675 protein-coding genes, 8 tRNA genes, 5 pseudogenes and 3 riboswitches are annotated in these 753,089 nt (G+C 70.4%); of the genes and pseudogenes, 311 read left to right on the top strand and 377 right to left on the bottom strand.

Going from position 1 to position 753,089, the window contains the following annotated elements; all coding sequences use genetic code 11:
* Nucleotides 1–332: 332 nt before the first annotated feature.
* From ACPYN5_RS03955 to ACPYN5_RS03915, 9 genes are all read right to left on the bottom strand, one after another.
* Entirely contained in the window at nucleotides 333–1,112 is a 780-nt protein-coding gene (locus tag ACPYN5_RS03955) for an ABC transporter ATP-binding protein (RefSeq protein WP_424447663.1), read from the bottom strand.
* The gene (locus tag ACPYN5_RS03950; RefSeq protein ID WP_424447662.1) at nucleotides 1,109–1,963 is read right to left on the bottom strand and encodes an ATP-binding cassette domain-containing protein; all 855 of its coding nucleotides are present in this window, start codon (nucleotides 1,961–1,963) and stop codon (nucleotides 1,109–1,111) included. Before ACPYN5_RS03950 ends, ACPYN5_RS03955 begins: the two co-directional genes overlap by 4 nt.
* Nucleotides 1,960–2,835: an ABC transporter permease gene (locus ACPYN5_RS03945; RefSeq protein ID WP_424447661.1), complete on the bottom strand. Its 876-nt coding sequence runs from the start codon at nucleotides 2,833–2,835 to the stop codon at nucleotides 1,960–1,962. Before ACPYN5_RS03945 ends, ACPYN5_RS03950 begins: the two co-directional genes overlap by 4 nt.
* The gene (locus ACPYN5_RS03940; protein WP_424447689.1) at nucleotides 2,832–3,794 is read right to left on the bottom strand and encodes an ABC transporter permease; all 963 of its coding nucleotides are present in this window, start codon (nucleotides 3,792–3,794) and stop codon (nucleotides 2,832–2,834) included. The genes ACPYN5_RS03945 and ACPYN5_RS03940 overlap by 4 nt, the downstream gene beginning before the upstream one ends.
* 20 nt (nucleotides 3,795–3,814) lie before the next feature.
* Nucleotides 3,815–5,329 (bottom strand): ABC transporter substrate-binding protein, encoded by a 1,515-nt coding sequence (locus ACPYN5_RS03935; protein WP_424447660.1) that lies wholly within the window; start codon nucleotides 5,327–5,329, stop codon nucleotides 3,815–3,817.
* Between the two features lie 98 nt (nucleotides 5,330–5,427).
* Nucleotides 5,428–6,192, bottom strand: a complete 765-nt coding sequence (locus ACPYN5_RS03930) for a DUF1684 domain-containing protein (RefSeq protein ID WP_424447659.1) — start codon at nucleotides 6,190–6,192, stop codon at nucleotides 5,428–5,430.
* A 55-nt stretch (nucleotides 6,193–6,247) separates the two neighbouring features.
* The gene (locus ACPYN5_RS03925) at nucleotides 6,248–6,658 is read right to left on the bottom strand and encodes a DoxX family protein (RefSeq protein WP_424447658.1); all 411 of its coding nucleotides are present in this window, start codon (nucleotides 6,656–6,658) and stop codon (nucleotides 6,248–6,250) included.
* Between the two features lie 9 nt (nucleotides 6,659–6,667).
* Nucleotides 6,668–7,129 carry a DUF3817 domain-containing protein gene (locus ACPYN5_RS03920; RefSeq protein WP_424447657.1) on the bottom strand — a complete coding sequence of 154 codons (462 nt, stop codon included), beginning with the start codon at nucleotides 7,127–7,129 and terminating at the stop codon, nucleotides 6,668–6,670.
* Between the two features lie 22 nt (nucleotides 7,130–7,151).
* A complete protein-coding gene (locus ACPYN5_RS03915) occupies nucleotides 7,152–7,577 on the bottom strand; it encodes a MarR family winged helix-turn-helix transcriptional regulator (RefSeq protein ID WP_424447656.1) in 426 nt (141 codons plus the stop codon).
* A gap of 379 nt (nucleotides 7,578–7,956) precedes the next feature.
* Between ACPYN5_RS03915 and ACPYN5_RS03910 the strand changes: the two genes are divergently transcribed.
* Together ACPYN5_RS03910 and ACPYN5_RS03905 are read left to right on the top strand one after the other, a co-directional pair.
* On the top strand, nucleotides 7,957–8,385 hold the full coding sequence (locus tag ACPYN5_RS03910) for a MarR family winged helix-turn-helix transcriptional regulator (RefSeq protein WP_424447655.1): 429 nt from the start codon (nucleotides 7,957–7,959) through the stop codon (nucleotides 8,383–8,385).
* Complete coding sequence (locus ACPYN5_RS03905) at nucleotides 8,382–9,728, top strand: MFS transporter (RefSeq protein ID WP_424447654.1); 1,347 nt, start codon at nucleotides 8,382–8,384, stop codon at nucleotides 9,726–9,728. The genes ACPYN5_RS03910 and ACPYN5_RS03905 overlap by 4 nt, the downstream gene beginning before the upstream one ends.
* Nucleotides 9,729–9,898: 170 nt before the next feature.
* Here the strand turns inward: ACPYN5_RS03905 and ACPYN5_RS03900 are convergent, their stop codons facing one another.
* The 5 genes from ACPYN5_RS03900 to nrdH all read right to left on the bottom strand — a co-directional run bounded on the left by ACPYN5_RS03900 (nucleotide 9,899) and on the right by nrdH (nucleotide 15,678).
* Nucleotides 9,899–11,068, bottom strand: coding sequence for an RtcB family protein (locus tag ACPYN5_RS03900; protein ID WP_424447653.1), 1,170 nt, complete (start codon nucleotides 11,066–11,068; stop codon nucleotides 9,899–9,901).
* A 772-nt stretch (nucleotides 11,069–11,840) separates the two neighbouring features.
* Nucleotides 11,841–12,818, bottom strand: a complete 978-nt coding sequence (gene nrdF, locus ACPYN5_RS03895) for a class 1b ribonucleoside-diphosphate reductase subunit beta (RefSeq protein ID WP_424447652.1) — start codon at nucleotides 12,816–12,818, stop codon at nucleotides 11,841–11,843.
* Between the two features lie 35 nt (nucleotides 12,819–12,853).
* Complete coding sequence (nrdE, locus tag ACPYN5_RS03890; protein ID WP_424447651.1) at nucleotides 12,854–15,022, bottom strand: class 1b ribonucleoside-diphosphate reductase subunit alpha; 2,169 nt, start codon at nucleotides 15,020–15,022, stop codon at nucleotides 12,854–12,856.
* Nucleotides 14,992–15,435 (bottom strand): class Ib ribonucleoside-diphosphate reductase assembly flavoprotein NrdI, encoded by a 444-nt coding sequence (gene nrdI, locus ACPYN5_RS03885; RefSeq protein WP_424447688.1) that lies wholly within the window; start codon nucleotides 15,433–15,435, stop codon nucleotides 14,992–14,994. Before nrdI ends, nrdE begins: the two co-directional genes overlap by 31 nt.
* Nucleotides 15,436–15,444: 9 nt before the next feature.
* Nucleotides 15,445–15,678: a glutaredoxin-like protein NrdH gene (nrdH, locus tag ACPYN5_RS03880; RefSeq protein ID WP_424447650.1), complete on the bottom strand. Its 234-nt coding sequence runs from the start codon at nucleotides 15,676–15,678 to the stop codon at nucleotides 15,445–15,447.
* A gap of 382 nt (nucleotides 15,679–16,060) precedes the next feature.
* Here nrdH and ACPYN5_RS03875 point away from each other — a divergent pair, with 382 nt between their 5' ends.
* Complete coding sequence (locus ACPYN5_RS03875) at nucleotides 16,061–17,266, top strand: MFS transporter (protein WP_424447649.1); 1,206 nt, start codon at nucleotides 16,061–16,063, stop codon at nucleotides 17,264–17,266.
* Between the two features lie 19 nt (nucleotides 17,267–17,285).
* On the opposite strand, the gene ACPYN5_RS03870 is transcribed toward ACPYN5_RS03875, so the two are convergent.
* Complete coding sequence (locus ACPYN5_RS03870) at nucleotides 17,286–17,693, bottom strand: pilus assembly protein CpaE (protein WP_424447648.1); 408 nt, start codon at nucleotides 17,691–17,693, stop codon at nucleotides 17,286–17,288.
* 152 nt (nucleotides 17,694–17,845) lie between these two features.
* On the opposite strand from ACPYN5_RS03870, the gene ACPYN5_RS03865 reads away from it, so the two are divergent.
* Nucleotides 17,846–19,015, top strand: coding sequence for an acyl-CoA dehydrogenase family protein (locus ACPYN5_RS03865; protein WP_424447647.1), 1,170 nt, complete (start codon nucleotides 17,846–17,848; stop codon nucleotides 19,013–19,015).
* Between the two features lie 45 nt (nucleotides 19,016–19,060).
* Here the strand turns inward: ACPYN5_RS03865 and ACPYN5_RS03860 are convergent, their stop codons facing one another.
* Nucleotides 19,061–19,333, bottom strand: coding sequence for a metal-sensitive transcriptional regulator (locus ACPYN5_RS03860; protein WP_424447646.1), 273 nt, complete (start codon nucleotides 19,331–19,333; stop codon nucleotides 19,061–19,063).
* 59 nt (nucleotides 19,334–19,392) lie between these two features.
* Here ACPYN5_RS03860 and ACPYN5_RS03855 point away from each other — a divergent pair, with 59 nt between their 5' ends.
* Together ACPYN5_RS03855 and ACPYN5_RS03850 are read left to right on the top strand one after the other, a co-directional pair.
* Complete coding sequence (locus ACPYN5_RS03855) at nucleotides 19,393–20,673, top strand: DUF445 domain-containing protein (RefSeq protein ID WP_424447645.1); 1,281 nt, start codon at nucleotides 19,393–19,395, stop codon at nucleotides 20,671–20,673.
* 4 nt (nucleotides 20,674–20,677) lie between these two features.
* Complete coding sequence (locus tag ACPYN5_RS03850; protein WP_424447644.1) at nucleotides 20,678–21,151, top strand: SixA phosphatase family protein; 474 nt, start codon at nucleotides 20,678–20,680, stop codon at nucleotides 21,149–21,151.
* Between the two features lie 6 nt (nucleotides 21,152–21,157).
* Here ACPYN5_RS03850 and ACPYN5_RS03845 read toward each other — a convergent pair whose 3' ends face one another.
* Nucleotides 21,158–21,634, bottom strand: coding sequence for a YbaK/EbsC family protein (locus tag ACPYN5_RS03845; protein ID WP_424447643.1), 477 nt, complete (start codon nucleotides 21,632–21,634; stop codon nucleotides 21,158–21,160).
* Between the two features lie 94 nt (nucleotides 21,635–21,728).
* Between ACPYN5_RS03845 and ACPYN5_RS03840 the strand changes: the two genes are divergently transcribed.
* Nucleotides 21,729–22,799 carry a Glu/Leu/Phe/Val dehydrogenase family protein gene (locus tag ACPYN5_RS03840; protein WP_424447642.1) on the top strand — a complete coding sequence of 357 codons (1,071 nt, stop codon included), beginning with the start codon at nucleotides 21,729–21,731 and terminating at the stop codon, nucleotides 22,797–22,799.
* A gap of 949 nt (nucleotides 22,800–23,748) precedes the next feature.
* On the opposite strand, the gene mgtE is transcribed toward ACPYN5_RS03840, so the two are convergent.
* The 6 genes from mgtE to galU all read right to left on the bottom strand — a co-directional run bounded on the left by mgtE (nucleotide 23,749) and on the right by galU (nucleotide 28,802).
* Nucleotides 23,749–25,107 (bottom strand): magnesium transporter, encoded by a 1,359-nt coding sequence (gene mgtE, locus ACPYN5_RS03835; RefSeq protein ID WP_424447641.1) that lies wholly within the window; start codon nucleotides 25,105–25,107, stop codon nucleotides 23,749–23,751.
* 401 nt (nucleotides 25,108–25,508) lie between these two features.
* Nucleotides 25,509–26,075: an NADPH-dependent FMN reductase gene (locus tag ACPYN5_RS03830; protein WP_424447640.1), complete on the bottom strand. Its 567-nt coding sequence runs from the start codon at nucleotides 26,073–26,075 to the stop codon at nucleotides 25,509–25,511.
* Nucleotides 26,076–26,165: 90 nt separating this feature from the next.
* Nucleotides 26,166–26,238, bottom strand: a tRNA-Ala gene (locus tag ACPYN5_RS03825).
* A 55-nt stretch (nucleotides 26,239–26,293) separates the two neighbouring features.
* Complete coding sequence (locus ACPYN5_RS03820) at nucleotides 26,294–27,190, bottom strand: large exoprotein (RefSeq protein WP_424447639.1); 897 nt, start codon at nucleotides 27,188–27,190, stop codon at nucleotides 26,294–26,296.
* A 66-nt stretch (nucleotides 27,191–27,256) separates the two neighbouring features.
* Nucleotides 27,257–27,904, bottom strand: a complete 648-nt coding sequence (locus tag ACPYN5_RS03815) for a GNAT family N-acetyltransferase (protein WP_424447638.1) — start codon at nucleotides 27,902–27,904, stop codon at nucleotides 27,257–27,259.
* A 19-nt stretch (nucleotides 27,905–27,923) separates the two neighbouring features.
* Nucleotides 27,924–28,802, bottom strand: a complete 879-nt coding sequence (galU, locus tag ACPYN5_RS03810; RefSeq protein ID WP_424447637.1) for a UTP--glucose-1-phosphate uridylyltransferase GalU — start codon at nucleotides 28,800–28,802, stop codon at nucleotides 27,924–27,926.
* 65 nt (nucleotides 28,803–28,867) lie between these two features.
* On the opposite strand from galU, the gene ACPYN5_RS03805 reads away from it, so the two are divergent.
* Genes ACPYN5_RS03805 through mscL form a run of 3 tightly spaced genes read left to right on the top strand, consistent with a single transcriptional unit; the run spans nucleotide 28,868 to nucleotide 30,249 of the window.
* Nucleotides 28,868–29,464, top strand: coding sequence for a 5-formyltetrahydrofolate cyclo-ligase (locus ACPYN5_RS03805; RefSeq protein WP_424447636.1), 597 nt, complete (start codon nucleotides 28,868–28,870; stop codon nucleotides 29,462–29,464).
* A 13-nt stretch (nucleotides 29,465–29,477) separates the two neighbouring features.
* Nucleotides 29,478–29,753: an FmdB family zinc ribbon protein gene (locus ACPYN5_RS03800; RefSeq protein ID WP_424447635.1), complete on the top strand. Its 276-nt coding sequence runs from the start codon at nucleotides 29,478–29,480 to the stop codon at nucleotides 29,751–29,753.
* Between the two features lie 31 nt (nucleotides 29,754–29,784).
* Nucleotides 29,785–30,249: a large conductance mechanosensitive channel protein MscL gene (gene mscL / locus ACPYN5_RS03795; RefSeq protein ID WP_424447634.1), complete on the top strand. Its 465-nt coding sequence runs from the start codon at nucleotides 29,785–29,787 to the stop codon at nucleotides 30,247–30,249.
* Nucleotides 30,250–30,433: 184 nt separating this feature from the next.
* On the opposite strand, the gene ACPYN5_RS03790 is transcribed toward mscL, so the two are convergent.
* Entirely contained in the window at nucleotides 30,434–34,162 is a 3,729-nt protein-coding gene (locus tag ACPYN5_RS03790; RefSeq protein ID WP_424447633.1) for an AAA family ATPase, read from the bottom strand.
* Nucleotides 34,163–34,327: 165 nt separating this feature from the next.
* Between ACPYN5_RS03790 and ACPYN5_RS03785 the strand changes: the two genes are divergently transcribed.
* Complete coding sequence (locus tag ACPYN5_RS03785; protein WP_424447632.1) at nucleotides 34,328–34,849, top strand: methylated-DNA--[protein]-cysteine S-methyltransferase; 522 nt, start codon at nucleotides 34,328–34,330, stop codon at nucleotides 34,847–34,849.
* Nucleotides 34,850–34,913: 64 nt separating this feature from the next.
* Here ACPYN5_RS03785 and ACPYN5_RS03780 read toward each other — a convergent pair whose 3' ends face one another.
* Both ACPYN5_RS03780 and ACPYN5_RS03775 read right to left on the bottom strand, forming a co-directional pair.
* A complete protein-coding gene (locus ACPYN5_RS03780; RefSeq protein ID WP_424447687.1) occupies nucleotides 34,914–36,530 on the bottom strand; it encodes a solute symporter family protein in 1,617 nt (538 codons plus the stop codon).
* Nucleotides 36,531–36,547: 17 nt separating this feature from the next.
* Nucleotides 36,548–36,898: a DUF485 domain-containing protein gene (locus tag ACPYN5_RS03775; protein WP_424447631.1), complete on the bottom strand. Its 351-nt coding sequence runs from the start codon at nucleotides 36,896–36,898 to the stop codon at nucleotides 36,548–36,550.
* Nucleotides 36,899–37,020: 122 nt separating this feature from the next.
* On the opposite strand from ACPYN5_RS03775, the gene ACPYN5_RS03770 reads away from it, so the two are divergent.
* Together ACPYN5_RS03770 and ACPYN5_RS03765 are read left to right on the top strand one after the other, a co-directional pair.
* A complete protein-coding gene (locus tag ACPYN5_RS03770; RefSeq protein ID WP_424447630.1) occupies nucleotides 37,021–37,878 on the top strand; it encodes a LuxR C-terminal-related transcriptional regulator in 858 nt (285 codons plus the stop codon).
* A 21-nt stretch (nucleotides 37,879–37,899) separates the two neighbouring features.
* A pseudogene (locus tag ACPYN5_RS03765) lies at nucleotides 37,900–38,244 on the top strand (histone-like nucleoid-structuring protein Lsr2).
* 28 nt (nucleotides 38,245–38,272) lie between these two features.
* On the opposite strand, the gene ACPYN5_RS03760 reads toward ACPYN5_RS03765, so the two are convergent.
* The 3 genes from ACPYN5_RS03760 to ACPYN5_RS03750 form a co-directional block, all read right to left on the bottom strand.
* On the bottom strand, nucleotides 38,273–39,457 hold the full coding sequence (locus tag ACPYN5_RS03760; RefSeq protein WP_424447629.1) for a glycosyltransferase: 1,185 nt from the start codon (nucleotides 39,455–39,457) through the stop codon (nucleotides 38,273–38,275).
* Between the two features lie 126 nt (nucleotides 39,458–39,583).
* Complete coding sequence (locus tag ACPYN5_RS03755; RefSeq protein ID WP_424447628.1) at nucleotides 39,584–40,423, bottom strand: SDR family oxidoreductase; 840 nt, start codon at nucleotides 40,421–40,423, stop codon at nucleotides 39,584–39,586.
* Between the two features lie 111 nt (nucleotides 40,424–40,534).
* Nucleotides 40,535–41,296: an MBL fold metallo-hydrolase gene (locus ACPYN5_RS03750; RefSeq protein ID WP_424447627.1), complete on the bottom strand. Its 762-nt coding sequence runs from the start codon at nucleotides 41,294–41,296 to the stop codon at nucleotides 40,535–40,537.
* A gap of 151 nt (nucleotides 41,297–41,447) precedes the next feature.
* On the opposite strand from ACPYN5_RS03750, the gene ACPYN5_RS03745 reads away from it, so the two are divergent.
* The 4 genes from ACPYN5_RS03745 (at nucleotide 41,448) to ACPYN5_RS03730 (ending at nucleotide 44,357) form a co-directional block, all read left to right on the top strand.
* Entirely contained in the window at nucleotides 41,448–41,792 is a 345-nt protein-coding gene (locus ACPYN5_RS03745; RefSeq protein ID WP_424447626.1) for an ArsR/SmtB family transcription factor, read from the top strand.
* On the top strand, nucleotides 41,789–42,487 hold the full coding sequence (locus tag ACPYN5_RS03740; protein ID WP_424447625.1) for a cation diffusion facilitator family transporter: 699 nt from the start codon (nucleotides 41,789–41,791) through the stop codon (nucleotides 42,485–42,487). Before ACPYN5_RS03745 ends, ACPYN5_RS03740 begins: the two co-directional genes overlap by 4 nt.
* A gap of 127 nt (nucleotides 42,488–42,614) precedes the next feature.
* The gene (locus tag ACPYN5_RS03735) at nucleotides 42,615–43,763 is read left to right on the top strand and encodes a zinc-dependent alcohol dehydrogenase (RefSeq protein WP_424447624.1); all 1,149 of its coding nucleotides are present in this window, start codon (nucleotides 42,615–42,617) and stop codon (nucleotides 43,761–43,763) included.
* 3 nt (nucleotides 43,764–43,766) lie between these two features.
* Nucleotides 43,767–44,357: a hypothetical protein gene (locus ACPYN5_RS03730; RefSeq protein ID WP_424447623.1), complete on the top strand. Its 591-nt coding sequence runs from the start codon at nucleotides 43,767–43,769 to the stop codon at nucleotides 44,355–44,357.
* A 57-nt stretch (nucleotides 44,358–44,414) separates the two neighbouring features.
* Here the strand turns inward: ACPYN5_RS03730 and ACPYN5_RS03725 are convergent, their stop codons facing one another.
* The 3 genes from ACPYN5_RS03725 to ACPYN5_RS03715 form a co-directional block, all read right to left on the bottom strand.
* Nucleotides 44,415–45,317 (bottom strand): SDR family NAD(P)-dependent oxidoreductase, encoded by a 903-nt coding sequence (locus ACPYN5_RS03725; RefSeq protein ID WP_424447622.1) that lies wholly within the window; start codon nucleotides 45,315–45,317, stop codon nucleotides 44,415–44,417.
* Between the two features lie 101 nt (nucleotides 45,318–45,418).
* Nucleotides 45,419–45,556, bottom strand: a complete 138-nt coding sequence (locus tag ACPYN5_RS03720) for a hypothetical protein (protein ID WP_424447621.1) — start codon at nucleotides 45,554–45,556, stop codon at nucleotides 45,419–45,421.
* 138 nt (nucleotides 45,557–45,694) lie between these two features.
* The gene (locus tag ACPYN5_RS03715) at nucleotides 45,695–47,530 is read right to left on the bottom strand and encodes a DEAD/DEAH box helicase (protein WP_424447620.1); all 1,836 of its coding nucleotides are present in this window, start codon (nucleotides 47,528–47,530) and stop codon (nucleotides 45,695–45,697) included.
* A gap of 102 nt (nucleotides 47,531–47,632) precedes the next feature.
* Between ACPYN5_RS03715 and ACPYN5_RS03710 the strand changes: the two genes are divergently transcribed.
* The 4 genes from ACPYN5_RS03710 (at nucleotide 47,633) to ACPYN5_RS03695 (ending at nucleotide 51,022) form a co-directional block, all read left to right on the top strand.
* On the top strand, nucleotides 47,633–49,615 hold the full coding sequence (locus ACPYN5_RS03710; RefSeq protein ID WP_424447619.1) for an ABC1 kinase family protein: 1,983 nt from the start codon (nucleotides 47,633–47,635) through the stop codon (nucleotides 49,613–49,615).
* 92 nt (nucleotides 49,616–49,707) lie between these two features.
* The gene (locus ACPYN5_RS03705; RefSeq protein WP_424447618.1) at nucleotides 49,708–50,070 is read left to right on the top strand and encodes a hypothetical protein; all 363 of its coding nucleotides are present in this window, start codon (nucleotides 49,708–49,710) and stop codon (nucleotides 50,068–50,070) included.
* 130 nt (nucleotides 50,071–50,200) lie between these two features.
* Nucleotides 50,201–50,548: a LysR family transcriptional regulator gene (locus ACPYN5_RS03700; protein ID WP_424447617.1), complete on the top strand. Its 348-nt coding sequence runs from the start codon at nucleotides 50,201–50,203 to the stop codon at nucleotides 50,546–50,548.
* Nucleotides 50,549–50,656: 108 nt separating this feature from the next.
* Nucleotides 50,657–51,022 carry a hypothetical protein gene (locus tag ACPYN5_RS03695; protein WP_424447616.1) on the top strand — a complete coding sequence of 122 codons (366 nt, stop codon included), beginning with the start codon at nucleotides 50,657–50,659 and terminating at the stop codon, nucleotides 51,020–51,022.
* A 14-nt stretch (nucleotides 51,023–51,036) separates the two neighbouring features.
* Here the strand turns inward: ACPYN5_RS03695 and ACPYN5_RS03690 are convergent, their stop codons facing one another.
* The 5 genes from ACPYN5_RS03690 to ACPYN5_RS03670 form a co-directional block, all read right to left on the bottom strand.
* On the bottom strand, nucleotides 51,037–52,350 hold the full coding sequence (locus ACPYN5_RS03690; RefSeq protein ID WP_424447615.1) for a cellulase-like family protein: 1,314 nt from the start codon (nucleotides 52,348–52,350) through the stop codon (nucleotides 51,037–51,039).
* On the bottom strand, nucleotides 52,347–53,189 hold the full coding sequence (locus ACPYN5_RS03685) for a sugar ABC transporter permease (protein ID WP_424447614.1): 843 nt from the start codon (nucleotides 53,187–53,189) through the stop codon (nucleotides 52,347–52,349). The genes ACPYN5_RS03690 and ACPYN5_RS03685 overlap by 4 nt, the downstream gene beginning before the upstream one ends.
* Nucleotides 53,189–54,544, bottom strand: a complete 1,356-nt coding sequence (locus ACPYN5_RS03680) for a carbohydrate ABC transporter permease (RefSeq protein WP_424447613.1) — start codon at nucleotides 54,542–54,544, stop codon at nucleotides 53,189–53,191. Before ACPYN5_RS03680 ends, ACPYN5_RS03685 begins: the two co-directional genes overlap by 1 nt.
* A gap of 88 nt (nucleotides 54,545–54,632) precedes the next feature.
* Nucleotides 54,633–55,856, bottom strand: coding sequence for an extracellular solute-binding protein (locus ACPYN5_RS03675; protein ID WP_424447612.1), 1,224 nt, complete (start codon nucleotides 55,854–55,856; stop codon nucleotides 54,633–54,635).
* Nucleotides 55,857–56,047: 191 nt separating this feature from the next.
* Nucleotides 56,048–59,044 carry a DUF5107 domain-containing protein gene (locus ACPYN5_RS03670; RefSeq protein WP_424447611.1) on the bottom strand — a complete coding sequence of 999 codons (2,997 nt, stop codon included), beginning with the start codon at nucleotides 59,042–59,044 and terminating at the stop codon, nucleotides 56,048–56,050.
* A gap of 104 nt (nucleotides 59,045–59,148) precedes the next feature.
* Here ACPYN5_RS03670 and ACPYN5_RS03665 point away from each other — a divergent pair, with 104 nt between their 5' ends.
* Nucleotides 59,149–60,045, top strand: coding sequence for an AraC family transcriptional regulator (locus ACPYN5_RS03665; protein ID WP_274178598.1), 897 nt, complete (start codon nucleotides 59,149–59,151; stop codon nucleotides 60,043–60,045).
* A gap of 74 nt (nucleotides 60,046–60,119) precedes the next feature.
* Nucleotides 60,120–62,393 carry a beta-galactosidase gene (locus ACPYN5_RS03660; protein WP_424447610.1) on the top strand — a complete coding sequence of 758 codons (2,274 nt, stop codon included), beginning with the start codon at nucleotides 60,120–60,122 and terminating at the stop codon, nucleotides 62,391–62,393.
* 124 nt (nucleotides 62,394–62,517) lie between these two features.
* Here ACPYN5_RS03660 and ACPYN5_RS03655 read toward each other — a convergent pair whose 3' ends face one another.
* The 3 genes from ACPYN5_RS03655 to ACPYN5_RS03645 form a co-directional block, all read right to left on the bottom strand.
* Nucleotides 62,518–63,114, bottom strand: coding sequence for a VanZ family protein (locus tag ACPYN5_RS03655; protein ID WP_424447609.1), 597 nt, complete (start codon nucleotides 63,112–63,114; stop codon nucleotides 62,518–62,520).
* Nucleotides 63,115–63,217: 103 nt separating this feature from the next.
* Nucleotides 63,218–64,210, bottom strand: a complete 993-nt coding sequence (locus tag ACPYN5_RS03650) for an SRPBCC family protein (RefSeq protein WP_424447608.1) — start codon at nucleotides 64,208–64,210, stop codon at nucleotides 63,218–63,220.
* Complete coding sequence (locus ACPYN5_RS03645) at nucleotides 64,207–64,452, bottom strand: helix-turn-helix domain-containing protein (protein WP_274178602.1); 246 nt, start codon at nucleotides 64,450–64,452, stop codon at nucleotides 64,207–64,209. Before ACPYN5_RS03645 ends, ACPYN5_RS03650 begins: the two co-directional genes overlap by 4 nt.
* Nucleotides 64,453–64,565: 113 nt before the next feature.
* Between ACPYN5_RS03645 and ACPYN5_RS03640 the strand changes: the two genes are divergently transcribed.
* Nucleotides 64,566–65,630: a hypothetical protein gene (locus ACPYN5_RS03640; RefSeq protein WP_424447607.1), complete on the top strand. Its 1,065-nt coding sequence runs from the start codon at nucleotides 64,566–64,568 to the stop codon at nucleotides 65,628–65,630.
* Nucleotides 65,627–66,013: a GntR family transcriptional regulator gene (locus ACPYN5_RS03635; protein WP_424447606.1), complete on the top strand. Its 387-nt coding sequence runs from the start codon at nucleotides 65,627–65,629 to the stop codon at nucleotides 66,011–66,013. Before ACPYN5_RS03640 ends, ACPYN5_RS03635 begins: the two co-directional genes overlap by 4 nt.
* A 36-nt stretch (nucleotides 66,014–66,049) precedes the next feature.
* Here the strand turns inward: ACPYN5_RS03635 and ACPYN5_RS03630 are convergent, their stop codons facing one another.
* From ACPYN5_RS03630 to ACPYN5_RS03615, 4 genes are all read right to left on the bottom strand, one after another.
* Complete coding sequence (locus tag ACPYN5_RS03630; RefSeq protein WP_424447605.1) at nucleotides 66,050–67,693, bottom strand: ABC-F family ATP-binding cassette domain-containing protein; 1,644 nt, start codon at nucleotides 67,691–67,693, stop codon at nucleotides 66,050–66,052.
* A gap of 92 nt (nucleotides 67,694–67,785) precedes the next feature.
* Complete coding sequence (locus ACPYN5_RS03625) at nucleotides 67,786–69,912, bottom strand: GmrSD restriction endonuclease domain-containing protein (RefSeq protein ID WP_424447604.1); 2,127 nt, start codon at nucleotides 69,910–69,912, stop codon at nucleotides 67,786–67,788.
* Between the two features lie 175 nt (nucleotides 69,913–70,087).
* Nucleotides 70,088–70,975, bottom strand: a complete 888-nt coding sequence (locus ACPYN5_RS03620) for an LURP-one-related family protein (protein ID WP_424447603.1) — start codon at nucleotides 70,973–70,975, stop codon at nucleotides 70,088–70,090.
* Nucleotides 70,976–71,217: 242 nt separating this feature from the next.
* The gene (locus ACPYN5_RS03615) at nucleotides 71,218–71,445 is read right to left on the bottom strand and encodes an RNA-binding S4 domain-containing protein (RefSeq protein ID WP_424447602.1); all 228 of its coding nucleotides are present in this window, start codon (nucleotides 71,443–71,445) and stop codon (nucleotides 71,218–71,220) included.
* Between the two features lie 170 nt (nucleotides 71,446–71,615).
* Between ACPYN5_RS03615 and ACPYN5_RS03610 the strand changes: the two genes are divergently transcribed.
* The 3 genes from ACPYN5_RS03610 to ACPYN5_RS03600 all read left to right on the top strand — a co-directional run bounded on the left by ACPYN5_RS03610 (nucleotide 71,616) and on the right by ACPYN5_RS03600 (nucleotide 74,034).
* On the top strand, nucleotides 71,616–72,779 hold the full coding sequence (locus tag ACPYN5_RS03610) for a DUF697 domain-containing protein (RefSeq protein ID WP_424447601.1): 1,164 nt from the start codon (nucleotides 71,616–71,618) through the stop codon (nucleotides 72,777–72,779).
* 88 nt (nucleotides 72,780–72,867) lie between these two features.
* Nucleotides 72,868–73,266 (top strand): DUF6992 family protein, encoded by a 399-nt coding sequence (locus ACPYN5_RS03605; protein WP_424447600.1) that lies wholly within the window; start codon nucleotides 72,868–72,870, stop codon nucleotides 73,264–73,266.
* Nucleotides 73,267–73,587: 321 nt separating this feature from the next.
* A complete protein-coding gene (locus tag ACPYN5_RS03600; protein ID WP_424447599.1) occupies nucleotides 73,588–74,034 on the top strand; it encodes an HTH domain-containing protein in 447 nt (148 codons plus the stop codon).
* On the opposite strand, the gene ACPYN5_RS03595 is transcribed toward ACPYN5_RS03600, so the two are convergent.
* Nucleotides 73,957–74,535 carry an AAA family ATPase gene (locus ACPYN5_RS03595; protein WP_424447686.1) on the bottom strand — a complete coding sequence of 193 codons (579 nt, stop codon included), beginning with the start codon at nucleotides 74,533–74,535 and terminating at the stop codon, nucleotides 73,957–73,959. The two genes, ACPYN5_RS03600 and ACPYN5_RS03595, sit on opposite strands and share 78 nt — an antisense overlap.
* Nucleotides 74,536–74,551: 16 nt before the next feature.
* Between ACPYN5_RS03595 and ACPYN5_RS03590 the strand changes: the two genes are divergently transcribed.
* From ACPYN5_RS03590 to ACPYN5_RS03570, 5 genes are all read left to right on the top strand, one after another.
* Nucleotides 74,552–74,797, top strand: coding sequence for a helix-turn-helix domain-containing protein (locus ACPYN5_RS03590; RefSeq protein ID WP_424447598.1), 246 nt, complete (start codon nucleotides 74,552–74,554; stop codon nucleotides 74,795–74,797).
* Nucleotides 74,798–75,194: 397 nt separating this feature from the next.
* Nucleotides 75,195–75,731, top strand: coding sequence for a hypothetical protein (locus tag ACPYN5_RS03585; RefSeq protein WP_424447597.1), 537 nt, complete (start codon nucleotides 75,195–75,197; stop codon nucleotides 75,729–75,731).
* Nucleotides 75,732–76,084: 353 nt separating this feature from the next.
* Entirely contained in the window at nucleotides 76,085–77,350 is a 1,266-nt protein-coding gene (locus tag ACPYN5_RS03580; RefSeq protein WP_424447596.1) for a hypothetical protein, read from the top strand.
* 546 nt (nucleotides 77,351–77,896) lie between these two features.
* On the top strand, nucleotides 77,897–79,849 hold the full coding sequence (locus ACPYN5_RS03575) for a hypothetical protein (protein ID WP_424447595.1): 1,953 nt from the start codon (nucleotides 77,897–77,899) through the stop codon (nucleotides 79,847–79,849).
* Between the two features lie 469 nt (nucleotides 79,850–80,318).
* Nucleotides 80,319–81,017, top strand: coding sequence for a hypothetical protein (locus ACPYN5_RS03570; RefSeq protein WP_424447594.1), 699 nt, complete (start codon nucleotides 80,319–80,321; stop codon nucleotides 81,015–81,017).
* A 493-nt stretch (nucleotides 81,018–81,510) separates the two neighbouring features.
* On the opposite strand, the gene ACPYN5_RS03565 is transcribed toward ACPYN5_RS03570, so the two are convergent.
* A tRNA-Arg gene (locus ACPYN5_RS03565) sits at nucleotides 81,511–81,582 on the bottom strand.
* Between the two features lie 286 nt (nucleotides 81,583–81,868).
* Here ACPYN5_RS03565 and ACPYN5_RS03560 point away from each other — a divergent pair.
* Nucleotides 81,869–82,153: a HesB/IscA family protein gene (locus tag ACPYN5_RS03560; RefSeq protein WP_424447593.1), complete on the top strand. Its 285-nt coding sequence runs from the start codon at nucleotides 81,869–81,871 to the stop codon at nucleotides 82,151–82,153.
* 97 nt (nucleotides 82,154–82,250) lie between these two features.
* Here the strand turns inward: ACPYN5_RS03560 and ACPYN5_RS03555 are convergent, their stop codons facing one another.
* Entirely contained in the window at nucleotides 82,251–82,589 is a 339-nt protein-coding gene (locus ACPYN5_RS03555) for a hypothetical protein (RefSeq protein WP_424447592.1), read from the bottom strand.
* A gap of 106 nt (nucleotides 82,590–82,695) precedes the next feature.
* Here ACPYN5_RS03555 and ACPYN5_RS03550 point away from each other — a divergent pair, with 106 nt between their 5' ends.
* Nucleotides 82,696–83,064: an SdpI family protein gene (locus tag ACPYN5_RS03550; protein ID WP_424447591.1), complete on the top strand. Its 369-nt coding sequence runs from the start codon at nucleotides 82,696–82,698 to the stop codon at nucleotides 83,062–83,064.
* Between the two features lie 46 nt (nucleotides 83,065–83,110).
* Here ACPYN5_RS03550 and ACPYN5_RS03545 read toward each other — a convergent pair whose 3' ends face one another.
* From ACPYN5_RS03545 to ACPYN5_RS03500, 10 genes are all read right to left on the bottom strand, one after another.
* Complete coding sequence (locus tag ACPYN5_RS03545; protein ID WP_424447685.1) at nucleotides 83,111–84,670, bottom strand: glycoside hydrolase family 43 protein; 1,560 nt, start codon at nucleotides 84,668–84,670, stop codon at nucleotides 83,111–83,113.
* A gap of 2 nt (nucleotides 84,671–84,672) precedes the next feature.
* A complete protein-coding gene (locus ACPYN5_RS03540; RefSeq protein ID WP_424447590.1) occupies nucleotides 84,673–85,647 on the bottom strand; it encodes a hydroxyacid dehydrogenase in 975 nt (324 codons plus the stop codon).
* The gene (locus ACPYN5_RS03535; protein ID WP_424447589.1) at nucleotides 85,644–86,552 is read right to left on the bottom strand and encodes a family 43 glycosylhydrolase; all 909 of its coding nucleotides are present in this window, start codon (nucleotides 86,550–86,552) and stop codon (nucleotides 85,644–85,646) included. The genes ACPYN5_RS03540 and ACPYN5_RS03535 overlap by 4 nt, the downstream gene beginning before the upstream one ends.
* Complete coding sequence (locus tag ACPYN5_RS03530; RefSeq protein WP_424447588.1) at nucleotides 86,549–88,648, bottom strand: glycoside hydrolase family 36 protein; 2,100 nt, start codon at nucleotides 88,646–88,648, stop codon at nucleotides 86,549–86,551. The genes ACPYN5_RS03535 and ACPYN5_RS03530 overlap by 4 nt, the downstream gene beginning before the upstream one ends.
* Nucleotides 88,645–89,340, bottom strand: coding sequence for a hypothetical protein (locus ACPYN5_RS03525; protein WP_424447587.1), 696 nt, complete (start codon nucleotides 89,338–89,340; stop codon nucleotides 88,645–88,647). The genes ACPYN5_RS03530 and ACPYN5_RS03525 overlap by 4 nt, the downstream gene beginning before the upstream one ends.
* On the bottom strand, nucleotides 89,337–90,191 hold the full coding sequence (locus tag ACPYN5_RS03520; protein ID WP_424447586.1) for a carbohydrate ABC transporter permease: 855 nt from the start codon (nucleotides 90,189–90,191) through the stop codon (nucleotides 89,337–89,339). Before ACPYN5_RS03520 ends, ACPYN5_RS03525 begins: the two co-directional genes overlap by 4 nt.
* Before the next feature lie 53 nt (nucleotides 90,192–90,244).
* Nucleotides 90,245–91,276 carry a carbohydrate ABC transporter permease gene (locus ACPYN5_RS03515; protein WP_424447585.1) on the bottom strand — a complete coding sequence of 344 codons (1,032 nt, stop codon included), beginning with the start codon at nucleotides 91,274–91,276 and terminating at the stop codon, nucleotides 90,245–90,247.
* A 66-nt stretch (nucleotides 91,277–91,342) separates the two neighbouring features.
* Nucleotides 91,343–92,698 (bottom strand): ABC transporter substrate-binding protein, encoded by a 1,356-nt coding sequence (locus ACPYN5_RS03510; RefSeq protein WP_424447584.1) that lies wholly within the window; start codon nucleotides 92,696–92,698, stop codon nucleotides 91,343–91,345.
* A gap of 113 nt (nucleotides 92,699–92,811) precedes the next feature.
* Nucleotides 92,812–93,855: a LacI family DNA-binding transcriptional regulator gene (locus ACPYN5_RS03505; protein WP_424447583.1), complete on the bottom strand. Its 1,044-nt coding sequence runs from the start codon at nucleotides 93,853–93,855 to the stop codon at nucleotides 92,812–92,814.
* Between the two features lie 95 nt (nucleotides 93,856–93,950).
* Complete coding sequence (locus tag ACPYN5_RS03500; protein ID WP_424447582.1) at nucleotides 93,951–97,742, bottom strand: carbohydrate-binding protein; 3,792 nt, start codon at nucleotides 97,740–97,742, stop codon at nucleotides 93,951–93,953.
* A gap of 165 nt (nucleotides 97,743–97,907) precedes the next feature.
* Between ACPYN5_RS03500 and ACPYN5_RS03495 the strand changes: the two genes are divergently transcribed.
* The 6 genes from ACPYN5_RS03495 (at nucleotide 97,908) to ACPYN5_RS03470 (ending at nucleotide 102,966) form a co-directional block, all read left to right on the top strand.
* Nucleotides 97,908–98,378, top strand: a complete 471-nt coding sequence (locus tag ACPYN5_RS03495) for a DUF805 domain-containing protein (protein ID WP_424447581.1) — start codon at nucleotides 97,908–97,910, stop codon at nucleotides 98,376–98,378.
* Nucleotides 98,379–98,449: 71 nt separating this feature from the next.
* Nucleotides 98,450–99,193, top strand: coding sequence for an SDR family oxidoreductase (locus ACPYN5_RS03490; RefSeq protein WP_424447580.1), 744 nt, complete (start codon nucleotides 98,450–98,452; stop codon nucleotides 99,191–99,193).
* A gap of 128 nt (nucleotides 99,194–99,321) precedes the next feature.
* Nucleotides 99,322–100,248: an ABC transporter ATP-binding protein gene (locus tag ACPYN5_RS03485; RefSeq protein ID WP_424447579.1), complete on the top strand. Its 927-nt coding sequence runs from the start codon at nucleotides 99,322–99,324 to the stop codon at nucleotides 100,246–100,248.
* A complete protein-coding gene (locus ACPYN5_RS03480; RefSeq protein ID WP_424447578.1) occupies nucleotides 100,248–101,090 on the top strand; it encodes a hypothetical protein in 843 nt (280 codons plus the stop codon). Before ACPYN5_RS03485 ends, ACPYN5_RS03480 begins: the two co-directional genes overlap by 1 nt.
* A complete protein-coding gene (locus tag ACPYN5_RS03475) occupies nucleotides 101,087–102,283 on the top strand; it encodes a sensor histidine kinase (protein ID WP_424447577.1) in 1,197 nt (398 codons plus the stop codon). The genes ACPYN5_RS03480 and ACPYN5_RS03475 overlap by 4 nt, the downstream gene beginning before the upstream one ends.
* Nucleotides 102,280–102,966, top strand: a complete 687-nt coding sequence (locus tag ACPYN5_RS03470) for a response regulator (protein WP_424447576.1) — start codon at nucleotides 102,280–102,282, stop codon at nucleotides 102,964–102,966. The genes ACPYN5_RS03475 and ACPYN5_RS03470 overlap by 4 nt, the downstream gene beginning before the upstream one ends.
* Before the next feature lie 27 nt (nucleotides 102,967–102,993).
* Here ACPYN5_RS03470 and ACPYN5_RS03465 read toward each other — a convergent pair whose 3' ends face one another.
* Complete coding sequence (locus ACPYN5_RS03465; protein WP_424447575.1) at nucleotides 102,994–103,392, bottom strand: (R)-mandelonitrile lyase; 399 nt, start codon at nucleotides 103,390–103,392, stop codon at nucleotides 102,994–102,996.
* A gap of 133 nt (nucleotides 103,393–103,525) precedes the next feature.
* Here ACPYN5_RS03465 and ACPYN5_RS03460 point away from each other — a divergent pair, with 133 nt between their 5' ends.
* The 5 genes from ACPYN5_RS03460 (at nucleotide 103,526) to ACPYN5_RS03440 (ending at nucleotide 108,331) form a co-directional block, all read left to right on the top strand.
* A complete protein-coding gene (locus tag ACPYN5_RS03460) occupies nucleotides 103,526–104,392 on the top strand; it encodes a helix-turn-helix transcriptional regulator (RefSeq protein WP_424447574.1) in 867 nt (288 codons plus the stop codon).
* Nucleotides 104,389–104,958, top strand: a complete 570-nt coding sequence (locus ACPYN5_RS03455; protein WP_424447573.1) for a sugar O-acetyltransferase — start codon at nucleotides 104,389–104,391, stop codon at nucleotides 104,956–104,958. The genes ACPYN5_RS03460 and ACPYN5_RS03455 overlap by 4 nt, the downstream gene beginning before the upstream one ends.
* An 85-nt stretch (nucleotides 104,959–105,043) precedes the next feature.
* Complete coding sequence (locus ACPYN5_RS03450; RefSeq protein ID WP_424447572.1) at nucleotides 105,044–105,625, top strand: helix-turn-helix domain-containing protein; 582 nt, start codon at nucleotides 105,044–105,046, stop codon at nucleotides 105,623–105,625.
* Complete coding sequence (locus ACPYN5_RS03445; RefSeq protein ID WP_424447571.1) at nucleotides 105,622–106,902, top strand: MFS transporter; 1,281 nt, start codon at nucleotides 105,622–105,624, stop codon at nucleotides 106,900–106,902. Before ACPYN5_RS03450 ends, ACPYN5_RS03445 begins: the two co-directional genes overlap by 4 nt.
* 97 nt (nucleotides 106,903–106,999) lie before the next feature.
* Complete coding sequence (locus ACPYN5_RS03440; protein WP_424447570.1) at nucleotides 107,000–108,331, top strand: alpha-amylase family glycosyl hydrolase; 1,332 nt, start codon at nucleotides 107,000–107,002, stop codon at nucleotides 108,329–108,331.
* Between the two features lie 631 nt (nucleotides 108,332–108,962).
* On the opposite strand, the gene ACPYN5_RS03435 is transcribed toward ACPYN5_RS03440, so the two are convergent.
* The 9 genes from ACPYN5_RS03435 to ACPYN5_RS03395 all read right to left on the bottom strand — a co-directional run bounded on the left by ACPYN5_RS03435 (nucleotide 108,963) and on the right by ACPYN5_RS03395 (nucleotide 119,994).
* Nucleotides 108,963–112,367 carry an error-prone DNA polymerase gene (locus ACPYN5_RS03435; RefSeq protein WP_424447569.1) on the bottom strand — a complete coding sequence of 1,135 codons (3,405 nt, stop codon included), beginning with the start codon at nucleotides 112,365–112,367 and terminating at the stop codon, nucleotides 108,963–108,965.
* The gene (locus ACPYN5_RS03430) at nucleotides 112,367–113,908 is read right to left on the bottom strand and encodes a DNA polymerase Y family protein (protein WP_424447568.1); all 1,542 of its coding nucleotides are present in this window, start codon (nucleotides 113,906–113,908) and stop codon (nucleotides 112,367–112,369) included. Before ACPYN5_RS03430 ends, ACPYN5_RS03435 begins: the two co-directional genes overlap by 1 nt.
* A 1-nt stretch (nucleotide 113,909) precedes the next feature.
* The gene (locus ACPYN5_RS03425; protein WP_424447684.1) at nucleotides 113,910–114,611 is read right to left on the bottom strand and encodes a hypothetical protein; all 702 of its coding nucleotides are present in this window, start codon (nucleotides 114,609–114,611) and stop codon (nucleotides 113,910–113,912) included.
* A 99-nt stretch (nucleotides 114,612–114,710) separates the two neighbouring features.
* The gene (locus ACPYN5_RS03420) at nucleotides 114,711–115,112 is read right to left on the bottom strand and encodes an arsenate reductase ArsC (RefSeq protein WP_424447567.1); all 402 of its coding nucleotides are present in this window, start codon (nucleotides 115,110–115,112) and stop codon (nucleotides 114,711–114,713) included.
* 11 nt (nucleotides 115,113–115,123) lie between these two features.
* Entirely contained in the window at nucleotides 115,124–116,113 is a 990-nt protein-coding gene (locus tag ACPYN5_RS03415; RefSeq protein WP_424447566.1) for a metalloregulator ArsR/SmtB family transcription factor, read from the bottom strand.
* Nucleotides 116,113–117,219 carry an ACR3 family arsenite efflux transporter gene (gene arsB / locus ACPYN5_RS03410; protein WP_424447565.1) on the bottom strand — a complete coding sequence of 369 codons (1,107 nt, stop codon included), beginning with the start codon at nucleotides 117,217–117,219 and terminating at the stop codon, nucleotides 116,113–116,115. The genes ACPYN5_RS03415 and arsB overlap by 1 nt, the downstream gene beginning before the upstream one ends.
* Before the next feature lie 96 nt (nucleotides 117,220–117,315).
* A complete protein-coding gene (locus ACPYN5_RS03405; RefSeq protein WP_091503218.1) occupies nucleotides 117,316–117,813 on the bottom strand; it encodes an HNH endonuclease in 498 nt (165 codons plus the stop codon).
* Nucleotides 117,814–118,126: 313 nt separating this feature from the next.
* On the bottom strand, nucleotides 118,127–119,032 hold the full coding sequence (locus ACPYN5_RS03400) for a M23 family metallopeptidase (protein WP_424447564.1): 906 nt from the start codon (nucleotides 119,030–119,032) through the stop codon (nucleotides 118,127–118,129).
* A gap of 263 nt (nucleotides 119,033–119,295) precedes the next feature.
* On the bottom strand, nucleotides 119,296–119,994 hold the full coding sequence (locus ACPYN5_RS03395) for an iron-dependent transcriptional repressor DtxR (RefSeq protein ID WP_424447563.1): 699 nt from the start codon (nucleotides 119,992–119,994) through the stop codon (nucleotides 119,296–119,298).
* 123 nt (nucleotides 119,995–120,117) lie between these two features.
* Here ACPYN5_RS03395 and serC point away from each other — a divergent pair, with 123 nt between their 5' ends.
* Nucleotides 120,118–121,230: a phosphoserine transaminase gene (gene serC / locus ACPYN5_RS03390; RefSeq protein WP_424447562.1), complete on the top strand. Its 1,113-nt coding sequence runs from the start codon at nucleotides 120,118–120,120 to the stop codon at nucleotides 121,228–121,230.
* Nucleotides 121,231–121,298: 68 nt separating this feature from the next.
* On the opposite strand, the gene ACPYN5_RS03385 is transcribed toward serC, so the two are convergent.
* On the bottom strand, nucleotides 121,299–121,469 hold the full coding sequence (locus ACPYN5_RS03385) for a hypothetical protein (RefSeq protein ID WP_424447561.1): 171 nt from the start codon (nucleotides 121,467–121,469) through the stop codon (nucleotides 121,299–121,301).
* Between the two features lie 75 nt (nucleotides 121,470–121,544).
* Here ACPYN5_RS03385 and ACPYN5_RS03380 point away from each other — a divergent pair, with 75 nt between their 5' ends.
* Together ACPYN5_RS03380 and ACPYN5_RS03375 are read left to right on the top strand one after the other, a co-directional pair.
* Nucleotides 121,545–121,949: a VOC family protein gene (locus ACPYN5_RS03380; RefSeq protein WP_424447560.1), complete on the top strand. Its 405-nt coding sequence runs from the start codon at nucleotides 121,545–121,547 to the stop codon at nucleotides 121,947–121,949.
* Entirely contained in the window at nucleotides 121,946–122,224 is a 279-nt protein-coding gene (locus tag ACPYN5_RS03375) for a winged helix-turn-helix transcriptional regulator (protein WP_424447559.1), read from the top strand. Before ACPYN5_RS03380 ends, ACPYN5_RS03375 begins: the two co-directional genes overlap by 4 nt.
* Before the next feature lie 182 nt (nucleotides 122,225–122,406).
* Here the strand turns inward: ACPYN5_RS03375 and ACPYN5_RS03370 are convergent, their stop codons facing one another.
* Together ACPYN5_RS03370 and ACPYN5_RS03365 are read right to left on the bottom strand one after the other, a co-directional pair.
* Complete coding sequence (locus ACPYN5_RS03370) at nucleotides 122,407–123,075, bottom strand: DUF3027 domain-containing protein (protein ID WP_424447558.1); 669 nt, start codon at nucleotides 123,073–123,075, stop codon at nucleotides 122,407–122,409.
* Nucleotides 123,059–123,442 carry a cold-shock protein gene (locus ACPYN5_RS03365; protein WP_023954781.1) on the bottom strand — a complete coding sequence of 128 codons (384 nt, stop codon included), beginning with the start codon at nucleotides 123,440–123,442 and terminating at the stop codon, nucleotides 123,059–123,061. The genes ACPYN5_RS03370 and ACPYN5_RS03365 overlap by 17 nt, the downstream gene beginning before the upstream one ends.
* Before the next feature lie 111 nt (nucleotides 123,443–123,553).
* Here ACPYN5_RS03365 and ACPYN5_RS03360 point away from each other — a divergent pair, with 111 nt between their 5' ends.
* The 3 genes from ACPYN5_RS03360 to ACPYN5_RS03350 are packed head-to-tail and all read left to right on the top strand — an operon-like array spanning nucleotide 123,554 to nucleotide 127,262.
* Nucleotides 123,554–123,829, top strand: coding sequence for a multidrug ABC transporter ATPase (locus ACPYN5_RS03360; RefSeq protein ID WP_424447557.1), 276 nt, complete (start codon nucleotides 123,554–123,556; stop codon nucleotides 123,827–123,829).
* A gap of 1 nt (nucleotide 123,830) precedes the next feature.
* Nucleotides 123,831–125,558, top strand: a complete 1,728-nt coding sequence (locus ACPYN5_RS03355) for a helicase-associated domain-containing protein (RefSeq protein ID WP_424447556.1) — start codon at nucleotides 123,831–123,833, stop codon at nucleotides 125,556–125,558.
* A 60-nt stretch (nucleotides 125,559–125,618) separates the two neighbouring features.
* The gene (locus ACPYN5_RS03350; protein ID WP_424447555.1) at nucleotides 125,619–127,262 is read left to right on the top strand and encodes a DNA repair helicase XPB; all 1,644 of its coding nucleotides are present in this window, start codon (nucleotides 125,619–125,621) and stop codon (nucleotides 127,260–127,262) included.
* 21 nt (nucleotides 127,263–127,283) lie between these two features.
* Here ACPYN5_RS03350 and ACPYN5_RS03345 read toward each other — a convergent pair whose 3' ends face one another.
* Nucleotides 127,284–128,288: a CPBP family intramembrane glutamic endopeptidase gene (locus ACPYN5_RS03345; RefSeq protein WP_424447554.1), complete on the bottom strand. Its 1,005-nt coding sequence runs from the start codon at nucleotides 128,286–128,288 to the stop codon at nucleotides 127,284–127,286.
* An 88-nt stretch (nucleotides 128,289–128,376) separates the two neighbouring features.
* On the opposite strand from ACPYN5_RS03345, the gene ACPYN5_RS03340 reads away from it, so the two are divergent.
* The 3 genes from ACPYN5_RS03340 (at nucleotide 128,377) to ACPYN5_RS03330 (ending at nucleotide 131,296) form a co-directional block, all read left to right on the top strand.
* On the top strand, nucleotides 128,377–129,069 hold the full coding sequence (locus ACPYN5_RS03340) for a response regulator transcription factor (protein ID WP_091503198.1): 693 nt from the start codon (nucleotides 128,377–128,379) through the stop codon (nucleotides 129,067–129,069).
* 142 nt (nucleotides 129,070–129,211) lie between these two features.
* Nucleotides 129,212–130,873, top strand: coding sequence for a sensor histidine kinase (locus ACPYN5_RS03335; protein WP_424447683.1), 1,662 nt, complete (start codon nucleotides 129,212–129,214; stop codon nucleotides 130,871–130,873).
* 135 nt (nucleotides 130,874–131,008) lie between these two features.
* The gene (locus ACPYN5_RS03330; RefSeq protein ID WP_424447553.1) at nucleotides 131,009–131,296 is read left to right on the top strand and encodes a WXG100 family type VII secretion target; all 288 of its coding nucleotides are present in this window, start codon (nucleotides 131,009–131,011) and stop codon (nucleotides 131,294–131,296) included.
* A 58-nt stretch (nucleotides 131,297–131,354) separates the two neighbouring features.
* Here the strand turns inward: ACPYN5_RS03330 and groL are convergent, their stop codons facing one another.
* The 5 genes from groL to ACPYN5_RS03305 all read right to left on the bottom strand — a co-directional run bounded on the left by groL (nucleotide 131,355) and on the right by ACPYN5_RS03305 (nucleotide 135,334).
* Nucleotides 131,355–132,974 carry a chaperonin GroEL gene (gene groL / locus ACPYN5_RS03325; protein WP_424447552.1) on the bottom strand — a complete coding sequence of 540 codons (1,620 nt, stop codon included), beginning with the start codon at nucleotides 132,972–132,974 and terminating at the stop codon, nucleotides 131,355–131,357.
* A gap of 173 nt (nucleotides 132,975–133,147) precedes the next feature.
* Nucleotides 133,148–133,351 (bottom strand): cold-shock protein, encoded by a 204-nt coding sequence (locus tag ACPYN5_RS03320; protein WP_424447551.1) that lies wholly within the window; start codon nucleotides 133,349–133,351, stop codon nucleotides 133,148–133,150.
* A 121-nt stretch (nucleotides 133,352–133,472) separates the two neighbouring features.
* Nucleotides 133,473–134,057, bottom strand: coding sequence for a LytR C-terminal domain-containing protein (locus ACPYN5_RS03315; RefSeq protein WP_424447550.1), 585 nt, complete (start codon nucleotides 134,055–134,057; stop codon nucleotides 133,473–133,475).
* Between the two features lie 29 nt (nucleotides 134,058–134,086).
* Nucleotides 134,087–134,329 (bottom strand): DUF3263 domain-containing protein, encoded by a 243-nt coding sequence (locus tag ACPYN5_RS03310; RefSeq protein WP_424447549.1) that lies wholly within the window; start codon nucleotides 134,327–134,329, stop codon nucleotides 134,087–134,089.
* 9 nt (nucleotides 134,330–134,338) lie between these two features.
* Entirely contained in the window at nucleotides 134,339–135,334 is a 996-nt protein-coding gene (locus ACPYN5_RS03305; protein WP_424447548.1) for a DUF2332 family protein, read from the bottom strand.
* Nucleotides 135,335–135,400: 66 nt separating this feature from the next.
* Here ACPYN5_RS03305 and msrB point away from each other — a divergent pair, with 66 nt between their 5' ends.
* Nucleotides 135,401–135,808, top strand: coding sequence for a peptide-methionine (R)-S-oxide reductase MsrB (gene msrB, locus ACPYN5_RS03300; protein WP_424447547.1), 408 nt, complete (start codon nucleotides 135,401–135,403; stop codon nucleotides 135,806–135,808).
* Complete coding sequence (locus tag ACPYN5_RS03295) at nucleotides 135,805–136,341, top strand: nitroreductase family protein (RefSeq protein ID WP_424447546.1); 537 nt, start codon at nucleotides 135,805–135,807, stop codon at nucleotides 136,339–136,341. Before msrB ends, ACPYN5_RS03295 begins: the two co-directional genes overlap by 4 nt.
* A gap of 7 nt (nucleotides 136,342–136,348) precedes the next feature.
* On the opposite strand, the gene ACPYN5_RS03290 is transcribed toward ACPYN5_RS03295, so the two are convergent.
* Nucleotides 136,349–136,618, bottom strand: coding sequence for a helix-turn-helix domain-containing protein (locus ACPYN5_RS03290; RefSeq protein ID WP_424447545.1), 270 nt, complete (start codon nucleotides 136,616–136,618; stop codon nucleotides 136,349–136,351).
* 56 nt (nucleotides 136,619–136,674) lie between these two features.
* Between ACPYN5_RS03290 and ACPYN5_RS03285 the strand changes: the two genes are divergently transcribed.
* The 5 genes from ACPYN5_RS03285 (at nucleotide 136,675) to ACPYN5_RS03265 (ending at nucleotide 142,254) form a co-directional block, all read left to right on the top strand.
* Nucleotides 136,675–137,040 carry a helix-turn-helix domain-containing protein gene (locus ACPYN5_RS03285; RefSeq protein WP_424447544.1) on the top strand — a complete coding sequence of 122 codons (366 nt, stop codon included), beginning with the start codon at nucleotides 136,675–136,677 and terminating at the stop codon, nucleotides 137,038–137,040.
* Complete coding sequence (locus tag ACPYN5_RS03280) at nucleotides 137,030–137,458, top strand: ImmA/IrrE family metallo-endopeptidase (protein ID WP_424447543.1); 429 nt, start codon at nucleotides 137,030–137,032, stop codon at nucleotides 137,456–137,458. Before ACPYN5_RS03285 ends, ACPYN5_RS03280 begins: the two co-directional genes overlap by 11 nt.
* 94 nt (nucleotides 137,459–137,552) lie before the next feature.
* Nucleotides 137,553–138,605 carry a 3-oxoacyl-ACP synthase III gene (locus tag ACPYN5_RS03275; protein ID WP_424447542.1) on the top strand — a complete coding sequence of 351 codons (1,053 nt, stop codon included), beginning with the start codon at nucleotides 137,553–137,555 and terminating at the stop codon, nucleotides 138,603–138,605.
* Between the two features lie 8 nt (nucleotides 138,606–138,613).
* On the top strand, nucleotides 138,614–141,283 hold the full coding sequence (locus ACPYN5_RS03270; RefSeq protein ID WP_424447541.1) for an alpha/beta fold hydrolase: 2,670 nt from the start codon (nucleotides 138,614–138,616) through the stop codon (nucleotides 141,281–141,283).
* Nucleotides 141,280–142,254, top strand: a complete 975-nt coding sequence (locus tag ACPYN5_RS03265; RefSeq protein ID WP_424447540.1) for an NAD-dependent epimerase/dehydratase family protein — start codon at nucleotides 141,280–141,282, stop codon at nucleotides 142,252–142,254. Before ACPYN5_RS03270 ends, ACPYN5_RS03265 begins: the two co-directional genes overlap by 4 nt.
* Nucleotides 142,255–142,266: 12 nt before the next feature.
* On the opposite strand, the gene ACPYN5_RS03260 is transcribed toward ACPYN5_RS03265, so the two are convergent.
* Nucleotides 142,267–143,217 carry a DMT family transporter gene (locus ACPYN5_RS03260; protein WP_424447539.1) on the bottom strand — a complete coding sequence of 317 codons (951 nt, stop codon included), beginning with the start codon at nucleotides 143,215–143,217 and terminating at the stop codon, nucleotides 142,267–142,269.
* A gap of 99 nt (nucleotides 143,218–143,316) precedes the next feature.
* Between ACPYN5_RS03260 and ACPYN5_RS03255 the strand changes: the two genes are divergently transcribed.
* The 3 genes from ACPYN5_RS03255 (at nucleotide 143,317) to ACPYN5_RS03245 (ending at nucleotide 144,439) form a co-directional block, all read left to right on the top strand.
* Nucleotides 143,317–143,592 (top strand): hypothetical protein, encoded by a 276-nt coding sequence (locus tag ACPYN5_RS03255; RefSeq protein WP_424447538.1) that lies wholly within the window; start codon nucleotides 143,317–143,319, stop codon nucleotides 143,590–143,592.
* A 105-nt stretch (nucleotides 143,593–143,697) separates the two neighbouring features.
* Nucleotides 143,698–144,015, top strand: coding sequence for a hypothetical protein (locus ACPYN5_RS03250; protein WP_424447537.1), 318 nt, complete (start codon nucleotides 143,698–143,700; stop codon nucleotides 144,013–144,015).
* Nucleotides 144,016–144,079: 64 nt separating this feature from the next.
* Nucleotides 144,080–144,439, top strand: a complete 360-nt coding sequence (locus ACPYN5_RS03245; protein ID WP_424447536.1) for a hypothetical protein — start codon at nucleotides 144,080–144,082, stop codon at nucleotides 144,437–144,439.
* A gap of 70 nt (nucleotides 144,440–144,509) precedes the next feature.
* Here ACPYN5_RS03245 and ACPYN5_RS03240 read toward each other — a convergent pair.
* Nucleotides 144,510–144,582: transfer RNA gene (locus tag ACPYN5_RS03240), tRNA-Thr, on the bottom strand.
* 63 nt (nucleotides 144,583–144,645) lie between these two features.
* Nucleotides 144,646–145,617: a DsbA family protein gene (locus tag ACPYN5_RS03235; protein ID WP_424447535.1), complete on the bottom strand. Its 972-nt coding sequence runs from the start codon at nucleotides 145,615–145,617 to the stop codon at nucleotides 144,646–144,648.
* A gap of 267 nt (nucleotides 145,618–145,884) precedes the next feature.
* On the opposite strand from ACPYN5_RS03235, the gene ACPYN5_RS03230 reads away from it, so the two are divergent.
* Nucleotides 145,885–146,988: an ABC transporter ATP-binding protein gene (locus ACPYN5_RS03230; RefSeq protein WP_424447534.1), complete on the top strand. Its 1,104-nt coding sequence runs from the start codon at nucleotides 145,885–145,887 to the stop codon at nucleotides 146,986–146,988.
* Between the two features lie 85 nt (nucleotides 146,989–147,073).
* On the top strand, nucleotides 147,074–148,378 hold the full coding sequence (locus ACPYN5_RS03225) for a DUF4032 domain-containing protein (RefSeq protein ID WP_424447533.1): 1,305 nt from the start codon (nucleotides 147,074–147,076) through the stop codon (nucleotides 148,376–148,378).
* 21 nt (nucleotides 148,379–148,399) lie between these two features.
* On the opposite strand, the gene ACPYN5_RS03220 is transcribed toward ACPYN5_RS03225, so the two are convergent.
* The 4 genes from ACPYN5_RS03220 to cysS form a co-directional block, all read right to left on the bottom strand.
* Complete coding sequence (locus ACPYN5_RS03220) at nucleotides 148,400–149,038, bottom strand: NAD(P)-dependent oxidoreductase (RefSeq protein WP_424447532.1); 639 nt, start codon at nucleotides 149,036–149,038, stop codon at nucleotides 148,400–148,402.
* 54 nt (nucleotides 149,039–149,092) lie between these two features.
* A complete protein-coding gene (locus ACPYN5_RS03215) occupies nucleotides 149,093–151,543 on the bottom strand; it encodes a glycogen/starch/alpha-glucan phosphorylase (RefSeq protein WP_424447682.1) in 2,451 nt (816 codons plus the stop codon).
* Between the two features lie 172 nt (nucleotides 151,544–151,715).
* Nucleotides 151,716–152,705: a 23S rRNA (guanosine(2251)-2'-O)-methyltransferase RlmB gene (gene rlmB, locus ACPYN5_RS03210; protein ID WP_424447531.1), complete on the bottom strand. Its 990-nt coding sequence runs from the start codon at nucleotides 152,703–152,705 to the stop codon at nucleotides 151,716–151,718.
* Nucleotides 152,698–154,134 (bottom strand): cysteine--tRNA ligase, encoded by a 1,437-nt coding sequence (gene cysS / locus ACPYN5_RS03205; RefSeq protein WP_424447530.1) that lies wholly within the window; start codon nucleotides 154,132–154,134, stop codon nucleotides 152,698–152,700. The genes rlmB and cysS overlap by 8 nt, the downstream gene beginning before the upstream one ends.
* Before the next feature lie 81 nt (nucleotides 154,135–154,215).
* Here cysS and ACPYN5_RS03200 point away from each other — a divergent pair, with 81 nt between their 5' ends.
* Both ACPYN5_RS03200 and ACPYN5_RS03195 read left to right on the top strand, forming a co-directional pair.
* Nucleotides 154,216–155,136, top strand: a complete 921-nt coding sequence (locus tag ACPYN5_RS03200) for a DMT family transporter (RefSeq protein ID WP_424447529.1) — start codon at nucleotides 154,216–154,218, stop codon at nucleotides 155,134–155,136.
* A gap of 1 nt (nucleotide 155,137) precedes the next feature.
* On the top strand, nucleotides 155,138–155,632 hold the full coding sequence (locus ACPYN5_RS03195; RefSeq protein ID WP_424447528.1) for a GNAT family N-acetyltransferase: 495 nt from the start codon (nucleotides 155,138–155,140) through the stop codon (nucleotides 155,630–155,632).
* Nucleotides 155,633–155,739: 107 nt separating this feature from the next.
* Here ACPYN5_RS03195 and ispD read toward each other — a convergent pair whose 3' ends face one another.
* Both ispD and ACPYN5_RS03185 read right to left on the bottom strand, forming a co-directional pair.
* A complete protein-coding gene (gene ispD / locus ACPYN5_RS03190; RefSeq protein ID WP_424447527.1) occupies nucleotides 155,740–156,921 on the bottom strand; it encodes a 2-C-methyl-D-erythritol 4-phosphate cytidylyltransferase in 1,182 nt (393 codons plus the stop codon).
* Nucleotides 156,922–156,943: 22 nt separating this feature from the next.
* The gene (locus tag ACPYN5_RS03185) at nucleotides 156,944–157,426 is read right to left on the bottom strand and encodes a CarD family transcriptional regulator (protein WP_076690104.1); all 483 of its coding nucleotides are present in this window, start codon (nucleotides 157,424–157,426) and stop codon (nucleotides 156,944–156,946) included.
* Nucleotides 157,427–157,579: 153 nt separating this feature from the next.
* Here ACPYN5_RS03185 and ACPYN5_RS03180 point away from each other — a divergent pair, with 153 nt between their 5' ends.
* Nucleotides 157,580–158,107: a DNA modification methylase gene (locus ACPYN5_RS03180; protein ID WP_424447526.1), complete on the top strand. Its 528-nt coding sequence runs from the start codon at nucleotides 157,580–157,582 to the stop codon at nucleotides 158,105–158,107.
* Between the two features lie 77 nt (nucleotides 158,108–158,184).
* Here the strand turns inward: ACPYN5_RS03180 and ACPYN5_RS03175 are convergent, their stop codons facing one another.
* A complete protein-coding gene (locus ACPYN5_RS03175) occupies nucleotides 158,185–158,868 on the bottom strand; it encodes a response regulator (protein WP_424447525.1) in 684 nt (227 codons plus the stop codon).
* Nucleotides 158,865–160,076 carry a sensor histidine kinase gene (locus tag ACPYN5_RS03170; RefSeq protein WP_424447524.1) on the bottom strand — a complete coding sequence of 404 codons (1,212 nt, stop codon included), beginning with the start codon at nucleotides 160,074–160,076 and terminating at the stop codon, nucleotides 158,865–158,867. The genes ACPYN5_RS03175 and ACPYN5_RS03170 overlap by 4 nt, the downstream gene beginning before the upstream one ends.
* Nucleotides 160,077–160,247: 171 nt before the next feature.
* Between ACPYN5_RS03170 and phoU the strand changes: the two genes are divergently transcribed.
* The gene (phoU, locus tag ACPYN5_RS03165) at nucleotides 160,248–160,934 is read left to right on the top strand and encodes a phosphate signaling complex protein PhoU (RefSeq protein WP_424447523.1); all 687 of its coding nucleotides are present in this window, start codon (nucleotides 160,248–160,250) and stop codon (nucleotides 160,932–160,934) included.
* Between the two features lie 64 nt (nucleotides 160,935–160,998).
* Here the strand turns inward: phoU and ACPYN5_RS03160 are convergent, their stop codons facing one another.
* On the bottom strand, nucleotides 160,999–161,748 hold the full coding sequence (locus ACPYN5_RS03160; RefSeq protein ID WP_424447522.1) for a phosphoglyceromutase: 750 nt from the start codon (nucleotides 161,746–161,748) through the stop codon (nucleotides 160,999–161,001).
* 40 nt (nucleotides 161,749–161,788) lie between these two features.
* On the opposite strand from ACPYN5_RS03160, the gene ACPYN5_RS03155 reads away from it, so the two are divergent.
* Nucleotides 161,789–162,607: a class I SAM-dependent methyltransferase gene (locus ACPYN5_RS03155; RefSeq protein ID WP_424447521.1), complete on the top strand. Its 819-nt coding sequence runs from the start codon at nucleotides 161,789–161,791 to the stop codon at nucleotides 162,605–162,607.
* A gap of 27 nt (nucleotides 162,608–162,634) precedes the next feature.
* Here ACPYN5_RS03155 and ACPYN5_RS03150 read toward each other — a convergent pair whose 3' ends face one another.
* From ACPYN5_RS03150 to ACPYN5_RS03130, 5 genes are all read right to left on the bottom strand, one after another.
* Complete coding sequence (locus ACPYN5_RS03150) at nucleotides 162,635–163,324, bottom strand: HEAT repeat domain-containing protein (RefSeq protein ID WP_424447520.1); 690 nt, start codon at nucleotides 163,322–163,324, stop codon at nucleotides 162,635–162,637.
* 161 nt (nucleotides 163,325–163,485) lie between these two features.
* The gene (locus ACPYN5_RS03145; protein WP_424447519.1) at nucleotides 163,486–164,604 is read right to left on the bottom strand and encodes an FUSC family protein; all 1,119 of its coding nucleotides are present in this window, start codon (nucleotides 164,602–164,604) and stop codon (nucleotides 163,486–163,488) included.
* A gap of 1 nt (nucleotide 164,605) precedes the next feature.
* Entirely contained in the window at nucleotides 164,606–165,694 is a 1,089-nt protein-coding gene (gene ygfZ, locus ACPYN5_RS03140; RefSeq protein WP_424447518.1) for a CAF17-like 4Fe-4S cluster assembly/insertion protein YgfZ, read from the bottom strand.
* Nucleotides 165,694–166,299, bottom strand: a complete 606-nt coding sequence (locus ACPYN5_RS03135; protein ID WP_424447517.1) for a nitrobindin family protein — start codon at nucleotides 166,297–166,299, stop codon at nucleotides 165,694–165,696. Before ACPYN5_RS03135 ends, ygfZ begins: the two co-directional genes overlap by 1 nt.
* A gap of 165 nt (nucleotides 166,300–166,464) precedes the next feature.
* Entirely contained in the window at nucleotides 166,465–166,755 is a 291-nt protein-coding gene (locus ACPYN5_RS03130; RefSeq protein ID WP_424447516.1) for a hypothetical protein, read from the bottom strand.
* A 109-nt stretch (nucleotides 166,756–166,864) separates the two neighbouring features.
* On the opposite strand from ACPYN5_RS03130, the gene ACPYN5_RS03125 reads away from it, so the two are divergent.
* The 4 genes from ACPYN5_RS03125 to ACPYN5_RS03110 are packed head-to-tail and all read left to right on the top strand — an operon-like array spanning nucleotide 166,865 to nucleotide 171,292.
* On the top strand, nucleotides 166,865–167,563 hold the full coding sequence (locus ACPYN5_RS03125; protein ID WP_424447515.1) for a winged helix family transcriptional regulator: 699 nt from the start codon (nucleotides 166,865–166,867) through the stop codon (nucleotides 167,561–167,563).
* 50 nt (nucleotides 167,564–167,613) lie between these two features.
* The gene (locus ACPYN5_RS03120; RefSeq protein WP_424447514.1) at nucleotides 167,614–169,782 is read left to right on the top strand and encodes an RNA degradosome polyphosphate kinase; all 2,169 of its coding nucleotides are present in this window, start codon (nucleotides 167,614–167,616) and stop codon (nucleotides 169,780–169,782) included.
* Complete coding sequence (locus tag ACPYN5_RS03115) at nucleotides 169,779–170,717, top strand: NUDIX hydrolase (protein WP_424447513.1); 939 nt, start codon at nucleotides 169,779–169,781, stop codon at nucleotides 170,715–170,717. The genes ACPYN5_RS03120 and ACPYN5_RS03115 overlap by 4 nt, the downstream gene beginning before the upstream one ends.
* Nucleotides 170,717–171,292, top strand: a complete 576-nt coding sequence (locus ACPYN5_RS03110) for a 4'-phosphopantetheinyl transferase family protein (protein WP_424447512.1) — start codon at nucleotides 170,717–170,719, stop codon at nucleotides 171,290–171,292. Before ACPYN5_RS03115 ends, ACPYN5_RS03110 begins: the two co-directional genes overlap by 1 nt.
* On the opposite strand, the gene ACPYN5_RS03105 is transcribed toward ACPYN5_RS03110, so the two are convergent.
* The 3 genes from ACPYN5_RS03105 to ACPYN5_RS03095 are packed head-to-tail and all read right to left on the bottom strand — an operon-like array spanning nucleotide 171,234 to nucleotide 177,180.
* Nucleotides 171,234–172,565 carry a M1 family metallopeptidase gene (locus ACPYN5_RS03105; RefSeq protein WP_424447511.1) on the bottom strand — a complete coding sequence of 444 codons (1,332 nt, stop codon included), beginning with the start codon at nucleotides 172,563–172,565 and terminating at the stop codon, nucleotides 171,234–171,236. The two genes, ACPYN5_RS03110 and ACPYN5_RS03105, sit on opposite strands and share 59 nt — an antisense overlap.
* Nucleotides 172,562–176,515: a Pls/PosA family non-ribosomal peptide synthetase gene (locus tag ACPYN5_RS03100; protein WP_424447510.1), complete on the bottom strand. Its 3,954-nt coding sequence runs from the start codon at nucleotides 176,513–176,515 to the stop codon at nucleotides 172,562–172,564. Before ACPYN5_RS03100 ends, ACPYN5_RS03105 begins: the two co-directional genes overlap by 4 nt.
* A gap of 2 nt (nucleotides 176,516–176,517) precedes the next feature.
* Nucleotides 176,518–177,180 carry a hypothetical protein gene (locus ACPYN5_RS03095; RefSeq protein ID WP_424447509.1) on the bottom strand — a complete coding sequence of 221 codons (663 nt, stop codon included), beginning with the start codon at nucleotides 177,178–177,180 and terminating at the stop codon, nucleotides 176,518–176,520.
* A 181-nt stretch (nucleotides 177,181–177,361) separates the two neighbouring features.
* Here ACPYN5_RS03095 and pstS point away from each other — a divergent pair, with 181 nt between their 5' ends.
* The 5 genes from pstS to ACPYN5_RS03070 all read left to right on the top strand — a co-directional run bounded on the left by pstS (nucleotide 177,362) and on the right by ACPYN5_RS03070 (nucleotide 182,639).
* Complete coding sequence (gene pstS, locus ACPYN5_RS03090; RefSeq protein ID WP_424447508.1) at nucleotides 177,362–178,471, top strand: phosphate ABC transporter substrate-binding protein PstS; 1,110 nt, start codon at nucleotides 177,362–177,364, stop codon at nucleotides 178,469–178,471.
* A gap of 78 nt (nucleotides 178,472–178,549) precedes the next feature.
* Nucleotides 178,550–179,503, top strand: coding sequence for a phosphate ABC transporter permease subunit PstC (gene pstC, locus ACPYN5_RS03085; protein ID WP_424447507.1), 954 nt, complete (start codon nucleotides 178,550–178,552; stop codon nucleotides 179,501–179,503).
* Nucleotide 179,504: 1 nt separating this feature from the next.
* On the top strand, nucleotides 179,505–180,602 hold the full coding sequence (pstA, locus tag ACPYN5_RS03080; protein WP_424447506.1) for a phosphate ABC transporter permease PstA: 1,098 nt from the start codon (nucleotides 179,505–179,507) through the stop codon (nucleotides 180,600–180,602).
* A 19-nt stretch (nucleotides 180,603–180,621) separates the two neighbouring features.
* Nucleotides 180,622–181,401: a phosphate ABC transporter ATP-binding protein PstB gene (gene pstB / locus ACPYN5_RS03075; protein ID WP_424447505.1), complete on the top strand. Its 780-nt coding sequence runs from the start codon at nucleotides 180,622–180,624 to the stop codon at nucleotides 181,399–181,401.
* A gap of 401 nt (nucleotides 181,402–181,802) precedes the next feature.
* Nucleotides 181,803–182,639, top strand: coding sequence for a DUF559 domain-containing protein (locus ACPYN5_RS03070; RefSeq protein ID WP_424447504.1), 837 nt, complete (start codon nucleotides 181,803–181,805; stop codon nucleotides 182,637–182,639).
* A 124-nt stretch (nucleotides 182,640–182,763) separates the two neighbouring features.
* Here the strand turns inward: ACPYN5_RS03070 and ACPYN5_RS03065 are convergent, their stop codons facing one another.
* The 4 genes from ACPYN5_RS03065 to sigK form a co-directional block, all read right to left on the bottom strand.
* Nucleotides 182,764–183,648 (bottom strand): aminodeoxychorismate lyase, encoded by an 885-nt coding sequence (locus tag ACPYN5_RS03065; protein ID WP_424447503.1) that lies wholly within the window; start codon nucleotides 183,646–183,648, stop codon nucleotides 182,764–182,766.
* 444 nt (nucleotides 183,649–184,092) lie between these two features.
* The gene (locus ACPYN5_RS03060; RefSeq protein ID WP_424447502.1) at nucleotides 184,093–184,731 is read right to left on the bottom strand and encodes a DNA-directed RNA polymerase subunit beta; all 639 of its coding nucleotides are present in this window, start codon (nucleotides 184,729–184,731) and stop codon (nucleotides 184,093–184,095) included.
* A gap of 159 nt (nucleotides 184,732–184,890) precedes the next feature.
* The gene (locus tag ACPYN5_RS03055; RefSeq protein WP_424447501.1) at nucleotides 184,891–185,754 is read right to left on the bottom strand and encodes an anti-sigma factor; all 864 of its coding nucleotides are present in this window, start codon (nucleotides 185,752–185,754) and stop codon (nucleotides 184,891–184,893) included.
* The gene (sigK, locus tag ACPYN5_RS03050) at nucleotides 185,751–186,338 is read right to left on the bottom strand and encodes an ECF RNA polymerase sigma factor SigK (protein ID WP_424447500.1); all 588 of its coding nucleotides are present in this window, start codon (nucleotides 186,336–186,338) and stop codon (nucleotides 185,751–185,753) included. Before sigK ends, ACPYN5_RS03055 begins: the two co-directional genes overlap by 4 nt.
* Before the next feature lie 262 nt (nucleotides 186,339–186,600).
* On the opposite strand from sigK, the gene ACPYN5_RS03045 reads away from it, so the two are divergent.
* From ACPYN5_RS03045 to ACPYN5_RS03015, 7 genes are all read left to right on the top strand, one after another.
* Nucleotides 186,601–187,272: a fasciclin domain-containing protein gene (locus tag ACPYN5_RS03045; protein ID WP_424447499.1), complete on the top strand. Its 672-nt coding sequence runs from the start codon at nucleotides 186,601–186,603 to the stop codon at nucleotides 187,270–187,272.
* A gap of 194 nt (nucleotides 187,273–187,466) precedes the next feature.
* A tRNA-Lys gene (locus ACPYN5_RS03040) sits at nucleotides 187,467–187,539 on the top strand.
* 80 nt (nucleotides 187,540–187,619) lie between these two features.
* The gene (locus ACPYN5_RS03035; protein ID WP_424447498.1) at nucleotides 187,620–187,796 is read left to right on the top strand and encodes a hypothetical protein; all 177 of its coding nucleotides are present in this window, start codon (nucleotides 187,620–187,622) and stop codon (nucleotides 187,794–187,796) included.
* A gap of 153 nt (nucleotides 187,797–187,949) precedes the next feature.
* Nucleotides 187,950–189,605 (top strand): catalase, encoded by a 1,656-nt coding sequence (locus tag ACPYN5_RS03030; protein WP_424447497.1) that lies wholly within the window; start codon nucleotides 187,950–187,952, stop codon nucleotides 189,603–189,605.
* A 75-nt stretch (nucleotides 189,606–189,680) separates the two neighbouring features.
* A complete protein-coding gene (locus ACPYN5_RS03025; protein ID WP_424447496.1) occupies nucleotides 189,681–190,001 on the top strand; it encodes a hypothetical protein in 321 nt (106 codons plus the stop codon).
* A 166-nt stretch (nucleotides 190,002–190,167) separates the two neighbouring features.
* Entirely contained in the window at nucleotides 190,168–190,509 is a 342-nt protein-coding gene (locus ACPYN5_RS03020; protein WP_424447495.1) for a histone-like nucleoid-structuring protein Lsr2, read from the top strand.
* 112 nt (nucleotides 190,510–190,621) lie between these two features.
* On the top strand, nucleotides 190,622–190,834 hold the full coding sequence (locus ACPYN5_RS03015) for a glycine zipper domain-containing protein (protein ID WP_424447494.1): 213 nt from the start codon (nucleotides 190,622–190,624) through the stop codon (nucleotides 190,832–190,834).
* Between the two features lie 6 nt (nucleotides 190,835–190,840).
* Here the strand turns inward: ACPYN5_RS03015 and ACPYN5_RS03010 are convergent, their stop codons facing one another.
* Both ACPYN5_RS03010 and ACPYN5_RS03005 read right to left on the bottom strand, forming a co-directional pair.
* Nucleotides 190,841–191,179 (bottom strand): hypothetical protein, encoded by a 339-nt coding sequence (locus ACPYN5_RS03010; protein WP_424447493.1) that lies wholly within the window; start codon nucleotides 191,177–191,179, stop codon nucleotides 190,841–190,843.
* A 48-nt stretch (nucleotides 191,180–191,227) separates the two neighbouring features.
* Nucleotides 191,228–191,470 (bottom strand): hypothetical protein, encoded by a 243-nt coding sequence (locus tag ACPYN5_RS03005; protein WP_424447492.1) that lies wholly within the window; start codon nucleotides 191,468–191,470, stop codon nucleotides 191,228–191,230.
* Nucleotides 191,471–191,628: 158 nt separating this feature from the next.
* Between ACPYN5_RS03005 and ACPYN5_RS03000 the strand changes: the two genes are divergently transcribed.
* A complete protein-coding gene (locus tag ACPYN5_RS03000; protein WP_424447491.1) occupies nucleotides 191,629–192,666 on the top strand; it encodes a YdcF family protein in 1,038 nt (345 codons plus the stop codon).
* 30 nt (nucleotides 192,667–192,696) lie between these two features.
* On the opposite strand, the gene ACPYN5_RS02995 is transcribed toward ACPYN5_RS03000, so the two are convergent.
* The 3 genes from ACPYN5_RS02995 to ACPYN5_RS02985 are packed head-to-tail and all read right to left on the bottom strand — an operon-like array spanning nucleotide 192,697 to nucleotide 195,683.
* Nucleotides 192,697–193,551, bottom strand: a complete 855-nt coding sequence (locus ACPYN5_RS02995; RefSeq protein WP_424447490.1) for a PhzF family phenazine biosynthesis protein — start codon at nucleotides 193,549–193,551, stop codon at nucleotides 192,697–192,699.
* Between the two features lie 48 nt (nucleotides 193,552–193,599).
* Complete coding sequence (locus ACPYN5_RS02990) at nucleotides 193,600–194,361, bottom strand: response regulator (protein WP_424447489.1); 762 nt, start codon at nucleotides 194,359–194,361, stop codon at nucleotides 193,600–193,602.
* Nucleotides 194,358–195,683 (bottom strand): ATP-binding protein, encoded by a 1,326-nt coding sequence (locus ACPYN5_RS02985; protein ID WP_424447488.1) that lies wholly within the window; start codon nucleotides 195,681–195,683, stop codon nucleotides 194,358–194,360. Before ACPYN5_RS02985 ends, ACPYN5_RS02990 begins: the two co-directional genes overlap by 4 nt.
* 145 nt (nucleotides 195,684–195,828) lie before the next feature.
* On the opposite strand from ACPYN5_RS02985, the gene ACPYN5_RS02980 reads away from it, so the two are divergent.
* From ACPYN5_RS02980 to ACPYN5_RS02970, 3 genes are read left to right on the top strand one after another with little or no spacing between them, the layout of a single operon-like run.
* Entirely contained in the window at nucleotides 195,829–196,851 is a 1,023-nt protein-coding gene (locus ACPYN5_RS02980; protein ID WP_424447487.1) for a tripartite tricarboxylate transporter substrate binding protein, read from the top strand.
* A complete protein-coding gene (locus ACPYN5_RS02975) occupies nucleotides 196,848–197,468 on the top strand; it encodes a tripartite tricarboxylate transporter TctB family protein (RefSeq protein ID WP_424447486.1) in 621 nt (206 codons plus the stop codon). Before ACPYN5_RS02980 ends, ACPYN5_RS02975 begins: the two co-directional genes overlap by 4 nt.
* A 1-nt stretch (nucleotide 197,469) precedes the next feature.
* Nucleotides 197,470–198,987 (top strand): tripartite tricarboxylate transporter permease, encoded by a 1,518-nt coding sequence (locus ACPYN5_RS02970; protein WP_424447485.1) that lies wholly within the window; start codon nucleotides 197,470–197,472, stop codon nucleotides 198,985–198,987.
* A gap of 233 nt (nucleotides 198,988–199,220) precedes the next feature.
* Here ACPYN5_RS02970 and ACPYN5_RS02965 read toward each other — a convergent pair whose 3' ends face one another.
* The 4 genes from ACPYN5_RS02965 to ACPYN5_RS02950 all read right to left on the bottom strand — a co-directional run bounded on the left by ACPYN5_RS02965 (nucleotide 199,221) and on the right by ACPYN5_RS02950 (nucleotide 203,368).
* Nucleotides 199,221–200,768, bottom strand: a complete 1,548-nt coding sequence (locus tag ACPYN5_RS02965) for a GMC oxidoreductase (RefSeq protein WP_424447484.1) — start codon at nucleotides 200,766–200,768, stop codon at nucleotides 199,221–199,223.
* Entirely contained in the window at nucleotides 200,765–201,763 is a 999-nt protein-coding gene (locus ACPYN5_RS02960) for a hypothetical protein (RefSeq protein ID WP_424447483.1), read from the bottom strand. Before ACPYN5_RS02960 ends, ACPYN5_RS02965 begins: the two co-directional genes overlap by 4 nt.
* Nucleotides 201,760–202,659: an SDR family oxidoreductase gene (locus tag ACPYN5_RS02955; RefSeq protein ID WP_424447482.1), complete on the bottom strand. Its 900-nt coding sequence runs from the start codon at nucleotides 202,657–202,659 to the stop codon at nucleotides 201,760–201,762. Before ACPYN5_RS02955 ends, ACPYN5_RS02960 begins: the two co-directional genes overlap by 4 nt.
* A 109-nt stretch (nucleotides 202,660–202,768) precedes the next feature.
* Nucleotides 202,769–203,368 (bottom strand): TetR/AcrR family transcriptional regulator, encoded by a 600-nt coding sequence (locus ACPYN5_RS02950; protein WP_424447481.1) that lies wholly within the window; start codon nucleotides 203,366–203,368, stop codon nucleotides 202,769–202,771.
* Nucleotides 203,369–203,453: 85 nt separating this feature from the next.
* Between ACPYN5_RS02950 and ACPYN5_RS02945 the strand changes: the two genes are divergently transcribed.
* Both ACPYN5_RS02945 and ACPYN5_RS02940 read left to right on the top strand, forming a co-directional pair.
* A complete protein-coding gene (locus tag ACPYN5_RS02945) occupies nucleotides 203,454–203,843 on the top strand; it encodes a DUF1304 domain-containing protein (protein WP_424447681.1) in 390 nt (129 codons plus the stop codon).
* Between the two features lie 82 nt (nucleotides 203,844–203,925).
* The gene (locus tag ACPYN5_RS02940; RefSeq protein WP_424447480.1) at nucleotides 203,926–204,945 is read left to right on the top strand and encodes an NADP-dependent oxidoreductase; all 1,020 of its coding nucleotides are present in this window, start codon (nucleotides 203,926–203,928) and stop codon (nucleotides 204,943–204,945) included.
* Between the two features lie 107 nt (nucleotides 204,946–205,052).
* On the opposite strand, the gene ACPYN5_RS02935 is transcribed toward ACPYN5_RS02940, so the two are convergent.
* The gene (locus tag ACPYN5_RS02935) at nucleotides 205,053–206,531 is read right to left on the bottom strand and encodes a DHA2 family efflux MFS transporter permease subunit (protein ID WP_424447479.1); all 1,479 of its coding nucleotides are present in this window, start codon (nucleotides 206,529–206,531) and stop codon (nucleotides 205,053–205,055) included.
* 53 nt (nucleotides 206,532–206,584) lie between these two features.
* Between ACPYN5_RS02935 and ACPYN5_RS02930 the strand changes: the two genes are divergently transcribed.
* On the top strand, nucleotides 206,585–207,271 hold the full coding sequence (locus ACPYN5_RS02930) for a TetR family transcriptional regulator (protein ID WP_424447478.1): 687 nt from the start codon (nucleotides 206,585–206,587) through the stop codon (nucleotides 207,269–207,271).
* A gap of 13 nt (nucleotides 207,272–207,284) precedes the next feature.
* Here ACPYN5_RS02930 and ACPYN5_RS02925 read toward each other — a convergent pair whose 3' ends face one another.
* The 4 genes from ACPYN5_RS02925 to ACPYN5_RS02910 form a co-directional block, all read right to left on the bottom strand.
* The gene (locus tag ACPYN5_RS02925) at nucleotides 207,285–207,593 is read right to left on the bottom strand and encodes a hypothetical protein (protein ID WP_424447477.1); all 309 of its coding nucleotides are present in this window, start codon (nucleotides 207,591–207,593) and stop codon (nucleotides 207,285–207,287) included.
* Between the two features lie 172 nt (nucleotides 207,594–207,765).
* Entirely contained in the window at nucleotides 207,766–208,635 is an 870-nt protein-coding gene (locus tag ACPYN5_RS02920) for a WcbI family polysaccharide biosynthesis putative acetyltransferase (protein ID WP_424447476.1), read from the bottom strand.
* 61 nt (nucleotides 208,636–208,696) lie between these two features.
* Nucleotides 208,697–209,230 (bottom strand): CGNR zinc finger domain-containing protein, encoded by a 534-nt coding sequence (locus ACPYN5_RS02915; RefSeq protein ID WP_424447475.1) that lies wholly within the window; start codon nucleotides 209,228–209,230, stop codon nucleotides 208,697–208,699.
* 222 nt (nucleotides 209,231–209,452) lie between these two features.
* The gene (locus ACPYN5_RS02910) at nucleotides 209,453–210,787 is read right to left on the bottom strand and encodes a D-alanyl-D-alanine carboxypeptidase family protein (RefSeq protein WP_424447474.1); all 1,335 of its coding nucleotides are present in this window, start codon (nucleotides 210,785–210,787) and stop codon (nucleotides 209,453–209,455) included.
* 132 nt (nucleotides 210,788–210,919) lie between these two features.
* Here ACPYN5_RS02910 and ACPYN5_RS02905 point away from each other — a divergent pair, with 132 nt between their 5' ends.
* The 5 genes from ACPYN5_RS02905 to ACPYN5_RS02885 all read left to right on the top strand — a co-directional run bounded on the left by ACPYN5_RS02905 (nucleotide 210,920) and on the right by ACPYN5_RS02885 (nucleotide 217,332).
* On the top strand, nucleotides 210,920–211,888 hold the full coding sequence (locus ACPYN5_RS02905) for a hypothetical protein (protein ID WP_424447473.1): 969 nt from the start codon (nucleotides 210,920–210,922) through the stop codon (nucleotides 211,886–211,888).
* The gene (locus tag ACPYN5_RS02900; RefSeq protein WP_424447472.1) at nucleotides 211,885–213,522 is read left to right on the top strand and encodes an efflux RND transporter periplasmic adaptor subunit; all 1,638 of its coding nucleotides are present in this window, start codon (nucleotides 211,885–211,887) and stop codon (nucleotides 213,520–213,522) included. The genes ACPYN5_RS02905 and ACPYN5_RS02900 overlap by 4 nt, the downstream gene beginning before the upstream one ends.
* Nucleotides 213,519–214,271: an ABC transporter ATP-binding protein gene (locus tag ACPYN5_RS02895; protein WP_424447471.1), complete on the top strand. Its 753-nt coding sequence runs from the start codon at nucleotides 213,519–213,521 to the stop codon at nucleotides 214,269–214,271. Before ACPYN5_RS02900 ends, ACPYN5_RS02895 begins: the two co-directional genes overlap by 4 nt.
* Nucleotides 214,271–215,587, top strand: coding sequence for an ABC transporter permease (locus ACPYN5_RS02890; RefSeq protein WP_424447470.1), 1,317 nt, complete (start codon nucleotides 214,271–214,273; stop codon nucleotides 215,585–215,587). Before ACPYN5_RS02895 ends, ACPYN5_RS02890 begins: the two co-directional genes overlap by 1 nt.
* A 110-nt stretch (nucleotides 215,588–215,697) precedes the next feature.
* Nucleotides 215,698–217,332, top strand: coding sequence for a serine/threonine-protein kinase (locus ACPYN5_RS02885; RefSeq protein WP_424447469.1), 1,635 nt, complete (start codon nucleotides 215,698–215,700; stop codon nucleotides 217,330–217,332).
* A 24-nt stretch (nucleotides 217,333–217,356) separates the two neighbouring features.
* Here the strand turns inward: ACPYN5_RS02885 and ACPYN5_RS02880 are convergent, their stop codons facing one another.
* The 4 genes from ACPYN5_RS02880 to ACPYN5_RS02865 all read right to left on the bottom strand — a co-directional run bounded on the left by ACPYN5_RS02880 (nucleotide 217,357) and on the right by ACPYN5_RS02865 (nucleotide 221,284).
* Nucleotides 217,357–217,941: an isochorismatase family protein gene (locus ACPYN5_RS02880; protein WP_424447468.1), complete on the bottom strand. Its 585-nt coding sequence runs from the start codon at nucleotides 217,939–217,941 to the stop codon at nucleotides 217,357–217,359.
* Complete coding sequence (locus ACPYN5_RS02875; RefSeq protein ID WP_424447467.1) at nucleotides 217,938–220,142, bottom strand: MMPL family transporter; 2,205 nt, start codon at nucleotides 220,140–220,142, stop codon at nucleotides 217,938–217,940. The genes ACPYN5_RS02880 and ACPYN5_RS02875 overlap by 4 nt, the downstream gene beginning before the upstream one ends.
* 80 nt (nucleotides 220,143–220,222) lie before the next feature.
* Nucleotides 220,223–220,618, bottom strand: coding sequence for a hypothetical protein (locus ACPYN5_RS02870; protein ID WP_424447466.1), 396 nt, complete (start codon nucleotides 220,616–220,618; stop codon nucleotides 220,223–220,225).
* An 87-nt stretch (nucleotides 220,619–220,705) separates the two neighbouring features.
* The gene (locus ACPYN5_RS02865; RefSeq protein WP_424447680.1) at nucleotides 220,706–221,284 is read right to left on the bottom strand and encodes a TetR/AcrR family transcriptional regulator; all 579 of its coding nucleotides are present in this window, start codon (nucleotides 221,282–221,284) and stop codon (nucleotides 220,706–220,708) included.
* A gap of 189 nt (nucleotides 221,285–221,473) precedes the next feature.
* Here ACPYN5_RS02865 and ACPYN5_RS02860 point away from each other — a divergent pair, with 189 nt between their 5' ends.
* Together ACPYN5_RS02860 and ACPYN5_RS02855 are read left to right on the top strand one after the other, a co-directional pair.
* Entirely contained in the window at nucleotides 221,474–222,238 is a 765-nt protein-coding gene (locus tag ACPYN5_RS02860) for a sugar phosphate isomerase/epimerase family protein (RefSeq protein ID WP_424447679.1), read from the top strand.
* Entirely contained in the window at nucleotides 222,235–223,362 is a 1,128-nt protein-coding gene (locus tag ACPYN5_RS02855) for a Gfo/Idh/MocA family protein (protein WP_424447465.1), read from the top strand. Before ACPYN5_RS02860 ends, ACPYN5_RS02855 begins: the two co-directional genes overlap by 4 nt.
* Nucleotides 223,363–223,573: 211 nt before the next feature.
* Here the strand turns inward: ACPYN5_RS02855 and ACPYN5_RS02850 are convergent.
* A tRNA-Thr gene (locus ACPYN5_RS02850) sits at nucleotides 223,574–223,649 on the bottom strand.
* Between the two features lie 228 nt (nucleotides 223,650–223,877).
* Here ACPYN5_RS02850 and ACPYN5_RS02845 point away from each other — a divergent pair.
* The 3 genes from ACPYN5_RS02845 (at nucleotide 223,878) to ACPYN5_RS02835 (ending at nucleotide 226,531) form a co-directional block, all read left to right on the top strand.
* On the top strand, nucleotides 223,878–224,774 hold the full coding sequence (locus ACPYN5_RS02845) for a MetQ/NlpA family ABC transporter substrate-binding protein (protein ID WP_424447464.1): 897 nt from the start codon (nucleotides 223,878–223,880) through the stop codon (nucleotides 224,772–224,774).
* A gap of 67 nt (nucleotides 224,775–224,841) precedes the next feature.
* Nucleotides 224,842–225,879, top strand: coding sequence for a methionine ABC transporter ATP-binding protein (locus ACPYN5_RS02840; RefSeq protein WP_424447463.1), 1,038 nt, complete (start codon nucleotides 224,842–224,844; stop codon nucleotides 225,877–225,879).
* Nucleotides 225,872–226,531, top strand: coding sequence for a methionine ABC transporter permease (locus tag ACPYN5_RS02835; protein WP_424447462.1), 660 nt, complete (start codon nucleotides 225,872–225,874; stop codon nucleotides 226,529–226,531). The genes ACPYN5_RS02840 and ACPYN5_RS02835 overlap by 8 nt, the downstream gene beginning before the upstream one ends.
* Nucleotides 226,532–226,774: 243 nt before the next feature.
* Here the strand turns inward: ACPYN5_RS02835 and ACPYN5_RS02830 are convergent, their stop codons facing one another.
* The 9 genes from ACPYN5_RS02830 to ACPYN5_RS02790 all read right to left on the bottom strand — a co-directional run bounded on the left by ACPYN5_RS02830 (nucleotide 226,775) and on the right by ACPYN5_RS02790 (nucleotide 236,082).
* Nucleotides 226,775–228,328: an alpha/beta hydrolase gene (locus ACPYN5_RS02830; RefSeq protein WP_424447461.1), complete on the bottom strand. Its 1,554-nt coding sequence runs from the start codon at nucleotides 228,326–228,328 to the stop codon at nucleotides 226,775–226,777.
* Entirely contained in the window at nucleotides 228,325–229,479 is a 1,155-nt protein-coding gene (locus tag ACPYN5_RS02825) for a DNA polymerase III subunit delta' (RefSeq protein ID WP_424447460.1), read from the bottom strand. Before ACPYN5_RS02825 ends, ACPYN5_RS02830 begins: the two co-directional genes overlap by 4 nt.
* Nucleotides 229,480–229,599: 120 nt before the next feature.
* Nucleotides 229,600–230,238 carry a dTMP kinase gene (gene tmk / locus ACPYN5_RS02820; RefSeq protein WP_424447459.1) on the bottom strand — a complete coding sequence of 213 codons (639 nt, stop codon included), beginning with the start codon at nucleotides 230,236–230,238 and terminating at the stop codon, nucleotides 229,600–229,602.
* Nucleotides 230,235–232,940, bottom strand: a complete 2,706-nt coding sequence (topA, locus tag ACPYN5_RS02815) for a type I DNA topoisomerase (RefSeq protein WP_424447458.1) — start codon at nucleotides 232,938–232,940, stop codon at nucleotides 230,235–230,237. Before topA ends, tmk begins: the two co-directional genes overlap by 4 nt.
* A gap of 217 nt (nucleotides 232,941–233,157) precedes the next feature.
* Nucleotides 233,158–233,505, bottom strand: coding sequence for an Rv3654c family TadE-like protein (locus ACPYN5_RS02810; RefSeq protein WP_424447457.1), 348 nt, complete (start codon nucleotides 233,503–233,505; stop codon nucleotides 233,158–233,160).
* Complete coding sequence (locus tag ACPYN5_RS02805) at nucleotides 233,505–233,843, bottom strand: TadE family type IV pilus minor pilin (RefSeq protein ID WP_424447456.1); 339 nt, start codon at nucleotides 233,841–233,843, stop codon at nucleotides 233,505–233,507. Before ACPYN5_RS02805 ends, ACPYN5_RS02810 begins: the two co-directional genes overlap by 1 nt.
* On the bottom strand, nucleotides 233,840–234,040 hold the full coding sequence (locus ACPYN5_RS02800; protein ID WP_424447455.1) for a DUF4244 domain-containing protein: 201 nt from the start codon (nucleotides 234,038–234,040) through the stop codon (nucleotides 233,840–233,842). The genes ACPYN5_RS02805 and ACPYN5_RS02800 overlap by 4 nt, the downstream gene beginning before the upstream one ends.
* 108 nt (nucleotides 234,041–234,148) lie before the next feature.
* Entirely contained in the window at nucleotides 234,149–235,012 is an 864-nt protein-coding gene (locus ACPYN5_RS02795; RefSeq protein WP_424447454.1) for a type II secretion system F family protein, read from the bottom strand.
* 56 nt (nucleotides 235,013–235,068) lie between these two features.
* Nucleotides 235,069–236,082, bottom strand: coding sequence for a TadA family conjugal transfer-associated ATPase (locus ACPYN5_RS02790; protein ID WP_424447453.1), 1,014 nt, complete (start codon nucleotides 236,080–236,082; stop codon nucleotides 235,069–235,071).
* A gap of 438 nt (nucleotides 236,083–236,520) precedes the next feature.
* Here ACPYN5_RS02790 and acs point away from each other — a divergent pair, with 438 nt between their 5' ends.
* Nucleotides 236,521–238,485 (top strand): acetate--CoA ligase, encoded by a 1,965-nt coding sequence (gene acs / locus ACPYN5_RS02785; protein ID WP_424447452.1) that lies wholly within the window; start codon nucleotides 236,521–236,523, stop codon nucleotides 238,483–238,485.
* Nucleotides 238,486–238,550: 65 nt separating this feature from the next.
* On the opposite strand, the gene ACPYN5_RS02780 is transcribed toward acs, so the two are convergent.
* From ACPYN5_RS02780 to sp36, 3 genes are all read right to left on the bottom strand, one after another.
* Complete coding sequence (locus ACPYN5_RS02780) at nucleotides 238,551–240,290, bottom strand: Na+/H+ antiporter (protein ID WP_424447451.1); 1,740 nt, start codon at nucleotides 240,288–240,290, stop codon at nucleotides 238,551–238,553.
* A gap of 102 nt (nucleotides 240,291–240,392) precedes the next feature.
* Nucleotides 240,393–240,860 carry a RidA family protein gene (locus tag ACPYN5_RS02775; RefSeq protein ID WP_424447450.1) on the bottom strand — a complete coding sequence of 156 codons (468 nt, stop codon included), beginning with the start codon at nucleotides 240,858–240,860 and terminating at the stop codon, nucleotides 240,393–240,395.
* A complete protein-coding gene (gene sp36, locus ACPYN5_RS02770; protein WP_424447449.1) occupies nucleotides 240,857–241,078 on the bottom strand; it encodes a Sp36 family protein in 222 nt (73 codons plus the stop codon). The genes ACPYN5_RS02775 and sp36 overlap by 4 nt, the downstream gene beginning before the upstream one ends.
* A gap of 106 nt (nucleotides 241,079–241,184) precedes the next feature.
* Between sp36 and ACPYN5_RS02765 the strand changes: the two genes are divergently transcribed.
* The 4 genes from ACPYN5_RS02765 (at nucleotide 241,185) to ACPYN5_RS02750 (ending at nucleotide 245,626) form a co-directional block, all read left to right on the top strand.
* Nucleotides 241,185–243,749, top strand: a complete 2,565-nt coding sequence (locus ACPYN5_RS02765; protein WP_424447448.1) for a transglycosylase domain-containing protein — start codon at nucleotides 241,185–241,187, stop codon at nucleotides 243,747–243,749.
* Nucleotides 243,749–244,678, top strand: coding sequence for a metallophosphoesterase (locus tag ACPYN5_RS02760; protein WP_424447447.1), 930 nt, complete (start codon nucleotides 243,749–243,751; stop codon nucleotides 244,676–244,678). Before ACPYN5_RS02765 ends, ACPYN5_RS02760 begins: the two co-directional genes overlap by 1 nt.
* A 48-nt stretch (nucleotides 244,679–244,726) precedes the next feature.
* Nucleotides 244,727–244,800 (top strand) — tRNA-Pro (locus ACPYN5_RS02755).
* A 61-nt stretch (nucleotides 244,801–244,861) separates the two neighbouring features.
* Nucleotides 244,862–245,626 carry an HAD-IIB family hydrolase gene (locus tag ACPYN5_RS02750; RefSeq protein ID WP_424447446.1) on the top strand — a complete coding sequence of 255 codons (765 nt, stop codon included), beginning with the start codon at nucleotides 244,862–244,864 and terminating at the stop codon, nucleotides 245,624–245,626.
* A 107-nt stretch (nucleotides 245,627–245,733) separates the two neighbouring features.
* On the opposite strand, the gene ACPYN5_RS02745 is transcribed toward ACPYN5_RS02750, so the two are convergent.
* From ACPYN5_RS02745 to ACPYN5_RS02720, 6 genes are all read right to left on the bottom strand, one after another.
* Nucleotides 245,734–247,017, bottom strand: coding sequence for an alpha-hydroxy acid oxidase (locus tag ACPYN5_RS02745; protein WP_424447445.1), 1,284 nt, complete (start codon nucleotides 247,015–247,017; stop codon nucleotides 245,734–245,736).
* A gap of 49 nt (nucleotides 247,018–247,066) precedes the next feature.
* Nucleotides 247,067–247,786 carry a FadR/GntR family transcriptional regulator gene (locus ACPYN5_RS02740; protein WP_424447444.1) on the bottom strand — a complete coding sequence of 240 codons (720 nt, stop codon included), beginning with the start codon at nucleotides 247,784–247,786 and terminating at the stop codon, nucleotides 247,067–247,069.
* An 85-nt stretch (nucleotides 247,787–247,871) separates the two neighbouring features.
* The gene (locus ACPYN5_RS02735; RefSeq protein WP_424447443.1) at nucleotides 247,872–248,486 is read right to left on the bottom strand and encodes a thymidine kinase; all 615 of its coding nucleotides are present in this window, start codon (nucleotides 248,484–248,486) and stop codon (nucleotides 247,872–247,874) included.
* Nucleotides 248,487–248,491: 5 nt separating this feature from the next.
* Nucleotides 248,492–249,964: a malate:quinone oxidoreductase gene (locus ACPYN5_RS02730; protein WP_424447442.1), complete on the bottom strand. Its 1,473-nt coding sequence runs from the start codon at nucleotides 249,962–249,964 to the stop codon at nucleotides 248,492–248,494.
* 51 nt (nucleotides 249,965–250,015) lie between these two features.
* Entirely contained in the window at nucleotides 250,016–251,074 is a 1,059-nt protein-coding gene (locus ACPYN5_RS02725) for an aspartate-semialdehyde dehydrogenase (RefSeq protein ID WP_424447441.1), read from the bottom strand.
* Nucleotides 251,075–251,168: 94 nt separating this feature from the next.
* A complete protein-coding gene (locus tag ACPYN5_RS02720) occupies nucleotides 251,169–251,885 on the bottom strand; it encodes an NRDE family protein (protein WP_424447440.1) in 717 nt (238 codons plus the stop codon).
* 71 nt (nucleotides 251,886–251,956) lie between these two features.
* Between ACPYN5_RS02720 and coaBC the strand changes: the two genes are divergently transcribed.
* Entirely contained in the window at nucleotides 251,957–253,168 is a 1,212-nt protein-coding gene (gene coaBC, locus ACPYN5_RS02715) for a bifunctional phosphopantothenoylcysteine decarboxylase/phosphopantothenate--cysteine ligase CoaBC (RefSeq protein ID WP_424447439.1), read from the top strand.
* Nucleotides 253,169–253,298: 130 nt separating this feature from the next.
* Here the strand turns inward: coaBC and thrC (ACPYN5_RS02710) are convergent, their stop codons facing one another.
* Nucleotides 253,299–254,702: a threonine synthase gene (thrC, locus tag ACPYN5_RS02710; protein WP_424447438.1), complete on the bottom strand. Its 1,404-nt coding sequence runs from the start codon at nucleotides 254,700–254,702 to the stop codon at nucleotides 253,299–253,301.
* 72 nt (nucleotides 254,703–254,774) lie between these two features.
* Nucleotides 254,775–256,061, bottom strand: coding sequence for an aspartate kinase (locus ACPYN5_RS02705; RefSeq protein ID WP_424447437.1), 1,287 nt, complete (start codon nucleotides 256,059–256,061; stop codon nucleotides 254,775–254,777).
* Nucleotides 256,062–256,214: 153 nt separating this feature from the next.
* Here ACPYN5_RS02705 and ACPYN5_RS02700 point away from each other — a divergent pair, with 153 nt between their 5' ends.
* Complete coding sequence (locus ACPYN5_RS02700) at nucleotides 256,215–257,606, top strand: threonine/serine exporter family protein (RefSeq protein WP_424447436.1); 1,392 nt, start codon at nucleotides 256,215–256,217, stop codon at nucleotides 257,604–257,606.
* 86 nt (nucleotides 257,607–257,692) lie between these two features.
* Here the strand turns inward: ACPYN5_RS02700 and ACPYN5_RS02695 are convergent, their stop codons facing one another.
* The 5 genes from ACPYN5_RS02695 to ACPYN5_RS02675 form a co-directional block, all read right to left on the bottom strand.
* Entirely contained in the window at nucleotides 257,693–258,721 is a 1,029-nt protein-coding gene (locus tag ACPYN5_RS02695) for a 6-phosphofructokinase (RefSeq protein WP_023955073.1), read from the bottom strand.
* Nucleotides 258,722–258,845: 124 nt separating this feature from the next.
* A complete protein-coding gene (locus ACPYN5_RS02690) occupies nucleotides 258,846–260,999 on the bottom strand; it encodes a DEAD/DEAH box helicase (protein ID WP_424447435.1) in 2,154 nt (717 codons plus the stop codon).
* Between the two features lie 229 nt (nucleotides 261,000–261,228).
* Complete coding sequence (locus ACPYN5_RS02685; protein WP_424447434.1) at nucleotides 261,229–261,873, bottom strand: hypothetical protein; 645 nt, start codon at nucleotides 261,871–261,873, stop codon at nucleotides 261,229–261,231.
* Between the two features lie 27 nt (nucleotides 261,874–261,900).
* Nucleotides 261,901–264,234, bottom strand: a complete 2,334-nt coding sequence (locus tag ACPYN5_RS02680; protein ID WP_424447433.1) for a heavy metal translocating P-type ATPase — start codon at nucleotides 264,232–264,234, stop codon at nucleotides 261,901–261,903.
* Entirely contained in the window at nucleotides 264,234–264,446 is a 213-nt protein-coding gene (locus ACPYN5_RS02675; protein WP_424447432.1) for a heavy-metal-associated domain-containing protein, read from the bottom strand. The genes ACPYN5_RS02680 and ACPYN5_RS02675 overlap by 1 nt, the downstream gene beginning before the upstream one ends.
* Before the next feature lie 92 nt (nucleotides 264,447–264,538).
* Between ACPYN5_RS02675 and deoC the strand changes: the two genes are divergently transcribed.
* The gene (gene deoC, locus ACPYN5_RS02670; RefSeq protein ID WP_424447431.1) at nucleotides 264,539–265,255 is read left to right on the top strand and encodes a deoxyribose-phosphate aldolase; all 717 of its coding nucleotides are present in this window, start codon (nucleotides 264,539–264,541) and stop codon (nucleotides 265,253–265,255) included.
* Nucleotides 265,256–265,297: 42 nt separating this feature from the next.
* On the opposite strand, the gene ACPYN5_RS02665 is transcribed toward deoC, so the two are convergent.
* From ACPYN5_RS02665 to ACPYN5_RS02635, 7 genes are read right to left on the bottom strand one after another with little or no spacing between them, the layout of a single operon-like run.
* A complete protein-coding gene (locus ACPYN5_RS02665; protein WP_424447678.1) occupies nucleotides 265,298–266,269 on the bottom strand; it encodes a bifunctional riboflavin kinase/FAD synthetase in 972 nt (323 codons plus the stop codon).
* The gene (locus tag ACPYN5_RS02660; protein ID WP_424447430.1) at nucleotides 266,266–266,718 is read right to left on the bottom strand and encodes a hypothetical protein; all 453 of its coding nucleotides are present in this window, start codon (nucleotides 266,716–266,718) and stop codon (nucleotides 266,266–266,268) included. The genes ACPYN5_RS02665 and ACPYN5_RS02660 overlap by 4 nt, the downstream gene beginning before the upstream one ends.
* A 34-nt stretch (nucleotides 266,719–266,752) precedes the next feature.
* Nucleotides 266,753–267,121: a hypothetical protein gene (locus tag ACPYN5_RS02655; protein WP_424447429.1), complete on the bottom strand. Its 369-nt coding sequence runs from the start codon at nucleotides 267,119–267,121 to the stop codon at nucleotides 266,753–266,755.
* A complete protein-coding gene (truB, locus tag ACPYN5_RS02650; protein ID WP_424447428.1) occupies nucleotides 267,118–268,056 on the bottom strand; it encodes a tRNA pseudouridine(55) synthase TruB in 939 nt (312 codons plus the stop codon). Before truB ends, ACPYN5_RS02655 begins: the two co-directional genes overlap by 4 nt.
* A 60-nt stretch (nucleotides 268,057–268,116) precedes the next feature.
* Nucleotides 268,117–269,211, bottom strand: a complete 1,095-nt coding sequence (locus ACPYN5_RS02645) for a Gfo/Idh/MocA family protein (RefSeq protein ID WP_424447427.1) — start codon at nucleotides 269,209–269,211, stop codon at nucleotides 268,117–268,119.
* Entirely contained in the window at nucleotides 269,184–269,891 is a 708-nt protein-coding gene (locus tag ACPYN5_RS02640) for a ThuA domain-containing protein (protein ID WP_424447426.1), read from the bottom strand. The genes ACPYN5_RS02645 and ACPYN5_RS02640 overlap by 28 nt, the downstream gene beginning before the upstream one ends.
* Nucleotides 269,888–271,072 (bottom strand): Gfo/Idh/MocA family protein, encoded by a 1,185-nt coding sequence (locus tag ACPYN5_RS02635; RefSeq protein ID WP_424447425.1) that lies wholly within the window; start codon nucleotides 271,070–271,072, stop codon nucleotides 269,888–269,890. The genes ACPYN5_RS02640 and ACPYN5_RS02635 overlap by 4 nt, the downstream gene beginning before the upstream one ends.
* A gap of 147 nt (nucleotides 271,073–271,219) precedes the next feature.
* Here ACPYN5_RS02635 and ACPYN5_RS02630 point away from each other — a divergent pair, with 147 nt between their 5' ends.
* A complete protein-coding gene (locus ACPYN5_RS02630; RefSeq protein ID WP_424447424.1) occupies nucleotides 271,220–272,086 on the top strand; it encodes an HhH-GPD family protein in 867 nt (288 codons plus the stop codon).
* A 61-nt stretch (nucleotides 272,087–272,147) separates the two neighbouring features.
* On the opposite strand, the gene rbfA is transcribed toward ACPYN5_RS02630, so the two are convergent.
* The 4 genes from rbfA to nusA form a co-directional block, all read right to left on the bottom strand.
* Complete coding sequence (gene rbfA / locus ACPYN5_RS02625) at nucleotides 272,148–272,585, bottom strand: 30S ribosome-binding factor RbfA (RefSeq protein ID WP_424447423.1); 438 nt, start codon at nucleotides 272,583–272,585, stop codon at nucleotides 272,148–272,150.
* 134 nt (nucleotides 272,586–272,719) lie between these two features.
* Nucleotides 272,720–275,542, bottom strand: a complete 2,823-nt coding sequence (gene infB, locus ACPYN5_RS02620) for a translation initiation factor IF-2 (protein WP_424447422.1) — start codon at nucleotides 275,540–275,542, stop codon at nucleotides 272,720–272,722.
* Nucleotides 275,543–275,637: 95 nt separating this feature from the next.
* Nucleotides 275,638–275,889, bottom strand: a complete 252-nt coding sequence (locus tag ACPYN5_RS02615) for a YlxR family protein (RefSeq protein ID WP_424447421.1) — start codon at nucleotides 275,887–275,889, stop codon at nucleotides 275,638–275,640.
* Nucleotides 275,890–275,919: 30 nt separating this feature from the next.
* Nucleotides 275,920–276,906 (bottom strand): transcription termination factor NusA, encoded by a 987-nt coding sequence (nusA, locus tag ACPYN5_RS02610; RefSeq protein WP_424447420.1) that lies wholly within the window; start codon nucleotides 276,904–276,906, stop codon nucleotides 275,920–275,922.
* Between the two features lie 140 nt (nucleotides 276,907–277,046).
* On the opposite strand from nusA, the gene ACPYN5_RS02605 reads away from it, so the two are divergent.
* The 3 genes from ACPYN5_RS02605 (at nucleotide 277,047) to ACPYN5_RS02595 (ending at nucleotide 279,818) form a co-directional block, all read left to right on the top strand.
* A complete protein-coding gene (locus ACPYN5_RS02605; RefSeq protein WP_424447419.1) occupies nucleotides 277,047–277,649 on the top strand; it encodes an acetate uptake transporter family protein in 603 nt (200 codons plus the stop codon).
* Between the two features lie 156 nt (nucleotides 277,650–277,805).
* A complete protein-coding gene (locus ACPYN5_RS02600; RefSeq protein WP_424447418.1) occupies nucleotides 277,806–278,912 on the top strand; it encodes an NAD(P)-dependent alcohol dehydrogenase in 1,107 nt (368 codons plus the stop codon).
* Between the two features lie 96 nt (nucleotides 278,913–279,008).
* Nucleotides 279,009–279,818 carry a DUF1206 domain-containing protein gene (locus ACPYN5_RS02595; protein WP_424447417.1) on the top strand — a complete coding sequence of 270 codons (810 nt, stop codon included), beginning with the start codon at nucleotides 279,009–279,011 and terminating at the stop codon, nucleotides 279,816–279,818.
* Between the two features lie 114 nt (nucleotides 279,819–279,932).
* On the opposite strand, the gene ACPYN5_RS02590 is transcribed toward ACPYN5_RS02595, so the two are convergent.
* Nucleotides 279,933–281,690 (bottom strand): proline--tRNA ligase, encoded by a 1,758-nt coding sequence (locus ACPYN5_RS02590; protein ID WP_424447416.1) that lies wholly within the window; start codon nucleotides 281,688–281,690, stop codon nucleotides 279,933–279,935.
* An 88-nt stretch (nucleotides 281,691–281,778) separates the two neighbouring features.
* Between ACPYN5_RS02590 and pcp the strand changes: the two genes are divergently transcribed.
* Entirely contained in the window at nucleotides 281,779–282,414 is a 636-nt protein-coding gene (gene pcp, locus ACPYN5_RS02585) for a pyroglutamyl-peptidase I (RefSeq protein ID WP_424447415.1), read from the top strand.
* Between the two features lie 126 nt (nucleotides 282,415–282,540).
* Here the strand turns inward: pcp and ispG are convergent, their stop codons facing one another.
* Nucleotides 282,541–283,671: a flavodoxin-dependent (E)-4-hydroxy-3-methylbut-2-enyl-diphosphate synthase gene (gene ispG / locus ACPYN5_RS02580; protein WP_424447677.1), complete on the bottom strand. Its 1,131-nt coding sequence runs from the start codon at nucleotides 283,669–283,671 to the stop codon at nucleotides 282,541–282,543.
* Between the two features lie 238 nt (nucleotides 283,672–283,909).
* Between ispG and ACPYN5_RS02575 the strand changes: the two genes are divergently transcribed.
* On the top strand, nucleotides 283,910–285,847 hold the full coding sequence (locus ACPYN5_RS02575; protein WP_424447414.1) for an anthranilate synthase family protein: 1,938 nt from the start codon (nucleotides 283,910–283,912) through the stop codon (nucleotides 285,845–285,847).
* A 48-nt stretch (nucleotides 285,848–285,895) separates the two neighbouring features.
* On the opposite strand, the gene ACPYN5_RS02570 is transcribed toward ACPYN5_RS02575, so the two are convergent.
* Nucleotides 285,896–287,200 carry a M50 family metallopeptidase gene (locus ACPYN5_RS02570; protein ID WP_424447413.1) on the bottom strand — a complete coding sequence of 435 codons (1,305 nt, stop codon included), beginning with the start codon at nucleotides 287,198–287,200 and terminating at the stop codon, nucleotides 285,896–285,898.
* 56 nt (nucleotides 287,201–287,256) lie between these two features.
* On the opposite strand from ACPYN5_RS02570, the gene ACPYN5_RS02565 reads away from it, so the two are divergent.
* From ACPYN5_RS02565 to pflA, 5 genes are all read left to right on the top strand, one after another.
* Nucleotides 287,257–287,850 carry a hypothetical protein gene (locus ACPYN5_RS02565; protein ID WP_424447412.1) on the top strand — a complete coding sequence of 198 codons (594 nt, stop codon included), beginning with the start codon at nucleotides 287,257–287,259 and terminating at the stop codon, nucleotides 287,848–287,850.
* Between the two features lie 62 nt (nucleotides 287,851–287,912).
* Nucleotides 287,913–288,617 carry a DUF1775 domain-containing protein gene (locus tag ACPYN5_RS02560; protein WP_424447411.1) on the top strand — a complete coding sequence of 235 codons (705 nt, stop codon included), beginning with the start codon at nucleotides 287,913–287,915 and terminating at the stop codon, nucleotides 288,615–288,617.
* 67 nt (nucleotides 288,618–288,684) lie between these two features.
* Nucleotides 288,685–290,292, top strand: a complete 1,608-nt coding sequence (locus tag ACPYN5_RS02555) for a Mur ligase family protein (RefSeq protein ID WP_424447410.1) — start codon at nucleotides 288,685–288,687, stop codon at nucleotides 290,290–290,292.
* 182 nt (nucleotides 290,293–290,474) lie between these two features.
* A complete protein-coding gene (gene pflB / locus ACPYN5_RS02550; RefSeq protein WP_424447409.1) occupies nucleotides 290,475–292,748 on the top strand; it encodes a formate C-acetyltransferase in 2,274 nt (757 codons plus the stop codon).
* 5 nt (nucleotides 292,749–292,753) lie between these two features.
* Nucleotides 292,754–293,566 carry a pyruvate formate-lyase-activating protein gene (pflA, locus tag ACPYN5_RS02545; protein ID WP_424447408.1) on the top strand — a complete coding sequence of 271 codons (813 nt, stop codon included), beginning with the start codon at nucleotides 292,754–292,756 and terminating at the stop codon, nucleotides 293,564–293,566.
* Between the two features lie 9 nt (nucleotides 293,567–293,575).
* On the opposite strand, the gene dxr is transcribed toward pflA, so the two are convergent.
* Both dxr and ACPYN5_RS02535 read right to left on the bottom strand, forming a co-directional pair.
* Nucleotides 293,576–294,661 (bottom strand): 1-deoxy-D-xylulose-5-phosphate reductoisomerase, encoded by a 1,086-nt coding sequence (gene dxr, locus ACPYN5_RS02540; RefSeq protein ID WP_424447407.1) that lies wholly within the window; start codon nucleotides 294,659–294,661, stop codon nucleotides 293,576–293,578.
* A 96-nt stretch (nucleotides 294,662–294,757) separates the two neighbouring features.
* On the bottom strand, nucleotides 294,758–295,735 hold the full coding sequence (locus ACPYN5_RS02535; protein ID WP_424447406.1) for an FKBP-type peptidyl-prolyl cis-trans isomerase: 978 nt from the start codon (nucleotides 295,733–295,735) through the stop codon (nucleotides 294,758–294,760).
* Nucleotides 295,736–295,899: 164 nt separating this feature from the next.
* Between ACPYN5_RS02535 and ACPYN5_RS02530 the strand changes: the two genes are divergently transcribed.
* Entirely contained in the window at nucleotides 295,900–297,528 is a 1,629-nt protein-coding gene (locus ACPYN5_RS02530; protein ID WP_424447405.1) for an HNH endonuclease signature motif containing protein, read from the top strand.
* A 265-nt stretch (nucleotides 297,529–297,793) separates the two neighbouring features.
* Nucleotides 297,794–298,594, top strand: coding sequence for a lysophospholipid acyltransferase family protein (locus tag ACPYN5_RS02525; protein ID WP_424447404.1), 801 nt, complete (start codon nucleotides 297,794–297,796; stop codon nucleotides 298,592–298,594).
* A gap of 24 nt (nucleotides 298,595–298,618) precedes the next feature.
* Here ACPYN5_RS02525 and ACPYN5_RS02520 read toward each other — a convergent pair whose 3' ends face one another.
* Nucleotides 298,619–299,098: an OsmC family protein gene (locus tag ACPYN5_RS02520; RefSeq protein ID WP_424447403.1), complete on the bottom strand. Its 480-nt coding sequence runs from the start codon at nucleotides 299,096–299,098 to the stop codon at nucleotides 298,619–298,621.
* A gap of 52 nt (nucleotides 299,099–299,150) precedes the next feature.
* On the opposite strand from ACPYN5_RS02520, the gene ACPYN5_RS02515 reads away from it, so the two are divergent.
* Entirely contained in the window at nucleotides 299,151–300,140 is a 990-nt protein-coding gene (locus ACPYN5_RS02515; RefSeq protein ID WP_424447402.1) for an asparaginase, read from the top strand.
* A gap of 34 nt (nucleotides 300,141–300,174) precedes the next feature.
* The gene (ald, locus tag ACPYN5_RS02510) at nucleotides 300,175–301,290 is read left to right on the top strand and encodes an alanine dehydrogenase (protein ID WP_424447401.1); all 1,116 of its coding nucleotides are present in this window, start codon (nucleotides 300,175–300,177) and stop codon (nucleotides 301,288–301,290) included.
* Here ald and ACPYN5_RS02505 read toward each other — a convergent pair.
* The 19 genes from ACPYN5_RS02505 to prmC form a co-directional block, all read right to left on the bottom strand.
* Nucleotides 301,267–302,520, bottom strand: coding sequence for a saccharopine dehydrogenase family protein (locus ACPYN5_RS02505; RefSeq protein ID WP_424447400.1), 1,254 nt, complete (start codon nucleotides 302,518–302,520; stop codon nucleotides 301,267–301,269). The genes ald and ACPYN5_RS02505 overlap by 24 nt on opposite strands.
* Nucleotides 302,521–302,523: 3 nt before the next feature.
* On the bottom strand, nucleotides 302,524–304,047 hold the full coding sequence (locus ACPYN5_RS02500) for an APC family permease (RefSeq protein ID WP_424447676.1): 1,524 nt from the start codon (nucleotides 304,045–304,047) through the stop codon (nucleotides 302,524–302,526).
* Between the two features lie 61 nt (nucleotides 304,048–304,108).
* Nucleotides 304,109–306,832 (bottom strand): FtsK/SpoIIIE domain-containing protein, encoded by a 2,724-nt coding sequence (locus ACPYN5_RS02495; RefSeq protein WP_424447399.1) that lies wholly within the window; start codon nucleotides 306,830–306,832, stop codon nucleotides 304,109–304,111.
* A gap of 67 nt (nucleotides 306,833–306,899) precedes the next feature.
* Complete coding sequence (locus ACPYN5_RS02490; RefSeq protein ID WP_424447398.1) at nucleotides 306,900–307,706, bottom strand: PP2C family protein-serine/threonine phosphatase; 807 nt, start codon at nucleotides 307,704–307,706, stop codon at nucleotides 306,900–306,902.
* A 71-nt stretch (nucleotides 307,707–307,777) separates the two neighbouring features.
* A complete protein-coding gene (locus ACPYN5_RS02485) occupies nucleotides 307,778–308,761 on the bottom strand; it encodes an aldo/keto reductase (protein WP_424447397.1) in 984 nt (327 codons plus the stop codon).
* A gap of 85 nt (nucleotides 308,762–308,846) precedes the next feature.
* The gene (locus tag ACPYN5_RS02480) at nucleotides 308,847–309,569 is read right to left on the bottom strand and encodes a large exoprotein (RefSeq protein WP_424447396.1); all 723 of its coding nucleotides are present in this window, start codon (nucleotides 309,567–309,569) and stop codon (nucleotides 308,847–308,849) included.
* Nucleotides 309,570–309,679: 110 nt separating this feature from the next.
* Nucleotides 309,680–310,432 carry a YaaA family protein gene (locus tag ACPYN5_RS02475; RefSeq protein ID WP_424447395.1) on the bottom strand — a complete coding sequence of 251 codons (753 nt, stop codon included), beginning with the start codon at nucleotides 310,430–310,432 and terminating at the stop codon, nucleotides 309,680–309,682.
* A 70-nt stretch (nucleotides 310,433–310,502) separates the two neighbouring features.
* Nucleotides 310,503–310,760: a F0F1 ATP synthase subunit epsilon gene (locus tag ACPYN5_RS02470; RefSeq protein ID WP_424447394.1), complete on the bottom strand. Its 258-nt coding sequence runs from the start codon at nucleotides 310,758–310,760 to the stop codon at nucleotides 310,503–310,505.
* Nucleotide 310,761: 1 nt separating this feature from the next.
* Nucleotides 310,762–312,207: a F0F1 ATP synthase subunit beta gene (gene atpD, locus ACPYN5_RS02465; protein WP_424447393.1), complete on the bottom strand. Its 1,446-nt coding sequence runs from the start codon at nucleotides 312,205–312,207 to the stop codon at nucleotides 310,762–310,764.
* 21 nt (nucleotides 312,208–312,228) lie between these two features.
* Complete coding sequence (locus ACPYN5_RS02460; protein WP_424447392.1) at nucleotides 312,229–313,131, bottom strand: F0F1 ATP synthase subunit gamma; 903 nt, start codon at nucleotides 313,129–313,131, stop codon at nucleotides 312,229–312,231.
* A 21-nt stretch (nucleotides 313,132–313,152) separates the two neighbouring features.
* On the bottom strand, nucleotides 313,153–314,793 hold the full coding sequence (atpA, locus tag ACPYN5_RS02455) for a F0F1 ATP synthase subunit alpha (RefSeq protein ID WP_424447391.1): 1,641 nt from the start codon (nucleotides 314,791–314,793) through the stop codon (nucleotides 313,153–313,155).
* A 73-nt stretch (nucleotides 314,794–314,866) separates the two neighbouring features.
* Complete coding sequence (locus ACPYN5_RS02450; protein ID WP_274222631.1) at nucleotides 314,867–315,655, bottom strand: F0F1 ATP synthase subunit delta; 789 nt, start codon at nucleotides 315,653–315,655, stop codon at nucleotides 314,867–314,869.
* Entirely contained in the window at nucleotides 315,655–316,209 is a 555-nt protein-coding gene (locus ACPYN5_RS02445) for a F0F1 ATP synthase subunit B (protein WP_424447390.1), read from the bottom strand. The genes ACPYN5_RS02450 and ACPYN5_RS02445 overlap by 1 nt, the downstream gene beginning before the upstream one ends.
* A 31-nt stretch (nucleotides 316,210–316,240) precedes the next feature.
* Nucleotides 316,241–316,480 carry an ATP synthase F0 subunit C gene (gene atpE, locus ACPYN5_RS02440; RefSeq protein WP_023955203.1) on the bottom strand — a complete coding sequence of 80 codons (240 nt, stop codon included), beginning with the start codon at nucleotides 316,478–316,480 and terminating at the stop codon, nucleotides 316,241–316,243.
* A 43-nt stretch (nucleotides 316,481–316,523) separates the two neighbouring features.
* The gene (gene atpB, locus ACPYN5_RS02435; protein WP_424447389.1) at nucleotides 316,524–317,330 is read right to left on the bottom strand and encodes a F0F1 ATP synthase subunit A; all 807 of its coding nucleotides are present in this window, start codon (nucleotides 317,328–317,330) and stop codon (nucleotides 316,524–316,526) included.
* A gap of 140 nt (nucleotides 317,331–317,470) precedes the next feature.
* Nucleotides 317,471–317,956: a Cg1360 family ATP-synthase-associated protein gene (locus ACPYN5_RS02430; protein WP_424447388.1), complete on the bottom strand. Its 486-nt coding sequence runs from the start codon at nucleotides 317,954–317,956 to the stop codon at nucleotides 317,471–317,473.
* Nucleotides 317,953–319,110 carry an MraY family glycosyltransferase gene (locus ACPYN5_RS02425; protein WP_424447387.1) on the bottom strand — a complete coding sequence of 386 codons (1,158 nt, stop codon included), beginning with the start codon at nucleotides 319,108–319,110 and terminating at the stop codon, nucleotides 317,953–317,955. Before ACPYN5_RS02425 ends, ACPYN5_RS02430 begins: the two co-directional genes overlap by 4 nt.
* Nucleotides 319,107–319,865 (bottom strand): L-threonylcarbamoyladenylate synthase, encoded by a 759-nt coding sequence (locus tag ACPYN5_RS02420; RefSeq protein ID WP_424447386.1) that lies wholly within the window; start codon nucleotides 319,863–319,865, stop codon nucleotides 319,107–319,109. The genes ACPYN5_RS02425 and ACPYN5_RS02420 overlap by 4 nt, the downstream gene beginning before the upstream one ends.
* A 34-nt stretch (nucleotides 319,866–319,899) precedes the next feature.
* Complete coding sequence (gene prmC / locus ACPYN5_RS02415; RefSeq protein WP_424447385.1) at nucleotides 319,900–320,781, bottom strand: peptide chain release factor N(5)-glutamine methyltransferase; 882 nt, start codon at nucleotides 320,779–320,781, stop codon at nucleotides 319,900–319,902.
* Between the two features lie 126 nt (nucleotides 320,782–320,907).
* Here prmC and cysK point away from each other — a divergent pair, with 126 nt between their 5' ends.
* Complete coding sequence (gene cysK / locus ACPYN5_RS02410) at nucleotides 320,908–321,861, top strand: cysteine synthase A (protein WP_424447384.1); 954 nt, start codon at nucleotides 320,908–320,910, stop codon at nucleotides 321,859–321,861.
* Complete coding sequence (gene epsC, locus ACPYN5_RS02405; protein WP_424447383.1) at nucleotides 321,861–322,433, top strand: serine O-acetyltransferase EpsC; 573 nt, start codon at nucleotides 321,861–321,863, stop codon at nucleotides 322,431–322,433. The genes cysK and epsC overlap by 1 nt, the downstream gene beginning before the upstream one ends.
* A 98-nt stretch (nucleotides 322,434–322,531) precedes the next feature.
* Here the strand turns inward: epsC and prfA are convergent, their stop codons facing one another.
* From prfA to ACPYN5_RS02355, 10 genes are all read right to left on the bottom strand, one after another.
* Nucleotides 322,532–323,608, bottom strand: a complete 1,077-nt coding sequence (gene prfA, locus ACPYN5_RS02400) for a peptide chain release factor 1 (protein WP_424447382.1) — start codon at nucleotides 323,606–323,608, stop codon at nucleotides 322,532–322,534.
* Between the two features lie 2 nt (nucleotides 323,609–323,610).
* Entirely contained in the window at nucleotides 323,611–325,839 is a 2,229-nt protein-coding gene (gene rho / locus ACPYN5_RS02395; protein WP_424447381.1) for a transcription termination factor Rho, read from the bottom strand.
* A gap of 152 nt (nucleotides 325,840–325,991) precedes the next feature.
* Nucleotides 325,992–326,921: a homoserine kinase gene (gene thrB / locus ACPYN5_RS02390; RefSeq protein ID WP_424447380.1), complete on the bottom strand. Its 930-nt coding sequence runs from the start codon at nucleotides 326,919–326,921 to the stop codon at nucleotides 325,992–325,994.
* Nucleotides 326,918–328,003 (bottom strand): threonine synthase, encoded by a 1,086-nt coding sequence (thrC, locus tag ACPYN5_RS02385; RefSeq protein ID WP_424447379.1) that lies wholly within the window; start codon nucleotides 328,001–328,003, stop codon nucleotides 326,918–326,920. Before thrC (ACPYN5_RS02385) ends, thrB begins: the two co-directional genes overlap by 4 nt.
* Nucleotide 328,004: 1 nt before the next feature.
* A complete protein-coding gene (locus ACPYN5_RS02380; RefSeq protein ID WP_424447378.1) occupies nucleotides 328,005–329,324 on the bottom strand; it encodes a homoserine dehydrogenase in 1,320 nt (439 codons plus the stop codon).
* Nucleotides 329,321–330,763 (bottom strand): diaminopimelate decarboxylase, encoded by a 1,443-nt coding sequence (gene lysA / locus ACPYN5_RS02375; RefSeq protein ID WP_424447377.1) that lies wholly within the window; start codon nucleotides 330,761–330,763, stop codon nucleotides 329,321–329,323. Before lysA ends, ACPYN5_RS02380 begins: the two co-directional genes overlap by 4 nt.
* A 149-nt stretch (nucleotides 330,764–330,912) precedes the next feature.
* Nucleotides 330,913–331,509, bottom strand: a complete 597-nt coding sequence (locus tag ACPYN5_RS02370) for a YdeI/OmpD-associated family protein (RefSeq protein WP_424447376.1) — start codon at nucleotides 331,507–331,509, stop codon at nucleotides 330,913–330,915.
* Between the two features lie 13 nt (nucleotides 331,510–331,522).
* Nucleotides 331,523–332,335 (bottom strand): LmeA family phospholipid-binding protein, encoded by an 813-nt coding sequence (locus tag ACPYN5_RS02365; RefSeq protein WP_424447375.1) that lies wholly within the window; start codon nucleotides 332,333–332,335, stop codon nucleotides 331,523–331,525.
* Nucleotides 332,336–332,340: 5 nt separating this feature from the next.
* Entirely contained in the window at nucleotides 332,341–334,008 is a 1,668-nt protein-coding gene (locus ACPYN5_RS02360) for an arginine--tRNA ligase (protein ID WP_424447374.1), read from the bottom strand.
* Nucleotides 334,009–334,067: 59 nt separating this feature from the next.
* Nucleotides 334,068–334,895: a transglutaminase-like domain-containing protein gene (locus ACPYN5_RS02355; RefSeq protein WP_424447373.1), complete on the bottom strand. Its 828-nt coding sequence runs from the start codon at nucleotides 334,893–334,895 to the stop codon at nucleotides 334,068–334,070.
* 116 nt (nucleotides 334,896–335,011) lie between these two features.
* Between ACPYN5_RS02355 and ACPYN5_RS02350 the strand changes: the two genes are divergently transcribed.
* Nucleotides 335,012–335,818 (top strand): SGNH/GDSL hydrolase family protein, encoded by an 807-nt coding sequence (locus ACPYN5_RS02350; RefSeq protein WP_424447372.1) that lies wholly within the window; start codon nucleotides 335,012–335,014, stop codon nucleotides 335,816–335,818.
* Nucleotides 335,819–335,867: 49 nt separating this feature from the next.
* A tRNA-Arg gene (locus tag ACPYN5_RS02345) sits at nucleotides 335,868–335,940 on the top strand.
* Nucleotides 335,941–336,006: 66 nt separating this feature from the next.
* Here the strand turns inward: ACPYN5_RS02345 and ACPYN5_RS02340 are convergent.
* Entirely contained in the window at nucleotides 336,007–336,792 is a 786-nt protein-coding gene (locus ACPYN5_RS02340; RefSeq protein ID WP_424447371.1) for an NAD(P)H-dependent oxidoreductase, read from the bottom strand.
* The gene (locus ACPYN5_RS02335) at nucleotides 336,789–337,391 is read right to left on the bottom strand and encodes a TetR/AcrR family transcriptional regulator (protein WP_424447370.1); all 603 of its coding nucleotides are present in this window, start codon (nucleotides 337,389–337,391) and stop codon (nucleotides 336,789–336,791) included. Before ACPYN5_RS02335 ends, ACPYN5_RS02340 begins: the two co-directional genes overlap by 4 nt.
* 176 nt (nucleotides 337,392–337,567) lie before the next feature.
* Between ACPYN5_RS02335 and ACPYN5_RS02330 the strand changes: the two genes are divergently transcribed.
* The gene (locus ACPYN5_RS02330) at nucleotides 337,568–338,656 is read left to right on the top strand and encodes a peptidoglycan DD-metalloendopeptidase family protein (RefSeq protein WP_424447369.1); all 1,089 of its coding nucleotides are present in this window, start codon (nucleotides 337,568–337,570) and stop codon (nucleotides 338,654–338,656) included.
* 251 nt (nucleotides 338,657–338,907) lie between these two features.
* Nucleotides 338,908–339,198, top strand: coding sequence for a hypothetical protein (locus ACPYN5_RS02325; protein WP_424447368.1), 291 nt, complete (start codon nucleotides 338,908–338,910; stop codon nucleotides 339,196–339,198).
* Nucleotides 339,199–339,273: 75 nt separating this feature from the next.
* Here ACPYN5_RS02325 and ACPYN5_RS02320 read toward each other — a convergent pair whose 3' ends face one another.
* The 3 genes from ACPYN5_RS02320 to ACPYN5_RS02310 are packed head-to-tail and all read right to left on the bottom strand — an operon-like array spanning nucleotide 339,274 to nucleotide 340,256.
* A complete protein-coding gene (locus ACPYN5_RS02320) occupies nucleotides 339,274–339,486 on the bottom strand; it encodes a hypothetical protein (RefSeq protein ID WP_424447367.1) in 213 nt (70 codons plus the stop codon).
* A gap of 42 nt (nucleotides 339,487–339,528) precedes the next feature.
* Complete coding sequence (locus ACPYN5_RS02315) at nucleotides 339,529–339,879, bottom strand: peptide ABC transporter permease (RefSeq protein WP_424447366.1); 351 nt, start codon at nucleotides 339,877–339,879, stop codon at nucleotides 339,529–339,531.
* Entirely contained in the window at nucleotides 339,876–340,256 is a 381-nt protein-coding gene (locus ACPYN5_RS02310) for a DUF7882 family protein (RefSeq protein WP_424447365.1), read from the bottom strand. Before ACPYN5_RS02310 ends, ACPYN5_RS02315 begins: the two co-directional genes overlap by 4 nt.
* 118 nt (nucleotides 340,257–340,374) lie before the next feature.
* Between ACPYN5_RS02310 and ACPYN5_RS02305 the strand changes: the two genes are divergently transcribed.
* Nucleotides 340,375–340,887 carry a MarR family winged helix-turn-helix transcriptional regulator gene (locus ACPYN5_RS02305; RefSeq protein WP_424447364.1) on the top strand — a complete coding sequence of 171 codons (513 nt, stop codon included), beginning with the start codon at nucleotides 340,375–340,377 and terminating at the stop codon, nucleotides 340,885–340,887.
* A gap of 4 nt (nucleotides 340,888–340,891) precedes the next feature.
* On the opposite strand, the gene ACPYN5_RS02300 is transcribed toward ACPYN5_RS02305, so the two are convergent.
* Complete coding sequence (locus tag ACPYN5_RS02300) at nucleotides 340,892–341,692, bottom strand: DNA-formamidopyrimidine glycosylase family protein (protein WP_424447363.1); 801 nt, start codon at nucleotides 341,690–341,692, stop codon at nucleotides 340,892–340,894.
* A 114-nt stretch (nucleotides 341,693–341,806) separates the two neighbouring features.
* Between ACPYN5_RS02300 and ACPYN5_RS02295 the strand changes: the two genes are divergently transcribed.
* Nucleotides 341,807–342,643 (top strand): alpha/beta fold hydrolase, encoded by an 837-nt coding sequence (locus ACPYN5_RS02295; protein WP_424447362.1) that lies wholly within the window; start codon nucleotides 341,807–341,809, stop codon nucleotides 342,641–342,643.
* Nucleotides 342,644–342,715: 72 nt separating this feature from the next.
* Here ACPYN5_RS02295 and ACPYN5_RS02290 read toward each other — a convergent pair whose 3' ends face one another.
* The 7 genes and pseudogenes from ACPYN5_RS02290 to ACPYN5_RS02260 all read right to left on the bottom strand — a co-directional run bounded on the left by ACPYN5_RS02290 (nucleotide 342,716) and on the right by ACPYN5_RS02260 (nucleotide 347,195).
* Nucleotides 342,716–343,198: a pyridoxamine 5'-phosphate oxidase family protein gene (locus ACPYN5_RS02290; protein WP_424447361.1), complete on the bottom strand. Its 483-nt coding sequence runs from the start codon at nucleotides 343,196–343,198 to the stop codon at nucleotides 342,716–342,718.
* A 123-nt stretch (nucleotides 343,199–343,321) separates the two neighbouring features.
* Nucleotides 343,322–343,546: a hypothetical protein gene (locus tag ACPYN5_RS02285; RefSeq protein WP_424447360.1), complete on the bottom strand. Its 225-nt coding sequence runs from the start codon at nucleotides 343,544–343,546 to the stop codon at nucleotides 343,322–343,324.
* 358 nt (nucleotides 343,547–343,904) lie between these two features.
* Nucleotides 343,905–344,225, bottom strand: a pseudogene (locus tag ACPYN5_RS02280) (DMT family transporter); the annotation flags it as partial.
* 1 nt (nucleotide 344,226) lies between these two features.
* Complete coding sequence (locus tag ACPYN5_RS02275; RefSeq protein WP_424447359.1) at nucleotides 344,227–344,541, bottom strand: DMT family transporter; 315 nt, start codon at nucleotides 344,539–344,541, stop codon at nucleotides 344,227–344,229.
* 10 nt (nucleotides 344,542–344,551) lie between these two features.
* Nucleotides 344,552–344,617: riboswitch (guanidine-III (ykkC-III) riboswitch) on the bottom strand.
* Nucleotides 344,618–344,688: 71 nt separating this feature from the next.
* Nucleotides 344,689–345,546: a CPBP family intramembrane glutamic endopeptidase gene (locus ACPYN5_RS02270; protein WP_424447675.1), complete on the bottom strand. Its 858-nt coding sequence runs from the start codon at nucleotides 345,544–345,546 to the stop codon at nucleotides 344,689–344,691.
* 14 nt (nucleotides 345,547–345,560) lie between these two features.
* Nucleotides 345,561–346,310: a tRNA (guanosine(46)-N7)-methyltransferase TrmB gene (trmB, locus tag ACPYN5_RS02265; RefSeq protein ID WP_424447358.1), complete on the bottom strand. Its 750-nt coding sequence runs from the start codon at nucleotides 346,308–346,310 to the stop codon at nucleotides 345,561–345,563.
* Between the two features lie 51 nt (nucleotides 346,311–346,361).
* The gene (locus ACPYN5_RS02260; RefSeq protein WP_424447357.1) at nucleotides 346,362–347,195 is read right to left on the bottom strand and encodes a DUF3097 domain-containing protein; all 834 of its coding nucleotides are present in this window, start codon (nucleotides 347,193–347,195) and stop codon (nucleotides 346,362–346,364) included.
* A gap of 181 nt (nucleotides 347,196–347,376) precedes the next feature.
* Here ACPYN5_RS02260 and ACPYN5_RS02255 point away from each other — a divergent pair, with 181 nt between their 5' ends.
* The 4 genes from ACPYN5_RS02255 to ACPYN5_RS02240 all read left to right on the top strand — a co-directional run bounded on the left by ACPYN5_RS02255 (nucleotide 347,377) and on the right by ACPYN5_RS02240 (nucleotide 351,566).
* Nucleotides 347,377–349,413, top strand: coding sequence for a TPM domain-containing protein (locus ACPYN5_RS02255; protein ID WP_424447356.1), 2,037 nt, complete (start codon nucleotides 347,377–347,379; stop codon nucleotides 349,411–349,413).
* A 42-nt stretch (nucleotides 349,414–349,455) separates the two neighbouring features.
* Nucleotides 349,456–350,190, top strand: a complete 735-nt coding sequence (locus ACPYN5_RS02250) for a PspA/IM30 family protein (protein WP_424447355.1) — start codon at nucleotides 349,456–349,458, stop codon at nucleotides 350,188–350,190.
* Nucleotides 350,191–350,271: 81 nt separating this feature from the next.
* Nucleotides 350,272–351,108: an arginase family protein gene (locus ACPYN5_RS02245; RefSeq protein WP_424447354.1), complete on the top strand. Its 837-nt coding sequence runs from the start codon at nucleotides 350,272–350,274 to the stop codon at nucleotides 351,106–351,108.
* Nucleotides 351,109–351,116: 8 nt separating this feature from the next.
* Nucleotides 351,117–351,566, top strand: a complete 450-nt coding sequence (locus tag ACPYN5_RS02240) for a Fe-S oxidoreductase (protein ID WP_424447353.1) — start codon at nucleotides 351,117–351,119, stop codon at nucleotides 351,564–351,566.
* A gap of 6 nt (nucleotides 351,567–351,572) precedes the next feature.
* Here ACPYN5_RS02240 and ACPYN5_RS02235 read toward each other — a convergent pair whose 3' ends face one another.
* The 3 genes from ACPYN5_RS02235 to ACPYN5_RS02225 all read right to left on the bottom strand — a co-directional run bounded on the left by ACPYN5_RS02235 (nucleotide 351,573) and on the right by ACPYN5_RS02225 (nucleotide 353,309).
* Nucleotides 351,573–352,034: an SIP domain-containing protein gene (locus ACPYN5_RS02235; protein ID WP_424447352.1), complete on the bottom strand. Its 462-nt coding sequence runs from the start codon at nucleotides 352,032–352,034 to the stop codon at nucleotides 351,573–351,575.
* A 79-nt stretch (nucleotides 352,035–352,113) separates the two neighbouring features.
* Complete coding sequence (locus tag ACPYN5_RS02230; protein WP_424447351.1) at nucleotides 352,114–352,836, bottom strand: tyrosine-protein phosphatase; 723 nt, start codon at nucleotides 352,834–352,836, stop codon at nucleotides 352,114–352,116.
* The gene (locus tag ACPYN5_RS02225) at nucleotides 352,833–353,309 is read right to left on the bottom strand and encodes a carboxymuconolactone decarboxylase family protein (RefSeq protein WP_424447350.1); all 477 of its coding nucleotides are present in this window, start codon (nucleotides 353,307–353,309) and stop codon (nucleotides 352,833–352,835) included. Before ACPYN5_RS02225 ends, ACPYN5_RS02230 begins: the two co-directional genes overlap by 4 nt.
* Before the next feature lie 68 nt (nucleotides 353,310–353,377).
* On the opposite strand from ACPYN5_RS02225, the gene ACPYN5_RS02220 reads away from it, so the two are divergent.
* The 8 genes from ACPYN5_RS02220 (at nucleotide 353,378) to ACPYN5_RS02185 (ending at nucleotide 360,869) form a co-directional block, all read left to right on the top strand.
* A complete protein-coding gene (locus tag ACPYN5_RS02220) occupies nucleotides 353,378–354,310 on the top strand; it encodes an alpha/beta fold hydrolase (RefSeq protein WP_424447349.1) in 933 nt (310 codons plus the stop codon).
* Between the two features lie 184 nt (nucleotides 354,311–354,494).
* Nucleotides 354,495–356,006 carry an ABC transporter substrate-binding protein gene (locus tag ACPYN5_RS02215; RefSeq protein WP_424447348.1) on the top strand — a complete coding sequence of 504 codons (1,512 nt, stop codon included), beginning with the start codon at nucleotides 354,495–354,497 and terminating at the stop codon, nucleotides 356,004–356,006.
* Entirely contained in the window at nucleotides 356,003–356,953 is a 951-nt protein-coding gene (locus ACPYN5_RS02210) for an ABC transporter permease (protein WP_424447347.1), read from the top strand. Before ACPYN5_RS02215 ends, ACPYN5_RS02210 begins: the two co-directional genes overlap by 4 nt.
* Before the next feature lie 8 nt (nucleotides 356,954–356,961).
* On the top strand, nucleotides 356,962–357,831 hold the full coding sequence (locus ACPYN5_RS02205; RefSeq protein WP_424447346.1) for an ABC transporter permease: 870 nt from the start codon (nucleotides 356,962–356,964) through the stop codon (nucleotides 357,829–357,831).
* Entirely contained in the window at nucleotides 357,828–358,610 is a 783-nt protein-coding gene (locus ACPYN5_RS02200) for an ATP-binding cassette domain-containing protein (RefSeq protein WP_424447345.1), read from the top strand. The genes ACPYN5_RS02205 and ACPYN5_RS02200 overlap by 4 nt, the downstream gene beginning before the upstream one ends.
* Nucleotides 358,611–358,624: 14 nt before the next feature.
* Complete coding sequence (locus ACPYN5_RS02195) at nucleotides 358,625–359,413, top strand: ABC transporter ATP-binding protein (RefSeq protein WP_424447674.1); 789 nt, start codon at nucleotides 358,625–358,627, stop codon at nucleotides 359,411–359,413.
* Nucleotides 359,414–359,479: 66 nt separating this feature from the next.
* Nucleotides 359,480–360,532, top strand: coding sequence for a M4 family metallopeptidase (locus ACPYN5_RS02190; RefSeq protein ID WP_424447344.1), 1,053 nt, complete (start codon nucleotides 359,480–359,482; stop codon nucleotides 360,530–360,532).
* Nucleotides 360,525–360,869, top strand: a complete 345-nt coding sequence (locus tag ACPYN5_RS02185; protein WP_424447343.1) for a protealysin inhibitor emfourin — start codon at nucleotides 360,525–360,527, stop codon at nucleotides 360,867–360,869. The genes ACPYN5_RS02190 and ACPYN5_RS02185 overlap by 8 nt, the downstream gene beginning before the upstream one ends.
* A 4-nt stretch (nucleotides 360,870–360,873) precedes the next feature.
* On the opposite strand, the gene ACPYN5_RS02180 is transcribed toward ACPYN5_RS02185, so the two are convergent.
* A complete protein-coding gene (locus ACPYN5_RS02180; RefSeq protein ID WP_424447342.1) occupies nucleotides 360,874–361,500 on the bottom strand; it encodes a GNAT family N-acetyltransferase in 627 nt (208 codons plus the stop codon).
* A gap of 47 nt (nucleotides 361,501–361,547) precedes the next feature.
* Nucleotides 361,548–362,204 carry a uracil-DNA glycosylase gene (locus ACPYN5_RS02175; RefSeq protein ID WP_424447673.1) on the bottom strand — a complete coding sequence of 219 codons (657 nt, stop codon included), beginning with the start codon at nucleotides 362,202–362,204 and terminating at the stop codon, nucleotides 361,548–361,550.
* Between the two features lie 81 nt (nucleotides 362,205–362,285).
* Here ACPYN5_RS02175 and ACPYN5_RS02170 point away from each other — a divergent pair, with 81 nt between their 5' ends.
* On the top strand, nucleotides 362,286–363,782 hold the full coding sequence (locus ACPYN5_RS02170; RefSeq protein WP_424447341.1) for an MFS transporter: 1,497 nt from the start codon (nucleotides 362,286–362,288) through the stop codon (nucleotides 363,780–363,782).
* A gap of 23 nt (nucleotides 363,783–363,805) precedes the next feature.
* Here ACPYN5_RS02170 and ACPYN5_RS02165 read toward each other — a convergent pair whose 3' ends face one another.
* Nucleotides 363,806–364,591: an SDR family oxidoreductase gene (locus ACPYN5_RS02165; protein WP_424447340.1), complete on the bottom strand. Its 786-nt coding sequence runs from the start codon at nucleotides 364,589–364,591 to the stop codon at nucleotides 363,806–363,808.
* Nucleotides 364,592–364,744: 153 nt separating this feature from the next.
* Here ACPYN5_RS02165 and ACPYN5_RS02160 point away from each other — a divergent pair, with 153 nt between their 5' ends.
* Nucleotides 364,745–366,067 (top strand): bifunctional o-acetylhomoserine/o-acetylserine sulfhydrylase, encoded by a 1,323-nt coding sequence (locus ACPYN5_RS02160; protein WP_424447339.1) that lies wholly within the window; start codon nucleotides 364,745–364,747, stop codon nucleotides 366,065–366,067.
* A 78-nt stretch (nucleotides 366,068–366,145) separates the two neighbouring features.
* On the opposite strand, the gene ACPYN5_RS02155 is transcribed toward ACPYN5_RS02160, so the two are convergent.
* Nucleotides 366,146–367,177, bottom strand: a complete 1,032-nt coding sequence (locus ACPYN5_RS02155) for a TerC family protein (RefSeq protein WP_424447338.1) — start codon at nucleotides 367,175–367,177, stop codon at nucleotides 366,146–366,148.
* A 184-nt stretch (nucleotides 367,178–367,361) separates the two neighbouring features.
* Here ACPYN5_RS02155 and ACPYN5_RS02150 point away from each other — a divergent pair, with 184 nt between their 5' ends.
* The gene (locus ACPYN5_RS02150; protein WP_424447337.1) at nucleotides 367,362–368,381 is read left to right on the top strand and encodes a DUF2332 domain-containing protein; all 1,020 of its coding nucleotides are present in this window, start codon (nucleotides 367,362–367,364) and stop codon (nucleotides 368,379–368,381) included.
* A 46-nt stretch (nucleotides 368,382–368,427) separates the two neighbouring features.
* On the top strand, nucleotides 368,428–369,630 hold the full coding sequence (gene metX, locus ACPYN5_RS02145) for a homoserine O-acetyltransferase MetX (protein WP_424447336.1): 1,203 nt from the start codon (nucleotides 368,428–368,430) through the stop codon (nucleotides 369,628–369,630).
* A gap of 4 nt (nucleotides 369,631–369,634) precedes the next feature.
* On the opposite strand, the gene ACPYN5_RS02140 is transcribed toward metX, so the two are convergent.
* From ACPYN5_RS02140 to ACPYN5_RS02125, 4 genes are read right to left on the bottom strand one after another with little or no spacing between them, the layout of a single operon-like run.
* A complete protein-coding gene (locus ACPYN5_RS02140) occupies nucleotides 369,635–370,891 on the bottom strand; it encodes an MFS transporter (RefSeq protein WP_424447335.1) in 1,257 nt (418 codons plus the stop codon).
* The gene (locus tag ACPYN5_RS02135; RefSeq protein WP_424447334.1) at nucleotides 370,888–371,229 is read right to left on the bottom strand and encodes a thiamine-binding protein; all 342 of its coding nucleotides are present in this window, start codon (nucleotides 371,227–371,229) and stop codon (nucleotides 370,888–370,890) included. Before ACPYN5_RS02135 ends, ACPYN5_RS02140 begins: the two co-directional genes overlap by 4 nt.
* Nucleotides 371,230–371,242: 13 nt before the next feature.
* Nucleotides 371,243–372,448, bottom strand: a complete 1,206-nt coding sequence (locus ACPYN5_RS02130) for a glycosyltransferase 87 family protein (protein WP_424447333.1) — start codon at nucleotides 372,446–372,448, stop codon at nucleotides 371,243–371,245.
* Between the two features lie 43 nt (nucleotides 372,449–372,491).
* On the bottom strand, nucleotides 372,492–373,340 hold the full coding sequence (locus tag ACPYN5_RS02125; protein ID WP_424447332.1) for an ADP-dependent NAD(P)H-hydrate dehydratase: 849 nt from the start codon (nucleotides 373,338–373,340) through the stop codon (nucleotides 372,492–372,494).
* A 35-nt stretch (nucleotides 373,341–373,375) separates the two neighbouring features.
* Between ACPYN5_RS02125 and ACPYN5_RS02120 the strand changes: the two genes are divergently transcribed.
* Complete coding sequence (locus ACPYN5_RS02120) at nucleotides 373,376–374,443, top strand: NADH:flavin oxidoreductase/NADH oxidase (protein WP_424447331.1); 1,068 nt, start codon at nucleotides 373,376–373,378, stop codon at nucleotides 374,441–374,443.
* An 85-nt stretch (nucleotides 374,444–374,528) separates the two neighbouring features.
* Here the strand turns inward: ACPYN5_RS02120 and ACPYN5_RS02115 are convergent, their stop codons facing one another.
* Together ACPYN5_RS02115 and ACPYN5_RS02110 are read right to left on the bottom strand one after the other, a co-directional pair.
* Nucleotides 374,529–375,581, bottom strand: coding sequence for a hemolysin family protein (locus tag ACPYN5_RS02115; RefSeq protein WP_424447330.1), 1,053 nt, complete (start codon nucleotides 375,579–375,581; stop codon nucleotides 374,529–374,531).
* On the bottom strand, nucleotides 375,578–376,960 hold the full coding sequence (locus tag ACPYN5_RS02110) for a hemolysin family protein (protein ID WP_424447329.1): 1,383 nt from the start codon (nucleotides 376,958–376,960) through the stop codon (nucleotides 375,578–375,580). The genes ACPYN5_RS02115 and ACPYN5_RS02110 overlap by 4 nt, the downstream gene beginning before the upstream one ends.
* A 288-nt stretch (nucleotides 376,961–377,248) precedes the next feature.
* Here ACPYN5_RS02110 and ACPYN5_RS02105 point away from each other — a divergent pair, with 288 nt between their 5' ends.
* A complete protein-coding gene (locus ACPYN5_RS02105; RefSeq protein ID WP_424447328.1) occupies nucleotides 377,249–378,202 on the top strand; it encodes a hypothetical protein in 954 nt (317 codons plus the stop codon).
* A 138-nt stretch (nucleotides 378,203–378,340) separates the two neighbouring features.
* Here the strand turns inward: ACPYN5_RS02105 and guaB1 are convergent, their stop codons facing one another.
* Nucleotides 378,341–379,798 (bottom strand): GMP reductase, encoded by a 1,458-nt coding sequence (gene guaB1, locus ACPYN5_RS02100; protein WP_424447327.1) that lies wholly within the window; start codon nucleotides 379,796–379,798, stop codon nucleotides 378,341–378,343.
* Nucleotides 379,799–380,018: 220 nt separating this feature from the next.
* On the opposite strand from guaB1, the gene ACPYN5_RS02095 reads away from it, so the two are divergent.
* A complete protein-coding gene (locus ACPYN5_RS02095; RefSeq protein WP_424447326.1) occupies nucleotides 380,019–383,738 on the top strand; it encodes a multifunctional oxoglutarate decarboxylase/oxoglutarate dehydrogenase thiamine pyrophosphate-binding subunit/dihydrolipoyllysine-residue succinyltransferase subunit in 3,720 nt (1,239 codons plus the stop codon).
* Nucleotides 383,739–383,829: 91 nt separating this feature from the next.
* Here the strand turns inward: ACPYN5_RS02095 and ACPYN5_RS02090 are convergent, their stop codons facing one another.
* Both ACPYN5_RS02090 and ACPYN5_RS02085 read right to left on the bottom strand, forming a co-directional pair.
* Nucleotides 383,830–384,078: a zf-HC2 domain-containing protein gene (locus ACPYN5_RS02090; RefSeq protein WP_424447325.1), complete on the bottom strand. Its 249-nt coding sequence runs from the start codon at nucleotides 384,076–384,078 to the stop codon at nucleotides 383,830–383,832.
* Nucleotides 384,075–384,668, bottom strand: coding sequence for a sigma-70 family RNA polymerase sigma factor (locus ACPYN5_RS02085; protein WP_424447672.1), 594 nt, complete (start codon nucleotides 384,666–384,668; stop codon nucleotides 384,075–384,077). The genes ACPYN5_RS02090 and ACPYN5_RS02085 overlap by 4 nt, the downstream gene beginning before the upstream one ends.
* A gap of 108 nt (nucleotides 384,669–384,776) precedes the next feature.
* Between ACPYN5_RS02085 and aroA the strand changes: the two genes are divergently transcribed.
* The 3 genes from aroA to bcp are packed head-to-tail and all read left to right on the top strand — an operon-like array spanning nucleotide 384,777 to nucleotide 387,654.
* A complete protein-coding gene (gene aroA, locus ACPYN5_RS02080; protein ID WP_424447324.1) occupies nucleotides 384,777–386,120 on the top strand; it encodes a 3-phosphoshikimate 1-carboxyvinyltransferase in 1,344 nt (447 codons plus the stop codon).
* Entirely contained in the window at nucleotides 386,117–387,190 is a 1,074-nt protein-coding gene (gene rsgA, locus ACPYN5_RS02075; protein ID WP_424447323.1) for a ribosome small subunit-dependent GTPase A, read from the top strand. Before aroA ends, rsgA begins: the two co-directional genes overlap by 4 nt.
* Entirely contained in the window at nucleotides 387,187–387,654 is a 468-nt protein-coding gene (gene bcp, locus ACPYN5_RS02070) for a thioredoxin-dependent thiol peroxidase (protein WP_424447322.1), read from the top strand. Before rsgA ends, bcp begins: the two co-directional genes overlap by 4 nt.
* 72 nt (nucleotides 387,655–387,726) lie before the next feature.
* Here the strand turns inward: bcp and ACPYN5_RS02065 are convergent, their stop codons facing one another.
* Nucleotides 387,727–388,113: a histidine kinase gene (locus ACPYN5_RS02065; RefSeq protein ID WP_424447321.1), complete on the bottom strand. Its 387-nt coding sequence runs from the start codon at nucleotides 388,111–388,113 to the stop codon at nucleotides 387,727–387,729.
* A 221-nt stretch (nucleotides 388,114–388,334) separates the two neighbouring features.
* Between ACPYN5_RS02065 and ACPYN5_RS02060 the strand changes: the two genes are divergently transcribed.
* A complete protein-coding gene (locus tag ACPYN5_RS02060) occupies nucleotides 388,335–388,583 on the top strand; it encodes a WhiB family transcriptional regulator (RefSeq protein ID WP_023955350.1) in 249 nt (82 codons plus the stop codon).
* A 67-nt stretch (nucleotides 388,584–388,650) separates the two neighbouring features.
* On the opposite strand, the gene ACPYN5_RS02055 is transcribed toward ACPYN5_RS02060, so the two are convergent.
* The 3 genes from ACPYN5_RS02055 to ACPYN5_RS02045 form a co-directional block, all read right to left on the bottom strand.
* A complete protein-coding gene (locus ACPYN5_RS02055; protein ID WP_424447320.1) occupies nucleotides 388,651–390,144 on the bottom strand; it encodes a sensor histidine kinase in 1,494 nt (497 codons plus the stop codon).
* 9 nt (nucleotides 390,145–390,153) lie between these two features.
* Nucleotides 390,154–391,149 carry a nucleotide-binding protein gene (locus ACPYN5_RS02050; protein WP_424447319.1) on the bottom strand — a complete coding sequence of 332 codons (996 nt, stop codon included), beginning with the start codon at nucleotides 391,147–391,149 and terminating at the stop codon, nucleotides 390,154–390,156.
* A 268-nt stretch (nucleotides 391,150–391,417) separates the two neighbouring features.
* Nucleotides 391,418–392,041, bottom strand: coding sequence for an SAF domain-containing protein (locus tag ACPYN5_RS02045; RefSeq protein WP_424447318.1), 624 nt, complete (start codon nucleotides 392,039–392,041; stop codon nucleotides 391,418–391,420).
* A gap of 98 nt (nucleotides 392,042–392,139) precedes the next feature.
* Here ACPYN5_RS02045 and ACPYN5_RS02040 point away from each other — a divergent pair, with 98 nt between their 5' ends.
* Complete coding sequence (locus tag ACPYN5_RS02040) at nucleotides 392,140–392,412, top strand: helix-turn-helix domain-containing protein (protein ID WP_424447317.1); 273 nt, start codon at nucleotides 392,140–392,142, stop codon at nucleotides 392,410–392,412.
* A gap of 2 nt (nucleotides 392,413–392,414) precedes the next feature.
* Here ACPYN5_RS02040 and ACPYN5_RS02035 read toward each other — a convergent pair whose 3' ends face one another.
* Nucleotides 392,415–392,996 carry a hypothetical protein gene (locus ACPYN5_RS02035; protein ID WP_424447316.1) on the bottom strand — a complete coding sequence of 194 codons (582 nt, stop codon included), beginning with the start codon at nucleotides 392,994–392,996 and terminating at the stop codon, nucleotides 392,415–392,417.
* 141 nt (nucleotides 392,997–393,137) lie between these two features.
* Between ACPYN5_RS02035 and ACPYN5_RS02030 the strand changes: the two genes are divergently transcribed.
* The gene (locus tag ACPYN5_RS02030; protein WP_424447315.1) at nucleotides 393,138–393,569 is read left to right on the top strand and encodes an Rv3235 family protein; all 432 of its coding nucleotides are present in this window, start codon (nucleotides 393,138–393,140) and stop codon (nucleotides 393,567–393,569) included.
* A 20-nt stretch (nucleotides 393,570–393,589) separates the two neighbouring features.
* Here ACPYN5_RS02030 and ACPYN5_RS02025 read toward each other — a convergent pair whose 3' ends face one another.
* The 21 genes from ACPYN5_RS02025 to secA all read right to left on the bottom strand — a co-directional run bounded on the left by ACPYN5_RS02025 (nucleotide 393,590) and on the right by secA (nucleotide 415,813).
* The gene (locus ACPYN5_RS02025; RefSeq protein ID WP_424447314.1) at nucleotides 393,590–394,813 is read right to left on the bottom strand and encodes a pyridoxal phosphate-dependent aminotransferase; all 1,224 of its coding nucleotides are present in this window, start codon (nucleotides 394,811–394,813) and stop codon (nucleotides 393,590–393,592) included.
* A gap of 57 nt (nucleotides 394,814–394,870) precedes the next feature.
* On the bottom strand, nucleotides 394,871–395,392 hold the full coding sequence (locus ACPYN5_RS02020; protein ID WP_424447313.1) for a hypothetical protein: 522 nt from the start codon (nucleotides 395,390–395,392) through the stop codon (nucleotides 394,871–394,873).
* Nucleotides 395,389–395,751: a hypothetical protein gene (locus ACPYN5_RS02015; protein WP_424447312.1), complete on the bottom strand. Its 363-nt coding sequence runs from the start codon at nucleotides 395,749–395,751 to the stop codon at nucleotides 395,389–395,391. The genes ACPYN5_RS02020 and ACPYN5_RS02015 overlap by 4 nt, the downstream gene beginning before the upstream one ends.
* Nucleotides 395,741–399,682, bottom strand: a complete 3,942-nt coding sequence (eccCa, locus tag ACPYN5_RS02010; RefSeq protein WP_424447311.1) for a type VII secretion protein EccCa — start codon at nucleotides 399,680–399,682, stop codon at nucleotides 395,741–395,743. The genes ACPYN5_RS02015 and eccCa overlap by 11 nt, the downstream gene beginning before the upstream one ends.
* Nucleotides 399,679–400,524, bottom strand: a complete 846-nt coding sequence (locus tag ACPYN5_RS02005) for a P-loop NTPase family protein (protein WP_424447310.1) — start codon at nucleotides 400,522–400,524, stop codon at nucleotides 399,679–399,681. Before ACPYN5_RS02005 ends, eccCa begins: the two co-directional genes overlap by 4 nt.
* The gene (locus ACPYN5_RS02000) at nucleotides 400,521–401,828 is read right to left on the bottom strand and encodes an EsaB/YukD family protein (RefSeq protein ID WP_424447309.1); all 1,308 of its coding nucleotides are present in this window, start codon (nucleotides 401,826–401,828) and stop codon (nucleotides 400,521–400,523) included. Before ACPYN5_RS02000 ends, ACPYN5_RS02005 begins: the two co-directional genes overlap by 4 nt.
* Complete coding sequence (locus tag ACPYN5_RS01995; RefSeq protein ID WP_424447308.1) at nucleotides 401,825–402,118, bottom strand: hypothetical protein; 294 nt, start codon at nucleotides 402,116–402,118, stop codon at nucleotides 401,825–401,827. Before ACPYN5_RS01995 ends, ACPYN5_RS02000 begins: the two co-directional genes overlap by 4 nt.
* Nucleotides 402,115–403,188 (bottom strand): DUF6177 family protein, encoded by a 1,074-nt coding sequence (locus ACPYN5_RS01990; protein WP_424447307.1) that lies wholly within the window; start codon nucleotides 403,186–403,188, stop codon nucleotides 402,115–402,117. Before ACPYN5_RS01990 ends, ACPYN5_RS01995 begins: the two co-directional genes overlap by 4 nt.
* Nucleotides 403,185–404,102 (bottom strand): FHA domain-containing protein, encoded by a 918-nt coding sequence (locus ACPYN5_RS01985; protein ID WP_424447306.1) that lies wholly within the window; start codon nucleotides 404,100–404,102, stop codon nucleotides 403,185–403,187. Before ACPYN5_RS01985 ends, ACPYN5_RS01990 begins: the two co-directional genes overlap by 4 nt.
* 67 nt (nucleotides 404,103–404,169) lie before the next feature.
* Nucleotides 404,170–404,694: a DUF6301 family protein gene (locus ACPYN5_RS01980; protein ID WP_424447305.1), complete on the bottom strand. Its 525-nt coding sequence runs from the start codon at nucleotides 404,692–404,694 to the stop codon at nucleotides 404,170–404,172.
* Nucleotides 404,695–404,804: 110 nt separating this feature from the next.
* Nucleotides 404,805–405,062 carry a hypothetical protein gene (locus ACPYN5_RS01975; RefSeq protein WP_424447304.1) on the bottom strand — a complete coding sequence of 86 codons (258 nt, stop codon included), beginning with the start codon at nucleotides 405,060–405,062 and terminating at the stop codon, nucleotides 404,805–404,807.
* 158 nt (nucleotides 405,063–405,220) lie between these two features.
* Entirely contained in the window at nucleotides 405,221–405,739 is a 519-nt protein-coding gene (locus tag ACPYN5_RS01970) for an Imm61 family immunity protein (protein WP_424447303.1), read from the bottom strand.
* Nucleotides 405,736–406,131 carry a glycohydrolase toxin TNT-related protein gene (locus ACPYN5_RS01965; protein WP_424447671.1) on the bottom strand — a complete coding sequence of 132 codons (396 nt, stop codon included), beginning with the start codon at nucleotides 406,129–406,131 and terminating at the stop codon, nucleotides 405,736–405,738. The genes ACPYN5_RS01970 and ACPYN5_RS01965 overlap by 4 nt, the downstream gene beginning before the upstream one ends.
* Before the next feature lie 234 nt (nucleotides 406,132–406,365).
* On the bottom strand, nucleotides 406,366–406,881 hold the full coding sequence (locus ACPYN5_RS01960) for an Imm61 family immunity protein (RefSeq protein WP_424447302.1): 516 nt from the start codon (nucleotides 406,879–406,881) through the stop codon (nucleotides 406,366–406,368).
* Nucleotides 406,882–406,886: 5 nt separating this feature from the next.
* A complete protein-coding gene (locus ACPYN5_RS01955; RefSeq protein WP_424447301.1) occupies nucleotides 406,887–408,365 on the bottom strand; it encodes a glycohydrolase toxin TNT-related protein in 1,479 nt (492 codons plus the stop codon).
* A gap of 35 nt (nucleotides 408,366–408,400) precedes the next feature.
* Nucleotides 408,401–408,610, bottom strand: coding sequence for a hypothetical protein (locus ACPYN5_RS01950; RefSeq protein WP_424447300.1), 210 nt, complete (start codon nucleotides 408,608–408,610; stop codon nucleotides 408,401–408,403).
* Nucleotides 408,611–408,737: 127 nt separating this feature from the next.
* Nucleotides 408,738–411,770, bottom strand: coding sequence for a hypothetical protein (locus tag ACPYN5_RS01945; RefSeq protein ID WP_424447299.1), 3,033 nt, complete (start codon nucleotides 411,768–411,770; stop codon nucleotides 408,738–408,740).
* Nucleotides 411,771–411,784: 14 nt separating this feature from the next.
* Nucleotides 411,785–412,132 (bottom strand): DUF6507 family protein, encoded by a 348-nt coding sequence (locus tag ACPYN5_RS01940; RefSeq protein WP_424447298.1) that lies wholly within the window; start codon nucleotides 412,130–412,132, stop codon nucleotides 411,785–411,787.
* A gap of 59 nt (nucleotides 412,133–412,191) precedes the next feature.
* On the bottom strand, nucleotides 412,192–412,494 hold the full coding sequence (locus tag ACPYN5_RS01935; protein WP_094260116.1) for a hypothetical protein: 303 nt from the start codon (nucleotides 412,492–412,494) through the stop codon (nucleotides 412,192–412,194).
* Nucleotides 412,495–412,534: 40 nt separating this feature from the next.
* Nucleotides 412,535–412,870 carry a hypothetical protein gene (locus ACPYN5_RS01930; protein ID WP_094260117.1) on the bottom strand — a complete coding sequence of 112 codons (336 nt, stop codon included), beginning with the start codon at nucleotides 412,868–412,870 and terminating at the stop codon, nucleotides 412,535–412,537.
* A 153-nt stretch (nucleotides 412,871–413,023) separates the two neighbouring features.
* Nucleotides 413,024–415,813, bottom strand: coding sequence for a preprotein translocase subunit SecA (gene secA, locus ACPYN5_RS01925; RefSeq protein WP_424447297.1), 2,790 nt, complete (start codon nucleotides 415,811–415,813; stop codon nucleotides 413,024–413,026).
* 160 nt (nucleotides 415,814–415,973) lie between these two features.
* Here secA and ACPYN5_RS01920 point away from each other — a divergent pair, with 160 nt between their 5' ends.
* Nucleotides 415,974–417,302, top strand: coding sequence for a hypothetical protein (locus ACPYN5_RS01920; protein WP_424447296.1), 1,329 nt, complete (start codon nucleotides 415,974–415,976; stop codon nucleotides 417,300–417,302).
* Nucleotides 417,303–417,374: 72 nt separating this feature from the next.
* Here the strand turns inward: ACPYN5_RS01920 and hpf are convergent, their stop codons facing one another.
* From hpf to mtrA, 5 genes are all read right to left on the bottom strand, one after another.
* Nucleotides 417,375–418,037, bottom strand: a complete 663-nt coding sequence (gene hpf, locus ACPYN5_RS01915) for a ribosome hibernation-promoting factor, HPF/YfiA family (RefSeq protein ID WP_424447295.1) — start codon at nucleotides 418,035–418,037, stop codon at nucleotides 417,375–417,377.
* Between the two features lie 89 nt (nucleotides 418,038–418,126).
* The gene (locus ACPYN5_RS01910; protein ID WP_424447294.1) at nucleotides 418,127–418,783 is read right to left on the bottom strand and encodes a ComF family protein; all 657 of its coding nucleotides are present in this window, start codon (nucleotides 418,781–418,783) and stop codon (nucleotides 418,127–418,129) included.
* A gap of 87 nt (nucleotides 418,784–418,870) precedes the next feature.
* Nucleotides 418,871–420,544, bottom strand: coding sequence for an LpqB family beta-propeller domain-containing protein (locus ACPYN5_RS01905; RefSeq protein ID WP_424447293.1), 1,674 nt, complete (start codon nucleotides 420,542–420,544; stop codon nucleotides 418,871–418,873).
* A complete protein-coding gene (mtrB, locus tag ACPYN5_RS01900) occupies nucleotides 420,541–422,211 on the bottom strand; it encodes an MtrAB system histidine kinase MtrB (protein WP_424447292.1) in 1,671 nt (556 codons plus the stop codon). Before mtrB ends, ACPYN5_RS01905 begins: the two co-directional genes overlap by 4 nt.
* 7 nt (nucleotides 422,212–422,218) lie before the next feature.
* The gene (mtrA, locus tag ACPYN5_RS01895; protein WP_424447291.1) at nucleotides 422,219–422,899 is read right to left on the bottom strand and encodes an MtrAB system response regulator MtrA; all 681 of its coding nucleotides are present in this window, start codon (nucleotides 422,897–422,899) and stop codon (nucleotides 422,219–422,221) included.
* A 139-nt stretch (nucleotides 422,900–423,038) separates the two neighbouring features.
* Here mtrA and ACPYN5_RS01890 point away from each other — a divergent pair, with 139 nt between their 5' ends.
* The 5 genes from ACPYN5_RS01890 to ACPYN5_RS01870 are packed head-to-tail and all read left to right on the top strand — an operon-like array spanning nucleotide 423,039 to nucleotide 428,423.
* Nucleotides 423,039–424,328 carry a DUF7847 domain-containing protein gene (locus tag ACPYN5_RS01890; RefSeq protein ID WP_424447290.1) on the top strand — a complete coding sequence of 430 codons (1,290 nt, stop codon included), beginning with the start codon at nucleotides 423,039–423,041 and terminating at the stop codon, nucleotides 424,326–424,328.
* The gene (locus tag ACPYN5_RS01885; protein WP_424447289.1) at nucleotides 424,325–424,957 is read left to right on the top strand and encodes a DUF4129 domain-containing protein; all 633 of its coding nucleotides are present in this window, start codon (nucleotides 424,325–424,327) and stop codon (nucleotides 424,955–424,957) included. Before ACPYN5_RS01890 ends, ACPYN5_RS01885 begins: the two co-directional genes overlap by 4 nt.
* Entirely contained in the window at nucleotides 424,954–426,153 is a 1,200-nt protein-coding gene (locus ACPYN5_RS01880) for a DUF4350 domain-containing protein (protein ID WP_424447288.1), read from the top strand. Before ACPYN5_RS01885 ends, ACPYN5_RS01880 begins: the two co-directional genes overlap by 4 nt.
* Entirely contained in the window at nucleotides 426,150–427,115 is a 966-nt protein-coding gene (locus ACPYN5_RS01875) for an AAA family ATPase (protein ID WP_424447287.1), read from the top strand. Before ACPYN5_RS01880 ends, ACPYN5_RS01875 begins: the two co-directional genes overlap by 4 nt.
* Before the next feature lie 6 nt (nucleotides 427,116–427,121).
* A complete protein-coding gene (locus tag ACPYN5_RS01870) occupies nucleotides 427,122–428,423 on the top strand; it encodes a DUF58 domain-containing protein (RefSeq protein ID WP_424447286.1) in 1,302 nt (433 codons plus the stop codon).
* Nucleotides 428,424–428,690: 267 nt separating this feature from the next.
* Here the strand turns inward: ACPYN5_RS01870 and katG are convergent, their stop codons facing one another.
* The 3 genes from katG to ACPYN5_RS01855 are packed head-to-tail and all read right to left on the bottom strand — an operon-like array spanning nucleotide 428,691 to nucleotide 432,570.
* A complete protein-coding gene (katG, locus tag ACPYN5_RS01865) occupies nucleotides 428,691–431,033 on the bottom strand; it encodes a catalase/peroxidase HPI (RefSeq protein WP_424447285.1) in 2,343 nt (780 codons plus the stop codon).
* Between the two features lie 40 nt (nucleotides 431,034–431,073).
* Nucleotides 431,074–431,517, bottom strand: coding sequence for a Fur family transcriptional regulator (locus tag ACPYN5_RS01860; protein WP_424447284.1), 444 nt, complete (start codon nucleotides 431,515–431,517; stop codon nucleotides 431,074–431,076).
* Between the two features lie 57 nt (nucleotides 431,518–431,574).
* On the bottom strand, nucleotides 431,575–432,570 hold the full coding sequence (locus ACPYN5_RS01855) for a stage II sporulation protein M (RefSeq protein ID WP_424447283.1): 996 nt from the start codon (nucleotides 432,568–432,570) through the stop codon (nucleotides 431,575–431,577).
* 16 nt (nucleotides 432,571–432,586) lie between these two features.
* Between ACPYN5_RS01855 and ACPYN5_RS01850 the strand changes: the two genes are divergently transcribed.
* Nucleotides 432,587–433,447 (top strand): RDD family protein, encoded by an 861-nt coding sequence (locus ACPYN5_RS01850; protein ID WP_424447282.1) that lies wholly within the window; start codon nucleotides 432,587–432,589, stop codon nucleotides 433,445–433,447.
* Here ACPYN5_RS01850 and ACPYN5_RS01845 read toward each other — a convergent pair.
* Nucleotides 433,419–433,625, bottom strand: coding sequence for a DUF3499 family protein (locus tag ACPYN5_RS01845; protein WP_036305938.1), 207 nt, complete (start codon nucleotides 433,623–433,625; stop codon nucleotides 433,419–433,421). The genes ACPYN5_RS01850 and ACPYN5_RS01845 overlap by 29 nt on opposite strands.
* A gap of 171 nt (nucleotides 433,626–433,796) precedes the next feature.
* Between ACPYN5_RS01845 and ACPYN5_RS01840 the strand changes: the two genes are divergently transcribed.
* Nucleotides 433,797–434,147 (top strand): metallopeptidase family protein, encoded by a 351-nt coding sequence (locus tag ACPYN5_RS01840; protein ID WP_424447281.1) that lies wholly within the window; start codon nucleotides 433,797–433,799, stop codon nucleotides 434,145–434,147.
* Between the two features lie 27 nt (nucleotides 434,148–434,174).
* Here ACPYN5_RS01840 and ACPYN5_RS01835 read toward each other — a convergent pair whose 3' ends face one another.
* The 4 genes from ACPYN5_RS01835 to manA form a co-directional block, all read right to left on the bottom strand.
* Nucleotides 434,175–435,566 (bottom strand): DUF5719 family protein, encoded by a 1,392-nt coding sequence (locus ACPYN5_RS01835; RefSeq protein ID WP_424447280.1) that lies wholly within the window; start codon nucleotides 435,564–435,566, stop codon nucleotides 434,175–434,177.
* On the bottom strand, nucleotides 435,563–438,403 hold the full coding sequence (locus tag ACPYN5_RS01830; RefSeq protein WP_424447279.1) for a glycosyltransferase: 2,841 nt from the start codon (nucleotides 438,401–438,403) through the stop codon (nucleotides 435,563–435,565). Before ACPYN5_RS01830 ends, ACPYN5_RS01835 begins: the two co-directional genes overlap by 4 nt.
* Nucleotides 438,404–438,497: 94 nt before the next feature.
* Complete coding sequence (locus tag ACPYN5_RS01825) at nucleotides 438,498–438,818, bottom strand: WhiB family transcriptional regulator (protein WP_023955405.1); 321 nt, start codon at nucleotides 438,816–438,818, stop codon at nucleotides 438,498–438,500.
* 166 nt (nucleotides 438,819–438,984) lie between these two features.
* Complete coding sequence (gene manA / locus ACPYN5_RS01820) at nucleotides 438,985–440,157, bottom strand: mannose-6-phosphate isomerase, class I (RefSeq protein ID WP_424447278.1); 1,173 nt, start codon at nucleotides 440,155–440,157, stop codon at nucleotides 438,985–438,987.
* Between the two features lie 70 nt (nucleotides 440,158–440,227).
* Between manA and ACPYN5_RS01815 the strand changes: the two genes are divergently transcribed.
* The 4 genes from ACPYN5_RS01815 to ACPYN5_RS01800 are packed head-to-tail and all read left to right on the top strand — an operon-like array spanning nucleotide 440,228 to nucleotide 445,461.
* On the top strand, nucleotides 440,228–441,652 hold the full coding sequence (locus ACPYN5_RS01815) for an O-antigen ligase family protein (protein ID WP_424447277.1): 1,425 nt from the start codon (nucleotides 440,228–440,230) through the stop codon (nucleotides 441,650–441,652).
* A 35-nt stretch (nucleotides 441,653–441,687) separates the two neighbouring features.
* Complete coding sequence (locus tag ACPYN5_RS01810; RefSeq protein WP_424447276.1) at nucleotides 441,688–443,136, top strand: O-antigen ligase family protein; 1,449 nt, start codon at nucleotides 441,688–441,690, stop codon at nucleotides 443,134–443,136.
* Nucleotides 443,133–444,479 carry an O-antigen ligase family protein gene (locus tag ACPYN5_RS01805; protein ID WP_424447275.1) on the top strand — a complete coding sequence of 449 codons (1,347 nt, stop codon included), beginning with the start codon at nucleotides 443,133–443,135 and terminating at the stop codon, nucleotides 444,477–444,479. The genes ACPYN5_RS01810 and ACPYN5_RS01805 overlap by 4 nt, the downstream gene beginning before the upstream one ends.
* Before the next feature lie 10 nt (nucleotides 444,480–444,489).
* Nucleotides 444,490–445,461: a glycosyltransferase gene (locus ACPYN5_RS01800; RefSeq protein WP_424447274.1), complete on the top strand. Its 972-nt coding sequence runs from the start codon at nucleotides 444,490–444,492 to the stop codon at nucleotides 445,459–445,461.
* On the opposite strand, the gene ACPYN5_RS01795 is transcribed toward ACPYN5_RS01800, so the two are convergent.
* The 4 genes from ACPYN5_RS01795 to glf are packed head-to-tail and all read right to left on the bottom strand — an operon-like array spanning nucleotide 445,443 to nucleotide 450,153.
* A complete protein-coding gene (locus ACPYN5_RS01795; protein ID WP_424447273.1) occupies nucleotides 445,443–446,186 on the bottom strand; it encodes an ABC transporter ATP-binding protein in 744 nt (247 codons plus the stop codon). The genes ACPYN5_RS01800 and ACPYN5_RS01795 overlap by 19 nt on opposite strands.
* Nucleotides 446,186–446,977 carry an ABC transporter permease gene (locus tag ACPYN5_RS01790; protein ID WP_424447272.1) on the bottom strand — a complete coding sequence of 264 codons (792 nt, stop codon included), beginning with the start codon at nucleotides 446,975–446,977 and terminating at the stop codon, nucleotides 446,186–446,188. The genes ACPYN5_RS01795 and ACPYN5_RS01790 overlap by 1 nt, the downstream gene beginning before the upstream one ends.
* 21 nt (nucleotides 446,978–446,998) lie before the next feature.
* Complete coding sequence (locus ACPYN5_RS01785) at nucleotides 446,999–449,020, bottom strand: acyltransferase family protein (protein WP_424447271.1); 2,022 nt, start codon at nucleotides 449,018–449,020, stop codon at nucleotides 446,999–447,001.
* Nucleotides 449,017–450,153, bottom strand: a complete 1,137-nt coding sequence (glf, locus tag ACPYN5_RS01780; protein WP_424447270.1) for a UDP-galactopyranose mutase — start codon at nucleotides 450,151–450,153, stop codon at nucleotides 449,017–449,019. The genes ACPYN5_RS01785 and glf overlap by 4 nt, the downstream gene beginning before the upstream one ends.
* Before the next feature lie 195 nt (nucleotides 450,154–450,348).
* Here glf and ACPYN5_RS01775 point away from each other — a divergent pair, with 195 nt between their 5' ends.
* From ACPYN5_RS01775 to ACPYN5_RS01765, 3 genes are read left to right on the top strand one after another with little or no spacing between them, the layout of a single operon-like run.
* Nucleotides 450,349–451,407, top strand: a complete 1,059-nt coding sequence (locus ACPYN5_RS01775) for a hypothetical protein (RefSeq protein ID WP_424447269.1) — start codon at nucleotides 450,349–450,351, stop codon at nucleotides 451,405–451,407.
* On the top strand, nucleotides 451,404–452,645 hold the full coding sequence (locus ACPYN5_RS01770; protein ID WP_424447268.1) for a hypothetical protein: 1,242 nt from the start codon (nucleotides 451,404–451,406) through the stop codon (nucleotides 452,643–452,645). The genes ACPYN5_RS01775 and ACPYN5_RS01770 overlap by 4 nt, the downstream gene beginning before the upstream one ends.
* Before the next feature lies 1 nt (nucleotide 452,646).
* Nucleotides 452,647–453,660, top strand: a complete 1,014-nt coding sequence (locus ACPYN5_RS01765) for a glycosyltransferase (protein WP_424447267.1) — start codon at nucleotides 452,647–452,649, stop codon at nucleotides 453,658–453,660.
* Here ACPYN5_RS01765 and ACPYN5_RS01760 read toward each other — a convergent pair.
* The gene (locus ACPYN5_RS01760) at nucleotides 453,614–454,384 is read right to left on the bottom strand and encodes a glycosyltransferase family 2 protein (protein WP_424447266.1); all 771 of its coding nucleotides are present in this window, start codon (nucleotides 454,382–454,384) and stop codon (nucleotides 453,614–453,616) included. The genes ACPYN5_RS01765 and ACPYN5_RS01760 overlap by 47 nt on opposite strands.
* 68 nt (nucleotides 454,385–454,452) lie before the next feature.
* Between ACPYN5_RS01760 and ACPYN5_RS01755 the strand changes: the two genes are divergently transcribed.
* Nucleotides 454,453–455,331, top strand: coding sequence for a glycosyltransferase family 2 protein (locus tag ACPYN5_RS01755; RefSeq protein WP_424447265.1), 879 nt, complete (start codon nucleotides 454,453–454,455; stop codon nucleotides 455,329–455,331).
* Between the two features lie 57 nt (nucleotides 455,332–455,388).
* Here ACPYN5_RS01755 and ACPYN5_RS01750 read toward each other — a convergent pair whose 3' ends face one another.
* The 5 genes from ACPYN5_RS01750 to rfbA are packed head-to-tail and all read right to left on the bottom strand — an operon-like array spanning nucleotide 455,389 to nucleotide 459,810.
* Complete coding sequence (locus ACPYN5_RS01750) at nucleotides 455,389–455,769, bottom strand: DUF2304 domain-containing protein (RefSeq protein ID WP_424447264.1); 381 nt, start codon at nucleotides 455,767–455,769, stop codon at nucleotides 455,389–455,391.
* Entirely contained in the window at nucleotides 455,766–456,509 is a 744-nt protein-coding gene (locus ACPYN5_RS01745) for a glycosyltransferase family 2 protein (protein WP_424447263.1), read from the bottom strand. Before ACPYN5_RS01745 ends, ACPYN5_RS01750 begins: the two co-directional genes overlap by 4 nt.
* A gap of 3 nt (nucleotides 456,510–456,512) precedes the next feature.
* Nucleotides 456,513–457,937, bottom strand: coding sequence for a sugar nucleotide-binding protein (locus tag ACPYN5_RS01740; RefSeq protein WP_424447262.1), 1,425 nt, complete (start codon nucleotides 457,935–457,937; stop codon nucleotides 456,513–456,515).
* 5 nt (nucleotides 457,938–457,942) lie between these two features.
* Nucleotides 457,943–458,941, bottom strand: a complete 999-nt coding sequence (gene rfbB / locus ACPYN5_RS01735; RefSeq protein WP_424447261.1) for a dTDP-glucose 4,6-dehydratase — start codon at nucleotides 458,939–458,941, stop codon at nucleotides 457,943–457,945.
* Nucleotides 458,941–459,810: a glucose-1-phosphate thymidylyltransferase RfbA gene (gene rfbA / locus ACPYN5_RS01730; protein ID WP_424447260.1), complete on the bottom strand. Its 870-nt coding sequence runs from the start codon at nucleotides 459,808–459,810 to the stop codon at nucleotides 458,941–458,943. Before rfbA ends, rfbB begins: the two co-directional genes overlap by 1 nt.
* Nucleotides 459,811–459,902: 92 nt before the next feature.
* Here rfbA and ACPYN5_RS01725 point away from each other — a divergent pair, with 92 nt between their 5' ends.
* The 5 genes from ACPYN5_RS01725 (at nucleotide 459,903) to ACPYN5_RS01705 (ending at nucleotide 467,743) form a co-directional block, all read left to right on the top strand.
* Complete coding sequence (locus ACPYN5_RS01725; protein WP_424447259.1) at nucleotides 459,903–461,978, top strand: hypothetical protein; 2,076 nt, start codon at nucleotides 459,903–459,905, stop codon at nucleotides 461,976–461,978.
* 103 nt (nucleotides 461,979–462,081) lie between these two features.
* Nucleotides 462,082–464,073 (top strand): DUF6541 family protein, encoded by a 1,992-nt coding sequence (locus ACPYN5_RS01720; RefSeq protein ID WP_424447258.1) that lies wholly within the window; start codon nucleotides 462,082–462,084, stop codon nucleotides 464,071–464,073.
* Nucleotides 464,074–464,161: 88 nt separating this feature from the next.
* Nucleotides 464,162–466,150: a glycosyltransferase gene (locus ACPYN5_RS01715; RefSeq protein ID WP_424447257.1), complete on the top strand. Its 1,989-nt coding sequence runs from the start codon at nucleotides 464,162–464,164 to the stop codon at nucleotides 466,148–466,150.
* On the top strand, nucleotides 466,147–467,016 hold the full coding sequence (locus ACPYN5_RS01710) for an ABC transporter permease (RefSeq protein ID WP_424447256.1): 870 nt from the start codon (nucleotides 466,147–466,149) through the stop codon (nucleotides 467,014–467,016). The genes ACPYN5_RS01715 and ACPYN5_RS01710 overlap by 4 nt, the downstream gene beginning before the upstream one ends.
* Entirely contained in the window at nucleotides 467,000–467,743 is a 744-nt protein-coding gene (locus tag ACPYN5_RS01705) for an ABC transporter ATP-binding protein (RefSeq protein WP_424447255.1), read from the top strand. The genes ACPYN5_RS01710 and ACPYN5_RS01705 overlap by 17 nt, the downstream gene beginning before the upstream one ends.
* Nucleotides 467,744–467,756: 13 nt before the next feature.
* Here ACPYN5_RS01705 and ACPYN5_RS01700 read toward each other — a convergent pair whose 3' ends face one another.
* The 6 genes from ACPYN5_RS01700 to ACPYN5_RS01675 form a co-directional block, all read right to left on the bottom strand.
* Entirely contained in the window at nucleotides 467,757–468,842 is a 1,086-nt protein-coding gene (locus tag ACPYN5_RS01700) for a glycosyltransferase (protein ID WP_424447254.1), read from the bottom strand.
* Nucleotides 468,843–468,845: 3 nt separating this feature from the next.
* Nucleotides 468,846–470,288 carry an LCP family protein gene (locus tag ACPYN5_RS01695; protein WP_424447253.1) on the bottom strand — a complete coding sequence of 481 codons (1,443 nt, stop codon included), beginning with the start codon at nucleotides 470,286–470,288 and terminating at the stop codon, nucleotides 468,846–468,848.
* Complete coding sequence (gene purE / locus ACPYN5_RS01690; RefSeq protein ID WP_424447670.1) at nucleotides 470,285–470,752, bottom strand: 5-(carboxyamino)imidazole ribonucleotide mutase; 468 nt, start codon at nucleotides 470,750–470,752, stop codon at nucleotides 470,285–470,287. Before purE ends, ACPYN5_RS01695 begins: the two co-directional genes overlap by 4 nt.
* 128 nt (nucleotides 470,753–470,880) lie before the next feature.
* Nucleotides 470,881–472,008, bottom strand: a complete 1,128-nt coding sequence (locus tag ACPYN5_RS01685) for a 5-(carboxyamino)imidazole ribonucleotide synthase (RefSeq protein WP_424447252.1) — start codon at nucleotides 472,006–472,008, stop codon at nucleotides 470,881–470,883.
* Between the two features lie 73 nt (nucleotides 472,009–472,081).
* The gene (locus ACPYN5_RS01680; RefSeq protein ID WP_424447251.1) at nucleotides 472,082–472,636 is read right to left on the bottom strand and encodes a PH domain-containing protein; all 555 of its coding nucleotides are present in this window, start codon (nucleotides 472,634–472,636) and stop codon (nucleotides 472,082–472,084) included.
* A gap of 62 nt (nucleotides 472,637–472,698) precedes the next feature.
* The gene (locus ACPYN5_RS01675; RefSeq protein ID WP_424447250.1) at nucleotides 472,699–473,487 is read right to left on the bottom strand and encodes a biotin--[acetyl-CoA-carboxylase] ligase; all 789 of its coding nucleotides are present in this window, start codon (nucleotides 473,485–473,487) and stop codon (nucleotides 472,699–472,701) included.
* 129 nt (nucleotides 473,488–473,616) lie between these two features.
* Here ACPYN5_RS01675 and ACPYN5_RS01670 point away from each other — a divergent pair, with 129 nt between their 5' ends.
* Both ACPYN5_RS01670 and ACPYN5_RS01665 read left to right on the top strand, forming a co-directional pair.
* On the top strand, nucleotides 473,617–475,206 hold the full coding sequence (locus ACPYN5_RS01670; RefSeq protein ID WP_424447249.1) for an acyl-CoA carboxylase subunit beta: 1,590 nt from the start codon (nucleotides 473,617–473,619) through the stop codon (nucleotides 475,204–475,206).
* Nucleotides 475,203–475,454: an acyl-CoA carboxylase subunit epsilon gene (locus ACPYN5_RS01665; protein WP_424447248.1), complete on the top strand. Its 252-nt coding sequence runs from the start codon at nucleotides 475,203–475,205 to the stop codon at nucleotides 475,452–475,454. Before ACPYN5_RS01670 ends, ACPYN5_RS01665 begins: the two co-directional genes overlap by 4 nt.
* Before the next feature lie 268 nt (nucleotides 475,455–475,722).
* Here the strand turns inward: ACPYN5_RS01665 and ACPYN5_RS01660 are convergent, their stop codons facing one another.
* From ACPYN5_RS01660 to ACPYN5_RS01645, 4 genes are read right to left on the bottom strand one after another with little or no spacing between them, the layout of a single operon-like run.
* A complete protein-coding gene (locus ACPYN5_RS01660) occupies nucleotides 475,723–476,793 on the bottom strand; it encodes a hypothetical protein (RefSeq protein WP_424447247.1) in 1,071 nt (356 codons plus the stop codon).
* The gene (locus ACPYN5_RS01655; RefSeq protein ID WP_424447246.1) at nucleotides 476,790–478,022 is read right to left on the bottom strand and encodes an ATP-binding protein; all 1,233 of its coding nucleotides are present in this window, start codon (nucleotides 478,020–478,022) and stop codon (nucleotides 476,790–476,792) included. The genes ACPYN5_RS01660 and ACPYN5_RS01655 overlap by 4 nt, the downstream gene beginning before the upstream one ends.
* Nucleotides 478,012–478,668, bottom strand: a complete 657-nt coding sequence (locus tag ACPYN5_RS01650) for a response regulator transcription factor (RefSeq protein WP_424447245.1) — start codon at nucleotides 478,666–478,668, stop codon at nucleotides 478,012–478,014. The genes ACPYN5_RS01655 and ACPYN5_RS01650 overlap by 11 nt, the downstream gene beginning before the upstream one ends.
* 9 nt (nucleotides 478,669–478,677) lie before the next feature.
* On the bottom strand, nucleotides 478,678–479,973 hold the full coding sequence (locus tag ACPYN5_RS01645; protein WP_424447244.1) for a class I SAM-dependent RNA methyltransferase: 1,296 nt from the start codon (nucleotides 479,971–479,973) through the stop codon (nucleotides 478,678–478,680).
* 70 nt (nucleotides 479,974–480,043) lie between these two features.
* Here ACPYN5_RS01645 and ACPYN5_RS01640 point away from each other — a divergent pair, with 70 nt between their 5' ends.
* Both ACPYN5_RS01640 and ACPYN5_RS01635 read left to right on the top strand, forming a co-directional pair.
* Nucleotides 480,044–480,700 carry a Maf family protein gene (locus ACPYN5_RS01640; RefSeq protein WP_424447243.1) on the top strand — a complete coding sequence of 219 codons (657 nt, stop codon included), beginning with the start codon at nucleotides 480,044–480,046 and terminating at the stop codon, nucleotides 480,698–480,700.
* 97 nt (nucleotides 480,701–480,797) lie between these two features.
* Nucleotides 480,798–482,564: an acetyl/propionyl/methylcrotonyl-CoA carboxylase subunit alpha gene (locus ACPYN5_RS01635; RefSeq protein WP_424447242.1), complete on the top strand. Its 1,767-nt coding sequence runs from the start codon at nucleotides 480,798–480,800 to the stop codon at nucleotides 482,562–482,564.
* A 132-nt stretch (nucleotides 482,565–482,696) separates the two neighbouring features.
* On the opposite strand, the gene ACPYN5_RS01630 is transcribed toward ACPYN5_RS01635, so the two are convergent.
* The gene (locus ACPYN5_RS01630; protein WP_424447241.1) at nucleotides 482,697–484,160 is read right to left on the bottom strand and encodes an NAD(P)H-quinone dehydrogenase; all 1,464 of its coding nucleotides are present in this window, start codon (nucleotides 484,158–484,160) and stop codon (nucleotides 482,697–482,699) included.
* A 68-nt stretch (nucleotides 484,161–484,228) separates the two neighbouring features.
* Between ACPYN5_RS01630 and ACPYN5_RS01625 the strand changes: the two genes are divergently transcribed.
* From ACPYN5_RS01625 to ACPYN5_RS01615, 3 genes are all read left to right on the top strand, one after another.
* Complete coding sequence (locus ACPYN5_RS01625) at nucleotides 484,229–485,062, top strand: purine-nucleoside phosphorylase (RefSeq protein WP_424447240.1); 834 nt, start codon at nucleotides 484,229–484,231, stop codon at nucleotides 485,060–485,062.
* A 53-nt stretch (nucleotides 485,063–485,115) separates the two neighbouring features.
* Entirely contained in the window at nucleotides 485,116–486,789 is a 1,674-nt protein-coding gene (locus tag ACPYN5_RS01620; RefSeq protein ID WP_424447239.1) for a phospho-sugar mutase, read from the top strand.
* Nucleotides 486,790–486,938: 149 nt separating this feature from the next.
* Nucleotides 486,939–487,508, top strand: a complete 570-nt coding sequence (locus ACPYN5_RS01615) for a GNAT family N-acetyltransferase (RefSeq protein ID WP_424447238.1) — start codon at nucleotides 486,939–486,941, stop codon at nucleotides 487,506–487,508.
* Between the two features lie 10 nt (nucleotides 487,509–487,518).
* Here ACPYN5_RS01615 and ACPYN5_RS01610 read toward each other — a convergent pair whose 3' ends face one another.
* Nucleotides 487,519–489,438, bottom strand: coding sequence for a BglG family transcription antiterminator (locus ACPYN5_RS01610; protein ID WP_424447237.1), 1,920 nt, complete (start codon nucleotides 489,436–489,438; stop codon nucleotides 487,519–487,521).
* A 107-nt stretch (nucleotides 489,439–489,545) separates the two neighbouring features.
* Between ACPYN5_RS01610 and ACPYN5_RS01605 the strand changes: the two genes are divergently transcribed.
* From ACPYN5_RS01605 to ACPYN5_RS01575, 7 genes are all read left to right on the top strand, one after another.
* Nucleotides 489,546–489,899: a PTS sugar transporter subunit IIB gene (locus ACPYN5_RS01605; RefSeq protein ID WP_424447236.1), complete on the top strand. Its 354-nt coding sequence runs from the start codon at nucleotides 489,546–489,548 to the stop codon at nucleotides 489,897–489,899.
* On the top strand, nucleotides 489,896–490,168 hold the full coding sequence (locus ACPYN5_RS01600; RefSeq protein WP_424447235.1) for an HPr family phosphocarrier protein: 273 nt from the start codon (nucleotides 489,896–489,898) through the stop codon (nucleotides 490,166–490,168). The genes ACPYN5_RS01605 and ACPYN5_RS01600 overlap by 4 nt, the downstream gene beginning before the upstream one ends.
* A 50-nt stretch (nucleotides 490,169–490,218) precedes the next feature.
* Nucleotides 490,219–491,874: a phosphoenolpyruvate--protein phosphotransferase gene (ptsP, locus tag ACPYN5_RS01595; protein WP_424447234.1), complete on the top strand. Its 1,656-nt coding sequence runs from the start codon at nucleotides 490,219–490,221 to the stop codon at nucleotides 491,872–491,874.
* A 52-nt stretch (nucleotides 491,875–491,926) separates the two neighbouring features.
* On the top strand, nucleotides 491,927–493,510 hold the full coding sequence (locus ACPYN5_RS01590) for a PTS mannitol transporter subunit IIBC (protein WP_424447233.1): 1,584 nt from the start codon (nucleotides 491,927–491,929) through the stop codon (nucleotides 493,508–493,510).
* An 86-nt stretch (nucleotides 493,511–493,596) separates the two neighbouring features.
* Nucleotides 493,597–494,034 (top strand): PTS mannitol transporter subunit IIA, encoded by a 438-nt coding sequence (locus ACPYN5_RS01585; protein WP_023955519.1) that lies wholly within the window; start codon nucleotides 493,597–493,599, stop codon nucleotides 494,032–494,034.
* Nucleotides 494,031–495,197, top strand: coding sequence for a mannitol-1-phosphate 5-dehydrogenase (locus tag ACPYN5_RS01580; protein ID WP_424447232.1), 1,167 nt, complete (start codon nucleotides 494,031–494,033; stop codon nucleotides 495,195–495,197). Before ACPYN5_RS01585 ends, ACPYN5_RS01580 begins: the two co-directional genes overlap by 4 nt.
* Nucleotides 495,194–495,997, top strand: a complete 804-nt coding sequence (locus ACPYN5_RS01575) for an alpha/beta hydrolase (RefSeq protein WP_424447231.1) — start codon at nucleotides 495,194–495,196, stop codon at nucleotides 495,995–495,997. Before ACPYN5_RS01580 ends, ACPYN5_RS01575 begins: the two co-directional genes overlap by 4 nt.
* Nucleotides 495,998–496,101: 104 nt before the next feature.
* Here the strand turns inward: ACPYN5_RS01575 and ACPYN5_RS01570 are convergent, their stop codons facing one another.
* The 9 genes from ACPYN5_RS01570 to ACPYN5_RS01530 all read right to left on the bottom strand — a co-directional run bounded on the left by ACPYN5_RS01570 (nucleotide 496,102) and on the right by ACPYN5_RS01530 (nucleotide 506,673).
* A complete protein-coding gene (locus tag ACPYN5_RS01570; protein ID WP_424447230.1) occupies nucleotides 496,102–497,010 on the bottom strand; it encodes a hypothetical protein in 909 nt (302 codons plus the stop codon).
* Nucleotides 497,011–497,175: 165 nt separating this feature from the next.
* Nucleotides 497,176–498,291 (bottom strand): adenosine deaminase, encoded by a 1,116-nt coding sequence (locus ACPYN5_RS01565; RefSeq protein ID WP_424447229.1) that lies wholly within the window; start codon nucleotides 498,289–498,291, stop codon nucleotides 497,176–497,178.
* A gap of 75 nt (nucleotides 498,292–498,366) precedes the next feature.
* Nucleotides 498,367–499,677: a thymidine phosphorylase gene (locus ACPYN5_RS01560; protein ID WP_424447228.1), complete on the bottom strand. Its 1,311-nt coding sequence runs from the start codon at nucleotides 499,675–499,677 to the stop codon at nucleotides 498,367–498,369.
* Nucleotides 499,674–500,075, bottom strand: coding sequence for a cytidine deaminase (locus ACPYN5_RS01555; protein WP_424447227.1), 402 nt, complete (start codon nucleotides 500,073–500,075; stop codon nucleotides 499,674–499,676). The genes ACPYN5_RS01560 and ACPYN5_RS01555 overlap by 4 nt, the downstream gene beginning before the upstream one ends.
* A 41-nt stretch (nucleotides 500,076–500,116) precedes the next feature.
* Entirely contained in the window at nucleotides 500,117–501,403 is a 1,287-nt protein-coding gene (locus ACPYN5_RS01550; protein ID WP_424447226.1) for an ABC transporter permease, read from the bottom strand.
* The gene (locus ACPYN5_RS01545) at nucleotides 501,400–502,713 is read right to left on the bottom strand and encodes an ABC transporter permease (RefSeq protein WP_424447225.1); all 1,314 of its coding nucleotides are present in this window, start codon (nucleotides 502,711–502,713) and stop codon (nucleotides 501,400–501,402) included. Before ACPYN5_RS01545 ends, ACPYN5_RS01550 begins: the two co-directional genes overlap by 4 nt.
* A complete protein-coding gene (locus ACPYN5_RS01540; protein WP_424447224.1) occupies nucleotides 502,710–504,224 on the bottom strand; it encodes an ABC transporter ATP-binding protein in 1,515 nt (504 codons plus the stop codon). The genes ACPYN5_RS01545 and ACPYN5_RS01540 overlap by 4 nt, the downstream gene beginning before the upstream one ends.
* Before the next feature lie 87 nt (nucleotides 504,225–504,311).
* Complete coding sequence (locus ACPYN5_RS01535; RefSeq protein WP_424447223.1) at nucleotides 504,312–505,430, bottom strand: BMP family lipoprotein; 1,119 nt, start codon at nucleotides 505,428–505,430, stop codon at nucleotides 504,312–504,314.
* Between the two features lie 127 nt (nucleotides 505,431–505,557).
* Entirely contained in the window at nucleotides 505,558–506,673 is a 1,116-nt protein-coding gene (locus ACPYN5_RS01530; protein WP_424447222.1) for a mannose-1-phosphate guanylyltransferase, read from the bottom strand.
* Between the two features lie 189 nt (nucleotides 506,674–506,862).
* On the opposite strand from ACPYN5_RS01530, the gene sdhC reads away from it, so the two are divergent.
* The 8 genes from sdhC to ACPYN5_RS01490 all read left to right on the top strand — a co-directional run bounded on the left by sdhC (nucleotide 506,863) and on the right by ACPYN5_RS01490 (nucleotide 514,060).
* Nucleotides 506,863–507,297: a succinate dehydrogenase, cytochrome b556 subunit gene (sdhC, locus tag ACPYN5_RS01525; protein WP_424447221.1), complete on the top strand. Its 435-nt coding sequence runs from the start codon at nucleotides 506,863–506,865 to the stop codon at nucleotides 507,295–507,297.
* On the top strand, nucleotides 507,297–507,740 hold the full coding sequence (locus tag ACPYN5_RS01520; RefSeq protein ID WP_023955540.1) for a succinate dehydrogenase hydrophobic membrane anchor subunit: 444 nt from the start codon (nucleotides 507,297–507,299) through the stop codon (nucleotides 507,738–507,740). Before sdhC ends, ACPYN5_RS01520 begins: the two co-directional genes overlap by 1 nt.
* Nucleotides 507,741–507,786: 46 nt before the next feature.
* Nucleotides 507,787–509,613, top strand: a complete 1,827-nt coding sequence (gene sdhA / locus ACPYN5_RS01515) for a succinate dehydrogenase flavoprotein subunit (protein ID WP_424447220.1) — start codon at nucleotides 507,787–507,789, stop codon at nucleotides 509,611–509,613.
* The gene (locus ACPYN5_RS01510; RefSeq protein ID WP_424447219.1) at nucleotides 509,613–510,383 is read left to right on the top strand and encodes a succinate dehydrogenase iron-sulfur subunit; all 771 of its coding nucleotides are present in this window, start codon (nucleotides 509,613–509,615) and stop codon (nucleotides 510,381–510,383) included. The genes sdhA and ACPYN5_RS01510 overlap by 1 nt, the downstream gene beginning before the upstream one ends.
* A gap of 56 nt (nucleotides 510,384–510,439) precedes the next feature.
* The gene (locus ACPYN5_RS01505) at nucleotides 510,440–511,600 is read left to right on the top strand and encodes a YihY/virulence factor BrkB family protein (protein ID WP_424447218.1); all 1,161 of its coding nucleotides are present in this window, start codon (nucleotides 510,440–510,442) and stop codon (nucleotides 511,598–511,600) included.
* Nucleotides 511,601–511,633: 33 nt separating this feature from the next.
* Entirely contained in the window at nucleotides 511,634–512,473 is an 840-nt protein-coding gene (locus ACPYN5_RS01500; protein WP_424447217.1) for an exodeoxyribonuclease III, read from the top strand.
* Between the two features lie 107 nt (nucleotides 512,474–512,580).
* Nucleotides 512,581–513,585: a tryptophan--tRNA ligase gene (trpS, locus tag ACPYN5_RS01495; protein WP_424447216.1), complete on the top strand. Its 1,005-nt coding sequence runs from the start codon at nucleotides 512,581–512,583 to the stop codon at nucleotides 513,583–513,585.
* Complete coding sequence (locus tag ACPYN5_RS01490; RefSeq protein ID WP_424447215.1) at nucleotides 513,578–514,060, top strand: hypothetical protein; 483 nt, start codon at nucleotides 513,578–513,580, stop codon at nucleotides 514,058–514,060. The genes trpS and ACPYN5_RS01490 overlap by 8 nt, the downstream gene beginning before the upstream one ends.
* Before the next feature lie 181 nt (nucleotides 514,061–514,241).
* Here the strand turns inward: ACPYN5_RS01490 and ACPYN5_RS01485 are convergent, their stop codons facing one another.
* The gene (locus ACPYN5_RS01485) at nucleotides 514,242–515,123 is read right to left on the bottom strand and encodes an endonuclease domain-containing protein (protein ID WP_424447214.1); all 882 of its coding nucleotides are present in this window, start codon (nucleotides 515,121–515,123) and stop codon (nucleotides 514,242–514,244) included.
* 231 nt (nucleotides 515,124–515,354) lie between these two features.
* Here ACPYN5_RS01485 and ACPYN5_RS01480 point away from each other — a divergent pair, with 231 nt between their 5' ends.
* From ACPYN5_RS01480 to ACPYN5_RS01445, 8 genes are all read left to right on the top strand, one after another.
* Nucleotides 515,355–515,918 (top strand): GNAT family N-acetyltransferase, encoded by a 564-nt coding sequence (locus ACPYN5_RS01480; RefSeq protein ID WP_424447213.1) that lies wholly within the window; start codon nucleotides 515,355–515,357, stop codon nucleotides 515,916–515,918.
* A 69-nt stretch (nucleotides 515,919–515,987) separates the two neighbouring features.
* Nucleotides 515,988–516,851: an Fpg/Nei family DNA glycosylase gene (locus ACPYN5_RS01475; RefSeq protein WP_424447212.1), complete on the top strand. Its 864-nt coding sequence runs from the start codon at nucleotides 515,988–515,990 to the stop codon at nucleotides 516,849–516,851.
* Between the two features lie 93 nt (nucleotides 516,852–516,944).
* Nucleotides 516,945–517,091, top strand: a riboswitch (FMN riboswitch).
* A 57-nt stretch (nucleotides 517,092–517,148) separates the two neighbouring features.
* On the top strand, nucleotides 517,149–518,231 hold the full coding sequence (ribD, locus tag ACPYN5_RS01470) for a bifunctional diaminohydroxyphosphoribosylaminopyrimidine deaminase/5-amino-6-(5-phosphoribosylamino)uracil reductase RibD (RefSeq protein WP_424447211.1): 1,083 nt from the start codon (nucleotides 517,149–517,151) through the stop codon (nucleotides 518,229–518,231).
* On the top strand, nucleotides 518,231–518,863 hold the full coding sequence (locus ACPYN5_RS01465; protein WP_424447210.1) for a riboflavin synthase: 633 nt from the start codon (nucleotides 518,231–518,233) through the stop codon (nucleotides 518,861–518,863). The genes ribD and ACPYN5_RS01465 overlap by 1 nt, the downstream gene beginning before the upstream one ends.
* Nucleotides 518,860–520,179: a GTP cyclohydrolase II gene (gene ribA / locus ACPYN5_RS01460; protein WP_424447209.1), complete on the top strand. Its 1,320-nt coding sequence runs from the start codon at nucleotides 518,860–518,862 to the stop codon at nucleotides 520,177–520,179. The genes ACPYN5_RS01465 and ribA overlap by 4 nt, the downstream gene beginning before the upstream one ends.
* On the top strand, nucleotides 520,176–520,649 hold the full coding sequence (ribH, locus tag ACPYN5_RS01455; protein ID WP_424447208.1) for a 6,7-dimethyl-8-ribityllumazine synthase: 474 nt from the start codon (nucleotides 520,176–520,178) through the stop codon (nucleotides 520,647–520,649). Before ribA ends, ribH begins: the two co-directional genes overlap by 4 nt.
* 41 nt (nucleotides 520,650–520,690) lie before the next feature.
* Nucleotides 520,691–521,041, top strand: a complete 351-nt coding sequence (locus ACPYN5_RS01450) for a Fe-S protein (protein WP_424447207.1) — start codon at nucleotides 520,691–520,693, stop codon at nucleotides 521,039–521,041.
* Between the two features lie 222 nt (nucleotides 521,042–521,263).
* Nucleotides 521,264–522,706: an MFS transporter gene (locus ACPYN5_RS01445; RefSeq protein ID WP_424447206.1), complete on the top strand. Its 1,443-nt coding sequence runs from the start codon at nucleotides 521,264–521,266 to the stop codon at nucleotides 522,704–522,706.
* Nucleotides 522,707–522,781: 75 nt separating this feature from the next.
* On the opposite strand, the gene ACPYN5_RS01440 is transcribed toward ACPYN5_RS01445, so the two are convergent.
* Genes ACPYN5_RS01440 through ACPYN5_RS01430 form a run of 3 tightly spaced genes read right to left on the bottom strand, consistent with a single transcriptional unit; the run spans nucleotide 522,782 to nucleotide 525,404 of the window.
* The gene (locus ACPYN5_RS01440) at nucleotides 522,782–523,609 is read right to left on the bottom strand and encodes an ABC transporter permease (protein ID WP_424447205.1); all 828 of its coding nucleotides are present in this window, start codon (nucleotides 523,607–523,609) and stop codon (nucleotides 522,782–522,784) included.
* Nucleotides 523,606–524,466, bottom strand: a complete 861-nt coding sequence (locus ACPYN5_RS01435) for an ABC transporter permease (protein WP_424447204.1) — start codon at nucleotides 524,464–524,466, stop codon at nucleotides 523,606–523,608. The genes ACPYN5_RS01440 and ACPYN5_RS01435 overlap by 4 nt, the downstream gene beginning before the upstream one ends.
* Nucleotides 524,463–525,404, bottom strand: coding sequence for an ABC transporter ATP-binding protein (locus ACPYN5_RS01430; protein ID WP_424447203.1), 942 nt, complete (start codon nucleotides 525,402–525,404; stop codon nucleotides 524,463–524,465). Before ACPYN5_RS01430 ends, ACPYN5_RS01435 begins: the two co-directional genes overlap by 4 nt.
* Before the next feature lie 74 nt (nucleotides 525,405–525,478).
* Between ACPYN5_RS01430 and ACPYN5_RS01425 the strand changes: the two genes are divergently transcribed.
* Nucleotides 525,479–526,330, top strand: a complete 852-nt coding sequence (locus ACPYN5_RS01425) for a sulfurtransferase (RefSeq protein WP_424447202.1) — start codon at nucleotides 525,479–525,481, stop codon at nucleotides 526,328–526,330.
* A gap of 61 nt (nucleotides 526,331–526,391) precedes the next feature.
* Here the strand turns inward: ACPYN5_RS01425 and ACPYN5_RS01420 are convergent, their stop codons facing one another.
* Complete coding sequence (locus ACPYN5_RS01420; RefSeq protein ID WP_424447201.1) at nucleotides 526,392–526,928, bottom strand: hypothetical protein; 537 nt, start codon at nucleotides 526,926–526,928, stop codon at nucleotides 526,392–526,394.
* Between the two features lie 183 nt (nucleotides 526,929–527,111).
* Between ACPYN5_RS01420 and ACPYN5_RS01415 the strand changes: the two genes are divergently transcribed.
* Nucleotides 527,112–529,073 (top strand): ABC transporter ATP-binding protein, encoded by a 1,962-nt coding sequence (locus ACPYN5_RS01415; protein ID WP_424447200.1) that lies wholly within the window; start codon nucleotides 527,112–527,114, stop codon nucleotides 529,071–529,073.
* Nucleotides 529,074–529,182: 109 nt separating this feature from the next.
* Here the strand turns inward: ACPYN5_RS01415 and ACPYN5_RS01410 are convergent, their stop codons facing one another.
* Nucleotides 529,183–531,087: a phosphoenolpyruvate carboxykinase (GTP) gene (locus ACPYN5_RS01410; RefSeq protein ID WP_424447199.1), complete on the bottom strand. Its 1,905-nt coding sequence runs from the start codon at nucleotides 531,085–531,087 to the stop codon at nucleotides 529,183–529,185.
* 117 nt (nucleotides 531,088–531,204) lie between these two features.
* Between ACPYN5_RS01410 and ACPYN5_RS01405 the strand changes: the two genes are divergently transcribed.
* Nucleotides 531,205–532,647: a helix-turn-helix domain-containing protein gene (locus ACPYN5_RS01405; RefSeq protein WP_424447198.1), complete on the top strand. Its 1,443-nt coding sequence runs from the start codon at nucleotides 531,205–531,207 to the stop codon at nucleotides 532,645–532,647.
* A 122-nt stretch (nucleotides 532,648–532,769) separates the two neighbouring features.
* Here ACPYN5_RS01405 and ACPYN5_RS01400 read toward each other — a convergent pair whose 3' ends face one another.
* Nucleotides 532,770–533,876, bottom strand: a complete 1,107-nt coding sequence (locus ACPYN5_RS01400) for a winged helix DNA-binding domain-containing protein (RefSeq protein ID WP_424447197.1) — start codon at nucleotides 533,874–533,876, stop codon at nucleotides 532,770–532,772.
* A gap of 238 nt (nucleotides 533,877–534,114) precedes the next feature.
* On the opposite strand from ACPYN5_RS01400, the gene ACPYN5_RS01395 reads away from it, so the two are divergent.
* Genes ACPYN5_RS01395 through ACPYN5_RS01385 form a run of 3 tightly spaced genes read left to right on the top strand, consistent with a single transcriptional unit; the run spans nucleotide 534,115 to nucleotide 536,608 of the window.
* Nucleotides 534,115–534,969, top strand: coding sequence for an ABC transporter substrate-binding protein (locus ACPYN5_RS01395; RefSeq protein WP_424447196.1), 855 nt, complete (start codon nucleotides 534,115–534,117; stop codon nucleotides 534,967–534,969).
* Between the two features lie 20 nt (nucleotides 534,970–534,989).
* A complete protein-coding gene (locus tag ACPYN5_RS01390; RefSeq protein ID WP_424447195.1) occupies nucleotides 534,990–535,835 on the top strand; it encodes an amino acid ABC transporter permease in 846 nt (281 codons plus the stop codon).
* A gap of 2 nt (nucleotides 535,836–535,837) precedes the next feature.
* On the top strand, nucleotides 535,838–536,608 hold the full coding sequence (locus ACPYN5_RS01385; RefSeq protein ID WP_424447194.1) for an amino acid ABC transporter ATP-binding protein: 771 nt from the start codon (nucleotides 535,838–535,840) through the stop codon (nucleotides 536,606–536,608).
* Nucleotides 536,609–536,695: 87 nt separating this feature from the next.
* Here ACPYN5_RS01385 and ACPYN5_RS01380 read toward each other — a convergent pair whose 3' ends face one another.
* Nucleotides 536,696–537,577 carry a bifunctional methylenetetrahydrofolate dehydrogenase/methenyltetrahydrofolate cyclohydrolase gene (locus tag ACPYN5_RS01380; RefSeq protein ID WP_424447193.1) on the bottom strand — a complete coding sequence of 294 codons (882 nt, stop codon included), beginning with the start codon at nucleotides 537,575–537,577 and terminating at the stop codon, nucleotides 536,696–536,698.
* A gap of 132 nt (nucleotides 537,578–537,709) precedes the next feature.
* A complete protein-coding gene (gene glyA, locus ACPYN5_RS01375) occupies nucleotides 537,710–538,984 on the bottom strand; it encodes a serine hydroxymethyltransferase (protein ID WP_424447192.1) in 1,275 nt (424 codons plus the stop codon).
* Nucleotides 538,985–539,037: 53 nt separating this feature from the next.
* Nucleotides 539,038–539,121: riboswitch (ZMP/ZTP riboswitch) on the bottom strand.
* Between the two features lie 70 nt (nucleotides 539,122–539,191).
* On the opposite strand from glyA, the gene ACPYN5_RS01370 reads away from it, so the two are divergent.
* The 5 genes and pseudogenes from ACPYN5_RS01370 (at nucleotide 539,192) to ACPYN5_RS01350 (ending at nucleotide 544,196) form a co-directional block, all read left to right on the top strand.
* Nucleotides 539,192–540,715, top strand: a complete 1,524-nt coding sequence (locus tag ACPYN5_RS01370; protein ID WP_424447191.1) for a family 20 glycosylhydrolase — start codon at nucleotides 539,192–539,194, stop codon at nucleotides 540,713–540,715.
* Complete coding sequence (gene nagA / locus ACPYN5_RS01365; RefSeq protein WP_424447669.1) at nucleotides 540,712–541,863, top strand: N-acetylglucosamine-6-phosphate deacetylase; 1,152 nt, start codon at nucleotides 540,712–540,714, stop codon at nucleotides 541,861–541,863. Before ACPYN5_RS01370 ends, nagA begins: the two co-directional genes overlap by 4 nt.
* Before the next feature lie 81 nt (nucleotides 541,864–541,944).
* Complete coding sequence (locus tag ACPYN5_RS01360) at nucleotides 541,945–542,343, top strand: YrdB family protein (RefSeq protein ID WP_424447190.1); 399 nt, start codon at nucleotides 541,945–541,947, stop codon at nucleotides 542,341–542,343.
* Between the two features lie 56 nt (nucleotides 542,344–542,399).
* Nucleotides 542,400–543,779: pseudogene (locus ACPYN5_RS01355) on the top strand (FAD-binding oxidoreductase); the annotation flags it as partial.
* Nucleotides 543,768–544,196 carry an NUDIX hydrolase gene (locus ACPYN5_RS01350; protein WP_424447668.1) on the top strand — a complete coding sequence of 143 codons (429 nt, stop codon included), beginning with the start codon at nucleotides 543,768–543,770 and terminating at the stop codon, nucleotides 544,194–544,196. The pseudogene ACPYN5_RS01355 and the gene ACPYN5_RS01350, both read left to right, overlap by 12 nt.
* Before the next feature lie 44 nt (nucleotides 544,197–544,240).
* Here the strand turns inward: ACPYN5_RS01350 and ACPYN5_RS01345 are convergent, their stop codons facing one another.
* From ACPYN5_RS01345 to ACPYN5_RS01325, 5 genes are all read right to left on the bottom strand, one after another.
* Nucleotides 544,241–545,206 (bottom strand): ROK family protein, encoded by a 966-nt coding sequence (locus ACPYN5_RS01345; protein ID WP_424447667.1) that lies wholly within the window; start codon nucleotides 545,204–545,206, stop codon nucleotides 544,241–544,243.
* 2 nt (nucleotides 545,207–545,208) lie between these two features.
* On the bottom strand, nucleotides 545,209–546,174 hold the full coding sequence (locus tag ACPYN5_RS01340; protein ID WP_424447189.1) for a carbohydrate ABC transporter permease: 966 nt from the start codon (nucleotides 546,172–546,174) through the stop codon (nucleotides 545,209–545,211).
* Nucleotides 546,171–547,142: a carbohydrate ABC transporter permease gene (locus tag ACPYN5_RS01335; protein WP_424447188.1), complete on the bottom strand. Its 972-nt coding sequence runs from the start codon at nucleotides 547,140–547,142 to the stop codon at nucleotides 546,171–546,173. The genes ACPYN5_RS01340 and ACPYN5_RS01335 overlap by 4 nt, the downstream gene beginning before the upstream one ends.
* Before the next feature lie 63 nt (nucleotides 547,143–547,205).
* Nucleotides 547,206–548,465, bottom strand: a complete 1,260-nt coding sequence (locus ACPYN5_RS01330; RefSeq protein WP_424447187.1) for a sugar ABC transporter substrate-binding protein — start codon at nucleotides 548,463–548,465, stop codon at nucleotides 547,206–547,208.
* 104 nt (nucleotides 548,466–548,569) lie between these two features.
* On the bottom strand, nucleotides 548,570–549,718 hold the full coding sequence (locus ACPYN5_RS01325; RefSeq protein ID WP_424447186.1) for an ROK family transcriptional regulator: 1,149 nt from the start codon (nucleotides 549,716–549,718) through the stop codon (nucleotides 548,570–548,572).
* A gap of 171 nt (nucleotides 549,719–549,889) precedes the next feature.
* On the opposite strand from ACPYN5_RS01325, the gene ACPYN5_RS01320 reads away from it, so the two are divergent.
* The 3 genes from ACPYN5_RS01320 (at nucleotide 549,890) to ACPYN5_RS01310 (ending at nucleotide 552,412) form a co-directional block, all read left to right on the top strand.
* The gene (locus ACPYN5_RS01320; protein ID WP_424447185.1) at nucleotides 549,890–550,327 is read left to right on the top strand and encodes a hypothetical protein; all 438 of its coding nucleotides are present in this window, start codon (nucleotides 549,890–549,892) and stop codon (nucleotides 550,325–550,327) included.
* 122 nt (nucleotides 550,328–550,449) lie between these two features.
* A complete protein-coding gene (locus ACPYN5_RS01315; RefSeq protein WP_424447184.1) occupies nucleotides 550,450–551,889 on the top strand; it encodes a L,D-transpeptidase family protein in 1,440 nt (479 codons plus the stop codon).
* Between the two features lie 70 nt (nucleotides 551,890–551,959).
* Entirely contained in the window at nucleotides 551,960–552,412 is a 453-nt protein-coding gene (locus ACPYN5_RS01310) for a GNAT family N-acetyltransferase (protein WP_424447183.1), read from the top strand.
* Between the two features lie 70 nt (nucleotides 552,413–552,482).
* Here the strand turns inward: ACPYN5_RS01310 and ACPYN5_RS01305 are convergent, their stop codons facing one another.
* Nucleotides 552,483–554,699: an NADP-dependent isocitrate dehydrogenase gene (locus tag ACPYN5_RS01305; RefSeq protein ID WP_424447182.1), complete on the bottom strand. Its 2,217-nt coding sequence runs from the start codon at nucleotides 554,697–554,699 to the stop codon at nucleotides 552,483–552,485.
* Nucleotides 554,700–554,813: 114 nt separating this feature from the next.
* On the opposite strand from ACPYN5_RS01305, the gene ACPYN5_RS01300 reads away from it, so the two are divergent.
* The 7 genes from ACPYN5_RS01300 (at nucleotide 554,814) to yicI (ending at nucleotide 563,562) form a co-directional block, all read left to right on the top strand.
* Nucleotides 554,814–555,803, top strand: coding sequence for an acetylxylan esterase (locus ACPYN5_RS01300; protein WP_424447181.1), 990 nt, complete (start codon nucleotides 554,814–554,816; stop codon nucleotides 555,801–555,803).
* Nucleotides 555,800–556,729: an N-acetylglucosamine kinase gene (locus ACPYN5_RS01295; RefSeq protein ID WP_424447180.1), complete on the top strand. Its 930-nt coding sequence runs from the start codon at nucleotides 555,800–555,802 to the stop codon at nucleotides 556,727–556,729. Before ACPYN5_RS01300 ends, ACPYN5_RS01295 begins: the two co-directional genes overlap by 4 nt.
* A gap of 222 nt (nucleotides 556,730–556,951) precedes the next feature.
* A complete protein-coding gene (locus tag ACPYN5_RS01290; RefSeq protein WP_424447179.1) occupies nucleotides 556,952–557,965 on the top strand; it encodes a LacI family DNA-binding transcriptional regulator in 1,014 nt (337 codons plus the stop codon).
* Between the two features lie 131 nt (nucleotides 557,966–558,096).
* Nucleotides 558,097–559,407: an ABC transporter substrate-binding protein gene (locus ACPYN5_RS01285; RefSeq protein WP_424447178.1), complete on the top strand. Its 1,311-nt coding sequence runs from the start codon at nucleotides 558,097–558,099 to the stop codon at nucleotides 559,405–559,407.
* Between the two features lie 56 nt (nucleotides 559,408–559,463).
* Nucleotides 559,464–560,429 carry a carbohydrate ABC transporter permease gene (locus tag ACPYN5_RS01280; protein ID WP_424447177.1) on the top strand — a complete coding sequence of 322 codons (966 nt, stop codon included), beginning with the start codon at nucleotides 559,464–559,466 and terminating at the stop codon, nucleotides 560,427–560,429.
* The gene (locus tag ACPYN5_RS01275; protein WP_424447176.1) at nucleotides 560,429–561,325 is read left to right on the top strand and encodes a carbohydrate ABC transporter permease; all 897 of its coding nucleotides are present in this window, start codon (nucleotides 560,429–560,431) and stop codon (nucleotides 561,323–561,325) included. Before ACPYN5_RS01280 ends, ACPYN5_RS01275 begins: the two co-directional genes overlap by 1 nt.
* Nucleotides 561,325–563,562 (top strand): alpha-xylosidase, encoded by a 2,238-nt coding sequence (gene yicI, locus ACPYN5_RS01270; RefSeq protein WP_424447175.1) that lies wholly within the window; start codon nucleotides 561,325–561,327, stop codon nucleotides 563,560–563,562. Before ACPYN5_RS01275 ends, yicI begins: the two co-directional genes overlap by 1 nt.
* A gap of 124 nt (nucleotides 563,563–563,686) precedes the next feature.
* Here the strand turns inward: yicI and ACPYN5_RS01265 are convergent, their stop codons facing one another.
* From ACPYN5_RS01265 to ACPYN5_RS01235, 7 genes and pseudogenes are all read right to left on the bottom strand, one after another.
* Nucleotides 563,687–565,498 carry an ABC transporter ATP-binding protein gene (locus ACPYN5_RS01265; RefSeq protein ID WP_424447174.1) on the bottom strand — a complete coding sequence of 604 codons (1,812 nt, stop codon included), beginning with the start codon at nucleotides 565,496–565,498 and terminating at the stop codon, nucleotides 563,687–563,689.
* A pseudogene (locus ACPYN5_RS01260) lies at nucleotides 565,495–567,317 on the bottom strand (ABC transporter ATP-binding protein). The gene ACPYN5_RS01265 and the pseudogene ACPYN5_RS01260 overlap by 4 nt, the downstream one beginning before the upstream one ends.
* A gap of 306 nt (nucleotides 567,318–567,623) precedes the next feature.
* On the bottom strand, nucleotides 567,624–568,154 hold the full coding sequence (locus ACPYN5_RS01255; protein WP_424447173.1) for a methylated-DNA--[protein]-cysteine S-methyltransferase: 531 nt from the start codon (nucleotides 568,152–568,154) through the stop codon (nucleotides 567,624–567,626).
* Nucleotides 568,151–569,665: an AlkA N-terminal domain-containing protein gene (locus tag ACPYN5_RS01250; RefSeq protein WP_424447172.1), complete on the bottom strand. Its 1,515-nt coding sequence runs from the start codon at nucleotides 569,663–569,665 to the stop codon at nucleotides 568,151–568,153. Before ACPYN5_RS01250 ends, ACPYN5_RS01255 begins: the two co-directional genes overlap by 4 nt.
* An 81-nt stretch (nucleotides 569,666–569,746) precedes the next feature.
* Entirely contained in the window at nucleotides 569,747–570,448 is a 702-nt protein-coding gene (locus tag ACPYN5_RS01245) for a hypothetical protein (protein WP_424447171.1), read from the bottom strand.
* 3 nt (nucleotides 570,449–570,451) lie between these two features.
* A complete protein-coding gene (locus tag ACPYN5_RS01240; RefSeq protein ID WP_424447170.1) occupies nucleotides 570,452–572,143 on the bottom strand; it encodes an alpha/beta hydrolase in 1,692 nt (563 codons plus the stop codon).
* Entirely contained in the window at nucleotides 572,140–572,433 is a 294-nt protein-coding gene (locus ACPYN5_RS01235) for a hypothetical protein (protein ID WP_112617461.1), read from the bottom strand. Before ACPYN5_RS01235 ends, ACPYN5_RS01240 begins: the two co-directional genes overlap by 4 nt.
* A gap of 176 nt (nucleotides 572,434–572,609) precedes the next feature.
* Here ACPYN5_RS01235 and ACPYN5_RS01230 point away from each other — a divergent pair, with 176 nt between their 5' ends.
* On the top strand, nucleotides 572,610–574,037 hold the full coding sequence (locus ACPYN5_RS01230) for a dihydrolipoyl dehydrogenase family protein (RefSeq protein WP_424447169.1): 1,428 nt from the start codon (nucleotides 572,610–572,612) through the stop codon (nucleotides 574,035–574,037).
* Between the two features lie 137 nt (nucleotides 574,038–574,174).
* Here ACPYN5_RS01230 and ACPYN5_RS01225 read toward each other — a convergent pair whose 3' ends face one another.
* From ACPYN5_RS01225 to ACPYN5_RS01180, 10 genes are all read right to left on the bottom strand, one after another.
* Nucleotides 574,175–574,849 (bottom strand): hypothetical protein, encoded by a 675-nt coding sequence (locus tag ACPYN5_RS01225; protein WP_424447168.1) that lies wholly within the window; start codon nucleotides 574,847–574,849, stop codon nucleotides 574,175–574,177.
* A 10-nt stretch (nucleotides 574,850–574,859) separates the two neighbouring features.
* A complete protein-coding gene (locus tag ACPYN5_RS01220; protein ID WP_424447167.1) occupies nucleotides 574,860–575,519 on the bottom strand; it encodes a hypothetical protein in 660 nt (219 codons plus the stop codon).
* The gene (locus ACPYN5_RS01215) at nucleotides 575,519–576,646 is read right to left on the bottom strand and encodes a hypothetical protein (RefSeq protein ID WP_424447166.1); all 1,128 of its coding nucleotides are present in this window, start codon (nucleotides 576,644–576,646) and stop codon (nucleotides 575,519–575,521) included. Before ACPYN5_RS01215 ends, ACPYN5_RS01220 begins: the two co-directional genes overlap by 1 nt.
* Nucleotides 576,643–576,945: a P-loop NTPase family protein gene (locus ACPYN5_RS01210; protein ID WP_023955668.1), complete on the bottom strand. Its 303-nt coding sequence runs from the start codon at nucleotides 576,943–576,945 to the stop codon at nucleotides 576,643–576,645. Before ACPYN5_RS01210 ends, ACPYN5_RS01215 begins: the two co-directional genes overlap by 4 nt.
* Before the next feature lie 64 nt (nucleotides 576,946–577,009).
* Nucleotides 577,010–577,297 (bottom strand): WXG100 family type VII secretion target, encoded by a 288-nt coding sequence (locus tag ACPYN5_RS01205; RefSeq protein WP_091500844.1) that lies wholly within the window; start codon nucleotides 577,295–577,297, stop codon nucleotides 577,010–577,012.
* Nucleotides 577,298–577,437: 140 nt separating this feature from the next.
* Nucleotides 577,438–582,015, bottom strand: a complete 4,578-nt coding sequence (locus tag ACPYN5_RS01200; RefSeq protein WP_424447165.1) for an FtsK/SpoIIIE domain-containing protein — start codon at nucleotides 582,013–582,015, stop codon at nucleotides 577,438–577,440.
* 43 nt (nucleotides 582,016–582,058) lie between these two features.
* Complete coding sequence (locus ACPYN5_RS01195) at nucleotides 582,059–583,579, bottom strand: RDD family protein (RefSeq protein ID WP_424447164.1); 1,521 nt, start codon at nucleotides 583,577–583,579, stop codon at nucleotides 582,059–582,061.
* A gap of 127 nt (nucleotides 583,580–583,706) precedes the next feature.
* Nucleotides 583,707–585,311: a bifunctional phosphoribosylaminoimidazolecarboxamide formyltransferase/IMP cyclohydrolase gene (gene purH / locus ACPYN5_RS01190; RefSeq protein ID WP_424447163.1), complete on the bottom strand. Its 1,605-nt coding sequence runs from the start codon at nucleotides 585,309–585,311 to the stop codon at nucleotides 583,707–583,709.
* A gap of 39 nt (nucleotides 585,312–585,350) precedes the next feature.
* Complete coding sequence (gene purN, locus ACPYN5_RS01185) at nucleotides 585,351–585,974, bottom strand: phosphoribosylglycinamide formyltransferase (RefSeq protein ID WP_424447162.1); 624 nt, start codon at nucleotides 585,972–585,974, stop codon at nucleotides 585,351–585,353.
* A 4-nt stretch (nucleotides 585,975–585,978) separates the two neighbouring features.
* Complete coding sequence (locus ACPYN5_RS01180; protein ID WP_424447161.1) at nucleotides 585,979–587,277, bottom strand: cell division protein PerM; 1,299 nt, start codon at nucleotides 587,275–587,277, stop codon at nucleotides 585,979–585,981.
* Nucleotides 587,278–587,357: 80 nt separating this feature from the next.
* Between ACPYN5_RS01180 and ACPYN5_RS01175 the strand changes: the two genes are divergently transcribed.
* Entirely contained in the window at nucleotides 587,358–588,794 is a 1,437-nt protein-coding gene (locus ACPYN5_RS01175) for an NCS2 family permease (RefSeq protein WP_424447160.1), read from the top strand.
* A 154-nt stretch (nucleotides 588,795–588,948) separates the two neighbouring features.
* On the opposite strand, the gene sucD is transcribed toward ACPYN5_RS01175, so the two are convergent.
* From sucD to ACPYN5_RS01155, 4 genes are all read right to left on the bottom strand, one after another.
* A complete protein-coding gene (sucD, locus tag ACPYN5_RS01170; protein WP_424447159.1) occupies nucleotides 588,949–589,851 on the bottom strand; it encodes a succinate--CoA ligase subunit alpha in 903 nt (300 codons plus the stop codon).
* Nucleotides 589,852–589,872: 21 nt separating this feature from the next.
* On the bottom strand, nucleotides 589,873–591,039 hold the full coding sequence (sucC, locus tag ACPYN5_RS01165; RefSeq protein ID WP_424447158.1) for an ADP-forming succinate--CoA ligase subunit beta: 1,167 nt from the start codon (nucleotides 591,037–591,039) through the stop codon (nucleotides 589,873–589,875).
* Between the two features lie 133 nt (nucleotides 591,040–591,172).
* The gene (locus ACPYN5_RS01160; protein WP_424447157.1) at nucleotides 591,173–591,775 is read right to left on the bottom strand and encodes a response regulator transcription factor; all 603 of its coding nucleotides are present in this window, start codon (nucleotides 591,773–591,775) and stop codon (nucleotides 591,173–591,175) included.
* A complete protein-coding gene (locus tag ACPYN5_RS01155) occupies nucleotides 591,772–593,031 on the bottom strand; it encodes a sensor histidine kinase (protein ID WP_424447156.1) in 1,260 nt (419 codons plus the stop codon). The genes ACPYN5_RS01160 and ACPYN5_RS01155 overlap by 4 nt, the downstream gene beginning before the upstream one ends.
* Nucleotides 593,032–593,142: 111 nt before the next feature.
* On the opposite strand from ACPYN5_RS01155, the gene ACPYN5_RS01150 reads away from it, so the two are divergent.
* Nucleotides 593,143–593,643, top strand: a complete 501-nt coding sequence (locus ACPYN5_RS01150) for a small multidrug efflux protein (protein WP_424447155.1) — start codon at nucleotides 593,143–593,145, stop codon at nucleotides 593,641–593,643.
* A gap of 57 nt (nucleotides 593,644–593,700) precedes the next feature.
* On the top strand, nucleotides 593,701–595,395 hold the full coding sequence (locus tag ACPYN5_RS01145; protein ID WP_424447154.1) for a long-chain-fatty-acid--CoA ligase: 1,695 nt from the start codon (nucleotides 593,701–593,703) through the stop codon (nucleotides 595,393–595,395).
* 119 nt (nucleotides 595,396–595,514) lie between these two features.
* Here the strand turns inward: ACPYN5_RS01145 and ACPYN5_RS01140 are convergent, their stop codons facing one another.
* Nucleotides 595,515–597,035 (bottom strand): FAD-dependent oxidoreductase, encoded by a 1,521-nt coding sequence (locus ACPYN5_RS01140; RefSeq protein WP_424447153.1) that lies wholly within the window; start codon nucleotides 597,033–597,035, stop codon nucleotides 595,515–595,517.
* Between the two features lie 60 nt (nucleotides 597,036–597,095).
* On the opposite strand from ACPYN5_RS01140, the gene ACPYN5_RS01135 reads away from it, so the two are divergent.
* Nucleotides 597,096–597,761 carry a TetR/AcrR family transcriptional regulator gene (locus tag ACPYN5_RS01135; protein ID WP_424447152.1) on the top strand — a complete coding sequence of 222 codons (666 nt, stop codon included), beginning with the start codon at nucleotides 597,096–597,098 and terminating at the stop codon, nucleotides 597,759–597,761.
* A gap of 168 nt (nucleotides 597,762–597,929) precedes the next feature.
* Nucleotides 597,930–599,177: an acyl-CoA dehydrogenase family protein gene (locus tag ACPYN5_RS01130; protein ID WP_424447151.1), complete on the top strand. Its 1,248-nt coding sequence runs from the start codon at nucleotides 597,930–597,932 to the stop codon at nucleotides 599,175–599,177.
* Nucleotides 599,178–599,315: 138 nt separating this feature from the next.
* Here ACPYN5_RS01130 and ACPYN5_RS01125 read toward each other — a convergent pair whose 3' ends face one another.
* Entirely contained in the window at nucleotides 599,316–600,449 is a 1,134-nt protein-coding gene (locus ACPYN5_RS01125) for a COG1470 family protein (RefSeq protein ID WP_424447150.1), read from the bottom strand.
* Nucleotides 600,450–600,509: 60 nt separating this feature from the next.
* A complete protein-coding gene (locus tag ACPYN5_RS01120; RefSeq protein ID WP_424447149.1) occupies nucleotides 600,510–602,378 on the bottom strand; it encodes an alkaline phosphatase in 1,869 nt (622 codons plus the stop codon).
* 255 nt (nucleotides 602,379–602,633) lie between these two features.
* On the opposite strand from ACPYN5_RS01120, the gene ACPYN5_RS01115 reads away from it, so the two are divergent.
* The 3 genes from ACPYN5_RS01115 (at nucleotide 602,634) to ACPYN5_RS01105 (ending at nucleotide 606,223) form a co-directional block, all read left to right on the top strand.
* Nucleotides 602,634–603,791: an AI-2E family transporter gene (locus tag ACPYN5_RS01115; protein WP_424447148.1), complete on the top strand. Its 1,158-nt coding sequence runs from the start codon at nucleotides 602,634–602,636 to the stop codon at nucleotides 603,789–603,791.
* Between the two features lie 8 nt (nucleotides 603,792–603,799).
* Nucleotides 603,800–604,843, top strand: coding sequence for an ATP-dependent DNA ligase (locus tag ACPYN5_RS01110; protein ID WP_424447147.1), 1,044 nt, complete (start codon nucleotides 603,800–603,802; stop codon nucleotides 604,841–604,843).
* An 81-nt stretch (nucleotides 604,844–604,924) separates the two neighbouring features.
* Nucleotides 604,925–606,223: a threonine/serine exporter family protein gene (locus ACPYN5_RS01105; protein WP_424447146.1), complete on the top strand. Its 1,299-nt coding sequence runs from the start codon at nucleotides 604,925–604,927 to the stop codon at nucleotides 606,221–606,223.
* A gap of 37 nt (nucleotides 606,224–606,260) precedes the next feature.
* Here ACPYN5_RS01105 and ligD read toward each other — a convergent pair whose 3' ends face one another.
* The 3 genes from ligD to ACPYN5_RS01090 form a co-directional block, all read right to left on the bottom strand.
* Nucleotides 606,261–607,298 carry a non-homologous end-joining DNA ligase gene (gene ligD / locus ACPYN5_RS01100; RefSeq protein ID WP_424447145.1) on the bottom strand — a complete coding sequence of 346 codons (1,038 nt, stop codon included), beginning with the start codon at nucleotides 607,296–607,298 and terminating at the stop codon, nucleotides 606,261–606,263.
* Nucleotides 607,299–607,481: 183 nt separating this feature from the next.
* Nucleotides 607,482–608,597: an SseB family protein gene (locus tag ACPYN5_RS01095; protein ID WP_424447144.1), complete on the bottom strand. Its 1,116-nt coding sequence runs from the start codon at nucleotides 608,595–608,597 to the stop codon at nucleotides 607,482–607,484.
* 110 nt (nucleotides 608,598–608,707) lie between these two features.
* Nucleotides 608,708–611,170: an ATP-dependent helicase gene (locus ACPYN5_RS01090; RefSeq protein WP_424447143.1), complete on the bottom strand. Its 2,463-nt coding sequence runs from the start codon at nucleotides 611,168–611,170 to the stop codon at nucleotides 608,708–608,710.
* Between the two features lie 247 nt (nucleotides 611,171–611,417).
* Here ACPYN5_RS01090 and ACPYN5_RS01085 point away from each other — a divergent pair.
* Nucleotides 611,418–611,490: transfer RNA gene (locus tag ACPYN5_RS01085), tRNA-Met, on the top strand.
* A 14-nt stretch (nucleotides 611,491–611,504) separates the two neighbouring features.
* On the opposite strand, the gene ACPYN5_RS01080 is transcribed toward ACPYN5_RS01085, so the two are convergent.
* From ACPYN5_RS01080 to ACPYN5_RS01070, 3 genes are all read right to left on the bottom strand, one after another.
* Entirely contained in the window at nucleotides 611,505–611,819 is a 315-nt protein-coding gene (locus tag ACPYN5_RS01080) for a biopolymer transporter Tol (protein ID WP_424447142.1), read from the bottom strand.
* Between the two features lie 43 nt (nucleotides 611,820–611,862).
* Nucleotides 611,863–612,969 (bottom strand): fatty acid desaturase family protein, encoded by a 1,107-nt coding sequence (locus tag ACPYN5_RS01075; RefSeq protein WP_424447666.1) that lies wholly within the window; start codon nucleotides 612,967–612,969, stop codon nucleotides 611,863–611,865.
* 164 nt (nucleotides 612,970–613,133) lie between these two features.
* Nucleotides 613,134–613,469: a DUF7882 family protein gene (locus ACPYN5_RS01070; protein WP_424447141.1), complete on the bottom strand. Its 336-nt coding sequence runs from the start codon at nucleotides 613,467–613,469 to the stop codon at nucleotides 613,134–613,136.
* A 130-nt stretch (nucleotides 613,470–613,599) separates the two neighbouring features.
* Between ACPYN5_RS01070 and ACPYN5_RS01065 the strand changes: the two genes are divergently transcribed.
* The 3 genes from ACPYN5_RS01065 to ACPYN5_RS01055 all read left to right on the top strand — a co-directional run bounded on the left by ACPYN5_RS01065 (nucleotide 613,600) and on the right by ACPYN5_RS01055 (nucleotide 615,261).
* Nucleotides 613,600–613,809, top strand: coding sequence for a hypothetical protein (locus ACPYN5_RS01065; protein WP_424447140.1), 210 nt, complete (start codon nucleotides 613,600–613,602; stop codon nucleotides 613,807–613,809).
* A 188-nt stretch (nucleotides 613,810–613,997) separates the two neighbouring features.
* On the top strand, nucleotides 613,998–614,324 hold the full coding sequence (locus tag ACPYN5_RS01060) for a DUF7882 family protein (RefSeq protein WP_424447139.1): 327 nt from the start codon (nucleotides 613,998–614,000) through the stop codon (nucleotides 614,322–614,324).
* A gap of 79 nt (nucleotides 614,325–614,403) precedes the next feature.
* Nucleotides 614,404–615,261: a helix-turn-helix transcriptional regulator gene (locus tag ACPYN5_RS01055; RefSeq protein ID WP_424447138.1), complete on the top strand. Its 858-nt coding sequence runs from the start codon at nucleotides 614,404–614,406 to the stop codon at nucleotides 615,259–615,261.
* A gap of 10 nt (nucleotides 615,262–615,271) precedes the next feature.
* On the opposite strand, the gene ACPYN5_RS01050 is transcribed toward ACPYN5_RS01055, so the two are convergent.
* Genes ACPYN5_RS01050 through ACPYN5_RS01035 form a run of 4 tightly spaced genes read right to left on the bottom strand, consistent with a single transcriptional unit; the run spans nucleotide 615,272 to nucleotide 619,545 of the window.
* Nucleotides 615,272–616,459: a sensor histidine kinase gene (locus ACPYN5_RS01050; RefSeq protein WP_424447137.1), complete on the bottom strand. Its 1,188-nt coding sequence runs from the start codon at nucleotides 616,457–616,459 to the stop codon at nucleotides 615,272–615,274.
* A 7-nt stretch (nucleotides 616,460–616,466) separates the two neighbouring features.
* The gene (locus ACPYN5_RS01045; RefSeq protein WP_424447136.1) at nucleotides 616,467–617,558 is read right to left on the bottom strand and encodes an ABC transporter permease; all 1,092 of its coding nucleotides are present in this window, start codon (nucleotides 617,556–617,558) and stop codon (nucleotides 616,467–616,469) included.
* The gene (locus tag ACPYN5_RS01040) at nucleotides 617,555–618,496 is read right to left on the bottom strand and encodes an ABC transporter ATP-binding protein (protein ID WP_424447135.1); all 942 of its coding nucleotides are present in this window, start codon (nucleotides 618,494–618,496) and stop codon (nucleotides 617,555–617,557) included. The genes ACPYN5_RS01045 and ACPYN5_RS01040 overlap by 4 nt, the downstream gene beginning before the upstream one ends.
* A 50-nt stretch (nucleotides 618,497–618,546) precedes the next feature.
* Nucleotides 618,547–619,545 (bottom strand): glycerophosphodiester phosphodiesterase family protein, encoded by a 999-nt coding sequence (locus tag ACPYN5_RS01035; protein ID WP_424447134.1) that lies wholly within the window; start codon nucleotides 619,543–619,545, stop codon nucleotides 618,547–618,549.
* A gap of 159 nt (nucleotides 619,546–619,704) precedes the next feature.
* Between ACPYN5_RS01035 and ACPYN5_RS01030 the strand changes: the two genes are divergently transcribed.
* From ACPYN5_RS01030 to ACPYN5_RS01020, 3 genes are all read left to right on the top strand, one after another.
* On the top strand, nucleotides 619,705–620,601 hold the full coding sequence (locus ACPYN5_RS01030) for a Bax inhibitor-1/YccA family protein (RefSeq protein ID WP_424447133.1): 897 nt from the start codon (nucleotides 619,705–619,707) through the stop codon (nucleotides 620,599–620,601).
* A 372-nt stretch (nucleotides 620,602–620,973) separates the two neighbouring features.
* Complete coding sequence (locus tag ACPYN5_RS01025; protein ID WP_424447132.1) at nucleotides 620,974–622,770, top strand: ribonucleoside triphosphate reductase; 1,797 nt, start codon at nucleotides 620,974–620,976, stop codon at nucleotides 622,768–622,770.
* Nucleotide 622,771: 1 nt separating this feature from the next.
* The gene (locus ACPYN5_RS01020) at nucleotides 622,772–623,497 is read left to right on the top strand and encodes an anaerobic ribonucleoside-triphosphate reductase activating protein (protein WP_424447131.1); all 726 of its coding nucleotides are present in this window, start codon (nucleotides 622,772–622,774) and stop codon (nucleotides 623,495–623,497) included.
* 30 nt (nucleotides 623,498–623,527) lie between these two features.
* On the opposite strand, the gene ACPYN5_RS01015 is transcribed toward ACPYN5_RS01020, so the two are convergent.
* From ACPYN5_RS01015 to ACPYN5_RS01005, 3 genes are read right to left on the bottom strand one after another with little or no spacing between them, the layout of a single operon-like run.
* On the bottom strand, nucleotides 623,528–624,124 hold the full coding sequence (locus ACPYN5_RS01015; protein WP_424447130.1) for an energy-coupling factor transporter transmembrane component T family protein: 597 nt from the start codon (nucleotides 624,122–624,124) through the stop codon (nucleotides 623,528–623,530).
* A gap of 25 nt (nucleotides 624,125–624,149) precedes the next feature.
* Nucleotides 624,150–624,857, bottom strand: coding sequence for an energy-coupling factor ABC transporter ATP-binding protein (locus ACPYN5_RS01010; protein ID WP_424447129.1), 708 nt, complete (start codon nucleotides 624,855–624,857; stop codon nucleotides 624,150–624,152).
* A gap of 19 nt (nucleotides 624,858–624,876) precedes the next feature.
* Nucleotides 624,877–625,551 (bottom strand): biotin transporter BioY, encoded by a 675-nt coding sequence (locus ACPYN5_RS01005; RefSeq protein ID WP_424447128.1) that lies wholly within the window; start codon nucleotides 625,549–625,551, stop codon nucleotides 624,877–624,879.
* A gap of 51 nt (nucleotides 625,552–625,602) precedes the next feature.
* Here ACPYN5_RS01005 and ACPYN5_RS01000 point away from each other — a divergent pair, with 51 nt between their 5' ends.
* Complete coding sequence (locus ACPYN5_RS01000) at nucleotides 625,603–626,331, top strand: TetR family transcriptional regulator (RefSeq protein ID WP_424447127.1); 729 nt, start codon at nucleotides 625,603–625,605, stop codon at nucleotides 626,329–626,331.
* On the opposite strand, the gene ACPYN5_RS00995 is transcribed toward ACPYN5_RS01000, so the two are convergent.
* Entirely contained in the window at nucleotides 626,255–626,722 is a 468-nt protein-coding gene (locus tag ACPYN5_RS00995; protein WP_424447126.1) for a DUF2809 domain-containing protein, read from the bottom strand. The genes ACPYN5_RS01000 and ACPYN5_RS00995 overlap by 77 nt on opposite strands.
* Complete coding sequence (locus ACPYN5_RS00990; protein ID WP_424447125.1) at nucleotides 626,719–627,609, bottom strand: NUDIX domain-containing protein; 891 nt, start codon at nucleotides 627,607–627,609, stop codon at nucleotides 626,719–626,721. The genes ACPYN5_RS00995 and ACPYN5_RS00990 overlap by 4 nt, the downstream gene beginning before the upstream one ends.
* Before the next feature lie 92 nt (nucleotides 627,610–627,701).
* Between ACPYN5_RS00990 and ACPYN5_RS00985 the strand changes: the two genes are divergently transcribed.
* A complete protein-coding gene (locus ACPYN5_RS00985) occupies nucleotides 627,702–628,121 on the top strand; it encodes a GNAT family N-acetyltransferase (RefSeq protein WP_424447124.1) in 420 nt (139 codons plus the stop codon).
* Nucleotides 628,122–628,527: 406 nt separating this feature from the next.
* Nucleotides 628,528–630,057 (top strand): HNH endonuclease, encoded by a 1,530-nt coding sequence (locus tag ACPYN5_RS00980; protein ID WP_424447123.1) that lies wholly within the window; start codon nucleotides 628,528–628,530, stop codon nucleotides 630,055–630,057.
* Nucleotides 630,058–630,197: 140 nt separating this feature from the next.
* Here the strand turns inward: ACPYN5_RS00980 and ACPYN5_RS00975 are convergent, their stop codons facing one another.
* Both ACPYN5_RS00975 and ACPYN5_RS00970 read right to left on the bottom strand, forming a co-directional pair.
* Complete coding sequence (locus ACPYN5_RS00975) at nucleotides 630,198–631,589, bottom strand: glycoside hydrolase family 30 protein (RefSeq protein WP_424447122.1); 1,392 nt, start codon at nucleotides 631,587–631,589, stop codon at nucleotides 630,198–630,200.
* Nucleotides 631,590–631,772: 183 nt separating this feature from the next.
* Nucleotides 631,773–632,903: a M24 family metallopeptidase gene (locus tag ACPYN5_RS00970; protein ID WP_424447121.1), complete on the bottom strand. Its 1,131-nt coding sequence runs from the start codon at nucleotides 632,901–632,903 to the stop codon at nucleotides 631,773–631,775.
* Nucleotides 632,904–632,970: 67 nt separating this feature from the next.
* On the opposite strand from ACPYN5_RS00970, the gene ACPYN5_RS00965 reads away from it, so the two are divergent.
* The 14 genes from ACPYN5_RS00965 to ACPYN5_RS00900 all read left to right on the top strand — a co-directional run bounded on the left by ACPYN5_RS00965 (nucleotide 632,971) and on the right by ACPYN5_RS00900 (nucleotide 653,547).
* Nucleotides 632,971–633,984 (top strand): LacI family DNA-binding transcriptional regulator, encoded by a 1,014-nt coding sequence (locus tag ACPYN5_RS00965; protein WP_424447120.1) that lies wholly within the window; start codon nucleotides 632,971–632,973, stop codon nucleotides 633,982–633,984.
* Between the two features lie 163 nt (nucleotides 633,985–634,147).
* Nucleotides 634,148–635,485, top strand: a complete 1,338-nt coding sequence (locus ACPYN5_RS00960; protein WP_424447119.1) for a Gfo/Idh/MocA family protein — start codon at nucleotides 634,148–634,150, stop codon at nucleotides 635,483–635,485.
* A 16-nt stretch (nucleotides 635,486–635,501) separates the two neighbouring features.
* Nucleotides 635,502–636,452: an NAD-dependent epimerase/dehydratase family protein gene (locus ACPYN5_RS00955; RefSeq protein ID WP_424447118.1), complete on the top strand. Its 951-nt coding sequence runs from the start codon at nucleotides 635,502–635,504 to the stop codon at nucleotides 636,450–636,452.
* Entirely contained in the window at nucleotides 636,449–637,348 is a 900-nt protein-coding gene (locus ACPYN5_RS00950) for a 5-dehydro-4-deoxyglucarate dehydratase (RefSeq protein WP_424447117.1), read from the top strand. The genes ACPYN5_RS00955 and ACPYN5_RS00950 overlap by 4 nt, the downstream gene beginning before the upstream one ends.
* Nucleotides 637,345–638,442 (top strand): mandelate racemase/muconate lactonizing enzyme family protein, encoded by a 1,098-nt coding sequence (locus ACPYN5_RS00945; protein ID WP_424447116.1) that lies wholly within the window; start codon nucleotides 637,345–637,347, stop codon nucleotides 638,440–638,442. Before ACPYN5_RS00950 ends, ACPYN5_RS00945 begins: the two co-directional genes overlap by 4 nt.
* A 38-nt stretch (nucleotides 638,443–638,480) precedes the next feature.
* Nucleotides 638,481–639,452 carry a serine hydrolase domain-containing protein gene (locus ACPYN5_RS00940; RefSeq protein WP_424447115.1) on the top strand — a complete coding sequence of 324 codons (972 nt, stop codon included), beginning with the start codon at nucleotides 638,481–638,483 and terminating at the stop codon, nucleotides 639,450–639,452.
* A complete protein-coding gene (locus tag ACPYN5_RS00935; RefSeq protein WP_424447114.1) occupies nucleotides 639,449–641,719 on the top strand; it encodes a beta-galactosidase in 2,271 nt (756 codons plus the stop codon). Before ACPYN5_RS00940 ends, ACPYN5_RS00935 begins: the two co-directional genes overlap by 4 nt.
* A 300-nt stretch (nucleotides 641,720–642,019) precedes the next feature.
* Nucleotides 642,020–647,284, top strand: coding sequence for a rhamnogalacturonan lyase family protein (locus tag ACPYN5_RS00930; protein WP_424447113.1), 5,265 nt, complete (start codon nucleotides 642,020–642,022; stop codon nucleotides 647,282–647,284).
* Between the two features lie 159 nt (nucleotides 647,285–647,443).
* Nucleotides 647,444–649,204 carry a glycoside hydrolase family 35 protein gene (locus ACPYN5_RS00925; RefSeq protein WP_424447112.1) on the top strand — a complete coding sequence of 587 codons (1,761 nt, stop codon included), beginning with the start codon at nucleotides 647,444–647,446 and terminating at the stop codon, nucleotides 649,202–649,204.
* Nucleotides 649,205–649,244: 40 nt separating this feature from the next.
* A complete protein-coding gene (galE, locus tag ACPYN5_RS00920) occupies nucleotides 649,245–650,225 on the top strand; it encodes a UDP-glucose 4-epimerase GalE (RefSeq protein ID WP_424447111.1) in 981 nt (326 codons plus the stop codon).
* Nucleotides 650,226–650,355: 130 nt separating this feature from the next.
* A complete protein-coding gene (locus ACPYN5_RS00915; RefSeq protein ID WP_424447110.1) occupies nucleotides 650,356–650,775 on the top strand; it encodes a DUF6507 family protein in 420 nt (139 codons plus the stop codon).
* Entirely contained in the window at nucleotides 650,772–652,559 is a 1,788-nt protein-coding gene (locus tag ACPYN5_RS00910; RefSeq protein ID WP_424447109.1) for an alpha/beta hydrolase, read from the top strand. Before ACPYN5_RS00915 ends, ACPYN5_RS00910 begins: the two co-directional genes overlap by 4 nt.
* Before the next feature lie 125 nt (nucleotides 652,560–652,684).
* Nucleotides 652,685–653,020 (top strand): hypothetical protein, encoded by a 336-nt coding sequence (locus tag ACPYN5_RS00905; protein ID WP_424447108.1) that lies wholly within the window; start codon nucleotides 652,685–652,687, stop codon nucleotides 653,018–653,020.
* Between the two features lie 134 nt (nucleotides 653,021–653,154).
* Nucleotides 653,155–653,547 (top strand): hypothetical protein, encoded by a 393-nt coding sequence (locus ACPYN5_RS00900; protein WP_424447107.1) that lies wholly within the window; start codon nucleotides 653,155–653,157, stop codon nucleotides 653,545–653,547.
* A gap of 110 nt (nucleotides 653,548–653,657) precedes the next feature.
* Here ACPYN5_RS00900 and ACPYN5_RS00895 read toward each other — a convergent pair whose 3' ends face one another.
* Nucleotides 653,658–654,629, bottom strand: coding sequence for a LacI family DNA-binding transcriptional regulator (locus tag ACPYN5_RS00895; RefSeq protein ID WP_424447106.1), 972 nt, complete (start codon nucleotides 654,627–654,629; stop codon nucleotides 653,658–653,660).
* Between the two features lie 76 nt (nucleotides 654,630–654,705).
* On the opposite strand from ACPYN5_RS00895, the gene galT reads away from it, so the two are divergent.
* From galT to ACPYN5_RS00880, 3 genes are read left to right on the top strand one after another with little or no spacing between them, the layout of a single operon-like run.
* Complete coding sequence (galT, locus tag ACPYN5_RS00890; protein ID WP_424447665.1) at nucleotides 654,706–655,866, top strand: galactose-1-phosphate uridylyltransferase; 1,161 nt, start codon at nucleotides 654,706–654,708, stop codon at nucleotides 655,864–655,866.
* Entirely contained in the window at nucleotides 655,863–657,053 is a 1,191-nt protein-coding gene (gene galK / locus ACPYN5_RS00885) for a galactokinase (protein ID WP_424447105.1), read from the top strand. The genes galT and galK overlap by 4 nt, the downstream gene beginning before the upstream one ends.
* 52 nt (nucleotides 657,054–657,105) lie before the next feature.
* Entirely contained in the window at nucleotides 657,106–658,584 is a 1,479-nt protein-coding gene (locus ACPYN5_RS00880) for a carboxylesterase/lipase family protein (RefSeq protein ID WP_424447104.1), read from the top strand.
* 37 nt (nucleotides 658,585–658,621) lie between these two features.
* On the opposite strand, the gene lplAB is transcribed toward ACPYN5_RS00880, so the two are convergent.
* On the bottom strand, nucleotides 658,622–659,671 hold the full coding sequence (gene lplAB, locus ACPYN5_RS00875) for a lipoate-protein ligase LplAB (RefSeq protein ID WP_424447103.1): 1,050 nt from the start codon (nucleotides 659,669–659,671) through the stop codon (nucleotides 658,622–658,624).
* A gap of 134 nt (nucleotides 659,672–659,805) precedes the next feature.
* Here lplAB and ACPYN5_RS00870 point away from each other — a divergent pair, with 134 nt between their 5' ends.
* Nucleotides 659,806–660,558: an ABC transporter ATP-binding protein gene (locus ACPYN5_RS00870; RefSeq protein WP_424447102.1), complete on the top strand. Its 753-nt coding sequence runs from the start codon at nucleotides 659,806–659,808 to the stop codon at nucleotides 660,556–660,558.
* Nucleotides 660,559–660,751: 193 nt separating this feature from the next.
* Complete coding sequence (locus ACPYN5_RS00865) at nucleotides 660,752–662,080, top strand: FtsX-like permease family protein (protein ID WP_424447101.1); 1,329 nt, start codon at nucleotides 660,752–660,754, stop codon at nucleotides 662,078–662,080.
* A gap of 82 nt (nucleotides 662,081–662,162) precedes the next feature.
* Here the strand turns inward: ACPYN5_RS00865 and ACPYN5_RS00860 are convergent, their stop codons facing one another.
* Nucleotides 662,163–663,008 carry an alpha/beta fold hydrolase gene (locus tag ACPYN5_RS00860; protein ID WP_424447100.1) on the bottom strand — a complete coding sequence of 282 codons (846 nt, stop codon included), beginning with the start codon at nucleotides 663,006–663,008 and terminating at the stop codon, nucleotides 662,163–662,165.
* An 84-nt stretch (nucleotides 663,009–663,092) separates the two neighbouring features.
* Here ACPYN5_RS00860 and ACPYN5_RS00855 point away from each other — a divergent pair, with 84 nt between their 5' ends.
* Together ACPYN5_RS00855 and ACPYN5_RS00850 are read left to right on the top strand one after the other, a co-directional pair.
* On the top strand, nucleotides 663,093–663,554 hold the full coding sequence (locus ACPYN5_RS00855; protein ID WP_424447099.1) for a MarR family winged helix-turn-helix transcriptional regulator: 462 nt from the start codon (nucleotides 663,093–663,095) through the stop codon (nucleotides 663,552–663,554).
* Nucleotides 663,555–663,562: 8 nt separating this feature from the next.
* A complete protein-coding gene (locus tag ACPYN5_RS00850) occupies nucleotides 663,563–664,900 on the top strand; it encodes an MFS transporter (RefSeq protein ID WP_424447098.1) in 1,338 nt (445 codons plus the stop codon).
* A gap of 191 nt (nucleotides 664,901–665,091) precedes the next feature.
* On the opposite strand, the gene ACPYN5_RS00845 is transcribed toward ACPYN5_RS00850, so the two are convergent.
* The 3 genes from ACPYN5_RS00845 to ACPYN5_RS00835 form a co-directional block, all read right to left on the bottom strand.
* On the bottom strand, nucleotides 665,092–667,959 hold the full coding sequence (locus ACPYN5_RS00845) for a rhamnogalacturonan lyase (protein ID WP_424447097.1): 2,868 nt from the start codon (nucleotides 667,957–667,959) through the stop codon (nucleotides 665,092–665,094).
* 173 nt (nucleotides 667,960–668,132) lie between these two features.
* Nucleotides 668,133–670,556 (bottom strand): glycoside hydrolase family 2 TIM barrel-domain containing protein, encoded by a 2,424-nt coding sequence (locus ACPYN5_RS00840; protein ID WP_424447096.1) that lies wholly within the window; start codon nucleotides 670,554–670,556, stop codon nucleotides 668,133–668,135.
* On the bottom strand, nucleotides 670,553–671,209 hold the full coding sequence (locus ACPYN5_RS00835) for a TetR/AcrR family transcriptional regulator (RefSeq protein ID WP_424447095.1): 657 nt from the start codon (nucleotides 671,207–671,209) through the stop codon (nucleotides 670,553–670,555). The genes ACPYN5_RS00840 and ACPYN5_RS00835 overlap by 4 nt, the downstream gene beginning before the upstream one ends.
* A gap of 187 nt (nucleotides 671,210–671,396) precedes the next feature.
* On the opposite strand from ACPYN5_RS00835, the gene ACPYN5_RS00830 reads away from it, so the two are divergent.
* The 8 genes from ACPYN5_RS00830 (at nucleotide 671,397) to ACPYN5_RS00795 (ending at nucleotide 684,866) form a co-directional block, all read left to right on the top strand.
* On the top strand, nucleotides 671,397–672,926 hold the full coding sequence (locus ACPYN5_RS00830) for an ABC transporter substrate-binding protein (protein WP_424447094.1): 1,530 nt from the start codon (nucleotides 671,397–671,399) through the stop codon (nucleotides 672,924–672,926).
* A gap of 66 nt (nucleotides 672,927–672,992) precedes the next feature.
* Entirely contained in the window at nucleotides 672,993–673,934 is a 942-nt protein-coding gene (locus ACPYN5_RS00825) for an ABC transporter permease (protein WP_424447093.1), read from the top strand.
* Entirely contained in the window at nucleotides 673,931–675,796 is a 1,866-nt protein-coding gene (locus tag ACPYN5_RS00820) for a dipeptide/oligopeptide/nickel ABC transporter permease/ATP-binding protein (RefSeq protein WP_424447092.1), read from the top strand. Before ACPYN5_RS00825 ends, ACPYN5_RS00820 begins: the two co-directional genes overlap by 4 nt.
* Nucleotides 675,793–676,641, top strand: coding sequence for an ATP-binding cassette domain-containing protein (locus ACPYN5_RS00815; protein WP_424447091.1), 849 nt, complete (start codon nucleotides 675,793–675,795; stop codon nucleotides 676,639–676,641). Before ACPYN5_RS00820 ends, ACPYN5_RS00815 begins: the two co-directional genes overlap by 4 nt.
* Nucleotides 676,642–676,716: 75 nt before the next feature.
* Nucleotides 676,717–679,128: a beta-glucosidase gene (locus ACPYN5_RS00810; protein ID WP_424447090.1), complete on the top strand. Its 2,412-nt coding sequence runs from the start codon at nucleotides 676,717–676,719 to the stop codon at nucleotides 679,126–679,128.
* Nucleotides 679,125–680,270, top strand: a complete 1,146-nt coding sequence (locus tag ACPYN5_RS00805) for a serine hydrolase domain-containing protein (RefSeq protein WP_424447089.1) — start codon at nucleotides 679,125–679,127, stop codon at nucleotides 680,268–680,270. Before ACPYN5_RS00810 ends, ACPYN5_RS00805 begins: the two co-directional genes overlap by 4 nt.
* Entirely contained in the window at nucleotides 680,267–683,044 is a 2,778-nt protein-coding gene (locus tag ACPYN5_RS00800) for a family 78 glycoside hydrolase catalytic domain (RefSeq protein WP_424447088.1), read from the top strand. Before ACPYN5_RS00805 ends, ACPYN5_RS00800 begins: the two co-directional genes overlap by 4 nt.
* A 64-nt stretch (nucleotides 683,045–683,108) precedes the next feature.
* The gene (locus tag ACPYN5_RS00795; protein ID WP_424447087.1) at nucleotides 683,109–684,866 is read left to right on the top strand and encodes a DUF5605 domain-containing protein; all 1,758 of its coding nucleotides are present in this window, start codon (nucleotides 683,109–683,111) and stop codon (nucleotides 684,864–684,866) included.
* A 75-nt stretch (nucleotides 684,867–684,941) separates the two neighbouring features.
* Here ACPYN5_RS00795 and ACPYN5_RS00790 read toward each other — a convergent pair whose 3' ends face one another.
* A complete protein-coding gene (locus ACPYN5_RS00790) occupies nucleotides 684,942–685,658 on the bottom strand; it encodes a FadR/GntR family transcriptional regulator (protein ID WP_424447086.1) in 717 nt (238 codons plus the stop codon).
* 208 nt (nucleotides 685,659–685,866) lie between these two features.
* Here ACPYN5_RS00790 and ACPYN5_RS00785 point away from each other — a divergent pair, with 208 nt between their 5' ends.
* From ACPYN5_RS00785 to ACPYN5_RS00750, 8 genes are read left to right on the top strand one after another with little or no spacing between them, the layout of a single operon-like run.
* Nucleotides 685,867–687,612 carry a dihydroxyacetone kinase family protein gene (locus ACPYN5_RS00785; protein ID WP_424447085.1) on the top strand — a complete coding sequence of 582 codons (1,746 nt, stop codon included), beginning with the start codon at nucleotides 685,867–685,869 and terminating at the stop codon, nucleotides 687,610–687,612.
* Entirely contained in the window at nucleotides 687,609–688,079 is a 471-nt protein-coding gene (locus ACPYN5_RS00780) for a ribose-5-phosphate isomerase (RefSeq protein ID WP_424447084.1), read from the top strand. The genes ACPYN5_RS00785 and ACPYN5_RS00780 overlap by 4 nt, the downstream gene beginning before the upstream one ends.
* Nucleotides 688,079–688,897, top strand: coding sequence for a triose-phosphate isomerase family protein (locus tag ACPYN5_RS00775; RefSeq protein ID WP_424447083.1), 819 nt, complete (start codon nucleotides 688,079–688,081; stop codon nucleotides 688,895–688,897). The genes ACPYN5_RS00780 and ACPYN5_RS00775 overlap by 1 nt, the downstream gene beginning before the upstream one ends.
* Nucleotides 688,894–689,700 (top strand): sugar phosphate isomerase/epimerase family protein, encoded by an 807-nt coding sequence (locus tag ACPYN5_RS00770; RefSeq protein WP_424447082.1) that lies wholly within the window; start codon nucleotides 688,894–688,896, stop codon nucleotides 689,698–689,700. Before ACPYN5_RS00775 ends, ACPYN5_RS00770 begins: the two co-directional genes overlap by 4 nt.
* A complete protein-coding gene (locus ACPYN5_RS00765) occupies nucleotides 689,700–690,548 on the top strand; it encodes a phosphogluconate dehydrogenase C-terminal domain-containing protein (protein WP_424447081.1) in 849 nt (282 codons plus the stop codon). Before ACPYN5_RS00770 ends, ACPYN5_RS00765 begins: the two co-directional genes overlap by 1 nt.
* Nucleotides 690,549–690,559: 11 nt before the next feature.
* Entirely contained in the window at nucleotides 690,560–691,315 is a 756-nt protein-coding gene (locus tag ACPYN5_RS00760; protein ID WP_424447080.1) for an SDR family NAD(P)-dependent oxidoreductase, read from the top strand.
* Between the two features lie 2 nt (nucleotides 691,316–691,317).
* Nucleotides 691,318–693,150, top strand: coding sequence for a D-apionate lactonase family protein (locus ACPYN5_RS00755; RefSeq protein ID WP_424447079.1), 1,833 nt, complete (start codon nucleotides 691,318–691,320; stop codon nucleotides 693,148–693,150).
* Nucleotides 693,150–694,415 (top strand): MGH1-like glycoside hydrolase domain-containing protein, encoded by a 1,266-nt coding sequence (locus ACPYN5_RS00750; protein WP_424447078.1) that lies wholly within the window; start codon nucleotides 693,150–693,152, stop codon nucleotides 694,413–694,415. Before ACPYN5_RS00755 ends, ACPYN5_RS00750 begins: the two co-directional genes overlap by 1 nt.
* A 10-nt stretch (nucleotides 694,416–694,425) precedes the next feature.
* Here ACPYN5_RS00750 and ACPYN5_RS00745 read toward each other — a convergent pair whose 3' ends face one another.
* Entirely contained in the window at nucleotides 694,426–695,430 is a 1,005-nt protein-coding gene (locus tag ACPYN5_RS00745) for a LacI family DNA-binding transcriptional regulator (RefSeq protein WP_424447077.1), read from the bottom strand.
* A gap of 220 nt (nucleotides 695,431–695,650) precedes the next feature.
* Between ACPYN5_RS00745 and ACPYN5_RS00740 the strand changes: the two genes are divergently transcribed.
* From ACPYN5_RS00740 to ACPYN5_RS00725, 4 genes are all read left to right on the top strand, one after another.
* Nucleotides 695,651–696,955, top strand: coding sequence for an ABC transporter substrate-binding protein (locus tag ACPYN5_RS00740; protein WP_424447076.1), 1,305 nt, complete (start codon nucleotides 695,651–695,653; stop codon nucleotides 696,953–696,955).
* A gap of 76 nt (nucleotides 696,956–697,031) precedes the next feature.
* The gene (locus tag ACPYN5_RS00735; RefSeq protein WP_424447075.1) at nucleotides 697,032–697,913 is read left to right on the top strand and encodes a carbohydrate ABC transporter permease; all 882 of its coding nucleotides are present in this window, start codon (nucleotides 697,032–697,034) and stop codon (nucleotides 697,911–697,913) included.
* A 428-nt stretch (nucleotides 697,914–698,341) separates the two neighbouring features.
* Nucleotides 698,342–698,833: a carbohydrate ABC transporter permease gene (locus ACPYN5_RS00730; RefSeq protein WP_424447074.1), complete on the top strand. Its 492-nt coding sequence runs from the start codon at nucleotides 698,342–698,344 to the stop codon at nucleotides 698,831–698,833.
* A 5-nt stretch (nucleotides 698,834–698,838) separates the two neighbouring features.
* Entirely contained in the window at nucleotides 698,839–701,481 is a 2,643-nt protein-coding gene (locus tag ACPYN5_RS00725) for a family 78 glycoside hydrolase catalytic domain (RefSeq protein ID WP_424447073.1), read from the top strand.
* Here ACPYN5_RS00725 and ACPYN5_RS00720 read toward each other — a convergent pair.
* Nucleotides 701,462–702,991, bottom strand: a complete 1,530-nt coding sequence (locus ACPYN5_RS00720) for an apiosidase-like domain-containing protein (protein ID WP_424447072.1) — start codon at nucleotides 702,989–702,991, stop codon at nucleotides 701,462–701,464. The two genes, ACPYN5_RS00725 and ACPYN5_RS00720, sit on opposite strands and share 20 nt — an antisense overlap.
* A complete protein-coding gene (locus tag ACPYN5_RS00715; protein WP_424447071.1) occupies nucleotides 702,988–703,818 on the bottom strand; it encodes an NAD-dependent epimerase/dehydratase family protein in 831 nt (276 codons plus the stop codon). Before ACPYN5_RS00715 ends, ACPYN5_RS00720 begins: the two co-directional genes overlap by 4 nt.
* Before the next feature lie 202 nt (nucleotides 703,819–704,020).
* Between ACPYN5_RS00715 and ACPYN5_RS00710 the strand changes: the two genes are divergently transcribed.
* Entirely contained in the window at nucleotides 704,021–704,989 is a 969-nt protein-coding gene (locus tag ACPYN5_RS00710) for a sugar-binding transcriptional regulator (protein ID WP_424447070.1), read from the top strand.
* A 113-nt stretch (nucleotides 704,990–705,102) separates the two neighbouring features.
* Here ACPYN5_RS00710 and ACPYN5_RS00705 read toward each other — a convergent pair whose 3' ends face one another.
* The 4 genes from ACPYN5_RS00705 to ACPYN5_RS00690 all read right to left on the bottom strand — a co-directional run bounded on the left by ACPYN5_RS00705 (nucleotide 705,103) and on the right by ACPYN5_RS00690 (nucleotide 708,967).
* Entirely contained in the window at nucleotides 705,103–705,747 is a 645-nt protein-coding gene (locus ACPYN5_RS00705; RefSeq protein ID WP_424447069.1) for an aspartate/glutamate racemase family protein, read from the bottom strand.
* A 2-nt stretch (nucleotides 705,748–705,749) separates the two neighbouring features.
* On the bottom strand, nucleotides 705,750–706,670 hold the full coding sequence (locus ACPYN5_RS00700; RefSeq protein WP_424447068.1) for a carbohydrate ABC transporter permease: 921 nt from the start codon (nucleotides 706,668–706,670) through the stop codon (nucleotides 705,750–705,752).
* A 1-nt stretch (nucleotide 706,671) separates the two neighbouring features.
* Nucleotides 706,672–707,553 (bottom strand): carbohydrate ABC transporter permease, encoded by an 882-nt coding sequence (locus ACPYN5_RS00695; RefSeq protein ID WP_424447067.1) that lies wholly within the window; start codon nucleotides 707,551–707,553, stop codon nucleotides 706,672–706,674.
* A 67-nt stretch (nucleotides 707,554–707,620) separates the two neighbouring features.
* Entirely contained in the window at nucleotides 707,621–708,967 is a 1,347-nt protein-coding gene (locus ACPYN5_RS00690; RefSeq protein ID WP_424447066.1) for an ABC transporter substrate-binding protein, read from the bottom strand.
* A 186-nt stretch (nucleotides 708,968–709,153) separates the two neighbouring features.
* Here ACPYN5_RS00690 and ACPYN5_RS00685 point away from each other — a divergent pair, with 186 nt between their 5' ends.
* Genes ACPYN5_RS00685 through ACPYN5_RS00675 form a run of 3 tightly spaced genes read left to right on the top strand, consistent with a single transcriptional unit; the run spans nucleotide 709,154 to nucleotide 713,716 of the window.
* Nucleotides 709,154–711,145 (top strand): glycoside hydrolase family 127 protein, encoded by a 1,992-nt coding sequence (locus ACPYN5_RS00685; protein WP_424447065.1) that lies wholly within the window; start codon nucleotides 709,154–709,156, stop codon nucleotides 711,143–711,145.
* A complete protein-coding gene (locus ACPYN5_RS00680) occupies nucleotides 711,142–712,410 on the top strand; it encodes a RuBisCO large subunit C-terminal-like domain-containing protein (RefSeq protein WP_424447064.1) in 1,269 nt (422 codons plus the stop codon). The genes ACPYN5_RS00685 and ACPYN5_RS00680 overlap by 4 nt, the downstream gene beginning before the upstream one ends.
* Nucleotides 712,403–713,716 (top strand): four-carbon acid sugar kinase family protein, encoded by a 1,314-nt coding sequence (locus ACPYN5_RS00675; RefSeq protein ID WP_424447063.1) that lies wholly within the window; start codon nucleotides 712,403–712,405, stop codon nucleotides 713,714–713,716. The genes ACPYN5_RS00680 and ACPYN5_RS00675 overlap by 8 nt, the downstream gene beginning before the upstream one ends.
* Nucleotides 713,717–713,731: 15 nt before the next feature.
* Here the strand turns inward: ACPYN5_RS00675 and ACPYN5_RS00670 are convergent.
* Nucleotides 713,732–714,037 (bottom strand): annotated as a pseudogene (locus tag ACPYN5_RS00670) (A1S_2505 family phage non-structural protein); the annotation flags it as partial.
* A gap of 283 nt (nucleotides 714,038–714,320) precedes the next feature.
* Here ACPYN5_RS00670 and ACPYN5_RS00665 point away from each other — a divergent pair.
* Complete coding sequence (locus tag ACPYN5_RS00665) at nucleotides 714,321–715,304, top strand: aldo/keto reductase (protein WP_424447062.1); 984 nt, start codon at nucleotides 714,321–714,323, stop codon at nucleotides 715,302–715,304.
* Between the two features lie 21 nt (nucleotides 715,305–715,325).
* Here ACPYN5_RS00665 and ACPYN5_RS00660 read toward each other — a convergent pair whose 3' ends face one another.
* Together ACPYN5_RS00660 and ACPYN5_RS00655 are read right to left on the bottom strand one after the other, a co-directional pair.
* Nucleotides 715,326–718,427 carry a glycoside hydrolase family 2 TIM barrel-domain containing protein gene (locus tag ACPYN5_RS00660; protein WP_424447061.1) on the bottom strand — a complete coding sequence of 1,034 codons (3,102 nt, stop codon included), beginning with the start codon at nucleotides 718,425–718,427 and terminating at the stop codon, nucleotides 715,326–715,328.
* Nucleotides 718,424–719,404: an aldo/keto reductase gene (locus ACPYN5_RS00655; protein ID WP_424447060.1), complete on the bottom strand. Its 981-nt coding sequence runs from the start codon at nucleotides 719,402–719,404 to the stop codon at nucleotides 718,424–718,426. The genes ACPYN5_RS00660 and ACPYN5_RS00655 overlap by 4 nt, the downstream gene beginning before the upstream one ends.
* Nucleotides 719,405–719,459: 55 nt before the next feature.
* On the opposite strand from ACPYN5_RS00655, the gene ACPYN5_RS00650 reads away from it, so the two are divergent.
* Nucleotides 719,460–722,330 (top strand): FAD-binding and (Fe-S)-binding domain-containing protein, encoded by a 2,871-nt coding sequence (locus ACPYN5_RS00650; RefSeq protein ID WP_424447059.1) that lies wholly within the window; start codon nucleotides 719,460–719,462, stop codon nucleotides 722,328–722,330.
* A gap of 95 nt (nucleotides 722,331–722,425) precedes the next feature.
* Here ACPYN5_RS00650 and ACPYN5_RS00645 read toward each other — a convergent pair whose 3' ends face one another.
* Nucleotides 722,426–723,430, bottom strand: a complete 1,005-nt coding sequence (locus ACPYN5_RS00645) for a LacI family DNA-binding transcriptional regulator (protein ID WP_424447058.1) — start codon at nucleotides 723,428–723,430, stop codon at nucleotides 722,426–722,428.
* Nucleotides 723,431–723,555: 125 nt separating this feature from the next.
* Between ACPYN5_RS00645 and ACPYN5_RS00640 the strand changes: the two genes are divergently transcribed.
* The 7 genes from ACPYN5_RS00640 to ACPYN5_RS00610 all read left to right on the top strand — a co-directional run bounded on the left by ACPYN5_RS00640 (nucleotide 723,556) and on the right by ACPYN5_RS00610 (nucleotide 731,307).
* A complete protein-coding gene (locus ACPYN5_RS00640) occupies nucleotides 723,556–723,960 on the top strand; it encodes an L-rhamnose mutarotase (RefSeq protein ID WP_424447057.1) in 405 nt (134 codons plus the stop codon).
* A complete protein-coding gene (rhaI, locus tag ACPYN5_RS00635) occupies nucleotides 723,957–725,123 on the top strand; it encodes an L-rhamnose isomerase (RefSeq protein WP_424447056.1) in 1,167 nt (388 codons plus the stop codon). The genes ACPYN5_RS00640 and rhaI overlap by 4 nt, the downstream gene beginning before the upstream one ends.
* Entirely contained in the window at nucleotides 725,120–726,436 is a 1,317-nt protein-coding gene (locus ACPYN5_RS00630; protein WP_424447055.1) for an MFS transporter, read from the top strand. The genes rhaI and ACPYN5_RS00630 overlap by 4 nt, the downstream gene beginning before the upstream one ends.
* On the top strand, nucleotides 726,433–727,293 hold the full coding sequence (locus ACPYN5_RS00625; protein WP_424447053.1) for an alpha/beta hydrolase fold domain-containing protein: 861 nt from the start codon (nucleotides 726,433–726,435) through the stop codon (nucleotides 727,291–727,293). The genes ACPYN5_RS00630 and ACPYN5_RS00625 overlap by 4 nt, the downstream gene beginning before the upstream one ends.
* A gap of 28 nt (nucleotides 727,294–727,321) precedes the next feature.
* Complete coding sequence (locus ACPYN5_RS00620; RefSeq protein WP_424447052.1) at nucleotides 727,322–729,358, top strand: bifunctional aldolase/short-chain dehydrogenase; 2,037 nt, start codon at nucleotides 727,322–727,324, stop codon at nucleotides 729,356–729,358.
* A gap of 103 nt (nucleotides 729,359–729,461) precedes the next feature.
* Nucleotides 729,462–730,880, top strand: a complete 1,419-nt coding sequence (locus ACPYN5_RS00615) for a rhamnulokinase (protein WP_424447051.1) — start codon at nucleotides 729,462–729,464, stop codon at nucleotides 730,878–730,880.
* Nucleotides 730,881–731,109: 229 nt separating this feature from the next.
* Entirely contained in the window at nucleotides 731,110–731,307 is a 198-nt protein-coding gene (locus ACPYN5_RS00610) for a hypothetical protein (protein WP_424447050.1), read from the top strand.
* A gap of 92 nt (nucleotides 731,308–731,399) precedes the next feature.
* Here ACPYN5_RS00610 and ACPYN5_RS00605 read toward each other — a convergent pair whose 3' ends face one another.
* The 4 genes from ACPYN5_RS00605 to ACPYN5_RS00590 all read right to left on the bottom strand — a co-directional run bounded on the left by ACPYN5_RS00605 (nucleotide 731,400) and on the right by ACPYN5_RS00590 (nucleotide 736,177).
* Nucleotides 731,400–732,245, bottom strand: a complete 846-nt coding sequence (locus ACPYN5_RS00605) for a transglutaminase family protein (protein ID WP_424447049.1) — start codon at nucleotides 732,243–732,245, stop codon at nucleotides 731,400–731,402.
* Nucleotides 732,242–733,174: an alpha-E domain-containing protein gene (locus ACPYN5_RS00600; RefSeq protein ID WP_424447048.1), complete on the bottom strand. Its 933-nt coding sequence runs from the start codon at nucleotides 733,172–733,174 to the stop codon at nucleotides 732,242–732,244. Before ACPYN5_RS00600 ends, ACPYN5_RS00605 begins: the two co-directional genes overlap by 4 nt.
* Nucleotides 733,168–734,832 carry a circularly permuted type 2 ATP-grasp protein gene (locus ACPYN5_RS00595; protein ID WP_424447047.1) on the bottom strand — a complete coding sequence of 555 codons (1,665 nt, stop codon included), beginning with the start codon at nucleotides 734,830–734,832 and terminating at the stop codon, nucleotides 733,168–733,170. The genes ACPYN5_RS00600 and ACPYN5_RS00595 overlap by 7 nt, the downstream gene beginning before the upstream one ends.
* Nucleotides 734,833–735,022: 190 nt before the next feature.
* On the bottom strand, nucleotides 735,023–736,177 hold the full coding sequence (locus ACPYN5_RS00590; protein WP_424447045.1) for an aminotransferase class III-fold pyridoxal phosphate-dependent enzyme: 1,155 nt from the start codon (nucleotides 736,175–736,177) through the stop codon (nucleotides 735,023–735,025).
* A 218-nt stretch (nucleotides 736,178–736,395) separates the two neighbouring features.
* Here ACPYN5_RS00590 and ACPYN5_RS00585 point away from each other — a divergent pair, with 218 nt between their 5' ends.
* On the top strand, nucleotides 736,396–737,286 hold the full coding sequence (locus ACPYN5_RS00585) for an aldo/keto reductase (protein WP_424447044.1): 891 nt from the start codon (nucleotides 736,396–736,398) through the stop codon (nucleotides 737,284–737,286).
* 5 nt (nucleotides 737,287–737,291) lie between these two features.
* On the opposite strand, the gene ACPYN5_RS00580 is transcribed toward ACPYN5_RS00585, so the two are convergent.
* On the bottom strand, nucleotides 737,292–737,573 hold the full coding sequence (locus ACPYN5_RS00580) for a hypothetical protein (RefSeq protein ID WP_424447043.1): 282 nt from the start codon (nucleotides 737,571–737,573) through the stop codon (nucleotides 737,292–737,294).
* Between the two features lie 65 nt (nucleotides 737,574–737,638).
* On the bottom strand, nucleotides 737,639–741,337 hold the full coding sequence (locus ACPYN5_RS00575; RefSeq protein WP_424447042.1) for a bifunctional proline dehydrogenase/L-glutamate gamma-semialdehyde dehydrogenase: 3,699 nt from the start codon (nucleotides 741,335–741,337) through the stop codon (nucleotides 737,639–737,641).
* 99 nt (nucleotides 741,338–741,436) lie between these two features.
* Here ACPYN5_RS00575 and ACPYN5_RS00570 point away from each other — a divergent pair, with 99 nt between their 5' ends.
* The gene (locus tag ACPYN5_RS00570) at nucleotides 741,437–742,096 is read left to right on the top strand and encodes a hypothetical protein (protein WP_424447041.1); all 660 of its coding nucleotides are present in this window, start codon (nucleotides 741,437–741,439) and stop codon (nucleotides 742,094–742,096) included.
* Nucleotides 742,093–742,668: a hypothetical protein gene (locus ACPYN5_RS00565; protein WP_424447040.1), complete on the top strand. Its 576-nt coding sequence runs from the start codon at nucleotides 742,093–742,095 to the stop codon at nucleotides 742,666–742,668. Before ACPYN5_RS00570 ends, ACPYN5_RS00565 begins: the two co-directional genes overlap by 4 nt.
* Before the next feature lie 419 nt (nucleotides 742,669–743,087).
* On the opposite strand, the gene ACPYN5_RS00560 is transcribed toward ACPYN5_RS00565, so the two are convergent.
* The 7 genes from ACPYN5_RS00560 to ACPYN5_RS00530 form a co-directional block, all read right to left on the bottom strand.
* Nucleotides 743,088–744,413 carry a hypothetical protein gene (locus ACPYN5_RS00560; RefSeq protein WP_424447039.1) on the bottom strand — a complete coding sequence of 442 codons (1,326 nt, stop codon included), beginning with the start codon at nucleotides 744,411–744,413 and terminating at the stop codon, nucleotides 743,088–743,090.
* A 42-nt stretch (nucleotides 744,414–744,455) separates the two neighbouring features.
* Nucleotides 744,456–745,016, bottom strand: a complete 561-nt coding sequence (locus ACPYN5_RS00555; protein ID WP_424447038.1) for an acyl-CoA thioesterase — start codon at nucleotides 745,014–745,016, stop codon at nucleotides 744,456–744,458.
* 284 nt (nucleotides 745,017–745,300) lie between these two features.
* The gene (gene arfA, locus ACPYN5_RS00550; protein ID WP_424447037.1) at nucleotides 745,301–746,842 is read right to left on the bottom strand and encodes an arabinosylfuranosidase ArfA; all 1,542 of its coding nucleotides are present in this window, start codon (nucleotides 746,840–746,842) and stop codon (nucleotides 745,301–745,303) included.
* Nucleotides 746,843–746,900: 58 nt separating this feature from the next.
* The gene (locus tag ACPYN5_RS00545) at nucleotides 746,901–747,818 is read right to left on the bottom strand and encodes a carbohydrate ABC transporter permease (RefSeq protein ID WP_424447036.1); all 918 of its coding nucleotides are present in this window, start codon (nucleotides 747,816–747,818) and stop codon (nucleotides 746,901–746,903) included.
* Nucleotides 747,815–748,786, bottom strand: a complete 972-nt coding sequence (locus ACPYN5_RS00540) for a carbohydrate ABC transporter permease (protein ID WP_424447035.1) — start codon at nucleotides 748,784–748,786, stop codon at nucleotides 747,815–747,817. The genes ACPYN5_RS00545 and ACPYN5_RS00540 overlap by 4 nt, the downstream gene beginning before the upstream one ends.
* Nucleotides 748,783–750,114: an extracellular solute-binding protein gene (locus ACPYN5_RS00535; protein ID WP_424447034.1), complete on the bottom strand. Its 1,332-nt coding sequence runs from the start codon at nucleotides 750,112–750,114 to the stop codon at nucleotides 748,783–748,785. The genes ACPYN5_RS00540 and ACPYN5_RS00535 overlap by 4 nt, the downstream gene beginning before the upstream one ends.
* A gap of 199 nt (nucleotides 750,115–750,313) precedes the next feature.
* Nucleotides 750,314–751,366: a LacI family DNA-binding transcriptional regulator gene (locus ACPYN5_RS00530; RefSeq protein WP_424447033.1), complete on the bottom strand. Its 1,053-nt coding sequence runs from the start codon at nucleotides 751,364–751,366 to the stop codon at nucleotides 750,314–750,316.
* A 146-nt stretch (nucleotides 751,367–751,512) separates the two neighbouring features.
* On the opposite strand from ACPYN5_RS00530, the gene ACPYN5_RS00525 reads away from it, so the two are divergent.
* Nucleotides 751,513–752,454 (top strand): hypothetical protein, encoded by a 942-nt coding sequence (locus ACPYN5_RS00525; protein ID WP_424447032.1) that lies wholly within the window; start codon nucleotides 751,513–751,515, stop codon nucleotides 752,452–752,454.
* A 65-nt stretch (nucleotides 752,455–752,519) separates the two neighbouring features.
* Nucleotides 752,520–753,026 carry a GNAT family N-acetyltransferase gene (locus tag ACPYN5_RS00520; RefSeq protein ID WP_424447031.1) on the top strand — a complete coding sequence of 169 codons (507 nt, stop codon included), beginning with the start codon at nucleotides 752,520–752,522 and terminating at the stop codon, nucleotides 753,024–753,026.
* Nucleotides 753,027–753,089: the final 63 nt, after the last annotated feature.

The raw sequence follows: 753,089 nt of genomic DNA, 5'->3' as shown, positions 1-753,089 counted from the left end.
TGTTGAGTTCTCAAGGATCGGACGCTCCCCCAACTGACCTCACAGCCAGCCCAGAGGGCAACTTCACAACCATACCCGATCCACTTCTCGTTCCGAACCGTCTTCGGCGAACCGAGGCAGTCATGGAAGGGATGTGATCGGGACCCTGTGGCAGGTCTTGGACCTGCGATGCTCGAGAGCATCTGTTTCGGGTTGTTCTCCGCTTGAGGGAGGCGGGACCTTCCGGCCCTCTCGCTCTTCCCTGTGGGGCGAACAAGTAATAAGTTACGCGGCTCCCGGCATCCTGGCAAAGCGGCGCGACATCCCGGGCGTGTCGCAGGCCCCTTCCCCCGTCATTCCGCGGGAAGACGGGGGACGGAGGCGACGAGCTGCGCCGTGTAGGACTCGCGCGGAGCCGTGAGCAGGCGCGACGTCGGACCCTCCTCGACGATCCGCCCGTCCTGCAGGACGGTCATGCGCTCGCACAACGCCGAGACGATCGTGAGGTCGTGCGACACCAGGAGCATCGCGATCCCCTGCTCCGCCGCGAGGCGCTGGAACAGTTCGATCACGTGCATCCGCACGGAGGTGTCGAGTGCGCTCACCGGCTCGTCGGCGAGGAGCACCCGAGGCTGTGGCGCGAGCGCCCGTGCGATCGCGATCCGTTGACGCTGTCCGCCGGAGAACGCGTCGGGGTAGCGGCCCGCGGCATCCGCGTCGAGGTCCACCGCCCGGAGCAATTCGTCGACGCGGCGTGCTGTCTCCGCGCGGTCGCGGGTGATTCCGAGGGAACGCAACGGCTCGGCGATCGACTGCCGCACCGTCATCCGCGGGTCGAGGGACGAGAACGGGTCCTGGTACACCGGCTGCACCGCTCGCCGAAGCGCCCGCACCTGGGATCGATCGGTCGAGCGCAACCCGGCACCCTCGAAGAGAGCGCGCCCCGAGGTCGGCGTCGCCAGCCCGAGGAGGAGGCGGAGCACCGAGGTCTTGCCGGCGCCCGACTCGCCGACCAGGCCCACCGTCTCACCGGGCGCCAGGGAGAGCGACACGTCGTGCAGGACGGGCTCTCCGCGCCCATAGGCGAAGTCGACGTGCTCGAGCGCGAGGATCGGAGCATCCGTGGCGGTCATCGGGACTCCCCCATCCGCGTCTGCGTTCCGTCGTCACCGTTGCGGCGCTCCGCCGGCAGGAAGTCGTCGAGAGCGCGCGACGCAGCGACCAGCTGAGCCGTGTACTCGTGCCGGGGTGACCGCAGCAACGTCGCCGTGTCGCCGAGCTCGACCTGGCGCCCGTCGCGCATGACGAGCACGCGGTCCGCGATCTGCGAGACGACGGGCAGGTCGTGACTAATGAAGAGCAAGGTCATCCCCCGGTCGGTGACCTCTCGCTGCAGCAGCTCAAGGATTCCGGCCTGCACCGTGACATCGAGCGCCGTCGTCGGCTCGTCGGCGATGAGGATGCTCGGTCCCGCGGCCAGCGCGAGCGCGATCGCGACACGCTGACGCTGCCCTCCCGAGATCTCGTGGATGAAGGAACGGGCGATGCGTTCCGGGTCGGGAAGCTGAACGTCCGCGAGCGCGTCGAGCACCCCGCGACGGAGCCTCTCGCCGCTGAGTCCTCGGTGGGTCTTGAGCGGCCAGGCGAGCTGCTTGCCCACGCGCATGAGCGGATCGAGGGAGGCCAGCGGCTCCTGGAAGACGGCGGAGATCGTGCGACCGCGGACGCGGTCGAGTCGTCGGGATGCGGCACCGACGACCTCGACGTCGCCGTCGGCCGTCGCGATCGTGGCCGAGCCGAACGGCGTCAGCGGATACGCGAGCAGGCCGAGCGCCGCCAATGCGGTGAGGGACTTCCCCGAACCCGACTCGCCGATGATGCCCAGGCGTTCGCCGCGTGCGAGCGTCACGTCGACGCCGTGCACGAGGGTGCGCTCCTCACCGAGCCGGACGCCGAGGCCGGAGGTCGTCAGCGCGGCCGTCATCCGATGCTCCTCGTGGTGGGGTCGGCGACGTCGCGCAGTCCGTCGGCCAGCAGGTTCGCACCGATGATGAAGGCGACGAGCAGGATTCCGGGCAGGATCGCCGCTGTCGGGGCGACCAGCACCGTGCTCTGCGCCTCCTCCAGCATCCGGCCCCACGACGCGTTCGGCGGCGGCGAACCGAGGCCGAGATACGACAGCGACGCCTCTGCGCCGACGGCTCCGCCGAACTGCAGCGCAAGCGGCACGATGAGGGTCGGCCAGACGTTGCGCAACACGTGCCGGAACACGACGCCGAGGCGTCCGGTGCCCGATGTCCGTGCGGCGGTGACGTAGTCCATCGCGAGGACACGGGTCGCGGCGATGCGGGTGAGACGGGCGATCACAGCGGAGCCCGCGAGACCGATCGCCAGGATCGCCGAATCGACCGATGCTCCCCGCCAGGCGACGATCAGCATCGCGAGCAGCAGCGTGGGGAAGGCGATGGCGATGTCGAGGAGGCTCGTGAGAGCGTCGTCGATCCACCGCCGCGCGACGGCGGCGACGAGTCCCAGGCCGATGCCGATGACCGCGGCGATGAGCACCGACCCGAAGCCGACCGTCAGGGCCAGTCGAGCGCCGATCATGAGCTGCGTGAACAGATCGCGCCCGAGGCGATCGGTGCCCGCCCAGTGCTCGAGCGACGGCGGCTGCAGTCGGTCGCCGCTGGTGTCGTCGAAGGAGAACGGCGTCCAGAACAGCGACACCAGTCCGATCACGGCGATGACCCCGAACAGGATGCCGCCGACGGCGAGGTTCACCGACCGCCGTCGTCGCGGTCGCGCGGTCGACGAGACGGGGCCGGTGCCCGTGTCGGGGAGGGTCGTGGCGGTCATGCGACCGCCTTCGTGCGCCGGTTGCCCGAGATGCTCTCGCGCAGCCGGGGGTCGATGATGCGCTGGGCGATGTCGGCTGCGAAGCCGAGCAGCAGCACGAGCGCGGTCGAGAACAGAAGTACGCCCTGCACGCTCGGGAAGTCCTGCTCCTTGATGCCGACCAGAAGCATGTCGCCGAGGCCCGGCAGCGCGAAGACGCGCTCGATGATGACCGCACCGACGAAGGTCGTCGACAGCTGGATCGCGAGAATGGAGATCAGCGGCACGACGGCGTTGCGCACCCCGTGACGCCAGACCGCTGTGGCGAAGCTCTGCCCCGTCGCCCGCGCGGCCCGCAGGTACTGCTGGCCGAGCACATCGAGCGTCGCGCTGCGCACGTACCGCGCGAGATCGCTCCCGGCGACGAGGGCGATGGTCACGACGGGGAGCGTCAACGAGACGAGCGCGGCCACCGGGTCCTCCCAGTCGCGACGGGGGAAGCCTCCGGCCGGAAGCAGTCGCCAGTTCAACGCGAAGACGGCGACCAGCAGGATGCCGACCCAGAACACGGGGATGGCGCCGCCCAGCTGCGACACGGCCGAGAAGGCCGTGCCGTACCAGGTGCGGGCCTTCCAGGCGGCGATGAAGCCCACCGGAACTGCGATCAGCACCGACAGCGCGAAGGCGATGAGGGTCAACGGCAGGGTGACGTTCAGCCGCCGCAGGATCTCGTCCCCGACGGGCAGGTTGTTCGTGAAGGATCTGCCGAGGTCGAGGCCGGCGAGCTGGCCGAGGTAGGTCAGGAACTGCTCCGCGATGGGTCGGTCGACCCCGAGGCGGGCAGCGGCGGCCGCGATCTCGGCATCCGTCGCGCCGACCGAGATCAGGGCGAACACCGGATTGCCCAGCACGCGCAGCACGACGAACAGGATCACCACCGCCAGCGCGAACGCCAGCAGCAGCAATCCTGTCCGTCGAATCAGGTACCGGGTGATGGAGATCAGGCCTTCGTGATGTCGGAGACGTAGAACAACGAGTTCAGCCCATTCTCCGGCACGCCCGAGACACCCTCGGCGGCGATGCGCAGCTGCGGGTTCAGGTAGAGCCAGACGCTCGCGGCATCATCCGAGATCTGCTGGTTCGCCTTCTTGATCAACTCGGTCTGCTCGTCGACGGTCGCGGCCGCCTCGGAATCGGCGAGCCACGTCTGCACATCCGCGTTGTCGTAGCCCCAGTAGAAGTCGGGGTTGCCGTAGAAGTTGATGTCGCGGTCGTTGACGTGACCCTGCAGCGTCGCCTCGAAGTTCTTCTCGGTGTAGACCTTCTGGTACCACTCGTCGTCAGTGATGATGTTGATCTCGACGGTGATGCCGACCTTCGCGAGCTCCGACTTCAGGAACTCCGCGACCGTGGAGTGCACGCCCGACTCCGGGGTGTCGACGGTGAAGGTGAAGCCCGCCTCCTGACCGGCCTCGGCGAGCAGCTGCTCCGCCAGCGCCGGGTCGTAGGGGTTGTTGTCGGCGAGGTCGATGTACCAGGGCTCGGACGGCGGAACCATCGAGCCGATGAGCTCGCCTCGGCCGTCCCAGATCGCGTCGAGCAGTTTCTCGCGGTCGATGGCCGAGTAGATCGCCTTGCGCACGCGCACATCGTTGAACGGGGCGATCCGGTCGTTGAAGGCCAGCAGCTCCTTCGTCGTCGAGGTGCCCTCGATGATCTGGAACCCGCCGGCTTCGAACTCCGCGATGCTGTCGGGGTTCGACTGGCTCGTCACGAGATCGACGGCGCCGGTCGTGAGGGCGTTGTTGAGCGCGGTGGGATCGGCGTAGTACTGGTAGACGACTCCGCCGTTGGCCGGCGCGTCGCCCCAGTAGGCGTCGTTGACGTCGAGGGTGATCGAGTCGCCCTTGCGGTAGTCGCCGAGCTCGTACGGACCGGTTCCGTCGGCGGTGGCGGTGAGGTCACCGGCATCCGGGTTGACGATCCACACGTAGCCCAGGTTGTAGGTGAAGCTGATCGAGGGCTGCGAAAGGGTGACCTCGACGGTCTTGTCGTCGACGGCGGCGACCGACTGGATCACGCTCAGCTGGCGCTTGCGCGCAGCGATCGACTCGTCGCCGACGAAGCGCTCGAGGCTGTACTTCACATCGTCGGCCGTCAGCTCCTTGCCCGAGTGGAACGTGGCGTCCTCGAGCGTGAAGGTGTACACCAGGCCGTCGGCCGAGACGGTCGTCTCGGAGGCGAGCAGGGGCTCGACCTGCGCGTCGTCGGTGATGCGGAACAGGCCTTCGTAGACGTTGCCCGTGAACACCTCCGTCACGCCCGACGAGCCGCCGAAGATCTGGTCGAGGTTCGTCGGCTCGTTCTGGGAACCGACGACGATCTCGGCGCCCGGGTCGCTTGCGCCCGCCGAACCGGCGGGGTCGGCGGAACCGGAGCAGCCGGCCAGGACGAGGAGACCGGCCGTCGCCGCCGCGGTGGCGGCGAAGATCCGGGAGAGGCCGCGTGAAGTCACGGGGTTTCCTTTGCTGTGTGGAGGGGTGCGACGGAGCGAGGTGCGGGCGCTCCGTCGTGTCGCGGGAGTGCAGTCAGGGTGTGTGGGAGCGGAAGGGGTCAGAGCGAGAAGTCGCCGGCGAACCGGACCTTCTTCTCCCCCGCGCGAACAGGGAACGGCAGACGGTTCTGCAGCGGGGGCAGCGGGCAGTTCATCTGATTGGAGAAGCCGCAGGGCGGAACGACCGCGCGATTGAAGTCGACGGTCACCGGCGTGCTGTCGCCGGGGGCCAGGTCTCCGGTCGCGCCGGGGTGGTCGAGGAAGAGGAAGCGGCCGGCGCCGTAGGACTCGGCTCCGTTGGTCCGGTCGCCGAACACGAGATGGAGCTTCGGTCCGCCGTAGTTCGTGTCGAATGCGGCGAGGCGGTATTCCGTGCCGTCGATGTCGAAGACGAGGTCGCCCGAGACGGGAAGACCGCGTGTGGCCCCGCCGTCCTTGATGTGCTCGAACGGCACGACGCGGTCTTCGTCGACGAGCTCGAAGCGGCCTTCGATCACCCAAGCGGGGTCGTAGTCCCAGCGCTCGATGTCTTCGAACGCCTCGTTCGCAGGTGAATCCTGCCGCCAGATGCGGTAGCCCTCCTGGGGCAGGCCCGTCTCGATGTCGGTGCGCTGCAGGCGGGTCAGCAGCGCGTCGACCGGGTGGCCGGCGCGCGCCTCCTCGTCAGCGACCGCGGGCTCGCCCGGAGCGGACCAGTGAGTGAGTACGAGCGCGAGGGATCCTTGCGGCGCCGTCACCGTCGATCGGCGCGACGCGGCCCACTCTCGGTAGTCGGACTCTGCCGACGATGCGGATGTTGCTGCGGATGCGGATGTGCTCACCATGACAGGCAACCAAACGCGGGGGCCTCATGAGAAATTCCGTGTCCGTGTGTTGCGGCTAGCGCGTCCGCCCGGACGTGCTCCGAGCAGGGCTGCCGACCCAGAGCGCCCAGGCCACGAGCACCGGCTGAAGGAAGAGACGCCCGAAGCGACGGGCATCCGTGTCGAGCCCGGGGGCGGATGTGCCCGTACGCCACTGGTGCACATTGCCCGGCAGGACGGCGACGAAGAACGCGGCGATCGCCGCTCCGATGCGGCCGCGCTCGCGCGGGAGCGCGATCAGCCCGGCCCCGAGCATGATCTCGGCCGCGCCGCTGGCGACGACGATCATGTCCTTGTCGGTGTGCAGCAACCTCGTCGCCCAGTCGGGCACGGCGATGCGGTACCCGCGTCGGAGCACGGTCAGATGCGCGAGGCCCGCGGTGATCAGCAGGGCGGCGAGAGCGAAGCGGGCGACGGTGCGCAGCATCCGATCACGTTACGCCCGTCCGGGAGGTCCGATCACCAGCAGCACGACGTAGGCCGCGATGATCCCCGCCGCGAGGATGACGGCGAGCACCGCGGGTCGGCGGACGAACCAGCGCAGGAACCGGTCGAGCGCGCGCTGGTCACGCGGGTCGTCCGTCGCGTCCGTCCGCCACTCCCCCGCGAGCAGTTGGCGTCGGCGCAGCACGATCTCCGTCGGCACCGTCGCGTAGGGCACCACCGCCGCGGCCACGGCGCACACGGTCGGAGTGAGCGACCAGCGGTTGTTCCACGCCACGAGAACGGCGGTCGCGCCGTAGCAGAGGAAGACGAAGCCGTGGATGCCGCCGCCGATGGTCACCGCGACGGGCAGGTCGAACGCCGAGCGGATGATCAGGCCCAGGATCAGCAGCGTCCAGGAGATGGCCTCGGCGATCGCCAGAGAACGGAAAGCGGTCAGCGGGGTTCGGAACACCCTCGAACCCTATCCAGCCGATTCAGACGATTCCTGCGCGGATGCCGTCCATCGATGATGCGAGCCCCGGCATGTTGTCGCTCAGCGTCGCGTCGAGCTCGAGCAGCCGCTGATGGGCCTGCTCCATGACCTGGATCCCCTTTTCGGTGATGCGCAGGTCGGATGCCGACCCCGCGTGGGCGGTCGCGTCGGCGACGAGCCCCTCGTCGACCAACGTGCGAACGGCGGTGTGCGCCGACTGCACCGTGATGTGCGAGCGACGGGCGAGCTCGGAGAATGAGATCCCCGGCTCCGAGCCGATGTGACCGAGCAGGCCGAACTTGCGGGTCGAGAGGCCGAGATCGCGCAGGGCTGCGGAGAGCCGGCCTTCCCACGACGCCGAGACGGCGATGAGCGCGATGACCGGGCTGAAGCGCGGCTCGCGCGTGAGGGCAGGAGTTTCCGACACGAGCACGATTGTAGGAGGCCGAAGCGCTCCCGTGCGGGTGATCCCGCGGAGCAATGCTGTGTCGCCCGCCTAACGCGCCGGATGCCGTTCGTCAAGGACCGCGCAGGACGGCGTGCGGATGTCCATCATGAGTTCCACGGAAGACGCGGGAGGATCACCATGATCACGGACGAAGAGCAGAACGAGCACCACACCGACATCCGCGGCGAGAAGCCGTTCGGTCAATGGCTCGGACTCATCAACGGCGGCCGCTGACGCCACGCGAACGCCCCCGGCATCCTCTCTCGCGAGGAGGATGCCGGGGGCTTCGTCATGTTCGGGGGGTTTCGGCGACGGTCGGATTTAGATAGCGCATCTATGCATGTTGTATAGTCTGTCTATGCAGTTGCCCGACTCCCCCATCCGCCTGATGTCGGCCTCGAGCCGGTTCAACCGAGCTGTCGCCCGCCGGGTGGAGACGACCGCGGCCGCGGGAACGTGGCGCGCGCTCGCCGCCCTCGACGAGCTCGGCCCCACCCGGGTCAGCGACCTCGCCGATTGGCAGCGCGTGAGCCAGCCCACCATGACGACGCTGGTGCGCCGGATGGAAGCGGAGGGCCTCGTCGAGCGCGCATCCGACCCCGAGGACGGGAGGGCCTCGCTCGTGTCGATCACTGACGAGGGGCGGCACCAGTTCGGGGCGTTCCGCTCGCAGGCGCTCGAGGTGACCGGGCCGGCCTGGGCCCGGCTCAGCGCCGCCGATCGGTCGACGCTCGCCCGCGCCGCCGAGCTTCTGGCGGCCCTGCTCGAGGAGCCGGAATTGCAATGACCACGACAGAGAGGAAGGTGCGCGTGTCGAGCGCGACGAACACAGAACGGTCCACGACCGGCGACCGGACGAAGGCGACGGCCGAGACCGCGAAGGCGTCGATCTGGCGACAGCCCGTCGCGGTCTGGGCGATCGCCTTCGCCTGCACGGTGTCGTTCATGGGCATCGGCCTGGTCGACCCGATCCTCCCGGCGATCAGCCGAGAGCTGGATGCCACTCCGTCGGAGACGATGCTGCTGTTCACCAGCTACCTTTTCATCACCGGCATCGTGATGCTCTTCGCCAGCTGGGTATCGTCGCGCCTCGGGGTGAAGAAGACGCTGCTGGCCGGGCTCGCGCTCATCGTGGTGTTCGCCGCCGCCGCCGGGCTGTCGGGCGGAGTCGTGGAGATCATCGGATTCCGGGCGGGCTGGGGCATCGGCAACGCCCTCTTCATCGCGACGGCGCTGGCCGCCATCGTCGGAGCCGCGAGCGGCGGCAGCCGCCAGGCGATCGTGCTCTATGAGGCGTCCCTCGGCATCGGGCTCGCCGTCGGACCGCTCCTGGGCGGCGCACTCGGCGAGCTGTCGTGGCGCGGACCCTTCTTCGGCACGGCAGCGCTCATGGCGATCGCGTTACTCGCGATCCTCGTGGTCTTCCGGTCCCCCGCGCCCGCAGCCGGCTCCGCGGCGCCGGCGAAGGTGTCGTTCCTCGCGTCGTTCCGAGCGCTGCGCAACCCCGCACTGCTGACCCTGTCGCTCACGGCATTCTTCTACAACGTCGCGTTCTTCGTGCTGCTGGCGTACAGCCCATACCCGATCGAGTCGGCGGCGGCTGAGGCCGGGATGACGTTCGGCGCGCACGAGCTGGGACTCGTCTTCTTCGGCTGGGGACTCGCCGTCGCGCTCACCTCGGTGCTCGCAGCTCCCGTGCTGACCCGTCGATGGGGCCTGCGGCCGGTCCTGTTCACGATGCTCGGGCTGCTCGCCGTCGCCGAGGCCGTGCTCGCGATCGGGATCGACAGCGCCCCGGTGCTGATCGTGACCGTCATCGTGGCGGGTCTGTTCCTCGGTGTGCTGAACACGGCGCTGACGGAGGCCGTCATGGAGGCGACGGATCTGCCGCGGAACGTCGCGAGCGGCACCTACTCGGGCGTGCGTTTCATCGGCGGCGCGATCGCCCCCGCCGTCGCCGGCCCTCTCGCTGCCGCGCTCTCGCCCAGCGCCCCCTACTGGCTCGGCGTTGCGGCGCTCGTCGTCGCGATCGCGATCCTCGCGGTGGCGGGCCGCACCCTGAGCCACCTCGGGCGCCCGCACGAAGACGCTGTCGCCGAGGCCGCCGACATCGGCCAGGGCGACGCCTGACGCCGCTTCGGGAGGAGATCTGCACGACGGAGGACGGCTCGCTACGGAACCACCTCCGCTGCGCGGATCTCCTCCGCCGCGACGCTGCGGGTCGACCTTCTCCATGAGAGAGGGGCGGAGGCCGCAGCATCCACCCCTCTCTCTCCGTGATGAAGCGGTGATGAAGCGGATCAGTCGCCCTTCACGTTGACCAGCTGACGGAGCGTGTGCCGCACCTCGACGAGGTCGGCCGCATCCTCCATCACCCGGTCGATCGGCTTGTAGGCCTGCGGGATCTCGTCGATGAAAGCATCCGTGTCACGGAACTCGATGCCCGCCATGGCGGCCCGCAGCTGGTCGTGCGTGAACGTCCGGCGTGCCGCCGACCGCGAGTACTCCCGCCCCGCTCCGTGCGGCGACGAGTTGAGCGACAGCGGGTTGCCGAGCCCCGACACGACGTACGACGCCGTGCCCATCGATCCCGGGATGAGGCCGGGCCGGCCCGCATCCGCCTGGATCGCGCCCTTTCGCGATATCCACACCTGCTTGCCGAAGTGCTTCTCGCTCTCGGTGAAGTTGTGGTGGCAGTTGATGCGCTCGAGCTCGTCGACGTCGGTGCCCATCGTCTCGGAGAGCTGCCGAGCCACCCGGTCCATCATCTCCTCGCGGTTGAGGAGCGCGAAGTGCTGCGCCCACCGGAGCTCGCGGATGTAGCGCCGGAACTCTTCCGTGCCCTCGACGAGGTACGCCAGGTCGGGGTCGGGGAGGTCGATCCACCATTGCTTCGCGAGCCGCTGAGCGACCCCGATGTGGTGCGTCGCGATCTTGTTGCCCACGCCCCGCGAGCCCGAGTGCAGGAACATCCACACCGCGTCGGTCTCGTCGACCGAGACCTCGATGAAGTGGTTTCCCGATCCGAGCGACCCGAGCTGGTTCCGCCAGTGCCCGGCGTAGCGCGCGGGGTCGAACTCGTTCTTCGCGGCGAGCTCCTCCAGCTCGGCGACACGCGGCTCGGCCGTCGCGACGACCTTGCGGTTTTCGCGACCCGCCGACAGCGGGATCGCCCGCTCGATCTGCTCGCGCAGCGTCCCGAGGTCGCGGCCGAGCAACTGCGCCTTCGTGAACTGCGTGCGGACGGCGATCATGCCGCACCCGATGTCGACGCCGACCGCTGCCGGCATTATCGCGCCGAGGGTCGGAATGACCGACCCGACGGTCGCCCCCTTGCCGAGGTGCGCATCCGGCATGAGCGCCAGGTGTGGGTGGATGAACGGCATACCCGACGCGGTGCGAGCCTGATCGAGAGTCTTCTCGTCGATGATGCTCGCCCACGACAGGAGCCTGTTCGAGAGCTTCTCCATGGTTTCTTTCCTTGTGATGACGATCCGGGAACGGGCGCATGGAGAGGAACACACGAACGCCCCGGACCTGTGCGGTGCGGGGCGTTCTGACAGTGGCGGTGTCAGACGTCTCGCACCGGAGGGTACGGCTCATTGCGGAGCTGGAACTCGTCCAGGTCCGCTGCGATCAGGCGCTCGTTGCGCATGGTCATGCCGTTCCTCCGGTGGTGCTGTGCGGATTCGCGCAGCCTCGCAACATTACGGGGCGCGGCATGGGACGTCAACGCGAGATGTGGCGGGTGCGACGGCCCATCGCTTCCGCTCGGGACTCGGCATCGGCCACGTTGACGACACGTGACTCTCGCACTCCCGAGTCGCGGGCGGCGACCCCACCGAGTGTTGGGGGCACTCAAGGCGAAGCCGCCGCTGAGCGTCACTGCCCTACGAGCGCGACTGTACGCCTGCCTCCGCCTGTGCGGCACCCCCCTATCGGTGCGCGGCGGACACTGTGATGCTTAGGGGTCGCCTCCGGTGCTGAGCGTGCGACTTTGGGGGGTCGTGCTCTCCTCACCGGAGGCGATTGCGTCGCGCGGCCCCCGTTCAGCGGCGGGCTCGTTCACGAAGCGAGCCCTGATCGCGCGACGCGCGGCCTCCGCTGGCCGTGTCATCACGTTGTCCCGCACGAATGTGGGCAGAACACGGGCAAGCCCCCGGCGCGAGGCTCGTAGGGAGCGTCGCACCGAGGGCTTGCAGATCGTAGCCGCGTTGACGATGTCGGCTACGACCAGGCGTTTCAGAAGTCCCAGTCCTCGTCTTCCGTGGCCTCGGCCTTGCCGATGACGTACGACGAGCCCGACCCCGAGAAGAAGTCGTGGTTCTCGTCGGCGTTCGGCGACAGGGCCGACAGGATCGCCGGGTTCACGTTGGTGACCGTCGCGGGGAACATCGCCTCGAACCCGAGGTTCATCAGCGCCTTGTTGGCGTTGTAGTGCAGGAACTTCTTGACGTCTTCGGTCAGGCCGACGGCGTCGTAGAGGTCCTGCGTGTACTGCACCTCGTTGTCGTAGAGCTCATAGAGCAGCGAGAACGTATAGTCCTTGATCTCGTCGCGCTCGGGCTGCGTGAGCTGCTCGTAGCCCTTCTGGAACTTGTAGCCGATGTAGTAGCCGTGCACGGCCTCGTCACGGATGATGAGGCGGATGATGTCGGCGGTGTTGGTCAGCTTCGCCTTCGCAGACCAGTGCAGCGGCAGGTAGAACCCCGAGTAGAAGAGGAACGACTCGAGCAGGGTCGAGGCGACCTTGCGCTTGAGCGGCTCGTCGCCACGGTAGTAGTCCATGACGATCGAGGCCTTCTTCTGAAGGTTCGGGTTCTCGACCGACCAGCGGAACGCGTCGTCGATCTCGGGCGTCGAGGCGAGCGTCGAGAAGATCGACGAGTAGCTCTTGGCGTGCACCGACTCCATGAACGCGATGTTCGTGTAGACGGCCTCCTCGTGCGGGGTGATCGCATCGGGGATGAGCGAGACGGCGCCGACGGTGCCCTGGATCGTGTCGAGGAGCGTCAGCCCCGTGAACACACGCATCGTGAGGGTCTGCTCGTCCGGGGTCAGCGTGTTCCACGACTGGATGTCGTTCGACAGCGGCACCTTCTCGGGCAGCCAGAAGTTGTTCACCAGACGGTTCCAGACCTCGAGGTCCTTGTCGTCCTGGATGCGGTTCCAGTTGATCGCCTGCACGTGGTCGACGAGCTTGAGCGGTGAGGGGGTCATATCGCTTCAGTTCCTGGTTCGGGTTCCGGCATCCGTCACAGCATGCAGCTGACGCACTCGGACATGTCGGTGCCCTCGAGCGCCATCTGCCGCAGGCGGATGTAGTAGATCGTCTTGATGCCCTTGCGCCAGGCGTAGATCTGAGCCTTGTTGATGTCGCGCGTGGTCGCCGTGTCTTTGAAGAACAGCGTGAGCGACAGGCCCTGGTCGACGTGCTGGGTCGCGGCGGCGTACGTGTCGATGACCTTCTCGTAGCCGATCTCGTACGCGTCCTCGTAGTACTCGAGGTTGTCGTTCGTCATGAACGGCGCGGGGTAGTAGACGCGGCCGAGCTTGCCTTCCTTGCGGATCTCGATCTTCGACGCGATCGGGTGGATCGACGACGTCGAGTTGTTGATGTACGAGATCGAGCCGGTCGGGGGCACCGCCTGCAGGTTCTGGTTGTAGATGCCGTGCTGCTGGATCGATGCCTTCAGCTCGCGCCAGTCGTCCTGCGTCGGGATGTGGATGCCGTCGAACAGACCCTTCACCTTGTCGGTCTGGGGCGCCCACTCCTGCTCGACGTACTTGTCGAAGAACTCACCCGACGCGTAGGTCGAGTCGGGGAAGCCCTCGAAGTACGTGCCGCGCTCGATCGCGATCTTGTTCGACGCCTGCAGGGCGTGGAACAGCACCGTGTAGAAGTAGATGTTCGTGAAGTCGATGCCTTCTTCGGAGCCGTAGAAGACGTGCTCGCGAGCGAGGTAGCCGTGCAGGTTCATCTGGCCGAGGCCGATCGCGTGCGAACGGTCGTTGCCGTCCTCGATCGAGCGGACCGAGGCGATGTGGCTCTGGTCGCTGACCGCGGTGAGCGCACGGATGCTGGTCTCCACCGTCTGCGCCAGGTTCTTGCCGTCCATCGCGAGGGCGATGTTCATCGACCCGAGGTTGCAGGAGATGTCCTTGCCGATCTGGGCGTACGAGAGGTCCTCGTTGTACGTCGTCGGCGTGTTGACCTGAAGGATCTCCGAGCACAGGTTCGACATGTTGATCCGGCCCTTGATCGGGTTGGCCTTGTTCACCGTGTCCTCGAACATGATGTACGGGTAGCCCGACTCGAACTGGATCTCGGCGAGGGTCTGGAAGAACTCTCGCGCGTTGATCTTCGTCTTCTTGATGCGCGCGTCGTCGACCATCTCGCGGTACTTCTCGGTGACCGAGATGTCGCCGAACGGGACGCCGTAGACCTTCTCGACGTCGTAGGGCGAGAAGAGGTACATGTCCTCGCCGTTGCGAGCGAGCTCGAAGGTGATGTCGGGGATGACGACACCGAGCGACAGCGTCTTGATGCGGATCTTCTCGTCGGCGTTCTCGCGCTTGGTGTCGAGGAAGCGCAGGATGTCGGGGTGGTGGGCCGACAGGTAGACGGCGCCGGCACCCTGACGCGCACCGAGCTGGTTGGCGTAGCTGAAGCTGTCTTCGAGCAGCTTCATGACCGGGATGATGCCCGACGACTGGTTCTCGATCTGCTTGATCGGAGCGCCGGCCTCACGGATGTTCGAAAGGAGGAGCGCCACGCCGCCGCCGCGCTTCGAGAGCTGCAGGGCGGAGTTGATGCCACGGGCGATCGACTCCATGTTGTCTTCGATGCGCAGCAGGAAGCACGACACGAGCTCACCGCGCTGCGCCTTGCCCGTGTTGAGGAAGGTCGGGGTGGCGGGCTGGAAGCGGCCCGAGATGATCTCGTCGACGAGCTGGATCGCGAGCTTCTCGTCGCCGTCGGCGAGACCGAGGGCGGTCATGACGACGCGGTCTTCGAAGCGCTCGAGGTAGCGCTTGCCGTCGAAGGTCTTCAGCGTGTAGCTCGTGTAGTACTTGAACGCGCCGAGGAAGGTCTCGAAGCGGAACTTCTTGTCGTAGGCGAAGTCGTTGAGCTTCTGGATGAACTCGAACGAGTACTTCTCGATGACGGCCGGCTCGTAGTACTCCTTCTCGACGAGGTAGTCGAGGCGCTCCTTGAGCGAGTGGAAGAAGACCGTGTTCTGGTTCACGTGCTGCAGGAAGTACTCCCGCGCCGCACGCTTGTCGGCGTCGAACTGGATCTTGCCGTCCGCGCCGTAGAGGTTGAGCATCGCGTTGAGCGCGTGGTAGTCGAGACCCTCGAACCGCGTGTCGACCTTGAAGCCGTTATCGGTCAAGGCTGTTTCCAGTGCTGATTCCACCATCGTTCCAATCCTGCGCTCACGCGCTCGACGTCTTCGGGCGTGCCGAAAAGTTCCACCTTGTCCAAGTGCGGCACGGAGCACTTGCGACTGATGATGTCTCCGGCGAGGCCGTATGACTCACCGAAATTCGTGTTGCCGGTGGAGATGGCTCCACGCAGCAGGGTGCGGTTGCGTTCGTCGTTCAAGAAGCGGACGACCTGCTTGGGCACCGCACCCTTCTCCTCACCGCGCCCCTGTCCCCCGCCGTAGGTGGGGGTGACGAGCACGAAGGGCTCGGTCACGACGAAGGGCGTCGGTGAGGAGTGAAGGGGGATGCGGAGCGCGGGCAATCCGAGCTTGTCGATGAACCGCGCGGTGTTGCCCGAGACGCTCGAGAAATACACGAGCAGAGGCGCCCGCGTCGCGACCGCCATGCTCATGGCTCAGGCGAAGCGAGCGGCCAGCTCGTCGATCTTGTCGGGGCGGAACCCCGACCAGTGGTCTTCGTCGGTGATGACGACGGGGGCCTGCAGGTAGCCGAGCGACTTGACGCGCTCGAGTGCCGCCGGGTCCTCGGAGAGGTCGCGGACGTCGTATTCGATGCCCTTCGAGTCCAGCGCACGGTAGGTCGCGTTGCACTGCACGCAGGAGGGCTTGGTGTAGACCGTGATCGCCATGTCGAGTGTGGTTTCCCTTCGCTTCTTACGCATCTCCGGCTGAGAACCCGCCGGGACCTCAATACTACATATGGGTGCCGACATCGGGGGGCACCACAAGGGGTAGTAGTTACAAGTCTGTAGTTTTGCACCGCTCTCCCCAGGTACAACACATCTTGTCCACCGTTTCATCCACAGATCGGCGACCGGATCGAAGGCCCGATCGACGCGTGTTTCCGCGCCTCACGCCGCCGCTCCCCGAGTCTGTCCACAGGTCGGACGCTAGACCGACCCACAGACATCCGATTCCGACGCATCTCGTCGCATCGGCGTGTCGCGGGCGTGTCGCCGAGGCGCCACCCGGTGGTCGCCGGGAGGTCTCCGGAATCGCTACCGTGGAGGGGTGGCGGGATACGGAGAACTGCTGCGCACACCCGGTGTCGCGCGCATCATCGCCGCACAGTTGACCGCGCGCTTCCCGAACGGGATGACGAGCCTCGCCGTCCTGCTTCACATCGAGCACGTGACCGGTTCCTACGGGGCTGCCGGCTTGGTCCTGGCGGCCACCTCAGTCGGACAGGCGATCGCGGGACCGGTGACGAGCCGGTGGATGGGCGTGTGGGGCATGCGCCGCGTGCTCACGCTCACCCTCGCGGTGTGCGCGGCGGCGATCGCACTGCTCGCGCTGCTCGAGGTCCCCCTGCCGGTCTACATGGCCCTCGGCTTCATCGCGGGCCTGTCGACGCCGCCGGTGCAGTCGGCCGTCCGGACGATCTACCCCAAGATGGTGACCTCGCGTCAGCTCACGCCGCTGTTCTCGCTCGACGCATCGCTGCAGGAGATCATCTGGATCATCGCCCCGGTGCTGATCACGTTCGTGGCGCTGCAGGCCGGCACGGTGCCCGGGCTCCTCCTGGTCGTCGTGATCCTGATCGGCGGCGGCGCGTGGTTCATCGCCTCACCCGAGCTCGGTCGCGTGCGCATCCCGCGCAGCCGGCGCAGCCTGGGTCGCGTCCTGCTCAAGCCGCCGGTGGCGCTGGCCACGGTGACCGGCTTCCTTCTCATCGGCGCATGCTCCGCTGTGGAGGCGGGCGTCGTCGCCTCGTTCGGCCACGGCGGACTCGAGTCGGGCATCGTGCTCGCCGTCTTCGCCGTCGGCAGCCTCGCCGGCGGTCTGTCGTTCGGCCACATCCCGATCGGACGCTGGGCCATGGCGCGGCGCTTCCTCATCGTCACCGTCGGGCTGGCTGCGACGATCTTCTCGCTCAACGCGTGGTGGCTCGGCGGGTCGCTGCTGGTCGCGGGCATCGGCATCGCGCCGGCACTGGCGGTGATGTTCGCCATCACCTCCGCGAGCGTGAAGTTCAGCGAGACGGCCGAGGCCTACGGCTGGATCGGCACCGGACAGCTGATCGGCGCCGCCGCCGGCTCCGCCGTCGCAGGGTTCCTCATCGACGGTGTGGGACCGCAGGGCGCCTACATCGCCGCGACACTGTTCGCCGTCGTGGGTCTGCTCGTCGCCGCGGCGTGTGTGAAGTGGTTCCCCGATCTCCGCGGGCGCGACGCATCGCCCATTCCCGACACCGCGCCGGTCCACACGATCACGTGACTCGGAGCCGGCCGGTCGGTCAGTCGGCGACCCGGCGGAGCATCGCGAGCACCGCTGCAGCGTAGGCGTCTTCGGGCTGCGGGTGGTCGAACGCGAGCTGTTCGCCCGCGAACTCGATCTCGACGCGGTGCGTGTCGGGGAGGCGGCGGAGACTGCGGAACCCGCCTCGGAGCATCTCGCGCAGCTGGTCTTCGCGCGGCAGCCACAGGGCTTCGTCGAGCGCGACGGAATCGAGCGCCCACTCGGTCGTCCCGTTGAACGCGAGGATCGTGCCGGTCGGGTATCGGCGGGGCTCGATCGTCATCTCGCTGACGGTGAAGACGTCGGCCTCGAACTCCGGCTCGTCGAGCTGGAAGCGGTCTCCCGAGGCCGGGCGCCAGACGAGCCCGGCCTCGCGCAGGGCGAGAGCGGCATCGGTCGAGATCATGTCCTCATCCTGCCGCACCTCTCCCGATGCGCGGCCGCCCGCGCCGACTCCTCAGATTCGGCACGTCCCCCTACCTCTAGGCTCATCCTGCGCCATCGACCCCCCGGATCCGAGGAGCTGCGGCGGCGCCCTCGGATCCACCCGAGAGCAGAATGGATGCCGTGAGCGACTTCGACCCCGCCCGTTACCTGTCCGACGACCTCATCGAGCGGATCCGCGGGCGCGCCGCCGCCGTCGACGCGGCGAACGTTCTCCCTGACGACGATCTCGCCGAGCTGCGCGACGCCGGCTACCTCGGCATCCTCGTTCCCGAGAACCTCGGCGGGGCCGGACTCTCGCTCGCCGAGGCATCCGTCCTGCAGCAGCGCCTCGCCGGCGCGGCACCCGCCACGGCGCTCGCGATCAACATGCATCTTGTGTGGACCGGGGTCGCGAAGGTCCTCTCCGAGCGCGGTGACGACGCGCTGCGGTTCGTGCAGGAGGGGGCCGCCGCAGGCGAGGTCTTCGCGTTCGGCATCAGCGAGGCGGGCAACGACCTCGTCCTCTTCGGAAGCGACACCGTCGCGGCGCCGCAGCCGGACGGGGGGTACGCCTTCACCGGCACCAAGATCTTCACCTCGCTCGCGCCCGTCTGGGACCACCTGGGACTGCACGGGCTCGACACCACGAGCGAGGACGCGCCGCAGCTGGTGTTCGCGTTCCTCGACCGGAGCGATGCCGTGCGCACCCGCGACGACTGGGACACCGTCGGCATGCGCGGAACGCAGTCGCGCACGACCGAACTGCACGGGGCTCTCGCCTCCCCCGACCGGGTCGTGCGGCGCCTTGCCCCCGGCCCGAACCCCGACCCCCTCGTGTTCGGCATCTTCTCGGTCTTCGAGGTGCTGCTCGCCTCGGTCTACACCGGCATCGCTCGTCGCGCCCTCGACCTCGCGGTCACCGCCGCGCAGTCCCGGACGTCCAAGAAGACGGGCGCCGCCTACAGCCAGGATCCCGACATCCGGTGGCGGATCGCCGAGATGGCACTGGCCTACGACGGGATGCTGCCGCAGCTCGAGGCGATCGCCCGCGACATCGACGCCCGCGCCGACCACGGAGCGCTGTGGTTCGCGAAGCTCAGCGGCCTGAAGCACCGCGCCGTCACCTCGGCGAAGACGGTCGTCGACGAGGCGATGCTCGTCGCGGGCGGGTCGTCGTACTTCTCCCGTTCCGAGCTCGGGCGCCTGTACCGCGACGTCCTCGCCGGGATGTTCCATCCGTCCGACCCCGAGTCGGCGCACAGCACCGTCGCCGCCGCCTGGCTCGGTCCCCTCGCGTCCTGACCCGGGCCCGTGCCCGCAACCGCGTCGGCCCGGGCGGGGATGCGGTCAGCGCGTTTCGAGGTCGTAGGCCTTCAGGAGCTCGGCGACGGCCTGCTCGCGGTCGGCGCCGCCGCTTTCGAACATGTGCGTGACGTGGGTGCGGAGGTGGTTCTCGATGAGCAGCTTGTCGAGCGAGGCGAACGCCTTCTGGATCGCCCGCGACTGGGCGATGATGTCCATGCAGTAGTCCTCGTTCTCGATCATCCGGGCGAGCCCGCGGACCTGGCCTTCGAGGATGCTCGTGCGGCGCAGGGCACGCTTCTGGATGTCATCGATCACGCGGTCAGGATACGCCGTCGCCGGCCCGGGACGGCGAACCCCCGTGGGAGGATGACCGGATGGCACGCACGGCGACCTCCCTGCTCTCCCCCGCCGACCAGGCCCGCCGTCAGGGCCTGCGGCGGATGAAGGCCGTCGCTCTGGGCGCGCTGGTGTTCATGGCGATCGTCTTCGCCGTCTCGTTCCCGTTGCAGCAGACGGTGCCCGCGTTCGGATACGTGCGCGCGGCAGCGGAGGGCGGCATGGTCGGCGCGCTGGCCGACTGGTTCGCGGTGACGGCGTTGTTCCGGCATCCGCTCGGCATCCCGATCCCCCACACCGCGATCATCCCGCGGCGCAAAGACGAGATCGGCCGAACGCTCGGCGAGTTCGTCGAGACGAACTTCCTCGAGGCGGGCGTCATCCGCGACAAGCTCGAGTCGATCGGCGTCGCATCGCGACTGGGCGGATGGCTGCGCCGCCCGGAGAACGCCGAACGGGTCTCCGCGGAGGCGTCGGCAGCGGCATCCGGCATCCTCACAGCTCTCAGCGACGACGAAGTGCAGGATCTGCTCGAAGACCTCGCTCGCGAGCATCTGCTCGCCCCTTCCTGGGGTCCGTCGATCGGCGGGTGGCTCGAGCGCGTCGTCGGCGCCGGGGCCCACCAGGGCGCGGTCGACCTCGCCCTCGACAGCATCGAGAACTGGCTCGTCGCGAACCGGTCGGTGTTCACGGGTCTCGTCTCGCGCCGCCTGCCGTCGTGGGTGCCGTCGGTGGCGACGCGGCTCGTCGACGACACGGTGTACCGCGAAGCGCTGACGTTCGTCGCTGCCGTGCGCACCGACCCCGAACATCAGGCGCGGCGGGCCATCGACGGTTACCTGGAGCGCCTCGCGACCGACCTGCAGGGCGAGACCGACACCGCCGCCCGGCTCGAGGCCGCCAAGGCCGCGGTCTTCGACAGCCCGCGCGTGCGGGCCCTCGCCGCCGAGGCGTGGGGAACCGCGAAGGCGGGCCTGATCCGCTCGCTGGGCGACGCCGAGAGTCCGCTGCGTCGCCGCATCGCGGCTGCCCTCGTCGAGGTCGGCGACCGCCTGTCGAACGAACCCGCGCTGCAGCAGCGCGTCGACGCGCGTGTGATCGACGCCGCCGCGACCCTGGTGGCCCGTCATCGCGCCGACATCGCGTCGGTGATCACCGAGACCGTCGAGCGCTGGGACCCGCAGGAAACGACCGAGAAGATCGAGCTGATGGTCGGCCGCGACCTGCAGTACATCCGTCTGAACGGCACGATCGTCGGCTCGCTCGCGGGGCTCGTCATCTACACGATCGCCCACGCGGTCTTCGGAGCGGCAGGATGATCCCATGACGACGCTGATCCTGGTCCGCCACGCCAAGAGCGACTGGGGCTCGCCCGGACTCGACGACCACGACCGCCCCCTCAACGATCGGGGCCGCCGCGACGCCCCGGAGATGGCGAGGCGACTCGTCGACACGGGGACCGCCGTCGACCGCATCCTGGCATCGACCGCCCTGCGCGCACGCACGACCGCAGCCGCGTTCGGTACGGCGCTCGGACTCGAACCCGACCTCCGCGACCAGCTCTACGGCGCGGGGGCGCGCGTGCTGCTCGAGGCCGCCGGCACGAGCGGGGTGCGTTCGGTTCTCATCGTGGCGCACGACCCGGGGATGACGGTGCTCGCCGAACGTCTCTCGAACGGGGGCATCGGCGGAATGCCGACGTGCGGGGTCGCCACGTTCTCATGGCACACCGACGACTGGGATGTCGCGACGGCGACCGATCCCGACGCGTGGAGCTTCGACAGCCCACGAGGGTGACGCCCGTCAGACCACCGCGACGACCGTGCCGCCGGTGAGCCGCACCAGTTCGTCGAACGTCAGCGGGAACACCGTGTGCGGGGTGCCGCCGGCCGCCCAGATCTCTTCGTACTGAACCAGATCCTCGTCGATGAGGGTCGTGAGCGGCGCGGGATGCCCGGTGGGCGCGACGCCTCCGATCGCCTGACCCGTGGCGGCACGAACCTGCTCGACGCTCGCTCGCTCGATCTCGGTGCGGCCGGTGCGGCGGGCGAGCGCCGCGGTGTCGACGCGGTGGGCGCCGCTGGTCATCACCAGCAGCGGCTCGCCGTCGGACCAGAAGACGAGGCTGTTCGCGATCGCGCCGACCTCCACGCCGAGCGCCGCCGCGGCCAGGGCGGCCGTCGATGCGGCATCCGGCAGCACGACGATCTCGCCGGGGATGCCGGCTGCTCGCAGGGACTCGTGGACGATGCGGCTTCGCGGCGGCAGATCGAGGGGCACGCTGACACTCTAGAAGGGGCACAATGGGCTGGATGCCGCAACGCCGCGGCACGAAGAGCACGAGCCCACAAGGCTCCGCCGAAAGAGGATCGCGATGACCCACGCCCTGCCCCTGCCCGATTTCACGCACGAGCGCGTGGAGGTGATCACGGGGCGGCGGAGCGGCCTCTTCATCACCGCCGCGCTGCACTCCTCGGTGCTCGGCCCCGCCCTCGGCGGCGCACGCGTGTGGACGTATCCGCACTGGAGCGACGCCCTCGGCGACGCGCTGCGCCTGTCGGCCGCGATGACGCTGAAGAATGCGGCGGCGGGCCTGGATGCCGGCGGCGGGAAGGCCGTGATCGGTCTGCCGCCGGGAACCGTCCTCGACGCCGAGCGTCGCCGCGCGGCCTTCCTCGACCTCGGCGACGCCGTCGAATCGCTGGGCGGCCTGTACCGCACGGCGGAGGATGTCGGCTCCACCACCGACGACATGCTCACCGTCAGCGAGCGCACCGGCCACGTCGTGGGCCTTCCCGACCGCGTCGGCGGCTCGGGCGAGCCGGCGGGTCCGACGAGCATCGGTGTCCACGCATCGTTGCTCGCGACACTCGAGCGCGCGACCGGCGCTCGCGAGGTCGCCGGTCGGCGCATCACGATCGCCGGGCTCGGGCAGGTCGGCAGCCGCCTCGCCCTGCAGCTCGCCGCCGAGGGAGCGGAACTGACCGTCACCGACGTCAATCCGGCCAAGCGCGAGCTCGCAACGAGCCTGGATGCCACGTGGATCGATCCCGCCGAAGCCCACCTCGCCTCGGCCGACGTGTTCGTGCCCGCCGGCATCGGCGGTGTGCTCACGGATGAGGTGATCGACGCACTCGATGCGCGGGCGGTGTGCGGCCCGGCGAACAACCCACTGGCGCATCGCTCTGGGGCGGACCGACTGGCCGCCCGCGGCATCCTCTACGCGCCGGACTTCGTCGTGAACGCGGGTGGCGTCATCTACCTCGACCTCGCCGCGAAGCAGCGCGACCGGGGCGAGATCGCGAGCCGTGTCGAGGGCATCGGCGACGTGCTGCGCCGCATCTTCGACGAGGCGGAGGCCCGCGGAGTCACACCGCTCGCCGCCGCCGAGTCGCTGGCCGCGGAGCGCCTCGCCGCCGGCGCCGCGCGCGACGCCCTGGTCTGACCCCGGGTCGGGGGTTGGGGTCGGGCCCGGGGTGGTGCACCCTGGCTCGGGTTCGGGGCGCCGGGATGCAAGGGATCATCGCCGACACACCGACCGAACGGCATCCACCCCGGCGCGTTTGACCACGATCGCTTGCATCCCGGAACCGCGACAGGCTGGGGCGGGGCGCAACGGGGTGAGGCGGGGTGGGGCGGGGTGGCGGGGTGGGGCGGGGTGGGGCGTGACGCGGTGCCCACTCCCGCTCGCCGCATCCGCTCGCCGCTTCCGCTCGAACCGGGATGCACGGGATCATCGCCGACACGCCGCCCGAACGGCATCCGCACCGGCGCGTCGCGGCCGATCCCTTGCATCCCGGAACCGCAACAGGTGGGAGTGGGGCGCGACGGGTTGGGGCGGGGCGCAACGGGGTGGGGCGGGGTGGGGCGTGACGCGGTGCCCACTCCCGCTCGCCGCTTCCGCTCGGACCGGGATGCAAGGGATCATCGCCGACACGCCGGCGGAACGGCATCCGCACCGGCGCGTTACGCACGATCCCTTGCATCCCGTGATTCCGACGAGGTCGGCCGGGGCGCGACGGGTTGGCTCGGGCGCGACGAGGTGGATCGGGGAGAGCCCGACCAGCCGCCCACTCCCGCTCGCCGCATCCGCTCGGACCGGGATGCAAGGGGTCGTCGCCGACACGCCGGCGGAACGGTATCCGCACCCGCGCGCCACGCACGATTACTTGCATCCCGGAACCGCCAGAGGCGGGAGTGGGGCGCGACCAGGTGGGGCGGGGTGGGGCGTGACGCGGTGCCCGCTCCCGCTCGCCGCTTCCGCTCGGACCGGGATGCAAGGGATCGTCGCCGACACGCCGGCGGAACGGCATCCGCACCGGCGCGCCGCTCACGATTCCTTGCATCCGGAAACCGCGACGGCGTGAAGCGAGGCCCACCCGACCGTGCGCAGCTCAGATCTGCAGGATGGCGCGGGCGATCAGGAAGTACAGGATCAGGCCGCTGGCGTCGACAAAGGTGGTGATGAACGGGTTCGAGAAGACGGCGGGGTCGACGCGGATGGCGCGCGCGAGAAGCGGCATGACGCCGCCGACCGTCGCCGCCATCGTGCACACCGCGATGAGGGTCGCACCGATGACGAGACCGATCCGCACGTCGTAGACCAGCGCCGTGACCCCGAACCCGACGAGACCGAGGATGCTGCCGAGGAAGAACCCGACCCGCACCTCGCGCGTGAGCACGCGCACGACGTCCCGAGGTCGGACATCCCCGAGGGCGAGGGCACGGGTGACGGTCGTCGCGGCCTGATTGCCGGTGTTGCCGCCCGTTCCGATGAGGAGCGGGACGAACAGCGCCAGCACCGTGATCTGAGCCAGGGTCGCCTCGAACGCCGAGAGCACCTGGACGGTCAGGGTGGCCCCGACGGCCAGCACCAACAGCCACACGACCCGCGAACGCACGATCTGGACGATCGGCGTCGAAAGGTACGGCCGGCGCAGCGGCTCGGCCCCGCCCTGGCGCGCGGCGTCCTCGGTCTCCTCGTGTTCGAGGATGCGGGCGGCGTCATCGACCGTCAGGATGCCGACGAGGCGCTCTTCGCTGTCGACGATCGGCAGCGCGAGCAGGCCCCGCTCGGTGCACCGGCGGGCGGCGGTCTCGGCGTCGTCGTCCACACCGGCCGTCTGGGCGGGCTGCATGATGTCGCTCACAGCGTCACTGGGCTCGGCGGCGAGCAGATCGCGCAGGCTCACGACACCCGCGACGCGGCGTCCACCGTCGACGACCGGCAGCGTGTACACCGTCTCGGCATCGTGCAGGCGGGCACGCACCCGCTCGAGAGCACCCGCGACGGTGCTGCCGATCGGAACGGAGACGAACTCGGGGCTCATGCGGCGCCCGATCGACCCGCGGCGATAGCCGAGGACCGCGGCGGTCATCTCGCGCTCACGCGGCGGGAGGCCCCGCATCAGCCGCGAGGCGAGAGAGGCGGGCAGCTCGTCCACCAGCCAGACTCGATCGTCCGGGTCGAGGTCGGCGAAGATGTGGGCGACTTCGGCGTCGCGGAGATCGCCGATCAGCTCCCCCTGCATGTTCGGAGAGAGCTCCTCGAACACCTGCAGCGCGTGGTCCTTCGGCAGCAGGCGGTAAGCGACGGCGCGACGGCGGCCGTCGAGCCGCTCGAGCACCTCGGCCAGGCGATCGGGCTCGACATCCGCCAGAGACGCCGCAGCGGACGGCAGGTCTCCGCGCGACAGGGGTGCGGCGATGCCGTCGACGACGATGGTCAGTTCGTTGATCTGCTCCGGAGTCATGGGAGCCCTCCTCGTGTGGACGCGCGTGCGTCCGCGGCGTCGTCACGAGGACGACGGCACGGCGCACATCGCGAAGCCTGCTGGTGCGACGCACCGCGCGGCTATTCCACTCAGAGGACGATGTCGTCGAGCGGCCCGGCAGCGGGCGTGGCGCTGATGATCTCGCGATGGCAACTATCACCGCTCATGGAGCACCTCACCTCGCTTCCTTGTGCTCGTGTGCAGACGGGGCAGAAGAGGATCCGCCGTCGACGCGGGTTTGCCGGCGGCGTCGAACGGATGCCGCTTCCCCACCGACAATCGTACGGCCCGCAGCCGGGGAGAACGGACGCACACCACGCCACGACGACGGCAGGGCGCCCGACCGCATGGCCGGGCGCCCGCCGTGAGGGGTCGGCCGGTCAGCTGACGGCGGCGAGGTTCTTGGCGACGTGCGCGTGCACGGCCTTCAGCCACGACAGCAGGAACTCCGACGTCGACTCGTTGGTGACGGTCCCGTCGTCAGCGATGAGCCCGTCCGTCAGCTGGAGGTAGCCCTCCGGCTGCGCGAGCTCGGGCGATGCGAGGAACGACAGGATCGAACGCAGGTGCTGCTGCGCGACCGCCGTGCCGACGGCGCCCACCGAGATGCCGATGACGGCCGAGGGCTTTCCGGCGAAGCTGTTGTCGCCCCAGGGGCGGCTGGCCGTGTCGAGGGCGTTCTTGAGGACGCCCGGCACCGAACGGTTGTACTCGGGGGTGACGATGATGACGCCGTCGACCCCCTCGACCGCGGCCTTGAACTCCGCTGCCTCCGCCGGGATGGCGCCATCGTTGTCCGCCGAGTAGAACGGCAGCGCGGCGATGGGGATCTCGGTGAGCTCGAGGTCGGCCTGCGGCGCGAGCTTGGTGAGCGCGTTCGCGAGACGACGGTTGATCGAGGTCGACGAGATGCTGCCGACGATGACGCCGACGTTGTAGGTGGTCATGGATGAAACCTCCCGGGGAATCAATTCAGTTGCATACAGTGTACGCGCCCGAGAATGTGAAAAGCCCCCGCAGTGCGGGGGCTTTCTCCGTGGACCTGAGGGGATTCGAACCCCTGACCTCTTCATTGCGAACGAAGCGCGCTACCAACTGCGCCACAGGCCCGGAATTCCTCAACACTATCACGCTGCCGAGGCCGTCCCGTGCGCTGCGCGCGGGGTCAGCCGGCGGCGCGCTGCGCCAGCAGGCGCCGGACGTGGTCTTCGATCTCGGCGTCGTCGGCGAAAACCGCACGCGACGCGGCGGGAGCCTTCGCCGCGCGGCTGGCGTCGAGGGATGCCGGGGCACGGCGCTCGGCTTCGCGCTGGATCGCCTCTTCGACGGCGGCCCGGCGCAGCGCCTCGCGGGCGTCGACCTCGTCCAGAACCGCGGCAGCGCGCGACCCGGCGGATGCGGTGAGGGGGCGCGGGAGCTCGCGGGGCGTCCAGGTGGTGCGTGCATCGGCGAACTCGAACTCGGGGACGACGGCGGCAGCGGGCTCGACCCGAGCGACGGCAACGGGCGCCGACGCGGCCGCGCGAGCGGCACGACGCGCCACCGCGGCCATGCGGCTGAGGACGATCGTCGCGACGAGAAGTGTCGCGACACCCGCGACCAGCACGATGGCCGTGCCGGAGGTCGCCGCGAGCCAACTGCCGGCCCCGGTCGCCGCGACAGCGAGGACGGCGATGATGGTCGTCGCGAGGCGGACACGGCGGCGGATGCGAGCGCGGTGTTCGGGCGAGGCGACGCGCGCCGTGCGGGCGGTGCGGACCTCGCGTCGAGCCTCGACCAGCTGGCGGCGTTCGCTCTCGAGGCGCAGCTGCTCCTTCTCGTGCTGGACCTGACGAGCCAGCTTCTGCTGGGCCAGAGCCGTGCGGGTCGACAGCTCGACACGCACCTCCCCCGGCGTCTCAGCGGTCTCCGCGAGCACGCGCAGCGCCTGGTTCAGCCGGACGGCGTTGCGTTCGGCGGCGTCGTATCGGTAGCGACTGTGCCAGGAAGGAAGCAGATAGACCATCCACAACGCGACCGCGACGAGGACGATCACGCCGCCGCCGAGAACCTGCCCACCCATGGGGACAACCGTACGGGGCATCGCGCGTCGCGACACAGCTGACACGCGCGTGTCTGAAGTTCTTGTTCAGGTTGAAGGTTCTATCCCCGCGGCGCGACGGTCCGCGAGCGGCACCGCCGCCGCGTCTCGCGGAACCGATCCGTCGACCCAGCGCCCGAGGACGCCGCGCGGGACCTCGTCTGCGACCAGCGCGAAGGCGAAGTGGTCTCGCCAGTCGCCGTCGATGTGGATGTAGCGACGGCGCAGCCCCTCGTAACGGAAGCCGAGCTTCTCGACGACGCGCAGGCTCGCCCGGTTCTCGGGACGGATGCAGATCTCCATGCGATGCAGCCGCAGCTCCTCGAAGCAGAGATCCGTCGCGAGCGCCACGGCCGTGGGCGTGATCCCCTTGCCGGCGAAACGCTCGCTCACCCAGTATCCGATCGTCGCCGACGACAGCGATCCGCGCGCGATCCCCCAGACGTTCAGCTGACCGGCGATCTCGCCCTCGTGCTCCATCACGAACGGCACTCCGGCGCCGTCGCGGTACTGCTGGAGCAGCCGGCGGATGCCGAGGCGCATGTCGAACGACACCGGCCCGTCCGGGCTGGTCGCCTCCCAGCGCTGCAGCCACGAGCGGTTCGCGAGAAGCTCGGATTGCAGGGCGCGGGCGTCGCGCGGCCGGACGAGCCGGATCGCCACCGGTCCGTGGTGGCGGGGTGCGGTGGCATCCACGCGCGTTCCCGTTCTCGTGTCAGAGGGTTGTGACGAATTCCTGCAGCCAGGGACGCAGCTCGGGACCGAGGTCGTCGCGGTCGGAGGCGAGCTGGACGATCGCCTTGATGTAGTCGAGCCGGTCGCCGGTGTCGTAACGGCGACCGCGGAACACCACGCCGAGCACGCCCTCGGTGGTCGCGAGCTCCTGGAGCGCGTCGGTCAGCTGGATCTCGCCGCCCTTGCCGGGCTCGGTGCGCTCGAGGATCTCGTAGACGTTGGGCTTGAGGACGTAACGGCCGATGATCGCGTAGTTGGAGGGCGCGTCCTCCTTCTTCGGCTTCTCGACGAGACCCGTGACCTTGACGACGTCGGGGTCGTCGGTCGCCTCGACGGCTGCGGCGCCGTAGAGGTGGATCTGGTCGGGGTCGACCTCCATGAGGGCGACGACGGTGAGGCCCGAGCGCTCCTGCTCGGCGATCATCTTCGGGAGCAGCGGATCGCGCTCGTCGATGAGGTCGTCGCCGAGCATGACCGCGAAGACCGCGTCTCCGACGTGCGCGCGCGAACGCAGCACCGCGTGGCCGAGGCCCTTGGGCTCGCCCTGACGGACGAAGTGGATGTCGGCGAGGTCGGACGACTCCTGCACCTTGCGGAGCTTGACCTCGTCGCCCTTGCGAGCGAGGTTGTGCTCGAGCTCGGGGACGGAGTCGAAGTGGTTCGAGAGGTTGTTCTTGTTGCGACCGATGATGATCAGGACGTCGTCGATGCCCGCGTGGGTCGCCTCCTCGACGACGTACTGGATCGCGGGCTTGTCGACGACCGGCAGCATCTCCTTCGGCATCGCCTTCGTGGCGGGAAGGAAGCGGGTGCCGAGGCCTGCGGCGGGGATGACCGCCTTGATGCGCTGCTGAGACATGGGTCCACCATATCGATCAGGTCGCGCCGATGAGCAGTTCCACGCCCACCCTTTACAATCGGGGCATGTCCGACGCGATCGACAACGCCAAGCGCGCTCTGCGGGCGGACCTCCGAGAACGCCGGTTCGGGATGTCGGATGCGGCACGCGAGACCGCCGCCGACGGCATCCGCGCCCAGCTCCGTGAGCTCGTCGCACGCACCGGCGCCCGCTCGATCTCGTGCTACCTCTCCGCGCCCACCGAGCCCGGTACGCGTGCCTTCATCGACGAGGCGGTCGCCGCGGGCGTCCGCGTCCTGCTGCCGGTCAGTCGCAGCGACGGCCTGCTCGACTGGGTCGTTGCGGAACCGGGCGCCGCGGTCACGGACGGGCTGTTCGGCCTTCCCGAGCCGATCGGAGAGGTGCTCAGCCCGATCGCCGTCGGCGAGGTCGACCTGCTGGTGATCCCGGCAGCAGCCGTCGACGCCGCGGGGATGCGCCTGGGCTGGGGTCGCGGCTACTTCGACAAGACCCTCGGTTCGATGGAGAACCGTCCTCCGGTCTATGCCGTTCTGTTCGACTCCGAACTCGTCGACGAGGTGCCCCGCGATCTTCACGATCAACCGGTCACCGGTGTCGTCACCCCCACCCGAACCGTCGTCCTCGCCCGAGAGACGCACTGAGCACCGAGGAACCATGCCCACCTACGCCTACGCCTGCAAATCATGCGGGCACCGCTTCGACGCGGTCCAGTCCTTCGCCGAACCCGCCCTGACGGTCTGCCCCGAGTGCTCGGGCGAGCTGCGCAAGCAGTACGGATCGATCGGCGTGACGTTCAACGGCGGCGGCTTCTACCGCACCGACTCGCGGGCCGGATCGACCGGTTCGAACTCGGGCGGTGGCGACGCATCATCGTCTTCGGCATCATCGAAGTCCGAGGCGCCGTCCTCCCCCGCTGCGGCGGGTTCGTGACATCCGGCCCGGCCGGAGGAAGAGGAGAGTCATGATCAAGGGCTTCCGCGATTTCATCATGCGCGGCAACGTCATCGACCTGGCCGTCGCCGTCGTCATCGGCGGCGCGTTCACGGCGGTGGTGAACGCGATCGTCGCGAGCATCATCAATCCTCTCGTCGCACTCGTGTGGCAAGCGGATGAGAACGGCAACGCCGGTTTCCCGGTCGAAGGCCTCCACGGCACCGTCATCTTCCCGGTCGGCGCGCTTCTGACGGCTGTGATCAGCTTCTTCGCCGTGGCGATCGTGGTGTATCTCGTGTTCGTGGTGCCGATGAACCGCTGGAAGGAGCGCCAGGCGGCCAAGGCGGGCGTGGTCGAGGAGACCGCGAAGCTGCCGACCGAGCAGGAGCTGCTGATCCAGATCCGCGATCTGCTCGAGCAGAACCAGGCCGCATCTTCCGCTCCCGCGACGCGCCGCTCGCAGGCGACTCCCCCGGCGGGCCCCACCGCCTGAACGTCAGTAGTGCGGCGGGACGTCGTTCCGCATCCGCGCATCGTTCGGACCCGATGCCCCGGTCGCGCCCTCGGCGCCGGCCGGGGCATCGCTCGTCAGGTCGGCGGCAACCGGCTCCGCGTCCGTCCCCGGCGCCGCGGTCAGTCGCGCGCGGCGCGGTCCGACCCGCTCGACGCGCTGTCGCTCACTCGATGACATCGAGCGGCTCAGTGCTCGCATCCGCGGTCGGCGCCTCGGGCTCGACGCCCAGGATCGCGGCGACGCGCGCGGCGACGCCGGCCGGGTCGCTGTAGAGGTCGAACGAGTGCACGCGGATGTAGTGCCAGCCGAGCCGGCGAAGGATCTGAGGCCGCAGCCGCAGCGACTCGCGCAGCGACTGGCCGATCGTCTCGGGGTCGCCCTCGACCACGACGGCCTTGCCGTCCCGCTGGGCCACCAGGGGCAGCAGGCCGCGGTACGCGACGTCGACGGCCACGCCCAGCCGGCGGAGGTTCTGCGCGAGCGCGAGCGTCAGCGGATCGGCGAGGTCCTCGAGGCGGGCCTCGCGGGCGCGGGCGGCGATCCCACCGAGGATCGACATGAGGGTCGCGGCACCGTTCTCGAGGCGGCCGTCGTCGAACGCGGAGGGCCGGATCGACGAGACGATGACCATCGAACGCCGCGCTCGCGTCATCCCCACCGTGAGCAGACGCTCGCCGTCGGGCCCGGACAGCACCCCGAAGTCGCTCAGCACGCGGCCGTGGCGGGTCAGGCCGTAGCCGAGCGAGAACACGACGCGGTCGCGGCTCTCGGCGACCGACTCCTCGAGCCCGAGCACGGCGAACGGCTCCGCGGTCTCGCGGCCGACGAACTCGGCGACGTCCGACCTGCCGGCGAACGCGGCTTCGACGGCGGCGCGGATGCGGAGGGCGTGCTTGGTCGACGCGGTGACGACCATCAGCGACTCGTTCGGGCGGTTGACGGCGTGCTCGACCACGAGCGTGACGACGCGCGCGACCTCGGCATCCGGGCTCTCGACCGCCCCGGAATCGGGATCGGGCGCCCCGACCCCGCCCTCGACGTAGTCGACGCTCAGGCTGCCGCGACCGAGGTACGAACCCGCCCAGGGGAACGACATGATCTCGCCGCCGTAGAAGGCTTCGTTGACGAGTTCGGCGAGGTCTTCGCCGCCGGCGCGATAGCTGCGGGTCAGCGTCTCGACCGGAACGATCTCGGCGAGCCGCTCGAAGACGCTGGGCTCTTCCGGGTCGACGACGGGCTCGTCGGAGGGATCGCGATCGGCGGCGATCTCGAAGGGGGTGGGTCGCTGCGTGACCGGGTCGCCGAACGCGACGACCTGCCGACCGCGCCGCAGGGCGGCGGCCGATTCGGCGACACTGAGCGCACCGGCATCCGCGAGCACCACGACGTCGAACACCGGGCGGGCGGGCAGAGCCGCGACCTCGTAGGGTGACGCGATCCAGACGGGTGCGAGCGTACGGAGGAGCTTGGGAGCGACGGCGAGCAGCTCGGCCGCTGAGGCGGTGCCCTCGCGGAGCGCGGCTTTCAGCGACGCGGTCTCATCCGCCTCGTCGACGATCGCGATCTTCCACCTCGTCGCGAGCTCGGCTGCGAGCTGCTGACCGGCTGAGGCGGCGTGCGCCTCGTCGACGAGGCGGAAGTCGCGCTCGAGCCGGTCGACGACGCTGGTGTTGGCTCCCAGCAGTGCGCGGTCGCTGCGCAGCATCGCCTCGAGAGCGGACTGCCACCATGCGAACTCGAACTCCGCCGCGACGCGGTCCTCGGGCACATGGCGCACCGAGAGCTCGGTCAGCAGGCCGTCGAGCCCCAGGGCAGCGAGCTCGCCGCGCAGCGTCGCGCGCTCGACGAGGTTGTCGAACACGTCGGAGTCGGCGGCGAGACCGGCGAGGGTGCGCACGAGCTCGGGGATGGGGGTCGACAGCAGGTCGTGGCCCGGGCCGAGCACACGCGACAGCTCGGCGAGGTCGGCGTCGACCCGCTGCCATGACGTCGCGACGGCGTCGAGACCCGCGGGGATCTCGGGCACGACGCCGACCTCGGTCAGGCGCTGCCACTGCTCGCGCTGCTTCTGAACCCGCACGAGGGCGTCGTGCATGTCGGTGACGTGCATCCCGGGGCGCACGTACTCCTTCGACAGACGCCGCAGGCGGCGGCGCGTCGCACCGTTCATGTCGGGGGTGTCGCGTCGCGTGGAGTGCGCCTCGATCAGGTCGCCGAGCGGCCGCTCGAAGACGGTGAGGCTGAACCGGTCGAGCGAGGCGCGGATGCCCTGCAGCAGCCGGATGTACGCGCCGAGCTCGGCGAGCGTCGTGAAGGGCCGCATCCGCGTCTGTCCGATGAGCTCGTACGCGCGCTCGAGGATCTCGGGGATCTCGCTGCGGTGCAGCCGGCCCGCCAGCGCGTGCGCCGCGCGGGCGTGCTCGGTGGTGTCGAACGCGACGCCGTACCAGGGCGAGTCGTCGGGGCCGAAACGGAACTCGCCCAGCCGGGCGGCGGTCGCCAGCGACGTGGCGGCCTCGGCGCGGCGCGTCGACAGGCGCTGCAGGGTCGCGGCGTCGAACCGCGTCGCGGCCGACGGCTGCGGGTTCTGGGCCGCGATTGTCGTGAGCTTCTGCAGGACTTCGAGCGGTGAGACTCCGAGCATCGGATGCCGCTGCGTCAGCGAGACCCGGTAGTCGCGCAGCACCGTCCGCAGCCGCACGAGGGCGTCGTCGATCTCGCCCATCTTCGGGTGCTGCGCCTTCTCGTTGCGCGCGATCGCACGGATGAGGTCGCGGTGGGCGCTTCGGGGCGTGACCGCGAGACCCGGCAGACCGATGCCGGCGAGGCGGTGGCGCACGCCCTCGAGGGTCGAGCGGCGCGCGCTGACGACCAGCACGCGCTTGCCGCGTCGAACGAGCTCGCCGACGGCGTTGATGATCGTCTGCGTGCCGCCCGTGCCGGGAAGGGTGTGCACGACGAGCGACTGCCCGGCGACGATGCGGTCGAGCACGCCCTCCTGCTCCGCGTCGGCGTCGAGCAGGAGCCGGTCGGATGCCGGGGGCCGGTCGTCCGACGGCACGGCCTCGGGCACCGGGTACCGCGTCGCCACGAGTGCCCGGTCGTCGTCGTGTCCGGCGAGCGCGTTGAGGACGGGCACGTCGAGGTCGGCGGCGTCGCGTTCGGCGCGGGCCGCGACGTCGGCGAAGGTCGAGACGATCAGGCGCGGCTGCACGGTGAAGGTGTCGACGTGCGCCGTCAGGGCGCGTAGGTGGTCGATGACGGGCTGCGGTTTGAACACGCCCCCGTCGTACGCGAGCGCGGCGAGCCCGCGGCGGTCGAGGTCGATGCCGAAGTGCGTCCGGGCGATCTCGACGAGCTCGGGGTTGACAGCGAACGACCCGTGCAGCTTCAGGTCGAAGTCGCCGTGATGGCGGCGGATGGCGAGGGGGCGCAGCAGGACCGGAGCGTTGTAGGTGAGGCCGCCGGCGCGCCACGAGGCGAAGCCGACGCCGAGGTGGACGGTGTCGAGGCCGCGGGTGGTGCGGAGCTCGACGTCCTTCGCGGTGATTCGACCGGCGGCGAGGCGGGCGGTGCGCAGCGCGACCTCGTCGCGGAACAGGTTCGACAGCAGCGTCGACCGACCCGTGATGAACTGCGGCAGGCTGCCGGGATGCGCCTTGGTGATGTCGATGCCGACGTCGTCGGAGGCGATGTAGTGCAGCAGCGTCGACCGCCCGCCGAGGCGGGCCGCCTGCACGCGGATGCGCTCGCGCTCGGGGTCGGCGACGTGGGCGACAGCCACGTCTTCGTCGGCGACGGCGAGCTGCGCCGGGGTCACCGAATCGACCCGCACCTCATCGGCCGCGTCGGGACGGACGGCTCCTCGATCTCCTCGCCACACAGCACACACCCTAAGCGGCGCGCCTGCGTCCTGCCCTCAGGCGCCGCCGAGTTTCGCGCTATTGCCGACACGCCGGACGATCGGCGGTTCCTCCCCCGGTCCGGGTCGCGATGGTCGCTCCCCCGATGCGGTACTCAGCCGGGCACCGGCGTGGGCGCCCGGGATGATGGAGCCATGACCGACGCAGCATTCGCCGTGCATCCCACGCCCGTGGGCGATGCCCTCCTCGTCGTGACCGAGACGGGCCTGATCCACCTCGACATCCTCGAACGCCCCGTCGACATCGCCGTCGCCGATCTCGCGCTCTCCCTCGGCGCACCTCCCGATCACGACCCCGGGGCCACCGCCGCGATCGCCGGCGAGCTCGACGCGTACTTCGCGGGGCGGCTGCGCGAGTTCCAGGCGCCCATCGACTGGCTGCTCGCCCCCGCCGGGTTCGCACGCGAAGCTCTCCGCGCCGTCTGCAAGGTGCCGTACGGCGAGGTCGCGACCTACGGCGAGATCGCGATCGCCGCCGGTTCGCCTCGCGCTCACCGCGCCGTCGGATCGGCCTGCGCCCGCACCCCGATCTCGATCGTCGTGCCCGCTCACCGGGTGGTGCGCAGCGACGGATCGATCGGCGAGTACGGCGGTCATCCCGAGCGCAAGCGCTTCCTGCTCGATCTCGAGAGCAGCCCTGCTTCCGGTCGCGTGTAGGCCGCGCCGGAACCGCGACGGCCCCGGGCATCGCGCACCCGGGGCCGTCGTCATGATCGGCGGTCTAGTGATCGACCGCCTTCTCCGCACCGTGGCCGGTGAGGGATCGGACATCCATCTCCGCCGCTTTGACCGGGTCCTCGCGGCGCCGTTCGGTGACCGAGCCGAGCCACCCGAGGACGAAGCCCAGCGGGATCGAGACGATCCCGGGGTTGTTCAGCGGCCAGATCGCCGATCCGACGTTCTTGAAGACGCTCGTCTCGGTGCCCCAGAACACCGGCGACAGCACGATCAGGATGATCGCGGCCGCGAGCCCGCCGTACATGCTCCACACCGCGCCCCGCGTCGTGAACTTCCGCCAGAAGAGGGAGTAGATGATCGTCGGGAGGTTCGCCGAGGCGGCGACGGCGAACGCCAGCGCCACGAGGAACGCCACGTTCTGCCCCTGCACTCCGATGCCGCCGACGATCGCGAGGATGCCGATCACGATGACCGTGCGGCGCGCGACCTTGACCTCGCCGTCGGGCGGCACGTCGCCCTTCTTGACGACGTTGGCGTAGATGTCGTGAGCGAACGACGCGGCTGCCGTGATCGTCAGACCCGCCACCACCGCGAGGATCGTCGCGAAGGCCACCGCCGAGATGAAGCCGAGCAGCAGCGGACCGCCGAGCTCGAGGGCCAGCAGCGGCGCAGCCGAGTTGACACCTCCCGGCGCCGACGCGATGCGCTCGGGTCCGACCAGAGCGCCCGCCCCGTAGCCCAGCACGAGGGTGAGCAGGTAGAAGATGCCGATGAGCCAGATCGCCCACACCACCGAGCGCCGAGCCTCCTTGGCGGTGGGCACCGTGTAGAACCGCATCAGCACGTGCGGCAGGCCGGCGGTTCCGAGCACGAGCGCCACTGCGAGCGAGATGAAGTCCCACGGGTTCGCGCCGTACTGCAGGCCCGGCCCGAGGATCGCCTCGCCCTTCGGCGAGGCGGCGACCGCGCTCTCGAGCAGCGTGTTGAGGTTGAACCCGTTGATCGCGAGCACCCAGATCGTCATGACCAGCGCGCCGCCGATGAGCAGGGACGCCTTGACGATCTGCACCCAGGTCGTGCCCTTCATGCCGCCGATGAGGACGTACACGATCATCAGCACACCGACGACGGCGACGACGATGGACTGCCCGACCTGCTCCGTGATGCCGAGCAGCAGCGACACCAGGCCACCGGCCCCGGCCATCTGCGCCAACAGGTAGAAGAAGCACACCGCGAGCGTCGTGATGGCTGCCGCCATCCGCACCGGCGTCTGCTTCAGGCGGAACGAGAGCACGTCGGCCATCGTGAACTTGCCGGTGTTGCGCATCAGCTCGGCAACGAGCAGCAGCGCCACGAGCCAGGCCACGAGGAACCCGATCGAGTACAGGAACCCGTCGTAGCCGTTGATCGCGATGGCGCCGCAGATGCCGAGGAAGGATGCCGCCGACAGATAGTCGCCGGCGATCGCGAAGCCGTTCTGCGGGCCCGTGAACGATCGGCCGGCCGCGTAGTAATCGGCCGCCGTCTTGTTGTTGCGGCTGGCTCGGATGACGATGAAGAGCGTGACGGCGACGAACGCTCCGAAGATCGAGATGTTCAGCACCGGGTTGTTGTCGACGGTCTCACCCGCCGCGACGACGACGGCTCCGAGGCCGGTCACCGCGTCCCAGAATCCGTTCACGAGCCGGTCTCCTGTCGTTCGAGATCGTGCCGGATCGACGACGAGATCGGGTCGAGCTTGTGATTGGCGTACCAGACGTACCCCATCGTGATCGCGAATGTCGTCACGAACTGACCGAGCCCGAACAGCAGCCCGACGGTGACATCGCCCCACACCCGCTGCGACATGAAGTCGGTCGCGAACGACGACAGCAGCACGTACACGAAGTACCAGACGAGGAAGACGACCGTCAGCGGCCACACGAAGCTGCGGTGTTTGCGCTTGAGCTCCTGGAAGGGCGCCGACTGTTCGACGGCGATGTAATCCACTCCTCCGGGAGGCGGCGAGTGGGTGTTCGATGCGGTCATGTGGCCTCCTTGCCTCATGGTGAGCAACTGCTCCCCCGACCGTCGTCGTCGACGGACCGCGGTGGTAGGGTCGACGCTACGAAGGCGGCAACGAGGCCGTCACCCCCGGAAGTAGGTAGTGCGTGGCGGCGCTGACAGAATCCGAGAACGACTCGCAGCTGGTCTCCCGTGCTGTCGACGATCTCGCCCGCAGCACACGCTTTCCCGTCGTCTTCGGCGGTCTCGAGAGTCAGGGCTCGGTTCATGTCACCGCCATCGCCGGCGCCCGCTCGCACGCGATCGACGACCTGGTCGTGCGCGTCGGCCGCGGACTCGGCGGCGCCGCCATGGCCGAGAAGCGCCCGCGCCTCGCCCTCGACTACCGCACGGCGCGCACGATCACCCACGACTACGACCGCGCGATCCTCGGCGAGGGGATCTCGACCCTCTTCGCGGTTCCGATCGTCACCGACGGCCGGGCACGCGGCGTGCTCTACTGCGGCTCGTGGTCTCAAGCCCCGGTGGGCGACCTCGTCGCACGCCCGGCATTCCGCGCCGCGGATGCGATCAGCACCGAACTGCGCATCCGCGACGAGGTGCAGCGCCGCCTCACGCTCGCGCCGACGCCGCAAGCCGCGGCAGGGCTGTCAGCGGCGGCACGAGAAGACCTGCGGGAGAGCTTCGCCGAGCTGCGCAGCATCGCCGCCACGGTCGATGACATCGAGCTGCGGGCGCGGCTGGCCGCGGTCGAACGTCGGCTGACGACGGTGGCCGGCGAGGGCGCGACGCCGGCGGCGGATGCCGAGGTGCAGCTGTCGCCGCGCGAGCTCGACGTGCTCGCGTGCTGCGCGCTCGGGTCGACCAACGCCGAGATCGGTGCCGCTCTGAACCTGAAAGAGGGAACGGTCAAGTCGTACCTGCAAGCGGCCATGGCCAAGCTCGACGCCTCGACCCGCCATGCCGCCGTAGCACGAGCCCGGCGCATCGGGCTCCTCCCCTGACCCGACGCTAGGGTGATCGGCATGGCACGCAAGATCATGCACCAGCTCGTCGACGACATCGACGGCACCGTCCTCGAGGTCGGCGACGGCGAGACGGTGAGGTTCTCGCTCGACGGCGTCGCCTACGAGATCGACCTCACGGACGACAACGCCGACCGTCTGCGCGACGCGCTCGCCCCCTTCATCACGGCAGGGCGCCGCATCAGCGCCGGCTCCGTCGAGCGTGCGCCCGCGCGCACGCAGCAGCGGTCGGGCCAGCGCGACTAAGCGCCGGTCCGCGCATGGGCAGCGGAGAACGGATACGAGATCTCCGAGCGCGGCCGCATCCCCGCCAGCATCCTCGAGGCCTACGAAGCGGCCCACTGACGCCGAGGCGGCTCGCACCCCGTCCGCGTCAGGCGGCGATGCGCAGACGGCTCCGCTGACCCGCGACGACCGATCCGTATTCGGCGATCATCCGGTCGCGCCCGAGGCGAGCGCGCGCGGCGAGCGCGGCACCTCCGAAGGCCGCGCGCTCGGCGACCGCCCGGCGCCATCCGCGTGCGATCGCGTCGGGGTCGCGAGGCGTGACGATGCCGAATCCGGCGACGAGGCGCGCAGCGTCGCCGACATCCGTCGTGACGGGGACAGCGCCGCTCGCCGCTCCCTCGAGCAGGCAGAGCGGAGCGGCCTCGCCGAAAGCGCTCGTGAGCGACACGACATCGGCCGCCCGGTACACGGCCGGCATGTCGTCGCGGATGCCCAGTCCATGCACACGGTCGCCGCCCAGGCTCTCCAGCAGTTCGCGCAGGCGCGGGTTCTCGCCCGTCATGCCCGCGCCGCACATGACGTAGTGCGCATCCGGCACCAGCGCACGGTGGGCGGCGACCGATCGCAGGAAGAGCCCGGGATCCTTCATGTCGTCGAAGCGGGCCGCGTAGACGATGACGGGGGCCTCGTCGGGGATGCCGAGTTCCCGGCGCACCGGGTCGCCGCCGCGCGTGATCGACGGGCGGAACCGCGACAGGTCGATGCCGTTGTCGACGACGTGGCGCTGCGCGTCACCGAGCACGGGCGCGTAGGCGGCATCCGTCGAACGCGCGCACGACACCGCCGCCGAGACGATCCCCCGCCGCACGCTCTCCGCCAGCCACGCGAGGGCGTCGCCGGAGTGCTCCGGGTCGGACCGGTGGAGGCACGCCACGACGGGACGGTCCGGAAGCATCATGGCCTCGTCGAGCGCGAGCAGGAGGCCGAGCGGCTGCTCCTTGAGGGTGAGGACGACGTCCGCCGCGGCGATGGCGCGCGAGGCGGTCCGCAGCTGACGCGACGAGAACGTCTCCGGAGCGTGCGGCGCTGGCCCCGCCGTCTTCCCCAACGAGGTGATGGCGACACCCGAGCTCCGCAGCGCCCGGTACCTCGGGTCGGCCGTCATGTGCTGCACCGTGGCATCGCGCCTCGCACGGGACGCGATCGCGAGGACGCTGTGGCGTTGACCCCCGGCTGCGTGAAGCCCCGCGACGACATCGCTGTGCAGGATGCGGGCTCCGCCGGCGAAGAAGCCCTCGGTGAGGGAGAGGACGCGAAGCGGAGCGTTCATTCATGGCCTTCGGGATCGACGCGACAGGTGCGATCCATCGTGCGGCAACGCCCGCCCGTGGCAAATGAACCACGGACGAGCGTTGCGTGAACGAACGGCGATGACCGTCGGCGCCGAGGGCCGGGCTCAGAGGATCGGCTTGCCGCCGGTCACCGCGAGGCGCGCACCCGAGATGTACGACGCCTCATCGGAGGCCAGCAGCACGTACGCCGGCGCGAGCTCGGCCGGCTGCCCGACGCGTCCGAGCGGGGTCTGCTCGCCGAAGCTCTCGACGGCCTCCTCGGGCAGCGTCGCGGGAATCAGCGGCGTCCAGATGGGTCCTGGCGCGACGCTGTTCGCGCGGATGCCGCGCTCACCGAGCATCTGCGCGAGCGATGCCGTGATGCTGGCGATCGCGGCCTTCGTCGCTGCGTAGGGCAGGAGGTTCGGTGACGGCTGGTCGGACTGCACCGAGCTCGACCCGATGATCGCCGCGCCCGCGCCGAGGTGCGGAAGCGCCGCCTTCACGAGGTGGAAGTAGGCGTCGACGTTGGTCGCCCAGGTGAAGTCCCACTCCTCGTCGGGGATCTCCTCGACGGTCTCGCGGTTCATCTGGAATGCGGCGTTGCTGACGAGGATGTCGAGGCCGCCGAGCTCCTCGACGGTGCGCCGCACCACCTCGCGGCAGTGAGCGGGATCGGAGATGTCGCCCGGGATGAGGACGGCACGGCGGCCGGCATCCTCGACGAAGCGCTTGGCTTCCTCGGCGTCCTCGTGCTCGTTGAGGTAGCTGATGGCGACGTCGGCACCCTCGCGGGCGTACGCCAGCGCCACCGCCTTGCCGATGCCGCTGTCGCCGCCGGTGATGAGCGCGCGCTTGCCGGTGAGCTTTCCCGAGCCGCGGTAGGTGTCTTCGCCGTAGTCGGGCTTCGGCACCATCTTCTGGTCGGTTCCCGGGACGTTCTGCTGCTGGGGTTCCATGGTCATCCCTCTCTGTCGTCGAACGGTGGATCCACTCGACCGCGAGTGCGCGTCGGATTCACGGGGGTTGACACGCGGCGGCGGCATCCGTCACCGCTCGATGCGTCTCGGGGTGCGTCAGTCGACACCGTGCGAGCGGGCGATGGCGACGGCGGCGGCGATGCCGTCGTCCCCCCAGGCGTCGCCATGGCCGGGCAGCACGATCCGGGCTCCGGTCTGGGCGAGGAGCGTCAGCGACTCCAGTGCTTCGGAGCTGTGCGCCGTGGCGGCGCGGGCGACGACGCGCGGTCCGGTGCGGCCGGTGTACGGATCGAGCGTGACCAGCGCGTCACCCGTCAACAGGACGCCGCTCGACTCGAGCAGGAACGCACAGTGCCCGTCGGTGTGCCCGGGGGTCGCGATCGGGAGGATGCCGCCGGCGAGCGCGATCGATACGCCGGGAACGATCACCGGGTCGGCGCGCACTCCCTTCACGCCGAGCGCGCCGCCGGCCACCATGCGGGCGAGGATCGGCAGGGCACCGGGGTACCGGAAGGGATAGGGGAACCGCGCCGACTCGTGCGCGTAGCGATAGGGATGACGCGCCAGTTCCTCGTCGCCGGGGTGGACCTTCGCCACGAGATGGTGCTCATCCGCCAGACGGTCGCACATGCCGACGTGGTCGAAGTGTGCGTGGGTGAGCAGCAGCGCATCGATGTCGGAGACCGTCGCGCCCACCGAGGCGAGGGCCTGTTCGAGCAGCGGCCAGGTGCGCGGCAGCCCCGCGTCGACGAGGACGAGTCCCCCGTCCGAGACGATGAGGTAGGCGTTGACCCCGCCGCGAGCGAGCTGGAGCACGCCTGCGGCGACCTCGGACACGCGTGGTCGGTGATCGGTCATGACTCTGCCCTTCTCTTCGGTCGGAGTGATCCTGCGCCGCGTGTCCGGCGAGCGCTCGGGGGTTGACAGGTCGCGCGCCTGCGGGCCGCCGCGCAGGGGCGCTGCACTTCCCACGTCATCGTTGATTCATCGTTCGCTGTACCGTTGCGGTATGACGACCGCCACCGTATCCGCGACAGCGACGCACACCGCGGCGCTGGCCCGCCTCGGCCACGCCCTCTCTGACAGCACCCGAACGGGAGTGCTGCTCGCTCTGCGCGAGGCCCCGGCGTATCCTTCCGACCTCGCCGACGCCCTCGGCGTCTCGCGTCAGGTCATGTCGAATCAGCTCGCCTGCCTGCGTGGCTGCGGCCTCGTGGAGGCGGTACCCGACGGACGCCGCACGTGGTACCGGCTCGCCGATGACCACCTCGCCCCCGCCCTCGACGAGCTGCTGCGGGTCGTGCTCCACCTGGAGCCCGGCTGCTGCGCCGGAGAGAGCTGCACGTGCGCATGACCACCGCAAGCCCCCGACTCACTGCCGACCGGCGGCTCGCACTGCGACGCCGCATCCGCTGGATCGTCACCGCGACGATCGCCTACAACGTCATCGAAGCCGTCGTCGCGATCACCGCCGGCACGGTGGCATCGTCAGCCGCACTGATCGGGTTCGGCCTGGACTCGACCATCGAGGTGCTCTCGGCGGCCGCCGTCGCGTGGCAGTTCACCCGCCGCGATCCCGAACGGTGGGAGAAGAGCACGCTCCGCGTGATCGCGGTCGCGTTCTTCGCCCTCGCCGGTTACGTCACCGTCACATCGGTGCTCGCGCTCATCGGCACAGCCGACGTGGAGCACTCGACCGTCGGCATCGTCATCACGGCCCTCAGCGTCGTCGTCATGCCGTTCCTCTCGCTCGCGGAGCGTCGCGCCGGTCGGGAACTGGGTTCGGCCACGGCTGTCGCCGACTCGAAGCAGACCCTCATCTGCACCTACCTCTCTGCGGCGGTGCTGGTGGGCCTGGTCGTCAACAGCCTGTTCGGCTGGTGGTGGGCCGACGCGATCGCCGGCCTCGTCATCGCCGCTTTCGCGATCCGCGAGGGCGTCGAGGCGTGGCGCGGCGATGCGTGCGCCACCTCGGTCGGCATGCTCCTGGAAGATCAGGACGACGCCGACCACGGCCAGCACCACGACCACGACCGTCGAGCGGAGTGAGACGTGAGGGCAGCGGGCCGCGCGGCGCGGGCACGATAGCGCCCGGTCCCCCTCGCGTCCAGCCCGTGGGCGTCAGCGCTCATGCGTCGCAGGGTGACGGCACGAACCCCGGCAAGAGAGGCGATCGATGAAGGCCATGACCTATCGCGGACCGTACAAGGTGCGCGTCGACGAGAAGCCCGATCCGCGCATCGAGCATCCGCACGATGCCATCGTTCGCGTCACTCTCGCGGCGATCTGCGGCTCGGACCTGCACCTCTACCACGGCATGATGCCCGACACCCGGATCGGCCACACCTTCGGCCACGAGTTCATCGGCGTGGTCGAGCAGCTGGGCGGCGCCGTGACGAACCTCGCGGTGGGTGATCGGGTGATGGTGCCGTTCAACATCTTCTGCGGATCCTGCTACTTCTGCGCTCGCGGGCTCGTGTCGAACTGCCACAACGTCAACGCCAACGCGACCGCGGTCGGCGGCATCTACGGCTACTCGCACACCGCCGGCGGTTACGACGGCGGTCAGGCGGAGCGCGTGCGCGTGCCCTTCGCCGACGTGGGGCCGACCGTGATCCCGGAGTGGATGTCGGACGAGGACGCCCTCATGCTCACCGACGCGTACTCGACCGGGTACTTCGGCGCGCAGCTGGGCAGCATCGTCGAGGGCGACACCGTCATGGTGCTCGGTGCCGGTCCGGTCGGTCTGGCCGCGGCGCAGTCGGCGTGGCTGATGGGCGCCGGCCGAGTGATCTCGTTCGATCACCTCGACTACCGCCTGACGAAGGCGCGCGAGTTCGCCCACGCTGAGACGGTCAACATCTCGGAGCACCGCGACGTCGTGGTCGAGATGAAGAAGATGACCGACTACCTTGGCGCCGATGTCGTCATCGACGCGGTGGGTGCCGAGGCCGACGGCAACGTGACACAGCACGTCACCTCGGCCAAGCTCAAGCTCCAGGGCGGGTCGCCGGTCGCGCTCAACTGGGCCATCGACGGTGCCCGCAAGGGCGGCCGCGTGTCGGTCATCGGCGCGTACGGGCCCCTGTTCAGCGCCGTCAAGTTCGGCGACGCGCTCAACAAGGGACTCACTCTCCGGATGAACCAGGCGCCGGTGAAGCGCCAGTGGCCGCGCCTGTTCGAGCACATCCGCGCCGGCTACATCTCGCCGCGCGATCTCATCACCCACCGGGTCCCGCTCGACGACATCGCCGAGGGGTACCACATGTTCTCGTCCAAGCTCGATGACTGCGTGAAGACCGTCGTCGTGCCGTCGGAAGGCTGACCCATGAGCTCGAACCCCTCGGACCTCCCCACTCCGTACTCCGCGAGCGTGCCGCGAGCGGAACCCGACCGGGCCGCGCTGCGCGCCCGCATCCCCGGCTGGGGCGCCGATCTCGATCCCGCGGACCGCCCCTCGGGCACCGTGGAGTCGATCGACGAGACAGCCGCCGCGCGCGGGGTGCCGCCGATGCAGCCCCGCGACCCGCGGCGCGAGCGCTCCATCGAGCACGCCGTTCTGACACCGGTCTACGGCACCGCGCAGCCGCTGCACGGTCTCTCGGGCAGCATCCGCAGACTCGGCTACGACCGGTTCAGCGAGGCTCGCGCAGCGCACTGGCTGCTGCTGATCCTCGGCGACCGCGTCGAGGCGATCGGCGCGCACCTGCGATCGTTCGCGACGGCGCGGCCCGACAACCCGGTCACCGAGACGGGCGTGCTGTCCGAGGCGAAGCGGCATCCGATCCGGTCCCGTCTCGGGCGCGGACGGGTCGATCTGCGCCACACGTGGCTGGATCCCATCCTGGTCGCGGGCCCGTGGGTGCTCGCGGCCTGGGGCGCCTTCCGCGTCCTGCGGCGGGCCACCCGTCGCGGCTGAGCCCGACGTCGCCGGGCCCGATGTCGCCGGGCCCGGTGCCGCCTGGCAAGTTCCGGATCAGCGGCGGGGCGTCTCCGCGACGGTCGCGGGATCGTCGAGCGGGGCGAGCACGGCGCCCGAGCTCGGCGGGGTCGCAACTCCGTCGCGGACGCGGACGTGCGCGAGATCGGCGGAGAGGCGGGCCGTCACCCGGGGCGCGAGCCGCGCGCCGACGAGGGCCGCTCGCGCCTTCCAGCCCGCGGGCTGAGCGACGCGGGGGGCGAGGGATGCCTGCAGGATGGCGTCGGCCACGCGCTCGGGCTCGTCCATCAGCGGCATCCGCAGCGCCTTCCCGGAGTGGTTCCCCGCGTGCCGCCAGAACGGCGTGCGCACGGCCCACGGCAGCACCGATGCCACCGAGACCCCGTCGATGTCTGCGAGACGCAACTCTTGCTGGAGCGTCTGCGTGAGGCTGAGCACACCGGCCTTCGTCGCGGCGTAGGAGGCCTGATACGCCAGCGGCACGACACTTTCGACCGATGCCGTGTTCACGAGCACACCCGATCCCTGCGCGATGAACCGGCGCAGCGCGATGTGCGCGCCGCGCATCGCGCCGGCGAGGTTCGTCTCGACCACGCGGACGTGCTCCTCGACCGGGACGTCCCAGAACATGCCGATCGTCCCGACGCCGGCGTTGTGCACCCAGACGTCGATGCGTCCGAAGACCGACTCCGCCTCGTCGGCGAGTCGCTCGAGGTCGCCGGGCCGGGCGACGTCTCCGACGACGGCGTGCGCTCGGCCCCCGCCTTCCCGGATCCGTTCGACGAGACCGAGCAGAGCATCCTCGCGCCGAGAGAACACGACGACCTGGGCCCCGAACTGCGCCGCGCGCAGCGCGACACCGCGCCCGATGCCACTCGATGCGCCGACGACGACGACGGTGCGTCCGGACAGGGCGGCGAGACGGGAGAGATCAGCCATGTCGGAAGCATCTCTCCCGCCCCGGCCGCCGACGACGCCCGTTGCGCTCGGTCGTCCGAGGCGCTATGGGCATCGCAGCGGCGTCAGCCTCAGCAGCAAGGTCAGCGGTCGGTGCGCGCGTCTGCGGCGGCCTCTTCGGCCTCCGCGCCCTCCTCGGGCGACTCCGAGCCGGCGGATGCCGCCGCGTCGTCGCTCTCGTGCTGGCCGTCGTCGTCTCGTCCGTGGTGGTCCGCAGTCATGCCGATTCTCCGATCGCGTCGCGTGATGCCCCACGTCAGCGGGGTCGATACCACTGTGCACGCGGAACGGATGCGGCGAACCGGGGTTGCCCGCAGGGCGGAAGCGTGCGAGACGCTCCGCCCTGCGGGCACCGGGAATCAGTCCTGCATCTCGGAACGGTGGCGCGGCTTCCGCGCCGGACGGTCGTCGCGGTCGCTGGACCGGTCGTCGCGGTCGCGGTCGCGCGGGCGCTCGTCACGGTCGAAGCGGCCGCGCGGAGCGCGGCTCGGCCCACCGGTGTCGACCCGGATCTCGATCGCCTTGCCCGAGATGCGGGTGTCGGCGAGGCGGTCGAGCGTCGACTGCGGCATGTCCGACGGCAGCTCGACGAGCGAGAAGTCCGGGCGGATCTGGATCGCGCCGAAGTCGCCGCGGCTGAGACCGCCCTCGTTCGCGAGGGCGCCGACGATCTGACGGGGCTCGACGCGGTGGCGCTTTCCGACCGCGATGCGGTAGGTCGTCATGTTCGGGTTGCTCGCGCGCGGGCGACGCTCCGGACGACCGTCGCGGTCGTCGCGATCGAAGCTGCGGGGAGCACGATCCTCGCGCGGGGCACGCGCGCGAGGCTCGGGGTCGGGCTCGAGGAGCAGCGGGGTCTCCCCCTGCGCGACGAGCGCCAGCGCTGCGGCCACGTCGACCTCGGGAACGTCGTGGTGACGGACGTAGTGCGCGATGATGTCGCGGAAGCGCTCGACCCGGTCGGTCTCCTCCAGCGCCGCGGTGATGCGGTCGTCGAAGCGCGAGAGGCGCGTGACGTTGACCTCGTCGACGCTCGGCAGCTGCATCTGCGTCAGCGGCGAACGCGTGGCGCGCTCGATCGCCGAGACGAGGCCGCGCTCGCGCGGGGTGACGAAGCTGATCGCATCGCCCGTGCGCCCGGCCCGGCCGGTGCGGCCGATGCGGTGGACGTACGACTCGGTGTCGGTCGAGATGTCGAAGTTGACGACGTGGGAGATGCGCTCGACGTCGAGGCCGCGCGCGGCGACATCCGTGGCCACGAGGATGTCGAGCTTGCCCGACTTCAGCTGGTTGACGGTGCGCTCGCGCTGCACCTGGGCGACGTCGCCGTTGATGGCGGCGGCCGAGTAGCCGCGTGCACGCAGCTTCTCCGCGACCTCCTCGGTCGCGCTCTTCGTGCGGGCGAAGACGATCATGGCCTCGAAGTTCTCGACCTCGAGGATGCGGGTGAGCGCGTCGATCTTCTGCTGGAACGACACGATCAGGTAGCGCTGCGTGATCGTCGACGAGGTCGTCGTCTTCGAGGCGACCGTGATCTCTTCGGGATCGTTGAGGTACTGCTTCGACATCCGGCGGATCGCTGCGGGCATGGTCGCCGAGAACAGTGCGACCTGCTTCGTTGCGGGCGTGTCGGCGAGGATCGTCTCGACGTCTTCGGCGAAGCCCATCTTCAGCATCTCGTCGGCCTCGTCGAGCACCAGGTACTTCAGCTCGGACAGGTCGAGCGTTCCCTTGTCGAGGTGGTCCATGATGCGGCCCGGGGTTCCCACGATGACGTGGACGCCGCGGCGCAGCGCCGACAGCTGGACGCCGTAGCCCTGGCCGCCGTAGACGGGCAGCACGTGAACGCCCTTCGTGCGCGACGCGTACTTCTCGAACGCCTCGCACACCTGCAGCGCGAGCTCGCGCGTCGGCGCGAGGACGAGCGCCTGCGGCGTCTTCTGCGTCAGGTCGAGCCGGTCGAGGATCGGCAGCGCGAACGCAGCCGTCTTGCCGGTTCCGGTCTGGGCGAGACCGACGACGTCGCGCCCCTCGAGCAGCGTCGGAATCGTCGCGGCCTGGATCGCGGACGGCGTCTCGTACCCCACGTCGGAGAGCGCCTTGAGCACCTGCTCCCCCAGCCCGAGGTCGCGGAAAGTGATGACGGGCGGCTCGTCGACGGACTCGGGTACAGACTGTTCAGCAGAAGTGGACACGCTTCAGGGTAGTCCGCCGCCGGCGAGAACGCATGATCGGCCCGGCGCGGCTCGCCCTCGTGCCCTAGCCTCGGAGGAAGGTCGACGCGCTCGGGGGTACGGATGCCGGAATGGTTGCTCTTCGCGATCGGGGCGGTGGTCTTCGCGGTCGCGGCCACGTGGCTCGCCAAGCGCGTGCTCGAGGCGCGCGTCGGCTGGGTGCGCGGCCCGATCGTCTCGCTGGTCGTGTTCGTCGTGTTCGCCCCGCTCGGACTGTTCGTGCTGCAACAGGCGGGCATCATGCGGGGTGGCCGCATCCTCGCCGACAGCCCGATCACGATCGGGTTCGTGCTGCTGGTGCTCGCGTGGATGTTCGCGATCGTGCTCATCGCCCTGATCACGCTCGAGCTGATGTGGCCCGCCCGGGTTCCCATCGGTCCCGTCCGCGCCGTGCGCGAGGCGCTGCACCGCCGCCGCCGCGCGATGCGGTACGCCCGGATCGTCGCGATCGCGTCGCGTCACGGGTTGGGCGGCATGCGCAGCGAATCCGCGCGCGCCGAACTTCCCCGAGCGCTGGCAGCCACTCTCGATGACGCGGGGGTCACGTTCGTCAAGCTGGGTCAGATCCTCTCGACCCGCAGTGACCTGCTGCCGGCCGAGATCACGAGGGCTCTCGCGACCCTCCAGATGGACACGACGCCGATCCCCTGGCCCGAGGCCAAGGCCGCGATCGAGACCCAGCTGGGTCGCCCGCTCGACCTCGTCTTCACGTTCATCGACGAGACACCGCTCGCGGCGGCATCCGTCGGTCAGGTCCACACCGCGCAGCTGCGGAACGGAACGGATGTCGTGGTGAAGATCCAACGTCCCAAGGCGCGGGCCGAAGTGGCGACCGACCTCGACATCATCGAGCGCGCCGCCGCCGACCTCGAGCGCCGCACCACATGGGCCAAAGACGTCGGGGCCTCCGCGCTCGCGGCGCAGTTCGCCGTCGCGCTGCGTGAGGAGCTGGATTACCGCGTCGAGGTGGCGAACATGGAGATGCTGCGCGACTCGATGACCGCGGCCGACGCCCGCGCCGTGCGGATCCCCGACGTGTACCCGGAGCTGTGCACCGAGCAGCTCATCGTCATGGAGCACGTGCGCGGCATCCCGTTCAGCCGGTTGCCGGCGCCCGGCAGCGGCGAGTTCGGGTCGATACACCCCGACGACGCGACGCGTATCGCCGACGCGGTGCTGGATGTCATCGTCGGACAGGTCGCGTTGCGCGGGGTGTTCCACGCCGACCTGCACCCGGGCAACCTCATCCTCCAGCCCGACGGCATCGTCGCGCTCATCGACTTCGGGTCGGTCGGCATCGTCGAGAAGAGCCTGCGGCGACTTCTGCTCCCGCTGCTCGTCGCCCTGCACAACGAGGACGACTCGGGCGCGACCGACGCCGTTCTCCTGCTCGTCAAGCCGCGCGCCGGCAGCGAGCTCGACGTCGCGGCGCTGCAGCACGACATCGGGGTGATCCTCACCCGGATGCACAACTCGCGCGCCGATCAGCACCTCTTCTCGGCGCTGATCGACGTGCTGCGACATCACCGGCTCGCTCTGCCACCCGGACTGCTGCTGGCGTTCCGCACCCTCGGGGCCGTCGAAGGGACGCTGCGCCGCCTGGATCCCGGGTACGACATGATCAAGCGGGCGCTCTCGCGAGCACCGCAGTATGCGCTGCGGATGGGCGACCCGCGCACGGCGGCGCTGAGCGCTCAGGTGCAGCTGCAGCTCGGGCGGGAACGGTTGCGAGATCTGCCGCGGCGGGTCGACGGCATCCTCCACGATCTCGAGTCAGGTCAGCTGACCGTGCGCCTCCGTGCGCTCGAATCGCCTGAAGACCGCACCTGGGTCGAGTCGCTCACCGGTCAGTTCACCACGACGCTGGTGGGTGCGACCCTCGTCGTCGTCGGGGTCATGCTCGGGGTCGCCGACCACGGGCCCCTCCTCACGGAGTCGGTCTCGGTCTTCCCTTTCCTGGGCAGCATCGTCGGGCTCGGCGGACTGCTCCTGCTGCTTCGGTCGCTGCGCACCGCGCTCGTCCGGCGCGAGACCTCGGGAAGCTGAGGCCGGTCCCCCGGCTCGGAAGCACGTCTCGTAGCGCACAGCACCGCCAGACGCCACCCCCCACCGGAATCACCGGCGTCTCGGGTATTCCGGTGGGCATGGACATGATTCACTACGCCGGCGACTCCGTGGTGACCGGGTCCGAGATCGCCCGGGCACTCCTCGATTACGCGCAGGCCCTCGCGCAGGACGGCAGCTCGGCGACCGTGGACGTCCCGGTCATCGACGCCGACGGCACTGAGGCCCGGTGGGAGGTTCTCGTCGGCCCCGCCAGCCAGATCACCTCGCTCGAGACCGACTGGGACGGGCCCGAACTCCGCGACGACATGCTGGTGGCACGCCTGCGCCGACAGGCCGATCAGCTGCGTCAGCGCGCCACTTCCGCTGCCGTCGCCACGGAAGACCCGACATTCGGCGGCGCACCGCAGTCGTGGAACGACTTCGACAACATCTGACCCGGGTACGACGTCCGCGGTCGCTCAGCCCCGGCGGGCTCAGCACTTCCTGACACAATGGGCCGGGGCCTTCCGCCCCGTCCGCTCCCGAACGGCTGGAATCCGCCATGACCGATACGGCCACCTCTTCATGAAGACCCGCGACCTCGTGCACTTCGTCACCGCCGCCGAGATCCTGCACTTCCCGCGCGCCGCGGAACGTCTCGGCATCTCGCTTCCCGCGCTGTACTCCTCGATCGACCGGCTCGAGGAGGAGGTCGGCCACCCGCTCTTCGCGAAGGACGGCGGCAAGCCGCGGCTCACTCCCGCCGGCACGCTGCTGCTCGCTGACGCGCGCGCCGAGGTCGCCGACGCCCCGCAGCGCGACCCCCAGCGGAAGCCCCCGGGAAGCGGAAAGGCCAAGGCGTCGAAGGGCGTCGGCCGCGCGCCGATCGTCAAGGGACAGCCGAAGCCGTACAAGAAGCGTCAGGGGCGCTGATCCTCTCTCCGCTCTTACGCGACTTCCCGGCGTCGGGCTAGGGCCTGTGTCGTGACGCACGACACTGGGAGAGTAGCTCCGTTCCGCCTACGACCGAACGGAGCCACCATGGCTGACGAGAACACTCCCGACGCGACGAACGAGCCCGCGAAGTCGACGAACGAGACAGCGGAGCCGGAGAAGGGCCTCACGCGCGCGGCATCCCGCGCGGTCCACGGCGTAGCGGATGCCGGCACCGGCGCGATCCACACGGCGCGGGATGCCGCGAAGAACGCGCTGCCCGACGCGGTTCCCGACGTCGCCGACAAGATCATCGATGCTGCCGCCGACTTCGTGACCACCCGGATCGACGCCGACGCGAAGGTGGCGGACAGCGTGCTCACCGTCGGGCGCGGCGCGGGCAGAGCCGTGCGCCTGGCAGCCGTCATCGCGGCGGTCGCCGTGATCGCACTGCTGATCAGCCGCCGCGGGTGACGGAGCGCGCGGCCTCAGCCAGCCGCTGACGCGAGGAAGCGGTCGTTGCACTCGCGCTGGAGTGCGACGTCCTGCCACATCGGGTGGTGTGGGGCGGCATTCGAGCACACGAGCGTTCCCCACGCCCCGATCCGCGCCGACTCCTCGATCGCGAGGCGGCAAAACTGCGCGCCGATCGGACCCTCCTCGAAGTCGCCGTGCAGCGGCGTGTATCCGACCCAGCCCTCGCCGAAGACGGTGGGGATGCCGCGCTCGGCTGCGCGGTCGGCGGCCACGTCGAGCCAGAGCTTGAGCTTCAGCACCATCTCGTGGTGGTGCACCTGGTAGCGCTCGTAGAGGAAGCGGTCGAAGGCCGCCGCATCCACCCAGTCCATGAGGTAGATCTCCGGTTTGCCGACGATGGTCGCCTGCATCTTCCACGACACCTCGTCGGGAAGCACCCAGCTCGTCGGCTCCGGAGCGTCTGAGCGCAGCAGTCCCGCGGCTCGCACCGCCTCGACGGGGAAGTCGGCGAGGCTCCCGCGCAGATCGAAAGCGGCGGTGATCTCGTCGAGGACTCCGTAGACGTAGGGGTGGGTGACGAGGACGTCCATCTCCCGCGGGAGCGTCCGCATCGCCGCGACGGGGACGCCGGCGTAGTTGACCGTGACCGGGTGCGCGGGGTGGCGGGCGTGGAAGGCGGCGAGCCCGCGGTCGAGACGAGGCGTCAGGGCGGCGATCGCCGCGTCGGGATCGATCGCGGCATCCGTTAGGCCCTCCCCGAGGTAGCCCGCCTGAACCTCGTTGTGCAGCTCGGTGAAGGCGATGCGATCGTCGAGTCCCTCGGCCGCGACGAAGGACACGAGGTCGGCGAGGCTCTCAGCGAGACGTAGCGGCCGGTCGTCGGGCGCGACGGCGATGAGAGCCTCCCACCAGGCCGGATCGGTGGCGAACACGGACGACTGCTGGTACTCCCACGACGAGAGGATCACGAACATGTCGTGCCGCTCCAGCACGCGGAACAGCTCGAGGAGGTGGGCCCGGGCATCGATGCGCGTGGGCGAGGCGACGTCGTACCAGCGCACATTCTGCGCGTACGTACCGCCGAGCCGGTCGAGCTCGAGGTCGGACGTGTCGATGTCGGTTCCGAAGAGCAGGAACGGCATCGCGCAGATGCGGACCGTGTTGTAGCCGCGGGCGACCGCATCGGCCGCGGCCGCATCCAGGTCTTCGAACGGCTCCCCTGCGCCGGTGCGGACGTACCAGGAGAAGTCCCACAGCGTGATCGTCAGCTTCTCGGGCAGGTGGGTGGGGATCGGCACGGGCTGGTATGCCTGGGGCGTCGTCATTCTTTGAGGGCTCCGGTCGACAGAGAGGTGATGAGGGACTTCTGGGTGACGAGGAAGAAGATCATGAACGGGATCGCCACGATGATCGCCCCGGCCGCGAACGCGGTGAAGTCGCTGTTCTTCTGCGAGACGAAGCTCACGAGGCCGAGGGCGAGGGTCTGCATCTCGGGGCTGCGCAGCACGAGCTTCGGGAAGATGAAGTCCATCCAGGGCGCCGCGAACGTCGTGACGGCGAGGAAGATCAGGATCGGCTTCGCGATGGGCATGATGATCGTCGCGAAGGTGCGCAGGTGCGAGGCGCCGTCGAGGCGGGCCGCCTCGTCGAGCCCGTGCGGGATGGTGTCGAGATAGCTCTTGACCAGCCAGATGCTGTAGGGCAGGTTGCCCGCGAGGTAGACCAGAACCAGGCCCCAGAGCGTATCGAGCGCGCCGATGCGCATGAGGATCACGTAGACCGCGATCATCCCGACGAACGAGGGGAATATCTGCAGGACGATCATGCTCGTGAGGAGGGACCCCTTGAACGTGAACGAGAAGCGGGAGAACACGTACGCCGAGAGCGAGGCGATCACGAGCGTCCCGATACAGGTGCACGCGGCGATGATGAACGAGTTCAGGAACCATTGCGGGTAGAGGGTCTGCGTGAACAGCTTCGAGAAGTTGTCGAGCGTGAACCCGTTGGCGAACGGAATGGGCGACAGCGACGCCGCCGACCGGCCCGGCGAGACGGCCGAGCTGAGGGTGAACAGAATCGGCCAGATCACCACGATCGACAGCATCACGCAGCCGATGATGACGACGGTCGTCCAGACCGCGGCGCGGACTCTATCGATGCGCATCACAGTTCTCCCTTGAAGGCCTTGGTGCGGCGGAACTGCAGGATCGCGAACGGCGCGAGCACCAGGAAGATGACGACCGCGATCACCGCGCCGTAGTTGTACTGGAGCAGTTCGATCGTGATCTTGTAGATCCAGCTGACGAGGATGTCGGTCGAGCCGGCGCCCGTGCGCGTCGTGTCCGCCTCGTTGGGCCCGCCGTTGGTGAGGAAGTAGATCGCGCCGAAATTGTTGAAGTTCGCCGCGAACGACATGATCAGCAGCGGCGCCGTCTGGAAGAGGACGAGCGGGAACGTGATGAAGCGGAAGCGCTGGATGCCGGTGGCGCCGTCGAGCGCGGCGGCTTCGCGCACGTCCTGCGGGATCGCCGTCATCGCGCTCATCGTGAGCAGCATGAAGTACGGGAACCCGCACCAGAGGTTGATCAGGACCACGGTGAAGCGCGCGAGGGTCGGCTCGGTGAGCCACGGGATGGCGGTGTCGATGATGCCGAGGTCGATCAGGAGCTTGTTCACCGAACCGAACGCGCCGTTGAGCATGTTCCGCCAGACGAGCAGCGACACGACCGCCGGGATGGCGTACGGGAGGATGAAGATCGCCTGGAAGATCGGCTTGATGCGGAAGTTCGACTCGTTGAGGATGACCGCGAGGATCATGCCGCCGAAGAAACACGTGGCGACGGCAAGCACCGCCCACACGAGCGTCCAGACGAAGACGCGCACGAGTGCGCCCGCCCACAGCTGGTCGCCCCCAAACATCGCGGCGAAGTTGTCGAAGCCGACCCAGTCGACGGTGTTGGCCGGAGGGATGTTGTTCGGCGAGGAGTAGTTCGTGAACGCGACGAGCGCCGAGAACACCAGCGGCACGAGCACGAAGAAGAGGATCAGCAGGATCATCGGCGCGAGGCCGAGCACCGGGAACGCGCGCGTCGTGATCGCCGACAGCTGGCGGCGCGCCGACGTCTTCTCCCGGTCGACGCCGAGGCGGTGATCGAGCATCGCGCTGCGCACCGAGATGGCGTAGACGGCGAGGAACACCGCGATCACGGCGGACGCGAGAACACCGTCGATGAGCATGAACAGCGAGTTGTCGCGTTCGCGCACCGGCAGCTCGGGCTGCGGCGTGCCGAGGGTGATCATGCCGACGACGTTGCCGATGAGGAACGGCGCGGCGACGAGGAACAGCACCTCGACGGCCGCGAACGCGGCGCCCTTGTACCGTTGCTTCAGCACGGTCATGTGGGCGAGGCCCATGAACGCGAGCGCGAGCAGGCGCACGCGGCGGGCGTCGGGGGCGGGAGTGGCCGGAGTCTCGGGGCGCGTCGCCTCGTCAGCCGGTCGTCGCGTCAGAAGCGACATGTCGTGAACCCTTCTCCGGGCAGCGACGCTCCCGCGGCTTCGCGCGAGCGAAGGGCGGGAGCGCCGCTGCGTGGACGGTGACGAGGCGTCACTGACCTTCGATGACCGAGGTGGCCGTGGCGAGCTCGGTGTCGATGTCGGCACCGTTCCAGATGTTCTTCACCGCCGAGTCCATCGCGAGCCAGAACTGGGCGGCCTCGGGGATGGACGGGCTCGGGAAGGCGTAGTTCCCCTGCTCGATCAGGCCGAGGGTGGCTTCGTTGTCGACCGGGATGTCGGCGGAGGGCACCGATCCGGTGAGGTCGTAGGCCAGCTGGAGCATCTCGGGGCTCGCGAGGAACGCGGCGAAGTCCTGTGCCGCCTCGTTGTGCTCGGAGTACGCCGAGACGTACATCGTGCGCGAGTTCGAGAACGACCCCGACGGCTCGTCCGAACCGGATGCCGCGGGCATCGTGGTCACGGCGTAGTCGAGGCCAGCATCGTCGAAGACGGGGATGTTCCAGGAGCCGGTGAGGGTCATCGCCGACTGGCCGCTTTCGAACAGGGTGTCGACCGTCGCGTCGTCCAGGTCGTCGGCCGCGACGTCGAGGACCTCGCGGAGCTTGACGAGCTCGGCGGCACCCTCGGCCGTCGCCGCGGTGTCGGTGTTGGGCTGGCTCGGGTCGTCGACGTTCTCACCGAAGGGCAGGTTGTCGGGCTTGTCGAAGAGGAACGAGCCCGCGTAGTACACGACACCGGGGTTCATCGCGAAGCCGTACTTGCCGGGGTTCTCGGCGGCGAACTGCTTCGAGAAGGCGACGACGTCGTCCCAGGTCTTCGGGGGGTCGGTGACGTACGCCTTGTTGTAGAACAGCGAGTAGGTGTCGATCGTGACCGGCACGCCCCACATCTCCTCCTCGTAGGTGACGTTCTGCACGGCACCCTCCAGCAGCTCGTCCTTCAGCTCGTCGGCACCGGCGACGGCGAGGATGTGTCCACCGGCGACGAGCTCACCCGTGGCGTTGCTCGGCGCGGCGAACACGTCGGGTCCGACACCGGCCGGACCGTCGAGGGCGATCTGCGCGGGGGCGTCGCCGAGTTCGACGTTCTTGTACTCGATGGTGACGTTCGGGTTCTGCTCGGTGTAGGCCTCGCCGGCCTGCTTGATGAATTCCGAGCGGCCCTCGAGCGACTCCCAGACGACGAGGGTGACCGCGTCGCCCTCCCCGCCGGTGGCGCCCGAGCCGTTGTCGCCGGAGCATCCGGCGAGGGCGAGCGCGGAGACGGCCAGAGCCGCGACGGCGACGACAGGCTTGCTGACTGGGTTCTTCACGATGGTTCTCCTTTGTTCCTCGTGAGGCCCGGCGGCTCGGTGCGGAGCACGCCGGGAAGCGGATGGTGCGCGCGACGGTGTTCGGGAATCGTCGCGGTCGTACGGTGTGATGCAGTGCGGGGTTCGGCGTCGAACCTGGGCTTCAGGCTAGGTCGGGCGCGGGGCCCGGACGATGGGCGAATCGCTGGCATTCATGGACGAAACGACGCATCGTGGCCGTGATCGGATGCCGGCTCCCGCGCGAAGAGCAGCAGTTCCGGAAGGCTCGTGGCGAAGTAGTCGGTGACCCCGTCCTCGTGCCGCGCGACCGGCGCCGTGTAGGGGCTGCGCGCCTCGCCGAGAGTGGCGGGCGGGTCGACCGGCGGCATCCCGAGCGCATCGTGGACGGCATCCCAGGCAGCGATCGCGAGCCCCTCGCCACCCTCCCACGGATGGAAGCATCGCGTGGTCAGGATCTCGTAGGCCCTGCTGGCGTGGCCGTCGGCCACGAGCAGCGTCACGTAGGCGATCGTCAGGTCGTCGCGCTCGAGCACGAGGTGCTCGAGCGGACGCAGCCGGCCCAGACGCTCACGCGTGCTGTGCCCGAGGCGGATCGCGAGCTGGTCGCGCTCGAACAGCAGGCGGGCATCGGCGGGCGCGGCCTCGACCGCACGATCGTAGAGCGCCCAGGCGCGCTCATCGTCGGCGTCGATGTTGTACGCCGCGAGACCGGCGTTGCGCAGGAGCACGGGGCTGTCATCGCCCAGCTCGATCGCCCGGGCGAAGTGAGCGCTCGCTTCGGTGCGGCGGTGGTGGGCGTAGCGGAGCGTGCCCAGCAGGTGATGCGCCACGGCGTCGTCGGGCTCGGCCGCCAACGCCGCCGACAGGGCGTCGGCGGCGTCGAGACCCGCCGGGAACGCGCGCGTGAGATCCGAGCCGCGAGCGCGGGCGCGCTCGGCTGCGGCGCGGGCGCTGTCGCCGAGGGCATCGGCGAGGTGCGCCGCCAGGTACGAGGCGACAGCACGGAGGTTCGCGGCCTGTCCGGGATCGGCATCGGCGACCCGGTGGAACAGCTCGCCGGCCGCATCCCACTCGCCGCTGTCGCGGAGATCGAGGGCGACATCGAGCAGGATGCCGGGGTCTGCGACCTCTGCGCCGTCGAGGACCCGCAGCCACGCGTCGAGCGGATCGCGTGCCCGGGCGGCGGTCAGCACCGCGTCGGCGGCCTCGCCCGCCCCGGCCCGCCGGAGCAGGATCGCCCGCAGGGCGGTGCGGCGGGTGTCGTGTCCGGCGACCTGGTCGAGCTCGTCGAGCACTCGGAACGCGGCGCGATGCTGCGCGCGCGCCGCGAGTGATTGCGCGAGCGCGAAGCCCGCCGCGGCGGTCCAGGTGCCGTCCCACGCCGCTTTCCCGAAGGCCCGTTCCGCCTCGACGCGGCGACCGAGCCGCTGCAGCACGAGTCCCTGCAAGTAGAAGGCCTCGGCGTCCACGGGGTTGGCATTCCGCCGCGTCAGTCGGGCGAGCGCGCGCTCGATGCGCTCGAGGGCCGTCTCGTAACGGCCGGAGCGGTAGTCGAGGTCGGCGAGCGCGAGGTTCGTGCGGACGTCGCCCGGGTCGAGACGCAGAGCGGCGTGCCAGTACGGCAGCGGAGACCGGGTGGGATGGCGGTATTGGGTGAGGTGCAGTCCCGTGAGGTACAGCTCGTCGACCGAGTCGATCTGCTCGGCGAGCGGGGGCTCTTCGGCCACCCACGGCTCGTCGTCGCCCACCGCGATCGGCTCCCACCGCACGAGCAGGCGGCCCGCGGCATCCGTCAGCTCGACCCGCAGGTCGCCCGCATCCGTCTCACCGGGCGCATCGGCCGACAGCTCCGCGACGTCGCCGGGACGGAGATCGACGGTGCGCCCGGCGATGACGTCAGCGCCCGACATGATGCGCAGCGTTGCGCCCCGCTGCGGTCGCGTGACGGCGACAGCGGTACGGATGCCGGTGTCGCCGCGGTCGACGTGGACGGCGGCGTCGGGTGTGGCCTGCGACGCCGGTCCGATGGCCGGGATCGGGTACCAGTACTGGGTGAAGGTCTTCGTCTCGCCCGGCAGCAGCCAGCTGAAGTCGGGCTGGTTGTCGGTGTAGACACCCGCCATGAGCTCGACGTAGGGCCCGTCGGCGTCGGTCAGCTGGGCATCCCAGGCGTGGCCGAAGGGCGCGTCGCCCCACGTCCACTGCTTCTTGCCGGGTGAGACGCGGCGCTCGGCCCAGTGCACGAAGCCGGCGCCGGCACTGTGGTCATATCCGCCGAAGAAGTCCTCGTTCGAGTCGACGATCATGTAGGACGTCGGCACCGGGATGTTGCGGTACCAGTCGATGCGGTCAGTTCCGGGCTCGGCGGCCGCCCGCTCGGGGTAGTCGACGCCGTAATAGGGACGATCCGCTTCCGGGAACGCCGTCAGCGCACGACGGGCGTGGTCGGCGACGTAGCGCACGTCCTCGGGGAAGAACGACTGGTAGTCATCGCCGACGCGTGCGGCGACGTTCGCCCACCACAGGAACGTCTGCCGCTCCTTCGTCCGGTTGTGCAGCCGCACGACGAGCTCGACGACCGAGCTGTCCGGGCGCAGGCGGATGCCGTGCTGCGCGGACATCCGCGCGAACGGGTCGTGATCGTGACACCACACCGTGGCCGTGCCGTCGGGGTCGTGCTCGATGACGGTCTCGACGGGCAGGTAGGTCGCGGGACGGTGGTGCTGCGGCCAGTTGAACTCGACTCCCCCGCTGATCCACGGGCCGGCGAGCCCGACGAGCGCGGGCTTGATGACGTTGTTGCGGTAGAAGAAGTCGTATCCGGTCGTCTTGTCGAACCCGATGTGGATGCGGCCGCCGAGCTCCGGGAGCACCATGACGCGCAGGTAAGTGTTCTCGAGGTGCACGGCCTGCCAGGAGCGACGCACCGGTTCGTCGGCGACCGACTCGGTGAACGGGAGCGGGTACACCTTTCCGCTGGACCCCTGATAGACGCGCTGGTCGAGGTACATCGGGTACGGGCTCGGCGTCCCCGCCTCGTAGGTCAGGATCTCGACCGGCTCGCTCCAGGCGACCGCGCGGCCGGCGGCGATCTCCGATGACCGCTCGGCGTCGGGCTCGGGCAGCACGAGCGTCTCGGGACCGCCCACGGGGCTGGGCTCGGACGGGGCGGAGTGATGAAGGGTCATCGCTGACCTTTCCTTTTCGGCGTGGCGGAGGGTCGACGTCGGCGACGTCCCCGCCACGTTAGGCCGACCCGCGCGGCGGGGATATGGTGAGAACGAGGACATACATGGACGAATCAGCGAACCGCACGCAGGACCAACCGCACTACCGGATGGACGGTTTCGAGAATCAGCGCCTCGTGGTCGTGCCGCGCCCGCAGGTCGAGATCGCTCTCGATCGGCCGGGGACGCGACGCCTCACCGTGACGGATGCCGGCTACTTCCCCGCCGCGGCCGGCCATCGTCGGGTTCGCGGTCACGGCGCCGGCGAGACGATCGTCATCCTCTGCGTCTCCGGTTCCGGCGCCGTGACGATCGACGGGCAGGAGCTCGCGCTCACCCGGGGCGCCTGCGTCATCATCCCGCCGCACCGGTCGCACGTCTATCAGGCCTCCCACACCGACCCATGGACGATCTGGTGGATGCATATCCGCGGTTCGGACGTCGCGGAGCTGTCGTCCTCGATGCTCGGCGCACCGCGCCCGCTGACGCGCCTGCGGTCGGTCGATCGGGTGTCGGCACTGTTCGACGAGATCGTCTCGCTACTCGAGCGCCGTCTCTCGCAGGCGCATCTGCTCTCGGCATCCGGTCTCGCCTGGCATCTGCTGACGCGCATCGAGGCCGACAGCGTCCTGCCGGCCGACGGTTCGCCGCTGGAGCGGGCGATGCGCTATCTCGAAGCACGCGTCGACGGGTCGATCCAGGTCGCCGAGCTGGCCGATCTCGTCGGCATGTCGCCCTCGCACCTCAGCGCGCTGTTCCGGCGGGCGACCGGCGGCGGGCCGGGCGCCTTCCACACCGGCGTCAAGATGGCGCGCGCCCGCGAGCTGCTCGACACCACCGAGCTTCCGATCGCCGACGTCGCGACCGCTGTCGGCTACGCTGATCCGCTGTACTTCTCGCGTCACTTCCGCCGGGTGCACGGCGTCAACCCCACGACCTACCGCGCACAGCACAAGGGCTGACACCGCACGAACGTCCATGTCGGCACGCGCATTGTGCTGATGGCCCTCGGCACGGCGCCCGTATCGTCGAACGCATGCCCACGAACTCCCGCTCCATCGCCGCGCCCGCCATCACCCGTCAGGGCGGTGCCGGCCTCGAGATCGACGCGACGTCCCTCATTCGCGGCGGCGAGCGCTGGTTCCCCGTCATGGGCGAGTACCACTTCAGCCGCGACGTCCCCGAGCGCTGGGAGCACGAGCTGCGCAAGATGAAGGCCGGCGGCATCGACACGGTCGCGACCTACCTCATCTGGATCCTCCACGAAGAGATCCGCGGCGAGCGCAGCTGGACGGGCCACCTCGACGTGCGCCGGTTCGTCGAGACAGCCGGACGCGTCGGAATGAACGTCGTCATGCGGATCGGCCCCTGGGCTCACGGCGAGGCCCGCAATGGCGGCTTCCCCGATTGGCTCCAGGCCCTGCCGCTGCACCATCGCACGAACGACCCCGGCTATCTCGACCTCGTCGAGGACTGGTACGCCGACATCGAGCGCCAGCTGCGCGGACAGTTCCGGTCGGACGATGCTCCCGACGCGCCGATCATCGCGGTGCAGGTCGACAACGAGCTCTACGACCAGCCCGAGCACCTCGCCACGTTGCGACGTCTCGCCGAATCGGTGGGCATGACCGCGCCGTTCTGGGTCGCCACGGGCTGGGGCGGTGCCCAGGTGCCGCAGGACGAGCTCATCTCCGTCTACGCCGGCTACTCCGACGGGTTCTGGGAGGAGTCGGATGTCGAGCTGCCCGCGTTCTCGCGGATGCACTTCATCTTCAGCGACGTGCGCGACGACCTGAGCGTCGGCGCCGACGTGCGCAACGCCCCCGAGACCGACGGGCGCGACGATCACCGGTATCCGTTCATCACGTGCGAACTCGGCGGCGGCATGGCCGTCGCCTACCACCGTCGTCCCCACGTCGACCCCGCCGACATCGGCGCACTCGCGCTGACCAAGCTCGGCGGGCGCTCGGCCTGGCAGGGCTATTACGTCTACCACGGCACGACGCAGGTCAACGGCCGGCTGAGCGGGATGCAGGAGTCGCAGGCGACGGCGTATCCGAACGACTTGCCGTTGAAGGACTACGACTTCTTCGCACCCATCGGAGCGGCGGGCACGCTTCGGCCGCACTACCACCTGCTGCGCACCCAGCACCTGTTCCTGCAGGAGTGGGGAGCGGAGCTGCTGGAACTGCCGGCTGTCTTCACCGACATCGAGGATGCCGGTGTGCGCTCGGCCGTGCGCGTCGCCGACGGCCGCGGATACGTGTTCGTGAACAACCACCAGCCCGCCGCCGCCGCGCTCCCGGCCCTGTCGGACGTGCAGCTGACACTGCCGGACGGCTCGGTGTTCCCGTCCTCGCCCATCGATCTGCCGGCCGGGGCCGCGGCGTTCTGGCCGATCGCGCAGCCCTACGGCGACGTCACGGCCCTGTCGGGCACCGTGCAGCCGATCACGCGGATCGACACCGCCGAGGGTCTCGTCGTGGTGTTCGGGACGACCGCGGGCATCGACGTCGAGCTCGACCTGCGCGTCGACGCCGGTGTTGCCGTTTCGGGCGCCCAGGAGATCGAAACGCCGCAGGGCGCACGCTGGGTGCCGACGGCGGCGCCTGGGCCCGACTGCGTCGTCACGGTCGGCTCCACCCGGCTGGTCGTCCTCGGCCCGGACTCGAGCGCCCGGGTCTGGGCCGGCGAGGTGGACGACCGGCGTGTCGTGGCACTGTGGGACGGTGGGCTCATCTTCACCCGCGACGGCCTTCTTCTCGAGCGTTGGAGCGAGGCGGCCGACATCCTGACGATTCCGGCGCTCGACGGCGCCGAGCGTGCCGGTGTGTTCTCACGACTCACGCTGGCGCCCGTCGACGGCGAAGCACCGGTGGCCGTGCGGTCCGTCCGTCAGGCTTCGGGCGCCCCGGAGCTTCGACGGGGTGGCACCGCGAACCGTTTCAGCGCGCCCCTCGAAGCGGAATGGGAGCGGGCGGCCGTCTTCGAGATCGATCCGTCCGAGCTCGCCCTCGAGGAGGATGCCGCGAACGTGCTGCGCCTCACCTGGTTCGGCGATGTCGCGCGCGCCTACATCGGCGACGAGCTCGTCGCCGACCAGTTCTGGTACGGCCGCACGTGGGAGCTCGACCTCGCAGTGCTGAAGCTCACCGATCGCCCGTTGCGCATCGAGATCCTGCCGTGGAACGGCGAGACGGACTTCTTCGTCGACAGCCGGGTACGGGCCGATCGGGTCGCGGGGCGCGCGGAGATCGCGTCGGCGCAGCACGTGCGCGCGCCGCGGGTTCTCGTGCCGTTCGCAGGCTGAGCGGTCGACCCGGGACTCGACGATCTCGTGCTCCCGGGCGCACTCGGCGGCCGTGTTGCACTGTCGCGCCCCCATCGTCGCGGGCCAGCCGAGCCGGACGAGAAGCGTCAGGGACGGTGAGGCCTCAGCCGCGGGTGGCGGCCGTCTCGATGTCCTCGGGACGATCCTGTCGGCGCGGGTTCCAGCGAAAGAGGTCGATGAGCCGGGCGAGCGCGGGAACACGCGCGAGCAGGAGCAGCAGGCCGTAGCCGAGGGCACCGCCGGCGACGTTCGAGAGAAAGTCGTTGATGTCGGCGATGTGTCCGCCGGCGAAGAAGGCCTGCGCCGCGAGATGCAGTGACTCCACGGTCAGGCTTGTGATCGCCGCCGCAGCGACGACCTTCAGCCAGGTCGGCCGAGCGAGCATGAGCGGGACCAGGATGCCGAGCGGCACGAAGACGAGCATGTTCATCAGCGCGTCGTCGAGCTCGTAGTCGGCGAACGGGATGAGCGCCAAACCCGGCGTCCACGGGGCGCCCGAAACGGGCTTGTCGAGAAAGATCGGGAAGATCGTGTTGCCCACGATGCCTGCGCCGTAGACGGCGACCGCCGCGGTGACAGCCGCACGGGGTGGCGAGCAGCTGCGTCGAGCCCACAACACTGTCAGGAGGATGGCGAAGACGACGATGCCGAAGGGGATGACGACAGGGAGGACCGGTACTTCGGCGAAGGAACTGCTCATCGCCCCCGACGCTACCGGTAGGTGAGGCGCAGGCTGCGCGCATCGCTGCCGTCATCCGTGTCGTCCGTCACCGCGATGCTCGTCGGTTCCCACACCCCGGCGTCTATCGGAACACGCGCCCGATCGATCCACCGATCTGCGAGACCTGCAGCCAGATCATGAAGCTGTACAAGGGTCGCATGGCCCACCGCAGCAACGGGATTCCTCGCCGCGAGCTCATGCGCTCCCACGCCGCTCGGATCACGACGCGCGTGCCGCCGGCCGCAGGCTCGAGCTCGATCCTCATCCGGCGCTTGTTCGACGTCGGCGAGTCGGGCCAGGTCGTGATCCATTCGATCGCCGTCGTGGGCTCGCTCTCGACGAGTTCGATGCGAGCGCGTCGACGCTCGGAGTTGATCCGCTGCGGCTTGCCGTTCGGCGCCGTCTCGAGCGCATACGCGGTCCAGGTGGCGCCCAGAGCTACGTCGTCGGGCAGGTCGTCGACCCGGCCGATCCCGAGGTCCCACTCCGGCATCCGGGCGGGGTCGCTGAGCAGAGCCCACACCTCCGCGACGGGTGCGGTGACGTGCGCAGCGCCGGCGCCCGAGATCGAACGGCCGTTGTCGGCTGCCCGGTTCGGCGGGGCGGGATACCGCTCCGCCTGATCGAGAAGCTCGCGCACCTGCTGTGGCGTCGTGTCGAGCCGCTGGAGGATCGCTTCGACCAGTCCGCTCCCCTCCTGAACGAGCTCCCGCAGCACCGCTGCGGCGTCTCCGCGCTTCCCGCCGCGGTTCGCGCGCCGCAGCACGTCGAGAGCGCGATCGTTCCAGTCGAACTCGCCGCGCTCGTGGAACGTGATGCGCCCCGGGCCCGACGCCGCGGCCCGCACGCCGAGTGAAGCGAGCTGATCGGCGTGCTGTTGCTCGACCGCCGCCCGCGTGCGTTCCAGGTCGACACCGAGCGCGCGCAGAACCTGACCCGCGACCTGTTCGCTGATCGTGAGGGCCAGCAGCAAGTGGTCGATGTCACCGCTCTGCTCGCCGAGACGGGATGCCTCCTCCGCCCCCGCGAGGGAGAGCTCGTACATCGTCGCGGTCGCGACCGTCAGCTTGCTCATCGGGTTCTCCTCGGGATGTCGATGGTCGGGTCGATGCGTTTGGCGTATTTCTTGTGCACGGCCTGGCGCGAGACGCCGAGCGCTTCGGCGATCTCCTGCCAGCTCATGCCGGCGCGCAGGCCTGCCTCCACCTGCGCGAGCTCGAGGCGCTCCGTGAGGGAGCGCAGCGACGCGATGGCGCGCAGGCCCGCGCGCGGGTCACGCGTGTCTGCGGCGACGCCGGCGATCTGAGTCGATTCCATGTAAGCAACCTAGGTTGCTGGTCGCGGACTTGTCAACCGTGGTTGCGAACTCTTGTACTGACGATCTGATACATTTTGTTCCACATCTGAGGCACAAGCGAAAGGCGACGTGCATGCTCACCCATTCCCTCGCAACCTTCGGCCCGCTCGACCTCACCGGCGCGATCGCGTCGTGGCCGCCGATGTCTTTCGTCCTCGGGCTCGTCGCCGCCGCCGCCGTCGTCGCGATCCGAGCGAACACGGGTCGCGCCGCCGAGCGCGGTGCGGGATTCACCGGAGAACGTCGAACGTCCCTCCGCCGGCGATACGCCGGCGAGCACGTGTCGCTGAGCATCGCGGGGGTCGCCGTGGCCCTCGGTTTCCTTTTCGAGTTCCTCTTCCGCGGATACGTCTGGGACGGATCCGGGACGTCGTGGTGGCGCGTCGCCGCACCCCTGGCGGTCGCCTTCGCCGGCGTCGCCGTGGCCCTCGCCTTCATCCTCACGCGCGGGTCGGGCGCAGCCGAGCATCCCGTGTCGCCGCCGGTGCGCCGATCGTGGCTGTCATTCAGCTCTCCCGTCTCACTCACCGCTCTCGCGGTGACGAGCCTCGCGCTCCTTGCCACGACGGTCGCAGCGGGAATCGCGTCGTCCCCGAACGGTGAGGGCGACTGGCTCTGGCTCGTCATCCCCATCCCGAACGCCGCGGATGTCGACCCGCTCCGCGTCTCGTTCTACGGGTGGGTCTACGGCGTGCCGGCTCTCGTGGGCCTCGGGCTGCTGCTGCTCGTGGTGTGGCGAGCGCTCGACCGGAATGCGGTGCGTTCGTTCCTTCGACCCGAGACCGTCGCGATCGAACGCGCAGCCCGACGCCGCACCGCAAGCGGGATCGTATGGCTGGCGACCGGGGCGTGCCTGCTCGCTCTGGCGGCAGCGTGGCGTCTCGTCGGCAACGCGGGCTCGGTGACGACACTCACGATCGACGATGCGAGCGGCGGAACGTCGTACGACGTCGCTTGGCGCTACGCGGAGCTCGCCGCCATCGCCGGCGGAGCCGCACCGATCGTCGAGATCGTGGCGCTCTGTATGCTCCTCGTCGTCGGAGGATCGCTCGTGCCCCGCGCCGATCACGCCTCGGTCGTCGCTCCGGCTTCGCCCGCGCCCCGGTCATCGGGCACGGATGTCGGGTACGCCCGATGACCATCACCCGGGCACTGTCCGCCACCGACGAGAGCACTCCGTCACGAGAGATCTATCTCCAGCTGCGCGGGCTCATCGTGTCGGGCATGCTCGCGGCGAACGAACGCCTGCCGACCGTCCGTCAGACCGCCGCCGACCTCGGCGTCGCACCCGGCACCGTCGCGAAGGCCTACAAGCTGCTCGAGCAGGAAGGGCTCGTCGTCAGCCGCACCGCCGCCGGAACCCGCGTCGCCGAATCGGCCGCGGTGCTCCCCCACGGCGTGCTCAAGCGCATCCGCGAGCTGACCGACGAGGCGCTCCGCGCGGGCACAGGGCTCGACGATGTCGTCAGCGTCTTGCGGGCGCAGTGGAGCGCTCAGACGGAGCAGCCGCCAACGGTCTGACTGCGGCGCACCGTCACGCCGCGGGCGCGGCCGGTCTCAGGACTCGGTGACGCGGCCAGCCTCGACGTGCCAGCGACGGTTAGTACTCACGGCATCCAGCATCCGTCGGTCGTGGGTCACCAGCAGCAGTGTGCCGTCGTACGACTCGATGGCCTGTTCAAGCTGCTCGATGGCGGGCAGGTCGAGGTGGTTGGTCGGCTCGTCGAGCACCAGCACGTTCACGCCGCGCGCCTGCAGCAGCGCGAGTCCGGCGCGCGTGCGCTCCCCCGGCGACAGCTCGTCGACCGGACGCAGCACGTGATCGGCCTTCAGCCCGAACTTCGCCAGCAGCGTCCGGACCTCGCCGGATGCCATCTCGGGCACGAGCGCCTCGAACGCGTCGGCCAACGGGCGCGAGCCCACGAGCAGCGAGCGCGCCTGGTCGATCTCGCCGATGCTCACGCTCGATCCGAGGCCGGCCGATCCCTCGTCGGGAGTCTGCCGACCGAGGATCGTGCGCAGCAGCGTCGACTTGCCGGCGCCGTTCGGACCCGTGATGCCGATGCGGTCGCCCGCGTTCACCTGCAGCGACACCGGTCCGAGCATGAACGAGCCCTGCCGGACGACGGCGCCGTTGAGCGTCGAGACGACCGAGCTCGACCGCGGAGCGGCGCCGATCGTGAACTCGAGCTGCCACTCCTTGCGCGGCTCCTCGACCTCATCGAGCCGCGCGATGCGGCTCTCCATCTGGCGCACCTTCTGCGCCTGCTTCTCGCTCGACTCCGTCGCGGCCTTGCGCCGGATCTTGTCGTTGTCGGGGTTCTTCTTCATCGCGTTGCGGACGCCCTGGCTCGACCACTCCCGCTGCACGCGCGCACGGGCGACGAGGTCGGCCTTCTTGTCCGCGAACTCGTCGTACTTCTCGCGCGCGTGACGCCGCACGGTCGCCCGTTCCTCGAGGTAGGCGTCGTAACCGCCGCCGTAGATCCGGTGAGAGTTCTGCGCGAGGTCGAGCTCGAGCACGCGCGTGACGCTGCGCGCGAGGAACTCGCGGTCGTGGCTGACCAGCACGACTCCCCCGCGCAGGCCGTGTACGAACGCTTCGAGGCGCTCGAGCCCGTCGAGGTCGAGGTCGTTCGTCGGTTCATCGAGCAGCACGATGTCGAAGCGCGACAGCAGCAGCGCCGCGAGTCCGACGCGCGCCGCCTGACCGCCCGAGAGGGACGTCATGTGGATGCCGTCGGCGTCGAGCTCGAGCCCGAGATCTGCGAGGACGATCGGCAGACGCTCATCGAGGTCGGCCGCACCGCTTGCGAGCCAGCGCTCGAGGGCGGTGGCGTACCGGTCGTCGGCGCCGGGGATCGAGGGATCGCCGAGGTCGGATGCCGCGGCATCCATCTCCGCCGTCGCCTCGGCGCACCCGGTGCGGCGGGCGATGTACGCGGCGACGGTCTCACCCTCGACGCGCTCGTGCTCCTGCGGGAGCCAGCCGACGAACGCGTCGGCGGGAGCGAGGCTGACAGTTCCCGACTGAGGGGCGTCGCGCCCGGCGAGGATACGGAGGAGCGTCGACTTGCCGGCACCATTGGCCCCGACGACACCGACGACGTCACCCGGGCTGACGGTGAGATCGACGCCGTCGAAGAGTGTGCGGTGGCCGTACCCGCCGGCGAGGCCCTGAGCGACGAGAGTTGCGGTCACCGGACGATTCTTCCATCTGGTGGCGTGGACGCCGGATCGGTGTGGGCTATCGCCTCAGACTTCGCTAGCGAGGTCGAACGGAAGCGTCTCGACTACGGCTCGGACATCACGACGCGCTCGTCGACGTCGGAGGAATTTTGGAAGTCGGTGCGGACGTCTCGCAATCTCCGACCGTCCGCGACTGCCCAGAAGTACCACCCATTCGTCGCCCCTCTCTGGAGCGCGGAGCCCGCGGCCGACGGAGAACTGTAGCGCTTACCGTCGATGTCGATCGCACCGTCCGCGGTAACGATTGCCTGCCTACCCTTATGGTCACGGTGGGTCGCGAATAGCCTGTCGCCGGGCGCAAGGAAGCCCCCTGCGATCAAGTGCCGTAACTCAACCCAGTCGCCCGCTTTGGTCTGAGGGTCAGCGACCTTGCCGTGGTGCCCTTCGGGGACGGGCCAGACCCGCAACAACGTATCGATGAGCTCTGCAGTGCGCTCATCGATCAGCTCTTCGTTCCACGCGTCTATCTCAGTGCGCTTGATCACCCTGCCGGTCAGAATGATCGTGTTGTGGTCTTGTAGCGCGGCTCTCTTTACAGGCCAGGCCCCGTTCGAGACCTTCGAGTTGAGCGACTTGGTCAGGAGCGTGAGGTTACCCAAGCGATGAACCCGAGCCTGCCTCCCCTCGGCCTCGTCAGGAGCGTTGACGGGCCAGGTGTCCCGCCAGGATCTCGGGAGCAGGTGTTCGATCGGGTAACCCTTGCGCTCGATTTGAGGCTGACCGGTAACGTCGCGGTAGTGGTCCTCAACTGCCTCGAGCATCATGCGCAGTCGACCTCGCGGGAACCGCGTATACGCTGCTTCGGTGGTCAAAGCGCGGCGGACCTCTTCGTCGCCGGGCCAATAGGTACTCGTTACGTTGAGGCGCGCGAGATGGGCTGAAACCCGCTCCGCGAGGTCGCTCGCCGGCACGTTCGCGTTCGCGGCAATGACGTCAGCGATGATGCGGCCGAGATCACTGCCCGACAGGCGCAGGAGTTGCCGGCGAAATACCCAGCTCTCCGCCGCATTGATGATTCGACCCGCCGAGTCCTCTGATGGGCCCCGGCCGGGCTCGTGCAGCCATATGAGGAGCGGCTTAAGCACCTCCACGCCTGCAGCCTGCATACGGTAGACGGCCAGTTCAGTGGCTGTGAGGCTTCCTCCCGGACGGCGCGCTGCTTCCGTCCACGACTCGTACTGATGCGCCTGCATCTTGATGATTGGCAAGAGTTCGGACATCGCATGACCGGACTCATGTTCGACGTAGGACTTGAACCTGGTGAATGTCGACTGAGGGCTGACCTCTTCGCCGGTTCGCGCGACGAGCCACTGGTTGAGGAACAGAGAACTACGGCTCACCAGGTTGCGGCCAACACTCACTTCTTCCATCCAAAACTTGGTCTCAAACGGCCAGTCCTCCCGGTAGGCCCTGCGTGTGTCGACACCGTCAGCCTCGAGCTTTTGGAAGACGAAGTTTCGCACTAGGTCCGCGGCAGTGAGCGGAGTGCCGCGAGCATTCAGCGTCTCGAAGATCTCCTGCGAGTTCTCGGAAGCTTCCAGCTCGATGGAGACAAGTTGCAGACCGTCGAGCAGAACTGTTGTGAGCTCTTTCGCTTTGATCGGGTACTCAGCCGAGTCGGGCGCACCTAGCCATTGCTGGACGGCCGTCGAGAAGTACTCGTGGGCGCGAACGATCTGCGAATCCGCGTGCGTCAAGTAGGCATGGTCGACCGGCGGATCGGCCGTCATCACCTCGTCGAAGGCCGCACGATCCTTATTATGATGACGAACCTTGAGGCGACTGTCGCGCTCTTCGACATAGATGTCGTCGTTATGGGTGAGCCGCTCAAGTTGTCCTGAGAGGCGGGCCTGTCCGCTCACCGCGAGCAAAGCGCAAGCTGCGTCGGCCAGAATCTGGAGCGTTGTCAGACGCTGCTGACCGTCAATGACGTTCCACGTCGTCATGCGCTTACTCTTTGCGTCATGCGCCTGGAGAACGACGGCGCCCATGAAGTGTGTGGCGTTGGAGCGCGGATCGTTGATCCGTAGCTCCGTCACGCGCCGGATGTCATTCCACAACGGGATCCACTGTTCATCCTCGCGCCAAACGTAGGGGCGCTGAAAAAGAGGGACAAGGAAGTGCTGAGGCAAGTTGAACAGCTGCAGCGGTGTTCGCTTGAAGGTTTCCACGAAATCTATACTCCCTCATCGAACATTCTCGCCGCGCACTACACCCATGTATCACGCCGCCGTCCGCTCGGCGGCAAGCGGACGGGTGATGATCCCTCATTGATGCCGTGGCGAGGCGCACGCGGGTAGCCGCGTCGGACGAGCAGCCAGTGGCCGAGCGGCGAAGGGCTGAGGGTCACCGTGACCGACGGTTTCCGTCGCTGGTCTGCTTCAAGACGGTGTCAACGACGAGCGCGGCGGATACAACCAGGGTCAGGAGCGGATCGACCAGTTCGCGGTGGATCTGCAGAACATAGTTGTCCGCTTTCGTGAACCCCTCTTTGCCGAATCCGGCCCACGTCTTGGTGATACGTGCGATCTCGGAACCTCTCGCGTCCTGGATACTGAAATCCCAGGCCCGCCAATCCTCCGCATTGACAGAGCCGAGCGTCGCGCCGTCGGCTTCCATACGAAAGCGAACGTTGAACCTGCCCCCGAGTACCGACGCCATGACGCCAAGACTCTCCTGGGCAAGGTGTCCAACAAGACTGCCATCTGCACGCATCACCGTGACTTTCGACTTCCAGACCGTGGCGGGTCGCGTCAATGTGAGGCGCGGAGTTCCGTCTGCGTCGACGATCTCTAGCCGCTTCGTCGAATTCTCGCGGCCGACCGCTAGCCGAGCCATGCTGATCCCAAACTCGCGCACCCCCCCAACCTTGCGTCCGTGTCGATCGAAGACGGTGTACTCAGCTTTTCTCTCGAACAGCTTGGCCTTCTGGTTGACCACCAACACGCGTTCGGTGAACAGGGTCCCCCCGCCACCTTGCGCCTGCTCCGAAATGCCGAGCCTCCGGACCTGCTTGAGCACTCTCGCGTCGGCTGGGGTCTGGCTGCTGCGCGACGGCGCGGAACTCTGCACCTCCTGAAGGGCACCGGCGGCGGGCGGCATCACCACAGGTGGATCGATCGTCTGTTGACCACGAGACCCCACGTGCTCCGTCCACTGAGCGCCGTCCCAATATCGGTGCTCATAACGTCCGAACGGGTCCGAGAACCAACCGGGGGCGGCATGCTGCGACATGAAGCTGAGACTACTGCCGGCCTCGCAACTGCCGCACTGCGTGCGTTCATCAGTCTGGGCTTCGTTGTCGGAGCCGACGTTCTCATCGCGATCGTAATGGCTTTTCGTTGTCCTGGAATCTGCCGTCGGGCGTAAGAAGGACGAAGCCCCACCGATTCTGCCCTTGGACGTGGCCTCCCCTCCGCCAGCGGCACACGCGTCCCGGAGAACGCCCGCTCGAACCTCGCGACGGCGCCCCGGCGCTACGGCCGGACGCGAGCTCCGCGTCCGTCGAAGACGACGACGTCGTCGTGCTGCAGCTGACGTCCGCGCCTCCGCTCGACCCCTCCGTTCACCGTGACGAAGCCGTCGATGATGGCTTCCTTCACGTCGCCGCCCGAGTCGAGCAGGCCTGCGAACTTCATGAATTGACCGAGGCGGATGCCGTCGCTCCCGATCGAGACGTCGGTGATCCGGGGTGCTTCAGCCATGCGGAAATGTTATCCGAGCGACTTCCCGACGTCGAAGACCGCCGCCCTCCTCGGAGCACAGGCTCGCGTCTTCTACACCAGGATCGTGACGAGCATCGATCCTGACGCTACCGTCGAGTTCGAGTTCGCTCGATGACAGCGAATCACGACCCCCAGAGGATGATCGACCTGTGAGCGACAAACGCAAGAAGACCACGGCCGCGTCCGAGTCGGACGAGCGTGCATTCATCGAGGCGAGCTCCGAGGCAAAATCGCGGTACGGGCGCTTCAACCTCGCCGTCATCGGGGGCACGGGAGTCGGCAAGTCGTCGCTCGTCAACGCGGTGTTCGGCCGCAACCTCGCGAAGGTCGGGAAAGGCCTGCCCGTCACGCGGGGCGTGAAGTACTACAGCGATCCCTCCCTCGGCATCTGGGACATTGAAGGGTTCGAGATCGGATCCGCCACTCCCCCGGCAGACATATTGCGAGCGCACCTCCGCACGATCTCCGAGCGGCCGGCCATCGAGCAGATTTCCGTCGTCTGGTACTGCGTGCTCTCGCAGCTGCCGCGGCTCACGCAGCCCGACATCGACATGATCCGCGAGCTGGATGCCGCGGGGCTTCCGGTCATTCTCGTGCTCACGAAGGTCGACTGGTCGAAGAACCCGATCACGGGCAAACGCAGCGCTCCGGACGATGTGACCGAGTTCCAGGAATGGCTCGAAGACCCCGTCGACGGCGAGGGGCGGCCGGTCGACATCCCGATTCAGCGCGTCATCCTCACCTCCACCGCCGGCAAGCATGGGAAGGGCAAGGGGCACGGCCTCGGTGAGCTCGTGGCCGAGACCCTGACCCTCTCGCCGGACAACGAGAAGGACGCCTTTCGCATCGCGCAGAGACTCAACCTCCCGTGGAAGAGGGAACTCGCCCGGCCCGTCATCACCGGTGCCGCAGGAGCCGCAGCGGCAGCCGCGGCGGTTCCCGTTCCGGTTGCCGACGCCGTGGTTCTCGCGCCGATCCAGCTCGCGATGATGGGCCGGATCGCGGCGATCTACGACCTCGAACTCACGACGATGATGTCAGCGGGAGCCCTCGCTCAGCTCGGCGTCCAGATCAGCGGACAGGCGCTGGCGCGGAGCTTCCTCAAGCTCATCCCCGGCGCAGGGAGCGTCATCAACGCGGGGGTCGCCTTCGCTCTTACCGCCGCGACCGGCGAGGCCTGGATGCGGCTGTGCGAGAACGTGCACACGGGCAAGATCGACGTCTCGAAGGTCACCGATTCGTGGGGCGACTACGCACCCGGGTTGCTCGAAGTCGTACGCAAGATGGCGGAGCGGCGCGTGCTGAAGCGCTGACGCACTGGTGGTGCGGCGGAGTTTAGGTCGCCGTCGGGTGGGACGACAGTGGCGGGATGCCGTGGCCCCGCCACACCATGATGGGTCCATGAGTTCCGCGCGCACTGTGACCCGCACCGTCGTTCGTCAGCTGACACGGTGGGGCACGGCATCCGTGCTCGTCGGTGGGGCATTCGCGCTCCCGCGGCGCACGCGCGGGTTCGGAGTGCAGACCCTGATGTGGGGCGCGATCGACCTCGCGCTCGCGGCGGTCACCCGCGGGAGGGGCAAGGTCCCGAAGACGCAGACCCTGCGCCGCATTCTGCTGGTGAATACCGCGCTCGATGTCGGCTACGTCGCCGCGGGCGCCCATCTCGCCGTCCGAACGCCGACGTTCGGCGACCGCCTGCGACCCGCCGACGCGCGTGGCCACGGCCTGGCCGTCGTCCTGCAGGGGGCGGCGCTGTTCGTCATCGATCTGACCGCCGCCCAGCGCCTGCGCCGCTGACGCCCGATCAGCCCCGGCAATCGACCCATTCCACTTGGGTCAGCTGGCGCAACCGCCGAAGCACGTGTGCGTGCGCCGGCGGTCAACGCGGCGCTGCTTCAGGATGAGAGCACGTTGGCTCCTCTTAGGTTGCTCAGAAGGATGTGGGCGGCAGCCGTCGCGCAGATCGCCACAGGGCGCCTCCCGGCGTGCCGGTTGCCACTGTTGTCCGGAACCGCACGCCCCGCACATTCACGGGGTAAATTGCGAGCCACTGGGCGGGATGAAACCTTCCTTCTCCCGCGCCGGTCACGCTGCGTGCACCGATCGAAGGAGTTGACCGTGACCTCTCAGATGTTCAACACCGCCGATCAGCTCAGGCGTGCCGTCGCAGACGGGCGCGTCTCGGAGATGGCTCTCGAGGCAATCAGCCAGATCCCGATCGGAACCCTCCAGGTCTTCCTCGCCGGATCCGTAGAGAGGACGCTCGGTGTCACGGCGAGCCCTCAGCCGCTCTCCGAAGACGAGGCGGCCCGGTTGTCCGTCCTCGCGTCGCAGATCCTGCATGGTTTCGACATCAGCGACGATGAACGACTCCGCGCGATCCTCGAGGGACTGACGACGCAGTTTCATCTCACTCTCGAGAACATCGCGCTGCTCGCGCGGCTCGACTCCGTTGACCTCGCCGCGGCGCTTCGCGACCCGAGCTCGCTACCTGCGGAGCGGAAGTACGCGCTGGCAACGAGGCTCTTGTACCTCACCAACGCGATTGAGCGCGCGCGTCCGTGACGGCCTCTGCAGCCTGGCGGTTCGCGGCATCCGATCTGGGCGCGACCTCAACGCCCGAATGGCTCGCATAGTTTGAGTCCTCACTTGCTCGCATCCCGGTGAAGACCGAGTGCAGCGAGGAGTCCCCCGGCTACAGCGGACGCACCGCCGCCGATGACGATGGCTTCGGACACACCGGGATGCGCCAACGGTGACCCCACCAGCAAGGACAAGGATGTGCGAGTCGCTGTCGATGAGTGAATCCGTGTCGTGGGTCGAAATCAGGACTGCGAGATCCTTCTCTGTCGGTCGCAGGATCTCGACCAACCGCTCCCACTCTCTTGGGTCGAGACCGGCTGCGGGCTCGTCGAGCAGAAGGTAGGCAGCGTCGCGCACGAGCACGCCGGCGATGCCGAGACGTCGCGTCTGCCCGCCGGACAGACCCCTCAGTGGCCCATACCCTTGATCATCGGAGGCCTCATCGCGGTTGCCCTCCTCGCTGCTTTCCGCTCGGGCGCCCAGCTGACGGAGGACGTCGATGGCGTCATCTGATGAGGCGGGGACTCCCCCCGGTGCTTATCGGGTCCTCATCCTCATCGACGAGGTGCTCGAAGAGAAGGGCATGACCCTCACCGAGCTCGCGCAGCGGACCGGCATCACCATCGCCAACCTCTCGGCTTTGAAAAACAACCGCGGGAAGGCGATCCGCTTCACCACGCTGACTGCGATCTGCGGCGCGCTCGAGGTGGAGCCCGCCAGGCTGTTCGCGTTGCGCCCTCGCTGATGCGATTGGGGCTGCGGTACCGGTAGCTGACGTCTGAGCCGGGTGCCGCAGCACGAAAGGAATGGCACAATCCCCACGATCTAGCTCGGCCCGCGCCGGATGATCTCCCGCGTCCCGCTGCTGCGCGCTTTCGGGATCAACGCCTGACGCGTCGGGCAGGCGCGCAGGGTGACCGCAGGCCGCGACGGGATCCAATTGGACGTTCGCCCGGATACCGATCGCGGCGCTAAGACCGAACGACGCCCACGATCTGCTCCGCGATTTTGTCAACGGCGTGGAGCGTCGTGCTTGCGACGAGCAGCCCTGCAAGAAGCGGGAATGTGCCAGCACCTCTTCCTTCGTGACTCGATGCCATACGCGGGTCGAGGGTGGCCGCGGGACCTGCAAAGCTGAGCGGGTGCAACAGACCAAGCGCGGTTCGCGGGTGCGTCGGTCGATGACGCGTGAGCAACTCGGTGCACATCTCCGCGATGTCCTGGATGAGGCGCTGCGGGGCCGTCGACTTGACGGTTCTTGGCAACGGGTGATGACGTGGAAGCCCCCGCACGTCGCAGCCGATCAGGCGGCAGCAGAGGTCGGCGCGACGGTGGCCGAACTACATCGCGAACCGACTAATGACGTCGACCCGAACGCCGTCCAGGTAGTAATCGACGGCCGACCAGTGGGTTACATCGGGACTTGGGAAGCCGTCCACATGCAGACTGCGTTCGACATTTCTCCGGATCCGGTGATGGTGCTCGTACGTCGCGCGCGGCGTAAGCGATCTCCGCTGTTCGACGTATTCCTTCCTGACAACCATCCTGCCGCGCCGCTGTTCTGCGACGTCTGCAAGGCAGAGAGTGCGAGGTCGCGCGATCAGCTGTATGGCGGACTCTACCGCGTCGGAAGCGAGCCGGCGGTCGCGTGGGCACGCGACGGGTGGAAGCCAATCTAGCTCAGTGACTGCCGAGGCATCGACCAGGTGCCCTCGCGGATCTTCATCCGGGCTGTGCGCGAGGAGTGGGCCACGCACACGTCTGCGGCTGTCCGATCGAGGTTTCGTCGCGCGGCACCGCATGCGGCACACGCCGGCTTGGGTCGCGGGAGCATGTGTCTGCGGCGTCCCTATCCTGATGGGCTGATTCGTCTCTCCGCACCCTCTGATGTCCATGCTCCTCCGCGCGATTCGCCAGCGCGCCGATTCGGACGAGTGGCTGATGCCTGGCACAGGAACGGGCTTCATGGTCTTCAGTGATAAGAGGTTGCCAATACGATGCGATCCATCGGTGACGAACACAGAGGGGCGAGATGGAAATTTTTCAAGCGTTGCGTGCCATCGAAGAACCAGGCCTAATGAGTGGACACAGCGATGCCTTGCTGGTCGAGCGGGTGGAGGACGAGGTCGCCCGGATCCGCCGCACCAACCCCGACCTGGTGTTCAAGAGCGTCACCGTGGCGCAAGGTCTTACTGACGGATTCGTCGAGATCCGACCAGTCGACGCGCTCCAGCGTCTCGCGCGAGTGACCGCCCTCGACATAAGCGATGACATCTTTACTCACTACCAATGGTGGGCGCGGATGCGATACTTGGGCGCCTTTGATCGTCCGGGCACGATTGGCGCGTTCCGACTCAGTGGGGCAGCGGGCCGCAATCGTGGAAACCAGCGCCGAGTGATGTCGGAGGAGCTCGGCGTTGGGTTCGGCGTCCTACTAGCCGAGAGGTGGTGCCGTGCGCTGGGGGCAACTGGGCCGATTCTGGCGACGGACGTCGACCAGGCCCTACAGGACGACGAGTTGGATCTCGAAGTAGCGGCCGGGCAGGGTAGGCAGCCGGATTACCTCCTGCAGTATCCCAACCCCTTCGATCCGCACGAGTTGGTTTTCAAGCTCGTGGAGTGCAAAGGAACCACGAGCATGAACTATGCCGCAAAGCAGCTGGCGCGCGCAACGACGCAGCTTTCCACGTTGCTCGTGGGCGGCCGGATGGTCCAGGGCGTCGCGATATCGACGGTATCGACTGACTCAGAGCTCAGCTACTATGCCGTCGACCCGGACGCGCCCGATGACTCCTGGCACCCAACCGAAAGTGACCTAGCCCAGACCAAGCAGCGCAGTCCACGACTGACAAAGTCCAGGAGCTCGATCGACGTTGACCGAGGTGACTTTCTAAGCGCCGCTACCGCCACTTCGCTCGGTTCGCTCGCCGAGTACGCCGGGGACCCGCAGTCAGCGGAGGACTGGCTGCCGACCAAAGTAGCGCGGAAGCTGCCGAAGCGCTCGGCACCACTGCGACGCAGCAAACAAACCGACCTGGGCGACTTCATCGGGCAAGAGATGCGAATCACGTTGCCGGGTGATCGCAGGCAGTTGCGCGTCTTCCAGGGCGTGGCGCGGGATGTGCACTTGGCTCTGGGGACGCGGCGTGTGGTGGAGGTGCTCGAGGCTCAGAAGGCGTTTGCTGGCCGGTCGAACGCGTCCATCACTTCCGGAAAGGGTCGCGTCAACGGAGAGTTTCAAGTCAGCTCGGTGGCCAGCGAGGGGTCCATTCTCACATTCGAAGTAACGGATCGGTAGCCAGTACAGTGCGGCTGCGTGGTCGTGTGGGCCCCGACCGACCCGGGATGAACGGAACCGGCCGCTGCCCGCACCTCAAAACTGCGCGACTGGGGAGAGCCGTCAGGTGCGTGGCTGCTTCTCCAACTACCGCGGTGCCCGCTGGCCATCCTGGGCAGTCGGTGGGCGCAGAGCCGACGGAGATTCTAAGCGTCCGCCGGAATTAGAGCGTGAGGTGAGGGCTGACCAGTTCGACAGCTTTTTCGACTGGCAGTATGGGGGGCAGGACCAAGCCATATACCAGCGCATACCGCGGCAAATGTCGGTAAGCCAGGCACTGCTGACAGTTGCAGATAACCCAAGAAGTTACGGCACCGGAACGTGATGACAACACTTCTATAGATAGCTGTATGGCGATGCGGGCAGTTGCACGGGCTGAGAAATCAGCGTGCGTCCGATGATCGAGGTCCCCATCGCGGTGGTCGGCCGTTCCTGGCGTGACCAAGCGATTGGCCCGACCGCGAAGCTATAGAATGGGAGCGTTCTAGCTTAAGAAAGGTCGGTCGTGTGGAAGCTGGAGATGATGAGTTGAGACGGGTCCGGTTTTATGGCCCCACTGATCTGGCTGCCACCTGGCACGCGCCTCGTGTTGTCGAACTCGCGACCGGTATCGATCCCACCCGCGCTCCGACCCACGTCAATGACGTCCTTGAGCTCCACAATGTTCAGCACTATCTCGAGCACGGCCTGCTGCCGAATTCCCTGAGCTCGGAGGAGCGCGATGTGCTCATTGGCCGTGTACCCCAGATCAGGTCGATCGTCGCTCGATTCTTTTCCGCCATCGACAACTCCAACGTCACCACCCTGGTCACCGCAACCGACTTCGAGTACCACGAAGATCTCGTAAACCTCCTCGGCCGCAACAAAGCCTTCGACCGGTGCGACAGCGCCGTCGCACTTCTGGCCCTCAGGGAGGCAGGCGTTCACCTCAGCGAGATGCTTGCGAGCGAAACCCTCGTCAAGGCTTATGACGCGGAAATGCGGGCCGAGTTGCTCGCAGTGCCTCGAAACGCTGAGCACCTCGCTCGCAAGTACTTGGAAAAGGACTCGAGGGCGTCGATACACCTACCGCCGAGCTTCTCTTCGGTCGATGCCCGGAATCTGTTCGAGCGATACCTCGACAGCGAGGAGGCGAACCTCAATTACGTGCGACTTGTCGCGAACGCTAGGGACAACGCTGGCGCTGGTATTGACGCCAAACTCAGACTGCGGGCGGAGCGCCGCAGCAAGGAGTTGACCGCCGAACTCTTCAAACGCAACCCGGGATCCAGGACAGGTTGCGAGATAGAGGTCTCCGACAGTCAACAGGACCCGGTCGAGTTCGAGATCGATTCTTCCGAAGGGTCAATCTGGCGGTACACCTACAGCAAACGCTGGCTCGAAGAGACCACTGACAACGCGAGCATCCTCAACAACTTCCAACACTTATTCGAGTTTGCCGATCAGCACGCGCTCCTTACCCATCCGGCCTACCCATCACAGCTCGGCGTTATGGAACGTGTGATGGGCGTTGCTGGGCAGGACGAATACAAGATCGGCAACTACTTCCGAAAAATAGACTACCGATCGTTGCTTCAGACACACATGTACATGAGGTTCTTGCAGACTCGGGAAATCGAGCTGGAGCGCGTCATCTCATGGTTCTTCGAGGTTTACCTCGTCGAAGAGTTTGGGATGGCCAATTTCTCATTCAATGCGTCCGACTCCAGAACACCGTATCTTCACAGAGTTCGACACCTCTTCGCGGAGATGGAAAGCGTGGCGACCCAGTTCAGCCTGTTCGTCGAGAACCGAGAACTTGACCGGGACCTGCTCACGATGGGAGCAGATCCGATCCGCTACAAGGAGATACCCAGTCTGCTCGACGGCAAGTACGTCTACGCGACGGACAGCCAAGAGGTGCAAAGTGTTCTCCATCTGCTTTTCTCCGACCAATCCAGGCTGACCTACATCGATGAAGCCCTTCGAGACCGAAACGCGGTGGGCCTCATCCTGAACAACCACGTCGCGTACGACGATTTTCACCACTACCAGAAGACAGGCATCGACCACCTCATCAGCCTGGGCGTTCTCGAAGCCGCCGATGATCGGGTGACGTTTGTCGACATGGATCAACTCCTCGTGCTTTCCCGGATTTTCAGCACTCAGGCTGGGAGCTACTTCCACCTCTCAGCACCAGCCCGCACGCAGACGGATGAAATGGTCCGGAAAGGGTGGCTGACGCGTAGATCTTCGTTGTTCACCAACGCGGAAGCGGACTACTTCAACTACTTCCTCAATAGGGTTGGGTTCAGCAACGGGCCGAACCTACGCAATCGGTACCTGCACGGCGCGCAGGCTCACACCGAGAGCGATCAAGCACATTTCCACACCTACCTGGTCGCCGTACGAATGATCGCGGCGCTCGTCATCAAGATCAATGACGATCTTTGCCAGACAGCGGACGAGAGCCCGAACTAGTCGTCGACAAGAAGTTCGGTGATCGATCGCTCACATGCATCGGCGACTGATACGGTCGCCTTGTGGGATTTAGAACGTGGGTAACAAGGTTCATCGGACGGCCGGTCGAAGTTCGGGACCTCATAGACCTAGCTGTCATTGAGTCAGAAGACCCCCACACACTGCTGACCGCGGTCTATCAGTGGAAGTACGAGCACCTCACGACTGCGGCCAAAGCGCTGGCCGGCGCTGGGTCAGCAGTTGCATTGGCCACCCTCGTCCCCGTGATACAGGTCGACGACTCTGCGTCTCTCAGTTGGTTCTCCCTAATCGTTGCGTGGGTTGCGGCCGCTGTATTGATTGCGATCGGCGCTGGTACGTTCTCCCTCGCGCGGCGCGTGCACAGTGAGTTTGTTGCCGCACAAAGCCTGCTCGGTGAACTGGTCGATGTCCGAGCATTTGTCAAGCTGTATCGAGCGGAGACTGGCTCTTGACTTTTGAAGTACTTCTGGCGATCGCGGCAACCACGCTGGGAGCATTCGCCGCCCTGGTAACACAGCTGTCCTCTGCGGTGAACTTGAGGGCGGCCAAGCGCCAACTCGACAGACTCAAGGGGCTGAGAGTTGACGAGGTTCTCCGGGACCCGTCCGTGCGATCACTTGGCGGCTTGCTGGTCGATGACCTCGGAAAGACATCGTTGCCTAGTTATGTGCGGGACCCAGTAGCTCGAACGGAGTTTCGACGTGCGTTCAATGCCGTGCGCGAGTATGTCGGAACCGATGCCGAGATTCTGGATAGAGACGAACCATCGAACCAGCAGCAGGGCTTCGAGGACTCGAACGCAGTATGGTCGCGACCACTGACGACCGCCGGGCAGAGGGCGATCAGCGAGTTGAACTCGGGAGAAACTTGGAATGCGCTGGCACTGATGCGCCGGGCAGTAGAGACGACACTCGCCGAGCGAATGCCGATCAGCGAAGCAGGACGGCCCCGAGTCGGTGCGGGTCGGCTCGCCGGTCTCGCGGCGAAGCAAGGGATCATCTCTGCACAAGTCGCAACTGAACTGCGATACCCGATCTCGGTCGCCAATGCTGCCATCCACGGGGAGGAAGTCGGGCCCGATGCGGCACTCGAGGCCATCTCCATCATGGACCGAGCAATCAACGAGATCGTGGGCGCAACGAACTAGTGGCCCACCGCGCTGAGATGACGCTCTTGCTGCGGATCAATCGCCCTCACCCTCACGTGTCAATGCCCCACGAGGTGCGACACACGTACGGGCGCCTGAATCGCACTTCGCGGACCCCGCACCCTATCCTCCCTTGTTCGAGCGGCGCCCGTTCGGGGACCGCGAATCGAGTGGCTAAGCCAGCTCGAACGCGATTGAGCGGCCAGCGGCCCACTGATTTCTCATGCTCGCTGACCATCAATTACGGGTTCCGGTAGTGGGTTCGAGTCTTGATGGGGTGCAGAACCCAGCAACCCGCGTGCCGCGCGGTTTCGTCGCGTGCGTGCGGCGCAAGGTCAGGCGTTATCTATCCGCTAGCTAAGGGGTCGGATCGGGGTCAATCCGTGGGCGCGGAGGCAGGTCGTCGATCGTACGCTTGGTCATTGTCCAAGTGCCGGAGTCGTCGGCCGCGTACTTGGCAAAGAGAAATCCTGATCAGAGGAAGAAAGAACTGTGCCCCTGGAGGGATTCGAACCCCCGACCCGCTCCTTAGGACGGAGTGGCTCTTCCACTGAGCTACAGAGGCAAGGCGCTCCAAGTCTAGACGGGCCGCGAGCCCCGGCATCCCGTCGGATCTGGACCCGACGCCCCGCCTTCAGCTCGCGTAGCGACCGCGACGCCCGAACCAAATGCCGCTGCGATGGGTGCTCCCGCCCCTTGCCCGCTCTACGACGAGCGCCCGTCGGATCGCGAGCCTTCCCGCATCAGTGCCCAACTTCCGAATCCCCTGGGAGTCGCCGCTGTCGTTTGCATCCGGCTCCGATTCTCGGAATCGTGGCGGGCTCCGCAGCAATCCACGGAAGGAGAGCTTCATGCTCACGCTCACCGAGAACGCCGCCACCGCGGTGAAGAACATCACCGCTCAGATCCCCGCCGACACTGGCGGCATCCGCATCGCCGACACCGGCTCCCCCGAGACCGGCTTCTCGCTCTCGCTCGCCGAGGCGCCGGAGGCCGAGGACGCAGTGGTCGAAGCCGACGGTGCTCGCATCTTCGTCGACCCCGCCGCAGCTATTGCGCTCGACGACCGCGTACTCGACGCCCAGGTCGACGGCGAAGGCGCGATCAGCTTCGCGCTCGGCGTCCGCGCCGCCTGACACACGCAGTCTTCGACAGCCCCGGCATCCGCATCCTCAGCGCGGACGCCGGGGCTCTCGTCTGTTCGGGAGACGGCACCGAGGTCCCGCGAAGGCTCTACCCCGCACCCGCGTCGAGCGAGCCGTGCTCACCATGCACGCCGCTTCGCGTGATCCGCACAACGGATAGGGCCGGCTGCGAAGCCACCAGTTCTTCGACATGGATCGCCAGCAGGCCGGCCGCCGCCATCATTCCGGAGGGATCATCGTCGATCACGCCCAACGCGAGCAGCGCGTCCGGGGCAATCGTCTGCGCCCTTGCCTCCACGTCCCGTTCGGCGGCGATCACGCGGACGGGTGATCCTGCGGCGCGGCGGAGAAAGAAGCCGTCGTCGTCGGGGCGCTCGACCCCGAACACCTCGCTGAGTGCCCTCTCCAGCTTCGCCCTGTACGTCACGGCCCGCTCCTCCCTACGCCTTTGCTCGCCAGCCAGTCTTCACCAAGAGCAAACCGGTCCGGCGCCGGGCGGTGCACGCCGAGCCGCGATCGACATGGTCGAAGGGATGGAACCCGAGATCCTCCCCCGCATCGTCCTGTTCGTCACGATGGCCGGCTCGTGTGCTCCGCTGATCTGGATGGCGCGGGGCGCGGCATCCGGCAGGCTCAAGCGGAACTCCCTCGCCGGCATTCGAACACCCCGCACGATAGCCAGCGACGAAGCCTGGCTGGCCGCCCACGTGCGGTCGAAGCGCGCGACACTCACCACCGGCTATCTGTCCGTCGCAATCGGCGTCGTCGCCCTCGTCCCGATGCCGCCCGCAGCCCTCGGGATCGTGGTGCTCGTGGGCGCGGCGCTCATGATCATCGTCATGCTGTGGGGAACTCGCGTCGGTACCAAGGCGGCACTAGCGGCAACCGAGGCCAAGCGGTGACGCTCATCTCGCAGAAAGGGCGCTCGTCGGGCGCCGGTTCACCTACCTACGACGCGACGTCGACGTAGTCGAAGTCCGCGCACCACTGCCGCGCGTCGAGGTCGTCCACCCGTACCCCGGCGAACAACCCCGTGAACCGCAATCGCGGGCCGTGGTCGTCCGAGAGCCGCCACAGGTCGAAGCGACCAGGCACAGCGACGCGCCGGCCGTCGGTTCCCGTGACCGCGAACTCGACATACGCACCGTCGAGGTCCGCCTCGAGGTCCAAGACCCCGGAAGGCACCTCGACGGGCGCACCTGCCACGGTGCGGTCCCCGTCGCGCCAGACGACCCGCACGTGCCGGCCGTTCTCGGCATCCCGCGTGACCTGCAACCAGATCCAGCCACGCCGGTCGTACCAGAGCACGAGCCCCGCCGCCTGCCGCGAGCTGGTCGGCTCGGCATCGATCCGGCAGCTCACGGTCGTGCGATGCTCGGTCACGCGACGCAGGATCATCGACTGATCGAACACGGATGCCGCAGACGCACCACCGCGCAGCCGCAGCCACCCCGGCCGCGCCCGCAGATCGGCGACACCTGTCGGCAGCGCCGCGCGCAGCGTCGCCCACGAGCGCCGGTCGAGCTCGTCGGCATCGAAGTCGTCACGGGCCGGCGCGACCTCGACCGGGCGCTCCGCGAGACCGTCGATCTCGACCGTCTCGGCCGCGTGCCAGCCGCCTCTCAGGCGCAGCCACCCGGCCTCGTCGAACTCGACGGCCTGCAGGCACGTCTCCCGCCCCAGCGTGGAGTACCGCTCCCCCAGGTGCAGCACCGGACGGGCGGCGAGGTGCGCCAGCATCCACCGGCCGTCGGCGAGCTGCACGAGCTCGCCGTGCCCGGCCTTCTGCAGCGGGTGACCGGGCGCGTCGCGGGTGGTGAGCACCGCCTCCTGCGGATCCCGCTCGTACGGGCCGAGGCGTTCGCGCGAACGAGCCACGGTGATGCCGTGGTTCCAGCCCGTTCCCCCGGCGGCGATCAGCAGGTAGTACCAGCCGTCGATGCGGTACAGGTTCGGCCCCTCGACCAGCCCGGACTCCTGGTAGAGCAGGTGCGCTGTGCCCGACACCCGCTGCTCGTCGGGCAGGTACTGCTCGAGCACGAGCCCGCTGAAGCTCGGGTGATCGGGCCGGTGATCCCACTGCACCCCGACGATCCAGTGGGTGCCGTCGTCGTCGTGGAAGAACGAGAAGTCGAACCCGCGCGATCCGAGGTACACCGGCTCGCTCCACGGCCCGGTGATCTCCGGCGCGGTGACGAGGTAGTTCTCGATGTCCTTGTCGTCGCCGTCCATCGTGCGGACGATCGAGTACGCGAGCCAGAACTGCCCGTCCGCATACGACAGGCTCGGCGCCCAGACTCCGCCCGAGTCGGGTACACCGCGCAGGTCGAAACCCTCGTCGAGGGCGTGCCCCACGAGCTCCCAGTTCGCGAGGTCGCGCGAGGCGTGGATGCGCACCGCGGGATGAAACTCGAACGTGCTGGTCGCCAGGTAGAAGACGTCGCCGACGCGCAGGATCGACGGGTCGGGGTGGAACCCCGGCAGCACCGGGTTGACGATCCGGACCATGCTCACGGCTCGATCGGATGGGCGAAGGGGATCCCGCGGGCGAAGCGCTCGACCTCCGCCACCGCCGACGCGCCGAGCCGCCGCAGCTCGACGCCGGTGGAACCGGCGAGATGCGGCGTCAAGAAGACGTTCGGAAGGTCGAAGAGCGGATGCTCCGGCGCGAGCACGTCGGGCTCGGTGACATCGAGCACGGCGCGCAGCCGCCCCGCCCGAAGCTCGGCGACGAGGGAATCCTGATCGACGAGCGCACCGCGCGCGGTGTTGATGAGGGTCGCCCCGTCGGGCATCGCCGCGAGGACCGCCCGCGAGATCATCCCGACGGTCGCCGGCGTCTCGGGTGCGTGCACCGACAGCAGCGTCACACGGGCGGCGAGCGCAGCAAGATCGGCCACGAGCTCGACCCCCATCGCCGCGGCATCCTCGGGCGTGACGAACGGGTCGTAGAGCAGCACATTGACGTCGTACGATCGCAGCCGTTCGATGACCACCCGGCCGACGCTCGACGCCCCCACGATGCCGACCGTGGTGCGGAACAGCCCGGAGCGCGGCATCAGTTCCTCACGATCGAGCGCGCGCCGTTCAGCGGCGTATCGCCGCGACATCCAGAAAGCGTCCTTGGCGGCGAGCACGATCATCGCCACGGTCCACTCGGCCACGGGCACGGCGTTCGCTTCGCGCCCCGTCGACACCGCGATGCCCCGCGTGCCGACCGTCGGCGAGATGAACCCGACTCCCCCGCCCCAATGCACAATGGCGCGGAGCGCCGGCATGGCGTCGAGCAGGCGGTCGTCGATCGGCGCCGCACCCCACCCGGTGAGCAGCACGTCGACGGCGGCCAGCTCGTCTGCCCCGAGCTCCCGCGGGTCGCTCACGACCCGGTCGACGTCGACCTCGACCGCGCCGCGCAGCCGGTCGCGCAGTTCGTCGTCGAAGACGGCATCCGCGAGGTGCGGCGTCATGACCAGTTGTGCCCTCATGCGCCGAGCTCCGCGAGGGTCCACCGGTCGGTCCAGGCGATCGACGCCTCGCCGTCCGCGATCCGCAGCGGCAGCCAGACCGCCGGCGAGTGGAAGAGGTCGTCCTTGAGCCACCGGTCGCCGACGTACACGTAGCGCCCGTCGCCCGCGTCGATGACGACGCTGACCTGCGAGTCGAACGTGGCGGTTCCCGGCGGCGCGAAATCCCGCCAGGGGCTCCACGGCCCCTCGAGCGCGGAGGCGGTGGCGTACTTGTTGTCGTTGGTGCTCCACCCCGTCAGATCCGAGCCGAACAGGTAGTAGAGCCCCTCGTGGCGCACGAGCGTCGGCGACTCGTAGCCGATCTCGGGACGCTGCTCCTGGCGCAGCGTCACCACGGTCGACTCGACCGCGAGATAGTCCGCGCGCAGCCGGTGGATGTGCAGTCCGTTCTCGCGGTCTTCCGACAGCAGGTATCCGACGCCTTCCTCCTGGTACACCCCGATGTCGCGGCTGATCGTCCCGAGCGGACGCTCGCTGCCGACGTAGGTGTACGGACCGGCGGGCGCGTCGGCCACGGCGTAACCGACCCGCGCGGCGCTGTAGTCAGGGGTGTCGATGTGCAGCAACATCACCCAGTGCCCGTCGGGATGCTGCAGCGCCTTGGGCCGCTCGACGATGCGGTCGGGGCCGATGTCGCCGTCGCCCGCGACGAGCGCATCGCCCTCGAAGCGCCACTCGGCGAGGTCGTCCGACGAGTAGCAGGCCACGGCGGTGAAACGGTCGCCGCGCGTCTTGTCCTCACCCCACGCGTACCAGCGGTCGCCGACGCGTTGCACCCCGATGCCGTGCAACTGCGCGACGCGGCCGCGGTCGTCGTGGAACACCGTTCCGGGGACGATCGCTCCCGGGTCGTTCGCGGTCATCGGTTCTGAGCCCTCTCGATTCGGATGACGCGGGCGGTGCGCCCGGCGATCGTGCGTATCGCGAGCCCGTCGGGCGTCGCCGCGGCGTTCCAGCCGTTCCACGCAGGGAAGAGCGGGTGCGGCTCGCCCGTCACTTCGGGCACGACGACGCTCGCCGCAGCGTCGCCGCGGTCCCAGATGAAGAGATCGTCGTGGTCGCGCGATCGCAGCCCGAGGCACACGATCGGATCGTCCCACGCCGGCAACCCCAATGGCCAGAACGGCTCGACCTCGCGGAGCCCCTCGCGCAGCCCGCGATGCACGCGGACGGCCTCGTGCACGAGGGCACGCTGGTCTTGGCGCAGCTCGTGCAGGAAGCCCGAGAGGTACAGGCGCCCCGACAGCCCCGTGACCACGGTGAACGCCGTCTCCTCGAGATCCATGTCGGCGGCGGGATACGCCCAGTTCCCGCACTGCTCGGGCGCGATCGCCATCGGCGCCGACGCCGCGATCGGCGGGTAGAGCACGAAGTCCTGCTGGTCGCTCGTCGACTGCAGGTGCGTCACCGAGAGCAGCGCGTAGTCCGCCCGCATCGCTCCGGAGCTGCAGTTCTCGATCTGCAGGCCGGGATGCCGGCGCTGCACCTGCACGAGCCACTCGCGGAGCGCCCGCGTGTGGGCGAGAAGCCCGGCCGCGGCCGTCGTAGCGTCGTCTTCGGTGCCGGCGCCGGCGTTGATGTTGTAGTCGAGCTTGAGATAGCTGACGTCGTGGTCGGCGACGAGCGCATCGATCGTGGCATCCAGGTGCGCCCGCGCGGCCGGATGCCGGAAGTCGAGGTGGAACCGGTCGTGCTCGCGCACGCGCTGACCGAACCGGTGGAAGAACGCCTCCTCCGGCAGCTCGTGGGCGGCGGCGCTCTCGGCGCCCACGACCTCGGGCTCGAGCCAGATGCCCACGCGCATGCCGTGCGAGCGGATGCGGTGGGTCAGCGCCCGCAGGCCGCCCGAGAACCGCGCGTCGGCCTCGCGCCACTCCCCCACGGTCGCCCACCAGTCGCCGATCGCCGGGTCGGCGAACCAGCCGGCGTCGATGCAGAACACCTCGGCGCCGGCCTCCGCCGCCGCGTCGATGAGCGGTTCGAGCGCCTCGGTCGACGGCTGACCCATGAGGGTGTTCATGAAGTCGTTGTAGACGATCGGCAGCGGCTCGTCGTGGTCGGCGAAGCGCGTGGACCGGCGCAGAGCCGTCAGCTCGGCGACGGCGTCATCCACGCCTCGGGCGCCCACGGCGAGCGCGACCGGCACGGCCTCGAACGTCTCGCCCGGGGCGAGCTCGTGCCCGAACCCGTGCTCGAGGTCGGAGGGGCCGAGCAAGCTGAGCACGCCGCCCTGGCGGGTCTGGCTGAGATCGACGTGCCAGCCCGCGCTCGTCTCGACCTGCCACGCGAGCGCCTCACCGGTGACGTCGTCGACGAGGTAGCCCACCGGCACCCATTCGCCGCTCGACCAGGCGCCGTGGCTGGTGAAGCCTGCGCGGCCGCGACCGTCCTGACCGTGGAGGGCGAGGTCGGTGCCCGGGAGCAGCCGGCGCACCGGAACGCGCTCCCACCGGTTCTCGGCCAGCCACTCCGAACGCGCCACACCGAGCGCGAAACCGTCGAGGTCGTCCTGGTCGCGTCCGAAGCCGAGAGCGGCGGTCACCACAGCGGTGAGCACGACCGGCTCCGCCGAGGTGTTGGTCACGCTGGTCTCGATCCGCGCGGCGGCCCGTCCGGGCACCCGGGTCATCGTGGTGGTCACGAGCAGCCCGGTCGTCTCGTCGCGCTGCGTGACGACGGTGACATCGCCACCGGCGGCATCCGTCACCACGTCGGTGATGCGCAGCCGCTGTCCGACAGCGGATCGCACGTACGCCTGGCTGGTGCGGGCACGCTGCTCGCGCGAGGTGAAGAGCTCGGTAAGGGCGACCTCCGCGCGGCCGAACACGGACGAGCCGAACAGCTCGCTCAGGGCTGCGGGCCCGTCGGGCGAGGCGGCGATCGGGGCGGGCGAGACGGGAGCGGGGGCGACGAGGGAATCGATGATGCGGCCTTCTGTGGTTGATGCGTCGATGGTCATGCGTGCGATCTCCGCCCCGCCCGTGCGACGAGGGCGTCCGCGGATGCCGCCAGGCTGGGCGCGAACAGCAGCAGGCTCCATCCGATGAGCGGGATGGCCGGTGCCGCCGCGACGGCCCAGACGAGGAAGAACCGGGTCACGGTGGTCACCGGCCGGCGGACCAGCGCCGTCCCGGCGGCGGCGAGCGCGGCGACGGGTCGCCGGCTCGCACCCCGGCGGATCCCGTCGGACAGGCCGATCGAGAAGACCACCAGCAGGGTCGCGGCCAGCACCACCCCGACGAGCACCGCGTCGGAGGTGCCGAACAGCGCGAGGTCGTACGCGAGGATCAGCGCGACTCCGGTGGCGGTGAGCCACCACCACCACAGCTCCCGGGTGGCGCGTGCGTACGCCGTCCAGAACCCGCGCCCCGGCCGCGAGTCCGACCGCGTGTCGAGACGGGCATCGCTCACCGCCGCCAGCGCCGCCAGGCCGGGCCCCGCAGGTGCGAGCGAGACGACACCCAGCACGATGGCGAGGTGCGTCGGCTGCCATCCGACGAGCGCGGTGAACGCGAGCGCCGGCACCAGGCTTGCGATGAACTGCGCCGACACCGCGAAGTGGTGCCAGACGAACAGGAGGGCGCGTGAGAGCGGCGCGTCGTGCGCGACCGCCGAGGCGACGCGGGCGCCGAACCCTGACACCGCGGTCATCCCTTCACCGCCCCGATCGACATGCCCTTGACGAAGTACCGCTGGAACGCGGCGAAGATCGCCACCGACGGCACGATCGCGAGGATGGCGCCGGTGTAGATGAGCTGCCACTGCGATGTCAGCAGGCCCACCATGCGGTTGATGGCGACGTTGATGGTCCCTGCCGACGACGAGTCGAGGAAGACCAGCGGAATGAAGAAGTCGTTCCACAGCCCGAGCGCCTGGATGATCACGAACGCCGAGGTGACCGGCAGCAGCATCGGGAAGACGATCGCCCAGAAGGTCCGCAGCCGTCCGGCGCCGTCGACGTTCGCCGCCTCTTCGACCTCGATCGGGATGCCCTTGATGAAGCTGCAGTACAGCAGCACACCGAACGAGGCGGCGCCGCCGAGGTGCACCAGGATGACGCTGGTCAGCGTGCCGTAGAGCCCGACGTCGTCGAAGCCCTTCACGAGCGGGATCATCCGCACCTGGAACGGGATCATCAGGCCGGCGATGAAGACGATGTAGAGGATGCGGGAGGTGCGCCCGCCGACCCGTTCGATACCGTAGGCGGCCATCGGCACCAGGGCGACCAGCAGGATCACCGTCACCACCGTGATGATGAGGGTGTTCAGCAGCGCCTCGCCGTAGTCCGTCTGCTGGAAGAGCTGGACGTAGTTGTCAAAGCTGAAGCTCGTGGGCAGCCCCATCGGGTCGATCGTGATCTCGGAGTACGAGCGGAACGAGTTCAGCAGCGCGTAGAGCACCGGGCTCGCCACGATCAGCACGAGCGCCGAGAGCACGATGACGACGACGATCTCGCCGGGGCTCCAGCGTTTGCGCGCTCGGGCGGCCTTCGGCTCGCGCACGGCGCGGTCGGTGGTGCGGATGCGATCCGTGGTGCGGATGCGGTCGGGTGCACTTATGCCTGGATCTCCCTCTTGCGCATGTAGGCGTTGGCGGCGACCGTGCTGACGATCACCACGAGGAACAGCAGGATCGCGGCGGCGCTGCCGAACCCGGCGCGATACTCGCCGAAGCCGACCTTGTAGATGAAGAACGCCATGGTCTCGCTGACGAAGCCGGGGCCGCCGGCGGTGAGGACGAGGACCTGGTCGAAGATCGTCCACCCGGCGATCATCGCGAGGGTCATGTTGACCGTCACCGCCCCGGCCAGCATGGGCCAGGTCACGTGCCGGAAGACCTGACGCCCCGTCGCACCGTCAATGCGTGCGGCCTCGATGAGGTCGGGCGGAACCGACTGCAGGTTCGCGAGGTAGATGAGGGTCGTGTTGCCGCCGAGCGTGAAGCAGACGATGAACAGGATGACCCAGACCACGATGTCGCTGTCGCCGAGCCAGTCGCGCGTCCATTCCGGCATCCCGGCGTCGCGCAGCAGGGTGTTCACCGAGCCGAAGTTGAAGTTCAGCAGGTACTTCCAGATCGTGGCGAGGATGAACCCGCTCACGAGCGAGGGCAGGTAGACCGCCGTGCGGAAGAAGCCCTGCAGATGCACGAGCTTGTCGAGCATCAGCGCCACGGCCAGCGAGATCACGTTGATGATGACGGCCGACCCGAGACCGAGCAGGAGGGTGTTCTTGACCGCGTTCCAGAACCGCCCACTCGAGACGATCTCCTCGTAGTTGCGCCCGCCGACGTAGGCGTAGTCGTCACTGATGCCGTCCCAGTCGGTGAAGCTCAGCTGGAGGGACTGCAGCGACGGGATGACCACCATCAGCAGGTAGACCACGAGCGCCGGGGCGACGAAGCCGAGCATCGCCCAGCGGACGCCGCGGAACCGGCGGATGCGGCGGGCGGGCGGCGGGGCCGCCGGCGCGGGCGCGACGTCGTCGGGTGCTTCCCCGGGGAGGTCATCGAGCGGGCCTCGGCCGCTCAGGCGGACCGCCGCGGCGACCGCCGTCGTCTGGCCCTGCGCACTGCTCTGATCAGTCACGGGCTTTCCTTTCAGCTCGGATGAGCTGTCCTCCGGGCGGCGCACGGCCGCCCGGAGGACAGCGGGTCAGCCTGCGGCGACCGTCTTGTCGAACTCCGCCTGGACCTTGGTGATCGTCTCGTCGACGCTCGACTGGCCGTCCTGCATCTCGATGCGGGCCTGGCGGAAGAAGGTGTTGAACCCGCTGAAGCTCGCCAGCGGAGAGGTGTTCTCGTACCAGACGAGCTCGGGGCTCTCGAGAAGCGCGAAGTAGTCCGCGGCCCCGGGGATCGAGCTGTTCCGGGTGATCTCGTCGGATGCCACGATGTTCGGCGCAATCCAGCCCGCGGCCTCCATGAGGTCGGCGGCATCGACGGAGTAGAAGTATTCGAGGAACTCCACCGCGCCGGCCAGCTGGTCCTCGTCCTCGGCCGCCTGGGCCGAGATCGCCAGCCCCGTCGCGGTGTCGCCGTTGACGGCGTTCTTCAGCACGTTGATCGAGCCGTCCTCGGCCGGAACGATGAACAGGCCCGCCTCGAACTCGGGGTCGACCTTGGCGATGTCGTTGAGGCGACCGATGCCGGCCGACGACGTCGCCATGACGGCCATGTCGTTCACCAGCAGCGTCGTCGTCTGTGCGTCGGCCGTGGACTGCCACCCCTCGAGCACGTACTGGTCGGTGATGTCCTTGAGCTTCTGCAGCGGTTCACGCAGGTCCTCGACCGAGGCCTCGCCGTTCTGGGCCGCCGTCCAGAACCCGCCCTCCTGACCCCATTGGGCGAAGGTGGGCGCGGCCAGCTGCTTCCACAGCTGGTCGCTCGGCCACACCTCGGCGGCCGCCGTCGCCAGCGGCACGTCGCCATTCGCGGCGATCTCGGCCAGCAGGTCCTCGAACTCGGCGTAGTCGGTCGGAGGCGTGAGCCCGTTGTCTTCGAAGTACGTCTTGTTGTAGACGATGTTCATACCGATCTCGCCGTTGAGCGCACCGTTGGGCACCGTGTAGACGTCGCCGTTCGCGGCGGCCGCCACGGCGTCGGGCTCGAGCAGCTCCGTGACCGATTCGGGGATGGGCGAGAGCTTGCCGGCCTGGATGTAGGTCAGCGTGTCGCGCATGTCGACGATGGCGGGCCAGTTGCCCGTGGCATCCATGGTCTTGATGGCGGTCGCATAGTCGCTTCCGGCGGGCAGCGGGTCGAGCTGCACCGTCGTGGTCTCGCTCTTGTCGTTGAAGTCTTCGACGAGCTCGGAGACGACGTTGTTCCAGGTCTCATCTCCCGTGGCGTACAGGAAGCGGATGGTCGTGCGCTCGCCCCCGGCGCTCGTGTCGGCGCTCGCGCATCCGGTCAGCAGCAGCGCTGTCGCGGACGCGATCCCGATGCCCGTGAGGAGGCTGCGGCGGGGCGACGATGCCTGTGCCCGGTCGCGCACCATTGCGTGTTCCATGTGATCTCCCTCGATTCAGGTCGGACACCCCCGTCCGCCGTGTTGGAACCATAACGCGATTGGATAGCGTTTGCCAACCCCTGCACGAAAGTCCGTCGCCGCGCGTACAGCTGTCAGTCGCGGCGGCGGATGGGCACCCCGTGCACGATCGGCGTCGCACGCAGCGCGATCACCGCATCCGGACCCGCCTCGTCGTCGAACGCCAGCGACATCGCCGCCTCGCCGAAGGCCTCGAGCGGCACCTCGACGGTGCTGAAGCGCGGCAGCAGGTCGCCGAGCATCGGGACGTGGTCGAAGCCGGCCACCTCGATGTCACGGGGCGCCTCGATGCCGACCTCCCGCAGCCGGGCGATGGCTCCGACCGCCATCGCGTCGCTCATGGCGGCGATGACCTCGACGTCGCCCAGGTGGTCTTCGAGCCGGCGCACCGCCTCGTAGCCACCGTCACGCGAGAACGGCCGATGGATGATGCGGCCGGGATCGACTGCGTTGCCGAGCTCGGCGAGGCCGAGGAGGAAGCCCTCGACCCGGTCGCGCGCGGTGATCTCGCTCACCGGAGCCGAGATGATGGCGAAGCGTCGGAGACCCGTCTCGGCGAGCCCGCGGGCCAGCAGCCGTGCCGCCTCGCGGTTGTCGACGGTGACCGCGGGGAACGGCAGCCGACTGTCGCCGATGACGACCACGCGGGTGCCGTCGTCGGCGAGCGTGTTCAGCTGCGCCCCGAGCGCCGTCTCGCGCCGACTGTCGGCGGTGCGGCTCGTGCCGATGATGACCGCACGGTGCCGCTCGCCGCGCAGCTGGGTGAGCAGGTCGAGCTCGCGGAGTGGATCGTCACGGGTCGCACGCACCGACACCGAGACACCGCGTTTCTCCGCGGCGTGCATGATGCCCGAGATCATCGTCGCCGACCCGAAGTCGTCGATGTCGCTCACGAGCAGGGCGACCGTGCGCGCACGCCCGTCCTTGATCGCCTGCGCCGCGGAGTTCACCGAGTAGCCCAGCGCACGAGCGGCATCCTGCACCCGCCGACGCAGTTCGGGTGACCCGCTCTGCGTGCCGCGGACACCGCCGTTCAGCGCGCGCGAGGCGGTCGGGACCGAGACGCCGGCGAGCCGGGCGACATCGGTCAGCGTCGGCGGTTTTTCGAGATTCGCCATGACACCTCCGGCACGCGAGTGAAAACGCTGTCCACTCTAGAGTGTCGCGGCGGCGGGCGAGCAGAGCCGCGCCCACGCTCACCCGCTCGCGCCGATCATCCCGCCGCGACCGGCTCCCAGGGGCCGTGAGGGTCACCCGGCTGCTGACCCCGCGTCCACCATCGTGCCCGCCAGGACCGACCGGCGAACGTCACGACATCGCCGGAGTCGTAGACCCAGGATGCCGTCCACGACCGCACCTCCGACCCGGCAGCCGGCGCGGGCTCGCCCTCTTCCATCCACGACCCGGTCGTTGTCGCCCCCGGCACCTCGCCGCGCGTCCACCACTGCGCGACGAACGCCCGGCCCTGCGACGACACCCGGTCGCCGGAGTCGTAGACGCGCTCGGCCTCCCACGCGGGCGGCGCGCTCGGCACCGCCCGAACGTCGCCGAAGAGCCGCAGCTCGGCCACACCGAGGATCTGCCCGTTGACGATCCGCACGTAGCGGTACGCCTCGTCAGCCGTGTCGTCAGCAACCGGCCACTGCTGCCACGCGAGCGTCTTACCCGGTGCAGCCGGTGTCAGGCGGGTCCAGTTCTGGCCGTCGTCAGAGCCTTCCAGGCGCAGATCGGCGATGCGCGAGATGCCGTAGCCGTCCTGCCGGACGCGAATCTCGGCGCCCGTCACCGAGACCTCCGTGTCGGCACCGAAGTCCCACACGTGCCCGTAGGTTCCGGCGTTCAGGCGGTTGTCGGAATGGGTCGCGGCATCACCGTCGGTCATGCGCAGCGCGTGCGTCGTCCAGACGGGGTCGGCGACTCCGTCTGGTCGCAGCACGTCGGCACCGCGGAGCGCCTCGGCGAGCGACCCGGCATCGGTGGAGACGTACAGCGACGAGCCGTCCGTGGTCGCAACGATCGGGTCGGCGGCGACGCCGGCGGCAGTCGCGAAGTCGACCCGGAACGACACGAACCCGCCCGAAGCCGCCCCCTCGGGCACCGTCACTGCGGCGATCCACTCTCCCGGCCCGGTCGAGCTGACCGTCGCCCCCTGCCCGAGCATCGACACGCGCACGTCCGTGTTGCCGGCGGGACCGGTGAGCGCGAGCTCGACGCGGTCGCCCGGGACGACGCGCCCGGCGGCCCCGTTCGGCGAGGTCAGGGTCACCGTGTCCATCACCCCGACCGCCTCCATGCGCTCGCCGTGGATGCGAAACTCGGCGATGCTCCAGATCCCCGGGAAGGCGGGGTCGGAGGGCACGCCGGGCTCATCCACCCGCAGCTTCACGAAGCGGAAGCGCTCGTCGCGCAGCTCGGCGACGACCTCGAGGCGTTCGATCGCGGCATCCTGTCCGGCGTTGGGGCTCTCGGTCAGCAGGGTCCAGGTGACGCCGTCGTTCGAGCCGTAGACGTTCGTCCCCTGACTGCGGTTGGCGAAGCCGTCGCGGGCCTGAATGCCGAACGCGTCGGCGCGGACACGGAACGACGGGCCGAGGTCGAACACGACCTCGCTGACGCGCTGGTCGCCCCAGTGGCTCTGATTGTCGCCGTCGGTCAACGCCCTCAATTGTGCGGTCGTCAGCGCGGGCGCCGTGGCGATGGCACCGACGTCGAGCGACCCGTCCGGAAGAAGCGGGTTGAGCTCAGCCAGCTGCGCCACCGCCGTCGCGAGCTGTTCGAGCAGCCCCGCGAACGCGTCGGGCGCGGCATCCTGCCCCTCGAGCGCTGCCGTGCGGGCAGCGTCGACCCGTGCCCAGCTCTCGGAGGTGTAGGTCGCCGGCTCGCCGACTCCGGCCAGCGTCTGCGCGATCGCGGCCGGCCGATCGGCGGCGACCGCGACCGTCACGGGAAGGGCCGTGACGGTCGTGCTGTCCGAGGCCACGATGAGCATCTCGGTGTCGCCGGTCTGCGTGGGCGTCCACGTCACCGTGCGACCGGCCAGCTCAGCACCCGGCGGCGCGTCCTCCAGGGTCAGCTCGTCGGCGCCCTCGACGGCGAAGTCGCGAGCCCAGGGCTCACCGGCCACGGTGACGACGGCGAGCGCCGCGGCGTCGGCGAACGTGGGGGGTGAGAGCACACCGGACGCCTGCGCGAGCACGGATGCGACGTCCACCTGCGCGTCGGAGCCGGTGGCCGAGATCATCACGATGTTGTCGCCGACGGGGCCACTCGTCTTCTCGACGTTCAGGTCGGTCCACACGTAGCGCCACTGGCCGTGGGTGTCGGGCACCGTTATGGATGCGAACGGCGCCTCGATCGCCGATCGCGCCAGATCGAGGCGCGCCGTGCCGTCGCTGCGGACCCGGATGCCGACCGGCGCGGCCTGCGTGCGATCGCTCCACACCGCGCGCCGCACCGCGACACGGCTCTCCTCGGCGCCGGCATCCAACCGCACGTACGCGGGTCCATCGCCGTCCTGGCCGCGCTGCGCGCCGACGCCGATCGGCGTGCCGAACGTGTCGACGGCGAGCTCGGCACTCGGGGGCAGCGCGGCGGCGGCACCCGGCACCTCGGCGAGCTCCTCGGGGAACGCCACCCAGTACTCCGCACCGGTGTAGTCCGAGCCGCGGTCGTTCCAGAAGTTCTGCACGGTGGGTCCCGAGTAGAACATCGGGCCGTCGCGGTTCTCGTACAAGTCGGCGACGTGCGGCGCCTCGGCGGCGACGTCCACGCCGGCTCGGTACCGGTACTGCAGGTAGGTCTCGCTCAGCGGGTCGACGAGGCGCCCGCGGTACGCCTGCGAGATCGCGCCGCCCTCCGTCGCGGCGACGTACGGCACCTCCTCACCCGTCATGAACGCGTAGAAGGTGTCGGCGCCGTGGAGGATGCGGTTGTCGAGGAACCGGTAGGGCGACACCGCGTCTGCGGCGTCCGAGACGGTGCCGGCATCCGGATCGAGCGTGGTGCCCTGGTTGTCGACGAGGCGTGCGAGGGCGATGAGCAGGTCGACGTCGCCCTGACCGTGGGCCTGGTCGCGCAGCATCTCCATGTGCTGCACGAAGGGTGCGCCGGTGGTGTTGCGGGGATCGTCCGCGGGGATCTCGCGGAAGATCGCGGCGAGGGCTCCGTTGACGTCGCCGCCGAACAGGTCGTGTTCGCTCTCGTAACCGGCGTTGACGGTGAACCACTCGACCCGCTCGGCATACAGGTCGGCGTCGTCGAGGTAGATGGCCGCGGCGACCATGCCGATCACGCCGTAGAGGTGCTGGTTCCACAGCCGGTTGTTCGACGAGAGGAACGTCTCGAGCACGGGGCGGATGAGGTTGGTCTCGAGGCGCTGCTCGTCGACGTCGGTCCACGTCAGGTCGTAGCCGTCGAGCGTGCCCGACGCCGGCTCGGTGCTTCGCAGCAGTTCGGCGGCGATGAGGATGTAGTAGAGCGGTACGCCCGTGTGGATGTGCGCGTCCGAGAAGTAGGCGTACTTCGCGGGGTCGAGGCTGCTCCAGGTCCGGACGACGTGAAGCGCGTTCGCGCGGTACTGCTCGTCGCCGGTGACGAAGTACTGCAGCGCCTGCGTCATCGCGCCGATGGCGTCGCGATGGGCGATCGAGCGCATCCCGGCGCTGGCGTAGGCGTCGTTCTTCGGAAGGTCCGATCCGGCCTGCGCGTTCTCGGCGCGGAAGTCGCGGGCGGCGTAGCGGGTGTCGGTCATCGCCTCGTAGTAGCTGGCCCACGGCTCGGCGCCCGCCTGCACCTGCGCCCGCATGTTCTCGAGGTGGTCGCCGGTGAACCCGACCCCCGGATGCGAGAACCCGCTGTCACTCACGGTGCGCACGAGCGCTGGCGGCGGCGGTGCTTCGGCGGCGACAGCGGGCGGTGCGGCGACGGCGCCGCCGGCCAGTCCGATCACCGCCGCCGTCAGGACGGTGACGAGGCTTCTCATGCGGTGACGCGCTGCGATCTTCATCGATCTTCTTCCGGTGATGTCGCTCGGCTCCGAGCGGTCGTGGATAGCGTTTGCCACAACAGCATGACCCGAGACGGGGAGGACGTCAAGCCTTGCTAGCCGCGCGCATGCGGCATGATGGGCCCGCACCTCTCTCGCCAGTCGAACCACCCACCGGAGGATCTCGTGACCTACGCCGCCGCTCCGCGGACGCCCGCACCCGGTGCCACTCCGCTGTCACAGCCCCTGTACGGCGCCTCGTTCGGCCAGGCGTTCGCACGGTTCTGGCGGAAGTACGTGACGTTCTCGGGCCGCGCGAGCCGCAGCGAGTTCTGGTGGTTCTACCTGGCCCATGCGCTCATCGTCACGGCGATCTTCGCATTCATGCTCATCGGCGCCTTCGCGGGGATGACGACTGACCCCATCACCGGCCGCAATCAGCCCGGTCCGCTCCTCGGCGTGGGCGCACTCCTGTTGGTGCTGTGGCAGCTCGCAACCTTCATCCCGACGATCTCGCTCTCGTGGCGCCGCTTGCACGACGCGAACCTGGCCGGTCCGTTCTGGTTCCTGGGCTTCGTGTTCGGCATCGGCGGTATCGCCGTCCTCGTGCTCTGTGCGTTGCCGAGCAACCCCGCCGGGGCCCGGTTCGACAAGTAACGCGCGGCACGGCCCCGAGGCCGCACCGCGACCCCTCCCCCGCGGCGCGGCTTCCGCGCCATACTGACCTCGTGAGAATCGCGATCGCCGGAGCGACCGGCACCGTCGGCCGACACGTCCATCTCCTCGCGACCGACCGGGGTCACGAGGTCGTGGCGCTCGCGCGCCGCAACGGCCACGACCTCGAGCACGGCCCCGTGCCCGCCTCGGTTCTGGACGGCGTCGAGACGATCGTCGATGTCAGCGGCATCCAGACCCTGTCGCGGCACCGCTCGCGTCGGTTCTTCGAAAGCGTGTCGGCGAACCTGCAGCAGGCGGGATCCGCAGCGGGCGTGAAGCACCTCGTCGCTCTCTCGATCGTCGGGATCGACGGAGTGGATGCCGCCTACTACGGCGGCAAGCTCGCGCACGAGCGTGCGGTGGAACGGGGCTCCCTGCCGCACACGATCCTGCGTGCGGCGCAGTTCCACGAGTTCGCCGAGCAGACGCTCGTGCGCGGGAAGATGGGGCCGATCACGGTCGTGCCGGCTGCGCGTCTACGTCCGGTCGCGGCCCGCGAGGTGGCCGAGCATCTCCTCACCCTCGCGGAGGGCAGACCGCGGGGCCGCGCGCGCGACCTGACCGGTCCCCGCGACGAGCTGCTGATCGACATGGTGCGGGCGCTGCTGGATGCCCGCGGCGAGCGCCGTACCACGATCGAGATGCGTCTTCCTGGGTCGTTCGGCCGCGCGATGGCGTCGGGCCGGCTGCGTGGACACGCCAACACCGAACGGGGCACCGCCACCTTCGCGGAGTGGCTCAGCTCGCAGAACTGACCCTCGAGCGCGCGATGCAGCTCGGGTCGCTGTAGACCCAGGTACTGGTCGCACCCCGAGATCCGAACCGCAGTCCGATGTGGCAGTTCGCGCCCCTTCGTAGCGTCGATGGGGACGAAAGGTGACACATGATTCGCGTTCGATCGCTATCGAAACGGTACGGGCAGAAGGTCGCGGTCGACGGCCTCGACTTCGCCGTCGAGCCGGGCCGGGTGACGGGCTTCCTCGGCCCGAACGGCGCCGGAAAGTCGACCACCATGCGCATGATCGTGGGGCTCGACAAACCGACATCCGGCACGGCCGAGGTCAACGGCCGCGCATACCGCGACCTGCCCGCGCCGCTCCGCGAGGTCGGGGTCCTCCTCGACGCGCGCGCCGCGCACAAGCGCCGCACCGCCTACAAGCACCTGCTCGCCATCGCGGCGACGCACCGGATCGGCGCGCCGCGCGTGCGGGAGGTCATGGAGCGAACCGGCATCGACTCCGTGGCGAACAAGCGGGTCGGTGGCTTCTCGCTCGGCATGGGGCAGCGGCTCGGCATCGCCGCGGCCCTCCTCGGCGACCCGCAGACGATCATCCTCGACGAGCCCATCAACGGACTCGACCCCGACGGCATCCTGTGGATACGTCGCCTGCTGCGCGAGCTCGCCGCCGAGGGCCGCACGGTGCTGCTCTCCTCGCACGTCATGAGCGAGATGGCCCAGACTGCCGACCACCTGATCGTCATCGGTCGCGGCGCGATCATCGCCGACGGGCCGATGAGCGAGGTCATCGCGGGCGCGACGCAGCCGGTCGTCCGGGTGCGCACACATGACACCGAGCGGCTCATCGCGGCGGTCGCACGGCCCGGAGTGACCGTCATCGCGCGCGAAGACGGCGCACTCGACATCACCGACCTTCGGGCCGAAGAGGTCGCGCGCATCGCCGGCGCCGCCGAAGTGGTGCTCTACGAGGTGACGTCGGTGTCGGGCTCGCTCGAAGACGCCTACCTCGCCCTCACCGCGCAGTCGACCGAGTACCCCTCCGCACCGACCCGAAACCAGAAGGACGACTGATGGCCCTCACCGCCAAAGCGCACCGCGCTGACGCCCGCACCCAGCGCCCGCCCTTCGCCGCCGTGGTGCACTCCGAGTGGATCAAGGCCCTGAGCCTGCCGTCATCCGTTCTCGCACTGGTCGGCATCCTCGCCGTCGGAATCGGCGGCAGCCTCTTCCTCGGCCTGACGCTCGAATCATCCGGCGTGCCCTCGGTTCCGTCCATCGAACGCACGATGGCCGACGTGACGGTCCCGACCGTCGTGCTCGGACAGATCATCGCCGGTATCTTCGGCGTCATGACGATCGGCGCCGAGTACTCCTCCGGCGCCATGCAGACGACGCTCACGGCGGTGCCGCATCGGGTGCGGATGCTGGCAGCCAAGACGCTCGTCACCTTCGCGACCGTCACCGCGGTGGCCCTGGTCACGGTGTTCGGGGCGTGGGCGGTGACGAATCCGATCTACGACGGCTTCGGTCTGGGCGCGCCCCTCACCGCACCGGGAGTCTTGCTCGCCCTCGTAGGCTCGGCCGTCTACCTCGGCTTCTGCGCGGTGTTCGGACTCGGCGTGACAGCCCTCGTCCGTTCGACGACCACCGGATCGATCGTCGTCTTCGCCGCGACACTGCTGCTGCCGGTGCTCAGCTCGCTGCTGCCGTTCGGCCTGCTCTCCCGCGTCATCCGTCTCGGCCTGCTCGGCAATGCCGGCGACGCCATGGGCCGGGTCGGTATCGAGGGCGGGCCGTTCCTCGATGTGTGGAGCGGGCACATGAGCGTCGGAGCAGGCTGGCTGATCGCGGCGGTCTGGGCTGCGGGGGCACTGGTGATCGGCGCAGTGGCGCTACGGATGAGGGACGCGTGAGCCCGTCCCGGCGACGACGAGACGTGGCGGATGCCGTCACCCTCACCTCCTACCTGCTCGTGGCGGCGTTCCTCGGGTACCTGTCGGTCGAATCGACGATCGCCACTCCCCTGTGGCCGATCGTGCTGCTGGGTCTCGCCGGGGTCGCCGCGATCGTCATCTCGCGGCAGCATCCGACGATCGGTTTCGGCGCCGTCGTCGCATTGATGCCGCTGTCGTTCGCCGTGGGAACCGGGGCCGAGTTCCTGCTCGTGGTGGTCGCGCTCTACCGCTCCGGTCTCGACGAGGCACGCCGCGCATGGCTTTGGTTCGGGTGGGCGACCGCCGGAGCGATCGTGGCGTCGTTCGTGCTCGCGCTGCGGGTGCGCTACGGTCCGCCGCTGCTCGGCCTGGCCCGACGGGAGGATGCCGCAGCCTGGGCGATCGACTGGGCGAGCATCGCCGTCGTGGTCATCGCCGCATGCCTCATCGCCACCCTGCTCGGCATCAACGCCGGACACGGGCGGCGGCAGGCCGCGGTGCTCGCGGAGCGGGCCGAGCACCTGCGGCGCGAGCGCGATCAGGAGGCGAGCATCGCGGCGGCGGCTGAGCGCGAACGCATCGCCCGCGAGATGCACGACGTCATCGCGCACAGCCTCGCGGTGATGGTCGCTCTCGCCGACGGCGCCCAGGCCTCGGTCGACGCCCGCCCCGACGAGGCGCACCGCGCGATCGGTCGCGTGAGCGAGACCGGCCGGCGGACCCTCGGCGAGGTGCGGAGACTGCTGACCGCGGTGCGCGACGAGAGCGATGCGCCGCCTCCGACCGAGATGCCACGGGTGGAGCGGATCCCGGCGCTCGTCGAGGAGTTCCGCTCAGCCGGCATCCCGGTTCGGCTGGAACAGACCGGCACCGTGTCCGAGGGTGCGGCGGTGAGTCTGACGATCTACCGGATCGTGCAGGAGGCGCTGACGAACGTTCTGCGGCACGGCCGCGACGTTCGCGACGTGCTCGTGCGCCTGGTCTTCGAGCGGTCCCAGGTGACGATTCTCGTGAAGGACGTGTCGTCGCCGGCTACCGCGGCCACGGCCCCCGGGCGCGGGCTCGTCGGCATCCGCGAACGGGCCGCCTTCTACGATGGGTCGGTGGAGGCGGGACCGGTCGCCGGGGGCGGCTGGCGGGTGTTCGTCCGCCTCTCGACGGAGGAACGATGAGCCAGCCCGGCACGCACGAGGGCCGCATCGCCGTGCTGCTCGTCGACGACCAGGAGCTGATCCGGTACGGGCTGCGGCTCGTGCTCGAGGCGCAGCCCGACATCGTCGTGGTCGGCGAGGCGTCCGACGGTGCCGAGGCCGTAAGAGCCGCGCACCGCCTGCGGCCCGACGTCGTCCTGATGGACGTGCGGATGCCGGGGGTCGATGGAATCGCGGCGACGCGTCAGCTCACCGCAGCGCTGCCGGGCACCCGCATCCTCGTGCTGACGACGTACGACCTCGACGAGTTCGCCTTCGGTGCGCTGCGCGCGGGAGCGGCCGGCTTCCTGCTGAAGAACACCCGCCCCGACGAGCTCGTCGCCGCAGTGCGGGCCGTCACGACGGGCGACGCGGTGGTGTCTCCGCGGATCACCGCGAAGCTCATCGACATCGCGATGCCCCATCTAGCACGCCCGGACGCTCCGGTATCCGAGGCCCTCGACGCGCTGTCGCCGCGGGAACGGGAGGTGTTCCGGTGCGTCGGGCAGGGGCTGACGAACGCGGAGATCGCAGCGGCCCTGCACCTGAGCGAGTCGACGGTGAAGGCCCACTTCGGCCGGATCCTCGTGAAGCTCGACCTGGCGAACCGCGTACAGGCGGTCATCCGGGCGTACGAGCTCGGTGTGGTCAGCGCCGAGCGGTGAGATCGGCACGCACGAGCGACGACTCCGTCATCGTGCCCGGTACTCCTCGTCGGTGACGTGCGCGCCCCACTGCGCGCTCTCGCCGCCGACCGGCGTCTCCCAGAGGGCGAGGTGCGTCATGAAGCTGTCGCGCGCCGCGCCGTGCCAGTGCTCCTCGCCGGGAGGGCTGTAGACGGTCTGACCGGCGTGGACCTCGACGACGGCTCCGCCGCGAGCCTGCACGAGCGCCGTGCCCTCGACGATCCGCAGGGTCTGACCGAGCGGGTGCGAATGCCACGCGGTCCGCGCTCCGGGAGCGAATCGCACGAGGCCTGCGTTCATCCGCTGCTCGTCGTGCCGTGGTGCGGCGACCGGGTCGAGCCAGACGTCGCCGGTGAACCACTCGGTCGGGTTCTTCACCGTCGGGGGCGTGGGGATGAGGTCCATGAGAGGGACCTTCCGGGTCGGGGAGCGGGATGTGCACCAGTGAACGCGGGATGCGGCCGCACGACCAGAACCCGGCAAGAGGTGTACCGACAGGGAGTGCCTCACCCGTGGCGCGCGCCGTACCGTGATCGGTATGAACAACAAGGCCGAGGTGCGCGAGTTCCTCATGACCCGGCGGGCACGGCTCTCGCCCGCCGACGTGGGCCTGCCGGCCGGCGTGAACCGCCGCGTGAGCGGGCTGCGGCGCGCTGAGGTCGCGATGCTGGCCGATGTCAGCGTCGAGTACTACGCCAAGCTGGAGCGGGGAGACATCGCCGGCGCGTCGGCCGGCGTGCTCGAGTCGCTCGCCCGTGCGCTGATGCTCGACGAGACCGAGCGGATGCACCTTCTCGACCTGGCCCGCGCCGCCGACGGCACACCGACCTCGGGCCGTCCCCGACGACGCGCCACGCCGCAGCTGCCGCCGCGGCCCGGCCTGCAGCGCACCCTCGACGCGATCACCGGTGGCCCCGCGTTCGTGCGCGACCGGCACCAGAACCTCGTCGCGACCAACGCGCTCGGCGCCGCGTTCTACTCGCCCGTCATCGGCACCGGCGGGCGGGTTCCCAACCTCGCGCGGTTCCAGTTCCTCGACCCCGCCTCACGCGACTTCTACCCCGACTGGGAACTGTTCGCGCAGATGTGCGTCGGCATCATGCGCGCCGAAGCGGGCCGAGACCCCCACGACCGGGCGATGCAAGACCTCGTCGGCGAACTGACCACCCGCAGCGAGACCTTCGCGCGGCTGTGGTCGGCGCACGACGTCCGCACGCACGGCAGTGGCACGAAACGGTTCCACCACCCGGTCGTGGGCGAGCTCACCCTCGCCTACGAGGAGCTGTCGGTCACCGCCGAGGACGGCCTGGCGCTGCTCGTCTACACCGCCGAACCCGGCTCGCCCACCGCCGAGCGCCTGCAGATGCTGGCCAGCTGGTCGGCGACGACGACGAGCGTCTCGTGAGCCTCGACGCGCTCCTCGCCGCACTCGACGCCGGAGAGACCATTGCGGCCGGATCGCCGCTGCACGCGGCGATGCACGAAACGAGCCAGCGGGCGCTGCGCATCGCCGGAGAGCTCAACGGCGGGTACGTCGAACCCGACCGGGTGCGATCGCTCCTCGCGCAGCTCACCGGGCGAGCCGTCGATGAGACGATGACGCTCTTCCCACCCTTCACCGCCGACTTCGGGCGCAACATCCGCCTCGGCCGCCGGGTGTTCATCAACTCCGGATGCCGTTTCCAGGACCAGGGCGGCATCACCATCGGAGACGACTGCCTCATCGGGCACAATGCCGTCATCGCCACGCTGCAGCACGACATCCATCCGAGCCGCCGTGGCGACCTCATCCCGGCGCCGGTCGTCCTCGGCCGCAACGTATGGCTCGGGGCGAACGTCACCGTGCTGCCCGGTGTGACCATCGGCGACGACGCCGTGATCGGAGCCGGTTCCGTCGTGACGAAGGATGTGCCCGCGGCATCCGTCGCCGTCGGCTCGCCCGCCCGCGTCGTGCGGAGCGTCCTCGACTGACCGGCCTGTGGCTCACAGGTCGCGGTTTTGCTAGCGGTACACAAGAGTTGTTGCGCAATGCTTCTTGTGCATCTACCGTTGGGGCATGACCTCCGACGAGCGATCCGCTTCCCGGCTCGAGACCGCGGCAGCGATGCGCGTGCTCGCGCATCCGACACGGCTGCGGCTGCTCGGCATCCTTCGTGAGAACGGCCCGCAGACCGCCGCCCAGCTCGGTGATGTCGTCGACGAGGCGCCGGGCACGATCAGCTATCACCTCAGCAAGCTCGCATCGATCGACCTCATCGAGCCCGCCGAGCCGCGCAGCGCAGACCAGCGCGAGAGGTGGTGGCAGGCCGCATCCGCGCTGACGACCTGGGAGCCGGTCGAGCATCTCGCCGATCCGGCGCACCGGGCGGCCTCGTCGGCGCTCGAGAAGTCGATCGCGCAGATCTACGCGGCGCGCTACAGCGAGTACATCGATGCCATGCCCGCCCTTCCGACCGAGTGGGTGGCGGCGGGAACGACCGGCGACCGCACGCTGCGGCTGACGGCGAACGAGCTCGCCGCGATGCGGTCCGACCTCGAATCCCTCGTGCAGCGCTGGGAGGAGACCAGCGCGCAGCACGACGAGGACGACGACACGGCACCGGTCACGCTCGTCTACCAGGCGTACCGCCGACCGTGACGGCGACCGGCTCCTCGGCCCGCGCGACGGGCGCGACGCCGCGGCGCGCAGCATCCCGGGCTCTGTACGCCCTCCTGTCAGCGCACGCGATTTCGCAGACCGGCAACGTCATCACGGCCTTCGCCGTCCCGTTCTATGTTCTGGGCGCCGGCGGGTCCGGCATCGAGGTCGGTCTGGCCGCATTCGCCGCGACCGCTCCCGTGATCGTGGGCGGCGTGTTCGGCGGTGTGATCATCGACCGCATCGGCGGGCGCCGAACCGCCATCATCGCCGATGTCATCAGCGGCGTCACGGTGCTCGCGATCCCGGCGCTCGCCCTGACGGTGGGACTCCCCCTCTGGGCCCTGCTGCTGCTGGTCTTCGCGAGCGGCGTGCTCGACACCCCGGGTCAGATCGCGCGCCGCGTGATGCTGCCCGAGCTCACCGAGGCGGCGCACATCCGCATCGAGCGAAGCGTCGGCCTACTCGACGGGTCGGAGCGCCTCTCGAGGCTCATCGGCGCCTCCGTCGCCGGGGTGCTCGTCGCGCTCCTCGGCCCGATGGTGGCGCTCCTCGCGAATGCGGGGGCGTTCTTCGTCTCGGCGACCGTCACCCGCTGGATGGTTCCCGCCACCGCAGCCCGACCCGCCGACGACGAGCCGGAGGCGGCAGTTGCGCGTTCCTCGTACTGGCGCGAGCTGCGCGACGGGCTGCGCTTCGTCGTGCGCGATCCCCTCATGCGCCTGATCATCGGCCTCGTGCTGGTCACGAACCTTCTGGATGCGGCCCGCAGCAGCGCGTTCCTCCCGCTGTATGCGGACGCCGAGCTGGGCGGCGCCGCCGATCTCGCCGTCATCGTCGCCGTCACGGCCGGTTGCGCCCTGGTCGGGAACGTCGGCTTCGGCTTCATCGCCCATCGGATGCCGCGCCGCCTGACCTTCGCCCTGTGCTTCACCATCGCCGGCGGCCCCTCTAGCGCCGTCTTCGCCCTCGGGGCGCCGTTCCCTGTGCTCGTCGCTGCGGTGGCCGTCTCGGGGTTCGCGGCCGGTGCGCTGAACCCGATCCTCGGCGCAGTCCAGCTCGAGCGGGTCCCGCTCTCGATGCGCGGGCGGGTGTTCGGCCTGCTCAACGCCGGTACCTGGGCGGGCGTTCCGCTCGGGGCCCTCCTCGGCGGCGTCGCCGCGGACGGCCTGGGCCTGTTCGTGTCGTTCGGCATCGTCGCGGTCGTCTATACGGTCGTCACCGCCCTGCCACTGACCGGCGGTACCTGGCGACTGATGGAACGGCCTGGCGGCTGATGGAACGGCCACCCGCGGATTCCACCGCACCCTAGGCCCGATCGCCGCGTCTCGCACGCCGTTCCGCCTTTCCGCGGCGGTCGTGTTGACTGCAGGGATGAGCAGCTGGCCCGAGACCGTCCTGTGGTGGCACGTGTACCCGCTGGGGTTCACCGGCGCGCCGATCCGCCCCACCGACGACGAGCGCGACGGCGCCGTCGCGCACCGCCTGCCGCGGATCGAGGGCTGGCTCGACCACCTCGTGGACCTCGGGCTGAACGGCCTGCTGCTGGGGCCGGTGTTCGCGTCGAGCACGCACGGCTACGACACGACCGACTACTTCCGCATCGACCCGCGACTCGGGAACGACGACGACCTCGACCGGCTCATCGCGGCGGCCCGCGACCGCGGCATCCGGGTGCTGCTCGACGGCGTCTTCAACCATGTCGGCCGTCGACACCCCGCGTTCCGGGCTCTCGAGGAGCGGGGACCGGATGCCGACACCGCGGAGCTCTTCCGAGTCCGCTGGGACGGCTGGCAGCCCGGTAAACCGGTCGACGCCGACGTCTTCGAGGGGCACGACGCCCTCGTCGCGCTGAATCACGACTCCCCCGCCGTCGCCGACCTCGTCGTCGACGTCATGACGCACTGGCTGGGCCGCGGCATCGATGGATGGCGCTTGGATGCCGCCTATGCCGTGCCGCCCGCCTTCTGGGCGCGGGTGCTGCCGCGGGTTCGCGCCGAATACCCCGAGGCATGGTTCCTCGGCGAGGTCATCCACGGCGATGCCCCTCGGATCGTCGAGGAGTCGACGATGGACTCGCTCACGCAGTACGAGCTGTGGCAGGGCATCTGGCACGGCATCGCTGACCGCAACCTGTTCGAGCTGAAGCACGCGATCGAGCGGAACAACGAGCTGCTGCCGGTGTTCGCGCCGCAGACCTTCGTCGGAAATCACGACGTCACGCGGATCGCTTCGGCGGTCGGCCCCGAGCTGGTGCCGCACGCTCTGGCGGTGCTGTTCACGGTGGCGGGCGTGCCGTCGGTGTACGCGGGCGATGAGTACGGTTACGAAGCGGTCAAGGAGGAGCGTGTCGGCGGTGACGACGCGGTGCGCCCTGAGTTCGGGGAGGCGCCTCCCGCTCCCGAGTCGCTGTCGGCGAGCGCGCAGCACATCCTCCGGACGCATCAGCAGCTCATCGCCGTGCGCCGGCAGCATCCGTGGCTGCACCGTGCACACACCGACGTCATCCACATCGGCAACACCGCGATGGTGCTGCGGACCGCCACGGCAACGGATGCCGTCGTCACGGCCCTCAACCTGGCCGATGAGCCCGTGACGATTCCGATCGCCGACGCCGTGCAGGTGCTCGCCGGCGCAGCCGACCTGCGCGGCACCGACGCCATCCTCCCCCCACAGGCGTGGGCGGTGCTGACGTCTGCCCCCTGACGCGCGACCCGACGGAGGCTCCGCGTCGATCTGACGCGTCGATCTAACGCGCGACCCGACGCGAATGGCTGCCTCCCATCGCGCATAGCGACGTTTCGCGTCGGCTCGACGCCGCGACGGGAGGCTTCACGTCCACCTGACGCGCGACCCGACGCGAGGCTCCGCGTCGATCTGACGCGCGAGCCGACGCGAATGGCTGCCTCGCGTCCGCGCACAGCGACGTTTCGCGTCGGGTCGACGCAGCGACGGGAGGCTCCACGTCCACCGGACGCGCGAGCCGACGCGGATGGCTGCCTCCCATCGCGCATAGCGACGTTCCGCGTCGGGTCGACCCCGCGACGAGAGGCTTCACGCCCACCTGACGCGCGACCCGGCGCGAGGCTCCGCGTCGATCTTGCGCGTGAACCGACGCAAATGGCTGCCTCGCGTCGCGCATAGCGACGTTTCGCGTCGGATCGACGCAGCGACGAGAGGCTCAGCGTCGGGTCGACGCAGCGACGAGAGGCTCCGCGTCGATCTGACGCGCGAGCCGACGGGAATGGCTGCCTCGCGTCGCGCATAGCGACGTTTCGCGTCGGGTCGACCCCGCGACGGGAGGCTCAGCGTCGGGTCGACGCAGCGACGGGAGGCGTCACCGGAAGTCTCGCGACTGGTGCCGCACCCCCACCCGGAGGTCTTCGAACGCGTCGGCGAGGATGTTCACGACGCCCTCGTTCGACCGCTCGAGGATGCCGCGGACGATCAGCGCCGGACTGTCGCGCACGACCCGCCGGTAGCGGTGCCACATGCCCGTCGAGCAGATGACGTTCATCAGCCCATGCTCGTCCTCGAGGTTGAGGAAGGTGATGCCGGATGCCGTCGCCGGCCGCTGCCGGTGGGTGACGAGCCCGGCAATCTCGACACGGCGTCCCGACTCGTGGGCGCGCAGATCGTTCGCGGTGAGCACGCCGCGCGCATCGAGCTGCGATCGGTAGTGCGTCATCGGGTGGTCGTCGGGCGAGATGCCCGTGGCCCACAGGTCGGAGGCCAGCACGTCGTAGCTCGACTGATCGGTGAACAGCGGCGGCTGCACGGCTATGAGCGAATCGGGGAGGTACTCGATGCGATCCTGCGCGGCCGACCCCGCCAGCCAGATCGCCTCGCGACGGGTGTGTCCGAAGCACTCCAGGGCCCCGGCGGTGGCGAGCGCTTCGAGCTGCGTCGTGTCGGCACCGGTGCGGCGCACCAGGTCGCGCATGTCGAGATACGGACCGGATGCCTCGCGCTCGGCGACGATCCGCTCGGCGAACTTCTTGCCGATGCCGGTGACGGCGGCCAGCCCCAGCCGCACGGCGACACCGCCGTCGCGTCGATGCGCAGCCGATTCGTCGGGGGCGTTGATGTCGAAGACCGGCACGGGCGGCTGCTCGCCGAGGCAGCTGTCGCGCCCCGTCGGCGCGGCCCGCCCTCCCTCCGACACGGGTTCGAGGATGGCTTCGACCCCCGAGAGCTGCAGGTCGGGGCGCCGTACTTCGACCCCGTGACGGCGGGCGTCGGCCGCCAGCGTCGCGGGCGAGTAGAAGCCCATCGGCTGGGCGCGCAGGAGCCCCGCGAGGAACGCCGCCGGATAGTGCAGCTTGATCCACGAGCTCGCGTAGACGAGCAGCCCGAACGACAGCGAGTGGCTCTCGGCGAAACCGAAGTTCGCGAACGCCTGGATCTTGGCATAGATGTCGTCGGCGGCACTCCCCACGAGGCCGTTCTCGGCCATGCCGTCGTAGAGCTTCTGCTTGAGCGAGTCGATGCGCTCGACGCCGCGCTTCGAGCCCATCGCGCGGCGCAGCAGATCGGCGTCCTCACCCGACAGCCCGCCGATGACCATGCCCATCTGCATGAGCTGCTCCTGGAAGACCGGCACCCCGAGGGTGCGTTCGAGCACCGGCCGTAGCTTCTCGTGCGGGTACGTGGCCTTCTCATACCCGAGCTTGCGCCGCACGTACGGGTGCACGGCGCCGCCTTGGATGGGACCGGGTCGGATGAGCGCGATCTCGATCACGAGGTCGTAGAACCGCCGCGGCTGCAGGCGCGGCAGCAGACCCATCTGCGCGCGGGACTCGACCTGGAACACCCCGATCGAGTCGGCCCGGCACAGCATGTCGTAGACGGCGGCCTCTTCTTTCGGCAGCGTCGAGAGTTCGAACTTCTCCCCCGTCGCCCCCTCGATGAGGTCGAAGCAGTACTGCAGCGCGGCGAGCATCCCGAGGCCCAGCAGGTCGAACTTCACCAGCCCCATCCAGGCGGCGTCGTCCTTGTCCCACTGGATGACGGTGCGGTTCTCCATCCGGGCGTGCTCGATCGGCACGACCTCGCCGACGGGCCGGTCGGTCAGCACCATGCCACCCGAGTGGATGCCCAGGTGCCGGGGCGCCTTCAACAACTCAGCGGCATAAGCGAGCACCCGCTCGGGGATGTCGTGGTCGGGACCGGTGTCGAGGGTCGCGCCCCACCGCTCGACCTGTTTCGACCAGGCATCCTGCTGACCCGGCGAGTGTCCGAGCGCCTTCGCCATGTCGCGCACGGCGTTCTTCGGCCGGTACTGAATGACGTTCGCCACCTGCGCCGCCCGCTCGCGCCCGTAGGTGGAGTAGACCCACTGGATGATCTCCTCGCGCCGGTCGGAATCGAAGTCGACGTCGATGTCGGGCTCCTCCTCGCGCAGGGCCGAGAGGAAGCGCTCGAACGGCAGCCGGTAGTAGATCGAGTCGATCGCGGTGATGTCGAGCAGGTAGCAGACGGCGCTGTTCGCCGCCGAGCCGCGCCCCTGGCACAGGATGCCGCGCCGCCGCGCCTCTTGCACGATGCCGTACACGATGAGGAAGTAGCCGGGGAAGTCCTTCTGTTCGATGACCGCCAGCTCGCGTTCGATGCGGTCGCGGTCTTCGGGGGGCAGGTTCGGATACTTGCGCGGCACCGCCTCCCACACGATCTGACGCAGCCACGACATCGGCGTATGTCCCTCGGGGACAGGAAGCTTCGGCAGTGCGGGCTTGGCCCGCCGCAGCGGGAAGGCGAGCTCGTCGGCGAGATCGACGGTGCGCGCCACGGCTCCCGGGAACCGGCGGAAGCGCCGGGTCATCTCCGCCCCCGATCGCAGATGCGCCCCCGCGTGCGAGGGCAACCACCCGTCGAGCTCGTCGAGCCCGCGATTGGCCCGTACCGCGGCGATCGCAGCGGCGAGGTGCGCCCGCTCGGGAACGGCGTAGTGCACGTTGTTCGTCGCGAGGATCGGCAGTCCCCGTTCACGAGCGAGGCCGGCGAGGATGTCGTTGTGCCGCGAATCCAGCGGCTCGCCGTGATCCATCAGCTCGACCTCGACGGCGTCACGCCCGAACCGGTCGACGAGCGCGTCGAGCTCGGCGGCTGCGGCATCCGGTCCCCGCTCGATGAGCGCGCGGCGCACCGCGCCCTTGCGGCATCCGGTGAGGATGCTCCATTCGCCGCCGGCGATATCGGCCAGGTCGTCGAGCCGGTAGCGGGGCTTGCCCTTCTCCGCTCCCGCGAGCTGACCCTGCGTGAGCGCACGGGCCAGCCGGTGGTACCCCTCCTCGCCGCGCGCGAGCACGAGCAGGTGCTCCCCCGGCGGGTCGGCCTCGTTGCGGGCCGCCCCGACGCGCTGCGGCAGGTCGAGCGAGAGCTCGGCGCCGAACACCGTCTTCACGGCCAGCTGCTCGGCGGCCTCGGCGAAACGGACGATGCCGTAGAAGCCGTCGTGGTCGGTGACGGCCAAGGCGTGCAGCCCCAGCCGCTCGGCCTCTTCGGCCAGCTCTTCGGGCGACGAGGCCCCGTCGAGGAACGAGTACGACGTGTGCGCGTGCAGCTCGGCGTACGGCACGGCGTCGCCTGGACGCTCGATGCTCGGCGCCGAGTACTTGCCCCGCTTGCGCGACCACGCCGGACTGTCGCCGCCGTCGGCCCCCGGCGGCGCGCTCGGCGCACGGTTGCCGCTGAGCAGCCGTTCCATCTCGGACCACGGCACGGAGGGGTTGTTGAAGCCCATCAGTCGTACCGCCCCTCGACCGACCATTCGCCGCCGTCGCACACGAGCAGCCACGCGGTCTGGGTGGCGTCGACCATCTGGAAACGGTGTGCGCGTCGCACCCGCGCGGCATCCCATTCCCGCTCGATCACCGGCCAGGGGCCCGCCCACGAGCGGATGCCGCGCGACCCGGTCGATGAGACCAGTGCCGCCGGCATCGCCGTGAGCTCGCCCCGCCCGTCGACGGCCACCATGTCGCCCTCGCGGTCGACGACCGCCAGCGGCAGCGCCCGCTCGAAGACCGTCGTGGGCAACGGGTCGGGCAGGCTCCCCGGCCAGGGCCGTTCGCGCGAACTCGTCACCGGCCGGTCTCCCCACGGCACGAGCACCTGCCGTTCGGCGAGCCAGCGCCCACCGCCCACGACCGGGGTCACGACTCCCGTGTGCCCGAGCATCGCCTGCACGCGCGACAGGGCATGATGCACCCGCTGCTCGGGACCGGAGCCGAACAGCGAGACGGCGTGATGGGATGCCGCATCCACCGCTTCGGGCTCGATCTTGACCCGCGCGACCCCGCTGGTGAGCTTGCCGCTCTCGGCCAGCTGCCATCGCACCCGGTCGACCACGGCGGCGGCGTCGAACGTGCCGGGGTGGAGCCAGACGCGGTTGCTCGTCTCGCCGCGGTCGCCGGTGAGGATGACGCGCAGCTCGGTGCACACGAGGTCGACGGCTCCGAGCCCGGCGATGAACTCCTCCGCCGCGACCCTCATCCCGAACGCGACCTGATCGGCGAGGTCGAGCGGGGGCTCGAACGAGACCTCGCGGTGCAGCTCGGGGGGCGGGGTCCGCGGGACCACCGGCCGCGAGTCGGCGCCGGCGGCGAGGCCGTGCAGTCGGGCGCCGCGGGGGCCGAACCGCTCGACCAGTCGCTCGGGTTCGATCGCGGCGAGGTCGCCGAGGGTCTGCACCCCGAGCCGGGCGAACAGGTCGACGGAGTCGTCGTCGAGCACGGCGATCGTCAGCGGCGCGAGGAACTCGGCCGATCGACCGGCCTCGACCACACGGATGGGCCGGTCGGCGCGGGTGCTCATCCGCGCCGCCTGCTGCGCCGTGAACGGCCCGTCGGCGACGCCCGCCCGCACATCGAGGTCGCCCTCAGCCACCGCCGCCAGCAGAGCACCGGCCGCCTCGGTCTCGCCGCCGTAGAAGCGCGCCGGCCCCCGCACGCGCAGCGCGCAGAGTCCCGCCTCGAGTACCTGCACACCCGGCGCCATCTCTTCGAGGCGTGCGACGATCGGGGCGAACTCCCGGTGATCGCGCACCGCATCCGCATCGGCCACCTGCAGCGCGGGACACCGCGCCTGCGCATCCCGTCGACGCTGCCCTCGCGCGACGCCGTCGGCGCGCGCCGCCGCCGAGCACGCGATGACCACGCCCTTGTCGAACACCGCGATCGGCGCATCCGCATCGCCGCCGCTCTCGCGCACGAACGCCACGACCGGCCAGTCGGGCACCCACACGACGAGGCTGCGCACCGGGGCCGTCGAATCCGGTTCGCCCATGTCAGACCGCCCGCCGCATCGGGATCGGCTCGACCGACGGGCCGCCCGCGAGAGCGCGCTCCTGCGGAGCGGCCGAGATCGCACCGTCGGGGGCCGGGAGCAGCATCCGCGCCGACCGGGGCACCGGGAACCGCCGACTCGACACGGTCACCGTCAGCTCGCGGTCGCTGAGGTAGCCGTCACCATCGCCCAGCCCCGACCACCGCGGATCGGTGACGTCGAGCATCGCCTCGGTCTGCGGCCACGGCCCCTGCACGAGCAGCACGGTTCCGCGGTCGCGCAGTCGCCCGGCGAGCTTGGCGATGTCGGAGTCCTTCGCCCGCTCGGGCGGACGCACCGCGACGATGGGAAGGACGTCGGCGATCGTCGAGGTGACGGCGAGCCAGCGGGCCCCCGGATCGGGGATCAGCACGACGCGCGAGAGGTCGACCCCGGCGCGCTCCGCCGCCTCGGCCCCGAAGCCGGGCATCCCGACCACGCCGCACCACGACCCGGTCTGCGAGGGCTGGGCCAGCAGGGCGAACAGCAACGATGACGACGAGCCGAGAGAATAGGCCGCGCCCGGGCGCAGTCCCCGGCCCGGCAGCAGCCCCGCCAGAGCCGGATGGGTCGGCAGCACCGGCGCGTCGAGGCGGCGCCCCTGCATCCGCTCCATCTGCGCGCGCAGTCGCTGCACGTCCTCGGCGGCAGCAGGATTGCGCATGATCGACCTCACTCATCAAGGCTAGAACATATGTTCTACGCCATCAACGTCGAGATCGAAGATACGACCGACTTCCGACATTCGCCGGCAGTCGAATGCCTAGACGAGTTCGCTCACGAGCTGCCGGATCCGCTCGCGGATGTCGTCGCGGATCGGACGAACGGCGTCGATGCCCTGGCCGGCGGGGTCGTCGAGCTTCCAGTCCTCGTAGCGTTTGCCCGGGAAGAACGGGCAGGCATCCCCGCATCCCATCGTGATGACGACGTCCGACGCCTGCACGGCCTCGGTGGTGAGGACCTTCGGATGTTCGGCGGTGATGTCGATGCCGACCTCGGCCATCGCCTCCACCGCCACGGGGTTGATCTGGTCGGCGGGCATGGATCCGGCGGAGCGGACCTCGATACGGTCACCGGCGATGTCGCGAAGGAATCCGGCGGCCATCTGGGAGCGGCCGGCGTTGTGGACGCAGACGAAGAGGACGGAGGGCTGGGTGTCGGTCATGGTGGCTCCGGTCAGCGGGTGGTGGCGAGTGTGGCGAGGAGGACGTCGACACGTCGGGCGATGTCATCGCGGATGGCGGCGACGCCTTCCGCGGAGGCGAGGGCGGGGTCACCGACGAGCCAGTCCTCGTAGCGGATGCCGGGGATGATGGGGCAGACGTCGCCGCATCCCATGGTGATGACGACGTCGGCGGCGCGGACGGCATCATCGGTCAGCGGCTTGGGGTATCCCAGCTCCCCGACACCGTCCACGATGAGCTCATCGAGCAGGGGCTGCACGTGGGGGTGGATCTCCATGGCCGGAGTCGATCCGGCGGATCGCGCCACGACGGCGCCGCCGGAGCGCTGATTCAGCAGAGCGGCGGCGAGCTGCGACCGGCCCGCGTTCGCGACGCAGACGAACAGAACCTGCGGCTGTCCATACGTGCGATCACGGGTGATGTCGGCGAGTCGCTGGCGGGAGAATCGCTCGGTGAGGGCCGACAGATGGCTCTTACCCCGAGCGCTCCTGGCCAGGGACGCGTAGGACTCCCGGACGATCGTCGTCACGAGGCTGCCGTCGAGCTGCGGGTACTCCTGGCCGAGCGCTTCGGCCAGGTGGGTCAGCGCATCGTCGATGTTCTCGAGCCCGGAATGCTCGGCGCGGACAGGTGCGACGGCCGCGGGCGCGAACGAGTCGAGCAGGGTCGTCACGGCCGGGCGCAGGGCCGGCGCGATCCGGTACCAGACCCACGTGCCGCGCCGCTCGGAGGCGAGTACCCCGGTGTCGCGGAGCACCTTCAGGTGGTGCGACACGGTGGGCTGAGACACATCGGTCAATTCCGCGAGGTCGCAGACGCATGATTCCCCACGCGCGTCGGTGGCGATCGCGGAGAGCATCCTCAGCCGCAGCGGATCCGAGAGCGCCTTCAGTGTGTTCGCGATGGCGGTCGCTGCGTCATCCCCGATCGCGCGAGTTGCGGAGGGGGTGCAGGCGTCTGCGGTGGTGATCGTGGCGCCCATCATCGACTCCTCTCCAGCGCAGGTTCGGGTATCGCGTGCGGGTCGGTGTGGAACCAAGCGCGCGCAGCCCGGAGTGAGACGTAGACGAGGCCGACGAGGACGGGAACCTCGATGAGCGGTCCGACGACACCCGCGAGGGCCTGCCCGGATGCCGCCCCGAACGTGCCGATCGCGACCGCGATGGCCAGCTCGAAGTTGTTGCCGGCCGCAGTGAACGCGAGCGTCGACGAGCGGGCGTAGCCGAGACCGAGGGTCTTGCCGGTGAGGAGCCCGGCGAACCACATGACGGCGAAGTACACCAGCAGCGGCAGTGCGATGCGCACGACATCCAGCGGCCGCGAGGTGACCTGTTCCCCTTGAAGGGCGAACAGCAGCACGATCGTGAAAAGCAGCCCGTACAGCGCCCACGGCCCGATCCTGGGGAGGAACGACCCCTCGTACCAGGCCCGCCCCTTGCGGCGTTCCCCGATGAGACGGGATGCGAACCCGGCGATCAGGGGCACGCCGAGGAACACGAGCACGTTGAGCGCGATCTGCCACACCGAGACGTCGAAGCCCTGACCGTCGAGACCGAGCCACCCGGGGAGGACGGTGAGGTAGAACCAGCTGAGGATCGAGAACGCGACGACCTGGAAGAGCGAGTTGATCGCAACGAGCACGGCGGCCGCTTCCCGGTCGCCGCAGGCGAGGTCGTTCCAGATCACGACCATGGCGATGCAGCGGGCGAGACCGACGATGATCAGTCCCGTCCGGTACTCGGGCAGGTCAGGTAGAAAGACCCAGGCGAGGGCGAACATCAGTGCGGGCCCGGCGATCCAGTTCAACGCGAGCGACGATACGAGGAGCCTCGTGTCGCCGGCGACGGCGACGATCTTGTCGTAGCGGACCTTCGCCAGAACCGGGTACATCATGACCAGCAGTCCGAGCGCGATCGGAATCGATATCCCGCCGACTTCGAGGTGCGAAAGCAGTTCGGACAGACCCGGAACGAACCGGCCGAGGAGGATGCCGCCCGCCATGGCCAACCCGATCCACAGCGGCAACCATCGATCGAGGGTCGAGAGGCGGCGGCTCGCAGGTACCGCTTTCGACTCGTGGATCGACATACGTCTATATTGACAGATGTCTATGCAGGGACGCCCAACCAGGGTGACGGACGCACGACTCCGCTCGCGCGGCCCGCGGGAGCAGCAGCGGCGCGATCAGGCCGCGAGCGACAGGTACGGCTCCCAGCGGGGGTCGGTGCGCTCCGTCCCGCGCACGGTCCACTGCGGCCCGCGCGGCGGCTTCGGCAGCCACCGCAGCTCCCACCCCATCTCCTGCGGAGTGTGGTCGCTCTTCATGTTGTTGCACCGCAGGCAGCAGGCGACGAGGTTCTCCCACGAGTTGCTACCCCCGCGCGAGCGGGGCATGACGTGGTCGATCGTCGATGCTGCCTTCCCGCAATAGGCGCATCGGTGAGCATCACGACGGAGCACGCCGCGTCGCGTCACCGGCACTCGTCGCGCATTCGGGATGCGGACGTACCGGGTCAGGACGATCACCGCCGGACGCTCGTACGTCCCGTCGATCCCGAGAACGGGGTCGTGGACGACGTGCTCGACGATCGTCGCCTTGTCGTTCAACACCAGGAGGAGTGCTCGACGGAACGACACCACAGCGAGTGGCTCATACCCGGCGTTCAGTACCAGAGTGCGCATTTCCTGTCCTCACGAACTGCCCTGACGGCTTCAGCGGATGTTCGATGACCGACGTCGCGCATGCCGTGCGGGCGAGTCCCGCACGGGTGCGAGCACGAAAAAAGGCGCCGTCGTGAAGACAGCGCCTTGATTCACGGCCGAGGCCGCAGTGGTGCACACGATGCCGCAGGACGTAGCGACCGATCGCATTCACGGTTCGAATGCCCGGTACTGGTCCCATCGGCTCCCCCTCGGCGTGCGCGAGCGTCGCGTTCAGGGTAACCCACCCTCGACCCCTCGAGGTCGACGGCAGGTGAACGAATGATGCGTGTCGTCAGCCCGCGTTGGCGACGAGCCAGGACTCGCCATTCACGTACGTGCCGTCGATGACGATCTCGAGGTGCAGGTGCGTTCCGAACGCCCGTCCGGTGTCGCCGACCTGGCCGAGCAGCTGACCCGCCGAGACGGTGTCGCCGACCTGCACGGCCCGGGTGCCCCAGTCCATGTGGGCGTAGAGGCTCGTGACGTTCGTGCCGTTGATGTTGTGCGCGACCTTGACGTACACGCCCCAGCCCGGCCCGCTCTCGCTCGACGCGACGACGGTGCCGTCGGCGACCGAGTAGATCGGCGTGCCGCGGTCGGCCATGTAGTCGGTGCCGCGGTGACCGGCGTAGGGCGTGCCGAAGTTGTTGAACGACATCAGCGGCCGACGCACGAGGCCCGAGCCCGGCGCGACGAGCGGAACGGGCTGGTTGTACGAGGAAGAGGATGACGAGGCGGTCGAGCTGCGCGCCGAGATGCGGTTGGCGAGAGCTTCGGCGGCGGCCTTCGCGGCAGCCTCCTCGTCCTTCTTCTTCTTGATCTCTTCGGGCGTGGTCGCCGTGAAGCCGCTGCGGTCGAGGGATGCGGGACCCACCTCGGATGCCACGACGATCGACTGCGCGTTGTCGGCGGCGACCTGCTGCAGCGTCATCGCGTCGGCCGAGGTGCCGCGAACGGCGGCGAAAGCCGGGATGGCGACGGTCGCGACGAGGCCGACGACGGCGGCGACAGTGAAGGTGCTGCGGACGGGGTGGACCCGGCGGCGACGGCGCGCTGCGCGGTTCTCGACGGTCGCGACATCCCGGGACTGCTTCTTCGCTATCGGGAAGCGGCGGCCACGCAGAGCGCGACCAGTGCGGTCGGGATTCGTCGTGTCGACCTCGGGTACGTCTACCGACGAATCGTTGAGTTCAGCCAAATCAGTCCTCCGGCGCCTCTGCGCGATGATCTGCGCTGGCTCGTCGATACTGCGTGTCGGTGCACGCGTCGTTCGGGTGTCACCGCGTGGACGACGAGCCGAAGAGGCAATCCACGCAGCGGTCTCGGGCGGGCTTCTCGCCTGAAGACTTCTCGAGGCTACCGGAAGGTAACGAATAAGTCACGCTGTCGTTCCCATCCCCACCCGATGCTCAGGCTCGCTCGCGGAGCGCGATCGGACTCAGTCGCGAAGCGCGAACGAACTCAGTCGCGACGCGTGAGGAAGATGTGCGAGGCGACCTCGACGGGCAGCTCGAGACCCTCGTCGACGCCATCCATCTGCACCAGGACGTACCCCTCGGAGAACTGGAACGTGCCGTCGCCGCCGGGCACCACACCAGCGGCACGCAGCTGCTGCAGCAGTTCCGGGTCGACCTGGGCGGGCTCCGCGAGCCGGCGCACGGTGCCCTCGATGGGCCCGCCGGTCTGGTTGAGCAGGCGGACGAGCCCGACGACACCGTCGTCGAACGTGCGTGCCGGCACGTCGCCGAGCTGATCGAGGCCCGGGATCGGGTTGCCGTACGGCGACTCGGTGGGGTGGCCCAGCAGCTCGATGAGGCGTCGCTCGACGAGCTCGCTCATCACGTGCTCCCAGCGGCAGGCCTCCTCGTGGACGTAGGCCCAGTCGAGACCGATGACGTCGCTGAGCAGTCGCTCGGCCAGACGGTGCTTGCGCATGACGTCGACCGCCTTCTGCCGACCGCTGTCGGTCAGCTCGAGCGAGCGGTCCTCCGAGACGACGACGAGACCGTCGCGCTCCATCCGACCGATCGTCTGCGAGACCGTGGGGCCGGAGTGGCCGAGGCGCTCGGAGATGCGTGCACGCAGGGGGACGATCGCCTCTTCCTCGAGTTCGAGGATGGTACGCAGATACATCTCTGTCGTGTCGATGAGATCGGTCATCACAGCCCTTGTCGTGCGCGTGGACGGGAGGGCTCCAGCCTATCCGCTGACGATGCCACCCGAGGCTGCCCTTACCTCCGCGACTGGCACGGCGAGCGTCGGCCCCGCCCCTAGAATCGGCTCATGGCGCATGTCACCCTGCCTCGAGACATCCTTCCCCGCGACGGCCGCTTCGGCTGCGGTCCTGCCAAGATCCGTCCCGAGCAGGTGGCTGCTCTGTCGGGTCCCGGCTCGATCCTGCTCGGCACCTCGCACCGGCAGTCGCCGGTGAAGAGCCTGGTGGGACAGGTGCGGTCCGGCCTCTCGGATCTGCTTCGTCTGCCCAACGGGTACGAGATCATCCTCGGCAACGGCGGTTCGACGGCGTTCTGGGATGCCGCTGCGTTCGGCCTCATCGAGAACCGCAGCCAGAACCTCGTCTTCGGCGAGTTCGGCGGCAAGTTCGGCACCGCGGCATCCGCCCCGTGGCTGCAGGCGCCCGACATCCGCAAGGCCGAGCCGGGGTCGAGCATCGCGGCCGAGGTGGTCGAGGGCATTGATGTGTACGCCTGGCCGCACAACGAGACCTCGACGGGTGTCGCGGCTCCGGTCCGACGCGTTGCGGGCGACCCCGGCGCACTGACCGTCATCGACGCGACCAGCGCGGCGGGCGGCATCGACTTCTCGGTCTCGCAGTGCGACGTCTACTACTTCGCTCCGCAGAAGAACCTCGGTTCCGACGGCGGCATCTGGTTCGCTGCGGTGTCCCCCGCTGCGATCGAGCGCATCGAGCGCATCGCCGCGTCGGGCCGGTACATCCCCGAGTTCCTGAGCCTGAAGAATGCGCTCGACAACTCGCGTCTGAACCAGACGCTCAACACGCCCGCCGTCGCGACGCTGTACCTGCTCGACAAGCAGCTCGAGTGGATCCACAGCAACGGAGGCCTGCAGTGGGCCGCCGACCGCACGGCGGAGTCGTCGTCGGCGCTGTACGAGTGGGCCGATGCTTCGGAGCACGCGACCCCGTTCGTCGCCGACCCCGCCGACCGCTCGCCCGTCGTGGTCACGATCGACTTCGACGACAGCGTCGACGCCGCCGCCGTCGCCAAGAGCCTGCGCGGCAACGGCATCGTCGACACCGAGCCGTACCGCAAGCTCGGCCGCAACCAGCTGCGCGTCGCGACGTTCGTCTCGATCGAGCCCGACGACGTGCGTCAGCTGATCAAGTGCATCGACTACACGATCGAGCGCCTCTGATCACGCTCACGCGATGACACGAAGAACGGATGCCGCACCGCGCGGCATCCGTTCTCTCGTTCGGGCACCTACTCCTGTCGACGCGTCTGCGCGCCGACGAGCAGCAGCACCAACCCTCCCCCGAGCACGACCAGCCCGAGCATCATTCCCGCGACGTCCTGGGGAGGCGCAGAGCACCCCGCAGCGACGTCATCCTCGGGGCACGTCCGCCACGGCTGCAGAGCGAAGACGACATGCACGGACTCGGCTCGCCGGGTAGGACCTCCGTCACCCGGGCCATTGACGGGACACTTGCATTTTGCAAGCATCACGGTATGAGTCTGTTCATCACCTGTCCCGTGGCCGACGTCGAACGCGCCACCGCCTTCTACACCGCGATCGGTTGGACCCTCAACCCCGAGATGTCCGACGACAACGTGTCGTGCTTCGCCATCGCACCTGAGCAGTACGTCATGTTGGGCAGCCGCGAGATGTACGCAAGCGTCGGCGGCGTCGACGAGCTCGTCGGCGGCCCCGACACCCCCTCGAAGGTGACCGTCTCCTTCGACCTCGACAGCCGCGAAGCGGTCGATGCCCTCATCGAGCGAGCGCGCGCTGCGGGCGGTCGCGTCGGCGACACCGACGACTATCCCTTCATGTACCAGCGGCAGTTCGACGACCCTGACGGGTACCACTACTCGCCCTTCTGGATGAAGCCGGACGTCGATCGAGCTTCGTGAGCGGGCTTGCGGAGGCGCTGGATGTCGTCGGCGCACGATGGGCACTTCTCATCGTGGAGCGGCTGCTCGATGGGCCGCAGCGTTATGGCGATCTACAGCGTGATCTCGGGGTGCCGACGAACGTCCTGGCGACCCGCCTGAAGGAGCTCGAAGCCGCCGGGGTCCTCCGACGTCTGCCACTGAAGCACAACACCCGGGCATACGCCCTCACCGACCGCGGCCTCGGTCTGGCCGGTGCGATCACGGCGCTGGCCCAGTGGGCAGACAGTCGTTGACACCGGTGCCAGAAGCCGCCTCCAGGCGTTCCGCACCCTGCGGTCCCCCGGCGCCCTCCGCCCGACCCTGGCACTGTGGTGCACACAGAGCCCCTCGCGGCAGTGCGGTTGAACGCCCATGAAACGACAGAACGGATGCCGCATCGCGCGGCATCCGTTCTCTCGTTCGGGCGGGGAAGCGCTCAGCGTTCCCAGAGAGACTCGTCGTGGTCGGACTCGTCGTCGTCGCCGAAATCGGAGTCGTCGTCGGAGTCATCCGATTCGTCGGAATCGTCCTCGTCGTCAGCCTCATCGTCGTCGTCGTCGGCGGCCTCATCGAGAGCGTCGATGTCGACCCCGTCGACGTCGCCGGCGTGGGTGACCGCGGTGCTGCCGTCCGCGAAACCGGCGTCGTCCTCGTCCTCGTCGTCGGACTCGTCGGACTCGTCGTCGAGGTCGTCCGCATCGTCATCGAGGTCGTCCGCATCGTCGTCGAGGTCGTCCGCGTCGTCTTCCCCGTCCTCCTCAGCGGAGGCAGCCTGCGCCGCCTGGTAGTCGGCGAGGCGCACGGCCCAGGGAACCCACTCGGGGGCCAGCAGCGCGCCCGCTGCGGGAAGCAGCTCGACCTCGAGCACGCTCGGCTCGGCGTCGGGCACGACCGCGACGCTCACGGTCCACAGCCATCCGGGGTAACCGGGGAGGCGGTTGGCGAAACGAAGCGAGACGACACCATCGGCCTCGACCACGTAGTCGACTGGATCGCCGACCGTGGAGGCCGGCGTGATCTCGGCGAGCGCGGCCAGCGCGAGGTCGTGCGCAGCGACGAGGCGCTCGTCGGCAGCGGCCGGCTCGGTCTCAGGCGTCGAGGTCATCGGCGACCTTGCGCAGCACCGCGGCGATCTTCTTGCCGTGACCCGAGCTGGGGTAACGGCCGCGACGGAGGTCGGCTCCGATGCCGTCGAGGAGCTTCACGAGGTCCTCGACGATGATCGCCATGTCGTCCGCGGGCTTGCGGTTGCGCTTGCTCAAGCTGACGGGAGCCTCGAGCACGCGCACGGCCAGCGCCTGCAGACCGCGTTTTCCGTCGGCCACGCCGAACTCCAGGCGCGTGCCGGGCTTGAGCGACTCGGTGCCCGCCGGGAGTGCCGTGGCGTGCAGGAAGACGTCCTGGCCGTCATCGGAGGAGATGAAGCCGAACCCCTTCTCGTCGTCGTAGAACCTGACCTTGCCGGTGGGCATGTGCGTACCTCGCTGTGACGGACCGCATTTCGCGGCCAGAACGGATGCCGGGGCCGTATGGACCCCGACAACCAGACTACGGCACCACCACGAACCGCTACGCTGATGCGGATGAGCACCCGCAGCCCGAGCGACGACCTTCCGGTCCGCCGTATAGATCGCATCCTCGCGTTCATGTCGCTGGGGATGCTGATCCTGGCGATCGTCTGCTTCTTCGCCATCATCATCGGCACGGCCACCGGCATGGAGCAGGAGGACTTCGGGACGGGCGCCTGGCCGACGGTCAGCGCCATCGTGTGGATCGCCCCTCCCCTCGCGTTCGCCCTGCTGCTGACGGTGCTCATCATGACCTTCATCCGACGGGGCCGGGCCAACAAGGGCCGGTGACGTGTCTCCCGTCGACGCCCGTGCCCTTGCGAGCTGGCTCGCTGCGGTCGACGACGACGCCCTGAGCGACCTCCTCCGTCGCCGTCACGTCTCGCCGCAGGCATCCTGGAACGACTTCTTCGACGCTGCCGAAGCGCTGCTCGACCCCGCCGCGCTGATCAAAGCGGCACCCCTCTTGTCGCGACCGCTCGTCGAGGCGCTGGACGATGCCGTCGACTCGGGCTCGCCGGTGCCTCCCGGCGACGCGCGTGACGAGTTGCTGCTCCTCGGACTCGTCTCGCCCGACGGTTCGCCGTATGCGGGCGTGGCGATGGTGTGGCGCGACCTGCCGAGACCCGCATCCTCCGCTCGTCCTCTCGTGGCGGGCGAGTCCGAGGACGACGCGCAGCTCGCCGAACGCGCCTTCACCGCGCTCTCGTCGCTCGCCGACGTCCTCTCGCTCACGCAGCCGGCACCACTCGGACGCATCGGAGCCGGAACGCTCGGTGCCGGTGACCGGCGCCGGCTGATCGATGCCGGAGCGGTGGCCGATTCCGAGGCGGCCGACCTCGTCATCGCGATCGGCCTCGACGCCGGACTGCTCGGTCCGGTGGACCGTGAGTGGCGCGTGACGACCGAGGGCAGCGCGTGGCTGCTCAGCGGCTCCGTCGACCGATGGGTCACCACCGCGGTCCGGATGCGCGATGGGCTCCCGTCCGCGCTGCGCTCCACGGGCGGCGGGTGGATCGCGCCGTCGCAGTGGCACCTGGCCTACCCACTCGACCCGCAGTGGCCGGCGCGCGCCGAACGCCTCGCGTCGCAGTGGCGGCTGTGGGCGCTCATCGACGGCAGCGGCCGCCCGGCGGCGTGGGCAGAGTCGCTGTCCGTCGGCGGCGACGTCGACCGGGAGGCGCTCCAAGCCCACCTGCCCGGCGAAGTCGACCGCATCTACCTGCAGAACGACCTCACGGCGATCGCCCCCGGTCCCCTCGAACCCGCGATCGACGCGCGGCTTCGACGAGCAGCACGCCGCGAGTCCCGCGCTCAGGCCTCCACCTTCCGGTTCTCGGCCGAGTCGATCGGTGCCGCTCTCGCGGCCGGCGAGGATGCCGACGCCCTGGCGGAGTTCCTCACCCGGATCTCGCTGACCGGTCTGCCCCAACCGCTCGCGTACGAGCTCGAACGCGCCGCGCGCCGCCACGGCCGGCTGCGCGTGGGAACCGACGCGACCGGACGCACCGTGGTGACCGCATCCGAACCGGGCGCGCTCGACACCCTCGCCGTCGATCAGGCACTCCGACCGCTCGGGCTCGTGCGCGACGGCGAACGGCTCGTCAGCCGCAGCACGGTCGACGCCGTCTTCTGGATGCTGAGCGACGCCCGCTACCCCGTCGCCGCGGTCGACGAGAACGGACAGGTGCGGATCCTCGACCGCGCCCGACTCGCCGAGCCGGCGGACGATTCCCCGGCACGAGAGACCAGCTCGAGCCATCACGCCCTCATCGACCGGATGCGGCAGGCGCACTCGTCAGGCGATGCGGATGCCGCGTGGCTCGGCCGCGAGCTCGAGCAGGCGGTCAAAGCCCGCGCGGTCATCACCGTGAGCGTCCGGCTCCCCGACGGCACGACGCGCGACTTCGTGCTCGAGGCCACGGGTCTCGGCGGCGGCCGGCTCCGCGGTCGCGATCGCGCGTCCGATGTCGAGCGCACCCTGCCGGTGTCGAGCATCGTGTCGGCGCGGCTCGCCTGAGCCCCATCGGCCCACGCCGCGCACGCCCCCGTCCGTCGAGCACCGGTAAGATTGCTCGTTATGGCTGATGGCCCCCTGATCGTCCAGAGCGACCGCACCGTGCTGCTGGAAGTCGCCCACCCGAGCGCCGAGGATGCGCGCCACGAGCTGGCGATCTTCGCCGAGCTCGAGCGGGCGCCCGAGCACATCCACACCTATCGCATCACGCGGCTGGGCCTGTGGAACGCCCGGGCCGCCGGCCACGACGCGGAGGACATGCTCGCCACTCTCGACCGCTGGTCGCGCTTTCCCGTGCCGCCGTCGGTGTCGACCGACATCCGCGAGACGGTCACGCGCTACGGGCGACTGGTCATCGAGCGCGACGACGAGGGCACGCTCATCCTGCGCTCGACCGATCCGGCCGTGCTCGCGGAGGTCACGAAGAACAAGCGCATCCAGCCGCTGCTGCTGGGCCACCCGACTCCCGACACCCATGTCATCGACGCGTGGGCGCGCGGCCAGATCAAGCAGGAGCTGCTGAAGATCGGCTGGCCCGCCGAAGACCTCGCCGGCTTCACACCCGGGACGCCCCACGAGATCGAGCTGCACGAAGACGGGTGGAGCCTGCGCCCGTACCAGCGCAAAGCCGTCGACATCTTCACCGAGGGCGGCTCGGGCGTGGTCGTGCTCCCGTGCGGCGCGGGCAAGACCCTCGTCGGGGCGGCCGCCATGGCCGACACCAAGACCACGACCCTCATCCTCGTGACGAACACCGTGAGCGCGCGACAGTGGCGCAACGAGCTGCTCAAGCGCACGAGCCTCACGCCCGAGGAGATCGGCGAGTACTCCGGCCAGACCAAGGAGGTCAAGCCGGTCACGATCGCGACGTACCAGATCCTGACCGCGAAGCGGAAGGGCGAGTACGCCCACCTCGCGCTCCTCGATGCGCTCGACTGGGGGCTCGTGGTCTACGACGAGGTGCACCTGCTGCCGGCACCGGTGTTCAAGCTGACGGCAGACCTGCAGGCGCGCCGCCGCCTCGGACTCACCGCGACGCTCGTGCGCGAGGACGGCCGCGAGGGCGACGTCTTCAGCCTCATCGGCCCCAAGCGCTTCGACGCGCCGTGGAAGGAGATCGAGGCGCAGGGGTTCATCTCCCCCGCCGTCTGCTACGAGGTGCGCGTCGACCTCCCGGCATCCGATCGCCTCGAGTACGCCGCATCGGCCGACGACGAGCGCTACCGGATGGCGGCGACCGCCCACGCCAAGATCGGTGTGGTGCGCGACCTCGTCGCCAAGCACGCCGGCGAGCAGATCCTCGTGATCGGGCAGTACCTCGACCAGATCGACGTGCTCTCCGACGCCCTGGGCGCTCCGAAGATCACCGGCTCGACGCCGGTCGACGAGCGCGAAGAGCTATACGAGGCGTTCCGCACCGGCGAGATCCCCGTGCTGATCGTGTCGAAGGTCGCGAACTTCTCGATCGACCTGCCCGACGCGTCCGTGGCCATTCAGGTGTCGGGTTCGTTCGGCTCACGTCAGGAAGAGGCGCAGCGCCTCGGACGCCTGCTGCGACCGAAGTCCAACGGCCACACGGCGAGCTTCTACACCTTGATCGCCCGCGACACCGTCGATCAGGACTTCGCGCAGAACCGGCAGCGCTTCCTCGCCGAGCAGGGGTACAGCTACACGATCCTCGACGCCGAGAAGCTCGAGGCGGCCTGATCGCAGCGCCCGAGAATCCGGTCAGGGCTTGGTGAGATCGGGCGTCGGCTCGCCCGGCAGGGGCACGGTCGCCGTGGGCGTCGGCATCGGCACGGGCGCGGGCAGCGGCGCTCGCGGCAGCGCGTAGGTGCGGACGATCGGACGCCGCCGCAGCACGTACTCCACCGCGAGGCAGTAGCCGCCCAGCAGCAGCACCGAGGTCGCGAAGCTCACCCAGCCGACGTCGGTCGCCGACGGATCCGACAGGCCGGCGATGCCGAGCAGGAACGCCAGCAGGTTGTTGACGATGTGGACCGCGATGGCTGCCTCGAGCCCGCCGGTGCGCCAGGTCAGCCAGCCCGCCGCGATCGCGAACAGCCCGACGGCGAACTGACCGACCGGGTCGTAGAGGTGACCGACGACGAAGAGCGGCACGGGCAGCAGGATGGCGAAGAGCGGATGCCGCAGCCACCGGCCGATGGCCTGCATGAGATACCCGCGGAAGACGTACTCCTCGGCGGTGGCCTGAACCGGCACCAGCAGGAGGACCACGAGCAGGCTCAGCCAGAGGGTCGCCCCCGTGGGCGGGGCGGGCGCCGCTCCGCCGGCCTCGGCCGGTAGCAGCGCCGTGATGACCGTGACGATGACCGCCATCGCCGCCGCGAGCGCACCGCACACGAGCAGCCACCGCCAGCGGAGCCTTCCGAACACCGCGGAGGCGAACCCCAGACGGCGGCCGTTCACGATGAGGGAGGCCAGCAGATATGCAGGCAGCATGAGCGCGATCGAGCCCAGCCCGATCAGCAGCGACAGCGGGCTCGAGACATCCAGCGCACCGGCATCCTGCAGCACCCCGTCCAGCGCGCGCGCCGCATCGTCGCCCGAGAGCGCGACGAGCACAGCGCCGAGCGCGACGGCGAGCACCATGACCAGGTAGAAGGCGAGACCGAGCCCGGCCACCGCCAGCGGAGTCCACCACCCGGTGCGTCGACGAGCGAAGACGAGCCGGTGGAATGCGAGACGGTCGGAATCGATCGGACGCGGCATGCACCCATCCTCTCCCGGTCTCTACCAGCTCGACGCCCGACGGCGCGATATCCAGCAAACCGATGGGATGCGGTGCCAGTATGGGCTCATGACAGCACCGCGCATCCTCGTCGTGGACGACGAACCGAACATCCGTGACCTGCTGATCACCGGGCTGAAGTTCGCCGGCTACCAGGTCCGCGCCGTCGGCAACGGCGCACAGACCATCTCGGCCGTGCTCGAGGAAGAGCCCGACCTGATCGTGCTCGATGTGATGCTGCCCGACATGAACGGGTTCAGCGTCACCAAGCGGCTCCGCGGCGCGGGCTACACCGCACCCATCCTGTTCCTCACCGCCAAGGACGAGACCGAAGACAAGATCGAGGGGCTGAACGCCGGCGGCGACGACTACGTCACCAAACCCTTCAGCCTCGACGAGATCGTGGCCCGCATCCAGGCCATCCTCCGCCGCACCATGCAGGCCGACGAGGAGTCGATCATCCGCTCGGGTGAGCTGACGATGGATCAGGACACCCACGACGTCCAGGTCGGCGACGTCTCGATCGACCTGTCGCCCACCGAGTTCAAGCTGCTGCGCTACCTGATGCTCAACCCCAACCGTGTGCTCAGCAAGGCGCAGATCCTCGACCACGTGTGGGAGTACGACTTCAACGGCGACGCCGGCATCGTCGAGAGCTACATCTCGTACCTGCGCCGCAAGATCGATCCGCACTCCTCCGAGCCGCTGATCCAGACCAAGCGCGGTTTCGGATACATGCTCAAGGCCGACAAGTCGGCCTGACCCGCGCGAGCGCAGACGGCTGAGCGATTCCGCGAACGACAGCGTCACCCGGTGGTGGCGCGGCATCAGCCTGCGCACGAAGGTCACCGGGGTGATCGTCACCCTGCTCGCGATGGGGCTGATCGCGGCGGGCGTCGGCACGATGGTCTTCCTCCGCAACGCCCAGGTCGCGGCGCTCGACGGCAGTCTGCGGTCGCTGGCCCCCACCGATCTGGCGAGCACGGTGATGGATGTCACCGTCGAAGACGGGATCGCCCTCTTCGAGGCCAAAGCCGCGCCGCCTCCCACGAACTTCGTCGTCGCGATCTACAGCTTCGACGGCGAGCTGCTCTCGGTCGCCGGTGGCCCCGAGGCCATCCGGCCGGAGCTGCCGGCATCTTTCGCCATGGATCGCACCATCGTGAAGGGGACGGAGCCGTTCGAGCTCGCTGCTCGTCAGGGGACGGGCACCTTCCACGCGAGCGTCGACGTCCTGCAGCCCGACGGATCACGGGAGAGCTATACCCAGCTCGTGGCGCTCCCCCTGACCTCGGTGACGCAGACGGTCGCGAACTTCATCAGCATCTACACGATCATCGCCGCGCTCATCCTGGTCGCCGGCGCCCTCGGCACCCGATGGCTCGTCACCCTCACCTTCCGCAGTCTCGGTCAGGTCGAGGAGACCGCGATGACGATCGCGGCGGGCGATCTGAGCCAGCGCATGGGCGACATCTCCCCCGGCACCGAGGTCGGCAGACTGAAGATCGCGATCAACGCGATGCTCGATCGCATCGACGCCGCGCTCGCCCAGCGCGATGCCACCGTGCAGCAGATGCGGCGGTTCATCGGCGACGCGAGCCACGAGCTGCGCACCCCGCTCGTGACGGTCCGCGGCTACGCCGAGCTGTACCGCATGGGTGCCATCACCGATGCCGAGCACACCGCGCAGTCGATGGAGCGCATCGAGAAGGAGGCCGTGCGCATGAGCGGGCTCGTGGAGGACCTCCTGGCCCTCGCGCGCCTGGACGAGCGCCGCGACGTGGCCATCACCCCCGTCGACCTGCGTCCGATCGCCCGCGACGCCGCGCTCGACACGCGCGCCGCCGCACCCGAGCGCGAGGTGTCGGTGATCGAGTTCTCGGACGAGACTCTCACACTCGAGCTGCCGCCCGACGAGGGGACGGATACCGCAGCGAAACGCCCGGGCAGCGGTCGCAACCGCACCGGTCAGACGCTCTCGCGGCTCCGTCGACGACCGCGCGAGGAACGCACGCCACGTTCCGCTGCGTCGAAGGGCGCTGCGTCGAAGGCCGCTGCGTCGAAGGATGCCGACACCGGCCCCGTGGCGGCGGCCCCCGACGCGCCGCCGCTCCTCCAGCCGGCGGAGCCGCCCCTCGTGCCGGTCGTTCTCGGAAACGAGAACCGCATCCGCCAGGTCGTCACGAACCTCATCGGCAACGCCCGCCGGTACAGTCCCGAGGGCACCCCGATCGAGATCGCCGTCGGGCTCGATCGCACGGCCCGGATGGGGTGGATCTCGGTGATCGACCACGGTGAAGGCATCCCCGAGCCGCTGCGCGAGAAGATCTTCCAGCGATTCTGGCGGGCCGACACCTCCCGCACGCGCGAGACGGGCGGGTCGGGCCTGGGGCTGTCGATCGTTGCGTCCATCGTCGAGGCACTTCACGGCTCGATCGAGGTCCAGGGCACGCCCGGGGGCGGAGCCACCTTCCGCGTGTCGTTCCCCCTCGCCGACCGTCGCGAGGCGGCGGAGCACCTCTGGATCGAGACGCAGCCGTTGCCGCGTCTGCGCGACGAACGCTGAGGACGTCGCCCTCGCCGCTCCTCCCCTGTGGAGGGCCGGCCCGCGCTCTCCCCCGCTCGCTCCGACGGTCCGCGCCGCCACGGGTGCCGCTCTACGGTGGCGGCATCCGATCGAACACGACGCAAGGAGAGCCACATGGCCATCTTCTCCATCGACAGCGACGCCGTGGCCGGCGCCACCGCCGCCATCCGGGCCACCTCGGGACGCATCGAGAGCGACACCGGCGCCATGATGGCGCAGCTGACGCAGCTGCAGGGATCGTGGACCGGCACTGCCGCGCTCGCCTTCCAGTCCGTCGTCGAGCGGTGGCGCGTCGCTCAGCGTGAGGTGGAGGCAGCCCTCGGCGACATCGGTTCGGCCCTGGATGCCGCAGGCCAGCAGTATCTGCACGCCGAGGCGACGGCGGCGGGCATGTTCCGCTGAGGCGTCCGGGAAACGCAGAACGGCCCCTCCCGAAGGAGGGGCCGTTCTGTGTGATGGATCAGAAGTCCATGCCACCCGTGGGGTCGCCCGCGGGAGCCGCGGTCTTCTCGGGCTTGTCCGCCACGACCGCCTCGGTCGTGAGGAACAGGCCGGCGATCGACGCAGCGTTCTGCAGCGCGGAGCGCGTCACCTTGGCGGGGTCGATGATGCCCTGTGCGAACAGGTCGCCGTACTCGCCCGTCGCGGCGTTGAGGCCGTGACCGATCTCGAGCTCGGCCACCTTGTTGGCGACGACGCCCGGCTCGAGGCCGGCGTTCAGAGCGATCTGCTTGAGCGGAGCCTCGATCGCGACACGCACGATGTTGGCACCGGTCGCCTCGTCGCCCGTCAGCTCGAGGCCGGCGAACGCGTTCTTGCCGGCCTGGATCAGCGCGACGCCACCACCGGCGACGACACCCTCTTCCACAGCGGCCTTGGCGTTGCGGACGGCGTCCTCGATGCGGTGCTTGCGCTCCTTGAGCTCGACCTCGGTGGCCGCGCCCGCCTTGATGACGGCGACGCCACCGGCCAGCTTCGCGAGGCGCTCCTGGAGCTTCTCGCGGTCGTAGTCGCTGTCGGTGTTGTCGATCTCGCGGCGGATCTGGGTCACGCGACCCTCGAGCTGAGCCGCGTCGCCGGCACCCTCGATGATCGTGGTCTCGTCCTTGGTGATGATGACCTTGCGAGCACGGCCGAGCAGGTCGACGGTCGCGTTCTCGAGCTTGAGGCCCACCTCTTCGGTGATGACCTGGCCGCCGGTGAGGATCGCGATGTCCTGCAGCTGAGCCTTGCGACGGTCACCGAAGCCGGGAGCCTTGACGGCAGCCGACTTGAAGATGCCGCGGATCTTGTTCAGCACCAGCGTCGCGAGCGCTTCGCCCTCGACGTCCTCGGCGATGATGAGGAGCTCCTTGCCCTCCTGGATCACCTTGTCGACGATCGGCAGAAGGTCCTTGATGTTCGAGATCTTCTGGTTCGCGATGAGGATGTACGGGTCCTCGAAGACCGCCTCCTGGCGCTCCGGGTCCGTGACGAAGTAGGGGTTGATGTAACCCTTGTCGAAGCGCATGCCCTCGGTGAGCTCGAGCTCGGTGCCGAAGGTGTTCGACTCCTCGACGGTGACGACGCCTTCCTTGCCGACCTTGTCGATCGCCTCGGCGATCAGCTCGCCGATCGAGGCGTCAGCGGCCGAGATCGATGCGGTCGCAGCGATCTGCTCCTTGGACTCGACCTCCTTGGCGTCGGCCAGAAGCTGGTCGGTGATGGCCTTGACGGCCTTCTCGATGCCCTTCTTGAGCGAGATGGGGTCGGCGCCGGCTGCGACGTTGCGCAGGCCCTCGCGGACGAGCGCCTGAGCGAGAACGGTCGCGGTCGTGGTGCCGTCACCAGCGACGTCGTCCGTCTTCTTGGCGACCTCCTTGACGAGCTCCGCGCCGATCTTCTCGAACGGGTCGTCGAGCTCGATCTCCTTGGCGATCGAGACGCCATCGTTCGTGATCGTGGGGGCGCCCCACTTCTTCTCGAGCACGACGTTGCGACCGCGGGGGCCGAGCGTCACCTTGACGGCGTCAGCCAGCGTGTTCAGGCCGCGCTCGAGGCCACGGCGGGCCTCTTCGTCGAAAGCGATGATCTTTGCCATGTGTGTGTCGTCCCTCCCGGACGGTGGAGAACAGTCATTAGCACTCAACGAACGTGAGTGCTAAAGCCATTCTGGCACTCGCCCATGGGGAGTGCAAGCCGCCCGACATGTGAACGACGCGCAAACGACAGAGCGCGCCACGATCGTGGCGCGCTCTGTCGTGGTGACGCGGATCAGGCGAGCAGACGCACCGATTCCGCCTGCGGACCCTTCTGGCCCGACCCCACGGTGAACTCGACGGCCTGCCCCTCCTCGAGCACGCGGAATCCGCTCATCTCGATGTTGGAGTAGTGGACGAAGACGTCCTGTCCCTCGTCGACGGTGATGAAGCCGAAGCCCTTCTCGGCGTTGAACCACTTCACGGTGCCCTGTGTCATGCGAATCTCCTGATGCTGTCCGACAGCGTCATCGTAAGCAGGGCGTTCCGCTCGATTCCGCGGTTCCGCCCACTGTTGACACGGCTGCATCGAGAACTTCACGCGCGTGAAACACGGGGCCTCACTCCGTGGCGCCGCCGCCGCCCGCGCGGTCTGCGCCGATCACGATCGTGAGCTGCTTGCCGGGCGCTCCGTCGGCGGTCGCCGGTCCGGGATAGGCATCGCTCATCTCGACCGCCGCGCCCCCGATCACCTCGGCGAGGCCACGGGCCGCGCCCTCGTCCTCCGGTGCGAGGTAGTAGATGGTGGTCGCCGCGAAATCCTCCGCGCCGGCCTCCCCGGCGTCGACGACATCCTCACTCCACCCCGCGTCCACGACGGTGTCGCGGACCGTGTTGGCGAGCCCCCGCTCAGGAGTGGCGTTGAGGATGAGCACGGGGTACGACGTGTCGACCACCGGGTCGGCAGCGACCGGCGCCTCCGCAGCCGGCGCACCCGACTCCGCCGTGGGAAAGAGCGCGACGCGCCCGGTGACGAGGAGAGTGCCGAAGATGCCGGCCGCGACGAGGACGAGCACCGCGACCGCAGCCCAGAACAGCACGACTCCCGGACGCAGTCGCGGGTTCTCGGCGCGATGCGCGCCCACCCGCGCGGTGTCGGCGGGCAGCTCGTCGAAGCGGTCCTTCGGGTATGTCGTTGTCGGCACGGAGGAATGCTATCTGCCGAAGCTCCGCGTCACATGGCCGCGCGGTCGGCACGCGATCGCTCGGCGGCGGTGCGCATGCGCCGCAGCCGGTGAACGAGCATCGGGTCGTGCGAGAGGGCATCCGCCGAGTCGATCAGGCGACCGAGCAACTGGTAGTACCGCGCCGGACTCAGCGACAGCTCCGCGCGCACGGCCTCTTCCTTCGCGCCGCTGTGCGCACCCCAACGAGCCTCGAACTCGAGGAGCGAGCGGTCGCGATCGGAGAGTGCCACGCCCCCACGCTACGACCGGATGCGCTCCGAGCCGGGACGCCACTCCCACCACCGCCCGAGCGGATCGGCTGCCGCGTCGATCTCGCCGTCGAGCGCGACCGCGAAGCCCCCGCGCCAGTCGGACCCGACCTCGCCCGCCCAGCCGTCGTGGACACCGGGGTCGTCGATCGTGAGCCACCGCCCGAGGCCGCGCGCGCGCTCGATCACCTGCGCGCGTCGCTCCCTCGGAATGTGGACGAGAACGCCCGGGGTCGTGATGACGAGCGTCGCATCGGCGGGCGCGAGGGCCGCGACATCCGGAAGCAGGTCGAGCGCGTCGCCGGCGAACAGACGTGGCGGGTCGGATGCCGCCACCGCGGCCGCCGCGCGGATGCGTTCCGCACGGCCGGTCTCGCCGGGCCACACCAGGCGCGCCAACCAGTCGACGTCGCGTGGGTCGCGAACATCGAGCGGCGCGAGATCGATGCCCGCGCGCCAGACCACCTCGGGCAGTCGCACCCGCGGCATCCGTTCTCCGCGCACCTCGCTGACCAGCTCGACGTCGGACGCGCCCTCGCGCGGATCGAGCCGCGCCTCGCCGGGCTCGCCCACGTAGCGGTACGAGTAGCGGTCGGGATACAGGCAGAGTCCGGCGCTCGCTCCGACCTCGAGGAGGGCGATCGGCCCCTCGATACGCGAGAGCGTCGGCAGCATCGCCGCGCACCGCAAGGGCTCGTTCGTCTGCACCGAGCGCGCGAGGCTCTCGGAGACGACCGCGTCGGCGTGCTCGATCACCCACGAGGCCCACGCCGCCGCATCGACGTCGCCCGACCCGAGCAGCCGGCACACCGCGAACACCAGCGGTGGCTGACGCCGCTCGGCCGGAAGCCGTGAGAGCACCTGCTGCAGGGCCGGGTCGTCGACGACGCGCCGAGCCCACGCGGCGTACACCTCCGAGCGTCCGGGCGCCTCGGCGACGGCGAAACGCCGGTAGCGCTCGATCACGGCGGCGTACTGATCGGACATGAGGCCATTCTCCGGGAACACCGACCCCCAACGTCTAGTTGAATAGGACGAGGCGAAGGAGCAGACATGACCTATTCCGTGAACAAGACCGACGAGCAGTGGCGCGAAGAGCTCACCCCCGAGCAGTACGCCGTGCTGCGGCAGGCCGGCACCGAGCGCGCCTGGACCGGCGAGCTGCTGGATGAGAGCCGCGCGGGTCTCTACGCGTGCGCCGCCTGCGGGTCCGAGCTCTTCCAGAGCGGCACCAAGTTCGACTCGCACTGCGGGTGGCCGAGCTTCTACGAGTCGGTGCGGCCCGAGGCCGTCGAGCTGATCGAGGACCGGTCGCACGGGATGGTGCGCACCGAGGTGCGCTGCGCGAACTGCGGCTCGCACCTGGGGCACGTCTTCCCCGACGGTTTCGGCACGCCCACCGGCGACCGCTACTGCATGAACTCGCTGTCGCTGTCGTTCACTCCCGAGCAGGAGAAGTGACCGGCGCTCTCGAGGCTGCCACCGCACGCCGGTCCTGGTCCAAGGTCACCGACGAGGCGCCGAGCCATGACGAGCTCGTGCGCCTCGTGTCGGCGGCGGGCCGGGTCGCCGACCACTCGTCGCTGCGGCCGTGGCGGCTCATCGAGATCCGGGGCGACCGACGCGTCCGGCTGGGGCGCGCGTTGAACAAGGCCGAGGGCAAGCGCGGCGTCTCGACCAAGCCGTTGCGGGCGCCGCTGCTTCTCGCCGTCGTCGTCAGCTACAGCAAGAAGAGCAAGGTGCCCCGCTGGGAGCAGGAGGCCGTAGCATCCGGCGTCGCGCACATGCTGAGCCTGCTGCTCGATGAAGCCGGGTGGGGCGTCTTCTGGCGCACCGGCGATGCGACGCGGGCCAAGGCCGTCGCCAAGGCCCACAAGCTCGGCAAGCGGGAGGAACTGCTCGGCTGGCTGTACGTCGGCGGCAAGCCCGTCGGCCGTGACTCCGGGCGGCGCAGGACCATCGACGGCGAGGCGTTCCTGACGCTCATGCCTTGAGCGTGAGTCAGGTCGGAGGCTGCTGGGCAGAGTGCCCCCGCCGCGGTGACGGACGGGTGTCGTCGAGGAGCTCGGTCATCTCGACGTCCAGCGCGTCCGAGATGCGCGCAAGCTCTTCGATCGACATCGCCGAGGGACGGCGCGTGTGCAGCCGACGTGCCAGCGTCCGCATCGGGATGCCGGTCGCCTCGGCCAGCCACTCCTGCGTCCGCCGTTCATCGGCGAGTACGGCGCGGATGGATCGGGCTACTCGGACGCTTAGCAAACCGTCTGCCATATGGCAACCTTATTGACACTATTGCCACATGGCAATAGCTCTGCCAAACTTGGCACGTGCCCACAGGAAAGACCCCGCAACCCGGTCCGCTCAGCCGACACATCGCGAGCCTGCTCACTGCCGAGATCGCCCGGCGCGGGCTGCGTCAGACCGACATCGCCGCCGAAGCGGGCATGTCGCCCTCGCAGCTCTCGCGCGTGCTGTCGGCGCAGAAGGTGTTCACGATCGACCAGCTCGACTCCGTGTGCCGTGCCATCGGAATCCCGATAGCGCAGGTGGTCGTGCTGCCCGGCCGCCAGCCTCGTCGCGGCCGCGGCGGCGGCGACATCCCGCGCATCGATGTCGGTCCCTCGCGCGATACTGAGCGGGCGGTGGCCAGAGCGCCACAAGACGACCGCGGAGGGGATGACGGTGACGGATGACGAGCTGCTCGACACACTCGACCTCCTCGGCGTCCGCCTGATCGTCACCGACCTCCCGTCGGATCGAGACGGCGAATACGAGCACGACCTGCGCGTGATCCGGCTCCGCCCGGGGATGGCCCGCCGACTCCACCGCTCGGTGCTGGCGCACGAGTGTGCTCACGCCGTGCACCGCGACGTGCCCCTGCGCGACCCGCACCACATCGAGCGGCAGGAGAGTCGTGCCGACGAATGGGCCGCGCGGGCGCTGATATCGGTCGACGACTACGCCCGGGCCGAGACGATCCACGGCGGGCACGTCCAGGCGATGGCCGTCGAGCTCGACGTCACCGTCGACCTGGTCCGCGCGTTCCAGCGCACGCTGCTGCAGTCCCGCGCGTGGGCGGTCGCAGCGGCCGAGACCGGGGTTCCGGGTTAGCACAGCCGTGCGCATGCAGCCGACCGCATGAGCAGAGACGTAAAATCAACGGATGCCCGGATGCGCCTCGAGCGCTGGTCGGAGGCAGACGCCGATGGCCACCGGAGACACCGCGGGAGTCCCATTGCACGGAAACGCCACCACTCGCTACGACGACGTCGCCCTCCTCTCGGTCGCGAGTGTCCTCCCGTCCCGTGTCACGTCGTCCGACGCGATCGAGGAGCGGTTGTCGGATGTGCTGCGACAGCTCAAGCTCAAGCCCGGTCTGCTGCGCCGGGTCGCCGGCGTGAACGAGCGGCGCAACTGGGCGGCGGGCGAGTCCTCCGACGACGCGACGATCGAAGCCGGCAGACGGGCTCTCGCCGAAGCGGGTGTGCGGCCCGACCAGATCGGCCTGCTCATCAACACGTCGGTGTCGCGCAAGCATCTCGAACCCTCGGTCGCCGTACGGCTGCACCATGGGCTCGGTCTTCCGACGTCGGCCATCAACTTCGACGTCGCCAACGCGTGCCTCGGCTTCATCAACGGCATGACCCTTGCCGCGGGGATGATCCAGTCCGGCCAGATCGACTACGCGATCATCGTCAACGGCGAGGATGCCGACGAGATCCAGGTCAACACCGTCGACCGGCTCAACCGCGGTGGACTGGGCCGCGATGGCTTCATGAGCGAGTTCGCCTCACTGACCCTGGGGTCCGGCTCCGCGGCCGCTGTGCTGGGGCGTGCCAGCGCGCATCCCGACGGGCATCGCATCGTCGGCGGCGTGACCCGCGCGGCGACGCAGTTCCACGAGCTCTGCGTCGGCAGCGTCGACGGCATGTTCACCGACGCCAAGGCTCTCCTCAAGGGCGGACTCGCACTCGTCGTCGACGCCTGGAAAGAGGCGCAGGCGACGTTCTCGTGGTCGTCGATGGACCGCTACGTGACGCATCAGGTCTCTTCGGTGCACACCAACGCCATCGTGAAAGCCGTGGGGCTCGACCGTCGCCGCGTCCCGGTGACGTATCCGCACCTGGGCAACGTCGGACCGGCATCCATCCCCATCACCCTCGACGCCGAGCAGTCGACCCTTCGACGCGGCGACCGCGTGCTGCTGATGGGTGTCGGCTCGGGCCTGAACACCAGCATGCTGGAGCTCGCCTGGTGATCCCCGCGGTGCCGGAGGTCTTGCCCGGAGTCGAAGCGGGCGTCTCGACGACCCTCGTTGTCAGCGGTGCAGCAGCCGACGCCGGCGCGCGACGTCGCTGGCACCTGCTCGACACGGGTCCGCTGCTCGAGCGCGAGGGCATCTCGCCCGTCGGAACCATCGTCGCCGTCCACGGGAATCCGACCTGGTCGTACCTGTGGCGCGGGCTCGTCGCCGCATCGCTCGATCGCGCACGGCGGGGCGGCGCGGCGTGGCGCATCGTCGCCGTCGACCAGCTCGAGATGGGGTACTCCGAGCGCACCGCGCTGACGCGCGGACTGCCGCAGCGCATCGCCGACCTCGACGCGCTCATCGACGAGCTCGACATCACCGGCACGCTCGTCACCCTCGGTCACGACTGGGGCGGTCCGATCTCGCTCGGATGGGCGGTGCGAGAGCGCGACCGCGTCGCTGCCGTCGCCGTCCTCAACACCGCCGTCCATCACCCCGCCGGGATGCCGCTTCCTGCGGCCCTGCGCGTGGCAGGAGCGCGCTCGCTCCTCGCGGCGACCACCGTGAAGACGACGGCGTTCCTCGACACCACGCTCGCTCTGGCCGACCCGTCGTTGGCCCCCGAGGTCCGCGCCGCCTACCGCGCGCCCTACGCCACGCGTGAGCTGCGTCGCGGCATCGGGGCGTTCGTGGCCGACATCCCCGCGACGCCCGAGCATCCGAGCACGCCCGCACTCGACGAGCTCGCGGGCGGCCTCGTCGACCTGACGGTCCCGGCACTGCTGCTGCGCGGACCGCGCGACCCCGTCTTCGGCGAGCATCACCTCGAGGATCTCGCCCGCCGGCTCCCCCACGCCGACGTGCACCGTTTCGAGCGAGCGGGCCACATGCTCGCCGAGGAGCGTCCCTACGGTGACCTCGTCCTCGACTGGCTCGACGAGAAGGGCGTCGCTTCGGGCGGCGCTCCGAAGGACGGAACGTCGTCGCGCGAGAAGGGGCCCGGCGCGGAGGACGGACTCGGAACCGGGGCCGACGATTCATCCTTCGTCCCGATCTGGCAGCGCTTGTACGACCGTCGCGACGACGACGACACCGCCGTGGTCGATCTCACGAGGCGGACGGCCGGCGGACCGCTGGATGTCAGCTGGCGCGAGCTCGCCGAGCGGGTCGACCAGCTGGCCGCCGGTTTCGCGAGCTTCGGCATCCGCCGCGGCGACCGTGTCTCGCTCCTCGTTCAGCCCGGTCCGACGCTCACGGCCGTGCTCTACGCGTGCCTGCGCATCGGCGCGGTCGTGGTGGTCGCGGACCGGGGTCTGGGCATCCGCGGGCTCTCACGGGCCGTCCGCGGCACCGAGCCCGCGTTCGTCATCGGCGAGCAAGCCGGTCTCGCCGCAGCTCGCGCTCTCAACTGGCCGGGCCGCCGGATCTCCGCCCCGAACCTTCCGGGCCCGGCGGCGCGCGCCCTCGGTGTCGAGGCGAGCCTCGCCGAGATCGCCGCGTCGGGCGCACGAGGCACCCTGCCCGCGCCGCCCGCGGGTGACGACGTGGCGGCCGTGCTGTTCACCTCGGGATCCACCGGTCCCGCGAAGGGCGTCGTCTACACGCACGCGCAGCTCGCCGCCCTGCGCGACGCGCTCGGCGGGCACTTCGACGTCACCCCCGACATTGGGCTCGTAACCGGTTTCGCGCCCTTCGCGCTGCTGGGCCCGGCGCTCGGCACGCGCTCGGCCACGCCGCGCATGGACGTCTCCGCCCCTCGCACCCTGACGGCCGCCGCCGTCGCCGAAGCGGTCCGCGCCTCACGCGCACGGATCGTGTTCCTCTCGCCGGCCGCGATCGCGAATGTCTGCGCCACGGCCGACGGCCTCAGCCCGGACGATCGTGCGGCCCTCGCGCAGGTGCGCACGTTCCTCTCGACCGGCGCGCCCGTGAGCATCGATCTGCTGCGGCAGGCGCACGAACTGATGCCCGGCGCGGAGGCGCACACCCCCTACGGCATGACCGAGTGCCTGCTGGTGACCGATGTCACCCTCGACGAGCTGGAGCGCACACAGCACTCCCCCGACGCCGGAATCTGCGTCGGCACACCGATCGGTACCGGCACGGTCCGCATCTCCGCCCTCGACCGCGACGGACGGGCAACGGGAGACCTCTCCGAAGCCCGGGACGTCACCGGAGAGATCGTCGTCTCGGCCCCGCACCTCAAGCGCGGCTATCACCGTCTCTGGGCGACCGACCGTGACGCCGTGCGCGGCACCGAATCGCAGCCCGGCCGCTGGCACCGCACCGGTGATGTCGGCCATCTCGACGCCGAGGGTCGCCTCTGGGTCGAGGGCCGACTTCCCCACGTCATCGTCACGAGCTCCGGTCCGGTCACACCGGTCGGGCCCGAGCAGCAGATCGAGCAGCTCGACGGCGTCCGTCGCGCTGCCGTCGTCGGCGTCGGACCGCGCGGCCGCCAGGTGTGCGTCGCGGTCGTCGAGACGGACCCCGCGGCGCGCCGGCCCGATCTGGCGTCGCCGCAGCTGACCGAGCGCATCCGCGCGGCATCCGAGACTCCCATCGCTGCCGCCCTCGTCGTCTCGACGCTGCCGACCGACATCCGCCACAACTCCAAGATCGACCGGTCGCGCCTCGCCGCTTGGGCGGACCGCGTGCTCGCGGGCGAGAAGCCGAGCGCCCCGTGATCGTCCTCGCGACCGGCACCTCGGGCTTTCTCGGGCGCGCGGTCGTCGGCGAGCTGGTCGCCGCCGGGCACGAGGTGCGCACCCTGCAGCGACGCCCCTCGGGCGTGGCCGGCGCACGCGACATCCTGGGCTCGATCACGGATCCGGCGGCCGTCGCTTCGGCCGTGGCGGGAGCGGATGCCGTCGTGCACCTCGCCGCGAAGGTCTCGCTCGCGGGCGATCGCCGTGAGTTCCACGACGTCAATGTCGGCGGCACGACCGCGCTGCTGGATGCCGCCGCGGCAGCCGGGGTGTCGCGTTTCGTGCAGGTCTCGTCGCCCTCCGTGGCCCACGCCGGGTCGGCGCTCGCGGGCGCGGGTGCCGATCCCGCCGATCCGGTCCACGCTCGGGGTGAGTACGCCCGGACGAAGGCCGAAGCCGAGCTGATCGCTCTGACGCGCGACAATGACGCCATGCGTGTCGTCGCCGTCCGCCCGCACCTGGTGTGGGGTCCCGGAGACCCGCAGCTCATCGAGCGCGTCGTCGCCCGAGCGCGTCGACGCACGCTTCCGCTGCTCAACGGCGGCACGGCGCTCATCGACACCACCTACGTCGACAACGCCGCGTCGGGCATCGTCGCGGCGCTGCACCGGGCGGATGCCGTCGGCGGTCGCGCCTATGTGCTGACGAACGGCGAGCCGAGGCCCGTCGGTGACCTGATGGCCGGAATCTGCCGTGCAGCGGGCGCTCCCGAGCCGCGACTGCGGCTACCGGCTGCCGTGGCGCGGGCGGCGGGTGCGGCCGTGGAGAAGATCTGGGAGATCCGTCCGGGCGCGGACGAGCCGCCGATGACGCGGTTCCTCGCGGAACAGCTCTCCACCGCCCACTGGTTCGACCAGACGGCGATCCGCCAAGATCTGCAGTGGACCCCGACCGTGTCGATCGACGAGGGGCTCTCCCGGCTCGCGCAGCACTACGCCGCGATCCGCTGACGGACGCTCCTCTCAGCGGGCGCGACGCCGCCAGGGCACGACGGCGATGACGACGCCGACGAAGGCGACCGCCGCCGCTACCGACGCCGTGAACAGCGACGGACCGGCGGGGGGCGGTGCGATCGCGTCGAGCACGATCGAGGCGGCCAGCAGCCCCACGACGGATCCGAGGCCCAGCAGCAGAACACCCGTCCGCTTGACGAGAGCCGCCGAGATGACGATGTAGACGACGCCGATGACGCCGCCCAGATACATCCACGGCTCGGCCCGCAGCGTCGGCATCCCGTTGATCGCGACGCTCACCGCGGCGGCGATTCCGAGCGCAATCGAACCGCCGGCGAAGTTCACCACCGTCGTCGAGAGCGGGCTGCCGAGCTCCTGCCGCAACCGGCCGTTCGTGCCCTGCTGCCACGCGATGCCGGCACCGGCGATGACCGGCAATGCCAGCATCCACCAGGCCACGGGTTCGCCTCGCTGACCGAGCGCGCACAGCACGACGCCGACGACCGCCAGCAGACCGCCGACGAGACGCGGCACCGTCACGGCGACGACACCGGCCGGGCCGTACCCCACTCGGTCGAGGATCAGCCCGCCCGCCGTCTGCCCCGCCACGAGCCCGACCGTGAACAGAGCGACACCGATGGTGGCCACGGTGAATCCCTGCGTCGCGACCGTCACGGCGCCGGCCAAGCCGCCGAGCAGCATCCAGATCGGGATGCTGCGTCCCGCGCCCGCGGCGAGCAGGCGCAGACCTCGCCTTCCGGCGGATGCGGACACCGTGATCAGGAGGATCAGCGCCAGGCCGCTTCCGAAGGAGATGGCCGCCGCGAGGAACCCGTCGCCGATCGCAGCGCCGAGGGCACCGTTGATTCGCGCCTGCACGGCGGTGAGCACCCCCACGAGTACCGCTGCCGCGAGTGCCGCTCCGAGCTGCAGCGCCGGGGGTCGATTCTGATCGGTCACTCTGTCAATCGTGCATCAGGAGCCCGCGAGGCACGAACCGACCCGCCCTGCACTCGGCCCCCGACGGCTGGCGAACCGGACCCCACGTAGGCTGGAGCCATGTTCGTGGGCACCATCCGTCGCGTCGAGAACACCTCGGTCGAACTCGCGGGGCACTCGCTCGAAGAGATCCGGGAACTGGCGCGGGCGGCGACGCCCGAAGGCTTCGATCTCGTGTCGGCTCCCGTGCAGATGATCAAGGGAAGCACCGAGTTGAAGGCGACCGCGACCTACCAGCGCCGCGACGGCCTCCGCGACATCGAGGCGGACGACCGGGGCGCCCTGCTGGCGAAGGTTCCCGAGGGCTGGCAGCTCGTCAATATGCGCAAGCACTGACACCGCCCCGCGTCGCCGGGCCTGCGGACCGCCCCGGTCCGATGCGCGCCGGGATGTCGTCGGGCCATGGCAGTCTCTGGGCCGGGGAGAGGAGAACCCGGTCACGTGGGGACGAACAAACGCTACGCCGACGCGATCGACCGTCGCGCGGATGAGCGCACCCAGCACGTGTTGATGCGCATCCCGCCGTGCACCATTCCGATGCAGGCGTACGGGCCGCGTCCGCTCGAATGGCCCTCCAGCCGTCCGGCGGTATGGGCATGGGTGTCCTGGCCGCACAAGCCCGCCGAGCGCGTCGCGGCGATCGCGCACGGCTGGAACGACCGCGTCGTCGTCGTGCACTGGATGAGCCCAGCCGGCGAGCTCAACACGGTCGTCTGGCGCTACGCGGTGACGAGACGCACCGTCCAGACACCCGGTTAGCCCGCGTCTCCCCCGTTGGCAACCCCATGACGTATCTCGGCCTGGGGTGGCATCGTTCCTCCCGATGCGTTACGTGAAGTACGGGAGCGAGACCTTCATCACCAGCGACGCCGTCGCACGCGCGTTGCTGGCGCTCACCGCGAGTGTCGCGGCGACCTCGGGCAGCGAGGTCGTCACCATCCTCGCCCTGGAGCCCGGAGCGGCAGAGCCGGCCCAGGTCGAACTCGTGATCGGCGCCGGCATCCATATCCTCTCGCGCCCTGCGCCCGACGCGGTCCCCGAGCCGGACTTCGAGGATGCCGTCGGCTGGCTGCAGCTGCATCCCGACTACCCGCGCCACGCGTCGGAACCGGGCACCTCACCGGTGGACGACGACCTCGCACCGTGGACCGACGATTTCGGCGGGGCGATCGACATCATCTGAGCGGCCGCGGCCGCCCTCCGGTACGACGAAAGGCCCCCGATCCGGATGTCCGGGAGGGGCCTCCGCTCGGAGCCGACTACGGGACTTGAACCCGTAACCCCCGTATTACAAGTACGGTGCGCTACCAATTGCGCCAAGTCGGCAAGGCGTCCAGTCTATCGACCGACGCGCGCCGCACAGAAACGCCCGCGACGCCGCGACCGGCGTCAGGATGCGGGAGCGGCGGTGGGCGTCGGAGTCGGGGTGGGCGCGGACTTGTAGTACGCGTCGCTCGCGGTCGTGAGCACGAACTGCGAGAACTCGGCGGGGTCGCTCAGGTCGCCGATGTACTGCTTGCCGTTGACGAGCACCATCGGGGTGCCGGTCAGCGACAGACCGTCGGTGTCGGGGATGCCCGCGACGGCGCGCTCGGTGGCCGACTTCGCCCACGCGGCGTACGAGCCCGATTCGATGCAGTCGCGGACGACGCGGGTGGAGTCGACGCCGGATGCCTGCGCCATGTTGGCCAGCTCGGTGTCGGAGTACCCGTCGGTGTCGACCTCGGGCTGGCGCGTGAGCAGCTCGTTGTTGAACGCGAAGAAAGCGTCGGGCGCGTTCGTCGCGACGCAGGCGGCGGCGCTGGCCGCGCGGAGCGAATACTTCGTCCCGTTCGACTTGGCCGTCAGCATCGCGACCGGGTAGTAGCTGAGCGTGACGGCGTCGTCGTCGACCCACGAGGTGAGCTGCTGCGCGTTGGCGACCTGCCAGTCACGCGCTCCCGCGGAGAGGTAGTCGACGTACACCCGGATCTCGACGGGCGGGGCCGCCGTGGTGGTCGGCTCGGGAAGGGCTTCGGCGGGCGTCGCAGCGGCGGCATCCGGCGCAGGCTCGGCGGGCGCTTCGGCTCCGGCAGCGATGTCGGTGGACACGGAGCTGCTGATCACGTCGGCCACGACGAAGCCGTCGTCGGAGGCGGCGGGCTCGAGCTGCGGGTTGTCGCCGGCGCTCGAGACCGACCAGGTGACTGCGACGGCGGCGGCTGCGACGACTCCGACGGCCAGCACGCCCAGTCCCGAGCGGCGGGCGATGCGCGCACGCGACTGCCGGGTGTGGACCTGGAGCGCCTTCTCACGCACCGCCTCACGACGGTCGGTGACTGCCGGTGATTCGGGAGCGTCAGGAGTGTCGTCAGAAGACATGGAACCTCGGGGACAGAAGAAGGGTGAGGGCCGAGCGATGAGCTCGCGACGGGCTTCACGAGTCACTCGATGGTAATCAGCCAGCCTGGGAAAGCCCAGAGCAACGGGGATCCCGCGTTGCCGGTGCACGCTCACGCATCCCGCGCACGCTCACGGCCACGCGCGTGCCATACTGAGATCGCGCCCGATGAGGGGCGTACGGGGGCGACCCCGTTCCATTCACTACGGATCGTCCGGCACGTACCTGCCGGTGAAGGAGAAGAAACGATGGCGACTGTCACTTTCGACAACGCAACCCGTCTGTACCCCGGTGGCACCCGCCCCGCGGTCGACAAGCTCAACCTCGAAGTGGGCGACGGCGAGTTCCTCGTCCTGGTCGGCCCCTCCGGCTGCGGAAAGTCCACCTCGCTGCGCATGCTCGCCGGCCTCGAAGAGGTCAACTCGGGCAGCATCCGCATCGGTGAGCGCGACGTCACCGACGTGCCCCCGAAGGACCGCGACATCGCGATGGTCTTCCAGAACTACGCGCTCTACCCGCACATGACGGTCGCCGAGAACATGGGCTTCGCGCTCAAGATCGCCGGCGTCGGCAAGGAAGAGCGCGCACAGCGCGTGCTCGAGGCCGCCAAGCTCCTCGACCTCGAGGAGTACCTGACCCGCAAGCCGAAGGCCCTCTCGGGTGGTCAGCGTCAGCGTGTCGCGATGGGCCGCGCGATCGTCCGCAAGCCCCAGGTGTTCCTCATGGACGAGCCGCTGTCGAACCTCGACGCCAAGCTCCGCGTCCAGACGCGCACCCAGATCGCTTCGCTGCAGCGCAGCCTCGGCGTCACCACGGTCTACGTCACGCACGACCAGACCGAGGCCCTCACCATGGGCGACCGCATCGCGGTTCTCAAGGACGGCGTCCTGCAGCAGGTCGGCACCCCGCGCGACCTGTACGAGAAGCCGAACAACGTCTTCGTCGCCGGCTTCATCGGCTCGCCCGCCATGAACCTGTTCACGGCTCCGCTCGCCGAGGGCGGCGTGCAGTTCGGCACGAAGGTCGCGGGCATCGAGGCCGACACGCTCGGCAAGGCGCACGGATCGACGGTCACCATCGGTGTCCGCCCCGAGGACATCATCGTCAACCCGGAGGACGGCCAGGGCCTGACGGTCGACGTCGACCTGGTCGAGGAGCTCGGTGCTGACGGCTACCTCTACGGCCACACCGACATCAACGGCAAGCGCACCGACATCGTCGCGCGCGTCGACGGCCGCCGTCACCCCAACGCGGGCGACAAGGTCGTCCTCGCCCCCGTCACCGGACACATCCACGTGTTCGACGGCGAGACCGGCGAGCGTCTGACCGACAGGGCCATCGCCTCGGCCTGATCCGGTATCTTCGTACGCTGCGGCGCGGGTGGCCTCTGGTCGCCCGCGCCGCAGTCTTTGCGCCTCACATCCGATCGGAGAACCCGTGACCGCTTCGCTCTCGATCACCGCAAGCAGCGTCGACCCGGGTCTGCTGGCCCTGCCCTGGTCGACGACCCTGGCCGACTGGTCGACACCCGACATCGTCCACCTGCCCAAGGGCATCTCGCGGCACCTCGTGCGTTTCGCGAATCTGTCCGGCCGCGTCGTGGCGATCAAGGAGACCACGGCGACGATGGCACGTCGCGAGTACGAGATGCTCGGGTCGCTGCAGCGCCTGGACGTGCCCTGCGTCGAGCGCGTCGCGGTCATCGACGGTCGCCGCGACGAGAAGGGCGAGGAGCTGCCTGCCGCCCTCGTCACGGCGCACCTGAAGTTCTCTCTCCCCTACCGCGCCCTCTTCACGCAGGTCCTGCGTCCCGACACGGCGACACGTCTGGTCGACGCTCTCGCCGTCCTCCTCGTGCGCCTGCACAACGTCGGGTTCTTCTGGGGCGACGTCTCGCTGTCAAACACGCTGTTCCGTCGCGACGCCGGCGCCTTCGCCGCCTACCTCGTCGACGCCGAAACCGGTGAGCTGCACGAGCGCGCGCTCACCCGCGGCCAGCGCATGCACGACCTCGACATCGCCCGCACCAACATCGCCGGCGAGATCATGGACCTCGAAGCCGGCGGCCGGCTCGAGGGCGGCGTGGATGCGGTCGCCATCGCCGACGGCATCATGTCGTCGTACCACTCGCTGTGGGCGGCGCTGACCGACCAGGAGTCGTTCGCGGCGAACGAGTCGTGGCGGATCACCGAGCGCGTCCAGAAGCTGAACTCACTCGGTTTCGACATCGGGGAGATGTCGATCGACGCCGCGAGCGACGGCACGCGCGTATCGATCCAGCCCAAGGTCGTGGATGCCGGCCATCACCAGCGCCGGCTGCTGCGCCTGACGGGTCTGGATGTCGAGGAGAACCAGGCGCGGCGCCTCCTCAACGACCTCGACGAGTTCAGCGCGCGCGTCTCCCGGCTCGGGTCGAACGAGGAGATGGTCGCCCACGAGTGGTTGACCCGCGTGTTCGAGCCGGTCGTCCTCTCGGTGCCGTGGGATCTCCGCGCCAAGCTCGAGCCGGCTGAGCTCTTCCATCAGGTGCTGGAGCACCGCTGGTACCTCTCGCAGACCGAGGGGCGCTCCGTCCCGCTCGCCGAGGTGCTGTCGTCGTACATCGAGAACGTACTGCGTCATCGCCGCGACGAGGCCACGGTGATGGGTCCCCCGACCGAGACGATGTCGGTGCCGATCGTCACCGACTCCGTCCCGGTCGACGACGACGAGGCCGAGGTCGACTGGCGCGACCTCGTCTGAGACGAGGCGCGCGGCCGCCGGTCAGTAGCCGACGGTGAAGCGCTCGCGCACGTGCTTGGGGTTCTCGATCTCGTCGACGACCGCGATGGCGAAGTCGGCGCCCGAGATGAACGAGTCGCCGTTGTCGTCGGTCACGAGAACGTCACCGCCATCTCGGTAGTGGCCGGTGCGCTCCCCCGGGTTGTACGAGCCGAAGCCGCCGGCGGGATGGACGAAGAACCAGTCGCGGCCGCTGTCATCCGCCTGCAGGTCTTCGAGCACGCCGATGGCCTCGAGGGCTTCGTCCTTGAACTCCTCGGGGAACCCGCTGTCGATCAGGCGCGGGCCGCCCGGCGCGACGAGACTGCCGCCCGCGCCACCGACGACGCCCACGCGCACGTTCTCGGGAAGTGCGGCAACCAGCAGCGCCGTGTTCGGCCGCACCTGTCCCTGCATGTCTCCGCGGGGCGCGACCGCCGAGACGACGACATCCACGCCTTCGAGCTGCGCGACGAGCGCCGGTACGTCGAGCAGCGTGCCCTCCATGTAGGTCGCGCCCTCGACCCGCTCCGCCGGCACCTTTCGCGCGATCGAGACGACCGTGTGCCCGCGCGAGACGGCCTCGCTCACGATGTGGCTGCCGGCGTAGCCGGTTCCTCCGATGACGGCGATGCGTGCCATGGCTGTTTCCTCCGTTGGTAGTGCCATCTCGGCCGGGCCTGCGCCCGAGGCCGGTCAGCGAGCGGGCTGGGTGTGCCAGATCCGTTCGCTGTAGTCGCGGATCGAGCGATCCGACGAGAAGAAGCCCGTGCGGGCGACGTTGAGGATGGCCGAGCGCGTCCACGCGTCGCGGTCGGCGTAGGCGGCATCCACTCGCTCCTGGGCCGCGATGTACGACGTGTAGTCGGCGAGCACCATGAAGCGGTCGTCGTAGAGCAGGTTCGACACGATCGGCTCGAACGTCGACCGGTCGCCGCCCGAGAACGTCCCCGACCCGATCAGATCGAGCGCCCGGCGGAGCTCGTCGTCGGCCTGGGCGAACTCGCCGGGTCGGTAGCCCGCGGCCCACAGGTCCTCGACCTCGGGTTCGCTCATCCCGAACAGGAAGAAGTTGTCGTCGCCGACGAGCTCCCGGATCTCGACGTTCGCCCCGTCGTCGGTGCCGATGGTCAGCGCGCCGTTCAGAGCGAACTTCATGTTGCCCGTGCCCGACGCCTCCTTGCCCGCAAGCGAGATCTGCTCGGAGAGGTCGGCGGCGGGGATGACTCGCTCGGCGAGGGTGACGTTGTAGTTCGGCGGGAACACGACCTTCAGTCGTCCCTCGAGCCGCGGGTCGTTGTTGACGACCGTGCCGACGGCGTTGATCAGGTGGATGACGCGCTTGGCCATCGCATACCCGGGCGCCGCCTTGGCGCCGAAGATGAACGTGCGCGGCTGCAGCTCGGATGCCGCCACCCGGCCCGACACGACGCGCTCGTACAGCGTCACGATGTGCAGCACCTTGAGCATCTGACGCTTGTACTCGTGCAGGCGCTTGACCATGACGTCGAGCAGGTGATCGTCGGCGATCTCGAAGCCGTCGCGCTGGAGCAGCACGTCGTTGAGGCGCCGCTTGTTGGCGGCCTTCACGTCGGCGAACGCGGCACGGAAGTCGGGATCTTCGGCGTACGATTCGAGTTCGCGGAGGCGCTCGAGGTCGGTGAGCCAGCCGGTGCCGAGCGCCGCCGTGATGAGCTCGGAGAGCTGCGGGTTCGCGAGCCGCATGAACCGGCGCGGGGTGACCCCGTTCGTCACGTTCGTGAACTTCTCGGGCATCATCTCGTCGAACTGGTGCAGCACCTTCTCACGGAGCAGCTGCGAGTGCAGCTCGGCGACACCGTTCACCTTCGCGCCGGCGACCGTTGCGAGGTAGGCCATGCGCACCGCGCGGTGCTCCGACACGATCGACATGTCGCGCAGGCGCTGCTCGTCGTCGCCGAACCGGTCGCGCACCCGCAACAGGAACTCGTCGTTGATGCGGTAGATGATCTCGAGGTGTCGCGGCAGCAACCGGCCGAGGAGCTCGACCGACCAGACCTCGAGCGCCTCCGGCAGCAGCGTGTGGCAGGTGTAGGCGAAGCACTTCTGGGTGATCGCCCACGCGTCATCCCAGTCGAGCTTGCGCTCATCGACCAGCACGCGCATCATCTCGGGCACCGCGATGACGGGGTGGGTGTCGTTGAGCTGGAAGATCACGCGCTCGGGGAGGTCTTCGAGGTCGAAGTCCTCGGGCAGCACCTTCGTCATGTAGTCGGCGAGGGATGCCGCGACGAAGAAGTACTGCTGCTGCAGGCGCAGCTCCTTGCCCTGCGGGGTCGAATCCTCGGGGTACAGCACCTTCGAGATGTTCTCGGCGAAGGTCTGAGCGCGCACCGCCTCGACGTAGTCGCCGCTGTTGAAGGTGCGGAGGTCGAACGCCTTCGTGGCCTCGGCGGTCCACAGGCGCAGCGTGTTGACCCGGCCGTTCTGATAGCCGGGGACCATGTAGTTGTAGGGCACGGCGCGCACGCTCCAGGCGGGCACCCAGCGGCTGCGGATGACGCCGCCGTCGTCGTACGTCTCGGTGTGGCCCGCGAACGAGACGGTCTGCGCCGCCTCGGGGTGGCGGAACTCCCACGGCGATCCGAGCGCCAGCCAGGCATCCGGCTTCTCGATCTGCTCGCCGTCCTGGAACTCCTGCCGGAAGATGCCGTACTCGTAGCGGATGCCGTACCCGATGCTCGGGACGCTGAGGGTGGCGAGCGAGTCGATGAAGCAGGCGGCGAGCCGGCCGAGACCACCGTTGCCGAGCCCCGGCTCGACCTCGTGGGCGCGCATGGAGTCCATGTCGATCCCGCAGGCGGCGAGCGCCTCGGTAGCGATGTCGGTGAGGCCCGACGCGAGCAGGTTGTTGTCGAGCTGGCGGCCCAGAAGGTACTCCGCCGAGAGGTAGCAGACGGCCTTCTCGGGGTCGGCGCGCTGCCGCCGCTGGTCCTCGAGCCAGCGTGCGACGAGGTAGTCGCGGACCGTCGCGGCGAGCGCCATGTACTTGTCGGTCTCGGTGGCCGACGAGAGCGCGACGCCCCGGTCCATGTTCAGGTTCAGCAGGAACTCACGGACGAAGCCGTCGACGGTAACGGGGGGCGTCGCCACCGGGGCGAGCGCCAGCGGGTGGGTCGCCGCGGTCGTCCGCGAACCGGGAGTCTTGTCGTTCTCGCTCACCGTTCGAAACTACCCGCTCGATCGTGATCGCGTGGGGTCGCCTCGAGTCGACCGACCGGAATTTACAGGAAGGTCATCACCCGGTCACAGCCGGGCGTCACGGCGCGTCACCGGGCGGTCACTCCTGGGCGGCGCGGATCGTCGCGACCTGATAGAGCGCGACCGACGCCGCGATGCCGGCGTTGAGCGACTCGGTCGCCGCCGAGATGGGGATGGAGACCACCTGGTCGCACGTCTCGGTGACCAGACGCGACAGTCCCTTGCCCTCGGAGCCCACGACGATGACGACGGGTCGGTCGGCGAGCTGCAGCGCCGGCAGCGCGACGTCTCCGCCGCCGTCGAGGCCGAGGACGAACACGCCCTGCTTCTTGAACTCCTTCAGCGTCGTCGTGAGGTTCGGCGCGATGACGACCGGGATGCGGGCGGCGGCGCCGGCGCTGGTCTTCCATGCGGCCGAGTTGACGCCCGCCGAGCGGCGCTGCGGGATGATGACGCCCTGACTGCCGAACGCGGCGGCCGAGCGCATGATGGCGCCGAGGTTGCGCGGGTCGGTCACGCCGTCGAGGGCGACGAACAGCGGCGTCTCACCGGAGTCGATGACCTCTTCGAGGAGGTCCTGCGGGTGTCCGTAGTCGTACGGCGGCACCTTGATCGCGACACCCTGGTGCACGCCGTCGAAGCCGGCCATGCGGTCGAGCTCCTGGCGGGTGACCTCGAGCACCGGGATGCCGCGGTGCGTCGCGATCGAGAGCATCTCCTTGACGCGGTCGTCCATCTCGACCCGCTGGGCGATGTAGAACGCGGTGGCGGGGATCTTCGCGCGCAGCGCCTCGAGCACGCTGTTGCGGCCCGTCACCGTCTCGGTGTCGTCGCCAGACTTCGCCTTCGGGGCACGGTTCGTGCCGCCCTGGCGCTGCTGGGGCTTGCCGCCGGCGGCGACGAAGCGCTCCTGAGCGGCCTTCCGCTTGCCGGCGGGGTGCCAGGCGCGGTCCTCGGCCTTCGGGGTCGGTCCGCGTCCCTCGAGCGAGCGACGGTTCTTGCCGCCGGTGCCCTTGGTGGGGCCCTTCTTCTTGCCGCGCCCTGCGGACGGGTTTCCTGGCTTAGCCACGGTTCACACTCCAATGGGTCCCCTCGGGACCGTCTTCGAGGACGATGCCGGCCGCCGCGATCGCATCGCGGATACGGTCGGCCGTCGCCCAGTCCTTGCTGGCGCGCGCCTCGGCGCGCTGGTCGATCATGGTGCGCACGAGCGCATCGAGTGCCGCGGTCTCGGCGTCGTCGCCGGTCCGCTCTGCGACATCCCTCAGTCCGAGCACGGTCATCATGCCTCGGACGGCGCTCAACGCTTCCGCCGCCGCATCGAGGTCGCCGCCGTCGAGAGCGGAGTTGCCGAGACGCACGGTGTCGTGCAGCACGGCGAGCGCCTGGGGCACGCCGAGGTCGTCGTCCATCGCGGCAGCGAAGGCATCCGGCACGCTCGGGGCCGCGGCGGTGGCGTCCTCGGAAACCGAGTCCAGCCGATCGTGGTGATCACCGGGCAGGGCGCGGAGGGCGCGCTGCTCGAACGAACGGATCCGGCCGAGAGCCGCTTCGGCTTCGTCGAAGCTCGCCGGCGTCAGATCGAGGCTCGAGCGGTAGTGGGCAGCCCCGAGCGCATAACGGACCACGAGGGGGTCGCGTTCGCTCAGCACGTCTTCTGCGAGCAGGAAGTTGCCGAGCGACTTGGACATCTTCTGGTCGCCCACCGTCACGAGGCCGTTGTGGACCCAGTAGCGCGCGAACGCGTCGCCCGCGGCCGTGGACTGCGCCAGCTCGTTCTCATGATGCGGGAAGCGCAGGTCGAGGCCGCCGCCGTGGATATCGAACTCCGGCCCGAGGTAGCGGCGGCTCATCGCGGAGCACTCGATGTGCCAACCCGGGCGGCCCGGGCCCCACGGCGAGCTCCATGCGGCGTCCGACGGCTCGTCGGGCTTCGCGCCCTTCCACAGGGCGAAGTCGTGCGGGTCGCGTTTTCCCCGCGGGTCGGCGTCGGCCGCGGCCTCCATGGCGTCGAGCGACTGCCGTGTGAGCGACCCGTAGTCAGCCCACGAGCGGACGTCGAAGTACACGTCGCCCGATCCGTCGGGGGCGGCATAAGCGTGCCCGCGCTCGATGAGGTTCTCGATGAGCTCGATCATCGCCGGGACGGATGCCGTCGCGCGCGGCTCGTAGGTCGGCGCCAGCACGCCCACGGACGAATAGGCGCGGGTGAACTCGAGCTCGATCCGGTAGGCGAGCGCCCACCAGGGCTCCGCCTCGGTCGCGTTGGCGAGGATCTTGTCGTCGATGTCGGTGACGTTGCGGACGAACGTCACCCGCCCGTGCCGGTACTCGAGCCAGCGGCGCAGGATGTCGAACCCGACCGCGGCCCGGACGTGACCGATGTGGGGGCCCGACTGCACGGTCGGACCGCAGACGTAGACGGTGACGTTCGCCGGGTCGCGGGGCGCGAAATCGCGCAGCGCCTGCGCGCGGGTGTCGAAGAGGCGAACGGTCACCGCACCAGCCTACCGGCGGGGCACCGCGCCGCCGTGGCATCCGCCTCCCTCTCGACGCGGTAGAACTGGAGGGTGCTGCCCGTGATCGCCGTCCTCGTCGCAGCCGTGCTGTTCGGAACCACCGGCACCGCACAGGCCCTCGGGCCCGAGAGCACGACACCGCTCGGGGTGGGCGCCGCCCGCCTGATCGTGGGGGGAGCCGCGCTCGCGGCCGTCGGTCTGCTCCTCGGCTCGCGCAGGCAGCGTGCCGGCGTCGCCCGCAGCGGCATCCGACCGGGCGGCGGACTCCGCGCCTTCGCGCTCATGGCGGCGACCGGGGTGTGCCTCGCGCTCTACCAGCCGCTGTTCTTCCTCGGGACCGCGCGCAACGGCGTCGCCGTCGGCACCGTCATCGCGCTGGGATCGGCTCCGGTGCTCGCCGGTCTGCTGGAGTGGGCCCTCACGCGGCGGCGTCCGACACCGTCGTGGATCGCCGCGACGGCGCTCGCCACCGCGGGCGTCGCGCTCCTCGCCGTCGCCGGTGGCGGTTCGGCGGGCGCGGACGGCCTGGGCGTGCTCGGCTCCCTCGGCGCGGGAGCATCGTTCGCGGTCATCGCGAACGCGCAGCGACGCCTCATCTCCGGCGGGTGGGACGCCTTCACCGTGTCGGGCGCGATGGGCGCGGGCGCGGCCGTCTGCGGCGTTGCGATGGTGCCTTTCGCCGACATGACCTGGATCACCGAGCCGCGCGGCTGGACGATGGCGCTGTGGCTCGGCCTCGCGACCGTCGCGCTCGCCTACGGTCTGTTCACCTGGGGGCTGGGCGGTCTCAGCGCCGCGACGGCTGCGACGCTGACCCTCGCCGAGCCGCTCACGGCGAGCCTGCTCGGAGTGATCCTGCTCGGCGAACGTCTGGCCCCGCTGGCCCTCCTGGGGCTCGCGGTGCTCACTGCCGCCCTCGTGCTCCTCGCCGCCGCATCGCGGTCGCGCCGCAACCCCGCTCCCACCCCTCTGGAGGCCTGACATGTCTGCATCGTTCATGATCGTCCGCGACGACCTCACCGGCGCCGCCACCCGCGGCCTCCTCGCCGCGCATCTCGCCGGCATGCTCGCGAACACCCCGGTCGAGAGCGTCCACGCGCTGGATCTGACCGCCCTGCAGCATCCGTCGGTTCGCGTGTTCTCGGCCTGGGTCGACGGCGAGATCGCCGCGGTGGGCGCCTTCAAGACGTTCGACACCGATCGCGCGGAGATCAAATCGATGCGCGTGTCCGAGGCGTTCCTCGGGCGGGGCTTCGGCCGCGCGATGCTCGCCCACCTCGAGCGTGAGGCCCGGGACGCCGGCATCCGCTCGCTCTGGCTCGAGACCGGCTCCGGCGCCGACTTCGTCGCGGCGCGCAGCCTGTACGAGAGCGCGGGATTCACCTACTGCCCGCCCTTCGGCGACTACTCCCCCGACCCGCTGTCGGTGTTCATGACGCGCGAGCTCGAACCCGCGACCGAGCCCGCCGCTCGCTGAGCCGCCAGGCGACCCGGAGTCGGGCGCACCTCAACGCACGAGGCGCACCTCGTCCCGCGCCTCATCAGCGAAAGTGCGCCCAACCCGCGCCGGCCGCCGGCGGAACGTCAGCGGATGCGGTGCACGAGCGCCACGGCGGTCGCCGACACGCCCTCGCCGGCACCGGTGAAGCCGAGTCCGTCGGTCGTGGTCGCGGCGACCGACACCGGGGCACCGAGAGCCGCGCTCAGCACGGCCTCGGCCTCGACGCGACGCGGTGCGAACCGCGGAGTGTTGGCCTGCACCTGCACCGAGACGTTCCCGATCGCGAGACCGGCCTCAGCGACCAGCTCGCGGAGACGCCGGAGGAAGACGACGCCCGACGCCCCCGCGTACTCGGGACGATCGACGCCGAAGTTGGCGCCGATGTCGCCCAGGCCCGCGGCTGCCAGCACGGCGTCGACGATCGCGTGCGCGACCGCGTCGCCGTCGGAGTGACCGCGCAGGCCGGGCTCGCCCGGCCAGTCGAGCCCGGCCAGACGCAGCGGCGCGTCGCCCCCGAAGGCGTGGACGTCGGTTCCGATACCGACGAGAGGGATGACGGATGCCGTCGTTGACGCCGACCGCAGCAGGTGGCGCGCGCGCTCGAGGTCGGCGGGCGTGGTGATCTTGAACGACAGGTCGTCGCCCGGAACCGTGCGCACGGGGTGTCCCGCAGCCGCGAACAGCGCGGTGTCGTCGGTGTACTCCTCTGCCGCCGACGCGTACGCCTGCACGAGGAGGGAGCGGGGGAAGCCCTGGGGTGTCTGCGCCGCGACAAGCGCTGCCCGATCGACGGCGTCGTCGACGGTCGAACCGCTCACACGCTTGAGGGTGTCGACGACGGGCCGCGCTGGAACGACGCCGCCCCGGGTGCGCTCGACCTCCGCGATCACCCGCCCGAAGACGTCAGGGGGTGTCAGTGCGCGGGCCGCATCGTGGACGAGCACCGTCTCGACATCGGCCCAGAGCGCCCCGAGACCGGCCGCGACGGACTGCTGCCGCGTCTCGCCCCCGACCACGACCGACACGAGGTCGGACCGGTCTCCGAAGGCCGCTTCGGCTTCGGTCCGAGCATCGCCCACACGGCTTGCCGGCACCACGACGACCACTTGCGCGGGAGGGGCCAGAGCGACTCCGTCGAGGGCGTGCCTCAGAATCGAATGCTCGTCGATGCCGACGAACGCTTTCGGCGCGCCCGCGGCAAGGCGCGTACCCGAACCGGCCGCGACGACGATGACCGCGGCGCGCGGAACCGGGATGATGCCCACGGCAGCGGATGCCGAGCCGGGCTCAGGAGGCGAGGACCTCGTCGAGGACGCCCGAAGCGTGCTCCTCGTCGGCCTTGAGTGCGAGGGCGATCTCGGAGACGAGGATCTGACGCGCCTTCGCGAGCATGCGCTTCTCGCCCGCCGACAGGCCGCGGTCCTGATCGCGACGCCACAGGTCGCGGACGACCTCGCTCACCTTGATGACGTCGCCCGAGGCGAGCTTCTCGAGGTTGGCCTTGTACCGGCGCGACCAGTTGGTCGGCTCTTCGGTGAAGGGCGCGCGCAGAACGTCGAAGACGCGCTCGAGGCCGTCCTTGCCGATGACGTCGCGAACGCCGACCAGATCGACGTTGTCAGCCGGGACCTCGATGATGAGGTCTCCCTGGGTGACGTTGAGCTTCAGGTATTTCTTCGTCTCGCCCTTGATGATCCGGTCCTTGACCTCGATGATCGTGGCTGCCCCGTGGTGGGGGTAGACGACGGTTTCGCCAACCTCAAAAAGCATGGAGTTATATCCCTTCGGCAACATCCAGGATAACACAGGGGGCATACAGTAAGGTTTGCGGCCTTCTGCGCTCGGGCCGGGTGCCCGTGTCGGCGCGGCAGCCGCGTCACCCTCTAGACTGCTGACTACGCCGTCTGCCTGCCTGGAGGATCCGTGAAACTGCGAATCGTCGCTTCGATTGCCGTGGGCGCCGCCCTGACCCTGGGGGCCACCGGCTGCAGCATGATCTCGCCGCAGGCGACGACCATCCAGTACTCGGCCTCCGACGGCGTGAACGTCCCGCCCTCGGGACCGCTCGACATCCGCAACGCGATGCTGATCGCCGACGAGTCGGGCACGGCGGGCAACTTCCTCGCCGCGATCGTCAACGACACCGACGAGGACCACACGCTGGTGCTCGGCTTCGGTGACGAGACCACGACGCTGGAGGTGCCGGCACGCGACAGCGTCAGCCTCGGTGTGGACGGCGAGGAGCCGATCCTCTTCGAGAACATCGACACCGTCCCCGGCGGGACTCTGGCGATGTCGTTCCAGTCCGGCGACGCCGAAGGCGTCCGGACCGAGGTCCCGGTCCTCGACGGCCAGCTGCCGTACTACACCGAGTTCGTCCCCCGCGTCTCCGAGACCCCGATGTCGACCCCGTCGGCCACGCCCACTCCGTCGGCGACGCCGACCCCGTGATCATTCCGCTCGATTGACACGACGAGAGGCCCGGCGCTTTACGCCGGGCCTCTCGTCGTATCGGGGCGATCGCGCTCTCAGGCCTCGAAGCGGTAGCCGAGGCCGCGCACGGTCAGGAGCATGGTGGGCTGTCCGGGGTCGGTCTCGATGCGCGAGCGGATGCGCTTGATGTGCACATCGAGGGTCTTCGTGTCGCCGAAGTAGTCGCTCCCCCACACCCGGTCGATGAGCTGACCGCGGGTCATCACGCGGCCCGCGTTGCGCATGAGCACCTCGAGGAGCTCGAACTCCTTCAGCGGCATGTTGATCTCGCCGCCGTCGACGGCCACCGTGTGCCGGTCGAGATCGATCGTGACGCGACCGCCGGCGAGGACCCGCTCGTCGACGTCGACCTCCGCCGTCGCCGCGCGCCGCAGCACCGCCCGCATCCGAGCGAGCAGTTCGCGCGACGAATAGGGCTTGGTCACGTAGTCGTCGGCTCCGAGCTCGAGCCCGACGACGATGTCCACCTCGGAGTCCTTGGCGGTCAGCATGATGATGGGGATCTTCGAGGACGTGCGGATGATGCGGCACACCTCGGTTCCCGGCATCCCGGGCAGCATGAGGTCGAGCAGCACGATGTCGGCGCCACGTGACTCGAACGCTTCGAGGGCCGACGGGCCGTCCTCGGCGATCTCGACCTCGAAACCCTCGCGCCGCAGCAGGTACGCGAGCGGGTCGGCGAGGTCGGGCTCATCCTCCACGAGCAGGACACGGGTCATGATGGCTCTCCCTTGGTCCGGGCGGGAAGAGCCCGGACGATCTTCTTTCTGGTCTTCCTCGGTGCCGCCGCCGCTGCACCCTCGGGTGCGGCGATCGCGGGGAGGCGGATGGTGAACGTGGAACCGCGCCCCGGGCGCGACCACAGGTGGACCTCGCCGCCGTGACGCTGAACGGCGTGCTTGACGATCGAGAGCCCCAGGCCCGTCCCGCCGGTGCGGCGGGAACGGGCGTAGTCGGCTCGGTAGAAGCGCTCGAACACGCGCTGCTGCTCGCTCTCGGGGATCCCGATGCCACGGTCGGTGACGGCGATCTCGACGGTGTCGCCGGCGCTGCGGATGCCGACGCCCACCTGGCTCGCAGGGGGCGAATAGACGATCGCGTTGGCGATGAGATTGCCGACGGCTTCGCTGAGCACCTGAACGTCACCGCGGACGAAGAGACCGCGATCGCCGCCGCGCACGAGCGCGACTCCAGCCGATTCGGCGGCGATCGCATGGGTCTCGATGGCCGACGTGACCACTTCGTCGATCGCGACATCGCGGAGCTCGGTGAGCTCGTCGGAGGACTGCAGGCGCGACAGGCTCATGATGCGCGAGGTGAGGTTGCCCAGGCGCATCGCCTCCGCGCTCAGCCTGCTCGCGAACGAGCGCACCTGCTCGGGGTCGTCGGCGGCCGATTCGATCGCCTCGGCGAGGAGCGTCACAGCCCCGACCGGCGTCTTCAGCTCGTGGCTGGTGTTGGCGACGAAGTCGCGGCGCATCTCGGCCAGTCGTTCGCGCTCGGTGATGTCCCGCACCAGCACGAGCGTGAAACGATGCGTGATGCCGCTGGCCCGCGCGACGATGAGACGCGGTTCGGACGGAGCGACGCCGCGCCGCAGTCGCAGCGTCCCGGTCTCGGAATGCGACACCCCGCGCGAGGACCGCAGGAGCTCCCGCAGTTCGTCGCCGGGGATCGACTCGCCCTCGTGCAGGCCGAACAGCTCGGCCGACGGCGATGTCGCCACGATCGTGAACGACGCGTCGACGATGAGTGCGGCTTCGTCGAGCGCCGCGAGGACCTCGCGCGCGCCCGCGGGGAGCTCGCCGTCGGCCTGTTCCCGCGCGCGGGCGCGCGCATTCCACGCCAGGAAGGCCACCGCGCTGATGAGAAGGCCGACGAACACGCCCGCGAGGAGGGCGACCAGCGCGAGCTGCGTCGGATTCATTCCTCCAGATTAGGACGCGGCTCCGCCGATGCCCGCCGCTTGTCGGCCGAACCGGCATCCGCGCGAGAGGATGTTCATCGTGTCGGCACCGTTCGTTAACCTTGCCGAGCGACAATCGCGTCGCCGTGAGTGCGGCGCCGTGCTGTCTCCGCAAGAAGGAAAGGTGCCCTGATGCGCGAAGTTTTCCACCAGTCCCTCGAGGACGTCCAGACCCGTCTGGTCGAGATCTCCGAGCTGGTGACCGTCGCGATCGAGAAGGCCACTCGCGCATTCGGCACGAGCGACATCACGCTCGCCGAAGAGGTCATCGACGCCGACGCCATCATCGATCAGAAGGCCGTCGCGATCGACGAGCTGGCCATCGAGATCCTCGCCCGCCAACAGCCGGTCGCGCGCGATCTGCGCATCGTCGTCTCGGCGCTGCGCACGAGCGCATCGCTCGAGCGCATGGGCGACATCGCCGAGCACATCGCCCAGCTCACCCGCATGCGCTTCCCCGAGCGCGCCATCCCGAAGGGCCTCAAGGGCACGTTCACGAAGATGGGCGAGATCGACGTCGAGGTGGCGCGGACGCTCACCGAGCTGCTGCGCTCGGAAGACCTGGCGCTCGTCGAGACGCTGCGCGGTCTCGACGACCGGCTCGACGACCTGCACCTCAGCGTGTTCGAGAAGGTGCTCAGCGAGAACTGGCAGGGCGAGGCCGCGGCCACCGTCGACGCCACGCTCGCGAGCCGCTACCACGAGCGTTTCGCCGACCACGCGGTCACCGTCGGAAAGCGCGTGGCCTACCTCGCGACGGGCGAGTGGCGCCCCGACACCGAGACGATCAACGTCATCGTCGGCGAGAGCGGAATCTGACCGCCGACCGGTCGACGACGAAGGGGCGGTGCCGATCGGCACCGCCCCTTCGTACGTATCGTGCTTACGCCTTGCCCTGATTGGCGACGGCTGCGGCTCCCGCGGCGGCGGCCTCGGGGTCGAGGTACTCGCCCGGGCCGAGGGGCTGCAGGTCTTCGCCGAGCTTGTAGACCAGCGGGATGCCCGTCGGGATGTTCAGCTCGGCGATGTCGTCGTCGCTGATGCCCTCGAGCTGCTTGACCAGTGCCCGGAGCGAGTTGCCGTGGGCCGTCACGAGCACGGTCTTGCCCGCGCGCAGGTCGTCGACGATGTCGGACTCCCAGTACGGCAGAAGCCGGTCGATGACGAGCTTGAGCGACTCGGTGCGCGGCACCTCGCCGTCGATGCCGATGTAGCGGGGGTCGTCGACCTGGCTGTACTGGTCGTCGTCGGCGAGGGGCGGCGGCGGAACGTCGAACGAGCGGCGCCAGAGCATGAACTGCTCGTTGCCGAACTCCTCGAGGGTCTGCGCCTTGTCCTTGCCCTGCAGGGCGCCGTAGTGACGCTCGTTGAGGCGCCACGACCGCTTGACGGGGATCCACAGGCGGTCGGCGGCGTCGAGGGCGATCTGGGCGGTCTGGATCGCGCGGCTGAGCACCGAGGTGTACAGGACGTCGGGGAGGAGCCCCGCTTCGGCGAGCAGCTCACCGCCGCGCTGGGCCTCGGCCTTGCCCTGCTCGGTCAGTCGGACGTCGACCCAGCCGGTGAACTGGTTGGACTTGTTCCACTCGCTCTGCCCGTGGCGGAGGAGGATCAGCGTGTACGGCGCACTCATGCTCCGAGTCTATCGAGCCGGGGCCTGCGATCATGGGGCTATGGCCCCGGCACATATCGGGCAGGCCACGCGTGGCACCACGAACACGAACCGCCTGCGTCGCGTCGATCGCTGGATCGCGCGGCATCCCGTGCTGCGCCGAAGCGCCGACCCGCTCGTCGTCGACCTGGGGTACGGCGCGAGCGGAGTCACCGCGTTCGAGCTCGAGGCGCGCTTGCGGCGCGCGCGCCCGGACGTCGAGGTGATCGGGCTCGAGATCGATCCCGAGCGGGTTGCTCGGGCGCGCGCCCAGCTCGCGGACGTGCGAGCGGGCCGTTCGACGTTCGCGGACGACGCCCGGGTCTCGTTCGCCCGCGGCGGCTTCGAGGTTCCGGTCGCGAACCATCGGCGGCCGGCCGTCATCCGCGCCTTCAACGTGCTGCGTCAGTACGACGAGGCGGACGTCGCGAGCGCCTGGGCCCGCATGGCCGGCCGACTCGCGCCCGACGGCATGCTCGTCGAGGGCACGTGCGACGAGATCGGGCGTGTGAGCAGCTGGATCGAGGTGGGCCCGGATGCCGTCCCCCGCGCGCTGACCGTCTCGCTGCGACTGGCCGAGCTCGACTCCCCCGCGATCGCTGCCGAGCGGCTGCCCAAGGCGCTCATCCACCGCAACGTCGCCGGCGAGCGCATCCACGACCTCCTGGCCATGCTCGACGACGAGTGGCGCCGGGCCGCCCCGGCATCCGCCTTCGGTCCCGTGCAGCGGTGGCGTGCCGCTCTGACGGCCATGGCCGGGCACGGAACCGACCTCGGTGACCGAGCACGATGGCGGCTCGGTGAGTTCACGGTTCCCTGGAGCGCGGTCGCACCTCGCTGAAGTCCGCGCCTCGACCGGGCCGCGCCGTCAGGCGTCGTTCCAGTCGGCGGCGTCCCGCCGGGCGGCAGCGCGGCGAGCCACGGCGACGGCGGCCTCGTAGCCGTCTTCGGGGTAGGAGACGAGGTGATCGGTCGCCAGCGCGTGCAGACGGACGTTCCACTCCGCCGAGGCCGCCGCGGCGTCGATCGCGTCGCGCCCGGACTCCCCCAGGGTCAGGAACGCCCGACTGAGGCTCTGCTGGAGATCGTCCGGGCCGACGCCGAAGTGGGCGGCCAGCTCCGATGCCAGGGCAGCGCGTTCGGCCTCGGGGGCGAGTCCCGCCGCCGTGCGCCACGCGGTCCGGGCGACGTCGGTGTCGTCGTCGTGCAGGAGCTGCCGCGTGATCGCGGGCCAGGCTCGCGGGTCACGGATCTTCGAGAGCGTGTGCAGCGCCTGAGCCCGAGCCTGGGGCGACGGCGATCCGAGCTCGGGGAGCACCCGCTCGAGGGTCGTGTCGCGGTCTTGTCGGGTCAGCGCCCAGGTGAGCGTCTCCCGCACGGTGAAGTCGGGCTCGTGCGCGCACTGCTCGACGAGAACCGGAACGTATTCGGGTCGCGGGTAGGTTCCCGCCGCCATCGCGCTGCGGACCCGCTCGGACCCATCGGCTGATCCCAGTGCGCGGCGCAGCAGTTCGGCGGGCGGGGTGTTGCCGGCGGTCGGGGTGTTGTCGCTGGTCATGTGGCGTGCCTCCCCCTCCATCGAACACGCTCGCTGGCACGCGGGCTCCACCCGCGTCGGTTTCACAACACCGTCTCAGGCGGCGCGCCCAGATCACCACAGGCCGCGCCGTTCGGGCTTGCCCCGACCGTCTCGCCGCGTCGACGACCTTGCCGCGCGTCTCAGATGCGCGGCATGGTCGCCCGGGCCTCAGCCGGCGGCATCCCGGCGGCTGTCAGCAGGTCGACCACGAGCGGCCGGAGCGCGGTGATGATGTTCTGATCGCCGAGGGACGAGTCGGGCGCGAGTGCCGTGGGGTCGAGGCGGGTCGCCACCGCGCGAAGCGTCTCGAGCGCGGCGGGCTCGAGGGCGATGTCGTCGATCGACTGGCCGAGGAGGTCGGCGGCGCGCGCGATCTGCGCGAGGAGGTCGGCGGCGATCGGGCGCGGCTGACGATCATCGAGGGCGTAGACGACGCGCCGTGCGATCACCCGCAGGTTGCGCGTGGCGAGGTCCAGGGATGCCCGCATCCGATCCTGCCGCTGCAGCTCCTCGCGCTGACGTCGCAGGAACGGCGAGATGCGCGCGACCGCGAGGCCCGAGTCGAGCGAGGTGCTCCAGTCGTCGACGAGCGGCTGCAGCGCCCGCGCCTTCTCGAGCCCGCGGTCAGCCCGCACGCGGTCACCGCGGCGCAGTGCCTGGATGACCGTCGCGGCGGCACCCTCGAACCCTGCGAACAGCGCACGTCCCGCGTGCGACACTTCGCTAAGAGGTCGGCGCGGCAGCAGGGCCGTCGCAAGCAGCGCTGCGATCGCTCCGACGGAGCCGTCGACGAGACGGATGAAGGGCAGGCTGCCGGGGATCGCGATGACGATGACGGATTGGATGGCCGCCGAAATGGCGAACACCGGCTGCGGTGACAGCGCGCGGGCGATCAGCAGGGTCGCGGTGAGAGCAAGAGCGAGCTGCCAGGTGCCCGACCCGACGACGAGCACGATGAGCTCCGAGACGAGCACGCCCACCAGCATCCCGAGAACCGTCTCGAGGACCCGGCGCGGTCGCGCATCGCGCACGAGACCGAGGCTCGAGATGGTGACCGTCGCGGCGAGCAGCGGTGACGGATGCCCGAGCACGAGGTGCGCGAAGGCGTAGGCAGCGGACGCCGCCACGACGATCTGGACGATGGCGGGGGCGGACTCGCGTGCCCGGTCGAAACCCCGGCGCGGACGCACACGCGCGCGCCACCCGGTCGCGACCGGCGCGGTCACGACCGGCGGTTCGTCGGGGCGCTCGGGCGTCACGTCAGCTGCGGCGGCTCAGCCGGGGCAGCCGCGGGGGCGCCGCGGTGCGGCCGGCGTCGGGTGGGACGACGACCTCCTGCACGGCAGCGACGCTCTCGTCGCCGGCGTCGACGGTGAGCTCGGCATCCACGGGCACGGAGCGCTTCACGATGGCGAGGCCGATGGGACCCTGCTCGAAGTGCCGGGCGACGGAGGTGAGGCGACCGACCTCATCGCCGTCCCGACGCACGATGGCCCCGGCCTCGGGGAACACCGCGTCGCTGCCGTCGAGCTGCAGTGCCACCAGCCGGCGGGGCGGATGGCCGAGGTTGTGCACCTTCGCCACCGTCTCCTGGCCCCGGTAGCACCCCTTCGACAGGTGGACGGCGGTGCGGAGCCAATCGACCTCGTGGGGCAGCGTCATGCCGTCGGCCTCCGCTGCCGCGCGCGGACGCCACGCGGCGATGCGGAGCGCGTCGGCGGCCCAGCGTCCGGAGACCCGTCGGCGCCCCGCGGCGGCGTCTGCCGCGATCCGCTCGAGCTCGTTGCGCGAAACGATGGCTTCGGCCCAGTCGCGCCCGGCGGCGGGGTGGCCTTCGCCCGCGGCGTACCCCCAGCCTCCGGTCGAGACCTCGGGCCACGGGTCGCGCCACACGGCGGCGGAGTCGAGGTCGAAGACGGCGGATGCCGTTCCGCCGACGACAGCGGTGTCGTCGGAACGGTCAGCTACCTCGACACGCAGCCGGAACCGCATGCGGGTGAGCCAGGTGACGAGCGCCTCGCGGCGGTTGTCGTCGGTGATGAGCCAGGTCGTCTCGCCGTCGTCCACGACGGACGCCGCATGCTCGACGTGGCCGTGCGGGTCGAGCACGAGAAGTTCCGTGCTCTCCCCCGGCAGCAGCCCGGTGAGCGCCTGCGAGGTCAGCGAGTCGAGCCAGCTCAGCCGGTCGGGTCCCGCCACCGTGACGACTGCCCGGTCACCGAGCGGCGCGATCGCGGCACCGCTTTCGAGCAGCTGCTGCTCGCGCATCGGATTGCCGATGTGGGTGAGCCCGCGATCGTCGCACACCGCTCCGTCGACTCCGGCGAAGGCCGCGCCGTCGCCCGGCATCATTCGGCCTTGGCCAGGCGGGCGGATGCGTGCGAGGCGAGCTCTCCCCCGAGCGCCGCGATGTCCCACGCCCAGAGCAGATGACCGTCGACGAGGCCGTACATGCGGGTCGCGGCGGTGTACTCCTTCGCTCCCGCAGCGCGGACGACGGCATCGGTCGCGAGGTCGATGCGCGGACCGCGGACCTGACCGAGATAGAGCTCGCTGACTCCGTCGGAGTGCACCAGCGCGACCTCGAGGTCGAAGCCGCCCTCGGCGTTCCGAAGCGCCTCGACATCGTCGACGCTGCGCTCGCGGGCGGGAGCGGATGCCGGAAGGAGTGCCGGCCCCGCATCCTCGGCGCCGGCCGCACGGGCCACGCGCCAGTAGCCGGTCTCGGCGACGAGCGGACGCACGCGGGCGCCGCCGTCGTCGAGGAGCCAGGCACTCGCCGAGTAGTTCAGGTAGTCGCCGCCGTCGTGGCTGAAGCTCACCCGGTGCGCGAACTCTCCGGTCAGATGGCCGTCGGCGGTCTCGTAGTCGATGACCCCCGAGCCTTCCCAGACGCCGAGCAGCCACGACAGCGGAACGAGGTCCGCCGGCAGGTCGGTGGGCAGCTCGAGCACGGTGTCAGCGCTGGCCGCGGTAGAGGTTCTTCACGACGACGCCCGACACGAAGACGATGGCGAGCGACGCCAGTCCGAGCAGGCCCACGTAGAAGATTTCGAGCGCGAGGAGGTCCATGCCTCTACTCTAAGCCCGCGCGAGGCTCTGCGCCCGCGCGGTCGGGCTCAGACCGACACGAGCGCAGACAGGGTGAATCCGATGCCGATGAAGCCCATGACGAACAGGGCCCCGAGCACGCTCACGGCGACCCGCTCGATGAAGCCGCGCGACCGCCCGAGCGCGAGCTGGATGCTGAAGGCGACGATCAAGCAGCCGCCCAGCGCCACCGGCATCCACATCGCCCGCTCGTCGACGGGCGCGAGGATCCCCACCAGGACGGCGGCCACCGCCGCGGTGATCCAGACGGCGATGACTCCGGCGATGGTGCGCGGCGGTGCGAGATCGGGCGTGGTCACGGGGTCCATTCTTCCCCACCCCGCCGCTCGGCGCGACGGTGCGCGCGGGGCGCGCCCGGCGAACGCCTAAGATGAGGTCACGTCCCGGCCGCTCCCGGAGGAATCCCCGTTGGCACAGCTTCTCGTCCTGAGTTCCACGCACGCCGGTGGTCTCGCGCTCCCGGCGCTCGAGCTGCTCAGCCACCGGGTCCGTCAGATCCCCGCCGAGCCCGCGCAGCTGGTCAACGCGCCCAGCGCCGAGGTCGTCTTCGTCGATGCGCGGCACGACCTGGTCGGCGCGAAGTCGCTGTGCAAGATCCTCGGCAGCACCGGTATCGACGCACCCCTCGTGCTCATCATCACCGAGGGCGGTCTCACCGCGGTGTCGACCGACTGGGGCGTCGACGACGTGATCCTCGCCACCGCGGGCCCGGCCGAGATCGATGCCCGCATCCGCCTCGCGATCGGGCGCGTCAGCAAGGAGGCGGTCTCGAGCCGCATCCAGACGTCCGGGATCACGATCGACGAGTCGTCGTACTCCGCGAAGGTGCACGGGCGACCGCTCGACCTCACCTACAAGGAGTTCCAGCTCCTGCACTTCTTCGCGACGCACCCGTCACGGGTGTTCACACGCGAGCAGCTGCTGAGCGAGGTGTGGGGATACGACTACTTCGGCGGCACGCGCACCGTCGACGTCCACGTCCGCCGTCTGCGCGCGAAACTGGGCGATCTCGAGCAACTCATCGGCACCGTGCGCAACGTCGGCTACCGCTTCAACGTCTACGAGGACGAACCCGTGCCGCCCGGCCGCGAGGCCGCGCAGAGCTGACTCTCCGTCTCGTTCACCGGCAGGACACGCAGGACTGCCATGATGAGGGGATGATCGACACCGAGGCTCTGGACTCCGGTCTGGGCGACGCCGACGACGACGACTTCGACCCCGCCGTCGAAGACGTCGATGCGCAGCTGCCCGACCACCGCTACACCGACCGTGAGATCAGCTGGCTCGCGTTCAACCAGCGGGTGCTCGAGCTCGCCGAAGACCCGACGCTGCCGGTGCTCGAGCGTGCGAACTTCCTGGCGATCTTCGCGAGCAACCTCGACGAGTTCTTCATGGTGCGCGTGGCGGGACTGAAGCGGCGCATCATCACGGGCCTCGCGGTGCCCACGAATGTCGGCCGCGCTCCGCAGGAGGTGCTCGCCGACATCTCGGCCGAGGCGCACGCCCTGCAGCTGCGGCACGCGAGCACGTGGGGCGAGAAGATCCAGCCCGCCCTTCGCGAGGCCGGTATCGAGATCGTCGGGTGGGAAGACCTCGACGAGTCCGAGCGCGGGCGCCTCTACGACTACTTCCAGGCACAGGTGTTCCCCGTGCTCATGCCCCTGGCCGTCGACCCGGCCCACCCCTTCCCCTACATCTCCGGGCTGTCGCTGAACCTCGCGATCCGCATCCGCAACGCCAAGACCGGCCGACAGGAGTTCGCGCGCCTGAAGGTGCCGCCGATGCTCCCCCGGTTCGTCGAGCTGAACACGGGCAGCTCGGTCAAGCGCTACCTGCCGCTCGAGCACCTGATCGCCAACAACCTCGAAGACCTCTTCCCCGGCATGGAGATCCTCGAGCACCACACCTTCCGCCTCACGCGCAACGAAGACGTCGTGATCGAGGAGGACGAGACCGAGAACCTCATCCAGGCGCTCGAGGCGGAGCTGCTCCGTCGCCGCTTCGGCCCGCCGATCCGGCTCGAGGTCACCGAGGACATGGACGACGTCACGCTCGATCTGCTCCTGGGCGAGCTCGACATCACCGATCAGGAGGTCTACCGCCTGCCGGGGCTCCTCGACCTGCGCGGATTGTTCGACCTCGCACGCATCCACCGGCCCGAGCTGCGCTACAAGGCGCACGTCCCGACCACGGCCACGGCGTTTCAGCCCGCCGAGCAGAACGGACGCACCGACTTCTTCGGCGCCATCCGCGCCGGCGACGTGCTCGTGCACCACCCGTACGAGTCGTTCACCACGAGCGTCGTCGCCTTCCTCGAGCAGGCGGCGCGCGACCCGCACGTTCTCGCCATCAAGCAGACCCTGTACCGTACCTCGGGAGACAGCCCCATCGTGCAGGCGCTCATCGACGCGGCCGAGCGCGGCAAGCAGGTGCTCGCCCTCGTCGAGGTCAAGGCACGCTTCGACGAGGCCGCCAACATCGTCTGGGCCCGCAAGCTCGAGAAGGCCGGTGTCCACGTGGTCTACGGGCTCGTCGGCCTGAAGACCCACTGCAAGCTCCTGCACGTCATCCGCGAGGAGGACGGCGCGCTCCGCAGCTACAGCCACATCGGCACGGGCAACTACAACCCCAAGACGAGCCGGCTGTACGAGGACTTCGGGCTGTTCACGAGCGACGAGCAGGTCGGCCGCGACCTCACGCGCCTGTTCAACGAGCTCAGCGGCTACGCGATCGAGAAGAAGTTCAAGCGGCTGCTGGTGGCTCCGCTCCATCTGCGGAAGGGCCTGCTGCGCCACATCGACGCCGAACGCCGCAACGCGCTCGACGGGAAGCCCGCCCACATCCGCATCAAGGTCAACTCGATGGTCGACGAGCAGATCATCGACGCGCTGTACCGCGCGAGCCAGGCCGGCGTGCGCGTGGACGTGTGGGTGCGCGGCATCTGCTCGCTCCGCACCGACCTGCCCGGCGTCACCGACAACATCACGGTGCGCTCGATCCTCGGTCGCTACCTCGAGCACTCGCGTATCTTCACGTTCCACAACGACGGCGACACGACCGCTTACATCGGCAGCGCCGACATGATGCATCGCAACCTCGACCGCCGCGTCGAGGCGCTCGTGCGGGTCGTCGCACCCGCGCACGTCAAGGAGCTGACGACGCTGTTCGACCTCGCCATGAGCGACTCGACGAGCTCGTGGCACCTGGGTGCGGGCGGCGTGTGGACGCGTCACGCGTTCGACGACGACGGCAAGCCGCTGACCGACCTGCAGGATCGCACGATGTCGCACGTCCAGCGGCGTCGGCGGGCCCGGGCGGTGCGATGACCGACACCGCGGTCTACGCGGCCGGAGGTGTCGTCTGGCGGTGGGTCGACGGCAAAGTGAAGGTGCTGATCATCCATCGCACCAAGTACCGTGACCTCACCCTGCCCAAGGGCAAGGTGGAGCCGGGCGAGATGCTCGCCGAGACGGCCGTGCGCGAGATCCGCGAAGAGACCGGCATCTCGGTACGGCTCGGCCCGCCGGTGGGGGTGTCGAAGTACCACTTGCCGAGCAAGAAGCAGAAGATCGTCCACTACTGGGCGGCCGAGGCGACCGATCTGGCGATCCGGATGTCGACCTTCGTGCCGAACAAGGAGATCGCCGCCCTCGAATGGATGGGGCTGAGGAAAGCCCGCAAGGCGCTGAGCTACCCCGTCGACATCGAGATCCTCGACGAGTTCGTCCGCCTCGCGGATGAGCGCGCGATCGACACCTTCCCCCTCATCGCCCTGCGGCACGCCAAGGCCGTCAGCCGTGAGGACTGGGACGGTGAGGATGCCGCACGGCCGCTCTCCTCGCGCGGCAAGAAGCAGGCGCACGCCATCGTGGGCCCGCTCGTCGCGTTCGGCGTCCGGCGGATCGTCTCCTCCGACGCGCAGCGGTGCCTGCGGACCGTGGCCCCGCTGGCCGCGGCGATCAGCAAGCGGGTCGACCGCTCCCATGCCCTCTCCCAGGATGCCTGGGAGAACGGGCGTGCCGATGTCCGTTCGGTGATCGGAGACCGCGTGCGCGCGCGCAAACCGGTCGTGATGTGCAGCCACGGGCCGGTCCTCCCCGACATGTTGAGCGAGATGGCGCTCGCCACCGGGACGCTGCGCGGCTCCTACCTCGGCAGCGCATCGGCGCTCGAGACCGGGGCGTTCTCGGTGGTGCATCTGCCCCGCGAGAACCCCGGCGCCGGCATCATCGCGATCGAGACGCACATGCCCAAGGTGTGATGACCCCGGTCATCGACATCCGGTGGCGCCGGGTCTCGTCCGCCGGGAGGCGTGCGACGGCCGAGAGGCTGATCGTGGAAGCCCTGGAAGAGCGCGGGGTCGTCGCACCGCGCCTGGTGCGGTCGTGCTCCCGGTGCGGCGGTCCGCACGGCCCGGTCCGCGTGGCCGGCGACGCCGCAAACGACGTGGCGGTGGCGGTATCCGTCTCCTACGCGGCGGAGTGGGCGATCATCGGCGTCGCCGGGACCCGCGCCGCCTTCGCCATCGACGCGGAACCTCGCCTTCTCGGTCGGGCGGCACTCGACCGGCTGCGAGCGACGCTGGGCGATACCCGAGCGGATGCCGCCTCATGGACCCGCGTCGAGTCGGCGCTGAAGGCCGATGGTCGCGGTCTCCTCGTCGATCCCGCCGACGTGCGCCTGTCGCTCGACGGCGACGGCTGGGTCGCCCGGATCCCGGGCCGCGCGGAGTCGCTCCGCGTCGAGGAGTGGCGGGACGGTCCGCCGGGGGTGATCGTCAGTGTCGCGACGGCGATGGCAGGGGCGGCAGCGGCATCCGATCGATCCACGCACTGAGCTCGCGCGCCGCGGCTTGCCCGCCGTGCGCGGTCACGAGATCGCGGAAGTCGGTCGTCGCGGCGAGACGATGGCGGTTGCCCGCCGTCCACGCGCGGATGAGATCGAAGAAAGCGGAGTCCCCCATGACGACGCGCAACGCGTGCAGCGCCAAGGCGCCCCGCTTGTAGACGCGATCGTCGAACATCAGGTCGGGACCGGGGTCGCGCAGCAGCAGGTCGGCGGGCAGGGCCGTCAGACGCGCGTGATGCTCGGCCGCGCACCACGAGGACGTCGGTCCCCCGGCGTGCTCGGACCACAGCCACTCGGCGTAGCAGGCGAACCCCTCGTTCAGCCAGATGTCGCGCCAGGCTCCGATGCCCACGCTGTTGCCGAACCACTGGTGCGCGAGCTCGTGGGCGATGAGCCGCTGATGCTCGGGCACGAGGTGGTTGAGGCCGAACACCGCCAGGCCCTGAGCTTCGAGCGGGATCTCGAGATCGTCGGATGCCACGACGAGCGAGCACGATTCCTGAGGGTAGGGCCCGAAGAGCTCACCGAACAGGTCGAGCATCGCGGGCACCTCGGCGAAGGCCCGCTGGGCGGCATCGCGGTGCTCGACTGCCACGGCCAGACGCACGGGGACGGCCGGATCGCCGTCGCGCGCGGGGGGTGCGAGCGTCAGCACGGCGTAGTGGCCGATGTGGACGGCCGCGAGGTAGGTGGCCACCGGCACGGTCGAGGTGAAGGTCCAGCTGCGCAGTGACCCCGCCCGCGTCACCGGCCCCGCGACGCCGGTGGCGACGACCGTGTAGTCGGCGTCGGTCGTCACCGTGATCCGCATCGCCGCCCGCGCATCGGGTCGATCGTTGCAGGGGAACCACGTCGGTGCGCCCGTCGGCTGTCCGGCCACGAGGGCCCCGTCGGTGAGCTCCTCCCAGCCGATGGCGCCCCAGCGCGAGCGGCGCGGTGCCGGAGTGCCGGAATACGCGACACGCAGGGTGAAGGCATCCCCCGCCAGGATCTCGGCCGGCAACGCGATCCGTACCTTCCGCGGTCCCTGCCGCACGGCGCGCACGCGCTGCCCGTCGACATCGATCCGCTCGGCGCGAAGACCGACGAGATCGAGGTGCACCGCAGAGAGGTCTTCACGCGCGACGGCGTCGATCGTCGCGATGCCCGAGAGGCGGTTCGTGCGCACGCGATAGGTGATGGCCAGGTCGTAGGCCTCGACGTCGAAGGACGCGTCGCCCGACTGCGGCGCATACGCGTCGGTGGTCGTGGCGACCGTCACGACGTCGACTGGTAAGCGCGGACCTTCACCGCGCGCCAGGGGCCGATGGGGTTGCCGCTCCACCGCGAACCGACCGGAACGGTCTCCCCGCGCATGACCAGCGACGCGGGTCCGACCGTCGCGTGCGACCCGATCGTCGCGGCGGGGAGGATCACGCTGTGGGGTCCGAGTGTGGCGCCGGGTTCGAGGCGGACAGCATCCATGCTCATGATTCGATCATGGAAGAGGTGGGTCTGCACGACGCACCCACGGTTGACGGTGGATCCGTCGCCGAGCTCCACGAGGTCGGGCTCGGGAAGCCAGTAGCTGTCGCACCAGACCCCGGCGCCGATACGCGCACCGAGCGCGCGCAGCCATACCGCCAGCGCCGGCGTCCCCGAAGCGGCGCGGGCGAACCACGGGGCCGCGACCATCTCGGTGAACGTGTCGGCCACCTCGGTGCGCCACACGAAGGACGACCACAGCGGCTGCTCCCCCGCGCGGATCGGGCCGACGATGATCCACTTCGCCGCGACGGTCACGGCCGCCGCGACCGCCCCGGCAGCGAGCATCACCACGCCCGACAGCAGGAGGGCGACGAACGGCCCCGCCCAGGCGGTCAGCGCGGCAAGGGCGAACAGCACGAGGAGCCCCACCGCGCACGTGACGAACACCGGCACGATCCGGCCCAGCTCCCACAGCGCTCGGGCCACGCGGAGGCGGGCGGAAGGACGGTACGTGCGGGTCTCGTCGGCGTCGGAGGTGAGCCGGCGCAACCGGACCGCGGGAGATCCGAGCCAGGAGGTGCCGGCCTTGGCTTTCAGCGGCGCCGCGGACAGCACAGCGACGAGGCCGTCTCGCGGAACCCGGTGGTTCGGCGCGGCCATGCCCGAGTTGCCGAGGAACGCTCGCCGGCCGATGCGCACCGGCCCGATGCGCAGCCACCCGCCGTGCAGCTCGTAGGAGGCCACCATCGTGTCGTCTGCGAGGAAGGCGCCGTCTTCGATCCGGGTCATCGCCGGGAGCAGCAGCACCGTGGAAGCCTCCACGTCGCGACCGACGCGGGCGCCGAGCAGCCGCAGCCACACCGGGGTCGCCATGCTCGAGTAGATCGGGAAGAGCAGGGTCCGCGCCGAATCGAGCAGCCGCTCCGTCGCCCAGGCCTGCCATCCCACGCGGCCGCGGACGGGGTGGATGCCCTCGACGAGCCCGATGCTCAGCAGCCGGACGAGCAGGATCACCGAGGACGCGAACACGGCCCCCGCCGTGAGGACTGCCGGGGCCAGCCAGACGAAGGCTCCCGCGAGCGCCTCGGCGAGGGATGCCGCACCCCGGATGCCGTGCGCGAGCACGAGTCCTCCGACGGCGAAGGAAGCCAGCGGCAGCAGAGCGAGCACCGCCGCCGCGGCGGCGTAGGCCCACAGCCAGCGCCTCGGAGCGGGCGCGCGATATTCCGGCCAGTCCTCGGCTGTGCCGCCGACGCGGACCGCCGGCGAACCGGCCCAGGTCTGGTCGGCGCGCACCCGCCCGAACACGGCGGAGCCCGGGGCGATCTCGGCGCGGCGACCGATCCGGGTGCCGGGAGCGAGAGTGCTGCGGGCACCGACGCTCGCCTCGGCGCCGATCCGGATGCCGCCGATGCGAACGACGTCGCCGTCGATCCAGTACCCGCTGAGGTCGACCTCGGGCTCGATGGCGGCGCCCGCGCCCACTTGGAGCATCCCGGTGACCGGGGGCAGGGAGTGCATGTCGACCCCGTGCCCGATCCGTGCGCCGAGAGCGCGCGCGTAATAGATCACCCACGGCGCGCCGGCGAGGCCGACCGCGTCGATCTGATCGGCCACCTTCTCGGCCAGCCAGAGCCGCATGTGCACGGCTCCGCCCCGCGGGTAGTCGCCGGCGCGCACGCCCGCCAGCAGGAGACGCGCCGCGACGACGGCGAGCGCCATGCGACCGAACGGCGTCGCGAACAGCACGAGCCCGGCGATCAGGAGCGGCCAGGGCACCTCCGGCAGCACCTCGAGGCCCGGGGTCAGGCGGAGGATGGCTGAGGCCGTCAGCAGATACAGGAGCCAGCGCACCCCCGACAGGATGAAAAGCGGCACGCCGGCGACAGTCTGCAGCCACTGCGTGCGGCGCGGTGTGGGCTGCGGTCGGTGGTAGCTCGCGTCGGCCTCACCGGCCGGCAGCGGACCGAGCGCCTTGGCCATCGTGCCCAGCCGGGGCAGATCGTAGATGTCGGCGACCGAGAACTCGGGCACGCGCGTGCGGATCAGCGAGACGAGCTGAGCGGCGGCCAGCGAACCCCCGCCGAGGTCGAAGAAGTCGGCTTTCGGCCCCGGCACCGGCATCCCGAGCACGGCCTGCCACTGCTGTGCGAGCCAGGCCTCCGCGGGAGTCAGGTCGGCGCCCGCGGCGGTGTCGACCGGCAGCGGCCACGGCAATGCGGCCTTGTCGACCTTGCCGCTCGTGCGCACCGGAAGGTCGTCCACGACGGCGAGAAGCGGCACCATGGGCGCGGGCAGACGCTCAGCCAGCAGCGCGCGGGCTGCGAGACGGTCGAAGTCCGGCGGGGCGGCGACGTATCCGACGAGGACGGGCACACCGGCCTCGGTCGTGCGGACGGCCGCAGCCGCCGCGGAGACTCCGGGCAGGTCCTGCAGCGCTGCCTCGACCTCGCCGAGTTCGATGCGCCGACCGCCGACCTTCACCTGATCGTCGGCGCGCCCCTGGAACAGCAGACCCGCGCTCTCGAATCGCACCAGATCACCCGAGCGGTAGGCCCGGTCCCAGCCGAGAGAGGGCATCGGGGCGTACTTCTCGGCATCCTTGGTCGGGTCGAGGTATCGCGCGAGACCCACACCTCCGATGATGAGTTCGCCGATCTCGCCCTCGGCGACCGGCGATCCGGCCGCGTCGACGACCGCGAGCGCCCAGCCGTCGAGGGGCAGGCCGATGCGCACCGGACCCTCGCCCGTGAGCGGAGACGCGCAGGCGACCACGGTGGCCTCGGTCGGACCGTACGTGTTCCACACCTCGCGATCCTCCGAGGCCAGGCGTGCGGCGAGCTCGGGCGGGCAAGCCTCGCCGCCGAAGATGAGCAGACGGACGTTCTCGATGAGGGCGGCGGGCCACATCGCCGCGAGCGTGGGCACGGTCGACACCACGGTGATCCCCTGACGCAGCAGCCAGGGCGCGAGGTCCTCGCCCGACCGCACGAGCGAGCGCGGCGCCGGAACGAGGCAGGCCCCGTGCCGCCAGGCCAGCCACATCTCCTCGCACGAGGCGTCGAAAGCGACCGAGAGGCCGGCCAGCACCCGATCGCCGGGCCCGAGGGGGCTCTCCCGCACGAACAGGCGCGCCTCGGCATCGACGAAGGCGGCCGCCGACCGGTGCGAGACCGCGACGCCCTTGGGCACTCCGGTCGAGCCGGAGGTGAAGATGATCCACGCGTCGTCGTCGGGGCTCGGCTGCGGCACCGTCGAAACCGCGTGTGTCGACGGATGCGGCGCGTCGGCCGCGAACAGCCCGCCGCCCGCGTCGGGCTCGGCCGATGGCGCGCCGTCGAGCGGGTCGGCAGCGGCGACGAAGGCCCCCGCAGCGCCGATCACGCCGCGGACGCGTGCCTCGCCGAAGACGAGCCGTGCCCGATCGTCGGGATCGTCGGCGTCGACAGGGACGTAGGCGGCGCCCGCGGCGAGGATGCCGAGGATCGAGAGGTACAGCTCCTTCGACCCCGAGGGCATCCGCACACCGACGCGGTCGCCGCGTCGGACCCCGGCCTCGTGCAGTCGCGCCGCGATGCGTCCGACCTGCGCGAGGAGCTCGCGGTAGCTCAGGGCTCCCGAGCCGTCGTCGAGAGCGGATGCTTCCGGGTGCCGCGCCGACGTCGCCCGGAGGATGTCGAGGAGGCTTCGCTCGGGCGGGGCCTCATCGCGCCGGTCGAGGACCTGCTGCACAACGCCGGCCACCGTCAGGAGAGCCGTTGGACGAGCTGCGCCTTCGTCTGGCGCGAGTACCCGGTCAGGCCTTCGGCTCGGGCTCGCGCCCGCAACTCCGCCACCGTCAGCGACGACAGTGCGGCAGCGGCATCCTGCGGTGCGGCATCGTCGCGCGGCGCGACCTCGGGCTGAACCTCAGCGGACTCGCGCTCGAGTCCCGCGTGGTTCTCGGAGCCCGGCTCACCCAGTGCGACGGCGAGCTCGTCGTCGGCTTGCCGTGAGGCCAGCTCGGCACGTGCGGCGGCCTTCTCCGCCTTCGCCGCCGCACGGCGCCGCTCCTTCGACTCCGCCTTCTGGGCGGCAGCCTGCGCTTCGGCCTCGCGCGCCACGAGCCCGGCCTGCTCCGCCTCGGCGCGCAGTCGCGCCTTCTCGGCGGCGCGTCGCACCGCCTTGTCCACCGCCTTCTCCAGGCGCTCCGCTGCGGCACGGGCCCGCTTCGTCACCTTCTTCGGCGAGGTGCGGACACGCCTGTTCGACACCGAAGCGGCTTCGCGCGCCTCGTCGATGGCGTCATCCAGCGGACGAGCGATCTTCTTCGGCAGCTTCCTGGCGGTCTTCCGGGCCTTCTTGGCCGCGGCAGCTGTTTCTTCGACGGCCTCGCGTGCCGCGCGTTCCTGCTTGGATGTCTTCGCCATGGCGCAACCGTACTGCCCGCAGGTGAACGATTCGGAGCGCGCGTCGCCCGCCATCACGCGGCTGGCGAGGCCCGTTCACCTTCTGTTCACCCCCACAGCGCACTCTCGTAAGGGACGGTGTCTACCGTTCGGGACGAACCTGCACCGGGTTCTCGTCAACAACATGCGAAGGATTCACACAGTGAAGCTCTCCCGACTCGCCCAGCTGGGCGCCGTGGCCGCCGTGGCCTCTCTTGCCCTCGCGGGCTGCGCTGCAAACGAAGGCGGCGCTCCCGACGCCGGCGCCGGCTCGAGCGACTCCGCCGCCCCCTCCCTCGAGGGCAACCTCGTCGGCGGCGGCGCCTCGTCGCAGGAGGTCGCCGTCCAGGCCTGGACGCAGGGCCTGCAGACCGCGAACCCCGGTCTCACGATCGACTACGACCCCTCGGGCTCGGGCACGGGACGCGAGTCGTTCCAGGCCGGCGCCGTCCAGTTCGCTGGCTCGGACCGCGCGTTCAAGGCAGACGAGATCACCGCAGGCCCGTTCGAGGCGTGCGCGGCCGACTCCGACCTCGTCGAGCTCCCGACCTACATCTCGCCGATCGCCGTCGTCTTCAACATCGACGGTGTCGACTCGCTGAACCTCGACGCCGTCACGCTCGCGAAGATCTTCGCCGGCCAGATCACGACGTGGAACGACCCGGCGATCACGGCCCTCAACGAGGGTGTCGAGCTGCCCGCGACGGCGATCACGCCCGTGCACCGCTCCGACAAGTCGGGCACCACCGGCAACTTCACCGACTACCTCGCCAAGACCGCGGCCGACGTCTGGACCGACGGCTCGGTCGAGGAGTGGCCGGCCCTCGGCGGCGAGGCCGCTCAGGGCACGTCCGGCGTCATCTCGGCGGTCGAGGGCGGCCAGGGCACGATCGGCTACGCTGACGCCTCGCGCGCCGGCGACCTCGGCACCGTCGCGATCCAGGTCGGCGACGAGTTCGTCGAGTACTCCCCCGAGGCTGCCGCCGCCATCGTCGACGCCTCGCCCGAGGAAGAGGGCCGCGCCGCCACGGACATCGCGATCGAGCTCGACCGCACCAGCACCGAGGCCGGCGTCTACCCGATCGTCCTCGTGAGCTACCTGATCGGCTGCGCGGAGTACAAGGACGCCGCGACCGCCGAGATGGTCAAGGGCTTCTTCAGCTACGCTGCGAGCGCCGAGGGTCAGGATGCCGCCGCATCCGCCGCCGGCTCGGCTCCCATCTCGGAGACCCTGCGCACGCAGGTCACCGAGGCCATCGAGGCCATCAAGTAATACGCTCCGGGTGCCCGGTCCGGCTTTGCCGGACCGGGCACCTCGCGCGGTTCCCGCCCGTCGCACAGAATCGAAGCCATGACCACCACACCCGAGGTCACCCGCACCGGGGCCCCCACGGCCAAGACACGAGCGGGCGACCGCTGGTTCTCCGGTACCGCGCTCTTCGCCGGCTCGATGATCCTCGTGACCCTCGCTGCGGTCGCGATCTTCCTGGTCATCCAGTCGCTGCCCGCCTTCGTCGCCACCAACGAAGACGCATCGATCCTGCCCGACAACTTCTGGTCGTACGTCGGGCCACTCGTCTTCGGCACGGTCTGGGCGGCCGCCCTCGCGCTGCTCATGGCCGTGCCGCTCTCGCTCGGCGTGGCGCTCTTCATCTCGCACTACGCCCCCCGCCGCCTCGCGCAGGCGCTGGGATACGTCGTCGACCTGCTCGCGGCCGTTCCCTCGGTCGTCTTCGGCCTCTGGGGCATCGGCGTCCTCGCCCCGGCCGTTCAGCCGATCTACACCTGGTTCGTCGACAACGCCGGCTGGTTCCCCCTCTTCTCCGGTCCCGTCTCGAGCACGGGGCGCACGATCTTCACCGCCTCCGTCGTTCTGGCGGTCATGGTCACTCCGATCATCACCGCCATCTGCCGCGAGATCTTCCTCCAGACCCCGACCCTCCACGAAGAGGCGGCGCTCGCCCTCGGGTCGACCCGCTGGGAGATGATCCGCATGGCCGTCTTCCCGTTCGCCCGCAGCGGCATCGTCTCGGCCGCCATGCTCGGCCTCGGCCGCGCGCTGGGCGAGACCATGGCCGTCGCCATGGTGCTCTCGGTCTCGGGCGGGGTCACCTTCGCACTCTTCACCGCGGGCAACCCCTCGACGATCGCCGCGAACATCGCACTGACCTTCCCCGAGGCGTATGGGACGAACGTCAACGTCCTCATCGCCACGGGCCTCATCCTCTTCGTCGTCACCTTCGCGGTGAACGCGGTCGCTCGCTACATCGTGAGCCGCCGCAAGGAATTCTCGGGGGCCAACTGACATGACCACGACGATCACTCCCCCGAGCACGTCGGCGCGCCCCGCCTCGACGAGCCTCACCACCGGGCACCTGCCCAAGTGGGCACCCTGGGGCATCCTGGGCGCTTCCCTCGTCGTCGTCGGCGTCTTCTTCGCCGTCGTCGCGGCAGCGGGCGGCGAGGGATTCAACGTCCCCGGCTGGCTGATCCTCTCGGCCGTGGCCTACCTCGTCCTCATCGCGGCGGTCTCGGCCGCCGTCGAGGGCCGCCGCAAGTCGGTCGACCGTCTGGTGACGGGCGTCGTGACGGTGGCGTTCCTCATCGCCATGGTGCCGCTGGTCTCCGTGGCCTTCACCGTCATCACCCTCGGCGCCCCCAGCTGGAGCGGCGAGTTCTTCAGCTCGTCGATGCGCAACGTGGTCGGCGAGGGCGGCGGCGCGCTCCACGCGATCATGGGCACCGTCCTCATCACGCTCGCTGCAGCGATCATCTCGATCCCGATCGGCATCTTCACGGCGATCTATCTCATCGAGTACGGCCAGGGAAAGCGCCTCGCGCAGGGCATCACGTTCCTCGTCGACGTCATGACCGGCATCCCCTCGATCGTGGCCGGCCTGTTCGCATACGCCCTGTTCGCCCTGTTCCTCGGCCCCGGCGTCCGCCTCGGCATCATGGGTTCGGTGGCCCTGGCGGTGCTGATGATCCCGGTCGTCGTGCGCTCGACGGAGGAGATGCTCCGTCTCGTTCCCAACGAACTGCGCGAGGCCTCGTATGCACTCGGTGTGCCCAAGTGGCTCACCATCGCAAAGGTCGTCCTCCCCACCGCCATCGCGGGAATCACGACCGGTGTCATGCTGTCGATCTCGCGCGTCATCGGCGAGACCGCGCCGCTGCTGATCACCGCGGGCTTCACGGCATCCATGAACTACGACCTCTTCAACGGCCGTATGCAGACCCTGCCGGTCTTCACCTACACCCAGTACATGAACCAGGGCATCCCCGCCGAGGCCTTCATCGGCCGCGCGTGGGCGTCGGCCCTGACCCTCATCGTCATCGTCATGCTGCTGAACCTCGTGGCGCGTCTCATCGCCAAGTTCTTCGCACCCAAGACCGGCCGCTGAGCCGAAAGAGAGAACCTCCGTGTCAAAGAGCATCGAAGTCAACGACCTCAACGTCTACTACGGCGACTTCCTCGCCGTCGAGGGTGTCGCCCTCGACATCGAACCCCGCAGCGTCACCGCGTTCATCGGCCCCTCGGGCTGCGGCAAGTCGACGTTCCTGCGCACCCTGAACCGCATGCACGAGGTCATCCCCGGCGCGCGCGTCGAGGGCAGCGTGCTGCTCGACGGCGACGACCTCTACGGTCCGGGAGTCGACCCGGTGCTCGTGCGTCGTCAGGTCGGCATGGTCTTCCAGCGACCCAACCCGTTCCCGACGATGTCGATCCGCGAGAACGTGCTGGCGGGCGTCAAGCTCAACAACCGGCGCATCTCGAAGTCGGACTCCGACGCCCTCGTAGAGAAGTCGCTGCGCGGCGCGAACCTCTGGAACGAGGTCAAGGACCGCCTCGACAAGCCCGGCTCAGGCCTCTCGGGCGGTCAGCAGCAGCGCCTGTGCATCGCGCGGGCCATCGCGGTCTCGCCCGACGTCCTGCTCATGGACGAGCCCTGCTCGGCGCTCGACCCGATCTCGACGTTCGCGATCGAGGAGCTGATCCAGGAGCTCAAGAGCGACTACACCGTGGTCATCGTGACCCACAACATGCAGCAGGCCTCGCGGGTGAGCGACAAGACGGCGTTCTTCAACATCGCCGGCACCGGCAAGCCGGGCAAGCTGATCGAGTACGACGACACCACCTCGATCTTCACCACCCCGTCCGTCCAGGCGACCGAGGACTACGTCTCCGGCCGCTTCGGGTGATCTGAACGGGCGGCGCGCCGGCTTGCGCCCCTTGCCCGGGTGCCCGGTGCCCGGTGCCCGGTGCCCGGTGCCCGGATGCAAGCGATGGTGCGCGACGCGCCGGTGCGAGAACTCCTCGCCCGGCGCGTCGCCGTCTCCACCTTGCAACCCGGCCCCGGTGGGGTGGATCCCCGGCCCGGTGGATGGATCCCGGTACGGGGGCGCGGTGCCCGGATGCAAGTGATCGGGGCGAACACGCCGACGAGGATGCCGCTGGCCCGGGGTGTCGGGCAGGATGCCTTGCATCTCGGAACCGGCTCTCCCCGGCGGGCCGCTCCTGCACGACGTCGAGAGCACCACCGCCGTGCACACAACCCGCCACGCCGCCGATCGGCCGGTACTCATCGGACCACGGTGAGGGGATGTGCGAGTCACGGTCGATCTTCACCACTCGGGAACTCCGCGCCGACGGGCTGACGCGTCGCGAGATCGCGGTGGCGGTCGATTCCGGTCGGCTCAGCCGCATCCGGATCGGCGTGTGTGCGGCGCCGGGCGCCTGCGCCTCCCTCCGGGCCGTCGCGGCGCACGGCGGTTCGATGGCATGCGTGACGGCCGCACGCCACCACGGCCTGTGGACGCTCGACGACGACCACGAGCCGCATGTGTGGCTGAAGACCGGCCAGCGAGCCCACCACGACTCGGCATGCGGATGCGTCGAGCACTGGGACCGAGACGCGCGCCCCGCGGCATCCGGTCCTCTTCCGCTCCGCCAGGTGCTGCGCCAGATCCTCGGATGCCGCGGGCCCGAGCACTTCTTCGTCACGCTGGAGTCCGCGCTGCGACAGGGCCGGCTCACGACGGCCGACCTGCGGTGGCTTCGGAAGCACACCAACGCCCGCGGTCGAGAGGCGCTGAGCCTCGCCCGTACGGATGCCGACAGCGGGCTCGAGTCGCTGCTGCGTTGGCGCCTCCGGAAACTCGGCCTCCGGGTGAGAACCCAGGTTTCGATCCTCGGGGTCGGTGTCGTCGACGCGCTCATCGGCGACCGGCTCATCGTCGAGCTCGACGGCCGCGCCAATCACCACGGCACGGAGAAGCGCCACAAGGACCTCGCGCGAGATGCGAACGCGGCGTCGTGGGGCTACGTGACGCTGCGCTTCGATTACGCGCTCGTCATCCATGACTGGGACCTGGTCGAGTCCGCCATCCTCGGGGCCCTCCGCTCGCACCCGAGTGCGCAGCTCGCGGCACCCGCCTGACCGCCGGGCCGGGATGCAAACATCCCGCGCCGACACCCCGACGAACGCCCCGGTCCGCCGGCGCGCCGCGCACGATCGCTTGCATCGGGGAACGCCCCGCCCCGCGCGGCCCGGCTGCGACGCGTCAGTCGCGCGGTGAGAGCAGGTATTCGTTGAGGGATGCCGTGAAGTCGGCGTCGACGTTGAGGGCAGCGCCGTCGAGCTCGATGATCGGTGCCGCCAGGCGGACGCTCGATACGAGCCACGCGGCATCCGCTCGTCGCAGCTCGTCGACCGGAATCGTCTCGTAGACCGTCTCGAACCCGCGCTCGGCGAGGTGGTCGAAGAGGCTCAGCTGGGTCGTACCGTGCAGAATGCCGCCGTTGGGCGCAGGCGTGACGAACGTATCGCCGCGCCGCAGGATGAGGGATGCCGTCGGCGCCTCGAGCACGTATCCGTCGGAGCTGAGGAAGATCGCGTCATCCGCGTCGCGCCGGTGGGCCTCGCGCAGCGCGGCCATGTTCACCGCGTACGACAGTGTCTTCGCGCCGAGCAGCAGCCAGGGAGCCCGCGCCGGTGCGTCGATCGCGTAACCGCGGTCGAGGGTGACGACGCGGATGCCGCCCGTCCGCGCCTTCGAGAAGTCGGCGGCGGCCGCGGCAGTCGCCCAGGCGGTCGGGGTGGGCCCGTGCTCGATACCGCGGCTGAGGATGAGCTTGACGACGCCCTCCCCCGGGCCGCACTCGGATGCTGCAAGTTCGACCGCGGCTCGCCACTGGGCGATGTTCGGCGCGGGCAGGTCACAGAGATCGGCGGAGTGGGCCAGGCGCTCGAGATGAGCTTCGACTTCCTGCGGGTGCCCGTCGACGACGCCGATCGACTCGAAGATGCCGTCGCCCCGCTGCGTGCTGAGCTCCCCCACCGTCAGCGCCGGGGCCGCGGGGTCGACCGAGGTGAAGGTCGACGCGAAGTCCGACCGGGTCTCATCCGCCGCGAGCGGGTCGATCATCAGCGCGAATCGCAGTGCCATGCGCCGAGCCTACGACGCGCCCGGTGCCGGGATGCACGACATCCCGCCCGACACCCCGCGACAGAAGCCGCTGCCCCGGCGCGTCGTGCACGATCCCTTGCATTGCGGCCCGCCCGCCGGCCCGCAGAGGGTCCCAGCCTCGGTTGCACGGCGTCCGATCCGACACCCGGGAATGCCCATGCTCGAGGCTCCGTTAGACTGTCTATGCCGGGCCGCAGTAACCCCGGGCTCCATCTTCAGCCGCTGCGAGCGGCCACGCGCCGAGAGGCGTTCTGCGGCCCGGCACTTCTCTTTTCTCAGCCGCGGAACGCCGCGTGCCGCCGCGGAACGCCGCGTGCAGGTGCGGAATCGCCCTCAGCCGCGCAACGCCAAACGCAGCCGCGCAACGCCGCCCAGGCGCAGAACGTCGCACGCGACGAGCTCCCGGGCCGGCAGCCGCTCTCGTCAGGTCAGGGCTTCGCGCCGCCACAGCACGGCGCACGAACCGAGATCGTCGGCGTAGGTGCTCAGCCGCAGGGCGCGGGCCGTCAGGGCCGACGAGCGGTCTGGCTCGCTCACGTCGTGGTCGTCGGCGACCGATGTCGCACCCGCCGCCTGTACCCGGCAGAACGACGCGGCCCGCTCGAGAGCGACGGCGAAGTCACCGCGGAACACCCCGCGCATGATGATGTCGATCAACGCGACGAGCTCTTCGGGACCGGCGGGCGTGGGAGCGCCGGCGATGACCTCGTCGGCCGAACGCAGCACGACCCGTCCTCGCTCGTACAGCAGAGCCGCCATGCGTGCGTCGCGGTGGATCATGAGCTGCAGCAGGTAGAGCCGCCACAGCGCACCGGGCAGCGACTTCGCCGGCGATCGCGACCACAGTTCGGCGACGGTGTCGATGCCGTGTTCGGCGGTGAAGCCGACGAGCCGGTCGACGACGGCATCGCTGGGGTCTTCGCGGACGCGGGCCAGCAGTGCTCCCGCGGTGGCGTGGGCCACGCGCGAGACCTCCGCCGGATCCTCACCGGCGAAGTGCCGATCGAACTCATCGGCGGGTCGCCGAACGGGCTTGTGGTAATCCCGAGATCCGTCCGTCATCGTTCCAGGCTAAGCGAGCACGGCATCCTCGTGGACGGCCGATCGCGCACTGCGAACAGGCAGGGCGGCGCCGCTAGACCGCGACCGCGTCGGGATCAACGACAGAACGGCCGACCCGTGAGGATCGGCCGTTCCGCTGCCGGATAACGGGGTGGGCAGTCAGGCGCTCGTCGGGATCGCGACGATCGGGTCGGTGGTGGGCAGGCCGCTGGGCGACCCACCGCTCTGTTCGATGGTGAGGGCGATGACGTCCTCGGGCTCCATGTCGCCTTCGAGGATCAGTGCGGCCGAGCCGTCGCTCGATTCGAAGGCGCCGGCCGGGATCGGGGCGTCGCCGCGGACGAACCACGCTTCGTACGACTGGTCGTCGGAGATCTCGGGAAGCCCGTCCGCCACGAGCACGACGGCGTCGACGCTCGGCGACCAGTGAACGGTCGCTTCGCCGCCCTCGGCGAGCTGGGCCGTGCGGGATTGCGCATCGTCCGAGCGCTCGATCTGTGCGAGCACGGTCTCGGCAGAAGGCTCGCGCGTGCCGTCGGTCAACGTGCCGACGCCCCAGCCGATGCCGACGAGCAGCGCGATCGACGCTGTGAGGGCGAACAGGCTGCGCGTCCAGTTGCGCCGCTGCACGGTCTGAAGCTCTTCGGTCACCGGAGATCCGACGGAATACCCGGATGCCGACGCCCGCGGGTCGTCGTCGCCGAGTCGGTCGTTCGCGTCGGCAGCATCCGGGTCGGATGCATCGTCGCGCGGCGTGGTCGCCGCGGCGACGCGCGATCCATCCGGCAGCTCGTCGGTCGCGGGTGCACCGATCTGTGCGAGCAGGCTCGCTCGCAGGGCGGGCGGCGGCGTCACATCGGCGACACCCTCCGACAGTGCGGCCGCCGCAGCGGCATCCGCCTCGACGATCGGCATCCATTCGGGATGCGCCTCGAGTGCCTTGTGGTAGGCGCGCTCATCTTCGAGCGACAGCGCTCCGAGCGCGTACCCTGCCGAAAGCTCGGCGAATGTCTGTTCGTTCACGATGTCACCCCCATTGCACTCCGGAGCTTGGTCAATCCGTCACGCATCCGTGTCTTGATCGTTCCGAGCGGCGCCCCCACCAACGCTGCGATTTCGCTCTGACTGTAACCCCCGTAGTAGGCGAGGGTGATGGCCTCTCGCTGCGCCTCGGGTAGAGAGCTGAGAGCCCGAGCGACGCGCCGTCCTTCGATGCGAAGCTCAACCTGCTCGGCGACACCTTCGGGCTGTGACGCCATTTCCCGGTAGCCCGCCCGCACGTCACGATCGCTGCTCGCCTGCGATGACCGAACCCGATCTACCGCACGGCGGTGGGCGATCGTGAGAACCCACGACCTTCCTTGCCCCTTCTTCGGAGTGAACGTCGAAGCGGATTGCCACACTTCGAGGAACACCTCCTGCAGCACTTCCTCGCTCTGCGCGCGGTCGACGAGCACACGCAGGATGAGGCCGAAGACCCGCCCGGACAGAGTGTCGTACAGAAGGGTGAAAGCTCTGTGGTCACCGTCGGCGCAGCGCTGGATCAGCTCCGCGACGTGATCCGTCGACGGCCCGTTGTCGGGCACGTCCATTCCATCGATGACCATCGCTACCCAGCATGCCGCATCCCGAGACCTGTTCTCGGATGCAGCGCCGACCTGTTACCGGTTCTCTACATACCGCCGGGCGGGCGGTCTCGTGGTCGATGCGCGTCGCCGCGGACCACGGTCTGCATGAGAGGGGTGTCTCGGGCACCTGAAAACTCGGTTTCGGACTTTCTCAAACTTTTTCCGATCCGATCGGCGGGGGCCTCCGAAGAACCCTCGACGCCGGGGACGGACCCACGGCGGAGAACACACGGAGGCAATCATGCTCAGCACCAAGAAGAAGTTCACTGCTGCCCTGGCCCTCGGCTTCGCCGGAGCCCTCGCTCTCTCGGCCTGCTCGTCGGACTCGGGCTCCTCGATGACCGAGGAGACGGAGGCACCCTCGTCGTCGGCCGCCCCCATGGAGTCGGCAGAGCCCGACGCCACGATGGACCCGGCCGCCAACCTCGTCGGCCCCGGCTGTGCGGACTACGCCGCTCAGGTTCCGGACGGCGCCGGCTCGGTCGAGGGCATGTCGCAGGACCCGGTTGCCGTCGCAGCGTCGAACAACCCGATCCTCACCACTCTCACGGCGGCCGTCAGCGGCCAGCTCAACCCCGACGTCAACCTCGTCGACACGCTGAACGGTGACGAGTTCACCGTCTTCGCTCCCGTGGATGACGCTTTCGCGAAGATCGACCCCGCCACCATCGAGTCGCTGAAGACCGACTCGGCGACCCTGACGTCGATCCTCACCTACCACGTGGTCCCCGGCCAGGTCGCACCCGACGAGATCGACGGCACGCACACCACCGTGAACGGCGCCGACCTCACCGTCACCGGCGAGGGCGACAACATCATGGTCAACGACAGCGCCGCTGTCATCTGCGGTGGCGTCACGACGGCCAACGCGACGGTCTACCTCATCGACACGGTGCTCATGCCCCCGATGTGACCCGAACAGCCGCGGTGAGGGGTTCCCGCGGCACGGCCTCGGTATCTCCGTGGCCGAGGCGAAGCCGCCGGTGCGAGCACACCGGCGGCTTTGTCGTGCCCGGGCGACGGATGCCTGCGGCTCGAGGTGTCGGTCGGCCTGGGGGCGTCGGTCGGTTCAGGGCCTCCCCCGCGGCTACTAAGCTGAGAAGCTCAGGGCCTCTAGCTCAGTCGGTAGAGCATCGGACTTTTAATCCGCGGGTCGTGGGTTCGAGCCCCACGGGGCCCACTCCTGAGCGGTTCTCCTGGTCGCTGTGCCGGTTCGAGAGCGGCATACGCTTGTCGGTGACACCGACCGAAGGATCCGCCGTGTCCCACGACAACACTCCTGACCACCACATCCCCGCTGCGGATGAGCCGAGCGTTCCTGAGCTCGAAGCAGACGAGACCGTCGCGCCGCGCCCCGAGGAGGAGCTCGCCGACGCACTGCGCGCCGAGCCCGATCTCGAGGACCACAGTCCGCACCCGGGAGCCTCAAACGCGTGAGACGGCGTCCCCGAAGGTAGTCGCTCCCCGGTCGCGCCGACCGGGGGTAGGTCTCATCGACCCCAGCGACGCCGCAACCCCCTTTTCGCCCGTCTCCCGTCCCCGTAGCGTCGCCCGCATCCCCACGACGATGCGAACCACACGGAGGACGCCATGACCGATGTAGCGAACCAGGGGCCCGCTGAGGGCGACGACCGCCGGGAGCTGACAACCCGGCAGGGACACCCCGTCTACGACAACCAGAACCAGCGGACGGTCGGCGCACGCGGGCCGGCAACGCTCGAGAACTACCACTTCCTCGAGAAGATCAGCCACTTCGACCGCGAGCGCATCCCGGAGCGCGTCGTGCACGCTCGGGGCTTCGTCGCGTTCGGCTACTTCGAGGCGACGGGCATGTGGGGCGACGAGCCCATCGCGCAGTTCACGCGTGCGAAGCTGTTCCAGGAGAGCGGCAAGCGGACGGATGTCGCTGTGCGCTTCTCGACGGTGATCGGCGGTCGCGATTCATCCGAGGCAGCGCGCGACCCGCGGGGCTTCGCGGTGAAGTTCTACACGGAGGACGGCAACTGGGACCTCGTCGGGAACAACCTCGGCGTCTTCTTCATCCGCGACGCGATCAAGTTCCCCGACGTCATCCACTCCCTCAAGCCCGACCCCGTCACCTTCCGGCAGGAGCCGGCGCGCATCTTCGACTTCATGTCGCAGACGCCGGAGTCGATGCACATGCTCGTCAACCTGTTCAGCCCCCGCGGCATCCCGGCGAACTACCGCACACAGCAGGGGTTCGGCGTCAACACCTACAAGTGGGTGAACGAGCGAGGCGAGACCAAGCTCGTGAAGTACCACTGGATCCCGTCGGTCGGCGTCAGCTCGATGACCGAAGCGGATGCCGCGGCGGTGCAGGCCGGCGACCTCGGTCACGCTTCGCGAGATGCGTACGAGGCGATCGAACGCGGCGAGTATCCCGAATGGGAGCTCCAAGTGCAGATGATGGACGATCACGACCACCCGGAGCTCGATTTCGACCCGCTCGATGACACGAAGCTCTGGCCGGAGAATGAGTTCCCGCCGCGCACCGTCGGCAAGATGGTGCTGAACCGCAATGTCTCGAACTTCTTCGCCGAGAACGAGCAGATCTCCTTCGGCACCGGCGTGCTCGTCGACGGCCTCGACTTCTCCGACGACAAGATGCTCGTCGGCCGCACGTTCTCGTACTCCGACACCCAGCGCTATCGCGTCGGCCCCAATTATTTGCAACTGCCGGTCAATTCGCCGAAGAACGCGTCGGTGGCAACCAATCTGCGGGATGGGCAGATGGCCTATCACGTCGACAACGGCGGCGAGAACCCCCACGTCAACTACGAGCCGTCGATCACCGGCGGTCTGCGTGAGGCGCAATACCCCACGCACGACGAGCAGGGTCCGGAAATCGTCGGACGTCTCACGCGAAAGCGTATTCCGCGCACCAACGACTACACCCAGGCGGGCCAGCGCTACCTCCTCATGGAGGACTGGGAGCGGGATGACCTCGTGGCCAATTTCGTCGAGCTGATCGGACAGGCCGCTCGCCCCGTGCAGGAGCGCATGCTGTGGCACTTCTATCTGGTGGAGGACGACCTCGGACGTCGCGTGGGCGACGGGCTGGGCATCACGCTCGAAGAAGTAAAGGATCTGCCGCCCTTGCAGTCGCAGACTCTCGACGAGGACGAGCTGGAGCGCCTGCGCAATCTCGGTCACAACGGTCCCCGCGATGTGGCTGGTCTGCAGATGACGCACTGCGTTCCCAACGCGCGCGTGCAGCTGGCGTGAGCTGAATCGCGGGAATGGCTCGGGCACCCGGCGCCCGGGCCATTCCGCGTTCGCGGGTGGTCGATGATGGGATTCATGACCAACGTCTCACCCTCTTCCGGAAGGCGCCCGCGCGGCATTCCCACGGTTCTGTGGTGGACTGCCGGCGCCGTCACTGCGGCCGGCATCCTCGTCGTGATGATCGATGTCCTCACCACACAGTCGAGCGCATCTTTCGGGTGGTTCGCCTACCAGCCGCTGGCGGGCGCCGCCGTGTTCGCGAGGGCTGGAACGTTCGTCACACCGACCATGTGGATCGGCATAGCCCTGACGGTGGCGGGCTTGCTCGTTCTCGCATACCTGCTAGGTCGACGGTCGGTGAAGACGCCCGGGACCGGGACCACCCCGCCTGAATGAAACCCGGCCATGGCCGAATCGGAGACCGCGGTCGTCGCCGCTTCGATTCAACTGTCGAGTCGTCGCTCCGGCGCTTGGCTATGCATATCCTCAGAGTAAAGGCAATTCGCCGACATCTGCCGGTGTGAGGTCGCATTCGACTGACCCGTGGGAATAAAGTGTGCGCATGGCCCGCAAGCAGATCACCCAGCTCATCGACGATCTCGACGGCACCGTTCTCGAAGACGGCGAAGGGAAGCAGATCTCCTTCTCCATCGAGGGACGTTCCTACGAGATCGACCTCTCGAACGGCAACGCAGACAAGTTCTACAACGCCCTCGCCCCGTATGTCGACGTGGCACGCTCGGTCGGCTCGAGCTCGGCGCGCCGCAGCAGCCGCCCGTCCCGTGCAAAGAATGACCTCGACCTCGGGGCCGTCCGCGAATGGGCGCGCAAGAACGGACACACCGTCAACGACCGTGGTCGTGTTCCCGCGGCCGTCCTCGACGCCTACCGCGAAGCGAACTGACGACACACCTGTAACACCAACCGAGAAATGGCTCAGGCGCCTCCAGCCCTGAGCCATTTCTTGTTCACCTCGTCAGCAACAGTTCACCTCGTCAGCAACAGGAGACAAGCGGATGAGCACGGAAGAGGAATCCAGCAAGAACGGCGTGAACGCCGTGGCTATCGGCATCGCCCTGGGGCTCCCCCTCGGCAGCGCGGTCGGGATGCTCGCGTTCGACAACATCGCCCTGGGTGGCGGAATCGGCCTGCTCATCGGAATCGTGTTCGGGGCGGCGATCGATGCCAATGGCCGAAACCCCAAAGAAGACGCGAACGACCCGGACTGAGAGGCGTCAGCCCCTCTCGTCGGGCGCCCCAGTCCCCGCGTCCGAGCGGACGAAGCGTCCGTTGACGACGAGAATCGCGACGACAGCCGGCAGGACCGACGCCCCGAACAGGATCGGTGCCAGATACCAGTGGCCGTCCAGTGACGCTGCGAGCATCAGCGCCCCGAACACGGCGAGCGCGACACCGCCTCCGCGAAGAGCCCGAACGCGGCGCGGCTCACGGGAAGGGAAGCTCCACAACGGGTACGGCACACCGGGGCGCACCCGCTCGAACCAGAACACCGAGACGACCTGACATACCGCTCCGACGACGACCGGCAGCAGCCACATCCACGCAAGGTCCATCTGCCCGATGCAATCACATGGATGCCGCGGCATCCAGCCTCGGGAACGTCAGGCGCCGCGAGAAGGCCGCGCCTCGCGACGTCGCCGGATCCCGAAGACCAGGGCCACCACCCAATAGACCGCGAGGAGCGGCGAGATGACGGCGAGGACGATGCGGATGACGTCGCCGTCGTCGAGCGCCCAGGGAATCCAGATCGCCGACATCCCGACCCAGACGATCGCCTGCATGACGATCACCCCGAACGGCGTCGCGGCCGAAGCCGCCCCGATGCGCTCCCACAAACTCTGCACCCAGCGAACCTAACAGCCGGCGGGCGCGGCCTGTCCGAACGGGCCGTCGACAGGCTCATCCACTATCGCGTGCCCGTCGGCGATGAGTTCGTCGTGATCGTCCTGCATGCCGGACGCGTGGAACTACAGCGCGACCACCTGATCCTTAGTCTGGAAACGTGCCCGGGTTCTTCACCATCCTCTTCGCGGCCCTCGGCGTCGTCCTCGCGGCCCGCGATCCGCGTCGCCTGCTGCCCGGCGTCCTGCTGACTCTCGCCGCGGCCTCGCTCGTCGCGTCCGTCGTGGGTTTCATCCTCGAGGCGGGTGCCGTCGTCGCCACCCTCGCGGGCGCCGGAAGGGATGTCGTCGGCGCGCTCCTGATCTTCTTCGTCCCGCTCCTGGCGGGCATCGGGCTCGGGGCTGCTCTCCTGGCCAACGGGGTCGTGATGCTGCAGCGCGAGGGACGCTCGCTCGCCAACCGCCTGTCGCTGCTCGCCGGCGTCGGCATCCTCGGCGTCCTCGCGTTGGGAATCGTCGCGATCGCCGCCGGATGGCTCGAGCTCGCCGTCATCCTTCTGCTGCTCGCCGGCCCGATCGGATACGTCGGGATGGGCTTCGTCTCGTACCTCTGCTGGTCCGCGGTGTACGCGCGCCTCGCCCGTCGCAGCGCAGCACCCTCGGCGATCATCACGCTCGGGTCGGGCCTCCGCCGTGACGGGAGTGTGCCTCCCCTGCTCGCACACCGCGTGGCGCTCGGGGTGGAGACCCTGCGGCGCTTCCCAGGCGCGACCTTGGTGCTCTCCGGCGGCCGCGGGCCCGACGAGCCGCGCAGCGAAGCCGACGCGATGGCCGAGCACCCCGCTGAGCTCGGCGCATCCCGCGACCGGATGATCATCGAGGACTCGTCGCGGACGACCGAGGAGAACCTCACGCTGACCCGCGGCATCCTCTCCGAGCGCGGCATCGCCGGCCCGGTCCTCGCCGTCACGAGCGACTACCATGCGTTCCGTGCGGCGACCCTGCTACGCACCCTCAACATGCCTGGACATGCGATCGGCGCGCACACGGCGCTGTACTACCGGCCGAGCGCGCTGCTGCGCGAGTACCTCGCCCTCCTCCGCGACCACCGCGTCCTCAACGTCGTCGCTCTCGGGCTGCTCATGGCGCCCGTGGTCACGTTCGTCGTGGTCTCGCTCGTCCGACTCTTCGCCGACTGAGGTCGAATCTGCAGAGAGGCCACCGCTCGATCACGGGATCGCGACCGCATACCCCGTCACGGTGATGCCCCCGCTCGCCGGGATCTGCACGGTCAGCTCTCCCGGGCGCCCGACGTGCCCGCCCTGTTCGATGACGACGGTCGCGGGCACGGGCACGGCGCCGAGAGAGCGCAGATAGGCGCCGAACGACGCAGCGGCCGATCCGGTCGCGGGGTCTTCGGTGATCCGCCCCACCGGGAACAGGTTGCGCGCCTGGAAGCGACGAGCCGCGGCACGGAACGCGACCGTGATCGTGGCGGGCCACCCGCGCTCATCCATGAGCGCCCGAACGGCGTCGGGGTCGAACGAGAATCCGTCGAAACGCGCCTGGTCGCCGAGCACGATGACCGGATGCGTGTTGCCGGTGTTCGCGAGACGAGGCGGGAGGTCGTCGTCGAGGTCGTCGCGCGTCAGCTCGAGCAGATCGAGGACGGCATCGAGATCAGCGTCCGCGAGCTCGCGAACCCACGGCTCCACGCTCGTGAATGCCGCGCGGATGCCGTCTCCGTCCCGCGCAACCTCGATCGCGACGACGCCCACCGGGGTGTGGAACCGGACGGCACCGTCACCTGCCACCCGTCCCCGCTCGGCGAGCGCGACGGCCGTGGCCACCGTGGCGTGGCCGCAGAATGGCACCTCGGCGATCGGCGAGAAGTACCGGATCGCGTGTCCGCCGTCTGGGGTGGTCGCCGTCACGAAGGCCGTCTCGGCGTAGTCGACCTCGGCGGCGATCCGCTGCATGTCACGGGCGTCGAGAGCGCCGGCGTCCAGCACCACTCCCGCGGGGTTACCGCCCTCGGGCCTCGAGCTGAAGGCGGTGTACCGGAGAACCTCGGGCGTGGTCATCAGCCCAGGCTACGCCGCGTCGAATACGCGCCGTGAGCATTCCGGCGCTCAGCGCTCCGGCGAGGCCGCGAGCCGGTAGAGCACCTGCGGCCGTCCGCGTCTGCCGTACCGGTGAGAGAGGTGGATGACACCCGAGTCCACCAGATGGGTCAGGTACCGGTTCGCCGTCGCCCGCGAGATCCCGCAGGCCGCGGCGACCTCGGCACCGGTGAGGGCCACGACGGGGTCGAGCGCGGCGACCACCTGAGCGAGCGTCGGCGCGGCGAGCCCCTTCGGCAGCCCGCCCGGGTCGACACCGGATGCCGCCCTCCCCGGCTCACGTCGGCGCGCCGTCGATGCGGCGGCCGGTGCGGTACGGATGGTTCCCGTCGACAGCAGCCGGTCGATCTCGCCCTGTGCCAGGAGGGCGTCGCGATCCCCCGCGACGAGACGTTCGCGATCGGCCGCGTAGCGCGCGAGCCGCTCGCTCAGCGCCGCCTGCGTGAACGGCTTGACGAGGTATCCGACGACGCGCGCCGCGAGCGCCTGACGCACCGTGGTCTGATCCTGCGAGGAGCTGATCACCAGCACGTCGGGACCATCGTCGCCGAGGGTGCGCAGCCGGTGGAGCACCTCGATGCCGCTGATCCCGGGCAAGCGCATGTCGAGCAGGATCAGGTCGACGCCCGACCGGCTGTGCTCGAGCGCGGCCTCACCGGTGCCCGCGGTCGCCACGACGACGAAACCCGGAGTGTCGGAGACGAAGCCCGCGTGAAGGGCCCGCGCGCCGCGATCGTCGTCGACGACGAGGACCCGGATCGGACCGGTCATCGCGCCGTCTCCATTTCGAAGGCGAACCGCGCTCCCCCGAGCGGCGAGCGACCGACCTCGATGGAGCCCGAACGGGCCGTGACGTAGCGACGAACGACATCCAGTCCGAGGCCGCGCCCGAGGCCCGACGTGTCGGGCTTCGAGGAGTACCCCGGGGCGAAGATGCGACGGGAGACCCGCGGCTCGACGCCGGGGCCGTCATCGTCGACCGAGCCCACGATGCGGTCGCCCGCTCGCCTCAGTGTGCAGACCACGTTCGCAGCTCCCGCCTCCGCGGCGTTGCGGCACAGGTTCGACACGACCGACACCACACCCTCGTCGATGTCGGTGCCCGAGCGCGCGTCGGCACCGGCGTCGGCACCGGCCTCGGCGTCGTCGAGGGACACGTCGAAGCGGACCCGGGCGCCCGCCTCGAGCAGTTCTGCGCGCACCGTCTGAGCCATGGCGGCGAGCACGGGCAGATCGTCGCGCATCGCGTCGTCGCCGGCGTCGACCGGTCGACGCACACTCGCGATCTCTTCGATGTACCCGCGGGCTTCGTCGGTGTCGCCTCGCGACAGCAGGCCGTGGATGACGTGGAGGCGCGTGCTGAACTCGTGCGACTGCTCGCGCAGGGCCGACGTCGTGCGCCGCATCTGAGCGTGTTCGGCGGCGACGACGTCGAGCCGACGGAATCGACGTTCGACGGCAGCGGTGAGGATCGAGCTCGCAAGCGTCGCGATCACGAGCGCGCCGATCGCCCAGGGCAGCAGGGCCCCCACGGCCTCGTCGAGCTCGCTCGCTATCTGCGACTCGAGCACACCGACCGCCACCATCCCCATCGGGGTGGCGCTGTCGTCGCGCACCGGGACCTTCGCTCGCAGCGAGGGACCCGAGGCTCCGACCTCGGTGCCGACGAAGGTGTCGCCGGCGAGCACGGAGGCGTTGGTGGTCGCGACTTGCACACCGCGCTCGGATGCCAGCGGGTGGGTGATCCGCACCCCCTCGTCATCGGTGATCACGACGTAGTACACGCCGGCCGCCTGACCCACGAGCTCCGCGATGGGCTGCAGCACCGCCGTCGCAGCGGCGAGGTCGGCCGCGTCGGCGAGTTCGGACGGATAACCCCGGTCGGCCACCCCGGCAACGGCGGTTCGGACCTCGGGAAGATCGGCGAGGCTCGACGCGACCTCGAGCACCCGTTCGCTCGTCGCGTCGCGGATCATCCGCTCCTGCGACGCGAGAGAGATCGCGACGGTGGTGGAGAGAGCGGCGAGAGTCACCACCGAAGGAAGCACGAGCAGGATGAGGCGCGCGGCGGAAGCTCGCAGCGTGAACGGCATCCTGTCCACTTCCTTGTGCGATCGGACGGGCGGTGCCCGTGCGCATCTATGAGAACAAATCGCGCTGGCCTCGGGCGTGCCTCGGCGAAGTGCCATCCTAATTCGATCTCGCGGCGACGACGATGTCCGCGCGAATGGAGTGATCATGACGCACAGCGCGACAGGTGCCGGCGCGCGCCCGGCGCACCGCGGCCGCACGATGGCGGCCCGCATCATCGGAGGCGCCGTCGCTGCGGCGGCGATCGTGACGGCCGGAGTCGGTTCCATCACCTCCGCCGCGACCGGCCAGGAGATCAACGCCTCGATGACGATCATCGCCCCGGCCGCCGCGGGCGGCGGGTGGGACGGCGTGGCCCGGGAGCTGCAGCAGGCACAGAAGGCCAACGGTCTAGTCAACAACGTCCAGGTGGTGAACATGCCGGGCGCAGGCGGGACCATCGCGCTCGGCAACGTCTCGGTTCTCGACGGCCAGCCCGGCAACATGCTCGTGGGCGGCACCGGCCTCCTCGCCGCGACGATCCAGTTCGAGTCGGCCGCGAAGCTGAGCGATGTGACGCCGCTCGCCGTGGTCGTCGAGGAGTACGACGTCATCGTCGTGCCGGCCGACTCGCCCCACGAGACACTCGACGACCTCGTGAACGCCTGGCGCGAGGACCCGAAGTCGATCCCGTGGACCGGCGGTGGCTCCTTCGACCAGTTGGTGGTCACCGACCTCGCCCTCGCCGCCGGCGTCGACCCCGTCGAGACGACCTACATCTCGTCCGACGGCGGCGGCGAAGCGATCCAGGCGCTCCTCAATGGCACCGCGAAGGCGGCGGCCGGGGGCTACCCCGACAACATCGACCAGATCGAGGCGGGCCGCCTGCGGGCTCTCGCACTCGTCGCCAAGGAACCCATCGACGGCATCGACATCCCGACCGCCGCCGAACAGGGGTACGACATCTCGCTGTCGAACTGGCGCATGCTCGCGGCACCCTCCGGGCTCGACGATGCCGATGTGACCGCCTTGACCAACCTCGTGCTCGACTCGGTCGCCACCCCCGAGTGGGAGGACGCCATCGAGCGCTACCGCTGGACCGAGCGCATCATCACCGGAGACGAGCTCACGGCCTTCCTCGACGACGAGGAAGAGCGCATCAAGAACCTGTACGAGGAGATGGGACTATGACGTTCCCCTCGAACCCGACCGCGACCTCGGCCGTCGTCGGCGATCGCCTGCGGCTCGTCTCGGGCCCCGGCGTCGCCGCGCTGCTGAGGGGCCTGACGATGCCCGCCATCATCGCCGCATTCGCCACCTACCTGCTGGTGGGCATCCTCACGATGACGGTGCTGGCGAACGCCGTGTTCCCCGGGCCCCAGTTCTTCCCCGCGATCATCGCGGGCGGCCTCTACGTCTTCGCTGCCGTGCTCGTCGTCTCGGCGGTGAAGGAGATGCGCGAGACGAGTGCTGCGCGTCCCGACATCGCCGCGGCGACCGCGCACGGTGCCGGGAGCGACGACCCCGACGCCGGATCCGACGCCGCGACACCGCCGCGAGCCGTTCGCGTCGACGTGCGTTCGCTGCTGTGGGTGGTCCTGTCGTTCCTCGCCTTCGCGTTCCTCCTCGACATCCTCGGGTGGGTCATCGCGGCCGGTCTGCTCTTCTGGTGCGTCGCCCGCGCGTTCGGCTCGACCAAGCACCTCGGTGGGCTCATCGTCGGGCTCACCGTGAGCTCGGTGGCCTACATCGGTTTCGACATGGTGCTCGGGATGCCTCTCCCGTCCGGCATCCTCGGGGGGTTCTGACATGGACGTGCTCCAGCTTCTCGGCGAGGGGTTCGCCGGCGCTCTGACCCCGGCGAACCTGCTGTGGGTCCTCATCGGCTGCCTTCTCGGCACGGCGGTGGGCGTTCTTCCAGGCCTCGGCTCGTCGATGGCCGTGGCCCTGCTGCTACCGGTGACGTTCTCACTCGACCCGACGGCCGCGTTCATCATGTTCGCCGGCGTCTACTTCGGCGGCCTGTTCGGCGACTCGACCATGGGCATCCTCATGAACACGCCCGGCCAGGCATCGGCGATCGCATCGACGTTCGAGGGCCACAAGATGGCGTTGAACGGGCGTGCGGCGCAAGCGCTCGCGACCGCAGCGATCGGCGCGTTCATCGGCGGTTTCGTGGCATCGATCGTCGTGGTGTTCGTCGCCCCCGCGCTCGCGGACTTCTCGAGCAGGTTCGGTCCCGCCGAGTTCTTCGCGCTCGCCGTCTTCGCATTCGCGGCGACCTCCTCCGTCGTCACCGACAACGTGGTCAAAGGCCTCACCGCCCTGTTCATCGGGCTCGGCATCGCCGTCATCGGCATCGACGGCGTCTCGGGAGCCCCGCGGTTCACGATGGACTCCCCCAACCTGTTCGACGGGATCTCCCTCGTGACGGTGACGGTCGCGATCCTCGCCCTCGGCGAGGTGATCTACGTCGCGTGCCTCGAGCGGCACACCTCGAACAAGGCCCTCATCAAGCCCACCGGCCGGCCCTGGCTCTCGCGCCGGGAACTGAAGGAAGCGGCGCCCGCCTGGGCCCGCGGCACCGCGATCGGCCTGCCCTTCGGCGTCGTCCCCGCGGGTGGCTCGGAGATCCCGACGTTCCTCGCGTACGGCCTCGAAAAGCGGCTCGACGCGCGGCGGAAGAACCCGCAGTTCGGCACGGGAGCCATCCGTGGTCTCGCAGCTCCGGAGGCGGCCGGAAACTCCACCACCGGCATGGCGATGGGTGCTCTCCTCGCGCTCGGCCTGCCGATCTCGGCGACCGCGGCGATCATGCTCGCGGCCTTCCGCCAGTACGGGCTGCAGCCCGGCCCGCTGCTGTTCGATCGGGCACCCGACCTGGTGTGGTCGCTGCTGGCGAGCTTCTTCATCGCGATGGTCGTGCTGCTCATCCTGAACCTCCCCTTCGCGATGCTCTGGGCGAAGCTGCTGCTGATCCCGCGCCCCTACCTGTACGCCGGCATCACCGTCTTCTGCGGCCTGGGGATCTACGCGACCTCGGGGTCGACGTTCGACCTGCTGATGCTGCTCGGTATCGGCCTGCTCGGATTCCTCATGCGCGCCCTCGACTTCCCGCTCGCACCGCTCATCATCGGCATGGTGCTGGGGCCGCTGGCCGAGACGAGCCTGCGCGATGCGGCGATGAGCTCGAACGGCGACTTCTCCGTGCTCGTCCAGAGCCCCATCACGATCGTGCTCTACGCGCTCCTCGCCCTCGTCCTGATCTTCTCGGTGCGCGGTCGCATCGTCGCCCGCAAGCGAGAGAAGCAGCTCACCAACGCCTGACCGGGCAAGAAGAGGGGGGGGGGGGGGGGCGGGGGGGGGGCCCCCCCCCCCCCCCCGGCCCCCGGGGGGGGGGGGGGGGGGGGGCCCGGCCCCCCCCCCCGCCCCCCGCCCCCCGCCCCCCCGGCCCGGGCGGCGGCCGCCGGGGGCGCCCCCCCCCCCCCCCGCCCCCCCCCCCGCCCCGCCCCCCGCCCCCCCCCCCCCCCCCCCCCCCTCTTCTTGCCTGTTCTCGACGATCAGGCCGAGGCGAGCAGCCGATCCGCCGTGCGCAGCGACAGCGCCATCTGCGTCAGTCCCGGGTTCGCCGACAGCGCGCTCGGGAACGTGGAGTTGTCGCAGATCCACATGTTCGGGATGTCGTGCGACCGACCGTCGGGATCCACGACGCCGTCATCGGGGTCGGCGCTCATGCGGCACGTGCCGATCGTGTGGGCCGTGCGCGCGAGCACTAGGGTCTCCCGGGCGCCGGCGGCATCCATGATCTGCGTCATGACCGCCACCGCATGATCGTCGATGGCCTTCTCGTTTGGTCCCGGCGAGAAGCTGATCTCCGCGCGCGGGATCCCCCACTCGTCCGCCTCGTCCGAAAGGATCAGACGGTTGTCGTCGGAGGGGAGGCACTCGCCGTTGATCCCGATGCCGGCGGAGAACTGCCAGGCGTCCAGCGCATCCATGAGGTCGCGCCCCCACAGCGAGCCCCCGCGCACGAGCGAGGTGGCATAGGTGAGCGGCATGACGCCGAGGCTCTGGATGAGGTAGCCGCCGGCGAAATCGACGCCCTCGGGACGTACGAAGTCCTCCGTGATCGCCGCCGACGGATACCCGCGGTAGCCCCGGACGCTCTCGTCGAACCGCCCCCACACCTGCACGGCGCCGTGAGCGAGGAAGTTGCGCCCCACCTGTCCGCTCGAGTTCGCGAGCCCGGTGTTCAGTAGCAGCCGCGGAGTCTCGATGCCGCCGCCCGCGAGCACGAGGGTCGCGCAGCGCTGTCGATACTCGGCTCCCTCGTGCAGGTAGACGACACCGGTCACCCGGCCCGCGGCATCCTGCTCGATGCGGTGGACCATCGAGTCGGGGCGTATCTCGGCTCCGTGCGCCACGGCGACCGGCAGATACGTGATCGCCGTCGTCGCCTTGTAACCGAAGCGGTCACCCTGATGGATACCCCCGACGTCGATGCTCGCCTTCCGCTGCCCGTAGTGCGGCTGGTCGCGGTCGCGGGTGATGATCGCCGCCGGAGCATCGGTCGCGCGGATACCCAGGCGCTCGCATCCCTGCAGCACCAGATCGGCGGGAGCGTTCCGTCGCGTCGGGCCGTCGAGGTACTCACGGCCGGGATCCCACGGGTAGGGGGTCGGGCCGCTCACACCGATGACGCGCTCCACCTCGACGATGTAGCGGGTGAGCTCGTCGTAGTCGATGGGCCAGTCGCGCCCCTGTCCTGTCTCGGACCGCAGCGAGAGGTCGCGGCGGTCGGGTCGCGGTGTGAACGCCCCCCAGTGCAGCGTTCCTCCGCCGACGCCCCAGCCGCTGTTGTTGGGGCCGAAGGCGGTGGGAGTGTCGCCGCCGCTGAACCGGTCGGACATCCAGTTGATGCGGGTCGCCTCGCGCTCGTCGGGCGTGAATTCATCCATCTCGAGGTTCGGTCCCGCCTCGAGGGCGACCACGCGCAGTCCACGTTCGGCGAGCCTGCTGAGCAGCGGCCCGCCGCCGGCACCCGTGCCGACGACGACGACATCCACGACCTCGTCCAGGTCGTACCGGCGCATCCCGGAGAGGTTCATGCGGTGCGTCCTTTCGCGGCGCCGAGGCGTCCGAGCTCTTCCGGTTCCCATTCCTCGCGTTCGCCCGCCGCGAGCACCAGATAGCCGGCGGGCTCCGGTCCGGTGCCGCCCGTCGCGAAGCCGGTGTAGCCGACACGTGCGAGCGACGCCGGGTGCGACAGCCAGACACGCGCGAGATCGTTGCGGGCGTCCTCGAACCAGAGGCTCAGCTGATCGGGTGTGAGGACGGTGCCCGAGGAGGCTTCGCCGTCGATCACCCGGCGGATGACGGCGTCCTGCGCGGCGCGCCCACGCATCCAGATCGCGGCGAGCGCGTCGAGCCCGGCGCGGTAGGCCTCGACATCGGTCGACATGCCGGTGGGGCGCCACCCGTCGCTCTCTCCCGCCTCGATCACGCGGTCCAGGCGCGCAGCCAGATCGATCGTGGGCCCGTCGCCCTGCGGGACGACACGGCGTGCGACGTCTCGCAGGAGGACGAGTTGCCCGGCCGTGAGCGCCGTCGGGCGGTAGTCCGGGTCGTCGACGAGCGCGCGGCGTGCGAGGGTCGCGCGCACGACGACGTCCGTCCGTGACGAGGCGATGACCCGTGCCCACGTCTCGGGGATGCGGGGGCCCCGCGCGACGATGTCGGCCGCGAGACTCCGCACCGTTGCCGCGACGTCTTCTGTCGCGCGCGCCGCAGGCACCTCGTGCCGGCGGATGCCGTCAGGGACCTCGCCGCCGTCGAGCACGACTCCGGCGAGGCCGAACACACCGATCGCGCCGCCCAGGATCCGGCCGACCAGCTCTTCCGCGAGCCCGCCGTCGTCGTGGGCCGCGACGAGGATCCAGGGAGTGGCGATCTCCGCTTCGGCGATCGCCTCGATGAGCGCAGCGGGCCCGAGCCCGGGGTCGACCACGAGCTGCCGAAACGGGCCGACGGAATCATCCGACGCAGCGTCGAGCTGCGGTACGTCGCCGCGAAGGGAGACGACCGCGAAGTCGTGTCCGCTCACGGGCTGACCATGCCCCCGTTGACGTTCAGTGTTTCGCCGGAGACGTAGCTCGACTCGGCCGAGGCGAGGAAGACGAACGCGGGGGCGATCTCGGCCGGCTGACCGGCGCGCTGGTAGGTGCTCTCGTCGTCGAACGCCTGCATCTGCTCGTCGGAGACACCGTCGCTCACCTGGAGCGCCGACCAGGTCGGGCCGGGCGCGACGACGTTCACCCGGATGCCGCGCGGCGCGAGCTGCTGCGCGAGCCCCTTGGAGAGATTGTTGATCGCAGCCTTCGTCGCGGCGTAGTCGACCCGGTCGGGTGCGGGCTTGTACGCCTCGAGAGAGGCGGTGTTGATGATCGAGGCACCAGCCGGAAGATGGGGCAGAGCAGCCTTCGTGATCCAGAAGTTCGCGAAGACGTTGGTGTGGAAGGTCGCGGCGAACTGCTCATCCGTCAGATCTTCGAGGCGTTCGACGGCGACCTGCTTGCCCGCGTTGTTCACGAGGATGTCGATGCCGCCGAGGAAGTCGACGGCCTCCGTCACGAGCGCGCGGCACGCTTCGGCCGTCGAGATGTCGGCGGCGATGGCGTGGCCGCGGACACCGGCGTCGGCGATGATGCCCAGGATGCGGTCTGCGTCGCGCTTCTCCGCGGGAAGGTGGACGATGACCACGTCAGCGCCCTCGCGCGCGAAGGCGATCGCCGTCGCACCTCCGATACCGGAGTCGCCCCCGGTGATGAGCGCCTTGCGTCCGAACAGGCGCCCGGAGCCGCGGTACGTCTCCTCGCCGAGGTCGGGGACCGGCTGCATGTCCGCCTGAATGCCGGGCTCCGGCTGGTGCTGGACGGGCGGCTCGACCCGGTCGTATCGGGTCACCGGGTTGTCGAACGTGTACTGATCGCTGTGCTCCACGGGCTCACGGTAGGTGTCGGCCGGAACTCGGCGCGAACGCTTGCCAAAAGTCAAGGGAGGAGCGTAAAGCGGATCGGCCGCCGGAGCTGTTCGGACCCGAACCGTCGGGTCAGGTGGTCGCGGATCCCGTGACGAGCGCGACGGCGGTGCTGACGGCATCCGCAGCACCCGCGGCATCGACGCGCGCGAGGGCGAAGGCGGAGACGACCAGCCCCGTACACGCGTCGGCGAGAGTCGCGACCTGTGCGACATCGAGGTCGGGACGGCGCACAGCGACGCCCCGGCCGAAGGCTGCGCGCAGCTCCGCGCGGTACCCGGCGATCACCTGCGCGACGGCTTCGTCGCGCCCGATCGGCGCGGCCGCGGTGTTCACGAGAAGGCACCCGCTCGATGCCGGCAGCGAGTCCGGTTGCCGAAGCGCGGTGCGCAGGCCCGTCAGGTACTCCTCGAGCGCCGCCGGGCCCACCTCGTCGGAGACCAGGGGCGACAACCGTGGCCGGATGATCTCGTCGAGATAGCTCTCGACGGCGGCATCGAAAAGACCGCGCTTCGAACCGAACGCGTGGTAGATGCTCGACCGGTTCAGACCCGTGACACGCTCGAGCTCGGGTAGCGGCGCGCCCTCGTACCCCTGCTCCCAGAACACGCTCCGCGCTGCGCGGACGACGTCGTCGCGGTCATAGCTCTGCGCTCGGCCCATGCGTCGCATCCCCTTTTGTGTATCGGCCGGTTCAGTATATATTGAACCAACCGATACAGAAATCGCGGTGTCCACCGCCGGAAGGGAACAACTCGTGATCATCGTCGGTCTTGCGCTCGCGGGCATCGCAGCGCTCATCCACGTCTTCATCTTCTATCTCGAGTCGATCGCCTGGACGAGCGAGCGAGCCCGCAAGACCTTCGGAACGGGAACGGTCGCGCAGGCCGAGACGCAGAAGACGCTCGCCTTCAACCAGGGCTTCTACAACCTGTTCCTCGCGATCATGGTGTTCGTCGGCATCGCGTTCGTCATCGCCGGCACGCTCGCGGTCGGCTCCGCCCTCGTCTTCGCCGGCGCGGGCTCGATGGTCGCCGCCAGTCTCGTACTGCTCCTCTCCGACCGGTCGAAGGCCTCAGCGGCCCTCAAGCAGGGCGTGGTTCCCGCCCTCGGCGTCATCGCGCTCGCGCTCGGCCTCGCGCTCTGACCCGGCACAACGCGCCATCCCTGTCCGCGACTCCGACCGAGCACCGCGGCATCCGTCACCCGACCCCTCACGAAGGAGAAACATGACCCGCGGAACCAGCACGCAGGTCCGTCTCGCACGCCGCCCCCAGGGCTGGCCGACGCCCGAGGACTTCTCGATCGAGCACGTCGCGCTCACCGACCCCGCGCCGGGCGAGGTGCGCGTGGCGAACGAGTTCGTCTCGGTCGATCCGTACATGCGCGGCCGCATGAACGATGTCCGCAGCTACGTCTCGCCGTACGCCCTCGGCGACGTGATCGCCGGGGGCGCGATCGGCCGCGTCGTGGCGAGCGCGGCCGACGACCTGCCCGTGGGCACGATCGTCCTGCACCAGCACGGGTGGTCGGATGTCGTGCAGGCCGGTGCGTCGACCTTCCGTGCCGTTCCGGAGGTTCCGGGGCTCCCCCTCTCGGTCCGACTGCACATCCTCGGCATGACGGGCCTCACCGCCTACGTCGGCCTCACGGCGATCGCGAAGCTGCAGCCGGGCGACACCGTGTTCGTCTCCGGTGCGGCCGGCGCGGTCGGCACCGCCGTAGGTCAGATCGCCAAGCTCCTCGGCGCGGGCCGCGTCATCGGATCGGCGGGCTCCGCCGAGAAGGTCGCCCTGCTCACCGACAAGTACGGGTACGACGCGGCGTTCGACTATAAGGCGGCGCCCGTTCGTGAGCAGCTCGCGGCCCACGCGCCCGAGGGGGTCGACGTCTTCTTCGATAACGTCGGCGGCGACCACCTCGAGGCTGCACTCGACGTCATGAACACCGGCGGGCGCCTCGCCCTGTGCGGCGCGATCGCGGGATACAACACCACGCAGAAGGCACCCGGGCCCGACAACATGGCCAACATGATCACGCGTGGCCTCACCGCCACCGGCTTCACGCTGGGCGCCTACCTGCACCTGTCGCCGGAGTTCACCGAGAAGATGACTGCCTGGTTCGCCGAGGGCAAGATCGCCTACGACGAGACGATCGTCGACGGCATCGAGAACACCGTCGAGGCGTTCCTCGCCATGATGCGCGGGGCCAACACCGGCAAGATGCTGGTGCGCCCCTCACAGTCGTAACCCCCCTCCTCCCTCCTCTCCTCGCGAGCCGACCGAAAAGGCGGTGACGCTGCGCGCGTCACCGCCTTTCGCGTCGGCTCAGCGACGAGCCGGATCGAGCCGGCGAGTCAGGCGCGGGCGAGCTCGTCGACGGGAGCCGGACGGCGGACGAAGAACGTCAGCACGACCGCCGCGGAGGCGATGCACGCACCGGTGACGAACGCGGTGTGCACACCGGTCGCCGTGGCGGCGATCGCGTCGACGCCGTCGGCGGCCGCCGATGCCGCACCGACCGACATCAGCGTCACGAACAGGGCCGTTCCCGCGGCGCCCGCGACCTGCTGCAGCGTGCTGACGGTGGCGGAGCCGTGCGAGTACAGCCGCGCGGGGAGCGAGCCCAGCGCCGAGGTGAGCAGCGGCGTGAAGACGCAGCCCAACCCGAGGTTGAGCGCCATGTGCACGGCGATGATCCAGCCGATCGAGGTTCCGATGTCGAACGTCGTCATGCCCCACAGTGCGGCAGCGGCCACGACCATGCCGGGGATGACGAGCGGGGTCGGACCGAATCGGTCGAACAGCGCGCCGACGACCGGCGCGATGAGGCCCATCAGCACGCCACCCGGCAGCAGCATCAGCCCCACCGTCAGAGTGTCGAGGCCGAGCACCTGCTGCAGGTAGAGCGGTAGCAGGATCAGCGACCCGAACAGCGCCGACATCACGACGACCACGAGCACGACGGCGAGGCTGAACGATCGCGACGTGAAGGTCCGCAGGTCGAGCAGGGCGGCGTCGCTGCGCTGCAGCTTCAGCTGGCGGGCGACGAAGGCGGCGAGCGAGAGCACACCCACGACGAGCGGGATCCAGACGGGCACGGGCGCGTGCCCTGCGGCGGCCTCCCCGATCGAGCTCAGCCCGAAGATCAGACCACCGAAACCGACCGCGGAGAGAATGACCGAGCCGACGTCGAAACGTGCCTCACGGGTCTCGGTGACGTCTCGCACCCAGATCGCGCCGAGGCCGAGCGCGAGGAGCGCGATGGGCAGCACGAGCCAGAACATCCAGCGCCAGTCGAGCACCGACAGGATGAGACCCGACACGGTCGGCCCGATGGCGGGAGCGACCGCGATGACGATGCTGATGACTCCCATCATCCGTCCGCGTCGGGAGGGTGCGACGACGTTCAGGACGGTGGTCATCAACAGCGGCATCATGATCGCCGTGCCCGAGGCCTGCACCACCCGTCCTGTCAGCAGCACGCCGAAGCCGGGCGCGAGCGCAGCGATCAGGGTTCCGGCGGCGAAGAGCGACATCGCGGTGAAGAAGACGGCGCGGATCGGGAACCGGGCCAAGACGTAGCCCGTGAGCGGAATGACGACGGCCATCGTGAGGAGGAAGCCGGTGGTCAGCCACTGGGCGGTGGCCGCGGTGATGTCGAGGTCGACCATGAGCCGCGGCAGGGCGACGCCCATGATCGTCTCGTTGAGGATGACGACGAACGCCGAGGCGACGAGGAGCGCGATGACCGGGCCGGTGCGGACAGGGGCCGCGTCGGCCGGCCGCTCGGTGGGGATGGACGATGTTGCGGGATGCTGCTGCTCTATTGTCACTGACTGATCATATGGCAGTTACTGCCACTTTGGCGCCGTGCGACACTGGTCCCATGGAGCGCGAGCGCGATCACGACCCGGATGTCGACGACACGGTCGCTGACGAGCATCTCCCCGGTCTGCGGGAGCGGCGTCGTCAGGAGACGCAGCGCGAGCTCGCGGACGCGGCCCTCGATCTCTTCGAGCACCGCGGCGTGCACGGCACGACGGTGGACGACATCGCGCGCCGCGCCGGTACGTCGCAGCGCACCTTCTTCCGTTACTTCCCCACGAAGGAGGCCGCCGTCTTCGCCAGCACGGACGACTCCGGCCGCGTCGTCGGCGATGCCATCGCGGCGGTGCGGGCGGGCGCATCCGTCGTGGAGGGCATCGAGCGCAGCTGGCTCACGCTCCTCGACCGCTTCGACGCCCATCCCGATGAGCAGGTCCGCGCGCTGCGCGTGCGACGCCTGGTCGGATCCGAGCCGTCACTGCTTGCGCTGGCGTTGCGCAACGAGGCGGAGCAGGTCGACCAGCTCATGGATGCGGCGATCGACGCCGCCCGCGCGGATGCCGACGTGCTCGCGGCACGCGCGGCCGTCTCGACGATGGCCCTGGTCCTGCGGCTCACGATCGACGAATGGGCGCGGCGAGTCGAGCTCAGCGAACGGGCGAGCGTGCGGGAGATCTACCTCGAGATGCGGCGGGGCGTCGCCACGGTCGCTCGCGACCTCGAGGCCGATCCCCCTCGCCGCAGCTGAGCGCGGCCTTGCCTCAGCGCGCGTCGTTCGAGCGGACAGGCCGGGAGAACGCGGGGCCCCGAGCGGTGCGCCGCCGCGTGCGACGACCCGGCGCCCGCAGGAGAGCGGGGCGAGCGGCCGCCGCGACCGCGGCCGCGGCAGCCCCGGCTGATCCGTGCGCACCGAGGTCGGCGCCATGCCCGCTCTCGGCGTCGAAGGTCGCCGGCGCGGAGCCCATGGTGACGAAGCCGGCGTACTGGCCGTCGAGGGTCGCGACGTAGAAGTCGGCGTCGGCCTGACGCCATTCGAGCGAGGGCGCGGAAGAAGAAAGAGAAGAAAGCACGATGTCCTGAGAACGAGCGCGCACAGCATGGCGCGCGGGGAAAGATGAGGGCTGGATGATCCAGTGATCGCGTCGGACGATCTGCTCGACAGTGAGCCAGACGAACGACGCACGAGCCCCGAAGGGACGTTTCAACGCTAGCACGCCCCTGACGGGTGAGGGTCGGGGGCGGTCAGCGGCGCCAGTGGCCGAGCAGGGCGCGGAGCCGACTCGTCGCCGCCGACACGAACATCGGGTGCGTCCGGTACCACTCGGTGTGGGCCTCGCCGACGACCGACGGGTCGACCTCCTCGCCGTTGACGACCCAGTGCGAGCGCGGCGGGTCGGAGAGCCCCCACGCATCGACGACCCAGTCCTCCAGCGGGGCGCGGACGGCGTTGAGCAGCGGCCGCCCCGGATCGATCGGACCTCCGGGCAGACCGAGAGCCTCGAGCACCCGCTCGGCCAACGGCATCCATACCGGATTCCCCGGATGATTGACGGTTCGCATCACCTCGGCTGAGGTGGGCGTCAGCAGATCCGAGACGGCGACATCGATCGATTCCTCGCGTCGTCGTAGCTCGGCCAGCGAATCGCGCTCGACGTCGCGGACGGCCCGGCGATCGAGGTGCGACTCGGTCGGAAGCCCGGCCACCCCGGCGAGGGTGCGGATGTCGTGGTACGCCACGATCGGCGGCACCTCCTCGATCCCGTCGACGTGCAGCGCCGCCTGGAAGGGGTGCAGCCCCGCGTATCGGACGACCGGGAATGTGACCAGCCGCGCCGATGGTCGCAGCGACGAGGCGAGCTGGCGTGTGCCCAGACGCAGGCCGTGGTAGTCGTCGCGCACGGGCTGAGCGACGAGGAACGAGGCGAGCGGCAGGAGTTCGTGCAGGCGCTCGACGTCGGCGGCATCCATCTCGTGCACGGGCGGAACGCGCACCGTCGGACGGTCGGGGGCATCGAGGACGATCCGCATCGACTCGGCCTGGCAGTTGCCCACGACGAGACCGAAGCCCGCCGGCGGCTCGGCTCCGCGGAACGGGGCGGGAGGTCGGTGCATCCCTCCACTGTGCCGGTGCGCGCGGGCGCGCGGTGGTGTTTGCCGCCAGCTGCCGGATGCGCTAACGCCGACGAGCCCGGTGACGGCGCACACCGTCGCGGTTCGCGCAGCGCACGGAGCAGTAGCGTTGCCGTCCGTTGCGGGTGGTGTCGACCACGACGTTGCGACACGGGTCGCCCGGCGCGCGTCCGGCCGCGCACCGCGACAGACGCTCCATTCCCCGCGTCGTCACGTGCAGGGCGGTGCCGACGGCGATGACCGCACGCAGCACCTGCGGCAGGCGCTGGTCGTCATCGCGGTAATGCAGGTGCCATTCGCCGTCGTGGTCCGTCAGACGCGGGTACGCCGTGGCCTCGGCCATGAGCCGGTTGAGCAGCTGCGCGCGCTGCGCCGGCGTCTCTGCGTCGACGACCTCGAGCCAGGAGTCGATCACGTCGCGGGTGGCCCCGCGGTCGGACTCCGCAGCGGGGGCGTACACCGCTGTCATGCCGAACTCGTACGTGCGCTCCACGATGCCCTCTCGGTCGCGGGGCCAGTCGTTCGCGAGCGACGCGGCGAGCAGCACCGCATACTCTCCGTAAGGGTTGAGCTGCATAACGGCATTACATCACGATCGAATCATGTCGCCGTCCTCCCCCGCATCACCGACCGCACCGCTTCCGACCCGCTCTCATGAACACGGCTGGACGACCGAGTCGGCGCACCGCACGTCGAGCGGGATCGTCCGCTACGTGCGGTGCGCCGGATGCGGCGCCCGTCGGGTCGACCTGCAGGCGACGGCCTCGCGCCCACCGGTCGCCGAGAGCGCCGAAATCCGTCAGCCGATTTCACCCGGATGAGTGAGACGCCACCAGTCGGTCGGCGGCTCGATGTCGCCGTCGAGGACGACAGGCACGGTCACCGACTCGGGGCCGGCCGTCCACGTGATCTCACCGAGCACCTCGCCGTCGGTCCACTCACGCGGCTCGCGCACGTCGCTGTCGACGACGATGGGCGTGTCGGACCAGGTGCGAAGCGACGCTCCTTCCCCGATCACCACCCGGGCCGAACTCCCCCACGCCGTGGTGTACGAGCCGATCTGCTGTCCGGGCTGGGCGAGCGCCGTAACGTGGAATCCCTCGGTCAGGCGTCGCAGGACGTCGAGGACGCTGGCACCGACACCGCGTTGCGATGAGCCGCCCAGGGCCACCCCCACGACGCTCAGCGGCTCGGGCAGCCCGACGTCGACGGTCGCCGTGTAGAGCAGGTTGGACCCGCTCTCCTCGAGCGTGCCGGTCTTGAGCCCCGTGATCCCGCTCTGGCCGAGGAGCCCGTTGGTGTTCACCAGCGTTCCCGGCCCCGGGAGACTTACGGACGGCGTCGCGGCGATCGCCGCCACGGTCGGCTCAGCCGAGGCGATGCGACCGAGCGCGATGAGGTCGCTCGGCGTGCTGGTGTTCCGCGGGTCGAGGCCCGAGGGCTCGATGATGCTCGTCCGCTCCATGCCGTTCGCCGTCAACCACTGGTCGGCCGCAGCGCGGAAGCCCGACACGGAGCCGAACGCCCACACGGCGATCGCCTCGGCGTAGTTGCTCGCCGAGGGGATGAGCATGGTGGCCAGGGCGTCGCGCAGCGACAGCGAGCTGCCGACGGGCATCGGGGCGATCGTCGCGTCGCGCACGAAGTAGGCGTCGTAAAGCGCATGATCCTCGCGGTCGAAGGTGAGAGTCGGCCCGCGGTCGCCGTCGGCGATCGGATGGGCGTCGAGCACCACGAGTGCGGTGATGACCTTCGTGATGCTGGCGATGGGGCGGGGGTCGTCACCGCCGCTGACCATCCAGACGCCCGCGGCATCGGGGCCCAGATACGACTCCGCGCCTGCGACGGAGATCGCCGCCGCGCCGTCGGCGGTGAAGCCGAAGTCGACGGCGGCGGGGGGCTCGGGCGCCCGCGGGATCGAGACCTGGCCCGTGGCGGGCGCCAACGGAGCCGCCAGCGCCCAGGCGGCGTATCCACCGGGAACGCCGAGCACGATCGCCGTCGTGATGCCGGCGGCGATCCACCCGTTCCGGCGTCGCCGACGCCGAATCATCGCGCTTTCCTCCGCACTCGGCTTTGTTGTCGATTCGGATGCCGCGAAGAAGGCGTCGAAGTCGCTGAGATCGTCGTCCACCGACTCATGTTGCGACATCGAGCGCCTCCCCCGTGTGGGTCTCATCTTCACGCAAACGTCATCCTCTTGGATGATTCGGCGTTCACAGCCAGCCCCTAGTGTTGAGCCGATCTTGAAACAAGGGGGTTGCACATGAACCGAAAAATGCTCCGATGGGCCGCACCGGCCACGATCGGTCTGGTCTTCATTCTCGCCGGGTGCACCGGCGGCGAGGCACCCGCCGAGGAAGACGAATCATCGCCGCTCACCGAGTATTTCTCCGCGTTCTACGGCGGCGACCTCAGCGAAGAGGAGCAGCAGGCGAAGTTCGAGACCGAGAACAAGGAGCGAGAAGAGCTCGTCGCGCAGTGCATGCAGGACGAGGGCTTCGAGTACACCCCCGCTCCGGGCAGCGCGTCGTTCGACCCGGGTGTCGAATGGAAACCCGAAGACCGTGAGTTCGTTTCGCAGTGGGGCTACGGGGCCGTCGAGTACCCGGGTGCCGACGAGCAGCCCGAACCCGAGCAGATCACGCCCGACCCGAACGCCGACTACGTCATGGCACTCTCCGAGTCGGAGCAGACCGCGTATTACGAGGCGCTCTACGGCCCCAGCCCCAGCGAGGAGGAGATGTCGGAGGACGGGTCCTACGAGTACAACTGGGAGACGGCCGGCTGCAACGGCTGGGCCGATCACGAGATCAACGGCGACGACCCGCTGCAGTCCGACGAATTCGCCGACGTGATGGCCGCCGTCACCGCGTTCTACGAGAGTTCCGCTTCGCTTCCAGCCATCGTCGACATCGACCGGGAGTGGTCGGCCTGCATGGATGCCGCCGGCTACCCCGGCTACGCGACCCAGGCCGACGCGCAGAACTCGATCTACGACGAGATCAACGGCATCTACGAGAACTCCTCGGAGACCGGGCCGGACGAGGCGGCGATGAGCGAGCTGCACGAGCGCGAGGTCGAGCTCGCACTCGCGGACCTCGACTGCCGTGAGGAGACCGACTACCGAGCGAAGTACCAGAAGGCGCAGTTCGACGCCGAGGAGCAGTTCATCGCCGATCACAAGACGGAGCTCGAGGCGATGAAGGCGGCGGCTGAGCAGGCTCGTTCGTGACCGGCGGCCGGTTGCCGCGCGACGAGGCGTCGCAGCCCGACGACTCGTTCGACGAGCTCGTCGGGAGCCCCGACCGAACCGACACCGCGGGTGCCGCCGCGGTCATGTCGGACGCGGGTGACGGCGCGGGCCCCGCGGTTTCCGCGCCGGCGGACGGACGGCTCGCCGTCTGGCGCTCGGTCGTGTCGCGCAACCGCGTGCTCTGGATCTCCGCGGCCGTCGCCGTCGTCGCTCTCGTCGGCGGTCTTCTGGTGGGCCGGTTCGTGATGGCGCCGACGTCGGCTGCGGCGGAGGATGCCCCCGCTCCCGGTGTCGTCAGCGTGCCGGTGGAGTTCGGAACCCTGAGCAACGACGTGACCATTCGCGGCGAGGTCGGATTCGCCGACCCGGTCGAGGTCAAGATCGACACCTCCGCGATCTCGGGCCCGGCCGTGGTCACCGGGCACGTGCCCGAGGTGGGGACCGAGCTGGCCCAGCTCTCGGTCGCTCTCGAAGTCGCCGGCCGTCCGGTCATCACGCTTCCGGGGACACTGCCCGCTTACCGCACACTGCGCTTCGGCGTATCGGGGCCCGACGTCGTGCAGTTCAAGGAGGCCATGCGCGCCGTCGGCATCGACGCGGGCGACCCGGGCGACGACGTCTTCGATGAGCGGGCTGCGAACGCGGTGACCGCGCTGTACGCCGCGGTCGGCTACACCGGCCCCGAGTCCGAGGACGAGGGTGAGAACGCGGTGCGCGCCGCCCAAGACGGTGTGCGAGCCGCCGACCAGGCTCTGTCGGCCGCTCGCGCGCAGTTGGCGTCGGCGGGCCGCGACGGCAATGCCATCGCCCGCGCCGACCTCGAGATCGCGAACGCACGCGCCGTGCTGCAGGCGGCGAAAGACAACGCCGCCGCGTGGGACGAGGTCGTCGCCGCCCAGAACCAGGTCGCGACCGCTGAGCTCGCGCGCGAGCAGCTGAACTCCGCCCCCGACACCAGCGGCGAGCGCGCCGCCGTCGACGCAGCGGCGACGGCGCTCTCACAGGCCCAGGACGACCTCGCGCGTGCGCGGCAGCAGGCGCTCCCGGCGCTGCCGGCGGGCGAAGTGCTGTACCTCACGGAGCTGCCCCGTCGCGTGGACGCCGTCACTGCCGAGCGCGGCAGCATCCTCTCGGGTGCCGCCATGACCGTCTCGGGGGCGACCGTCGCGCTCACCGGATCGGCGGCGGAAGCGGATGCCAAGCTGCTCACGGTCGGCTCGACGGCGACGTTCGCCCTGCCCGACGGGGCCGAGCATGCGGCCAGCGTCACCGAGGTGGCACCGGGCGGCGAGGGCGAGAGCCGCTGGAAGGTGACCCTTGAGCCCGCCGAGTTGACGCCCGAGCAGATCTCCCAGCTCCAAGGCACGAACGTGCGGGTGACGATCGCCGTCGGGGCGACCGCCGGCGACGTTCTCAGCGTCCCGGCGGCGGCGCTGACCGCGGGCCCGGGCGGAGAGACGCGCGTCGAGGTCGTCGAGGGCGATCCGCGCGACCCCGACGCCCGCACCCGCCTCGTGGTCGTCGAGACCGGCTTGTCCGCCGGTGGCGCCGTCGAGGTGCGCCCGACCGAGGGCGAGCTGGGGGAAGACGATCTCGTCGTGGTCGGGCGATGACCTCCACCGCCGCAGCGGCCCAGAACGCAGCCGCGGGTACGGGTGCCGACGTCGACGTCATCCGATCGGACGAGAACCCGCCGGTGATCGAGCTGCGAGATGTCACCCGGTCCTTTCCCGGTCCGCCCGAGGTCCAGGCGCTGAAAGGCATCAACCTCCGCGTCTCCGACGGCGAGTACGTGTCGATCGTCGGGCCGAGCGGATCGGGCAAATCGACGATGCTCAACATCCTCGGTCTCCTCGATCGTCCGACCGTCGGCGAGTACCGCTTAGCGGGCGAGCTGACCGGCGGATACACCGAGGACGAACGGGCGGCGGTGCGTGCCCGCCGCCTCGGGTTCGTGTTCCAGGCGTTCCACCTCATGCCGCGCCGGACGGTACTCGAGAACGTGATGCTGCCCATGCTCTACAGCGGCACCCCGCGGGCCGAACGCTCGGAGCGGGCCCGCGCGGCACTCGAACGCGTCGGCCTCGGCCACCGCGTCGGGTTCCTGCCCGGTCTACTCTCGGGCGGTGAGCGCCAGCGGGTCGCCGTCGCGCGTGCCGTCGTCACGCAGCCGCGCGTCATCCTCGCCGACGAACCCACCGGCAACCTCGATCAGGCCACCACCGCCGACATCATGGCGCTGTTCGAGGAGCTCAACGCGGGCGGTCTGACTTTCGTGGTCATCACGCACGATCAGAGCGTGGCCGACCGCGCGGAGCGGCGCATCCGCATCGCCGACGGCCGGATGAGCGAGCTGAGCTGATGGCGGCGATCTGGAGGAGATTCGGATCCCGCAGAGACCGGCCCACCGACGAGGAGGGGACGACGAGCGCCGTCGCCGAGGCGAACCGGGTGCCGCGGGCCGACCGCTTCGGGCTCGGCGACCTCGTACTCGAAGCGACCGTCGATATCGGCTCTCGTCCGGGGCGCCTGGTGATGACCGTGATGGGCACGGCCCTCGGCATCGGCGCGCTCGTGGCGACCATCGGGTTCGCGCAGACCGCCGCGGGGCAGATCGCGCGGCAGTTCGACGCGGCCGCGGCGACGCACCTGAGCATCGGGCCGGCCGAGGCGCAGGCACGGAGCGGCCAGAGCGTGGCCACCACGTCGCTGCCCTGGGACGCACCCGCCCGCCTCGAGAACCTCGTCGGTGTCGAATCCGCCGCCGTGCTGGCACCCGTGACTCCCCGCGAGAACACGATCACCGCGGTGCCCATCAACGACCCCTCGATGGCCGCCGCCGCTCCCCCGGCCCTGTTCGCCGCCTCCGGTGACGTCATCGACACTTTGGGCGGCCGCGTCGTCACGGGCCGCTCGTTCGACAGCGGGCACGACCAGCGCGGCGACCGCGTCGCGATGCTCGGGGCCCGCGCCGCCGAGCGACTCGCGATTAACCGCGTCGACACGCAGCCCTCGGTCTTCATCGGCGGGGTGGCCTACGCGGTCGTCGGGATCTTCGACGAGCTGGATCGACGTGCCGAGGTGGTCGACGCGGTGGTGATCCCCACCGGCGCGGCACGAGCGGACTTCCAACTCGCCGCCCCGGGCGACGCGATCGCGCGCATCGTGGTCGGCACCGGGCCGCAACTGCGCGAACAAGCGCCGCTGGCCCTCGCGCCGGACGCCGTCGACACCCTCGAGGTGAGCGCGCCGCAGGGCCGCTCCGACCTGGCGCGCGACGTGCAGGGAGACGTCAACGTCGTCTTCCTCATCCTCGGAATCATCGTCCTGCTCGCCGGCGGCCTCGGCATCGCGAGCGTCACGACGCTCTCGGTGCTCGAACGCACCGGCGAGATCGGCCTGCGACGCGCCCTGGGCTCGACGGGCCGGCAGATCGCGGGACAGTTCGTCGTCGAATCGATCATCATCGGCCTACTGGGGGGCCTCATCGGTGCCGCCGTGGGCGTCTTCGCGGTGCTCGGCGTCTCGTTCGTGCAGCAGTGGTCGCCGGTGCTCGATCCGTGGGTCGCGCTCGGCGGCACCGTGCTCGGTGCGGTCATCGGGCTGGCAGCCGGCGGCATCCCGGCTCGACGCGCGGCTCGTATCGAACCGGTGGTCGCACTCCGGGGCAATGCCTGACGCATCGCCCTCATAGCGCGCGTCGCCTCCGAGCGCCAGTCCCCCTCTGCGTCCGGCCGTCCGGGTCTACCGTTGCTCGCGGTGGGGACGGCCGAGGACGAGGACGCGGGATGAACGACGGTGTCAAGAGCGATGATGCCGCGCTCCCGGGTGCGCTTCTTGCGGATCGTTATCGCGTCATCGAGCCGATCGGATCCGGCGGCATGGCACGCGTCTTCCTCGCGCGGGACGAGGCGCTCGGGCGTCCGGTCGCCGTCAAGGTCCTGCGCTCCGAACTGACCGACACCGCCTCGGCGGATCGCGCCGCCATCGAGACGCGGTTGCTCGCCTCGCTCAATCACCCGGGGCTCGTCACGCTGTTCGATGCTCACCTGAACGAGGAGCCGCGTTTCCTCGTCATGGAGCACGTCGTCGGGATGACGCTGTCGGAGCGCATCGCTTCGGAGGTGCTGGATGCTCGCGAGCTCGCGGCTCTCGGAGGTCAGCTCGCCGACGCGCTCCACGTCGTCCACGATGCCGGGATCGTGCACCGCGACGTCAAGCCGTCGAACATCCTGCTGGCGCGGTCGACGGTTCCCGGGGTGCCCCTCCGGGCCAAGCTCGCCGATTTCGGCATCGCGCACCTGCTCGACAGCGAGCGGGTGACGTCGCCGAGCCTCCTCATCGGGACAGCCGCTTACATCGCGCCCGAGCTGCTCCACGGCGCCGACCCGGCTCCGCCGTCAGACATCTACGCCCTCGGTCTCGTGCTGCTCGAAGCGGCCAGCGGCGAGCGCGCCTTCGCGGGGTCGGAGGGCAATCGCGGGCAACTGCTGGCGCGCCTGACGCGCGACCCCGACATGCCGACGCTGCTCGGCCACGAGTGGCGCGACCTCCTGTACGCCATGACCGCACGGCAGCCCGAAGATCGCCCGACCGCGGCCGAGGTCATGTCCCGGTTGAGCGGACACGGGGTGACCCCCGGCGGCGCGATGGTGCCGCTGACCACGGGCGCCGGTTCGGTCGGCGGCATCGACCTCGATCGCGAGCAAAGCGACCGCCGGGCTGCGATGGCGAGTGTCGCCACCGCGGCGTGGCCGATCACTCCTGCTCGGGGCACCGAGGCACCGCGCTACGACGCGCCGGTCACCGCGGCCTCCGCTTTCTCGTCGCGAGCCGACGGCGAACCGACCCTGGTGACGCCGAGCCTCGCTGCGGCGGCGGCATCGGCGCCCGATCGGGTCATTGCCGAGCGACGGCGGCGTCGCAAGAGGTCTGCGATCGCCCTCGGCGCGGTCGCGGCGAGCGCCCTCGGCGTTGTGATCAGCGCGCACCTGATGTTCTCTCCGCAGACGGCCCCCACCACGGATGTCACCGATCGTGCCGTCGTTCAGACCCCGCCGAGCATCCCGGCCGAGGAAGGCCCCGCCGACGACAGCGGCGACGAGAGCGGCGTGGCGGACGACGCTGTGACGGACACCCAGACCGTCGTCGCGCCCGAGACGGGCGGAGCCGATGCCTCGACCGACATCGTCGGCACCGCGCCGGCAGACACGACGACCGTCGACAGCGCCGTCCCGCCCGCTGAGAACCGCGGCTCGGGACCGGGCGCGAACAGCGGCAACGGCGCCGTCAACGGCAACGGCGCCGTCAATGGCAACGGTTCCGGGAACGGCAACGGAAACGGCCCTGGCGCGAACAGCGGAAGCGGCCCCGGGTCGGCACCCGGCTCGGCTCCCGGAAAGCCCGACAAGCCCGGCGGCTGACGGACCGCCCCGGCGTGACGAACCTCAGTGGCTCGTGCTGGTCGCGAGCTCCGCGCCCGCGTGGGCGAGCTCAGCCAGGGCGGCTTCGCTCGAGTCTTCGGCGACGCCCGCCACGAGGTCGGTGAGCACCCGTACGCGCCGCCCATGGGCGATCGCGTCGAGCGCGGAGGCGCGCACGCAGTAATCGGTCGCGATGCCGACGACGTCGACGTCGACGACGCCGTGCGCGGTCAGCAGATCGGCGACGGCATCCCCCTCGTCCGTGGTTCCTTCGAACAGCGAGTACGCGCGTACTCCCTGTCCCTTCTTCACGTGGTGGGTGACGGCGGCGACGTCGAGCTCGGGGTCGTACTCCGCTCCTGCCGTGTCGGCGACGCAGTGCACCGGCCAGGTGTCGATGTAGTCCGGCTCGCCGTCGGCGAAGTGCCCGCCGTTGTCGTGATCGGCGTGATGCCAGTCGCGTGAGGCCACGATGAGCTCGTAGTCGTCGGCGTGCTCCCGGAGGTGACGGGTGATCGCGGCCGCGACGGCGTCACCGCCGGTCACCCCGAGAGCGCCGCCCTCGGTGAAGTCGTTCTGGACATCGACGATGAACAGCGCACGGGTCATGCGTCGAGCGTACGCTCCGACTCCTTCCGACGCGCGTCACGCTCGCGACGCCACAGCTTCGACGGCCACCAGATCGCCGCCCCGATGTCGTGAGCGAGCGCCGGCACCAGCAGCGACCGCACCACGAACGTGTCGAGCAGGACGCCGAAGGCCACGATGAAGGCGATCTGCGCGAGGAACAGGATCGGGATGACGCCCAGGGCGGCGAATGTCGCGGCCAGCACGAGACCGGCGGATGTGATGACCCCGCCGGTTGCCACGAGGCCGCGCGCGATCCCGCGACGCGTGCCGTGCTGGAGCGTCTCCTCTCGGACACGCGACATCAGGAAGATGTTGTAGTCGACGCCGAGAGCGACGAGGAACACGAAGCCGTACAGGGGAACCGCAGGATCACCGCCCGGGAAGTCGAACACGTGGTTGAACACGAGCGCGCTGACCCCGAGCGCTGTCCCGAACGACAGGATCGTGCTGAGGATGAGCAGCACCGGTGCGAGCACCGATCGCAGCAACAGCATCAGGATGACCAGGATGACGACCAGGATGACGGGGATGATGACGGTCCGGTCGCGGATGGAGGTGTCGTTGGTGTCGACGTCGGTCGCCGTCGTTCCCCCGACGAGCACGTCGGGCACGTCCTGGTCGAAGGTCGCCCGCAGGTCGCGGACGGTCTGCTCGGCCGCGAGCGAATCGGCCGGGTCGGTGAGGGTCGCCGACAACAGGACGTCGCCCTGCGAGACCGTCGGCGCGGGCGCCGGGGCACCCGGCGGGCCCGCGACGGCGAAGACGGGCTCGCCGTCCTCCAGGGTCACCGAGACCTGTCCCGTTGGCGAGTCGGCTGAGACGGCGGCGACCGAGGAGATGCCGGGATTCTCATCGAGCACGGTGAGTGCGTCTGCGAGTCGATCTTCCGGGACGATGATCGAGGCGGGGCTGCCCGACCCGGCGGGGAAATGCTCGGCGAGCGCCACCTGACCGTCGCGAGCCTCGGACGCGCCGAGTACGAGATCGCTGGAGGGAACGCCGTTCGCGTTCAGCTGCAGGACCCCGGCCGTACCCGCGAGAAGCACGACGGTGCTGGCGATCCATACGGTTCGCGCCCGACGGGCGACGAAGCGTGCCTGGCGCGGCCAGAGCCCCGAGACCGGCTGCCGCGGGTCGTCGGGCAGGTCGATGGCGCCGGTGCGCGGAATGAAGGGCCAGAACGCGGCGCGTCCGAACAGGGCCAGGAGAGCGGGCAGGAAGGTGAGCGCGGAGAGCATCGAGAAGGCGATGCCGATGGAGGCGATCGGTCCAAGCGCCTTGTTGCTCGCGAGATCGCTGAGCAGCAGGCACAGCAGACCTGCGATGACGGTCCCGCCCGAGGCGAGGATCGGCTCGACGGCTCCCTTCCAGGCGCGCAGCGTCGCGTCCCAGCGCGAAGCGCCCGCCCCTATCGCTTCCCGGTAGCGCGCCGTGTACAGCAGCGCGTAGTCGGTGGCGGCTCCGATGACGAGGATGAAGAGGATGCCCTGCACCTGGCCGTTGAGCACGACGATGTCGGCCTTCGCGAGCCACCACACCGTCAGGAGCGCGACGCACAGCGCGAACACCGAGGTGAGGAGGACGAGGATCGGCAGCAGCGGTGAGCGGTAGACGATGACGAGGATGACGAAGACCGCAGCGAGGGCGACGATCAGAAGCAGCCCATCGATGCCGAGGAAGCCCTTCGCCAGGTCCGCCGTGAAACCGGCTGGGCCCGTGACCCATGCCTCGACGCCGCTCGGGACCTCGTCCTGGACGATCGCCCGGATCTCCTCGACGATCTCTCGCACCTCGCCCGACGCATCGATGGGCACGAAGAGCTGCACCGCGAGCCCGTCCTGGGACGGAATCGGCGGTGATACCTCGCCGACACCGGCGACGGCACCGATGGCCGGAGCCAGCTCGGCCAGTGCCGCCGACTGCGTCTGATCGAGCGGCTCGGAAGCCGAGGCGACCACGACGGCCGGGATCTCGTCACCACCGGTGAACTCGGTGAGCCGCTCGTTGACCTGGGTCGCGTCGGCGCTGGCCGGGAGGAACGACGACTGGTCATTGGTGGCCACCTCGTCGACGCGTCCGAAGTAGGGTCCGCCCACCGAACCGCCGACGAGCCAGACCAACACGAGGACAGCGGGGAGGCCGATGCGCAGCCAGCGAGGGACGCTTTGTTCGCTCTTCACGTAGGTAGCTTATCTAGCTATCTAGCCGAGCGCCAGCTCGTTCTCTCGGATCAGGCGGGCGGCGAACGAGCGTCGGCGACTCACCCGCGCACGAAGAGGACCACCCAGGATGCGATGAGAGCGAGCACGCCGACAGCACCGAAGCCGAGCGTCAGCCCGACCAGGAGACGGTGAACGGGAGGGCGACGGCTCAGCCGCATCCTCCCCCGCCACCCGTGTCGGTACCACATGTCCACCCGGTCGCGTCCCGCGAGGACCGCGGCGGTGTGGTCGTCGACTCTGGCGCCGTTCGCCTCGCCCTCGTCGTCGAACCAGCGAACCCACGTGCCATCGGGCTCGTGATCCACGAGGCCCAGGGTCGGGAGCCAGGTGCCGTCGCTCGCCCAGAGGACGAGGAGCGCGATGCCGAAGAGGATCGCTCCGCCGAAGCCCGCCCAGCTGAGGACTTCCAGGACCGCGTCGAGAGTCGTCGTCACGCGCACCCCCGGCGCGGGGATCGGGTCGCGTGGGCCATGGACTCAGTATGGTTCACGCCCGACGCGCAGACGGCGCGCGGCACACGCTCACGCGGGGCGCAGCAGCACGGCGAGCGAGGCCAGCGTGCGCTCGAGCTCGATCGAGGGCTCGAGCAGCCACTGGATCTGCAGACCGTCGGATGCCGCGATGAGCAGAGCCGCGAGCTGCTCGGCGGGCACGTCGTCTCGCACGGTGCCGGCGCGCTGCTCGGCTCGCAGCCGCTCAGTGAGCTCGCCGCGAATGCGCTCGAACCGCGCGGTGAAGAAGCGCTTGCCGTGCTCGCTCCCCGCCTCGAGGGCGCCGGCGACGAGGATCGAGTAGAGCTCGACGAGCCCCGGCACCTCGGCGTTGTCGACCGCGGCGCGGGTCATGACGCCGACCGCCGTCTCGGGCGGCGTCGGGTTCCGCCGGCCGCGCTGCGTCTCGGCGTGCTCGTACACCGCGACGAGGAGCTGCTCGCGCGATTCGAAGTAGTGCAGCAGAGCAGCGTGCGACACGCCGATCGCCTCGGCGATACGGCGCAGGGATGTGCCCTGCAGACCCCGCTCCTGGAACACCTCGATCGCGCGATCGAGGATCTCCTGCCGTCGCGCGACGCCCTTGGCGTAGGCGCCCGGACGCCCCATCTCCGCGCGATCGTCGTTGCTCACTCGGCGACTGTAACAAAAAACCTCCGGTTGGATGTATTCCGTGTTAGCGTGACGGCGTGCCCTCGAACGGCACCCCGCACGATGACGTACGAAAGAAGGTCGACTGTGACTCAGGTCCAGGCATCCGTCCAGCTCTATTCGCTTGCGAAGGAGTTCTCCGCCGATATGTCCGGCTCGCTGGCGAAGCTCGCCGAGATCGGATTCGCACACGTCGAGGCGTTCGACTTCGTCTCGCGCCCGACCGAGATCCGTGCGGCGCTGGATGCCGCCGGGCTCACCTCCCCTACCGGCCACGCTCCCCTGCTGACCGATGAGCTCTGGACGCCGGATGGCTCCATCCCCACTCCGGCGCCCGAGGTCGTCTACGAGGCGGCGGCGACGATCGGCATCACGACCGTCATCGACCCGTTCGTCTCGCCCGACCGCTGGCTCACCGAAGACGGCGTCGCCGACATCGCCCAGCGTCTGAACGCTCAGGCCGAGATCGCGGCCGGGTTCGGTCTGAGCGTCGGCTACCACAACCACGCGCAGGAGTTCGTGGCCTCGTTCGACGGGCAGAGCGCGTACGAGCGCTTCGTGTCGCTCCTCGACGAGCGGGTCACCCTCGAGCTCGACCTCTTCTGGGCGCTCACCGGCGGCCAGGACGTTCCCGCCCTGGTGAAGAGCCTCGGCGACCGCCTCATCGCCGTCCACGTCAAGGACGGTGTCGTTCCGGCATCGAACCCGTGGGCACCCGGTGCCGAGCAGTTCGGCTCGGACACCCTCGACCAGCGCCACGCCGGTACGGGCGACGTCCCCCTCGCCGAGTCGCTGCGCGCGGCGACCGCGCTGAAGTACGCCGTCGTCGAGTACGACAAGGCGCCCGGTGACGTCTTCGCCGATGTTGCCGCCAGCCTGGCGTTCCTCCGCGAGAACGGCGTCAGCGCATGACCGGGCCCGTCGGAGTCGGTTTCGTCGGCGTCGGTGTCATCAGCGACACGTACCTCGAGAACCTGAACTCGTTCCCCGATGTCCGCGTCGTCATCCTGGGCGACCTCGACGTCGACCGCGCGAAGGCGCAGGCCGAGAAGCACGGCGTCGGCGAGTGGGGCACGACGGACGACGTCCTCGCCCACCCCGACGTCGACGTCATCGTCAACCTGACGATCCCCGCCGTCCACGTCGAGATCTCCTCGCGCGCCATCGCAGCGGGCAAGCACGTCTGGACGGAGAAGCCGCTGGGCCTCGACCGTGAGGGCACGGCCGAGCTCCTGCGACAAGCGGATGCGGCGGGCCTGCGCATCGGCTCGGCGCCCGACACCCTGCTGGGCCCGGGCTTCCAGACCGCCAAGCGCGCGATCCAGAGCGGCGTCATCGGCGAGCCGATGTTCGCGTCGACCACCTTCCAGACCGTGGGCCCCGACCTCTGGCATCCCAGCCCCGCCTTCCTGTTCGCTCAGGGTGCCGGGCCGCTGCTCGACATGGGACCGTATTACTTCAGCGGCCTCGTCAGCCTCTTCGGTCCGGTCGACCGGGTCGCCGCCGTCGGCCGCAAGAAGCTCGAGGAGCGCACGATCCAGGCCGGCCCCAACGCCGGCACGGTGTTCCCCGTCGAGGTGCCGACCACGATGCAGGTCATCACGGCCTTCGAGGCGGGGCAGCAGGCGGCGAGCCTGTTGAGCTTCGACTCCGCGCTCGAGCGTCACGGCGTCTTCGAGGTGCACGGTACCGAGGGCTCGATCGTCATCCCCGACCCCAACCAGTTCGAGGGACGCATCGCCTACGTCAAGGCGCGGAAGTCCATCTCGGACGGCAACTGGGGCGAGCAGGAGTGGATCGAGATCGAGCAGGAGGGCAAGCTCACCGGGCGCGGCCTGGGTCTGCTCGACATGGTCCGCGCGATCGCCGAGGACCGCCCGCACGTCGCCACCGGCGAGCTCGGCTACCACGTGCTCGACGTCATGCTCTCGGCGCAGGAATCCGCCGCCTCGGGCGAGTTCGTCAAGGTCGGAAGCACCGTGGCACCCGTGCCCGCCGTGCCGGTCGACTTCGACCCCTTCGCCGCGACGCTCTAACGTCCCGCTCCCGCTCCGCGAGCCCCGCGAGCCCCGTCCGGTCGCCCCGGACGGGGCTCGCGTCACGTCGCGTCGCGGCATCCCGTGAGAATCGCCCCCCGCCGTGACGATCGCTCGGAGCTGCCGATTCTCACGACGAACGCCGATTCTCGCGCGGGCGTCGGTGCAGCGACGCGAAAAGGCCCGGACTTCGGTGAAGTCCGGGCCTTTGTGGAGCCGCCTAAGGGAATCGAACCCTTGACCTATTCATTACGAGTGAATCGCTCTGCCGTCTGAGCTAAGGCGGCGCGCGTCGCTGTGCGATGCACGATCAGCAATGTTACATGGTCTCCGACCCCGCCGCGAACCCGCGGCGCTGCGACCCCCTATAGCGGGAGACGCCGTGTTACGCGACGATTACGCGTTGTCCACAGCGGGCGCTTACCGTCGAAGGGCACCGCGAAGAGGCGAGCGCGGCCCCGGTCGCGCACGGGCGGGTCACCGCCCCGCGGTGCCTGATCCGAGGAGCACCACCCATGTCCAAGCGACTTCTGACCGCGGCCGCCCTGGCCCTTCCCCTGACCCTCCTGCTGGGCGCGTGCGCGTCGAACGCCGGATCCGGCGACGCGGGCGACGCCGCTCAGGACGGTCCGGTCCGCATCGGCGTCGTCGGCGCCGGCGACCCGTACTGGGAGACCTACGAGGAAGCCGCTGCCGAGGAAGGCATCGAGGTCGACATCGTCGACTTCACCGAGTACACGCAGCCCAACCCGGCGCTCTCGGCAGACGAGCTCGACCTGAACCAGTTCCAGCACATCATCTACCTCGCGACCTACAACGTGAACGCCGACGATGACCTCGTCGCCGTCGGCTCGACCGCGACCTACCCGCTCGGCCTGTACTCGACGCAGTACGACTCGGTCGACGCGATCCCCGACGGCGCCACCGTCGCCGTTCCCAACGACGAGAGCAACCAGGCTCGCGGCCTGCTCGTGCTGCAGGCGCAGGGCCTCATCGAACTGAAAGACGGCGGCTCGGTCTTCTCCACGACCGCCGACGTCGAGCCCGGGTCGAAGGTCAAGGTCGAGGCTCTCGATGCCGCTCTGACCGCGACCTCGCTTCCCGATGTCGCCGCGGCCATCATCAACAACGACTTCGTCGAGGACGCGGGCCTGGAGTTCGCCGACGCCCTCGCGACCGACGACCCGAGCGACCCGAGCGCGCAGCCCTACATCAACATCTTCGCCGCCAAGGCCGAGGACGCCGACAACCCCACCTACGAGAAGCTCGTCGAGATCTTCCAGGACACCCAGGCCGTCACCGACGGACTGCAGGAGGCCTCGGGAGGTTCGGCCGTCCTCGTGAAGACGCCGAAGGACGAGCTCGCGTCGGCTCTGAAGCAGGTCGAGGACGACATCCGCGCCAACCAGTGACATCCTGCGTGTGCGGCCCGTTCGACCGGACGGGCCGCACACGCATGTCCCGTTCGAGGAGCACCGCATGACCCTCATCCGCCTGTCCGGCGTGACCAAGAGCTTCCCCCCGTCCACCAAGGGCGGCGACCCGGTCGTGGCGGTGGACGACGTCGACCTCGAGATCGAGGCCGGCACCGTCTGCGGCATCGTCGGTTACTCCGGCGCGGGCAAGAGCACCGTGCTTCGGCTGGTCAACGCGCTCGAGACACCGACGAGCGGCAGCGTCGAGATCGACGGGCGCGACATCACCGGGCTCCGCGAGCGCGAGCTGCGCGCTCTGCGCGGCGACATCGGGATGATCTTCCAGCAGTTCAACCTCTTCGACTCGCGCACCGTCGCGGGCAACGTGGCGTATCCCCTCGAGGTGGCCGGCCGCTCGCGCGCCGAGGTCAAGGAGCGCGTGGCCGAGCTGCTCGAGTTCGTCGGGCTGTCGGGCAAAGCGCGCAACTACCCCGATCAGCTCTCGGGCGGGCAGCGGCAGCGGGTGGGCATCGCCCGCGCGCTCGCCACGAGTCCCCGGATTCTGCTGGCCGATGAGGCCACGAGCGCGCTCGACCCCGACACGACGCAGGAAGTGCTCGCGCTGCTCAAGCGCATCAACACCGAGCTCGGCGTCACCATCCTCGTCATCACGCACGAGATGGAGGTCGTCCGCTCGATCGCCGACCGGGTCGTGGTGATGGAGCACGGCCGCGTCATCGAGAGCGGCGACGTGTTCGATGTGCTGTCGGCTCCGCAGCACGAAGCGACACGACGGTTCGTCGCCAGCATCATCGACGAAGTACCCGCGGGCGACAAGCTCGCCGCTCTCCGCGCGCGGCACCCCGGCCGTCTCGTCACCTTCACCATCCGCGAGGGCGAGTCGACCCAGGCGGATGTCTTCGCGGCGCTCTCGTCGCATGGCGTGCGCTTCGAGCTCATCCACGGCGGAATCAACGACATCCGCGGGCGGGTCTTCGGACACCTGACCCTCGCCCTGTCGGGAGAACCGGATGCCGTCGGTCGCGCGATCGCCGCGGCATCCGCCCACGCACCGCTCATCGAGGAGGACTCCCGTGGATAGGCTCATCGACCTGCTGCCCGATCTGTGGCCGGCGACGGCCGAGACGCTCTCCATGATCACGCTGAGCCTGCTGTTCGGCGGCATCGCGGGGTTCCTCATCGGCCTGGCGCTCTACGCGACGCGGACCGGCAGCCTGTTCCCCAACCGGGTCGTCTTCGGCATCGTCAACGTGATCGTGAACACCTTCCGCCCGATCCCCTTCATCATCTTCATGGCCGCCGTGCAGCCGCTGGCGCGCGCGTTCAGCATCCGTGGCATCGGCATCGAGTTCGCCGTGTTCGCCATCTCGATCGCGTCGATGTTCGCCATCGGGCGCATCGTCGAGCAGAACCTGCTGACCGTGCGCCCCGGGGTGATCGAGGCTGCACGCGCGGCCGGGGCGAGCCGCTCTCGAATCCTGTTCCGGCTCGTCCCCCGCGAGTCGCTCGGCCCGCTCGTGCTCGGCTACACGTTCATCGTGGTCGCGCTCGTCGACATGACCGCCGTCGCGGGAGCCATCGCGGCCGGTGGTCTCGGCCAGTTCGCGCTCGTGAACGGCTTCCGTCAGTTCAACCCATGGGTGACGTGGGCGGCCGTGATCATCATCATCCTGCTCGTGCAGGGCGTTCAGTTCCTCGGCAACGCGCTCGCACGCCGCATCCTCCGGCGCTGACGCTCCACCGCTTCGCGAGGTCTCAGGGTCAGTCCGAGGCCCCCGTTCGGCCGGGCGTGCACCCACCGAGGTCCCACTCTGGCCGGGTATGGCGGCATCATTCCCGGCCCAGGTGGGACCTCGGTGTCGCACGCTGGCGGCGCGCACTCCCCAGCGGCACCGAGGTCCCGCTACGACCGGTTATGACAACAGCATTCCCAGCCCAACGGGGACTTCGGGTGGGATGCGGCCAGGCCCCGGACGCTAGCGGCAGACGACGCCGTCCTCGGGAACGGCGTCGTCGAGGAAGAACGCCTCGACCGCTTCGTCGACGCAGGTGCTGCCCTTCTGGAAACCGGTGTGCCCCTCGCCCTCACGCGTGATGAGAACGCCCGACGCCAGCTGGTCGGCGAGGGAGACCGACCACTCGTACGGGGTGGCGGGATCGTTGGTGGTGCCGATCACGACGATCGGTGCGGCACCGTCGGCCGTGATCTCCCCGCGAGTGCCGGTGGGCGGGTACGGCCAGACCGCGCACGCGTCGACGCCCTCCCAGTACGGCGCGACGGTCGGCGCTTCCACCGCGAGACGCGCCTTCGACGCGGCCTCGGCCTCGGGGTCGTTCTCGACCGGGTAGTCCATGCAGTTGTACGCACGGAACGCCTCGGAGGAGTTGTCCTCGTACTGCCCCTCGGGGGTTCGGGCGTAGTAGAAGTCCGCCAGCAGGAAAGCCGTCTGCGGATCGCCGCCCAGAGTCTCGGTGAGGGCCTGACGCAGGATGGGCCAGTTGTCTTGGGAGTACAGCGCCGCGATGATCGCCGTCATGAGCGAGTCGGCGCCGAGCCGCCGGCCGTCGGATGCCGGCAGGGGCGATGCGTCGACGCTCGCGAGCAGCGTTGCGAGGTCGGCCATCGCGTCGTCGACCGATCCGCGGAACGGACAGTCCTCCGCCTCGATGCAGTCAGCCATGAAGGCGCGCAGTGCCGACTCGAACCCCACCGCCTGCGTGGTGCTGACCTCGAGCGAGGGCACGCTCGGATCGATCGCTCCATCGAGCACGAGACGTCCGACCTTCTCGGGGTACAGCTTCGCGTAGGTGGCGCCGAGGAAGGTGCCGTACGAGTAGCCGAGGTAGTTGAGCTTCTCGTCACCGAGGACGGCGCGCAGGAGGTCCATGTCGCGGGCCGCGAACTCCGTCGTGATGAAGGGCAGCACCCCGTCGCTGTTCTCTTCGCATGCGGCGGCGAACTGCTCGTTGCGGGCCGTGAGCTCGGCTTCCCACTCGGGCGTCCCTCGCGGCGCTGCCGGGATGTCGAAGAAGTAGGCGTCGGTGCCGGCGGCGTCGAAGCACGACACCGCGCTCGATCGGCCGACTCCACGGGGGTCGAAGCCGATCACGTCGTACGCGTCGGCGAGCACCGACCCGACGGCGAACTGCGCGCTCTCGGCGATGAGGTCGTACCCGCTCGCGCCGGGACCGCCCGGGTTCACCAGCAGCGACCCGAGCGCGTCGCCCGAGTCGGCTGCGCGTCGCACGACGGCGAGCTCGACCTCCCCCACGGAGGGGTCGTTCCAATCCCGCGGCGCGCGTACCGTCGTGCAGTCGTACGCACCGGAGTCGGCGCCCTCGCACGTCTCCCACGACAGCTCCTGCCCGTAGAACGGCAGCAGTTCCGCCGAGACACCCTCGGTGATCGGAGTGCGGCTGGGCGCGGGCGAGGCCTGATCGGGGCCCGCGTTGAAGATGCATCCGGTGAGGGCCGTGACGGTCGCCGCGGCGATGGCGACGACGGTGACCAGGCGACGGGGAGCTTTCACGGGGTCCTTCCGCTAGCGACGGTGATGAGCATGCTCTCGAGAGCGAGGAGCGGCGCGGCGTTGCCCTCGAGGGCGGTGCGGGTGGCCGAGATGCGATCGAGCACGACGAGGGTGCGATCAGGCGTCCACGCCGATGCGAGGGCCGTGAGCTCACTCGAGAGCTCACGGTTGATCAGGTCGCCCTCGCGGCCGAACTGCAGCATCAGGGCGTCGCGGTACATCGATTCGAGGTCGGTGAGCACGCGGTCGATGCCGTCGCGCAGGCTGCGGGTCGCGCGACGCTTCTGCTCATCCTCGAGCGCGCTCAGCTGACCCCGCACCGCCGGCGGCACCGGAGCCCCCGGCGCCACCCCGAGGGTGCGCCGCAGGGCCTCGCGCTCGCTCTCATCGCGTTCAGCCGTGAGCGCCTTGGCATCCTCCGTGGCAGCCGAGACGATGCGCCCGGCGGTCTCGACGGCATCGGACACCCCGCGCACTGCCAGCACCGCACGCAGTGTCGCATCGCGACGCTCGCGGGAGGCGGCATCCGTCGCCAGCCGCTGCGCCATGCCGATGTGGCGCTGCGCGAGCCGGGCCGACTGTTCGGCGACAGCTTCGTCGACGCCGGTGCGGGCGGAGATGAGACGCGCGACATCCGCGACGTCGGGCTCACGCAGGCGGAGCGTCCGAACGCGCGATCGGATCGTCGGCAGCAGGTCGGCGTCGCTCGGGGCGCACAGCACCCAGACGGTTCGCTCGGGCGGCTCTTCGAGCGCCTTCAGCAGCACGTTGCTCGTGCGCTCGACCATGCGGTCGGCGTCTTCGACGACGATGACGCGGTAACGGCCGAGCGACGGTGAGAAGTAGGAACGCTCGACGAGTGCTCGGGCGTCACGGATCGAGATGACGACGCCCTCGGTGCGTAGCGCCGTGAGATCGGGATGCGTGCCCGCCAGCACCTGCCGCATGGCGTTCTCGTCGCCCGGCTCGGCGATGAGGGCGGCAGCGAACGCATACGCGAGAGTCGAGCGCCCCGAGCCCGGGGGCCCGGTGATGAGCCACGCGTGCGCGAGCTGGGCGGGATCGGATGCCGCGGCCCGCAGGGTCGTGACGGCGGAGTCCTGACCCCAGACCTCGCCCCACGGCGGCGCGAGGGGGGCGGAGGTCGACATGGGTCCAGCCTACGGGGAGCCTCCGACGTCGGCGGCCCCGCACGAGTCCGAGCGACGATGGGCGAGGACGAGCGGAGGCGGGTCGAGGACGAGCGGGGCGAGGACGGACGAGCGACCGGATCAGCCGCGCAGCACGTTCTCGACGCGCGAACGGATCTCATCCGCGAGGTCGGCCGGTGGACGGGATGCGTCCAGCACCAGGAACCGCTCGGGCTCTGCCGCCGCGAGGTCGAGGAAGGCCGCGCGCACGCGCTCGTGGAAGTCGGCCTTCTCCGCCTCGAGCCGGTCGAACGGCTTGTCGTCCGCGTCGAGGCGTGCCCGCGCGGCGGCCGGGTCGAGATCGAGCAGCACCGTCAGATCTGGAAGCGCCCCGTCGGTCGCCCACAGCGACAGATCGCGCACCTCGCCGGCATCCAGGACGCGTCCGGCCCCCTGGTAGGCCACAGACGAGTCGAGGTACCGGTCCTGCACGACGACGGCGCCGCGGTCGAGGGCCGGACGTACGACGGTCGCGACGTGGTGTGCCCGGTCGGCGGCGTACAGCAGTGCCTCGGCGCGCGGGGCGATGTCGCCGCGGTGGTGCAGCACGATGTCGCGGATGAGTACGCCCACGTCGCTGCCCCCGGGCTCCCGGGTGCGCACGACCTCGCGGCCGCTCGCGCGGAGCCACTCCTCGAGGGCGGTCGCCTGCGTCGTCTTGCCCGACCCGTCGCCGCCCTCGAGGGTGACCCAGAGTCCGCGGTGAGCGGAGCCGGTCACTTCTTCTTGGCCGCGGGCTTGCGGGTCGTGGTCGGCTTGCGCGCCGCCGTCTTGCGCTTGGGAGCGGGACCCTTGGCGCGCTTGTCGGCGAGAAGCTGGACCGCACGCTCGAAGGTGACCTCTTCGGCGTTCTCGCCGCGCGGGATCGTCGCGTTGGTCTCTCCGTCGGTGACGTAGGGACCGAAGCGGCCGTCCTTGAGCTTGATCGGCTTGCCGCTGGTGGGGTCGGCCTCGAACTCCTTGAGCGCGCTCGACGCCGCGCGGGCGCCGTACTTCGGCTGCGCGTAGACGGCGAGGGCCTCATCGAGCGTGATGTCGAACAGCTGCTGCTCGCTGGCGAGAGTGCGCGAGTCGGTGCCCTTCTTCAGGTAGGGACCGTAGCGGCCGTTCTGGGCCGTGATCTCGGCGCCCGTCTCGGGGTCGACGCCCACGACGCGGGGAAGAGAGAGCAGCTTCAGCGCCTGGTCGAGATCGACCGTCTCGACGCTCATCGACTTGAACAGCGACGCCGTCCGCGGCTTGGGGGCCGCTTCCTTCTTCTTCGTCGTCTTCTTCTTCGCCGGCGCCACTTCGCCGGTGGCCTCGTCGACGGTCTCCTCGGGCTCGGGCTCGAGCTCCTGCACGTAGGGCCCGAAGCGTCCGTCCTTGACGACGATGAGCTTGCCGTTCTCGGGGTTCTCGCCGAGGACGCGGTCGCCTGCCACCGGCGCGTCGATGAGTTCCTGTGCCTTCTCGGGCGTCAGCTCGTCGGGGGCGAGGTCGTCGGGGACGTTGACGATGCGCGTCTCGCCCTCACCGACAGGGACGTCGAGGTAGGGCCCGTACTTGCCGAAGCGCAGCGTCGCCACGTCGCCGATCGGGGTCGCGTTGAGCTCGCGGGCGTCGATGTCGCCGAGGTTCTCGACGATGTTGCGGAGGCCGACGTGGTTGTCCGAACCGAAGTAGAACTCCTTGAGCCAGGCCTCACGCGCCTGCTCCCCTCGGGCGATCGCGTCGAGGTCGTCCTCCAACGCCGCGGTGAAGTCGTAGTCGACGAGGTCGGAGAAGTGCTGCTCGAGCAGGCGGACGACGCTGAACGAGAGCCAGCTCGGCACGAGCGCCTGTCCACGCTTGGTGACGTAGCCGCGCTCGAGGATCACGTCGATGATGCTCGCGAAGGTCGACGGACGGCCGATGCCCTTCTCTTCGAGCGCCTTGACCAGGCTCGCCTCGGTGTAGCGGGGCTTCGGGCTCGTCGCGTGGCCCTTGGGCTCGACATCCGACAGTGTCAGCTCGTCGCCGACCGCGACGACCGGCAGCGACTGGTCCGCTGAGCGGTCGCTGTCGCCTCGCTTCTCGTCGTTGCCCTCTTCGTATGCCTCGAGGAAGCCCTTGAAGGTGTAGACGGTTCCGGATGCCGTGAACGCGGCGCGCTTGCCGCCGGCGTCGACCTCGAGCGTGACGGTCGTGGTCTCGTACTTCGCATCCGACATCTGGCTGGCGACGGTGCGCTTCCAGATGAGGTCGTAGAGGCGCTGCTCGTCGCGGTCGAGGCCCGAGGCGACGGATGCCGGCGTCCGGAACTCCTCGCCCGACGGGCGGATCGCCTCGTGCGCCTCCTGCGCGTTCTTGGCATTGTTGCGGTACGAGCGCGGGCTCGCGGGAACGGCCCGGTCGCCGTAGAGCGCGACCGCCTGCGTGCGTGCCGCCGTCACGGCCTGCGCCGAGAGCGCGGTCGAGTCGGTACGCATATAGGTGATGTAGCCCTTCTCGTAGAGACGCTGGGCGACGCTCATCGCGTGCTTCGCGCTCATCGAGAGCTTGCGGCCGGCCTCTTGCTGCATCGTCGAGGTCGTGAACGGCGGCTTGGGGCTGCGGGTTCCCGGCTTGGCCTCGACCGCGGTGACGGCCGCCGTCGCAGCCTTCTCGATCGCGACTGCGAGATCGCGGGCGTCCTTCTCGCTGAGGACGACGACGGCCTTCTTGAGCGAACCGGTGTCGTCGAAGTCGGTGCCGCGGGCCAGCGGGGCACCGTCGAGCCGAGCGAGGCGGGTCGAGAACGAGCCGCCGTCCTTCGCCGCGTGGGCTTCGATGTCCCAGTACGACGCCGAGACGAACGACATCCGCTCGCGCTCGCGCTCGACGACCATGCGCGTCGCCGCGGACTGCACGCGGCCGGCGCTGAGCGCCTGCCCGTCACGACCGGAGCCGATCTTGCGCCACAGCACGGGCGAGACGTCCCACCCGTACAGGCGGTCGAGCACGCGGCGGGTCTCCTGCGCGTTGACGAGAGCCAGGTCGAGCTCGCGGGTGTTGTCGGCGGCCGCGCGGATGGCGTCCTTCGTGATCTCGTGGAAGACCATGCGCTTGACGGGGACCTTGGGCTTGAGCACCTCGAGGAGGTGCCAGGCGATGGCCTCGCCCTCGCGGTCTTCATCGGTGGCGAGCAGGACCTCGTCGGCGCTCTTCAGGGCGCGCTTGAGCTCGGCAACGGTCTTGGTCTTGCGATCGCTGACCACGTAATACGCATCGAAGCCGTTCTCGACGTCGATGGAGTACTTGCCGTACGCCTGCTTCTTGTCGGCCGGGATGTCCTCTTTCTTAGCGAGGTCCCGGATGTGCCCGACCGAGCTGAGCACTTCGTACTCGTCGCCCAGGTAACCCTGGATCGACTTCATCTTGGTCGGGGACTCGACGATGACGAGTTTCTTGCCGCCTGCCACGAGTCATCCTTTCTCCAGCGCAAACCATACACGCGCCACACGGTGGAGGACGCTGGGAGTGGCGCGCCATATCCTCTCGTCGGCATGTCACGCGACGGGCCCGCGCGGGCGCGCGCATGCACGCGGATACACCCTCGTCACCCGACGGCCTTTCCATCGCCGGAGGAGGAGGTGCGACCGTCCATCAGCCGGAGCGCCTCGGGGCGGTCCGCTAGTCTCAGTCCCCCGCTCCACCTCGGTCGGAACTCGTTTCGGGAGGACCGGCTCGGGCGCGCGCACGCACGGGGAGAACGCCGGTTGTCGCGCCGACCTCGACTGTCACGATCACGCCTGCGACGTCGCACGCGACGAGATCGAGCCCTTTTCGCGAGACGATCTGCTCGGCCCGCTCGCAGGGCGCTCCCCCGACGAAGCCGAGCGCCGTGTCGGCTGCGGCGAGTGCCGCGCTGTCGGCGGCTACCGAGACCTGAGCGGACCGGATCGCGGCCGCCCCCGCGGCGGCGCATCCCGCGGCGACCGTCGCCGTGACGGCGAGGACGCCGATGGCCGTGGCGACCCCGGCCATCAGAGTCCGCCTGACAGGGCGCAGGCCTCGGCGGTCAGCGGGGGAAGCGGCAGCGGGATGCTGTGGCTCGCGGTCACGGTCGCGCAGGTCAGGTCCGCGTCGGCGCGCACGTCGAGCGACGCTCCCCCGACCGCAGCCGCGACGGCTGCCGATGCACGCCCGTGATCGTCGCCGCGTGCGACGAGCCGCGCCGCCTGGGCGGCCGCATGCTCGAGGCGGATCTGCGTGCCCGCCGCCGCCAGCGCGGCGACGGCGAGCAGCACCAGAAGCATCGCCGCCGGAACGACCACCGCGAACTCCGCGGCCACCGAGCCGCGATCGTCGCGGCGGAGCCTCATTCGACGGTCAACGCCCGGCGGACGAGATCGGTGAGGATGCCCCGCACCTCGTCGCTGCGCATGATCACCACCAGAAGCCCCGCGAAGGCGACGGCGGCCATCGTCGCGATGGCGTACTCCGCTGTCGCTGCCCCGGACTCGTCGGCGAAGAGCCGGGCGACGCGGGCGCTGGTCAGTCGTGGAAGGTGTCGTGTCATGTCTGCTCCGTTTCGTGGATGGGTGTTCTGGTCGGGCACGGTGGGCACGGTCTGGGTGGGCGAGGACGCGCCTGCCGAGGAGGTCGCGCTCGCTGGTAATCCGGCGCCTCACAGCGTCACCGGCGTACTGGTCATGGCACTGAGGAGCATGGGGGCGACGCCGATGAGGAGGAAGGCCGGCAGCGTGCACACGCCCAGGGGCAGCAGAAGCCGCGACGACAACTGCGCCGCCCGCATCCGGCCGTCGATGCGCGCGCGGTGACGCTCGAGCTCTGCCGTCGCGCGGAGAAGCTCGACGGCCGGCACCCCGGCGGCCGACGACAGGTCGAGAACCTCGCGATCGGCCGCCGCCGCCGAGACGTCGACGGCGGCCAGCACGTCCTCCGCCCGCCCGATCGACACGCCGCTCGACAGCGCGATGGCGAGCAGTTCCGCCGACATCCCGGGGATGCCGCCCACCGGTCGGGCGCGAGCGACCAGGCGACGGGTCCAGAGCTGCGCACCGAGCATCAGCAGCGCCCCGGCGACCAGACAGGCAGCACCGATCGGGTGCCGCACCGTGGCGACGATGTCGAACCCGAGGAGCAGAGCGAGGGCGACGGCGACGAGCGGCAACCACCCGACGAGACGCGCCGTGGCGGCCGGTTCGGCGAGCGCGACGCGGATGTCGTCGCGCGCCTGTTCGGCGTCGCGAAGCGCCTCGGCCATCCCGCGCAGCGTTCGCGCGAGCGGCGCACCGACCGTCGTCGCAACGTGCCAGGCCGCCGCGACCTCGCGCCAGGGTCCGTCTTCCGCGGCGATCGCGTCGGTGAGCGATTGGCCCGCTCGTCGTCGTGAATGGACGTCTCGGATGGACGCGTTCCCCGTGCTCGCGAGGTGTTCCCACGCCCGGTCGGGCGCGATTCCCGCTTCGAGCAGCACCGCGAGGCGGTGGAGTACCGGCGCGACGTCAGCCGCCGATGCGGCATCCACCTTCCCGCCTGACCGGCGCCATCCGCGCCATCCGCGCCATCCGCGCCACCGGCGCGTCACGTGCTCTCCGCGATTGCGAGCCGCCCGTTCCGCAGGACCGGGCGAGCGATCCCCGTCACGCGACGTGCGCCGTCGACCTTGCCGACGTGGATGATCGCGCCGATCGCGCTCACCACCTGTCGCGCGACGCCGTGATCATCGAGCCCCGCCAAGGCGCCGAGCGCCTCGAGCCGGGCCGGTACGTCCGCGAGCCCACTCGCGTGCACCGTCCCCGCGCCGCCGTGGTGGCCCGTGTTCAGCGCGGTCAGCAGCTCGCGCACCTCCTCGCCGCGACATTCGCCGACGACGAGTCGGTCGGGCCGCATGCGTAGCGCCTCACGCACCAGGCGTGCGAGCGACACGGCCCCGGCGCCTTCGAGATTCGGCTGCCGGGCTTCGAGTCTGACGTGGTGCGGGTGGTCGAGCCGCAGCTCGGCGACATCCTCGATGGTCACGATGCGCTCGTGCGGCTGGGAGCAGGACAGCAGGGCCGCCAGGAGCGTCGTCTTCCCCGACCCGGTCGCGCCGGTCACGAGCAGGTTCGTGCGGTCGTCGACGAGCCGCCGGAGGTGCTCGGCGACCGTCGCGTCGAACATCCCGCGCTCCTCGAGGTCTGCGAGGCTCAGCCGTTCGACCGCGGGCAGACGGATGGAGATCGCCGCACCCTCGCACGACACGGGTGCCAGGACGGCGTGAACCCGGATGCCTCCCGCCCATCGCACGTCGGCATACGGCGTCGAATCGTCGAGATGCCGGCCGCCGAGTGCGATCAGTGTCACGGCAAGCGCTCGCACCTCGGCATCGTCCGGGTGCCAGCCCTCGACGTGCTCGGCGCCGTGCCCGCGATCGGTGAAGAGCCCCTGCTCGCCGTTGACGAAGATGTCGGTGACCTCCGGATCGAGGAGATACTCGCGCAGCGGATCGACAGCCGGATGGTCGGGCACCTGCCGCCGCGGTGTCGGAGCCGGCGACGCTTGGCCAGGCCGGCCCGCTGCGGAGCCCTCGCGGGGAACGACGACGAATGCGGTCATGCTCCCGACGATAAGAACTGCCGGCATCCGGCACCGCGCGTGATCGCCAGCGACGGAACAGTCCGTGCCCCGGGCGCATTGGGGAGGAGACGCACCGAGCTGCGTGCGCGAGCTCCCGGATCACGACGTATGCCCCGCCGCGCGCCGCGTCGACATGCCCAGAAAAAGGAGAAGGACGGCACCCCACATTGGGGGATAGGGGTGCCGTCCACGTGACGTCCCGCCGCTTGGGGGGTAGGTCGGGCCGCCGCGGGCGCGATCGATGTCGCAGCCGAGAACAGCTTACGCGTTCGATCGGGGCCTCGCCGCATCAGACCCGCCGAGATTTGTGCCCGTCCCACCACCCACTAACGGCGGTAGCCTGCCGCTCGCACCCGGGTCTAGATTGACCGCACGCCGCCTGCGCGCGGCGCCATCGACCGCGAAGGAGCGTGCCGCATGAGCAGCCAGATCGACCACCTGCTGACCGAGACCCGGCGTTTCGCGCCGTCGTCCGACTTCGCCGCCTCGGCCGTCGGCACAGCTGCGCTCTACGAGCGGGCCGCAGCCGACCGTGAGGGCTTCTGGGCTGATCAGGCCCGTGAGCTGCACTGGCACAAGCCCTTCACGCAGGTGCTCGACTGGTCCAATCCCCCGTTCGCGGAATGGTTCGCAGACGGCGAGCTGAACGTCGCCTACAACTGCCTGGACCGTCACGTCGAGGCGGGCCTCGGCGACCGCGTCGCGCTGCTCTGGGAGGGCGAGCCGGGCGATGACCGCGCTGTGACCTACGGCGAACTCACCGACGAGGTCAAGCGCCTCGCCAACGTCCTCACCGAGCTCGGCATCGAACAGGGCGACCGCGTCGCGATCTACATGCCGATGATCCCCGAGGCCGTCGCCGCGATGCTGGCGGTGGCTCGCGTGGGCGCCGTGCATTCGGTCGTCTTCGGCGGCTTCTCCGCCGATAGCCTCCGCACCCGCATCGACGACGCCGGCGCCAAACTCGTCATCACAGCCGACGGCGGATACCGCAAGGGCAAGGTGTCACCGCTCAAGCCCGCGGTGGACCAGGCGCTCGGCGACCGCGGCGCCGGCCCGCAGGCGACCGTCGAGCACGTCATCGTGGTGCGCCGCGGCGGGAATGACATCGAGTGGAATGCCGAGCGCGACCTGTGGTGGCACGACGTCGTGCCCGCGGCGTCACCCGAGCACGAGGCGCAGGCCTTCCCCTCCGAGAACCCGCTGTTCATCCTCTACACCTCAGGGACAACCGGAAAGCCGAAGGGCATCCTGCACACATCCGGCGGCTACCTCACGCAGGCGGCGTTCACCAACCGGGTCGTGCACGATCTGCATCCCGAGTCCGACGTCTACTGGTGCACCGCCGACATCGGGTGGGTCACGGGGCACAGCTACGTGACCTACGGGCCGCTCGCCAACGGCGCGACACAAGTGCTCTACGAGGGGACGCCCGACACCCCGCACGCGGGTCGCTCGTGGGAGATCATCCAGAAGTACGGCGTGACGATCTACTACACCGCGCCGACCGCGATCCGCTCGTTCATGAAGGTCGGCCGGCAAGTGCCCGCCGAGTACGACCTGTCGAGCATCCGCCTGCTCGGGTCGGTGGGCGAACCGATCAACCCCGAAGCGTGGATGTGGTACCGCAAGGTCATCGGCGGCAAGAAAGCCCCGATCGTCGACACGTGGTGGCAGACCGAGACCGGCGCCATCATGATCTCCGCGCTCCCGGGCGTGACCGAGACCAAGCCGGGATCCGCCCAGGTCGCACTGCCCGGCATATCGATCGACGTCGTAGACGAGGACGGCAATCGGGTCGGCGAGGGCAACGGCGGGCTGCTCGTCGTCACCGAACCGTGGCCGAGCATGCTCCGCGGCATCTGGGGCGACCCCGACCGGTTCGTGGAGACCTATTGGGACAAGTTCCGCGCCCAGGGGTTCTACTTCGCCGGCGACGGTGCCCGGCTCGACGACGACGGAGACATCTGGCTCATGGGCCGCGTCGACGACGTCATGAACGTCTCCGGACACCGGCTCTCGACGACAGAGATCGAGTCGGCCCTCGTCGCCAACGAGGCCGTCGCCGAAGCCGCCGTCGTCGGAGCGTCCGACGAGACCACGGGTCAGGCGGTCGTCGCATTCGTGATCATCAAGCAGAGCTACCTCGACGCCCACTCCCCCGACGGCCTCGCGACGTCGCTGCGGCAGTGGGTCGGCGAGCAGATCGGCCCGATCGCACGACCGCGCGACGTCTACATCGTGGGCGAGCTGCCCAAGACGCGCTCGGGCAAGATCATGCGCCGACTGCTGCGGGATGTCGCCGAGGGCCGCGAAGTCGGCGACACCACCACTCTCGCCGACACCGCCGTCATGTCGGTCATCAGCGCTCAGCTGAAATAAGAGGTCGCATCGCGCCGCCCTCCGGTGGCGCGATGCGCCGACCGCCGGGCGGGAACCGCGACGCGTCAGTCGGCCTCGCGGTCGAGCCCGCGGGCCCGGATCTCCTCGATGTCGAGGTCGGCGAGGATGCGGCGCGCCACGAGGTCGTCGATGGTGCCGTCGCGCCGCAGCCGCAGCAGCACCTCGCGCTTGCGGTCGAGCACCGCTAGGCGCAGCCGCGTCGCCTCCCGATGGCGGATGAGCGGCGAGCGCTGCGTGAGGTCGATGTCGTCGCTCACCGCGAGCATCTCCAGCTGCGGAGCGCTCCGACGCCCGTCCCCATCCGACGCCCCCGGCGGCACGGGCCCCATGCGCGAGGCATCCTCGTCCGTCGGCTCGTCGTCGGTGTCCGGGTCGGGCGCGCGCTCCTCCGCCGCCCGCAGCCGCGCGACAGCCCGTGCATTCGCGAGCTCGAGTCGCTCGTACCCCTCGTCGCGCGCCCGGTCGCGCACGCGATCGCTCACACCGTGCTCGGCCGCGAGGTCGTCGAGCGCGGCGAGGGCGGCTCCCGAGATCGCCCGCTGAGCGAGCTCGTACTCCTCGATCTCCGCGTCGTCGGCGGGCAGTTTCGCCCAGCGGATGACGGCGGGCAGGAGAGGTCCCTGCACGAGCAGGGTCAGCACGATGACGCCCGCCGTGACGAAGACGATCGATTCGCGCCCCTCGACCGGCTCGCCCGCGGCCGTCGTGATCGGCACCGACAGGGCGATCGCCAGCGAGACCGCGCCGCGGAACCCCGACACGGTGCTGACGACGCGCGAACGATGGCGCAGCGACCTGCTGGATCCGGCCGCCGGACGCGAGAAGGGCGAGAACAGCCACTGGAAGAGGTACCGCACGACGAAAAGAGCGACCCACGCCGCCAGGGTGATCAGAAGCAGGATGCCGACCTCGGACGGGGAGATCTCGTGCAGGATCAGCTGCACCTCGAGGCCGATGAGCACGAACAGCGCGCCGTTGAGCAGGTACACCCCGAACGGCCAGGTCGCATCCGCCGCGCGGCGCGACATGGCGGTCGTGATGCGCGGCGACACCCAGGCGACGATGAGCCCGGCGAAGACGACCGCGAGCACGCCGGATGCCTCGATGAGTTCGGCGACCAGGAAAGCGGCGAACGGGACGAGCAGCAGCGTCAGGTTGATCGTCAGCGTCGACTGCATCCGCCGCAGAGCCAGGAAGGCGAGGGCGGCGACGGCGATGCCCGCGGCCGCGCCGCCGAGGTACGACAGCAGCACCATCCCGGTGATCGAGAGGGCGCTGACGTGGTCGCCGAGAAGCAATGACACCGCGATGGCGTACAGCACGAGCGCGGTTCCGTCGTTGGTGAGGCTCTCCGCTTTGAGCTTCATGAACGTGCGGGGCGGCAGCAAGCGGCCGAGGGCGGCCACGGCGGTCGCGTCGGGCGGCGCGACCGCGGCCCCGAGCACGAGCGCGGCCTCCCACGGCACACCCAGCCACGTCGCGACGCCGGCGACGGCGAAGGCCGATGCGACGACCAGGAGCGTGCTCATGGGCACGATGTAGCGCAGCGACCGGCGTACCGACCGCAGCGAGGTCGTCCAGGCCTCACGGAACAGCAGAACCGGCAGGAACAGCAGCAGCACCGTCTCGGGAGGCAGCTCGATCTCGCGCAGCTCGGGCACGAAGCCCAGCAGCAGTCCGATCACGAGCAGAACGAGCGGCGTGGCGACGCGCAGGCGCGGCGCCAGAACGGTTCCGATCAGAAGGGCGATGCCCAGCAGAACCGTGACCTCGAGTCCCTGCATCCCTACCGCCCTTCCGCGTGGTCCACACCAGAGCGTAGGGCCGCGGGCGCCCTCGCGGGCGATGTCCGGGCCATGGTTCGCGGTGGGCGGAGCAGCCGCGGATCAAGCGAGGGCGAAGACGACCTCGACCTCGACGGGCGAGTCGAGCGGCAGCACCGGCACACCGACGGCGGACCGTGCGTGACGCCCGGCGTCTCCGAAGATCTCGCCCAGCACTTCGCTCGCGCCGTTGATGACACCCGGCTGACCGGTGAACGCGGGGACGGATGCCACGAACCCGGTGACCTTCACGACCCGTGCGAGGTTGTCGACGCCACCGGCCACATCCGCCGCGGCGGCGATGGCGTTGAGGGCGCACTGACGCGCCAGCTGCTTCGCGGCGTCGGCCGCGACGAGCCCTTCGCCGTCGCCGACCTTGCCGGTCGCCGGCAGCGCGCCGTCGATCATGGGCAGCTGCCCCGACGTGTAGACGAGACCGTCGTGGGCCGTCGCGGGGATGTAGGCCGCCACCGGCGGGACGACGGGCGGAAGCTGGATGCCGAGTTCGGCCAGGCGTGCCGAGACGCTCATGCGCCCGTCCCGTCGAACTGCTGGGCCGCCTGGTGGGCGGCGCCGAGACCGGCGTTGGCCGCTCCCCCGCCGACGGGGCGCTTGAAGTATGCGACGAGCCCGCCCTCGGGGCCGGGCACGACCTGCACGAGCTCCCAGCCCTGCTTGCCCCAGTTGTTGAGGATCGCTGCGGTGTTGTGGATCAGCAGGGGCGTGGTGAGGTACTCCCACGTCGTCATCGGGGCTCCGATCTGTGGCTGTCGCTCGCGCGCTGGCATGCGCGGAGCGGGCGCGCAAGGGGTGGTCCTGAGGCGGATGCCCAGGTATCTCGCTTACGATCACCCTATGCCTCACAAGAAACGCACGGCCACCGGTGTGCTCGGCGGTCTCGCCGGCCTGGTCGGCCTGAGCGCGGTGGCCGGGATCCTCGTCACGGCGGCCGTGACCCCCGCCATCGCGGTGTCGGGTTACGCGGCGAGCAGCGCGATCGACGTCTTCGACAACATGCCGAGCTATCTCGAAGTCGACGAGCTCATGCTGCCGACGGAGTTCTACCGCAAGGATTCCGACGGCAACGACGTGCTCATGACGCAGTTCTACGATCAGAACCGCATCCCCGTGACGTGGGAGGAAGTCTCCCCCGTCATGTTCGACGCGATCACGTCGAGCGAGGACAAGAACTACTACACCCACGGCGGTGTCGACCTCGTCGGCACCGCGAGTGCCGTGCTCGGCAACATCCGCGGCAGCGACACCCGCGGTGGCTCGTCGATCACCCAGCAGTACGTCAAGAACGTGCTGCAGCAGGCGTGCGAGAAGGAAGCCAAGTCGCAGGACGAGGTCGAGGCGTGCTTCCGCTCGACGACGGTCGCCTCCGGCACCGACGGCATCGAGCGCAAGCTGCAGGAGATGCGGTACGCGATCCAGCTCGAGAAGCGGTATCCGAAGAACGAGATCCTGCTCGGCTACCTCAACATCGCCCACTTCGGCGGCACGGTCTACGGCATCGGCGCCGCCTCGCAGTACTACTTCGGCGTGCCCGCCTCGCAGCTGTCGATCGGCCAGGCGGCCGCGATCGCCGGCATGGTGCAGGAACCGAACACCTACCGACTCGACCGCCCCGACAGCGAGTCCAACGGCGTGGCGAACGGCTACGCGCTGACGAAGGACCGCCAGGTCTACGTGCTCAACCGCATGCTCTCCGACGGCAAGATCACCCAGGAAGAGCGGGATGCCGCCGTCGCCGAGCCCATCACCCCGAACATCCAGGTGCGCCCGCAGGGGTGTCAGCTCGCCACCGGCGTGGAATTCTTCTGCCAGTACGTCACGAGCGTCGTCCTCACCGATCCCGCATTCGGCGAGACGATCGAGGAGCGTCAGCAGAATCTCCGACGCGGCGGGATGAAGATCTACACGACGATCGACCCGGACCTGCAGAACGCTGCGTCTGAGGCCATGTCCGTCGTTCCCCCGACCGACAGCCGACTCAATCTCGGTTCGTCGGCCGTTCAGGTGGAGGTCGGTACCGGGCGCGTGCTCTCGATGGTTCAGAACCGTCCGTTCAGCCCGAACGGTTCGGAAGACGGCGCGACAACCGCCGTGAACTACAACGTCCGCGAGGCTGACGGCGGCGGCATCGGCCACCCCGCGGGCTCGACCTATAAGGTCTTCAGTGTCGTGAACTGGCTCGAGCAGGGCCACTCCGTCAACGAGGTCATCAACGGCCGCGTCGGCACGAAGCGCGTTCAGACCTGCGATGGGAACACGATGCAGGTGCGTGCTGCCAATGACCAGCGTGCCGGATCGGTCGGGAACTTCCAGGCGAACCCGGGGTACTCGGGCACGATCCGCAAGTTCACGGAAGATTCCCTCAACTCCGGCTTCCTCGCCATGGCCGAGCGCATCTCGATCTGCTCCACCAACCAGGTCGCGATGAAGCTCGGCGTCACGCGCGGTGACGGGTCGCCGCTCGACCAGGTTCCCGAGGGCTCCAACCTCGCACCCAACCAGCCCTACAATGTGCTGGGCGACGCCGCTGTGGCGCCCCTCGACATGGCGCAGGCGTACGCGGCCATCGCCGGACAGGGCACGCTCTGCCAGGCGAAGGCGATCGACCGCGCGGTCAACTCCGCCGGCGAGGAGCTGCAGCTGCAGCACAGCTGCAGCCAGGCGATCTCCGCCTCCGTCGCGAACACCACGGCCTACGCGCTGGAAGGCGTCATGAACGCCACCGGCCAGGGCGCGCGCATCTACGACGGCGTGCCGGTGTTCGGCAAGACCGGTATCCACGAGTACGAGCACACCTGGATGGACGGCGCCAGCACCAAGGTGGCCACCGTGGTCTGGGTCGGGAACGTCGACGGTTTCGTCAAGCTGAACGACTACCGCGTGAACGGCTGGCGCCTCGACCAGATCCGAAACGCCATCTGGCCCAAGATGCAGGGCGCCGCCAACGACAAGTACGGCGGCGACCGATTCCCCGGCCCCGACCAGAACCTCTCGAAGAACACCCTCACCGAGTTGCCCAACGTCGTCGGCCGGACCGTGGACGACGCACGCGGCACGCTCGAAGCAGCCGGCTTCACCGTGAACGTCGCGGATGCGACGGACTCGACCGAGCCCGAGGGCCGGATCGTGTCGCAGGATCCGGGCGCCGGCCGCGTCGCCGCGGGCGCGACCGTCACGATCACGCCGAGCAACGGTCAGGGAGCGACCGTGCCCGAGGTCACCGGCAACCCCGAGGAGGCCGAACGGCAACTGCGGGCGGCCGGGTTCACGAGCGTCCAGACCTCGTGCACCGAGGATGAGGGCTCCGACCAGCCGACCGTGACGGGCACCGACCCGGCATCCGGCGAATCGGTCGGACGCGGAACCCAGATCACCGTCCAGTACACCGCGAAGGACTGCTGATGGCGGGCGTCCGCCGGACGCTCTCCACGATCGCCACCGCCGGCGCCCTGGGCGCCGGCGGTGCGGTCGTCTGGGGGGTCGGCATCGAGCGATACCTGTTCACCGCTCGACGCCACGAGCTCCGCGTCCTGCCGGCCGGCAGCCCCAGCATCACGGTGCTGCACCTGTCGGACGCCCATATGGCCCCCTGGCAACACCGCAAGCAGCAGTGGATCGCCGACCTCGCCGAAGACGTCCAGCCCGATCTGGTCATCAACACCGGCGACAACCTCGGTCACGCGCGCGGACTCGACGGCATCCACCGTGCCTTCGCTCCGCTGCGGGGCGTCCCCGGCTTCTTCGTCCACGGCTCGAACGACGTCTACGAACCGAGCGGGCGCAATCCGCTGCGCTACTTCACCGGTCCGTCGCGCCACCCCAAGGCTGTCGCCGAGCTCGACACCGACGCCATGGATTCGTTCTTCGCCGCCGACCTCGGCTGGTCGGAGCTCGACAACGCCGCCGCCACCGTGCGCGTCGGCGGCCTGCGCATCGACGGCATGGGCGTCGATGACGCTCACCGCGACTGGGACGACCTCGACGCTCTTCCCGGCGCCCTGGCGGCCCTCGAAGGCCGCAAGCGCGCCGACCTCACCCTCGGGGTGACCCACGCCCCCTACCGGCGTGTGCTCGACCGCTTCGTCGATCTCGGGGCCGACATGATCTTCGGCGGGCACACCCACGGCGGGCAGGTCCGAATCCCGTTCGCCTCACGCGCGCTCGTCGCCAACTGCGACATCCCGCTGGACCAGGCACGCGGGCTCAGCACCTGGGGCCCCGACGCCGTGCCGCTCAACGTCAGCGCCGGGCTCGGGCACTCGATCTACGCCCCCGTACGGTTCGGTTGCCGTCCGGAGGCATCCGTCCTGGTGCTGCGTCCGCAGACCTGAGCCGATTCGTCTTCCGGCCGAGATCGGGGTAAGCTTGGAGGGTTGCCACGGGGTGTGGCGCAGCTTGGTAGCGCGCGTCGTTCGGGACGACGAGGCCGCAGGTTCAAATCCTGTCACCCCGACAGCAGAGAGGCTCCGCCGCGAGGCGGGGCCTCTTTCATGCCACCGGAGAACGGAGCACGGATGCCTATCCCCCGCCTGGTCGCTTTCGACCTCGACGACACCCTCGCTCCCTCCAAGAGCGCCATCGATCCCCGCATCGGGCGCCAGCTGCTCGATCTGGCAGCCCGCGTCGAGGTCGCGATCATCTCGGGCGGTCAGCTGGCGCAGTTCACCGCGCAGGTCGTCGACCAGCTGCCCGAGACGGATGCCGCACTGCTGTCGCACTTCCACCTCATGCCGACGTGCGGCACGCAGTACTACCGCCTGTCGTCCGCAGGGATCGAGACGGTCTACGCCCGGTCGCTGACGGAGGACCAGAAGTCGCGCGCGCTCGCAGCCGTCGAGGAGGAGGCGCGCCGGCTCGGCCTGTGGGAGAGCGAGACCTGGGGCCCGATCCTCGAGGACCGCGGCTCGCAGATCACGTTCTCGGCCCTGGGCCAGCAGGCTCCCGTCGACGCAAAGATGGCGTGGGACCCGACCGGCGAGAAGAAGAACGCGCTGCGCGCCGCCGTCGCCGACCGCATCCCCGATCTCGAGGTGCGGGCGGGCGGTTCCACGTCGGTCGACATCACCGAGCGCGGCATCGACAAGGCCTACGGGATGACCCGGCTCGTCGAGCAGACCGGCATCCCCCAGGACGACATGCTGTTCGTCGGCGACCGACTCGACGAGAACGGCAACGACTACCCCGTGCTGGCCATGGGCGTGCCCTGCCAGGCCGTCGAGGGCTGGCAGGACACCGCGGAGTTCCTCGACGAGCTGATCCCCACGCTCCCCCTGCGCTGACCCCCTGCTCTGACGTTCGCCGCGGCACACCGCGGCACACGGATTCGGGCCCCGGGCCGAGCAGCCATTCGGCTGCCGACCCGGGGCCCGACGTTCTCGTCCGGCCGTCAGGCTTGAGACGGGGTCTTGGCGCGCGACACGGCGCGGCGCGGCGCCGAGACTGCGACCGGCACGAGCCGCTGCAGCTGCGTGACGTGACGCGGCTCGAGCTCGTCGAGGCTCGAGACGCCCAGCAGCTGCATGGTGCGCTCGATCTCGCTGCGGAGAATCGCGATGGTGCGGTCGACGCCCTGGCGCCCGCCCGCCATGAGGCCGTACAGGTAGGCGCGGCCGATCAGGGTGAACTTCGCTCCGAGGGCGATCGAGGCGACGATGTCCGCGCCGTTCATGATGCCGGTGTCGACCATGACCGTCGCGTCCTTGCCGACCTCGCGCACGACCTGCGGCAGCAGGTGGAACGGCACGGGCGCGCGGTCGAGCTGGCGTCCGCCGTGGTTAGAGAGGATGATGCCGTCGACGCCCAGGTCGATCAAGCGCTTGGAGTCCTCGACGTTCTGCACGCCCTTGATGACGATCTTGCCCGGCCACAGGCCACGGATCACCTCGAGGTCGTCGTAGCTGATCGTCGGGTCCATGGCAGCGTTCAGGAGCTCGCCCACGGTTCCGCCGGTCGTCGTGAGCGACGCGAACTCGAGCTTGGGCGTCGTGAGGAAATCGATCCACCACCAGGGGCGCGGGATGGCGTTGACGATGGTTCCGACGGTCAGGGCCGGCGGGATGGAGAACCCGTTCCGCTTGTCGCGCAGGCGCGCACCGGCGACGGGCGTGTCGACGGTGAACATGAGCGTGTCGAAGCCCGCCCGTGCCGCGCGCTCGACCAGGCCGTACGAGATCTCGCGATCGCGCATGACGTAGAGCTGGAACCAGTTGCGTCCGTGCGGGTTGGCCGCGCGCACACCCTCGATCGAAGTCGTACCGAGGGTCGAGAGGGTGAAGGGGATGCCGGCGGCGCCGGCCGCGGAGGCGCCCGCGCTCTCGCCCTCGGTCTGCATCAGACGCGTGAAGCCGGTCGGGGCGATGCCGAACGGCAGCGCCGAGCGGCCGCCGAGGATCTCGGTGGACATGTCGACCGATTCCGCCGGACGCAGGATGTCGGGGTGGAACTCGATGTCCTGGAAGGCCTGCCGGGCGCGCTCGAGCGAGATCTCGCCCTCGGCCGCACCGTCGGTGTAGTCGAAGGCCGCCTTGGGCGTTCGACGCTTGGCGATGGTCCGCAGATCATCGATCGTCAGCGCGGACGTGAGCCGTCGACGACGACCGTTGAGGTCCGGTGCTTTGAACTGCATCAGTTCGAGCAGCTCGGGGATCTTGGGCAACTGTCGGGTGACCATGTCTCTCCTCTGTTCCGGCCGCTGGCCGAAGGTATCGGGCCGGGTGGATTCAGGTGGTTTCGGGGCGAACGGGGTTGGCGGACGCGTAGTACCCCGTGATGTGGTCGTGGACGGCGGTGCGGGCATCCGCGACGCGCTGCTCGTCGATCGCCGCGACGATCGCGTAGTGCTCGTCGCGCAACCGGTCCACCGCGCTCCCCCAGTCCGGGATGCGCCCGGCGCCTTCGAGGACGTAGTCCTCGATCGACGAGCGGAGCCCCGCCATCATCGCGGCCACGACGTCGTTACCCGACGCCTCGGCGAGAGCGACGTGGAACTGCGCGTCGAGGGCGAGGAAGTCGGCAGGGCTCAGGTCGGGGGCATCCATCGCGGTGAGCGCTTCACGCGCAGGAGCGAGCTCGGTGTCGGGCGAACTCGCGAGCTCACCCGCGACCCACTCCTCGAGCAGCAGTCGCGTGTTCACCACGTCGGAGATCGCGAAGCCCTGAGCGGCGACCTGCAACCGCAGCAGGGCCTGCATGCCGCCCGTGGGCCGGGCGACGACGATCGCGCCGGCGTTCGGACCGGAACCCGTCGCCGTGCGGATGAGGCCCATGACCTCGAGCACACGCAGCGCCTCACGCACGCTGGATCGTCCGACACCGAGCTGCGCGACCAGGTCGCGCTCGGACGGCAGCCGGTCGCCGGGACCGAGCTTGCCGGCGAGAAGATCGGACTCGATCTTCTCCAGTACGACGCGCCAGGCGCGCGCCGGGGTTCCGTCAGCCATGACGCCCCTCTCCTTCGTGGCCGGACCACCATACATCTTGTGGTCAGACCGCGCAAAGCGCGAAGCGGGCGCGTCGTGAAACGTATCAGGCCAGTCGGCCGCCCGATTCGCGCAGGTAGCACTCGGCGCACATCGACTCGTACGTCACACGGTCGAGGGCGAGCTCGTCGATCGCGACCTGGTCGCCCTCGAACACGAAGCGTCCGCCGACGAGGCGCGCGTTGAAGAGGGCCTTGCGGCCGCAGCGACAGATCGTCTTCAGCTCCTCGAGGCTGTGCGCGAGCTCCATGAGGCGCGCCGAGCCGGGGAATGCGCGCGTTTGGAAGTCGGTGCGGATGCCGTAGGCGAGCACCGGCACGTCCTCCTCGACCGCGGTCCGCAGCAGATCATCGACCTGTGCCGACGTCAGGAACTGCGCCTCGTCGATCAGCATACACGCGACATCCGACCCGGTGTCCGCTCGCACCCGTTCCCGGTGCGCGGCGAACACGGCCCGCAGGTCGTCGCCGGCGCCGAGGAGGAAGTCGACGTCACGCTCCACGCCGAGGCGGCTCGCGATCTGTCCGGCCCCCTTGGTGTCGATCTCGGGCTTCGCGAGCAGCACGTGCTGGCCGCGCTCCTCGTAGTTGTAGGCGGCCTGCAACAGGGCCGTCGACTTGCCGGAGTTCATCGCCCCGTAGCGGAAGTAGAGCTTGGCCATACCTGTCAGGCAGTGATGGAGAGCGCTGCGGCGGTCGCCTCGATAGATTCCCGAGCAGCGTCGGCGCGCGGGTTGAGCGGCTGACCGTAGCTGGGGATGAGCTTCTTCAGCTCGGGCTCCCAGCCCGCGATCCGGTCGGGGAAGCAGTTCTTGAGCAGCCCGAGCATGATGGATGCCGCCGTCGAGGCGCCCGGCGAGGCTCCGAGCAGTCCCGCGATCGACCCGTCGGAAGACGTGACGACCTCGGTGCCGAACTGGAGCACGCCGCCCTTCTTCGGGTCCTTCTTCATCACCTGCGCGCGCTGACCGGCCTGGATGAGCTCCCAGTCCTCATCCTTGGCCGTGGGCATGAAGACGCGCAGCGACTCGACCTTCTTGCTGTGGTTCTTCAGCAGTTCACCGACGAGGTACGAGATGAGGCTCGGGTTGTCGACAGCGACCTTCAGCATCGGCATCAGGTTGTGGGGGCGCACCTGCGCCACGATGTCGGTGATGCGCCCGTTCTTGAGGAACTTCGGGCTGAATGTCGCGAAGGGTCCGAACAGCAGCGACGCCTCGCCGTCGACGACGCGCGTGTCGAGGTGGGGAACCGACATCGGCGGGGCACCGACGGAGGCCTGCGAGTAGACCTTGGCCTTGTGCTGCGACACGACCGCCGGGTTCGTGGTCTTGAGGAACTGACCGCCGATCGGGAAGACGCCGTATCCCTTGATCTCGGGGATGCCCGACTTCTGCAGCAGCTTCAGCGCCCAGCCGCCCGCGCCGACGAAGACGAAACGCGCGTCGGTGTGCCCGGGCGTCCGGCCGAGGCGGTTGCGCCAGAACACCCGCCATGACCCGTCCTTCTGGCGCGTGAGGGTGCGGACCTCGCGGTCGGTGATGACCTCGACACCCTGCTCCTGCAGATGGGAGAAGAGCTGGCGGGTGAGCGACCCGAAGTCGACATCCGTGCCGGCCGGCACCCGCGTCGCCGCGAACGGCTCACCCTTGCGTCGCTCCTGCATGAGCAGGGGCGCCCACTGGTTGATGACGCGGGAGTCTTCGGAGTACTCGATGCCCGCGAAGAGCGGCTGGTCTTTGAGCGCCTCGTAGCGACGCTTGAGGAAGGCGACATCCTTCTCGCCCCGGACGAACGTCATGTGCGGCGTCGCGTTGATGAACGTCGAGGGCTCGTCGAGGATGCCGCGCTCGATGAGCGACGCCCAGAGCTGCCGGCTCTGCTGGAACTGCTCGTTGATCGTGATCGCCTTGCCGGGATCGACGGAGCCGTCGGGTGCCTCGGGCGTGTAGTTGAGCTCGCACAGGGCGGCATGGCCCGTGCCCGCGTTGTTCCACGGGTTCGAGCTCTCCTGCGCCAGATCGGAGAGCCGCTCGTGCACCTCGATCTTCCAATCGGGCTGGAGCTGCTTCAGCAGCACACCGAGCGTGGCACTCATGATGCCCCCGCCGATCAGGACGACGTCGACCTTTTCACTCACGATGCACCAGTCTATCCCGGCGAGGCGGGCACCATTCCGCCCGGACCGCCGTCAGAGCCGTTCGGCGACGATCTCCGCGATCTGCACCGCGTTGAGCGCGGCGCCCTTGCGCAGGTTGTCGTTGCTGATGAACAGCACGAGGCCCTTGCCCTCGGGCGCGGACTGATCGGCGCGGATGCGGCCGACGTAGCTCGGGTCGTTGCCCGCAGCCTGCAGCGGCGTGGGCACCTCCTCGAGCGCGACGCCGGGGGCGGCCGCGAGGATCTCGCGCGCACGGTCCGGCGTGATGTCGCGCGCGAACTCCGCGTGGATCGACAGCGAGTGACCCGTGAACACCGGGACGCGCACGCAGGTACCGGCGACCCGAAGGTCGGGCAGCTCGAGGATCTTGCGGCTCTCGTTGCGGAGCTTCTTCTCCTCGTCGGTCTCGTTGTCGCCGTCGTCGACGAGGTTGCCCGCGAACGGGATGACGTCGAATGCGATCGGGGCCACGTACTTCTCGGGCTGGGGGAACTCGACGGCAGAGCCGTCGTGCACGAGGTCGAGCGTGTGCCCCTGCGCGAGCACGCCTTCGACCTGACCGAGCAGCTCCTCGGCCCCCGCCAGGCCGGAGCCCGAGACCGCCTGATAGGTCGAGACGATGAGACGCTCGAGGCCCGCTTCGGCGTCGAGGACCTTCAGCACCGGCATCGCCGCCATGGTCGTGCAGTTCGGGTTGGCGATGATGCCCTTGGGCGGGTTCACGGTGGCGTGCGGATTGACCTCGCTGACGACGAGGGGCACATCCGGGTCCATGCGCCATGCGCTGGAGTTGTCGATGACGACGGCGCCCGCCTCGGCGAAGCGCGGTGCGTGAGCGCGCGAGCCGGTGGCGCCCGCCGAGAAGAGGGCGATGTCGATGCCCGCGGGATCAGCGGTCGCGACGTCTTCGACGACGACCTCGTGACCGGCGAACTCGACCGAGGTGCCCGCCGAGCGCGCCGTCGCGAACAGGCGCAGCTCGCGGATCGGGAAGTTCCGCTCGACGAGGATCTCGCGCATCACCTTTCCGACCTGGCCGGTGGCGCCGACGACGGCGACGGAGAGTCCGGAATCGGAGATACGGGTCATAGCTGTTCCTTGCGTGGAGCGGGATCGGGTTTCCGCGATTCTATCGGCGCGCCGTCGCCGCACCGACTCACGTGACCGTCGATGACCGCCCGAATCACGCCATCTCGGGGCGGTTCCACTCTCCGGGCACGTCGAGCGCGCCGTAGGCGAGATCGACCCCGCCCGCCCCCACCGAGGCGGTGCAGACGAGCAGCGAGAGCGTCGGCACCCCGTGCGGACGGTTGTCGCGGATGATCGCGGCGTCGTCCGTGGGCGGTGTCGCCGTCGTGTCCTGCAGGACGTCGAGCCAGGGCTGAAGGCCGTCCGTGCGGTCGAGCTCGGGCGCCGTGGCGGCGAAGTCGCCCAGCCAACGGCGGATACGGGCGGTCCGCGGATCGTCGACGTCGTCGTGCGCGATCATGTGCGTGCCCGGAGCCAGATCGACGGTGCGGAGCGTGGCGGCATCCCACATCGACACGCGCACGGCGCCCGACGAGAGATCGACGAGGTTGAACCCGTGCGTGGGCGGCGCGCCCGTCGGCGGCTCGCCCGCGACGGCGGAGAGCACGATGCCGCCACGAGAGAGGGCGGGTGCGTCTTCGGGCAGCACGTCGCCGCGGTTGAGGATCACAGCGAGACGGCCCGCGTCTGCGTCGGCAGCCAGCCACGCTCCCCCGGCGCGTCGGTCGCGCACCCCGACGACGCCCGGGTGAGACTCGGGCCACCACGGACCCACGGGGTCCCACGCACGGGACGGGTCCTCGTCGCGGACGGCCAGCAACCTGACCGGCTGGCTCGCATCGGCGGGCACCTGGATGACGACGGTGCACATGGGGATCACTCGCTCTCGGCGCCCGACGGCGGCTCCGCGCACCCGACCGGGGGCCGTGGGAGGATCGGGGCATGTTCATCGTAGTCGGGGTCACCGGAGGCATCGCCGCCTACAAGAGCGTGCAGCTCGTGCGGCTTCTCGTGCAGCGCGGACACGACGTCCACGTCATCCCCACTCAGGACTCGCTGCGCTTCATCGGCCTCACGACGTGGGAGGCCGCCAGCCGCAATCCCGTCACCACCTCCGTGCACGACGACGTCGCCCGCGTGCGGCACGTCGCCCTGGGGCAGAGCGCCGACCTGGTGATCGTCGCACCGGCGACGGCCAACACACTCGCGGCGATGGCCGCCGGGCTGGCATCCGATCTGCTGGGTACGACTCTCCTCGCCACGACGGCGCCGGTCGCCGTGGCCCCCGCCATGCACACCGAGATGTGGCGGCATCCGGCCACCACGGCCAACGTCGCGACGCTCCGGGAGCGCGGCGTGCTGATCGTCGGCCCAGCGGACGGCCCGCTGACCGGCGGCGATAGCGGCCCGGGTCGCATGTCGGAGCCGGAAGACATCGTGGCGGCGGCGCTCGAGCTCGCCTCCCCCGCGCCGGCGGACCTCGACGGTCTGCACGTCGTGGTCTCGACCGGGGGCACCCGCGAGCCGCTCGACCCGGTGCGGTTCCTCGGCAACCGATCCAGCGGCCGCCAGGGTGCCGAGATCGCGGCGGAGGCCGCCCGCCGCGGCGCGACCGTGACCCTCGTCGCGGCATCCGTCGACGCCGGGGTCCTCGACACCGTGACGGCTCATCCGCGCGTCACGACCCGGCACGTCGAGACCGCGGCTCAGCTCGGCGAGGCGATGACGGATGCCGCAGCGTCCGCGGACGTCGTGATCATGGTCGCGGCCGTCGCCGACTATCGCGCTGCGCGAGTGTCGGAACACAAGCTGCGGAAGGAAGACGGGCCGCTGGCGACGATCGACCTCGTTCCCAACGAAGACATCCTCGCCGGGCTCGCCGCCTCCCGCCGCGACGGCCAGATGATCGTCGGGTTCGCCGCCGAGACCGCGGACGAGGACCTCCTCGCACGCGCCCGACGCAAGCGCGAACGCAAGGGCGTCGACCTGCTCGTCGTGAACGAGGTCGGGTGGGATGCCGGCTTCGGCGCGGGCGAGAACACCGTCGCCGTCATCGGAGACGGTGAGGCGGTCGTCGCCGAGGCCTCGGGTCCGAAGAGCACCGTCGCGCGGGCGGTCTGGGACGCGATCGTCGCCGCCCGCGCCGCGGACTGAGCACCGGTGCACGGCGAGCGCGCGAGCGCGACACATCCGTCGGACGCGCGGTATCGGCGATCACTCGTGACGCCGTGCGGGCGTCACCAGCACCACCGGTCCGACGGATGTATCAGCGCCGGACGGCACCTCAGCTCAGGGCGCGCTCGCGGATGAACGCGGTCAGCGCCGCGGCGTCATCGGGCAGCTCGACGACGTGCTGCGGCGCGTCGAGCATGGCCTGCAGCTCGTCGGAGTAGGTCAGCTCGATCCCGATCGCCTCGCGGATCGTCTCGGCGAACTTCTCGGGCTTGGCCGTCTCGAGGACGAGCATCGTCTCACCGGGCCGGACGTACTCGCGAGCCACGGCGACGCCGTCGGCGGTGTGCGGGTCGATGATGTCGCCCGTCGCCTCGTGGACGGCGCGGATCGTGGCGAGACGGTCGGCGTGGGTGGAGGTGCCGCTGACGATGCCGAACTCGGCGGTGAATCGGGCCAGGTCGACGGTGAAGTCGGCGAAACCCTGCGACTCGAGGTCGTTCCACGTCGCGACGACGCGCTCGGGGTCGCGACCGACGAGCTCGAAGATGAAGCGCTCGAGGTTGGATGCCTTGGAGATGTCCATCGAGGGGCTCGAGGTCTGCAGCGTCTGCGCCGCCGCGCGGGGACGGTAGACACCCGTGCGGAAGAACTCGTCGAGGACGTTGTTCTCGTTGGCCGCGAGCACGAGCTGCCGGATGGGCAGACCCATCTCGCGGGCGTAGAGCCCTGACAGGATGTTGCCGAAGTTGCCGGAGGGGACCGTCACCGAGACGTCGGCGTGCGCTTCGGCATCCGTCGCGCGCAGCCACGCCCAGAAGTAGTAGACGACCTGCGCGGTGATGCGTGCGAGGTTGATCGAGTTGACCGCGCCGAGGTGCAGTGACCGCTTCAGCTCGAGGTCGCCCGCGAGCTCCTTCACGAGGTTCTGGCAGTCGTCGAAGACGCCTTCGATCGCGATGTTGTGGATGTTGGCGTCATCGAGCGAGAACATCTGCGCACGCTGGAACGGGCTCATCCGGCCCTGCGGCGACAGCATGAACACGGCGATGCGCTCCTTGCCGCGCAGCGCGTACTCCGCGGCCGAGCCGGTGTCGCCCGACGTGGCGCCGAGGACGTTCAGCACCGATCCCGTGCGCGAGAGCGCGTGCTCGACGACCTGCCCGAGGAACTGCATCGCGAGATCCTTGAAGGCCAGCGTGGGACCCTCGGAGAGCCCGACGAGCGTCATCCCGCCGCCGATCGACCGGAGCGGCACGACGGCGTCGGGGAAGGGCGCGTATGCGGCCTCGGTCATGCGGGCGAGGTCGTCGCGCTCGATGTCGGTGGCGAACAGCGCCAGGACCTCGGTGGCCAGCTGCGGGTAGGTCAGCGCACGCCAACGCTCCAGGGTCTCGGGCGCGACACGGGGCATCTCCTGGGGCACAGCGAGGCCGCCGTCGGTGGAGAGTCCCTCGAGGAGGGCGTCGCAGTACGGCAGCGGCTCAGCGCCGCCTCGGGTCGAGATGTACAGCACGCGGACTCCTCCGTGACGGATCGGGGATGACTTTCGGTTCTCGCGGGCGCCTGCCCGCGGGCGCGGCTCAGGTCAGCGACCCGTGCCGGCGTAGACGACGGCCTCGGTGTCGCCGTCGAGACCGTACGCGGTGTGCACGACACGCGCGGCCTCGGCGAGCTCGTCGCCGCGCACGACCACCGAGATGCGGATCTCGGACGTCGAGATCATCTCGAGGTTGACCCCGGCATTGGACAGCGCCTCGAAGAGCGTGGCCGAGACGCCCGAGTGCGTCCGCATCCCCGCGCCGACGACCGACAGCTTGCCGATCTGATCGTCGTGGACGAGGCTCTCGAAGCCGACCGCGGTCTGCTCACCCGCGAGGGCGCGGAGCGCGAGCGTCGCGTCGGTCTTGGGCAGCGTGAACGAGATGTCGGTGCGGCCCGTGGTGGCGGCCGACACGTTCTGGACGATCATGTCGACGTTCGCGCCGGACTTCGCCACGATCTTGAAGATCTCGGCGGCCTTGCCCGGCACGTCCGGGACGCCGATGACGGTGATCTTGGCCTGGCTGAGGTCGGTGGCGACGCCCGCGACGATCGGCTCTTCCATCTCTTCTTCCTTTCGGCCCGCGGGCACGGTCATTCCGGGACCGAGCACGAATGTGCCGGTTCCCGAGCTGAACGTCGACCGGGCGTTGATCATGACGCCGTGGCGGCGGGCGTACTCCACCGCACGGATGTAGAGGACTTTGGCACCGTTCGCCGCGAGCTCCAGCATCTCCTCGGCCGAGACGACGCCGAGCTTGCGGGCCTTGGGGACGACGCGGGGGTCGGCCGTGTAGATGCCGTCGACGTCGCTGTAGATCTCGCAGACGTCGGCCGACAGGGCCGCAGCGAGCGCGACGGCGGTCGTGTCGGAACCGCCGCGACCGAGGGTGGTGATGTCGCGGGTGTCGCGGTTGAACCCCTGGAAGCCCGCGACGATGACGATGGCGCCCTCGTCGAGCGCCTCGCGCAGCCGCACCGGGGTGACGTCGACGATCCGCGCGGCGCCGTGCGTGGCGTCGGTGATCATGCCGGCCTGGCTGCCGGTGAACGAGCGCGCCTCGAACCCCATCGAGTGGATGGCCATCGCCAGGAGCGCCATCGAGATCCGCTCTCCCGAGCTGAGGAGCATGTCGAGCTCGCGAGGAGCCGGGATCGGGGCGACCTCGTTCGCGAGATCGAGCAGCTCGTCCGTCGTGTCGCCCATCGCGCTCACCGCGACGACGACGTCGTGGCCGGCGCGACGGGTGTCGACGATGCGCTTCGCGACCCGCTTGATGCTCTCCGCGTCGGCGACGGACGACCCGCCGTACTTCTGCACGATCAATGCCATGTGGGACTCCCGGATGCCGGTGCCGGCGCGATTGCTACGGGCGCCCGGATGCCGCGCCCACCGCCCCCATCTTACGGAGGGTCCCATGCACGCGGCGCCATGTGACGACCGCCTCGGCGTCGGGCCGCGAACCGCGGATCTAGGCTGGAGCACATGGGACGTCGTTCGCTCTTCACGGCGCTGAACGCGCTCGTCCATACCCCCGATCCCACGGCCGGCCCGGCCACGGAGATGCTCCCGGTGATCGATGACGCCTTCGCCGTACGGGTGCTGGACCTGGCGATCCGCCTGGGCGAGACGATGCTGGTCGCCGGCTCACCGGCGAGCGAGGTCACCCTCACGATCGTGCGGGTCGCGGGCGTGTACGGCCTGGATCCCGTGCACGTCGACGTCACCTACAACTCCATCACCGTGGCGCACCACCGCAGCGGCGAGGACCGTCCGATCACGCTCATGCGGGTGGTGCGCGGCTCGGCCCCCGACCACGCACGGCTGCAGCGACTGCAGGCCCTCGTCACCGAGATCCGGGCAGGCCTCCCCCTCGACGCGGCGGCGCTGCGCTTCCGCGGCATCCGGCGCACCCCGTTCCGGTACCACCAGCCCGTCGTCGTCGCATCGCAGGCGCTCCTGGCCGTCGGGGTCGCGGTGATGTTCGGGGCGAACTGGCTCGTCATCGTGCTGTCGTTCCTCGCGGCGGGCTCGGCCGCCCTGACGCAGTTCCTCCTCGGCAGAGCCCGCGTGCCGTTCTTCTTCAGCCAGATCGCGGGGGCGTTCGTCCTCACCATCGTCGCCGCCGCCTCTCCCCTTCTCCGGGCCACGGGCTGGGAAGCGGCGATGGCGATGCGCCCCTCGGTCATCGTCGCCTCGGGCATCGTCCTGATGCTGGCGGGCCTGACGGTCGTAGGAGCGGCGCAGGATGCCATCGACGGCTTCGCCCTGACGGCGATGGGGCGCATCCTCGAACTCGTCACCCAGACGCTCGGCGTCGTGCTCGGCATCCTCGCGGGCATCGAGACGGCACGCGTCATCGGGCTCGGGCTCGAGGCTCCGACCGAGGCGCTGCCGCTCGGTCCCGTACCCCTGCAGTTCCTCGGTGCGGGGTTGATCGCCCTCGCCGTGGCCGTGTTCAACGGCGCCGGGCTGCGGATCATCGTCGTGAGCGTCGCGCTCAGCGTCGTCGCCTGGCTCGCCTACGTCGCTGCCGCCTCCCTCGGCTTCGAGACGGCCGCCGCGAGCGGTGTGGGCGCGTTCGTCGGCAGTCTCGTCGGGATCCTCGCGGCGTACCGGCTGCACGTGCCCTCCGTCGCGATCACGACCGCCGCGATCCTGCCGATGGTCCCCGGCGCCGCGGTGTTCCGCGGGCTCTTGGGCGTCGTCGAGTCCGGCGACAGCCCGGCGACCCTCCTCACCGGCTTCAGCACCCTCTCCGGTGCGGCGACCATCGGCATCGCGCTCGCGGTGGGGGCATCGCTCGGCATCTACCTCGGGCAGCCGCTGCGCGCGTCACTCGGTTCGGTCATCCGCTCCCGCGCGCGCGTGCGCTGAACCTGCCGCCCCGGAACGCAGTTCGGCCGCGGCGCGAGCAGACCGCAAAGGCCTGCCGCGGACGCGGCCGAGCTGATCGTCGAGATTCAGCCGAAGAGTGCGGCTGCCTCCTCGTAGCGGTACAGCGGCACCGTGTTCAGCTCGCCGAGCGCCTCGTCGAACGAGACGCGCACGATGTCGGTGCCCTTGAGCGACACCATCTGGCCCCAGGCGCCGTCGACGAGCGCGTCGGCGGCAGCGAGACCCAGGCGCGTCGCGAGCACGCGGTCGAAGGCCGACGGCGAGCCGCCGCGCTGGATGTGACCGAGGACGGTCGCGCGGGTCTCGATACCCGTCAGCCGTTCGATCTCGGGCGCCAGCACCTCGCTGATGCCGCCGAGGCGCGGGCGGTTGAAGGCATCGAGGCCCTTGTCGCTGTAGGCCTCGTCCTGACCCTTCAGCTTGAAGCCTTCCGACACGACGACCAGCGGCGCGCGGCCGCGGTCGAAGGCCTTCGTCACCTGGGCGGTGATCTCCTCGATCGACATCGGCACCTCCGGGATGCAGATGACGTGCGCACCCGCGGCGATGCCGGCGTGCAGAGCGATCCATCCGACGTGACGGCCCATGACCTCGGCCACCATGCAGCGCTGGTGCGAGTCGCCGGTCGTGCGCAGACGGTCCATCGCGTCGGTCGCGATGTTGACGGCGGTGTCGAAGCCGAACGAGTAGTCGGTCGCCTTCAGGTCGTTGTCGATGGTCTTTGGCACGCCCAAGACGTTGATGCCGTCGTTCGCGAGACGGTTGGCCGCGGCGAGCGTGCCCTCGCCGCCGATCGCGATGATGCCGTCGATGCGATGCTTGTCGAGCGTCGCGGCGATGTTCTCGGCGCCGCCGCGGGGGCCCTCGTAGGGGTTGGTACGGCTCGTGCCCAGGATCGTGCCGCCGACCTTCGACAGGCCTTTCACCTCGTGGCGGGTCAGCGGGAAGAAGTCGCCGTCGACCACGCCGCGCCAGCCGTCACGGATGCCGACGAACTCGATGTTGTACGAGGTGGTGCCCTTGAGCACGACGCCTCGGATGACAGCGTTGAGGCCGGGGCAGTCGCCGCCGCTGGTGAGGATGCCGATCTTCATGGGGAGATCCTTCGTTGTTGCTCAGGTGGAGTGTGGCGACGCTGCCTCGATTCGAGACTATCGTCGCGACGCGGGCGCTGCCAGACGAAGCGCGCCGGGAGAACTCCGAGCGGCGCGCTTCGTGTCAGGCGGCGCCGATCGCCTGGCGCAGCAGGTGCATGAGCGCCGACAGCTGCACCGAGTCGCTCGAGGTCGGGTCGACGGCCTCTCCGTCGAGCGCACGGGCGGCGAGGCCCTGCTTCGAGTCGATGAGTTCGGCGATCTTCGTGTCGATGGTGTGCGCCGCGATGATCCGCCACGCGGTCACCGGCTCCTCCTGCCCGATGCGGTGCACGCGGTCGATGGCCTGCGTCTGCTCGGCCGCCGTCCACGACAGCTCCGCGAGCACGACGTTGGATGCGGCCTGCATGTTCACGCCGACACCGGCCGCCGTGAGCGAGCACACGGCGATGGCGACATCCGGATCGCTGTTGAACGCGTCGATCGCATCCTGGCGGGCAGCGGAGGTCTGGTCGCCGCGCAGCGACACGGTCCGCAGGCCCGCGGCCGCGAAGTGGGCTTCGGCCGCGTCCATGACGTCGATGTGCTTGGCGAAGAACACCACCTTGCCCACCGAACGCTGCAGCTGAGCCGCGTAGTCGGCGGCGAGCACCGCCTTGGCCTGACCGATGCGCCGCACCATGGTGAAGACGTTCTCGGCACCGGTGCCGGCGGCCTTCGATTCCTCGAGCTCCTGCGTGGCGACGAGGCGCACGATGTCGGCGTCCGCCTCCCCCAGGAGCACGCGGTCGCCGCGCGCCTCGATGATGCGACGGTAGCGGGCCGCGAGCCGCTCGCCGAGCTCGTGCTCGGCCTGACGGATCGACCGGCCGTATTCGTCGTCGAGTTGGACGGGGAGGTCGGCCACCAGCTTGTCAGGGAGGTCGGCGGCGACATCCTTCTTCTTCCGCCGCACGATGCCCATCGAGATGACGGCGTCGCGAGCCGCGGGGTAGAACGCCTTGTCGGCGGGTGTCAGGCCGGTCTCGTCGAGCCGTTCCATCAGCACGGGCCCCGGCTTCTCGCCGTTGGTCCAGCCGAGGAAACGCCAGATCGCGTCGAAGTCCTCGACGTCGTTGATCAGGGGCGTTCCGGTGAGCGCGAGCATGAGCGGGTCGCGGACCTGCTCGCGGATGCGGCCCGCCAGCGCGAGCACGTTCTGCGAGCGCTGCGACCCGAGGTTCTTGATGAAGTGCGCCTCATCGACGACCATTCCCCGCAGGCCGATCGAGCTGAGCCATGAGAGGTGCCGGTCGAGCACCTCGTAGTTGACGATGAACACGTCGGCGAACGCGTCGATCTGATCGCCGTCTCCCGAGATGACCGTCGCGCGGCGTTGCGGTGTCCAGCGCTCGACCTCGCGGGCCCAGTTCATCTTCACGACGTTCGGCACGACCGCCAGCAGCGGATAGGCACCGGCGACGGATGCGGCGAGGACCGACTGCGCGGTCTTGCCGAGGCCCGGCTCGTCGGCGAGGAGGAACGAGCGGTGTCCGGCTCGTACCGACTCGAGGAACCGCGACTGGTGCGGCATGATCTCGAGGCCCTTGGGCGACAGGCGGTCGAACTCGGGCACCGGGGGCAGATCCATCGAGGCCGCTGCGCCGCCGGCGCCGGTCTCGAAGGCCTTGTAGAGCGGGCCCATGAGCTCCCAGCCGTCGAGACGGCGGCGCGGCGTCGGGTGCGGCGCATGCAGCTCGAGGTCGGGTGCGAGGAAAGGGTTCGCCTCGCGGCGGACCATCACCTGCGGCGGCGTGACCTGCCGGTTGGCGAGCGCCGCGGGAACGACGGGCGCTTGCACGGGTGCGACATCGGTGATGATGAGCTCGTCCTCGGGCAGCTCGGCACCCGATTCGAGCAGCCAGTCGCGACGCATCCGCTTGGCGACCGGCGACGTCGCCTGGTCGACCTCGAGAAGCTGGATGAGCGAGGTGTCTCGCGCCGCCGTCTTCGCGAGGATCGTGGCGACGCCGTCGAGTCGCTTGAGCAGCTCTGCTCGCGCCGTCGCCGAGACGTTCTCGTCGGCCTTCACCCGGGCGCGCTCCTCGCGCACGAGGAAGGCGATCACCTGGAACTTCACGCGATTGGTGGGTCCGAGCTTGCCCCGCTGGGCCTTGGCCTCGACCTCGCGCACCTTGCGGGCGAGGATCGGGATCAGCGGGGCGTCGTCGTCGCGCCGGGCGGACGAGGACTTCCTACGGCGGTTGGCGGTCGCTGCGGCGGTGGCCATGGTCGGCATGCTCCTCCTGAGCCTGAGTGCCGGAGTTCCGTCGCGACGGAACCGTACGAGGGGCCGCTCGAACGGACACCGAGGCGTCATGCGAGCGAAGGGCGATTGCGTCGGCCGGCCGCGGGCACTCGCTTCAGCGAGCTGCGGCGTCGAAACCGACGATGTCCCCGCGCACCATTCTAGGGCATGAGCACGCCGCCCCGCGTGAAGACACGTGCGTCAGGCGGAGAGGCCGTGCTCAGGGCCAGAGCTGGGCGACGATACCGGGGGTGTACGAGGCGGGACCGTAGTTGATCCACCGCGTCGCGACCCAGGCGTTGCCGCGAAGGAAGTGGGTCTCCCCCAGTTCGACGACCTGGTCATCCATCGAGAGCATCTGCTGGGAGGTCCGGAAGTACTCCCCGCCCGAGGCCTCCTCCGAGCCGAAGCCCGATTCGGTGAGCGCGTCGGCGATGAGCTGCGACTGTTCGGGCGTGATGGTCGACACGGTCGTCGCGATTCCCCGGTCCGACGGCGTGCCCCACGTGCACCGGAGGCTCGGTACACCGGACTCGAGAACCGAGAGCGCCTCGGCGTTCTCGGTGGAGTACATCGTGACTCCGGGGTCGTTGAGCGGCGCGATCTCCGCGTCGAGCGTGGCGCGGAGATCACCCGTGAAGAGTTCGTCGCACGAAGACGGCAGCGCGATCTCCTCGGTGGTCGCACGGGTCTCGATGGGGCTCGGCGTGGCCGACGGCGTTACCTCGGGCGAAGCCGTCGCGGCGGACCCGGTGGGCGCGGGAGTTGCGGCGCCGCCCACCGGAGTCGCGCAAGCGGTGACCAGCAGCGCAACCCCCGCGACGAGCGGGACGAGGCGGAGAGCGGTGCGGTGCGAGACGGCCATGCCCAGATCCTAACGAGCCGCGGAGTCCTACGCGCTCCGGCGCGCGGGTCGCAGCGCCGACCGCAGTCGCAGGCTGTTGAGGACGACGAAGACGCTCGAGAACGCCATCGCCGCCGCAGCGACCATCGGGTTGAGCAGTCCGGCCACAGCGAGCGGCACGGCGGCGACGTTGTAGGCGAAGGCCCAGAACAGATTGCCGCGGATGATGCCGAGGGTGCGACGGCTCAGCTCGATGGCAGCGGCGACCGCCCGGGGACTGCCGGCAGTGAGGGTGATGTCGCTCGCATGCTTGGCCGCGTCCGTGCCGCCGCCCATCGCGATGCCGAGATCGGCGGCGGCGAGCGCGGCGGCATCGTTCACTCCGTCGCCGACCATCGCGACCCGCTGCCCCGCCGCCTGCCGGCGCCGGACCTCGTCGAGCTTCCCCTCGGGACGCACATCCGCGACCACGTCGTCGATGCCGAGCTCGCGGGCGACGGCATCCGCCGCGCCGGCGTTGTCGCCGGTGACGAGGACGACCGACGCCCCGGTGCGGTGCAGCCGTGCGACCGCCTCCCGCGCATCGTCGCGCACGCGATCCGAGACGGCGATGACGGCACGCGCGTGCCCGTCCCACCCGACCGCGACGATCGTCGCCCCGGCTGCTGCCGCGGCGCCGGCGGCCTCGGCGAGTTCGGGGGTCAGGGCGCCGAAGCGCTCGGTGACGAACGCGATGCTCCCGGCGGCGACCTCACGGCCCTCGACCGTTCCGGCCACGCCGCCACCGGCGACACCCGCGAAGCCCGTCACAGCGGGGACGGCGCCCGCAGCGGCGACGATCGCACGGGCGATGGGGTGCTCGGACGCCGACTCGACGGCCCCGGCCAGGCGCAGCGCCTGATCGCGATCGACGCCCGCGGCGGTGGTCACCGAGGCGACCGACATCCGGCCCTCGGTGAGCGTTCCCGTCTTGTCCATGAGCACGACGTCGATGCGCTCGGCGGCCTCGAGGGCCTCGGGACCGGTGATGAGGATGCCGAGCTCGGCGCCGCGACCGGTTCCGACGAGGACGGCGATGGGCGTCGCGAGGCCGAGCGCGCAGGGGCAGGCGATGATGAGCACCGCGACAGCGGCGGTGAAGCCCGCCGCCACGGGCGCCCCGGCGACGATCCAGCCGACGAGGGTCAGCACCGCGACCAGGATGACCACCGGCACGAAGACCGCCGAGACGCGGTCCGCGAGACGCTGCACGCGACTCTTGCCCGCCTGCGCCTCGTCGACGAGGCGTGCCAGGTGCGCGAGACGGGTCTCGTCGCCGACCGAGGTGGCACGGACGCGGAGGCGCCCACCCGAAGCGATCGTCCCGCCGGTCACCTCGGAACCAGGCCCGACGTCGACGGGCACCGACTCACCCGTGAGCATGCTCTCGTCGACCGCCGCGGTGCCGTCGACGACGACGCCGTCGGTTGCGACCTTCTCACCGGGTCGCACGACGAATTCATCACCCACATGGAGCGACTCGATGCCGACGCGGCGACCGTCCGGAAGCTCGACGTCGGTCGCCCCGAGTTCGATCAGGGCGCGCAGGGCGGCTCCCGCCCGTCGCCGCGAGCGCTGCTCGATGTAGCGGCCGAGCAGGATGAGCACGGTGACGGCCGCCGCCACTTCGAAATAGACGAGCGACGTCGGGTCGTGCACCGGGCCGAAGAGGACGACATCGTGACGGATGCCGATGCGCCCGGCCGATCCGAAGAACACGGCCCACAGGCTCCAGGCGAAGGCGGCGAAGGTCCCGAGAGTCACCAGGGTGTCCATCGTGAGCGCGCCGTGGCGTGCGTTCGCGAACGTCGCGCGGTGGAAGGGCCACCCCGCCCAGAACACGACCGGTGCGGTGAGGACGAGCGACAGCCACTGCCAGCCCGGGAACTGCCATGCCGGCACCATCCCGAGCGCCACGACGGGCGCCGCCAGGATGATCCCCCAGATCAGCCGGGTGCGGAGGGTGGTCCGTCCCGGCTCGTCCTCGATGTCGTGCTGGTGGCCGGCGCCGTGGTCATGCTCTGCGCCGTGCTGGTGGTCCGCGCCGTGCTGGTGGTCCGCGGGCGCTTCGTGCTCACCGGGTCGGTGCGGCTGCGGACGGCGATGCGGGGTGCGCACGCGAGCGGTGTACCCGGCCTCGCTGACGGCCCCGACCAGTTCTTCGACCGAGACGTCGGCAGGATGCTCGACGCGCGCCGACTCGGTCGCCAGGTTGACCGTGGCCTGGACACCGTCCAGGCGCTGCAGACGCTTCTCGACACGGGCGACACAGCTCGCGCACGTCATCCCCTCGATATCGAGGACCGCATGACTGCGCTCGCGCCCGGCGGTGTCGGCGCTCATCAGCGTCGCCCGGTAACCGTGTAGCCGGCCTCGGCGACGGCAGCCGAGACGACATCGTCGTCCGGCGGCTGCACCGCCGTGACCGAGACGGTGCCCGCGTCGACGTCGACAGCGACGTCGGAGACTCCGGGGACGAGGCCGAGTTCGCGGGTCACCGCAGCCGCGCAGTGGCTGCAGGTCATGCCGTCGACGGTGTAGGTCTGAGTCGTCATGATGCTCCTCTTTCGTTCGGGGACAAGAACAGGATACCCCCCTGGGGTATTCCCGTCGATGCCGAAGGGATCAAACGGCGTACGCTGAAACCATGTCCACGATCTCCGAGCGCGAGCTCGCCGCGACCCTCGACCACGCCATCCTCAAGCCCGAGCTGACCCGGTCGCAGGTCGACGCAGAACTCGACATCGCCGCGGAATGGCGGGTCTTCTCGGTCTGCGTGCGCCCCTCCGACATCCCGCACGCCGTCGCTCGCCTGGACGGCACCGGTGTCGCGGTGGGCACGGTCATCGGTTTCCCGCACGGCACGACCTCCACGGCGGCGAAGGTCGCCGAGGTGCGGCAGGCGGCGGCCGACGGCGCTTCGGAGTTCGACATGGTCGTCAACATCGCCGCCCTGCGCTCGGGCTTCGACGACGTCGTCGTCGACGACATCCGCGCGGTCGTGGGAGCCGCCGAGGGCAAGATCGTCAAGGTCATCCTCGAGACGAGCCTCCTCGACGACGAGCAGATCGCGCGCGGCAGCCGCCTCACCGAGGCCGGGGGCGCCGACTTCGTCAAGACCTCGACCGGTTTCGCGGGCGGCGGCGCGACGGTCCCCCACGTCCGGCTGATGCGCGAGAACGTCGGCGCGGCCGTGCAGGTCAAGGCCTCCGGCGGTGTCCGCAGCTTCGCCGACGCGGTGGCCATGCTCGACGCCGGCGCCACGCGCCTGGGCACGAGCGGCAGCGCGACCATCCTGGGCGAAGCGCGCCGGCTCGAAGCCGGCGGCCAAGCCACCGGCGCGGTGGACGAGTCCTCCTACTGAGCGGCGCGGGCCACGCGTCCGCTTCGGTGCGCGAGCGTTCGCTCAGGCGAGGGCCTCGCGCACCCGGACGACGTCGTCGTCCATCTGCGCGATGAGAGCCGGGATGCCCTCGAAGGCGACCATCCCGCGGATGCGCGCCGTGAAGCGCACCTCGACGCGGTGACCGTAGAGGTCGAGATCGGTCTCGTCGAGGACATAGGCCTCGACCTGTCGCTGCGGCACGTCGTCGAATGTGGGGTTGGTGCCCACCGAGATGGCCGCCGGATAGCGGATGACGCTCGCGGGCAGCATGCCGTCCGCGCCCGGCATCCCGAGGTCGACGAGCCAGCCGGCGTACACGCCGTCGGCCGGGATGAAGCCCGCGGCGTCGGTCGCAAGGTTCGCCGTCGGGTAGCCGAGCTCGCGGCCCCGCTTCAGACCGTGCACCACCTCGGCTTCGACGGCGTGGGGCCTGCCCAGCAGGCGGGCAGCCCCCGCGACGTCGCCTTCGGCGAGCAGATCGCGCACCCAGGTCGATGAGACCCGCCGTCCGGCGTCGCGGGCGCGGACATCCGTGACGACGTCGACATCGAAGCCGTGCTCGCGCCCGAGCGCGGTCAGCACGTCGGGATCGCCCTCCCCGCCGCGACCGAAGCGGAAGTCGTCGCCGACGAGCACCCCGACCGCCCCGAGTGCGCGCACGAGGATGCTCTCGACGAAGTCGCGCGCCGAGAGCGCGGCGAGCTCGGCGTCGAATCGCAGGACGAGAACGGAATCCACCCCCGCCGCAGCGAGCAAGCCGATCTTCTGATCGAGCGCCACGAGCGGCTCGGGGCAGAGCTCCGGACGCAGCAGGCTGAGCGGGTTGCGATCGAAGGTCACCGCGACGACGCGCGCCCCACGTGCCGCGGCGTCCACCCGGGCGCGATCGATGACCGCGCGGTGTCCGGAGTGCACACCGTCGAACTTGCCGATCGCCACGACGCTCGGGCCGAAATCGGCGGGCACCTCGGCGGGGTCTCGGTATACGGTCACCATGACGATCCCTCCAGGACAGCGGGACGATCGTCGCTGCCCTCGGCGCCGCCCCGGTGCGAGACGAGCCACCAGATGCCCACGAAGGGCAGCGCGAGCGGAACCCAGAAGTAGCCGAATCCATAGCCGGACCACACGGTGGCGTCGTGCGAGAACAGATCGGGAAGCACCAGGCTGAGCGTTCCCACGACGAGCACGCCGACGAGCTCGAAGCAGATCGCGACCCACGCGATGACGTACCAGGTGGGCGAGTCGGACCTCACGAGCGCGACCGTCGCCAGCACATAGACGAGCGCGGCCGCAGCCGACAGCGAATAGGCCAGCGGGGCGTACGCGAAGTCCTCGACGATCTGAACGAGGGACCGTCCTGTCGCGGCGAGCGCCATGACGGCGTACACGACCACCAGGACGCGGCCGATGCCGGTCATTCGAGGGCGGGGATGATCCATGACCTCACCAATGATAGGCGCCGCACGCGTCGCTTCAGACGACCTGAACCGTCCAGATCACGTGCATCCGCCACACCATGATCGCGACCGAGAGCGCCGCGATCCCGAGGATGACGGTGCTCCACCGACTCCGTTCGACGAGCGCCCAGAAGACGGCCGCGGGAGGCAGCAGCACGGCCGACACCAGATAGACCCAGAACTCGAGGAGACTCCCCGTGGGCCCGTTGCCCACCAGCGGAGCGACAATCGCGATCACGACCTGCGCTATCAGGAGCACCTCGACGAGGGCGAGAGAACCGACCGACACGTCGCTCGGTCGCCGGTTCGCGAGTCCGAGGATCGTGCAGAGCAGCCCCGCGACGACGGCGACCGCCACCTGCACGGTCGTGAAGACCGCGATCATGCGTCTTCCGCCATGTTCATGAGGCTCTTCACGTCGTCGCCGCGGCGCTCGACGATGCCGACGAGGCGTCCGTCGGGGTCGATCGCGGCGGGATGCGGAGCCGACAGGCGCGGTGCCGCCCCGAGGAGCCGCTTTCCGTGACGCAGGTCCCGTGCCTCATCGGCGGTGACGTCGAATGTTCCGAGGACGGCCGCGGCGACACCGGCATCCGGGAGCAACGTCGTGTCCGGCGCGATCTCGGTCACGGCGCCCGCCACGTCGAACGGCCCGATGCGCGTGCGCCGCAGCGCGGTCAGGTGTCCGCCGACGCCGAGGTCGGCGCCGAGATCGCGGGCGAGCGCCCGGATGTAGGTGCCGCTCGTGCAGTCGACGACGACGTCGACGTCGATGGCGCGCCGACCGTCGTCGTGTCCGTCGCCCTCCGGTTCCCGAGCGTCGTGCACCTCGCGCACGCCGAGCACGTCGAAACGCGAGACGGTGACACGGCGAGCCTTCAGCTCCACGTGCTCCCCCGCGCGCGCGAGGTCGTAGGCGCGCTTTCCGCCCACCTTGATGGCCGACACGCGGCTCGGAACCTGATCGATCTCGCCCGTGAGCGCCTCGATTCCCCGATGGATGCGCGCGGAATCGACCGCGGCGAGCGCGTGCTCGTCCGCGAACTCGGTGACGATCCCGTCGGCGTCGTCGGAGTCCGTCGAGACCCCGAGCCGGATCGTCGCCTCGTAGGTCTTGTCGAGCCCGACGACGTAGGTCAGCAGGCGCGTCGCCGGACCGACGCCGAGCACGAGCAGGCCGGTGGCCATCGGGTCGAGCGTGCCGGCATGGCCGACCTTGCGGGTGCCGAGAGCGCGGCGAGCGCGAGCGACGACGTCGTGGCTGGTCATCCCACCCGACTTGTCGACGAGCAGGATGCCGCGGGGCGCGGGTTCGGGCATGCCCTCCAGCCTACGGCGATGCCTCGCCGGCGCCGATCCGTCTCTTCCGGCGCCGACGCGTCAGGCGCTTCTCCACTGCTCGGCCTCGCTGAGCGGGACCAGCGCAGGACGTTCCGCGGTCGTGGTCAAGCTGATGCGGCGCCCCTCCTGGGCCGACCGAGTGAGAGCGCTCATGATCTCGAGCACGTGCAGGGCGACGTCACCGCTCGCACGGCGGGCCCCGGCGCCGCCGCGCACGAAGTCGAGCACGCCGATTCCGCGGGCCGCGCCGCGATAACCGGCGCGCGCCGGGATCGCGGTCCAGTCACCGTCGCCGGGTCTCCGGATGGCGACCTCGCCGTCGAAGAAGTTCGGATCGGGAAGGGTCAGCGACGCGGTCTCGCCGTGCACCTCGATGGGGGCGGCGTGCGTCGCCACGGCGTCGAAGCTGAAGGTGACGGTCGACACCGCGCCGTCGGCGTGCTCGAGAACGCCCGTGACGTGCGTGTCGACCTCGACGGGGATGCGCTCGCCCGCACGCGGCCCCGAGCCGATCGTGCGCTCGTCGCGAGACCGTGATGACGCCCCCGATACCCGGACGACCGGTCCGAGCACGTGGAGCAGCGCCGTGAGGTAGTACGGCCCCATGTCGTAGAGCGGCCCGCCGCCTTCGCGGTAGTAGAAGTCGGGATGCGGGTGCCAGGCCTCGTGGCCCGGCGACAGCCACGTCGCGACGGCTGCGATCGGGCGACCGATCTCACCGGCGTCCACGACGGCTCGCGCGGTCTGCACCCCCGACCCCAGCACGGTGTCGGGGGCACCACCGACCCACGCGCCGTTCGCGCCGGCCATGACGCCGAGAGCTTCGCCGAACGTGGCGGCCAGCGGCTTCTCGCCGTAGACGTTCTTGCCTGCGGCGAGCGCCGCCCGTGCCACCTCGCCGTGTGCGGCCGGAATCGTCAGGTTCAGCACCGTCTGCACCGCCGGATCGGCCACGAGCTCCGCGACCGACAGCGCGCGTGCGCCGGGGTAGCGATCGGCGACCGCCTGGGCGCGCGCGGCGTCGAGGTCTGCTGTCGCCACGATACGAACCGCCGGGTGCTCCCCCAGCGTCTCCAGGTACTGGCCCGAGATGACCCCGAGGCCGACTACGCCGATGCCGTGCGGCTCGCCCACAGCATCCCCCTCTCGATGATGGTGCGGACGTTCACGTCGCGGAGGACGTCGAGGCTGTGCCCCGGCGTCGCGACGAAGATGCGGCCCTGTCCCCACTCGCGCGTCCAGACGGCGGGAGAGGTGATCGGGCGGTGCCATGGGTGGTACGGCTGCACGGGGTGCGTCGTCGTCGCGAGGACGTCGTTGAGGTCGTCGGTGAAGACCCAGTACTGCTCGGTGCAGAGGCTGAAGTCCTCGAGGCCGGCCATGATCTCCGAACGGCGGCCGGCATCGGTCAGATCCACGCTGTAGGTGAGGTAGTTGTCGGTCCCGTCGCCGACGCGTGCGTCAGGGTGCTTTCCGGGATGCGTGGTGAACTGCCCGCCGATGAGCTGGAGGTAGTCGGAGCTGTCGCGGTACGAGTCCGCGATGCCACCATGCCAGCCGGCGAGGCCCGTCCCCCGTTCGACCGCGTCCCGCAGTCCGGCGACGGCCTCCGGTGAGATCTTCGACATCGTCACCGACTGCACGATCAGGTCCGTGCGCTCCATCGTCGCCCGGTCCGAGTAGACCTCGTTGTCCTCCTCGATGCGCACCGCGAAATCGTTCTTCTCGAGGAAGGGAACGAAGAAGTCGGTGGCTTCGACGGGCTCATGCCCCTCCCAGCCCCCTCGGACGATGAGCGCCTGCCGTGCGGTCATGCGGTGATCCCTTCCACTCGAATGCTTCTGCTGTCGGATGCCGCGCTCTCTTCGACCGCCGCGAGCACACGCTGCACCTGCGCAGCCTCCGCGAACGACGGGTGCGCCTCGATCTCTCCGGCGACGGCGCGGACGAAGTCGACGCTCTGATGCGTGAAGAGGTGCTCGTACCCGAGCCCATGCCCCGCCGGCCACCACGCTCCCGCGTACGGATGCTCCGGCTCGGTCGCGTCGATGCGCCGGAATCCCTGCTCCCCGGCGGGGAGCGTCGCGTCGGCGAAGAGCAGATCGTTCAGGTGGGAGAAATCGAAGGCGACGGCGCCCCGGTCGCCGCTGATCTCGATGCGCTTCGCGTTGCGGTGTCCCGTCGCCATGCGCGTGGCCTCGAAGACGCCGAGCGCCCCGTCGGCGAAGGATGCCGTGAACGCGGTCGCGTCGTCGACGGTCACCTTCTCGGTGGACGCACCGGCATCCGCTCGGCCGCCGAGCCCGACGCGCTCGTGCAGCACGGGACGCTCGTCGACGAAGGTGCGGAGCGTGCCGGAGACGCTCGTGATGCGCGAGCCGGTGAGCCACTGCGCGGTGTCGATGCTGTGCGCGCCGATGTCGCCGAGGGCGCCCGATCCGGCACGATCGCGATCCAGGCGCCAGGTGAAGGGCGCGTTCGGATCGGCGAGCCAGTCCTGGAGGTACTGCGCGCGCACGTGACGGATGCGGCCGAGGCGCCCCTCCTCGATCAGTCGACGGGCCAGGGCGAGCGCGGGGGTGCGCCGGTAGCTGAAGCCGCACATCGCAACGGTTCCGCGGGATGCCGCGGATGCGGCGGCATCGGTCATCCGATCGGCGTCGGCGACGTCGTTCGCGAGCGGCTTCTCGCACAGCACGTGGCGTCCGGCGGCGAGCGCGGCGAGCGCGATCTCGGCGTGCGTGTTCCCGGGGGTGCAGACGTCCACGGCATCGATGTCGCCGCGCCCGATGACGCTCCGCCAGTCGTCGCTCGACTCGGCGATGCCGTAGCGGGATGCAGCGGCTGCGGCGCGCTCCGCGTCGCTGCCCGCGAGCACGACGACCTCGGGCTGCAGCGGCAGATCGAAGAAGCGGGGAGCGGTGCGCCACGCGTGCGCGTGCATCCGACCCATGAACCCGGTTCCGATGATCGCGATGCGCAATCGTCCCGACATGCTCGTCTCCCTTCGCTCCGGTGCGCCTGGCTGTGCACCACGATGCCACAGCAGCCGACACGAACCGCGGGCATTGCGCAAATACCGGCCGGCTCGGCCCACGCCATGCGCCACCGCACTCCTGGCGCGGCATCGTAGGCTGAACGGATGCCCGACCTCGCCTCGCCGCTGATCGCGTGGTACCGCGACAACGCGCGGGATCTGCCGTGGCGTCGGCCGGGGTTCGGCGCGTGGGGCACCCTCGTGAGCGAGTTCATGTTGCAGCAGACGCCCGTGAGTCGCGTCGTCCCCCTCCTCGAGGCCTGGCTCGAACGGTGGCCGACGCCGGCGGATCTGGCGGCCGCTGCGCCAGCCGACGCCGTCCGGCAGTGGGCGAACCTCGGCTACCCGCGGCGGGCTCTGTGGTTGCACCGCGCGGCCGTCGAGATCCGCGACCGTCACGCGGGAATCGTCCCGCGTGACGTCGACCATCTGCTCGCGTTGACAGGGATCGGCGACTACACCGCCCGCGCGGTCGCCGTCTTCGCGTACGGCGACCGGCATCCCGTCGTGGACACCAATACGCGGCGTGTACTGGCGCGCGCCGTGGCCGGCCGCTCGCAGCCGGGACCGTCCGCGAAACGCGATCTCGCCGACATGGCCGCGATCCTGCCCGACGATGTCGCGGCCTCCGCCGTCGTCAACGCGGCAGCCATGGAGCTCGGGGCTCTCGTGTGCACGGCGCGCTCCCCGCGCTGCGGGGTCTGCCCGCTCGCCGACCGCTGCGCATGGCGAGCGGCCGGCTATCCCGATACGGGCGACACCCGCACGAAGCAGGCGAAGTACGAGGGCAGCGACCGCCAGGCGCGCGGCGCGATCCTCAAGGTCCTGCGGTCTGCGACGACGCACGACGTCGCGGCGGACGACGTCGCCCCTGACTGGCCCGACCGTCTGCAGCGCGACCGTGCGATCGACTCGCTCATCGCGGACGGACTCATCGAAGCCGTCGACAGACGGCTGCGCCTCCCCCGCTGAAAAGACGGAACGAGGGATGCCGGAGCGGCATCCCTCGTTCTCGAATCCGACGACCCGGTCGTCAGTCCTCGTCGTCCTCCGCCTCACGGGGCTTGACGTACGGGTCGGCTTCGCCCGCGTAGCTCGCACCCGTCGCGGTGGCTGCCGTCGCGGCATCGCGCTCGCGCGCTTCGCGGAGCAGGTGCTCGATGTGCCCCGCGTTCTCGGGGATCGCATCGAGGATGAACTCGAGGGTCGGCGTCACACGGACGCCGAGCTTTCGCCCGACCTCGCTGCGCAGCATGCCCGTGGCGGCCCGGAGCGCTTCGGCCGAGTCGGCGCGCTCCTGGTCGGAGCCGTAGACGGTGTAGAACACCGAGGCGTGCTGCAGATCACCCGTGACCCGCACGTCCGTGATGGTCACGAATCCGAGGCGCGGGTCGCGCAGCCCCTTCTCGAGACGCTCCGCGACGAGGACGCGGATGCGATCGGCCAGACGCGACTGACGTTCGCTGGGCATACCTTCTTCTCCTTGTTCAGGCCCGCACGGCGGCGGGCAGAGACGGCGAAGGCGTTGGACGCCTCCCCGGTGGCCGCGATCCCGAGGGATCCGTCACCGGAGGAGACGCCCAACGCCGGAGCGCCTGACGAATGTCAGCCGCGCGGCTTCTCCACCATCTCGGTCGTCTCGATCTCGTCGCCGATCTGGATGTCGTTGAACTTGCCGAGGCCGATACCCGCCTCGAAGTCCGTGCGGACCTCGGTGACGTCGTCCTTGAAGCGGCGCAGCGACTCGATGGCGAGACCATCGGCCAGCACGACACCGTCGCGGATGACGCGCGCCTTGGCGTTGCGCGTGATCGTTCCCGACCGCACGATGACACCCGCGATGTTGCCGAACTTCGAGGAGCGGAACACCTCGCGGATCTCGGCGACACCCGACTGGATCTCTTCGTACTCCGGCTTGAGCATGCCCTTCAGCGACTGCTCGACGTCGTCGATCGCGTTGTAGATGACCGAGTAGAACCGGACGTCCACGCCCTCGCGGGCAGCACGCTCGCGCGCCTTCGTGTCGGGACGGACGTTGAAGCCGATGACGATCGCGTTGTCGATCGTCGCCAGGTTGATGTCCGACTCGGTGATGGCACCGACGCCGCGGTGGATGATCCGCAGCTGCACGGAATCGTCGACCTCGATCTTGAGCAGCGACTCCTCGAGGGCCTCGACGGCACCCGAGACGTCACCCTTGATGATGAGGTTGAGCGACTCGACCTTGCCCTCTTCGAGAGCACGGGTGAAGTCCTCGAGCGAGATGCGCTTGCGGGCCTTGGCCAGCTGGGCGTTGCGCTCGGCGGCCTCGCGCTTCTCGGCGATCTGACGAGCGAGACGGTCCTCCTCGGTGACGATGAAGACGTCGCCGGCGCGGGGAACCGAGTTCAGACCCTGCACCTGCACCGGACGCGAAGGCCAGGCCTCCTCCACCGGGTCGCCGTTCTCGTCGATCATGGCGCGGACGCGGCCGTAAGCCGTTCCCGCGACGATCGCGTCGCCGACGCGCAGCGTTCCGGACTGGATGAGCACCGTGGCGACAGAACCGCGGCCCTTGTCGAGCTTCGCTTCGATCGCGACACCGCGGGCAGCCTTGTTCGGGTTCGCGGTGAGGTCGAGCCCGGCGTCAGCGGTGAGCAGCACCGCATCGAGGAGCTCCTGGATGTTGGTGCCCTGACGAGCCGACACGTCGACGAACATGACGTCTCCGCCGTACTCCTCGGCGACGAGGCCGTACTCGGTGAGCTGCTGACGGACCTTGGCCGGGTTTGCGTCGGGCTTGTCGACCTTGTTCACCGCGACCACGATCGGCACCTGGGCCGCCTGGGCGTGGTTCAGGGCCTCGACCGTCTGCGGCATGATGCCGTCGTCGGCCGCGACGACCAGGATCGCGATGTCGGTCACCTGCGCACCACGGGCACGCATGGCGGTGAACGCCTCGTGACCCGGAGTGTCGATGAAGGTGATCGCACGCTCGATGCCGTCGTGCTCGGTCCAGACCTGGTAGGCACCGATGTGCTGCGTGATGCCGCCGGCCTCACCGGCGACCACGTTGGTCTGACGGATCGCGTCGAGCAGTCGCGTCTTACCGTGGTCGACGTGGCCCATGACCGTGACCACGGGAGGACGGATCTCGAGGTCGTCCTCGCTCTCGGCCTCCAGCTCGGCGTCGAGGTCGAGACCGAAGCCCTCGAGGAGCTCTTTGTCCTCGTCCTCGGGCGAGACCATCTGGATCTTGTAGCCGAGCTCCTCGCCGAGCACCTCGAAGGTGGCCTCGTCGAGCGACTCGGTGGCCGTGGCCATCTCACCCAGGTTGAACAGGATCGTCACGAGCGTGCCGGGCTGCACGGTGTAGCCGCGCAGCGCCTCGAGCTTGTCCGCGAAGTCGGCGATCGATGCGCCGCGGCGCAGGCGGATGATCTCGCCGTTGCCCTTCTGAACGTTGACACCGCCGACGACCGGCGCCGACCGCATCTCGAATTCCTGGCGCTTGGCCCGACGCGACTTGCGCTGCTTGGACTTGCCGCCTCCCTTTCCGAAGGCGCCGGCGGTGCCACCACCGGGACCGCGACCGCGGCCACCGCCGCCGCCGGGACGACCGGCGAAGCCGCCGGCGGGAGCACCACCCGGGCGCTGGAAGCCGCCACCGGCACCGCCGGGACGACCGGGACCGCCGGGACGCTGCTGGAACGGAGCGCCGGGACGCCCGCCGCCACCGGGGCGGCCTGCGCCGCCGGGACGCGGTGCGCCGGGGCGCGGAGCACCGGGACGCGGAGCCTGCGGACGGGGGATGTTGCCGGGCGTCGGCCGCTGGCCCATGCCCTGCGCCGAAGCGAAGGGGTTGTTGCCCGGGCGGGGACCGGCAGGACGCTGGCCCATGCCCTGCGAGGGAGCGAAGGGGTTGTTGCCGGGGCGCGCTCCACCGGGACGCGGGGGCTGCGAGCCTCCGGGCGTCGGACCAGCGGGCTTGGCGGGGCCGGGCTTGCCCGCGCCGGGCGTCGGTGCGGACGATGCAGCGGGAGCCGCCGGCTCAGCGGCGGGGGCTGCCGGCTGCTGTGCGGGAGTCGGCGCGGGAGCGGCCGGAGCCGATGCTTCGGGAGCAGCCGGAGCCGCGGGCTTCGCGGGGCCGGGCTTGACGGCCGGTCCGGGCTTCACAGCACCGGCGGGACCGGGCTTGACAGCGCCGGGGCGTCCGGCACCGGGACGTGCTGCGCCGGGGCGCGCGCCGGTCGAAGCCGAGGTCGCGGGGGCTGCAGCGGCAGCGCCGCCCTCAGCCTCGAGCGCAGCCCGCAGCTTGCGAGCCACGGGGGGCTCGATGGTGGATGAGGGGCTCTTGACGAACTCGCCGAGCTCCTTCAGCTTCGCGAGCGCGACTTTGCTGTCGACGCCGAGTTCGGAAGCGATCTCGTGTACGCGTGGTTTTGCCACAATTCTCCTGTCTGAAGGCCCACCCTCGGACAGGGCGGACCGTTTAAGCGCGGACGGGTCTCATTTCGAGCCGTTCACTTCGTGTCCATAGCCGTTCAGCCTTTGCGCTGGTGATCAATCGGGAAATCCTGCGTGTCCAGTGGGCCGGACACTCGCAGGGCTCGTCCGAACGCTCGGCGCCGCAGGGCGGCATCCATGCATTCGTGCGTCTCGTGCACCCACGCGCCCCTGCCCGGAAGCGCGGCGGCTGGATCTGCGATCAAGACGCCGTCGCGGGCCACGACTCGGAGGAGCGAGGACCGGGAGGCACGCGCGCGGCAGCCCACGCACGTTCGAACAGGTTCCATTCTACCCCCTCGACCGGCTTTCCGGTTTCGTCACGACTCCAGGATCGAGTCGGGCTGGATGTCGATCTTCGCGCCGGTGAGCTTCGCGGCCAGGCGAGCGTTCTGCCCTTCCTTGCCGATCGCGAGCGAGAGCTGGTAGTCGGGGACGAGGGCTCGCACGGCCTTCGTCGCGGCGTCCAGGACGAAGCTCGAGGTCACCTTCGCGGGTGAGAGCGCATTGGCGACGAAGGCCGGCAGGTCGGCGTTGTAGTCGATGATGTCGATCTTCTCGCCGCCGAGCTCCTCCGTCACGGCGCGGACGCGGCGTCCGAGCTCGCCGATGCAGGCACCCTTGGCGTTGATCGACGGGTCGTTCGCCTTGACGGCGATCTTCGTGCGGTGTCCGGCTTCACGCGCGAGCGAGGTGATCTCGACGAGACCGTTCGCGATCTCGGGAACCTCCATCGCGAAGAGCTTGCGGACCAGTCCCGGGTGCGTCCGCGAGACGGTGATCGAGGGGCCCTTGGCCCCCTTCGACACCGAGGTGACGTAGACGCGCAGACGCGCGCCGTGACGGTAGTCCTCACCGGCGACCTGCTCCTCGGGCGGAAGGATCGCCTCGATCGTCCCGAGGTCGACGTGCACCATGCGGGGGTTGGGCCCCTGCTGGATGACGCCGGCGACGATGTCGCCCTCCTTGCCCTTGAACTCCCCGAGCACGGCGTCGTCGGCGATGTCGCGGAGGCGCTGGCTGATGACCTGCTTCGCCGCGAAGGCGGCGATGCGGCCGAAGTCGTCGGGCGTGGACTCCTCCTCGCCGATCACGGCACCGTCGTCGTCACGCATCGGGACGTAGACCGCGACATGACCGGTCTTGCGGTCGAGCTCGGCGCGCGCGCCCTCGGGCAGCTCGCCGTCGGGCGAGGTGTGCTTGGCGTAGGCCGTCAGCACCGCCTGCTCGATGATGCGGACGAGTTCGTCGAAGGGGATCTCCTTCTCTCGCTCGACGGTGCGCAGCAGTGAGAGATCGATGTCCATGAGGGCCCTCCGTATTCAGCTCTTGCCGGGGCGCGTTCGCCCTCCCGGCATCCATCCAACGTTACCCGATGGTGCTGCGGTGGTGTTTGTCCCGCCGGAACACCCGGCGCACTCCCACGCGAGTGCCGATACTGGTGGACATGACCGAACCTGCGCCCCGCCTCGCCGACCCCGGACTGATCGGGTTGCTCGGATTCGTCATCGCCACCCTCACGGCACAGCTCGAACACCTCGGCCTGCAGAACGAGAGCCCCGTCTTCTGGATCGGGGCGGTGTTCGGCGGGGTGGTGCAGGTCACGGCGGGGATGCTGTCGTACTTCGCCGGAGACGATTTCCACTTCATCGTCTACAACGCATTCGGCTGGTACTGGATCTGCATGCCCGGCTTCCTGCTCGGCGGCGAGCTCGGGTTCTTCGAGGTGGAGGGACCGGCGCGCGGCGTCTTCACCCTCATGTTCTCCATCCTGGCGGTCGTGTTCGCCGTATCGGCCGCATCACGCAACACCGTGCTGCCGATCACCCTGCTGGCGGTCGCGGCGGGCCTCGGCCTGCAGACCGTGAGCGCCTTCGGCGGCCCCTCAGGATTCGGTACGGCAGGTTCGGCCGCGTTGCTCCTCGCCTCGGCGCTCGCGGCATACATGCTGCTCGAGAAGTTCTACGCCCGCACCCTCGGGCGCTCCTTCGTGCCCCTCGGCCGGCCGTGGTTTCACGCGGCTGCCTCCCGTGCCACCTCTGCGGAGTGAGTCCCCGGTCGAAGTGCGCGGGTCCGGCATCCGTGTATCGATTCAGGCGCATACTGTTTGTGGACCGGGCGGCCCGCGCTGCGGGAGAGACGCCCGATCGTGACATCGGTCGCGACGACGGCATTGCCGCCGCAACCGCAACGCGAAAGGAACCCCATGACCACCACCGCGCACGCTGCCGTCCTCCACGGCCAGGATGCACCCTTCACTTTCGAGGACATCACCCTCGACGACATCCGACCCGATGAGCTGCTCGTCAAGATCGCTGCCACCGGCCTCTGCCACACCGACCTCGCCGTGCAGCACGGGCACATCCCGGCGGCATTCCCCTTCGTCCTGGGCCATGAGGGTGCGGGAGTCGTCGAGCAGGTCGGCGCCGCCGTCTCCGGCTACGCGGTCGGCGATAAGGTCGCCGTCTCGTTCGCGTCGTGCGGACACTGCACCAACTGCCTGACCGGCCGAGAGGCCTACTGCCGCAACTTCATGGCGCTCAACTTCGGCGGGGCACGGGAAGACGGCTCGGCCACGATGACCGCTGCCGACGGGTCGGCCGTGCACGGGTCGTTCTTCGGCCAGTCCTCCTTCGCGAGTCACGTCATCGTCGAGGCGCGCAACGCGGTGAAGCTCCCCGAGAACGCCGACGTCGAGATCGCCGGTCCGCTCGGTTGCGGCGTCCAGACCGGGGCCGGCACCGTCCTCAACTCGCTCGACGTCCCCGCCGGAGCCTCCATCATCGTGGCCGGAACCGGCGCCGTCGGCCTCTCTTCGATCATGGGCGCGAAAGTGGCCGGAGCGACGACGATCATCGCCGTCGACATCATCCCCGAGCGTCTCGAGTTCGCGGCGAAGCTCGGCGCGACGCACACCGTCAACAGCAAGGACGAGGATGCTGTCGCCCGCATCCTCGAGATCACCGGCGGAGTCGGCGCGGACTACGCCGTCGACACCACCGCTGTTCCCGCCGTCGTCGACACGATCGTCGCGGCCACTGCGTTCGGCGCGAAGATCGCACTGGTCGGCGTGCCGAAGCCCGGCACGGAGATCGCTCTCGCGTCGATCTCCGGATCGGGAAAGACCTTCGTCGGCGCGATCGAGGGCGACGCGGTGCCGCAGAAGTTCATCCCCGAGATGCTCGCACTGCACGAGGCGGGCCGCTTCCCGTTCGACGAGCTCATCACCAAGTACCCGTTCGCGGAGATCGAGCGGGCCATCGCCGACACGCAGTCGGGCAAGGCGGTCAAGGCCGTCCTCGTCATGAGCTGAGTGGTCCCGGCACATGCGGGCCGAGAGCCGACACAAGGTTCTCGGCCCGCCGCCTCGGCGGTGTGAGCCCCCGCGATAAGGTCGTAGGCTCTCGGGATGGCCGAACACGGGGTGCACGACGCCGCTCGAGCCGTCGAGAGGCAGCCGGTCGCCCGTGCGCTGGCTCGTGGCGGCTACGTCGCCAACGGTGTGGTGCATCTGCTGATCGGCTCGCTCATCGTGGCGGTGGCCTTCGGCGGCGAGCGCGACGCGGATCAGACCGGAGCCTTCCGCGCGGTCGCGGAGCTGCCGCTCGGATTCGTCGCCCTCTGGGCGGCGGCCGCGCTCCTCACGGCACTCGGACTCTGGCATCTCGCCGAGGGGATGCTCGCCTCGCGGCGGCGACGCGGCGCGGCCGTCTGGGGGCTGCGGGTCTCGGAATGGGGCCAGGCGCTCGTGTTCCTGTTCTTCGGCGGACTTTCGGCCGCCGTCGCCCTCGGCGCCCGCCCGCACGCCGACGAGGCCGCCCGTGACGTCAGTCGCGGCATCCTCGCGGTTCCCGGAGGGGTGTTCGCGATCGTGCTCGTCGGCGTCGGCGTCGCGATCGCCGGAGTGGTCTTCGCCGTCATGGGCGTGCGGCGTTCGTTCCGGTCGAAGATGACGATTCCCGACGGCGCGGTCGGTCGCGTCGTCGAGGGTCTCGGTGTCGCCGGGTTCATCGCGAAGGGCGTCGCGCTCGGATCGCTGGGCGGTGTGCTCATCGTCGCCGCCGTACGCTCGCGTGCCGATGAGGCCGGCAGCCTCGACGCCGCGATCCGGGCGTTGCTCGATCTCTCGTTCGGTCGCGAGATCGTGGTCGTCGTGGGCGCGGGGCTCCTCGCCTACGGCGTGTTCACCGTCTGCCGCGCGCGCTACGCCGACCTCTGAGCCACCGGCCGTTCGGCCGCTCGCCGCTTTCGGGCGCAGTTCGGCCCCTCGAGCGCACAAAGAGGTGCGCCGGATGCCGCAGACTGCGCGGCATCCGGCGACGAGAGACGAAGCTCAGCGAGCGGTGAGTCGCGCGACCGCGTCGGCGACCGCGATGGTCTCGCGCTCCCCCGTGCGACGGTCCCAGAGCTCGACCTGGCCGTCGGCCGCGCCACGGCCGACGATGACGATGCGCGGCACGCCGACGAGCTCGGCGTCGCCGAACTTGACGCCGGGTGAGACCTTCGGCCGGTCGTCGTACACGACCTCCAGGCCGGCGCCCTCGAGATCGGCCGCGACCCTCTCGGCGAGCTCGAATGCCGCGGCATCCCGGCCCGTGGCGACCACGTGGACGTCGAACGGTGCGATCGAGGCGGGCCAGATGAGCCCCCGCTCGTCGTTGTTGAGCTCGGCGATGATCGCGAGGATGCGCGTGACACCGATGCCGTACGAGCCCATCGTGACCGTCACGAGCTTGCCGTTCTCGTCGAGGACCTTCAGCCCCAGCGCCTCGGCGTACTTGCGTCCGAGCTGGAAGACGTGGCCGATCTCCATGCCGCGCGCGATCGAGACCGGACCCGAACCGTCGGGGGCCGGATCGCCCGCGCGCACGGTGGCGACCTCGACGAATGCGTCGGCCGTGAAGTCTCGGCCGGCGACGAGCGAGTGCACGTGCTTCTGATCGATGTTCGCGCCGGTGATCCAGGCGGTGCCGTCGACGACGCGCGGGTCGAGGACGTACCGGATGCCGGTTGCCGACTCTTCGCCGAGCACCGGACCCTCGGGCGACCAGGGGCCGATGTAGCCCTTGACCAGCAGCGGATTCTTCGCGAAGTCCTCCGCCGTCGCGGGCTCGACCTCGGCCGGGGCGAAGGCGACCTCGACCCGCTTGTCGTCGACGTCGCGGTCGCCGGGCAGACCGACGACGACGAGCTCGCGCGTACCGTCGAGGTGCGTGAGGGCGAGCACGACGTTCTTGAGCGTGTGGGCGGCGGTGTACTCCCCCTCGAGGTTCGCGTTCACGTGCGCCACGAGCGTGTCGATCGTGGGAGTGTCCGGCGAGTCGAAGACGACCGGCTCGGGAAGGCCCTCGATCGGGCGAGCCTCGGGCACGACGGTGGTGAACGCCTCGACATTGGCCGCGTAGCCGCCGTCGGAACGCACGAACGAGTCCTCGCCGACCGGCGTCGGGTGCAGGAACTCCTCCGACCGCGATCCGCCCATCGCTCCGGCATCCGCCTGCACGATGACGTACTCGAGCCCGAGGCGCTGGAAGATGCGCTCGTACGCGTCGCGCTGCGCCTGGTAGCTGGCTTCGAGTCCGGCGTCGTTCGCATCGAACGAGTAGGCGTCCTTCATCGTGAACTCGCGGCCACGCAGCAGGCCGGCGCGGGGACGCGCCTCGTCGCGGTACTTGTCCTGGATCTGGTAGATCGTCAGCGGCAGGTCCTTGTACGACGAGTACAGGTCTTTCACGAGAAGCGTGAACGCCTCCTCGTGCGTGGGGGCGAGCAGGTAGTCGCCGCCCTTGCGGTCGTGCAGGCGGAACAGCAGATCGCCGTACTCCTCCCAGCGGCCCGTCGCCTCGTACGCCTCGCGGGGCATCAGCGCCGGGAAGTGGACTTCCTGAGCACCGGCGGCAGCCATCTCCTCGCGCACGACGCGCTCGATCTTCGCCTTGACGCGCAGCCCCAGCGGCAGCCACGCGAAGATCCCGGCGGCCTGCGGCCGGATGTAGCCGGCGCGGATCAGCAGCTTGTGGCTGGCGACCTCGGCGCCCGCGGGGTCTTCACGGAGGGTACGGAGGAACAGGTGCGACAGACGGGTGACCACGAGTCGAGTCTACGGATGCCGCGGAGGTCGGGTGAGCGCGGGATCGCTCACGCTCGTGGATGTCGGCGACGGGTCATAGCCTGGATTCATGAGAACGGTGCTGCTGACCGGATTCGAACCCTTCGCCGGCGACGCGACGAACCCCTCGGGCGACGCCGTCCGTCTGGTCGCGGACGATTGGGCGGGCCCTGAACGTCTGGTCGCGGCGGTCCTGCCGGTCGCCTTCAACGCGGCCCGCCTGCAATTGCTCGAGCTGATCATCGAGCACTCCCCCGACGTCATCATCGCGACCGGTCTCGCGGGCGGCCGCGCCGACGTGTCCATCGAGCGCATCGCCATCAACCTGATCGACGCCCGCATCCCGGACAATGCCGGCGATCAGCCAGTGGATGTGCCCTCGGTCCCGTACTCGCCGGCCGCGCACTTCGCGACGCTCCCGGTCAAGGCGGTCACCGCTGACATCTCAGCGGCCGGCATCCCGGCATCCGTCTCCTACTCGGCGGGCACGTTCGTGTGCAACCACGTGATGTTCACCGCGCTCGACGGCGGCGAACCCGGTGACCGTGCCGCAGGTTTCATCCATGTGCCCTACGCGACCGAGAGCGCGCCGCAGGGGCAGCCCTCGCTCCCCCTCGCCGACATCGCGCGAGCCCTGCGCATTGCGATCCGCACCTCGCTCGACACCGAGATCGACGTGTCCTACGCCGCGGGCGACATCTGGTGAATCAGCGGGACAGCTCGCCCCACCCGCGAGACCTCAGATGCGCCCCGAGACCGGCGGTGGAAGCCAGGGTTTCGGGGCGAACCTGACGTCTCGGTGTTCTGCGCGGGCGCGGGCGCGGGGGCGTTCTCAGGCGGTGACGACCTGCGGGGTGCCGAGCGGCGCGTCGGGGCCGAGCTCGTCGGCGAGGCGGCGGGCCTCCTCGATGAGGGTCGCGACGATCTCCGACTCGGGCACGGTCTTGATGACCTCGCCCTTGACGAAGATCTGGCCCTTGCCGTTGCCCGAGGCGACGCCCAGATCGGCCTCGCGAGCCTCGCCGGGGCCGTTGACGACGCAGCCCATCACCGCGACGCGCAGCGGCACGGTGACGTCCTTCAGCCCCTCGGTCACGTCGTCGGCGAGCGTGTAGACGTCGACCTGCGCACGTCCGCACGAGGGGCACGACACGATCTCGAGCTTGCGCTCCCGGAGGTTGAGTGACTGCAGGATCTGGTGGCCGACCTTGACCTCTTCGGCCGGCGGCGCCGACAGCGAGACGCGGATCGTGTCACCGATCCCCTCGCCCAGCAGGATGCCGAACGCGGTCGCGCTCTTGATTGTGCCCTGGAAGGCGGGACCGGCCTCGGTCACGCCGAGGTGCAGCGGCCAGTCGCCGCGCTCGGCGAGCTGCCGATAGGCCTTCACCATGACGATCGGGTCGTTGTGCTTGACCGAGATCTTGAAGTCGTGGAAGTCGTGCTCCTCGAAGAGCGACGCCTCCCACACGGCGCTCTCGACGAGCGCCTCCGGCGTCGCCTTGCCGTACTTCTCGAGCAGGCGCCGGTCGAGAGAACCAGCGTTGACACCGATGCGCAGCGAGACTCCGGCCGCCTTCGCGGCATTCGCGATCGCGCCGACCTGGTCGTCGAACTTCCGGATGTTGCCGGGGTTGACGCGAACCGCCGCGCACCCGGCGTCGATCGCCTGGAAGACGTACTTCGGCTGGAAGTGGATGTCGGCGATGACCGGGATCTGGCTCTTCTTCGCGATGATGTGCAGCACGTCGGCGTCGTCCTGCGAAGGCACGGCGACACGGACGATCTCGCAGCCGGATGCCGTGAGCTCCGCGATCTGCTGCAGCGTCGCGTTGATGTCGGTGGTCGGCGTCGTCGTCATCGACTGGACGCTGACCGGCGCGCCGCCCCCGACGAGAACCTTGCCGACGCGGATCTGGCGACTCTTGCGGCGGGGGGCGAGGACGTCCGGAACCTGGGGCATCCCGAGATTGACAGCTGGCACGCGCACAGCCTACGCGGCACGGCCACGGACCGGCTGGGAGCGGCGGACGGCGCCACGGCGCACGCGGTTGTGATAATTTCGGCCCATGCGCACGCGCCTCTCCTGGTGGCACACCGCCTAGGCGGTGTGTTCGACGTGCACACGTTTCAGACCGCCCGGCGTTGAAGGCCCGGCGGTCTTCTTCGTGGGGCGGGCGCTCCGACGAAGAAAGACGACGATGACCGGTTCCCTCCCGACCCTGTCCGAGCTCGCGGCGAGCGGAGAGCCGTTCGCGCTCATCGCGCGAGACGGCGCGAACGTCGAGGTGCTGCGCGGCGACGTCGTCGACGTCGACCTGCTCGCCGACATCCCGCTCGACGACGCCGACGGCACCCCGCGCGAGGTCCTCGCCCTGGTGCCGTTCCGCCAGGTCGTCGAACGCGGTTTCGTCTGCCACGACGATCGCGCGCCGCTGCGGTGCCTGCGCGTCGCCGAGCACGGCTCGCTGCCTCTGGCCGAGGCCCTGCGCCAGCTGCCGTCCGAGCGCGTCCCGCTCGAGGACGCGGGGTTCGACATCTCGGACGACGAGTACGCCGACATCGTGCGCCGGGTCATCGCGGAGGAGATCGGGCGGGGCGAGGGGGCGAACTTCGTCATTCGGCGCGACTTCACCGCCACGGTCGAGACGGATGCCGTCACCGCCGGCCTCACCTGGTTCCGGGCACTGCTCCAGCACGAGCGCGGCGCCTACTGGACCTTCCTCGTCGTCACCGACGGACACGTCGCTGTCGGTGCGAGCCCGGAGGCCCACGTCAGCGCCCGCAGCGGAGCGCCCGCCGACCCGGGCACGAGCATCGTCACGATGAATCCCATCTCCGGCACCTTCCGCCATCCTCGCGGCGGCGCCACGGCGGAGACCCTGACGGAGTTCCTCTCGTCGACGAAGGAGACCGAGGAGCTCTTCATGGTGGTCGACGAGGAGCTGAAGATGATGTCGGCCGTGTGCTCCGACGGCGGCCGCATCACCGGGCCGCACCTGAAGGAGATGTCTCGCCTGACCCACACGGAGTACATGCTGCGCGGCTCGAGCACGATGGATCCGCGTGACATCCTCCGCGAGACGATGTTCGCACCCACCGTCACAGGTTCGCCGATGCAGAACGCCTGCACGGTGATCGCCCGGCACGAGCGCACCCCGCGCGGCTACTACTCCGGCGTCGCGGCCCTGTTCACCCCCGCGGCCGGTGGCGGCCACGACCTCGATGCACCGATCCTGATCCGCACCGCCTATCTGGTAGACGGACGGCTGCGGGTTCCCGTCGGCGCGACGCTCGTGCGTCACTCCGATCCCGCCGGCGAGGTCGGCGAGACCCACGGCAAGGCGGCGGGCGTCTTGGGCGCCATCGGCGCCGTCGACCGCGACGACGCCCCCGCACCGATCATGGCGACGACCGCCGTCGACGAAGACGCCCCTGCCGTCCACCAGCCCCGACTCGGCGACGACCCGACCATCGCGGCCCTGCTCGCGTCGCGCAATGCGCGGCTCGCGCAGTTCTGGCTCGACCCGCAGGCGGCCGAGGGCGGTCCGTTCGCCGGGCGCGAGGTGCTCGTCGTCGACGCCGAAGACCGGTTCACCACGATGCTCGGTCACCAGCTCCATCACCTGGGCTTCGCGGTGCGCATCGCCCCGTGGCATGAGGTGACCGATGCGGCGGTCGACGACGCAGGGTTGGTCGTCTTCGGCCCCGGCCCCGGCGACCCCCGCGACGGCGGCAGCTCCCGCATCGCCCGCATGCGCGAGCTGGTGGCCCGCCGTGCCGACGCGGGGCGGCCTCTGCTCGCCGTCTGCCTGAGCCACCAGATCCTCGCCCACCGGCTGGGGATCGGGCTCGCACCGCTCGCGTCGCCGCATCAGGGCCTGCAGAAGAGCGTCGATGTGTTCGGTCAGCCGGCATCCATCGGCTTCTACAACACGTTCACCGCGCGTGTGGCCCCGGGAACCACCCGGCTCGGCGAGGCTGAGATCGCCGCCGACGCGACGTCGGGCGACGTCTACGCGCTGCGCGGACCCGGGTACGCGTCGGTGCAGGGTCACCTCGAGTCGATCCTGTCCCGCGACGGACTGCCCACGCTCGAGCGGCTCATCGGCTTCGCGCTCGAACCCGTGGCGGCCTGAGCGCAGCCGGCGCTCAGCCCGCACGCGGCGGGCCGGCGCGCACAGGCGTCAGCCGAGGATCGAGATCGGGTTGAAGACGTCGGCGAGGATCAGGGTGCCTCCCATGACGATGAGGCCGATCACGACGACGAAGGTCACCGGCACGAGCTTGGTCGCATCGACCGGCTTCGGCCGCGCGCGACGGAAGAGCTTCGCCCACGCGCGCTTCAGGCCGTCCCAGAGGGCGACGACGACATGCCCGCCGTCGAGGGGCAGCAGCGGCAGCAGGTTGAACATGAACAGGGCGATGTTGAGCGATCCGAGCAGGCTGAGCAGGTCGACGACGCGATCCTGAATCGGCGCCTCGGTGGCCGCGACCTCTCCCGCGATGCGCCCGGCTCCGACGACCGATAACGGGCCGTTGGGGTCGCGCTCCCCGCCGGTCACGAGCGCCACACCGGTCTCGTACACCTTGACCGGCAGTTGCCAGATCACGCTCGCGACGGCGCCCAGCCGCTCGATCGCGACCTGCGGTCCGGCCCAGATCGGCTGCGGGACGTTCACGCGGGTGCCCGTCATACCGACGAAGCCCACCTGGGCGATCTCGGTCCCCCCGTCCGGAGTCGCCACGGGGCGCTCGGCGCTCACGGGCGTCACATCGAGCGTCACGCGCTCGCCTGCGCGCTCCACGACGATCGGGATGGTGCGGCCGGGCGAGGCCTGGATGATGGCGGTCGCCTCGGCGTATCCCGACACCTCCGTGCCGTCGACGGCGACGATGACGTCACCGGGACGGATGCCGCCGGCGGCCGCGGGCGAGACCGGGTCTCCCGGCTCGCAGGTCGTGCGGTCCGCCCCCGTGGGGATGACGCACTCGCTCACCGCGGCGATCGTCGGCGAGACGCTCGGCACTCCGATCGCGCTCAACGCGATGCCGAAGAGCACCATCGCCAGCACGAGGTTCATGAACGGACCACCGACCATGATCACGATGCGCTTCCAAACCGCGAGCTGGTAGAACGCGGGTCGGGTGTCGCCATCGACCAGGGTCTCCGCGTTGGCGAGGCGGGCGTCCTGGACCATGGTCGCGAAGAAGCGGCCGCCGGCTCGGCTCGGCGCTCCCGGCTCGTCGGATGCCGGCGGGTACATGCCCGACATCGAGATGTAGCCGCCGAGGGGCAGCGCCTTGACGCCGTACTCGGTCTCGCCGAAGCGTCGCGACCACAGCGTCGGGCCGAGGCCGATCATGTAGCGCCCGACCCTCACCCCGAAAGCCTTGGCGGGAACGAGGTGCCCGACCTCGTGCAACGCGATCGACACGGCGAGCCCGACGACGAGCAGCACGACGCCGATGACGAAAGCGAGAACGGTCACGAGCGCTGAGGGTACCGGTCGAGCCTTTGAATTGTCCCAGGCCCTAAACTCCAACCATGGAGCGGGCGCGGGGTGCAGCGGAGCGTCGCGCGCGCGTCGTCCGCGGAACCGGCTCGGCAGCGGTCGCCACCGTTCTCGCTGCCACGGCTCACACGATCTCGGGCGGTCTCGCCCCGCTGTGGCTGATCGCCGTCGCGATCCTGTTGGCCGCTCCGGTCGCGGTGTGGCTCGCCGGTCGCACACCGTCGCCATGGCGCACCGGGCTTGCCGCGCTCGCGAGCCAGGGCCTGTTCCACACGTTCTTCTCGATCGTGGGTGCAGCCGATCCGGCGAGACCGGTGCCGCACGTCCACGGCCACCTCGCGAGCCTCGCACTCTCCGCGCCACTCGAGCACACCCATGCCCTGACGGCCGACATGACCGTGACGCACCTGCTCGCGGCCGGGGTCACCGTCGCGGCTCTCGTCGCGGCGGAGCGGCTGATCCGCATCATCCACCGCGGCATCCGGCGGTTCGTCCGCCTCCTGTCGCCGGTCGCGCGGCCCCGGACCCCCCTGCTTCGGCCCGTCAGCCGCGGCATCCGGATCCTGCCGGTCCGCCGCCTCCGATCGTCTCTGTCCCTGCGGGGTCCTCCGGTCGCCACCGCGTGACCTCCCCTTCCCGTAGGTATGCGGCGCGGCACGACGCCGCCCGCACGTTCTGAGAGACGACAATGACCCGCAACATCCCCGCGCGCCGCCGTGCGCGCCTGGCCATCGGCGTGACCGCCGGCGCCGCCCTCGCCCTCGCCCTTCCCCTCGCGGCCTCCGCCCACGTGCACGTGACGCCCGAGGACGTCGCCGCCGACGGCTCGAGCCGCATCGACTTCTCGTTCAGCCACGGCTGCGACGGTTCGCCGACCACGGCCCTCGTGATCGACATCCCCGCCGAGGCGCAGGGCGCGACGCCCGTGGTCGACGGGGCATGGACCATCACGACCGAGGCCGGCGACAGCGGCATCCCGACCCGCATCACCTACACGGCCGTCGCCCCGATCCCCGACTCCTACGCCGCGTCGGCCGGGATGAACGTCATCTTCCCCGGATCGACCGAAGGCGAGAGCTTCGCCTTCCCCGTGACGCAGCAGTGCGAGACGGGCGAGGCCGCGTGGGTCCAGATCGCCGAGGACGGCCAGGACCCCCACGACCTGGAGTACCCCGCTCCGGTGGTCGTCGTGGGCGCCGCCGCGGCCGATGAGCACAGCGACCACTCCGAGGCCGAGTCAGCGGGCGAGCATGGCTCGACGGATGCGTCCGACGCGGAGACGACGGCGGCATCGACCCCCGCGGCGGACCCGCTGCCGATCTGGCTCTCGGCCGGCGCTCTCGTCGTCGCGGCAGCCGCGCTCGTGCTCGCGATCACCCGACGCCGCGCCTGAGCACTCCGCGGGCGGCGGCGTCGAATCGGCGCCACCGCCCGCGGACCGGGATGAGATGATGGTGGGAATGCCTACCGACGCCCCGAACCTCCCTCCCGTTCTCCGCCCCGAGAGTCCGCCGCGCCGCTCCCTGACCGAGCTCGCCGCGCACGTCGGCGGCCGGATCGTCGGTGATGCCGCCGGCGTCACCGTGTCCGGGATCACTCTCGCGACCGCTGATCTGCGGCCCGGCGAAGCCTTCGTCGCCGTCCGCGGCGCGACCCGCCACGGCGCCGAGTTCGCGCGTCAGGCCGCTGCGACAGGAGCTGCGGCGATCGTCACGGATGCCGCGGGCGCCGAGCTCGCCGCCGACGTCGGTCTGCCGATCGTCGTGGTCGACGACCCCCGTGGGCGGCTCGGCGAGCTCTCGGCCTGGGTCTACGGAACCGGCCGCGACGACCGTCTGCCGCTCCTGTTCGGCACGACGGGCACCAACGGCAAGACCAGCGTGTCGCACCTCCTCGAGGGCGTCCTCGGCCAGCTCGGCGCCGTCACCGGGCTCTCATCGACCGCCGAGCGCCACATCGCCGGCGAGGTCATCGTCTCGCGGCTCACGACGCCCGAGGCATCCGAGTTCCATGCCCTGCTCGCCCTGATGCGCGAGCGCGGTGTCGAGGCGGTCGCCGTCGAGGTCAGCGCGCAGGCCCTGACGCGGCACCGTGTCGACGGCGTCGTCTTCGACGTCGCGGGCTTCACGAACCTCTCGCACGATCATCTCGACGACTACCGCGACATGGCGGAGTACTTCGAGGCCAAGCTGCCGCTGTTCCGTGCCGACCGGGCACGACGCGGGGTGGTGTGCCTCGATTCGGGGGCCGGCCGCAAGATCGTCGCTCGGGCGGAGATCCCCGTGACGACCATCGTCACCCCCGCGATCGCGGAGAACCCCGCCGAGACCGCCGACTGGACGGTGGAGATCGTCGAGGAGCGACAGAGCGGGACCGAGTTCCGCCTCGTCGGCGCCGACGGGCGACAGCTCACCACGACGGTTCCCGTGATCGGCCGGCACATGGCGGCCAACGCCGGCCTCGCGATCGTGATGCTGCTCGAGGGCGGCTACCCGTGGGACGAGCTCGTGCGTGTGCTCGACGGCGAGCGCATCCGCGCTCATCTCCCCGGCCGCACCCAGCGCGTGTCGGGCGACAGCGGCCCGGCGGTCTACGTCGACTTCGGGCACTCCCCCGACGCGTTCGAGAAGACCCTCGCGGCTGTCCGTCGCGTCACGCCGGGGACCGTTGTCATGGTCTTCGGCGCCGACGGCGACCGGGACAAGACCAAGCGTCACGACATGGGGGCCACGGCAGTCCTCGGCAGCGACATCCTGATCGTCACCGACCACCACCCGCGCTTCGAGGATCCCGACGCCATTCGCGCCACCCTGCTCGAGGGCGCCCGCCGCGCACGGCCGGACGCCGACATCCGTGAATCGTCGCCGCCGGAGAAGGCGATCGTCGAGGCGGTCTCTCTCGTGGGCGACGGCGACGCCATCCTGTGGGCGGGACCCGGGCACCAGGACTACCGCGACATCCGCGGAGTCCGCACCCCGTACTCGGCGAGGGAGCTCGCCCGGCGGGCCCTGCAGGATGCCGGATGGCCGGTGCCGGAGCCCAGTTGGGTCGTGCCCTACACCGACTGAGCGCGTTTGTGGTCGGACCACTGTGAAAAAGCCCCGGCCTGTCACCGTCCTGTCCCCCACGTGCACGATTGCCGTCGCGCCCGTGAGGCACGCGTAGCGTCGCCGGCAGGCACGCCGCGGCAGGCACGACCAGCGCCTTCCCCGCTCCCCGGCGGGCCTTCCGACAGGACGAAGGACCCACGATGAGCACAGTCATCCCGACCACGACAGCGCACGACGACGACGCGGTCCCCGCGGCGTGGGCGGGGTTCGCGCCCGGGCCGTGGCAGGACGACATCGACGTCCGAGACTTCATCCAGCGCAATTACGAGCCCTACACCGGCGACGCGTCGTTCCTCGTCGGGCCGACCGCGCGGACCACCGGCTTGTGGGACACGCTGAGCGGGATGTTCCCTGCCGAGCGGGAGCGGGGCGTCTACGACGTCGATGCGTCGACCCCGTCGACCATCACCTCGCACGCTCCGGGCTACATCCGCCGCGAGGACGAACTGATCGTCGGGCTGCAGACCGACGCTCCGCTGCGGCGCGCGATCATGCCGAACGGCGGATGGCGCATGGTCAGGGGTGCACTGGAGACCTACGGCTATCCGGTCGACCCGGCGCTCGAGACGATCTTCACCCGCTACCGCAAGACGCACAACGACGGCGTGTTCGACGTCTACCCGCCCGCCGTACGGCGCGCTCGCAGCAGCCACATCATCACGGGCCTCCCCGACGCCTACGGCCGCGGCCGCATCATCGGCGACTACCGCCGCGTGGCCCTCTACGGCACCGACGCTCTGGTCGCAGCGAAGAAGGTCGAGCGCGCGGAGCTCGACATGCACCCCTCCACCGAGAACATCCTCCGCTCGCGGGAGGAGAACGCCGAACAGATCCGCGCTCTGCAGGAGCTCGCCGAGATGGCCGGCTCGTACGGCTTCGACATCACCCGGCCGGCCGCCACGGCACGCGAGGCGATCCAATGGCTGTACTTCGCCTACCTCGGCGCGGTCAAGGAGCAGAACGGCGCCGCGATGAGCTTCGGGCGCAACACCTCGTTCCTCGACGCCTACATCCAGCGCGACATGGCAGGCGGCATCCTGACCGAGGTCGAAGCGCAGGAGCTCATCGACGACCTCGTCATCAAGCTGCGGATCGTGCGGTTCCTCCGCACTCCCGAATACGACGCCCTCTTCTCGGGCGACCCGACCTGGGTCACCGAGTCGATCGGCGGGGTCGGCGAAGACGGACGCACGCTGGTCACGAAGACGGCCTTCCGCTTCCTGCAGACCCTCTACAACCTCGGGCCGGCGCCGGAGCCCAACCTCACCGTGTTGTGGAGCGACGCGCTGCCCGACGGCTTCAAACGGTTCTGCGCCCAGGTCTCCATCGACACCTCGTCGATCCAGTACGAGTCCGACGACCACATCCGCGCCATCTGCGGAGACGACGCCGCCATCGCCTGCTGCGTCTCGCCGATGACGGTCGGAAAGCAGATGCAGTTCTTCGGCGCCCGGGTCAACCTCGCCAAGACGCTGCTGTACGCCGTCAACGGCGGGCGCGACGAAGTGAGCGGCAAGCAGATCGCGCCGGCCGTCGCCCCCGTCTCGGGCGACGTGCTGGAGTACGACGATGTGCGCGAGCGCTTCCGCGGAATGATGGAGTGGCTCGCCGAGACCTACGTCGACGCGCTCAACTGCATCCATTTCATGCACGACAAGTACGCCTACGAACGGCTCGAGATGGCCCTGCACGACGGCAACGTCCTGCGGACGATGGCATGCGGCATCGCCGGACTGTCGGTTGCGGCCGACTCGCTCTCGGCCATCAGGTACGCACGGGTCGAGCCGGTGCGCGACGCCTCGGGTCTCGTCGTCGACTACCTCGTCCACGGCGACTTCCCCACCTTCGGCAACGACGACGACCGCGTCGACGAGATCGCGCGCGAGCTGGTGTCGGACTTCATGTCGATGATCCGCCGGCACCAGACCTACCGCGACGCGGTGCACACGCAGTCGGTGCTGACGATCACGTCGAACGTCGTCTACGGTAAGGCCACGGGCAACACCCCGGACGGGCGCCGGGCGGGGCAGCCCTTCGCCCCGGGCGCGAACCCGATGAACGGTCGCGACACCCACGGGATGCTGGCAGCCGCGCTGTCGGTGGCGAAGCTTCCCTTCGATCAGGCGCAGGACGGCATCTCGCTGACCACGACGGTCACTCCGGGCGGTCTCGGCCGGACGGCAGACGAACGTGTCGGGAACCTCGTGGGCCTGCTCGACGCGCAGATGGCGTCTGACGGGTATCACCTCAACGTCAACGTCCTGACGCGCGAGACGCTCGAGGATGCCATGGTCAATCCCGACAAGTACCCGCAGCTGACCATCCGCGTCTCCGGCTACGCGGTCAACTTCGTGCGCTTGACCCGAGAGCAGCAGCTCGACGTCCTGAGCCGCACGTTCCACACCGGGCTCTGAAGCCCGTGTCCGCCATCCTGGTGCCGGCGGCTGCGCCGGCATCCGATCCGAGCGACCCCCGTCACGACCGTCTCATCGCCAGACGATCCGGAAATGTCGGGAGCGTGCACTCCTGGGAGCTCGTGACGTCGGTCGACGGCCCCGGCACCAGGATGACCCTGTTCCTCGCGGGATGTCCGCTGCGGTGCCAGTACTGCCACAACCCCGATACGTGGCGTCAGCGCGACGGTGAATCGACGACGCTCGACGACGTCGTCGCTCGGCTCCGCCGGTACCTGCCGGTGTTCCGCGCCACGGGCGGCGGCCTGACGATCTCCGGCGGCGAACCGCTGCAGCAGTCGGCATTCGTGACGCGGCTCGCCCGCGCGGCGTTCGAGCTCGGCGTCCACGTGGCGCTCGACACGTCCGGCAACCTGGGCCGGGCGGCATCCGATGCGCTGCTCGACGACGTCTCGCTCGTGCTGCTCGACGTCAAGTCGGGGTTGCCCGACACCTATCGCGAGGTCACCGGGCGCGAGCTGCAGCCCACGATCGACTTCGGTGACCGGCTCGCCGCGCGCGGCATCCCGGTCTGGATACGCTTCGTGCTCGTTCCGGGGCTGACCGACGCGAGCGAGAACGTCGACGCCGTCGCGGACATCGTCTCGCGGTGGCCCAACGTGCAGCGGGTCGAGGTTCTGCCGTTCCACCAGATGGGGACCTCGAAGTGGGAGCGGCTGAGGATCCCGTATCCGCTCGCCGGGCGCCCGACACCGGACCCGGCTCTGCTGGCTCGTGTCCGCGCGCAGTTCGCCGCTCGGGGGCTCACGGTCTACTGAATCAGCGGGTCAGGCCGCGTCGGTGATCACGCGGTCGGCGGCGTCGCGAGCCCACGACTCGGCCTCGGCGAGCGACTCGCGGGTCAGCTCGGTCGGCGGCCGATGGGCATCGACGACGCGCTCGATGGTCTCCACGATGCCGGGGAAGCTCAGAGCTCGCGCATGGAAGGCCTCGACGGCCTGCTCGTTCGCGGCGTTGAAGACCGCCGGGTACGTTCCCGCGGCGCGACCGACCTGCTTGGCCAGATCGACGGCCGGGAACGCCTCGGTATCGAGCGGCTCGAAGGTCCACGCGCTCGCCCGGGTCCAGTCCAGCGGTGCACCCACGCCCGCGACCCGATGCGGCCAGTCGAGGCCGAGGGAGATGGGCAGCCGCATGTCGGGTGGCGAGGCCTGGACGATCGTCGAGCCGTCGACGAATTCGACCATCGAGTGCACGATCGACGACGGATGCACGACGACATCGATGCTGTCGTAGTCGACCCCGAACAGCAGGTGGGCCTCGATGACCTCGAGCCCCTTGTTCACCAGCGTCGCCGAGTTGGTCGTCACGACCCTGCCCATGTCCCACGTCGGATGCGCGAGCGCCTGGGCGGGCGTGACCGCCGCCAGCTCGGCCCTGCTGCGGCCGCGGAACGGTCCGCCGGATGCCGTGAGCACGAGCCGTCGGACCTCGTCGGGCTCACCCGACCGCAGGGCTTGCGCGATGGCGGAGTGCTCGGAGTCGACCGGAACGATCTGACCGGGCGCGGCGAGGGACGTGACGAGCTCACCGCCGACGATGAGCGACTCCTTGTTCGCGAGTGCGAGGGTGCGACCCGATTCGAGGGCGGCGAGAGTCGGCCCCAGTCCCACCGACCCGGTGATGCCGTTGAGCACGATGTCGGCGTCGACATCACGCACGAGGCGTTCCGCGTCGGCGGCGCCCAGCGCGATGTGGTGGACGCCGAAGCGCGCTGCCTGCTCCTCCAGCAGGGTCCGGTTCGAGCCGGCCGCGAGCCCGACGACCTCGAACCGGTCGCGGCGGGAGTCGATGACGTCGAGAGCCTGGGTCCCGATCGATCCGGTGGAGCCGAGGATGAGCACGCGACGCATGCGGTCAGCCTAGGCGTTCGCCGGTGTCAGCCTGCGGCGGGGAGGGGCGGTTCCGGGCGCGGCGGGCGGTTCCGGGCGCGGCGGGGCGGGGCGGGGTCAGCCTGCGGCGGGGGCGGGCGTGCGCTGCACCCCGAGGATGTCGACGACGAAGACGAGCGTCTCGTTCTGCAGCTCGTTGCCCTCCTGCGCGCCGTATCCGGCGGCCGGCGGGATGACGACGAGCACCTGCGATCCGACCTGCTGACCCTCGAGCGCCTGCTGGAAGCCGGCGACGACGCCGTTCGTCGGGAAGGCAGCGGGCTGGCCGCGGTCCCAGCTCGAGTCGAACACCGACCCGTCCGACCACTTCACACCGGTGTACTGAACGAAAGCGGTGTCGCCCGGCTGCACCGTCGCACCGTCGCCGGTCTTCAGGTTCGCCAGCTGCACCTCGGTCGGCGCGTCGGTGCCGGGAAGGGCGATGGTGGGAGCGCCGTTCTCGGCGAGCTCGACCGTCGGCATGCCGTCGACGGGAGCCTGATCGGTGCCGTCGGCACGCGTCGGAAGCTTTTCGACTCCCTCGGCCACGACGACGACCGACGTGCGCCCCTCCCCGAAGGCCGACCCGGGAATCGCGAGCGCGGCGGTCGAGCCGAGCGGAGCGCACTCGAGAGCGGCGACGAACACCGAGTACTGCTGCGGGTCGAGCAGCACCGGCACGAGACCGGAGTCGTCGGGTGAGGTGTCGCGCGACTGCTCGAGCAGCTCGCCCGTCGCACCGTCGTAGATCGCGTAGGACCCCGACACCAGATCGCCCGAGACGAGGTCGTCACCGTCACCGCGGGTCGTGAGGGTGCGCTCGATCTCGGTCGGCTCGAGGCCCGGGGTGACCGTGGCGCTGAGCTCCGGCGCAGAACCCGACACCTCGATGCTGTCCGACGCCTCGCCCGGCTGAGCGTCGACGAGGCACTGCGACGAGGCCCCGGACGCGTTCGGGCTGGGGGTCTCGGTTGCCGCATCCCCGCCCGCGCACCCGGCGAGAGCGAGCGCCGAGACGGCGACGACAGACAGAGCGGCGAACGGACGCAGACGCACGAGTGACCTCTTCGATCGGGGGATGGAGTGTCCATCCTCTCGCACCTCCATCGGTGCCCGCTGAGAACCGGCGGTCGACGGCGGTGCCGGTGGGTTCCAACCGTTGCAAGTCAGGCTGTGGAAAGTCGGGGTCCGATGTCGGAGGTCCGTGACAAGATTCGAACATGCATTCGAACGGCGGATCGGGCGGCGGGATGGGAAGCGACGGCGACATGGACGCCCTCGCCCGACTCGTCGCGGACGCCGAGACGGCCGCGGATGCCGGGCGCGCGGCGCAAATTCACGAAGTACGGGTGCTCGCCGCCGCGGGAGTGCTCGCCGAGAAGCAGTCGGCGGGCTCGTCCGTGAAGGTAAAGGCTCGTGAGATGGCGTTGCGTGGGATCGCTGCGGAGCTCGCGGGAGTGTTCGTGGCGACCGACCGGACGCTGCAGCGGCGGATCGACGAGGCCGGGGACCTCGTGGAGAACTATCCGCTGACGATGACTGCATGGGAGGAAGGGCGGATCGTGCGGGGGCACGTGCGCGTCATCCAGGACGTGGGATGCATCATCCCCGCGAACGCGCGCGAGGAGTTCGAGCGGGTCGCGATCGAGAAGTGCGAGGGTGAGACGCCGAATCGGGTGCGGGCCTCCTTGGAGTTCCTCGCGCAGCGCCTGCACCCGCGGACGTTCACCGAACGCCATGAGGAAGCCGCAGCAGGGCGGTGTGTGCGCGCCCAGGCAGGGCCCGACGGGATGTCCGACCTAATCGCGACGCTCCCCACCATCATCGCCGACGGCATCGTCGACCGGTTGACTCGGCAAGCGCGGGAGATCATCAACGCGCGGCCCCACGCGGATGCGGCCGACGGTGCGGATGGCGCGGATGGCGCGGTCGGTGCGGATGCTGCGGGCCTGGCTGCCGAGGGATCGACATTCGGCGACGGGGAGTTGTTCGGCCCGACCGGAGAGGGATCGTCGTTCGTGGGCGATGCCCGCACCATCGATCAGGTCCGGGCAGACGTGTTCTCCGACCTCCTCCTCGCCGGAACACCCACCCTCGACCCCACCGCAGCGGGTGACGGGGAAGGGACGCTCGGAGCGATCCGTGCGCATGTGCAAGTCGCGGTGTCGGCCCTGACGCTCATCGGACAAGAGGACGGGCCAGCCGATCTCGTCGGCCGCTCCCCCATCGACGCAGCCACGGCAAGGGAGCTCGCCGGGAACAGCACCTCCTGGCACCGCCTCCTCACCCACCCCGTCACCGGCACCGTGCTCGAATGCGACTCCTACCGGCCCACCGCCGCGATGATCCGGCTGCTGCGGGCCCGTGACCGGCACTGCCGGTTCCCCGGATGCCGGCAACCCGCGATCCGGTGCGAGATCGACCACACCACCGCCGCCTCCCACGGCGGACCCACCCACGTCTGCAACCTCGCACACCTCTGCAAACGCCACCACGACGTCAAACACCACACCCGATGGCAACTCCGGCAACTCCCCGGCGGAAGGCTGGTGTGGACCTCGCCGACGGGGCGGATCTACCGCGAAGACGCACCACCACCCCTCGTCGCCTTCACCATCGCGGAACCATCCGCAAACTTCGATGCACCGCCATCGCGGGGCCGTCCCGAAGTACCGGAATCCCTGCGACCTGCGGGACCGCCGCAACGTCCGCGACTTCCGGAACCTCCCCGACTTCCGGAGCCGCCGCAACGACCGCGACCTCCGCGACCTCCGCGACCTCCGCGACCTCCGCGACCTCCGCGATCATCGGGCGGAACCGCGATGCCGCCCGGCGCGCCACCCTTCTGATTCGCTGGCCACCGGGCCCGAGGCCGGGCCCGGGCCCGAGCCTGGGCGTGAGCCTGAGCCTGGACCTGGACCTGGACCTGGGCCGGGGCCTGGGCCTGGGCGAGCGTGCGCGTAACGCCAGCACCAGGCCGCGGCTGAGACTCGGCCGGCCGGTACCGGCAGCCCAGCCGGCCCAGCGCTGTCCTGCTGATATCCGCGGGCAGACGGCCTCTCCGGCTCGCACAACATGTCCGCGGGGTTATGCGATCCGCAGTAGCCTCGTCAGGTGACCGCTGACGCAACCGAGCCGCAGCCCGGCGAGCCCGGCGAGCGCGAGGACGCACCCAGCGAGGCCGAAACGGTGCCGGGTATCGGCCTCACATACGTCGTCGGCCGCTGGGTGCTCGCTCCCCTGGCACGACTGATCTACCGCCCGCGCATCGAGGGACGAGAGCACTTCCCACGCAAGGGCGCCGTCATCCTCGCCAGCAATCATCTCTCCTTCATCGACTCGTTCATCATCCCGATGGCGTCGCCGCGTCCGGTGCGCTTCCTCGCGAAGTCGAGCTACTTCGACGGCACCGGATTCCGCGGCTGGCTGTCGCGCGAGTTCTTCTACGCCGCCGGCGCCTTCCCGGTCCGCCGCGGCGCCGGGCAGGCAGCGCTCGACGCGCTCGACCAGCAGAAGAAGATGCTCGAAGCCGGGTGGTCGACCGCGCTGTACCCCGAGGGGACGCGCTCCCTCGACGGCCGCCTCTACAAGGGGCGAACGGGCGTCGCCTTCCTCGCCCTGCAGACGGGCGCACCGGTCATCCCCGTCGGCCTGATCGGCACGAGCGACATCATGCCCGTCGGCGCGAAGTTCCCGCGCGTGCGCCCCCGCGTCACCGTGCGATTCGGCGAGCCGCTCGACCTCAGTCACCATGGACCAGCCGACTCCGGCCGCGCCCGCCGCAACGCGACCGACGAGATCATGGCCGCCATTCACGCCCTGTCCGGCCAGGAGCTCGCGGGCACCTACAACGAGGCACCCCCGCAGAACACGGTCGAGCGCATCAAGCAGGCGCTCCCGCACGAACGCCGCTGACACCGACGCCGGTGCTGACCGGCTTCATTCCGATCCGGCGACCACGACCGTCGGCTCGTGACGCACCGGGAAGTTCACCGAGTTCGCGATGAAGCACCACTCGTTCGCCTGCGCGTGCGCGGCGAGCGCAGCCTCGCGCATCGACTCCTCGGCGACGACGACACGCGGCCGCAGGACGACCTCCGTGAACGCACCCCCGCCGCGCCCGTCCTCGCGCATCGTCCCCGCCGCGTCGTCGGTGTAACCCACCACGACGACTCCCGCGGTGACGCAGGCGTGAAGGTACGACAGGAGGTGGCACTCGGCGAGCGCAGACAGCAGGAGGTCTTCGGGATTCCAGCGCGCCGGGTCACCGCGGAACGGCTTGTCGGCGGATGCCGCGAGGTCGGGCTTGCCGTCGATGCGGAGCGTGACGGCCCGGTCGTAGTCGCGGTAACCGCTGGTCCCGGTGCCGCGATTTCCGGTCCACTCGGCCCTCACGCGGTAGCGGTGCTCACCCAACATGCGCACAGTCTGACACGCGGCGTGCCGGACGTCGCAACGGTAGGCTGGCGGGGTGCCGCAGACCTTCGCCGTTCCCGCCGCCGTCGAGCTCGCGGTCGTCGAGCGCAGCGGATTCGTCGAGTCCCGGCACGCGGGAGCAGCCGTCGTCCTCGGCGCCGACGGGTCCCCGATCCGGACGCTCGGCGACGTCGATGCCCTGATCCTCCCGCGCTCCACGCTGAAGCCGCTGCAGGCGCTCGCCAGCCTCACGGCGGGAGCATCCCTCGAGGGTGAACGTCTCGGCATGGCGACGGCCAGCCACTCCGGAACCGACCGACACGTCTCGGTCGTCCGCGGCATCCTCAACGACGCCGGCCTGGGCGAGGACGACCTCGGCTGCCCGCCCGCCTGGCCCACCGACACCGCGACCCGCGACGAGATCGTGCGCGAGCTCGGTGCACCCACGCGCATCCGGATGAACTGTTCGGGCAAGCACGCCGCCATGCTCGCCGCGTGCGTCGCCAGCGGGTGGGACACCGCTACCTACCTCGACCCGGAGCACCCCCTTCAGGTGCACACGCGGGAGGTCATCGAACGGCTGACCGGCACGAAGGCGGCGGCCATGGCGATCGACGGCTGCGGAGCGCCCGTCTACGCGATGAGCCTCATCGCACTCGGACGCGCGATCCAGCGCATCGGGACCGCCAGCGAACGATCGCCCTTCGCCCTGCACCGCATGGCCGGATCGCTCGTACGCGCCGTGCGCGAGAACCCGTGGACGATCGACGGTCCCGGCCGCCCCGACACCATCGCCATCGAGCGCCTCGGGGTCTTCGCCAAGACCGGGGCCGAGGGCGTGCTCGTCATGGTCGCGCCCGACGGCACCACGGTCGCGCTGAAGGTGCTCGACGGCAGCGGACGCGCCGCGACCGCGATCGCCCTCACGCTGCTCGTGCGAGCCGGCGCCCTCGAGGCTGCGCAGGTCGCCCCCGTGATCTCCCACCTTCCGCTGGCCGTGCTCGGCGGCGGACAGAACGTCGGCATCATCCGGCCGACGGTGTAGCGGCTCCTCACGAGGGAGCGCAGAAAGGACTGCCATGCGCATCAGCGTTCCCAGCGAGGTCAAGAACAACGAGTACCGCGTCGCACTCACCCCTGCCGGCGTGCACGACCTCGTCGTCGCCGGTCACGACGTGTTCGTCCAGCGCGGAGCCGGCGAAGGCTCATCGCTCCCCGACGCCGAGTACGACGACGCCGGGGCCGTTCTGCTCGACGACGCCGACGAGGTCTGGGCGCGCGGCGAACTGCTGCTGAAGGTCAAAGAACCGATCGCGAGCGAATACCACCGGTTCCGCGACGACCTGGTCCTGTTCACTTACCTGCACCTCGCAGCGGATCGACCGCTCACCGACCGGCTCGTCGAGAGCGGCATGACGGCCATCGCGTACGAGACGGTGCAGCTGCCGGGAGGCGGGCTTCCCCTTCTGGCCCCGATGAGCGAGGTCGCCGGACGGCTCGCCCCGATGGTGGGGGCCTCGACGCTCCTCCGCTCGGCGGGCGGCCTCGGTCTGCTGATGTCCGGCGTTCCCGGAACCCGACCGGCCGCCGTTACGGTCATCGGCGGCGGTGTCGCCGGCGCGAACGCCGCCTACATCGCTGCCGGCCTCGGGTCGGATGTCACGATCTTCGACACGAACATCCAGCGCCTCCGATTCCTCGACGACCACTTCCAGGGACGCGTCAAGACAGCAGCCTCCAACCCGCTCGATCTCGAGCGCGCCGTCATCGCCTCCGACCTCGTGATCGGCTCCGTGCTGATCCCGGGCGCCAAGGCTCCCAAACTCGTGCGGAACGAAACCGTCGCGCGGATGCGGCCCGGCTCGGTGCTCGTCGACATCGCCGTCGACCAGGGCGGTTGCTTCGAGGACACCCGGCCGACGACCCACGCCGATCCCACGTTCCGCGTTCACGACACCGTGTTCTACTGCGTGGCGAACATGCCCGGCGCCGTGCCCAACACCTCGACAGCGGCACTGACGAACGCGACCCTCCCCTACGTCCGGCAGATCGCTCGTCACGGATGGCGCCAGGCCCTGCGCGCCGACGACGCCCTCGCCGCCGGCCTCAACACGGCCGCCGGCCACGTCGTCAACGAAGGCGTCGCCGCCGCGCACGGCCTCGGTGCGGGCTCACTGGCCGACGCGCTGGCCTGACGAGCCCGGAGGGAGCTCCATGATGCCCCACGGCGAGGCGTGACCCTCGGGAGAGGCGAGGAGATCGAGGAACGGCGTGGCGGGCAACGCCTCGGGACCGAGAACACCGGTTCCCGCCCACGCGCCGGTCGCGAGCAGTTCGAGAGCGATCACCGGCCCGAGCGCGGTCTGCAGCACCACGGCCTGTGAGCCGTACTCGCGCATCGTGTCCTCGTTGTCGGCCACGTGATAGAGGTAGCTCGATCGCGGCCGACCATCACGCCCCGTGCCCGAGACGACGACGCCGGCGCAGGTCTTGCCGGTCATCCGATCGCCGAGGGTCGCCGGATCCGGCAAGCACGCCGCGACGACGTCGCGCGGTGAGACCGAGACACCCTTCACGGTCACCTGGTCGGTGCGATCGAGACCGAGCTTGTGAAGCACCTTCAGCACCTCGATGAACTCGTCGCCCAGGCCGTACTTGAAGTCGACGCGCTTGGCCGAGGTCCAGCGCGGCATGAGCAGCACTTCCTCGTGTTCGACGTTGACGCACTCGACCGGTCCGATCCCCTCGGGGAAGTCGAAGACCTCGGGCTCCGAGAACGGCGGCGTCGTGAACCACCCGCGCCCCTCTTCGTAGATCACCGGCGGGTTCAAGCATTCCTCGATCGTGGTCCAGATCGAGAACGACGGCGCGAAGTCATACCCCTCGACGACGAGGTTCGAACCGTCGCGGACCCCGAGACTGTCGATCTCGCTGAACAGTTCGTCCTCGGCATACCGCGCGAAGACATCCGACATCCCCGGCTCGACCCCCATACCCACGAGCGCCAGCAGACCGGCATCCTCCCAGTCGGCGGCGGCGGCGAACTGCTCGTCGCCGAGCTTGACCCCGGTCTCTTCGTGCGGGCGCTCGGGATGCGGCCGCGACAAGCTCATCGCCATGTCGAGGTAGGTCGCACGCGCCGCGAAGCATCCCTCGAAGATCGGCATGACGAACCGTGGGTCGACCGCGTTGAGCACGTGCGTGACGGCGTGCTCGGCGATGAGCGCGGCGACCGAGTCGGCGGACGACGCATCGACCTGCGCGGCGACGAGCCGGGCGTCGCCGACGTCGGCGACCAGTCCCCGCGGCCGCTCCGGGTCGTAGTCCGCGACGACCAGCGTCTCGAAGAAGTCGCGGCGGACGGCGAGTCTGACCGCCGCCGACCCGACTCCCCCGGCTCCGATGATGAGTATGCGCGTGCCCACGTGTCAGCCCCTTCCGCCGTCGACCGAGCGCGGATGCGCGATCTGCTCGTCGGGGACGAGCACGTCGGTGTCACGATTGAGGCTCTCACCGCGGAAGAACGGCTTCGCCCGCGGGAAGAGGAACCACAGGACCATCAGCACGACGCCCAGTGCGAGCGCGCCGATGCCGAGCACGAACGTGCCCCCGACGCCGAGCAACACGGTGTAGCCGTAGTCGACGTCCCACATGTCGATGGCCGACTGCACGAACGCATAAGTCAGCATGAGCGCGCCGAGGACGGGGAGGATGCCCTTGACCACCAGATCGCGCGTCGAGCGGCGCAGGTCCCGCCGGAAGAACCAGGCGCAGGCGTACCCGGTCAGCGCGTAGTAGAACGCGATCGCCAGGCCGAGCGAGAGGATGGAGTCCTGCAGGATGTTGTCGCTGATGAGCGTCATGCCGATGTAGTAGACGATCGCCACCGTGCCGCCCACGATCGTCGACACCGACGGCGTCTTGTAGACCGGATGCACCGTGCGGAACGCTTTCGGGAGCGCGCGATAGGCGGCCATCGCGAGGGTGCCGCGGGCGGTCGGCAGGATCGTCGTCTGCGTCGAGGAGATCGCCGAGATCATCACCGCGACCACGAGCGCCCAGGAGAAGGGCCCGAGCAGACCGTCCTTGAGCGCGAGGAAGATGTCGTCCGCGATGTCCTCGTTGCCGAGGCCCGTCGGCCCGTCTCCGAGCCCCGCATACATCATGGCGGAGATGGTGACGCCGACGTAGGTGACGAGCAGGATGATCGTGGTGAGCACGGCCGCACGCCCCGGGATACGCGTGGGATCCTTCGTCTCCTCGTTCAATGCGAGGCAGGTGTCCCATCCCCAGTAGATGAACAGCGCGAGCAGGATCGCCTGCACGAATCCGCTCCAGTCGGAGAAGGCGAACGGGTTCAACCACTCCCACGAGAAGGCGGTCGGATCGGGTGCCCCGCCGGCGAAGTAGTGCCACAGCGCCGATACGACGAAGACGGCGAGCAGGAGGTACTGCACGGCCAGCAGGACGTTCTGGAGCTTCTCGCCGATCTCGACGCCGCGCCAGCTGACATAGGTCATCGCAGCGATGAACACGACGCCGGTGGCCGTGACGAGGGGGACGTTCTCGCTCAGCGTCCCGTCGCCGAAGAGCGACCAGAAGTAGATGCCCGCGACCTGCGCGAGGTTGGCGAGCACGACCATGCCGGCCACGGCGACGCCCCACCCGCCCATCCATCCGATCCACGGCCCGAAGGCCTTCGTGCCCCATGTGAACGTCGTGCCGCAGTCGGGCACCGCATTGTTGAGCTCCCGGTACGCGAAGGCGATGAAGAGCATCGGGATGAATGCGATGACGAAGGCGATGGGCGCCTGCGCGCCGACGGCGAGGACGACGAAGCCGAGGGTGGCGACGAGGGAGTACACCGGGGCGGTCGAGGCCAGCCCGATCACCGTCGACCCCCACAGTCCGAGCGTCCCCGCCGCAAGACCCTTGCCGTCCGCCGGCCGCATGTCGATGGGAGAGGTGGTCACAAGCTGCACGCTAGGGCCGGGGATCCTCGCCGCGCAAGACTCACCTCGCCGGGGATCGCGCTCCGGGGAGCGTGACGCGACGGACCCGGTCGCTGCGCGTATCGAACACCCACGCGCGACCGCGGCCGGGGGTCGCGAACGGCGGAAGGTCACGGCTACCCGTCAGAACGCGCAGCTCGCCCGCGCACGACGCGTCGACGACGAGCTGGCAGCGCCCGGCCGATGCCGATGCGGCACTGCGCCAGCGCCCGATCCACGCGTCGGGAGCGCCCCAGACGACCCGTCCGCGCCGCAACGCCGTCGTCTGCTCCACCCCGACGACCTCGATGCCCTGTCGGCGCCAGTGTTCCAGCGCGGCATGCGCCGCGGCGGTCGGCGGCGCGACGAACGCTGTGGCGTACCGGGGTTCGAACTCCCCCGGCGGACAGATCGCCTCCCGCGGAGGCAGGAAGCCCCCGGCATCCGCGAACTGCACCAGCGCACCACCCCACCTGCCCCGGCCCGCCGGCGCCGCCGGATCGTGATGCGGCGCCTCACCGCCGAACGCGACGTGTTCCGAGCGCGAGACCACCGCCAGAAGTGCCCGGTCGGGCAATTGGTCGAGGATCCTCCCGACCGCTCCGGTGACCCGCTGCGCCGCACAGGCGAGCCGGATGCCGCGCGAACGGGCATCCCTGGCGGCGCGCTCGAGGATCTTCGCGCCCTCCGCCGCGTAGTCCTCGGGCAACCGGCCGAGCAGTCGATCGAGATCGTCGACGATCACGACCCATCCGCTCGGAACATCATCGAGACCGGCGATGAGGTCCCACGCCGATTCGGGATCGTCGGGCAGCCAGCACAGCCGATCGGGTGGAGTCTGCGCGGCGATCGTGCGCAGCAGCGTCGTCCGTCCCGACCCCGCTCGGCCGAGGACGGCCAATCCCGGCGCCTGCGGATCGAGCGTCACCACGCGTTGCCGCTGCTCGGCCGGCTCGTCCGCGAGTCCGAGCACGACGGCGTCGGGGCGCCGGAGCTCGGCCAGCGCGACGCGCTGTGGCAGGGGCGGCAGCCAGGGGCGGCGAGCGGGCGCGGCGCCCTCCGCCGCCCGCGCGATCGCCGAGATGGCCGTCGGCGGGCACAGGCTCGTCCGGAGCGGGCGCGGCTGCGCGTCGGCGGGGCGCTTCACGAGCGCTGTCCCCCGCTCGCTGTGCCCGCCGGGGAGCTCAGCCGCGTCGGCGGAGCCGAGGACGGTGCGCGAGTCGGCCGCGTCGGCCACGCGCAGCGCGATCCGCAGCGGTGCGTTGGCGAGCACGGCTTCGCGGAACCCCGCCGCGCGCTGCGTCGCGAGCACGAGGTGCAGTCCGAGCGCGCGGCCCCGGGCGGCAATATCGGCGAAGACGTCGTGCATCGTCGGGTGAGTGGAGGTCAGGGCGGCGTACTCGTCGACGACGATGACCAGCCGGGGCATCGCGTCGGCCACCTCGGCGATGTCACGCGCGCCGAGGTCGGCGAGAACGCGTTCGCGCCGACGCACCTCGGCCGTCAGGCTGTCGACCGCCCGCACCGCGTTGCGCTCGTCGAGATCGGTCACCACGCCCGTCACGTGCGGCAGCGAGGAGAGCGCATCGAACGCCCGACCCCCCTTGAAGTCGACCAGCAGGAAGTTCACGCGCGCGGGCGGCAGGCTTCGCGCCAGTGCAGCGACCCACGTCACGAGCAGCTCGCTCTTGCCGCTGCCGGTCATGCCCACCACGACCGCGTGCGGGCCATCGTCGACGAGATCGACCTCGACGATCTCGCCCACGCCCGCACCCAGCACGGCAGGGAGGCCCTCCGGCCGCGGCGCTGGAAGGTCGTCGAAGGCGATCGGAACGATCCCGTCCCCCCGAGCCGTCGCAGCGCGCTCTCGGAGAAGCTCGACGAGCCCGGCCGCCTGTCCCAGCCCGAGCGGCTCGGGATGGATCGTCACAGAGGAGCCGGCGTAAGCGAGCAACGCCTCATCGACGTCCACCAGTCGCACCACGGCGGCGCACTGCGGCGGCGGCGCACTCGGGCCGGCGCAGACGATGGCGACATCGGCATCCGCGGGAGGTGACCCGGATCCCCACCAGAGCCGTCGTCCGCGAGAGGCAGCAGCATGCGGCAGTCGCAGCGCCCATTCCTCGGCGGCGGCGGCGATGCGCACCTCGCCCGGTGGATGCACGAGACAGATCTGGACGACGAGCGCTCGCGCCACCGATGCCGCCGCGGCGGGAGGCCCGACGATGGCGATGCCGGCCGTAAGCGGCACGGTGACCGGCGCATCGGCGACGGTCACCGCGGCTCGCCGGAACTCGGCGGCCGCCTCTCCCTCGACCCGCACGCGCGAGGGTGCACCGCCCGACCCGACGACCACGACGTCGCGGCTCGGCCCCGGCCGCCAGAGATCGTCGGGCTCGCCGAGAAGACGAGCGGCATCCGGGGTCGCTCGCCAGAGCTCGGCGCGCTCGAGGCCATGCCTCCGCGCCAACTCCGCTGTCGCCTCCCGCAGGGCGTCGGCCGCCCGCGCAGCCGACCGCCGGCGATCGCGCCGGGAGACCCGCGCCGCGTCGAGCATCGCCGCGACGGCCACGAGGGGTCCGAGCGCCGCGAACCAGAGCACGGTAGGCGAGCCGGTCACCTGCCAGAAGACGACGGCGCCGGCGACGGGGACGACCAACGCCCACAGCGGGAAGGACGAGCGTGTCGTCTCGGGCTGGGGCGGAGGCAGACGGATGGGATCGTCGAGCGGTGTCGCGGAATGCACGCCGCTCAGTCAACCCGGGGCGCCGCGGCCGCTGCCGCGCCTCAGCGCTCAGCGTGGAAGGCGGCCGTCAGCCGGCATCCGGGGAGGAGCCGCCCTCGGTGGCGGAATCTCGAACATGGGCGTCGAGCACGATCACCGTCACGTTGTCGCGGCCGCCGTTCTCGAGCGCCGCCGTCATCATCGCCGACACGGCGTCGGCCGGGTCGGGGTTCTCGAGCAGGAAGTGCAGGATGCCGTAGTCGGTGAGCTCCTTCGTGAGCCCATCGCTGCAGATCACGAAACGGTCGCCGTCGACGACGTCGAGGCGCACGTAGTCCGGGGTGACGCCGTCGCTGGGGCCGACCGCGCGCGTGATGACGTTGCCGTACGGGTGCTGCTCCGCCTCTTCGGGGCTCAAGCGCCCGGCGGCGACAAGCTCTTGGACCACGGAGTGATCGGTCGTGACCTGCGCGATCGCCTGGTCGCGCAGCAGGTAGACGCGCGAGTCGCCGATATTCAAGGTCGTCCACTGCGGCTCGCCGTCGACGATGTCGAGGTACACGCCGGTGACGGTCGTCCCCGTTCCATCGTCCGTGGTCTCGGGGTGATCGGCGATGTCTCCGACCGCGCGTTCGAGGGCGTCCTCGATGTCCTCGGGGGTGACGACGCCCCGGTCTGCGACGCCGCGCAACCGTTCGACCGCGCTCGCACTGGCGATCTCGCCGCCGATGTGTCCACCCATGCCGTCGGCGACGATGAAGAGCGGATACTGCGCGAGAACGGCATCCTGATTGCTGTCACGGCGGCGTCCGGTGTCGGTCGCGGCGGCCCACCGGAGTTCGATCGCACCGGACGGGACGTCCACGATCCGGGATTGGGTCGTGGGGTCGGGCACGCTGTCACTCTTCTTTCGTCGACGGATGGGCGTGTCACACTCTAGTAGACGCACCCGCTGAGGTCATTCGGCTAGCCGGCGGCGGGATCGGCCGGTAGGGGGAAGAGCCCGTCGATGGTCGCAAGGTCGTCGGCGTCGGGCTGCCATGCCGAGGCCGCCGCAGCGTTGGAGCGGATCTGGTCGGGCGAGGTCGCCCCGGCGATCACGCTGCTGAGCGCCGGCTGTGCGAGCAGCCACCCGAAGGTCGCATGCACCATCGTGATGCCGCGCTCGTCGCAGAAGAGACGATAGGCATCGAGCGCATCCCACGGCGCCTTCTCCCACAGGTGTCGGCGTTCCCGGGCGACCCGGGAGTCGGCGGGCACGTAGTCGCGCGTGAACTTGCCGGTCAGGAGGCCGTTGTGAAGCGGGAAGTACGGCAGGAACCCGCGACCGTAGTGGCGAACGGCCGGCAGCACCTCGCGCTCCGCGCCGCGAGCGAGAAGGCTGTACTGGTTCTGCGCCGAGACGAACGGCACGTCACCTCGGGCTCGCGCCACGGCCTCGGCTTCGGCGATCTGCCACCCGGCGAGGTTGGAGTGGCCGATGTAGCGCACCTTCCCTTCGCGCACGAGGTCGCTCAGGGCGTCGAGCGTCTCTTCGATCGGGGTCTCCGGGTCGGACGTGTGCAGCTGGTAGAGGTCGATCCAGTCCGTCTGCAGCCGTTCGAGCGAGGCTTCCACCGCGCGCCGGATGTACGCCCGCGAGCCCTTGGCCCCCGGCAGCCCGAGATCGACGGCGCTGTGACCGAACTTCGTTGCCAACACCACCTGGTCGCGCCGCCCGCGGAGCGCCTCACCCATGAGGGTCTCGGAGAGACCGGGCTCACTGCCGTAGATGTCGGCCGTGTCGAGGAAGGTGACGCCGGCGTCGAGAGCGGCGTCGAGCACGGCGACCGTGCCGTCCAACGTCTGGGTGGGCGTCCCGCGTCGGCCGAAGTTGTTGCACCCCAGTCCCACCGCCGACACCAGAAGTCCGGAGGATCCGAGGCGGCGCGTCTCCACTGCATCGTGCATCTCCCCACGCTAACCCCGAATGCACCGGTGCCGGGGCCGCTGACGACGAGGAGCCCCCGTCATTCGACGAAGGCTCCTCGGGTGGTCACTGCTGCGGTGCGTCCGGAGTCGGCGGCTGCGTGGTCGGCGGCGGCGTGGTCGGCGGCGGGTAGGCGCCAGCGGGGGGCGTCGCCGGCGGAGCGGGCGGCGGGTAGGCACCCGCGGGAGGAGCGGCAGGAGCAGACGGCGAGGCGTAGCCCGACCCGGTGGCCCCGTATGCACCCGCTGCGGGGGCGGCGCCGCCGTCGGGCTGGACCGGGATGCCCTGCCAGACCGTGGTGTCGCGCAGGAACGACGTCCGCCACGGCGAGGGCTGCACGTTCGGGTTCCAGGGCGAGCTCGAGAATGCGGCGATGCCCAGCCAGATGAGCTGACCGATACCGGGGATGATGTAGAGCAGGACCAGCGGCCAGTCCTTGCCGAGCTTCAGCCCCACGCGCACGCTCGCGAGAGCGAGCGCGATGATGGCGAGGTAGCCGAAGATGAAACCGATGCCGGGGATGTTGCTCAGCACGCCGGTCGCGATGATCGCGCCGAGCATGACCCACGGCGACAGGTCACCGAGCTTCGCGAAGACCATCTCGCGATAGAACGGCACCCAGGCTCGCCACTTGCCCTGCACACCCGCCTTCTCGAAGATCTTCATGAAGAAGAACGAGGTGATGAGGTACCCCGCGAGCGCGAGGATCAGGATGATGGGCAGCAGCAGGAAGATGAAGGCGAGTGCTGCGCCCACCCCTGCACCGTCACCGTCGTAGTAGTCCGGCATGAACGACCTCCTCAGTCGTGATCCACGACGCACTCGCGCCGACGGTCGCCGCTCATGCTAGCGAACCGCGCGTCTGGGCGTGGGACGTTGACGAGGCCGTCCGCTGACGATCAGACGACGAGTTCGAGCTCGGCGGAGTCGGCGGGCTCGCGCACCGCCCAACCGTGCGACGCCGCCCAGTCGACGAAGTGCTCCCGCGACTCGACCGTCGGGGCCGACCGAGCGAGCGCGCGCGCCAGCTCGCCCTTCGCGTGCTTGTTGAAGTGATTCAGGGCCCGAACCGTGCCGTCGCCGCCCTCGGTGACCACCCGCACGAACGCCGACGGCACGGTATCCGGGATCGGGGCGAGCGCCACGTACGCCTCCGACCGGAGGTCGAGCACGAACGCGGCGCCGGTGGCGCCGAGCGCTGCGGTGCCTGCCTCGGCCCAGTGCCGGCGCAGTGCCGGGATGCCGGGGAGCGCGGTGCCCGCGGCCAGGCGGTAGGCCGGGATGGGGTCGAGGGCGCCGACCGGACCGAACGGCGCCGATTGGATCAGCACGTGCGCACCGAGCCACTCGCGAGCCGCGCTGTCGAGAGTCGCGGGGTCCAACGCGTCGAAGAGCACACCCGTGTACCGGTCGACCGCCGGCATCGTCGGCGAGGTCTCGAGCGCAGCGTTGACGGCGATCTCGCCGAGACGGCGCTCGCTCAGTTTCAGCACGCGGGCCGCGGCGTCCGGATCCGCAGACAGCGCGACGAGCGCGGTCACCGCCGCGCGACGCTCGGGAGCGAGCTGCGGCAGCGTGAGGGCGTCGATGTCGAGCGGCGCGCCCGCACCGCCGGCGCGCTTGGTCTCGGAGGGCGGCAGCAGCACCAGCATCCGGATCTTCCCCTCTCAGCACGAGAGACCACACCCCGGAGGGTGTGGTCTCTCGGTGACGTGATGTGCGTCAGGCCAGCGTGGCGTTGCCGGCCACGATGGTGAGCTCGTCGCCCTCCATCGACAGGAAGCCGTCCTGCGCATTGGCGACGATCTTGGCGCCGCCCGGCTGCGTGATGCGGACCTGGCCCTCGGCGAGGATGGCCAGCACGGGCTCGTGACCTGCCATGAAGCCGATCTCGCCCTCGACCGTCTTGGCCACCACGAGGGAAGCCTCGCCGGACCAGACCTCCGCCTCGGCGGAGACGAGCGTGACCGTCAGAGCCATGTCAGCTGTTCTCCTTCTGGATCTTCGCCCACTTCTCTTCCACGTCGCCGATGCCGCCGACGTTGAAGAAGGCCTGCTCGGCCACGTGGTCGAAGTCGCCCTTGACGATCGCGTCGAACGACTCGATGGTCTCCTTGATCGGAACCGTGGAGCCCTCGACGCCGGTGAACTTCTTCGCCATGTAGGTGTTCTGCGAGAGGAACTGCTGGATGCGGCGTGCGCGCGACACGACGATCTTGTCCTCTTCGGAGAGCTCGTCGACACCGAGGATCGCGATGATCTCCTGCAGCTCCTTGTTCTTCTGCAGGATCTGCTTCACGGCGGTGGCCACACGGTAGTGGTCCTCACCGATGTAGCGCGGGTCGAGGATGCGGCTCGTGGAGCTCAGCGGGTCGACGGCGGGGTACAGACCCTTCGACGCGATCTCGCGGGAGAGCTCGGTCGTGGCGTCGAGGTGCGCGAACGTCGTCGCGGGGGCCGGGTCGGTGTAGTCGTCGGCGGGGACGTAGATCGCCTGCAGCGAGGTGATCGAGTGACCGCGCGTCGAGGTGATGCGCTCCTGGAGCACACCCATCTCGTCGGCCAGGTTCGGCTGGTAGCCCACGGCCGAGGGCATGCGGCCCAGCAGCGTCGAGACCTCGGAGCCGGCCTGCGTGAAACGGAAGATGTTGTCGATGAACAGCAGCACGTCCTGCTTCTGCACGTCGCGGAAGTACTCCGCCATCGTCAGCGCCGACAGGGCCACGCGCAGACGCGTTCCCGGCGGCTCGTCCATCTGGCCGAAGACGAGGGCGGTCTTCTCGAAGACGCCCGCCTCTTCCATCTCGTGGATCAGGTCGTTGCCCTCACGGGTGCGCTCGCCGACGCCGGCGAACACCGACACACCACCGTGGTCCTGCGCGACGCGCTGGATCATCTCCTGGATGAGGACGGTCTTGCCGACGCCCGCACCACCGAAGAGGCCGATCTTGCCGCCCAGCACGTACGGGGTGAGGAGGTCGATGACCTTGATGCCGGTCTCGAACATCTGCGTCTTCGACTCGAGCTGGTCGAAGCTCGGCGCCTGGCGGTGGATGCCCCAACGCTCGGTGACCTCGATGGTCTCGCCCTCGGCGGCGTTGAGCACGTCGCCGGTGACGTTGAACACCTTGCCCTTGGTGACGTCGCCGACGGGGACCGTGATGGGGCCGCCCGTGTCGCGCACCTCCTGGCCGCGGACCATGCCGTCGGTCGGCTTCAGCGAGATGGCGCGGACGAGGTCGTCGCCGAGGTGCTGAGCGACCTCGAGGGTGATCTCGGTCGACGCGCCGTCGATCGTGATCGTGGTCTTGAGCGCGTTGTAGATGTCGGGGATCGAGTCGTGCGGGAACTCGATGTCGACGACGGGGCCGGTGACGCGCGCAACGCGGCCGACGACCGACGTGGCTTCGGCAGTGACGGTGGTCATGTCTGTCTCTTTCGGTTGGTCTTATTTGCCCGACGCCAGAGCGTCGGCGCCGCCGACGATCTCGGCGATCTGCTGAGTGATCTCGGCCTGGCGAGCGTTGTTGCGCAGGCGGGTGTAGTCGGTGATGAGCTTGTCGGCGTTGTCGCTCGCCGACTTCATCGCCTTCTGCGTCGCGGCGTGCTTGGCGGCGGACGACTGGAGCAGCGCGTTGAACACACGGCTCTGGACGTAGACCGGCAGCAGCGCGTCGAGCACCGTTTCGGGGTCGGGCTCGAACTCGTACAGCGGATAGACCGGAGCCTGGTCCGCCGTCGCGGCATCGGCCTCGACGACCTCGAGGGGCAGCAGACGAACCGTTTCCGGCGTCTGCGTGATCATGCTGACGAAACGGTTGTACACGAGGTGGATCTCGTCCACGCCGCCGTCTTCGCCGCCCTGAGCGTAGGCGTCGAGGAGAGCCCCGGCGACCTGCTCGGCCGTGCTGAAGTGAGGCGTGTCGGTGTCACCCGTCCACTCCCCCGCAGCCCGCATCCGACGGAACTGGAAGTACCCGACGGCCTTGCGGCCGATGAGGTAGTAGTCCACTTCCTTGCCCTGCGACCGCAGCAGCTCCGCCAGCTCGAGACCCTCGCGAAGGATCTGCGAGTTGAACGCGCCGGCGAGGCCGCGGTCGGAGGCGAAGATGACGACGGCCGAGCGACGGATCGTCTCGCGCTCGGTCGTCAGCGGGTGCTCGACGTCGGAGTGGGTCGCCACCGCGGAGACGGCACGCGTCACGGCCCGCGCGAAGGGAGAGGACGCGCGGACGCGCCCCATCGCCTTCTGAATGCGCGAAGCCGCGATGAGCTCCATCGCCTTCGTGATCTTCTTGGTCGTCTGAGCAGAACTGATCTTCTGCTTGTAGACCCGGAGTTGTGCGCCCATAAGTGTGTGTCGTCCTCCGCGTCAGCCGCGGCGGCCCTTGACGATCTGCTCCTGGTTCACGTCGTCGGCCTCGGCGGCAGCGGTCTCCTCGCGGCCCAGCTTGTTGATGGCCTGGCCCTTGCCGCCCTGGAACTCGAGCACGAAAGCGTCGACGACCTTCTCGAGCTCGGCGACGGTGTCATCACCCAGCACGTTCGTCTCACGCAGCGTGTCGAGGATCGACGTGTTGCGCTTGAGGTAGTCGAGCAGGTCGCGCTCGAAGGTCAGGACGTCCTCGACCTCGATGGTGTCGAGCTTGCCGTTCGTACCGGCCCAGATCGAGACGACCTGCTCCTCGACGGGGTACGGCGAGTACTGCGGCTGCTTCAGCAGCTCGGTCAGGCGCGCACCGCGGGCGAGCTGACGACGCGACGCGGCGTCGAGGTCGGAGGCGAACATGGCGAACGCTTCGAGCGAGCGGTACTGCGCGAGCTCGAGCTTCAGCGTGCCCGAGACCTTCTTGATCGACTTGACCTGAGCGTCGCCGCCGACGCGCGACACCGAGATGCCCACGTCGACCGCGGGACGCTGGTTGGCGTTGAACAGGTCGGACTGCAGGAAGATCTGGCCGTCGGTGATCGAGATCACGTTGGTCGGGATGTACGCCGAGACGTCGTTGGCCTTCGTCTCGATGATGGGCAGACCCGTCATCGAACCGGCGCCCAGCTCGTCCGACAGCTTCGCGCAGCGCTCGAGCAGACGCGAGTGCAGGTAGAACACGTCGCCGGGGTATGCCTCGCGGCCCGGCGGGCGGCGCAGCAGCAGCGACACGGCACGGTAGGCCTCGGCCTGCTTCGACAGGTCGTCGAAGATGATCAGGACGTGCTTGCCCTCGTACATCCAGTGCTGGCCGATGGCCGAGCCGGTGTACGGGGCGAGGTACTTGAAACCGGCGGGGTCGGATGCCGGGGCCGCGACGATTGTCGTGTACTCCATGGCACCGGCGTCCTCGAGCGCGCCCTTCACCGAGGCGATGGTCGAGCCCTTCTGGCCGATCGCGACGTAGATGCAGCGGACCTGCTTGTTGACGTCGCCCGACTCCCAGTTGGCCTTCTGGTTGATGATCGTGTCGATCGCGATCGCCGTCTTGCCGGTCTGGCGGTCGCCGATGATCAGCTGACGCTGTCCGCGGCCGACGGGGATCATCGCGTCGATGGCCTTGATGCCGGTCTGCATCGGCTCGTGGACCGACTTGCGCTGCATGACGCCGGGAGCCTGCAGCTCGAGGGCGCGGCGTCCGGTCGTCGCGATCTCGCCGAGGCCGTCGATCGGGTTGCCGAGCGGGTCGACGACGCGGCCGAGGTAGCCCTCGCCGACGCCGACCGACAGCACTTCGCCCGTACGGGTGACCTTCTGACCGGCCTGAACGCCGGCGAAGTCGCCGAGCACGACGACACCGATCTCGTGCTCGTCGAGGTTCTGTGCGAGGCCCTCGGCGCCGTTCTCGAAGCGGACGAGCTCGTTCGCCATGACGCCGGGCAGACCCTCGACGTGGGCGATGCCGTCGGCCGCGTCGACGACGGTGCCGACCTCGGTCGCGGCGGCCCCGGTGGGCTCGTACGCGGCGACGAAGTCTTTCAGCGCGTCACGGATGACATCCGGGCTGATGGACAGTTCTGCCATGGTGTTCCTTCGGTCCTGAGTCTGTGGGTCCGGATGCGTCCGGCCGGTACGCCCCTGCGGGCGATGAGGTGGGTCAGCCCGCCAGTCGCTGGCGGAGATCGGAGAGGCGGGAGGCGACGGTCGCATCGATCACGTCGTCGCCGATCTCGATGCGCAGCCCGCCGACGACCGCGGGGTCGACGATGAGGTTGAGCGAGACGGGCGTGCCGTAGCGGCTGGAGAGCGTCTCAGCGAGACGCGAGCGCTGCTGGTCGTTCAGCGTCGTCGCCGTGCGCACGCTCGCGACGACGCGGCCGCGCTGACTCGAGACGATGCGGATCGCACGCTCGAGCAGCTGGCGCACGCGACGCTCGCGCGGACGCTGCACGATCGCCGATGCCACGAGACGTGCGCCGGCACCGGCGCGCCCCTCGAGCAGACGATCGACGAGCGCGCCCTTCGCGGACGCTTCGCCGAGGCGACTGCCGAGCGCGAGCTCGAGCTCGGGGTTGCCCGCGATGGCGTGCAGCACACCGAACAGCTCGTTCTCGATGTCGCCGGTGTCCGAGACGGCCGCAACACGGATCGCGATCTCCTCGACCGCGTCGACGAAGTCGTCGGCCGACGACCAGCGCTGCTCGGCGGCGACCTGCAGCAGCGCCACGGTCTGCGGCGCGAAGGTCGAGCCGAAGACCTGGGTGACGACCCGGTCGCGAGACTGCTGCGACGCGGCGTTGTCCGTCAGCGCGCCGCTCAGATGCGGCGAGTCCGCCAGAGCCCGCGCGGCGACGAACAGCTCGCCGGACACGTCGAGCGTGAGCCCGGGCGTCTGTGCGATGGCCGCCGTCGTCGCAGCGAGTGCCTGAGTGGTCGCGCTGCCCATCAGTTCGACGCCTTCTCGGAAGCCTCGAGCTCGCTGAGGAAGCGGTCGACGACCGCCTGCGCCTTCTGGTCATCGGACAGGGTCTCGCCGATGACGCCGCCGGCCAGGTCGAGGGCCAGCGTACCGACCTCGCTGCGCAGCGAGACGACAGCGGCCTGACGCTCCGCTTCGATCTGCGTGTGAGCGGCAGCGGTGAGGCGCTCGGCCTCTGCCGATGCGTTCTGCTTCGCCTCGCTGACGATCTTGCGACCGTCCTCGCGAGCGGCGTCGCGGATCTCTCCGGCTTCCTTGCGCGCCTCGGCGAGCTGGGCGGTGTACTCCTCGAGCGCTGCCTCAGCCTTGCGCTGAGCCTCATCGGCCTTGGCGATGTTGCCCTCGATGGCGGCGCTGCGCGCGTCGAGCACCGTGTTCATGCGCGGCATCGCGTAGCGCACCACCACGAAGATGATGACGACGAAGCAGACGCCCGACCAGATGATGTCGTACATCGCCGGGAGGATCGGGACCTGGTTGGATCCCTCCTCCGCCGCAAGCGTGACAAGAGCGTTCAGCATCCTGTCTCCTTATCTGTGGGTCGCGTCGGGATCAGAGCGCGTTGAAGATGAACGGCGTGACGATGCCGATCAGCGCGAGGATCTCGATGAACGCGACACCGATGAACATGGTGCTCTGCAGGCGGCCTGCGAGCTCGGGCTGACGGGCGGTCGACTCGATGGTCTTGCCGATCATGATGCCGAGGCCGATGGCCGGGCCGATGGCCGCGAGGCCGTAACCCACGGTCGCGATGTTGCCGGTGACCTGGGCGAGAACCGTCGTTGCGTCCACTGGTGTTTTCCTTTCGTAGGGCGAGCAGCCGGTCAGCTGCTCGTCAGTGCTCTTCCGCGACCGCGAGCTGGATGTAGACCGCGGTGAGGATCGTGAAGACGTAGGCCTGGAGGATCGAGACGAAAATCTCGAAGAGGGTGAAGGCGAAGCCCATCGCGAGCGTTCCCGCCGCGAGAGGCGTGAAGGCGTTGAGCCCGAGCAGGAAGAACTGCGTCGCCGCGAAGAACAGCACGAGCATGAGGTGCCCGACCATCATGTTCAGCAGCAGTCGCAGGAACAGCGACACCGGACGGGCGATGAACGTCGAGATGAGCTCGACGAGCGCGATGATCGGCAGCAGGTAGATCGGAACGCCGCTCGGCACGAGCGAGTTCTTCAGGAAGTGCCCGACGCCGTGCTTGCGGATGCCGGCGTAGATGAACATGACGTACGCCACGAGCGCGAACACCAGCGGCGCACCGGCGACCGAGGTACCCGCGATGTTCATGCCGGGGATCACACCCGTCAGGTTCATGAACAGGATCGTGAAGAACATCGCCGTCAGCAGCGGCAGGAAGCGCCGCCCGTCCTTCTCGCCCAGCACTTGGTACACGACCTGGTCGCGCACGAAGCCGAACCCGAACTCGACCACGCTCTGGAAGCGGCCCGGCACCACCGACAGGCGGCGGGTGCCCAGCACCAGGAAGATCACCAGCGCCACGGTCGCGATGACCTGGACGAGGCTGATCCGCGTGAATTCGAAGGGCGTGCCTTCGAACAGCAGAGCAGGCGGGAAGAAGTCGGAGATGGACGGCGGGTGGAACTCGTTGTCCGATGCCGCCGCTGCGACAATCGTCGTCGCTTGAGTCAACGTATTGGCTCCAGCTTCTCGGGCCAGCCTGGACTAGCTCGGTGAGGGTTAGAAGGGAACAACTCCAGCGGGGCCTCAGTGTCGCCACTGCACACCGGCCGCAGAGTGTACTCCCACACTACCAAAGGTTGCGGCTCGACCTAATCGTTGATCGAGTCGGATGTCGGAAGCTCGACATCGGAGGCTCCGGAGAGGCGCATCCGGCTCAGCACGACGAGGTCGACGACGAGCGACGCGACGGCAGCGACGATGACGGCGAGGGCGAAGATCCCCCGCTCGAGCCACTCCACCTGGAACAGCAGCAGGAGCGCGACGATGACGAGGACGAACTTCAGCAGCCAGCCGCCGAGCACCACGGCGAAGAAGATCTGCAACCACTGCGGGTGCCCGTACCAGTGATTCCCGATCAGGATGCTGAGCGCGGTGAATGCCGGGAAGATGATGCCCACGAGCGCGCCGATCACACCGCTCCAGGCGCCGTCCGCGCCCGCGATGAGGCCCCCGCCGAGCGCGAAGGCGGCGGCGACGATGACGCCGACCGCGAGCCCCCACGTGAGTGCGGCGCGGAGGATCGGCGTGCTGGAGATGCGGCGGCGATCGTTCGGGTCAGGGGTGTTCGCAGTCACGAGGAGGGCTCTTTCACGAGGGAGGTCGGGCGCAGGGGGCGTGCGGGGATGAAGGTCACGACGAGGCAGGCGGCGACGCCGAGGATGAGGAAGCCGAGACCGAAGAGGTAGTCGCCCGGCCACCCCGCCGTCGTGCCGATGTACATCAGCAGGACCGACAGGCTGACCACGGTCGTCCAGGCGTAGAAGACCAGGACGGCGTCGCGGTCGCTGTGGCCCATGTCGAGCATGCGGTGATGGAGGTGCTTGCGGTCGGGCGAGAACGGCGACTTCCCGCGCGACATCCGGCGGATGACGGCCATCCCGAAGTCGAGCAGGGGCAGGAGCACGACGACGACGGGCAACAGGATGGGGATGAACGCTCCCAGCAGCTGTGAGCGACCGAAGACGTCGTTGTCGCCGGTGGCGGGGACGAGCGTGCCGGTGACGAGGATGGCCGAGCAGCTCATGAGCAGGCCGATCATGAGAGCGCCGGAGTCTCCCATGAACAGCTTCGCGGGGTTCCAGTTCAGCGGCAGGAAGCCGGCGCAGACCCCGAGCAGCACGACGGCGAGGAACGAGGCGAGGTTCGCGTAGCTGCTGGCGCCGAAGTCGCGGCCCAGCAGATAGGTGTAGGTGAAGAACACGCCGTTGGCGATCAGCGCGACGCCCGCGACGAGACCGTCGAGCCCGTCGATGAAGTTGACGGCGTTCATCACCACGACGATGGAGAACACCGTGATCGTGAAGCTCGCGGCGCTCGAGACGACCGTCTGCCCGCCGACGGGGATGGTGTAGAGCTGCACTCCCCCGAAACCGACGACGATCGCGGCGGCGGCGAACTGTGCGCCCAGCTTGATGAGCCAGTCGAGATCCCACAGGTCGTCCGCGACGCCGACGGCCACGATGAGGGCGGTGGCCGCGAGGATCGCCCAGATCGGTTCGGGTCTGGCCCAGAAGATCGCGAAGAAGGGGATCTGCGATGACGCCAGGATGACGGCGGTCGCCCCGAGGAACATGCCGACCCCGCCGAGCCGCGGCGTCGGCGTCTTGTGGACATCCCGCTCCCGGATGGCGGGATACAGGCGGTAGCGCAGGCTCACCTTGAGAACGAGCCACGTCAACCCGAAGGTCACCACGGCCGTGACCACGAATGTGGCCAGGTAGAGCCTCACGCGACGCTGCCGCCGGCGGCCTCGCCGGCGCGTCCCGGCGAGCCCGGTTCCATGGGGGTGCGGTTCGCAGCCTCGGCGTGCTCGGGCTCGGGGTCGGGTTCGAGCAGGTCGCCGAGCACGTCGCGCAGCGCCTCGCGACTGACGGCACCCTCGCGCAGGACGCGGACCGGCGCGGGGTCGGTGCCGATGAGAGTGGTCGCGTCGACGATCGTCGAGGCGATGCCGGTCGCGGCCGGTCCCCCGTCGAGGTAGACCGACACGCTCTCACCCAGCATGCCCACCGCGTCATCGATCGAGACCGCGGCGCTCATCTTGGTGAGGTTCGCGCTCGAGACCGCCAGGGGTCCGCACTCCTCGAGGAGCTCGAGGGCGAAGCGGTCGGCGGGCATGCGCACGGCGACGGTGCCGCGCGTCTCACCCAGGTCCCACGACAACGAGGGCTGGGCGGGCAGGACGATGGTGAGACCGCCGGGCCAGAAGGCCTCGACGAGCCGCTCGACCGGTTCGGGAACCTCGGCCACGAGGGCGCGCATCGTGGAGATGCCGGCCACGAGGACCGGGGGCGGCGACTGGCGGCCCCTGCCCTTCGCCGCGAGCAGCTTGGCGACGGCGGACGCGCTGAAGGCGTCGGCGGCGATGCCGTAGACGGTGTCGGTGGGCAGGACGATGAGGTCGCCGCGACCGATGGCCTGGCGCGCCTGGCGCATGCCGGGAAGGACCTGGGTCTCGTCGCGGCAGTCGAAAACGGGAGACATGACCGCTCCAGTGTACGGCGGCGCCCGCCGGGGCTCAGGAACGGACGGCTGTCGTCGTGCGGTCACGCAGGGTCAGATCGGGATGCGTCGCCGCCGCCGACCACCCGTCGGCGGCCAGGATCGCGCGGATGGCGGCTCCCTGCAGCTCGCCGTGCTCGATGACGATGCTGCCGCCCGGATGCACGAGACGCAGTCCGACCCGCGAGAGCGTCCGCACCACGTCGAGCCCGTCGGCTCCGCCGTACAGCGCGGCCGGCGGGTCCCACAGCCGCACCTCGGGGTCGCGGGGCACCGCGTCGTCGGGGACGTAGGGCGGGTTCGAGACCAGCACCGAGACCGTTCCGTCGAGCTCGGGGAAGGCGTGCTCGAGGTCGATGAAGGCGAGTCGCGCGTTCGAGGCGCCCACCAGGGCGAAGTTCTCCTTCGTCCAGATGAAGGCGTCGACGGAGTTCTCGGCGGCATGAACCCGCGCATGGGGCACCTCGGTCGCCAGAGCGAGGGCGATGGCACCCGAGCCGGTGCCGAGGTCGACGGCGACGGGTTCGGGCCCGGCCGCCGCACGGAGCAGGTCGATCGCGATCTGCGCGACCGACTCGGTCTCGGGGCGCGGGACGAACACGCCGGGTCCGACCCGCAGCTCGAGGTGGCGGAACGGCGCCAGCCCCGTGAGGTGCTGCAGGGGCTCGCGCGCGGCGCGCCGGGCGACGAGGTCGGCGAGTCGTTCGGCGTCTTCGCGGTCGATGGCGTCGCCGCGGAAGACGGCGGCCGACAGCTCGCCCCGGCCGACCCCGAGGACGTGGGCGGCGAGCAGCTCGGCGTCGACCTGCGGGGTGGGGACGAACGCGGCCTCGAGCTCGGCGGTCGCGGCACGCAGGACCTCGGTCAGGGTCGGTGCAGAGACGGGCGCGGTGCTCATGGCGCCGACAAGCCTAGTCAGCAGCGCGGCTTCGTCACATTCGGCGCCCTCATCGGATGGCGACAATAGGCTGGGCGACGATCCCGCCGCGACGCGGCATCCGCTCGAAAACCCCGAAAGGCAGACATGTCCGACCCGGTCACCCACGGCATCCACCCCGACATCACCACCGCGTACGGCAACACGCCTCTCGTGCGACTGAACCGCGTCAGCGAAGGCCTGCCCGGCACCGTGCTCGCCAAGCTCGAGTTCTACAACCCCGCGTCCTCGGTCAAGGACCGCCTCGGCATCGCCATCGTCGACGCCGCGGAGAAGGCCGGCGCGCTGCAGCCCGGCGGCACGATCGTCGAGGGAACCAGCGGCAACACCGGCATCGCGCTGGCGATGGTGGGGGCCGCGCGCGGCTACCGCGTGATCCTCACGATGCCCTCGTCGATGTCGACCGAGCGCCGCCTGCTGCTCAAGGCCTACGGCGCCGAGCTCGTGCTGACCGACCCCTCGCTCGGTATGAAGGGCGCCGTCTCGGAGGCTGAGAAGATCGCTGCCGAGACGCCGGGGGCCGTGCTCGCGAAGCAGTTCGCCAACGAGGCCAACCCCGACGTGCACCGCCGCACGACGGCCGAGGAGATCCTCCGCGACACCGATGGACAGATCGGCTACTTCGTCGCCGGCATCGGCACGGGCGGCACGATCACGGGCGTCGGTCAGGTGCTCAAGGAGCGCGTCTCCGACGTGCAGGTCGTCGCGGTCGAGCCGAAGGACTCGCCGCTGCTGACCGAGGGCAAGCCCGGACCCCACAAGATCCAGGGCATCGGCCCGAACTTCATCCCGCCGATCCTCGACCAGAGCGTCATCGACGAAGTTCAGGATGTCACCTTCGACGATGCCGTACGCGTCGCGCGCGAGGTCGCGTCGAAGGAAGGCATCCTCGTCGGCATCTCGTCCGGTGCGGCCGTCTGGGCGGCTTTGCAGGTCGCGGCGCGTCCCGAGGCCGAGGGCAAGAACATCGTCGTGATCATCCCGTCGTTCGGTGAGCGCTACCTCTCGACCCCGCTGTTCGAGGACCTGCGCGAAGACTGATGACCTCGCTCCGAGCGCGCATCCGCGAAGATCTGGCCGCCGCGAAGCTCCGCGACCCCGCGGCACGCAGCAGCCTCGAGATCGCGCTGCTGTACCCGGGGCTGCACGCGGTGTGGTCGTACCGCATCACGCACCGGCTGTGGCTCCGGCGCGCGCGCCTCCTCGCGCGCGCCGGGTCGCAGCTGACCCGTCTCCTGACCGGCATTGAGATACACCCCGGCGCGCGCATCGGGCGCCGCTTCTTCATCGACCACGGCATGGGCGTCGTCATCGGCGAGACGGCCGTCGTCGGCGACGACGTCATGCTGTACCACGGTGTGACCCTCGGCGGCAGGACGCGTCACGCCGGCAAACGTCACCCGACGCTCGAGGACGGCGTGGCCGTCGGCGCGGGCGCCAAGATCCTCGGACCTATCACGATCGGCGCCCACAGCGTCGTCGGGGCCAACGCCGTCGTCACGAAGGACGCTCCGCCCGACTCGGTGCTGGTCGGCGTCCCCGCCCGGCCGCGGCCACGCGGTGAGGGCGAGGACACACGAGCCATGCTCACCGCTCCCGAGTACCACATCTGACTCACCCTCGCCCCCGTCGATCCGTCGGAAACGGGGGTGCCGGGCTCGCGACATCCGCAGATGCCGGCGAGTCGACGGGCGCCGAGGAGAAGCAGGGGTCAGTCGTCGGCGAGGGCCGCGAGACGCGCTTCCTCGTCGGCGGCGATGCAGCTCTCGACGACGGGTCCGAGCGCACCGTCCATCACCTGATCGAGGTTGTAGGCCTTGTACCCGGTGCGGTGATCGGCGATGCGGTTCTCGGGGAAGTTGTATGTGCGGATGCGCTCGGAGCGGTCCATCCCGCGGATCTGCGAGCGACGGGCGTCGGATGCCGCGGCATCCCGCTCTTCCTGCTGCTTCGCGAGCAGCCGTGCCCGCAGCACCCGCATGCCCGCCTCGCGGTTCTGCAGCTGGCTCTTCTCGTTCTGCATCGACACGACGATGCCGGTCGGCACGTGCGTGATGCGCACCGCCGAGTCGGTCGTGTTGACCGACTGACCGCCCGGGCCCGACGAGCGGAAGACGTCGATCTTCAGGTCGTTCGGGTCGATCGTGATCTCTTCCGGCTCATCGACCTCGGGGAACACGAGCACGCCGGTGGTCGACGTGTGGATGCGCCCCTGCGACTCCGTCGCCGGAACTCGCTGCACGCGGTGCACGCCGCCCTCGTACTTCAAGTGCGCCCACACGCCCTGCGACGGATCCGACGACGAGCCCTTGATCGCGACCTGGACGTCCTTGTACCCGCCGAGGTCGGACTCGTTGCGCTCGAGCAGCTCGGTCTTCCATCCTCGAGAGGCCGCGTACTGCATGTACATCCGCAGCAGATCGGCGGCGAACAGAGCGGACTCCGCTCCCCCCTCGCCCTGCTTGATCTCCATGATGACGTCGCGCGCGTCGTCGGGATCGCGCGGGATGAGCAGGCGGCGCAGGCGTTCCTGCGCCTCGCGCAGCCCCTCCTCAAGGGCGGGGATCTCGGCGGCGAAGGCATCGTCCTCGCGAGCGAGCTCACGAGCGGCCGCGAGGTCGTCGGACGCCGCGACCCACGCATCGTGGGCCGCGACGATCCGCGACAGCTCGGCGTACCGACGGTTGACGCGCTTGGCGCGTGCCGCGTCGGCGTGCACCGCGGGGTCGGAGAGCTCCTCCTGAACCGCGCGGTGCTCGTCGAGCAGCCCCCGGACGGACTCGAACACGATCAGCGGATGCTGTTGTCGTGCCCGCCGGAGTGCGTGGCGGTCGCCGGGATCGACTTCTGCATCTGCACGAGGAACTCGACGTTGGACTGCGTCTCCTTGAGCTTGTCGAGGATGACGCCGAGCGCGTGCTGCTGGTCGAGACCGGCCAGGGCCCGGCGCAGCTTCCACGTGATCTTCACCTCGTCAGGCGACAGCAGCATCTCCTCGCGACGCGTGGACGATGCGTTGACATCGACGGCCGGGAAGATGCGCTTGTCGGCGAGCTGGCGCGAGAGGCGCAGCTCGCTGTTGCCGGTGCCCTTGAACTCCTCGAAGATGACCTCGTCCATCTTGGATCCGGTCTCGACGAGCGCCGTCGCGAGGATCGTCAGCGAGCCGCCGTTCTCGATGTTGCGCGCAGCACCGAAGAAGCGCTTGGGCGGGTAGAGAGCCGAGGCGTCGACACCACCCGTGAGCACGCGACCCGACGTCGGTGCCGACAGGTTGTAGGCGCGGCCGAGACGCGTGATCGAGTCGAGCAGCACCACGACATCGCGGCCGAGCTCCACGAGACGCTTCGCGCGCTCGATGGCGAGTTCGGCGACCGTGGTGTGGTCCTCGGCCGGACGGTCGAACGTCGAGGCGATGACCTCGCCCTTCACCGTGCGCTGCATGTCGGTGACCTCTTCGGGGCGCTCGTCGACGAGCACGACCATGAGGTGGACCTCGGGGTTGTTCTGCGCGATCGCGTTCGCGATCTGCTGCAGCACGATCGTCTTGCCGGCCTTGGGGGGCGCGACGATGAGGCCGCGCTGACCCTTGCCGATCGGGGCGACGAGGTCGATGATGCGCTGGGTGAGCTTCTCGGGACCGGTCTCGAGACGCAGGCGCTCCTGGGGGTACAGCGGCGTGAGCTTGCCGAACTCGACGCGTCCCGCGGCATCCTCGACCGACAGGCCGTTGATCGAGTCGACCTTCACGAGCGCGTTGTACTTCTGGCGGCTCGACTGCTCGCCCTCGCGCGGCTGCTTGATCGCACCGACGACGGCGTCGCCCTTGCGCAGGTTGTACTTCTTGACCTGTCCGAGCGAGACGTAGACGTCCTGCGTGCCGGGAAGGTAGCCGGTCGTGCGCACGAACGCGTAGTTGTCGAGCACGTCGAGCACACCCGCGATCGGGATGAGGATGTCGTCGTCGTTGATCTCGGTGTCGAACTCGTCGCCACCGCCCTGGCTGCGCCGCTTGTTGCGCTGGCGGCCGCGGCCGTTCTGGCCCGACGCGTCGTCGTCATCGGGGCCGGTGTTTCCGCCCTGATTCTGACCGCCCTGGTTCTGGCCGGCCTGGTGCTGGTTGCCGCCCTGGTTCTGGCCGGCCTGGTTCTGGTTGCCCGCGGCGCCGTTCTGCGCGCCGTCCTTGTTGCGGTTGCGGTTGCGGCTGCGCGAGCGGCTGCGCGAGCGACCGGTCGACTCGCCCTCGCCGTCGCCGGCGTCGGACTTCGCCGTCTCATCGGAGGGCGTCTCGCCTTCCGCGGCCTGCTCGGCCGGGATCTCGGGAGCGTCGTCGGTCGTCGCTGCCTCGGCGGCTCCGGTCGTCGTGTCGGCGACGGGCGCAGCGTCGGCCTCGACGTCCTTCTTCACGTTGCGGCCGCGGCCACGTCCGCGGGCCGGCTTCTTCGGGGCCTCATCGGCCTCCGTCGGCTCGGTATTCGCGGCCGGCGCGGCGCCGGCAGCGGGCTGCGCCTCGGCGGCGGCCGGCGCCTCGTCCGCGGCGGGCGTAGCGGCGGGTGCGGCGTCGCTCACGGCTGCGTCGTCGTCCGCAGCGGCCGCGGCGGGCGCGTCCGTGGCGGGCTCGGCGGCGGCCGGCGTCTCGTCGGCAGCGGCGGCGGGCGCGACGTCCGTGCTCTTCGCGCGGCGCGGGGCACGCTTGCGCGGCGCCTTCGCCGGCTTCTCGGCGGGGTCGGCGGCGACGGGCTCGGCCGGCGCCTGCTCGGCAGTCGCAGCCGTCTCTTCCGGCGCGCTCTGCTCGTCGGATGCCGCTGCGGCGGACTCCGACGGGGCCTCAGCGGCGGCGACCTCGACGGTCTCCTCCTCGGGCGCCGCGTCCTCGGCCGCAGTGTCCTCGGGTGTGGGGGCCCCGGTGGGGGCGTTCGCCGCGGGCGTCTCGGCGACGGCATCCCGCTGCTCGACGACCCCGTCGGTCGGGGCGTCGACGGTCTCGTCGATCGTCAGGTTCTCGGAGTTGGACTCCACGAGTTCTCCTCTTACACGGTGGATATGACAGAACCGCGTCCGGCGCCGTCCACGGCGGGCGCCCTCCACCTGCCACACGCTTCCGGCCGACGGCACGGGGTATGGATCAGGGGTGTTCGCGGTGATTCGCAGAATTGCGACGGAGGCTCAGATCACAGTGGTGTGGAACCCTCCGTATGGTCCCTCACCATACCACCGCGCACATCGACCGCGAGCATCCGCGCATCCCACGGGGTGTCTGTGGTATTCGCGGCCACCTCGGCGGCCGCCAGGCGCTGCCCCGGGCCGTCCGCCAGCACCAGCACGCTGGGACCTGCGCCCGACACGACGGCCGCGAAACCTTCGGCCCGGAGCGCCCGGACGAGTTTGTCGGTCTCGACCATCGCCTGGGCGCGGTACGACTGGTGGAGCTTGTCCTCGGTCGCGGCGAGCAGCAGATCGGGGCTCTGCGTGAGGGCAGCGACGAGCAGCGCCGAGCGCGAGAGGTTGAAGATCGCGTCTTCGCGCGTGACCTGAAGGGGGTCGAAGCCGCGGGCGACGGATGTCGACATCGTGAAGTCCGGCACGAACACCAGCGGCGCGACGCCGCGGTGCACGAGAAGCTTCTTGTGCTGCGGACCGTGCTCGTCGACCCACGCGATCGTGAGGCCGCCGAACAGCGCGGGCGCGACGTTGTCGGGATGTCCCTCGAGCTCGGTCGCGAGACGCAGCAGAGCATCGGCACCGATCTCGACGTCGCCCGCGAGCAGTCCCTTGGCCGCGAGCAGCCCCGACACGACCGCGGCCCCCGACGACCCCATGCCGCGCCCGTGCGGGATGGCGTTGCGGGCCTCGAGGCGGACGCCGGGCATCGTCCGGCCGAACGCCTCGTACGCATAGGCCATCGCCCGCACGACCAGGTGCGAGGCATCGGTGGGCACATCGGCGGCACCCTCGCCCGACACCGTGATCTCGAGGCCGGGCTCGGGCAGCTCGGTGACGATCAGCTCGTCGTAGACGCTGAGAGCGAGTCCGAGCGTGTCGAAGCCCGGACCGAGGTTGGCGCTCGTCGCGGGAACGCGGACCTGGACCGACCGGCTCATGCCGTCGCCTGCGGTGCGAGATCGAGGACGGAGGCCACTTCCGAGGTCGTCGCGTCGACGACGATCGGCTCGGCGTCGGTGCCGTCGGCATTGCGCAGCGCCCACTGCGGGTCCTTCAGGCCGTGACCGGTGACGGTGAGCACGACCTTCGCACCGGCGAGGATGACGCCCGCCTCGGCCCGGTCGAGGAGACCCGCGACGGTGATCGCGGAGGCGGGCTCGACGAACACGCCGGCGGTGCTGGCGAGGAGCTTCTGCGCGGCGAGGATGCGGGTGTCGTCGATGGCGCCGAACCATCCCTGGGTCGCATCCCGCGCCTCGAGGGCGAGACTCCACGACGCAGGATTGCCGATGCGGATCGCGGTCGCGATCGTGTCGGGGCTCTTCACGACCTCCCCGCGCACGAGCGGCGCCGAGCCGGCCGCTTGCAGGCCGAACATCCGCGGGACGCGCGTCGCGGCACCGCGTGACGCCTCGTCGCGATAGCCGCGCGCGTGCGCGGTGTAGTTGCCGGCATTGCCGACGGGGACGAAGTGGAAGTCCGGCGCGTCGCCCAGTTGCGAGACGATCTCGTAGGCGGCGGTCTTCTGTCCGTCGATGCGGTCGGGGTTGACCGAGTTGACCAGGTGCACCGGGTAGTGGTCGGCGAGTTCGCGCGCGATCTCGAGGCAGTCGTCGAAGTTGCCGCGGATCTGGATGAGCGTGCCGCCGTGCGCGACGGCTTGGCTCAGCTTGCCCATCGCGATCCGGCCCTCGGGGACGAGGACGGCGGCCGTGATCCCGGCGTGCGCCGCGTACGCCGCCGCCGAAGCGGAGGTGTTGCCCGTCGAGGCGCAGATGACGGCCTCGGCCCCGTGCTCGACCGCGCGGGAGAGCGCCACCGTCATGCCGCGGTCCTTGAAGGAGCCGGTGGGGTTCATCCCCTCGAACTTCACCCAGACGTCGGCGCCGGTGAGGCGTGACAGCTCGCGTGCGGGGACGAGAGGCGTGCCGCCTTCGCCGAGGCTGACGACCGTCGAGGAGTCGGTCACGTCGAGGCGATCCGCGAACTCGCGCATCACGCCCTGCCAGAGATGAACCACCTCAGTCCCCCTCCACCCGCAGCACCGAGACCACGCGCTGAACGACGCCGCTCTCGCCGAGCGAGGCGACCGCGTCGCTGAGGTCCTGCTCGCGGGCCGTGTGCGTCCCGATCACCAGACGCGCCGTCTGCACGTCGCCTGCCGTGACGATCGTCTGCTCGAGCGTGGCGACCGAGACGCGTCCGTCGCTGAGCAGTCCCGCCACCGCGGCGAGCACGCCCGGGCGGTCTTCCACCTCGAGGGTGATCTGGTACCGCGTGGTCACGTGGCCGATGGGAACGACGGGCAGGTTGGCCCGCGTGGATTCGCCCACGCCGACGCCGCCGGCGATGTGACGGCGGGCCGCCGACACCACGTCGCCGAGGACCGCCGACGCGGTCTGCACGCCACCGGCGCCCGCACCGTAGAACATCAGGTCGCCCGCCGCCTCGGCCTGCACGAACACGGCGTTGTTGGCGCCGTGCACGCTCGCGAGCGGGTGCTCACGCGGCACGAGTGCGGGGTACACGCGCACGGAGATGGTCTCGCCCGAGGGAGACACCTCGGCGTTGGAGAGCCGCTCGCAGACGGCGAGGAGTTTGATGACGTATCCGGCCTTGCGGGCGGCATCCATCATGTCGGCGTCGATCCGGGTGATGCCCTCGCGATGGACGGCGTCCAGCGGCACCGCGGTGTGGAAGGCCAGCGACGCGAGGATCGCCGCCTTCTGCGCCGCGTCATAACCTTCGACGTCGGCCGTGGGGTCGGCTTCGGCGTACCCGAGGGCCTGCGCATCGGCGAGCACGTCGGCGAAGTCCGAGCCCTCGCGGTCCATCCGGTCGAGGATGTAGTTCGTCGTGCCGTTGACGATGCCCATGATGCGCTGCACCCGGTCTCCGGCGAGCGAGTCGCGCAGCGGTCGGATGATCGGGATGGCGCCGGCAGCAGCCGCCTCGTAGTAGATCGACGCGCCGACCTGGTCGGCCGCCTCGAACAGCTCGGGGCCGTGCGTGGCGAGCAGGGCCTTGTTCGCCGTCACGATGTCGGCACCGGCGCCGATCGCCTTCAGGATGCTCGTGCGAGCGGGCTCGATGCCGCCCATCAGCTCGATGACGATGTCGGAGCCGACGAGCAGCGACTCGGGGTCCGTCGTCAGCAGCTCGCGCGGCAGGTCGACGTCTCGGGGCGCGTCGAGGTCGCGCACCGAGATCCCGATGAGGTCGAGGGCGGCCCCGGCCCGGTCGGCGAGCTCGTCTTGGTGCTTGAGCAGCAGCGCGGCGACCTGCGAGCCGACGGCGCCGGCTCCGAGCAGGGCCACGCGCAGGCGGCGGTAGTCCGTCACTTCGACTCGCTCCGTTCGCTCAGTACGTCGCATTCGGCTCCTTCTGTGGGAATGCCCGCATCGCGGGCGAGCAGGTCGTCGATCGTCTCGCCGCGGACGATCACCCGCGCGCGGCCGTTCGAGACGGCGACGACGGGCGGGCGCGGGACGTAGTTGTAGTTGCTGGCGAGTGAGAAGCAGTAGGCGCCCGTCGCGGGAACGGCCAGCAGGTCGCCCGGAGCGACGTCGGCCGGCAGGTACTCGGCGTCGACGACGATGTCCCCCGACTCGCAGTGCCGCCCGACGACGCGCGCGAGCGCCGCGGGTGCGACGCTGGTGCGGTTCGCCACGCGGGCCGAGTAGGCCGCGCCGTAGAGGGCCGGACGCGCGTTGTCGCTCATCCCGCCGTCGACGCTCACGTAGAGCCGTTCGAGGTCGTCGCTGACGCGCACCGGCTTGGTGGTGCCCACCTCGTACAGGGTCACACCGGCCCGGCCGACGATCGCTCGGCCGGGCTCGAAGGCGAGGGCCGGGAGCGGGATGCCGTGGACGGCGCACTCGCGGGCGACGGCCGCGACGATGCCGTCGGCCAGTTCCTCGATCGGAGTCGGGTCGTCCACGCTCGTGTAGGCGATTCCGAAGCCGCCGCCGAGATTCAGCATGGGCACGTCGCCGCCCGCGAGCAGGCGGGCGTGGACGGCCACGAGGCGCGAGGCCGACTCGGCGAAGCCCGCGGTGCCGAAGATCTGCGATCCGATGTGGCAGTGCAGCCCGATGAAGCGCAACGACGGGAGTTCGCGGATGCGGGCGACGACCGCCTCGGCATCGGTGAGTGCGAAGCCGAACTTCTGGTCCTCGTGCGCCGTCGCGAGGAAGTCGTGCGTCTCAGCGTGCACACCGCTGTTGACGCGGACGAGCACGGGCTGAACCGCGCCGCGAGCCGCAGCGATCTCGGCGAGTCGGTCGATCTCGACGAGGCTGTCGACGATGACGGAGCCGATGCCGAGCTCGACGGCGCGTGTGAGTTCGAGACGTGACTTGTTGTTGCCGTGCAGCCCGATACGGGTCGGGTCGGCGCCCGCTGCGGTCGCGACCGCGAGCTCTCCTCCGGTCGCGACATCGACCGCGAGCCCCTCGGCCGTCACCCAGCGCACGATCTCGGTGCTCAGGAACGCCTTGCTCGCGTAATAGACGCGCGCGGTCGTGCCCTGTCGGGCGGCCGCGTCGTCGAAAGCCTCGCGGACGCGTCGCGCTTGAGCCACGACGGCGTCCTGGTCGAGCACGTACAGCGGTGTGCCGAACTGCTCGGCGAGGTCGGTCGCGGTGACACCGCCGATCGTCAGCGTTCCGGCGTCATCACGCCCAGCGAGCGGCGGCCAGACCGATTCGACGAGCTCGTTGGCGTCGTCGGGAGGGAGCAGCCATTCCGGCACGGCAGGACGGACGTCGGACGCGGACACGGGAACACCAATCGGGAGAGACGCTGACCACGCGGCAGACGGGGCCGCGACGGTGCCGCCAGTCTAGGACACGCGCCGTGCGGGCCCGGCTCGCGTGACGCCCGGCGTCGGACGCTCCGGCGGGCCGCGACGTCACGGGCGTCGACGCGTCAATGCCGCGAGGAGACGTCGCCCTCCCCCACCAGACGCGCGACCGCACGCCGCACGCGGGCGGCCCGAGCGGCATCCGACGGGGCGCTCAGTATGGGGTGCAACACGGAGTACCGGGCTGCCGCGCCGAGGGCCGCGAAGCGTCGCGATGCCTCGGGCTCGTCCGCCAGCGCCGCCTCCAGGTCCGGCGGCACGGCTGCGGAGGCCTGCCCCGCGTAGGCACGGTCCCAGCGGCCGTCGGCACGCGCGCGGTCGATCTCGCGCTGCCCACGCGGACGCATCCGTCCCTCGGCGACGAGTCGCTGGATCAGCCCGACGTTGCGCTCGGACCAGATCGAGCGGGCTCGGCGCGGAGTGAACAGCTGCAGGAAGGTGCTCGCGTCGCGCGCGTTCCGTCGGCCGTCGATCCAGCCGCTGCAGAGCGCCTCCTCCAGCGCCTCGGCGTACGTCAGCGACGTCGGGAGCACGACGTCTTTCTTGGCGAGGACCAGCTGCACACCGTCGGATGCCGTTTCGTTCGCGTCGAGCCACGCGCGCCACGCCGCGGCATCCGCCACGATCAGTGGCGCGGGGCGCGCATCACCCGCTGCTGTCATGAGCCCTCCCGGGTCAGCCGCAGGTGCCTTCGGCCTGGAGCGAGGCGTCGCGGATGATCGCCCCGTCGACATCGACCTCCGCCACCAGCGCACCCGGCTCCACTCGGACCTCGCGCAGCGTCAGCCCGGCGGGCAGCCGATCTCGGATGCAGATGGGGTAGTCGCGCACGACACCGTCGGTGACGGAGCCGAAGCGGTCACGCAGCGCGTCTCCGGTCAACTCGGCATTGCCCAGCCGCACCGCCGTCGGCGTCAGCACGATGTCGCCGTCGACGGCGCTCGGCGCCAGGTCGAGGCCCACCGCCACCGAGACCGCGAAGATCGGCATCTCGACCTCCACCGTCACGTTCGGGGGGTCCAGCACCAGCCCGGCCCCCGAGACGCCGGATACCTGCGAGAGCAGGGTCTCGAGCTGGTCCTCCGCGAAGACGACGGTGGCGTCGGCGGACCCGATGTCGCCGTCGCCGCGGATCGGCACATCGCTCGCACGCACCAACACGTCGGCGAGGACGTCTCCGAGGGGCACGTCGTCGCTCGCGATGTCGAGGCGTTCGAGGCGCCCTCCGATGACCTGCGGGAGCACCGGCTCGTCGAACCCGACGTCGATCTGCTGGTCCTCCGGCAGTGCGAGCTGGGTGATCACCTGCTCGCGCACGGTGTTGGTCAGGATGCTGCGCGTGACGCTCTCGGCGATGAACCAGGCCGCGACCGCGAGGCCGATGACCACGATGAGCGCGATGAGCCACGGGAGTGCGCGGCGCCGGCGGCGCGCGGGAGCGGCGGTCGCCTCGGGGAGCGGAAGGGTCGGTTGGGCGTCACCGCTCACGTCGGTCACATCCGCTCGGGAGCGCTGACGCCCAGCAGGTCGAGACCGTTTCGCAGCACCTGACCCGTCGCGTCGTTGAGCCAGAGCCGCGTGCGGTGGAGGTCGGTGACCTCCTCGTCGCCCAGCGGCGTGACCCGGCACGTGTCGTACCAACGGTGGTAGAGGCTCGCGAGCTCTTCGAGGTAGCGGGCCACGCGGTGCGGCTCGCGCAGCTCGGCCGCGAACGCGACGATGCGGGGGAACTCCTGCAGCGCCCCGAGCAGCGCCGACTCGGTCTCGTGGTCGAGCATCTCCGGAGCGAACGCGTCGCGCGCCACGCCCGAGTCGGCGGCATTGCGCGCGACGTTGTGCGTGCGGGCGTGGGCGTACTGCACGTAGAACACGGGGTTGTCGTTCGTGCGCTTCTGCAGGATCTCGGGGTCGAGCGTCAGCGGCGAGTCCGCGGGGTAGCGGGCGAGGGAGTAGCGCAGTGCGTCGGTGCCGAGCCAGTCGCGCAGGTCGTCGAGCTCGATGATGTTGCCGGCGCGCTTGGACAGCCGTGCGCCGTTGATCGACACCAGCTGGCCGATCAGCACCTCGATGTCCTTCTCGGGGTCGTCGCCCGCCGCGCCCGCGAGCGCCTTCAGGCGGTGGACGTAGCCGTGGTGGTCGGCGCCGAGGAGGTAGATCTTGTGCGCGAACCCGCGGTCGCCCTTGTTGAGGTAGTACGCCGCGTCCGCGGCGAAGTAGGTGTATTCGCCATTGGAGCGGCGGATGACGCGGTCCTTGTCGTCGCCGAAGTCGGTCGTTCGCACCCACACGGCGTCGTCCTGGTCGAAGACGTGCCCCTGCGCGCGCAGGCGGTCGACGGCCTGGTCGACGAGACTCGGGCCGCCGTCGGCGGGACTCGCGTGGAGCAGACGCTCGCTGAAGAACACATCGAAGTGCACGTTGAACTTCTCGAGCGAGTCCTTCAGATCCGCCATCTGGAGCTCGTAGCCGAGGTCGAGCGCGACCTGCTCCTGCTCCTCCTGCGCCAGCTCGAGCAGATCGGGCCGGGCCGCGAGCACGCGCCGCGCGAGGTCGTCGATGTAGGCACCGGGGTAGCCGTCCTCGGGCGTGGGCTCGCCCTTCGCGCTGGCGAGCACCGACCGCCCGAAGCGCTGCATCTGCGCGCCGGCGTCGTTGATGTAGAACTCGCGCACCAGCTCTGCGCCGCTCGCGAGCAGGAGGCGCGCGATGGCATCGCCGAGAGCGGCCCACCGCGTGTGGCCGATGTGCAGCGGCCCCGTGGGGTTGGCGCTGACGAACTCGAGGTTGATGGAGTTGCCGGCCTGACTGTCGTTGCGGCCGAACGCGTCGCCCGCCTCGACGATCTGGCGAGCGAGGGCGCCCGCGGCAGCGGCATCCAGGCGGATGTTGATGAAGCCGGGGCCGGCGACCTCGACGGATGCCACACCCGGAGTCTCGGCGAGCGCCGCGGCGATCTCGGCGGCGAACTCGCGCGGGTTCGCGCCGACCCGCTTCGCGAGCTTCATCGCGGCGTTGGAGGCCCAGTCGCCGTGATCGCGGTTCTTGGGGCGCTCGAACACGAAATCGGCGGCGCTGAGGCCATCGCTCGACCCGGGGCGTCGCGCCTCGGCGAGCGGGGCGACGACGGACAGGAGGGCTTCGGCGAGGGCATCGGGATTCATAGCCCTCCGATTCTAGGCGCGCCACCGTGCCCCGACGATGAACGCGGGACCCGACGAGATCAGGCGATGGTGACGAACGCCTCGTGGTCGTCGCGAGCCGGGTCGTCGAACGCGGCATCGCCCCCCGCGACCTCGGCGTCGACCCGGAGGTGCGTGAGGGCGACGTTGCCGCCGTAGAAGCTCAGGAATGCGCAGTCGGCGGCATCCCGTCCGGTCGCGATGCGTACGAGGCCGCGACGGTTCGACAGTCGCGTCGCGTCGACGACGTGCCAGGCACCGTCCAGGTACGCCTCGGCGACCGCATGGAAGTCCATGGGGCGCAGTCCGGGCGCGTAACAGGCGGCATAGCGGGCGGGCACGTCCATCGCGCGCAGCAGCGCGATGACCAGGTGGGCGTAGTCGCGGCACACACCCTGACCGCTCGCGAGGGTCGTGACCGCCGAGTCGGTGCCGAGGCTGAGTCCCGGCGCGTACGTCGTGCTGGTGGCGACGAAGTCGCTGATCGCCGAGACGAGCTCGCGCCCCTGCAGACCGCGGAACTGCCGTCGCGCGTGCGCGAAGACCTCGTCGGACTGGGCATAGCGGCTCGGACGCAGATAGGTGATCGTCTCGAGCTCGTTCGTCGGTGCGGGATCGGCGATGCCGTCGACGACGGCCCGATACCGGACCGCGATCGTTCCGGCCTCGCCCGCGATGCGGTGGATGCGGCTCCCGCCCGTGACGGCGGGCGGGTCGAGGATCTCCGTCGCTGGCAGCTCGCGGCCTTCGAGCGTGATGCTCAGCAGCTCCTCGCGCATCGACGCCGTGCGGGATGCCGCGATCTGCAGGATGACATCGACGGGACCGCTCAGCTGGAGGTCGAGCTCGGCGGTCAGGATGCGCTGCACCGGGTAATCCTCGCACGCGCGACAGGGCTGACGGGCCGGCGCCGACAGCGGTCATGGCAGGCTGGAGTGCGACCCGCGTGTGCGTCCTCTCCGGTCGGATGACGTACCCTCAGCGTGTGCAGAGCCGAAGCGCCCGTCCCCGTAGCAGAACCGTATGGGCCGTTTCGGCGATCTCGGCGGCCGTCGTCGCCCTGGCGCTGACGGCATTCCTCCGTCCGTGGGCGGCCCCGACCGCCACCCCGGTTGCGGCCGCAGCCGGGCCGGTCGCCGCGAACGATGCGCCCCTCCTCGCGCTGCCGCCCCAGGCTCGCGTGCTCGTCTTCGGCGACTCGTGGACCTACGGCTCGGCGGCATCCGACCCGTCCCTCGGATACGCGTACGTGATCGCCGAGCGCACGGGCTGGACGACAATCGTCGACGGCGTGCGCGGCAGCGGCTATCTCAAGCCCGGCATCGACGGTCCGGCGTTCGGCGACCGGATCGCCGCGCTCGACCCGACGCTCGACCCTGATCTCGTCATCGTGCAGGGCTCCATCAACGATCGGAAGCAGGGCGCCGAAGGTTACCGGGATGCCGTGAACGCGGCGTGGGACGCCCTCGCGGCCACCTATCCCGACGCGCGCATCGTGGTGCTCGGTCCGGCACCGCAGGTGCTCCCGATCGAGACCGAGACCGCGCGTATCGACCGCGACCTCGCCGACCTCGCCGCCGCGCGCGGCTGGTGGTACCTCTCCCCCATCGCCGAGCAGTGGATCACCGACGCCAACTATCTCGAGGTCATCGACACGAGCGCGACGGGTCGCGACCACCCCTCCACCGCGGGCCACGCGTACCTCGCCGACCGCCTCGCGGCAGACATCGCGGCGATCAGCGAGGCACCCGTCGTCGCAGCCGAGCCCGCCCCGGAACCGCTCGTTCCCTGACCCACGTGGTCGAGTCGTCACCGCGCGCGGTGATAGTCTCGATCGGCACGCCTCCGTAGCTCAGGGGATAGAGCGTTGGTTTCCGGTACCAAAGGTCGCTGGTTCGATTCCAGTCGGGGGCACAGACGGGAGAAGGGGAGTCGGTTCGCCGGCTCCCCTTCTCCGTACCCAGCGGCGTGATTGAAGCCTCAGCCGGCGAGATGGATGCCGAAGTCCGTCCGGCCGGGATGGATGTCGCTGCGGAGCGCCCGCGTTTCCCGGTAGTCGCCGTCTCGCAACGCCCGGTATCGACGCGGCGTCTCGCTGCCCAGGCCCGCGATGCGTGCGCGCAGGCGCTCGGCCTCGCGGTCGACGCCCGCGGCATCCAGCCCGTCGGCGTCGTACACCACGTGCAGGTCGAGCGTCTCGATGCCGACGTACCACAGGGCTCCGTGGGTGAGCGGGAACAGGAGCGAGCCGAGGTCGCCGCTGATGCCGCGTTCGCCGATGGAGCGCTCGTCCTCGCCCACGGTGACGACGACGAGCGCTCGCCGGCCTGACAGTCCGCCGTCGCCGTATCGCCGCGGCACCCCGAGCTCGTGGTCCATGTCGCCGTAGGCGAAGCCGTTGGTGAGCACGCGATCGATCCAGCCCTTGAGGATCGCGGGAGGGCCGTACCACCACAGCGGGAACTGCAGCACGAGCAACTCGGCTGCGGCGAGCTTGCGCTGCTCTACAAGCACGTCGTCGGGGAACGGGGTCGCGCCGTACTCCCCTCCCGCCGGGCCGGAAGCCGTGCCGAGGGTGACGTCGAGCTCGCTGTCGGGAAACACCGGGTTGAAACCCTGTGCGTAGAGGTCGGATGTCGCCACGGTGCGCGTCTGCGACAGTTCGGCGACGCCCTCGCGGAACAGTCGTGCGTTGAACGAGGACGAGCGCGGGTGAGCGAGCACCCAGTGTGCCGCGCCGGGCGTGGAATCGTGCGAGATAGTCATGCTGCCTCCGGTCGGTCGGCGGATGGGTCGGCGAGTGCGCGCAGCACGCGGGAGAGCGAGGACCGCGCCGATGCGGCGCTGATGCGGTGTTCGAGCACCGCTCGCGCGAGAGCGTCGCCGGCGCCGATGACAGCCCGCGCCGCGGCGTGATCGAGCCGGCCACCGCAGGTCGCGAGCGCGTCGCGGCACAGCGCGAGGTAGGCGTCCTCCGCCTCGCGGCGCACCTCGGCGAGCGTCGCCGAGCCGGCCAGCGCCGACACGACGTCGGCGAGCTCATGCCCCTCGGCGAGCGAGCAGTCGATGTAGGCGCCCGCCACGGCGGCGCAGACCGAGCCGAGCGTCGGGTCCGCACCCGCCAGGGCGGCGGTCAGAGTCGCGCGCTGCTGCTCCTCGAACGCGCGATAGAGCTCGGCGAGCGCGCCGGCGCGGTCGCCGAAGTGGTCGTAGACGATCGGCTTGGTCACTCCCGCGCGCTCGGCCAGACGCCCGAGGGTGAACTGGTCGGTCCCCGCGTCGCGGATCAGTTCACGGGCGGCGGCGAGCAACTGCGTCCGACGCTCGTGTCGCGGCATCCGACGCCGCGGTTCTTCCTCGTTCATCTCACCCCCCTAAGTTACTGACAGTAGCTTAACGGGGCATAGCCTACGCGGACGGCTTGGGCGTCGCCCTTGTCCGCCCGGGCGGCCATGCGCGAGCGGTCGACGAACATGTACAGCCCGGGTCGAGCGCATCGAACTCCCTCGGCGAGGCCTCAGCACCCTGTTAGGTTTCTCTCGTGCCGATCGACGACAACGAGACTCCGCGCGCTGCGCGCGCCGTGAGCCGCCGGTCGGTCCTGCTGGGAACCGTGGCAGCGGGCTCGCTGGTGCTGGCATCCGCGGTGCCGGCGCAAGCGCTCACCTACACGATCAAGACACCCGCCGAGCACGCTGCGCTGCCGATCACCTGGGGCTACCCCTTCGCCACTCGCGCCTCACGCGGGTCAGGAGTGGATGGCTACCCGGGCCAGACCTACAGCGGTCACATCGGCGCGGACTACTACGTGACGCCGCGCATCGGAACGACGATCCTCGCGGTCGCCGACGGCACCGTGACGGCCGTCGGCGACGACGGGGACCTCGGTCGCGGCGTCTTCGTCGTCGTCCAGCATGCGGCCGGCGTGCGCTCGGAGTACCTGCACATGGAACGAGGTAGCCCCCGAGTCAGCGTGGGCCAGCGGGTGTTCCGTTGGACGCCGCTCGGACGCACCGGCAACACCGGCGACGTCCGCCCCCGGACCGTCAGCAACGCGCACCTGCACCTGGCGATCTTCTCCGGACCGCACCGCACAGGCACCGTGTGGAACCCGGCCTGGCTGATCGAGACGGCACCATTGCCGGTCACTTCCGCCACCGACGCGACCCCCGTATACCGGTTCTGGAGCGCATCGAACGACAAGCACTTCTGGACCGCCGACGCGGCCGAGCGTGACAACGTCGTCGCCCGGTGGCCGCACATCTGGACGCTCGAGGGGCCCGCCTACTCGGCGTTCACGTCCCCCGCACCGGGAACCGTGCCGCTGTACCGCTTCTGGAACCGATTGCTGGACGGGCACTTCTATACCGCGAACACAGCCGAGCGCGACGACGTCATCGCCCGTTGGTCTGACACGTGGAAATACGAGGGCGTAGCCTTCTACGTCTATCCCGTCGGCTCGGCAGCAGCCGGTACGGTCACCGTCGCTCGATTCCTGAACCGGCAACGAGGACACCACTTCTACACGGCTGACGCCGCGGAGCGTGACACGGTCATAGCGCGCTGGCCGCACATCTGGTACTACGAGGGCGACAACTTCCGAGTGCCGACCAGTAGCAACGGATTCTGACGAGCGAGGAGAGCCACGTGGCGACAACAAGGCCCATATCGCAATTTCTTGCGCCACTGGGCGCCCTGCTCGCGGCGGCGACCCTGACTCTGGCGGGATGCGCGACGCCGAACGCAGGTGGTGCGGATGCCGCTGCTCCCGCCGCTCCCTCACCGGCGCAGACATTGACGAGTCCGGTCCCCTCTGACACGCCGATTGCCACGGAGACACCCACGCCCGAGCCGTCGCCCGCGGTCATCAAGCGGTCGACGATGGAACTGCTGGATGCGTGCCTCGCAGCCGTCGGAGAGGACAACGACCCGGCATCCGAGCAGCTGAGCCGATCGACGATCGAAAGCGACCGCGCGCGCTCGGCGTTCCGGCCGGACGGGCTCTGGTACGTCGTCGTTCCTGTCGACGACCCCACCGTAGACGTGCGCGTCGAATATGCATGCCTGCTCACGACCGACCTGGCGGTCGACTCGAGCTGGGGCCGCATCGCCCCCGACTCCGATGATTTCGATCAGTGGTCCTCCGCGACCGAGCCGGCCGACGGCCTGTGACTCGCTGAACGGCAGCCGCCCCGACGAACGCCGAAACGCCCGGAGAGGAGCTCTCCGGGCGTTCGGCTGGGGTCTTCAGGACTTCTCGTCTTCTTCCGGCTCGAACGTCGAGGCGGTTCCGGTGTGGCCGGCGGCCACCCCGTCCGGGTCGCTGGGGATCGTGCCATCCTTGCCGAGCCCGCCCGGCTCGCGCGTCCCCTCGCTGTCGGTGTCCGACGTCGACACCTCGACATCGGGACCCTCGTAAGCGTTCTCGTCGGTTTCACGACTCGTGTCGTCGTGGCTCATGTCGTTCTCCTTCTCTCTGCTGACGGCCGGGGCCGTCCGGTCTCAGATGAACGGGGCGAGCGCGCCGGCGGTGAGGGCGAGCGCCCCCGCAACGGCACCCGATGCAGTGGCGGTCATGCGCAGCTGCTGGCGCACGCGAGTCTTACGTGCGCGGTTGCCCGGCGCATCGGTGGTGAGCAGCGAGCGCTGCGCTTCCTTCAGCGTCGCGTAGCGCCCGATGGGCGTCGCGTGCCCGTCGAGGGCGATGAAATGCCCGTCGGATGAGGTGTCGATCGAGCCGACGAACTCCCCGTCGGTCGAAGCCACGTAGAACCCGGGCGCGACGGTTGACCAGGTGATGGTGCGGGCACTGAGGATGCGCGGCGCACCCTGACCGCGTTCGAGCAGAGTCACGCTGCGGCCGCCATCTCGGTGCGAGCCGTCGCGGCGCGTCCCGTCGCGGAGGTGGCGATCGGTGTGGCCGCGGGTCCTGCGAAGTCAGCGAGGTCGACGACGAGACCCACCGATGAGCTCGCGGCGCGCGCCATCTCGTTCAGAAGCACCGAGTCGAGCTTGTCGGCGTCCGCCGACTCGAAGACGAAGCGCAGCGGGATCGAGGGCTGCAGCCAGATCGTCGACCGTCCTGCAGCACTGTCGGCACCGTGGCGCCACGTGAGCGTGAAGCTCTCCGAGCGGCGCAGCTTGGTCGCGGCGAGCACCTTGAGGTGCGCGAGCAGACGGTCCGGGATCTCGATCGACTCGGACGCGTTGCCGTAGAAAAGCTGGCCCATGGTGGCTCCTCACACATGCTGGATGACTTGATCGAAACGCTACTAGGTGGGCAAGTATCTCGTCAAGTTAGATATCTGGTAAGCTATAACCACAAGCCAGGACCGCGGAGGTGTACACATGACGGGCTTCTTCTACGACAGCGACCGCGAGCGTGCGACCAGCGCTCTCGAGGCGCTGCGGCTGTATCAAGCCGCCGAGGCGGCGATGCGCCGGCGCACGCGCGAATCGATGTCGATGGGTGAGAACGAACTCCTCGTCGTACGACAGCTGCTTCGTGCACAGTCGCGAGGCGTCCAGGTCAAGCCCGGCGATGTCGCGAAGTACCTGGGCATCTCGACGGCCAGCACGACGAGTCTGCTCGACCGACTCGAGACCGCCGGCTATCTCCGCCGCGTGCCCCACCCGAGCGATCGTCGCAGTGTCTATCTCGAGCCGACCGAGCGGGCGGACGACGAGGTCAGGTCCACGTTGTCCGCGATGCACGACCGCATGCACCAGGTCGCCCACGACACGACTCCCGAGGCGACCGAGGCCGTCATCGACTTCCTTTCGCGGATGCAGGATGCCGTCGACTCCGTCGAGCCGACCCCCACCCTGCAACGCGGTGCCGGAGCGACCCGCGTCGGCTGACCGGTCACCTCCGCCGCGGCTGACACGACGGGCACCACCAGGTCCGCCGGCGCTCGGGATCGCCGGCTGTCTCGGATCGCACCCTGATCGGAGTGCCGCAGCGGAGGCACGGCTTGCCGGCTCTGCCCACCACCCAGTGCGCACTCCCCCGCCGCGTGCTGCCGGTCGTCACCTGATACATCGCCGGAACCGTCGCCGAGAGCCGGAGCACTCGTGCCGCGCGCTCCACGAGCGACGTCGCGTCGGCGATGCCGATGGGATCGAAGGGGTGGATGCCGGAGAGGAACGCGAGCTCGTTGACCCAGAGATTGCCGAGTCCGGCGAGGTTTCGCTGGTCCAGGAGCGCTGCGACGAACATCCGCTCCGGCCGACGGCCGAGGCGGCGCACCGCCTCGGCCGCATCCCAGTCGTCGCGCAGTGGATCGGGGCCGAGGTGCGCGAGAGCCGCGGGGACGTCGCGGGCACGCAGCAGGTCGACCACCGGCATGTCGATGCCCCACAGGGTGCTGCCGTCGTCGAACTCCGCTCGCACCCGGACGGCGGGGCGCACCCGTACCGGAAGCGACCGGCCCGGCCGGGTCACCGTCCAGGATCCCTGCATCAACAGGTGGGTATGCAGCGCGAAATCCGGATCGAGCCAGGTGATGAGGTGCTTGCCATGCGTCTCGAGACCCGCGATCCGCCAGCCGGCGAGCGACGACCCCGCCGCCGTGCCGGAGCGCAGCTCACCGGCCACAATGCGCCTCCCCGACACCTGGCCACGCAGGCGCGCCGCGAGCCGGAAGACGCTGTCACCTTCGGGCACGGTCGCCTCCCCGGTTCACGCGAGCCTCATGCGCCCAGTGTGCCGCGCTCTAGCCCCGCTCCGGCGATTGGTCAACTGTTCGATATCGGACCCGCAGCGGATCACGATGGCGTCATGACTGAGATCACCGCACATAAGGGCCTCTTCAACGACGTCGAACTGCACGTCGACGACACCGGCGGTTCCGGCCGACCGGTCGTACTCATCCACGGCTGGCCGCTGTCGGCGGAGTCGTGGTCGGAGCAGATCCCCGCGCTGACCGCCGCCGGTTACCGCGTCGTCGCTTACGACCGCCGTGGTTTCGGCCGCAGCGACAAGCCGCGCTCGGGCTACGACTACAACACGTTCGCTCAGGACCTGGCATCCGTCCTCGACACCCTCGACCTGCGCGACGTGACCCTCGTCGGCTTCTCCATGGGCGGCGGCGAGGTGGCACGCTACATCGCCAACCACGGACAGGACCGCCTGCGAAGCGTCGTCTTCGCCGCCGCGGTGCCGCCGTATCTCGCTCAGACGTCGGACAACCCCGACGGCCCGCTCACGCAGGAGGCCGCCGACGAGATGGAGAACGGCCTGAGCAGTGACGAGGCGACCTTCTACGACGGCTTCACGACCCAGTTCTTCTCGGTCGACGGCGAGCTCAAGGTCACCGAGGAGCAGCGTCAGGAGGCGCTCGCCCTCACCCGCCAGGCCGACCACCACGCGGCACTGAAGGCCATGGAGGCGTTCGGCACCACCGACTTCCGCCGCGACCTCGACGCGGTGACGGTTCCGGCGCTCATCATCCACGGCGACGGTGACGGCACCGTCCCCTTCGAGGGGTCGGGCAAGCGCACGCACGAGCAGCTGCCGGGAAGCGAGCTCGTGCTCATTGAGGACGCGCCGCACGGTCTCAACGTCAGCCACGCCGGCGAGTTCAACGCCGCGCTGCTCGCGTTCCTCGCGAAGTAACCGGCTTCCGACACGAAGAAGAGGGCCGTCCCGCGATGTGCGGGACGGCCCTCTTGACTTCGGCGGGAACGCTCAGAGCTCCAGCTTCTCGTTGCGCCCCTCGTAGGTCTCGCCGGTGATCTTCGACTTGATCAGGCCGATGGCCGTGGCGATGCGGCCGCCGGCGCTGCTCCAGTACTCGCCCGACACGGCTTCGACGCGCAGAAGGGTGATGCGGGGGTCGTCGGGTCCGTCGGGGAACCACGCCTCGAGCGTGCTCGACCAGTAGTGCTCGAGCCGGGCGCGGTCGTCGACGACGGATGCCTCACCGGCGAGCGACACCCAGGCGTCGTCCTTGCTCAGCGCGACGCCCACGACGGGACGGGCCGACACCTGCGTCACGACCGACGAGCCGCGGTCGACGACGAACCACAGGTCACCGTCGAACTCGGCCTCCTGGACAGTCAGCGGACGCGCCGTCAGTTTTCCCGACGCGTCGATCGTCGTCACCATCGCGAACCGGAACTCCGGCAGCAGTTCGGCGAGGATCGCCCGCGGGTCTTCGTTTTCGCTCATCGTGTCTCCTTGCGTAGGACTTCTCCGTCGTGGTCGCCCCAGGCTGTCACCACGACGCCCGGCCCGTCGCTGTCTTGACACCGGCGGACCGCGCGGCTCCGCGGAACACCGGCGATCAGGGCATCATCCGCCCGAGGGGTTGTCCAGCGGCTGTCCGCCGTCGTCTGTCGTGGTGTCGACGTCGGTCGCGGAGTCATCGTCCGGGGCCGGTTCGTTGGGCGCCGCGCTCGGCGCGCCCGGGAACGCGGAGGCGCCGCCCGTCGCGGTGCCGGTCTCGACATCGTCGCCGGGCACATCCGAGCCGTCGAATTCGTTGCCCTCGTCGTGCGGCATTCGGGGATCGCTCATCAGGTCGTCCTTTCGTCGATTGCGTACTGGCGACGGTACGCCCGGGGTGCACCGGAGGTGAGGGCGTTGACAGGGCGCACCTCGGGATCATCCCCCAGTCGGATGCCTGTCAGCCGCACGACCGACGCGCTCGCGGGTCACCGCTCCGTAGCGTCGGATCGTGACCACAGCGCCCCTCTCATCTCTCGACCGCATCCACGTCGCCGCCGGCCGCGGCCGGGCCGTGCTCGGCGCGATCCTGGGCAACATCGTCATTCTCGGGATCATCGCCGCCGCCGCCCTGGTCGTGCCGATCGCGGCTGTCCTCGCGTTCGGCCCCGCCCTCTTCGCCCGCCTGTGATCCCGCATGAGCAGACGGCCGTCCACTCGGGACGAGCTTCAATCCGATGACGGCCACGATGACGCCGGCGATGAAGACGACCTTGCCCGGCGCGAACGGCTCGGCGCCGGTCGCCATGGCCCAGCCGACCGTCAGCGCGGCTCCCGCACCCACCCAGACCGCGTAGGCCGTACCGATCGGGATCTGCTTCATCGCCCGGCCCAGTCCGAGCATGCTGAGCAGAAGACCGAAGACGAACACGACGGTCGGCAGCGGTCGGCTGAGCCCTTCCGACTGGCCGAGCGCCGTCGCCCAGACGGCCTCGCAGACGGCGCTGGCGAGGAGGATCACCCAGGCCACCTCAGCTCACCACCTTCAGGCCGATGACGCACGCGACGAGCAGCAGGAGCAGGAGGATGCGCGCGAGCGAGGCCCGTTCACGCCGCGTGACCATCGCCCACACGACCGTCAGCGTCGCGCCGACACCGACCCAGACCGCGTAGGCCGTCCCCGTCGGCAGCTGGGTCATCGCCAGCGCGAGACCCGCCATGCTGCCCGTGAGGGCGACGACGAACAACAGCGCGGGTCGTCTGCGACGGAAGCCTTCGGATGCGGCGAGCGCCGACGCCCACACCGCCTCGAGAACACCGGATGCGATCAGGATCACCCATGCCATGACAGACCTGTCCGAGTCAGTCTTGTCAGGTGCGGGTACTGCTCCCTCGTCCGCGGGCCCACGCCCGGGGCCCCGCGTCGCAGCGTAGCCCAAACGTCTGTGCACCCGCTGGGCAGGTCGCCTCGTGGCCGCCGCGGACGAGCCCGATCAGGGTGCGGGGACCAGGAAGAGCCCATCGAGCAGCCCCGGGTTGTGCGCGTGGACGAGCACGCCGAACACGACCGCATCGAAGAGGAGGTGCACCGTCACGACGTAGGCGAGCGACCGGGTGCGCAGGAAGATGTAGCCCTGCAGCAGCGCGAACGGGATCGTCAGGGCTGGGCCCCACGCCCGGTACCCGAGCTCCCACAGGAACGAGACGAAGACGATCGCCTGCAGGACGTTCGCCGAGACGTCCGCGAAATGACGCCGCAGCAGGGCGAAGCAGGTGCAGATGAAGAACAGCTCGTCCCAGATACCCACGGCGCCGACGCCGACGAACAGGCGTGCGATGAGATCGGGAGTGTCGACGACCGGCCAGTTCGTGTAGACGCCGGAGGTGATGAAGTAGAACGGCAGGATCAGCCAACCGAGCGCGAGGACGGCGGCCAGCCACACCCACTGGAAGGTGCTCCACCGCCCGCCCCCGCGCCAGGGGAAGCGGATGGCGTGGTCACGGTAGACGAAGCGCGAGACCAGGTACGGCAGCAGCACCGCTCCTCCGAGGGCGAGCGTGAACCTCAGCATCGCGAGGTTGTCGAGCTCGGCCTTCAGGTCGATGAGGCTCACCACGACGAGCCCCAGTGCGATGAGCGAGAGGTCGCGCGCCAGCGAGGGGCGGGCCGTCTCGCTCACCCGCCACCGGTCGACGCCCAGGGCGGCGACGAGCCCGGCGACGAGGAGCGCCCACCCGAGCCACGGCTGCAGCAGCACGAAGAATGCGGGGGCCGCGAGGCACACCAGCAGCGCCGGCACGGTGCTGGCCGAGAGGTAGGGACGGGCGGCGAGACCCGGGTGCGTCTTCACGGCGACCTCGCCCCTCACACCGCGTCGGTGCGACGGTAGGCGAGGTCGCGGATGTCGCGTCCCTTCGCGATGCCCTTGCGCTCGAAGGCGGTCATCACGCGCCCCTCGAAGCGGGCCGCCCAGTCGCCCTCGAAGTCGGAGGCGAACCCGGCGGCGTCCGCCATCACCTCGCGCATCTGCCGCGCGTAGTCCTCCCAGTCGGTGGCCAGGCGCAGCACCCCACCGGGCTTGAGCACCCGCGCGGCCAGCGGAGTGAAGTCCGGGGAGATGAGCCGGCGCTTGGTGTGCCGGGTCTTGTGCCAGGGATCGGAGAAGAAGATCCACAGCTCGTCGACCGACGCGGCGGGCAGAAGATGCTCGAGCACCTCGGGGGCGTTGGCCTCGACGAGGCGGAGATTGCGCGCACCGGCGCGGTCGGCGTCGAGCATCGTTCGCGCGAGCCCCGCGCGGAAGACCTCGACGGCGAGGAAGTCCGTCTCGGGTGCGGCCTGCGCCGCCGCCACGATCGCGTGCCCCTGCCCCGATCCGATCTCGACGATGAGCGGGGCGCTGCGCCCGAAGAGCGCCGCGGGGTCGACCTCCGAGCCGGGCCGCACGCTCAGCAGCGCCTGATCGCGCTCGACCGGAACCGCGTAGAACGATCCGAGTTCGTTCCAGGCTCGCTCCTGCCCGTCGCTCATCCGCCCGCTGCGACGGGCGAACGACACCGGCCGCTCGCGGTAGCGGGGTTCGTCACCGGTGTCGGGCGCGTCGGTCTGGGACATGAGTCCAGGGTATCGAGCCGCCGGCGCTGTTCCGGGTGAAGATCTGCCGCGTCAGGCGGTGACGAAGTCGATGAGCTCCTCGACGCGTCCGAGCAGGGCGGGATCGAGATCACGGTAGGTGCGGACGGATCCGAGGATGCGCTGCCAGGCACGCGCGATGTCGGCCTGATCCTCGGCGGGCCAGCCGAGCGCACGACAGACGCCGGTCTTCCACTCGATTCCGCGCGGGACGGTGGGCCACGCGCGGATGCCCACCGCCTCCGGACGCACGCACTGCCAGACATCGATGTGGGGATGACCGACGATCTTGAGGTGCGCGCCGTGCGGACCCCGGAGGATCTGCTCGGCGATCCGTGTCTCCTTCGAGCCGGCGACGAGGTGGTCCACCAGCACTCCGTAGCGGCGCTCGGCGGAAGGCGGCTCGTCGCGCAGAAGGTCCTCCAGGAGGTCGACGCCCTGCAGATACTCCACGACGACCCCCTCCACCCGGAGGTCCGTGCCCCACACCTTCTCGACGAGCTCCGCGTCGTGGCGACCCTCCACGAGGATGCGCGAGGCCCGCGCGACCCGTGCGCGCTGCTGCGGCGCCACGAACGAGCCTGACGCCGTCCGCAGCCGGCCGCTCGGCGCCGCAGCCTGTGGCGCAACGAGCCTGACCGGCTGACCGTCGACAAGGAAACCGCCCCCGAGCGGGAAGATCCGAACCTTTCCGAGCCGGTCTTCGAGTTCGACGTTGCCGGCGCGCACCGCGACCACCGCGCCGCAGTACCCGTCGGATGCGACCTCGACGACGAGGTCGGGGTCGGCGGTGACCTCCGGCACGACTTTGCGGCCGGCGTCGCGCCACCCTGCTGCGAGCACGTCGGTGCCGTACCTGTCGTCCATGAGCCCTCCCGCCTCTCGGCCCCTCGGGCCGCGGGTCAGCGTAACCGCCGACCGTCGCGCACCCGGGTATCCGCGCCGCGATTCCGCTGGCCGCTGATTCACAGTCCGCGCCTAGGCTCGGACTCGAGGCCCTCAATAGAGTGGGAGCGAGGCCGGCCCTCCGACCTCGGAAGGGGAACGGATGCGCGCGCTTCGAGCAGTGACGCTCTCGATCGTGACGAGCCTGGTGCTCGTCCTGGGAGGGTCTGCCGCCGCGTGGGCCACCGCCCCCGTCGACCTCGGCGCAGGGCGCGTCGTCGATCAGGTGGGCGCTCTCTCCTCGGGTGAGGAGAGGGCGGTCGATGAGCGTCTCACTGCACTGAGCGGCGAGGCCGGCGTCGACCTGTGGGTCGTCTACGTCGACGCGTTCTCCGATCCCTCCGACGCCGAGGGGTGGACCAACGCCGTCGCGGAGCGCGGCGGACTCGGCGTGAACCAGTACGTGCTCGCGATCGCGACCGAGCAGCGGAACTTCTACCTCTCCGGAGACACCAGCGGGCCCGTCGACGGTGACACGCTGGGTCGGATCGAGACCCGTGACATCCTGCCCGAACTCCAGTCGGGCGACTGGGGCGGAGCGGCCTTCGCCGCAGCCGGCGGGCTCGCCGACGCCGTGGGCGGCGCCGGCGGCGGGTCGAGCGGCTCGTCGGGGGAACCGGGCGTCTCGGGCCTGACGATCGTCCTCGCCGTCCTCGCGATCGGCGCGGTGATCGCGGTCGTCGTCGTCCTCGTGCGACGCCGCCGACGGGGAACCGCTGCGGGTGGTGGCGCGCCCGCCGAACCGATCGAGGACCTCGCCCGATGCTCCGCGAGCGCACTGGTCGCCGCGGACGACGCCATCCGCACGAGCGAGCAGGAGCTGGGGTTCGCCACCGCTCAGTTCGGCGACGAGGCCGCCGGTGCCTTCGCCGAGACGCTCGCCCAGGCGCGACGCGATCTCGACGAGGCGTTCTCGCTGCAACAGCGCCTCGACGACGATCAGCCCGACAGCGAGGCCGACGTCCGAGCGATCCACACGCGCATCATCGAGCTGTGCGCCCACGCGGACTCCGAGCTCGATGCCCGGGCTGAGGAGTTCGATCGCCTCCGCGCCCTCGAGCAGAACGCCCCTGAGGCGCTCGCGCGCGTCCAGCAGGAACGCCTCGCCGCCGGCCCCGGACTCGAGGGCGCCACCACGACGCTCGACCGGCTCCGCTCCTCCTATGCGCCCGAGGAACTCGCGACGATCGGCGACAACCACGACCAGGCGCAGAGCCGCCTCGAGTACGCCGACGAACGAATCGCGGCGGCGGAGCGCGCGATCGCGGCGGGCGACGGCGCGAGCGCAGCAGTCGCGCTGCGCTCCGCGGAGAGCGCCGTCTCGCAGGCCGCGCAGCTGGAGGCCTCGGTCGAGAAGGTCGCCTCCGACCTCGCGACCGCCGAGCGCGACGCAGCCGCCCTCATCACAGAGCTCGAGCGGGATGCCGCCGCCGCGGTCGGCGTCCCCGATGCCGACGGCTCGCTCGCCGCCGTCGTCTCCGCCACACGCCAGCAGATCGACGCCGCCCGCTCCCAGCTGACCGGAGAGCACCGTCGGCCGCAAGCCGCGCTGTCGGCCCTCCTCGGCGCGAACTCGGCGATCGACGCGGCCCTCGCCGGCGCTCGCGACGCGGCCCAGCGAGCCGCCCGGGCGCGGCAGACCCTCGACCAGCAGCTGCAGCAGGCTCGCGCACAGGTGTCGGCCGCGGAGGACTACATCGGAACGCGGCGCGGCGCGGTCGGTGCGACGGCGAGAACCCGCGTGGCGGAAGCACGAGCCTCCCTCGATCGCGCCGAGGCCACCGCTCAGGTCGAGCCCGAACGCGCTCTGGCGGATGCGGCACGCGCGACCCAGCTGAGCGGGCTCGCCATCGACGCGGCTCGCACCGATGTCGGCGGCTTCGCGCCAGCCTCGTCCGGTTCCGGCTCCAACGGCATGATGGGTGCCATGATCGGCGGCATGGTGCTGAACTCGCTGCTCGGCGGCGGATCGTCCGGACGCCGATCGTCCGGCTTCGGAGGCAGCGGATTCGGCGGCTTCGGCGGCAGCGGCTTCGGTGGCTCGCGCGGCGGATTCGGCGGCGGATCACGCGGCCGCAGCGGTGGCGGCGGCTTCGGCGGCGGGGGCGGACGCTCTCGCCGTGGCGGCGGACGCTTCTGACCTCTCACTTCTCCTCCCAGACCACCCATGAAAGGAACCCCGATGGCAAAGCAGTCCATCTTCGGTCGCATCTCGACGCTCATGAAGGCGAACATCAACGCCCTCCTCGATCAGGCCGAGGACCCGCAGAAGATGCTCGACCAGCTCGTGCGGGATTACACCAACTCCATCGCCGACGCCGAGTCGGCCATCGCCGAGACGATCGGCAACCTGCGCCTGCTCGAGCGCGACCACCAGGAAGACGTCCAGGCGGCCGCCGAGTGGGGCAACAAGGCGCTCGCCGCCAGCCGCAAGGCCGACGAGCTGCGCGCGGTGGGCAACACGGCCGACGCCGACAAGTTCGACAACCTCGCCAAGGTCGCCCTGCAGCGGCAGATCAGCGAGGAGAACGAGGCCCGCACGATCGCGCCGACCATCGCGACCCAGACCGAGGTCGTCGAGAAGCTCAAGGACGGCCTCAACGGCATGAAGGGCAAGCTCGACCAGCTCCGCGCGAAGCGCTCCGAGCTCCTCGCGCGCGCCAAGACCGCCGAGGCTCAGAACCGCGTCCACGACGCCGTCAAGTCGATCGACGTGCTCGACCCCACGAGCGAGCTGGGCCGATTCGAAGACAAGGTCCGCCGTCAGGAGGCCCTCGCGGCCGGCAAGCAGGAGCTCGCCGCCTCCAGCCTCGACGCTCAGTTCGAGAGCCTGGAGGACGTGGGCCAGCTGACCGAGGTCGAGGCGCGCCTGGCCGCGCTGAAGACGGGCGGGGCAGCCGGCGCCATCGAGCGCTGATCCCCGACACCGACGTCCGGGTCTCAGCGCCCGGACGTCGGTGCTCCCTCCTCGCAGAAGCGGTGAACGAAGGATGACGAGATGACCCGATTCATCGTGGTCCCGCAGTGGCAGGGGTCGCCCTCAGCTCGGTCGATGACCCTCATCGACGGCGCCGAGGCGATCGCGGGCGACCTGCCCCGGAGCGCGACCGTCCGGGTCGAGGTGCCCGTCGAGGCCGGTGAGGCCCTCGGCAGCGGCATCCGGCGATTCAGCTCCCTGCAGCGCACCCGCGATCTCATCACCGCCGCTCTGGAAGCCCCCGGCGCCGGAGCCGACGGACCCGGCGCGGCAGGACACGCCGTCGTCGTCGGTGGCGACTGCGGCGTCGCCGTGCCCGCCATCGCCCACGCGGCTGCGCTGCACCCCGACACGGCGGTCGTCTGGTTCGACGCGCACGCCGACCTGCATACGCCTGAGACCTCCCCCTCGGGCGCTTTCGCGGGAATGGCCCTGCGCGCGGTCTTCGACGGGAGTCCCCTGTCGGATCCCGTCGTCCCGGCCGACCGGGTCGTCCTGGCGGGTGCGCGCGAGTTGGACGACGACGAGGTCGAAACGGTGCGCTCGTCCGGGCTCACCCATCTCGGCACCGACGATCTCGTCGATCCGGCACGATTGGCAGAAGCCGTCGCGGCGACGGGGGCGCGCTCGGTGTACGTGCACGTCGATCTCGACGTCCTCGACCCGGCCGCCATCACCGGAGTGGCCGCGCCGGTGCCGTTCGGCCTCGACGTCTCGGCCGTGACCCGAGCGATCGGGATCCTGCGCGAGCACCTGCCACTCGTGGGCGCTTCGGTCTCGGGTTTCGCCCCGCCGCACGACGGTGCCGTCGTCGACGACATGGGAACGGTGCTGCGGGTGGTCGGGGCGTTGGCGTGAGTCCGCGGATGCCGCCCGCCGGATGGCGCCGTCGCGCCGACGAGGCACTCGCCCGAGGTGCGGCGGTGGATCGCGTCCTCCCGTCGATACTGCTGGACTCCCCCATCAGCGCGTTCGGCGCCCGCATCGGCACCGCCTTCGGCTTCGTGTGGGGCACCCTGTGGTCGACCGGCCGCGTCGAACGCCGGTCCGGACTCTGGGTCTTCCGCGGCATGCCGGGCTGGACCTTCGGCCGGGGCGGCGTCTGCGTGGGATCCTGTTTCCTCACCGGCGACCGTGAGCCGAGCGAACGGATCCTCATCCACGAAGCGGTGCACGCACGGCAGTGGCGACGCTACGGCCTCCTCATGCCGCTGCTGTACCTCTTCGCGGGTCGCGATCCGCTGCGGAACCGGTTCGAGATCGAGGCGGGACTGGCGGACGGCAACTACATCCCCCGTCGGGCCGAACGCTCCTGACGAGCGTCAGCGCGCTGTCGCGAGGCCGAAGCGTTCGGGAGTGTGGATGGTCGCCGTCGTCATGCCGCACCGCGAGGTGAGATGGTCGACGATGTCGGCCGTGCCGAGGAATCCGCCGAGGAGGTGCACAGGCGTCGCGTGAGCGGCATCCGTGCACAGCATCTCGTCGGCCCACGCCGCGACCGCACGCGAAAGCGCCTCACCGGGCGCGCACGCACGACCCGAGCCCGGGGCGCCGCTGCGCGACGAGCGGTCGAGCCACGTCACGACCATCCGCGGGGGCGCCGACACGCTGCCGATCCATGCGGCGTCGGGAACCTCGATGAAGACCCGTCCGGTCGAGCACAGCGGCAGCGTCGCGAGCAGCGCCTCGAGCTCGGCGAGTGAGTGCTCGTCGGCCGTGACCAGGTGCTGCACCCGGACATGCTTCGAGGCGCGACAGGCGGCGGCGCTGTGGAGCTCGGTCATGATGCCTCCACTATACCCGCGGCGTAGGCATGCCTTACCTTCGTCGCGGGATGGAAACCGCCATCGGCATCGGTTCCCGTCAGAGCAGGATGATGCGACGCAGCTCCGTCAGCTCCGCGTCGGCGAGCCCGTGGGCGCGGAGGTAGTCGGCGGGCGAGCCGTAGCGCTGCCGAAGATCCGACAGGAGCGCACGCATGACCGGCGCCGGCGAACGCGTCGCGAGATCGACCAGCTGCGGGGCGTCGGGGTGGTGCGCCCGCAGGTACGCGAGAATCGGTGCGTTCCGCTCCGCGGGCAGGAGCGTCTCGGTGCGGGCGTAGTCCGCTACGACGGCATCCTCGTCGACTCCCGCCGCCGCGAGGATGAGCGCGATCGTCACGCCGGTGCGGTCCTTACCGATCGTGCAGTGCACGAGGACCGGCTGCTCCGCGATGACTCCGCGGACCACCTCGAGCACACGGGGCGCGGAATCGTCGACGAGCGAGCGGTACATCGACTCGAGCGACATGTCGGCGCGGAACAGCGAGGCTACCGAGCCCAGGAACAACGGAACACGCTGCGTCGGGATGAGGAGGTCGCCGAGCACCGTCGGCTCGGAGCGCACCTCGTCGTCGTCGCGGAGATCGATGATCCGCCGCAGACCCAGGTCGCCGAGCGCGCGGCGACCGTCGTCGTCGACGCGGAAGAGGTTGCCCGAGCGATAGAGCACACCGGAGCGTGTCGTGGTGGTGCCGGCCGGCAGACCGCCGGTGTCGCGGAAGTTCAGGGCTCCCGGCACCGATAGCGACGCGTCGCCGCTCATCCGGCTGGCCGCGGAAGCGGCGGAACCGGGTACCGACCCGCGATCGTCAGGCGGTTGAAGGCGTTGATCGAGATGAACAGCCAGCTGAGGGCGACGTACTCGGCTTCGGAGAACACGCCGCCGACGCGGTCGTAGAGCTCATCCGACACGCCCTCGTCGGCGATGTGGACATAGGCCTCGGCCAGTTCCAGCGCCGTGCGCTCGCGGTCGTCGAAGACCCCCGATTCGCGCCATGTCGCGAGCTGAGCGATCTCGTCGGCCGAGACACCGGCGGCGACGGCCCGCCCGACGTGCACCCGGACGCAATACGCGCAGGCGTTGAGCTGCGAGCTGTGGACGAGGGCGAGCTCTTTGAGGCGCTCGTCGATGCCGGCATCCTGCGCGATCGTCCCGACGGTGCGGGCGAACGCGTCGAGGGCGTCGTAGGCCGGACGCGCCGCCTTGGCCAGGTGAATGCGCCGCTCGGGACTCATGCGTCAAGCCTAGCCACCGCCCTCCCCCGGCGCGCGAGAATGGACACCTCCCGAGACGAAGGAATCCCGTGCACGACGACACGTTCGACGAGTTCTCGTTCCTGCCCGTGCAGGCCGCCGAGGCCGGGGTGCCCTCCCCCGCGGCGCAGCGCCTGTTCACGTTCGCTCCCGACGGCCGGCCCGTGAGCGCGCTGCGTATCGGCGACGGCGACCCGGAGGTCACGCTGCTGCACGGCGCCGGGCTCAACGCGCACACCTGGGACCGCACCGTCCTGGCTCTGGGGCGTCCGGCCCTGGCGATCGACCTGCCCGGGCACGGCGACTCGGGCTGGCGCGACGACGCCGACTACACGGGGCGCACACTCGCCGCCGACGTCGCCCCCGCGGTCGCGCAGTGGACGGACACGCCGCAGATCGTCGTCGGGCAGTCGCTCGGAGGCCTGACAGCGGCGGCGCTCGCCGCGACACATCCCGAGCTGATCCGGGCACTCGTCGTCGTCGACATCGCCCCCGGCCTCGACCCGGCGGGCGGCGCCGCGCAGATCCGGCAGTTCTTCGCGGGCCCGACCCACTGGGCCTCTCGCGCTGAGATGGTCGAGCGTGCCCTCTCGTTCGGGCTCGGCGGCGACCGCACCGCGGCCGAGCGGGGGGTCTTCCTGAACTCGCGGGTGCGCGAGGACGGTCGCGTCGAGTGGAAGCACCACTTCGCGCACATCGCCAACGCGCTCGCCGCCGATCCCGGCGCCGCAGCGGCGGCATCCGAGCGCCAGGACGCGCTGACGGCCGCACTCGCCGCCTCGGGCTGGGACGACCTCGCCGCCGTGACCGCACCGATCACTCTCGTGCGCGGCACGCGGGGGTATCTCACGGACGCCGACGTCGAGCGCTTCGCGCACCGGCTTCCCGCTGCACGGATCGTGACCGTCGAGTCCGGCCACAACGTGCAGGAGGAGCTGCCGACCGAGCTCGCACGGATCATCCGGGACGCCCCGACCCCCTGACCGACCTCGCGCAGCCCGTGCACGGCCCGCCCCCGGTGAAATAGCTGGACGCCGTGCGACGCTAGAGGTCGGCGAATGCGTCTCACGGTCGCGCCGGACCCTAGGCTGTATGCCGCACTGAGTTCGCGGACGTGCATCCCACAGCGATGATGCCGCCGCCCTTGCGAAAGGAACCCTCCGCCACATGCTTCGCCGCACCACCGTGACCGCCGCCGCGCTGCTGGCCGCAGGCACGCTGCTCCTCGCCGGCTGCACCGGATCCACCGATCCCGCCCCGTCGGCCACCATGGGCGTGCCCGACCCGGACGCGAGCGTCAACATCCGCCTGGTGCTCGAGCCCTCGAACCTCGACATCCGTCAGACCGCCGGCATCTCGCTCGACCAGACGCTCATCGACAACGTCTACCAGGGCCTGGTCGCCCGCACCGCCGAGGGAGAGATCGTCGATGCGCTCGCCAGCGGGCACGAGGTGTCCGCCGATGGCCTGACCTATACGTTCACGCTGCGCGAGGGAGTCACCTTCCACGACGGCCAGCCGCTCACCCCGCAAGACGTCGTCTCGTCGTTGACCACCCGGCAGGCCACGCCCGGGTGGGCCGACAGCGAGCGACTCGCGAACATCACGTCGATCGCAGCGGAGGGCCAGACCATCACGCTGACGCTGTCGCAGCCCGACTCCTCGCTGCTGTGGAACCTGACCGGCCGGGCCGGCATCATCCTCAAGGAGGGCGACGCCGTCGATTACAACACCGCGGCCAACGGCACCGGCCCGTTCCGACTCGCGAACTGGCGTCAGGGCGCCAGCCTGACTCTCGAGCGCAACGAGGCGTACTGGGGCGACGCAGCACAGGTCGCCGACGTGACGTTCGATTTCATCCCCGACAACCAGGCCGCGATCAACGCAGCCCTCGCCGGCGAGATCGATGTCGTCGTCGGCTTCGACGCGAACCTCGCCGATCAGGTCGAGGGCGGCGGCGACTTCGTCGTCGAGACCGGCAGCGCGACCGACAAGAGCGTGCTCGCGATGAACGCGACAGCGGGCCCCTTGGCCGACGCGCGCGTGCGGGAGGCGATCAGAACCGCGATCGACCATGACGCCATCGTCGAGGCTGTGGGTGCCGGTCAGACGCTCTACGGCCCGATCCCGGAGGCCGACCCCGGCTACGAGGATCTCTCGGACGTCGTGTCGTACGACCCGGATGCCGCGCGCGCACTCTTGAGCGAGGCGGGCGTGAGCGACGTCGCGCTCACCCTGACGATCCCGTCGGCTTACGGCACCACCCTGCCGCAGATCCTCGTCTCGAACCTCAACGACGTCGGCATCGACCTCAAGGTGAACCCCGTCGACTTCGGCACGTGGCTGAGCGACGTCTACACGAACAAGGACTACGAGCTCAGCGTGGTCAACCACGCCGAGCCCCGCGACTTCGAGAACTGGGCGAACCCCGACTACTACTTCACCTACGACAACGCCGAGGTGCAAGATCTCTACGCGCAGTCGCTGCTCGCCACCGACGAGCAGGCCGCCGACGATCTCCTGAAGCAGGCAGCACGCATCGTCTCGGAGGACCACGCAGCCGACTGGCTCTACAACTGGGCTTCGGTGGTGGCGGTCGCCACGAACGTCTCGGGCATGCCCGTCGACAACGTGAACGCCCGCATCAACCTCGCCGAGATCGCCAAGAGCGACGGGTGATCCGGTACGCGCTGACGCGACTGGCCCTGCTGCTGCTGGGTCTGGTCGTCGCCAGCGTGCTGATCTTCGTGACGTTGCGGGTTCTTCCCGGCGACGTCGCCCAGCAGATCGCCGGCACCAACTCGACCCCGGAGCAGGTCGCCGCCCTTCGTGAGCGTCTCGGCCTCGACGTGCCGTTGCCGATGCAGTACCTCGAATGGATGTCGGGGCTGCTCTGCGGCGACCTCGGCACCTCGCTCGTGACCGGCACGCCCGTCGCTGCGGAGCTCGCAGCCAAGGCGCAGGTCACCGTCCCCCTCGGGCTGATGTCGATGGTCGTCGCGCTGGTCATCGCGCTGCCGTTCGGCTTCGTCGCGGCGATCCGTCGCGGCCGCGTCGACGGCACGGCTCTCTCGTTCGGCGCGCAGGCTCTCGCCGCCGTTCCGGTCGTGTGGGCGGGGATGATGCTCGTCGTGGTCTTCGCCGTCTGGCTCGGCTGGTTTCCCGCGCAGGGTTTCCCGCGCGCAGGCTGGAGCGACCCGGGCCGGGCGTTCGCCTCGCTCGTCCTGCCGGCCGTCACCATCGGCGTCGTCGAGGGCGCGATGCTGATGCGGTTCGTGCGCAGCGCGACGCTCTCGGCGATGGGGCAGGACTTCGTCCGGACGGCTGCGGCGAAGGGGCTCACCCGCCGGACTGCACTCGTACGCCACGGCCTGCCGACGGTCGGGCTGTCGATCGTCAGCGTGCTCGGACTGCAGGTCGCGGGCATCGTGGTCGGCGCGGTCGTGATCGAGCAGCTCTTCACCCTGCCCGGCATCGGACGCATGCTCGTCGCCGACGTCGGTCTGCGCGACCTGCCGAAGGTGCAGGGTGAGCTGCTGGCCCTCACCGCCGTCGTGCTCGTCGTCGGCTTCGTGGTCGACCTGCTGCACCGCGGCCTGGATCCGAGACAGCGGGAGGCGTCGTGAATGCGCGGATGTCGTGGCTGCGGCGGCTGTGGACGCTCCCGGCCGGGCGCTTCGGCCTCGTCGTCGTGGTCGCCATCGGCGTCCTCGCGGCGGTGTCGTTGGTGTGGACGCCGTTCGACCCGCAGCGGGTCGACATCCCCGCGCGCTGGAGCCCGCCGGGCTGGCCGCACATCCTCGGCACGGATGCCTCGGGTCGCGACATCCTGTCGCTGCTTCTCGCAGGAGCACGCACGACGGTCCTCGTCGCCGCGGGCGCCGGCGCCGTAGCCACCCTCATCGGCATCGCGCTGGCGTGCCTCGGGGCGCTCACGGGCCGCTGGACCCGCGAGGTCGTCGCCGTGCTCGTCGACATCCTGATCGCCTTCCCTGTGCTGTTGATCGCGATGATGATCTCGGCAGTGTGGGGCGGCTCGCTGTGGGTCGTCGTGATCTCGGTCGGCATCGGCTTCGGGGTCAACATCGCGCGGGTGACGCGGCCGGAGCTGCGCCGCACCCTGCACAGCGACTTCGTGCTCGCGGCGCGCGCCAACGGCCTGACGCCGTGGCAGATCGCGGTGCGTCATCTGCTCCCCAACGTCGCTCCGGTCTTCATCGTCCAGCTGTCGTGGGGCATGGCCGTCGCGGTGCTCGCCGAGGCGGGCCTGAGCTACCTCGGATTCGGAGCTCCCCCGACGCAGCCGTCGTGGGGACTGCTGCTCAGCGAGCTGCAGAACTACCTGACGGCACATCCGCTGAGCGTCGTGTGGCCGGGGCTCGCGATCACGATCACCGTGCTGGGTCTGAACCTCCTCGGCGACGGCCTGCGCGAGGCGACCGACCCGACGCTCGCCCGACGCCGGTCGCCGGCCGCCTCGCACACACCGGCGGTGGTCGCATGAGTCTCGAGGTCACCGGCCTGTCGATCGCGCTCGACGGCCGCCGCGTGGTCGACGACGTGTCTTTCATTGTCGCCGACGGCGCCCGTGTCGGGCTCATCGGCGAATCGGGCTCGGGCAAGTCCGTGACCGCCCTCGCCGTCCTGGGCTTGCTGCCCGACGGCGCCGAGGTCGACGGCAGCATCCGGTGGAACGGACGGGAGCTGATCGGGCTGCCCGATCGCGAACTCGCCGCTGTGCGCGGCGCGGAGATCGGCATCGTCTTCCAGGAGCCGCAGACCGCCTTGAACCCCCTGCGGACGGTCGGACGTCAGATCGCCGAGCCCCTGCGCATCCACGGCCGGACCGGTCGCCGCGAAGCTCTCGCGCGAGCGCAGGCCGATGCCGACCGGGTGAGGCTGCCCGAGGGCGCCCTCCGGCGGTATCCGCATCAGCTCTCGGGCGGCCAGCGTCAGCGGGTCGCCATCGCCATGGCCCTCGCGTCGCGGCCCCGCCTGCTGATCGCCGACGAGCCGACGACGGCGCTCGACGTGACGATCCAGGCCGAGATCCTCGGGCTTCTCGAAGACCTCGTCGCAGACGACGGGATGTCTCTGCTGTTCATCACCCACGACCTCGCGGTGCTGTCGCAGGTCGCCACCGAGGCTGTCGTGCTCGAGCGCGGCCGCGTCGTCGAGGCGGGAGCCGTGCGCGACCTGCTCACCGCGCCGCGCTCGGAGGTCACGCGCGGCCTGCTGCGGGATGCGACGGCCACGGTGTGGCGCCCGGAGGGAGCGTCGTGACCGGCGAAGCGCTCATCTCGGCACGCGGGCTGAGCAGACGTTACCGCTCGCGTTCCGGCCCCGGCGCCGCGCGCCGCGAGACGGTGGCCCTCGACGACGTCGACGTCGATGTCCGGGCGGGGTCTGCGCTCGGCATCATCGGCGAGTCCGGATCGGGTAAGTCCACACTCGTACGCCTTCTGCTGGGCCTCGACGCACCGTCGGCGGGGACCGTCACGATCGACGGGCGATCCGTCGACGCCCGGGCGTCGGCACGCAGCCTGCACTGGCTCCGCCGGCGCACGGGCATCGTCTTCCAGGACCCGTACGCCTCGCTCGATCCCCGCATGAGCGTGGGCCGCATCGTCGCCGAACCGCTGTGGGCGCTCGGCATCCCGGGCGACCGGCGCGCTCGCGTGCACGAGGTGCTGTCGGACGTCGGACTCGACGCCGATGCCGCCGAGCGCTTCCCCCACGAGTTCTCGGGCGGACAGCGCCAGCGCATCGCCCTCGCGCGGGCGATCGCCCATCGCCCCGAGATCCTCGTCGGCGACGAGCCGCTGTCGGCCCTGGACGTCACGGTGCGCGCGCAGATCCTCGAGGTCCTGCGCCGGCTGCGGGCGGAACAGGGGATGACGCTGCTGCTCGTCTCGCACGACATCGGGGTGGTCCAGAACCTCTGCGACGACGTCATCGTGATGACCGGGGGCCGCATCGTCGAGGAGGGGCCGACGGAGAAGGTGCTGCTGCAGCCGCAGGCCGCCTACACGCGCCGCCTCCTCGCCTCGGTGCCGGTCATCGACCCTCACCGCGCACACGACTGAGCCCCGGCACGCGCCGAAACGGCCGCGACAGGGCTCGGTGTCGGCGGGCGGCGCTACCGTGGGGCCATGCGCGCGATCATCCCCCCGTACCTCCTCGCCCGCGTCGCCTCCGCCCGCGAGCCGCATCTCGCCCGCGCCGCCGTCGCCGCACGCACCACCCTCGCTGCCCGCCCATCCGACCTCGCCGGGCGTTCGCAGCTCCGACTCTCCGTCGAGCCGGGCGGCACCCTCGTCGCCGAACGCATCGCGGCAGCCGACCGTGCGGTGTCGGACGCGCAGAACCGCGAGGATCTCCCGGGGGTCCTCGTCCGACGCGAGGACGATCCGCCCACCGGTGATCGCGCGACCGACGAGGCGTTCGACGGACTCGGCGCGACCTTCTCGTTCTTCCTCGACGCATACGGTCGCGACTCGATCGACGGTCGTGGCGGCGTGCTCGCAGCCACCGTCCACTACGGCGAGGCCTACGACAACGCGTTCTGGAACGGCGAGCGCATGGTTTTCGGCGACGGCGACGGCGAGGTGTTCACCGGGTTCACCGGCTCGTTGACGGTCATCGCGCACGAGCTCGCGCATGGCGTGACCGAGTTCTCGGGGGGCCTGACGTATGCGGGTCAGTCGGGAGCTCTCAACGAGTCGCTGTCCGATGTGTTCGGCGCCCTCACCGAGCAGTATCAGCTCGGTCAGCGCGCCGACCGGGCGTCCTGGCTCATCGGCGAAGGCATCTTCACCGACAGCGTGCAGGGGCGCGCGCTGCGCTCACTCGCCGAGCCCGGGTCGGCGTACGACGACGACGTGCTCGGGCGCGACCCGCAGCCCGGACACATGCGCGACTACGTCGAGACGACGAGCGACAACGGCGGCGTCCACATCAACTCGGGAATTCCGAACCGCGCCTTCCACCTCTTGGCGACGCGGCTCGGCGGCTATGCCTGGGAGCGGGCGGGTCTCATCTGGTACCGCACGCTCACGTCGGGCGCCCTCTCCCCCGAGTACGACTTCGCGGCGTTCGCCGTTGCCACCGTCGACACTGCCACCGACGAGTACGGTGAGGGATCGGAGGAGGTCGCCGCAGTTCGTGCCGGATGGCACGGCGTCGGCGTGCTGGAGGATGCCTGACACCGAAGACGGCGCGTCGAGCCCCCTGCTCATCGTGGTCGAACGCAGCGGCGGGTTCGCGGGGCTGACACGGACCTGGCGGGTCGAGCCGAGCGACGCGGACCGCGGTCCCTGGCTCGAGCTGATCCGGCGATGCCCCTGGGATGCGCCGGCACCGTCCGCTTCAGCGCCGGGAGCGGATCGCTTCCGCTGGCACATCGTCGTCTCCGACAGCGAGGCCACGCATCAGGCGGAACTCGCCGACGACCTCGAGTCGCCGTGGCGCTCGCTGGTCGAGGCGGTGCGATCGGGGCGACCGCCGGAGCCCGAGGGCCGGACATCCCCCGAACCGGCCTGACGGCTCAGTCCGCCTTCTGCGCGAACAGACCGCGCAGCCCCTTCTTCTGCTGCTCGAGCGACTTCTGCAGGTAGATCGTGCCGAGCCACCGGCCGAACTTGTGACCGACGCGCCCCATCCGACCGACCTCGACGAAGCCGAACCGTTCGTGCAGGGCGATGGATGCCTCGGCTCCCTTGTCGCTGACGACTGCGACGATCTCGCGCAACCCGAGCTGCTGACACGCATCGATGAGCGACGCGAGCAGAGCACGCCCGAGGCCCTTGCCCGTCGCCGCCTGGCCGAGGTAGATCGAGGTCTCGGCGGTGTAACGGTAACCGGTCTTCCCGTTCCAGGGTGAGGCCAGCGCGTAGCCGAGGATCTGTCCGGTGGGCGACACCGCGACGAGGAAGGGGAGCTTGAGCTTGCTCAGATAGTCGAACTTCTCCCGCCACTGCGCGAGGGACCACTTCTTCTCGTCGAAGGTCACCACGGAGTTCGTCACGTAGTAGTTGTAGATCTCGCGGATGTCGGGAAGGTCGTCAGACCCCGCCGGACGGATCTCGTAGGCGAAGGGCCGTTCGGGTTCAGGCGGTCGACGCAGATGCCGGGGAAGGCGTCGGCGATCGCGGTTGTAGTCCTCCTCGAGCATGAGACAACTTTACGGGCCGCACGTTTCACGCCGATGACGACGGCGGATCAGGCCTCCGGGATGCGCCAGTCGATCGGTGCGCCGCCACGCTCGACGAGCAGCTCGTTCGCGCGCGAGAACGGTCGCGAGCCGAAGAAGCCGCGGCTCGCGGAGAGCGGTGACGGATGCGGCGACGCGACGATCGCCGTGTCGCCGAGCAGCGGTCGGAGGCTCGCGGCATCCTTCCCCCACAGGATCGCGACGAGCGGCTGCTCGCGGTCCACGAGTGCGCGGATCGCGTGCTCGGTGACGCGTTCCCAACCCCAGCCGCGGTGCGACGCGGGCGCGCCGGGCGCGACCGTCAGCACCCGGTTCAGCAGCAGTACCCCCTGAGAGGTCCAGGCCGAGAGGTCTCCGTGCGCAGCCGGCGGGATGCCGAGGTCGGCTTCGAGTTCGCGGTAGATGTTGCCGAGGCTGCGCGGGATCGGACGCACGTGCGCGTCGACCGCGAAGGAGAGCCCGATGGGGTGTCCCGGGGTCGGGTAGGGGTCCTGGCCGACGATCAAGACCCGGACGTCGGCCATCGGTCGCTGGAAGGCGCGCAGCACCCGGTCACCCGCCGGGAGGGAACCGCGACCGGCGGCGGTCTCCGCGCGCAGCCGTTCGCCGAGGGCGGCGATGTCGGCGGCCACGGGCTGCAGGGCTTCGGCCCAGTCGGGCGCCATCGATCCGTCGGCGGCCAGTTCGGTCAGAGAGCGCGGCGTCACCCTCCCAGGGTAGGCGGGGCCCGGCGGTATGCTCGCCCCGTGTCGACGAGCCTGCGCACCTCAGCCCTGGGCGTCACCGCGGGCCTCATCGGGTGGTTCATCCTGGTCGAGATCGTCAGCGGCATCCTGCAGGGGTACTACGTTCCGCTCTTCAGCGACATCGTCGCGGAGCTCGGGATCCACGACTCCGACGTGAACTGGTTCGAGGCCGCGCAGCTGCTGCTGTCCGCTCTCGTCGTCCCGGTGCTGGCCAAGCTCGGCGACATGTACGGCCACAAGCGCATCCTGCTGATCGCCGCCGTCCTGACCGCGGCGGCGACGTGGTGGCTCGCGTTCGCGGCATCCTTCTGGACCTTCCTCATCGCGTGGGCGCTGCAGGGCTTCTACGTCGTCTGGCTCCCGCTCGAGATCGCCCTCATCTTCGAGCGGGGCAGGCGGCAGCGCCACGGGGTGTCGCTCACCCGCCGTGCCGCGGGACTGCTCGTCGTCGGGCTGCAGGCCGGAGCCATCATGGGCGCCCTCGCCGCCGGACGGATCTACGCCGCCACAGCGGGCGACCTGACGGTGACCCTCATCGTGCCGGCCGTGGCGGTCACTCTCATCGCCGTCGTCATCTGGCTGGCGGTGCCCGAGTCCGCGCCCGAGCCGGGCCGGCGGCAGCTCGACTCGCGCGGATTCGTGCTCCTCGCGGTCGCGCTGCTCCTCGTCACGAGCGCCCTGACGTTCCTGCGGCTGAACGGCCCGGGCGCCGTCTGGGTGTGGGGACTCCTCCTCGCCGGCATCGCCGGATTCGTCGCGTTCGGGCGCTTCGAACTGCGACAGCCCGATCCGGCGGTCGATGTCCGGATGCTCGCGCGGCCGGAGATGTGGCCGGTGCAGGCCACCGCCTTCCTCGTGGGCATCAGCCTCCTCGGGGCGCAAGGCCCCCTGTCGACGTACGCCGGCACCGATCCGGCCCTCGGGTACGGGCTGGGCCTCGACGCCACCGACCGTTCGAACATCATCGGGGTCTACCTGGTCTCACTCATCGTGGGGGCGGTGCTGTTCGCCGTCTCGTCACGACGCGCGAGCCCGCGGATCGTGCTGATCGCCGCGGCGCTGCTCGTCGGGGTCGGCTACGCCCTCTTCCTGCCGTTCCACCGCGAGCTCTGGCAGGTGCTGCTCAACCTCTGCATCGCGGGTCTCGGCTGCGGCGCGCTCGTGGGGGCCATGCCTGCCGCCGCCGCCGCCGCGGCTCCGCGCGGACAGACGGGCGTGGCGTCGGCCATGACCAACACGACCAAGACGATCGGCGGCACCTTCTCGTCGGCCGTCTTCGGTGTCGTGCTCGCCGCGGGTGCCGGCGTCATCGCGAGCGAGACGGCCGCATCCCTCGGCGGTTACCTCACGGTCTGGGCGATCTGCGCCGCGGGCGGCTTCCTGGCCGCGATCCTTCTGTTCGTCGTGCCGCGGGTCGCGTTCGCCGACGCGGACGAGGCCGCGGCTGTCGCGTCATCCTCGGGTGGCGACGACCCGCTGGCACACCCCCGGGCGTGACCTCGGCAGGGTGCCGCCAGGACTCAGGCCTCGGGCGAGCGCGGAACCAGGGGGCCGCGGGCCAGCAGGTGCTGCGCCGACTGGGCGACGGGACGCATCGTGACGAGGTCGAGGTTGACGTGACCGGGCGCATTCAGCGCGTAGGCCACGACATCCGCGACGTCCGCGGCGACGAGGGGCTGCTCGACCCCGTCGTACAGCCGGTCGGCCGCCTCCTGGTCGCCGCCCAGGCGGTTCAGTGTGAACTCCTCGGTGCGGACCATGCCCGGAGCGACCTCGACCACGCGGATGGGCTCGCCGTTGACCTCCAGCCGGAGAGCGTGGACGAGCATCGACTCCCCCGCCTTGGCCGCGTTGTAGCCGGCGCCGCCGGGGTAGGCCGTCTGGGCGGCGGTGGAGGTGACGTACACCGTGTCGGCATGACCGCCGCCGGCGGAGACCGTACGGCGCAGCAGCGGGAGCAGGGTCGCCGTGATGCGCTGCGCCGACAGGACATTCACCTCGAACATCCACTGCCAGTCCTCCGCCCGCCCATCCTCGACCCGGTCGGTGCCCCGCGCGCCGCCGGCGACGTGGATGAGCGCATGGAGGTCGCCGGAGGCCTCGAGGTGCTCGGCGAGGGCGGCGACGTCGGCCGCGCGGGTCAGGTCTGCGGCGAAGGACGCCGAGCCGACCTCGGCGTCGAGGGCCTCGAGCCGTTCGGCGCGGCGTGCGACGCCCACGACGTCCCAGCCCGAAGCGCGCAGTGCGCGCACGACTGCCTCGCCGATTCCCGAGCTGGCACCGGTCACCACTGCGCGTCGCGTCATGATCCCACCGTAGCGGCCTCCCCCCGGGCGCACCCGCGACCTCCGGCAACCACGTTACGCAGCGTGTCCGCTGCATTGTCGCGCGCCGGGGGTTTCCGTACGCTCGACCCAGGCCGGCGACCGTCGCCGCTTCCCGACCCGATGGAGCCACGCATGTCCGCATCCGAGAACTGGCGCTTCGAGACGAAGCAGATCCATACGGGAGCCGCGCCCGACCCCGTCACCAAGGCGCGGGCGACGCCGATCTACCAGACCACCTCATACGTGTTCGACAACTCCGACCACGCCGCGAACCTCTTCTCGCTGGCCGAGTTCGGCAACATCTACACCCGCATCCAGAACCCCACGCAGGATGTCGTCGAGCAGCGTCTCGCCGCGCTCGAGGGCGGCACCGGTGCCCTCCTCGTCGCGTCGGGCCAGGCGGCGGAAACGATCGCGATCCTGAACATCGCCGAGGCCGGCGACCACTTCGTCTCGTCGAGCTCGATCTACGGCGGCACGTACAACCTGTTCAAGTACACCCTCGCCAAGCTCGGCATCGAGGTCACCTTCGTCGAGAACCAGGACGACCTCGAGGAGTGGCGGCGCGCAGTCCGGCCGAATACGAAGCTGTTCTTCGCCGAGACGATCGGCAACCCGCAGATCAACGTCCTCGACATCCGCGGCGTCTCCGAGGTCGCCCACGAGGCCGGTGTGCCGCTGATCGTCGACAACACGATCGCTACGCCCTACCTCATCCGTCCGTTCGAGCACGGCGCCGACATCGTGGTGCACTCGGCCACCAAGTTCCTCGGCGGACACGGCACGGTCATCGGCGGTCTGATCGTCGACGGCGGACGCTTCCCCTGGACCGAGCACTCGGAGCGCTTCCCGGGCCTGACGACACCCGACCCGTCGTACCACGGCGCGGTCTACACGCAGGCCGTCGGCGATGCCCTCGCCTACGTCATCAAGGCCCGCGTGCAGCTGCTCCGCGACCTCGGCGCAGCCATCTCCCCGCAGAGCGCCTGGCTGCTCATCCAGGGCATCGAGACGCTCTCGCTGCGCATCGAGCGCCACGTGCAGAACGCCCAGGAGATCGCCGAGTGGCTCGAGAACCACGATGACATCGCCTCGGTGAACTACTCGGGCCTGCCGACCTCGCCGTGGTACGCCGCCGCGAACCATTACGCGCCGAAGGGCGTGGGCGCGGTGCTGTCGTTCGAGCTCAAGGGCGGGGTCGCGGCCGGCCGGGCCTTCGTCGACGCACTGCAGCTGTTCAGCCACCTCGCGAACATCGGCGATGTCCGCTCGCTCGTCATCCACCCCGCATCGACGACGCACTCGCAGCTGACCCCCGAGCAGCAGCTCACCACCGGAGTGACCCCGGGCCTCGTGCGTCTGTCGGTCGGTCTCGAGAACATCGACGACCTCAAGGCCGACCTCGAGCAGGCCCTGGCCGCTGCCCGCCAGGTCGTCGAGGCGGCGCGCGCCTGATCGTTCCTCCTCAGAACGACCGGATGCCCCGGCCCACCGTCAGCGGTGGGGCCGGGGCATCCGTCGTCTACAGGGACGTCAGTCGGCGTCGGAGGCCGTGGTGATCTCCTCGCCCTGAACCTGCTCGCGGTCGCTCTTCTCCTTGTCGCCGCGGGTCTTGGCGAGGCTCGCGACGGTGGCGACGGCGACGGTGGCGGCGATGAACAGCAGCGAGAACCAGATCGGGATCTCGGGCACCCACAGCAGCGGCTCGCCGCCGTTGATGAAGGGCAGCTCGTTGACGTGCAGCGCGTGGAAGACGAGCTTCACGCCGATGAACGCCAGGATGACGGCGAGGCCCTGCGCGAGGTACACCAGACGCTCCAGCAGGCCGCCGATGAGGAAGAACAGCTGACGCAGGCCCATCAGCGCGAACGCGTTCGCGGTGAAGACGATGTACGCCTCGTTGGTCAGACCGTAGATCGCCGGGATCGAGTCGACGGCGAAGACGAGGTCGATGAAGCCGATCGCGATGATGACGAGCATCATCGGGGTGACGAACCGCTTGCCGTTCTTCTTCACGGTCAGCTTGTCGCCGTTGTACTCGTCGGTCACGGGGAGGTGACGACGCACGAACCGCATGAACTTGCCGTTCGCCGGGTCGGAGTCACCGTGCGAGAACGCCTGGCGGTAGGCCAGGAACAGCAGGAGGGCACCGAAGATGTAGAAGATCCACGAGAAGTTCTCGATGAGGGCCGCGCCCACCGCGATGAACGCACCGCGCATGACCAGCGCGATGATGATGCCGATCATGAGCACCTTCTGCTGGTACTTCTTCGGCACCGCGAACCCGGTCATGATGATGAGGAAGACGAAGAGGTTGTCGATCGACAGAGCCTTCTCGGTGAGGTAGCCGGCGAAGTACTCCCCCGCGAACACCCAGCCCCAGCCGGGCACGAAGCCGATGACGACGCCGAAGATCAGGGCGAGGCCGATGTAGAAGGCCGACCAGCGCGCCGACTCGGCGATGGACGGTTCGTGCGGGGTACGCACGTGGGCGAAGAACTCGTATACGAAGAAGGCGATCGTCACAGCGATGGTGATGATCCAGACGAGCGGAGTGATTTCCACGAAGGCTCCAAGGGGTCGACGGTAGCGGACGGCCAGGTCTCCTTCATCCCTCGTGAGAGGGACCGGCGCCCCGGAACGCGACTTCGGGTTCGTAATGACGGGCACGCCGCAGGTGGAAGTACTCCCCTTGCTTCGCGGTAGCTTACGCGACGATCGAGGCGCTCAGGCGCACATACCCTGAAGCATGGACGCTGCAACCTCGCACCGCTACCGCTCCTTCGCCGCGTGGGCCCGGGAGAGCTCGCCCCGCTATGCCGAGTGGGCCGATGCGATCGCCGATGACCCGGGCCTCAACGGGCGTATCGCCGCGCTCGGGGAGCGCCGCGGCCAGCCCAACCTCGTCTTCGCCGCCGCACGCTGGGCCGGCTGCGGCATCGAGCCCTTCCCCCGCTGGCGCGAGAACCTGTTCGAGGCCTGGGACCGGGTGGCCGCGATCACCGCCGAGCGGCGCACCCAGACCAACGAGGTCGGCCGCTGCGCCACCCTCCTGCCGGTGCTCTCGCGCATCGACGGCCCCGTCGCACTCCTCGAGACCGGCACCGCCGCCGGCCTCTGCCTCTTCCCCGAGCGCTACTCGTACGCCTACGCGTCGCCGGCGGGCGAGCATGTGCTCCGCCCGCCGGCGGGGGTCGTGACGGATGTCGGCGCGGGTCCGGTGCTCGGCTGCCGTGTCGACGCCGCCGACGTCGTTCCGGACACCCTGCCCGATGTGGTCTGGCGGGCGGGCATCGACCTGGCCCCGATCGATGTGCGAGACGAGGATGCCGTCGCCTGGCTCGAGACGCTCGTCTGGCCGGGCACCGTGCACGACGAGCGCGTCGGCCGGCTCCGCGCCGCCGTCGAGGTGGCGCGCGCCGACCCGCCCCGGATCGTCGCGGGCGACATCCTGGACCGGCTTCCCGAACTCGCGGACGAGAGCCCGCGCGAGGCGACCCTCGTCGTCTTCCACAGCGCCGTGCTCATGTACCTCGACGCGGATGCGCGGCTCCGCTTCACCGAACTCGTCCGCACGCTCGGACAGCGGACGGGCCGGAGGGTCGTCTGGATCTCGAACGAGGCCCCGGGGGTCCTGCCGAAGGCCGACGAGCGGATGCCGCAGGGCGTCGACGCCACCGGCAGCTTCATCCAGACCGTCGACGGCGTTCCCGTCGCGCTCGCAGGTCAGCACGGCGCCACCTACGAGGTCGCACCGTTCCGGCCGTGACGTAACACGCGAGCACGCCGCGCCTGCAGCCGCGAGAATGGCACGCATGGACTGGCAGACCTCCGAAGACACGGTGCCCAGCGCGCCGATCACGGAGGCCGATGCGCGCCTGCTGGGCGGGCGTCCGCCCGCGACGGGCGCCTGGCGCGACGGCGACCCCGTCGGGCACCGCAGCTTCGGCGTCTTCGGTCCGCTCGTCACCGAGAGCGGCGAGCAGCTGCCGAGCTTCCGCCTCGCCTACGAGACGTGGGGCGAGCTCTCGCCGGCGCGCGACAACGCCGTCCTCGTCCTCCACGCCCTCACCGGCGACAGTCATCTGCGCGGCGACGCCGGCCCGGGGCATCCGACGGCCGGTTGGTGGGAGGACATCGTCGGGCCCGGCGCGCCGATCGACACCGACCGCTGGTTCGTCGTGGCGCCCAACATGCTCGGGGGCTGTCAGGGTTCGACGGGCCCGTCATCGATCGCGACCGACGGCTACGAGTGGGCGGCACGGTTCCCGCATCTCACCATCCGCGATCAGGTCGCAGCTCAGGCCCGTCTCGCCGATGCGCTGGGGATCGACGTCTGGGCCGCGGTCATCGGCGGCTCGATGGGCGGGATGCATGCGCTCGAGTGGGGCATCGGTCATCCCGATCGGCTCGAGCGTCTGGCGGTACTCGCCGCGCCGCCGGTGAACACCGCCGACCAGATCGCGCTCAACTCGGTGCAGCTCGAGGCCATCCGCATCGACCCGCGCTTCCAGGACGGCGAGTACTACGACTCGGGCGCCGGAGACGGGCCGCACCGGGGTCTCGCCCTCGCGCGACGGATGGCACTGCTGAACTACCGCAGTCCCACCGAACTGAATCTGCGGTTCCAGCGCACCTGGCAGTCGGGCAAGAGCCCGCTCGGCGACGGCGGGCGCTTCGCCGTCGAGAGCTACCTCGACTTCCACGGCAACAAGTTCACGCGACGCTTCGACGCGAACAGCTACATCACCCTCGTCGAGGCGATGAACTCGCACGACGTGGGCCGGGGTCGCGGCGGCGTCGAAGATGCCCTGTCGCGCGTGAGCGCGCGCACCCTCGTCCTGGGCATCGACTCGGACCGGCTGTTCCCCGTCGAGGGTCAGCACCGGATCGCGCGCGGCATCCGCTCTCTGATCGACGACGACGCGGTGGTCATCTCGAGCGACTTCGGGCACGACGCGTTCCTCATCGAGACGCCGATCGTCGGCGCGCACCTGCGCCGCCTGCTCGAGGGCTGACGCTTCAGCGCGCCGGCGTCGCGGAATCCGATGACCGGTCCTGAACCGGTGCCTGCCGCCGTGCACGTTCCTCGGCGACGAAGCTCGCCGCGGCCACCACGAGCCCGCCGAGCGCGAGCACGACGCCGACCCAGACCGGTGCGACATATCCCAGCCCTGCGGCGATGACCGCGCCGCCGAGGGCCGCTCCGAGGGCGTTGCCCATGTTGAGCGCCGAGTGGTTGAGCGCCGCGGCGATCGATTGGTTGTCGCCGGCGACATCCATCAGGCGCGTCTGGATAGTGGGGCTGAGCGCCGCGGAGAAGAACCCGACGAGGAAGACGAACACCGCGACGGTCACAATCCAGCCCGCCGTCAGCGCGAGGAGCACCTGCACGAGCGCCAGAGCCACCAGTCCGCCGATGAGGCTCCGCCGCAGGTCGCGGTCGGCGAACCTGCCGCCAACGAGGTTTCCGGCCGTCATCCCGAGGCCCGCGACCACGAGCACGATCGGCACGGCCCACTGCGGCGAGCCCGCCACCTCGGTGACGAGGGTGGCGACGTAGCTGTAGACCGCGAAGAATCCGCCGAAGCCGATCGCGCCGATGCCGAGGGCGAACCACACCTGTCCGATGCCGAAGACGCGCAGCTCGGCGCGAAGGGTCCGCGAGGGCTCGCCCGCGTGATGCGGAACCGTCAGAGCGATCGCGATCGTCGCGGTCGCGAAGATCGCGGCGACGACGAGGAAGGCCGCGCGCCAACCGAACTGCTGCCCGAGGAACGTGCCGAGCGGGACGCCCACGACGTTGGCGATCGTCAGCCCCGTCAGCACGAACGCCACGCCCTGCGCGCGTTTGCCCGGCCCGAGCACGTCGGCTGCGACGAGCGCGCCGATCCCGAAGTAGGCGCCGTGGGGCAGGCCGGCGAGGAAGCGCGAGACGGCCACGAGCTCGAAGGAGGGCAGCACGAGGGTCAGGCCGTTGAAGACCGTCAGCGCGAGGGCGAGGAAGACCATCACCCGGTGCCGGGGATACTTCGCCACGACACCGGCGATCGTCGGCGCGCCCACGACGACACCGGCCGCATAGAGCGTGATGAGCAATCCCGCCTGCGCGATGGCCGCCTCGGGATCGGTCGCATACACGCCGGGCATCAGCTCGCCGGCGATCTCGGGCAGGAGGCCCATCACGACGAACTCCGTCATGCCGATCCCGAAGCTGCCGATCGCCAGCGAGAACAGAGCCCAGCGGGCGTTCGAGCGAGGAATGGCGGGTGTCGTCACTCCGGGAGCGTAGCCGCGCCGTCCCCCTCGTGTCGAATCGATTCGAGAGCGCCCTCGAGGCGGTCGATCTTGGCGTCGAGCTCGCCGCTGTACCCCGGGCGGATGTCGGCCTTGAGCACGAGCGAGACGCGCGAGCCGAACGGCATCACGGCCTCCGTGGCCCGCTTGACGACATCCATCACCTCGTCCCACTCGCCCTCGACCTCGGTGAACATCGACGTGGTGCGGTGCGGAAGGCCGGATGCGCGGACGACGGCGACGGCTGCGGCGACCGCGTCGTGCACCGAACCGTCGGCACGGCCGGTGCCGCTGGGGGCGACGGAGAAGGCGATGAGCATGGTGACCTCCGGATCAGGCGGGGATGGACGGGGACGCCCGGACCGGCACGCGCACGAGGCGCACCACCATCCAGACGCCGAGGACGACGAGGAGGGCGTTCCGCACGGTCAGCACGCCGACACCGAGCGGGTGTGCCGCCAGGACCTGGCCGTACAGCAGCGGGTACACGAGCTGAGTGAGGGCGCAGAGCACGAGGACGAGCATCGCCGGACGAACCCACGCCCGCCGGGCGAGGACGAGCCCCAGCACGACCGGCGGGACGAGCCAGCACAGGTACTGGGGCGATCCGACTTTGTTGAGCGCGATGAAGACGACGACGATCGTCAGCGCGGCCACCGGCAGCAGATCCTTCACGGCCGCGCCGCGCCGCGCCTTGAGCGACGCGACGATGGCGACGCCCCCGACGCCGAGAGCGAGCACGGGAGTCATCGCGGCGATGACCGGGTCGATGTCGGCGCCCGTGACCTGGAAGGTGAGGATCTCCGTCGAGTAGTAGACGAAGAACCCGGGCATCCCGAGCATCTGTCCCCAGAGGTAGTACGTGCTGACGGGGGCCTCGACCTGCAAGCCTCTGCCGGTCTGGTCCCCGACGAATCCGAACGCGTGCTCGATACCGCCGGCGGCGGCCACAGCCGCAAGGGTGAGAGCGGAGACGGCGAGACCGGCGCCGACGAGGGCCGATCGGCGCCGGAGCGCGATGACCGCCGCCGCGATGATCGCAGCCGGCCAGACCTTGATCCAGGTCGCGACCGACAGCAGGATGCCGGCCAACCACGGCCTCCCCCGGAGCCACAGACAGCCCATGACGGCGAGCGCGACCGTGACGGCGTCGAGCCGGTAGAGCCCGACAGGACCGAGGAGGAGGATCGCAGCGAGCCAGAACCATGCCGCTGTCACGCGGCCGCGCGAGCGCGCACGCCCGACGAGCGCGGCGAACGCGACGGCATCCAGGACCGCGACGAGGATCGCCCAGGCCACCGTGTAACCGGCGACCCAGGCGAAGCCGTGGGCGAGGACGAGCGGGAGAAGGGCGAGCTGAGGGTAGACCCAGTCCTCGTCGATCCCGACGATGCCCTCACCGGCGAGGGCTCGCTGCGACCAGGGTTCGTAGACGAGGTAGACATCGCCCATCGGCTGGTTCGGGAGCACGAATCCGAGCACCGACACGACGAGGTGAACCACCGCGAACGCGACCCACAGCGTTCCCCGTCTCGACACCGTCACATCCTATGGCGAGCGAGCCGCGGTGTTCCGGGCGGGCTCAGCGGGCGGGGTCGCCGCCCGCGAGCAGGGTGGCGATGACCGCCGGGACCGCCTCGGCCACGTCGAGCGCCGTGATCGGCCCCGGGCCGGCGCTCCGCGCCGCGTGGCCGTGCACGTAGGCCGCGGCTGCGGCGAGCGGCGCGAGAGCCGCGGCATCCAGGTCGTGCTGTGCTCCCCGCGCCGCGACGATCGCGCCCAGGATGCCGCCGAGCACATCGCCCGTTCCCGCGGTCGCGAGCCAGCCGGTGCCGGCGCGGACGACGGTGCTCCAGCCGTCGGGTGCCGCGACGACCGTCTCGGCGCCCTTCAGGAGCACCGTGATCCGCGCGACGGCGGCCGTCTCCCGAGCCGAGGCGACGCGCTCCACGAGCGACGTGGGTTCGGCGTCGTCGAGCCCGAGCAGGCCGCGCAGGCGCGCGTGCTCGCTCCGGTGCGGAGTGACCACGAGCGGAGCGCTCGCGCCGGGCACGAGGTCGAGGGCACCGGCATCGACGACCACCGGCACCTCCCCCTGCAGGAGCTCGCTCAGACGCGCCGTCTCGGCCGCGGGGCGGGTCGCGGCATCCGTGCCCGATCCGATCAGCCAGGCCTGCACGCGTCCCGGCGCGGTGACCGTCTCGGGCCGCCGCTGGAGCGCGAGGTCGGCCGGCCGGTCGGGGCCGAGGTATCGCACCATGCCGAGCCCCGTGCGCCAGGCCGCTTCGACGCCGAGGACGGCGGCTCCCGGATACTCCTGCGATCCGGTTCGCACCCCGAGGACGCCCCGGGAATACTTGTGGTCGTCGGCAGTTGGCTCGCGCAGGAGCGCGACCGTGTCGCGCGCATCCCATTCGTGGATCTCGACCATGGCGCCACCCTATCGGCGCCCCGAAGGAGCCCGGCGTGAGCCAGTTGTTCAGCCCCCTGACCGTCCGCACCCTCGAGGTGCGCAATCGCCTTTGGGTCGCGCCCATGTGCCAGTACTCCGCGCGGGACGGCATCCCCAACGACTGGCATTTGGTCCACCTCGCCCAGTTCGCCTCGGGCGGCGCCGGGCTCGTCATGGCCGAGGCGACCGCGGTCGTACCCGAGGGACGCATCACCCCCGACGACACCGGCATCTGGAACGACGAGCAGCGGGATGCCTGGCGTCCCATCGTGACGGCGATCCACCACCGTGGCGCTGCGGCGGCCATCCAGCTCGCCCACGCCGGCCGTAAGGCGTCGACGTACTCGCCGTTCGCCCTCGAGCGCGGAACGGTGCCGGCGGCCGAAGGCGGATGGCAGTCCCTCGCGCCCTCGGCCGTGGCGTTCGACGGGTACGCCCGGCCCGATGAGCTCGATGCCGCGGAGATCGATGCGCTCGTGACGGCTTTCGCCGACGGAGCGCGGCGATCGCTCGAGGCGGGCTTCGACGTGCTCGAGATCCACGCCGCGCACGGCTATCTGCTGCACGAGTTCCTCTCGCCGCTGTCCAATCAGCGCACCGACGAGTACGGCGGGTCTCTCGAGAACCGCGCACGGCTGCTGCTGCGCATCGTCGAGGCGGTGCGTGCCGCCGCCCCCGACGCGCCGCTGCTGGTCCGCTTCTCGGCCACCGACTGGGCCGAGGGCGGATGGGATGTCGCCGAGACGGCGACGGTGTCGACCTGGGCGCACCAGCGCGGCGCCGACCTGATCGACGTCTCGAGCGGCGGGCTCGTCGCACACCAGCGCATCACGACCGGACCCGGCTATCAGGTGCCGTTCGCGAGCGAGGTCCGCAGCGCCACCGGTCTGCCGGTCAGCGCCGTCGGCGAGATCACGACGGGGACGCAGGCCGAGGAGATCCTCGCCGCGGGCGACGCCGACGCGATCATGGCGGGCCGGGAATGGCTGCGCGACCCGCACTTCGGCCTCCGCGCGGCCGACGAGCTCGGCGAGGACAGCTCGCTGTGGCCGCCGCAGTACGTGCGCGCTCGGCGCCGCTGACCGCATCGGCTGTCGCGCCAGGGCGGAAACGCGACGCCGCCGCATCCCGATTCACCGGGTGCGGCGGCGTCGTCGTTCGACGGGCTCAGCGCGGGGCGCGGCGGGTGGCGTCGTGCACCTCGCCGATGAGCTCCTCGATGATGTCCTCGAGGAACAGCACCGCGGTCGTGCGACCCTCCGTATCCCGCACCTGAGCCAGGTGACGGCTCGAGCGGCGCATGAGCGCGAGAGCGTCTTCGAGGTCGGTGGTCTCGGCGACCGGCACCATCAGGTGGATGCGCTTGGCCTTGATCGGACGGGATGCGGCATCACCGTCGTCCTCGGCCTCGCGCAGCACGTCCTTCAGGTGCACGTACCCGACCGGCTGATCGGCGTCGTCGACGATGACGTACCGCGAGAAGCCGTGCCGCGATACGGCGCGCTCGACGTCCTCGGGAGTGGCCGACTCGGGCAGGGTGACCAGTTCGGTCAGGGGCACCGCGACATCCGCCGCCTTCTTGTCGGTGAACTCCACGACGGCTGCGACCGTGCCGGAGGCGTCGTCGAGAACGCCCTCGATGCGGGACGTCGCGACGATCGTGGCGACCTCGTCCAGCGTGTAGGTCGAGGTCGCCTCGTCCTTCGGCTCCACGCGGAAGAGCCGCACCGCGTGGTTGGCGATCCAGTTCAGCGCGACGATGACCGGGTAGAACAGTCGCGACACCCATCGCAGCGGCGTCGCCAGCAGCAGGACCGCCCGGTCGGGCAGCGAGAACGCGAGGTTCTTCGGGACCATCTCGCCGAACACGACGTGCAGGTACGACACGACCAGGAGCGCGACGGCGAAGGCGATGACGTCGACGACCGCCTCGCCCCACCCGGTGAGTCCGAGCGGCACCGCCAGGAGGTGGTGGATCGCCGGCTCCGACACGTTCAGGATCAGGAGCGAGCAGATCGTGATGCCGAGCTGGCAGGTCGCGAGCATGAGCGTCGCGTGCTCCATCGCCCACAGCGCGGTCTTCGCCGAACGCGACCCCTTGTCCGCCAGGGGCTCGATCTGCGAGCGTCGCGCGGAGATGACGGCGAACTCGCTCGCGACGAAGAACGCGTTGAAGACCAGCAGCACGACGAGCCAGGCCAGTCCCGCCCAATCGCTCATCGGAGCCCCCCGTTCTCGGGTCGTTTCGCCGTTCGCATGGGTTCGAGCGCGGACTCGGCCGGAGCGGACTCGGTCGGAGCGGTCTCGGGTGCGAGGGTCGGTTCGAACCGCACCCGGTCGACCCGGCGTCCGTCCATGCGCTGCACCGTGATCGTTCCGTCCTCGATGTCGACGGTGTCGCCGACCACCGGGATCCGCTCGAGCACGCTCATGACGAAGCCGCCGACGGTGTCGTAGACGTCGCCCTCGGGCACGCGGATGCCGGTGCGGTCGAGCACCTCGTCGGGACGCAGCTCGGCGGGGAAGACGATGCCACCCGCGACGCGAAGGACGCCCGCACGGTTGCGATCGTGCTCGTCGAGCACCTCACCGACGATCTCCTCCACGAGGTCCTCGAGGGTGACGACTCCGGCAGTCCCGCCGTACTCGTCGACCACGATCGCCATCTGATACCCGCGGGCGCGCAGCTCGCTCAGCACGGCATCCAGGTGCACCGCCTCGGGAACCCGCAGCGGCTCTTCGGCGATCGCGGCGGCGGGGACGTCCGCTCGGCGCTCGCGCGGCACGCTGACGGCCTGCTTGACGTGGACGATGCCGGTGATGTCATCCATCGAGTCGCCGTACACGGGGAACCGGCTGTGACCCGTCCGCCGAGCGAGCTGGATGACGTCCTCGACGCTGTCACCGGCGGCGACGGCGTGCAGGCTCGGACGCGGCGTCATGACGTCGGCGGTCGTCAGCCGGGCGAAGGTCAGCGATCGGTCGAGGAGCGATGCGGTGTCCTTCTCGAGCACGCCCGCGCTCGCGGACCGGCGGACGAGACTCGACAGCTCCTCGGCGGACCGGGCGCCCGACAGCTCCTCCTTGGGCTCGACGCCCATCGAGCGGAGCACCCCGTTGGCGCTGCCGTTGAGCAGCGTGACCGCCGGGCGGAACACCGTGGTGAAGAGGGTCTGGAACGGGATCACGAGCTTCGCGGTCTGACGCGGGATCGCGAGCGCGAAGTTCTTGGGGACGAGCTCGCCGACGATCATCGAGAACACCGTGGCGATCGAGACGCCGACCACCGCCGCGACCGGGCGCGAGATGGTGTCGGGCCATCCCCACGTCTCGAAGGCGGGCGTCAGCAGGTTCGAGATGGCCGGTTCCATCGTGTAACCGGTCAGCAGCGTGGTCAGGGTGATGCCGAGCTGCGCGCTCGAGAGATGCGTCGAGGTGATGCGCAGCGCCGCGATCGTCATCGCCAGCCGCGACTCCCCCGCCGCCTGGCGCGCCTCGAGATCTGCGCGATCGAGGTTGACGAGGGCGAACTCACTCGCCACGAACAGACCGGTGCCGACGGTCAGCAGGAGCCCCACGCCCAGCATGACGAAGTCCATCAGGCGTCACCCCCGATCTGTCGGGGTCGGCGGGGCGAGGGTCGGCAACTGGGAGGGTCGTCCATCGTGCGCCCGATCTTACGCGCTCCGGCGCGCCGGAGCGGCTCCGCTTCGCTCTCCGTCCGCTCGGCTGGGTCGCACTTCGGGGTGTCCGGCGCGTTTCGAGCCGCGCTTGACCTCGAGAAGTGCGCCTCGCATCGGTTCCTCCCCCGGACGTCCTGGGATGCCGGAGTGCACGGTGAGGGATGCTGCTCGCACCGCGCCTCCCCACCCGGGCAGGCTTCCCGCATGAGCTGGGTGATCCGACCACCGCTGGCTGTCGTCGTCCGGCGGCGCGAGACGGACGAGGCCACCGCGCGGCTGCTCGATCGGGCGCGCCGAACCGTGGCCGCCACTCCGATAGCGCGCGGCTCGTATGCCGCATCCGAGGCCTGGGCGACGCTGACCCCGCGCGATGCGCACGCCCAGCGCGCGTGGGAGGCGGCGGCCCGCTTGCGCCCGGGCACCGTCTTCTCGCATCACGCGGCCGCCGCCGTGCTCGGCATCGATTTGATCGACTCGTGGCCGCGAACGATCGACGTCACCACGGACACGTCTGCGGGCTCGTCCGGCGTCATCCGCCGCCATCGTCGTCCGCTGGACGCCGACGAGGTGATGCCGTGGGGCGATCATCTCCTCACGACGCCCGCGCGCACGGCCGTCGACCTCGCCTCGATCCTGCCGTTCGTCGGCGGGGTGGTCGCCGCCGACCAGCCCCTGTGGCAGCGGCGCCCGAGCGGTGCGCTGTGCACGCGACACGAGCTCGCAGCGGCGGCATCCCGATACGGCGGCCGCGCCCACGCCCGGGTCGCCGCCGTGAGCGAGTTCGCCACCGGCCTCTCGGACAGCGTCCGCGAATCGGAGAGCCGCGTTCTGATCCACCGGCTCGGCTTTCCCGCACCGACGCTGCAACAGCGCTTCATCCTGCCGGACGGACGCGAGGCGTTCGCCGACTTCTGGTGGCCCGACTATGAGCACATCGGCGAATTCGACGGCACCGGCAAGTACCTCGATCCGGCGATGCGGCGGGGACGCACACCCGAGCAGGCGCTCCTCGCCGAGAAGGATCGGGGCGACGCGCTGCGGCGCCAGGTCCGGGCGCTCTCACGGTGGCGCACGCCGCACCTGCGAAGCCCCCGGCTGCTGTACGACATCCTGCGCGCCGACGGCCTCCCCTCGGCCCGCCCGCGTCCCGGGCGCTGACCCGAGCGCACGGCGCGGCCATCCGGCGCACTTTCGACCACCGGCCGCAGGACGAACCGCGCGCAACCTCACGGACTGCGCCTCAAGCACAGCTGAGCAGGCCCGCACCCGCGCCCGCGCCCGCGCTGGCGGCGAGCCCTACCAGCTGACGGGGAGCGCCTTGCCCTCTTCGTACCCGGCGGCCGACTGGAGACCCACCGTCGCCCGGTCGTGGAACTCGGCGACCGACGCCGCCCCCGCGTAGGTGAACGACGAGCGGACGCCCGAGGTGATCATGTCGAGCAGGTCCTCCACGCCCGGACGCAGCGGGTCGAGGTAGATCCGCGACGACGAGATGCCCTCGGCGAACAGCTCCTTGCGCGCTCGTTCATAGGCGTCGAGCCGTCCGAATCGGCCGACGACGGCCTTCGTCGAGGCCATGCCCCACGACTCCTTGAACACCCGGCCGTCGTCATCGACCTGAACCTCGCCGGGCGACTCGATCGTGCCGGCGAACCACGACCCGATCATGACGGATGCCGCACCCGCCGCCAGCGCCAGAGCCACATCACGCGGGTAGCGGACCCCGCCGTCGGCCCACACGTGCGCGCCGCGCTCGGCGGCTGCCTGCGCCGTCTCGAGCACGGCCGAGAACTGCGGCCGCCCGACGGCGGTCATCATGCGCGTCGTGCACATGGCGCCCGGCCCCACCCCGACCTTGAGGATCGTCGCCCCCGCCTCGACGAGGTCGGCGACGCCGTCGGCCGTGACGATGTTCCCGGCCACGATCGGAAGCCCGAGGTCGAGGGCGGCGACCTCGCGCAGCGCGCGGAGCATGCCTTCCTGATGACCGTGCGCCGTGTCGACGACCAGAACGTCGACCCCCGCCGCCGCGAGCGCGCGCGCCTTGGCCGCCGCGTCGCCGTTGATGCCGATCGCCGCCGCGACGATGAGGCGGCCGTCGCCGTCGACAGCGGGCCGGTAGATCGCCGTGCGCAGGGCGCTCCGCCGCGAGAGGGTGCCGACGAGCGCGCCCTGATGCAGCATCGCGACGACCGGTACGTCGGCCGCGTCGATGAGGTCGAAGGCGGCGCGCGCGTCGGTCACGTCGTCCGCGTCGATCGCGGTCGCGCGATCGCGGACGAGATCGCCCAGCCGCGCGTCGGGAAGCGCCGTCGCGAGCCGACGCGCCGGGACGATGCCCGTGATGTCGTCGATGCGCAGCGACGGCGCCGCCGGATCTGCGACGACGATGCCGTGGCCGTCGAGGGCGGGCAGGATGCGGGATGCCTCGGCCACGGTCGCATCCGGCGAGAGCACGATGGGGGTGTCCCAGGCGACCGGCTGATCCTTCACCCACCGGATGGCGGCGTCGAGATCCTGAAGCGGCATGTCCTGGGGCAGCACGCCGAGTCCGCCGCGACGGGCGAGCGTCGCGGCGAGGCGCGGGCCCGTGACGGAATTCATGTTCGCCGACACGATCGGCAGCGTCGCGGCCGTGCCGTCGCCGGGTGCGAGGTCGACGTCGAGGCGGCTCGTGATCGCCGAGCGGCGGGGCACGAGGAAGACGTCGGAGTACGTCAGGTCGACCGTGGGCTCGGCACCGGAGAAACGCATGTCTCCTACGCTACGCCGCCCACCGGACAGCCGGCCGGGAAGCCCCGCCGGCGACCGAGGGCGCTGCGCGCCACCGCCGAACGGACGGGATCACGATGCGGTACCACGGCCGCGGATACGGCATTCGCTCCGGTGATCTGGGCTACCCTAGGAGACTGTGCGCGGCGGCGGACGACCGCCGTGAGAACTGAACTTCACCGATGAAAGCAGGCGATCTGCCGTGTCCAGCCAGGCGACCGGAACCGGAACCTCGAACGACGGAGAGTTCGGAGCGAACGAATGGCTCGTCGCTGAACTGTACGAACAGTTCCGCGAAGACAAGAACTCGGTGGACAAGGAGTGGTGGCCGACCCTCGAGGCCTACGCCTCGCACCTGGGCGACGCCGGGGGGCGCGCAGCCGCCGAGCCGGCCGCACCTGCCGCTCAGCCCGCTCCCGCTCAGTCCGCGGCCACCCCGGCGGCGACGACGGCGCACCCGGTGACGGCTCCCGTGCCGACGGTCGGTTCGCAGCCGGTGGCTCGCACCACGGCCCGCCCTGCTGCGGCTCAGCCCGTTCCGGCACAGGCGCCCACCGCGCCCGCCGCCGAGGTCGAGCAGCGCGAGGACGTCGTCACCCCGCTCCGCGGCATGCCGAAGACGCTCGCCGCCAACATGGACGACTCGCTCACGGTACCCACCGCGACCAGCGTGCGCACGATCCCCGCGAAGCTGATGATCGACAACCGCATCGTCATCAACAACCACATGTCGCGCACGCGCGGCGGCAAGATCAGCTTCACGCACCTCATCGGCTGGGCGCTCATCCAGGCCCTCAAGGCCTTCCCGAGCCAGAACGTCTCGTACGCCGAGGTCGACGGCAAGCCATCGGTCATCGCGCACGCGCACGTCGGTCTCGGCATCGCGATCGACCTGCCCAAGCCCGACGGCACTCGCGCGCTCATGGTCCCGAGCATCAAGCGCGCCGAGTCGCTCACCTTCACCGAGTACCTCTCCGCATACGAAGACCTGGTCAGCCGCGCCCGGAAGAACAAGCTGACGGCGGCGGACTTCCAGGGCACCACGATCTCGCTGACCAACCCCGGCGGCATCGGCACGGTGCATTCGGTCCCCCGCCTCATGCGCGGCCAGGGCAGCATCATCGGCGCGGGCGCCCTCGACTACCCCGCCGAGTTCCAGGGGTCGAGCGAGAAGACGCTCGTCAACCTGGGCATCGGCAAGACCATCACGCTCACGAGCACCTATGACCACCGCGTCATCCAGGGAGCCGGCTCGGGCGAGTTCCTCAAGACCGTCCACGAGCTGCTGATCGGCAAGAACGGCTTCTACGACGAGATCTTCGCCGCACTGCGCATTCCGTACGCGCCGATCCAGTGGTCGACCGACATCAACGTCGACCTGGCCGAGCGCGTGGACAAGACTGCCCGCGTGCAGGAGCTCATCAACTCCTACCGCGTGCGCGGTCACCTCATGGCCGACATCGACCCGCTCGAGTATCGCCAGCGTACGCACCCCGACCTCGAGATCGAGCAGCACGGGCTGACCTTCTGGGACCTCGACCGCGAGTTCGTCACGGGCGGCTTCGGCAGCAAGCGCGTGATGAAGCTCCGCGAGATCCTGGGCGTCCTGCGCGACTCGTACTGCCGCACCATCGGCATCGAGTACATGCACATCCAGGATCCCGAGCAGCGGAAGTGGTTCCAGGACAACGTCGAGGTCAAGTACCAGAAGCCCGGACACGACGAGCAGCTGCGCGTCCTCGGCAAGCTCAACCAGGCCGAGGCGTTCGAGACCTTCCTCCAGACGAAGTTCGTCGGTCAGAAGCGGTTCAGCCTCGAGGGCGGCGAGTCGCTCATCCCGCTCCTCGACGAGATCCTCCAGGGCGCGGCGCGCACCGGCCTCGAGGGCGCTGCGATCGGCATGGCCCACCGCGGCCGCCTCAACGTCCTGACGAACATCGCCGGCAAGACGTACGGCCAGGTCTTCCGCGAGTTCGAGGGCTCGGTCGCGATCGGCTCGAAGAGCGGATCCGGCGATGTGAAGTACCACCTCGGCACCGAGGGGACCTTCGTCGGCGACGAGGGCCACGAGCTCCCGGTCTACCTCGCCGCCAACCCGTCGCACCTCGAAACCGTCGACGGAGTCCTCGAGGGCATCGTGCGCGCGAAGCAGGACCGCGGCCCGATCGGATCGTTCTCGTGGCTGCCGATCCTCGTCCACGGCGACGCGGCCTTCTCCGGCCAGGGCGTCGTCGTCGAGACGCTGCAGATGTCGCAGCTGCGCGGCTACCGCACCGGCGGCACCGTGCACGTCGTCGTCAACAACCAGGTCGGGTTCACGACCCTCCCCCTCGACGCGCGCACCTCGGTCTATGCGACGGATGTCGCCAAGACCATCCAGGCGCCGATCTTCCACGTCAACGGCGATGACCCCGAGGCCGTCGTCCACGTGGCCCAGCTGGCCTTCCGCTACCGCCAGGAGTTCAAGCGCGACGTCGTCATCGACCTCGTCTGCTACCGCCGTCGCGGTCACAACGAGGGTGACGACCCCTCGATGACCCAGCCCCTCATGACGAACCTGATCGAGGCGAAGCGTTCGGTGCGACGCCTCTACACCGAGTCGCTCGTCGGCCGCGGCGACATCACCGAGGAAGAGTACGAGCAGGCCAAGCGCGACTTCCAGGACCGACTCGAAGTCGCCTTCGCCGAGACGCACGCCGCCGAGACCGGCGCCTCGGGTCCGGTCGGACTCTCGGGACCCGTCGACCAGGCCGTCGGCGAGCCCGAGACCACCGGTGTCGGCGAGGACGTCATCCAGCAGATCGGCGATGCATTCGTCAACGCACCCGAGAACTTCACGGTTCACGGCAAGTTGAAGCAGCTCCTCGACAAGCGCCACGACATGAGCCGCAACGGCAACATCGACTGGGCGATGGGTGAGCTCTTCGCCTTCGGCTCGCTGCTGATGGAGGGCACGAACGTGCGCCTCGCCGGTCAGGATGCCCGCCGCGGCACGTTCGTGCAGCGCCATGCCGTCCTGCACGACCGCTCCAACGGCCAGGAGTGGCTGCCGCTCGCGAACCTGTCGGAGAACCAGGGTCGTTTCTACGTCTACGACTCGCTGCTGAGCGAGTACGCCGCGATGGCGTTCGAGTACGGATACTCGGTTGAGCGCGCCGACTCGCTCGTGCTGTGGGAAGCGCAGTTCGGAGACTTCGCCAACGGTGCGCAGTCGGTGATCGACGAGTTCATCTCGTCGGCCGAGCAGAAGTGGGCGCAGCAGTCGGGCGTGGTTCTGCTGCTCCCCCACGGCTACGAGGGCCAGGGACCGGATCACTCGTCGGCCCGCATCGAGCGCTATCTGCAGATGTGCGCGCAGGACAACATGACGGTCGCACGTCCGTCGACTCCGGCGTCGTACTTCCACCTGCTGCGTCGTCAGGCTTACGCCCGCCCCCGCCGCCCGCTGGTCGTGTTCACGCCGAAGGCGATGCTGCGCCTGCGGGGTGCGACGAGCCCGGTCGCGGACTTCCAGAACGGCAAGTTCGAGCCCGTGATCGACGACAGCTCGATCACCGACAAGAGTGCGGTCAAGCGCGTCCTGCTGCACGCCGGCAAGATCCACTGGGACCTGAAGTCGGAGCTCGACAAGAAGCCGAACCCCGCGATCGCCCTCGTGCGTCTCGAGCAGTACTACCCGGCGCCGATCGAGGAGCTGAAGGCGGTCCTGGCGGGCTACCCGGATGCCGAGATCGTGTGGGTCCAGGACGAGCCCGAGAACCAGGGGGCCTGGCCCTTCATCGCCCTCGAGGCGTCGGTCAAGCTCGACGGGCGTCCGGTCCGCGGCGTGACCCGTCCGGCCGCGGCATCCACGGCCACCGGGTCGCCCAAGGTCCACGCGGTCGAGCAGGCCAAGCTCATCGAGCAGGCGCTCACCCTCTGAGCCGGACACGAGAGAGGGGGCGGACGTCGAACGTCCGCCCCCTCTCTCGTTGCACCGTCGCGATCAGGAGATCGTGCGCAGCGCGTCGCGCTCAGGCGTGCGCGGCCTCCTGGGCCTGGCGAAGCCGGGCGAGCACCTGGTCGCGCAGCTCTCCCGGAGCCGATTCACGGCACGCTCGTGCCACGACCTCGGTCAATGTCCGCGAGACCAGGGCCTCGTCCCGGCATGCCGGGCACGATTCCAAGTGCTCGCGGATATCGGCGTGCTCGGTCTTGCAGACCTCGTCGCGCAGGTACTCTTCCAGGTCGCGTCGCGCCTTCTCGCAGCCGCAGTCGCTCATTTCTTGCTCCTCGTGGCGGGCGTGGCGATGCCCCGCTCTTTCGCATAGTCGGCCAGCAGGTCACGAAGCAGTCGTCTGCCTCGGTGCAGACGACTCATGACCGTGCCGATCGGGGTTTTCATGATGTCGGCGATCTCCTGGTAGGCGAAGCCCTCGACGTCGGCGAGGTACACCGCCAACCGGAAATCCTCGGGGATCGACTGCAGGGCATCCTTGACGACGGATGCCGGCATGCGGTCGATCGCTTCGGCCTCGGCGGATCGGCTGCTCGACGCGGTGGTGGATTCCGCCCCGCCCAGCTGCCAGTCCTCGAGGTCGTCGATGGTGCCCTGGTAGGGCTCCCGCTGCTTCTTGCGGTAGGTGTTGATGTAGGTGTTCGTCAGGATCCGGTACAACCAGGCCTTGAGATTGGTGCCCTGTGTGAACGAGGACCACGACGCGAAAGCCTTGACGAACGTCTCCTGGACGAGGTCGGCCGCGTCGGCGGGGTTCCGGGTCATCCGCATGGCTGCGGCATACAGCTGGTCCATGAACGGGAGCGCCTGCTCCTCGAACTGGGCGCTCGGATCGGTGACCGCTTGCTCTTCCATCAGCGGCCAGTCTACGTGGGCGTCCCACGGGGTGATCACGGGATCAGCGAGTGCGATCATGGACTCCCTTCCTCGACAGGATGAACGCGTTCGATACTGTGGAAACCCATGAGCCACGCCGCGTATTCCCCCCGTCCCGCCGACCACGGCGCACCGTGGCGCGCTCCCCTCGCCGACGGCCCCGTCCGGGCCGAGGTCGCGGTCCCCGGATCCAAGTCGCTGACCAACCGCGAGCTGGTGCTCTCCGCCCTCGCCGAGTCGCCGTCGCGCCTCGTCGCACCGTTGCATTCCGACGACTCCGCCCGGATGATCGAGGCCCTGCGGGCTCTCGGAGCCAAAATCGAGGCCGTGCCCGGCGAAGGCCGTTTCGGCCCGGACCTCGTCGTGACCCCCCTCGGCGCGGAGGCGGCCGACGCGGTCGTCGACTGCGGTCAAGCGGGCACCGTCATGCGCTTCGTCACCCCGCTGGCGGGCCTCGCCCGCGGCGAGGTCACCGTCACGGCGCACGAGAGCGCGCTCCACCGCCCCATGGCGGAGATGATCAGGAGCCTCCGCGAGCTCGGCGTCGACATCGACGACGGCGGCCGGTGGACGCTCCCCTTCCTCGTGCACGGACACGGTCACGTGCGCGGCGGCGAGGTCACGATCGATGCCAGCGCCTCGAGTCAGTTCGTCTCGGGCCTGCTCCTCGCGGCACCGCGCTTCGATGTCGGCCTCCGCCTCATCCATGACGGTCACCGACTGCCGAGCCTGCCCCACATCGACATGACTGTCGAGGCCCTCGGCCACCGCGGTGTCTACGTCGAGCGTCCGAGCGAACGCGAGTGGCTCGTCCCCGCCGGCCCGCTTCGCGGCAAAGAGCTCACGATCGAGCCCGATCTGTCCAACGCCGCCCCCTTCCTCGCGGCAGCAGCCCTCACCGGCGGCCGGGTCACGATCCCCCACTGGCCGGTGCACTCGACCCAGCCCGGGGCCTTGCTCGTCGACATCCTGACGGAGATGGGGGCGCGCGTCACGCGGCGAAGCGGCGTCCTGTCGGTCTCCGGGACCGGCGAGATCCGCGGGGTCGACCTCGACCTCTCCGCAGCGAGCGAGCTCACCCCCTCCCTGTTCGCGCTCGCGGCATTCGCCGACTCCCCCAGCACTCTGCACGGCATCGGCCACATCCGTGGTCACGAGACCGACCGCATCGCGGCCCTCGTCGGCAACCTCCGGGCCCTGGGCGGCAAGGCGGAGGAGCTGGAAGACGGCATCCGCATCACCCCGGCACCGCTGCGAGGCGGTCTGTGGCGGGCGCACCACGACCACCGCATGGCCACTGCGGGGGCCATCATCGGCCTGCGCGTGCCCGGGGTCGAGGTAGACGACATCGGCACGACCGCGAAGACGATGCCGGAGTTCCCGCAGCTGTGGGCGGAGATGCTCGGCGCAGACTCGCAGGCCGACCAGTGAGCTGGCTCGGCGACGACGACGATGAGGACTACGACGAGTCCGACATCCGCATGCGTCCGAACCCCAAGGCGAATCGGCCCCGCACCAAGCGGCGACCCGCGCACAACGATGCTCAGGTCGCCCGCGTCGTCGGCGTCGACCGCGGGCGCTACACCGTCCTCATCGACGAAGACGGCGACGACGAGCACACGACCCTCGCCGTCCGGGCCCGCGAGCTGCGCAAGCAGCCCATCGTCAGCGGCGACCGCGCGCGCGTCGTGGGAGACGTGACGGGCGACGAGGGCACACTCGGCCGCATCGTCGGCATCGAGCCGCGCACGACGCTGCTGCGGCGGAGCGCCGACGACACCGACCAGGTCGAGCGCATCGTCGTCGCGAACGCGGACCAGATGGTCATCGTCGTCGCGGCGGCCGACCCCGAGCCGCGTCCACGACTGGTCGACCGCTATCTCATCGCAGCGCTCGACGCCGGCATCCATCCGATGCTCGTCGTGACCAAGACCGATCTGGCCGACCCCTCGACGTTCCTCGCCCACTTCGAGGGCGTCGACGACCTCGAAGTGCTCACGAGCGGACGCGACCGGATGCCGGTGGACGAGCTCGGCGCAAAGCTCGTCGGTCACGCGACGGTGTTCGTCGGGCACTCCGGAGTCGGGAAGTCGACGCTCGTGAACGCCCTCGTCCCGACGGCCGCCCGGGCGACCGGTCACGTGAACGAGGTCACCGGACGCGGCAGGCACACCTCGAGCTCGACGGTGTCGCTCCGCTACCGCGGCCCCGCCGGACGCGGTTGGGTCATCGACACCCCCGGCGTGCGTTCGTTCGGTCTCGGGCACGTCGAGCCCGCCAACATCCTGGCCGCTTTCACCGATCTGGCCGCGGTCGCCGAGGAGTGCCCGCGCGGGTGCACGCACCTCCCCGACGCCCCGGACTGCGCGATCGCCGATGCCGTCGCCGCGGGCCGGCTGGGCGAGCGCGGGCCGGCACGGCTCGATTCGCTCCAGCGACTGCTCGGGACCTTCTCGGCCGGCGTCGACCCCGCCGTCCGCCGTTCTAGGCTGGAATCATGACGCGTCTGGAAGCGGGCGACCCCGCACCCGAATTCACCCTCGACGACCAGGACGGCGCGACCCTGTCGCTGTCGGATCTGCGCGGCCGGCGCACGGTCGTGTTCTTCTACCCGGCGGCCATGACCCCCGGGTGCACCCGCGAGGCCTGCGACTTCCGCGACAGCGTCGAGCCGCTTCGTGCCGCAGGCATCGAGGTCGTCGGCATCTCCCGAGACGACCAGGCCAAGCTGCGGCGGTTCCGCGACCAGGAGCAGCTGACCTACCCGCTGCTCAGCGACCCCGACCGCGCCGTCCACGAGGCGTACGGCGCGTGGGGCGAGAAGATGAACTACGGCAAGACCGTCGAGGGCGTCATCCGCTCGACCTTCGTCATCGATGCCGAGGGCCGCATCGAGCACGCGCTCTACAACGTCAAGGCGACGGGGCACGTCGCGCGCGTCCGCTCGCTGCTCGGCCTGGGCTGAGCCCGGCTCAGGCCTCGCCGCGGCGCGGGTGAGCCCGGCTCAGGCCTCGCCGCGGCGCGGCTGCGCCCCGGCTCAGGCCCCGTCGCGCTCGCTCGCCGCGCGCCGTGTCGCAGCGAGCAGCAGCACGAAGCCGACCGCGCCCGGTACCGCGATCAGCACGGCGGTGCCGGGATCGGCGTACTGGCCGGTCGCGGCCCCGAGGGCGACGGCGAGGATGAGCAGCTGGGCGACGATGCCGCCGGAACGACCCCAGGAGACCCGGCGCCACACCGAGACCGCGAACGCTGCCAGCGCGACCGCCGCGATAGCGGTGAGCACGATGAGGGCCACAGAGCTCGCGACGTCGACCGTGTCACCGCCCACCAGGGCGATGAGCTCCCACCCAACGACCGCGAGCAACGCGACGGCCTCGGCGGCCAGAACCGCTCCTGCGATGCGTTCGACAGCAGAGGATGCCATGGCGTCCGACCTTCGATCCAGGCCGCGCGATACCGGTGTTCACGGCCCGGCGGCGAGCAAATCCGCAGTTCACCCTTGATTCATCTGTCCGGGCTATGGGACGATAGATCAAGCCGTGTGCTCCCACAGCGAAGTGGGGCGAGCGTCCGCTCGCACACTTAACCAGGGTACCGGACTACCCGAGTCCGGCCCGACAGAATCACCACCCCAAGGAGCACCACATGGATTGGCGCGACAAGTCTGCCTGCCTGACCGTCGACCCCGAACTCTTCTTCCCCGTGGGAAACACGGGCCCGGCCGTCGACCAGATCGAGAAGGCGAAGGCTGTCTGCGCCCGCTGCACCGTCACGGAGATCTGCCTGCAGTACGCCCTCGAGACCGGTCAGGACTCGGGCGTCTGGGGTGGCCTCTCCGAGGACGAGCGCCGCGCGCTGAAGCGCCGCGCAGCCCGCGCGCGCCGCGCCTCCTGATCTTCCTCACGAACCGGTGTCGCGCTCGCGCGGCACCGGTTTCGCGTGTCCGCCGCGCCCGCCGGGTTCACCCCGCGTCGCGGTCGATCCAGCGCAGCGGGATGTCGATGGTCACCTCGGTGCCGTTGCCGACGAGGGTGTGCCAGTCGATCGTGCCGCTGAGCTCACCCTGGATGAGCGTGCGGACGATCTGCGTACCGAGACCGCGGCCGACCTGACCCTCGGGCAGGCCGATGCCCGAATCGCGCACCTTCACCTCGAGCCGCTCAGCCGAACGCTCGGCGACGATCTCGACGTCGCCCTCGGTTCCGGCCAGGCCGTGCTCCACCGCGTTGGTCACGAGCTCGGTCAGCGCGAGCGCGAGAGGCGTGGCGTACTCGCTCGGCAGCGTGCCGAACTCACCGGACGAGCGCGTGCGCGCGCGGGTGTTCGGTGCGGCGGCGACCTCCGCGACGAGCTTAAGCACGCGCGCGAAGACCTCGTCGAAGTCGACGTTCTGCGCGAGACCTTCCGAGAGGGTGTCGTGCACCACGGCGATGGCCGATACCCGCCGCATCGCCTGCGTCAGGGCGTCGCGCGCCTCCTCGGAATGCGTCCGGCGCGCCTGGATCCGCAGCAGCGACGCGACGGTCTGCAGATTGTTCTTCACCCGGTGGTGGATCTCGCGGATCGTGGCGTCCTTGGTGATGAGCTCCTGCTCCTGGTGCCGGATCTCGCTGACGTCGCGGCACAGGACGATCGCGCCGATGCGGGTGCCGTGGTCGCGGAGCGGGATGGTGCGCAGCGAGACCGTGACGCCGCGCGCCTCGATGTCGGCGCGCCACGGCGCACGGCCCGCCATCACGATCGGCAGCGACTCGTCGAACTCGCGCTTGCTGGGGAGGATCGCCGTGGCGACATCGATGAGCGGCTCCCCCTCGAGCTCGTCCTCGAAGCCGAGGCGGTTGAAGGCCGACAGCGCGTTGGGACTGGCGAAGGTCGTCATGCCGTCGACGTCGAGCCGGATCAATCCGTCGGATGCGCGGGGCGCGCCCCGGCGCGGAGCCGTCGGCGCGTTGAGGTCGGGGAAGTCCGCTGAGGCGACCATCCCGAACAGGTCGTCGGCACAATCGTTGAAGGTGATCTGCTGCCGCGAAGGCGTGCGGGCCTCGCCGAGGTTGGTGTGCCGGGTCAGCACGCCGACGACGTGCGCCGCGCGTCCTTCGCTGCCCCGCTCGCGCACGATCGGAACCGCACGCACGCGGGTCGGGGTCTCTTCGAACCAGTCGGGCGAGGCCGAGTCGACGATGCGCGCCTGCGTGAAGGCATCCTTCACCTGCGTGCGCCACTGCGGCCGAACGCGGTCGCCGACGATGTCGCGGTAGAAGAGCGTCGCCGCCCCGCCCGGGCGCGTATGAGCCACGGCGATGAACGAATCATCGGCGGTGGGGACCCAGATCACGATGTCCGCGAACGCGAGGTCGGCCAGCAGCTGTCCGTCACCGGCGAGACGGTGGAGCCACTCGACGTCGGCGTCGGTGGAGAGGCCCTGGGCATGGACGAGATCGCTGAGGGTCGACACCATCCCAGACTAGGGGGCCGATCCTCCGGCCGCGCTGCGCGCCGTGGCGCGGTGCCGCCGCAGTGGCGCCCTGGCTGCGGGAGGAGGGGGCGATACGGCCTCCCCCACGACTCGACGGACGGCCGCGGGTATCGCACCGCGCCCGTTCCGCTCGCCCACGGGACGTGCCGACAGAAGCGCCGCATCCGTCGCCCGAGGATCCCAGGGCACGAACCAGCACCGCTCGATGCCCGCATACCGCTCGAGGCTGCGGCGGATCTGGCCCCTCGGATCGATCCCGAGCGGCCCGCCCCGCACCTTGTTCACGACCACGTGCACCGGAACCGCGCCGACGACGGCCCGGAGATCGGGGTACGCGCGCAGGAACCGCGAGAGCCCGATCGGGTCGCCGGCCGCGACGGCGACGACGACGTCGGCGGATGCGAGGGCGCTGAGCGTCGCAGCGTTTCGTCTGGGCCCCTCGAGGTCGCTGACGATCTCCTCGTCCCGTTCGAGCGACGCCGAGACATCGACGAACAGATCGTCGACCCAGTCGCGGCAGGCCTCGAGCACGCGCGCGACACGCTCGAGCCCGAGCTCCGGCCACCGGCTGGTCCGGTTGATCCCCGCGAGGACGTCGAAGGCGCCCGCGGGCTCCGCGATCTGCGCGAGCTCGGCAGGCGTCAGCTCGCCGCGCGCGGCCCGCCGGCACGCAGCCGCGATGCCCGGACCCTCGTCGGGAACGCCCAGCGCGAGAGCCAAGGCGGGAGCGTGGGTGTCGGCGTCGGCGAGGGCGACACGGCGGCCGTCGCGAGCGGTCTCCCTCGCGAGCTCGATAGCCATGGTCGTGCGACCGGGAGACCCGGACGCGCCCCACACGACGATGACTCGTCCGCGATCCGTCGATCGGCGGGCCGACGCCGCGTCGGGAAGGGCCCGCACGGCGTCCAACGGCTCGGTCCCTGCGTCGACGACGGCGACGCCGAGCGTCTCCGCCGCTCGGCGTTCGGCCGGGCTCGGCTCCACGCCACGATTCTCGTGGCGGCGCGGTCGCAGAGCTCGACGACCTCCCGGGTGAGCCACGACCGCGACGCCGCCAGCACGAGCACGTCGGCGCTTGACACCGCCATCCTGGCCGTCGCTGCATCGCTCACGGATGCACCGACCGTCGGGGTGAGGCCGTGCGCCGCCGCGACCACGTCGTCGGGACCGAGCTCGGCCACGTCGACGAATCCGCCGGCGCGCAGTCGCTCGATGAACCGGGCGGCCTCGGGGAGCGCGACGACGACGCGCATCAGCGGGCCTCGGCCGACGTTGGGACGACCGAGATCGCGTCGCCGGCACTGATCGCGGCGAGCAGCGCGGCGACGTCCGCGCGCGGCACCACGAGTTCGACGGCCGCCGACTGCTGGGCCATGAGGCCGTCGCTGCTCTGCAGTGCCCGAACCGTCGCCTCCGGCACGAGGATGCCGGGATCGCCGAAGACTCCCCGTTCCCGCTGAGGGGCGCTCCACACCTCGACGCTCGTCCCCGCCGTCACCGAGCCGGGAACGGCGTTCGTCGTCTGCACGACGACGGTGGTCGCATCGACGTCCTCCCGCGCGGCGACGGCATCCCGCGGGAGGAGTTCGCCCGATCGGATCGTACGCGTCGCCACGCCGCCGGGTTCGAGAACGCCCGGCGCCGCGTACACGTCGTCGGCGGGGCCCAGCACGACGTCGACGACACGCAGATCCGCGGCCTCGACCACGTCGCCAACGACGATCGTGCGGGCGGCGCTGAGGACCGGCGTGGTCTGCCGCGCTGCGGACACGACGAACCACACCCCCGCGATCGATCCCAGCACGAGAACAGCGCCGATGACGACGCGGGCATCGGCCCGACGGAGCCGGCGTCGAAAGGAAGAGCCTGCAACCATAAGCTCATCGTCTGCCAGCGGCGACGACGGCGCTGCCGATTGTCCACAGGGCTGTCAAGGGCCGGGCGCACGAACGAGTGCCCGCGGATAATGAGGGCATGCCCGCTACGCCGGACAGCGCGTCCTTCCTGGCACCCTCCCAGGTCGCTGAGATGCTCCAGATCGAGGTCGAGGAAGTGATCGCGCTCATCCTCGAAGGACGACTGGTCGGAGCGAAGGTCGGCACCCCTTCGCGGTGGCGGATCGAGTCGGCGAGCGTCGAGGATTACCTCGACGCTCAAGTGGAGGACGCCCGCCGTGCGGCACTGTGGCAGCAGTCGCAGATCGCGAGCTTCCCCGAGCTGTGGGCGCGACGCAGGCGCCCCGACTGACGTCAGCCGTCAGCGCCGTCGAGGTGGACGACGCGTACGACGGAGAACCCGATCATCCGATGCCCCGTGACGGCGGTCGGCCGACGGGGCTCGCCGCTGTCATGGAGGGCGAGGTCGAGATGGTCGGCACCGGCACGGTCGATCGTCCCCGTCCAGACCTTCCCACCCGTCACCACGACCCGGACCCCCACCCGGCGTCGCGCGAGATCGCGCAGGACGAAGCCGAGCGTCATCCGGCCGGCCAGCGCGGTGCGGCCTGAGACGGGGCGCGCACATCGCAGGAGATCGGGCTCGGCGACGCCGACCGATGCGACGGCCGCGAGCGGCACGACGGCGGCGCCCGCCCGCCGGCTGGTCTCCAGGCTCAGCCAATCCGCGCCCACCCGGGCGAGGCGCCCCCGAAGGGCGTCCGCCGCGACCGGGTCGACGGTCACCTCCGTGTCGATCAACCCTTCGAGGCGCTCCCGCAGCGTGAGGCGCGAAAGCCGGAGGCGCTCGGCCTCGGTGTCGAGCGCCGCACGCTCGGCCTCCCACTCGGCGTCGAGCTGATGCTCGAGGTCTTCGAAGAACCGTTGCCATCGCACGGCGCGACGCTAGCGGGCCTTCAGCGGCGCTGAGCGCACTCTCCACAAGTTGGAGGATTCTCATCCAGCCAAATTCGGCATTGTGCTGTACTCGTCGGCGTTGACAGAGACCGATGAGAGGAGGTGCGTGCGATGATTTCGATGAGCGCGGACGAACCCCGTCGGTACCCTCGCATCGGCTCGTCGCTCGACATCGCCGAGTACTTCGCAGCGCAGCCGACATCGACGATCGATCTGCCCGATCCGGAACCGCTGGCGCGGAACCTCACTCGCGGCGTGCTCGAGGTGCTCGCCGGCGTGCGCGAAGTCGAGCAGCTCGCACGCTGGCTCAGCGAGGATGCCTTCCGTGTGCTCGTCACGCGCGCGAACCTCGCCGCGCGAGCGCGGAGCGCTCGGCAGGTGACGCCCGCGCGACCGGTCTACTCCATCGTCACCGTGCGGATGTGCGCGCCCGCCGACGGAGTCGTCGAGGCCACCGTCATCGTCACCACCCCGCATCGGACACGGGCCGTCGCGATGCGACTCGAAGGTCTCGACGGGCGCTGGCGCGCCACCTCGCTCGCACTCCTCTGAGCCGGCCGACCCGATGCTCCTTACTGCTTGTACGACGACAGGAAGTTGCCGAGCCTTTCGATCGCTTCCGTCAGCACCCGCGCCTCGGGCAGCGTGACGATGCGCAGATGGTCCGGATCCGGCCAGTTGAAGCCGGTCCCCTGCACCAGCAGCACGTGCTCGGCGACGAGGAAGTCGTAGACGAGCTTGCCGTCGTCGTGAATGTCGTACACCTCGGGGTCGAGCCGCGGGAAAGCGTACAGCGCCCCCGCGGGCTTGTGACAGGTCACGCCCGGGATGCCTTCCAGACCCTTCCACGCGGCATCCCGCTGCTCGTGCAACCGACCCGTCGGCGCGATCAGCGCCTCGATCGACTGCACTCCCGACAACGCCGCCTGCACCGCGTACTGCGCCGGAACGTTCGGGCACAGGCGCGTGGAGGCGAGCAGTTGGATGCCTTCGAGGAAGCCCTTCGCGTGACCCTTGGGCCCGGTGATCACGAGCCAGCCCGACCGGTATCCGGCGACACGGTAGGTCTTGGAGAGCCCGTTGAAGGTCAGGCACAGCAGGTCGGGAGCGAGTGTCGCCAAAGGGATGTGCGTCGCGTCGTCGTACAGGATCCGGTCGTAGATCTCATCCGAGAGCAGCAGCAGCGAGTTCTCGCGGGCGATCTGGACGATGCCCTCGAGAACCTCGCGGCTGTAGACGGCGCCCGTGGGATTGTTGGGGTTGATGACGACGATGGCCTTCGTCTGCGGCGTCACCTTCGAGCGGATGTCGTCGAGGTCGGGCTCCCAGCCCTGCGTGGCGTCGCATAGGTAGTGCACGGGCTTGCCTCCGCCGAGGCTCGTCATCGCCGTCCACAGCGGATAGTCCGGGGCGGGGATGAGCACCTCATCACCCTCGTCGAGGAGCGCCTGCATGGTCATCGTGATGAGCTCCGAGACCCCGTTGCCGAGGTAGACGTCGTCGGGGTCGACGTGGGGGAACCCCGGGACCTCCTCGTAACGCGACACGACGGCGCGCCGCGCCGACAGGATGCCGCGGCTGTCGCTGTATCCGTGCGCGTGGGGCACCGACTCGATCATGTCGCGCACGATCTGGAAGGGGGCCTCGAAGCCGAAGATCGCGGGGTTGCCCGTGTTGAGCTTGAGCACGCGGTGGCCGTCGGCCTCGAGTCGGTCGGCCTCGGCCAGGGCGCTCCCACGAATCTCGTAGAGGACGTCCTTGAGCTTGGATGACTGATCGAGGATTCGACGCTTCATCCGATCAGGATATCTGCGAGCCCTCGGTGCCAATCGTCGTCCGGTGGCCCGCTGCGCCTACGCGTCCAGCAGGGCGACCAGACGGCGGCCGACGCTCACGGTGGCTGCCGCCTGCGAGCCACGCGAGAACCGCAGCGCCGGGTCGTATGGCAGCACAAGGGTGCGGGAATCGGTCGCGGCCTGCTGCAGCCGGATGCGCGCTCGTCGCTGCTCGCCGCGAGAACGGGCGGCGATGACGAGCGCGGCGAAGTCCCGACCGGCGCCGCGCTCGCCCTCCATCGCGAGGAGGGCACGCGCGCGCTCGATGGCGCCGGTGTTGGCCGCGCAGACGAGGATCGCGACATCGCCTGGGCGACCCGTGCCGTCCACGCCGTGCGGCCCCGCATCGACGACGATGTGCGGGCCCGCGAGGCCGCCCCCATCGGCGGGTGCCGCGGGCCCGGGATCGTCGGGACGGCTCAGGACGCCGCCGGGCCTCCCGGCCGCGAACGCCGCGACGGCTACGACCCGTGCCACGGTGGAGGCGCCTTCGCCCCCGGCTGCCCCGACCACCACGAGGCGGCGCATCGCGCTGCTCACGCGAGGGCCCCGTCGCCGCGGACGCAGACTCCGTCGCAGCGGTGCGCGATGGCGAGGGCCACTGCTTCGGCCGCTTCCCCGTCGCGATCGAGGCGAGCCCAGCCTTCCGTCCAGTACACCGGCCCCGGCAGCGCTTCGGCGGCGGCCGGCGCGAGTCGCTGCACCTCGGCCGCAACGGCGATCAGGCGGGTGTAGGTGAGCGTCAGGACCGGCCAGCCGTCGGCATCGCGGATGATGTCCATCGCGCCGTCCCGCACGCGCGCGACAGTGGCTCCGGCGATACCCGCGGCGGCCGCGGCGGCCCGGAGATCGGCGACGGACGGCGCCTTCCGGCTGAGGATGGTCAGTTCACGAGGCATCCGGCGCCCCCTCCTCATCGTGCGCGGGAGTGTGGATCAGGTGGACGAGCGTCGGCGCGCCGCCGCGCCGGATGATGCGTCCCCGCCCGGGGATCATCTGCTCCGCGTACAGGCGCGGGAAGATCGGCCCCTCGGCACGCTCCCCCGACAGCACCAAACCGGTGCCGCCCGTCTCGCGCAGCGACTGCAGACCGAGGTCGAACGAGGCCCGGGCCGCGCCGGCGACGGGTCGCGTGAGGAAGACGTGCAGGCGCAGGTCCTTCGCGGACGGGAGGAACGGGATGAGCGGAGCCAGCGGATCGTCCCCACCGGAACCCAGGATGTGGTGGTCGTCGACCATCACCACGATCCGCGGACCGGGCTTGACCGCGGCCTCTTCGGGGTCGCTGCGCCGTTCGAGCTCGTGGGCGACGGATGCCGCGAGCGCTTGCGCCTTACGCGTGTTCGGTGCGTGCCCGCCGAGGTACTCCTCGGGGATGGCGGGCGCGACCGAACCGCGCACGTCCATCACCGCGAACACGATCTCGTCGGCGGTGTAACGGTCGAGGAACGCGGCGGCCACGCCGCGCAGCAGGGAAGACTTGCCGCTGCCCGAATCGCCGAAGACGAGCAGATGCTGTTCCCGCCGCGGGTCGAAGAACTCCGGGGCGAGATCGTCCTGGCGGACGCCGATGGGGAGCCGCTCGGGTTCCTCGAGGACGTCGGGAAGCTCGGCAGCGGTCAGCATCTCCGGCAGCAGACGAATGGGCGCCGCTTCCGGACCGCTCCAGCTGTCGGCGAACCGCACCGCCAGTTCCTGCAGCTCCGGGCCGATCTCCTCGTCATCGACGACGGTGAGAACCGGGAGCGCGATCTGCCCGAACAGTCCGTCGTCGGTGACGCCGCGCCCCGGCCCGGCGGACTTCAGGGTCTCGGCGACCTTGCGCCCCACCTGCGACTCCATCGGGTCGTTCAGACGCAGCTCGATGCGCTGCCCCACGTGCGACTGGTGGCGGATCGGCAGATCGTTCCACCGGTTCATCGTCAAGACGATGTGCAGGCCGAACGAGCCGCCGCGGGCGAGGAGCTCGACGAGCCGCGGCTCGAACTCCTCGAACTCACCGCGCAGCTGCGAGAAGCCGTCGACCAGGAGCACGACGTCCGGGGCGACCAGCTCGGGGATCTCGCCACGCGCATGGCGGGCCCGCAGGACCGAGAGCGCATCGATCCCCTGCTCCCGGAAGACGGACTCACGCGTCCGCAGCATCGCGAGCAACTCGTCGAGCAGACGACCGATGCGCTCGCGGTCGGAACGGCCCGCCACACCGCCCACGTGCGGGAACGGCTCGATGCGGGCGAGACCACCGCCCGAGAGGTCGAGACCGTAGATCGACACCTCGTCCGGAGTATGGGTGAGCGCGAGGCTCAACCCCAGGGTCCGCAGGAACGTCGACCGGCCGGTCTGCGGCGCACCGTAGAGCGCGACGTGCCCGCCGCCGCGGGTCAGGTCCAGCAGCCACGCGTCCTGCCGCTGGCGGCTGGGGTCGTCGAGCAGCCCGATGGGGACGGTCAGGGGCGTCGGTCGTGCTGCCGTCCGCACACGCTCGAAGGCGAACTTCGTCGGTAGGGGCGAGAGCCACACCGGTGCGACGGGACGCCGAGCGTCGCGCATCACCTCCACGGCGGTGTCCAGTAGCGACCGGGACGCGTGCACGGGCGCGGCGATGCGGGCCTCGGCATCCGCGTCCGAGAAGCCGCCGGCGTCCGATTCGATCGTGTTGTAGTGGGGAAGCGCCATCGGCACCGCACGCTCCTCGGGGGCCGGCTCGCGCGGCTCGGGCAGCGGTCCGGACACGTACCCCGCACGGAACCGCGTGTACACCGTCGTATCGACCTTGAGGTAGCCGTGACCGGGGATGGCGGGCAGGTGGTACGCGTCGTTGGTGTCGAGGATGACCTGGCTCTCGGACTCCGAGAAGGTCCGCAGCCCGATCCGGTACGACAGGTAGGTGTCGAGGCCGCGGAGCTTTCCCTGCTCGATGCGCTGGCTCGACAGCAGCAGGTGCACTCCGATCGACCGGCCGATGCGACCGATCGTCAGCAGCAGATCGACGAAATCGGGCTCGGCCGTCAGCAGCTCGCCGAACTCATCGATGACGAGGAGCAGGTGGGGCATGGGCGCCATGTCGGGATGCTGTTCGCGCAGCGCCCGGTAGGCGGAGATGGAGGCCACGGATCCGGCGTCGCGCAGCAGCTCCTGCCGTCGTCGCACCTCGCCCGCGATGCTCGTCTGGGCTCGACGCGTCAGCTGCGCGTCGTCGGCGAGGTTGTCCATGACGCCCGCCACGTGCGGCAGCGGTTCGAGCGGGGCGAACGCCGCGCCGCCCTTGTAGTCGACGAGGACCATCGCGATGTCGTCGGGCGGGTGCGTCAGCGCCAGGCCCAGCACCAGGGTGCGAAGCAGCTCGCTCTTGCCCGATCCGGTCGCACCGATCGCGATGCCGTGCGGTCCCATGCCGAGCTGCGCCGACTCCTTCAGGTCGAGATCCACCGCGCGCCCCGCGTCGTCGACGCCGATCGGGACGCGCAGGAACGTGGCGGCGGGTCGCGGGCTCGCCCACGCGGCGGCGAGCGCGGCCGGCGTCAGCTCGTCGTAGCCGAACGATTCGAGCACGCCGACGGCATCCGCCGCGTCGGATTCGCGCGCGTCGGCGCGGCTGAGCCGGAGCGGCGCGAGCGCGCGCACGAGGGCCCCGACCGTGGTGACGGAGACGGCATCGGGCCGGATGCCGGTGATCGCGGAGTCTTCGCGCACATCGTCGACGTCCGCGCCGTCGGCCGTCGCCGTGATGCGCACCGACACCTCCGACGGCTCTTTCAGCCGGTCGTCGACGAGGTGGATGACCGTCACCCCGAGCTCGCGCAGCGTCGCCTCGCGGTCGGCCGCCGCCGTCGAGCGCGCCGTGCCGCTGCCGTGATCGGCGAACACGACGAGGCGCGACATCCGCTCGGACGCTCCGCGCCGCCCGGTCCGTCGCTCGGCGGCGACATCGTCGGCCCGCTGCACGAGCCACGGGTTGAGCAGCACCCAGAGCCGATCGAGGTCGGGGGCGACGCGCCGTGCGGGTAGCGGGCCGTCGAAGACGTCGGCGGTCTGGACGTGCCCCACCAGGTCGAGACCGTCCCAGTCCGCCGCGAGATCGGGCGGGTGCACCAGGCCGACGAGGACGTCGTCGGGCGTATGGAACGCCACCAGCTGCGCGAACAGCGCACGGGCGATCGGCAGGGTGTGCTCCCGAGCCCCCACGAGCGAGACGTCGCCGACCCGATCGATCGCGACGGATATCGGCATGTCGCGGACGACGGAGTAGTGGGCCAGTAGTTGCGCGAGTTCCCCTCGCAGCAGCTCGTCGTAGGGCTCGACGGGATTCGTGTCTTCCGGCAGGGTCAGGGCGTGCCAGTCCGTCGCGCCGAGCCCGACGCGCAGGCGCAGGAAGTCGGGGTCGCGCCGACGGCGCTCCCACAGCCGGGCGGGGTCGCGGACGATGTCGGCGAGCGCGTCCGGCGCGGGGGCGGCCAGCACGGCACGCTGCCTGGCGACCTCACCGTCGCGGCGCAGCTGCGCACGGCGTTCCTCGAGATAGGTGAGGAAGTTGTCGCGCTGCGCTCGGCGACGCCGCGCCGCCTGCCCGCGCTGCGTCAGCGCCATGCCGAGGCCGCCGACCACCGCGACGATGAAGATCATCGCTGCGACGAGGACCATGATCGGGTTCGTCCGGAGCACCGTGATCATCACGACCGACGACATCGCGCCGATCACGGGCAGCAGCACCTGCAGCGGGAAGCCGCGCGCGTCGTCGGGCGCGCGGGGCGGTGCCGCGACATCGCGCGGTTCGAGCGGCTCGGGCGGATGGACGATGCGCGCGGGCCGGTGGACGATGCGGACGGTCACGCGTCCCCCTCGTCACCGTCACCGCGTCCGCCGATGAGGACGGCGCCGAGTTCCAGCAACGAGCGGCGCGTGCGCCGGCCGGGCGCGGAGCCCTCGGCCAGCCACGCGTCGAAGCGGATGCGGCTGACGGGCGTGTCGAGACCGTCCAGCTTCACACGGGTCGCCGCCGCGCCTTCGCGGGCCCGGTCGACGAGGACGATCTCCGTGTCGGGGCGCGCGTCGTCGCGGCTGATCGCGGCGGCGAGCGACGCGGCGTTCTCCACACCGTCGCGATCCGCCGGCGCGACGAGGCACACCGCATGCGACGATCGGGCGATCTCCGCGATGACCCGCAGGTCGCGGCGCCTGCCCCAGTCGGTGACGACGACGGGGAAGAACCGGGCGACGGGCGCCACGGCATCCCGCCATTCCGACGGGTCGGACGGCCAGGAATCGGATGCCGGGTGCCCGAGCCCCAGGTACGAGAGAGTGCCGTCGCGCGGCAGGTCGCGCGTCGCGTCGGCGAACGATGCCGGGGGCTCCCCCGCCGTGTCGAGCGCCGTGACCCGCTCGGACTCGGGGCGTCCGAGCCGAGCGGCGAGGCCGTGGCGCGACCCCGCGGCATCCACGGCGAGCACCGGACCACCGCGCCGGCGTGCGGCCAGCGTGGCGACACCGGCCGCGATCGTGGATGTGCCCGCCCCGCCGACGAGCGAGAGCACCGCGATGCGGCGGGTCGTGGGGATCGGGCGCCGGATGCGGCGGTCGGCGTCGACGAAGAAGCTCTGCCGCTCGCCCCAGCCCCAGGTTCCGGCGGCGCGAGGAAAGCGCGCGCTCAGGTGAGATCTCGGGGGCGCGATCACGAGAACACCCGCAGCAGATCGGGGTACACGTGCAGCGTGCCGAGCAGCAGCGGCACCGTCGCCACGACCGCGAGCAGTTCGAGGGCGTTGCCCCACCGGCGGAGCCTGACGCGGACGTGCGCCGGCGGTCGGATGCCCGCCAGCAGAACCGCGCCGACGACGATCGCGGCGAGCAGAACCGCGCCCGCGAGCGGCGGCACGAGGGGCGATGCCGCCACGGCGAGCAGCACCGCGAGCGCTGCCGCCCACAGCGGCACGATGTGCACGATGAGCGGGAACTGGCGGGTTCGCAGAGCCAGGACGAGGCCGATCGCGACCGCCAGGAGCAGCCCGTACAGATCTCCCGACGCCGCCGATGCCGCGCCCGCGGCCCCGGCCGTCACCGCGAGCGCGCCGCCCGCCCAGGCGAGGGCGGCGTAGGCGTCCTCGAGCGATGCGGCGACGGCGCGGCGAGAGGGAAGACTCCCGCCGATCGCTGCGTCATCGAGAGCCGAGAGACCGGAGGCCCCGAGCGCAAAGGTCGGCAGCAGGCCGATGCCCACGATCGCCGCGAGCCCGATCAGGGCGGGGACGGATGCCGCCGGCAGCGGGGTGAGCAAGAGCGCGATCCACACCGTGGCGGCGCCCGCACCGATGAGCCCTCCCCACGCCGGCGGCGCCGAGCGAGCGGCGAGGCCGAGTCCGACGGCCAGGGCGATCCACACGAAAACGGCGGCGGCCAGCAGCACCGGTACCGCTCCGCCGGTCGCTCGCTGCACGAGCTCGGCCAGCGGCATGCTCAGCCCCACCGCCACCGCGGTGGTCCACATCCTTGCCCACGAGTGCCGCAGCAGCCCGAGGACGACAGCGGCGGCGAGAGCGAGCAACCACCCTCCCGCGAGCACGAGCGACGCAGCGTCGTCCAGGGCACGCCCGAGGGCGAGGCCGAGGACGCCGGTGACGATCGCGATCGCGGCGGCCGCCGTCCAGCGGCGGGCGGTCTCGCCCCAGCGGTCGTCGCGGCGCTGCAGCGACTCAGCCACCACGTCGGTGACGTCGGCGACCTCGGGCGGTGGGGGTGCATCCTCGGCGCGCACCACCCGGAGCACTTCGCCGTTCGGCAGCCGCGTCTCTGCGGGGGTGGCGGCCAGCTCGATCTGCTCGCCGGTGCGTCGGATCAGCCGCACCGAAGCACCTTCGTACTCCGCCGATTCCCCGAGCAGGTCGAGGACATCGGGCAGCAGCAGCGCGAACGGCTCGTCGTCCGGGACGACGAGATCGGCGCGACGGCTCGACCCGATGACGGTGAGACGGGTGTAGGTCATGCGTGATTCTCCTGAGCCTCGGGCCCTGCCCCGAGCGGCGGATCGATGACGACCAGCGACGACGTCTGCCGGTCGGCATCCCGTTGCTGCTGCGCGAGGATGCTGGTCACGAACGAGACCGCGACGCATACGGCGCATACGATCGCGGCGACGACGACGCTGCCGATGAAGCGCTTGATGTTGTCGCCGACCGAGCGGCGGGCCTCGGGCGGCCCGAACACCAGCGCGGACGACAGTCGTGACCGGTGCACGCGCACCGATTCGAGCAGCAGGCTGTCGCGATCGGTCATCGGGCACCCCCGCCGAACAGCATGCGGCCGAGCGCGGGCGAGGCGCCCGTCATCCGCTCCTCGCCGACGGCGTCGGCGAATGCACGCAGTCGCGTCCACGACGTCACCGGGTCGAGGGCCCCGAAATCGAGCAGCAACGACGGGATGCGGCGCTTGCCCAGGACGCGGCCACCGTGCGCGGCGGCCAGCTCGTCGGCATCCAGCTCGAACGCGCGCATCGCCGGGGTTCCGATCAGGATCGCGACGGGCCACGACGGCCGCGGCAGCCTCGCCGCTCGGAACAGATCGGCTCGTCCGGGCTCGGCGAACACCGCGGCGAACAGCGGAACCCCGGCCGCCACGCTCTCGAGGCCACGCACGGCCGTCTCCCGGCGCGCAGAGGTCTCCGGAGCGTCCTCGTCTCCCACCGACACGACGAGATCGGAGAGCTCCTCGACGCCCTTGCGCGTGGGGTGCACCGCGACCTGCCCGATGAGCGGCGCGTCCGCGCTCGCCCCGGCGACGACGTAGCGGGCGGTGCCGCCGCTCCCGCGCGCGTGGGCCGTGATCGCCGTCTTGTCCCACGGGATGCCGGCGGGCTCGTGCATCCCCCACCCGGCGGGCGCCGTGCCGGTGAGGTCGACGCTCAGCGCCTCGATGTCGCCGCCGATGACCGTCTCGAGCGCGTCACGGTGGCGCCGCGCGACCGAGACGCGCAGCCGCAGGGATTGCGGAGCAGTGTCGGCTTCAAGGAACCGGGGATGCAGGTCTTCCGGTCCGACGGGAAACCGGCGGGATGCCGCCTCGGCGAGCGACAGCCGCCGCCCGGTCAGACCGTCCCAGGTCTCGCCCTCGGGCCCTTCGACGCCCCAGGCGCCGCCCGTCTCCCGCAGCAGACGCAGCAGCGGCTCGCTCACGGCGGCATCCGCGCCGGTGACCAGGATCGGGCGACGCTGCGCGCGTCGGGCCGAGACGAAAAAATCGGCTCGACCCGGAGCGAGCGCGACGCGCGCCGACTCGGAACGGGTGATGACCACACCCTCGCCCCGAGCATCGAGAAGAGGATGCGGGTACACCGCGCGCTCGCTCATGCGGTCCTTCCGGTCGAGCCGTCGTCGATGCGCAGGGGCACCCCGGCGATGCGCAGCTGCGCGCCGGCGGGAACCTCGACGCGCTCGTCCGGCGTCAGCTCGCGGATGCCGGATGCCGTCACCAGCTCCGTGCCGTTGGTCGAGCCCAGATCCCGGGCGAACACGCGGCCGTTCTCGACGTCGAGCCGCACATGCGACTTCGAGATCGAGCGCGACATGTCGGGCAGCGCGACGACGGCGGTGCCGTCCGCAGCCGGCGAGGGGTTGCGCCCCAGGATGACGCTGCGGGTCACGGGGATCCGAAGCCGGCCGTCGAACGTGAGCACGACCGAGCGCGTCAGCCGCTCCCGCAGCACCGCGGCGGGCACGCGCGGTGGCAGGCTGCCGACTCCGCGCATCGATAGGGCGCCCGGGTCGGCGCCGGCACTCACCCGCAGTGTCACCGTCTGCGTCATCCGGCCGATCGGACCCTGCCGCGGGTCGCGGACGGCGTGCGGATCCCGACGCTCCGGCCGGCGCAGCCCCACGGGCGTGCCGTCAGCCGCGCGCACGGACCGCGTCGAGGTGAGGATGTTGCCGAGGGCTCGTCCGGAGCGCAGCCAGCCGACGGCTTGCGCCGCCGCAGCGAGGAGGGCGGCAGCCACGCCGAGGGCGAGCGCGGCGCCGACGCCCAGCGGCAGAGCCAGGCCAGCGACGACCGCTCCCGCCACAGCGACAGCGAGGAGCGAGATCGCGAGGGAGATGCTTCGCCGGCCGGCGGTAGCCGCGGGTGCGCCGGCCGCAGAGGCGTCGACATGGACCAACGGCAGCACGGCCCGCGCGACGGTCCCGTTGCACACCGCGCACGCGTCATCCGATCCCGTGACGGGCTCACCGCAACGCCCGCACACCGCGAGCGCGAACGCAGTCGACATGACGATCCCCCTTCGCCTCGCGAGCATATCGAAGCCGACGCTGTCGGCGCGGGGAATCCCGGCCGGATCAGCCGATGTCGGCGCCCGGGTCGCGGTCGTCGGAGATGCCGTGGCGCTCTTCTGCGCGCTCGATGTCGGCGTAGCGCTTCTGCAGGACAATCAGCTGCACAACGCGGTTGAGCTTCGCAACGGCGACGCGACCGCCGTTGTCGAGATCCCACGTGTAACGCGCATCCTTCCCGCCCTTCTCGCGGACTGGAGCACCGAGGACCGACGAGAGGTCATCGCGCAGCCGACGGGCGATGTCGGCGAAGGCTTTCGTCTGCGCCGCATCGGCGTTTCGAATGCGGTCGGTGAGGTCGACGTTCACCTGAGCGACAGCGCCGTCGGAGATGAGCGCCTCGGCGCGCGGCGAGCTGATCTCGTAGCCGGTGCCGAAGTCGACGCCTCGCGTGGCGTCCGCGTCGACCGTCCACCCGAGCCGGGCCGCCAACGGAGCGAGGATGCCGCGATCCTCGGGCCATTCCACCGCCTGGAACGCCTCGACGATATCGCGAACACGGGCGGGCGAGACGCTGTTCACATCGCTCATGCCCCCAACTTAACCGACCGCTCCCCCGGGCCGCCTCAGCCGCTGTTCCGCGCGCTCGATATCGGCATACCGCTTCTGGACGATGGCGACGATGCTCGTCACAACCGGCGTCAGTCCGCGGACAGCAATGCACGCAGCATCCGCGCACTGTCGAACGCTGCGTCCACCGCGGCTGCCTCCGACTCGAACTTCCGACAGGACGTTTCCACGACCGCGGCGCGCTCGTCGGTGATGACGACCGTCCACAAGCCTTCGTCAGCGAAGACGCATACCTTGTTCGCAGACGTCCCACCCGGATGTCCGACCTGCAGCCAGCGCGACAGCCGCTCTCGACGAGCTACCGCCAGCGCTTCATCGATCGACGTCATCAGAGTCCCTCGCGTGCTTCACCGAATTTGGAACCAAGCTGTTCGATATACCGCGCTTCTCGAGGAGAGGAACGAGGGTCGATTCGCACTGGAGTGTTGCAGCTGACGCAGCAGTTCCCGCGCCCACACCGCGACCGGCACCCCGAACGCACACCCCGCTATTGCATGATGTACGGGGTGAACAGTGGGGCGCCGTCGGGGGACTCGAGCGATCGCCGCAGGTCCGCGAGGTCTGCGTCGGCGTAGTACGAGTACTGCACCGCGGAGTAGGTGTCGGCAAAGCGCGCGTCGGCCGTGTCGCCGCCTTCGCGACGCAGGCCTTTCAGCCCGTCGCGGAACGTTCCCACGGCGAAGCCCGGGGCTGCGTCCTGGGCGGCGAACGGGATGCGGATGCGTGGCATCTGAGCCTGATCCCGCAGCTCTCGTCCGATCTGGACCGTGAGGTACCGCTCGATGGCGTCCAGTGAGTCCGTGTCGAGCGTGAACTCTTCTTCCTCAGCTCGTTCGGCATGCGTCAGGACGAAGCGCTGATTCGCCCTTCCGACGTAGTCGCGGATCTCACCGCCGTCGTTTGTTACGACGAGCCGGTCGCCACTCACCAGCACCGAGTACGCGTTGGAGATCCAGCCGATGAAGCCGGGGGTGAACTGGAACGGGGACGGGAACGGCTCGGTCACGTGATCACCGCGATGTCGATCAACTGCACAACGGGCACACCCGCTCCCCTCTCGTTCCTCACGAGAACCTGCAGGCTCCCCCCGTTCCGACCGAAACCTGGAGCAGCCTCATTGACCTCGACGATCCAGCCCTCCGGAAGAAAGCCCGCGAGTTCGTACACATGCAATCGGTCCTTCAGTGACGTGACCGGAAGACTGCGAGACTCGAAATTGGGCGAAATCCCGTCCGGGCGAAGCGTCAAGTAGTGACCGCGCGGACCACCGATTCGATCAAGATGCCGGCCGTAGTCCCGCACGAACGCCTCAATACTCGTGTACTGCACACGCGAGCCAGGCACCGCGCCGAGGTTCGGTGGGTACCTGTTCCAATTCAGCCGCGGATCATACGACATCACGAACCCTCCTCACCGAACTCTCGGAACCATGGGCGTGTTCTCGCGAGCGTGCACCAGCGGCCCACGATCGCTCAGGCGCTTGCTTCATGAAGTGCAGATGGTCGCATTCCTGCTCAGCTGATTTCAGCAGTGTGCGATCCATGAGCAAACCTGTCTGCCCCCTCAGATCTGTTGCCAGACGCGGCATCGACATCGCTGGTCTCGGTTGTGTTCATCACCATGCCCGATCTGCTACGACACATATCTCGTGAATAGGGGCGCACCGTCGGGCGCTTCCAGCGACCGCCGCAGGTCGGCGAGATCAGCGTCGGCGTAGTACGAGTACTGAACAGCGGGATGGACGAAGCAATCCGCGAATCGCACGCCGCGTACCTCGCCCGTCGATCGCCTCAGCCCTGCAAGACCATCGGCAAAGTTCACCGTCTCGTATCCAGGCGCAACGCTCTCCTCGTCGAAGGGCAACTTGACCGGGGAGAGCCCCGCGGCGGCGCGAGCATCAACGCTCAGAGCCCGGGTGAGATACCTCTCGACGTCTACGAACGCGCGAGCGCTCAGGACGAAACGCTCCGCCTCAGAACGGTCGGCGCGGGTGACCACATATTCCCCGCTTTGCGCACCAACATAATACCGAATCTCGCCACCCACGTCGAAGATTACGGTGCGGTTCTCCTCGACGGCTACGGAATAGCCCGCGCGACGCGCCCATTCACGAAACTCGGAGGAAAAGGCGAAATTACGATCGCTCATCACGCTCACATTAGCACTCCTGCTGCTTCCAGCGCTGACACGGGAACATGCTCGCCAGCTGCATTCTTCACGAGCACCTGCAGCGCCCCACCCTGACGGCCAAACGCAGGCGCAATACGGCTCACCTCGATGGACCACCCGTCAGGAAGAGAGCCCGAGAGCTGATAATCGAACAGGGGCTTGCCCAGTGAAGAAATGGGAAGAGAACGATCCTCAAACGTCGCACGCACGCCGTCCGGCATCAGCCCGAGGTAGGGTCCGTTGGGTTTGCCAACCCGGTCGAGATGCAAACCGTAGTCACGGATGAACGCCTGGATACTCGAATAGTCCACTCGCGTCCCACGCACTGCGCCGGCGTTGGGTGGATAGTTGTCCCAATTATAGGGGGCGGTTGTGTACCGTGCATCGTACTCGGCGGCACTCAACAGCGTTCCGTCAGGATGACGGCCGTAGGGGGCGCCTGTATCTCCGACGATATCGAAGCCCGACCGTCCGGTGGCCGGATCGGCGGGCATCGTGGCGTGTCCGTGCTGCACCATCGGCTCTCCGTAATGCAGATCCTTCGGCGTGATGGGATCGTCGGTGACACGCCGCCATTCGCCCGGAACGCCGTCCAAACCGTTGTTTACGGGGTCAACACCGGCCGCGATCGCGTCGGCCACGGGCGTGCTCGACCCCTGCCCCGGGTACCCGCCCGGGTCATGGCCGCTGCCGCCTCCGTTCTCCGATCCGTCGACGTTCGCGCCGAACAGGTCATGAGGTGAGCCCGGGCCATCGCCGATGACGGTCGCGGCTCCCCCGCTATGTCCGTCGCCCACCACGGTCGCCGATCCGTTGTCGGGCGTGTCGAGGCCCGGCGCATCCTGCACGATCGTGTCGACCACGGTCGGCGCACCGGCATCGGCGCGCACACCGCTGGCCGCGACGAGTTCGGGCTGGCGCGCCGGCATCCCCTCGCCCCGCAGGTCGAGAGCCCGCGAGTCGAGCGCCAGGTCCTCGATGCGCACGACGCCGTTCCCGTCGGTGCGAACCAGCTGATAGCGGATGTCGATGTCACCGTTCACGAGCCCACGCGCGATCGCGGGGTTGTCCGCGAGCCACTGCTGCAGCGTCGGATCGAGGCGGAACACCTCGTTGAAATACGCCGTCGAGCCCTGGGGAACCCGCGAGCCATCCGGAAGCAAGCGACCCGACGAGCTCAGGTCTGCCGTGCCTCCCTTCGCTTCCGCCACGATCAGCGTGGTCCCATCGCGGGTCAGACCGACCTGATCGAACTGACCCGCCGACGCTCCCCGACCATCGACCACGACATCCGCGCCCTGCGAACGGATGGCATCCCGAGCGCCCGCGTCGCCCATCGCCTCCGACGCGTTGACCTGCCCCACGAACGACTCGCGCTCGTTCCAGGCCGTCTCGCGCAACTCGCGAAGCGCATCGACGCGCTCGGCGACCTCGTCGGGTGTGAGCGAGCGGTCCTCTCGCACATCCTGAGCCCGTCAGAGCACCTATTCCTTGAGGGTCAACGTTGCCGCTCGTACCATTCGAGGTATTTATCGGGAATTCGTAACCGCACCCGCGAGTCGAGTTCGCGAACGATTGCGGGAATGTCGTCCAACGACAAGTCCGCTTGCCCGGACTCCAGCACACCCACCGACCGGCGGCCCTGCTCTATCGAAAACCCGAACAAGCCGCGATCGAAGGTGAAAACAACCACCCAATAGTCGTACATCTCGAAGCAATATGTCACTCTCGGGTGACTTCCCCCCGACACGTCTCGCACCTCAAATCCTGCCACAGCCCTCCCGAGCTGATCTGTGAGAGCGGCTCGAAGGGAACGATACAAATGATGCATATCATCAACGGGATGCAATCCATGCTCCATTTCCGTCGGGGACAATGTCATAACCAAATTGTTCGATATAGCGCGCTTCTCGAAAGAGGAATGATGCTCGATCCGCATTCGGGTCGTGCGTGAAGCGAATCGTCTTGCCGTCCATCAACGCCGCATCGAGGACAGGGCGGTTGAAGAAATTGAACATATCATCTGCGGAGAGCCCGAAGCCCCGGGTCCCTCGTTCCCACCCATCGTTGCCCATATCGAAGTAGGTGGAACCAGCGCGCCGAGCGACCTCGATGTAGGAGGTGTCGCTGCCTGCGACGTACCTCCCGAGCACCAACTCAGAGGCCTGCGCGTTGTGGACGGACGACGCACGCATCTCGGCATAGTCCGTTAGCGGAAGGGACGACGTGCCATTCTCGTGAGACCGAACCGCGTAGGGCGGGTCACCCAGTTCGATACGGATGTCCCGGGGAACATAGACGTCTACAGCTCCCACGGAGACCACACGTCCAAGAGCGGGCAATCGCTCCTCCCCGGGTTCGACGAGGTCGTCGGACAGGGTGGCTCCCTGGCTTTCGCTCGGCCCCACGGCGTCGTGTTCGTAGCCGCCGAAGTGACTGCCCGGGGTCGTTTCATGCGGCCCTCCCGCGTCCCCCGGGCTATGCTCAGCGCGGGCAGCCCCGACCGCCTCGACCGAATGGTCACGCGACGAAGAACTGTCCGCTGGCCCGAGAGTGTCCTGCACGATCGTGTCGACCACGGTCGGCGCACCGGCATCGGCGCGCACACCGCTGGCCGCGACGAGTTCGGGCTGGCGCGCCGGCATCCCCTCGCCCCGCAGGTCGAGAGCCCGCGAGTCGAGCGCCAGGTCCTCGATGCGCACGACGCCGTTCCCGTCGGTGCGAACCAGCTGATAGCGGATGTCGATGTCACCGTTCACGAGCCCACGCGCGATCGCGGGGTTGTCCGCGAGCCACTGCTGCAGCGTCGGATCGAGGCGGAACACCTCGTTGAAATACGCCGTCGAGCCCTGGGGAACCCGCGAGCCATCCGGAAGCAAGCGACCCGACGAGCTCAGGTCTGCCGTGCCTCCCTTCGCTTCCGCCACGATCAGCGTGGTCCCATCGCGGGTCAGACCGACCTGATCGAACTGACCCGCCGACGCTCCCCGACCATCGACCACGACATCCGCGCCCTGCGAACGGATGGCATCCCGAGCGCCCGCGTCGCCCATCGCCTCCGACGCGTTGACCTGCCCCACGAACGACTCGCGCTCGTTCCAGGCCGTCTCGCGCAACTCGCGAAGCGCATCGACGCGCTCGGCGACCTCGTCGGGTGTGAGCGAGCGGTCCTCTCGCACATCGTCGATCAGGTCGTCGATCGTCGTGTCGATCTTGCTCTTGGTCAGATCGGCCGGGTCGACCTCCACACCGAGATCGTTGAGCGCAGCGATCGCGGCGTTGCGGTCGGCCACTGCCTCGCGGCGATCGAGCACGGCCTGCTGGCGTGCGTCGACGGCGCTGTCGAACTCGGGCGACGCCTGGAAGTCGACATCGGTGTTGGGCGTACGGTTCGCCACCAGCGGGTCTACCGGAGCGCCCGGTCCGCCCGCATCGGGTCCTGCCTGCGAGCCATCGCCACCCGGCCGGTCACCCGGTACATCTCCGCCGGCCGACGGCGAGCCATCACCCCCACCACCAGGCACACCGCTCGGGCTGCCGGCGTCACCCTCGGGACCGCTCGACGAACCGTTCGGGCCTCCGCCCTCGGGAGCATTCGACGGTCCGTCGGGTCCACCCGTGGCATCGCCGACAACCGTCGCCGGAACGTCGGGGCGGCCGTTCGGCACGTCGGGACGCCCGTCGGGCAGATCGAGGTCGAGGTCGAGATCCCCGAAGTCGAGATCGATGTCGGTGTCGAAACGGATGACGGGAACGTCGAAGTCAGCCGCATCCAGGTCGACGTCCACGTCGGCATCCGCTCGGCCGGCGCGCCCCGCTTTGCCCACCTTGCCGATCTTCGAAACCAGCCCGACCACACCGATCGACGAGACCACGTTCAGCACGACATCCGTCGCCGCACCCTCCGGGTTCTCACCCCACCGGTCGTAGGCGATGAAGTCCTGGCCCACGCCCAGCCACGTTTCGCCGGCGTGACCCCAGTCGAACCACTGACCCGACTCGGGGTTGTACGTGATGAGCGACGCCATCCCGGTCCAGGTCTCGGCGAAGTTGTCCCACGTCCACGAGAAGTTGCCGTCCTCGTCCCACTGCATCCCGACGAGACCGGCGAGGTCCTGCCCGGCGCCGACGACCCAGCTGCCCGCCGCCTCCGCGCAGCTCTCGTCATCGGGATTCGCGGTGCCCCACGGGGTCGCCGCATCGTGCGGGATGCTGTCGACGCCGTACTGCCCGTTCTCGTACCCACCCTCGCCGGCGGTGAGCGCGGTGAGACCGTGCAGCGCGCGAAGCTCGGACGCGCACTGCCGCTCGGCCTCGTGCATCCGCTCGACGGCGTCGTTGAGCGCCTTGATGATGCGCTCGTTCTCGGCCACCAGCGCACTGTCGTCACGCCAATCGGTGCTTACGGGCGCGGCGCCGTATGCGTTCCACGACCCGTTGTACGAGCCGGTGGTCGTCGTCGTGCCGTAGATGCCCGTGCTCGTCGTGGTCGTCGTCGCGGGCTGCGGCGGCTCGTAGTTGTTGACGTTGTAGGTGTGGGTGGCGAGATCCGACTTCAACGTCGTCATCGTCGCCTTGATCTCGTCGGCGGTGTCTTTGAATGTCCGCAGGCTCCGCGCAGCCGATGCCGTGCGGTCCTTCACCGAGGTCGCCATGCTCCCCACCGGCGCCATGACGGCGATGAGCTCCGCATCACCTGGCCCCTTGTAGGCCGCGGAGATCGGCGCCCACGCCGAGACGGCCTGGGCGCCGTTCTCGCCCACGCCCGCTCCGAGCGCCTCGATGGCGGCGGCGGCCGTCTCGATCGACTCGGTGTTCATGTTGTTCAGCGGGTGAGCGCTGATGTCGGGCAGTTCGTGCTGTGCCATCGTCTCCCCCGGGTTCAGGCGTCAGCGAAGTACGAGAAGTCGCCGGACTCCGCGGCGTCGACGGCGTGCCCCTGAATGGTCTGGAGCATCTCGTCATCGGCGGTGCCGTAGGCCTGTGCGACCGTGGCGACACCGGCGAGGCTCGCCATGATGCGGTTGCCGATGCTCTCGATGACCGGCGCCTCGTTGCCGAGGAACTCGCCGAGCGCGCTCGCGACCCCCGGCGCGGGGACGCTCGCCACGTCCATGACTTGGCCCTCGAGAGCCTCGGTGTCGATGCCCTGCATCAGCTCGGCGGCTTCGGCCTGCACCGCGTTCACCACGGCCTGCACACCGGCCGGGTCGATCTCATACGACGACATGCTTCCCCCTGTCATGCAGAATGAGCGCCGCCGACACGCAGTCGGCGGCGCTCATACGTTCACGCGATGGCGTCGACCGCTGCCTTCGCCTTGCTCAGCGCGTTCTGCGCGGTGGCGTCGTTCTGGGTCATCGCCTGCTTGAGCGCCTGGACGATGTTCTTCGTGTTGTCGGAGATCGCGTTCCAGCGCTGCTCCTTGGCGAGGTAGGTCGCGTCGGCGCCGTCGATGCGGGCATCGGCCATGGCGGTCTTGACTTCCTTGTCACGCTCGGCGATGAGCTGCTCGAGGCGCGTCGCCACGGCGAGGAAGTTCTGCTGGGCGGACTCGGAGTCGCTGATGTTGAATGCGAGGCGGTCAGACATGTCGTGTCGCTTCCGTTCGTATCGATCGGGATGCCGCGCGTCAGGCGCGACCCGAGAAACCGGTGTAGTCCTGCGCGCCGTCGACGCTGCGGGTCTGGTCGGCCTGCTCCTGCACGCCCTGCTGCACGGAGGTGTCCATCCCGACCGACCCCTGCAGGATCGCGCCGAGCGCGCGGTTGATCTCGTTGGCGAGACCCTGCGCATTGGCCTGGAACAGGTCGAACACCTGGCGCGCCGGCCCCTGGAACGACTTCTCCACCGGCTCGGACGCCTGGGCGAGCTGCATGATGAGCGCCCCCAGGTTGTCCGACTGGGTGGAGGTCTGCTTGTTCAGGATGCTGAGCGTATCGGCGCCCATGTCGAACTTCGTGGCCATGACGGCTCCCCTCATGAGTCGTGGCGTGATGCAGCCCGCGGACCGGGCGACATCGTTACGGCATCGATGCTAAAGGGGCAGCGCGCTCAGGGCGACCCCGATGAGGGAACCTTCACGCAATTCACCCGATCGGGTGATGATCCGGCGCGAGTGTTACTTCTTCTTCCCCGCGGCGCGGCGAGCCGCACGGTTGCCCGCGTCGGCGGCATCCTCATCTGCGCCGGTCCGCTGACCGAACGCGCCACGCGGCGCGTCGGCGGGGGCGTCCTGCTCCGCGGCGTGCTGACGAGCCTTCGCCGTCGCGGTCTTCTGAACCTGGCCACGGTCGTTGCGCACCTCGACCTCACCCGAACCGGTGTCGCTCGGCGCGGAGTACTCGAGCTTCTGCGTCTCGACGGGCGTCGGAGTGAGACCCTTGGCGTCGACGTCGCCGCTCTCGGCGGAGCGCACCTCGACCTCGAGGTTGTAGAGGAAGCCGACCGACTCCTCCTTGATCTGGCTCATCATCGACTGGAACATCTCGTACCCTTCGCGCTGGTACTCGATGAGCGGGTCGCGCTGAGCCATCGCACGCAGGCCGATGCCGTCCTTGAGGTAGTCCATCTCGTAGAGGTGATCGCGCCAGCGACGATCGAGCACCTGCAGCACGACGCGGCGCTCGAGCTCGCGCATCGCGGGCTCCCCCAGCGCCTCCTCGCGGTTCTGGTAGGCGATCTTCGCATCGGAGAGCAGCTCGCGCTTGAGGACCTCGGGCGTGATCCGGCCCTTGTTCCCAGCCTCGGACACGACCTCGTCGATCGTGACGCCCACGGGGTAGAGCGTCTTCAGCTCGGTCCAGAGGGCGTCGAAGTCCCAGCTCTCGGTGTGCCCCGACGAGGTGTGGTCGTCGATGACGGCGCTGATGGCGTCTTCGATGAAGTGCTGCACACGCTCGGAGAGGTCGTCGCCGTGGAGCACCTGACGGCGATCGGTGTAGATCGCCTCGCGCTGGCGGTTGAGCACGTCGTCGTACTTGAGAACGTTCTTGCGGATCTCCGCGTTGCGCGCCTCGACCTGGGCCTGCGCGCTCTTGATCGCCCGCGACACCATCGACGACTCGATCGCGACGTCCTCGGGGAAGTTCGTGCGAGCCAGGATCGCCTCGGCCGCTCCCGACTGGAACAGCCGCATCAGGTCGTCCGTCAACGACAGGTAGAACCGGCTCTCACCCGGGTCGCCCTGACGGCCCGAACGACCGCGCAGCTGGTTGTCGATACGGCGCGACTCGTGACGCTCGGTGCCGAGCACGTACAGACCGCCGGCCGCCACGACCTTCTCGGCCTCTTCGGCGACGGTCTCCCGCACCGACGAGAAGACCTCGTCCCACGCGGCCTCGTACTCCTCGGGGGTCTCGACCGGGTCCAGACCGCGTGACTTCATCTCCTGAACGGCGAGGAACTCGGCGTTGCCACCGAGCATGACGTCGGTACCGCGACCGGCCATGTTCGTCGCGACCGTCACGGCGCCCAGGCGACCGGCGCGGGCGACGACCTCGGCCTCGCGCGCGTGGTTCTTGGCGTTGAGAACCTCGTGCTTCACGCCCTTCTTCGCGAGCAGGCGCGAGAGGTATTCGCTCTTCTCGACGCTCGTCGTGCCCACGAGCACGGGCTGCCCGCTCGCGTGACGCTCGACGATGTCCTCGACGACCTGCGCGAACTTGGCGGTCTCGTTCTTGTAGACGAGGTCGGGCTGATCCTTGCGGATCATCGGCTTGTTCGTCGGGATCGGGATGACGCCGAGCTTGTAGGTCGACATGAACTCGGCAGCCTCGGTCTCGGCGGTACCGGTCATGCCCGAGAGCTTGTCGTAAAGGCGGAAGTAGTTCTGCAGCGTGACCGTCGCGAGGGTCTGGTTCTCGGCCTTGACCGGGACGCCTTCCTTGGCCTCGATGGCCTGGTGGATGCCCTCGTTGTAGCGACGCCCGACGAGGATGCGGCCGGTGTGCTCGTCGACGATCATGACCTCGTCGTTCATGACGACGTAGTCGGTGTCGCGCTTGAACAGCGCCCGCGCCTTGATGGAGTTGTTCAGGAACGAGATGAGCGGGGTGTTCGCCGACTCGTACAGGTTGTCGATGCCGAGGTAGTCCTCGACCTTCTCGATGCCGGGCTCGAGCACGCCGACCGTGCGCTTCTTCTCGTCGACTTCGTAGTCCACGCCCGGTTCGAGGGTGAGCGCGACCCGCGCGAACTCGACGAACCACCGGTTGGCCTCGCCGGACGACGGGCCCGAGATGATGAGCGGGGTACGAGCCTCGTCGATGAGGATCGAGTCGACCTCGTCGACGACGGCGAAGAAGTGACCGCGCTGCACGAGGTCTTCGCGGCGCCACGCCATGTTGTCGCGCAGGTAGTCGAAGCCGAACTCGTTGTTCGTGCCGTAGGTGATGTCCGCGGCGTACTGCTCGCGGCGGATCTCGGGGGTCTGGCCCGAGACGATCGTGCCCGTGGTCATGCCGAGCGCTCGGTACACGCGCCCCATGAGCTCGGACTGGTACGAGGCCAGGTAGTCGTTGACCGTGATGACGTGGACGCCCTTGCCCGCGATCGCATTGAGGTACGCGGCGAAGGTGGCGGTCAGCGTCTTTCCCTCACCGGTCTTCATCTCCGCGATGTTGCCGAGGTGCAGGGCGGCACCACCCATGACCTGCACGTCGTAGGGCCGCTGCCCGAGGGTGCGCTTGGCGGCCTCGCGCACGGCGGCGAAAGCCTCCGGCATCAGCCGGTCGAGGGTCTCCCCGGCCTCGTGCCGCGCCCGGAGCTCGGCGGTCTCGTTCCGCAGTTCCTCGTCGGTGAGGTGGGCGTAGTCCTCTTCGAGCGCGCCGACGGCCTTGACGATCTGCTGCAGGCGACGCAGCACACGGCCTTCACCGGCGCGGAGCAGTTTCTCGAGAGGGTTGGCCACGTCGGATCTCCATCTGTCGGGTGCGCCGACGCCACGTCGGCCGCGCCCGCGCGCATGCACGGGCATATGGAGCCATGTTATCGGCCCGTGACCTTGGCGTCGCCTGCGAGTGGAGCGTGCGCCCCCGCCACTGCCGACCCGCGAGACCTAGGATCAAGACATGGCCGGATTCTGGGGCAAACGCAAGCGGGAACAGCAGGAAGTCGCCGACGCGGACGCGAATCTCGCTCGCGAGGCCGATATCGCCCTCGTCGGGGCGGACGAGCGCCTGCGCGTCACGAGCGACGAGATGGTGTTCGCCGAGGCCGAGCTCGGTGAGGAAGCGACCGCGCCGCTGCGCGAGGCCATCGCCGCGGTGCGCCACCACCTCGGCGAGGCGTTCCACCTCAAGCAGCTCAACCACGACGAGATCCCCGACACCCCCGAGGAGGTCCGCTCGCGCAACGCGCGCATCGTGCAGCTGTGCGAGTGGGCGCAGGACCTGCTCGACGACCGCACCTCCACGCTGTCCGAGGCGATCGAACGTGCGCGCCGCGCTCCCGAGATCCTGGCCGGCATCCGGGCCGACGTCGCCGCCCTGCGCGAGCGGGTCGAGCCCGCACAGGCCGTCATCGAGCGCGTGTCCAGCCGCTATCACCCCGACGCCCTGAACCGCGTGAGCGGCAACGCCGACGAGGCCGCCGGACTCCTGGAGTTCGCCGAGCACGGAGCGGATGTCGCCGAGCGCCGCCGCGCCGCCGGCGAGCGGGGCCCCGCGAACATCGCCCTCGAGACGGCGACCGAAGCGGTCCGCCGCGCACGCACCCTCCTCGACGCCGTCGACGACTTCGAGGTCGAAGCCCTGCGCGCCCAATCCACGCTCGCCGATGTCGTCGCCGACTCCCGCGACGACCTCGTGGTCGCGCGCTCGGCACCGCAGACACCGGCTGTCACGACCGCGATGGCCGAGCTGCAGCAGGCTCTGACCCGGGTCAGCCCCGCCGGCTCGAAGGGCGATCCCTTCGCCGAGCTGTCGATGCTGCGCGAGAAGAACGCGGCGCTGGACATCGCCGTCGACACCGCGCGTGAGCGCGCAGCCCGACCCGTCCCGCCCGAGAGCCACGTGCGCCACGCCATCGACGACGCCGATCGTCAGCTGTCGGTCGCGCGCAGCGTCATCGCCGGGCACCGCGGTTGGATCGGTGCGGACGCCCGCACGCGCCTCGCCGAGGCCGAGAGCCTGCGGCTCGGACTCGCCCCCGTGGGCCCGATTCCCGAGGACGACCGGGAGAAGGCCCTGGCCGACGCGCGGCGCTGCGCCGCTCTGGCCGGCGAGGCCCTCCAGCTCGCCCAGCGCGACATCGACGGCTCGCGTCCCGACGGCGGCTGGGGCGGACCCGGCGGTTACGGCGGCGGCTGGGGCGGTCGCAGCGGCGGCGGCGGCAACATGGTCGGCGGCATCCTCGGTGGCCTCGTGATCGGCAGCATGCTCGACGGCATGTTCGACTGACGCGGCGGCGCGAAGCCGAACGCGACGGGGGCGGATGCCGTGATGGCACCCGCCCCCGTGTCGTCCGCGCGATCAGGACGCCAGCTCGGCCTCCGGCGGAGCGGCCGCGGTGAGAGAGATGACGCCGTAGTCCCAGCCCTTGCGACGGTACACGACGCTCGGGTGGTCGGTGCGGGCGTCGATGAACAGGAAGAAGTCGTGACCGACGAGCTCCATGCGGTCGACGGCCTCCTCGACCGTCATCCATTCGGCGCCGAACTCCTTCGTGCGGATCACGACGGGGGTGTACTCCTCGTCGTCTGCTCCGTCTCCGACGATCGGCACCTCACCGGTCGCCACTGCTCGCAGCACTTCGACCGATGCCGGTTCGACATCGATGCCCGCCAGTGAGCCGGTGCCCTTGTCGAGCTTCGCTCCGCGCGGGTGGTTGCGCGCATCCACGCGCTTGTCCTTCGCGCGCCGCAGCTGCTCGACGAGCTTGTCGACCGCGAGGTCGAGTGCGACGAACTTGTCGCCGTCCGTGGCCTCAGCCCGGACGAGCGGTCCCTTTCCGGTGAGGGTCAGCTCGACGGTCTCGTCATCCATGCGCCCGTTGTGGTAGGCGCGATGCGTGACCTTGATGTCGAGGCGCTGCGCACGGGGTGCGAGCGTCTCGATGCGACTGGACTTCTCTTCAGCCACCGTGCGGAAGCGATCCGTGATCCCGACTCCCACGCCGACGATGCTGGTTTCCATCCTGACCTCCTTGCTCCGGTCCGCCCGGTTCAAGGGCGGACCTTCGTTCGCCTTGGTCTCCCCCACGCTACTGCCGTGAGCGACCGTTGTCACTCATGAACGCCGGGGAATATCTGCAGCGGCGTGTCGGCGAGTACCGCCGCACCCGTCACCCGCAGGCCCGCGGCGGTGAGCGTCCGCTGCGCCTCACGGAGCGTCGCGCCCGTGGTCATGACGTCATCGATGATGACGACCGAGCCCGTGCCCGGACGCGCGACGAACGAGCCGGCGACGTTGCGCTGCCGGTCGCTGCGTCCGAGCAGGCGCTGATCGGCGACGCGGCCGCGGGCGCGGAGCAACCGGGCGACAGGTGCGTCGCAGCGCCGCGCGAGCAGCTCCGGCACGGCATAGCCGCGGCGGCGCATCGCCGCGCGCGACGACGGGACCGGAACGAGCGCGACGTCGCTCCATCCCGCCGTCCGGATCAGCTGCGTCAGCAGCGCGCCGAGCGGGCGCACCAGTCCCGTTCGGCCGTCCTCCTTGAGCGCCCGGACGGCTCTGGCCGTCGCACCCTCGTACCGAGCTGCGCTCCAGACCTCGAGCCCCCGGGACTCGCGTCGGGCCGGCCGCGAGATCTCGGTCCGGCACGCCTCGCAGAGCGGACGCCCGGGCGCGTCGCATCCGGCACACCACACGGGCATGACGAGGTCGAGGGCGTCGGCGACGTGGTCCTGCCACGCCGGTCGAAAGGATGCGTGCGACGTCATCCACCCAGGATGGCGACGTCACAACGACGAGCCGCCGGCCGCACGTCCCCCTGTCGAGAGGGCGCCGTCACGGGAGGCTGGGGAGGATCAGCGCGGCGAGCCCTGCTGGGTGGCGAGCACGCGGACGCCACCGGCGACGGTCGGCCACGCCTGACCCTTCTGCGCGGAGAGCACGCCTTCTCCGTCGAGCAGGCGCACGGCACGCAACTGGTTCGTGGCCGCGATCGCCACCGCGTTCGCGGGTGCCGAGATCATCTCTCCGAAGCCGCCGACCGACTGCGAGATGACGACGTCGCCGTCGCCGTTCTCGGCGAGGACGGCGATGGTGGAACCGTCGACCCAGCTCGCGTCGAGGCCCGTGCCCGGCAGCTGCGCCACGGTCTCACGATCGCCGAGACCCACCGGGGCCCCGTCGTCGTCGCGCAGGATCCCGGCGATCCACAGTGCGGGACGGGATCCATCGCGCACCAGCGCCGCGATGCGCGTGCCGTCTCGGGAGACCTCGATGGTCGAGATCTGCGATGCGCCCGGCCAGGCGTTCGCGATCGAGACCACCGTGCCGTCGGCGCCGGTAGCCGTCAGGCCCGACGGCGCCCCGGCCGGCGCGCTCCAGATGAAGCCCTGCGGGTCGATGGTCGGGTCGATCAGGCCCGCGCGCTCGTCGACGACCTCGAACGACCCGTCGTCGCGTGCGCGCACGACGGCGCCGGCAGAGGTGCGGACGGCTGCGGCGCTGCGGTCCGCACTGACCTGTATCGACTCGGGCTCGAGCTGAGGGATCACGATGGACAGACCGGGCAGGGGCTCGATCTCCGATCCGGAGAGGAACCCGAACGCGTCCTCGGTCAGCACGACCGGACGCACGTCGACGCGGACCGGACGGACGTCCGCCGCCTGCGCCGCGACCGGCTCGCCGTCGACCGACATCTGAGCCCCGCGGATGCCGGCGGACTGCAGGCTCGCGTCGAGCTGCGCCTGCATCCGGTTCCGGATCTCGGGCACGATGGCCAGCGCGGACTGCGACAACGGCACCTGCGCCACGCCCGCCTCCAGCGGCACCGCCCGAGTCGCCAGCTCGAGGCTTTCGGGGAACGCGGAGTACACCGCGCCAGCCAGCCAGGGACTGGGGTCGCCGTCGATGAGCGCCTCGGTGATGTGGGTGGCGGCGTTGGTCGCGGGGAACCACCGGCGGTCGGGGACGAGGTACGACCATGAACGGTCGAAGTACATCACCGAGTACTCGCGGAACACCGCCTGGAACCGGGCGCGGTCGAGGACGACGCCGTCGGGGGCCTCGGAGATCCGCCACTCCCCGTCGACGTCGACGAGGGTGAAGTCCAGCGGCATCGACCCGCCGTCGGTCACCGAGAGCGCGCCCGTGGCGTCGACGGATGCCTCGGGTGTGATCGAGACCGTCACCGTCCCGTCACCGGCGACCGTGAACACCCGCTCACCCGGCAGGTCGATGGTGGCGCGGGCGGTGGGCTGCCAGGACGAGCGGAAGTCGGGCGTCAGGAACTGCCTCGCCGTCCCCCAGTCGTCGCGGGGACCCGACCCGGCGGCCAGGAATCCGGCGACGATCTGCTGCGGCGTGGCCCCCGGCGGCGGATCGTCGGGGAGGAACGAGAAGTCGACCGCTCCGGCCTCCTGGTCGATGGGGGCGCCCGCGACGACCGGGCCCGAGGTCGGCAGCCCGGTGCAGCCGGCGAGCAGGAGTGCGAGCAGCATCCCGACGACGGCGAGCGGGCGCTGACGCTTCACGACGTGCCTTTCGCGGGGCGGGGAAGGGAGATCGGCTGGGTGCGTCCCAGGTCGTCGAAGAGTACGCCATCCTCCCCCGGATCCACCGGGAGCGGGGAGTGCCCGTCGAGCGGCTCGCTGCGCCGCGGGATGGTGAGGACGAAGTTCGTGCCGCGCCCGAGCTCGGACCAGACCGCGAGCGTGCCGCCGTGCAGACGGGCGTCGCCGAGCGCGATCGACAGTCCCAGACCGGTGCCCCCGATCGTCCGCTTGCGCGACGGATCGGCGCGCCAGAAGCGGTCGAAGACCCGCTCGGCGTCGGCCGGCCGCATCCCGAGCCCGTAGTCCCGAACGCCGATCGCGACCGCGCGCGTGTCGCTGTCGACGCTCACGACGATGGGTCGCCCCTCGCCGTGCTCGATCGCGTTGCCGAGCAGGTTGCGGACGATGCGGCGGACCCGCCGCGGGTCCATCTCCACCGGCGAGTAGCCGCCCGGAGCCACCAGGCGCACATCGCTCCCGTGCTGTTCGGCGAGCTGGGCCATCGAGGCGATCACGTCCTCGGCGAGCTGCGTCATGCTCGTCGGCTCGCTCTCGAGCTGCACCGAGCCCGCGTCGTAGCGGCTGATCTCGAGCAGGTCGGTGAGGAGCACCTCGAACCGGTGCACCTGGTCGTGCAGCAGCTCCGCTGCACGCCCGGCGACCGGGTCGAAGTCCTCCCGCCGGTCGTTGAGCATGTCCGAGGCCAACCGGATGGTGGTCAGGGGGGTGCGCAGCTCGTGCGAGACGTCCGAGACGAAGCGCTGCTGAACCTGCGACAGCTCGGCGAGCTCTTTGATCTGCGACTCGATGCTGTCGGCCATCGCGTTGAACGACCGCCCGAGGGTGGCGAACTCGTCCTGGCCGCGCACCTGCAGCCGCACCGCCAGATCGCCGGCGGCCAGCCGCGAACTGCTCTCCGCGGCCTGGGCGATCGGCTCGGTGACCGAGCGCAACACGATCCACGAGATGGCCCCGATGAGGACGACGAGTCCCGCCCCGACGATCCAGAGGGTGATCTGCACGAAGCCGAGGGTCTGGGCCTCGCCCGCGAGGTCGTACCCGAGATAGAGCTCGTACGCACCGACCTCCGGCAGGACGATCTGCTGCCCCACCACGATCCCGGGTACCTGCCCGCCCCCCGAGACGGCGAAGCCGACGGGTTGCCACCACTGCAGCTCGTCGTCGCTCTGAACCTGTTCGCGCAGCTCGTCGCTGATGCGATCGGCCGGAAGGCCCGCCGAATCGAAGTCCTGCGGGGCGATGGCCGACGGCTCCGAGGAGATGCGGAAGGCCGCGATGCGATCGGTCGAGGACTGCCGCTGGATGGACGTGCGCACGCTCTCCATGAGGTTGTCGACGGCGACCACGTCTCCCCCGACCTCGGCCGCGTCGAGAGTGGACTGCGCCGACTGCGTCGCACGCTGAGCCTCGGCGAGCAGCTGCGAGGTGCGTGATTCGAAGAGGTCGTTCTGAATGGCGAGCGCCATCCAGACGAGCGCCACCGTGATCGTCAGCGCGGTTGCCCCGAGCGTGATCGCGACGGTGCGGAACCGCAGCGATCGCCGCCATGTGCGTGCGAGCCGACGCGCCCACGAGCGCCAGCCGTGGGTCGCGACCGTCGCCGTCGTGACGGTGCGGATGGGCATCGGCGTCTCAGATGACGGCGCCGGCGCGGTAGCCCACACCGCGCACGGTCGTGACGATGCGCGGGTTGTCGGGGTCGATCTCGACCTTGGCGCGCAGCCGCTGCACGTGGACGTTCACCAGACGCGTGTCGGCCTTGTAGTGGTAACCCCAGACCTGCTCGAGGAGCATCTCGCGGGAGAAGACCTGCTGCGGCTTCGAGGCGAGCGCGACGAGCAGCTCGAACTCGAGCGGCGTCAGCGCGATCACCTCGGAGCCGCGCCGCACCTCGTGCCCCTCGACGTCGACGACGAGGTCGCCGATGCGCAGCGACTCCGACGCCGCGGCGACGGCAGGACGCAGGCGCGTCCGGATGCGGGCGACGAGCTCCTTGGGGTTGAAGGGCTTGACGATGTAGTCGTCGGCGCCCGATTCGAGCCCGCGGACGACATCCGCGGTGTCGGTGCGCGCGGTGAGCATGATGATCGGCACCCCCGACTCGGCGCGGACCCGCGTGCAGATCTCGATGCCGTCGACGCCGGGCAGCATCAGGTCGAGGAGGATGAGGTCGGGCTTCTCGGTGCGCCAGGCCTCGACGGCCGCGGCGCCGTCGGCGCAGAACACGGTGTCGAAGCCTTCGGTTCGCAGCACGATGCCGATCATCTCCGCCAGTGCGGTGTCGTCATCGACCACCAGGATGCGAGAAGTCATGGGCGGCGTTCGTCTTTCGGCTCGGGCTCGCGCGACGTGCGCGTATTCACCGTACCCGACGCCCGGACGGTGGACTCCGGATGCCGTACCCGCGTGTGACACGATGGGGTGACCGAGCCGACTGTCCCAGGAGTGCATCGTGACGTCATACCCCGCGTGGACGCCAGCGCCGCGTCCGGGCATCATCCCGCTCCATCCGCTCTCGTTCGGGGTGATCCTGGGGCGTTCGTTCTCGGCTCTCCGGCAGAACCCCAAGGTGCTGCTGGGCTTCGCGCTGGTGGTGCAGACGGCCGCGATCCTGCTGGCGACCGCGGGCATCGTCGCGGTGGGCTTCGCGACCTTCGGCAGACTCGCCTCGCTCCGCCCGGGCACGGACGAGTTCGAGACGGTCCTCGCCGGCTCCATCGCGATCAGCGGGGCGACCGCTCTCGTGCTCTCGCTGGCCTCGGGGGCGCTCGGGGTGATCGTCCAGGGCGTAGTCGTCAGCGAGGTCGCACACGCCGTCGTGGCCGAGAAGCACACCCTCGGCGCGCTGTGGCAGCGGGTCAAGCCGGCGGTCTGGCGATTGATCGGGTACTCCGCTCTCGTCTTCCTCATCGTGAGCGTCGTCATCGGGGTGCTCGCCGCCGGCATCGTGGCCCTCGCGGTGAGCGTCGGCCCCGCGGCCATCATCCTCGCGGTCCTCGTCGCCCTCTCGGCCATCCCGCTCACCCTGTGGCTGAGCACGAAGCTGCTCCTCGTGCCCGCGGCCATCGTCCTCGAGCAGGCGACGGTGATGGGCGCCATCGCGCGGTCATGGCGCCTGACGCGCGGGCGGTTCTGGCCGACCCTCGGGATCATCGTGATCATCTCGATGAGCTTCGGCGTCCTGGCGCAGGTGATCAGCGTGCCGTTCTCCTTCGTCACGATGGGGCTCACCTCCGTCATCACTCCGACCGGTGACCCCGAGCCGGGTCAGATCATCGCCCTGCTCATCGGGACGCTGCTCGCCCAGGCCTTCGTCACTCTCATCCAGACGATCGCCGTCATCGTGCAGTCCACAGCGGGAGCCCTCGTCTACATCGACTGCCGGATGCGTCGTGAGGGGCTCGACCTCGACCTGTCGTCGTACGTCGACGAGCGCGACGCCGGCGTCATCGCCCCGCCCGACCCGTACCGCCGCAACGTCGGACGCGCGATGGACGCACGCTGGCAGCAGCCGACCGCCTACCCCGGCCCGCCGCCGGGGTACGGGTACCCGGGCCAGCCCGGCTATCCGGCGACGTACCCGACCGGGGATCCGGGAGCCCTCGCCTCCGGGGCTGCGGAAGCGCCGGCAGCGAAGGCTCCGGAGACGCCCGCGGCGCCCGCGGCGCCCGCAGCGCCCGCGGCGCCCGCGGATCGGCCGTCGTCGACCGAGTGGACCGCGCCCGGCTCCGAGCGCGCATGAGGTTCCTCGCCACGCCGGTCGCCCCCGATCCCGACGAAGCCCGCCGATGGGCCGAGGAGGAGCTGTCGAGGTCCGCCTACCGCGAGGCCGAGCCCACCCCGATCGACCGATTCGCTCGGAGTGTGGTCGACTTCCTCGCCGCGATCTTCAGCGGCCAGGTCCCGGCGACGGTCGGACCGTGGCTGGCCGCGGGAGCGATCGTCGTGCTTCTCCTGCTGATCGCCGTCGCCATCCTGATCTGGGGACGTCCGCGAGCGGTCGTGCGGTCGCGGAGCCACGTCGCGCTCTTCGGCGAGGACGAGGCGCGGAGCGCGGCCGAGCTGCGCGCCGACGCCGAGGATGCCGCCGGCCGAGCCGACTGGGACGAGGCGATCGTGCTGCGGGTGCGGGCCCTCGCGCGAGGTCTCGCCGAGCGCACGATCGTCGACCCGACTCCCGGCGCGACCGTGCACCGCTTCGCGGCCGACGCCGGGCGCGCCTTCCCCGCGGCACGCCTCGACCTGGAGAGCGCGGCCGACAGCTTCGACGACGTGCGATACCTGCGGCGCCCCGGCACAGCCGAGGGCTACGCCGCCGTCCGCGCCCTCGACGAGCGCCTGTCAGCCATGCGGGTCGAGGTTCCCGCGTGACCGGGGTGACCGGGGTGAACGCGGTGACCGCGGAACCGGCCGCGCCGCACGCACGCCGACGGCGAGCGCGTTCGGCCCTCGGCTGGGCGGGGCTGACGGCGGGTCTTCTCGTGGCCGGGCTCGCCGCGGCGGCGATCGCCGGCATCAACACGATGCCCGCGCAGGGCCTCCTCGACCCGGAGGCCGCGGGGCCGGACGGGTCGCGCGCGCTGGTCGAACTGCTTCGAGACCGCGGGGTCGACGTCGAGGTCGCGCGCGACCGCGCGAGTGCGCTCGCCTCCCTCGAGCGCGGCGACGCGACCCTCGCGATCGCCGATACCGCACCGCTGGACGATGACGACCTCGTCGAGCTCCGCGAAGCAGCCTCGGGGACCGTCCTCCTCGAACCGCGCACGCGCGACCTGCGCGTGCTGCTGGGCGAGGCGCGCAGCGCGGGTTTCGCCGACGGCTCGGCGGTCGCCCCCGCCTGCGACCTCGCGGCTGCCGCCGTCAGCGGACAGATCCGTCCCGGGGAGGTCTTCACGGGCGAGGGGACCGACAGTGCCTGTTATCCCGCGGCCGACGGCTACGGCGTGATCGCGTCCGGCGCCGATGCCGACCGCGTCATCGGCCTCGATGCGACCGCGCTCCTGGTGAACCAGAGCCTCGCCGAAGACGGCAACGCCGCGCTCGGACTGAACCTCCTGGGCTCGACCGGCACCGTCGTCTGGTACCTGCCGGCCATCGGCGACGGCTCCCTGACCGCCGCTCCCTCGCTCGGGGAACTGACCCCGCCGTGGGTGACCCCCGCCATCCTGCTGCTGATCGGTTCCGTGGTGGCCGCCGGTCTCTGGCGGGGCCGACGCTTCGGCCCGCTCGTGGCGGAGAACCTGCCCGTCACCGTCCGCGCGTCCGAGACGACCGAGGGCCGCGCACGGCTGTACGCCGCAGCCGCCGACCCCGTGCACGCTCTCGACCAGCTCCGCCGCGACGCCCTGCGCCGCATCGGGAGGATGCTGGGCCTCGGCGCAGCCGACGCCGGCGCGGTCGCCGACGCCGCCGCGGAGCGTCTCGGCGACGACCGCGCGCGTGTGCGCGGCATCCTGCTCGATGACCTCCCCCAGAACGATCGCCAACTCGTCGACGCTGCCGACCGCCTGCGCGAGCTCGAATCGGCCATCCTCCGAACCGTCCGTCCCGAAAGGAAAACCCCATGAGCGAGACCGCACCCGGCGACCTCCGAGATGCGATGAACCGCGTGCGGCTCGAGGTCGGCAAGGCCGTCGTCGGACAGGACGGCGCCGTGACCGGGCTTCTGATCGCTCTGCTCGGCCGCGGCCACGTGCTGCTGGAGGGCGTGCCCGGTGTCGCCAAGACGCTGCTCGTGCGCGCCTTCAGCCGGGCGGTCGGACTCGACACGGCCCGCATCCAGTTCACTCCCGACCTCATGCCCGGCGACGTCACCGGATCGCTGGTGTACGACGCCCGCACCGGCGAGTTCGAGTTCCGCTCCGGACCGGTGTTCACCAACGTCCTGCTGGCCGACGAGATCAACCGCACGCCGCCGAAGACCCAGGCGGCGCTGCTCGAGGCGATGGAGGAGCGCCAGGTCTCGGCGGACGGGGTCTCGCGGCCGCTCCCCGACCCGTTCCTCGTCGCCGCGACGCAGAACCCCGTGGAGCACGAGGGCACCTACACGCTGCCCGAGGCACAGCTCGACCGCTTCCTCCTCAAGCTCGTGATCGACGTCCCCGCCCGGGACGACGAGGTCGCGGTGCTCCGCCGTCACGCCGACGGGTTCCGTCCGGGGTCGCTCGAGACCGCGGGGGTGTCGGCGGTGGTCAGCGCCGCCGAGATCCGCGCCGCGCAGGAGGCTGCTGCCGAAGTCGAGGTGTCCGACGACGTGCTCGGCTATGTCGTCGACCTCGCCCGCGCGACCAGGCAGTCGCCGTCGGTGCAGCTGGGAGCGAGCCCGCGCGCCGCGACGGCCCTCCTCGCCGCGGCGAAGGCGTGGGCGTGGCTCGGCGGTTACCCCGCGATCACGCCCGACCACGTCCAGACGATGCTGGTGCCGGCCTGGCGACACCGCCTGCAGCTGCGTCCCGACGCCGAGATCGAAGGCGTCTCCGCCGACACGATCCTCACGTCGGTGCTCCAGCAGACCCGCGTCCCGATCTGAGTCGCCATGTACGTGTCCGGCCTGTTCGCCCTGCTCGTCGCCGTCGGCGTCGTGCCCGTCGTGCTCGCACCCGCCGCCGGGTGGGATGCCGCGTGGACGGCACTCGCCTGGGCAGGGCTCTGCCTGGTGCTCGCAGCGGTCGACGTCGTGAGCGCGGGACCGCTGGCATCCGTGGGGGTCGAGCGGCGCATCCCGGCTCGGGCACGATGGGGCGAGCCGGTGGCGACGACGATCCTGCTGCGCAACGGCGGCACCCGCCGCATCCGCGGACGTCTGCGCGACGGCTGGCAGCCGACGGCCGGCGCCGGGGAGGCCCGCGCCCACATCGACCTGCCGGCGGGAGAGCGACGCGCGGTCGAGATGCCGCTCCTCCCCCGTCGCCGGGGTGAGTTGCGGACGGCCTTCGTCGCGCTGCGCAGCCGGGGCCCGATGGGTCTGGCGGGCAGGCAGCGCGTCATCGCCGCCCCGGGCGCGCTCCGGGTGCTCCCTCCGTTCGCCTCGCGGCGCCACTTGCCCTCGCGGCTGGCCCGGCTCCGCGAGCTCGACGGCAACACCAGCGTCCAGGTGCGCGGACGCGGCACCGAGTTCGACAGCCTGCGCGAGTACGTCCGGGGGGACGACGTCCGCTCGATCGACTGGCGCGCCACCGCCCGGGCCGGAACGACGATGCTCCGCACGTGGCGTCCCGAGCGCGACCGCCACGTCGTCATCGTGATCGACACCGGCCGCACGAGCGCGTCACGTGTCGGTGACGGCGTGCGACTGGATGCCGCCATGGAGTCGGCGCTCCTCCTGAGCGCTCTGGCCTCCCGCGCCGGAGACCACGTCCACCTCCTCATGTTCGACCGCGCGCGCCGCGCCCGCGTCAGCCGTATCGACGGCCCGCGTCTGCTCCCCGCCCTCGTCGACGCGATGGCACCGGTCGAGCCGACGCTCATCGATACCGATTGGAGCGCCGTCCTGACGGAGGTCCGGGCACTGACCTCGCGCCCCTCGCTCGTGGTGCTGCTGACCGCGCAGGACGCCCCCGACGCCGCTCGCGGCTTTCTGGGGGCCCTCCCCTCTCTCACCGAGCGCGCGACCGTGCTCGTCGGCTCTGCGATGGACGCCCCCGCGCCGGCGCCGGCCGAGCGCGTCGCGGAGGACGTGTACCGCGAGGCGGCCATCGCCCACGCCACGCGCGACGCCGAGCTGGTCGCAGCAGCCATTCGACGCGCCGGCGGCGAGGCCCTGAGCGCCGCCCCCGACGCTCTGCCCCCGGCGGTCGCCGACCACTACCTGGCGCTGAAGGCCGCCGGCCGCCTCTGACCCGCTGGGCGCCGTGGCACCTGCCAGCCCAACGCTACGCCCCTGGCTCGCCTGGCAGTTGCTGCCCCTACCCAGCCCCACAAGGGGCCGCGACTGCCAACCCGAATCCGCACCGCCGGCTCACCTGGCAGTTGCTGCCCCTACCCAGCCCCACAAGGGGCCGCAACTGCCAACCCCAGCCCCACCTCCAGCCCAGACCCGGCGCGGCAGCAACGGCGACGGCCCGCCCCCGGGATGGGGACGGGCCGTGCGACGGATGCCGCGGGGTCAGCGCAGGTCGAACCGGTCGAGCTCGGTGACCTTGGTCCAGGCGGCGACGAAGTCGCGCACGAACTTCTCGCTCGCGTCGTCGGAGGCGTACACCTCGGCGATGGCGCGGAGCTCGGAGTTCGAGCTGAACAGCAGGTCGACGCGCGTGCCGATGCCGATCTCGGAGCCGTCGGCGTTCACGCCGCGGAAGGCGTGCGAGCCGGGGTCGAGGGGCTTCCACGTCGCGCCGAGGTCGAGCAGCTTGACGAAGACGTCGTTGCTCAGCACGCCCGGGCGCTCGGTGAAGACGCCGTAGGCCGAACCGTCGTAGTTCGCACCCAGCGCGCGGAGGCCACCGACGAGCACCGTCATCTCCGGAGCGCTCAGCGTCAGCAGATTCGCCTTGTCGATGAGGTGGTGCTCCGCCGGCAGAACCGCGTTCGGGCCGTAGTAGTTGCGGAACCCGTCGGCGGCCGGCTCGAGGTGGCTGAACGACAGCTCGTCCGTCTGCTCCGCCGTGGCGTCGGTGCGGCCGGGACGGAAGGGCACCGTCACCTCGACGCCGCCGTCGCGGGCGGCCTTCTCGACACCGGCGTTGCCCGCCAGCACGAGCAGGTCGGCGAACGAGACCTTCTTGCCGTCGGTGCGAGCGGCGTTGAACGACGCCTGCACGTTCTCGAGCACGCCCAGCACGCGCTGCAGCTGCGCCGGGTTGTTCGCCTCCCAGTCCTTCTGGGGCGCGAGACGGATGCGGGCGCCGTTCACGCCGCCGCGCTTGTCGCTGCCCCGGAACGTCGAGGCCGCGGCCCACGTCGTCGACACCAGCTCGCTCACGGTCAGCTCGGTCGCGAGGATGCGCGCCTTCAGGTCGGCGGCATCCGCGTCGTCGATCAGGTCGTGGTCGACAGCGGGCAGCGGGTCCTGCCAGATGAGCTCCTCCTGCGGAACCTCGGGGCCGAGGTAGCGAGCGATCGGACCCATGTCGCGGTGAGTCAGCTTGAACCACGCGCGAGCGAACGCGTCACCGAAGGCGACCGGGTCGTCCTTGAAGCGGCGCGAGACCGCGTCGTACGCGGGGTCCATCCGCAGTGCCAGGTCGCTCGTGAGCATGCGGGGCTCGCGACGCCCATTCGAATGCGCCATCGGCACCATGTCGGCGCCCCCGCCGTTGATGGGACGCCACTGGTGTCCGCCTCCGGGGCTGCGCATGAGCTCCCACTCGTAGGCGTAGAGGATGTGGAAGAACTCGTTGTCCCAGCGGGTGGGGTGGTAGGTCCACGTGACCTCGAGACCCGACGTGATGGTGTCGTCGCCGTGGCCCGTGCCGTGGTTGTTCTTCCAGCCGAGGCCCTGCTCCTCGATGCCCGCGGCCTCGGGGTTGTCCTCGAGGTTCGAGTCGGGTGCGGCGCCGTGGGTCTTGCCGAAGGTGTGGCCACCGGCGATGAGCGCGACGGTCTCCTCGTCGTTCATGCCCATGCGGCCGAAGGTCTCGCGGATGTCGCGCGCCGACTTCAGCGGGTCGGGCTCACCGTTGGGGCCCTCGGGGTTGACGTAGATGAGGCCCATCTGCACCGCGGCGAGAGGCTTCTCGAGGTCGCGGTCGCCGGAGTAGCGCTCGTCGGCCAGCCACGTGGTCTCGGGGCCCCAGTACACGTCGTCGTCCGGCTCCCAGACGTCGGGACGTCCGCCGGCGTAACCGAAGGTCGAGAAGCCCATCGACTCCAGCGCGACGTTGCCGGCGAGGATCATGAGGTCGGCCCACGAGATCGACTGGCCGTACTTCTTCTTGACGGGCCACAGCAGTCGGCGGGCCTTGTCGAGGTTGACGTTGTCGGGCCAGCTGTTCAGCGGTGCGAAGCGCTGCTGACCGGCACCGCCGCCGCCGCGACCGTCGGTGACCCGGTAGGTGCCGGCGGAGTGCCAGGCCATGCGGATCATGAGCGGGCCGTAGTGCCCGAAGTCGGCCGGCCACCAGTCCTGCGAGGTGGTGAGCGCCGCTTCGATGTCCTTCTTCACGGCGGCCAGGTCGAGCGACTCGAAGGCGGCCTTGTAGTCGAAGTGCTCGCCGACGGGGTTCGCCACGGCGGGGTTCTTCTTCAGGATGCGGAGGTTCAGCTGGTTCGGCCACCAGACGTGGTTGGCGTTGCCCACCGTCGGATGGGGCTGTCCGCCGTGCGAGCCGTGTCCGGTGCCCTGCTCGGCGCCGCCGTGGATGATGGGGCATCCGCCGGCGTCGTTGGAACGCGGACGGGTCTCGCCGTCGGCGCGCTCGTCCTCGGGCGTGTCGATCGGAGTGACCGCCTGATCGGTGTCGGTCACGTTCTCGCCGATGGGCGCGGACTGCGGGTCGCGATCGCTCATGGGGATCCTTCCGTTTGGGGGTTTTCGGGAGAGAGGAAAGTCAGGATGCGGCTGTGGCCGAGGTCGCGGCAGCGGCGCACGCCGCGCACCGGCCCCAGTAGGTGACCTCGGCGGAGGCGACCTCGAAGCCGTGGTCGTCGGAGGGGTGCAGGCACGGGGCGTGCCCGACGGAGCAGTCGACGTCTTCGACGCGGCCGCACCCGGTGCAGACCAGATGGTGATGGTTGTCGCCGACGCGCAGCTCGAAGAGCATGGAGCGGCCGGCGGGCTCGATGCGGCGCGCGAGGCCGGCGTCGGCGAAGTCGTTCAGGGCGTTGTACACCGACTGTCGACTGGCCTGCGGCATCCGGTCGACGACCGCGGCATAGACGTCGTCGGCGCTGGCATGCGGGCGCGAGTGCAGGGCACCGTAGACGGCGACGCGGGACTCGGTGACGCGCAGTCCGAAGGCTCGGATGGCCTCGGGAGCGGTCGTGATCGTCATGAGGCGATCCTAGCGAGTAATTTTGATGAGATCAAAACAGGGCGTTCGGGACGCCGCTCACCCGGCGACCAGGCGAGGAGTCCCGGCCTCGTACTCAGTGAGGTCGCCCGTCTCGCCCCGGCGCGCGGCGACGCGCCCGAGCCCCAGCATGTAGGCCAGGAAGACCCCGAGCGCGAGCGCGCCGATGCCGATCTTGACCGGCCACGGCCAGGGCTGCGCCGTCACAAATCCTTCGACGAGCCCCGCGAGGGCGAGCGCCAGGATGAGCCCGATCGCGACCGTCGCCAGCGAGCGGCCCGCCGCCGCGAGCGACTCTCCCCGGCTGCGACGCCCCGGCGCGATCCATGCCCAGAAGATGTGGAGCCCGGTCGCACCGGCGACGAAGATGCAGGTCAGTTCGAGCAGGCCGTGCGGCGCGATGTGCAGCAGAAACACATCGCCCCGGTCGAACGAGATGAGGATGGCCGCAGCCTGGCCGATGCTGACGGCGTTCTGCATCAGCACCATCACGGGCCAGAGTCCGGTAATCCCGAACAGGACGCACTGCGCGGCGATCCAGGCGTTGTTCGTCCAGACCGTGCCTGCGAACACGGCCGCGGGGTTCTCGCTGTAGTACGCCGTGAAGTCGTTCTCGGCATACTGCTCCAGCTGCGCTTGCGAGCCCAGGGCGGCCACGGCCGCCGGATCACCCGAGACCCAGAACGCCACGAGGGCGGCGACCGCCACGAACGCCGTCGCGACCGCGAGCGTGGTCCACCGGACGCGATAGAGCGCCGCCGGGAGCTGCTGCAGGAAGAACCGCGGCAGTTGCCGCATGACGTTCTCCGGCGCTCCGGTCAGCCGCAGGCGTGCCCGCGACAGGATCATCGAAAGCCGGTCGCCCTCGACGCTGCGGCCGGCCGAGGTCTTGATGTCGGCGAGATCCGCCGAGGCGGCACGGTAGCGGGTGACGAGCTCATCGACGTCGTCGCTCGAGAGCCGCCGAGCGCGGCCCAGCGCGTCGAGCCGATCCCACTCGGCGCGACGCGCAGCGACCAGGGCGTCGAGGTCCATTTGCTTAACTGTACCCATGACGACGCCCGCTCCCCCGGTGCAGATCCGCCAGGACGAGATCCTCACCGGCGAGGCGGTCGCGCTGGATGTGCAGCCGCTGGGCTTCTTCCTCCGCGCCCTCGGCGCGCTCATCGACGTCCTGTGCAGCGTGGCGCTCCTGCTGCTGTTCTACTTCGTCGGCGGCTTCGTCGTACGCGGGATCGGGCTCGACGCACTCTCGCCGATTCTCGTCATCTCAGCGCTGGTGCTCGTGCTCGTCGCCATCCCCACCGCGGTGGAGACCTTCACGCGCGGCCGCAGCCTCGGCAAGCTGGCCGTCGGAGGGCGCATCGTCCGCACCGACGGCGGTGCGACCGGCTTCCGTCAGGCGTTCATCCGTTCGCTGGTGGGTGTGCTCGAGATCTGGTTCACCTTCGGGGCCCTCGCCGGCGTCGTTGCGGCGTTCACCCCGCGCTCGACGCGGCTCGGCGACATGATGGCCGGAACGTACTGCGAACGCACGCGCGCGCCGCGCCTGCCCGAACCCGCCGGGCCCGTCCCGGCTCAGCTGCAGGAGTGGGCGCAGCTCGCCGACGTCGCCCGGCTGCCCGACCGCGTCGCCCGCCGGGCCTCGCAGTTCGCGCGTTCGGCGGAAGGCATGGATCCGGGGGCGCGGATGCGTGCGGCGGCTACGATCGCAGCCGAGGTCACTCCGTACGTCTCACCCGTGCCCGAGGCTGATCCCGAGACGCTCGTCCGTGCGGTCGTCGCTCTGCGGCGCGACCGCGAGTACACCGCGATCCTGCGCGTCGACGATCGCGCTCGCGCCCTCGTCGGCACGGCTCACGAGACGCCGCGCGGGTTCCCGGTCAGACCCGCAGGGTCTCGTGCCGGATGACGACCCATCCCTTGGGGACCGAGAGCCGCTCCGTGTGAATGGCGCAGAGATCGTGCGCGTGCGGATCGGTTCCGCCGCCGAGAGGGCCGAGAGCGGCCATCTGGTCGCCGTAGTCGAAGGTCAGGGTCGTCACGGCCTCGCGGGCGCAGCCCACCTTCGAACACAGTCTCTCGCGCATCGTGTCCACGCTAATGCCGCGCGCGATCGGAGCCCGGATGCCGCGCCGGAACGCCCCTGCCCCGCCGCATAGGATGGCCTCATGATCCGGCGTCGTTCTCGAGCCGTACCGCCCCGGCGGAATCGGCCGTCCCGGCACGGTCGTCACGGCCGCGACGACCGCAGTCCGGTCGTGCGGCCTCCGCTTCCCCCTCTCGAGACCCGCTCGGAGCGTTTCGACCTCTCCGTCGGCACGGCTGCGGAGTTCCTGCGCAGCGCGTGGCCGGAGTTGCGAGAAGTCCGGTTCGAGGTCGCCGGCATGCCGACGGCGAGCGACGAGGACGGCATCCCGCGCTGGCGCGTCTTCGCCGAGGAGAAGCGGATCGTGCTCTACCGCCTGCCGATCGAACGCTTGAACCGGCTGCACCGCAACGACGACCTGCACCGGCGGATGATGGTCGAGAGCTGCGTCTTCCGCGCCGCGGCCGAGTACCTCGACCGCGACCCATGGGACCTCGGTCCCGACCGGTTCCGCTTCCTCTGAGCCGCGCCGCGGCGCCAGCGAACCGCGTCAGGGGTGGACGGTGAGCTCTGCAGCCGCGGCAGCCGATCCGGTGAGAGGGTACGTCCCGAGCTGGCCGGCAGCCGAGAAGCCGACGGAACCGCGAACGCCACCGGCACCCGGGTCGACCCGGTAGACCGTGCCGGCGGTCACATCGAGCGTGCGCGACTCTCCCGCGGAGATCTGCACCGTCTGCGGCGCGCCGCCGTCCACCGGCGTCACCGTCGCGACCGTGTCGCGGTCGGCGGTCAAGGTGAGCGTCGGACCGGGAGCCGGCGCGATCGCGACGAGAGTCGGTGCGTCCACGAGGGGGGCACCGACCGCCCAGGCGAAATCGGCGGGTGCGGACACATCCGTCGACGTCCACGCCGCGGCCACGAGCGGCGCCGAAGCCGTCGCCGTCACGGTGTAGTCGCCGACCGGCATGCCCGTCACCTCGAGCTCCACCGGCCGCGTGGCGGACAGCGCGACGCCGTCCTGCTGCGACACCACACTCCCGTCGGCGACCGACCGCACGGTCACAGCAGCGACGGTGTCGCCTGCCGTGGCCATCAGGCGGACCGAGAGACCACCGGCGGCTGCAGCGGCATCGGGACCGACGGTCACATCGACGGCGGGGATCACCTGTTGCGGGGCGGGGAGCGCACTCGCGCCGATCTGGTCCACGCCCCCGGCGATCAGCGTGCGCGTCAGCGCGGACTGGAGCGACGCCCGTACCGGAGCGCCCTCCGCGGTGACCTGCACGACGGGACTCTCCTCGCCGCGCCCGAGAGCCGCGAGCGGGATGACGCGCTGCGAGCGGGCGGCCACCACGATGTCACGGCCGGCGACCGGGTCTTGCGCGCCGTCGACACCGAACATGCGGAGGTCGACGGTCGCGGCAACCTCCCCCGGGTTCGTCAGGAGAATCAGGTCGCTCGCTCCGGTGGCAGCCGACCCGCCGACGAGCCACGACTCCATCGCCGGGCGCGTGCAGGCCGAGACGGCGAGGCCGCGAAGGTCGTCGTCGGCGAGAGCGGATGCGGATGCCGCGGCGAGATCCGTCGGGAGACCTCCCGTGGGTTCGGCCGAGAAGGCGGCCGGGGGTGTGCCCTCGTCCGCCCGGTCCGGCGTCGCGAGCGACGACGGGGTCGGTTCGGCGCCGTCCGCCGCGGACACGACGCTCGCGGGAGCGGCGGCGGTGATGGCGCCCGCAGCCGCGGCGTCGCGCCCGAGGGCGAGCAGGGGTCCGTCGCAGGCCGCGATCGAGCGTGCCGCCTCCGGGACGACCTCCAGCGACATCGGCTCTCGGGAGAAGGTCGGCCAGGGGGCCGCGGCGGCGGCGATGACCCCACCGCCGATGACGACGGCGGTGGCGACGCCGGCGACGAGGCGGGTCACGAGTGCGGTTCGCGTGGTCATCGGTCCCTCCTGCGCAGTCCCCGGATCCCCACGAGGCGGGGAGCTGCCCGAGAGGCGGACCGGCTGCCGCGCGTGGGCAGAGCCAGCAGCAGTGCGATCGCGAAGACGACGGCGATGCCGGTCCACGCCGCCGTCGCGAACGCACGGGCGGAGGCCGGCGCGTCGCTTCGGGGCGCCACGTCGCCCGAGAGCCGCCACAGTTCACCCTTGTCGGTCGCCCCGACGGCGTCGAGTCCGTCGCGGCTGCCGAGCGCCGTCGCCGCCGCGAGGCGCGTGGTGCGCGCCGCCGCGGACTCGGCGTCGCCGCCCGACGCGAGGAGGATGAAGGCGACACCGTGCTCGCGGAGCTGGGCGACCACGTCGTTCGCGGTATCGGTGACGAGGTCGGCCGCGACCTGAGCGGCCTCGCGGTCGGCGTCCGTGAGGTCGGTGCGCGCCGTCACGAGGGTCGACTGTCCGCCCAGCGTCGCGCTTCCACCCCACACGACGTCGACGGCGACACCGTCGTCGACGGGGGTCAGCACGATCGTCCCGAGCCCCGGCGTATTGGCCCCCTCGGCTGCGACGAACGCGGGGAGGGTGCTGGTCTCACCGCGACCGACGGCCGCCGTGTCGCGCGCCTGCGCCGTGAGGGTGGGAACAGCGGCGACCACGAGTCCGGCGACCGCGATCGCTGCCGCGACGGTGCGCGCGGCGCGTGCCGGGACGACGCTGTCGAGCGTGAGCACGGCCGCTCCGGCCACACCGATCCACGCGAGGCTGAGGGCCGCCCCGGGCCACAGCGCCACCGCGGTCGTGCCGTCGATCGCGATGGAGATGCCGGCCGCGGCGAACGCGGTGACGACCCCGAGACCGGCGACGACGAGGAGCGCGATCCCGACGAAACGGCGAGCGGATGCGGCGGCGGCGAGGGCAAGGGCGAGAAGCGGCGCGGTGAGCAGCAGCAGCCACCACAGCGGGCCGGAGGCGCCGGTGAACGCCGCCCATCCGGCGTCGGCGGGAAAGCCCGCCGCGAGGAGGAAGCGACCCGGGACGTCATCGGCGAACCGCGGTCCCGTCCACGGCACGCCCGGGTCGGCGAGCAGCGACCACGGGTCGCGTGCCCGCACCCGCGCGAGGACGAGCGGTGCCGAAAGGGCGAGGGACGGCACGATGATCCACAACCAGCGGAAAGCCGCGCGCCTGCCTCGGAGCACCATCGACAGGACGACGGCGAAGACCCAGATCACGACGACGGGAGCCGCGAGCACGGGCGAGCAGGCCAGCACGACGGCGAGCAGAACGGATGCCGTTCCGGCATTGCCCCACGATCGGTGGGCTGCGGCGGCGGTGAAGGCGAACCAGGGCAGCGCGAGGTGGACGATGACGGCTGCGGGACGGCCGTCTCCCAGCGCGACGAGGAACATCGGCGCAAGCGCCCAGGCGACCGCTCCGAGGATGCGGAGCACCGCGCGTTCGGTGATCCGGGTGCTGGCGAACCAGCCCCCCAGTACCGCGAGGGGCAGGGCCAGCAGCCACAGCACGACGAGCGCGCGGGACGGGTCGGTCGGAGAGAACGTCGCGAGGGCTGCGACGACGGCGCTGAAGGGGTCGGCCGGGCCGACGGCATCCCAGCCGAGCGGGCGCTGGGCACCCGTCGCCTCGGCCCAGGCGCGGCCGGCGTTCGCCGCGAGCGGGGCGAGCGCGCCGCCGCCGATCGAGGGCCAGCTCAATGCGGCGGGCATGGCCGCGATGGAGACGACGAGCGCTGCGAGGACCGCCCACGCCCCGCCGCCGGAGAAGAAGCCGAGCTCGGTGCGACGGGGGCCGGCGTCCGCCGGCTGATCCTCGATGAGCCGCTGCCGCATGACCCGCGCGCTCACGCGCAGCGGCGCCAGCTGGGCCCACGACGCCCGTCGGTGGCGGGCGATACGGCGACGGGCGCGAGCGACCGCGGCGACCCGGACGAGCACCGTCACCGCGGCGGACCACTCCGGGCCGATCCGGGCTGGCCGCTTGCCGACGAGATCGAGGATGCTGCGCCACAACGCCAGCGGCAGCAGCGTGAGCCAGTGCAGCAGCACCAAAGGCGGGGCCGCGTAGACGAGGCGCCGGTGCAGCTGAGCGACCCGTGCGGCGTGCGTCACGCGAGCGCGTGCTCCGGTCGTGCGCGGCGCCGGGGCTCCGGCCACGCCGTCGTGCGCGACCGCGATACGCGCGCCGGGCGCGAGAACGACCCTGCCCCCGGCCAGACGCACGCGGACTCCGAGATCGAGCCCCTCGTCGGCGCCCGCGAGCGCATCGTCGAGACCCTCGAGCTCGCGCCAGGCCGCCGTGTGGACGAGCATCCCGCGCACATCGCCGCCGAGCACGTCATCAGTTCCGTCGTGCTGACCCTGGTCGTGCTCGCCGTCGGCGAGGCCCACGGACGCGCCCAGTCGGGTCAGGGAACGTCCGAGCGAGACGATGCGGGTGTTGTCGTCCCACTCGACGAGCTTCGGAACCGCGATCGCGACGGACGGCGCCGTCTCCAGAACGGCGGCCAGTCGCTGCAGCGCGTCCGGTTCGGGGGCGACGTCCTGCGCCAGCAACCACACCGCGTCGCCGTCGATCCGCCGCGATGCCAGCCGGAGCGCAGCGGCGAAGCCCGTACGTGCCGGCGCGGTGATCACGACGTCGGCGCCGGACTCCTCGGCGAGCGCACGGATGCGCTCGTCACCGCCGCACAGCACGATCGTGAGCGCGTCGACGGCGCGCGTCTGAGCGCGCAGCGCTGCGAGCGTGCGCGTGAGATGGAAGGCCGCCGGTGCGCGTCCATCGGGACGCACGACCAGGAGCGCGTGTACACGGGCGGGCATGACGGAGCAAGCCTAGGTGGCGATGCCGAGAGCCGACGACAGCGGCGGCGCGGTTCGCCGTTTTCCAGGGGGTCCGAAGAGCCGGAGGCCGGAGTCAGACGGCGCGACGCTTGAGCTTGCGACGCTCGCGCTCGCTGAGGCCACCCCAGATGCCGAAGCGCTCGTCGTTCTGCAGGGCGTACTCGAGGCACTCCCCCCGAACGTCGCACGAGGTGCAGATGCGCTTGGCGTCGCGGGTCGATCCGCCCTTCTCGGGGAAGAAGGCCTCGGGATCGGTCTGCGCGCACAGCGCATCCGTCTGCCAGGCGAGGGCGTTGTCGTCGCCGTCGGTGTCGACACGACGCACGCCGGGCACGCCCAGGTTGACCGGATCGACGAACCAGTTGTCGGGAACGCCCGAACGGTATGCCGTCATATCGTGTTCCCTCCTCGCCGGCCGGCACGCGAACCGCGTGTCTCGCATTAATTACACCCGTGTCATTCCCTCGGGTCAAGTCGCGGATCGTAAACCCTCAAGCGGGTGTTTAAGCTTTGCGACGATGCACCGGCGTGTCGTGGCTCGGTCGCGGCTCGGTCGCAGCTCAGTCGCGGCCCGGCTGAGCGACGAAAGCCTCCCCGGCTCCGCCGATCGCCACCGAGGCGGCCGACACGACCGCCGCCGTTCCCGGCACGAGTTCCAGGCGTTCCCCGTCCGCCTCGACGACGATGTCGCCGACCGTCGCGAGCACGATGGCCGTGCCTGCGAGCGCGATCTCGGTCACCGCCTCGAAGGTCGTCTCGACACGCGCGAGGCGGAAATCCGACACGCCGACGTCGTACCCGAAGACGCCGTGCGCGACCTCGAGCGGTTCGACGACCGGGGCCGGCCCGCTCTCGGTGCTGACGATCCGGAGCAGCTCGGGCACATCGACGTGCTTGGGGGTCAGCCCGCCCCGCAGCACGTTGTCGCTGGCCGCCATCAGCTCGACGCCGAGTCCGTCCTGATAGGCGTGAAGCACCCCGGCGGGCGCGAAGAGCGCCTCTCCTCGGCGGAGTTCGACGAGGTTCATGAGGGTCGCGACGACGAGTCCGGCGTCGCCGGGGAACTCGCGCGCGATCTCGCGGAGCACGACTCGTTCTGCGCCGAACTCGTCGCCCTCGGCCGCAAAATCGTCGGTCTCGGCCAGCGCCTCGGCGAGATCTGTCACGACCTCCGGCGCCTCGCCCGAGAGGACCCACCCGATCACCCGGCGCAGCGCCGCGGGTTCATCTTCGGCGGCGGTCGGTTCGAGGGCGGCCGACAGGGCGCGAACGCCCTCGCGTTCACCCAGCCCGTCGAGGAGGCGCTGCGTCTCGGCGACCGGTCGCAGGCCGACGAGCGCGCGGAAGGTCTCCGACAGGGCGACGATGATCTCCGGCTTGTGGTTCTCATCGCGGTAGAGGCGGTCGGCGGCATCCCGCGGAATGCCCGCCGCCTCCTCGCGCGCATAGCCGGCCGCGGCCTGCTGTCGTGAGGGATGCGCCTGGATCGACAGCGAGGTCGCCGCGGCGAGGATCTTCAGCAGATACGGCAGCGGCGCGATCCCCGCCTCCGCCAGCGCGAGGTTCAGCGGACGCTCGGTGCCGTCGCCGACGCGCGAGGGGCTGCCCGGGTGATCGCCGAACCAGATCTCGGCCTCGGGCGCTCCCGACGGCTCGCGCCCCTGCAGCTCGGCGATGAGCGTCGTGGAGCCCCACGCGTAGTCCCGGGCGATGTTCGAGATGGGAATCAGCACGCCCCCAGCCTAGGACGCGGGACCCGCCGACCGGATGCGGAATGTCGGCCCGCGATAGCCTGTCTGCACCATGGCCGTCCACTCCCGACACCCCGTCTCGGCGCCGCCCACAGCGCCCGTGCGCGAGACCACCGGTCACCTGCTCCTGCGTGCGTGGTGCGTGTTCGTCATCGCCGCGTCGACGGCCGGAACGAGTTGGCTGATGGTGTTCGGCTCGGTCGGGGCCGCGGTGGTCGTCGTCGGCACCGGCGTCGTCTCGGCGATCCTCTGGGTGTCGCTGCGGCCCCGCGTGCAATGGCGCCGCCTGCCGTGGTTCGCCCTCGCCTACGTCGCGTGGGCCATCGCGTCGATGCTGTGGTCGAACTGGCTGGGCGCGACCGAGCTCACCCTGCTGCTGCTCGTGTCGACGACCCTGCAGGCCATGTTCGTCGGCGCGGTGTTCACCTGGCGCGAGATCGTCCGCGCGATCGCATCCGCGCTGAAGTGGATGCTCGCGCTGTCCATCCTCTTCGAACTGTGGGTCGCCCTCATCTGGCGCGGCGACATCCTGCCGGGCTTCGTGCGGCCGGATGCGTCTTACGACGACCACCCGATCACCCTCTGGTCGCGGGACAACCTCTTCAACGGCGGCCGGCTGCAAGGCATCTTCGGCAACGCCAATCCCCTCGCCTACGTCGCGCTCCTGGCGATCATCGTCTTCATCGTGCGCATCGCCTCGGGCGCTCCGCGCAAGTTCCTGCTCACCCTCTGGACGGCTCTCGCGGTCTTCCTCTTCTGGCGCGCGGCGTCGGCAACCGCGCTGCTGTGCGCCGTGGCGGTGGTCGTGGTGCTCGTCACCATCCTGCTGATGCGCACGGCGCGCCGTCCCGGCGAGCGCACGCGCTTCTACATCCTGTACCTCGTCGTCGCCGGGGTCGGCGGCGCGGGCGTCTGGCTCGCCCGTGATTGGCTCTTCCAGTCCCTGGGCCGCTCGTCCGACCTGACCGGCCGTCAGCGGATCTGGGATGCCGTCGGCGAACGCATCGCCGAGCGTCCGATCATCGGGTGGGGCTATTCGACGCCGTGGGTGCCGTCCGACCCCGCCTTCGACGGCTGGATCGTCGATCACGGCGTGAGCGTGATGCAGGCCCACAACATGTGGCTCGATGTCGCCCTCCAACTCGGGTTCGTCGGCGTCGCCCTCATCGCTCTCGCACTCCTGGCCTTCGTGTGGCGGTCGTGGTTCTTCGCCGTCGACCGGCCGCGCTGGGATCTCGTGGCCGACCGCCCCTACACGCCCCTTACGCTGCTCCCCTCGCTCGTCGCCACGATCCTGCTGGTCCAGGGTCTCGCCGAGTCCGCCCCGCTGCTGAACTGGGGCTGGTTCCTCATCATCCTGTTCGCCTTCAAGATCAAGCAGGCACCGCTCGTCGGCCGAGGCCCGGCCGAACGACGCCTCGACGCGGAGCAGGGCGATCGCCTGCCGGGCGAGTCGGAGGCGCTCCGCCCGGCGTAAGGGCTGCCAGGGCCTGAGGCTAATCTGAGACCATCATGGCCAGTCACACGCAAGCGCGGTCCGAAGCGGGTGCGTCGCCGGCCCTCGCGCGGCGACGCCTTCCGCTGTCGCTCGTGCGGGCGTGGTGCGTCGTCGTCATCGCCTCGTCGATGGCCGGCACGGCCTGGCTGATGGCGTTCGGCGTCACCGGCTCCGCGGTCGTCGTCGCGATCACGACCGCCGTGTCGGCCGCGATCTGGCTGGTTCAGCGACCGCGACGGCGCTGGCGCCGGCTCCCCTGGTTCGCGCTGGCCTACGTCGGCTGGGCGGTGCTCTCGCTGCTGTGGACGGAGTGGCCGCGGGCTACCGCCATGACGCTCGCCCTCCTGCTGGCCACGACGGCGCAGGCGATCTTCGTCGCCTCGGTGCTCACCGGCCGCCAGATCATCGAAGCGATCGCCGCGGCCGTGAAGTGGATGCTGGCGCTGTCGGTCGCCTTCGAACTGTGGGTATCGCTCATCTGGCGCGGGCCGATCCTGCCGCAGTTCGTGCGCCCGGGGCCGGACTTCGACGGCGACCCGATCATGTTCTGGTCGCGTGACAAGCTCTTCACCGACGACCGGATCCAGGGCATCTTCGGCAACGCCAACTCGCTCGCCTACATCGCTCTTCTCGGACTCGTGATCTTCGGTCTCCAGATCAACACGCGGGCGGGGCGGCGCGGACCGCTCGCGGCGTGGACCCTCCTGGCCGCCTTCTGCTTCTGGCGCGGTTCGTCGGCGACCGCCACGATGTGCGCGCTGGCCATCGCGATCGTCATCGTGGTGGTGCTGCTCATGCGCCGGGCGCGCACCGCGCGGGCGCGCCGCATCCTCTACGTCGTCTTCGCCGTCTCCGCCGTCGCGCTGGTCACCACGCTCTGGCTCCTGCGCGAGGATCTCTTCGAACTGCTCGGACGTTCGTCGGACCTGAGCGGACGCAAGGAGATCTGGGCCACCGTGGGCGAGAGGTTCGCCGAGAGCCCGATCTTCGGCTGGGGCTACTCGGTGCCCTGGGTGCCCACCGATCCGTTCTTCGACGGCTGGATCATCGACCGCGGCGTCACGGTGATGCAGGCGCACAGCACGTGGTTCGACGTCGCGATGCAGCTCGGCGTCGTCGGGGTGCTCTTCTTCGCGGTCGCGCTCGGGGCCTTCACCTGGCGAGCGTGGTTCCTCGCGCTCGGCCGCATCCCGCGCCCCGGCGCCGATCGCGAACCGCGGTCGCGTCTGCTGCTCATCCCGGCGCTGGTGGCGACGATCCTGCTGGTGCAGAGCATCACCGAGTCGTCGCCGCTGCTGAACTGGGGGTGGTTCCTGCTCGTCATGCTCGCGTTCGCGATCAAGCAGGCACCCGCTGCAGTTCGCGGCACGCCGGTGCGGCGCCGCTCGACGCTCGCCGCGGCGTGGCCGCTCGAGGGCGGGGCTCCGATCGAGCGGGGCGGCCCCGTGGAGGGCGCCCGATGAGCACGCCTCCCGGGCTGTCGGCATCGTGGCTGGTGCGCACCCTCGACTCCGCCGCGTTCGCCCAGGCCTTCGCCCACGCCGCGATCGCCGCGGTGTTCGCCCAGCACCTCGTCGACCGCACCGCGGGGCACGTCACCTGGCTGACGGTGATCGCCGGGCTGTGCGCGGTCGGGGCGGCCGTCCTCCTCGTGCGGCGACGCGAATTCACCATCGTGCGGCTGGTCCCCTCGATGCTCGTCCTCTTCCTCGGCTGGGCGCTGGCCAGCGTCACGTGGAGCACCGACGCCTCCGGCACGATCGGGGGGTGGGTGGCCCTCGCGGCGATCGCCTTCCTGGCCGTCGTCATCGCCAACACCCGCGACACGCTGCAGACCGTCCGGGCCCTCGCCGATGTGTTCCGCGTACTGCTGGCGCTCTCGCTGGCACTCGAGCTCCTCTCCGGTGTCTTCTTCGACATGCCCTTCACCTTCCTCGGCATCGAGGGGGACATCGCCGCCTTCGGACCGGTGCAGGGGATCTTCGGCACGCGCAACGCGCTCGGGTTCATCGCGGTCCTCGCCCTCATCACCTTCTACATCGAGTGGCGCACCGTGTCGGTGCGCACGGGCGTCTCGCTCTTCTCGGCGGTGCTGGCGGCGCTCTTGGCCGCCCTGTCGGACTCTCCCACCGTGCTCGTCCTCGCCGTCGCCACCGCGATCGCCACGGCGGCCCTGGGTCTCGTGCGTCGGACCCCGCGAGCTCTCCGCGGTACGGTCCAGACGGTCCTGGGCGCGACGGTCATCGTCGGCGCGATGGTGGGCTACCTGCTCCGGGAACGCATCATCGCGTGGATCGGAGCGGGCACCGACTTCTCGATCCGGGCGGAGCTGTGGGATCGGGTCGCCGCCTTCGTCCGCGTCGAGCCCGTGCAGGGGTGGGGCTGGTTCGGGCCGTGGTCGCGAACGGACTTCCCTTTCAATGCCATCAACTTCGCCCTGAGCGACCGCCACACCTCGGCGCTCAACGCCTACGTCGACGTCGTCCTGCAGCTCGGTTGGATCGGCCTTCTCCTCTTCATCGTCTTCGCCGGGCTGGCTCTCGGGCGGGCCTGGCTCGTCGCGAGCGAACGCCGCTCGATCCTCTACGCCTGGACGCCGCTCATCCTCGTGACGGTGTTGGTCGACGGCCTGTTCGAGAGCTTCCCGCTGCACGGCTACGGCTGGCTGATGCTCGTGCTGTGCGCCCTGCGCGCCGGACAGTCGAAGTCGTGGCGCGAGCGGATCCGCGACACCGCTCGCCCCACGGCCCCGGGGACGGAACCTCCGGACGACACCCCGACGGGAACCCTCGGCATCGCACGGTAGGATCGGGCCGGTGAGCGCGCAGGTTTTCGACCCGACATCGGCGGCCATCGCCATCGTCACTTTCAACCGCTCCGCGCTCCTGTCGCGGCTGCTCGAGAGCATCGTGGGGATGGACCCGAAGCCGGGGCGCGTGGTGATCATCGACAACGCCTCGACCGATGACACCACCGCAGTCGTCGAGTCGTTCCGCGACCGGTTGGGCACCGAGCTCGTCTACCGACGGCTCGAAACCAACACCGGCGGATCCGGCGGTTTCAGCGAGGGTGTGCGCGTGGCCTACGAGTCGGGGTCCGAGTGGATCTGGCTCATGGACGACGACGTCGAGGTGCTGCCCGACGGACTCGCCAGGATGGGCCGCTGGGCGCCGCGGTTCCGCAGCATCCAGGGCCGCCGGTACGACTACGACGGCAGCGAGTTCTACTGGCAGTACCGCATCGCCGAGCGGATGGGCATCCCCATTCCCTTCGCCCCCGCCGGATTCGGCGAAGCGGGCTACAAGGAGATGAACTCCGGCTGCTTCGAGGGCATGTTCATCCACCGCGACATCGTCGCGCGGATCGGCCTGCCCGACCCGCGGTTCTTCATCTACTGGGACGATCAGCTCTACGGCTGGCTCGCCTCGCGCATCACGACGTCGGTCATCGTCGACGAATTCGTGCTGCGGCGTACGCGCGAGATCCGCCAGTGGGACATGGGCATCCGCCACATGAACGCCTCGAGCGACGCCTACCGCTACTACATCATGCGCAACCGCGCGCACATCAAGCAGTACTACCGCACGAAGGGCGTGTACAACCCGGTGCTGTTCGGCCTGGGGACGACGCTGACGTTCGGCAAAGAGCTCATCCGACTCCTGCTCGTCGAACGCACCGTGCGCGGCACCTCGAACCTCCTCCGCGGCCTGCGCGACGGCCGGCGCATCGCTCGCGACCGGTCATGGCAGCCCATGCCGGCGCTGACCGATCAGACCGCCCCGTTGTAGTCCGCGTTGTACCGGTCGAGGACCTCTCCGATCGGCCCGTCGACGACGAGGGCGCCCTTGTCGAGGTATAGCCCGCGCCGGCAGAAGCGCCGAAGATCCTTCTCGTTGTGGCTGACGAAGAAGAGCGTGCGGCCCTCCGCGAGCAGCTCGTCGATCCTCTTGTAGCACTTGGCGCGGAAGGCGCGGTCGCCGACAGCGAGCACCTCGTCGACGAGCAGGATGGGCTCGTCGAGCTGCGACACCACCGAGAACGCCAGGCGCACCTTCATGCCGTTCGAGAGGTGCTTGTAAGGGGTGTCGACGAAGTCGCCGATCTCGGCGAAATCGATGATGTCGTCGAATCGACGGTTGACCTCCGCTTTCGACATCCCGTGCAGCCCCGCGGTCAGCCGCACATTCTCGCGGACCGTGAGGTCGCCGACGAAGCCGCCCGTTATCTCGATCAACGGCGCGACACCGCCGTGTACGACGACGTTCCCCTCGTCCGAGAGCAAGACGCCGGCGACGAGCTTGAGGAGGGTGGACTTGCCCTGACCGTTGCGCCCGACGACACCGATCGACTCGCCCGGTTCGACGGAGAACGACACGTTGCGGAGCGCCCAGAACTCGCCGGGCCGACTGCGGCGCGAAGCTCCACCGAAAAAGTCTTTGAGGTTGCGTCGACCCCGCCTGTTGCGACGGAAGCGAACGCCGAGGTCGCGCACCTCGATCGCGAGTCCGGTCATCACAGCTCCTTCAGCACCGAGCGCTCGAGGCGCGAGAAGACCAAGAGTCCGAGCCACAGGACGAGGATGCTGGTAGCCGCTCCGACGATCACCGACAGCGTGTCCCACTGGTCGGGGAAGAAACCAACGCGATAAAGCGTGAAGATTCCTGCCAGCGGGTTGAAGGCCCCGAGTTCCTTGAAGACGCCCGGGAGGTCCGCGACACCGTAGATGATCGGCGACGCGTAGAAGAGCGCGCGCAACACGAGCCGGGTGGTGCGCTCGAGGTCGCCCCACAGGACGCACAGCGGCGCGACGATCAACCCGAGTCCCAGCAACAGGATGACCTGGAGGAGAACGGCGACAGGGAAGAGCAGGAGCCCCCAGTTCACCGTCGCGCCGCCGAAGCCGGCGAACACGGCGAGCACCGGGAGCGAGAAGAGGAACTCGATCCCCTTGCTCAGCACGATGCGGCCGACCCAGATGGACCGCGGAATCGACGTCGACCGGACGAGCCGCGCATCCTTGTTGAAGGCCCGGGTGAAATCGGTCACCGCCGAGTTGAACCACACCCACGGGAGCAGTGCCGTGATGAGGAAGACGATGTACGGGCTCTCGCCGACGTCGCGGTGGAACACCTGCGTGAAGACGAACCAGTAGATCCCGCTCATCACGAGGGGGTCGAGCACGGACCAGAGATACCCGAGAGCGCTCGTCGAGTACCGCACCCGCAGGTCGCGCGCCGACAGCAACCACAGCGAGTGGAGATAGCGCCGCGGCGATCCGGGGGCGCCGACGACGGCGGGACTCACGGGTTCGATCCTAGAACGCTGTCAGCCAAGCGGAATGCCCGGCATCTCGCGGAGCGCCGCGACGGCCGCTGGGGCGAGTGTTCGCGCGTACGTCGCGGTCAGGTGGTTGTCGTCGAGGAACACGGCCACGTTGCCGACCACCGGCGTGCACATCCCGTCTGGGCAGACGTACTCGGAGAGATCCAACGGGTAGACCCTGCCATCCTGCGCCAGCGCCGAGGCGGGATTCTGCTCGGCTAGGACGTCGGAGACCGGAACCTCACAGTCGCTCTCGTCGACTTCCGCCTCCCAGCACCGATACATATCGAAATCGAATCGCGGATTGTCACGTACGAGCAGCACCTGAGAGCCCGCGTCGACGATGGCCTCGATGCGCCGCTCGATGCCCGAAGGGATGCGCTCGTCGGTGCTCATCGGTGCGGCTTTGCTTCCCGTCAGCATCACGACATCCGCCTGCTGCGTCACAGCGAATGTCTCCGCTTCCTCGCGCCAGACCGCGCACTCGGCATCCGCGTCCTCGTCCGGCGCGAAAGAACAAGCGCCCTTGAGTACCGCCACGACATTCCAGCGCTCTTCTCGCAGGATCGGAAGCAAGGCGCCCAGCCACTGCTGCGTGTGGGAGTCGCCCACCACGATCATCGTCGGCGCTCCTGCGATGGGAACGGTCTGCTGGCAGGAAGCTGCGAGGTTTGCAGCCGCGGGGCGGAACGCGCCGGAACAGACGCGGTCGAGTCCGACCCAGTCCGAGTCGATCTGCGTGCTGGAAGGCACGACCGGCGCATCGGGAAGTGCTCGTGCGGCCACCCAGGGCATGGTGACCGCGGCGCCGGGGTTGCTCTCGGGGCCGGCAGCCGCGCTGCGCAGCTGATCGGCTGCCTGCCACGACCCGAGGGGAACCACCACGACGAGCAGGGATGCCGCTACGATCCCGACGTTGCGCCGCACACCTCCGATGAGGCGGCCGACGGGCAGCTCGACGGCGCGTTGCACGACCGCGGCCGCAACGAGGGACACGGCGATGACCAGGACCCCACCGAGCAGGCCGACGTCGGTTGAGTCCGTCAGGGTCATGTAGCCCACGAGGATCGGCCAATGCACGAGGTAGAGCGCATACGCGCGCCTTCCGACCACTGCGAGCGGACGCGATGCGAGGAAGCGGTACGAGGAGGAATCCGATCGGCCGCTGTTTCCGGCCAGGACGATCATCACGGCCGCGATGGTCGGCCAGAGTGCGGCGAACCCCGGGAATCCCGCGCCGACGTCGAGCACCACGCCGCATGCCACCAAGGAGACGATGCCCGTCCAGCCGAGGACCGCTGACCAGCGGCGGGACAGGGTGACCGAGGGAAGGAGCAGTGCAGCCAGGGAACCCAGCGCGAATTCCCACAGACGCGCCGGAGTGCTGAAGTACGCCACCTGCTGATCTGCTGAAGTCAGCGCAACGGAGTAGGCCAGCGACATCGCGAAGATGACGCTGAACATGATGGTGAGGATGCTGCGCACAGATCTGCCGAGCGCTCGTGAGACAAGGACGGCCCCCAGGATGAGGACGGGCCAGATCACGAACACCTGGCCCTGCACCGACAGCGACCAGAAGTGCTGCAGGAGACTCGGAAAGGTCTCGGTACGGGCGTAGTAGTCCACCGCTTCGGCGGCCAGCTCACGGTTCTGCACGTAGAACAGCGAGGCCCACGATTGGCTCCAGATCGACTGCAGCTGCGAGCCGGGGAGGAACGCCGCCGCGAAGCCGAGGACAGCGAAGAGCGTGGCGGCGGCCGCGGGGACCAGCCTCGCGAATCGCCGCGCCCAGAAGTCGAGCAGATCCGTCGGACGAAGAGTGCCCGACTGCCGCAGGAATGATGCGGTGAGGAAGTACGCGGAGATCAGGAGGAAGACGTCGACTCCGCCGGACACGCGCCCCAGCCAGACGTGATACACGACGACGAGGACGATCGCGAAGGCGCGCAGACCGTCGATGTCTGCGCGCCACTCGGCCGGAGCGGTCCGTCGGCGGTGGCGCCGCGGGAGCTCGAGCTTGGTCACACCAGCGTGTTGTTCCACATCGACAGCGCGGAGCCAATGGCCATGTGCATGTCGAGGTACTGGTATGTGCCCAGACGCCCGCCGAAGTGGACGTCCTGCTCACCCTTGGTCAAGTCGCGGTAAGCCAGCAGACCCTGCCGGTCATCGGGGGTGTTGACCGGGTAGTACGGCTCGTCGGCGCGGGTCGCGAAGCGGGAGTACTCCCGGACGATGACGGTCTTGTCGGTCGGGTACCGATCGGCGCGCTCGGGGTGGAAGTGCTTGAACTCGTGGATGCGCGTGTAGGGCGCGTCGGCGTCGGCGTAGTTCATGACGCTGGTGCCCTGGAAGTCGGGGATGTCGAGGACGTCCTGCTCGAAGTCGAGCGTGCGCCACGAGAGCTCACCCGCGGTGTAGTCGAAGTAGCGGTCGACCGGGCCCGTGTAGACGATCGGCACCTGGCCGACGGTCGCCTTCTTGTTCAGCGGCTGCGACTCGTCGAAGAAGTCGGTGTTCAGCTTCACGTCGATGTTGGGGTGGTCGGCCATACGCTCGAGCCACGCGGTGTAGCCGTCGACCGGCAGGCCTTCCCAGGTGTCGTTGAAGTAGCGGTTGTCGTAGGTGTAGCGCACCGGGAGCCGCGAGATGATCTCGGCCGGCAGTTCCTTCGGGTCGGTCTGCCACTGCTTCGCGGTGTAGTCGCGGATGAACGCCTCATAGAGCGGACGCCCGATCAGGCCGATCGCGCGCTCCTCGAGGTTCTGCGCCTGCTTCGGGTCGAACTCCCCCGCCAACTCCTGGATCAGCTCGCGCGCCTCGCCGGGCGTGTACGCAGCCTGGAAGAACTGGTTGATGGTGCCGAGGTTGATGGGCAGCGGATACACGACGCCCTTGTGGGTGGTGTACACGCGGTGGACGTAGCTCGTGAACTGCGTGAAGCGATTGACGTACTCCCACACGGTCGCGTTGGAGGTGTGGAAGAGGTGCGCACCGTACTTGTGCACCTCGATCCCCGTGGTGGGCTCGTTCTCGGTGTACGCGTTTCCGCCGATGTGGTGGCGCCGGTCGATGACCGTGACCTTACGGCCCGCGGCAGCAGCGCGCTCCGCGATGGTGAGGCCGAAGAAGCCGGAGCCGACGATGAGGAGATCCATGAGAGCACTTTCTGTGTGCGCGAACGGCCGCGGGGCGGATTCGTCAGCCCGGCGCCGCCGACGCGGGCGGAACACAACCCCGCGATTCTACTCAGGCATCGGTGGATGAAAGCCGACAGCCCCGGGGCATGCCCGCAACATGGCCCGCGATAGGATCGACCGACGCCCGCTCGAAGTGACCCCAAGAAGGCCGTGATGCAACGCGTATACGAACGTATCTTCGTTCTCTACCCGCGGGGGCAGCGAACGGGAGGCCCCGAGGCCCTCCATCAGCTCGTGGACTCGCTGCGACGACAGGGCGCCGATGCGTCTCTGGTGCCTCTCGAGTCGACCCGCCAGGCACCCCGGGTGTCCGCCTACGAGCACTACGACGCCCCCGAGGCGGCGATCGTCGATCGCCCCGACTCGCTCGTGATCGCCCCCGAGAGCGCCGTGCACCGGTTGTCGGCACTGAGGCACGCCGGCACGGCGTGCTGGTGGTTGAGCATCGACTACTCGGTGCCCTTCTACTCGCGGCAGGAATACGCCGACCGCGCCTTCGCCCGACGCATCGGCGTGCCGCATCGGGCGTGGGAGCCGAACCGTCTCGCATCCACCTACCGGCACCTGCTCGCGCGCAGCTTCCGCCGCCGTGAGCTGCGCTCGATGCACCACCTCGCGCAATCCGAGTACGCCCGCAGCTTCCTGCGCATCGAGGCGGACGTCGATGCCGCGCTGGTGAGCGACTACATCCCCCGCCCGATCATCGACGCCGAACGGAGCACGGCCACCGAGCGGCGGCGCGCTGTCGCTTTCAACCCGAAAAAGGCGAGCTGGGTGCCGGGCCTTCTCGGACCGCATCTTGCGGACGTCGAATGGGTCCCTCTCACCGGCATGTCGCCCGAGGGTGTGGCCCACGCGCTGCACTCGTCGGCGGCGTACTTTGATCCCGGGTTCCACCCAGGCCGCGACCGGATGCCGCGAGAGGCCGCCCTTCTCGGTGCGGTCTCCGTCGTCGCCCGGCGCGGTGCCGGGGCGTTCTGGGCCGACACCCCGCTCCCGTGGCAGCACAAGGTCGCGGTGACCGACGCGTTCGCCGCCGATGCCGCGGCCGCGCTCGACGCCGTCCTCGCCGCTCCGGCGGAGGCGGCTGCCCAGCAGTCCGAGTACCGGCGATGGATCGACGGGGACCGCGACCGCTTCGACGGCGAGGTCGCGGCAGTGCTTCTCGGCGGACGCTGGGCGGACGACACCCCGATCCTCCCGGCACGATGATCGCTGCCGTCAGGCGCTTCGGGGGGCTCGCGCTCCTGCCGTTCCTCTCGCTGGCGATCCCGTTCGTGATCCTCCCGGTGATCTCGCGCGGAGAGGAGTCCGCCTGGGCGGCGGTGGGCATCGGGGAATCCGTCGGCGCCGTGCTCGCGCTCGTCATCGGTTACGGGTGGCCGCTCGTGGGTCCCTCGCGCGTCGCCGCGCTGGAGGACTCGCGGGCACGGGAGCTGTTCACGATGAGCCTCGTGTCGCGGAGCCTCGTCGCAGTCATCGCCGCGGTACCGGCGGCTCTGCTCACCGCCCTGCTCGCGCCCGGCGGCTCTGCCGGCCTCGCGGTGGCGGCGATGGCGGCAGTCGGCGTCGCCGGCCTCTCGCCATCCTGGTTCCTCATCGGCCGCAGCGAGCCACGGGCCATCGCGCTCTACGACCTGCTCCCCCGCCTCGCCGGGGCCCTGCTCTCGGCGGCGCTCGTCCTCGCCGGCGCGCCGGTGATCTGGTACCCGGTGCTGATGCTGACCGTGACGCTCGGAGGCATCGCGTGGTTCTGCGCCCGGCGTGCCGCGAGACCGCCCCGGGGCGCCGTGCGCGCCGGCATCCGATCGCTGCGCGACGACATTCAGCCCGCGCTCGCGGTCGTCGCGGCAGGCGTCTACAGCGCCGGCACGGTCGCCATCGTTTCGATCGCCGGCACGACCACGGTGGTCGCGGTCTACGTGGTGGCAGACAAGGTGCTCAAGGCGGCTCTCACCGCCATTGTCGCCGCGACGAACGCCGTTCAGGGCTGGGTGTCCGAGGATTCCGACCGAGCGGTCATCCGGGCCCGGGGATGGCGCGGCACGTACATCCTGGGCGGCATCGGCATCGTCGGCGCCCTCGGCATCGGCGTGCTCGGCCCCTGGGCGACGGCGCTCGTCTTCGGGCAGCGAGTCGCGATCGATGCTCTCACCTCCGCAGGCATCGGCGCGACGTTCTTCGCGATCGCGGTGAACTCGGCGTTCGGCCGCCTCCTGCTGACACCGCTGGGGGCGATCCGCTGGGTCACGCGGAGCACGTTCGTCGGAGCCGCGATCGGCGTGCCGTTGATCGTGCTCGGGACCGCGGTGGGCGGCGCGCCGGGAGCCGCGGCGGCCTTCGCCCTCTCCGAATTCCTCGTTGTGGCGGTGCAGGTGTGGGGCTATCTCATCGTTCGCCGCGCCGACCGCGCGGCATCCGATGTGCGTATGAACGACGAAAGGGACTGACATGGCATCCGACGCACCCCGCGGCTACGTCGTTCTGGCCGCCTACCGGCCCGACCCCGAGCTGTTCCGCCGGCAGTTGCTGTCGATCCAGGCGCAGACGCTAGAAGGTTTCGGCTGCATCGTGACCGCGGACGGCGAGCCCGCGGTCGTCGAGACGCTGGTCCGCGAGATCGTCGGCGACGACGAGCGCTTCCGCGTGATCGGCTTCGAGGATCGGTCCGGCTTCTATGGCAACTTCGAACGAGGAGTGACCGCGGTGCCCGCGGATGCGGCCTGGATCGCACTGTCCGATCAGGACGATTACTGGTACCCCACGAAGCTCGCGACCCTGGTCCCCCACCTCGAGCACGCCGCGGTAGTGGCGGGTCAGGCGCGCGTCGTGACCTACCCTGAGGGGCGTGTGATCGCGCCGACGACCGGGCGCAAGGACGTCGCTCCCCTCGCGTTCTTCCTCGACAACCAATTCACCGGCGGTCAGATGGTGTTCCGCCGTGATGTGCTGGACGTCGCACTGCCGTTCCCGCGCCTGTCGACACCGGCAGAAGTGCATGACCATTGGCTCGCGGTCTGCGGAGCGGCGATCGGCGGGGCCCGCGTGGTCGACGAGGTCGTCCAGGACTACGTGCAGCACGGCAACAACGTCATCGGTGAGTCGACCGGCGGCATCTCGCTGCGCCGTTCGGTCGGCACCGCCCGTTCGATCGCTCGGCGATTCGAAGGCACGGACGGTGTGGCGGGCATCCTGCGCGCGACCTATCGGGTCGGCGTCGGATGGCGCGAGACGATGGCCGAGGCGCTGGCGACGCGCCTGCCCGGGAACCCCACAGCGGAACGAGCGCTACGCCTCTATGGTGCGGGCCGCAGCGGCGTGCGCACCGCCCGCACCGTCATCGGCATGGCCCGACGCGGCCACGTCTCGCACCGCTCCGCCCTCGAGTACCTCGCGGGCGGCGTCGCCGGCGCGCTCGTCAGGATCCGACGCGAATCCGACCGCGCCGTCGTACGCGACGCATAGCCTCGACCGCGGCGAGCGCCATCGTCCTGCGTGCGCCCAGCACGACGCGCACCGGGCGATTGCCGCGTGCCGACGCGTTTGAGCCGTGCACTCGGCGGTCGATCGTGTCTTCGGCCAGGTGCACGACGCCACGGTTGGCATTGCCCACGTACCCGACCCATTGATCGTGCGTCTCGGTGACGTACGAGGGGAACGGGAGCAGTTGATCCACGAGCTCACGGCGGAAAGCCATGCAGCACCCGTAGTAGGGACGCAGGCCCGTCCAGACCCAGAAGATGTTGGCGAGCCAGCGACGGGGCGTCGTCCCGCGCAGCCGCCGCGACTGGACCGGGGTCAGTGCGCCGCCGAAGGCCGCGAAGTTCGTCACTACGAGAAGCGAGTCGCTCAGGGCGGCCACCATGCGGTCCACCCGACCGGGACGCCAGATGTCGTCCTGGTCGCTGAGGAAGATCACCTCGCCCCGCGCTGCGGCGATCGCCTGCTCGAACGCTCGGACGTACCCCTGGTTCTGCGACGACTCGTGGATGACGATCCGCGGATCGTCCAAGGCGCGGATGATGGCTACGGTGCCGTCGCGCGACGCGTCGTCGACGATCACCAGCTCGTCGTGGGGACCGAGCTGGGGCAGGATCGACTCGATCTGCTCGCGGACGTACTTCTCGCCGTTGTACGTCGCCATGCATACGGAGACCGTCACCGCGCGAGAGGCGGCCTGACTGGACATGGGTGACCTCCGTTCACGAACTAGGATATTAGTCGACCGCTGCCCCGGCTTGGAGATCCCCTGTGCCCTTGAAGATCGATGTCATGCTGCCCTACTACGGCGACGTGGACCAGATGAAGCTGGCGGCACGGAGCGTCCTGCAGCAGACCTACAAGGACTTCCGCCTCGTAGTGCTCGACGACGGCTACCCCGACCCGGAGCCGCAGCGGTGGTTCGCGTCCCTCGACGATCCACGGGTGACCTACCTGCGCAACGAGCAGAACCTCGGGGCGAACGGCAACTACCGCAAGGCGGTCGAGCTCGTCGAGGCGGAGTGGTTCGTCATGATGGGCGCCGACGACGTCATGCTGCCCGATTACCTCGACGCCGTCGTCGCCGCGATCGGCCGCTTTCCCGCCGACATCATCCAGCCCGGTGTGCGCGTGATCGACGAGCACGGCCGGATCGTCCAGCCGTTGGTGGACCGCGTGAAGGCGGTCCTCGCCCCGCGCGTCCCGACGGGCGGGGGGGCTCTCGCGGGCGAACCCGTCGCCGCGAGCCTCATGCGCGGAGACTGGGCGTACTTCCCCTCCCTCGCTTGGCGCACCGAGCGCGTCCGCAGCATCGGCTTCCGGAACGGGCTCGACGTCGTCCAGGACCTCGCGCTCATCCTCGACATCATCAAGGCCGGCGGGACCATGGCGGTCCTCCCGGAGGTCGTGTTCGAGTACCGGCGCCACTCCCAGTCCGATTCGTCGGTGCGCGCTCTCGACGGCCGGCGCTTCGACGAGGAGCGTCGGTTCTTCCTCGATGAGGCGGCGAGCTTCGACGCGCTCGGGTGGCGTCGGGCCGCCCGTACGGCCCGGCTCCACCTGACCTCGCGGCTCAACGCCGCCTCGCTGCTCCCCCGCGCGGTGCGCAAGGATGCCGGCTCGCCGTCGGCACTGCTGCGCCATCTGCTGCGCTGACGCGCGACGACGCTCACGGATGCGGTGACCGGGTCGTCGACCGGGTCACCGCATTCGTCATTCCGGCGCGCCGGACCGCCGTGGCGGATCGCTCCGCTGATCGGACTCGAGCGCGTCGAGCCGTGCGCTGAGAATCGCGACGTCCTCAGCGAGACGCCTGGTCTCGTCCTCACTCATCGACAACTCCCACGAGAGATGCAAGGCGACGCCGAGCAGCACAGCGAGCGCGGTCGCGAAGAGCAGGTTGACCGGCAGTTCCACGCCGAGCGCATCGGTCGCGGCCTCCAGGACTCCGGGGAAGACCCCGAGCACGAGGACGATCACCCCGAGCACCAGCCAGAGCACCGCGTACTTCTCGCGGATCCGTCTCAGGATGAGCAATCGGATGACGATCGCGAGGAGCGCCAGTGAGAACACAACGCCCAGGACCACGATCACGGCTGGGTTCCTCTCTCGCGGAAGGCTCGGGGTTTGGGACGGACGATGGCGAGCGCGAGCGCGAAGACCGACCGGAACAGGTAGATCGTCGATCCGAGCGCCCCCTGGCTCGGCGTCCCGTGCTGGCGGGGTCGCATCGCGACAGGAACCTGCGTGACGCGCAGCCCCGCGTGTACCGCGGCGACGAGCGAGTCGATGGTGTCCCCCAGGTACTCGGCCGGGTAGTACAGCACGTACTGCGCGATCGCGCGCTCTCCAGCGGCACGGAAGCCGCTCGTGACATCCGTCAGTCGCACCTTGGCGACACGCGAGAGCACACCGGCCAGAGCCACCATGGCCCACCGGCGGGGACCGCGCACCGAGTAGTCGCCGACCTCCGCGAAGCGGGCGCCGATCGAGATGTCCGCGTGCTCCAGACCCGACAGGACCGACTCGATCTCGCTCGGATTGTGCTGACCGTCGGCGTCGACCTGGATGGCTCTGCGGTACCCCCGTCGCTGGGCGTAGGTGAATCCGGTGCGCATGGCTCCGCCCACGCCGAGGTTGAACGACAGCGGCAGCACGACGGCTCCCGCATCCCGGGCCACGCTCTCCGTCGCGTCGAGCGAGCCGTCGTCGATGACGATGACGTCATAGTTCGAGCTGGCCGCCTGGATCTCGCGGATCGTGACCGCAATGCCTTGGGCTTCGTTCCACGCCGGCACGAGGACCGCGACGCGCTCGGGTGATACCGCCGGCATCTCTCAGCGCTCCGGGGCGACGTACGTCGCGAGGTGGTCGCCGAAGTCCGCTGTCACCAACCCGGCTCGCCCGAGCTTGTCGAGCGCGAGCACGCTGCTCCGCGGGCGCGGCGCCACCGGACCTTCCGCTGCGGCGAAGTACTCGTCCGTGCTCACGGGCGAGACGCGCGAAGCCTCCTGGCCGCTCAGCTCGAACACGCGGGCGGCTACCCGATCCCAGGTTCGGGCTTCCCCCGATCCGGTGAGGTTGTAGACCCCGGACTCGGCGTGCGTCTCGAGGAGGTGACGGATGCCGCGGGCGATGTCGTCGGTGAACGTCAGGCGCCCGATCTGGTCGTCGACGACCTTCGGATCGATGCCGCGTTCAGCGAGCGACGCCATCGTGCGGACGAAGTTGTTGCCGTCGCCGATGACCCAGCTGGTGCGGACGATGTAGTGCCGGGGAACGACGGAGACGACGGCATCCCCTGCGGCCTTCGTCTGGCCGTAGACGCCGAGCGGCGACACCGGGTCGTCCTCGCTGTAGGCGCCATCCTTCGTTCCATCGAACACGTAGTCGCTCGAGACATGCACAAGGGTGATGCCGTTCGCGGTCGCGATGCGCGCGAGCGCAGCCACCGCGGTGACGTTCGCGGCCCACGCATCCACGCGACCCTCGGGCGTCTCGGCGAGGTCGACCTTCGTGTACGCGGCCGCGTTGATGATCGTGCTGTAATCCCGCCAGCGACGAGCCGAGGCGAGGTCGGGCGAGGTGAGGTCGAGTTCGTCCCGTCCGGCGTACTCCATCCACGGATGGTCACCGAATTCGGCACGAAGCGCACGGCCGAGCTGCCCGTTCGCACCGGTCACGAGGATGCGCTGGGGTGGCATCGGGACGACATCCGACAGTCGAGGGTGGTTCTTGTCCTTCTCGCTGATCTCGACCCGATCGAGCGGGATCGGCCAGTCGACGGCCGCCGTCTCGTCGGCGAGGTTCAGGAATGTGTAGGTCGCGTCGGGTGACCAGTGGTCGTTGACGAGGTAGGTGTACGCCGTGTCGGGCTCGAGGGTCTGGTACGAGTTGCCCACACCGCGTGGCACGAAGATCGCGCGGGAGGCGTCGAGTTCCGTGGTGTAAACGGCGCCGAACGTGGGCCCCTCGCGGAGATCGACCCAGGCGCCGAAGATCCGCCCCGTGGCGACGGAGACGTACTTGTCCCACGGCTCGGCGTGGATGCCCCGGGTCGTGCCGACGGCGTCGTTGAAGGAGATGTTGTTCTGCACGGGACCGAAGTCGGGCAGATCGATCCCGGCCGCGGTCATCTTCTCCCGCTGCCAGTTCTCCTTGAACCAGCCGCGCGAGTCGCCGTGGACGGGAAGGTCGAGGACGACGAGGCCCGGGATGGGCGTCTCGGTGACCGTGAGTTTCTTGCCGAACTCGATCGACATGACCGTCACTGTCCCTTTGAGGCGTAGAAGGCTTCGACGCCGTCCTTGGCGGGTGCCCACCAGCCCTCGTTGTCGCGGTACCAGTCAATGGTGGCATTCAGGCCGGCTTCGAAGTCCTGGTACTTCGGGGTCCAGCCGAGCTCGGTGCGGAGCTTGGTGGAGTCGATCGCGTAGCGGAGGTCGTGGCCGGCCCGGTCGGTGACGTGGTCGTACGCGTCGGTGGGCTGGCCGCTGAGGGCGAGGATGAGTTCGACGACGGTCTTGTTGTCCTTCTCGCCGTCGGCGCCGATGAGGTACGTCTCGCCGATGACGCCCTTGTCGAGGATCGTGAGGACGGCGGAGGAGTGGTCGTCGGCGTGGATCCAGTCGCGGACGTTCTCGCCCTTGCCGTAGAGCTTGGGGCGGATGCCGCGGAGCACGTTGGTGATCTGGCGGGGGATGAACTTCTCCACGTGCTGGTAGGGGCCGTAGTTGTTCGAGCAGTTGCTGATCGTCGCCTTCACCCCGAACGAGCGCACCCATGCGCGCACGAGCAGGTCTGAACCGGCCTTCGTGGACGAGTACGGGGAGGAGGGGTTGTAGGGGGTGTTCTCGGTGAACCGGGCCGGGTCATCGAGTTCGAGGTCGCCGTAGACCTCGTCGGTGGAGATGTGGTGGAACCGCTTGTCGTGCTTGCGGGCGGCCTCCAGCAGCGTGTACGTGCCGATGATGTTGGTGTCCAGGAACGGACGCGGGTCGTGGAGGGAGTTGTCGTTGTGCGACTCCGCGGCGTAGTGCACGACCGCGTCGACCTGACCGAACAGGTCGTCCACGAGTGCCGCGTCGGCGATGTCACCCTCGACCAGACGCACCCGATCCTCCGGGAGCCCCGCGAGGGAGGCGGCGTTGCCGGCGTAGGTGAGCTTGTCGAGCACGATCACCGAATGATCGGTGTGCTCGATGACGTGGTGAACGAAATTCGAACCGATGAACCCGGCACCGCCGGTCACAAGAAGCGTTCCCATCAGCGTCCCCTCTCCAAAATCTCCAACAGGTACGTCCCGTACCCGGACTTCACCAGCTTCACCGCCCGCTCACGCAGCTCGTCGTCGGTGAGGAACCCCTGCCGCCACGCGACCTCCTCGGGAACACCGATGCGCAGCCCCGTGCGACGCTCGATCGTGCGGACGTAGTCGGCGGCGTCGGTCATCTGATCGAACGTTCCCGTGTCCAACCACGCCGTGCCCCGAGGGAGCACCTCGACCTGCAGCTTCCCGCGCTCGAGATAGGCGCTGTTGATGTCGGTGATCTCGTACTCCCCACGCGGGGAGGGCTCGAGGTTCCGGGCGATGTCGATGACGTCGTTGTCGTAGAAGTACAGACCCGGCACCGCGTAGTTGCTCTTGGGCTGGGCGGGCTTCTCCTCCAACGACACCGCCTTCCCCGCCTCGTCGAACTCGACCACACCGTACGCGGATGGCTCCCCGACCCAGTACGCGAACACCGCGCCACCGTCGATGTCGGCGTAGCGCTTGAGCTGCGAGCCCAGGCCGGGGCCGTAGAGGAGGTTGTCACCCAGGACGAGGGCGACCTTATCGTCGCCGATGAAGTCGGCCCCGATCGTGAACGCCTGCGCCAGACCATCCGGGGAAGGCTGCTGCGCGAACGTCAGCGAGATCCCGAACTGCGACCCATCCCCCAGCAGCCGCTCGAAGAACGGCGCATCATGCGGCGTCGTGATGATCAAGATGTCGCGGATACCCGCCAGCATCAGCGTCGACAACGGGTAGTAGACCATCGGCTTGTCGTACACCGGGATCAACTGCTTCGAAACGCCCAGAGTGATCGGATGCAGCCGCGTGCCCGAACCGCCGGCGAGAATGATGCCCTTCACCCGTCAATCGTGCCACACGGCGCCCCCGGCTCCTGGGAGGGCGTCCGCCCGCCGCTCCCGGCGTTTTCGCAGCTGTGCGACACAATGGTGCTGTGTCGTCAGAATCCCGAGCCAGCCGCACGGCCGTCGCCGCGGCGCTGACCGTCCTCGCGCTCATCCTCGCGCTCGTTCCCGGAGTGGCATCCGCGGCAGACCGCACCGACGTGTCGGCGTCCGTGACCACGGCGACGGCGACCACGTCGACCACGGCGGGGGCGACGACAGCATCCCGGGTCTCGACTGCGGTGGACATGTCGACCTTCAACCCCAGCAACATCATCAGCGACGAGGTCTTCTTCGACCGCACGACGATGGGTGAGGTCGACATCCAGGCGTTCCTCAACGCGCGCGGCGAGCCGTGCAAATCCGGCCACACCTGCCTGCGCGACTACCGCATGAACACCGTGACCAAAGCCGCGGACTCCTACTGCGCCGGCTACTCGGGCGCGGTGGGCGAGAGTGCGGCCCGCATCATCGCGAAGGTCGCCGCCGCGTGCAACATCAACCCCCAGGTCCTGCTCGTGACCCTGCAGAAGGAGCAGACGCTCGTCACTCGCCCCGACCCCGGGAGCGGCCACTATCAGTTCGCGATGGGTCAGGCCTGTCCCGACACCGCCGCCTGCGACAGCCGCTACCACGGCTTCCAGAATCAGGTTTACGGGGCCGCGCGACAGTTCCAGATCTACGCGGAGGGCCGCTACTTCACCTGGTATGCGCCGGGCCGCACCTGGAACATCCTGTACCACCCGAATAGCGGCTGCGGCAGCTCGCCCGTCTACATCGCGAATAAGGCCACCGCCGGCCTCTACTACTACACGCCCTACCAGCCGAACCGCGCGGCGCTGGCCGCAGGCGGGGGGACAGGCGACACCTGCTCGTCGTACGGCAACCGCAACTTCTTCCGCTTCTTCACCGACTGGTTCGGCAGCACCCAGGGAGCACAGGGCAACCTCGTCCGCACGGCGTCGGCGCCGCAGATCTACGTCGTCGTCAACGGGGTCCGGCGACACGTGCAGTCGCAGGAGGACCTGTCGGTCCTGACCGCCCGCCTCGGCCCGGTCGCCGTGATCAGCGACGGACGCATGGCGCAGCTCCCCCGCGGCGCCGCCATGACGCGCCTCGCTCGGGATGCGCGCGACGGTCGGATGTATCTCCTGCAGGCCGACGGGACGAAGCACCACTTCACGTCAGCGAGCCTCGTGACGCGCTACGGCTTCGCCATGGACAACTACCTCGATCTGCCGCCCGCGCAGCTCAACGCCTACAGTTCCGGTGCAGCAGTCGGCGACCTCTTCCGTGCCGACGACGGCCCCGAGGTCTTCAAGTACGACGCCGGCGCCCGGCGCCACATCTACAGCCAGGTCGCGTGGGACCAGGAACGACGCACGCTCGGCGACTACGTCGCGGTCCTACCTCGCGGCACCGTGAACACGTTCCGCGCGGCCGCGCCGCTCCTCGGCGCGGGCGTCCTCGTCAAGGAGACGAGCTCCTCCGCCGTCTACGTGGCCGGATACGGCGACGAACTCATGCACCTGCCGTCCTGGGCCCTCGCGTCCGAGGCCGGGCTGAGCGCCCGCGCGGTGGTGCCCGACACGACGTTGCGCTCGCACCGGGTCGTCGGCACCCTCGCGCCGATGCTCCGCTGCGGCGACCGCACCGGCGTGGTCGGCGAGGGCGCTCTCAACCGCGTCACCGGCACGTTCTCCGGCTCGCCCGCCACGGTCCCCACCTCGATCTGCTCCGCGCTGACGTGGTCGTCGAAGGTCATCGACGGGCCGGTCTTCATCGGCACCGCGGGCGGCTCGCGCATCTACACCGCCTCCACGACGACGCTGCGGCACGTCCGGGATGCGGACGTGCAGCGCCGTCTCGCCGACGGCAAGCCCATCCGGGTCGCCTCGTGGTCGCCGGACATGATCGCCACGATGGTCGCGGGCGCACCCCACCTCTCCGACGGGAGCTTCGCCCAGTTCGGCGATGCCCGCGTCTTCGTCGCCGACGGCCCCGCGATCCGGCACGTGCGGAGCCTCGAGACGCTGCGCAGCCTGGCAGGTCCCGGCACGATCGTCGTCGAGCAGCTTCCCGCATCCTTCCTGGGCTCGTACGAGGAGAAGGCCGCGATCGACTGATCGGGCCGCCGCCGCGGCAGCCGGATCAGGCAGCCGAGGCGGAGTCTCTCAGGTCGCCTGCGATACCCTCGACGACGGTCCGAACACAGCAGGGAGCAAGTGAATGTCCGATTGGTTCGGAGTCTGGCCGGTCATCCTCCTGACCGCCGTGACCGTCCTCCTCCCGGGAGCGGTGCTCGTGTCGGCCGCGGGGGCACGCGGTTTCGACAGGCTGGGACTCGCCGCGCCGACGAGCTTCGGGCTCGCCGGGGTCATCGCGGTCGCCGCCGGACTGGTCGGCATCCCGTTCACTCCGGTCACCTTCGCCATCGCCACCCTGGTGCTCGCGCTCGCGGCGCTGACCGTGCGCCTCGTGATGCGCCGTCGGCTGCCGAAACGCGACGATGGCGCGCACCCCCCACGCGCCCGCGTCGTGATGGGCGCCATCGTGTTTGCGGCCGCGATCGCGGTTCCCGCCGCGCTGATCGGGCGACGGGTCCTCCGGGCGTTCGACGGGCCCGAGAACATCGCTCAGCTGTTCGACAACGTCTTCCATCTCAATGCCGTCAAGCACATCGCCGAGACACAGTCGGGGTCCTCGCTCACTCTCGGCAACCTGACCGAGGCGTCTCGCGGCTTCTATCCGGCCGCGATGCACGATCTCACCGCGATCGTCGTCCAGCTGGGCGATTTCGCGGTGCCCACGGCCGCCAATGCCATGGCCCTCATCATCGCGGCCGTGGTGTGGCCGGTCTCGATCATCTTCCTCATCACGCGTCTCTTCGGCTCGCGACCGGCGCCGATCCTTCTCGCCGGCGTGCTCAGCAGTGCTTTCGGCGCTTTCCCTCTACTGCTGATGTCCTGGGGGCTTGTGGCTCCGCTCATCACTGCTACGGCCATGCTCCCCGTCGCCGTGGCCCTCTTGATCCAGGCGTTCGGGCGGGAGAGCCGGCGCGGGCAGCGGCGATGGGCGGCGGTCATCGCGCTCGTCCCGGTGTCGGCTGGGATGGCGCTCACGCACCCGAGCACGATCGTCGCGGCGTCGGTGATCGCAGTCCCGTTCGTCGTCGCCCGCATCGTCGCAGATCTCCACAGCATCGACGGCGGGCGTCGACCGCGCTTGCTCGTGAGTGCCGCCTACGTCCTCGGCACGATCGCCGCGTTCGTCATCGCCCGTCCCGACCTCGGAGCCGCGGAGTGGAGCGCCGTCGAGTCCACGACCGCCTCGGTCGGCGCCGTCGTCACATCGGCTCCGCTCGGCCTCGCCCCGACCTGGGCGGTGACGGTCCTCGTCGCGCTCGGCGCGATCGTGGTCGTCCGCTCGCCGCGACGGTGGTGGCCGCTGCTGGCCGCGTACCTCGCGGGCGGCGCGCTCTACATCGTTGTGGCGAGTTTCGACGACGGCCCGTTGCGCGACGCGTTCTCCGGGGTCTGGTACCGCGACACGCCGCGCATAGCCGCGCTGATGCCGGTCGCAACCATCCCGCTCGCCGTCCTCGGCGGCCTCGCGGTGGTGCACGCGGGGACGGCGCTGACAGCACGCCTCGCTCGCCGCAGCGGGCGCCCGCTGCGGCGTCCGGCACGCGTCGCGCTGGCCGTCAGCGCGGCGCTGGCCGTCGTCTTCGTGCCCCTGTCGCAGGGCAACCAGCTGCGCGAGGCGGAGTCGCTCGTGCGTTACGTCTACACCTACAGCGACGACGCCCGACTGATCTCGCCCGAGGAGCGCGAGCTGCTCGAAGAGGTCGACGCTCACGTCCCTGCCGACGGGGTCGTCGTGGGCGACCCCGGCCTGGGCGCCTCGCTCGTCTATGTGTATGCCGATCGCACCCCGCTCGCGCCGCACATCTTCGGCTTGCGCAGTCCCGAGGAGGACCTGCTGCTCACCCGGTGGGACCGGGTCGGGCGGGACCCGAAGGTCTGCGATGCCGTCGAGGAGCTCAACGCTTACTGGGCGCTCTCCTTCCCCGGTCTCGACGCACTGGGTCGCCCGGCCGAGCTCCCGGGCCTGACGGATCTCGACGCCCCCGGCATCCGCGAGGTCGCCCGCGTCGGCGACGCGGTGCTCTACGAGGCGACGGCATGCGGACCGGTACCGCAGCCGGATGCGGGGCCCTGACAGCTCAACGGCCGAATCGAGCCGCACACCCCCCGTACAATCCTCTGGGACCCGAAAGGGGACCAACGATGAGAAGTGAGAACGCACTATGACGACGAGTCCGCGCGAACAGACGACCGCCGAGTGGGTCGCGGTTCACAACGTCGTCTTCCCCGTCGGCGGCGACTCCACCGTCCTCCCGCTCTACGTCGACGAAGGCTCGGGCACGCCGGCCCCGACACCCGACACCCTTCCCGCGAACCAGCGTCAGCTCTTCGGCCTGCTCCGCGACTCCCTGCACGCCGAGGTCCGCGGGTCCGCTGGCACCCGCATCGCCTACGAGCGGCGGGGCGTCCGCCTCGAGCCGCACACCCGGATCTCATTCGCCACGTACTTCAACGCCTTCCCGGCCGCGTACTGGCAGGAGCACACCGACGTCGACACAGTCCGCCTCATCGTCGACATCCAGGGTTCGGCCCGGATCGATCTCTTCCGGTCGAACGCGCGCGGCAAGTACGTCCGGATCGAGTCCCGGAGTGCGCACGACGGCCGTGCCGAGTTCGAGTTCCCCCTGCGGTCTTTCGGCGACGGGGGGTGGCTGTGGTTCGATCTCGAGACCGATTCCGAGTCGGCCTCGATGTCGTCGGCGGACTGGTCGGTCCCGGTCCGATCCCGACACCGAGGACCGACGCGGCTCACGGTCGCGATCCCGAGCTTCAACATGCCCGACGCCTGCCTCGATCAGATCCGTCGCTTCGACGATCACCCCGAGACGATGGACGTCGTCCGCCGCGTCGTCATCGTCGACCAGGGCACGCGGCGGTTGCGCGAGACGCCCGGCTTCGAGGCGACCGCGGCGCGTCTGGGCGAACGCCTAGAGGTCATCGAGCAGGCCAATCTCGGCGGATCCGGAGGTTTCTCCCGTGGGATGGCGGAGATGCTGGCCGACGACGCGTCCGATGCCGTCCTGCTTCTGGACGACGACGCCGAGGCCGAGCCCGAGAGCGTCATCCGCGCCGCCCGTTTCAACGACTTCGCCCGGCAGCCCCTCATCGTGGGCGGACACATGCTGAACGCGAACGCGCGGACGGTGCTGCACAGCTTCGGCGAGACGCTGAACTTCGACTCGTTCTGGTGGGAGCCGGTGGATCGCCAGCTGGCGATGCTCGACTTCCGCAATCGCAGCATCCGCACGACGCCCTCCCTGAGTAAGCGCATCGATGTCGCCTACAACGGATGGTGGATGTGCCTCGTCCCCCGCGAGGTCGTCGAGCGCATCGGGCTCTCTCTGCCCCTGTTCATCAAGTGGGACGATGCCGAGTACTCGCTCCGCGCGAGTGCAGCGGGGATCGGCACCGTGTCGCTTCCCGGCATGGCCGCGTGGCACGTGCCGTGGGATGAGAAGGACGACGGCCTCGACTGGCAGGCGTACTTCCACCAGCGCAACCGCTGGGTCGCGGCACTGCTCCACTCGCCGCACCGCCGGGGCGGGTCGCTGGTGCGCAAGAGCTTCGCCTCCGACCTCAAGCACCTCCTGTCGATGCAGTACACCGCGTCGCGACTGCGAGGCGACGCCCTCACCGACGTGCTGAGCGGGCCCCGGCACATGGACGGCACGCTGGCCTCGAGCGCAGCCCGGGCCCGTCGTATCGCGTCTGAGATGCGCGATGGCGCGCTCATCACCGAGCGGTCGGCCTACCCCCCTGTGGTGCCGCACCAGAAGGGGGTGCGCAACGTGCGCGTGCGCCCGCAGCGCAACATCGTGACCTTCGTCGTCAACGCCATCCGCGGCATCGCCCACCAGCTCCGTCCCATCCGCGCGACCCGGCCGCAAGATCGTGTCCGGTCGGTCGACGCCAAGTGGTGGCGCCTGTCGGGTATGGATGTGGCCCTCGTCGGCAACGCAGCAGGGTCGGGCGTCTGGGAGTACCGACGCGACCGCACGACGTTCCGACGCGAGTTGCGGCGCAGCATCCGCTCCCACGTCCTGCTCTACCTACGCTGGAACCGCGTCTCGTCCGCCTATCGCGCCGACGCACGCAATCTCGCGTCGCCCGAGCGATGGTGGTCGATCTTCCGGAACGGGGACGAGGCGTGAGCGCGAGCCAGACTGCGACGGGCTCGGTGCTGACCGAGCCTGGTCGCTCCGGAAGCCTCGTCGAGGTGTTCCGCCGCCGGTACCTCCTCTCGCTCGTCGTGCGGAAGGAAGTCGGCATCCGGTACCGGGGCTCCGCGCTCGGGTGGCTGTGGTCATATGTCAAGCCGCTCGTGCAGTTCGTGGTGTTCTTCGTCGCGCTCGGCGTGTTCCTGGGCCTGAACAAGAGCATCGACAACTACCCGATCTACCTGCTCGCCGGCATCACGGCGATCACGTTCTTCAACGAGGCGTTCTCGAACGGCACGCGTTCGCTCGTCGACAACGCCGCGCTGATCAAGAAGATCTATCTGCCGCGCGAGATGTTCCCGGTCGCCAGCACCCTCGTCGCCGCGATCAATACGGTGCCCCAGATCGCGGTGATCATCGTGATCGCGCTCTTCTTCGGCTGGGCGCCCACGGCGCTCAGCATCGCGGCGCTTCTCCTCGGGCTCGTGATCATCGCGCTGCTCGCCACCGGTCTCGGCATGCTGTTCGGCTCCATCAACGTGACATTCCGCGATGCCCAGAGCTTCGTCGAGATCATCACGATGATGTCGGTGTGGGCATCGCCGGTGATGTACCAGTGGGAGATGGTGCGCTCGGAGGTCCCCGACTGGCTCTTCGTGCTCTACCGCCTCAATCCGCTCACCTCCGCGGTCGAGCTCTTCCACTACGGGCTCTGGTATCGCATGGGGTCGGTCACGGCGGAGCCGATCCCGGATCTGTGGGCTTATGCCGGATACGCCCTCCTGTTCTCCATCACTCTGCTCGTGGTCGGGCAGTTCGTCTTCCGCCGATTGGAGGGGCGCTTTGCCCAGGACCTCTGAGCCCCAGGCGCAGCCGCGCATCGTCGTCGATAGCGTTCGCAAGAGCTTTGTCCTGCGCCACACGCACTCGCTCAAGGAGACCTTCGTCGCCGCCGTGCGGCGAAAGCCGCTCACGACGCAGTTCCATGCTCTCGACGGGGTGTCCTTCGAGATCGAGGAGGGCGAGGCGGTGGCCCTCCTCGGCTTCAACGGCTCCGGCAAGTCGACGACGCTCAAGATGATCTCGGGTGTACTCCGGCCGGATACCGGCAAGGTGCTGACCCGTGGCCGGGTCGCCGGGCTGATCGAGGTGGGAGCAGGCTTCCACCCCGACCTGTCGGGTCGCGAGAACATCTTCCTGAATGCGGCCATTCTCGGGATGAGCAAGCGCGAGACAGAGGAGCGATTCGACGAGATCGTCGCCTTCAGCGAGATCGAGCAGTTCATCGACACCGAGGTGAAGCACTACTCGTCGGGCATGTTCCTGCGCCTCGCTTTCTCGGTCGCCATCCACACCGAGGTCGACATCCTCCTCATCGACGAGATCCTCTCGGTCGGCGACGAGCCGTTCCAGCAGAAGTGCCTCGCACGCATCCGTGAGCTGCACGCGGCAGGAAAGACGCTCGTGGTCGTGTCCCACGACCTGAACATGGTGTCGGACCTCTGCGAGCGCGGTGTGTTCCTCAAGGACGGGAAGATCGCGTTCGACGGTCCCAGCAAGGAGGCTGTCGCGCAGATGCGCGGCTGAGGGAAAGCCGACCTCACAGTTCGGCGTGGAGCGCCCACACGCGCTCGGCGTGATCGCGCCACGAGAACGCGCGTCCGCGGTCTGCTGAGCGCACCGACCAGCGATGGAGCTCCTCGGGCGACGCGATCACCTCCCCCGCGGCATCCCGCAGTTCGTCGAACGGCGCGATCCGCGCCCCGTCGAGCAGCACCTCACGGTGCACCGGCGAATCGGATGCCACGACCGGCACGCCCAGCACCAGGGCCTCGACGGCACGCCAGGGAAAACCGGATCCCTCGGAGAGCGCGATCAGCAGGACGGCTGCATCGAGCACGGCCGCGCGATCGGCGGCATCCAGGCGGCCCGGCACGATGACGCGGTCGCGGTCGATCCCCGCGTCGGCGATGGCGCCGGCCACGTCGGCGGGCTCGTCGAAGATGACGACGCTGGAGGTGCGCTCCCCTGCGATCGAGGCGAGCACGGACCTCAGCTGTTCCTCGGTGCCGCCGGTGACGACGGCGACGCGATCGGGCACACCGAGCTCGCGGCGCCGGCCGATCGCATCGGTGGGAACCCGGAAGCCCGCGGGCGCCGCACCGGAGATGACCCGGATACGGCCGCTGAGCTTCGGGGCGATCTCGGCGAGCCGGTGGGCGGTCGCGTGAGCGGGAACGACGACGGCGTCGGCATGCTTCTCGGCGCGCTTGAGCAGCGCGCGGTGGCCGAGCACCGTCGCGCGGGGGAACAGCGCGGGGGTCTCCCACACCGCGAGATCCCAGAGCGTCACGACGGTCTGCTCGTTGTCGTGCGCGCGATCGTGCTTGACGAGCGGGGCCAGCAGCGTCGGCGCATGCAGCAAGCCGCCCGCGACTCCTCCCGAGATGCCCATCGGCCACGAGGCGAGCAATCCCGTGCGAGGGAACGGAGCACGAACGGTCTGAGCCGCACCGTCGACCGTCGCGGCGGCGTCCAGGGCATCCGACGGGACGATGACAGCCACCTCGCACCGCGCGGGCGCCGTCTCGACGAGCGCGCGCGCCACCTCCAGGGATGCCTCGGCGGCATCGGCATCCGCGACGTCGACCAGCTGGTCGAGGACGACCCGGAGGACCGTGGTCACCGCTCAGCCCTCCGGTTCGGGGGTCGGGGTCTGCGGGTGGAGCGCGTCCTGGACCATCTGCCGGACGAGCGTCCAGTCGGGCTCGGCCTCCTCGATGCCGTTCTCCGGCGTGAGCTCGATGGTGGTGACCGGCTGCTCCTTGGCCTTCATCGCGATGTCGGCGAGGAAGGGCAGCAGGTCGGCGGGGATGTCCGTCTGCACGAGCACCTGCCCCGCGTCGGCGATCTCGGTGAAGCGGTCGAGCACGTTCTGCGGAGTCATCTGCGCGAGGATCGCCTGCTGCAGCTCGCGCTGGCGGCGCATGCGGTCGAAGTCGCTCGTGGTGTAACGCGACCGGGCGTACCACTGGGCGGTGTCTCCGTCCATGTGCTGCTGGCCGGCCTCGATCCAGCCCTCGGCCCAGTCCTCGGCGCTCTGCCCCTCGTACTGCGGGCCGCCGCCCTTGGGCAGGCGTTCCACGACGGTGATGTCGACCCCGCCGAGGGCGTCGACGAGGTCGGCGAAGCCCTTCATGTCGATGAACACGTAGTACGGGATCGTGATGCCGAGGATGCCTTCGGCGGCGTCCTTCGTCGCTTCGACACCGGGCGCGGAGCCGTTGTCGGCGGCATCGGGGTAGAGCGCCTCGCCCTCGCGGCACACCTCCACCTCGGTGCGCAGCTGATTGATGCCGCTGCTCCATCCGCAGTTCGGGTCGACGCGCCCCTCGTGGACATCGGGGTACAGGTCCTTCATCGGGCCCTCGGCGAAGGGGAAATGCCCCATGTCACGCGGGATGCCGGTGATCGTGGTCGCTCCCGTGTCGGCGTTGACGGAGACGACGGAGATCGAGTCGAACCGCATGGAGTCGCGACCCTCGCCGCTGTCCGCGCCGAGCAGGAGGATGTTGTAGTAGCCGTCGGAGGGCGGAACGCTCGGGCCGCTCGCTCCGAAGACGGAGCTGAGCGTCTCGCGCACCGAGTTGACGCGGTCGAAGGTCCAGACCGCTGCCGACGTCGACGCGACGGCCAGCAGCACGGCCAGCAGCGGCACGCCGATGCGGGCGACGGTGCCGGCGCGCACGAGCTTCACGAGACGCAGCGTGTCGACGGTGAGCGCGATCCACAGCACCGCGTAGAACGCGATGACGGCCTGCACTATCAGCAGAACGAACCAGTTGGTCGCGAGCGACAGCAGCAGCGGCCGCCACAGGAGGCCGGTCAGCACGGTCAGCAGCGCGATGAGCCACATGACGATGGTCGCCCCGAGCCCGAAGCGGCCGAGGCGCCGGTTTCCCGCGAGCACCTGCGCCGACCCGGGCAGGAGGAAGTTGAGCACGACGAGCCACCACCCCCGGCGGCCCATGACCTCGGGCGAGGAGGTGTCGGGATGACGGAGCGGCCGCTCCTCGATGAGGCCTCCGCGTCCGGGCCGCGCCGAGCTGCGCGGCGGGGCGGCGACGCTCACAGGGAGTCCTTGAGTCGCCGGTTCTTCTCCTCGACCTGCTGCTCGAGGCCGCGCGCGTACTCCTCCAACCGGTCGGCGAGGTGCGGGTCGCCGGCGCCGAGGATGCGAGCAGCGAGAAGGCCCGCGTTCTTCGCGCCGTTGATCGAGACGGTGGCCACGGGGATACCACCGGGCATCTGGACGATGCTCAGCAGCGAGTCGAGACCGTCGAGCGTCGCGAGCTGGACGGGGACCCCCACGACCGGAAGGGGCGTGAGCGAGGCGAGCATGCCCGGCAGGTGCGCCGCTCCCCCGGCTCCCGCGATGATGACGCGCAGCCCACGGGCGCGCGCCTCACGGCCGTAGCGCAGCAGCTTGTCGGGCGTGCGATGCGCCGAGACGACCTCGACCTCGTGTGGGACGCCGAGATCGGAGAGGGCTTGCGAGGCGTCGCTCATCACGCGCCAATCGGAGTCCGAACCCATGACGACGCCGACGAGCGGGGCGTCCGACGAATGCAGCGGCGAGGATGTCACCGACTCAGATTAGGCGGGGCACCTGAGGAATACCCGGAGCGGCACGGCAGCGACGCGACCCCGGGCGCGCCGCGCCTTCAGTCGTCGAAGTGCGCCGCGACCACGCGGGCATCGCCCATGACGGCGTCCAGGTCGTCGCCGGAGAGGTTGACGTGCCCCACCTTGCGGCCGGGACGCGGCGCCTTGCCGTACGTGTGGATCTTCGCTCCCGGGTGCACGTCGAGGGCGAGCGGGATGCGCGCTTCGAGGGTGTCGGATGCCGGACCGCCGAGGATGTTGATCATGACGGACCAGGGTGCCCGGGGCGTCGGGTCGCCCAGCGGCAGGTCGAGCACGGCACGCAGGTGCTGCTCGAACTGCCCGGTCACCGCGCCGTCCTGGCTCCAGTGGCCGCTGTTGTGCGGACGCATGGCGAGCTCGTTCACGAGCAGCCGGTCATCGGCGGTCTCGAACAGCTCGACGGCGAGCATGCCGGTCACGCCCAGGCCTTCGGCGATGGCGACGCCGATCTGCTCGGCGACAGCCGTGAGGCGCTGGCCCGCGCGGGGGGCCGGTGCGATGACCTCGGCGCAGACGCCGCCGCGCTGCACGGTCTCGACCACCGGGTACGCGCGCCACGAGCCCGAGGGGCGGCGCGCGACCTGTTGCGCGAGCTCCCTGGTGAAGTCGACGAGCTCTTCGGCGAGCAGCTGACCGCCGGGCTCGAGGGCCGCGATCCAGTCGGCGGCTTCGTCTGCGGACGCCACGACGCGCACGCCCTTGCCGTCGTAGCCGCCACGGGGTGTCTTGACGACGGCACGGCCGCCGTTGTCGTCGATGAAGGCCTGGAGCTCGGCGGCATCTGCGATGGCGGCCCACTCGGGCTGCGGCATCCCGAGCTCGGCGAGCTTCGCGCGCATGCGCAGCTTGTCCTGCGCGAAGAACAGGGCGTCGGGCCCCGGGTGGACGGCGATGCCCTCGGCGACCAGTGCGCGCAGCACCTCTTGCGGCACGTGCTCGTGGTCGAACGTGACGACATCGACCTCGCGTGCGAAAGCGCGGACGGTCTCGAGATCGCGGTAGTCACCGGTCGCCGTCGCCGCTATGGCCGCGGACATGCCGGGCTCCTCCGCCAGCACGCGCACATCGATGCCCAGCTCGACGGCGGGCGCGATCATCATGCGAGCCAGCTGTCCTCCGCCGACGATTCCTACTCGCAACGACATGGCGCCTCCTCCGGGTTCGCATCCATCATCGCGCACACCGCCGCAGGCTCACACCGGCAGGCGTGAGCGGGGCTCAGGCGTCGGACCCGATGATCGGCATGCTGTGCGAATCGCGATGCGCCAGGATCTGGCTCACCTCGACCTGATCGGCCAGCACCTCGTGCACGAGCGCGACGGCCGGGATGCTCCGCAGCCGCAACGAGGGATCGACGCCGTTCGAGAGGGTGAGCGTGCCGGTGCCGTTGAGTCGCTGCAGGGGACCGCGCGACTCGTCGATGCCGTAGCCGCGGAGATGGCTCAGCTCGGACCGGCGGCGGACGAGCAACCCCGATGTCTCGATGACCCGACGCGTGGTGATCGTGTACGAGTGCGCCAGCCACCGGAGGTAGGGCAGGACGACGAGGAGGACGACCACGAGGCCGGCGGCGGACCACAGCATGAGGTCGGTGAACGGTTCCGGGAGATTGCCCGTGAGGTAGCCGGTGACACCGGCGACGACGATGAGCAGCAGTGCCGGCAGCAGCAGGGGGCCGGCGTGCGGACGCACGCGCGCGACACGCAGCTCGGGCGCAGCCGCACCGTGCGCGGGCGCGACCGGGCGGCCGAACGATGCTGCGGGCTGGGTCACAGCACCATCATCACCCGAGGCTCGGACAACACGGCGGCGGCACGCCCGGATGCCGCGACGGCTCAGCCGATGCCGCGCACGTGCACGACATCCCCCGCGCCGACGGCGGTCTCCGCTTCTCCGGTCCGGACGACGAGGCGACCGTCTTCGTCGAGCCGCTCCGCGCGCCCCGTCAGCGCCTCACCGCCGGGCAGTGAGACGGTGACCTCCTCGCCGAGGGTCACGCACGCCGCGGCGACGCGTTCCCGGAGACCCTCGTCCGCGCCGTTCACGGCCAGGTGCGCGATGTGGTCGCGGACGCCGGCGAGGAAGTCGGCCAGCAGCCGATCCTCATCGACGGCGGCACCCATAGCGGCGAAGGACGTCGCCGTGGACACCGGCAGGTCGACCTCCGCCATCGTCGTGTTGACGCCGGCCCCGAGGATCACGTCGCCGGCGTCCCCGGGAAGCACCTCGGCGAGGATGCCGCTGATCTTGCGACCGTCCACGAGCACGTCGTTGGGCCACTTCACCCCGACCGTCGAGTTGCGCAGCTGCGCGGCGACGGCGTCGCTCATCGCGAGGCCCGCGACGAGCGGGATCCACCCGCGCGAATGCACGGGCACCGCGGCCACCCGCAGCAGCACCGACACGGCGAGCGCGGTGCCCGGCGGGGTCGTCCAGCTGCGGTCGAGGCGGCCGCGTCCCTCGCGCTGGTCGGTGGTCACCAGCGCCGCGAGGTGCGGGTGCGCATCGGGATCCGCCTCGACGTCGCGCCGGAGGTGGGCGTTGGTGGAATCGGTGTGCTCCACGACGTGGAGGCGGGGCGAGACCGCGGCCGCGCGCGGGTAGCCCTTCTCGGGGATCGTCATGGCGTCACCCTACGACGCGCGCTCCCACCGTTGCGAGGGGTTGCGTCCGAGGGTTCGCACAGGTGATCGGCCCCGTCGTTGTGGGTGTGCTCCAACGGCTGAGGTGCGGCGCTGGATAGGGTGGAACGCGTGACCGACCAGCCCGACCTGTCCACGACCGCCGGCAAGATCGCCGACCTCCGCGCCCGCTACCAGACGGCCGTCGTCGACGCCGAGGCCGTGGCGCGCGAGAAGCAGCACAAGAAGGGCAAGCTCACCGCCCGCGAGCGCATCGAGATGCTCGTCGATCCGGGATCGTTCGTCGAACTCGACGAGTACGTGCGCCACCGCACCACCGCGTTCGGCATGGACCGGTCCCGCCCGTACGGCGATTCGGTCGTCGCGGGCGTGGGCACCATCCACGGCCGGGCCGTCGCGGTCTACTCGCAGGACTTCACGACGTTCGGCGGCTCGCTCGGCGAGTCAGCCGGCGACAAGATCATCAAGGTCATGGAGCTGGCCCTCCGCGGCGGCATGCCGATCATCGGCATCCTCGACTCGGGCGGCGCGCGCATCCAGGAGGGCGTCGTCGCTCTCGGCAAGTACGGCGAGATCTTCCGCCTGAACACCGCGGCATCCGGCGTCATCCCCCAGATCTCCCTCATCATGGGTCCCGCCGCCGGCGGCGCCGTGTACTCCCCCGCACTCACCGACTTCGTCATCATGGTCGACAAGACGAGCCAGATGTTCGTCACCGGGCCCGACGTCATCAAGACCGTGACGGGCGAGGACGTCGGCATGGAGGAGCTCGGCGGTGCCCACACTCACAACACCCGGTCGGGCGTCGCGCACTACCTCGCCGAGGACGAGGACGACGCGATCGACTACGCACGGTCGCTCCTCGGCTTCCTCCCCGACAACAACATGTCGGATGCCCCCGTGTACGAGAGCGGCTTCGAGTGGGAGACCACCGACGGCGACCGGGCCCTCAACACGATCATCCCCGACTCCCCCAACCAGCCCTACGACATCCACCAGGTGATCTCGGGGCTCGTCGACGACGGCGAATTCCTCGAGGTCCAGCCCCTGTTCGCGCCGAACATCGTCGTCGGATTCGGCCGTGTCGAGGGACGCACCGTCGGCATCATCGCCAACCAGCCCTCGCAGATGGCGGGGACGCTGAACATCGACGCCGGCGAGAAGGCGAGCCGCTTCGTCCGGTTCTGCGATGCCTTCTCGGTGCCCATCGTCACCCTCGTCGACGTGCCGGGCTACCTGCCCGGGACCGACCAGGAGTGGACCGGCGTCATCCGTCGCGGTGCGAAGCTGCTCTACGCCTACGCGGAAGCGACGGTGCCGCTCGTCACCGTCATCCTGCGCAAGGCGTACGGCGGCGCGTACATCGTCATGGGCTCGAAGCAGCTCGGCGCCGACATCAACGTGGCCTGGCCCACGGCGGAGATCGCCGTCATGGGCGGACAGGGCGCCGTCAACATCCTGTACCGGGGCGAGATCAAGCGGGCGGAAGAGGCCGGCGAGGATGTCGCCGCCGTGCGGTCGCGGCTGGCTTCCGAGTACACCTACAACGTGGCCTCGCCGTTCCTGGCCGCCGAACGCGGCGAGCTCGACGGCATCATCGAACCCGCCCAGACCCGGGTCTACGTCGCGAAGTCGCTGCGTGCGCTCCGCGGCAAGCGCGCCGAGCTGCCCGCGAAGAAGCACGGGAACATCCCCCTGTGACCGGCCGGGATGACGCTCGCGACGAGGCGGTGCGCGACGAGCGCCCGTTGCGGATCGAGGTGCGCCGCGGTACGCCGACCGCCGAGGAGCTGGCCGCGGTCATCGCCGTCGTGAGCGAGTCGTACGTTCAGGAGGCTGCCGACGCCGTAGCCCCCGAGCCGTCGCCCGAGTCGGCCTGGCGGCGCTCGGCGCGAGCCCTGCGGACGCCGCTGCGCCGCGGCTTCGGCTGGGGACGCTTCACCGGCTGACCTGGTTCGGGGTCTCGGTAGATATGTCCCCCGAAGTACCTACAGACAGAAGTGATGCATCCCCGCAAACTGGAGGTGCTGGAACGCTTCTGCGTTCGGTCACCCGTGCTTCACGCCGGTGACTGCTGCGAGCTGGTTTTCGGGTAACCACTCGCATGGCGAGGGGCGGGCGGCTTCGCCGCCCCTCGCCCCCAGCACCTCGCATCCAGCGGTTCGCCGCATCCGCCCGTCCGCGGATCGCGCAGACGGAGCCGGCCTTCGCCACCGGTCAGCCGCGCGGTCGCGGGATCTCGCGCCAGAGGTCGACCGTCTCGTCGGCACCGTCGTGTCCACGCGATCGTCCGACCACGGTGACGGCGGTGTCGGGATGCGTCGACGTCCGGATGTACAGCCGCTCCGACGTCGCCCCGTCGAGCACATCTGCGAGCTCGGCACGGATGGCGGCGAGCTCACGCTCGTCGAGGCCGTCGAGCCCGCCCTCGTCGAGGAAGGTGACGTGCGATCCTGCTCGGCGGACGTCCTCGAGCACGCGGCGCACGGCGTCGTCGAGCAGGCGCGGACCGCGCAGCTCGTCGCGCAGGCGCCCTTCCGCGAGGCGGGCCTGCAGCCGCTCATCGTCATCGAGGTCGCCTCCCGCGCTGATCGTGCGCGAGAGCACGGGGCCGGCCACGGCGAGGGCGCGCTGGACCCGCACGCGCCGCTCGCGACGACGACCCTCCTGCGTGGCGAGCCACTCCGACGCTTCGCGCTGCAGCGCCGTGAGCTGCGCCGTCTCGACAGCGGCACGGTCGATCAGCAGCACGATGATCTGCGCACCCCCGACCCAGATCGCCGAACCGACGGCGCCGAGGGAGAGGGTGGGCTCGATACCGATCCACACGACGGACTCCAGGAAGAGCACCGCGATGCCCGACCACGCGATGATGGAGCGGCGGCGGACTACCAGGACGGCCATGAGAGCGCCGAGCCCGCCGAGGCTCCAGGTCGCGAACGGCTGCAGGCGACCGGCTTCACCCGCGGCCCACCAGGTGGCCGAGGGGATGGCGGCGGTGACGGCGAAAGCCAGCAGCGCGATCCACAGCGGCAGCGGCGCGGGCCGGCTCATGCCGGCAGTCACGGCCGAGACGGCGGAACCGTCCGTGACGGGCCCGGCAGGCCCCCGCATCGGCCGTGTCGGCCAGAAGATGCACAGCCCGGTGACCGCCAGATAGACGACGAGGCTCAGCACGAGCACCACCGGGACATCGACGGGACGGGTCCAGAACATGCCGCCGACGGCCAGGTACCCGGTGAACGCGACACCGAGAGACGACAGCACCCAGCGCGAGGACCGGTTCATGAGCGATCCCGCCAGGAGATCGATACGGTCGTCCCCGTCGCGTCGGAGTCGACGGTCGCGGCTCCCGCCACCGCGGCCATCCGCGCGATGATCGAGGCGCGGATGCCGAGGCGGTCTTCCGCCACCCGCCCCGCCTCGAACCCGGGTCCGTCATCGATCACCGCGATGTCGACGCCCGTCGCGTCGGCGCGGAAGGTCACGCGAAGGTTCGCGGCGCCGGCGTGCTCGACGGAGTTCGTGACCGCCTGAGCCGCTGCGAGCTGCAGGGCGCGGGCCACGCGCCCCGGCACCGGCCGCGCCCCGGGACGGATCTCCTGGGTCATCGCCGCGGGCGGGTGCAGTCGACGCACGATCGCCTCGAGCTCGGAGCCGACGATCGATGCGGGCACCGGCGCATCGGGCCCCTCCCCCGCCTCCTGGTCGACGTTCGCGAGGCGGGTGAGCGCTTCTCGCGCCATCGACACCGCGAGCGCGCGCTCACGGTCGGTCTCAGCCCGTTCTGCGGCGATGAGGGCAGCCAGGACGCTGTCGTGCATCAGAGCGGCGACGGCGACCCGCTCCTTCTCGACCGCGTCGGCGGCCGCGGCCTGGGCGAACGAACGCACGGCCCCCTCGCGTCCGCTGTCGATGCTCGCCGCGAGCGAGCGGAGGATCCATCCGACGACGATCAGCACGCTCGCGAGGATGATCGCGAACACGGAGTCCAGCGCGACATCGAGCACGATGCCGGGCGTCATCGGCAGCAGCGACAGCCGCATGGCGCCGTAGAGCAGCGGAAGGAGGAAAGCCCAGACGATCTGCCCCGCGAGCGGCAGGCAGAACACCGCCGCGACGGTCCCGACATTGATGAGGAACCACAGCCACGGCTGCTCGTCGACCGTCGTGGACGAGCCTGCGGCCAGGGGCCAGAGCACGGTCGCGACGGGGAACACGCCGGCGAAGACGCCGCTGAACACGCGGACCGCCCGCGAGGTGACCAGCGCGATGCACATCAACAGGAGCGAGCCCAGCACGACGACCAGGAGCACGGTGTTCCAGGTCGAGTGGCCGGGGGTGTCGCTGAGCGCCCCGACGAGCGCTTGCAGGCCGATGACGGCGCTGCCGGTCCCGACGACGATGCCCAGGATGCGATCGATGCGCGACTGCGTGAAACGCTGGGTCTGCGCGAGGGCTTCGCGGAACTCCGCGGGCCGGCGCGGCCGGGCGACGACGGCGGGCTCAGCGGGCATCGGAGGCTTCGGCGACGAGACCGTCTTCCATCGCGCGACGGAGGAGGTCGACCTTGGTGGGTGCGGGACGGCCGACCTCGACGTACTTGACCCGGACCCGGGTGATGTTCTCCTTCGCGGTGGAGTAGGCGATGCCCAGCCGCTCGGCCACCGCCTTCAGCGGGAGACCGGCGGCGTACAGACGCAGCACCTCGCGTTCGCGCGTCGAGAGCTGCGCATCGCCGAACGCGCGATCGCCGTCGACCGCGCTGGCCCACTCGACGTTGTCGAGGTGCTCGCCGCGGGCGACCGTCTCGATCGCTGCGACGACGTCGTCGGTTCGCGACGACTTGCTGATCACGCCGAGCGCTCCGGCCGCGAGCGCCTCGCGCACGGCCGCCGGCCGATCGGCGACGCTGTGGATGATGACCTGCGAGCCGTCCCAGACGAGCTGCGCGACGTTCTCCGACACCGTCGCGCCGTCGCCCAGCATCAGGTCGAGCACGACGACATCCGCGGGCGCCTCGTTCGCCTCTTTGCGCCACCGGAGATAGTCGGCGACGGTGCTGCCGTCGAAGACCACGTCTCCGACGCCCGCACGGGAACAGGCGGCGGCGAGCCCGAGCCTGACCGACTCGTGATCGTCGATGAGCGCCACCCGTGTCATGGGCTCAGCCTAGGACAGCGGGCCCTCGTCGGTGAGTACCGCGACCGCCTCGACGTGATGCGAGTTGGGGAACAGGTCGAGCCCCTGCAGCGAGATCGGGGCATATCCGCCGGCGCGGAGCATCCCGATGTCGCGGGCGAGCGCGACCGGATCGCACGCGACGTAGACGAGCGTCGAGGGTCGGAGATGCAGCAGCGCGTCGACGACCTCCCGGCCCGCTCCCGAGCGCGGCGGATCGAGCACCGTCACCCCGGACCGGAGCCGGGCGCGCTCTGCCGCAGACGCCGTCTGCTCCGTCTGCGCGAGCCAGCGGTCGACGCGGCCGGTCTCGGCGCGCGCGCCGACCCATTCGGCGAGATTCTCGCCGGCATGGTCGGTGGCGCGGGCGTCGGATTCGACGCTCGTGACGCGGGTGGCGGGTCCGCCGAGCTCGGCGACCGCGGCGGCCAGGAGGCCGACACCGCCGTAGAGGTCGAGGTGCCAGGCATCCGGGTCGAGGTCGTCGCGCCCGGCCGCCCGGAGGCCGCTCTGAACGGCGTCGCGCAGGGCGATCGGCGCGAGTCGGTGCACCTGCCAGAAGCCGCCCGCATCGACGCGGAACGCGCGACCGCCGACCTTCTCGACGACGACCTCGCGCAGCGCCGGATCGGATGCCGTGCGAGGGCCGCCGCGGCCCCGCCGTCGCGGCGTCTCGGGTCGGGGCAGCGCACGCACGCGCCCGTCCGAGGGCTGGACCAGGTCGAGGCGACCGGGAGCGGCCGACCGGCCGCGCGCGACCGCCTCGGCGATCGCGGGCGTCGCGAGCGGGTGATCGTCGACCTCGACGACGCGGTGCGAGCGGGCGGCGAACGGTCCGATGCGCCCGTCCCCGTCGACGTGCAGGCTCACGCGGGTGCGCCATCCGGTTCCGTCCGCGCTCTCGTCGGGCCCGGCGGGCGCGACGACGACATCGCTGTCGACGCCGCCGAACCGCTGCAGCGCATCGCGGAGGACCCGCTGCTTGAGCTCGCGCTGGTGCTCGAGCTCGATGTGTCCGAAGTCGGCTCCGCCGGGACGGTTCTCGGGCGCGGTCCCGATGTCGGCCGGCGCCCACACGTGCGACTGTCGGTGAGGTGAGGCGTCGAGCACCTCGATGGCCTCGGCACGCCAGAACGACGACTTGGCGGTGTCGGTCAGTCGGGCCCGCACCCTCTCCCCGGGGACGGCATCGGGCACGAAGACGACGCGCCCTTCGTGGCGGGCGACGAACACGCCGCCGTGGGCGACGTCGGTGACGTCGAGGTCGAGGAGGTCGCCGGACTGCATCCCACGATGCTCGCACACGGGCGGCCGCCCCGGCACCGCTGCGGGAGCGTCCGCGGGTAGCGTGAACGGCATGCGCGTGTGCCTCGCCTCGACCTCCCCCGCCCGCCTCATGCTGCTGCGGCAGGCGGGCATCGAACCGTCCACCCGGGCGCCCCAGGTCGACGAGGAGGCGGTCGTCGCCGCGATCGAAGCCGCCGAGGGCCGGGTGCTGCCGCCCGACGAGCACGTCCTGCTGCTGGCCCGCCGGAAGGCCGCCGACGTCGTCGAGACGCTCGCGCGCGTCGAGCCCGACTTCGACGGGATCGTCATCGGCGGCGACTCGATGTTCGCCTTCGATGGCGACGTGCTCGGGAAGCCGCTCCTGCCCGCCGTCGCGACCGAGCGCTGGGAGCGGATGCGGGGCGGCACCGGCATCCTCCACTCCGGGCATTCGGTGTTCCGGGTCCGGCCCGGAGTTCCCGCGCGCGAGGCTCACGCCGTCGCCGAGGCCGCCGTGACCTTCGCCGCAGACATCACGAGCGACGAGATCGCCGCCTACGTCGCGACCGGCGAACCCCTGCAGGTGGCGGGCGCGTTCACGGTCGACAGCCTCGGCGGCGCGTTCATCACCCGCGTCGAAGGCGACCCGTCCACCGTCGTGGGCATGTCGCTGTCCACACTGCGCGGCCTCGTCCGCGACCTCGGCATCGGCTGGACCGAGCTGTGGGGCACGGGAGCAGCGTCGTAGAAGAGACCGCTGTTGGTAGGCATCCGCGCACGTTCGGTCGGTCACTTTGTGCGAGGGATCCAAAAGACGGGCGCGTGTGCTCGCTAGGCTGGCATTCATGCCTGAGATCGCCAAGGTCCTGATCGCGAACCGCGGCGAGATCGCCGTCCGAATCGTGCGCGCCGCCCGTGACAGCGGGAAGGCGTCCGTCGCCGTCTACGCCGACCAGGATCGGGATGCGCTCCACGCACGCCTCGCCGACGAGGCGTACGCCCTCGAGGGGTCGACGAGCGCCGAGACCTACCTGTCCATCGAGAAGATCCTCTCGGTGGCGCGGCGCTCCGGCGCCGACGCCGTACACCCCGGCTACGGCTTCCTCGCCGAGAACGCCGAGTTCGCCCGCGCCGTCATCGGCGCCGGGCTCACCTGGATCGGCCCGTCGCCGGAGGCCATCGAGGCACTCGGCGACAAGGTGACCGCGCGGCACGTCGCAGAGAAGGTCGGCGCGCCGCTGGCCCCGGGAACCCCCGGTCCCGTCGAGGGCCCCGACGAGGTCATCGCCTTCGCGAACGAGTACGGCCTTCCGATCGCCATCAAGGCGGCCTACGGCGGCGGCGGACGCGGACTCAAGGTCGCGCGCGAGCTCGACGAGGTCGCCGAGCTGTTCGAGTCGGCCACCCGCGAGGCCATCGCCGCCTTCGGCCGCGGCGAGTGCTTCGTCGAGAAGTACCTCGACAAGCCGCGCCACGTCGAGACCCAGTGCCTCGCCGACGCCGCCGGCAACGTCGTCGTCGTCTCCACGCGCGACTGCTCGCTCCAGCGCCGCCACCAGAAGCTCGTCGAGGAGGCCCCCGCGCCGTTCCTCACCCCCGAGCAGAACGACATCCTGTACACCGCCTCGAAGGCGATCCTGCGCGAGGTGGGCTACGTCGGGGCCGGAACGTGCGAGTTCCTCATCGGAGCCGACGGCACCATCTCGTTCCTCGAGGTCAACACCCGCCTGCAGGTCGAGCACCCCGTGTCCGAGGAGGTCACCGGGATCGACCTCGTGCGCGAGCAGTTCCGCATCGCCGAGGGCGGCACGCTCGACTACGACGACCCCGCGCCGGTCGGTCACTCGATCGAGTTCCGCATCAACGGTGAGGACCCGGGCCGGAACTTCCTGCCGCAGCCCGGACGCATCCACGTCTTCAAGACCTTCGGCGGGCCCGGCATCCGGCTCGATTCCGGCGTCACGGCGGGCGACTCCGTCTCGGGCGCGTTCGACTCCCTGCTCGGGAAGATCATCGTCACCGGGCGCACCCGCGAAGAGGCGCTCGAGCGGTCGCGCCGCGCACTCGACGAGTTCGAGGTCGCCGGCATGCCCACGGTGCTGCCGTTCCACCGCAGAGTCGTGCGCGAGCCCGCCTTCACCGGCGCGGACGGCACGTTCGGCGTGTTCACGCGCTGGATCGAGACGGAGTTCGTCAACGACATCCCCGCGTGGGACGGCGAGCTCGAGGCTCCCGCCGAGCCGAGCGGTCGGCACACGGTCGTCGTCGAGGTCTCGGGCAAGCGCCTCGAGGTGAGCCTGCCCGACCGCGTCGCCTCCGCGCCGGTCGCGTCCGGGCGTCCCGCACAGGCGCCGCCGTCGCGCCGCTCGCACGCGGCGACCGCGAGCGCTGCCGCCTCAGGCGACGCCGTGAAGTCGCCGATGCAGGCGACGGTCGTCAAGGTCGCGGTCGAGGCGGGCCAGCAGGTCGTCAAGGGCGACCTGGTCGTCGTGCTCGAGGCCATGAAGATGGAGCAGCCGATCCAGGCCCACAAGGACGGCGTGGTCGGCGCGATCGACGCGACCCCCGGGACGACCGTCGGCGCCGGGCACCCCCTGCTGACCATCTCCTGACGCCCGGGGTTCCGCGCGCGATCGTCGGAGGATGCCGCGAACGTCGGAGCGATCAGCTGGACCACTCCGACGTTCGTGCGATTCTCCGACGCCGCGCGGGCGGTCAGACGAGCGGATGCCGCAGCCCGCGGCTCAGGACAGCGGGTCCTCGTCGCGCTGGACGAGGTGCATCGCGCGGGCGGCATCGGTGATGCTGCCGGTCAGCGAGGGGTAGACCGCGAAGACGCGCGAGACCTGATCGACCGTCAGGCGGCGCTCGACGGCGATCGCGATCGGGTAGATGAGCTCCGAGGCGCGGGGCGCGACGATGACGCCGCCGATGACGGTGCCCGATCCCTCGCGCGCGATGATCTTCACGAAGCCGTCCTTGACGCCCATCATCTTCGCGCGCGGGTTGGCTGCCAAGGGCAGCTTGTGGACGTAGCCGTTCACCAGGCCCGAGTCGACGTCCTTCTGCTGCTGCCCGACCGTCGCGATCTCGGGGGCGGTGAAGATGTTCGCGGTGATGCGGCGGCGATCGAGCGGGATGACGGTGTCGCCGAGCGCGTGGAAGACCGCCTGCCGGCCCTGCATCGCGGCCACGGAAGCGAGCGGCACGAAGGTCGTGCAGTCGCCGGCGGCGTAGATGTTGGGCACCGAGGTGCGCGCGACGCGGTTGACCTGGATGTGGCCCGAGTCGGTGAGCTGGACACCCGCCTGCTCGAGGCCGATGCCGGCGGTGTTGGGGATCGAGCCGACGGCGAGGAGGCAGTGGCTTCCCTCGACGGTGCGTCCGTCCGACAGCGTGGCCACGACGCCGGCCTCGGTGCGCTCGACCTTCTCGGCACGGGACTTCGAGAGCACCGTCATCCCGCCGCGCTTGAAGACCTTCTCGATGACCGCGGCGGCGTCGACGTCCTCACCGGGCAGGACCTGGTCGCGACTGGAGATCAGCGTGACCTTCGCGCCGAGGTTCATGTAGGCCGAGGCGAACTCGGCGCCCGTCACACCCGAGCCGACCACGATGAGGTGCTCGGGCAGCGACTTCATGTCGTAGAGCTGCGTCCAGGTGAGGATGCGTTCGCCGTCGGGCTTCGCGCTCGGGAGCTCGCGCGGCGACGCGCCGACCGAGACGACGAGGGTGTCGGCCTCGACGCGGTCGAAGTCGGTGCCCCCGGGGCCGGTGGCGGCGATGATGGCGTGCGTGCCGTCGAGTCGGCCGTGGCCGGAGATGATGCGGACGCCCGCCTCGACGAGCTGAGCGCGCATGTCGTCGGACTGCTGGCGGGCGAGGGCGAGCAGCCGGCGGTTGACGGCGGCGAGATTGATGGCGACCTCGGGCTTGAGGGGCGTGCCCGAGTCGGATCGCGCGAACAGCTGCACGCCCAGATCGGATGCCTCGCTGATGGCGACCGCGGCGTCGGCGGTGGCGATCAGCGACTTCGACGGGACGACGTCGGTGATGACGGCCGAACCGCCCACGCCGGCGCGTTCGACCAGCGTCACCTCCGCGCCCTGCTGGGCGGCGGCCAGGGCCGCCTCGTATCCGCCGGGACCGCCGCCGAGGACGGCGACGCTTTGGGTGCGCTCGAAGCTGAGAGGCGACATGGTCTCCATTCTTCCTCAGGCGCGGCAGCCGTCGCGCACGCCTGTGCCCGAACCCTCGCGCGTCTTAGAGTGGGGGGATGCTTGACTCCTCTGCGCACCCCCTCGACGACCCCTCCGCCGACCCGCTCGAGGTCGCCCGGCAGGCCGCGGCGGACATCGCCCGCATCAGCGGCGTCGAGCGTCACGACGTCGCCCTGACCCTCGGGAGCGGATGGGGCCGCGCGGCCGAGCTCATCGGAGAGACCACCGCGACGATCCCCGCCACCGAGGTCACCGGTTTCAGTCGGCCGGCGCTCGAGGGCCACGTCGGGACGCTCCGCAGCATCCTGACGCCCGAGGGCAAGCGGGTCCTCGTCATCGGTGCACGCACGCACTACTACGAAGGCCACGGCGTTCGGCGGGTCGTTCACAGTGTGCGCACGGCCGCCGCCACGGGCGCGAAGATCATGGTGCTCACCAATGGCGCCGGCGGCATCAAGCCGACCTGGCGCCCCGGTCAGCCCGTCCTCATCAGCGACCACCTGAACCTCACCGCCGACTCTCCGCTGGAGGGCGCGACGTTCATCGACCTCACCGACCTGTACTCGTCGCGGCTGCGCGATCTCGCCCGCTCGATCGACCCGAGCCTCGACGAGGGCGTCTACACCCAGTTCCGCGGTCCGCACTACGAGACCCCGGCCGAGGTGCGGATGGCTCGCGCGATGGGCGGCGACATCGTGGGCATGTCGACGGCGCTCGAGGCGATCGCCGCGCGCGAGGCGGGGATGGAGGTCCTGGGCTTCTCGCTCATCACGAACCTCGCCGCCGGCATTCAGGAGTCCCCGCTCAGCCACGCCGAGGTGATCGAGGCCGGTCGCGAGGCGGAGCCCGTGATCTCGGCACTCCTCGCCCGTGTGATCGAGGCGCTGTGACCGGCGCGGAAGAGCCCGCCACGGGCGTGACAACCGGCTCGACAAGTCCCGCGGTGCCTCTCGAGGCGGCACGGAGCTGGCTCGCGCAGGACCCCGACCCCGAGACGCGCGACGAGCTGACGGCCGTCATCGCGGCCGCCGAAGGGGGCGACCCGTCGGCGGAGGCCGACCTCGTCGACCGATTCGGCACCCGTCTGGCCTTCGGCACCGCGGGGCTCCGCGGCCGACTCGGCGCCGGCAGCAACCGGATGAACCGCGTGCTCGTGACGCAGGCCGCCGCCGGACTCGGCGCCTACCTGCTCGAGAAGGCCGGCCCCGACGCTCCCCCCGTCGTCGTCATCGGCTACGACGGTCGCCGCGGGTCGGCGCGGTTCGCCCAGGACTCCGCCGAGATCTTCGCCGGCGCCGGGCTCCGCGCGATCCTGCTGCCGCGGCTGCTGCCGACGCCGGTCCTGGCGTTCGCGGTGCGGCATCTCGGCGCCGATGCCGGCGTCATGGTCACCGCGAGCCACAACCCGCCCGACGACAACGGCTACAAGGTGTACCTGGGCGGAAGCGACGACGGTTCGCAGATCGTGCCGCCCGCGGACGGCGAGATCGCCGCGCACATCCAGCGGATCGCGGACGCGGGCGACATCTCGGTCCTCCCCCGCTCCGCGAGCTACGAGACCGCCGACGACGCGGTCGTGGAGGCCTACGTCGCGGCGACCGCGAACGTCGCACCGGCGCCCGCGGGGGCGAACGGGATGCGGTGGGTCTACACCGCCATGCACGGCGTGGGCACCGAGACGATGCTGCGCATCCTCGACACGGCCGGCTACCCCCACCCGGTGCCGGTCGCGGAGCAGGCCGAGCCTGACGGCCGGTTCCCGACGGTCGCTTTCCCCAACCCCGAGGAGCCGGGGGCGATGGACCTCGCCTTCGCGACCGCGCGGGCGAGCGACGCCGAGTTCGTCCTCGCCAACGACCCCGACGCCGACCGCCTCGCGGTGGCGATCCCGGATGACGCCGTGGACGGCGGCTGGCGCTCGCTGACGGGCAACCAGATCGGACTGCTGCTCGGTTGGCGAGCCGCCCGCCGGGCCGCCGCCAGCGGTGCCGTCGCGGGTGCCTCGCTCGCCTGCTCGCTGGTGTCGTCGCCCGCGCTGCAGGTCGTCGCCGAGCGGTACGGCCTCGACTTCCACGCGACCCTGACGGGGTTCAAGTGGATCTCGCGTGCACCCGGTCTCGTCTTCGGGTTCGAAGAGGCGCTGGGGTATCTGGTGAACCCGGAGTCGGTGAAGGACAAGGACGGCATCTCCGCGGCCGTCGCGATCCTGGGGCTGGCGGCCGAGGCGCGCGAGCAGGGCCGGACGCTCGGCGACCTGCTCGCCGAGTTCGACGCCGAGTTCGGCAGCTTCGCCAGCGGCCAGGTGTCGGTCCGCGTCGATGACCTCGCCGTCATCGGACGCATCACCAGTGCACTCCGCTCGGCTCCGCCCGTCCGCGTCGGCAGCGCCGCGGTCGTGTCGTTCGAGGACCTCGCCGCCCCGGTCGCCGGTCCCCCGCTCGGCGACATCCTGCGGCTCTGGCTCGAGGGCGATGCCCGCATCCTCGTCCGGCCCAGCGGTACCGAGCCCAAGCTCAAGCTCTACCTCGACGTCCGGGGCGACTCCGCCGCCGACGCGGCATCCCGACTCGCCGACCTCGAAGCCGGCGTGCGCGAGCTGCTCGCCGGCATCGGCTGAGGCACGCCTCCGGCACACCAGCCCCACGCGTCCGGCGATACATTCGTCGGACGCGCGGGGCTGATGTCGACTCGAGTGCCGCCCAGCACCCCACCAGCACCACCTGGCCGGCGTCTGTATCGCGCATTCCGCGCCGCTAGGCTTCGGGAGTGCTGCTGACCGAACCTGTCGAGCTCGCCGACGACCACGTGCGCCTCGTGCCGCTCGCGCACGAACACGCCGAGGACCTGGCGCGAGCCACCGTCGGACTCGAGTACGCCTGGTACACCTCGGTTCCCGATGCGGTGCCGGCAGACATCGCGCAGCGGCTCGCCTGGCGTGACGAGGGGCACATGAACCCGTTCGCCGTGCTGCGGGGCGACATCGCGGTGGGGATGACGACGTTCTGCAACATCGACCAGCAGAACCGCCGCGTCGAGATCGGGCACACCTGGCTCTCACCGACGGTGCAGCGGACGGCCGTCAACACCGCCGCGAAGCGCCTCCTGCTCGCCCACGCGTTCGAGGACTGCGACGCCATCGCGGTGGAGTTCCGCACGTCGTGGCACAACCGCCCGTCCCGTGCCGCGATCGAGCGGCTCGGCGCGAAGCAGGACGGCGTGCTCCGCAACCACCGGCTGGGGCCGCACGGGACGCTGCGCGACACCGTCGTCTACTCGATCCTCCCGCACGAGTGGCCCGCGGTGCGGCTCGGGCTCGAGGCGCGCCTGGCCCGCTGAGCGCAGGCGATCAGCCGTCGACGACGGCGACGAGCTCGTCGAGGAACGCCCCGAACGTCGTTCCGCGCCGGACGATGCGCTGCACGCTCTCGCGCTCGCTGAACACCTCGACGAGCTGCTCGAACACCGTCTGGAACGCGGCGCGGTCGGACTCGGAGAACGCCACCATCGCCACGACCTGAACCCGTCCGTCGCCCCACGCGATCGAGGGGTCGGCGATGCCGAGCGAGATGGCGGTGCGTGTCGCAGTCATCCCGATCGCGTGCGGTACGGCGAGCGCGTCGGTGAACGCGGTCGACGACAGCTGCTCGCGCTCGATCGTGCGCTCGATGTAGTCGTCGTCGATCACGCCCTGCTCGACCAGCAGCGAGCCGAGCCGTCGGATCGCGCCCTCTTCTCCCCCGGCTCCGTCGAGCCCCCGGATGAAGGCGGAGGGATCGAAGTAGCGCTCCAGCTCGGCGCGCAGGCGCGCGAGACGTCGCGCGCGACGGAGGCGCGCGGCCGCGGTCTGCACCCGATCGATGTCGGCATCGGTGAGGAAGGGCTGGATGTGGACGATGCGGTCGCTCATGACCGGCGGGGCGATCGTCGAGAGGATCAGGTCGGTGTCGATCGACGCCCAGTCGGGGTCGACGCGCGTCTCGACCCCGACGACGTCGAGCGACTGCCCGAGCGAACGGTCGACGCTCGAGCGCAGCAGCTCATGGAGCTCGTAGTAGCCGGGGCAGACGATCGTGGCCGTCAGCGCCTGCGCCGACAGCCGGCTGCGCTCGAGCCGCCCCCCGACGTGCATCGCGATGTAGGCGATCTCGTCGTCCAGGAGGGGGATGCCGAGCAGCCCGCGCAGCGCGTCGGCGATGTAGACCGCCACCTCGAAGATCATCGGGTACGTCGCCTTGAGCGACCGGGTCAGGGGGTTCCGCGACCATGCCTGCTCGCGAGCGCGGTGCTTGAGGTTCTGCACGTGCAGCGACAGGCGCAGCACGAAGTCCTCCTGGTCGATGTCGACGAGGAATTCCGCGGCCGCGCGCCGGACGACATCGCGCACCGCGGTCGCGACGTCGGGATCGATGCGCTCACGCACCAGCGCCGCCGGTTCGGTCGCCCCCGGCGCGACCACGCGGGTGAGGACCAATGCGGCGAGGTGCTGCCGGTCGCCCGATCCGAGCACGACGCCGAGATGACGGCGGGTGAGGCGGTCGAGGATGTCGCCGATCTCGGCGCGGAAGGCGGCGTCGTCGGCTTCCGCGACCTCGAGCGCCCGCCCCCGGGTGATGCGGTCGGCGGCGATGGCGATGTGCATCACGACGTCGCCGATGCCGAACTCGTTGACGAAGTAGCCGAGCTCGGTGAGCGCGTCGACGAGATCGGACTTGAAGGGTCCGAATGCGACCGCGCCGACCGAGCGTTCGCCGAGGGTGCGGCGGAGGCTGTCGAGGTCGAACGAGCCGTCGTCGGTCTCCTCATGGGCGAGCCGGCTGAGCAGTCTCCGCTGCGCCATCTCGGTGCCGCGCAGTCGCGCTCGCGAGGAGGTGCGCTCGAGGCTGAGCTCGGTGCCGCCCAACAGGCCCCGGACGCGTCCGAGGTCGGCATCGATCGTCGCGGGGCTGACGAAGAAGGCGTCGGCCGTCTCGAACACGTCGATGCCCTCGGGGGAATCGAGGAGCGATCGCACCAGCCGGTGCAGCCGGTCGCGCGGCGTGCCCGCGTCGCCGACGTGGAGGGCCGCCGCGCTCTCGGGTCCGGCTCGATAGCCCTGGGGTCCGGACTCGACGACGACGCCGTCGGGCACGCGTGCGTTGAGGGCCGTGACGTACGTGCGGATCGATCGGGGGGTGACCCCGATCGCATCGGCGAGCGCCGCCGCGGTCACCCAGTCGCCGTCACGCGCGAGAATCGCGAGGACGCGGTCCTGCCGGCTCCTGGTCACGCTCCCATTCCATCACGGACGGACCGACCTTCCGCCCCTGCGGAAGCAGGATGGCCTTGTCCGTTCTCAGGGCACTCACAACAATGGGGAGAGGAGGAGGCGGGTCGATGAGGATCCTGGTCGTATGCGGCGCGGGTGCGTCGAGTACCTTCGTCGCACAGCGGGTTCGCCATGCGGCGCAGGCGCGCGGCCTCGACATCACCGCCACCGCCGGAACCGAGCAGTCGCTGCCGATCGATCTCGACGCGGCGGACATCGTCCTCGTCGGCCCCCAGCTCATCCCGAAGCTGGACCGGATCACCGAGGCGGCGACTGCCCGCGGGACCCGCGTCATCCTGATGCCCGCCGACATCTTCCGAGATCTCGACGGCACCCGGACGCTCGCGCTGGTCACCGCACCGGCCCCCACCCCGACACGTTCCAGCACCGACATCCCTTCAACGGAGAGGACATCCTCATGAGCGAGGCATCACGTACCGTCCGCATCGGATCGTCGAACGGGCTTCACGCCCGACCCGCGAAGCTGTTCGCTCAGGCGGTCAAGCAGTCCGGCGCGAACGTCACCATCGCGAAGGGGTCGGGCTCACCCGTCAACGCCGCGAGCATCCTCGGGGTCATCGCACTCGGCGTCGAGTACGGCGACTACGTCACCCTCACGGCCGACGGCGACAGCGCCGAGAACGTCCTCGACGCGCTCGCCGACCTGCTCGCCACCGACCACGACGAGTGACGACGAACGACCATCGATACCAACACGGACGATACGAAGGAGATCGAGCAATGAGTGAGCTTCGCGGAGTGGGCATCGGCCTGGGAGTCGCGCAGGGACCGGTCGCACGGATGGCGGAGCCGCTTCCCGCGCCGAAGGATGAGAAGTCCGCACGGTCGCTCGACGAGGAGACGGCCCGCGTGAAGGATGCCGTCGCCGCGGTGGCGCGCGAGCTCGAAGAGCGCGGCGCACAGGCGGGCGGCGCCGCTCGCGACGTGCTCGAGGCGCAGGCGATGATGGCCGAGGACCCGAGCCTCGAGGCCGAGGTCGCCACTCGGCTGCAGGCCGGCAAGACCGGCGAGTTCGCCGTGTACGACGCCTTCGCCTCGTTCCGCGACCAGCTCTCGGCGATGGGCGGCTATCTCGGTGAGCGCGCCGCCGACCTCGACGACGTCGCTCAGCGCGTCATCGCGAACCTCCGCGGGGTGCCCGCCCCGGGCGTGCCCGAGCCCGGCCACCCCTTCGTGCTCGTGGCGAAGGACCTCGCCCCGGCCGACACCGCCCTGCTCGACCTCGACATGGTCCTCGCGCTCATCACCTCCGAGGGCGGACCGACCTCGCACACCGCGATCCTCGCCCGCGAGAAGTCGATCGTCGCGGTCGTCGGCGTCACCGACGCCGCCAACCTCGCCGAAGGCGAGACCGTGATCGTCGATGCCGCCAAGGGCGTCGTCACCACCGAACCCAGCCAGGACGAGCTCACGCAGGCACAGAACCGCGCCGACGAGCGCAAGTCGGCCGCATCCGCCCCGGTCACTCCCGGCGCGCTCGCGGACGGCACCGCCGTCCCGCTGCTGGCGAACCTCGGCAAGCCCGAGGGCGCGGCGCAGGCCGTCGAGCTCGGCGCCGAGGGCGTCGGCCTCTTCCGCACCGAATTCCTCTTCCTCAGCTCGGCGCAGGCGCCCACCGTCGCCCAGCAGCGCGAGGCGTACACGAAGCTGCTGCAGGCCTTCCCCGGCCAGAAGGTCGTGGTGCGCGCGCTGGATGCCGGTGCCGACAAGCCCCTCGCCTTCCTCAACGACGCGCACGAGGAGAACCCCGCCCTCGGCCTGCGCGGCCTCCGGGCCCTCCGCGCCAGCGAGGACATCCTGCGCGAGCAGCTCACCGCGCTCGCCGAAGCGGATGCCGCGGCCGAGGCCGACCTCTGGGTCATGGCGCCGATGGTCTCGACCGTGGAAGAGACGGAGTACTTCGTCTCGATCGCCCGCGAGTACGGCATCAAGACCGCTGGCGTCATGGTCGAGGTTCCCTCGTCGGCGCTGCTGGCCGACCACGTGCTCAAGATCGCCGACTTCGCCTCGATCGGCACCAACGACCTCACGCAGTACACCCTCGCCGCCGACCGCCTGCTCGGCTCGGTGTCGTCGTTCCAGGATCCCTGGCACCCGGCTGTGCTGCGCCTCATCCACGAGACCGGCAAGGCCGGCCAGGCCAACGGCAAGCCCGTCGGCATCTGCGGCGAGGCCGCAGCCGACCCGCTGCTGGCCGTCGTGCTCGTAGGCCTCGGCGCCACGAGCCTGTCGATGGCGCCGACGGCGCTGGCCGACGTCCGTGCCACGCTGCTCGCCCACACCCTCGACGATGCCCGTCGCATCGCCGAGGCGGCCCTGACCGCGACCGACGCGGCCTCGGCCCGGGCAGCAGCTCAGACCGCCGCCGGCATCTGACCCGCATCCGCACTTCGCACCACTACGCACCGCACCAGAAGGAGAACCAGAAATGACAACGACGTCTACGTCACCATCGGGAGGTGGGGTCCGGGTCCGCGTGCAGCGGTTCGGCACCTTCCTCTCGGGCATGGTCATGCCCAACATCGCGGCATTCATCGCGTGGGGCCTGATCACCGCCCTCTTCATCGACACCGGCTGGGTCGGCCAGGACGGCCCCATCGAAGCCTGGCAGTGGGCTGATTCCCGCATGCTCGGCGGCGGGATCACCCCGGACGGCACCGAATGGACCGGTCTGGTCGGCCCGATCATCACCTACCTGCTCCCGACCCTGATCGCCTACACCGGTGGCCGCATGGTCTTCGGCGTGCGGGGCGGCGTCGTCGGTGCGGTCGCCGCGATGGGTGTCATCGTCGGCGCCTCGGGCACGATCATGTTCCTCGGCGCGATGGTCGCCGGCCCCCTGACGGCGCTCGCGCTCAAGACGATCGAGAAGCTGTGGGCGGGCAAGGTCCGCGCCGGATTCGAGATGCTCGTCGACAACTTCAGCGCCGGCTTCGTGGCGTTCTTCGCCGCGCTCGCAGCCTTCTTCTGGCTCGCCCCGGTGATGAAGTTCGTCACCGATGTGCTCGGCGGCGCCGTCGGCTTCCTCGTCGACCGCGGCCTGATCCCCCTGGCGAGCATCATCGTCGAGCCCGCGAAGGTGCTGTTCCTCAACAACGCCATCAACCACGGCGTGTTCACTCCGCTCGGAACCCAGGAATCGCTCGAGACCGGCAAGAGCCTGCTCTTCCTCGTCGAGGCGAACCCCGGCCCGGGCGCGGGCCTCCTGCTCGCGATCTCCGTCTTCGGCGTGGGCATCGCTCGGGGAACCGCACCGGGTGCGTTCATCATCCAGTTCTTCGGCGGCATCCACGAGGTGTACTTCCCGTACGTGCTGGCGAAGCCCATCCTGATCGTCGCGCTCATCGCCGGTGGCGCCAGTGGCGTTGCCACCAACGCCATCTTCGGATCCGGCCTGGTCGCGGCGGCCTCGCCGGGATCGATCTTCGCGGTGCTCATCCAGACCGCCCCGGGCAGCCACCTCGGCGTCATCCTCTCGGTGATCATCTCGGCCGGTGTCACGTTCGCGGTCTCGGCGGCGATCCTCCTCGCCAGCCGCAAGCGCGACCTCGCTCGCGAGCAGGCCGGTGAGGGCAACTTCGCCGACGCCATCGCCCGCACCGAGGCGAACAAGGGCAAGAGCTCGGAGGCCCTGTCGGGTCTGCGCGCATCGGGTGCCGCCGCCGCAACCGGGGCCGCCGCCGAAACCGGCACCGGCACCGCGACGGCGACCAAGCCGATCCAGTCGATCGTCTTCGCCTGCGACGCGGGCATGGGCTCGTCGGCGATGGGCGCGAGCGTGCTCCGCAACAAGTTCAAGAAGGCCGGCATCGACGACGTCACGGTCGTCAACAAGGCGATCGCGAACCTCGACGGCAGCGCCGACCTGGTCATCACGCAGCAGCAGCTGACCGACCGCGCCAAGGCGCAGAACCCCGACGCGGTTCACGTGTCGGTGGACAACTTCATGAACTCGCCGAAGTACGACGAGGTCGTGGACATGGTCCGCAAGCAGCACAGCGGCGACGCGTAATCTCGAAACCCAGACCCGGGGCCGGGGCGGTCCATCCGCCCCGGCCCCGCGTCATCCCCCAGCAACACCACTCGAAGGAGACAGACATGGCACGTGAGGTCCTGAACATCGGTCAGATCCGCATCCACTCCGGAAGCGCCACCCGCGAAGAGGCGATGAAGGAGGCCGCCGACCTGCTCGAGTCCGCCGGCGCTGTGACCTCGGCCTACTTCGACGCCATGCAGCAGCGCGAGCAGACCGTGTCGACGTACATGGGCAACGAGCTCGCCATCCCCCACGGCACCAACGAGACCAAGGACGCCATCCTCGACTCGGCCCTGTCGTTCGTCCGCTACGACGGCGGTGTCGACTGGGGCGGAGAGCCGGTGTCGTTCGTCGTCGGCATCGCCGGCAAGGGCGACGAGCACCTCGACATCCTGTCTCAAATCGCCCTCCTCTTCTCGGAGGAGGACGACGTCGCGCGCCTGAAGGCCGCGCAGACCCCCGACGAGCTCTACGCGCTGCTCGCGTCGGTGAACCAGTGAGCACCGCCGTCCACTTCGGCGCCGGCAACATCGGGCGCGGCTTCGTCGGCCTGCTGCTCGACGAAGGCGGCTATGACCTGGTCTTCTCCGATGTGGCAGCCCCGCTCGTCGACGCCATCAACGCGGCCTCGGAGTACACCGTGCACGAGGTCGGTGAGGGCGGGGTCGACCGGACGGTCACCGGCTTTCGCGCCATCAACAGCGCCGAGGACCCGCAGGCCGTCGCGGATGCCGTCGCGACCGCGGACGTCGTCACGACCGCGGTGGGTCCCACCGTTCTGAAGTTCATCGCGCCCCACATCCTCGCCGGCCTGGGCCTGCGCGACCCCGCGGCCGCTCCCCTGGCCGTGATGGCGTGCGAGAACGCGATCGGCGCAACCGACCTGCTGCGCGACGAGATCCGCGCCCAGGCGGGCGACGCGTGGGAGGCCGTGTCGGGCCGCGCGGTCTTCGCCAACACCGCCGTCGACCGCATCGTGCCCGCGCAGCCGGCCGGTGCCGGCGTCGACGTCACGGTCGAGCCGTTCTACGAGTGGGCGATCGAGTCCGGGCCGTTCGGCGGTGCGCTGCCGAACATCCCCGGCGCGCATTTCGTCGACGACCTCGAGCCGTACATCGAGCGCAAGCTCTTCACGGTCAACACCGGGCACGCCACGACGGCGTACTTCGGCGCGCAGGCGGGCACGCCGACGGTCGCGGAGGCGCTCGCCGTCCCCGAGATCGCCGCGAGCGTCTCGGCAGCGCTCGAGGAGACCTCCGCCCTGCTCGTGCACAAGCACGGTCTCGATGCCGGAGAGCTGGCCGAGTACCGCGCCACCATCCTGCGCCGCTTCGCCAACCCCGAGCTGCCCGACACCGTCGGACGCGTGGGGCGCCAGCCGCTGCGCAAGCTCTCGCGACACGAGCGCTTCGTCGGCCCCGCCGCCGAAGCGGCCGAGGCGGGCCTGCCGGTCGACGCCCTCGTCTCCGCCATCGGCGCGGCCCTCGCGTTCGACGACGCGGAAGACCCGCAGTCGGTCGAGCTGCAGCAGCGCCTGCGCGCCGAGGATGCGGCATCCTTCACGGCTTCCGTGACGGGGCTCGAGCCGGGGCACCCGCTCTTCGCGCGCATCGAGCGCGTCGTCTCCGAGCGTCAGGACGCGATCGGCGCCGGCGCCCGATGACGGATGACGCGACGGCGGCGCGGGCGACGGGCGACGAGTCCGGTCGCCCGCGCCGCCGGTCGCGGACGCGGCGGGTCCTCGTGATCGCCGCGCTCTCGGTCGCCGGCATCCTCGTCGCCGGGATCATCGGCATCCTGATCTGGAGCCAGGTGGGCGTGATGGAGGCCGAGCCGGGCCCCCTCGACGCGGTCCGCGCCGACGATCGCGTCGTGATGTCCGAGGTCGACGGCAGCGTCGTGCTCGAGCCGGTATCGGGTCCGGCGGAGGTCGGTCTCGTCTTCGTGCCGGGAGCGAAGGTGCAGGCCGAGGCCTACGCCGCGATCCTCGCCGACGTGGTCGCCGAGGACGACGTGACGGTCGTCATCACCCGACCCTGGCTCAACCTCGCGTTCTTCGATCCGCGGCCGCTGTCGTCTTTCACCGAGCTCGTGCCCGACGTGGACACCTGGCTCGTCGGCGGGCATTCCCTCGGCGGCGTGCGCGCGTGTCAGCTGGCCCCGGATGCCGACGGGCTCGTGCTCTTCGCGTCGTACTGCGCGACGGACCTCGCGGACTCGGGAGCGCCCGTGCTGAGCCTGTCCGGTTCGGAAGACGGGCTGACGACTCCGCAGAAGGTCGATGACAATCGGCACCTCCTGCCCGCCGATGCGACCTTCGTCGAGATCCCCGGCGCCAGCCACGCGTCGTTCGGCGACTACGGCCCCCAGTCCGGTGACGGCACGCCGACGATCTCCGACCCCGACATGCGCGCCGACGTCACCGCCGCCCTGTCCCAGCTGGTCACCACCCTCCCCCGCTGACCCGCTGGGCGGCTCGGTGGCGCCGCCTCACCGAGGTCCCAGTCCGGCCGGGAACTCGGCGGCTATACCCGGCTCAAGTGGGACCTCGGCGGGGACTTCGGAGGTCAGGGACGCCAGCCGGCTCGGAGAAGGGCGGACCGGACCATATCGACCGCCGGCCGACCGTCACCGCGGAGGTGGTGGCGCAGGATCCGCACATGCTCCCAGCCGCTCGCTCTGATTGCATGCCAGCGGTCGGCGTCGCGCGCGAACTGCGCATCGTCGAAGGCATGCTGACGACCGTCGTACTCGACAGCCACCCGCCATCGCCGATACGCGAGGTCGAGCCGTGCAACGAAGACGCCGGATGCCCGTCGCAGCTCCTGATTCAGCTCCGGCTCGGGAAGCCCCGCTCGCTGGAGGACCAGACGCAGACGCGTCTCCTCCGACGACTCCGCACCCGGCCGGATGTCGGCCAGCGCACGGATGAGCCGGCTGCGCCCCCGCGTTGCGTGCAGCTCGACCTCCTCGCTCAGCTGCTCGAGGGTCACGAGCCCGCCGCGCCCGATGAGGTGGTCGCCCGCCGCAACGAGGTCGTCGTGCTGCCACGTCGCGCCCACGTGCCGCCACGCGCGGGCGGGATGCTCGAACGGGATGCCGCCGACAGTCCACACCGCCGGAGAACGTTCGCCGAGGCGGTGCCCGATGACTCCGGCGGCTCGCGGCTCGCGCTTCGGCCGGTGAGCCGCCACGTGCAGGGCGAGCGGGTCGCTCCCGAACGGGAGCGGGGCCCCGAATCGCGCGAGCGCGGTGTCGTGGCTGAAGAACTGCCAGGGCCGCAGCCGCACCGCATACTGCGCGCACCGCTCCGCGACATCCGCGGGGCTGGCCCCTCGCGGTACCCGGAGACCGCGAAACGGGATCTCGAGGTCGCTCGCGTCGAGTCGCCCCGCCGTCACGCCCATCGCTCGGGCAGCTCCGACCGAGAACGGAACTCCCCGCAGCGGTTCCGGAAGGGGCTGGGGCCGGCGCATCCCGACAGCCTCGGCCCGCTCGCCGCTCGCGCAGCTGCGACCCCCCGCGCCTGTGAGTATCCCGGGCTCACCGGCCGCTGGGCAGAACCCGCGAGGTCCCAGTTCAGCCGGGAATCAGACGCTGAAACCCGGCCCAACTGGGACCTCGAGAGAGTTGGACCCCGGTCAGGCGCCGAAGCCCTCCGCGATGACCTCGATGAGCTCCTCGCGCTCCTCGACCGAGAGGAATGCGCCGGCCGCGGCGTTGAGCTGGAAGGCCTGCAGATCATCGAGGTCGTAATCGAACGTCTGGGCCAGGGTGGCCAGCTCGCGGGTGAGCGACGTGCGGCTCTGCGTCCGGTTGTCGACGTTGACCGTGACCGAGAAGCCGAGCTGGTACAGCAGGTCGAAGGGGTGGTCCTCCCACTGCGTGCCCCAGCCCTCGATCGCACCGGTCTGCAGGTTCGACGACGGCGCCAGCTCGAGCGGGATCTCGCGGTCGCGCACCCAGCGTGCGAGGTCGCCGAACTGCACGAGAACCTCTTCGCCCTCGCGCGAGACGACGTTGAGGTCCGACGCGAGGCGCACGCCGTGGCCGAGCCGCAGTGCCCGCCCGTCGATGAGCGCGGAACGGATCGACTCGAGGCCGGCCGCCTCACCCGCGTGCACGGTGACCGGGAAGAACTCCGAGGCGAGGTAGTCGAACGCGGCGCGGTGCTGGGCCGGCAGGAAGCCGTCCTCCGGTCCGGCGATGTCGAACCCCGAGACGCCCCGCCCGCGGTTCTCGACCGCCAGACGCGCGATCTCGAGCGACCGATCCGCCTGCCGCATCGCCGACAGGATCTGCCCGACACGGATGTCGTGGCCGCCCGCCTCGGCGGCATCCTCGCCCTCTTCGATGCCCTCCTGCACCGCGTCGACCGCGTCCTGCAGAGAGAGCCCCCGCTGCAGGTGCTGCTCCGGCGCCCAGCGCACCTCGCCGTACACGACGCCGTCGGCGGCGAGGTCGGTGACGAACTCGCGCGCGATACGGCGGAGTCCGTCACGGGTCTGCATGACGGCGAGCGTGACGTCGAAGGTCTTGATGTAGTCGACGAGCGAGCCCGAGTCGCTCTGCTCCTCGAACCAGTCCGCGAGGTCGTCGGCGTCGGTCTCGGGCAGGTCGTGTCCGAGCTCGTCCGCCAGCTCGACGATCGTCGCCGGCCGCACACCGCCGTCGAGATGGTCGTGCAGCGAGACCTTCGGCAGCGACCGGACGGAGACGCCCTGCAGCTTGATGTCGGCGTGCTGTTCGATCGGCATGGCGGCTCCTCCGGGTGGATCCTGCGGGTTGATCTGGCGGGTGGTGGTCGAGGTCCGACCGGCGTCTGCCGGTGGTCAGGCGGTGATGCGCTCGAGGACCAGCGGCCCCGCGGGCGGGGCGTCGTCGTCGATCTCCCACGCGCCGTGGAGCGCATCGAGAGCACGGTCGAACCGGGCCGCATCATCGGCGAGCAGGGTGAACAGCGGCTGACCGGCAGCCACCTCGTCGCCGGGCTTGACGTGCAGGTCGATGCCCGCGGCGTGGATGACCGGATCCTGGGCTCGGGCGCGACCGGCGCCGAGGCGCCAGGCGGCGATGCCGAAGGGCAGGGCTTCGAGCCGGGAGACGACACCGGCGGCCGGGGCGGTGACGGTGTGCGTCTCGCGCGGCGCCGGAAGCGCGGCATCCGGGTCGCCGCCCTGAGCCTGGATCATGCGTCGCCAGACGTCCATCGCGCGGCCGTCTGCGAGCGCCGCCTCGACGTCGGCATCCGGCTGTCCCGCGAGCGCGAGCATCTCTCGGGCGAGGGCCACGGTCAGCTCGACGACGTCGGCCGGGCCGCCGCCCGCGAGCACCTCCACGGACTCGCGCACTTCGTTCGCGTTGCCGATCGCGAGCCCGAGAGGCGCGTTCATGTCGGTGAGGAGCGCGGTGGTCGCGACGCCCGAGTCGGCGCCGAGCGCGACCATCGTGCGGGCGAGCTCACGCGCCTTGTCGACGTCCTTCATGAAGGCGCCCGAGCCGAACTTCACGTCGAGGACGAGCGACTCGGTGCCCTCGGCGATCTTCTTCGACATGATGCTCGACGCGATGAGCGGGATCGCCTCGACCGTCCCGGTGACATCGCGCAGCGCGTACAGGCGCTTGTCGGCGGGTGCGAGCCCCGATCCGGCCGCGCAGATCACGGCACCGACGCCCTGCAGCTGCGCGAACATCTCGTCGTTCGACAGGGCGGCACGCCACCCCGGGATGGACTCGAGCTTGTCGAGCGTGCCGCCGGTGTGCCCGAGGCCGCGGCCGGACAGCTGCGGCACCGCGACGCCGAACGCCGCGACAAGCGGGGCGAGCGGCAGTGTGATCTTGTCGCCGACACCGCCGGTCGAGTGCTTGTCGACCGTGCGCTTGCCGAGCCCGGCGAAGCTCATGCGCTCGCCCGAGGCGATCATCGCGTCGGTCATGACGCGGATCTCGTCGCGCTGCATCCCGTTCAGCAGCACGGCCATCGCGAAGGCGGCCATCTGCGAGTCGGCGACGTACTCGCGCGTGTAGGCGTCGATCATCCAGCGCAGCGCGTCCTCGGAGACGGCGCCGCCGTCGCGCTTGGTACGGATGACGTCGACGGCGTCGAACGCCTCGACGACGGACGCGGGCGACTCGGCGCTCATCGGGCGGCCTCCTCGAGGTCGCGGGGCCCGAACGCATCGGGCAGCACCTCGTCGATCGTGCGGATGCCCGACACGGTCTCGAGCAGCATCCCCGGGAGGGCGAATTCGTACAGCAGCTGACGGCAGCGGCCGCACGGCATGATCGTCTGACCGTCGTTGTTCACGCACACGAAGGCCACCAGCTGGCCGCCGCCCGACATGTGCAGGTCGCCGACGAGCGCGCACTCGGCGCACAGTCCCACGCCGTACGAGGCGTTCTCGATGTTGCAGCCCGAAACGATGCGACCGTCGCTCACGAGAGCGGCGGCGCCGACCCGGTAGCGGGAGTAGGGCGCGTAGGCGCGGGTCATGGCGTCGGTGGCGACAGCGCGGAGCTCGTCCCAGTCGATGTCTGTCACGAGAGGTGTTCCTTGTCCGGATGAGGATGCGTCAGCATCCGTCATCCCTTGATGTAGGGCTTGCCCGCAGCCGCCGGTCCGCGGATCTGGCCGGCGAAACCGGCGACCGCGAGAATCGTGACCACGTACGGGAGCATGAGCATGAACTCGCTCGGGATGGGCGTGCGCAGCACCGTCAGGAGGTTCTGCAGGTTCGTGGCGAAACCGAACAGCAGTCCAGCCAGGGCTGCGCGCAGCGGATCCCACCGGCCGAAGATCACCGCGGCCAGAGCGATGAAGCCGAGGCCGGCCGTCATCTCCTTGCCGAACTGCGGCACCGACACGAGGGTGAAGTAGGCGCCACCGATGCCGGCGATCGCGCCCGCGAGCGAGACGTTCCAGAACCGGGAGCGGTTGACGTTGATGCCCACCGTGTCGGCGGCCTGCGGGTGCTCACCGACCGCGCGGAGGCGCAGGCCCCAGCGGGTGCGGTAGAGCGCCCACGTCACGACGGCGACCGTGACGAACATGAGGTAGACGATGATCGTCTGGTTGAACAGCACCGGACCGATGATCGGGATGTCGCTGAGCAGCGGGATCTCGAGGCGGGTGAAGCGCACCGGCCGGTTCAGCTCGCTCTCGTTGGGCACGAGCAGCGCGCCGTAGAGGAAGCCGGTGAGACCGGTGACGAGCACGTTGAGCACGACGCCGACGATGACCTGCTCGACGAGGTACTTGATCGCGAACGCGGCCAGGACGAACGAGACCAGCACGCCGCCGATCATCGCGCCGATCAGACCGACGAACGGGTTGCCGGTGATGCTCGACAGCAGCGCGGCGGAGAACGCCCCGAGCAGCAGCTGCCCCTCGATGGCGACGTTGACGACGCCGACGCGTTCGCCGATGACGCCGCCGAGCGCTCCGAACACCAGCGGGACCGACAGCGACACCGCGCCGAAGAGCAGCCCGGTGACGGGCACGAGTCCGCCGGCGGCGGCCCAGGTGAGGAAGGCGAAGACCCCCAGCACACCGAACAGCAGCGTCAGCCACAGCGGCACCGGCCGGTACGACCCGGCCAGCCAGAACGCGAGCGCCGTCAGCGCGACGAGCACGACGAGGACCGACCACGACGTCATCGCAGTGGGCACTGCCACGTCGGGCAGGCCCAGCGCAGCCGAGGCGTCACCGAGACGGAAGGTGCTCTGGCCGTCGCGGGGGGCGAAGGCGAACAGGGCTGCCAGCAGCACCGACACGACGCCGAGCGTGATGGGCACCTTCAGTCGCCGCTGCCGGACGGTGGCGAGCTGGATCGTGCCGTCGGCGGATTCCGCGGGGCTGAGCGTGGTCATGCCGTCACCGCCTTCTTCGCCGCCTTGGCTCTCGCCTTGGCCGCCTTCTCGAGGTCCGTCTTGGGGAGGAAGAACACCGTGCGCAGCAGGGGCGGCGCCGCGATGAACAGCACGATCAGAGCCTGCACGACCAGCACGATGTCGACGGGGATGCCCTGCGCCTGCATCGAGAACGAGCCCGCCTTCATCGCGCCGAACAGGATGCCGGCGGCGAACACGCCCCACGCGCGACTGCGACCGAGCAGGGCGACGGTGATCGCGTCGAAGCCGATGCCGGCGTCGATCGTGCCGCTGAAGCCGGTGGTGATCGATCCCTGGATCTGGTTCATGGCGGCGAGGCCGGCCAGGCCCCCGGCGAAGAGCATCGCGTAGACGTAGATGCGCTCGACGCCGATCCCCGCCGCGCGCGCTGCGTGCGGGTTCTCACCGACGGCGCGCATCCGGAGACCGAGGCTCGAGCGTTCGATGACCCACCACACGAGCACGGTGGCGGCGATGACGACGACAAACCCCCAGTCCAGCGAGGGGAAACCGGCCCCGAACAGGTCGGGGAACTGCGCCGAGGCCGGCGTCTCGGCGGTGATGGGCTGGTTCGTGCCCTCTTTCTGCAGGATGCCGGGGGTGCGGATCATCCAGGTGACGAAGTAGAACGCCACGTAGTTGAGCATGATCGTGAGGATGACCTCGTGCGCCCCGGTCCGGGCCTTCAGCACACCGACGATGCCGCCCCAGATGGCGCCGCCGGCGATGCCGGCCAGCAGGGTCAGCGGCAGGTGGATCCACATCGGCAGGTCGAGTCCGAAGGTCACGAGGGCGGCGAAGCCCGCGCCCACGAGGATCTGGCCGCGGGCGCCGATGTTGAACAGCCCGACGCGGAAGGCGAGCGCGACGCCCAGACCCGCGGCGATCAGCGGCGCCGCGAAGCCGAGCGAATTCGTCAGCGGACGGATCTGCGCGGCGAAGTCGTCGACGCGCGGGTTGAACACCGCTCCGCGGAACAGGGCCTCGTAGCCACCGTAGACGGCGCTCCAGATGGCGGCGAGGGTGTCGCCGGGGCGGGCGAAGAAGTACCCCGCCGCCTCCTGCACGTCGTCGTCGGTGAAGGCGATCAGCACGCCTCCGGCGATGAGGGCGAGCACGACGGCGAGGATCGTGGTGACGGCGTTGCCGCGCATCAGCTCCTTGATCACGACGTTGGTGCGCGGCGGAGCGGTTTCGGGCTGACCGGTCAACGGGCTCGATGCGGCGGGCAGCTGCTCGGGCGCGCCGCTGCGCGCGGTCTCGTGGGCGCCGGGTGTCGAGTCGCTCATGCGGCCACCTCCGGGTGGGGTTCGCCGGCCATCATGAGGCCGAGGATGTCGCGGGGGGTGTCACCGGGGACGATGCCGACGATGGCGCCCCGGTACATGACCGCGATGCGGTCGGCGAGGGCGGTCACCTCGTCGAGCTCGGTCGAGACGACCACCACGGGCACGCCGGCGTCGCGCGTCTCGATGATGCGCTTGTGGATGAACTCGATCGACCCCACGTCCACGCCGCGCGTGGGCTGTGCAGCGACGAAGAGCCGCAGGTCGCGGCTCATCTCGCGGGCGATGACGACCTTCTGCTGGTTGCCGCCCGAGAGCGTGCCGGCAGCGGTGTGCGGGCCCTGCGTGCGGATGTCGTACTCGGCGATGCGATCCCGAGCGAAGGACTCGAGGGCAGCACGGCGGACGGTGCCCGCCGTGACGAACTCGGGGTCGTTCGATCGGTCGAGGATGAGGTTCTCGGCCACGGAGAAGCCGCCGACGAGGCCGTCTTCCTTGCGGTCCTCGGGAACGAAGCCGACGCCGGCGTCGAGGATCCCGCGGACACTGCGGCCGACCAGCTCGGTCTCGCCCAGGCGGATCGAGCCCTCGACCTTGCTCGCGAGGCCGACGATGGCCTCGACGAGCTCGGTCTGGCCGTTGCCCTGCACTCCCGCCACGCCCAGGACCTCGCCCGGGCGCACGTCGAAACTCACACCGTCGACGACGACGGCGCCGCCGGGGGTCAGCACACGGAGGTCTCGCACCGCGAGGCCTCCGTCGCCCAGCCGCGGCGCGCCCTTGCGGACCGTGAGTTCGACGGCGCGTCCGACCATCAGTGAGGCGAGTTCGGCGTTGGTCGCGGTCGGAGACGCCTCGCCGACGACCTTGCCCAGCCGGATGACGGTGATGCGGTCCGCGACCTCGCGGACCTCCCGCAGCTTGTGGGTGATGAACACGATGGAGGTGCCTTCGTCGCGCAGCTGGCGCATGATCGCCATGAGCTCGTCGGTCTCCTGCGGGGTGAGCACCGCCGTGGGCTCGTCGAAGACCAGGACCTTCGCGTCGCGCGAGAGCGCCTTGATGATCTCGACCCGCTGCTGCACGCCGACGGGGAGGTCCCCGACGAGGGCGTCGGGGTCGATCTGGAAGCCGAACCGGTCGGCGACCTCGCGAACATGACGGCGCGCCTTGGCGAGGTCGAGGGCGCCGATGCCCTTGGTGTCCTCGTGTCCGAGCATGACGTTCTCGGCGACGGTGAAGACGGGGATGAGCATGAAGTGCTGGTGCACCATGCCGATGCCGGCGGCCATGGCATCGCCGGGACCGCGGAAGTTCTGGGGTGCGTCGTCGAGCAGGATCTGACCGTCGTCGGCCTGGTACAGGCCGTAGAGGACGTTCATCAGCGTCGACTTGCCGGCACCGTTCTCGCCCAGCAGGGCGTGGATCTCGCCGGGCTGGACCACGAGGTCGATGTGGTCGTTCGCGACGAGGGTGCCGAAGCGCTTGGTGATGCCCCGGAGTTCGAGCTTCATGGTCGCCAATCTATGTGACGTTGAGGGACGGCGGACAGGGGTCGGGGCCGGGAGACGATGTCTCCCGGCCCCGACCGAAGAGCCGACTCACGGGGAGTTCGGCGACTCCACGGTGATGTCACCGGCGATGATGGCGTCCTGCAGGGCCGTCAGCTCATCGGCCAGGCCCTCGGGCAGCTGCGACTCGAAGTCGTGGAAGCTCGAGAGCTTGACGCCCTCGTTCTCGAGGTCTCCGACGTAGGGCTCGACACTGAAGTCGCCACCGGCGGCCTCGACGGTCGCGTCGTGGACGGCGACGTCGATGGCCTTCATGATCGAGACGAGCACGAGGTCGGCGACGGTCTCGTCGGCGACGGCGAGGTCGGTGTCGACACCCAGCATGAGCGTGTCGGCTCCGCCGTCGTTGATCGCCGCTGCGGCGCTCTGGTAGACCGGTCCGCCGACGGGCAGGATGACGTCGGCACCCTGGTCGAGCAGGTTCTGCGCGGTCTGCTTGGCGGTGTCGTTGGCCGCGAAGCCACCGGTGAACAGGCCCTCTTCGGTGGCTATGTCCCAACCGAGCACCTCGACGGCGCCGCCCTTGTCCTCGTTGAACTTCTCGACGCCGAGCTGGAAGCCGTCCATGAACACGGCGACCGACGGGATCTGCATGCCGCCGAAGGTGCCGACCTTGTTCACGCCGCTCTGCTGCGACCACGATGCCGCGGCGTATCCGCCGAGGTAGGCGGCCTCTGCCGTGTTGAACACCAGCGGCTTGATGTTGGGCGCGTCGGTCTCACCGTTGAAGTCGTTGTCGGCGAGGTCGTCGATGATCGCGTAGTCGATGTCGGGGTTGGCGAGGGCCGACTCCACCGTGGCGGCGGAGAGGTTGAAGCCGACCGAGACGATGAACGTGCAACCCTCGGCGACGAGCTGCTCGAGGTTCGGCGCGTAGTCGTTCGGAGTGGTCGACTCGAGCTCGATGCCCTCGACACCCAGCTCCTCGAGCGCGGAGTCCATACCGGTCTTGGCGGACTGGTTGAAGGACTTGTCGTTCCAGCCGCCCTCATCCGAGATCAGGCAGGGCATGAAGCCGTCGACGGCTTCGCCGGCGCCGGCGTCACCGCTGGATTCGGCTTCGGGTGCCGAACCGCAGCCGGCGAGAGCGACGAGAAGACCCGCGGCAGCTGTGATACCGGCGATCTTCTGGGGGGTCGAGAGAGTCAATGCAGCCTCCACATTGAAGGCGCCGCGGACTTCGCGGCGGCTGGAAAGAAGTTACCTACTGTTTCGCCAGGGTTGCACCCCGGACGCACCCCGCCCCGCCAATGGTTACAAAGACGCAATGTGCGCGTCACAGAACGTCGCCGCGGCCCGTCAGCTTGAGGGCGTCGACGACGTGCTTGACGCGCTGCGCGTGCTCGCTCGTGGTCACCAGGAGCGCGTCGGGGGTGTCGACGACGACGATGTCCTTCACCCCGATCAGGCTGATCACCCGCGAGGTGTGGCTCACGACGATGCCGCTGGCGGCATCCGAGAGGATGCGCGCGTTCTCGCCCAGGATGGCGAGGTCGTTCTTGCGCCCGTTGGAGTTCAGCTTCGCGAGGCTCGCGAAGTCGCCGACGTCGTCCCAGTCGAAGTGGCCCGGGACCACGGCGAGCCTGCCCTTCTCCGCGGCGGGCTCCGCGACGACGTAGTCGATCGCGATCTTCTCCAGCTTCGGCCAGATGCGGTCCACCGCGGGGCCGCGACGATCGCGGTCGTCCCAGGCCTCGGCGAGTTCCATCAGGCCCGCGTGGAGCTCGGGACTGTTCGCTTCGATCTCGGCCAGCAGCACGTCGGCGCGCGCGATGAACATACCGGCGTTCCACAGGTACGACCGGTCGGCGACATAGGCGCGGGCCGTCTCGAGGTCGGGCTTCTCGACGAAGCGCTCGACCAGCGACGCGTCGCGGGCACCCTCGACGATGAGCTCTCCGCCGCGCTTGATGTAGCCGAACCCGACGGCGGGCTCGGACGGGGTGATGCCGATCGTGCAGATGTAGCCCTCGCGCGCGACCTCGACCGCGTCGCGCACCGCGAACTCGAACACGCGGCTGCCCCGGATGACGTGGTCGGCCGCGAACGAGCCGATGATGACGTCCGGATGCCGCCGGTGCAGGATGGCGGCCGCCAGTCCGATGGCGGCGGCCGAGTCGCGCGGCTCCGACTCGAGGAAGACGTTCTTGTCCGGGATGCCGGGCAGCTGGGACTCGACGGCGGCGCGATGCGCGCGACCGGTGACGACGGCGATGCGGTCGGGTCCCGACAGCGGTGCCAGCCGGTCCCACGTGTCGCGGAGGAGCGAGTGGCCCGACCCCGTCAGATCGTGGAGGAACTTCGGGGCGTCGGCGCGCGACAGCGGCCACAGCCGACTGCCCACCCCTCCGGCGGGGATGACGGCATAGAAGTCCGGGATCTCGTCGACCATGCCCTGAGCGTACCGGGACGCCGCGGCGCCGCCCGGCGCAAGAACCCGCTTTCTTTAGGGTGCCCTTCGTCGCCCCGCCTCATTTTCCCGGCCTAGAATCGTTGTGCGCCCATGTGACGCCGGGGGTCAACCGCCCCACCGGGGCATCGATCGCCCCCACGAACCGTGTTCGATCCAGGGAGGACGACCGTGTCTGCACCAGCACGCGTCACACCGTCGGTAGCCCAGACCACATCCAAGACCCCGCGCGGCACGCTGTACCGCGGCAACGAGGGCATGTGGTCGTGGGTGCTTCACCGCATCACCGGCGTTGCCATCTTCTTCTTCCTCTTGGTCCACGTGCTCGACACGGCGTTGATCCGCGTGTCGCCCGAGGCCTACGACGCCGTCATCGGCACGTACAAGAACCCGATCATGGGCCTGGGCGAGGTCGCCCTCGTCGCCGCGATCGTCTACCACGCGTTCAACGGCCTGCGCATCATCGCCGTCGACCTGTGGCCGTGGGCGACGCGTCACCAGCGCCAGCTGTGGTGGGGCGTGCTCGCCGTCTGGGCCGTCACCGTCGCCGGTTTCGCGGCTCGCCACGTGCCGATCGTTCTCTCCGAGATTGGAGGGGGTCACTGATGACCGCCGACACCCTTGCCGCCCCCCGCAGCCCGCAGGTCCGCAAGAAGGGCGCCAACCTCGAGAAGTGGGGCTGGGTCTACATGCGCGCCTCCGGCGTGCTGCTGGTCGTGCTGATCTTCGGCCACCTGTTCGTCAACCTGATGCTCGGCGAGGGCATCAAGGGCATCGACTTCGCGTTCGTGGCCGGTAAGTTCGCCAGCCCGTTCTGGCAGTGGTGGGACGTTCTGATGCTCTGGCTCGCGCTGATCCACGGCGCCAATGGCATGCGCACGATCGTCAACGACTACGTCACCGGCGCGACGGCGCGGAAGGTCCTCGTCTGGGCCATCTGGCTCTCGGCGGGCCTGCTGATCCTGCTGGGCACTCTGGTCGTGTTCACCTTCGACCCCTGCCTCGGGGTCACCGCGGACAGCATGCTCTGGGAGACCTGCCAGGGCTGACCCTGCGCTCCGACGACGTGAATCACAGCAACGAAAGGCTCGCCGAGTGAGCACCCAGACCGAAGAGGTCGTCGTCAAGGACGGCATCCACTATCACCAGTTCGACATCGTCATCGTCGGCGCCGGCGGCGCCGGCATGCGCGCGGCGATCGAGGCCGGTCCCGGCGCCCGCACCGCGGTGATCTCGAAGCTGTACCCCACGCGGTCGCACACGGGTGCGGCGCAGGGCGGCATGGCGGCGGCTCTGGCCAACGTCGAAGAGGACTCGTGGGAGTGGCACACCTTCGACACGGTCAAGGGCGGCGACTACCTCGTCGACCAGGACGCAGCGGAGATCCTGGCCAAGGAGGCGATCGACGCGGTCATCGACCTCGAGAACATGGGTCTGCCCTTCAACCGCACCCCCGATGGCAAGATCGACCAGCGCCGCTTCGGTGGCCACACCGCCGACCACGGCAAGTCGCCCGTCCGTCGTGCCTGCTACGCAGCCGACCGCACGGGACACATGATCCTGCAGACGCTCTTCCAGAACTGCGTCAAGCTCGGCATCAACTTCTTCAACGAGTACTACGTGCTCGACCTGATCACCGTGACCGCTGCCGACGGGAGCACGCAGACGGCCGGTGTCGTCGCGTACGACCTCGCCACGGGCGACCTGCACGTCTTCCACTCGAAGGCCGTCATCTTCGCCACGGGCGGCTTCGGCAAGATCTACAAGACGACCTCCAACGCCCACACCCTCACCGGCGACGGCGTCGGCATCGTGTGGCGCAAGGGCCTGCCGCTCGAGGACATGGAGTTCTTCCAGTTCCACCCGACCGGCCTCGCCGGACTCGGCATCCTCCTCACCGAGGGGGCGCGCGGTGAGGGCGCGATCCTGCGCAACGCCTCGGGCGAGCGCTTCATGGAGCGCTACGCACCGACCATCAAGGACCTCGCCCCCCGCGACATCGTCTCGCGGTGCATGCAGCAGGAGGTCGCAGAGGGCCGCGGCGCCGGACCCCACCGCGACTACGTGCTGCTGGACTGCACCCACCTGGGCGCCGAGGTCCTCGAGACCAAGCTCCCCGACATCACCGAGTTCGCGCGCACCTACCTCGGCGTCGACCCGGTGGTCGAGCCCGTCCCCGTGATGCCCACCGCGCACTACGCGATGGGCGGCATCCCCACCAACGTCAAGGCGGAGGTGCTGGCCGACAACACCACCGTCGTGCCCGGCCTGTACGCCGCCGGCGAATGCGCCTGCGTCTCGGTGCACGGGTCGAACCGCCTCGGCACCAACTCGCTGCTGGACATCAACGTCTTCGGCAAGCGCGCCGGCCGCAACGCCGTCGAGTACGTCAAGACGGCCGACTTCGTGCCGCTCCCCGAGAACCCGGCGGCGGGCGTGCGCGACCTCATCGAGGGCGTGCGCAACAACGCGGGCACCGAGCGCATCGCCGTGCTGCGCAAGACGCTGCAGGACGAGATGGACAAGGGCGCGCAGGTCTTCCGCACCGAGGAGTCGCTCCTGCACGTCATGGACGTGATCGCGGACCTCCGCGAGCGGTTCAAGAACATCCACGTCGACGACAAGGGCAAGCGGTTCAACACCGACCTGCTCGAAGCGGTCGAGCTGGGCTTCCTGCTCGACATCGCCGAGGTCGTCGTCGTCGCCGCGCGCAACCGCAAGGAGAGCCGCGGCGGACACATGCGCGACGATTTCCCGACGCGCGACGACGAGAACTACATGCAGCACACGATGGCCTACCTGTCGGGCGACCCGCACTCCTCGCACGCCGAGGACCACATCCGGCTCGACTGGAAGCCCGTCGTTTTCACCAAGAACGAAGCAGGCGAACTGCGGTACCCGCCGCTGGAGAGGAAGTACTGATGACGATCGTCGAAACCGATGCCACGGCCCCTGCCGAGGCGGCGAACGACACCGGCATCCAGTCGTTCCTGGTCACCTTCATCATCCGGCGCTTCGACCCCGAGGTCGACGCCGAACCGCGCTGGGTCGACTACGACGTCGAGCTCTACTCGACCGACCGCGTCCTCGACGCCCTCCACAAGATCAAGTGGGACGTCGACGGGTCGCTGACCTTCCGTCGCTCCTGCGCGCACGGCATCTGCGGGTCCGACGCGATGCGCATCAACGGCCGCAACCGTCTGGCCTGCAAGACGCTCATCAAGGACCTCGACATCTCGCAGCCGATCTACGTCGAGGCGATCAAGGGCCTGCCGCTCGAGAAGGACCTCGTCGTCGACATGGAGCCGTTCTTCGCCTCCTACCGCGACGTGCAGCCGTTCCTCATCGCGAACTCGAAGCCCGAGGCGGGCAAGGAGCGCATCCAGTCGATCGCCGACCGCGAGATCTTCGACGACACCACGAAGTGCATCCTGTGCGCCGCGTGCACCTCGTCGTGCCCCGTGTTCTGGACCGACGGGCAGTACTTCGGCCCCGCCGCGATCGTCAACGCGCACCGGTTCATCTTCGACTCGCGCGATGACGCCGGTGACGTGCGCCTCGACATCCTCAACGACAAGGAGGGCGTGTGGCGCTGCCGCACGACCTTCAACTGCACCGAGGCGTGCCCCCGCGGCATCGAGGTCACCAAGGCGATCGCCGAGGTCAAGCAGGCGGTTCTGCGCGGTCGGTGATCGGCCGGGCCCGCGCCCGACGAGCTCCGACCGGCGCTGCCGGTACATTCGACGACGTGGAATCCGACTCCGCGGCGACAGATGCGCTGCGCGAGCGGTGGGAGGCGTCGCGGCTGCGTGAACGGTGGGACCAGCCTCTCGAGCGTGCGACGACGATCACCCGCCGCACGCTCGGCTGGTTCCCGATCCGGGTGTGGCGGCATTTCCTCCAGCACAACGGGTTCCTGCTCGCCGCGAGCATCAGCTACCAGTCGCTCTTCGCGCTCTTCGCGACGATCTATACCGCGTTCGCCGTCGTGGGCCTCTGGCTCGGCGGGTCGCAGACGGCGATCGACGCCCTCATCGGCGTCGTCAACACCTATATCCCCGAACTGATCTCCGGCGACGGCCCCGTCTCCCCCGACGACGTCGCCGGCATCGCCCGCGACAGCGGGAGCGTGCTGGCCGTGACGGGGGCCGTCGCTCTCGGCGTCGCGGTCTGGACGGCCATCGGGTTCGTCACCTTCACCCGCCGCGCGGTGCGCGACATCTTCGGGCTCCCCTTCGACCGGCGCAACTACGTGCTCCTGAAGCTCGGTGATTTCGGGGCCGCCCTGCTGTTCGGCCTCGTGCTCCTGCTGGGCGCGGCGCTCGGTCTCGTGGCGGGCGGCATCGTCCGCCAGCTGTTCGACCTGTTCGACGTCCCCTACGAGTCCACGACGATCGACGTGCTCAGCCGACTGGCATCGGTGCTCGTCGCCGTCGTCATCAACGCGGCGGCCCTCACGGCGCTCATCCGCTTCCTGACGGGTACCGCGCTGCCGTGGCGGAAGATCATCCCCGGCTCGATCTTCGGCGGCGCAGCGCTGAGCGTGCTCCAGCTCGGCGCCGGTTTCCTCGCCGTCTACTCGCCGACCAATCCGCTCCTCGCGACGTTCTCGGTGCTGATCGGCTTCCTGCTGTGGCTGCGCCTCGCCGGGATCGTCATCCTCGTCGCGGCGTCATGGGTGGCCGTATCGGCCGCCGACGACGACATCCCACTGGTGGTCGTGAGCGAGCAGGAGCGGCGCGCCGAAGAGCAGCGCGCCCTGCGCGTGGTCGCCGAGGCGGAGCTGCGAGACGCCGAGCACGCTCTCGCCGAAGCCGGATGGTGGCAGCGCATGCGGGCCCGGCGCGACGTGCACCGCGCCCGCGATCTGCTTCGGCATCTCGACGAGGTGCAGACCGCCTCGCGGTGAGGCGTGTCGGTGGGCGCGATTACGCTGGCAGACGTGTCACGCCGTCTCCGCATCGCGTCCGTCAACGTCAACGGCATCCGCGCCGCCGCCCGCAAGGGCATGCACGCGTGGCTCGAGACCGCGGACGTCGACATCCTCACGCTGCAAGAGGTGCGCGCGGAAGCGTCCGACCTCGCGGCAGCGCTCCCCGGCTGGCACTTTGTCTCGGACGAGGCGCTCGCGAAGGGCCGCGCCGGCGTCGCGATCGCCGCCCGCGAACCGCTCGACGTCTGGCGGATCGAGCTCGGCGATGACGACCTCGACTCGAAGGGACGGTGGGTCGAGGCCGACATCGAGGTGGCCGGTGAGCACCTCACGGTCGTGAGCGCGTACGTGTTCACCGGCGAGGCCGACACCGAGAAGCAGGTCGCGAAGTACGCCTTCCTCGACGCGATGGAGAAGCGGATGCCGCAGCTCGGCGAGCTCGCCGTGATCACCGGCGACCTGAACGTCGGGCACCGCGAGTTCGACATCCGCAACTGGCGCGGCAACCGCAAGAAGGCGGGCTTCCTGCCGCGCGAGCGCGCATACTTCGATCGCTTCACCGCCCCCGCCGGCACCGAGATCGAGACCGTCGACGGCGAGCGCGGCACGGGTCTCGGCTGGGTCGACGTGGGCCGTCGGTTCGCCGGCGAGATCGATGGTCCGTACACGTGGTGGTCGAACCGCGGAAAGGCGTTCGACACCGACACCGGCTGGCGCATCGATTACCACCTCGCCACGGCGCAGCTCGCTGAGCGGGTCGCCGACTACCGCGTCGTGCGCGCGCCGTCGTGGGACACCCGATGGAGCGACCACGCCCCCGTCGTGGCCGACTACGTCTTCCCCGGCTGAGCCGACCGCCCGTCGCGAGGAGACGTCGCGTTCCGGGGATGCTGCGGGGCCACGTCGTCCGCCCGTCGTGAGATCTCCGCGCCTCGGCCCGCCCGTAGACTCGTCAGGTGACCAAGCCCCGCCTGTACTCCGGAATGCAGCCGTCCGCCGATTCGCTCCAGATCGGCAACTACATCGGGGCTCTCATGCAGTGGCGCGACCTGCAGCAGACCTACGACGCGTTCTTCTCCGTCGTCGACCTGCACGCCCTCACGCAGCCGAACGATCCTGCCGAGCTGCGCGAGAAGACCCGCCGCACCGCCGCGCAGTACATCGCCGCCGGCATCGAGCCCTCGCGCTCGACGCTCTACGTGCAGTCGCACGTGCGCGCACACGCCGAGCTCGCCTGGATCCTCTCGACGATCACCGGCTTCGGCGAGGCCGGGCGCATGACGCAGTTCAAGGACAAGTCGCAGCGCTACGGCGCCGACGCCACCAACGTCGGACTCTTCACCTACCCCGTGCTCATGGCTGCCGACATCCTGCTGTACCAGACCGACATCGTGCCCGTCGGCGACGACCAGAAGCAGCACGTGGAGCTGACCCGCACGCTCGCCGAGCGGTTCAACTCCCGTTACGGCGAGACCTTCCGCGTCCCGATGCCGGTGATCCAGCAGGACACCGCCCGCATCTACGACCTGCAGAACCCGACCTCCAAGATGTCGAAGTCGGCCGAGTCGGATGCCGGTGTGCTGTGGTTGCTCGATGATCCGAAGGTCTCGGCGAAGAAGGTCATGCGCGCTGTCACCGACTCGGAGGGCTCGGTGCGGTACGACCGCGAGAACAAGCCGGGCGTGTCGAATCTGCTCGTGATCTACGCGGCGCTGACCGGCCGGCAGATCCCCGCGATCGAGGACGAGTACGCCGGCCGCGGCTACGGCGACTTCAAGAAGGGTCTGGCCGAGGTCGTCGTCTCGGAGTTCGGCCCGGTGCGCGAGCGCGCCCTCGAGCTGCTCGACGACCCCGCCGAGCTCGACCGCGTGCTCGCCTCGAACGCCGCCCGCGCGGACGAGGTCGCCGACCGGACGCTCGCCGACGTCTACGACAAGTTGGGACTGCTGCGCCGTGTCTGACGCCGAACCGACCACCCCCGAGAGCGCGCCGGCGGAGATGCCCGCCGAGCCGGCGCCCGAGCTGATCGCGGACCTCGACGAGGCCGCCGCCGCGTCGAGGGCGAACCCCGGCGACGCCGCCGTGCAGGAGCGGCTGTGGCGCGCCGCCTTCGCGTTGGAGCGGTGGCTGTTCATCGCCCGCGGGTCGGACGACGAGCCCACCCCCTTCGCGCTGCGCTCGGACGAGGGAGCCGTCATCTTCGCGTTCTCCACCGCCGATCGTGCGCACGAGGCGGCGCTCGGGTTCGGGTTGCCCGAGGAGGAGGCCTCGCGGCTGCTCGCGGTGCCGCTGCCCTCGGCTGCCGCGTGGGTCGCGTCCTACGCCGAGGCCGGTGTCGAGGCGATGGTCCTCGACGCCCCCGGGAACGGCGCGATGGCGCCGTTGGCGAACCTCGCGGCCATGGCGGTCTACATCTCGCAGAGCCCGTCGGCCTGACACCCGGCTCGGCCGCGTCCTCACTGGCGGGGCAGGCGCCAGCGGACCGATAACGCCGTCTTCGCGTCATCCCTGTTCCGTCAACAGGCTCAGCGCACGTTCCACGCCTCTACAGCCCGCCGCCAGCCGTTTCAGCCTGCGCACGGCACGCACAAAACACTGGCTATCCGCCCGGCGAGCGTCAGCGCGCGGGAACCGGCCGAATTCCGCGGCTGAGGGCGCCGCGCACGGCTTCGAGGACGCGATCCGGGCGCCACATGATGTCCGACGCCATCGGGCGCAGTGTCAGGTACCCCAGGGCTGCGGCCGCGAGATCGCGCGCGCCGTCTCGTCGCCGCGCGTCGAGCCCAGAATGATGAGCATCGCTGTCACACTCCACGATCAGCCATCCATCGACCAACAGATCGACTCGTCCCACTCCAGGGATGCGCACCTGTACCTCGACCGTCTTGGCGATTCCGCGCAGGAGGAGCCGCATGAGCGTCTCCGGTCCGGATTCGGCTCGCGCGTCGATCAGACGCCGGAGAGGGCGGTATCGGAGAGGCAGCGCGCCGAAGACCGTGTCGAGATCCGCGGCATGGAGAAGCCTGAGGTGGAGCGCGCTGTCGAGCGTGGCGACAGCAGCTCGGGGTGACTGGCACTGCACCGCGCGGACCAGCGCGTCGATGATGCTCGAGCAGACGAACCATCTGGGGCGCGGAGCGACGGGAGGTGTCCAATGCAGCACCGGCTTAGGCCCCGCGCCCGTCCCGCGCGTCGGCACCCGCGAAGCCGTGCGCGGCTGCTGCACATGCGGCCCGCTGGGCTCGAGGACGAACACCCCGAGGAGGCGCAACAGGCTCACACAGGTCAGACGGCCGCCGAGCGACACTGCGGCGGCGGCGGATGGTGGCGCATCGGCGACGAGGTACGAGCCCCGCCGGGGCCTCACGAGTCGGCCGGCGGCGACGGCATCCGCGATGTCGCGCTTGCGGAGACCCCCCGCGCGCAGATCGGATGTCGACCAGCAACGCAACTCCATGATCTCTGCGGGAAGCCAGGCTGACGAGGCGTGAGGGTCCATGCCGACACGGTGTCGTCCGTGGCCCCGTGCTCGGCCAGGGCCGGCGCGAACTGTGAACAGTCCGACTCACCCTGCGCCTGTGCGGAAGTCGCTGGTTCCGTGCCGCCGACAGGCTGAGGGCGGGGCCCGGGGCTGCGAGGCACGGCGACACCGGGCTGAGCCTGTTCTCGGCACAGCGACGAAGCCTGGGCACGACCCGAACCGCCCGGCAGACCTCGGTAGGGTCGGGGGATGCAACCGGTGACCCTTCGTACCGCTCGCCTCGAGCTCTCGATCCCGACGCTCGCCGACGTCGACGCGATCACCACCGCGGCCCAGGACCCCGAGGTGCCCCGCTGGACCACCCTCCCCTCGCCGTACCACCGCGCCCACGCGGAGGACTTCGTGGCGAAGGCGGCAGCGTGGTGGGACGAGCAGAGCGAGCTGACGTGGGGCATCCGCGCCGACGGCGCCTGGATCGGCATGATCGGCCTGCACCGCACCATCGCGGGCGGCTCCGCGGAGATCGGGTTCTGGATGAGCGCGGCCGCGCGCGGCCACGGCTATCTGAGCGAAGCGGCGCGCGCCGTCATCGACTTCGGCTTCTCCGAGCCGCTGTCGCTCGCGCGCATCGAGTGGCGCGCGATCGTCGGCAACGAGGCGTCCGCGCGCGCGGCGCGCAGCCTGGGTTTCCGTTACGAGGGCCTGCTGCGCCAGGGCCTTTCGGATGTGCGCGGCCGCCACGACGGCTGGATCGCCGGCATCCTCCCCACCGATGACCGGATCCCCCGCCCCTGGCCGATCCTCGACGCCTGACCGGAACCGCCCGCGCCGCCCGCACGCAACCCCGTGCCGAGCGGGGGCGGTGCGTGACAGGATGACGCCATGCCCGAGATGCCGGAAGTGCAGGGACTCGTCGACTACCTCGGCGGGCGACTCGCCGGGCGCCAGATCACGAAGGCGCGCATCACCGCCATCTCGGCGCTGAAGACCTACGATCCGCCGATCGAGTCGCTCGAGGGCGCGACAGTCGCCACCGCGGCACGGCACGGCAAGTTCGTCGATCTGGCGACCGACGCCGGTACGCACCTCGTCTTCCACCTGGCCAAAGCCGGCTGGCTGCGCTGGTACGACGTGCTGCCCTCGACGGTGATCCGCCCCGGCAAGACCCCGATCGCGCTCCGCGTCGGGTTCGACGACGACTCCGGGTTCGATCTCACCGAGGCCGGCACGAAGAAGTCGCTCGCGGTCTACGTCGTGCGCGACCCGGCCGAGGTGCCGGGCATCGCACGGCTGGGTCCCGATCCGCTCGATCCCTCGTTCGACCGTGACGCCCTCGCGAGCCTGCTGGCCGGCCGCCGGACCCAGATCAAGGGCGTGCTCCGCGACCAGTCCATCGTGGCGGGCATCGGCAATGCGTATTCCGACGAGATCCTCCATGCCGCGAAGATGTCGCCCTACGCGCTGGCCGCGAACCTCGACGACACCGAGGTCGACCGGCTCCACACGGCGCTCAGCGCGACGCTCGCCGAGGCCGTCGCCGCGGCATCCGGCAAGCCCCCGGCCGACCTGAAGGACGCCAAGCGTCGCGGGATGCGGGTGCACGGCCGCCGCGGCGAGGCGTGCCCCGTCTGCGGGGATGAGGTGCGCAGCGTGTTCTTCGCCGACAACAGCCTCGAGTACTGCCCCACCTGCCAGACCGGCGGCAAGCTGCTCGCCGACCGGCGCCTGTCGCGGCTGCTCAAGTAGCACGCGACCGACCGGCCGACACGACCGCCGCAGATGACCGTGCGAGTCGGGAATGCCGCCGGGGCCGCCGCGTTGAGTACGATCGGAGTATTGAACGTGCTCCGGGGTCGGTGAGAATCCGAACCGGCGGTGAGAGTCCGCGACCCTCGAGGCCCTCGGGCCGCGAGGTTGATCCGGTGGAATTCCGGGACCGACGGTGATGCGACGCGAGTCGCTAGTCCGGATGAGAGGAAGCACGGCAGCGTTCGCGCTGCGCGCGCCCGCCCGCGTCCCCGGAGACTGACCGAAGGACGAAGGATGCCGGGCCCCACCGATCGCGAGACGCTCGCGATGCGACGCGCTTTCGAGCTCGCCCTGCGTGGACCCCGCGGCCTCAACCCCCAGGTCGGCGCGGTGCTCCTCGGTTCCGACGGCTCCGTGCTCAGCGAGGGCTGGCACCGCGGCGCCGGCACTCCGCATGCCGAGGTCGACGCGCTCTCGAAGCTGGCGGGCGGCGCCGCGCGCGGCGCAACGGCCGTCGTGAGCCTCGAGCCCTGCAACCACACCGGCCGCACCGGCCCGTGCGCGCTCGCCCTGATCGAGGCGGGAGTGGCGCGCGTCGTCTACGCCGTATCCGACCCGGGCGACGCGTCGGCGGGCGGTGCTCGGCGGCTGCGCGATGCGGGAGTCGACGTCGTCGGCGGCGTGATCGAAGCCGACGGGATCCAGCTCATCCACGATTGGCTGACCGTGCAGCGACTCGGCCGCCCGCACGTCACCGTCAAGTGGGCGCAGTCGCTCGACGGTCGCGCCGCCGCCCCAGACGGCACGAGCCAGTGGATCACCGGCCCCCTCGCGCGAGCCGACGTGCACCGCCGTCGGAGCGAAGCCGACGCCATCGTCGTCGGCACCGGCACGCTTTTCTCCGATGACCCGGCCCTCACGGCCCGGCGGCCCGACGGCGCCCTGTACGACCGGCAGCCGATGCCCGTCGTGCTCGGTCACCGCTCGGTACCCGACGACGCCCTCGTCCGCCGGCATCCGCGACCTCTTCTGCACCGCGACGGCGAGAACCTCGGCGGTGAGAGCCGCAACGAGCCCTCGCTCATGGCCGAACTGCGCGAGCTCGGCGTGCAGCGTGTCTTCGTGGAGGGCGGTCCGACCATCGCAAGCGCCTTCCTGCGCGCCGGCCTCGCCGACGAGCTCCTCGCCTACGTCGCGCCGACCCTCCTCGGCTCCGGTTCCGCGGGCCAGGACAGGCCGGCACTGCGGTCGCTGGGTGTCGAGACGATCGCCGATCAGCGCCGTCTGCGTGTGACGTCCCTCGAGACCCTCGGCGACGACATCCTCATCGTCGCCTCCCCCCTGCCCCCGACATCCCCCTCCGAAGGAGACGCCTGATGTTCACCGGAATCATCGAAGAGATCGGCGAAGTCATCGCCGTCGAGCCGTCGGGCGACGGCGTGCGCATCACGGTGCGAGCGCCGAAGGCCGTTTCGGACGCCGGCCACGGCGACTCGATCGCGGTGAGCGGCGTCTGCCTCACGGTGGTCGACCAGGGCGACGACTGGTTCACCGCCGATGTGATGCGCCAGACGCTCGACGTGTCGAGCCTCGCGGGCATCGAGCCCGGCCGCCCCGTCAATCTGGAGCGCGCACTGTCGGCGCACACGCGCCTCGGCGGGCACATCGTGCAGGGCCACGTCGACGGTCTCGGCCGCATCCTCGAGGTGCGCCCCGGCGAGCAGTGGCGCGTCCTGCGCGTCTCCGTGCCGGCCGACCTCGCCCCGCTCGTGGTCGACAAGGGGTCGATCACCGTCGACGGCGTCTCGCTCACCGTGAGCGATGTGAGCCCCGCCGCTGCCGCCGAGGCCTGGCTCGAGGTCTCGCTCATCCCTGAGACGCTCACCGCGACGACGCTGGGCGGCCGCGTCGCCGGCGACCCCGTCAACCTTGAGACCGACATCCTCGCCCGACACGTCCAGCGGTTGCTGGCATTCACCACCCTCTCGAACGAAGGAGGCTCGCGATGAGCCTTTCTCCCCTCTCCGCGGCGCTCGATGCGCTGCGGGCCGGAAAGCCGATCATCGTCGCCGACGATGAGAACCGCGAGAACGAAGGCGACGTCATCCTGTCGGCCGCCCTTGCGACGCCGGAGTGGATCGCCTGGACGGTGCGTCACTCGAGCGGCTTCATCTGCGCCCCGATGCCGGCCGAGTGGGCCGACCGCCTCGACCTGCCGCCGATGGTCGAGACGAACGAGGATGCCCGCGGCACGGCCTACACCGTCTCGGTCGACGCGGCCGAGGGCGTGACCACCGGCATCAGCGCCGCCGACCGTGCCCGCACCCTCACGGTGCTCGCCGACCCCGCCGCGACGCCGAGCAGTGTCATCCGCCCGGGTCACATCCTCCCTCTTCGCGCTGTCGAGGGCGGTGTGCGCGAGCGCAGCGGTCACACCGAGGCCGCCGTCGAGCTCATGCAGCTGGCGGGCCTCGAGCCCGTGGGCGCGATCGCGGAGATCGTCGCCGAGGACGGCTCGATGATGCGGATGCCGGGCCTGCTCGAGCTCGGTGAGCGCGACGGCATCCCGGTCATCACGATCGAGCAGCTCATCGCCCACCTCGACGAGACCGACCCGCGCCCGGCGGCCGGGGCGGGGCCGACCCGGCGGCGGGTGAGCCTGCGCGCCGAGGCGCACGTGCCGACCTCGCACGGTTCGTTCCGCTTCCTCGCGTACAAGGACCGCGTGACCGGCACCGACCACATCGCCGTCGTCTCGGGTGATCTGACGGATGCCGCTCCGCTCGTGCGCGTGCACTCGGAGTGCCTGACGGGCGAGGCCTTCGGTTCGCTCAAGTGCGAGTGCGGACCGCAGCTCGACGCGGCGCTCGACGCGATCGAGCGCGAGGGCGGTGTCGTCATCTACATGCGCGGGCACGAGGGGCGCGGCATCGGCCTCATCAACAAGCTTCGGGCCTACCAGCTGCAGGAGCGCGGCCTCGACACCCTCGACGCGAACCTCGCGCTGGGTCTGCCCGCCGATGCTCGCGACTACGCGGCCGCGGCCGGGATCCTCGCCGACCTCGGCGTGGGCAGCATCCGCCTGCTGACGAACAACTCCGACAAGGTGTCGCAGCTTCGCGCGCTGGGACTCGACATCGCCGAGCAGGTTCCGCTGCTCGTCGGCGTGGGCGCGAACAACCACCAGTACCTGGCGACGAAGCGCGATCGCATGGGTCACATCATCGACGACGCGGAATTGAACGCCGCCCTCGCCCGGGGCACCGCGGCGACCGACGCGGCAGAGATCACCGACCACCGACAGAACTCGGAGAACATCGCATGAGCGGACACGGCGCCCCCGAACGTCAGCAGATCGAGGCCGGCGACCTGAAGGTCGTCGTCGTCGCCGGACAGTGGCACGACGTCATCACCGACGGCCTCATCGCCGGAGCCGAGCGCGTCCTCGAGGAGTCGGGCGCCGCCTGGCGTCTCGTGCGCGTCCCGGGATCGTTCGAGCTGCCCGTCGTCGCGAAGGCTGCTCTCGATTCCGGCGCCGATGCCGTCGTCGCCCTCGGCGTCATCATCCGCGGCGGCACACCGCACTTCGACTTCGTCTCGGCGGCGGCGACCGACGGCCTCACGCGAGTCGCGCTCGACACCGGCAAGCCGGTCGGTTTCGGCGTGCTGACCCTGGACGACGAGCAGCAGGGCATCGACCGAGCGGGGCTGCCCGGCTCGAAGGAGGACAAGGGCGCGGAAGCGGCGGATGCTGCTCTGCGCACGGCGCTGACGCTGCGCTCGCTGCGCGCCTGATCCCGTCCGTACCGCGCCCTACCTTCAGCTAGCCTGAGGGTATGGAAACGCTCCGCGGAATCGTCCTCGTCGTCCACCTCGTCGGATTCGCCACGCTCTTCGGCGCGTGGGCCGTCGAAGCGCTGGGAGCCCGGCGCATCACCCGCGTCATGAGCTACGGCCTGCTCGTGGCCGGTGTCGCCGGCCTCGTGCTCGCCGCACCCTGGGGCACGGATCACGATCTGAACTACGCCAAGATCGCCGTCAAGCTCGTCGTGCTGGTCGTCATCGGCGCGCTGCTCGGCATCGGATCGGCGCGGCAGAAGCGAACGACGGCGGTGCCCGCGGCGATCTTCTGGCTCATCGGCGCAGCGACCGTCGCTAACGTCGCCATCGCCGTCCTCTGGCGCTGAGCGCGCAGACACCGGTCCACATCGCGCGCGGATGCCGCGGCCCGAGACTTCGGGTCGCGGCATCCGCCGTACAATGGACGATCGTGCGTCGCCGACACCGTCGACGCCGCCGGTGATCCCCGCGTCGAACGTCCGCCGCACCACCCCGCCTCGGACGTCCGCCCACCGGCACGCTCCCACGAGGGCGCTCACCCGTTCTCCCAGACAGGCACCACACCGCACATGTCCTCCGCCACCGCGGCACCCACCGCGCCCGCGAACCCCCGTTCGCGCGTCATCACCGCCAGCCTCATCGGCACCACGATCGAGTTCTACGACTTCTACGTCTACGCGACCGCGGCCGTCCTGGTCTTCCCGCTGCTGTTCTTCCCCGCCGGCAACGAGACCACCAACCTGCTCCTGTCGTTCAGCATCTTCGGCGCCGCCATGGTCGCCCGCCCGATCGGCGCCGTCGTCTTCGGACACTTCGGCGACAAGTTCGGCCGCAAGGCGACGCTCGTCGCCTCGCTGCTCACCATGGGCGTCGCAACCTTCCTCATCGGCCTCCTGCCCACCTTCAACGAGATCGGCGTCTGGGCGGCCATCCTGCTGCTCGTGCTCCGCCTCGCGCAGGGCTTCGCCCTGGGCGGCGAGTGGTCGGGCGCCGCGCTCGTGGCCACCGAGAACGCGCCCAAGGGCAAGCGCGCCTGGTACGGCACGTTCCCCCAGCTCGGCGCACCGATCGGCTTCATCATCGCCAACTCGGTGTTCCTCGTCATCTACTTCCTGCTCCCCCACCCCGACGGCCCTGCGCAGCGTTCCGAGGAGTTCCTCGCCTGGGGATGGCGCGTGCCCTTCCTCTTCTCGGCCGTCATGGTCATCGTCGGACTGTGGGTGCGCCTCAAGCTCGTGGAGTCGGCGAGCTTCTCGAAGGCCGAGAAGACGGGTGCGATCCGCAAGTTCCCGCTCGGCGCGGTCGTCCGCGGACACTGGCGCGCACTCATCCTCGGCACGTTCATCATGCTGGCGACCTATGTGCTCTTCTACCTCATGACGAGCTTCACCCTCGCCTACGGGACGAAGGCCACCCTCGAGGGCGCACAGGCCGCCGCCGAGGCATCCGGCGCCCCCTTCGACGCGGCCGCATACGTGCCCGGGCTCGGTTTCGGGTTCACCGATTTCGTCATCATGCAGATCATCGGCGTCGTGTTCTTCGGTATCTTCACGCTGCTCTCCGGCCCCGTGGCCGACTCGATCGGCCGCCGCAAGCTGCTGATGTGGATCACGGCGGCGATCGCCGTGTTCGGCCTGCTGTTCGCGGTGTTCCTCATGCCGCAGCTCGACCCGAAGTTCACGGGTGCGCTTGTCCAGGCGTTCCTGGTCTTCGGTTTCATGCTCATGGGTGTGACGTTCGGGCCGATGGGCGCGCTGCTGCCCGAGCTGTTCCCGACCAACGTCCGGTACACGGGCTCGGCCATCTCGTACAACGTCGCGTCGATCCTCGGCGCAGCCCTCGCCCCGCTCGTCGCGACGGCGCTGTGGGCCGCGGCGGGCGGCTCGCCCGTGTTCGTCGGCGTCTACCTGACGGCGTCCGCCGTGCTCACGTACATCGCGCTCTACCTCTCCAAGGAGACGAAGGACATCGAGTACGACAGCAACATCGGCGAGGCGGCCGCGACCCGCTGAGCCGTCTCGCATCGCGCGACGGATGCCGCGGGCCCTCGGGCTCGCGGCATCCGTCGTCTCACCCGGGTCGCGGCGTCAGTCGAGAAACAGTGCCCGGAGGCGCTTGGTCGTGAAGACGAGTCCGAGCCCGATCATCACCACGAAGTACAGCACGTGCCAGAGCATGCCGACGGACAGGATGCCGGTGGTCAGCCCGCGGATGAGCTCGACGCCGTGCCAGAGCGGGAGCGCCTGGACGATCACCTGCACCCACTCCGGGTACACGGTGATGGGGTAGAACGTCGCGGAGAAGAGGAACATCGGCAGCAGCACGAGGTTGATCCAGTCCATGTGCTGAAAGGTCTTCATGTAGCTCGTCACGGCCATCCCCACGCTCGCGAACCCGAAGGCGATGAGCAGCACCGCGGGCAGGGCGAGCACGGCGGTCCAGGCGAGGTTGAGTCCCAGGATCTGCATGATGATCATGAAGCCCGTGGCGTAGACGAGGCCGCGCAGCAGCGCGTAGAGGATCTCACCGAGGGCGACGTCGAGCGGTCCGAGCGAGGTCGAGAGCATCCCCTCGTAGAGCTTGCCGTAGTTCAGCTTGAAGAAGACGTTCCACGTCGAGTCGTAGACGGCGCCGTTCATAGCCGAGACCGCCAGCAGGGCCGGGGCGATATAGGCCGCGTACGGCACCGCGGCCCCCGACGAGGTCTCGACCTCGCCGATGAGGGCGCCGAGTCCGATGCCGAGCGATGCGAGGTAGAAGACCGGTTCGAAGAACCCCGAAAGCACGACGATCCAGCTCGATGACCGCGCCGCGATGAGCCCGCGCTGCACCACCGCGCCCGGGTTGCCCGCCCAGAGCGCGCGCACCCCGCCGCGGCGTCCGGCCGGCGCACCGCGCTCGATGACGGCGCTCACTTCGCGAGCCTCTCGGTGAAGACCCGGCGCCCCCAGAGGTAGCCGACCACAGCGAGCGCGAGGAGGTAGACGACGTGGAGAGCGATCATCCCGGCGCCGATGTCGGCACCGTAGGTCGCCGCGCGTCCGAGCTCGGCGCCGTGCCACAGCGGCGAGATCCATGCGATCCACTGCAGACCGATCGGCAGCGTCTCGACGGGGTAGAACGTGCCCGAGAACAGGAACATCGGCATGAAGATGAACCGCTGCACGAGAGCGAACTGCCCCTTGTCGTCCTGGATCGACCCCGCGTAAGCCATCAGCGGGATGCCGAAGGCGACACCGGCCGCGACGCCCGCGAAGATCGACAGCCAGCCCGTGGCGGGGTCGGGCACCGCACCGAAGGGCAGCAGCCAGATGAACAGGTAGTAGGCAGTGACGGCGACGATCATGCGCGCGGTCGCACCGATGATGACGCCGTTCGCGATCTGCGGGCTCGACAGCGCCGAGGCGTTGAAGCCGTAGAAGTAGCGGCGCCACTTGAAGCCCGCCATCACCGGATAGGTCATCTCCTCCGACGCCACCGCGATGGCAGCGGTGACCAGCAGGGCGGGCGCGACGAACGGCAGATACCCCACCTCCTGCCCGTGCGAGGAGATGGGCACCGTGATGAGGGCCGCGAGGCCCGCGGCCAGACCGAGCAGATACATGATCGGCTGTCCGACTGCGCCGACGACGATCGTCCAGCCGTACGCGCGCATCGCGCGGATCATGTGCTCGGCGACGTACCAGGTGCCGTAGCGGCGGGGCTTGCGTCCGCCGGCCAGAGCCTCGGCGCGCAGCTCGTCGAGCGTGAGGTGCGGGGTCTGCGTGCTCATTCGATCAGCGACCGTCCCGTCAGACGCAGGAAGACGTCCTCGAGGCTCGAGCGGCGCACGAGGCTCGTCAGCGGGGTGAGGCCGGTGGCCGAGACGCGCTCCAGAGCCGCCTCGCCGTCGTGCGCGTAGACGAGGATGCGGTCGGGCAGCACCTCGACCCGGTCGCCGATGCCCTGCAGCTGCGTCGCCGCCTGCGCATTGCGGTCGGATCCGAAACGCACCTCGAGCACCTCTCGGCTCGAGTGCTGCCGGATGAGCGAGGCCGGCGTCCCCTCGGCCATGATGCGGCCCTTGTCGACGACGACGAGCCGGTCGCACAGCTGCTCGGCCTCGTCCATGTAGTGCGTCGTGAGCACGAGCGTGGTGCCGCGTTCCTTCAGGCGGAACAGCCGATCCCACAGCACGTGACGGGCCTGGGGGTCGAGACCGGTCGTCGGCTCGTCGAGCAGCAGGATCCGCGGGTCGTTGATGAGGCCGCGGGCGATCGTGAGGCGCCGCTTCATGCCGCCCGACAACTGGTCGACCTTGTTCTTCGCCTTGTCCTCGAGCTGCGCGAAAGCCAGCAGCTCGTCGGCCTTCTCCTGGCACACCCGGCCGGGCAGTCCGAAGTAGCGGCCGTAGATGTAGAGGTTCTCGCGTGCGTTGAGTTCGCCGTCGAGATTGTCCTGCTGCGGCACGACCCCCAGACGGGACCGGATCTCGGGACCGTAGCGGTCGGGGTCGAGCCCGAGGATCTCCAGGTCGCCGCCGCTGCGGGTCGAGACCGCCCCGATCATCTTCATCGTGGTCGACTTGCCGGCGCCGTTGGGTCCGAGCAGGCCGAAGGACTCCCCCGGGGCGACCTCGAACGACAGATCATCGACGGCGACGAAGTCGGGCTTGCCCTTCACCGCATAGGTCTTGCGCAGCCCACGGGCGGAGATCACGGATTCTGGCACGCGACCACAGTAGCGACGCCGAGCGACATCGTCGGGTTCCCGGCACGCGGGCGCGGTGCGGGAGAATCGCTCCCATGGACCGCATCCTCACCACCGCCGCAGAACTCCGAGCCGCGCTCGCGGCGGGACGCTACCCGGACGGCGGCCCCGTGCGGGTCCTCGACGTCCGCTGGTGGCTCGACCGGCCCGACGGGCGCCCCGCGTTCCGTGCCGGCCACATCCCGGGTGCGCGATACGCCGACCTCGACACGCAGCTGGCCGCGCACGGAAAGCCGACCGACGGGCGGCATCCGCTCCCCTCTTCCGAGGCGCTGCAGGCCGCGGTGCGCGACTGGGGCATCGACGACGGCGACACCGTCGTGGTCTACGACGACGTGAAGAACCTCGCGAGCGGCCGCGCCTGGTGGGTGCTCCGGGATGCCGGCATCACCGACGTCCGCGTGCTCGACGGCGCACTCGCCGCCTGGATCGATACGGGGTTCGAGCTCGAGGAGGGCGAGCCGGATGCCGCCCGGCCGGGCACCGCGATGGTCTCACCCGGATCGCTGCCCGTGCTCGGCGTCGACGAGGTGCTCGATCACGCACGCACCGGCCTGCTGCTCGATGCGCGCGCCGGAGAACGGTTCCGGGGCGAGGTCGAGCCGATGGATCCGCGCGCCGGCCACATTCCCGGCGCAGTGTCTGCGCCGACGACCGACAACAACGACGAGACGGGTCGATTCCGCAGCCCCGATGAGCTGCGTGCCCGGTTCGCCGCGCTCGGCGCCGAGCCGGGCTCGACCGTCGGGGTCTACTGCGGCTCGGGCGTGAGCGCCGCGCATGAGGCCGTCGCGCTCAGCCTCGCGGGGTACCGTCCCGTGCTCTATCCGGGTTCGTGGAGTCAGTGGTCGCAGGATCCCGATCGCCCGATCGCCACCGGGGCATGAGGCCCAGGCGAGCGTGAAGCCGGTCACGAGCGGTGACCTCGGGCGCTCCGCCCGCTGACCGCTACGCGCGCACGAACGAGAGCGCGTAGACCGTGGGATCCCCTTCGAGGTCGAGCGTGACGCTCAACCCCGTCTGCTCGATCGTCACATCGAAGGCGGTCGTGCCGTTCGCGCAGGTGAGCGGTTCGATGGCGGGGTCGCTGCCGATCTGGCCCGCCGTGAGGGTGATGGTGCCCGCCCCGCGGCAGGCGATCTGCGCGCGGTAGCTACCGGAAGCGAGCGAGGCGAACTCCGTCACGTGGTGCGCGGACGTGTTCTGGCTGAGCCACCCGGAGAGGATGCCGGTGCCGGTGAGGTTGGACGACTGCGGCACGGCCGTGCCAGCCCAGTCGCGGATGTCCTCGACCGGCATCGGCAGCTGCTCCTCGTCGCTGCGCGCATCCGCCGTCGGCGTGGGAGACGGTGAGAGCGTCGCCGACGCCGAGGGCTTCTCCACATCCTGCTCGGCCGACGGAGCGGTGCAGCCGAGGAGCGAGATCGCGACGATGCCGGTCGCGCCGATCACCGCCGCCGTCTGGGGATTCGTGATCCAACGCATCCGGGCACTCTTCCACCGTCTCCGCGGTCCCACAACCAGCCTGGCCGAACGCCGCCATCGCGAGAGGCGGCGTGAAGCGGCGCGAGGCCGTACGAGGCGGCGCCGATCGCACCTCGCGAACGACGTGCCGTCGCAGGCGAAGTACGGTCGAAGGTGACAGCTACGCCGAACCGAGGGGACCGCATGTCCGACACCCGCAGCCGCCTGCGCGGACGCCGACGCACCGACGAGGGGCCGCGCGCCCGCCTGTCGCAGTTGCTCCCCTACCTGTTCGAGCACAAGGGCGTGCTGGTCGCCGTCGCCGTGCTCAGCGTCGTCGAGGCCGTCGCGACCCTCGGTCAGCCGCTCGTGGTCGGCCAGGTCATCGAGCGCGTGCAGGCCGGCGACACCCTCGGCATCCTCGTCTGGGCGCTCGTGATCCTCGTGGTGGTCTCGTCGGCGATCGGCGCCTTCCAGCACTACCTTCTGCAGCGCACCGGCACGGCCGTCGTCTTCTCGAGCCGGCGCCGGCTCATCGCGCGCCTGCTGCGGCTGCCCATCTCCGAGTTCGATGCTCGCCGCACCGGCGACCTCGTCTCGCGCGTGGGCACCGACACGACCCTGCTTTACGCCGTGCTGACTCAAGGGCTCGCCGACTCGGTCGGCAACGCGCTGATCTTCGTCGGCGCGATCGTCGCGATGCTCTTCATCGACCCGCTGCTCCTCCTGCTCATCGTCATCGTGATCGGCGCCTCGGTCGCTGTCGTCGTGGGCCTCAGCACCCGCATCCGTCGCGCCACCCGCGAACAGCAGGAGCGGGTCGGCGAGCTGGCCTCGGGCGTCGAACGTGCGATCGGATCGATTCGCACGATCCGCGCCGCCGGGGCGACAGAACGCGAGGAAGCCGCCGTCACGGGCGCTGCCCGCCAGGCGTTCGACGCCGGCGTGCGGGTGGCGAAGGCCTCAGCGCTCGTCGTTCCCGTCGCGGGCGTCGCGCTGCAGCTGTCGCTGCTGGTCGTGCTCGGCGTGGGCGGCTACCGCGTCGCGTCGGGCGCCATCTCGATCGCGAGCCTCGTGACGTTCGTGATGTTCCTGTTCTTCCTGGTCCAGCCCCTCGCGTCGTTCCTCGGGGCGATCACGTCGGTCAACCAGGCCCTCGGCGCGCTCGGCCGCATCCAGGAAGTGCTCGACCTCCCCACGGAGGACTCCGCCGACCCGGATGCCGCGACTGTCGCCGTCGCCGGTGGCGGTGATCGCGATGTCGCGATCGAGTTCCGCGACGTGCACTTCCGCTACCCCGAGGCTGTCGTGGCCGCCCGCCGCTCGGCCTCGGACGAGGCGCTCCGAACGCTCGCCGACGCACGCGTCGACACCTCGGCGGTGGCCGCCGTCACCGCCGAGGAGGTCGAGGGCGGGGTCGCGGGTGGGGGCGGGGCCGCGGACCGCGCCGCCGACGGCATCCCGCGCGACGGCATCCCGCGCGACGGCGAGGTGCTCCGGGGCGTGAGCTTCCGCGTCCCCCGCGGCGCACGGGTGGCCCTCGTCGGCCCGTCCGGCGCGGGCAAGTCGACGACGCTCGCGCTCATCGAGCGCTTCTACGACGTCACCGGCGGCGCCGTGCTGGTCGGCGGCGACGACATCCGGTCGGTGCCGCGCGCCGAGCTGCGCGCGCAGCTCGGCTACGTCGAGCAGGATGCCCCGACCCTCGCCGGCACCATCGCCGACAACCTGCGGCTCGCCTCTCCCGACGCCACCGACGCCGACTGCGAGCGGGTGCTGCGCGCGGTGAACCTCGGCGACGTGCTCGAGCGGAGCGACCTGGGGCTGCAGGCCCCGGTCGGCGAGGCCGGCGTGATGCTCTCCGGCGGCGAGCGCCAGCGCCTCGCGATCGCCCGAGCCCTGCTGGCCGCGCCGCCGATCCTGCTGCTCGATGAGTCGACCTCGTCGCTCGACGGGCTCAATGAGCAGCGCATGCGCGAAGCGATCGACGCCGTCGCGACAGGACGCACGCTCGTGGTCATCGCGCACCGGCTCTCCACCGTCGTCGACAGCGATCTCATCGTCGTGCTCGACCACGGCCGCGTCGTCGGCCGAGGCACGCACTCCGAGCTCGTGGCGACGGTCCCCCTCTACCGCGACCTCGCGAAGCACCAGCTCCTCGTCTGACCCCCTCCAGACCCGCGAGACCCCAACGCCGCCCCGAGACCACCGGTAAAACCCACCGTCTCGGGGCGAAACTGAGGTCTCGCGGTTCGGGATGAGCGGGGCGGCGGGGTCAGGCTCGGTGGCCGAGCCGGTAGCGCAGCGCCTCGAGCTCGGCGCGGAGCGCCGCCGGCATCCGGTCGCCGAAAGTGTCGTAGAACTCCTCGGTCAGGTCGGCCTCGCGCAGCCATGACTGCGTGTCGACGGCGAACAACTCATCGAGGTCGCGCTGGGGCACCTCGATGCCGTTGAGGTTGAGGTCGGCGGTGTGCGGCAGCCGACCGATCGGGCTGTCGACCGTGCCGACCTCGCCGTTGAGGCGCCGGACGATCCAGTCGATCACCCGCGAGTTGTCGCCGAACCCGGGCCACAGGAAGCGCCCGTCGGCGCCCTTGCGGAACCAGTTCACCTGGAACACCCGTGGCGCCCTGTCGAAGCGCAGCTTCTGCCCCACCTTCAGCCAGTGCGCGAAGTAGTCGCCCATGTTGTAGCCGCAGAACGGCAGCATGGCGAAGGGATCGCGGCGCAGCTCGCCGAGCGTTCCCTCGGCCGCGGCCGTCCGCTCCGACGAGATGTTCGAGCCGATGAAGACTCCGTGCGTCCAGTCGGTCGCCTCGACCACGAGCGGGACGTTCGTCGCCCGGCGACCACCGAAGAGGATCGCGTCGAGAGGCACGCCTTCGGCGGCATCCCAGTCGGCGGCGATCTGCGGGCACTGTGCCGCGCTGACGGTGAAGCGGGAATTCGGATGCGCGGCGGGCCGACCCGAATCGGGAGTCCAGGGCTTGCCCTCCCAGTCGATGAGCTCGGCCGGAGCCTCATCCGTCAGGCCCTCCCACCAGACGTCGCCGTCGGGCCGCAGCGCCACATTGGTGAAGATCGTGTTGCCCCAGAGCGTCTCGACCGCCGTCACGTTGGTCGACTCGCCGGTGCCCGGCGCGACGCCGAAGAACCCGGCCTCGGGATTGATCGCCCACAGCCGCCCATCGGATCCGGGACGCAGCCACGCGATGTCGTCGCCGAGAGTCTCCACGCGCCAGCCCGGGATGGTCGGGCGCAGCATGGCGAGGTTCGTCTTGCCGCAGGCCGAGGGGAACGCGGCGGCCACGTGGTAGGCCTTGCCCGCGGGGTCGATGACGCGGATGAGCAGCATGTGCTCGGCGAGCCAGCCCTCGTCGCGACCGATCACCGAGGCGATGCGCAACGCGAAGCACTTCTTCGCCAGGATGGCGTTGCCGCCGTAGCCCGAGCCGAACGACCACACTTCGAGGGTGTCGGGGAAGTGGACGATGTACTTCTCGTCATTGCACGGCCACGCGACATCCTGCTCGCCGTCGGACAGCGGCGCGCCCACGGAGTGGACCGTCTTCACCCACGGCTTGCCTGCGGCGATCTCGTCGAGCACCGCAGCGCCCACCCGGGTCATGATGCCGATGGATGCCACCGCGTAGGCGCTGTCGGTCACCTGCACGCCGATGTGCGAGAGCGGTCCGCCCACCGCGCCCATCGAGAACGGCACGACGTACATGGTCCGCCCGCGCATGGAACCTGCGAACAGCGGCGTGATGGTCGCCCGGATGTCGCCCGGGGCGGCCCAGTTGTTGGTGGGGCCGGCATCCTCTTCGCGCTCGGATGCGATGAAGGTCCGGCCCTCGGTCCGGGCGACATCGCTCGGGTGCGACCGGGCCAGGTACGACCCGGGACGCCACTCGGGATTGAGCTTGATGAGCTTGCCCTCGTCGACCATCTGCCGCAGCAGCGCGTTGTTCTCAGCGGCCGAGCCGTCGACCCAGTGCACGCGGTCGGGACGGGTGAGCTCGGCGATCTCGTCGACCCAGGCAGCCAGCTCGGCGAGCGCCGCGGTCGCGGCGGCGGGGCGGGCTCCGTGCTCGGGGCGGGCGCGTCGCGCCGAGGTGGGCTCGCCCGGGGCGGACGTGCCGCTCGAGACGGGACGGGTGAAGAGGTCGGCGATGGCCATGTCGGTCTCCTACATCGGCGGCGAGATCGGGATACCTGACGATTCCAACGCATGAAGAGCGCCTCTTACGGCCGACTAGAGGTTCAAGAAACGTAATTCTTTCCCTATGATCAAGGAATGGCCGCATCCGGAATCGAACTCGCGACCCTCGGGCACCGCATACGCCACCACCGCGTCGCCCGAGGACTCACCCTCGATGAGCTCGGCGCGCAGGTCGGCGTCGCCGGCAGCCAACTCAGCCTCATCGAGAACGGCCGACGCGAGCCGAAGCTGTCGCTGCTGCAGGCGATCGCCTCGGCGACCGGCACCGACGTGACCGACCTCCTCTCGCCCGAACCGCCGAACCGGCGAGCCGCCCTCGAGCTCGAGCTCGAGCGGGCGCAGGCCAGTTCCGTGTTCCGGCGGCTCGGCGTCTCCCCCGTGCGCGCGGGCAAGACCATGACCGACGACACGCTCGAGTCGATCCTGGGGCTGCACCGCGAGCTGCAGCGCCGCGAGCGCGAGGCCATCGCGACCCCCGAAGAGGCGCGGCGCGCCAACACCGAGCTGCGGCTGCGGATGCGCGAAGCGGCGAACTACCTGCCCGACATCGAGCGCCTCGCCGAGAAGCAGCTCAAGGCGGCGGGACACACCTCGGGCGCCCTGACGCACCGCACCGTGAGCATCATGGCCGAGCAGCTCGGCTTCGAGCTCCTCTACGTCGCCGACCTCCCCCACTCGGCACGGTCGGTCACCGACCTCGAGAACGGCCGCATCTACCTGCCGCCCGCTTCCATCCCCGGCGGGCACGGCCTGCGCTCCATGGCCTTGCAGGCGATGGCCCACCGCCTGCTCGGCCACACCCCGCCGAGCGACTACGCCGACTTCCTGCAGCAGCGCCTCGAGATCAACTACTACGCCGCGTGCTGCCTCATGCCCGAGACGGCGTCCGTCGCGTTCCTCTCCCAGGCCAAGAAGGACCGGAACCTCGCGGTCGAGGACTTCCGCGACGCCTTTGGGGTGACGCACGAGGCGGCCGGGATGCGGATGACCAACCTCATGACGAAGCACCTCGGCATCCCGCTGCACTTCCTCCGCGTCGACGGCGCGGGAGCGATCACCCGGGTCTACGAGAACGACGGCCTGCCGCTCCCGATGGACGTCACCGGGAGCATCGAGGGGCAGGTCGTGTGCCGGGCGTTCTCGGCCCGGTCGGCATTCGAGGAGCAGAACCGCACGGTCGAGCACTACCAGTACACCGACACCCCGGGCGGAACCTTCTGGTGCTCGAGCCAGACGGGCACCACGGCGGAGGGCGAGTTCTCGATCACCGTCGGTGTTCCGTTCGACGACGCGCGGTGGTTCCGCGGACGCGAGACGCAGAAGCGGGCGGCCTCGACCTGCCCCGACGAGTCGTGCTGCCGCCGGCCGGACCCCGAGCTCACCACGCGGTGGGAGGGCAAGGCCTGGCCGAGCGCGCGCGTGCACATGCAGATGTTCTCGCCCCTGCCGCGAGGCAACTTCCCCGGGGTCGACGACGGCGAGGTGTACGCCTTCCTCGACCGGCACGCCGCCGGCTGACTCAGGACAGCGCCCGAGGTCCCAGTTGGGCCGGGAACGACGCCGCGATACCCGGCCGAATTGGGACCTCGGTGGGGCCACGGTGGCGCCACGGTGGGGCCACGGTGGGGCCACGCGCGAGCTCAGCCGGTGAGGAAGCGTGAGACCCGGGCGAGCGCCGCGTCGATGGCGGATGCCGCGACCGACGGGTCTGTGACGAGCGCGGTGCCGGGTGGCAGATGGTGCCGCCCGAGGGCGACGGAGTGGCGCCAGGTGCCGATGACCCGGCCACGCGAGACCAGGATCGGCGCGACCTGACCGTTCATGGTCGGGCCGATCCGCGACGCGAGGGCGGGGTCGCAGACGGTCGTCCGGTCGGCGTAGGAGAGGAAGTATTCGTCGAAAGCGGGGAGCGCGACGACATCCCGGCTGTCACGGCCGGGAGCCGCGCCGGAGGTGGGAGCCGACGCACCGGGCTCGCCATCCGGTGCCGCGAACAGTCCGGCATCCATCTCGACGACCCGGTCACCAGCCGCTTCGGCCGCACGTCGCGACATCCCGAGCGGCAGGCCCGCCCACCACCGGAAGTCCTCGATGCGCGCGGGTCCGTGCGAGCGGATGTAGCTCACGAACATCTCGGCGAGCGGATCGTCGGGCATCCGCCCCGACGGCAGCTCGTCCAGGGCGACGAGGTACTGATCGCGGGTCGGCCCGCCCTCGCGCGGCACCACCGGGCCGAAGGCGAGCACCCCGCGAACGGCGAGCGCCGAGAGGATGTGGTTGCCGCGCGAGCGTTCAATCTCGATGCCGGCGCCGCGCAGGAGGTCGGCGAACTCGTCTCGCGTGAGCCGGTTCCCACCGCGGAGCGCGTGTCGGGCGGCGCGCTCAGCCGTCGCCAGCACCGCATCGTCGACCGCGAGTCCACGCAGGATGCCGGCTGCCGCGCGCTGCTGCCGGTCGGCGGTCACCGCGAGCATCCCGGCGAGGTCGGCCGAACGCACGATGTGCAGGGTGCCGCGCTGGGTCCACGAGCGCACGAGCGTGCCGTCCTCGAACGCGGCGTCCACCGCGCGCAGCGCGGGCTCGCCGTCGGTGCGCGCGGCCAGCGCCCATCGGCCGGACCAGAACTCCTGCGCCTGTACCGCGAGCATGTGAGCGGCGGCCTCGCCGATCGACGACGCGGGTTCACTCAGCAGGTGAGAGCGCAGCCGCTGCGCCGCGATCACCCCAGCTCCCCCACCATCTGCCACGCCGCCGATCCTGCCCGATCCCGCCCCCGCGGGTCCACTTCCCGCGAGGTCCCACTTGGGCCGGGTAAGCGCGGCTCATACCCGGCCCAAGTGGGACGTCGCAGGGTTGGGGCTCCGCAGCCGCGCGGGCCGTAACACGGCGACCCGCGCGCCCCGCGGCATCCGGGGCGGGAGAGAATGGATTACAGCCGCCGGCGACAGCACGCCGATGCGCGGCATCCGCACCCGGAGGTTCCCGATGTCCCGCTCCCTCGTCCGCGCCGCCTCGCTCGGCGTCGCCGCTCTCGCGCTGGTCCTCTCCGGCTGCTCCTCCTCGCCCGCCCCCGCGGCCTCGGGCGACGCCGCGTCGGGTCCCGCCGCCGAGGATTACGTCACCCCGGGCAAGCTCACCATCGCCACGGGCGAGACCGCTTACGAGCCGTACTTCATCGATGACGACCCCGCGTCGGGCGAGGGCTTCGAGGCCGCCGTCGCCTACGCCGTCGCCGACAAGCTCGGCTTCGCGGCGGACGACGTCGAGTGGGTGCGCACGAGCTTCGAGGGCGCGATCGCCCCGGGGCCGAAGAGCTTCGACTTCAACGTCCAGCAGTACACGATCACCGACGAGCGCAAGCAGGGCGTCGACTTCTCGTCGCCGTACTACTCCGCGAGCCAGTCGATCGTCGCGATCGCGGGCGGCGCGGCCGACGGCGTCTCCGACCTCGCGGGCCTGAAGGATCTGACGATCGGCGCGATGGCCAACTCCACGAGCGCGCAGACGCTGGAGGAGGTCGCCCCCGACGCCGAGGCGCGGCTGTACAACTCCAACGAGGATGCCGTCGCCGCCCTCGGCGCCGGCCAGATCGATGCGATCGTGCTCGACACCCCCACCGCCTACCTCGCGGTGAACTTCTACATCGAGAACTCCTTCTTCGTCGGCGAGCTCCCGCAGGCGGGCATCGAGGACGAGTGGGGCCTGCTGCTCGCGAAGGACTCGCCGCTGACCGGCGCGGTGACGGCAGCCGTCGACGAGCTGCGCGAGGACGGCACCCTCGCCGAGTTCGAGGAGCAGTGGCTGTCGGGCCTCACGGAGGGCGTGACGCTCCTCCAGTGAGGGCGCGCTAGCGTCTATCCGTGACCACCTCCCCTCCGAGCGCGCTCGAACTCGAGCGCCGAGCATATCGGCGCGCCCGTGAACGCCGGTCGGTGCTGATCGCGGTCGCATCGACGCTCGCCTTCGCCGCCGTCGTCTGGGTGACGGTGATCAACACCGAGGGCTGGGCGACCGTCCAGAGGAGCTTCTTCGACCCCGCCATCGCCCTGCAGTCCCTCCCCGAGGTGTGGCAGGGATTCCTCATCAACCTGCGGGTGCTCGCCATCTCGGTGTTCACCGTCGCGGCCCTGGCCCTGCTGCTGGCCCTGCTGCGGACCCTCCGCGGGCCGGTGTTCTTCCCGCTGCGTCTGCTCGCGGCCGGCTACACCGATCTGTTCCGCGGGCTGCCGTTCGTCATCGTGCTGTACCTCGTCGGGTTCGGACTGCCGACCATCCTCGACACCCGCATCGATCCGGTGCTGCTGGGCGTGCTCGCGATCACCCTCACCTACTCCGCGTACGTCGCGGAAGTGGTGCGCGCGGGCATCGAGTCGGTGCATCCGTCGCAACGTCTCGCGGCCCGGGCGCTGGGGTTGAGCTACCCCCAGACGCTCCGCCGCGTCGTGCTGCCCCAGGCGCTGCGCAAGATGACCCCGCCGCTCATGAACGACTTCATCTCGATGCAGAAGGATGTCGGGCTGATCTCGATCCTCGCCGCGTTCGACGCGATAGCCGAGGCGCGGGGCGTCGTCGCGACGACCTACAACTTCACGCCCTACGTCGTGGCGGGTGTGCTGTTCGTGCTGCTCGCGATCCCGACGATCCGCCTGACCGACTGGTACACCGCGAGGCTGCGGCGACGCGAGCAGACGGGATCGATCCTGTGAGCGTGAACGAGCCCGGCACCGAGACCGAGACCGGCACCGTCGGCGACGTGCTGCGGGCCCGCGGCATCCGCAAGTCCTTCGGCGACAAGGAGGTGCTGCGCGGGGTCGATGTGTCGCTCGCCCAGCACGAGGTCGTCGCCCTCATCGGCGCGAGCGGATCGGGCAAGTCGACGCTGCTGCGGTGCCTCGGCCTGCTCGAGCCGATCGACGACGGGCAGATCCTGCTCGCCGGCGACGACATCTCCGATCCCCGGGTCGACGCGAACGCCGTGCGCGCGCGCCTCGGGGCGGTGTTCCAGAGCTACAACCTGTTCCCCCACCTCTCGGTGCTCGACAACGTCACCCTGGCCTCCCGCGTCGTGCACCGGGTTCCGCGGCGCGAGGCCGAGTCGCGCGCCCGCGACCTGCTCGGGCGCATCGGACTGGCCGACAAGGCGGGCGAGCACCCCGACCGGCTCTCGGGCGGGCAGCAGCAACGCGCCGCCATCATCCGCGCGATCGCGACCGATCCCGAGGTGCTGCTCCTCGACGAGATCACCTCGGCCCTCGATCCCGAGCTCGTCGGCGAGGTGCTCGAACTCGTGCGCGATCTGGCCGTCGGCGGATCGACGATCCTGATGGCAACGCACGAGATGGCGTTCGCCCGGGATGTCGCCGACCGCGTCGTCTTCCTCGATCAGGGCACGATCGTTGAGGAGGGCCGGCCCGCGGAGGTCTTCGGCGCTCCGCGCGAGCCTCGCACCCGGGCCTTCCTCGCCCGCTTCCTCCCCTGACCCGGCCTCACGCTCGTCCGCCGCTCCATGACGCGGGGCCCGTCGGGCCGGCATCCGCAGCTCGTGGCGAGCCGGCGGGGTCTGGGCTCAGGCGCTCGCGCGCTCGGCCGCCTCGACGACGTTGGTCATCAGCAGGGCGACCGTCATGGGGCCGACGCCGCCGGGGTTCGGCGACAGGAAGCCGGCGACCTCGGCCACATCCGGAGCGATGTCGCCATAGACCTTCGACTTGCCGGTCTCGGGGTCGGTCTCGCGCGTGACGCCCACGTCGAGCACCGCGGCGCCGGGCTTGACGTCCGCGGCGGTCACGAGGTGCTTCACGCCGGCGGCACCCACGATCACGTCCGCCTCGCGCAGGTGCGCGCCGAGGTCGGCGGTGCCGGTGTGGGTGAGGGTCACCGTGGCGTTGATCTCGCGGCGGGTCAGCAGCAGACCGATGGAGCGGCCGATGGTCACCCCGCGGCCGACCACGACGACGTTCTTGCCCGCAAGGTCATACCCGTTGCGCTTCAGCAGCTCGATGACGGCGCGCGGCGTGCACGGCAGCGGCGTCGTGATCGGGTCGTTGACATTGAGAACGAGGCGCCCGAGGTTGACGGGGTGCAGGCCGTCGGCATCCTTCGCGGGATCGATGCGCTCGAGGATGCGGTCGGTGTCGAGGTGCTTCGGCAGCGGCAGCTGCACGATGTAGCCGTGGCACGTCGGGTCGGCGTTGAGGCGGTCGATGACCTCCTCGACCTCGGCCTGCGTCGACTCGGCCGGCAGCTCGACCTGGATCGAGTTCATGCCGATCGCCTCGGACTCGCGGTGCTTCATCCCGACGTACAGCTGGGATGCCGGGTCGGCGCCGACGAGCACGGTCGCGATGCCGGGGGTCACGCCCCGCGCGCGCAGCGCCGCGACGCGCTCAGCCAGTTCGGTCTTGATCGCGGCGGCGGTGGCCCGCCCGTCGAGCTTCTGCGCGGTCATGTCGTTCTCCGTTTCGGGGTGCCGCGCCCGCCGGCCCGCGAGACCCCTGTTTCGCCCCGAGACGGTGGGTTCAACCCAGGCTCTCGGCGCGAAACTGAGGTCTCGCGGGTCACGGGCAAGCGGGCGGGCGGGTTACTGCTGCAGGCCGGGGTAGAGCGGGAAGGCGTCGGCGAGGGTGGCCACGCGGGCGCGCAGGGCCTCGAGGTCGGCGCCGGGCTGCAGCGCGAGCGCGATGATGTCGGCCACCTCGGTGAACTCCGCGTCGCCGAAGCCGCGCGTCGCGAGGGCGGGCGTGCCGATGCGCAGGCCCGACGTGACCATCGGCGGGCGCGGGTCGTTGGGCACCGCGTTGCGGTTGACGGTGATGCGGATCTCGTGGAGGAGGTCTTCGGCCTGCTTGCCGTCGAGCTCGGCGTCGCGCAGGTCGACGAGCACGAGGTGCACGTCGGTGCCGCCCGAGCGGACGGCGATGCCGGCACCGGCGACATCCTGCTGCGTCAGGCGCTCGGCGATGATCGAAGCGCCGCGGACGGTGCGTTCCTGGCGCTCCTTGAACTCCGGGGTCGCCGCGAGCTTGAACGCCGTCGCCTTCGCAGCGATGACGTGCATGAGCGGTCCGCCCTGCTGGCCGGGGAAGACGGCGGTGTTGATCTTCTTCGCGAGGTCGGCGTCGTTGGTGAGGATGATGCCCGAGCGCGGGCCGCCGATCGTCTTGTGCACCGTCGACGACACGACGTGGGCGTGCGGCACGGGCGAGGGGTGCACACCGGCGGCCACGAGACCGGCGAAGTGCGCCATGTCGACCCAGAGGTACGCGCCCACCTCGTCGGCGATCGCGCGGAACGCTGCGAAGTCGAGCTGACGGGGGTAGGCCGACCAGCCGGCGATGATGACCTTCGGCTTGTGCTCGAGGGCGAGCCGGCGCACCTCGTCCATGTCGATGAGCGAGGTCTCGGGGTTCACGCCGTAGGCGACGATGTCGTAGAGGCGGCCCGAGAAGTTGATCTTCATGCCGTGGGTGAGGTGGCCGCCGTGGTCGAGCGAGAGGCCGAGCAGCGTGTCGCCGGGGCGGGCGATCGCGTGCAGCACGGCCGCGTTGGCCGTGGCGCCGGAGTGCGGCTGGACGTTCGCGAAGCCCGCGCCGAAGAGCGACTTGGCCCGTTCGATCGCGAGCTCCTCGGCGACGTCGACCTCTTCGCAGCCGCCGTAGTAGCGGCGTCCGGGGTACCCCTCGGCGTACTTGTTCGTGAGCACCGAGCCCTGCGACTGCAGCACCGAGACGGGGACGAAGTTCTCCGAGGCGATCATCTCGAGGTAGCCGCGCTGGCGGTCGAGCTCGCGCTCGAGAACCTGCGCGATCTCGGGGTCGACCTCGGCGAGCGGGGCGTTGAAGTACGAATCGGTCATGACGATCTCCAGACGACGGCTTTCGGGACGGATTTCACAAGCAGAGAAGATTCCGCATCGGCCCAGGCGTGCGGTCGAATGCCGTGTCGGTCGCTCCCCGGTGGTGGCCCACCTCAACGCCAGTCGCGACGCGTCCGAGCATAACCGATGCCACGCTGGTACGCTGGCTCGACAGATTTGTTAGGTGTCCTTACAGATGGGTGCGCGATGACGTCCCTACCGCTGGTCCCGCTGCCGTCCTCCGTCATCTCCGACGACGGGGCGCCGTTCCGGTTGACGGATGCGGTCGCTCTGACGGGCGACGCGGATGCCGCGGGCGTCCTGCACCGGCTCGTGCTGACCCGAACCGGCATCCGCCTCCGCACGTCCGGGCCGAGCGGATCGGCCGTCGCCGATCAGCCCGCCGGCCTCATCGATCTCGCCGTCGACGGCGAAGGCCCCGCCGAGTCGTACCGCCTCATCATCGAGGACCGACGCATCACGATCCGGGGCGGCGACGCCGCCGGTCTCTTCTACGGCCTCCAGACCCTCGGTCAGCTCATCGCGGGCTCACCCGAGGGCTGGGTGGTTCCGGCCGTCCGCATCGACGACGAGCCGCGCTTCGCATACCGCGGCGTCATGCTCGATGTCGCCCGCCACTTCCACGACGCGGCGACGGTCACCGCCTACCTCGAGCGCGCGGCCAGCCTGAAGTTCAACGTGCTCCACCTGCACCTGAGCGACGATCAGGGGTGGCGCCTCGAGCTCACGCGCCGGCCCGAGCTCACCGCTCGCGCGTCGGCCGGCGCCGTGGGCGGCGACGCGGGCGGCTTCCTCTCGCAGGCCGATTACCGAGCGGTCATCGAGCACGCCGCGGCCCACCACATGATCGTCGTGCCGGAGTTCGACATGCCCGGCCACACGCACGCCGTCGGCTTGGCCTATCCGGAGGTCGCCGCTCCGCCGGCGCTCGACGGGTGGGATGCCGCCGGCGGCGCCGTTCCCGCCGCCGGCGAGGCCTACACGGGGATGGGCGTCGGCTTCTCATCGCTGCGCATCGGCGCACCCGAGACCGACGCCTTCGTCGACGACGTGCTGAGCGAGCTGGCCGAGCTCACGCCCGGCCCGTACCTGCATTTCGGCGGCGACGAGGCACACGGCACTCCCGCCGACGCGTTCGCCGCGTTCGTCGCACGCACCTCCCGCGTCATCGCGGGGCTCGGCAAGATCCCGATCGCCTGGCACGAGGGCGGAGCCGCGGCAGATCTCGCCCCGGGCACGGTCGGGCAGTACTGGGGCCTGGTGTCACCGACCGACGGTGCCGACGACCGGGCTCGAGCGTTCGTGGCGCGCGGCGGCCGCGTCATCCTCTCCCCCGCCGATGCCGTCTATCTCGACATGAAGCCGGATGCCGCGGCGCCGCTCGGTCTGACCTGGGCCGGCGGGCCGACGAGCCTCGAGCGCGCCTACTCGTGGGAGCCGAGCGAGGTGGTGAGCGGCCTGGCGGACTCCGACATCCTCGGCGTGGAGGCCCCGCTGTGGACCGAGACCGTGCGCGATCTCGACGACATCGACGCGCTCGCGTTCCCCCGCATCGCCGCGGCGGCCGAAGCCGCCTGGTCGCCGCGGGTCGGCGCAGCTGCGGACCGCACCTGGGAGTCGTTCCGGACGCGGGTCGGCGGGCTCGGACCGCTGTGGACGACTCTCGGCATCCGTTTCCCGGCCTCGCCGGAGGTGTCGTGGACACGCTGAGCCGCGTCATCCATTCCGCCCGCCTCATCGACGGCGGGCACGAGATCGCCGACTCGTGGCTCGTCGTCCGCGCCGGCCGGGTCACCGCGCGCGGCACCGGTGACTCGTGGCGCGACGCCCTCGCCGTGGCACCCGTCGATGAGGTCATCGACGCACAGGCCGTCGGTGGGCCGCGAGCGGTCATCACGCCCGGCTTCATCGACATCCACGGTCACGGCGGGGGCGGGGCCGCTTACGACGACGGCGCCGAGGCGATCCGCGCCGCCCGCGAGCTCCATCGCGCGCACGGCACGACCCGCGCGGTGATCTCGCTCGTGACGGCGTCGGTCGACGACCTCGCCCACCGCGTCGCCGCCATCGCGGATCTGACCGAGTCGGATGCCACGGTGCTCGGTTCGCACCTCGAGGGACCGTTCCTCGATCCGGGGCATCACGGTGCGCATGATCCCGCGCTTCTCGCCCGCCCGGACCCCGACGCGGTGGCGCGCCTGCTCGAGGCCGGCCGCGGGACCGTCCGCCAGGTGACGATCGCACCCGAGCTGCCCGGCGCCACCGCGGCGATCGAGCGGATCGTCGACGCGGGCGCTGCCGCCGCCGTCGGGCACACCGACGCCGACGCCGACGCCGCGCGAAGCGCTTTCGACGCGGGCGCGACGATCCTGACCCACGCCTTCAACGCCATGCCCGGCCTCCACCATCGGGCCCCCGGCCCGATCGGCGCCGCCGCGGCCGACCCCCGCGTGATCCTCGAGGTCATCGCCGACGGCGTGCACCTCGCGCCGGAAGTCGTGCGCATCGCTTTCGCCGCCGCGCCCGGGCGCATCGCGCTCGTCACCGATGCGATGGCCGCCGCGGGCTCAGCCGACGGCGACTACGTGCTCGGCGCGCTCGCGGTGCGGGTCGAGGGCGCCGTCGCGCGGCTCGCCGACGGAACGATCGCCGGGTCGACCCTGACCCAGGATGCCGCCCTGCGGACGGCCGTCGCCGCCGGGGTTCCGCTGACCGAAGCGGTCGTGGCTCTGACCAGCACCCCGGCGCGCGCGATCGGCCGTCACGACCTCGGCTCGCTCGCGGTCGGGAGCACCGCCGATGTCGTGCTCCTCGGCGCCGACCTGCACGTGCGCCGGGTTTGGACCGGCCGGGTCTGAGGTGTCGGCCGCCCGCGACGGACGAGCGCCGACGCCGTGCGAGCCGGGCAGCGGTCGAGAGGCGACGCCTAGAATCGAGGCATGTCCGAACTGCCGAACGTCCGTCCTGCCCGACCCGAGGCGCCGCAGCAGGCGGCCGGCACGCGGCGGGCTCTTTCGGTGGTCGAGCTGCTCGCCTTCGCGTGCCAGCTGTTCGCGTTCGCGACTTTCGCCATCTGGGGTTTCGCCGCGTGGGACTTCCCGCTCAACCTCGTCGCGGGCATCGGCGCCCCGGTCGCCGCGATCCTCCTGTGGGCGCTGTTCGTGTCGCCGCGAGCCGTGCTGATCGTCCATCCCTTCGTGCGAGCGCTCGTCGAACTGTTCGTCTACGCCTCGGCCACCATCGCCTGGTGGAGCATGGGCCACGCGTGGATCGGTCTCGTCTTCGGCATCGTGGCCGTGACCTGCGGCCTCATCGCGGGCCGTCGGCGCCTGGCATGACCGCCTCTGACATGACAGCGCCTGACATGACAGCGCCTGGCATGACAGCGCCCGACATGCCGGTGCCCGGCCTCACCGGGGCAGACGTCGTCGCGCAGCTCGTCGCCGAATTGGGTGATCTCGTCGACGTCTCGGACGCCGGCCGTGAGTCCGTCCGCGCCGACAAGTCCGGCCATGCCGCCTCCGGGTCGGCCCTCGCCGTCGTCCACGCCCGTTCGACCGCGGACGTCCAGGCCACCATGCGCATCGCCTCGGCAACGGGCACCCCGGTCGTGCCCCGGGGCGCCGGCACCGGGCTCGCCGGCGGGGCCAACACCGGGGCGGGCGAGATCGGCCTCTCGCTGCGGTCGATGGACCGCATCCTCGAGATCCATCCCGACGACCTCATCGCCGTCGTCGAGCCCGGCATCCTCAACGCCGAACTCAACGCGGCCCTCGCCGAGCACGGACTGTGGTGGGCACCCGACCCGGCGAGCCGCGACATCTCCACCGTCGGCGGCAACATCGCCACCGGCGCGGGAGGCCTGCTGTGCGCCAAGTACGGTGTCGTCCGCGACGCCGTCCTGGGGGTGGACCTCGTCCTCGCCGACGGGACTTTCATGCGCCTCGGTCACCGCACCGTGAAAGGCGTCACGGGACTCGACCTCACCTCGCTCGTCATCGGGTCCGAGGGCATCCTCGGCGTCGTCGTGGCCGCGACCCTGAAGCTCCGCCGGCTCGTGCCCGGCCACGCCCGCACGATGGCCGCCACCTTCCACGACGTCCGCTCCGCCGCGGTCGCCGCTTCGGGCGTCACGGCCGCCGGCATCCAGCCCGCGATCATGGAGCTGATGGATGCCACCTCGCTCGCCGCCGCGCACCGCCTCCTCGGGCTGCCCGCGCCGACGCCCGGTGCCTCGCAGCTCACGGTGCAGACCGACGGGCCCGCCGCGACCGCCGAGGCCGAGGCGATCGCTGCGGTGCTCGCCGCGGCCGGTGGGACGGTGCGCCTCGCCGCCGACGACGCCGAGGCCCAGCAGCTGTGGACGGTCCGGCGGTCGATGCATCCGGCCATGGAGACCCTCGGAACGGCCCTCATCGAAGACGTCTCGGTCCCCCGCAGCGCACTTCCGGCCATGTTCGACGAGATCGCCCGTATCGAGGCGCGGTTCGGGCTCACGATCCCGACCGTCTGCCACGCGGGCGACGGCAACCTGCATCCGAACTTCATCTTCGAGGGCACCGAGGTGCCGGGCGTCATCTGGGAGGCGGCCGAAGACCTCTTCCAGTCGGCACTCCGGCTCGGGGGGACGCTGACGGGCGAGCACGGCGTCGGCATCCTCAAGCGACGGTGGCTGGCCGACGAGCTCGGCGCCGACCAGTGGGAACTGCAGCGCCGCATCGCCCGCGCCTTCGACCCCGCCGGCATCCTGAACCCGGGCAAGGTGTTCGCCCCGGTGACCGGGGATGCCGCTCCCGTCCGCGAGGTGCGCGTGAGCGCGGCGGTCGTCACCGACGGCGCCGGGCGGACGCTCCTGGTCCGAAAGCGCGGCACGGAACGGTTCATGGCACCCGGCGGCAAGCCGGAGCCGGGCGAATCCGCCGCGGCCGCTCTCGTCCGCGAGCTGCACGAGGAGCTCGGCGTCGTCGTCGCCGAGTCGGACCTGACCTACCTCGGCCGTTTCGAGTCCGACGCCGCGAACGAGCCGGGGTTCCGCGTCATCGCGGAGGCCTTCGCGACCGTCCTCGACCCCGGATCGGTCAGCGCCGCGGCCGAGATCGCCGAGGCGCGCTGGCTGACCGCCGACGAGGCGGCCGCGCTGCCCTTGGCTCCCCTGAGCACCGAGCATCTGCTCCCGCTCGCCTGGGCCTGACCTGACGCGACCGTCGGGTCAGCTCGCCTCCCCCGGCTCTCGGATCACCGGGCTGCGGGCGACTCGGCACCCTGCCATGCCTCGATCGGCGGAGCACCCGCCGGTTCGGGCTCGGCGTGGGCCGCCAGGGCGGCACCCAGGGCCCCGACGGGGATGCCCGCTGGCACGAGCTCGACGCGCTCGTCGAGATGGAGCGACCGCAGGAACGGCGACGCCTTCGCCGAGGCCGCGAGCGCGGTACGCACGGGAACGAGCAACCGGCCCGCGAGCGCCGCGATCCCACCGCCGAGCACGACCGCGTCGACGTCGGTCGTGAGCACGAGCAGCCGCACCGCGGCGACGACGCCGCGCACGAGGCCGGCCCGGAGCTCCTCGGCGCGCACATCTCCCGCATCCGCCGCATCGAACACCGCCGCCACGGGAAGCGGGTGCTGGCGCCCCCACCGTTCGGCGACGGCTCCCCCGCCGGCGAGCGCCTCGATGCACCCCCGCTGCCCGCACCGGCAGAGCGGACCGTTCGGGTCGACCGGCACATGCCCGATCTCTCCGGCAGCGCCGCGGGCGCCGCGCCGCAGCCCGGACTCGTCCACGATGCCCGCTGCTATGCCGGTGCCGAGGTTGAGGTAGGCGAGCGAGCCGCCACCGCCCCGGAGCGCCCGCGCACCCACGGCCGCGTAGCGGACGTCGTTGTCGATCGCGGGCGGGATGCCGAGGCGTTGTGTGAGGGCCCCGGCGAGATCGTACCGCTCGATGCCGAGGTTCAGGGCGTGCTCGACGACGCCGCTGTCGGGGAGGATCTGTCCCGGAACGCCGACCCCGACCGACACCGTCGAGGCCCGCCCCGCCGGGCCTGCGCGGCCCGCGAGGTCGGCGACGACCGCGGCGACGCCATCGGCGACGGCATCCCCGCCCCACCCGGTCGGGCGGCGCAGCCGTGCGACCTCGCGACCGCTGTCGTCGACGGCCACGGCGAGGATCTTGGTGCCGCCTACGTCGACTCCGATGCGCAGCGTCATCCCTTCACGGCCCCCGACACGAGCCCGCCCGACATCCGTCCCTGCACAATGAGGAAGAAGATGACGACGGGGATCGAGATGAGCGTGGATGCCGCCATGACCGCGCCCCAGTTCGTGGCGGCGGTCGCGGACTGGAACGACAGCAGCCACGGCGGGAGCGTCAGGTTGTAGCCCTTCATGAGCAGCAGCGCCATCGTGAACTCGTTCCACGACTGGATGAAGGCGAAGATGCCGGTCGCGACGAGCCCCGGGGCGAGCAGGGGGAAGGTGACCTTCCAGAACGCCTGGGTGCGGGTGCAGCCGTCGATCATGGCGGCCTCTTCGAGGTCGGCGGGGACGCCCGCGACGAACCCGCGGAGAGTCCAGATCGTGAACGGGATGACGGCGGCGACGTAGACGATGCCGAGGCCGATGAGGGTGTTCATCAGGCGCCAGTCGTCGATCATGCCGTAGATGGTGAACATCATGGCCTCGCCCGGGATCATCTGCACGATGAGCACGGCGACGATGAACGAGCGCCGGCCGCGGAACCGGATGCGGGCGACGGCGATCGAGGCGAGGAAGGCGAGGACGAGGGTGACCACGAGCACACCCACGGTCACGAGGGTCGACGACAGCAGGCCGTGCACGAAGTCCGTCTGCCCGGGGGCGGCCTCACGCGTCCAGGCGGTGGCGTAATTGCCGAGCGTGAAGTCGAACGGGAGGAAGCTCGGGGTTCGGCTGATGATGCTCTCGCCGCGGGTGAACGACATGTTCAGCATCCAGTAGACGGGGAACGCCGAGCAGGCGAACACGACGAGGGCGGCCAGGTTCAGCCCGACGCGCGAGAGCACGCGCCCGCGCGGCGGTCGGCGCACGGCGAGCGAGCGGGGGCGGGGACGCTTGGCGTCGCCCACCTCGCCGATGACGTCGTCGACGCCGATCGTGCCGAGCTGGGTCGCCGGGGTGACCTGGGTGCTCACAGCTCCTCCTCCTTGAGAGTGGTGCGGATGTAACCCCACGACAGGGTGAGGAGGAGGATGACCATGAGCACGCCGATCGCGCTCGTCACGCCGAACTCGCCCGGCCCCTGCCGGAAGATGTAGGTGCCGAGCACGTTCGTCTCGGAGATCAGACCGCCCCGCTGCTGCAGCGCGTACACCTGCGTGAAGATGCGCAGGTTCCAGATCACCTGCAGCACCACAACCACCGTCACGACGCTGCGCAGGTACGGGAACACGACGAGACGGAAGCGCTGCCACCCCACCGCGCCGTCGAGGGATGCCGCCTCGAGCACCTCGGCGGGAACCTGGCCGAGCGCGGCGTACAGGGTGAAGGCGGCGAAGGGCACTCCCTGCCAGACCACGATCACCGTCAGCACGAAGAAGAACGACCACGGATTCGCCAGCCACGAGTGGTTGGTCCAGTCGCTCGACCCGGTCACGGTGTTGAGGGCCCAGTTGACGATGCCGTACTGCGAGTCGAAGATCCACCCCCACACGGTCGTCGCCGCGAGCGGCGGCATCGCCCACGCCAACAGGAGGCCGAGCGAGACGAGAACGCGCCACCCTCGCCGGAGCCGCGTCATGAGCACCGCGATGAGCGCACCGAGCCCGACGATCAGCACGGTCATGACGACCATCAGACCGAGGCTGCGGACGAGCACCGCCGGGAAGTCGGACTGTGTGAAGACCTGGATGTAGTTCTCGAGCCCGACGAAATCGGGGAGGGTTCCCTGGACCTTGTTGCGGATGGCGTAGTCGGTGAACGACTGCACGAGCATCAGGACGGCCGGGTAGCCGACCATCACCCCGAGGATGATGAGCGACGGGCCCAGCAGGGTCAGCGCACTGCCGCTGTCGCGCCGACGGCGCGACCGGTCGCGCGCCGTCTCGGCCGGACGGGCGGCCCGATCCGCCCGCGGGCGCTTTCGGGTGAGGACGTCTGTCATCGTCCTGTCCTCTCTGCGATCGTCGTGGGACGCGGAGCCGGGCCCGCGTCCCACAACGCCCGACTACTTGTTGAGGATCGCCTCGATCTGGCCGTCGAGTTCCGTTGCGATCGCCGTGACGTCGCCGCCCTGCGCGATCTTGACCAGCGCGTCCTTGATCACACCGGAGGACTCGACCTCCGACCAGTTCGGGCTCGCCGGCACGGCCTTCGACGACGCGACGGCCTTGGCGGCCTCGGCCGTGATCTCGTCGTCGGGCAGGAACTCCGCGAACGAGGTCAGCGCGGGGATCAAGCCGTTCTCGGCGAGGATCTTCTGGTAGCCCTCCGAGAGGATGATCTTCAGCGCAGCCTCCGCCTTGTCGGGCGCATCGGACTTCGCAGCGACGGCGATGTTCGAGCCTCCCGCGAACACGGGCGCGACCTCGCCGGCGGTCATGCCGGGAAGAGCGAACGCCTTGAGGTCGGCGCCGGCGGTCTCCGGGCAGCCGGGAGCCTTGGCGTCGTCGGCGGGCGCGAGGATCGACCACTTCACCCAGGCCGGAGCCGAGAGGAATCCGACCTCACCCGCGCAGAACGGCACCTGCGGATCGGTCTCGTCGGCGTCGGCCGGTGCGATCGTGGCGTTCTCGTACACGTCCTGCAGCATCTCGAGACCGGCGACACCGCCCGAGCTGGAGAACCCGCCCTTCCAGGTGTCGCCGTCCTGGGTCGCGATCTCGCCACCGTTCGCCCAGACGTAGGGCAGCGCGTTGTACCAGTCCTTGCCGGGTGCATAGATCCCCGACTTCGTGGCGGTGGTCGCCGCGATGCCTGCGGCGACGTACTCCTCGAGGGTCGTCGGCACCTCGCCGCTGTACGACGACGGCGAGTAGAACACGATGCGCGAGCCCGCGTAGTACGGCGCCGCGTAGAGCGTGCCGTCCGCCGAGCCGAGCTCGACGAAGCTCTGCAGGAGCTCGTCGCCGCCGAGGTCCGCTTCGAGGTCCGAGATGTCGGCGAACAGCCCCTGGTCGATGAAGCCGGGCGACTGCGTGTTGCCGACCTCGACCAGGTCGGGGGCGTCGTTCGACGACAGCGCGGCGACGTAGTTGTCGGCGGTGTCGGCCCAGGTCTTCTCCTCGATCGTCAGCGTCCAGCCCTCGTTCTCGGCTTCGAACGTCTTCTTGAGGTAGTCACGGGCATCCTGGGGCGTATCGGTGCCCACCAGCCATACGGTCAGGTCTCCGGTCTCGGCGCTCTGTCCCGCGTCGCCGCTCGCGCAACCGGCGAGCAGCAGGGCGGAGACACCGAGGAGCGACAGTGCTCCGAGGCTCTTCTTCATGATGATTCCTTCTTCTCTGTGTCGACGAGTCGGATGGCTCGCCCGGGTGTGGAGCTGATGGTGCCGGTGGAACTGTGTGGAGCTGTGGAGCTGTGGAGCTTCCGTCAGGAGACGCCGAGGCGTCCCGACAGGACCATGACGGCCGCACCGCGCAGGACGATGTCCTGGCCCTGCTCCGTCATCCGCACCTGCAGCTCGTCATGGAAGGTGGCGAGCGTGCGGGTGCGCACCGTCTCGGCTGCGGCGCCCGCGAGCGTGCCGTCGAGAAGTTCCGTAGGGCCGGAAAGGACGACCTCCGACAGGTCGAGGGCGCCGACGATCGGCGCGAGGGCGATGCCGAGACGCTCTCCCGCGTCGCGCAGCAGCCCGTCGCGATCGCCCGCGTTGCCGGCATCGATACGGGCGGAGAGCGAGGGGACCGAGATCCACGCCTCGAGGCATCCCACCTTTCCGCACGCGCAGTCGGGGCCGCCGTCGGTACCCACCGTCACGTGCCCGATCTCGCCGGCTGCCGAACGCGCTCCGCGCAGCGGCTCGCCGCCGGTCAGGAGTCCGGCACCGACGCCGCGTCCGACCTTGACGAGGATGATGTCGTCGCCGGCGCCGCCGAAGGTGTGCTCGGCGAGCACAGCCGCGTTCGCATCGTTGGCGACGAGCACCGGCACGCCGAGCGCGTCGCCCAGGATGCCGGCGAGGTCGAGGCCCTCCCACCCGAGACCCGGCGCCGCGAGGACGACCCCCGCATCGTCGACGACACCGGGAGTGCCCACTCCCACGCCGAGCACCGGTGCGTGCGCGTCGGCCATGAGCGTGCGCGCGAGGCCGATGACCGCCGAGAGGATGTCCTCGCGTGCGGCCGGCACGTCACTCTCGTGACGCGCGACGATCTCGCCGTCGAGGGTCAGCACCGCGCCGACGAAGCTGTCGTTGCCCGACAGGTCGAGGCCGACGATGCGGTGGCCGCCGCGGTCGAGGTCGACGAGCATCGCCGGCTTGCCGGGACCGGCGGCCTCGCGCATCCCCTGCTCGGCGACGAAACCGTCGGTGATGAGCTCGGCGACGAGGTCGGAGATCGTGACCCGCGTCAGGCCCGTCTCGCGCGCGAGGTCGGCCCGGCTCATCGCTCCGCCGTGGAACAGGCTCTGCAGGACGAGGGCGCGATTGTGCGCCCGGGCGTGCTCGGGCAGGATCTTCGCCCCGGGTCGCCGAGTGCGCGTCGTGCGCCGCGGGGCGTGGGTCTCCGTGCTCGTCATGTTTGTTAGTAGACCTTACGAATAGGTCGGCCACAAGATCTGGTCACGGATTTGCTAGTGATGTTTACAAACTCGTTACACCGCGTCGGCCGGCAGCCGTCGATGTCAAGGGGAAGGTCGACGTCCGGCTCCTCCGTAGGGTGGAGGGGCCATCGCACCGAGGAGATCACCATGAACCGTCGCCTGACCACGCTCGCCGTCACCGCCGTCGCGCTCTTCGCGCTGACCGGATGCACCGGCGTCGGCGAACCCGCGGGGGGCGCATCGCCCACGAGCGAGCAGTCGGTCCAAGACGCCTGCACGCAGGTCAACGACGTGATGACAGAGGCCACTCAGGGCATTCAGGAGATCGATCCGTCCGACCCCGCCGCTGCGGCGGGCGCTCTCCGTACGATCGCGGACGGCATGGGCGAGGCGGCCGGCGCCGTGACGAACGAAGAGGTATCCGGCATCCTGCCCGACCTGCAGACGGCGTTCAGCTCGGCGGCCGAGTCGATGGAGGCCGTCGCCGCCGGCGACACCGACCGCGCGACCGAGCTCACCACCGCCCTCAGCGACGTCCAGGGCAGCATCGACACCTACACCGAGCTCTGCGGCGGAACGAACTGATCGGGCGACGCGATCCGATTCGCGTCGCCGGATAACGCTCTGGTTTCACTCAGGCCGATCTCCGACCGGCGTCGCGTACCATAACACCGAGTGCGCTGTGACGCGCAGACGGGGGTACAGCGGTGACGGATGTCGCGTCGAAGCACGATCACGAGAGCACGGCCGAGCAGGTCGTGCCCTCGGCCGATGCCGGGCAGCGCGTCGAGTGGGCGCCGGCTGAGCCGGCTCGCAAGAAGCGACGACTCGGCCTCTGGATCGGCATCCCCGTCGGAGTCGTGGCCCTTGGCGCCGCGGCCGCATCGTTCTTCCTCATCGCCCCCGGCACCACGATCGGCGGCGTTCCCGTGGGCTTCCTGACGCCCGGCGCCGCGGCGACCGCGGTGCAGGATCGCCTCGATGCGACCGCGATCACGCTCGGCGACGGCGGACAGAGCGTCTCGGGCGCCGACCTCGGCGCCGAGGTCGACAGCACAGCCCTCGCGGCCTCGGCGTTCGACGCTCGCCCCGCGTGGAACGTCACGCAGTGGTTCGGCGACCCCATCGCCGCGCCCGTCTCGCTCGACGAGGAGGCCGCCACCACCGCCCTCCGCAGCGCCGCAGGCGATCTGTACGTCGAGCCCACCGCCGCCACGATCGCCTTCGACGGCTCCTCGTACGTCGTCTCCCCCGACGTCCCGGGTGCGGGTGTCGCCACCGAGACCGCCCGCGCGGGCCTGCAGAGCGCGTTCGATTCCGGCGAGACGAGCGCGGTCATCGACCCGCAGCTCACGCCGGTGTCCTCGCTGACGACGACCGCCGCCGCGGAGGAGACCGCAGCCTCGCTCAACGCCATGCTCGACGGAGTCGGGTTCTACGTCGGCGACGAGCGCACGGTGCCGATCGATCGCGCTGTCGCCGCGAGCTGGCTCAGCGTCGGCACGAAGGACGACGGCTCGTTCGAGATCACAGCCGACCCGGCCGCCATCCAGCCCATCGTCGACACCCTCCCGGGCCTCGTCGACCGCGCACCTGTCAACGGCGTCGTCTTCGCGAACGCGGCCGGCACGATCATCGACGATTCCGACGCCGGCCTCGACGGCCGCACGCTGACCACCACCGACGGCATCGCAGCCGGATTCGCCCAGCAGCTCGCAACCGGTGACGCCGCCTACCGACTCCCCGTCGACGTCGTTCCCGTCACGACCGAGACGATCACGCGTCTGCTCGAGGTCGACCTCGGCGAACAGCGTCTCTACCTCAAGGAGAACGGCGCCGTCGTCGACTCCTGGCTCGTCTCCACCGGCCGCCCCGGTGCGGACACGCAGACCGGCTACTACACGATCGGGTGGAAGACCCCCCTGCAGGACATGAAGGGCACGGCCGCCGACTCGGGCAAGAGCTACGTGCAGCCCGACGTGAAGTGGGCCATGTACTTCAACGGCGACCAGGCCTTCCACGGGGTCTACTGGCACAGCAACTGGGGCAACCGGATGAGCGCGGGATGCGTCGGCATGCCCGACTCGCGCGCAGCCCAGATCTACGAATGGGCCGTCGCGGGAACCGACGTCTACGTCCACGCCTGATTCCGACGGGCCCCGGCGGATCGTCCGATCAGTCGATGCGGCGGGGCGCGATGACCGTTAGCCTGTGACCATGGCTGACCTCCGAGTGGAAGAACTGTCGGCGTCGACGATCGTCGCGGTGAACAACCTGTCGCTGAAGCCCGGGCAGGAACGATTCGTCGTGCCCGAGAGCTACGCCATCGCCGCCACCGTGGTGGACCCCGCGACGTCGTGGCAGCGCGTCGTCCTCGACGGCGACGAGGTCGTCGGCTTCGTCAGCGCCGGTTTCGACCACGAGGCACCGCAGGAGCATTTCCGCTCGGTGCTGTGGCGCATCAACGTCGACGCGGACGATCAGGGCCGAGGCGTCGGCCGGTTCGCCGTCGAGAAGCTCGTCGACGAGGCGCGCTCCCGCGGCTTCGACTGCGTCAACGTGGTCTACGAGGCGGGCGAGGGCGGTCCCGAGGCCTTCTTCACCCGCGTCGGATTCACCCCGGTCGACGAGACCGAGTACGGCGAGGTCGTCGCCGAGATCCGTTTCTGACGGACCCGATCACACGCAGAACGCCCCGGACGCCGAAGCGACCGGGGCGTTCTGGCGTGTCGACGTCAGGTCAGAGGCCGTCGATGATGCCGTTCAGCGTCGCCGAGGGACGCATGACGGCGGCGACGAGCTCGGCGTCGGGACGGTAGTACCCGCCGATCTCGGCCGGCGACCCCTGCACCGCGACGAGCTCGTCGACGATGGTGCTCTCGTTCGCGGCGAGGGCCTCGGCGACGGGCGCGAAAGCCGCGGCGAGCTCGGTGTCGACCGTCTGCGCCGCCAGCTCCTGAGCCCAGTACAGCGCCAGGTAGAAGTGGCTGCCGCGGTTGTCGATGGTGCCGAGCGCACGACCCGGCGACTTGTCCTCTTCGAGGAACGTGCCCGTGGCCGCATCCAGCGTGTCGGCGAGGACCTTCGCGTGCGCGTTGCCCGTGTACTCGGCCAGGTGCTCGAACGAGGCGGCCAGGGCGAAGAACTCGCCCAGCGAGTCCCACCGCAGGTAGTTCTCCTCGACGAGCTGCTGCACGTGCTTGGGAGCCGATCCGCCCGCGCCGGTCTCGAACAGGCCACCGCCGGCGAGCAGGGGGACGATCGAGAGCATCTTGGCGCTCGTGCCGACCTCGAGGATCGGGAACAGGTCGGTGAGGTAGTCGCGAAGGACGTTGCCGGTCACCGAGATGGTGTCCTCGCCGCGGCGGATGCGCTCGAGCGAGTAGCGCGTCGCGTCGGCGGGCGCGAGGATCTCGATCGTGAGGCCCTCGGTGTCGTGGTCGGCGAGGTAGGTCTTCACCTTCGCGATGAGGTTCGCGTCGTGCGCGCGGTTCTCGTCGAGCCAGAACACGGCGGGCACGCCCGTCGCCCGCGCGCGGGTGACCGCGAGCTTGACCCAGTCGCGCACGGCGACATCCTTCGTCTGCGTCGCGCGCCAGATGTCGCCCGGCTGCACCTCGTGCGAGAGCAGCACCGAGCCCGACGCGTCGACGACCTCCACGGTGCCGGCCGCGGCGATCTCGAAGGTCTTGTCGTGCGAGCCGTACTCCTCGGCCGCCTGCGCCATGAGGCCGACGTTGGGGACCGACCCGATGGTGGCGGGGTCGAGCGGGCCGTGCTCGATGACGTCCTCGATCGTCGCCTGGTAGACGCCGGCGTAAGACGAGTCGGGGATGACGGCGATCGTGTCGTCCTCGCCGCCGTCGGCGCCCCACAGCTTGCCGCCGTTGCGGATCAGAGCGGGCATCGAGGCGTCGACGATGACGTCGGAGGGCACGTGCAGGTTCGTGATGCCCTTGTCGGAGTTGACGTACGACAGGCGCGGGCCGGACGCGATGGCGGCTTCGAAGGCCGCGCGGATCTCGTCGCCGTTCGCGAGCTGCGAGAGCCCCGCGAGGATGGCGCCGAGACCGTCGTTGGGGGTCAGCCCCGCCGCGGCGAGGTCGTCGCCGTAGCGCGCGAAGACGTCGGCGAAGAAGGCGCGCACCACGTGGCCGAAGATGATCGGGTCGCTGACCTTCATCATCGTGGCCTTCAGGTGCACCGAGTACAGGACGTTCTCCGAGGCCGCCTGCGCGACCGTGTCGGCGAGGAAGGCGTCGAGGGCTGCGGCCGAGAGGAAGGTCGCGTCGACCACCTCGCCGGGAAGGACCTTGAGGCCCGACTTGAGCTCGGTGACGGTGCCGTCCTGGCCCGTGAAACGGATCGAGAGCACGTCGTCGCCCTCGATGACCGTCGAGGTCTCGTTCGACTTGAAGTCGTCGTGCCCGAGGGTCGCGACGCGGGTCTTCGACCCGTCGGCGAACGGCTTGTTGCGGTGCGGGTGCTTGCGGGCGTAGTTCTTCACCGACAGCGGCGCGCGACGGTCGCTGTTGCCCTCGCGCAGGACCGGGTTGACGGCCGAACCCTTGATGCGGTCGTACCGAGCACGGACATCCTTGTCTTCGTCGTTCTGCGGCTCGTCCGGGTAGTTCGGGATGTCGTATCCCGCAGCCTGCAGCTCGGCGACGGCCGCCTTCAACTGCGGGATGGAGGCCGAGATGTTCGGCAGCTTGATGATGTTGGCCTCGGGCAGCGTGGCCAGGCCGCCGAGCTCGGCGAGGGCGTCGCCCACCTGCTGCTCGGGGGTGAGGTTCTGCGGGAAGGCTGCGAGGATGCGGCCCGCGAGCGAGATGTCGCGGGTCTCGATGGCCACGCCGGCAGCACCGGCGAAGGCCTCGACGATGGGCAGGAAGGAGGCGGTGGCCAGTGCCGGCGCCTCGTCGGTGTACGTGTAGATGATGGTCGAGTCGGGCACGTGTCGTCTCTCCAAAAGCGCGTCGAGGGTCGGGTCTCAGCGTATCGCACGGGGCCAGATCTCTCGATGTCGAGATATCTCTCACGCCCGGAGGCTTCGCGCTAGGGTGAGCGCGTGCCGCGCTTCGATCTGCCGCTCGCCGAGCTCGAGAACTATCGCCCGACGGTGAGCGAACCCGATGACTTCGACGAGTTCTGGGCCGCGACGCTCGCCGGCTCGCGACAGGCGGGCGGCGAGGTGTCGGTGTCCGCGGCATCCGAGCTGTACTCCACCGTCGACGTGCACGACGTGACCTTCCCCGGTTACGGCGGCGAGCCGGTGAGGGCGTGGCTGATCCTCCCGGCACACCGCGAGGGGCCCCTGCCGGCCGTCGTGGAGTTCGTCGGGTACGGCGGCGGGCGCGGTCTTCCCAACGAACGCCTCGCGTGGGCCTCGGCCGGATACGCCTCGTTCGTCATGGACACCCGCGGTCAGGGCAGCGTGTGGGGAAGCGGCGGGGAGACTCCCGATCCGCACGGCTCCGGCCCGGCGGTGCCCGGCTTCCTCACCCGGGGCATCGACTCCCCCGAGACCTTCTACTACCGCCGCGTCTTCACCGACGCCGTCCGCGCCGTCGACGCCCTGCGCTCGCTTCCCGGGATCGACCCGTCCCGGATCGCCGTTACGGGGGGCAGCCAGGGTGGAGGCATCGCTCTCGCGGTAGCGGGGCTCAGCGACGGCCTCGTCGCCGTCATGCCCGACGTCCCCTTCCTCTGCCACTTCGCGCGGGCGATCGGCCTCACCGGCAGCGACCCGTACCAGGAGGTCGTCCGCTACCTCGCGGTGCACCGTGGCGCCGAGAACCGGGTCTTCGAGACGCTGTCGTACTTCGACGGCGTGAACTTCGCCCGCCGCGCCGATGCGCCGACGCTCTTCTCGGTCGGGCTGCTCGACCCGGTGTGCCCGCCGTCGACGGTCTATGCCGCGTTCAACTCCTATCGCGGCGCACGCAAGGAGATGTCGGTCTTCCCGTTCAACGAGCACGAGGGCGGGCAGGGGCACCAGTGGGAGGCCCAGGCGGCCTTTCTCCGCCGCGTGATCGAGGGCGGGGAGGCCCCGGCATGAGCGCCCGCGCCGTGCTCGCGATCGACGCCGGACAGAGCGGCATCAAGGTGCGCCTGCCACAGGGCGTCCGCGGCGACGACCTCGTGTTCGACGGCATCCGCACCGGCGAGCCCCTGCTCCCCCAGCTCGCAGCGGTGGTCGCCGAGACCGGCGCGCGCACCGGCGCACCGGTCGACACCGTCGCCGCCGGGATCTCGGGACTCACGGACGCGAACGCGGATGCCGAGGCGATGCTCGACCTCGTGCGCGACCTGGGCGTGCGCGACGTGCTGCTGGCGCACGACTCGACCACCTCGTTCCTCGGCGCGCTGGGCGACCGGGCGGGCGCGGTCGTGGCTGCCGGCACCGGTGTCGTCACCCTCGGGGTCGGGGCTGAGACGACCGCCCGCGTCGACGGGTGGGGCTGGATCATGGGCGACGCCGGCAGTGGGTACTGGATCGGGCGCGAGGCGCTGGATGCCGTGATGCGCGCGTACGACGGGCGCGGGCCCAGCACGACGCTGACGGCGGCGGCATCCGACCTCTGGCCCGACCTGTCGCAGGCCTACATGACCCTGCAGGCGGACCCCGATCGCGTGCGGATCGTCGCGAGCTTCGCGGCCGTCGTGGCGCGGGCCGCCGCAGCCGACGACGCCGTCGCGCGCGAGATCACGGCTCGGGCCTCGCACGAGCTCGCGCGCAGCGTGCGGGCGGCGATCGCGCAAGTGCGCACCGACGAGGAGACCTTCCCCGTCTGCGCGCTCGGCGGTGTGTTCGCGTCGCCGCTGCTGCACGCCGACTTCGTCGCCGACCTGCATGCCGGCGACGATTCGGTGCGGCTCGTCGACCCGGTCGGCGTCGGCATCGACGGCGTGGCGGCTCTCGCCGGCCTCACCGACGCGCACCCCCTCGGCGCGCTGGTCCACCGCGCCGGCATCGCGCGCTGACGACGCCCAGCACGCACCGTGGCGCTGAGCACGTACCGGTGACGGTGCGCCCTCGCGCGGGGCGTGCACCCTCGCGGCGCCGTGGCCTCCCGTTGCTTGGCGCGTTTGTTGACAAAGTCGACAAAAAGCTTGCGATCGCCGGATGAGCGGACGTACACTCACTGTCGAAACGCTTCGAGAATGAGCTCGGCGTTCTGATCCGCGATCGACGAAGAGGTGGACATGGCTCGCATCGACGAGGTGGCAGCAGCTGCCGGCGTGTCGATCTCGACCGTGTCGTACGCGCTCAGCGGCAAGCGTTCGATCTCCGCCGACACGCGCCGACGCGTCGAGGAGGCAGCGCGCGAGCTGGGCTACGAGCCTCACGCGGGCGCGCGGGCGCTGGCCGGACGCCGCACCCAGATCTTCGCCCTCACCGAGCCCCTCCGCGCCGACACGCACGCCCCCACCCACATGGCCTTCGTGCTGGCCGCGTCCGTGGCGGCGCGGCGCCGCGATTACGACATCCTCCTGCTGACCGACGAGGAAGCATCGAACGGGATGCGGCGGGTCGCGGCGAGCGACCTCGTCGACGCCATCCTCGTCCTCGACGTCGCCCCCGACGACGCTCGCGTCGAGATCGCCCGGTCCATCCGCATCCCGACCGTGTTCATCGGCATCCCCGACGACCACGCGGGCCTCGACTGCGTCGACCTCGACTTCGAGGCGGCCGCCGAGCTCGCCGTCGACCGCCTCGCCGATGCCGGCCACCGCAGCATCGCGATGATCGGGCAGAGCGAGATCGCCTACCGCGCGTCGAACTTCCCGCCGCGCGTGCGAGCGGCGGCTGCCGCTCGCGCCGCAGCTCGCGGCGTCCGTCACTCGTTCGCGGCGGCGGGCGCGACGGCCACCGAACCGGGCGTCGTCCGCGCCGCGACGGCGAGCGCGCTCGATGAGGGAGCGACGGCGTTCGCGCTTCACGCGGCCGAGGACGCTCACGAGGTCGTCCTCGAGACCATCGCCGAGCGCGGGCTCGTCGTCGGCCGCGACGTCTCGCTCGTCTCCGTGGCATCGGTCTTCGACGCCACCCGACTGTCGACGCCGCTCGACACGATCCCCCTGGTGCCGGCGGTGTCCTGCGACGCCGCCGTCGACCTCGCCATCGCGCGCCTGCAAGACGCCAGCCGCGCTCCCGTCCTCCACCTGATCCCGCCGGAGTACCGCGCGGCGGGATCCGTCGCCCCCGTTCCCGCCTGACGGCCCGCACGGCGGCTGTTCTCTCACGCCCATTGTCGAAGCGCTTCGACGATGGCGAGGATCCGTTCATCCTTCCGAACCACCCACCCGAAGTACCGACCGTCCTGGTCACCGAGAAAGGAGTGCCAACGATGGCACGCACGACACGACGCGCCGCAACCCTCTCCGCGGTCGCGGCCCTCTCCGCCGCCGGCCTGGCCCTGACGGGCTGCAGCAACGGCGGCGGCGACGCCGCCGGGGGCGACGGCGACACCCTCCGCCTGTGGCACTACGAGAGCGCCGACAGCGCGATGGGCAAGGCTTGGGACGAGGCGATCCGCATCTTCGAGGAGGAGACCGGCGCGACCGTCGAGTTCGAGGAGAAGTCCTTCGAGCAGATCCAGAAGACCGCGAGCCAGGTGCTCGACACCGACGCGGCGCCCGACCTCATGGAGTTCAACAAGGGCAACGCCACCGCCGGCTTCCTCGCCAGCACCGGGCTCATCTCCGACATCTCCGACGCCGTCGACGAGTACGGCTGGGCCGACAAGCTGGCGCCGTCGCTGCAAACCACCGCGAAGTACGACGAGGACGGCGTCATGGGCGGCGACGCCTGGTACGGCATCCCGAACTACGGGGAGTTCGTCGGCGTCTACTACAACCTCGACATGTTCGAGGAAGCGGGCCTGGCGGTTCCCACCACGTACGACGAGTTCGTCAGCGTCCTCGACGCCTTCGTCGCCCGGGGCGTGACCCCGCTCGCCGAGGCCGGGGCCGAGTATCCGCTCGGTCAGCTCTGGTACCAGCTCGCGCTGTCGCAGGCCGACCGGTCGTTCGTCGACGACTACCAGCTCTACGAGAACCCCGTCGACTGGTCGGGCCCCGAGGTCACCTACGCGACCGAGACCCTCGCCGAGTACGTCGACAAGGGCTACATCGCGAAGGACGTCTCCTCCGTCGTCGCCGAGGATGCGGGCGTCTCGTTCATCAACGGCACCTCGCCGATCTTCGTGTCGGGCTCGTGGTGGTACGGCCGCTTCGTCACCGAGGCGACCGGCTTCGACTGGTCGTTGGAAGCCTTCCCCGAGTCGCAGCTCTCGCTCGGCTCGTCGGGCAACCTGTGGGTCGTCCCCGCCAACGCCGCGAACGCGGACCTCGCCTACGAGTTCATCGACATCACGATGCGCCCCGAGATCCAGGCGATCATCGGCAACAACGGCGGCGTGCCGGTCGCGGCCGACGCGGCCGACATCACCGACGAGAAGAGCGCCGCGCTCATCGAGACCTTCAACGGGATCCTCGACGACGACGGCCTCTCGTTCTACCCCGACTGGCCCGCGCCCGGCTTCTACGACGTCCTCGTGCAGGAGCTGCAGGGTCTCGTGACCGGCGCCCAGGATGCCGCGACCACCGCGACGAACCTCGGCGAGCAGTACGACGAAGGCACGGCGGACTACCGCTGATCCGCCCGGGAGGGGCGGATGCCGCATCCGCCCCTCCCCCGACCCCGGAGTCACTCATGACCGTCACCGAAACGCGCGCCCTGCGCACGACGCTCCCTCCCGAGGAGCCGTCCATCCCCCAGCGCGGCACCGGCCGCGCCGGCTACTGGCTCTACCTGCTGCCCGGCTTCGCGCTGCTGGTCGTCATCATCCTCATCCCCCTCGTCTGGAACCTGGCCCTCACGTTCACCGACTGGCGCGGCGTCGGCACGCCCGAGTTCATCGGCCTGGAGAACTGGGCCGCGATCCTCGTCGACGAGGACTTCTGGACCTCGTTCGCCAACTCCGTGTGGATGGTGCTCGCCATGGTGATCGTCCCGACCGTCGTCGGCCTCTTCGTCGCGGCGGCACTGTTCGACGTCATCGGGAGGAAGTTCGGCGGCAAGCTCGCGAGCTTCCTCCGCGCCACCTACTACCTCCCGCAGATCCTCCCCGTCGCCGTCGCCGGCATCGTGATCGGCTGGATCGTCCGGCCCGGCGGCGATGGAGCGCTGAACCAGATCCTCGGATCGGTCGGCATCGGTCCCGTCGACTGGCTCGGGCAGATGCCCTCGGCCCTCATCGTCCTCATGGTCGTGCTGGTGTGGGTGCAGATCGGGTACCCCGTCGTGGTGTTCATGGCCGCACTCCAGCGGGTCGACCCCGAACTGTACGAGGCCGCCGAGCTCGATGGGGCGAACTGGGGCCAGCGCTTCGTCGCGATCACCATGAGCATCATCCGCCCGGAGATCTTCGTCGTCACCCTCACCTGCACCATCGCCGCCCTCAAGGTGTTCGGCCCGGTCTACGTCATCACGCGCGGCGGACCGGCGGGGTCGACCCTCGTTCCGGCGTACTACGCCTACCAGGAGTTCTTCACCAAGCGCGACGTCGGCTACGGCGCGACGATCGCGACGGTTCTCACGATCGTCGTCGTGATCGTGTCGATCGTCTTCGTGCGCGTGCAGAACTCGCTCGAGCGCAAGGAAAGGGCGGGCCTGTGATGGCGACCTCCACTCTGCTTCCCCCGTCCGCGACCAGCGCGCCGCGGCGGACGCGCCCGCGCGGCGGGATGACCCGGCCTCGCGGCCGCGACTGGATCGTCGTCGCGCTGGTCGCCCTCGGTGCCCTCGCGGTGATCGCGCCGTTCTACCTCGTCGTCGTGAACTCGTTCAAGTCCCCCACCGACTACGCCACCTCGGGTGCGCTCGCGCTTCCGCAGGCGCTCGACTTCACCGGCCTCGGCAGGTTCTGGGAGCGGGTGAACTTCCCCGAGAAGGTGTGGAACTCGATCTTCATCTCCGGAGTGGTCGCCGTTCTCGCGGTGCTCATCTCGATGCTGAACGCGTTCGCGATCGGGATCGGCCGCGTGAAGTATCGCACCTCGATCGTGCTGCTCTTCCTGCTCGCGAACCTTCTGCCGCAGGAGGCGCTGCTGTACCCGCTGTACTACATGTTCAAAGAGGTCGGCCTCTACGACAGCGTGTGGGCGGTCATCATCATCTTCGTCGTGATCCAGGCGGCGTTCGGCACCTACCTGCTGAGCTCCGTGTATGGCACCTTCCCGAAGGAGGTGCTCGAGGCGGCCTCCCTCGACGGCGCGAGCCGGTGGCAGATCCTGTGGCGCGTCGTCTTCCCGATCAGCCGCCCGACCCTGTCGGTGCTGCTCATCTTCTTCTTCATCTGGACGTGGAACGAGTTCCTCATCCCGCTGACGTTCCTGGCCTCGAACGCGAACCAGACGGTTCCCGTGGCCATCAGTGTGCTGCAGGGCGACCGGCTCATGGATGTCACGACGACCAGCGCCTCGGCCCTGCTCGGCATCATCCCGACACTCATCTTCTTCCTCGTCTTCCAACGCACCCTCACCCGGGGCATCACCGCAGGAGCAGTCAAGTAATGAAGTTCACCGATGGTTTCTGGCAGCTGCGTCCGGGCGTCAGCCCGCTCTTCGCGCAGGAGGCCTACGACATCGACTCCGGCTCGCACCCGACCGACGGCGACGCGGTCGTCGTCTCGGCGACCACGGCGGTCATCGCCCATCGCGGCGACACCCTGAACCGCCCGGTCCTCACGGTCACGCTGTCCTCGCCCCTCGAGGGCGTCGTCCGGGTGCGCATCGAGCGCCACACCGGCGGGCGCCGGCACGACGGGTTCGCGCTTCCGGGCGCCGTCCACGGCGGAGCGGGTGCGGCATCCGTCACCCCCGAGGAAGGCACGCTGCGAACCGGGTCGCTCACCGCTCGGGTCCGGCGCGGAACGCCCTGGGGGCTCGACTTCGACGTCGCAGGCAGGCGGATCACCGGCAGCGGCTTCCGCGCGCCCGCGTGGCTCGGGATCGACGACGACGCGCAGGTCGACCCGGGGATGCCGGGCGAGCGGGCCAGCGGGATGAACCTGCCCCGGGCTGCGAGCTACGTCCGCGAGCAGCTCGACCTCGGCGTCGGCGAGCTCGTCTACGGGCTCGGCGAGCGGTTCGGGCCGCTCGTGAAGAACGGGCAGACGGTCGACATCTGGAACGCCGACGGCGGCACCTCGAGCGAGCAGGCCTACAAGAACGTGCCGTTCTACCTGACCAGCCGCGGCTACGGCGTGCTCGTGAACGACCCCGGGCATGTGTCGTTCGAGGTCGGATCCGAGGCGGTCGAGCGGGTGCAGTTCGCCGTCTCGGGCGAGGCCCTCGAGTACTTCGTGTTCGCAGGTCCCACCCCGAAGGAGGTGCTCGCCCGGTACACCGCGCTGACCGGGCGGGCTGCGGTCGTGCCGGCATGGTCGTACGGCCTCTGGCTGTCGACGTCGTTCACGACCGACTACGACGAGGCGACCGTGACGTCTTTCATCGACGAGATGGCCGGGCGCGAGCTGCCCGTCTCGGTCTTCCACTTCGACTGCTTCTGGATGCGCGAGTTCAACTGGTGCGACTTCGAATGGGATCCCCGGGTCTTCCCCGACCCCGACGGCATGCTCGAGCGACTGCGCGCGAAAGACCTGCGGGTCAGCGTCTGGATCAATCCCTACATCGCGCAGCGGTCACCGCTGTTCGCCGAGGCGGCCGAGGCGGGGTACCTCGTCCGACGCTCCGACGGCACCGTGTGGCAGTGGGACAAATGGCAGGCGGGCATGGGACTCGTCGACTTCACGAATCCGGATGCCACCGCCTGGTACCAGGGCAAGCTGCGCGCGCTCGTCGATCAGGGCGTCGACTGTTTCAAGACCGACTTCGGCGAACGCATCCCCGTCGATGTGGAATGGGCCGACGGCTCGGACCCCGAGCGGATGCACAATCTCTACACGCAGCTGTACAACCGGGCGGTGCACGACGTGCTCGTGGAGGCACGCGGCGAGGGTGAGGCGGTGCTCTTCGCACGCTCGGCGACGACGGGCGGCCAGCAGATGCCCGTGCACTGGGGCGGTGACAACACCTCGACCTTCCCGTCGATGGCCGAGACCCTGCGCGGCGGTCTGTCGCTGGCGTTCAGCGGCTTCGCCCACTGGAGCCACGACATCGGCGGCTTCGAGGGCACACCCGACCCGCTCGTCTACAAGCGGTGGACGGCGTTCGGCCTGCTGAGCACGCACAGCCGCCTGCACGGATCGAGCTCCTATCGCGTTCCCTGGAGCTTCGACGAGGAGGCGGTGGAGGTCACCCGCCGGTTCACTCACCTGAAGATGCGGCTCATGCCCTACCTGTACCAGGCGGGACGCGACGCCGCGGCCTCCGGCATCCCCGTCTTCCGCCCGATGCAGCTGGAGTTCTCGGAGGACCCGTCCGTCGGATATCTGGACCGCCAGTTCATGCTCGGCTCCGAGCTGCTCGTCGCCCCGGTCATGTCGCCGGACGGCGAGGTCGAGTTCTACCTGCCCGAGGGCACGTGGACGAGCCTGTTGACGCGCGAGACGGTCGAGGGGGGACGCTGGCGCCGGGAGACGCACGACGTGTTCTCGCTGCCCCTGTACGCACGACCGGGAGCGGTGATCCCGTGGGGGGCGCGCGCCGACCGCCCCGACTACGACTACCTCGACGGCCTCGCATTGCGGGTCTTCGCGGGAGGCTCGGGCACGCGCGAGGTGACGGTGACGACCCCCGACGGCCGCACCGAGATCCTGACCGTCGACCTCGCCGACGTCACCGGCTGAGGCGGCGGCACCGACGGCTGCGCCGCCGCCGAAAACGCTCCATGACCCCGAGAACGCACCGTCGCCGATGCGTTCTCGGGGCGACGGTGCGTTCTCGGGGCCTGGGCTCAGCGTGAAGCCGGCGTCAGACGAGCGACTCGCGCCAGGCGGCGTGCAGCTGCGCGAACTTGCCGGTGCCGGCGATCAAGGCCGCGGGGGTGTCGTCCTCGATGATGCGACCGTGCTCCATCACCAGCACGCGGTCGGCGATCGCCACGGTCGAGAGGCGGTGGGCGATGATGATCGCCGTGCGGTCGGCCAGGAGCGTCCCCAAGGCCTCCTGGATCTGCCGCTCGCTCGGGATGTCGAGCGACGCCGTCGCCTCGTCGAGGATCAGCACCGCCGGGTCGGCGAGGAAGGCCCGCGCGAACGAGATCAGCTGGCGCTGCCCGGCCGAGACGCGCCCGCCGCGCTTGTTGACGTCGGTGGCGTAGCCGTCGGGCAGCCGCTCGATGAACTCGTCCGCGCCGACGGCGCGCGCCGCAGCCTCGATCTCCGCCATCGTCGCGTCGGGCTTGCCGAGCGCGATGTTGTCGGCGACCGTCCCGCTGAACAGGTACGCCTCCTGCGTGACCATGACGATGGCGCGGCGCAGATCTTTGGGATGCAGCTGACGCAGGTCGATGCCGTCGAGCGTCACGCGTCCCTTCGTGGGGTCGTAGAAGCGCGCGACCAGCTTGGCGAGCGTCGACTTTCCCGCACCCGTCGTGCCCACCAGCGCGATCGTCTGCCCGGCGGGCATGTCGAGCGCGAAGTCGGGCAGGATCGTCACGGCATCCGAGTATCCGAACGTCACGTCCTCGAACCGCAGGTGACCGCGCGCCTGCCGCAACTCGACCGGATCGGTCGGATCGGGAACGGTCGGGTCCTCCTCGAGCACGCCCGAGACCTTCTCGAGTGCCGCCGTGGCCGACTGGTAGGAGTTGAGGAAGAACGCGACCTCCTGCATCGGCGCGAAGAAGTTCCGCACGTACAGCACCGCCGAGAGCAGGAACCCGAGGCTCAGCGTGCCCTCGACGACCCGGAACCCGCCCCACGCCAGCACGAGAGCGAGCGAGACGGATGCCACGGCCATGAGCGCCGGCTCGAACGTGCCGAACAGGCGGATCGAGCGCATGTTCACGTCGCGGTAGTCGCTCGACAGGCCGCCGAACTCGGTGTCGTTCGCGGGCTCTTTGCGGAACGCCTTCACGGCGCGGATGCCGGTCATCGACTCGACGAACTTCACGATCACCTTCGCGCTGATGACGCGCGACTCGCGGTAGACGACCTGCGAGCGCAGGTAGAACCAGCGCATGAGCAGGAACAGCGGAATGCCCATGACCGCGAGGATGACGCCGGACTGCCAGTCGAGGAGCAGCAGCGCGATGAGCGTGAACCCGCCGTAGAGCAGGCCCGAGACGAGCTCGTTCAGGCCGCCGTCGAGAAGCTCCCGGATGGTGTCGAGGTCGCTCGTCTGCCGCGAGATGATGCGGCCCGACGTGTAGGACTCGTGGAACTCCAGGCTCAGTCGCTGCGTGTGACGGAAGATGCGCTTCCGGAGGTCGATCATGACCGCCTGCGTCAGGCGTGCCGCGACCACGGCGTACCAGCCGATCAGCGCCGCACCGCCGACGGCGCTGATGAGGAACACGACGACGACCACGATGGTCGGCATCCAGTCGGCCTGCTCCTGCACCGCGGGCAGCGCGTTCGCGATTCCCCACCCGACCAGGGCGGGACCGGCGACGCGCAGCGCCGTCGAGATGACGAGCACGACGGCCGCCAGTGCCAGCTGCATCCGCAGCGGCGAGACCAGCGAACCGAGCAGGCGCAGCGAGCGGCGCCGGATCTCGCGGCTCTCGTCGCGCGTGTAGTCGGAGCGGTCCTCGCCGCTCGTCCCGGTGACGGTGCTCACAGGGTCACCTCCTTCTCGTCGTGTCGTTCCTGTTCGTCCTCGAGACTCGAGATGACGTGGCGGTAGTGCTCACTCGTGCGCAACAGCTCGGAGTGCGTGCCGACCGCCGTGACACGTCCCTCCTCGAGGAGCGCGACCCGGTCGGCGAGCGTGACGGTCGAGGGTCGGTGGGCCACGATGAGGGCGGTCGTGTCGGCCAGCACCTCCCGCAGCGCATCCTCGACGAGGGCCTCGGTGTCGACGTCGAGCGCCGACAGCGGATCGTCGAGGACGAGCACGGCGGGCCGGGCGGGGCGACGGCACGGGCCAGCGCGAGACGCTGACGCTGTCCGCCGGAGAGGCTGAGGCCCTCTTCGCCGATGACCGTGTCGACGCCGTCGGGCAGCGCGTCGACGAAGTTCGCCTGCGCGACCGACAAGGCTTCGCGCATGACGCGCTCGGCCTCGGCGCTTCCCCGCTCGAGGTCTTCGCGTCCGAGCAGCACGTTCTCGCGCACGGTCTGCGAGAACAGCGTCGCGTCTTCGAAGGCCATGCCGACGTGGCGGCGCAGCTCGTCGAGACGCAGGTCGCGCACGTCGACGCCGTCGAGCAGAACGCGTCCGCCGGTGACGTCGTAGAGCCGACCGGGCAGCGTCGTCAGGGTCGTCTTGCCCGAGCCCGTGAGACCCACGAGCGCCATCGTCTCGCCCGGCCGCAGCGACAGATCGATGCCGTCGAGCAGATCGCGCTCGCTCTCCGGCGCATCCTGGTAACGGAAACGCGCACCCTCGAACACGAGCTCGCCCCGCGGCTGCGTGATGGTCGTCGGGTTGTCGGGGTCTGTGATCGTGTTCTGCTCGTCGAAGACCTCGAAGATGCGATCCGTCGCGGTCCGCGCATCGACGAGGAACGAGAAGAGGAAGCCGATCGATTCGACGGGCCAGCGGAGGATCGTCGCCATCGCGAAGAACGCGATGAGCGAGTCGACCCCGAGCTCGCCCGCCTGGACGAGGTAGATACCGGCACCCAGGCACAGGGCGAAGGCGATGTCGGGCAGCAGCACGAGCCAGAACCAGATCCAGCCGACGGCCTGGGCCTTCTTCACCTCGGTCTCGCGCAGGGTCTCGGCCTGGCGCGTGAACTTCTGCAGCGCGTGTCCGCCACGACCGAAGGCCTTGAGCACCCGGATGCCGTGGACGGATTCCTCGACGGCCGTGGCGAGGTCGCCGGCCTGGTCCTGACTCTGCCGCGAGAGCAGGCCGTAGCGGTTCTCGAAGATGAAGCCGGCGATCCAAAGGGGTGCCGAGACGACGACGAAGATGGTGCCGAGCAGCCAGTGCCAGCGGAACAGGATGATCGATCCGACGACGATCGTCACCATGTTCACCACAAGCAGCACGATGCCGAAGGCGAGCCAGCGACGGATGAGGCTGATGTCCTGCATCATCCGGCTCAGCAGCTGACCGGACTGCCAGCGGTCGTGGAAAGCGACCGGCAGCCGCTGCAGCCGAGCGAAGAAGTCGGTACGCAGCTCGTACTCGACCTTCGTCGCCGGCGCGAGGACGAACCAGCGGCGGGCCCACACCATCAGCGCCTCGAGCAGGCCGAGCGCGAGCACCGCTCCCGCGCCGAGCACGATGAGCCACGGGTCACCCGAGGCGATGGGTCCCTCGGGACCGACGATGACCTCGAGCACGAGCGGGATGCCGAGGGCGAGCAGGCTCGCGATGAGGGCGCTGACGAACCCGAGGCTCAGTCGGGGCAGCACCGGTTTGGCGAACGGGAGCAGGCGCGCGAGCGCGCGCGGCGTGGACAGACGAGGGGGCGTCGAGGAGGTCATGATCCTGAGGTGTGTCGAGCGGATGCCGAAGCGGCGCGAGACGCGCGCGAGCGCGTCGAGGTGGGGCCGGGGGCCCGAGGGAGGGAACGTCGGAAGCGGCGGCGCGCTTCCCGGATCTATCGGACGATTCCCCCGCGAGCGGGACGTCCGCCGGCGACGGCGAGGAAGGCGACGGACTTCGTGGTGACGATGGCCGGGGACATGGCTTCCTCCTGGGATCGAGCGGACAGAGCGCCCGCTACGCACGCGGGAGCCCTCCAGGATATACCTGAGTATTCGCTGAGTGCAAGGGTGGCGGGTGCGACCTCAGCCTCGGGTCTGCGCCTCCCGGGCGAGGAGGCGCTCTTTGAGCTCGATCCCCCAGGCGAACCCGCCGAGCGCTCCACCCGTGCGCAGCACCCGGTGGCACGGAACGAAGAGCGCCGCCGCGTTCCGCGCGCAGATGGATGCCGCAGCCCGCACCGCGCCGGGAGAACCGAGCGCCGCAGCGAACCCCGTGTAGGTCAGCGGCTCGCCGGGCGCGATGCCGCGAAGCGCGTCCCAGCCGGTGCTCTGCAGGGCGGTGCCGGCCTGCCGCACGGGCACAGCGTCGATCGCGGCGAGGTCGCCCGCGTAATAGGCGGCGACGGCACCGGCGGCATCCGAACGACCATCGACGACGCGGGTGGGGCGCGCGACTGGGCGCAGCCGGGCGAGGATCGCGGCGGAATCGTCGGTCCAGCCGGAGGCGAGCACGATCCCGTCCGCCTCGAGGATCGTGAACGGGCCGTCCGGTGTCGCGACGGTCTCGATGAGGGCGGCACCGGCAGCGGTGGGGACGGCGATGATGTCGGTCATGCTCGAGCCTTTCGGGGCGGCGGGAGGGTCGGCTCGGTCGCGCTCTCGCGCCAGGCCTGCGTGACAGGGGCGGCGTACCAGAGGTGCGCCATGAGGTAGCTGCGCCAGGGCGCGGCGCGCTCGGCCCACGCCACGAGTTCGGACGGGCCGGAGGGGATACCGGCAGCGGCGGCCCCCGCGCGCGCGGCGACATCGCCGGGCAGCAGGATGTCGGGGTCGCCGAGCACCCGCATCTGCACGTAGTCGGCGGTCCACGGTCCGATGCCGGGCAGAGCGAGGAGCGCGGCACGCTGCTCGAGCGTGTCGTCGCCCGGAGACAGCCGCAGCGACCCCTCGGCGAGCGCGGTGGCCGCCCCGACGATGGCACGGATGCGCGCGCCGGGTCCGCGCAGCACCTCGGCGCCGCGCTCGGCGATCGCCGACATCGTCGGGAAGAGCGTGGCGGGGCCGGCCGCGGTCTCGACGGGTTCGCCAAGCTCGGCCGTGAGCCGTCCCTGGACGGTGCGGGCCGAGGCGACGCTGATCTGCTGCCCGATCATGGCGCGGATGAGCATCTCGTCGGGGTCGATGGCGGCGGGCAGGCGCACTCCCGGGATCCGCGCGACGAGGGGCGCCAGCTCGGGATGCCGTGCCAGGGCCTCGTCGACGGCGGTCGGATCGGCGTCGAGATCGAACAGCCGCCGGACGCGCGCGATCAGAGTGGAAAGATCGGCCAGCGAGGCCAGCTCGGCGCGCAGGCGCACGCGGCCGGCGTCATCCTGACGCACCTCGAACCACGCCGGTCCCCCGGCGAGCCGGATCACGCGCGCGAACGAGCGCTCGTCGCCCGACTCGACGCCGGGGATCGCGTGCGCGCGCATCCATCCGAACAGGCCCGCAGCGTCGAAGGGTTCGCGCACCGGCAGGACGAGGTCGATGCGACCCGGCATCCGCTCCCCCGCCGATCGGCGCGCCCGCAACTGCCCGGGAGGCATCGCGAAGACCTCGCCCACCGTCTCGTTGAACTGCCGCACGCTCGCGAAACCCGCGGCGAAGGCGACGTCGGCGACCGGCAGGTCGGTGTCGACCAGCAGGGTGCGCGCGGTGTGGGCGCGATGCGCGCGGGCGAGGGCGAGCGGCCCGGCGCCGAGCTCCGCCGTGAGCAGCCGGGTGAGGTGGCGCGACGAGTAGCCGAGACGCGATGCGAGTCCCGGCACGCCTTCGCGATCGACGACGCCGTCGGCGATGAGTCGCATCGCGCGGGCGGCGAGGTCGCCGCGGAGGTTCCACTGCGGCGACCCGGGCGTGGCTTCGGGCAGGCAGCGCTTGCACGCGCGATAGCCGGCCTCGTGGGCCGCGGCGCTCGTCGGGTAGAAGGTGACGTTCGCGGGCTGGGGCGTGCGCGCGGGGCAGCTCGGGCGGCAGTAGATGCCCGTCGAGCGCACCGCCGTGACGAACTGACCATCGAAGCGGCGGTCGCGCGCGTCGATGGCGCGGTACCGCTCGTCGAAGGTCATCCCGCCACTCGTCATGCCCCCAGCCTGACACGCCCCGCCGACACGGGCTCGCGGAAATCGGACACGACCGTTTCCGGGGTTCGCCCGGCGACTCGATCAGTCGCCGCTGGGCTGCGGCCGCACGGGGTTGCCGGACTCGTCGTAGTAGAGCGGCCCGTCGGGCGGGAACGAGAACGACGGCTTAGATGTCGGACCGTCGAAGGCCGGGAGCCGGCGCCAGACATCCGCGGGCAGCCGTTCTTCGCCGAAGACCTGCGTCGCGAGGTCGTGCGCTGATCCGGGCGCGCACTCCGTTTCCGCCGACACCCTCACCTGACCCGTGGCCGGGCGAATGGTGACTACAGTCCGCTCGGCGATGCCGCCCTCCGCGACGACGGTCACCTCCCGCGCGTCGCCCTGTCCTCGGTCGGCGATGTCGCTGTCGATACCGAGAGCATCGAAAGCGCGCGTCGCCGCCTGGGCGACCTCCAACGGGTCACGCCCGGGCAGCTCGAGACCGCGGACAGCGACGAGACGGTATCCGCCATCCTCGCTGAGGCCCGACTGGCACCCGGTCGGGTGAGCGCCATACGCGCCGTCGACCACACTCCACTCGGCCGGCTCGATGGCCATGATGACCGAGTGCACGCCGGTCGCGAGCGCCGTGAACCGCTGCTCGGCCTGGGCGTAAGTCTCACCAGCCTCAACACCACCGGCGCCTCCGGCCGATCCGGGATCGCCCTGGCCACCGCATCCGGTCATCGTCAACACCAATCCGACGGCGAGTGCCGTCATCGTCATCCGCGAGGTCGATCTCATCAGTCACGTCCGGTAAGGGTCAACGGGTAGCCACTCCAGCCAGTCGGGCAGATCCCAGAAGCCGCGCTCGCTGCCTTCGCCGTCCATCTCCGTGCCGGGCTCACCGGTCAGGATGATCTGCTGGATGTTGTAGAACGACTCCGATCCTTCCACGAGGTACCCCTCGCCGTCGCCGGAGGGAAGCGGTCCGTTTCCGCCCGAATGCGCGGCGTGCCCGGGGGTCGGGGCGAGGTCCTCGCCGTCGGCGCGGCCACCGTCGCTGCCGAACTCCGTCATTCCCGGCAGGGTCTCCGGTACGGTTCCGTGCGCGCCGCCCCAGCTCGTGTCGCGGCCGATCCGCGCCCAGGCGTCGTTCTCCGACAGCGTCGCGTACATGCGCAGGCCCTCGGCGTTCTGAAGGTTCGACAGGATCTGCGGGTCGCTCGGAAAGCCGGCCGACCCTACGGCGATGAACTGGTCGACGCCGAGAGCATCCGGGCGCGAGCCGATCGCGAGGGCTGCGGTCGTGCTGCCGTAGGAATGCGCGATGACGGCCTTCTCCGCCGCCGGATGCACGGCGTCGAGACCCAGCAGGAAGGAACGGAGAGCCGGGGCGCCGTCGTTCGCCCGCTGCATGGACGGTTCCTCCGCGACGGTGGGCGAGTCGTAACCGAACCACACGACGCTCGCGATGTTCGGCCCGGCAGCGTTGAGCGCACGTGCGGAGTCACCCCACTCGCCCATTCCCGTGACGTTGGAGAGCATCCCGGGCACGAGGACGTTGATGTCCGTCGCGGTAGCGAGGTCGCCGTACGCGAGAGCTGCCGTCACCTGAGCCGACCCGTTCGGATCGAAGGAAACCAGAAGGGGCGGCGGCGCACCTTGCACGAGGGTGTTCCAGAGCGCGTCGATCTGTTCGCCGAGTTCTCCGGTCGGAGCGGAGTTGTACAGCGCCTCCAGGCGCTCCCGGTTGATCCGCCCGCGGACGTCGTAGGGGATGCCGTCGAGGTTGCCGATGATGTCGGGATGCGCCCGGGCGATCTCGTCCTGCAGCTCAGGGTGTGCGAGCCACAGCTCGAGCACCGCCTGCGGGGTGTCCGCCGCGAGCAGCTGGTCGAGCAGGTCCTGCGCCTGCGACGTCATCGCCGGCCCCGCACCACCGGCGAGCTCGGCGAGCGCCGCGTCGTAGGCCGCGTCCCAGGCGGAGTAGTGGCTCTCGAACTGCACCCACAGATCGGCGAGATCGCGCGCCGCGGCATCCCGGGCGGCGACCGCATCCTGCGCCGCATCGTTCGCGCGCCGGACGTCGGCCGGCTCGCCGGAGCGAGAGGTCCACAGCGCGTTCAGCCCCGCTTCATCGGCCGCGGCTGATGCCGATGCCATCGAAGCGTGGGCGGACTCGATGTCGTCGATGAGCCGGTTCGCCGACTCCGCCGACGACGAGAACGCGTCCGCGTACCGCTGCAGCACCTCCGCGAGAAGCTCCGCCTCGGCGATCTCCGCGGCCAGCGCCGTGGCGACCTCCTGCGCTTTGGAGCGAGCCGACCGGATCGATGCACCGACACCGTCGAGGTCGGTCGCGGACTGGACGGTCGTACGGAGTTCACCGAGCGAGCCGGCGACACGGCTGAACGCACCGCTCCACCAGCTCATCGACCCGGGATTGCCCTCGAGGCGTTCGAGCGGGTAGCCGCGGTTCGGAGAGGTGAGGGTCACGGCTGCTCCTGCCCGGTGAGCTCGACGTCGAGGTCGGAGTAGCGCGTCGCGATCGCAGTCAGCAACGCGCCGACCTCGGATGCCGCGGTCGTGCGCTCGAGCACGGCGCGATTCAGCCCACTCAGGCGCCGGTTCATCTCGAGGCGGAGCGCGACCCGGTGCGCGGGGTTCTCGACACCGGTGTCGTCGCCTTGGATATCGGCATTGTCCATCACCGCGCTCGAGACCCGCGTCTGGATCGCATCCGCGGCGCTCGTGAGCGCGTGGTAGTAGATCTCGACGTCTGACATCGGGCCCCCTCCGCCGGCTCGGTCCGGCCGTCGCTCACACGGTATCGAGGGCGCCGCCGCCGCGTCGATGGGGAGAACTCCCCTCCCCTCGCCGATTCTCCGCCAGTGGCCGCCGGTCGCTGTGCCGCCAGCGCAAGCGCTGGCGTACCCGCCCCTCGCCGGGTTAGCGTCGCGGCATGAGTGAACGCACCTACGACCTCGTCGTCATCGGAGCCGGTCCCGTCGGAGAGAACGTCGCCGACCGCGCTGTGCAGGGAGGGCTGAGTGTCGCCATCGTCGAGAGCGAACTCGTCGGCGGCGAGTGCTCGTACTGGGCGTGCATGCCGTCGAAGGGTCTGCTTCGGGCCGGCGCAGCTCTCCGCGCAGCGCGCGCGGTCGACGGCGCGAAGCAGGCCGTGACGGGCGACATCGACGTCGCCGGGGTGCTTCGCCGCCGCGACTCGCTGACCTCCGACTGGAACGACGCGTCACAGGTGGAGTGGCTGCAGGGCGCGGGGGTCGACCTCGTACGCGGGCATGGGCGCCTCGCCGGCGAGAAGCGCGTCGAGGTCACCGGCCCCGACGGTGCCGTGACCAGCCTCATCGCAAACCACGCCGTCGCAGTCTGCACCGGCTCGGCCGCCCTCCTGCCTGACGTTCCCGGCCTGGCAGAGGTATCGCCGTGGACGAGCCGCGAAGCGACCGCCGTGCAGGAGGTCCCGGGCTCACTCGCGATCGTCGGCGGCGGTGTCGTCGCCGCGGAGATGGCCACGGCGTTCGTCGACCTCGGCAGCGAGGTGACGCTCATCGCACGTAGCCGTCTGCTCGGGCCGATGGAGCCCTTCGCGGGCGACCTCGTCGCGCAGTCGCTGACCGACCGCGGCGCACGTGTGCTGCTGCACACCGATCTCGTCTCCGCCCGCCGCCTCGACGACGGTCAGGTCGAGCTCGAGCTGTCGAACGGCACGCGCGTCCGCGCCGACGAGGTGCTCGTCGCGACCGGTCGCATCCCGCGTACCGAGGATCTCGGACTGAATGCCGTCGGCCTCGAGCCCGGCTCCTGGCTGGATGTCGACGACACGATGCTGGTGCGCGGATCCGAGTGGCTCTACGCGGTCGGCGACGTCAATCACCGGGCCCTCCTCACGCACCAGGGCAAGTACCAGGCGCGGGCCGCGGGCGACGTCATCGTCGCGCGCGCAACCGGCGGCACCGTCGACGACGCCCCGTGGGGCGCGCATGTCGCGACCGCCGACCACGGCGCCGTGCCGCAGGTGACGTTCACCGACCCCGAGGTCGCCTCGATCGGTGAGACCGAGGCATCTGCGCGGGCCGCTGGACGCAACATCCGCGTTCTCGACTACGACCTCTCGTGGATCGCGGGCGCATCGACGCGATCCGACGCATACACCGGGCAGGCGCGCGCGATCGTCGACGAGGATCGCGGCGTCCTCATCGGCGCGACTTTCGTCGGGGCGGATGTCGGCGAGCTTCTGCACTCCGCCACGATCGCGGTCGTCGGCGAGGTGCCGCTCGCCCGGCTGTGGCATGCGGTGCCGTCCTACCCGACGCTCAGCGAGGTCTGGCTGCGCTTCCTCGAGGTCTACGGTCGCCCGACCGCCTGAGCGGGCGCCCCGTCGCGTTGCAGGGCAACGGCATCGCGTGAGCGGTTCAGCGGGCGACGATCGGCTGATCGAGGTCCCGTATCGCGCACGTCATGCCCCGCGGTGGATCCGAGTTCGATGCGACCGCCGCCACGTCGTCAGTCGGCGCGCACCGACCGCGTCAGCCTCGACCACAGCGGGTCCCGCGCGCTCAGGCCGTTGACGATGCGCAGGACGCCCCCGATCTGACCGACGCCGCTGAGCGCGCCGCACACGCCGACGAGCAGGACCGGCACCGTGAAGATCGAGACGTCGGCGCCGAGGTCGCGCACGAAGACCGCGATACCGCCGATGGCGACGAGCAGAGCAAGGGTCGCCGTGATCAGGCGGACCAGGATGCGGGGCTCGAGGTTGACGGTACGCGCCTGAACCCAGCCGGCGGCGCGCGGCGCGCGCTGGCCCGCGACGTACGGTGCGCGGATCCAGAACGACGCGGCACGAGTCAGTGCGCGGCCGCTGCGCCACAGCGCCACGAGCAGTGCTGCCCCGGCGAGCGCGACCCCGGCTGAGATCGCGATGACGATGACGGTGTCCGGCGTCACGACACCCATCTCCATCACGGTCGCGACCAGCCCGCCCGCGAAGAACATGCCGCCCGCGACGGCGACGAATCCGACGACGCCGAGCGCCCAACGCGACCATCGCTCGTAGTCGGCACGCAGGGCGGCGACGGCACGATCGGCCTCGGCCGGCCCCGCGGATGGCGCAGACTCCCCCGCCTCGTCTGCCTCGAGGAGCGGGCGGGATGCTGCCTGGATGAAAGCGAACGCCATGGACAGAATGCTACGTGGCGGCGGGCTCGGGCTCCGCGGGCTCGGCGGGCTCCGCGGGCTCGGCCCCCTCGGGCAGAGCCTGCGTGGTCGTGAGCGCGAACGCCACGTGCAGCGCGAGCTCGGCCGACTGCTGCGGGTCGGAGCACAACCCCATGACGACGACCGTGCCGGTACCGCGAGGAAGGCGAATCTCTCCGACCGCGGTGAGGTGCGGCATCCCGCCGTCCGTCGACGCCCCGAGGGTGATCGTGCCGACGCGACCGTCCGGAGTGGTGAAGCTCTCGCTGCGCCCGCCCTCGCCGAACCGCGCGAGTGGGAGCAGCCGGTGGAAGGCCGTCGCGGCAGCGTCGGTCTCGGCCGCCACCGGCACCACGTTCGTGCAGAGGAAGAACGCCGCCGGGCGCTCGCCGAGCGTCAGCGAGACACCGGCGAAGGCGAAGGCGGTGTCGGCGAACAGCTCAACGCCCGCTCGGAAGCCGTCGACGATCGCGTCGCGCGCGGCATCCGGGAGCCAGCCCTCGGCACTCACGAGGTACCAGTCGAGCCACTCCTGCGGCGAACGATCGCCGAACGAGCGGAACTCGATCCAGCCCTGGGGCACGCGCTGCCAGACCCGCAGCGGCGCATCATCAGCCGCGACCGGGTCGAGCGTCGCCTCTTGCTCCGTCATCAGACCTCCTCGTCGGTGCGCGGGCCGTTGCCACGCAGGGTGTTGTTGAACCGCTCGGAGAGGTTCTGCCACGGCCCGGTCAGACTGTCGACGAAGTCCGTCCCCTTGCTGTGGGCGTCCATCGCGCTGTTCACGGTCCAGTACGTGTTCGCGACCATGTTGGGCAGATTGACGTTGAGCGCCACCGCGACGCTTCCGGCGGCGGCGCCTCCGCCCGCCATCGCCGGCGTCATGCCCTGGATCGACGGGATGAGCACCTGTCCGCCCGGACCGATCAGCGTCTTGGCGGCCTGCCCGAGCGCGCCACCCGCCAGCAGTCCGAGGGCGCCCGTGGCGAACTCGGCGAATGTTCCCCGACCGGTCGCCCACTGCAGGCCGTCGATCGCGACGAGCGCGATGGACATGACGAGCGCGACGGTGCCGAGGACGGGGATGAAGAGCGAGAGGATCGCGATGATCGGCAGCGCCGCCCGGAGGATGTCCTCCAGGATCGGCACCACGTTGTCCATGAGCCAGTTGCCGGCGTCGGCGAGCCAGTCGCCGGCCGAGCCCAGGAAGTTCATGACCGGGTTGCCGGCGTAGGAGTTCAAGGTGTCGCTCGCAGACAGGAGCGCTCCGGCCGCGGCGGCGGCGTCGGCGTCGACCTCGTCCTTGAGCTGACGAGCACGCGCGCGGATCGATTCCAGCTCGCCCTGCGCGTTCGCCAGTGCCGTCGAAGCGGTCGAGACGGCATCCGGGTAGGCGTCCTCGGCATCCTTGTTCGCCTGGGCCTGCGCGTGGGCTGATTCGGACGAGGCGACACTCGCGGATGCCGCAGAGGCTTCCTCCGCGAGCGCGGCGGCACGGCGCTGATGGTTCGCGAGCTGGTCGGTCCACGTCGCGAGAGCGGTCCGCGAGCCGCGCAACGCCTCACCGGTGTCGCTGAGGTGCGGTCGGAAGTCCTCGCTCAATGCAGCGCGGAACGCCGTCGCCGACTTGCCGATCCACGCGGCGTCGTCGGAGCCGTCCATCATCGACAGAGCGTCATCGACACCGTCGCAGCTGGTGGTGAGCGCATCCACATATCCGGAGAGCGTCGCGACGTCTCCGGGAGCAGGGTCGAATCCGAGAGCGGAGAAGTCGGTCACGACGCTGATCCTTCCTGCGGAACCATGCTGTTGCCGAGCTCGGTGTCGAGCTGCTGAAAGGCCTCGAGAATGCCCTCGAGGCCCGTGCCCGCGTCTTCCGCGTAGCGGGCGAGCTTGTCGATACCGCCACCCCACGAATCGTGGAGATCCTCGAGACGCCGCCGCAGCACGTCTTGGGGCACGGCCGCACCCGAGACATTCGACATCGCGCGCGTCGCCCCATCGAGGACATCCCGCATGTTCGCGTAAGCGTTGCGGCTGGCGCGCATCGCGCCGTAGTCGATCCGCACGTCGACCATGGTCACCTCCGAGAATCGGGCGGAGCCGAGGCGCCCAGGGCGCCTCGGCTCCGAAAAGACGAGATCAGCTGCCGGCGAGCTGCTGGTCGAGGTCCTGGATCGCGCGCATCATGCCCAGCAGCGAGTCGGACATGTCATTGATGCCATCGACCGCGTTCTTCAAACCGGTGGTGAGCTCGGAATACCCCTCACCGAACTTGCCCGACGCGTGCTGCGTCTTGAAGTCATCACCCAGCAGCGTGTCGACCTGCGACTTCAGCGTGTCGAGCTGACCCTGAATGTCATCACGAGCCTGCGACAGCGAGTTCGCAACCTGCTCCATCTCCGCATAAGACGCACCGAAATCAGCCATGACGGCCCTCCTGAAAGTAGATGTCCCGACCCCCCTCCGGAGCCGACACCCAAAACCTATCGGCCACCATCCCGCGAGGTCGATGGGGAGAACTCCCCACCTCGGAATGTGCTAGGCAATCGCTTTCCGCTCGGGCGACATCAGCGGATGGTCTCGGTGACGGTGTCGTTCGACACGTCCTCCGGCGCGCCCGCCATGACGGGCGCCGGCACCGGCACCGTGTCGGCCTCGACGAGCGGCATCTGCACCGTGACGGCACGACCGGCCTGCACGAAGATGCCGCGGCCCTCGGGGAAGTCGCTGCGCTTGACCTTCGGGAACGGCACTTTGAACACGGCGTCGCCGTCGAAGGCATCCGGTTTCAGGATGATGCCCTTGCGACCGCCCTTGAAGTCGCCGACGAGGCCGAATCCGCTCGTGACCTGCGTGACGTCGGCGTCGCCGATGAGGAGGTGGTCGCTGCGATTGACCGCCTGGAACAGCGCCTTCAGCGGACGCTCCGCCGGCGAGTCGGCGAACTGCGGCACGTCCTCCACGACGATGAGGATGCGGCGGCCCAGCGTCTCGTCTGCGACGAGCTCGGCGAGCTCGGTGGCGAGCTCCTTCGCGTCGTCGGGTGTCGTGGCGCTCCGCACCCAGGGCGCGAACTCCCGCAGCTGCGACCGGCGTCCACCGAAGTGGAACAGGGTCACCTGGGGGTCCAGGCGCGTCATCGACGTGATGATCGCCTTCATCGCCGTCGTCTTCCCGGCCATCGGCGGGCCGGCCACGACGAACGTCCCCACCGGGTCGAACTCGCGCGCGGCCAGGGTGTCTTCGGCGACGCCGAGCACCGGGAACTCGCCGATGCTGTCGGGGAGGTCCGCGATCGCGAGACGCGTCGGCAGCGAGCCGATCTCGGCGACCTCGCGGACACCCCGCGAGCGGAGCTCGTCGGCGAGCTGGCCGAGCAGCTTGGTCTGCTCGGCGACGTTCGGCGTCCCGCCGAGGACGGCGATCTGCGTCTCGAACCCGTCGACGATCGCGCGCCCGGGTGCCGATCGCTCGTCGAGGACGTCCTTCGGCGCGTTGAGCAGTGCGTATGCGTTCTCGTCGGAGAGTCGGAGCACGACCCGGCGCGAGATGTTCGAGCTGACCGCGGTCGGCACCGAACCCGAGCGGTCGGCGGTCGCGACGACGTGCACGCCGAGCGGGCGACCTTCGCCCAGGATCCGCATGAACGCCTGGTAGAACGGCATCCGCGCCGAGGTGGCCTCCCACTCCGCGCGGAACTGCGGCAGGCCGTCGAGGAGCAGCACGATGCGCGCCTCGTCGCGGCCGGTGAGCTCGCGGTACTCCCCGATCGTCGAGGCGTTGGCCGCGCTGAAGCGCTTGCCGCGGTCATCGAGCACCTTTCCGAGCGAGCGCATGATGCGCTGCACGCGTTCGGCGTCGTCGCCGGGAATGACCGACCCCACGTGCGGCAGGATCTCGAGGCTCTTGAGCGACCCCGAACCGAAGTCGAGACCGTAGACCTCGATGTTCTCGGCGCGCCGGCCCGTCGTCGCGGCGGCGATCGCGATCGTGCGGAGCACCGTGGACTTGCCCGAACCACTCGTGCCGTAGACGAGCAGCGAACCGTCGCGGTCCGGCTCGAAGTACACCGCCTCCTGCAGCTGACGCTCGGGGATGTCGCTCTTGCCGATGAGGATCGAGCCGGCACGGCCCGCGGGCAGCGAGCGGATGTCGACGGTCGTCTCCAGATCGTCCAGCCACGGCCGGCGGGGTGCCGGGATGGCTGCGCGGTTGGCGGCGGCGACGAGCGTCGCGACGATCCGCTTCTGGTCGTTGGGGCCGGGATCGATTTCGGCCGAGGGATCCTCGGGCTTCTCGTCGACCTCCCAGCGCTGCACCGAACCGAATCGCAGCTCGGCGATGCTGACGTCGGCGGCGACGACCTCGTCGGAGCTCCACCCGCCGGCGTAGGCGGACTGGAAGGGCACGAGACGGCCGGGGCCGGTCTTGGCGATACCGCGACCGGGGATGCTGGGGTCGAAACGCGCGGCCACGGGGTCGTCGACGACATCCTTCGAATCCGACTCGTCGGCCATCCGGAGCGCGACGCGCAGGTTCGTGTTGGCGCGGAGGTTGTCCTTGATGACGCCGGCGGGACGCTGGGTCGCCATGATCAGATGGATGCCGAGCGAGCGCCCGCGCTGGGCGATGTCGACGACGCCGTCGACGAACTCGGGGACCTCTCCCGCAAGCGCGGCGAACTCGTCGATGACGAGCACGAGGGCGGGCGGCGTCTCGGGGTCGCGACGCTTCTCGAGCTCGAGCAGGTCCTTCGCCTTCTTGCGGTTGAACAGGTGCTCGCGGTGGTGCAGCTCGGCTCGCAGGCTCGTCAGGGCGCGCCGCACGAGGTGCGGGCTCAGGTCGGTCACGAGCCCGACGGTGTGCGGCAGCTCGACGCAGTCGGCGAAGGCGGACCCGCCCTTGTAGTCGACGAAGAGGAACGTCACACGGTCGGGGCTGTGCGCGGCGGCCATCCCGAGCACCCACGCCTGCAGGAACTCCGACTTGCCGGCACCCGTCGTGCCGCCGACGAGGGCGTGGGGTCCCTGCGTCCGCAGGTCGAGCGCCATCGCGTCCGTGGCGCCCTGGCCGACGATCGCGCGGAGGTTGCCGGCCTTCTTCAGTCGCGGCATCGCGGCGCCCGAGCGATCGAGGATCGTGTTGTTCTCGCGCCACCGCTCGATCGCGAACGAGGGGTCGGTCGCCAGTTCCGAGCCGACGAGCGAGAGGAACATGACCGAGTTCGGGATGTCGGAGGAGTCCTCGATGATCGTGCTCGCGTCGGTGACCGGAGCGAGGCGCTTCGACAGCACGGTCATCAGCTCGTTCGAGACGCCCTCGACCTCGGTGACGGGGTACTCCACTCCGCTGCGCACGGTGCCGACGCGCGCGGCGCCGAGCCCTCCCGTGACATCGACGAAGGTGCGGCAGACCGCGGGCAGTGCATCGACGACCGGGGCGACGAAGATGCCGTAGACGCCGACGTCGGCGCCGCGCTCGAGAACCTGGATGAGCCGGGCCCGGTCGACCGGCGCGTCGGAGGTGACGATGACGAGCACCGCCGTCTGCCCGGGGAACGTCGCCTCTTCGGCCGCTCGACGGACGTCGGTGCCGTACCGCATCGGACCCCAGTCGTCGTCGAACGGCAGCCGAGGAGCCGATGCCGCCTTCGACCGCCGCATCACGAGCTCTTCGAGACCCGAGAGCAGCGCCGCCCCCGTGGAGGCGGAGTCCGACAGCGGCATGTCGCGGAACGGGCTGCGCTCGCTCGACGTGTGCGGCAGCCACTTGAGCCACTCGAGCTCTTTGGCCCATTCGGGCTCGGTCAACGCCACGGCGGCCAGGTCGTTCGGCGAGTGCAGGCCGAAGAGCTGTACGGCGAGCCCGCGGAGGGCGTCGGCCGCCTCGCGCGCGCCGCCGGCGACACCGAGGACTCCGACGCTCTGCAGCGACTCGAGCACCGGCACGCCGTCGATCATCCGGTAGCGGTCGCGCAGACGATCGACGCGCTCCACGTATTCCTGCAGGGCATCGGGGTTCTCGGCGCGCTTCACGCTCGAGCGCGACGGCGCCTCGGAGCTGCCCATGCGGACCGCGAGGAAGTTCCAGTGCTCGGGGCGGCGCGTCCACAGCATGGGGCCGAGCTGCATGGCCTGCTCGAACACGACGGCCACCGGCGGCACCTCGGCGTTGCGCACCTCCCGCTCCCGCGGGCGCAACCGGTACAGCCGCTCCTCGAGCTCCTCGAAGGTGCGCTCGAAGATCTCGACCTCTTTGCGCTGACGCTGCCCGAGCTGCGTGCGCTGTGAGATGAAGTTGCCGAGCAGCATCATCGGCGTCATGAAGACGATGAGGAGCGTCCGCGGCTGATTGGTGATCGAGAACATCGCGATGCCGAGGATGAGGGGTGCGATGAGCATCGGCCAGGGGAAGAGCCGCGAGACGGGGTCCTTCGGCATGCGGGGCTCATCGAGCTCCTCGCCGACGTACCGCGCCTCGACCCGCGGACTGCGGTTGAACAGCAGGCTGCCGCCGCGCTCGAGCACCGGGTCCTGCTCCACCGGCGCGAAGCTGTCGACCATCGAGATGACGAGCTCGGTGTCCCCCAGCTGGAAACGCTGCCCCGGGATGACACGCAGGCGCTGCACGAGACCGCCGTCGATCACGATGCCGTTGGCCGAGTTCAGGTCGACCAGTTCGACCGATGCCCCGATCTCGATGCGCGCGTGGCGCTTGGAAACGAGCCGGTCATCGAGCACGATGTCGTTGCCCTGCGACCGACCAATCGTGAAGTGGCCCTGCGGCAGCGAGAACTCACGCCCCGCGAGCGGTCCGCCGACGACGTGGAGGATCGCGGCGACCGGCCCGCCCGCGCCGCGGGACGAGACGTAGTCCGACCCGAGATTGGTCACCGACGCGACGAAGCCCGAACCGACCGGTGCGTCGCTCACGAGCATGTGGGGGTCGAGCATGACGAAGTCGGGAGAGGTGGGCGGGGCCACCGTCAGCGTCAGCACGTCGGAGTCGCCCGCCATCACCTCGCGGCGCGGGTCGCTGTCGACGATCCGCCGAGCGACGTCGTGCACGGTCGCCGTCGAGTCCGACGTCACGACGATGTCGGTGCCGGTGTGGTCACGGCGCTGGAGAGTCAGCTTGAGTCTCATCGAGGGCTCCTGTCAGCGGTGCGACGCCGGATCGGCGGGGAGGTCAGCGGAGGGCGACGACCGCGGAGCGGTCGCCGAATCGGATGGTGTCGCCGTCGCGCAGCTCGACGGGGCGGCCGGGCTCGAGTGCCTGCTCGCGCGTCCCGCGGACGAGGACGCTGCCGTTAGTCGAGCCGCGCTCGACCGCCACGACCCGGCCCTCCTGCCGGAGCAGCGCCCAGTGCGTCTTCGAGATCGAACGGGTCGGATCCGCGACGGGCAACGGCGACACGTCCACATCACCGGGGCCGGTCGCCGGTGCGCGCCCCAGCACGACGCCGCCTCCGACGACGGAGACCGTCTCGCCGGAGTCGAGGGTCAGCTCAACGGATGCGGATGCGGATGCGGATGCGGATGCGGCGGGCTGAGCCGGCGCGTCGGCCTGCGCGGGGGCGGGAGCCGGCGCGGGCGTCGCGGGCGCTGCGGGCGCGGGCGCGGGGACCGAGGCCGACGGCCGCGGCGCCGCGGCCTGCTCCTCGATCAGCGGCGGCGGAGTCCACGAGGCCGCGCCGGGGCCGGGCGCGACGATCGCCCCGGGGGCAACGGCGGCGGACCCGGGCGCCGCGGAGGCTGATGTCGCCGCACCCTGCGGGGAGGACGACGCGAGGGCGCCGCCGGCAGCGGCGGGCGAGGCTGCGGGCATCCCGGGCGCGGGAGACGCGAACGGGGCGGGCGCGACGGTGGTGGGGATGTCGGGGCGAGCCTCGTCGGCCACGGCATCCTCCTCCCCCACGATCACGTGACCGGGGGCCGAGCGCACCGCGCCGAGCACGCCGCCCTTGTTGCGTGCGAGCGGGACGTAGGCGCCCGAACCCGCGGCAGCCACCGGAGTCGCGAGAGACGGAAGCTGGGTCTTCACGTCGAGCAGGTCGGTCGCGACCGTCTTGCGCGCGATGCGCATGCGCTTGTCGTCGTACGGGTTCAGCCCGTGCTTGATGTCGACGAGCCATACGGCCGCCGCCAGGTCGGGCCACCCGCGACCGCGCCGGTCGGGATCGAAGAGGGGCGAGAGCGCGATGACGAGCAGCGGGCCGAGCACCGGGACGATCATGCTCGCGCACAGGATGAGATAGCGCACGACCGCGCCGCGCCAGAAGCCGGGGCGCTCGAGGGTGCGGACGTTGACGGACCGCAGGCCCGTGAGTGCTTTGCCGAGGGTCACGCCGCGGCGCCCGAGCAGGATGAGCTGGACCAGCAGGAAGGCGGTCGACAGTCCCGAGCTGACGGCGGCGAGGATGATGAGCAGCAGGAGGTCGTCGCGCCCGGTGAGCGCGCCGACGGGATCGGCTTCGAGGGCGATGCTGCCCAGCGCCGGTACAACGAGGAACAGCATGGGCGCCTGGATCACCAGGAGCGCGAGCGCCTCGATGACCGTTGCGAGCACACGCCGTCCGAACGGCGCCCGCCGCAGCCCGAGCGAAGCGGCGTACTCCGGCCGCGGCCGACCGCGGGCGTCGAGGCCCTCGATCGTCCGAGCGCGCTCATCGATCTCCCAGATCACTCGTTCCTCCCCGAAACGGCTCACATCCGAAGCGACCCTATCGCCCGCCGACCTCCCCCGACCCGCGAGACCTCACTCTTGCGCCGAGAGCCCGGCTCTGAGCCAGGGTTTCGGGGCGGAACTGGGGTCTCGCGGATCGGGGATGTCGGGGTCAGTGGAAGAAGTGGCGCTCGCCCGTGAAGAACATCGTGACGCCTGCGGCACGGGCCGCGTCGACGACCTCCTGGTCGCGCACCGAGCCGCCCGGCTGGATGATCGTCTTGATGCCCGCGTCGATGAGCACCTGCGGGCCGTCTGCGAACGGGAAGAACGCATCGGATGCCGCCACCGATCCGGCGGCGCGCTCACCCGCGCGCTCCACCGCGAGACGGCACGAGTCGACGCGGTTCACCTGGCCCATGCCGATCCCGACGGTCGCCGACCCCTGAGCCAGGACGATCGCGTTGGACTTGACCGCGCGGCAGGACTTCCACGCGAAGATCATGCCCTCGAGCTCGGAGGGGTCGGGGCGCTCGCCCGAGACCAGCTGCCAGTCCTTCGCGACCGACTCGATGTCGTCCGGGAAGCGATCGGCATCCTGCAGCAGCAGCCCGCCCGAGACCAGCCGGACGTCCATGCGCTCCTGGCGCCAGTCGGCCGGCAGGCGCAGGACCCGCAGGTTCTTCTTCAGCCGGAACACCTCGAGGGCCTCGGGCTCGAAGTCGGGGGCGACGATCACCTCGGTGAAGATGTCGCGGAGGTTCTCCGCCATCTTCAGCGTCACCGTCCGGTTGGCGGCGATGACACCGCCGAAGGCCGACACCGGGTCGCACTCGTGGGCGCGCAGGTGGGCGGAGGCGATGGGATCGAGCGCCTGCGGTGCGGTCACGGCGATGCCGCAGGGGTTCGCGTGCTTGATGATCGCGACGGCAGGCTTGACCATGTCGAACGCGGCCCGCAGCGCGGCATCCGCATCCACATAGTTGTTGTACGACATCTCCTTGCCCTGCAGCTGCTCGGCCTGGGCGATGCCGTGGCCGCCGGCGCGCGTGTAGATCGCGGCACGCTGGTGCGAGTTCTCGCCGTAACGCAGGGTCGCGAGGCGCTCCGCGCGGATCGTCAGGTGCTGCGGCAGCTCGTCGCCCTCGAGCGTGGACTCGGCGAACCACGTCGCCACGGCACGGTCGTACTCGGCCGTGTGCGCGAAGGCTCGGGCGGCCAGGTCGCGGCGCTGCGCCAGGCTGGTGCCGCCGGCGGCGACCGCCTCGATGATGGCCGGGTACGACGAGGGCGAGACGACGATCGCCACGTTGGCGAAGTTCTTCGCCGAGGCCCGCACCATCGCGGGCCCGCCGATGTCGATCTGCTCGACGACGTCGTCGGGTGCGGCGCCGGATGCGACGGTCTCGACGAACGGATAGAGGTTGACCACGACGAGGTCGAACGCGGCGATGCCGAGCTCGCCGAGCTGAGCCTCGTGGCTCTCGAGGCGGAGGTCGGCGAGGAGACCCGCGTGGACCCCGGGATGCAGCGTCTTGACGCGACCGTCGAGCGACTCGGGGAACCCGGTGACGTCGGCGACATCGGTCACGGTGAGACCGGCGTCGCGCAGGAGCGCAGCCGATCCGCCGGTCGAGACGATCTCGACGCCTGCGCCGGCCAGCGCCCGGGCGAGCGGCAGGAGATCGGTCTTGTCGCTCACGGAGATGAGCGCGCGCCGGACGGCGACGAGGTCGCGCGAGCGGTAGAGGGCGGGGTCGTGGCTCGGTCCGGCCATGGCGGTTCTCCTCGGGTGCGGTGTGGGGCCTGCGGTGCGTCAGGCGGTCGGAGCGGTGGGGGTCGGGGAAACGGGCGCCGACGGTGCGGCGAGGTCCAGCTCGCCCGTCGCGATACGCCGGACGACGTCGATGAGCAGACGGCGTTCGACCGGCTTGATGCGCTCGTGCAGCGCAGCCTCGTCGTCCGTCGGCAGCACGGGCACGCGCTCCTGAGCGAGGATCGGCCCCGTGTCGACACCGGCGTCGACGACGATGACGCTCGCCCCCGTCTGGTCGGCGCCGGCCGCAAGCGCGTCGCGCACGCCGTGTGCACCCGGGAACTCCGGCAGATAGGCCGGGTGGGTGTTGATGATGCGGGGCGACCACGCGTCGACCACGGCGGCCGGCAGCAATCGCATGAGACCGCTGAGCACGATGAGGTCGGGGGCCCAGGCCGCGAGCTGGCTGGCGAGCTCGTCCCCCCACTCCTCGCGCGTCGCGTACTCGCGGAAGGGAACCGCGAAGGTGGGGATGTTGTAGGCGGCGGCGTGCGCGAGGCCGTCTGCGGGACGGTCGGCGCCGACGACCACCACGCGGGCGGGGAAGCCGGGCTCGGCCGCGGCATCCAGAAGAGCTCGCAGGTTCGACCCGCCGCCGGAGATGAGGACCGCGACCGTCAGCACCGTCTCACTCTACCCGCGGCGTGTCGGCGGTCTGAGCCTCGTGATGGGCGCCGACGTGGGCGCCGACGCGGGCGTCGTCCGCGACCGCATCGGAGCGGTGCGATGAGTGCGGACCGAGCAGCGCGATCGTCGCGCCGATGCCAATCTCGACCGCGAAGGCGAGACCCACGGCGCCCGCGGACGGGCCGATGTGCGTCAGCCGATCAGGGCCGAAAGCGCCGGATGCCAGCAGCGAGAGCATCGCGACCGATAGGCCGCCGCCCACCGCGACGATGGCCGATGCGATCAGACGAGGCCCGACGGGCTCGGCGGCCGACGCCGAAGCCGGCGCCGGGAGCCGACGACGTGCGGCGGCGCCGGCGATGAATCCCACCGCGACGAACAGCAGCGCGACGAGCAGCAGCACGGGCGGCGTCTGGGGCGGGATCGCCCCGAGGACCGGGATGCCCGGTACGACGCCGAGCTGAGTCCCGGATGCTGCGACGGTCGAACCGGCGCCCAGGGCGAAACCGGGGCCCGCCGCGAAGGCGCCGCCCCACACGAAGAACGTCGGGAGGTACGCCGCCTGCGCGACGGTCACCGCGGTCGCGCCGATCGCGTCGACGTTGGCCGCCTGGAAGAGCGCAACGATCTCACCGCCGCGCGCGAGCACGGCGACACCGACCAGGAGCGCCCCGACCGCGGCGAAGCCGACGACAGCGATCGCCAGCCCGCGCGCCCCCGCGGAGATCGCCGCCGCGTGACCGGAGCGGTCGAGCCGCACGAACACGGAGTCGACGGGGCCGTCGTCACCGTCGCGCCAGGCACGCGAGATCGAGCCGAGCAGCGCCGGTACCGCGAACACGAGGGCGGGCAGCAGGACGGCCTGCCACGTCTCGACGGTGACGTAGGGGGTGGATGCCGTCGTGGCCAGCGCTACTGCGGCCACCGCGACCGTGACGGTGCCGGCCAGCACCCCCGTGAAGCCGGCACCGGCGGTGGCCGCGCGTGAGCCCGAACGCGCGGCGAACAGCGCGATCAGCACCGGGACGGCCAGCGGCGAGAGCGAGAGCGAGAAGGAGAGGGCGTCGGCGGCGATGCCGGTTGCGACCGTGTACTCCTGCGGCAGCGTCACCTGCACCGGCACGAGGTTGCCGAACTGCCACAGCCGCACCGAGGCGGGCCAGAGCGACGACCAGTCGGCACCTCCGCCGAAGGCGACTGCCCAGAGCACGGTCAACGGGGCCAGCGCCGCGGCAACGCCGACGGCCACCGCGACGAGGGCGTCGAAGGCGGAGAGGAGGGCGACGAGCAGGCGATTCATGCCTGATCGACCCTACCCAGCGAGACTGTGCGTGTCGGACGGACGCGCGCGGGGGCGTTACCGTCGTCTCGGAGGATTTTGTGAACACTACGCAAGCACGCGCGCCGAAGGGTGCCATCGACCGCTTCTTCGACATCAGCCAGCGCGGTTCGACCATCGCCACGGAGGTCCGCGGCGGCCTGGTGACGTTCGTCACGATGGCCTACATCGTGATCCTGAACCCGATCATCCTCTCGGGCAAGCCCGATGTGGCCGGCACCACCCTCGACTTCGCCGCCGTGAGCGCGGCGACCGCGTTGACCGCGGGCGTGATGACGATCCTGTTCGGTCTCATCACCCGCCTGCCGTTCGCGTTCGCGGCGGGGCTCGGCATCAACGCCTTCGTCGCCTTCGGCGTCGTCGGCGAGGTCACGTGGGCCGAGGCGATGGCCCTCGTCATGATCAACGGCGTCATCATCGTGCTCCTGGCCGCGACCGGGCTGCGCAAGCTCATCTTCGACGCCGTCCCCGTGCAGCTCAAGCTCGCGATCACCGTGGCCATCGGCCTGTTCATCGCCTTCATCGGCTTCGTCAACTCCGGCTTCGTGACCTCCACCGGTCAGGCCTCTCCCCCCGTCGGGCTCGGCGTCGGCGGGTCGGTCGCCTCGGTGCCGACGCTGATGTTCGTCATCACGCTCCTGCTGACCGGCATCCTGGTCGCCCGCAAGGTCAAGGGCGGCATGCTCATCGGCATCGTCACCGGCACGGTGCTGTCGATCGTCGTCGAGGCGATCTGGCACCTGGGGCCCGCGACCGAGAACACCGGAGGCTGGGGACTGACGGTTCCCGCCCTCGACGGCTCGCCGGTCAGCGTCCCCGATCTCAGCCTCATCGGCGCCGTCGACTTCGGCTTCGACCTCGGCAAGGTCAGCATCGTCACACTCGTCATGCTCGTCTTCACCCTCGTGTTCTCGAACTTCTTCGACGCGATGGGCACCATGACGGGCCTCGCCAAGGAGGCGAACCTCGCCGACGCCAAGGGCGACTTCCCGCGCATCAAGTCGGCGCTGATCGTCGAGGGCGTCGGTGCGATCGCGGGTGGCGCGACGAGCTCGTCGTCGGCGACGGTGTTCGTCGAGTCCGGCTCCGGCATCGGCGAGGGCGCTCGCACGGGTCTCGCCAACGTCGTCACGGGCCTGGTCTTCCTCCTCGCGATGTTCTTCACGCCGCTGACCTCGATCGTCCCCACCGAGGTCGCCGCCGCCGCGCTGGTGATCGTCGGGGCGATGATGCTGTCGCAGATCGCGCACATCGATCTGACCGACTTCCGCGTCCTCCTGCCCGTGTTCCTCACGGCGACGGTCATGCCCCTGACGTACTCGATCGCCAACGGCATCGGCGCCGGCTTCGTCTCGTGGGTCCTCGTCAACGCGCTCTCGGGCCGGGCGAAGCAGGTCAGCCCGCTGCTGTGGGTCGTCGCGGCCGGCTTCGTCATCTTCTTCGCGCGCGGCCCCCTCGAGGCTCTCCTCGGCGCCTGACCCGACCCGCGAGACGGCAGTTTCGCCCCGAGACAGTGGGTTTACACCACCCTCTCGGCGCCGAACTGCCGTCTCGCGGTTCTTGCGGCCCGGGGCGGGGCCTGCGCACGACGAAGGGGCGGATGCCGCAGCATCCGCCCCTTCGTCAGAAGCGTCAGAGCTTCTCGATGATCCCCCGCATGAGCGCGGCGGTCTCGGACGGCGTCTTGCCGACCTTGACACCGGCGGCCTCGAGGGCCTCCTTCTTGGCCTGCGCCGTGCCGGCGGAGCCCGAGACGATCGCGCCGGCGTGGCCCATCGTCTTGCCCTCGGGGGCGGTGAAGCCCGCGACGTAGCCGACGACCGGCTTGGTGACGTGGGCCTTGATGTACTCGGCCGCGCGCTCCTCGGCGTCGCCGCCGATCTCGCCGATCATGACGATCGCCTTCGTCTCAGGGTCGGCCTCGAACGCCGCGAGCGCGTCGATGTGCGTCGTGCCGATGACCGGGTCGCCGCCGATGCCGATGGCCGTCGAGAAGCCAAGATCGCGCAGCTCGAACATCATCTGGTAGGTCAGGGTGCCCGACTTCGACACGAGGCCGATCGGGCCCTTGCCGGTGATGTTCGCGGGCGTGATGCCCGCGAGCGCCTCGCCGGGCGTGATGATGCCGGGGCAGTTCGGCCCGATGATGCGGGTCGTGTTGCCCTTCGACTTCGCGTAGGCCCAGGCCTCGGCCGACTCGCCGACGGGAACGCCCTCGGTGATCACGACGAGGAGCGGGATCTCGGCGTCGATGGCCTCGACCATGGCGTCCTTGGTGAACGCCGGCGGCACGAAGGCGACCGAGACGTCGGCGCCGGTCTTCTCGATCGCCTCGGCGACCGAGCCGAAGACGGGGAGCTCGACGGCGTTGCCGTCGGCGTCGGTGTGCGAGACGGTGGTGCCGGCCTTGCGGGCGTTGACGCCGCCGACGATGTTCGTGCCCGCCTTGAGCATCAGCGCGGTGTGCTTGGTGCCCTCACCGCCGGTGATGCCCTGGACGATGACCTTGGAGTCCTTGTTGAGGTAGATAGACATGTCGTTGGTCCTTTTCGCGTCTCAGGCGTTCGCCAGCTCGGCGGCCTTGTCGGCGCCCTCGTCCATACCGGCGGCGAGCGTGACGAGCGGGTGGTTCGCGTCGGCGAGGATCGCACGGCCCTCGTCGACCTGGTTGCCGTCGAGGCGCACGACGAGCGGCTTGGTGGCCGAGTCGCCGAGAATCTCGAGAGCCTTGACGATGCCCTCGGCAACGGCGACGCACGAGGTGATGCCGCCGAAGACGTTCACGAACACGCTCTTGACCTGCTCGTCGCCCAGGATGACGTCGAGACCCGAGGCCATGACCTGCGCGTTCGCGCCACCGCCGATGTCGAGGAAGTTGGCGGGCTTGACCCCACCGTGCTTCTCGCCGGCGTAGGCGACGACGTCGAGGGTCGACATGACCAGGCCCGCGCCGTTGCCGATGACGCCGACCTGACCGTCGAGCTTGACGTAGTTCAGGCCGGATGCCTTCGCCTTGGCCTCGAGCGGGTCGGCGGCGCCCTTGTCCTCGAGCTCCTCGTGCTCGGGGTGGCGCACCTCGCTGGCGTTCTCGTCGAGCGAGACCTTGCCGTCGAGGGCGACGATGTCGCCGGCGCCGGTGCGGACCAGCGGGTTCACCTCGACGAGGGTCGCGCCCTCGCCCTTGTAGACGTCGTAGAGCTTGACGAACACGTCCGAGACCTTCTCGATGAGGTCTTCGGGGAAGTTCGCGGCGCGGGCGATCTCGACGGCCTTCGTCTTGTCGATGCCCTGCAGGGGGTCGACCTCGATGCGCGCGAGCGCCTCGGGCCGCTCGACGGCGAGCTCCTCGATCTCCATGCCGCCCTCGACCGAGCACAGGCTCAGGTACGAGCGGTTCGCACGGTCGAGCAGCACCGAGAAGTAGAACTCCTCGGCGATGTCGGCGCCCTGCGCGACCATGACGCGCTGGACGACGTGGCCCTTGATGTCGAGACCGAGGATGGCCTCGGCTGCGGCGTATGCCTCGTCGGGGGTCTTGGCGACCTTGACGCCGCCGGCCTTGCCGCGACCTCCGGTCTTGACCTGAGCCTTGACGACCACGACGCCGCCGATCTTCTCGGCTGCCGCCTTCGCCTCCTCAGGGGTGTCGGCGATGATGCCGGCGAGCACCGGCACCTCGTACTTCTCGAACAGGTCTCGGGCCTGGTACTCGTAAAGGTCCACTGCAATCCTTCGCTGGGCGACGGTGGGTGATGGGCGTGAAGAATCTCGATGTCGAGAGATCGCCCGATCGGAAAGCCTACTACCCGCGCCTGACGGCCCCGTGCCCGTTCCCCGCCGAATGGAGGGGTGCGGGTCAGATCCAGCCGCGCTCGCGGGCCACGATCGCCGCCTGCTGACGGGTCGCGAGCCCGAGCTTCCCGAGCACCGACGAGACGTGGTTGCGCACCGTCCCGGCCGACAGGTGCAGCGATGCCGCGATCTCGGCGATCGTCTCGCCGCGGGCCCCGGCGCGCAGCACATCGAGCTCGCGGTCGGTGAGCGGGCTGCGCTCGTCGCTGAGGGCATCGGCGGCGATCTCGGGGTCGACGTAGCGGCGTCCCGCGGCCACCTCGCGGATGACGGCGGCGACGTCGTCCGCGCGGCGCGACTTCGGCACGAAGCCGTCGACGCCGGCGCTCAGCGCACGCCGCAGCACGCCGGGTCGAGCGTGCCGGGTGACGACGACGCAGCGCGCGGGTACGCGCTGCCGGATGCGGGCGGCCGCCTCGACCCCGTCGATTCCGGGCATCTCGAGATCGAGGAGGCAGACGTCGGGTCGCAGTTCGAGCGCCCGCTCGACCGCGCTCTCGCCGTCTCGGCACTCCGCGACGACCTCGAGGTCCTCCTCGAGACGGAGGAGCGCGGCGAGCGCCGAGCGGATCATGTCCTCGTCGTCGGCGATCAGCACCCGGATCATCGCGGCATCCCCTCGCCTGTCGCGGACTGCGGCGCGGACGCGGGGAGGATCGATCCCGCCGGCACGGTCACGACGACCTCGAATCGATCGTCGTGACGGCCGGTGCGCAGGTCTCCCCCGACCACCCCGACGCGGTGGGCGATGCTCTCCAGGCCCGAGCCCTCGCCGAGCGCGGACCCCGGACCCCGGTCGTTGGCGAAGCTCAGCCTCCAGTACCCGTCGTCACGGCCCAGCCGCAGCTCCGCCCACGCACCGCCGCCGTGCTTGAGGACGTTGGTCGTGCACTCCCGGATGACGGGACCGAGGATGTCGGCGGGCGCGAGCACGGCGTCGGCGGAGACGTCGAGCCGGACGGTCAGACCCGCCGCACGCAGCAGGTCGGCGGCGTTGGCGAGCTCGTCGGGCAAGGGCACGCCGCGGAAGCGTCCCGCGAGCTCGCGCGTGCCGGTGCGCGCAGCATCGACGGACGCGCGCGCCAGACGGATCTGCTCGGCCGCGGCATCCGGATCGCGCGCCAGCATCCGCTCGGCGAGCTCGAGCTGCAGCGCGATCACCTGCAGATGATGGCCCTGCAGATCGTGCAGTTCCCCGGCGAGACGCAGACGTTCCTGCGTCGCGGCGAGACGCGACTCCGTGGCGCGGGCGCGGTTGAGCTCGAGCACCACGTCCCACGACCACAGCGAGAGCGCGATCGTGCCGGGCAGTGCGATGCCGAAGGTCGCGAGCGCGAAGCCCATCGATTCCGCGCCCGGCGCCGTCGCGGCGAGCCGCGACCGCTCGGCGAACCAGAGGACGACGAGCGCGATCTCGGCGAGCACCACGCCTCGCCAGCGGACTCCCGGCCCCCAGCGCACGAGGCACAGCACCGTCGCCAGGACCGACCCGGCGAAGAGGAACGACGTGGTCGTGACGCCGATCACGACGGCCCCGACGATCCCGAGCGCCACCGGCCACGACGTGAAGCGACGCAGGCGCGGCACCCGGTCCGCGTCGCTGACATCGCCGTCGCGGCGATAGCGGGCGAGCAGGATGATCGTCGCGACCAGGACGGCGACGGCTCCGGCGGCGTACCCCACCGTGAGAAGCGGCTGGTCGAGGCGCCGCGTCACCACGAACACCCACAGGGCCCACACGGCGAGGGCCGACATCGTGAAGAAGACGATCGAGACGGCGATGTACCACGAGGTGGCCACCACCTCCCGGGCGAGCGTCGCGGGGCTCGACGCCGACGGGGTGCGGGGTTGGCGGGGGCTCACGTGGCCACAGTACGACCATGACGTTTGTCATGCCCCGGCAGGCGGAAGCTCCCGATGAGAGGTGACGCCCCGGCACTCCCGCGGCCGGGCGGGCGCCGCTGTGATGGAGTCATGTCGAACCCGTTCTCCGACCTCGTCCTCGGCTTCCAGGACCTCGTGGCCCAGATGCCCGACCTGCTCCGCCCCGTCATCGTCGCGCTCGCCGGCGCCGTCCCCTTCATCGAGGGCGAGGGCGCCGCCGCAATCGGAATCGTCGGCGGCATCCACCCGGCCGTCGCCGCCATCGCCGGCGCGATCGGCAACTTCCTGTGCGTCGCGGTCGTGGTTCTCGTGTCCTCTCGCGTCCGGACCGCCGTCACGACCCGCGGCGGGGCGCCCGAGAAGCCGAAGTCGGCGCGCAGCGAGAAGTTCCAGAAGGCGTACCACCGCTACGGAACCCCCGGTGTGAGCCTTCTGGGTCCGCTGCTGCTCCCGACCCAGTTCACCGCCGCCGCCCTGACCGCCACGGGCGTTCCGCCGCGGACCGTCCTGGTGTGGCAGGGCGCCGCGATCGTCCTGTGGACCACGATCATCACGCTGTTCATCACCGGCGTGCTCTACGTGGCCACCTGAGCGCAACCCCCCGGCCGTATTCAGCGGCCGGCATGCCACGGAATGCAGGATGGGGGCATGACCGCCCTCGAGTCCCGCCCGTGGCTGTCGGCCTACGCCGACGGCGTCCCCGCAGAGATCGACGACGTGACGCAGACCCTCCCGGAGATGCTCGCCGCCGCCGTCGCCGACCACGGCGCCCGAACCGCCCTGGAATTCTTCGGGGCGACCATGACCTATCGCGAGCTCGGCGACAGCGTCGACCGGGCCGCCGAGGGGTTGCGCCGGCTCGGGGTGAGCGCGGGCGACCGGGTGGCCATCGTCCTGCCGAACTGCCCGCAGCACGTGATCGCGTTCTACGCGGCGCTGCGGCTCGGCGCGATCGTCGTGGAGCACAACCCGCTCTACACCGCGCGCGAGCTCCGGCACCAGTTCGAGGACCACGGCGCCCGGTTCGCGATCGTGTGGGACAAGACGGCGGACACCATCGCCGACTTCCCCACCGATCTGCGGGTCGAGCGCATCATCAGCGTCGACGTGACCGAGGCTCTCCCCCGCGGCAAGCGGATGCTGCTGAGACTGCCGATCGCGAAGGCCCGCGCATCGCGGGCGCAGCTGACGGCGACGCCCCGCACGAAGGATGTCCTGCCCTGGGCGAAGCTCCTCGGCCGCGGCCCGGTGTCGCACCGCGTGCCGGGCCCCGGCCTCGACGACACGGCTCTGCTGCAGTACACCAGCGGCACCACCGGCATCCCCAAGGGCGCGGTGCTGAGCCACCGGAACCTCCGCGCCAACGCGATGCAGGGCCGGGCGTGGGTCCCGGGCCTCGTCGAGGGCCAGGAGACCTTCTACGGCGTGCTGCCGCTCTTCCACGCGTACGGGATGACGCTCTGCCTCACCTTCGCGATGAGCATCGGCGCCAAGCTCGTCCTGTTCCCGAAGTTCGACGTGGGCCTCATGGCGGATGCCGCCAAGAAGAGCCCGCCGACCTTCCTGCCGGCGGTGCCGCCGATCTACGATCAGCTCGCCCGAGCGGCATCCCGCGGCACCATCGACCTCTCCCGCGTGCGGTTCGCGATCTCGGGGGCGATGAGCCTGCCCGTCGCCACCGTCGGCCGCTGGGAGGAGGCCACCGGGGGTCTGCTCGTCGAGGGCTACGGCATGACCGAGTCGTCACCCGTGGCGCTCGGCAACCCCATCGGCCCCTCGCGCCGCCCCGGCACGGTCGGCGTGCCGTTCCCGAGCACCGAGATCCGCATCGTCGACCCCGACGACCCCGCCGTCGACCGCGAACCCGGTGAAGAGGGCGAACTGCTGCTGCGCGGCCCCCAGGTGTTCTCGGGGTACTGGCGCCGTCCGACCGAGACCGCCGACGCGCTGCTTCCCGGTGGGTGGCTCCGCACCGGCGACATCGCCGCCGTCTCGCCCGACGGCTTCGTCACGATCGTCGACCGACTCAAGGAGCTCATCATCACGGGCGGGTTCAACGTCTCTCCGAGCGAGGTCGAAGACACCCTGCACGCCCACCCCGACGTGGAGGCCGCGGCCGTCGTGGCCGCTCCCCGCTCATCGGGGGGCGAGGAGGTGGTCGCTGCGGTCGTACTGCGAGACGGCGCCGCCCTCGACGTCGAGGGTCTGCGCGACTTCTGCCGCACGCGCCTGGCCGCCTACAAGGTGCCCCGCCGCATCGTCGCGGTCGACGACCTGCCCCGGTCGCTGATCGGCAAGGTGCTGCGGCGTCAGGTGCGCGAGCAGCTGCTCGCGGCGGACTGACCGGGAGCGACGGACCGGCCGGGAGCGACGGACCGACCGGGAGGCGGGGTCCGATCGGGAGCGGCTGACCGACCGGGAGCCGGGGTCCGACCGGGAGCCGCGTCGGACCGGCACCGGGCTCAGCGCAGGCGGCGCAGGCCGGTCGAGGCGGGACCCTCGATGCGGGCGCCCTCGGCGGTGAACCGCGAGGCGTGCAGGGGGCAGTCCCACGTGCACTCGAGGTCGTTCCACTCGAGCACTCCGCCCAGGTGCGGACAGACCGCGCTGACGGCCCGGGTCTCGCCGGCCACGGTCGACACGCCCACCGGGCGTCCGTGATGCTGTGCGACCGTTCCCGCGCCCTCCGCGGGGCGCGCGACCGGCGTGGACCGCGACACCGCCTCGGCCCAGCCACGCGTCGCGACGGCGCCGACCTTCGCGTTCTCCTTCGCACCGCGCGCGAGGTCGGCGGGAACGGTGAGCCGCGTGCCGATGACCTTCATCCACGCCGTGCGCTCCCGCAGCTTCTCGCCGCGCAGCTCGCTGGCGATCCGCAGCGCCGCCGCCGGCGCGTTCGTCAGCCCCCACTTGGCATACCCGGTCGCGAAGCGCACGCGCCCGAGGGTGCGCGGCATGACCCCGATGAACGGCACGCGGTTGTGCGAGGTGTAGTCCTGTGCCGACCAGCGATGGGTCTCGGCGCCCACGGGGAACGTCTCGCGCGCCCACGCGACGAGCTCCTCGAGCATGCCGAGCTCGCTCTCGGTCCGACCGACCGGGTGTCCCGCCCCGCCGACGATCAGCTGCGGCGCCCCATCGGCTCCCGCGCCGTCTCCGGCCGTCACGGTCCGCACCGAACGGGTCGGGCTGTCGGCCGACAGATACATGCCGTCGGGCACGTCGCCCTCGAGGTCGAACGACACGCACGCCGACCGCATCCCGCTGATCTTCGCGAAGTACAGTCCGCGGTCGGTGATGGGGGCGCCCGTGGCCAGCACGATGTTCGCCGCGAACAGCGGGCCCGCGTCGGTCTCGACCCGCGGCTTCGGCACGACGCGCACCCGGCGCACCGCGGTCTGCAGGTGCAGCCGTCCGCCCGCTGCGACGAAGGCGGCGGCCAGTGCCGTCAACAGGCTCATCGGGTCGATCGCGCGCTGATCGTCGAGCGCCACCGCCGCTGTCATGTGCACGGGACCGGCGGCGAGCTCGTCGGCAGCGGCGAGCCGGACGCCCAGACCCGCTTCGCGGGCGGCCCGATACTCCTCCGTCACCGCCGCCACGCCGTCCGCACCCTGAGCGTGGGTGAACGCGGTTCGGACGGTCGTCGGCACGCCGAGCTCGTCCGCTGCGCGCGTGATCCACTCGAACCCGTCGCGGTTCGCATCGGCGTACGCGCGCACGAGGGATGCCGGGTGGTGCCGGCGCAGCGACGACAGGGTCGTGCCCTGCAGCAGCGAGATCTTGCCGGTGTTCGAGCCCGAAGCGAGCTCGCCGATGCTTCCGCGCTCGACGACCGCGACATCCATGCCGGCCCGCACGAGCTCCAGCGCCGTCGCGAGCCCGGTCAGACCCGCCCCGACGACGACCACGTCGTGGCGCCGACCGGGTTCGACGGGCGTTCCGGTGGGCAGGGACACGTCGGATTTCCACAGCGGCGTCATGACGGCATCCAACGCCGTCCCGGGGACCGCGGCAACGCCTTGACACTAGGCTCGGTGCCCATGAGCGAGGCCTCCCGCACCGCCGGTGGCGCCCTCGTGGCCGCAGCCGTCGCCCTGTTCGACGAGCAGGGGTACGAGCGCACCTCGGTCGACGACATCGCCCGAGCCGCCGGAATGTCGCGGTCGACCTTCTTCCGTCAGTACGGCGGCAAGGACGACGTCGTCTTCGCCGACCACGACGTCGCGATCGCCACTCTCCGCGATGTCCTCGCGGCCGACCGTGAGAGTCCGTGGCGGGCCGTCTGCGACGCCGTCCTGGCCGCGTTCGACCATTTCGCGGCCGACGTCGGACTCGCGCGTCGCCGATATCGCGTCGTGCGCGGCGTGCCCGCCCTGCGCGACCGCGAGATCGTCACGGTGTTCCGGTACGAGCGCCTGTTCGCCGACCATCTGCGCGGGCGTCTGCCCGACCTCGACCCGGCGGACGCGGTGGCTTTCAGCGCCGCCGTCACGGCCGTGCACAACCACGTGCTGCGCCGCGTGATCCGCGATGAGGACGGCGTCACCCGAGCCACCCTCGAGGTCGCCCTCGACGACCTCCTGCACCGATTCGGCGTGCACCCCGACGGCGAGGCGTCCGCGCACGACGACGTGGTCGTGGCGGTCTTCCCGCGCCGGATGCCGCTCGCCGAGATCACGCGGCGCCTGCGCAACGACCTCTCCTGAGGTCGTTGCGCAGGCTGCGGGTCGCAGGGCCCGCCGCGCGGAACGGGTTCGCCTTCGACGGGCTCGAACAGATCGATCCGACCGCTCCGCTCATCACGGACGCGCGGATGGTGCGGTGACCGGCCCCAGGCGTGACACCGAGTTCCATTCGCGGCGATACTGGATGCCATGAGCGATGAAGCCGACCATGACACCGACGTCCTCCCCGGCGAGCGCGTCACCTCATACGACCTGACGGGCCGCCGCGACACCGACTACTACGGCGCCTTCACGGACGTCCACGGCGAGGACCGTGCCGCGTGGGACCGCGCCCGCGCCTTCGTCGACGAGGTGGGCGACCGGATGCAGCGGGCCTGGGACACCGCGCAGTACCCCCTCGACCTCGTCCGCCGCATGGGCGAGCTCGACCTGCTGGTCGACGGGATCGAGCACCCGGACCTCACCCGCATCACCCCGCTCGGGGCGGGCCTGGTGACGATGGAGATCTCGCGCGGCGACGGCTCGCTCGGCACCGCTCACGCCGTTCAGGGCGGCCTGGCGCTGCGCACCCTCGCCCTCTTCGGATCCCCCGCCCAGCAGGAGCGCTGGCTGCGACCCCTCGCGAGCGGAGAGGTGCTCGGCGCCTTCGCGCTCACCGAGCCCGACCACGGCTCGGACTCGGTCTCGCTCGAAACGGTCGCCCGTCGGGACGCCGACGGCTGGGTGCTGCGCGGAGCGAAGAAGTGGATCGGCAACGGCGCCTCGGGCGGCATCACCTTCGTCTGGGCCCGCGTCGACGACGAGGGCGACGAGCTCCACGGCGCCGTGCGCTGCTTCCTCGTCGAGCAGGATCGCCCCAGCTATACGGGAACCGTCATCACCGGCAAGGGCTCGCTCCGCGGCATCCACCAGGCCCACATCGCGCTGCGCGACGTGCGTCTTCCGGCGGACGCGGTGCTGGAGCGCACGCGGTCGTTCCGGGATGCCTCGACCGTCCTCTACGCCACCCGCTCCGGCGTCGCGTGGTCGGCGCTCGGTCACGCCACCGCCTGCTACGAGGCAGCGGTGACCTACTCCGGCCGGCGCATCCAGTTCGGTCGCCCCCTGGCCCACTCGCAGATGGTGCAGGAGCGGCTGGCGCAGATGCTCGACGAGCTCACCGCGATGCAGCTGTACTGCCGCCGCCTGGCCGACCTCGAGACCGCGGGCGGACTGCGCCCGACCCAGGCCTCCCTGGCGAAGTACCACAACACGCGGGCCGCGCGACGGATCGCGCAGACCGCGCGCGACCTGCTGGGCGGCAACGGCATCCTGCTCGAGAACGGCGTCATGCAGCACCTGACCGACATCGAGGCGATCCACACCTACGAGGGCACCGAGAGCGTGCAGGCCCTTCTGCTCGGGCGAGACATCACCGGCGTCGGCGCCTTCACCTGAGCCGCCGCGCGGGGATGCTGCCGGCCCCGCCGCGGCCGACGGTTCGGAGGAGATCAGCACGGCCGAGGATGCTTCGCGCCCGGCGGCCCTTCGAAACGTCGATCTCCTCCGAACCGGCGCCCGGGTTCGTCCCGGATGTCAGCGCTGGGCGCGGTCGGCGGCGATCGCCTCGTCGATGCGGCGCTGCGTGCGGCCTCGACCGCGGACGAGGAGGATCGCGACGAGCCCGAGGATTCCCGCGCCGAGGACGACGACCGCGAGCGACGACCACGGCACGGCCGGCGTCGAGAAGCCGGCGGATGCCGCCTCCGGCAGCGGCACGCGGTCGTCGCCGAGCGACACGGGGGTGACGGTGACCTCGCCCGCCGCGAAGAAGAGCGGCGCCAATGGCATCTCGATGCGCTGCGTGGCGGTTGCGCCCGGGAGCACCTCGAACGACTCTCCCCCGCCCTGGCCGGGCAGCAGCCCCAGGGGACCGGACGCGTCGGCTGCCGCGCTCGCGCCGAACCGGACGTTGCCGGTGTTGGTCACGCGGTATTCCACGCTGAGGGCGCCCGGCACGAAGGGAACCCACGACGGCGTGAAGCTCGCTGTCACCGCGTCGACGCGCAACGCGGGCGCGATCTCTCCGGCGACCTGCAGGTGGACGCGCACCCCGACGCGGTGCGTGAGCGTCACTCCGGCGTCCTCGGTCGACAGGGCGACGACGATGCCGGCGGGATGGTCGCCGGGCGTGGCATCGGCGGGAACGGCGATGGTCACGGGCAGCACCCGGGTCTCCCCGGCCGCGAGCGCGAGCGCCCCGCCGTCGAGGCCGTCGACCCGCACCCAAGCGCCGCCCGATGACGGGTCGTCGGTGCGCACATCGAAGGCGCCGTCGGCGCCCACCACACCGTCGCCGGTCGCGACGGCGAACACGGCGGGTTCGGCGGAGTGATTGGTCACCGCGACGGCATCGCTCACGCTCGCGCCGGGGTCGACGACGTGCCGCAGCGACACGCGGCCATCGGGACCCGCGGCGTCCGCCGGGACGACGCCCCACTCGGTGGCGGGAGGCTCGGCGGCCTCGGCAGCCTCAGCACCCTCGAGCGCGGAGCTCGACACGGGCGCGGCCACGGACGAAGGCGCGGTCACGGACGAAGGCGCGGCGACGGTCGATGCCGCGACGGCCGCAGGGGGAAGGACGGCGGCGTGGCCGACGAGGAGCGCCGTGAGTACGGCGAAAGCGCCGGCTGCGGGCAGCGCGGCGCGACGGGAACGGAAGCGGGGCATGGGGGGTCTCCGGATCGGGGGTGGTGGGGGCGGGCACACCTGCTCGCCCCCACCGCTGCGTCAGTCCTGCGCGAACAGGGTGAGGGTGATCTCGCTGCCGTAGCGACCCCCGGCGGCCTCGGCCGGGATCGACAGGTCGAGGTCGGCACCGACGATCGTCGCGCCCAGACGCGAGGTCCGGTCGGCCGCGGCGAGCGTCGCGGGAGCCTCGAGCGTCGCGCGGCCACCCGCGGCGGCGCCCGACTCCGAGCGCACGATGCGCGGCGTCCAGGCGAGGTTCTTCGCTGCGAGCGCGCGGTTGCCGGCCGCGAGGTCGGATGCCGAGCCGGCCAGGGTCCAGCCACGGCCCTGCGCGCGGACCTCGTTGCGCGTGTCGGCGACGGTCACCAGCGGCAGCGTCGCGTCGAGGTTCGCTCCCGAACCGTCGAACGACACCCGCTCACCGTCACCGGCGACGCTCAGGCTCAACGCACCGTCGGCCTGCTGCCCCGCGACCGTGGCCTCGAGCGCCACGGCATCCGCCGAGCTGCGCTCGCCGTGTCCGAGGAAGTCGAAGATCGTCTCACCGATCGCGGTGTTGTCGAGGTAGGCGCCGCGCACGAGGTCCCACTGGTCGGCGCGGGCGTCGAGGACGTCGGCTCCCGCACCCTTGGCGAACAGCGGCACGAGGGCGTTGGTGTGGCCGCCCGAGTGCCAGGTGAGGTCGGGCAGCTGTCCTGCGGCGCCGGTCATGGGCGTCCAGCCCGCCTCGGGCCCCGCGCCGGCACCGGCGAGGTAGCCGGTCTCGTGATCGGCCGTGACGACGACGAGCGTCTCGTCCCAGCTGCTGTTCTCCTCGACCCACGCTTCGACGGCCTCGACCGACTCGTTGAAAGCCATCTGCTCCTCGATCACGCGCGTGGTCTGGTTCGCGTGACCCGCCCAGTCGACAGCGCCGCCCTCGACCATGAGAAAGAAGCCCTCATCGCCCTTGTCGAGCACGTTGAGCGCACCGAGCGCGAGCGTGTCGAGATCGGCGACGTCGTTGGCCGGATCGGTACCCGGCAGCACTTCGTCGTTGGCGAGGCCCGGGCGGTTGTACTGCAGCGTCTCGGCGACCTGCGCGAGTCCGAACACCTTGTCGGGCACGGCCGTGCCGGCGGCGAGCGCCTCGAAGTCTGCCTTGTCGTCGACGAAGCTATAGGGCGTGGCGCCGGTCGAGACCCGCTCGTAGTCGTTCTGCGAAATCCAGGTCCAGTCCGCTTCGCGGGGCTGGTGCGCGTCGGTGTAGAGCGGGTGACCGCCGCCCATCAGCACGTCCACGCCGCTGTCGATCATCTCGGTCGCCAGGCCCTGGTAGTCGTTGCGGTCGGCGTTGTGGGCGATGAAGCCCGCGGGGGTCGCGTGATTGAACGGCACCGAGGTGACGAGTCCGACCTTCTTGCCGACGGCCTGCGCCTGCTCACCGACCGTGAGCAGCTGGTCGCCTCCGGGGGTGAAGCCGAGCATGCCGTTGTTGGTCTTCACGCCCGTGCCGAGCGCGGTGCCGGCTGCGGCCGAGTCCGTCGCGCCGGACGCGACCCAGCCGAAGTCGCCCCAGGCCTTCTCGGTGACGTACTCCGCCCGACCCGAGGCCGAGTAGTGGGCCTGGGCGACCTGCACGGGCCAGGTCTCGTACACCTGACCGGGCGTCGCCGGAGCGTGGGCGACCGCGCCGGTGGCGGGGTCGACGCTCACCTGGTGGGCACTCGTGCCGTGCTCGTACAGGCTGGCGGCGTCGAACTGGTTGTAGCCGGCGCCGTCCGAGATCAGCAGGATGATGTTCTTCGGCGTGGCCGGGGCCGCGTCGTCCGCGGTCGCGGCGACAGCCGGGACGGCGGCGACGACCAGTCCGGCCGCGACGCTCGTGGCGGTCAGTGCGCAGGCGCGCGTGTGCGCTCTCCGAGGCATGGAGAATCCTCTTTCGTATCGGGGGGATCGATCGGATGCCGCTGAGCCAGCGGCCCCTCCACGCTCGTCGTCGCAGGTGACGACGCCGCATCCGGCGGGCAACGAGCCGGTGAACGCCGTCGACCGGGCTCGTAACTCGGCTGGTCCGGCCAGGGCGGCGACCCGGCTGATCCGGCCGGGAGACGGATGCGTTGCCGTCGGAGACGGCGAGCGCAACCCCGGGCCGGAAAGAAGTGCGTCCGCTACCGTCGGAGCATGAGCCTGTTCCGCCGCCGCCCTGCGCCCGAGACCGTCCTCGCGGCCGCCGTGCAGCGCAACGCCGACCGCCCCCCGACGAACCTCTGGGCTGACGGCTTCGGTCGCCTCGCCATCCGGTCGGTGCAGATCATCATCCTGGTGATCGTGGCCATCGGCATCGTCTACGTGCTCCGCCAGGTGTCGGTCGTCGCGATCCCGCTGATCCTCGCGCTCATCTTCGCGTGCGCCTTCGCCCCCGCGATGAACGCGATGCGGCGCCACGGGGTTCCGTCGGTGCTGGCGACGATCATCACCCTGCTGACGATCGTCGTGCTCCTGACGGGGCTGTCGTGGCTCATCGTCTGGGCGGTCCGCGACCAGTGGGACGACCTGTACTCGCAGGCGCAGGAGGGCTTCCAGCAGCTGCTCACCTGGGCTCAGACGCTGCCGTTCTCGATCGACCAGGCTCAGATCGACGAGTGGCTCGGCGCCCTCGGCGACTTCGTCACGAGCGCCCAGTTCGGCTCCGGCGCGCTCGCTGGCGTGAGCGCCGTCGCGACGTTCATCACCGGCGCCGTGCTGATGGTCGTCATCCTGTTCTTCTTCCTCAAGGACGGCCCGCGTATGTGGGAGTTCCTGATGCGTCCGTTCCGGGGCGACGAGGAGCGGCGCGCGCGCCGCATCGGCGACAAGACCGTGGTCGTGCTCGGGTCGTACATCCGGGGAACCGCCGCCGTCGCTGCCGTCGACGCGATCGGCATCTACATCTTCCTGCTGATCTTCCAGGTGCCGTTGGCGATCCCGCTCGCCGTCCTGGTGTTCCTGCTGGCCTTCATCCCGATCGTGGGTGCGACGCTCGCCGGCATCCTGGCAGCCCTCGTCGCTCTCGTCGCGAACGGTCCGGTGAACGCCCTGTTCGTCGTCGGTGCGGTGGTGCTCGTCAACCAGCTCGAGGGCAACTTCCTGCAGCCGGTGCTCATGGGGCGCACGATGAAGCTGCACTCGTTCGTCATCCTGGTCGCGCTGGCTGCCGGAACGGCGATCGGCGGCATCCTGGGCACGCTGCTCGCGGTCCCGATCACGGCCGTGGTCTGGGGCATCGTGCAGGTGTGGGACGGTCCGGACCAGCCGGCACGCTGGGCTCGGCCGAAGCGCAGCGAAGAGCTGCGGGCGTAGGCACGGCCATGCCGTACGAGATCCCCGCTCCGATGCTCGCGAAGTCGGTTCCGGCGATCCCCGATCCGGGGAAGAGCGGTGCGGGTCTGTCGTTCGAGCCGAAGTGGGACGGTTTCCGCGCCATCGTGTCGTGGGACGGCGACAACGTCGAGATCGGCAGCCGCGGCTCGAAGCCCCTCACCCGGTACTTCCCCGAGCTCGTCGACGCGTTCTCGCGCCTGCTGCCGGAGCCGTGCCTGCTCGACGGCGAGATCGTCGTCGCGACGGATGCCGGCGCGGGCCGGCGGCTGCAGTGGGAGGCGCTGTCGCAGCGCATCCATCCGGCCGCCTCGCGCGTCGCCCTGCTCAGCGAGCAGACGCCGGCGATGTTCATCGCCTTCGACCTGCTGGCCCGCGGAGATCGCGACCTGCAGGGCGACCCTTTCTCCGCGCGGCGCCGTGAGCTCGTCGAGCTGCTGCGCGCCGTGCCCGATCCGATCCACGTGACCCGCGCGACCGATGACGTCGACCTCGCCCGGCGCTGGCTGTCGGAGTTCGAGGGCGCGGGGCTCGACGGCGTCGTCGCGAAGCCCGTCGACCAGCCCTACGCGCCCGGCAAGCGCACGATGCTCAAGATCAAGCACGCCCGAACGGCGGACGTCGTGGCGATCGGATACCGCATCCACAAGTCCGGGACCGGCGTCGGCTCGCTGCTGGTGGGCCTCTACGGCGAAGACGGCGAGTTGCACGGCGTCGGCGGCGTCGCAGCCTGGAGCGACAAGCGCCGGCGCGAGCTGGTCGACGAGCTCGCGCCGCTCGTCGAACGGGATGCCGCGGGCGATGCCGTCACCGGCGAATCCGACCGTTCGCGCTTCGCCGCCTCGAAGGACGTGTCGTTCGTCAAGCTGCGGCCCGAGCTCGTGCTCGAGGTGCGCTACGACCAGCTCGAGGGGCAGCGGTTCCGGCACACCGTGCAGTTCGAGCGGTGGCGCCGCGATCGGGATGCCCGCTCGTGCACCTTCGACCAGCTCGAGACGGTCACCGCCTACGACTTGGCCGACGTCCTCGACTGACCCGCGGCCGCATCGCGGCGCGCCCGCATTGCCCTGGCGGCCCGACGCCCGGCGGCCCGACGCCGGTGGAAGGATCGAACCATGCGCGACGACCCGAGCGACGACGTGCCCGACGGCACCGCCGAGCTGCACCTCGAGCCGGTGCGCTTCATCGCCCGCACCGACGCGATTTTGCGGCTCGGCACCCTCATGCTCGGAGCGGGCGCCTCGTCGGCCCGCGTGCGCGACACGATGGACCGCACCGCGCCCGCCCTCGGCCTCGAACGCCTCGAGTCGCGCGTGGGGATGACCGACATCGTCCTCACCGCCCAGCGGGGACAGCTTTTCCGCACGCGCGTCGCCGAGGTCCGGCATCCGGTCGTCAACTCCGAGCGGATCGCCGAGGTGATGCATCTGTCGCACCGCGTCGCCGCGGGCGTCACCGCCGATGAGCTGCAGCGCGAGCTCGACCGGATCGAACGGATGCCGCCGCGCTACCCCACCGCGGTGCGCGTCCTGGCCGCTGCAGCCGCATGCACGGCGTTCGCGTTCCTCAACAACGGCGGCTGGGCGGAGTGCCTGAGCGTGGCCCTCGCCGTCGCGCTCGGCCAGTACGTGCGCATCCGGGGTGCGCGGTTGCAGGTCAACGAGTTCCTCCTCGTGTTCCTGTCAGCCTCCGCGGCATTGCTCACCTTCCTCGGCGTCTCGCACCTGATCGAGCTGCTGGGCGCACCGTCGCCGCAGTACGGGGCGGCGCTCACCAGCGCCGTGCTCTACCTCGTGCCCGGCTTCCCCCTCGTCACCGGAGCCCTCGACCTCGCCCGGCTCGACCTGAACGCCGGGGTCAACCGCGTCGTCTACGCCTGCCTCGTCCTGCTCTCGACGGGGTGCGCGGTGTGGGCGGTCGCCGCCATCTTCCAGACGAGCGCCGTCGCGGTCGCCGCGCCCGAACTCGACGAGCCGCTGCTCTCCCTCGGGCGCCTCGTCGCCGGATTCGTCGGCGTCATGGGATTCGCCCTGCTGTTCTCGACGCCGTGGCGGATCGCGTTGGCGGCGGCCTCGATCGGCGCCGTCGCCAACGTCGGGCGCCTGCTGATGATCGATCACGGCACGATGCAGCCGGTCGCCGCGGCCGCCGCCGGCGTCGCGGTCGGTTTCGGGGCGTTCGCCGTCTCGGGATTCGTCCGCGCGCCGCGCATCACCCTGACCGTCCCGGCGGTGCTGATCATGGTGCCCGGAGCCTCCGCGTATCGCGCGATCGTCGGCACCATCGAGTCCGACACCATCAGCGCCGTCCAGTACGGCGTCACCGCAGTGTTCGTCGTCGTCGCCCTCGCCGTCGGCCTCACCGTCGCCCGCGTGGTGACCGAACGTGAGTGGCGGCGCCCGTCCGCCGAGTGACGAGCGCCCTTCGTAGGTCGGCGCCCGCTTCGATGCGTCAGCGCTCGGACGGGTCGGGCTGCCGGGCCCGGCTCGGCTGCACACGCGGCGGCTCACCCGGCATCTTGGGGAACTCGGGCGGGAAGGGCAGTTCGCCGAGCCCGGCGTCGAGGTCGCGCTGCCACCACTCCAGCAGCGTGTCGATGCGCCCGGGTGATTCCTGGAGTCCCGCCCACGGGTCGCCGACGTCGGACAGTCGCTGCGGAACCGTCCGCACCGTGAACGACGCCGGCTCGACACCGGCCGCGAGCTCATCCCACGTGATCGGGGTGGCGACCGTGGCCGCCGGCAGCGCCCGTGCGCTGTAGGCGCCCGCCATCGTGCGGTCGCGATTGGCCTGGTTGAAGTCGACGAAGATCCGCTCGCCGCGCTCCTCCTTCCACCAATTGGTCGTGACCCGGTCGGGCATCCGCCGTTCGAGCTCGCGCGCGGCGGCGATGACGGCGTGACGCACGTCGAGGAACTCGTGCGCCGGCTCGATGGGACAGAACACGTGCAGACCGCGGTTGCCGCTCGTCTTGAGGAACGCGGTGAGCCCGCCCTCGGCGAGGACGTCGCGCAGGGCGGGCGCCACGGCTGCGGCATCCGCGAAGTCCGTGCCCGGCTGCGGGTCGAGGTCGATCCGCAGCTCGACGGGGTTGTCGGTGTCTGCGGCGAGCGAGGCCCACGGGTGGAACACGACGGTGTTCATCTGCACCGCCCACACGACCGCCGCAGCCTCGTTCAGTACGACCTGCGGATGCCGGCGCCCGCTGTTGTACGTGCACACGACCTGGTCGACGTAGCCGGGAGCGCCCTTGGGCGGGTTCTTCGAGAAGAAACGCTCTCCCTCGATCGAGTCGGGGAAGCGTTCGAGCGAGATCGGCCGGTGCCCGTTCGCACGGAGGAACGCCTCGGCGACGGAGATCGCGTACTCCGCGTACTCGTGCTTGGTGATGCCGAGCTCGGGCCACAGCACCCGATTCGGACTCGAGAGACCGACCTCGCGGTCACCGTCGGGGCCCGGCACGGTCAGGGTGATGCGCTCGCTCGCCATGGCCCGACCCTAGGGTGTCGGGGACGGCTGCCACACCCCCTGGACAATCCCGTCGGCGGAATGCTCGGCGACGGAGCGTCGGCATCGATACATCTGTCGGACCGGCGGTGCTGGTGTTGCCTCGAGCCTGGCGTGAGGACTCACGAGCACCGCCGGTCCGACGGACGTATCAACGCGACGGCGTCAGGATGTCGGCGGCTCGGCCGGCGCGGGCTGGGCAGGCGCAGGCGCGGGCGCGGGCGACGCGGGCTCGGCAGGCGCGGGCTCGGGGTCGGGTTCGTCGGCGCGCGCGAGCACGGGGCCGAGATCGGCTCGGTCGACGTGGATCCAGGGACCGCCCGGGTCGACGATGACGCCCGTCAGCGCGGGGTTCGACTGGAGCGCGCGGCCCACCTGCGCGGCGGTGACGGGCACCGGCCGGTCGCCGCGCTGCAGGACGAGCACCTCGAGCGGGTGGGAGTACACCTCGAGACGGCGCTCACCCGAGACCGTGCGCGATTCGGCGAGACCGAGCTGTCCGCCCTCACCCGCCGGCCCGGCCGCGACCCACAGCGGCGCGTTCGCGAGGGCCTCGCCGACGGCCGCGGCGGTCTCGGGGCCGCGCGGACCGGCGAGCAGGTTCTTGATCGTGAAGGCGGGATCGCCCTCCTCGAACGCCTTGGTGATGAGCTGGACAGGCAGGACGATGCGCGAACCGGCGACCGCGTGGTCGATGATGAGGCCTTCGTAGGGTCCCTCGATCGCGTTGCGGAACACGTTGGCCACCGGCAGGCCCAGGGCTGAGGTGTCACGGTCGCCGTCGGCCTCGACGCTCGCCCGCAGCGACGCGCCGCCGGTGAAGGCGAGGAGGAATCGCGCACCGTCGATCTGCGAGACGGCGAGCGTGATCGGCTTGCCCTCGGCCGTGAGGGCACGCGCGTCGCCGCGGACGCGGACGTACATCGTTCCCTGCATGCTCTGTCGCATGACGTTCATGACGTCGACGTTGCCGGGCTTCTCGGTCAGGGATGCCAGTGCCGCCTGGACGAGGGTGTTGTCGGGCATGCCCGTCACCGTCTCGGTGCGCTCGGGCGCTTCCGCGGGCGGACGGGTCACCGACCGCTCGGGCCGCGCGGGAGCCGTGGCGGCGGGGGCAGGGGCGCCGAAGGTCGAGAGCGAGATGCCCACGTGGGGCACGGACTCCGGTAGAGCCTCCGAGGCCGCGCTCGCGGCCGCGTCACCGTCGACGTCGGCTTCGACCTCGTCGGCGTTCGCAGGCTGGCTCGTGGTGTCTCGCGCTGAGCGCTTGAAGATCGCCATGGTCCGAGCCTAACGCCCGGCCCTCGCCGTGCGACCGGGCGCGGCGGGGCTTGACGACGCGCCCACAGCGTGGTGGGCCTGAACGCGTGACGGGCTCAGACCCGATCGGCTCAGAGCTTGGCGATGGGGGCGATCTTGATGAGCAGCTTCTTCGGACCGGCGGAATCGAACCGGACATGCGCGACGCGCTTCGCCCCCTCGCCCGTGACCGCGTCGACCCGACCCTCGCCGAAGTCGTCGTGCCGGATGCGGTCGCCGGGGCCCAGCTCGAGGTCGCCGTTGTCACGAACCTTCGCGGGGATCCGGTTGGCGAACTTGGCGATGTCGCCGCTCTTCTCGCGACGGGGCAGCGGCACGAGGTCGTCGCCGTAGCGCTTGCCCGATCCACCGGATGCGCCGCCGGGACCGCGTCGACCGTTCAGCGCGCGCGACTGCATGCCGCCACGGGAGTTCACGTCGCCCGGCGACTGCCGCCAGTCGATGAGTTCGTGCGGGATCTCCTGGAGGAACCGGCTCGGCATCGCCGCCGACACCTCGCCGAACTGCGCGCGCGTCATGGCGAGCGAGAGGTGCAGGCGCTTGCGGGCGCGGGTGAGGGCGACGTAGAAGAGCCGCCGCTCCTCCTGCGGACCCCCGGGCTCGTTCGCGGAGATGCGGTGCGGGATGAGGTCTTCTTCGACACCGGTCACGAACACGGCGTCGTACTCGAGCCCCTTGGCCGTGTGCATCGTCATGAGCGAGACCGTGCCCGACGCGTCATCCAGATCGTCGGCGTCGGCGACGAGGGCGACCTCCGTCAGGAAGTCGAGGATCGTGCCGTCGGGGTTGTTGCGAGCGAACTCGCGCGTCACCGCGATGAGCTCGTCGAGGTTCTCGAGGCGCGCCTCGTCTTGCGGGTCGCGGCTCGCGCGAAGCGCGTCCATGTACCCCGACTTGTTCAGCAGCAGCGTGAGGCCCTGCGTCACCGCCGTGGGCGGGGCGACCTCGCCCGAGCTCGGCAGCATGATCTCGGATGCTTCCGCCAGCACGGCGTCGAGCTGCGCGATCGCGGCCTGGATCTTCGGGCCGACGCCCAGCGCGGAGGCGTTGGCGAGCGCGTCGCGGAAGGTGATCTGCTGATCGGCGGCGTACCGGGCGATGGAGGTCTCGGTGACGTCCCCGATGCCGCGGCGGGGGCGGTTCAGGATGCGGCGCACCGCGAGCTCGTCGGCCGGGTTCGCGACGGCGACGACGTAGGCGAGGGCATCCTTGATCTCGGCGCGGTCGTAGAACTTCGTTCCGCCCATGATCTTGTACGGGATCGCCGCCCGGATGAAGATCTCCTCCAGGGCCCGCGACTGCGAGTTCGTCCGGTAGAAGACCGCCATCTGCGAATACGGCACGGACGAGCGATGCAGCGCCTCGATCTCGTCGGCGACGAACTGGGCCTCGTCGTGCTGCGAATACCCGGTGAAGCCGACGATCGCGTCACCGGCCCCGACATCGGTCCAGAGCTTCTTGTCTTTACGGTCGAAGTTGTTCGAGATGACGGCGTTCGCCGCCGAGAGGATGTTCTGCGTCGAACGGTAGTTCTGCTCGAGCAGCACGACCTTCGCGCCGGGATAGTCGCGCTCGAACTCGGTGATGTTGCGGATGTCCGCGCCGCGGAAGGCGTAGATCGACTGGTCGGAGTCGCCGACGACGGTCAGCGACGCGCCCTCGAGCTCGGGCGTGGTCTCCGGCTCGAAGATCATCATGCCGCCGGCCGAGAAGGCGTCGCCGCCCTCGCCCTGGACGGGACGGGTCAGCTCGTGGATCAGCGCGTACTGGGCGTGGTTGGTGTCCTGGTACTCGTCGACGAGGATGTGGCGGAATCGCTTGCGGTAGACGTCGGCGACGTGCGGGAAGGCCCGGAACAGATACACCGTCTGCGCGATCAGATCGTCGAAGTCGAAAGCGTTGGCTCGCTGGAGCGCCGACTGGTACGCGCCGAAGACCTCGACGAAGACGCGCTCGGCGGGGTCGGACATGTTCGCCTGGCGCGCGTACGAGTCGGCGTCGGCGAGCTCGTTCTTGAGCTTCGAGATGCGGCTCTGCACGCCGGCCGGGGTGAGGCCGAACGCGTCGGCCTCGTGCTCCTTCACGAGACGCTTGATGAGCGCCCGGGAGTCGCCCGAATCGTAGATCGTGAAGCTCTTGGTGAATCCGAACTGCTGCGCCTCGCGGCGGAGGATGCGCACGCACGCGGAGTGGAAGGTCGAGATCCACATGCCCTGAGCGCTGTCCCCGATCAGCTGCTGCACGCGCTCGCGCATCTCGCCCGCGGCCTTGTTCGTGAACGTGATCGCGAGGATCTGGCTCGGCCACGCCTCGCGCCCACGGAGCAACGATGCGATGCGGTGCGTCAGGACGCGGGTTTTGCCCGAGCCGGCACCCGCCACGATGAGCAGCGCGGGACCGCGGTAGGTCACCGCTTCGCGCTGAGGCTGATTGAGCCCCTCGAGGAGGTCTGCGTCGGGACGCTCGCCGGAAGGGGCGCCGGGGCGCACGGATGCGGCGGAGCCGACGATGACGGGCTTGATGGGCTCTGGCATGACCACTCGATTCTACGTTCGGCCGCCGACACCCGTGCCGACCCCCGTGCCGACCCCCGAAGCGGCGATCGACCCGACCGGAATGGTCGCCATCGGCCATGACACACCGCCATCTCCGTCGGTTCGCGGGCGGAAGGGGGGAGGGAGGGAAGGAAGGAAGGGGGGCCGGCGTCATGCGGGGTAGCACGGGGACTTCGGGCTTCACAGCTGTGGCGGCCGGGGTGACGCCTGCGTAGCGTGATGGCATCGCGGCGATCCGGGTGGTCCCGGGCATCGGTTCATACCCGATCGCGCTGCGGGTTCGACTCCCGCCGTCGCGTCTACTCCGTGCCTGTCAGTGCGTGTCGCGCGCGTCGAGTTCGTCGAGCCGTCGCAGCGCGTCCTCTGCCCGGGCGAGCCGATCCGCCTCGCGCTCGTCCCACCAGTACGGGCCGCGCTCGCCCAGCCCGTGCTTGGCCAGGCCCACGCGCTCGCGCGCCGCCGCGACCGCCTCGTCGTCTGCGCGCCGCTTCGCCGCGCCCACCGCCGAACGTCCGCGCCCGAGGTGCGACTTCAGCGCCGCGACGAGATCGTCGGGCAGCGAGGGATCGGTGCGCCGCCACCGCCGACCGTCGACGACGAGCCAGCGTTCGGAATCGACATCGGCCACGGACTCAGTATGAGCCGTGGCCGATGTCGAGGGCGCCGTGCGTTCAGGCGCGGCGGTACTCGGCCCGCATAGGGCAGTCGAACGGGTCGCGCGCGGCGAGGCCGACGCGGTTGAGGTAGTCGATGACGATCGCGTACGAGCGCCACAGGCTCGTCTCGGTGTACGGCACGTTCAGGGCGTCGCACTGGTCCTTCACGATGGCGCGGGCGCGGGCGAGGGCCGGGCGCGGCATGTTCGGGAAGAGGTGGTGCTCGACCTGGTAGTTGAGGCCGCCCATGAGCCACGTCGCCCACCAGCCGCCGCCGATGTTGCGCGACGTGCGCACCTGCTTGGTGAAGAAGTCGAGCTTCGCGTCGGGCGCGATGATCGCCATGCCCTTGTGGTTAGGAGCGAACGAGGCTCCCATGTATAAACCGAAGACGGCGACCTGGACGCCGAAGAACGCGAAGGCCATGCCCAGCGGCAGGAAGATGAAGACCGGAGCGACGAAGATCGCGAATCGAGCCAGGATGAGGGTGAGCTCGACCGCGCGCTTCTTCACGGGGCCCCGGCTGACGAGGTGCCGCACCGACAGTGCGTGGAGGTTCAGGCCTTCAAGCAGCAGCAGCGGGAAGAAGAACCAGCCCTGGCGCTGGGTGATGAACCGGCGGATGCCGCGGGCGGTGGCGGCATCCTCCTCGATGAACGAGATCGTGTCGATCTCGATGTCGGGGTCCTTGCCCACCTTGTTCGGGTTCGAGTGATGCCGGGCGTGCTTCGACGTCCACCACGACAGGCTCATGCCGACGACGCCGACGGCGAGGAACCGCGCAAGCCGGTCGTTGGCCGGGCCCGAGGCCAGCACCTGACGGTGGTCCGCCTCATGCGCGAGGAACGCGACCTGGGTGAACACGATGCCGAGCGCTGCGGCGATGAGCAGCTGGAACCAGCTGTCGCCGAGCAGGACGAAGCCCGTCACGCACCCGCCGATCGCGAGGATCAGCGCCAGGCCGACGAGCCCGTAGAACCAGGGAGTGCGGCGCAAGAGACCGGATTCGCGCACGACCCGCGAGACATCGGTGAAGGCCTGCGCCATCGGAGGGAACTCGGCAGTTCCGGCGTAGGTGTTGCGGATGGGGCCGAGACGCGACTCGACGACGGGTGTAGCGATGAGAGCACCTGCTGACTCGTTCGTGACCGAGAACGGTCGGGAGCAGAAGGCGGATGCCGACGGCTGAGGCCCACACTACGGAGCGGCAGATCGCCGCAGCGGTATATGCCTCGCACTCTCGGCGTATACACGGTGGCCGCCCAGCGTACGGTGCCGCCTCGCGCCTATTCGGCGGCGTCCAGGAGAGCGCCGTTTCGGGGCGCCTCGGGCGGTTCCGGCACGACGTACAGGCCCGTCGGCGAGTTCGCCGTGTAGGTGAGCGCCTCGAGCCAGGCTCGGTTGAGCGCCGGCGTCCGACTGCCGTAGTACTTGAAGACCAAACCGCATGCCGGGTGCAACCATACGGTGGTGCGCCCGTCGCCGATGCTGACGTCGTCCTTCCAGGTGATGGTGAACGCCTCGCCGCGCCGGAGCTTCGTCGTGATCACGGTCTGGAGGTGCGCGAGCGTCCGATCTTCGAAATCGGCTCGTATCTGGTTCTCGTAGATGAATCTGCCCACCACAGTTCCTTCCGTGCTCCCCCTGACCCTAGTGACACGCGCACTCCGCAGCATCCACTTGTGCTGGTGCGTGAGATCGGTAGTCTCGCCTGACGGCGATTCGACGCCGGTGGAGCGAAGGACGGATGCCGTGGCCAAGCGAGTCGATCTTTTCTACGGAGGCCGTCTCTACAGCATCGGCGGACGCGAGATCGAGGATGTGCGCGCCGAGATCGCGGACGCGCTCGCTCGGGGCCATGGATGGCTCACCGTCAACGACGGCGAGGGGGTCGCCCAGGCGACCGAGCTGCTCATCAGCGCCGGCGTGGACGTGACGCTCGCCGCCATCCCGAACGACTGATCTGTTTCGGAGCCGCCCGCGAAAGTCAACCCCCTCCCCACTTTCGACGACCGTCGAGAGTCTGCGGTCGCAGGACGGCTGTGCGCGTCTCGGATCGAGCGCGCGCGGAACGGACTCTTCCACGCGACGCCGTGATGCGATCGCGGAAGCTGTTGATCACGCCCACGACGGGCGCGCAAGGAGGAATGTTGGGCAGGTTTGTTTACGACGGGAACAATCGCGTCGAGATCGAGGACCGAACGCTCGCCCACCTCCAGATGACGATCGGAGCCAAGCTCCGACGGGGCGAGGCGTTCTTCTTCACCTGGAAGGACGACGTCAGCGTCGGCAAGGGTCGCACGACCGTCTGGATGCACGCCGGGGCCTCGCTCGTGTTCACCTTCCACGGCAGTCGCACCCCCGCGATCAACCGCGCCTGGCTCGAGGCGCTCATGTACACGGCGAACTCCCCCGGTGGGCTGTACGTCGTTCCCGAACCGGCGGAGTCCGCGGCCGACAAGCTGGTTGTTGAATAGTCAGCCCTTTCGGCGGGGGTTGCAGACCGACGACCCCGGTCGGGCGCAGGAATCGGTCAGCTCGCTCTACGAGACGCCGATGGATCTCTCCGTCGAACCGTCGACGACCTTCCGGTACGAGATGGCGGCACTCGCGCATCCCGACGCTGCCGCGGCAGCGGTACGTTTCAGCGGCACGATGCGAACGACGGCGCGCGCATTTCCGCGCCTCATCGTCGCCCACGCGGCCCAGGGGAATCACCGGTGGCAGGTCGGCAACGAGTCGGGCGATGGCCGCACCCCCTTCGTGGTGCCCCCGGAGACCGAGTTCAGCGCCGAATTCGGTCAGTTGCACCTCCGCACCTTCAGCATCACCACCGACACGCTCGATCTCGTGCTCCGCGGCATGCTCGGCGACGACCCGCGCCATCTGCGACTGTCGGGCCTCAACCGCCGAGCCGAGAATCCCCGGCTCATCGCGGAGACCCTGCGATTCCTCGAGGCGACGATGCTCGCAGACGAGAAGGTCGCCGCCTCACCGCTCATGCGCACTCAGCTCGTGCATCAGGCGGTCGCATCGCTCGTGACCGCGTTCCCGCTCGTCGATGCCGAGGAGGTCGAACGCCGGCGTCCCACCGCGCGTACCGTGCGACGTGCCGTCGCCTTCATGGAGGAGAACGTCGGCAACCCCATCAGCATCAACGACATCGCCGTTGCCGCGGGCACGTCGGTCCGGGCGCTCCAGAGCGCCTTCCACAAGGCGTTCGAGATCCCGCCCAGCACGTATCTGCGGCGCCTGCGCATCGAAGGCGCGCACAGCGAGCTGCGCGCAGCGCATCCGGGTTCCACGACCGTCCGCGACGTCGCCCTCCGCTGGGGCTTCGCTCACACGGGACGCTTCGCCCAGCTCTACGCGGCGATATACGGAGAGCACCCGTCGCACACGCTGCGGCGCTGAGCGGCGGCCCTCAGCCCGCGTCCGCCGCGGCGGGATCCGGAAGCAGCAGCCACACGCGCGCGCCGCCGAGGGGCGACTCGTCGAGTCCGATCCGCCCGCCGTGCGCCTCGATCACCCGCCGGCAGGTGGACAGACCGATGCCGAGGCCCTCGGCATCCGAGTTCCCGCGCTCCATCAGTGCGAACACACGTTCCCGGTCGGGGCTGGGAACCCCGGGCCCGTTGTCGTCGACGGTGATCCGCCACCCGCCCTGCACCTCGCGGGCTGCGATGCTCACCTGTGGGGTCCGGCCCGCCGCGGCGGTGAACTTGAGGGCATTGGCCACGAGGTTCTGCAGCACCGCGCGGAGCAGCGTGAGGTCACCGATCGGCTCGACGTCGATGTCCCAGCGGACCTCCGCGCCCGCGCCGGTGATCGCGGCGTCGAGGTCATCGACGACCGCGCGCATCACGGCATCGAGGTTCACGCGCGTCCGCTGCGGGCTCGCACCCCCGACGCGTGCGTACGCGAGGATGTCGGAGATCATCGCGTTCATGCGATCGGCCGCCGACTCGGCACGAGCCAGCACGCGCGCGGCCTCCGGAGCATTGACCATGTCGGGGCTGTCGATCGCCAGCTCGAGGAAGCCGGTCAGAGCCGTGAGCGGATTGCGGAGGTCGTGGCTGATCTGTCCGGCGAAGCGGGAGAGCTGATCGTTGGACTCGCTGAGCACCCGGCTGATGCGGCGCAACTCCAGCAGATCCACCACCTGGTGCGCGAGGAGGTCGAGGGCTTCGCGCGCCGAGTCGTCGAGATCGCCCACGGACTCGTCGAAGACGCAGAGCGTGCCGATCGCGACGCCCGCCGGTGTGACGAGCGGGCTCGAGGCGTAGAAGCGCACGTTCGCGATCTCGCCGGTGACGAAGGGGTTCTGGGCGAAACGCTCGTCGAGGCGGGCGTCGGGCACGACGACGCGACCGGGACGCGCGATCACCGCGGCGCACATGGAGTCCTCGCGGGAGCAGACCGCGGGCTCGATCCCGACCGCGGCGATCTGATGCTGGGACCGGTCGTCGATGATGTTGATGACGGCGGTGTTGACGTCGCAGACGGTCGCCGCCAGGCGCACGATGCCCTGCAGATCCGGCGAGGGCGCCTCGCCGATCACGCGGTAGGCGTCGATGGCCTCGCGGCGGGTGATGTCGAGTTGAGTGAGCATGGCCCTCTTAAGCTATCCGCGTTCCCGGCGGCAGGGTCCGCGCCGGGGTCTTCGTGCGAGACCATGCGCCGGCCACGAGCGCGCCGGCGACGACGACCTGCACGCCCAGCCCGACGAACCAGCTCGGCACCGTCCGGTCGCGGATCTCAGCCGGGGTCGCCACGAGGTCGTCGCGGGCGGGATCGCAGTCGTCGTAATCGGTCGCGAGGTCGGGTGCGATCTGCGCCTGCCGGACGGCCGACGCGATCTGTCCGAACAGATCGACGGGATAGCCGAGACGGTCGTACTCGGCGGGGGTCGCGTCGGCCAGGATGACGAACGGGTTGGCGGCCAGCACACCCCAGACGCGGTCGAAACGCGGCACGGTGTAGACCGATTCCTGCGGCTCGCCGCACACCATCTGAGCGGGGTCGTTCCAGCACTCCTCCGACCCGTCGCGGCACTGCGGCGAACCGTCGGCGTTGTACTGCATCGCACGGTAGGTCGTCGTCGCCTCGCTCGAGAACGCGGTGGCGGCGAGCCCGAAGGCGATGAGCGTGCCGAACACGAGGGCCGAGACCACCAGGTAGGTCGCCGCGACGGAGAAGAGCGGACGCGCGATGAGGCCGCTCAGCCCGACCCCGATCGCAGCGATGACCCCGATCTCGATGATGAGCACGGCCAGCGAGACCACGACCACGACAGGGTCGACTCCCCCGGCGAACGTCGCGACGACGAGGAAGGGCGCGGCCACGGCGGCGAACGCCAGACCGGTGATCCACGCCGCGAGGACCTTTCCGAGCAGGATCTCGGACGTCCTCGCGAGGGTGACCTGCACGGGCGCGAGGGTCGCCGCATCCCGGTCGCCGTTGACGGAGTTGCCGCTCAGCGTCGGCGAGACGAGGACCACGAGCAGCAGGGTGATGATGACGATCGTGGAGTAGATGCCGGCGCCGCGCTGGTCTCCGTCGGAGACGGAACCCCCGAAGGCCAGGAACGCCAGCACCGTCACGCCGATGAGCAGCAGCGCGAAGATGCCGAGCAGCACGTACCACGACACCGTCCGCACCCGCTGGAGCAGTTCGAGGCGAGCGACGGTCCACAGCCGGGCGAGGCTCACGACGTCTCCTTCCCGTCGGTGCCGAGATCCAAGAAGGTGTGCTCGAGCATCCCCGTGGCCGCGGAGAACTCGGCGACGGCGACGCCCGCCGCCAGCAGGGCGCGCAGACCCGCAGCCGCGTCGGTCTCGGACGCGAACGGGATCAGCACGTCGCGACGATCGATCGGCACTCGCGCGACATCGAGTCCCAGGGCTGTTGCGATCGGGAGCACCGCGGCCTGCGCGTCGAGGCCCGCCACGCGGACGCGCCAGGTGCGGGTGCGTCCAGCCGCCTCCGCGACACGCTCCGGGCGGACGGTCGCGCCGCCGAGCAGGAAGACCGCGTCGTCGACGACCTCTTCGAGCTCGGAGAGGATGTGGCTGGAGATCAGCACGGTCTTTCCCGCCGCAGCGAATCCGCGCAGGAGTCCGCGCAGATCGACGCGGGCCTGCGGGTCGAGGCCCGATGCCGGCTCGTCGAGGAGCAGGACGGACGGGTCGTGGACGAGGGCCCTCGCGAGCCCGAGCCGCTGCTTCTGCCCTCGCGAGAGCACGCGGGCCGGGGAACCGGCGAGGTCGGCGAGCCCGACCCGGTCGAGGAGCTCGCCCGCACGCCGGGCCGCTGCCGGCCTGTCGAGGTCGTAGAGCCGCCCGGTCATCTCGAGCGTCTCCCGGACCGTGAGCGACCCCCACGCGCCGAGCGCGTCCGGCATCCAGCCCAGCCGGGCGCGAGCGGCTGCGGGATCTGCGACCGGGTCGATGTCGGCGATGCGGATGCTGCCCGAGTCGGGCTGCAGCAGTGATGCGAGCATCAGCAGCAGCGTCGTCTTGCCGGCACCGTTGGGTCCGACCAGGCCCGTCACCGCGCCGGCGCGGGCATCCAGGTCGACCCCCCGTACGGCCTCGACGTGCCCGAACGATCGACGGACGTCGCGGACGGTGATCCCGGCGGTGACCATGTCCGCCACCCTAGGGGACCCGGGCGACGGGATCGAGCGCGGTGTCCCGCTCAGCCGACGAAGACCTGCATCCCGAGATCGGGGTGGTCGACGAAGACGCCGTCGACACCGGATGCCGCCAGTTCGGCCCATTCGCCGGCGTAGTCGCCCCACGCGGACCGGCCGCCGCTGCCCCGGTGCCGCCGGGAGAGGAAGGCGTTCTCGGGCCGCGCCGTCCAGGTGAACACGGCGAGACCGCGGTCGTGAGCGGCACGGACGATGTCGGCGCCGCCGTCGGCACCGCGGGCGGGGTCGAGGATCATGCGCTTGTCGACGCTCACGCCGTCGACCCGTCGGCTCAGTTCGGCCAGCCCCGCCGCCGACATCCACTCGGAATAGCTGCGCGCCCGCGCACCCTCGATGACGACGAGATCGTGGGGGGCACCGTCGGCCTCGAGGAGGAAGACACGAGCGCCGGGGACGCCGGCATCGGCGAGCCGGTCGAGGATCGTCAACTCGAACGATTCGATCCACAGCGGGAGCCCGTCGCCCCGCCAGCCGGCAGCGGCCAGTTCCGCAGCGACGAGAGCGGCGACATCGAAGCCGGCGCTCTCGAGGAACGTCGCGTGCTTGATCTCCAGCACGACCCCGGGTCGGCGCCGCGACGCCTCGGCGAAGCCGGTGACCAGGTCGAGCAGATCGCGCAGCCGGAGAATGGGCTCGGTTCCATCGAACCGGGCACTGTCGGGCCGGAGCTGCGGGAGGCGCTCGCGGCACCGGAGCCGCGACAGCTCGTCCCACGTGAAGTCCTCGGCGAACCACCCGGTCAGCGGCACCCCGTCCACCGTCTTGGTGGTGCGGCGCTGCGCGAACTCGGGATGGTCGGAGACATCGGTGGTCGATCCGATCTCGTTCTCGTGGCGCACGATCGCCACTCCGTCACGGCTGAAGACGATGTCGGGCTCGACGGCGTCGACGCCGGTCTCGAGTGCGAGGAGGTACGAAGAACGCGTGTGCTCGGGGACGTACCCGGGCGCACCGCGATGGCCGATCACGAGGGGGCGGGGCACGTCCTCAGGTTACGGGCTGGCACCTCGCGATTTCGCTCAGGGCGATCGCCTTCATGGAGTGCTCACAGCACCGCGCATACCCCGGCGGTAACCGGTTCCCGTAGGCTGGGGGCACACGGCATCCAGCTGTGTCGACCCTCGACTTGGAGTGTGAGAGCAGTGGCCCTCAATAACCCCGCATTCGACAATCCCGCGTTCAAGGAGCAGCGGCCGGGTCTGACGCCGCCCGCCGCCCCCGGGATCCAGACCGCGTCGGCGCAGCACGCCGGCGTGAACGTCGCTGCCCAGGCGCACCTCGAAGGCATGTACGCAGCGCCCGCCGCCGGCGCCCGCGAGACCGACCGCATGACGGTCGAAGACACCGTCGTGAAGACCCTCGGACTGTTCGCGATCCTGCTCGCGGCGGCCGTGGCCGGCTGGGTGTGGACGCTTTCGACGGTCACGCCCGACAACCTCAACCCGACGCTCGTCCCCTGGATGATCGGCGCACTCGGTGGCTTCGTGCTGGCGATGGTCATCACGTTCACGTCGCGCAAGAAGGTCCGGCCCGGCCTGATCTTCGCGTACGCCGGGTTCGAGGGTCTCTTCGTCGGCGGCATCTCCGCCTACCTGGAGTTCATCTTCCCGGGCATCGTCATGCAGGCGACGCTCGCGACGCTCGCCGTCGTCGGTGTCACCCTGGCCCTGTTCGCGAGCGGCAAGGTCCGCGCGTCGGCCAAGGCCACGAAGATCTTCATGATCGCGATGCTCGGCTACCTCGTCTTCTCGCTGCTCAACGTCGGCCTGATGCTCTTCAACGTCATCCCCGGCAACATGATGTTCGGCCTGCACAGCATGACGATTGCCGGCATCCCGCTCGGTCTGATCATCGGCGTGCTCGTGGTCATCATGGCGGCGTACTCGCTCGTGCTCGACTTCGACCAGATCCAGCAGGGCGTCCGCAACGGCGCGCCCCGCAAGTTCGGCTGGGTCGGCGCCTTCGGCATCATGGTCACCGTCGTCTGGCTGTACGTCGAGATCCTGCGCATCATCGCCATCCTGCGCGGCAACAACTGACGCAAGACCCGCAGTCCTCGAAGGCCCGTCCGGTTCGCCGGGCGGGCCTTCGTCGTTCGCCCGCACAGTATGCCTGTCGACCGTCGGCACGTAAAACCGGACGCTCGTGCCGGACCTGATCCGACGCTCGCCGTTCGATTCGTGACCCTCCGCTTCGCCCGCTGACCTCTCGCTCCGCGACGCGGAACCCGGAGGATGTCGCGAACCTCGGACCCACGTGCACGATGATTCCGAAGCCCGCGACATCCTCCGCCGTTGGTGCGCGTGGCGGGCGCGGATTTGTTCCGGCGCGCCACACGAGCCCAGCACATCATGTAGTGGCTGAATCGAGATCCGACCCCCACATCTGGGCTATCTCGTGAAGGGACCTCCATGAGCACACGCACCATCCCCGTTCAGGCGACCGTCGAGGAGTACCTCGAGCGACGCGACTGGCGCGTCAACGCGAACGCGAACCAGGGCTACAGCCTGGGCGGCCTCATCCTCAACGCGTCCGGCAAGCTGATCGCCAACTACTGGCTCGACGAGGTCTACGCGCCCGAGGCCGGGGCAGCGCACCGCGACGGCGACATCCACATCCACGATCTCGACGTGTTCGCCGGCTACTGCGCCGGCTGGTCGCTGCGCCAACTGGTCGAGCAGGGGTTCAACGGGGTCCCGGGCGCGATCTCCTCGACCCCGCCGAAGCACTTCTCGAGCGCCCTCGGGCAGATCGTCAACTTTCTCGGGACTCTGCAGAACGAATGGGCGGGAGCTCAGGCGTTCAGCTCGTTCGACACGTATCTCGCGCCGTTCGTGCGGCTCGACGCGCTCGATGACCGAGCGGTGCGCCAGGGCATCCAGGAGCTCGTGTTCAACCTCAACGTCCCCTCACGGTGGGGCACCCAGACGCCGTTCACGAACCTGACGTTCGACTGGACCTGCCCCGACGATCTCGCCGACCAGCGCCCGCTCGTGGGCGGTCGCCTCGCCGACTTCACCTACGGCGACCTCGCGCCCGAGATGGCGATGATCAATCGCGCGTTCCTGTCGGTGATGACCGAGGGCGACGCGGACGGGAGAGCCTTCACGTTCCCGATTCCGACCTACAACATCACGAAGGACTTCGACTGGGACACCCCCGAAGTCGATGCGCTGTTCGGGATGACGGCGAAGTACGGCCTGCCCTACTTCCAGAACTTCGTGAACTCCGACCTCGACCCCGGGATGATCCGGTCGATGTGCTGCCGCCTGCAGCTCGACCTCACGGAGCTGCTCAAGCGCGGCAACGGGCTGTTCGGCTCGGCCGAGCAGACCGGTTCCCTCGGCGTCGTCACGGTCAACTGCGCTCGACTCGGGTTCGTGCACGCCGGCGACCGCGCGGGCCTGTACGCGCAGCTCGACCGGCTGCTCGAGATCGCCCGCGACAGCCTCGAAGCCAAACGGACCGTCATCGGGCACCACCTCGACGCCGGTCTCTACCCCTACAGCAGGCGGTACCTCGGAACCTTCGCGAACCACTTCTCCACGATCGGGGTCAACGGTCTCAACGAGGCGGTGCGCAACTTCACCGACGATCGGCACGACATCACCACCGACGAGGGGATGCGGTTCGCTGCAGACCTGCTCGATCACGTGCGCGCACGCATGGTCGAGTTCCAGGAGCAGACCGGGCACCTCTACAACCTCGAGGCCACCCCGGCCGAATCGGCGACTTACCGCTTCGCCCGCGCCGACATCGCACGCTTCCCGGGCGTCCGTCACGCCGGCACGACGGCCAATCCGTACTACACGAACTCGTCGCAGCTGCCGGTCGCGTTCACCGACGACCCGTTCCTCGCGATGGAGCTCCAGGAGGGTCTGCAGCAGAAGTACACCGGCGGCACCGTCCTGCACCTCTACATGGGCGAGGCTGCACCGACGGCGGCGGCGTGCAAGGCCCTCGTCCGCCGTTCGCTCGAGCGATTCCGCATCCCGTACATCACGGTCACGCCGACGTTCTCGATCTGCCCCCAGCACGGCTACCTTTCCGGCGACCACACGTCATGTCCGCAGTGCCGCGCCGAATGCGAGGTGTGGACGCGGGTGATGGGCTACTTCCGCCCGGTCTCGTCGTTCAACATCGGCAAGAGGGGCGAGGCGGCCGAGCGCGTGTCCTTCTCGTACGAACGCGCCGCCGCGGTGGTGTGACGTGTCCGTTGTGCAGGGTCGCAGCCCTTCCGAGCTGCGGATCGCGGGGCTCTCGCGGTTCTCGGCCGTCGACTGGCCCGGCCGCCTGGTGGCGACCGTGTTCCTCCAGGGGTGCCCGTGGGACTGCCGCTACTGTCACAATCCCGATCTGATCGATCCGCGCGGGCGCGGCAGGATGCCGTGGGAGGGTGTCACCGCCTTCCTCGGGGAGCGCGGCGGACTGCTCGACGGGGTGGTCTTCTCGGGCGGCGAGCCGACGATGCAACGCGCCCTCCCCGATGCAATCGCACGGACCCGCGAGCTCGGGTTCGACGTCGGGCTGCACACCGGCGGCGCATACCCGGCCCTGCTCGAGGCCGTGCTGCCGGCGCTGTCGTGGATCGGGCTCGATGTGAAGGCGGGCGCCGAGGACTACGCCGCCGTGACGGGGCGGGGTCCGAGCGGGCGCGCCGCGCTGCGCTCGCTCGACCTCGTGCTCGCCGCCCAGCGCGAGCGCGCGGCCTCGCGGCATCCGCTCGACGTCGAGGTCCGTACGACGGTGCACCCCGACCTCATCGACGACGCTCGGCTCGGTGAGCTCGGCGAGTTGCTGGCCGCGCGCGGCGTGCGGTGCTGGGCGATCCAGCGTTTCCGCGCGACGGGCAGCCGGTGCGGGACGCCGGATTCGCCGCCGCTGCGCCTCGACCGCGTACCGCGCGCGAGGTTCGAACGCGTCGAGGTGAGATGAGCTTCGGCGGTGGCGGGATTCCGGCGGGCGTCAGCGAACACCCCGCGCGGTGAGGGCATCGCCCAGCTCGTCGGCGTGCTTGAGCGCGAGCACGATGAACGCGAGTGCCGAGGAACGTACGCCGCCGCCCGCGCCCCGGGCACGGTGGGCGTCGCGGACATCCCGGGCGATGCGGGCGAGCGTCGGCACGGAGCCGAGCGCGACGACGAGAAGGAGCGAGACGCGCGCGGCGTCGACACCGACGACCCGCGCCGGGCCGAGGACGCGCTCGAAGAGGTCGAGGAGTTCGCTCACGGGTGTCGTCAGCGCCAGCAGCGCTGCGAGGAGGATCGCGACGAGGATGCGCACTGTGCCGACCAGGGCGGGCTCGATTCCGAGGAAGACCGCCTGTCCGGCCAACGCGACGACCACGAGCCAGCGCAGCGCCCACGTCTGACGGGCGAGCTCGCGCCAGCCGGTGCCCGGAACCGCGTAGCACGCGACACACAGGATCACGGCCCCCGCGGCGGTCGCGGGCGAGGCGGGAAGGAGCGACACTGTCATCACCATCCCGAGGACGAGCACGGCCTTCGGGCCCGCCGGGAGCCGGTGCCAGCCTCGCGTCCCCGGACGGAAGAGAGTCAGCATCGCGTCGCCTCCGCGCGCGTTCCGGTCATCGCCGCCACGTGCGCTCGTACGCGGCGACGACGTCCGCGGCAGGCCCGGACCCGGCGATGCGGCCGCCCGCGACGTGCACGGCCACCTCGCACCGGCGCGCCAGATCGAGGTCGTGGGTCACGAGCAGCAGCCGGTGTCCGGTGTCGTCGAAGAGGTGCTCGGCGATCCGGGCGGCGTTGCGTCCGTCGAGGAACGCGGTCGGCTCGTCGGCGACGACCAGTGCGGGATCGCGGACGAAGGCACCGCACAGCGCGAGCAGCTGCTTCTGCCCGCCCGACAGTTCGTGCGCGGGATGATCGCGCAGTCCCGTCAGACCGAACCGCTCGAGCGCCCGCTCGACCCGGGCCGCGCGGTCGGCACGAGACGAACGATCCGACCGGAGCGAGAACGCCACGTCCTCGGCCACGGTGGGCATCACGATCTGGGCGTCGGGGTTGCTGAAGACGACCGCCACGCGGCGGCGCAGTTCCGCCGAGTCGCGGACCGGATCGCAACCGAGGACGCGCACGCTGCCCCCGGTGGGTCGCACCAGTCCGCTGACGAGCCGGGCGAGGGTCGACTTGCCCGAGCCGTTGTCGCCGACCACGGCGATCGTGCGCGCGTCGAGCTCGAGCGTGAGCGGTGCGAGCACCTCCACGTCGCCCAGCCGCACGGCAGCGCGGTCGAAGCGGATGCTGGTCGCCGGGTGCCCCGCCGCGGTCACGGCCGTCCCTCGACGCCCGTCATGCGGTGGTCGGCGAGACGGTCGGGGTGGCGTCGTCGGTGTCGATGCCGGCACCGGTGTCAGCGGCGGTGCCTGCGATCGCGGTCGCGCGCGGTGCCCAGGTGCGGCGGAACGCCCGAGGGTAGCCGCGCACGAGCGCACCGACGACGAGCGTCGCGACGAGCACCTTGACGACGTCCCCCGGGACGAAGAGGAGGTTGGCCAACGCGGCCTGCTCGATCGGCAGGCGAAGCACGAGGCTCTGCACGGGGATGCCGCACGCGTAGACGACGAGGACTCCGCCGATCAGCATCCCGGCCGCGGTCCGCCACCACACCGGGCGCCGCGAGCCCGCGTGCACGATGAGTCCGACGACCACCGCGCCCAGGAGCCATCCCGCGAGGTAGCCGGCAGTCGGTCCCACGAAGACCGCAAGCCCGCCCCGGCCGCCGGCGAGCAGCGGCAGACCGACCGCCACGAGAGCGAGGAAGGTGCCGACCGAGGCCGCGCCGACGACGGGACCGAGCACAGCCCCCGCCAGCATCACACCGAGAGTCTGAGCGGTGATGGGCACACCTCCGAAGAGGGTGAACGACCCCGGCAGCCCTAACACCGCGATGAGAGCGGCGAACACGGCGGCACGGGCGAGGTCGGTCGCATCGAAACCGGAGCGGGTCCGAACAAACGGGGTCATGATTCCTCCTGAACACCGTTCACGTGAACGGCGTTCAGGTACAGTAGCGCCATGGTGATCGATGATTCAAACCGCGCCGGCCGCGCGAGTCGTCGATCACGCGACGACGTGGTTGACGCCGCTCTCGAGCTTCTGGATCGCGTCGGCCTTCCCGACCTGTCGATGCGCCGCCTCGCCGAGCATCTGGGAGTTCAGCCGAGTGCGATCTACTGGCACGTCGAGAACAAGCAGCAGCTGCTCGCCGCCGTCAGCGCACGCATCCTGCGGCCGGTGGGCGCGGACGGCTCGGACCGGGCCCTCGCCGTGTCCGAGGGCGAGGCGTCCACGGGGCTCGACGCCGCGGCGCGCGAACTGGCGACCCGCCTGCACGACAGCCTGCTCGCTCACCGCGACGGCGCCGAGGTCGTCTCGAGTTCCCTCGCGCTCGGACTCGTCGAGCCACCCGTGCACGCGCGGCTCCGTGAGGCTGCGACCCGCTCCGGTGGCTCGATCGACCTCGCCCGAACGGTCGCCGACGCGATCACCCATTTCGTCGTCGGCTTCACCTTCCATCAGCAGCAGCGACGCACCGCCGACGCGTGGGGAGCGGCAGCCGACGCCGTCGCCGCGTCGCCCGAGCGCATCGCGAACGGCGGCGACAGCGATGACGACGGGTTCACCGCGGCCCTCGACCTGATCATCGCGGGCGTGACAGCGGCGCTCGTCACCGACTCTCGCGGTTCCGACGCTTCGTATTCTGCGAACGGCGGCGCAGCACGGCATCCAGCGCCCCGGCGATGACGACCGCGACGACGTAGATCACCAGATCGCGCGCGTCGAAGACCGTCCCGAGCACGAGGACGGCGGGTGGGAAGACCTCGGCGGCGCGCGCGGGCACATCGCTCAGCTGCAGCAGCTCGATGGCGATGCACCAGCCGCCGGCGATCGCGGCGGCCGCGACCGGCTGCGCTCGCGGCGCGACAGCGACGACGAGAACATAGACGAGCACCGCGTAGAGCGCATCGCCCGCGATGTCGGTCGCGTCCGTATCGGGCAGGCTGCCGTGGACGACGAGGCCGGCCGCGACGACGACGACTGCCGCAGCAACGGCGCCCCACCGGCGTGCGCGCGTGCTCCCGCCCGGGACCGACTCGCCGCCCGGAGCAGGAACGACGCCCGCGGCGCGCCTCACAGCCGTTCGCGAAGCCAGGACGTCGAGACGGAGCGGGCGCCCGCGGCCTCGACGCGGGCGCGCAGGTCGCGATCGGAGGTCACGACGCTCACGCGCTCTCTCGCCGCGACCGCAGCCGTGGCGACCTCGACGACCATGTCGTCACCCGAGGCCGGAGCACGACTGATGTCGACGCCGGTCGGTGCGGCCACATCTCTCGCCTGACCCTCGACGACCGCCACGACGCGCGGGAACCAGGTGTGCTCGGGAAGCTCGAGCCCGCCGGCATCCGTTCCCCGTCCCGACAGGCTCGACAACTGCGTGAGCAGCCGGTCGGCGGCGCCGGCGCGGTCGCGCCACCACCCGTCCGGGACCGAGCCCACCACGTTCGCGACATCCACGATGAGGGTCGGGCGCACGTCGAGCAGCCCACGGAGCCGCGGCCAGGATGCCGCAAAACCCGGATGCAGCGGGTACGAATCGACGTCCTCGATCGGAACCCACGCGAGCTCGCGGCTCTCGGGATCGCTGATGATCGGGTGGAACGGTGTCGTGACGTCGGCGACCAGGGTGCCGTAGGTCCACACGCCGACATCGAGCACGCTCAGGAACCGCGGCGAGACGGCGTCTGCGGGAACCCCGGCCTCTTCGGCCGACTCGCGCAACGCTCCGTCACGCGCGGACTCCCCCGCGTGACGCGCACCTCCGGGAAGACCCCACGTGTCGCCGAAGTGGCTCCACGACACACGGTGCTGCAGCAGCACGCCCTGTTCCGCGTCGACCGCGAGGAGACCTGCGGCGCCGAAGCGGCCCCAGTACCGTTCGCCGGACGGTGCGACCACCCAGACATCGCCCGGGTCGCGCGGGCCGTGCGACGGGCGCGGGGCGGCAGCCTGGTCGTCGGTCATCCCCACAGCCTGACACAGCACGGGTCCGCGAGCTGGTGATTGGCATCGTGTTACCAGCCGGCTCGCGCCGGCGAACGCCGGACAATGAGGACGTGGACTACGAGATCGACGATTCCCCCGCCCGCATCCAGCGTGACGTGGTGTGGCAGTGGCTCTCGTCCGAGGCGTACTGGGGCCGGTGGCGTGAACGCTCGGTGCTCGAGGCGCAGCTCGACGCCGCCTGGCGCGTCGTCGGGGCCTATCGCCTCGACACCGGAGAGCAGGTCGGCTTCGCCCGCGCAGCATCCGACGGTGCGAGCTTCGCGTACCTCGCCGACGTGTTCGTCGTCGCAGAGCACCAGGGCGCGGGCATCGCCCACCGCATGCTCCGCCGCATGATCGACGAGGGCCCGGGCCACGACTTCCGCTGGACGCTCTTCACGCGCGACGCGCACAGCCTCTATGCGGAGTTCGGGTTCGAGGCCCCCGACGCGACCGCCATGGTGCGTCGGGCATCTCCGGACAAACGCTGACCTCGGCGGGATGGTCGCTTGCGGTCGCGGTGGGGGTGGCGGTCGCGGAGAAGCGGCGGTGACGTGGGCGTTCGCGGCGGTGGGGTGGCGCGGGCGGCCGCGGCGTCGGAGGGGCGGCGCGAGCGTCCGCGGCGGTGGGGCTGCGTGGGCGGCGGCAGCGGGGTGGCACGGGCGGCCGCGGCGGTGGGGCTGCGTGGGCGGCGGCGGGGTGGTGGGGCGGGGTAACGCTGTCGTCGGGTCGGAAGTGGCGAGGCTCGGGTCCCGGGTCCGGGTACGGGGTCGAGTCTGGTCGCCAGCCGGTACCCAACGCGCGCCGGTATGGGGGTTCGAGGCACCGCGAAACAGCGCGGCGCCGGGCTGTGGAGAGTCGTGGGCCGATGTCGGAGGTCCGTGGCAGGATTCGAACATGCATTCGAATGGCGGGATGGGAAGCGACGGCGATACGGACGCCCTCGCCCGACTCGTCGCGGATGCCGAAGGTGTGTCGGATTTCATCCGGGCGGGGCAGGTCCGTGAAGTGCGGGTGCTCGCCGCCGCCGGTCGGCTTGCGGAGACACAGGCGGCGGGCGCGTCCGAGAAGGTGAAAGCGCGCGAGATGGCGTTGCGTGGGATTGCTGCGGAGCTCGCGGGAGTGTTCGTGGCGACCGACCGGACACTGCAGCGGCGTATCGACGAAGCCCGAGACCTCGTGGAGAACTACCCCCTCACGATGACGGCATGGGAGGAAGGGCGGATCGTGCGCGGGCACGTGCGCGTCATCCAGGACGTGGGATGCATCATCCCCGCCGAGAGCCGGGAAGAATTCGAGCGGCTCGCGATCGAGAAGTGCCAGGGCGAGACGCCGAACCGGGTCCGGGACGCGCTGCAGTTCCTGGCAGACCGACTGCACCCGCGGACGTTCACCGAACGCCACGAAGAAGCCGCAGCAGGGCGCTGCGTTCGCGCCCAGGCGGGGCCCGACGGGATGTCGGACCTGATCGCGACGCTGCCCACCGTCATCGCGGACGGGATCGTCGACCGCCTCACCCGGCAGGCGCGGGAGATCATCAACGCCCGGCCCCGCGCGGATGCGGCGGGGGCCGCAGATGGCGCGGATACGGCGGTCGGCGCGGATGCTGCGGGCGCCGCGGCCGACGGATCGACGTTCGGCGACGCGGGGTTGTTCGGGACGGCCTACGCGGACGGATCGCTCGGCGATGCGTCCGCGGCCGGCGACGCATCGTCGTTCGTGGGCGACACGCGCACCATCGATCAGGTCCGTGCGGACGTGTTCTCCGACCTCCTCCTCGCCGGAACACCCGCCCTCGACCCCACCGCCACCGCCACCGGCGACGGGGAAGGGACCCTCGGGGCGATCCGTGCCCATGTGCAGGTCGCCGTGTCCGCGCTGACGCTGATCGGACAAGACGACGGGCCGGCTGACCTCGTCGGCCGCTCCCCCATCGACGCCGCCACCGCCCGCACGCTCGCAGGCAACGCATCTGCCTGGGACCGGCTGCTGACCCACCCCGTCACCGGCACGGTGCTCGAGTGCGACGCCTACCGGCCCACCGCCGCGATGGTGCGGCTGCTGCGGGCGCGTGACCGGCACTGCCGGTTCCCCGGATGCCGGCAACCCGCCATCAGGTGCGAGATCGACCACACCACCGCAGCATCCGACGGCGGACCCACACACGTCTGCAACCTCGCACACCTGTGCAAACGCCACCACGACGTCAAATACCACACCAGATGGCACCTCCGACAACTCCCGGGCGGAAGGCTGGTGTGGACCTCGCCGACGGGGCGGATCTACCGCGAAGACGCACCACCACCCCTCGTCGCCTTCACCCTCGGCGAGCCACCAGGGAACCCGGACGCCCCGTCACCGCGGAGCGGACCACCGAGACCGTCGGGCGCAACCACCATGCCGCCCGGCGCACCACCGCCGTTCTGACACTCCCCCGGCGCGCACGTGAGATCCCCGGGCGCGCAGGCGAGATGCGAGTCGACGTTCGACACGCAACGGGGGACCGATCAGTGCGGTACGTGGTGGCATCCGGCATCCGGCATTCGGCGCCCGACGCCGGGCCCGGGTCAGGGCGCCGAGATGAGCAGGCTGCTGAACGAGTCAGCGGGAAGAACGACCTCGAACGCCGCGCCATCGAGAGCGATCGTGACAGGCATCTCGTCAGCGAGGTCGCTCTGCATCACAACGGCGATCGATCCGTCGGGATTCTCGAAGGCGAGCTGGTTCTCGTGACCGGTCCAGCTGAAGGCATCGATGCGCGTCGCGCCGCTCTGCACGAAGTGTGCGAGATGCTTCAAGACGAAGAACTCGTGGGTGAAGCGGAATCCCCGCGTCTCGGGATCCACGACGACAAGGGAGTTCTGCGCCCAGCCCCACCGGCTGACCCCGCCCTCGTCGAGCGCGAGGTTCCAGTAGGTGTACGCGTTGGCGCCGGCCTCGAAGAACCGCCTCATGAGCGACCAGGTGTACCGCGCGAACCGCCAATCGTTGCGACCGTCACCGCACTCCTGCTCCGTCTGATAGAGCGACAGGTGCGGCGCGACGCGGCGCGCATCGGCGATCGCGCCCTTGCCCGCCCACTGGAATCCAGCACCCGAGATGAACGGTGCCGCTGCAGGGTCGGCGAGAACGGCCGCGAGGTGTTCCGGCGCGGGACGCTCCTGCGTTCCGAAGAACACATCGACGCCGAGCTCCCGCATGCGGGGGCCCAGCACGGCGATGAAACGCGCCAACCCCTCAGGCGTCCACGTGCAGCTGGGGAAGACCTGCGGCGAATTGAACTCGTTCTGCGGCATCACCATCGCGACGTCGATGCCCTCACGGCGGTACGCCTCGATGAAGCGCGCGAAGTACTCGGCATACGCCCGCAGGTATCGAGGTTCCTGGATCATCATGTCCGTCCCCTCGGCGCCGACCTGGTCCGGCCGCAGGCCGTTGTCGACGTCGCTCCCCTGCCACGGCAGCGCAGCGGCATAGTGCCCGTTCGTCTTCATCCACGTCGGCGGGCTCCACGGCGAGGCCCACAGCTTCAGATCGGGCCGGCGCCGCAGCGCCTCGGTGATGTACGGCACGAGGGCCGCGCGGTCGTGATCGATCGAGAAATGCTCGAGCTCGAAATCGCCGTCGACCTCGTCGTACGAGTACCAGTCGGTCGAGAAATCGTTCGCCCCCAGCGGCATCCGACAGACGGAGAAGCCGGTCCCCTGCCCCGGAACGAACAGCTCGTCGAAGATCGCCGCTCGGTCGCCCTCGTCAAGACGCGAGAGCGCGCGCCAGCCGAGCTCGTTGAAGCAGACCCCGAACCCCTCGACCACCTGATGCCGGCGGTCGGTGCGCAGCAGCACGTTCGGCATCGCGGTCATCGGCGCGAACTGCGGGGCCGGCATCTCGACCCACGGCCGGTCGCGATCCGTGCTGACCCACGCGATGCGGCGGTGATGGGGGGCGAGCTCGGACATGCGGGCCTCTCGTTATGCCGGACGAATCAACGCCCACCGGGCGGGCGTTCAGCAACGGAGCAGGTCGAGGCGACGCGGCTCTGCGTGCTCCCGCCATCTTGGCAGAGCCCGCTCGCCGGAACAGTCACCGACCTGGGCCCGGCCCGTCGATCGCCGTCGCGAGATCGCCTCCCAGGATGCCCGTCAGGAGAACGCGCGAGCGAGCGGCCGCGCGATCCCGCCCACCGTCACAGCGGGCCAGCGGGGGTCGACTGTCAGCACTTCCAAGCCCGCACCCGCACCCGCACCGGCGCCCGCGCCCGCGCCCGCGCCACCGACGATGACGGTGTCTTCGACCTTCGCGCCGGGAGCGCTCGGGTTCCAGGCGAAGGCCTGGTTCCGTCGCACCAGGTCTCGAGTCTGACCCGTGGCCCGCGGATCGCGTCCGACGTAGCCCGTGGGACCTCCCTGATGGTGACGGGTCCACTCGTCGGACGCGAACCCGGCGTCGGCGTAGCCACGGCATCCCGCGCGAAATACGTCGTCCAGGCGCGCGCCCGGCAGGGTCGCCCCGAAGAACGCCGCCTCGACCTCGAGGATGCGTTCGTCGTCGGCACCCGCCGCGCCCACCCAGCGCGTGGCGTTCGCGATCAGTCCGTGGCGTCGCCCGCAGACGACGAGCATCGAGCGCGCCCCGAGGGGAGCGTCGGTCGGCAGCGGATGCCGGTGCGGCCGGCGGCTCTGCCCGGCCACGAGCACGACGAGCGGGTCGATGCCGCGCGCCACGAGGCCACGCGCCGCGGCGGCGGCAGCATCGCACTCGCGGGTGGCCGGCGTCAGCTCCGCAGCGACATCCGTCAGCACCTCCGCGACCGCGCGCCCGAGAGCCCGATAGCGCCCGACCTCCTCGGGCACCAGCTCGGCGCGCGCGGCTCGCAGCTGCGACGCGAGCTCGCCCTCACCGACGACGCCGCGGGCCCGACCGGCCGTCTCGGACGCCGCGGCTTCCCGCGCCGCCGACGCGACCGAGTTCTGCCACGGCACGGCCACGACACGCGCAGCGTCGCCCGCGTCCAGCTCTTCGGCGATGAGGCGGTCGACCTCGTTCGCCGCGACGAAGAGGGTGTCGCCGGCATCCGACGCACGCACGGCGAGCACCGGCGGGCCGGCGAGCGACACGTGCGTCCGCACCCCGCCGAGGTACCACGACAGCGCCTCGTGCGACGTCAGCACGACATCGCCGGCACCGGCCGCCTGCCGGATGGCCGCGAGCCGGCGCCGCTTCACCTCGCGCTCCGGTTCGGTGGCTCCGGTCGCGGAGGCATTCGCGGACATCATCGTCTCCCGTCATAAAACGTTTCCTCGCATAGTATTGCCGCACGGGGACGGGCGGAGAGGCGCGATGGGCGGGACGAAGCAGACGACCATCACGGACGTCGCGGCACACGCGGGAGTCTCGCTCGCCACCGTGTCGCGCGTGATGAACGGCAATGCCACCGTCGACCCCGTTCTTGCCGAACGCGTGCGGGCGTCGGCCACGCAGCTCGGCTACTCCGCGAACCCGCTGGCCCGCAGCCTCGTGCTCGGACGCACCCAGACGATCTCGGTCGTCGTGCCCGATCTCGCGAACCCGACCTTCCAGGGGATGCTGCGCGCCCTCAGCCGCGTAGCCGTGGCCGACGGATACCACGTGCTCATCGCCGACTCCGACGAACAGGTCGAGGAGGAACGCATCCTCGCGCTCGAGTCGCGTCGACGCTCGGACGGCTTGATCCTCTGCGCCCCCCGCATGAGCGACGACCAGCTCGCCGAGGTCGTCGCCCAGGTCGCACCCGTCGTCCTCGTCAATCGCACCGGCGACGCACCGAGCGTCGGGGCGGACTACCGCACGCCGCTGCGAGCCATCATCGATCATCTCCACGGCCAGGGGCATCGCCGCTTCGCCTACCTCGCGGGAGCCGCTCGCAGCGCGTCGAGCAGCCAACGGCTCCGAGCCCTCGACGATGCGCGACGCGAGCTCGCCGGCTGCGAGATCGTCGAGATACCCGCGGGGGTCGACTTCGCCAGCGGCGCCGGTGCGCTCGACGATGTCCTCGCGTCAGGGGCCACCGCGGTGCTGGCGTTCAACGACCTCTCGGCTATGGGGCTCCTCAGCGCCGCGACCGAGCGCCGCATCCCGGTTCCCGGTCGCCTCTCGATCGCAGGGTTCGATGACATCCCGTTCGCCCGCTACACCTCTCCCGCGCTGACGACCGCCGCCGTCCCGATGGCCGAGCTCGGCGCCCGCGCGTGGTCCGCGCTGCACGACCTCATGCAGGGCCGGACGCCCGAGGGCGCCGCCACCGTGACCCCCGAGGTCATCCTGCGCGGTAGCACCGGCGCACCGCCCGCCAGCGCAGCGGCGCCGGACTCCTGACCGCGAGCGCGGGTCCGATCCGCTCGGTTCCGCACTCACGCCCGTTCTGTCGGGCTCAGCCGTTCCATCCGCTTCATTCCGGACAGGTCGCGTGCTAGCCTCAGAAAACGTTTCCTGAGAGCGCTTTCCCGCCGCGACTCTCAGACCGGCACGAAGGAGAGCCATGACCCGCACGCGTTACGCCCTGGTCGGCGCGGGAGCCCGCGCGCAGCTGTACGTCGATGCCATCACCGGGGCACACGCCGACCGCGCCGAGCTCGCGGCGATCTGCGAACCGAACCCGGTGCGCGCCGAGCTGTACCGCGATCAGGTCGTCGCACGAGGCTTCGCCGCGCCGACGCTGTGGGCGCCCGACGATCTGGAGCAGATGGTGCGCGACGCGGCGGTCGATCGTGTCATCATCACGGCACGCGACGACCTGCACGCCTCGCTCATCGTCCGCTCGCTCGACGCCGGCGCGGATGTCGTCGTCGAGAAGCCCCTGACGATCGACGCCCCCAGCGCAGCGGCCATCGAGGCGGCCGTGGAGCGCACCGGCCGGTCCGTCGTGCTGACCTTCAACTACCGCTATTCGCCGCGCAACAGCGCGCTGCGCCAGGTCATCCAGGACGGCCGCATCGGACGGGTCACCTCCGTCGACTTCTCCTGGATGCTCGACACGAAGCACGGAGCCGACTACTTCCGCCGCTGGCACCGTGAGAAGGAGCACTCGGGCGGCCTCCTCGTCCACAAGGCGAGCCATCACTTCGACCTGGTCAACTGGTGGATCCGCGACGAGCCGCGCCGCGTCTTCGCGTCGGGCGGCCTGCGCTTCTACGGCGCGGAGAACGCCCGTGCGCGCGATCTCGGCGAACGCCCGCAGCGGGGCACGCACGACGGCCCGCACGATCCGTTCGAGCTCGATCTGCGCGACGACGAACGACTGCGTGCGCTCTACCTCGACGCGGAGGGCCACGACGGATACTTCCGAGACCGCGACGTCTTCGGCGAGGGCATCACGATCGAGGACAACCTCGCACTCGTCGTCGACTACGCCGGCGGGTCGACGATGTCGTACTCGCTGAACGCGCACGCGCCGTGGGAGGGATACCGCGTCGCGATCAACGGCACCGAGGGGCGTGCCGAGCTCGAGGTCGTCGAGCGCGGCGCCGTGCTCGAGGACGAGGGACTGCACCCCGTGCTCGATCCGTCCGCCGTGGGCGAGGCCGACTCGGGCTCGACCCGCCCGCAGGGCGAGCGCCTGCTCGTGCAACGCCACTGGGAGGACGCCGTCGAGGTCGCCATTCCGGGCGCCGAGGGAGGTCACGGCGGCGGAGACGCCCTGCTGCTCGCCGACGTGTTCGTCGGTCCCGGCGATGACCCGCTCGCCCGCCCGGCGGGGTGGATGGACGGTGTGCGGTCGATCGCGGTCGGCATCGCCGGCAATCTCTCCCTCGCCTCGGGCCTGCCCGTGCGCACGTCAGAACTCGGGATCCGCCTGCTCGGGGACCGCCGGCGATGAGCGCCGACGACCGGTCATGAGCAGCATCGTCGTCACCGGCGGCGCCGGCCGCCTGGGGCGGAGCCTCGTCGAGGGCCTCGTCGACGCGGGCCACCGAGTCATCTCGTACGACCGCGCCGTCTCGAACGCCCCCGAGCTGCGCGGGGCCGACCAGGTCGCCATCGATCTGCTCGATGCTCAGGCGACCACGGCGGCCCTCCGCGCCCAGCGGGCGAGCACCGTCATCCATCTGGCGGCCATCGCCGTGCCCTTCAGCGCTCCCGAAGACGTGATCATGCGAACGAACGCGGCGCTGGCCGTCTCCGTCCTCGGCGGCGCGGTCGCCGCGGGCGTGCCGCAGATCGTGGCGGCATCCAGCCCCACCGTGCTCGGGTACGGCGCACCGCGGGGGTGGGTCCCCGACCGTTTCCCGCTCGATGAGGACACCCCTCCCGCCCCCTGGAACAGCTACGCGCTGTCGAAGCTCCTCATCGAGCAGACGATGCGGATGCTGCACCGCCAGACCGGCGACGACGTCCGCTTCGCCGCCTTCCGACCGTGTTACGTCATCGCGCCCGAAGAGTGGCGCGGGGCACCGACGCAGCAGGGACACACGGTGCGCGACAGGCTCGACGACCCGAGCCTGTCGGCCCCCGCTCTGTTCAACTACGTCGACGCGCGCGACGTCGCGTCTTTCGCCGACGCGCTCCTGGCGGCCCTCCCCGCCATCCCCAACGCCGAGACGTTCTTCGTGGGCGCGGACGACGCCCTCGCGCGCAAGCCGCTCGCCGAGCTCATCCCCCGTTTCCACCCGGGAACCGAACGGGCGGCCGCCGTCCTCACCGGCACCACCCCGGCGTTCTCGAACGCGAAGGCGCGGCGACTGCTCGACTGGGCGCCGCGGCACTCGTGGCGCACCGCGCTCGTCGATGCCCCCTCCTCTCCCGACACTCGCGATCACGACACCCGAAAGGACGTGCCGGCATGAGATTCGACGGCATCCTCTTCTTCCCCGTCACCCCGTTCGGCGCCGCGGGCGCCGTCGATCACGATCTGCTGACGGCGCACGTGCGCGCCGGTGTCGAGCACAGGGCCGGAGGCGTGTTCCCCGCGTGCGGCACAGGCGAGTTCCATGCCCTCTCGGCCGCCGAGGCGACGGCCGTCGTACGCACCGCCGTCGCAGCGGTCGCGGGGGCCGTCCCCGTCGTCGCCGGTACGGGCGGGCCGCTCGGCCACGCCCTCGAGACGGCGCGAGGCGCCTCGGATGCCGGAGCCGATGCGCTTCTCGTGCTTCCGCCCTACCTCGTGGGCGGACCCCAGGCGGGACTGGTCGCGTACGTCGAGGCCGTCGCCGCCGCATCCGATCTGCCCGTCATCGTCTACCACCGCGCGAACGCCCAGTTCACGCCCGATTCGATGCGCCGTCTCGCCGAGAACCCCCGGGTGATCGGCTTCAAGGACGGCGCCGGCGACATCGGCGCGACACAGCTCATCGTGCGGGCGGTCGCTGCGGCCGGACGCGACGACTTCGCCTTCTTCAACGGGCTGCTCACCGCCGAGCTCACGCAGGCCGCATACCGCGGCATCGGCGTGCCCCTGTACTCCTCTGCCGCGTTCGCGATGATCCCCGAGGTCGCCGACGCCTACTACCGCGCCTACATCGACGGCGACGAAGACCGTCGTCTGCGCCTGCTCGACGGGTTCTACGCACCCCTCGTCGCGCTCCGCGACGAGACTCCCGGGTTCGGCGTCTCCCTCGTCAAGGCGGGTCTGCGGCTGAGCGGGCAGGCGGTCGGCAGCGTTCGCGCGCCGCTCGTCGATCCCACGCCCGAGCAGGAACGGCGGCTCGCCGAGATCCTCGACGCGGGGCGTGCCCTGCTGTGACCACGATCGCCTCGGTCGACGCGAGCCTGATCCGGATCCCCCTCTCCCGCCCGTGGGGCGCCGCGGTCACCTCCGTCGGAGTCATCGCGACGCATCTGCGCCGGAGCGACGGCGCCGAGGGCTGGGGATTCTCGTGGACACCGCAGATCGGCGCCGAGGCGGTGCTCGCCCTGCTCCGCCACGACATCGCGCCGGCGGCGATCGGCCGTCCCGCCGAGCCCGGCGTCGCATGGCAGGGCCTGTGGGAGCACGTGCACGAGGCGGGCGGTGGCGGCGTGACCACGATCGCCCTCGCGGGCCTCGATCTCGCACTGTGGGATGCCGCCGCCCGCGCCGCCGGCGTCGGTGTCTCCGAGTTCATCGGGCGGCGACGCGAGAGCACGCGGGTCTACGGCAGCGGCGTGAACCTGCACTATCCCCTCGACGAGCTCGTCGCCCAGGTCCAGCGGTGGGTGCGGCGCGGGTTCTCCGCCGTGAAGGTGAAGGTCGGCAAGCCCGACGTCGCCGAAGACCTCGACCGGCTGCGCGCCGTGCGCGCCGTACTCGGACCGGGCCGCGGCCTCATGATCGATGCGAACCAACGCTGGGATCTCGACCGTGCGACGGCCTCGCTCGAGGTGCTCGGCGAGGTCGGGCCCGCCTGGATCGAGGAGCCGCTTCGGGCCGACGACATCGACGGCCACGCCGAGCTCGCGCGCCGCCTCGCGGGAGGCGCCGGCACGCCCATCGCCGTCGGCGAGAACCTCCACACCGGCTACCGCTTCGCCGAGGTGCTCCGGCGCGGAGCCGCACAGATCGTGCAGCCCAACATCGTCCGTGTCGGCGGGATCACGCCGCTGCGGCGCATCGCCGCGATCGCCGAGGATGCCGGTGCCGAGCTGCATCCGCACCTCCTGCCCGAGCTGTCGGGTCAACTCGCGCTGACCCTGCCGGGCCGGGTGGCCGACCCCTGGGTCGAAGACGTCGAGGATGCCGGCTTCGCCGAGCTCGGGGCGCTCCGCGACCCGTGCCCCGTCGAGATCGTCGAGGGCCGACTCCGCGAGGTCGCGCACGTCGGCCTGGGCATCCGCTTCGCCGCCGCCGCATCCAGCTGACCCTCGCACGGGGAAAACGCTTCCCCTAGGCTGGTGCGATGACCTCGAGCTTCACCGCCGCGTTCGACTGGGCCCGCCGACACGTCGGCGACGAGCGACTCCCGTCGGCGGTGGTGGGGATCGCCGACGCGCGCGGCATCCTGGCCCTCGACGCGATCGGCGCCGCCGTCGACGACCGGTATGCGCTCTTCTCGATCACCAAGCCGCTGCTCGGGATCTCCGCCGCCCGTGCCATTCAGCGCGGCGAGCTCACCCTGCAGACACCGCTGACGCGGGCAGTGCCCGACTTCGGCGCCGGCCGCGACGACGTCGTCCGTCTGAGCCACCTGGTGAGCCACACGAGCGGGATCTCCGAACCGCCCCTCGACACGGCAATACCGCTGCGCACCGAGCTGCTCACCCGTGGACGCGACTTCGCCGCCGGCACCGTCTCGCGCTACTCGACGATCGCGTTCTCGGGGGCCGCGGCACTGGTCGAACAGGCCGCGGGTCGTCCGTGGGACGAGGATGTCGCCGCGTGGGCCGACGGGGTCGGGGCGACGGGACTCTCCGTCGACCTCGACGGCACCGCCCCGGTCGTCGATGCGGCCGCTGCGGGCGCCGACATGTCGGCCTTCGGCGCGCAGCGCAACCCGGGGGCCGGGCTCGCGGGCCGCGCGAGCGACCTGCTGAGCATCGGCACGGAACTGCTGCGGATCCACGCGGGCGCCCGCGACGGCATCCTCGCGCCCGCGACCCTCGCCATGATGCTTCGCCCCCTCACCGGCGACATCCCCCGCCTCGACCCCTACCCGCCCGAGCGCGGTCAGGATTGGGGGCTGGCCTGGAACCTCCGCTCGCGGGCGCCCGGCCTCATCGACCGCGACGTCTACGGCCACGGCGGCTGGGCCGGCACGGAGTTCTGGATCCACCCGAGCGCCGGCATCGCCTGGGTGCTGCTGACCAATCGGGCCGTGCGCCCGGGCGTTGACGCCGACGAACTCGACAACGCGATCATCGGAGCCCTGTGAGCGAGCAGCCGACCGTCCGTCACACCGCCTGGCCGCGTCCCGAGCAGCCCGCCGCCCTCCCCGCCGCGGACGAGCGCGCCCGCGGCATCTCGGTCACCGACCGCGCCCTCTACCGGCACGGCGAGGGCTGGGTGCCCGTCTCGGGCGAGGTGCACTACAGCCGCCTGCCGCGCGAGCGCTGGGCCGAACGGATGCGGCAGCTGCGCGCCGCCGGCGTCTCGGTCGCGGCGACCTACTCGTTCTGGAACCACCACGTCGCCGAGCGGGGGCGCCCCCGGTTCGACGGGCACCTCGACCTCGGTGGTTTCGTCGACGAGGCCGCCGCGGCGGGGCTCGACGTCGTGCTCCGCATCGGGCCGTGGGCCCACGGCGAGTCGCGCAACGGCGGCTTCCCCGACTGGGTGCAGGAGCTGCCGGTGGTGCACCGCAGCGACGATCCCGCCTACCTCGACCTGGTGCGGGAGTGGTTCGGCCAGCTCGCGGCTGCACTCGAGGGCCGGGCACGACCGGGCGGGGCGGTCATCGGCATCCAGCTGGAGAACGAGCTCTACGACCGCCCCGAGCACCTGGTGACACTCAAGCGGCTCGCCCGCGACGCGGGGATGTCGGCGCCGCTGTGGACGGCGACCGCGTGGGGCGGGGCGCAGCTGCCCGACGGCGAGGTGCTGCCGGTGTTCGGAGGCTACGCCGACGGGTTCTGGGTCGACCCGGGCGCATCCTGGGATCCGACCTTCCGCGCTCACTACTTCCCCTCGCACGACTGGGACGACCCCGGCGTCGGGGCCGACGTTCGCGCGAGCCAGGGCTTCGCCGCGGCAAGCGCGACCGCGGATCTGCACGGCTTCCCGCCCGCGACGTGCGAGCTGGGCGGGGGTATGGCCACCGCCTACCATCGGCGCCCGGTCCTGCACGGACGGGATGTCGCCGCCCTCGCGCACGTGAAGATCGGCAACGGATCCGCCTGGCAGGGCTATTACATGTTCGTCGGCGGCCGGAACCCCGGACCAGGCCTGCAGGAGAGCATCGACACGGGGTACCCCAACGACCTCCCCGAGTTCGGCTACGACTTCCACGCGCCGATCGGCCAGTCGGGCGACCTCGCCGGATCGGCGCCGCTGCTGCGGGCACAGCACGCGTTCCTCACGGCTTTCGGCGACCGGTTGGCCGGCATGGCGTCATCGCTTCCCGACGAGCGGGCGGAATCGCTCGACGACCGGAGCACGCTCCGGTGGGCGCTTCGATCCAACGGCGACGAGGGAGTCGTCGTCGTCTCGCACCATCAGCCGTTCGAGCAGGTCGCGGATGTCGCGGACGTGCAGCTGCGGATCGTGCAGGGCGACAGCGAGACCATCGTCCCGTCTCGACCCGTCACCGTTCCCGCCGGGACGCTCGCGCGGTGGCCCGTCGGGCTCGTCATCGGGAACACCCGCATCGACTGGGCCACCGCTTCGCTCATCACCGTGCTCGACACCGGCCCGCGCCCTACTCTCGTGCTGCTCGAGGACGCGGGCATCCCCATCGAGATCGCCATCGGCGGCGCGGGCGGTCGCGTCATCGAGCCCGGCCACCAGCCGCTCGAGTTCGACGGACTCGACGTCGTGGTCCTGCCTGCCGCCGAGGCGAACAGGCTGTGGGTCCGTCCGGGCGCTCACCCCGAGCTGTGGCTCACCGACGGCGAGCTGACCTGGGATGCCGAGGGCGCGCTACTGCGCGGAACCGGGGGCGCAGGGCGCTACGATCCGGAGGCCCGCGACTGGTCGAGCCTGTCCGCCGCAGCGGGCGAGGGCGAGGGCGAGGGCGACAGCGAGGGCGGCCCGGACGGCAGTTCGCGCGCGGTGACCGTCGAGCAGGAACGCCCCGCGGCGTCTCCCGCGGACGACTACGGCTTCGGTGGACCGCGCCACCGCGCGCCGTCGGACGCGATCATTCGCGACCGCGCCGCCCGGTACCGATTGCACCTTCCCGCGGGGTCGCTCGACGCGCGGGCGGACGGCGTGCTCGATCTGGATTGGACGGGCGACGTCGGCCGCGTGGTCGTCGACGGCCGAATCGTCGACGACCGCTTCTGGGACGGCACGCGCTGGTCGCTGTCGCTGCGCGACGTCGGCGCCACCGATACCAGCGAGATCATCGTCGAGGTGCTCGCGCTCTCGCCGACATCGACGATCGCGCTGGCGGCCGGCGCGGAAGCACGGCGGACCGACGCTGCGACGACGACCCTCCGCGCCTCGTTGCGGCTGCGCGGCGGCTGGCAGCGCGTCGCCTGAGGCGGGCCCGCCGCCACCACGGTCCGTAATCGTGGTGGCGGCGAGGAAAGCCCGGCGAAGCGGAATGCGCTTTCCGCGTCACCGTAGCGCGGATGCCATGCACCGCACAAACAGCCATTGCTTCTCACGGACCAGCGTGTTTAGATCGTTTCACGCGGACAGGAATGCGCTTTCCAATGGTGGAGCGCGCTCCTCCCGCACCGTGGTCGAGTCCGTACGCCCCCGGATGCCGTTCATCCTCCCGCCCGGCGGAGAGGCTGCGCGGCGCGCCCTTCTCGCCGATGCTGTCCAGGAGGAAACGTGGCTCCGAGCCGTCCCCCCGTCCCCGCCCATCACCGACCGATCCGCGCCGGCGCCGCCGTCTCTGCGGCAGCGCTCGTCGCCACGCTCCTCGGCGCGGCCCCCGCCGTCGCCGACGACGCCGTCCTTCGCCCCCTCGAGCCCGGCGACAGCGTCGCGTTCGACTTCGGGCCCGGGGCCATCGCGCCGGGCGCCATCGGCGTCACGGCCGAGACCGCCTTCGACACCGCCACGGGCTACGGCTTCTCGACTGTGCCCACCGCCGACCCGGCGAACATCGATCGCGGCGGTGACGACCCTGTGCGCTCCGACTTCGTCGCCGCGCAGGGCGGCACGTTCGAGATCGACCTCGGGGCCGGCGACTACTCGGTCGCCCTCGTCGCAGGCGACGCCTCGGCTGCGACCGACATCTCGCTCACGGTCGAGGGCATCGCGAAGGTGCAGCCCACCACGAAGCCGGCCGGCGAGTACCTGGAGATGTCGTTCCCGATCGCGCTCGTCGACGGCCGGCTCACCTTGCAGGTCGGCGGCGCGGCAGCATCCCTCGCGGGCCTCACCGTCACCCGGCTGGCCGAACGGCCCGCCGGCGCGATCCCGACGACCTATCTCACGGGCGACTCGACCGTGCAGACCTACGACGCCACCGCCTATGCGCCGCAGGCCGGGTGGGGGCAGATGCTCGACCGCTTCCTCGCCGACGACGTCGCCGTGACCAACCGCGCCATCGGCGGGCGCTCGTCGAAGAACTTCATCACACAGGGACGCCTCGACGAAGTCCTCCTCGGCATCCGTCCGGGCGACTACCTGTTCGTGCAGTTCGGCCACAACGACGCCACCCAGGGCGTCGACGACCGGTACGCGTCACCGGCCGACTACAAGGAGTACCTGCGCGTCTACGTCGAGGGCGCGCGCCAGCGCGGCGCCACCCCGGTGCTCGTCACCCCCGTCTCGCGGCGCGACGTAGACCCGGCCACGGGCCGGTTCCGCGTCAGCTTCCCCGAGTACGTCGCGAAGATGACCGAGCTCGCCGCCGAGGAGGATGTGGCGCTCGTCGACCTCTCGGCCTCCAGCCGCGCTTACCTCGACGGCATCGGCGCCGAGGCCGCCAAGGCGGTCTTCCTGCACGTCGACCCGGGCGTCTTCCCCAACCGCCCGGCCGGCACGGTCGACGACACCCACTTCCAGGAGTACGGCGCGATCCAGATGGCGCGCCTCGTCGCCCAGGGCATCGCCGGGCTCGACGACCCGCTCGCCCAGAAGATCACTGACACCGAGCAGCCCGACGATGTGCCCGCCGCGCCGCAGAATCTGGTCGCCGGAGCGATCAGCAACGCCGGTGCGACGCTGCGGTGGGATGCCGTACCCACGGCCGACATCTACCGGGTCTTCCGCCAGCAGGCCGGCGACGCCACCGACGCCTGGGCGCTCGTCGGAACCGTGACGCAGCCGACGACGCTCGCGCAGGGCCTGGCCGAGGGCACCACCGTCCGCTACCGCATCGTCGCCGTCAACGGCCGCGGCGAGTCCGAGCCCTCGGCAGCGGTGGAGTTCACGACGAAGCAGGCGATGTACCGCTTCGACTTCCAGCTGCCGGGCAACCCGCTGGCCGCCGGATACACCGAGGTCACCCCGGCGCTCGGTTACACGGCCGAGCGCGGCTACGGATTCACGAACACGCTCCCCGCCAACGCCGGACGCGACCGCGGCGCCGCCGAAGGATCGAACGATCTCGTGCGCGACTTCGTGCTCCCCGGCGACAGCTCGACGTTCGCCCTCGACGTGCCCAACGGCACCTACTCGGTCAAGACCTTCTCGGGCGACTGGATCGGGTCCACCCGCACCAGCTTCCGGGTCGAGGGCAAGGAAGCCGGTTCCGGCAACGCCGGCCGCGGGTCGGTCGCCGAGGTGCTGCGCGGACCGTTCCTCGTCACCGACGGACAGCTGAGCATCGAAGCCTACGGCGCCGCCGCCGGCACCCGCCTCAACGGCCTCGAGGTCACGCCCATCCTGCTCGGGCCGTCGGGCCTGGTCGTGACGGACGTCGACGCCGACCCCGCGGCCCCGGCCGTCTCGCTCGCGTGGGAGCCCGAGGCGGGGGTGCGGTGGAACGTCTACCGCAGCTCGGAGTTCGACCCGACCCCCGCGCTGATCGGCTCGAGCACGGAGCCCGGCTACGTCGACCGCACTGCCCGGGTCGGGCTCGACTACGCGTACCACGTGACCGCGGTCGACCAGACCGGCCTCGAGTCCGTCCCGTCCGCGACGGTCGAGACGAGCCTCATCGACGCCGCCGTCGCCGCGCCCGCGGCACCCGCGGGCCTCACCGCGGAGCGTATCGACAAGCGAGAGATCGAGCTGTCGTGGACGGTTGCCGCCGACACCGTGGCGACGCTGGTGTTCCGGTCCGAGACCGCCGGCGAGCGCGGGGAGCTGGTGGGCATCGCGGATGCTCCCCGCTTCGTGGACGGCGGCGTACTCACCACGGTGCCCTACTTCTACACCGTGGTCGCCGTCAACGCGGGCGGCGCGGGCACACCGTCCGAGCAGCTCGAGACCGCGGCGCCTACGGTGCTGCAGCGACAGGCGGAGTACCTCGACCGGGGGCTCGCCGCCGTACGCACCGACGCCGGCGTCCTCGTGTCGTGGCGACTGCTCGGGACCGACCCCGCCGATACGGGCTTCCACGTCTACCGCGACGGCGAACGGATCACCGAGGCGCCGATCACCGAGACGACGAACCTGCTCGATGCCGAGGGGACCGACTCGGCGACCTACCTCGTCACCCGGCTGAGCGCCGACGGCGAGCGCGAGACGACGGAGTCGGATGCCGTCTCGGTGCAGACCGCCGCGTACCGCTCGGTGCCGCTGCAGAAGCCGGCCGACGCGTACACGAAGGACGGCCAGCCGTACTCCTACTCCGCCAACGACACGACCGTGGGAGATGTCGACGGCGACGGCGAGTACGAGCTCATCGTCAAGTGGTATCCCTCCAACGCGAAGGACAACTCGCAGGCGGGCTACACCGGCAACGTCTATGTGGATGCCTACCGCATGGACGGCGAGCGCCTGTGGCGCATCGACCTGGGCGTCAACATCCGCGCCGGCGCCCACTACACCGATCTGATGGTCTACGACTTCGACGGCAACGGGCGCGCCGAGCTCATCACGCGCACGGCGGACGGGACGATCGACGGCGTCGGCCGCCCCATCGGCAACGCCGGTGCCGATCATCGCAACAGCTCGGGCTACGTCCTGCAGGGACCGGAGTACCTGAGCGTCTTCGACGGGCTCTCCGGCGCCGTCGTCGACACGATCGACTACATCCCTCAGCGCGGCGACGTGGGGTCGTGGGGCGACACCTACGGCAACCGGGTCGACCGGTTCCTCGCGTCGGTGGCCTACCTCGACGGCGAGCGTCCCAGTGCGGTCTTCAGCCGCGGGTACTACACCCGCGCGGTGATCGGCGCGTTCGACTTCGACGGTGAGAGCCTCAGCACGCGCTGGGTCTTCGACACCACCGACGAAGGGTCGGAATCGGTCTACGGCCAGGGGTACCACGCGATGTCGGTGGCCGATGTCGACGGCGACGCCAAGGACGAGATCGTCTTCGGCTCGGCGACCATCGACGACGACGGCGAGGTGCTGTACTCGACCGGGCTCGGCCACGGCGACGCGCTCCACGTGTCGGACCTCGACCCCGCGCGCCCCGGCCTGGAGGTCTTCGCCGCGCACGAGACGATGTCCGCCTCGGGCAACCGCGGCGCGACGTTCCGCGACGCGGCAACCGGCGAGATCCTGTGGGACATCCCCGCGACGGTCGACACCGGACGAGCGGCCGCGGGAGACATCGACCCGCGGCATCCGGGAGCAGAAGGATGGGCCGTCGGCGGCGACGCCGCGTGGAACTCCCGCGAAGGCCACCTGATGTCGGCTGCGGGCGAGCGCATCGGCGACAGCATCCCGGCGGCGAACTTCCTCGCCTGGTTCGACGGCGACCCGCTGCGCGAGATCGTCGATCACTCCTGGGACGCCGCGACGTCGCAGGGAACGCCCACCGTCTCGAAGTGGAACTGGGAGGAGGGCGCCGAAGAGCTGCTGCTCTCCGACGACGGCGCCCGCTCGAACAACGGCACGAAGGGCACGCCCAACCTGCAGGCCGACCTGTTCGGCGACTGGCGCGAGGAGATCGTCTGGCGCTCGGCCGACTCCTCGGAGCTGCGCATCTACGCCACCACCGACGAGACGGAGCTGCGCATCCCGACCCTCATGCACGACATGCAGTACCGTGTCGCGGTCGCGTGGCAGAACACCGGGTACAACCAGCCTCCGCACCCGAGCTTCTTCATCGGGGACGGCATGGCACCCGCTCCGATGCCGTCGATCGCGGTGACGGGAGATCCCTCGGGAGCGACCGACAAGACGGCTCCGGTCATCTCGGGGCTGCCCGCAGACGGCGCGCTGCTCCCCGACAGCGCCGAGCTCCAGCTTGCGATCGCCGCCGACGACCCCGAGTCGGGCGTGCGCACCCTGGACGTCGCCTGGGACGGCGAGCCGATCGCTGCGGACGCGCTGCTCGAGCTCGCGGGCCTCACCGGTGAGCACGTGCTCACCGTGCGCGCCGTCAACCACGACGGCCTCGTCGCCACCGCACAGACGCGCGTGCTGGTGTTCGAGGACGACGGGGCCACGAGCGCCCCCGCCCGCGGCTCGCTGCACAACACGAGCGGGTGGGACGACGGGCTGCACGACGGCACGTTCACCGTCACCATGAACCTGTGGTGGGGCACGAACGGGTCGGTGTTCCGGCTGTACGAGAACGGCGAGCTGATCGCGACACGGCTGTTGTCGCCCGGCACGCCGATGGCTCAGGTGGCATCGGTGGAGGTCGCCGGACGCTCCAACGGCACCTACGTGTACACCGGCGAGCTGGTGAACGCCGCGGGCACGACGCAGACCTCGTCCACCACGGCGGTGGTGACGGATGCGGCGCCCGCGCGCCCCGTCGTCTCGCACGACAACCACGACCGTGACGGCGCCTACACGCTGACGACCGATCTGTGGTGGGGCACCAACGCCTCGCGGTACACGCTGTTCGAGAACGGCGTCGAGATCGACCGACAGCAACTGGTGGTCGCCTCCCCCGGGGCGCAGCGGGCGCAGACCGCGGTGACCGGACGGAGCCCCGGCACCTACGAGTACGTGGCCGAGTTCACCAACGACGCGGGAGCGACCCGGTCGCGGCCGGTGACCGTCGTCGTGCGCTGACCGAGCCCGCGTCTGCGGCCGTCGTCCCGTTCGGGCGGCGGCCGCAGACGCGATCGGTCTCAGACGGCCGACCAGCCGCCGTCGCTGGGCATGCCGCCCTGTTAACGTCAACATGGGCGGTTCCCCTCGCCTCGACCCCGGAACGAATCGAGAGACATCGTGACGACCTTCGCCATCGGCGACACCGACTTCCTGCTCGACGGCCGTCCGCACCGCGTGATCGCCGGGGCGCTGCACTACTTCCGCATCCACCCCGATCACTGGGCCGACCGCATCCGCAAGGCGCGACTGATGGGGCTCAACACGATCGAGACCTACGTCGCCTGGAACGCCCACGAACCGGTGCGCGGCGAATGGGATGCCACGGGCTGGAACGACCTCGGCCGCTTCCTCGACCTCATCGCGGCGGAGGGCATGCACGCGATCGTGCGTCCCGGCCCGTACATCTGCGCCGAGTGGCACAACGGCGGCCTGCCGGTGTGGCTGACGAGCATGCCCGGTATCGGGCTGCGTCGATCCGAGCCGCAGTACGTCGAGGCCGTCAGCGGCTACCTCCGCCGCGTGTACGAGATCGTGGCGCCGCGCCAGATCGACCGCGGCGGCCACGTCGTGCTCGTGCAGATCGAGAACGAGTACGGCGCCTACGGCTCCAACCACGACTACCTCCGCACGCTCACCGAGCTCACCCGCGCGTGCGACATCACGGTGCCTCTGACGACCGTCGACCAGCCCGAGCCGCACATGCTCGCAGCCGGCACCCTCCCCGACCTCCACACGACCGGTTCGTTCGGGTCGCGCGCGACCGAACGCCTCGCGACGCTGCGCGCCCACCAGCCGACCGGACCGCTCATGTGCTCGGAGTTCTGGGACGGCTGGTTCGACTGGTGGGGCGGCGTGCACCACACCACGGATGCCGCGGCATCGGCATCCGAGCTCGACGCGCTGCTCGCCGCCGGGGCCTCGGTGAACATCTACATGCTCCACGGCGGCTCGAACTTCGGCACCACCAACGGCGCGAACGACAAGGGCCGCTACGCCCCCATCGTCACGTCCTACGACTACGACGCACCGCTGGACGAATCGGGACATCCGACCGAGAAGTACCACGCGTTCCGGGAGGTCATCGCCCGCTACGCCCCGGTGCCCGATGAGGTGCCGCCCGCGCGGCCGGTCGCCCCCGTGCTGTCGGCGGCGCTCCGGGTGACGGGCGACTGGCTGCCGGCGCCGACCGAGGCCGGTGCCGAGCCCGCGAGCGGGTCCACTCCCCCGACCTTCGAGGAGCTCGGACAGCTCGGACCCCTCGTGCGCTACGACATCCCCCTCCCCGCCGAGGCGTTCGCCGACGCCGACAGCGCCGTTCTCGCCTTCGCCGAGGTCCGCGACCTCGCCTGGGTCGCGGTCGACGGCGCTCCGATCGGCCGTCTGCAGCGCGCGCTGCACGAACGGTCGCTGCCGATCCCGCGCGGGTCGCAGCTCACGGTCCTCGTCGAGGACCAGGGCCGCGTCAACTACGACGTCCGGCTCGGCGAGTCCAAGGGGCTCGTCGGCCCCGTGACCCTCGCCGGTCACGAGCTGACCGGCTGGTCGGCGCAAGCCGTCGACCTCGCCACCGTCGCCGCCGGCATCCCGGGCGCCTCCGAGCAGCCGACCGCGGGCCGCACCGGCCTCGTGGGCACGTTCGACCTCGACGCACCCGCCGACCTCTTCCTCGACACGGATGCCTGGAGCAAGGGCTTCGCATTCGTGAATGGGTTCTTCCTCGGCCGGTACTGGCGCAATGGCCCGCAGCGCACGCTGTACGTGCCCGCTCCCGCGACCCGTGCCGGGGCGAACGAGGTCGTCGTCGTCGAGCTCGAGCACGTCGTCGATCCCGTCGCCGCGTTCGTCGCCGAGCCCGACCTCGGGCACCGCCACGAGTGAGCGTGAGGCAGCGGCGCCGCGATCGGGCAGGATGGATGTCATGAGCTGGATGGTCACCGGTGGTGCTGGATACATCGGCGCGCACGTCGTGCGCGCCCTCGCCGCGGCGGGCCTCGACCCCGTCGTCCTCGACGATCTGTCGAGCGGGCACGCCGGGTTCGTCCCCGAGGGCGTGCCGTTCGTCCGCGGCTCGATCCTCGACCGGCCGCTCGTCGAGGGCGCGCTGCGCGAGCACGGCGTCGAGGGCGTCATCCACGTCGCCGGTTACAAGTACGCCGGCGTCTCGGTGACGCGCCCGCTGCACACCTACGCCCAGAACGTCGAGGGCACGCGTGTCGTGCTCGAGGCGATGGCGACCGCCGGGGTCGACAAGATCGTCTTCTCCTCGAGCGCCGCCGTCTACGGCACCCCCGACGTGCCGCTCGTCACCGAGGACCTGCCCAAGCGCCCGGCATCCCCCTACGGCGAGTCGAAGCTCATCGGAGAGTGGCTGCTGCGCGACCAGGGCGTCGCGACGGCCGACTCGGCGGCACCGCTGCGCCACACCTCGCTGCGCTACTTCAACGTCGTCGGGTCGGGCGACCCGTCGGTGTACGACACGAGCCCGCACAACCTCTTCCCGATCGTCTTCGAGAAGCTGATCGCCGGCGAGACCCCGCAGATCAACGGCGACGACTACGCCACCGACGACGGCACGAACGTGCGCGACTACGTCCACGTCGCCGACATCGCGGCGGCCCACGTCGTCGCCGCCCAGCGCCTCGCCGCCGGCGAGAGCATCGAGCCGGCCTACAACCTCGGGTCGCAGAACGGTCTCTCGGTCCGCGAGATCATGGACGCGATGGCCCGGGTCACCGGCATCGACTTCACGCCGAAGATCGGCCCCCGCCGCCCCGGCGACCCCGACCGCATCGTGGCCACCGGTGAGCTCGCCGCCCGCGATCTCGAATGGGCCAACCGCTACTCGGTCGACGAGATGGTGCGCACCGGCTGGGAGGCCCGCCGCGCGGCATCCGTCTGACCGCGCGCGCTCGCGCTGCCTGGCGGCGCACCTGCGCACCTGCGCACGTGAGGCGCGGTTTGAACTGCGCCTGAACCGCTGAGGTGCGCTCGTCCGGCGCAATCCGGGCGTCCGTCGACCGGTCACGATTGTGCCACCGGCGGCCTGGACTGCCCCCGCGCGGCCTTTTTACGGTGGCATCGTGCGGTACTCGATCGATCCTGCCGGAGTGACGGATCTCATCTCCGAGGTGGCTGTCCTCGGGAGCGATCTGGAAGCGCACACCTCGGCGTCGCTGCAGGCGCTCACCGCGGTCGAGGGTGCTCTGCTGAGGGGCGCGGCCCGCGTGCGCGCCGCGCTCGACGAGGTCTTCGCGAGACGTCGGTTCTCGGCCGCCGCCGTCAGCACACGACTGTCCGAGATCGTCGCCGGCATCGAGAGCGCCACCCTCGCCTACGTCGCGGGTGATGAGGAGATGCTCTCGCGCACGGCGGCATCCCTGCCTGCCGTGATCCCGCAGCCGGTCGATGTATCGGAGTATCTCGGTGCGTTCTCGGGAAGACCGCGGTGACCGCGCTCGTCGACCGCGACGCCGTGCCCGGTCCGCCGGCGGACGGAGCCGCGGTCATCGCGGCGGCCGACGCGCTCGCGGCGGCTGCGCGGCTCCTGGGCGACCGCGTCGAGGACGTCGGGGCCACCTGGCACCGGGTCCCGATCGTGTACGACGCGCCCGAGACGCAGACCGCGGTCGCCGCGGTGCTCCCGGTCCTCCACGCCGGAGCGGACTTCAGCGACGCCACCCGTACCGCGTCCGCGGCGTTGCGGGAGTTCGGCGAGAGCCTCGTCCCCCTGGAGCGAACCCGCATCGCGTTGTTGGCCGACATCGATGCTCATCGCGCTCAGGTGCTGGCCTGGCGCGCGAGCGACGCCGCGGCGGCCGAGGACCCGGCCGACCCGCTCGCCGGATGGGGGCCCTACGGGTACAGCGCGAACGCGGATCTTCTGCTGCGGTGCCGCAGCCTGCAAGCGATGTTCGAGGATGCCGTCGACCGCTGCACCGCGAGCCTGCGCCGCATCCGCGACGGCCCGTTCCTGCCGACCGGCCTGGGACAGGCGGCGGCAGGTGGCGGTGTTCCGCGGGCGACGTGGAGTGCGCGAGCCGACGACTTCCGGAACGCGCTCGGCATGCGTGTGCTCGAGCGGCTGACGACAGCCGACACCGAGACGATCGGCGAGCTGCTGGCCGCCCATCCGGAATGGATCACGCTTCTGCGTGACACCCCTCCGGTGCCGGCACAGGTGAGCAGCTGGTGGACGGGACTGGATGCCGCGACCGCGGCGGCGCTCTCGTCCGCGGCACCGCTCGTCCTGGGGTCGCTCGGCGGCGTTCCGGCGCATGTTCGCGCGGCGGCCAATCGCATTAACGTCGGCTCGCGGCGGAGCGAGCTGCGCGCCCTGATCGACAACCGCGGATACGTCCTGATGCCGGGTACCTATGAGCGTGTGCGGGCTCCGATCCCCGACGGCTGGCTGGCGGAGCTCCGTTACCTCGATCGCGTTGCCGCGGGCGAGGTGCAACTCTACCTGTACGATCCCGACCGCGAGCAGGTCATCGAGATGTTCGGCGATCCCGACCGGGCGGATGTCATCATGTCGTTCATGCCCGGCACCAACACCACGGTGGAGTCGTTCTACACCTCGACCGGGCAGCGCGGGATCACGGCGCTCACCCGGTGGCAGGTCGAGAACGCCCGATCGGACACCGCGGTCGCGGGATTCGTGGTCAAGCAGGGGCCGTTCCCGCAGCTCACCTCCGACATCGTGGCGACGGGACCGCAGAACAACGACATGATGGAAGCCCTCGGTCGCTCCTACGCCGACTTCACGTTCGAGCTCGATGCGATCGCGCCTCGCGGGGCCTTGGTGAGCGTCGAGCACTCCGCGGGATCTGCCGCAGGCGGCGCAGCCGAGAACGCCGGGGCGCACTTCGACGCACGCGTCGCGCTGGCGGGCATCGGCATGACCGACGACTGGAAGCCGCAGGACGGAACCGAGTACTACGCCATGCAAGCACCCAACGACATCAACAAGAACGTCGACAACATGCAACTCGGCAACTGGGGCTACGGCATCCCGGCCACCACCGCGAACGGATTCACCGAAATCAACTCCGGCCTGCCCGACACCCCCGCCTGGGTACACGGGCTCCGCACCATCGACCCGACCCTCGGCACAGTGCTCGACCTCGCCGGGCAACTCGACAACCACAACCGCATCATCAGCGCCGACCCCCGCCTGAACGGGATTGTGCTGGAGGCGATGCGGGACCTGATGGCGGAGGTCCGCGAGAGATGAGACACGGGCGATGGTTCGCAGCATCGGCGGCCATGTTGGGAACGGGGATGATGATGAGCGCGTGCGCGGCACAACTACCCACATGGGATCAGGTCAGGGCTGAAACGAACGCAACGATGCAGGAGGTGGTGGATCTCCTGCCCCCCGAGGTGGTCGTCGACGACTTGACCAACTCCAGGCCGTACGGGTGTGAGCGCGGCGTGATGTACACCGGCCACCTCGACATCGACCCCGGCCCGGATTTCGACATCCCGGCGTTCATCGAATCCCTCGACGACACACTCCCCGAGGGCTTCGAACCCAGAACGAGCGGGGTCCGAGTCAGTTTCGCCCGCGCCCTATTCACCGCAGAACTCCACGGAAGCACCCTGCTGAACGTGACGGAGAACACAGCCGACGGGAGGAACACGATCGATGTCTTGGCGATCTCCCGTTGCGGCGAACCACCCCCCGGCGACTGAGCGACCCCCCGCCCGAAGCGACTCAATAGATCGCGGATGCACTCGTGAGTGAACACAACGACACCTCGGGGATACGCCGCCACGCGCTGGGCAGCGCGATACTCGCGTCCCTTCTCGTCACGACAGGATGCTCGGTGGACACGCTCCCCACCTTCGACACGGTTCGAGACGAGACCGAGGCCGCGATTGCACGCATCGCCGACGAGTTTCCGCCCGGCACACGGATGGTCCCACGCCCCGAGCAGAGCCCGCACGGGTGCGGCAGCGGCGGGGTGATGTATACCGGCCACTGGGATATCCACCCCGCCCCAGGGTTCGACGCGGCCCGCTTCATCGAAGATCTCCCCGACAAGCTCGGAGACGGCTTCGTCCTTCAAGACCTCGGCGTCGAAACCAGCTTTCCCCTGGCGAGCTTCGTCGCCGACCCCTACGGTGGTGCCGGCATTGACGTCTCGGCGGGCTCGATAGACGGCGCCGACGTCGTCGACGTCATCGCCCTGTCCCGATGCGCACAACCACCCGAGTGACCTCGCGTGCCGCTTCGCGCGCAGTTCTCGGCGTCGGGCGCGGTTCGAGCCGCGCTCGACGCGCGTAAGTGCGCCCGACGCGTCTGCGGGCGCCCGCGCTCCGACGCGGCTCAGGCTCGCGCGGAACTGTCCCGCACGACGAGCTCGGTCGGCACCGTCTGCAGCCGGGTCGTCGCCCCCGTCTCGATGACCTCGACGAGCGCCTCGACGGCCCGCGCGCCGAGGGCGTCGAAGTCCTGCCGGACGGTGCTCAACGGAGGGCGGTACTCGGCGGCATCCACGACGTCGTCGAAGCCCACCACCGCGACGTCGCCCGGAATGTCGCGGCCGGCATCCGAGAGCGCGCGCAACAGACCGAGCGCCATCTGGTCGTTGGCGGCGAAGACGGCGGTCGCTCCGTCGAGCGCCGGCCCGGCCTCGTGACCGGCCCGCGACGTCCAATCGCCGCGCACGACGCGCGGCACGTCGGCGCCGGCACGCTCGAGCTCGTCACGCCAGCCCCGCTCCCGCTCGCGCGCGGCGAACGAGCTCTCGGGTCCGGCGAGGTGATGCACCGTCGCGTGCCCCGCGTCCAGGAGATGCCGGGTCGCGACCGCTGCCCCCGCGGCATGGTCCGTCTGCACGATCGCGAAGCGCTCGTCGGGCGGCGAGTCGACCACGACGAGGCGGAGGTCGGCGGGCGGCACCGTGTCGCGAGCGAGGCGCGTCGCCTCGTTGAGCACGATCGCGCCGTCGACGCCCTGGTCGCGCAGCTGCGCGAAGGCCTCCTCGATGCCGCGCGTGCCGGCGACCGTCACGACGGCGAGGGCGTAGTCGCGCTTCCCCGCGGCGTCGGCGATCGCCTGCAGCATGCGCGAGTTGCCGACCGACGCGAGAGTCGACACGACGAGCCCGATCGTGCGGGTCTGACCCGTCCGCAGCGCCCGGGCGGCCCGGTGCACGCGGTAGCCGAGCGTCGACATGGATGCCTCGACGCGCGCGCGCGTGGCCGGATCGACGCGCGGGCTGCCGTTGGCGACGCGCGACACGGTCTGCGCCGAGACGCCCGCGTGAGCCGCCACCTGGGCCATCGACACCCGCATCCATGTCCTCTCGTCGTGCGCGGTTGGAGGGTGTGTTGACGATATCACGGGCGGAATGTAGCGTGTTATCGTGAACATGATCAGTCCCACCGCGGTGTCGCTCGGTGCGGGTGTCGTCAAGCGCTCGACGCGGCTCGACGACGGCCGCGAGCTCATCTACTACGACGACCCCGGCACGACGCTCGGCCCGGAGCGTGGGGTCGATGCCCGCACGCTCGACCCGCGTCCCGAGACGGCGACCATGCGCCAGGACGTCCTGACCGGCGACTGGATCTCGATCGCGGCCTCGCGTCAGAACCGCGCCTTCCTTCCGCCCGCGGAGCTCGACCCGCTCGCCCCCCAGACCCCGACCAACCCCTCCGAGATCCCGTCGCGCTACGACGTCGCGGTCTTCGAGAACAAGTCGCCGTCGTTCGGTCCCGCCCTGACCGAGTCATTCGACGGAGTGCCCGCGGCGTCCGATCCGCCCCGCGGCATCGACGACCTCGCGCACCTCGGGCTGGGACGCACGCGCACCAGCGTCGGACGCACCGAGGTCGTCTGCTTCTCGCCCGAGCACGCCGGCTCGTTCGGCACGCAGACCGTCACGCGCGCCCGCACCGTCATCGAGGCCTGGGCCGACCGCACCGCCGCGCTGTCGGCGCTGCCCGGCATCGAGCAGGTGTTCCCGTTCGAGAACCGTGGTGAGGCGATCGGGGTCACCCTGCCCCACCCGCACGGGCAGATCTACGCCTACCCGTACATCACTCCCCGTACGACGCGTCTGCTCGACTCGATCGACCGCACCGCACCCGACCTGTTCCAGCGCATCCTCGAGTTCGAACAGGCGGGACCGCGCGTCGTTCTGCGCGGTGAGCACTGGACGGCGTTCGTACCCTTCGCGGCGCGCTGGCCGATCGAGGTGCATCTGCTCCCCCACCGTCATGTCGCCGACTTCGCCGAGACGAACGAGGCCGAACGTGACGAGCTGGCGCCGCTGTACCTGCGACTGCTCCGCGGTATCGACGCCCTCTACGAGACGCCGACTCCGTACATCGCCGCCTGGCACCAGGCGCCGGTGCGCCACGCCCGCGACTCCGCGCGCCTGCACCTGCAGCTGACCAGTCCCCGGCGCGCCGCCGACAAGCTCAAGTTCCTCGCCGGGTCCGAAGCCGCCATGGGCGCGTGGATCGGCGACATCCCGCCCGAGACCGCGGCCGTCCGCATCCGCGAGGCCGTAGAAGGAGTGACCCTGTGACCGAGAACGACCCGCGCACCGAAGCGCGCGAGCTGCTGACCTCCCTCGGCGCGACCCCCGCAGGCGAGTGGTCGGCGCCCGGACGCGTCAACCTCATCGGCGAGCACACCGACTACAACGACGGTTTCGTCTTCCCCTTCGCGACGCCCCACCGCACTTACGTTGCTGCCGCGACCCGCAGCGACGGGCGCCTCCGCGTCATCTCGACCTTCGACGCCGTGCCGGTCGAGGTCGCGATCGCCGACCTCGACGCTCTCTTCCCGACGGTGGACGGCGAGCACGCCGTCCCCGAGTGGTCGGCCTACCCGCTCGGCGTCGCGTGGGCACTCATCCAGGCGTCCGGGGCCGACCCGGCCACGCTGACCGGAGCCGACCTCGCGTTCGCCTCCGACGTCCCCGTCGGGGCGGGACTGTCGTCGTCCGCCGCCATCGAAGGCTCCACCGCGTCGGCGCTGAACGAGCTGTGGGACCTCGGGCTCGACCGCGTCGCGCTCGCGCAGGTGGGGCGCCGAGCCGAGAACGAGGCCGTCGGCGCTCCTACAGGCATCATGGACCAGATGGCCTCGATGCTCGGCGAGCCGGATGCCGCCACCTTCCTCGACTGCCGCTCGCTGCAGACCGAGGAGGTCGAGCTCGGCTTCGCCCCCGCCGGCCTCACCCTGCTGGTGATGGACACCAACGTCAAGCACGCCCATTCGACCGGCGGCTACGGCGAGCGCCGCGCCTCGTGCGAGAAGGGCGCCGAGCTGATGGGCGTGCCGATGCTGCGCGACCTGTCCGTCGCCGACCTCGAGCGCGCAGCAGAGGTGCTCGACGACATCACCTTCCGGCGCGTGCGCCATATCGTGACCGAGAACCAGCGGGTGCTCGACACGGTGCAGACGCTCCGCGAGCGGGGCCCGCGGGCCATCGGACCGCTCCTGGATGCCTCGCACGTGTCCATGCGCGACGACTTCGAGATCTCGGTGCCAGAACTCGACCTCGCCGTCGACACGGCTCGCGCCGCCGGCGCGATCGGGGCACGCATGACCGGCGGCGGTTTCGGCGGCGCCGCCATCGCGCTCGTCGAGACCGGCGACGTGGACACCGTCGCGCACGCCGTCGAGAAGGCTTTCGCCGACGCGGGCTACACCGCGCCGACCATCTTCCCGGTCAGCCCGTCGGCGGGCGCGCGACGCGACAGCTGACGGCGACCGCCGAGCCCGCGCGGGCGACGGCGGAGTCCGCTAGCTTCGGACTGTGACCGCGACCGTCTCCGTCTCCCTCCCCAGCGGCGGAGTCCGCGGCCTCCGCCGACCCGACGGCACGCTCGCCTTCCTCGGCATCCCCTACGCGAAACCGCCGGTCGGCGAGCGGCGGTTCGGCGCGCCGGTTCCGGTCGAGACATGGGAGGGCGTGCGGGATGCCACGGCGTACGGGCCGACCCCGCAGCGCGGCGACTACGGCGACACACTGATCCCCGAGCCGTCCATCCCGGGCGACGACACCCTCTCGGTCAACGTCTTCACCCCTGCCGCGTCCGCCGATTCGCGAGCCCGGCGGCTGCCGGTACTCGTGTACATCCACGGCGGCGGTTTCGTTCAGGGGTCGCCGGCGAGCCCGTGGTACGACGGCGGTTCGTTCGCGTCCGCGGGCATCGTCGTGGTGACGGTGTCGTACCGGCTCGGCTTCGACGGCTTCGGACTCATCCCCGGAGCGCCGACCAACCGCGCTGTCCGCGACTGGATCGCAGCGCTCGAGTGGGTGCGGTCGAACGTGTCGGCCTTCGGCGGCGACCCGGACGACGTCACCGTCGCCGGGCAGTCCGCCGGCGGCGGCGCGGTGCTCACCCTTCTCGGGATGCCGTCGGCGCAACCCCTCTTCCATCGCGTGCTGGCCATCTCGGCCGCGCTGACGAACGTGCCGCCCGCCCGCGCAGCGGCGACGACGACGCGACTCGCCGCCCGTCTGGGCGTGCCGCCGACCCGCGACGGGTTCGCGGGCGTCGACGAGCTCGACGTGCTGCGGGCGCAGCAGGCCCTCGAGTCCGAGCGGCACGGCAGCATCGTCGGCTCGGTGCGCACCCGACTCGCGGACGGCCTCACGTGGGGACCGGTCGTGGACGGCGACCTCATCCCGCGGCCCACCCTCGACGCTCTGACATCCGGCATCGGCGCCGACAAGCCCGTGGTGCTCGGAGCGACCGACGACGAGTTCACGATGGTCACCGACGCTCTCGCGGGCACGCTCCGGCTCGTCCCGCCCGTGCTCGCGCTGGCGGTGCTGGGCGTCGGCCACGCGATGCGGTGGCGGTACGTCCGCGACAACCGTGCGCAGCGACGCCTCGGAACAGCGGCGTTCATCGGTCGTTACGCCACCGACCGCGTCTTCCGCGACACGGTCCCGCGGGTCGCAGAAGCCCGGGCCGGAGCTTCCACCTGGACCTACCGCTTCAGCTGGCCCTCGCCGACCAGGCGCTGGGCGCTGCACTGCCTCGACGTGCCGTTCTGGTGGAATCGCCTCGACGCCCCGGGGGTCGCGAAGCTCGCCGGCGACGATCCGCCTCAGGAGCTGGCCGATGCCATGCATGCAGCCGCCGTGGCGCTCGTGCGGTCGGGCGACCCGGGGTGGCCGCGGTGGACTCCGGACGAGCGCGCCACGCGCATGTTCGGCGCGGCCGCATCCGTTCCGACGGTGGTCGCGGACGGCTACGCGTCGGTGCGGGCGCTCGTCGACTGACGCCGACCGGCGACACCCGCGGGCCTCCGCGCCGGGCTCACGGCACGCGCTTCAGCCAGGCCTCCGTGGCGAACTTCGACTCGACGAGGGCTTCTGCCTCGGCGTACTCATCGTCGGAGATCGTCCCCGGCACGGCGCCGTAGCGCTGGGAGAACACCTCGATGAACCGCTCGATGATCGCGTCGCGCGGCAGACCGGTCTGACTGCGGAGCGGATCGACGCGCTTGGCGGCCGAGACCGTGCCCTTGTCGCTGAGCTTCTCGCGACCGATGCGCAACACCTCGGTGAGCACCTGGCCGTCCATGTCGTACGACAGGGTCGCGTGATGCAGCACTCCGCCGTTCGCCAGACGCTTCTGCGCGGCGCCGCCGATCTTGCCCGAGGGTGAGGCGATGTCGTTGAGCGGCTGGTAGGTGGCCTCGATGCCGAGCGAGCGGAGCGCCTCGAGCACCCAGTCGTCGAGGAAGGCGTATGAGTCGGCGAAGGTCAGACCCGCGACGAGGGATGCCGGCACATACAGCGAATACGTCACGATCGAGTTCGCCGCCATCATCATCGCGCCGCCGCCGGAGATCCGGCGCACGACGTCGAAGCCGTGCCGCGCAGCTCCCTCGGGGTCGACCTCGTTGCGATACGACTGGAACGACCCGATGACAACGGCCGACTCGTTCCACTCCCAGATGCGCAGGGTGGGGTTGCGGCGCCCGTCACCGACGCGCGTGGTGAGCACCTCGTCGAGCGCGAGGTTCATGCTCGGCGACACCGCCCGGTCGTGCACGACCTCCCAATCGAACTCGCGCCACCCGGGCGCCGTGATCATCGCGCGGCGAACCGCGGTGCCGACCGATTCGGGGGTGAACCCCAGCAGCTGCGCGCCGTCGGGAAGCGCCGACCGGACGGCGGCCGCGATCGTCGCGACATCCGACTCCTCGGGCAATCCCGTCACGGCCGCGTCGATGTCGGCGAGCGCGTCGTCGGGCTCGAGGAAGAAGTCGCCGGCCAGATGGAAATCGGCGATGCGCCCATCGCGCACCTCGAGGTCGACCACGACCAGCTTTCCCCCGGGCACCTTGTATTCGCCGTGCATGCGTCCAGCCTAGGACCGGGCGGCCCCACCGGCTCGACCCGTCCCGCAGTCGGTCGGAAGATCGATCCCGAGACGGATGCCGTTACACCTCGCGACGGACGACGCCGGCGCCGCCGGTGACGAAAGTGGAGGACATGAACACCACCGATCCCGCCCCCGTCCTCGAAGCCCGCGGCCTCGTGAAGCGCTACGGGTCGCTCACCGCACTCGACCGGGTCGATCTGACGGTTCGCGCCGGCGAGGCCGTCGCCATCATGGGCGCATCGGGGTCGGGGAAGACGACGCTGCTCCACTGTCTCGCCGCCATCATCGCCCCCGACGCCGGCTCTGTGCTCCTGGCAGCCCCCGGGGCTCCCGGCACCGCGGTCACTGCCGCCGAGGAGCTCGTCGGGATGCCCGATGCCGCCCGCTCGGCGGTGCGTCGCAGCCGGTTCGGGTTCGTCTTCCAGGACCACCTGCTCCTGCCCGAGCTCACCGCCGTCGAGAACGCCGCCCTGCCGCTGCTGCTCGTGGGGACCGCCCGCGCCGCTGCCGAGGCTCACGCCGCGGCCTGGCTCGGGGCGCTCGGCCTCGCCGGCATGGAGAACCGCCGCATCGGCGAGCTGTCGGGCGGGCAGGCGCAGCGCGTCGCCATTGCCCGCGCACAGGTCACCGGCGCCCCCGTGGTCTTCGCCGACGAGCCGACCGGAGCCCTCGACTCGTCGACCTCGACGGAGGTGCTCGACGCGCTGCTCCACGCCACGACCGGTCAGGGTCGCAGCCTCGTCGTCGTGACGCACGACGCGGAGGTCGCACGCCGCTGCGACCGCATCCTGCGGATGCGCGACGGACGCGTCGTCGACGCGGCCCCGGTCGCCGCACGTCCGTCCGGGCCCCCGCCGAGGTGACCCGGTGAACGGGATCGGCGCGATGAACGGGGCCGGCACGGCGAACGGGGCCGGCACGGCGAGCACGGCTAGCGCGGCGAGCGGGGCCGGCACGGTGAGCGGGGCCGGCGCGGTGGGCTCAGCGCCCCGCGGTGTGCCGTTGCCCCCGGCTCGACTCGCACCCGCCGAACGGACGCCCGGCGGCCTGCGCCGCGTGGCCTCCCTCACGGTTCTGCTGTCCCGTCCGGCCGGGCAGGGGGCGGCCGCTCTCGTCCTGCCGCTGACCGCCTTCGCCGTGACGACGACGCTCATGCTGATCGTCGCCGGCGGCACGAGGATGTTCCTGACAGATCCGCGAACGGGCGAGTCGGCCTTCCTCTACAGCGTGCTCAGCGTGCTCGCCCTCGCTCTCCTGGCGGTGCCCACGGCGACGCTCGGCGCGGCGGCCGCCCGCCTGTCGAGCCGTCGCCGGAACGACCGCCTGTCGACGCTGCGCCTGCTCGGCGCCACCAACGCCGAGGTCGCCGCGATGGCCGTCGGAGAAGCATCCGTCGTCGCCGTCGCCGGAGCCGTCGTCGGCGCCGGCGCGTACGGCCTCGCGCTGCCGCTGGTGGGCCTGCTGCCCTTCTTCGGCGGCCCCGTGGGTGCGGCGGCGGTCTGGGCCGGCTGGCCCACCGTGCTCGGCGTCGTCGTCGCCGTGGGGCTCATCGCGACGGTGAGCGCCGCCGCGAGCCTGCGCCGCGTACGGCTGACGCCGCTCGGCGTACGTCGTCGCACGGAGGCGCCGCCGCGACGTACCCGCACCCTCGTGATCTCGGGCTTCGGCATCCTCGCCGTCGGCACCGTCGTCGCCCAGTTCAGCAGCGTGTCGACGCTGCTCGCACCGGCCGCCGCGATCGCGCTGCTGCTGGCCCTCTTCGCGGGAGCGCTCGCGCTGGTCAACCTCATCGGAACGCCCATCGTCGCCGCCCGCGGCCGTTCGATGGCGGGTCGCGCCCGGACAGCCGCCCAGCTGATCGCGGGTCGGGAACTGGCGGCCCATGCCGCCACCGCGTGGCGACGCGTGTCGAGCATCGCGATGATCTCGTTCATCGCGGTCGTCGGCGGCAGCGGCATAGCCCTCACCGATCTCGCCGGGGACGAGCCCGGCATGACCCTGTTCGCCGACATCCGCACCGGGGTGCTCGTCACCCTCGCCGCCGGATTCCTTCTCCTCGCCGCGTCCGTGGGCGTCAGTCAGGCGGCCTCGGTGCTCGATGACCGCGAGCTGATCGTGGGCCTGGACCGCCTCGGCATGGAGCCTGCGGAGCTCGCGCGCGCCCGTCGCATCACCGTCATGCTGCCCCTGCGCTGGGCGGCTGCCGGCGGCGCGGTCGTCGGCATCGTGCTGGCCTTCCCCGTCGTGGGCATCAGCGTGGTCGTGGCGCCCCTGACCCTCGCGGTCGTCGCCGCGACCCTGACCGCGGGCTTCGGGGCGGTGGCGCTCGCGCTGCTCGCATCCCGTCCGCTGGTCACCGCGATCCGCCGCGGTGCGGCTGCCTGACACCGGCATCCCCGACTTCCCGGCATCCGCTCCCCGGCGCCCGCCTGCCAGCATCCGCTCACCGGCATCCGGTCCCCCGCTGTCAGCGCGGCGGGAAGCGGCCGTCGAGCCAGGCGAGCAGGTCGGCGTGCACGTCAGCGCGTACCGCCTCGTTGAAGATCTCGTGGCGGGCGCCGGGGTAGACGAGCGTTGTCACATCCGTCAGGCCCGACCGGACGCGGTAGGCGTCGGCGAGACGGTGCACGCTCCGCGGACCGCCCACGGTGTCATCCCGCCCGACCATCAACAGCACCGGGACGTCCGCACCGAGGCCCCGGCGCGGCCGGCCGATGAGCTTGAGCGTCTCGAGCGGACCGAACAGGCGGGGCAGCGGCGTCGTGGTGGTCAGGGGGTCGTCGATGAAGGCGCGCTGCACGTCGGCATCGGTGCTCAACCACTCGACCCCGGTCGCGCCCGGCACCTTCCACGGGCCGTTGAGATCGCCGGAGTTGAGTGATCCGGGCCAGCGCAGCGCCGACCCCGACAGCACGAGCCCCGCGTATGCCTCGGGCCGATCGTCGAACAGCATCTGCGCGAGGAACGACCCCCACGAGTGACCGAGCAGCACGATCGGCGCAGCCGGATGCTCGCGCTCGATGACCCGCGTCAGCTCGGCGCACGCATCGCGGGCGGCGAACAGTCCGCCGCGACCGAGTCTGCCGAGCTTCTTCGGGTCACCGTGCTGCCGGAGGCCGGTGCGGCCGTGGCCGCGGTGGTCGTCGGCGTACACCGTGAACCCGGCGGACGCGAGCACTCCGGCGAGCTCGGCGTAGCGCCCGGCGTGCTCGCCCACGCCGTGGAGTAGCTGCACGACGCCTCGCTGCTCACCCTGCGCGGGATGGATGTCGTAGACGATCGCGACCCCGTGCGCGTCGGTGAACTCGGGCATGCCCGCGATTCTACGTTTTCGGCGGTCGCATTCCGGACCGACCCGACCCTTAGCAAGACTAATGAGCTAGGCTAAGGATCACCGATGAGCTCCTCTCCCCCCACCTCCGCACCCACACCGCCCGCCATCGATCTCGCGCACGAAGCGACCGACCTGCGTATGGCGACCTTCCGCCTCGCCCGGCGCCTGCGAGCCCAGCGCGCCGTCGACTCGATGAGCGACGGGCAGTTCGCCGTGCTCGCCAACCTCCACGTGCACGGACCGCACACCCTCGGCGAGCTCGCCGACCGCGAGCGCGTCTCTGCGCCGTCGATGAACCGCACGGTCAACCACCTCGAAGAACTCGGGTACCTCACGCGCACCCCCGACGGCGACGACCGCCGCAAAGTGAACATCGCGTTGACCGACGACGGGCGCACCGTCGTCGTCGAGACGACGCGTCGCCGCGACTCGTGGCTCGAGCACGCCCTGGAAGACCTCGGACCGGCCGAGCGCGAGACCCTCGCGGCCGCGGCCGTCATCATGCGGGCGGTGGCCGACCGATGAGCTCCGCGATGTTCCGCTCCTTCTCGGTGTTCAACTACCGGGTGTGGTTCTTCGGCGCCCTGGTGTCGAACGTCGGCGCCTGGATGCAGGCGACAGCCCTCAGCTGGGTGGTCCTGACGGGCCTCACCGACAACGACGCCGGCGCGATGGGCGTCACGATGGCCCTGCAGTTCGCGCCGCCTCTCCTGCTCGTCGGCGTCACCGGATGGGTCGCCGACCGCTTCGACCGTCGCCGCCTGCTGGTGGTCACTCAGAGCGCGCTGCTGGTCGTCGGCCTCATCATCGGCACGCTGCTGCTCACCGGCGTGATGACCCTGCCGCTGATGTACGCCTTCGCGTTCGGCCTCGGCCTGATCTCGGCCTTCGACAACCCGGCTCGTCAGGCGTTCGTCTCCGACATCGTCGCTCGCGAGATCGCCGCCAACGCGGTCGCGCTCAATGCGGCATCCTTCAACGGGGCCCGCATGATCGGTCCGGCCGTCGCGGGAATCGTGATCGTCGCCGTCGGCACCGGCTGGGTGTTCTTCATCAACGCGGCGACCTTCCTCGCGATGATCGTCGCGCTCTTCCTCATCCGCCCGGGCGAGCTCATCCCCCGCGCGACGACAGCCGGCGCCGCGCGCCTCGCCGACGGCTTCCGGTACGTCCGCGGACGCCCCGACCTCATGGTGGCCTTCGCCATGGTGTTCCTCCTCGGCGCGTTCGGGATGAACTTCCCGATCTTCGCGTCGACCATGGCGATCGAGTTCGGGCGCGACGCCGACGGCTACGGCCTGCTCAGCTCGATCCTCGCCATCGGTTCGCTCGCCGGCGCGCTCCTGGCGGCACGGCGCGACCGCGCCCGCATCCGCGTCGTCATCTTCGGCGCCGGACTGTTCGCCGTCGCCGCCGCCGTGTCGGCGTTCATGCCGACGTACTGGCTGTACGCGCTCACGCTGATGTTCACCGGATTCGCGGTCGTGACGACCCTGACGACGGCGAACGGCTACGTGCAGACCACGACCGACCCGGCGCTGCGGGGCCGGGTGCTGGCGCTCTACATGGCGATCCTCATGGGCGGCACCCCCATCGGCGCACCCATCGTCGGCTGGGTCGCCGACGAGTTCGGCCCGCGTGCGGCCATCGGCCTCGGCGCCATCGCGGCCCTCGTCGCGTTCGGCGTGGGTGCCACCTGGATGCTCGTGTCGGGGCGTGTGCACCGCTCGAGTTCGCGCCGGTTCGCCCTCTCGCTCGACGAGACGCGCCCGATCTCGGTCATCGCCCCCGAGGAGTTCAGCGACGAGGTCGCCGGCACGACCGCGATCCCGCTGCCCGACGCCCCGGCCGCCGACCGCCCCCGGCGCTGACAGGGTCCAGCCGGCACCACGGCCATTGCCCGGGCCGCACCCGCTGACGCCCTGCTCGAAGGCGCGCCCACTGGCACCTGATACATCCGCCGGACGGGTGGGGCTGGTGAGCGTTCGCACCGCCTCATCGACCCCACCCGTCACTCCGGCCCTGCAGATGTAGCGGAGCCTCGCGTCCGAGCGGGTCGGCGTCAGCACATGCGCGCGAGGTAGGGCACGTCGTAGGTCGCGTGGTAGCCCACGCCGTCCAGCCACTGGTACGCGGTGACCTTCGCCGTCCCCGGCACGAGCGAGTCGCGGCCCGAGTCGAAGAGCTTGTACGCCGCGTCGCCCGCGGCGACCTTCCGCTGAGCGTGCTCGCCGCCGACCGCGGCCAACCGCACATCGGCGGGCGCATCCGCCTGGTTGGCGGCGTGGACGGCGACGTGCACCGCCCCGTTCACGCACTGCGAACGCGCGCTGACCCGAAGCGGCACCGGTTGCCCGGCGCGCACCGCGGCGATCGCCGACGGTCGCGACTCGGCCCCGGTGCCGTACTGGCCTTCGGCCGAGACGACGGCCGTCCACTGGCCCTGCGGCACGCCGGCGAATCGCGCGGTGCGCACCTCGGCACCGACCCGCTGCTCGAGCGCCTCGCCTGCCGCCGAGCGCAGCGTGACGATGTAGCCGGTCACCGCGGCGCCGGCATCCGTCGCCTTCCAGCTGACGTTGACCCCGGCCGAGTCGACCCCGATGCCGGGTGCCGCGAGCGGAGCGGGCGCCGGCCGCAGCGGCACGCCGGCGAAGTCCATCCCGGATGCGAGGTGGAAGCCGGTGTAGCTCGGCTGGTTGTAGGCCGTCTGCTGGCGGGCGACCTCGGCGCGGTACTGCGGATCGTGCATGAGCGTGTAGAGCTTGTGCCCGGTCAGCTCGGTCGAGACGTAGACGCGCAGCGCGGCGGAGTCGGCGGTGCGGACGACGAGCTCCTCGCGCCAGTCGCCCAGCACGTCGGCGACGAGGCCGGGGTTGCCCTTCGTGCCGTTGTTGGTGAGCGTCCCGGATGCCGTCAGCACGGTGCCCCGCGTCCAGTCGTCGATCGTGGGCGTCACGGCGCCGCTCCCGTTGACGAGCTGCGTCGTGAGGTCGCCGGCCCAACGGATCGACGCGTTCGTGCCGGGCGTCGCCGTCGAGAGCACATCTCCCTGGGCGGTGAGGAGGCCGGAAGCGTCCGTCCCTCCGGGCATGCTCGACCACACCTCGGTTCCGGCGACGTCGGGGCGCACGTCGCCGATCATCCCGCGCCCGGTGTCGCGGCCCGAATAGGCGCCGAACACGACCTCGCCGGTCGCGGCATCCCGAAGCGCTGAACCGTACGGCGCGTATGCGCCGCCCTCGTGGACGGTGAAGACCTCCAGGCCGGGGCGGGCCGGGTCGATGTCGGTGACGTGCATCGCGTCGCCGTGACCGAGGCGTGCCGTCTCACCCGGTGTCGCCGACCCCGCGGGCATCTCGGCGGACGAGCTGTAGAGCAGGGCGCCGTCGTCGTCGAGCGTCGCCGAGCCGTAGACGATCTCGTGACGGCCGTCGCCGTCGACGTCCGCGGCCGACATGCTGTGGAAGCCCTGCGTCGTGATCGAGCCGTACACCGGATCGCTGCCGTCGACACCGTGCGGCCCGTCATTGAACGGGTTGGTCATCGGGGCGTGCCCGCTGTCGACGAACCAGCGCTTCTCGAGGTTCTGGCCGTCCCAGTCGTAGGTCGCGACGGTCGTACGGGTGTAGTAGCCGCGCGCGAAGACCGCCGACGGACGCTCGCCGTCGAGGTAGGCGACGCCGGCGAGGAACCGGTCGACGCGGTTGCCCGGCTCGATGCGCGCCATCGCGTAGTCGCCCCACAGCAGGCCGTCGTCGCCGCGACCCGGCTCGTAGCGCACGGTCTGCAGCTCGGCTCCGCTCTCGCCGTCGAAGACGGTGAGGTACTCGGGACCGTCGAGGATGAAGCCCTCGAAGTTTCGCAGCGCGTTGCGGGCGCTGCGGCTCGGCGCGTAGACGTCGATGAAGTGGTCGACGAGCGCGCGGGCGTCCGTCTCGGACAGCGGGTAGTCGTAGCGCTGCTCGGTGCCGAACGCCTCTTCGAGCGTCGCGGGCCACTGGCCCGACACGACCTCGTCGCGGGTCGACCATCCGCGGAACATCTCCACGAGGTGGTCTGCGTAGTCCTCGGCGCTCATCCGGTAGTCGTCGGAGTGGGCGTAGCCTGCGGCGACATCGTCCTCCGGCATCGTGATGAACTGCTCCGACGCCACCGACCCGTCGTCGGCGTAGGTGATCGACTTCGTGCCGGGCGCGGTCTTGAGCATCGTCTCCGAGCGACCGTCGCCGTCGAAGTCGTACACGAGGAACTGCGTGTAGTGCGCGCCCGCGCGGATGTTCGGCCCGAGATCGAGTCGGTTCAGCAGCTGCCCCTCGAGGCTGTAGGTGTCGATGTAGACGCCACCGGTGTAGCCGACCTGCGAGACGTCCTTGGCGTTCGAGGGGTCCCACTTCACGACGAACTCGTACTGCCCGTCTCCGTCGACGTCGCCGACCGAGACGTCGTTCGCCGCGTAGGTGTACGCCTCACCCGCCGGCGTCACCCCGTCGTCCGGGCGCTGCAAGTCGATGTCGAGGAAGCCGTCGCCCATCGCGACCGCGGGTTCGCTGGCGGGCGCCTCGATTCCCGCCGTCACGGCGGCGACGCGGTAGACGGATGCCGCGGTGCCGGCGTCGTCGCGGAAGTTCGTGCTGTCGGTGACGGTGGCGATGGGCTCGTCGTCGCGGTAGACGACGAAGTCCGCGCCGGTCAGGCCGGTCTCCCCCGCCCCGCTGGCCTCACCGGCGAGCAACCGCCAGCTGAGGAAGACCCCCTCGTTCGTCGCGACCGCCACGAGACCGCGGTCGAGGCTCTCGAGCCGGGGCACCGCCGCCGCCGCGGCCCCGGGCGGCTCGGCACCTGCGGCCGGGAGGGCGACGAATCCTGCGGCGGCGAGGGTCCCCACCGTCAGGCCGGCGAGCAGTGTCGAGCGGAGTCTGTTCTTCATCGAATCGATCCCATCGGAATACGCTTTCCTGCGTGTGTGATGAGCCTAAGCGAAGGCTCAGGTCAGCCCGATGAGGCTTCTCTCATCCCCCTTCCCTCCCCCTCCTCCCCACGAGGGTGCGCATCCGCGCGGTGCGGGCCCGCCGCTACCGTGCAGTCGCGCGCTCTCGCGGCTCACGAGGGAGGAGAGACCACCTCGAGGGTCAGGGATACGGGGGTGAGGCGGGGGGCGGATGCCGAAACCGTGACGGTGCCGACTCCGGTGGGCTTGACGACCGCGAGCAGGCGACCGTCGAAGGTCGTGAAGACCGGACCCGCGTACGACTCCTCGCTGTCGGTCCGCCCCGAGCCGATGCCCGCCAGCGCTCCGGCGCCGGTCACCTCGACCGTCACCGGAACATCGCGGTCGCACGCCACGATGCCCGCGTCGTCCTCGAGCGTCAGCGCGACGAACGCGAGACCGTCACGGCCCACTATCTCGTCCTCCGCCCGCGCGACCAGCGAGACCGGCCCCGCGGTGTCGAGGGAGTGTTGCCCGACCTCCGCGCCGCCGCGACGCGCGACGGCTGTGAGCCGGCCGGGCCGATAGCGGGTCTCGATACGTGCGAGGAACGGCTTCTCGGTGCCGATACGCGCAACCCCGACGACCTCGCCGTCGAGCAGCAGCTCGACCTCGTCGGCATCCGCGTACACGTCGACGGTGACGGGGGCGCCGGCTGCGGCATCCCACGACCACGACGCGACGGTGTCGGTCCACGACCACGGCGTCGTCGCGGTCGGGCGGCCGTGGTGCTGCGGTCGGTGCACCGCGATGTAGGGCTCGCGGCGCAGCCCGTAGACGATCTCGCGGTAGTAGGAGACGGGTCGCCGGAAGCCCGTGATGTCGATGTCGCCGCACCCGGCGAGCCGGTACGGGTAGGGGCCGGCCGTCCCGGTCGGGGTGTACCCCGGCGCGTCGGTGTAGTCGACCCGCCCGATCCCGGCCTCGCCGAGATAATCCCAGCCCGTCCAGGTGAAGTCGCCGATGACGTGCGGCAGCTCGCGCACGAGACCCCACATGACGTCGATGCGCTCGGGAAAGGTCTCGGATCCGACGATGACGCGGTTCGGATGATCGAGGGCGTCCTGCCGATACCGCGAGTCGGCGTAGTTGAACCCGACGACGTCGAGCACCGCGGCCGATTCCTCGATCGAGGCGCTGACGAGCGGCGAGGCGTTCATGAGGCCCATCTGCTCGCCCATGTCGGCCATCATCGTGTTGGCGTCGGGCATCTCCTCGCGGGCCTCGGCCAGATGGTCGAGGTTCGCGATGATGCCGTTGATGCCGTTCGTGACGAACCGCGTCGGATCGAGCTCGCGCACGCGCTCGGCCAGACGCCGGCTCCACGTCGCCCCGAGGGGAGTTCCGAGCTCGAGGATCTCGTTGCCGATCGAGTACATCACGACGCTGGGATGGTTGCGGTCCTTCGCGACGAGAGCCGCGACGTCGTCCCGCCAGCGCTCGGCGAAGCTGATCGTGGCATCGAAGGGCGCCTTCGAGCGCGTCCACGCGTCGGTGAGTTCGTCCATCACGAGCATGCCGTGACGGTCGCACGCCGCGAGCATGGCCCGGCTCATCGGGTTGTGGGCGCTGCGAAGCGCCGAGAACCCCGCCTGCTTGAGCAGCCGCACCCGTCGATCCTCCGCCGCCGGTTCGGTCGCCGCCCCCAGCATCCCGTTGTCGTGGTGCACGCAGGCGCCCCGCAGATCGATCGATCGCCCGTTCAACCGCAGGCCGTGGCGGGGGTCGAGCTGGAGGGAGCGGATGCCGAACTCCGTCACGTCCTCGTCGAGTTCCGCGCCCTCGGTCGTAGTCAGTGCGGTGCGCAGCCGGTAGAGCTCCGGGCTGTCGATGTCCCACCGTCGGGGCTCGGTGACGGTCAGCCGCGCCCGGGCCACCGCGCGTTCGCCGGGCAGCACCGTGACAGGCGACTCCCCCTCCGCGGCGACGGCACCGCCGGGGTCCTCGATCCGCCAGCGGACACGTGTCGTGACGGTGTGGCGCGTCGCGTTCGAGACCGTCGTGGCGACGGCCACCACCGCCCGCTCCTCGTCGATGTCGGGCGTCTGGACCTGCACGCCGTCGAGCGGGATGTGCACGGGGTCGGCCACGACGAGATGCACCGGACGGTAGATGCCCGCCCCCGAGTACCAGCGCGAGTCGCGGTGGGCCCGCGCCTCGACGCTGATGCGGTTGACCTCCCCGAAGCGGAGGAACGGATCGAGCACGACCGAGAAGCCGGCATAGCCGCTGGTCTCGTGGGCGACGAACGCGCCGTTGACGAACACGACGGCGTCTCGGTAGACGCCCTCGAACTCGAGCACGACGGTGCGCGTGCGCCATTCGTCCGGAACATCGAGCGCGCGCACGTACTCGAAGACGCCGCCCGGCGTGTAGCCGGTGTGCACCCCCTGCTGCTCGGCCGCCGAGCGCGGCAGGTCGCGCAGCGCATCGTGCGGCAACGTCACCTCGACGGGCCCGTGACCGTCGGCAGCGGACTCGAACGGACCGAGCTTGGGGCCGACGGTCCACCCGTCGTGCAGAGGCACGCGGATCACGGTGTCTCCTCGTCGCGCCGTTCCTGCGACCAGTCGATGTCGACGAAGCTCGTGAACAGGGCGCGCAGCTCCTCGGCCATGTCGAGCGCGTCGCGGTCGAGCAGCCACTGCACCTGCAGCCCGTCCATGAGGGCGACGGCCGTGATCGCAGCGCGACGCGGCGTCATGCCGTGGCGGAGCCGCCCCTCGTCGCGCAGGCTGTGGAAGGAGCGCTCGATGTTGCCGCGGGTGTACTCGTACCGCCGCACGAAGTAGCCGTGGGCGGGGTGGTCGCTGGAGGTCGCCTCGGCCGACAGCGTCGTGTACAACTCGACGACGCCGGGGATGGATGCGTTGTACGAGGCGAGGTCGACGAGACCGCGCAGCACGTCGGCCCCGTCCTCGGATTCGATGGGCACGAGCGCCCGGGCCCGGTCGTCGCGCTCTTCGAGGACCGCCTCGAGCAGCGCGCTCTTGTTGCGGAAGTGGTGGAGGAGTCCCGCCTCGCTCATTCCCACCCGGGTCGCGATGTCGCGGAGTGAGCCGGAGCGGTAGCCGGACTGCGAGAACACCTCGAGTGCGGCATCCAGGATGGCCTGGCGGGTCGCTTCGGTCTTGGCGTACGCGCCTCGCCGTCGACCGCGCGCGGGGGCGGTCGTGTCGGTGGTCGTCATGATCGTCCATCTGTCCGTCGTCGCCCTCATCGGCGAACGCAGGGGGCCAGTCTGCCCCGTTCGATAACGAAAACCTAGCGATCGGTAGAAATTGATTCCAAAAATCTAGTCACCGCTCGGATTTGGTGCTAGCGTCCACGGCCAGGGCGATCCACCGGGGTATCGCCTCCTGAGAAAAGGACCAAAGATGTTCCGATGGAAGGCCACAGCAGCCCTCACGGTCGTCGCCGCACTCGCCCTGGCAGGGTGCGCGGCGACGGATGACGGATCCGGCACCGGCGACAGCGGTCGCGCCGACCGACTCACCCTGACCGCGATCGCAGCACCCACGAGCTACGACATCGGCCAGGGCGCCGAGTGGGGAAACCGCAGCCCGTTCTTCCAGGCGGTCTTCGACACCCTCCTGTCGAAGGACTCCTCCGGCGAGACCCAGCCGTGGCTCGCGACCGAATGGGAGTACAACGCCGACAACACCGTGCTGACGCTCACGCTGCGCGAGGGAGTGAAGTTCACCGACGGCACCGATCTCGACGCCGCGGCGGTCGTCGCGAGCCTCGAGCGCTTCCGCGACGGCACCGCGCCGCAGGCCGCGACGCTCGCCGGCAAGGAGTTCGCCGCCGTCGACGCCACGACGGTCACGATCACGCAGGCGGCGCCCGACCCCTCGCTCGTCAACCTCCTCTCGATCGCCCCGGGTCTCATCCAGGCACCGTCGACGTTCGACGACCCCGACTCGGCCACCGACCCGATCGGCTCGGGCGCGTACGTCCTGGACACCGCCTCTTCGGTGACCGGGACGACGTACAACTACACCGCGAACCCCGACTACTGGAACGCCGACGCGGTGAAGTACGACAACCTCACGATCAACGTCCTCGAGGACGTCACCGCCACCACCAACGCCATCCGGGCGGGCGAGGCGAACGGCGCGAAGATCGCCGACAACAACACCATCTCGGAGGTCGAGGGCGCCGGCTGGACCATCGAGTCGAACGAGCTCGACTTCCAGGGCCTGCTCCTCCTCGACCGGGCCGGCACGATGGCCCCGGAGCTGGCCGATGTGAAGGTCCGCCAGGCGATCAACATGGCCTTCGACCGCGAGGCGCTGCTGCAGTCGACGCAGAGCGGATACGGCACCGTCACGGAGCAGGTGTTCCCCGAGACCTCGGTCGCCTACGACGACGCGCTCGACAGCACGTACGCCTACGACCCGGAGGCCGCCAAGGACCTCCTCGCCGAAGCGGGCTACCCCGACGGGTTCACGCTCAGCATGATGTCGACGCCGGCCTTCCAGACCACCTTCGACCTCGTCGCCCAGCAGCTGTCCGACATCGGCATCACCGTCGAGTACACCGATCCCGGCACGGGCAACTTCATCACCGACATGCTCGCTCCGAAGTACCCCGCCACGTGGATGGCGCTCGAGCAGAACCCCGACTGGCAGCTGATCAACTTCATGGTCGGTCCCGAGGCGACCTTCAACCCGTTCAAGTACCAGGACCCCACGGTCGACGGCTACATCCAGGCCGTGCAGTTCGGCACCCCCGAGGAGTCGGACCAGGCCCTGAAGGACCTCAACAAGTACCTGGTCGAGCAGGCGTGGTTCGCGCCCTTCTTCCGGGTGCAGGGCACGTTCGCCACCGACGCGAACACGAACCTCGAGTTCTGGCCCACCAACGCCTACCCGTCGATCTTCGACTTCTCGCCGAAGAACTGATCCGACTCCTCGGGCCGGGCGGCTCCGCGCCGCCCGGCCCGAGGGCCCAACCTTCGGGAAGGCATCATGCTCACATTCATCCTGCGTCGCCTGCTCTCGGGCGTCGTGCTGATCGCGGTGATCTCGTTCCTCGCGTTCGTCCTGCTCTACGCGGGGGGCGGCGACATCGCCCGCCGCATCCTCGGCGAGAACGCCACGGCCGAGACCGTCGCGAAGAAGACCGAGGAGCTCGGCCTGAACCGGCCCCTGCTCGCCCAGTACGGCGACTGGGTCGTCTCGGCCATCACCGGCAACCTCGGCCGCAGCTGGTTCACCGGCGAGCTCGTCTCGGTGAGCGTCAGCGGACGACTCGCCGTCACCCTCTCGCTCGTCCTCGGCGCCACCATCGTCTCGGCCGTCCTGGCCGTGGTCCTCGGTGTGCTCGCGGCACGTCGGGGCGGGATCATCGACGGCGCGGTGCAGTTCCTCTCGCTCGTCGGCTTCGCCGTGCCGGGCTTCCTCATCGCCCTCCTCCTCGTGCTCGTCTTCGCGATCAACCTCGGCTGGTTCAAGGCGACCGGCTACGTGCCGATCACCACGTCGCCGAGCGGCTGGATCGCCTCGGTGACCCTGCCGGTGATCGCCCTCTCGCTGGGCGCGATCGCGACGGTCGCAGCTCAGGTGCGCGGCTCGGTCATCGACGCGATGTCGCGCGACTACGTCCGCACGCTCCGCTCGCGGGGCCTCGGCATGGGGTCGGTCATCTACAAGCACGTCCTCCGCAACGCCGGCGGGCCGGCACTGGCCGTGCTGGCCGTGCAGTTCGTGGGACTCCTCGGCGGCGCGGTGGTCGTCGAGCAGATCTTCGCCATCCCCGGCATGGGGCAGCTGAGCGTCCGCTCGACCACTCTCGGCGACGTCCCCGTCGTCATGGGCCTCGTGATCGCGTTCGCGATCATCGTCGTCATCGTGAACCTCCTGATCGACCTCGCCCAGGCCGCTCTGAACCCGAAGGTGAGACTGTCATGACCGCCGTCGACGTGCCTCCCGCCGTCCCGATCGCCCCCGTGCGGGTGAACCTGTTCCGCCGTCTGCTGAAGAAGCCCCTCGGGGTCGTGTCGGCGCTGTTCCTGCTGCTGGTCACCGTCATCGCGATCATCGGCCCGGCGATCGCGCCGCAGGACCCGAACTTCGCCGACATCCGCAGCATCCTCTCCCCGCCCGGCGCTGCCCACATCCTCGGCACCGACGGCAGCGGCCGTGACGTGCTGTCGCGCCTGCTCGCTGCGACCCAGACCAGCGTCGCGGCGGCCCTCATCGCCGTCGTCGTCGCCGTCGTCCTGGGTGTGGTCAGCGGCCTGATCGCCGGCTACTACCAGGGCTGGTTCAACACCGTCGCCACCTGGGTGACCGAGCTCAACATGGCACTTCCGGGCATCGTCGTGCTGCTGGCGGCGCGCGCCGTGCTCGGCCCGTCGGTGTGGATCTCGATGTTCATCTTCGGCATCCTGCTCGCGCCCGCCTTCTTCCGCCTCGTCTACGCGGCCGTCACGGCGGTGCGCGGCGAGCTGTATGTGGATGCCGCGCGGGTCTCGGGACTCGGCGACGGCCGCATCATCGGCCGCCACGTCCTCGCCGTCGTGCGGGCGCCCATCATCATCCAGGGCGCGATCATCTCGGGGATTGCGCTGGCGATCCAGTCGGGACTGGAGTTCCTCGGGCTCGGCGACGTCAACGTGCCGACCTGGGGCTCGATGCTCACCGACGGCTTCAAGAACATCTACAAGACGCCCGTGCTGATGATCTGGCCGTCGCTGGCCATCGCGCTGACCTGCGTCGCCCTCACCCTGCTCGCCAACGTCATGCGCGACGAGCTCGAGCGCACCGTGACCGTCCGCCGCAAGCGGCGCCGCGCGGTCACGACGGCGACGGGATCGGTCGCTGCGGTCACGACCTCGGTCGCGACCGGCGGCGGGGAGCCGATCGAAGACCTCGACGAGCTCCCCGTGGTCGAGGGCGCCGGCGTCACGGTGCACCGCGAGGACGCCCGCAGCAAGTCGACCGAGAAGGTGCTCGAGATCCGCGACCTGCACGTCGGCTACGACCAGCCCGACGGCTCGCACATCGAGGTGGTGCACGGGGTCTCGCTCGACATCCGCAAGGGCGAGGTGCACGGCCTGATCGGCGAGTCGGGCTCGGGGAAGACGCAGACCGCCTTCGGCGTGCTGGGACTGCTGCCCCGGGGCGGCCGCGTCACCGACGGTTCGATCCGCTACGAGGGCATCGAGCTCGCCGACGCCTCCGACCGCGTGTACGCGGGCGTCCGCGGCAAGCGCATCGGGTACATCCCGCAGGAGCCGATGAGCAACCTCGACCCGGCGTTCACGATCGGCAGTCAACTCGTCGAGCCGCTGCGCACGACGCTCGGGCTGTCGAAGAAGGAGGCGACCGAGCGTTCGCTCGATCTGCTCGCCCGGGTCGGCATCCCCCAGCCCCGGCGCACCTTCGACGCGTACCCGTTCGAGGTCTCGGGCGGCATGGCCCAGCGCGTCCTCATCGCGGGGGCGATCTCGACCGACCCCGACCTGATCATCGCCGATGAGCCGACGACGGCCCTCGACGTCACGGTGCAGGCCGAGGTCCTCGATCTGCTGCGCGACCTGCAGGCCGAACGCCACATGGCGATGCTGCTCGTGACGCACAACTTCGGCGTCGTCGCCGACCTGTGCGACCGCGTCACGGTCATGCAGAACGGGCGCTTCGTCGAGCAGGGTCCCGTGCGCTCGATCTTCAACGACGCCCGTCACCCGTACACCCGTGCGCTGCTCGACGCGATCCTCGACGAGGGTCCCGCCCGTCCCGCGCTCACCACGAAGGGGGCCAGCGCATGAGCGCTCCGCTGCTGGAGATCACCGATCTCGTCGTCGAGTACCCCGGCAAGGGGTTCCGCGCCGAACCGTTCCGCGCTCTGAAGGGCGTCTCACTCGACATCCTGCCGGGCGAGACGGTCGGCCTCGTGGGCGAGTCCGGCTCGGGGAAGACGACGCTCGGACGCGCGGCGCTGGGTCTCGCGCCCGTCACTGAGGGATCGATCATGTTCGACGGACGCGACATCTCGCACCTCAGCCGGCGCGAGCGCCGTCCGCTGAGCGCCGACATCCAGGTCGTCTTCCAAGACCCGTACTCGTCGCTGAACCCGTCGATGACGATCGAGCAGATCCTCACCGAGCCGCTGACGGCGGCAGGCGTCAGCACCCGCGAGGCGCGCGACCGGGTGCGCGAGCTGCTCGACCAGGTGGGTCTGCCCGCCGACGCGCGCAGTCGGCTCCCCCGCGAGTTCTCGGGCGGTCAGCGTCAGCGCGTCGCGATCGCCCGCGCCCTCGCGCTGCGACCGCGCCTGATCGTCTGCGACGAGCCCGTGTCGGCGCTCGATCTGTCGACCCAGGCGCGGGTCCTCGACCTCTTCATCGAGATCCAGGAGCGCACCGGGGTGGCGTACCTGTTCGTGACCCACGACCTGGCTGTCGTGCGTCACGTGAGCCACCGCGTCGCGGTCATGTACCGCGGCGAGATCGTCGAGTCGGGTGAGGCCGACCAGGTCACCGCGCGTCCGGAGCATCCGTACACGCAGCGCCTGTTCATGGCGGCCCCCGTGCCCGACCCCGATCGGCAGGAGGAGCGCCGCGCAGCCCGACGCACGTTCCTCGCGTCGGAGGCTGCGCGCGGCGCAGCCTGAACGGATGCCGGGGCTCACGCTTCCGGCGCCCCGGCATCCTCTCCTCTTCCCCCTTTCTTCCTGCTTGGAGTCCCCGTGACCGCGTCCACCGACCACCTCCGCCCCCTCCTCGAGCGCCTCTCGCTCGAGGACAAGGCAGCTCTCGTCCAGGGCGCCGACTTCTGGACCACCGTTGCGCTGCCCGCCATCGGGCTGCGGGCCATGACCCTCTCGGACGGCCCCGCCGGCGTGCGCGGACCGCGTTGGGATGAGCGCGAGCCGTCGCTCAACCTCCCCTCGGGCTCGGCCCTCGCCGCGTCCTGGGATGCGGAACTGGCCTACCGCTACGGTGCGGCCTCGGCCTCGGAGGCCCGGCGCAAGGGTGTCGACGTCGTGCTCGGTCCCACCATCAACCTGCACCGCTCGCCGCTCGGCGGGCGCCACTTCGAGTGCCTGTCGGAGGACCCCGAGCTCACCGGCGAGCTGGGCGCCGCGTATGTGCGCGGCCTGCAGGACAACGGCGTCGCCGCTACGCCCAAGCACTACGTCGCCAACGACTCCGAGACCGACCGCTTCACCGTCGATGTGCAGGTGGGCGACCGCGCACTGCGCGAGCTCTACCTGGCCCCGTTCGAGCGCACGGTCGCGGATGCCGGCGCCTGGGCCCTGATGAGCTCGTACAACTCCGTCGACGGCGTCACCATGACCGAGAACGACCTGCTCGAGACGCCGCTGAACAGCGAGTGGGGGTTCGACGGCGTCGTGATCAGCGACTGGACCGCGGTACGCTCGCTCGGCGCCGTGCCCGCCGCCCAGGACCTCGCGATGCCCGGTCCGGCGCCGGCGTTCGCGGAACTGGTGGATGCCGTCCGCGACGGCCGGGTCGACGAGGCGGATCTCGACCGCAAGGTGCTGCGCATCCTGCTGCTGGCGGAGCGGGTCGGCGCCCTGGGCGACAGCACGCCCCGGCAGACGGCCCCGATCGACGGCATCGCGTTCGCGCGGGAGGCCTCGAGCGCCGGCACCGTTCTCCTCCGCAACGAAGGGACGCTCCCCCTCGACGGCCAGGCCCTCCGACGGGTGGCTGTCATCGGCCAGAACGCGCGGGACGCGCGCACGCAAGGCGGCGGTTCGGCGACCGTCGTGCCCGAGACGGTCGTCTCACCGCTCGACGCGCTCCGTTCGACGCTCCCGGGGGCCGAGATCCGGTTCGAGATCGGCGCCGTCGTGCAGGAAGGCGTCGCCGAGCTCCCGCTGTCGCAGCTCGAGAACCCCGTGACGGGCCAGCCGGGCGTGCGGGTGAGCTTCCTCGACACCGACGCCAACGAGCTCTTCGCCGAAGACCGCCGTTCCACCGCCCTCGTCTGGTTCGGCGGCGACGCGCCCATCGGCGAGAGCGCGACGATCGTCTACGAGACCCGGCTGACCCCCGAGGAGACCGGCGAGATCGAGCTCGGCTTCGCCGGCGCCAACCCCGGCCGCCTGTTCGTCGACGGCGAGCTCCGCCTCGACGACGCCCCCGTTCTGACCGGCACCGATCTCGGCGCCGCTTTCCTCAACCCGCCCTCGCTCACGGCGCCTGTCGCCGTGACGGCCGGCACCCCCGTCGACATCCGGGTCGAGTTCGTCCGCGCCGGAAGCGGTGCGATCGCGGGAGCCTTCTCGGCCACCGTCGGCATCGCCCCCGAGCGCACCGACGCCGACGAGCTGATCTCCCGTGCCGTCGAGGCGGCCGCCGCCGCGGAGGTCGCCGTCGTCGTGGTGGGGACCAACTCGAAGGTCGAGTCGGAGGGGTACGACCGCTCCGACCTCGACCTCCCGGGCCGTCAGGACGATCTGGTCCGGGCCGTGGCCGCGACAGGCACCCCGACGATCGTCATCGTGAACGCGGGATCCCCCGTCGTCCTGCCGTGGGTGTCGGATGTCGACGCCGTCCTGCAGGGCTACTTCGGCGGCCAGGAGTTCGGCCACGCCCTCGCCGACATCCTCACCGGCGCCGCCGAGCCCGGCGGACGTCTCCCCACGACCTGGCCCGCCGCCCTCGCGGACGTCCCCGTCACCCAGGTGACCCCGACCGACGGCGTGCTGCGCTACGACGAAGGCATCCACATCGGTTACCGCGCCTGGCTGCGCGGCGACGTCGAGCCCGCCTTCGCGTTCGGCCACGGCCTGGGCTACACGACGTGGCGCTGGGATGCCGCCGAGCGGCACGGGGATGCGCTCGTCGTGACCCTCGCGAACATCGGCGAGCGTGCGGGGAAGCAGGTCGTGCAGGTCTACGCCGAACGCGCTGACTCCGCCGTCGAGCGGCCGGTCCGCTGGCTCGTGGGATTCGCGATCGCGCGTGCCGAGGCCGGGCAGTCCGTCTCGGTCGAGGTCGCGATCGATCCGCGGCGGCTGGCGCATTGGAGCGACGGCTGGGACCTCGAGCCGGGCGCCTACACCCTCCACACGGGAGCGTCGGTGGCCGACCTCCCGCTCGCCGCCGAGTGGGAGGTGTCCGCATGACCGGCGAACCGGCCGAGGAGCTGACCGGCATCCTGCGGGGCCGGGCCGACGAGCGCCTGGCCCGGGTCGTGTCCCGCCTCGAGGGATTCCTCCTGGCCGACCCCGACCTGTCGTTCCAGGTCGCCGCGGTCCATCGCGGCCGCACGGTGCTGGACGCCTGGGGCGGACCGCACCTGGACGGCGACTCGGTGCTCGTGCCGTACTCCGTCACGAAGAACACCATCGGACTCTCGGTCGGCCTCCTCGTCGAACGCGGCGAGCTCGACCTCGACGAGCCCGTCGCGCACTACTGGCCCGAGTTCGCCGCCCAGGGCAATGCGTCGGTCACCGTCCGTCAGCTGCTGTCTCACCAGGCGGGGCTGCCCCAGACCGACGTTCCGCTCACCTGGGACGAGCTGCTCGATCATCACGCGGCAGCCGCGCGCCTGGCCGACTCGACACCGTTCTGGCACCCCGGCAGCGCCTTCGGCTATCACGCGATCACGATCGGCAGCCTCGGCGACGAGCTCGTGTACCGGGTCACCGGCCGCACGCTCCACGAGTTCTACGAGCAGGAGATCCGCGCACCGCACGCGATCGACTTCCACCTCGGGCTTCCCGCCGAGCTCGCGGCGCGCCGGGTCGACGTGTTGCCGATGATCCGCCCCGTCTCCGACACCGCCGAGCGCGCGTTCTCGACGCTCGGACCGAAGGTGTTCGCCCCGGCCGAGGGCGGCGTCGACCTGGCGAACTCCCCGCGCAGCTGGCGCTACGGTCACCCCGCCGGCAGCGGCACCGGCTCGGCACGGGGCCTCGCACGCCTCTTCGCTGTCATGGTCACCGGCGTCGACGGCGCCGCGCCGGTCCTCGGCCCCGACACGGTCGCACGGATCGGGCAGCAGCAGATCCGCGGGTACGACGAAGTGCTCCACCAGCACGACCGGGCCCACGCGATCGTCTTCCAGAAGCCCTCGCAGCAGCTCGCCTTCGGCGGCCCGCGCGCGTTCGGCCACGACGGGGCGGCGGGCGCTCTCGCGTGCGTCGATCCCGACACGGGGCTGGCCTTCGCCTGGACGATCGCCCGCGGTCCGTGGCCCGGCGGCGCCGATCCCCGCGCCGTGGCATTGGCCGCCGAGCTCGGCCGCATCCTGGATGCAGCGTGACCTCCGCGGTGGCGACGCTGCGCGCCGAGCTGCGCGACGACACCTCCTTCGTCGCGACGGCCACGCCCCGCCTGAGCTGGACCGTCCGCACCGACGAGTCGGGATGGACGCAGGCGCGCGTCACCCTCGACGACGGCTCGGGCGAGGTCGTGCTCGAGCAGAGCGAGAGCTCGCTGGTGCCCTGGCCGTTCGCACCGCTCGATCCGGGCGAGTCGCGCCGCGTGCGAGTGCGGGTCGAGAGCGGCTCGGGCACCACGACCCCGTGGAGCGACGAGCGGATCGTCAGCGCGGGCTTCCTCGGCGACGACGAGTGGGTCGCCCTCCCGATCGGCCTGGCCGAGCCCGAGCGACCCGCGCAGCCGGCCGTCGTCCGCACCCGGTTCCGGGTGCCCCGCCCCGTGGCGCGCGCGACGCTCCTGTGGACGGCCCTCGGGTCGGCGGAGCCGGAGATCAACGGTGTCGCGGTCTCCGACGAGGTCCTCGCCCCGGGATGGACCGCCTACCGTGATCGTCTCGTGCACGAGACGGTCGAGGTCGCGCACCTGCTCCGTCACGGCGAGAACGAGCTGTCGGCGACCCTGGCCGGTGCCTGGTACACCGAGAAGTACGGGTTCTTCGCCTTCGCCGACCGCCTCTACGGCGATCAGCCCTCGTTCCTCGCCCAGCTGCGCGTGACGTACGACGACGGCTCGGTCGAGACGTTGGCGGCAACCGGCGAGGGGTGGGAGGCCGCGGGCGACGGCGTCGTGGTCGACTCCGGCATCTACGCGGGAGAGCACCAGGACCTGGCGCGCTCGGCGACGGCGTTCTCGCCCGCCCGCATCGGCGCGGCCGCACGCCCCGGCTACGAGAACGTGCCGGTGCCCGAGGCGCGGATCGCCCCGCCGGTGCGCCGCACGCAGACCCTCCCGGTCGCCGACGTGCTGCCCGCACCGTCGGGCGGACGCATCCTCGACTTCGGCCAGAACCTCGTCGGCCGCCTGCGTGTGCGAGCGCATGGCCCCGCGGGCACCCGGGTCGTGATCCGCCATGCCGAGGTCCTCGAAGACGGCGAGCTGGCGCTGCGGCCGCTCCGCAATGCCGCCGCGACGGCCACCTTCGATCTCACCGGCGGCGACGACCTCCTCGAGTCGCGCTTCACCTTCTACGGCTTCCGCTACGCGGAGATCGTCGGCCTCGATGCGGCCGCGGATGACGTCGAGGCGGTCGTCCTGCACACCGACATGACCCGCACCGGCTGGTTCGAATCGTCGGATGCGCTCATCGATCGCCTGCACGAGAACGTGGTGTGGGGCATGCGCGGCAACTTCCTGTCGATCCCCACCGACTGCCCACAGCGCGACGAGCGCCTCGGATGGACCGGCGACCTGCAGGTGTTCGCGCCGACGGCGTCGTTCCTCTACGACTGCTCCGGGTTCCTGACCTCGTGGCTGCGCGATCTCGCCCACGAGCAGCGGCGCAGCGACGGCTCGGTGCCGGTGGTGGTCCCCGCCGCACTCACGGGCTTCGGTGCGTTCGGGGTGAGTCCGGCCGCCTGGGGCGATGCCGCCACCGTCGTCCCCACCGTGATGTACGAGCGGTTCGGCGACCGGGACGTCGTCGCCGCGCAGTATCCGAGCATGCGCGCCTGGGTCGACGCCGTCGCCGCCGACGCGGGCGCGAGCGGCCTGTGGGCCGGGCGGATGCAGCTGGGCGACTGGCTCGACCCCGCGGCTCCGCCCGACAAGCCGGGGCAGGCCAAGGTCGACTCCGACATCGTCGCGAGCGCGTACTTCGCGCGGTCGCTGCGCCAGGTCGCCGCCGCCGCGCTGATGCTCGGGTTCGAGGCGGATGCCGCGCTCTACGGTGCGCTGGCCGAGCGCAGTCGGGCCGCGTTCGTGGCCGAGTACGTCACGCCCGCGGGCCGGATGGTCAGTGACGCCCCGACGGCCTACGCGCTCGCGCTGGAGTTCGACCTCGTGCGCGACACCGCGGTCCGCGCCGCGCTGGCGGACCGGCTCGCCGAGCTCGTGCGCGAGGGCGGCTACCGCATCGGCACCGGATTCGTCGGCACCCCTCTCGTCACCGACGCCCTCACCACGGGCGGACAGGTGGATGCCGCCGAGCGACTGCTGACGCAGACGGAGTGCCCGTCGTGGCTGTACCCCGTCACGCAGGGCGCCACGACCGTCTGGGAGCGGTGGGACTCGCTCCTGCCGGACGGCAGCGTGAACCCGGGCGAGATGACCTCGTTCAACCATTACGCGCTCGGGGCGGTCGCCGATTGGCTCCATCGCGCCGTCGCAGGTCTCGCTCCGGCGGCGCCCGGATACCGCAGGATACGGATCGCGCCGCATCCGCTTCGGACGCTCGACCACGCGTCGGCCCGGCACCTCACGCCGTACGGCGAGGCGAGCGTGTCGTGGCGACGCGAGGGCGGCGAGATCGTCGTGACCGCGGTCGTGCCGCCGAACACGAGTGCGGAGGTCGAGCTTCCCGGCGTCGCCGCCGAGGTCGGCTCGGGCTCGCACGAATGGCGGTTCGCCGCCGAACCGCCTGCCGAGCGGCCCGCCCTGAGCGGTCTGCGGGCGTCACTCGCCGACGTGATCGACGACCCGCGCGCCTACGACGCCTTGCTGGGCGTCCTGGCCGAGCATGCCCCCGACCGCGTCGCCGCCGTCCGCGACGAGACGCGGTGGGGATCGGGCCGCTTCGTGGCGTCGGTCCTCATGTTCAGCCCACCCGACCTGCTCGAAGCGGTCGACACCGCCATCCGCGACGCCACGGCGCGCTGACCGGCATCCCTCTGCCGTCCCCGTCCCGACACCGCCCGACCCCATCCCCGCCCAGGAGGCATGAATGTTCGACCGCGCCACCACCTTCGGCGAAGCCCTCGACGACCCCGCCGCGCGCGCGATCCTCGAGCGCTACATGCCCGGGATCGCCGCCTCGCCGATGGCGACGCAGTTCCGCGGCGGCCGCCTCGGCCAGCTCGTGGCCCTCGTCCCCGCCCTCGAAGACGTCGACGAGCGGGATCGCTTCTTCGCGGCCCTCGCCGAGGTCGGCAGCGGCGCACCCCGACCGCCGTACGCCCCCGCGATCGATCCGGATCCCGCGTACGAGGGCGACGCGGTCGCGCGTGCGTCGGCGGCGGTCGAGGTGCCGGCGAGCGCGGCCCTGTGGGATCCGATCGAGATCCGCCTGTCGGGCCCGTCGCACGGCAACCCTTTCGTCGACGTCGAACTCGACGCGGTGTTCGGACGCGGCGGCGCCGAGGTGCGGGTCGGCGGCTTTTACGACGGCGACGGCGTCTACGTCATCCGCGCCCTCGCCGATGCCTCGGGCACGTGGACCTTCCGCACCCGCTCGACGGCGCGGTCGCTCGACGGGATATCCGGGACCGTGGAGGTCGTCGATGCGCGCGAGGGAAGCCACGGCCCGGTCCGCGTCGAGGGGTTCCACTTCCGCCACGCCGACGGCACGCGGCACCGCCCCCTCGGGACGACCGCCTACGCCTGGACCCACCAGCCCGACGAGCTGCAGGATCAGACGCTCGAGACGCTCGCGGCGACATCCTTCGCGAAGCTGCGCATGTGCGTGTTCCCGAAGTCGTACCTCTACAACAGCGACGAGCCGGCCGACTTCCCCTTCCCCGGGAGCCTGGCCGAGGGGTTCGACCTCGAACGCTTCGATCCCGCCCACTTCCGTCGCCTCGAGCGGCGGATCGCCCAGCTCGGCGAACTCGGTGTCGAAGCCGACATCATCCTCTTCCACGCGTACGACCGGTGGGGCTTCGCCGACCTCGGTCCCGCGGTCGACGAGCGCTACCTGCGGTACGTCGTCCGCCGGTTGCAGGGGTTCTCGAACGTCTGGTGGTCGATGGCGAACGAGTACGACCTGCTGTGGTCGAAGGACCTCGACGATTGGGAGCGGCTCGCGGCGGTCGTCGGCGAGGAGGACGCGTTCGGCCACCTCAACTCGATCCACAATTGCCGTCCCGTGTACGACTACAGCAAGCCGTGGATCACCCACGTGAGCATCCAGCGCGTCGACGTCTACCGCACGGCCGAGAACACCGATCAGTGGCGCGAGCAGTGGGGCAAGCCCGTCGTCATCGACGAGTGCGCCTACGAGGGCGACATCGACCAGGGTTGGGGCAACATCACCGGCGAGGAGATGACCCGCCGCTTCTGGGAGGGAGCGGTGCGCGGCGGCTACGTCGGGCACGGCGAGACCTACTATCCGCCCGCGCACGGCCGCGACGACGAGATCCTCTGGTGGTCCAAGGGTGGCGAGCTCCACGGATCGTCGCCGGAGCGCATCGCCTTCCTCGACCGGCTGCAGTCCGAGTCGCCGACCGGCGTCTGGGATCCGCTGCCGAGCGACTGGGACGTGCCGTGGGGCGGCGTGCCCGGAGCCGTCAAGGTCGGTTACTTCGGCTTCAACCGTCCGCGCTTCCGCAACGTCATGCTCGATGACGGCGCATGGCGGGTCGAGGTCATCGACACCTGGAACATGACCGTCGAGCCGGTGCCCGGCGAGCATCGCGGCCAGGTGCGGGTCGAGCTTGCCGGCCGGCCCTACCTGGCCGTCCGCGTCACGCGGCTCGCGGATTGACCCGCGAGGTCCCACTTCGGCCGGGTATGGCGTCCGGATAACCGGCCGAAGTGGGACCTCGCGCGCTGAGGGGGATCAGGGGGCGATGCGGCGGGCGGCTGTCGCCATGTGCGCGGCCATCGCCGAGGCCGCCGCATCCTCGTCGCCGTCGGCGACCGCTCGGGCGATCGCCTCGTGCTCCGCGAGCGCCTGCCGCGCCTGGTCGTCGTCGTGGACGGCCCGGTCGGCGTAGACCTGCAGCAGCGAGCGGACGACGTGCAGCAGATCGATGAGCATCGCGTTGCCGGCGATCCGGGCGAGCTCGTGATGGAAGGCCAGGTCGGCCCGCGCGAAGGCGCCGAGGTCGCTCAGCGTCGTGCGCATCCGCTCGACGTGCGCGGCGAGGTCTCCCACCCCGTCCGCCGCGGCGGCCAGACGAGCGACGTAGATCTCGAGCCCGGAGCGCAGCTCGATCAGCTCGCGGGTGTTCTGCTCGCCGATGAGCAGCCCCCACCGGAGCGTCTGCGGCAGCAGCTCGCTCGCGGCCCCGCGGAGGTACGTCCCCGACCCCGGGCGCACGTCGACGATCCCCAGGATCTCGAGGGCGGCGAGCGCCTCGCGCACGGCGGAGCGTCCGACCTCGAGGGTGGCCGCCAGCTGTCGTTCGGGCGGCAGGCGCGTTCCGGGCGCGACATCGCCCGAGGTGAAGAGGTCGAGCAGCCGCCGCGCCACCTCCGAGACCGGCGTCCGCGCCGGAAGCGCCGCGAGGGATGCCGCGAGGTCGGGCGTTCCATCGGAGCGGTAGGCGGGCATGACGACAAACCTACCCGGCGTCCGTCGGGTTGCAATTGGTCAACCGGTTTGCCAAACTGGCGGAGCGATGGGGTGACCCATCACGGAATCGACGATGGGAAGTCAGCGTGGACGCATCCTGCGAAACGGAATCATCCGGAGCCCGCTCCGCGATGCGGAAGGCCGCCGGATCCGTCACGATCGCGACCCGGCGAGGAGCGACCGCGCGATGACCCGCCTGTGGAACGACCCCGCCGACTTCGCCGACGAGATGATCGACGGCTTCGTCGCCGCCAACGCCCGCTACGTCCGCCGCGTGCCGGGCGGCGTCGTCCGCGCGACCCCCGCGCCCTCCGGTCGCGTGGCCGTGGTCGTCGGCGGCGGCTCGGGGCACTACCCGGCCTTCGGCGGCCTCGTGGGCACGGGCCTGGCCGACGGCGCGGCGATGGGCAACCTCTTCGCGTCGCCGTCGACGCAGCAGATCCACGCCGTCGCCCGCGCCGCGCACCGGGGCGGCGGGGTGCTCTTCTCCTACGGCAACTACGCCGGCGACGTGCTGAACTTCGACGCGGCGCAGGAACGTCTGCGCGCCGAGGGCATCGCCTGCGAGACCGTCGCCGTGACCGACGACGTCGCCAGCGCATCGGTCGACGAGGCGCACCGTCGGCGCGGCATCGCCGGAGACCTCACCGTGTTCCGCGCGGCCGCGGGTGCGGCAGCCGCCGGCTACGACCTCGCCGGCGTCGCGCGCGTCGCCCGGCTCGCGAACGATCGCACCCGCTCGTTCGGCGTCGCCTTCTCGGGATGCACGTTGCCCGGCGCTTCGGAACCGCTGTTCAGCGTGCCGGCGGGCCGGATGGCGATCGGCCTCGGCATCCACGGCGAGCCCGGCATCGATGAGGCCGAGGTGCCGACGGCCGACGAGTTGGCCGAACTGCTCGTGTCGCGGCTGCTCTCGGAGCGCCCCGACGGCGCCGACGGGCGCGTCGTGCCGATCCTCAACGGCCTCGGGTCGCTGAAGTACGAGGAGATGTTCGTCGTCTACCGGCGCATCGCCCAGCTGCTCGACGAGGCGGGTCTCGAGGTCATCGATCCGCACGTGGGCGAGTTCTGCACGAGCTTCGACATGGCCGGCACATCGCTCACCCTGTTCTGGCTCGACGACGAGCTCGCCGAGCTGTGGGAGACGCCGGTCGACTCGCCGGCGTACCGGCGAGGATCCGTGGCGCCCGCGAGCGCGGAGCGATCGGCCGACCCCACCGACGCCGAGACGTCGGCCCGTGCCGACACCCTTCCGACCGCCCCGGGCGACGCCGCATCGCAGTCGGTCGCGCGCATCGTCGGCAGCGTCGTCGACACGATCACCGCCACGATCGACGAGCACGTCGACGAGCTCGGGAAGATGGACGCGATCGCCGGCGACGGCGACCACGGCATCGGGATGCAGCGCGGCGCGCACGCCGCACGAGCGGCCGCCCGGGGCGCCCTCGGCGCCGGCGCGGGAGCCGCGACGACCCTCGCCCGTGCCGCCGACGCCTGGTCCGACCGCGCCGGGGGGACCTCGGGCGCACTGTGGGGCGTCATCCTCACCGCGGTCGCGGACCGTCTGGGCGACGAGGGACGGCCGGACGCCTCGGCGATCGCCGACGGCGTCGCGGCGGCCGCCCGCGGAGTCATGTCGTACGGCAAGGCCGAGCTCGGCGACAAGACGATGGTCGACGCCCTCGTCCCCTTCAGCACCGAGCTCTCCAACGCCGTCGCGACCGGGGCCGCGCTCACCGACGCATGGCGGTCCGCAGCGGCCGCCGCCACCTCCGCCGCCGCCGCGACGGCGTCGCTTCTGCCGCGCATGGGCCGTGCGCGCACGCACGGCGAGCACAGCATCGGAACCCCCGACCCGGGGGCGCACTCGCTCGCCCTCATCGTCACCGCCGTCGGCGAGGTTCTCGCCGATCATGAGAGGACCGCATCATGACCGAACCGCTCCGCATCGTCATCGGCTCCGACGACGCCGGCTTCGACTACAAAGAGGTGCTGAAAGCCGACCTCGAGGCAAGCGACGCCGTCGCCTCGGTCGTCGACGTCGGTGTCGGCGCCGACGGTCACACGCCCTATCCCACCGTCGCGATCGAGGCGGCCGAGCGGGTCGCGCGCGGCGAGGCCGACCGTGCGCTGCTGGTCTGCGGCACCGGCCTCGGCGTCGCGATCGCCGCGAACAAGGTCGCCGGCATCCGCGCCGTCACCGCGCACGACTCGTTCTCGGTCGAGCGGGGCGTGCTGTCCAACAACGCGCAGGTGCTCACCATGGGCCAGCGCGTCATCGGCATCGAGCTGGCCCGGCGTCTCGTGCGCGAGTGGCTGACCTACCGTTTCGACACCGCGTCGGCGTCGGCCGAGAAGGTGGCCGTCATCGATCGGTACGAGAGCACCGGATCCTGCTGATGCCGCCCGTCGCAGCGCAGAGCCGAGCGCAGGCCGGGCCTTCCGGCGCGCCGCGCGTCACCGTCGGCGTCAGCCTGAAGGCCTACTTCGGCCGTCGCGCCGCCCGCACGTGGTTCGGCGAGGTCGCCGAGCTCGTCGGGGCGCACGCGGCCGTCCGCGACGGCGACGTGGAGGTCTTCGTCATCCCGACCTATCTGCAGTTCGACGACGCGCGCGACTACCTCGAGGCCGCCGGCATCCGGGTCGGGGTGCAGGACGTCTCTGCCTACGAGCCCGGCGCCTACACCGGTGAGATCACCGCCGCCGAGGTTGCCGAATCCGGCGGCGCGTTCGCCGAGATCGGGCACGCCGAACGCCGACGTCTGTTCGGCGAGACCGATGAGGTCACGGCGGCGAAGGCATCGGCCGCGCTGCGCCACGGCGTCACTCCCGTGCTCTGCATCGGCGAGATGGCGAGGATGGATGCCGCGGCTGCTGCCCGCGCCACGGTCGAGCAGCTGCACGCCGACCTCGCCGGGGCACCGGCGGGCCGGGTCGTCGTCGCCTACGAGCCCGTATGGGCGATCGGGGCCCCCGAGCCGGCGCCGACGGAGCACATCATCACGGTGAGCCGGGCGCTCCGCGCCGCGCTCGACGCCGAGCCCGCCCGCGCCGGCTCCAACGTCATCTACGGCGGCTCGGCGGGGCCGGGGCTGCTCGCCCGGCTGGACGGCGCCGTCGACGGTCTCTTCCTCGGCCGCTTCGCGCACGACCCCGCCGCGTTCGGCCGGGTGCTCGACGAGGCCGCCGAGCTCGCCGCCGAAGGAGCGGTGTCGTGATCGGCCTCGGCACCTACGCGTTCTTCTGGCAGCACTCCGACCGCGTCGCCTCGCCGCTCTCCCTCATCGGCGCATTCGAGCGCACCCGTGAGCTCGGCGTCGACCTGTTCCAGATCTGCGACTACGCACCCCTCGACCACATGGGCGATGCCGAGCTTCGCGACGCGGCCGCCGCGGCGCGCGACCTCGGGCTGACGGTCGAGCTCGGCACGAAGGGGGTCGCACCCGAGCGGCTGTCGCGGTATCTCGAGCTCGCGGCGGTCTTCGACGCGCGCCTCGTGCGCAGCATGATCTTCGCCCCCGATTCCCGCCCGACGCTCCCCGAAGCCGAGGCCTGGCTGCGCGGCATCCTGCCCGCTTACGAGGCGGCGGGGGTCGCCCTCGCTCTCGAGACGTACGAGCAGGTGTCGACACGCGAGCTCACGGGTCTCATCGCGTCGATCGACAGCCCGTCGCTCGGGGTGTGCCTCGACCCGGCGAACGTCGTCGCGCGCCTGGAGCTGCCCCGCGAGGCCGTCGAGCTCGCCGCGCCGTACGTGAAGAACGTGCACGTGAAGGACTTCGCCTTCGACCGCCAGCCCGGGTGGGTGGGATTCACGTTCACGGGCGCCCGCATGGGGGCGGGCCTGCACGACTATCCCCACCTGCTCGAGACCGTCCGCCCGCGTGAGCGGGGCGCCGGCGAGCCCGAGATCAACGAGATCGTCGAGCACTGGCTGCCCTGGCAGGGCGACGCCGAGACCACTGTCCGAACCGAGCGGGACTGGACCCGCGCCACCCTGGAATACCTGAGGAGCACCTGATGAGCCACACCATCGCCGTCGTCGGAGCGGGCGGGAAGATGGGCATGCGCGTGTCCAACAACCTCGTCAAGACCCATCACACCGTCCGCTACGTCGAGAACTCCCCCGCCGGCCGCGAACGCACCGTCGCCGCGGGGCGCGAGCTGACGGATGCCGCCGAAGCGGTCGCCGACGCCGACATCGTCGTGCTCGCCGTACCCGACCTCGCCCTGGGACCCGTGACCGCCGACCTCGTTCCGCAGCTCAAGCCCGGCGCGATCGTGCTGACCCTCGACCCGGCCGCCGCCTACGCGGGGCTGCTCACCACGCGTGACGACGTCATCCAGGCTGTCGCCCACCCGTGCCACCCGTCGGTCTTCCTCGAACGCACGACGAAAGAGGAGTGGGCCGACACGTTCGGCGGCATCGCCGCACCGCAGGACGCGATCGCCGCGATCGAATCGGACGACCCCGAGAAGAAGCGCATCGTCGAGGAGACCGTCCGCGCCATCTACGCCCCGGTCATCGACGTGCACTGGGTCACGGTCAAGCAGCTCGCCCAGCTCGAGCCGACGCTCGTCGAGACCGTCTCCTGCATGATCGGGTCGCTTCTGAACGAAGCGCTCGACGAGGCGATCCACACGATGGGCGTGCCCGAGGCGGCGGCCCGCAGCATCCTGTACGGCCACACCCAGGTCGCTCTCGCGAACGGCCTGCGCGGCGACAACCCGTTCAGCGATGCGTGCCTGATCGCGATGGACTACGGTCGCGAGAGCATCATCAAGGACGACTGGAAGAAGATCTTCCGCGACGACGAGCTCGACAAGAACCTCGCGCGGATGCTGCACCTGGACCACATCGAGCGCTGAGGACGACGACGATGACGAGACTGCAGGGCAAGACGGCGCTCGTGACGGGTGCAGCGATGGGCATCGGGCACGCGGTGGCCGAGCGGTTCGTCGCCGAGGGGGCGCGGGTCGTGCTCGCCGATCGCAACGCCGACGCTGTCGCTGCTGCCGCGGCGGCGCTCGGGCCGCTCGCGCGGGCGGTCACGATGGACATCTCCGACGAGACCGCCGTCGCGGCCGCCTTCGCCGAGCTCGAGGCGGCCGGGTGGACGCCCGACGTCGTCGTCGCGAACGCCGGGGTGCAGCTGTTCGGGCAGGACGCGCCCGCCGCCGACCTCGACCTCGACGTGTGGCGACGGACGATCGAGGTCAACCTGACCGGCACGTTCCTCACGGTGAAGTACGCCGTGCGCGCGCTGCTGTCGCGCGGGGGCGGGTCGATCATCCTCACCGGCAGCCCGACCGCGGTCAACGGCGAGGGACGGGACTTCACCGCCTACAGCGCCTCGAAGGCCGGCGTGCACGGACTGGGGCGCACGGTCGCGGCGGCGTACGCCGATCGCGGCATCCGGGTGAACACGGTGCAGCCGGCCTACACCGAGACGCCGCTGGTGTCGGCGATCAGCGACGACCCGCAGTCTCGGGCGGCCATCGTCTCGCGCATCCCGGTCGGCCGGGCGGGCACCCCCGCCGACGTCACCGGCATCATGGTCTACCTCGCGAGCGACGAAGGGTCGTTCGCGACCGGTGCGACGTTCTCGGTCGACGGCGGCATGACGACGCTCTGAGGATGCCGAAGATGTGGGAGCGCGAGGACGCGGACCGGCGGCGGATCGGAGCCTGGGAGTTCGAGCTGCGCGGCGACGAGCTCGCCGACATCCGCTTCCGCGGACGGCCCGTGCTGCGCAGCATCCGGGCCGTCGTGCGGGATCGCGACTGGAACACGATCGACCTCGTCGTCGATCGGGTGACCGCGGCCGAGACGAGCGTGGTGCTGCACGTGCGGACGGCGGAGGAGCGGATGCCGCTGCGAGGCATCGTGCGCGCCGAGGCGCGCGGCGGCAGCCTGCGCGTGCTGTGCGACCTCGAGGCGGCGTCGCCGATCGAGACGAATCGCACGGGTCTGGTCGCGCTCATCCCGCCCGCGGCGGCGGGGGCCCGCCTCGCCGTCGGGCATGCGAACGGCAGCACGTCCGAGACGGCGCTTCCGGTCGCCATCAGCCCGCATCAACCCGTGGAGGACATCGCGACGCTGCGATGGCACGACGCCGGACTCGCGATCGCCCTCGCGTTCGACGGCGACGTCTTCGAGATGGAGGACCAGCGCAACTGGACCGATGCGTCGTTCAAGGTCTACAGCCGGCCGCTGGCCCTGCCGTTCCCCTACGGTCTGCACGCGGGCGAGCGCGTCGTGCAGGCGCTCACGATCACCGCCGACGTGTCCTCACCCGCCGACGAGTCCGCGCCCGCCGCAGTCCCGGGCACCGGGATCACGAGTACGGGGCCGGCGAGCACCGTGGCGTCGATCCGACTCGAGCCCTGCGGCCCGTTCCCCGCGATCGGGTTGGGCGCGTCGACCGCGCCGGATCCGGCACCCCGGGCCGCTGCGGCGGATGACCCGGCGCCGGTCGCCACCACTCTCGTCGAGCTCGACCTGGCGTGGCCGGGATGGCCCGCCGCGCTCGCGCGAGCGGCATCCGAGGGTCCACCCCTCGACGCGCGCCTGGTCCTGCCAGTCGAGGCGGGGGCCTCGGCCCAGGACGACGCCGCGGCCGAGGCCGCGCTCGCGCAGGCCGCCGACGCCCTCCGCACGCACCGGGTCGCGCGGGTCACGGCGTTCCAGCCGGCGGGCGCGGCCCGGCACATCTCGGACACGGCGGCCGTCGAGCTCCTGCGCCGGGCGCTCGACGCCGTCGGGCTCGACGCTCCGGTGGTGGGCGGGTCGCGCGCCCACTTCACCGAGCTCAACCGCGAACAGCACCGGTTGCCGGGCGATCTCGCGGGCATCGTCTTCGGCCTGACTCCGCTCTTCCACAGCCGCGACACCGAGCAGCTGGTCGAGTCGCTCCCGATGCAGCGCCTCGTGGCCGCGCAGGCGGTCGACATCGCCGGCGGCGCGCCGGTGCACATCGGGCCGATCACGCTGCGTCCGCATTTCAACGACGTCGCCACCACCGCGCCGCCCCGGCCCGCGGCATCCGACCTGTCGGGCGGTCACGGCACCCACCTGACCGACGCCGACGACCCTCGACAGGCGACGGGTGAACTGGCCGCCTGGACGATCGCGAGCGCCGCGGCCCTCGCCGTACCCGGCGTCGCGAGCGCCACCTACTACGAGCGATGGGGACCGCGCGGCATCCTCACCTCGGCAGGCGACGCCCTCCCGGCCGCTGCGGCGATCCGCGCACTGGCGGGGCTCTCGGGTCGGGAAGCGGCAAGCGGCGGCAGCGCCGACGGCCTGGTCTGGGCGCTGGCCGCCGAATCCCCCTCGGGCACCACGGTGATCGCGGCGAACCTCGACCGCCGCCCCCGCCGGGTCGAGGTCATCGTCGCCGGTCGTCCCGCCGCGATGGACATCCCCGCGGGTGACTGGCGCCGCCTCGACCTCGAACGGGAGCCCTGATGCAGGAGCGCTGGCGACGCGAGCTGAGCGAGTTCGTCCGCGACCGCTCCGAGCGCATGACGCGCGAGCCGGAAGGCATCCTCGCGCACCCCTACACGGTGCCCAGCGACCCGGATTCGCCCTACTACTCCCGCGCCCTGTGGGACTGGGACTCGTGGACCATCAGCATCGCCCTCGGGCAGGTCGAGCGCGACACCGACCGGCCGGGCCTGTTCGCCGCGTACGAGCGGGGCAGCGTCCTGAACTTCCTCGACCACACCGACCGCGACGGGGTCATGCCCATCCAGCTCAGCCCGGCGGGATCGCTGCAGCACGGCGATCCGGGGCGGGCCGGCGGCTTCCGGCAGAACATGCACAAGCCCGTGCTCGCCCAGCACGCCGCGCTGCTGTCGCGACGGGCGGGCAGCGCCGAATGGATGCGGCCGCACCTGCCCGTGCTCGAGGCGTTCCTCGAGCGCTACCTCACGAGCCACCTGCACTCCCCGACCGGGCTGGCCTACTGGCAGACCGATTTCGCCGTCGGCGTCGACAACGACCCCTCGGTCTACTACCGGCCCGACCGGAGCACCGCCGCGATCTTCCTCAACAGCCTGCTGTACCGGGAGCTGCTCGCGGCCGGGTTCCTGCAGGAGGAACTCGGCGACCTCGTCGCGGCGAACCGGTGGCGCAGGCGGGCGCAGGACCTCGCCGATGCCCTGCATGCCGCCGCATGGGACGAGCGCGACGGCACCTTCTACAGCGTCGACATCGGCCTGCGCGAGATCGACGCGGACGACTGGCTGCACCGCGGCGCGCCACGGCACTGGCCGGGGCTGCTGCTGCGCGTCGACAACTGGTCGAGCTTCCTTCCCCTGTGGGCCGGGATCGCGACCCAGACCCAGGCTGAACGCATGGTCGAGCGGTACCGAGACGCCCGCACCTTCAACGCCAACTACGGCGTCCGCACCCTCTCCCGACTCGAGAAGGGCTTCGACCTGCGGGCCTCGAACAACCCCTCGAACTGGCTCGGGCCCGTCTGGGGCATCAGCAATTACCTCGTGTTCCGCGGGCTCGTGAAGTACGGCTTCATCGACGACGCGCGCGACCTCGCCGAGAAGACCGTCGCGCTCTTCGGCGCCGATCTCGAGGCAAACGGCTCGCTGCACGAGTACTACCACCCCGACAACGGCGAGCCGATCATCACGCACGGCTTCCAGAACTGGAACTTCCTCGTGCTCACCATGATCGCCTTCCTCGAGGGGCGTCCGACGGTGTGGGAGTTCTGAGCGGCTGCGGTCAGCTCGCGGACGAGACGCTGCTCTCCCGCACGACCAGCTCGGGCCGGAACACCCGGTGCGGCTCGTCGATCGCCCGCCCCGACAGCACGTCCGAGAGCAGATCGACCACCGCGACCCCGAACCCGACGTGGCGGGTGCGAACGGTCGTGAGCGGGATGAGCGACGCCTGGGCGTAGACGTTGTCGTCGTACCCGACGAGCGCGATCTCGTGCGGCACGCGGATGCCGGCGTGGTCGAGCTCGCGCAGGATGCCGAGGGCGAGGAGGTCGTTCGCGGCGAAGACGCCCTGCGGGCGCAGGTCGGGCGGACGCGACGCGATGATCGCGCCGATCTCCCGCCCTCCCGCGATGGTCCGGTCGGGCTGCGGGAGGATCTCGAGCGTGGCCGCGCCGGCCGTACGCACGGCCTCACCCGCCCCGGCGAGGCGCGCCGCCACCTGGGGGATGTCGAGCGGGCCGCCGACGAACGCCAGGCGCCGGCATCCCTGTTCGAGCAGATGCGCGGCGACGAGGCGGCCGCCCTCTTCGTCGTCGACCGAGACCGAGGCCTGCTGCGCGGAGTGCGCGCGCTGACCCACGAGGACCGACGGGGTGCCGCGCAGCCGCACCGCCTCCAGACGCTCCTCGATGGGATGGTGCGACGAGACGATGAGCCCGCGCACGCGATGCTCCTCGAAGACCTTCAGATACGCGTCCTCGCGCTCCTTGCTGCGATGCGAGTTCGCCAGGAAGATGCTCAGGCCCAGTTCCGACGCCCGGCGCTCGACGCTCTCGGCGATCTCGGCGAAATAGGGGTTGCTCACGTCGGGTGCGATGTAGCCGACGACGGCGCTGACGCCCAGGCGCAGCTGGCGGCCCGCGCTGGACGGGACGAAGCCGAGCGTCTCGATGGCCGCCCGGATGCGCAGCGCCTTCTCGTCGGAGACCCGGTCGGGGTGGTTCAGGTAGTGCGAGACGGTGCCCACGGCGACGCCGGCCAGAGCCGCGACATCGCGGATGCCCACTCTCGACACGCTGACCTCCCGGGTTCGCCGCTGCTTCCCGACAGTAACGCAGCAGTGGCGGTTCGTCATCCTTATTGTGACGTTTCAATAACGGGCCGGGGCGAGTGTCGCGCTGCGGGCACTGCTCTATTGACAGCACCCGGGCGTCGCCCTAGCATCCTGTTTTGAAACGTCTCAACGCTGATTCGGCTGTGAGGCGCGCACCGTTCAAGGAGGAATCGTGTCCACAGCATCATCGCGTCGGCTCCGCAAGCCGCTGATCGCCACTTTCGGTCTGATGAGCGCCGGGGCGCTCATGCTCGCCGGCTGCTCCGGAGGTGGAGGCGGCGGCAGCGAGCCGTCGACGTTCGAGTTCCTGAAGAACTCCGAGAACACCACCACCGAGCCCGTGCTCGACGCGCTCATCGACGGCGCATGCGCCGAGCAGAACGAGACGCTGCCGCTGGAGGTCAGCTCCGTGCCCCAAGCGGAGCTCGACGCGCAGATCCAGCTGCTGGCCAGCCAGGGCGGCCTTCCTCCGATGTTCTCGGCCGGCGGCAACCCCGCCGAGGGTGCGCGACTGGCCGAGGCCGGCGCGCTCGTCGACTTCGACGAGGCGCTCACCGATCTGGGCATGCGCGACAAGATCGCCCCCGGAGCCGTCTCGACGATCGAGAAGCTGTACGGCGGCGGGTTCAACTTCCTGCCCTTCCAGTACAACATCGAGGGCATCTGGTACAACACGCAGATCTTCGAGGACAACGGCTGGGAGGTCCCGCAGACCTGGGACGAGCTCGTGACGATCGCCGGCGAGGCGAAGGCCGCGGGGCTCACGCCGTTCTCGGCATCGGGTGAGCAGGGCTGGCCGCTGACCCGACTCGTCTCCACCTACCTCTTCCGCACCGTCGGCCCCGACGCGCTGCAGAAGGTCGCCGACGGCGAGGCCAAGCTCACCGATCCCGAGTACGTCGAAGCGGCCGCGGCCATCGCCGACCTGGGCGCTGAGGGCTACTTCGGCGACAACGTCACCTCGCTCGACATCGACGGCTCGTACAACCTCTTCCTCACCGGGCAGGCTCCCATGATCTACATGGGCAGCTGGATCCTCGGCAACATCAACGGCGAGGGCAACGAGGTGGGCGCCGAGAACATGAGCTTCTTCCCCTTCCCCGCCGTCGAGGGAGGAGCCGGCTCCATCGACCAGTACCCCTCGAACGTCGGGCTGCCGGCGACCTTCAGCGCCGACGCCTACTCGGAGGACGTGGCCGGATGGCTCGGCTGCATCGCCGAGAACTACGGCGATGCCGCGCTGCAGCAGGGACAGATCACCGGTTTCGTCGCCGACGAGGAGGCCGATCTGCCCGAGATCTCGCAGAAGGTCGCCGACACCATCGCCACCAGCACCGACAGCGTGCTGTGGTTCGAGGCGCTCTTCCCCGCGAAGGCGAGCCAGATCTCCTCGACCAACGCCGCCCTGCTCGTAACGGGACAGCTCACGCCGGAGGAGTTCATGGGACTCGTCCAGGACGCCATCGACAACCCGTGAGACGCGGTGCCCCGGCGTGACGATCGCGCCGGGGCACCCCGCCCTCGCCCCTCTCCCCGTCTCCGAAAGGCCAGCGATGAAGTCCGTCCTCGGCGATCGCAAGGCGATCATCCTCCTGCTGACGCCCGCACTCCTCGTCTACACCGTCATCATGCTGGCCCCCGTCGTGTGGTCGCTCGGGCTGACCTTCTTCTCCGGAAGCCCGCTGATGGGCTTCGAGTTCGCGGGCGTCGCGAACTTCGAGCGCCTGATCTCCGACAGCGCCGTCTGGGATGCGTTCTGGTCCACCGTCCGCTACGCCGTGCTCGTCACGCTGCTCCAGGTGGTGCTGGGCTACGGCCTGGCCCTGCTCTACAACTTCGTGCTGCGGAAGTCCTCCGTCCTCGTGCGCACGCTCGTCTTCTTCCCCGTGGTGCTGCCCACCGTGGCGGTCTCGCTGCTGTACCAGAAGATCTTCCAGTCCGCCCCGAGCGACGGCTTCGTCAACGAGCTGCTCGTGAACGTCGGCCTGGACTCGGTGGACTGGCTCGGGTCGGGCACGACGGCGTTCATCGTCATCGTCGTCATGGACGTCTGGCGGTCCATCGGCTTCTACGGCATCCTCATCTTCTCGGGGCTGCTGGACATCCCCGACGAGATCGTGGAGTCGGCCCGCCTCGACGGCGCACGAGGCGTGAGCCTGTTCCGACACATCGTGCTGCCGATGTCGCTTCCGATCCTCTTCGCGTCGTTCATCTTCTCGATCAACGGCACGATCAAGGTCTTCGATTCGGTGTTCGCCCTCACCGGCGGCGGCCCCGGGAGCTCGACGACGCCGCTGACGCTGTACATGTACCGCACCGCGTTCCAGTACAGCGACTACGGCTATGGCTCGACCATCGCCCTGCTGCTGACGGTCATGTGCCTGGTGATCACCCTGTTCATCTTCCGTTCGTCGCGTCGCGACATCACCGTCTGAGGGAGTCGACATGACCGCCACGCTCGACACCGTCGCCGTCCCCTCCCCCCGCGCGCCCCGGCAGCGTCCGGGTGGAGCAGGCTCTGCCGCCGCCCGCGCCGTGCGCCGCATCCCGGCGCTGCTGACGATCGCCTTCCTGATCCTCATCACCGCGTATCCGCTGTTCTGGATGTTCATCAATTCGCTGAAGTCCAACAGCGACTTCCTCAACAACCCCTCCTACGCCCTTCCCGAGGCCTGGCGCTGGGACAACTACGTCACGGGGTGGGAGACGGCGAACCTGTCGACCACGATCGTCAACTCCGCGATCGTGACCTTCCCCTCGCTGCTGCTGCTGGTCGTCCTCGGCACGGCGGCGGGCTACGCCCTCGAGGTGCTGGTGTTCCGCGGGCGGGCGACGATCCTCCTGCTGTTCCTGTCCCGGGATCATGATCCCGGGACAGATGATCGTGCTGCCGCTGTTCACGGCCGCGTTCAACATCGGCGCGACCGGATCGCTGCTGCCGCTGATCCTCATCTACACCGCGTCGGGCCTGCCCCTGACGGTGTTCATGATGGCCACGTACTTCCGCGCCATCCCGCGCGAGATCTTCGAGGCCTCCACGATCGACGGCGCCTCGATGGTGCGCGCCTTCTTCTGGATCGGGATGCCGATGATGCGCAACGCCATCCTCACCGTCGCGATCGTGCAGTTCTTCCAGATCTGGAACGACCTCCTCTTCGCGCTGATCTTCGCCGGACAGCGCCGGCTGAACACCATCCAGGTCGGCCTGCTCAACTTCTCGGGCGAGTACGGATCCACCAACTACGGCCCGCTGTTCGCGGCGATCTGCATCACCGTCGGCGGCATCCTCGTGCTCTACCTGTTCCTGAACCAACGAATCATGAGGGGCCTCGCCGCCGGTGCGGTGAAGGGATGATCGCCATGACCGCAGTCCGCGACGTACGCGCAGAACACCACCGCGATGCGCTCGGCATCGGCGAGCCCGAGCCCCGGCTGTCGTGGATCGTGACCGACGCCCCGGAGGGGTGGCGGCAGCAGTCCTACGAGGTCGAGGTCGACCGCGACGGTGACGCCGAGACCCTCGTCGTGGCATCCGGCGACCAGGTTCTCGTGCCGTGGCCGGCCGCCCCGCTGCGCTCGCGCGAACGGGCGCGCGTCCGGGTTCGGGTCGTCGGCGACGACGGCGAGCGCTCGGCGTGGAGCGACGCCCTCGAGCTCGAGGCGGGCCTGCTGTCGCCGTCGGACTGGAGCGCGGGCCCGATCGGGGCGATCCGCAACGAGAACCCCCTGAGCGACACGCGGCGCCCCTCTCTCGTCCGGTCCGAGTTCACGGTGCGGCCGGGCCTCGTCCGTGCCCGCCTGTACGCCAGCGCCCACGGCGTCTACCAGGCCGAGCTCAACGGTCGCCGCGTCGGCTCCGACGTGCTCTCCCCGGGGTGGACCGTCTACGACCGCCGCCTGCGCTACTACACCTACGACGTGACCGAGCTCGTCGTCGACGGCCCGAACGCGATCGGCGCCTGGCTCGGCGACGGCTGGTACCGGGGCCGGCTGGGCTGGCGCGGCGGGTTCCGCAACGTCTACGGCGACGATCAGTCGTTCATCGGCCAGCTGGAGCTGACCTACGCCGACGGCTCTCGCCAGACCGTCCGCAGCGACACGTCGTGGCGGACCGCGCCGAGCCCGATCATCGCATCCGGCATCTACGACGGCGAGTGCTACGACGCGCGGGAGGAGCAGCCGGGATGGTCCTCCCCCGGTTTCGACGACGCCGGGTGGGGGCGGGTGCAGCTGCGCCGGCGCGACCCGGCGACGCTGGTCGCGCCGACGGCGCCACCGGTGCGGGTCACCGAGGAGGTCGCCCCCGTCGCCGTCGTGACCTCGCCGTCGGGGCGCCGCCTGCTCGATTTCGGGCAGAACCTGACGGGCATCGTGCGCCTGCGCTCCCGCGGGGCGGCCGGTCACACCGTCACGCTCCGCACCGCCGAGGTGCTGCAAGACGGCGAGCTCTACCGCCGCCCGTTGCGCGATGCGGCATCCACCGACTCGTACACCTTCGCCGGACGCAACCAGCCCGAGGAATGGGAACCGCGCTTCACCTTCCATGGCTTCCGCTACGTCGAGGTCGAGGGCTGGCCCGGCGACCTCGACGCCGACGTCGCCGCGGGCGCGCTCACCGCCCGCGTCATCCACACCGATCTCGAGCGCACCGGATGGTTCGACTCGTCCGAGCCCGATCTCGACCGCCTGCACGAGAACGTCGTGTGGGGAATGCGCGGCAACTTCGTCGACATCCCCACCGACTGCCCGCAGCGCGACGAGCGTCTGGGGTGGACCGGCGACATCCAGATGTTCGCGCCGACAGCCTCGTTCCTCTTCGACAGCTCGGGGATGCTGGCGGGATGGCTGCGCGACCTCGCGGCCGAGCAGCTTCCCGACGGCACCGTACCCTGGTACGTCCCGGTCATCCCGGCCGACACGATGTGGACGCCCATGCGTCCGGGCGCCGCCTGGGGCGACGCGGCGACGGTCGTGCCGTGGACGCTGTACGAGCGGTTCGGCGACGTGGGGGTTCTGCGCGCCCAGTTCGAGAGCGCGCGCGCGTGGGTCGACCTCATCGCCGACATCGCCGGACCGTCTCGGCTGTGGGACACCGGCTATCAGCTCGGCGACTGGCTCGACCCCGCCGCGCCGCCCCAGGACCCGGCGGCCGGCCTGACCGACAAGTACCTGGTCGCGACGGCCTATTTCGCCCTGTCGACGCGGCTGGTCGCGCGCATGGCGGACGTGCTCGACGACAGCCGCGCCGCCGCGAGCTACGGCCGCCTCGCCGACGAGATCCGCGAGGCGTTCATCGCTCGATACGTGCGGGCGGACGGGACGATGACCTCCGACGCGCAGACCGCGTACGCCGTCGCCCTGCGCTTCGACCTGCTCCCGGCCGAGCTGCGCCGGCCCGCCGCCCGCCGGCTGGCACGCCTGGTCGAGGAGTCGGGGAACCGCATCGCAACCGGGTTCGTGGGCACCCCCTACGTCACCGATGCCCTCAGTTCCGAGGGCGAGGCCGACGCGGCCTATGCGCTGCTGCTCGAGCGCGAGTGCCCCTCCTGGCTCTACCAGGTGGGGATGGGGGCGACCACCGTCTGGGAACGCTGGGACTCGATGCTGCCCGACGGCACGGTCAACCCCGGCACGATGACCTCGTTCAACCATTACGCCCTCGGCGCGGTGGCGGACTGGATGCACCGCGTCGTGGCGGGACTCGCCGCAGCCGAGCCCGGGTACCGCCGCATCAGGTTCGCCCCGCAGCCCGGTGGCGGGCTGTCCCACGCCGGAGCCCGGCACCGCACTCCCTACGGCGAGGCCGCCATCTCGTGGCGGATCGACGACGCGACGCTCCGAGCCGAGGTCACGGTGCCGGTGGGCACCACGGCGGTGCTCGAACTGCCCGGCGCACCCGCCGAGGAGCTCGGACACGGCGTGCACGCCCGCGCCGTTCCCTGGCCCGCTGACGCGGGCACCGGGGCGGCCTCGGCCGAGATCCTCAGCGCGTCGTCCGCGTGATCCGCAGCGCGATCGCCTCGCCGGCGGGCAGGGCGAGGCGATCGGGCGCGAAGGCCTCGTTGCGCCGCACGTCGTCGAGCACGAAGGGCCGCTCGATCGCGGTGACCGTCATGTTCCAGGTGTCGATGACATCGACGGTGAAGGCGTCGCCGGGCTGCAGGCGCTCTCCGACGTTCGTCGCCTGCGGCAGCCGGAAGCGCCAGCTCTCCGGAGCGGACCGGCCGAGATAGCGCAGGTACTGGCGACGCGCGACCCCGCCGACGTACTCGGGGTCGTCCCACTTGTCGATCGGGTCGATGCCCGGGATGACGAGATCGTCGAGCACCTGCCGGAGGAAGGCCAGTCGTAGCGGCGATCGCCCGGTCAGCGCGCCGCCCTCGACGATGTGCAGGCTGCCGCCGGGCCGTGCGAAGCTCTCGCCGTGCGAGGCGTAGCACCCCGACACCGTCGCGACCCAGAACTGATGCACGAGCTCGTGCGCGTCGAGATGACCCCAGCGCTCGGGGATGTCGCCTTCGTAGTTGATCTCGTCGAGCACGACCGGCTTGTCGTAGACGTCGCGGTACAGTCCCGCGCGCCCGAAGTCCGTCGTGACATGGCCGTTCTGGATGGAAGCGTGCGTGATCCACGGGCGGTTGTGGTCGAACAGCTCGATCCAGTTGTGGATCGAGCGCAGGTGATCGTGCGGGTCGATCTCGGCCAGCAGCGCTCCGAGGCGGTCCCAGCGTCCGCGCGGCCGGTCGAGGATGTCGAACTCGTTGCACAACGACCACCACACGTTCGGGAATGCCGACAGCCGCGCCACGAGGTAGCGGAGGTAACCGGCATCCTGCTCCTCGGTCAGCTCATCGAGACCGAAGTGCCCGCCGTCGTATGCGTTGAGGATGAGCACGTCCGCCTGGATGCCGCGCTCGCCGAGCACCCGGACGGCGGCGTCGAGGCGCCGGAAGAACGCCACAACGGGCCGGTCGACGTCCCAGCCCGATGCCGTGCGTTCGAAAGGCAGCAGCTCGGGCTCGTGCTCGACGTAGTCCCCGGCCTGGGGGAAGACCAGGAAGCGCAGCTTGGTGAATCCCGCGTCCGCGATCGCCTCGATCGTTGCGGCGACGAGTTCGTCGGGCTGATGCAGCCAGTTGTAGACGGTCGCCCCCACCGGACGGTAGGCCGTGCCGTCGGCGTGGGCGAAGTGGAACCGCTCGGCCACGCGAACCGGACCGTGCCCGACCGCCGCGGCGACGGTGACGCTTCCGGCATGCCCGTCGAGCTCGGCCGCATCGCTCCGCGTCGACCACGACCACTCCCCGGCCGCGTCCGGCAGGAATCGGGCCAGGTAGCGGTCGCCGCCGTCCCAGAAGCCCGGCACCCGCAGCCGACGGCCGCCGAGACGGACGTCGAGGACGAACGGGACCCGGGAGGCCGGGATCGGCTCGGCCGGTCCGGTGAACGCGAGCTCGACCGGCGTGTAGGCCGCGGCAGCGCCCGCCTCGGCGGCCGCCCGCACGCCGGTCACCGCCAGTCGTGCTCGGCGCGGAAGCCGAGCTCGCGTTGGATCTTGCGCGTCGACATGAGCGACTCGAACTCGCCGAGATCCGCTGCCACCGGCGTGCCGGGGAACCAGCGTGCCGCCGCATCCCGTGAAGGGTCGCGGATCCCCGAGGTGGGCGCGGCGACGTTGTAGACGGCGAAGCCCGGTTGTGCGCCGGACAGCGCGAGGGCGATGGCGGCGGCTCCGTCGCGCGCATCGATCCACGATCCGATCAGGTCACGGCGGTAGTCCGGCTCCCCCGCCCGTTCGAACGTCGCGTATTCGTCGGGAGCGACGACGTTGGTGAAGCGCAGCGCGGTGATCGAGGCATCCGCGCCCCAGCGCGTCATCTGCGCGGCCATGGCCTCCTCGACGATCTTGCCGAGGCCGTAGGTGTTGTTGGCCGAGCTGTAGGTCTCGTCGACGGGAAGAGCCGGCGGCGCCTCGTCGAACGGGAACCCCATGGCCGTGATGCTCGAGGCGAACACGACGCGTCGGATGCCGGCGCGGTGGGCCGCGAAGAGCACGTTGAAGGTCACGGCGACGTTGGTGTGGAAGGTCGCGGCGTCGGGAACGAGTCCGTTGACGGGGATCGCCGCAAGATGCACGAGCGCGTCGAGCCCGGCGTGCCGGGCCGTGACACCGAGCATCGCGTCGAGCGTCTGCCCGTAGTCCGACAGGTCGACGCGCGTGAAGCCGGGTCCTGGCGTGCCGACGGTGTCGAAGCCCACGACGTCGTGCCCGTCGGAACGGAGCCGCTCGACTGTCGCACGCCCGAGTTTTCCCCCACTGCCTGTCACGCCGATCATCATCGCCACATCCTCGTGTAAGTCGGCGCCGCGCACCGATGCATAATCATTCTATAGTGAAGATTGTTCACAACGAGGGGCGGATGCCGATGGTCGACGCAGTACCGGTCGCTCAAGCGGCATCACCGCGGAGCACAGGTGGCATCCTTGATGTTCTCGGCCACACCCTCCCCCGGGTGACGACTTGAACGGAGCACGCGTGTCGATGAGCCGCTACACCCGTCCGCACGACGGGCAGGTGCGCTTGATGACGAAGATCGCGCGGATGTACCACGAGCGCGGTGCACGACAGGCCGACATCGCCCAGGCGCTGAACATCTCGCAGGCCAAAGTCTCTCGGCTGCTCAAGCGCGCGGAGGCGGTCGGCATCGTGCGCACCATCGTGACGGTGGCCCCCGGCGTGTACACCGAGCTCGAGGAACGCCTCGAGACCACCTACGGGCTCACGGACGTCGTCGTCGTGGACGTGGACCCCGACGCCGACGAAGCCGAGACCCTGGCCTCGATCGGGGCCGGCGCCGCCGCGTACCTCGAGGCGACCCTCTCGGGCACCGACCGCATCGGCGTCTCATCGTGGAGCCAGACCATCCTCGCGATGGTCGACCGGATGCGGCCGCTGCCCACCCGCGGAGCCACCGAGGTGGTGCAGCTGCTGGGCGGCATGGGCGCGGCCGAGGCGCAGAGCCACTCCAACCGCATCCTGGGCGAGTTGGCGCGCATGCTCGGCGCGGAGCCCGTCTACGTTCCGGCGCCGGGTCTCGTCGCCGGTCCCGACATCCGCGACAGCCTGCTCGCGGGCGCGTCGATGCAGGACGTCACGCGCCGGTGGAGCGAGCTGACGATGGCGATCATGGGCATCGGCAGCGTCGAGCCCTCCGACGTGCTCACCACCAGCGGCAACGCCTTCACCGACGAGGAGCGCTCGCCGCTGCTGGCCGCAGGAGCGGTGGGAGACATCTGCCACCGCATCTTCCGCGCCGACGGCAGCCTCGTGCGCGGCGACATCGACGACCGCATCATCGCGATCCCCGTCGATGACCTCCACCGCATCCCGCGACGGGTCGGCATCGCCGGCGGCCCGCGCAAGCTCGACGCGATCCGCGGCGCCGTCACGGGCGGCTGGGTGACGACGCTGATCACCGACCTGCGCACCGCCGAGAACCTCGCGGACTGACGTCCCCGGTCGCCCCCGGTCGCCCCCGGTCGCCGCGTCGACCCGACGCATACGGTCGCTACGAGGCGCGGAAGAAGAGCCATTCGGGTCGGGTCGCGCGCCGCGAGTGGGTGTCAGGACAGATGGGCCGCCAGGCGCTCGACGCCCAGGCGCGGGCTGGTGAGCACCGGCACGTCGACCGAGACGGCGTCGGCGGCGCCGGCCATCGACGCCTGCGCCAGCACGACGACGTCGGCCTCGGCGGCGGCCCGCTCGATCGCGGCGCCGACGAGACGGTCGTGCGTGGCGCGGTCACCGGATGCCACCGCCGCAAAGGCCCCGTCGATGACCTCGTCGGTGATCTCGGGGTGCAGGTCCGCCAGCGCAGCGCGCTCGCGGAGCAGGCCGATCGTGGGCCGGCTCGTCGTCGACAGCGTCGCCAGCACGCGCACGCGGCGGCCGGCACGCACGGCGGCATCCGCCATCGCCTCGTCGACCCGCAGCACCGGGACTCCCGCGGCGGCGGCGGCGGGGGCCGCCAGCTCGGAGATCGACGAGCAAGTGAACATCACGGCGTCGGCTCCCCCGGCCGCCGCCGCGGCCACCAGGGCCTCGACGCGTCCGGGCACCGAGGCCGCCCGCTGCTCGTCGCGGAGGTCGGCGACGATCTTGTCGTCGAGGTAGTTCACCACGACCGCCTCCGGGAGCAGCTCGGCGGCGAGCTCTCCGAACGGGGCGATGTTGACGGCGCCGGTGTGCAGGAACGCGATGCGCGTCATGGTCATCCCTTCAGCGACCCGGCTGCGAGGCCGGCCATGATCTTCTTGTTCAAGAACACGAACACGATCAGCAGCACGATGATGTTGACGCTGATCGCGGCGAACAGCGGTCCGTACTGCGTCGACCCGTACTCGTCCGACAGGCTCAGCAGACCCACCTGGATCGTAGCGAGGTCGGGTTTCGTGGTGAAGGTCAGCGCGATCAGCAGGTCGTTGAAGACGCTGAAGAACTGCACCAGACCGATCGTGAGCATCGAGTTCTTCATGAGCGGCAGCGCGATGACGAAGAACGACCGCAGGGGGCTCGATCCGTCCATCGTGGCCGCCTCGAAGATCTCCCGCGGCACCGACCGGAAGTACGCCGCCATGAGGAAGGTCGTCAGCGGTATGCCCATCGCCGTGTAGGTCAGGATGAGCGGCCAGAGGGAGTTCGTGAGCCCCGCCCGGAAGTAGACGGTGAACAGCGGCACGAGGATCATCTGCCCGGGCACCATGATGCCGGCGAGGATGAACAGCAGGACCGTCCGGCGGCCCTTCCAGATCATGACCTCGAGCACGTAGCCCGCGGCGACGCCCAGCAGGATGATCAGCGCGACCGACGGGATGGTCACGAGCAGGCTGTTGCGGTAGTTGAGGCCGACGTTGCCGCGGGTGAGCGCCGAGACGTAGTTGTCGAGCGTCCACGTCTCGGGGAGGGCCCAGGTCGGGTTCTCGAAGAACTCGGTCTGCGTCTTGAACGAGCCGAGGATCATCCACAGCTGCGGATACATCACGACGATCAGGAGCACCGTGACGACCAGCCACACCGGGATGCGGCGCAGTGACCGGCGGAAGCGCCGCGCCGTTCCGGGAGTGGCGCCGGGTGCGGCGGCGACCTTGCGCGACCGGGGGCTCGCCTGGGTGAGGGTCTGGGTGGCGGTCATCTCAGTCCTCCACGCGCTTGCTCGATGAGCGGAACACGGTCAGCGTGAACACGAGGCACAGCAGGGTCAGCACGAGGGCGATCGTGCTGCCGTAGCCGTACTCCGCGTACTCGAACGCGGTGCGGTACATGTACAGGGTCAGGGGCGAGGTCGAGGTCCCCGGTCCACCGCCGTTGAGGGCGAGCAGGCTGTCGAAGACCTTCAGCGTGGAGTTCAGGCTGAAGATGATCGACGAGAGGAGGATCGGGGCCGACAGCGGCACGATGATGTGGCGCACCAGGCGGAGGCCGCCCGCGCCGTCGAGCCGGGACGACTCGATGATCTCGTCGGGGATGTCGAGGAGCCCGGTGTAGAGCAGCACGGCGTAGAAGCCCATCGAGCTCCACAGCGTCATGACGATCGCGGTGGCCATCGTGCCGGCGGTGGACGCCATGAACTCCACGCTGCTGCCGCCGAAGAAGTTGATGATGTCGTTGACGGGCCCCTGGTTGTCGCCCACGGCGACGAAGCTGCGGAACAGCAGCGCCACGGCCACGGTGGGAAGGACCATCGGGAAGAACACGGCGGTGCGCACGAACGCCGACCCCTTGCGGAGCACGAAGACGTACAGGAGCGCGAGCAGGTAGCCGAAGGTCACCTGGCACACCGTCGCGATGACGGCGAATCCGATCGTCACCCATAGCGACTGCAGCGCGGCCCCGTCGGTGGCGAAGGTCGTGAAGTTCTCGAACCCGACGAACTCGAACCCGCGCAGCGTGTTGCCCTGGAAGAACGAGAGCCCGAGCGACCACAGCACCGGCACGACCTTGAGCAGGACGTAGATGGCCAGAGGCGGGATGAGGAGGATGAGGATCGTCTTGCGATCCCCGAAGACGCGGTTCATCGGCGCCGTCCTTCCGAAATCAAGGGGGAGGCCCGGCATCCGCGGACGGATGCCGGGCCGGGAACCGTCAGCCGTTGGCTTCGACGCTGGCCTGCAGGTCGGCCATGTACTGCTCGGGCGTCATCTGACCGGTCGTGAGAAGTGTGACGTTGGTGGAGGCGAGGGAGTTCGACTTCGCATCCAGCAGCGCCTCGAACCACAGCACGGTCTCGGTGATCTCCGAGATCTTGTCCTGCACGAAGGCCGTGGTCTCGGGAACGTCGGTGACCTCGCCGTTGACCTTGAAGCCCGACAGCACGCCGGCGTCCTGCAACGCCTGCTGGCCGTAGTTCTCGGCGATGCACGAGAACCAGTCGGCGACCTTGGGGCCAGCCAGCTTCGGGTTGGCAGCCATCGCCGTACCGGCGTTCGCCGGCCACTGGTCGATCGTGCCCTCGCCGCCTTCGACGGCGGGGAACGGCATGAAGCCCACGTTCTCGGCCCCGATCTGGTTCTGCTCCTCGTCGTTGATGTTGCTCAGCAGCCACGTTCCGTCGTACTTCATGGCGGCCTTGCCGGTGAGGAAAGCGGCGGTGGCGGCATCCGGCTCCACCGAGCTGAAGCCGTCGCCGAAGAACCCGGCCTCGGCCATATCCTGCAGTGCGGCAGCGCCGGCGACGTACTCGTCGTCGGTGAGCTTCGCCTTGCCGTCGCGGATGTCGGCCATGGCCTCGGGCCCGACGTTGCGGAAGATGTACATGCCCATGAGGCGGGTGAGCGGCCAGCCCTGCGAACCGGCCTGCGCGAACGGCTGGTAGCCGGCGCCGGCGAGTTCCTCGCCCGCTTCGACGAGTTCGTCGAAGGTCTGCGGCTCGTCGAGACCGAGCTCCTCGAAGATCGCCTTGTTGTACCAGATGCCCTCGAGGTTGTACTGGTAGGGCAGCGAGACCATCTGACCGTAGACGTTGTTCACGGTGGAGGATGCGGCGGGGAGGATGTTGTCCCAGGCGCCGGCCTCGGTGAGGAACTCCTCGTAGTCGAGCACGAGGTCGGCCACCCCGAGGTCGCCGTCGGGCCGCACCATCGCGGTACCCGCGATGAAGTGCGCCGGCAGGGCGTCCTGGCTCGCCAGGAGGGTCACCTTTTGCACGGTGTCGGCCTGCGCCGTCTTCTCGTGGACCAGGGGCAGAGCCTCGTTCTCGGCCTTGCACTGGTCGGCCGCCAGCGCGTCGAGCTGCGCCTCGAGGGTCGGGTTCTCGTTGGCCGTGAGGACCGTGAAGTTCTCCGGGTCGGTGCCGGGGAAGCTCCCGGAGGCCTCATCGCCGCCGGACGAGCCGGGCGCGGTGCCGCCGGCGGCACAGGCGGCGAGCGAAGCGATCGAGGCGAGCGCGAGACCGGTCACGATCATGCTGCGCCGCTGGCTGCGGATGTTCATAGCGTCCTCCTTGACGACGACCATGCAAAGGTGCGGGTACATCGATGACAGTAGGGACGAACCCGACGTGTGTCAACAGTCGGGGTTGAAATTCTATTCACTTTGTGGCTCAATCGGGGAAGCAGGCTCGCTTGCCGTCGCTTCACGCCGGCACGAGACTGGACCGCACTCCGGAAGGAAACATCCATGTCCGTCACCCCCGCGCTTCGCGCGCACGCCCCGTTGCGGCCGCTCGATGCCGAGCAGGCCCGCTGGGTGCGCGGCTTCTGGGGGAACGTGCACGCCCGCACTCGCGACGTCACCGTTCCCCGCATCTGGGATTCTCTCAGCGACCCCGACGTCAGCCCGGGGCTCCGCAACTTCCGGCTCGCGGCCGGGCTCGAAGCGGGCTCCCACGTCGGCCCGCCCTTCATGGACGGCGACTTCTACAAGTGGTTCGAGGCGGCCACCGACCGCTTGGAGACCGACCCCGACGACGAGCTGGCCGAGCGCCTGCAGCACATCGCCGAGCTGATCGCCTCGGTGCAGCGCGAGGACGGCTACCTCCACACGCCCACGTTCATCTCGGAGCGCAACGACGAGGACGTCATCGCCCTGGCCGACCGCTTCAACTTCGAGACGTACAACCTCGGCCACCTCATCACCGCGGGGGTGCGGCACTGGCAGGTGACCGGCAGCGAGACGCTGCTCGACGCGGCCAAGAAGGCGGCGTCCTTCCTCGAGACCCTCGCGACGCAGAAGCCGCTCGAGCTCGCCCGCAGCGCCATCTGCCCCTCGCACTACATGGCCGTCATCGACCTCTACCGCGCGACGGACGACGAGCGCTACCTCCGCCTGGCGGAGGCCTTCGTGCGGGTCCGCGACGACTTCGACGAGGGCGGCGACGACAACCAGGACCGCATCCCGGTGCGCGAGCAGACCGTCGCGGCCGGTCACGCGGTGCGCGCCAACTACCTGTACGCCGGCCTGGCCGACCTGGTCGCCGAGACGCACGACGACGAGCTGGCCGGCGTGCTCGAGCGCCTCTGGCACGATGTGGTCGACACGAAGCTCTACATCACCGGTGGCTGCGGCGCCCTCTACGACGGGGCCTCGCCCGACGGCGACCCCTGGCAGGGCGAGATCAGCCGGGTGCACCAGGCCTACGGCCGCGCCTACCAGCTGCCGCATACGACAGCCCACGCGGAGTCGTGCGCGAACATCGGCATGATCTTCTGGAGCGAGCGGATGCTCGCCCTGACCGCCGACGCCAAGTACTCCGACGTCATCGAGCAGATCGCCTACAACAGCCTGCTGGGAAGCGTCAGTCTCGCCGGGTCGGAGTACTTCTACACCAACGCCCTGCGGCAGGTGCGGGGCCTGCCCTTCGACCTGCGCCGTCCCGGCGATACGGGCCAATCGGTCGTGCCCCCGCCCCCGCCGTCGGATGAACGGCTGCGCGAGCGCTATCTGTCGTGCTTCTGCTGCCCGCCGAACATCGCGCGCACGCTGGCGAGCTTCCACCAGCGGGCGGCCTCGGTGTCGACAGCGGGCCTGTTCGTCCACCTCTACGGCGGAAGCGACATCGACGTCACCGCAGGCGACGGCTCGCGCCTCGCCCTGCGCGAGGACAGCGACTACCCGTGGCGCGAGACGGTGACCTTCACCGTGACGAGCGCGACGGGCGCACTGCCGCTGCACTTGCGCATCCCCGGCTGGTGTGCGGATGCCGCAGCCACCGTCAACGGCGAATCCGTCGCGGTCTCGGGCCGGGGCACGTACACGCGCATCGAACGGACGTGGGCGGTGGGCGATGTGATCGAGCTGACCCTGCCGATGCCCGTTCGCGTGCTCCGCGGGCACCGCCTCGCCGAAGAGCTGACGAATCAGGTCGCGGTGCAGCGCGGCCCGGTGGTCTATGCGCTCGAGAGCGCCGACCTGCCGGCCGGCGTGCTGCTCGAGCAGGTCGCGCTCCGCCGCGGCGGCACGTTCGCACCGGTCGAGATCGAGATCGACGGCACGCGCGTCACCGCGCTCGAGACCGAGGCCGTGATCCTGCCGCTGACCGCGAGCACGGGCCTGTACGACGACCTCGAGCAGGAACCGCTCCGCCCGCTCACCGCACGCCTCGTGCCGTATTTCGCCTGGGGCAATCGCGGCCCCGGCGAGATGTCCGTGTGGCTGCCGTTGGTCTGGTGATCGCCACCATGACCACGGCATCCGTCATCGCGACGTACATCATCGAGACCTCGCTCCCCCTCGCGCACGCGGCCGAAGTGCTTGCAGGCGAACAGTCCACGGGCACGTTCGTGCGGGTCGAGCGCGAGTCCGACGACCTGCGTGCCCGTTTCGCCGCCCAGGTCGAGAGCATCGAAGAGGTGCCCGTGACCGGCGCATCGCCGCTGCCGGGAACGGTGGGCGACCCCGCCGAGCGCCGGCGAGCGCGCCTGCGTCTGCGGTTCCCGCTCGACAACTTCGGCCCTTCGCTGCCCAATCTGCTCGCCGCCGTCGCGGGCAACCTGTTCGAGCTGAAGGAACTGGCGGCGATCCGCCTGGTCGACCTCGAACTGCCGCCCGCGTTCGCGGTGCGCTATGCCGGGCCGCAGTTCGGTGTCGCGGGCACCCGGGCGCTCGCCGGACGTCCGTCGGGGGCGATGATCGGCACCATCATCAAGCCGAGCATCGGCCTCGCCGCCGAAGACCTCGCCGAGGTGGTGGGCGAGCTCGCCGAGGCGGGCATCGACTTCATCAAAGACGACGAGCTGCAGGGCAACAACCCCTACACGCCGCTGGAGGCGCGCGTGAAGGCCGTCATGCCGGTGCTCGAGCGCTACGCCGACCGCACGGGACGCAAGCCCATGTACGCGTTCAACATCACCGACGACATCGGGCGCCTCGAAGCCAACCACGATCTCGTCGTCCGCCACGGCGGAACGTGCGTCATGGCCTGCATCAACATGGTCGGCCTGGCGGGGCTGGAGTTCCTGCGCGGCCACGCCGAGGTGCCGATCCACGGACACCGCGCGATGCTCGGCGCCGTCTCCCGGAGCGAGCAGGTGGGCATCGCCTTCCGCGCCTGGCAGCAGCTGGCGCGTCTGTCGGGAGCCGATCACCTGCACACCAACGGCATCAGCAACAAGTTCTACGAGTCCGACGCCCAGGTGCTCGATTCGATCGAAGCCGTCCGCACACCCCTTCTGGGCCTCACCCCCACGGTGCCGGTGCTCTCGTCGGGCCAGTGGGCCGGCCTTGCCCACGCTACCTACGCGGCGGTGGGCACGACCGACCTGCTGGTACTGTCCGGAGGAGGCATCCACGGGCACCCCGACGGAGCCGCCGCGGGGGTCGCGAGCATGCGCGAGGCGTGGTCGTCGGCCGAGCGGGGCGAGAGCGTCGACGCCGCCTACGCAGCATCGTCCGCGCTCCGACGCGCGGCGGAGAGGTTCGGTCCGGTTCGTGTCTGAGGTCGGCGCGACGTCGATCGCCGCGGCGTTCTACGGCGACGACTTCACCGGGAGCGTCGACGCCCTGCTGCAGTTCGCCCGCAACGGCTGGCGCGGCCGACTGTTCGTCGGCACCCCCTCCGCCGGCGACCTGGCGGATGCCGCGGCCACGGGCGACGTCGTCGGCATCGCCGGGATCGCGCGTTCGCTCCAGCCCGACGAGCTCGAGTCCGAGCTGCGTCCGGCGCTCGCGCAGCTGGCGTCGCTGCATCCCGCCGTCCTGCAGTACAAGGCGTGCTCGACAGCGGATTCCTCGCCCGAGATCGGCAGTCTCGGCCGCGTGATCGAGGTCGGCCGGTCGGTCGTCGCGGATGCCGGCGGCACGGCGCTTCCGGTTCCGCTGCTGTTCGCGCAGCCGGACTTCGGGAGGTACACGGCCTTCGGACATCATTTCGCCGCCGAGCGCGGCGTCGTCTACCGCCTGGATCGCCAGCCGACGATGTCGACCCACCCCGCGACGCCCATGACGGAGTCCGATCTCGCGGTGCACCTCGGGCGCCAGACCCACCTGCCGATCGCGTCGCTCGCCTTCCCGGCGTACACCTCTCCCACCGACCTGGCGGCCGCCCTCCGCGGCAGCCCGGCGGCCGCGGTCGTTCTCGACGCCCTCGACGCCGCTCACCTCGAAGTCGTCGGCACCGCGATCGCCCACCTCGCAGCCTCGGTCGACGGTCCGGTGTTCGCCATCGGCTCGGGCGGCCTCAGCTGGGGGCTGAGCGCCACGGGTCGCCGCGATGCCGAGCCGATCCCGACCGCGTCGACCGAGATCGGCCCGGTGCTCGTCGTGTCGGGCAGCAGATCGCCCGCCACCCGTCGGCAGGCCGACGCGGCCGATGCCGCCGGCTGGCTGGTGCGCCCACTGGGGCTCGGCGCGGACGACACCGTCGACGACGTGCTGACCGCGCTGGCGTCCGGTCGGAGCGTCGCGCTGACCTCGGACGACGCCCTCGAAGCGGGCGACGCGGGGACGGGGGCCGGCGATGCGCTGCTCGAGACGATCGCGGCAGCCGCGGCATCCGTCGTGCTCCGCGCGGCCCGAGCGGGGGCGACGCGGCGGGTGATCGTGTGCGGCGGCGACACGTCGAGCCGCGTGACGGTGCTGCTCGGTGCGCGATCGCTGTCGATCGCCGCGAACCCGTGGAGCAACGTCGTGCTGCTGCGCGCACACGCCGACGACCCGGCGGTCGACGGCCTGGAGCTGCTGCTCAAGGGGGGCCAGGTCGGCGACGACGACCTCTTCGAGCGTGTCCGGGACCTCGCCCGCTGACGCGCCCGCGCCGGGTCACCGTCCCGGTGTCTCGCGGCGACGCTCCGCGCGGTTCGTCCCGCCCGCCCGCGCACCCGCGCCGATGACACGCTCGAACGATTCCGGCAGCTCGACGTTGCCGGGGGCGCCGACGAACAGCGGCGCCACCTGATCGGGCAGGTAGCCCGCGATGCCGCAGCCGATCTCGGTGACGAGGAAGGTCAGGTCCGGATGCGACGCCGCGTACTCGCAGAAGCGGGAGACACCGGCGGCGAGCTCATCGGCGCCGCTCATCGTGTCGATGGCGTAGCTCTGCCCGTGGTGACCGTGCCCCTCGCCCCAGACCGCCCCGAACTACTCGTACGCCGTGCGCGCGGCCCCCGCACCGTGTGCGCCTGCCGCGTTGGATCCGAAGACGAACACCTCGTGGGCGGCGAGCTCGGTGATCATCTTCGCGGTGCTCATGCCGCTCCCCTCGTCGGTCGTTCTTTCGTCGGTCGTTCGGTCGACCTACCGTAGCGCCCGGGTCCGCTCACCGACAGGGCCTCCGGGCGCTCCCTGCGGACTTTCGGCTGTTCGCGCAATCCCGTCGCCGTCACGCCTGCCCCGTGTGACGATGGCGCGCATGGATTATGAGCAGCTCGGACGAACCGGCACCTCCGTCTCCCGGATCGTTCTCGGCACGATGAACTTCGGCGACCGCACCTCCGAGGAGGACGCGTTCGCCATCATGGACCGAGCGCTGGAGCTCGGCATCAACTTCTTCGACACCGCCAACGCCTACGGCGGTGCGAGCGGACGCGGGGCGACGGAGGAGATCATCGGCCGATGGCTGACGGCGCGGCCCGGCGTGAGGGACGACCTCGTCCTGGCGACCAAAGTGCACTCGCCCATGCGAGACCGCGACGGCGGCGACGTCGTCAACGCGCGCGGGGCATCGGCGTGGCAGGTGCGGCGCGAGGCCATCGCCTCCCTGCGACGGCTGCAGACGGACCGGATCGACCTCTACCAGTTCCACCACATCGACCGGCACATCTCCTGGCAGGAGCTCTGGCAGTCGATGGAGGTGCTCGTCGCACGCGGTGAGGTGGTCTACACCGGCAGCTCGAACTTCGCGGCGTGGAACATCGCGCAGGCGAACGAGATCGCGGCGCAGCGGCACTTCCTCGGTCTCGTCAGCGAGCAGTCGCTGTACAACCTGACGCAGCGTTCGATCGAGCTCGAGGTCATCCCCGCCGCGCAGCACTACGGCCTCGGCATCCTGCCCTGGTCGCCTCTCGCGGGCGGCCTCCTGAGCGGCGGATCGAAGGATGCCAAAGCACGTTCGGCGTCCGAGGGCATCAGATCGCAGCGAGAGAAGCGGGGAGCCCAGCTCGACGCGTACGAGTCCTTCGCGCAGGAGCGCGGGTGGACTCCCTCCGCGCTCGGTCTCGCCTGGCTTCTGCACCAGCCCGGCGTGACGGGACCCATCGTCGGTCCGCGCACGGTGGAGCAGCTCGAGTCCGCGGTCTCGGCACTCGACATCTCCCTGAGCTCCGACGACCTGGCGGCGCTCGACGAGATGTTCCCCGGCCCCGGCGGGCAGGCGCCCGAAGCGTACGCCTGGTAGGCCCGGCGGCGCGCGGAGTGGTCAGCCCGCCGACAGGCGCAGCGACCACTCCGTGCGCTCCCGGCGCAGGCGGTACCGCTCGGGAAGCGCCGGGCCGACCGAGGCTGAGCCGATGCCCTGCTGACCGGCGTCGAGGTTGAGCCACACCCGGCCGGTGTCGCGCAACTGGTGGGGCTTGTCGGCCCGTTCGAGGTCGAGCGAGGTCCACCGCCGCGCCGTGAAGTCGAACACGGGACGCCCCTCCACGCGCAGGGCCGGCGCCTCGTCGCCCCAGATGCGAAGCCACCGCGTCGCGACGTGGTTGCCGTTCTCCTGCGGCACCGGGTACGGGGTCTGCAGCGCATCGACGGTTCGCGCGAAACGGCCCAGCCGCGAGCCCTCGAAGGAGTCGACGTAGGTCTCACCCGGACCACGACCGAACCACTCCACCCGGTCGGTGCCGCCCGGCAGCGAGAACAGCAGGCCCAGCCGGGGCAGCCAGATGTCGCGATGCAGGTACGGGGTGTCGTCCCACGCCCCGTCGAAGTCGACGGCGACATCGAGGACGAGTCCGTCGCCGTCGGCGCGCCAGAGCATCGTCCACAGCAGGCCGTGCGGGTGGGTCGACGGCGCCGTCCGGCCGCGGACCCGCAGGATGCCGGCGTCGACGGCGATCTCGTCGACGCGGTGCTGCATGCGGTTCATCCCCGTCTTGCGCCACACCGCGGCGAGGTCGTTGAGGTCGCCCTGCCCGTGGTCGTTCTCGGTCGGCGCGCGATGCGGATCGAGCCACGGCCCGTCGACCTCGAGATCGCCCAGTCGCCGGAGCCGACCGGTGTCGGCGTCGAAGACGCCCGGTCCGATGCGGATCCCACCGGCATCCGGGGCTGCGATCCCGCTCGCAGGCTGAGCCGCGTCGGAAGTCTCGACGGCGTCTCGTGTGAGCGCGGGCGCTGCCGCAAGCGCCGGCGCGCCGGCGAGCGCGGGCGTCGGGCCGACGGACGCGACCAGTTCGTGCTGCGCCCAGGCGATGACGTGTCCGGCCTCGGCCCACGACGTGGCGTCCGCGAGCGCGGCCTCGACGGTGAGGATGCGCGACGGGGCGCCCTCGCCCGACGGACCGAGCGCGGGCAACGGCATCCGCACCGCCTCGCCCGCCGCGATGAGCGGCACCTCCCACGCCCCCGACTCCGTCTCGCGCCCGTCGACCTCGATGATCCACCGCCAGGCGATGTCGGCGGTGTCGGCACTGTGCCTCTCGTTGGCGATCTCGACCCCGCCGTCTGCGATCGAGATGAGGAACGGCTCGTGCGCCTTCGCGAGCTCGACAAGACCGGGGGTGGGCGTGCGGTCGCTGAAGACGAGCCCGTGCAGGCTGAACCGGCCGCCGCGCGGCTCGTAGTCCACGTCGTCGCCGTGCATGATGAACGGGATGCCGTCGGGGGTCACTGCCGACAGGCCGTGATCGATCCACTCCCACACGAACGCACCGCACAGGCGATCGTGGGAACGGATGATGCGCCAGTAGTCCTGCAGCGAGCCCGGTCCGTTGCCCTGGGCGTGGGCGTACTCGACGAGCAGGAAGGGGAGCCCGCGGCGTCGTTCGTCGTCGGCGTCGGTGACCTCGCCCGGACGCGACGCCGCCGGCGGCGTCGCCGCTGCGGCGGCATCGGGCTCTCGTGCCGACGAGTCGAAGACGAGGCCGTGCATCCCCAGCCGGCCGCCGCGCGGCTCCTCGCGGCGGCCGATCTGCTCGAGCAGCTCGAGCGAGGGGTACATGAGCGAATAGAAGTCCGAGTCCCGGTAGCTGGGGTCGCGCTCGTACAGCACGGCGCGCGAGGGGTCGCGCTCGTCGAGCCAACGCCGCATCTCGCCGAAGGTCTCCCCCACCCAGCTCTCGTTCGCGAGCGACCACACGACGATGCTCGGACGGTTCTTGTCGCGTTCGACGGTGCGGCGCAGGCGGTCCATCAGCGCGCCCCGCCACGCGGGCTCGGCGGGCGGATTGCCCTGCCATCCGGCGTAGATGAAGCCGTGGGTCTCGAGATCGCACTCCGCCACGACCCACAGGCCGTACTCGTCGCACAGCCGGAGGAACTCCGGATGCGGCGGGTAGTGGCTCGTGCGAACGGCGTCGATGTTCGCCCGCTTCATCATCACGATGTCTCGGATCATCGTCTCACGGTCGAGCGTCCGGCCCGTGTCGGGATGATGCTCGTGCCGGTTCACACCGCGGAAGGTGACCGCCCGCCCGTTCACGGTGAACACGCCGTCGACGATCTCGACGTGCCGGAACCCGACCGCGAGCTCGACCCGCTCCCCCGCCGAGACGAGCGTGCCCCGGTACAGCCGCGGCGTCTCGGCGCTCCAGGGCTCGACCGCCACGGATGCCGTCTGCCCGGCTGCCATGCGGATGCCGAGCTCGGGGATCTCCACGATCGCCTCGGTCGTCGCCTCCACCCGCAGTGTGCCGATCCCGGAGAGATGGTCGTAGTCGGCGTGGACGACGTGGTCGTCGATGGCACCGTCGGGACGGGCGATCAGCTCCACCTCGCGGAAGATGCCCGGCAGCCACCACATGTCCTGGTCTTCGAGATACGTGCCGCTCGACCAGCGGTGAACGCGCACCGCCAGCACGTTCCGCCCGGGCCGCGTGGGGGCGTCGAACTCGACGGGAAGCCGGCTGCCGCTCGACCAGCCGAGCTCGACGCCGTTCAGCCACACCTTCGCGCACGAATCCACGCCCTGGAACCGCAGCACCGCGCGCTCGAACCCGGCGGGCACCTCGAACTCGAGCCGGTAGTCGCCGGTGGGGTTCTCAGTCGCGACGCGCGGCGGGTCGAGCGGGATCGGATACGCCGTGTTCGTGTACAGCGGCCCCTCGGCGGTGCCGCGCACCGACCGGGCGGGGCCGCCCGCCAGCGGGGTGATGTCCTCGAGCACCCAGTGCGCGGGCACTCGGATCTCATCCCATCCGCTGTCGTCGAAGTCGTCGCCGACGAACGCGTCGCCCGTGCCGAGCGCGGTCGGGGAGAGCCGGAACCGCCATCGACCGGAGAGGTCGATCGTCGGGGCATCGGTGCGCGCGTCCGCCCGCGGGGCGCGGCATCCCTCGCCCGCGTCCGTGCTCTCCCAGTAGTTCACTCGATGTCCTCCGCGTCGTCGATCGTCGTCGGCGCCGGCCCCAGGGCCTCGAGCTCGGCCCAGATGTCGTCGGGGATCGCGGTGTCCCTCAGCTCGACCAGCTGCCGCAGGCGCTCCGTCGACGAGACGCCGACGATCGTGGAGTCCACCAGCGGCGAGCGCAGCGAGAAGTGCAGGGCGACCGCCCGCAGCGGCACCGCGTGGCGAGCGCAGACGCCCTCGGCGCGCGCGACCCAGTCGATCAGCGCGGGCGGGGCCGGCCGGTAGCCATAGCTGGCGCCCTCGCGGGCCCCGTGGGCGAGGATGCCGGCGCCGAAGGGCGCGGCGTTGAACACGCCCATTCCCCGACGACGGGCGGCGGCGAACAGGGGCGCGGCGCTCTGATCGACGAGGGTGAAGCGGTTGTGCGAGAGCACGACATCGAAGAGGTCGGTCTCCACGTATGCGGTCATCAGCGGGATGGGGCCGGCCGCGATGCCGATGGCGTCGACGGCCCCGGCATCCTTCAGCTCGCGGAGCCCGTCGAGCGCGCCGCCGGGCGCGGTGGCCTCGGCGAACGTGACGGAGTAGGGGTCGTGCAGGTGCAGCACCTCGACCCGGTCCAGCCCCAGGCGGGCCAGGCTCTCCTCGTACGAGCGCAGCACGCGGTCACGATCGAAGCGGCCCGTATCGGGGTCTCGGTCGACCTTGGTCGCGATGCGGGCGACGGGCTCGTCGCCCAGCTCGGCCCGGGCGACGCCGAGCACCGCCTCCGAGCGTCCGCCCGCGTACTCGTTGGAGGTGTCGACGACGGCGAACGGGCCGGTGAGGAAGGCCCGGGCGTGATCGACGGCGGTCCGCTCCTCGACCGATCCCGGCGCGGTCCCCCGCCCGAGCCCGGAGGTGCCCACGGTGATGTCGCCGACGGCGATGCCGGTGTCGCCGAGCACGCGCTGCGGCTCGTCGGGGTGGGTGGAGATGTGGCTGCTCTGCCGCATTGTGAATATCCATTCTATAATGAATGCGATGTCATCCTACCGATCGGGGACAACGATGGCGACTCCCATGCTGGCCCCACCGCTGCCGCCTCGCGAGATCGCCGCGATCGCGACGGCTCTCGGCGACGCCGGAACCGTGTCGACGCGCTCGCTCGACCGCGTCGCGCAGGCATCCGATGCCTCTCACGTCCTACTGACGCCGCGCGCCGTCGCCACGGCCGACGACGCCGCAGCCGTCGCCCGTCTGCTGCGCTCCGCGACGGAGCGCCGGATGCCGGTGACCTTCCGCTCGGGCGGCACCAGCCTGTCGGGCCAGAGCGCCACCGATGGCCTGCTGGTCGACGTGCGACGGGGCTTCCGGCGGATCGACGTGCTCGACGGCGGGCGCCGCGTGCGCGCACAGCCGGGCGCCACGGTGCGCCAGGTCAACACCCGGCTGGCGCGACACGGGTACCGGCTCGGCCCGGACCCCGCCAGCGAGGCCGCGTGCACCATCGGCGGGGTTGTCAGCAACAACTCCAGCGGCATGGCGTGCGGCACCGTGGAGAACACCTACCGCACGCTGGAATCCCTCGTCTTCGTCCTCCCCTCCGGCACGGTGGTCGACACCGCGGCACCGGATGCCGACCGCCTGCTGCGCGCGGCGGAGCCCGCTCTCGTCGCCGGTCTCGAGCAGTTGCGGCGCCGCGTCGTCTCCAACACCGAGAGCGTCGCGATCATCGAGCGCTCCTTCGCGATGAAGAACACGATGGGGTACGGCGTCAACGCCTTCCTCGACTACGACTCCCCCGCGGCTCTCCTCGCCCACCTGATCATCGGCAGCGAGGGCACGCTGGCTTTCGTCGCCGAGGCGACCTATCGCACCGTCGAGATCCGCCCGCGTGCCGCCACCGCCCTCGCCGTCTTCCGGGACCTCGCCGCGGCCACGAGCGCCCTGCCCGAGCTCGTCGCGGGCGGGGCGGCGACCCTCGAGCTCATGGACGCCACCAGCCTGCGGGTCGGCCAGTCCCTGAGCGATGCGCCCGACGCCATCCGCGGTTTCACGGTCGACGCGCACGCTGCCCTGCTCGTGGAATACCACGCCGGGTCCGACGACGAGCTCGGCTCGCTCACCGCCGCCGGGGCCCGCCTTCTCGCCGCGCAACCGCTCCTGGCACCGGCGACGCTGTCGACCGATCCGGCGAGTCGCGCGGCCGCATGGAAGCTGCGCAAGGGCCTCTACGCCTCGGTCGCCGGCGCACGCCCGAGCGGCACGACGGCGCTGCTCGAAGACGTCGTGGTGCCCGTCCCCGCCCTCGCCGGAACCTGCGCGTCGCTGCAGGACCTGTTCGCGCGCTACGACTACCGCGACAGCGTGATCTTCGGCCATGCGAAGGACGGCAACGTCCACTTCATGCTCACCGACCGGTTCGAGACGGATGAACAGCTGTCGCGGTACGCGGCGTTCACCGAGGCGATGGTCGACCTCGTCCTGGCCGGTGGGGGCAATCTGAAGGCCGAGCACGGCACCGGCCGGGTCATGGCCCCCTACGTCCGCCGCCAGTACGGCGACGAGCTGTACGACGTGATGGTGCAGCTCAAGCGGCTGTGCGACCCCGCCGGCATCCTGAACCCGGGCGTCATCATCGACGACGACCCCGAGGCGCACCTGAAGAACATCAAGCTGGCCGAGACGGTCGAGGCGGAGGTCGATCGCTGCGTCGAGTGCGGCTATTGCGAACCGGTCTGCCCGAGCAAGGACCTCACCCTCACCCCGCGCCAGCGGATCGTGACTCGCCGCGCGATCGCTCGCGCCGCGGCGTCGGGCGATGACCGGCTCGCGGCCGAGCTCGAGCGCGATTACGGCTACGCGGGGGTCGAGACCTGCGCGGTCGACGGCATGTGCCAGACGGCGTGCCCGGTTCTCATCAACACCGGATCGCTCGTCAAGCGTCTCCGCCGCAACGAGGCGAGCGCCGTCGCCGACGCCGCCTGGGCGGGCGCGGCGCACGGCTGGAGCACGGTGACCCAGGCGGCATCGGCGGCCCTGAGCGTCGCCGATCGCGCTCCCGCGTCCGCCGTCACGGCGGTGACGGACCTCGGTCGCGCGGTCGTCGGAGCCGAGACCCTGCCTCGCTACGACGCGGACCTGCCGCGCGGTGGACGCGCCCGAGGCCGGTTGCGGCAGCACTCCGGCTCCGGCGACGCCGACCCCGGCTCTCCTCCTGCGGCGGTGTTCCTGCCGGCGTGCGTGAACACCATGTTCGGCCCGGCCGAGGCCGGCGCCACCGGGCCGGGAATCGGCGCCACCGAGGCTTTCCGGCGACTCGCGGACCGCGCCGGCGTGCCGCTGGTGATTCCGCCCGGCGTCGACGGCCTGTGCTGCAGCACGCCGTGGACATCGAAAGGGTATGCGCGCGGCCGCGACGTCATGTCGGCGCGCGTCGTGTCGGCTGTGCAGCGCGCCACCCGCGACGGCGTGCTCACGGTCGTGACGGACGCGTCGAGCTGTACCGAGGGCTTCGTCCACCTGCTCGCGGATGCCGGCGTGACGGTGCGCGTCGAGGATGCCGTCGCCTTCGCCGAGCGCGAGCTGCTGCCCCGGCTCGCGGTGCCGGCGCCCCGCATCGGACGTCTGGTGCTGCATCCCACCTGCTCATCGACGCAGCTCGGGCTCGACCCGGCCCTGCGTGCGCTGGCAGGAGCCGTGGCCCGCGATGTCGTCGTGCCCGACTCGTGGGGATGCTGCGCCTTCGCGGGCGACCGCGGGATGCTGCATCCCGAGCTCACCGCCTCGGCCACGGCGGCGGAGGCCGCGGAGGTCCGCGCCGCGGGAGGCGACGCGCACGCGTCGTGCAACCGCACGTGCGAGATCGGCATGACGCGGGCGACCGGAATGCCCTACCGGCACGTCCTCGAGCTCCTGGAGGAGGCCACCCGCCCCTGACGGGACCGCTCCCGAGCCGCCCGCCGGAGCTCCGGTGCGGTCATCGGCGCGGTCATCGAGGCGGTCATCGAGACGCCGGTCGGCGGGGTATCGGCTCAGCCGGTCGACTCGCGGACGACGAGTTCGGGACGGAAGCGCACGCGGCGCTCGTGCTCGCCCGCCGGTTCGTCGAGCCCGCGCAGCAGCAGGTCGACGGCACGGTATCCGATCTCGTGCGCGGGCTGGCGGATCGAGCTGAGCGGCACGACCGTGGCCGAGGCGAAGTCGATGTCGTCGTAGCCGATGAGCGCGACCTCGTCGGGCACGCGCACCCGGCCCAGCACCGAGAACGCCTGCAGCACGCCGACGGCGAGCAGGTCGTTCGCGGTGAAGACCGCGTCGACGCGGTGCTCGCACGTGCGCTCGCGCAGCTGCTCGCCGGCGGCGCGTCCGTGCAGCACCGACAGCGCCGGCACGGGGATCTCTTCGAGACGCGCCCCGGCGACCTCGGCGACCGCCCGCTTGGCTCCCTCGAGTCGATCGGCCACCTGGCGGATCGACACGGGGCCACGCACGAACGCGATGCGCCGTCGACCCCGCGCCAACAGATGCGAGACGGCGAGGTATCCGCCCTCGACGTCGTCGACCGACACGGATGCGAAGACGTCGTCCGGCACCTCGCGGTCGACGAGGACGACCGGCACGCCCGCCGCCTGGAGGCCCCGCAGGCGGTCGAGGTCGTCGCCCGCGGGCGTGACCAGCACGCCGTTGACGCGCTGCTCGCGGAAGAGATCGAGGTGCGCCGACTCGCGCTCGGGCTTCTCGTCGCTCGTGCTGAGCAGCACCGTCATCCCGCTCTCGGCAGCCCGCGCCTCCGCGCCGCGCGCAACCTCGGCGAAGAACGGGTTGCCGATGTCGAGGACGACGAGACCGATCGACCGGCTGCGTCCGGCACGCAGCTGCCGCGCCGCGTCGTTGCGGACGAACCCGAGATCGGCGATGGCCTGCTGCACCCGCGCGACCATGTCGGGCGACACGCGCGTCGGATTGTTGAGGACGTTCGACACGGTCCCCACCGAAACGGATGCCGCGACCGCGACATCCCGCACGCTCACTGCCATGCACACCACCGTAGCGCGCAGGCGATGATGAGGGCAGGAATCCGGTAAGCGCTTGCCAGTTGTGCCGCCGCTCGCGACCCGCTAGGCTCATGAAACGATTCACGCCCCCTCACCAAGGAACCTCGATGACGAGTGCATCTGCGCACCGGGTCTGCTTCTCGCTGCAGGTCCAGCCCGACCTGCTCGATGAGTACGTCGCCCGGCACACCCCCGTCTGGCCGGAGATGCTCGCCGAGATCGCCGCGTCGGGACGCCGCAACTATTCCCTCTTCCTCGGGGAGGGAGGCCGGCTGATCGGCTACTACGAGGTCGACGACGACGACGCGGCGCAGGCCTACCTCGCCGCCTCTCCCGTCGCGGCCCGATGGGAGGCCGAGATGGCGCGCTTCTTCGTCGGCCTCGAGGGCCGACCCGACCAGGCCGCGACGCCGCTGATCGAGATCTTCAACCTGCACGACCAACTCGCGGCGAGCGGCACCGACGCCACCGCATCCGACCGATCCACCGACGAAAGCGACGACGCATCGTGAGCATCCTCTCCCCCGACCACTTCGCCCTGCTCGAGCGCCAGGGCATCGAGCTGCCCAGCTGGGCCTTCGGCAACTCCGGCACGCGATTCCGGGTGTTCCCCACCGCCGGCACTCCCCGCGATCCGTTCGAGAAGATCGCCGACGCCGCCGAGGTCAACCGGGTGACCGGCCTCGCTCCCTCGGTGGCGCTGCACATCCCGTGGGACAAGGTCGACGACTACAGCGCGCTCCGCCGGCACGCCGAAGACCTGGGCGTCGCCCTCGGCACGATCAACTCCAACACCTTCCAGGACGAGGACTACAAGTTCGGCGCCCTCACCCACGAGGACGACGCGATCCGCCGCAAGGCCATCGACCACCACCTCGAGTGCATCGAGGTCATGGATGCCACGGGCTCGCGCGACCTCAAGATCTGGCTGGCCGAGGGGTCGAACTACCCCGGACAGAACGACATGCGCGCGCGTCAGGACCGCCTGGCCGACTCGCTGCAGCAGATCTACGCACGTCTCACGGGCGAGCAGCGCCTGGTGCTGGAGTACAAGTTCTTCGAACCGTCGTTCTACCACACCGACGTTCCCGACTGGGGCACGAGCTATGTGCAGGTCGCGGCTCTCGGCGAGCGCGCGATGGTGTGCCTCGACACCGGGCACCACGCGCCCGGCACGAACATCGAGTTCATCGTGATGCAGCTGCTCCGCCTCGGAAAGCTCGGCTCGTTCGACTTCAACTCGCGGTTCTACGCCGACGACGACCTCATCGTGGGCGCCGCCGACCCGTTCCAGCTGTTCCGCATTCTCGTCGAGGTGCTCCGCGGCGGCGGCTTCGACAACCCCGACGTCGTGTTCATGCTCGACCAGTGCCACAACATCGAGGCGAAGATCCCGGGCCAGATCCGCTCGGTGCTCAACGTCCAGGAGATGACGGCGCGAGCGCTCCTCATCGACGCCGACGCCCTCGCCGCCGCCCGCACCGCGAACGACGTTCTGGGCGCGCAGGCCGTGTTCATGGACGCCTTCTACACCGACGTCCGGCCCGCCCTCGCCGAGTGGCGCGAGTCGCGGGGGCTCCCCGCCGACCCGATGGCCGCGTACGCGGCATCCGGCTACCAGCAGAAGATCGAGGCCGACCGGGTCGGGGGCACGCAGGCCGGTTGGGGCGCATGAGCACCACGCGCACCCGCCGACCCCTCAGCGCCTGGAAGGCGACCATCGCGGTCGCCATGTCGAACTACATCGAAGCCGGCGCCATCATCGCGCTCGCGACGAGCCTGTCGCTGTGGCAGGAGGCCTTCGGCTTCGACGACGGCGTCGTGGGGATCGTCGCGGCCCTCTCGGCGAACGCCTTCGGCGCCGCGATCGGCGCGGCCATCGGCGGTCCGCTCTGCGACCGCCTCGGCCGGAAGTTCATCTACACGTACGACCTGATCGTGTTCATGGTGGGAGCGCTGGCGGTGACCTTCGCGCCGAACCTCACCGTGCTGCTCGTCGGCGTCATCCTCATGGGCATCGCGGTGGGCGCGGGGGTTCCCGCGTCGTGGACCTACATCGCCGAAGAGGCCCCGAACGAGCACCGGGCCGCGCACGTGGGCACGGCCCAGCTCGCCTGGTCGATCGGCCCTGCGGTCGGGTTCCTGCTCGCCGTCATCGTCGGCCCACTCGGACTGCTCGGCTCGCGCCTGATCTTCTTCCACCTCTTCGTCATCGCCGCCGTCACGTGGTGGGTGCGTCGCGGACTCCCCGAGTCGCGCCGGTGGAAGAGCGAACGCGAGGCCGCTCTCGTCGCGGGCGAGCGCCCGTCGTTCTTCTCCGGCATCGTGGGCCTGCTCAAAGAGCCCAAGAACTGGGGCGCGCTCGCCTTCCTCATCGGCGTCTACGGGCTCTGGAACACCGTCGCGGGCCAGGCGGGCATCTTCCAGCCGCGGGTGTACGACGCCGCGGGCCTGCACGACCCGATGCAGCAGAACCTGCTGCAGGTGCTCGTGTGGAGTCTCACAGCCGCCGCCACCTTCTTCGGGTTCATGCGCTTCGGCGACCGGGTCCGGCGGAAGTGGCTGTATCTCGGGGGCGCGGCGCTCGGCGTCGTCGCCTGGGCCGTGCTGATCTACGCACCGCCGGGCCTGTTCTCGCTCCTGTTCTTCGCCGTCGCCTGGGGCGTGTCCGCGGGAATCGGGGCGCAGGCCTTCTACGGCCTGTGGACCGCCGAGCTGTTCGCCACCCGCTACCGCGCGAGCGCGCAGGGTGTGCTGTTCATGCTCGCGAGGGTCATGGTCGGACTTCTGAGCCTGGTGTTCCCCGTCCTGCTGTCGGGGCTCGGTCTCGGCGGCCTGGGCGTCATCATCCTCGCGCTGCTCGTCGCCGCACTGCTGATCGGCACCATCTGGGCGCCGACCACCGAGGGCAAGTCGCTCGAGGACATCGAGCTCGAGCGCTACGGCCGGCACGTGCCGTCCCCGGCGGACGAGCGGACGCGGCGATGACCGTCGCGCCTTCGGCAGACGCCGAGGGTCTCGTCCGCGTCTATCCGGCCGACCGCCCGAACGGCACGGGCCTCGTGTGGATGCACGGCGGCGGCTTCGCCTTCGGCGACCTCGACATGCCCGAGGCGGATGCCGTGGCGCGCGTCCTCGCCGGCGCCGGCACGACGGTCTTCTCGGTCGACTATCGTCTCGCGCCAGCGGGCTGGGGCGCGGACGCCGACGGGGAAGGAGACGGGGACGCCCGGCTGGCCGAGGACCGCAGCGGCAACCGCTACCCCGCGGCATCCGACGACGTCCTGCGCGCGTGGGAGTGGGCGAACGCTCACGCCGAGCGGCTCGGCGTCTCCCGCCTCGCGATCGGGGGCGCCAGCGCCGGCGCCAACCTCGCAGCCGGCGCGACGCTCCGGCTCCTCGCGGCGGGCGGCGTCCTGCCGCGCCTCGTCGTACTGGCCTATCCCACCCTGCTCGCGGTGCAGCCGGCGCCGGGGCTCGCGCTGCGTGCCGCTCTCGCGGCTCACCCCGAGCACGACAGGTTCGGCCCCGAGGTCGTCCGCGGCATGTACGAGAACTACCTCGGCACCTCCGTCATCGGCGCCCCGATCGGCGCGGTGCCGGGCCTCGCGTCGGCCGCCGAGCTGACGGGTTTCCCGCCGACGCTCATGATCAACAGCGAAATCGACGAGCTGAGCGTCTCGGGCGACGTGTTCGCCGCCACGCTTCGCACCGCCGGGGTCGACGTCGAGGCCGTCGTCGAGCCCGGCACCGACCACGGGCACCTCAACCGACCCGAACACCCGGGGTTCGCCGCCTCGATGGAACGCATCGTCCGGCGCTTCGCCGCCCTCACCTCGTCCTGACCTCACCTCCCGATCCCGAAGGAAAGCCATGACCTCCGCCGCAGCCGCCGACCTCATCGCGCGCAGCAACCGCCTGGGTTCCGACCCGAAGAACACCAACTACGCCGGCGGGAACACCTCCGCCAAGGGCACCGACATCGACCCCGTCACCGGCGAGCCCGTCGAGCTGCTGTGGGTCAAGGGATCGGGCGGCGACCTCGGCACCCTCACGGAGGCGGGTCTGGCCGTGCTGCGGCTCGACCGCATGCGCGCCCTCGTCGACGTCTACCCCGGCGTCGAGCGCGAAGACGAGATGGTCGCCGCATTCGACTACTGCCTGCACGGCAAGGGCGGCGCGGCCCCGTCGATCGACACCGCCATGCACGGGCTGGTCGATGCGGCCCACGTCGATCACCTGCACCCCGACGCCGGCATCGCCATCGCGACGGCCGCCGACGGCGAGGAGCTGACGGCGACCATCTTCGGCGAGAAGGTCGTCTGGGTGCCCTGGCGTCGTCCGGGGTTCCAGCTCGGGCTCGACATCGCCGCCATCAAGGCGCAGAGCCCGGAGGCGATCGGATGCATCCTGGGCGGGCACGGCATCACGGCCTGGGGCGACACTTCCGACGAGGCCGAGGCGAACAGCCTGTGGATCATCGAGACGGCCCAGGCCTACATCGACCAGCACGGCGCGCCGGAGCCCTTCGGCGGCGTCCGTGACGGCTTCGAGGCCCTGCCCGAGCCCGAGCGCCGGGCCCGCGCCGCGGCCCTCGCCGCGACCATCCGCGGCATCGCCTCGACCGACAAGCCCATGGTCGGTCACTACACCGATGCCGCAGTGGTGCTCGACTTCCTGGCATCCGAGAAGGCGCCCGCGCTCGCGGCGCTCGGCACCAGCTGCCCCGACCACTTCCTGCGGACGAAGGTCAAGCCGCTGATCCTCGACGTGCCCGCGACGGCATCCGTCGACGAGCAGATCGCGCGCCTGCACGAGCTGCACGCCGAGTACCGCGCCGACTACCAGGCCTACTACGACGCCCACGCCGACGCGTCATCACCGGCGATCCGCGGCGCCGACCCGCTCATCGTGCTCGTCCCGGGCGTGGGCATGTTCTCGTACGGCGCGAACAAGCAGACCGCGCGCGTCGCGGGCGAGTTCTACGTCAACGCGATCAACGTCATGCGCGGCGCCGAGGCCCTCTCGACCTACGCCCCGATCTCCGACGCGGAGAAGTTCCGCATCGAGTACTGGGCCCTCGAGGAGGCCAAGCTCCAGCGGATGCCCAAGCCCAAGACCCACCAGGGGCGCATCGCGTTCGTCACGGGAGCGGCATCCGGCATCGGAAAGGCCATCGCCACGCGGCTCGCGGCCGAGGGCGCGTGCGTCGTCGTCGCCGACCTCGACCTCGAGAAGGCCCAGGCGGCGGCCGCGGAGCTCGGCGGCACCGACGTCGCGATCGGTGTGGCCGCGAACGTGGCCGACGCCGAGGGCGTGCAGGCAGCCATCGACGCGACGCTGCTCGCGTTCGGCGGCATCGACCTCGTCGTGAACAACGCGGGCCTGTCACTGTCGAAGCCGCTGCTCGAGACCACCGAGAAGGACTGGGACCTGCAGCACGACGTCATGGCGAAGGGCTCGTTCCTCGTCGCGAAGGCCGCGGCGAAGGCGCTCATCGAGCAGAAGCTCGGCGGCGACGTCATCTACATCTCGTCGAAGAACTCGGTCTTCGCCGGCCCGAACAACATCGCGTACTCGGCGACCAAGGCCGACCAGGCCCACCAGGTGCGCCTGCTCGCCGTCGAGCTCGGCGAGCACGGCGTGCGGGTCAACGGCATCAACCCCGATGGCGTCGTCCGCGGCTCGGGCATCTTCGCCGCCGGCTGGGGCGCCAACCGCGCCGCGACCTACGGGGTCAAGGAGGAGGACCTCGGGCAGTTCTACGCCAACCGCACGATCCTCAAGCGCGAGGTCGTCCCCGAGAACGTCGCCGACGCCGTCTACGTGCTGACCGGCCCCGAGCTCTCGCGCACGACGGGCCTGCACATCCCGGTCGACTCCGGCGTCGCCGCCGCCTTCCTCCGATGACCGGGCGCCGAGTGCACGGCTTCGCGCCGAGTGCACCCCATCCACGCGTCGAGATCCCGTGCTCTCGGCGAGCGGCCGTGCACTCGGCAGAGGGATGCCGCGCATGACCGGTTCGGGGGCGGTCGCGGCGGTCGACCTCGGGGCCACGAGCGGACGGGTGATCGTGGGGCGGGTCGGGCCGGACGTGCTCGAGACCACGACGGTCGCACGGTTCGCCAACGACCCCGTGTTCGCCGGCGACGGCCTGCACTGGAACCTCGTGGGCATGTACGGCTCGGTTCTCGACGGCCTGCGCGAGGCCTTCCGCGCGACGCCCGAGATCGCCTCGATCGGGGTCGACTCGTGGGCCGTCGACTACGGGCTGCTGCGCGGCGGGCGCCTGCTCGGCGAGCCCTTCCACTACCGCGACGAGCGCACGGCCCGGGGGGTGGCGAGCGTGCACGCGCGCTTCCCCCACGCCGAGCTGTTCGAGCGCAACGGGCTGCAGTTCCTGCCGTTCAACACGCTGTACCAGTTCGCCGCCGAAGATCCCGGGCTGCTCGCCTTCGCCGACACGGCGCTGCTGGTGCCCGACCTCGTCGGGTACTGGCTCACCGGGGTCGCCCGTGCCGAGCAGACCAACGCCTCGACGACGGGACTGCTGCGCGTGCTGCAGGCGTCGTGGGACGACGCCCTCGTCTCAGCGGTCGGCATCCCGCGCGGCATCCTCCCCCCGCTCATCGCGCCCGGCGACCGGCTCGGGGCGCTCCGCGCCGACGTCGCCGCGTCGCTCGGCGCGCCCGACGGCGTGCCGGTCACCGCGGTCGGTTCGCACGACACGGCCTCGGCCGTCGTCGCCGTCCCGATGCAGGCGGATGCCGCGGCTTACATCTCGTGCGGCACGTGGGGCCTCGTGGGGGTGGAGGTCGACCACCTGGTGCTCAGCCGTGCCGCGCTCGAGGCGAACTTCACGAACGAGGGCGGCGTCGACGGGCGGGTGCGGCTGCTGCACAACGTCATGGGTCTCTGGGTGCTCAGCGAGGCCGTGCGCCAGTGGGAGCGCCGCGAGGGGCACCGCATCGACCTGCCGACGCTGCTCGACGCCGCACGCGGGGCCGAAGGCGTCGTGTTCGATGTGAACGACCCGCGCTTCCTCGCACCCGGCGACATGACCTCGCGCATCGACGCGTGGTGCGCCGAGCACGACGTCGCGCCGCCGCGGACCCGCGCCGAGTACACCCGGTCGATCGTCGAGTCGCTCGCGCAGGCGTTCGCCGACGCGGTCGCCGATGCGGCGCGCCTCGGGCGGGTCGACGTGCGGACGATCCACATCGTCGGGGGCGGCGCGCTCAACGAGCTGCTGTGCCAGCGCACCGCCGACCGGTCCGGGATGCCGGTGATGGCCGGCCCCGTGGAGGCGACGGCCCTCGGCAACGTCCTCGTTCAGGCCCGGGCCGCCGGATTCGTCTCGGGCTCGCTCGAGGCGCTCCGCGACCTCGTCGCCCGCACGCACGAGCCCCGGCGGTACGAGCCGCGCGCCTAACCCGCGCCAGGACGTCAGTTCCAGGACGCCAGTCCCAGGACGTCAGTCCCAGGACGTCAGTCCCGCCGCCGGCTGGCGATACATTCGTCGGGCTGGCGGTGCTGAAGCAGCCTCGACCGACTGTCGAGACCACACGAGCCACGGCAGTCCGACGACTGTATCGGCACCGCGGCCGGATCCGGTGTCAAGGGGTGCCGCGGGGCGAGGCGGCGAGCGTAACGTCGCGACCATGAGCAGCCACGACAGCGCGATCCCGTCCGAAGAGCCCACCGGCGACCGGCACCTCGACGACCCGAGTGCCGAGCAGTCGATCACCGACGACGCGCCCCGCGGCGGCGATGAGACCACCGAGCAGGAGCTCACGGCCGACAACCCCGCCGAAGAGGAGATGCTGAAGACGCTCGACCCGGGCGACCCGCCCGCCTGACCCCCTCAGCGCCGCCACCGAGCCGACACGAACGCTCCCTTCGCGGGGCCCGGAAACAACGCTTCGCGTCGGGTCGGTGGCGACGCGGCGGATCAGGCCTCGCGCGTGATCGTCACCGTGACGTGCAGAGCGCTCTTGTACGGGCCGGCGAACACACCGCGCAGCGGCGGGACGTCGTTGTAGTCGCGGCCGCGTCCCACCAGCACGTGCCGATCGCTGATCTCGATGTTGTTGGTGGGGTCGAAGCTCTGCCAGTCGCCGGCGAACCACTCGACCCACGCGTGCGACTCGCCCGTGACCGGCACGCCGACGGCCGCCTCGGGATCCGGATGCAGGTACCCCGAGACGTACCGCGCGGGGATGCCGACGCTGCGAAGGGCACCGAGAGTGATGTGCGCGATGTCCTGGCAGACGCCCTTGCGCTCGGGCCACGCCTCCGCCGCTGTCGAGTGCACCCCGGTGACACCCGGCATGTACTCGACGGCATCCCCGACCGCGACGGCGATGGCGTGCGCGGCGGGACCGGGCTCGTCGTACGAATCGGCGATCTCGCGGGCCAGCTTCACGACCTCGGGATGCGGTGCGGTCCGAGCCGTCTGCCCGAGCTGCTCGACCGTGTGGATCGAGCGCCCGGTCTCGCCCGCGAGCTCCTGCCACGAGATCTGCCGGTGCTCGATGGGACGGGGACGCACCTCGACGAGCGAGCGTGCCGTGATCGACAGCGAGTTGTGCGCGGCGAGCACGTCGAAGGCGGCGACCCGGGTGCCGAAGTAGTCGACGTAGTGGTTCACGGCCGTCGTGGGGTCGATGTCGAGCTGCGAGCTCAGCACGAACTGGCTGTCGGTCGAGCTCGGCAGCATCCGTGCCTCGTTGTACGACGCGGCGACGTCGCCGGGGTAGCTGAATCCGGTCGCGTGCTCGATGCGCAGACGCTTCACGATGTCTCTCCGATCCAGCTCGGCTCCGCCGCCGTGGGGAAGAAGCGACTGCGGATCGCCTCGGATGCCTCGCGGGTCACCTTCTGGACGTTGTCCATGTGCTCCGGCAGCTCCGAGAGGATCTCCCCCAGCGGCCGGTATTCGAGGTCGTTGCGGATGCGGCCGAGGGCGCGGAGCACCGCGTTGGAGTGGCCCACGCGATCGGCGACGGGGTCGATCGCGCTCATGCACTCCTCGGCGCGCTGGATCGAGTGGATGATCGAGCGCGGGAAGAGCCGGTCGAGCAACAGGAACTCGGCGGCGTTGCGCGCGCTCGGCATGCCGCGGTAGGTGCGCAGGTACGCCTCGTACGCGCCGCACGAGCGGAGGATCGTCGTCCACGACGGGCCCGACTCCTCCGTCAGCGAGCGCGTCGCGAGCAGCCGGGCGGTCATGTCGGTGCGCTCGATCGAGCGGCCCAGCGTGAAGAACTGCCAGGCCTCGTCGCGGCTCGTCGACGAGTCGGTGACGCCGACGGCGAGCGCCGCGCGCTCGCGCACCCACCCGAAGAACTCGTGCACCTTCTCGGCGTTGAGCCGCCGCGGCATCCGCGAGTACGTGGTGTTGAGGGTCTCCCAGAGTTCCGTCGAGACGATCTCGCGGGCCCGCCGGGCGTTCTCGCGCGCCGACTGCAGCGAGTAGGCGATGCTCGACGGGTTGGTGCGGTCGACGGCGAGGCGGGTCAGCACGTCCTGTCGGGTGACGGTCTCGAGCCCCTCGGGCGGGAACGACCCCATCACCGACATCAGCGACCGGCACGCGGTGTCCTCGTCGATCCACGGGTCTTCGAGGAGCAGCTGCAGGTGGACGTCGAGGATGCGGGCGGTGCCGTCGCTCCGCTCGATGTAGCGCCCGATCCAGAAGAGGCTCTCGGCGATGCGGCTCAGCACGTGGCACCTCCGCTCTGCTGCTGCTGTTCCTGCTGCTCGCTGAGGCTGCCGGGGTGGTCCTGCGGCGAGTGCGCCGGCTGGTCCTGTTCGTCGTAGATGATCGGGATGGCCTGGGTCGACGCCTGATCGGCGACGAGCCCGGCGAGGTTGCCCTGGCTGTATTCGAGGGTGCGGGGCGCGTCGCCGCCGACGACCCACGTGTCCTTCGAGCCGCCGCCCTGGCTGGAGTTCACCACGAGCTGCCCCTCCGGAAGCGCCACCCGCGTGAGGCCGCCCGGCAGCACCCACACCTCGTCGCCGTTGTTGACGGCGAAGGGCCGCAGGTCGGCGTGACGGGGGCGCATGCCGTCTTCGACGAGCGTGGGGATGGTCGAGAGCATCACGACGGGCTGGGCGATCCACCCGCGCGGGTCGGCGAGCAGCTTCTTGCGCAGCTTCTCGAGCTCGGCGGGTGAGGCATCCGGTCCCACGACCAGTCCCTTGCCGCCGGAACCGTCGACGGGCTTCACGACGAGCTCGTCGAGGCGGTCGAGCACCTCCTCGAGCGCGCCCGGATCCTCGAGCCGCCAGGTGTCGACGTTCTTGAGGATGGGCTCCTCGGCGAGGTAGTACCGGATGAGGTCGGGCACGTAGGTGTACAGCAGCTTGTCGTCGGCGACGCCGTTGCCGACCGCGTTGGCGATCGTGACGTTGCCCAGACGTGCGGCGAGCATGAGCCCGGGTGCGCCGAGCATCGAGTCGGCGCGGAACTGGAGCGGATCGAGGAAGTCGTCGTCGACCCGGCGGTAGATGACGTCGACGCGCTGCGGTCCCCGCGTCGTCCGCATGAACACCTTGCCGCCCGAGCAGACGAGGTCGCGGCCCTCGACGAGCTCGACGCCCATGAGGCGCGCGAGGAGGGTGTGCTCGAAGTACGCGGAGTTGTAGACGCCCGGCGTCAGCACGACGACGTTGGGGTCGTCGACGCCGGGAGGAGCCGACGCGCGCAGCGCCTGCAGCAGCTTGTTCGGGTACTCGCCCACGGGCCGCACCCGCATCGAGACGAAAAGCTCGGGCAGGGTCTGCGCCATGACGCGGCGGTTCGAGATGACGTAGCTGACGCCCGAGGGCACGCGCACGTTGTCCTCGAGCACGCGCATCTCGCCGTGCTCGTCGCGGATGAGGTCGATGCCGGAGACCTGGATACGCACGCCGTTGGCGGAGCGGATGCCGGCGGCCTGGCGGTAGTAGTACTGCGACGAGGCGATGAGCTTCGCCGGCAGCACGCCGTCGCGCACGCAGAACTGATGACCGTAGGCGTCGTCGAGGAAGGCCTCGAGCGCGCGCACGCGCTGCTTCACGCCCGACTCGACGTGCGACCACTCGTCGTAGTCGATGACGCGCGGCACGGCATCCAGCGGGAACGGGCGCTCCTCGCCGGCGAAGTCGAACGTCACGCCCTGGGCGAGGTAGGAGCTCGCGAGCGACTCGGTGCGTCCGCGAAGCTCCTCCTGCGTCATCTGCGCGAGCGCCTGGTACAGCTCGCGGTACGCGGCACGCGAGCTTCCGGGGGCGGGCATGGTGCCCGAGACCTCGAACATCTCGTCGTACGGAGGAACCCCCGACACGGTCTTGCGCGGCGTCAGCGTCGAGCCGTATCCGTCGAAGAGGTCACCCATGGATGCGAGCCTAATCCGGCGCATGTTGCGTCAGTATTTCCGCCTGCGTTTCGCCCGCCGTGTCGACAGCGGGTGCGTCGGTCGGCGCTACATCCGTCGGACCGGTGGGGCCGATGTCGTCCTGCCCGCGGCGGGAGCAGACACCAGCACCACCGGTCCTGCGGATGTATCGCGACGCGACGCGACGGGGTCAGGCGGCGAGCACGACCCGCAGCTGCTCGATGGCCCAATCGAGCTCGGTCGCGCGGATGACGAGCGGCGGCGTGAGCACGATCGTGGTCTCGCCCACGGCGCCGACGAGAACGCCGCGGGCCACGAGCCGCCGCGCGACCTCGGGGGCGGTGCCCGCCGACGGCTCGATGTCGAGGCCCGCCCACACCCCCGCGCTGCGCACCGTCACGACCCCGGCGCCCACGAGCGTCTGCAGCCGCCCCGCGAGGTGCTCGGCGAGCGCGCGCGCCCGAGTCTGCAACTCGCCCGCTGCGAGCATGTCGACGACGCGGTGTCCGATCGCGCTGGCCAGCGGCGACGCGGATGCGGGGGCCGCCGCCGCATCGAGCAGCGCGTGCGTCCCCACGACGGCGGCCACGGGGACGATGCCGCCGCCGAGAGCCGGTCCGAGCAGGCGGAGGTCGGGGCGTGAGCCGTCCGCGTCGAGCGCGACCGTGTCGCCCAGGCGGCCGAGGCCACTGCTGCTCTCGTCCAGGACCAGGACGATCCCGCGCTCCGCGCAGGCCTGCCGCACCGCCTCGAGATACCCCTCGGGCGGGACGACGATTCCCGCAGCAGCCTGCACCGGTTCGAGGAGGACGGCCGCGGTCGTGTGCTCGAGCGACGCGAGCAGGGCGTCGATGTCGCCGAACGGCACCGCGATCGCGCGCGCCCCTGCGATCTCTCCCGTGGTGACGTCGGCATCGTGCGAGCCGGCCGCGACGACGACGGTGCTCGCCTCCCCCGCGCGAGCCCGCGCGGTCACGGCCGCAGCGACGGCCACCTCGACCGCGTCCCGTACCGTGGCGACCGGCAGGGCGGCCTCGGCTTCGAGCAGATCGGCGAGCCCCGCCGCGAACGCGTTCGCGCGATCGTGGGCGACCGGCGCGCTCGTCGCCGTGACCCGCCCCAGCTGTTCGGTGGCCACGGCCACCAGGGCGGGATGCCGGTGCCCGAACGTGAGCGCCGGGTCGCCGGTCAGGTCGAGATACCGGCGCCCCTCGATGTCGGTGACCCACGCACCCTCACCCGTCGCGACCATGACCGGCAGCAGCGGCGGGGTCCCCGCGAGAGGCGGGACCGCCGCAACCGGCTCGTTCGTGTCGGCGTGCGGGTCGTGCTCGGCGATCGTCACTTCGGACCTCCTGGCGGTCGGCGGTCGCGCATCCGGCGGCGGGTCGCCGGGTGGCCGGCATCCATTGTTCCATCGCCCCTCTCGGACTCCGCTGACAGTTCGAGTCGGCGGACGGAGGGGGTCGCACGGCGAATGCGCAAGGTGCTGCGTTATCCGGACGCCGACTGACAGGCTGGAGCCACACCACCGCGAACGTCGCGAAACGTCGAAGGAGACCCATGCAGCAGCGCACCCTCGGACCGTTCACCGTCTCGGCCATCGGCCTGGGCGGGATGCCCGTCTCGATGAACAACGACAAGCAGATCCCCGACCGCACGGATGCCGTCGCCACTGTGCACGCCGCGCTCGACGCGGGCGTCACCCTGCTCGACACCGCCGACATCTACGCCCCGAGCTGGGACACGATGGGCCACAACGAGGAGATCATGGCCGAGGCGCTGGCCACGTGGGGCGGCGACCGCTCGCAGATCGTCGTCGCCACGAAGGGCGGCATCACCCGCAGCGAGGGCGAGAAGTGGGGCCGCGACGGCTCGCTCGACTACCTGCGGACGGCCGTGGAGGCGTCGCTCCGCGCGCTCCGCGTCGATGTGATCGACCTCTACCAGTACCACCGACCCGACCGCTGGCTCGTCTACGGCGAGGTCATCGAGAACTTCAAGACCCTGCAGCAGGAGGGCAAGATCCGCTCGATCGGCATCTCCAACGCCAGCGTCGAGGAGATCGAGATCGCCCAGCAGGTCCTCGGCGAAGGCGGCCTCGCCAGCGTGCAGAACGAGTTCTCGCCGCGGCATCCCGGCAGCTACGACGAACTCCGCTATTGCGCCGAGCACGGCATCGCGTTCCTGCCCTGGAGCCCCCTCGGCGGCACCGGCGGCGCAGCCCGGTCGGTCGGCGACCGCTTCGCCGTCTTCGGCGAGGTCGCCCGAGCCCACGACGTGAGCCCGCAGCAGGTCGTGCTCGCCTGGGAGCTGGGACTCGGCGACACCGTCATCCCCATCCCGGGCGCGCGCCGCGCGGCGTCGATCACCGACAGCGCGAAGGCGGCCGACCTCGAGCTCTCGGGCGACGAGCACGCCCGCCTGTCGCATTCGGTCGGCATCGACGCCTGATCCGCTCAGCGAGAAGCGGTCGGCGGCGCAGCGGGCTCGAGCCGGTCGAGCGCGGCGGCGGCGCGCGCGGCGGCCGAGCGTCGCAGGATGCCGTGGACGAGCAGCACCGCGCCCGCGCCGACGCCCACGAGCACCGGCAGGCTGAGCGACGGCGAGAAGGCGAGCGCGATGACGGCGATCGCGAGCCCGACCGCGCCGAGCCCGATGAACAGAGCGCCCAGAAGCGACTCGCGCTCGACCGACAGGCGGGCGAGGATCAGCGTGGGCGCGGCGGCGTCATCGGTCATCCCGCCACGCTACCCAGCCCGCCGTACGTCAGGCGCCATCGCCCCGCTGCGACCACCCGCATCCGTCAGATGACCGCCTCGGACCAGTCGTCGAGGTTGCCGAAGCGGTGGGCGGTGATCGTGATCGACTGCTCGTGGACGAACGGCAGCAGCTCGACGCGGCCCGCCGTCGTGACCTCGTCGGCGTAGACGGCGACATCGGGATCGCCCTCGGTCGCCCCGGCGATCGCGGCGCGCACCTCGGCGACCGATTCGCGCGAGCCGACCAGACGGATGCGGCCGGGGTGACGCTCGGGCGCCGCGATCCGCTCCAGCCACTCGCCGTCCGTCTCGACCGAAACGGCGATGCCGACGTCGCCGAGCGCTCGCCTGACCCCGGCGGGAAGACCGACCGGCGAGCTCAGGGTCACGGTCGACCCCGCGCGCACGCCCGCGACGAGCACACGCAGCACGGCCTGCCAGGTCGCGTCCGAACACGCGCGCACCGCCACATCGACCGGGCGGTAGCGGAACAGGTTCCGCTCGATCTCGAGGCCCGACACGTCGCGCACCTGCCCGAACTCGCGGTCCCACGCGACCGCATCCGAGAGCGCACCCCGGCGCAGCCACTCGAAGGACTCCCAGTCGAGGGTGGGCTGCGCCGACTCGATGATCGTCGTGATGCGGGAATCGAGACCGCGCAGATGCAGCGTGCTGGATGCCGCTCCGCTCGAGGCGCGCCACGAGCCGAGACCGATGAGGTAGTTCGGCCCGCCGGCCTTGGTCCCCGCGCCCACCGAAGAACGCTTCCACCCGCCGAAGGGCTGGCGCTGGACGATCGCGCCGGTGATCCCGCGGTTGACGTAGAGGTTTCCCGCCTGCACGCGGTCGAGCCACGTCTCGAGGTCGTCGGCGTCCTGCGTGTGCAGGCCCGCCGTCAGCCCGTAGGCGACGGCGTTCTGCAGCTCGATCGCCTCGTCGAGCGTGCGGGCGTGCATGACGCCGAGCACCGGCCCGAAGAACTCCTCGAGGTGCGTGCGCGACCCCGGGCTCACCCCGACCTTGACACCCGGTGACCAGAACCGGCCGGCGGTGTCGTCGCCGAGGTCGAGACGGCGCGGCTCGACGAGCCAGCGCTCGCCGTCCTCGAGCGAGGTGAGCGCCCACTCGAGCTTCCCCTGCGGCGGCTCGATCACGGGCCCGACCTCGCTGCGCGGGTCGGTCGGCGGGCCGACCCGCAGCGAGCGCGTCGCATCGACGAGCTGGCGCGCGAAGCGCTGGGACCGACCGACCGGGCCCACGAGGATCGCGAGCGAGGCGGCGGAGCACTTCTGCCCCGCGTGCCCGAAGGCGCTCTTGATCAGGTCGGCGGCCGCCAGATCGAGGTCAGCCGAGGGCATGACGATGATGGCGTTCTTGCCGCTCGTCTCCGCCAGCAGCGGCAGTTCCGGGCGCCACGAGCGGAACAGCGCCGCCGTCTCCCACGAGCCGGTGAGGATGACGCGGTCGACCGACGGATGCGTGATGAGCCGGCGTCCGAGGTCGCCTTCGTCGATGTCGACGAGGGCGAGCAGATCGCGCGGCACGCCGGCATCCCACAGCGCCTCGGCCACCACCGCCGCGCAGCGCCGCGCCTGCGGGGCGGGCTTGAACACGACGCCCGACCCGGCCGCGAGCGCTGCGAGCACGCCGCCGGCGGGGATGGCGATCGGGAAGTTCCACGGCGGGGTGACCACGGTGACCGATGCCGGTTCGAAGACGGCACCGCTCACCCGGTCGAGCTCGCGCGCGGTGGCGGCGTAGTAAGCCGCGAAGTCGACCGCCTCGCTGACCTCGACGTCGGCTTCGGCGAGCACCTTGCCGGTCTCCGACGCGGCGACCTCGATCAGCTCGGCCCGGCGCGATTCGAGCGCCCGCGACGCCGCGAGCAGCACGGCGCTGCGATCGGCGGCGGGGAGTCCGCCCCACGCGGATGCCGCCGAGCCGACCCGGGCCACGATCTCGTCGAGGGTTCCCGCGTCGTCGACCCGTGCGGACTCGATCGTCCCGGCCCCGGCGGTGCTGCCCTCGATGCGCGCGAGGATGCCGCGCGCCCACGCCCGGTTGACGGCGAGCGCGGGGTCGGAATCGGGGGTGTTCGAGAAGCCGGGCGCCCCGAGGGCCGGCGAGCGACGCGACTCGCGCGGCGCGTAGACGGCGGTCTCGACGAAACGCTCCCCGCCGAAGAGGACGTCGTCGTGCTCGCCGAGCGCCGTCGTGTCGCCTGCGGACGACCCCGCTGCGTCGGCGATGCCGAGGACGGCCTGCGTGAGGCCCGCGTCGTCCTCGGCGGGATCGCGCGTGATGCGCTGCGCCCCGATCGGGCGGAGGGCCAGCGTGCGGTCCTGCGTGCGGTTGGGCCCGCTCGGCAGCGCCGGATCGGCCGAGCGGGCGAGCGAGGCGACGAACCGGTCGCGCTCGCGCTCGAACAGGCTCGCGTCGGTCGCCAGGTCGAAGGCCGCCGAGAGGAAGTTCTCGCTCGAGGCGTTCTCCTCGAGGCGGCGGACGAGGTAGCTGATGGCGACGTCGAACTCGTCGGGACGGACGACCGGCACGTACAGCAGCACCTGACCGACATCGTTCGTGACGGCCGCGACCTGCCCCTGCGCCATGCCGAGCAGCATCTCGATCTCGATGTCGTCGCGCACGCCGCGCTCGCCGGCGAGCAACCAGGCGTAGGCGATGTCGAAGAGGTTGTGGCCGGCGACTCCCAGCCGCACCGCCGAGCTGCGCTCCGGGCGGAGGGCGTGGTCGAGGCAGCGCAGGTACATCGCGTCGGTGTCGAGCTTGCTCGCGTGGGTAGCGAGCGGCCAACCGTGCACGGCGGCATCCACCCGTTCCATCGCGAGGTTGGCGCCCTTGACCAGCCGCACCTTGACGCGGCTTCCGCCGGCGGCGACGCGCGTCTGCGCCCAGGCCGTCAGCTCGTCGAGCGCGTCGGCGGCGTCGGGCAGGTAGGCCTGCAGCACGATGCCGGCCTCGAGACCCCGCAGCCGCTCGTCCTCGAGGATGCGGGTGAAGACGGCGATCGTGAGGTCGAGGTCGCGGTACTCCTCCATGTCGAGGTTGATGAAGGTGCCGTCCTCGGCCGCGCTGAGGTACAACGGGAGCAGGCGCTCGATGACGTCGGCGACGACCTCGTCGAAGGCCCACATCGAGATGCGGCTGACGATCGCGGAGACCTTCACCGAGACGTAGTCGACGTCGGGCCGGCGGATCAGCTCGTGGATGCCCTCGAGTCGCCGGCGGGCCTCGTCCTCGCCGAGCACCGCTTCGCCGAGGAGGTTCAGGTTCAAGCGGGCGCCGGACTCGCGGATCCGGGCGATCGCCGGCCCCAGCTTGTGCGGGCGCGCGTCCACGACGAGGTGGCCGACCATCTCCCGCAGCGCCGTGCGGGCGATCGGGACGACGGGCGTCGGCAGCATCGGCGCGACCGCGCCGCCCACGCGGACGGCGCCGCGCAGGTACCAGGGCAGGAACTCCGGCACGAGCGGCGCGACGTGGTGCAGGCGAGCCGCCGCGGCCGTCACGCTCTCGGGCCGCATGACGCCGTCGACGAAGCCGATCGTGAACGGCAGGCCGTTCGGGTCGCGGAGGACTCCGGCGAGGCGCTGCGCTGCGGCATCCGCGGGGAAATCGGCCGACGTGTGCACCCACTTCTGGGCCAGGTCCACCGCCTGTTGGGCGAGGGGATCGTCGGTGGGGAAGCCCGGCGAGGTGGTGCCGGACGAAGCGGTGTCGGACATGCCGTCAGCCTATGTCGCGGGTGGCGGCGCGGCACGGCACCGCACCGCTCGCGGACGGCCCGAGGGCGCTGCACGGACCCGCACCCCTATGCTGTGGTCGTGACCGAGCCGGACCCGACCTCACCCGTCGCGCAGCCGGTGCGGCCATCGCGCTTCGCTCGGCTGCAGGCGGCGACCGACCGGGTGCCGACCCGCTGGTTCGCGGGCATCGGCACGGCACTGTTCCTCGCGGCGACGGCCGCTTTCGGCGGCCTCAGCACGGTGTCCGCGAGCGAGGTGCCTCACCTCGCCGGAGGCGAGCAGCACGTCAACGATCGCGTCGCGCTGACGGTGCAGCGCGCGGTGCTGCTCGACACCTTCCCCGAAGCGGGCGCCTCCGCTGCCGCGGGCGAACGCGTTCTCGCTGTCCTCGTCGACGCGGAGAACCGCTGGAACCGGGCGGAGAAGGTCGAGGCGCAGAACGGCATCGCGTCGACGATCGAGATCACCGCCCTCGAGGGCGTGCGACCGACGAGCGTCGCGCGGTACGACGACGCCGCGCGCTCCCCCTGGCTGCAGCCGGGGGTGCCGGCGACGCTGGTGCTCACGTGGATCGTGCCGGAGAACCTCTTCGCCGACGGCGACGAGGTCGACGTGGTCCTGTCCGACCAGACGCTCTCGAGCGGCTCCTTCGTCGTCGACGGCGACTACTGGGGCGATCCGCGTCCGGGGGCGACGGTCTCGGTCGTCGCCGAGGACCGAGGAGACGGGTCGTCATGAGCGGCGTCCAGACGAAGAACACACTCCGGCGAGCCGCTCCGTGGGCGATCGGGCTGGGCTGTGTCGTCGCGGCCTGGTTCGTCGCGCTCATCACCCCGCCCGACACCGCCGCGTGGGCGCCCTTCGTCGTCGAGGCGCGCGCGGATGAGCCGGCGGCGGGCAGGAATCTCATCGTCACCGTCGAGGATGTCACCCGCGCCGATGCGGTCACCGCCGACGACGGGTGGCGGGCCGAGGGATCGTGGGTCGTCGTCGACATCTCCGCCGAGGCGGTCACCGACGAGCTGCGCGCGCGGCTCGTCACCGCGCAGCTTGTCGTCGACGGCCGCGTCTATCGGGCGACCGAACGGCGCCCGTCGATGATCGAACAGTCGTTGTCGATCGGCATCCCCCGGACCGGATCCGTCGGCTTCGAGCTGCCCGCCGACGCGACAGGCCCCGCCGTGCTTCAGTTCGCGCTCAACGCCGATACGCGCGCCGACTCGGTCATCGAGTACCGCTTCGACCTCGAGGCGCTGCCCGTCGTCGCCGAACGCGAGATCCTCGATCCCGATCGCGAGGATGCGTCATGACGACGGACGTCACACGCCGCGACCCGGCCCCGCCGCGGAGGGGATGGTGGCGACGCAACACGGCCGCCCTCATCGCCCTCGCACTGCTCGTCCCCGCATCCGCGGCGGTCGTGGGTCTTCAGGAGTGGACGACGGGGAGGACCGCTTTCGACGCGCCGCCGGCTGCCGTCGTCTCGACGGGCGACGTCGTCGAGTCCGAGGGGGCGCGCTTCGGTCCGGCGACGATCGCGGATGCCCCGGAGGTGGAGGCCCCGCCGGGGACGCGGGCGATGATGGCGACCGTCTCCGTCGCGCCGGGTCCGGGTCCGACCGTCTGCAGCATCTTCTCGCTGCGAGAGCGCGCGGGCGGCGAGCGCCGCTGGGCGCCGGTCTCCGACCCCGCCTGGCAGCTCCCCGCCGGGACGTCGACGGCCTGCCCGTCAGACTCGGTCGCCGACGACGTCCGCGTCGCGGCCCTGTTCGTCGTCCCGGACGACGCGGGGCCGTTCGGGCTCGACGTCGCGGTCGGCGACGACGGGCACACCGTCCGCTTCGACCTGGACTGACGCGGGGCTCAACCTCGCGAGTGTCCGGTCGTACGCCCCGGCGACGAGGGCGACGCGGATCGGCTCGATGACAAGGCCCACAGCGAGGACGAGCAGCTCGTCGAACACCATCCAGTAGCCGTCGACGTCGTGCGGCCCCACGAGCCGCGTCAGCCCGAGGCCCACGAGCGGTTCGAGGGCGAGGGCGAGGGTGAAGAGCAGGACGTAGCCGCCGATCAGGGCGGGACCGGCCCGCCACATGAGCACAAGGGCCGCGCCGATGGGACGGAAGCGTGCGACGAGGCTGCCACCGACGTCGTTCATTCGGCGGCGGGCACGCGCGGGGATGGTGCCGTAGCGCGTGCGAACGCGTTCGGGAACGCGGCCCGCGAGCTTCGGGGCGCTCGCGGCGACCGCCTGCCCGTAGAGGACACCGGCGATGGTCAGCCAGGCGATCGGCAGCAGGAGGATGCCGCCGGCCTCGCCGAGCAGCCACTCGACCCCGTCCCACACGAACGCCACGGGGGCGAGGACGCCTGTCAGCCCCGCCCGGAAGTCGGCGAGCCACACCATCGCCTGGCGCGACTGCACCCACCCGGTGATCTGCCCCAGCCCGTCCGAGATGAGGTACAGCGTGAGGAACACCCAGACGGCCTCGAGGTACACCGCGAGGGGCGACGACCAGCGGGGAAGCCGGGCGTTCCAGCGCTTGTACGCCCAGCGACCGGCGAAGGCCAGGACGATGATCGGGATCGTGACGGCGTCGAAGCCCAGACGGTCGACCGTGCCCTGGCTCTCGAACACGACGCCCGACACCTGCGATGCGGTGCGGCGCACCTCGAGAGCGCGCTCGGTGTAGTCCTGCATGTCGCCGCGGAGGAAGCCCCACGCCGTGTAGAACGCGAAGAAGGGCAGGATGCCGCCCAGCAGGGCGCTGACGAACTGCCGGCGGCGCTCGCGGGCGTCGGGCGAACGCGGTGCGAGCTTCTGCAGCTGCGACATGCCGTCGCGAAGCACGAGGAACATCGCGACGTACGCCGTGAGCGGCGCGAGGATCGCCAGCGGCATGATCATCAGTCCGCCGATGGCGGTGTACGCCCCGACGAACCCGGCGACCTCGACGACGACGTAGTTCGCCAGCGCGCCGGCGAGGTACCAGGCGAGCAGCGCCGGCCAGTGCGCCGCGAACAGGCGGGCAGCGCGGACGGCGACGGCGATCACGGCTTCACCCTAGCGCCGGCCTGGCGACGGCACCGCCGGGGATCACTCCCAGACGCTGGGCGCCTCGGCACGCGTCGACGGCAGCGCGGTCGACGCGGCCCACTCGCTCATCCACGGCTCGAGCTCTGGCAGGTCGTCGCGCCGGCCGAGCACCGCGAACAGCTCGTCGAGGGGCACGATGCCACCCGTCCGGCGCAGGAATCGCGACCGCACGAGCATCTCGGCGTAGACCTCTCCCCCCACGACCGCGCGGTGCACCATGTACACCGACTTGTCGTCGTGCCCGTGCAGGCGCGTCTCGATCGTGAACCGCTGCCAGAGGCCCAGCGACTTGCGGAAGGTGATGGTGCTGCTGGCGACGACGCCGTACCACCCCTTCTCCTGGAAGGTGTCCCAGATGCCGTTGCGCACGAGCAGGTCGAACCGGCCGAGGTCGAACAGCGAGGCGTACCGCCCGTTGTTCATGTGCCCGAGCAGGTCGATGTCGGTGGGCAGCGTCCGCAGCTTCACCCGGCCGACCGCCATGAGCGGCCGCGGACCGTTCCTGCGCAGCTGTCGCTGCGCTCGCCAGATCGTCAGCAGGGTCCGGAGCCACACGTTCACGAGGGCCGACGCTATCGGATGCCCCCTGCTCGCTGCCGCATCCGTTGTCCACTTCGCACAAGGCGCCGCGTGGGCGTTTCGTCTCGTCGCTGCGCTCCTCGCTCAACGACCGAGCGCGCGGGTTTCGTCTCGTCGCTGCGCTCCTCGCTCAACGACCGAGTGCCCCCGCCCCGCGTGGGCGTTTCGTCTCGTCGCTGCGCTCCTCGCTCAACGACCGGGTGCCCCCGCCCCACCCGGACGTTGAGCGAGCGCAGCGAGTCGAAACGCGCCCGCGGCGGCTCCGCTCAGGCGCGGGCGGTGTCGAGCACGATGACCGCCCACGACAACGCGGGCAGGGTCGCCCGCAGCACGCCCTCGTCGAGACCGACGCCGCGCAGGGGCACGAGGCCGACGGCATCCTGGTCCGCCTCGGTGTTGGCCGCGAGACGGTCGCCGCCTTCGGGCACCGTCAACACCTCGGCGGACACGACGCTCGAGGCTCCGAGCCCGCGCAGCTCGAGCGACACCTCCGTCTCCGACTCGAGCGACCGGTTCGCGACGAACAGCGCGACCCGCCCCGTGGCCTCGTCCCACGTCGCGGCGGCGTCGACGACATCCACATCGCCGAACTTGGCCGTCGGGGTCTGGTCGGAGTCGACCGCGAGCCGCAGCACGCGACCCTGGGCGAGCTGCGACATCCGGGCGAAGGGCCAGAAGATCGACTGCCGCCACGCGGGGCCGCCCTCCTCGGAGCGGATCGGGGCGATGACGTTCACCAGCTGCGCCTGATTGGCGATGCGCACGCGGTCGCCGTGCCGCAGCAGGCTGTGCAGGAAGGTTCCCACCACGACGGCGTCGGTCACGTTGTACGTGTCCTCGATCAGCCGCGGGTGGGCGCGCCACTGCTTCGAGGCCGACACGATGTGGGGCTGGTCTTCGGTTTCGAGGCCACGCTGGTACCAGACGTTCCACTCGTCGAACGAGATGTCGACCTGCTTCCGGTGCTTGCCGGCCGCCTTGACCGCGTCGATGGTCGAGACGACGCCGTCGATGAAGGCGTCCATGTCGACGGCCTCGGCGAGGAAGGATGCCGCGTCGCCGCCGTCCTCCTGGTAGTAGGCGTGCATCGAGATGTAGTCGACCTCGTCGTACGCGTGCGTGAGCACGGTGTGCTCCCACGTGCCGAAGGTCGGCATCTGCCGGTTCGACGACCCCACCGCGACGAGCTCGATGTCGGGGTCGACCAGGCGCATGGCCTTCGCGGTCTCCTGGGCGAGGCGGCCGTACTCGTGCGCGGTCTTGTGACCGATCTGCCACGGACCGTCGAGCTCGTTGCCGAGGCACCACAGCCGGATGTCGAACGGGTCCGCGGCGCCGTTGCGGCGACGCAGGTCCGACCAGTACGTGCCGCCGGCGTGGTTGGCGTACTCGACGAGGGCGCGCGCCTCGTCGACGCCGCGGGTGCCGAGGTTGACCGCCTCCATGACCTCGACCTGGGCTTCGCGCGCCCAGTCGACGAACTCGTGGAGCCCGAACGCGTTCGTCTCGACCGTGTGCCAGGCACCGTCCAGCCGGTGCGGGCGGTCCGCGACCGGGCCGACGCCGTCCTCCCAGTTGTAGCCCGAGACGAAGTTGCCGCCGGGATAGCGGACGACGGTGGCGCCGAGCTCTTTCACGAGCGAGAGGACGTCGCGACGGAAGCCGCGTTCGTCGGCCTGCGGATGACCGGGTTCGAAGATGCCGGTGTAGACGCAGCGGCCCATGTGCTCGACGAACGAGCCGAAGAGGCGGCGCGGCACGTCTGCCACGGTGAAGTCGCGATCGAGGACGATGCGGGCGCGGGGCATGATGCTCCTGTTCTTTCGGGGTGAGGGTGTGCGACGGGATGTGCGGCGGGGGCGCCGGTCATTGACCGCCGAAGCCGGTGGTGGCGACGCCGCGGACGATCTGCTTCTGGAAGACCAGGAACACGATGATCAGCGGCAAGGATGCGAGCACGGCCTGAGCCATGACCTGGGCGTACTGCACGCCGTACGCGCTGATGACCGTCTGAAGGCCCACCGGCAGGGTCATGAGGGTCGTGTCGTTGATGATGAGGAACGGCCAGAGGAAGTTGTTCCACGCGATGATGAAGACGAAGATCGCCACGGCGCCGAGGATCGGCCGCGACAGCGGCAGCACGATCGACCAGAAGACGCGGAAGCGTCCGGCACCGTCGACCCGGGCGGCATCCTCGAGCTCGACCGGCACCTGGTCGAAGAACTTCTTCAGGATGAACACCATCGCCGGCGCGACGACCTGCGGCAGGATCAGGCCCCACGGTGTGTCGACGAGGTTGAACGCGAGCATCTCGTAGAAGAGCGGGATGATCAGCACCTGCGGCGGGATGACGATCGAGGCGATGACCGCTCCGTACAGCAGCCTCTTGCCCCGGAACTCCAGTCGCGAGAACGCGTACGCGGCCACGGCCGAGATGGCGAGGGTGATGAGTGTGATCGCCGCCGAGGTCCACAGGCTGTTGCCGGCCCAGATCCAGACGTTCCCCTGCGAGAGGATCGAGGTGAACGCCTCGGTGGTGGGGCCGCTCTCGCCGACCCAGCCGCCGGCGCCGGAGGCGGCATCCGTCTCGGTCTTGAACGCTGTCGCCAGCGCCCAGAGGAACGGCAGCAGCCAGCCGATCGCCATCAGGGCGAGGACGATGAAGGCGACGATGTTCAGCGGACCGAATCGGCGCTGTCCGGGCTTGTGCCCACGCGGATCGGCGGCGACTCCCGGTGCGACGACGGCGCGGGTCGCCGTGGAGCCGGCGGTTGCGGCGCTCATGAGTGCTCCTTGCGGCTGCGGGTGACGAGGGCCTGGATGACGCCGATCAGCACGATCACGGCGAAGAAGACGTACGAGATCGCCGCCGAGTAGCCGAAGCGGTAGCCGACGAACCCGGACTCGTAGATGTACTGGACGATCGAGCGGGTGGTCTCGCTCGCGATGCCTCCGAGCATCTGGTAGGCCTGGTCGAACAGCTTCAGCGACGCCAGCACCTGCAGGATGACGATGAGCACGGTGGTCTGGCCGAGTTGCGGGATCGTGATCGAGAAGAGCTTGCGCCACTCCCCCGCGCCGTCGATGGATGCCGCTTCGTACTGCGTCTCGGGGATGTTCTGGAGGGCCGCGAGGTAGAGCAGGAAGTTGAATCCGACCGTCCACCAGACCGTGGCGACGACGATGGCCAGCATGTTGGTGTCGGGGTTCTGCAGCCACGCGATCGGTTCCAGGCCGAACGCCTCGAGGATGCCGTTGGCGGCGCCGATCTGCGGGTTGAAGATCCACACCCAGATCTGCGAGATCACCGTGGAGGCCAGCAGGTACGGCATGAAGAACGACAGCCGCCAGAGCCACTGGCCGGGCAGTCCGCGTTGGACGAGCAGCGCCATGACCAGCGCGAGCACGACGAGCGGCACGGTGGAGAGCACCGTGAACCACGCCGTGTTGCCGAGCGAGCGCCACATGACCGGATCGCCGAGCGCCTCGACGTAGTTCGCGATGCCGACGAACGAGCCGCCGGCGCCGGTGAGCGACTGATCGGTGAAGCTGAGGTACAGCCCGTGCAGCAGCGGCCAGACGAGGAAGAGGGCGAAAGCGATGAGGAACGGGGCGAGGAATCCCCAGGCGATCCGCTGCTCGCCGCGGTCGCCCGCGTGACGGCGACGTCCCGTGCGCTGGCCCGTGACGATCGTGCGCGTCGCGGCGGTGTCGGCGAGACCGGCCCGCCCGGATCCGGTGTCGAGGGTCATGAGCGCGCTCCCTGCGGTGCTGCCGGGTTGGGCGTTCGCAGGCGCTGGTCGACGCCGGAACGGAAGCGCGCGATGGCCTCGGCCGGGTCGGCGCCTTGCAGCAGGACGTTCTGCACGGCGGCGCCGAAGTCGGCTTGGAAGCGCGAGCCCGAGCCGGTGAACCACGCTGGCGGGTCGTACTTCACCAGCTCCGCGGCCTCGGCGTAGTGGGCCTGCGGAAGCAGGTCGGCGTAGGCGGCCGACTGCGTGACGGGCAGGTACGCGGGGATGTGTCCGGCCCCCGCCCAGTCGAACGAACCCTTCAGGATGTCGGCGACGAAGCGGTACACCAGGTCGCGGGTCTTCTCGTCGGGTGAGCTCTGGTGCGGCAGGGTGAACGAGTGCGAGTCGGCGTAGACCGACGGCGTGCCGAAGACCGGCGGGATGACGACGGCGTCGATCGGCAGGTCCTGCTCCTGCATCGAGCGCAGTTCCCACACTCCCGTGAGGAACAGCCCACTGCGACCGGTCGCGAACTCTGCGATCGCGCTCTGGTAGTCGGCGCTTCGCGCGGCGATCTCGTCGTCGAGCAGCTCCTGCATGAAGCTCAGCGCGGCGACCGCGGCATCCTCGTCGATCTGCGCCGTGCCGCCCTCGGGGAGCTCGATCTCGAGCCCGTGCTGCGTATAGAGCGTGTAGAACAGGCGCCACATCTGAGCGCCGTCGCCGAGGTAGCCGTAGGAGAGCCCGTGCGACTCCGACACCGCGGCGACCGCCCGCCCGAGCTCGAGGAAGTCCTCGGGAGAGGTGATCGGCGGCAGCTTCCCGTCGCTGTCGAGGACGCCGGCCTCGGCGCAGATGTCGGTGTTGTACATCAGGATGAACGGATGCGCGTCGAGCGCGACGCTGTACAGGTCGTCGCCGATGAAGCCCTTCCGCCAGATCGCGTCGGTGAAGGTGCTCGAGTCGACGCCGAGGTCGGCGAGCCGCGCCGTGTCCCACGTGTCGAGCAGACCGCCCGGCGCGTACCCGACGACGCGGGAGGCGTGCATGACCGAGACGTCCGGCGCCCGGCCTCCGGCAGCAGCCATCGCGAGCTTGGTGTAGTACGGCTCGCCCCAGGAGAGCACCGTCGGGCGCACGAGGTAGTCGGACTGCGCAGCGTTCACGCCGTCGATGAGTCCCGACATGGTGACGCCGTCCGCGCCCGAGAGGAGGTGCCAGAACTGGAGGGTACGGGCGGTGGAGCCGCCGGGGAGGCCCGCGCACGAGGCGAGGAACGCGGTGCCGGCGAGGGCGGCGGCACCGCTGAGGAAACGGCGCCGGGTGAGTTCGAGAGGTGGGGCCATCGGTCACTCCTTTGTGACGGCACGACATTGTGACAACCAAGGACAGTTCCACTTTTACATCGATGTAATCAATGCGCAAGAGGTAGTCCGGACGCTGTCGGCGGGCGCGTCGGCGCCGCGCTTCACCCCGGGATCCAGCGCCGCGCTTCGGCGCCGCGTCAGGCTGCCGCGTCTCGCTGAGGCGTCTTACCGCCGCGTCTCACCGCCGCGGGGAGACGCCTCGCGGGACTGCCTGGGTACTCGCGCGGGCGATGACCCGATGCTCGATCGCGACCGCTCGCACGGCGACGTCGCGCGCCGCGATGCGCTCTTCGAGCAGTGCGATCGTCGCACGGGCGAACTCCTCCCGATCGAACGAGACCGTCGTCAGCTCGGGCGTCGTGTAGCGCGCCTGCTCGATGTCGTCGAAGCCGCAGACGAGCACGTCGTCGGGAACCCGGATGCCGGCTCCGGCAAGCTCGTGCATCGCGCCGACGGCGATGGAGTCGGTGAAGCACAGCACCGCGTCGAAGTCGATCCCGCGGTCCAGCAGCGTCCGGACGCCCGCCGCCCCCGCCTCCATGTTCCAGGGGAGCAGGTTGACCTCCCGGCGCGGGTCGCGGTGGAGCCCCGCGTCGGCGAGCGCGTCGATCATTCCCGCCAGACGCAGGCGGCTCGTGGCCGTGGCCCGGTCGGCCCGGTCGTCGCCCCCGATCGCAGCGATGCGCTGCGCGCCCCGCGCGACGAGGTGCGCGACGGCGTCGCGCGCGCCGGCCCGGCTGTCGACGAGCACCCGGTCGGTGACGTGCTGCTCGACCTCGCCGATGAGCACGACGGGAGGCAGCCGGTCGTCGCGGTCGACGACGCTGTCCTCGATCCGGATCGGGTTCAGCACGACCCCGTCGACGAGGTGCTGCCGTGCGCGCGAGACGAGGTCGCGCTCACGCTCGGGCTCGAGGGCGGTCTCCTCGATCTGCACGGCGTACCCGCGCTGGTGCGCCGCGTCGACGAGGTGGTGCAGCATCTCGGCCGAGAACGCCGTCGCGAGATCGGGCAGAGCGATGGCGATCACGCCCGAGCGGCCGTTCCGCAGGCCCCGAGCGCTGAGGTTGGGCACGAAGTCGAGCTCGCGCATCGCCGTCTCGACGCGCTGCTGCGTCTCGGCGCGGACCGCCGCCGTGCCCGTCAGGACGTTCGAAACCGTCTTCGCCGAGACCCCGGCCAGCGCCGCGACATCCTTCATGGTCGCTCGTCCGGATCTCTCCTTCGGCATGTGCTCAGACTAGGCCCCGCCCCGGCGGTCGCCCGATCGACGCTCCTCTTCGCGGCCCGCGATGTCGGGCTCGAATTCTCCCCCGGCGCCTCGACCGCTAAGTTGCCAGGGAGCGCGCAGCCGGCCGGCGCGCCAGGGGGTGGGCCGTGCTTCCAGCAGGAGGCGCGTTGGTCGCGGCGTGCGTCGCGACCATCGCCGGACTCGTCGTGCTCTTCGCGCTGCGGCCGCACTGGCGGCGACGCGGGAGGCTTCTGCGCTTCGGCGTGGTCGCGGCACTGTCGGCGATCGTGTCGAGCCTCATGTACTCGGTGCACGTGCGGACCGGCGACACCGCCGCGCTCGTCATCAGCGACGTCGCCATGACCCTCGCCCCGGGCCTGGTCTTCGCGGGGCTCGGGTCACTGAGCGGCGGCATCGCTGCCCGGGCGGGCCTCGCCTGCCTGCTCGCGGCATTCGTGGGGGTAGTGACCGCGGTCGTCGGGCTTCCGGTGTCGCTCGCGGTGAAAGTGATCGCCGTCGCTGTCGCCTGCGGCCTCGCGAGCGTGGCGGCGCGGCATCCCGCCATGGCGGACAGGCGTGGTTCGCGGCTGCTCGCCGGCGCGATGGGCGCTTACGGCGCCTTTTCGGCGTGCCGCGCCGTCGTCGGGCTCGCCGTCGGTTGGGACTCGGTGCTCTACCGGTGGGCCCTGTCGGCAGTCCCGACGACCGTTGCCGGCACCATCCTCGTGCTCGTCAGCGGCACAGCGGTGATCATGATCCTCTCGGACCGCCGTGCCGCACGCGTTCCGGAGTGGCCGGACGGCGATGCCCGGCACGACCGCGACGCCGCATGGTCGATCACGCTGGGAGCCTTCGACCTCGTCCGCGCAGCCTTCGGCGCGGCCCGCGCCAGTCGCATGCGCGACGACCTGTTCGTCGTCGCCCGCACGCTCGACCCCGACGCCGTTCTCGACGGGTCGGGCTCGAGAACACGGTTGCGCGTCGAGGGCGAGCGGGAGGCCGTCGAGGACGCGCTGCGCACCCGGCTCGTGGCGGCGGGCTGGAGCCCCGGAGAGCTGGGCCTCCTCTCCATCGAGACGGATGCCTGACGGCCGGCCGCGCAACCCCCGAGCACCGATTTCACCCCGTCGCCACCCGCGCGTAGAGTCTGGCCATGGAAGCCGAACTGCAGACCGACATCGTCGTCCGTCCGGTGCGGGATGTCGACGCCGAAGCCCTCGGGCGCGTGCACGCCACCTGCTGGCACGAGACCTACGACCACCTCATCAGCACCGCCGCCCTTCAGAGCGTCTCGCCGCGGCGTCTCGCCGAGCTGTGGACGCACTGGGCATCGCAGGGCCCGGACTTCCGGATGCACGCCGCGCTCGTCCGCGGCGAGATCGTCGGATTCGTCGGCTCGGGGCCCGCGCGCGATCGCGACGCCCCGCGCCTGCGCGAGCTGTACTTCATCTACCTCCTCGACGCGTGGCACGGCACCGGCATCGGCCAGCGCCTGTTCGACGCCGCCGTCGAGAAGGACGAGGAGATCTACCTCTGGGTCGCCGACGACAACCCCCGCGCGCACCGCTTCTACGAGCGCAACGGCTTCACTCTCGACGGAGAGAGCCACACCGAGCCGTTCCTGGGCGAGACGCTGACCGAGGTCCGCTTCGTCCGCTGACCCGCGGTGCGGGATGTCGCCGGCGTGCGTGCTGGCGGCGTGGCAAGGCGGTACGTCGTTGAG

The organism is Microbacterium arborescens, from assembly GCF_049707515.1.
GTDB classification, from domain to species: domain Bacteria; phylum Actinomycetota; class Actinomycetes; order Actinomycetales; family Microbacteriaceae; genus Microbacterium; species Microbacterium arborescens_B.
Note: the sequence above shows the minus strand (reverse complement) of the source record. Positions and strands in the feature narration are given on the sequence as shown.

Excerpts from the sequence above, each read along its gene's own strand:
- ACPYN5_RS03955 (WP_424447663.1), bottom strand. The coding sequence starts at position 1,112 with ATGACCGCCACGGATGCTCCGATCCTCGCGCTCGAGCACGTCGACTTC.
- ACPYN5_RS03950 (WP_424447662.1), bottom strand. The coding sequence starts at position 1,963 with ATGACGGCCGCGCTGACGACCTCCGGCCTCGGCGTCCGGCTCGGTGAG.
- ACPYN5_RS03945 (WP_424447661.1), bottom strand. The coding sequence starts at position 2,835 with ATGACCGCCACGACCCTCCCCGACACGGGCACCGGCCCCGTCTCGTCG.
- ACPYN5_RS03930 (WP_424447659.1), bottom strand. The coding sequence starts at position 6,192 with ATGGTGAGCACATCCGCATCCGCAGCAACATCCGCATCGTCGGCAGAG.
- ACPYN5_RS03925 (WP_424447658.1), bottom strand. The coding sequence starts at position 6,658 with ATGCTGCGCACCGTCGCCCGCTTCGCTCTCGCCGCCCTGCTGATCACC.
- ACPYN5_RS03910 (WP_424447655.1), top strand. The coding sequence starts at position 7,957 with ATGCAGTTGCCCGACTCCCCCATCCGCCTGATGTCGGCCTCGAGCCGG.
- ACPYN5_RS03905 (WP_424447654.1), top strand. The coding sequence starts at position 8,382 with ATGACCACGACAGAGAGGAAGGTGCGCGTGTCGAGCGCGACGAACACA.
- ACPYN5_RS03900 (WP_424447653.1), bottom strand. The coding sequence starts at position 11,068 with ATGGAGAAGCTCTCGAACAGGCTCCTGTCGTGGGCGAGCATCATCGAC.
- nrdF (WP_424447652.1), bottom strand. The coding sequence starts at position 12,818 with ATGACCCCCTCACCGCTCAAGCTCGTCGACCACGTGCAGGCGATCAAC.
- nrdE (WP_424447651.1), bottom strand. The coding sequence starts at position 15,022 with ATGGTGGAATCAGCACTGGAAACAGCCTTGACCGATAACGGCTTCAAG.
- nrdI (WP_424447688.1), bottom strand. The coding sequence starts at position 15,435 with ATGGCGGTCGCGACGCGGGCGCCTCTGCTCGTGTATTTCTCGAGCGTC.
- nrdH (WP_424447650.1), bottom strand. The coding sequence starts at position 15,678 with ATGGCGATCACGGTCTACACCAAGCCCTCCTGCGTGCAGTGCAACGCG.
- ACPYN5_RS03870 (WP_424447648.1), bottom strand. The coding sequence starts at position 17,693 with ATGATCTCGACCGATGCCGCTCTCGCCCTGCGCGAGGCCGGGCTCGTC.
- ACPYN5_RS03865 (WP_424447647.1), top strand. The coding sequence starts at position 17,846 with ATGGATGCCGTGAGCGACTTCGACCCCGCCCGTTACCTGTCCGACGAC.
- ACPYN5_RS03855 (WP_424447645.1), top strand. The coding sequence starts at position 19,393 with ATGGCACGCACGGCGACCTCCCTGCTCTCCCCCGCCGACCAGGCCCGC.
- ACPYN5_RS03850 (WP_424447644.1), top strand. The coding sequence starts at position 20,678 with ATGACGACGCTGATCCTGGTCCGCCACGCCAAGAGCGACTGGGGCTCG.
- ACPYN5_RS03840 (WP_424447642.1), top strand. The coding sequence starts at position 21,729 with ATGACCCACGCCCTGCCCCTGCCCGATTTCACGCACGAGCGCGTGGAG.
- mgtE (WP_424447641.1), bottom strand. The coding sequence starts at position 25,107 with ATGACTCCGGAGCAGATCAACGAACTGACCATCGTCGTCGACGGCATC.
- ACPYN5_RS03830 (WP_424447640.1), bottom strand. The coding sequence starts at position 26,075 with ATGACCACCTACAACGTCGGCGTCATCGTCGGCAGCATCTCGTCGACC.
- ACPYN5_RS03820 (WP_424447639.1), bottom strand. The coding sequence starts at position 27,190 with ATGGGTGGGCAGGTTCTCGGCGGCGGCGTGATCGTCCTCGTCGCGGTC.
- galU (WP_424447637.1), bottom strand. The coding sequence starts at position 28,802 with ATGTCTCAGCAGCGCATCAAGGCGGTCATCCCCGCCGCAGGCCTCGGC.
- ACPYN5_RS03805 (WP_424447636.1), top strand. The coding sequence starts at position 28,868 with ATGTCCGACGCGATCGACAACGCCAAGCGCGCTCTGCGGGCGGACCTC.
- ACPYN5_RS03800 (WP_424447635.1), top strand. The coding sequence starts at position 29,478 with ATGCCCACCTACGCCTACGCCTGCAAATCATGCGGGCACCGCTTCGAC.
- mscL (WP_424447634.1), top strand. The coding sequence starts at position 29,785 with ATGATCAAGGGCTTCCGCGATTTCATCATGCGCGGCAACGTCATCGAC.
- ACPYN5_RS03785 (WP_424447632.1), top strand. The coding sequence starts at position 34,328 with ATGACCGACGCAGCATTCGCCGTGCATCCCACGCCCGTGGGCGATGCC.
- ACPYN5_RS03775 (WP_424447631.1), bottom strand. The coding sequence starts at position 36,898 with ATGACCGCATCGAACACCCACTCGCCGCCTCCCGGAGGAGTGGATTAC.
- ACPYN5_RS03760 (WP_424447629.1), bottom strand. The coding sequence starts at position 39,457 with ATGAACGCTCCGCTTCGCGTCCTCTCCCTCACCGAGGGCTTCTTCGCC.
- ACPYN5_RS03755 (WP_424447628.1), bottom strand. The coding sequence starts at position 40,423 with ATGACCATGGAACCCCAGCAGCAGAACGTCCCGGGAACCGACCAGAAG.
- ACPYN5_RS03750 (WP_424447627.1), bottom strand. The coding sequence starts at position 41,296 with ATGACCGATCACCGACCACGCGTGTCCGAGGTCGCCGCAGGCGTGCTC.
- ACPYN5_RS03745 (WP_424447626.1), top strand. The coding sequence starts at position 41,448 with ATGACGACCGCCACCGTATCCGCGACAGCGACGCACACCGCGGCGCTG.
- ACPYN5_RS03740 (WP_424447625.1), top strand. The coding sequence starts at position 41,789 with ATGACCACCGCAAGCCCCCGACTCACTGCCGACCGGCGGCTCGCACTG.
- ACPYN5_RS03735 (WP_424447624.1), top strand. The coding sequence starts at position 42,615 with ATGAAGGCCATGACCTATCGCGGACCGTACAAGGTGCGCGTCGACGAG.
- ACPYN5_RS03730 (WP_424447623.1), top strand. The coding sequence starts at position 43,767 with ATGAGCTCGAACCCCTCGGACCTCCCCACTCCGTACTCCGCGAGCGTG.
- ACPYN5_RS03725 (WP_424447622.1), bottom strand. The coding sequence starts at position 45,317 with ATGGCTGATCTCTCCCGTCTCGCCGCCCTGTCCGGACGCACCGTCGTC.
- ACPYN5_RS03720 (WP_424447621.1), bottom strand. The coding sequence starts at position 45,556 with ATGACTGCGGACCACCACGGACGAGACGACGACGGCCAGCACGAGAGC.
- ACPYN5_RS03710 (WP_424447619.1), top strand. The coding sequence starts at position 47,633 with ATGCCGGAATGGTTGCTCTTCGCGATCGGGGCGGTGGTCTTCGCGGTC.
- ACPYN5_RS03700 (WP_424447617.1), top strand. The coding sequence starts at position 50,201 with ATGAAGACCCGCGACCTCGTGCACTTCGTCACCGCCGCCGAGATCCTG.
- ACPYN5_RS03695 (WP_424447616.1), top strand. The coding sequence starts at position 50,657 with ATGGCTGACGAGAACACTCCCGACGCGACGAACGAGCCCGCGAAGTCG.
- ACPYN5_RS03690 (WP_424447615.1), bottom strand. The coding sequence starts at position 52,350 with ATGACGACGCCCCAGGCATACCAGCCCGTGCCGATCCCCACCCACCTG.
- ACPYN5_RS03685 (WP_424447614.1), bottom strand. The coding sequence starts at position 53,189 with ATGCGCATCGATAGAGTCCGCGCCGCGGTCTGGACGACCGTCGTCATC.
- ACPYN5_RS03680 (WP_424447613.1), bottom strand. The coding sequence starts at position 54,544 with ATGTCGCTTCTGACGCGACGACCGGCTGACGAGGCGACGCGCCCCGAG.
- ACPYN5_RS03670 (WP_424447611.1), bottom strand. The coding sequence starts at position 59,044 with ATGACCCTTCATCACTCCGCCCCGTCCGAGCCCAGCCCCGTGGGCGGT.
- ACPYN5_RS03665 (WP_274178598.1), top strand. The coding sequence starts at position 59,149 with ATGGACGAATCAGCGAACCGCACGCAGGACCAACCGCACTACCGGATG.
- ACPYN5_RS03660 (WP_424447610.1), top strand. The coding sequence starts at position 60,120 with ATGCCCACGAACTCCCGCTCCATCGCCGCGCCCGCCATCACCCGTCAG.
- ACPYN5_RS03655 (WP_424447609.1), bottom strand. The coding sequence starts at position 63,114 with ATGAGCAGTTCCTTCGCCGAAGTACCGGTCCTCCCTGTCGTCATCCCC.
- ACPYN5_RS03650 (WP_424447608.1), bottom strand. The coding sequence starts at position 64,210 with ATGAGCAAGCTGACGGTCGCGACCGCGACGATGTACGAGCTCTCCCTC.
- ACPYN5_RS03645 (WP_274178602.1), bottom strand. The coding sequence starts at position 64,452 with ATGGAATCGACTCAGATCGCCGGCGTCGCCGCAGACACGCGTGACCCG.
- ACPYN5_RS03640 (WP_424447607.1), top strand. The coding sequence starts at position 64,566 with ATGCTCACCCATTCCCTCGCAACCTTCGGCCCGCTCGACCTCACCGGC.
- ACPYN5_RS03635 (WP_424447606.1), top strand. The coding sequence starts at position 65,627 with ATGACCATCACCCGGGCACTGTCCGCCACCGACGAGAGCACTCCGTCA.
- ACPYN5_RS03620 (WP_424447603.1), bottom strand. The coding sequence starts at position 70,975 with ATGTCGCAGCATGCCGCCCCCGGTTGGTTCTCGGACCCGTTCGGACGT.
- ACPYN5_RS03615 (WP_424447602.1), bottom strand. The coding sequence starts at position 71,445 with ATGGCTGAAGCACCCCGGATCACCGACGTCTCGATCGGGAGCGACGGC.
- ACPYN5_RS03605 (WP_424447600.1), top strand. The coding sequence starts at position 72,868 with ATGAGTTCCGCGCGCACTGTGACCCGCACCGTCGTTCGTCAGCTGACA.
- ACPYN5_RS03590 (WP_424447598.1), top strand. The coding sequence starts at position 74,552 with ATGGCGTCATCTGATGAGGCGGGGACTCCCCCCGGTGCTTATCGGGTC.
- ACPYN5_RS03580 (WP_424447596.1), top strand. The coding sequence starts at position 76,085 with ATGGAAATTTTTCAAGCGTTGCGTGCCATCGAAGAACCAGGCCTAATG.
- ACPYN5_RS03560 (WP_424447593.1), top strand. The coding sequence starts at position 81,869 with ATGCTCACGCTCACCGAGAACGCCGCCACCGCGGTGAAGAACATCACC.
- ACPYN5_RS03550 (WP_424447591.1), top strand. The coding sequence starts at position 82,696 with ATGGAACCCGAGATCCTCCCCCGCATCGTCCTGTTCGTCACGATGGCC.
- ACPYN5_RS03545 (WP_424447685.1), bottom strand. The coding sequence starts at position 84,670 with ATGGTCCGGATCGTCAACCCGGTGCTGCCGGGGTTCCACCCCGACCCG.
- ACPYN5_RS03540 (WP_424447590.1), bottom strand. The coding sequence starts at position 85,647 with ATGAGGGCACAACTGGTCATGACGCCGCACCTCGCGGATGCCGTCTTC.
- ACPYN5_RS03535 (WP_424447589.1), bottom strand. The coding sequence starts at position 86,552 with ATGACCGCGAACGACCCGGGAGCGATCGTCCCCGGAACGGTGTTCCAC.
- ACPYN5_RS03530 (WP_424447588.1), bottom strand. The coding sequence starts at position 88,648 with ATGACCATCGACGCATCAACCACAGAAGGCCGCATCATCGATTCCCTC.
- ACPYN5_RS03525 (WP_424447587.1), bottom strand. The coding sequence starts at position 89,340 with ATGACCGCGGTGTCAGGGTTCGGCGCCCGCGTCGCCTCGGCGGTCGCG.
- ACPYN5_RS03510 (WP_424447584.1), bottom strand. The coding sequence starts at position 92,698 with ATGGAACACGCAATGGTGCGCGACCGGGCACAGGCATCGTCGCCCCGC.
- ACPYN5_RS03505 (WP_424447583.1), bottom strand. The coding sequence starts at position 93,855 with ATGGCGAATCTCGAAAAACCGCCGACGCTGACCGATGTCGCCCGGCTC.
- ACPYN5_RS03500 (WP_424447582.1), bottom strand. The coding sequence starts at position 97,742 with ATGAAGATCGCAGCGCGTCACCGCATGAGAAGCCTCGTCACCGTCCTG.
- ACPYN5_RS03485 (WP_424447579.1), top strand. The coding sequence starts at position 99,322 with ATGATTCGCGTTCGATCGCTATCGAAACGGTACGGGCAGAAGGTCGCG.
- ACPYN5_RS03480 (WP_424447578.1), top strand. The coding sequence starts at position 100,248 with ATGGCCCTCACCGCCAAAGCGCACCGCGCTGACGCCCGCACCCAGCGC.
- ACPYN5_RS03470 (WP_424447576.1), top strand. The coding sequence starts at position 102,280 with ATGAGCCAGCCCGGCACGCACGAGGGCCGCATCGCCGTGCTGCTCGTC.
- ACPYN5_RS03465 (WP_424447575.1), bottom strand. The coding sequence starts at position 103,392 with ATGGACCTCATCCCCACGCCCCCGACGGTGAAGAACCCGACCGAGTGG.
- ACPYN5_RS03460 (WP_424447574.1), top strand. The coding sequence starts at position 103,526 with ATGAACAACAAGGCCGAGGTGCGCGAGTTCCTCATGACCCGGCGGGCA.
- ACPYN5_RS03450 (WP_424447572.1), top strand. The coding sequence starts at position 105,044 with ATGACCTCCGACGAGCGATCCGCTTCCCGGCTCGAGACCGCGGCAGCG.
- ACPYN5_RS03440 (WP_424447570.1), top strand. The coding sequence starts at position 107,000 with ATGAGCAGCTGGCCCGAGACCGTCCTGTGGTGGCACGTGTACCCGCTG.
- ACPYN5_RS03435 (WP_424447569.1), bottom strand. The coding sequence starts at position 112,367 with ATGGGCTTCAACAACCCCTCCGTGCCGTGGTCCGAGATGGAACGGCTG.
- ACPYN5_RS03430 (WP_424447568.1), bottom strand. The coding sequence starts at position 113,908 with ATGGGCGAACCGGATTCGACGGCCCCGGTGCGCAGCCTCGTCGTGTGG.
- ACPYN5_RS03425 (WP_424447684.1), bottom strand. The coding sequence starts at position 114,611 with ATGCGCAATCCTGCTGCCGCCGAGGACGTGCAGCGACTGCGCGCGCAG.
- ACPYN5_RS03420 (WP_424447567.1), bottom strand. The coding sequence starts at position 115,112 with ATGACCGACACCCAGCCCTCCGTCCTCTTCGTCTGCGTCCACAACGCC.
- ACPYN5_RS03415 (WP_424447566.1), bottom strand. The coding sequence starts at position 116,113 with ATGGGCGCCACGATCACCACCGCAGACGCCTGCACCCCCTCCGCAACT.
- arsB (WP_424447565.1), bottom strand. The coding sequence starts at position 117,219 with ATGTCGATCCACGAGTCGAAAGCGGTACCTGCGAGCCGCCGCCTCTCG.
- ACPYN5_RS03405 (WP_091503218.1), bottom strand. The coding sequence starts at position 117,813 with ATGCGCACTCTGGTACTGAACGCCGGGTATGAGCCACTCGCTGTGGTG.
- ACPYN5_RS03395 (WP_424447563.1), bottom strand. The coding sequence starts at position 119,994 with ATGACCGATCTCATCGACACGACAGAGATGTATCTGCGTACCATCCTC.
- serC (WP_424447562.1), top strand. The coding sequence starts at position 120,118 with ATGGCGCATGTCACCCTGCCTCGAGACATCCTTCCCCGCGACGGCCGC.
- ACPYN5_RS03380 (WP_424447560.1), top strand. The coding sequence starts at position 121,545 with ATGAGTCTGTTCATCACCTGTCCCGTGGCCGACGTCGAACGCGCCACC.
- ACPYN5_RS03370 (WP_424447558.1), bottom strand. The coding sequence starts at position 123,075 with ATGACCTCGACGCCTGAGACCGAGCCGGCCGCTGCCGACGAGCGCCTC.
- ACPYN5_RS03365 (WP_023954781.1), bottom strand. The coding sequence starts at position 123,442 with ATGCCCACCGGCAAGGTCAGGTTCTACGACGACGAGAAGGGGTTCGGC.
- ACPYN5_RS03360 (WP_424447557.1), top strand. The coding sequence starts at position 123,554 with ATGAGCACCCGCAGCCCGAGCGACGACCTTCCGGTCCGCCGTATAGAT.
- ACPYN5_RS03350 (WP_424447555.1), top strand. The coding sequence starts at position 125,619 with ATGGCTGATGGCCCCCTGATCGTCCAGAGCGACCGCACCGTGCTGCTG.
- ACPYN5_RS03345 (WP_424447554.1), bottom strand. The coding sequence starts at position 128,288 with ATGCCGCGTCCGATCGATTCCGACCGTCTCGCATTCCACCGGCTCGTC.
- ACPYN5_RS03340 (WP_091503198.1), top strand. The coding sequence starts at position 128,377 with ATGACAGCACCGCGCATCCTCGTCGTGGACGACGAACCGAACATCCGT.
- ACPYN5_RS03335 (WP_424447683.1), top strand. The coding sequence starts at position 129,212 with ATGGTCTTCCTCCGCAACGCCCAGGTCGCGGCGCTCGACGGCAGTCTG.
- ACPYN5_RS03330 (WP_424447553.1), top strand. The coding sequence starts at position 131,009 with ATGGCCATCTTCTCCATCGACAGCGACGCCGTGGCCGGCGCCACCGCC.
- groL (WP_424447552.1), bottom strand. The coding sequence starts at position 132,974 with ATGGCAAAGATCATCGCTTTCGACGAAGAGGCCCGCCGTGGCCTCGAG.
- ACPYN5_RS03320 (WP_424447551.1), bottom strand. The coding sequence starts at position 133,351 with ATGACACAGGGCACCGTGAAGTGGTTCAACGCCGAGAAGGGCTTCGGC.
- ACPYN5_RS03305 (WP_424447548.1), bottom strand. The coding sequence starts at position 135,334 with ATGTCCGATCAGTACGCCGCCGTGATCGAGCGCTACCGGCGTTTCGCC.
- msrB (WP_424447547.1), top strand. The coding sequence starts at position 135,401 with ATGACCTATTCCGTGAACAAGACCGACGAGCAGTGGCGCGAAGAGCTC.
- ACPYN5_RS03290 (WP_424447545.1), bottom strand. The coding sequence starts at position 136,618 with ATGGCAGACGGTTTGCTAAGCGTCCGAGTAGCCCGATCCATCCGCGCC.
- ACPYN5_RS03275 (WP_424447542.1), top strand. The coding sequence starts at position 137,553 with ATGGCCACCGGAGACACCGCGGGAGTCCCATTGCACGGAAACGCCACC.
- ACPYN5_RS03255 (WP_424447538.1), top strand. The coding sequence starts at position 143,317 with ATGTTCGTGGGCACCATCCGTCGCGTCGAGAACACCTCGGTCGAACTC.
- ACPYN5_RS03245 (WP_424447536.1), top strand. The coding sequence starts at position 144,080 with ATGCGTTACGTGAAGTACGGGAGCGAGACCTTCATCACCAGCGACGCC.
- ACPYN5_RS03235 (WP_424447535.1), bottom strand. The coding sequence starts at position 145,617 with ATGTCTTCTGACGACACTCCTGACGCTCCCGAATCACCGGCAGTCACC.
- ACPYN5_RS03230 (WP_424447534.1), top strand. The coding sequence starts at position 145,885 with ATGGCGACTGTCACTTTCGACAACGCAACCCGTCTGTACCCCGGTGGC.
- ACPYN5_RS03220 (WP_424447532.1), bottom strand. The coding sequence starts at position 149,038 with ATGGCACGCATCGCCGTCATCGGAGGAACCGGCTACGCCGGCAGCCAC.
- ACPYN5_RS03195 (WP_424447528.1), top strand. The coding sequence starts at position 155,138 with ATGTCTGCATCGTTCATGATCGTCCGCGACGACCTCACCGGCGCCGCC.
- ACPYN5_RS03185 (WP_076690104.1), bottom strand. The coding sequence starts at position 157,426 with ATGCTTTTTGAGGTTGGCGAAACCGTCGTCTACCCCCACCACGGGGCA.
- ACPYN5_RS03175 (WP_424447525.1), bottom strand. The coding sequence starts at position 158,868 with ATGACCCGTGTCCTGCTCGTGGAGGATGAGCCCGACCTCGCCGACCCG.
- ACPYN5_RS03170 (WP_424447524.1), bottom strand. The coding sequence starts at position 160,076 with ATGAATCCGACGCAGCTCGCGCTGGTCGCCCTCCTCGCGGGCGTGTTC.
- phoU (WP_424447523.1), top strand. The coding sequence starts at position 160,248 with ATGCGCGAAGTTTTCCACCAGTCCCTCGAGGACGTCCAGACCCGTCTG.
- ACPYN5_RS03160 (WP_424447522.1), bottom strand. The coding sequence starts at position 161,748 with ATGAGTGCGCCGTACACGCTGATCCTCCTCCGCCACGGGCAGAGCGAG.
- ACPYN5_RS03155 (WP_424447521.1), top strand. The coding sequence starts at position 161,789 with ATGGCCCCGGCACATATCGGGCAGGCCACGCGTGGCACCACGAACACG.
- ACPYN5_RS03150 (WP_424447520.1), bottom strand. The coding sequence starts at position 163,324 with ATGACCAGCGACAACACCCCGACCGCCGGCAACACCCCGCCCGCCGAA.
- ygfZ (WP_424447518.1), bottom strand. The coding sequence starts at position 165,694 with ATGCCGGGCGACGGCGCGGCCTTCGCCGGAGTCGACGGAGCGGTGTGC.
- ACPYN5_RS03120 (WP_424447514.1), top strand. The coding sequence starts at position 167,614 with ATGATCGACACCGAGGCTCTGGACTCCGGTCTGGGCGACGCCGACGAC.
- ACPYN5_RS03115 (WP_424447513.1), top strand. The coding sequence starts at position 169,779 with ATGACCGACACCGCGGTCTACGCGGCCGGAGGTGTCGTCTGGCGGTGG.
- ACPYN5_RS03110 (WP_424447512.1), top strand. The coding sequence starts at position 170,717 with ATGACCCCGGTCATCGACATCCGGTGGCGCCGGGTCTCGTCCGCCGGG.
- ACPYN5_RS03095 (WP_424447509.1), bottom strand. The coding sequence starts at position 177,180 with ATGGCGAAGACATCCAAGCAGGAACGCGCGGCACGCGAGGCCGTCGAA.
- pstC (WP_424447507.1), top strand. The coding sequence starts at position 178,550 with ATGACCACCACACCCGAGGTCACCCGCACCGGGGCCCCCACGGCCAAG.
- pstA (WP_424447506.1), top strand. The coding sequence starts at position 179,505 with ATGACCACGACGATCACTCCCCCGAGCACGTCGGCGCGCCCCGCCTCG.
- ACPYN5_RS03070 (WP_424447504.1), top strand. The coding sequence starts at position 181,803 with ATGTGCGAGTCACGGTCGATCTTCACCACTCGGGAACTCCGCGCCGAC.
- ACPYN5_RS03065 (WP_424447503.1), bottom strand. The coding sequence starts at position 183,648 with ATGGCACTGCGATTCGCGCTGATGATCGACCCGCTCGCGGCGGATGAG.
- ACPYN5_RS03060 (WP_424447502.1), bottom strand. The coding sequence starts at position 184,731 with ATGACGGACGGATCTCGGGATTACCACAAGCCCGTTCGGCGACCCGCC.
- sigK (WP_424447500.1), bottom strand. The coding sequence starts at position 186,338 with ATGGTCATCGATGGAATGGACGTGCCCGACAACGGGCCGTCGACGGAT.
- ACPYN5_RS03045 (WP_424447499.1), top strand. The coding sequence starts at position 186,601 with ATGCTCAGCACCAAGAAGAAGTTCACTGCTGCCCTGGCCCTCGGCTTC.
- ACPYN5_RS03030 (WP_424447497.1), top strand. The coding sequence starts at position 187,950 with ATGACCGATGTAGCGAACCAGGGGCCCGCTGAGGGCGACGACCGCCGG.
- ACPYN5_RS03025 (WP_424447496.1), top strand. The coding sequence starts at position 189,681 with ATGACCAACGTCTCACCCTCTTCCGGAAGGCGCCCGCGCGGCATTCCC.
- ACPYN5_RS03020 (WP_424447495.1), top strand. The coding sequence starts at position 190,168 with ATGGCCCGCAAGCAGATCACCCAGCTCATCGACGATCTCGACGGCACC.
- ACPYN5_RS03015 (WP_424447494.1), top strand. The coding sequence starts at position 190,622 with ATGAGCACGGAAGAGGAATCCAGCAAGAACGGCGTGAACGCCGTGGCT.
- ACPYN5_RS03010 (WP_424447493.1), bottom strand. The coding sequence starts at position 191,179 with ATGGACCTTGCGTGGATGTGGCTGCTGCCGGTCGTCGTCGGAGCGGTA.
- ACPYN5_RS02995 (WP_424447490.1), bottom strand. The coding sequence starts at position 193,551 with ATGACCACGCCCGAGGTTCTCCGGTACACCGCCTTCAGCTCGAGGCCC.
- ACPYN5_RS02990 (WP_424447489.1), bottom strand. The coding sequence starts at position 194,361 with ATGACCGGTCCGATCCGGGTCCTCGTCGTCGACGACGATCGCGGCGCG.
- ACPYN5_RS02985 (WP_424447488.1), bottom strand. The coding sequence starts at position 195,683 with ATGCCGTTCACGCTGCGAGCTTCCGCCGCGCGCCTCATCCTGCTCGTG.
- ACPYN5_RS02980 (WP_424447487.1), top strand. The coding sequence starts at position 195,829 with ATGACGCACAGCGCGACAGGTGCCGGCGCGCGCCCGGCGCACCGCGGC.
- ACPYN5_RS02975 (WP_424447486.1), top strand. The coding sequence starts at position 196,848 with ATGACGTTCCCCTCGAACCCGACCGCGACCTCGGCCGTCGTCGGCGAT.
- ACPYN5_RS02970 (WP_424447485.1), top strand. The coding sequence starts at position 197,470 with ATGGACGTGCTCCAGCTTCTCGGCGAGGGGTTCGCCGGCGCTCTGACC.
- ACPYN5_RS02965 (WP_424447484.1), bottom strand. The coding sequence starts at position 200,768 with ATGAACCTCTCCGGGATGCGCCGGTACGACCTGGACGAGGTCGTGGAT.
- ACPYN5_RS02950 (WP_424447481.1), bottom strand. The coding sequence starts at position 203,368 with ATGCGACGCATGGGCCGAGCGCAGAGCTATGACCGCGACGACGTCGTC.
- ACPYN5_RS02940 (WP_424447480.1), top strand. The coding sequence starts at position 203,926 with ATGACCCGCGGAACCAGCACGCAGGTCCGTCTCGCACGCCGCCCCCAG.
- ACPYN5_RS02930 (WP_424447478.1), top strand. The coding sequence starts at position 206,585 with ATGGAGCGCGAGCGCGATCACGACCCGGATGTCGACGACACGGTCGCT.
- ACPYN5_RS02920 (WP_424447476.1), bottom strand. The coding sequence starts at position 208,635 with ATGCACCGACCTCCCGCCCCGTTCCGCGGAGCCGAGCCGCCGGCGGGC.
- ACPYN5_RS02915 (WP_424447475.1), bottom strand. The coding sequence starts at position 209,230 with ATGCAGCTCAACCCTTACGGAGAGTATGCGGTGCTGCTCGCCGCGTCG.
- ACPYN5_RS02905 (WP_424447473.1), top strand. The coding sequence starts at position 210,920 with ATGAACCGAAAAATGCTCCGATGGGCCGCACCGGCCACGATCGGTCTG.
- ACPYN5_RS02895 (WP_424447471.1), top strand. The coding sequence starts at position 213,519 with ATGACCTCCACCGCCGCAGCGGCCCAGAACGCAGCCGCGGGTACGGGT.
- ACPYN5_RS02890 (WP_424447470.1), top strand. The coding sequence starts at position 214,271 with ATGGCGGCGATCTGGAGGAGATTCGGATCCCGCAGAGACCGGCCCACC.
- ACPYN5_RS02885 (WP_424447469.1), top strand. The coding sequence starts at position 215,698 with ATGAACGACGGTGTCAAGAGCGATGATGCCGCGCTCCCGGGTGCGCTT.
- ACPYN5_RS02880 (WP_424447468.1), bottom strand. The coding sequence starts at position 217,941 with ATGACCCGTGCGCTGTTCATCGTCGATGTCCAGAACGACTTCACCGAG.
- ACPYN5_RS02865 (WP_424447680.1), bottom strand. The coding sequence starts at position 221,284 with ATGGGGCGTCCGGGCGCCTACGCCAAGGGCGTCGCGCGACGGCAGGAG.
- ACPYN5_RS02860 (WP_424447679.1), top strand. The coding sequence starts at position 221,474 with ATGTCCGGCTCGCTGGCGAAGCTCGCCGAGATCGGATTCGCACACGTC.
- ACPYN5_RS02855 (WP_424447465.1), top strand. The coding sequence starts at position 222,235 with ATGACCGGGCCCGTCGGAGTCGGTTTCGTCGGCGTCGGTGTCATCAGC.
- ACPYN5_RS02845 (WP_424447464.1), top strand. The coding sequence starts at position 223,878 with ATGTCCAAGCGACTTCTGACCGCGGCCGCCCTGGCCCTTCCCCTGACC.
- ACPYN5_RS02840 (WP_424447463.1), top strand. The coding sequence starts at position 224,842 with ATGACCCTCATCCGCCTGTCCGGCGTGACCAAGAGCTTCCCCCCGTCC.
- ACPYN5_RS02825 (WP_424447460.1), bottom strand. The coding sequence starts at position 229,479 with ATGTCGACCTCCGCCCCCCTCGCGCCGCCGTGGGGCGAGGTCTGGGGT.
- ACPYN5_RS02810 (WP_424447457.1), bottom strand. The coding sequence starts at position 233,505 with ATGGCCGGGGTCGCCACGGCCATCGGCGTCCTCGCCGTCACGGCGACG.
- ACPYN5_RS02805 (WP_424447456.1), bottom strand. The coding sequence starts at position 233,843 with ATGAGGCTCCGCCGCGACGATCGCGGCTCGGTGGCCGCGGAGTTCGCG.
- ACPYN5_RS02800 (WP_424447455.1), bottom strand. The coding sequence starts at position 234,040 with ATGACACGACACCTTCCACGACTGACCAGCGCCCGCGTCGCCCGGCTC.
- ACPYN5_RS02790 (WP_424447453.1), bottom strand. The coding sequence starts at position 236,082 with ATGACCGCATTCGTCGTCGTTCCCCGCGAGGGCTCCGCAGCGGGCCGG.
- acs (WP_424447452.1), top strand. The coding sequence starts at position 236,521 with ATGAGCAGCCAGATCGACCACCTGCTGACCGAGACCCGGCGTTTCGCG.
- ACPYN5_RS02780 (WP_424447451.1), bottom strand. The coding sequence starts at position 240,290 with ATGCAGGGACTCGAGGTCACGGTTCTGCTGGGCATCGCCCTTCTGATC.
- ACPYN5_RS02775 (WP_424447450.1), bottom strand. The coding sequence starts at position 240,860 with ATGAGCGTCTCGGCACGCCTGGCCGAACTCGGCATCCAGCTTCCGCCC.
- sp36 (WP_424447449.1), bottom strand. The coding sequence starts at position 241,078 with ATGACGACGTGGGAGTACCTCACCACGCCCCTGCTGATCCACAACACC.
- ACPYN5_RS02765 (WP_424447448.1), top strand. The coding sequence starts at position 241,185 with ATGCCTCACAAGAAACGCACGGCCACCGGTGTGCTCGGCGGTCTCGCC.
- ACPYN5_RS02760 (WP_424447447.1), top strand. The coding sequence starts at position 243,749 with ATGGCGGGCGTCCGCCGGACGCTCTCCACGATCGCCACCGCCGGCGCC.
- ACPYN5_RS02750 (WP_424447446.1), top strand. The coding sequence starts at position 244,862 with ATGCCTATCCCCCGCCTGGTCGCTTTCGACCTCGACGACACCCTCGCT.
- ACPYN5_RS02745 (WP_424447445.1), bottom strand. The coding sequence starts at position 247,017 with ATGGTCACCCGACAGTTGCCCAAGATCCCCGAGCTGCTCGAACTGATG.
- ACPYN5_RS02740 (WP_424447444.1), bottom strand. The coding sequence starts at position 247,786 with ATGGCTGACGGAACCCCGGCGCGCGCCTGGCGCGTCGTACTGGAGAAG.
- ACPYN5_RS02735 (WP_424447443.1), bottom strand. The coding sequence starts at position 248,486 with ATGGCCAAGCTCTACTTCCGCTACGGGGCGATGAACTCCGGCAAGTCG.
- ACPYN5_RS02725 (WP_424447441.1), bottom strand. The coding sequence starts at position 251,074 with ATGACCCGTATCTCCGATTCCGGACTCTCCGTCGCCGTCGTCGGCGCC.
- ACPYN5_RS02720 (WP_424447440.1), bottom strand. The coding sequence starts at position 251,885 with ATGTGCACCGTCGTCATCCAGGTGCCCGCCGATGCGAGCCAGCCGGTC.
- coaBC (WP_424447439.1), top strand. The coding sequence starts at position 251,957 with ATGTTCATCGTAGTCGGGGTCACCGGAGGCATCGCCGCCTACAAGAGC.
- ACPYN5_RS02705 (WP_424447437.1), bottom strand. The coding sequence starts at position 256,061 with ATGGCATTGATCGTGCAGAAGTACGGCGGGTCGTCCGTCGCCGACGCG.
- ACPYN5_RS02700 (WP_424447436.1), top strand. The coding sequence starts at position 256,215 with ATGGGACGTCGTTCGCTCTTCACGGCGCTGAACGCGCTCGTCCATACC.
- ACPYN5_RS02695 (WP_023955073.1), bottom strand. The coding sequence starts at position 258,721 with ATGAAGATCGGCATCCTCACCAGCGGCGGCGACTGCCCCGGCCTCAAC.
- ACPYN5_RS02690 (WP_424447435.1), bottom strand. The coding sequence starts at position 260,999 with ATGCCGACCATGGCCACCGCCGCAGCGACCGCCAACCGCCGTAGGAAG.
- ACPYN5_RS02685 (WP_424447434.1), bottom strand. The coding sequence starts at position 261,873 with ATGGCCGTCTCGCACCGCACCGCTCTCCGCCTCGTCCCGCTCGTCGCG.
- ACPYN5_RS02680 (WP_424447433.1), bottom strand. The coding sequence starts at position 264,234 with ATGAGCGCCGACACCGCCGGGCGCGAGCGCAGTCATGCGGTCCTCGAT.
- ACPYN5_RS02675 (WP_424447432.1), bottom strand. The coding sequence starts at position 264,446 with ATGACGACTCAGACCTACACCGTCGACGGCATGACCTGCAGCCACTGC.
- deoC (WP_424447431.1), top strand. The coding sequence starts at position 264,539 with ATGTCCACGATCTCCGAGCGCGAGCTCGCCGCGACCCTCGACCACGCC.
- ACPYN5_RS02660 (WP_424447430.1), bottom strand. The coding sequence starts at position 266,718 with ATGGATCATCCCCGCCCTCGAATGACCGGCATCGGCCGCGTCCTGGTG.
- ACPYN5_RS02655 (WP_424447429.1), bottom strand. The coding sequence starts at position 267,121 with ATGATCGCGGTCTTCACGACCGTGCAGGTGGCGGTCGCCGTCGTCGCG.
- truB (WP_424447428.1), bottom strand. The coding sequence starts at position 268,056 with ATGCCCGAACCCGCGCCCCGCGGCATCCTGCTCGTCGACAAGTCGGGT.
- ACPYN5_RS02640 (WP_424447426.1), bottom strand. The coding sequence starts at position 269,891 with ATGACCGCACGGCAGGCGCTCATCGTCCGAGGGGGCTGGGAGGGGCAT.
- ACPYN5_RS02635 (WP_424447425.1), bottom strand. The coding sequence starts at position 271,072 with ATGTCGGGACGATTGCGCATCGCGATCATCGGAACCGGGTTCATGGGT.
- ACPYN5_RS02630 (WP_424447424.1), top strand. The coding sequence starts at position 271,220 with ATGCCCGACCTCGCCTCGCCGCTGATCGCGTGGTACCGCGACAACGCG.
- rbfA (WP_424447423.1), bottom strand. The coding sequence starts at position 272,585 with ATGCCCAGCGAACGTCAGTCGCGTCTGGCCGATCGCATCCGCGTCCTC.
- ACPYN5_RS02615 (WP_424447421.1), bottom strand. The coding sequence starts at position 275,889 with ATGGAACCTGTTCGAACGTGCGTGGGCTGCCGCGCGCGTGCCTCCCGG.
- nusA (WP_424447420.1), bottom strand. The coding sequence starts at position 276,906 with ATGGACATCGATCTCTCACTGCTGCGCACCGTCGAGCGAGAGAAGGAG.
- ACPYN5_RS02605 (WP_424447419.1), top strand. The coding sequence starts at position 277,047 with ATGACCGAACCTGCGCCCCGCCTCGCCGACCCCGGACTGATCGGGTTG.
- ACPYN5_RS02600 (WP_424447418.1), top strand. The coding sequence starts at position 277,806 with ATGACCACCACCGCGCACGCTGCCGTCCTCCACGGCCAGGATGCACCC.
- ACPYN5_RS02595 (WP_424447417.1), top strand. The coding sequence starts at position 279,009 with ATGGCCGAACACGGGGTGCACGACGCCGCTCGAGCCGTCGAGAGGCAG.
- pcp (WP_424447415.1), top strand. The coding sequence starts at position 281,779 with ATGAGAACGGTGCTGCTGACCGGATTCGAACCCTTCGCCGGCGACGCG.
- ispG (WP_424447677.1), bottom strand. The coding sequence starts at position 283,671 with ATGCCCCAGGTTCCGGACGTCCTCGCCCCCCGCCGCAAGAGTCGCCAG.
- ACPYN5_RS02575 (WP_424447414.1), top strand. The coding sequence starts at position 283,910 with ATGACCGGTTCCCTCCCGACCCTGTCCGAGCTCGCGGCGAGCGGAGAG.
- ACPYN5_RS02565 (WP_424447412.1), top strand. The coding sequence starts at position 287,257 with ATGGAGCGGGCGCGGGGTGCAGCGGAGCGTCGCGCGCGCGTCGTCCGC.
- ACPYN5_RS02560 (WP_424447411.1), top strand. The coding sequence starts at position 287,913 with ATGACCCGCAACATCCCCGCGCGCCGCCGTGCGCGCCTGGCCATCGGC.
- ACPYN5_RS02555 (WP_424447410.1), top strand. The coding sequence starts at position 288,685 with ATGCCTACCGACGCCCCGAACCTCCCTCCCGTTCTCCGCCCCGAGAGT.
- pflB (WP_424447409.1), top strand. The coding sequence starts at position 290,475 with ATGAGCACAGTCATCCCGACCACGACAGCGCACGACGACGACGCGGTC.
- dxr (WP_424447407.1), bottom strand. The coding sequence starts at position 294,661 with ATGCGTCGCGTGCTCATCCTCGGCTCCACCGGATCGATCGGGACCCAG.
- ACPYN5_RS02530 (WP_424447405.1), top strand. The coding sequence starts at position 295,900 with ATGCATTCGAACGGCGGATCGGGCGGCGGGATGGGAAGCGACGGCGAC.
- ACPYN5_RS02520 (WP_424447403.1), bottom strand. The coding sequence starts at position 299,098 with ATGTTGGGTGAGCACCGCTACCGCGTGAGGGCCGAGTGGACCGGAAAT.
- ald (WP_424447401.1), top strand. The coding sequence starts at position 300,175 with ATGCGCATCAGCGTTCCCAGCGAGGTCAAGAACAACGAGTACCGCGTC.
- ACPYN5_RS02500 (WP_424447676.1), bottom strand. The coding sequence starts at position 304,047 with ATGCGGCCGGCGGACGGCAAGGGTCTTGCGGCGGGGACGCTCGGACTG.
- ACPYN5_RS02485 (WP_424447397.1), bottom strand. The coding sequence starts at position 308,761 with ATGCACGATGCAGTGGAGACGCGCCGCCTCGGATCCTCCGGACTTCTG.
- ACPYN5_RS02480 (WP_424447396.1), bottom strand. The coding sequence starts at position 309,569 with ATGCCGGACTACTACGACGGTGACGGTGCAGGGGTGGGCGCAGCACTC.
- ACPYN5_RS02475 (WP_424447395.1), bottom strand. The coding sequence starts at position 310,432 with ATGCTGGTGCTGCTGCCGCCCTCCGAGACCAAGCGCGCCGGCGGTGCG.
- ACPYN5_RS02470 (WP_424447394.1), bottom strand. The coding sequence starts at position 310,760 with ATGGCTCTGACGGTCACGCTCGTCTCCGCCGAGGCGGAGGTCTGGTCC.
- atpD (WP_424447393.1), bottom strand. The coding sequence starts at position 312,207 with ATGACCACCGTCACTGCCGAAGCCACGTCGGTCGTCGGCCGCGTTGCG.
- ACPYN5_RS02460 (WP_424447392.1), bottom strand. The coding sequence starts at position 313,131 with ATGGGCGCACAACTCCGGGTCTACAAGCAGAAGATCAGTTCTGCTCAG.
- atpA (WP_424447391.1), bottom strand. The coding sequence starts at position 314,793 with ATGGCAGAACTGTCCATCAGCCCGGATGTCATCCGTGACGCGCTGAAA.
- ACPYN5_RS02450 (WP_274222631.1), bottom strand. The coding sequence starts at position 315,655 with ATGGGCAGCGCGACCACTCAGGCACTCGCTGCGACGACGGCGGCCATC.
- ACPYN5_RS02445 (WP_424447390.1), bottom strand. The coding sequence starts at position 316,209 with ATGCTGAACGCTCTTGTCACGCTTGCGGCGGAGGAGGGATCCAACCAG.
- ACPYN5_RS02420 (WP_424447386.1), bottom strand. The coding sequence starts at position 319,865 with ATGTCTCCCGTTTTCGACTGCCGCGACGAGACCCAGGTCCTTCCCGGC.
- prmC (WP_424447385.1), bottom strand. The coding sequence starts at position 320,781 with ATGAGCACCGCGCCCGTCTCTGCACCGACCCTGACCGAGGTCCTGCGT.
- cysK (WP_424447384.1), top strand. The coding sequence starts at position 320,908 with ATGTCCGACCCGGTCACCCACGGCATCCACCCCGACATCACCACCGCG.
- epsC (WP_424447383.1), top strand. The coding sequence starts at position 321,861 with ATGACCTCGCTCCGAGCGCGCATCCGCGAAGATCTGGCCGCCGCGAAG.
- thrB (WP_424447380.1), bottom strand. The coding sequence starts at position 326,921 with ATGAGCCGGTCGGTCCAGGTCCGCGTTCCCGCGACGAGCGCCAACCTC.
- ACPYN5_RS02370 (WP_424447376.1), bottom strand. The coding sequence starts at position 331,509 with ATGACAGCAGCGGGTGATGCGCGCCCCGCGCCACTGATCGTGGCGGAT.
- ACPYN5_RS02360 (WP_424447374.1), bottom strand. The coding sequence starts at position 334,008 with ATGAATCCCGATGCCCTCGCCGAAGCCCTCCTGTCCGTCGTCGCCCCG.
- ACPYN5_RS02340 (WP_424447371.1), bottom strand. The coding sequence starts at position 336,792 with ATGACTATCTCGCACGATTCCACGCCCGGCGCGGCACACTGGGTGCTC.
- ACPYN5_RS02335 (WP_424447370.1), bottom strand. The coding sequence starts at position 337,391 with ATGAACGAGGAAGAACCGCGGCGTCGGATGCCGCGACACGAGCGTCGG.
- ACPYN5_RS02325 (WP_424447368.1), top strand. The coding sequence starts at position 338,908 with ATGGAACTGCTGGATGCGTGCCTCGCAGCCGTCGGAGAGGACAACGAC.
- ACPYN5_RS02320 (WP_424447367.1), bottom strand. The coding sequence starts at position 339,486 with ATGAGCCACGACGACACGAGTCGTGAAACCGACGAGAACGCTTACGAG.
- ACPYN5_RS02310 (WP_424447365.1), bottom strand. The coding sequence starts at position 340,256 with ATGGGCCAGCTTTTCTACGGCAACGCGTCCGAGTCGATCGAGATCCCG.
- ACPYN5_RS02305 (WP_424447364.1), top strand. The coding sequence starts at position 340,375 with ATGACGGGCTTCTTCTACGACAGCGACCGCGAGCGTGCGACCAGCGCT.
- ACPYN5_RS02295 (WP_424447362.1), top strand. The coding sequence starts at position 341,807 with ATGACTGAGATCACCGCACATAAGGGCCTCTTCAACGACGTCGAACTG.
- ACPYN5_RS02290 (WP_424447361.1), bottom strand. The coding sequence starts at position 343,198 with ATGAGCGAAAACGAAGACCCGCGGGCGATCCTCGCCGAACTGCTGCCG.
- ACPYN5_RS02285 (WP_424447360.1), bottom strand. The coding sequence starts at position 343,546 with ATGAGCGATCCCCGAATGCCGCACGACGAGGGCAACGAATTCGACGGC.
- ACPYN5_RS02275 (WP_424447359.1), bottom strand. The coding sequence starts at position 344,541 with ATGGCATGGGTGATCCTGATCGCATCCGGTGTTCTCGAGGCGGTGTGG.
- trmB (WP_424447358.1), bottom strand. The coding sequence starts at position 346,310 with ATGTCCCAGACCGACGCGCCCGACACCGGTGACGAACCCCGCTACCGC.
- ACPYN5_RS02260 (WP_424447357.1), bottom strand. The coding sequence starts at position 347,195 with ATGGACGACAGGTACGGCACCGACGTGCTCGCAGCAGGGTGGCGCGAC.
- ACPYN5_RS02255 (WP_424447356.1), top strand. The coding sequence starts at position 347,377 with ATGCGCGCGCTTCGAGCAGTGACGCTCTCGATCGTGACGAGCCTGGTG.
- ACPYN5_RS02250 (WP_424447355.1), top strand. The coding sequence starts at position 349,456 with ATGGCAAAGCAGTCCATCTTCGGTCGCATCTCGACGCTCATGAAGGCG.
- ACPYN5_RS02245 (WP_424447354.1), top strand. The coding sequence starts at position 350,272 with ATGACCCGATTCATCGTGGTCCCGCAGTGGCAGGGGTCGCCCTCAGCT.
- ACPYN5_RS02240 (WP_424447353.1), top strand. The coding sequence starts at position 351,117 with ATGCCGCCCGCCGGATGGCGCCGTCGCGCCGACGAGGCACTCGCCCGA.
- ACPYN5_RS02235 (WP_424447352.1), bottom strand. The coding sequence starts at position 352,034 with ATGACCGAGCTCCACAGCGCCGCCGCCTGTCGCGCCTCGAAGCATGTC.
- ACPYN5_RS02230 (WP_424447351.1), bottom strand. The coding sequence starts at position 352,836 with ATGAGCGGCGACGCGTCGCTATCGGTGCCGGGAGCCCTGAACTTCCGC.
- ACPYN5_RS02225 (WP_424447350.1), bottom strand. The coding sequence starts at position 353,309 with ATGAGTCCCGAGCGGCGCATTCACCTGGCCAAGGCGGCGCGTCCGGCC.
- ACPYN5_RS02215 (WP_424447348.1), top strand. The coding sequence starts at position 354,495 with ATGCTTCGCCGCACCACCGTGACCGCCGCCGCGCTGCTGGCCGCAGGC.
- ACPYN5_RS02205 (WP_424447346.1), top strand. The coding sequence starts at position 356,962 with ATGTCGTGGCTGCGGCGGCTGTGGACGCTCCCGGCCGGGCGCTTCGGC.
- ACPYN5_RS02200 (WP_424447345.1), top strand. The coding sequence starts at position 357,828 with ATGAGTCTCGAGGTCACCGGCCTGTCGATCGCGCTCGACGGCCGCCGC.
- ACPYN5_RS02190 (WP_424447344.1), top strand. The coding sequence starts at position 359,480 with ATGCGCGCGATCATCCCCCCGTACCTCCTCGCCCGCGTCGCCTCCGCC.
- ACPYN5_RS02185 (WP_424447343.1), top strand. The coding sequence starts at position 360,525 with ATGCCTGACACCGAAGACGGCGCGTCGAGCCCCCTGCTCATCGTGGTC.
- ACPYN5_RS02180 (WP_424447342.1), bottom strand. The coding sequence starts at position 361,500 with ATGCTCGAGGAGGACTACAACCGCGATCGCCGACGCCTTCCCCGGCAT.
- ACPYN5_RS02175 (WP_424447673.1), bottom strand. The coding sequence starts at position 362,204 with ATGGCGCCCGACTGGGCCGAAGCCCTGCAGCCCGTGGCCGCCGACATC.
- ACPYN5_RS02165 (WP_424447340.1), bottom strand. The coding sequence starts at position 364,591 with ATGACGCGACGCGCAGTGGTGACCGGTGCCAGCTCGGGAATCGGCGAG.
- ACPYN5_RS02160 (WP_424447339.1), top strand. The coding sequence starts at position 364,745 with ATGTCCGCATCCGAGAACTGGCGCTTCGAGACGAAGCAGATCCATACG.
- ACPYN5_RS02150 (WP_424447337.1), top strand. The coding sequence starts at position 367,362 with ATGGACGCTGCAACCTCGCACCGCTACCGCTCCTTCGCCGCGTGGGCC.
- metX (WP_424447336.1), top strand. The coding sequence starts at position 368,428 with ATGGACTGGCAGACCTCCGAAGACACGGTGCCCAGCGCGCCGATCACG.
- ACPYN5_RS02135 (WP_424447334.1), bottom strand. The coding sequence starts at position 371,229 with ATGCTCATCGCCTTCTCCGTCGCCCCCAGCGGCACCGGCCGTGCCGAC.
- ACPYN5_RS02125 (WP_424447332.1), bottom strand. The coding sequence starts at position 373,340 with ATGGTCGAGATCCACGAATGGGATGCGCGCGACACGGTCGCGCTCCTG.
- ACPYN5_RS02115 (WP_424447330.1), bottom strand. The coding sequence starts at position 375,581 with ATGAGCGATTGGGCGGGACTGGCCTGGCTCGTCGTGCTGCTGGTCTTC.
- ACPYN5_RS02110 (WP_424447329.1), bottom strand. The coding sequence starts at position 376,960 with ATGGACTTCGTCATGCTGGGCGTGGGGCTCCTGCTGACCGTCGGCACC.
- ACPYN5_RS02105 (WP_424447328.1), top strand. The coding sequence starts at position 377,249 with ATGAGCTGGGTGATCCGACCACCGCTGGCTGTCGTCGTCCGGCGGCGC.
- guaB1 (WP_424447327.1), bottom strand. The coding sequence starts at position 379,798 with ATGCGTTTCTCCGGTGCCGAGCCCACGGTCGACCTGACGTACTCCGAC.
- ACPYN5_RS02090 (WP_424447325.1), bottom strand. The coding sequence starts at position 384,078 with ATGAGCGACTGCGGCTGCGAGAAGGCGCGACGCGACCTGGAAGAGTAC.
- ACPYN5_RS02085 (WP_424447672.1), bottom strand. The coding sequence starts at position 384,668 with ATGGAAGAGCAAGCGGTCACCGATCCGAGCGCCCAGTTCGAGGAGCAG.
- aroA (WP_424447324.1), top strand. The coding sequence starts at position 384,777 with ATGAGCCACGCCGCGTATTCCCCCCGTCCCGCCGACCACGGCGCACCG.
- bcp (WP_424447322.1), top strand. The coding sequence starts at position 387,187 with ATGACGCGTCTGGAAGCGGGCGACCCCGCACCCGAATTCACCCTCGAC.
- ACPYN5_RS02065 (WP_424447321.1), bottom strand. The coding sequence starts at position 388,113 with ATGGCATCCTCTGCTGTCGAACGCATCGCAGGAGCGGTTCTGGCCGCC.
- ACPYN5_RS02060 (WP_023955350.1), top strand. The coding sequence starts at position 388,335 with ATGGATTGGCGCGACAAGTCTGCCTGCCTGACCGTCGACCCCGAACTC.
- ACPYN5_RS02045 (WP_424447318.1), bottom strand. The coding sequence starts at position 392,041 with ATGGTTGCAGGCTCTTCCTTTCGACGCCGGCTCCGTCGGGCCGATGCC.
- ACPYN5_RS02040 (WP_424447317.1), top strand. The coding sequence starts at position 392,140 with ATGCCCGCTACGCCGGACAGCGCGTCCTTCCTGGCACCCTCCCAGGTC.
- ACPYN5_RS02030 (WP_424447315.1), top strand. The coding sequence starts at position 393,138 with ATGAGCGCGGACGAACCCCGTCGGTACCCTCGCATCGGCTCGTCGCTC.
- ACPYN5_RS02025 (WP_424447314.1), bottom strand. The coding sequence starts at position 394,813 with ATGAAGCGTCGAATCCTCGATCAGTCATCCAAGCTCAAGGACGTCCTC.
- ACPYN5_RS02015 (WP_424447312.1), bottom strand. The coding sequence starts at position 395,751 with ATGCCTCGTGAACTGACCATCCTCAGCCGGAAGGCGCCGTCCGTCGCC.
- ACPYN5_RS02000 (WP_424447309.1), bottom strand. The coding sequence starts at position 401,828 with ATGACCTACACCCGTCTCACCGTCATCGGGTCGAGCCGTCGCGCCGAT.
- ACPYN5_RS01995 (WP_424447308.1), bottom strand. The coding sequence starts at position 402,118 with ATGACCGATCGCGACAGCCTGCTGCTCGAATCGGTGCGCGTGCACCGG.
- ACPYN5_RS01990 (WP_424447307.1), bottom strand. The coding sequence starts at position 403,188 with ATGAGCGAGCGCGCGGTGTACCCGCATCCTCTTCTCGATGCTCGGGGC.
- ACPYN5_RS01985 (WP_424447306.1), bottom strand. The coding sequence starts at position 404,102 with ATGTCGACTGCGTTCGCGCTCGCGGTGTGCGGGCGTTGCGGTGAGCCC.
- ACPYN5_RS01980 (WP_424447305.1), bottom strand. The coding sequence starts at position 404,694 with ATGAGCGATGTGAACAGCGTCTCGCCCGCCCGTGTTCGCGATATCGTC.
- ACPYN5_RS01975 (WP_424447304.1), bottom strand. The coding sequence starts at position 405,062 with ATGACGTCGATCGATGAAGCGCTGGCGGTAGCTCGTCGAGAGCGGCTG.
- ACPYN5_RS01965 (WP_424447671.1), bottom strand. The coding sequence starts at position 406,131 with ATGTCGTATGATCCGCGGCTGAATTGGAACAGGTACCCACCGAACCTC.
- ACPYN5_RS01960 (WP_424447302.1), bottom strand. The coding sequence starts at position 406,881 with ATGAGCGATCGTAATTTCGCCTTTTCCTCCGAGTTTCGTGAATGGGCG.
- ACPYN5_RS01950 (WP_424447300.1), bottom strand. The coding sequence starts at position 408,610 with ATGTACGACTATTGGGTGGTTGTTTTCACCTTCGATCGCGGCTTGTTC.
- ACPYN5_RS01945 (WP_424447299.1), bottom strand. The coding sequence starts at position 411,770 with ATGGCACAGCACGAACTGCCCGACATCAGCGCTCACCCGCTGAACAAC.
- ACPYN5_RS01940 (WP_424447298.1), bottom strand. The coding sequence starts at position 412,132 with ATGTCGTCGTATGAGATCGACCCGGCCGGTGTGCAGGCCGTGGTGAAC.
- ACPYN5_RS01935 (WP_094260116.1), bottom strand. The coding sequence starts at position 412,494 with ATGTCTGACCGCCTCGCATTCAACATCAGCGACTCCGAGTCCGCCCAG.
- ACPYN5_RS01930 (WP_094260117.1), bottom strand. The coding sequence starts at position 412,870 with ATGGCCACGAAGTTCGACATGGGCGCCGATACGCTCAGCATCCTGAAC.
- ACPYN5_RS01920 (WP_424447296.1), top strand. The coding sequence starts at position 415,974 with ATGGCCGGATTCTGGGGCAAACGCAAGCGGGAACAGCAGGAAGTCGCC.
- hpf (WP_424447295.1), bottom strand. The coding sequence starts at position 418,037 with ATGGAAACCAGCATCGTCGGCGTGGGAGTCGGGATCACGGATCGCTTC.
- ACPYN5_RS01910 (WP_424447294.1), bottom strand. The coding sequence starts at position 418,783 with ATGACGTCGCACGCATCCTTTCGACCGGCGTGGCAGGACCACGTCGCC.
- mtrB (WP_424447292.1), bottom strand. The coding sequence starts at position 422,211 with ATGCCCATCCGCACCGTCACGACGGCGACGGTCGCGACCCACGGCTGG.
- mtrA (WP_424447291.1), bottom strand. The coding sequence starts at position 422,899 with ATGACTTCTCGCATCCTGGTGGTCGATGACGACACCGCACTGGCGGAG.
- ACPYN5_RS01885 (WP_424447289.1), top strand. The coding sequence starts at position 424,325 with ATGAGGTTCCTCGCCACGCCGGTCGCCCCCGATCCCGACGAAGCCCGC.
- ACPYN5_RS01875 (WP_424447287.1), top strand. The coding sequence starts at position 426,150 with ATGAGCGAGACCGCACCCGGCGACCTCCGAGATGCGATGAACCGCGTG.
- ACPYN5_RS01870 (WP_424447286.1), top strand. The coding sequence starts at position 427,122 with ATGTACGTGTCCGGCCTGTTCGCCCTGCTCGTCGCCGTCGGCGTCGTG.
- katG (WP_424447285.1), bottom strand. The coding sequence starts at position 431,033 with ATGAGCGATCGCGACCCGCAGTCCGCGCCCATCGGCGAGAACGTGACC.
- ACPYN5_RS01860 (WP_424447284.1), bottom strand. The coding sequence starts at position 431,517 with ATGACGATCACGACCGCTCCCGAGGCCATCCGAGCCTTCGGACTGCGC.
- ACPYN5_RS01855 (WP_424447283.1), bottom strand. The coding sequence starts at position 432,570 with ATGGACCTCGACGCCCTGGTCGCTGCGCGTCGCGCCGAGTGGGATCGG.
- ACPYN5_RS01850 (WP_424447282.1), top strand. The coding sequence starts at position 432,587 with ATGACGACGCCCGCTCCCCCGGTGCAGATCCGCCAGGACGAGATCCTC.
- ACPYN5_RS01845 (WP_036305938.1), bottom strand. The coding sequence starts at position 433,625 with ATGCGCGAGAGACTGTGTTCGAAGGTGGGCTGCGCCCGCGAGGCCGTG.
- ACPYN5_RS01835 (WP_424447280.1), bottom strand. The coding sequence starts at position 435,566 with ATGACCACGCGAACCGCACTCGTGACCCGCCTCGTCGCCGGCGTCGCC.
- ACPYN5_RS01830 (WP_424447279.1), bottom strand. The coding sequence starts at position 438,403 with ATGCCCGCCCGTGTACACGCGCTCCTGGTCGTGCGTCCCGATGGACGC.
- ACPYN5_RS01825 (WP_023955405.1), bottom strand. The coding sequence starts at position 438,818 with ATGACGGCATACCGTTCGGGCGTTCCCGACAACTGGTTCGTCGATCCG.
- ACPYN5_RS01815 (WP_424447277.1), top strand. The coding sequence starts at position 440,228 with ATGGCCGTCCACTCCCGACACCCCGTCTCGGCGCCGCCCACAGCGCCC.
- ACPYN5_RS01810 (WP_424447276.1), top strand. The coding sequence starts at position 441,688 with ATGGCCAGTCACACGCAAGCGCGGTCCGAAGCGGGTGCGTCGCCGGCC.
- ACPYN5_RS01805 (WP_424447275.1), top strand. The coding sequence starts at position 443,133 with ATGAGCACGCCTCCCGGGCTGTCGGCATCGTGGCTGGTGCGCACCCTC.
- ACPYN5_RS01795 (WP_424447273.1), bottom strand. The coding sequence starts at position 446,186 with ATGACCGGACTCGCGATCGAGGTGCGCGACCTCGGCGTTCGCTTCCGT.
- glf (WP_424447270.1), bottom strand. The coding sequence starts at position 450,153 with ATGGATCTCCTCATCGTCGGCTCCGGCTTCTTCGGCCTCACCATCGCG.
- ACPYN5_RS01775 (WP_424447269.1), top strand. The coding sequence starts at position 450,349 with ATGCAACGCGTATACGAACGTATCTTCGTTCTCTACCCGCGGGGGCAG.
- ACPYN5_RS01770 (WP_424447268.1), top strand. The coding sequence starts at position 451,404 with ATGATCGCTGCCGTCAGGCGCTTCGGGGGGCTCGCGCTCCTGCCGTTC.
- ACPYN5_RS01765 (WP_424447267.1), top strand. The coding sequence starts at position 452,647 with ATGGCATCCGACGCACCCCGCGGCTACGTCGTTCTGGCCGCCTACCGG.
- ACPYN5_RS01760 (WP_424447266.1), bottom strand. The coding sequence starts at position 454,384 with ATGTCCAGTCAGGCCGCCTCTCGCGCGGTGACGGTCTCCGTATGCATG.
- ACPYN5_RS01745 (WP_424447263.1), bottom strand. The coding sequence starts at position 456,509 with ATGCCGGCGGTATCACCCGAGCGCGTCGCGGTCCTCGTGCCGGCGTGG.
- ACPYN5_RS01740 (WP_424447262.1), bottom strand. The coding sequence starts at position 457,937 with ATGTCGATCGAGTTCGGCAAGAAACTCACGGTCACCGAGACGCCCATC.
- rfbB (WP_424447261.1), bottom strand. The coding sequence starts at position 458,941 with ATGGGAACGCTTCTTGTGACCGGCGGTGCCGGGTTCATCGGTTCGAAT.
- ACPYN5_RS01720 (WP_424447258.1), top strand. The coding sequence starts at position 462,082 with ATGTCCGATTGGTTCGGAGTCTGGCCGGTCATCCTCCTGACCGCCGTG.
- ACPYN5_RS01715 (WP_424447257.1), top strand. The coding sequence starts at position 464,162 with ATGACGACGAGTCCGCGCGAACAGACGACCGCCGAGTGGGTCGCGGTT.
- purE (WP_424447670.1), bottom strand. The coding sequence starts at position 470,752 with ATGGGTTCGGACTCCGATTGGCGCGTGATGAGCGACGCCTCGCAAGCC.
- ACPYN5_RS01685 (WP_424447252.1), bottom strand. The coding sequence starts at position 472,008 with ATGTCGTTGCGAGTAGGAATCGTCGGCGGAGGACAGCTGGCTCGCATG.
- ACPYN5_RS01675 (WP_424447250.1), bottom strand. The coding sequence starts at position 473,487 with ATGACGATCCCCGAGAAGGGCTACCCGCGCGCGGCCGCGGTCTCGCCC.
- ACPYN5_RS01660 (WP_424447247.1), bottom strand. The coding sequence starts at position 476,793 with ATGAACCGGTCCTCGCGCTGGGTGCTGTCGTCTCTCGGTGTCGCGTTC.
- ACPYN5_RS01655 (WP_424447246.1), bottom strand. The coding sequence starts at position 478,022 with ATGCCCGCTGAGCCCGCCGTCGTCGCCCGGCCGCGCCGGCCCGCGGAG.
- ACPYN5_RS01650 (WP_424447245.1), bottom strand. The coding sequence starts at position 478,668 with ATGACACGGGTGGCGCTCATCGACGATCACGAGTCGGTCAGGCTCGGG.
- ACPYN5_RS01645 (WP_424447244.1), bottom strand. The coding sequence starts at position 479,973 with ATGCAGTCCGGCGACCTCCTCGACCTCGACGTCACCGACGTCGCCCAC.
- ACPYN5_RS01640 (WP_424447243.1), top strand. The coding sequence starts at position 480,044 with ATGCGCGTGTGCCTCGCCTCGACCTCCCCCGCCCGCCTCATGCTGCTG.
- ACPYN5_RS01635 (WP_424447242.1), top strand. The coding sequence starts at position 480,798 with ATGCCTGAGATCGCCAAGGTCCTGATCGCGAACCGCGGCGAGATCGCC.
- ACPYN5_RS01630 (WP_424447241.1), bottom strand. The coding sequence starts at position 484,160 with ATGGAGACCATGTCGCCTCTCAGCTTCGAGCGCACCCAAAGCGTCGCC.
- ACPYN5_RS01625 (WP_424447240.1), top strand. The coding sequence starts at position 484,229 with ATGCTTGACTCCTCTGCGCACCCCCTCGACGACCCCTCCGCCGACCCG.
- ACPYN5_RS01605 (WP_424447236.1), top strand. The coding sequence starts at position 489,546 with ATGAGGATCCTGGTCGTATGCGGCGCGGGTGCGTCGAGTACCTTCGTC.
- ACPYN5_RS01600 (WP_424447235.1), top strand. The coding sequence starts at position 489,896 with ATGAGCGAGGCATCACGTACCGTCCGCATCGGATCGTCGAACGGGCTT.
- ptsP (WP_424447234.1), top strand. The coding sequence starts at position 490,219 with ATGAGTGAGCTTCGCGGAGTGGGCATCGGCCTGGGAGTCGCGCAGGGA.
- ACPYN5_RS01590 (WP_424447233.1), top strand. The coding sequence starts at position 491,927 with ATGACAACGACGTCTACGTCACCATCGGGAGGTGGGGTCCGGGTCCGC.
- ACPYN5_RS01585 (WP_023955519.1), top strand. The coding sequence starts at position 493,597 with ATGGCACGTGAGGTCCTGAACATCGGTCAGATCCGCATCCACTCCGGA.
- ACPYN5_RS01575 (WP_424447231.1), top strand. The coding sequence starts at position 495,194 with ATGACGGATGACGCGACGGCGGCGCGGGCGACGGGCGACGAGTCCGGT.
- ACPYN5_RS01570 (WP_424447230.1), bottom strand. The coding sequence starts at position 497,010 with ATGCGCCGGCCCCAGCCCCTTCCGGAACCGCTGCGGGGAGTTCCGTTC.
- ACPYN5_RS01565 (WP_424447229.1), bottom strand. The coding sequence starts at position 498,291 with ATGCCGATCGAACAGCACGCCGACATCAAGCTGCAGGGCGTCTCCGTC.
- ACPYN5_RS01560 (WP_424447228.1), bottom strand. The coding sequence starts at position 499,677 with ATGAGCGCCGAGTCGCCCGCGTCCGTCGTCGAGGCGTTCGACGCCGTC.
- ACPYN5_RS01550 (WP_424447226.1), bottom strand. The coding sequence starts at position 501,403 with ATGACCACGCTCAGCCCCGCGGAATCCGCCGACGGCACGATCCAGCTC.
- ACPYN5_RS01545 (WP_424447225.1), bottom strand. The coding sequence starts at position 502,713 with ATGAGCGACTCGACACCCGGCGCCCACGAGACCGCGCGCAGCGGCGCG.
- ACPYN5_RS01540 (WP_424447224.1), bottom strand. The coding sequence starts at position 504,224 with ATGAAGCTCGAACTCCGGGGCATCACCAAGCGCTTCGGCACCCTCGTC.
- ACPYN5_RS01530 (WP_424447222.1), bottom strand. The coding sequence starts at position 506,673 with ATGGTCGACGAGATCCCGGACTTCTATGCCGTCATCCCCGCCGGAGGG.
- ACPYN5_RS01520 (WP_023955540.1), top strand. The coding sequence starts at position 507,297 with ATGACCGCCGACACCCTTGCCGCCCCCCGCAGCCCGCAGGTCCGCAAG.
- ACPYN5_RS01510 (WP_424447219.1), top strand. The coding sequence starts at position 509,613 with ATGACGATCGTCGAAACCGATGCCACGGCCCCTGCCGAGGCGGCGAAC.
- ACPYN5_RS01485 (WP_424447214.1), bottom strand. The coding sequence starts at position 515,123 with ATGGACCCTCACGCCTCGTCAGCCTGGCTTCCCGCAGAGATCATGGAG.
- ACPYN5_RS01480 (WP_424447213.1), top strand. The coding sequence starts at position 515,355 with ATGCAACCGGTGACCCTTCGTACCGCTCGCCTCGAGCTCTCGATCCCG.
- ACPYN5_RS01475 (WP_424447212.1), top strand. The coding sequence starts at position 515,988 with ATGCCCGAGATGCCGGAAGTGCAGGGACTCGTCGACTACCTCGGCGGG.
- ribD (WP_424447211.1), top strand. The coding sequence starts at position 517,149 with ATGCCGGGCCCCACCGATCGCGAGACGCTCGCGATGCGACGCGCTTTC.
- ACPYN5_RS01465 (WP_424447210.1), top strand. The coding sequence starts at position 518,231 with ATGTTCACCGGAATCATCGAAGAGATCGGCGAAGTCATCGCCGTCGAG.
- ribA (WP_424447209.1), top strand. The coding sequence starts at position 518,860 with ATGAGCCTTTCTCCCCTCTCCGCGGCGCTCGATGCGCTGCGGGCCGGA.
- ribH (WP_424447208.1), top strand. The coding sequence starts at position 520,176 with ATGAGCGGACACGGCGCCCCCGAACGTCAGCAGATCGAGGCCGGCGAC.
- ACPYN5_RS01450 (WP_424447207.1), top strand. The coding sequence starts at position 520,691 with ATGGAAACGCTCCGCGGAATCGTCCTCGTCGTCCACCTCGTCGGATTC.
- ACPYN5_RS01445 (WP_424447206.1), top strand. The coding sequence starts at position 521,264 with ATGTCCTCCGCCACCGCGGCACCCACCGCGCCCGCGAACCCCCGTTCG.
- ACPYN5_RS01435 (WP_424447204.1), bottom strand. The coding sequence starts at position 524,466 with ATGAGCACGCAGACCCCGCACCTCACGCTCGACGAGCTGCGCGCCGAG.
- ACPYN5_RS01425 (WP_424447202.1), top strand. The coding sequence starts at position 525,479 with ATGGACCGCATCCTCACCACCGCCGCAGAACTCCGAGCCGCGCTCGCG.
- ACPYN5_RS01420 (WP_424447201.1), bottom strand. The coding sequence starts at position 526,928 with ATGCGTTGGATCACGAATCCCCAGACGGCGGCGGTGATCGGCGCGACC.
- ACPYN5_RS01415 (WP_424447200.1), top strand. The coding sequence starts at position 527,112 with ATGTCCGACACCCGCAGCCGCCTGCGCGGACGCCGACGCACCGACGAG.
- ACPYN5_RS01410 (WP_424447199.1), bottom strand. The coding sequence starts at position 531,087 with ATGGCCATCGCCGACCTCTTCACCCGTCCCGTCTCGAGCGGCACGTCC.
- ACPYN5_RS01405 (WP_424447198.1), top strand. The coding sequence starts at position 531,205 with ATGGCCGCATCCGGAATCGAACTCGCGACCCTCGGGCACCGCATACGC.
- ACPYN5_RS01395 (WP_424447196.1), top strand. The coding sequence starts at position 534,115 with ATGTCCCGCTCCCTCGTCCGCGCCGCCTCGCTCGGCGTCGCCGCTCTC.
- ACPYN5_RS01380 (WP_424447193.1), bottom strand. The coding sequence starts at position 537,577 with ATGACCGCGCAGAAGCTCGACGGGCGGGCCACCGCCGCCGCGATCAAG.
- glyA (WP_424447192.1), bottom strand. The coding sequence starts at position 538,984 with ATGACCGATTCGTACTTCAACGCCCCGCTCGCCGAGGTCGACCCCGAG.
- ACPYN5_RS01370 (WP_424447191.1), top strand. The coding sequence starts at position 539,192 with ATGACGTCCCTACCGCTGGTCCCGCTGCCGTCCTCCGTCATCTCCGAC.
- ACPYN5_RS01360 (WP_424447190.1), top strand. The coding sequence starts at position 541,945 with ATGTCCGAACTGCCGAACGTCCGTCCTGCCCGACCCGAGGCGCCGCAG.
- ACPYN5_RS01335 (WP_424447188.1), bottom strand. The coding sequence starts at position 547,142 with ATGACAGACGTCCTCACCCGAAAGCGCCCGCGGGCGGATCGGGCCGCC.
- ACPYN5_RS01330 (WP_424447187.1), bottom strand. The coding sequence starts at position 548,465 with ATGAAGAAGAGCCTCGGAGCACTGTCGCTCCTCGGTGTCTCCGCCCTG.
- ACPYN5_RS01325 (WP_424447186.1), bottom strand. The coding sequence starts at position 549,718 with ATGACGAGCACGGAGACCCACGCCCCGCGGCGCACGACGCGCACTCGG.
- ACPYN5_RS01320 (WP_424447185.1), top strand. The coding sequence starts at position 549,890 with ATGAACCGTCGCCTGACCACGCTCGCCGTCACCGCCGTCGCGCTCTTC.
- ACPYN5_RS01310 (WP_424447183.1), top strand. The coding sequence starts at position 551,960 with ATGGCTGACCTCCGAGTGGAAGAACTGTCGGCGTCGACGATCGTCGCG.
- ACPYN5_RS01295 (WP_424447180.1), top strand. The coding sequence starts at position 555,800 with ATGAGCGCCCGCGCCGTGCTCGCGATCGACGCCGGACAGAGCGGCATC.
- ACPYN5_RS01290 (WP_424447179.1), top strand. The coding sequence starts at position 556,952 with ATGGCTCGCATCGACGAGGTGGCAGCAGCTGCCGGCGTGTCGATCTCG.
- ACPYN5_RS01285 (WP_424447178.1), top strand. The coding sequence starts at position 558,097 with ATGGCACGCACGACACGACGCGCCGCAACCCTCTCCGCGGTCGCGGCC.
- ACPYN5_RS01280 (WP_424447177.1), top strand. The coding sequence starts at position 559,464 with ATGACCGTCACCGAAACGCGCGCCCTGCGCACGACGCTCCCTCCCGAG.
- ACPYN5_RS01275 (WP_424447176.1), top strand. The coding sequence starts at position 560,429 with ATGGCGACCTCCACTCTGCTTCCCCCGTCCGCGACCAGCGCGCCGCGG.
- yicI (WP_424447175.1), top strand. The coding sequence starts at position 561,325 with ATGAAGTTCACCGATGGTTTCTGGCAGCTGCGTCCGGGCGTCAGCCCG.
- ACPYN5_RS01255 (WP_424447173.1), bottom strand. The coding sequence starts at position 568,154 with ATGACCGACATCATCGCCGTCCCCACCGCTGCCGGTGCCGCCCTCATC.
- ACPYN5_RS01250 (WP_424447172.1), bottom strand. The coding sequence starts at position 569,665 with ATGACGAGTGGCGGGATGACCTTCGACGAGCGGTACCGCGCCATCGAC.
- ACPYN5_RS01245 (WP_424447171.1), bottom strand. The coding sequence starts at position 570,448 with ATGAGATCGACCTCGCGGATGACGATGACGGCACTCGCCGTCGGATTG.
- ACPYN5_RS01235 (WP_112617461.1), bottom strand. The coding sequence starts at position 572,433 with ATGTCAGACGTCGAGATCTACTACCACGCGCTCACGAGCGCCGCGGAT.
- ACPYN5_RS01230 (WP_424447169.1), top strand. The coding sequence starts at position 572,610 with ATGAGTGAACGCACCTACGACCTCGTCGTCATCGGAGCCGGTCCCGTC.
- ACPYN5_RS01225 (WP_424447168.1), bottom strand. The coding sequence starts at position 574,849 with ATGGCGTTCGCTTTCATCCAGGCAGCATCCCGCCCGCTCCTCGAGGCA.
- ACPYN5_RS01220 (WP_424447167.1), bottom strand. The coding sequence starts at position 575,519 with ATGACGGAGCAAGAGGCGACGCTCGACCCGGTCGCGGCTGATGATGCG.
- ACPYN5_RS01210 (WP_023955668.1), bottom strand. The coding sequence starts at position 576,945 with ATGGTCGACGTGCGGATCGACTACGGCGCGATGCGCGCCAGCCGCAAC.
- ACPYN5_RS01205 (WP_091500844.1), bottom strand. The coding sequence starts at position 577,297 with ATGGCTGATTTCGGTGCGTCTTATGCGGAGATGGAGCAGGTTGCGAAC.
- ACPYN5_RS01200 (WP_424447165.1), bottom strand. The coding sequence starts at position 582,015 with ATGAGACTCAAGCTGACTCTCCAGCGCCGTGACCACACCGGCACCGAC.
- purH (WP_424447163.1), bottom strand. The coding sequence starts at position 585,311 with ATGGCCGGACCGAGCCACGACCCCGCCCTCTACCGCTCGCGCGACCTC.
- ACPYN5_RS01180 (WP_424447161.1), bottom strand. The coding sequence starts at position 587,277 with ATGAATCGCCTGCTCGTCGCCCTCCTCTCCGCCTTCGACGCCCTCGTC.
- sucD (WP_424447159.1), bottom strand. The coding sequence starts at position 589,851 with ATGTCTATCTACCTCAACAAGGACTCCAAGGTCATCGTCCAGGGCATC.
- ACPYN5_RS01160 (WP_424447157.1), bottom strand. The coding sequence starts at position 591,775 with ATGATCCGGGTGCTGATCGCCGACGACGAGGACATGATCCGCTCGGCG.
- ACPYN5_RS01150 (WP_424447155.1), top strand. The coding sequence starts at position 593,143 with ATGTCGAACCCGTTCTCCGACCTCGTCCTCGGCTTCCAGGACCTCGTG.
- ACPYN5_RS01145 (WP_424447154.1), top strand. The coding sequence starts at position 593,701 with ATGACCGCCCTCGAGTCCCGCCCGTGGCTGTCGGCCTACGCCGACGGC.
- ACPYN5_RS01140 (WP_424447153.1), bottom strand. The coding sequence starts at position 597,035 with ATGACGCCGCTGTGGAAATCCGACGTGTCCCTGCCCACCGGAACGCCC.
- ACPYN5_RS01135 (WP_424447152.1), top strand. The coding sequence starts at position 597,096 with ATGAGCGAGGCCTCCCGCACCGCCGGTGGCGCCCTCGTGGCCGCAGCC.
- ACPYN5_RS01130 (WP_424447151.1), top strand. The coding sequence starts at position 597,930 with ATGAGCGATGAAGCCGACCATGACACCGACGTCCTCCCCGGCGAGCGC.
- ACPYN5_RS01125 (WP_424447150.1), bottom strand. The coding sequence starts at position 600,449 with ATGCCCCGCTTCCGTTCCCGTCGCGCCGCGCTGCCCGCAGCCGGCGCT.
- ACPYN5_RS01120 (WP_424447149.1), bottom strand. The coding sequence starts at position 602,378 with ATGCCTCGGAGAGCGCACACGCGCGCCTGCGCACTGACCGCCACGAGC.
- ACPYN5_RS01115 (WP_424447148.1), top strand. The coding sequence starts at position 602,634 with ATGAGCCTGTTCCGCCGCCGCCCTGCGCCCGAGACCGTCCTCGCGGCC.
- ACPYN5_RS01110 (WP_424447147.1), top strand. The coding sequence starts at position 603,800 with ATGCCGTACGAGATCCCCGCTCCGATGCTCGCGAAGTCGGTTCCGGCG.
- ACPYN5_RS01105 (WP_424447146.1), top strand. The coding sequence starts at position 604,925 with ATGCGCGACGACCCGAGCGACGACGTGCCCGACGGCACCGCCGAGCTG.
- ligD (WP_424447145.1), bottom strand. The coding sequence starts at position 607,298 with ATGGCGAGCGAGCGCATCACCCTGACCGTGCCGGGCCCCGACGGTGAC.
- ACPYN5_RS01095 (WP_424447144.1), bottom strand. The coding sequence starts at position 608,597 with ATGGCGATCTTCAAGCGCTCAGCGCGAGACACCACGAGCCAGCCTGCG.
- ACPYN5_RS01090 (WP_424447143.1), bottom strand. The coding sequence starts at position 611,170 with ATGCCAGAGCCCATCAAGCCCGTCATCGTCGGCTCCGCCGCATCCGTG.
- ACPYN5_RS01055 (WP_424447138.1), top strand. The coding sequence starts at position 614,404 with ATGGATCTCTCCGTCGAACCGTCGACGACCTTCCGGTACGAGATGGCG.
- ACPYN5_RS01050 (WP_424447137.1), bottom strand. The coding sequence starts at position 616,459 with ATGCTCACTCAACTCGACATCACCCGCCGCGAGGCCATCGACGCCTAC.
- ACPYN5_RS01040 (WP_424447135.1), bottom strand. The coding sequence starts at position 618,496 with ATGGTCACCGCCGGGATCACCGTCCGCGACGTCCGTCGATCGTTCGGG.
- ACPYN5_RS01025 (WP_424447132.1), top strand. The coding sequence starts at position 620,974 with ATGAGCACACGCACCATCCCCGTTCAGGCGACCGTCGAGGAGTACCTC.
- ACPYN5_RS01015 (WP_424447130.1), bottom strand. The coding sequence starts at position 624,124 with ATGCTGACTCTCTTCCGTCCGGGGACGCGAGGCTGGCACCGGCTCCCG.
- ACPYN5_RS01005 (WP_424447128.1), bottom strand. The coding sequence starts at position 625,551 with ATGACCCCGTTTGTTCGGACCCGCTCCGGTTTCGATGCGACCGACCTC.
- ACPYN5_RS01000 (WP_424447127.1), top strand. The coding sequence starts at position 625,603 with ATGGTGATCGATGATTCAAACCGCGCCGGCCGCGCGAGTCGTCGATCA.
- ACPYN5_RS00990 (WP_424447125.1), bottom strand. The coding sequence starts at position 627,609 with ATGACCGACGACCAGGCTGCCGCCCCGCGCCCGTCGCACGGCCCGCGC.
- ACPYN5_RS00980 (WP_424447123.1), top strand. The coding sequence starts at position 628,528 with ATGCATTCGAATGGCGGGATGGGAAGCGACGGCGATACGGACGCCCTC.
- ACPYN5_RS00975 (WP_424447122.1), bottom strand. The coding sequence starts at position 631,589 with ATGTCCGAGCTCGCCCCCCATCACCGCCGCATCGCGTGGGTCAGCACG.
- ACPYN5_RS00970 (WP_424447121.1), bottom strand. The coding sequence starts at position 632,903 with ATGTCCGCGAATGCCTCCGCGACCGGAGCCACCGAACCGGAGCGCGAG.
- ACPYN5_RS00965 (WP_424447120.1), top strand. The coding sequence starts at position 632,971 with ATGGGCGGGACGAAGCAGACGACCATCACGGACGTCGCGGCACACGCG.
- ACPYN5_RS00960 (WP_424447119.1), top strand. The coding sequence starts at position 634,148 with ATGACCCGCACGCGTTACGCCCTGGTCGGCGCGGGAGCCCGCGCGCAG.
- ACPYN5_RS00955 (WP_424447118.1), top strand. The coding sequence starts at position 635,502 with ATGAGCAGCATCGTCGTCACCGGCGGCGCCGGCCGCCTGGGGCGGAGC.
- ACPYN5_RS00950 (WP_424447117.1), top strand. The coding sequence starts at position 636,449 with ATGAGATTCGACGGCATCCTCTTCTTCCCCGTCACCCCGTTCGGCGCC.
- ACPYN5_RS00940 (WP_424447115.1), top strand. The coding sequence starts at position 638,481 with ATGACCTCGAGCTTCACCGCCGCGTTCGACTGGGCCCGCCGACACGTC.
- galE (WP_424447111.1), top strand. The coding sequence starts at position 649,245 with ATGAGCTGGATGGTCACCGGTGGTGCTGGATACATCGGCGCGCACGTC.
- ACPYN5_RS00895 (WP_424447106.1), bottom strand. The coding sequence starts at position 654,629 with ATGCGGGTGTCGATGGCCCAGGTGGCGGCTCACGCGGGCGTCTCGGCG.
- galT (WP_424447665.1), top strand. The coding sequence starts at position 654,706 with ATGATCAGTCCCACCGCGGTGTCGCTCGGTGCGGGTGTCGTCAAGCGC.
- lplAB (WP_424447103.1), bottom strand. The coding sequence starts at position 659,671 with ATGCACGGCGAATACAAGGTGCCCGGGGGAAAGCTGGTCGTGGTCGAC.
- ACPYN5_RS00870 (WP_424447102.1), top strand. The coding sequence starts at position 659,806 with ATGAACACCACCGATCCCGCCCCCGTCCTCGAAGCCCGCGGCCTCGTG.
- ACPYN5_RS00860 (WP_424447100.1), bottom strand. The coding sequence starts at position 663,008 with ATGCCCGAGTTCACCGACGCGCACGGGGTCGCGATCGTCTACGACATC.
- ACPYN5_RS00855 (WP_424447099.1), top strand. The coding sequence starts at position 663,093 with ATGAGCTCCTCTCCCCCCACCTCCGCACCCACACCGCCCGCCATCGAT.
- ACPYN5_RS00850 (WP_424447098.1), top strand. The coding sequence starts at position 663,563 with ATGTTCCGCTCCTTCTCGGTGTTCAACTACCGGGTGTGGTTCTTCGGC.
- ACPYN5_RS00845 (WP_424447097.1), bottom strand. The coding sequence starts at position 667,959 with ATGAAGAACAGACTCCGCTCGACACTGCTCGCCGGCCTGACGGTGGGG.
- ACPYN5_RS00835 (WP_424447095.1), bottom strand. The coding sequence starts at position 671,209 with ATGACGACCACCGACACGACCGCCCCCGCGCGCGGTCGACGGCGAGGC.
- ACPYN5_RS00830 (WP_424447094.1), top strand. The coding sequence starts at position 671,397 with ATGTTCCGATGGAAGGCCACAGCAGCCCTCACGGTCGTCGCCGCACTC.
- ACPYN5_RS00825 (WP_424447093.1), top strand. The coding sequence starts at position 672,993 with ATGCTCACATTCATCCTGCGTCGCCTGCTCTCGGGCGTCGTGCTGATC.
- ACPYN5_RS00820 (WP_424447092.1), top strand. The coding sequence starts at position 673,931 with ATGACCGCCGTCGACGTGCCTCCCGCCGTCCCGATCGCCCCCGTGCGG.
- ACPYN5_RS00815 (WP_424447091.1), top strand. The coding sequence starts at position 675,793 with ATGAGCGCTCCGCTGCTGGAGATCACCGATCTCGTCGTCGAGTACCCC.
- ACPYN5_RS00805 (WP_424447089.1), top strand. The coding sequence starts at position 679,125 with ATGACCGGCGAACCGGCCGAGGAGCTGACCGGCATCCTGCGGGGCCGG.
- ACPYN5_RS00795 (WP_424447087.1), top strand. The coding sequence starts at position 683,109 with ATGTTCGACCGCGCCACCACCTTCGGCGAAGCCCTCGACGACCCCGCC.
- ACPYN5_RS00790 (WP_424447086.1), bottom strand. The coding sequence starts at position 685,658 with ATGCCCGCCTACCGCTCCGATGGAACGCCCGACCTCGCGGCATCCCTC.
- ACPYN5_RS00785 (WP_424447085.1), top strand. The coding sequence starts at position 685,867 with ATGACCCGCCTGTGGAACGACCCCGCCGACTTCGCCGACGAGATGATC.
- ACPYN5_RS00780 (WP_424447084.1), top strand. The coding sequence starts at position 687,609 with ATGACCGAACCGCTCCGCATCGTCATCGGCTCCGACGACGCCGGCTTC.
- ACPYN5_RS00775 (WP_424447083.1), top strand. The coding sequence starts at position 688,079 with ATGCCGCCCGTCGCAGCGCAGAGCCGAGCGCAGGCCGGGCCTTCCGGC.
- ACPYN5_RS00765 (WP_424447081.1), top strand. The coding sequence starts at position 689,700 with ATGAGCCACACCATCGCCGTCGTCGGAGCGGGCGGGAAGATGGGCATG.
- ACPYN5_RS00760 (WP_424447080.1), top strand. The coding sequence starts at position 690,560 with ATGACGAGACTGCAGGGCAAGACGGCGCTCGTGACGGGTGCAGCGATG.
- ACPYN5_RS00755 (WP_424447079.1), top strand. The coding sequence starts at position 691,318 with ATGCCGAAGATGTGGGAGCGCGAGGACGCGGACCGGCGGCGGATCGGA.
- ACPYN5_RS00750 (WP_424447078.1), top strand. The coding sequence starts at position 693,150 with ATGCAGGAGCGCTGGCGACGCGAGCTGAGCGAGTTCGTCCGCGACCGC.
- ACPYN5_RS00735 (WP_424447075.1), top strand. The coding sequence starts at position 697,032 with ATGAAGTCCGTCCTCGGCGATCGCAAGGCGATCATCCTCCTGCTGACG.
- ACPYN5_RS00730 (WP_424447074.1), top strand. The coding sequence starts at position 698,342 with ATGATCCCGGGACAGATGATCGTGCTGCCGCTGTTCACGGCCGCGTTC.
- ACPYN5_RS00725 (WP_424447073.1), top strand. The coding sequence starts at position 698,839 with ATGACCGCAGTCCGCGACGTACGCGCAGAACACCACCGCGATGCGCTC.
- ACPYN5_RS00715 (WP_424447071.1), bottom strand. The coding sequence starts at position 703,818 with ATGATGATCGGCGTGACAGGCAGTGGGGGAAAACTCGGGCGTGCGACA.
- ACPYN5_RS00710 (WP_424447070.1), top strand. The coding sequence starts at position 704,021 with ATGAGCCGCTACACCCGTCCGCACGACGGGCAGGTGCGCTTGATGACG.
- ACPYN5_RS00705 (WP_424447069.1), bottom strand. The coding sequence starts at position 705,747 with ATGACGCGCATCGCGTTCCTGCACACCGGCGCCGTCAACATCGCCCCG.
- ACPYN5_RS00700 (WP_424447068.1), bottom strand. The coding sequence starts at position 706,670 with ATGACCGCCACCCAGACCCTCACCCAGGCGAGCCCCCGGTCGCGCAAG.
- ACPYN5_RS00695 (WP_424447067.1), bottom strand. The coding sequence starts at position 707,553 with ATGAACCGCGTCTTCGGGGATCGCAAGACGATCCTCATCCTCCTCATC.
- ACPYN5_RS00690 (WP_424447066.1), bottom strand. The coding sequence starts at position 708,967 with ATGAACATCCGCAGCCAGCGGCGCAGCATGATCGTGACCGGTCTCGCG.
- ACPYN5_RS00685 (WP_424447065.1), top strand. The coding sequence starts at position 709,154 with ATGTCCGTCACCCCCGCGCTTCGCGCGCACGCCCCGTTGCGGCCGCTC.
- ACPYN5_RS00665 (WP_424447062.1), top strand. The coding sequence starts at position 714,321 with ATGGATTATGAGCAGCTCGGACGAACCGGCACCTCCGTCTCCCGGATC.
- ACPYN5_RS00655 (WP_424447060.1), bottom strand. The coding sequence starts at position 719,404 with ATGCGGCAGAGCAGCCACATCTCCACCCACCCCGACGAGCCGCAGCGC.
- ACPYN5_RS00650 (WP_424447059.1), top strand. The coding sequence starts at position 719,460 with ATGGCGACTCCCATGCTGGCCCCACCGCTGCCGCCTCGCGAGATCGCC.
- ACPYN5_RS00645 (WP_424447058.1), bottom strand. The coding sequence starts at position 723,430 with ATGGCAGTGAGCGTGCGGGATGTCGCGGTCGCGGCATCCGTTTCGGTG.
- ACPYN5_RS00640 (WP_424447057.1), top strand. The coding sequence starts at position 723,556 with ATGACGAGTGCATCTGCGCACCGGGTCTGCTTCTCGCTGCAGGTCCAG.
- ACPYN5_RS00630 (WP_424447055.1), top strand. The coding sequence starts at position 725,120 with ATGAGCACCACGCGCACCCGCCGACCCCTCAGCGCCTGGAAGGCGACC.
- ACPYN5_RS00625 (WP_424447053.1), top strand. The coding sequence starts at position 726,433 with ATGACCGTCGCGCCTTCGGCAGACGCCGAGGGTCTCGTCCGCGTCTAT.
- ACPYN5_RS00620 (WP_424447052.1), top strand. The coding sequence starts at position 727,322 with ATGACCTCCGCCGCAGCCGCCGACCTCATCGCGCGCAGCAACCGCCTG.
- ACPYN5_RS00615 (WP_424447051.1), top strand. The coding sequence starts at position 729,462 with ATGACCGGTTCGGGGGCGGTCGCGGCGGTCGACCTCGGGGCCACGAGC.
- ACPYN5_RS00610 (WP_424447050.1), top strand. The coding sequence starts at position 731,110 with ATGAGCAGCCACGACAGCGCGATCCCGTCCGAAGAGCCCACCGGCGAC.
- ACPYN5_RS00595 (WP_424447047.1), bottom strand. The coding sequence starts at position 734,832 with ATGGGTGACCTCTTCGACGGATACGGCTCGACGCTGACGCCGCGCAAG.
- ACPYN5_RS00585 (WP_424447044.1), top strand. The coding sequence starts at position 736,396 with ATGCAGCAGCGCACCCTCGGACCGTTCACCGTCTCGGCCATCGGCCTG.
- ACPYN5_RS00580 (WP_424447043.1), bottom strand. The coding sequence starts at position 737,573 with ATGACCGATGACGCCGCCGCGCCCACGCTGATCCTCGCCCGCCTGTCG.
- ACPYN5_RS00575 (WP_424447042.1), bottom strand. The coding sequence starts at position 741,337 with ATGTCCGACACCGCTTCGTCCGGCACCACCTCGCCGGGCTTCCCCACC.
- ACPYN5_RS00565 (WP_424447040.1), top strand. The coding sequence starts at position 742,093 with ATGAGCGGCGTCCAGACGAAGAACACACTCCGGCGAGCCGCTCCGTGG.
- arfA (WP_424447037.1), bottom strand. The coding sequence starts at position 746,842 with ATGCCCCGCGCCCGCATCGTCCTCGATCGCGACTTCACCGTGGCAGAC.
- ACPYN5_RS00545 (WP_424447036.1), bottom strand. The coding sequence starts at position 747,818 with ATGAGCGCCGCAACCGCCGGCTCCACGGCGACCCGCGCCGTCGTCGCA.
- ACPYN5_RS00540 (WP_424447035.1), bottom strand. The coding sequence starts at position 748,786 with ATGACCCTCGACACCGGATCCGGGCGGGCCGGTCTCGCCGACACCGCC.
- ACPYN5_RS00535 (WP_424447034.1), bottom strand. The coding sequence starts at position 750,114 with ATGGCCCCACCTCTCGAACTCACCCGGCGCCGTTTCCTCAGCGGTGCC.
- ACPYN5_RS00530 (WP_424447033.1), bottom strand. The coding sequence starts at position 751,366 with ATGCCGAAGGAGAGATCCGGACGAGCGACCATGAAGGATGTCGCGGCG.
- ACPYN5_RS00520 (WP_424447031.1), top strand. The coding sequence starts at position 752,520 with ATGGAAGCCGAACTGCAGACCGACATCGTCGTCCGTCCGGTGCGGGAT.